Here is a 922,746-nt window from a genome sequence, read left to right as displayed (position 1 = left end):
CGCTAGCATATTTCTTTATTACGCTAAGTGAGCTTTGTATTGGACCTATTGGCATGTCGGTAATTACTAAACTATCGCCCAATAAATTGACCGGGATGATGATGGGGCTATGGTTTCTGGGTAGTGCTTATGGCCAATACGTGGCGGGGTTGTTGGGGGCAGGCATGTCTACTGCAAATGAACGGGCGAGTTTGCTGGATAAATTAATGGCTTATACAAAAGGCTATCAGGAGCTCGCTTTTTATGCATTGGCAATCGGATTTCTTTTACTATTGATTAGCCCACGGCTAAAAAGGTTTCTCTAAAATTCCTATGGGAAATCGGCGCAGTTGCCGTTGAGTCACCTAAGAAGAGGCTGTGAAAAAATGCTAAGGATTTGATTTTGGGGTATATTTATGTTAATGTTTTATTAACTTTATTGATATATTTACAAAATGGAAGCTAAATATTCTGCTTTTTCCCCCATTGAACTTGATGCTGAACAGCTTTTTAAAGCGTACTATGCTAAGCTTTGTTTTTTTGCTTTTCAACATCTTGGAGATAAACAGGAGGCGGAAGATTTGGCTCAGGAAGCATTCATGGCTTACCTGAAAAAAAGAAACCAGCTGTCAAAAGATACAGATGTCATAAGGAGTTTCCTGTACAGTTCGGTAAAGAATGCTTGTTACAATACCATTAGAAGGCAACAAGTCATTCGACGGTATTTTAAGCTGCGGGAAGACAGTGAAGTGGAAGAAGCTAAATACCTTACGTCGATGATCAGGACAGAAGTGTTGGCAGCAGTCTACAAGATTATTGATGATCTTCCCGAAGGCTGTCGCGAAATATTCCGAATGGGCTACCTGGAAGGTTTGAATAATCAGGAAATTTCGGAAAAATTAGGCGTTACCATCAACACGGTAAAGACACAGAAACAAAGAGGGATGAAAGTACTGAAACGTAAATTGGATCCTGAGATGTTTACGTTATTGCTGTATTTTTTCTTTTCGGCAAGATAAGTTTTAAATAGGCTTTCATTTTTTTTAAAAAAATTGTCACCCAAAACCGCCCTCTCCGTTTCTTACTAAAAAAATAACCAATATATTCCTTATTTGTGGTGCTATGCCATTTATTCTGAGGGAAATTAGCCTTTTGGGTAGAAAATAATTGAATATGGATAGAGAATCCTTTGGAATAGCCGTACTTATTGTAAAATTTCTTCGTAATCAAAGCGATGGAGCCGAAGATCGTCAATTACAGCAGTGGTGTGAGAAGCACCGTCTTCATCAGGAAATGATGGAGAGCTTTAAAGATGCTCAAGGGGTTGAAAAAGATATTCGTTTTCTGTCTAGCATTGATGCCGATGCGGCTTGGTTAAAACTACAAGAACGAAGCCGAGAAAAGACTTTCAAGATAAATATTCGTTTGGTAGCTTCTATTGCCCTAACCCTTTGCATTGCGATCTCCATTTATTTCTATTTTTCTCCGTTTGTTCAAAAACAAAACGATACAGGTATTATTGCAGACAAAACCAAACAATATAAAAATGATGTACTCCCCGGAACTAATCAGGCGAAGTTATTTTTAGCAAACGGTGATGTGTTTCCTTTGGGAGAGGAAGAGCGTAGCTATCAGTATGATAATGTGGTGTTGGAAGACCGTAATGGCGAGGTTGTTTACAGTTCCAGTCCTCGATATACTTCATTTGCAAATAAAGTACATTCACTAACGGTGCCTAAGTCGGGAACCTATCGTATCGTCTTGGAAGACGGCACCAAAGTGTGGGTAAATGCTTTTTCATCTATTGAATTTCCAGTACAATTCGGGGAAAATGAAAGGCGAGTAGCCGTGAGTGGTGAAGCTTTTTTTGAAGTAGCGAAAGATGCTGATCGTCCTTTTAAAGTGGCATACAAGGGTTCGCTGATTACAGCACTTGGTACCTCATTTAACGTTAATACGTATAATGATAAGCTCGTTACCACGCTTACAGAGGGTGCTATTAAAGTAAATGCCGTAGGTACGGAGAAGATGTTATCTCCAGGGCAAACGGCTGAGGTAAAGGAGCAGATGCTCTCCATAAAGGATATTGGAATCGAGAAGGCCACGGCTTGGAAGAAAGGGTACTTTTATTTTGATGGAGAAGATGCCTCACAAATTATGGAAGAAATTGCCAGATGGTATGATCTGCAAGTTACATATGGGCCTGGCATAAGAAATAAAAAATATAGAGGAGGAATCAAAAGATCCGCCACCTTAGCTGAAGTATGTGAAATGTTAACGCTTATCAGTGATATGAAATTTGAGATTGACGGCCGTAATCTCTATGTGAAGGAAACAGATTAATCACCATTTAACACGATTATGATATGAAATAAAAAAGAAACATTAAGAAATCACCGGAATGAAAACCAAAAATCCAGAAGTACTGCCATACCTCTGGACATATTAAGGTTCAAACGACTATTTGTATAATTTAATAATCCCTTAACTTTTCAAAGTTATGAATAACTTTCCTAAAGGCCAAAAGCCTATTGGTAAAAGCTATTGCCTAAACTATTCACAAGCTAAACTGATCATGAAATTGACAATCGCACTGACTTTCATGTTCTCGCTCACCGTGAGTGCTAGGAGTATAGCGCAAAAGATTAACATTTCATTGAAGAATGTTTCATTGAAAGAGGTTTTTACGAGCATTGAGCGTCAAACAAACTATAAATTTTTATATGAAGAGCACCTCATTGATAACATTCCACCACTTAGTGTGGATTTTCAAGACAGCGATGTAGAACTGGTACTGAACAAGGTACTGCATAACCATCGCTTAAATTACCGCATTATTGCTGAAACGATAGCGATACAGCAAGTGAAAGGGCAATCCGTATCCAGCGGATTACAAAAAGCAATCAACGGTACGGTAAAAGATCAAAATGGAGATCCGCTGCCGGGCGTAAGTGTCCGGGTAAAAGGGACAACCAGTGGCACCGTTACCAACGAGAATGGTCTTTATACCATTAATGCCGATCAAGCGGCAACGCTTGAATTCAGCTATATGGGGTACGTCTCACAATCAGTCGCCGTAGAAGGAAAAACGGCAATAGATGTTGTCATGGACACCGACAACCAATCTTTAAGTGAAGTGGTGGTTACAGCGCTGGGGATTTCCCGACAGAAGAAAGCCCTAGCCTATTCAGTAGCAGAGGTAGGAGGTGATCAATTTACACAGGCTCGCGAAGTGAACGTTGCGAATGCTTTGGTAGGCAAGGTAGCCGGTGTAGATGTCGCTGGTATGGCCACTGGCCCTGGCGGTTCAAGTCGTGTAATTATCCGAGGGAATGGTTCGTTAAGTGGTAATAATCAGCCGCTTTATGTGATTAATGGTATGCCTATGGATAACTCTATTCCCGGAGGTGGAACGAACTCCTCAGGGATGGGTTGGAACGTCGATAGAGGCGATGGTATTGCAGGAATCAACCCGGATGATATCGAGTCGATATCGGTATTGAAAGGAGGTCCGGCGTCTGCGCTTTATGGATCGCGTGCAGCAAACGGTGTAATTCTCATAACAACTAAAAAGGGCGTGGCCAGAAAAGGGATAGGAGTTGAATTTAATAGTACTTCTACCTTCGAACGACCATCGATGTATCCTGAATGGCAATACATCTATGGCCAAGGACTTGATGGCGTAAAGCCTACCACGCAGGAACAGGCTATCGCCACAGGCCGCTTTTCTTACGGCGCACGGATGGATGGTGAACCCTATATCCAGTTCGACGGACAATACAGGCCCTATTCGCCGGTAAAAGATAACCCGGCCCGCTTTTATGAAACCGGCCAAACTTATATCAATTCCCTAGCTTTAAACGGAGGTTCTGAAGAGCTGAATTACCGGCTAAGTATTTCTAATACCGATGCCAAAGCCATCGTTCCAAACTCAACATATGATAGGTTAACCACCAATTTAGCCGTGAATGCTAAGGTTGGTAAGAGGCTACATATAGAGGCAGTTTCCCAATATAATTTTGATAAAGGAACAAACCGGCCAAAAGTGGGGTATGCCGATAATAATACGGCTTGGGGGGTGTATATGCTCGCTAACACAGTCGATATTAACTCGCTCGCTCCAGGTTATGATGAAAATGGAGATGAGGTTCGCTGGAATCCGGTAGTGGAAGCACCGAACCCTTGGTTTATTGTAAACAGGTTTTCTAATTATGACAAAAGAGACCGCTTTATCTTACAGGGGAGTGTGCAGTACGATATACTTGATAACCTTAATATTCGCGCCAGTGCCAGCCGTGATTTTTATCAGTCGTATAATGAGGCTGTGCAACCAACCGGAAATGCCTTTCGACCATTGGGAACCTTCCAGAGCATGCGCGCTACTTCAGCCGAAACGAATGGCATGTTAACCTTGAACTACGATACTTCTATTGGCGAAGACTTTAGCCTAACAGCTATGGCAGGTGGAAATATCCAACGGAACGAGTATGATCAGACAGCCATTGACGGAAGCGAATTCACTGTACCTCATTTCTATAGCTATACCAATCTGAATATTCTGACCACAACGCCACTTTATCAAAAGACGGGCATTAACTCTGTTTTTGCGTCCGCCGATATCGGTTTTAAAAGCTATGCCTACCTGACCATGACCGGTAGACAAGATTGGTTTTCTACGTTAAGTCCGCAAAACAATAGCATATTTTACCCTTCCGTAGGAGCCACCTTTGTGGCCAGTGATGCTTTTCAACTACCTGAGCTGTTCAATCTGTTAAAATTCAGGGGTTCATGGGCACAAGTGGGAGGAGCTACACCCAATGCCTATATCCTGAATGAAACCTATAGCATGGTACAAGGGGGCCATAACGGGCGACCGGTACAGGAATTAACGAGCGACTTGGTAACCAATCCTGGCCTGAGACCGCTTACGTCAACCACATACGAATTCGGTGTTGATGCCCAGTTCCTCGATAATCGCTTAGGAGTTGATGTAACACTTTATAACCGGAAAACCACAGACGACATTGTCGAGTCAAATATCTCCCAAGCCTCGGGTTATAACAGGGCGCTGCTCAATGTCGGACAACTAAGTAATAAAGGTATCGAGCTCTTGCTTAATGGAACACCCATACGGAACGATAATTTCAAATGGGATATTAGTTATAACCTGGCCTATAATCAAAGTGAAATCATACAGTTGGCAGAGGGCTTGAATGCCATTACCGTAGGGGAAGGTGTAGGAGGCGGCTCTATACAAAATGTCGTTGGTAGGCCTTACGGGACGTTATGGGGTTATCGTAAATTGACGGATGGAAATGGACAAACGGTATTCAATAGCGCCAGTGGCTATGCAGAGAGAGGGCCCTTGGAAGAGATAGGACAAGGGGTTCCGCCGTTGATTATGGGGCTGAACAATACGTTTAATTATAAGAACTTTTCACTCAATGTATTAATCGATGGAAAATTTGGAAGCATGATTTATTCCAACCTCTTTCAGTATGCTTATCGCTTCGGATTACCCGAAGAGACCTTGCCCGGAAGAGAAACAGGCCTGACAGTAAATGGTGTAGATCAGAACGGCCAAGCCTTTTCCAAAACCTGGAATCCGGAAGAGATTGATACCTATTATGATAACGACAAATTCTATACATCCATGTTTATGTTCGATAATGACTTTATCAAACTTCGTCAATTGATATTATCCTACAATTTGCCAACAGACAAGATCCATTGGCTCAACAAACTGCAGGGTGCGTCTATATCGTTGGTGGGGCGGAACCTCTTTATCCTGTATAAAGATAAACGGAATAAGTATTTCGACCCCGAATCTAGCTACTCTAACAGCAATGCACAGGGACTGGAAGCTTTCGGTGTGCCTCGGACCAGAAGTTTGGGCCTTAACCTAATCGTCAAATTTTAATTGTAGTAATAATGAAACTTTATTGTATGAATAAAATATATCCTTATCTGGTCTTTATACTGGCCCTGACGTTCAGCAATTGTACCAAAGATCTGGAAGATTTGAATGTAAATCCAAATGCCTCCACTACGGTGGTGCCTGGTTATATGTTCACCAAAGCGCAACTGGACGCTGTGAGCAACAATTATATTGGAGCCGCTTATCTTACTATCGGCGGATCGATGCAACAGACCGCTACCTACAAAGAAGTTCCCGCAGCAGGCGATAAATATTTTAACGAAACCTATTCTTACACCAGCTGGGAAGCGTATTCAACAGCAGTGATTGAAATACAAAAAGTAATGGACGCCGTAGCAGAAGATCCGGAGCAGACCAACCTCCTTTCCATTGCAAGAATCTGGAAAGTCTTTATTTTTCATCGACTGACAGACCTTTACGGCGATATTCCTTATTTTGAATCAGGATTGGGACTGAATGGTACCTATAGCCCCAAATACGACGAACAATCCGTTGTTTATGCCGATCTGCTAAAAGAACTGGACGAGGCGGCGGTAGCACTAAATGCAGACTTACCCAGTTATGGCAATGCAGACCTGATCTATGGGGGTGATATTGCGAAGTGGCGGAAGTTTGCTTACTCACTGATGCTCAGGTTAGGCATGCGTTTAACGAACGTTGACATCGCTGCAGCCGAGAGCTGGGTAAGGAAAGCGATAGAAGGAGGAGTAGTACTGGCTGACGTAGATCTAGCACGTATAGCTTATGTGGATGGCTCACAGATCAGTCAACGCAATTTTATTGCCAGTGGTTTACTAAATACAGACTATCTCAATCAGCAGGCGGTAGATAATATCGAAGGAGGAAAACTGGCTGAAACGTTCATCAATCATTTGAAAAACACCAACGATCCCCGGTTAAATGTGATCTCGGTGGTACGGGTAAGAAATGCTACCGGAACCTTTGTGCCCGATACCACTAGCAGCCTGCAAATGGGCATGCCGAACGCTCGGTACAACTCGTTCCCCGAAAATTTTGCCACCTTCTCCGAACCGAATCCGAATACGATCCTTCGCTTCGATGCACCACATTTAGTATTAACCCCTACAGAAATGTACACCTTGTTAGCGGAAGCGAGTCTTAGGGGATGGTATGATACGGATGCCGCTGAGCTTTATACGCAGGCGGTGCAATCTGCGATGCGCCAATGGGCTTTGTTCGGATCATATGCAGAAATTGCCCAAAACCGGATCGATTTTTACCTCAGTGGAAACCCTTTCGCCAGCAGCGGGACCTTTGAAGATAAATTGGAGCAACTGTATACGCATTTGTGGGTGAGCTTATTTCTACAGGATGAGTACGAAATCTTTGCGAACTGGCGGAGAACCGGATACCCTATACTAACGCCCGTTAACTACCCTGGTAATCTGACGGGAGGCACAGTCCCGAGACGTTTTGTCGTACCTCTGACCGAAGAAAACTATAACGGTGAAAATTTCCGGGAAGCGGTACAAAGGCAAGGGGGAACGAACGCGCTTACCAGCCGTGTATGGTGGGATCAATAATCAAAAAACGAGACTTATAAAATACAAGAAGGAACATGTTAAGTGCCATCTGACCGATGGATAAACATTATTTACAGATGAAAAGAAGATCATTGCTAAAATTGCTTTCCGTACTGCCTATAGGCAGTGCGGTAGGGCAACCCTTATGGAGAGATGCCATCGAACAACATCGTGTCGGATCTCCCAAGAACTTATTTCAAGAGTTAGGTGTGCGTACCTTTATCAATGCCGCAGGCACGTATACCGCTATGACGGGGTCTTTGATGCGGCCTGAAGTTTTGGAAACGATCAATAGTAGTTCTACCACATTCTGTATGTTGGATGAATTGCAGGACAAGGTAGGCGAAAGGATTGCGAACTTGGTAAAAGCAGAATCTGCCGTAGTAACGTCAGGTTGTTTTTCTGCAATGACCTTAGGCTTGGCCGGAATATTGACCGGTATGGACGAAAAAAAGGTGGAACAACTACCTCATTTGGATGGAACCGACATGAAATCGGAAGTCATCTGCCAGAAAGGGCATAATATCGTTTATTCCCACGCGTTGCGCAATACGGGCTGTAAAATTGTTCAAATAGAAACGGCGGAAGAGCTGCGTAAAGCCATAAATCCAAAGACAGCGATGCTCTTTTTCCTTCATATCCAAAGCGACCAAGGGCTGATCATGCATGAAGAGTGGGTGAGCATAGCAAGGGAGTTTGATATACCTACGATGATTGATATCGCAGCTGATGTTCCGCCGGTATCAAACCTGTGGAAGTTCCACGAAATGGGTTTCGATCTGGTTTGTGTATCCGGAGGTAAAGCCATTAGAGGCCCGCAAAGCGCAGGCCTTCTTATGGGAAAGAAAAAATTCATAGATGCCGCCCGGTTGAGTATGCCTCCCCGTGGTTTTAATATTGGCCGCGGAATGAAAGTGAATAAAGAGGAGATCCTAGGAATGTATATGGCCCTGGAAAAGTTCATACAGGCCGACCACGATGCAGAATGGCAACAACAGGAGGAAAGCGTGAAAAAGATCGCGGTAGCCGTACAGTCGTTGCCAACCGTGTCTACCGAAATTGTCGTACCTCCTTTAGGAAATATAACCCCCACGCTGCATATTAAATGGAACCCGGACCAACTCGGTGTTAAGGGTGTAGAGGTACAGGAGAAATTACGTGCCGGAAATCCATCCATAGAAATCGGTAGCGCTACAGATGATGAAATAACCATCACGTCATGGATGCTGCAACCAGGACAGGACTTGGTAGTTGCAGCACATCTGAAAGCCGCTATGAGCTAACATGATAGCAGACTTAGATTTGTATACTTCGTGTATAAGAATAGATAAATTAAAATTAAATATTTGAAACAATGAAAAAGAATGAACGTAGATCCGCAGTGAAAAAATTATTCACGTCGCTATTAGGCGTTACTGGCTTTGGGCTCGTGGCTAAAGCAACTGAAACAACTAATCATCCGGCGGCCAAAGAAGTTTTCAATGTGAAAAAACAAGATGATGTACCACTTTTTTCCGGCTGTACAAAATTTAACGGCCTGCTGTTCGTCGCCGGTAAAGGTGCACACTTCGAAGGTGATGTCAAAGCACATACCGACCACGTATTGAAAGAGTTGGAAGAAGAGCTGGTAAAAGCAGGGTCCAGCATGGAGAAGGTCTTAAAGGTAAATGTTTATCTTGCAGATCTCGCAGATTACAAAGCCATGAATGAGGTTTTTAAAGGTCGTTTCGGAAACAAGCCACCAGTAAGGACTACAGTAGCTACTTACGGAGGCGTACCGGGAGATTCCTTAGTGGAAATGGATTGTATCGCTTATGTTTAAATTGTAAAAGAATAATTCATTATGAAGAAAGCTTATTTACTGCTGTTATGTCTATCGGTACACGGATGGCATATGATAGCTATGGGGCAAGATGTTGCACAAGACGTAGAGAAGCGTTTGACAGATTTAGGTGTTACCTTACCCAAACCAAAACCCCCGATTGCTAATTTCTTGCCCGCGGTTCGTACAGGGAATTTAATTTACCTCTCCGGTCATGGTCCGGATTTACCCGAGGGACGACAAGTGCAGGGAAAGGTAGGTCAGGACTTAACGATCGAAGAAGGACAGCAAGCAGCAAAATTGGTGGGCATATCATTATTAGCGGCTTTGAAAGCTGAGATTGGCGATTTGAACAAAGTGGTTCGTGTCGTGAAAGTGCTGGGAATGGTTAATGCAACTGCAGATTTTAAAGATCAGCCCAAGGTCATCAACGGTTTTTCCGATTTTATGGTGGAAGTGTTCGGCGATAAAGGAAAGCATGCTCGCTCGGCGGTAGGTGTTGGCTCACTTCCTAACAACATTCCTGTGGAAATCGAGATGATAGTAGAAGTAAGATAAGTTTAATTGTTTGATAGTCATTGTTTTATGAACAACCTATAGGTTGTCCGGGCATTTTATTGCCCAAAAGGTAAACTATTATGAAGAAGATTTTTTGCATAGCAGTTGGCATGTTTTTGTATGGAGGTACGCTGTGGGCGCAACAGTATGATCTAGTGATCAAAGGCGGCACCGTCATTGATCCTAAAAACAATATATATGAAAAGAGAGATGTTGCTATAAAGGATGGGCGTATTGTTGAGGTAGCGCCAGAAATAGAAGGGAAGCTGGGGAAACAGTTAGTTGATGCCGTTGGAAGTTACGTTACACCAGGTTTGATCGATCTTCATACCCATCATTATTGGGGAACGAACCTCGATCAGGCATATATGAACGGGCCCAATGCCTTTCCGCCCGACGGCTTTAGTCTGCGTAATGGTGTGACCACCGTAGTAGACGCAGGATCGCCTGGCGCGGAAACTTTTTATTACTATAAAGAACAGACCATTAAACAGTCTAAAACTCGTGTTTTGGCCTTTTTGAATATAGCGAAACAGGGCATGCGGGGAGGGCATTTTGAACAAGATACGACCCAGATGGAGGCCTCCCTGGCTGCTAAAGTGGCAAAGGATAATCCCGAACATATCGTAGGATTCAAAGTCGCACATTTTGAAGGACGATCATGGGCTCCGGTAGACCAGGCGGTTAAAGCGAGCGACTTGGCGGGAGGTTTACCGGTAATGGTTGATTTTGGAGGTGCAAACCCGCCTTTGCCTATCCAGGAGTTGTTCTTTGACCATCTACGTCCCGGTGACATTTTTACGCATGCCTTTGCAGAGATTCCTGGTCGGGAATATATTGTAGACATAGAGAAAAAACGCGTAAAACCTTTTGTGCACGATGCGCGTAAGAAAGGGATTAAATTTGATGTGGGTTATGGCGGAATTAGCTTTTCCTTTTCGCAGGCGGTGCCTGCAGTGAAGGAAGGGTTTTATCCCGATGCCATTAGTACCGATATCCATATCGGCAGTATGAACGGTGCGATGAAAGATATGTTAACCGTCATGTCTAAATTTTTGGTTATGGGCATGGATTTACCGAATGTAATCGCTGCCAGCACTTGGCAACCCGCCCAAATCATAAAAAGGGAAAGCCTTGGTCATCTTTCTGTAGGTGCATTGGCAGATATTGCCATCCTCCATGTAAGAAAAGGAAATTTTGGCTACTTCGATTATAAAGGCACCAAAGTCAAGGGTCAAAAGAAATTGGAATGTGAACTTACCATTCGAGACGGCAAAATTGTCTATGATCTCAATGGCATAGCAGAACCTTTGGTTGTTCGTACACCCTAAGTATATACTGAAATATAGAAAGAAAAGAATAGGGTTGAACAATCTTTAAACAACGTCGATACAACTTATTTTAACCAAAATAAATAACGCAACAGATGAAATTACCGATAATCCGTTTATGGCTCATGATGCTACTTATGGCTCTCTGGACACCACAGGTGCTGGGTCAGATCCTCGATAAAACGTCCATACTTAGACTAACCAAACAATGGCAAGGAGAACGTTTTTCGGACGGACGACCGCGCTTGTCGGATTCCCTATTATCAAGAGCCGCTCATGTCGGCCTTGATGACGCATGGACGATACTCCGGAATGAAGGGTATGCCCATCAGTTCGAAGGGAATTGGAAAATCATTCATCCACAACAAAACATGGTAGGTAGGGCGCTTACTGCTCAATTTATGCCCAGTCGGCCAGATCTTGAATCTTTGGTGCTCGAAACGGGAGAAAATGAAGGCAGAAAAGGGAACAATAACTCCTGGCCAATTGATGTTTTAGTAGATGGCGATATCTATGTGGCAGACGGCTTTGGCAAGATAAAGGGTGGCACGCTGATCGGGCAGACCCTGGGAAAATCCATCTATGGCAGATCAAAAAACGGTGTTGTCTTTGATGCCGCTGTGCGTGATCTAGAAGGGCTAAAGGAGATCGACGGTTTTAATGCATTTGTTCGGGGCTTCGATCCGTCATACCTGGAAGATGCAGTGCTCTACGGAATAAATACAGCGATCAGGATCGGACAGGCAACCGTGCTGCCCGGCGATCTTGTCCTGGCAAATGAAGAAGGGGTGCTCTTCATTCCCGCACACTTGGCTGAAGACGTCATCGTTACGGCCGAGTTTATTCAGCTAAGAGATGCTTTCGGAGATGAGATGATACAGACGGAACAGTACACCACCGGAGAGATCGACAACCAATGGACCGAGACGATCAAAAAACGCTTTGTGGAATGGTTACGAAAACATCCCGAAATGCCACAAATTGATAAAGCACAGTTGGATGAACTCATGCTTAAACGAACTTGGTGAGCAATGGAAAAGCTAACGAACCCTATTAAACCGACCAAAATGAAACAAGATCATCGTATTCTCTTTTATGTCTTTCTCGGGCTGGCGGTGCTGCTACTACTAACGGGCACCGGTCTAGTCTTAGGTAATAACCACCAGATCGCCGGTTGGTCTTTCGTCGGTGCGCTTGTAAGCTTGGCTTTCGCGTGTAAATTCCATATCTCCTTCAAAGGGTATAGTTACACCACACTAATTTTTGCGGCAGTGTGCTTAGCGATGTACCACCCCGAATACTTCATTCGGTATAAAGGTTTTTACTATACTGGCTTGATCACACCATTCATTCAATTGATTATGTTCGGTATGGGTACAACCATGTCTGTAAAGGATTTCGCAGCAGTGGGAAAAACACCGAAATTGGTGGGCATTGGTGTACTTTGCCAAGTGACTATCATGCCCTTACTGGGATTTATGCTTGCCAGCGTAAGTAAGCTGCCAACAGAAATTGCGGCTGGAATAATCTTGATCGGGTGCTCGCCCAGTGGCATGGCGTCCAATGTCATCGCTTATTTGGCCAATGCTAATCTGGCGTTATCCATAACCATAACCACAATGAGCACCTTAATAGCACCTGTTTCCACACCGTTATTGATGAAATTCCTCGCAGGTACCTTTATTGCAATTGACCCCATGGCTATGATGTGGGATATTGTAAAGATGGTCATTCTTCCGATAGGTGGGGGCTTGATCGTTAATAAGCTCATTAAAGGGAAATTATGGTTAACATCTATCATGCCGCTGCTTTCCATGGTCGGTATAATCTGCATTATTGTAGTGATCACCGCAAGTGGACAGGAAAGTCTAAAACAGATTGGTTTATGGTTAGTATGCCTTGTCTTCATGCATAACACATTAGGATACGGATTAGGCTATGGTGTAGGTAAACTATTGAAGTTGGAAGAAAGAGACTGCCGGACGCTTGCTATCGAAACCGGTATGCAGAACGGCGGACTGGCTTCAGGGATTGCGAAGGAGATGGGGAAAATAGCCACCGTAGGCTTAGCTCCGGCAGTGTTTGGACCGTTGATGAATGTCACCGGCTCTTTGCTGGCTTCTTTTTGGAAGAAACGGCCGCTTGATAAAAAATGCTCAATGAATTAAAGCATTTTTATACCATTTATCAGCGTATTTATGCGCTGGTAAAAAAAATTGGCATGATCTTTACTACTCATTAATCTGTATTTTTTTATAATAGATTAAATGAATAGTTATGAAGAGTAAAATATTTAACCTGTTTGTTGTTTTTCTTGCACTTGCATTGGCAATGACAGGTTGCGGTAGTAAAAAGTATACGCTATTGCAGACCGAACATCAGGAGCTGCAGACCAAGTATAAAGACTTAGACTTGAAATATTTAAATAGTCAGCACGAACTATCGAATGCACAATCTAGGGTGAAAAGCTTAGAAGAACAGCTAGCTACTTATCGCGCTAATGTGGCTTCTCTGCAGTCAGCATTGGATAAATGCCTTAGTAATAGCAGCCAGGGCAATGCTAATATATCCAAACTGGTAGATGAGATCAATGCTTCTAATCGCTATATCCAACATTTGGTAAATACCAAAAATAAAAGTGATTCCTTGAACATGGTCTTAACTAATAATCTGACACGCTCACTGAGCCGCGAAGAAACTCAGGATGTCGATGTACAGGTCTTAAAAGGCGTAGTATACATTTCGCTTTCAGATAACATGCTTTATAAATCTGGAAGCTACGAGATATCACCTCAAGCTAGTGAGACGCTTGGTAAAATCGCCAAGATCATTATGGATTACAAAGATTATGAAGTGTTGATTGAAGGTAATACCGATACTATGCCGATCAAGAAAACCAATATACGTAACAACTGGGATTTAAGTACCCTCCGGGCATCGTCAGTGGTGCAGGCCTTGCAAAATGATTATGGTGTGAGTCCTAAAAGGTTAACTGCAGGTGGGCGAGGAGAATACAATCCGATAGCCAGTAATGATACGGAAGATGGGCGGGCGAAAAATCGTCGGACTCAGATTATAATCACACCGAAGTTGGATCAATTTATGGAACTGATTGATCAGGCGCCTGAAAACACTTCGGATGAAGAACCTGCGGTATTGGAAGAGGAGACTCCTGCAACGGAACAAGAATGGTAGTCCAGTAATAACGATAGAACATCAGCTTATATATTATATATTAAAAAGAGCCTCCAAAATTTAGCGATTATTCTGGAGGCTCTTTTTGGCATAATACTTCATTTCATATGTATAGCTTGCCACTTTTAAGCTAGGCCCATAGTGAAAAGAACCGAAGTACTAAAAAAGTCAGCGATCGCTGCTTAATTAAATGATTTCGGTTCAGACGCTTCCAACAATTCCTGAAGATACTTACCCCATATCCAGGTATGCATCGCTCCCATAGAGGTTCCCATGTTAGTGGAAATAGGATTTGGCTTAAGCATTTGGATACGCCATGCAAATGTAAGGCTCGCTGCAATCACGCCACAAGATTGCTTATGCATATCCAAAAAGCCGTCGAAGCCCAGACAGGTTTTACTCTTTGCAGACACGACCTCGGAGACTTCAGCGTAGCGCGCCCGGATCTAGACGTGGAGCAAGGACACAAAATCAATTTTGCTAAAAATCCCTGTGGAAGTATACTAGCATTCATTTTAGTAAGTTTATCTCCTTAACGAAACATCGGAAGTGTATTGTTTTAGATAGTAATATGCTAGTAATAGTAGACGATGAAAAGTTTTTTTATATAAAATGAGTAAAAAGTAATAATGTGCTGATAAAAAAGGCTATTTATTATTAAATAGCTATATTTTTTGGTGTATAGTTGTATTGTTGTTAATATATGTGTTTGTTTGGTTAATTTTTGATAACAAGAGGTGGTTTTCATGTGATAAATTTGTTAGGTGAGCTATTGTGGCTGATATACAGTGCTTGATGAATCAAAAAACCAACAAAATTATCATGAAAATTAAGTTTTTTTGCCCGTTTTTGCTTTGCTTGTTAAGCATTTTCGGGGTTAATGCGCAAAATGTACTCAAGGGTGTGGTGGCCGACTCCGCAAATGCTCCCTTACCGAGTGCTTCTATTCGGATATTGGGTACTACGCAGGGAACCTCAAGCGATACCGAAGGTCAGTTCTCCATTAATTATACTCCCGGATCCACCTTGCAGGTTTCTGCTTTGGGCTATCAGACACAGGAAATCCCCTTAAACAACCAACAGACCTTAACTATTCAGCTGGCAGAAGATAACCAAGCGCTAAGTGAAGTGGTAGTCACCGCTTTGGGTATAAAAAGGGAAAGACGACAGTTAACCTACAGTACGCAAGAGGTGGGTGGAGAAGAGATTCTGAAAACCCGGGAGCCTAATGTCCTGAATGCCATGACAGGCCGGGTGTCGGGTGTACAGGTTACCTCGTCTTCCGGTCAGCCGGGTAGCTCGTCCCGGATTATAGTCCGTGGAACCAGTTCCTTGACAGGTAATAATGAGGCCTTGATCGTATTGGATGGTGTGCCCATCAATAATAGTCAAACAGGTGAGTCAGGCGATGCGCCTATTTCGGGAGTAAGTAGATTATCGGATATCGATCCGGAAATTATAGAAAGCATTAATGTGTTAAAAGGTTCGGCGGCATCTGCACTTTATGGCTCAGCGGCCGCAAGGGGTGTACTTTTAATAACGACAAAAAATGGCGGGGGCTTTACCAGACCCGCTTTTAACTTCACATCCCAGGTATCGATGGAAACGCCGATCTTTCCTCAGTTACAAAGTGTTTATGCACAGGGAGATCGGGGGGTGTATGAAGACGGCGAAACAGTCAAGAACAGCTTAATTTGGGGGCCGCGCCTCGACACGCTAACTGTTGACGGTATGCCGGTACGGAACGTCAATCCGATGCAAGAGTTTTTTCAGACCGGTAGAACATACACCAACAGTTTAGGTGTGCAGGGAGGAAGCGATAAATCCAATTATTTCTTATCCTATTCCTATTTAGATCAAGAGGGTACAGTACCTACTACAAATTACAAGCGTCACTCCGCTTTCGCCAAGTTCAACAACAACATTACCGACAAACTTACTGCTAATTTTCAATTCAACTATGTGTCGTCTACCAGTCACCGTACGGCAGAAGGTTACGGTCTGGAAAGCCCTTTATGGACCATCTATACTGCTCCCTTTTCCTGGGATCCAAATCCTGCTACAGATGAAAATGGCAATCAACGTGTTTTCAGACCATCACGGAATAATCCTTATTGGGCACTGGATAACATATACAGCGATGTCAGAAATAACCGGTTTATACCTGTGGCAACATTTACTTACGAGCCTTTCAACTGGTTGACCGTAACCGAACGTCTGGGAGCAGATATTTATTCCGAGCAAAATAAGTACTATGAGGCACCGAGCGATGCCTTGGGCACGGTGGGTAGACTACGTGATATTAATACTAATTTCCGTCAGTTTAATCATGATCTGATTGTTGAAGCGAGAAAAGATTTCAATGAAGACTTTAACGCGTCTGTCATGTTGGGAAATAACGTTTTGTCCAATTACACGCAAAATTACATGATCGACGGCTCCGGTTTGATCATCGATGGTTTTCAGAACATCAGTAATGTCGAAAACCAAGTACCATCTGAGGCTTATTACTTAACGCGTAAAGTTGGCTTCTATGGTCAGGGTAATTTGGAGTATAAACGGATGTTAAACCTCTCGCTGACCGGAAGAATCGATCAGAGTTCGGTGTTTGATGCCGCGAACAGAACGTATAATTACGGTTCTGTTTCGGCAGGGTTTATCTTTACCGAATTATTAAATATTCCTCGTGTTGATTTTGGTAAGGTACGTATATCCTATTCGCGAGTGGGGAACGATAATGTAGCCGCATATGCTACAACGACACCCTTCATCGACAATCGCTGGAATAATCTGCCGGGCTATTTGTACAGCGATCGTTTAGGAAACCCCTTGTTAACAAATGAGGACACGGACGAGTTCGAGATAGGCCTTGAAACGCGCTTCTTCGGTGGTCGGCTCGGTTTGGAAGCGAGCTATTTTGATCGGCAACATAAAAACTTGCTGTCCACCATTGAATTAGCACAGTCAACGGGTTATAATACCACGAATTTAAATGCGGGTAGTATGTATAATAAAGGGGTGGAGGCTTTACTGACGGCAACACCTATAAGAAACGCCTCTTTTAGCTGGGATATAACCCTGAACTTCACGCGTATTCGTAATAAAATTACGGCTTTATATGAAGGACAGGACATGTTGTCCAACGGACAAACATATCTCTTCGTGGGCGATCCCTATGGAACCTTTTATAATACCGGCTATGAACGCAACGATGCTGGTCAAATCTTGATAGACGATAGTGGACTTCCTGTAGTAAACCAATCGGTTTTGCAGAAAATTGGCAATATACAGCCGGATTGGCTGGGTGGACTGAACAACAGCTTTACGTATAAGAATTTTAATTTCAACTTTTTCTTCGATGTCCGTAAAGGAGGCGATGTCATGAATTCGGACGATCGTTATGGTTTCTTCTATGGTACACCAAAAGTTACCGAAAACCGGGAGGATCGCATTGTAGAAGGAGTGAATATCAATACCGGAGAATCGAATGCCGTTTCCGTTCCAGCGCAAGACTATTACCAGCGTCTCAATCTCATTTATGAGGCGGCCATTCAGGATGGGACATATATAAAATTAAGGAATGTCAATCTAAGTTATGACTTCCCGCAAAAATGGATAGATCGGACACCATTTAGCAAAGTAACATTGACGGCTACAGGAAGGAATCTTTGGATCCATGCTCCACATTTTACCGGAGGGGACCCGGAAGTCAATAGTTTCGGTACCGGTAACGGATCTATCGGTACATTTGCCTATGCTGTACCAGCGTCCCGCTCCTACAATTTCAGCTTAGCAGTTACCTTTTAAAAAACCGACAATTACGGGTAGAGAATACCATAGGACATATATAATCAAAAAAGATAAAAATGAACAAGATAATAAAGCTTTTGATGTGTTTTTTCGTAATTACACAGGCCTTACCGGGATGTAAAAAATTCCTGGATGTAAATGAGAATCCCAACGAACCGGAAACTGTTCAGGAAAACATGATGCTTCGTCCGATTGAATTAAACTTTGCCGATAATCTCATCGCGGGTTGGGGAACGATTACGGCTAATCATTTCATGCAGGCGATTGCCCTGAACCAAACCGTACCCAACGTCGGTACCTATTTGTACAGCCCCGTTGATGCCAATGATCCATGGGGCTATGCTTACATTACCTGTTTACAGAATCTCTCGTTATTAAATCAACAGGCAGAAGAAAATGGTAACAGTAGTTACGCCGGAATCGCCAAAGTGTTGATGGCTTATACCCTCGGATACACGACCGATATGTGGGGCGATATTCCTTATACTGAAGCGCTTGAAGGGACAGAAGCCTTGCATCCGGCGTATGATAGCCAAGAGGAAATCTACCAGCAGATACAATTACTACTGGACCAGGGTATTGCACAGCTCACCGAAGCGAGTGGAATACTGCCGGAGGCGGATGATTACTATTATGGCGGCAATACCGCTAATTGGATTAAAGCTGCTTACACGCTAAAAGCACGCTACTATATGCATTTAACCAAAGCGCCCGGTCACAATGCGCAGGAGCAAGCCAATCTGGCATTAACAGCATTGGAAAAGGGCTTCACAGCGAATGAGGAAGATATGAAGATGATTTACCCAGGTGACGCTGCGACGAGAAATCGTTGGTATGTAGCTTTCCTGCCTGATCAAACAATCGTCATGTCCACAAAAACCGTCGATACGCTTGTTAATAGGGAAGACCCCCGTTTACCGCTTTTGGTATCGCGCAGTGCGGTTGGAAACAACTATAACGGTCGTGCCATCGGGACATCAGGTATAGGCTCCTTTGATACCTACTCCCGAGGCGGAAGCTATTATGCAGGTATAGGGTCTTCAGTTTATCTGTTAAATTATACAGAAGCCTTGTTCCTCAGAGCTGAAGCAACGCTCATTACCGCAGGAGCTGAAGCAGCACAAGCCATTTACGAAGAAGCCATCCGAGCGGATATGGCAAAGCTGGGCATATCAGATGAAAATGCCATCAACCAGTATTTGGCCGCCAGAGGTACATTGACTGGCGAGAATGCCCTGGAACGCATTATGGAAGAGAAGACGGTTGCGAATTTTCTCTCGCCGGAGAACTTTAACGACTGGCGTAGAACGGGATATCCGATCTTATCTCCGGTACCGAATGCCTTGTCTGCAATGCCCAGGCGGTTGATTTATCCACAGCGGGAATTGGCCAATAATCCGCAGCCACAACATAGTGGAAACAATTTGACCCTTCGGGTTTGGTGGGATACGGAATAAATAATAGCATAAAAACCATTTTAATTTTATATCGATGAAGGTCTTACGGAATATGGCGAGCGCAACAATAGTAAGCTGTTGCGCATTGTTTGGTCATGCTTTTGCACAGGTCTCGGAAGAACCTTTTGTGCCTTGTCAGGAAATACCTGCGCTGATGCTTGAATATCAGGCGGACCAAGCGGCAATCTTGCGCTTTTATTCGCCTTCGACAAACGCACCCCGATATCGTTTTGATCAATCCTTGGGTTCACCTGACAGAAATAAGCGCTTGCATGAACTTCAGGAAAGCTACCTCGACCGTCTGGCCCTCGTACCTTTCGAACAATTACCGCAAGAATGTAAAGCTGACTACCTACTTTTTAAACGAGATCTTCGGGAAGGACTTCGGAAGATCGTCAAAGATGATCAAATGCTGCAATCGTTGAGCGGTTGGTTTCCTTTCGCCGATAGTCTGTTTGCCTGGGAGCGGGTCAGAAGGAGAGGAAGGGCCGTTGAGGCTCCTCAGGTCGCTGCATTTTTTTCTGGGATGGCAAAATCGATACCGATGCTTCAAAAGCAAGTAAGCAGCGAAGCATTCACCCCGGAAGAAATCTACTATACAGGAAATATCGTTGATCTCCTGCGGAGAACGGCTCGTGGTGTATTTGACTTCTACAATGCTTATGAACCACAGTTTACCTGGTGGGTACCTGAAAGTTATCATCGAGCCGATAGTCTGCTAAGCCAATACGAGCAAGCTTTTCGTTCCAAGCAAGAACCAAATAGCATGGGTACCTATACGCGTACGCCCGTTGGAAGAGCGGAATTATCGCATCTGCTCCAGCAGGAGATGGTGAACTATACCCCGGAAGAGCTACTGGCTATTGCCGAGCGGGAGATGGCTTGGTGCCGAAATGAAATGATCAAAGCTTCGCAGGAAATGGGCTTCGGTGAGGATTGGAAAGCTGCGCTTGAAAAAGTAAAGGAAAGTGCCGTTCCGGCGGGCAAACAGCCGGAAGCGATTTTAAAGCTTTATGAGGAATCGGTCGGCTTCATTAAACAACATGACCTAATTACAATTCCGCCCTTAGCCGAAGAAACCTGGGGCATGATCATGATGACTCCCGAGAGGCAAAAGAGCAATGCCTTTTTTACAGGTGGTTGGGAAATAAGTATTACCTATCCAACCAATACGATGGATTACGATCTGGCGCAGATGCGTATGTTGGGGAATAATCCCTATTTTTCCCGCGCCACTGTGCATCATGAACTCATCGCCGGCCATAACCTGGAGTTTTTTATGAATGCCCGGAATCGGTCCTATCGCAATTTTGGCACACCTTTTTGGATGGAAGGTTGGGCGCTTTATTGGGAAATGCTGTTGTGGGATAAAGGATTTGCCCATGCACCGGAAGAAAAGCTAGGGATGCTGTTCTGGCGTAAGTATCGCTGTGCAAGGGTGATCTTTCAGTTAAATTTTCACCTGGGGAAATGGTCGCCAGAAGCATGCGCTGATTTTTTGGTTGAAGAAGTGGGGCATGAACGGGCGAATGTGGAAAGTGAATTGAACTGGCCACTTTCCAGGGACAGCCAGGCTTTTCCACTCTATCAAGTCTCCTATTATATTGGGGGACTACAGTTTTATGCTTTGCAGCGGGAGGTTTTGGCGCAAGGGAAAATGACGGAAAAGGCTTTTCATGATGCTGTGATGCGACTCAATGCCATGCCCGTGGAAATGATCCGTGCGATCTTATTGGAAAAACCATTGGATAAAAATTATCAAACACAATGGAAATTTGATAAAAAAGAATAAAGGGAAATATCAGCGTGTGGTTTGCAAAAAAGTCGCTATAAGCCAAGGCCCTTTGCCTATATCTAAATTAATAATGATACCTGCATTGTAAAATGATTACAGCGTCGTTCTCGAACTTAGAAACTAACCGATGTTCCTGGTTTATTCGTCTTGACCAAAAACCTGATAAATTTTCTTTTAGTGCTTCAGGTTTACCAGTTCCTTGAAAAGGAGTTCTTGCTATTTCTTTAATTAACCCGTTGATTTTCCTTAATATGGCTTTGTCAATCTGTTGCCAATACAAATAGTCTTCCTAGGCATTATCCATGAAAATAATGCTCATTCGGCTATCAATTCTTTGGCTTTTCCCTTTCCTTGTTCGTATTGCGCGATGGCCTGCTGGAGTCGTTTAGCATTCTTAGGAGACTTCAATAGATAAAACGTTTCCATAATGCTTTCATAGTCCGATTCAGAAAGCACTACAATATTCTCCCCCTTCGTACGCGTTACAAATAAAGGACTGTTACTCTTAAATACTTCGTCTAAATAACCTTTCAATTTCTGCCTGAAGTCTGAATATGTCGTTATCATACCACAAATATTGCATATTATTTTTATGTACAATAAATTGTACAATTAATATCCTTGTTTTTTAATATAATTCTTCCTACTCTACCAACACCCCAATATAATAATTGAAGGTATCTACTTCCAAATTCTCTTTCGTAAGGCCCGGTAACTCTACAGGTGTCCAGTTTCTTGAAGGTTCGACAAATTGATAATCGCCGCCCTTCTTCCGGATTTTTACCGGCATGTTGAAGTCGGATACATCGGCGATCCAACGGCTCGCTACCCGCCCTTGATCAAACCGAAACTCTAAAGTAGGAATATTGCTGTGCTGCACATATTGCGCAAAAACCGGTGCCAGGTTCTTGCCCGATGCTTTTACGATATAATCGACCACGTCTTCATAGTCAACGGTTTTATGGTAAAAGGTTTCGTTCAGTTCACGTAGTATTTTTCGCCACTGTTCATCGTCGTCGATGATGGTCCTTACCATGTTGAGTAATACCCCGCCCTTCGGATACATGTCGCCCGATCCTTCCTGATTGACATGGTAAGGTCCTTGTATGGGCGCATCATTTTGTATGCCCGATCGGATGCCGTGTACGTATTCCTGTCCGGCTTCTTTCCCGTAGTTATAATCAATAAACAGGGATTCGGAATAGTTGGTAAAACTTTCGTGGATCCACATATCTGCCAGATCATTGGAGGTGATGTTATTGCCAAACCATTCATGACCACTTTCATGGACAATGATAAAGTCGAATTTCATTCCCCAGCCCGTACCTGAAGCATCATTTCCCCGATAACCATTGGCATAACCGTTGCCATAGGTAACGGCGCTTTGGTGTTCCATCCCATTATATGGCGCATCGATCAATTTATAGCTGTCTTCGTAGAAAGGATAGGGGCCGAACCAATGTTCGAACGCCTTTAACATGGGGATAACGTTTTTCGGGAAGAAGGCTTTGGCTCTCGCCTCGTTCTCCCGTAATACCCAATAACTGATGTCTAAAAGCCCTTTTTCGCCTGAATAGGTGTCTGTAAAATTGACATAATCACCAATATTGAGCGAAACACTGTAATTGTTGATCGGGTTGTTCACAAACCAGTCGAATTGCGTATAGCCGTTTTTGGTTTCCTTTTTTCGTAAGCGACCGTTCGATACATTGGTTAAGCCTTCAGGAACCCTTACACTGATGAGCATACTATCTACTTCATCGGATTGATGGTCTTTGTTCGGCCACCATACGCTAGCGCCCAGACCTTGGCAGGCGGTAGAAACCCAAGGTTTGCCCTGACTGTCTTGGGTAAATACAAAACCCCCATCCCAGGGGGCACGTTTTGCAACTTGAGGATGTCCGGAATAATATACCCGCATCGAATCAACCGCTCCTTTGCTGATTGTTTGTGGAAAACGCACAAAAACGGAATTAAACTCCCGGGTAAACGGAATCTCCTGCTCCTGATAAAGAATCTTTTCGATGTAGAGGTTCTCAAACAGTTCAAATTGCAAAGCCTCAAAATCTTCCGTAGCGGCAAAACGGAAGAGATTACTGCCTTTAATAAACTTTTTGTCAATATCCACCTGGACGTCCAAATGATAGTATTGGATATCATAACAAGTCCGGAGAGGTGTCAATGTTCCCCGCAAGGAATCCGCTCGGCTAAACGCTGTCTTATCTTTTTCCATCAACTGTGCAGCCGCTAAAAAAGGGATTAGTATTAATCCAAAGCTATAAAGGATTGGCAACCTAAATTTCTTTGGTGAAAGGTATGGAAAGCTTTTCATTATGCAAGTAATAACGTTAATATACGACAATTGGCAAATTATTTATACTTACTTTTTTCCTGCAGCTGAAAAAAGTAACAAAAAAAGCCGCGGCTGTGCCTGATGTTACAACCTTTATGCTTTAGTAAGCTCCTGCTAATCGCATCAGCCAAGGCCGACTTTAGCAATATCAGCAGCAAAGTGAGCAATTATACATGCATAACACAGCGCGCTATAAATCAATTACTAATTATTGCCCGCCCGGCGGGCAATGTTTCTTTAAATAATTAGTGAACAAAGTACGTAAATGAGTGGTAGTGCCTTCCCCTTCGGAGATCGAATGGCTCCGATTAGGGTAGGACATCAACTCAAATTGCTTATTATGCTTAATCAATTCATTGATCAACAATTCGGCGTTCTGGTAATGTACATTATCGTCTGCCGTACCATGGATATAGAGCAGATTTCCTTGCAGGTTCTTTGCATACGTCACTGGAGAACCCTTTAAAAAGTCTGCTTCTGTTTCCTGCGGAATGCCCATATAACGTTCCTGATAGATATTATCATACATCAATTGATTGCCGACAGCGGCTACCGCGACACCCGTCTGGTAAATCTCGGGATACTGAAATAATAAATTAAGCGTTGATGATCCGCCACCACTCCATCCCCAAACGGCTACCCGTGAAGAGTCGACAAAATCCCATTTTAGAATCTCCTTTGCTGCCATTGCTTGATCGCGAATGTTGATCGTACCAATATTACGATAAATCGCTTTGCGCCAAGCACGCCCCCTCGGAGCTGGCGTACCTCTGTTTTCGACCGAAATGTATAAATAACCGTCGCCCGCCATATCGCCATCGTAAAGGCGGTTGAATCCAGCCCCATAAGTGTCGGTAACGGTTTGGCCGGCAGGTTCTCCATAAACATGAAACACAACGGGATATCGCTTTGTCGAATCAAAGGGCTGCGGTTTGACCATCCAGCCGTCCATTTCCACACCGTCCACCGTAGTGATTTTAAAAAATTCGGGTTTTGCCATATGTTCAGGCAAACCACGATCAACCGCAGCTGGTGCCAGCGCTTTATGATCCGGTATGCTGATCACAGCTCCGCTTTGATAGTGTTCATGACTACTGAAATCATGAATGGCAAATTTCCCATTAGGCGAAAATTGATAACTATGCGTGCCTGCCTGAGCTTCCGGCGAAAGCCGTTTGGCCTTACCGCCCTTAAGTGATACCTGGTACAGGTATTTTTGCGTGGCATTAGTTGGCGAAGCACTGAAATAAATTGATCGCCCAGCCTCGTCAATCAAGTCTATATTGATCACATCATAGTCACCAGGTGTAAGCAAGATTTCTTTACCCTTGAGGTCAATACGGTACAGGTGTCGCCAACCGTCTTTTTCGCTGACCCATATAAAAGCTTTCCCCTCTTCTATCCATTCCCAACCGCTGGGGTCATCATCGTTCCAGCGTGCTTTGATATCAATCCAGGCATCGTCTGTCTCTTCGTAAATGCTTTGGCTCGCTCCCGTAGCCGCATCGCAAAGCAGGATTTTACTTTGATTCTGCTTGCGATTCAGTTGCTGCACGATGAGGGAGGCCCCATCCAATGTCCATTCCATGCGTGGCAGGTAATGTTGGGCGGGATCGCCTACGATGTCCATTTTTTGATGCCTTTTATTCGCTATATCTACGGTATAAATTGCGCAAAGGCTCGGGTCTTGTCCGGCCTTCGGATATTCTACGGGAATGGTAAACGAATAGGTGGAGTCCGTGGTGTTAAGCATAAGGTAATTACGGATCGTCTGTGCATCAATTTTCCAATATGCGATAGATTTACTGTCAGGCGACCACCGGAAGCCATCCCGGCAACCAAATTCTTCTTCATAAGCCCAGTCGAACGTACCATTAATCAAGCGGTCGGTGCCATCTTCGGTCAATGTGGTAATTGCTCCTGTGCTTAAATCTTCCACATAAATATTGTGCTTGCTTACATAAGCAACCTTTGTTTCGTCCGGCGAGAATTTAGCAAACATGAGCGAGGAAGCTGGAAGTGAGGCACCCAGTTTTTTTAAGCTTTGTTGCTTGCGATCGTATAGCCAATAATCGCCCCGGGTATGGTAACGCCAAACCCGCTGGGTATGGGTAAACAGGAGCACCTTTTCCTGACTGGGCGATATGCTGAAATTCCGGACAGGTAATGGGTTACCACTGTCGGCCGGCGTCAGGTCCGCTTGATTCAGGAAGGTGTCTATCGACGTCCGGTCCAACAAATTCACAGCGACGATCGCGTCATCAGCAAGCTCATAGTAGCTGTTTCCATCAGGCGTCCATTGGGTTTTAAAGCTGGGTTGCGCCCAAAGGCTTGGCATGGCAAAAAGGAAGCCGCAAACGAAAAAACTTATCCGGATAACTCGATATATAATAATAGGCTTGTTCATGTTATTTTGCTCTTTGTTGCTTGATATCCTCAATCGCTTGTATACTGGTAGGAAGCGCATTGCCGAGTTTTCGGTGTCCGTCACCGGTGATCAGAAAATTGTCCTCCAGGCGTATACCCCCAAAATCCCGGTATTGTTCCAGTGCTTGATAATTAATAAACGCTTCCAGCTTATCTTCGGATTTCCAAAGGTCTATCAGTTCAGGAATAAAGTAAATGCCAGGTTCAACTGTTAAAACGTATCCTCCGACTAACTCCTTGCCCAGCCTTAAGGATTTTAAGCCAAAGGTTTCTGTATCTTTTTTTAAGCTGTCGGTATAACCCACATATTGTTCACCAAGGTCTTCCATATCATGCACATCCAGCCCCATCATATGACCGGTACCGCATTGGAAAAAGAGCGTATGCGCCCCCGCCGCCACGGCTTCTTCCGTATTGCCGTGCATAAGTCCAATAGATTTTAAGCCTTCGACCAAGGCTCTACATGCCGTAAAATGAATATCTAAAAAACGGATCCCTGGAGCCAACTGGTCAGAAGCCTGTAGCAGTGCCTGCCTGACAACATCATATACTTCCTTTTGCTTGTCGGTGAATTTATCACTCACCGGAAAAGTGCGTGTCAGATCGCCCGCATAGCCCATCGCCGTCTCGGCACCGGAGTCATGGAGTATCAACTGGCCGGCTTGCAAGGTGTGGACATGCTTGTGGTTATGCAAAATTTCACCATGAATGCTGAGGATGGTCGGGTAAGCCAATGCACCACCACTATTCTGCGCAAGGGCTTGCACCGCATTAGCGATCTGCAATTCGGTGACGCCTGGACGTACCATGTTCATGGCCAGCAAATGCATCTCAACAGAAGTATTAACCGCTTTTTCAATTTCGATAATTTCTTCGCTACTTTTTATCGAACGTTGCGCCACGACAGCCTGTATAAAAGAAGTCGAAGCCTTGTGCTTGGTGTCCTGTGGAGCGACACCCAGTAAACCCCATAAACTGATCTTGTTTTCCGCTCGATAGGGCGGGAGAAGATGTACCGGCCGCTCTTGTTGTTGCGCTTTTTTCAGGTAAATCGGCAACTCGTTACTTGGATAAACGTAGTCTATGCCCGATTTGAATCCTTTTTCGGTCAAGGTTTCCTGTCTACCCATCCAAATGATGTCATCAATGCTCAATTCATCGCCAAAGAGTATAGTCCGATTTTCATCGATATCAATAATGGCCACTAACTTTGGCTCCTGTATGCCGAAATAATATAAAAAAGTGCTGTCCTGTCGGAAAGGGAAAGTATTGTCTGCATAATTCATAGGCGATTCCTCGTTTCCCAAAAATAAAAGCACGCCACTGCCCACCTCTTCCCCCAAAACACGGCGCCTATGCTTATAAGTATCTGTGCTGAACATCGTCTTTCATGTTAAATCAAAATGCCTCGGGAGGACAAAATAGATAAAATGCCTGGCATTTTACAAATTATTCTGCTCTTACCATCCGCGCGCCGTAAAAAGGGCCGGCCATGTAAGAGATGTATCCTCCAATAACTTAAGATGAGGCTATTATGCGCTGTGGCATCCACATCCATTTCAAAAGTGATACGGTCTTAGGGTCAATATAAGCGATCGGTAAATCACCCAAATTATAAACCTGACATGATTAAAATAAGCATTATATCACATAGGGACGTGCTTACATTTTTTAAACATCAAAGACTCCATCTGACAGTTGAAAGTAAAATAATCAGATGAAAAGTAAATTTCATACTTCTTGTCGAAGCTCCCAATACTGTTTTTCTCTGATCCTTTCCATATTTTAACCATTTTGATTGTGTGTTACTGTCAATTAACTAATATTAACCATATTTTAACCTGTTTTTTGTATTTGCTTGCTTTTACGGGTTAAAATTGGCAAATTCACTTTACCTAATATACCAAACCGGAATGAAATGAAGACACTTCAATTTACCATCCCTGTTGCGCCAGACCGAACAGTAATCGTTCAGGAGGACTGCATGTCACATTTTTATCCTCACCTCCATCGTCACCAGGAAGCGCAGCTGATGTGGATTTTGGAAGGAAAGGGAACCTTGATTGTTGATAATAGTATGCATGCATTTCGGGAAAATGATATTTTTCTTCTGGGAGCCAATCAATCGCACGTATTTAAAAGTAATGCTGATTATTTCGATGAACATCATCCCAAACAGGTACGCTCCATATCGGTATTCTTCGATCCAAATGGCAAACTAGCATCTTTATTTCACTTGCCTGAATGCTATATGCTCAAGAATTTTGTCAAAGACCATGCAAATGGATTTAAGGTGCCTCCAGAATACATCAAGGAAGTATCCCGTCGTGTACTACGGTTAAAAAATGCCGGGCAGATGGACCAGCTCATGCATTTTTTCTATCTGTTACGTTCTTTATATAATGTTTCCAAAGCTATTATGCCACTTTCAGGTGGTAAGAATTCAGCTATTTCCGAAAATGAGGGTATCCGCATCGGGTCTATATATAACTTTATTTCGCGTAATTTCACCAAACCCATCACCTTGGAAGAAGTTGCCGACCAAGCAAATCTCACACCGCAGGCCTTTTGCCGTTATTTTAAAAAACATACCGGAAACACATTTGTTGCCTTCTTAAATGAGATGCGTGTACATGAAGCCTGCAAAAAACTGACTCATCAGAAATGTGAAAGCATCTCTGGTGTGGCCTATAATTGTGGCTTTAACAGCATTACCAATTTTAATAGGGTGTTTAAAAGCGTGATCGGGAACTCTCCCAAAGAATATATGGTCAATTTTCAACGAAATATCCAGTGATACTCACAGGTTAAAATACGCACATGATTGATTAATACATGGAAGGATGACAAAAAAAGTACGCTTTACCTTTGGAGAAAAAAGATACAGACAATGAGTAAAGAACTTTGGAAAGGAATTTATCCTGCATTACTGACCCCCTTCACTGCTGAGGGCGCCATTGATTATGATATGTTTAAAAAAAACCTTCGCGCTCAAACCGATGCGGGGGTTCACGGACTGATTTTAGCAGGTTCGTTAGGTGAAGCGAGTACCTTAAGTAGGGAGGAAAAGTTTGAATTGCTAAAGGTAGCTAAAGAAACAGTAGGTGATGACTACCCCGTAATATTGAATATCGCTGAGCAGGCAACACGGGAAGCTACCGCTATTGCGCAGCAGGCCGAAGCGCTTGGCGCGGATGGATTAATGCTGCTCCCACCTATGCGTTATAAGGCAGACACCCGGGAAACTGTCGAATATTTTAAGGCGGTAGCCAAAAGCACCAGCTTACCCATTATGATCTACAATAATCCGATAGATTACGGTATTTATGTCACGGTGGATATGTTCGCCGAGTTGGCTGAGTTACCCAACATACAAGCAGTAAAGGAGTCGAGCAGGGATCTTACCAATATTACGCGGATGATCAATCGTTTTGGCGATCGCTTTAAAGTATTGGGTGGGGTGGACCCTATATCTTTGGAATCCTTAATGATCGGAGCCGACGGGTTGGTAGCCGGGTTGGTTGATGCTTATCCGAAGGAAACCGTAGCGATTTATAACCATGTGCAATCGGGCAATTATGAAGAGGCGGTAAATATTTACCGTTGGTTCATGCCTCTTCTGGAATTGGATATCCATCCCAAATTGGTACAATATATCAAGTTGGCGGCAACCAATGAGGGTATCTGCAATGAGCACGTACGGGCGCCACGTCTACCGCTTATAGGAGAGGAGCGGGAACGTGTATTAAAAATTATTGAAGAAAGTAACGTAAATAGACCAACTTTGGCAATAGACGCTTAGCGGAAAGAGATATGTATAAAGAAACGTCGAAAGAAGAAATTACAACAGCATTTGAGAAAGCAACAGAAGCTTTTCAGTACCTTAAAAATCAGTCGATCGCCGATAGGGCGACACTTATGTATGCTATTGCCGATAAAATTGCATCCCTCGGATCGAATTTGATCGATACCGCAATGGCAGAAACGGCCCTTCCGGAAGCGCGTTTGGTAGGAGAGCGGGCACGTACGGTATTCCAGTGGAGAAGTTATGCGGACGCATTGGTGGCAGGGAACTGCTTGGAGCTGAGTATCGATACAGCCGTTCCTGATAAGACACCGCCCAAACCGGATTTACGGAAGATGAAGGTAGGACTGGGCCCTGTAGTGGTCTTCGGCGCAAGTAATTTCCCTTTCGCATTCTCTACCGCAGGGGGCGATACGGCCAGTGCTTTAGCTGCCGGCTGTCCGGTGATAGTTAAGGCACACCCTGCGCATCCTAAAACCTCTACGCTCATGGCGGAGGCTATTAAAAGTGCGATCGAGAAGGCCAAGGCACATCCCGGTGTCTTTCATCATGTATATGGGGATTCTAAGGAGTCGGGCGCCTTTCTGGTGCATCATCCAGCAACGAAAGCGGTAGCCTTTACGGGTTCTTTCCAAGGTGGAAAAGCGCTATTTGATTTAGCAGCTAAGCGTAAAGAACCGATACCGGTTTTCGCTGAAATGGGAAGCATAAACCCTCTTTTTGTGTTACCCAACAAATTGCAGGCAGATCCTGAGGCTTTAGCAGTGCAATATGTAGCTTCCCTAACCTTGGGTGTTGGACAGTTCTGCACAAATCCCGGCGTACTGGCTGGTATCTCATCGGCAGCATTTGAGCAATTGAAGGAGCATATTGTTAGAGGCGTCCAAGCGGTTGCTCCGGCCCGTATGTTACATGGAGGTATTGCCGCAAGCTATGTGTCGAAGCAGGAGCAACTATTGGCGAACGAGGAAGTGGAGGTGCTTGCTGCAGCGCGAGAGGAAGCAGCCGAAGGACAGGGACGCGCCTTAGTGGCCGAGGTCGCAGCTGACCGTTTGTTACTGAATGGTGCCCTGTTCGAAGAAGTCTTCGGTCCTTTCGGACTCATAGTTTCCTGTCGTGATGAAGCAGAAATGCTAGCGGTAGCCAAAAAGTTGGACGGACAGCTAACCATCACGCTGGTGGCGGACGAGGACGATATCCGTCAGCATCAGGATTTGGTAGAAGAACTGAAAGACAAATGTGGGCGCTTGCTCTTTAATGGGATGCCCACGGGAGTAGAGGTCTGCACTGCGATGCAGCACGGCGGACCATTTCCGGCAACTACCGATAGCCGCTTTACTTCCGTAGGCCCTGATGCGATCAGACGTTTCCTAAGACCGTTAGCCTTTCAAAATTGGCCGGACAGTCTACTGCCCGATGCACTGAAAAATAGCAATCCTCTAGGTGTTTTCCGTATGGTGAATAATGTATGGACGAAGGAGCCCATAGCAGCAAGCTAATAAAAAAATGAAGAGAACATTTTTCTGTATTGACGCCCATACTTGTGGCTGTCCAGTGCGCCTGGTGGCTGGAGGTGTTCCTTTATTGAACGGTGATAGCATGATGGAACGCCGCCTTCATTTTATGAAGGAGTACGATTGGATTCGCAAGGGACTCATGTTTGAACCAAGGGGTCATGATATGATGAGCGGGAGCCTGCTCTATCCACCCTGTGATCCGGGCAATGACATTGGCGTTTTATATATCGAAACGAGTGGTTGCTTACCAATGTGTGGGCATGGAACCATCGGTACGGTTACTATTGCTATCGAAGAAGGACTGATACGGCCTAAGGTTCCGGGTAAACTAAGGTTAGAAACGCCAGCAGGCTTGATACTGGTCGATTACCAACAGGATGGAAAGCGGGTGAAATCCGTTAAGCTAACCAATGTAAAATCTTTTCTATATGCGGACGCCTTGGTTGTTGACTGTCCGGATTTAGGCACTTTAAAAGTAGACGTTGCTTATGGCGGTAACTTTTATGGTATTATTGATCCACAGGACAACTTTTCCGATATTAATAGCTTTACTGCCAGTCAGCTTATCCATTATGGCAAAATTATTCGTCGACTACTTAATGAAAAATATGAATTTATTCATCCCGAAGACCCTCATATTTTTGGTCTCAGTCATATCCAGTGGACCGGTAGGCCAGTGGATCCGAAGGCTAGCGGCCGTAATGCCGTCCTGGTAGGCGAAAATGCACTTGATCGTTCCCCCTGTGGAACGGGTACCTCGGCGCGTATGGCACAATGGTATGCCAAAGGGAAATTGAAAAAAGGAGATCGTTTTACTCATGAAAGTTATATAGGCTCCCAGTTTATAGGTACCATTGAGACAGAAACAGCCGTAGCAGGAAAACCGGCCATTGTTCCAAGGATCGAAGGCTGGGCCCTTATCACGGGCTATAATCATATCATCATAGACGATGACGATCCTTATGCTTGCGGTTTTCAGGTAATTTAGCAACTGGAAAGACGACATGGAACAAACAGGAAAGATAAACGACGATAACCATAAATTTGAACGATGAATATTTTATGTCAGGCATAAACTTTAACAAAAAAAATAAAGGAAATATCGTGGTTATAGGCGGCGGAATTGCAGGTTTGTGCAGCGCTTATTACCTGCTAAAAAGCGGATGGAAAGTAACTTTACTAGATGCTGGAGATATTACCGATAATTGTTCTTATGGAAATGCCGGAATGATTGTTCCCAGTCATTTTACACCATTAGCGGCGCCGGGAATAGTAGCACAGGGAATGAAATGGTTGTTTAATAGCAAAAGTCCGTTTTATGTCAAACCATCCATCAGTATGCAGCTGTTTTCCTGGGGATTGAAATTTATCCGACATGCCCGGGCCAGCCATGTAGAGCGTTCTGCGCCCGCCATACGTGATTTGAACCTGTTAAGCAGTACGCTTTATGATGCATTGGCGGCTGAGCCGGGGTTCGACTTCGAGTGGCAGCATAAAGGCATATTGATGCTTTATAAAAAGGAGCAAACGGCTGAGGAGGAGATGCATCTGGCTGCACAGGCGCAGGAACTGGGCCTTGACGCTATGGTATTAGGTAGACAAGAAGTGCAGGCCTTGGAACCGCAAATGAAGCTCAATGTATTGGGCGGCGTACATTACCGTTGCGATTCACATTTATACCCACAGGCCTTAATGGGGCAACTGATACAGTACGTAAAGCAACAGGGAGCAGTGGTTCAGCCCCACACCGCCGTTACAGGATTCGAAATAAAGCGCGGCGAAATTAAGGCCGTACTGGCGGGCCATCAGCGATTTGAAGCCCATAAAGTGGTGATGACCGGTGGTGCCTGGCTTCCAGAATTGGCAAAGAAAGCGGGATTAACGATTTCCCTGATGCCCGGTAAAGGTTATTCATTTATGTATGAACCCCATAAACAAAGGCTGCAGCATCCGGCTCTTCTTTTAGAAGCAAGGGTAGCCGTTACACCCATGAACGGTCAGATCCGTTTTGGAGGAACCATGGAACTAGCGGCGGTCAATGATCGTATCAATTTGAATAGAGTGCAGGGTATCGTAGATGCTATCCCGCAATATTATCCAAATTTGCAGGTAGAAATGCCTGAAAGAAAAAATGTATGGTTTGGTTTCAGACCATGTTCGCCCGATGGTTTACCCTATCTTGGAAACAGTAAAAAAATCAAGAACCTATTGATAGCCGGTGGTTGTGGGATGATGGGCTTGAGTTTGGGTCCGGCGGTAGGCAAAATAGTGAGCGAACTTGCTGAAGAAGTAACACCTTCGGCTAACATCCGGCTTTTTAGTCCTGATCGGTTCTGACAGAACCTCTCATTTATTGTACCTGATATTTTCGATTTTGCCAATCAGTATTTCTATTTACGACGGTGTTTTTGTCGGAATCTACTTAGCGCTTACAAGGTATGAATTAGGAATAATTTTCGTTTCCTGTTAATCTTTCTTTGCCACATTTATGGCTAAATAGCCTTGTTTTATCTATAAAAGCGTAAAATAAAATAAGAGAAAAAGTATAAAAAAGGTATAAAGAAAGTCAATTTTACCGTTTTTTTATCGTAAATCTACCGTAAATTCATCGTATATTTTACGATAAATTTACGGTAGATTTACGGTAGATTTACGATAAAACTGAGAATCTTTATAGGATCATTATAAAGTATTATTACTTTTATTTTAGTATCCATTTTGAAAATTATGATCACTCGTCTTTAATTTCTGGGGGGAAAACAATGTGAGATGCGGTACCATTTCAAAACAGGAAGCACTGATTGAGCCCTTTTATCATGCAAAGAATTTGTAGGGGGGTGTATTAATGGTATATTTGACAATTAATAACCAAGGTTTGTTAACAATTGTAAACGTACGGTATTTCAGCGAACAGAATTTAAGGACGAGTGTAAGATGAGTAAAAAAAGTCAATTAGTGGCACAGAAAAGCCTCGCAACGTTGTTACTGCTACTGCTTTTTTCTTTGAAAGCGATAAAACTCGCCGCGCAAACTTCCGAAATTGAACTTTTTCCATTAGCTAATATCCGACTTTTGGGAGGGCCTTTTCAAGCCGCCCAACAAACAGATTTGCGTTATCTGTTGGAATTAAACCCCGATAGATTGTTAGCTCCTTATTTAAGGGAAGCCGGCTTAACACCTAAAGCCCCCTCTTATGGGAATTGGGAAGATACGGGATTGGATGGACATATCGGCGGTCATTATTTGTCTGCCCTGGCATTGATGGTGGCGGCTAACGACAATACGGAGGCAAAAAATTGTTTAGCTTATATGTTGGGCGAACTGCAGCGTTGTCAGCAACGTGACCCTGACGGCTATGTAGGTGGTATACCAGAAGGCAAAGAAATGTGGGAAGAGATAAAAGCGGGGAAAATCAAGGCTGAATCTTTCGCCTTAAATGGTAAGTGGGTGCCCATTTATAATATTCATAAACTTTTTTCCGGTCTAATCGATGTTTATATACTGACGGGAAATGAGCAGGCGAAAAACATCCTGATGCCACTAGCGGACTGGTGGTTCGACGTTTTCGATCCCTTAACCGATGATCAGATCCAGCAGGTTTTGGTATCGGAGCATGGAGGAATGAATGAAGTTTTTGTGGATGTCGCAGCGATCACTAATGACAAGAAGTATTTAAGGATGGCAGAGAGACTTTCTCACCATGCAATCTTGGATCCTCTGCGAAAACAGCAGGATAAGCTGACTGGCTTACACGCCAATACGCAGATTCCAAAGGTCATAGGCTTTGAGAAGGTCGCTTCTGCAATGAAGAAGACGGATTGGGAGCGAGCCTCAACGTTTTTCTGGGAAACCGTAGTGCAAAATCGTAGTGTGTCTATAGGGGGTAATAGTGAGCGGGAACATTTTCATGCTGCGGATAATTTTCAAAGAATGCTGACTTCAAGGGAGGGGCCTGAAACCTGCAATACCTACAATATGATGAAACTTTCCAGAAACCTTTTTCTACGATCGGGCGAACGGAAATTCATCGACTACTATGAGCGGGCTGTATTTAACCATATCCTTTCTTCTCAACACCCGGAAATGGGCGGGTTTGTATATTTTACTCCCATGCGTCCGAATCATTACCGTGTATATTCTCAACCTCAGGAAGGCTTTTGGTGCTGTGTGGGTAGCGGTTTGGAGAGTCATGGTAAATATGGTGAGTTGATCTATGCTCATAGGAAAGCGGACCTCTTCGTCAATCTTTTTATGGCATCCACCTTAGATTGGCGAGAGCAGGGAATTCGAGTGAGGCAAGAGACCGCATTCCCTTATGAACAGCAAACAACCATCGAAATTCAGACAAACAAGAAACAGGATTTCGCCGTCCATATTCGTAAACCGATTTGGTTGGAAGCAGTGGATATTCATTTGACCTTGGATGATAAACGTGTAAATTACGAGGAAAAGGATGGTTTCTTGGTGATTCGTCAGGCTTGGAAAAAAGGTTCTTCCTTTATAAAAATGGCCTTACCGATGACGATAAAGGAAGAGTTTCTCCCAAGTGGTGAGCCTTGGGTATCTTTTAGCTATGGGCCTATCGTGCTTGGAGCTAAACAAGGAAAAGAGGGTTTGAAAGGACTTTTTGCAGATGATAAACGTATGGCACATATTGCTTCCGGCACCTTGTTGCCTTTAAGAGATAACCCAGTAATGCTGGCAGCAGATCAACAGGTCAGTTCAGCTGTTTCGATAAAAGATCCCGACAAGCTATTATTTGAATTGCATCAGCTTAAGCGGGAGGAAGAGGATGTGACGATGACCCTTCAACCCTTCTATACTATTCACGATTCCCGTTATACTTTATATTGGCGGGTGGCAGACGCCAGTACGCTGGATAGTTTGGTGGCCTCGAACCGAAGATTAGATAGCCTACAGCTTCTATTGGACAACAATACCGTAGATGCCGTAATCATGGGCGAACAGCAGCCGGAATCTGACCACCATATACAACATGAAGAGGCCTACACGGGAGTGGATGAGGATGCGCATTGGCGGGCCTCTAAAGCGTGGTTTGCTTATGAACTGAAGAACAGCAAGAATAAAGCTGGAAAAATTTGGGTCAAACAGGAGAGAACAAGTGATGCCTGCTATGAGCTATGGGTAAATGATCTGCTTGTAAAACCGGTAGACGAACTGCTTGTTGACGAGCAATTTAAACTGCTTATTTACTCGCTGGAAGGTGATGATCACGCAAAACTTGCAGCGGATAGACTACTAGTTACCTTCAAGGCCTGCAACGACCGGGGTACGGGTAAACTTTTTGAAGTCAGGTTATTAAAAGAATAAAAAAACAAGTATATATGAAATTTCATCATTGGTCGCTACTCGGCATATACGCCATAGCCATTAGTTGCTGCTTACCATGGAACCCTATTTTCGGTAAAACGCTTAATCCGATACCTGCAAAGAAGGATTATGTAGCCTATCTTTTCACCTATTTTACGGGAAACGAGGAATCGGGCGAGGCCGTGCGTTATGCGATTAGCCTGGATGGATACCAGTATTTGGCGCTGAATAATAATCAGCCCGTAATCGATTCAGAAAAAATTAGTTCCACGGGAGGAGTACGTGACCCGCACATACTCCGGGGAGAGGATGGAAAAACTTTTTATATGGTGCTGACAGATATGGTATCGGCTAATGGTTGGGATTCGAATCGTGCCATGATTTTATTGAAATCAACTGATCTGGTCAATTGGACGTCCAGTATCATTAATATTCAGGAAAGTTATGCTGATCAGGAGGATTTGAAGCGGGTATGGGCACCGCAGACGATCTATGATCCGGACGAGCAGCAATACATGGTCTATTGGTCGATGAAACATGGTGACGGAGCCGACATCATTTATTACGCTTATGCAAATGCTGATTTTACCGCCCTGGAAGGGGAGCCTAAACCTTTGTTTCTGCCAAGGAATGGGAAATCATGTATCGATGGGGATATTGTTTTAAAAGACGGCGTATACCATTTGTTCTATAAAACGGAGGGTCACGGAAACGGTATTAAAGTAGCCACCAGTCGTTCGTTGACATCAGGGGAATGGACAGAACAAGAAGGGTATAAACAGCAAACGAGTGATGCGGTGGAAGGCTCCTGTGTGTTTCAATTAATCGGTTCGGAAACCTACGTGCTTATATACGATGTGTATGGAAAAGGAAAATACCAGTTTACGAAAAGTACCGATCTCGAGCATTTCGAGGTTATCGATGCCCAGGTGTCGATGGACTTTCATCCGCGGCATGGAACGGTTCTCCCGATTACACGCCGCGAGCTTAAAAAACTGACGGATACTTGGGGTGTGCCGGAGGGTTTTCCTGTTGCTGACATCGGCGGTAATCCTGTGCTTGAAGGTTACCACGCCGATCCAGAGATTCTTTATTCGAAAAAAACAAAAAAATATTATCTATATCCTACCAGTGATGGTTTTGATAACTGGGATGGTTATTTTTTTAAAGTATTTTCTTCTGAAAACCTGACCGATTGGAAAGAAGAAGGAATTATTCTAGACCTAAAAAAAGACGTTCCCTGGGCTGGCAGAAATGCTTGGGCTCCCGCTATCGAAGAAAAAATGATCGACGGACAATACAAATATTTCTACTATTTCACCGGTGCACAGAAAATTGGTGTAGCGGTTGGCGATCGTCCGGAAGGTCCCTTTGTGGATAGCGGCAAACCTTTGATTGCATCGAAACCCGAAGGGGTTAAAGGTGGGCAGGAAATTGATCCGGATGTGTTTACGGATCCCACATCTGGTAAATCCTATCTTTATTGGGGTAACGGTTATTTAGCTGTAGCAGAGCTAAATGCCGATATGATGTCGATCGACTCGAATACCATTCAAGTTATTACGCCCGATCAAACTTTTCGTGAAGGGGTCTATGTCTTTAAGCGGAACGATCAGTATTATTTTCTGTGGTCGGAGAATGATACGCGCAGTGAAGATTACCGTGTTCGATATGGTACCTCCCTGACGCCCCTTGGGCCCATTGAAATTCCAACAGAAAATTTGATCCTCGAAAAAGATCCGCAGCGGGGCATTTACGGGACAGGGCATAATTCGGTGATTCAGCTACCCGGTAAGGATCAATGGTATATCGTCTACCACCGTTTTAGCATACCTGAGGGCATTAACATGGGAGAAGCTGCAGGGTATCATCGCGAAGTTTGTATGGATCCCATGTACTTTCAGTCCGATGGTGCTATTATACCGGTAAAACCAACGTTAAACAGTCTGGTGCCAAACAGGTAGGGGAAAAAAGAACGACCAGCAGGTTTATTGAAAACGTTGGCATTTTTAGAAAATTAATATATTTTTGATAAAATAACTAACGCATCAAAAATTAATATTTACCTATTATGCATCACTCACGTAGAAAATTTATTCAACAATCAACTGTTTTGGCTACTGTAACGGGATTGGCTTCAGCATTTCCCAGTTTCCATACCTTGGCCAGTGAAAGGTCGCAAACAAAAATTAAAGTCGGTGCAATAGGTATTAACGGTATGGGATGGGCGGACTTGCAAGCACTCATTAAACATCCCGATGTACTATGTACCTCACTCTGTGATGTAGATAAAAATGTATTAGATAAACGTACAAAAGAATTGGCTGATCAGGGCATCAAAACTAAGGGGTATCTTAATTATCGGGAACTCCTTGAAAGTAAAGATGTCGACGTAGTGGTTATCGGTACACCGGATCACTGGCATTGCTTACAAACCGTCGAGGCCTGTGCTGCTGGAAAAGATGTTTATGTCGAAAAACCTTTAGGTAATTCTATCACAGAATGTCAAACCATGGTGTCGGCTGCCAAACAATATGATCGTATCGTGCAGGTAGGACAATGGCAGCGTAGTCAACAACATTTCAAGGATGCGGTAGCCTTTGTTCACTCCGGGAAGCTGGGGAAAATCCGTTTGGTAAAGGCTTGGGCCTATCAAGGCTGGATGAAAAGTATCCCGGTAAAACCCGATACCGAGGTGCCAGCGGGGGTGGACTATAAACTGTGGCTCGGGCCAACAAAAAATAGGCCTTTCAATCCTAACCGCTTTCATTTTGAATTTCGGTGGTTTTGGGATTATGCAGGAGGACTGATGACCGACTGGGGAGTGCATATGTTGGATTATGCGCTGATCGGAATGAAAGCGACGACGCCAAAATCTGTTATGGCTGCCGGTGGTAAGTTCGCTTATCCGGATGATGCCGCGGAAACGCCCGATACGCTCACAACCGTTTATGAATTTGATGATTTTAATATTCAGTGGGAACATGCCAATGGTATTGATGGGGGGCCCTATAGCCGAAATCATGGCGTTGCTTTCATCGGAAACAATGGTACCTTGGTTGTCAATCGTGACGGTTGGGAGGTCATTCCCGAAGGTGATCGGATGGAAGCTGTTCCTTTGCAGAAAAAAGTGGACGATGGTCTGGCTTTGCATGCTGTTAATTTTATAGAAGCGGTAAAAAGTCGGGACAAATCCTCGCTCAACGCACCGATCGAAGCGGGCGCACATATCGCTATTTTCTCGCAGATGGGTAATATTGCTTATCGAACAGGGAAAAAGATCCATTGGGATGAGGCCAAGGGAAGCTTTAATGACGCAGATGCTGATCAATTGATTACGGCCAACTATTATAATGGTTACGAAATACCGAAAATTTAATAAAAAATGGAATTGATCCTCTTAAAGCTAATAAGAGGGTGAAAAAATTGAAGCCCTCTGTATCTAACTAATTTATGAAGAGAAGAAGTTTTTGTAGGCTGTTTATTTGCACCAGCTGCCTATTTATGGTAGGAGGACTATCAGCCCAAGAGGCAAGGCGCAACACGAAGTTTGTTCCCAAAGCACTTTGGAAGGACACCGATGGTGAGCACATCAACGCGCATGGTGGTGGCGTGCTGTTTCATGAAGGCACCTATTACTGGTATGGGGAACGGCGTGGCGATCGAACGTCTTCGGGAGGTATTAGTGTTTACTCTTCCAAAGATCTGTACAATTGGAAAAATGAAGGTGCCGTTTTATCGCCAGTGGATAATCCGGACAGTGATATCACCTGGGGCTGTGTGATGGAACGACCCAAAGCCATTTACAATGCGCAAACAAGGCAATTTGTGCTATGGTTTCACCTGGAGCTCAAGGGGCAGGGTTATGCTGCAGCAAGAGCCGCAGTGGCTACCAGCGACACACCTACAGGTCCGTTTAAATTTATCGAAAGCTTTCGCCCCAATGGCAACATGTCGAGGGATATGGGACTTTTCGTAGACGATGACGGTGCGGCATATCATATTTATTCTTCTGATGAAAACTATGCGCTGAGGATCGCCCGCTTGCGCGAGGACTACCTTGGTCCTACTACCGAAGACACGCTGCTTTTCCGGAACCATCGCGAGGCGCCGGCTCTGTTTAAGCACAGGGGGAAATACTACCTCATTACCAGTGGCTGTACCGGCTGGGATCCCAACGAGGCCAGTCTACATGTGGCCGATCAGCTATTCGGCCCCTGGGAATTGATAGGCGACCCTATGCGGGGGGGGGAGGCAAAGAAAACCTTTGGCGGGCAGTCTACCTTTGTACTGCCGGTGCAGGGAAAAAAAGATGCTTTTATTTTTATGGCCGATGAATGGCGTCCCAAAAAATTGCAAGACAGCCGTTATATCTGGTTACCCATACAAATGCATGCTGACGGAATAAACATTGAGTGGATAGATGAATGGAGCCTCGACTATTTTAACTAAACAGTAAAGATGCTACTTTCTGTCTGTCGACACGCCTGCGGTTAGTAAGGAGCTGAGCACTGAGCTAACAACACCGCGTGTCGGTAAGTACCGTTAGAAATTAAATACCAACAAAAAATTGTTTGCAAATAGAAAAAAGAACAAGTTACGGAAGACTTGCATCGCTATTATCTGGTTGTATGTTGATTGAAATGTTGATGTCTCCTTTCAGAGCTGAAGAATCTGTACGGAAGCATCGACTTAATCACATGGGGAAAATAGTTGAATCTGCACTAAAAAATTAGCAGTAGATCAGTTGAAGTCGCAGATGATCATTGACTTAGCTCCAAAGATGTATAGCCAGATTGACCACGTCTGAAATATTAAAGTAGTTAGGAGTGTTGCAAAACGGTGTCATATCAAGAAGTAAACTGTCTTTGCAGCAATAAAAATTACAGATCTAATAAATTCCGAAAATGCTAAAATTCCTTATACATCGGATTATATCACATATTTATTATCGTAAGTTGTTCGGTAGCTTTGTAAGATTGCAAGTATTAAACTAATCAAGTAACCGATTATGAAGCGCAAAATAGAATGGGACGGCCATCCCATATGGAATGATAGCATAATCAAAGGCCAGCAGCATGTTTTCTCAGCACTAATGATGCTTTATACAGATACCTTGCATATTTATAGTATGCGATTATGTCAAGATGAAGAATTAGTAAAGGATTGCTTTCAGGAAGTTTTTCTGTTTTTATGGGGACGAAAGGAGTACTTGAATGAACCGGCTTGTTTAAAATTTATTTAATGAAAGCGGTTCGACAACAAATTTCCCGAGAGCGTTCTAAACGGCGACTAAACGAACAGTTCTTCTCCCATCACATCTTTTCGAGAATTTTATTACCCGAATATTGATTTTTTATAAAAATAACCTTTTGGGCTTTTTGCATAAGTATGAATCCGAAGCGTTTAAAATAGTGAACAACTACAGGAGGATATGAGTATTTAATCGTCAAAACCGTTATCTGACAACTAATAACAAATAAATAAACAGATGAAAAGTCTATTTAACTTTTTATACGTATTATTCATAGCAAGTAATACGGCCTATGGACAAGTGGTTGAGCGGCTGCGTCCGGCAAGCTGGGATAGCCTTGTGGTGGGAGCGCGTTTTATAGATCGTTTTCTGCCGATGGAAAAGGGAAAGCAAGCGACCGAGATATGGGGGGCCAAAGGCGTACAGAGTCGATATGTAGACAATGGTATTGAAGATAGTCTGCGCTCCTATTGGTGTGGCAGCATCGCATATGATAGTCCTTCTAATTTGTATCACCTATATGTTTGCGGTTGGGATGAAAAGTCAGTCAAAGGACATGCTGAATGGCCTAATTCAATCACTTATCATGCCGTTAGTAAACAAATGAATGGTCCGTATAGCATCAGAGATACTATCGGACCCGGGCATAATGCAGAACTTTATCGGGCCAAGAATGGGACATATGTTCTGTATGTAATCGATAAACGGTATACGTCTTTTTCGTTAAATGGGCCTTGGAAGCAGGATATCTTTACGTTTGATAAACGTGACCGAAAGATTATTGAGGGGCTTTCCAATTTAACTTTTGCTCAAAGGTCAGACGGCGCTTATCTTATGGTGTGTAGAGGTGGGGGTATATGGTTCAGTACCGATGGCCTGTCTCCGTACTATCAAGTTACCGATAGGCGTGTTTATCCTGCTGTGGACGGCGAATTCGAAGATCCAGTGGTTTGGAGAGATCATGTACAATATCATTTGATCGTGAATGATTGGTTGGGAAGGGTTGCCTTTTATCTGAGATCAAAAGATGGTGTGCACTGGGTAACGGATCCGGGGGAGGCATACACCCCCCAGATTGCATTACATGAGGATGGCGCAAAAGAAGCTTGGTTCAAATTTGAACGGATGAAGATTTTTCAAGATCAATACGGCCGAGCGATTCAAGCAAATTTCGCGGTGATAGATGTACCAAAGGAAGACGATAAAGGCGATGATAATCACAGTTCAAAAAATATTGCAATACCTTTAAATCCTGGATTACTGATTACGATACTGAATCAAGAAATGCCTACCAATAAGACAAAGACGATAAGGGTAAAAATCCATTCGGAGCCGGATTTCGACCCCGAAAAAGAAGTAGATGCCCAAAGTTTAAGGTTCGGAGCGTCCACTCAGGTTAATTTTGGTAAAGGCTGCCGCGTAATAAGCATGGAGAAAGACGGCAGTGACTTGATTGTTACCTTCGATGCAACTGCGCATGGAATTACTGAGAAAGAGTTTGCTCCTAAATTGATAGGAAATACAAAACAAGGTAAATTGCTATATGGCTATGCACGCGCACCATGGTTAAATTACAAGTATTCCATCCTGTCAGCACGTAAGCCAGTATTATCCTCAGCAAAGAATGAAAGGTCTATTCGAGTGGAAATACAGAATTTCGGAGAGGTCGCATCAAAAAAGGGTAAGCTACTGCTTTATAGATTAAAAGATAAGGAAAAGGAACTAATGGCAAGTAGCGATGTTTCTTCCTTGGCGCCATTTGAAAAACTAATGGTTTATATGCCGGTTAAAAAGGGTATAGGCGGTGATCTTACGGGTGATTTCGAGATCGTGATTGATGCTGAAAATGACGCTAAGGCTCAATTTTCTTTTAGTATGGATGATAAAAATGAATAGAAAGAAAAAAACTTAAGTTATATCAATCGTAGGTTTCTTTCTAAGCTGATGCAATTGTACCTTCAGAGGTATCTGTTATAGAGAAAGGCGCCTATGCCATTGGCTTCTGAGTCGGCATCATCCACTTGTCCGGGAATGGCTTTTTTGCCGATCGCAAAATCATTTGTTATTTCTATTATAAATCCGTAACTTTATTATTACGTAAAGCTAACGTAATGTAAACTATAAAAACCGAATGTTATGCTATCTCACGCGCAACATAAGGGCGAAAGGCATCACCCGCTTTGGTTAGAAATCACGAGGATTATACTATCCATTGTTATTTTGTGGAAAGGGCTTGAATTTGTGGCCAATATCCATGCTTTCACTGATATCATGATGAAAAGCACACTTCCGATTGCTGTTCTGATCAGTATCATTGTCCATGTAATTATTGTAGCCCATATATTAGGGGCAATCGCTTTATTTACGGGTACCTATGTGCGTCTGGCCTGTATTTTACAGATGCCGGTAATTATTTTGGCCTTGACCTTTAAGGAATTGGCGGTGAATATTCTCAACCCTTATGCTGCAGTATGGGTAAGTGTGGCTATACTATGTGCGTTGGTGCTGGTACTCTTCCGGGATAGGCATGATTCAGAAATGAATGTGAAACAAGAAGGAAAGTAAGCGTATATTGGTTGAAATAAAGACTTTGGGTACTATCTTTGATGTATAGATAGCCCATGACCAAACAGATATTTTTTATATTATTAAACCTTTTGTTATATGCCGTACATGCTTTGGCACAAAGCAAATCGGATTTTAACACCTTTATCAATACCGCACATCCCTGGGTGGATGCTGTTTTCAAGACATTGAGCCAGCAGGAGAAAATCGGCCAAATGTTTATGGTGCGGGCGCATACAAATTTGGGGCAACGGTATATTGATTCGGTGGCGCGGGTGATACGGGACGAGCAACTTGGCGGAGTAGTTTTTTTTCAAGGTGGACCGCTTAGGCATGCTGCAGCAATCAACAAATACCAATCGGTTGCCAAAGTGCCACTTTTGCTGGCCCTTGATGGTGAATGGGGTCTGGGGATGCGCTTAGGCGACTCCACGATTGCCTACCCCTATCAGATGACTTTGGGCGCGATACAGCAGGAAGATCTAATTTATAAAATGGGACGGGAGGTCGCAAAAGATTTTAAGCGTTTGGGGCTTAATATAAACTTTGCTCCGGTAGTGGATATCAATAACAACCCGTTGAATCCAGTAATCAATTTTCGATCCTTTGGTGAGAACAAAGAAAACGTAGCACGTAAGAGCACGGCCTATATGCGGGGTATGATGGATGAAAGGATACTGGTCACGTTGAAACATTTTCCTGGCCATGGCGACACAGATGTGGATTCCCACAGAGATCTTCCACAGTTAAATTTTTCTAGAAGTCGTTTAGATGCTTTAGAACTCTACCCCTTTCGAAGCTTGATTAAAGAAGGGGCGTCAGGAATTATGGTCGCCCATATGAATGTTCCGTCATTAGATAAGACGCCACGCTTGCCGTCCTCACTGTCACCGCAAGTAGTAAATGGTTTACTAAAAGGAGAGCTTGGGTTTAAAGGCTTGGTCTTTACCGATGCAATGGACATGAACGGCGTAATTAAATATTTCCGCGGCGGGGAGGCAGATGTGCGTGCGGTTATTGCAGGAAATGATATTCTGGAATTATCTCAGAATAGTAAGCGGGCTATTCAGATGATCATGAAAGCGGTGAAAGATAAGCGCATATCACAGGCAACAATCGATGCAAGGGTGAAACGTATATTAGCGGCAAAACTCTGGTTAGGCCTCGATCAGCCTCGTCCGGTGGAGCCTGTTCGGTTGTACCGTGACCTCAATAGAAGAGAGAGCAGAAATCTGAATCAACAGCTGGCCGATGCAGCCATCACCTTACTGAAAGGCGATAGTCTAATCAATGCTTTGGACTATAATCGCAGAACGGCTATTATAAGCATTGGCTCTTCCGAAATAACCCCCTTTCAGAATTCTTTGAACAGTCGTTTCGATAATGCCCTGAACTTCGTGATTTCACCCAATGCAACGCCCAATGATATAGCCAAAGTGTCGGTAGAACTCTTACGGTATAATCAGGTAATAGTCGCCTTACATGATAACCGACGGACACCGCAGTCTAAAATAAATTATAGTGGCACAGTACGCCTTTTCATCAATGAGCTCGCAAATATGAACAGTATTTTCTGTTTATTCGCTAACCCTTATGCCATCGCGGGGCTTCCCGGTATAGAGGCCTGTAAAAGTATATTGGTGGGTTATCAAAATAGCGATGAACTACAAATTGCAGGAGCAAAAGTATTGCGAAAAGAGTTGAAAGCCAGTGGAAAACTTCCTGTTACCATTAACGCCTTTTTTCCCTATGGAAGAGGTATTAAACAACCCTAGTAGTGTATTTAGCATTTTTTTGCGTTTTTGTTTTGAGATAATGCATGATAATGCGTATGTTTAACTTGAAATCGTCGTATTTTCTCTATAAAATTGTTTTTCAGTCGGCGAAGAGATTCGATCGCGGTTATTTCCATGTTTGGTTATGGCTTTTAGTTAAATTTTATCACGCAATACTATGTTAAAAAAAGTGCTCTTATGCATCATACTGCTTTTGGTTGCCACTCGATTTGCTGTTGGCCAGACATCTACCACTTTTATTGATTTTATTAATCAGGAGCATGATTGGGTAGATTCCGTCTATAAGAAGTTAAACAAAAAGCAGCGCATTGCTCAGCTTTTTATGGTAAGGGCACATACCAATTTAGGACAAGCTTATATCGATTCGGTAGCTAAAGTTATACGGAAGGAAAAATTAGGGGGAGTGGTACTTTTTCAGGGAGGTCCGGTAAGACATGCTTATGTGATCAACAAATACCAGCGTTTAGCGAAGGTGCCGTTATTTATGGCCTTGGATGGCGAATGGGGCTTGGGTATGCGTTTAATGGATTCCACTATATCATTCCCTTATCAAATGGCTTTGGGTGCTATTCAGGACGATCAGCTAATTTATCAAATGGGGCAAGAAGTGGCTACGAATTTTAAGCGTTTGGGGTTAAATATCAATTTTGCTCCAGTAGTTGACGTGAATAATAATCCCAATAATCCTGTAATTAATTATCGTTCATTTGGTGAGGACAAAGATAATGTGGCACGCAAGGCCTCGGCTTATATGAGGGGTATGATAGACGGTGGTATTATCACCTCCTTAAAACACTTTCCCGGTCATGGTGATACAGACGTCGATTCACATCACGATTTACCAACCTTACCTTTCACCGTTTCGAGGCTCGATTCACTGGAAATGAGCCCTTTCAAAACATTGATAGGCGAAGGTGCGTCGGGGGTAATGGTGGGGCATATGAATATTCCGAGTTTAGACACTACTGCTGATTTACCGTCGTCTTTATCGCGGGCAATTATTAACGGCGTACTGAAAGAACGTTCGGGCTTTAGAGGATTGGTTTTTACCGACGCGATGGACATGAAGGGAGTAGTGAAACACTTTAAAGATGGCGAAGCTGATGTCCGGGCGATTATTGCAGGGAATGATGTGCTCGAGTTGTCAGAGAATAGTAAACGGGCAATCAAGAGCGTCCGAAAGGCTGTTCGGAAAAAAAGAATTTCGCAAGAAGAGCTGGATCAGCGTATAAAAAAGGTGCTTGCCGCGAAATATTGGTTACAACTGGATCGGTTAAGGCCCGTTGAGACATCAAATTTGTACAATGAATTAAATAATAATAGGGCTTTGGAGCTGAATCAGCAATTGGCGGATGCCGCTGTTACCTTGTTGAAAGGCGATAGCCTTATCAAACACCTTGATACCGAAGCACACACCGCCATTATAAGTGTCGGAGCTGACAGTACTACATTGTTTCAGACGGAATTGGCCAAGCACTTTAAACATCATGTAGACTATACTTTGGCGGCCGATGCTACAGCTGCTCAAGTGGCTAAGGTGATAAATTCCCTAGGAGAGTATGACCAAATAATTGTTGCATTACACGATCAACGCCTAAGACCGCAAAGTAAATTGAATTATAACAATGAGGTAAATAGATTGATCCGTGAATTGGCCACTTCCGAAAAAACAATTTTCAATGTGCTGGCTAATCCATATACCATAGCTCATTTGCCAGGTATTGAAAATGCAGGTGGATTGCTGGTGGGCTATCAGAATGACCTAAGCCTGCAACGCTCATTAGTTAAAGCGATCGTAGGGGACTTGAAACCATCTGGCAAACTTCCGGTAACGGTTAACAATTTCTTTAAATACGGAGATGGTATATAGTCGTTTTGCTTCTTCTACCTAATTTCCGTATTTTGCTGTCGTTTAGCAGAGCAAATAACATGAATCAACAGGAGCCGATCATCAAGATGAGCCGTCTTTATAAAAACTATGGTGAAAAGCAGGTTTTAAAAGGAATTGATCTGGAAGTTTATCCGGGGGAAGTAATCGGTTACATCGGACCAAACGGAGCTGGAAAATCTACGACCGTCAAAATATTAACGGGGCTTATTCACGATTTTGAAGGAACGGTTAGCGTAGCGGGAAAAGACCTGCGTGCTGATGCCCTGACCATCAAATCGCTGATAGGTTATGTGCCTGAAAATGCCGAAATATACGACGTCCTTACACCAATGGAGTACCTGGATTTTGTGGGGAAGCTTTATGGAATGGAGGCGTTTACCATTGAAGATAGAGCCTTCAAGTTGTTGTCAGCGTTTGGTTTAGCTGGAAATAGGGACAAACGAATGGACACTTTCTCGAAGGGAATGAAACAAAAGGTACTACTCATCTCGGGAATTATACACAATCCGAAAATTCTGATTTTAGATGAACCGCTATCAGGCTTGGACGCCAACGCAGTTATCACTGTGAAAGAGTTGATCGCTCTATTGGCTAAACGGGGGAAGACAATTTTTTATTGTTCACATATGATGGATGTTGTAGAAAAGGTGTCTGATCGTATCCTACTGATCAATGAAGGGGCTATAGTGGCGGATGGCTCTTTTGAGCAGTTAAAGCAAGAACATGGGCACACATTGGAATATATTTTTGCTAAACTTACCGGAAAAGAAAGTGCCGCAAGTGAAGCAGCAAAAATTATGTCGGCGTTGTCGTAAACCTAGCATATGAATAACGTTATCGTGCGCTTTATCTTATTATTTCGTCCTATCTTTAGAAATTTAGGTGTCGATGTCCAGCAACTCAAGATTATTTTACTAACGAAACTAACGATGGATGACCGAAGACCTTTAACAGGTTTTGGTGGTCAAAAGAAAGCTTCAAGATATAGTTCGTGGATTAATCTATTGCTGATGGGGGTAATGGGTTGTGTTTTACTGATTTTCCTCGTTTTGGTGAATAAACCTTTTCTTTCGCATACGATATACTTTGGTGCATTTATGGCAATGCTTTGTCTTTCGTTGATTTCAGATTTTTCCGTGACATTAATGGATGTTCGTGACAATTTTATTATACTCCCTCGTCCTGTTGATGATCGCACATTCGCTGTTTCACGCATTTTGCATATTGGCATTAGTATTTTTAAGCAGGTTATCGGTTTAGCGCTGCCCGGCTTGCTATATATGCTGGCGGTCTCGGGTTTGCTTGCTGCAGGCATATTTGTGGTGCAGGTGCTGATAAGCATGGTGATATGTATTTTATTGGTAAATATGTTTTACCTGGTTGCGATGCGTTTTTTTAGTCCGCAGCGCTTTAAAGATATTGTTGCTTATCTGCAAATTGTGTTTTCAGTCGTGATTTTTGCGCTGTATTATACCATGCCCAGTATATTAGAAAGTGCGATGGTGCAGGAAGTTGATTTCGCGAATAGCTATTGGCTTTGGCTCACACCAGGTGCTTGGGTTGCGGCGCTACAGGAGCTGGGCGCCGGAAACTTGAGCAAATTAAGTGTGGCTTTGTCTCTGGTAGCAGGAATTGCTCCTATTATTGCGGGATGGTTAATCGTAAGACGACTTGCACCCGGTTTTAACAGGGCCTTAACCAATTTAGGTACGGCAGATGTAGTGGAAGCAAAACAAATCCAGAAGACAAAAAGGTTCTCTCTGGGAGCGTTTATAGCTGACAAACTGACGGCTACACCATTAGAGCAAGCAGGTTTTAAGTTGGTCTGGGAAGTTACCGCTAGAACAAGGGAGTTTAAAACAAAAGTTTACCCATCTATGGCCTATGTATTGGTTTATTTTTTCTTTTTGTTTTTTGTGAGAAATAGGAGTGGAGAGCAATTGTCGTTTACCGAGCGTTGGCAAGGTGTTTTAGAAAATCACAGCTATCTGTTTATTTTTTATTTCTCACTGTTTACGCTGCTTACCGTATTTCAGTTTATTACACAAAGCGAAAAATACAAAGCAGCCTGGATATACTTCGCTGCTCCGATTGGGCAATCTGGTCAATTGATGACGGGTGTACTGAAGGCTGCTTTTGTGAAATTTTATATGCCTTTCATGTTGGTTTTTACCCTCTTCGGATTGGTTTTTATCGGCCCAGCTATTTTGAATGATGTGTTGCTCTCTATTGCGGTGGGAGGTGTTGCTGCAACATTAATTTGTTTGTATACAGTAACCGGATACCCCTTTTCTCAACCTATTAAGAAGGTTGAAGGTAAATTTCTGATAAACATGTTGTTGATCAGTCTGATAGGCTTAATTGGTTTCGGACATTATTTTGCCGTGAAATATGAATGGCTGGTGTGGTTGTTGACAGTGGTTTTTATGGGCGTTCTTTGGATCATGCTCTATTATTTTAAAAGGGAGAAATGGGAGAAAATAGCGCTAAAAGAATAGGTCACCACGATGAATTTTTTGTTATTTTACGTTTGTGAATGCGAAGCATTTGTCTAAGTTTGATAGCTTGCGATATTGGCGGTAGCGGGTGTATGCGAAGCTTCTGGTAACGCAATCTGATAAACGGCAGTCTCGCATTCACGGGAAGCAACAACAATCTCTGTATGCATAGCATGTTGTTTAAATAGTTCCTTAACTAGCTTAGGGCAGTTGTTGTCTTTCGATAAGTGTGATAGAAAAAGATGACTTAAATTGGCAGTACGATGCGACAGAAATAGATCGAGTGCTTGTTTATTTGATAAGTGGCCAACCCCCCCTCTTATCCTATTCTTTAAAAAATAGGGATAGCGGCCATTTGTTAACATGTCTTCATCGTAATTTGTCTCCAAAAATACCGCATGACACTGTTTGAAGTAATAAACAATACGTTCGCACACCTTTCCAATATCAGTAAACACGCCGATCTTGATACCATGTTGTTCAATGACAAAACTGTATGGGTCTGCAGCATCATGGTGTTTGACAAATGGTGTAACCTGCAATGATCCTATTGTAATAGGAGAGGAAGACTCGAAGAAAACTACCTGGTGGTCCATCAAAAATAACCTGGTGGCGACTAACGTGCCGTAGCTGATATAAACAGGTAGTTTATATTTATTGGCGAGCCGGGAAAGTCCCTTGATATGATCGCTGTGTTCATGCGATATAAATATTGCTTTTACCTTTTCCATATCCAGCCTTAGTCGAGCCATACGTTTTTCTATTTCCCTGCAGGAAATGCCTGCATCAATCAGAACAGCTTCCTGCCGATTACCGATATAATAGCAGTTACCATTACTGCCAGAATTAAGGGAGGCGATAAAAAGCGACATACTGCAAATTAACAGAAATTATTGGATACAGAAAAATTTAGGTGGGTTTGAGATACAGTCTTAGACTATCTTCCATGCTTTTTATCTGATGTAGTAAAGGGAATTAGCGAACGGATAAGTAATACATCTTCTTCGCAATTCAATAATAGTTCGGTATGAGGTATTTCAAGTGCTGCAGCAATTGAAAAAAGCTTATCCAGTGAGATTTTACTATATCCCAATTCCATTTTACTGTAAGCGTTTTGAGATATACCCAATTTTTCTGCCATGTAGAGTTGCGTGTAATTTCGATACTCCCTTAGTTTTTTAATATTTGAGGCTACGATCTTTGCTTTTATGACGGCTTTTGAGTCCATAAATTCTACGTAAATATGAATTGCTTTTTTTTTATTTACGGAAAGAGAAACGGTTTAGATTTTTCATGGCGGAAATAGTTACTCTTGGGTCGACCATTTTGATATCAAAAGTTTTTCTGTGCCCTTCCTGCCTAAGTTGCTATTCTGATAGTATTCCTAAAAGCTATAAACTATTCCTGTCGGTTGTACGCTTTATAAATCCAACTAACGGATAAATTCGTTAATAGTAAAGAACGTTCAGCAATCAAAAGGGGAAGCCGAAAACCTTTTTTTAGAGTAGGCATACATCTAACTATATAAAAGATAAAAATTATGAAATTCCAAGATTTGAATAACGACGAGTTAATGGAGACTAACGGAGGCTTTCTATTTGGAAGTAACGATTCATCGGGCTCCGGTGGTATAGGATTAGGTTTAGGTATTGACAATTTATTGTCTTTCTCTAGTGAAAGGCACGATGGTGATAGAAGTAGTAAAACATCATTTTCATTAGGAAATGGTATTGGAGCAGCATTAGAAGGCGGTTTCGGGTTTATGAATCGCTAGCATTTTCAATGGATATCGCGTGTTTCTAGCTTGGCGATAGCAAGGGAAGTCGGAAAGGGAGGTGTTTTTGCCTCCCTTTTTTTGCTATGCGATCGCGCTAAATCTAATAAACAATTGCTTTCGTATATATAACTATACCGATCTTCTATAGCTTATGAATAGAATATTTCCGGTCGAAATTATGGCCAATACTAAGGAGTATCACTTCAATAAAAATAACCCGCGCGGTCTGGTAATCTATCAGGCAATTTTGATACTCGTTCTCTTAGCTATCATCGCTATGTTTCTGGTGAAAGTAGATGTCAGCGTTACCAGTAGTGGGATTTTACGCGCCATTCAGGATAACAACATCATTAAGGCTATTGTGTCTGGAAACGTTGAAGAGGTGTTTATCAAGGAAAATGAACAGGTGGAAAGGGGCGATGTGTTGCTTAAAATAAGGGCAGATATAGTGGATCAGCAAAATTTACTACTCGGAAATCAGGAAGAAGAATTACGCAACCAAGCCGCAGACTTGGAGTTATTGATACCTTTACTCCGTCGCGATAACCTAAAGGCAAATCCTGAATTACATTCCTCCCTATATCAACAACAGTATGTTCTTTTTTGGCAAAGAGTACGTAGTTTACAAAACCGTTTAGCGGTTGTTCAAAAAAACTACGAAAGACATGCCGAACTCTTCGATAAAAAAATGATATCGGTGGCCGAGTACGAAGAAGTTAGCTTTAACTATCACCATGTAAAAAATGAGTTACAGTTGATTTATGATGAGCAGGGCGCTCAGTGGCAGTCCGAACTGAACAAGTTGAAGATGCAGACGCGCGAGCTCAGTACTAAACTTCAGCAATCTGTCAGAGAACGTGAATACTATACTATTAAAGCACCATTGTCTGGAACCGTACAACAGTTGAAAGGGCTACAGGCTGGTAGTTCAATTGCGGCAAACGAAGTGATAGCAGAGATTTCGCCGGATTCAGGGCTTATTGCTGAGACCTATGTATTGCCTAAAGATATTGGTTTCCTGTCGATTGGCACGCCTGTTAAATTTCAGGTAGAGGCTTTTGACTATAATCAGTGGGGTTTGGTTGATGGAGAGGTTGTTTCTATTTCTGGAGATATCTATACAGATAGGGGGCAGCCTTACTTTAAAGTGCGCTGTCTACTTCACGATTATAAGCTTCACTTAAAAAATGGTTATGAAGGGAATCTGCGTAAGGGCATGACTTTACAGGCACGTTTTTTTGTTACGCGGCGAACACTATTTCAGTTATTGTACGATAAAGCCGACGATTGGTTGAATCCGCATGTTATGAATGCCGATCAAACGGCTTTTTTATAATTAAAACTGCCCAGAAATGCTAGCTTTTTTAAGAAGAGTAAATCCATTTTCCTTTGTGACGAAACGATCAAAAAAGGTGTATGTGAGGCAACATGGTTTTGCCGATTGTGGAGCAGCGTGTTTAGCCTCCATTGCGGCGTTTTATAAGTTAGAAGTGCCGTTGGCCAGGATCAGACAGTATGCTTCCACCGATAAAAAGGGCACCAATGTGCTCGGATTGATGGAGGCTGCAACTAAAATGGGCTTTTCAGCCAAAGGCGTGCGTGGTTCGGAAGAGAGTTTACCTGAAGTACCCTGTCCTGCTATCGCACATGTGGTGCTTAAAAGTCAATTGAATCATTATGTGGTTATTTATAACATTACCAAAACCTATGTAGAGGTGATGGACCCTGCAATAGGCACAATTGAAAAAGTGCCGCTTAGCGATTTCAAAGCTATCTGGACAGGGGTATTGCTGCTCTTAACGCCTTCAGATAATTTCTTTGAAAGCAATCAAAAAGTGTCTGTTACCAGTAGGTTTATTTACCTCATCCAACCGCATAAGCATATCTTATGGCAGGTGCTGGCAGGAGCTATCTTTTTTACACTGCTTGGTTTATCAACGTCTATTTACATACAAAAAATCGTTGATCACGTACTGCCTACCGGTAATAAAAACCTGTTAAATTTAATGGGGGTAGTCATGATTGTACTGCTGTTAGTGAAACTTTTTATTAACCATGTGAGAACTTTATTGACGATAAAGACGGGGCAACAAATTGATGCACGCTTAATATTAGGCTATTATAAACATTTATTAACCTTGCCGCAGACCTTTTTCGACAATATGCGGGTAGGGGAGATCATCTCACGCATTAACGATGCTGCGAAGATTCGGGCCTTTATTAATGAAGTCCTGGTAGACTTCGCAGTGAATATCTTTATCATTGTTTTCTCCTTTCTGCTGATGTTTACCTACTACTGGAAGTTGGCTTTAGTGATGCTTGGTGTTATTCCTTTATTTGGCTGCATCTATTATATATCAAATAGATTGAACAAAAAGACACAGCGTAAACTCATGGAAGATGCCGCAGATTTGGAAGCACAATTAGTGGAGTCAGTTAATGCCGTAGGAACGATCAAACGTTTTGGTGTGGAATCTTTTGCCAATTTCAAAACGGAAACCAGCTTTGTAAAGCTGCTAAAAAGTATTTATACCTCTTCAACTAATTCACTTTGGATAGGTAATGTTAACGGCTTGGTATCTGGTTTGTTTGTTATTATCCTATTGTGGATGGGCTCTTTATTCGTGCTGGACAAATTGATCACCCCTGGAGAACTTTTATCGTTTTACGCAATTATCGGATATTTTATGGGTCCGGTTGGAAGTCTGATAACCATGAATAAAACCATACAGGATGCGGTAATTGCCGCCGATCGTTTGTTTGAAGTGATGGATCTGGAGCGCGAACGTAAGGAAGAAGGTATTGACCTGACTAAGGTTGCCTTGGGCGATATTTCATTTGTAGATGTTGCTTTCCGTTATGGAACACGGGTAACTGTTTTCGAGGGTTTAAATGTATCCATCCCTCACGGTAAGGTAGTTGCGATAGTAGGTGAGAGCGGCTCTGGTAAAACTACCTTGCTTTCTCTATTGCAAAATATCTATCCGTTGCTTAAAGGTCGTATCATGATTGGAGACCACGACCTTAACTACGTTACTAATGAAAGTCTACGGAAGGTAGTAGGTGTTGTGCCTCAACATATCGACTTGTTTGCAGGAAATGTGGTGGAGAACATCGCTCTTGGCGATGCAGATCCCGATATGAATAAAATTGCGGCAATTTGTAAAGAACTGGAAATGTTGCGCTTCATTGAACATTTACCAAATGGCTTTAAAACCTACATCGGCGAAAATGGCACGTCGCTTTCCGGCGGACAAAGGCAGCGGTTAGCGATCGCACGGGCACTCTATCGTGACCCACAGATATTAATTCTGGATGAAGCAACTGCTTCTCTAGACTCCGGCTCAGAAGAACATGTGCAGCGTGCTATACAGACCTTGAGAAAAAAAAATAAAACCATTATTCTTATTGCCCACCGCTTAAGCACCGTAGCAGATGCGGATAAAATCATTGTCCTGAAAGACGGTCTGCTCATAGAAGAGGGGTCACATGATAGGCTTCTAAGCCAGCGAGGCGTATATTATGCTATGTGGCAAAAACAATTTCCAAAACAAAATGCTTAATATAGTGTCTCTTTTTTGGTAGATCGATTAGCTTTGCCAATGGTGAAGAGGTTCGATTTAAACTGGTGTTTTGTATGGAGTTTATTGATTATTATCAGATACTGGGTATTAATAAAAATGCCTCGAAAGAAGAAGTAAGGAAAGCTTATCGGAAACTTGCCCGTAAATATCATCCGGACTTAAACCCCGATGACAAGGAAGCACAGAGAAAATTTCAACAGATTAACGAAGCTAATGAAGTGTTGAGTGACCCTGAGAAAAGGAAGAAATACGATCAGTACGGTAAAGATTGGCAGCATGCCGATGCTTATGAACAGGCCAGGCAATCGCAGGGAGGACAGGGACAGTACACTGGTGGAAGTTATGGTGGTCAAAATGGCCCGTTTGGTGCCGGGGGATTTTCCGGATCTGGGGGAGATTTTTCTGCTGAAGATTTTTCCGATTTTTTCGCTTCTATGTTTGGTGGAACTGGACAAGGTCATGCTAAACAGGCACGTTTTAAGGGGCAGGATTATCGCGCGGAGCTTCAGTTATCGCTGCGTGAAGCGGCGGAAACTCACAAACGTACGCTACAGGTAAATGGTAAAAATCTTCGGATTACGATCCCGGCTGGTGTTCAGCATGGGCAGGAAATACGTTTAAAAGGGCAAGGCGGTCAAGGCATGAACAATGGGCCGGCAGGTGATTTGTATATAACTTTCGTGATTAGCGACGATCCTTTGTTTAAACGCTTAAAAGATGATTTATACTTAACAAAAACAATCGATCTGTATACTGCTGTGTTGGGAGGTGAAGTGCTGGTGGACACCCTTACCGGTAAGGTTAAACTACAGGTTAAGCCCGGAACGCAGAATGGTACAAAAGTGAGATTGAAGGGAAAAGGTTTTCCCATATATAAAAAAGAGGGACAATACGGCGATTTGATGGTTACTTATCAGGTAGAAATCCCAACGACGTTGGAAAAGGAAGAAAAGCAATTGTTTGAACAATTGGCGGAAATGAATCAGCAGGCAAAAAAATAAACCAGGATGGAAACAACATTGATTTTAATCAGCGAATACTGTACACATTGTAAGGTGGAACAGACATTTATTCAATCGCTACACGAAGAAGGTTTGATTGAGTTGGCTGTCGTCGAGAAAGAATATTACATTAGTGAAGAACAATTGGATGATTTGGAACAGTTTAGACGTTGGTATTACGACCTGCATGTCAATATCGAAGGAATTGATGCGATGAAGCATTTAGTGCAGAAACTGCGGGTGATGCAACAAGAAATTGATCAGCTGAAGAACCGATTGAAATTATACGAGAGTTAGAAGTAATATATGGATACCTAAGGTGTCGTATGATCTTTCACCTTTTTGAGCTGAATGGAAAAGATAATATTAACAATTCCGGCGATGATGAAAGCAAATGCTGTCCACCCCACGATAGTGGCGATGCCAATAATAGGGTTGAAAATCATGCTCAGACCAAAGATTACCGTTAATATGCCTCCAGCGAGTACCCACCCCCATCCTTTAATTGATAAACTGTTCAATTGGAACGCATAACTGCTTAATGAAGCTCCCAATAATAAGATATAGAACCCTACAATAAAAGGGAGAACGCTCATCGACAATCCCGGATATAGGAGTAGAACAAAGCCAAGTATGACATCTAGCATACCTGCCGCCAGCGTCCACCCCCAGCGATGTAGATGTTTCCTGTTTCCAATGGCAAATGAAAGCTCCATAATACCATTAACAAAGATTAATACGCCGAAAAAAATAGCTAACCCTAAATAACTCGTTAATGGGTTTGAGATCGTATAAAAACCTGCTATCAAGAGCAAAATGCCAATAAGTGTGAACAACCACCAATTTTTGATGTCATTCTTGATTTGCTGTACTAAGGATGCCATGATGATACTATTTAATGAAGAGACAAGATGTAGCTCATGTGTACTGTGTTACAAAAGTAAGGGGTATTGAATGTCAATAGATTTATAACAAACACTTCTTTTAATGTGTTTGATCACTGATGCGATTTTTGTCAAATTATTGCAAACAATGCTTTAAGTATTAGATCAGGTACTGTCCATTATACATTCATGCCTCATAAAATTCCATCGGTAGCCCGTCAGGGTCTTCAAAAAAGGTAAAACGTTTGCCGGTGATTTCGTCTGTACGTACGGGTTCGCAAGAGATATCTTGACTGTTTAATGCATCAACAGCCTGCTCGAGATTGTCAACGCTGAAAGCCAAATGTCGCAAGCCGCAAGCTTCGGGTCTACTGGTACGTCTCGGTGGAGCAGGAAAGGAAAAGAGCTCAATGGTATATTGGTCGTTAAGCGACAAATCAAGCTTGTAGGATTTTCTTTCTGCACGATAAGTCTCTTTTAAGATATTGAAACCCAGAATTTGTGTGTAGAAATGCTTGGATTTTATATAATCTGAGCAGATAATGGCAATATGATGTACGCCTTTAATAAATGGGTGTTTCATGTAGTTATGTTTAGCTTATTTTTGGGAGCAATAAAACGTTTTTTTATTGCCTGAAGGTAACATTCTTATTAATCTTGTAATATTATAATAAATTTCTTTTCAAAGCTTTATTTTAGTACTAAATAATCAATTTAATATGCGAAAAATACTACTTTTTTATTGTTTGTTTCTTTATGTATCCGCATTATTTGCCCAAGAAACCTATCCGGTTAATGGTTCTTATGATGAGCGGCCGAGGAAATATGCGTTTATTAATGCTACCATTGTGACGAAAGCCGGTGAAACGGTAGAAAATGGAACCATGCTTGTAAATGGGCAAACCATTGAAGCTGTTGGGAGTGGGGTGAAGGTTCCCAAGGGATATATTACCGTTAATTTGGAAGGTAAATATATCTATCCATCTTTAATCGATCTTTTCTCAACTTATGGATTGCCTGAAACTAAATCGGAGCAGCCTGCTTTTGGCAGAAGTGCGCCAGTGCTTACTTCGACGAAAAAGGGAGCATATGCCTGGAATGAAGCTATACGGCCCGAAATAAGGGCAGTTGATCTATTTTCTGTAGATACCAAAAGTGCAGGAGAACTCAAGAAGATCGGTTTCGGAGCTGTACAGGCGGTGTTAAAAGATGGTATTGCCAGGGGGAGCGCTTTGTTTACCACATTGGCAGAAGATAAAGAGAATGAAATTATCATAAAACCGGAAGTTGGTGCACACTATTCTTTTGATAAAGGAACCGCGAAAACATCTTACCCATCATCGTTAATGGGTAGCATAGCCTTATTGAGACAGACTTATTACGATAGTGACTGGTACAAAAATCAGCATAAAGAATATAATATCTCATTAGATGCTTTTGATCGTTTGCAATCCCTGCCGCAGTTTTTTGAAGTAAGTGATGTGTTAGACATTCTGCGTGCGGATAAGGTGGCGAAAGAATTTGAAAAAAAATATATTATAAAGACAAGTGGCAATGAATACCAACGTATTCAGGACGTGAAAGCCACGGGATCAAACCTTATTGTTCCCTTAAATTTTCCAAAGGCTTATGATGTGGAAGATCCCGCTGCTGCGGATCAATTGTCGCTTGCGCAGTTAAAACATTGGGAATTGGCGCCGGCCAATCCATCGTATCTGGAAAAGGCAGGTGTTCCATTTGCGTTGACGGCCGATGGATTGGAGAATGTTCGTGACTTTTGGCCAAACTTACGTAAGGCCATTAAGTATGGTTTGAGTGAAGAGCAAGCTTTACGTGCGCTGACTGAAACTCCTGCCTCATTTTTGGGGTTGACGGAACGGTTGGGAAGTTTGGAAAAAGGAAAGCTGGCAAACTTTATCATTACTTCCGATTCGTTATTTAAAGAAGGAAATGTTATTTATGAAAACTGGATACAAGGGAAAAAGTATATCGCCAATACGCTCGATTTTAAAGATATTCGAGGAGCGTATACATCTACCATCGATGGTTTTGGCAGTACCACTTTACATGTGGGAGGAAAGCCAGCAAAATATGAAGCGCATATCATTAAAGTAGGTGACACGACCAAAACGAAAGTTAACGTGATTCGCGATGGAGATCTACTGACCTTCAGTTTCAACCCCAAAGGAACCAAGGGAAGTTTCCGCATCAGCGGATATATCAGTGAAGAAGAGCCCCTGCAGTTTAGCGGTGATCTGATAAAACCGGATGGAAATGTGGTCGCATGGCAAGCATCTTATAGTCAACCGTACCGCGATAGCTCAGCTAAAAAGCCAGAAGATGGTTCTTTGGAATTGGGGAAAGTACTCTACCCTTTTGTTGCTTTTGGACATGAGGAGCCGTTAAAACAGGAAAGTGTTCTCCTGAGAAATGCAACGGTATGGACCAATGAGGATGAGGGTGTTTTGGAAGAAACAGACCTGTTGTTAGTAGATGGCAAGATTCGGCAAATCGGTAAAAATTTAGCTGCGGGAGGCGCGACGGTCATCGATGCTACAGGTAAGCATATTACTGCTGGCATCATTGATGAACATTCTCATATCGCAATTTCAAGAGGTATTAATGAAGGAACACAGTCTGTTACCTCTGAAGTCAGAATAGCTGATATCATTAACTCTGAGGATGTGAACATTTACCGCCAGTTGGCAGGAGGAGTTACCGCTTCACATATTCTCCACGGTTCGGCAAACTCGATAGGAGGACAATCGCAATTGATTAAGCTGCGATGGGGGAAATCGCCTGAAGAACTTAAGTTTGGCGGTAACGACGGTTTCATTAAGTTCGCCCTGGGCGAGAACGTCAAACAGAGCAATTGGGGCGACGTAGCGCGTGTTCGTTTTCCACAAACACGAATGGGTGTAGAGCAGGTGTATGTAGACGCCTTTACCCGTGCCAAAGAATATAAGACAAAACTAGCAGATAAAAATAGTCATACCCGTCGGGACCTGAAGTTGGATGCCCTGGTAGAAATTTTAGATAATAAGCGTTTTATTACCTGCCATTCGTACGTACAATCGGAGATCAATATGCTCATGCACGTGGCCGACAGTTTAGGGTTCAAGATCAATACCTTCACCCATATCTTAGAAGGCTATAAAATGGCTGATAGGATGGCGTCTAGAAGTATTGCAGGAGCTACTTTTGCCGACTGGTGGGCTTACAAGATGGAAGTACAGGAAGCAATCCCCTATAACGCCTACCTCATGGAGAAACAAGGAGTAGTGACGGCCATCAATTCGGATGACGCAGAAATGGCACGTAGATTGAACCAAGAGGCTGCAAAAATTGTCAAATATGGCGGTTTAAGTGAAGAAGATGCATGGAAAATGGTAACGCTAAATCCAGCGAAAATGCTTCATATTGATGATCGTGTGGGTAGTCTAAAGGCAGGTAAAGATGCCGATGTTGTGGTGTGGAGCGATAACCCGCTTTCTATTTATGCAAGAGCAGAAAAAACGTTTGTAGACGGGGTGAAATATTGGGACAGCGAGGCCGATGAAATGATCAGGGAAGATCAGAAGAAGGAGAAAGCACGAATAATAGCTAAATTGCTGGACGAAAAAGGTAAAGGAGCTACCACCCAAAAAGCAAATGCAAGCCCTACGTTTATTTATCATTGTGAAACCTTAGAAGAAGATGCTGTTGATATGGATACCATGCACAGCCATAATTAATTTATACGATGAAGGATCATATCATAAAATATATTTTTAGTGCGGCAGTTCTGTTTGCTGTATGCACTGTCGCCGTTGCGCAACCTACTATTTACCCGGCCAAACCGCAACAAAGTACAATAAGTGTTCGTGGTGCAACTATTCATGTTGGAAATGGTCAAATCATTCAACAGGGAACACTGGTTTTTGAAGATGGAAAAATCATATATGTAGGCGAAGGCGCAGATGCCCCAGAAGCAGAGCATACCATTGATGCCCAGGGTAAACATGTCTACCCTGGATTTATCGCTCCTGTAACCAACCTTGGGTTGGTAGAGGTGGAGTCTGTGAGGGCGACGGTAGATTATGCTGAAGTAGGAGAAAATAATGCGCATGTACGATCGCTTATCGCGTATAATGCCGATTCAAAGGTAATTAACACACTTCGCTCGAACGGTATACTCTTAGCACAAGTTACCCCACAGAGTGGGCTGGTTTCCGGACAATCATCGGTTGTGCAGTTGGATGCGTGGAATTGGGAAGATGCGGTCTATTTAAAGGACGATGCCGTGCATGTTAACTGGCCTACTGTTCGCTTTTCGCGTTTTGGATCAACCAATGTAGAAGAGCAGAAGGATCGTATCAAACGGGAACGTGTTTTGTTGGAGGATTTTTTGGCAGATGCAAAAAGTTATGCCAGTGGAGATCAGAAGGTGTTTAACGCACGTTTGGATGCCTTTAAAAAGGTATTCGAGGGGAGTAAAAAAGTGATGGTACATGCTGATAAGAAAAATGACCTGATAGCTGCCATACAACTTTTTAAACGTTATGCTATTACACCTACCCTAGTTGGTGCGCAGGAAGGACACTTGATTGCGCCCTTTTTGAAGGAGCATGGGGTAAATGTTATTATCCATCAGGCGCATGCGCTTCCAGGTAAGGATGATGATGATGTGAACCTACCTTATAAACAGGCTAAGCTGCTGACAGATGCAGGTGTGCTTGTCGCTTATGGAATGGATGGTTTTTGGCAGCAACGTAATTTACCTTTTATGGCAGGTACCGCAGCGGCTTTTGGTTTAGATAAGGAGGCGGCTCTTGCCACTATTACGTTGAACACAGCTAAAATTTTAGGAGTAGACGATAGAACGGGTAGCCTAGAGCAGGGAAAAGACGCAAACTTTTTCATTGCAGACGGAGATGCGCTTGATATGCGCGGAAATCAGTTGGAAAAGGCTTTTATTTTGGGAAAGGATGTCAATCTTGACAATCTCCATAAACAACTGTTTCAGCGCTACGAACATAAATATAGTCAGAACGATTAGCGGCTTGCCTGGAAATAAAAAAAACATGCGTTCAATAGTATAAACGCATGTTTTTTTGCTGAGATGAAGTTGTTTGATGCTTACTTATGAGGATACATCCCGCAATGTGAATTAAAAACCGTATCTTTGCGTTTTACATATTCCACAAATAATTGCATTTTCATTTTGTCATTTAAAGAACTTGATCTCATCCCCCCTTTACTAAAGGCCCTGGATGAGGAGGGGTATCAATCACCAACCCCGATACAGCAACAGGCTATTCCTGTTGTATTAAAAGGAAGTGATCTATTGGGTTGCGCGCAAACGGGTACTGGTAAAACGGCTGCGTTTTCACTGCCCATATTGCAGCAGTTGTCGCAGCAGTCATCTAAAGATAAAGGAGTTAAGGCGTTAATCTTGACGCCAACACGGGAACTAGCAGTGCAGATCGATCAGAGTATCGATACCTATGGTAAATTTTTATCATTAAAGCATCAAGTGGTGTTCGGTGGGGTAAACATCAATACGCAAATTGCGGCCCTACGAAAAGGAACAGATGTGCTAGTAGCTACGCCGGGTCGATTATTAGACCTGATCAACCAGCGGGTGGTCTCCTTGAGTGCTATCACGCATTTTGTGTTGGATGAAGCGGATCGGATGTTAGATATGGGTTTTATCCATGATATCAAGAAATTGATTGCATTGCTCCCCGTAAAAAGACAAACATTGTTCTTCTCGGCAACGATGCCTCCGGAAATCGCGAAACTTGCGCATACTATTCTAAAAAATCCGATAAGGGTGGAAGTTACTCCGGTGTCGTCAACTGCCGAAAAAATTAGTCAATTCGTCTATGCGGTAGAGAAAACGAATAAACCGAAATTGTTGGTTCACCTATTAAAAACAGAGGTTAAAGATCATGTACTGGTTTTTACACGTACGAAATACGGGGCGGATCGCTTGGTGAAAACGCTAAACAAGCATCGGATTGAAGCATTGGCTATACACGGGAATAAGTCGCAAAACGCCAGACAAAATGCATTAAACGCATTTAAATCGGGGAAATTAAAAGTGCTTATTGCGACAGATATTGCCGCTAGAGGCATCGATGTGGACGAATTGAAATATGTGATCAATTTTGATTTGCCGAATGAACCCGAAACCTACGTGCACCGTATTGGCAGAACGGGTAGGGCTGGTGCAAGAGGACAGGCACTATCATTCTGTGATGTAGAGGAAAGGGCTTATCTGCAAGATATAAGCAATCTGATCAATCAAGTGATTCCGGTCAATAACGAACATCCGTATCCCGTGAAAGATTTATTTGTGGCCGTCCCAACGCCGAAACGTGTAACAAAGGAGAAGGCAACAAAAAATAAAAAAAATTTTCAAAGGAATAAAAAAAGGCCTTATAGGAATCATCAGCGATGATTTTTGTTGCAGAGTTATGAATAAATGATAAATAAAATCATTTAAGGTGGAATAGATGGATTAATATACTTACCTTTGTTTAATTATCAATAAATTCAATACAATGCAAGAAGGAGTAGTAAAATTCTTTAATGAAACAAAAGGGTTCGGTTTCATCGTTCCTAATGATGGTGGATCTGAAATTTTTGTTCATTCATCAGGTCTTATCGATTCTATTCGTGAGAACGACAGCGTATCTTACGATGTAGAGCAAGGAAAAAAAGGCTTAAATGCGGTAAATGTTAAAGTTATCTAAGATAGTAATAATATAAATCGTGTAGAGCCGCCCCAATTGGGCGGCTTTTTATTTTTAGCAGGTTTTAAAAATATTAATACAGTTCCTGATCAGAAATAATTTACCTAAGTTTTATCTATAAAAGTAAGCGCTGAACAGCGGATGAAAGATCGATAATTTGTTTTTAACGGTATTCGTGAATGCAAAGCATTTTATCTAAGTTTGCACTTATGAATGAGGAGAAATCATTAAATTTCCTAGAGGAAATTATTGAAGAAGATATACGAAATGGGAAAAATGACGGGAGGGTACTTACCCGTTTTCCGCCTGAGCCCAACGGATACCTGCATATTGGGCATGCAAAATCCATTTGCTTAAATTTTAGTTTAGCTCAGAAGTATAAGGGTAAAACTAATCTGCGTTTTGACGATACAAATCCTATTACAGAAAATGTGGAGTATGTGGAAAGTATTAAAAACGATATTAGGTGGTTGGGTTTTGCGTGGGAAAAAGAGCTCTACACTTCCGATTATTTTGATACCCTTTATCAATATGCGATTGAGCTGATTAAGAAAGGATTGGCTTATGTAGATGATAGTACATCCGATGAAATAGCAGCCAGCAAAGGCTCCCCTACCGAGCCGGGTAAACCAACGCCCTATCGTAGCCGTTCAGTTGAAGAAAACTTACAGCTTTTTCAGGAGATGAAGGAAGGCAAATACCCAGATGGTAGTAAAGTGTTGCGGGCAAAAATTGATTTGGAAAATCCCAACATGCATATGCGTGATCCTTTGCTATATCGTATTAAACACGCGCACCATCACCGTACTGGCGATAAATGGTATATCTATCCAATGTACGATTTTGCGCATGGTCAAAGTGATTCCATAGAAAAGGTTACACATTCGGTATGCACCCTGGAGTTTGTTCCACACCGGCCCTTGTACGACTGGCTTATTAACCACATAGGGATTTTCCCTTCCAAGCAATATGAGTTTGCGCGTTTGAACATGACTTATACAGTGATGAGTAAACGGCGCTTGTTACAGCTGGTTAACGAAAAGCACGTGGAAGGATGGGACGACCCCCGCATGCCCACCATTAGTGGTTTACGTCGACGGGGATATACACCAGCCAGTATTCGTAACTTTTGCGAACGTATAGGTATCGCAAAACGTGAAAATGTAATCGATGTGGGGCTGCTTGAATTCTGTATTCGGGAAGACTTGAACAAAACGGCCTGGCGTAGGATGGCGGTGCTAGATCCCATAAAGTTAGTGATTACCAATTATCCGGAAGGGCAGGAAGAGATTTTGCATGGCGAGAACAACCCCGAAGTTGAGGGTGGGGAAGGCGGTCGGAATATACCATTTAGTGGAGCACTTTGGATAGAGAGGGAGGATTTTATGGAGCATGCGCCTAAGAAGTTTTTCCGATTGGGTCCGGGCTTAAGTGTACGCCTGAAAAATGCTTATATCGTTACCTGTGATGAGTTCGAAAAAGATTCGAAAGGCAATATCACTACAATATATTGCCGTTACATCCCAAACTCCAAGAGTGGTGAAGATACCAGTGGCCTAAAAGTAAAAGGAACTATCCACTGGGTAAGTGTACCGCACGCGAAGACGGCGGAAGTTCGTTTGTATGACAGATTATTCCAAGCAGAAAACCCCTTAGATACGGAAGGTGATTTCAAAGAGTCGATTAATCCAACTAGTTTACAAATACTTGAAAAGGTATACATCGAACCTGATTTGTTAAATGCGGTGCCAGGAAAAGGATATCAATTTATTAGAAAGGGCTATTTTACCTTAGACACCCGGTCTAAGCCTGATCATTTGGTGTTTAATCGCACGGTAGGACTTAGAGATACCTGGGCAAAAGAAGCAAAGAAGAACGGATAAGCAAACCTATTGGCTTATCCATTACTTTTCTTTAAGTATAAATTATAAAGTACGCTCAAAGCAAAGGGAGTCCATTCTGCTGAGAGTTCCGTTTGAATGAAATGCCTTTTAAAAGCGATAATAGCTGCGGAGGCATTTCTTGTATCATAACCTAATATCCTTAAGCCATCCATTGGATTGAAGGATGATGGAGGGTTTTGCAATACCTCGTCATACCATAAACCAAAACCTTTTTCGGCCAATAGCTTCCAAGGAAAATTGGAGCTGGGATCAATTTTTCGGCCGGGCGCAACATCTCCATGTCCTATAAAGTTCTCGGTAGGAATTTTATAATTTGTTTTCAAGGTGTCTAGAAGCACCAATAGGTTATTGATCTGGGGTTCGGTATAGGGCTCCGTTCCGTTGTTATCTAGCTCGATGCCCAACGATATAGAGTTTAAATCGGTTACTCCTCCCCAGCGTCCGTCGCCCGCGTGCCAGGCGCGTAAATAGTCGTTTAGCAGTTGGTATACCTTGCCTGCTTTGTCAATAATATAATGCGCACTGACCTGCGAATGTTCTACGGTAAAGGTGCGTAAAGTTTGCTGAATGCTATCCTGTGCCGTGTGATGTAGCACAACAAAGTTGGGTCGCCGCATATTGAAATTAACGGTGCCAACCCATTCGAATTCGTTTCTTTGTCCTTCCAAACCCGGAGCAGGCAGTGCTGCGGCCGCCAGGAACTGCGGACTAGGTAATGGCTGGGTGATGACCTCTGCCAACTCTTCTACCTGTCTTTCATATACCTTATTGCTGTCGGCAAATTGCTTTTTAGACGCACAGGCGCTGGTTAACGCCGCGATAGCACTAACAAAAACACATAAACTTCTCACTAAACGCATTATCTCGGGAATTTATAAGAAATGCCGATACCTATTAACTGAGAGCGTTGTAAGGTATTGGCGAATGTCTGATCTGGAATTTGCAAAGGATCATACAATAAGGTTGCGTTAAACATCACACTGATCACCCGGGAAACTCGAGCCGTTAAAATAGCGTCTAAACGATGGCGGGCATTGCGAAACTCTTCATAATTGGCAAAGAATTCGTATTGTGCTTTCAGATGGAGCATGCTGGATAAGTCTCTATCGGTAGTAGCCAATATTTGAAAAGCCAACTCATTCCGAAACGTGCCTGGAAAAGGCACACCGAATCGAGCTTCAGGGGGAAGATCAAGTGGGCTTTCGGGTAATAAAACTTCATCATCTAAAACAAAGGTTTGTCGGGCTGTACCGGTACCGAAACGGATAGACGAGAATTGATCCGGTTTATATTCCAAACCTAGAGATTGTGTTAGATAACCCGGTGCCATAAAATTGGAGATTCGTTGCACGCGCGTATCAACACCCGCTCGATTTTCATACCGCCAACCTACGTCAAACTGTGTTTCGAAGGTTAAGGCAGCAAAAAAGCCCCATTTAGGTGCGAATTTTAGCGAGAATTTATTATCCCACCAGATACGGTCTTGACTTTTACGGGATAATTGGTTCTCATTTTGTACCACGCCATAGCGCAAATCCATCTCTGAGATAAAAGTTTTATTATCCCGGGTATAATCCCACTTGGTATTAAACATGGATCCTAGCGATATGGAGTTTACCCCTCCATTGTTGAAGTTATCACTAAAAGTGGCCTGATTGGCATTAATAGAAAAGGTTGTCCAATTTCGCCAATAGTTGATCTTTAAATTAAGGTCTGGACCTTGGATGTCCAAATCATGGATAGACATCTGTGGTGTGCGTACGGGTAGGCTGTTTTTCTCAGGTGCCTGCCGAAGTTCGTCCAAGTTGTAGTCCTGCGCCCGGAGATCTAAGGCGGCCACGATAAAAAAAAATAAAATAATTAGGTATGATTTCTTCATCTGTCTATCTTTTGATAGCTGGAAAATTTAACACATAAACTCCCGGCAAAATTAACTACAAACTTAGATAAAAAGCTTCTCAAATACAATGTATCGCGGCGATGAAACAAAGTGTATCTAAACACTTCCCCCTCATGACTTGGCGTTACAGGCTAAATATAAGTTTCTTTGTAGCAAGAATAATGCCCTAATTTGGTTTTAATCTCTCGATTTCCACTTTTTCCGTTTTTGGCGATTTTCTCGGAAGGGGTTGCAAACGGTATGCGCCGGGGTTTTTTCGGTACATATTATATGAAGACTGTATATATTTTCCCAATTCGTAATCGTTAGCTTGCATGATGAAATGATAGGTCGGCCGGTATTGCTGCATAAAATCTTCCAAAGCACCACCGCTGAGGTTGGTAAGTTGTCTGACCACGGCTTGTGTGAAACGCGCATCGATAACGTTATTTTCGTACTCCCGTTGGATCATATCTTGAAGGAAGCGTGCATTTTTCCCTCTTCTACTGAGGAGTGAGTACAAGGCATCGATACTGAGGCCGGCACCCGTTGGTCCCGCAGAAAATAAACTGCCGGGGTTTCCTTCCTTATAGGCAGAGCTATAGTCTCTTTTCCGTTCTTCGAGTATTTGTTGTGGCGATCGCCTGGCCACAATGCTTACTTCATCTAACCATATAGTGGCGCGGCTGAGGTTGAAGATAATAACGGGTTTTTCACTATGGACAACCGTTGTATCAGAATGATAGCCTTTAACAACAGCTATCAAGGTATCGCCAGGATTTGCCTTGATGGAAAATTCCCCTCTTTTATTGTTGTACCGCATTTCGTCATTTGCCATATTATAAATATAAACCCGGGGCACACGCTGTTTCGTATAAGTGTCGAATACAATGCCTTCCATCTCTTGCGCGTAGAGATCGGTAGTTCCTATAAATAGCAAAACGATTATGGCTGTAAGAATTTTCAAGTTAGCAAAAATACATAGCGTTAGTGTCAATAAAAAGGTCTTTTACACTTTTTAACAGAAACTTCGCTAAAATTAGGTGTTTATTTCGAAACCAATAAAAGCTGACCAACAACTAACTCTTCGTCTGTTAAGCTGTTGATGGCTTTTAAATCTTCTACCGTCAACCCGTACTGTTTACTGATATTATACACCGTTTCTCCACGTTTTACTTCATGAATTTTCATTTCTAATGGTGGTTTAGCTACTTCTTGCTCCTGTTCTTTCGGTATGTTTTCAGCAATTTCTACCAGTACACGCTCTTCTCGATTTATTTTTTCGGGCACTTTTTCTCCTTGGTCAAATTGATGTAAGCCATAACGTTCAATCAAGTCAATAAGTAGCTCGGCATAACGTGGATTGGTGGCATATCCTGCTTTTTTTAATCCCCGGGCCCAGCTAACATAGTCGTTTTTATCCAGTTCAAATAGCGCAGCGTAGCGTTTGCGAAGCAAAAATTCAGAATGGTCCCTAAACGATTCTTCAGCAGAGCGGTAGACCCTGAAGCAATCATCTATATTATCGTCGTCTTTTAAGAAAGAACCGCCTCTCCAGTCAGCTGTACATTTAATACCAAAATGATTGTTAGCCTCGCGGGCTAGTGCGCTATTGCCGTTGGCAGACTCCAGCAATCCCTGAGCCAATGTAATACTAGCCGGTATGCCATACGTGTTCATTTCCTGGATGGCAATACCTTGATATTTGCTGATGTAGTCTTGCGCAGAAGCACTGATTATAGGAGAGGTATTAGGTCTATGGGAATTGTTTCTCCGATCACTTGTGGTGACTGGATTTTGCCGTTTGGTTTTGGTACTTTGCAGTACCCGTTGTTTAGGAAGACAGCCAAGTAAGAACGAAAAAGAAACCAGAATCAATGCTGTCCGGAGAGCTATAAAAGTGAATTTTCTTTTTTTGTTCATAGTTTAATTTAGATTTTAATGCGTTGGCCAATTTTAAGTCTATCCGACACCAGACTGTTTTTTCTTATAATATTTTTAACCGTTGTGTGATGCCGTTTAGCAATTATGCCTAAGGTATCACCCTTTTTAACGACATAAATAGTAGGAGGTGTTTCGCTAAATGCCTTCTTTGGTAACTCAAACTCGGTGGCAATATCATCTTCCGGGACATCGTCAAGCTCAAAAAGGCGATGTTTCTTTATAAGCGCTATGATATGCGCAGCCCAAGCTTTGTTTCCGGCGTAACCGCCATGCATTATGCCGTAAGCCCACGACTGATAATCGTAAGCAGGGTATCTGTCAAACAATGTACTTAACTGTTTCCTGTTTTTTAAGTAGGCGATGAAATCGTCATAGGAATCTTTTACAGAGTTATAACCTTTATACGCCGACTTTATCTGTGTATTGCTGTTAGGTCCTTTAATGCCAAAGTGGTTATTCAGATGTACCGCAACCTTGCTGTTACCATTTGCACTTTCATGCATGGCAACAGCCAGTATAATACTGGCAGGGATACCGAACTCGCGCATGGCGCTAATTGCCCAGTCCTTGTGGTTGTCTATATAAGCATGGGCAATGTTCTGTGCAAATAATTTATTGCTAGACGTTACGAGTATAAGAAAAAAATACAGAATATTAGCAACGATCAAAGGCTTCATACACTACCGTTTTCGAATAACCAATAAGCCATCCCTAATTGGGAGGATGATTTTTTGTACAGTTTTGTCTTGTGCGATGTATTGATTCAATAAGCGTATCTGTTCGGTTTGCTTATCGTTTTCCTCCTGTGTCACTTTCCCTTTCCACAAAACGTTATCGATTAAAATTAGGCCTCCCGAACGAACCTTATCGATGACCATTTTGTAATAATTTAAATTATTTTTTTTGTCGGCGTCAATGAATACAAGGTCAAATATTTCATTTAATGTTGGGATCACCTCGAGCGCAGCGCCAATATGATAGTTGATTTGCGCTCCATAGCCTGAGGAGTCAAAGTATCGTTCTACCCGTTCGTGCAGTTCTTCGTTATTATCAATGGTGTGCAGGATGCCATTTGCTGCTAGGCCCTCAGCTAGACAGATCGTAGCATACCCTGTAAATGTGCCAATTTCTAGGATAGATTGCGGATTGACCAAGGTGCTGAGCAAGCTTAATACGCGACCTTGATAATGCCCCGAAATCATGTGGGGCATAGTTTCCATGAGATGCGTTTCTCTGCCAATTTGTTTTAATAGCGCAGATTCTGCATCACAGGTACTGGTCAAGTAGGTTTCTAGTCGGCTATCTAAGATCTCCATAAAGCAAAAATATGTTTTTTAACTATTTAAATAGTGAACTTTCCATAAAACTTTGCAGGATAATAACAGCAGATACGCTGTCAACCAAGCTCTTCTCCTGCCTTTTAGAACGTTTTAAACCGCTTTGTGCAATAGTGGCTGACGCTATTTTGGAAGTAAAGCGTTCATCAATAGTGTGAATCTGAATGGACGGGAATGTTTTCTTCAACAAACGGATAAACCCCCTGATATGCATGGCAGATTGTGAATCGCTTCCGTCCATTTGTTTGGGCATACCTACTACAAAGGCCTCCACTTGCTCGCGTGTCAGGTAATCTTTTAGGTACTGAATAATCGCATTAGGGTGAATGGTGTCTAGGGCGGTGGCGATAAGCTTTAGCGGATCGGTAACTGCAATACCTATCCGTTTCGTTCCATAATCAAAAGCCATTATTCGCATAATTTGTTATTTTTGAAGTTTACTATATGCGGGCAAAGATACGTAATTGGTAGGGGAGTTGAATGTGCAGAAAGCTTCATTAACCTAACTGTTCGAACGAATGAGAAAGCCCTTATAACGGAAAACGAGAATAACATGCAATTTAAAGATATAATTGGGCAGGAAAAGGTGAAAGCACACTTAATACGTACGGTGCAAGAGAATCGGGTCAGTCATGCACAACTCTTTTTGGGACCGGAGGGGAGCGGTAGTTTAGCTTTAGCTTTAGCTTATGCGCAGTACATAAACTGCGAGCAAAAAGAGGCTGATGATAGCTGCGGACAATGTAGCGCTTGTAGAAAATATGCAAAACTGATTCACCCCGATCTACATTTTTCCTATCCTTTTTTTGCTGCGCATAAAGAAGATACAGCAAGTACTTTTATAGAACAGTGGCGAACGACTTTTCTGTCTAATCCATATTTAGGAATGGAAACATGGAGAGCCTGTTTTGATGCCGGTAATAAACAGGCTAATATTAATATAGCCGAATGTCATCACATCATTCAGAAATTAAGTTTGAAGGCGTTCGAAGCTCCTTACAAGGTGTTGATTATGTGGTTACCTGAATATCTGGATAAAGAAGGTAATACATTGCTGAAACTTATTGAAGAACCACCTCCCGGAACCTTGTTTCTTTTAGTCGCACAAAATCAGGATCAGCTGCTCAATACCATTATTTCAAGAACTCAGCTGGTCAAGGTGAATGCGTTGGATCGGGAGTCTTTGATTAACTACCTTGTTCACCGAAAAGAATTATCGGTTGATAAGGCCAGGCAGCTGTCTTATATCAGTGGCGGTAATATGCAACTCGTGCTTGCACAGCTTACCGAAGAAAATTCGAGCAACCATTTTGATTTGCTGGTACAATGGTTACGCCTGTGTTTTGGAGCAAAAGTTTTGGATATACTAAGCCTGGTAGATGATAATTTATCAAAATTAGGCCGTGAAAATCAAAAAAGTTTTTTACTTTACGCTATCCATATCATGCGGGAAGTTATCCTTTATAAAGAAGGAGTAGCCGAATTGGTACATCTTCCGGATGCTGAAATGACCTTTGTTGAGCGGTTCAGTCCACTTTACAGTACAGAAAAGTTGGAAGCATGTGTGCGTATTTTTGAAAAGACGGGTTATCATATAGAACGAAATGCAAATCCTAAAATCTTATTTTTAGATGTATCTTTGCAATTAGTTTTATTATTTAAACACTAAACGTTCCCGGCATTGCTGGGACTCAATATATATTATGGGATGTGATAATTGCTCATCCGGAGGTGGGTGTGCGCCCGCCGGTTGCCAAAGCAATGGGTCGTGTATGACCAACGGATGTAATAAATTGGATGTTTACGACTGGCTGAATCATATGGATATGCCAGCAAACTATATACCTTTTAACGTCGTAGAAGTAAGGTTTAAAGGCTCTAAGAAGGATTTTTATATAAATTCAGAAAATCTTTACTTGGAGATGGGAGAGCCGGTGGCCGTTGAAACAGCTACCGGAGGATATGATGTTGGTTTTGTTTCCCTAACAGGAGAGCTTGTGCGGTTACAATTGAAAAAAAACAAGCTAGAACCCTCTGCTATTGAAAAGAGGATTTTTAGAAAAGCGACGGCTAATGATATGGATAAATATCAAGCAGCAAAAGATCTTGAATGGGAAACGATGCATCGTGCACGTAAATTAGCGCTGGATCTTGGGCTTTCTATGAAGCTAAGTGATGTAGACTATCAGGGAGACAAAACGAAAGCTACTTTTTATTATACCGCTGAAGGGCGTGTGGACTTTAGAGAATTGATCAAAAAGATGGCAGAGGCCTTCAGAATCAGAATAGAAATGCGACAAATAGGTATGCGGCAGGAAGCCAGTCGATTGGGAGGGATCGGTTCCTGTGGTAGGGAGCTCTGTTGTTCTACTTGGCTTACTGATTTTAAGACCGTATCAACAGCCGCGGCGAGATATCAAAACCTATCATTGAATACGTTAAAATTAGCGGGGCAATGTGGAAAGCTGAAGTGCTGTCTCAATTATGAGCTGGACACCTATATGGATGCGTTGAGGGACATTCCCAATGATATTGAAAGGCTAGAAACAAAAAGAGGGGTAGCGAGATTACAGAAGACAGATATCTTTAAACGCATGATGTGGTTCTCCTATCCGGATGACGAAAATTGGATTCCATTGTTGATAGACCGCGTGAAAGAAATTGCGCATGGAAATAAAGAAGGGTTTAAGCCGGAAGACCTGATTGAGATTCAAGAAGAAGAGATCAAAGAAGAAGTCAAAACAGTTAAATATGACTACGAGAATGTAGTGGGGCAGGATAGTTTAACGCGTTTAGATGAAAAGAATAAAAAGAAGAAACGTTCTTCAGGAAGAAAAAGAAATAAAAATAAACAACAATCTACTGACGGAAAAGCAGTTCAAAAGTTGAATGACGGCCAGGGAAAAGTCGAAAAAGGACAGAGAAGACCGAAAGCTGAAGACAGTGGTGTAAAAAAAGGTGCTGGTAAAACAGCAGAGGAAGGTAAACCAAAAAATAATAGAAGACGTTACAGAGGAAAGAAGGGAAACGTCAATAAAGATAGTAATACGAATAATGGTAATAATGGTGGAAAGCCTTAGATGTTCCTTAAAAAAAGAATACATTTTTGTTGCCATCATGATTATTGTTTCCGTGATGGGTGGCTGTAGCGATCAAGCGCTGCTGGATGAGTTTAAGGCTATTCCAAACCAATCATGGAACTATAGTGATATACCGACGTTTGATGTTCAGGTAAAGGATAAAGATCGAGCTTACAAGCTAAAAATAAATGTTAGAATAACTGCTGATTATCGATATGCCAATCTCTTTTTACTTGTCCATCAGAAAGGGCCAGGGATGGAGGAGTCGTTAACCAAAAGGGTGGAACTTAAAGTAGCGGATAAGGACGGTAGGTGGCTGGGTAAGGGAGCAGGTAGTTTGTATAGTTACCAAATAGCCTATGACAATAATTATTTATTTCCTGATACGGGAACCTATGCATTTAGGTTAGAGCAGAACATGCGAGATAATCCATTAAAAGGGATTAGCGATATCGGCTTTTGTGTGGAACCGCGGAATGTGCCTAAATAGGTGATTATTGGCATTATTTATGTCCTAACAAAGGAGCTTGCTTATTAGAGATGAATAGAAAAACATTTGGTCAGCCATATAGTATATTTGCTATCCTGTTTTTTCTGCTAATTGCCGTATTGTTTAATGGCTGTGTCAAACCCAGAACACCTATTGCAGAAATTTTTGTGAGGTCAACCAGTAACAGTGTGTATAAGGAGCTGAATGACGATTCGCTAAGGATACACCTCCAGCGTACCCTTCAAGCAAATTATAATCAGTTTAAAAACCCTAGATATTTGATGGGTTTTTACGCTAGCGCGGATTTTCAACCGATTCTTTTAAAGCAGTTTTACCCAGACTCCTCCGTGTTTTATTTCATCAACTACTTAGAAAAGGTTAAAGAACATGGTTTCTCGCTCAAAGATATTGGGTCTAGGAGACTGAGAAAATCCGTTGAAGATCTTTCGGATAAGCATGTGGTTACAGCTATTGATGAAGCTTATCAGCAGCTTGTTTGGACAGAGCTACTCTTTGCTGAAGCATTAACAAATTATAGCATTGCCTTGCAGTATGGTGTGCTCCATCCGATGCGTGTTTTACCTCGGTATTATATCGAAACGAAACGGCCCGATAGTCTCAGCTTTCATCAGGTGCTTAGCACAGATAATTTAGTTCGTCATCTAGATAGTATACAGCCGGATATGCCCATGTATAAAATGTTGCAACAGGCTTTAGTCGGGGCAGAACATAAAGAGAGTTCATTGGGTAATGAAGAGCAATCTGTCTCGGATAAGATGACCCTTATCGCTAACCTGGAGCGCTTACGTTGGAAGCAGGAGCGTGATAGCAGTTGGGCGGTTTTTGTTAATATCCCAGCGTACCATTTGTCTGTTGTGAAAGATCGCAAAGCGATTGTATCGATGAAAGTGGTTGTTGGAAAGGCAGGAGGGCAGGAAACTCCCGTATTACGGAGTTTGATACAGAGTGTACAGGTAAACCCTGTCTGGAATATTCCGGCGAGTATCGCTTCAAACGAGATTTTGGCACATGCACAGACGGATAAATTTTACCTTAGAAACAACGGCATAGATGTTTTTTATAAAGGCAAGAAAATGGAGGCAGCCGATAGTATAGATTGGTCGGGTTACGATAAGGAACATTTACCGTTTACCTTTAAGCAGCAGCCTGGAAGAACCAACGCTTTGGGGCAGATCAAATTTTTATTTAAGAATGGTAGCAGTGTGTATTTGCATGATACACCGGCAAAAGGAGCTTTTGGGCGAGCTACAAGAGCAGCTAGCCATGGCTGCGTAAGAGTTGAAAAACCGTTGGTATTAGCACAAGCGATTTTTGGCGAAGGGGCTAAATATGATACTATTGCGCGTGAAATGGGAAGAGATGACCCGCATGCGAAAACCATTCATTTAGATCCAAAAGTTGAAGTAGTTTTAGATTATGCCACCAGTAAATTGGACGAACAGGGGCAGTTGGTGTTCTACCCGGATATCTACAAGCTGGATACGATAGTTTATCAAGCGTTAAAGTAAGTTACCCTCGTCAGCCAACAAGGCAGAAGAATCGCCAAGCATTGTTTGGCCTGTTTCATCTTCATTGATAGAGGAGGCCATCGCCATTAAACTACGCGTTATCGGTTGTTCATTTAGCAAAGCAGATTGATAAGCACTTGATTTGCCATAGATGTACAAAACAGAACGATCTTTGATAAGATCAATGATTTTGTCTTTTAATACCTCGGAAACCGCAGGGCAGCCTTGGCTCACTCCCATACGATCTTGTCCCTTCAAAATGTTTGGACCTACATACCATGCACCGTGCATGACAATAGCCCTCGAACGAGCGTTGGAGTTAAAGCCCCTATCTAAGCCATCTAAACGAAGAGAACGCCCGTGTTTTCCCTGATATGTTTCTCCCGTAAGATAAAAACCTAAACTGCTTTGGTTGGAATTCGACCTGTTCGAAAAGCTTTTGGCTTCAGCTAGACCACTGCCGCGGCCATGCGAAACATAGGTGTTCAGTAAAATACTATCTTTTTCAACATCAATAATCCATAAACGAGGTTCCCTACTATGTAAACTTAGATCTGCAATGGTCAGAATAGAAGAAGTAGTTTTACCTTGCTCCCGTAAATTTAAGTAACCGATATATGCTTGTTTAAATACACTGCTGTCTAAAACAGGAACATTTGCATGTTGCTGGTCAAATATCGTTTCAAATTTATAGCTAACAAAAGAAAGAGCACTTAAGGCTTTTTTCTTTTCTATCGGAGATGTATTTGTTGTTGGAAATTCGGTTCGGTTGATAGAACGCCAACTAATGCTAACAATTAATGCTAAAACTGAAAAAATAAGACAAGGTAATACAATACTTTTCTTTAACTTCATAGGATCTAAATTTCTCTTAAACCATCAATACCAAAAACTTGTCGTAAAATATCAAACAACAAAACGCAAGTTCCCTGAAATTATTGCGAAGCAAATGTAAGGATAAAAATCTCAAAAGAAAATTCCTTGTAGGAAATTATTTAACTATTATGATAATAAAAACAATTATTTGACAAAAATGCTGTTTTAATAGCGATGGTGCGTGACTTTGCAACTTATCGTAAAATAAATAAAAACATTTTTCTTGAAAATTGTTAAAATACGTAAACTTAAATAGTATAGAATATTTTCTCGTAATCAATCGCGGGAGGCAGAAAACAACAAAGCACTTGAAGATGAACTATCAACATTTATTGACGGTAATAGCGAGTAATATATTAAGGGTAACCATTAATCGGGAGCAAAAGCTCAATGCTTTAAATAAAGAAACATTAATGGAACTGCACGACGTGTTAACCAAAGCCTTGTCGGATACGGAGGTAAGGGGAATAATCTTGACTGGCACGGGAGAGAAAGCTTTCGTTGCCGGGGCGGATATCCGGGAGTTTTCTGATTTTAATTCAGCTGAAGGAAGAGACTTGGCAAGTGATGGGCAAAGGAAGGTCTTTGATCTTATCCATCATGCAGAAAAGCCAATTATTGCTGCAATTAATGGTTTTGCTTTAGGCGGAGGCTTGGAACTCGCGTTGGCGTGTCATATCCGGGTGGCCAGCCATATGGCAAGAATGGGGTTGCCTGAGGTTTCGTTGGGCCTGATTCCGGGATATGGAGGAACGCAACGCTTGACACAATTGGTTGGTCGTGGAAATGCGCTGGAAATTATTCTAACGGGCAATATGATCAATGCGGAGAAAGCACTGCAGATAGGTTTGGTAAACCATGTTGTGCCGGCAGATGAAGTCATTACAAAAGCGGAAGATATTCTCGTTGATATATTGCTTCGTTCACCAAATGCCGTAGCAGCAGCAATCCGGGCGGTAAACGCCTCGCTTATTGATGGGCAGGATGGTTTTAGCACAGAAATTGAAGAATTTGGTAACTGTTTTGGTACCGCTGATTTTAAAGAAGGTGTTTCCGCATTTCTGGAAAAGCGAACACCGGTCTTCAATAAAAAATAATTAGGTAGTATCGGTTTTGTTTTTTAATTTTTCCTTTTAACTTTATGCATGTCGGCAGCTTTATTTGATCAAAAACAGCGTAATAATATCACGCTTATTATTATCATTATTCTTGGGGCTTTTATTCTTTTTTCTTTAAGTGGAATTTTTGGTGCGCTTTTGGCAACACTGGTGATGTATACGATTTTTAGACCAGTGAACATTTTCTTAATTGAACGGTGGAAATGGCGCAAATCATTGTCGGCCACTTTTATTATAATTGGGTCCTTCTTTATTATTGTCTTTCCCTTCTATGGACTCATTAATATGATAGCCAAGAAAGTAATCGCGTTAACCAGAGATCCTGAGAAAATTCAACAGACCATAAATGAGATCAATAAGTTTATGGGAGACAAATTACAGCAGCCGGACCTTATTGCAGACAATTTACAAAAAGGGGTATCTTATGCTGGAAACTTACTTACTTCCATTCTTGGGGGAGCTGCCAATTTATTGCTGGAGCTTACAGTAATGTACTTCTTGCTATACTTTTTATTTGTTGGTTATCGTGAATTCGAAAAAGGACTTTTACGCTATTCTCCTTTTCGGGATGAAAATGCCATTCGTTTCGGTATTGAGCTCCGGAACATTACGTATTCGAATGTGTTGGGGCAAGGGTTTATTGCGTTAATTCAAGGAGGAGCCGTAGCTTTGGGTTACTGGATGTTTGATTTTGCAGATCCTTTATTCTGGGGAGTAATATGTGTTATTCTTTCGTTTATCCCGCTTGTTGGCGCACCTTTGGTTTTTGTGCCTGCCTGCATCATTAAGTTTATAGATGGTGATACGTTTAATGCGGTGGCGATGCTATTGTGGGGATTTATTTTGGTAACGAATATAGACAATGTACTTCGGTTAGTTATTGCAAAGAGAGTAGGGGATATACACCCGATTATAACGATTATAGGCGTGATTATAGGGATCCCGATGTTTGGTATAATGGGATTAGTGTTTGGTCCCTTGCTGTTGTCTTATTTTCTTATTACAGTGAAAATATACGAAACAAATCGTTTGGCAGAAGTGCGTTTTAACAAAAATAATTCGGGAGACTAATTGTTGGCAAACAGTTTGCTCTATATTTTGTATTAATAAGAGGTATTTTTTATTGCCTTTGTTTGTATATATTTTATAATTTATAATTAACATTTAATTTTTGAAAGTCATGAACGATAATGGAAAAGTAGTTGCTGCTTTGCTAACAGGGTTGGCCGCAGGCGCCGCGCTAGGTATTTTATTTGCGCCTGAAAAGGGATCTGATACTAGAGATAAGTTAAGTGACTCCCTGAAGGATTTAGGAGATGCTATAAAAGAGCGTACAGCAGAACAGGTGGAACAGTTCAATGATCTAAAGGAGCGTGTGGTATCTACTGTTAAGTCGAAAGTAAAAAAAGGAGAAGCTGAAATTGAAGAAGCTCTTGAAGAGCACGCTTGAATATAAGTCTAATCCGCTAAGGGTGTGGAGATTTTTACACCCTTAGTGGAAATAAACCGTATATGGAAGATAAAAAATTTTCAATAAAAGGTGTCATACAAAAGCTGAAAGAATATGTTGAGAATTATACAAATTTAGCTTACCTCAAAGTTGTTGCAAAAGTTTCTAAAATTTTGCCAGGTGTTGTAATTGGTATAATAAGCCTCTTATTTTTATTTTTCGTGGTGTTTTTCCTGAGTATAGCATTTGCGCTCTTTATAGGAGAGCTTTTAAATAGTTACGCTTTAGGCTTCGCACTCACGGGGGCACTCTTCATATTACTGATTTTATTGATTATCCTTTTCAAGAATTCAATTAAGAGAGGTGTTTCGGCTATTTGTATTCGTACCCTCGTAAGCTTACGTAATGATGAAGACGACTAAAATTACCAATTTGAATGAATTGCACGCCGAAATCGTTAGGCTTAAGCTTCTTAAAACTGAACAGGAGGCTTATTTAGGAGATCAGTTTGCCTTACTGAGAGATAAAGTAAATAAGCCGTTCCAGATGGTGCAAAATGTATTTTCTTTTTTCCCTATGGGAAAAGGCAATATTGCTGACAAGTTTAGCAAGAAACAAGGCTTTCGCGAAGATTGGTTAACAAAAACACTTAGGATAGGTCTACCTTTTCTACTGAACCGTATTTTCTTTCGGAAAGCTGGTTACTTTAAGCGACTTATGTTAGGTCTGGTGTCTACTCAAGCTGCTGGTTTTTTGAATAAAGACCGGTTGGCTCAAGGAATAGATGCTATAACTTCTTGGCTAAAAAAGAAACCAAAAAACGGGGTTAGTAGCCCCGTGGCCACCGGTAGGAAAAAAAACCGAAATGATTATAATTTTGGTATTCCTCCGGATAGCGAAACATATTGATGCTATTCGTTAGCAGGGATTTGCAGAATATGGGCAATAGCCTTGTAAACCCGCAAAAAGAAAGCCGTTGCTCTTTTATAAGAACAACGGCTTTTTGTATTGGTGAAAATGTATTTTACTACATCATGCCGCCCATGCCACCACCCATAGGAGGAGCACCAGCTGCGCCAGCTTTTTCTTCTTCTGGCTCATCGGCTAATATACATTCAGTAGTTAACAACATCGCGGCAATGGAAGCTGCATTTTCTAAAGCAACACGTGACACTTTAGTTGGATCAATTACCCCAGCACCGATCAAATTCTCGTATTTATCAAAACGAGCATTATATCCGTAGTCTGCAGAACCTTCTTTTACTTTTTGAACGACGATCGAACCTTCAATACCGGCGTTGTTGCAAATAGTCCGTAATGGTTCTTCGATTGCGCGTTTAATGATGTTGATACCGGTTGTTTCGTCTTCGTGATCACCTTTAAGATTCTCAAGAGCTTCAATAGCACGAATAAATGCGACACCACCTCCAGCTACGATACCTTCTTCAACGGCAGCGCGTGTAGCATGTAATGCATCATCCACACGATCTTTCTTTTCTTTCATTTCAACTTCTGTTGCGGCACCTACGTAAAGTACAGCAACACCACCTGCTAACTTGGCTAGACGTTCTTGTAGTTTTTCGCGGTCGTAGTCAGATGTAGTTGTTTCAATTTGTGCTTTGATCTGACCAACACGTGCTTTAATTTGTTCAGCCTCACCAGATCCGTTGATAATAGTGGTGTTGTCTTTGTCAACAACTACTTTTTCAGCCTGTCCCAAGTAAGAAAGTTCAGCATTCTCTAATTTATATCCTCTTTCTTCCGAGATAACTGTACCTCCGGTTAAGATAGCAATGTCTTCTAGCATGGCTTTGCGGCGGTCGCCAAAACCTGGAGCTTTAACTGCTGCCACTTTCAATGAACCACGAATTTTATTAACTACCAAGGTAGCTAATGCTTCACCATCTAAATCCTCTGCGATAATCAATAATGGTTTGCCGGTTTGTACCTGTTTTTCCAAAATAGGGAGCAACTCTTTCATATTGCTGATTTTTTTATCATAAATCAATATGTAAGGGTTTTCTAATTCTGCTTCCATTTTTTCTGTGTTGGTAGCAAAGTAAGGTGATAAATAACCACGGTCAAATTGCATACCTTCAACAGTTTTAACTTCTGTTTCGGTACCTTTGGCTTCTTCGACAGTAATTACACCATCTTTACCTACTTTTTCCATCGCCTCGGCAATCAGTTCGCCGATTATTTCATCATTGTTAGCGGAAATGGAAGCAACTTGTTTGATTTTACTGTTGTCTTCACCTACTGTCTGTGATTGCTGTTGTAAGCTTTCAACAACTTTGGTGACAGCTTTGTCAATACCACGTTTTAAATCCATTGGATTAGCTCCCGCTGCTACATTTTTGATACCAGCTGTAACAATAGCTTGAGCCAAAACCGTCGCCGTGGTTGTTCCGTCTCCCGCTTGATCGGCAGTTTTGGAAGCTACCTCTTTAACCATCTGAGCGCCCATGTTTTCAAGAGCATCTTTCAAGTCAATCTCTTTAGCTACAGTAACACCATCTTTGGTAATAGCAGGTGAACCGAATTTCTTTTCAATAATTACATTACGGCCTTTAGGACCTAAGGTTACCTTCACGGCGTTGGCTAAAATGTCAACACCTCTTTTTAAAGCATCACGGGCTTCTACATTATATTTTACCTGTTTTGACATAGTTTTTTGATTTTTAAATCGAGTATAACATTTTTACTTGCAGTTATACCCTAATTACTCGTTAATGAATTTAATCAGTTTTCAACTAGTACCGCACTAGATTACAGCATAGATATCAGATTCGCGCATAATTAAATACTCTTTCCCTTCATAGGTTATCTCTGTGCCGGCGTATTTACCGTACAAAACTTCATCGCCGACTTTAACAGTTATAGGCTCATCTTTTTTACCTTCGCCTACCGCAACAATAGTTCCACGTTGTGGTTTTTCTTTAGCAGTATCAGGGATGTAGATGCCTGACGCAGTTTTTTCTTCAGCAGCAGCGGCTTCTACCACTACTCTGTCTCCAATCGGTTTAATACTTAATGCCATAATTTTAATAACTTATTTTATTGTTGTTTTATTAGATTAACTTTTCGGATTTATAGAGGCACTAACTATGCCAAAATCATAAAAGCACTATTTCTTGTCATTTTTTCATTTACATGTGTCTGAATGAATATGAATTGTTTTTTTTGATGTCAGCCAGTCTGAATATTTGTCAGTCTGAATATAAAAAAATAGCATCGCCTAGGCGATGCTATTTTTTTATATTCAGACCTGAAGTGAATTAATTGGTCGAATCAGTTGCTGCTGGTTGTTCCTGTGGAGCTACTGGAGTAGGGGTAGCAGGAGATTGTAAAGGAGCACTGGGGCTTGTTGTTGGCGTGATTTGACGTTGCAGATCAATCCCTTTATTTGAACCCGAGCTCATTCCTGGATTCGTTATATTGATCAAGAGGGAAAAAACCATAATAGAAACCACCAACACCCAGGTTCCCTTTTCTAAAATATCGCCAGTGCGTTGCACCCCCATCAGGTTATTTGAACCTGCAAAATTAGAAGCAAGGCCCCCTCCTTTTGGGTTCTGGATTAAAACTACAAATACCAAGAGCACACAGGCTAAAATGGTAAGTACGATAAATAATGTATACATTTCTTTATGAGGTTAATTAATTTTACTTTCTAAGTCTTTGATACGGTCGGCAAAATAAACACTTTTTTTGGGATATTTCAAACTTAATTTCATGTATGTGTCAATCGCTTTGTGATAAAGGCCCTGTTCAACGTAGATCTGAGCCAATGTCTCTGATACAAATGTTGATTGATCTTCTGCGCTTCTGCGAGCCTTGTTCTCCAGTGTTATCTTATTGGCAGAGGGAGGCTTTATCTGCGGTTCTTCTTTGATAAACCTATCGATAATATGTTCTGTTTTATGTGAAACATTAAAGGTTACGGTTTTGCTTTCTTCTTTAACACTTAGTTTGTCTTCCGGTGATTGCAGATGAAATATATTCTCGCGAATTTGTTGATCTAATACCACGTCGTTTACATGATCTTTCAGGCGTTTCAGCGAAGGTTTTCTTTTCGTTGCGTAAGGCTGATAGGTGTCTGCATAATCCAAACGTGTTTTATGAAGCCACCAAACAAAGCTGTAGGGCATTAATTCATCGTGGTACTTCGAAACTTCTTCTGTAGTTCCCTTGCTACTGGATTCCGTATGAGCAATCTCAATAATAGGTGCGGGGAAGTCTTCCTTCAACATTTTTTCTTGCTCCGGCACGTAATCGGCAGCAGAAATTTCTTCTGTTAATGTGTCGTCCTCCGCCTTATCTGCGAGTTGTTGCCCCAATACCTGGTCTAGCTTGGAAACCGCTTCGTATTGGTGCTCGGCCTGAACGTCATTTATAGGAGGAGTGTGTATATAACCATAAAGTCTTTCCGGTTCTTTACAAAAAAGAACCGCCTTACGCATAATTGCAGGCTCTTCATTATCTGTTTGCAATAACGTCTGTCGTTTTGCTTCCAACAGCCATAAGGGGTGACTATACGGAAAACGTGCTAAATATGCTTGCATATCTTCCTGTTCAGCCAGCGAGGGATCTGCGAGTATCTTGTTAAACTTTTGTAAGGATGTACTACGTTGTTCCATGTTTCCTGCAGATTCGGCCTTTACCAATTAGCGAAGGCGCGGTTAAAAATATCTTCTGTTAACATGAGATTAATGTCTCTGATCAGTTGTTGCTCTTGTGACTGTATGGCGTCTCTGAAATCTTTGAAACGGGTAAAAGTCTGTTCAAAACTGTTGTCTGGATTAATGTTGTCAACATATTTAACATTCACTGAAATGGTAAGGCGATTTGCCTGAGCCATATCGTTTTGTCCACCAACAGCCGCAGGAGCAATGCTATAACCCGTAATTCGTCCTTCAAATGCGGCGTCTGCCTCTCCGTTACTGACTTGATTTAATCTCGACTGACTGCGGATGCGTTCTTTCAACGACTCTGTGAGCTCCTGACTTAAATATGGGACAACAATTGGTGCAGAATTTTCAAAGATTTCTACATTGAAGGTGTTCATTCCTTCAGGAATGGAGGCTCCATTGAGTTTATAAATTCCACACGATTGCTGAAAAAAAATCAAAGGTATTAGTAATATCAATGATCTTATCGCTTTATTCATCTGTTTAGTCTTAAAAATTTTAAAGGTTCTAAACCTTCTTTTTTTATGTCAAGTCCCTTTATAAGTTATTAACTCAAATTGAGGTCTTTTATTTTCCTGTATAATGTGCGCTCAGAAATTCCTAGCTCCTGCGCTGCTAATTTACGTTTACCTTTATATTTTTTTAGTGCCTTTTTTATCAAGTCAGACTCTTTTTCAACGAGAGATAACGACTCTTCTACTTCTTCAGCGTGCGGGGCTATTTCATAGTTGTCTTTTTCACGGGAAGGTTGGTGGATAGTCAGCGGAGATGAATTTTCGTGCTGCCCACTGCCTGTGCTCGGTTGCACTTCCCTGTACAGCTGATTCAGATAGGGCGAATTGTCTGAAATGGTGTTGGGGTCAATGCCGTTTTTTAATAACTCTACTACCAGCTTTTTTAGATCAACCATATCTTTCTTCATGTCAAACAGCACTTTGTACAGAAGATCTCTTTCTGAAAAATCTTCATTGGTCTTGTTTGTTAGGCGCATGGGCAAGGTGTTGTTTCTTTCTGCAGGAAGATAGGTTTGCAATATTTGAGGTGTTATTAGCCTTTCTTTCTCCAATACCGCAATTTGTTCAGCAATATTCTTCAGCTGCCGAACATTTCCAGGCCAACTATAACTGCTTAAGAGCTGTTGGGCTTCTTCGGTTAACTGCACACTCGGACTTCTGTACTTATCGGTAAAGTCTGCTACAAATTTCCTGAATAACAAGTGAATATCTTCTCTACGATCACGTAGTGGCGGTATTTTCAAAGGAACGGTATTAAGGCGATAGTATAGATCTTCGCGGAATTTGCCCTCCTTTACTGCATCGTACACGTCAACATTAGTGGCGGCAATGATCCGTACATTAGTTTTCTGAACCTTGGAAGATCCCACACGTAAATATTCTCCGGATTCTAATACCCGAAGTAAGCGTGCCTGTGTATTTAATGGAAGTTCTGCTACTTCGTCTAAAAATATGGTGCCACCATCAACCACTTCAAAGTAACCTTTTCGTGCTTCATGTGCACCGGTAAATGATCCTTTTTCATGCCCGAAAAGCTCGGAATCAATGGTGCCCTCGGGTATGGCGCCGCAGTTTACCGCTATAAAAGCACCATGTTTTCTACTGCTCAGTTGATGGATAATATGGGAAAAAACTTCCTTTCCACTTCCACTCTCCCCAGTAATCAAGATGGAAATATCAGTAGGAGCCACCTGCCGGGCAACGTCAATAGCCCTGTTCAATAAAGGGGAGTTTCCTATAATTCCAAATCTGTTCTTTATATCCTGAATATCCATATTGTCAATACTGCCTATTTTCTGAGTTTTAGCTTATATCGAAGGGTTGGGGATTTACGCGCCGACTGTTGTTTCTGAGTTAACAATTTTACCAATCAAGGTGGCCGACGTACAACTTTCACCTAAAACGGTTACATAATCTCCTATATTAAATTGCTGATCAACAGGAAAAACAACCATAGCATTTTGGTCATTTCTGCCGCAGTAATCTTTATCCGACCGTTTTGAATATCCCTCTATAAGCACTTTATGTGTCTTTCCTACCTGTTCTTTCAGCCTTAAATGACTATGCATACGCTGCTTACTGACAACTTCCGTCAATCTACGTTTTTTGATTTCTTCCGGAATGTCGTCTGCATATCGCTTAGCCGCAAGCGTGCCGGGCCTTTCAGAATAAGCAAACATATACGCATAATCATATTGCACATAATCCATGATAGAAAGCGTATCCTGATGTTCTTCCTCTGTTTCGCTACAGAAACCGGTAATAATATCGGTGGAGATACCACATGTTGGGATGATACGGCGGATGGCGTCGACACGTTCCATATACCATGCGCGGTCGTATGTTCGGTTCATTAACTCCAGTACCCTGGAATTGCCCGACTGTACCGGCAGATGAATATAGTTACAAATGTTTTCGTGTTTGGCTATACTGTAAAGAACTTCATTAGTAATATCCTTAGGATGAGAAGTGGAGAACCGAACACGTAAGAGCGGGTTTACTGCTGCTACCATTTCCAATAACTTCGCGAAAGTGATGGTGTTGTCAATACTAGAAGTTTCCTCATCTTTCGGATCCCACTTGTAGGAGTCAACGTTCTGACCCAAGAGTGTAACCTCGCGATAACCTGCCTCGAATAAATCCCGGGCTTCCTTTACAATGGAGTATGGGTCACGACTACGTTCCCGGCCCCGGGTGAAAGGGACCACACAGAAAGAACACATATTGTCGCAACCGCGCATGATTGAAATAAAAGCTGTAACACCATTTGAATTTAAACGAACAGGACTGATATCTGCATAGGTCTCTTCTCTAGATAAGAGTACATTAACAGCACGTGTGCCATCATCTACTTTGTTGATCAGATTCGGGAGGTCTCGATAAGCATCAGGGCCAACGACTACATCTACCAACTTCTCTTCCTCTAAAAACTTGGATTTTAAGCGTTCGGCCATGCACCCTAACACCCCGACTATCATGCCTGGATTCTTGGCTTTGGCAGACTCAAATTCTTTTAATCGATTGCGAACACGTTGCTCTGCATTTTCACGGATAGAACAGGTATTAATAAATACCACGTCTGCACTTTTGTAATCATGCGTTGTTTCAAAACCATTGTCCATTAATATAGACGCAACAATTTCACTGTCAGCAAAATTCATCTGACAGCCATAACTCTCGATGTAAAGTTTACGATTGTTCTGCCTGTCATGCTTACCTTCGAGCAACAGTGCTTCCCCTTGACGAGACTCATCGTGTTCCTTTAAACTTATTTGTGTTTCTATCATGCCCATGATTTAAGGCTACAAAAGTACAAAAAAATATTTGGTTAGTGACAGTTTGTCAGCTAAGTATTTGTTTATATAACATCAGCTTTACAAAGGAAGTAGCGGTAATAAACAATTTGATGTTATTTGATGTTAAATAGAAGGAATAATATTAAATTAGATATTTAGGTATTTTTACTTTGATAACAATATTTAACCTATTTACAAATGGGCACTGTTCATAAGTGCCATAGTACAAGGAGTAGTTGATGCAGATGAATTTATACCATAGGTGGAACACAGGAAAAAAGTCGCTCTTCTGGAGTGTATTGATTTTGTTGTTGCTCATATTGGTTTTATTTGTAGTGGGAATCATACTGCAGCAAAGCTTACCAAAAAAAATAAAGGAAAAAGTGACTCAAGAAAGTCATGGCGTATATCAATTGGAGTTTGAACATATTAGGTTGAATTTGCTTACCGGAGGTGTGCGGTTTTCGGAAATCCGGCTTATGCCAGATACCGTAGCCTATAAAAAAATGGATAGCCTTCGGCAGCCGCCTCAGCTTTTTGAGATTGCCAGTGATGTTGTCTCGATTTCGGGCATGCAGTTAATCCGCTATCTATTTACCGGGAACATTGTAGTAGGGGCAATAACAATAGACAAACCTAAGGTTATAAATTGGACCATGAGAGAAGAGCCTGATGAAGCTGCAGATGAAAAAAGCAGTTTGATAGACCGGTTGCCCGAGCAGTTGATCAATAGTCGGGTAAAGAAGATCAATATCCATCAACTGTCATACCAGGGACTATCGACGCTTGATAGCACGAAAAATACCGGTACACTCAAAAATATCAGCTTGGAGGTGGTAGATCTGGATCTGGATACTTCTCGTAGGAACGATTCATTACGGTGCTGGTTTGCAAAAGACATCCGCTTATATGGAAAACAGATACATTACCGTACGGTGGATGCGATGTACGACCTCAAAATAACTAAACTGGAAGTTTCTACGGAACATCGTGAAATAGGGGTTGATTCATTCCGTGTTATTCCCAGATATCCTGAAATGGAATTCGCCAGACGACTAAAAATCAGTGGCGACAGGTACGATATGATTTTTCCCAGGATTCAGGTAAATGACGTTAATTTCAAGCGTCTGGAAGCTTTAGGTCAGTTGCCCATCCGGTCACTTCTTCTCGATAGTGCTGAAGTACGTGTTTTTGTAGATAAAGGCATGCCGGAAAAAACGACCCAAGCTTCCAATAATTTCCCTGCATTTGCTTTTCAACGCTTGTCTTTGCCGATAACTATTGATAGCCTGAAGATAAAAGGAGCCGCCATTTATTATAAAGAACGCAATCCAAAGTCGGGAAAATCAGGTACCGTTTTTTTTACGGATTTAACCGGAGATATGTTGAATGTGAGTAATGATACTTTACGATTAAAGCAAAACCGATGGGTGAAGAGTAACTTTACTACAAACTTTTTAGGAAAACCCAAGTTAACACTGGCGCTCAATTTTGATATGCTCAGCAAAGATGGCGCTTTTAATTATAAAGGAAGCTTGGAAGGTGCCCCGGCAAGTTTTTACAACCAACTTTTTGAACCTATTTCGTTGGCACGTGCTGAGGAGGGGCACATCCAGGATGTATATTTCGACGTAAAGGCTAATCGCTATCAGGCACAGGTATATACTTTAATGCGCTATAATGATCTAAAAGTTGCCGTATTGGATGCTGAAAGCGGCCAGCTTGAAAAGAAAGGATTTTTATCATTATTTGTAAACTGGGTGGCTGTGAAAAGTAATAACCCTTCACGGGAGGGGGAGCCTCCCAGAGAAGCAAAGCTCGTGTATGAACATCCGCAGGAAAGAACGTTTTTTAATCTCATGTGGAAAGCGATATATGAAGGGTTTAAAATAAATTTGGGCCTACCAAAAGTTTAAATAAAATGGATGGGAACTAAAACTTTCTGGATCGATAAGGGTTTAATGGATGTTTTGAATTTTGATAAAATTGAATATTAAATTTTAATTGTAATTGGTGTGAAATGAAACCTTTTTGGAAATGGTTTATCGGTATTTTCCTTACGCTTTTGCTCGTACTGATCGGTGGTTTATGGTATTTGGGTAACCATTGGAAACCTCTTTTAAGTGAGAAATTACATGAAATTATACTCAGTTCCAGTGATAGTTTGTATCAGGTAACCTATGACGATTTCGATTTCAACTTAGTTACGGGAAATGCCTATGTGCATAATTTTAGACTCATTCCGGATACTGGGGTGTATCAATCGTTGAAAAAGCAACAGAAGGCGCCAGATAACCTATATGATATTGCCGTTTCTAAATTGGAAATAAAGAATTTTCATCCCAAGCGGATTTATGCGCAACGAAGATTGAACATCGACCATATCCTTGTAGAGAGTCCGGAAATAAAAGTAATTAACGAAAGTCAATCGTATAACGATACCGTAACTGTTAAAGACAAACGAACGCTTTACCAGAAGATCTCTAAAGTGCTGAAAGAACTTTCCATCCATAATATAGCTTTTAGGGACGTAAATGTTACCTATACCAACCGGAATGAAGAGCTGGAAAAAACAACAAGATTAAGAAATGTCAATATAAATATTAACGACTTACAGGTAGATTCTGCGTCTCAAAATGATAGCCTACGCTTTTATAACGCAAAATCTGTAGATTTTCAAATGAATGACTACCGCCTGGCTACCGGTGATAGCTTATATTACGTTGATCTTAGTGGGATCCATTTTACTTCTGCGGAAAGAAGTATCGTGTTAAGCGGTCTGAGGATGACGCCACGCTATAATAAGGTAGACTTCTATAAGCAAACCAAATTGGCTAAAGAACGGTTTGATCTCACATTTGATACGATACAGTTTAATAATATAGACCTTTTTAAGTTGCTTAGACAACAGCGATTATACGCGGGGAATGCGCAAATTGGAAAAGCGAAAGTGGAAGTTTATAATAATACAGCCTATCCAAGAAAACCAAAGAAAGAAAAAATAGGGAAGTATCCACATCAGCAACTTAGAAAATTGGCCCTGCCACTAAAGATCGACACCTTAATGTTAAAGGAGACAGATATCAGTTATGTGGAGCATAATGGTAAGACAGGTCAGACGGGTAAAGTTACGTTCGATAGAACGAAAGGGACTTTTTATAATATTACCAATGATTCGGTAGCGTTGGCACAGAATAAGTTTCTGACGGCTGATATACACTCCAGGTTTATGAATAATGGCCACCTGCAGATACAGTTCAGCTTTGATATGGATGATAAATTGGGCGCTTTCAGCTATAAAGGCGCGTTGACAAACATGAATGCGATGGCATTAAATCCTCTGACAAAACCCTTAGCGATGATTGAAATCAGTTCTGGAAATTTCCGAAAGCTTAGTTTTCATGTAAGGGCAGATGAATATAGGGCAAGAGGAAATGTACAATTTTATTACACAGATCTGGCGGTTAATATCCTTTTAAAGAAAGAAGAGGGTAAGCAATCTGGTAACCGGGTAGTTAATACATTGGCCAATAAATTCATCATTAATGATAGTAATCCAGATGCCAACGAAAAATTCCATCCAGGCCCTATTAATTATCGAAGACCCTTAACAGCTTCTTTTTTTAACTTTTTCTGGAAGAGTTTAATGGAAGGCGTGAAGGCTAGTGCTGGTGTAACCAAAGAACGGGAAGCTAAATTGATGAATACCGCAGAAAGTGCTGATAAAACAGTAGGGAAAGTGAGAGGCTTTTTGAAAGAGGTATTTAAAAAGAAACCGAAAGATAATAAATAAAAAAACACCTGCTAATAAGGATTTGCTTCCTTATTAGCAGGTGTTTTTAGTGTATTACACCAGAAAGTTCCAGCCGAAAGCGTCTTCTATTTTACCGTATCGAAGATCGTTCAGATAGTTTACCACTTTTTTAGAGAATGGGCGAGTTTCAGGATCACTTAATTTATAGATTTTGCCTTCAAAGCCGATTTCAGAAATGGGGGTTAATGTCGCAGCGGTTCCAGCGGCGAAAGCCTCAGTTACAGAACCGTCTTCTATGCCACGTATTAATTCTTCCACACTAACATCCCTGGTTTCTGTCTTGATTCCCCAGCTTTTAGCAATATCCATAATGCTGTGTCGCGTCACTCCTTGCAAGACTGTTTCAGATCCAGGAGTAATTAAGGTGTCTCCCAACATAAATACGAGATTGGCTGTGCCTGCTTCTTCAATGAATTTATGTTCTTTTGCATCCGTCCAAATGAGCTGATCAAAGCCTTCCTCCTGTGCTAGTCGCGTTGGGTGTAACGCTAACGCGTAGTTTCCGGCATTTTTCGAAAAACCAACTCCACCTGCGGCGGCGCGTGTAAAGTGCGTTTCCACTTTTACCCGCAAAGGTTTATTGTAATAAGCACCAACGGGACCGGTAATAATGATGAATTTATAAGATTTTGATGGATGGACGCCCAAGGCTGCTTCCGTTGCAAACATGAAGGGTCTAATATATAACGATGCTCCCGCATTTGAAGGAACAAAAGCCTGATCGATAGCTATCAATTTTTTTAGTCCGTCGATGAAAATCTCTTTTGGCAATGTAGGCATCTCCAGGCGCGCCGCAGACCTGTTGAACCTTTCGAAATTTTTGTCCGGCCTGAAGATACTTACTTGACCGTCGGAAAACTTGTAAGCTTTAATACCTTCAAATATCGCTTGCCCATAGTGTAGGGCTGATGTAGCAGGGCTAATGCTGATATTTGCGTAAGGAACAATTTTGATATCCTTCCATTCGCCATCATCATAATCTGCAACCAACATGTGGTCAGATAAAATCTGTCCGAACTTAAGGTTGTTAAAGTCAACCTGCCCTAAATGAGAGTTTTGCGTTAACTCTACTGCGATGTTATAAGGATTTCCCACGATAAAAACGTTTATGTACTTCGTATGGTGCGCAATTTAGGAAAAAAGTAAGACATGGCAAATACTTGTAACATATCCATCATAATGAATTAATAAGCAATATCTTGTTGAGATAGGTTTGAATTAAATGTTACATTTGCAAGTATAATGTATAATTGTCAAGTGGTATAAATCGTGAAAAAATGAAGAAATTTATTATAGTGGCGATAACTATGATTCCCGTACTAACGTATGCGCAGCAAACGTTTACCGTTAAGGGTAAGGTTGGAAAGTTGAATTCGCCGGCAAAGGCCTATATATCGTATCGTGTGGAGGGGGAGAATCAGCTCGACTCCAGTGAAGTGGCCAATGGCGATTTTACGTTTACCGGGTCGGTAGAAGATCCGTTGAGTGCGGTGCTAGTGCTTGCTCATGAAGGAGAGCCTGTTATGGAGCTGGAGTCGCCGGATATTTTACCTATTTATTTAGAACAAGGTGAAATCAATATACAATCGGCCGATTCATTGTCGAATGCTACCTTGAGTGGTACACCATTGAACGACGATCAGGCCGTGTTAAATAAGGCACTCAGCACGGTAAAGGGTGATGAAGCTGAAATTATGGAGATGTATTATGGTGCGTCTGATGAGCAACGGGCCAGCGCTGAATTTCAGAAAGCATTTCAGGAACGCTACGAGGCCTTACAAACAAAACATCAGAATATTCTGGGAGACTTTATTAGGGATAACCCGCAATCGTTGGTGAGTATGTATACGTTGCGATCGCTGGTAGACCCGGGCAGAGATTATGAAAAAGCGGAGGAGTTCTACGGTAAGCTTTCAAATGAGGTGAAAACAAGTAAAATAGGTAGCGAATATGGTGAACTGTTGACCTTGGCAAAAGGAACGAGTATCGGATCACCTGCTCCGGAGTTTAGCATGAACGATACTACCGATAACCCTGTTGCTCTTTCTTCTTTTAAAGGGAAATATGTGTTGATCGATTTTTGGGCAAGTTGGTGTGGCCCTTGTAGGCAAGAGAACCCTAATCTGGTAGAAGCGTATAATAAGTTTAAGGATAAGAATTTCACGGTACTGGGCGTTTCACTGGATCGTCCAAATGGTAAGGCAGCATGGCTGAAGGCAATTCAGGATGATGGTCTAAGCTGGACGCAGGTTTCTGATCTGCAGTTTTGGAATAATGCAGCAGCGAAACTCTATGGGGTACGTGGTATACCCGCTAATTTCCTGATTGATCCCGAAGGCAAAATCGTTGCCAAAAATCTCCGAGGCGAAGAACTGCATAGTAAATTGCAGGAAATCTTAAATTAAGAGCAAAAGGCTGTATCTCGCCGATGCCGCCTTTTTGTTTTTTTAATATAAAATACGCAGCTTTATGGTGGTGGCAATTAGCCTTAACTCTTTTAGCAGCTTATTGTCGTATCCTTTACTGATGTCGGTAATGACATAGCCAATATTTCCCTTAGTCATCAGGAATTGCGCTACAATATTAATATGATGCTCAGCAAATACATGATTGATCTGGGCTATAATACCTGGAACATTCTGATGTATGTGAATCAAACGGTGTGCCTGGTGTATTCTCGGAAGCTGCATATTGGGAAAATTGCGGCTCATAGCCGTATCGCCTTTATTGATAAAGTCAGCCATCCTTTTAGGAATAAACTCACCGTTACGTTTCTTGTTCTTTTTGTCGTCAAAAATAACAATACCCATTTCGTTGCATAACTCACGATCAACGAATCCCTTGCTGTTACCTAAATAGCCGATTGTCTTTAGCTTTTCCGCGTGTTTTAATTCTTCACTATTTATGCTGATCCCATTGGCAACAAGTAGCATTCCTATATCACTAACGTACTTTTCTTCAAGTGTTTCCTTATGCCTGATCGAAAAGCCGTCGCGTCGCAGTAAGTGGATAGCGATCTCTGGTACATCTCCCACTATTAAGCAAAGTATACGGTTTTTAGGGTAGGAAATCGCCCTGGGAAGGTGGTTGACATATAAAAATTCATCCAGGCTCGGCGTAATATGGTCGGCCCTTTCTGAAACGGATTTACGTTCTATATTTTCGGTGAAGGCATAAAATTTTTCAATTAGTCCCGATTCCTTTAGCTGAAAATCGGAGTAACCGTCTCCAATGCCATAAATTGTGCCATCAAGGTTCATTGTTTTTAATAGCTTGACCTTTCCTCCTTCGTCAGATAGGGGGTTATTCTCATCATAACCAATGATATTCCCTTCCTCATCGAAAAGAAATGTGTTGGCGTAAATATTTTCAGCTTTTATACCATAAGGTCTTACCACGGGAGTGATAAACTCTTTAAATCCTCCAGAAACGATTAATACCTCTTGATTATGTGCTTTAAGGAAATCTCTGTTTCGTGAAAAAGAAGATGATACCTTTTTCTTCAATATAGTGATCAGTTTATTGAGATGTGTTCTGTTTGCCTGCAATAGTTTTACACGTCCAGTCAGACTTTCCCGGAAGGAAATATTGCCTTCCATAGCTGCATTTGTCAGTCTTTCTATTTCCTTATAAATAAGTTCGCTTGCGGGATGATGCTCCAAGGATATTCTAGCTAATTCATCAAGTGCTTCAACTTGGGTAAAAGTACTGTCGAAATCAATGATGTAGTAATGCTTCATTTTTCTATTATTATTTTTGAAGTTTTTTAACCTTCGTGTAATGATGTATGGCCACAGCTATATTTTTTCGCAAATCTCTTTTAAAGTGTGTGCTAGTGGCTTGAATGCGAAATTCGTTTTTTCCTTTAATTTTATATTCGAAAATGCCTGCTTCTTTAACGCTGCATGAGCGGTGTCGCGTGTTAAACTGGGCGTTTCTCCCGTAAACCAAGAACGTAGTTTTGCGGCTCTCCAGGCCACACCGAGCATTTTGTGGGTAGCCTTTTTCTTTGGGGCAGGTCGTCTAAGGTAGGAGGAACACAGCGTGAACAGGTTCTTGTAACTAATGTTTTCATTATTGATAATGAAGCGTTCGTTTTTGACAGCTTCATTATTCATTAAGAGAATTGCTGCTTTAGCAACGTCTTCAACATCAACAAGCCCCACGCTCCCATCGGTATAATAATTAAGTCCGTTTTTTAGCAGCTTGAATATAGCGCCACTTCCCTTTGTCCCAGATTGATAACCAATGATAAGCGAGGGATTCAGGATAACGGCTTCCAGCCCTTCTATGGTGCCTCTCCATACTTCCATTTCGGCCTCATACTTTGAAATGGCATAGCCGTGTTGTGTTCCATCAAACTCCCACATATCTTGCTCATCAGCCTCCCGAGCCCCTGGTTTTGGGTAGCCAATGGCAGCAATGGAGCTTATATACAATAAGCGCGCCTGGTAATCTATGCAAAGATTCACAATGTGAGCCGTTCCCTCGGCGTTAATCCTCAATAATTTTTTCTTGTCGGCGGGATCAAAGGAAACCAAGGCCGCGCAGTGATATACCTGATGAATCCCTTCAAAAGCATCTTGAAGCTCAAAGAAGTTTAGGATATCGGCCTCTACCCATTCTATGGAGGGGTGTTCGGCTAAATCTACAGGGATCAGGGAAGAACTGCGTTTAGTGGCCCGAATACGTTGCCCGGCAGCTAGTAACTGCCTGATAAGCGTAGCTCCCAAAAAACCTGTTCCACCGGTAACTAATATCACTGTCTTATATTTATCCGAGATTGATTACAAACTTAGCTAAAATGCTTTGCATTCACGAATACCTTTAGAAACAAATTATCATGAGTAATTGCCTTTTATATGCAATATAATCACGTTGTATATAAAAGCGATTTCTCGGTCTCTCATCTGCCATCAAGAGCTTGTTTTTATATAGGAAATACTTTCAAAAGTAAGTTAATAAATGGATATTTGCACAAACTTAGGTAAAGTTGCTTTAGCTCAAATAGATATTCATGTCATTAATCGATTTTTTCGCACCAGTAGATATTCAAAAATTCACACCTGTCAATGGCTTTTATACCAGTCAGCTTGGAGCTAATATTCAACTATTTGCCGAAGAATTTCCAGATTGGGAGCATGAACTGTTTGATCTAGCTATTATTGGCGTGATGGACGATCGCGCTGCGGTGAATAATCAGGGTTGTGCCTTAGCTCCCGACTACGTGCGCGAGAGACTCTATCATTTGCACCGAGGAGATTATCCGTTACGTGTTGCTGATTTTGGTAATATTAAGGCTGGGCAACAAGTGAGCGATACCTATGCAGCAATAAAAACAGTGGTGGAAGAACTCATAAAAAAGGGAATCATACCAGTGATTATAGGAGGAGGACAAGACATGACCTATGCACAGTTTCAAGGTTATGAAAAGTTAGAACAGAAAGTTGACGTCGTGGTGGTCGACTCTCATTTCGACTTAGCAGAAGATGTTCAGGAAGCGAATGATCCTAATTCCCAAACGTACCTTACCAGTATTTTGGTGCACCAGCCAAATTATCTTTTCAACTATAGCAATATCGGCTATCAGACATACTATGTCAGTCAAGATAGTATTAAAGTGATGGATAAACTTTACTTTGATGCCTATCGCTTAGGACTTTTTTCGGGACGTACCGATCAAGCTGAACCGGTTATTCGTAACGCAGATATGTTGAGCTTTGACATAGGAGCTATCCGGTCTCCAGATGCTTGTGCTAATGCAAACGCTACACCTAATGGCTTTTATGGTGAGGAGGCCTGCCAGCTGGTTCGTTATGCCGGCATGAGTGATAAGTTGACCTCCATAGGCTTTTATGAGTTCAATCCCGCATATGACCAAAATGGGCAGACGGCGATCCTTTTGGCTCAAATGGTGTGGTGTTTTATCGATGGGTATTATAACCGCAAGAAAGATTTTCCCCTTCAACCGAAATCATCTTACGTCACTTACCGGGCATCATTGAATGATGATAGCCACGAACTCATATTCATTAAAAGTAAAAAGACCGATCGCTGGTGGATGCAGGTACCCTACCCAAATACAAAGTCTGTAAATGAACGCTTTCATCTAGTACCTTGCAGGTACGAAGACTATTTGTTGGCAGTAGAAGGAGATATGCCTGATCTATGGTGGCGGACCTTCCAAAAATTATCATAGAAGCTAATAACCGAGTTGATGTAACCAGGCCAAGGCGTGATCAAACCATTGATCGTCTGTCGTTTTGTTATGTAAACCAAAACCGTGTCCACCTTGCGGATAACGAATGAGTTTTGACGGTACCTTTTCTTTTTGTAGATTTTCGTAGAAATCGATGCTGTTGGCTATGGGAACCGCTGTGTCATCTGCTGCATGCACTAATAAGGTCGGAGGAGTATTAGTCGTAATATGCTTGGCGCTTGAAAAATAGCTGGCAAGGCTTTTGTCCGGATTTTCACCAAGTAGGTTTTTTCTAGATCCCCCATGTGTTACTGCGGTATCCATGCTGATTACCGGATAAATCAATAACATAAAGTTTGGCCTTAAGCTCGTACCTTTCAGATTTTCAATCTTTGGATCACTATAATGCGTACCGGCAGACGAAGCGAGGTGACCGCCAGCGGAAAAGCCGATTACACCCAGTTTTTCTGGGTCGATTGCGTAAGCGGATGCATTTTCCCTGATAACCTTTAAGGCTTGTTGTACGTCTTGTAATGGGCCGATACTCTTATCCTCCATAGTTAAATCATTTGGTAAGCGATATTTGAGAACAAAAGCAGCAATACCATTTTCTGCAAATTTTTTAGCGACATCGTGCCCTTCATGACTAATCGCAAGGATGCTGTATCCACCACCTGGACATATAATAATGGCAGAACCGGTGCTTTTTTGCTTTTCTGCAGGATAATAGCGCATAGTTGGAATACGTACACCCGATATTCTTTCGATGCCATCGGATCCAAGTTCACTGGTTTCCTGAATACTTTCTGCATGAGTGTCCTTAGCGTTGGGTATCTTTCCTTCGGGATATAACGGAAGAAAATCATCAGCAGGTGTTTGGGCCATGAGTGATTGAAAAACCATGGTGCAGAAGATAAATAAAAAAAACTTTAGGTTCATGATGGGTCAAATTTATTATTCTTTTTTATGGGTAGACCACATTGTTACACGTTGATCGCTTGCATAAGCAGGCTCCTTCTTGAAAGATGCTCGAACGAAAGTACATGATGCTCTTTTTCTAATATATCAAAAAGCATAATAACCTTTGTCCATATCATACGGCGTGTTTGTTCATCGTCATTTAGGCCGGCCAGTTCATCCAGGAAGTTGGCCAGTAGACTGATTTCTTCCGCTTTGAAAGCCTCTTCCCGAATACGGTTGGCGAAAAGGCCCAAAGGTGTTTCTACCAGTTCCTGATGCTCCAGACCATAATAATGGGCTAAGGTGTATTCCACTTCTTTTAAAGCTCTCGACTCCTCATCTTCGATAATCAATCTCTTAACCTTTGCTAAGGTATGACTAAGTTGCTGCATTTGCGCAGTTAAAGAGTCTCTTTTAAGCATATTGCCGTCGTTTAATAAAATTAAATATCTTCACTTAGCATACTTTTTCTGTTGATGTTTCTACCAACTGCCGCTGGCACCCCCGCCACCGAAGCCCCCACCACCAAAACCACCAAAGCCGCCCCCACCACCAAAGCTACCTCCGCCGCCAAAACCACCACCGCCAAAACCTCCTCGTCCACGACTGCTTCTTCCCATTGCACTTCCCAGCAATGTCATCCAGAATAAATCGGAGCTTCCACGGCCACCGATTACCTGACCTCCACCGCCTTTACCACCGCCCTTACTGGAAATTAGACTGATGATCACTGCAAAAATAATTACGGTGGCAATCAATCCACCAGCCCCTCCACGGCCTCCACCTTTCTTGGGATTGGCCTTAAATTCACCTTTCGTATATGCTATCAGGGCGTCTGTTGCACCGTCGAGCCCTTGATAGTAATTACCACCCCGAAAAGCCGGGCTGATAATATTACGGATAATCTGGAAGGCTATGGCATCAGGTACTGCCCCTTCTACGCCATACCCGGTTTGAATAGTAACTTTACGATCGTTCTTTGCTACCAAAAGTAAGATGCCATTATCCTTGCTTTTTGTGCCAATGCCCCATTGCTGTGCCAGTCGAACACCGTAATCTGCAATATCGTAATCGCCAACGGAAGTCATAACCACGACGGCTATTTGAGTCGAAGAACTATCGTCAAAAGCAACCAGCTTGTTTTCCAATTGCTGGCGCTCATCGTTGCTTAAGGTATTGGTAAAGTCGGTAACTAAAGTATTAGCTCTTGGTGGAAAATCCTGAGCACGCAAAATATTGAGCGGCAGTAACAGGACAAAGGATAAAAAGAGGAAGTGAGTAGCTTTGATCATGTTTTTTCCGCTTTTATTGTTTATTACGGTTCATAAATACAATATCATTTGGTAACTCATTGATATCGTCATGTGCCTTGGGAAATAAAATCTGGAGTTTTTCTCCCGCACATTGGATACCAGCAACGAGACCACTGATGAGATCTGCGGATTTAAAATGGGTCAACATCTTTTCCTTGGTGGAATCCCAAAAATCTGGCTCAACCTTCGTGTGTATGCCATGGTCGCCAATGATAGCAAATTTATGGTCATCAACAGATAGGTAAATGAGTACGCCGCTACGTTGATTGGTTTTATGCATTCCTAATTCATGGAAGCATTCCGTTGCGCGCTCAAGTGCATCCTGCTTACAATAATGTTCCACACATACTCTTATTTCGCCCGATGTATTGGCTTCTGCCAAACCTATGGCATGTGATACACGCTCCTGCTCTTCACTGTTAAAAATATCCATTTTTAGCTGCTCCCCAATGAATTTTATGATTTAAAATTGTACCTCTGGTGCTTGGTCTGCTCCTGCCTGCGATGTAAAGTATCCTTTCGACTTAAAACCGAAGATTCCGGCCATCAAGTTGTTTGGAAAGGAACGAATAGTAGCGTTATACTGTTGGGTAGCTTCGTTAAACCCTCGGCGTGCAACAGCAATTCTGTTTTCCGTACCCTCTAATTGAGCCTGTAAACCCTGAAAGTTTTCCGTTGCCCTTAATTCTGGGTAATTTTCCGCTACAGCCATCAGACGGCTTAGCGATCCGGTTAACGCTCCCTGGGCATCTTCAAATTGCTTAATAGCTTCAGGGGTTAGGTTGGAAGGATCTATGTTAATGGATGTAGCTTTTGCGCGTGCTTCAACTACATTGGTGAGTGTCTGCTGTTCAAAATTGGCAGCACCCTTTACGGTATTAACTAGATTTGGTATGAGATCTGCTCTACGTTGATACGCATTTTCAACTTCCGCCCACTTCGATTGTACATTCTCATCCAATTTAACCATGCTGTTATAGCCGCATGAGCTTAATGACAATGTGGCAAGCAAGCCAACTAGTCCAAAAATAAACTTCTTAATCATTGTTGTTGTTTTAAATTTTCATCTATAAATAAAAACCTCTCAACGGCAGATGAGAGACCGATAAACCGCTTTTATACGCTTTTTTGTTTATTGCATATAAAAACGCAATTTATCTAAGTTTGATCTACTAAACACTTTGATAGCAATTTTTATACCTTTGTTACATCCCGGATAAAAACCGGGCAATACAATATGCAAAAAGAAATTGAATTAGCGGTAGCTCCTGAGAGAATTTTGGATGAAAGATTCATTAAAGAACAGGCAGGTAAACACCTAAAAACGTCCTTAAATCGTATTAAGGCAATAAAAATCAACAAACGTTCCATTGATGCCCGAAGTAAGCGAATCGTTTATAGGATACGCGTACGGGTATTTATTGACGAACTGCCAATTCAAGAAAATTTAACTATGCCATATGCCAATGTTGCAGGTGCGCCTCCGGTAGTGATTGTTGGCGCCGGTCCTGCAGGCCTTTTTGCGGCAATGCAGTGTATAGAAGAAGGGCTGAAGCCAATTGTATTAGAACGGGGAAAAGCCGTTAAAGAGCGAAGGCGTGATCTAGCAGTTTTGAATAAACAGGGAGCCGTTAATCCGGAGTCTAATTATTGCTTTGGAGAAGGGGGAGCAGGAACCTACTCAGACGGAAAGTTATATACTCGATCAAATAAGCGGGGAGATGTCCAAAAAGTGCTGCGTTTATTGGTGGCCCACGGTGCTACGGAGGATATACTGGTGGATGCCCGTCCGCATATAGGGACTAACAAGTTGCCCCATATTATTGAGGCAATTCGGGAAGAAATTATCCAGAATGGTGGCGAGGTGCGGTTTAACACAAAAGTACAAGATGTATTAACCGAAGCAGGTAATGTGTATGGTGTAACCACGCAGTTAGGGGAAGTCGTTGAAGCCAGGCATGTGCTATTGGCAACAGGCCATTCTGCGCGGGATATTTTCGAGCTTTTTCGGAGAAAAAATTGGTCGGTAACCGCTAAGCCCTTTGCATTGGGTGTACGAATAGAACACCCGCAACAGTTAATTGATCAGGCGCAGTACCATTGTGAAGTAAGGAGTGAACATTTACCTCCAGCCTATTACAGTTTGGTAGAACAGGTGGGCAATCGGGGAGTATTTTCTTTTTGTATGTGTCCGGGAGGTATTATTGCGCCTTGTGCTACCGCCGATGAAGAAATAGTAGTAAATGGGTGGTCACCGTCCAAAAGAAATAATCCTTATGCCAATTCGGGAACAGTGGTTCAGGTAAATTTGGATGACGTAGTGGGCGCCAACGAAAATCCTTTTGCCCTGCTCGATTTTCAGAAAGCGATAGAACATAAGGCATATTTGCTTGGCGGGGGTAAGATGGTAGCACCCGCACAACGGATGGTTGATTTTGTTCAGGGAAGATTATCTCAAGACTTACCCCTTAATTCATACAAACCTGGATTGCAACCTGCACAGCTAAACGAAGTATTGCCCGAGTTTATCAGTGAAGCATTAAAAAAAGCCCTGCCACTCTTTGGTAAGAAAATGTCAGGCTATTATACAAATGATGCGGTACTTGTGGGCGTAGAATCCCGAACGTCTTCTCCGGTACGCATCCCGAGAGATCCACAGACTTTACAGCATCCGGAAATAGGAGGACTATACCCTTGTGGTGAAGGGGCAGGATATGCGGGAGGTATCGTATCAGCGGCAATTGATGGTATAAACTGTGTGCTGAAGATAAGAGAAAAACAACAACAAATGAGCCGTTGCGTTTAAATAAAAATGGCAAATCTTGCTAAAACACGTTAAGCAGCGCTGAATATTTACTAATTTCACAAAATGAAAAAAACGCTAATTTTAGGAGCAACAACCAATCCGGCGCGCTATGCCTATATCGCAGCGCAACGTTTAACGGGAGCGGGGCATGAAATCGTTAATATAGGAATCAAAAAGGGTGACGTTGCAGGAGTTCCTATTGAGGCTCCTGCTGCACCATTGGCTGATATCCATACCGTAACACTTTATATAGGCCCGAAATTGCAGCCGCAATATTATGATTATCTATTGAAAACTAAACCAAAACGTATTATATTTAACCCCGGTACAGAAAATGCGGAACTAGCCAATTTAGCGCAAAGCAATAATATAGAAGCCGTTTATGCCTGTACTTTGGTATTGCTGAGCATCGGCCAATATTAATTTAGGTGGAATTTATTTAATAGAAGGTGTAGGGTCGTAAAACTTACCGCACATACGGGAGAATAAATAAAAGGTTAATTAAAACAAATGGGTAAATCCGAAAATGCAGAAACAAGCATTGTTGACATAGCCGCAGTACTGGGAATTTCAGCAGCCACCGTTTCAAGAGCGTTAAATAATAATCCGAGAATCAGTGAAGCTACCCGCAAGCGGGTGAAAGAGAAAGCCCTTGAAATGGGATATCGACATAATAGTATGGCCTCTTCGCTGCGAAACAAACGCTCGAATATTATAGGATTGATCGTTCCCCGCGTTTCCATGTATTTCCATGCCGTATTTATTACCGCACTGCAGAACAGGTTGCAGGAAGAAGGGTATAGTTTGATGGTTTGTCAATCAAATGATTCCGTTGCAATAGAGCAGAAGCTGGCTGGTACATTGTATTCATCGAGGGTAGATGCCTTAGTAGTTTCCCTGGCACTTTATACAGAAGATTACAACCATTTTGATGGATTTATGAGTCATGGCATCCCACTTATTTTTTATGATCGGGTACCTACGAAACCTTATCCAGCACATATTATTAAAGGAGACGATTATCGGGGGGGCTTGTTGGCAGGAAATCATTTGATTGAAACTGGATGTACGAAAATAGCATACATTTCGGGACCATTGAGTTGTAGTATTTATAAAGAGCGCACCGAAGGCCTGTTACACGCCTTGAAGAAAGCAAAAATTAACCTGAAGGAAAAGTGGTGTTTCTATCATGAGCTTACTGCTGAGAATGCATGGAATAGCCTCAGAAAGATATTTGTCGGAAACGATCAACCGGAAGTTGTCTTCGCTTCTAACGACACTACAGCTGTGGCAGCCGTGGAATTCGCCCGTGAACAGGGAATTAAGATTCCTGAGGAACTAAAAATTATTGGTTATTCCAATGATCCCCGAGCTGCCATTATTTCTCCTCCAATAACAACTATAGACCAGCATCCGGCTGAGATGGCACATCGAGTTGCCTATAAATTGCTTGCCTTATTGAAGGATAAACATGCAAATAGGGATATCAGTCAAAACGAAATCGTACCGGTTACCTTGGTTAGAAGAATGACTACCTAGACATGGGAGTGCCTGTACAATTATGCAATCGATTGTTTTGCGTAATCGATTGCATAACTCGCGCCAAATACCTATCTTGCCACAAGATTGCTAAAAAATAACCAACAAAAAATGAATATGATGAAAAAGAAAGCTTTAAGCTTGATGAGTTTAAAGCTTATCGTCCTAGTACTTAGTTCGATCGCTTGGGGACAACAGAGCATGCCCTTATTAATCCAGGAAAATTTCGATTTCGCACGTGATCAATATAAAACGCTGGCAAAGCATATTCCAGCCGACAAGATGCCGCAAAATTATAATCCTGAAACCGGTAAAATAGATGCACGCAATATAGAATGGTGGTGCAGTGGTTTTTATCCAGGCTCGTTATGGCTAATCTATGAACAAACAAAAGATCCCGAAATACATCAAGAGGCTTTACGGGCACTAAAAGTTATTGAGCCAAACAAAACGTTTACGGGAAACCACGATTTAGGCTTCATGATGTACTGCAGTTTTGGTAATGCCTATCGCATTACGGGCGAAAGAGCCTACAAAGACGTCTTGTTCCAGTCGGCAAAATCGCTAACCACCCGATACCGACCCACCATTCGCGCTATCCAATCCTGGGATAAAAATAAGTATTGGGAATGCCCGGTAATTATTGATAATATGATGAACCTGGAGATGCTTAATTGGGTGAGTGATAACGGTGGAGATAAAAAGTTTAAAGATCTGGCCATCATACATAGTAATACAACTCTGAAAAACCATTTTCGTTCCGATTATAGTTCGTATCATGTGGTTGATTACCATCCGGAAAATGGAACAGTGAACAGAAAAGCTACTTGGCAGGGGGCTGCAAATACTTCATCCTGGGCAAGAGGGCAAGGTTGGGCGCTTTATGGTTTCACCATGATGTATCGTGATACGCGAGATGAAAAATACCTAAAACAGGCAGAAGGTATAGCCAAGTTCATTCTGAATCACCCTAATCTTCCAGAAGATAAAATTCCCTATTGGGATTTTGATGCGCCGTTGATACCATTTGCTGTGCGCGACGCCTCTGCAGGAGCACTTATTGCTTCTGCTTTATTAGAGCTGGGACAATATGTGAAGGCAGAAGAAAAGCAATGGTATGTTGAGCATGCAGAAAAAATGATTCGTTCTTTGGCAAGCAATGATTATCGCTCAAAACCCGGAGAGAATGGCGGCTTCCTATTGACGCATAGTACCGGAGCCCTGCCACTGAACTCAGAGATTGATATCCCGATTATTTATGCTGACTACTATTTTTTGGAAGCGCTGAAGCGATATAAGGATTGGTATCTCTAGTTATTCGCTATCTTTAGACCATTAAAACACCTATAAAGACATGAGAAATTCTTATTCATTTTTATTCATATTATTGTTTACCGTGGGTCAACAGCAGGTAATGGCCCACAGACTGGCAGTTGACCCGATACAGGAGCAGGCTGATAAATTAACATGGTTTAAAGAAGCTAAATTTGGCATGTTCATTCATTGGGGTTTATATAGCGTGTTGGGTGGGACATACCAGGGGCGCACTATGCCAGACACTACCTTGCCTAATGGTAAAAGTTGGTATGCCGAATGGATTCAGCAGCGATTGGAAGTGCCTGACGATATTTATCAGGCGCTTAAGGAACAGTTTAACCCGGTTGATTTTGACGCCGATCGATGGATTAAAGAGGCGAAAAATGCAGGGATGAAATATTTTGTGATTACAGCGAAACATCATGACGGTTTTGCCCTTTGGGATTCGAAGGTTTCGACGTATGATATTGCTGCTACACCCTTCAAAGGGCGCGACATCTTAGGCGAACTCGTAGAAGCTTGTAAGAAATACGGACTAAAGTATGGTTTCTACTATTCGCATTGGCAGGACTGGGAACACCCCCAAGGCGCTTTGCCGTACTGGAAGCCCAAGCGTAGCAGCGAAGAATTTGAAAAATATTGGCGAGAAAAAAGTTTGCCGCAGGTACAGGAACTGATCGAAAACTACGACCCCGACTTACTTTGGTTCGATACCTGGGATGACGAGGCAGCAGATTTGATCACATCACAAAGAAGGGACGAATTGATCGGCCTCATTCGTAAATTGAGCGATAAATGTTTAATTAATGGTAGAATCGCTATGCATGACCCGGGAAACGATATCGACTTCCTGGAGATGATGGATAATACTTATCCAGAAGGCCTGCTGGAAAAACCTTGGCAGACACCCGCTACGATGAACCATACCTGGGCTTGGCACGATAATGATTTTCATTGGAAGTCATCAGGACAAATGTTGCGGTACTTAGTGAGTAACGCCAGTAAAGGTGGAAACTATTTGTTAAATATTGGCCCTAAAGCTGATGGAACTTTACCAACTCCCGCTGTCCAGCGGTTAAGAGAAATGGGAGCGTGGATGTTCAGCAACGGAGAGGCTGTTTATAATAGCTTGCCGAGTGAACTTGAACCACAGGAAAAGGTGGTGTTTACCCAAAAGGAACAGGAAGGACAAACCTATCTTTATGCACATGTATTAGATGAGTTGCCAGGTAATTTGTTGGTATTGCCCCTGCCTGCTGATCAAATAGCCGATTGTCGGATATTAGATACGGGAGAGGAACTGAAACATGTACCATCAGAGAAAGGTGGAGTAGCTATTACATTGCCTGAAAGAGGAGCGTACGATGTTGCTGTAGCGGTTGTAAAAATACGTTTGGAATAGCCCTTATAGAATAAACTTCCTCTAATTTATAGATATATGGAGATGTAAACGTTTGCGCTTTTATGATATTAACTGTATATTGCGGGAGTAAAACCATTTATTAATCAATTTTTATTAAAAGAAAGTTAGAGTAATGAGTATAGTTTATGAAACCCGTTATGCATCCAGCCCCAACGAAACGAAAGGGATGGATACCGAAGCGTTAAGAAAAAACTTCTTGGTTGAAACGCTTTTTGAAGCAGATAAGATCAATTTGGTGTATACCCACTATGATCGATATATAGCTGGAGGTATACAACCGGTGACTAAATCGCTAAACCTTGACACGATTGACGCGCTAAAAGCGCCTTATTTTTTGGAGCGAAGAGAGTTAGGTGTGATTAATATCGGTGGCGCAGGCGTTATTTCGGTAAATGGAACTTCGTATGACATCGACTTTAAAGAGGCACTCTACGTGGGCAAAGGTAACGAAACGGTAGTATTTTCGAGTAAAAATCCCGACCAGCCTGCCAAGTTTTATATTAATTCTGCACCTGCTCATCATCCTTACCCTACAAAAAAGGTTACCCGGGCAGACGCTGAAGTGGTAGAATTAGGCAGCCTTGAAACAGCAAATCACCGCGTGATCAATAAATTGCTCGTTGCTGGAGTGGTTGATACCTGTCAGCTACAAATGGGTATGACGGAATTGAAAACCGGTAGTGTCTGGAATACAATGCCCGCCCATACGCATGATCGGCGCATGGAGGTTTATTGTTATTTCGAAGTTCCAGAAGGCCAATCTGTATGCCATTTTATGGGGCAACCTCAAGAGACACGTCATATCTGGATGCAGAATGAGCAAGCGGTCATCTCACCACCATGGTCTGTACATGCAGGGGCAGCTACCGCCAATTATACTTTTATTTGGGGAATGGCTGGTGAAAATATGGATTATAGTGATATGGATGGATGTGCTATTACAGACTTGCGATAAATTGGAGATAAGCTGAAAATACAGACCATATGAAACCTGCATAAGGGGATGTATAATGGCTCAAGCAAGTTTCATCGCCTCTGAAAAACAATTTATACAGATGAAAAAAAAGAATATTCAAGAACAGGGCTTATGGGGAGTTTTTTTGCTCATTGGAATCGCAATAATCGTCTCCTGTAAGTCGTCCGTTAACCACGCAGGTATTGTCGTTAATAATCCTTCGTCTTTTGATCGAAAAGAACTTGTAGAAATACCTTACAAAACGTTTTCACAGGTGTATACAGCGGAAGCACCATTTAGAATTATCGATGAAAACAGTGAGGAGTTGACTTATCAGCTGGTAAGAAATGGAGAGGAAAAGATTGACCATGTACTAATATGGGTTGATATACCGGCAAACGATGATATCAAATTGTTTGTCGAAGCTGGCGAACCAACCCCGGTAGAAGCTCGAACATATGCGCGTTATGTGCCTGAACGTTTTGACGACTTTGCTTGGGAAAATGATAAAGTGGCGTTTAGGATGTACGGTAAGGCTTTGGAAGGGCGCGCAGACGACGCACATGGAACTGATATATGGGCAAAACGTACCGATAGACCGGTAATTGACGAATGGTATAAAACGGATGATTATCACAAGGATCATGGAGAAGGCTTGGACTACTATGCTGTCGGAATGACATTGGGGGCCGGTGATATTGCGCCTTTCGTAGACGATAAAATTAGCTATTCTAAACATTACCGTGAACATGAGCTATTGGAAAATGGCCCTCTTAGAAGTACTTTTAAATTGACCTATGAGCCGTGGGAAGTTGGAGATAGAACAGTTTCGGTTACCAAAAACATTACCTTAGAGGCCGGATCTCAATTAAACAAAGTGGAAGTTACCTATAGTTTTGAGGGTGAAGACCCTCTACCTGTTGTTGCAGGCATTGTGCTTAGGGAAGAGGATGGCGGTAAAATCATTCAGCGGAAAGATAATGGAATTGCTGCGTATTGGGAGCCCGGCCATGGCGATGACGGGACCTTAGGAGTGGCCGTTGTGACGCCAGAGGAAATTGTTAAGATTTTTGAAGGGGAAGGGCAACTGTTAACACAGTTTGAGGCCAGCAGCGGCAAACCTATGGTTTACTATAATGGTGGGGCATGGGATAAAGCTGGCGAAATCACTTCTGCGGAAGCTTGGGAACATTACTTAACACAGTATCAGGAAAAAATAAAAAATCCATTAACCATTACTATTCAATAAAAATATGTCAACTCTTCATAAATTCGACTTGTCTGGCCAACTGGCCCTGGTTACCGGATGTAAACGGGGTATTGGTAAAGCAATGGCTATTGCATTGGCTGAGGCAGGGGCTGATGTTATTGGTGTTTCAGCTTCGCTTGAGCTGGATAACAGCGAAGTTGCGAAGGAAATAACTGCCTTAGGGCGTAAATTTTATGCGTACCAATGTGATTTTGCAGAACGTGATTCACTATACAGTTTCATCCATTCTGTAAAGAATCAACACCCTGTAATTGATATATTGATAAACAATGCTGGAAATATTTTAAGAAAACCCGCTGCAGAGCATCCAGACGAATATTGGGACGAAATTATTGCGATCAACCAGACCGCGCAATTTATTATTACCCGCGAATTCGGAAAGGAAATGGTTGCCCGTGGAACAGGAAAAGTTATTTTCACCGCTTCTTTACTGACCTTTCAAGGAGGGATCAATGTGCCCGGTTATGCAGCGTCCAAAGGTGCGGTAGGACAGCTTACCAAAGCTTTCGCTAATGAGTGGGCAGGTAGCGGAGTAAACGTAAATGCTATAGCACCAGGTTATATCGCTACAGATAATACAACAGCTTTAAGGGCCGATGAGGAGAGAAGCGCTTCTATTTTGTCGAGAATTCCGGCTGGAAGGTGGGGAGAACCGGATGATTTTAAAGGTCCTGTTGTATTCTTGGCTTCTGATGCCGCGAGCTACGTGCACGGAACCATATTAACAGTTGATGGGGGTTGGATGGGACGCTAGGTCAACAACAAAACCGCTAGGAAGCCGTTATAAAAAAAGTGTAACCTAATCGATGTAAAGGTTACACTTTTTTCTTAATAAACGGATGATAAAAATATTAATTGGAAACTTAACAAAAATTGTTTTTCTTGCACCTTTTATCTATAAAAGTCGTTTTAACAAACGAATGAAAGGCCGAATGCTTAAATTAAAAATTGTATATCTTATACTTTGCCCATTTTTATTGTTGACTGCCTGTAGCATTAATCAACAGGTTACGCCCAGGGCCAGCAAATCATTGACAACCACTATCGATCAACGCTACCGACATGCTACTACCCAGTATAAATTGATGATGGATGAGCTACCTGAAGGCAAACTTCCCAAAACTTTTGTTAAAGCACAGAACTATTTGGAAACGAGCGGTCCAGATTGGTGGACAAGTGGTTATTATCCGGGTACCTTATTACGTTTGTATGAACAAACGGGCGACTCACTCTTGCTAAAAGAAGCAAAACGAACACTGGCACTTTTGGCTAAACAGCAGAACAATGCGAAATCGCCCGATCTCGGGTTTATTATATATAATAGTTTTGGGAGAGCAATGCAAACCATCCCGGAGATCGATTACCATAAGGTATTGTTGGGCAGTGCTAAAACTATGGCGAAACGCTATGATCCAAAGGTCAAGGCCATACGGTCGTGGGATACACGGCAGAATGATAAAGAGTTTATTGTGGTTATCGATCACCTGATGAATCTCGAACTGTTATTCTGGGCCTTCAGGGCAACCAATGATTCTTCTTATTATAAAATGGCCAATAATCATGCAGAAACGGTATTGAAGAACCACTTTAGATCCGACTATAGTACCTATCAGATCGTTCACCTTGATACTAAAACGGGTAAGTTAAAACAAAGGCGTAATGCGCAGGGTTACGGGGATGAATCTACATGGTCCAGGGGTGAGGCTTGGGCCCTGTATGGCTATACTATGCTGTACCGTGAGACAGCCGATGCGCAGTATTTAGAACAAGCGAAACACATCGCTGATTTTATATTAGATCATCCGAATTTACCGAAAGATATGATTCCCTACTGGGATTTTAATACACCAGAAATACCGAACACGTATAGAGATGCATCGGCCGGAGCTATATCAGCAGCTGCACTCCTGGAATTATGCGGGTATCTGGATGAAGCTATGGCAAAGAAATATTTCAAAGCTGGCGAAACAATGATAGAAACCTTGGCTTCTCCCGAATATACCGCCTTGTTAGGTACTAATGGTGGGTTTATCTTAATGCATGGAGCGGGTTATATACCGATTATGGCAGAAGTTGATGTGCCTTTACCCTATGCAGATTACTATTATTTGGAGGCCTTGAATCGGTATAAAGCAATTATTGCTAAAAATTGATTCTACCGGAAAAAAAATATAAACATTTTAAGGTGTTTGTTTTTTTGCTAAAACGCTTTAATTATATTTGCGTCATTCATATTAAAAATTATAAACAATTCATGAATAACTCTATTGTTGTAGGTTGCGATATTGGTGGGTCACATATTTCGGCCGCATTGGTCGATTTAGATAAAAAGACGCTTATCAAGGAAACTTTTGTTAGACAATCGGTGAATTCAAATGAGGGAGTATCTTCCATTATTGATGCTTGGAGCAATTGCATAACAAATACGCTTAAAAAGGGAGCAATAGAGAAGACTGCTGTTGGCATTGCTATCCCCGGACCCTTTGATTACGAACATGGCATTAGTCTGATGAAGAATCAGAACAAATATGAGGCGTTATATGGTGTTGATGTTAAGGAACTTTTAGCCAAAAAGCTGGGGATAACATCTTCGCAGTTAACGTTTATGAATGATGCGGCTTGCTTCCTACAAGGTGAAATGTTCGCCGGAGCCGGTACAACATTTACGCGATCGGTAGGGCTGACTTTGGGAACAGGGCTTGGCAGTGCTTTATATCTAAATGGACATGCCGTGGATGGCGATTTGTGGTGCGCGGCTTTTAGAGACGGTATTGCGGAAGACTATTTGTCTGGCAGCTGGTTGAAAAATAGTTACTTAGCGCGTACTGGGAGAAATGTCGAACATGTAAAGGCCTTATGTGAGTTGGTGCCTGCCGATGGTCAAGCTGAAGCATTACTCCGCGAATTTGGTCGGACATTAGGGGAGTTTGTTGTGGAGCATTTACTGGACGACAAACCTGACGGCCTTATATTGGGAGGTAATATAGCAAAGGCACACCCCTTATTTTTGTCAGAAACAAAAAAGGTACTAGCTCAACAAGAACAGGAGCTACCTATCAAAATTGCAGAACTGGGAGAAATGGCTGCCATCTATGGTGCAGCCGGGGCATTAAAATAACCGTGTTAACTCGGCCAGTTCACGAATACTTTTTTTAACGTCTGCCGGTTCTTCAAGTCCATTTGGATTGAAGTAGATAGCATCAAGACCAAAGGCCTGAGCGCCGCGGATATCGGCTTCAATACTGTCGCCAATCATTACACTCTCTTCTTTGTTTGCCTGCGCGGCCACTAGCGAATGACTGTAAATAGCTGGATGAGGTTTGTGAACCCCCACATCTTCAGAAATGATAATCTGAGAAAAATATTTCTTTATACCTGTTTTAACGATTTTGATCGCAGCTGCGTCCTTGAAACCATTGGAGATTAGATGCAGCACATAATTTTCCCGCAAATATGCCAGTGTATCATGCACTCCCGGAAACAAATTGGTTTTATGAGGGCATAACCTCAAATAATCGGTTTCAAAAGCCTCGGGGAAAAGTGTCGGCGAAATGCCGAGCTCACTAAATGTGTCCGCAAACCTCGCCCGCCGTAGTTCGTCCTTATCGATGACTCCGTTATGGTAAAGGGCCCATACCCGCTGGTTGTTTCTATGGTATGTTTCAATAAACTTATCAGCAGAATTTATACCTAAATCAGGAAATTTATAAACCGTAAAAAGTTCTGATAGGGTTTCTTCCGCATTTTTGTCAAAATCCCACAAAGTATGATCTAAATCAAAGAAAATATGCTTTTTGTGCGTATATTGCATAACACAAAGATAGCTATTTTGCTTGTTAGACCTAAACCTTTTCGCCAAAAGCTAAATCTCCCGCATCCCCCAAGCCGGGCACAATATAAGCTTTGCTTGTCATCTCACTATCCACCACACCTATCCACAATTTAGCCTTGGGAAGGTAAGCTTTTACATGTTCTAAACCCTCTTCACTGGATATGGCCGCCACAATATGTAATTCCTTAATGGCATAGGTGCCCAAAAGCTCTTTACAAGATAAAACCATGCTACTGCCGGTTGCCAGCATGGGGTCAACCATAATAACAATTTTGTCTTTTAAGTCAGGCGAAGTCACGTACTTTTTGGCAATCTCAAATGCACCACTTTTTTTTGTTTTCCGATATGCACCGATAAAACCACAGTCTGCTTGGTCGAAGTAGTTCAACAGGCCCTGATGTAGGGGTAGCCCGGCTCTCACAATCGTCATTAAAACCGGATGTTCTCCTAACAAGGAGGTTTCAGAAACACCAAGTGGGGTTTCTACTTCTGTGGGTTCGTAAGATAGCGTTTTGCTTATTTCGTAAGCAAATATTTCTCCCAAACGCTCCATATTACGGCGAAACCGCATGCGGTCTTGTTGTACCTCCACGTTACGCATTTCTGCAATAAACTGATTGGCGATACTATTTTGATCACTTAAAATGAAAGCCATATTTTAGCATTTGATGTACGAAATGGTTATTAACTCCTCCATAACAAACACCTTTTTTGTATCTTTGTTTACTTATCATTCGCGTTATCTAAAAATCAAGGCTGTGTTATTATAGAAACACACGCCATTCTTTGTAATAGATGACACAAACGACATTAAAATCCGTGTTCAATGAAATTTAAATTGTCTTCCACATACGTGCCAACCGGTGATCAGCCAGAAGCTATCCGACAGTTGGTAGCAGGTGTTAATACCGGCGAACATTATCAAACACTCCTGGGAGTAACGGGGTCCGGAAAAACGTTTACGGTGGCAAACGTCATTGCCAATACACAGAAACCAACATTGATTTTAAGTCATAATAAGACATTGGCTGCGCAGCTATATGGTGAAATGAAGCAGTTTTTTCCCGAAAACGCGGTCAATTATTTTGTCTCATACTATGATTATTACCAACCGGAGGCGTATATAGCAACCTCCAATACCTATATCGAAAAAGATCTCCAGATAAACGATGAGATAGAGAAGCTGCGCCTACGGACCACATCAGCATTGATGTCCGGAAGAAGAGATATTGTGGTAGTTTCTTCCATCTCCTGCATTTATGGTATGGGAAATCCAGAAGATTTCTCGCGTTCGGTCTTCCGTTTCGGGGTAGGTACCACCATTAGTCGCAATGCATTTCTGCACCGATTGGTGGAGATTTTATATGTACGTACAACAGCAGAATTTAAGCGGGCTACTTTTCGGGTAAAAGGAGATACCGTAGACGTCTTCCCTGCGTATATGGATGAGGCTTACCGCATCACGTTTTTTGGTGATGAAATTGAAGAGCTAAGCGTGATTGACCCCGTTTCGGGGAAAACCTATGAGAAAATGGAAAATATGGCGCTTTTCCCTGCTAATTTATTCGTTACCCCAAAAGAAAAATTCAGTCAATCCATATGGGCTATACAGGATGAACTTGTACAGCGAAAAGAGCAATTGGTTAAGGATGGAAGGATGTTGGAGGCCAAACGCCTGGAGGAGCGGGTTAATTATGATTTGGAAATGATGAGAGAGTTAGGGTACTGCAGTGGCATCGAAAATTATTCCCGATTTTTCGACGGCAGACAACCCGGTATGCGACCTTTCTGTTTACTCGACTATTTTCCGGAAGATTACCTTATGGTAATTGATGAGAGCCATGTCACGGTACCGCAGATCAGGGCAATGTACGGTGGCGACCGCTCACGTAAAATTTCGTTGGTAGAATATGGTTTCCGATTACCTGCAGCATTGGACAACCGACCGCTAAACTTTCAGGAGTTTGAATCCCTTGCTCCGCAAACAATCTATGTAAGCGCAACACCTGGCGATTATGAACTGCAACAAACAGAAGGTGTGGTGGTAGAACAGGTTATTAGGCCTACGGGATTGCTAGATCCTACCATAGAAATCCGTCCGGTTATCAATCAGGTGGACGATTTGTTAGACGAGGTAGATATCGTTACCAAAGAAGGCGGACGGGTATTGGTTACCACGCTTACCAAAAGGATGTCTGAAGAACTGACAAAATACATGACACGTTTAGGTATTAAAGTGAGGTATATACATTCTGAAATAAAAACACTCGAACGGGTAGAGATATTACGAGGACTTCGTTTAGGAGAATTTGATGTATTGGTAGGGATAAATCTCTTGCGCGAAGGTTTGGATTTGCCTGAAGTTAGTTTGGTGGCTATCCTTGATGCAGATAAAGAAGGTTTTTTACGTTCGCAAACATCTCTTATACAAACCATCGGAAGAGCAGCGAGAAATGACAAGGGCAGAGTGATTATGTATGCAGATAGTATTACGGATAGCATGCGGGCAACTATCGATGAAACGAATAGAAGAAGGGAGAAGCAGGTAAAATATAATGAAGAGCACAGTATAACACCACGTACTGTAGGGAAATCTCGTGAAGCCATTATGGAACAAACGTCGGTGGCCGACTTTAAAGGAGGTGTCGCCAGAGCCTATATAGATCCTGATCCGGCAAGTAGCGTGGCAGCGGATCCCGTCGTTCAGTATATGAACGAAGCACAGCTTCAAAAAGCGGTAGATAACGCCCGGAAAGATATGGAGAGAGCGGCTAAAGAAATGGATTTCCTACAGGCTGCAAAACTGAGAGATGAGATGTTTGCTTTGGAGAAAACACTGCAAGAGCGTTACGGTAAATAAATAGTAAAAGCCTCCTTAAAGAGGCTCTTACCTTAACAATTGATGAACTAAAAAACTAAAGCGTATATTTAAAGCTTAATCCAAAACGGCCAGCTTCAAATTCAGATCCATCGGAAATCGCCCATGCTGGCCGCCAATCGAAACCTATTGCTATCGGAGCCTGAGGTACCTTAAACTCTAGTCCTGCCATCGGCCGGATGGCAAATACAGTCTCTCCATCACCAAAAAAGGCTTGTGGGCCTATGCCCAGATTCCACATCAAACCTTTTGCATCAGGGATCTCCTTGTTGTAGGAGTATTCCACACCTAATATGGTGATGTCGTTCCCAAAAAGAACCATAGCTTGCCCTGCATCGTTTCCAGAGAAAAAGTGTTTAACATGCGGACCTACATAAGTGCCCCCATTTCCCAGGTCTAGAAAGAGACCAAAAGCAGTATGGTAAGGAGCGGAAGATTGGGCTGCTGCTTTTGGTAATGACATACCCATAAAGCATACCATTAGGGCAGCAAAAAGAGAGAATCGTTTCATGGTTGTTATAAATTATTTGAAAAGAATTGTTTAAGTGTCTTGTCTTAAGTATTTAGCAATCCAAAATTCTTGCTTTTTTTATTCATATGAAATCCTATGCTATGGGTATTTTTTTCTAATGGTTTTCAGGTATATTTTCATTTGTTATGCATTAATACTGTTTGGAATAGATAAATTTGTGTAATTAGGAGTGATCATAAATCTCTTTACCTATTCATTATGCGCCATTTTTTTTTGATATGGATGATGCTGATTTCCGCAATGATAGCAGATGCACAGCAGAAACTGTCCTTCAATCAGGATAGTTTGTTACAGATCATCCAAAACAGCGATTCAGAAGAAACGCAAAAAATCAAAGCCCTTCAGGACCTTTCTGATCATTGGCTGTATATAGATTCTGCAAAAGCCATGGACTATGCAAAGCAGGCCTTTGCAAAAAGTGCAAAAACAGGTGATGAAACCACCATCGCAATCGGTCATTATTACGTGGGCGGTGTATATATGGAACATTATAACCTGATAGAAGCTAAAAAAGAGTATCAACAGGCCATTCCCTTACTAAAACGCGACTCATCCTATTATGCCCAACGTTATTTGGCCCGCGTTTGGCATGACCTGGGAGCAGTATACCAGAGAGAAGATGATATAGAAGGGTTTTTGGATATGCTGACAAATAACGCCTGTCCTATTCTGGAAAAAATAGGCGATTCGATCTTGCTGGCTAGCAATTATTACGATATCGGAAATATCTTCGTAAGTATCAAACAATACGATAAAGCCCTTCATTATTTTAAAACAGCAGCTACTATTTTGGCAGATCATTCCAAATACGCCGATGCGGTGGATAGCTATTTGGGCGTGGTAAAGGCATTATTGTATGAGGAAGATTTTACTGAAGAAAAGAAATTAGCCATGCAGTCTTATTTAGATAAGGCGCATGCGATATTAGTTAAACATCCTGACGCGCACCCGTGGGTAAATTACTATACCATGCAGGGGATGTATTATCAGTATGTGGAAGAAAACCCCCAAAAAGCCCTGCGGAGTTACGATGACGGACTGGATTTCGTTAATAAGCGACAGGAAGAGTATGTGGGATTGGAGTTGCTAAATCGCAAGTACTACCTATTTTACGATCAGGAGCGTTATCCAGAAGCTAGGGAGATGGTATATGCGCTATACCAAAAAACGTCAAAATACCCGCTATCCAGCAATAAACTGATTTACCTTCGGAATTTGGTAAATGTGGAAGAAGCGCTGGGTAACAAAGACAAAGCTTTTCAGTTTATGAAAGAATATGTTGCTTTTGCAGATACCGTTAATAAAAAACAAACCAATATTAAGCTAAATCTTATTGAACAGAAATATGAACATGAAAAAAAAGAGCGCGAAATTGTGGAGCTTAAGGCGGAGAACCAGCTAAAATCAGCTGCGCTAAAATATAATAAAGCCATGTTAACATTTACCGTAGCCGCTGTTGCCTGCTTACTTATACTACTGGTGCTTGGATATCTTCTATATAATAACAAACAGAAAATTGCCCACCAGCAAGATCAATTGCATGAGGAGCAAATGCAGCGGATGAAGAAAGAGCAGCAAGTGAATTTCTTCAATGCCATGATTCAGGGACAGGAACAGGAGCGAAAGCGACTGGCAGGTGAACTGCATGACGGTTTGGGAGGGCTGCTTTCCAATGTAAAGCTATTGTTGTCGAAAAATCCATGTTTGGGCGATAGCTCGCAGGCAAAACAGCAACATCAACTAATTTTGGCAAAACTGGATACGGCAGTTAATGAATTGAGAAGAATAGCACGGAATATGATGCCCGAAACCTTATTGCGTTTCGGATTAGCTACAGCCTTACGTGATTTTTGTGACGACTTGGAAAAATCAGGTGTCAATATCTCTTTGCAAACTTATGGCTTGTCGCTAACGGCAGAAAAGAGCCAACAGATTATGATCTACCGAATACTTCAAGAGCTTATCAGTAATGCTGTTCGGCACGCCGAGGCCAAGAATATTTTGGTGCAGTGCATACAGGATGATGAAAAAGTATATTTAACCGTGGAAGATGATGGAAAGGGCTTTGCGATGAAAGAAGTTCAAGATAAAAAAGGGATTGGCTTACATAATGTAAAAAACCGGGTTGCTTATCTGAACGGCCTATTGGATATACAATCGGAAAACAATATAGGAACAACTATTAATATTGAATTTAATGTCAATACACAGACAGAACATATCCCTGCTTATAGTGGATGATCATCCAGTAGTGCTGGAAGGAATGAAAGCATTATTGTTAGATAGTGATTTAGTGGAAGTAAGCGCCTGCTGCGGAAGTGGAAGCGAGACACTATCTTTTCTACAGGAGCAAACGGTAGACGTAGTGCTATTAGACATTAATTTGCCCGATGTGAGTGGCATTGACCTCTGTAAGCAAATCAAACAACTACGTCCAAATACCCATGTTATCGCTATTAGCAATTACAACGAGCGGAGCATGGTTACCAAGATGTTACAGAATGGAGCTACCGGTTACGTGTTGAAAAATGCCTCCGCAGAAGAGATTATCAACGCGATCAAAACAGTCGTTAATAAAAAAGTATATTTCAGTGAAGAAGTGCAGCAATCGCTTTTTGAGGTTGCTCTGGAAGACCCCCTGGACTTACCAAAGCTCACCCGTCGGGAACAAGAAGTGCTGCGTTGCATTGCTGAAGGTAAAACAACCGCTGAAATTGGCGAGTTACTTTTTATAAGCCCCCATACAGTCGAGACCCACCGAAAAAATCTCATGCAAAAATTCAATGTATCTAATGCTGCTGCCCTAATACGGGTGGCAACCCAGTACCAATTGATTTGATCGTGTTGCTTTATTCCTGAAATTTAGACTGGTTTACGCCGCCTTTTTATACAGCTATATCCAATGTAAGCTATAAAGTTTTTCATAATTATGGATAGATCGTTATATTAGAGCGCCATTATACATTTAAGCTATTATAGGTTTAAATAGATGATGGTCTAACAGATTATAAATCGCGGTAGCTGAATTTTATTTATTTGTCGCTGGAAAATAGTGGGCGTATATGGAAAGCAAAGATCTTATACATAGGCTGTCAGAAGAAGAACTCTTTAAGAAATATTATCCCAGATTATGTGATTTTGCTTTAAGGTATGTGCAGGACGAGCATTTGGCAGAGGATCTGGTGCAAGATGCTTTTGTTTCTTTTTTGGAAAATAAACACCAAGTGGCTACTGATGATAACGCCCTGAAAGCTTTCTTATACTCCTGCGTCAAATTTGCATGCCTTAACCGATTGCGACATAAGAAAGTTAAAAAACGTATAGAAGCCAGTATGGATGCCAACCCCGTCGAAGATCCTAAATTTTTGGAAGCTATTGTTCATGCTGAAATTATGGGGAAGATCCATGAAGCAATTAACGAACTCCCTAAAGGATGCTATTTAATATTTAAAGAAGGTTATCTCGAAGGACTAAGTAATCAGGATTTAGCCAAAAAGTTAGGTATTAGCATCAATACGGTTAAGAGCCAGAAGCAGCGTGGGTTAATGTTGTTGAAACGGAAATATATCACCGGAAACCTTCGATCTAGCTCAGCTGCTTATATATAGTAAAAAACTAAAAAAACTCCACCCCTTTTTATCCTTCAGGTTTCTTAGTAATAAAGCGCCTGAAAATATGACCAACAAACCTTTTCAAATAGCTTCGGAGATTAACAGGTACCTATTGAGGAAACTTAATAAGGAGGAAGAGTAGTGTGTCGTTAACCTCAAATAATCTTAAATTTAAATTTTATCTCATGAAAAAAACTCTAATTATAAAATGGACTCAAAAGAATCACTTCCTGACGTTACTTTTGATATTATTAATTTTATCCTCTTGTCATAAACAAGAGGACATTATAAGTGACAATGAACTGTTATCGTCTAACGTAATCAATTCGTCTAACGAGGGGGATTACACATGTACTGGCGGGTCATGTGTTCCCCAAGTTTCTGTGACTAGTGTTCAAGGGGGGAATTCTGGGTATGTAATTGATTGGTACACAACCGATCCTGGAGCCAATCATGGGTTTATTTTAACGCTTGATGGTGGGAGTGATTATTACGGGAATGTAGCTGCAAATGGTTCGAAGTCTATAACTAAACCTGAGGGCGAGAGTTACAATATAAATTACTCTCTATTTTGTACTGATTCTCAGTGCAGTGGTATGTGTATTCGAAAAGGGTCGTTTAAATTTAATATCCAAAATGGAACTGGCACTCATCTTGAGAACGACTGTGGTAAAACATATTTAAGTGTAGCGCCAGCAGGCTCCATAGTTAGCAGAGGTAGTAGTGGAATATCTTTTTCTGTTGTCAGGTCTGAGGTCATTGATGATCCATTAGACCAAGTAATCGTGAATAAGTATCAGATATATAAGATGGGGTCCGGAGGAGGATATATAACTTCTGGCCAGTCTGTTGACATAACTTCTAGCACATTCACCGTAAACTCTCCAAATGAACAAAATGTATCTTATCAGATACGTTTTTTTAATTCAGTATGTGATGAAGCTTCTGATCACTACGTTACAATTACTTATTATGGATCGGGAAATTCGGTATTACCACCAAATTTATATTATCAGGAGAAGGGGCATAGCTAGTCGCATCTTGTCAAGAGACTGATACCAACTGTTATATTTGCAATATTGTGGGTGAATACTCTCCTGGTAAAACGATAGATTTTTCGGAGTAAATCGCCGAACAATCGACTTACGTCTCTAGGTGGGTTAGTTTGTATCCGCTATAAGGGATGCTAATCGATTTATTTGTAGCAAATAGATCTGCCGGTTTACTTAGAAAGAACACAGTAGATATGGGCGAAGCAAGGGATGTAGATGGTTTTTTCTTTGCCCAGAAAAATGGCGATCGAAAGATCAAAGAATTGGAAGTGCAAGTCAGCAATGATAATGGATCTTGGGAGAGCATTGGCTTGTTTGGGTTTGCGAATATAGATGGCGAATAGAAAATATATTATGAACTTGCTGGATGTACCTTAAATCCACCTTCTATTTCCTCAACTTTACCAAAAGGCGCCTTGGTAGAATGATAGAACATGCAGGTCCAGTCTTCCTTTGCTGCTCGCGATCCATATTCTTCCCGAAGATGCATCGCCTTTTTTCCGTCAAAATCGTATTTTGCTGCAAATTTTCTCAATAACTGTTCGGGCTCGGGCAGTTCATCGCCTCCAAAAAAATAATGTGCTTTATCCTCTGCGATATGGAAAACCTGATGAAACTCCGTATGGCCACCGCTGTGCTCGTAACTGATCTGCTCGTTCACTATGCCATCTCCCTCAACAAGTTGAAGGTTGCCGCTGCGTTGTAATACATCGAACACCTCCGTCTTATACGAATCTGACTGACCGCTATAACCCGCCTCCCATTCACCTCTTGATACCACGTAATCAGCCTCTGGAAAGGATAGTTGCAGTTTTCCGTCTTTTTCGAAAACCATACCGCTGGCATGGTCTTGATGTAGATGCGAAAGCAGTACCAGGCTGACGTCCTGAAGTGAAAAACCAAACTTTTTAATGTTTTTGTGTAAAATTAATGTCCCGTCATCATCCTTAAAGCCAAGTCCGGTATCCAACAATATCAAATCTTTAGCTGTCTGAATTAAAAATGGGTGTACATGAATGAATAAAGAACCTTTCCTGTCTTTTTTATCATCTTTCTCCGGATCAAAAGGGATAAATTTTTTAGTGCTGTCTACCGAATAAGACCCTTCATATAAAGAAAATGCCCGCATATTACGAAATGAAAATTAAATACTTAAAAATAAAAAAGCGTAGCCCCATGGGGATAACTGAGGTCTCCGTCCTTTCACTACAACTTAACCAAACAAAAACTGTATATTTACCCATTAAATTCAGCAAACTTAGACAAATAGCCTGTTATATGCAACATATCAAGGGCCTATAAAAGCTATTTGTTAATCTGTTATCTGCCTTTAGAAGGCAGTACTTAGATGAACCGTCCATAATGAAATTTCATTTTCATCACCCGGAAAAATGTAAATTTTTATTATGGTAAGTTCCGTCCGACCGCTGAATTTTAAATTATTTACGGATGAAATATATGCAAAAGAGGTGGGTAGAAAGGCATAAAGCAGATACAAAAATCGTGAGCGCGATGGCAACGGCGCTTAAAATTGATAACATATTAGCAACTTTATTGGCACAACGTGGCGTGTACACTTTCGAACAGGCACGCGATTTCTTTAGACCCGAACTGCCTCATTTACACGATCCGTTCCTGATGAAAGATATGGATCTCGCTATTTCAAGAATAGAACGGGCGATGGGGATGAAAGAACATATTCTGATTTACGGCGATTATGATGTGGATGGGACAACAGCTGTTGCTGTGTTATGCAGCTTCTTAAGACGTTTCTATAGTCATATAGGTTACTACATTCCAGATCGTTATAAAGAAGGTTATGGTATATCTACGCAAGGAATAGACTATGCTGAAGCAAATAATTTCACCTTGATTATTGCGTTAGATTGTGGAGTAAAATCCGTAGATAAGGTCGATTACGCGCAGCGTAAAGGTATCGACTTTATTATAGGTGATCATCACACACCTGGTGATGAGTTACCGAAAGCCGTTGCCGTACTTGATCCTAAACGTAATGACTGTGCCTACCCTTATAAAGAACTATCGGGCTGTGGTATCGCATTTAAGATTATCCAGGCATTGGCAAAAACCAATCAGTTAGCCGAAGCTGAAGTTTATCAATACTTAGATCTTGTAGCCGTAAGTATTGCTTCTGATATTGTACCTATTAATGGTGAGAATAGGGTGTTGGCATACTATGGGCTAAAAAAACTCAATAGCAACCCGTGTTTTGGTTTGCAGGCCCTGATTGATCTGTCGTCTAAAAGTAGCGATCTGACATTAACGGACGTGGTTTTTCAGATAGGCCCCCGTATCAATGCTGCGGGAAGAATTGATGATGCAAAAGATGCTGTTAAACTTTTAATGGCTAAGAGTATGGAAGAGGCGAAAACCTGTTGTGGACTGATTGATATACAAAATATGCAGCGAAAAGATTTTGACGCACGCATTACGGCAGAGGCATTGGAACAGATACAAGGTGATGAAGCACAATTGATGCGGAAAACAACAGTAGTATACCAGGAAGATTGGCATAAGGGCGTTATTGGCATTGTGGCCTCAAGGTTAACCGAGAAATATTATAGACCAACTATTGTGTTGACTAAATCGAATGGGCATGTGGCAGGATCGGCACGATCGGTTGCAGGCTTCGACCTTTATGAAGCCCTGTCGGCATGTAGCGATCTATTGGAACAGTTCGGCGGTCATAAATATGCTGCCGGTTTAACCATGAAAGTAGAAAATGTGCCCGCCCTTCAGGCACGTTTTGAAGAAGTCGTGGCACAACATATTACACCTGAACTATTGGAACCTGAAATAGCGATTGATGCAGTGATCAGACTATCAGAAATTACGCCGAAATTCTTTCGCGTACTTAAACAATTTGCTCCTTTTGGTCCGGAAAATAATGCTCCTATATTTCTTGCGAAAAATGTGTATACGGTAGGAGAAGCAGTATTGGTAGGAATGAATCACCTAAAAATGACCGTTACACAGGAGCGGGCACCATCTTTTGACTGTATAGGTTTTGGCTTAGGAGATTTCTTACCGCAAATTAATAAAGGCATACCTTTTGACGCATGTTTTAGCATAGAGGAAAACATATGGCGGGAAAAGCGCAGTGTGCAGCTGAATCTGAAAGGTATCCGGTTGCTGGGGTAAGGAACCGACTGATCGAACAAATTAAATAAAGGCTTATAGGCATAGCTATTATGCAGATTGCATAGAGCCAACATCTGATAGCAAAAAGAGATGATTTTAAAAGCAGAACATTTAGTTAAAAAATATAAACAGCGGACAGTTGTAAATGATGTTTCCTTTCAAGTTGAGCAGGGAGAAATAGTGGGCTTACTGGGGCCTAATGGTGCAGGTAAAACAACCTCGTTCTACATGATTGTGGGTTTAATAAAACCTAATGCAGGTAATGTTTTTCTGGAAGATGATAATATCACCGAAGACCCGATGTACAGAAGGGCACAAAAAGGAATCGGTTACCTTGCACAGGAAGCTTCTGTTTTCAGAAAGCTATCGGTAGAAGATAATATTATGGCGGTATTGGAAATACACCATAAGGATAAAGAAGTGCGGAAAGAGAAATTGGAAGAACTTATTAATGAGTTCAGCTTGCACAAAGTGCGTAAAAATCGAGGTGACCTGTTGTCGGGTGGTGAACGCAGGCGTACCGAAATAGCACGTGCGCTCGCTGCTAGTCCTCATTTTATTCTTCTTGATGAGCCTTTTGCAGGTGTGGATCCAATTGCGGTAGAAGAAATACAAACCATTGTTCATAAACTAAAGCATAGAAATATTGGTATTCTAATTACTGATCATAACGTGCAGGAAACGCTCTCCATTACAGATAGGGCCTATTTACTCACCGAAGGAAAAATTATGCTTACGGGAACACCTGAAGAAATTGCGGTAAACGATATGGCGAGAACCTATTACCTTGGTCAGCATTTTGAACTACGGAGGAAAAAGCTGGGCTAGCGAATGTTCACTAAAAGATCCAATATTTTTTCTTAGTTTAGTACCGCTTACCATAGCACCTGATATTACACCATGGCAATTGTAAATTCAATTATCAATTGGATAATGAAAAAGCGGATCCACCAGATTGAGCTGTTCATGAAATATCCACATGAGGTTCAAGAGGAGTGGTTTCAAAGCCTTATTTCTACCGCTCAGGCAACAGAATGGGGAAAAAAATACGATTATGAGTCTATTTGTACTGTGGAAGCGTATAGAGAAAGGGTGCCAATACAGGATTACAGTACTTTAAAGCCATATATCGACCGAATGATTGCCGGAGAGCAGCAATTACTCTGGCCATCAGATGTCAAATGGTTTGCCAAATCTTCCGGCACAACGGCAGACCGGAGTAAGTTTATTCCCGTAAGTGATGAAGCATTGGAAGATTGCCATTTTCAGGGAGGCAAAGACCTGATCTCTATTTATTGTCACAACCGGCCAGATGCGAAAGTTTTCACAGGAAAAGGGGTAGTACTGGGAGGAAGTCATAAGATCAATCAGCTCGGCAATGGAGAGTCGAGCTCGGGCGATCTGTCGGCCATCTTGATTCGTAATCTTCCTTTCTGGGCAGAAATGTACCGGACACCCGATCTGGAAACAACGCTTAATCCTAATTTTGAGGAGAAGATCGAGCGCGTAGCTCAATTGATTATTCATGAGAATGTAACCAATTTGTCGGGCGTACCCACGTGGAATGTCGTATTGGCAAAAAGGGTGTTGGAACTTAGCGGCAAAGATAACCTGCTGGAAGTTTGGCCGAATCTGGAGTTATATTTACATGGAGGAGTGAGCTTTAAGCCCTATAAAGAACAGTTTAAGCAACTTATTCCTTCCGATAATATGTATTACCTTGAAAATTATAATGCATCCGAAGGCTATTTTGGTATTCAGGATCGTTCGGATGCAGAGGATTTACTATTGATGTTGGACTATGGGGTTTATTACGAGTTCTTACCAATGGAACATATCCATGATGAACATCCCAAAACCTTGTCTTTAGACGAGGTTGAATTGGGAAAGAACTATGCGTTGATTATATCGACAAACGCAGGATTGTGGCGGTATATGATCGGTGATACGGTTAAATTCACCACCTTACATCCCTATCGTATACAGATCACGGGGAGGACGAAGCAATATATCAACACCTTCGGTGAAGAGCTTATTGTAGATAACGCAGATGACGCGCTAAAGATTGCCTGTGAATTGACGCATGGAATTGTTAGGGACTATACAGCAGGGCCTATTTACTTCAAAGATAAAGATGTCGGCGCCCATGAATGGGTGATCGAGTTTGAACGTGAACCATACGATATATCGAAGTTTAAACAGGTGCTCGATCAGCAACTGCGTGAAATTAATTCCGACTATGATGCCAAACGTTATCATAATCTAGCGTTAAAAGAACCTTTAATACATATTGCTCCTGAAGGTACCTTTTACAGGTGGATGAAAAGCAGGGATAAATTGGGCGGACAGAATAAGGTGCCTCGTCTGGCGAATGATCGCACCTATTTAGATAACCTTTTGCCCTTTTTGAAGGGTTAAACCTTCAATTGCTAAATACCTTGCTTTGCTTTTATTTCCAGATATTTATTGATTGCGTTAACCGTTAACAGGTGTGGAGGAGTGAGTACGGACTGGATACCATGGCGTGACAGTTCACGTACAATCAGACGCTTTTCATAGGCAAATTTTTCCGCGATGGTTTTTAGGTATACACCCTCCACATCCCGTGCTTTTGCTAAGCTTAACGTAGTTAATTCGGTGTTTTCAAAAAATATCACTACCAGCAGATGAAATTGGGCAATCTTCTTGAGGTAGGGAAGCTGCCGGTTTAAAGCTGAAATACTTTCAAAATTGGTAAACAATACCACCAGACTACGCTGTCTTAACGTACGTCGCATCGTACTATATAAGGCCTCCATATTTGTTTCAAGGTACCTGGTTTTTTCTTTAAACAGCACCTCCATAATATAATGGAGCTGTGTCGGTCGACGATCGGCGGGCACCACACTTCCTATTTTTTCCGAAACGGTAATCAGCCCAGCTTTATCTTCTCTTTTAAGCGCGACATTGGAAAGTACCAAGCTTGCATTGATAGCATAATCCAACAGAGTCAGACCGTTGAAAGGCATCTTCATAGCACGCGATTTATCAATTATGCAATAAACATGTTGCGATCGTTCGTCAATATAAGCGTTCACCATCAGGTTGCCATGGCGCGCGGTGGCTTTCCAGTTCAATGTGCGGTAATCGTCACCCTGTACGTAAGTTTTTATTTGCTCAAACTCCATGCTATGACCAAGCCTGCGGATTTTTTTTAAACCGTACTCTGTTAACCGGTCGGATATAGCCATCAGTTCGTACCTGCGCATTTGGAGAAAAGAGGGGTAAACCGGAAGGTGGATGGAGGCATCATCGTTAAATCGTCGCTGAATGAAGCCGATGGGCGATTGCACAAAGGTTCTGATAAACCCAAAAGTATACACTCCGCGTTTGGTTGGACGTAGCTGGTAATAAATGGTGCCATATGCCCTCCCAAGGAGCTTTTGCCTAAACCAGACATCCCTTCGTTGAAATTGAACAGGCACTTCATCTATAATACCCAGTGTTACGGTAAAAGGATAATAGTTAATGCTCTGTAATTGAATCTCGTTCTCGTCACTATTGCTTAGTTTCGAAGGGGTGACGCGTGAACTGACAACCTTCCAATGGTTATTTCCATATAAGAGTAAAAGGTCAATGATGAAGGTGGCAAGCACTGCTACGATAAAAACAAAAGGGATGATACCCAACCACGGGAAAAAAAAGGAAAGCAAAAACAGGAACGAGGCCGTTCCCAGAGCGATGAACAGTCGATTGCAGAGAAAGAGATTCGTATAGAAGAGATTAAAAAATCGTTTCATCTGTAAATAAATTTAATCCACCGGCTAGATGGAGCTTGCCATGTTCAAACCCCGAAGGGCTCATGAACATAAATTGAATAGTTAAAATCCGTGAATAAATTTAAATTTCCCTATGTGAAGGAAATGAAATTTCATTATGGACGGTTCATATGTCAAAACGTATAAATTGAGACGTCTCGAGAAATTATCTCGGTATCTCTATGTTCCTTATAATTTGTTTAAGTACATCATCAGGCGTAACACCCTCCATTTCTTTTTCGGGTGTGAGCATAATCCGGTGCCGCAATACGGGTAGCACCACTTTCGTAATATCATCAGGTGTGACGAAGTCGCGACTGTTCATGGCAGCGATTGCTTTGGCGCTATTAATAATAGCTAAAGAAGAACGAGGCGACCCGCCTAAAAATAAAGATTTATGATTTCTTGTCTGATAAACTATTTTGGCCACGAACTCCAATAGTTTATCTTCCACATGTAGCTCTTTTACTAACTTTCTATATTGCGTAATCTGCTCGGCATTCAGTATGCTTTTGATCGCTTGCACACGCTCTTCTGTGCGTTGATGATGATGCTTGGCAAGAATTTGTGTTTCTTCTACCAGGGACGGGTAGCCCACTTCAATCTTGAAGAGGAAGCGATCGAGCTGTGCCTCGGGAAGACGGTATGTTCCTTCCTGTTCAATGGGGTTCTGGGTGGCTAAAACGATAAAGGGATCATCCATTTTATAGCACATACCATCCATGGTGATCTGCCGTTCTTCCATAACCTCAAATAATGCCGACTGCGTTTTGGCCGGTGCCCTGTTGATTTCATCCACTAAGATAACATGGCCAAAGATAGGGCCTCTTTTAAATTCAAAGTCAGCGGTCTTCGGATTAAAAATCGCTGTCCCCAAAACGTCTGACGGCATCAGGTCCGGCGTGAACTGTATCCTGCTGAATGTCGCGTCAATACATTTGGCAACAAGTTTGGCACTCAACGTTTTGGCTACGCCCGGAACGCCTTCAATTAATAAGTGACCATCTGCCAAGATACCTGCTATTAAGAGATCAATCATTTCCTGTTGCCCAATGATAACCTGTGCAAGAGTTTGTTTGATGGTTTCAACTGCAGTATTAAGCGCACTTAAGTCGGTTCGTTTTGTGAAAAATTCTTCTTCCATGTTGTTCCTGATTGTTCGTAAAAAGTTTCAATATTATTGTTGAGTGTTATCAGTTCTTGGTCACTCAGGTATTTACCTCCGTACACTTCCTTTATTTCCTGTATAATCTTATCAATGGTTTCTCGTCCTACGCCCGATCGATGGGTAAGTAAATCAACGAATTCTTCATTTAATTCACTGGTCTTTAACCGATAGTTTGTCCGTATAAAATTCAGTAAATAGATGATTTTTTTATGGCCAATGTCTTTGTTGTCTCTCTGCTGGTAATATACGCCACCCACTACTTTTGCAAATTCTACACTGGTGTTTCGCATGGGATCCTCTACGGGGATGATACGTTGGCGCCTTTTGATTTCATATAAGATAAACAAGACCATGCTGAACAGTGCGAGGTAATAGGCCCATTTTAAGGATGGTGTTGCAAAAATAACACGCAGTATCGATTGAGCCCCCTGCGTACCCAAAAGCTGATACTCGTCGAACAGCAGCTTGCGCTGGTCAGACAAATAAGACAGGGCATGCGAAGCAAAGGTAGATCCGTCTTGGCTTAGTAAAGCGTAATTGCTAAAAAAATCGGGAGAAGCTAGTAGAAATAACGAACCCTTGCCAAAATCATATTTTAAAAAATTGGCATCATCTTTATTATTGCGGGCCAGAATTACGGCTTTGGTGGTGTCAAATTTACTGAAATAATGGACGCCAATACCGCGTTCATAGGTGTATAACTTGTTGGAATCGAGCAAGGAGTTAGTGAAACGAAAATTTAGGCTGTCTTTCGCAAAGAGTACGTCTCTCGATTGTATTGCTAAATTGAGGGAATCCAGAAAGGCATAATTGAAACTATGGGAGGCTATGAAAATAGCATGACCATCGGCCATATACGCCTTCATACGTTCATAGTCGGTATTACTGATGTTCACCTTCGGTGAAACAATCAATAGATTGGCGTTGTCCGTTCGATTATTTAGTGCTTCGTAGATCGATTGACGAGAGCTGCTTATACCTTCGCTGAATAAGCGAGGTAATTCGTGATAAAGCACATAAGTGCCGAAAGGAATTTTGTCAGACTTGTTAAAGGTGGGCGTCCAGTCGACAGGGATGGGCTTATTATACTCTACAATAAGGTAGAGGCCTAGTAAGGTGCCGGCAATAAAGAGATATGTCTTTAAATCTTTCATTTGGTTTTTGCTAAATTAGCTCTTTATCGAAAGAAGCAAAAGCCTCTCTTATCTGGTTAAAATGTTGCGACTGTATTTGAAAGTCTCCGTACCAAACATATTCAAATTGGTTGGTAAGCCCTATAAAAGCCGTTTTAGTAGGCTTCGCATCAATTTCGGCAATATATGCCTGATTGGTTTTACCAGGTCGCCAATCTATCAGGTGCTTATCGGTAAGCTTCTTTAGGCTCCTCAGATAAAGTAAGCGCACGGCTAGCCGAAAGTTCTGCTGAAGAATAGCTTGCTGCACTTGCTCTTCAAAATTAATGGCATGAATGTTTTCCTCCAGTGGGGCAGTAGTTGTCTGTGTACCAGACTTCTTTCCGAAAATGCCCATTAGCTGCATTCCCGAAAGTTTATATACAAGGAAAACAAGCGCCGCAGCCCCTAAGATGACTAAGAGCCATTTGATGGCGGTAAAGGAACGCTGGTTCACAAAAGTCTTTTGCAGTAAATTGTAAAACCAATGTTTTAACTTCTGCCACCACGTGATCGGGACAATTTCTTCAGCATAGTCAAAGGCTTGATCTTTTTTATAGGCGGCCAATTTTTCCGGAGAAAAAGATCTTATCCGCAAGGTAGAAGTATCGGTATACGGGCTGCGTTGTGCTTTTGTTGAGGTAAGCGTATCTTGCTTCATCGCTGCTGAAGTAAAGCTTATGGTAGCCGCAGGAACGCCTGCTAGGTCGCTGGGTATTGCTACAACAAATAATAATAGATATAAGATGCCGGAACAAAGAGGTGTCGTTGCCCTTAGCTGTTTTTTCTTTTTAGAAAGCAATGTCAAACAAGAACAGTAGCTATCGGGTAAACGAATTGCGCGAGCAAAAAATAGTAATAATTTATGCATGTTATTACGCGTTAATACTCCTCTTCCGGCCATTCAGTTGATCCTTGAGTTTTTTCAGTACCGAAGGAATCTATTCGGTCAAGTAGCCCTCCACCGTCTTTTTCTTCGCTTAAACTGTAATACCAAAGTGCGCTCACTATCGCAGGAAGAACATAAAATAACTGAGAAACCCCTGTAAGGAAAGAACTGAAAATACTCCCGGCAAAAAGAATGTTAGGTGAATTTTCAATAAAAACAGCACCGATATTTAGTAAAGCTGCCGGAATACCCAATATGCTCATACTGAAATAGGCAATGAGTCCTGCAACCAAGAGCAATCCGAAGGTTCGCCACCAATTGTCTTTCAGTAGCGCCATACTCCGGGAAAAGGAGTCGCTTATACTGAGATTCTCCATAACCATGATCGGAAGTGCCAAAGTGACGATAGGCATGAAATAAAAGCCTGGTATGAGACATAGGAGAAAGCCTATACACATCAGTATACTCAACAAGATTGTACCCAAGAAAAAGCGGATAGCATGTTCCTTAAAAAGCGTCCAAACGGCTTCCATAGTGGGTGCCATATTACCTTGATCTTTGTATAGCTTGATATAGCAGAAGGTAACTAGGTAAATCGCACTGACCGTAAGGATGCTGAAAAGTATCAGTAAAAAATACTCCAGGCCTAATGCGTAGGTAGAAAAGTCTGGTGAATAGGATTGAAAGCCCTGCGATGCTTTTGCTATACCCAATATGCGAATGGTCTTTAACTGTTGGAGAACGCCACTGGCAATGGTAGCCAAAATGAAAAAACCACAAATGTAGATAAGAGGCTTAAGCAGTGCACTGAAATTTTGTTTAATAAAGGTGAAACTGTCATTGATTGTCTGACTGAAGTCTCTAACCTTTCGGCATTCTATTTTTGGTTCCACTTGGTTCATAGGTGTAAATTTTTAAACGACATCTTGTTGCCTGTCATGCTGCCTTTGATGTTGTAACGAAAAAACCTTTTTTGGATAAATGATAACGTACCAGATGATAAAGAATAGCGAAGCAATCAATATAAAGGAGCTTAACCAGGTCGGCATCCCGGTATGTCTGGTTACGAAGGACTCTAGGATTGCTGCTATTATGAAAATAGGTACTAAGCCTATAATAATCTTAAGACCGTCTTTCCCTCCTCGCTTGAAAGAGACCAGTCGCGAATAGGTCTTAGGGAAGAGGATGCTGTTGCCCAATATCAGCCCGGCGGCGCCAGAGAAAATGATGGCCGCTATTTCTAAGGTGCCATGAATCCAGATCACCAGTACGGAAGCTACGCCTAATCCCTTGCTAAAAAAATAATACTGGAACGAACCCAGCATAATGCCATTATACATTAACAATACGACGGTGCCCACCGAAAAAAGTATGCCCAGCAAAAAGGCAAAACAAGAGACCTTTATGTTATTTAATGCGATCATTATAAACATCATAAAGGGGTCCATTTCTTTATATACGCCAAAAGGATCACCCTTATCAATGTTGGCATTGGTCATGTCAACATAAGTATCGCCCAATATCAATCGAACGAAGGTGTCATCATGCGCAGCAGAAAAGGCGCCGATAAGCGCAAACAGGGTGAAAAAAATTGCTGCGTACAACAGCTGCTTGCGGTATGTATAAAAGACCAGTGGGAGCTCTATCTTCCAAAATGTAACAAAACGATTGGCTTTCTCCCGTTTGTTAGTATAAATCGATTGATGTAAGCGGGCTGCCAATCCATTGAGGTACGCAGTGGTTTTAGAAGTAGGGTAGAAGGTCTTAGCATAAGCGAGATCGTCCGTGATTTCGATAAACCGCTCAGCAAGCTCGTCAGGATGACTAACTTCCATCTTTTCATAGTCCTCCCACTTTTCGCTGTTCTGTTTAACAAATAATGCCTCCCGCATATGTGAAATAAAGTTTAGGGATTTTCATTCTATAATTATCAGTAATGGTAGTAAATCTAAGATAAATTGATTTTTTTCACAAATGTTATTTTTTGTATTAAAAGTGGCTCAACTGCTATATAGCCCTCAAGGTGTTGGTTTTTTGCTGTTTTTACGTTGATTCGTAAATATAATTAATGGGAAACAGACATTATTTATAGCTAAATATTTAAGTAATCGGCCCTCATATATAGCAACTGGTTAAATTGTGATGTGATCACTTATTATGTTTTTATATTTGACTATTTTGATATAAATTCGCTTGGATGAATTATATCAGCGTAACCACCTCTCAAAACATTACTATCGACTATGACGTCGCTGGCGTTGGAGAAAGGATTGCTGCGCGTATTCTTGATTTTGCTATTTTCTTCGCCGTATATTTGCTTTTCATCATCATTGTATCTTCTTTGGGACTTATATTTAATAATAGTGGTAATTTAACCTTGCTGGTAATTTTTGGATTGTTGTTTGTTTTTTATGATTTGCTTTGTGAGGTGTTTTTCAACGGGCAAAGTGTAGGAAAGCGGGTGCTGCGCATAAAGGTTATTAGTTTAGACGGTTATCAGCCTAGTTTAAGTCAGTATTTTTTGAGATGGCTGTTCCGTTTTGTGGATTTTACCATCACCATGCAGGTGGGCGCCTTGGTATGTGCGGCAGTAACTCCGAGTAAACAGCGCATTGGCGATCTGGTTGCCGGTACCACTTTAATCAAAACCGTTCCCCGTACCTCGCTGGATGCAGTTGTTTTTCGCCCTCAGGTCGCGACAGAAGACTATGATCCATTATTTCCTGAAGTTGCGCAATTGAATGACAGGGATGTAACCTTGATCCATGAGGTAATCGGTAACTTTAGTAAGTCGGGCAATAATATGTTGGTCTATAAAATGGCCATGAAGGCTAAAGACACCATGGGCATCCAAATTCCCGAAGAGATGGATGAGCTGCAGTTTCTACGAGCGATCATTAAAGATTATAATTATATTACATCAAGGGTGTAATTTTACACTACTTTCTTTTTTCATACGTGTATGCGTTCAAAGGCATTCAAGCTTTCGCTTTAAAAAGCGAAGGTCTCCGCGAAAGAAAGATAGCAAAGAACTAAGTTACGCGGTCTCATGAGCTCCTATGAAAATTAACTTTTGCGAATAAAGCTCGTCGCTTCGAAATTTACGGGAACGGAAGTGTCTCCGATTGCAAGATGTAAATTTTGGATGCGACAGCATTCGAAGGCCAGTGGTCAGTGCTTTTGCCTGCAATACCCCTTCGTAACGCTAAAAAACCACCTAGGAGATCCTGCGGTTTGCAAGTTGATGCACTAACTTTGCAGCGGGAGATCCAAGTGGGAACTTTTTACGTACTTTTTTGCGTAAAAAAAGTAGGGTCATTCTATTACCATATTTTCTGAATATACGAAACCAAGATGTGCATGCCTACCAGGCAGGAAAGCACGGTAGCGATCTGTTCACTGTTTTTAAATGCATAGCGCTGTTTAACGAGGAAGAACGCGCCCAGTAGAAGCAATGGTATAGTTGGCGGATATTGTTGGATACTTGCGTTTAGCTGGCCTTGGATCAATAACAGAAAGGAGCGTTGAAATCCACAGCCCGGACAGTCGATGCCCGTAATAAATTTAAAGGGGCAGGGAATGAGGTGATGCTGTAGCCAGTGCATCAATTCCTGGCTACAGATCAATATTAATGCGGCCTTTGATACAAACGTATTAAACGGTTGGATCTTTAGGAGGTTCATTTTCTTCGTCGAAAGGATTTTTATAATTTTTAAATTGATTAAAGGAATTCTGCCCACGAGCTTCCGCGGCACTTGGCCCTTGATATTGGTCACTTCCAAAACCAATCATTGGATAAATGATAAAGGGGAAGAGGATAACCAAAACCGTGTATACCGTGTCTTTTCCAAAAGACTTCATCAACAGGTTAGTTACCCAGATAAGTACCACGACGTTTACACAGGGAATAAATAAACCAATGATCCACCAAAGCGGTTTGCCAACAATTTCGAGCATAATAATAACATTATATATCGGAATGATAGCCGCCCAACCGGGTTTGCCCGCCTTTTCAAACATTTTCCAAAGGCCTGCGACGGTTAAAACAATAATAGCTAAGTAAATGAGCATGCCAACGACACCTATGCCAGCCAGCAAGCCTGAGCTCATGGAATCTCCGTAATTATAATTGTCCATATTGCTTTTGTTTAAGTAAATAATTAATTGCTGTTAAAATTCGATAAAAGAATATTAGAAACAAAGTTTTTTATGTGAAAAAAATTAGTTTTTTCTTAAATTTTTTAATGCATGAGTGATAGCTGTGCAAGGAAAATCCTTTTAGCTGTCGGAAAATATTGGCCTTGGACATTTTTTTTGCAATAATCATAACAGTAATAAATACATAAGGTAGGGAAATGACAATTATATCGCTTAACTTCGTAAGGTGATTTTTATGAATAAAGAGCAGATTTCAATTTTCGATATATTCAAGATCGGTGTAGGGCCTTCGAGCTCGCATACGCTGGGGCCTTGGCGGGCAGGGCAGAAATTTGTGAAGATCCTCCAACAGGAGGGGATTTTAGAACAAACGGAAGCCATCAAGATTCTTTTGTATGGCTCGCTTGCCAAAACGGGTAAGGGACATGGTACCGATATCGCTGTTCTTTTAGGACTTAGCGGAGACGACCCTGTTACATTCGACGTCAGTCAGATCGAACCGAAGGTGGCGGATATCAAGCGGCAGCATCACCTGACGTTGGGAGGTGTACACCAGATCGACTTCACTTATGAAGATGATCTGCTGTTTTTATTTCATGAGAGCCTACCTTTTCATCCCAATGCGGTTACTTTTCAAGCTTTTTTAAGCAATGGTAAAGCGCACTCTGAAACGTATTACTCCATAGGTGGTGGTTTTGTGGTACAGGAGAATGAAAGCCGCGATGGAACAAAAGAGGTAGACTTACCCTTCCCCATTCAAAATGCGAAAGACTTACTGGTATGGTGCATGCGCACCGGTTTAAAGGTGTCGGAGGTGGTGATGGAGAACGAACATGCCTGGCGTAGTGAAGAAGAGACCAATCAGGGTGTTTTAAATTTATTCCATACCATACGTGATTGTATTTATAGAGGCTGCCATACTACCGGTGTATTGCCGGGAGGGTTGAATGTGGAGCGGCGTGCGGCAAAATTAAATAAAAAACTGTTGGCAGGAAGAGCCTATCGCGACTATGATAGCTGGACCAAAGCTATCCGTGATGGAGGTGCTTCTTTTCAGTATATATTAGATTGGGTAAGCTGTTTCGCTCTGGCAGTGAATGAGGAAAACGCCTCCTTCGGAAGAGTGGTTACAGCACCGACCAACGGTGCTGCCGGTGTGATACCTGCTGTCTTGCAGTATTACATCACTTTTGGTAATGACTTTAAAGAGGAGAAGATTTTGCAGTTTATAGCTACAGCGTCGGAGATCGGCAGTATCTTTAAAAAAGGTTCAACCATTTCTGCTGCAATGGGTGGCTGTCAGGCAGAGATCGGTGTGTCGTCTGCAATGGCGGCAGCGGCCTTGACCGAATGCCTGGGCGGCTCACAACGTCAGGTGCTGATGGCTGCTGAAATTGCCATGGAGCATCACTTGGGCTTGACCTGTGATCCGATTGGCGGATTGGTACAGATCCCTTGCATTGAACGGAATACAATGGGTGCCATTAAAGCGATAACCGCTTCGCAGCTGGCACTACAATCCAATCCAGATAAAGCTAAAGTAAGTTTAGACGCCGTGGTAAACACCATGTGGGAAACTGCACTTGATATGAACGCCAAGTATAAGGAAACTTCCGATGGCGGTTTGGCTACCAATATACCGCTGAGTTTGCCGGAATGCTAAGGTTTAGCTAAACGAATAAAGATTTGTCGACCAATAAAGGGGTTTTGTCTAAAATAGTTGCCTTAAGGGAAATGCTTCCGTATGTTCGTGTGCTTGTGTAGCGGAAAGCGTGCAGCTTGCGTTCTACCTAGCAATTGGACTGAACTTCGATCTCGTACAGGGTTTTCATTAACGTCCATTTTTCATTTTTACTAACTAATATTTTTATCAATAATTACGTGAAAACACTTTTACTGAACCTTCTTGCTCTATTTTTTTCTACCCTTGTTCTTGGTCAAACGTTCTCCGTTAAAGGTCGTCTTACCGACAGTAGTAAGTCACCACTCGCTTACGCTTCGGTTAATATAAAGCCTGCTGCGCAGAGTCAGCAGTTTTACGGCGTATATAGTGATGAAGATGGGAATTTTGAAGTGACGAATATACCTACTGGTGATTATATGTTACAGGTAAGCATGTTAGGTATGAAGACGCTGGAGCAATCACTTAAAATTCACGATAACCTTAATCTTGAAACAATCATGCTGGAGGAGGATCCGAATGTTTTAAATGAAGTAACCGTTACGGCTAAAAAAGATCGGCTTACCCGGAAGGTCGACCGACTGGTGATGAACGTCGAAGATAATGCCGCGTATGCGGGAAGATCTTCCCTGGAACTTTTTAATACCGCACCGGGAGTTTTTGTAAATAATGGAAATATTTCCATCAATGGCATGTGGGGTACGCGGGTGATGGTTAACGGGCGCATATTGAACCTTAGCGGTGATGACCTGAAAAATTACCTGCAAAATCTGCGGGCAGAAGACATTCAGTCCATCGAAATTATCGCTCGCCCACCTGCGGAGTATGACGCAGAAGGTTCTGGCGGAATGATCAATATCATTTTGAAGAAGCAGACGCAGGCTGGAATGAACGCCCGTTTTGGCCATGATTATACTTTAGGACTCGGAAAATACCCCTCTTATCGGCCAAATGCCGGCTTAAGCTATAAAAAAGATAAATTGGGCATGTCGCTCGATTATGGCTATGCGCATGACAAAGGTTTTCAGGAAGTGGGGCAGGAGCGGGCATTCCCCAATCAAGGGCAGTATCAGGCAACGAATGATGCCGTTCATCGCCGGAGGAACAATCGGATACGCTTTTCAACCACTTATGATATCAACGATCAGCAATTTATTGCGCTCGATTATACCGGGAATTATGGCTGGTTTACCGATTCCATACGCTCGGTGACGGATATTGTTTATCCAGATGCCGCCAATAACACCCAAGCGGTGGGTGATTTTCCCACCCATGCGCGTAATAATTTCACGAATGTGGGTTTGAACTATTCCTGGAATACGGATACCCTTGGCTCAAGGCTGCGCTTTATTGCCGACTATACCTACAGCGATAAAAATGCTTACAGTGGAACCAATAGTATCACTTATAACGCGGCAGGATTGCCTATAGCAGACACTATCTTCACGTTTTTTTATCCCAGTACGTCCAAAATCTTAACCGCAGATTTGAAATATAATAAAACCTTCCGTTCTGGGCTAGATTTGGCTATTGGGGGCAAGCTATCGTCAACAGACATTGATAACGCAAATAGCTATGATATTTTTTTAGGAGAAACCGTACGTGAAGGCGCAAATGCGTTCGATTATCTCTATCGGGAACGTATCAGTGCCGGGTTCATCACGCTTAGCGGTAACCTGTTGCAGACACAATTTAGTGTCGGCTTACGGGGTGAGCACAGTAATATACGGGGCGAACTTATAGGCGACGGGCAGGATACCCTGACTAAATGGAATTACTTTAGCTTATTTCCTTCAGCTTTCCTACAGCGTCCGTTGGACGAAGCGGGTAATCACAGTCTAACCTTGTCAGCCAATAGGCGCATTAAGCGACCTTCCTATCAAGACCTTAATCCCTATCGCTATTATTTGGATAACTATTCGGTGCAAGCCGGTAATCCATTCCTTACACCGCAATTTTCCAATTCCGTTGAGCTGGGGTATCTGTTTAAGCAAAAATACTATGCTGCCTTCAGTTATGCGCGCAGCAGAGATGTCATCAACCAGGTGATTGAAACCGACCTGGAAAGCGAACAGATGACGCTTTTGCGAAAAAATACCGGTCGGGAAGATGTGTATACCGCCACTTTCAGCGCCCCCGTAAATCTCACGAGCTGGTGGACAACCACCAATAACCTGATCTTAACGCATAGTCGGTCTCGGGCTCCTGAATTTGATGTGTCTTTGAACTCATTAGTTCTGCAATCCGAGCAGGAAATCAATTTGCCACAGGATTGGAAGGTCAGCCTAAATGCTTTTTACACACCGGGAGTATTGATCGGTAATATCAGCACTACCAGCATTGCCAGTGTAGATGTTGGCATACAGAAAAAATTCTTTGGCGAGCGACTTTCGGCGAGAGCGGCTTTAAGTGATATTTTTTATACCAATAACTTCAGCGCCAGAAGCTTTTATAATGACTCGGTGCTTGATCTCTGGCAACGTGATCAAACGCGCGTGTTTACCCTATCGCTAATGTATAATATTAATATTGGTAAGGCTTTTAAGCTGCGGAGTTTAGACAAAAGTAATACGGAAGAACGGGAAAGGTTGTAGTTGTTTCACGTCTTTGAGATATGGGTTTGATAGCGCTCTGGCTTATTTTTAATTTAGCTTAAATTCACCATTCATCTAGGTTAAACAAAGGGTTGAAAGAGGGTTAACAAGGGGTTAACAAAGGTAAACCCTTGTTAACCCTTTAGTAAATCTCTGTGAAAGCTTGTTTTTTACTATTTAAATAGATAGATTTAAATGAGTTTTTATTTAACTTGGATATCATCAAATAGGTACAAATGGCAATTGCAAAAAATGGGATCAATGGCAGTTTCAGTGGCAAAGTTGGGTCAGTTATCGGTTATCAATTAGGCGGACAGCATGTGATGCGTACAGTAGGAGAGCGGAGAAAACCTTACACGCCGCTCGAATTACTCAATCAGGCCAAGATGAAAGTAGTTTCTAAATTTTTAGCGCCAATAAAACCTTGGGTGAAGTTGGGGTTTTCAAAAGCGGCGCCAGCGGGCAGTAAGGTAGGCGCCTTTCAAATGGCCCAGTCACATGCACGGAAGCATGCGGTCTTGGTGGATAAGGGAGGACATCCTTACATTGATCCCGCTAGGGTATTGGTAAGTAAAGGACCGCGTCAACCTCCTCATAATTGTACTGTTGTAAGAGAAAACAATAAGTTGATTTTTCAATGGGAGCATTTGGATCGGCAGGATTCAAACGATCGGTTGATGGTGTTGCTCTATGAAGAGGATATGGGTTATTTTCGAAACTATCGTGACATCGGAGCAAAAAGGTCTACGCAAATGGACGTTTGGGAAATCGAAACGCTGCACCAGGCGAAGTGTCCAATCCATGTATATGTAATGTTCAGAGATCCTTTATTTGGAGAGGTTTCCGACAGCGTATATTGCGGAACCGTGTAGCAATTTCATGCCGAACAAGTCGGCAAAGTGTCTCTGGAGTTTCTCCTTTACATCGTTTATATTTACCTCATGGCCGAGTTCGCGTTGCAGGGAGGTAACATCTTTGTCTTCAATGCCGCAAGGTACGATATTGCTAAAATAAGATAGGTCAGTGTTGATGTTAAAAGCAAAACCATGCATCGTTACCCACCTGCTGGCACGCACGCCAATGGCACAGATTTTTCTAGCCTTCTCATTATCGGAATCCAGCCAAACGCCAGTATAGCCGGGATAACGTCCCGCCCGGATACCATAGTCTGCTAACGTCAGGATTACGGCCTCCTCGATAGTGCGCATATACAAGTGGATATCGGTGAAAAAGTTATCGAGATCCAGAATAGGGTAGCCTACTAATTGCCCGGGTCCATGATAGGTGATGTCGCCGCCCCGATTGATTTTGTAATAGGTTGCTTGCTTCTCCAGTAAACCGGTATCGTCTAATAACAGGTTTTCAGGTTTTCCGCTTTTACCTAATGTATACACGTGCGGATGTTCGACAAAAATCAGGTAGTTATCGGTGGGTTGGTCAGTACCCTTAATACGGTTATCTGTTTTTTGCTGTACCACTTTGGTAAAGATCTGTTCCTGTCTATCCCACGCCTCCTGATAATCCACCTTACCCCAATCCTCAAAGAATACTTTTTTGTTCATGGAAAACCCCTTCTAAAATCTGGTACAAAGATACGCTTTGTTTATGATTTTCACGTTTAGCTTAACTCATATTCCTTTATAGCTCAGTCTTTGGGCTACGGTTGGTGAGATTTTTTAGCAGATAAATTAAAGTTTAATGACCTGTTAATGATTTTTAAAGAGAATAGAAAAAATGCTTCTTTTATTCATTTAATATTACTTTCACAACTATTGCTGTTTTAGATGGTATGGCAGAAAAGACAGTTCGATAAGATGAGTTTTTATGGTTGCGCCTTGGGGGAGAAAATTTAGATTATTCGTTAGATTTATTTAATTTGTAATTAACAGTTAAATTAGCTTTATCTATATGGTAATGACATTAAGAATCTTAGTATTATCTGTAATAACTGTTTGCTTAACAAATGAGTTAAATGCGCAAGCGATTGATGATCACTTGTGCTGGAAGTACTTCAAGTTGACCGATGGGTTAAGAAAAGGTGATCCTATATCGAAAGAAGACTGGAACAAATTTCTGGACGATGAGGCGATCGAGGTATACATGAAAGATCAGGGAATAGATACCGCTTTTTTGGATACATATAGAAAAACTATGGAAGTCGTTTACATGCCGCAAAATGAATCTATCTTGAAAAGTAGATTGAAAGATCCGAATAAATACTGGTGGACTTATATTGTCAATGAATATAAGATACATGAACAGGATATGAAAGCGTATTTGACGAAGATTAGACAGAACCCTAATGGCTACTTAGATACTTGCTATGAACACGCTTATAAAATGCTGCCCAAGAAGGCGCATAAGAGAGTCGACAACTATAAGCTTTCAATCATTCCTTTACATACAGATGCCCATATCGAAAGCGGTTGGATGGTGTGTACCTTAATGTGTGCCTATTTTAACGATAAAAATAAAACGGGGATTTTAATTGGGCATGAGTTACATCATGCCTTAAGGCCCAGGTATCATTTCACGCCCGATAAGGAAGACGAAGTAATCATCGAAGTTTTGCAAAGAATTTTAAATGAGGGCAGTGCTGACTTGGTCGACAAGGGTTATCAGGGAGAGGACGCCTATGCACTGCTAGAGTTTCAACGTGGATATCCAGAGAACTTTTTGGAAGAGGGACCAAAAGTATTATCGAATATTGATTCCTTACTAACTCACGAGCGGGATGAAAGATCTTTAACATTAAAAGAATTATTAAACACATGGAATACAAGTGGACATATTCCAGGATATTATATGATGAATGTTATCGAGAGAAATGGCTATAAAGAAGAATTGATTAATCATATTAGTAGTCCTTTTTTTTATGTCTACCTGTACAATAAAGCAGCAAAACTGGATAAAGAATCGGCTTTTATTTTGTCGGATACCACCATTAAATATATTAAGTTTTTAGACGACAAATACAAGCACGCAGGAAGCGGCTATTCCGTGAACAGATAGATGAATAGAATGCATTCACCGTGTGATTACATGTTTTAACTCAATATTTTTCTTAAAATTCTGAGAAAAGATCCTTCAGTTTTTTTGTTAGTATAATGTGAAGAGTTTTTCTGTTCATAAAACAAATAGATCTGAGAACAGCGATTACGACGAACTATTTTTTGACTAAAGATCGATTGCTTCTATTGAGAAATGCTAGGTAAATTCTCTTCAAATCACCTTAGACAGAAAAAAGCATGGTATAACAAGGAGTAGCTTGCATAAATGGAAAACAATTACCCCATCACATAACCTAACATATACGCTTCAAAACGCTCATAATAGATGGTATAAGCCGATTCCTGATAAGGTCCGTTAAGTCGCGCTTTTAAGAAGCCCCCTGCTTCGCTGTACTGGAAAGGTTCGATAAAAATGTTGTCTTTGAATGAAACGCCTTTTTTACCTTGTAACTTGTAGACAGCTTCTTTTGCGCACCAACAGGCATAAAGTTGTTCTATACGTTTGTCTGTGGCTAAGTCTGCGAGCTCCTGGGGTTTCATGAATTTTTTGGCAATCAATTCTATTTTTGGCTTCACTAACTCCATATCGATGCCAACTTCATGTTTGGTGCTTAACATAACTGCCGCATAATCAAAGGAGTGGCTGAGGGATATCTTATGAGGGAAATTAACGAGATATGGTTTGCCGTTTTCATCAGAAGGACAATCGACATAACCCGGTGTATCGAGCATCTTACGTAATAGTACACGTGTACCTAACCAATTTAATGTTCGTTTTCCTTTATTCAGTCGCTTTAAAAATGCCTTCTCACTTCTGCTCAGTTGTAGTTTGCTCAACAAATCTTCAGCGGATTCTTCAATTTTCCAAATAGCGAAACGTGTGTTCTCGTCAATTTCTTTTAGATATACTAACGGCATGGCTAAAAATAAACAAAAATATCGGATCAGCATGTAAGGTTAAGAGAAGTTTTGCATCTTGCGCGTTCTTTCTTAAGTTTGTGCCTTGCCCGAAAGCTACCGCTTTCTTTACCGGCTTACAATAAAGTATGATATTATCAGATAAAAGAATTCTCGAAGAAATAGATAAAGGAACGATCATCATAGAGCCGTTCAGGAAAGAATGCCTGGGGACGAACTCCTATGACGTTCATTTGGGTAAATATTTGGCTACGTATAAGGATCGCGTACTCGATGCAAAAACGCATAATGAAATCGAGCATTTTGAAATTCCGAAAGCCGGATATGTATTGGAACCCAATACACTCTATCTGGGGGTAACCTTGGAATATACAGAAACACACGAACATGTGCCTTTTTTGGAGGGGAAAAGCAGTACTGGTCGTCTAGGAATAGATATACATGCAACCGCTGGCAAAGGAGACGTGGGATTTTGCAATACCTGGACTTTAGAGATCTCTGTGGCACAACCTGTTCGGATTTATGCAGGAATGCCTATCGGACAGCTGATTTATTTTTCCGTTGAAGGTGAAATCCACACCATGTACAATACCAAGGGCAACGCCAAATACAATCGCAAAACAACGCGGCCGGTAGAGTCTATGATGTGGAAAAACGAATTTTAATTACCTCCGAACTCCATTAAGTAAGATTTTAGAAACGCATCGATTTCACCATCCAGCACCGCTTGTGTATTGGATGTCTCATGATTTGTTCGCAGATCTTTTACCAATTTATAAGGATGCAGTACGTAATTTCTGATCTGCGACCCCCATTCAATCTTTTTCTTGTTTCCTTCGATGGCTGCAGTTGTTTCCATACGTTTGCGCATTTCAATCTCATAAAGTTGGGACTTTAAAAGACGCATGGCATTGTCTTTATTTTGCAATTGCGAGCGCGACTCCTGATTTTTGATCACGATACCCGAAGGTTTATGATGCAGGCGTACCGCAGTTTCTACTTTATTTACATTCTGCCCGCCTGCGCCACCCGAACGAAAAGTGTCCCATTCGATATCGGCATCTTTAACGTCAATTTCTATCGTGTCGTCAACTAACGGATATACGTATACAGAAGCAAAGGAGGTATGCCTTTTTGCATTCGAGTCAAAAGGAGATATTCGCACTAAGCGGTGCACACCGTTTTCGCCTTTGAGATAACCGTAAGCAAAGCTTCCGTCAAATTGTAGCGTTACAGATTTCACGCCGGCTACGTCTCCCTCAAGAAAATCTTGCTCCGTAACCTTATAACCATTCTTTTCTCCCCACATAATGTACATCCGCATGAGCATGGCTGCCCAATCACAGCTTTCTGTTCCCCCTGCTCCGGCAGTAATCTGTAAGATAGCTGTGAGTTGGTCTTCCTCTGCACTTAACATATTCTTGAACTCCAGCTCCTCCATTCGTGTTAATGCCTCCTGATAGAGTTCTTCGGCTTCCTCTTCGTCAGCTTCACCACTCTGATAGAAATCAAACATAACCGACGCGTCTTCAATAGCTTCACTAAGCTCTTCAAAACTGTCTGTCCAAACTTTCTTACTCTTTATCGAATGCAGAACCTTCTCGGCTTCTTTCGGATTGTCCCAGAAATTTGGAGCAAGTGTTATCTCCTGTTCCTGATTGATTAATGTTTGTTTGGCATCGATGTCAAAGATGCCTCCTCAGGGAAGCTGCTCGATCCCTTAAATCCTGAATATTTTCCTTGGTCATAGGCGCAAAGATAACCAAAATTACGAACTATAATTTTTTCATTAGCTCAGCCGCTTTCGGATAAATGGCAGCCTCTTTTGGGATTTTTTCGAGCCAATTAAGAGCACTTTCAGCGTAATCGTCTTCTTCTAAGGTGTAACTCAGCGCAATATAGTAAGCGGCTTCATACATTTGCGAAGTGCTTTCTGAGTAAACCTTCAATAAATCGCGGCGCGCAGAACCCAGATATGCTAAGTTTAGATAAGTAACACCCCGGTAATAACGTATATAAAGATCGTCGGGCACTTCAGTAAGTGCGTTATTCAGTAATGGGAGTGCCTCGGTATATTTGCCGTCGTTAAAAAGCTCGATAATGTCCGGGTATTTATTTTCTATTAATAAACCATCATTGTCAACGGCGCTCATCTTCACTTGGTTAGCTTCCACTAATCCGTCGTTTGTCCATGGCGACCATAATAGTACACCCCCAAATAGCAGAGTTGTTAAAGCTAATATCCCCCATTTTATTTGACGGTTTGCTCGGATATTCTTTAAGGATGGAAATCTGCTCACCTGTTTTTTCGGGCCAGGCACACATGACTGACGCAGGCATTCAGCAACACTTTTATTGACGTACATATAGAATCGAAGTTCCTGAGCGAGCTCTTCATTTCCGTCCAGCTCATCTTCAAAGCTACTACGCTCTTTTTCTGTCATATCACCAGAAAGATAACGTTCAATATTTTCGTAATTAACGTCAGTCATCTTTATCCGTTTACCTCATTGCTTACTGCTTTATACTATAGATTCAGGATACTAAATTAACAATAGCCGATTTCTTTTGCAAATCCCAAATGTTCAAATCTCAGTAATAAAACAGGTTAATACACAGCTTGTTTTTGTTTGTTAAAGGTATTGAATTTTTATATTTTATTAAAGCAAAAAAGTGTTAAAAATTGCTTGATTGTTCGATGTTGTGCTACAGGTATCGTGTGATCGATGCTTGTAACAAGTCACTTTCGGTCGGTAAATAGCCTAATAAAATAATGCGTTGGGCTTTTACTTTCTGCAATGAATTTGTAGTTTCGTGAAAATTTGATGTTATTATGTTACCAAGTGTGAATTTTACAGAAACAGATGCTTATAACTATTTAAGCAACCACTATATTAATATAGCACCTAAGCATTTACGTGATTTATTTGCGTCTGATGCTAAGCGTTTTGAGAAGTTTTCGATACTTTTTGAGGATATGTTATTCGACTATTCGAAGAATCGGATCGATGAGCAGACCATAGCCTTATTGGTGCAGTTAGCTAGGGAATGCAAGCTTCAGGAAGCTATTGAAGCTATGTTTAACGGGCAGTCAATCAATGAAACAGAGAACCGTGCTGTTTTGCATACCGCATTGCGAAACATAGGTAATCAACCGGTAAACGTGGACGGACAAGATGTGATGCCCGCAGTGAATGCCGTGCTCGACCATATGGAGTCGTTTAGCTCCTCCGTAATTTCCGGGAATTGGAAAGGCTATAGCAGGGAAACAATTACTGATGTCGTGAATATTGGAATTGGTGGGTCTGACCTTGGACCGGTAATGGTAACAGAAGCTCTGAAAGCGTATAAAAATCATTTGAACTTACACTTTGTGTCCAATGTTGATGGTACGCATATTGCCGAAGTATTACGCCAGGTGAACGCCGAGACAACCCTGTTCCTGATCGCTTCCAAAACATTTACAACACAGGAAACCATGGCTAACGCGCATAGCGCGCGCGACTGGTTTTTAACACAGGGCGGCAGTGAAAAAGATATTGCCAAACATTTTGTTGCGCTCAGTACAAATACACGAGCCGTGCAGGATTTTGGTATTGATACGCAAAATATGTTTGAGTTCTGGGATTGGGTAGGTGGCCGTTATTCTTTATGGAGCGCCATCGGTCTTTCCATCGCCCTAGGTATAGGCTTTGACAACTTTAAGGAGCTACTGGTAGGAGCACATGCTGCTGATAATCATTTTAGAAATACACCCTTTGAAGAAAACATACCCGTACTCATGGGGATGTTGGGGGTATGGTACAATAACTTTTTTGATGCCGAGAGTCATGCTATTCTTCCTTATGATCAGTATATGCATCGTTTTGCCGCCTATTTCCAGCAGGGAGATATGGAAAGTAACGGAAAGTATGTTGATCGCAAAGGAAAACCAGTGGAATATCAAACGGGGCCTATCATTTGGGGTGAACCGGGAACCAATGGGCAGCATGCTTTTTATCAGTTGATTCACCAGGGAACGAAAATGATTCCTTGCGATTTTATCGCTCCCGCTCAAACACACAACCCTATTGGTGCGCATCATCAGCTGCTGTTATCCAATTTCTTTGCGCAGACAGAGGCTTTAATGAACGGAAAGATGGAAGATGAAGTTGTGCTGGAGCTGGAGGCTACTGATAAATCTGTTGAGGATATTCAAGCGCTTACGCCTTTTAAGGTTTTTGAAGGTAACCGTCCGAGCAACTCCTTTCTTATAAAGAAAATAACCCCAAGAAGTTTAGGAACCCTGATCGCGTTTTATGAACATAAGATCTTCACGCAGGGTGTAATTTGGAACATTTTTAGTTTCGATCAGTGGGGGGTAGAGTTGGGCAAACAGCTTGCTGGGAAAATACTGCCCGAATTGAAAACCGATAAAGAGGTTGTTTCTCATGATTCTTCTACCAATGGGTTGATCAATCAGTATAAGTCATGGCGTTAAAACTTTTTTTAGCCAGGGCTGTTGCTTAGGGAAATCAGAAAAATCAAATGAAGTTCAAGACGTTTTCTTTGTTAGTGTTGCCGGCCTTGCTCATGGTATCGGCTTGTAATGGATCTACAAAAGATCATAACGAGACCGCTGTAGATACGCTTTCCGATCATATAAGCGAGTATGGCCCGGAGATTCGTTTAGCAGACCCTCTAGCTACCGAGTCCGCCATTAATACTTCTAAAGTTATCGGATGGCCTGAAGAAAAAACGCCGATCGCGCCTGTAGGGTACCGCGTAGTGAAATTTGCAGACGGATTTCAGCACCCACGTTGGGTATATGTAGGCCCAAATGGCGACATCTTTATAGCGGAGTCGCAGACAACGGGTAAAAGTGCCAATAGAATAACACTCTTACGTGATACCGATGGTGATGGCCTTGCAGATAGCAAAAATACTTTTCTGGAGAATCTGAACAGGCCATTCGGTATGTTGGCGCTTGGAGACTATTTTTATGTGGCAAATACCGATGGATTATGGAGATACCCCTACAAAGCAGGAGAAAAAGCGATCACCGCAAAAGGAGAAAAGCTATTAGATCTGCCCGCGGGAGGGTACAATAACCATTGGACACGTAACTTAATAGCAAATGCCGACGGTACAAAAATCTATGTTACCGTAGGTTCGGGGAGTAATGCGGGTGAAAATGGGATGGAGCATGAAAGGCGACGGGCGAACATTTTAGAGATCAACCCAGACGGTACCGGAGAAAAGATATATGCTGCCGGCCTGAGAAATCCAGTAGGTGTTGATTGGGAGCCGGTAACAGGTAAATTATGGACAGCGGTAAATGAGCGGGATGAGCTGGGCGATCAATTGGTGCCAGACTATATTACCAGCATACAGGAAAATGGATTTTACGGCTGGCCATATGCCTATTGGGGCAAAAACCCCGATCCGCGATTAAACGGTGCACGTGAAGATTTGGTAGCAGAGTCGATCGTTCCGGATTTTGCGCTCGGATCACATACTGCTTCTCTTGGACTGGCGTTTAATACTTCTGAAAAATTTCAAACGGGAGCCTATGTTGGTCAGCACGGCTCCTGGAATCGGTCTGAACTTGTTGGGTACAAAGTGGTATTTGTGCCTTTTGAAGATGGGAAACCTACGGGAGAATATAAAGATTTTCTTACCGGTTTCATTGCCGATGAAGAAAAAAGCGAGGTATATGGAAGACCGGTAGGTGTTGCTTTTGCAAAACAAGGTTACATGTTGGTAACGGATGATTCCGGACATACCGTTTGGGCCGTGTTACCTAATTAAAGACGATTTTTTTCTACTTTGTCCGCAACAAAGTAGAGCAAAATGCCTGCATCAGGCACGTTGCCTGCCGATTGCTACCGACGCAAGCCTATGCCATTCGAGTCCTTAGGAACGGCAGTGCATCCCACTACAAGATGTAAACTCTTGGGTATGTTATCATATCGCTCTAGTTATTGTTTGCCGATGATCTTCCTTTCCATCTGCTCGCAAAGGTTCTCCGTTCTACTTAAAATCCGCCTCAGCTAGTTGCGACTTGCAGGTGGAGGCACTACCCTTGTAGCAACTAGGTGCAGCTGGAGCTTTTGCTTCTTTTTGCGGAAAAAAGAAGTAAAATAAATGCGCTTTTATTCATCACTTTTTCGATACTTTCTTTGGCATGCTGAGTACTATTATAAAAATCACTAACTTTGCTCATTGTGATGATGTCATTATGACGTATCGCAATATTTGGCGCATTTGTTGAAGCAAATCGCGTATATTTTAGATTATTATTAGAGCATGTTAGGATTCTTAAGTAAAATTTTTGGCAGTAAATCTGACCGTGATATAAAACATATTCGTCCACTAGTTGAGAAAATCAAAGAAGAGTTTAGTAAACTGGAATCGCTGAGCAATGATGAACTGCGTGCAAAAACGGCGGAATTTAAGCAGCGTATTGCCGATTATTTGGCAGAAATTGATGCGGAAATCAACGAATTAAAATCGGAAGCTGAACAGCCAGAAGTAGAAATGGCAGAAAAAAATGCTTTGTATGACAAAGTTGATAAGCTTACCAAAGATCGTGATAAAAAGTTAGAGGAAGTGTTGATGGACATTCTTCCCGAAGCCTTTGCTGTAGTAAAAGAAACGGCTAGGCGTTTTACTGAAAATACCACACTGGAAGTTACGGCCAGTGATTTCGACCGGGAATTGGCTGCTACTAAATCTCATATAGAGATCCAAGGTGAAAAAGCTCTTTGGCAGAACAGTTGGATGGCTGCAGGAACAATGGTTACCTGGAATATGATACATTATGACGTGCAGCTGATCGGGGGTGTTGTACTGCATGAAGGTAAAATTGCCGAGATGGCTACCGGTGAAGGTAAAACTTTGGTAGGAACCTTGCCGGCATACCTAAATGCATTGTCGGGACAGGGGGTACATATTGTTACCGTAAACGATTATCTTGCCCGTCGTGATGCTGAGTGGAATGGACCCTTGTTTGAATTTCATGGATTACGGGTAGACTGTATCGATAAGCATCAACCAAACTCTGCCGCCAGAAGAAATGCTTATGCTGCAGATATTGTATTTGGCACCAATAATGAATTTGGCTTCGACTATTTGCGTGATAATATGTCGCAATCGCCTGAGGGATTAGTACAACGTAAGCTTCATTTTGCGATGGTGGATGAGGTTGACTCTGTATTAATTGATGATGCCCGTACACCGTTAATTATATCAGGACCTATACCTCGGGGAGATGAACATGAATTCTATGAGTTAAAGCCTCGGATTGAGCGTTTGGTGAATGCACAGAAAGCATTTATCAATACCGTGCTTAACGAAGCAAAAAAAGGCATTAAAGGAGGAGATACAGAAGTAGATGGGGCCGGGATGGCTTTGTTACGCGCACATCGTGGTTTGCCAAAAAATAAAGCCCTGATTAAATTTCTGAGTGAAGGTAGCAACCGTCAGGTGCTCATGAAAACGGAGAACTATTATCTCCAGGAACAAAGCAAGAATATGCCGAAGGTGGATGCCGAGCTTTTCTTCGTCATTGATGAGAAAAACAACCAGGTAGAACTTACGGAAAAAGGAATTGAATTGATCACGACGTCTGGCGAAGATCCTAATTTCTTTGTCATGCCGGATGTTGGGTCGGAAATAGCTGAAATAGAAAAATTATCCCTTACCGCTGAGGAGAAAGCGCAGAAGAAAGATGAATTGATGCGTGATTTTTCTATTAAATCGGAACGTATACATTCAGTTAATCAACTGTTGAAGGCTTATACCTTATTTGAGAAAGATGTAGAGTATATATTGGATGAAAGTAAGGTTAAGATTGTAGATGAACAGACTGGTCGTATTATGGATGGCCGTCGTTATTCAGATGGTTTGCACCAGGCAATTGAGGCGAAAGAGAATGTGAAAGTAGAAGATGCTACACAGACTTATGCTACGATTACCTTACAGAACTACTTCAGAATGTATCATAAGCTGGCCGGAATGACGGGTACAGCCGTTACGGAAGCGGGCGAGCTGTGGCAGATCTATAAACTGGATGTGGTGGAGATACCGACCAATATATCCATCCAACGAGACGACCGTGAGGACTTGGTATATCGTACCGCCCGGGAAAAATATAATGCGGTGGCAGAAGAAATCCAAAAATTAACTGAAGCGGGGCGCCCCGTACTGGTGGGTACCACGTCGGTTGAGATTTCGGAGCTTTTAAGTCGTATGCTGAAGTTACGCGGAATAAAGCACAATGTGCTGAATGCAAAACTCCATCAACGGGAAGCCGATATCGTAGCTGAAGCTGGTCAGGCTGGTACAGTAACCATTGCTACGAATATGGCCGGTAGGGGTACGGATATTAAGCTTGGGCCTGGTGTTAAAGATGCTGGAGGACTAGCTATCGTAGGTACCGAGCGGCATGAATCCCGCCGTGTTGACCGCCAGCTGCGCGGTCGTGCAGGTAGACAGGGAGATCCTGGCTCCTCACAGTTTTTTGTGTCCCTGGAAGATAACCTGATGCGTTTGTTCGGTTCGGATAGGATCTCCAACATCATGGTACGAATGGGTATCGAAGAAGGCGAGGTAATCCAACATTCAATGATTACCAAGTCTATTGAGCGAGCACAGAAAAAGGTAGAAGAAAACAACTTTGGTATTCGGAAGCGTCTGTTGGAGTATGATGATGTGATGAATTCACAGCGGACAGTTATCTATGCGAAACGGAAAAATGCCCTGTTCGGTGAACGCCTGGATGTCGATTTGAACAACACCATTTTTGACGTCGTGGAAGATATGGTGGCAGAATATAAGGAAACGGGAACCTATGAAGATTTCCAATTAGAGTTTATCCGGATATTTTCTGTTGATCCGGCCTTGGAGGCAGATGCCTTTGCCAATGAAAACATTACTTCGTTGACAGATCAGCTGTTTAACCACGTCATTGACTTTTACCACCGTAAAGCGGAACATATCGCCTCACAAACGTTGCCCGTACTGAAGGATGTGTTCGCTACCAGAGGCGAGCAGATAGAAAATATCGTCGTGCCGTTTACAGACGGTATGCGTGGTTTGCAAGTAGCTGCTAACCTAAAGAAAGCGGTAGAGAGTGAGGGTAAAGAGGTGTTTAAATCTTTTGAAAAGGGTGTAGTTCTTTCGTTGATTGATGAGGCGTGGAAAGAACATTTGCGTGAAATGGACGACCTGAAGCAGTCGGTACAGAATGCGGTTTATGAACAGAAAGATCCGATCATCATTTATAAAATGGAGGCCTTCAACCTGTTCAAACAGATGTTGGCAGCGATGAACAAAGATGTAGTTTCGTTCTTGTTCAAGGGGGGAATACCGCAGCAGCAACCACAAGAGGTGCGAGAGGCAAGGCCTATGCCGAGCCAGCAACCAAAAGTGAAGGTATCCAAGCCTGAATTGGCAGCTGCAACATCAGGAGGGGGTAATTTACCGGTAGAAGATACGAGAGAAGTGCAAAAAACGCAGCCCATCCGTAATGATAATAAGATAGGAAGAAATGATCCTTGTCCTTGTGGCAGTGGGAAAAAATATAAGAATTGCCACGGAATAGGACAGGCTTAAATGTTTTTAACCCGTAACTCATGAATAAGTATTTTCTGTTGACATGCTTTTTCTGCCTGTCGCTGTTAGCGGTTTCTGCACAGGATAAGAAAGGCATACTTGAAGAGCACAAAAGCACACTGATTGAACGTTTGCAGCAAGAACGTACGGTGTTTGGAAATGCAGAAACAGCAACGGGAGAAGGAGAGGGAACAAGACCTGGAGTGCCAGTCAAGACTGGTCAAAAAGTAACGGCAAATGGTTACCGTGTACAGATTTATTCAGGAACTAACCGCTCGGACGCCTATGCGGCGCAAGCAAAGTTTAAGCATATTTATAAGGATTTAAATACGTATCTCGGATACGAACAGCCAAACTATCGCGTAAAGGTGGGTGATTTTACCAATAGAAGTCATGCACAAGCCTTGATGAATCAACTGAAGAAGAGCTTCAATTCCGTTTTTATATTTACCGAGACCGTTAATTTAGAATACTGATGTTGAAAGATACCGTTTATAAACTTGCCCAGTCTGTTTTTTCGGAAGTTGTAGCCCTAAGAAGACATATTCATGCAAACCCAGAACTCTCCTTTGAAGAATATAATACATCGGCTTACATTAAGTCGAAATTGGATGAACTGGGTGTTGAATGGCAGGAAAAGGCGAATACAGGCGTTGTTGCCCTGATAAATGGAGATCGACCCAGTGATGCCGTTGTTGCACTTCGGGCGGATATTGATGCATTGCCCATACAGGAGGTAGATGGGCGGGATTACGGTTCAAAAAACGCAGGGGTAATGCACGCCTGTGGCCATGATGTTCATACCTCTTCTTTATTGGGTACCGCAAAAATACTGACTAGTCTGAAAGCGGATTTTGCCGGCACGGTGAAATTGATTTTTCAACCCGGAGAAGAGAAGCTACCCGGTGGGGCAAGCCTAATGATTAAGGAAGGTGTCTTGGAAAACCCAAAACCAGGTGCCATCATTGGGCAGCATGTGATGCCACTGATCGATGCCGGAAAAGTGGGGTTCAGGTCTGGAAAATATATGGCTTCGGCAGATGAACTCTATGTGACCGTGAAGGGCAAAGGCGGTCATGGTGCGCAACCACAGCAAAACATCGATCCTATTGTTATTACTGCTCACATTATTACCGCTTTACAACAAGTGGTTAGCCGGATAGCCGATCCTAAAATGCCTACCGTTTTATCTTTTGGAAAAATTGTTGCTGAAGGTGCCACCAACGTCATTCCCAATGAGGTGAAGCTAGAAGGAACGTTTAGAACCTTTGATGAGCAATGGCGAGAGGAAGCGCATCAACGGATGAAGAAAATGGCCGAAGGTATCGCTGAAAGTATGGGGGGCTCATGTGATTTTGAAATCGTCCGCGGATACCCTTTTCTGGTGAACAATGAGCTGCTAACCCAGGAAATAAGAGCTTATGCGGAGGAGTATCTCGGAAAAGAAAATGTACTTGATTTAGATCTATGGTTGGCCGGAGAGGATTTCGCATTTTATTCGCAAATTACCGATGCATGCTTTTACCGATTAGGTACCCGTAATACCTCAAAAGGAATTACCGCCTCTGTGCATACCCCTAATTTCGATATCGATGAGCAGGCGTTGGCGCTAAGCACGGGCTTAATGGCATATGTTACCCTTAAACGTTTAGGAAACTAAGCAGAGAATTGTATCTTTGTTGAGCGCATCCTATGTGCGCTTAAATCATCACTTTAAAACGTTAATCATATAATTTTAAACTCTTCCTTCAGAGGGTGTTAGGGTCATTTTTATGGAAAATTTAGAAACAGGATTAGAAAAATCCTCCAGCCTGATCAGTCGCTTTAGCTACGATAAACTGGTAGAATGGGGGATTGATAAGGATATAGCAGCGTATGTAAATGTTTTTGTTCTGCTGGCAGTACTGGTGTTTTTAGTGTACGTGTTGCAGTATATTGTGCGAAGAGGTTTAAAAATGGTGTTTCGTAAGATAGCATCAACTACCCGCTTAAAATTTTTCGATTACCTGCTTAAAAATCGCTTTCCTCACTTTTTAGCGCTTATTGCGCCATTTAGCTTGGTCAAAAATGCCGTTCCGATTGTTTTTGATGACTTTCAGCATTTGATCAAGCCCGCGGATGTCCTGTTGGAAATCTATATGGTCTTTATGATCATATCCATTATTATGGCCATCATTCGGTCCGGTGCTGATGTCTTAAGAGAAAGACCTGCGTTCCACGCAAAACCCATGGAAAGCTACCTGTCGGTCATCCGTATGATATTTTACCTCTTCGGTGCCGTAGCCATCTTTTCTACAATAACGGGAAAATCACCAGCCGCTTTTTTCGCTGCCATGGGGGCGGCATCGGCTATTCTCTTACTGATGTTCAAAGATACTATTATGGGCTTCGTGGCCAGCATACAGGTAACCACCAATGATATGGTACGTATTGGCGACTGGATTACGATGCCTAAATATGGTGCCGATGGTGATGTGGAGGAGATTAACCTGACGACAGTGAAAGTTAGGAACTTTGATAAAACCATTACCACGATTCCTACCTATACCTTAATAGCTGATTCCTTTCAGAATTGGAGAGGGATGCACGAATCCGGTGGCAGAAGAATCAAACGTTCGATTATTATTAAGCAGTCTAGCATACACTTTATAAAAGATGATGAATTGCCGAGGTTCCAAAAAATTCAAGGCATTAGAGATTATATTGATGAACGCGCAGCAGAGATCAAAAAGCATAATGAAACTATTGATGCAGATAGAAGTCTCGCTTTGAATGGGCGTAATTTTACTAATTTTGGGCTTTATCGTAAATATGTCGACTGGTACTTGCGGAATCATCCCGGAATCAATCAAGGAATGCTATTAATGGTCAGGCAGCTCGCTCCAACTGAGAATGGTATGCCCTTGGAAATATACGGTTTCACCAATACTACAAAATGGATAGAGTATGAACCGATTATGGCCGATATTTTTGATCATTTAATAGCTGCAGTGCCCTATTTTGACCTCAATGTATTCGAGTTAGAGTCGGGCTCGGATGTGTTCGGTATTAAGTTTGCCAATGAGCTGGAGGTAAAAAGCGGAAACCGGTAAAGGCTTGTTCAATCGTTTAGCCGTTGAATAATACTACCTCGCTACTCAACTACTTCACTTGTAAAAACGTAGAACTTATAATTCGCAAGCAGTGCTAATTTACTATCTTTACGTCAATGATTAAACAGGAAACGATTGATAAGATTCTTGATGCTGCCCGTATTGAAGAGGTAGTGGGGGACTTCGTTGACCTAAGAAAGCGTGGCACAAGTATGATCGGATTGTGTCCTTTTCATAATGAAAAAACACCCTCTTTCCACGTATCGGTAAGCAAAGGAATTTATAAGTGTTTTGGTTGCGGTGCCGGCGGCGATGCCGTTCGTTTTGTAATGGAGCTGGAAAAATATGCTTATCCGGAAGCATTACGTTATTTAGCGCAAAAGTATAATATTGAAGTAGAAGAGACCGCTGTATCACCCGAGCAGGCTGCCGTAACAGATCATCGAGAGAGTTTATTGGTAGTGACCAATTGGGCTTCAAAATTTTTTCGGGATTGTTTATGGGATACTGACGACGGGAGAGCTATCGGCCTCAGTTACTTCAGGGAACGTGGATACCGCGAAGATATTATCAAGAAGTTTGAACTCGGCTATTCTCCGGAAGCTTGGGAAGCGCTGCATGGGAAAGCGATTGCAGCTGGGCATGACGAAGATTTCCTGCAGGAAACAGGGTTGATTGTTCGGAAAGATGATGGTAAATCCTATGATCGTTTTCGGGGAAGGGTGATGTTTCCTATCCATAATCTTACAGGAAGGGTATTGGGCTTTGGCGGGCGTACTTTAAAAACCGACAAGAAAGTACCAAAGTATGTTAACTCTCCGGAGAGTATTATCTATCATAAGTCGGATGTATTATACGGTTTATTCTTTGCGAAGAAAGCCATTACGGTTGCCGACAGCTGTTACCTTGTGGAAGGATACGCTGATGTAATATCCATGCATCAGGCCGGTGTTGAAAATGTAGTGGCATCGTCAGGAACTTCGTTAACCAGTGGTCAGATCCGGTTAATAGCACGTTATACCAAAAATGTAACCATTCTTTTTGATGGAGATGCAGCAGGCATTAAAGCTTCGTTGCGAGGCTTGGACATGTTGTTGGAAGAAGGAATGAATGTAAAGGTACTTCTTTTTCCAGATGGTGATGACCCCGACTCTTTTGCCATGAAAAACGGTGCTGATGCCTTTAAACAATATATTGAAGGCAATAGCAAAGATTTTATCTTTTATAAGACCGATGTGTTATTAAAAGATGCGGGTACTGACCCGGTAAAACGCGCTGAAGTTATCCATGATGTAGTGGAAAGTATAGCTTTAATACCTGACGATATAAAAGCTTCCGTTTTCATTAGGGAGTGTAGCAATCTGTTAGATATAGAAGAACGTCTATTGATCTCCGAACTCAATAAACTTCGACTGAAAGCTTCACGAAAAGATCAACAGCTTCCTGAAAAAAAGGCTTCTTCTCCATTTGCTGGGAATGAACCCCCTCCTGATTTGTTTATGGACCCCGCGGATGGGGTGGCTCCTTCTTTGGAGACAACTTTTTCTCCTAAAGTTAACAAATCACAGTCGATCGCTCTCCAAGAGCGCGAAATAATACGTTTGCTACTTAATTATGGGCACGTTCCTGCAAAATGGGAGCAAGATTATCCTATCGCTTTCGTGCTATTGGCAGGTTTGCAGGATGTAACGTTTACGGATGCCCTTTGCCAAAAAGTCGTAACGGTCTATTTAACTTTTATGGAAAGAGAGGAGTTACCCAACGACCGTTATTTTATTACCCATAAAGATCGTGAAATTGCCGATCTGGCCATCACACTTTTAGCGTCTCCCTACAGTTTGAGTCCTAATTGGAACGATGAGAAGCGTAAGATATACGTGGCACAGGAAACAGATAATTTAAAAAATGCAGTCTTGGGAGCGCTTTACAGGATAAAAAAACGTAAAGTGGAGCAAAATATGCAAGACGTCCGTGAGGAATTACGACAGGAGACCAATGCCGAAAACCTCGAAATGCTGATGGTTAAATATCAGAAATTGAAGATGATGGAGAAAGAAATCACCAGTTATTTGGGAACTGTCATCGTAAAATAGTTTGGTATGCTATGGCTAAACATCTATTAACAGGTATATCGGGAGAAACGGCTGCCCAAAATTACTTACTTGAATGCGGATACCTGTTGCTCCACAAAAACTGGCGATATAAACACCTAGAGGTGGATATCGTTATGCGAGATCAGGATACATTGGTTTTTGTTGAAGTTAAAACACGCACCGATGGGCGTTTCGGCTTACCCTATGAATCGGTAAATTGGCAGAAACAGCGTAAACTTTCTCAGGCCGCCACCATCTATATTAAACAACATCATTACGAAGGCGAAATTAGGTTTGATGTCGTCTCTATTTTCGCTAATCCAAGTGATCAATATAATATCAGGCACATAAAAGACGCCTTCTGGCCGAGGTATTCTTAGTTTTCAATGTTGTTGACCTAAATTCAAATCAATGGCTGTTTATTTTTAACATCGGTTCCGGTCGATTTCAGATAGCTTGCAAGGCATAATAATTTTGTGTTTATCTTTGTTTTATAAAAAAGATATGTTTTGGCTAAGGTATGCTTAGATAATACGTAACACCTAATACCTATTAAATTATGTCAAATGTCTTACATATAATATATTTGTGCATGAATAAATTTTTGCTGTTTTGTTTAGCGGCCCTAAGCAGTGTAGCAGCCTGTAACAACGGGGGAGGGAAAAAATCTAGATCCGTTCATTTTCGATCTATCGAGTCTGGGACGCTGATAAATAGGGGCGACAGTGTGTCATTAGCCATCAATATACCAGAAGAAATTGACATTGATTCTATTGTCTATGAGTTGAATGACAAACATTATAAAACGGTGCATGACAGTGCTGCCGTTTGGCTGCAAACAGCTGAGTTAACGATGGGAAGTAAGCTTATTACGGCCAATGTTTACAAAGAGGGTGAATCAGAGCGGATAAATACAAATATTGTTGTTGTTGCTTCGGCAGTGCCAGAACAGTATAGCTTTAGTGTAGTCAATACTTACCCGCATGACGCCCATGCCTATACACAGGGGCTGGAATTCCACGATGGCTACCTTTATGAAAGTACCGGGCAACGTGGACAATCTACCCTCCGAAAGGTAGAGCTGAAAACAGGGAAAGTGGTGCAGCAATATGACCTGCCTAATAAGTATTTTGGTGAGGGAATGACCATCGTAGACGATAAAATTGTACAGCTGACCTGGCAAGAAGGCGTAGGTTTTGTCTACAACAAAAATACTTTTGATAAAGAAAGTGAGTTTCCCTATCAATCCAGCAAAGAAGGTTGGGGCATCTGTTATGACGGTAAGCGCCTGATTAAATCCGATGGCAGCAACCGGCTATACTTTTTAAATAAGGAAAATTACCGGGAAGAGGGCTACGTAGAAGTGTACAATCATAAAGGGCCTGTAGATAACCTTAATGAATTGGAGTATATTGATGGGAAAGTTTATGCAAACATATACTATTCTGATGTTATCGTAGTAATTGATCCGGAAACCGGCCAAGTGGAGGCAGAACTAAACCTGATTGGTTTATTGCCCCAAAAAGATGTAACAACAGATACCAATGTTCTCAACGGTATCGCTTACGATCATCAGGGCAAACATCTTTATGTGACCGGAAAGAATTGGGACAAGCTATTTGAAATTAAGATGTTGGAGCGGTAGTATGTTTTGTTCACTCAATCAGTAAGTACCTCTCCTCCTTTAGCTGCAAATGCAATTTTAATAGCTTCGTAATTAGCTAGATCAATAGGGCGGGTAGCGAAGTCGAGCATGCGTGCTTTAAATCCCAGATCGAGGGCGTCATTGGCCGTGAAATATACGCAGTAATCGGCAGCTAAACCACATACATCTACTTCGGTAACGCCTCGTCCTTTTAAAAAATCAACCATTCCGGTTGCTTTCTTTCTTCCGTTATCGAAAAAGCCACTATAACTGTCAATCGTTACGTCCATTCCTTTTCTAAAAATGGCTTCTACAGCAGCCATTTTTAGTTCTGCCGTGAAAGCTGCTCCATGGCTTTCTTGTACACAATGATCTGGCCATAGTACTTGCTTGAGCCCATGTAAGGTAATCTGTTCGAACGGTTTTTTTCGGGGATGAGCAGAAGCAAAACTCTGATGACGCCTGGGATGCCAATCTTGGGTGGCTACAACCAAGCTGTACTGCGCTTGTAGTTCATTGATCACGTCGATCACTTCATTTCCATTTGGTACCGCCAATGAGCCGCCGGGTAAAAAATCGTTCTGTACATCCACAATAATTAATGCTCGCATCCTGTAAAATTAATGACTTTATTTCACTATAAACAATTTAAACAACCGATTGCGTTGTTTCCAACATTGCAATTGACACTTAATAAAGTTAATATTGAACTCCTCTTAGCTACTAATCAAATAATCGGATCATGGAAAAAACCAATCAGCGTAGAAAATTTTTAGGTCAGTTAACTGCGGTATCGGCTTTAACAGCTTTACACGTTACACCATTGGAAGCGAATACCGCTGCCGTAACAAAAAGGGAAGAACATCGTTTACTCACGCCTCCTTATTTGCAGGCACTGGGCCCTAATAGCGTTGACGTGGTGTTTATTACGGCAAAGGACGCTTATAGCTGGGTGGAATATGGGGAAGGAGAGCTTAGCGAGAAAGCACAGGAGGAACAGGATGGTATGGTGGAGGCTTATCTGAGAATTAATCGCATACGTCTTAAAAATCTTAAGGCAGCTACAACTTATAAATATCGTGTAGTCTCTAAAGAAATAACTTCTTTTGAACCTTATGAACTAATCTTGGTTTGAAAACAGGCGTACCGGTTACCCTCAATTCCTATTAAACGCAAATACTAATTTAAATACGCCCACTACGCAGTTTCCGAAGCGCTGGCTTTACCCCAGCAATGAATTAAACTATAACATGGAGAATCTGAATGAGGCCCTGCAACGGCAGTTTGGAGGAAACGATAATGTAAATCAGGAAGTGTGGTTGCTGAAATAGTGTTATGGAGCGCTATTCATTGTCAGAAAAAATCCAACTAAAGGGTTTTTCTGTTATATTTAACTGATCAAAAAATGACTAGCCGGATTTATAATAATTACACTGTTGGGGAATAGGATTATTGTAAATTAAAACCAACAAATGAATGAGTGCTGTTAAATTAAAAAAAACACTCACCCCCTTTGCTTTGTGGGCACTTGGGGTGGGGTATGTGATCTCCGGTATGTATTTTGGTTGGAACCTCGGACTGGAAAAAGGAGGTACCCTCGGTATGGGAATGGCAACGGTGGTTGTCATGATCATGTACGTGACCTTTACCTTCAGCTATACGGAGCTGGCCTGTGCCATACCGAAAGCCGGCGGCGTATTCGATTATGCAGGTCGTGTATTGGGTAAAGACATAGCCTTCATCTCGGGAATTGCCCAAACGGTTGAATTCGTTTTTGCGCCACCGGCTATAGCTTTTGCAATCGGCGCTTATTTTAATGCTTTTTTCCCTGATGTACCCATCATTACCAGTGCAGTTATAGCTTATCTCTTATTTACAGGTTTGAATATCATCGGCGTAAAGGCCGCAGCAATATTTGAAATGGTGATTACGGTGTTAGCGGTGGGAGAACTATTGCTGTTTGTAGGAATTACCGTTCCTCATTTTGAAGCAAGCAACCTTGTTCACAACGCGTTTCCCAATGGATGGGGAGGGGCATTTGCGGCTATCCCTTTTGCGATCTGGTTCTTTTTGGGCATAGAAGGTATAGCCAATGTGGCAGAAGAAACCAAAAACCCGCAACGCGATATTCAAAAAGGTTTTGGTTGGGCTATATTCACGCTGGCAATGCTTTGTATATTGGTGTTTACCTCTTCTATAGGCGTGGCAGGGTGGGAAGCCGTTGTTTATCGAGATGGTATAGGAGGAGAGACTTCAGACTCTCCGTTACCGCTTGCGTTATCCATCGTAACGGGCGATAATCACCTGATGTATCACTTATTGATTACTGTTGGCTTGTTTGGTTTGGTAGCCTCGTTTCATGGCTTGATATTGGCCGCAGGGCGCTCTACCTATGAAATGGGAAAGGCGCATAATTTTCCAGGTATGTTTGGGAAAATCTCCTCAAAATTCCGTACACCGGCATACGCCCTGTTGGGTAATATGTTGGTCGGGCTCCTCGCGCTTTTTTCAGGTAGAACGGGCGAAATTATCACACTTTCTGTCTTCGGTGCGCTCACGCTCTATGTGATAGCAATGGTGGCGCTTATCCGGTTACGGAAAGTAGAGCCAGGCCTGGACCGACCCTTTCGTGTGCCTTTTTTTCCGCTGTTTCCAATTACGGTTTTGGTCATCGGTATCCTATCGCTGGTAGCCATGTTTGTTTATAATTGGGGCGTTGGTTTAATTTACCTGCTGATTCTTTTTTTATCCTATTGTTTATTTAAAGTATTTAAGAGATGACCATACAAGAAATAGAAACCTATATCAAGCAGCATCCCTCAGGAAAAGTAAAGCTTGCGGCAGCGGATATCGATGGCATTTTACGAGGAAAATACCTGTCAGTAGAGAAGTTTAATGCTAGCCTAAAAGACAACTTGGGCTTCTGTGACGTGGTTTTTGGTTGGGACAGTAATGATCTGGCTTATGAAAATACTCCATTTACCGGCTGGCATACCGGATATCCTGATATGCCGCTCAAGCTAGACCTGAATACGTTTAGAAAAATACCATGGGAACAGGATGTACCGTTCTTTTTAGGCGAATTTTCAGCTGCAGATGGAACGCCATCGCCGGTTTGCCCGCGTCAACTGTTAAAGAAAGTAATTCATGAAAGCCGACAGCTTGGTTTCGAACCCTTCTTTTCGCAGGAATTTGAATGGTTTAATTTTGCCGAAACACCCGACAGTTTGCAGCAAAAGAAATACCAGGCTCCCCAGCCTATGACACCCGGCATGTTCGGTTATTCTATTTTAAGAAGTACGTTGAAAAACGATTTTATAAGTGATTTATTTGATCTGTTGGGACGGTTTAATGTGCCGCTGGAAGGGCTACATACGGAAACAGGTCCTGGTGTATATGAAGCAGCCATCGTTTATAGTGATGCACTGGAAGCCGCGGATAGGGCTACATTGTTCAAAACTGCAGTGAAAGAGATTGCATATAAACATGGATTGATGGCTTCTTTCATGGCTAAGTGGAATGAGCAGCTGCCAGGCTGCAGCGGACATGTGCATCAAAGTCTGTGGAATATGGAGACCCGGAAAAACGTGTTTTATGATAGAGACGAAAAGCAAAAAATGAGTGCGCTGATGAAGCAGTATATCGCCGGTCAGCTTTATTGCTTACCATACATATTGCCCATGTTAGCCCCTACCATTAACAGTTATAAGCGTTTGGTAGAAGGTGCGTGGGCACCTACCACCTTGACCTGGGGGATGGATAACCGAACGGTGGCGCTTCGGGTGCTGGTGGGTAGTGAAAAGTCTTCGCGATTGGAAACCAGGGTTGTTGGCTCTGATACCAACCCGTACTTGGCCATAGCCGCCTGTCTTGCCGCCGGCCTATATGGAATAAAAAAGGGCCTGCATTTGGAACAGCCCGCTACTCTTGGGAATGGTTATACCGATTATAGTAACGGTATCATGCCTGGAAACTTGTTGGAAGCTACCGCACAGATGCGGCAGTCGACCGTTGCGAAGGAGCTTTTTGGAGAAACTTTTGTCGATCACTTTTGCCGAACCCGTGAGTGGGAATGGCAACAGTTTGCTAAGGCAGTAACCGATTGGGAACTGAAAAGGTATTTTGAAATTATTTAAGAGCCTGTTTAAATTTGTATTATAAAAAATTTTATAGGTTATTTTTGAGCGAGACAAGGCAAATTATTCACACCATGTTTGCTTCCATGGGTGTTCATGAACTCACTTCGTTCGGTTTTGCAGCAATAGCTGGTGGCCTATTGCGAGAAATTTAACAAAGTCGTAGCCAAAAAGAGTCATAAAAGATTTATTAGATAAATTTTAAACAGGCTGTAAGGAAATTAAAGAAGCTGAACAGAAGCAAGAAATGATTTTCGAGGTAAAAGGCAGGCAAAAGACCCTTAATAACGGTAGTGCAACCTGTAAAATAAGAAAACATGATTCATCAATTCAATATTCCCACTACGATACGATTTGGTTGTGGGGCGGTTAACGAACTGGCAGATTACCTTGTGGGGCATGCGTTGGCACGCCCCCTGGTGGTAACAGATCCGGTGATTGCTCAATTGCCTTTTTTTAAAGGGATATGCAGTCGTTTGGAAGCGAAAGGGATCAGTATAGTTGTTTTTGCTGACATTCATAAAAACCCAGTTAAATCGGATGTATATAGTGGGACAACGGTATGGGATGACACCGATCGTGATTGTGTTGTGGGCATTGGCGGAGGTGCAGCGCTCGATATCGCACGAGCAATTACGCTGCGCATTAACCATAGAGAAGACCTGTTCAAATACGATGATCTGATAGGTGGTGAGGTCTATGTGACGAATGAAGTGCCTCATTTTATTGCGATCCCTACCACTGCGGGGACAGGAAGTGAGGTGGGGCGAAGCGCTATTATTGCGGATGATGAAACACACCAGAAACGCATTCTTTTCTCGCCGAAGTTAATGGCAAAAGTGGTTTTCGCTGATCCGCTGTTGACGATGGAACTTCCCCCCGCGATTACCGCAGCTACGGGAATGGATGCGTTAACACATAACATGGAAGCCTATCTAGCCAAGAACTACAACCCGATTTGTGACGGAATTGCTCTGGAAGGAATTCGTTTGATCAGTGAGTCGCTCGCAAGAGCGGTGCTAAATCCAGACGAGGAGTCGCGCAGTAAGATGTTGCTGGCTTCTATGATGGGAGCTATTGCCTTTCAGAAAGGGTTGGGAGTGGTTCATTCATTGGCGCATCCGCTGTCGTCACTCCTAGATACACATCATGGTTTAGCAAATGCTGTGAATATTCCTTACGGTATGGCCTATAATATTGCAGGAAACGAAAGTAAATTCAGGTATATTGCACAGGCATTGGAATTACGTGCAGAAACCGGGGAAGCAGTAGTCGCTTATCTATTAGATTTGAACAACCGCATTGGTATTCCACATCACCTACGGGACATAGGAGTGAATGAGACGCATATAGAAACCCTGGCCGATATGGCAATAGCTGATTTTGCTCACCCCAATAACCCCAAACCGGTAAGTAGGGAAGATTTTAGGGAATTATATGAGAAAGCTCTATAAGTAGACAATGGGATAATAATGTTTGTTGAGTATGGAAATAGCGTAAAAACTGAGAACGAACAACCGGCAACGAATAGCGAAGCGATGCAAGAGAAATTAATTATAGGGATGACTGACGGCAGAATGTATGAGCTGTACGCGCAATGGATAAAAGGTTTAGATCTATCGGTAGAGATTGTACGTTTGGGATATGCTTTAGATAATTTACATGAAGTGGCTAAATGCCGAGGTTTGGTGTTTACGGGAGGAGAAGATGTATACCCGAAACACTACGGGAAAGAGGGGTACCTGAGCTATTGTGAGGCATGTGATTTTGATGAACAACGAGATGATTTTGAACTGAAGCTTTTAACGCAGGCCCATGAGAAACAGTTGCCTATATTAGGTGTCTGTCGCGGACTACAGTTAATTAACATTTTTTATGGGGGAACGTTAATACCAGACCTGCCTGTCTGGGGTAAATTTAACCACTCCAGATTACCTAATGGCAAGCTTCCTTACCATGAGATACAAATAAATGAGAACTCCTTGTTATATGAAATAACAGGTGCCAAGAGTGGTATGGTGAACAGTTTACATCATCAGAGTGCCAATCGTATAGGAAGGGGCTTGCTGGTGTCTGCGCTGTCGGCAGATGGGGTGGTGGAAGCAATTGAACGCGTGGATCCCACTAACGGTCCTTTTCTGTGTTTAGTGCAATGGCATCCCGAAAGGATGGAAGATATGGAAAGTGTGTTTGTTAAAAATATTGGAGAAGCCTTTATCGGTGCAGTGCGATTGATGTGAACAGCATGAGTTAAAATCAGCACATAGCTTTACAGAATAAAATTATAGATATGAAGATCATTAATCCTACATCAACAGAAACTATCATCGAGTTAGTGGATGATCATCCTGAGCGCTTGTTGGAGAAGTACAATACCTTGCAGGCCGCCCGGGCTGATTGGAGCCAAAAACTACTGGCTGAGCGGATGATAGTTATAGCAAAGTTCGTGGAGGGGCTAAAAGAAGAAATTGAATCGCTGGCTGGCATATTAACGGCCGAAACGGGCAAACCTATTCAACAGGCACGAAACGAGATTAACGGAGCCATTTCCCGTATTTCCTGGATGATGGAAAATGTGCAAAAATACCTCTCGCCCGAACAGATGCGATCTAGACCCCATTTGGAAGAAACGATCACTTACGAACCATTGGGAACCATCTGCAATATCTCGGCGTGGAATTACCCTTATTTGGTGGGTGTAAACGTTTTTATTCCGGCATTGCTGGCTGGGAATACGGTATTGTATAAACCTTCTGAATTTGCTACTAATACTGGTTTACAGATTGATCGATTATTAAAAAGGGCAGGATTACCTGATAATGTCTTGCAGGTGGCCATTGGTGGTGCCGATGTAGGAAAAGCGTTGTTGGATCTCGACTTTGATGGATACTACTTCACCGGATCGTATAAGACGGGTAAAGCTATTTATAAACAAGTAGCAAGTAAAATGGTTCCTTGCCAGCTAGAGATGGGAGGTAAGGATCCGCTGTATATTACCGATGATCTAGCCGATGTGAAAGCGGTAGCCGAAGCTACCGCCGATGGCGCTTTTTATAATAATGGACAGAGTTGCTGTGCGGTCGAACGGATCTATGTGCACGAAGCGGTATACGATGCCTATGTGGAGGCTTTCGTGGCGCAGGTTAAACGTTGGAAGCTGGGAGACCCGATAATGGAAGATGTGTATTTCGGACCGTTAACACGTAGTGCGCAACTTCTCTTGCTGGAAGATCAAGTGGCAGACGCTTTGGCTAAGGGGGCCACATTACTACTTGGCGGGAGACGGGCGGACAGACGGGGTTACTATTTTGAACCAACAGTGCTGGTGAACGTGAACCACGATATGGCGCTTATGCGTGAAGAGAGCTTCGGCCCGATCATAGGTATTATGAAGGTGAGAAACGATGAGGAAGCCGTCGCATTGATGCAGGATACGGACTATGGATTAACAGCAAGTGTATACGCCGACCAACAGATGAGGGCAGTTTCCATTTTAACGAAAATCAATATTGGCACAGCTTATTGGAACTGCTGTGATCGAGTAAGTGCAGCTTTGCCATGGAGCGGTCGCCAGCATTCTGGACTAGGTGTTACCTTGTCTCATCAAGGAATACGAGCGTTTACGAAACCTAAAGCCTGGCATTTGATAGGACAGTGAAACAGCTGAACGTTTCAACGGCTTAACGAATAAAAAATGGACAACAGAAGAGAATTTATAAAGAAAGCTGCCATGCTTGCCGGGGGGGCGGGTTTGTGGGGAACCTTGCCGGAATCGATACAACAGGCTATAGCGATTAATCCAGCGCCTGGCAGTACATTTTATGACGCAGAACATATTGTATTGCTGATGCAGGAAAACCGTTCTTTCGATCACTGTTTCGGAACGCTGCAAGGCGTTAGAGGCTTCAATGACCCCAGAGCAATAACGCTACCCAATAAAAATTCAGTTTGGTTACAATCCGACCGCCAGGGGCATACATATGCCCCTTTTCGTATGGATATCAAAAATAGTAAGATTACCTGGATGGAATCTTTACCTCATTCATGGGGGAACCAGGTAGACGCCCGTAACAATGGCAAATACGATGGCTGGTTGGAAGCCAAACGTTCGGGTATTAAAGCTTATCAAGAGATGCCGCTTACTTTGGGATATTACAATAGAGAAGATATTCCGTTTTATTATGCCTTGGCTGATGCCTTTACGATCTGTGATCAGCATTTCTGCTCATCGTTAACCGGTACAACAACGAATAGACTGTTCTTTTGGAGCGGAACATTGAAAGCTAGATCGGGGGATATTGCCAATGTCCGTAATTCGGATGTGTATTTTAATCGTGAAGTGAATTGGAAGACCTTCCCTGAGCGATTGGAAGAGCAGGGGATTAGCTGGAGGGTCTATCAAAATGAATTAAGTGTCCAAACAGTTTTAACGGGAGAGGATGAATCGTGGCTCGGAAATTTCACCGATAATAACTTGGAATGGTTCAGCCAGTACCATGTACGTTTCAGTAAAGGACATCACCGGTTTCTGGTGAAACGCCTTGAAGAGTTACCGCAAGAGATTGCCGCATTGAAGAAGACTATTTCCAGCCTGAAACCAAGTCAAACGCAGAAACATAAAGGTAGGCTGGAGCAGAAGATAGCGCAGTTGGCGAAATTTAAAGCCGAACTAGCAAAGTATAATCCCGATAATTTTGAAAAGTTAAGCACCTTCGAACAAAACCTACACCGTAGGGCTTTTACTACAAATATTGCCGACCCTCATTACCATGAGACCGAAGAGCTTAGCTATCGGGACGAGGAAGGCGTGGAACGGCAGATGCGGGTGCCTAAAGGCGATGTATTATACCAGTTTAGAAAGGATGTGAACGAAGGTGAATTACCTACCGTGAGTTGGCTGGTAGCTCCTCAGAATTTTTCTGATCATCCCAGTGCACCCTGGTACGGAGCCTGGTATGTGTCGGAAGTACTGGATATTTTGACCAAGAACCCGGAAGTATGGAAGAAAACGATCTTTATACTCAATTACGATGAAAATGATGGTTGTTTTGATCATATACCGCCATTTGTGGCACCCAAGCCTAACGACCCTAATGCCGGAGCGGTGTCTGATGGCCTGGATACTTCCGATGAATATGTAACCATGGAAGAAGAGCAAAGGCGAGAAAGAAAAGAAAGTGATACGCGTGAAGGTCCTGTCGGTTTGGGGTATCGAGTGCCGTTAATCATTGCTTCTCCCTGGACGAGAGGCGGATGGGTGAATTCGGAGGTTTGTGACGTCACTTCTACCATCCGATTCATGGAAAGCTTCCTGCAGCGGAAAGGTAAAAAGGTAAAAGAAAATAATATCAGTAGCTGGCGACGGACAGTTTCCGGTGATTTAACTTCAGCCTTTAGGCCATATAAGGGAGAGAAAATGATTTTTCCCGAAGCCTTAGATCGAAATCAATTTGTACAAGGTATTTACAATGCACAATTTAAAAGCTTACCTACCTATAAAGCGTTGACCGTCGAGGAAATTGGTATCGCCAATAATGACCCCATACACGCCGCTGTTTTACCTCAACAGGAAGTAGGGATAAGAAACTCGTGTGCTTTGGCTTATGAGCTAGCCGTTGAAGGAATGTTATCTGCTACAAATGACCGTCTGGAACTTCGGTTTTCTGCAAAGAAAGGGGCTTTCGGAGAACAGGCTCTCGGCTCAGCGTTTAATGTGTATGCCCCCGGGAAGTATTTGCAGAAAGGAAGTGGGGGAGCGATGTCCTTTGATGCCGTAAGCGTATGGTCTTTCGCTGTTTCTGCTGGAGACGAATTAACTTATGCTTGGCCCTTGGAGTGTTTTGAGCATCGTCTCTATCACCTAAGGGTTTACGGGCCTAACGGCTTTTTTCGGGAACTAAGAGGAAATACTGAAGATTCGCTAATAGAAACCAGTGCAGTCTATCAAAGAACGAAAAATTCGATGAAAAGTCAGTTGTCTGGTAATATCGATCTGAGGATTAAGAATAAACAACCGCAGATGATACGTGTAAGGGTGAAGGACCACGCTTATGGAAATGGTGTGGTTACGAAAGAAGTGGGGGCCTTGGGTGAACTAACACTGCCTGTTAATACAGAAAAAAGCTTTCAATGGTACGACTTTTCTGTCACCATTGATGGGATAGATACTTTCGAAAGACGTTACGCGGGAAGGGTGGAAACCGGTAAACATAGTAAAAGTGATCCATTTATGGGACGCGTAATTTAAAAGCGGACTGCACAGGATGGTTATTTGATTAAAATGGATTACTTTGCGTGTAATTTTGTAAAGGAAAACTAGCCATCTGGTGGGTAAAGATAACTTAATAAAAGGGTAAGATAGTAAAATGATCATGGCTTCGAATTTGCTTACTTTGTAGGTGCTGTTCCTAAATGTAAACTAAACATAAACAATATCACATGGAGGTTGCTTTATTTGTGCCGTGCTATGTTGACCAATTTTATCCGCAGGTTGCTCAAGCAAGCTTGGAATTGTTGGAAAGGCTGGGTGTTCGGGTAGTTTATCCGGAAGGGCAAACCTGTTGCGGGCAACCAATGGCCAATTCAGGCTATGAACATTTGACAGGAGGCTGCAACGAGAATTTTATCAGGCATTTTGATGGTTACGAATATATTGTATCACCCTCGGGTAGTTGTGTATTGCATTTGAAAGAGCACCTGAGCTCTGATAAAAACAAGCAACAGGCAGTAGCTATCCGCCCACGCATTTATGAGCTTACGGAGTTTCTGACAGATGTATTGCAAGTGGAGGAGCTGGAGGCACGCTTCCCATATAAGGTGGGGATGCACCAAAGCTGCCATGGTCAACGCGGACTTAAATTATCACAGATGAGTGAGCTGACGGCACCGATGTTTTCTAAGCCGGGTAAGTTGCTCCATATGGTTAAAGACATTGAACTGGTTACCTTAGACAGGGGGGACGAATGCTGCGGTTTTGGAGGTACTTTCTGCGTTGCGGAGGAGGCTGTTTCGGTGAAGATGGGCAAAGATCGTGTAGCAGATCATCTTAGGCACGATGCCGAATACATTACTGGAGCGGATATGTCGTGCCTCATGCATATGGAAGGTGTATTAAAGCGAGCTAAAAGTAAGACAAAAGTGATCCATATCGCGGAGATATTAAATAGCAGCATATAATGTTAAATGATCTAAAGGTTAAAGCGAATAGCTAAGAATAATATGCGAGGAACATCAAAGAGACATGCAGACTTAGCCGATGTATTTAATGCCGATGAAGCGCGCGTAGACTGGCACGACGAGACGCTTTGGTTCGTTAGAACGAAGCGGGATCGTGCTACGCATGGCCTGGAAGAATGGGAGAGCCTCCGTGAAGTAGCCTCGGAAGTGAAGCACCATACACTGGCCAACTTATCAACCTATTTGGAAGAGTTTGAGCAACAGGCAATCGCAAATGGCGTACAGGTACATTGGGCCACCGATGCAGCTGAACATAACGAGATTGTGTGCCATCTGCTGCAGAAGCATGGTATAGATCGGATGGTAAAGAGCAAGTCGATGCTTACAGAAGAATGTCATTTGAATGATTACCTGGCAGACCGCGGCATAGAAGTTATCGATTCCGATCTGGGCGAACGTATTGTACAGCTGGCTAAAGAGATGCCTAGCCATATCGTGCTGCCCTGTATTCATAAAAAGAAGGAAGAAATAGGCGATTTATTTCATGAGCATTTAGGTACCGAAGCAGGAGAGTCAGATCCACAGATCCTTACGGAAACCGCTCGGCAGCATTTAAGAGATACTTTTCTTACACGCAGGGCTGCGCTAACGGGCGTAAATTTCGCTGTAGCGGAAACGGGCGAGATGGTCGTATGTACCAATGAAGGAAATGCAGATATGGGCGCACACCTGTCGTCTATTCATATTGCCAGTATGGGGATAGAAAAACTTATTCCTAAGCGGGCCCATTTAGGCGTGTTCCTGAGGTTGCTAACCCGAAGCGCCACAGGACAGCCGATTACCACTTATTCCAGTCACTTTAAACGTCCGAGAGAAGGTCAGGAGATGCACATCGTATTGGTGGATAATGGGAGAAGCAGGCAACTGGCAAGGGAAGATTTTCGAAACTCGCTGAAGTGCATTCGTTGCGGAGCCTGCATGAATACTTGCCCGGTTTATCGTAGAAGTGGCGGGCATAGTTATCATTATGCCATCAGTGGTCCGATAGGGTCTATTTTAGCACCCAATCTGGATATGAAAGATTTTGCAGATCTACCCTTCGCTTCTACCTTATGTGGCTCTTGCAGTAATGTATGTCCGGTAAAGATAGATATTCATAATCAATTATATAAATGGCGACAGGAATTGGTGAAAGCGGGCTATACCGATAAAAAGAAAACGGCGGCCATGAAACTAATGGCGGCTACATTGTCGTCGCCTGCGAAGTTTAAGTTAGCGGGTAAGCTGGGTCGGTTGACATTGCGGTACATACCCTTCGCTGTTAATAACGGACTGAATCCATGGTACAAAGGGCGCGAGATGCCTTCTCCTCCGAAACAGTCCTTCGGCGAGTGGTATGCATCTAGGAAGAAAGAAGGAGAGGGGTGAGCTTAGCTAATGGTAAATTAAATAAATCAATCTGTAGATGAGCAGTAGAGATCAAATACTTCGGGCCGTTGCATCCGCTCAGCCGGGTAACCATCCCATGCCCCACTTACCGACGCAGGTGGTTACTTACGAGGACCCCATAGCTAAGTTTACCGAAATGGCTATTGCGGTTGGAGGAGGTGTTATACGGGTAAACGGTCTGGAGGGAGTAAAGGAGCATATTGAAGAGCATTATATCTTATCGTTAAGAAACAAGTGGCACATTACTCATCCACTACGGGTGGTTTCTACCCTGCAAGAAATGGAAGCTCACGCAGAATTGCTTCTTTCCGGAGACTTTGACCCGCATACCTTGCAAGATGTAGATATAGCTATTATGAAGGCGGATTTAGGAGTCGCAGAAAATAGTGCCTTATGGGTGCCCGAAACACAGGTTAGGGTATTGCCTTTTATTTGTCAACACCTTATTCTCCTAGTGGAGGCTAGAGATATTCTACATAATATGCACGAAGCTTATGCCCTTATGGGCAATGGCGATCAAAATTTTGGCGTATTTATTGCCGGACCTTCAAAAACCGCCGATATCGAGCAATCGTTAGTACTCGGAGCACACGGCCCCCGTAGCTTGATGGTTTATGTGATGGATTGAATAAATTTTTGCTTATACCAAGCGGATTGGCGAAGCGGAGCGGCCACAATACGCGCTATGAATACTTTGCAAACAGCTGTGACGTAGCATTCGTCGCCTTGATGTTATTCACTTGTGTATTTTTTTGGAGGTGTTCATGAGCTCTTCGGTTTTTGTTTCTTTTTTCGTCAAGGAAAAAAGAAAAGAAGCTCCGTGCCAATTTAGCTTAACACTAGGCTAATTCTCCTGAATGATTAACTTTGGGTTAAGTTTAAGTTTGTAGGCTATGGATACAAAAAAGAACCTTCTTACGATGCTTGCTGCGGCCTTGTTTGTTGCCTGTTCGGGAACGCAGGACGTGGATGATGCCCCAGAGCCCTATGGGGCATTGCCTAGCGAACGACAGCTGTTATGGCATGAGACTGAAATGTACTGCCTGATCCATTTTACCCCGACAACCTTTCAGGATAAAGAATGGGGCTATGGCGATGCTGACCCTGCTATTTTTAACCCAAATAAATTTGACGCAGAGCAAATAGTGTCTGCCGCCAAAGCTGGTGGTTTTAGGGGGATTATCTCTGTTGCTAAACATCATGATGGCTTTGCGTTATGGCCTACAGAAACCGCTGCATACAACATCAGCGAAAGTCCATGGCGTGATGGGAAAGGAGATATGGTGAAAGAATTTCAGCAGGCCGCGGAAAAGTTCGACCTAAAATTTGGGGTGTATTGCTCTCCTTGGGATCGAAATAATCCGGCATACGGTACACCCGAATATGTCGAAATCTATCGTAATCAATTAAAAGAGCTTTACAGTAATTATGGCGAGCTTTTTATGAGTTGGCACGACGGTGCCAATGGAGGTGATGGTTATTACGGAGGGAAAAAGGAACAAAGGAAAGTCGACCAATCTACTTATTATGATTGGGAAAATACGTGGGCGATTACGCGGGATCTGCAACCCAATGCAAGTATTTTTAGTGATATAGGTTGGGATGTACGTTGGGTGGGCAATGAAAAGGGGGGAGCGCCGGAAACGAGCTGGTCTACTATCGATCTGATAGGTAAAGACGGCAAAACACCCATGCCCGGATTCTTAGACGATAGTAATTTGGGCAGCGGTACCCGCGATGGAAAACATTGGATACCTATAGAATGTGATGTACCCTTGAGACCGGGTTGGTTTTATCACGAATCGCAAGACGAGCAGGTGAAGACACCGGCGATGTTGTTTGACCTTTATTGCAAGAGCGTGGGAAGAGGAGGGGCATTTGATCTTGGACTCTCTCCAAATACCGATGGATTGTTACATGAGCGCGACGTGCAGGTGTTGAAAGATTTCGGTGTTTTGTTGAAGCAGGTGTTTTCGGTGAATCTGGCACAGGACGCGTCTTTTACCGTGTCAAATACCCGCCACGACGATAATAAAAAATATGGAACAGAACATCTGGTAGACCACGATCGCTATAGTTACTGGGCAACGGATGACGATGTAACAACGGCTGAACTCATCGTTGATCTGCAAGGCGCACAGTCATTTGATATCATCCAGTTGCGCGAGAACATTAAATTAGGGCAAAGGATCGATAGTGTGGTGATAGACCAATGGGAAGGGGAGCAATGGGTGAGACTGGACAAAGCCACAAGTATCGGCGCAAACAGAATCATTCGCCTGGACAATGCTGTGACAACGGAAAAACTGCGTTTTCAGGTTTATGCACCAGTAAGTATCACATTGAGTGATCTGGGAATTTATGCGACACCTGAAGACGTGGATACTGGAGGTTTGGCACAAAAGGAAAGTATTGCACAAGAACACTGGGTGGCCAGCGAAAAGGGGGATACAAGACATGCTTTCGATGCTGATCAGGGGACCTTCTGGTTAGCAGAAGCTGATGCTTTGACGCTGGATTTAGGAAAAGTCGAGGCTTTTAATGGCTTGGGTTACCTACCTAGGCAGGATGGTAAAACAGATGGAACTATTGAGAAATATATATATTATAGTAGTGACAATGGTAAGGATTGGAGAAAAATTGCATCCGGAGAATTCTCAAATATAAAGGCGAACCCAGTTTTGCAATATACCTCCCTGGATAAAACGATAGAAGCGAGATACATCAAGCTCGAAGCTGTACAGGCTATTCAGTCGGCAGGAGCTAAAGGAATCATCAATGTTGCGGAGTTGGAAGTGTATAAGTAATAAGGGAGGAGAACTGCGACATTATTAATTTATAGAAAAGACCTTCTCAGTCGCTTATGCCGGGAAGGTCTTTTCTATTGATACCATGTTGATTACTTTTGATTCTAGCTGAAAATATAGTAGGTTTGGGAAGAGGTAACATGTCCTTTATCCAAATATGTTTATATCGGTTAATCGCTTATTGGGTAGCAAACAAAAACTAATCATTTCTGCTTGTGCGCTATTGTGCCTGTTTCATTTCTGCTTTGCCAAGGAGAATACGATGCTACCTAAGTTGTCGCAACAAGACCAATTTGCCACGGTTGAAGAACTCATTCGTAGGCAGCAACTGGATGAGGCCTTCACACTTTTAGATTCTTTATTGGATGAAGGAAAAAAGCATGCAAACCAATGGCTTATGGGCCGGGCTTATGCAGGCATAGGAAACGTTTTATTGGTTAAAAGAGAATTTGACCAAGCACTTCGGCATTATCTCTTAAGTCTGAAGTATTTAAATCTAAGCGAATACCCCCAAGACGTTGTAAAAGTCTATGCGAATATGGGAACGCTGTATTCCACGTTAAAACAATTTGCTCTGGCCGAAGAGTACCTGTTGAAGGCGCTTCGGCATAATCCGGATGAAAACGATGATAAACTTAAATCCTTAGCTAATTTAGGGGGTGTTTACCTAGAAAGAGGGAAAAGGGAAGCTGCACTAAAAGTATTTAACGAAGCTATAGAGCTTGCTCAATCGCTTAAAAACCGCCAGGTTGAAGCGGTGCTCTATACGAATCTAAGCAACTACTTCATTGAGGAAAAGAAATGGAGATCGGCGATTGATGCGGCCCAGAATAGTATACGTCTGAGAGAATTTCTAAATCAACCAATATCGGTTATTACCTGGAATAACTTAGGTTATGCGCAGGTGCAAATAGGTGAGGTTAAGCAAGGAATTAAACATTATGAACAAGCGCTGGAAGACGCCGATCTCAGGGAGGAACAGCAGTTGCTCTTTAATTTGTATCAGGCGCATAAACGATTGGGAAACTACCAAAGGACCTGGGAATATATAGAAGCTTATGATCGGGTGAAAGACTCGCTGTCGGTTTTGAACTTTGAGGAGAAGGTGGCCGAGTTAAATACGATACATGAATCAAGCGAAAGACAACGTCAAATTGAAACGTTAGCTGCGGAGAATACCTCGCAGAAAAAACAGCTGAGGCAGCAAGCGTACCTTATCCTGGCGATAGGCGTAATCCTGCTATTGATAATGGCTTTACTGTTTTTTAGCTGGAAACACTTTAAAGTAAAGGAAGCGTTGGAGAAATCACAAATGAAACATCGCTTCCTTTTGTTGCAACTGAATCCACACTTTATTTTTAATGCTCTTCAAAGTGTACAGCATTTTATTTATAAGAATGATCAGCAGCAATCGATGGAGTACCTGAATAATTTTAGCCGCTTAATTCGTCTGGTATTGGAAAATTCGGAGACCGAGATGATACCGCTTGATGAAGAGATTGAAATTTTAGATAACTACTTACGCTTGCAGCAGCTGAATTGTACACCTGCTTTTTCATACACCATAAAAGTGGATGAACGCATAGAAAGCGAAGATATGCTGGTACCCACTATGCTTTTACAGCCATTTGTAGAGAATGCTGTAGAACATGGCGTAAAAGGGCATCCAAATGGGCTTATTGAGCTTATATTTGAACGTAGCAATGAAACGCTGGAAATCCTGATAAAGGATAATGGTAAGGGATTCCCCGCTGAGCAGGAAAAACAAAAAAACCTCCATAAATCAATGAGCATGGAAATATTAAATAAGCGGATAGCCGAGTTAAACAAAATAGGTAAATGGAAAATCGAGTTAAAAGTGTTTTCCGATCTTGAAAATGATAATTTTACGGGCACCTGTGTGCATTTTTTTATTAGCGCTTAAAGAACAAACAGTATGACCTCCTTACCGTCAATTTCTTGCTTATTACTGGAAGATGACTATGCCTCCGGTGCAATGGTGAAAAGCATATTAACAGAATTTTTTCCGAATATGACACTTTTTGTATGCACGAACATTGATGAAGCCAGAAGAATATATAAAACTCATCTCCCGACGTTATTGGTTTTAGACATCAATCTTCCCGATGGGACTTCATTTGACTGGTTACGGGAATTATATATACAAGAGCAACAAAAATTCAGTGTTATTTTTACCACTGCTTACGCTACTTATGCGGTTGAAGCTTTCAAATTCAGTGCTTTGGATTTTCTCTTGAAGCCTATTATGCCGAATGACCTCATTAATGCCGTGAGTAAAGCTATGAAGATTATAAAAGACCAGAACTACAAGATACAGTTGGAAACTTTTTTTCATAATTTTCAGGTGCACAATACCATCGATAAAAAAATAGTGCTGAAAACAGTGGAGGAAATTAGCGTTGTAAGTATACAGGATATTCTAGCTGTGGAGGCAGATAATAGTTATTCAAAATTTCATTTACAGGGCGGGAAAAGTATCTTAGTTTCCCAGTCACTGAAAACCTATGATCAGCAGCTCAGTGCTTCGGGTTTTATGCGTATTCATCAATCGTATTTAGTGCAGGCATGTTATATTAAAAGTTTCAAGAAAAAGAACAACCTGTTATTGCTTGAGGGTGGATTGCTTGTGCCGGTATCGCTAAATAAGCGGTCGTTCGTTATGGATTACTTAACTAATTTGTAGCGAAAATGCGACGAATTCAAAAAAGAATCGGGTGAATACTAAATAGTTAATACAATACACCTTTCCATTGCCTTACCCTATTTAAATTTGATAAACATTTATCGATTTATTAAAGGATTCTGGGTTTAATCAAGGCTCCATTTGACAATTAAGAATAAAAAATCAACAGATGAAAGGAAAGATTATAATAGGCATTGTGTTTTCTTTTTTCCTTCAAGAGCAGCGAAGCGAAGCGCAGATCTGGAAAAAAGTTCAGAAGAAACTCGAGGATAAAGTAGAAAAGAAGGTGGATCAGGTGATCAATAGAAACGATAGCCCTGAGGTTAACGGGACTGACCAGACCGGAAATGCAGACATATTACCTCATTCGGAAGAAAATTATTCTTTTGCGCCCGGGAGCCAGGTGATTTTTGAGGATAATTTTTCGGGTGATCTCAACGGGCGTATGGCTAAGTACTGGAAATCAAGCGGGGGAGGAAGTGTTGTTCAGCTGCCGGATGTTTCAGGGCAATGGCTGGCATTGGCACCTCGTACGACTTACAGAATAGATAGTTTAGTCCATCTTCCGGAGAACTTTACTATTGAATTTGATCTAATCACCCGAAGTGAAGAGGCGCGGGATATAGGGGGAATGGGGTTTGGTTTTGCCCGTGACAATTCTAATCGTTCATATATAATGGACGCTCATAACGATAATGCGATCACGCACAGCTCTTTGCATTTTCATAATAAAGAGGTCACCAACTCCAGCAGCGATACCAAGATTTATAACCCTGTTGACTTCCCCTTAAATAATTTTTCTAATGGCACCCTGCATGTAGCTATAATGGTGGAAGGAGAGCATATGCGTCTCTATGTGAATAAGGCTAAACTCTTGGACACCCGTATGTTTAAAAAAGATGCGGTAAAATATTTCTATATCAGCGCCCCCTTCAGTTATAAGTCGGACGCAATGGTTTACTTTGGGAATTTCGTCGCCGCAGCACTTGATTAGTTTATAACAATTTTAAATAAATTTTTTACATGCCGTATTCGTGTAAATGAGTGTAAATAATTTGCACTGAATTGTTTCGGTTTGTTTTCTTCAACATAGATTAGTAAGTTTGGAATATAAGTCTTTTGCAGATAAGAGTATTTAGTTGCTGAAAATTTTAAACCAATTTACCTACGTAATTATGTTAAGAGAGATCGATTTAATTCGCTTATTGATGTCTTATCACCGGGAATGGGAAAGTAAACCGGAAGTTTTTCTGGAGTTGACCATTCTGGTATCCTCTATAGACAGCAGATGCATGGAATCTGGAGAAGTGGATATGGAAAATATCATGGGACCAAAACTTGATAATGTGGCGAAAGTATTCATGTCGATTACAAATGTTAACCTTGCGCCGTATAAAGATTTTGCAGATCTTAAAAAAAACGGTAACCCGACCACAAATTTAAGTGAACGTTTGGTGGATGTATTGGAAACTGTCAATAACGAGACACCGATAAATGATAGCGTTGCCTTAGAAGGTTTTGCTATTGAGGACTATTTTAAAGACAAGGACGCTGAAAAATTGTTTCTCAAATTATGGCCTTACATTGCTCCGGTTGAAGAATAAGTTAACGTGCTTATAGTTTTATCTCCAAAAGCTTTTCCTTTTTAATCTCCTTTAATACAAAATTACTGCTTACATTGGCAACGTTAGGGATGGTGGATAAGTTTTTCATGACAAAAACATGATAGTCTTCTACATCTCTTACCGCTATCTTTAGTAGGTAATCATGATTGCCTGCTATACAGAGTATCTCGAGCACTTCACTGAATACAGAAACCGCCTCTTCAAAGTTTTTAAGTGTTTCCAGCGATTGTTGCTTTAAGGTTACCGTACACATTACCAATAAATGTCTCCCTAATTTTTCACGGTTTACGATTACAACAGTACGTTCGATATAGCCTTCTCTTTTTAACCGCTTTATTCTTTCGAAAGTTGGAGATATGCTTAGGCCAATAGAGGCTGCAATTTCTTTAACACTGAGTGAAGCGTCTCGTTGGAGGAGATTCAGGATATGGGCATCCATTTTGTCTATTTTGTCAGTCATAAAAATTTTCTTTAAAGCGCATGGCAAAGATATGTAAATAGTATATAATTCTGTATTTTATGTGTTTGTAGGTTTTATTTTCTGATGTGTAAATTTTGTTGAATTATTATTTTATTGATATGTATTTTTACAGAATATTATAGTTTTTAATGGGTTATATCATTAGGTAGAAATACCTAAAATAAAGATCATGTGTTTGGTGAAGGTCGTCTTTCGTTGAGGGACGGCCTTTTTTAGTAGTTTTCATTCATATCGGTTAGGATCCATTCATCGAAAGGAATCTTTGTTGCCGTTTAATATCCGGTATTGTAAGATGGAAAACGTGCCATTCTGGTCAACTCCTTTACTTTAGTCGAAGTAATAAAATACGACTGATTGATCAAGATCAATATATCACCATGAAGTAACAAACCCGTTGCTTTTTAAACTTTATCAGAGATTTTATATCTTACCTTTTACTAAAACAGCAAACAGTTTACATTTAAATAAGCGACAGGCCCCCTAAATTATTATTGATGCGTCAGATACTTTTATGTTTCTTATTGATTTTTGGCTTAGGTCTTTTTTTTAAACCCGTTTATGCGCAACACGATTTGAAGGGTAAAGTGCTTGATCAAATCGATAGCGTTGGATTAGTAGGTGCCAGGCTTAGTCTTTATAACGTTCGTGATTCTCTTGTGCGCCAAATAAGCACGGGTGAAGAAGGGGAGTTTACATTTAGTCAATTACAGCGAGGAAATTACCGTTTGCTAGTGAGCTTTTTAGGATATAAAGTGGTTAACAGGCTAGTCAACATCGATCGCCAAGCGCAGAAACTCTTAATACCCTTACAGGCAGATTTTACCCTTTTGGATTCCGTGGAAATTGTTGTAAAACCACAACCCGTTATCATAAAAGGCGATACAACAGTGTTTGATGCTGGTGCATTTAGTACAGAACCTTATGCTGATGCAGATGCGTTGGTTTCGCAAATTCCTGGAGTTGAAATTGATGCAGACGGTAAAGTGAAGGCCCAGGGCGAAGACGTACAGCGAATCATTGTTGATGGAAAGGAGTTCTTCAGTTCGGACCCAGCGGTAGCCTTGAAAACTCTGCCTGCCGACGTTATTGATAAAATAGAACTTATTGACGATAAAAGTGAGCAATCGAAGTTAACAGGCTTTGACGATGGTAATAGGCGTAAGGTGATCAATATCGTGACCAAACCGGATAAAAGACAGGGGTATTTTGGAAGGATGGCTGGTGCGGGCGGAAGTGAGGAACGGTATAATACAGGTGGATTTGTAAATATGTTCAGCGGCGATAGAAGGATAAGTGCCAATATGGTATCGAATAACATCAATCAGGGAAATTTTTCTTCAAGCGAATTGATTGGAGCCGGTGGAAGAGGTCGGGGAGGTGGTGGAGGTGGCGGTATTGCAACGCAACATCGGATCGCGGTAAACTATAATAATACTTGGTGGGAGGATGTGCAATTTAATGTTAATTATAGTTTCGAGAATTCTGAAAACGAGTTACAGCGTACGTCAAATAGAGAGGTTTTAATAGGGGAAGATGCTAACCAGTTCAATGTTTCCGCTCAACAGACCAACCGTAAGAACCGGGGACATGTGGCTAATATACGATTAGAGTACAAAAAAGATTCTACGCAACGGCTCACCTTCAGTCCGAATATACATTTCAACAGTGCCGTTACTGATAACACTAACACAACATCTACTTTGGGGAATGCTCAGGAGTTGATAAACCATTCGTCGCGGCAAAATAATGGGGAAAATAGTGCTTTTACTATTGGCGGGACATTGGATTATGGCCTCAGGTTAAATGATAAAGGGCGCTCGATTACCCTGCATTTGCAAGGTAATAGCAACAGCAATAATAATGAAGCATATGCATTTTCCAATAACGTTTTCTATGAAGATGATTCCGTAAATCGTACTGATACCGTTAATAATTTGAATGATAGTCGTTCGAATAGCCAATCATGGAATGGGCGTTTAACGTACACAGAACCCCTCGGAGCGCATTCCCGGATGATGGCCAACGTTAATGGTCGTACGAACAACAGCTACTCTGATAGAAAAATGTATGATTTTTTAGAAGAGACTGGCCAGTACGAACTGTTAAACCAAGAGTTATCAAATGAGTTTCGGAATGATTTTCGTTTTTATGGGACGGGACTGAATTATCAGTTCTCTAAAGAAAGCTTTCTAGTAGATGTGGGTTTGGATTACCAGCAAGCAGATATGATCAATAATAGGATTTTTCCGGAAATTATTCGTTCTCATCACCGCTTTACTAACTATTTGCCCAATGCTAATTTTACTTATCGCTTTTCACAGGATAGACGTTTAAGACTCAATTATAATACGGGGACAAACCCGCCTAATGTGCTGCAATTGCAGGACGTGATAAACAATCAGAATCCACTCAATATTACGGGGGGGAATCCTGATTTGAAGCAGGAGTTTCGTCATCAGGTTAATCTCCATTACAATAGCGTTAACAGAGTCTCTGGGGCAAACTTTTCGGCGAGTATAACCGGGGCGTTAACACAAAACCGAATTGTAAACTCAACCTTTATTGCAACAGCCGATACATTAGTTGCCGACAACGTCTTGTTGGGAAAGGGAGCGCAATTTACACGTCCTGAAAATGTGAACGGTTATTACAACCTTCGAGGAAATATTTCTTTCGGTATCCCTTTGGATGCGCTGAAGGTTACGTTAAATCTGGGGACGGATTTACATCACAGTCGTGATGTGGGGCTGTTAAACAACGTGTTAACGTATACCTACAATCAAGGTATCAACCAGCGTATCGGAATTAATAGCAAAATCAGCAGGAAGATTATTTTTAGCGTTACCTATAATGGAAATTATAGCATGGTTAATAATAGTAATAATCAGCGATTAAATAATAATTATTATAATCAAACCATTCGTAATGACGTCACTTACATTTTTTGGAAAGGTATTCGTATCGCATCCAGTTTAAATTACCGTTACAATACCGGAATGGCGGAGGGGTTCGACCAGCGTTTCTTTTTGTGGAATGCATCCATCGGCAAAAAACTCTTTAAAAGAGAGGAAGCCGAGATAACACTTTCGGCCTTTGATTTGCTGAATAGTAATGTTCAGGTGAGTCGTCAAGTTACGGAACGCTACATAGAAGATGAGCAGTCCAACATTTTACGGCAGTACTTCTTGTTGAGTTTTACCTATAACTTACGAAAGTTTGGCCGCTGAACATTTTGCTTTTGAATTTGTATTAAAAAGAATATTTCACCAGGAGAGGAATAAGTAGTATGACAAGGAAAATACCTCAGGGCCCTATAAGGAACAAAGAACGGACAAAACTAAAACTGATAGCTGCTGTTGGAAAGGTTCTTCAAACACATGGTTATACGGCTTTGGGAGTTAATAAGATTGCCGCTGTGGCTGGCCTGGATAAAAAGTTGATTTATAGGTATTTTGGTGATGTAAATACCTTGATTGAAACCTATATTAGAGAAAAGGATTACTATGTAAGCGTATCTGACGATATTATTGAAAACGAACTTAAGCAGGATAAGAGCTATGCAAAAGATATTGTGGAAAATCTGCTGGTGAATCAGTTTCAAGAGATTTTCAACAGTAAAGAGCTTCAGCAAATTACCTTATTGGAGATCAGCGGTGATAAGATCATGCGTAATATGGTACGTCTTCGAGAGGAGCTTGGAAGGCATATTTTTAAGTATGCTGATAAATTGTATGCGGAGACAGGTCTGGATCTAAGAGCTAAAATAGCCATTGATGTTGCGGGTATTTATTACCTGATATTACATTCTCAAACAGTAGGGACAACCTTTTGCGAGCTGAACATAAATTCAGCGAAAGACCGGGAACGAATTGTTCGAACATTGAAACAGACACTTGACTTATATTATAGGGAAGCTATTAAGCAGAAAAAAGCAAAGAAAAGATAAATATAGCCTGATTATTTCAGGCTATATTTATAACTTCTACCGTGTTTTACACCATCTATAAATTCATTCTTTAATAAGTAAGAGAGTCTAACCGCTACGGCCTTTTCTACTTTATATGGATCAGCCTCTGGTTGAGCTTTATTTAAAACGGCAAGAATATCGTCTTTATAGCCGCTACCTATTTGAGTAAGTGCATAACTTATTTTTTGGTCTAACTTACTATTCGGATTGAATTCTTCTTGAGGAACAAGCGCTTTGATAACTTTTTTTCTTCTTGGAAAATCTTCTTCCCGTCCAAAAGTCCCTGATCCGTAACTGGGGGAGCTTACGGACTGGCCGCCCAGGATGGAATTAATTGTCATTTCAATACTTCTTAGTTCTTCTGACAGTTGTCTTTGACGTTGCTTTAAAAAAGCAATTACTTGCTGTTGTGTTACCTGTTCCATTTTTTGCTGATCGTAGTTTATGGTTTTCCAAAAATATAATTTTAATTTAAATAATAAAAATATTAAATAGCTATATATCAGCGTATAAGGCTGTTTGTTGAAAATTGAGGTGACATATGTGATGTAATGTAAAGAGAAGGCACTTTTTTTTTTGAGCAACTACATCGTTTTCGTAAAATAAACAATCGATTGCGTTGAACCAAGGTTTGTCATAATAGAATTTCTTTTCTGACATTGATCGTTAACCAATAACGCCAATTAAACTGATACCAATATAGGTTGGGGGTTTTTAAGCGACAGATAGGACTTTGGGTATAAAAAATCCATAGATGAATAATGAATGGTAGCGGAAGAACTAACTAAATTATCGGATGCCACCTTGGTAAGCAGACTGATAAATGGTGACAATGATGCGTTTGAAGTAATCTTCAAGCGCTATAACCGTTTGCTTTACCAGCACGCATACAGCAAGTTAAGGGATAAAGAGAAAGCAAAGGATGTTGTGCAGGATGTGTTTTCGGTAATGTGGTCTAAGGTACAGCAGAACAACTTTTCCCCTCAAAACCTGTCGGCTTATTTATATACGGCCATTCGAAACCGTGTTTTTGATCTGTTGGGCAAAGAAGAACATGCCAGAACATACTTGAATTCTTTACAAGGCTTTTTGAATATGTATCAGGAACAGGCAGACTTTCTCATCAGGGGAAAGCAGGCCCAGCAACAACTTGACGGTGGAATGGATGCTTTGCCCAAGCGTATGCGTGAAATTTTTGTGTTGAGTACATTATCTAAGCCATAAAGAGATAGCCAATCAGTTGAATATTTCTCTTGGGGGCAGATGTTCAAGGGATGAACCGTTACTATGGATGGTATGAGGGGAAGATTGGCGACTTGGAAGAGTGGGCCAGTGGATTAGCAGAGAAATACCCTTCCCATAAGGGAATGTTAACGGAATATGGAACCGAGGAGGAGTTAATGCCCGGAATTTAAAGGGTTTGGTTAGCTTTGACAGGAAACAAAAGAAAGACAGCTTTTATTGGTATAAAGCCAACTGGAACCCCGAACCGATAATTTATATCGCCAATCGTAGAGATAATAAACGAACAAGGGCACAGACTAAAGTACAGGTGTTTTCCAATTTGAATAATGTGTCGCTGAATGTAAATGGTAGGGAAGTTTCCGGGACAAAGGGGGTAAATGATAAACACTGGGTATTTGAGGGGGTTGCTTTGCAGAAAGGGATAAATACCATACAGGCTAAAGGAGAGGCTGATGGGAAGGTCTTACAGGATGAAATGGAGTGGGAGCTCGTTAACTAAAAAACTTATACTTGTGGAGACAAATTAATGATATGATGAAGCTTTTTATAAAATTCGGATTAGTCCTTTTGACGATTTCACTGTGCCATGCGCAACAACAATGTCCGCTCATTCCCGCTCCAATGCATGCCGGGTACACTGAGGATGTGTTTAAGCTCAACAGGCAAACGGCTTTGTTTGTTGATGAAGAACACCTTAAAAATGTAGGCCGATATCTTCAACAGGAACTGTTGCGTTTAAAGGGTTTTCCTTTGATGGCAAAATCTAGCTTGGATCAACAATCTTCCATTCGTTTGAAACTTGATGAGCAGCTAGCAGAAGAGGCTTATGAATTGAATATTGCCCAAGATGGCATCATCATCAGCGGAGGCAGTGCGGCGGGTGTATTTAATGGGGCTTCCAGTTTAGTACAGCTCATTAGCCAGGTCGAAAGTATGGCCGAGGCCGTTCTGCCTGTGCCATGTTGGACAATAAAGGATGAACCGCGATATGGATGGCGGGGCTTAATGTTGGATGAATCACGCTATTTTATCGGCAAGCAAAAATTACTATCGATCATTGATTGGATGGCTTTTTATAAGTTGAACAAATTACATTGGCATTTAACGGATGAACCTGCCTGGCGATTAGAGATTAAAAAATATCCTAGGCTGGCATTGGTAGGCGGCGTGGGGGATCAGCATGACAAAACTAAACCAGCGGCATTTTACACGCAGCAAGAAATAAGTGAGATCGTTGACTACGCATCGAAGCGCAATATTGAAATTATTCCCGAAATTGATATGCCTGGACATGCGACGGCCGCTAATCGTGCCTATCCGGCATATAGCGGGGGAGGGAGTGAACAGTATCCGGAATTTACTTTCGATCCCGGCAACCCGGAAACGTACACCTACTTAACCAATATACTGCGGGAAGCCAATGCGTTGTTCCCTTCCAATATGTTGCATTTGGGTGGTGATGAAGTCAGTTTCGGTAATGATAGTTGGCTGCAAAACGCAGGTGTGAAGCGGTTGATGCATGATCACCGGCTAAAAGACCTGAAGGCGGTTGAAAATTATTTCATGGAACGTATGGCGGATTCAGTGTATCAAATGCATGCAAAATTATTGGTCTGGGATGAAATGGCCGATATTAATCTTCCTAAAGACAAAACCGTTATTTTTTGGTGGAGGCACGATAAACCACAACAGCTCTATCAGTCGCTGAAGAAAGGTTACGAGACTGTTCTTTGTCCGAGATTACCCTTCTACTTTGACTTTGTGCAGGACAGTAGCCATCAAGCCGGGCGGAAATGGGGAGGCTTATACAGCCCTTTGCAGGATGTCTATCATTTTGATGCCGACACCTGGGTGAAAGACGATAAACAGCGACAACAAGTATTGGGTTTGCAGGCCAACCTGTGGACGGAAACGGTGACCAACAACCAGCGTGTAGATTATCTGCTATTTCCCAGATTAGCCGCACTGGCCGAATCCGCTTGGAGTGCTGACGCTGTCAAAAGCTATGCACAATTTGAGGAGCGATTGAAACGCCATCTCAAGCTTTATCGACAGCATGACGTCTACTTTTATAACCCTTTTCATCCGAACGAAATCCCGGAACCGGTATATTTTAAGAAGGATAAGAAAGACTTAAATGCAGAAGAAAATTAACGCGCTATTTCGTCATCTAAAGCGGAAGGTAATGAAGCGATCTGTATAATTCTGTATAATATAAAGTTTCCATACCCCGGCGTGAAGCTAGAGGGTGGAACAGCAGTTGAATTAAATAAGACTAACTGAAAAATAGAAGTGTTTGCTTCTTCACTACATAAACAAATGAAAAAACAAACTTACTTAATACTATTCCTTTGCTTAGGCATGTTGCAAGAAGCGATAGCTCAATTTCCTGGGGCGAGTTCACAACGATCATCCGTAAGTTTAAAACACGGTGCCCATCGCTTAGGAAAACGTACCGATGCTCAGATGGAGACTTGGCGCAATTACGGATTAGGACAATTTATCCATTGGGGGCTCTACGCTATTCCCGGGGGGCATTGGAACGGCAAGTACTACCCTGGAGCTGCCGAGTGGATCCGTTCCTGGAATGAGATGCCCAATGAAGACTACGATAACCTTTATAAGCAGTTCGATCCAAAGCATTTTGATGCGAAAGCTTGGGCCGCACAGGCAAAGGATATGGGCGCACGGTATGTTATCATCACTACTAAACACCACGACGGCTTTTGTATATGGCCGAGTAAGTATACCGATTATACCATTGCAAATACGCCCTATAAAAACGATGCATTAAAAGAACTTGTGGATGCTTATGATGCGGTAGGCATCGATGTTTACCTCTATTTTTCCATTATTGATTGGAACCACAATGGGTACAGATCTGGTGTTCCGGAGAGTGGGGATGAAAAACAATCTTATGAAGCGTTTAAGGACTTTACAGCCAACCAGCTCAAAGAATTATTAACTACATATCCCACCACTAAGGGCTTGTGGTTTGACGGCACGTGGGATAAAGCATGGATTGCAGAAGCGGAGTTTACCGATAGTCTGGAAGCGGAGCTCCGTGCTATGCGTCCGGGTTTGATCATTGGCAGCCGCTTCCGTGCAGATGAAAATGGCAGACGTCACTTTGATAGCAATGGTGATTTAATAGGCGATTACGAACAGGGTTGGGAGCGTAAGTTACCAACGAGGATAGAAGAAGTACATGGTAATGATTGGGACTGCGTAATGACAGTGCCCGAGAACCAATGGGGTTACCATTCGGACTGGCGCGGTCATGTAAAAACAAGCACCGAGCTCATCGAAATGATGACACGTGCGGTAGCACTCGATGGCAACTTTGTGTTAAATTTTGGTCCCGATGGCCAAGGGGCTATTCGTCCAGAAGAAACAAAATTGGCCAAAGAAATTGGCGAGTGGATGAAAGTGAACCATGAAGCTATTTATGATTGTGAATATGCGGGATTGGAAAAGCAGGATTGGGGGTACATCACAAAAAGTAGAAAAACGGGTAAATACTATTTAGTGGTGTTTAATGTACCCATATCAGGAGCTTTAAAAATCAAGATTGCCCCAGGTACAGGAATAGCAAAAGTGTACGATTTGACGGATAGTGGTAATACGTATGAGCCCGAAGAAGCACACCGTAGCAAAACCGACGGTAATGAATATCTTATTCATTTGGAAGAAAAACCTTCGCAACCAAAAGTTATCGTGTTGGAGAGCTCGGGAGAGAAAGCGGATAGCGAAGTTTTATACGAAAAGGCAAAGACGTAGTAGGTTGTCTGGTTTTGATTGGTTGAAGCGACACAAATTTTGGGTCGCTTCTTTGTTGAACGGCCCTATTTCTTAACCTAGGTTAAGTTTTACGAACAAAAGAATGCCGATTTTTGTATCATATTAATGAAAGGATTAAATCATGGAAAAAAAAATAAAAGGTATTCATCATATCACTGCGATAGCTGGCGATGCCAAGAAAAATTATGATTTTTATACAGGTGTTCTTGGGCTAAGGCTCGTAAAAAAAACGGTAAATTTTGATGATCCGGAAACCTATCATTTTTATTTTGGTGACGAAGTTGGAACACCCGGTACGATATTAACTTTTTTTCCTTGGCAGGGCATTTCAAGTGGACGGAGAGGATCGCGACAAGTTACAGAGATCGGTTACGCAGTACCTGAAGGAAGCTTGGATTTTTGGATAAAGCGTTTTGAAGAGCATAACGTTACCTACAATAAAGTAGCAGAGAAATTTGGCGAGCAATACCTGACTTTCCTTGATCCGGATGGGTTGAAGTTTGAGCTCACCGTGCCAAAGATAGCGGATAACCGTAAACCGTGGATAACGGAGGAGGTTGGCGAAGCTTTTGCAACGAGAGGTTTTCACCATATTACCATTACTACAAATAAAAAAGACGCTACGGCAGAGGTGCTTACTAACATTTTAGGATATCATCTGCTGGACGAGCATGTAAACCGCTACCGTTTCGTTACTGATACCGTTGAAAATGCCCATATAGTGGACATTGTAGAAGCTCCTGGAGAGGGAGTTGGTCATGTTGCAGGAGGATCGGTACATCATGTGGCCTTCCGGGTAGAAAATGAAGAGATTTTGATGCACTATCGTCAGAAAGTTTTGGAAGCTGGTTTACAGATCACCGAAAAGATCGATAGAAACTATTTCTATTCGCTCTATTTTAGGGAGCCAGGAGGTGTGCTTTTTGAAATAGCTACGGATAACCCGGGCTTTGCCAATGACGAGACGGTGGACGAATTGGGAAAAGGTTTGAAATTACCCGCTCAATATGAGCCTTATAGGGCTCAACTGGAGAAGGTTCTTCCTGCCTTAAGCTGAAGGTGCTGATCAGATCAGTATCTGTTGCAAATGTAGATACCTACTTCCGTAAGCGAGTAGGTATCCTAACTCTTAACAGGTTTAATAAAGCTCAAATGTACACGCATCAAAAACAATTCATAAAGGCAGGTAAGCCATTTACGGAAACTGATAAGGCGCTGTTATTGATTCATGGCAGAGGAGGTCGCGCGCAGGATATCATTTCTTTGCAGCAATATCTTAAAATAGCCGGTATGGCGCTATATGCACCTCAGGCAACTAATAACAGCTGGTATCCCTATAGTTTTATGGCTCCCGAAGCCAGTAACCAACCGGCATTAAATTCCGCTCTGGAACTCATCCACACAGCGGTGGCAGATTTAACAGAAAACGGTATAGCCACGGAAAAGATCTATTTCCTTGGTTTCTCGCAAGGCGCATGTTTAACCTTGGAATATGTAGGTAGACACGCAAAGAAGTATGGCGGGGTAATTGCCTTTACCGGCGGACTGATAGGGGAAGAATTGGTGGAGAATCGCTATACAGGAGATTTTCAGCAGACACCGTTATTGATTACAACGGGCGATCCGGACCCACATGTACCGGTTTCGAGAGTGAAAGAAAGTGTTGATATCCTGGAACAATTAGGGGCGCAGGTAACCTTGGAGATCTATAAAGGGAAAACACATAGTATATCCCCGGAGGAGATAGCCCTGGCAAATAGCCATGTTTTGAAATAAGTACTGCATCGTTACACGATAATCTTTGCAACTGATCTTGCTGGTTGCCGTACAACAGATAAAACTTGAGCAATCAGCTGCTGAAATTGCTCTATATAGCAAGAATAATTGCTTTTTATATAGAGCATTTTTTTGATTTTTGATGAGCTTGAAGTAGGCCATGCCAGCAAAATATCACTATGGCTCTTTGGCTTTTTTTATTAAGCTTTTAGTATCACCAAATACGTAACCGATTGCGTTTATCACGGATTTGTTATTGTCATTTTTATCATTTAAAATTGGCGGTGTATCAGATGCCTTGAGCACCAAGCGCTAACCAAAGAGCCTTTTAAAATCGGAGTGACGTTGTCATCCTGGTATTTAAGCGGATCAACATGACCCGGGAAATTCCCCTTTACTCCTACGGGAACAATTTCATATAGCGCCGTAACCGTATGGCCAACCGTCGCTGCTTTGTAGAGTACATAACACAATCACTTGGGTAGTTCTACCAATTCGTAATTCGTACTTCGCCCACCTTGATCTTCCAGCCTTAAAATTCCCTTTTCCATCAGGTCTTTTATATCTCTTAGCGCCGTATCTGGTGAGCATTTGGCTATTTTAGCCCATTTCGACGACTTTAGTTTCCCGTCAAATCCATCTAATAGTTTGTTCAACATCAAGCGCTGTCTTTCATTTAATGATGTATGCTCGTGGAGTTTCCAGAACTCCGCTTTATATACCACTTTACTTAATGTCTTTTCAGTTTCGTGCAGGGCATTTTTTAGGCAATATAGAAACCATTCTAACCACTCAGTAATATCTCCGTGGCTATGTTGAACTTTTTGGAGTACTTCGTAATACCTTTTCCGTTCTACCAGTATCTGACTGGACATGCTATAAAAACGTTCCGGGCTCTTATCCGCGCGGGCAAGCAGTAAATCTGTAATTGCCCTTGCTATCCTTCCATTTCCATCATCAAAAGGATGAACTATGATAAACCAAAAATGAGCAATAGCCGCTTTTAGTACCGGGTCCATTTTCAGGTTACTGTTGAACCAATCGAGAAATCTGTCCATTTCTTCCTTGACCAATTCAACGGGTACTGCTTCGTAATGGACTTTTTCTTTGCCCATGGCTCCCGAAACGATCTGCATTTCTCCTCCGCGATAACGTCCAACTTCAATTTTATACATTCCGCTCCGCCCTGTGGGAAACAAAGCCGAATGCCACCCGAACAATCTGTCTTCCGTCAATGGTAGCAAATAATTTTGAGTTGCGTCCAAAATCATTTCCACCACACCTTCTACATTTCTATCGGTTGGCACTAAACCTCCTATATCCAAACCCAAGCGCCTTGCTATAGAAGAACGTACTTGGTCATAATTTAGCTGTTCACCTTCTATTTCAGAAGATTTCACAATATCCAATGTAAGTGTAGTTAGATTGGCTTCTTCCTGCATAGAAAACCCCAAAGAACTCATCTGCCCTGCAATTTTTCCTTGGAGATGACGAACTTCCCCAAACACGGCATTGATTACGCGGTCCTGCCAGGTAAAGTTTGCCCAGTCTTTATGTTGATAGATGTATTTTGCCATTGCTCAAATATTCGTCTACGGCAAATATATAGAATATTTGCCGCAAAAATGCGGAGAATATTCTATTTATTCTCCGCACCTATTTCAATACCGCTTTTTAACAAGTGTTCTGCTGAAATAAAAAATCGCACAAAGGCATCATTTCAACATTTTGGGTTTCGGAAAAACACATACTAAATTTCTTCTGTAAGCCATTAAACACGGTTTTTGTCGCAAGCTGATAACTCCTGTTGGAAAGGGTACAACAGGAGTTATCTCCATAATATTATTCTTCTCGGAAGGCGATGTCGTTTTCTTTTGCTAACATCTTTGCATCTTCCGCCATTTGGATAAATGCTGCCCGATACCCTTCTTCATCTATACCTTTCGCCTCTTTGGCACGTGTTATTAATTTATTGTAATCAGCTTGTTGCTTATATGCTGAGTTACGTAACAGCATGCCCAGCTCTGCCACGGCACTGGTGAAACGAAAATCATCACTGGTTTTTGGAAGTGCTGTTGGTCGGTCTGCTATAACAACCTGTTTCAACTGGCTTTTTTCTTCATCAGGTTTTTTATATCTGAATTTAACGGTGGCAAGCTCTGAAGAGCCTTTTAAAATCGGAGTGACGTTGTCATCCTGGTATTTAAGCGGATCAACATGACCCGGGAAATCTCCCTTTACTCCTACGGGAACAATTTCATATAGCGCCGTAACCGTATGGCCAACCCCCATGTCGCCGCCTAACTTCTGGTCATTATTGAAGTCTTCTTTTTCCAGTAAACGGTTTTCGTAACCGATTAAGCGGTAGGCTTGCACTTTAGCTGGGTTAAATTCAACTTGCATTTTTACATCCTTTGCAACGGTGAAGAGGGTAGCACCGAACTCCGTAATCATGGCTTTTCTGGCTTCAGAAATATGATCAATATAAGCGTAATTACCATGGCCCTTATTGGCCAGTATTTCCATTTTACTGTCTTTTAGGTTACCCATGCCGAAACCAAATACCGATAGACTCACACCGCTTTGCCTTTCGGCACTTACCAGATCTTCCATCTCCTCATCGCTTGAAGCACCGACATTAAAGTCACCATCAGAAGCCAGAATAATTCTATTATTTCCTCCTTTAATGAAATGCTCCCTGGCTAAACGATAGGCCATCTTAAGACCTGCTCCCCCCGCTGTGGCGCCACCGGCTTCCAATGCGTCAATCGCATCCTTAATTTTGATTTTTTGATTTCCATTAGCTTTCTCCAACTTTAAACTGGCGGTTCCTGCATAGGTGACAATAGATATCTGGTCTTTTTCACGTAACTGGTCGACTAACATCTTCATGGAGCTTTTTACCAAAGGTAGCCTGTTGTAACCCACCATAGAACCGGAAACATCCAATAAGAACACAAAATGGGAAGGGGGAAGCTGCCTGGTATCTACTGATTTTGCTTTTAGCCCTATTCGCAATAAATGATGTTGGCGGTTCCAGGGAGCCACTGATAACTCCGTATGGATAGCTACCGGATCACTGTTACCGGGGCCTTGAAGCTCGTATTGGAAATAGTTGATCATTTCTTCTATGCGTACAGCATCTTTTGGAGGAAGCTGGCCACCATTGATCAATCGACGCACATTGCTGTAGGAAGCTGCATCGACGTCCACTGCAAAAGTCGATAAAGGCTCCTTGCGGGGATCTAAAAAGCCATTTTCTGAAATCTTTTGGTAGCTTTCGCTGTGTTCAGGATAAAGAGGTCGGTAAGGCATGGACATAGGAGCTATGGGCATGCGATGATGAGCTGGGCTAAAGGACGCCTGTGTCCTTACACTTGTACCAGAAGTGACAATTTCGTTCAATGCCGTCGAGTGTTGCTCCAACCATACATCTATGGTGTTAGCTGCAGTAAGTGTGATCTTTTGTGTATTGAAACCCATCATCTTAAAGATTAAGTGAGTGGCTTTTGGCTTGACCATAATTGCATAATGACCTTTCTCGTCGGTTACCGTATGAACGCTGCTATTACCTTCCACGTGTATAGCAACGCCAGCTAAGGGCTGTTGATCTTCTTTACTATAAACCGTGCCGCTTATCGTGCGATTATCGCCGTCACTTTGTTTAAAGCCAACTAGGCTAAACAATAGTATCCATAGGAAAAAATTCGTCTTCATCATATTCAATTTTGGCGAAGGATGCATCCTATATAAAAATTCCATAAGTGATAAAAAAAAATTATTTTGAACGACGAAATGAACTGGTTCAAATACTCCAAGAAAAAAGGACTTGAAGATGACGATGTGTTGCTGGAACGCTATCGTGCAACAGGTGATTTGGTAGTGTTGGGACAACTGTTCGAAAGACATGCCGAAATGGTTTATTATGTCTGTTTTCGCTACCTGCGGGACAGTGAGCGAAGTAAGGATGCCGTGATGCAGATATTTGAAGAATTGGTGGTGAAAGTAAACAAACAGGAAATCAAGCGTTTTGTTACTTGGTTGTATGTATTGAGTCGGAACCATTGTTTGATGCAAATACGATCAGAAAAAAAGATGCAGTACGTATCTTTGGATGAATTTGTGGAATTTCCTATAAATAAGCATCCTGAGGAGTCAGATGAAAGAGAAGGCGCGCTTTCGGCGCTGGAACGTTGCATAGAAAAACTTCCGGAGCGACAGAAAAAGAGCGTTGATCTGTTCTTTTTGAATGAAAAATGTTATAAAGAGATTGTGGATATCACTGGATACAGCCTAAAAGAAGTGAAAAGCTATATTCAGAATGGAAAGCGGAATCTGAAAATTTGTATGGAGAAGAATCGTGAAGCATAAAAAGCCCGACATAGAACAGGTAAGGAAATACCTCAATGGGGAGTTAAACGCCCGGGAGATGTATGAGCTGGAGCGGCAAGCACAGGATGATCCGCTATTGATGGACGTTATGCTCGGTATGGAAAGTGCTGAAGAGCAACAGCACAAGCAAAATATTGGGACTATTGAGCAGCTCTTGCATGAGCGCATACAACGGAAAAATGTATCTAGTAATTCCTGGAAGGTATGGGCTGTTGCGGCATCAATGGTATTTGCCGTTATTGGCGTTGGCTTTTGGTTGTTGAATAAGGATACCTCACTGCCAAAACAGCAAATTGCTGAGCAAGTGCCCATGCAACAGGATACTGCAGAGAACCCACGGAAAGATACAGACAGGTTGGTCGCTACGGCGGAGACTCCACAAGTAAAAGAAGCGCCGGCTGTTCAAAAAAATGATAAAGAACAAGTAAACAGGGATACCAATGAGGACGTTCGTAACGAAAGCAAGGATCGTTTACTTGCTAGTCGGCAATCGCAGACGAAAACTCTCAGGCCTAGTTTATCAGCTGCGAGTACAAAAGGAACGACAGCAAACCGTAAAACTGCTGTAGCGAAAGGTATAGTAGTGGATAAACAAACCAATACCCCCTTAATGGGGGCTATGGTTAAACAAGTTGGGCAGCAAGATGGTATCACTACCGACGCAACTGGAAGCTTCGAACTTCCAATTCCGGCTGATAGCCCACGGGTAGATATTTCCTATATAGGATATGAACAGCAGCGCGTTGACGCTACAAGGCGTGATAGCTTAGTGATTGCAATGGAGCCTAGTCAGGCAGAACTTAGCGAAATAGTGGTTGTTAGCGGGGAGGAGGATAGCTTTGCCAGGGTTTCTTACACGCAGGACTCCCTGGAGGAGTTTGTTGTTGGGAATAGTAGGCCCCGTCAGTCAAAAGCGTTGCCTGCAATCGGTTGGAAAGCTTATCGGGAATATCTGGACCGATCTGCCGTAACTCCTTCAGGTATCCAGACGAGAGTTACCTTGGCATTTAAGATAGATGAACAAGGAAAACCGATAGCTATTCGTGTCGTTGAAGGGGCAAGTGAGGCGCTTAATCAAAAGGCTATTGAAATCCTAAGGAAAGGATCCACTTGGGTAAAAGATCAGAGCTCTTCAACAGATGAATTGCAGATAAACATTATATTTCATTGATAGTTCTTGTCATTAAGTCAGTTGCGGTTTTTATATCATTCAGCGTTGTTCTCCAATATATAAATGCTGTTCTGATTCCTTTTTTGTTATTGTAAACTGTAGAAGTCATAAATACATTTACGGCGTTGATTAAGCTCGTCAATATGAAAACTTTAGCTTAAATGTTATTGTAAAATGTGGGATAAATGGAGTTAAAAAGCTATAAGAAAGTAGTGCAATACCTTTTAGTGACTAAAAAAGTCCTTTTGCAGCACGAGTTAGCAAATAATTTGATTATTGGCGTCTGCAATCAAATAGCGAATCAGACAGCACCAAGTGAGGAGAGCCAATTTATAAATGTTTTTCAAGGCAGACAGGTGATGGCCAGTGCAATAAAAACGCCAGCTAAGGCTGTTCTGGCATTAGTAACATGTGATAAAGAACCGATCAAGTTAATCGCTAAGCACTTCACTCAACATTATAGCGGCCTAAAAGGTGTAGTAGGGCCGTTGCATGAGGCGGAAACTTTTATCAGTTGCTTTCCAAAGCCCGTTCAACAGGTGAAAGGGTTATATCTGTATGGCTTAAATGAAACGAGGCGGGTATTGTCGACTGAAGGGCAATTTAAGCAAGCAACAATTGGTCACTTCGAACAGTTGTCTCAATGGGCAATGCAGTTTTATGATCAAGTTGGCTTGTTTCCTCCGAAGAGCGAAGAAACAATCTGTAAATTAATCCGTGCATTGATTACGTCTGGATCTCTTTTTTGCTGGGTAAAAGAGACAAAACCGGTGAGTATGGCGGCGATTATCCGGCAGACAGATCATATTTCGATCATTGGATTAGTGTACACCCCCTTGGAAGCAAGGGGAAGGGGGTATGCCGCCAATTGCGTGAAGCAACTGAGCGAGCATATATTGGCGAAAGGCAATGCCTGTGGCCTGTTTACCGATAAAGATTATCCGGCATCCAATAGGATCTATCAAAGCATCGGTTATCTACAAGTAGAAGAGTTCCTTGATGTCGGATTTTCGGAGTAAATAAATTACTGCTCCCCGGACGAAGGGATAAACCTTGCTGAAAGATCAGGATCGTCCATATCCTTATCTAGGGGAAACATTGGACGTTGTATCCGCTTATAAGGCAGTCGCTCCAAATCTTGGTCTACACCACCGGGCGTAAGCGCCAAGAGCCAATCGGCCCGCATGGCGTAAAGTTCTGGTTCCAGGTAGCCGATCTTAACTACCACGATGTCTGATTCCCTTGGTTGAAGACCGAGTCTTGTAAAATCGTTTTCTTTATGATAAGGTTTACGTTTTTTGGTTACAATGACATGTACACTTCCTACTTTGACAACTACCTCCACTTCTGCATTTCTGTCGCCCTGTTCTATTGCTTCCACGGTTCCGGTAAGGTGAACAGGGGGGGCATATCTGTCGTCTACCGCCGCACCGGCATATCCTTCTACGGGATTTCCTACTCCGGCGGCAATTGCTTTTTCGACTAATTCAGGACCCGGAATGGAAGCATAGATGAGTGAAGGGCCGTTGGGCTTTTTGAACTCAGGACGTTTAAGGATCTCCGTGATGGTCCAGGTTACATCTCCAGCACCACCAGCAGTAGGATTGTCGCCCGAATCGCTGATAAAAAATGGACGTTTTTTACTTTTCAAAGCCTGATTTAGGCATTCAACTAGTGAGCCTGTAGGCGCTACAAAGGCATAGTCTGTCCGGGCATCCCAAAAACTTTGCGCAAGTTTTTCGGCAGTACTGCCGACATTTTCTTTATCGTCTCCCGTAACCATAACAACAGCATGATTGCGGGGTTCGTCGGCCCAGGCGTAGCCTACCCATATCGCTGCATCTATAATGCCATCCTGCGCAGCAGCGGGAGCTACAGCTTCATAAACGCTTTTTGCAGGTTCTATTCTCGTGCTGGTTTTCTCTCCGGGAAGAAGTACAGGAATAGGTACCCAAGCTTTGTAGGTCGGTTTTCCTTTGCCATTCTTGATTCGTTCCACAAGATTGGCCACAGCGCGTCTTTTAGTTTCCATGGCATCTTCGTGCGGAGCCATCCGATAACAGGTGATGAGGTCGGTATGTTGCGCCAGACGTTGAGAAACGTTCCCATGCAAATCCATTGAAGTAGAAATGATGGTCTCTGTACCAATAACTTCGCGGATCCGACTGATAAAGTCTCCCTCGGGATCGTCAAGCCCCACTACACTCATGGCACCATGGATATCAAAATAGAGGCCATCATAAGGCCCGTTTTGCTGTAGTGAATCTAAGGTTTTAGTTACCAACGACTCGTAGGCCTCTCTGGTAACAGTACCGCCAGGCAAGGATTTTCCTATTAAAGTTGGTGCCCAGTCTGCTGCTTCGTAGAGTACGGAGTCTGGTGAGAAAAAAGGGTAGTAGTCCATCACCTCCGCTCCATAACGTGGGTGAAAAGCTTCCTCATGTGTCAACGCCGGAGAAAAGGTGCTTGATTCAATTCCCAAACCTGCAATGGCAATACGTGGTTTATTTTTTTCTGACGAACATGCAAAAAATGCAAAACTGAAGATGATGAAAATACCATAATAGGTAAAGGGGAATGGGTGTCTCATGAACTAGCTGTCTTTGGTAAAATTCCTCTATTATAGTAAAATGTTTTCATTCTACATATTAAGGGGTGTTTTCTAATGTAAATTTTACACTGTTTCTCTCTTGAGTGATGCTTTGAAGCATTTTATCTAATTTTTATAAATCAAAAGGGACAAAGAGCCATGCGGTATATGAGCATTTATGGCCAGCGGCTTTTCAGTTGGCTGTTTTTACTGAGGAATGGTTAAGTGGTATAAATTTGCACATTTTTTCTCTTGTTTTCACACTTTATGTAAAAAAATATGGGTAGAGAGATTCCGTCTGTTTACCATTAGCTTTACTTAAGAAGATTTTTTGAAGACTACAGGGCGAATCAACCTTAATAGGCTCCGTTTATGGAGCCTATTTTAATCGTTTTGCCAATCAAATAAATGACCACAATATAAAACTGCTCATCTGTTGGCTGCTTGGTCTACGAGCCAAATCAGCTCGCCATGTTGTGGTTGAATGAGCTGAGCGGGGTATTGAGCTGGATTTCTCTTTCCCTTTAACACTTCGTATAATGCCTGCGCTTTATTTTCACCAAAGACGATTACAGCTATTTTTTTTGCTTGGTTGAGGATAGGGGCGGTTAAGGTTATCCTGTACATGTGCTGCGGTGCAAGATAATATGCATCGACCCATTTTGATTTTTCCTGTAGCACTGAAGTATTTGGAAATAAAGACGCTGTGTGGCCGTCTTCTCCCATGCCTAATAATACAAAATCAAATTGAGGTGAAGCGCCAACATGCTGTTGGATGGTACGCGCATACTGCGCTGCAAATTCGGTGGGCTCAACTCCAGCTGCCCACATCGGGAATAGTTGTTCCCTAGGTATCGGAACATGATTGAGCAGTGTTTCAAAAGCCATTTTAGCATTACTCTTATCATCTTCTAATGGAACCCAACGTTCGTCTCCCCAGAAAACGAAGACCCGCTCCCAAGCAATCTGCTCTTGATAAGGCGACTGCGTCAATAATTTATATAAATGAGCAGGGGAACTTCCTCCTGTTAGTGCCACGGTAAAGCGTCCGCGCTCAGCGATAGCTTGTTGGGCAGTTTGTGTAAATAGTGTCGCAGCGGCATGACTAAGTTCATCTAAGTTCTTAAAAACCTTTACCATTTTTTTATTTTGTTTTTAGTGAAGATTAAGTGCCCAAACATGTCCATTTCTGGCAATTAAGGCTTCAGCATTTTCCGGCCCCCAGGTGCCCGAAGCATAATTTGGAAAATCGAGCGAATCTCTCGACTCCCACACCTCCAAAATCGGCATAATAACGTCCCAAGCTTCTTCCACTTGATCGGACCGCATGAATAAGGTAGCATCACCCCGCATAGCATCGAGCAGAAGCGTTTCATAGGCTTCGGGCGTTTGTGTGGAGCAGGTATCGTAATCAAAGATCATTTCAGCAGGATTCAGGTTCATTTCCAGACCGGTTTTTTTTGCCATAAATCGTAAACGAATGTCCATCTGAGGCTGAATGTTAATGGTGAGCCGATTAGGCATCAAGCTGTCCGATTGGTTGTCAGGAAATGTTGAATGGGGTACAGGCCTGAATTGAATGGTAATGGAGGAGGTTTTCTCCTGCATCCTTTTACCCGTGCGCAAATAAAACGGAACGCCTTGCCATCGCCAATTATCGAGATAAAATTTAATAGCAGCATAAGTTTCTGTATTGGACGTAGGCGATACCCCCCCTTCTTTTCGGTAGCCGGGAACTTTTTTTCCTTGTATCCAGCCGTCGTTATATTGTCCTCTCACAGCATATCGATGAACATCTTCCTCTTTGATGCGCCGCACCGCTCTCAAGACATCTACTTTTCGATTACGTATCTCTTCAGCTTCAAAAGAAACCGGAGCCTCCATGGCCACCATACAAAGTATTTGTAATAGATGATTCTGTATCATATCTCGTAAAGCTCCAGAACCTTCATAGTAGCCGCCGCGCTCTTCTACACCCACTTGTTCAGCCACTGTAATCTGTACATAATCGATGTAATTGCGATTCCACAAAGGCTCAAACAAGGCATTGGCAAATCTAAAAGCCAAAATATTCTGCACGGTCTCTTTACCCAAATAATGATCAATACGGTATATCTGTTCCTCCTGGAAAGTGCTGGTAAGCATATTGTTTAAAGCGATGGCGGTTTCTTTGTTGTATCCAAAAGGTTTCTCAATGACAATCCGATCAGAAGCAGGTTTTGTGGCTAGGGCAGAAAGATTAATGTTTGTTGTAACCGTTTCAATAAATTGTGGTGCAACAGATAGATAGAACAAACGATTGGCATGTATACCCCATTGCTCATCTAGCTGATCTAATTGAACGGCAAGTTTTTTGTAATCGTCGATATTATTGATGTCTGACTGGAAGTAAGTAACATTCGCTTTGAAAATTTCCCATTGTTCTGCTGCTGGGGTTCCATTTCTCGAAAATGCTGTTAAACCTTCGTGTAATCTTTCAGTATATTTTTCATCATCGAGATCTGTCCGCCCTAAACCGACAATGGCAAAGTTTTCTGGCATCCACCCGTCGAGAAAGAGGTTATAGAATGCCGGAATCAGTTTTCTTTTGGCGAGGTCTCCTGTGCCCCCGAAAATAATGATGATGGTTGGGGTTGCCTTTTTACCTGTTTTCATCTTGAAATAGTGCTTGTCTGGTACGTAAATAAAAAAATTAATCCCAATGTGTATGAAAAATCCCGTCTTTATCGGTGCGCTCATACAGGTGGGCTCCGAAATAATCACGTTGCGCCTGAATAAGGTTGGTAGGAAGTACAGCGCTTCTATAGGCGTCAAAATAGGCCAATGAAGCCATAAAAACAGGAATAGGTATACCTAAATCCACAGCATCTTTTACAACTGTACGTATGTGCGCCTGCCTGTCGAGTAGTGTATGGGCAATTTCTTCATCAAGTAAGAGGTTAGGAAGGCTTGCCTCCCTTGTGTAAGCCTGTCTAAAATCTTCTAGGCAACGCGCCCGAATGATACAACCGCCACGCCATATTTTGGCCACTTCCTCTAGGTTCAGTCCATAATTATACACCGTTGAAGCGACATGCAATTGTGCCATACCCTGGGCATAAATGGTTATCATCGCAAAATAAAAGGCATTTTTCAGCTTCTCCTGAACCTCGCTATGAGGATTCGCCAGTGAGGCTTTGGTGTCTGCCTGCCAAGGTAGTCTTTGCGCCGCCTGTACACGTTCTTCTTTATATGTTGATAAATCACGCATGATGACAGCAGCGTCAATAGCAGGTATTGGAACTTGCAGGTCCATCGCATTTTGCGAAGTCCATTTACCGGTGCCCTTGGATCGGGCGCGGTCTGAAATGAGATTGATTAATCTCTGGCCTGTATCGTCATCATTCCTTTTTAATACGGCTGCCGTAATTTCGATCAGGAAAGATTGTAACTCGCCTCGATTCCAATCTTCAAAGGTTTGTTGTATTTGATCATCATTGAAGCTAAAGCCCCTCTTTAAGAGATCATAGGTTTCGGCAATAAGCTGCATGATTGCATATTCAATACCATTGTGCACCATCTTTACATAATTTCCGGCAGAGCCATTACCTAAGTAGGCAACGCACGGTACGCCATCAACCTTAGCGGCGATTGATTCAAATATCGGGCGTAAGCGTTCATAGGCCTCCTTATTTCCTCCGGGCATCATACTTGGGCCAAAGCGAGCGCCTTTTTCTCCTCCCGAAATTCCCATGCCAAAGAAATGTATATGCTGTTCCGCCAAGGCCTTGACGCGCCGGTCGGTATCCGGAAAGTAGGTGTTACCACCGTCTATGACGATATCGCCTTCCGCTAGATAGGGTAAAAGTGTTTGTATTGCGGCATCTACCGGTGGCCCCGCAGGCACCAGCAGCATTATAGCACGAGGTTTTTTTAATAAGCCTACGAATTCTTCGGGAGAGGTAGTACCTTTTACCTGATGTCCATGAGCCGCTTCCTGTTCCAGCGAGCTGGCCTTTGCGGGATCTAAATCAAGTCCGGCAACGGCAAAATGGTGGTCGGCCATGTTGAGTAATAGATTTCTACCCATAACACCTAGGCCTACTATTCCAAAATCAAATGATTCCATATATGAGCTAATGATTTTTTGTTTAAAAGCTTTTGTCTGTGCTATCTCTTCATTGGAGGTAACTATAGCACTAAATTATACTTTTCAACCAGTTAAACTGTTAGGTTTGTGCAATTATTTTATATTCTGCCGCTAAGCCGGGCCGATTTGGGATTTATGTGCAATCTGCGTAAATTGCATTTATTCGTCCGTGTCAATTAGTTAAACTAATCTACCATGCAAAAAATAACTATTCTTTCAACAAGTGTGAGAAATAACCGTAATAGTCATCGCGTAGCCCTATATCTTCAACAGTACATCACGGGAAATGATTTGGCAACAGTAGAGGTGTTGGATTTGAATGCCTACCAATTCCCTATTTTTGAAGAACGACTTAGATTCTTGGAAAGTCCTTCGTCAGAAATTTTGGATTTTGCAGCAAAAGTAAAAGAAGCAGAAGGTATTATTATAGTGACACCTGAATATAATGGAGGATACCCATCAAGCTTAAAAAATGTGATTGATCTACTATACGATGAATGGCAAAAGAAACCTATCGCACTTGCTACAGTCTCTGCTGGGCCATTTGGTGGAGCTCAAGTGATGGCTTCCTTAGTATTTGTTTTATGGAAAATAGGTGCCGTTATGGTTCCCGCGATGTTTCCTATATCTAAGGTGCAAGAGGTTTTTGATGAAGCGGGTAACCCCACCGAAAAAGAACGTACGGATAAACGTGCGCATACTTTCGTACGTGCACTTTTATGGCACATGGAAGCCAAACAAAGGATGGAGCGGATTTGACCACTACAAAAGTACCTCCATTATGTAGACTGTCAATTGATGTATGGTAAAAAGTTAAGGAAAAAAAGATAAAAATATCGCTGGAAGTCTTGTAAAAGTGTTGGTTTTAAGTGTCTTGCACTGAAGATAGGCACTTGCGGTTTGCAAAGCTTATCAAGATACCAAATGAACGTTACTGCGCTCGGCATAGTAAGTGCCTGATGAAGTGCGGTTTATTATAAACCTACTACAGTTTATGAATTTTTTGCTGAATAAGAAACTGCTGGTTTTATTAATGCTTTCTTTCATCATACTATCAAGTGTGCTATTGACACCAAACGAAAGAGCGATCGACTTTAACGTTGATGTTAAACCTATTATCAATAAAAAATGTATTTCATGCCATGGAGGCGTTAAGAAACAAGGGGGTTTTAGTTTGCTTTTTCATAAAGAAGCATTAGCCGAAACCAATAGCGGTAAGCCTGCAATAATTCCAGGGAATCCCAAGGATAGTGAATTTATAAAGCGACTGTTAACAGACGATTCGGAAGAAAGAATGCCCTATAAACATGAAGCATTGAGTAAGCAGGAAATTGATGTTTTCAAGAAATGGATAAAGCAAGGGGCGAAGTGGGGGGATCATTGGGCGTATTTGCCTGTGGAGGAAGTGGATGTGCCAAAAACAGGAAAAGGATGGGCAATTAATGATATTGATAGGTTTATATACGATAGGCTCGAAAAGGAAGAACTAACACCTGCTGTCACGGCAGATAAACCTACCTTATTACGAAGGCTCAGTTTGGACTTAATCGGAATGGTATCATCCAAAGAAGAGGCTGATATTTTTTTAAATGCTTCTGATACCGATAAAGCCTATGAGTCTTTAGTAGACTCGTTGATGGCTTCCCCTCGTTTTGGTGAAAAATGGGCTTCCATGTGGTTGGATGTGGCCCGTTATGCCGATACCAAAGGTTACGAGTCTGATGGCGAAAGGAATATCTGGCAATATCGTGACTGGGTTATCCGAGCATTTAATAATGATAAACCCTATAACGATTTTATTACTGACCAAATTGCGGGCGATTTTTATGTAAATCCTACAGATGAACAGTATATAGCCACTGCTTTCCATAGGAATACGATGAGTAACGATGAAGGGGGTACAGACAATGAAGAATATAGAGTTGCTGCAGTTATTGACAGAGTGAATACCACTTGGGAAGGACTATTAAGTACAACGTTTGCTTGTGTGCAATGCCATAGCCATCCTTATGATCCCATTGAGCATGATGAATATTATAAATTTATGGCTTATTTTAATAATACTAGGGACGAAGATGTTTCTGCAGAGTACCCCATTTTAAAACATTACGATGATACCCAACAGCAGAAACTGGAGGAACTGACGAATTGGTTACAGGAAAATGTTTCGCCTGAACATGCAAGGGAAATTTATAAATTTCTCAAAACTGGTCAACCCAGTATCAATTCTACCACTACAGACAGCTTATCGAATGCTGTGATCGGGAATAATAATATAGCACTCTTTTTTAGGAACAACAGTTCAGCAAGAATTGCACAAGTTGATCTAGAGGGTGTAGATCAGTTGATATATCGGTATGCCTCCAGTGTACAGGGGGGAATCATGCAATTGCGTTTGGATAAACCCGACGGTCCGTTGCTTGCGGAATGGAAGGTGGCAGGAGGGGAAGGCTTTCGAAATTTGCCTGTTGATTTTGCCGCCCAGTCTGGCATCCACGATGTTTACATCAATTACCGAAACCCTGCTGTTACAGACAACGATCAAGTGACCATACAATTTGACTGGTTCCATTTTTCGCCTCAATTTCCTGGAAAGGACCGGCCCGGGTATCAGAAATATAAGGCCCTTTACTGGACGCTCTTAAACGCTGATGTATACAATACCACACCTATAATGGTAGAAAACCCTGCTAATCGATCACGTAAAACATTTGTGTTTGAGCGAGGAGTGTGGACATCGCATGGAAAAGAGGTAGAGCCGGGAGTACCTTCAGCTTTTAAATATGCAATGCCCAGCGATGCGCCAAAAAATAGAAAGGGTCTTGCCCAATGGTTGACAGATAAGAGGAACCCTTTACTCTCGAGAACAATGGTCAATCGTGTATGGGAACAGCTTTTTGGAACAGGTATCGTTGAAACATTGGAAGATATGGGGACGCAAGGTATGGAACCCACGCATAAAGAATTATTGGATTATTTGTCTTGGCAGTTCATGCATGATTTTGATTGGAGCGTGAAAAAACTAATCAAAGCAATGGTAATGAGTGCGACCTATCGGCAGGACTCAAAAGTTAGTGAAGAGCTAAAAGAAAGAGATTTGTTTAATAAGTACTATGCACGTGGCCCTAGAATTAGGCTCAGTGCAGAACAGGTTCGCGATCAGTACCTTTCTGCAAGTGGTGTTTTAAGTGATAAGATGTTTGGGAAAGGAGTGATGCCGTGGCAGCCAGAAGGGATATGGAACTCTCCCTACAATAGTGCCAAATGGGTAAATGCCACTGATGAAGAGCAGTATAGACGGGCGGTATACACTTACTGGAAACGATCAGCGCCCTATCCTTCTATGATCACTTTTGACGGTGCACAGCGGGTAGTGTGTAGTCCGCGAAGAATTCGTACAAATACGCCTTTACAAGCACTGGTAACGCTCAACGATTCGGCATATATCGATATTGCAAAACATTTTGTGAGACGGATGCAGAAAGAAGGAGGTGATAATGTGCATGATCAGATAGCCAATGGGTATCATTGGATGACATATAAATCGATCCCGGCAGCTAAACTCAAAATTTTAAGTGGCTTGTATGAACAGGCTTTAGCAGATTATCAAACACATCCCGCGAGGGTGTCAGAAATGTTAGGTGAAGATGCCGATGGGGATGCGGAAACTGCGGCTATGTTGGTTGTGGCCAATACCCTTTTTAATTTTGATGAGATGGTGACAAAGAACTGAAATGTTATGACAAGAGATGAATTAAACCTACATCGGCTAGTTCGTGAAGCACGGCAAGCACAACTTAAAGCATTTACTCGGAGACACTTTATAAAAGAAAGTGCAATGGGTTTAGGTGCTTTAGCTATCGGTTCATTCTTAGGAAGCTGCGGCAGTAAACCAAAAGGGGGAAATCCGGTAGTTTTTGATCCGGCAAAACCGCTCTTGCCAAAAGCACCACCTTTCTTGGGAAAAGCAAAGAGTGTTATTTATTTGCATATGGCGGGAGCGCCATCTCAGTTGGAATTGTTTGACTATAAACCTGAGCTGGAAAAAATGGACGGGCAAGACTGTCCGCAATCACTTTTAGCGGGGAAGAAGTTCGCCTTTATTACCGGCGTACCCAAGATGCTGGGGCCACAAGCGAAATTTGCCCAATATGGGGAAAGCCGTGCATGGGTAAGCGACAATTTACCTCATTTTTCTACCATAGTAGATGAGGTGACCTTTCTTAAGGCCGTCACAACAGATCAGTTTAACCACGCTCCCGCACAGTTGTTAATGCATACGGGCAGTGCGCGTTTGGGCAATCCTAGTATAGGAAGTTGGGTGACTTATGGTCTGGGTACAGAAAATCAGAATTTACCGGGTTTCGTGGTGCTTACCAGTGGTGGGAGTTTTCCTGATGCCGGTAAAAGTATATGGGGAAGTGGCTTTCTGCCGTCTGTCTATCAGGGTGTGCAGTGTAGGAGTGAAGGTGATCCCGTGTTGTTTATAAAAGATCCTGAAGGAATGGGCCGTGACTTACGCAAGGCATCAATAGATGCAATCAATGCGGCTAATGAACAAGAATATGCTCATTATAATGACCCGGAGATCTTATCGCGTATATCGCAATATGAAATGGCTTACCGTATGCAAATTGCCGCTCCGGAGGTGATGAATATTGAAGACGAGCCACCCTATATTCATGAAATGTACGGTACCCAGCCCGGTAAAGCGTGTTTTGCCAACAACGTACTGCTCGCTAGAAAACTGGTTGAAAAGGGAGTAAGGTTTATTCAACTCTTTGATTGGGGCTGGGATGCACATGGAGACCTGCCGCAAAATTCGCTCAATATCGGTTTGAAGAATAAGTGCAGAAGTATTGATAAGCCCATAACCGCATTGATTTTAGATCTGAAACAGCGGGGATTGCTAGATGATACCCTAGTAGTATGGGGTGGAGAGTTTGGTCGCACGCCAATGCTTGAAAACAGAAATGGCGTAAAAAATCCATACAACGGCAGAGACCATCATACAGAGGCTTTTACGATGTGGATGGCCGGAGGAGGCGTGAAAAAGGGATTTACCTATGGGGAGACAGATGAAATTGGTTATAGTGCTATTCGAGGGAAAGTAGATCCTTTTGATATACAGGCCACTATATTAAATCAGTTAGGTTTCGATCATGAACAGTTTACCTATACTTTTCAGGGTAGACCTTTTCGATTGACAGACGTAGCGGGAAATGTAATTCATGATGTTATAGCTTAACCCCTTAAAAGAGAATACAGAATGTCCTTGAATAGAAGACTATTTTTAGAAAGAACAGCAATAGCTGCTACTGGGGGGCTACTGGGGCCCTTTGGTAAATTGATGGCCCATGGAAAGCACCAACCTGTGCCGGTTTTTGCACAAACAGGATTTGAATTACTGTTTATGGCGACCAATTGGGGCTTCGGTGGAACGATAGCAGACTTTTGTGCCCAAGCCAAACAAGCGGGCTATGATGGTGTGGAGCTTTGGTGGCCAGGGGATAACGAGGTAGCCCGTAAAGAACTTTTTACTGCCTTAAAAAGGCATAACCTACAGGTTGGTTTTCTTTGTGGAGGTAGTGGCGATGACGTGGATGACCATTTTGAAAAATTCGTACAAAGTGTAGATGCTTCTTTACAGAACAACGATCAAAAACCGATTTATATCAACTGCCATTCGGGAAGTGATTTTTTTAATTATGAACAAAATGTACGTTTTATTGACTACACTACCGAAAAGGCAAAAACAAGTGGTATTCCAATTTATCACGAGACGCACCGAGGTAGGATGCTTTATACGGCTCCCGTTACCCAACAATTTATCAGTCAAAAACCAGATTTACGTTTAACTTTGGATATTTCACATTGGTGTGTAGTTCATGAAAGTTTACTGGCCAATCAGAACGAAGTCATCAATAAATGTTTGGAACGGGTAGATCATATCCATTCAAGGGTAGGGCATGCCGAAGGACCTCAGGTAGGAGACCCACGGGCACCGGAATGGCAGGAGGCTTTGCAAGCACATTTAGCTTGGTGGGATAAAGTGCTGGCATATAAAAAGCGAGACGGAAAACGGATGACGATATTGACCGAATTTGGACCACCTGACTATCTACCAACCTTACCTTATACAAGGCAGCCGGTAGCCAATCAATGGGATATTAATGTTTATATGATGGAGATGCTCCGCGAACGTTATGGATAAAGGTGAATAATAAAGCATGGTGGTTTTAACAGTATTTGATTTTATAGGTAGCCTTCATCCCGTACTGGTTCATCTTCCGATTGGCATATTGCTTTTGGGATGTTTTTTTCAGCTTCTTACCTCTCATAAGCGGTTTGCCATAGTCCAATCAACCATTCCATTAATCTATCTGTTAGGTGCTATAGGGGCAGTTTTTTCGTCGATAAGCGGCTACATGTTGTCGCAAAGTGAAGATTATGACCCAACCATAGTAAATATACACCAATGGTTGGGGATCAGTGTGGCTGCCGTTTCCTTGACTCTTTACTTTATCTACAAGGTAGTGTTAAAAAAAATATGGCGCCAATTGATGGCCGTATCGCTAGCAATACTGATTACCTTGGCCGGACATTATGGCGGAACATTAACCCATGGTTCGGATTACTTAACTGCCGCACTGAAAAGTGAACAGAGAAAAGAGGCTATTCCAATAATTGCCAATGTACAGGAAGCAGTGGTTTATAGCGATATTGTACAACCTTTATTGCAAAATAGATGCTACAGCTGTCATGGCTCCGAAAAACAAAAAGGAAAGCTGCGCCTAGACACGCGGGATTTTATGCTGAAGGGCGGTGAAGAAGGTGTTGCGTTGGTGCCGGGTAACGTAGAAGAAAGTGAAATGATAAGGCGGTTGCTTCTGCCTGTCTCGAATGAATACCATATGCCTCCAAAAGAAAAGCCTCAGTTGACTGAAAAGGAGGTTAAATTATTAGAGTGGTGGATACGTTCGGGTGCTGATATCCACAAGAAAGTAGGTGATTTTCCACAGCAGGATGACGTTGCAGATATACTGCTAGATCTAGAACAAGAAGTGGAAACTGACCAGACGGTTGAGCCATCATCAATGCTATCGCAAGAAGTTCCAGAGGCCGATGCCAGTGTTATAGAGGAGTTGAGGCAGGAGGGCGTAGTGCTCCTTCCAATAGTTAACAATAGTAATTATTTATCGGCTAGTTTTGTAACGGCAGAGGTGACCACGGATCTGCTCGAGAAATTGGTTTTGTTAAAACGGCAGTTGGTTTATTTAGATTTGTCGTACGCATCGATAGATGATGAGGCAATAGCGGTTGCAGCAAATTTTGACAACCTGCTGCGTATTAATCTGAGTAACACCGCTATCTCAGATGCTGGTTTGCAATACCTCAGCAAACTGAAACACTTGAAGTATATCAATCTTGTAAGAACCAAAGTAACGGCTCAGGGTGTAATTGCCCTAAAAAATATGCCTGATTTGAAGAACGTCTACCTTTACGAATCGGCAGTAGATAAAAAAGACTCAAGTGCATTAAACGAGGCTCTTGGAATGGTAAATATTGACTTTGGAGGTTACGAGGTTCCTACATTAATGTCAGATACATCAGAAGTAAAAATTCCTTAAAAAATGAACAACACGATAAGGGCCACGCCAGTACCGGCTGTAGTTCTTTCTGCATTAGCGTTGTACTTCTACTGGTTGTATCTGCTGATTACGATAGATGCTAATTTTCAAGGATTCTTTATACTGGCTATTCTCCAATATTCTTAATAACTCATGAAAGTTGTCGACCTGTTTACCTTCGCAGTTGACGATCACATCTCCGACTTTTAACCCACTTTTATATAATGGGGAATTTTTGGGAATACCTATAAGTAAAACCCCGGCAATGTTTGGTAGCCCAGCAGCAGACTGTTCTCCCAGTGTTTCAATATTTTTGAACGTACTTTTTTCCCACACGAAAGTTTCGTTTCTGTTACTGGCTACTTGTGTTAACAATCTGGGAATTGACGGTTGTTCGGCTATTTTTCTTAATCTCGGATTGGTAACTCCAAAAATATGCATATCAAAGTTGGTAAAGTATGACTGTGTGGTGTCTTTAAGGCGGAAATCGCCAGATGCTGGATCGATAAAGGAAGGCGCAATCACTATACTATGGGCTTCAATACCCTTCTTTTTATCTTCTTGGAGGCTGGCAGTATCTATATAGAGATTATAATCAATAGTATCACCCCAATAATTCACCTGGATGTCCTGGTGTGCTTGCATAACCAGGTTATTTCTGAATACGTCATGACTGTTTTTAAACCAGACATGAGGATGAAAGCCATTATTTACGATGACATTGTTATATACGGTTCTAAAGAAGCCTTCTCGTAACTTTAAGCCCCCGCTAAGACATAAGTTATTGTATATGGCATAATTGGTAGAGCCATCGTCCAGATCTATATCCCATCCATGATCGCATTGGAAACGGTTATTTCGAATAACGGTGGTTTTAATGGCATCCAAAGTTACCCATGTAGGATGTTGCGCTGCGATCGTATCCATAGCTGCCCGGTCAGGATGCCAAAAGCGATCTCTGCCCCATGAATTAAATGCACCGTGATCACTGGTTTCCAACACGGTTTTAAAGACATCATTGTGTGCCAATAAATGGCCGCCCCAGGTGCCGTCACCGATGTTAATGCCTGCACGCGGTACATTGTAAATGGTGTTATGAATTACACTTATCTCGCTGGCCATAGCTATTTGTACGCCAGCTACTTGTTTTTCTATACGTCCAATGTTTCGTATAAGATTATCGGATATGGTAACGGCACTTGGGTATTGAATCGTTTGAGGTCCGCTAATGGTGTCCATTTCAGCCAAAGGAACCGTGTCTTCATAGCGGAACGCCGGAGAGCGTACTGCTTTTTCGCTGCCCACAACATTGATCGCGCCGGCACCGATATTTTCTATAAGGTTACCGCTAATGTCGATCGCACGATTATACTTGCTCACAAAGATAGCGTTGCCACCAAGCGCACTAAAATCAGCATTACGTATTTTACATCGCTCCGCTCCCTCTATCTTCACCGCTCCTTGACGGTAGATTGTCCAGTCGCTCCGAAGTAAAGGTTCTGCTGTCTTCATAAAAGTTGGTGCCGTATGCATAAAATGAATTCCTTCTATGATTATATCGTGGATAGGATCCTGTTCACTACCTTCCAACGTGATGATATTTTCTAACTGTGATACTTCAAAATGTAACTTTCCTGGATCTTCTTCCGGAGCAGGGTAGTAATAAAGGGTGCGGGCTGCGGTATCAAGATACCACTCTTGCGGACTATCCAATTCTTCAAAAACATTTTCTACATAACGGTACGTCTCATGCATAGGGCTGGGCCGATTATTTTGTTGCCCGCCCGTCAATTGAAGTGTTCCATTGTCGCGTCGACCAACTACCTTATAATGGAAACCACCCCAGCGTCCTGAGTGGAGGGCATGTATATATGCCTCTACCGGATTTTTCCAATTTTTTGTCCTTTCCTGACTGATGGCATCAGCCGAATAACCATTAAATGGTAAAATATTGAAATCGTAATTGGGATAGCGGGCGCGGATGAGCTGTCTGCCATTGGCAAACAGGGTTTCAAAGGATATTCCTGCAGGAACTGCTGCTTTCCAAATTTTTTCATCATGTTTTTGCCAAGAAAGATCAAGGGGAACACCCGCGCTGAAAACCACTTGATGACCTTCGGCAGCACGAATGATATACGGGTGCTCTCTTTCTCCGGACTCTTCGGCGGAAAACAGCATTGGCTGATCTAAATAATAGGTGCCTTCTTCAATAATTAATTCAATGCTTCCGGTATAACCGCTTTTTTTGAGCACAGCTATGGCTTTTTTAGCAGCTAAGGGGTTGGCAAAGGGAGCTTCTTTACTACCATTGTTCCGGTCGTCACCTGTTGTTGAAACATATAACAATTGCTTCGTTTGCCCATTACAGATAACCGTGCAGGTTACCAATATTAAACAGCAAAGTAAATATTTGGTTGTTCGATAGCATAGTGTATTCATTTCGATATGTGCTTGTTTTTGAAGATACGTCGCTAATCTTTAAGTCTATAAGTTTACAAAGATTGGTATTTAGGTATTATGTGCATTGCGTTTATTTAGCGAAGTACTATGCAATATTGGCATAGAAGAGTTCGTATCGAATGGAATGACGAAAGTCAGCCTTGTTGTAAACGGCTATAACGCGGCATCTGCAGTAATGCAACCGTTTGCGTGCTTTGGCTAAAATAGCTGATGGATTAGCTGATTCATAGGAATAATATTTAAATACTTATGCGTAAATATGTTGCTGAATCAATTTCGATGCATCCGTCTAAGTCATGAATAATGCTAAACGCCTGCATGAATTAATAAACCACTAGTGATGAAGCATAAGAATATTTTATTTAGTATATTGTTTTTAACAGTAGGCATATGCACCTATGAAGTCAGCGAGGGAAAGAAAAGAGAGATTATTTCAGATAGTGATTGGCTGCTCTCGTTGTCAGACCATAAATCAACTGCAGTAAAAAGTGCCGATAACAAAGATCTAATCATCCAAAATGGCTTATTAAAGCGGGTGTTTCGCTTGGCTCCAAATGTGGTTTGCTATGATTACACGAACATGGTTACAGGACAGCAGCTTATCAGAGCCGTAAAACCTGAAGCTAGGATACAGATCAACGGAGAATGGTATGATATCGGTGGACTGAACGGACAAAAGGAAAATGCGTATTTCTTACCCGAGTGGTTAGATGAGCTCACGGCAAATACGAATAGTTTTAAGTTTGAGGATTATAAAATAGCTGATCTAAAGCCTTTACTTCCCTGGAAGGCTGATAAATGGTGGGCAACAAATACGCAGGCAGCGAAAGGGAAGGAAGTGGTTTTCGAGTACAGCGCTCCGAAGGCATTATTACCAGGCTTGAAAGTAAAGGTGCATTATGCTATCTATGATGGTTTGCCGTTGCTATCGAAATGGATAACAGTGGATAATCAGACCGGGGCATCGATAAAGATTAACCAGATTATTCACGAACAACTGGCGGTAGTAGAGGAGGAAAGTGCCGTAGTGGGCGATGTGCAGGACATGTATAAGCAGCACGGCATTTACGTAGAAAGCAATTTTGCCTTTAATAATGCCATGCGCTATCATCTGAGTGATCAAACTACGCATTGGAAAAGAGATACTACCTATACTTCTCAAGTGAACTATGATCTGAATACCCCTGCCTTATTGGAGATCTATCCGGAAAAAGGCGTGGGTGTAGAGCTTGTTGCCGAAGAGCAATTAACTTCGATACGAACCTGGGAATTATTGATGGATAGTTATGATCGGGAAAGAAGGGGCCTGGCTATCCGCAAAATGTATCGTACTATTGCGCCATGGACGACTGCCAATCCGATATTTATGCACTTGGTAAGCAAGAACGATGAACAGGTGAAAACAGCTGTCGATCAATGTGCCCAAACGGGTTATGAGGCTGTGATATTAAGTTTTGGAAGTCATATTGATATGGAGGACACTACGGCTGAAAATATAGCTCGATGGAGAAACCTGGCCGATTATGCGCATCAACAAGGCGTGAAGATTGGGGGATATTCGTTATTCAGCTCCCGGAAAATCAGTGAAAAGCATGATGTGATTAATCCAAAGACAGGTAAAACCGGAGGTGCGTTCTTTGATAATGCACCTTGTTTTGGCAGTGAGTGGGGGATAGCTTATAGTCAGAAAATCAAAACATTCTTCAAAAAAACAGGGTTCGATATCTGGGAAAATGACGGACCATATCCGGGAGATCAATGTGCCTCTACTACACACCCCGGCCATCAAGGGCTTGACGACAGTCAGTGGAAACAGCTTGCCATGCAGAAGGATCTGTATCACTGGTTAAACGAAAGGGGCGTTTATATTAATGCGCCCGACTGGTATTTCCTCGATGGATCGAACAAGATAGCATTGGGATATAGGGAGGTGAACTTTGCGCTGCCGCGTGAAAATCAGCAGCTATTAAATAGGCAAAATATATATGATGGGACATGGGAACAGACACCGGCTATGGGTTGGGGCTTTGTGCCCTTGACGGCCTACCATGGTGGCGGCCCGGAAGCGGTTTTAGAACCTTTAGCAGATCATCTGGACGATTATAAACAATTGATGATGCAATATTATGGTGCGGGGATACAAGCCTGTTACCGGGGCCCTCGCTTGTATGATACCGAAGAAACCAAAGAAACCGTAGTCGAAGTAATCAATTGGTATAAGCAGTACCGGGAAATATTAAATGCGGATATCATTCATCTGAGGCGCGCAGACGGTAGAGATTGGGATGGCATTTTTCACGTAAACCCGAACGGCGAAATAAAGGGATTAGCGATGCTTTATAATCCCTTAAAGGAAGCGATTAAAAGGAAAATAAAGTTGCCCTTATACTATACGGGAGCGGAAGAAAATGTTAAGATCAGCCAAGAGGGAGAAGCAACGAAAAACTATGAGTTGGATCGAAGTTACCATGTGGAGCTGGAAGTGGAAATCCCGGCCGAAGGATATTCCTGGTTGGCAGTGGAATAAGGTTTCCATCCCCGAAAATTTTTATAGAAAAAGCTTTCGTCTGTGTTAGAATATTTTGTGTACAGCAATAATAAGAATTTGCCATTGCCAATATTACTGATGAGTATGCGAATTAAGTTGAATGAGCATTAATTGCATTTGCGTATCTATGTAATGAAATAGTATTCACTTATATGACTGATCAATATTTATGAGGTATAGCTTTTTTTTCATCATACTGTGTGGTTTCCCTTTGGTGGGAGCGGGGCAGGCGATTATGGATGAGCAATTGGTTTTATGGTATGATAAGCCAGCATCCGTATGGGAAGAGGCATTGCCACTTGGTAATGGCCAAACCGGGGCCATGGTTTTTGGGGGTGTTACAAAAGAACGTTATCAATTAAATGATCATACCTTATGGTCGGGCTACCCAGAAGATGGCAATAATCCAGAAGCTGCCGCACTGCTACCTTCATTAAGGGAACAGCTTTTCAAAGACGATTACGCGGGAGCTGAAGCGACCTGGCGAAAAATGCAGGGACCTTATTCTGCACGTTATTTACCATTGGGTGATCTTTGGTTGGATTTTGGTTTGAATGATAACGAAGTGATGGATTATCGCAGGGATTTAGACCTCCAAACGGCCAACGCAGCTGTTACTTATGCTGTTGACGGCGTGAAATATACGCGAACGACTTTTATCAATCATCCTTCCAAAGTAATGGTGGTGAATATTAAGGCGGATAAAAGGGGAAAAATAAATCTTGTCGCAGGCCTTACAAGCAAGCTGCGGTATGATACCAAAGCGGAGGCAAATAAGCTCGTCATGAAGGGTAAAGCTCCTAAATATGTGTCTGCGCGCGATTATTTTCCAGAACAAGTGCTTTATGATGAGCATGAAGGGATGCGGTTTGAGGTAGCCTTAGGGGTTGATAATAAGGGGGGTGCGGTAAGAGCGGAGGATTCTACGCTCCATATTGAAGCGGCTGATGAAGTGACGTTTTTTTTAACAGAGGCTACCAGTTTTAATGGTTTTGATAAGTCGCCCCTACAGGAAGGCAAAGATCCTGCGGTTGAGGTGTATCATCGCCTTTCCGAAGCAGCAAAAAAGGGATACGATCGACTATTTAAGGAGCATGTTACCGATTATCAGCAATTATTCAAGCGGGTGTCCTTCCATTTAGTGGGGAAAGGTTTTTCTCATTTACCTACAAACATCCGTTTGAAACAGTTTGCCGAAGATCAGTCGGATCTAGGGCTACAAACCTTGTATTACCAATTTGGGAGATATTTGATGATTTCCAGTTCCAGACCGGGGAGCAGACCAACTAACCTGCAAGGACTTTGGAATGATCATGTACAACCACCCTGGGGAAGTAATTATACCATCAATATCAATACGGAGATGAACTATTGGCCAGCGGAGAATACCAATCTCTCCGAATGCCATCAACCGCTGTTTGATTTTATTTCCGAGCTTGCAGTTAACGGTGCAAAAACAGCTAAAATAAATTATGGTATCCAGGAAGGGTGGCTAGCGCATCACAATTCAGACCTGTGGGCCAAGACATCACCGGTAGGGGCTTACGATCAGGATAAGACCTACCTGCCGGGGGCATTTTGCTGGCATATGGGCGGGGCATGGTTAAGCACACATCTCTGGGAACATTTTCAATATACGCAGGACAGAAAATTTTTGAAGGAAAAAGGGTATCCCCTGATGAAGGGAGCTGCAGCTTTCATGCTCCATTGGCTGGTTGAGGATCCTAAATCAGGGTACCTTGTTACCGCGCCATCGACTTCTCCTGAGAACCTGTTTACCGCAAGTGGCGAACGATATCATATCAGTAAAGCAACCACCATGGATATGGCTATCATTCGCGAACTGTTTGAAGCGGTGGTGAAAGCTTCGGAAATTTTGCTGGAGGATGAGGCCTTCCGTATACAGGTAAAAGAGGCCTTGGGCAAATTGTATCCCTATCACATCGGCCGGCACGGCCAAATTCAGGAGTGGTTCAATGATGTGGATGATCCGAAAGATGACCATCGGCATATCTCTCATTTGTTTGGCTTATTCCCGGGAACACAGATCGATCCTGTGACAACAATAGATTTAGCGGCAGCGGCTAAACAAACGCTGATACATCGTGGAGATGTGAGCACGGGTTGGAGTATGGCTTGGAAAATAAATTGGTGGGCACGGTTAAGGGATGGTGAGCATGCTTATAAAATTCTTAACAAGGCTTTCACCTATATTCATCCGAATGATCAAAACGTTACTACGATGGGTGGAGGAGGCGCCTATCCCAATCTTTTTGACGCGCATCCGCCTTTTCAGATTGATGGAAACTTTGGAGCTACTGCCGGTATGACGGAGATGCTGATGCAGAGCCACAACGGTGTCATCAGGTTATTACCCGGGCTGCCTTCGGCTTGGCAAGATGGATTTATTAAGGGAATAAAAGCGCGAGGAAATTTTGAAATCGACCTGAGTTGGAAAAAAGGACAACTTGAAAAAGCTAAAGTTATGTCAATTTTAGGTGGAGCTTGTGCGGTGGAGGGACCAATGCCCTTAAAGGTGGTCGAATTAGGTGCAGACGAACAAGAGCGAAGAGGTAATAAACTTGCTTTTGAGACAAAACAAGGGAAAATGTATACTTTAGTGCCTATAAAGTAAAGCATATGTTAGCAGATATCAAATGGGGCATGATCGGAGCGGGAGACGTTACGGAAGTAAAAAGCGGACCGGCTTTTAAAAAAGTAGAGCATTCGGATTTAGTAGCTGTTATGCGGCGAAATGAAGCGAAAGTAAAGGACTATGCTGCGAGGCACGGTATAGCCAGATGGTATACGGATGCGAAATCACTCCTGGCAGATAACGAAATCGATGCGGTTTACATTGCCACGCCACCCAATACCCATCTAACTTATGCACTTATGGCATTGCGGGCCGGTAAGGCAGTTTACCTGGAAAAACCGATGACCTTGGATACATCGGAAGCACTACAATTGGCACAGGCGGTAAAAACTTTAGATGGGCGTTTATCCGTTGCGCATTACAGGCGGCAACAGCCGTACTTTAAAAAGGTAAAATCGCTTATTGCAGCAGGGGCTATCGGCACACCACGCTTGGTTTCCCTTAAGTTGGGAAAGCGTCCTTTATCCGAAAGCACCTTACATGATCCAAAAATGCAATGGCGCTTAGATCCTGAACAGTCCGGAGGCGGCCTATTTCATGATCTGGCACCACATCAAATAGATTTTATTTACCACCTTTTCGGTAATATAGCGCATGCTAGTGGCTTTGCGCTGAACCAATCGAAGCTTAGCAAAGCGGACGACATGGTGAGCGGACAGGTGTTATTTGAAAATCAAGTCCTGTTTAACGGTACGTGGGCATTTAATTTAGCCGAAGAAATTGACCGATGCGAAATTTTTGGATCTGAAGGTAAGTTAGTTTTTTCTTTTTTTGATTATACACCTATTGCGTTGATCAACGGAGAGGGACCGCAACAATTTGCGCTTGAGCGCTTGCAGCATGTACAGCAACCGATGATTGAAGCTGTAGTATCCTATTTTCAAGGTGAAAGGGATAATCCATGCACAGTGGAAGAAGGTGTAGAAGTCATGCGGGTTATGGATGTTTTTACAGGGACGGGATAACCACTTTACCGAGCTAATATAACAGCATGTTTAGCTAATATTGCTGTATGAAGTTTTCGAACAAAATGCTAACTATGTAGCTAAACTAAATTATAATGCCATTAAGACATAAACTTTCTGCTTTTATCTTTTTTATCTGCTTCAGTTTTGCGCAAGCAATGACTCAACAAAACGACTTGCGTTTATGGTACGATGCCCCGGCAAAAGATTGGATGCGCGAAGCATTGCCTATTGGAAATGCTTATATGGGCGTCATGTTTTTTGGTGGAGTGGAAGAAGAGCAGCTCCAGTTTTCGGAGGGTTCACTTTGGTCGGGTGGACCGAATGCAAATCCCAAGTATAATTATGGGAACAGGCCGGAGGCGTGGAAATACCTTTCGCAGGTGAGGGAATTGATCAATCAGGGAAAGCTGGAAGAAGCGCATACGCTGGTGGAGCAACATATGACCGGTTTAGCTCCGGTGAAGCAGGCGGACGACGATACGGATTGGGGTGATTTTGGTTCTCAGCAAACGATGGGGGATCTATTTGTACAGATAGGTCACGGCGAGACTGCCGTCGCTAATTATCATCGTGAGCTGGACATCGCCAATGCGATAGGAGAAGTAAGTTATGCCATTGGCGAGACACGATATCAGCGTACGTATTTTGGGAATTATCCCAAGGGTGTGATGGTATATCGCTTCAAATCTTCTAAGGCAGAGGATTATAGCATACAATACAATACCCCACAGCATAAAACCAATGAAACTTTTGAAAATAATCGATATAGCTTTTTAGGTTTCGTACCCAATAATAAGCAGGCCTTTGAAACAGCTTATCAGGTGGTCAGTGATGGGCAGGTGAGCTATGCCGACGGAAAGGTGTCTGTTAAGCAAGCGAAAAACCTTACGCTGATTCATACGGCCGCAACAGATTATCAGATGGACTATCCGCATTATAAAGGGAATGATTTTAAGAAGCAGGTTGCCAGTAGATTGGACAATGCGGTAAAACACGATTATACAGCTTTGAGAAAAGAACATATTGCAGATTACAAACGCTTGTTCGATCGGACGGTTTTTAAATTAACAGGGAAGTCGAACACTTCGTTAGCAACCAATGAAAGGCAGCAATGCTTTTTTGAAGGGGCAGAAGATGTTGGTCTAGAGGAATTGTATTTTCAGTATGGGCGCTACTTGATGATTGCCGCATCAAGACCGGGAGCAATGCCTATGCACTTACAGGGAAAATGGAATAACAGTGTGAATCCGCCCTGGGCGGCAGACTATCATACCAATATTAATGAGCAGATGCTTTATTGGCCGGCAGAAGTGACTAATCTTGCCGAATGCCATGAGCCTCTAATTGATTATATAGAAAGTTTAGTGGAGCCAGGGAAAAAAAGTGCGCAGGACTTCTTCCGTACACGGGGTTGGATAGTCAACACGATGAATAATGCATATGGTTACACAGCGGTTAATTCGGGATTGCCATGGGGTTTTTTTCCAGCGGGTGCCGCATGGCTAACGCAGCATGTCTGGGAGCACTATGCCTACGGGAAGAATAAGGAGTACCTAAGCCGTAAAGCCTATCCAATAATGAAGGAAGCGGCCTTATTTTGGATAGATTACTTGACACCCGATGGGCAGGGTTACCTCGTGTCTTCCCCTTCCTATTCTCCGGAGCATGGCGGAATTTCAGGAGGTGCATCGATGGATCATCAGATTGCCTGGGATATATTGAATAATGGTGTCGAAGCCGCAAATATTTTAAACGACACAGCTTTTGCCGATAGTGCCGCTTTGATTCGGGATAAAATCCTACCGCCAAAGATTGGTAAATGGGGACAATTACAGGAATGGAAAGAGGATGTGGATGATCCCAACAATAAACATCGGCATGTGTCGCATCTCTTCGCATTGCACCCGGGCCGACAGATTTCACCTTTAAAAACGCCCGAATTGGCGGAAGCCGCTAAAGTAAGTTTGGAAGCAAGGGGAGATGAAGCAACAGGCTGGTCGTTGGGCTGGAAGGTAAACTTTTGGTCACGTTTAAAAGATGGTGATCGTGCCTTGAAGTTATACAAGATGGTCATCAAACCAGCAGGTGCTGCTAAAAATGCGGCTGGAGAAACAAGCTACGATGGTGATGGTGCCGGATCTTATGCTAACTTGCTCGATGCGCATCCGCCTTTTCAACTCGACGGCAACATGGGAGCAACTGCAGGTGTAGCTGAAATGTTGATGCAGTCGCACACTGGCGCCATTGAGCTGTTGCCTGCTTTACCAAACACTTGGCAAGAAGGGGAGATAAAAGGACTAAGGGCTCGTGGCGGCTATACCATAACTATTGCCTGGGAGAAAGGCCTATTGAAAGAAGCTAAAATAGTTGCTGATCAAGAAGGGACACAAACTATTGTGTATCAGGGAAACGAACAGGTAGTAGATTTTACGCCAGGGAAAACACATGTCTTTTCTTCGAACGACTTCTCTGGGAAATAAATACGTATTAAGTATGTATGGATAGTAAAAATGCCCAAGCATCACTCGGGCATTTTTTAGTTATAAGACAAATAATGGTTGCGCACCAGCAAATTTTAGTATCCGGCGTTTTGCACCAAAGTACCTTGAGAGAGGTCAATTTGACTCTGAGGAACGGGTAATAGATAGAGCTTATCCGTCCAGTTTCTAGCTTGTGCCAAGGTGTTTCTTACGTCGTATACGTTGGTCATAACATCTGGAGCGATCTGCCATCTCCTAATGTCCATAAACCGTTGTCCTTCAAGTGCCAGTTCAACACGTCGTTCCTTACGTATAAATTCACGGAGACTTGCCTGCGAAGCATAGGTGTGACGATCTACGGCAGGCATACCGGCACGCTCGCGTATTTGATCAAGTGCGTCATAAATACTTGCATCTGGCCCACTTACTTCGTTTTTCGCTTCTGCGTAAGTAAGCAGTACCTCGGCATAACGAATTAAGATGACATTGGCATGGTTATCAATCTGTTCTGTATAGAAACGTGGATCCACCAGTTTTCTGAAATTATAACCCGTTTGCGTCATATTGGAAGCGCCTGGTGTCCAGGTATAGGTGAACCCATTGGACAGCGCATTCCAGGGTGAGCCATTAAACATAATGGTAGCATAGAAGCGCGGATCACGGTTTTTATATTCATCCGCAAAACGTGGATCATTGCTGCTGTACCATGCTGCACGGTCTTCACGGCTTACAGGGGTGATCGGATCGCCAGTCTGGTAATTGTCATAAGCATCTACTAAATTTTGGGTAGGTGTTACCGAGCTCCATCCGCCCATATTGCCGGGGAGGAGATAGGTGTTTAAAAAGTTGGCATCAACCTGTGGAATTTGTTGTCTATCAAGTATGATTTCACTGTTATCTTCATTTACCTGATGAAAGAGCCCCTCATAACTGCGAAGAGCTAGCCTAAAGTTTTGTTCATCATCCGTACCGTTGAAGTCTACCCAGTTGCTGTAATCATCGCGTTGGTTGGGCGCACTTTCACTGCTTACGCTGAATAAAGTATATCCCAGTCCCATAACTTCCTGCGCGGCATCTGCTGCTTCCTGCCATTGGCCTTCGTAAAGGTTTGCCCGGGCAAGCAGAGCCAAAGCGGCGCCTTTAGTTATTCTACCTTTCTCATTTGGTCGACCACCGGCATAGGTCTCGGGTAGTATATCTGCTATAGCACGTAGCTCATCAACAATAAATTGGAAAACTTCCGCCCTGGGATTACGAGGTACATTGACATCGTCTAATTCCAATGTCTCGGTAATTAGCGGTACATCACCGTATTTATTCATGAGCCGCAGATAGGCGAAAGCCCTGATAAAACCTACTTCGGCTTTGAAACGGTTGAGCAATGTTTCATCCATCACGGGGGCCGCTAAATCGGCGTTTTCAAGAAAATAATTGCAGCGGCGGATGTCTTCAAAGTTCCAACTTCCACTTAACGCTGTGGTTACATTGCCTGAAGAAAATTCCGTAGCAAAACTTTCCCAGGTATACTGTGCATGGGCATTGTCAGACGCCCCATCGTCATAAATGATTGCGTCTGCAGGTAATTGATTGTATACGCCGTTAACGGCTTGGTAAACATCGTTTTCTGATTGCCAAAAGGTTTCCTGCGAAACCTGATCTAATGGAGGTCTTTCCAAGAAATCTTTACTGCAGGCTTGAAACAGCAGGATGCTGCTTAATGCCGTAAGGATATATATTGAAGATCTAGTATTCATCATGATATGCATTTATATTATTCAATATTAGAAACGGGCATTTAAACCGAACGACCAGGTTTTGATCCCTGGATAGCCACCTCTTCCTGAAGCCATTTCCGGATCATAATCTGCCAAGCGGTTATCGGCCATAAACGTAAATGGATTATTGGCTGTTCCGAAAATGCGCAAGTTAGACATGCCGATCTTTTTGCTGACCTGCTCGTCAAAGGTATAGCCTAAGGTAATGCCTCGAATACGGAAGTAAGAGGCGTTAAATGCCCAAAAGGAAGAGCGATTGCCTTCGGCATAATTTTGTTGGCCATCGGCAGATACCAACAATCTTGGAAAGTTTGCGTTCGGATCCGGGTTTTCCGGTGTCCAACGGTTTTTGAGTTCTTCCTTAATACCTGCTCCATTGAAAAATGGATAAGCGGCTTCGTTTTCAATGTAGGTTTCTACATTGGCTACACCATAGGTGATCACATTTAAATCGAATCCTTTATAGGCCGCAGCTAAATTGAACCCATAATTAAACCAGGGGACATCATTACCAATGATCGTGCGGTCGTCTGCATTAATTATACCGTCACCGTTCAGATCACGGTATTTGATATCTCCCGGTCGGGTAGCATTACTTTGGAAAGCATGGTTTTCTACATCGGCTTCATCGATAAATAAACCATCTGCCTGGTAACCAAAAATAGAACCTACAGATTCACCAACCCGCTCAATCCAGTAGCTGTTAAAACGCTCCTGTGCACCGCCTAAATTGATGATCTCATTATTTATCTTGGAGATATTGGCACTGATGCTGTATTGAAAATCGTCTCCTATGGTATTATTGTGGGTAACCATTAACTCTATCCCACGGTTGCGGGTTTCAGCGGCGTTTACATATGGAATACCCCCACTTGGAAACCCATAGGATGCTAATACAGGGACTTGCATCAAAATGCCCGTCGTATTTTTTACAAAATAATCAGCCACGATATCCAATTTACCTTTAAATAAGGTTAGATCTAAACCGATATCAGTCATATATACTTTCTCCCAAAGGGCCAGTGGGTTGGTACCTAAGCCTTGCCACGCACCATCCAAAGGGTTACCTTCAAAGCTATAGGCGTAACCGGTATTGATCAATTCAAAGTAGTTACCTATACGGACCGCATCTTGGTTACCCAGGGACCCCCAGGAACCACGCAGTTTCAAGTTGTCTAACCAGGCAATATCTTTCATGAAATCTTCTTCCGAAACACGCCATCCTGCGGAAAAAGATGGAAACACGGCTTCCCGTAAGTCGGGCCGAAACCGTGATGAATGGTCAACGCGAATATTACCTTCTAAGAGATATTTATCGGCGAAGGTATAATTTATACGACCGAACACCGAACGCATCGCCCACTCTTCCTGCACCGTTCTGTTTGCTTGCCCATCATCGTCTGAGCTGATGTCTGAAGGGTTGGTGGAGCCACTGCCAATAGTGGTCATATCGTTATTGGGGAAGTTCTTCCGCCCTAAAAAGGCTGTTCGGAAAACATTGCTTTCCTGAGAGGCCCCAACAGTTGCTTTTGCGTAATGTTTGCCAAAAGTCCTTTCGTAATCAATCGTTCCCTGTACCAATAACTCCTGCCTTTTACGCCAATACTCTTGCATTTCATTGGGAAAGAAGCGGGTGGCGGTCATGGACTCACCGGTAATAAAATTAGGAATAGGCGCTATCTCTGCATCAAAGGACCACGAATTGGAGTTGGTATATTTCAAAGAAACCAATCCATTGATAGAAAGTCCTTTTAACGGAGTCAAGGTTGCATTTGCTGCTGTTTGCAGGTAATTGTCGCGATCCCAGCCACTACCGCCTTCCCGCAGTCGACGCAGCTGGTTCCTGCCGGCAACATCAGCGTTTGCTACACCGGCATTGATAGAACCCCAGTTGCCATCTGATTGACGTAATACCGCAGTTGGTAGCGAGCGATTTAACTCCGTCCAACTCATATCAGCTCCCTGTCTGTCGAAATTTTGTTTAATGAAGGAGAAGTTGGTACCTACCGTTAAGAGGTCGGGTAACAGCTTGCTGGTGGTGTTCAACTTGGCTACAATACGATCTTGTGTTTTATCTGGTATGAGTGACGACTGGTTTAAGTAGGATAAACCCAAATAATAATCAGTTACTTTGCCAGGGGCACTGATATTTAGGTTGACATCACTCTGCGGCGCACTGTTACGGATAACCTCCTTGTACCAATCCGTATTGGGATACAAATCGGGATCAGAACCATCGCCGAACATGCGGATTTCATCGGCGTTGAACAGTTCGGATCTGCCGGCGTTGCGCATTGCCTCATTATATAAAGTAGCGTAATCCTCCGAATTGGTATAGTTAGGGAGCTTGGTTGCTAGCTGTACGCCATAGTTTGCATTGAAGGAGATGGTAGGCCGTTCTCCTCCTCCTCTTTTGGTGGTAACAACAATTACCCCATTAGCGGCACGTGAACCATAAAGGGCCGCCGAAGAGGCATCTTTTAAAATCGACATGTTATCGATGTCGTTGGGGTTTAGCGAAGCAAACTCCTGAGGCGTGGCAGGTATACCGTCGATAATATACATGGGTGCCGGTGTACCTAGATTACTCCTTCCGCGAACGGTAACTCCACCCGTATTGTTGCTGGTTCCGTCGTCTGCTCTACCCACATCCCCTGGTCGTTGTAATACGGTTACCCCTGGTGTTAAACCCTGTAAGGCATTTTGGGTAGACGTAACCGGTCTGTTAACTAATTGCTCATTCTTGATGGTGGCCACTGCCCCGGTTAAGTTGGCCTTTTTCTGCGTACCATAGGCCACTACCACAACCTCGTCCAGATTGGTGTTATCTGGTTCCATGTTTACGCTGATGGTTTGATTGCCCGCTACAGGGATTTCCTGGGTTTGATAGCCAAGCATCTGAAAAACCAGCGTGCCGTTTGCTGGAACCTTAATGATATAGCTGCCGTCTGCATCTGTACTTACACCAATTTTAGGATTGGATTTTAAACTCACGGTTAGGCCCGGTAACGGTCCTTGTTCGTCGCTTACTATGCCCCTTACTTCCACTTCTGTCTGCTGGGTTGATTGGAGCTGCTCGTGCATCCTCATGTTCGATGCTAAAGCAGTTTGCTGATGCGCGGTAAGTAATGTACCGGCTATGGCAAAACTGGTTAACCAAGGGACCATCACCCTTTTGTTGATTTTTCCATTCATAATAGATCAGTTAAAATATGTTTTGATTGTTAGGGGAAATACTGTAGAAGAATGTTGACTCAAATCTTTTTCACGTTATCCTTTTGTTTGTTTTTTTAGTACATGAGCGGATGAAACTAGGGTTATTGGAACACTTTCACAAATGATTTCGAAACGCAATCGATTGATCTATTTTTACTTCATAAACACAATCGATTGCGTGTAATTGCGGTTTGTAATGTTCTTAATTTATAGATAGATTGGCTTTCGAAAAATGAAAATGCGAGCACATATAATCTCCTAAAACAAATACAATGAATAAATTTTTAATGCTATTTGCGCTTTTTATCGGAACCACGTTAACCGCACAGGAGCTCCCCTCAGAACTGCTTAGCCCAGAGGTAGTAGCCCTAAATAGGATGCCTATGCGTGCACATGCTTTTGCCTTCGAAAATCAGGAGTTGGCAAAGACATATGATAAAACAAATTCAGTAAATTTTTTATCGTTAAATGGCTCATGGAAATTTAATTGGGTGCAAGATCCGCGCACACGGCCAATGGATTTTTTCAATGCCGATTTTGATGATAGCGGCTGGGATGATTTCAAAGTGCCGGCCAATTGGGAGACAAATGGCTATGGCTTACCGATATACGTGAATCACCCTTATGAATTTACCGGTAGAAAAACCATGGGAGCAAACCTAAATCCTCCTTATGATATACCGGCAGAGAATAATCCGGTGGGCTCCTACAGAAAAACATTCACCTTGCCGGAAGACTGGGACGGTAAACAAGTGTTTATTCACTTGGGAGCGGTAAAATCGGCTTTTTTTATTTGGGTAAATGGTAAAAAGGTAGGGTATAGCACCGATAGTAAACTGGCCGCAGAGTTTGACATTACCAAATACGTACAGCCGGGTGAAAACCTCGTGGCACTGCAAGTTTATCGATGGAGCGCCGGCAGTTACCTGGAATGCCAGGATATGTGGCGGATATCCGGTATAGAACGTGATGTTTACTTATATGCTACGCCTAAGTTGGATGTGCGTGATTTCAAGGTAGAGGCAGGATTGACGGATAATTATACAACAGGTACTTTAAAATTGGAGGCACTGATACAGAGTTATAAAGTAGACACCAATACCCTAACCAGTAGACCTGACACCTTTTCTGTAGCCGTACAGCTTCTTGATGCTAAGGGTAGTGTAGTTTATGAAGATGCGACCAATGACGTACAAACGGTGTTGGGAAGATATAAAAGGGAGGTAACGTTCGAAACCAAAATACCGTCGGTTCAACAGTGGTCGGCCGAAATACCTTATCTCTATACCTTATATATCAGCCTAAAAGATAAATCCGGAAACCTGGTGGAAGTAGTGCCGGTGAAAGTTGGCTTCAGAAGTATAGCGCTTAAGGGCGCAGATGTATTGGTGAATGGTAAAAGAGTTTTCTTTAAAGGAGTTAACCGGCACGAGCACAATGCGCATACCGGTCATACACTAACTAAAGAAGATATGCACAAAGATATGGAGATGATGAAGAAGCTGAACGTCAATGCTGTGCGGCATTCACATTATCCGCCAGATCCCTATTGGATGGAGCTTTGCGATCAATATGGTTTATATGTTATTGATGAAGCAAATATTGAATCGCACGGCCGTTATTACGATCTGGAGTATACTTTTGCCAATGATCCAGCCTGGCGTGAAACGCATCTTTCCAGAATATATCGTATGTACGAACGGGACAAGAATTACCCGTCAGTAATTGCTTGGTCGCTAGGTAACGAAGCAGGCAACGGCATTAACATGTATGAAGCCTATGATTGGCTGAAGCAACATGATGTTCGCCCTGTTCAATACGAACGGGCAGGTAGTGAATACAATACCGATATGTTGGTGCCGCAATATCCGGGGCCTGATTACTTAAAATATTTTTCTTCAAAACCGCAGAAGAAAAGCATGGTCATGAGCGAGTATGCGCATATCATGGGAAACAGTCTCGGGAATTTTAAAGAATATTGGGAAGCTATTGAAAACAGCCCGTCACTTCAAGGTGGCTACGTATGGGAATGGATAGACCAGGCTTTAGATACCTTGAAAAATGGTAAACGCATTATGGCTTATGGTGGTGATTTTCCATTGGAGGGTCCGGTTAACGAAGATTTTAGTGATAACAATTTCTCTGTCAAAGGGGTAGTTACTGCACATAGAGAACTAACGCCCATGGCGGTTGAGTTAAAAAAAGTACACCAATATATCAAGACCTACTATAACGGGAATTATACGCTGAATGTTAAAAACACCTATTTCTTCCGGGACCTCTCTAATTTCCAATTGAATTGGGAATTGCAGGAGGATGGAAAGGTGGTACAGACGGGTAATATTTCGACACTAACCGTAAAGCCTGGCGACAGTACTTCATTGACTTTACCTATAAAACCGCAGATGTTGAAGGAAGGCAAAGAATATTTTCTGAATATTCGTTATGTGTTGAAGGAAAATGAGCCTTTCTTGGATGTGGGATATGAACAGGCTTATGAACAGTTTGCCTTGACTGATCCTATCCCGTCAAAGATGACTACGCCCGCGAAAGGAGTTTTGGAAATGAATAAGGTGGGCGATGAAGTTTCGTTTAAAGCTAAAGGCTTTGAAATTTTATTTGACCTGAAGGCCGGAGTGCTCACGTCTTATAAGCAGGGAAATGCCGAGCTTTTGACCAGCGGCCCTCGACCATCCTTTTGGCGGGCACCGACCGATAATGACATTGGAGCGGGATATAACCGTAAATTAAGGGATTGGCGAAATGCTTATGAAGAAGGGAAGATAACTGCCGCAGAGGTTAGGGAAGAGGCTGGTACTTATAAGGTAACGTTAGCCAAAGAACTCCTCGGCGGGGATGCGAAAAGTACGCAGGTTTATACCATATACCCTAATGGAAATATCTTAGTGGAGAATGCGTTTGAGGCTATCAAAGGCGATCATAAACTAGTGATGCGTATAGGGAATGACCTGGAATTGAGCACACATTTGGATCAAGTAACGTTTTACGGGCGCGGTCCCTGGGAGAATTATTGGGACCGAAAATCGGCTTCCTTGGTAGGCTTGTATAAACAAAAAGTTAATGAGCAGTACTTCCCTTACGCGCGCCCTCAGGAAAGTGGCAATAAAGCGGATGTACGCTGGGTAAGCTTCACTGATAATAAAGGAAAAGGGCTAAAGTTTGCTTATACGGATAGCTTGTTGAACTTTTCGGCATTGCCTTATGCTTTAGACGACCTGGATCCCGAAGTAGAAAAGAAACAATATCATTCGGGTGAACTTGAAAAGCGGAACAAAACACACGTACATATGGATCTAAACCAGATAGGTCTGCAGGGAATCGATAGTTGGGGCTCACAGCCGTTGGAGGAATATCGCTTGCCCTATACGGATTATCGTTATAACTACCTTATTATGCCATTAAAATAGATCGTTGCATTTTATCATGCATAATAACAGGGTTGGTGAACTGCTAGTCGCTAACCCTGTTTTGCTTTGGTACTAATCCATTTAAAAAGAGGTGTTTGCTTTGAAGTAACAGTAAAATTACGCAACCGATTTCGTTTGGTTATGGTTTGTATTCGCTCTTGAAGAACGATAATATTGTAAGAATTATGCGATAGAGATACTGCTGATTAGCAATTTTTTAGGTTTCAGATCTGATAAGATCTTTCGATACATGCACAAATAAAACGAATAGATATAAACAAAACATAAACAAATGATGAACAAACCATTATTGTTGCTGATGCTTTGTTTCTTGGGGATTACCAGGATCATGGCGCAACAAGGAGAAATTACAGGTAAGGTGATCGACCTCAAAGGAGAACCATTGCCCGGTGTATCTGTCATAGAAAAAGGAGAGCCTACCAACGGAACACAGACCAATGCTGAAGGACTTTTTTCTATCCAATTATCGGGTAATAGCAATACGTTGCTTGTTACTTATATTGGTTTTGAAAGCCAGGAAGTTTCGGTTCAAAATGAGGAAGAGGTGACGATAACCTTGACAGAAGATGTCTCGGCACTGGAAGAGGTGGTGGTTACGGGCTACGGTACGCAAAAAAGACAAAACCTGACTGGTTCTATAGCTACTGTTAGCAGCGAAAAGCTCAATGATATTACCTCTCCAAATATTGCCAATATGATGCAGGGAAAAGTAGCTGGTGTAGATGTAACGGCCAATACGGGAAGACCGGGAGCTCAACCTACACTTAGGATTAGAGGTAAAAGCTCTATTCGTTCTTCTGTAGATCCACTATGGGTAGTTGATGGTGTTATCTGGCAAGGTGTGCCAAACCTCAATCCGCAAGATGTGGAGTCCATGACGGTGTTAAAAGATGCTGCTGCTGCTGCGTTATACGGCTCAAGGGGAGCTAATGGGGTAATGGTAGTGACCACTAAGTCTGCAAAAGGTGAAGGAACGAGTACGATTAACGCGAATGCTAAAACAGGAATCTCAGTACTAAATATGGGAGGCTTTAAATTGATGGACTCCCAAGAGTTGTACGATTATTATGGACAGTTTGCCAATCAGGGATCTATTCCGTCATACTATACACCAGATTTGTTGAATACCAATACTGATTGGGTAGACCTGAGTTCACAACATGGCTTGAATCAGGACTATAACCTATCTTATATGGGGTCTACCGAAAAGGCGAAAATTTATGCAGCAGGCAATTATTTCAAGGAAGAGGGTTCGGTGAAAGGATATAGTTTCGAGCGTTTTTCGGGTAGAATGAATGTGGATTATCAGGTTAGCAAACGGCTTACCATCAAACCTAAAATAATGGCTACCTATACGGCAACAGACGACAGGCAACATTCTTTATATGATATGTTCCGGTACATGCCTTGGGATAAACCTTATAATGATGATGGTAGTGTGGTTAATGCACAAGAGGCGGGGGTGACTTGGTACGGACGTGATCGAAATAATTATTTATATGATCTCCAATGGAATTATACCAAAGGATCAAATTTTAACGGTTTGGCGAATATCGACTTTCAATATGATATTACCGATAACTTATCTTTTATTTCGACAAATAACATTACCTATATCAATGCAGAGTCTTTAGGGTATACCGATCCGAGATCAAATGCAGGCTTGGCTGATAAAGGACGTATCAATAACGTGATTTCGAAGCGTACTACCCGCTTTACCAACCAAATGCTGAGTTATCAGAATAGTTTTGGCAAGCATAGCATCAATGCCCTTGCTGCCTATGAATTTAATGATTATCAATATAATGATGTGAGTGCTACCGGTAGAGGTATTGTGGCCGGTGCTACCACAATCAATGCCGCGTCTGAGGCAATGAATATTGAAGGCACAAAATTCGACTATGCCTTCCAGTCGTTTCTCTTCAATGCAAATTATGGATATGATAACCGTTACAACTTGCAGGTTTCTTTCAGAAGGGACGGTGCATCCCGTTTTGGAGAAAAGCATAAATATGGTAATTTCTATGCCGTCAGTGGTTCATGGAATATCCATAATGAAAGCTTCTTCGATGTAGATAAGGTGGATTATTTCCGTATAAAAGCCGCTCATGGTAGCGTAGGAAATACACCGCAGTCGTTATATCCACAGTATGAACTGTATTCACTGGCAGCACAGTATAATGGATTACCCGCAGCATTTCCTAGCCAATTAGGCAACGATGAACTTACCTGGGAGCGTACCTTTGATACCAATGTAGGTTTGGAATTCGGATTGTTTCAACGCTTAGAAGGAGTGCTTGAAGTGTATAGCAAAAATACGAGTGGACTATTGCATTTTGTGCCTTTACCTGCAGTTTCAGGGTTTAGTGGTTATTGGGATAATATAGGTGCGGTAAGGAACCGAGGTATAGAGTTCAGCTTGGGGACCGATATTTTCAAAAGTGCCGATTTCAGCTGGCGCGTAGATATGAACATTGGTCGGAATGTCAATAGAATTACCGAACTGTATGATGGTCGTCGCCAAATATCAGGCAACCGTATCGTCGAAATAGGTAGCGACATTGATACCTGGTATATGCGTAAATGGATGGGAGTAAACCCGGAAGACGGTACACCGCAATGGGAAATGGTTAACCCGGAAACCGGTGAGGCCAACATTACCGGGTCTTACGATCAGGCCACGTTGCAGCAGGTAGGTACCTCAACACCTGATTTTTATGGAGGATTCGGGACAGCTGTAAATTACAAGAATGTATTCCTAAATGCTAATTTCTCTTACTCTAAAGGAGCAATGGTTTATAATGAAGGTCGCGATTTGTTCGATAGTGACGGGGCATATCCAACTTATAACCAAATGGTATTGAAGGATGGCTGGTCTAGATGGACACCCGATAACCCGAATGCCACACATCCGCAATTGGTGTACGGTGGCAACCTGAATTCGCACAGGGTTTCTTCCCGGTACATTGAAGACGCAAGCTTCTTAAGACTGCGAAATATCACGGCAGGTTACCGTTTCCCTGAAAGAATCATAAAGGCGTTGCGATTGAAAGGATTAGATGCTTATGTTTCCATAGATAATCTTTTTACCATCACCAACTATTCGGGCCTGGACCCGGAAGCTGCTATCAACGGCTCGATGTTATTCCCCGCGGACAATCCAGAGAATACAACGGACTTTCGAGGGGCAAGTGATAACGCGTCACCTTATCCTTTACCTAGGAGATTTACATTTGGCGTAAACGTTTCTTTGTAAGAAAAAGGGATTTAATATAAAGATGGCTATCGCATATAATGACTAAGTGGCAAACCTTCCCGTTAGGGAAAGCTTGAATGCCTTTGAATATGGAAGATTGATGAAAAAAGAAAGTAATGAATTAATCAGATAATCGCGATTAAAAAAAAATCATGATACATAAAATAAATATCAATAAACTGTTACTGCTCGTTGTAATAACGGTAGTTATAAACGCTTGTAGCGTGGATAAATCGCCTTATGATTCTATTAAGGGCGATGATTTAAATAGTTCAGAAACAGGTTTAGAGGCCGCAACATTGGGCAACTATCATCGGATGAAAACGTGGGTGACCGAATGGCATATTCTCCACGAATTTCCGGGAGATAACATGTCGGTCAGTGGAACGACTTCAGATCCCCTGTTTTTTTCCTATAACTATCAGCGCGTACCTAATAGTTCTAGAACAACAACCTATTGGACAAAATCATACGAGATAATTGTTGGGGCAAACAAAGTGATTGAAGCAATTACCGAAGGTGAATCTCCCGTTAATGATCAGTTTTTAGCGGAAAATTACTACCTAAGGGCTTTGATGCATTTTCAGTTGGTGGATATTTTTGGAAGGCCTTATAATCAAGGTCCCGACAATTTAGGTGTGCCATTGAAGTTAGATGCAGATCAAAACAACCATCCCCTTAGATCGAGTGTAGGAGAGGTTTATGACCAAGTGGAAGCCGATTTACAAAAGGCAATTACCCTTTTTACTGCTGAGAAGGATAATACCTTTGCGTCAAAAGAAGCCTGTTGGGCACTGTTGTCGAGATTGTATCTGTACAGGGAGCAGTACCAGCAAGTAATAGAGTACACGGATATGGTCATTAACTCTGGAAAATTTGCCCTATTGGCAACAGACAGGTTGGCCGCGTATCCTACATTTAAACCGGAAGATAACGATGAAACGATATTTGCTGTAAAGCTAATTCCAAATGTAGACTATCCAGATAATGGCTGGTATACCGTGGGGTCATTTTATGCCAACTTTTTGGGCTCGGGCTGGGGCGAAATGTACGCTTCGAGAAGTTACCTGGAGCTCATCAGAGAATACCCGGAGGATGTACGCAATGATTTCATTGAACCGGTGGTGTTAAATGAAGACGTGAACTGGGCCATATATGTAGACAATTCATCCATTTATCAATGGAAGGAAGTGGTACAGGATGGCGATGATTATTCCTATACAGAAAACGGACAACAAATAACATTAACGAAAGAGGCCGATGGTCATGGGGGCTACCATTATTTTATTGAAACGGCCGAAGGTAGTAAACGCGTATTAATTGATCGGGAATTGGACGTGCGTAACGGGTTTCCTAAATATTATGTACTTAAGTGTTCCGGACAGGAAGGGCAAGCACACCTGTGGTCGCCCGTTGTATCGCGATTGGCAGAGATGTATCTAAATCGTGCGGAAGCACATGCCAACTTGGGAAATAATGGACAAGCCTTGGCAGATATAAACCTTATTCGGGAGCGAGCTGGTATTCCTGCCGAAGGACTTTACAGTGAAAGTAACCTTCAGGGAAAGACAGTACTAGAAGCAGTGCTCGACGAGCGTAGGCTGGAACTTGCTTATGAAGGGCATCGTAAAATGGATGTTTTCCGGAATGACCAAACCATGGACAGAAGTTATCCCGGAGCACACCTATTGGGAAATAACCCCATTACAGAGGTAGCACCGGATAATAGAGCTATTATAGAGTTTATACCTGAGGCGCAGTTATTGTTACAGGAGGGGTTGGAGCAGAATCCGTAGGCTATTACTAGTCGCTTCCGTACACTTTATTGGCGTTCGGAAGCGATATATTATATTTTTGAATGCAGTCAATATGAGGAAGTGCACATAAAAATTTGTTAATCAGATATAATGCTTCCAAAAAAGAATTTACCAGGTTTTAACTTTTATTCCAGAAACTTCTTTGAAGTGTTTGTCTCTGGTTACCAAGGTTAAATTATGACGTTGGGCAATCGCTGCGATCCAAATGTCATTTTCCGGAATAGGTTTTCCTTTTTTCAGTAATTCAGTTTTTATTAACGCGTAAATATTCGCTGTGTCTGTATCAGAATGTATGATCTTGCATTTTTTCAGAAAACCTTTAATTTGTGATAAATGTTTCTCACGATTTGAGGATCGATAAGCGCCAAGCAATAATTCCGCAAGTACAACATACGGCAAATCAATCCTTTCTAGCGTGTCAAGAAGGTTTAGAATCTGCGAATTCCCACGAAATAAGTCGATTATGATATTTGTGTCGAGAATAATCTTATTTCCAATCATCAGGATTTATCGTTTCGCAAGATTCTTCGATTGCCCTTTCAATTTCGTCTGCCTCTTCTTTGCTCCAGATTCCAGAAAACTCTTGGAACATCAGTGTTTTTTTGTTTTTGCGCTCCTTTATTTTAGCCTTCTTAAGAAAATCTTCCAGAGCAGCCAATGTGGACTCACTTTTGATTTTTAACACCTCTTCAATCAGATGTAATTTTCGGGTTTCCGATATCATATCTACCTCCTTTAGTTCTTTAAACCAAAGATACCTATTTTTCCTGACTTATAGCTATACTAGGTGTATCGACTAGTATTCGACTTTTGTTTGACCCTGCTTCGGGAATTCCTCGACACTTGTTTGGGTCGGCTTCGACTCCGCTTCGGGAACTCTTCGACTGCGATTCTAAGCCGACCCGAAGAACAGTCTCGAACAGGTCCCGAAGGAATCGATGGCCATTTACCTCAGAAATTCGTAGCTGACGCGGTAATCGTTAGTTAAATAAAGTCAGTCAAGTGCAGTTACGGGGAGTCTCGATGTCATATTGTCTGTTGCTTTTTGTAATACACGTAAGTTTTTATTATTTTCATACGTAAAATATTTTCTTATGGCCAATACAAAGCTAACGTTAAATATTCGGGACAGGGTTATCAACAATGCGAAGGCTTATGCCAAAGCACATCATACCAGTTTATCGAAGATCGTTGAGCATTATTTAGCGTCTTTATCGGAAGATAAAGTTCCAGATGCGGAGGTTTCTCCTTGGGTAAGGGAATTGGCAGCAGTAAAGAAGCCTATAGCGGATTTTGATTATAAAGAAGCCTATCACAATTATCTGATCAATAAGTATAAGTAAAATGATATTATTCATTGATTTAGATATTTTGCTGGATGCTATCTTGCTGAGAGAACCCTTTTGTTGTTTCAGCCCACAGCTTGCTCAATATACATTACGTTACGCAAAAATTCGTTGATAAAACAGCGGCTAAAAAATCCGTTAACTTACTGCAGCGTAACCTTACTGTTGCAGATACAACAAAGAGTGCGATAGCATCTGCTTTGCAATCAGGTTTTGCAGACATCGAAGATGCTGTACAACATGCAATAGCTTTTGCCTACAAATGCCAGTTCATCATCACCAGAAATATTAAAGATTATAAAAAATCTAGCCTGCCGGTTATGACCGCAGCACAGTATTTAAAAGCTTATCATTCATAACAACTTGCATTGCCCTGTGTATCGTTCCTGAAATAACTATAAAATTGCAAAGGGCGTGTTACAAGCTTCTTGCCACCTCCTTGTAAGGATCTTGCTAGCGCGACACAAGGATGACCTAACAATCTTGCAAGACTGACACAAGAAACTTGCAACAATGACCCTGCATTTTTGCCACAATTTTCCCGCAAACTTGCCGGCTAAGCACAGGTTAAGCACAGCCTAAGTCAATAAACAGTCATTTATAGTTTTTCCATCAGAACGAAACCTATACCTACTTGGTAGCTTTGGCATGATCAATAGATTCGATGTGATCTCCTTTACATAAATAAGTATAACGTTTGAACAAGTTCAGAAAGCTGCTTTTTTAACTAAATACAACAACGTTGTTAGCTAAAATGATTAAGCTGAACGTTCTCTTCCTAATTTTACTTCTCGAATAATTAACCAAATGAGTTTAGTATAAACCTATGGAGGCATTGCTGCTGACAATGTCCCTGTAAAAATAAGAAGGAGACCAATTATATGAACATTTCTACACGAAGTACTTCGTATGTGAAAAAAAATGCGCTACGGTATGTTTGGATCATGCTGTGTCTAATTTTTTCTTCATCAGTACTTTACGCGCAACAGACCATAACTGTCAAAGGTGTGGTGTATTCACAGGCAGATAATCTACCGCTCCCAGGGGTCGGGGTAGTTGAAAAGGGTACAAAAAACGGGGTGAGCACCAATGAAGATGGTGTTTTTGTATTGAACAATGTGAACCCCGAGGGCACACTGGTATTCACCTCTATTGGCTATATTAGTCAGGAAGCCAATGTGGGAAATCGAAACTCAGTCGAAGTGTATCTGTCCGCCGAGGTGTCTAATCTCGATGAGGTAGTGGTAGTAGGATACGGAACTTCCCGGAAACGGGATCTAACCGGCGCGGTATCGCAAGTGCGCAGTGAAGTGATCCAAAACGAAGCACCGGCGCAGATGAGCGATATGCTGCGCGGAAATGTGGCTGGTTTGAGTGTAGGCTACAATCGTAATGCGAAAGGTGGAGGTAGTCTGCAGTTGAGGGGGCGAAATTCTTTGAACGCCAATACCAGTCCGCTAATCGTATTGGATGGAGCCATTTATTACGGCGCCTGGGAGGATATTAATCCCAATGATATCGAAACGGTGGACGTCTTGAAAGACGCCAGTGCAGCGGCGGTTTTCGGTGCGAAATCGGCTAGTGGGGTGATTTTGGTGACTACCAAAAAGGGAAAAGAAGGCAAGCCGATGATCAATTACAGTACGAATATTGGTTTGGCCACCATGGCGGTGAATCAACCGGTACATGACGCCGAGACCTTTGTGCCCTGGCGACAGGATGTCATGAAAAGTATTAACCGAAACGCACAGCCTTATCGTTTTGATGATCCGCGTACTTTGCCAGCAGATATTAGCATCGATGATTGGCTGGATTACGATGGTTCCACTGGCGACCCGGTACGTGCTTGGTTGCGGCGCCTAAACTTACAGCCGGTAGAAATAGACAATTACCTCGCAGGAAGATCGGTTGACTGGTATGATGTAGCCTTTCAGAATGGCCTGAGACAGGATCACAACATTAGCGTATCTGGCAGGAATAAGGATATTTCTTATTACCTGGGTGCAGGTTATATGAATAATGAAGGGATTATTACCGGCGACCAATTTAAGACCTTGCGGACCCGCGCCAATATAGAAGCAAATATTACGGATTTCTTGCAGGTAGGCATGAGTACCCAGTTTATTTCGCGAAACGAAAGTGCCATTGGTTATGGCTGGGGCAATATTACCAATTTATCGCCCTGGGGAAGTCAATATAACGCAGATGGAGAACTGATCTGGCGACCAAATGGGGAGCCAAATGGGGGAGTAAACCCGGGGTACGATGCATTTCATCGCGACTACCTTTTTAGGATAAACTCACTCAACACTACATTATTTGCCAAAATTGATCTACCCTTCGGGTTCAGTTTTCGAACAAATTTTACGCCGCAATTGGAGGTTCTGGAACAATACAACCATCAGAAATCTACGCATGAAGGTTGGGCCGCTTTTGGGGGAAGCGCCTATCGGCGCAACCGGCAGACCTATTACTGGCAGCTGGATAATATCCTGAGCTGGAATAGGACCTTTAACGATATCCACCGTTTTGATGCGACATTTTTGGTGAACGCAGAGAAATTCCAGCGCTGGGAAAGTAGGATGCAGGCCGATAACTTTGATCCGAATGACGATCTGGGCTATCACGGTATGCCGACAGGAATCAATCCCATTTTAGACCATGGCCCGGATGGAACCGGAGACCAGTACAGCACAGGAGACGCTTTAATGGCGAGATTGGTTTATACGCTAAAAGATCGCTACATCTTTACGGGTACCTTCCGTCGCGACGGTTATTCCGCCTTTGGACAGCTCAATCCCCGCGCAAACTTTGGTTCCATAGCAGCAGGTTGGGTATTTTCCGATGAAGCCTTTTTCAACAGCGATTGGTTTAATTATGGAAAGTTAAGGCTCTCGTGGGGAAGTAACGGGAACCGGGACATCGGGCGGTATGTGGCCCTGGCAAATCTGACGACAGGGAAGTATCTGCATGTACAGCCGGATGGTACGGTGGTACAGGTGAATCAGTTGTGGGTAGACCGTATGCGTAACCGCAATTTGCGTTGGGAGCGGAACGTTTCCTATAACCTGGGTTTAGATTTTGCCTTATTCAATAACCGATTGGATGGTAGCTTAGAGGCTTACGTTTCCAACACGACTGACTTATTGGTTGAAAGAAGGTTGCCCAACGTAAATGGATTTGACTTGGTCATGAGTAATATGGGAAGAGTGCGTAATAGGGGTATTGAATTAACCTTGAACTCGAACAATATGCAACGCGATAACTTCTCCTGGCGGACAACAGCAACCTTTCAGGTCAATCGGAACTCTATTCAGGAATTGTACGGCGACCTAGATGCCAACGGTCAGGAATTGGATGATATACAGAACGGTTGGTTTATCGGGCAGCCCATCGATGTGATCTGGGATTGGAAAGCACAGGGAGTTTACCAGCTGGGTGAAGAAGAAGAAGCGGCACGTTACGGCTTGCAGCCCGGTGATTATAAGTTAGAGGATGTGAACGATGATGGGAGCTTTACAAATGCCGATAAACAATTTATCGGCTTTGCTGAACCCCGATTCCGCTGGTCTTTACGGAATGATTTTCAGATCTATAAAAATTTCACCTTCTCCTTCATGATGTATTCGCTTTGGGGGCATTCTGAACCCTTCAATTTATTGAAGAGCCGCGATGGTTTTCCGGACAGACAGAACTCCTATAAATACCCATACTGGACACCAGACAATCCATCCAATGAATGGGCTCGGATCAGCTCCAGTGAAGGAAGTGCTACAGGTTTTAATGTGTACCGAAAACGTTCCTTTATCCGTTTGGATAATGTTTCAATAGCGTACAATCTACCCAAAAGTATTATCAGCCGGTATAAAGTACAAAACCTGCGAGTGTATTTTAATGTGCGCAATGCAGCCATGTATGCGCAGCAGTGGGAGTTCTGGGATCCAGAATGGAATGATTCCGATCCTAACGAGTATGCAGGCCCGACGCCGCGGTTTTTCACTTTTGGCTTGGATTTAACATTATAATGATTAAAGAAATTATCCTGATGAAAAAACAATTTAAAAACATTATATATATCGGATTAAGTGGCTTATTGCTCTTTGCAACAAGTTGTAAAAGAGAGTTTTTGGATCCCAGACCCTTATCTTTTTACACACCAGAGCAGACCTTTTCGTCTGCTGAAGGGCTATGGGCTACCTTGGTAGCCTGTGAACGGAATATGCGTATTGAAACCCATGGCGATGGCGCACCTCTCCTTACGGAAATGGTATATTCGGATATTGCGGTTTCGGGCAGTACGGATAAGCCGGGGCCAGCCATTGATCTAAATTTGGTGATCCGGCCGGATGCCAATTTAGATAACATCGAATTTGAAAACCGTATCGGTTGGTTCTGGCGGGAAGGATACCGGGCTATTCGTTATGCCAATACGACAATTACTTATATTGATCTTCCGGAAGATTATGCCTCAGAAGAGGAAAAAAATCAATTATTGGGTTCTGCTTATTTTTATCGGGCCTACCGCTATTATCGATTGACGCAACAGTTTGGTGATATTCCTTTGATATTGGAAGAGCCACAGGAGCCCAAACTGGATTATTACAGCACCAAGCGAGAGGTGATTCTGCAAAAGATGAAAGAAGATCTGGAATTTGCGCAGGAATGGGTGCCTGATGGGGGTGTGAAAGGCAGGGTAACCAAAGGCGCCGTGAGCCATTTATTAACGAAAGTGAACTTAGCGCTAGGCTTATTTGATGATGCTATACAGTCGGCCAGCAATGTGATCGACGGTGGAACCTACGCCTTGATGACCGAACGTTTCGGTGCTTATGCCAGCGATGCAACACGAAATATTGTATGGGATTTACATCGTCCCGAAAATAAATCCTTGTCGGCTAATAGGGAAGCGTTGATGTTGGTCATTGATCGCATCAATATTGATGGGAATGTTAGTGGGGGTACCCGATCGATGCGTAATGCGCTACCGAACTGGGGGAATACCGGTAATGTTACACCTGCAGGAAACCGGGCAACCTCTGATCAACCTGGTGCAGAAATCGATCAGGTAACTGCTTATGGAAGAGGAATTGCCCGTGTGCGCCCGGTATGGCATACACAAAAGACGGTTTGGACGGACGATACCGATCTGCGTCATGCGCCGGGGAACTGGATGGATATGGAAGATCTGGTATATAATGCACCTTCGCTCAAAGGAACTGATCCCTATTATGGGCAGTCTATGCAATTTAGAAACGACCGCGGAACCATACTGACGAATGATACCATCCGGAATTGGTTCAGCTGGCCGCATTATAAATTATATGTGGAAGATCCGCAGCGTATACCTGCCGATGGGGGAAATAGTGACTGGTATGTTTTCCGCGTTGCAGAAACTTTTTTGCTCCGTGCAGAAGCGCATTTTTGGAAAGGCGATCTGGCCAGCGCTGCAGCAGACATCAATGCGGTGCGGAACCGCGCCCAGGCTACGCCTATTACAGCAGCGGATGTGAATATGGGTATGATATTGGATGAACGTACCCGGGAATTGTATTATGAAGAGCCGCGTAAATCGGAGCTGACCCGTATCGCCTACATTTTTGCAATGACCGGTAAAGTGGCCGAAAGCGGTAAATCATATAGTATGGAAACCTTTGCACAGGACAATTATTTCTACGATCGGGTAATGGCCGTCAGTGATTTTTATAATAAGGGTGTCAGAACGAATTTCGGTGTACCTTACACAATGAGTCCGTATCATGTACTATGGCCGGTACCGATTGGCGCAATTAATGGAAATACGCAAGGGGTGATCAATCAAAACGAAGGGTACTCCGGTTTCGAAAATAATGTGCCGGCTTTAACGGAGATTATCGAAGAACCCATACCCTTTGACTGAAATTATTGAAGAACCGATAGAAGAGGAATAAAATATTTTTTACTTTAGCTTTGAACCCTAATAAATGAAATAAGCATGAAGATCAAGTGGATATTAATAGGAATTTTAGCAATGTGTTTAAATGCAGGTGCGCAGGAAAAACAGCTGACAGAGGAAAATGGACTGCTGAGGCTGCAAGACAAACAAGGGCATTACCTGCTGGGTTACCAATATGAAATGAAATACCCTCCTGCCGGAGTCGACAGTGTATTTGGTAAAAGTGGCTTTATCCATCCCTTGAATACGATTGCTGGAAAAACCCTCACGCGTATTCAGGCTCCAGATCATTACCATCATTACGGCCTCTGGAATCCCTGGACACATGTCGAGTATCAGGGCAAGATGTACGATCTCTGGAATATCGGCGATCGGAAGGGACGCGTGGATCATGTAAAGTTTAATAAGAAAAAAGCAAAGGGTAATGCTGTTGGCTTTAGTGCACGCTTGCATCATCTGATTATTCCGGAGCCGGATAGGGAAGTTAATATTCTTAATGAAGATTGGGAAACAAGGGTGAGTCCTATTGATGATAAGCGGTATTGTCTGGATTTAGTCTCTACCTTGAAGCCCGAAGAAGATACGGTTACCATGAAAGCATACCGTTATGCAGGCTTAGGGTTTCGGGCTACAAACCAGTGGAATGACAATAACAGCAAGACGTTGACATCTACAGGGAAGACACGTGCTGATGCAGATGGCTCTCTGGAACGCTGGGCCATTGTATCCGGAATGACAGATGGCGATAATGCCGGGATTCTATTTTTGTCTCATCCAGACAATTTTAATCATCCGGAGCCTATCCGGATCTGGGCTCCGGGAACGAATGGCGATGGCGACGTTTTTTTTAATTTCTCTCCGTCTAAAAATAAAGATTGGGTACTACTACCTGGCCAGCGTTATAAGCTAAAGTACCGGTTAATCGTTTTCGACGGCGAGCTGTCTGCTGATGAAGCCGAAGCTTATTGGCAGGAATATAGCAAGAAGTAAACTAAAAGTGGTGTAATTTACAAGGTAGGGAAATAAGCTGAGGCCTAAATGTTTGATCTGGATGTTGAATCATTTCAAGCAGAAGAGCGCCGGCTTGTTCCCCGATTTCAAAAGGTTGTTCTTTGAGAGAGGCCAGAGGCGGTTTTTCAAAATGACTAAATAGCGGCAGCGCACCGTATCCGATCAGTTCAATGTGTGGATATTGTTCGGGGAATTCCTTTCGTAGGCAACTCATTACATCCAACATCAGGTAGTCCTTGAATAGTAGTATCGCAGTAGGAGGACTGGACAGTTGCATGAGACGTCTAATCGCTTGATAGTTATTGGGCGTACTCAAATCACTTTCTTCAATGAGTTGTTGATCGATGGCGATTTTGTGCTGCAAAAGACCGTCCCGATAACCGAGAAAGCGATCTCTGCTGGTTGCCCAATGACTGGGGCCATTAATGAAAGCAATACGGTGATGGCCTTTTGCGGTAAAGAGTGAAACAGCATCGGTCGCTGCATGATACACGTCACTACTGACACAGGAAAAGCTTTCATTGACGGGCTTGCGTGCAAAAAAGACGACAGGAATACCTGAGCGTTCGAGTTTTCGCAGGTGATCTATATTGTCGGTTTCTTTCGATATGGCGATAAGCAAGCCGTCAATGCGGTTGCTATGCATTACAGAAACCAGCTCTTGCTCGCGTTGCAGGCTTTCTTGATTTTGACCGATAAGCACGTTGTATTTGGCTTCTGAGGCGATTTTTTCAAAGCCGTTAACAGCAATGGTGTAAAAGTGATCGAGCAAAGTGGGTATAATAATGCCTAATGTAAAGGTTTTTTGTTGTTTGAATTGAATAGCCGTCTTGTTTGGCGTGTAATCTAATTTTTTAGCCAATGCTAATACGCGTTCCTTGGTAGTTGCACCTATATTGGGATGGTCATTAAGTGCCTTGGACACGGTTGATATCGAAATGCGCAAGGCCTTTGCAATATCCTTTATGGTGGTAGGTCTATTAGACATAGTAGCAGATAGGTTTGTAAATAATGCTTCAAAATAACGAGGTTTTAATATGTTTTTTAAACTTATGGCAAATGTTTTTCAATTTTTCTACGACATCGTTGTCGTTAATTTTTATGGGAAAGCCGTTAATAAATTGTAGAGAGATGGCTATTATTGTATAAAAAAGAACCGTTATAAAATACCTCATATTGCATTGGTGATATAGTTATATACGAAAACTGATGTTTGAAACATCGGAAAAAATGTAAATTTAACCTGAATATTAAAAAGGAAATATAATATTTACCTATAATATTTTTTAACCTATTGAAACAGTGCATTTGATGTGAAAAATAAAATATGATAACTAAAAGCAAATTTATTACAACAGCCTCCTTGTTAGTTGGGCTTATGATGACTGCGTGTAACAACCAAGAAAAAGAAGAAGATAGTCGACAGGACGAACAAATAAGTCTAATCACGTTAGATCCTGGTCATTTTCATGCTGCCTTGGTGCAAAAATCAATGTATCCTGGCGTTAATAGTACGGTACAGGCGTACGCTCCAGCGGAAGACAACGATTTAAAAGCGCATCTAAACCTTATTGAAGGTTATAATAATGATGCCACTAACCCTACCCACTGGAAGGAAGAAGTGTATACCGGAGATGATTTCTTAGCGAAGATGCTCGAGGATAGAAAGGGTAATGTGGTTGTCCTCGCCGGGAACAATAAGCGGAAAATTGATTACATCAACCAATCAATTGATGCAGGACTAAATGTTTTGGCCGACAAGCCGATGGCAATTGATGAGGAAGGGTTTGGGGAACTAGAAAAATCATTCGCTGAGGCAAAGGAGAAAGGCGTGTTATTATACGATATCATGACAGAACGTTTTGAAATTACGGCCACTTTGCAAAAAGAATTTTCGCAGATCGAATCGCTTTTCGGTACCCTGGAAAAAGGGTCGTTAGCAGAACCGGCAATCACCAAAGAAAGTGTTCACCATTTCTTTAAGACGGTATCCGGCAAGCCGTTGATCAGACCTACTTGGTTTTTTGATGTTAGCCAACAGGGGGAAGGCATTGTTGATGTAACTACACATTTGGTAGACTTGGTACAATGGGAAGGTTTCCCTGATCAAGTGATTAATTATGAAAAGGATATCGAGCTGTTGAATGCAAAGAGATGGGCTACTTGGTTAAAGGCCGATGAGTTTAAGAAAGCTACCAATGAAACCTATCCCGATGAATTCCAAAATAATGTCAACGACAAGAATGAACTGGGTGTCTATGCGAATGGTGAAATAAATTATACCATTAAAGGTGTCCATGCCAAGGTTTTAGTGAAATGGAATTTTGAAGCTCCGGAAGGTACTGGTGATACACATTATTCTATTATGCGTGGAACGAAAGCGAATCTGGTGATAAAACAGGGTGCAGAAGAAAATTATAAGCCGGTATTGTATATTGAAACAAGCCGGGACGGTGATCGTGATGATTTTAACCTACAGGTGGCGGAGGCAGTGAAGGCACTCGAAGGAAAATATAAAGGTATTGCTGTGGAGCAACTAAAAGAAGGTAACTACAAAGTGATCATCCCGCAGGAACTAACCACTAGCCATGAAGAACACTTTGCACAGGTAACGGAAAATTTCCTCTCCTATTTAGCAAATAATAAACTGCCTGATTGGGAAGTGCCAAACATGTTGACCAAATACTATATAACAACGAAAGCGTTGTCTTTGGCAAAAAAAGAAAAATAAACAAAAACATTAATAGCAATAATGAACACACGAAGAAGTTTTCTGCAAAAAAGCATAGTAGGTGCGTTGGCTGGCACCATGTTAAACGTTCCTGATTTGTTGGCAAAGGAAACGGAGCATAGATCATCTAAACCATTAGAAGACGACCTTAAGCTTGGAATCGCAGGGTATAGTTTTATTAACTTTAATCTTGACGAATCATTGGAGATGATGAAGAAGGTAGACGTCCGTTATCTCTGCATAAAAGACTTTCATTTACCTTATGACAGCACTGCGGAGCAGATAGCTGCTTTTCATGAGAAGTTAAAGTCATACAACGTAACGGGATATGGCGTCGGACCGATTTATACAAAAAACAAGGAAGAAATCGACAATGCTTTTGACTATGCCAAACGGGTTGGGGTTGATTTAATTGTTGGTATACCCAATCACGAAGATTTGGCCTATGTTTCGGAAAAGGCAAAAGAACATAATATCCGTTATGCGATTCATAATCACGGCCCCGAGGATAAGCTTTATCCCAATGCGTCGGTTATTTATAAGCTAATTGAAAACCTCGACGAGCGGGTTGGAATATGTTTTGATATGGGGCATAATAAGCGCGATGGGCACGATTCGGTGGCAGATCTGCAAAAATATCGTAAACGGATTTTTGATTTGCATTTAAAGAACGTAACTGAGGCAAAGGCTGAAGGAACAACCTGTGAGTTGGGTCGAGGTATAATTGATATACCTGCATTCGTCAAAATGCTTAGAAAAATAAACTACAAGGGTTCATGTAGTTTAGAATACGAAAAAGATATGAAAGACCCCTTGGCAGGAATAGCAGAATCTGTAGGTTACTTCAGAGGGGTTTGCGACGCAACAAAATAAAACTAAATTCATCTACAAAAGTAAATGCTCATAAAAAAGCAATTTAGTTATCTTTTTTTAAGAAAGCCCTTTGATAAGTCAAGGGGCTTTTTCCCGTGATTTGTTTAAAATACTTATGGAAGCTGGCAAAATTATTGAAACCACTTTCGTAACATAATTGCTTAACACTCATCTTGTTTTCTATCAGTAGCTTACAGGCATGACCTACCCTGATCTCTAAAAGAAATCTGGAATAGGTTTTTCCCGTTTTAGATTTAAAATACCGACAAAAAGAGTTTGAACTGATACCTGCAACGGCGGAGATGTCTTCTAGGCTTATTTTTTGCTTAAAATGGCTTAAGGTGTAATCGAAAATAGTATTGATCCGGCCTTTTTCCTCATCTTGCATATTTGGATGAAAACCTATGGAAGAAATCTGTTGATGGGTACATTCTGAAGCAATGGCGTTTAATGCTTCAATGAGCAATAGAATCCGTCTTGTTCCTTCAGCATCCAGTAATTCTTGTAGAATCTCCGCCACTTTATGTTTTGCCCTCCCCGTTACTTGAACACCCAGCCGTGCTTTATCAAGTAGTTGCTTGATGTTCAGGTTTTCGGGCAACTCCAAAAACTCTTTCCCCCAAAAACATTCATTGAAATGCGCAACACGTACATCAGCCCGTTCTTGGTTACTTTCATCGAAATAGTGATCATCAAAACGCCAATAATGGGGTAACTGTGAGCCAACTAAAACGATATCTCCCGAATTGAAGTGATTAATCTGATCACCGATAAATTGTGTGCCTTTTCCTTTATAGAAATGAATAAGCTCTACCTCGGAATGATAATGCCACCTGTTATTGATGTAGGGGACGAAATCCTGTCGTACACTAAATGATTGTGCCGGTGCAGTGCTAAGTTTTAATAACTGAGGTTTCATTTGTTTATGGTTATTCGTTTTTTTGTCAGCTGGAACTTATCTTGCCTGAAATTTACATTTTTTAAGATACTAATGAAATTCAAACATGGACGGTTCATCTTTATTAAGTTGTATAATCAAGCGATAGAGCAAATATAAGTTATATATGCTAAAATAGCTGAATAATTAGCCAAAATTACAAAGGTATTTAGTATCGTAAATACCTTACTTTGTATTGGCTTGCCAATGTAAATAAGTTTATGCTTTGAAATCAAACCTAATAAATGTTTATGTCTAAAAAAAGCACACTGATACCTGTTATACTTGTAACCTCCTTATTTTTTTTATGGGCATTGTTGCATAATCTTAACCCGATATTAATACCACATCTAAGAAAAGCTTTTTCACTGGACGATTTTCAGTCATCGTTAATTGACACATCTGCTTATATCAGCTATTTTGTTGTGGCGATTCCTGCCGGGTTATACATGCAGCGTTATGGTTATAAGAGAGGGATTCTATTGGGTCTGATTTTGTATGCTTTAGGTGCTCTACTGGTTATTCCTGCCGCTTCGGAGAGAAGTTATGTGTTTTTTTTGGCAGCCATTTTTGTTATTGCGGCGGGGGCTACTTTTTTAGAAACAGTGGCTAATCCCTATATTTCCATATTGGGAGATAAGGAGAATGCAACACAACGATTAAATTTCGCACAATCTTTTAACGGACTGGGCGCGGTTGTAGCGCCAATATTAGGGGGTAAGTTCATTCTTTCCGGTATTGAGCATAGTCCGGATGAATTAGCTGCAATGGGCGATACGGCCTTGAATAACTACTTGCAATCAGAGGCTGATACGGTTAAAATACCTTATTTGGTGATAACCGCCGTTGTATTATTACTGCTGCTGCTATTTATTTTTACACGACTACCCGAAGGGAATGATGATGATGAAGGCGTGAATGACGCACATACCGTTGGTGTGAATTTTTCCTTTAAAGTTTTCAAATATAGCCATTTTACCTGGGCGGTAATTAGCCAGTTCTTTTACGTAGGCGCCCAGGTTGGCGTCGGTAGCTTCTTTATACGATATGCCAATTACGTAGCCAATATGGGCGAAAAAAACGCGGCATATTTATTCGGATCTGTTGCAATGGTTGGTTTTATGTTGGGAAGATTTAGCGGCACCTTTCTCATGAAGTACGTAAAGCCCGCTTCTTTGTTGGCCGTATATGGGTTGTTATGTGTGCTCCTTTGCTTGCTGGCCGTTGTTAGTTCAGGGGATGTTGCCTTGTACGCTTTGGTTGCTGTGCCTTTTTTTATGTCAATTATGTACCCAACTATTTTTTCGCTGGGAATAAAAGGCTTAAGCAATGAAGAAACAAAAATAGCTTCTTCATTTTTGGTAATGGCTATAATAGGGGGAGCTATTATTCCTGTGCTGATGGGGTTGGTTTCGGTGGCTGTTCAGAGTATACAAATAGCATATATTGTTCCTTTGCTGTGCTTTTTAGTGGTTTTATATTACGGGGTGAAGGGGTATAAATTAAAAATATAAATAAGATAACTGATGAAAACATATGCATTAACGCTAGATTTAAAGGACGATCCTGATTTGATAGCGGAGTACGAGCGTTACCATCAACAGATTTGGCCGGAGGTGAGACAATCGATTATCGATGCGGGAATTCTAGATATGCGTATTTATAGACTAGGCAATAGGTTGTTTATGACGATGGATGTGGCAGATGACTTCAGTTTCGAGGAAAAAGGAAAGAGAGACAGTGCAAATGCTAAAGTTCAGGAGTGGGAGGCTTTGATGTGGAAATTTCAACAGCCGCTACCGGAAGCGAAAGCGGGAGAAAAATGGCTGCTAATGGAGGAGATCTTTAAACTGACAAAAAAAAGTTCGTTTATCCGATAGGCCTCCATCTGACCGATATATGAAGATTATTTACAGATGAACAATAAACAAAAAATTTTACAAATTCACCCCAATGATAATGTATTGGTGGCTTTACAAGATTTAGCCGCTGGCGAGCATATTACGTTCGAAGGTAAAACAATTGTTTTACCGGGAACAGTTGCTGCAAAACATAAGTTTACCATAGGTGAGTTAGCTGACGAGCAAGAAATTTTTATGTATGGTGTGCTTGTGGGGAAAACGAAGAGAGCGCTGAAAAAGGGAGAAGTTATTACGACCGAAAACATTTATCATGCAGCTAATACCTTTAAGTTGGGTAAACGTAAAATACAATGGAGCCAACCGGATGTATCGTCCTTTACCGATAAAGTGTTTATGGGTTACCATAGAAGTAATGGAAGTGTTGGTACCGCCAATTACTGGCTGGTAATCCCTTTGGTCTTTTGTGAGAATAGAAATGTGTTGGTAATGAAAGAAGCCTTTGAACAGAAATTAGGTTTCAAGAGGGCTAGAAGTTATGAGCCGGAGGTCGATAAGTTGATCAGCCTATACAGAGCAGGTGCCTCTATGGAGGAAATACTTTCTGCTGATCTCAAAGCGACTGATAAGGACGGTGAACAGGAGAGACTGTTTACCAATGTAGACGGCATTAAGTTTCTAAACCATGATATGGGCTGTGGTGGCACGCGTATGGATTCTGATGCATTATGTGGTTTGTTGGCCGGATATATTACGCATCCTAATGTAGCTGGAGCTACGATATTAAGTTTGGGTTGCCAGCATGCGCAAGCGTCGATTTTAAAGAAGGAAATCATGCGGAGAGATCCAAACTTTGATAAGCCATTGTATATTTTCGAGCAACAGAAGATAGGTTCGGAGAACATATTATTACAGGAAGCACTCAAACATACCTTTACCGGTTTAATGACGGCAAATAAACAGGAACGCAGACCAGCAGGTTTAGATAAATTATGTATAGGTTTGGAATGCGGAGGTTCCGATGGTTTTTCGGGTATATCTGCAAACCCTGCATTAGGTTATGTTTCAGATATGTTGGTAACAATGGGAGGATCAGTGATTTTAGCAGAGTTTCCGGAGCTGTGTGGGGTAGAACAAGAGTTGAGTGATCGATGTGTTGATGAAAAAACAGCATTACGGTTTATGGAGCTTATGCAAACCTATAATGCAAAGGCAGAACAAGATGGCAGTGGTTTTTATGCAAATCCATCACCCGGGAATATACGTGACGGACTGATTACAGATGCAATAAAATCTGCTGGAGCAGCCAAAAAAGGAGGCTCTTCTCCAGTGACGGCAGTAGTAGATTACCCAGGTCTGGCCAATAAGCCGGGTTTGAATCTGCTTTGTACTCCAGGTAATGATGTAGAAAGCACAACGGCTGAAGTGGGAGCAGGTGCGAACGTGGTATTGTTCACAACAGGGCTCGGCACACCAACGGGTAATCCCATAACACCGGTGATTAAGCTTTCTACAAATACGAAGACCTACGAGCGCATGCCCGATATTATAGATATTAATTGCGGAACAATCATCGAGGGTGAAGAAACAATCGAAGAAAATGCTGCGCGCATTTTGGATTATGTAATAGAGGTGGCCAGCGGTAATATCATTCCAAAAGCTGTTCAATTAGGGCAAGATGATTTTATACCTTGGAGAAGAGGTGTATCTTTATAATGGTGTTCTGTAGTATAAATAGTAAACAGTATCAACAGTTCATGATAAGAAATGTTCATTTACAAAAAAGTAACATAACTAAATCTTATAAATATGTTAAAATTAACAGGTAAAACAGCCCTGATCACAGGAGGGGGAAGTGGGATCGGAAAGGCAATCAGTTTATTGTTTGGGCAAAGCGGAGCAATTGTACATATTTTAGAATTAAATCATGAAGCCGCAGAAGCTGTAGCTAAGGAGATTATTGCAGCAGGTGGAGCTGCTTTTGCCCATGGTGTAGACGTTAGTGAACAAGCGGATGTAGTTAAGGTGATCGAGGGTATTGATAGAATTGATGTTTTAGTAAATAATGCAGGTATTGCTCATGTGGGCAATTTGGAAAATTGTGGTACGGCTGATTTCGACCGGGTGTACAACGTAAATGTTAAGGGAGCTTATAATGCTTTATTCGGTGTGGTACCATTGATGAAAGAGCAGGGAGGCGGAGCTATTCTGAATATGGCTTCCATTGCTGCACATGTTGGGTTGGCCGATCGTTTTGCTTATTCTATGAGTAAAGGAGCTATATATGCGATGACGCTTTCCGTAGCCCGCGACTACCTGAAAGATGGCATACGTTGTAACAGTATCTCTCCGGCGCGAGTGCATACCCCTTTCGTGGATGGCTTTATTGCTAAGAATTACCCAGGCAAAGAGGAAGAAATGTTTGCAAAACTGGCGGCCAGCCAACCGATTGGTCGGATGGCGAAACCGGAAGAAATTGCTTCACTCGCATTGTATTTGTGTTCAGACGAGGCTGGCTTTATCACGGGGAATGACTATCCTATTGACGGTGGATTTATTACATTGAATAATTAATTTTTTGAGCAATAGTTGGCCGATTTAAGAATAATGACTTTTTAAAGGTTTATCTTGTGGCCTGCTATTATAAATATTTAATTTTTAACTGGCATGAAACTAATAAGATATGGCAAACCTAATCAAGAAAAAATAGGTGTGCAGATCAATGAAAAGAATTATGACGTTGCGGCTTTTGGTGGCGACTATAATGAGCAGTTTTTTGAAGAGGATGGCCTGCTTCGACTGGAAGAATTTGTAAAGGCAAATCAGGAGTCTTTGATCGAAATTTCGGCAGAAGAGCGACTGGGAAGCCCTATCGCCCGTCCGTCTAAAATAGTTTGCATAGGGTTAAATTATAGCGATCACGCTGCAGAAACAAATGCCAAAATACCGGAGGAGCCTATTATATTTATGAAGTCTACTACTTCTTTAGCCGGGCCGAACGATGATATTATCATTCCTAGAGGATCTACAAAAACAGACTGGGAGGTAGAGTTTGGTATCGTTGTCGGGAAAAAGGCTACTTATGTGGAAGAACGCGATGCCATGGAACATGTAGCCGGTTATGTGCTTCATAATGATGTGTCTGAAAGGGAGTATCAGTTGGAACGTGGCGGCACGTGGGATAAAGGGAAGGGCTGTGATACGTTTGCACCTATTGGTCCCTTCTTAGCAACTAAAGATGAGGTGGCAGATATCAATAATGTGCGTTTGTGGTTAAGCGTAAATGGGCAGATTATGCAAGACGGCAATACTAAAAATCTAATATTTAATGTTCCGTATATTATTTCCTACGTCAGTCAGTTTATGACGCTCTTACCGGGAGATGTGATCTCAACAGGTACGCCGGCAGGTGTTGGCCTAGGATTTAATCCGCCTGTTTATTTGAAAGCTGGAGATGTTGTGGAATTGGGAGCCGAAGGGTTAGGGACATCGAAACAAGTAGTGAAAGCATATGGATCGCATTGATGCACACCAGCATTTTTGGCAATATAATGCAGAAAGGGACACGTGGATAACTGATGAGATGGCAGCTATCCAGCGCGATTTCCTGCCTGCCGATCTAGTGTCGGTTTTCGAAGAAAACAACGTGAAAGCTTGTGTCGCCGTGCAGGCCGATCAATCAGAAGAAGAGACAGATTTCTTGTTAAAACTGGCAGAAGAAACAAGCTTTATCCAGGGAGTCGTTGGATGGGTCGACCTTATGGATCCAGCAGTTGGGCAAAAATTGGCCCGATTTAATAACAAATCTAAGTTAAAGGGGGTGCGGCATATCGTTCAGGCAGAAACCGATCCAAACTTTTTGCTGAATCCTTCCTTTGTTAACGGAATCGGTGTGTTGTCGAAACTTGACTTATCTTACGATATTTTAATAAAACCCCACCAATTGGATGCTACTGTTAAATTTGTAAGTCGGTTTGGGGACAAACAGCGTTTTGTTATTGATCATCTCGCTAAACCATTTATCGCCAAACAGGAGCGGGAGCCTTGGGCCGCGCAGATGGAACGGTTGGCAAAACATGAAAACGTGTATTGTAAGTTATCCGGTATGGTAACGGAAGCTTCCTGGCATAATTGGACAGTCGCTGATTTCACATTTTATATCGATCATCTATTGGAAACTTTTGGTCCCCGACGTCTAATGTTCGGTTCTGATTGGCCGGTGTGTTTAGTAGCGGCACAGTACAATGAGGTCGTGGCCATAGTGGATGAGCACATCCGACACTTATCAATAGATGAACAAGCGCTGATCTGGAGTAAAAATGCCACCAGGTTTTATAAACTTTGAACGGATGGTATTTCATGTGCGTTTATATTTTTATATCCATTAATAAGAGAATAGGTATATACCATAAGATAATAACCATAAATGAATTTAGAACTTCAAGACAAAATAATCATAGTTACCGGAGGCGCGAAAGGCATCGGAAGGAGTATTGCCATTGCCTTGGCAGAAGAGGGGGCTTTGCCGGTGATTATCGGTAGAAAAGAACGAGACAATGCCCTGGTGATAAAAGATATTGAAGCAAGTGGAGGTAAAGCGTTCGCTGTACAGGCAGAATTAACTGAGCCGGACGCCTGCCAACAGGCAGTTGAACAGGTACTGGATAAATTTGGCCAGATCGATGGATTAGTTAATAATGCGGGGCTAAATGATGGGGTAAGCTTAGAGAACGGTAATTACGAAGATTTTCTGAAGGGACTGCATAACAGTCTTATTCATTACTACTTGATGGCTCATTTTGCCTTACCTGCTTTAAAGAAAACAAAGGGTAGCATTTTAAACATCTCTTCAAAAACGGCCGAAACCGGTCAGGGCGGAACGTCAGCCTATGCAGCTTCTAATGGCGGCAGAAATGCGTTAACCCGTGAATGGGCCGTAGAGTTATTACCCTACGGTATCAGGGTTAATGCTATCGTTGTAGCGGAGTGTGCTACACCACAATATGATAGTTGGATCCAGACGCTGCCAAACCCGGAAGCTACACTTAAAGAGATAACCAGCCGGATACCATTAGGTCAAAGGATGACAAGTGCGGAAGAAATAGCATCTACGGCCGCCTTTTTGCTTTCAAGCAAATCATCGCATACAACCGGACAACTGATACATGTAGATGGCGGGTATGTACATTTAGATCGTTCAATTGCGGCTGATCGATAAGGCCGAACGCATCGCAAAGAACGGCCCCTGACAAAACGATGAGTTTGTTGGGGGCTGTTCTTTTACAAACCCCTTTAAGATCGTCTATTAAACGTGTGTGCTGCATGTGTGATACAATTTGTTGAATATTTGATATAAAAAATCGATGGATAAATTTGTTTGCTTAACCGATTAAGCTTATAATTGTACTATTATAAACCAATACCAATTTTTTCTTTGCTAATCCTGTGAGACAGTATTTTTGTAAACAGCTTGCTTAAACGATTAAACTACATAATACGAAAGCTTTTACAAGTGGAGGATAGTTAAAAATTAGCATAAAATCAACAAAATCAAAAAAAGAAAGATCAAAAAAATGACATGAAGTGTTTTTACAACCTAATTGTTTAAACGATTAAGCGTGTTTCGTAACGCGTTACTAATTACTAACCATTAACCAAAAAATGAAAAATGAAATCAACTTTCTTAAAGAAGTTCTACGTAGTATGGAAAAGATACGGTAGAGGAAGAAAAAAGATCCCAAAAATGCTTGGTGCCTTGTCTTTTATCCTTTTTATGATTTATAATCTGCTAGCTGCTTCTTCCGCAATGGCACAGACATCACAGCAGACAAGGAAAATTACGGGTACAGTAACCGACGAGTTGGGGGAAAAACTAAATGGAGTGAGTGTTAGAGCAAAGGGTGGTACGCATAGTGCTCAAACCGACTCTTTGGGACAGTTCGTTTTGGAGCTGCCCCTCGCTGCAACCCATATTATTTTTACCTATATAGGTAAAGCAACAAACGAGCAACCGTTAACCGCTGCGAACACCTATTATGTACAATTGCTAAACGACAATACGGCGCTGGAAGAAGTGGTGGTCTCTACGGGGTACATGACGCAAAAAAAGGCCGATCTTACGGGAGCCGTAAGTATGGTCAAGCGGGAGGACTTTGTGAAGAATCCCAGCGCCAATGTGATGCGTTCCCTGCAAGGTAAGATCCCCGGGGTTAGAATCACAACAGACGGCAATCCCGCGGAGAACGTAGGTATCCAAGTAAGAGGTGTAACCTCTCTAAATTCGGCTCCTGCGCTGGTTGTATTAGACGGTCAACCGGTAACCATTAATTTACGGGATATCAACCCGAACGATATTGAATCGATTCAAGTATTAAAAGATGCGGCGTCCGCTTCTATATATGGCGCGCGCGCTGCCGGTGGTGTAATCTTGGTGAACACCAGAAAAGGTAGGCAAGGAGGAACGCAGGTAACTTATGAAGCGTATGTTGGGGCTTCTAAAATCAATGGTGTTCCCCGCATGTTAGATGCCGAAGGTTATGGCCGTGCACTTTGGCAGGCTACGGTAAATGACGGAAATGATCCGGGGTCCATTCGCTTTTATAATTACGATTGGAATTATGATAGTAATGGTGTACCTGTGCTCAATAGTGTGAGCCCTTTAGCGTGGCTGAATGATGCACAAACGCTGCCATCAACCAATACCAATTGGTTTAAGGAGGGAACCCGTACAGGGATTCAGCAAAATCACCAGTTAACGATAACCGGTGGAGGGGAGAAATCTACGAGTTTATTCTCCCTTAATTATTATAATAATCAAGGTACACAGATTACCTCTTTCTTTAGACGCCTTGCGGCTCGATTTAATAACGAATACAAATTGCTTGATGGCCGCTTAACCATTGGTGAGAATTTAACGCTTACCAACCTTAGAATGCGCGACGTAAACAGTACTTACGAATTTTTGGTGATGCCGCCGAACATTCCGGTTTATGACAATCTCGGCGGTTGGGGAGGTGTTGCCATGCCACTGGGAATGGATGATTTTAATAACCCTATTCGTGGGCTGATGATGAACAAGGATAATGTTCCAAATTTCATGAAAGTATTGGGTACAGCTTATGCCGATCTGAAAATTTTAGACAACCTAAGCTTTAAAACGCAGTACGGGGTTGACTATAGCATGTGGTATGATCGAACCATTCAACGTAGATGGGAAGAAGCGGGCGGAAAAAGTAACAGCCTGAACGGGGTAACACAGAACAACTGGCATGATATCGGTCAAACCTGGACCAATACGTTGATATACAACCTTCGCCTAGGTGAACACCAAATTGATATGCTCGGAGGAATGGAGGCTTATCGCTTCATCAATGAGAGCTTCGACGCTTATAGGGAAGATATTTTGCTTGAAGATCGCGACTATGCTTACCTATCTACGGCCACAGGAGAAAGGAGAGAGTTAAACGGAGGTGGTGATGAACGCAGTATACTTTCTTATTTTGGTAAAATCAACTATTCCTTTGGTTCCAAATATTTATTTTCTGCTACTTTCCGTCGGGATGGAGCCTCGGTATTTGGAGAAAACAATCGCTTTGGTACATTCCCGGCCTTCTCTGCGGGCTGGCGATTAAAAGAGGAGAATTTTTTAAAGGAAGTTGATTTCCTGAACGACTTAAAAATCAGAGCAAGCTGGGGACAGAATGGGAATTCGGCACCCCTGGACGTCGGCCGCTTGGTGAATATCTACGTTCCAGATGTTAATGGTACTTCTTACGCTATAGGAGGTAATCCATCTGGAAGTATTCCATCCGGTTATCGAAGAAATAGTTTGGGCAACCCCGACTTAAGGTGGGAAACCACGACACAGACTAACATTGGGCTTGATTTTGCTTTCTTGGATAATCGCTTGTCGGGATCCTTTGATTGGTTCAATAAAAAAACAACGGATATGCTCTTTGAACCGCCATATATTGCTGCACTTGGAGAGGGAGGATATCGTTGGGTGAACGCGGCGGATATGACCAATAAAGGTTGGGAATTTCTTTTAACCTGGGGAGATACCAAAAACGATTTTTCATACACGATTACCACTAATCTTTCGGCTTTTAAGAACCAGATCAACTCGGTACCGGATAATGTGAAATTTAACTACGGAGGTAACGGGCTGTTAGATGATATCATTGGTCGACCCCTAAATTCTTTCTATGGACTAGTAGCCGATGGCATTTTTAGAACTCAGGAGGAAGTGGATAATTCAGCCCAACAAGCGGGAAAGGGGGTGGGGCGTATACGCTATAAAGATTTAGATGGGGATGGTGTCATCAACGAAGTATACGATAGAACCTGGATAGGGGTGAGCGACCCTGACCTGATGGCGGGCTTAAACTTCGAAGCACGTTACAAGAATTTTGATATTATGTTCTTTTTGCAAGGGGTCTTTGGCAATCAGGTGCATAATACCTGGAAGGAGTTAAGTGATTTTTGGAATATCGGTGTGCAGAATGATCGCAACCACCCGGCTCGCATTTTGGATGCCTGGACACCGCAAAATCCCAATTCTGATATTCCTGCATTGTCACGTGGTGATGCCAATGGCGAAAAGCGGCTATCGACCTATTTCATTGAAAATGGCTCGTATATAAAATTACGTACACTGGATATTGGCTATAATTTTCCGCAACAATTGGCAGATCGATTGAAGATGACCCGACTCAGGTTATATGCTTCCGCGCAGAATCTATTTATGATCAAAAAATTCTGGGGTGATGATCAGTTTACTGGAGGCGACCCTGAAAACCCAGGGACAGGATATCCAATGCCCAGGACAATGTTCGTAGGAGTAAATGTAACTTTTTAAAATTGACCGTTATGAATAGCTATAAGATTAAATACCTATCGTTCCTATTATTGTTAGTCACAGGGTGCCAAAACTTTTTGGAAGTGAACCCTAAGGGCGTGCTCTCCGAATCGCAGGCCGAAGAACCGGAACAGTTGGAAAGTTTCGTAATAGCGGCGTACTCGCATATGCCGTCGCTCGGATTTGGCGATACGCATAATCCATGGATACAAAGTGTACGTTCAGATGACGCTTATAAAGGAGGTGGGGGCTTGAATGACCAAACACCCTGGTATGAAATGGAAATCTTTACAAGGGTAAATCCGAATGTAGGCAATAATGATGGGCCTTGGTACAGAGGTTATGTGGGCATTAGTAGAGCCAATACAGCTTTGCGTTTGCTAAATACGGTAGAGGAAGCCGAATTTGCGATGAAAGAACAACGTATTGCCGAAATGAAGTTTTTAAGAGGATGGATTTACCTCGGAATGAAACTTCGGTGGAAATATATTCCCATTATTGACGAAAATACGCCAACCGATGCTGCGGTGGTAGAGCAAATCCCTAATCGTCCGGATGATATGGCGAATGATCTTCCAATATGGGATTGGATTATCCAAAATTTTGAAGATGCCGCTGCTGCTTTGCCGGAGACACAAGCCGAAAGGGGCCGGCCTACCAAATATGCAGCGCATGCTTTAGCGGCAAAAGCCTTGCTATTTAGGGCTTATGAACAGAACGACCGACATCAGGTGATTAATATCAACCAGGAAACATTAAATAGGGCTTTAATCCATGTCGATGCAGTAATGGCACAAGACGGAGCCCAGTTTGATTTACAGCCTGATTTCGGAGATAATTTCATGATTGATTTTGATAATAATACCAAGGAGTCACTTTGGGAAATCCAGTATTCCATAGATGACGGCACAACCGATGGCCGTATTAACCGTGGAAATGAACTGAATGCCCCTTGGTGGTCACCTTATTTTACCTGTTGCGATTTCAATAAGGTTTCGCATACCATGATCAATGCTTTCAAAACGGACGAAACCGGGCTGCCAGATTTTGTGAATTATAATGATACAGAAATGACCGGCTCGCAATACGAAGCGTATTTTCAGGATCATGCATTTGATCCAAGATTAAGTCATACGGCAGCTATCCCGGGCTACCCTTTTAAATATGATAATGATCTTTTATATGAAGAATCGGGATCCCGAGCACCTTTTCAATACGGATATTTTAACTCATTAAAAGAGCAGGTTCATCCCGATTGTGACTGTATTTTTCGACCCTTTTATGTAATGAATGCACTGAATGAAAAGGCTATTCGTTACGCTGAAGTGTTGCTTTGGAAAGCAGAAATATTAATTCAGCTCGATCGGTTTAATGAGGCGCTGCCGTTGATTAACCGGGTGAGGACGCGTGCTGCCAATAGCACACCGCGATTACAGAAACCTGACGGAAGTTTGTGGATGGACTATAGGGCGGAAACTTATCAACCTGGATTGAATTGTAATTGGACCAAAGATTTTGCCTGGGAGGCGTTGATATGGGAGAACCGCTTGGAGTTTGCTATGGAAGGTCGACGCTTTTTTGATCTTATGCGTTGGGGATTGCTGGAGTCGGTAATGAATGCTTTCATCAATAAAGAGCGGACGCGCTTTGATTGGTATAACCAAGGTCGTTTTACCGCCGGGAGAGATGAATTCTTACCTATACCACAGGCACAAATGAACTGGTCTAGAGGGGCTTATCAGCAAAATCCGGGATACTAGAGAATCAATCGGTAATGTTAAAAACAAACCAAATGAAGAGAATAACTTTTATATACCTATTGGCTGTCGTATTGGCAATGCACGCCTGTATAGACAGAGAAATGATAGACCGTAAAGAAGGCGATAGCTTACCTACGGTAAATAACTTGTCGGTACAACAAGATGGGGCCACCGTTCGGTTAACATGGGAAATCCCAGTCAATATACCGGAAAGTATTGAACAACCGGTTAGTATATACATCGATGTACAGGAAATATTGGGTCCAACCCGAACAACATCGGTTTTTAATACTACATTGGCTAATGCACCTACGGAATTCGTTTATGAAGTTCCTGAAGAAAATAAAACATACCATTTGACAGTTAAGCTCTTTGGTCAAACGAAAGAGAGAGACCCGAATTATTCCAGTAGCATATACTCTCTTGGTCAAACGGTCGTTTATCAGAGCCCATGAAACGGATTGTAGAAGAAATGATACAAAAAATGAAATGGAATTATTGTTTGTTTAAACGATTAAGCGTATCATTGTAATAAGAAATGCATGGATCAATCCTGAAACCGTGCGCGACGCCGATTTATAAACTAAAAAAACATGAACCATAAAAGTAAAATGATGAAAAGAACAATTGCAATGGCCGCGATGCTATTTGTTGGCTACTTTGCTTATGCGCAGAAAACTGGGTCTTTCGACGGCTTAGATATGAATATGGGCAACCTTTCAAAACTGTCGGATGCCAAAACCCGCTCGATAAGCCCTGAAAACTTTACCGGAGAGAAAGGAAAAGGCGGCATGGCCGATCCGGCAAAACAAGCTGACCAGCGAAATGTGGCGAATGCGGCTCATGCTGCCAGAGATTTAGGGGTAGGCTGGAAAGTAAATCCATTTATAACAATTGAAGGCGGGGAGACTTTTACCATAGCCGAAATGGAGGGCCCCGGGGCCGTTCAGCATATATGGATGACTCCCACGGGCAATTGGAGTTACTCAATTATCCGTTTCTATTGGGATGATGAAACGGAACCATCCATTGAAGCACCCGTGGGTGCGTTTTTCGGTATGCCTTGGAATGACTATGCGCCTCTTAACTCTTTGGCAATAACGGTTAATCCGGGGAGTGCTTTCAATTGCTATTGGAAGATGCCTTTTCGGAAAAAATGTAAAATTACTGTTGAGAATATAAACTCAGAACCTATGAACCTCTATTATCAGGTAGATTATACCTTAACGGAGGTTGGAGAAGAAGAAGCTTATTTACATGCGCAATATAGAAGATCAAACCCCAATTCGACCTCTTTGCATACGATACTGGATGGCGTAAAAGGAAAAGGCCATTATGTAGGTACCATGATGGGAGTGGGGGTAAATAATGTGGGTTGGTGGGGAGAAGGGGAGATAAAATTCTTTATGGATGGCGATAAAGATTTTGCTACAATCGTGGGAACAGGCCTGGAGGATTATTTCTGTGGATCCTACAATTTTGAAAATAAAAAAACGCGGCAATACGAAGAGTTCTCTACGGCCTATGCAGGGTTGCATCAAGTCATTCGGCCAGATGGCGTGTATCAATCGCAGCAGCGCTTCGGCATGTATCGTTGGCATATCATGGATCCTGTTCGTTTCGATGGCGATTTGAAGGTAACCATTCAGGATTTGGGATGGCGATCTGAGGGGAGGTACCTACCGCAAAAATCGGATATCATCACGGTTGCTTTTTGGTACCAACGTGAGCCACATGCCCGTTTCCCTGCCTTGCCGGAAAAAGATGATCTGGAAGTGAATTAAATAAGATCCCAAAAAAGAAAAGGTAAAACGAAAGAGTGCTATGATAAGTACAAATGTCATAAGATCGTTTTTGATAGCAACCATTTTATGGAGCGGTTGCCAATCTGCAAGCGATCGATCAAATGTAACGCAACAGGAAGAAAGTCAGGAAATGGATAGCTACAATAAAGGTTCTTTTGGCTACGATTTGGCCTTTTTAAAGAAAAAAGACAGCCTTGTGGTATTGCAAAATACACAAGGGGACGGCAAAGTTGTTGTGTCGCCTAAATATCAGGCAAAAGTTTTTACTTCTACGGCAGAAGGTGAGGAGGGGCTGAGTTTTGGATGGATTAATTACGATGCTTTTGATAAGCAGGATGAGCATATGAACGCTTATGGTGGGGAAGACCGACTGTGGTTAGGGCCGGAAGGGGGTAAATTTTCCCTCTTTTTTCAGCCCGGGACGACCATGGAGTTTGAAAATTGGTATACGCCACCTGCTATCGATGCAGAAGAATGGACCTTGCATTCAGCAACAGCAAAGCAAGCTAATTTGAGTAAAGAACTTGAAATTACGAATTATACCGGTACCCGTTTGCAAATCAGGCTTAAAAGGCAGATAGCAATCCTCGAAAATGACGAAATTGAAAAGGCACTCGATATCGACTTAGACGGGCAAGTAAAAACCGTTGGTTTCAGAACGGTTAATACGCTGATGAATAATGGTGAACAAGCGTGGGATAAACAAACGGGTGCGCCTTGTTTATGGAGTTTGGATATGTTTACTCCTTCTCCGGAAACGGTTATTATCGTTCCATATCATGAGAATAGATCGGGTAAGGTGGCAACGACAGATTATTTTGGTGAAATTCCCGAAGATCGTATTACTTACAGAAATGGAACATTGTTATTCAAAGCGGACGGCAAATCACGTGGAAAATTGGGGATTCCCCCCAATAGGGTAAAACCTGTTGCGGGGAGTTACGCCGCTGACACCAAGGTGCTTACTATAACACTGTTTGATGTGGATCCAAAAGCGACTTACCTGAATCAGGAATGGACACCTACAAAGGATCCGTTTACCGGAGATGCCATGAACGCGTACAATGACGGACCGCTGGCAGATGGCAGTCAGATGGGGCCCTTTTACGAGATAGAAAGTGTTTCACCTGCTGCATTTTTGAAACCTCGGGAAGAAATGGTACATCATCATAGCGTATTTCATTTCGTGGGTGATGAAAACGTCTTGGATAAGATCTGTCAGCAGGTATTGGGAGCTTCGTTGGACGAAGTGGTGCTTAAATAGTGACTTACCGTCAATTGAAAAACGGGTGAGTCTTTTGGCTTGCCGATAAATCTGCATACTAAAATTTATATACATGAAGAAATATCCTAAAATAGGCATTAGGCCGATCATAGATGGGCGCTTAGGCGGAATAAGAGAATCATTGGAAGAAACGACCATGAATATGGCCCATGATGTAGCCGAATTGTTCCAGTCAACCCTCCGTTATCCGGATGGAAGCCCTGTACAGTGCGTCATTGCCGATACTTGCATAGGAGGTGTAAAAGAGGCCGCTGACTGCGCAGAGAAATTTGAAACAGCAAATGTAGGGGTGTCTTTATCCGTCACACCGTGCTGGTGTTATGGCTCGGAAACTATGGATATGAACCCGTTGATACCAAAGGCAATTTGGGGATTTAATGGAACCGAAAGGCCGGGAGCTGTTTATCTGGCGGCTACACTCGCGGCTCATAATCAAAAGGGATTACCGGCCTTTGGCATCTATGGAGAAGATGTACAGGATATGGGCGATAGAGCTATTCCAGACGATGTGAAAGGAAAATTGTTGCGTTTTGCCCGGGCAGGACTGGCTGTAGCCATCATGCGTGGACAATCGTATTTAGCAATTGGTTCGGTATCCATGGGCATTGTAGGCTCTATTGTGGATGCCGATTTTTTCCAGACTTACTTGGGGATGCGTAATGAATATGTAGATTCTTCTGAGGTGCTGAGGCGTATTCAATTGGGAATCTATGATCAGGAAGAATATGAAAAGGCGCACGCTTGGGTGAAAAAACATTGTAAGGAAGGGAAGGACTACAACGCGTCAGCAAAAATAAAGTCGAGAGCAGATAAAGATAAAGACTGGGAGTTTGTGGTAAAAATGACCATCATTATCCGTGATCTCATGATCGGGAATAAAAAATTGAAAGATATGGGTTACGCTGAGGAGGCGTATGGACACCATGCCCTCGTTTCTGGCTTTCAAGGCCAGCGGCAGTGGACTGACTTTCTCCCTAACGGCGATTTCTCCGAAGCTATATTAAACTCTTCATTCGATTGGAATGGTAAACGGGCACCTTATATCGTGGCCACTGAAAATGATTCATTGAATGGGGTATCCATGTTATTCAACTATTTACTGACAAATACTGCACAGATTTTTGCAGATGTACGTACTTTTTGGAGCCCTGATGCGGTTGAACGGGTTTCTGGGTGGAAACCTGAAGGAATCGCTCAGAATGGATTTATCCACTTAATCAATTCGGGCGCCGCTACCTTGGATGGCACGGGCAGACAACAGCAGGAAGGAGAACCGGCCATGAAACCCTTTTGGGAAATAACAGATAGCGAAGTGGGGTCGTGTTTAGGCGCTACCAGTTGGCATCCCGCAAACCTGGATTATTTCCGTGGGGGAGGGTATTCTTCTAAATTTCTAACAGCAGGAGGACTGCCTGTAACGATGTGCCGAATAAATCTGATAAAAGGGGTAGGACCGGTTTTGCAGCTAGCTGAAGGCTGGACAGTGGAGCTTCCTGAAGAAGTGAATAAGCTATTGGACGAGCGTACGGATCCTACTTGGCCCACCACTTGGTTTGTGCCTAAAGTGACGGGAGAAGGCCCCTTCCGCGACGTTTACTCGGTAATGGGCGCCTGGGGGTCAAATCATGGCGCTATTAGTTATGGTCATATTGGAGGAGATTTAATCACACTGGCAGCAATGTTGCGCATCCCGATCTGCATGCATAATGTAGAAGAAGAACGCATTTTTAGACCATCAGCTTGGAATGCTTTTGGTATGGACAGTGAAGGAGCAGATTATCGTGCCTGTGAAAGTTACGGACCTATATATAAATAAATGTGTTCATGAGTAAAAAGAAAACGGGATCGCTGTTTAGAACGGCGGATGGAACGAATTACATCGTCCCTTTTATTTTCATCTGTAGCCTGTTTTTGCTATGGGGCTTCGCACATGGTCTGTTAGATGTGCTTGATAAACATTTTCAAGACACGCTGGGTGTATCTAAAGCGCAGTCGGGCTTTGTGCAATTTTCCCTATATATCGGTTATTTGGCCATGGCCGTGCCGGCAGGGCTCTTTATGAAGCGTTATGGGTATCAGAAAGGAATTATCTTGGGATTGATCTTGTTTAGCATAGGCTCTTTTCTGTTTTATCCAGCAGCTAAGTTTGAAGCATTTATTCCCTTTTTACTGGCTTTGTTTGTCATCGCCTGTGGTCTCGCATGTCTGGAAACGGCCGCGAATCCGTATTCTACGGTTTTGGGATCGCAGGAGCGGCGATATGCAGCGAGAAGAATTAATATCTCGCAGTCATTTAACGGGTTAGGATGGATATTGGGGCCTTTAATGGGAGGGTTATTTATTTTTGGTGCGGAGCAGCAGGAAGGGGCAGAGAAGTTCGATTCTTTAGTTAAACCTTATATGGGGGTTGGATGTATCGTAGTAGTGGTAGCGATTATATTCATGTTAATAAAGCTACCTGATATCGAAGAAAAAAGTGTGGAGGAATCGGAAGACGATCCTAAAATGAGTAGATTGCTGAAACACCCCGCATTCATAGCCGCAGTGATTGCGCAGTTTCTTTACGTTGCTGCACAAACCGGAGTGAATTCCTTCTTTATTAATTATGTGACGGAAGAAATTCCTGATGTGACTGGGCCTGTGGCCAACCTGATGCAACATCTGGGTTATTTTGGAACCGTGTTTATGCCCAAAAATGGAGAACAGGCGGCATCTGTAATTTTAGCCATAGGAGGAATGGGATTGTTTTGGGTAGGGCGTTTATCGGGCGCTTACATGATGAAGTTTTTCCGTCCCCATCGCTTATTGGCTATATATGCTATAGTAAACACATTGCTAATGGCAATTGTATTTATGGCCCTCGGTTGGGGGTCTGTGGTTGCGTTATTTGTATGCTATTTCTTTATGTCGATCATGTTCCCAACAATTTTTGCTCTCGGTATCCATGGATTGGGTTCGCTGACGAAGAAAGCATCTTCCTTTTTAGTGATGGCAGTAGCTGGAGGAGCATTTTGTCCACCGGTCATGGGCGTCATTGCGGATCATTCCAGTATGTCGGTAGCTTTCTTCATCCCAATGCTATGTTTTGCTTTCATTGCATGGTATGCGATATGGGGCGTAGGCAAAGCCGCCGCAGGAAATGAAATTGTTTTACATCATCATTGATGAGTAGTATAGTAGTTAAATACAACGATTAACAAGATGAACACTAATTATTGCATAGGAATAGATTTCGGTACAGATTCCGTTCGGTCGATCATCGTTGATGCATATACCGGAGAAGAGGTAGCTGCTGCGGTACATCTGTATAGCCGTTGGAATGACGGACTATACTGTGACCCCAATAAGAACCAGTTCAGACAGCATCCGTTGGATTATATAGACGGGCTTGAACAGACCATAAAGAAATGCCTATCGCAAGTAGGAAATGCTGTTAGAACGAATATCAAAGCCATCTCTGTCGATACCACTGGGTCGACTCCGGTAGCGGTAGATGAAACGGGAACACCGTTGGCTTTATTGCCCGGATTTGAAGCTAACCCGAATGCGATGTTCGTCCTGTGGAAAGATCATACTGCTGTCCCGGAAGCAACAGCGATCAATCAACATGCTGCTGCATTTGGTGAAGATTACTTGAAATATGTGGGGGGAATTTATTCATCAGAGTGGTATTGGGCAAAGTTACTTCATATCTTAAAGAACGATCAGCAGGTGCGGAAGGCTTGTTACAGCTGGGTAGAGCATTGCGATTGGATCCCATTTCTCTTAACAGGTGGTGGCCATGTCCGTGAACTCAAGCGAAGCGTTTGTACGGCCGGACATAAGGGCTTATGGGCAACGGCTTTCGATGGATTGCCTCCAAAGAATTTTTTCTCTTCTTTAGACCCTTTATTAGCCAGTGTGTACGATACTTTTCCGGAGCAGGTGTACACGGCTGATCAACAGGCTGGTTACCTCAGTAAAGAATGGGCGGAAAGGTTGGGTTTGCCTGACAATGTAGTGATTGGCGTGGGGGCTATGGATGCCCACATGGGAGCCGTTGGCGGACAGATTGAACCTTACTATTTAAGTAAGGTGATGGGGACATCTACCTGTGATATGCTGGTCATTCCGAAAAAAGAATTTGAAGGAAAAATAGTGAAAGGCATTTGTGGACAAGTGGATGGCTCCATCATCCCGGGAATGATTGGGTTGGAAGCAGGCCAATCCGCTTTTGGTGATATATATGCATGGTTTAAACAATTGCTTTCTTGGCCCTTGCAACACCTTATGATGCAGTCCGATAAAACTGATCATGAAGCATCCAGGGCCTTATTTAAAGATATCAGTGACCGCATGTTGCATGAATTAAGCAAGCAGGCCGCCGCAATCGCCCCGTCAGAACACGACGAGCTGGCCTTGGACTGGTTAAATGGCAGAAGAACACCGGATGCAGATCAGTCGCTTAAAGGAGCAATTAGTGGATTAACACTGGCCAGTGATGCTCCACGGATATTTCGTTCGCTTGTGGAATCAACGTGTTTTGGAGCTCGTAAAATTGTTGAACGCTTTCAGGAAGAAGGAGTGCCCATCAAAGGACTGATAGGGGTGGGAGGAATCGCCCAAAAATCACCGTTCGTGATGCAGATGCTGGCAGATGTTATGCAGATGCCGCTAAAAATACACCGATCGGAACAAACCTGCGCTTTGGGTGCTGCCATGTTTGCTGCAACGGTAGCAGGTATTTACCCAACTGTTGAAGAAGCGATGAAAGCCATGGGAACCGGTTTTGATCGGTCTTATGTTCCAGATAAAAGCAAGGCCGCTTATTACGATAAAAGATATCAACAATATTTAAAATTAGGTGATTTTTTAGAAACCAGTTCAATATAACCAGATAAACGATTGAACCTAAATATGAATCGTTATGAACAACAATACCAGAAGAGCCTTTCTTCGGAACCTAACCTTGGCTGGTACAGCAGCTACGGCCAGTCCGTCTTTACTTTTTGCATCCTCCAAACCTAAGAAGGATCTTGACGAACAAACGTTAGACCATTCAGAAGACCCCAAAACTGATAAAAGGGCTTTCAACGCTCCTTATAAAGGGAATCATCTGAATAGGATCGCATTCCCTATTGGTGGTATAGGAGCAGGGATGTTCTGTTTGGAAGGTACAGGGGCAATATCACATATGTCGGTTCAGAACAAACCACAAATGTTTCATGAGCCGCATGTTTTCGCCGCAGTAGCGATAAAGGGTATGCAAAATGGTGCTAAAGTATTAGAAGGGCCTGTTCCTGAATGGAAGCTGTTCGGTCAACGGGGAACGGGTAATGGCGCTTCTGGAGCCACCTATGGCCTGCCACGTTTCAAAAAGGCTACCTTCGAAGCACGCTTTCCTTTTTGCACTACCGAATTAACAGATGATGACTGGCCTTTAGCTGTGGGACTTTCGGCCTGGAGCCCGTTCATACCGAACGATGAGGATAATTCGAGCCTCCCTGTAGGTGCGATAGAATATACCTTTCACAATACGCAAGCGCAGCCTTTAGAAGCGGTATTTTCTTATCATGCCAAAAATTTTCTCGCCGCAAACGAGCATGCATCTGTGAAGGCCATGAATAATGGTTTTATACTTTGGCAGCCGGGGGCTGATGACAAGAAAGAAGAGCAGGCAGACTTTGCCGTATACACAGATGAAGCAAAAACTATTGTAGATTATTGCTGGTTTCAAGGTGGTTGGTGGGACCCTGTGACCATTACCTGGAACACGGTAAGCGCCGGGAAAACAAGAAAGACCGATCCTATTGAAAAGGGCGCTCCGGGAGCATCTTTGTATGTTCCGTTTACCCTTGGTGCTCAGGAGAGTAAGACTATACGCGTTTATTTTTCTTGGTACGTACCACAGAGTAAGTTACAAATCGGTAAGATCGAATCTGCTGAAGATGCTGCTCCATCTTGTGATACCGGTCAAATACAGTATAGCAATAATAAAGATGAAGCGTTTTATTATTATAAACCGTGGTATGCGAGCAAATTTGATGATGTTCAAGACGTAGCAAAATATTGGCAAACAAGTTATGAAGAGTTGCAAAAATCTTCCCGTAATTTTAAAGAAGCCTTTTTTTTAAGTAGTTTGCCGGCTGAAGTGTTGGAAGCGGTCGCGGCGAATCTGAGTATCCTAAAATCACCAACGGTGATGCGTCAATACGATGGTAGATTATGGAATTGGGAAGGATGCAGTGATGAGGCAGGTTGCTGCCATGGATCCTGCACCCACGTGTGGAATTATGCACAAGCGATTCCGCATCTGTTTCCCAGATTGGAGCGTAGTCTCCGATATACCGAATTTTGTGAGAACCAAAGTAGTGATGGCCACCAGAATTTTCGCGCCAATATTCCAATTAGTCCTACTATTCATGATTTCCATGCGGCAGCCGATGGTCAGTTGGGAGGCATCATGAAGGTATATCGCGAATGGAGAATCAGTGGAGATGATGGCTGGTTAAAGGATATGTATCCATTGGTGAAGAAAAGTATGGACTATTGTATACGCACTTGGGATCCAGATGAAAAAGGAGTATTGGAAGAGCCTCATCATAATACCTATGATATCGAATTTTGGGGTCCTGATGGGATGTGTACCTCTTTCTATTTAGGGGCGCTTGTAGCTACGCAAGAGATGGGGAAGTATCTCAAGGAGAATGTATCTGCTTATCGAAAACTGTATAAAAAAGGCCGTGTTTATATGGAAACTAAGCTTTTCGATGGAGAGTATTTCATACAGGAAATAAAATATAAGGACTTGCATGCTGAAAATCCTGCCAAAGCACAGTCGTATGGAGGTGAATATTCCCCGGAAGCACGGGAATTGCTGGAGAAAGAAGGGCCAAAATATCAATATGGCAAAGGTTGTCTGTCTGACGGTGTTTTAGGCGCTTGGATCGCAGAGGTCTGTGGCCTACCGGAGATTTTGTCAACTGAAAAAGTAAAAAGCCATCTCTTATCCATACATCAGTATAATTTGAAGAAAGATCTTTCTAATCATCCAAACCCACAACGACCTGCCTACGCTGCGGGGAAAGAAGGAGGTTTGCTGTTGTGTACCTGGCCAAAGGGAGGAAAACTTTCTCTGCCCTTTGTATATAGCGACGAGGTATGGACAGGTATTGAATATCAAGTGGCGTCCCATCTATTATTGGTAGGCGAAGTAGCTCAGGGTTTAGAAATTGTGCGTACTTGTCGAGATCGATATGATGGCCGGATAAGAAATCCTTTCAACGAATATGAATGTGGGAGCTGGTACGGTAGAGCTTTGTCTAGTTATGGGTTAATCCAAGGCTTAACGGGTATCCGTTACGACGCAGTTGATCAGACACTATATATCGACTCCAAAGTGGGTGATTTCAAATCGTTTATCTCCACGGCTGGAGGTTTTGGAACGGTTCATTTAACTGCAGATGGGCCAAAGCTGGAGGTGTTTCATGGAGAAATACCCGTGACCCGGATAATCGTGTCCGGTAAACCAATGAATTTAATATCATAAATATCAGGCCATGCGTATTCATTTAATAGGTGGTTTTCTCGGTAGTGGAAAAACAACGGCTATTCGGCAGGCTTGTAAAACCTTGCTTTTACAAGGAAAAAAAGTTGCTGTTATCACGAATGATCAAGGTAGCCAATTAGTAGATACACAATTTCTGGCAGAAGTAGGCATGCTCACGAAGGAGGTAACAGGCAGCTGTTTTTGCTGCAATTACGATGCCTTTGAAGCACACATTAAACAGTTTGAGCAAGAAGTGCTTCCCGATATCGTTTTCGCAGAAGCGGTTGGTTCATGTACCGATCTCGTCGCTACGATTATTCGGCCTTTGGAACGATTTCATCCAGAAAAAAAAATGATATTATCTGTTTTTGCCGATGCACAGGTACTGCCAGTATTAGTTGGCGGGTCTCGTTTGTTTGCAGATAATGTTCATTATATTTATCAGCAACAGTTGGAAGAAGCTGACCTGCTCGTACTCAGTAAATATGATCTACTGTCAGAAATGCAAAAGAAATCATTAAAGGAATTTATTAGCGAACGCTATGGACATAAAAGGGTACTTTTTCAAAACTCTTATGACACAGACCACATTGAGCGATGGTTGGCGGAGGCCGCATCGTTTCCAGATAAGACTGGGCAAGCACTTCATATAGACTATAACCTATACGGTGCAGGTGAAGCCGAGCTCGCCTGGTTGAACCAGCGGCTATCGATACGCAATGAAAAGTGCTTCGCTTTACAAGCGGCCAAATCGTTGATCGATCGTTTCCATCAGGCAGTCAGAACAGCAGCACTTCCCATCGGACACCTAAAATTTATGTGCACGGGTGAAAATCTAATGAAAAAAGTAAGTTATACCAGCTCCGATGAACACCGGAGTTACCTGGATTTTCCGGATCTAGCCTTGGAAAAAGTGGACCTTTTGATTAATGCCCGGGTACAGACAGATCCGGAGACATTATTGAGTTTATTAGGTGAATCGGTAGCTGAAATCGAAAATACCACAGGAAGTCAGCTAATTGTTTTAAACAATGAGGCTTTTGTTCCCGGATTCCCGAAACCCACATATCGCATATTAAATAAATGAAGATGAACCAAATTCGCTTGTCCAAACAATGCATAGCCGAATTCCTCGCCACTTTTATTTTGGTTTTTTGTGGAACGGGCGCAATCGTTATCAATGATGAAACAGGAGGGACAATTAGTCACTTAGGTATTGCCATGACATTTGGTTTAGTTGTGATGTGTTTAATATATGTTTTTGGCCATATTTCAGGTGCACACATGAATCCGGCAGTAAGTATAGCTTTTGTGCTGACGAGACAATTACCGAAAAAAATGCTGCTTCCTTATGTTGGTAGTCAATTACTGGGAGCACTTTCCGCGAGCATATTTTTAAAAGGCATGTTCCCGGCAAATGAACTACTGGGAGCTACTATTCCACGAGGTGCGGTGATGCAGTCTTTTTACTTAGAAATCATACTTACCTTTTTTTTGATGCTTACGGTACTACACTTACTACAGAAGGAATCTAAAAAACTCGATTTTATTGGTGTTGTTGTCGGAGCCGTTGTGGGACTTGAAGCCATGTTTGCCGGACCGATAAGCGGAGCTTCTATGAACCCGGCGCGATCTTTTGGACCGGCGGTTGTGTCAGGTGAATGGAACACGTTATGGGTTTATTTATCGGCTCCGGTAATCGGAGCGTCATTAGCCGTGCCAACGGCCCATTTCTTTCATAAGATTGGATTCAGCGAAAAAATTAACCATAATAAAAGGTTACTGAAAGAGGAGGTGTTGAAATGACGATACAATCGGCATGCGTAGTGACTTTACGTTATTGTATGAAAAATAGCGCCGGACAAATATTGGAGAATATAATGGATGGACCGCCTATACAATATATCCATGGTTTAGGGAAAATATTAGCATACTTGGAAGCAGCTGTTGAAGGACTGAAAAAGGGTGAACGGAAAGTGCTCCAGCTATCCTTGGCCAATGGTTGTGAAGGACTGGACGATGACTTTGAAGTGGAAGTACTTATTGACGATGTGCGGACAGCTAGCGCTGATGAACTGAAGCATGGTCTGGTATTACCTGAGCCTGATCAGTGCGGCCCGGGATGTGTGTGTTAAATGTAACGAGCTCATTGATGTCGATGAAACCTTACGCTAGATAAATAATATTTACAGATGAAAACTTCAATTTTATTATTTACGGTTTTTATATTTTACTTCCCACTTTATGGAGCTGTAGACGATAAGGAGCTTATCCGTCCGTTTGTGGCAAGTATTCAAGCTGGTGAAATAGGAGGAGTAAAACCTAACATAAATTACCGTAAAATAAATGATGGAATGATAAAGGTCTCCATCAGTTTTACGCTAGCTGATACTGTTTTTCAGGACGACTGGCAGGTGAACCTTACTCCGGCATTTACACCAGACTTCCACTGGGCACCACACTTAGCGCCTACAAGTGAGCATGTTATCGCACAGCACGTATTCAGAGCTCCGGCCCTCATAATGGTTGGGGAGGGTAAACAAGTTTCCATCATACCGGATCTCGATATCTTAAATGAAAATTCTGCGGTCGATTGGTATATGGACCTTGATGCGATTGGCAATCGGCTAACACTTGGCATGAGTCACACTGAAGTTAAAGAACACGTCTTATACCATAGAAAACCGGGAGGCGTCTATCCCGAGGGGGAGCTTCGTTTCGGATTTTATATACTGATGGAAAGTGGAATCCAAAAACCTATTAATCCTTGGAGGAAGGTCAATGCCTTCCTTTGGGAAAAGTGGGGTCAACCCTTGTATGCGTCCAATGAACCACTCCAAACAAAGGAGCTTCAACCATATGTTCAGCATACCTATAATTGGGCATTTAATAACTGGAAGGAGCAAGTATGGCAAGAATTTGAATTAAAGGGAAAAGTGGTAGGCGCTCCCGTCTTTATCGTCAATGTTACGCAAAGTCCCAACTACCCCGGGCCCGTGAATGAACGGGAGTTCCGCTCTATTTGGAACCAAGCTTGGTTTAATGCTTTACGATCGGCACAGGGCGTTTATCGCTATGCGAAGAGAACGAACGATGAACAATTGCTAAAGTATGCGTTAAAAACGAAAGAACTGACACTCGCTTTTCCTCAGCAAGATGGTTTTTTTTCCGCTTTGATTGCCACCGAAATGACGATGCAAGAAGAGGATGGAGAGACGTATAACCGATCAAAGGGCTGGAATACCGCCTATTTTGGGAATTCTAACAGAAATCCATTAACAGGTGACCCGAAGCAGGCCCCTTATCATATCTTGGATATGAGTTATACCGCTTGGTTAATGTTAACTTGGTATGATGAATTGGAGAAAGATGAAAGACTATTGTCGTATGCTGTAAACTATGCCAATAGCTTGATAACACTTCAAGATGCACAGGGATTCTTTCCGGCTTGGCTCGATAAAGAGTCACTAGAACCAATAGATTACCTCAGGCAATCGCCCGAAACGGCTATGTCGATCACGTTTCTTCTAAAATTATTTGAACTGACAAATGAAAGTTCCTATCAACAGGCAGCACTGAAAGCGATGCATGTCCTCATGGACACCGTCATTCCCGAGGGGAGGTGGGAAGATTTCGAAACCTATTGGTCATGCAGCCGCTATGGTGCGGAAGACCTGGTCGGCAAAAAGGTTGCTAGAAACAATTTATATAAACAAAATACCTTCAGCATGTATTGGACAGCTCAGGCCTTATTGGCCTGCTACGAACTTACACAAGATCAAAAATACCTGGACATTGGTAGAAAGACCTTAGATGAGCTTTTGATGGCACAGGCGATTTGGCAACCCCCATTTATTCATGTACGTGCATTGGGTGGATTCGGCGTGATGAATGCTGACGGGGAATGGAATGATTCGCGACAGAGTTTATTTGCCGAACTTATTTTAGATTACGGGAAAATATTAAATAGTAAAGAATATACGCAAAGAGGACTGGCCGCTTTACGAGCATCTTTCGTGATGATGTACTGTCCTGAAAATCCACGCACAAGCGAACAATGGGAAAAAGTTTGGGATTTTTTTGATAAGCAGGATTATGGTTTTATGATGGAAAACTATGGGCATACCGGGGTGACAAGCGTAGATGGTCTCGGGATTGGTGAGTTTACGATTTACGATTGGGGGAACGGAGCGGCGGCTGAAGCCTACAATCGAATATTCGATCATTATGGAGAGGCTTTTCTGAAAGAAGATTAATCGAAGCTAGATAAAAATAAAATTAGATAAACAGATTTCGTAACACCTTTGGGAATTTTTAAAAGTGAAAACTTGTTTTTATAAAAGAAATCTAATCATAACGATATGCAGCATTTTTATAAGTTGAAATGGTTTTTTCGATCATATGCAATAGTTGTTCTATTGTTGTTTTCAAATACAGCTATTTATGGTCAAAACCATGAAATTTCAAATCAGTGGATTCGGCCGGAAAGTGCTGAAGATGCCGCGCTTTGGGGTATCCGTAATGGGATTGTATTTGCCTTATGGCCATATGGTATCGAGACAGAAAAGAGCAGGTATGGTGGAGGTCCTAGAGGATTGGTAAGAATGGGTTTTGAACGCGACGGGAAAAAATACCTGTTGAATTTTTTAGCTATTGAGCCCATAGTAAAAGGAAAAATAGAGTTTAGTGAGATTTCTCCGTCAATGGTAGATGGGAAATGGGGTAAACTGATGTGGGCGAGTGATGAAGAAGCGTCTACAAGTTTTTCGCCAATGGCGAATAGTAGAGGTGTGATTTCTCGTCCCGATCCTAAAAATCCGGCTATTGAAGAACTTTCGGTATATGTTTTTTTGGAAAAGTTTATTTCCGGAGCGCACCCTTATTTAAGATTATCTATCCGTAATGATCGACCGGAGGAAATTTGTGTTGAAGTATTTAATAGGGAAGATAGTGAGTTAATGGACTTCTGTAATATTACGGCAACCATGGGTAACTATTCGAGATTAAGGCAGATACATCTGAAAAATAAAATCATTGATGCCCGAAAGCTTTATACCGATTACAAAGGAATTGATTTTGTTGAGAAAGAAAGCTATGCCGCCGATGCACTCATACAAAGTAAGGGTGGAGATTATTTTGCCTTTGCCACAACAAATGAATCATTGGAGGAATTGATGGACTGGCCGACGGATTCGTTGGCCGAACGCAGAAGAAGCTGGAGGTATCGCCCATCTGTCAAATTAACACAATATTGGAGAAAGGAAAACCCGAACCCCAAAAATAATTTACACCTACGGGTAAATGGAAGATACAGATATTGGAGCGGTGGAAGTAGAGACGAAAGCCTTTATATGGAGATTCCCGGCGGAGCTTCCTTCGAGAACTTCGAACTACAGGAAAAATACCATCAGGGTCAAAAGTTATATTATGGTATTTCAAAGGATATGCCTGCTCAGATATTAGATAATTTTAATGCAAAACACCATTAAATTAATTGTTTAACACTTATCTTGCAAAATGAATAAAAAGGTTTCTCTGAAAGATATCGCAAAAGCCGTTGGTGTATCTACGGCATTGGTGTCTTATGTGCTTAACAATAAGGAGAAGGAGGCACGTGTCGGAAAAGAAATAGCCGAAGTAATCAGAAAAAAAGCAGCCGAGTTAAACTATCAACCAAACCAAATAGCTAAAAGCTTAAAAAGTGGCAAATCGTTTACCATCGGGCTGATCGTCGCAGATATATCTAATCCTTTTTTTGCCAATATAGCACGTACCATAGAAGACGAAGCAAAGAAACATAACTATACCGTGATCTTTGGTAGCTCAGATGAAAATGCCGAAAAATCCCTCGATTTAATTAATGTATTGGTAAAGCGACAGGTCGACGGTTTTATTATCGCTCCTACCGAACATTCTGAACCACAGATCAATTACTTGACTGAATCGAATATCCCTTTCGTTTTAATTGACCGATACTTTCCGAAAGTAGAAACAAACTATGTTGCTACAGATAATTTTTCGGCGGCCTATGAAGCTACTACCCATTTGATAAACAATGGCTACAAACATATTGGTATGATAGCTTATAAAAGTGGTCTTATTCATATGCAAGAACGGGTAAGGGGCTATACAACAGCACTAAAAGACGCTAAGGCCGGAGCTTCTTTATTAAAAGAAGTCGACTATAATAACGTTAGCCTCGATGTAGAAAAAAAGATTGCAGAACTTATTCATGCACGTCAAAAAATAGATGCCCTCTTTTTTGCAACCAACACCCTATCTATCCATGGCTTGAAGTATTTGAACAAAAAGCAATGGAAGGTGCCGGGCGATGTGGCCGTTGTTTGCTTTGATGAGGGCGACGCCTTCGATTTTTTTTATTGCCCGTTAACTTATGTTGAACAACCACTGATACGTGTAGGTAAAGAGGCGGTTGGCTTATTAATTGAACAGATTAATGATCACGTAACGGAGAAAAAACAGCTTGCTTTGGCATCGAGACTAGTTGTAAGGGCGTCGAGCGTTAGAACAAAGTAACTTTGCTAATATAACTCAATACAATGCCAAAATTGTTATATATAAAATAGTGAGGTATTCGTAATTATGTACCAACCAATAGTTGTATTATGAGACCCCACATTTTAAGCTTATTATTTGTCAGTCTGTTGTGTTCATTCCAAGTAAATGCACAGCAATCTACTAACGCTCCTACATGGGCAGAAGAAAGTGCTCAGCAAAAAGAAAAGCGGATGGCCTGGTGGAAACATGACCGCTTTGGAATGTTTATTCATTGGGGTTTATATGCCGTGCCTGCGAGGCACGAGTGGGTGCAGCAGAGAGAACAGATAAGTACAGAAGACTATCAAGAGCGCTATTTTGATTTGTTTAATCCAGATCTTTATAATCCTGTAGAATGGGCTGAATATGCGAAGAAAGCAGGTATGAAATACGTAGTTATCACTGCACGTCATCATGAAGGCTTCAGTCTTTGGGACACTAAGGTAAGCGACTATAAGGCACCTAATACACCGGCTGGTAGAGATCTTCTTAAACCTTTTGTAGAAGCATGCCGGGACGCCGGCCTAAAAATAGGCTTTTATTATTCGTTAATAGACTGGCACCATCCCGATTTTACGATCGACGGTACACATGCCTTGCGTAATGATCAAGAGGCCAGGGCATCGAACAGCAAGCGCGATATGAATAAATACCGCCAGTTTATGAAAGATCAGGTACGTGAGCTGCTAACAGACTATGGAAAGATTGATCTATTATTCTACGATTTTTCTTACCCGGGAGAAGACGGTAAAGGACATGAGGATTGGGATAGCGAGGGTTTGTTGAAGTTAACACGCGAATTGCAACCAGAGATTATCGTGAACGATCGACTGGATCTGAACGATGGGGCCTGGGGTTGGGACTACCGAACACCGGAACAATTTATGCCGAATAAATGGCCGGAAGAAAATGGCCAGAAAGTAGCTTGGGAAACCTGTCAGACTTTTTCGGGCTCGTGGGGTTACCATCGCGACGAAAACACCTGGAAAAGTACCAATCAATTGATAGCGATGTTAATTGAAGTGGTAAGTAAAGGAGGAAATCTTCTATTAAATGTAGGACCTACGGCAAGAGGGCATTTTGACGATAGGGCGACCGATCGTTTGGAAGGCATGGGGAACTGGATGAAGGTTAATAGTCGGGCAATCTACGGATGTACTGCGGCTCCTGAAGAATTCCAGAAACCCGACAATTGTTTTTTGACCTATAACGCTGAAACAAAAAGGCTATATGTACATGTATTGCAATGGCCGTTTAAAACACTATATCTTCCCGGGTTTAAAGATAAAGTGAAATACGCGCAGTTTTTACATGACGGGTCAGAGATAAAATATACAGCCCGCACCGAGCCAGGTTCACACATGACTATTACCGCTGGAGCCGACGACCTGATTGTGGAGTTACCTGTTGTTAAGCCCAATGTCGAAATTCCGGTTATTGAATTGATTCTGAAATAAAAGCTGAAGAGTCTTCCCATATTACCGCAATCCTCATCTGTTAACGCTTCAGGTAGATCATGCCCTTTAGATTGTGCTGCCACAATAATTAGTGCCGTATTTATAATATGTAGGAAAAATGGTGTATCGATTGAACCTGCCAAAAACAGTTTTTTTTGCAGTAGTATCTATGCCGCAGCAGAATTTTTTATAAAACCTAGTAAAAGCTTTTATACCTTTGATGAGCGGATTTATATATGCACAAAAGAAGAATATATTTCCGCCACAATTATAAGCGGTATAAAAGCGTAAAGATAGCACCGGTTAGAGACCAATCTTTAGGTATCAAAAAATTAGCTGTTTAAATTGAAGTGTAATCTCTTTGATAGGAGAAACGCCGCCATACATGAGGCTATATGGGTCTATTCCGAAGATCATAAAAGGCTTTTTTTGCACGGATACGAGAAAAATGAATTTGCTATTGAAATATTTTAAGCGTGCAAGGCAGGGATGTTTGTTGCACAATACGTTCTTTTTCAGGATGATCGATTAGCTTTAGGATGGTTTCGGCAGCTTGTTGGCCAATTTTATAAGGCTGTTCCTGCATAGAAGCAAGCGGCGGATTTTCAATTTTTTCAAAGAGTGGAAGCGCCCCGTAGCCTATCAATTCGATAGATTTGGCCATGGAAGAATATTCAGTGCGGATACATTTCATGACATCAAGCATCATGTAGTCTTTGAAGCAGAGAATGGCCGTTGGAGGAGCTGGATGTTGCATGAGTTTTCGAACGGCTTTATGCGTGCTTTCCGTACTTAAGTTCGTTTCGTCGACTAGAGTGGGATCAAACTTAAGACCGTTTTGTATCAAACCATCGCGGTAACCCACAAAACGTTGTTTGCTGGTACTCCAATAAGATGGTCCATTGATAAATGCTATACGTTTATGGCCCCTAGATAGGAGAAAAGAAACTGCTTTTATGGAAGCATCGTACACATTGCTGACAATATAATTACAGTTGATGTCGATCGGTTTCCGGGCGAAATATATAACCGGGATTCCAGCTTGTTCCAGTTTTCGGAGATGGCTGATATCCTGTGTCTCTTTTGAAACCGATATAAGGAGACCGTCAATACGGCTACTTTGCATCAGCGACACCAATTGCTTTTCCCGCTGTAAACTTTCATGATTTTGACCGATAATAACATGATACCCTTTTGCTGAAGCATAGTCGTCAAACCCGTTTACCGCCAAGGTATAAAAATGGTCCATCAAGCTGGGCAGAATGATACCTAGTGTGAATGTTTTTCGTTGTTTAAAGTGTATAGCGGCCTGATTGGGAACATAATTTAGCTGCTTCGCCAGTTTCTTGACACGATCTTTGGTTACTTCTCCGATACGGGGATGATCATTTAATGCTTTAGAAACAGTAGATACGGAAAGGCGGAGCTGTTTTGCCATATCCTTAAGTGTAATCACTTGGTTTGACATCCTGCTAAGTTACGTATATTTCCTCTATTAAATAAATATTCAATGGCAGAGGAGAGACCAATAAGTCACTTTTATATGCGACGCGATTATATTGCATATAAAAGTGATCTATCTAAATTTAAAGAAGATTAATACAATGAAATAAACCTTAAATTGATATAACCGTAAATGATGAAGCACTTACAAATAATGAAGAAGCAAATCAAAACCAACTGGATAAAATCGTTGATAAGTTTATGTTTTTGCATCAGTTTATCGCTACAGAATGCTTATGCACAAAAGACAAATTGGGAAAAAGTAAAGATTTTGGTTTATACAAAAAATGGCGAAGGCTATGTACATGACAACATTGGTAGTTCCGTGAAAGCTATACAGGAATTAGGACAAACGCATGGCTTTGAAGTAACGGTAAGTGAAGACCCGGCTTTATTTAACGATGACGAACTAAAACAGTATGACGCATTGGTGTTTTCCAATACAAATAATGACGTTTTTGACACGGATGAACAGCGTGTTGCACTTATGCGTTATATACAGGCCGGAGGAGGGTTCGTCGGGCTGCATTCGGCGTCTGGAACCGAGCGGAACTGGAAATGGTTTAAACAGCTTTTAGGTGCTACTTTTTATTGGCATGACAAAAACCAACCTTTTACCGTGAATATTGTAGACAGTAGCCACCTTTCTGTTGCCCACTTGCCTCAAAAATGGGAAAGATCCGGAGGAGATGAATTTTATTATTTGAAAGAAATGAACGTAAACTTGCATGTGATTGCCGTGAATGATGCTACTACATTGGAAGGTGATAATGATAAGCGGCTGGATACCTTCGGTGACGTTTTTCCCTCGGTATGGTGTCAGAAGTTTGATGGCGGGCGGTCATGGTATACTTCTCTAGGTCATAATAAGGAAGACTATGAAAAGGAAGATCTTCGAACGCATATACTGGGCGGAATCTCCTGGGTTATTGGCAAGCAGAAGGGGCGGGATTATGGTAAAGCTTACGCAAAAAGCCCCCAAGATGAAGTAAAACAAACAAAGTACTAGTTAATATTACCAAATTATAAGATACTATTTTAATTATGAGCAAGATGAAAGAACAATTAGATAGACGGGGTTTTATAAAACAGACAGCCATTGGATCAGCAACCGTGTTGGCGGGTATTGCTTTCCCAAGCATTGTACCTGCATCTGTATTCGGTAAAAATGCCCCTAGCAATCGCATTAATATTGGGCAGATCGGTTTCGGTCGTATCGGGATGACACATGATTTACCCGAGGTGATCAAGCATGAATACGCACATGTAATGGCGGTAGCCGATCTGGATAAGAATCGTTTAGCGCAAGGAAAAGCGTGGCTTGAAAAGCGTTATGCCGAAAAAACCGGAAAATCAAATTATATTGATGTCAAAACTTATGACGACTATCATGACCTTCTGGCGAATAAAGAAATTGATGCCGTGATCATTAGTACGCCCGATCACTGGCATGCACAACCAGCTATGGAAGCCGCATTTGCGGGTAAACATATTTATCTCCAAAAACCAACGTCATTAACCATTCGGGAAGGGCGTACCATGGCAGATGCGGTAAAAAAAACCGGTGTGGTGTTTCAGTTAGGCAGCCAACAGCGTTCTACCAGTCCTTGGCCCCAGTTTAAACGAGCTTGTGAATTGGTGCGTAACGGGCGCATCGGTGAATTAAAAAAAGTGATTATCGGACTTCCAGGTGACCCCGCTGGAGGTCGTGCTGAAGAGATGCCGGTACCCGGTGGTTTTAACTATGATATGTGGTTAGGCTCAACGCCGGAAGTGTATTATACGAAAGATCGGGTACACTCTCCGGAGGAGATCAACGGCGAACGTCCGGGATGGCTGCGCTGTGAACAGTTTGGCGCAGGTATGATCACCGGCTGGGGTTCGCATCATATTGACATTGCACATTGGGGAATGGGAACAGAACTTTCGGGCCCGCTGGCCGTAGAAGGCCGGGCTAGTTTCCCTACCGAAGGGCTTTGGGATGTACATGGAGATTTCCAAGTACGTGCATGGTATCCAAATGACGTCATCATGGAAATCAGCGGTACCAACCCTAATGGTGTACGCTTTGAAGGAACTGAGGGGTGGATATTCGTATCAAGAGGTAATGTAGGTATGACCGCTTCAGATCCCGTAGCCGCTGGCGACGCAGATGAGAATGATGCTTTTAAAGCAAGCGATAAAAAAATACTTACCTCTGTCATTGAACCAAACGAAATTCATTTATATGATAGTCCGGAGCAACACACCAATTGGCTGGAATGCATCCGGGACGGAAAAGAAAATATCAGTCCGGTTGAAGTTGCCCATCGTTCCGGTTCTGCATGCTTGGTAGCACATACCGCAATGAAACTGGGGAAAAAGTTAAAGTGGGACGCAGAAAAGGAACAATTTGATGATGATGAAGCAAATAAGACCTTGTCTAGACCTCAGCGATTTCCTTATGGAACAGAACATGTGAAAGCCTGATAAAATTTGGCCGTCGGCCATTTACTAAATTTATTATAGCCCTCATATCAGCTAAGCATAGAACGATCTGATATGGGGGCTTTACGTATTATTGCGAAGCATCTCATCGTATTTATCGGCTTGTTGAGCGTGCACTAAATCAGTGCGTAATAAAAGTCATTGAGACAAATTGGCGAATTTTTGATATAAAAAGTTGTTTTTTCATATTGCTAAATCGTTTTCTTTGCTTGCTATAACGTTTAACCCTAAATAACCTCGTATATGACCTAGTTTGCTAAAACGATTTTGTTTATTAAACTAATAGCCAGCGAGCTAATTATTTGAAACCGATAGACTGATGTAATTTATGATAAGAACTAATTATGACCATGGATGGCGTCTGCGTTATAAATGGCTTAACGCATGGAAGCAATCCCTCAACGCCAGTAACAAAAAGTTAATGGCATGCTTATGTTTATTTTTTATTAGCCAAATGGATGCCATTTACGCTAATTCTCTACTAACAACTAGCCACGGGCAGCAAACCTCATCAAAACAACAACGCGAAATTACTGGAACAATAGTAGATGAGTCTGACATACCCTTACCAGGTGTTAGTATTAAAGAACAGGGAACAAACAATGGTACCTCTACTGACGAGAATGGTGTCTTTCGCTTAATGCTACAGGAACATCAGGTGATTGAGGTGTCTTTTATTGGTTATGTTTCCCAAACTATCACAATAGGAGATGATGAGCAAATACGGGTAATGTTAAAGCCTGATGCCCAATCATTGGAAGAGGTCGTGGTTACCGGCTTCGGTTTATCGCAAAAGAAGGCTTCGGTAACCGGGGCAATTTCCACGATCGGTTCAAAAGATATCGCACGTTCTTCGGCTCCCAATGTTTCGGGGGCTTTGGTTGGTAAGATCCCGGGTTTAAACACCCGACAGACAGACGGACGACCGGGAGGAACTACCCAGATTCGAATCCGTAATATGGGAAATCCCCTTTATGTGATCGATGGTATTCAATCGGATGGCGGGCAGTTCAACAATCTGGACTTTAATGATATTGAATCGATTTCGGTGCTGAAAGATGCGTCAGCATCTATCTACGGGGTAAGGGCTGCCAATGGTGTGATTGTAGTGACCACAAAAAGGGGGGCTAATAACTCGAAAAATACGGTTTCTGTTAATAGCTATTTTGGTATGCAGGACAATTTCCGTTTCGTAGACCCAGCGGATGCCAAAACCTATGTACATAATTTTGTACAGGGGGAAACGTTGCGTGGTACGGATAGATTGTACCCGCGTGAAGAATACGATAGGTGGATGGCCGGTACAGAGACCGCTTATCAGGGGTTTAACTGGCTAGATTATATCTGGGAAAGCGCGCCGCAATATTACCTGAATGCTAATTTCAGCGGAGGAACAGATAAATCGAATTATTACGTCTCTGTTGGTCGCTTGCAACAGGACGCCACCATCAAAAATTATGGAGGTTTCGAACGTACCAATCTCCAAATGAATCTGGATAGCAAAATCAACGACCGCTTGAAGGTAGGTTTTCGTATGAACGGACGCTTGGAGGAGCGGGTCAACCCCGGTGTTCCGGGAGGGGACGACTACTGGTTGCCGCGATTTGCAGTCCTCCGGAATCTACCTACGCGTAGACCTTACGCCAATGATAATCCGTTATATCCGCAACGCCCGGGTGACGACCCACAGACCAATTTTGCCGTACTGAACTATGATCTTTCGGGTAAAATGACGGAAACCTGGCGGACGATCCAGTTGCAGGCCAATGCGGAATATGAAATTATGGACGGACTTAGTGCTAAATTGTTAGGAGGCTATTATTATGGCAACCGTAAATATGATAACCAGGAATATACCTATCAACTCTATCGTTATGATCCGGATACCGACACCTATCCAGTGGACTATTCGATGGACGACCCCTACCGGGAAAGGGTTTATGGGCAGGTGGAAGAGGTTACTTCCAATGTGCAACTGGACTATAAGAAAACTTTTGGTGGCCATAACATTAATGGTATTGTGGGGTTTGAAACCATACAGCGCAGTGATCCAGAAGGTCAGATCGTCAGTAGGCCTGCAGCCAACAATTTGGGATTAATTTTTACCGATGATTTTCGGTCCTTTAACGACCGAGGGAATAATACGCAGGCGCGCATGGGCGTCTTAGGGCGTTTCAATTACGATTATGAAGGTAAATACCTCTTGGAACTATCTGGCCGATACGATGGTTCCTGGAAGTATCCTCCGGGTCAGCGTTGGGGCTTCTTTCCTTCAGCCTCTGCGGGATGGCGCATTTCTGAAGAGAATTTCTGGAAAGGTCACGCGATTCACGATATTATCAATAATCTGAAAATCAGAGGATCCTATGGTAGTGTCGGAAACGACGATGTTGACGGTTATGGCCCTTTTGATTTTCTCGCAGGATACAATTACAGGGATAACGCGGGGGCTTCAGTAATTGATGGTCAATATGTGATCGGTTCTCGCCCGAGAGGATTACCAGTAACAACCCTTTCCTGGACCCGTTCTAATATCTTAGACGTCGGTTTTGAACTGGAGACCTTAAAAAGTCGACTGATGGCTACATTCTCCTACTTTAATCGATTGACAACAGGTTTGCCGGCTGCGCGTTATGACATTCAGCTACCTTCGGAGCTTGGCTTTGGTTTGCCCAATGAAAACCTGAACTCAAACGTAGTCAGAGGGGTCGATGGAATGGTACGATGGGCCGATAACATCAATGAGTTTAACTATAGTGTCGGCGGTAACTTCAGTTACGCACGCTTTTACGATTGGGAACAATACGATAATAGAAGGAGTAACTCCTGGGAAATGTATCGAAATAGCATTTACAAACGTTTCGGACACCTGAACTGGGGCTATGAAGCGATCGGACAATTCCAAAGTTGGGAGGAAATCGAGACTTATCCGATTGATAATGACAGACAGGGAAATACGACACTGATGCCTGGTGATATTAAATACCGAGATATCAATGGTGACGGCGTAATTAATGAACTAGACGAACGACCAATTGGTTATCGGCAGGATGCTACGCCTATTTTGAACTTTGGATTAAACTTTGCCTTTAGCTATAAAGGATTTGATTTAGCCTTTGATTTCACGGGCAGTGCTTTTTCGTCTTGGTACCAACGACACGAACAGGCCGTGCCTTTCCAAAACAATGGAAACAATCCGAAATTTATTTTTGATGATGCTTGGCATCTAGCCGATGTTTGGGATGCGAATAGCGAATTGATCCCCGGTAAATTTCCTGTAGCACGGCTAAACCAACAAGATCATAGTAATTATTGGGGGAGTACGTTCTGGAAGCATAATGTGAGGTATGTGAAATTACGTAATCTGGAGTTCGGCTATAACCTGCCGAAGACTTGGCTGAGTAAAGCAAAAATTTCTGGTGTACGGGTCTACATGATGGGGCAGAACCTATTTGCGCTCACCAATGTGCAAGGTGTTGACCCAGAACAAGAGTCGGAGAACGGCTTGGGCTACCCTACCATGCGCATGTATAATTTTGGTTTAAACCTTCAATTCTAACACATGAATAAGCGATTTTTTTATATAGCGGTATTTGCTGGAACCTTGCTGACCAGCTCTTGTAAAAATTTTCTCGATCAAGAACCGGATACGATCTTAACAAACGATCAGGTTTTTGGTGATCCTAATTTAGTTCGGTCGGCACTTGCCGATTTCTATGATAGAATCAGCTGGGGGCAACGGCCGGGAGGTGGGCAGTATGATTATACGGTTTTAGATGAAGCGATTAAGTATGATTTCGACCAATTCAATAGTTTCGATCGTAACCGTTGGCGCGTTTACGATTATGGACTCATCCGTAGCTTTAATCAGTTCTTACAGGGATTGAACGAAACAGATGCGCTTACAGAAACAGAAAAAGCGCCCTTGATTGGAGAGGTAAAGTTATTACGGGCTTGGTGCTATTTCAATACCTGTAGAACGCTGGGCGGTATGCCTATTGTGGGCGATGAGGTTTTTGATTACGTGCCTGGCGCAGACATTACCGCTTTGCAATATCCGAGAGCAACGGAAGCGGAAATGTACGATTATATCATTAGTGAGTGCCAGGCAAGCGCCGAGTTGATGAGTGATCAAAAAAACACTAATAATGCGCGGGCGAATAAGTGGACGGCGAAAATGCTAGCTGCCCGGGCTGCATTATATGCTGCATCCTTAGCAAAATACAATAACCTGATGGCGTCGCCTATACAGACATCGGGTAGAGAAGTGGGGATTGAAGCTGCGAGGGCCACTGGTTATTACGAGACTGCGCTTGCTGCAGCCACAGAAGTTGTTGAGCAAAGTCCGTATGAACTACAGGATCGGCGGCCCGAAGATAAGGCGCTTAATTTCTATGAAGCCGTATGTATCAAAGAAGCGAATACCGAAGTCATCTGGGCACGCGACTATATCTTTCCCGGACAAACGCATGGTTTTACGGGAGGTAATCTCCCGACATCGATGGCGCAGGACGCGAATACCAGTTACTTATCTTTACTGTTGAATCTCGTGGAGGAGTTTGAACCGATTAATACTTCTACGCCCGGTCAAGGTAGTAAATTTGACGTGGGAAGTTTTGGCGGTACACCGCAATTTTTTGAAACTGCAACCGAGTTGTTCGAAGAAAGGGACCCTCGTCTAGGGGGCACTGTACTATATCCGGGCTCCACATTTGCCGGTACTGAAGTGGTTTATCAGGCGGGTCAACTGAATAGGCAGGGTGGTGCTTGGGTTAGACGCGAAGGTGGTGCCAATAGTAATGCAAATGGCCAGTTGTTGACTTCTGAAAATGGACCGATTTACAGTTCTTCTTTGCGGTTAATTAATAAAACAGGTTTTGGTATCCGTAAATTTCTTGATGAAACGCCTGCTGCAGGAACACAAGGGAGGGGGTCGGAAATGTGGGAACCTCGTTTTCGCATAGCAGAGGCTTACCTGATCGCGGCAGAAGCTGCCTTTGAATTAAATGGCGGTAATAACGCGGTGGCATTGGCCAATATCAATGCAGTACGCACCCGTGCCGGGGTACAGCCCTTGCAATCGCTCACTTTCGAAAATATTGTGCACGAAAGGCGTGTCGAATTTGCCTTTGAGGATCATCGCTACTGGGACATGCTACGTTGGCGCCGCGCCCACACCACTTGGAACGGGAACTCCAGCAATGAGCATGCTACCCGAAGAGGATTGTGGCCCTACCGCGTAGTGGCGGCCGGTGATCCGAACGATGGTAAATGGGCTTTCGAGGTGCGGAGTATGGATTTTATTTACCCTAACCCCTTGTATTTCGAGCTTCGTCACTATTACAGTGAACTGGATAATGGTTGGCTGAATAATAATCCAAAACTAGTGAGAAATCCTTATCAATAGTATAAGTTTAACAGGTACGAATATGAAAAATTATTGGATATATTGTTTATTGATCTTGGTGGCAACAATCACAGGTTGCGGGAAGGATAATTATGATGAACCGACGTCAACGCTGACAGGACGTATCGTTTACCAAGGGCAACCCTTGCAATTAAAAGGTAGTAATCAAAGCGTTCGGTTGCAATTGTTTCAGGATGGTTATGACTTCAGAACGCCATTTGATATCTTCGTTACACAAGACGGAAGTTTCTCCGCTACACTTTTCGATGGGCACTATAAAATTGTGACGCGCGATGGTAACGGCCCTTGGGTGAACAGTCGGGATACCACTGAGGTGGAGCTTAGAGGAAATGCAACATTGGACTTTGAGGTCACGCCATACTTTACAATTTCTGATGCATCTATTGCACTCGATGAAAATGTGATGCAAACATCCTTTACTGTCAATCAAATTGTGGAAGATGCTACAATTGATCGGGTGATGTTGTTGTTGAATACCACAACTTTTGTAGACGAAGTAGCAAATGTCATGCGGAGTGAATTCCCGGGCGATGATTTTACACCCGGCCAAGTAACTTTAGATGTCGATTTCTCTGAAGAAACAGAAGCCGTGAATGCCCGTGCACTCTTCGGGCGTATCTGCGTTTGGCCGAGCGGTGCCGACCAGGGAATCTTCTCACCGGTTGTTCGTTTGAAATAAACGTAGTTATAAGGCCCATCGCCAAAAATAAATCGGCTGCAGGTAACCGCTATCTGTAGCCGACTATAAAAGTACTTAGCTTGTCTACTAAGATTGAAGTGCTATACCTTGATACAAAACGTTGAGCTTTTGATACAAATCAACATATCTTTTCCTTAAATTATTCCCTTACTTTGAATCATTAAGCTTTTTGTTAAGCAACTAACTATTTTTTATTAAACCTTTAAGCAGTTAAAATATGATTGAGTTCACTTTTTTCTGAATTTCGTTTGGATTGCTAATACCTTTTAGCTGTATGTTTTTAGGTGAGATGTGCCTAAATAATAACTAAAATGAGAGTGTAAACCTAAAATGCTGTATGATTATGATTAAATTAAAACCCATCTTTAGATGCTTTACGGGGAGGTGTTTTGCTTTGGGATTGTTGGTCTTATTGGGGCTAATGATTGGCAATACCGCTAGTTACGCGGGAAACTATCTGATGCAAGATGGTCCAATTACAGGAACGGTTAAGGATGCCGAAGGTAATCCTTTACCGGGAGTATCGGTGGCCGTTAAAGATTCGCCCACACGGGGCACCGGGACGGATGAGGAGGGGAAATTCCAATTGGAAGTTACTGAAGATAATATTGTTCTCGTGGTTAGTTACATTGGCTACGTCAGCCAAGAAGTAAATGTAACGGCTAACAATAGAGTTTTGGATATTATACTTCAAAATGATGAAGCAAAACTGGATGAAGTCGTTGTGGTAGGATATGGTCAACAGAAAAAGTCTTCACTTACCGGGGCGATATCCGGTGTGACCAGTGAAGATATTGAGATGGTCAGGGCACCTACAGTAAGTGGTGCTTTGGCAGGGAAAATACCGGGTTTGTCTTTTCGTATGCCTGACGGTAGACCAGGGGCCGGCGCAAATATTTCCATCCGTAATATGGGGAATCCGCTGTACGTGATTGACGGCATTCAGCAGGATGCGGGGCAATTCAACAATTTAGCACCTAATGACATTGAAAGTATTACGGTATTAAAAGATGCTTCTGCAGCTATTTATGGGGTGCAGGCAGCTAATGGGGTCGTGCTGGTAACCACCAAACGGGGAAAGGCCGGGAGTCGCAATACCATTAACTTAGATACCTATTACGGTTGGCAGGATTGGACCCGCTTCCCGAAAGGGGTGAGCGCCTACGATTGGATGTTGGGACGTGCTGACGCTGAAATGAATGCGGTAAATCCGGAGACAGGGGTTACACCTGAAGAAATCGAACGTTGGCGTGTGGGAACGGAACCCGGTTATCAAAGTTTTGATTGGTACGATTACATTATCTCGGGAAAAGCGCCGCAAAGTTCGGTGAACTTGAACGCTACGGGTGGTTCGGATAAGATCAATTATTACCTTTCCTTAACGCGCTTGGATCAGGATGCGGTGTTTGGCGATGGTGAGTTTAACTTTAATCGTACAAACCTTCAAAGTAACGTTGATGCGCAGATTGCCGAACGTCTCAAAGTGGGCGTACAGATCAATGGTCGCATTGAAACGCGTGATAACCCTGGCGTTCCCGGAGGTGATGATTATTGGTTGCCGCGTTTTGCGCTGTTCAGAAATCGTCCAACCGAAAGGCCTTTTGCCAATGATAACCCTTTATACCCAGCACAGCTGAGTAATATCCAAACTAACTGGGCATTGTTGAATAAGGAGATCTCCGGCTATTGGCGGGAAGATTGGCGGGTCTTACAAACCAACTTTAATATCGACTATGATATTCCGGTTGAAGGGTTATCGGCAAAAGTTTTGTATTCTTATTTTTTGGCGGATCGCTTGGTTAATGGGCACGAATATACCTTTGATGTGTATACCTATCGACCAGGGACGGACACCTATGAAGCAACGGGCGGTAGCTCCAATCCTTATCGGGAACGTATTACACGAAAGAATTTTAACCAGGTTTTCCAGGCGCAGCTGAACTATAATAAGGTGTTCAATGATAAACATACACTCGGAGCAACACTGGTAGCTGAACGGATACAGCGGAGGGAAATAGAACAATTTGTACATACTGTACCGAAAACGGACATATTGCCTATCCTGCAATTCGCCGATATGGATCAATATGACGATTTGGATTTTGAACAGGCACGATTGGGTTATGTCGGTCGTTTTAATTACGACTTTGCAGGGAAATATTATGTGGAATTGGCTGGCCGATACGATGGATCCTGGCGGTTTGCGCCCGACAGACGTTGGGGCTTTTTCCCTTCTGTTTCCGCAGGATGGCGGATTACCGAGGAACCCTTTCTTAAGAATTTAAACAGCCAGGTATTAAGCGATCTTAAATTCCGTGCGTCCTACGGACAGATGGGCGACGATAATATTAATTGGGGTATCAATGATGAAAATGATCCGAGATGGTTGGGCGATTACGCGTATTTACCCGGCTATAGTTATGGTACCTCTACGGTGATTATTGATGGACAGGTAGTACGGGGTATCAGAGATAGAGGTGTGCCTATCAACACCATTTCCTGGTTTACAACTACTACACTTGACATTGGAGCAGACTTTTCTTTGTGGAATGGAAAAATTAGCGGATCTATCGATTATTTCAGAAGAAAACGTACCGGTTTACGAGGTACACGATGGGATATATTGGTGCCCGCGGAAATAGGTTACGATTTACCGGAAGCGAATGTGGAAAGTGATGCGCAGGTGGGTTTCGATGGATCGATCTTTTATAATGGCAGTTCCGGAGAATTCAATTATCGTATTGGAGCTAACGCGATGTACGGTAGAACCCGTTTCTTACAGTCTTACTTACCACGCTTCGCAAATTCTTGGGACCATTACCGAAATTCCCTAGAGGATCGTTGGAGGGATATTTTCTGGGGTTACCAAGTGGTAGGACAGTTTCAATCGCAGGAAGAGATTAATAACTATCCGGTAAACATTGATGGAGAAGGTAACCGTACTTTATTACCGGGCGACTTTATTTATGAAGATGTTAATGGCGATGGTGTCATCGATGAATATGACGAGCGGCCTATAGGTTATCCCGCGGGACAGCTACCTTTGTTAACTTTTGGTTTGAATCTTTCTGCCAATTATAAGGGCTTTGATCTCAGTGCCGATTTTTCCGGGGGTGGCTTCTACTCTTACAATCAAAACTGGGAAATGCGCTGGCCTTATCAAAACACAGGAAATTTATTAGAAGCGATGTATAACGATCGTTGGCGCCGGGAGGATCCTTTTGATGTGAACAGTCCATGGATACCGGGAGAAAATCCGCCCTTGAGGTTCAATCAGGGACAACACAGCAATTACAGTGAAAATTCAGACTGGTGGCTGCATAACGTGCGCTATATCCGCTTGCGGACTCTGGAAGTAGGCTATTCCTTACCCAAAGCGTGGATCGAAAAGGCGCGGATTCAACGATTGCGTGTATTCTTTAATACCTATAACTTATTTTCCATAGATAACCTAAAGAGCATAGGGATCGACCCGGAAATTCAGGATGATAATGGCCTGCAGTATCCGCAGAATAAATTCTTCAATATTGGAGCTAATATTTCATTCTAGTATTAATTGTTAAGAGAAAGAAACCATGAAAAAATACAGCTATATATTTTTCCTGTTACTCACAGTGTTCTCCTGCCAAAAGGACAGCGATTTTCTTACAAGGCGGCCGACAGATCTTTTAGAATACGAAGAGGTGTGGACAGATGAACGATTAGCATTGGCTGCAGTAGCCGATCTGTATGATCGCATACCAGACTATCAAACCGTTGAATCATGGGCGCGATTCACCAATTTCGATGAAGCCTTTGCGTCAAATTTTGGTGATTACTTCCGGCATAAGAATCAACAGTACGATTACAATGACAATATTTTGGATTTTTGGGGAACAGATAACGAGTCTCAATACTGGCAAGATGCCTACAGCTTTATTCGAGACATTAATCTCTTTATAAGATCGGGTGAAGAAACAGACCAAATGCAAACCAACGAAAATGAAATTGCTTTGAAAAACCGCTTTATGGCGGAAGCAAAGTTTATTCGGGCAATAGCTTACTTTGAATTGGTAAAGCGCGTCGGTGGTGTGCCCATCGTGTTAGAACCACTTGAATATGACGACAGTGGTGATCCTTCATATCTGCAACAACCTCGGTTGAAGGAACATGAAGTCTATGATTTTGTAATTGCGGAGCTAGAAGCGATCTTTGACGATTTGCCAGACGAGGCAAATACCAAATCACGTGCCACACAGGCAGCAGCATTGGCTTTGGAAGCGCGGGCTGCAGTGTATGCAGCCTCGATTGCCAAATACGGCGTCAATACACCACAGGTAAGTTTGCCGGGAGAAGAAGTGGGCATCTCTGCCGGTCAGGCAAACGATTATTACCAAAAGGCACTAAGTGCTGCAGAGCGTATCATCAATAGCGGGACATATGCCCTTTACGAGCGGAATGCGCAGGATCTTTCGGCCAATTTTGCCGACTTGTTTTTGGATAAAAGCGCCAATCCGGAGGTGATCTTTGTTAAGGATTTTAAATTACAGAGCGGAAAAGTGCATGGCTTTACCCTAGCGAATCAACCGCGCTCCCTATCTGAAGAGGTAGAAGGTGGTCGAATAAATCCCTCCCTAAATTTGGTGCAATCTTTTGAATTACTAGATAATACTTATGCACCTCTTGCCATTCAGTCAGGTGGCGGCGATTTCCTTTATTATGATAATCCTGAAGATTTATTTGCCAATAGGGATGCCCGTTTGGCGGGTACAGTAATGATTCCGGGATCTACTTTTAAGGGGGAATCGGTAGATATCTGGGCGGGATATATGTTGGGTAACGGTAATATCGTAACATCCAGTGATCCGGGAGGCAGAGGGCAACTACCCGGCCAAAGCGCGAGCCAACAGGTGGTCGGTTTCGATGGGCCAATCGACGGTTTTGAATGGACTGCACAGACCGGGTTTTATCTACGGAAATATGTTGATCCTACTCCAGGTGCAGGGCAGATCGGTACCCAAAGTGAGGTGTGGTGGATCCGTTTCCGCTATGGGGAAGTATTACTGAACGCGGCTGAAGCGGCCTTTGAACTGGGCGATGCGGCAAAAGCGGCTGGTTATATGAATCAAGTGAGAAGAAGGGCTGGTTTTGAGACGCCACTCACGCCTGCGCAACTTAGTTTTGATCGCTTGGTACATGAACGTAAAGTTGAATTGGCGTTTGAAGGGCACCAGCTATGGGATATGAAACGCTGGCGTTTGGCTCACCTGGTATGGAACGGTGCCAATCATGCACTGACAGCAAACATTGGCAGAGCAGCTGAACCGAGCACACGCCCTTTCGGTGTGTGGCCGTATCAAATTTATGATCCGGGAAATGAAAACGACGGTAAATGGGTGTTCCGACAAATTATCCCGCGTGAGGTGACCAACCCAGATCGTTTCCGCTTGGGAAATTATTATTCGTTTATCAGTGATGATATCAGAAATCGTAATCCACTGATTGTCCGAAATCCTAATCAATAATTCATCAAACAATACTAGTCATGAAGAAAATCATTATATATAGCGTCGTACTTTTTACCTTACTGCTACACGCATGTGAAAAGGATAATTACGATGCGCCTCAATCCGAATTGACCGGGATAATCAGCTATCAGGGAGAAGCTATCCCGGTAAGTTACAACGATGTGATTTTTGAACTTTTTGAGCCGGGTTGGCAGTTGCGTGACCCGATCACCGTAACGGTGGATCAGGATGGATCCTATGCCGCATTGTTATTTGATGCGGATTACAAAGCCTTATTTCAGGCTAATCAAGGTCCCTTTCTAGCACCAAGTGATAGCATAAATATTACCGTTCGTGGAAATACGACCTTCGATATCGAAGTGCTTCCATACTATATGCTCCGAAATCCCAATCTATCCGTAAATGGGCGAGAACTAAATGCCACCTTGAATGTCGAACAGGTTATTACCGATGACCGCGCACGGGATATCGAACATATCACACTCTATGTAGGGAAAACCCTATTTACGGATACGCGAACAGCTGTTGCGCATGAGGAGCTGAGCGGTAGTGAAATCGAATCGCTTGATAATGTTTCTCTTCAAGTTACTGTACCATCGCTCACGCCTGAGCAAAATTATATTTTTGCACGGGTCGGACTTAAAATAGCAGGCGTAGAAGATATGATCTTTACACCAGTACAACGTTTGGAATTGTAATCGTTTAATTTTTAATATGACGTTAAAGCAATATATACCCTATGTGACAGGCTTGTTTTTTATTACGGCCTGCAACAACAAAACAACGGAAACGATAAGCAGTGTTGAACGGCCCGATACGACAACAGTCAATCAACATTATGTGTCTAATAGGAAACCGTTACAAGCGCTAAACTTCGTCAAGCTACCTGTGGGAAGTATCAAACCCCAAGGCTGGTTACTTAAATATTTGGAGCTGCAGCGTGAGGGCTTATCTGGTCAGCTAGGAGAGATAAGTGCCTGGCTTGCTAAGGAGAATAACGCTTGGTTGAGTAAAGACGGTAGTGGTGATCATGGCTGGGAGGAAGTGCCTTATTGGCTGAAAGGATATGCCAATTTAGGCTATATTCTGGAAGATAAAGCAATAATAGAAGAAGCAAAAGTATGGTTAGACGCTGCTATCGAGAGTCAACGGGAAGACGGCTACTTCGGCCCGATGGTTATAAAAGAAGGAAAGCCTGATCTTTGGGGGAACATGATTATGCTTTGGTGCTTACAATCTTATTATGAGCACAGTCAGGATGAAAGGGTTTTGACCTTGATGGAAAAATATTTTGATTGGCAGTATAAATTACCAGACGAACAATTGCTGAAAGATTATTGGGAGAATAGTAGAGGGGGAGACAATCTGTATAGCATTTATTGGTTGTATAACCGCACAAAAGGTAAGGATTGGTTGCTTGACCTGGCGCATAAGATCCATAAGAATACAGCTGATTGGCGACAAAAAGATAATCTCCCGAATTGGCATAACGTGAATATTGCCCAGTGTTTTAGAGAGCCTGCCACCTACTTCCTGCAAACGGGTAACCCGGCAGATGTAGACGCAACTTATCATAATTTCCATTTAATCCGCGAACGTTACGGAAATGTACCGGGCGGAATGTTCGGTGCCGATGAAAATGCCAGGGAAGGGTATACTGATCCAAGGCAAGGCGTTGAAACCTGCGGCATGGTTGAACAGATGGCTTCTAATGAAATACTTATGGGAATTACAGGCGACCCGTTTTGGGCTGACCATACGGAAGAAGTGGCTTTTAATACCTACCCCGCGGCAGTTATGCCCGACTTTAAAGCGCTGCGTTATATCACCAGTCCGAATATGGCCATCAGCGATAGCAAAAACCATCACCCGGGTATCGATAATAACGGCCCTTTTCTGATGATGAACCCCTTTAGCTCCAGATGCTGTCAGCATAACCATACGCAAGGCTGGCCGTACTATGCAGAGCATCTGTTTATGGCAACACCCGACAACGGCATTGCAGCCTTACTATATAGTGCTGCCGAGGTAACTGCAAAGGTTGCAGATGGAAAGGAAATACGTGTTGAAACGGTTAGTAACTATCCATTTGAGGATCAGATTGTCTTTAAGTTGCATACTGATGGGGGTGTACATTTTCCCTACTACCTACGTATCCCCGCTTGGTGCAATGAAGCGAAATTACAGCTAAACGGTGAAGAAATAAATGAACGTTTCGAGGCGGGGACTTATGCAAAAATTGAGCGGGAATGGCAAGATGGCGATGAGGTTGTGTTAACCTTACCGATGCAGCTACAGGTGACAAAATCAGAGCAGCATAAAAATAGCGTGAGTATTAATCGCGGCCCACTAACCTATTCCTTAAAAATTAAAGAGAATTATATTCAAAAAGACAGTAAAGCCTCAGCAATAGGCGATTCTAAATGGCAAGACACGGCTGATCCTGAAAAATGGCCATCTTTTGAAATTCATCCGGCATCTCCATGGAATTACGGGTTGATATATGATGGACAAAATCCGGAAGAAGTGTTTGAGCTTGTTGAAAAAGAATGGCCAAAAGACGACTTCCCCTTTACGCTCGAAAATGTTCCAATAAGTTTGAAAGCGAAAGGGAAACGTATTGCCGATTGGAAGATTGATCAATATGGCTTAACGGGGGTGCTTCCGCAAAGCCCCGTTGCTGTCGAAAATCAGGAAGAAGAAGCAATTGAATTGGTACCTATGGGAGCGGCTAGGTTAAGAGTGACAGCCTTTCCAACCGTAAATGAATAAATAGGGGCACCTAAAAAAACAGAGATGAAGATAAGACTGCCAGGCATTTCGCTTTTAACAAAATTGGTTTTGCCCTCTTTGCTCCACGTATGGATCCGGGCGCGCTCCGCTACCGCCTCCAAGGCCGTGTCTGCAACGGGCACAGAACCTGTCGGGGCTTCCGGCGCTTTTTTTGGATGCGCATAAAGCAAGCTTGTGGCGTGAGCAGCGCGAGCGCTACATTTGTGTGGCGTATCCAAAATGCTTAAAAGCAAAATGCCTGGCAAGACTGCTTTACATTTAACGTTTAACTTAAGATACGGATTTTACTAAAACAAATAAATAACAATGAAGAAACGACCGCTTTTTTATAGTTTATTACTGGGACTGGCCTTATTCGCAAATTGCAGTAGTAACCAGACAGATTCGTCGACCACTCAGGCAAACGAAAAATTAAGAGCACCTGCTTATCCCTTAATTACGCATGATCCTTATTTTAGCTTATGGTCTTTCGGCGACACGTTGAATGAGCAACAAACTAAGCATTGGACGGGAGCCGATCAAGCATTGATTGCACTTGCACAGGTAGATGGTGAGATCTATCAATTGGCAGGAAAACCGCTGTCTGTGATTGATGAGGTGGTGCCGACCGCTCAGAAGGAGTCATATAACGTTCAATATACCTACCAAGAGCCCGAACAAGGTTGGGAACAAGCAAACTTTTCCGATCAGTCCTGGAAACAAGGCAGTGCACCCTTCGGAGATGGTTCCGGAGATAACCCCGTAAAACCCGCATCTTTATACGATAAAGAGATTTGGTATCGAAGAACCTTTGATTTTTCCGAAACAGCAAGAGAAGACTTAAAGCTGTTGATCAGTCACGACGATGCTGTGGAAGTGTTTTTAAATGGTGAGTTGATCTACGAAGATGCGGAATTTATTTTAGATTATACACAAAAAGAAATTCCAGCTAATGGCCTACAAGCGTTGAAATCGGGAGAAAATGTATTAGCGGTACATTGTAGAAACGATCGTGGCGGAGCGTTTATCGATGTGGGCATTATCCACGAAAGAAAGTTAATTGAAACGCAGTTGGCTAAACAGCAGTCAGTTAATCTTACTGCTACGCAAACAGCATATACTTTTCAGGCTGGCGAAGTAGCGCTCGATCTAACCTTTACATCACCACTGTTGATGGATCAGCTCGAAGTATTGGCTAGACCTGCATCTTACGTTACCTTTAACGTAAAATCAGCAGATAATAAAGCGCATGATGTCAAGTTGTGGCTGGCTTTATCCGGTACCATAGGTACGGATAAACCGAACCAGGAAGTACAGACAGCCGTGGAAACGACCGACGGCTTGTTGATACAATCGGTTGGTACTACCGCGCAGCAATTACTAGGTAAAAAAGGTGACAATGTGCGCATCGATTGGGGTAAAGCTTACCTCGCGGTAGATGCAGAATCAGCTGTAAAACCTCTCCCTCATAAAATCAACGACTTGGTGGCGGCGATCGCTGATCAAGAAGGAACTTCAGCAAATGCTACGACAGGTAGTGCAGCCGATGTCATGATTGGCGTGGAAATGGATCTTGGTGACGTGTCTTCACCAACGTCATCGCACGTGACATTGGCATATGACGATGAATACTCCGTACAATACTTTGGTAAGAACCTTAGGCCGTGGTGGAATAGAGATGGAAAAAGTTCAGGTCCGGCAATGTTGAAGGCTGCGCAGGACGATTATTCCAGATTAATGGCCGATTGCAAAAAATTCGATGAGCAATTGTTTGCCGACGCTGAGAAAGCTGGTGGGAAAAAATACGCCGAATTGTGCGAATTGGCTTATCGACAAGCGATTGCGGCGCATAAAATGGTGGCAAATACGAATGGGGATCTTTTCTTTTTCTCGAAGGAGAATTTTTCAAACGGATCGATCGGTACGGTGGACATTACTTACCCTTCATCGCCTTTATTCTTGCTGTATAATACGGAGCTGGCAAAAGGTTTACTGCGTTTCATCTTTGAATATGCAGAAAGTGGGCGCTGGAAAAAACCATTTCCCGCACATGACGTAGGGACTTATCCCTTGGCTAATGGGCAAACCTATGGTGAAGATATGCCTGTGGAAGAAGCGGGAAATATGCTTATAGTAACTGCCGCGGTAGCGGTGCGGGATGGTAACGCTGATTTTGCTAATAAGCACTGGGAGACACTAACCACTTGGACAGATTATTTAAAGAAAGATGGTCTGGATCCGGCTAATCAGCTATGTACGGATGATTTTGCCGGACACTTGGCAAGAAACGCGAATCTTTCGATGAAAGCGATCATGGGCGTAGCCGCTTATGCGAAGTTGGCCGAAATGTTAGGCAAAGAAGAAGAAGCCAGGGAGAGCTTTGCAACCGCCAGAGATATGGCCAAACAATGGATGGAATTGGCAGATAATGGCGACCACTACACCTTGGCTTTCGGTCAACAAGATACATGGAGCCAGAAGTATAATTTGATCTGGGATAAGCTCTTAAAGCTCGATATCTTTCCTAAAGAAGTGGTGGAAAAGGAAATTGCTTATTATAAAACAAAACAGGAGACTTATGGGCTACCGCTGGATAGCAGGAAAACCTACACCAAATCAGATTGGGTATTGTGGACGGCAACGCTGGCTGACGATGCAGATTTCCAAACTTTTGTCGATCCCATATGGAAGTATGCCAATGAAACGTCCGATCGTGCTCCTATTAGCGATTGGCACGAAACCACTGATGCCAAGGTGATGAACTTCAGGGCAAGAGCTGTGGTGGGTGGATATTTTATCAAAATGCTGGAAAAAGATATGAACTAGTATACGGAAGATTTTCCATGATTGGTTAATTTTGGTTGGTTGACAGAGGCGGGCGTTTTACTCTACTTAGGAGATTTACGTTCCGCCTCTTGTCTTTTGTACAAAGTTAGCGAAGAAACCAAGTATGAGATAATATAAAGAAAGATTGAAACAAAGATTTACTTGATATAATAACATATTTGTTTTCTTTGAATAACCATTATAAAATGCAGCGTTAAGGTCATGGTGGAGTGGTTGAGTAGTGAAGTAGTTATATCGTTCGTGATAAAAATATTCATATACAAAAAATCGGTCTCAAAAGCTTCATTAAGAATTAATAAAACGGTCGATGGAAAAACAATCATATACAATAAAATGCAGCCTCAAAACTTTTGGATAGCACAGGCTAAGCTAAGTAATATCACAGCCTTTCAAAAAAGTTTTTCATTGGAAGTGTCTGTTGTCAATGGTAATGAAGCTTGCTAAAGCAGGTTAAGCTACGGGTTTATGAATAAAGTGCTTTATTTTAAAGGTATTCATGAGCCCCTCGGTTTTGGTTACTTTTTGCGGAAAACCTTCCCGTTAGGGAAAGCTTTAATACCTTTAGAAATAAAAAATTGATGAAACCTACATAAATTGCCATTCGCAAAAGGATATGAACAATTTATGTAAGCTTCATCTCCGCTTACAAACAAATTATTCGGATGAAAAAAGTAACAAACAAAATTTATAAAATAACAATAGCATGAAGTATCATTTTAACTTATACGTATTAGCATTTGCCGCTTTGGGGTGGAGCTTAATAAACTGTTCTTCGGGTACAAACACTCGGAATGATGAAGATATCGTAAAAAGCGAGACGGCAAGCGACAGAATACGGTGGACGCCGGAAGAGGCAAATGCCTGGTATGAAAAAGAGGAATGGCCTGTAGGGAGCAATTTTAGTCCGAGTTCCGCCATTAACCAGTTGGAGATGTGGCAAGCAGACACCTATGATACAGTTGCCATCGATCGGGAGTTAGCTTGGGCAGCCAACCTGGGATTTAACACCATGCGTGTGTATCTCCATGATTTGGTATATGAACAAGATAGCGCCGGCTTTTTAGATCGGATGGACAACTTCTTATCGATAGCTGAAAAACATCACATTAAACCACTTTTTGTTTTTTTTGATTCATGCTGGGATCCCTTTCCCAAATTAGGTAAGCAACGGGCTCCCAAGCCTTATGTGCATAATTCAGGATGGGTGCAAAGCCCAGGTCAGGAGGTGCTGACGGATAGTACGCAGTACCCCCGATTAGCCGCCTATGTAAAGGGTGTAGTGAAATATTTTGCTCAGGATGAACGCATACTTGGTTGGGATGTTTGGAACGAGCCGAACAATCCGAATACCAGCTCTTATGGTGATGTAGAGCTAAAAGATAAAAGTGACTATGTACTACCTCTTTTGGAAAAAACTTTTGAATGGGCACGCTCAGCGAACCCTTCGCAACCACTTACTTCCGGACTATGGGATGGTGGCGACTGGTCAAAGGAAGGTGAACTTACGCCAATCCAAAAGGTGCAATTAGCGCAATCGGATATTATAAGCTTCCACGATTATGAATCACCAGCTTCTTTCGAAGCAAGAATAAAACAACTGCAGCCACATGGGCGTCCTATATTATGTACCGAATACATGGCGCGCCCTAATAAGAGTACATTTGAAGGAAGCTTGCCTATAGCTAAAAAATATAAAGTAGGTGCTTATAACTGGGGCTTTGTAGATGGTAAAACCCAAACCATTTATCCGTGGGATAGCTGGAAAAAAACATATGATGATGAGCCACCGCTTTGGTTTCACGATATTCTGAGGAAAGATGGAACGCCATATAAAACAGCCGAAGTGGAGCTGATAAAACGCTTGACTGAAAATAAGTAAACAGTATAATTTATAACATAAAACGAAATACACATGATCCGAAAGTCGTTAATGGTATTAGCTTTGGCCTTACCATTTCATTTAACTAATGCACAGACTGCTGATTGGAAACCTGTTGAAGGCAAAATTATGTCGCCATGGGTGGAAGATATAAACCCGCAGAAACCTTTGCCAGAATACCCCCGACCACAAATGGTGAGGGAAAATTGGCAGAATCTGAATGGTCTTTGGCAATATGCTATTACACCAAAAACACAAAATGAATTACCTGAAGCGACTGATGGGCAAATTTTAGTGCCCTATCCTGTTGAATCTGCACTTTCAGGTGTGGGAAAGACTGTGGGTAAAGATCAGGTGCTGTGGTATAAGCACACCATCGATTTGAATAAGTCGCTTAGAAAAGGGCAAGTGTTACTGCACTTTGGAGCCGTTGATTGGCAATGTGATGTTTATGTAAATGGAACAAAAGTGGGGACCCATGAAGGAGGTTTCGTTCCGTTTTATTTTGATATTACAGAGCACCTAAAAAAGGGTAATAAACAAGATATCGCTCTAAAGGTATGGGATCCCACCGATGACGGTCCTCAACCCCGAGGTAAACAGGTCAAAAAACCTGAAGGTATCTGGTATACGCCAGTAACAGGTATTTGGCAAACCGTGTGGTTGGAAAGTGTGCCAAAGACCTATATTGCACATACGAAACAAACCCCAGATATCGATCAACAGGTATTAAAGTTTTCTGCGTCGCTGGAAGGCTCACAAGCCGGCGATCAATTGAAGATCGTCGCTTTAGATGGTGGGAATGTGGTTAACGAACAAACCGTCGATGCCGGAGCAGAAGCAACGCTGCAAATCGCTAACGCCAAATTGTGGTCGCCTAAAAACCCATTTTTATACGATTTGAAGGTTTCATTGCTTAGGAAAGGGAAGGTAATTGATGAGGTGAGTAGCTATTTTGCGATGCGCAAAATTTCCATGGAAAAGGATAATAAAGGTATTCAACGGATGTTGTTGAACAATGAGTTTGTGTTTCAATACGGACCGTTAGATCAAGGGTGGTGGCCAGATGGTCTTTTCACTGCACCTACGGATGAGGCGTTGTTATTTGATATTGTAAAAACGAAAGAGATGGGCTTCAATATGATTCGCAAACATATCAAAGTGGAGCCAGCACGCTGGTACCGTCATTGCGACAGTCTTGGTTTGCTGGTATGGCAAGATATGCCCAGCGGCGATTTAGGAGGCAACCATTGGGATATGCGACCCGGCCAGCTGTCAGGTAATAATTTGGATAAAGAACGTTCTCCTGAATCAGAAAGTTATCATAGAAAAGAATGGCAAACCATTATGGATGTTTTACATAACTTTCCAAGTATCGTGGTTTGGGTGCCCTTTAATGAAGCCTGGGGGCAGTTTAAAACGAGAGAAATTACCGAGTGGACGATGGATTACGACCCTTCCCGCTTAGTAAATAGCGCCAGTGGTGGCAATTTCTTAAAAACGGGCCATATTCTCGATATCCATAATTATCCCGATCCAAATATTCCGGACCCTGAAATATTCGGTGGAGAGCAGGTATTGGCAATTGGTGAGTTCGGTGGACTTGGATTGCCTATAGAACAACACACTTGGCAAGAGAAGGACAATTGGGGATATCAGAGCTTCAAAAATAAAGAAGAATTATTGAAACGTTACACAAAGATGATGGATGATCTTAAAAAGTTGATTCCGATGGGGCTGTCTGCCGGAGTTTACACGCAAACTACGGATGTAGAAGTGGAGACGAATGGTATGATGACTTATGACCGTAAAGTGATTAAAATTCCTGAAGCAACGTTGAACGAACTGCATCAACCCCTTTATCAGCAATCTATTCAGTAACAATCTTATGAAAAGCTTAAAGTATTTATGGCTAATAGCATCCGCTCTGTCGATCATTTCCTGTAGGCAGACGACTGAAAATAAAGATAGCCAGCTATTAGTTGATAATTTTGGCGGAGAGATGGAAGGAAAAGAGGTGCAATTGTTTACCATAAAAAATGATCATGGCTTAACCGCCATGATCACTAATTATGGTGGGCGAGTGGTGGGGTTGTGGGTGCCCGATAAGGACGGAAAGCAAACAGATGTTGTACTTGGATTTAACCGGGCGGAAGATTATAAAAAATCTACGGAACCCTATTACGGCGCGACTATTGGCAGAGTGGGTAATCGTATCGCCAAAGGCGCATTTACTTTAGATGGCGAAGATTATCACATTTTTACCAATAATGGACAAAACGCCTTGCATGGAGGTAAAAAAGGCTTTCAGGATGTAATCTGGGAAGCCGATCAAACAAGCGATTCGAGTTTGGTGTTGACCTATCGCTCACCGGATGGGGAAGAGAATTTTCCTGGGAATCTGGATGTTAAAGTAGTCTTTACGGTAACGAAACAAAATGGTTTGCGATTTGATTATGAAGCAACCACTGATAAACGCACGCCCGTAAATTTAACAAATCATGCTTTCTTTAATCTCAATGGTGAAGGGAGTGGCACAATAAATAATCATTTGCTACAGATTAATGCGGGTGCCTTTACCCCCGTAGACAGTACGTTGATTCCATTGGGTCAGGAGCAGCCGGTAAAAAATACACCTTTTGATTTCACAACGGCGACGACAATAGGCAGCCGGGTTAATACCGAAGATGATGAACAGTTACGTCATGGTGATGGCTATGACCATAATTTCGTGTTGACAAAAGGAAATGATTACGGACGGGCAGCTCGTGTTGTGGGAGATAAAAGTGGAATAATAATGACCATCTATACCGATCAACCGGGATTACAGTTTTATGGTGGAAATTTTATGCAGGGTGATAATACACTAAAAAATGGCGTTCCAGATGATTACAGGACTGCCATAGCGCTGGAGACGCAACACTTTCCGGATGCTGTTAACCAGCCATCGTTCCCATCGATTATCTTGGAGCCTGGAGAGGTATATAAAACCGCTTCGGAATATATTTTTTCTGTACAAAAGTAAAATATTATGAACAAGCTGTATATTTCCTTATCACTTGCGTTAAGCCTTTTAGGCCTATTGGCCTGTAATAATGCTAAAAGTGAAAGTGATCCGATTGATCAGGATAGCTCAGCAAATGCCGTACACTATATCAACCCCGTATTTGAACCTGTCTTGGCTGATCCTACAGTAGTACGGGATCCAAGCTCAGGCGTTTTCTATGCATTTGGTACGGCAGACGATTGGGGAGATGGTGTGGGAACACGGATGGTGCCAATGTTGAAATCAACCGACCTGACACAATGGGAGTATGTTAAGAATGCACTTCCATCCAAACCCAATTGGAAACAAGAGGGTGGTATTTGGGCACCTGACGTGAATCAGGTGAATGGTAAGTATTATATGTATTATGCCTATTCTACCTGGGGTGATCCCGATCCAGGGATCGGATTAGCCATCGCAGATTCGCCGGAGGAGGATTTTATCGATCAGGGAAAGGTCTTTTTAAGTTCAGAAGTAGATGTACCTAACTCAATTGATCCCTGCTTTTATGAAGAGGATAACAAAAAGTATCTCTTTTGGGGAAGCTTCAGTGACTTGCCGACACAAGGCACCTATGTGATGGAGCTGACCGACGACGGTAAGGGGGCGCGTGACTTGAGTAAAAAGATAAAAATTGCGGCCGGTGATTGGGAGGCGGTCATGATCCATAAAAGAGATAACTATTATTATTTCTTCGGATCAAAAGGTTCTTGTTGTGAAGGGGTGAATAGCAAATACCATGTACTGGTAGGGAGGTCTGAGCGGCTGTTAGGTCCTTATATGGATAAGGAAGGTAAGGTCATTACGGAACGAAGTGCAGGAACGCTGGTGGTTCAAGGGAATGAAAAGTTTGTAGGTACCGGGCATAATGCGCAAATTGTAACGGATAATGAAGGAACAGACTGGTTCCTGTATCACGGGATAGATGCACAACAAGGTAATTTGTCAAGCGGCATCAGTCGCCGCGTGCTTTTGTTGGATAAGCTGGAATGGGAAGACGGTTGGCCGCTTATAAAGGATAAACAAGCGTCTACAGAACAACAACCAGCACCGATGTTTAAATAAGATTTTGGATAGAAATATTTTAACTACATTCTTTTTACCACTACTTTCTTTCTCCGCGAAAGAAAGCTCCCGCTGTAGACAGCTGCTGCGATGCTGGTGCATCCCACTGCAAACCGCAGTTGTCTATAGCGGATTTTAGTAGGACGGAAAGCTGTTGCGAACAGTAGCCCTTCCATATGAGTACGCTTCGCAAAGGCGCCTTGCCCTGGATGGCTTTTGAATTTCTGAGCTCATAAAGAATAATCGAATTCAGGTTTTGAGGTAAATACGTCGATGAGAAAAAAGAAAGTAACCATAAAACGTTATACTCAGATCATTCATTAACAGCCCCTTTTAAAAAGCGAATATCATTGGTTTTGAGTTGTAAAACTTCCTCTTTTTCACCTTTTATAAACTCAAGTTCAACCAAAGCGGTTTTACGGGGTGTCGCCTCTTCATTGGAGCGATGGGTATGTAATACATAATTTAATTGCCCTCCACTATCTATAAATAAGTCGCCATGCCCTGTTCCGTTGATTCCCAGCTGCTGTCTACTGATGATCGGATTTTTATTGTATTTCTTCCAGGGTCCCATAGGATGCTTCGCAGTAGCATAACCTACGGCGTAATCTGGATTTCTATAGTCATTAGCCGTGTAAAGCAAATAGTATAGATCACCTCGTTTGATAACTGTCGGCCCCTCGGTAACGGGCCATGATGCATTGGCTGTGTTTTCCCAATGGTCTGTGGCCTGAATACAGGGGATGATGGTTTCTTGTTTAATGTCTCTTAAATCGGGTTGCATCTCGGCCACATATAAGCGGTTGCCTTCGTCTAAACGTACATAATATAGATAGGCTTTTCCGTCATCAAAAAATATGTAAGGATCTATCTGTTTCGTGTTTCCAGAGAGATGCCTTTTTTGCGATTGTCTAAATGGACCCAACGGGTTATCACTGGTGGCGATAGCTAGCTGTTCGTTGGCCGTATAGGCTAGGTAGTAGGTATTTCTGTGTTTGAAAACCTGGGGTGCCCAAAAGCCTGATGTGCCATAAGAATCATCTTTATGTAAAGCATATCCGTTTTTTTTACCAACAGCATTGCTCCAATCCCTAAGATTGGTTGATGTATATACTTTAAATCCATCAGGAGCGCCGGTTCCATATAGGTAATAAGTTCCGTTGTCATGAAATATAGTTGGATCTGCCAAGTAAATGGCGGTATCGGCCAAAGCCTTCAGAGCAGCTTTTTCGCTTTCTACGATTTGTGGCCATCCATCATCGGCATAACGGATAGGTTTAATAAGGGCCACTCTACCCGAACCGCTCACTTTATCCTTTTCCCCAGCCGGGATAGCATGATAAGCAATGTAGATGTTGTCATCTTGGTCTCTGAAAATGGAATTATGTCCGGGAGCAGTCCACTCGTCGTCTTTCTCGAGAAAAACACTGCTGTTAGCAGTCCTAGTAGTGCCAAGACGTTCAAACGGTCCGAAAGGATCTTTTGAACGCGCTACAAGAACGGCATAATTGGCTTGTGGTCCACAGCAGTTGTCTCCGGAATAATAAAGGTAATAGAAGCCTTCGTGATAGTCTACCCAAGCACCTTCAATGAGTTGATCATATTGATCTTCCTGACGTGGCATCATTACGGTCTTGGCAACAGAACCATCCTTAAAATCGCTCCAATCGTCATTCATTTCCTGTACCTTAATAGGCTCATGTCCGGAGCCCCAATAAAGCAGTTTTTTCTTGCTCTTAGGATCAATAAATGCCATAGGATCGATGTTTACAAATCCCTCTCCACACTGTAATGGCTTGCCCATATCTGTGAAAGGCCCGGCCGGCTGGTCGGCATAGGCTATTCCTAAACATTTTCCCGAACCAGATTCTCCCGAGTAGAACAGTACATATTTATTTATGTCTTCGTCATATAGTACATGTGGCGCCCAAAAGTCTTTAGATGCCCAAGAAGGTTTCTCGGGTAAAGCATCGCCTAATAACTCCCATAATCGGAGGTCGTCAGAAACAGCAACCTGTATGTTAGCTAAGGTTCCATTTACTAGGCCATTCGTTGCATATGCATAGTATTTGCCGTTTGCACGGATGATAGTAGGATCAGGGAAGTCTTGGTTGATTATGGGGTTTACAATCCCTTGCTGAGCAAAGAGAGAGGATGTGAAAAATATGAATAGTATAAAAAAATATGGCTTCATAATCGCGTAGATTTTTACTTGGTAGCGCTTTTATTATTGAATCATTAAATAACGTAAAATATATAAAGGTTTTAAAGTGATTATGTATCAATAATTATCTGCTTTTTCTCAAATACATGAAGACCTTTGTAGATAGGTAAAATAATGTTATGTTTGGTTAACCAATGTAACTCATGAGACGGATATTGCGTATAGTTTGGTTTTTTCTTCTTTGCTATCAACAAACCTTTAGTCAACCATATTACTTTAAACATTATCAGGTAGAAGGAGGATTATCCAATAATGCCGTGATATGCAGCATGCAAGACAGTAAAGGCTTCATGTGGTTTGGTACAAGGGATGGGCTCAACCGTTTTGATGGTTACAGCTTTAAGGTTTTCAGGAGAGATGCGAGGGATTCCCTGCAGATTGGTAATAACTATATACATAGCCTGTTTGAAGATAGCAGTGGAAATATATGGGTCGGTACAGATCTGGGAATTTATATATACGATCCGTTAACCGAAAGTTTTTCTCCTTTCGAATACAATAGGGAGCAGGAAATTCTGAATATATGCGTTGATGACGAGGGTAATGTATGGTATACGGCTAACTTTCTATTGATAAAGTATGATCCCCAAACCAAAGAAGTTAAAAGTTATGAAAAAGAAGGACTAAATGGCATTGAGTCTCTCGCCGTGTCTAAAGAAGGGCTTTGGATGGGATTTTGGGATGGTAGGGTGGAACGCCTGGATTTCAATGGAAAAGATAGGGATAGGCTCTCCTACAACGTGTTTACCCATTCATCTCCCGCAAGGGCTAAATCGGTGTCATCTTTACTCTGGGATGAGCAAAAGAACAAGCTGTGGATCGGAACCTCTAAACAAGGTGTTAAAGTGCTATACGTGGATAAGTATGATTACGAAGACCTCCTTATGCAAAATGATCTTGGTGAAGAGCTTTTTATACGTGATATATTACAGGTATCCGATCAGGAGTATTGGTTTGCAAGTGAGTCTGGTGTTTATATTTATGATGACAGGCAAAAAAAATTCAGGCACCTCAGCAAACAGGATAATAATCAATGGTCACTCAGTGACAATGCAAACTATACCTTATGTAGAGATAAGGAAGGAGGGGTATGGGTAGGATCGTGGTTTGGCGGTGTGAGCTATTATCATAAACAGCACACTTTTTTTGAGAAATTTTTTCCAATGAAGGGATATCCAAGCTTATCCGCCAGCGCGGTAAGGGAGATCGTGAATGATGAACAAGGGTTTTTATGGATCGGGACAGAAAACGGCGGACTCAATAGGTTTTCATTAGACAATTATCAGTTTGATCATTTTACTAACGTCAATGATAGAACCGATCTTTCGGGGAAAAATATTCACGGATTACTTGTTACTGGCGATACACTCTGGGTAGGCACTTTTCATCAGGGATTGAACTTACTCCATATACCAACAGGAAAGGTCATCAGGCAATTTTACGCCGCAGATACACCCGATAGTTTGGGAAGTAATTTTATTTATACGTTTTTACGTCTACGATCGGGAGATATTCTGGTTGCAACAGATCGAGGGGCATATCGGTACCAGAAAAAAAGTGGAACATTTGAACGGATAGAAGAACTTCCAGACTATATTTTTTATACGTATTTATTTGAAGATAGTCAAGGTACTATCTGGGCGGGCACCTGGAGGGACGGATTGTATTATTACCATCCGCGCACACAGAAGAAAGGACTTTATAAGTATACTAGTCATGATTTACAGAGCTTACCCAGTAATCGCATTACTTATATTACAGAAGACTCTGACGGCAGAGTTTGGATAGCAACGGAGGAGGGGCTTTGTAAATTTGATCGTTTAACGGCCCGTTTCCAACGGTATCATTTCAATAGACTCTCAAACGGAGCGCTGGTGTGTGCCGTATTGGAAGATGACGACAAACAATTGTGGGTAAGTACATCAAAGGGCTTGGTAAAATTTGATCCCGAAAAAGGCACCACACAAGTGTTCAAAATGGCTAATGGCCTATTGAGCGATCAGTTTAATTACAACTCTGCGTATAAAGACGTCGATGGCAAACTGTATTTTGGTACAGTGAAGGGGTTGATCAGGTTTGATCCCAAATCTTTGCGAGAAAGAACATTTGTTCCACCAGTTTATATAACCGGTTTTCAGGTATACAATCATGAGCTCGAAATAAGCGGCGAAGATTCTCCTTTGCATAAATCTATTACATTTACAGATACGCTGACTTTAAAATATGATCAATCGTCTTTTAGCATTGATTTTGCTGCACTAAGCTTTACTTCGCCGGAAATGACAGAGTATGCGTATAAAATGGAAGGCCTAGACCCCGATTGGACGTACCTACAAACGAATCGCAAAGCTTATTTTACAGAATTAGCTCCCGGGAATTACACCTTCAAGGTAAGCACAATTGATAGCAAAGGTACCAGGATGGGGAAAGAAGCGGTTCTTTTGATTCAGATACTTCCTCCCATTTGGGCTAGCATACCTGCTTATATATTATATGTAGCGCTAACGCTCTTATTAATTTATTATATCGTTACTTTTTACCATAAGCAGCTTAAAGAACGTAATAGGAGGAAACTGGAACAATTGGCCCATCGCAAAGAAGAAGAAATGTACCGGTCAAAAATAGAATTCTTTACACAGGTCGCTCACGAAATCCGAACACCATTGACCCTCATTAGAGGTCCGATGGAAAAAATTATTAAACAGGCAGATGAGGTGCCGGTAATTCGTAAGAATTTATTGATTATGGAAAAGAATACCGAGCGACTGCTACAGCTTTCAGGACAATTACTGGACTTTCGAAAGACTGAAGAACAGGGCTTTATCCTACGCTACCAAAAAATAGACGTCGCAGCTTTTATGAAAGAGCAGGTAGAGCGAGTGCGGCCAACAGCAGAACAGCAGCAGATTAAATTAAAGGCACGTTTACCCAACATAAGCCTATGGGGAGTAGTGGATCTCGACGCCCTTGAAAAAATAATAGGAAACCTGCTAAACAATGCTTTAAAATATGCTGCACAAAAAATCCAGATAGAACTATCGGAAGATACAGCTTTTATTTGTGTGAAAGTTGCAAGCGATGGAGAAAAGATACCAGGCCATTTAAGAGAGAAAATCTTTAAACCTTTTTACCGTTTGCAGGGAAATAAAAGGAGCGTAGGTGCTGGACTGGGTTTAGCATTGGCAAGATCCTTAGCTGAATTGCATAGAGGAAGTTTGTCCTTAGATGCTGAAACTGACGAAAACTTTAATATATTTGTCCTAAAGCTGCCGGTTAACCGAAAATAAATTGTTGGAATTATGATTTCTGCTTTACAACCCACTGTTGCTACTAAACCCCATGTTCTCTTGGTAGATGATCATGATGATATATTGGAATTTCTGGCGGATGATCTGCAGGATCAATACCAGGTGTTTACCGCGTATGATGGGAAGGAGGCATTGGCCCTTTTAGCGGATGAAAGTGTTCAATTAATTGTTAGCGATATCATGATGCCCGTAATGGATGGCTATGAGTTATGTAAAGCGATTAAATCAACTATAGAATATTGCCATATTCCGGTAGTGTTGTTAACCGCTAAAAACACCATGCAATCAAAAATTCAAGGGCTTGAATTTGGAGCCGACGCCTATATCGAGAAGCCTTTTTCACCTGAGTATTTACAGGTACAGATAGCCAACTTATTGGCCAATCGTGATAAGATTAGAGCGTATTTTTCTTCTACTCCCCTAGCACATATAAAATCGATGGCCCATTCAAAAGCGGATGAGCTGTTTCTGGAAAAGTTAAATCAAGCCATTCATCAACATCTAGAGAATCCTGAACTCGATGTAGAACATTTGGCAGATTTATTATGTATGAGTAGACCTACTTTGTACCGGAAAATTAAAGGCATATCAGACCTAACACCCAATGAATTGATCAATATTGCCAGGTTAAAAAGATCTGCCGAATTGTTAGCGGAAGGCCACTATAAAATTTATGAGATTGCTGAAATGGTGGGCTATAGTTCACAAACCCATTTTGGGCGCAATTTCCATAAGCAATTCGGTATGTCTCCTTCAGAGTATTTGGAAACGCTACGGAAAAGGTAATGCTCACCTATACGTAAATTGCTAATTCATTTTAATATTCATTGTCTTTTTCTAAATACTCCGCAGAAAGACTTCAGCCCGTTTTTTGACCACATTTTACACACTGTAACACCCGCAATTTTTTTGTAATATAATTGATACAAATTGATGAAACATTGATACACAAGCGTTATCGATGGTTTCGGGAAATCTCTACTTTAGAAATGATTATAAACCAAGGCCTTAATCTCTTTCCGTTTAGGGCCTATTAGTTAACCTAAAGATCAATTATATGATTAAAAAGTTACCCTTTCGCTTTTTGGTAAACCGCCATTGGGTGAAATTTTGTAGGGGTTTTAGTTTACTCTCCCTACTTACTGTGCTATTTATTAATGCAGCACATGCTCAACATGTATTGACTGGCGTGGTGCATGATGAACGTGGAGAACCCTTGCCAGGAGCATCAGTTAAAATTAAGGACACCACTAAGGGTATCGTAACAGATGTTGATGGAAAATTTCTCCTGGAAATAGATAATCCAGATCAGTTGCTACAGATCAGCTTTATCGGTTACCACACCTTGGAAGTTGTTGCCGGGAGCGAACGCAATAGAGCGTTCAAATTAGCTGTTGATGAAGAACAGATGAAACTGGAAGAGGTTGCTGTGGTAGGATTTGGTACACAACGAAAAGTTAGTGTAACCGGAGCAATATCTACCGTTTCGACACGCCAGTTAGAACAATCGGCGGCTCCATCGTTATCGAATGCTTTAGGTGGACGTCTTCCGGGGATTATTACGAGGCAGTCTAGTGGTGAACCTGGGTATGACCAGGCCCAAGTATTTATTCGGGGAATGGGCACTTGGGTAAATAGAGCGCCGCTCGTATTGATTGATGGGGTGGAGCGTGATCTGAACCAGCTGAATGCACAGGAAATAGAGAGCTTTTCGATTCTTAAAGATGCTTCGGCTACCGCTGTTTATGGCGTCCGTGGAGCAAATGGTGTAATCCTAATCAATACAAGGAAAGGGGTGCAAGGGAGGCCGAAAGTGACTTTTCGATCTGAAACGGCTCAGTTGACAGCATTGAGGCTACCTAACTATATTAATGCTACGGAATACGCAGGCTTAATGAATGAGGGACTGGGAAATGTTGGGCAAACCCCGAGGTGGACGAATGAAGAGATTCAGAAGTTTGCCGATGGGAGCGATCCTTATTTTTACCCGAATGTTGACTGGACGGAAGAGATCATGCGTAAGACCACCTATCAAACCATAAACAACTTAAATGTTACCGGTGGGAATGATATTATTCGATATTACACTAATGTTGGGTATACCGAGCAAAATGGTATTTGGAAGAATGATGCAAGTAACTTGTACAACACCAATGCCAATATGAAACGTTACAATTTTCGTTCGAATGTTGATATCAACGTGACGAATAACCTCATAGTAGAATTAGGCGTTGGTGGCATTATTCAACAGGGAAATTACCCTGGACATGCAGCTCAAACGTTATTTAATGCACTCCGCCAGACACCCCCCTTAACATTTCCAAAACAAAATCCAGATGGTAGTCCAGGGGGTATCCTGGCCTTTTTGGGTTCTAACCCATGGGCGATGGTAACGCAGTCGGGTTATGCTGTACAAAATAGAAATACCGTACAAGGTACCTTCTCCGGGAAATGGGACTTATCAGAGGTCGTTACGAAAGGGCTTTCTTTAAATGCGCGTTTTGCATATGATCATTATTATCATGGGACAAATAATAGGAATAAGAGTTTTGAGGTAAAACAATTTCTTGGTATAAACCCTGAAACGGGAGAAGAAAGATATCAGGTGCACAGAGAGGCTACGCCTTTGGGTTACGATGTGTCAAATAATGCGAATCGCGCAATCTATTATGAGTTGATTGCGAATTACGATCGAACGTTCGGTAAGCATTCGCTGACAGGAATGGCACTATACAATCAACGGGATTATATCAATATTACAGCGAGTAGTTCCATCTTAAATTTGCCATATAGGAGGCAAGGGGTCTCCGGTCGTTTAACCTATGGCTATGACGACAAATATCTTGCAGAGTTTAACGTGGGTTATAATGGGTCGGAAAACTTTCCTAAGGGACAACGTTTTGGTTTCTTTCCGTCTGTGTCGGCAGGTTGGGTTGCTTCTAACGAAAAATTTTGGAATCTGAATGTTATCAACCACCTGAAATTAAGAGGGTCTTATGGGCAAGCGGGGAATGACCAGATAGGAGACCCTAATAGAAGGTATCTTTATCTGACCACGGTTAATGCCAGAGACGCACAATCTTATCATTTTGGAGATGGCTTTATCCATTGGGCAGGCATAGATGAGTTACAAATGGGAAACCCAAATGTTACTTGGGAAGTGGCAACAAAGTCTAATCTTGGTGTCGATCTAGAATTATTTAATAGTCAAATAACTTTGCAGGTAGATGCATTCCGCGAAAATAGAGAAGGTATACTTATTCAAAGACAACAAATTCCTTTTGTTACCGGATTCTATCCCTGGGTAGTGCCTTATGGCAATTTAGGAAAGGCTAAAAACCGTGGTATCGATGGTATGTTAGAAGCTAGACATACGACACAAAAAGGACTTTTTTATTCTTTCCGAGGAAATTTCACCTATGCTAAAAATGAAATTATCGAAAATGACGAACCTCCATTCCGTTGGCAATACCAGTCAGCAAAAGGTCATCCAATTGATCAACCTTTTGGACTGATAGCTGAAGGCATTTTTCAAAATCAGGACGAAATTGATCGTAACCCTACGCAAACATTTGCTTCTATTGTGCGCCCCGGAGATATTCGCTACCGTGATGTTAATGGTGATGGAGTAATAGATGATTTCGACAGAGTACCTATCGGATTGCCACGTACACCACAGATTATGTATGGTTTTGGAGGAACAATTGCCTATAAAAATTTTGATCTAACACTTTTCTTTCAAGGTGCAGCAAGGACCAGTATTTTTCTGGATGGCAATACCATGTACCCTTTTTTGGATGGTATCGGGTCGCACAATATGTTGCGTGAATATTATGATAATCGATGGACGCCAGAAACACCCGGGGCGAGATATCCCGCGGTTACGGATGGTGTAAACCAGAATAACTTTAGAACAAACACTACCTATATGTTTGATGGCAGTTACCTACGTTTAAAAAATGCTGAATTTGCTTATACCTTTCACGAGCAACTAGTAGGACGTTTGGGTATGAATGCGCTACGATTATTTATTAATGGTATCAATCTATATACATGGGACAAAGTAAAAGTTATAGATCCTGAATCCAATAATGGAACGGGACAATATCCGTTACAGCGTACGCTCAATTTTGGTGTTCAGGTTAATTTTAAATAAGTAGTTGGTGTAAAATTTAATAATATGAAAGTCAATATATTATATATGGTGTTGTTCGCCTTTTGCTTGCTTTTTCCTACCGCTTGCAAAAAAGATTTTCTGGATAAGGAACCAGATGAAGACATGACGCTAGATCAGGTATTTGCCGAACGTCAATATGCCGAGCGATGGTTGACATCTGCTTACTTTAATCTTCCCGAAGAAATCAGTTTTAACGATTGGTGGGGGAGAAATCCATTCGTTGGCGCAGCCGATGAGATGGAAATTACATGGACCTACCCTTTTGCCCATCAGATGACTGCAGGCGCATGGAATCCCACTAATGTTGAAGAAAATATATGGCGCTTCAATTGGGAGGGTATTCGGAAGGCATCTATTTTTTTGGATAATATCCATTTAACACCAATGGCGGAAGCTGATAAGAATATATGGATAGGAGAGGCAACCTTTTTAAGAGCATTTTTTCACTTTTGGCAGATGCGCGCGCATGGCCCGATACCTATAGTAGATAAGGCGTATACTGCTGAAGACGATTATTCCGAGATTCGAAGAATGCCAATAGAGCAATGCGTTGCTTTCGTCGCTGCACAATGTGATGCTGCCGCAGCCTTATTGCCGGCAACGCTTACTTCTGATAAATATGGACGACCAACAAAAGCGGCTGCGCTTGCACTTAAAGCAAGAGCATTATTGTATATGGCGAGCCCTTTATGGAATGGCAATACTGATTATTCAGATTTTCTGGGAACCGATGGAGAACGGCTCTTTCCAACATATGACGCTTCGCGATGGCAAGTCGCTGCAGATGCAGCAAAGGCTTGTATTGATGAGGCAAACGCGGTTGGTGCACAGCTTTATAGAGCAGCTAATGGCGATCCGGTACGTTCTTATCAGGAACTGTTTCTGAATCGCTTTAATTCCGAAGTGCTTTTTGCCAGATTACAGGCCAATTGGGATCATCAGGAACGTGCAACTAGTCCAAATGGGATGGGCGGATGGTCTGGTTATTGTCCTAGCCAGGAATTGATAGATGCCTATCAAATGGACGACGGCTCTACACCGATTTCCGGTTATAACGGAGAAGGTCAGCCAATCATTGATCCATCATCAGGGTATCAGGAAACGGGTTATGCAACGCAGGCTCACCCAAACGGTTATCATCCCGATGGTATAAGAAATATGTATGTGGGTAGAGAACCGCGCTTTTATGCTAGTATTAATTACAGTGGTGCCAATTGGCGAGGTCGTAGAATAGAGTTTTGGAATACAGGAATAGATGGCCGCGCAAAGGGAGGTCCGGATTATACTGCTACAGGATACTTAATGAAAAAATTCTCTGATGAAACAGTAAATATTCCACAAGGACGCTTTACTCATAAGACGTGGATTTATTTCCGATTGGGCGAACAATACCTCAATTATGCCGAAGCGTTAAACGAAGCACAAGGACCTGTACAGGATGTGTATGATCATGTGAACGCTATACGTAACCGAGCTGGGCTTCCTGATTTAGAAAGTGGTTTAAGTCAAGATCAAATGCGGGAGCACATTCGACATGAAAGAAGAATTGAGCTAGCTTTTGAAACGCATCGTTACTTTGACACAAGAAGATGGAAAATTGCTGAGGCCACCGATAATAAAAATTTCTATAGGCTGAATATCGGTGAGGGTACAAATTTACAGGATGATATTTTCTACGAGCGTGTATTTTTGAAGAGAAGGGTTTTTGATCGAAATCGTCATTATTTGTGGCCGATACCCCAAACCGAAATTAACAGAACGCCTACCATTGTGCAAAACCCAAATTGGTAGATATAGAAATCTGTAAGTCAGATGCCTACGCGGCAAGAAAATTGTTCGTGGGCATCTGACTGAAAAGACAGTCTCGAGCTGTCAGTTGAGATCTACCGAATAGCGGCTATTTATGATAATAAAATACAATTAAAATAAGAAAGAAATTATAAAGATTCACAAAAGAAGGTACTATTGACCGTTTATTGATCGTTTCTTAACCGTAAATTTACCGTATTATATACGGTAAATTTACGGTATATTTACGATGGAAATACGGTTAAAAGTAATATCTTTCTTTATTCAATATAAGTTTACTATTACTTTTATTCTAGTTTTGATGAGCTTTAATATCCTAAAAAGCCTCCACATGGCTCATTTAATACCGGATGCACAGCAGTACCCGTCTGAAATAGTTAAATGAAACAATTTGCTGAAATATTGATACTATCGATTTAACTATCGTTTGATGCCTTCACCTACCTTTGAATAAGTATTAGAGCCTTGAGGGGGTCTTTGCGAACAAATCACTAACCAAAAAACTTATGATGCATGCACGAATCGTAGCAAAACAAGCTTTCATGCTTTTAGGTATACTGCTTTTGGGGCTTTTAATGTCTTTTTCTGTAAACATAGCGTCTGCACAAGACCTTGTTTCTGGAATTGTTAAGGATGAACAGGGAGCTGTCATTCCAGCAGTAAGCGTAAAGCTTAAGAATACTTCTACGGCAGTCTCCACAGATGAAAATGGAAGGTATGAAATAAACATCGCGGATACGTCGGCCATTTTGGTTTTTTCTTACGTAAGTTACGCTACACAGGAAGTTCCTGTAAAGGGGCAGTCTGTGATTAACGTTACTTTACGACCAGAAGAAAATGCGTTGGACGAAGTCGTTGTAGTGGGGTATGGCACACAGCAAAAACGGGATCTGACCGGAGCTGTTTCTGTGGTGAATACTTCTGAATTAACAAAAAGACAAACGACAACCATGGGTGAGGCATTGCAGGGTTTAGCTTCCGGTGTGAACGTCAGGAGCAGTGGCAGTCCGGGGTCAGAAGCTAAAGTAGAGATCAGAGGGTTGAAAAATTTTAGTGGTACCAATCCCTTATACGTAATTGACGGGATGATCAGTACAGCTAATCGTGATTTTAATCCCAATGATATAGAATCCGTTCAAGTACTCAAAGATGCGTCCGCGGCTGCCATATATGGGTCACGGGCAGCAAATGGCGTTATCATCATTACAACAAAGAAAGGAGCTAAGGGACCGATGAAAGTAGAGTTCTCCGGGACGAGTAGCGTGCAAACCACCCCGCGGTATAAGTTAGCACGAACAGAAGAATTTGCCCGACTTAACTTTACGGCTTATGATAATGCGGGAGAGAATCGACAAGAGCTGGACCTTAGCCAGGAAACGGATTGGCAAAATGCAGCTTTTCAGACAGGTAATATGCAGGACTATAATATGATGTTCTCTGGAGGAGGTGAAAGTGGAAGTTATCTCGTATCCGGCAACTACTTTGGCAATAAAGGCGCCGTAATCAGTACAGATTTTGATCGTATTAGTTTCAGGGTGAATACTCAAGGTACGAAAGGTATTTTCAGTATCGGAGAAAATCTTGCCATTAGCAATGCTAGAAGCGATGAAATGTCTGGAAACCCTTATGCAGACGTGGTGCGCTTATTACCAACTATTCCTATATATGACGCCAATAACCCGGGCGGCTACGGCTATGGTCATGAACGCAGGGGACGTACTTTTGGTAGCAATCCTGTAGCTTTAGCTGATCTGGACGATAGTTATAACGAGAATTTGCGGATACGGGGCAACGTCTGGTCGGAATTAAAACCGGTTTCGTTCCTCACTTACCGTTTTAATTTGGGATATGAAACCAGTAGTGACCATTATGCACACCTGCGTAAAGAAGGCAATTGGTCGCTCAACCAGGATTTTCAACCGTCTATCGCCGACGAATATCGGGGGCGGTTTCAGTCGACTTTGATTGAGAATACGCTCACCTTTAATAAAGAGTTTGGTAAGCACAGCATAAATGCAGTAGTAGGGCAGACTTATCAAAGAGATCTTTATGCGCAGATTTCGGGGATGAAAAGAAATCTCGTTCCCGACGGAAGGGGAGGTTATTACAGTGAACTTGATCAAGGAAATGAACCACAGACAGGCGGTTTTAGGGAAGAGGCAATCATTCTTTCTTATTTGGCTCGTGTAGAGTATAATTATGATAATCGTTTTCTGGTGAATGGTGTGGTGCGCAGAGATGGAAGTTCGAGGCTAGGACGGGATAATCAATGGGGGAATTTTCCCTCTCTTTCGGGAGCTTGGCGTTTAAGCAACGAGAAGTTTTTTGATGTGTCTTGGATAGATGATTTAAAAGTGCGGGCAAGTTACGGTGAACTGGGAAATAGTAATATAGGTTATTGGGATTATCTATCGGTTATTAACACCTTTTCTACTATTGCCATGGGACGCGACCAGCTGATTTCGCCTGGTGCGATTAAGGTCGCACTGGTAAACCCAAACCTGCGTTGGGAAACCTTGATCCAGAAGAATTTTGGGATGGATGCCAGTCTTTTGAATAACAAACTTACCCTCACCGCCGAGTATTTTATTTCAGACACAAAAGATGTGTTAACGGCTATGCCTATTGCGCTCACGACAGGGCATGATGGAGATCCGCCCATTGCCAATGCGGCAAATTTGAAAAACACCGGAGTGGAGCTTTCTTTGGGATATAATGAGAGCAGCAAGGTGTTTAATTACTACGTAAATGCCAACATTACGACCTTGAGAAATAAAGTAACCGCGTTGGGTTACGGCAGGAATAATATTTTCGTAGGTAATACGGTGACCCAAATCGGACAGCCTGCCGGAATGTGGTTTGTACTGGAAACAGATGGCCTTTTTCAGTCGGAAGAAGAAGTTAATAATTATACCAATGAGGCCGGTCGAGTAATTCAACCCAGTGCGCAACCCGGAGATATCCGGTATAAAGATAATAACGGTGACGGACAGATCACCAACGATGATAAGGTAGTAGTGGGCTCTCCTTGGTCGGATGTAGAACTTGGATTGAACATGGGCGCTTCTTATAAGGATTTTGCGTTAACGATGAATTGGTTTGGAGCTTTTGGTGCCACCGTATATAACGGTTATCATAGTGTGGTGGATCGTTTTGATGATAATTCCAATTATCGTGCAGGTATTCAGCCTTGGACACCTGAAAATCCAAACACCGATGTTCCGAGAATGTATTACGGGTCTACGTTGAATGCTCGTGGAGATACCGATAGATGGCTGGAGAACGGGAGCTTTCTGCGGTTAAAATACATCAGTCTGTCATATACCCTGCCAGTCGACCTGATAAAAAAAATAGGTTTTGAACGAGGACAGGTTACTTTATCAGGACAAAACCTCCTGACGTTTACGAAATATCAAGGTTTGGATCCTGAGTTCAATAACCCTAGTATCTACGAACGGGGCTTTGATAATTTTAGTTTTCCGAACTTAAAAACCTATTCTTTGGGCTTGCAGTTTGGCTTTTAATTAAATTGAGGGAAATACACTATGGAATCGATACCACATAAAACTGTCACGATAGCTTTTTTGTTAATAATCGCCTTTAGCGGTTGCAAGAAAGATCTGCTAAATATTGAAAACCCAAACACACCTACAGAAGATGTTTTTTGGCAATCGGAGGAAGACGCACGTAGAGGGGTCAACTCCATATATGCGATGTTTTATAAGCCCGGACTCTGGGCTAGATGGATGTATTTTCGTTTAGACCTTACATCCGACGAAGGTTTTAGTAGAAGCCCTTGGGTAGAATTGGCCGATTGGACCCGCTTTCAGTACATCAACTATAATTTTGGCGAAGGAAATGTATTTACTTGGAAGGATACTTATAAGTCCATATTCAGATGCAATCAGGTATTGGATAATGTGCCGGAAATCGAATTTGCAGATGAAGAGGAAAAAAATAGGATCCTAGGGCAAGCGAAATTCCTGCGCGCCTTTCATTATTATTACGCAGCCTTACTTTGGGAAAATGTGCCACTGGTATTACATTCGTCTGAACCGGACGACCTACCGCTTCAAAATACGCTTACCGAGGTATGGGCGCAGGTAGAACAGGATTTGACGGAGGCGCTGGAATTATTACCGGTAACCTGGGATGATGCCAATATTGGAAGGCCCACGAAGGGTGCGGTAAACGCTTATCTCGCCAGAACGTATATGCAGCAGCACAAATGGCAGGAAGCAAAAATGGCCTTAGACTATTTCTTCACCGGGGAGGGCGCGGGGAATTATAGTTTGATCGCCAATTATGAAGATAACTTTACACATTTAAATGAGAATAACAGCGAATCGGTATTTGAAATTCAATTCTCTGATGAGCATAAGACGCCGGAAGATGGCGATGGCCCCGCACAGATGATGAGTAGCCACCGGCAACAATTTTTAGCGCCGAGAAGTATTGGATGGTCTGATGGTCAAGCAAGATATTGGATGGTAGAGGTATTTAAAGAGGAGAACACCACTGCTGGTGAGCTTGACCCGAGGCTGCGCCATACCTTGTTTTATCCCGACTTGGAAGCTGATTTTGGTGATCGAGTATATGGTAGAGCGTGGGACTGGGATGCAGACGAGGCGTGGTTTAGAAAATATGCCCGTGATTATTACCGGGATAATGAGGATTATTATGCACAGAATAATTTTCGCCTGGTGCGCTATGCCGATATCTTGTTAATGTATGCAGAAGTATTGAATGAGCTGGGTAATACAGCTGAGGCAGTGGTTTATGTTGATGAGGTGCGAAATAGAGTGGGTTTACCGCAATTAATGGAAAACCATGGTGCGGCATTGGCCAGCCAGGAAGCATTTAAGGAGCGGTTGAAAACGGAACGTGTGTTGGAATTATGCGGAGAAAGTGTACGTTGGGCAGACCTCAAAAGGTGGGGCGATTTAGATACGGAAGATGCGGTGGCAGAGGTAGCTAGACGGGATCCAGACTTCAATAACTTCGAAGTAGGTAAGCACATCCGTCTTCCATTGCCACAAGTGGAAGTGTTGAATAACCAAAATTTAACCCAGAACCCAGGGTACTAAAAGATTGGTAGGTGTCGATAACTGAACGAGTGCTGGGTACAGATAGGAAAATTGAATACCGGAAGGGGCTGTTTGTAATTTAGCCATACGAATTATCATAATAATTTGTAGTTTTAGATGATTTTAAACTGATATAAATGATGTCTAAGGCAGAGAAAAACCATTCACGGAGGAAATTTATTAAGCAATTAGGTGGATCTGCGATAATAGCCGCCTCTGCTCCAACAGTATTAGCGGAAGCGGCAACTATTGAGGGTAAAAATGTTCAGCTACTAAAACGACGAGGTAAGGTGCCTGCGAATGATCGGATCAATGTTGCGGCAATAGGTTTAGGGATTATGGGTTTTGGAAACCTTGACGCTGGGTTAAAGACTGATGGTGTAGAATTGGTAGCAGGGGCTGATTGTTATGATGGGCATTTGATACGTTTAAAGGAGTTGTATGGTGCGCAAGTGAAGGGTAAGCGAAATTACGAAGAGATTTTAGACGACCCCTCTGTTGACGCGGTGATTATTTCGACGCCCGACCATTGGCATGCTCGACAGGCCATTGAGGCTATGAAAAAAGGTAAGGCAGTTTATTGCGAAAAGCCAATGGTAAAAGAAATCGAAGAGGGAGAGGAAATTGTGAGGGTTCATAAGGATACAAAAGTAGCTTTCCAGGTGGGGAGTCAGTGGGCCAGCTCAATCGTGATACATAAAGCGAAAGAACTGTTTGAAAATGGAGCGATAGGACAATTAAATTTTGTGGAGGTCTATACCGATCGTTTTGACCCAAAAGGAGCATGGCAATATTCTATACCACCTGATGCTTCTGAGATAACTTGCGATTGGAAGACGTTTCAAGGTGGTGTAACCGATCTGCCCTTTGACCCGGTACGTTTTTTCAGATGGCGTAATTATCAAGATTATGGCACCGGCATGGCTGGCGATCTATTTGTTCACCTGTTTACCAGACTACATACCATTACGAGTTCAGTTGGACCTAATAGAATTTATGCTAGCGGAGGCTTAAATTATTGGAAGGACGGAAGAGATGTGGCTGATTTGATGTTGGGCTTGTTTGACTATCCGGAAACCGATCAGCATCCGGCCTTTAACCTCTCGCTAAGAGTGAATTTTATTGATGGTTCCGGTGGGGGCGATCGCATGCGTCTCGTAGGTTCGGAAGGAGAAATGGTGTTAAATGATTATAGTGTTAAAGTGGTAAATAAGCAGCTGCCAGAAGCGCCTGGATACGGTGGATGGGATACGTTCGATACGTTTCCCGAAAAAATACAGGAGCAATTTGTGAAAGAATACAACCAAAAATACAAGGACGTGAAACCTCGGGTATCACCGGTGGGCGAGCTCATATTCGAAGCTCCCCGTGGTTACGATATGCGTGTTGACCATCTGGAGAATTGGTTTAATGCGATACGTACCAATGAAGATACCGTAGAAGGCCCGACGTTTGCATTGAGAACAGCAGCCCCAGCGCTTGCCGCTAATCTCAGTTTATACGAAAAACAAATTATGCACTGGGACCCCGTAAAGATGAGACGGGTGAAAAACGCATAACTTCCTGACATTTGGCGGTTAGCCAATTGTAGTCTTTTGCGTCTGCGGGAGGCTCAAATAGTTTAGACCCCATTCCGACGGCACTAACCCCTGCGTCAAACCACTTTGATATACTAAGTTGATCAGGGTTAACGCCTCCAGTAGGCATAAAGAGCATATCTCTAAACAAAGGCTTTATGGCTTTTAAGAAGTCGGGTCCTAAGGTGCTCCCTGGAAAGAGTTTTACTAGTGGTGCTCCAAGTTCTTCCGCTTTATGAATCTCAGTAGGTGTCATGCAGCCCGGTATCCATAAGATGTTTTTCTGCAGTGTTATGGATGCTATGGAAGGATTTATAATTGGACTGACGATGAAGTCTGCACCTAGTTCCAGGTATTCAGCCGCTGTATCTGCTTGCTTAATCGTGCCGATACCTAGCTGTAAAGTGGGTAAATGTTCATCTCGATAACTTTTAAGTTGTTCGAAATTTGCCAACGCTCGAGTTCCTCTGTTAACAAATTCAAACACACGAATACCACCTTGATAACAAGCGTCCAGAATCGCTATACAGGTTTGAGGATCGTCGTTATAATAAACTGGAATAACCGGGAATCTTTTTATATGCTCAATACTTTCTTGTATGGTTTTCATTTCTATATTTTAATTCATAACTAATAACTGCCGTCGCCTAAATCCCCTTTAACAAATAGCTTTTTAAAGCCAGCAGAAGTGGCCATATCTACAACTTGCTGATCGCTTTTGTGCGTAGTCAAGGCGTGTATAAGACCACCCATAAAGGCGTCGCCACTTCCAATACGATCAATTACCCGTTGGGTCTCATAAGTTTCGGAAAAGAAATTGGCTTGCTTGGTATGGTAGGTCCCGTAAAATAAGTTGTGGTTTGGAGCATCCATAAAACGGAAAGTGTATGCAATATGTTTACACTGACTGAAATTTTTAAATATTGCTTCTGCAGAAGCAGTAGCGTGCTCGAGATAGGTTGTCTTAGAAGTATCTCTGTCTAAAGACGTATCGACAGGAGTGCCTAACATGGTGTTAGCAGCCCATATATTTCCCATAATCACATCACAATAAGATACCAAATCTGGCATTACATCAATGGGTTGCTTACCATAATTCCACAATTTATTACGGTAATTTAGATCTACAGAGATCGTTAAACCCTTTTTTTTTGCGACCGATAAGGCCTCATGACAAACATCAACTAAATGTACGTTTAACGCTGGAGTTAATGCTGTCCAATGAAACCAAGAGTGACCCTCTAATAGCGTATCCCAATCGATCATGCCAGTTCTGAGCATACTAAAGGAAGAAAACTTACGATCGTAAACAACATCTCCTTTACTTAACCCATTGGCCGATAATAGAAAATATAACCCCAGACGATCGCCAGAGAACAGACATTTGCTAATATCAATCTCACGTTGTTCGAGTGCATTCAGTGCTTGACCAGTAAGTTGATTGTCAGGAATACAGCTTATATAGGAAACCTTTGTGCCCATTCCTGCTAACGAAGAAGCAACATTGGCTTCAGAACCACCAGCATAAATGGATATGCCCCTGTCACTATTTATAAAATTATCAGTTTGGGTGCTTACCCTAAGAAGGAGCTCTCCAAACACGGCCACTGAGGAATCTGAATTGATATTCATTTTTACTATCAAGGTTAGTTTTGCCGAAAATAGCTATTTTAATATTTATTACTAAAGAGAACAAGATATAAATTACGCAATCGATATCGTAAATTATTTGCTCAAAAAAGAAAAAAAAAGTCATTTTATTTATTAAAATTGAAAGTCCATAGCCATACGTGGATGCTATTCGGTAAATGGAATGAAAAATCACCAAATAGTGAGCATGGAAATTAGAGAGCCAATTATAATATCTTTAAATTTTGTAAACATGTATGTGCTAAGTCGAAATAGCGTATTTTAATCTAAATAAAAAACCAATGAGTGTAATATCTTCTTTTTCTTTAAAAGATAAAGTTATTATTATAACCGGAGCGACAGGAGTACTGGGCAAACATTTTTCCTTAGCTGTTGCAGAAGCAGGGGCAAAAGTTGTAGTAATGGGACGTAATAGAGACCGGGCTGCCGCTTGCGTAGAGCAAATAGAGGCAATCGGGGGAGAGGCTATCGCCGTGCTTGCCGACGCCATGGATGAAGGACAGTTAATACAAGCTAAGGAAGAGATATTGACTAAATATGGTACTATTGACGGTCTGGTGAATGCTGCTGGAGGTAATATCCCGGGAGCAACAATAGCGCCAGAGCAGAACTTATTTGATGCGAAAATAGCAGATACCAAGCAAGCTGTTGAGCTTAATCTATTTGGAACGGTAATTCCTACCTTCGTTTTTGGGAAAGTTATTGCTGAAAAAGGGAGGGGGTCTATTGTAAATATTTCCTCGCTGTCTGCGCACCGACCAATTACCCGGGTGCTGGGGTATACCATGGCTAAAACGGCTATCGAAGGTTTTACTAAATGGATGTCTGTAGAACTTTCTCAACGTTATGGTGATGGCGTACGTGTAAATGCAATTTCTCCGGGAGTGTTTTTGACAGAACAGAACCGTGCGTTGTTAACGAATCCCGATGGTTCTTATACGGATAGGGCCCAACGTTTTATCGATGGAACCCCTTACGGTAGAATGGGATTCCCTGAGGAGTTGAAAGGCACACTTGTATACTTATTAAGTGATGCATCAGCCTTTGTAAACGGTACGAGCATTTTGGTAGACGGCGGATTTAATGCATATTGTGGGGTTTAAATTAGTAACAAAAGATGTCGAATAATAAATTACTTCAAGGCTGGCGTTGGTATGGTCCAAATGACCCGGTTTCTCTTCAAGATGTTAAGCAAGCAGGCGCTGCCGCAATTGTTACAGCATTGCATCACATTCCACACGGAGCTGTTTGGCCTCTGGAAGACATAAAAGAGCGTAAAGAATTAATTGAGAAGGAAGGACTTACTTGGGCCGTGGTAGAAAGTGTTCCTGTGCACGAAGCGATTAAAACAAAGCGTGGAGATGTTGACCAATATTTGGAAAATTACAGACAAACGCTCAGCAACCTTGCCGATTGCGGTATCAAAACAGTATGTTATAATTTTATGCCCGTATTGGATTGGACAAGAACGCAGCTTGATCTGGTCATGAAAGATGGTTCAAAAGCGTTGTATTTTGACTGGACGGACTTGGCAATTTTTGATCGGTATGTACTTCAGCGGGAAGGTGCTAAACAAGATTATCCTAAAAATATTCAGGAGAAAGCAGCAAAGCGCTTTCAAACAATGGACGCAGAAAAACTGGAAGCACTGAGCGAAGTTGTATTAATGGGAATTCCTTCTGAGGATCCGATTGGATTAGAAGACTTGCAAGACAGTATAGACATCTATAAAACAATAGGTAAGGAGGGGCTGCGAGAAAATCTACTTTATTTTCTTTCAAACATTGCTGGAGTTTGTGAGGAAAAAGGGATACATATGACTATTCATCCTGATGATCCTCCCTATCCAATATTGGGTTTACCACGAATTGTAAGCTCAAAAGAAGATCTTCTTTTTATTATAAATCAAGAAACGAGAGAATTTAATGGTATTTGTTTTTGCACAGGGTCTTTGGGGGCTGGTATAGCTAATGATGTTCCCGATATGTTGCAAGGGGTAAAGCATAGGGTACACTTTGCACATTTACGGAATGTAAAGAAAGATAAGGAAGGTAATTTTTATGAGGCCGATCACTTAGGAGGGGATGTAAATATGTATGAGGTGGTGAAAATATTGTGTGAGGAAAATCAACGTCGTCGGGAGCCGATACCTTTTAGACCAGACCACGGTCATCAAATGTTAGACGATTTGAACAAGGTGTCTAATCCTGGATATTCTGCTATTGGAAGGCTTAGAGGATTAGCAGAGTTGAGAGGACTTGAACTGGGAATTACTGGGGATTATTAATAGGGGTAATTTAACAAGAGGAACTTCGTTCATTTGAAGAGGAATGGTGATGGTATAATAAGTAAACAACGAACAATTTATTTAAAATTAATTTATGGCCAATTTTGTCGATGATAATTTTCTACTGCAGTCAACTATAGCTGAACAATTATTTCATGAATATGCAAAGGATTTACCGATCATAGATTATCATTCTCATCTTCCTCCTGATGTGATAGCAAAAAATGAAAATTTCGAAAATATTACTAAGTTATGGCTAGCTGGAGATCATTACAAGTGGCGCGCTCAACGTGTTTTGGGGGTGGAAGAACGATTTATTACAGGTAGCACATCCGACTTGGAGAAATTCAGGGTATGGGCAGCATGTGTGCCCTATACGTTAAGGAATCCGCTGTATCATTGGACACATATGGAGCTTAAAAATCCGTTTGGGATTAAGGAACTATTAAATGAGGCTAATGCGGATGAAGTTTACAGTGCAACGGGGGAACAGCTAAAAGGTGCAGCCTTTACACCGAAGGGCTTTCTGAACAATTTCAACGTAGAGATGGTGGGAACCACAGATGATCCGCTATCCTCCCTGACTGATCATCAAGTAATTGCCGAGTCGTCCTACAATGTGAAAATATTGCCTTCTTTTCGACCAGATAAAGTTTTTGATATTGCTAAAGGAGATACTTATCGGGCTTATATATCCGATCTGGAACAAGTCTCAGCAATTGCTATTAAGGATTTGGGTAGCTTACTAGCTGCTTTGCAGCAACGAGTAGATTATTTCCATGCTAAAGGATGTAGAATTGCGGATCACGGCCTTTCGCACATGCCTACCATTAAGTATTCTGTTAGTGCTATAGAAAGCGTGTTTCTGGAGGTGCTTGAAGGGAATGACAATAAAGCAAGTGAATTTCAGGAGGTGTTTACGGGGTACGTGTTAAATGCCTTATGCGGGATGTATGCTGCTAAAAATTGGGTGCAGCAGTTTCACTTAGGGGCACTACGAAACAACAATACACGTAAGCTGGCTGAACTTGGAGCAGATACGGGGTATGATTCAATAGGTGATTATGCGCAGGCGGTAAACCTATCGGCTTTTTTAAATGCATTGGAGGAAAAAGAAGTATTAGCAAAAACTATTATTTATAACCTTAATGGTTCGGATAACGATATTTTCGCTGCAATGACAGGTAATTTTCAATCTGAAGGAATCCGGGGGAAAATACAGTTTGGTTCTGGATGGTGGTTTATGGATCAACTGCACGGTATGACTGATCAGATGAATAGCCTGTCCAATATAGGTCTGATTTCCTGTTTTGTAGGCATGTTAACAGATTCAAGAAGTTTTCTCTCATATTCACGTCACGAGTATTTTAGAAGGTTATTGTGCAATATGTTCGCCGAGGATATAAAAAATGGCCTTTTACCCCATGATCTGGAATGGACTGGCAAGATCATACAGGATATTTGTTATTATAATGCTAAATCCTATTTTGAATTATAAATGGTAGAATTTAAAAATTCTTCGGCTTACTTGATGTTCGCTCGATGAGTGTTGTGTGTAGCTTTATGACCTGATGAGGATCATCGTCTTTACCCTCAACCATATTAATAAGTTTAAGCGCCGCTTGCTCACCAATGGCTATTGCTGGTTGATATATCGTGCTTAACGGAGGATTTAAAGAAGAAGCAAGGTTGGTGTTGGTAAAGCCAATTAGCGCGATGTCTTCAGGTATGTTATAACCTAAATTGCGAATGATACCCACGCTTTGTGTGCTGATTTGGTCACTTGTAGTTAGTATAGCGTTGGGAGGAGCGGGAAGAGCCATTAGTTGTTCAATAGCCTCTACAATGCTTTTTTGTAGCGTAGTTGAATTCTGAAAGTCGCAAGGCTTTATATAATCGGGATTAACAGTAATTTGATGTTGTTTTAGTGCTTTTTCATAACCCTCAAGGCGTTCGATATTGATGTTTAAAAGCGTATTACTATGAAGTAAGGCTATGCGATGGTATCCATTTTTTATCAAATGTTCAGTAGCTTGATAAGCTGCCTCTAAATTATCGATACTTACTTTTGGTACTTCCAGTTCATCATTAAAGCGATCAAATAGCACAATAGGAAGGCCGGCATGTAAAAATGTTTTGAGATGATCAACGTTGGTGGTTTCAGAGGCAGGAGATACCAAAAGCCCATCAATAGATCTAGCCTGTAATAATTCTATGCATTTTTTTTCCTGCTCATGAGATTCTTTGCTCTGCATTATCATAATGCTGTAACCACGGGCATTACAGGCACTATCTATGCCATTTAGCATTTGTGAAACAAAAGTATTGTCAATAGAACAAATAACAACACCTATCGACCTGCTTTTACCTTCTTTTAGACTCTTAGCTATCGTATTTGGTTGATAACCTACCTTTTTTGCATAGCTGTTAACTTTTCTTTTTGTTTTATCACTAATCTCATAACTATCTCTTAGTGCCTTTGAAACGGTAGACGTTGATAATTTCAACGCGTTTGCAATGTCTCGGAGTGTTACACTGTTATTTGTCATGATATTCCTAATCTATAGCTGTTTCGCTAAATACTAAATAATTAGAGGTTGAAGATACGCCAATCTTTTGGATAATAATTATTTATTCTATTCGGCAGTACTTTCATCCAACCCAGAGCAAAGCCATGATAACATGCTAAAGCCCAGCCCGAAATGGATGTTTCAATAGCTATATCTGCTTTCCTCAGATACTGTAAAGCAGTTGTTAAAGATAATTCTACTTTTTGTATATGTGTATGTTGATAATTACTTAGTGCTAACTCATGATGGGGGATGACATCCCGTTTGTTTACTTTTCCCACCTTTGTGCCTACCTTTTTTAGGTATAGTACATTTTGTATGATCTGTAAGGCTGTTAGCTGATGCCTTGGAAACAAGAGAATATCCTCTTTGAACGAAAATAGTGTTGAGTCGATATCCGCTTTTATCCAGTTTCTGAAAATAGAACTGTCGACCTGGTTTTGTTGGCTCTTTATCTTTTTTCTGTTGAAAGTGTGTTGAGACTCTTTTTTTATAAAACAACTTGTAAAAAAGCCCTCTCCTTTTAGTTTTCCGGGATAAAACCGATAGCCATAACATTGGTGTTTGGGCGATAGTGTTTCGTCAATGCCCCAGTTACTATCAATAGGTATTTGAATACTTTCCATGTCGTAATGATCACAAAGCCAATCGGCAATCGCTTCATTTTCTTCGACTGAATAGGAGCAAGTAGAATAAATGAGTATGCCGTTTTCTTTTAAAGCAATCAAACTGTCGGCTAATATGCGCTGCTGTCTTTGGCTGCAAAGCTTTACGGATTCTTCTGACCATTGATTAATCGTTTGTGGATCTTTTCTAAACATCCCAGAACCAGAGCACGGTGCATCAACTAACATTAGGTCAAAGTATCCAGGTAATCTACTGAAAGAAGCCGGGTCATTATTGGTCACTATGGTATTGATGTTGCCCCATTTGGTAAGATTGTCGGCCAAGGTGCCTACTCGGGTTTTGATGATTTCGTTGGCAACGAGTAAACTATCGGAGTGAAGGGTGCTGTTAAGTAATGTACTTTTTCCTCCTGGAGCGGCACATAAATCCAATACGATGGAAGGAGTTTTGTCTGGTAGAATCGTTTTAATGATATGAGAGATAAACATGGAAGAGGCTTCCTGTACATAATAGGTGCCTGCATGAAATAAGGGGTCTAATGTGAAAACTGGTCTTGCATTTAAATAGTACCCCTCTTTACACCAAGGTACATTTGATAGATTGTTGAAAGCACCGCTTTGTTTTGCAGGATTAATTCTAACAGAGGTTATTTGTTCCCCGGTTTCGTGCTCCTGTATAAATTGCTCAGCATTAATGTGGAATTCACGCTGTAGATCTGCCACTAATTTATGAGGGAGAAAATTTGCCATAGTGGCTACAAACTTAGATAAAAAGGTTTGTAATCCATTTTTTTTTCGCTTCGGGCACGTAGTATGTTTCGTTTTTATGGTCATGGTCTGCTGGGGGCGATCTAATGGTGAAAAAATAATTTATTTGATTTACAGTGATTTGCGGATCTGGGTCAAAAAAAAGTGGGGAAGTATTTGGCGGTACGGTATAAGTGCGTATCTTTGCACTCCGCAAACGAAGGGATGCGGTTGTTTTTTGAGGTTTCCGGGGTCTTGGGGTGTTTTTTGGGGAGTTTTCCCCTGTGGGCCGGGCCGGGAAAAAAAAACAGAAAAAATATTTTGCGGGTACGGAAAAGTTTTCTACCTTTGCAGCCCCGGAAGGGGGATTGATGTACCTGGGGCTTTGATGGCCGAGGGATACAGCGGAAGCCGAAGCGCGAAGCGGGGGCGTAAGAGTTCTTTAATAGAAGAGAAATGATTCATGTAGCGCAGCGGGGTTCGCACCGGTCGGGTCGGAAGACAAGAAAAGATCGGGGCCGCCTCGCTACAGAGGAGAGGGTCCGGATCGCGAACATTCATTATACAATGGAGAGTTTGATCCTGGCTCAGGATGAACGCTAGCGGCAGGCCTAATACATGCAAGTCGGACGGGATCCGGGGGTAGCTTGCTACCTTCGGTGAGAGTGGCGCACGGGTGCGTAACGCGTGAGCAACCTGCCCATTCCAGGGGGATAGCCCGGAGAAATCCGGATTAACACCGCATACGACCGTTTCACCGCATGGTGCTACGGTGAAATATTGATAGGGAATGGATGGGCTCGCGTGACATTAGCTGGTTGGCGGGGTAACGGCCCACCAAGGCGACGATGTCTAGGGGCTCTGAGAGGAGAATCCCCCACACTGGTACTGAGACACGGACCAGACTCCTACGGGAGGCAGCAGTAAGGGATATTGGTCAATGGAGGCAACTCTGAACCAGCCATGCCGCGTGCAGGAAGACGGCCCTACGGGTTGTAAACTGCTTTTGTACGGGAATAACCCCCTTTACGTGTAAAGGGCTGAATGTACCGTAAGAATAAGGATCGGCTAACTCCGTGCCAGCAGCCGCGGTAATACGGAGGATCCGAGCGTTATCCGGAATTATTGGGTTTAAAGGGTGCGTAGGCGGCATGCTAAGTCAGGGGTGAAAGACGGTGGCTCAACCATCGCAGTGCCTTTGATACTGGCGTGCTTGAATGTACTTGAGGTAGGCGGAATGTGGCAAGTAGCGGTGAAATGCATAGATATGCCACAGAACACCGATTGCGAAGGCAGCTTACTAAGGTATGATTGACGCTGAGGCACGAAAGCGTGGGGATCGAACAGGATTAGATACCCTGGTAGTCCACGCCCTAAACGATGAACACTCGATGTCGGCGATAGACAGTCGGCGTCCAAGCGAAAGCGTTAAGTGTTCCACCTGGGGAGTACGCCCGCAAGGGTGAAACTCAAAGGAATTGACGGGGGCCCGCACAAGCGGAGGAGCATGTGGTTTAATTCGATGATACGCGAGGAACCTTACCCGGGCTTGAAAGTTAGCGGCGTGGCCAGAGATGGTCATTCCCTTCGGGGCGCGAAACTAGGTGCTGCATGGCTGTCGTCAGCTCGTGCCGTGAGGTGTTGGGTTAAGTCCCGCAACGAGCGCAACCCCTGTGGATAGTTGCCAGCATTTAAAGGTGGGGACTCTATCCAGACTGCCTGTGCAAACAGTGAGGAAGGCGGGGACGACGTCAAGTCATCATGGCCCTTACGTCCGGGGCTACACACGTGCTACAATGGCCGGTACAGAGGGCCGCTAGACCGCAAGGTCATGCCAATCTCGGAAAGCCGGTCACAGTTCGGATCGGGGTCTGCAACTCGACCCCGTGAAGTTGGATTCGCTAGTAATCGCGTATCAGCAATGACGCGGTGAATACGTTCCCGGGCCTTGTACACACCGCCCGTCAAGCCATGAAAGCTGGGGGTACCTGAAGCATGTAACCGTACAGGAGCGTGTTAGGGTAAAACCGGTAATTGGGGCTAAGTCGTAACAAGGTAGCCGTACCGGAAGGTGCGGCTGGAATACCTCCTTTCTGGAGTGCCCGCCGGTGCACCCGCTGCGCCATGAAGATTTCTTTTGAAGATACAGAACAGAATTAGGAAAGAGGAAGCAGTACCCTCCCCTACCGGGGTACCGGAGCAGAAGAGAAGAAGAGTGCAGTCCCGTAGCTCAGTTGGTTAGAGCACTACACTGATAATGTAGGGGTCAGCAGTTCAAATCTGCTCGGGACTACCAGACGGGGGATTAGCTCAGCTGGCTAGAGCACCTGCCTTGCACGCAGGGGGTCAACGGTTCGAATCCGTTATTCTCCACGATTTCCGGTGATTGTACCGGGATAGAAGTTCTTTGACATATTGGAAGAAAAAAAACACGAGAGAAGACAACAGCAGGGCCGTGCCTTTGGTGCACGGCCCGGACAAAGGCATCCCGGCAGGCGCAAAAGGCTGCCGGGAGAAGAAAGTAAGAAAGGGCACACGGGGGATGCCTAGGCTCTCAGAGGCGAAGAAGGACGTGATAAGCTGCGATAAGCGCCGGGGATCTGCAAATAAGAGCCGATCCGGTGATTTCCGAATGGGGAAACCTGGCATGTTGAAGACATGCCGTATATAACGCGAACGCGCTGAACTGAAACATCTAAGTAGGCGCAGGAAGAGAAAATAACAATGATTTCCTGAGTAGTGGCGAGCGAAAGGGAAAGAGCCCAAACCGTTGCTGTTACGGCAGCAGCGGGGTTGTAGGACCGCGACGTGGTACAATCCGAAGAAGTGGAAAGGTCTGGGAAGGCCTGCCGTAGAGCATGAGAGCTGCGTACACGTAATGGAGATTGACCTAGCGGGATCCTGAGTACCGCGGGGTCGGAGACGCCCTGTGGGAATCCGGCGGCACCATCCGCCAAGGCTAAATACTCCTGAGAGACCGATAGTGAACCAGTACCGTGAGGGAAAGGTGAAAAGAACCCCGAACAGGGGAGTGAAACAGAACCTGAAACCGTGTGCTTACAAGCGGTCGGAGCCGGCAGGTCCGGTGACGGCGTGCCTTTTGCATAATGAGCCTACGAGTTACTCTTCACTGGCAAGGTTAAGTGGTTAAGCCACGCAGCCGAAGCGAAAGCGAGTCTGAACAGGGCGCAGAGTCAGTGGAGGTAGACGCGAAACCTTGTGATCTACCCATGGGCAGGTTGAAGGTGCGGTAACACGTACTGGAGGACCGAACCGATAAACGTTGAAAAGTTTCCGGATGACCTGTGGGTAGGGGTGAAAGGCTAATCAAACTGGGAAATAGCTCGTACTCCCCGAAATGTTTTTAGGAACAGCGTGGACATGTAGTCTGACAGAGGTAGAGCTACCGATTGGGTGCGGGGGAGTCACATCCTACCAAATCCAGACGAACTCCGAATACTGTTCAGATATGGTCTGCAGTGAGGCTCCGGGTGCTAAGGTCCGGGGCCGAGAGGGAAAGAACCCAGACCACCTGCTAAGGTCCCCAAGTGTGTGCTAAGTTGAACTAACGAGGTCCGGTTGCCCAGACAGCTAGGATGTTGGCTTGGAAGCAGCCATTCATTTAAAGAGTGCGTAACAGCTCACTAGTCGAGCGGCCGGGCGTGGATAATAAACGGGCATCAAGCACACCACCGAAGCAGTGGGATATATGAATATATCGGTAGGGGAGCATTCCATCGGGGGCGAAGCGGAGCGGCGATGCGCCGTGGACCTGATGGAAAAGCAAATGTAGGCATAAGTAACGATAAGGCGGGCGAGAAACCCGCCCACCGAAAGACCAAGGTTTCCTGATCAACGCTAATCGGATCAGGGTCAGTCGGGACCTAACGCGAAACCCGAAAGGGGAAGTGGATGGACAACCGGTTAACATTCCGGTACTCTTTATAACTGCGATGTGGTGACGGAGCAGTGACACTGCCGCGCACTGACGGAATAGTGCGTTGAAGGCTTTAGGTACAGGACCGGCAGGCAAATCCGCCGGTACTGCTGAAGGCCGATAGTACGGCAAACCTTCGGGGGCGCCGATAGCGCAGGTAATCAGACTTCCGAGAAAACCCGCTAAGCTCCAGGTTATAAAGACCCGTACCGCAAACCGACACAGGTGGTCGAGGAGAGAATCCTAAGGTGCTCGAGTGAATCATGGCTAAGGAACTCGGCAAAATGGCCCTGTAACTTCGGGAGAAGGGGCGCTTCCTCAAGCGATTGAGAAGCCGCAGTGAAAAGGCCCAGGCGACTGTTTAACAAAAACATATGGCTTTGCCAAATCGAAAGATGACGTATAAGGCCTGACACCTGCCCGGTGCCGGAAGGTTAAGAGGGGATGTCAACCTTCGGGTGAAGCATTGAATCGAAGCCCCGGTAAACGGCGGCCGTAACTATAACGGTCCTAAGGTAGCGAAATTCCTTGTCGGGTAAGTTCCGACCTGCACGAATGGTGTAACGATCTGGGCGCTGTCTCGGCCATGAGCTCGGTGAAATTGTGGTATCGGTGAAGACGCCGGTTACCCGCAACGGGACGGAAAGACCCCATGAACCTTCACTATAGCTTAACATTGGTACTGGGTGCAGGATGTGTAGGATAGGCGGGAGATATTGAAGCGCGTTCGCCAGGATGCGCGGAATCGCCCTTGAAATACCGCCCTTTCTGTATCCGGTTCCTAATCCGCTATTTGCGGAGACATTGTTTGGTGGGTAGTTTGACTGGGGTGGTCGCCTCCAAAAAGGTAACGGAGGCTTTCAAAGGTAAGCTCAGTACGCTTGGTAACCGTACGCGGAGTGCAATGGCAAAAGCTTGCTTGACTGTGGGACATACAGGTCGAACAGGGTCGAAAGACGGACATAGTGATCCGGTGGTTCTGCATGGAAGGGCCATCGCTCAAAGGATAAAAGGTACTCTGGGGATAACAGGCTGATCTCCCCCAAGAGCTCATATCGACGGGGAGGTTTGGCACCTCGATGTCGGCTCGTCACATCCTGGGGCTGGAGAAGGTCCCAAGGGTTCGGCTGTTCGCCGATTAAAGTGGCACGCGAGCTGGGTTCAGAACGTCGCGAGACAGTTCGGTCCCTATCTGTTGTGGGCGTTGGAAGTTTGAGCGGGGCTGACCTTAGTACGAGAGGACCGGGTTGGACCAGCCGCTGGTGAATCTGTTATGCCGCCAGGTGTACCGCAGAGTAGCTATGCTGGGAATAGATAAGCGCTGAAAGCATCTAAGTGCGAAACTAGCCGCGAGATGAGACTTCCTTACAGGGCCGTAGCAGACTACTACGTCGATAGGCGGCAGGTGTAAAGGTAGAGATACCATAGCCGAGCCGTACTAATAGCCCGAAGCTTTCTCAAGCAGGGAACAGGGCTGTTGTCTTCCCGTATTTTTTTCTTCCGGTATATGTCTATATAAGGTATTCAGGTGCCTATATCGGCGGTGTCCACCTCTTTCCATCCCGAACAGAGCAGTTAAGCCCGCCAGAGCCGATGGTACTGCGGTAACACGTGGGAGAGTAGGTCGGTGCCCATTTTCACAGCCCCGCTGCACGTGCAGCGGGGCTTTTTGCGTTAACGGGCCCCCGCTGCCCCAACGTTCCCTCCCCCCGGGGCAGGGGCCCCTCATTCCCCGCCGGGATGTTCGTATGCGTCAGTTGTGAGCTCTGTGAAGACCGAATGTTTAAAATGCTCTAATATTTCCTTTTTAACTAGGTGATTTTCCCAACCTTTACTTGAAGTCCTCTTCCGATTAAGATATCGAATCCTATGTAAAAGGATTTTTATAAGATATATATGTAGATATGCACAATTAATATTATTTTTAGTGCACACATAATATGAAGATGCATGAAATTTAGCAGAAACCTACTTTTTATCGCCTTATTTATTTTTCCATATATCTGCTTTTCTCAAAGTGAACGCCCAAAACCAAACTGGCAAAACCTCGATCTGGAACAAGATGGAGTTCCGGGTATGAGTACTGAAAAAGCTTACAATGAATTGTTAGTTAATAAAGAAAGTACAACCACTATCGTTGCTGTTATTGATGGAGGCGTGGACGTACACCATGAGGATTTGAAGGCTAAGGTATGGGAAAATGAAGGAGAGATGGTTAATGATAGTACGGATAATGATGAAAATGGTTATATAGACGATAAGTATGGGTGGAATTTTATTGGTAATAAAAATGGTGAGAATGTTGAATATGATAATCTAGAAGTACTGAGGTTGGTGAGAGAACTGCACCCAAAATATGTTTCCGTATTGCCAACAACTCCACTTACGGAGGAAGAACGAAGGGATTTTTTGGCTTATCAGAAGATGAATACCGATTATATGAGTAGATTACAAATTGCTCAATTAACGGAACGTGCGATTAAAGCCTTTAAATTACACGTTGATTCCATTGTTAAACACATTGATAAAGACACCATAACAATCACTGACATAAAAGCTTATAAGGCTACAAATAAGGATGAGGGTAGGGCCTTATCGATGGTTAATAAAAGTTTACGCGACAAATCTGATTTCAATAGCTTTTATGAAGAATTGGTGGCGGGTGTAAAATATTATGAAAACCAAGTGAATTATCATTTAAATATGGATTATGATTCTAGATCTATTGTAGGAGACACGTACAGTGACAGTGAAGAACAATTTTATGGTAATGCTGATGTAATAGGGCCAGATGCTAAGCATGGTACACATGTAGCTGGTATAATAGCGGCTGATAGGAATAACGGGATAGGGATTAAAGGTGTTGCAGATGATGTGAATGTAATGGTATTAAGGGTGGTTCCGAATGGCGACGAACGTGATAAAGATGTAGCTAACGCTATTACCTATGCGGTGGATATGGGAGCTAAAATTATTAATATGAGTTTTGGGAAAGCATATGTGAAGGATAAGCAGGTGGTGGATAAAGCGGTTAAATATGCTATGGAGCAGGATGTTTTGCTAGTTCATGCAGCAGGTAACGAAGGCAAGGATAATGATGTTTCGCCGAATTACCCTAATAAAAATTATGTAGATAGTTTGGGAATAAATATGGGAATTGCTTCCGCATGGATTGAGGTAGGGGCCACTGGATGGAAATATGACGCGTATTTAGTGGCCGATTTTTCTAATTATGGAAAGCGTAGTGTGGATGTTTTTGCTCCCGGTGTAGATATAAGCTCTACTATCCCCCATTCAAAATATAAGGAGGAACAAGGTACAAGTATGGCTGCGCCAATGGTAAGCGGCCTTGCAGCTTTGATTAGGTCGTATTATCCTAATTTTAAAGCGAGCGAAGTAAAAAAGATTATCCTGGATTCGGTAGTTAAACCTACACATAGTGTACGTGTTATGCAAAATGGGAGCAAACGTAAAGTGGCCTTGTCTGATATTAGTGTAACAGGTGGGATTGTGAATGTCTACAACGCCTTGGTTTTAGCAGAGAAATTAAGCGATTGATCGATAAGACAGTAATATTGATACAATATGTCTACTTTTTCTGCGTTAATTAATTATAAATCACTACTTAAAAAAAGAAAATATATGGTTGAAACTTTTACACCGAAAATTACTAAGTGCCTTGGTAAAAAAAATCACATTGATGATGATTTGCAGTTAAACGCCGAGGATAGGTTGTTCTATGCTTTGCTGGATGAACCTATGGATCAATTATTGCAAGTGCCTTCTGATGATAGTGTTAGAGCGATTTTAAAATTCTCCGGCGATTATCTTTCTTGATTTTTAGCAGTTTGGGATTGTTTTTTTACTTTTGCCTGTAAAAGAGATGTATTTTTTACTGGTAAATGGAATTTTTTTGTTTTAGGTTTTGTCTATGCTAAAGAAAGATCGCTATCGTGAATTTGTGGCATATTTTTCATCCCATAATCCCGATGCTCAGACGGAATTAAATTATAGTAATCCTTATGAATTGCTGGTAGCGGTAATTTTATCTGCACAATGCACAGACAAACGGATTAATCAAGTTACACCTAAGCTATTCGAGCGATTTCCAGATGCGAACACCTTGTCTTTCGCTTCTCCTCAAGAAGTTTTTACTTACATAAAAAGTGTAAGTTACCCGAACAATAAAGCAAAGCACCTTGTGGGCATGGCTAAGATGTTAATAGAAAGTTTTGGAGGAGTAATACCTTCTGATGTAAAGGAACTACAAAAATTACCTGGTGTTGGCCGAAAAACAGCAAATGTTATAGCTTCTGTGATCTATGATGCGCCGGCTATGGCTGTTGATACACATGTTTTTCGAGTGGCGAATCGTATAGGACTAACAAGTAATGCTACAACACCTTTGGCCGTAGAGAAGCAATTGGTTAAATTTCTACCGAAAGATACCTTAGCAATTGCACATCATTGGTTGATATTACATGGACGTTATATCTGCTTGGCAAGAAAACCTAAATGTGAGTTATGTCCGATAACCTATATGTGTAAATATTACGAAAGGCAATTTTTAAGTAATAAAGTTTCTCTCAACGTCATTAAGGAGAGTAATGGATAGTCTCTTTCTCATAAGAGCAAGATTTTAAATATTTTTACTAATTAAATTAGTATTTTTTATAAAATAATTGTATTTTTGATCAAAAAATTAGATATGAGCAATCAAGATAAGTTAAAGGCCTTACAGTTAACACTCGATAAATTAGAAAAGTCTTATGGTAAGGGTACCATCATGAAATTAGGTGATTCTGCTGTGGAGCCTATAGATGCTATTTCTACCGGATCTTTAGGCCTTGATATTGCATTGGGAATTGGGGGAGTTCCAAAAGGCCGGGTCATTGAGATATATGGACCTGAATCTTCAGGTAAAACTACTTTGGCAACTCATATTATTGCGGAGGCACAGAAAAAAGGAGGAATAGCAGCTATCATAGATGCTGAACACGCTTTTGATAAGTACTATGCGCGTAAGCTTGGTGTAGATATTGATAACCTATTGATTTCACAACCAGATAATGGGGAGCAGGCGCTGGAAATTGCTGATAATTTGATACGGTCCGGGGCTATTGACGTTATCGTAATAGACTCGGTAGCAGCCTTGGTGCCTAAAGGGGAAATTGAGGGTGAGATGGGTGATTCTAAAATGGGCTTGCAAGCTAGATTGATGTCGCAAGCTTTACGTAAGCTCACAGGAACCATATCAAAAACAAATTGCTGCTGTATATTTATTAACCAGCTTCGTGAAAAAATTGGTGTAATGTTTGGTAATCCCGAAACGACAACAGGCGGGAACGCTTTGAAATTCTATGCTTCCGTACGTTTAGATATACGCAGAACTTCACAGATTAAAGATGCAGATGAAGTTGCCGGGAATAGGGTAAAGGTGAAGATTGTGAAAAATAAAGTTGCTCCACCTTTTCGGATAGCGGAGTTCGATATTATGTTCGGAGAAGGAATCTCAAAAGTTGGTGAAATTATAGACCTAGGTGTAGATTTTAATGTGATTAAAAAGTCTGGATCTTGGTTCAGCTATGGAGATACTAAGCTTGGCCAGGGGAGAGATGCTGTTAAAACTTTATTGTTAGACAATCCCGATTTAATGGAAGAGCTTGAAGTGAAAATTAAGGAAATGATTTCTCCAGATAAACTGGAAGAGATTTGATTTTCTTTTTGAAGAACAGTTTATATTAAAATAAAGATGTCCGCTGCCTACGTAAAGCATCGGGCATTTTATTTTTAATCCCCTACCTGTTCATATTTTTTTCTGTCTAATTCACTTTTACTTGCTTTCAACGAGACGGCAATAGCAAAAATGACCAAAATAACAATAATGAATATTCCGTAAATACGCTTCTGCTTATCTTTTCGTATTAACCAAATTAGAAAGGTTATTAAAGGTAAGGCAAAGATGCTAAAGAATATAATACTAGGTGTTCCCATGTTATATGCGTTGTAAGGTTAACGTGTATATTAGTTTTTAGCTATACCCCATCTTGCTAGTGGAGCAATATCCTGTGTTACAAAGTCTCCTTGGAGATATTTATAATACCCTGCTATAGAAATCATCGCAGCGTTATCTGTACAATATTCAAATTTAGGAATAAATACTTTCCAATTTTCACTTGCCGCAATTTCCAAGAGCGTATTTCTCAAACCTGAATTAGCTGATACGCCCCCTGCAATAGCTATATTTTTTATTTTTGTTTCATTGGCGGCCAATTTAAGTTTCTTTAATAGAATGCTAACAATTCGAGATTGTACAGAAGCGCAAAGGTCATGTATATTTTCTTCAATAAACAGCGGATTTTTGGAAAGTCGTTGCTGCACAAAATAGAGTATGGACGTCTTTAGACCGCTAAAGCTAAAATCGAGCCCTTTGATTTGAGGTTCTGGAAAAGTAAATTTTTCAGAATTCCCCGTCTTCGCATATTTGTCGATTAATGGCCCTCCAGGATAAGGTAAATTTAAGATTTTCGCAGTTTTGTCAAATGCTTCTCCCGCAGCGTCATCAATTGTTTGACCAATTAATTCCATATCAAAAAAGTCATTTACTTGCACAATTTGTGTATGTCCTCCTGAAACTGTAAGACACAAAAATGGAAAACTAGGCTTTGGGTCGTCTATGAAATGAGCTAATATATGTGCTTGCATATGGTTTACCTCTATCAGCGGAATATGTTGAGCCAATGCAAAAGCTTTTGCAAATGATGTTCCAACAAGGAGCGATCCAAGTAATCCGGGCCCTCGGGTAAAAGCTATAGCATCTATCTCATTTTTATGTATTTTTGCTTCTTGTATAGCTGCATCAACCGTTGGTATAATATTTTGTTGATGTGCGCGAGAAGCAAGTTCAGGGATAACACCACCAAACTTTTCGTGTACCGTTTGGTTAGCAATAATATTTGATCGTATTTTACCGTCTATACAGATAGAGGCAGAAGTTTCATCGCAAGAGGATTCGATACCTAGAATGGTTGCCAAAACACAGATTGTTAAATAATTTATTTACAAATTTATTAAAAAAGTAGCAAAAATAGCATTATATGTTTTAACAGGAATAATTCTTCTTGTGATAACACTATTATTTGCTTTGCAGTTTAGCGGCGTACAGACCTTTTTGACAAAGAAGGTAGCGGCATATCTTTCTAAAGAACTGGGAACTACCATCACCGTAGAAGGTGTTTATTTTAGGCCTTTTTCATCTTTAAGATTAGATAAAGTATATATCGAAGACTTAGATCAAGACACATTACTGTATATTAATGAGCTCAACGCTAACATCGATCTTCATAAAGTGGGTAGTGGACAGCTGATCATGAATGATGTATCACTTTCGAATGCACAGTTTTACTTAAAAAAAGTACAAGACTCGACCAGTAATTTAACATTTATTATAGATTATTTCAAGTCGTCTAAGGAAAAGACAGATCAAAGTTCTTTTAATGTTCAGTTGAAAACCTTGTCTCTCAAGTCTGTGGATTTTAAGTATAAAAATTATTTAGCAACTGAATCTTTAAAGGGCGTTAACTTTAATGATATCGATCTTTTCGGTCTTAGTGGAGAACTTACAAATATTGATTTTGAAAACCATTTATTTCAGGCATCGATAAAAAATTTACGGCTGACAGAAAAAAGTGGTTTTGTTTTAAAGAAATTGGAGGGACTGGTTACTGTGGACCGTGATAATATGGAGTTTAAAGAACTCTATGTCCAAACGAACCAAAGCACATTCGGGGAGTATATCAAATTTAGTTATAACGATTTTTCTGATTTTTCCGATTTTATTAATAAGGTAAATGTCCAGGCTGATATTAAAGATGCTAGAATAAATTCAACCGATATTGAGTTTTTTGCACCTTCGATAGAGGTTACTAAATTTAATCTTGGTGTAAGTGGCACCGTCTCGGGAAAGGTAAACAGCTTCGTAGGTAATAAGATGCTTATAAAAGGAGGACAAGCGACCTATTTTCGAGGTGACATAAAAGTAACGGGTTTGCCCAGTATCGACCATACCATTTTTGATCTAAATATTGAGCAAATTGCTTCGAATAAAAAGGACTTAGATAAATTAGTGGGAGATTTTAGTGGTAGGAAAGAGGAAGTATTGCCTGCATTTCTTTCACAGCTGGGGCAAATTAATTATTCGGGTAAACTTATAGGATTATATAATGATTTTCAGATTGATGGAGCATTAAAGACAAAAATTGGACAATTAGATGCTGATCTGGAAATTTCTTTAAAAGATAACAACATGTATCGGGGACGTATAGCCTCAGAGTCATTCGACATAGGAGAGATTATAGGGAACAAAAGTGAAATCGGGATTGCTGCATTTCAATTAGCGGTAGATGGTAATGGGTTCAATTTGAATGAGATTAACGCGAATATTGATGGGGAAGTTAAAAGCCTGAATTTTAAAAAATATACTTACCATAATATTAAACTAGAAGGAGATGTCATTGATAATTTTATTCTGGGGCGCTTAGCTATCAATGATAGCAATCTGAACCTGGAAGTAGAAGGAAAGGTAAATTTTGCAGAAGAATTGCCCCAATACGATTTGATTGCCGCAATTGAAAAAGCGGATCTAAAAGCAATAGGATTTTATAAAGATAGTTTAACTATTGAAGGGCATATAAAAACTAAATTTGCAGGTAATAATCTCAACAATATCGTTGGAGAGACGAGCCTAAAACAAATAGTGCTTAGAATGCCATCTTATTCTACAAGCATTGATTCTCTGGTGCTCACCGCGAATAATATAGGTGTTGAAAGACATATAACGATCTCATCAGATATCGCAGATGTCGTTCTGAACGGCGAGATAGACTTAAATAACTTCCCCGCATATTTTAAATCTATAATAAAAAAGTATATTCCTTCCTGGAAAGAAGAGTTGAACACCGGAGATCAATCTTTTGATTTTGCACTGCGCTTAAAACGTGCAGAACCACTAATGATGCTTTTTTTTCCATCAATCCAAATACCAGACACTGTTATCTTAAACGGTAAGTTTTCGACAGACGATAGTGTCGCAAACCTGAATGGTTATATTCCGATGTTAGAGATTGGAAAAATTAAAGTGAAAGATATTATTCTGGATGAGGTAGCAATGGACGAATCTTTGCATTTAACCCTAACTGCTGATCGAGTTAACATAACCGATAGCTTGTACGTTAAAAATATCAATATCTCAAATATTTTGAGTGACGATAGTCTAAGGTTTAATGTTAAATTATCTGATATCGATGCAAATAATCAGCTTGATTTGAATGGTTTGGTTGAATTTAGGGAAAATGAAAGACTGCTGTTAAGTCTATTGCCGTCTAACGTTATCATTAATAGAGAGGATTGGAAACTAGAAGATCGAGTTAATTTTGATTTTATCGATGGGCGTACACAGATTAAAAATTTTGAACTTGCCAATGGGGCCCAAAATGTGAAAATTAATGGCTGGATCTCAAAGGATCCAAGTGACGTTCTTGATGTAAAATTTGAAAAATTTGATCTGAGTACACTGGCGGGCTTAACTAATCCCTTAGGGATTAATCTGCAAGGTAAATTAAATGGTGATTTTCAATTGGTCTCAGTGTTTAAAAACCCCTATATCTCAGCAGATGTAAATTCTTCAGATATCGTTTATAATGATCGGGGTATTGGTGATATGACACTGTTGGCTGAGATGGATCCTGCTACCAATTTGGTAGGATTGGATATGAAAATTCAATATCAAGGAGCGGAAACGCTGAAAATAAAAGGCTCGTATGATGCTGTCGCACAAGAAAACAGTCTAAAATTAAACGCTGCATTGGAAGATAGTGAGATTGTACTTTTTGAACCCTTTCTGAAGAAGTTGGTCTCGGATTTGGAGGGAACGGTTTCAGCGGATATTCAAATAGACGGAACACCGTTGAACCCAATAATAAGTGGCGATTGTCAATTTAATCAGGCCAGTTTTACGGTTAACTATTTACAAACACGTTATACCATTAACGATAAAGTAGCTGTTAATAATAGCAGTATTGAGCTGGATAATTTAACAATCCTTGATGAGAATGAGCATAAGGCAATAGCAACCGGAAGAGTTGATATGAGTACCCCCTTGGATCCCAATATTGAGGTCGAAGTAAAAGCAGAGAACTTTATGGTACTTAATACAACAGCCAAAGATAACGCATTGTATTATGGTAAGGCTTTTGGATCTGGAGATTTTTCATTCAAAGGGTTAACCAGTAGTATGGATATTGATATCAAGGCTTCAACGGAAGAGGGAACAGTATTTAATATCCCGTTAAACGCTTCAGGAACAGTAAGCGAAAATGAGTTTATAACGTTTGTTTCCAAAGATTCTACTTTTAGTGCCTCCAAAAGTTCCTATTTTGACGGGTTAACATTGCATATTGATCTGGATATTACTAGAAATGCCGAGGCTAATATATTTACAGATTTGGGTAAATTATCTGGAACAGGTAATGGTAATATAACCATGAATATAACCAGTTTAGGTGATTTTGAAATGTTTGGTGACTATGTGATTCAGCAAGGTAAATTTACTTTTACTGCACAAGACTTTATCAATAAAATCTTTGAAATAAGTAGGGGGGGGACGATCCGCTGGACGGGTAACCCTGTTGAGGCACTGATTAATTTAACGGCAATTTATGAAGTGAGGACAAGTGTTAGGCCGTTATATGTTGCAGCAGGACGAGCAGGAACCGATCAAAGAGTCGTAGCGCAGGCGGAGATGATTTTAGGTGGAAACCTTCTCCATCCGGAGATAAGTTTCGCTATTGATTTTCCGATCGATTCATACGTTAAAGATGAGTTACAGAACTACTTTAGTGATGCAAACAATGTTAATCAACAGGCATTGAGTCTGATTGTAAGGCGTAGTTTCGCACCTGGAACAGGGACTGATCTTACCACAGAGCTAAATAATACCTTTTTGAGCGCCGGCACAGAACTGGCTTTCAATCAGTTAAATAATGTGATTTCGCAATCGTTAAATCTAAACTTTGTTGATTTTAATATCCGATCACTGAATGAAGCAAGCGCTTCCATTAGATTGTTAAATAATCGTTTGATGTTAACTGGCGGTGTTACCGATAGACGGGGAGAACTAAATGATTTTAATTTATTTAGTAATCAAGTAGCAAGTGATGTTGAGGCACTTTTTTTAATTCGTAAAAATGGTAACCTCCTGTTGCGGGCTTCTAATCGGCTGAATAATAGAAATTTCTTAAATCCCAATGATGAGTATGTTAGTGCTTTAGGCTTAGTTTATAGGCAAGAATTTGATACGGTGGGAGAGTTTTTTCGACGCATGTTTTTATTAAATAGGAAGAAGAAGGACAATGAAGATGATACTACTGAAGAAATATCGGCGGAAGAAAAATCGTCTAGCGCAGTCCAAGGTAGCAGGGTGAATTAATAACAAATCAAGAAGGAGCTGTCTAAAAAGCCCTATTAATAGAAGATCCCCGATACTGAAAAAGTGTCGGGGATTTTTATTTTTTGTCCTAAAAAACAGTTATTTTTAGGTGCACCCAAACAATATGGCAAACATACTATTCAAAGCATTACCGTCCAACAGTCCGAGCCTGTTTCCGGAAGATATTTTTGCAAAGATCCCAGAGAACCACCCGGTACGTCTGGTAAATGCAGTGGTTGACAGACTGAACATCGACCACATCATAGGACAGTACAAAGGTGGCGGCACGAGCAGTTTCCATCCGCGTATGATGATCAAAGTGCTGTTCTATGCCTATCTGGGCAACATCTATTCGTGCCGCAGGATAGAAAAGGCCTTACAGGAGAATATCTATTTCATGTGGCTTTCGGGCCACAGTGCACCGGATTACCGAACGATCAACCACTTCCGTGGCAAAAGACTTAAAGGGCATATCCATTCCCTTTTTGCCGATGTTGTCCGTTTGCTTGCCGAACTGGGCTATGTAAGCCTAAAGGTCCAGTACATAGACGGTACAAAGATTGAATCGGCGGCAGGCCGTTACACTTTTGTATGGAAAGGTTCGGTGGAAAAGAACAAAGCAAAACTGGAAAATAAAATACAGTCGGTCCTCTCGGACATTGAATCACAGATAAAACAGGACCAATCGGAACTGGGCAGGGATGAAACACCCAAACCTATTAAGAGCAATGAGCTCAGGGACAGACTTTCTTTACTGAACGAAAAGCTCAAAGCAACAGCAAAACCTACCCAAAAACAGCTTAAAAAGCTGCGGGAAGAACATCTTCCAAGGCTGGAAAAGTACGAAAAGCAATTGGCTACACTGGGGGAAAGGAACAGTTACAGCAAAACCGATGAAGATGCCACCTTCATGCGGCTGAAAGATGACCACATGCAGAACGGGCAGCTCAAACCGGCCTACAACACGCAGATCAGTACGGAAGAACAGTTCATCACCCACTACAGTATCCACCAGACAAGCACCGATACCACCACATTGGAAGACCATCTTGATAGCTTCGAAGATCAATATAACAGGCAGAGCGATGTGGTGGTGGCCGATGCCGGTTACGGAAGTGAAGAGAACTATGAAATGCTGGAATCAAAGAACATAGAAGGTTACGTGAAATATAATTACTTCCACAAAGAGCAGAAACGCAACCAGAGGAACAATCCTTTTCTATTACAGAACCTGTATTATCATAAAGAGCAGGACTTCTATGTGTGCCCGATGGGACAGAAGATGGAGTTTGCCGGTAAGGGAATACGCAAAAGCACCAATGGATATAGTTCCCGGGTGAGCTATTACAGGGCCGAACGCTGTGAAGGCTGCCCGCTTCGGGGCAGTGCCATAAAGCGCAGGGAAACAGGATCATCGAAGTCAACCACCGGTTGAACGAACTGAAGACCAGGGCACGCGAACGTCTAACATCGGAAACAGGAAAGTACCACCGGAGTAAACGCCCCATAGAAGTGGAGGCGGTCTTCGGACAGATGAAAAGCAACAACAGATTCAACAGGTTAACCATGAGGGGGCTTGAAAAGGTCGATATTGAGTTCGCCCTGATGTGTATAGGGCATAACCTGAGAAAATGGTCGAAAAAGCTCCTGAAAACAACTTCGTCAGGCCCAAACAACGAACCTAAATACAATAATCCCCTTATTTATGACCCCAAATGGATAAACTACTGCTATCAACCATTGGTCGCATAGAGTAACATCCTAAAACCGATAGACTCTACAGGTAGATACAAAAAGAAAGAAGGCGCCCTTTTTAGACGCCTTCTTCTTGATTTGTTATGGCCGTGTATCTCGTATCTAAGTGTTCTTCATAATAGTGTGTCCCATTTTGTCTCTTTTAGTGCGTAAATAGAGCTCGTTATGCTTGTTAGAAGCTATTTCAATAGGTACATTTTCAACTACTTCAAGGCCGTATCCAACAAGCCCCGCACGTTTGGTTGGATTATTAGACATTAATTTCATTTTGGTTACGCCTAAATTGCGTAGAATTTGTGCGCCAATACCATAATCGCGAAGGTCTGGGCTGAAACCCAGTTGAACGTTTGCGTCCACGGTATCTAAGCCATTTTCCTGGAGATTATACGCGTGTAATTTATTGATTAATCCTATGCCCCTACCTTCTTGATTCATATATACGATAACTCCTTTCCCTTCTTTTTCTATCATTTCCATTGCTTTGTGAAGCTGGTGGCCACAATCGCATCTGCAAGATCCAAAGATATCACCTGTTAAACAGGAGCTGTGTACCCTAACCAATATCGGTTCATCAGGTTCCCAAGCTCCTTTAACGAGTGCCAAGTGTTGTTCTCCTGTGTTTTTTTGTTTATAAGCAACTAAGTTAAAATCTCCCCATTCGGTGGGCAATTTAACGGAAACTTCTTTATTGATAAGGGAATCTTTTGTAAGGCGATATTCAATCAAATCTTCAATAGAAACAATCTTGAGATTGAATTTCTTAGCTACCTCAATCAAGTCGGGTAAACGGGCCATTTCGCCATCTTCTTTCAGGATCTCTACAAGGACGCCAGCAGGCTCTAATCCTGCTAAGCGAGCTAAGTCGACGGCAGCTTCAGTATGGCCGGTACGGCGTAGTACACCTCCGTCTTTTGCTATTAGTGGGAAAATGTGTCCCGGTCGACCAAGCTCTTCTGGTTTAATATCTGGATTTATTAACGCTTGTATAGTTTTCGATCTATCGGATGCCGATATACCGGTAGTACATCCATATCCTTGTAAATCAACCGAAACGGTAAAGTTTGTTTCATAAACAGCCGTATTTTGGCCCACCATAGGGTGTAAATCTAACTCGCGGCATCTTTGTTCTGTTAAAGGAGCGCATACTAGGCCTCTACCATGGGTTATCATGAAGTTAATGACTTCTGGTGTTGCTTTGCTGGCTGCAGCAATAAAATCTCCCTCATTTTCCCTATCCTCGTCGTCAACTACTATGATGACCTTCCCGGCCTTAATATCCTCGATCGCCTCTTCGATCGTGTTTAAATGAAAATTCATTACTTTATATGATGTTAAAATTATACAAAGATAAGATTGTTAAAGTTGACGTGCATAATGGAAAAGTCATGTTAGCAGGTGTTCTTTATACACATCTAATCTTTTCTTTTGAATTTGCTTTTGAATTTGTTGAGAAATTTTTTTAATGCAATTTTATAATTTTCTACGTCGAAAAGAGCAGAATCTGTTGCTGCCTTGTATGTAAGAAATATACCTAACGGTGTTAGAACAATGATTGCTGTCCATATGCCCAATACAGGATCTATATTGCCTTCTTTTGCAGATTTTTCTGCTACAGTTGATATGATATGATAAATTAAGAAAAAGATGATCGCCATGACAACAGGCAGTCCTAAACCACCTTTTCTGATAATGGCTCCTAAAGGAGCGCCTATGGAGAATAATAACAAACAAGATGCAGCTAAAGTGAATTTTTTCTGATATTCGATAATGTATCGAATAATCGTCAAGGTATAGTCTTTATCTGATTTCGCTTTCATATCAAGTGTCTCTTTTATATAACGGATATCTGTCAGCGAATTTCCTAACGCTATTAACCGCTTATCTGCTGGAATAATATCTTTAAACGTTTGATCGTAAGTTATCGGTGCTCCAATTTCTTTCTTATTTTGGCTAGCTTGATAGGAGTTTAATAACTTGTAGTTTGATTTTACCTCATTAAAAATAGTGTTCCGTATACTGTCTAATTTTTGTGATGTGGAGTCAGTGTAATATTTTAGCTGCTTTAAATTCAGCATCATAGAATTGCTTCGAAATAACTCTTGATCAGTTCTTTTCATCTGAAAAGTAGACATGTCAAATTTTTGCTCCGTTTGTTCAAAATAGTAACGCGTATACTGTTGTCTGGGGTTATACGATCGATCGCCCGCAGTCGATTCTTCGTAACGCACACCGTCTTTCAATTTCAAAATCATGTAGTTGTTATCTCGAGAATTGTACATGACACCCTCTTTTGCCAACAATACATTTGTGCCTCTCGATATGTTACCATGTTGATAGATGATTAGGTTGTATAGCACGGTGCCATCTTTGTTTTTATTCTGCGCACGTATAGAGTAACCGGGGATACTATTGTTGAAAATACCGTCTTTAATTAAGAAATCAGCTTTCTTGTTTCTCACATCATAGAGCAAAGAACCCATCTTCAAATTGGTAATGGGAAGGATATAATCGCTAAAAAAGAACGAACCAACACTGATCATGCCCACTAGAATAATTAAAGGCATCATCGCCTTACGCAGTGATACGCCTGCAGCTTTAATAGCAACTAACTCATAACTTTCCCCTAAATTTCCGAAGGTCATGATTGATGATAGTAACATGGCGAGGGGCATGGCCATAGAAATTTGAGCTGCCGAAGCGTACCAGAGCAGTTCTAAAATTACATACCATTCAAATCCTTTACCAATTAAGTCGTCGATGTATTTGAACAAAAATAACATCAACAGCACAAACATTACAATGAAAAATGTAACGATAAAAGGCCTGATGAATGCTTTTAATACGAGTGTGTGAATTTTTTTCATTAAAAATGACCGCTGTTCTACTCTTCTACTTCACATACTCTTACTGTCGCAGAGATATGTATCTTACAGATACAAAGATAAGAAATTTACGCGCCTAATACACGTAACAGGTATTGTACCTGATTTTTCCAAATTAACTTTCTCTCCGCTTCATTATCTTCTGTAGTAAAATCGGTAATTGCTAAGGCCACGTCGTTTGTTAATTCGTCTTGAATAATTTCCAATTCGAAGTAATAAGGTGTATCGTCTAACCAAGCAAATTTGACACTTTTATTTTCTTTAGCACTGACCAGTTTAGCAGGATGCGTTTCGTTGTCCCATATAAAATTGAATTTATTATCTTGATAGATTACATCGTCCGCAAACCATTGAGACAACCCATTAGGTTCACTAATGAATGAATATAATATTTTGGGTGATGACCTCACCTCGTATTCTAATTGTAATTTTCTTTTCTCTGTCATAATGGTTTAGGATAATAAACGCTCCATAAAATACTTTTTAAACTTTTTTTCTAAAGAAAAGGAAAATAAACTATATTTGCAAACCCAAAAGGCGGGGTAGCTCAGATGGTTAGAGCGCAGGATTCATAACCCTGAGGTCGGCAGTTCGATCCTGCTCCCCGCTACTTTTAAAGGAAAGTCGAACCACAGGCTTTCCTTTTTTGTTAAGGTACTTTATGGTAGATACTCTATTGTCCTTCCAATATACGAATCAAATCGTCATTGATATAAAAAACTTCTCGTCCTTCTTTTGACGGTGTGAGTATTCGCGCTGCGACAAGTTCATTGACATATTTTGTCAAAGTTGTTCTGGAGGATATCTGTAGTATGTCGCCGATCAACTTTGGTTTGATATAGGGTTGACTAAACAGCAGTTCATTTACTTCTTTATTATACCATTTGATATTTGACTTACCGTATTCCAATGTAGTTTCCATCTGATCCAGTATACTGTTGATGAGTTGATTGGTTAAAAGTGCTGTTTTTTCAACTGCATCCAGCATATAGAGTACCCATGGTTTCCAACTCCCACGCTGAGTAACGGCACCTAAATTATAATAATAATCATCTTTGTGTACGATGATATATTTGGAAAGATACAAGACCGGTTGATCCAAGAGACCTTGATTGACCAAGTAGAGCAGGTTTAATATCCGACCTGTACGACCATTTCCGTCAGGAAAAGGGTGTATGGCTTCAAATTGATAGTGTGCTATACACATTTTGAGTAATGGGTCAGTGTCGGACAGCTTATCATCATTCAGATAGTCCAATAGATTTCCCATTAGTCGTTCTACAAGACCGACTCCTCTTGGAGGAGTGTATATAATCTCCCCTGATCTAAATTCGCTTTGCCCACGTTGAATGACCGTCAATGTATGTGCTGGACGTATGCTGCCAGATGTATTTTTGATCTGTCGGAAAATAGCAATTATACTTTCAAGGTCGATATCGTTTTTTTCCTTTACACGTTGATATCCCTCCCAAAGTGCTTCCCTATACCTCAAAACCTCTTTTGTGGCAGGATTGGCATTTTTTTCCTGAAAGGTATCCGACACAGCTTTATAAAGCTCGTCTTCTGTTGTAAAGATATTTTCTATAGCAGATGACGCTTTGGCTTCCTGAAGAGCAATCGTATTGACCAGCATATAGGGATTGGGCAGACGCCGTACATTACTATTTACCCCTGCCAATGCTCTGGATGCCGTGACCAGTTTTTTCAGAATATCTACGTCATCATCAATGTTCTGCGGAGGCAGGGGCGGAAGATCATTGAAAGGTTTTGTTCTATCGTATGCCATATATGTTCAAATTTAACCTGATACTGGACATATATACAAAGTAATGAAATAAAATGGACATATTTTTAAGATATGTCCATTTTTTATTTGAAAATGGACATACTTAGATTAAGTGTTCATTTGGATGTATTTTCTTGCTTCTGTTATAGCTTTAAAGTCTTCAATGAGGTTCGACTTTCCGCAACTCGACCCTACGAAGGCCAGTGCGATGTGTGCTGGCTTTTTGGTTTAATACCGGTATTTTGTAGCGTAAGATGATAACAAATGGTCAGCCGGTCTACGGGCTTATAATATATAAGGCCTCTTTGATTATTTCGGCCTCAATAAGATTGACCTTGCCTATATACTCTCCATCAATCTGAAAAAAGGTGTTTTCTTTGATTTTTAATGTCACTTTATCGGTTTGTATAATCTCTGTTTTAAATGGATTAAATGGAGTTTTGAAGCTGAAACACATTTTTAGTAACTCCAATAAGGAAAACCACTTGACGATAATCACCTCAAAGTGGTCATCATATAGCGAGCCTGTTTTGTTGATTTTTACGCCAGTTCCATAGGTTGTTCCATTTGCTATAACCACCATCTCTGCCTTTCGGGCCCACATTTTTTGACCAGTAGTAATCGTTACATGCATTTTTTTATGTCTTTTAAATGTTTGCCAAGCAGCTTTTGCATATCCAGTCATTCCTCTCTCTTTAGAGGATTGAAACTTCTTGATAATACGTGCGTTTATTCCAATATCTGCTAAGTGTATACTTAATTGTTTATTTATAAGTAAAGCATGTACCCTCCTGGGTATACCATGTATGACTGTATCTAATGCTGATTTTGGGTTACTTTTAATGTTCATTTCTTTTGCCATGCCATTCGCCGATCCTGCAGGAATGATGGCTAGCGGAATAGAAGTGCCCATTAAACATTCTGCGGCAAGTTTTACTGTTCCATCTCCACCCACGGCAATTACGCGGTCAGGGTTATAACGTGCGATAGCACCTTTAATGGCTTGGATAGAACAGTTTTTAGGTAGAGGATAAAAGTGAGTTATATGTGAAGTTGCTTTAAAGTAATTCTGGATAATCTGGGTATAATCCAGATGCCTGTTACCCGAAAAAGAGTTAACAATAAAGAACAAAACGAGATCAGGCTTGCTGTTCATGATAAATTCTATTAACAACTATTAAAACCACTGAATGATTTGAATGTTTGAAAGTTAATGAGTGCTTCTGCGGAAATTAAAATATATAATGGTTATGGCCATACTAAAAACCTCGTAGTTTACGGGCATGTGTTTAAATGGAGGCCTGAAATTGATGTGAAGTTGGCCGCTAATAGCTTTCAGCAGATGCTTACATTGTTAAAATTATTTATGAGTAGGCCATATGCTTATGCTCGGTTGAGATTAGTATTCATGGATCAAATAATTGAAACAGAGTCGGCTAGTGATGGTTTTTTTAAATTTAAGTGGACTTCTGAAATGCATTTAGAACCGGGGATTTACGATCTGAAGGTAGGCTTGATTGAGGAGGGGACTGAGACCAAATATGTTCCAGGTAAGGTGTATGTACCTAGCACTACACAATATGCATTTGTATCAGATATTGATGATACCGTTTTAATATCGCATTCGGCATCGCTCTGGAGAAGGTTAAGAGAGTTGTTGGCCAGAAACCCTTACCGCCGCCGGCTTTTTGAAGATAATGTAATTTGGTACAATCTTTTATCCAACGCGGCTACCGAAACAGCACATCTAAACCCCTTTTTTTATGTCTCCAGCAGTGAATGGAATCTTTACGACTATTTACACGAAATATTTCGATACAACGGTCTGCCAACCGGATCCTTTCTGCTAAGCCATTTTAAACAGTGGTATAACTTTTTCAAATCAGGAAGAACCAAACACGATGACAAGTATCGACGGATTGATCGTTTACTTAGAGTCTTTCCCAAGCAGAAGTTTGTGCTAATCGGCGACAATTCACAGCGAGATCCTATTATATATACAGCATTAGCCAACAGATATCCCGACAGGATAGTTGCCATTTTTATACGTAATATAAAGAAAAGGCGCAGTAAATTTACTTTGCAATTGCTTAAAGATCTTGCCAAATCAGATATACGTACATGCCTTTTCGAAAATAATCACGAAGCTATCGAATTCTCGCTTAGAATCGGATTAATCCAAAAAGAAAATCTCTATTCTAATTTATCCGGTTTTTAGCGCGACTTCTGAGCTGGAAATCATTTTCCTAAGATTGTTCAACGCATATCGCATTCTTCCTAGAGCCGTATTGATACTTACATCGGTTACCTCTGCGATTTCTTTGAAGCTCATTTCACCATAATGCCGCATGATCAGTACTTCTTTCTGATCATCGGGCAGCAATTGGATCATTTTGCGGAGATCTTTATATGATTGTTGCCGAATGATTCGCTCTTCGGCACTTTCGTCATAAAATGGTAAAACATCAAAGATGTCGAAACCATCCGAATTAGTGATAAAAGGGGTGCGCTTTTCTTTGCGGTAGTAATCAATTACGAGATTGTGCGCGATGCGCATTGCCCATGGAAGAAACTTCCCTTCATCGTTGTATCTTCCCGCTTTAAGCGTTTTAATCACTTTGATGAAAGTATCTTGAAACAAATCCTCGGCTAGATAGGAATCTTTTACCAGTAAATAGATGGATGTGTAAATCTTTGATTTATATCTATGAACTAACTCTTCAATTGCGGCTTCATTGCCGACCAAATACAAATGAATTAACTGTTGGTCCGTCTTTTTATGCAGTGTCATGCTATGCTACTTTTCGTCTTTTTCGTTTAATAAAAAAGTATTTGTAAGTAGTTTTTTTTCTATAGCAGTCCTCCTAATGGTATATAATGTATACCTTGTTTTGTTAGTAAATTTCTTCAAAGCAAAACAATTTTTTTAGAAAAACAAAGAAAAAATATCAAAATCGTTTGTTATTTCTTTATTGTGTATTTTTGTGGCCGTTGCTTTTGCTTGGTCATAAAGTCAAATAAACAATCAAGTGGAGAGGCAAAAATTAGGATTATTTCATGACAAAACAGCTAGATTCAAACCCCAAATCTCATATATTAATAAAGGGAGCGCGCGTTCATAACCTTAAAAATATTGACGTAGAAATACCCAAAAACAAACTGGTGGTTATTACCGGAATGTCGGGTTCTGGCAAATCTTCTCTTGCTTTCGATACACTGTATGCGGAAGGACAGCGCAGGTATGTGGAGAGCTTATCTTCATATGCAAGGCAGTTTATGGGCAGAATGAATAAGCCTGAGGTTGATTATATTAAAGGAATAGCGCCAGCTATTGCAATTGAACAGAAAGTTATTACCAGCAACCCGAGGTCAACGGTTGGCACTTCGACAGAAATATACGATTATTTGAAACTTCTTTTTGCAAGAATTGGTATAACGATATCTCCAGTGTCTGGTAAGGCAGTAAAAAAAGATACGGTTACTGATGTAATTGATTTTGTCGGTACATTGAAAGAAGATACCGTGATAACCATTTATTGTCCTCTGCATCCACATAACAATCGAAAGCTGAAAGAAGAGCTGGCGGTCTTACTTCAGAAAGGGTTTATAAGGGTAGAATATAAAGGGGAGCTGCATAAAGTAGAGAACTTATTGGAAGATAAAGCTATCGGAAATGAGGCGGTTGGAGAAGGCGATTTAAGAATTGTGGTTGACCGCATTCGAGTCAATCAAGAAGAAGAAACTTTAAGTCGCATAGCGGATTCAGTACAAACAGCATTTTTTGAGGGAAAGGGGGATTGTTTCCTAAATGACGGCGAGAGAGAGCATTTCTTTTGCGATCGCTTTGAGCTGGACGGAATGGTGTTTGAAGAGCCAACTGCTAACTTTTTCAGTTTCAATAATCCTTATGGGGCTTGCTCGAGATGTGAGGGTTATGGTAAGATAATCGGTATAGACCCAGATTTAGTGGTGCCGGATAAAAGCAGATCTGTTTATGATGGAGCCATTGCGCCATGGAGAGGGGAAAAAATGGGCGAATGGTTATCAAAACTTGTGAAAAGTGCTATTAAATTTGATTTCCCCGTTCATCGGGCCTATAACGATTTAAGTGAACAGCAAAAAAATCTTTTATGGGAAGGAAATAGTTATTTCAAAGGGCTGGATGAGTTTTTCAAGGAGCTGGAAGAACAGACATATAAAATTCAATATCGGGTGATGTTGTCGCGCTATCGAGGGAAAACGAATTGTCCCGCATGTAAAGGTACACGGTTACGGCAAGATGCTGCCTATGTCAAAATAGGGGGAAAGTCAATTACAGATATCGTTTTAATGCCACTGGATGAACTGCTGGTTTTCTTTGAGACATTACAGCTAACGAAAAATGAAGAAACGATAGCCAAGCGGTTACTGATGGAGATAACCAATAGAATCAGATTTTTGACAGATGTAGGGTTGAGCTATTTGACTCTTAACAGGCTGTCAAATACACTTTCCGGAGGTGAATCGCAGCGGATCAATTTAGCAACATCCTTAGGTAGTTCACTTGTCGGATCAATTTACGTACTGGATGAGCCCAGTATTGGGTTACATCCACGTGATACTACGAGGTTAATCAGTGTGCTAAAGTCGCTGCGGGATGTAGGTAATACAGTAATCGTGGTGGAGCATGAAGAGGAGATGATGCGCGCCGCCGATCATTTAATCGATATTGGACCAGAAGCTGGCATTAATGGGGGAGAGCTGGTATTTTCCGGAACTTTCCAGGAAATTTTGCAGGACAAAAAAAGTTTGACTGGACGGTACTTGAACAAAGTTGAAACTATAGAAATACCAACTCATCGCAGAAAGTGGCAGCATGCTGTTCAAATTAAAGGTGCTAGAGAGAATAATTTAAAAGGAATTGATGTCAAGTTTCCGCTTTATACTTTTACTGTTGTTACAGGCGTTTCGGGATCGGGTAAGACGTCTTTGGTAAAAAGGATTTTATACCCGGCGCTTCAAAAGGCTACGGGTAATTATTCAGGAGAACAGACAGGTGTGTATGATGGCGTCGACGGCGATCTGCATATGGTGGAAAGGGTAGAAATGGTTGATCAAAACCCCATCGGTAGGTCATCACGGTCAAATCCGGTAACCTATGTGAAAGCTTGGGATGAAATCAGAACGCTATATAGTAGCCAGCCAGCAGCAAAAGCCGCCGGATTAAAACCTGCAGCCTTTTCATTTAATGTAGAAGGCGGGCGCTGTGACGTCTGTCAGGGAGAAGGCGAGGTCAAAATAGAAATGCAGTTTATGGCAGATCTCTTTCTCCCTTGTGAGGTCTGCGCTGGCAAGCGATTTAAACAGCAGGTATTAGACGTTACTTGGCATGATAAAAATGTATATGAAGTACTGGAACTTACCGTTGATGAAGCTTTAGAATTTTTTGATAGTCAACCAAAAATATTGAATAAGATAAGACCTTTAGCGGAGGTCGGTTTAGGTTATGTTAAATTGGGCCAGTCTTCAAACACGCTGTCAGGGGGTGAAGCGCAACGTATCAAGCTAGCGTCCTTTTTGGTTAAGGGTAACAATAGTAAAAACACCCTGTTCATATTTGACGAACCTACGACGGGTCTGCATTTTCATGATATTAAGAAGCTATTGAAGTCTTTTGATGCGTTGATTACACAAGGAAATACTATACTGGTTATTGAGCATAATATGGATGTTATAAAATGTGCAGATTGGATTATCGACATTGGTCCGCAAGGAGGTGAAAGAGGCGGGCAGCTGGTTTTTGAAGGTGTCCCGGAAGATTTGGTTAGCCAAAAGGGCTCCTATACGGGTGAGTTTCTGGCTGATTATTTGCAAAATAAACCATCCTATAGCTAATAGCTCTAGCTTAAAAGAGCAGTTTTATGATCTACTAAGGAGGTTGGCAAAATTATTATTCACCTGAAGAAGCTAGTTACAGTAGATTAAATTAATATATAGTTTAAAATTTGTAAATTTACAGGCATACGCAAAGTAAAGGAAATATGCTGTCCAAAAAGTCTAAATACGCAATTAAAGCACTCATTGTATTGGGTAAGAATTATGGGAAAGAACCTATGCAGATTCTGAAAATTGCAGAAGAAGAAAACATACCGAAAAAATTTCTAGAGCAAATACTGCTTGAGATGCGTAATGCCGGGATTCTATATAGTAAAAAAGGTGCAGGGGGAGGGTATAGTCTAAATAAGGATCCAGAAGATATCCGATTATCACAGGTTATACGCTTAACCGACGGACCAATAGCATTGCTCCCATGCGTTAGCCTTAATTTCTATAGACGATGTGATGAGTGTAAAACAGAAGAGACTTGTGGTATTCGGGATACATTTGTAGATGTACGAAACGCTATGCTGCAAATTTTAAATGATACGAGTATAGCCGATATCATCAAGAGAGAAGCAAACTTAGCATTAGGGTTGTAAAATATTTAACTCATTATCAGTTTGTTAATGATTTATTTTGGTTTTGAATAAATAAAGTCTACAAAAAAGGTATATTTTATATATATTTGTGGCATGCAAAAAATAAATCTACATATGAATATTACTTGCTACGGGATAAAAAAATGTATGTGTTTTTTATTTCCGGCATAGAAGAGGGTGTAGATGTAGTGATAGAGGCCTCTTCAGTTAGATTGTGGGGGCTTTTTATTAATAGTTTAAAAGGAGGTAAGCAAATGGATAAGCAATTTACCGAAGTCGAAAGGTTATATGTAGAACCTAAGATAACAATAGTTGGTGCCGGTCCTGGAGATCCCGATTTAATTAGCGTAAAAGGTGTTAAGGCATTAAAAACGGCAGACGTTATTATTTATGACGCGTTGGTTGATGAAGAGTTGTTAAACTACGTGCCAAAAGAAGCAACCAGGGTTTACGTAGGTAATCCGTCTGGTGATGAAAATTTTTCGCAACCGACCGTAAATCAGTTGATGGTTGACTATGCTTTAAACTTCGGTCATGTCGTGCGTTTGAAAGGAGGAGATCTTTTTGTATTTGGAAGGGGGTATGAGGAGCTGGATTTCGCTGCCTCTTATAGCATTGAAACAGCAATCGTTCCGGGAATCAGTAGTGCTATTTCCGTACCTGGGTTACAGGGCATCCCTGTGACGCATAAAGGAGGTAGCGATAGTTTATGGATATTAAGTGGCACCGACGGCGATGGTAAATTGAATCCAGAGTTTCGGGATGCGGCGGCGAGCAAAGCAACGGTTGTAGTCTTATTAGGGTATGATCAGCTTCATGATATAGTAGAGATCTATAAAAGCGTAGGAAAAGGGCGTCTTCCGGCAGCTGTTATACAGAATGGATCTATGAAGAATGAGAAGGTAGCAATAGGGCTGGTAAATACCATAGAAGAGGTTGCTAAAGAAGAGGCGATCGATAATACCGGTCCGGTATTGTTGGTGTTCGGCCAGACCGTTTCTTTACATAAAAGCTTTTACCACATTTTGGATTTTCTTGAAGGTCAGCAGTATTAAACCCAAAATCCGCGTTAGGGATTTGGGTTGAATCTTAGTTTTTTGGTTGTTATTAACGGCACCAGCTATCATTCTATGGCTGGTGCTTTTTTTTAATAGCAGTTATTGGGTCGAAAGGCCGCATGCAGTAGCCGCCGAAATGTAACTGTAATGAAGCCTATGTCTAAATTTCGGATTTATTCTACGGGAAAAATGGGAATTTCAGACACGTTAGGCTCCCTGTCTAACCTAAGCATCTGACTGAAATAAAAGTCTAGCCGTTCTCAGGTACCACTAGAAATCAAACATCAAGGAAAAATTAGCTAAGGATGAAAATAAAGTTTTATTGTAAATAAATTTTGTGGTAGGTTTGAACCGACAATACAAAAAGAATGAAAGAACAAAGTAAACTGGTGCGCAGTCAAGCGCAACGATCACAAAACAGAGAACACTCTGTGCCTTTATATTTGACATCAAGTTTTATTTTTGATGACGCTGAACAGGGGCGCGCAATATTTGCGGGCGAGGAGGATGGGAATGTATATTCCCGATATTCCAATCCCAACACCAATGAATTTATACAGAAAGTGTGTGATATGGAAGGCGCAGAAATGGGCCTGGCTTTTTCTTCCGGGATGGCGGCAGTATTTGCCTCTTTTGCTGCACTTTTAAAAAGTGGTGATCATATAGTTGCATGTAGATCAATTTTTGGCTCAACACACCAGCTATTTACCATGCTCTTTCCTAAGTGGGGCATCACGACGACTTATGTTGACGCATCTACACCTGAAAAATGGGAAAGTGCTATTCAGGAAAATACCCGAATGATCTTTATTGAGACGCCGTCCAATCCAGGTCTTGAATTAATAGATTTGGAGTGGTTGGGAAATTTCAAAGAGAAATATCCTGATATTATTCTTAATGTCGATAATTGCTTTGCCACTCCATATCTACAAAAGCCAATTGCCTATGGTTTTGATTTAGTAAGTCACTCTGCTACTAAGTATATGGACGGGCAGGGCCGTGTTTTAGGAGGAATTGTTGTCGGTAAGCAGGTATTGATGGACGAAATCATGTTTTTTATTCGTCATACAGGGCCGGCCATGTCGCCATTTAACGCATGGATAATATCTAAAAGCCTTGAAACACTACCTTTACGCATGGATAGGCATTGCAGTAACGCGTTAGATGTTGCCAAAAAGCTAGAAGAACATGCTGAGATAGCATTGGTACGCTATCCTTTTCTTCCTTCACACCCACAATATGAGTTGGCGAAGAAGCAGATGAAAGCTGGGGGTGGTATTGTTACCTTCATTGTCAAAGGTGGCTTTGATAGAGCGAAACGTTTTCTAGATTGCTTAAAGATGATTTTGATTACCTCTAATCTTGGAGATTCGAGATCAATTGCCACTCATCCGGCATCGACAACGCATTCCAAACTGACGGATGAGGAAAGGGAGAGTATTGGCATTCAGCCTGGTACAATTCGAATTTCTGTTGGACTTGAAGATATTAATGATATCATGGACGATTTGTTACAGGCACTCGAAAATAGTAAATAGCCTTAATGCTGTAGTTATATTTAATGGTTGAAAATAAATAAGGGAAATGAAAGTTGTATTAAATAGAGTGAACCAAGCAGTTCATTTTGAAGGAACTAGTCCTACTTCTGATGTGAAAATACAAATTGATGGTTCTCCTGACCTTGGAGGTGAGGGTTTGGGAGCGCGACCGATGGAGCTTGTGCTGATGGCTCTAGGTTCATGCAGTGCGCTTGATCTCATCAGTATCCTTAAAAAACAAAAACAGGAAGTCTCTGCCTTTTCCATTGAACTGGAAGGCAAGCGGGTAGATACCATTCCCGCAGTTTTCAAAAGCATACATCTGTTATTTAAATTAACAGGCAACATAGACCAGCTTAAAGCTGATAAAGCTGCTGAACTTGCTGTGAAAAAGTATTGCTCTGTTCATGATATGCTTGCGGCGGGAGGTGTCGATATAACTTATACCGTTGATATCGGCTAGTATCGTATCTGGGTGACGATCTTCAGCACTGTTGCATCAATAAGTAAACTTTTTTTGCTTGCAGACTGTTATTGATAGTACTCAAATTATTAATCGTATTAGGAGGAGTAAATTATGTCGATCATTTGGAAAGTAGATCCGATACATTCAGCAGTCCAGTTTAAAGTGAAGCATCTAGTTATTTCAACTGTTAGAGGGAGTTTTAACCAGTTTGATGGAACTATTGTGTCAGAAGGAGAAGGTTTTGAAGGGGCTAAGGTGACCTTTTCTGTAGACGTATCAAGCATAGATACCAACATGGGTGATCGTGATGAACATCTCCGATCCCCAGATTTTTTTGATGCGGAAAAATACCCCGAGTTGGTCTTTCATTCAACCTCGTTTGAAAAAAATGAAATTGGTGACTACCTGTTAACAGGACATCTTTCTGTAAAAGGAGTTACGGAGGAGGTTGAGTTTGATGTCATATTCGGAGGTACCGCAAAAGATGGTTATGGTAATTTTAAAGCCGGATTCGAAGCTACAACAGCGATTAGCCGCAAAGCTTTTGGGTTAACGTGGAATGATGTTACAGAAGCCGGTTCTGTTGTGGTGGCGGATGAAGTTGAGATTCTTTTAAGTTTACAGTTTATAAAACAGTAAGAACTGTTTTATTTTTTCAGAAAGGTTCCGCTCCATATTTTCTCCGCTTTTTTTCCTATAATCCAAAAGGACATAGCTAATAGAGAAAAGAAAATAGCTCTGTTGACATTATCCCAGAGATACTCAAAAAAACGGGTATAAAGGTTTATAATAAGAAAAGTGATGCCGAACTCCCTTGCAATGACATCTTTGTTTTTTAAGCCGTACCATGCAAAAGCGAGCGATACCAAGGTGGATAATACACCCCAATATAAAATGTGAAATTGCTTAACTTCTGCCCATTTATCTAAATCATCGTAATTACCAAAGATAGATAATAACCATAATGATATAAATAGATATAAAACACCCGTTATATAACTCAGTTGATGAAAAGGCCGTAAAATATTGACTTTATTTTGTACAAATAAGGCAAAAGCCGTAAGCATAGCGCCGAAAAGCGTAAAGCGAAGAGGGTAATTCATCCCCCAGAACTTAAAACCCCAATTGCTGTGATATGCTGTTTCCATAGCAAACCAAATACCTAATGCAATTAACATGAAGGCCCAGATAGTTTTGGAGTGCAGTTTTAATGCCAATAGGGTATAAATTACAATGGACACAAAAAATAAAAGGGAATAAGCGCCATTTTCTTTTTCGATAATCTTGCCTAAGTAGCCTATGCTGGTAGCTGTAGCAAATACACCGAGTACCATTAGGCTTTCATTACTGAATAATTTTTCTGGATGTCTCTTCTTATTATAAGAACCAAGATAATAAAATAGCGTTGCTAAAATAGCACAGAACGCACTGATAACAATGTTAGGGGTTTGATACAGTCGGGAAACCAAATCTAAAACTTGCTGATCAATAAACAAGGATAGAAAAGCCAAAACAATACAGGATAATGCTATCCAAAAGGAATATTGTGCTAGCCGTCGCCAATCAAAACCTTTTACCTCATACGACGCGTGTAAACGTCGGGCGGTATTATCATCAATGAGGTTTTCCTGGTGCCAATGATCGATGGCGTTTTTTATAGTTTCTTGCTCATGTCTGTCAACATTAAGTTTCATCTGCTTTTAACTTAAGAGCATCCGTATTTTTTTTTCATCTTCAGCTAACTGCTGAGTCATTTGTTCTACGTTATCAAATCTATGGTCATGACGAACAAAATGTAAAAATTTGATGCGTAATGTTTTTCCATACAAATCTTCATTGAGATCAAAAAAATTAATTTCGATGCTCCGGTTAACCCCTCTAACCGTTGGACGGGTGCCAATATAGCCCATACCTTTTAGCAATGGGCCTTTTACGGCTGGCTTATAGTCGCCAGTGGTCATTTCTTCTTGTTCCAAAACGTTTGCTTCAACCGCGTAAATTCCGTATGCAGGTATCAGCTTATAAGTTTCCGCTACTTCAATATTGGCCGTAGGAAAACCGATTGTACGGCCTAATTGTTGACCTTTAACTACTTTTCCCGTGATATGGAAGGGGTAACCTAAGTATTTATTAGCGGTGGCAATTGCACCAATAATAAGCGCTTCTCTTATTTTTGTAGAAGAAACTGCGACATCGTTGATGTCTTGTTCCGGTATTTCCTGTACCGTATAATGATATTGTTCGGCATATTTTAGCAAATCAACCAACGACCCCTTACGGTCTTTTCCAAAATGGTGATCATAACCAATGATGATGCGTTTAGTGCCTATTTTACTTACCAAAACTTCGCGTATATACTCTTCCGCAGATTGGTTGGAGAAATCTCGAGTAAATGGTGTTATGATTAAATGATCTATACCGCAGTCGGCCAGTCTATCAGCCTTTTCTTCGATGGTATTGATGAGCCTTAAACTATCGTCATCTGGATGCAGAATCATTCTTGGGTGCGGAAAAAAGGTTAGTAATACAGTTTGGCCTCTGATTTTCTTTGCGTAATCACTTAAGCTGCTGATAATTTTCTGATGACCAATATGTACACCATCAAATGTACCAATAGTAACAACCGCATTATCTAAAGGTATGAAATCTTCAATGTTTCTATATATTTTCATTCAAATAATTCATTAACTATAGCCCTTACTAAGCCTTCAATAAGCTTTGCGCTATTCATGGATCGGTTTGCTATTCAGTAGTAATGAACCTGTGGGCTAGTGTGAATTTTTTTTTAATTCATTTATATGGTTTACAATATCGTCAATTTGGTAAGCATTGTCAATGTGAAAATGTCCATTGCGAACTCTCCTAAGTTGACTCAGATAGGCTCCATTATTCAATATTTTGCCAAAGTCGTTTGCCAAGGAGCGTATATAGGTGCCTTTACTACAGATCACCCTGAAATCCACTTCGGGTAACGCAATTCTTGTCAGTTCAAACAGACTGATTCGTACATTTCTTGCCTTTAGTTCAACTGCTTCGCCCCGGCGCGCTTTTTCGTAGAGCCGTTCTCCTTTTACCTTAACTGCAGAATGTGCCGGAGGGTATTGTGTAATGTCACCTGTAAAATTTTTGCAAGCTTCCTTTAAATCGGATGCACGAAGTGCTGATGTATCAAAATGTTGTTCTGGAGCAGTCTCTAAATCATAGGAAGGGGTCGTTGCTCCCAGTATAAAAGTACCTGTATATTCTTTTTCCTGTGCCTGTAATTCGTCTATTGTTTTGGTACGTTTTCCTGTGCAAACAATGAGCAATCCCGTAGCCAGCGGATCCAACGTTCCGGCATGTCCTACCTTAAGTTTAAGAGGTTTTAGGGTATTCCTTATTTTGTTTACCACATCAAAACTTGTCCATTCATAGGGTTTGTCTATTAACAAAACTTCTCCTTCTACAAAGTCAAATGTTGGATAAGATCGATCTTTTTTATTGTTTTCTTCCATTACAGCACAGATAGACTGTGGCCACTTAGTAGCATCACGATAATCACTCCTCCAACAATAATTCTGTACCACCCAAAGGCTTTAAATCCGTATTTGGTTACATAGCCAATGAAGCTCTTAATGGCAATAATCGCTACAACGAAGCCAACAATATTGCCAACTACCAAAACATTGATCTCCTGTTGTGTAAATGCATAGCCGTCTAAATAGAAATCCAAAAGCTTTTTTGCGGTTGCACCGAACATGGTAGGTACCGCTAAAAAAAATGAAAACTCTGCGGCCGCTTTCCTCGTTAGCTTTTGTGCCATACCCCCTACAATAGTTGCTCCCGATCGTGACATTCCCGGAATCATAGCTAAACATTGGAATAAGCCAATTTTTAAAGCGGTAAAATAAGATATTTTATCAGAATCTTCGATTCTCGGATTGTTAAACCACTTGTCTACAAACAGCAAAATCACGCCACCAATAACCAATGTAACGGCTACTGTCATAGGGCTCTCGAGCATGTTGTCAATAACATCACTTAAGAGCAATCCAAAAAATGCTGCTGGTAGAAAAGCAACAAATAACTTAAAATAAAAAGACCATGATCTAAAGAACCTTTTGTAATATAGAATTACTACCGATAGTATGGTGCCCAATTGAATAGCCACCGTAAATAATTTGACAAAAGCAGTGGGTTCTATGCCTAGTAAAGCTGTAGCTATTATGAGATGGCCTGTGGAGGACACAGGTAAAAACTCTGTTAAACCTTCTACGATGGCTAACACGAGCGTTTCAATCAACGTCATTACGAATTATTAGAATTATTATCTTGTTTGTTAGGGTTTTTTAAAATAGCAACAATACCCAATGCAAACCCGGCAACAACAACTATTGGTGCCAAAGTTATTTTTGTAAAACTATAGATATCAGTTTTTCCTGCCATTAATATAAATCCCAGAACAACTATTGCCATACTTAATACCATCAATTGGTAATTTAACTTGCCAAACACAAAAGTTGGGCTTTGTTTTGTTTGGACAGTCTTTTTTCTTTCTTTAGCCATAATAATAGAATTTTAGCGCCACATTTTATCGATAGAGGTCATTCATTCTCAAGCGTAAATACTTGCTTACCGCAAAATAAGTGCTTGCCCCAGATATTAGAATACCCAAACAAATAACACCAATAAAGATTAAAGCAAACTCAAAGTAATTACGAAGAATAACAATCTCTGGAATTTGTTCTTGTGCAAAATATAAAGTGATCAAAAGTAGAATGATGGCGATCATTCCACCTAAAAGACCATGAAGAATACCGTAACCGAGAAAAGGGCGTCTAATGAAGCCTTTTGTTGCTCCTACCATCTGCATACTTTTAATGAGAAAACGTTGCGAGTAAATAGCCAAACGAATCGTATTATTGATAAGAGCAACAGCTATAACAAGTAGTATTGCAGCAAAAGCTAATATGATTAAGCCTATGATACGGATGTTTTGGTTTACCATATCAATAAGCGAATCTTGATAAACGACTTCTTTTACCGATGCATTGTCAGAAACTTGTTTTGTGAACGTTTCAACCCCAGCTTTATTGGCATGATCCGCTTTCAAATAAACATCAATGGAAGAAAGCAGTGGGTTATAACCTAAAAATTTCACGAAGTCTTCGCCCAGATCGTTTTGGAGGTTTCTTGCTGCTAATTCCTTGCTTACATACTGCGTACGTAAAACTGCTTCATTGCCATCTAGTTCCTTCTGTAAATTCAGAATGTCAGCTTCTTTAACGTCTTCATTAACGATAATATTAAGTACTATATTTTCCTTAACATAGTTTGAAAGGTTCTTGGCGTGTACTAAAATCAAACCCAATAAGCCTGTCATCAATAAAACCAAGGCAATGCTGATTACCGTTGATATATAAACAGATTTTGTTTTTCGCGATGAGGTACTTACTTCAAATTCTTCCATATGTAATGATTTGAACTGCGAAATTAACAATTAGATACGATATATAGGACATGAGATGTAAGATTTTTCGTACTTTCGCAAGTCATACTGTAATGTGTTATAATGGACTATCATTTTAAAACTATAGAAAAAAAGTGGCAACAATTCTGGGCCTCTAACAAAACATTCAAAGTAAGTAATACGTCAGAAAAGCCAAAATATTATGTGCTAGACATGTTTCCTTACCCGTCTGGGGCAGGGCTGCATGTCGGTCATCCCCTAGGTTATATAGCTTCAGATGTCTTCAGTCGTTATAAACGCCTGAAAGGGTATAATGTTTTACATCCTATGGGATACGACTCTTTTGGGCTTCCGGCGGAGCAATATGCTATTCAAACCGGTCAGCACCCAGCGATAACAACGGCCGCTAATATCAATCGATACAGAGAACAGTTAGATAATATCGGTTTTTCTTTTGATTGGAGTAGAGAGATCAGAACCAGTGATCCTTCTTATTATAAATGGACACAATGGATTTTTATACAGCTTTTTAATGCTTATTATGACCTTACTTCAGATAAAGCAGAGTCCATTTCTAAACTGTTACATCGTTTTGAAAATGAAGGTAGTAAAGGGGTACTTGCGGTATGCGATGAAGACACCTTGTCGTTTACAGCTCAAGAATGGCAAGCTTTTTCCGAAGAGGAGAAACAACGCGAATTGCTGAAATACCGATTGGCGTATCTAAGAGAAAGTGCGGTGAATTGGTGTCCAGCCTTAGGTACTGTGCTGGCAAATGATGAAGTAAAAGACGGCGTTTCAGAACGGGGGGGGTATCCGGTTATTCAAAAGAAGATGATGCAGTGGAGCATGCGGATAACAGCCTACGCCGAACGTCTGTTAAATGGGCTTAATACAATTGACTGGCCGGAACCCCTAGTGGAAATGCAACGCAATTGGATAGGAAAGAGTGTGGGCGCCAGTGTAAAGTTTAGCGTAGCACATGAAGAAACGCTCTTTATCGAAGTGTTCACCACGCGGGTTGACACGATTTATGGCGTTAGCTTTCTCGTACTTGCTCCAGAACATGAATTGGTTGCTACCCTCACTACGAAAGAGCAATTGCAGGCGGTAGAAGCTTATGTAGAACAAGCGAAGAAAAAGTCAGAACGCGATCGGATGGCAGATACGAAATATGTTTCTGGAGTATTTACCGGTAGTTACGCCATACATCCTCTTACGGGAGAGACGGTGCCTGTTTGGATAGCTGATTACGTGCTTGCCGGATACGGTACCGGAGCCGTTATGGCTGTGCCTTCGGGAGACCAGCGGGATTATGTGTTTGCGAAGCATTTCGATCTGCCCATTATAAAAATCTTAGATACACAGGAAATTGACGAAGAAGCCGATAGTCGTAAGGAAGGGAAATATATCAATTCACAACTGATTAACGGCTTGAGTTATCAAGAAGCTGTGCAGCTTCTTATTGCAGAACTGGAACGTACAGCGGCCGGTAAAGCAAAAATTAATTTTAGAATGCGTGATGCCATCTTTGGGAGGCAGCGCTACTGGGGAGAGCCCGTACCTATATATTTTAAAGAAGGATTGCCTAACGTTATTGACGAAGCTGAATTGCCACTTTTACTGCCCGAAGTGGATAAATACTTGCCTACAGAAACGGGAGAACCACCTCTGGGCCGTGCTAAAGATTGGAAGTATCAAGATACGTATGAATATGAGCTGAGCACTATGCCTGGCTGGGCAGGGTCAAGCTGGTATTGGTATCGTTACATGGATGCGCATAATCAGCAAGCTTTTGCTTCAAAAGAAGCGGTAGACTACTGGCAAGCCGTCGATTTATATATAGGTGGATCTGAACATGCCACCGGACACCTGCTATATAGTAGGTTTTGGAATAAGTTCCTGAAAGATTTAGGCGTGGTAAATGAAGAAGAGCCCTTTAAAAAATTGATTAATCAGGGAATGATCCAAGGGAGATCAAATTTCGTATACCGACTTCTAGACGAGGAAGGAGGGGGAACCAATACATTTGTTTCACACGGCTTGAAAAATCAGTATAAAACCTCTGCTTTACATGTCGATGTCAATATTGTGCAAAATGATGTACTTGATTTGGATAGATTCCGTCAATCCAGAGCGGAGTATGCGGATGCCGACTTTATCTTAGAAGATGGTAAATACATTTGTGGATATGAGATCGAGAAGATGTCGAAATCGAAGTTCAATGTGGTTAATCCAGATGATATTATAGAACAGTACGGTGCCGATACCCTGCGGATGTATGAGATGTTTTTAGGTCCGCTGGAGCAAAGTAAACCATGGAATACCAATGGAATTGAGGGGGTTTATAAGTTTCTGCGTAAATTTTGGAAATTGTTCCATGATAATGCTTTTAACTTTTCTGTCTCGGAGGAACAACCCTCAAAAGCAGAACTTAAATCGTTGCATAAAATTATAAAAAAGGTAAGTGAAGATATTGAGCGCTTTTCATTTAATACATCGGTTTCCAGCTTTATGATCTGTGTAAATGAATTGACCGATTTGAAATGCAATAAAAGAGCAATCTTGCAAGAGTTGGTAATTGTCTTGTCTCCGTATGCGCCGCATATCTGTGAGGAATTATGGGTGTTACTAGGGAATGAAGCAGGTTCTTTATCGTTTGCTGCCTACCCAACCTTTAACCCGGAATACCTCGTGGAAAACGAGTTTGAATATCCCATCTCTTTTAACGGGAAAATGCGCATGAAACTGAATATGGCTTTAAGTTTAGAACCCAAGGATGTGGAAGAAGAAGTGTTGCGCAATTCGGACGTTCAACGCTACCTCGATGGTAAAAGCCCTAAAAAGGTGATCGTTGTAAAAGGTAAAATTGTAAACGTAGTGGTTTAAATACATACCTGATGCATAGCTGTATAAATTTCACCTATATAGCTATGCGTTTTTTTTTGAACTTCACTTATGATTTTGTCTGCGAACGATAAGTGCTTTCAAAGATTTTATCAGCGTTATTCGCTTCAAAGCCGTCTCGGCGGTGATGGCGCTTTAGCTGATCGGCTGGTAGGTCTGCATATTCAGGAAGAACCCGCCTTTCTGCAAATTCAACATAAGAACCCGATATTTTCTGTTGCTGGCCGTCTGCAAAAGTAGCTTCAATCATTTCAGCAACCGTTGCGCTTTGCAACAATCCACCATCCGGACTCGTTTTTATTTTTCCACCCGAAGTGTTCAGTTTAAATCCATGTCTTTCCAGAAACCGGTTAAAAGATGCAATATCGTTGTACCCTTTCGGTAAGTTATGGATGCTAATGGTAAAATGATTTAAGTAATACCTGTTGTAGATAACCCAAGAAGCGTATTCACTCTCATTAGCAAGGTTATTGTAGTCTTCCAACGTTGGGACACGCCATAGTGGGCTATGTAGAAATTGGTCAACGACCTGTACATCATTTAAATCTAGCTTATCTACAGGGTCGCTTTTTACTTCAGCAGTGTAACTTCTTATGATGGTTTGCGCAGTGTGTGACAGCTCGTTTACCCTTAGCTCACTTATGAAAACACGAGGATGTTTATCTGTGGGGGGAGCATACCAATAGGCATCTAGCTTCTTGGAAGGAAAATGATAGTAGTCACGTTTTTCATAACCGTAATGGGTGAAAATCTTTTCAAACGACTGTATACCAAGATGAGGTACACCTATTGTCCTAAAAGCAATATGATCATTCTCTATAGCATCATCATCTTTAATTATTTGCTCATTTCGCATAGCAGATAAAATACCCTCTACGTCAGGAACACGCTGTTTATATCTATTCATCAAACCATCTAAAACGCAATCTAATATTTTAATACGGTCCATAAATTATGCCTATTGGTATAAGGTAAAGATAGTTAAATTTCAGTTGGGATAAGTTTTCTGCGTCTAAACTTCTTTTGTGTATAGCTCGTGCTGAAAATATACTAGAGTTCCTTAACCATCCAGATGTTGCAAGCATAGTGCCCGGAATTACCTAGTGGGTGTGAAAGCTTTTTAAAACCAGCTTTTTCATACATATTAACAGCTTTTGTGAATTGCGGAAATGATTCTAGATACAAGTGTGTATACCCGAAACTAAGGGCCGTTTCAAAACATTTATCCAATAGCATTTTGCCTATGCCTTTACCCCGGCTTTGTGCAGACAGGTAAAGCTTTACGAGTTCTGCATGGCCTGTGGGTAAAGCCTCCGTCGGATAGATACCACATCCTCCCAGTATTGTTTCTCCCTCTTCGGCAACATAATAAATGCTTTTTGGTTGTTGAAAAAGCTGATAGAGGTTGTCTGTGGCAGGGTCTGTATAAACAGTGCCCTCTTTAGGAATGTTAAATTCTTCGAGTGATTTCCTTAATATATTCGCTAAGGTTTTATTATCACTTTCTTTAATAATTCTAAGGTTCATGTTTTAATGGTTATCACTTGTGTTTTTTATAGATTGGGCTCTTTGATAAAAGCTTTGTACGTTCATTTGTTGTTCCACCTCGTCAATGGCGTTCATAAGGTTATTTTCAGTATTGGTAAGAGCAGTAAGAGCAGCAACCATCGTTTGCCATACCGGCTGCATCTGGTTGATCAACAACCTGCCTTTCTCCGTAAGAATAAGTAGCCGCTTTCTTTCGTCTTCTTTATCACGTTTTGATCGAATCAGCTTTTTCTTTTCCAACTCCCTTAGAAGGCTAATGGTAGATGGATGTGAATAACCTATTTCAGTAGCTATTTCCAATACACTTAATGGGTGTTTTTGATGTAAGGTATAGATTACCGGAAACCATTTGGGTTCGAAATCTATACCGTATGATGCATATATCTTTTGCCCATCTTTTCTAAGCATATCACTTAATCGTTGCAGGCGAGTAGAAATAGCCAGCAATCCCGATTGGTCAATTACATTACTCATTTTCGGTGTTTAATTGCAGTGAATAAAAAACATCATCTACTTCCATTATCGGAAAATTAGATGGTAAATTATTTTTGTTTATTTGTACAAAGTGATTGCGTTCATAGAAACGTATTGCCGCCCGGAGCGTATGTACTGTTCCAAGATATAAGGTTTTTAGTTTTATTTCTTGCGCGTAGTTGATCAGATGCGCTAGTAGCATTTGGGCCAATCCCAGTTCTTTTCCTCGGTATTCTTTTTTCACAAACATTTTGCGAATTACACCACCTTGATCGCTGGGCAGCTTAATCAAAGCGATAGTTGCTATTATTTCGCAGTTATGCTTTATGCCCCAAAAACAACCACCCGCATGATGATAATAGTGCTCGATGGCCAATAAGTCTGGTTGGTCTTGTATATCAACAGCAATATGATGTTCTATTTGCTGAATGGGCAAAATGAGGTTGATGATCTGATCAATATCTTGATTGTTTAACGTTTCTATCTGATACATTGTAAATAAAAATATATCTGCAAAACTACGTAGTTAACTACGTATATATCGCATAAAAATGTAATTCCTATGTCAGAATCTTTTTTCAAAAATAATATCGACCAATATGTTCTAAGATTTTTTTCTTCATTTCAAGTGGGTTCATTTCACCCTGTTTGCTATAAAGAATCTTGCCGCCCGGGGCAACGAGCAGGGTATAAGGTAACGCGCCTTGCCAGTTTTCATCAATGGCTTCTATCAACTCATATTTATTCTTGCTATTGAAAAGGAAATTTTTATTGGCAGCTCCTTTCTCTTTTAGAAATGCTAATACGGGGTCAGATTTATCAGGGTGATCGGCGCTTATCGTTATAAACTCGAAGGGTCTGTTTCTGTACATTCTATTAATGACAACAAAATCTGGGAATTCAGTAACACATGGTCCGCACCAGGTAGCCCATATGTTAATCAGTCGCATCTTGTCGGAGTCATTCTTCAATAAAGAGGCTATCTGTGCGGTATCTATCATTTCCATGGCAACGGGCTCTTTTGACCAATCTTCATCCGCTTTTTTTACACCACTTTCTTTTTCCAGCCATTTAACACTGCAGCCAAAAGTTTTTGTTTCCTTCACCGTAATCTCCTGCGCTGCCAAAAGAGACTCAACAGCGTCTATGGTATTGTGATTTTCTACTTCCCGTGGATTTTCCCTGTCATCAAACCTCCCCTTATAACGGAGTATGCGCTCTTTATCAAAAATGAAAACATGGGGCGTAGCTACCGCACCATATTGTTTTGACATCTGTTGTTGATCGCCATCGTATAGGTAGGGGAAATTATATTGTTTATCTGCTGCGCGCATCTTCATTTCTTCCAATGTATCATTGTATTCGCTATAGCCCAATTCATCCAAACGCACGGACTGTGGGTTGTTAGGCGATACGGCAACCACAGCCACTCCGCTATCCTTATAGGTCTCGGTAAAGTCAATGATGCGGTCTTCATAGGCTTGGGCGGTTGGGCAATGGTTGCAGGTGAAAATGATTACCAATATGTCTGCCTGTTCAAAGTCTTTTAAACTGTATTGCTTGTCATCCGTACCAATCAACGAAAAATCAGGCGCCTTATCATTGATCTGAAGAGCAGTTTCTTCTTGTTTGTCTTGCTGGGATATGGTACTAAAGCTGCTTAGTGCCGGAAAGAAGATAGCAATTGAACAGTAAACCATGTTTTTTAGAAAGCATTTCATAACGCATAAGATTTATTTATAATGAATTGGTTTGTGCTGCGCCGCAGCTTATACCAAGCTAACGAAATAAATCATAAATAACAAATCAACCGCTTATTATGCTGAAAGCGTTTGTACGGTTTAGTAGCTGGAGATAGTAAGATCCTCTTTTCTTTCGCCTATCTGTTGTCGCCACATCGCAAAATATAAACCTTTCGATTCCAGCAATTCTTGATGACTGCCAGTTTCTATTATTTGTCCCTTTTCGAGCACATAAATTCTATCCGCATGCATAATAGTCGACAAACGGTGAGCAATCATAATGGTCATATGTTGACGTTGAGAAGTAATATGTCGAATGGTAGTTGATATTTCATCTTCCGTTATGGAATCCAACGCAGAAGTGGCCTCATCAAAAATCATTAAATGCGGCTGCCTTAGTAAAGAACGGGCAATAGATAAGCGTTGCCGTTCTCCGCCGGATAATTTTAATCCTCCTTCCCCGATAACGGTTTCTAAACCATTTTCTGCACGTGTTAGAATGCTTTGACCAGAGGCCTTTTTGATAACGTCGTACATCTGTTCCTCGGAGGCTGTAGGATTTACAAATAGCAGATTTTCTTTGATGGTTCCCGAAAAAAGCTGGGTATCCTGCGTAACAAATCCGATTTGATGCCGCAGTTCATCAAAATCAATTTCTTTATCGGAGAGTTCATTGTAATATACGTGGCCATCGGTAGGATGATAGAGTCCAACAAGCAATTTCACTAAAGTTGTTTTTCCTGCTCCCGAGGGGCCAACAAAAGCAATCGTTTCTCCTTGCTTTACCTTAAAAGAGATACCTTGAAGAGCGGGTTGGTTAGCTGATTGATGTTGGAAAGTTACTTTTTCAAAACGAAGCTGTGTAATGCTATGTATGTTTTTTGGAGACGTGGGCTGGTATTCTACTTTTTTATTAAGTAAGCGCTGTAAATTATTTAAAGAGGCTTCCGCTTCGCGGTAAGACATAATGACGTTTCCAAGTTCTTGCAGAGGACCAAAAATGAAAAAAGAATAAAACTGCATCATCATCATTTGTCCAACCGTTATTTTATCTCGGAATACAAAGAATAACAAGGTAAACATAATACATTGTTGAAGAAAATTTACAAAGGTGCCCTGAACAAAGCTAACAGATCGTATACGTTTCACTTTTTTAAGTTCAAGTTTAAGGATCTTCATGGTGGTGTCATTGAGTCTGCCAATTTCCTGCTGCGTAAGGCCCAAGCTTTTAACCAATTCTATATTACGGAGCGATTCTGTAGTGGAGCCGGCAAGCGCAGTAGTGTCATTCAGGATGTTGAGCTGTATCGTCTTAATTTTTCTACTGAGAAAACTTGTCAGAATAGATAGCACCACGGCGCCAACCAGATAGATCAGGGGTAGTAGTGGACTAAGTTTAAAGGCAACAATTACAACAAATACGATTCCAACTAATGTGGCAAATAATACATTAACAAAATTGGTAATAAACTTCTCGCAATCGGCGCGTACCTTTTGGAGTATGGAAAGTGTTTCGCCACTTCTCTGGTCTTCAAAATCTTGAAAAGGAAGCCTTAAGGCATGTCTTAACCCATCTGTATAGAGCCTTGCACCAAACTTTTGGATAACCACATTCACCACATAGTCTTGAAATGCCTTGGCAATCCTGGAAACCATTGCGGCGCCGATTATCATCAATAATCCGATGGTAATTCCTTTAAAAAAAGTACTATCTGCTCCCCTTTCTCTAAATTCTTGCGCTTTATTTGCATAAGGGTCTATTAATACATTACCCAGTATATATGGATTCAAAAGGGAGAAAATTTGGTTGACGGAAGCTAACAACAATGCTAGCAAGATAAGCCACTTATGTCGGCTAAGATATTTCAGTAATAATCGCATATTTTTCTTATTGAACATGATTAATCTGCTCATATAAGAGCAGATTAATCAGGAATGTTCTTGTTCTATTCACCAATAGATGAACAGTATAATGGTTTTATAAACGGGTTAAATATAGCACTAATAGCATGATAAAATTGTTGTCTGAATATCAACTTATTGTTGTATACGTGTAAATACTTAACTTTGGCCATTCTTTACATCGGATGATTTTATTATGGAACTAAAAATAAGGCCGCTACTTTTAATCATTATTTTGTTTGTCTTATGGAATTCCCCAAAGGCATATTGCTCCTCTTTTTCTTCAGATTCTTTAGCAAAGGAAGAAAAAAAAGTAACACATGATGCTATTCGTTTTGCAGATGGGGTAGTACATACAGTTATTTCACCGGTAAGGTGGAAAAGCGACGACTGGCTGAAAGCGGGAGGAGTGGTCGCAGGAACTGCTTTGCTGACACTGGCTGACAAGCCTGTACGTAGTTTCTGGCAAAATAGGAATTCAGGTGCTTGGGACGCTGTCGAACGAGCCGGGTTTCATTATGGAAAACCTTATGCTGCTTTTATTATGACCGGAGGTTTTTATCTTACGGGTTTGGTATTCAAAAACGAATGGGCGAGGGAAACCGGCTTAATACTGGCCACAGCTTACCTTACCAGTGGGGCCGTACAAACCTTTATGAAAACGGCTATAGGAAGGGCAAGACCTGCTACCGAAGTCGGCCCATGGGGCTTTGATCCGTTCTCTCCAGAAGCAGGTTATCATTCGTTTCCTTCAGGACATATACAAATTGCTGCTGTAAGCGCAATTGTACTAGCGAATAGAGTAGAAAAGCCGTGGTTAAAAGCACTGTTTTATAGCACAGCAGGGGTTACATTGGTTAGCCGTATGTATTCAGATTCCCATTGGGTTTCGGATATGGCGTTTGGCGGAGCAATATCGTGGTTCTGTACAAAATCAATCATTCAACGTATGGAAAAGAATAAATATGATAACCCACTCAAGAGGAAAGATAAGATTTCCTGGAATATGACCCCAACTTTGGGGGGGCTAAGTATTGTAGGTAGATTTTAGAATTTTACGCCTATACGCATCGCTTTTAGGCCACTGATGCCCTGCAGTTCTTCCAATTCCAGCTCTTCTAAATCAGTTAACAATATCTGTTTATTTTGTAGGTAGCTAATGTAATTTAAATACGCTGCCTTTTCTTTGTTGTCATAATAAACCAGTGCTATCTTACCCGGTTGCGTGAGTCGTTCATTTGTATTTTTTATATGTATCTTGTCGATCCTCTTTTTTATAATATGATATCTGATGTTATAAGAACCTTCAACATCAAATCTTTTTTCGTCCACTCTAAAACTGATATCAATTTCATTGGAATTCACAAAAATAAGTTGTGTTGTTTCTAATGGTGTCTCCATTTGCGTAAGTAAACTATTAGTGATCTTTGCTATGGCAGCCATCGATGAGAGTTGCCATAAACGCACATTTTTTACGTAAAGGGAGTTAAATGGCTTGTCTGGTGCGATGGATTGACCGATATAAATATCGTATTCTACGCCATCCGTCCGGAACTTTTCAAAATAACAAGGGTAAGATTGTTGAATCTCCAGATTAAGTAAATCGAGATAGCCATTTACAGCCGTATTAATCGTTGCCATGGAAGCTTCTAGAGATCGGCGATGGCTATGAAATAACCCTGTTTCAATAATCGTTTCATTTTCATAATCATTTATAAGAGTTGTCAAGCCGGCATTACCCCTTTTAAAATGATCCAGAACAAGCGGTACATCTTTTTCTAAAAATTCATTTAGCTTGAGTTGTAAACTGTCAACGGGAGTAATGTCTAATCTTTCCAGCCATTGCACACAATTAAAGTTCACTTCATCGATAATTGCTAAACTAAAAATGTGCTTTATTTCCGCTAATACTTTTAACAGGAAATTCAGCTGTAATCGATAATCGGCAATAAGTGCTTTGTTACGTTCAATGGTGGAGTTTCTGATATCAACTGCACCATAAAGTGGAAATACGTCTTTAAACTGAATGTTTTCAATTATTGGCTTAGGCTGATCAGGTTTTACTTTCCTGAGATATTCAAGGGCTACTTCGTTAAATTTCCATTGTACTGCGGGCTGCAGCGACGTGAACTTTTCCTTAATTATTGTCTCGATTTTTGCATTGAAATAATTAGCCTGATCATAAAGAAGTTGAGCAAGTAAAGCAGAGGTGCGCCTCAGTTTAGCAATACTGGTTTTATCAAATGTGTGGCCGTCTTCAGTATATATTTCGAGTATTCCTGTGACGTTGTTGTTGTAGAATAAAGGCATACATACATACGAAGTAATGCCTAAATCAGAAAGATCACCAAGAAATTCGAAATCACTGTTCTCAATTTCTGCTCCAATATTATAAACTAGATTTTGTGGGTTTTTAAGATATTCTTCCGTGATTTTTTCTTGATTGTGCAGGTCCTCTTTGCTTTGCAATAAATCGGAAAGTACACTTCCATACATAAAAGCGTGATCTATGAGCGGTTTTCCGTTAACTTGCAAAAGCGGAGATATACCAAATTTTATATGGGGATTACCCATAAGAATTTTGAGTGATTCCTGCAGTACCTCATAATTGGAAGCAAAATTATTGTCGGAGCTATTAATAATGATATTCTTTATATTCTCCGTAACATGGTCTAAGGTAATATCAGACAGGGTAATGATAGAAAAACCTTCGAATTCAAAATGCTTTAAAGGCAGTATCTCCAGCATTATTCCCCAGTCTACCTGCATTTTATTCTGCCTTAGTGCGGCATAATTGAGAGGAGGCAATTTGTTTTTTGCTTTTACGGTTACAAAAGTGTTATCAATCGTTATGGCAAAATATTGAGGTAGTCCGGTATCATTATTGATATAAGCGCACACTATACTATCACTTTCAAAAAGCGGGATATGATAGAGCCTGTCGAGTATCAATGCGTAGATCGACTGCAGGATGGTTTTTTCATGGTCATCATTTTTGCCGGTAACTTTCAGACGTATTTGATCTTCACAGGAATTTTGGGTTAAGAGGCTATAAAAAGCGTCAGTTCCGTAGAATATTTTTTTCCCTAAAGGCAAAGCTAGTGCCCATAAGGTCTGGTTTTCATTATGAAGTGTTGGAACCAGTAAATTATAGGTGTAATATAGTTCTGTCTGGTAGTCTGCAAGGTTGGTTTCCTGGATGGGTCCATGCTTTTTTTTGGCCTCGACAAACCTTTCCACCACAAACTGAAAGAGTTCATGTTTACCCTGCTCGCCTTCACTTACCAGTTTTTCTAAGTGTTTAATAAAATGATTAAACGATAAGTTTGTCTGGAGCTTATCAAAAGCAGCGGTTTTCTGATGCTCGATTATATTGAATAATTGTGTTTTCATTTTTTTTAAAAACGTGCGCCTAGTGAAATATAGGGATACCATCCTTCATTGGAGTGACCGGCTACAAGTTGAAAAAGCGCAATCTTTGCTGGAGAATAATACACTCCTCCGCCAACTCCTTGATGCATCCTTTTATCGTTGAGTCCAGAAGCCCATACTTTTCCAATATCATAGAAACCTATTAAACCAAGCTGGCCTGGAATAATGTAACTGCCTATTTCAGCTACTTTAATTCTAGCTTCAAAGTTATTAAAAAATAAGTGCTCCCCGGCAAAACGATATTGCCTAAAACCCCATAAATTACCATGTCCTCCTAAAAATAACGATTGGTAAAAGGCGGTTTTTCCTATGGTCGTACCCCCGCCCATCCGGTTAGCTAATACAATCGCCTCATTTGCTATGTTCCCATAGAGCGCTATCGTCGCTTTGGCCTGTAAAAATGATCTGGAATAACGGTTGAGACCATATGTACCTAACAGTTCAACATCCAAAAATCCTCCCTGTGTAGTTAAAACCTTGTTATTTCTACTGTCTTTGTAAAAATGGGTCCTTAAACCGCTAAAGCTTTTAGTCCTATCTATCGTTAAACTGTCGTAGCTATGCAATAAATCACTATTATTAATAAAACGGCCTTCATTGTCACTGGGGTCGTAGTAGTATAATTGCAATGTCGGCCCGATACTGAAAACAGTATTGTCATTTAACGACCATTGAAGCGATGGGTGAAGCTCATATAAGCTAAACCGGGCCCTATAATGTCTTATACTATAGTTTTCTTGATCATAAACAGATGCGTTACCTAGACCAAAGAAGTTCTGCGTATTATTTGGAGCAAAAACATTAGCATGTATAATGAAATCGGCTTTCCCAAGAAGGTTCTTCCAATGACCGGTATACCTTAATTTGAATGCTCCAGTTGCGAATGCTCCTGAGAATAACACCTGTTGGGTGTTTGTAAACGGAGTCTTACGGAATCCTCTTTGATGTGTGTATTTGAACCCGCCACCCAGCAGCATGCCGTCATCCGCATTATAACCAGCTGTTATCAGCGGCAGCCACACATTATATAGGTTAACGGGCACAAAGGAAGTATTTGCACTATCGTTTGCCAGATGTTTTTTTAGTTTATCAGTGCCTTGGGTAAAGGTGGCATATTTACCAGGGTCGTAAAGGTGTATGTTACGCTTTGCCTCCCGAATGTTATAATCTTTATCTCCTCCCGCTCCTACTACTCTAAGTTTGATATCGGCATCTTTATTAGCTATATAAACGCTGTCGTTGCCGCTACCCAGGTAAATCCTCACTTCTTTTGTGAGCGATGGTAAGTAGGTTTTATCCATTAACTTACGTTTAACTTCTCCATTTTTATTTATTTTGCGGACAATCACACGAAGAGCCTTATCTTCGGTGCTTTCAACTCGTACCTGTTCATGCTTGTTGCTCAATTTAATGTCAACAATATTATTGATGAAGTAATAATGTTTTGCCATTGCCGAAGGAATGGCATCCCTTCGCTGTTTTAGTTGGTCGAATAATTCTTCATGCCTGATTTGATAGCTTGAAATCGGCAGTCTTTTTACACTTTCTAATAAAACGCTGTCGGTAATATCCGACACAAAACTATCAACAATCTCCATCCATTCATCGTAGCTGAACTGCGCTTTAGGATGAGCGTTGAGGAAGTCGGATTTAAATAAAGAGTAGTGGATGTTTTTTATTTGACTGTTAAATCCCTGTAGGGTGGGCAAGACCCAGGATTTGGAGGCTATTTTCGGGAAAAAGCCTTCCGTTAGCCTTAATACCTGATCCCGATCTCTGGGCACTACCAAATAGTCTTTATCTCCATCATTACTTACATCTCGCCAGCGCCACTGATCCTCATGCCTATCCCAGTCACCTATCAATAGATCTACTAATCGGGCTCTTAAGAATGTTTTTGCTTTATAGGTGTCGTCGTTGTCATTGTTTACTTTTTTAAGCATCTTAATCGTATTGTCTGAGTCGCCCAAAGGCTCGCGCTCTTCCAGCAGGCACATGGTGTTGGCAAAAACCTTATTATATACACCTAATGCGGTGTCTGGAGCAATAATGCCGATAATAGGGTTTGCATGAGGAACGTTTACGGCATGAGCAATGGGCGGAACCATCAATGCGGAATAGGGGTGTTGGGCACTGTTCGCATCATCTAGAAAGTCTTCCGCAAAAGTATGTCGAAGTTCTTCTGGCAGTAAATTTTCGGAATTTTTATTTACGCTTCTTATGACCCACTGTTTGCCGGTAGAGTCTTCGAGTCTTAAAGATACAGATTGCATCCCGCCACCACGTTTTAAGGGTTTTAAACCACCGTGTATTTCGGATATTTTAATGATTGGAAGCTTGGTGTCGGCAGCCCATTCTTTGCGATAATTTTCGCCGAAAAGTTTGCGATGGAACGATCCAACTTTATTGTAACGTGGATTTGCCTGTGTAATTATGCTGTCTGCTGTTAGGTTGCCGCCTTCCAGTGGTTCGAGCTGTTGCTCCTGCTCAACATATGGTTTAACATAGGAAAAAGATTTTTTAATGGAGTGATTGGCATACGTGTAATAAGTAATTCGTACACGCTTATCTAACATCTGGTCAACGACCACGAAACCCTGCATTGATGCCGCAAAAAGGGTGTTTTTCCCTTTTTTCGTATACGTGTGTTTGGCCCCTGCACCACTCACCACCTGTAGAATATCTCCTTGTTTATTTAATTGCAAACCGTGTTCATGCCCCGCAACATAAATAATATTCGGAAATTGCTCGAATACATCCGTTACCTCTTCGCGCAATTTTTTATACGCGGGATGCTGCATATCTTCAGGGTTGAGGAATACGGTTGACCGCAGAAGCGGGTATAAGGAGCCTAAGCCCGGAAGAGGGATGAACAGTTTGTTATTTAACACGGTAAAAGGGAAAAGGTGATCTTGCCAGGAGTAATAGCCACCGTGTACTCCATAGGAGACGAACGGATGATGAGAAGCCAATAATATGGTTTTATCGCGGTTATTATAGCGTAGTTCTTCCATTTTTTCCAACACGTCTTTTTCAGTCTCACAGTCGCATTCGATAGCGGTGTTTTGCTTTTCGTGAGGGAATAGCCACCATTCACTGTCGTATGCAATTATTACCAGGTCATCTGTAAGCGGAATTTCAACAGGGTCAGGGCAACCATTGGGAGGAATAAGCTTTAATAGAGAATCTTGTTGGGTTTCTAGGAATTTGCCTTGGGCGATTACTTTTGCAAGCCCTTTTTTTCCCATGCGATCCCAATCGTGATTGCCAGGGATAAAATACACCGGGATGTTTTTTGCACGCATTGGCTCATATTGCGACCGTAAGATATCTTGTGTGTCTGTTTCTTCCGGTGCACCTTCGAGCCCCATCCCTCGTGGATAAATATTGTCGCCAAGAAACAATACCGTCGTTTTATTGGGTATGCTTAACTCGGCCGCCATTGGTATAATGGTTTCCTGTTGGTGGTTGATCTCTCCGGCATCTCCTACAAAAATCACGCGATGAGCGATCGAATCCTGAGCCCTTAGGCCACGGATGCCGGGCAACACCAGTATAAAAACTAGGGTTCTTAATAGGGTGGTTTTTAAGCAACTCATCTGATTTCAGTTATTGCAGATATTTAAATTTCAACAGGGTTGCGGCACGACTTTTACCTCCACCTTCATTGCTGATATATAAGTTATGATCCCGGTCAAAACTCATGCCCTCTGGCTGATTAAATGTTTTTGGATTTAAAGGATAAACTGCTTTTACTTTCCATGTCTCATCTGTTACAACCAGCATCTTGTTAATCGAAGATAAGATGTACCATTCGTTTGTTCTGTTATTCTTGGTCATAGCCGATGGCCTAAAACGTTTTCCCTTTAAATCAGCTTTTTTTTCTATCTCCTGCTCTTGGATGTGGAATGTGCCATTAGCTTTTATCGCACCATTGTCTGAGAGCTGAAAGACGTAACCACTGGTTTGATCAGTTTTTTTATCTGCTTTACATTTTTTGCACAATATAAATAAACTCCCCATATGTGCTGCTAAACTTTCATACTCTCCCTTAGGAAGCAGGTTTTTCCATTCTTTGGTGTCGGTTATTTCTTTGCCATTGATAGACTTTAACGGAAAGGTATACAGTGTGCCGTCGCTGCGGAGCATCACAACACTGCTATTGTAGATGGCTATATCTTCGTAATCACCTTTTTTGCCAAATTTAGTGTTCAGAATTTTCTTATCACCCGGTCTAAAACGAAAAATCTTCCCATCTTCGTCTTGTTGTGCATATATCGTATCGGGCTGGCCTTGATGGAATGCAATACCAGAGATTTCCTGTAAGATATGAGGTAGCGTGAATTTTTCCGGCCGTTCCAGGTCGTACCCATTCGGGCTGCTGTAGTCTTGCTTAGCGGGTTGCGCGCAGCTTGCAAATGAGAGAAAAGTGGTGAAGATCGATATGAATAATTTCATACTTTTCGGTTTTTTAGCAATTTATAAATTAATCGGATGGACAGACGTCTTGAGGTATCGGTAAATGTCTTCTTGAGCGTGTATGCCATTCTTCGAAGGTTTTTCTACGTTATTCAAACAGTGATCTAAGTTGACGGCCGCCACATCATCCTGTAGCTGGAGCTGTATGATTTTACACAGCCTGTTTTTTAATTCCACGTCGTGGATAGGGAAACATACCTCTATTCGTCTGTAAATGTTTCTGTTCATCCAGTCGGATGATCCTAAATAGATTTTAGGATTGTCATTATTGTCAAAAATGAAGACTCGGCCATGTTCGAGGTATCTGCCTACGATTCTTATAACGTTAATAGGCGTGTTTGCCTTTGCTAACCCTGGCCTTAACCTGCAGATACCGCGTATGATAAGGGTTATTTGTACGCCCTTTTCGCTTGCTTCGTAAAGTTTGTCTATAAGCCTCTGTTCTTCCAAGTTGTTCATTTTTAATATGATGGATGCCTTTTTGCCCTGTTGTGCATGTTCGATTTCCCGATCTATCAAGTTAATAAAAGAGGGCAGCAGGTTAAATTGGGCTACTAAAAGCTGTTTAAATAAAATGTAGTCGCCCGTAGCGGGATGCTTTCTTTCAGCGAGGAACAAAAAAAGCTTTTGCAGATCAGCTGTCATTTCCCTACCAGCCGTTAATAAGATATGATCAGTGTATGTTTTTGCCGTATTTTCATTTAAGTTACCGGTGGCGAATAGGCCATAATGTTGAACTTTATCAGAGATCCGCCTTTTTACTAAAGTTGTTTTTGCATGGACTTTAAGTTTTGGTATGCTGAAAATGATCTGCACACCTGCCTCCTTCATTTGTTTTGCCCATTTGATATTGTTTGATTCATCGAAACGTGCTTTCAACTCTACGAACACCGTTACTTTTTTAGCGTTTTTGGCGGCACTTATTAATGCACGTGCAATTCTTGATTCGGGAGCTACCCGGTACATGGTGGTATAGATATCTTCTACATAAGGATCTATTGCTGCTTCGTTAAAAAATCGAAGAACGGTGTCGTACGATTCATATGGGGTATTTATTAATAAATCCCTTCTGTCTAACGAATCGAATACAGATGCCGCTTCGTTTTTTAAACAAGACACGATTGGAGGAGCTGCCTTATACTCCCAGGCACTATTATATATCGGAAAATCAAAAAAGTCTTTTAAATTATGGTAGTAGCCACCAGCCACCTTGTTTGCTTTTTTTAACGTAAAAACTTGTACAAGTGCAGCTAGGTATGTTTCGGGCAAATCTGGTTGATATAGTAAACGGGTAGCCAGTCCGAAGTCACGTTGATTGAGCTGTTGTTCAATTTTTTCCGCAATATCTCCCTCGTACTCATCTTGCAGATCCAATTCGGCATCCCGTGTCACTTTAAAAGAATAGACTCCAATAATTTCCTTTTCCGGAAAGAAAACCTGAAGGTATTGTTTAATGATGTCATCAATAAACAATATATAAGAAGTTCCATTAAAATCAACTTTTAGAAACCTGGAAACGATATTTGAAGGAATATTGACTAGAGCGAGCTGCTCATCGCTTTGATCTGTAAAAAAGATGGCCAAATATAGTTGATTGTTACGAGGGAAAAAACGTTGCTTTTTGGGGTAAATAATCTCGAGATATCCAGCAAGTGTACAGAAAAAATAATAACGCGTTTTTTCCAGGATAGTTAGTGGGATAGGCTCGTTATAAACCAAGTGTACATCTTCCTTATGAAGTAGCGGAAGGATTTGACTGCTAAGTATTTGGCCGAAACGTTCCTGCTGTTGTACGATGGTCTGTTTTACAGCTTTGAACTCGCCTTTTTTTATAATATTTTCGGCTATTGCTTCATTTTTGTTTATCTTTTTCAGCGCCATTAACACTGGTATCCTAACGCGATAAAACTCGTCTAAATTAGAAGAGTATATCGCTAAGAATTTCATTTTTTCTTTCAAAGGGGTGCGTGCATACGTCGCTTCATCTAATATGCGATCGTTAAATGTAAGCCAACTTAAGTCTCTACTAAAAAAGCGATTTTTCATGACGCTCGCTGATGTTTAAGAAAAGTATATGATGACAATGATGAAAGATAGAACGGATACAATTAAGCCGTACATAAAGATGTTGTAAGCCAAACGTAAGAGTCTATACTTTCTGCCTAAAACAACACCTTGGGAATATACATCTTTAATGAGTGTGCCATAAAGCAGATCCCTGTCTTCCATCACATCTTTCATCCCTTGGTTGTAGTTTTCGAGTGGCATCCGGTGAAAATTTCCGAAGAACAGCAAGTTTACTTTATTTTCTTTTACATCTTTAGGGGCATAAACACCATTTGGAATAGCGGGTCTAGTGGCTAATATGGCATAAACCATTGTCGTAAGGCTTGCTGCGAGTAAAACAAAGGTTGGGATGGTCAGGTGCTCATTATCGTCTAATTTCCGAAGGAGCAGCGCTATAATAACCGATAAGATGATAGAGTTTACTGTAATCAGTATGTTTGCTTTATTGTCGGCCATATCGCTTAGTCGCTGATTGTTGGTCGAAGTAACCCTAAACATGGTTTCTATACCTCGGTCCGGGCGGTTGTTTTTCTTTTTATTGCTGCTGTCCAAATTGTTTTTTTCCTTAACTAGCGTGTTTTTTTCTTTAATAAGACGAAGGTTTTCCTGCTTTTTGGGTGCCAAGATCTGTTTGCCGTAATCGGTGTGGTAGTGGTGTCTCTCCATTAAGGCTATGGTGTTTTTTTGCCATGTTTCCTTATCGATACGTTCATTTTTACAAGATTCTGCCTCTTTCCTCATGAGCCTATTACGTTTTGTAAAATCGTTGCTACCTAAATGGAATAGGTCTGCGTCGCATACAATTTGTTCAAGTAAGTTGCTGGGTCTTTGTGGCATACGGGTAGCTTTAATGCATTGTTGAACAGCCGCAATAACGTCCTGCGACACCATGTGATCCTGGAGAAAACGCGTTGCCAGCTGAGCGCTACGAACCTCATGGTCCTCGGCCGGGCCCGTATAATAACCAAGGTCGTGAAAATAAGCCGCTATTATTACAATGAAATATGCTTTTTCATCTAGCTGATAATAGGTCGAGATTTTTTTTGCCGCCTCTACTACTTGGAAAGTGTGAACACCGTCATGGAAACACAATTTGGAATCGTTTTGCTTTTCCATAAAGTCGCCCACCCATTTGGCGGCTTCCGCGATAATTGCAGTGTAATTCATCAAAGTATAAAAATGTATATAACAAACTTAGGTAAATTGCCATTCATATAAAAGCGAATATTGATCACTATTAAATACATTTGCTTTTTGCGGTTGGGGAAACTTTATCTTCTGCAAAAGCAATTATTAACGTTTTTTAAGGATTAAATTTGCCCGTTTTTTTGCCATTCTAATTTCTTTTATAATAAATAAATGGTACTGACATACGGTTGTCACTGGCTTGTGGTTCCTTTGTATAAGTATTTAAACTTATAGATTATGGAACAAGTAAAATCAACAGTTGGAGTAGCGGAAATAGGGCTAGCCGATCTCATGAAAAATTATGCTAATTATAACCTTTGGGCAAATAATGCTTTGATAAATTGGTTAAAGAATAAGCCAAAGGAACAATTAGAAAAGGAAGTAGCTTCTAGTTTTCCAAGTATAAAGTTAACCTTGCTGCATATTTGGAAAACACAAGAATATTGGTTGTCTATCATAAATAAAACTGCATATAGGGAGATGGATGATGAAGAGATCATGAAGATTGAAGAGGTCTTTACCGGGATATTGGCGCAATCAGCTGAGTTGGCTGAGTTTGTAGAAGAAATGTCTGACTATAGCATGGAAGAGCAGATATTGATTGTTAGTCAATGGTTTCAATCGGACTTTCCAGCATTTGAATATTTGATGCACTGTTTTAATCACAGTACCTATCATCGTGGGCAGTTGGTTACAATCGGTCGTCATTTGGGTTTTACAGATGCTCCTATGACAGATTACAACTATTATAACGTGTTGGGCAAGTAGCAAAAACCTCCTCGCCTATGTGAGGAGGTCAATACATATCCTACTTAACTATGGGGCTAGCAGATTTCCTTAACTCGTTTAGTTTTTTTGCTTTTTACGAGGTTTATAAGCATCACACCACCTAAGATGATAAACAGGCCCGAAAGTTGCGTGGTAGTAATGTGCTCATTAGCAAAAGTACTTCCTAAGAAAACAGCCACTAGAGGGTTTATATAAGCATGGGTGCTTACTTCCGTAGCCGGACGTACCTTCAGCAGCCAGATGTAACTGGTGAAGGCAAGTATTGACCCGAAAACAATGAGATAAATGATAGCCAGCCATGAAGTATTTGGAACCGTTTGAATAGCTAGTTCCTGAACATCACCGTTTGAAAATGCAGCTACCCAAAACATTAATCCAGCAATGATCATCTGCCAAGCTGCGCTTGCAAAAGTCACCTTTTTTGGTAGGGAACTGTACTTGGAATAGATAGAGCCAGAAGCCCAAGCGATAGTACCCAGTATAAGTAAACACATGCCTATAATTTTGTGATTGCCTTCGGCAGCATGCAGGGAAAGAAATAGTTGTTCACCAAATAGCAGAACTACGCCTATAAAACCAATGAATACGCCAAGAACAGTGTTCCAGTTCCGGAAGTTCACTTTCCACATTTTTTTATCAAGCATCAATATCCAGATTGCAGTAGACGAAGCCATAATAGCAATTAAACTGCTATGAAGATATTGTTGTGCTTTCATTACTAACCCCATGTCTATAAACAGCAATAGAATGCCTGTAATGGCAGACGTTTTAATGAGCTGCCTGTTCCAGATAGGTTCCCTGGTTTTACTGCACCAGAGCAGCAAAAGTAGGCCAGCTATCGTAAAACGTATCGCGCCTAACAGAAACGGTTGGAATCCCTGTAGTGCAATGTGTATAAAAAAATAGGTAGATCCCCATACAATATAAATAAGTAAATAAGCCACAACAATGGCTAAGGTACTGGTGTTTTTATTCATTAGTTGCAGTCGATTTTGGTATAACGATGTGTTGGTTCTCTTTTACCGTCTCCAGCACAATCGTAGTTCTTGTTGAAATGATATTTGGGATGTCTCGAAAAGAAGAGCGCATAAGTTCCATTAACTCATTTGAGCTAGAAACACGTATTTTCACCAGATAACAGTCTTCACCGGTAATATGATGCACTTCTTGTATAGCTTCGATAGCAGCTAAAGACTTGTCGGTTTCGCCACAGCCTAAGCCATCAGCTACCTTTATAAAAATAAAAGCCAGTAGGTTTTGATTCACTGCTGCCGGGTTAACTCGTGCGGTATACTGTGTGAGTATGCCTTTCTGTTCCAACTTTCTTACGCGTTCTAATATCCCCGAAGGAGCCATGCCCAATTCCCTGGCCAAATCGGCATTTGTGATCTTACAATTGTCCTGTAAAAGGCTCAGAATCTGTAAATCTATTTTATCTAAAGATATTTCAGTAAGTTCCATGTTCACGTTTTTGATAAAATAAAGATGCAAAAATACATAAAAAATAATATTTTAATGAATTGTGTTCTTTTTTGTTAAAGTATATATGAATTATATTCTTTATTAGGTGTTTGGTGGTGTATGGCCTTGGTTTCTGCCTTGAAAGTTTTATTTTTACATAAAAAAATGATGTTTTCAGCGTCAGATCTGTTTAACATAAGCGGAAGGTTTCATTACCCCTTAAAAACAAGTTATTCGAATGAAAAAAATGATAACGCCTTTCATTACGCTGCTCCTGTGTACGCTTGGGCTTATCGCCCGTCAACAGGAGCCCAATAGGAAACAATATACACTCGTTATCCACGGGGGTGCAGGTACTATTGTGAAGACTGCTATGACTTCAGCAAAGGAGGCTGCTTACGAGGAAGTGTTGACAAAGGCATTGCAAACCGGTTATCATATTTTACAGGAGGGGGGAGCTGCCTTGGATGCGGTTGAAGCTACTATTCATGTATTGGAGGATTCTCCCTTATTTAACGCGGCGAAAGGAGCTGTTTTTACCAATAATGGACGAAATGAGCTAGATGCGTCGATTATGGACGGACGTACACTTAATGCTGGCGCTGTAGCGGGGGTAACAAACATACGCAACCCCATAACCGCAGCGAGGGCAGTTATGGAAAAGTCCGAGCATGTGATGCTCAGCGGGAAGGGAGCGGAGAACTTTGCACAGCAAGTGGGGGTTACATTGGTAGATCCTTCTTACTTCTATACACAAGATAGGTGGGATGCACTACAAAGGGCATTGAAAAAAGATTCTACGGCTGCAGGTGAAAACGTTGATAATCGGCAAGCGGCAAAAGCCGGAACAGTTAACAGAGACGATAAATTTGGGACAGTGGGATGTGTCGCTTTAGATCAGCAGGGAAACCTTGCAGCGGGTACTTCTACTGGTGGGATGACGAATAAAAAATTCGGGAGAATTGGAGACTCGCCGGTTATAGGTGCAGGTACTTATGCAAATAACGAATCGGTTGCGGTTTCATGTACCGGTTGGGGAGAGTTCTATATCCGTCATGTTGTAGCACATGATATAGCTGCTTTGATGAGCTATAAACAGCTTTCCGTGGAAGAAGCTGCCGCAGCGGTAATGGCTAAGGTCGCAAATGCCGGGGGAGATGGGGGGCTGATTGCCTTAGATAAAGCAGGTAATATGGCTATGCCTTTTAATACGGAGGGTATGTATCGTGGAGCTGTTGATCGGCACGGTAATATCGAAGTTAAGATCTATAAAGATTAAAGAGCCCTTTTAAAATGTCTTGATTTTACATTTTTCTTTTTTTAATACTTCAAGAAAGTCTTCATCTTTGAAGGCTGTTTTAATCCTTGCACCCTCCTGTTTGTAATACCTATTGAGCTCCTTCCTATGCATGGCAGTAATAAAGCGTTGTATTTCCACTTCATGCTCAAGTATCAGACCGGGTACCTGAGTAGGTTTGTGTGTCTCTTCGTTTAATGCTACCATGGAAAAATAGCTGGAATTGGTATGTTTCACTTCGCGTGTTCTAACGTTTTCCGAAAGTACTTTTATGCCTATAACCAAAGACGAATTCCCTACATAGTTTACGGAAGCGAGCAGTGAAATAATTTCACCAACTTCAACAGAGGCTCTAAAGTCTACCGTGTCGACAGATGCCGTTACACAATAGGTTTCGGCGTGCTTAGCAGCGCAGGCATAAGCTACTTTATCCATTAAGGATAAAATGATTCCTCCATGGATTTTTCCGCCGAAATTAGCATATGCGGGAATCATCAGCTCGGTCATTACTGTTTGTGATTCACTTACGGTTTTGTATTTGTTCATATATTACGCTTTTACTAATTCAATGTTTGCAAGAATATCAACGTTTTCCGAGACCACCATACCGCCCGCTTCCATTAAAGGGTTATAGGTTAGGTCAAATGCTTTTCTACTAATGGTGCCCGTGACTTCAAAGCCTGCTTTCAGCTGTCCATTATCTTCAACGGAGCCTCCATAAATGGCGGTTAGTTTGACTTCTTTTGTAATACCTTTAATAGTTAAGTTGCCACTTAACAGAAAATGATTTTCATTCTTTGTCTTTATCAAAGATGTTGAGGAGAAAGTTATGTTGGGGAATTTCTCAGCATCGAAAAATTCCGGCGACCGTAGATGGTCGTCTCGGTAGGTTTCATTGGTGTAAACACTGTTTGTTTCGATACTTATTTCAGCACGACTATCCTCAAAGTTAGCACCGTTGGTGCTCTCTACGGTACCTTTAAATTTCGTGAAGAGACCGGTTACGGTCGCAATGAGCATGTGTTTTACTTTAAAATGTATGGCGGAATGTGGTGGATCAATTTTCCAAAAATTCATAAATATGAAATCCTAATGACTGTGATAATAATGACTATTTTTTTTTTGATGCGCTTGGTCGACACCTGAATTTCGTGTTAAAATAGTAATTTTTTTGTTATAATGGCGGTTTTGATTCGTTTTTATTGCTTTTAAAGCGCTGCTGTCGACTTGGATTTTCTTTTAAATTGTACTTTCGTTGTAATTGACGATCACACATCATAAACAATTAAATCATTATGCAGAACTTGTACAAAAACTTTTGTTATAAAATGAAGCTTGGCGCTGGTAAGCATTTGCTCATCGCTTCATTATCTATGGTACCAGTAATAGGTTTCGCTCAAGTCGATGATAAAATCATTGATGATATTGTAACTGGAGCAACGGAAAACTCTCTTCTACCCTCACTTGCACATGAGCTATTAGATGGGATAGGCCCGCGGTTGGTAGGCTCACCACAGATGGAAAAGGCCCATGAATGGGCGGTAGCTAAATATGGGGAGTGGGGAATTGATGCTAGGAACGAACAGTGGGGAGAATGGAGGGGCTGGGAGCGTGGTATTACCCATATTGATATGGTGTCACCATGGGTGCGAAGCCTCGAAGGACGCCAGCTCGCATGGAGCCCTGGCACCAATGGCGAAACAATCATAGCAGATGTCGTCCTTTTGCCTGATTTGAGTGATTCGGCTGCCTTCAAAGAATGGCTGCCTAACGTTCAGGGAAAGTTTGTGTTGGTTTCTATGCCACAGCCTACGGGACGGCCTGATTATAACTGGGAAGAGTTTGCTACACCAGAATCGTTTGAAAAAATGCGGAAAGAAAGAGAAGCGCAAACCGAAAAGTGGACGAAACGTATCAGTCAAACAGGTTATAACATGAGAACATTGCCAGAAGCGCTGGAAAATGCGGGAGCAGCTGGCATAATTGCCTCCTATTGGTCAAATGGTTTTGGCGTAAATAAAGTCTTTAGTGCGTTTACAAAAAAAGTGCCTACAATAGATCTGGCTTTAGAAGATTATGGGCTACTTTATCGGTTGGTGGAGTCGGGCAAGGCTCCGAAAATTAGTTTGAAGGCAGATGCAAAAGAGCTTGGTACGGTACCTACATTCAATACGATAGCAGAAATTAAAGGAGTGGAAAACCCCGATGAATATGTTGTGCTTTCCGCGCATTTTGACTCGTGGGATGGAGGTACTGGAGCAACAGATAACGGGACGGGTACTTTGGTAATGATGGAGGCGATGCGCTTATTGAAAAAGTTTTATCCAAACCCTAAAAGAACGATATTGGTTGGCCATTGGGGTAGCGAGGAGCAAGGTTTGAACGGCTCTAGGGGTTTCGTGGAAGATCATCCCGAAATTGTTGACAATGTACAAGCTCTTTTTAACCAAGACAATGGCACGGGGCGTGTAGTCAATATCAGTGGTCAGGGTTTCCTTCATGCTTACGACTATCTGACACGGTGGCTAGATAAAGTTCCGGAAGAAATAAAAAAGCATATTGAAACAAGTTTCCCGGGAAGCCCAAGCACCGGAGGGTCAGACAATGCTTCATTTGTAGCGGCGGGAGCGCCGGCTTTTTCGTTGAGCTCGTTGAACTGGTCATATTGGAACTATACATGGCATACCAATCGAGATACCTACGATAAAATTGTTTTTGATGACCTTCGAAATAATGTAATCCTAACAGCTATCCTTGCTTATATGGCAAGTGAAGACCCCGAAAGAGCTTCTAAAGAAAAAGCTGTTCTACCTCGCGATGAGCGAAGTGGCGAGCAAATGCAATGGCCGGAAAGGAAGTCGCCCACGCGAAAAGGAATGCTCGATTAATGGTTATTACCAACTTGTTTCACCTATGAAAAGAGCCGTTGATTTGCACAACGGCTCTTTTTGTTATAGATCGAGTTATAGATCAATACGGATATTTATACTAGTGTTGCGGCTGTAAGCGCGCATAATTACTGCAATATAACGCTGGATACCGGGTCTGTGGGAGAGCTGCTATAACTATACTCTTGCTCTCCCAAGATTTACGTTTTATGTGCTTTTGCCCATTGAGGCTGTCGTGGAAGATGCCTTGTAACGCGCTTTTTTTATATACCGCTTTTGCAGCTTTCTAGAATATTTGCCTTTTTTCCCATGCTGTTCTTTCGCATGTTTTATGACTTCGTTGAGCAACAGCACCTGAATAACTAAAGACAAATAGGAGTGATGGGGTAACCATAATTAGTTGTAATACTTTCATAAGTTTCCTTTGTTTATTTACATATATAAACTTTAGAGTTGCCACACGTTAACAGGTTTAAGAATTTTGTTAGTCGTTAGATTTAATGTGTGTATTCTATACTACTTATGGTCTTTGATAAGGTAAGACATGGAGGTGATCATTTTTTTCTATTAACTTGGAACGGGGAAAAAATTGCTATTTTTATTAGTATAAAATATGCAAGCCTAATTTTTGGTTTGAGATAGGTGCACTGGCATTAAAAATGATCGTTTTAAATGTAAAAAGGCGATTATGAAATTTGCAATGAAATAAATAGTTATAATATAAAATATTTATAATCAGTTTATTATAACATTTTTTTTAAAGTTTAAGTTATGGTTATCTCTTCGCGTCATTTTTTCGTGATTCCAAATTGACCATTACCAAGCACAGGTGATTGAAAAATTCATAAAATACATTTATTTGGTTTTTTAATATTTTAATAAACAGAAGTTTATATAAAACATATAAACTTAATATATAGATGTGGTCGCTTTGATGTTACCTGATTTTCTGCTAGGGCTTTTTGTAGGGTGTCGTTTTTAATTTTAGTGAATACGATGGTTTTTCAGCCGGACGGAACGTGTCAAAGATAGTGGTAATTTTGCACATATCAACAAGTTTTTAGTCAAGAATTGCTGAGCAAGTTGATAAGGTAATATATTTGAAATTTATAAGTTAAAAATAATGGATTTTTTATAAAATATGCGGTTTTTTGGCAGCTTAAGTAAGACGGTTGACACGAGTTAGGTATAGCCCGATTGGTCTTGCTGGCGTAAAGTAAAACACATCATCAAATGAAAATGAAAAGGGCTAAAAAGAAAAAACCCCACTTGGGAAGTGGGGCTGAAACCTAAGTTTCAAATCAACCTAAACCTACCATCATTTTTACATATATCGTGCCAAATATGCTTTAGACCTGTAGCAAAAAAAATGATGTCAAAAAACACCAGTTGTTTCAACAACTTTAGAACAAATTTTGGTACAAGACGGAAGTTTAACAGCAATTGACTTTCAATGAATTGCACGCGTTTCGGTACATTTAGCAGTACAGTGTCTTTTTATAGATGGATATATGGGGATGTAAAGTAACTAATAAGTTACCGGTTGTATAGTAAAAAAGTACTACAAGCTTGTAACATTTGCTGACTATTTAAGACTAATGTCCAAAAAACAGATCATTAATGAGCATAAACAAACAGGTAATCGTGTATATCCTTTTACTGCCATTTAGTTTAAGTGTAGCATTTACACAGCAAACAGGTAGTGGATATATTAGTGGAAGAGTAGTAGATTCATTGACAAACAATCCGTTAGATTTTGCTACGGTGACGCTTTTAAAGAGCGGACAGGCGCAGGCCGTGGCAGGTGTCTTAGCAGACGAACAGGGAGTTTTTCAATTGGAAAAAATCCCAGAGGGTAGCTATAAGCTTATTGTAAGTGCCATGGGCTTTACGGCGAAAACCATCGAGCCGGTAGAAATAAGTGCACAACATGCGCGCATTGATCTGGCTGACGTAGCTCTTGGTCCATCTTCCACACAATTACAGGAGGTGGAAATAACCGGTCAGGTGCCTTTGGTAGAAAATAAGGTCGATCGTTTAGTTTATAATGCAGAACAGGATGTAACAGTTGCCGGTGGTAATGCCGCTGATGTATTACGTAAAGTACCTTTGTTATCAGTGGATATGGATGGTAATGTGTCTTTGCGAGGCGATCAAAATGTACGGATCTTTATCAACGGAAAACCCTCTGGAGCGATGACGAATAACGTAGCCGACGCGTTGCGTATGATTCCTGCTGATCAGATCAAGAACGTTGAAGTAATTACTAGCCCGTCTTCAAAATATGACGCAGAAGGAACTTCGGGTATTATTAATATCGTTACAAAAAAGCGTGACGTGGTTGGCGTAAGTGGGTCTATTTCGGGAGGATTTGGTATTCGGCAGAACAACTTTAATGGTAATGTCAATATGCGTAAGGGTAAAGTAGGGCTTACTACCAATCTAGGAGCGATGTGGGGTTGGCCGGTAACCACTAACATAAGCTTTGATCAAACAGCGCTAAACGGTGCGCCAATTATTTCACAGCATAGCGCCAGTACTACAAAGCGCGGTGGCGGAAGAGGAAGTGTTAGTCTAGATTATGACATCGACGACAACAACCTGATTACCTCTTCATTCAATTTCAACAGATTCCAGATGGGTGTAGCAGGAGATATGACTTCTTTGTACGGGGGGATCAATCAGGTGTTTAGCAATTCGGATAACGACATGCGTTTTCACGGCTTTGACTGGAGTGCTGATTATACGCATAAATTCAGCAGAAAGGGCCAAGAGATTACCTTTGCTGGGCAGTACTCAAAAAACAATAACAATACAGACTACACCACCCTATATCAGGAGCAGGGTTTCCGTCCCAATGAGATCGGGTATAACAATGGAGTGAATGATGAGTTGACGTTTCAGGTCGACTATACACATCCCATTAAAACGGCGGTGTTGGAAATAGGAGCGAAAGCTATCCTTCGTGATATTGTTTCTGACGTGACGGTCGATACGATGCTTCGGGATGGATCTTATATTGGTCATGCACAGCGGTCGTATAATTTTGGTTATGTCCAAAACGTGGGCGCTGGTTATGCATCTGTCAATATTCCTTTTGCCAAAAACTATGAAATGAAGGCGGGTGTCCGCTATGAATATACGCTACTTGACGGAGACGCCATAGGTGATTTTCCTGCTTTTAAGAACGATTACCATAACCTGTTACCGAGTGTTGTGGTATCCCGAAAACTTGGCAAGACGTCTAACCTTAAGTTGAGTTATAACCAGCGAATTCAACGACCTAGTTTGTTTTACCTCAACCCATTCAGAAATGAAGCCGACCCGGTAAATCAGCGCCAGGGTAATCCCGCTTTGGATCCCGAGTTGTCGCATAATATAGAGCTGGGATACTCAACCATGATAAAAAGCACGATATTGAATGCATCACTTTATTATCGGCGAACGAATGATGTCATCGAGTCGATCTTTACCAACATCGGTGATGAAGAACAGCCTGTGGTGTTACAAAGTTTTGAAAATATTGGACAGAACAATTCGTTTGGTACCAATTTATTTGCCTCTGTAAATCCCATAAAAATTTTAACCTTGCGGGGAAATCTCAACCTTTATACCTATGATATTAACTTACAGCGCGTGAGTGACGATCTAACTTCGCAAGCAGGTAATGTCTACCTGATGTATCAGGCATTCTTGAGCGGTACAGTTAATTTGAAAGGAGGCTTTACTGCCGAAACGTTTTTGATTTTAAATGCTCCCAGAAGAACCTTTCAGGGTTATAACCCAGCGTTTAATATGTGGAGTCTGGGTGTAAAAAAAGAGATTCTAAAAAAGCAGGCTACTATTGGGTTTAATATGATAGATCCATTCAATGAGGTTAAGAACTTTAGGTCAAGTGTACAAACACCGGCGTATAATCAAGCATCGAATTTTGCTGTTCCTTTTCGTTCCTTCGGGGTAACGTTCAGTTGGAAATTTGGCAAAATGAATTACAATGCGAAACCAAGAAAAGAAAGAGGCGTGCAGAACGATGACCAGAAGGATGGTGAAAGTGGTCAAGGACAGCCAATGCAATAAATCATTTTGACGCAAAATTTATTATCGCTTGTTTTCTCGTAGGGAAAACAAGCGATTTTCCCAAATAAAATTGTAACAACTATGATCAATTGTTATCAAACATTTGTATTTTGCATTACAGAATAATATTTGTCTTTCGGCAATCAACAATTGATCTTTATGAATAAAACAAATCTACTCTTCGGGGCTGTTTTTGTTGGTCTGTTAGGATTTAACAACGTCTCATACGCCCAAAATGAAATTAAGTTTAAAGAATTTACATTAGATAATGGGCTTGCCGTGATCATGCATCAGGATAAAACAACGCCTATTGCATCGGTATCCGTATTTTATCATGTTGGTTCTAAAAATGAAAACCCCGAACGTACAGGGTTTGCACATTTTTTTGAACACCTGCTTTTTGAAGGAAGTGAAAATATTGGTAGAGGTGAATATATGAAGAAGATTCAGAGTATCGGGGGAACGTTAAATGCGTTCACCTCGAACGATCAAACCTACTACTACGAAGTTGTTCCTTCAAATTACCTGGAAACTGCACTTTACATGGAAAGTGAACGTATGTTGCACGCAAAAATAGATTCTGTAGGAGTAGAGACCCAGCGCGAGGTGGTAAAAGAAGAAAAGAGGCAGCGAATGGATAATCAACCTTATGGATCTATACTTGTTGAAGTGCTAAAGAGAGCTTATCATGTGCACCCCTATCAATGGGCCCCAATAGGTTCGCTAGATCATCTTAATGTAGCTTCACTAAGTGAGTTTATGGATTTCTATAACACCTTTTATGTGCCCGATAATGCGGTGCTCACCATCGCCGGAGATATTGATTACAACCAAACAGAAGAGTGGGTAAGGAAATATTTTGGTGAAATTCCTAAAGGAACCAACGAAATTGCACGACCATCAGTTGTTGAACCTAAACGTAACAAAGAAATCAGGGATGTGGTTTATGATAATATACAGCTGCCAGCGGTTGTACAGGCTTATAATATGCCCCGTAAGGATAATCCCGATAGTTATGCTTTGGATATGTTATCGACCTATCTAGCTGGCGGGAAAAGCTCCTTGTTAACCAAAGAAGTGGTTGATAAACAACAAAAAGCTGTACAGGTGATGGCTATGCCCCTGGATTTGGAGGATGGTGGTTTATTCCTCTTTCTTGGCGTAGCCAATATGGGGGTTGATGTTGATTCGCTGGAACTTTCCATTGATGAACAGATCGAAAAGCTGAAAAAGAATGGAATTACCGATCAAGACTTTGCAAAATTAAAGGCACAGGTTGAAAATTCAGTGGTGAGTAGAAATGCATCTGTTGCCGGAATAGCACAAAGCCTTGCAGAGGCAAAAGTATATTTTGGTGATGCAAGTGAAGTGAACAGGGAATTAGAAAAATATAACAAAGTAACCAAAGCAGATATTCAAAGGGTAGCACAAGAATATCTGGATGAAAACGGTAGGGTGGTATTACACTACCTACCTAAATCGGTACAATCAAAAGAAGGCAATCAACAATAAATCATACAAGGATGAAGACTATTAGATATATATTCATATTTATCGTTTCCATAGGTAGCGCTTATGCACAAGTTGACCGAACAAAGTATCCCGAAGCAGGTCCTGCTCCCCAAATTAATATAGGGGATGCAGAAACGTTTACCCTAGACAACGGATTGAAAGTTTTTGTGGTGGAAAACCATAAACTGCCCAGAGTTAATTTTTCATTGGTATTAGATCGTGACCCCTTGTTAGAAGGCGATAAAGCAGGCCTAACCGGTTTGGTCGGTGGAATGATGATGGGAGGTACAGCTACTAGGTCAAAAGATCAATTGGATGAAGAAATCGATATGATAGGTGGTAGCATTTCTTTTGGTTCAGCCTCTGCCAATGCGTCATCCCTAACGAAATACCAAGACAAACTGTTAACATTATTTGCGGATATATTATTGAATCCTTCTTTCCCGCAAAGTGAACTGGATAAGCTAAAGAAGCAGACTATTTCGGGAATTGCTAGCGCTAAAGATGATCCAAATGCCATATCCTCTATTGTTTCAAGTGCTGTACTTTACGGGAAAGACCATCCTTACGGAGAAGTAGAGACTGAAAAAACAGTTTCCAATATTAGCGTAGACGACATTAAGGCATATTATGATGCCTATTTCAAACCGAACATAGGATATTTAGCTATTGTAGGCGATATCACAAAGAAAGAAGCAGAATTGCTGGTAAAGAAATATTTCAGTACTTGGGAAAAGGGTGATGTGTCGAAGAAAGAATGGCCAGCACCTTCGGCTCCGGAAAAAACAACGGTAGTATTGGTCAATAGACCGTCTAGTGTGCAATCGGTTATGAATGTTACCTATCCCGTTGAGCTGAAACATAATAACCCAGATGCCCTCCCGCTGCAGGTGTTGAATAATATTCTAGGGGGAGGTTCTGCTGGTAGGTTATTTCAGAATTTGAGAGAGGATAAGGGTTACACCTATGGTGCATATTCATCACTCAGCCCTAATAAAATCGTAGGTTCTTTTAGTGCTAATGCCAGTGTACGCACAGAAGTTACCGATAGCGCCGCCTATCAATTCTTTCAGGAGTTAAAAAAATTAGACCAAGGGAGCATTACTGAAGAAGAACTGACTTCTTCGAAGGCAATACTGAGTGGCGATTTCGGAAGGTCTTTGGAACAGCCAGCCACCATCGCCCGCTTTGCTATCAATACGGAATTACAGGAACTTCCCGCAGATTACTATAAAAATTATCTTAAAAGTCTAGATGGAGTTACGGTAGACCAGTTGAATGCATTGGCACCTAAGTACATCAAACCGGATAACGCTTACCTGGTAATCGTTGGAAATACAGATGCTTTTGCCGACCAGATCCAGCAGTTTGGTGAAGTTAAATATTACACGAATACCGGCGATGCTGAAGTAAAAACTGAAGTACAGGATGCCAGCATTACCGCAGAAAAGGTAATTGCTAATTATTTGGAAGCTATTGGTGGTACAGAAAAATTAGCCGCTGTTAAAACCTTGAAAAGTATCCAAGAGGCCGAGATACAGGGAATGAGTATCACTGTTGAACTTGCGATTGATAAGACACAACCTGTTGCTGTCCAAACCATGAAAATGGGCGAACAGGTGATGTCAAAAATTGTAGTGCATCCTGATAAAGCACTGATCACCGCACAGGGACAAGAACAGGAAGCGCCTGCAGAGATGTTTAATGCACTGAAGCAACTCCTGGAAATTTTTCCTGAACTAAACTACGAAACGGGAAATGTTAACCTGGAGTTGGATGGTATGGTAAAGGTAAATGACGAAGACGCCTATAAAGTGAATGTTAGCCATCCAGATGGTAATAAACGTGTGAATTATTATAGTGTCTCTTCTGGCCTTAAACTAAAAACAGAAAGCGCTGCCGAAGGCGAAGCGGAGATAAACGAGTACAAAGAATACGATGGGATTAAACTGCCTTCCATAAGCACCGTAAAAAATCCAAATGTTCCTGTTCCGCTAAAATTGATAACCGTTGAACAATTGATCAACCCTGCACTAACAGCAGAAGAGTTGAAATAAATAAAATGATAGTTAATAAAAAAAGGTTTTTGGAACTCAGTTCCAAAAACCTTTTTTTATTAACTCAAAACAGACTAGCCTGTTATAAATTCATAGTTGATATAATCGGTTTTCTTAAAACCAAATTTTTCAAACAGCGTTTGTGAATTAACATTATCAATCTTGGTAGCTAAGTAAACCTTACATTTTTTCGTTTTTTTACTGAAGAAAATGGCTTCGCTAAGCAAAGATTGGGCAACTCCCTGATGCCTGTACTCATCTGCAATATAAATGTCGTTTAATAACCACATTTCCCGAATGCCGGCAGGGGTGAAAAACGGGAAAAGTAGGGTGAAACCAACAATCTCTCCATCGATTATAGCGATAAAAATGACACTGTCTTTTTTTGTTAGCCGTTGCTCCAGGAACGCTTTTCCATCATCTAGATCGTAATCCTGACCGGATGAATTCCTGTAATCAGCAAATACAGCGGATAGAGAAGCTAAGTCGTCTATAGTGGCCTGTCTTATTTTCATAAGAATATCATTTGTTTTTATTTTACTTTCTACTAGAGGAGTGTAAATACATTATTCGCATTCCCCGTTCATATGTTTTCTCTGTTGTTCAGGTATACAGCAATTGGTCCAAAAATCCTCGGCATGCCAACTTGATGCAAATACCGGATCCTTTTGTTATTCATACTACAAACCTACTATAAAAAAATGCCAATTCTTATAATAAAAGTGTAATTAATGAAACTTTAATGTAGTTTTTATCTCCAAGGGGAGAAAAAAATCTCTTTTCTATCACACTCGTTCTCATACAGAAGCTTTTTGCCATAACAGGGCATGACAGTTGCGATGTGAAGATCATTTAACTTGCGGCCATTGAATTTGTGAATAAACTTCCTTTAATGGCTGCTTCAAGCCATATTGAGGAAATAGGTTTTCATGAAGGGTATTTTACCAACGTAGACCAAATAGTAGTATGCAGGCATTATTAGGCGTAATTTTTCATTTTATAGGAGGCTTTGCTTCCAGTAGCTTTTATATTCCTTACAAAAAGGTGCATAATTGGGCATGGGAAAGTCTATGGATTGTGGGTGGAATCTTTTCCTGGCTAATTGTTCCACCTGTAGCTGCTTGGCTAACTATCCCTAATTTTACGGATATAATCAAACAATCGTCAGCGTCTACCTTTGGCTACACATATCTCTACGGCGTACTGTGGGGTATCGGAGGACTTACCTACGGTTTAGGTGTACGGTATCTAGGGGTTTCCTTAGGTAGTAGCATCATGTTGGGTTTAAGTATGGTGATCGGCTCCATGATCCCAGCGGTATACTATGAGTTTTTTCCGGCAGAAGGAAAGGAAGGGATTTCCTTATTCTTTAGTACAAGTTGGGGGCTATTAACCATTCTCGGGTTGTTGATCTGCGTGGTTGGTATCTACCTTTGTGGACTGGCAGGCGTTAGGAAGGAGAAAGACTTAGGAGGCCATAGCGACGCCAGTGGAAATAAAGAATTTAACCTGACCCTGGGCTTAGCTGTTGCAATCGTGTCTGGGATGCTCAGTGCCTGTTTTAACTTTGGGCTAGAGGCAGGTAAACCGATGGCTATCGTTGCAAATAATCTTTGGAAAGACCTTCATCCAAATGAAGGAGAATTTCTCTTTCAGAATAACGTTACTTATGTGGTCATCTTATGGGGAGGGCTTACGACCAATTTTATTTGGTGCTTAGTACTTAACCTCCGCAATAAAAGCTACCGTAACTATGTAGATAAAAAAGCACCATTGCTTAAAAACTACTTGTTATGCGCGCTGGCCGGAACTACTTGGTATATGCAGTTCTTCTTCTATGGCATGGGTGAAAGTCGTTTGGGCAACGGTGCCAGTTCCTGGATCCTTCATATGGCCTTTATCATCTTATTGGCTAACGTCTGGGGTGTGGTGCTGAAAGAATGGAAAGGCGTTAGCAGGAAAACATATGCTACCATCGTTGCTGGAATATTGGTAATCATCCTTTCGGTATTGATCGTTGGTTTCGCAAAAGAATTGGGTTAGCAATATTTAATAACATTAAGTCAATAATTTGGAGTGATATATGTCTGATTTAGTTAAAAAACAAAATTTTAAGCATGTAAGCTATCTTTGGGACGACCAAGAAGCAGCTCGTTTAGCGGGCGATGAGGTGGCTTTGCTGATTTATCGGTCAAATCTATTAGGAGCTGATCTGCGATTAACCAATTACGGTGGGGGTAATACCTCGTGTAAAGCTTCTGCAAAAGATCCGTTAACCGGAGAGGAAGTTGAAGTGATGTGGGTAAAAGGGTCTGGGGGTGATCTTGGCACCTTGAAAAGGAGTGGACTGGCAGCACTTTATGTTGATCGGCTGCGTAGTTTAAAGAAGGTATATAGAGGGATAGCGTACGAAGATGAAATGGTTGAACTGTTTAATCACAGTATCTACGATCTCGCTTCCAAAGCGCCTTCGATAGATACGCCCCTGCATGGTTTTCTACCCTTTAAACATATAGATCATTTACATCCCGATGCTGCTATTGCCATTGCTGCAGCAAAAGATGGAAAAAAAATAACCGAGGAGCTGTTTAAAGGGAGTATAGGATGGGTAGAATGGCAACGGCCCGGTTTTGACCTGGGGCTTAAGATGAAACAATGTCTGGATGAAAATCCGGGGATTCGAGGTATTATGCTAGGGTCTCACGGATTATTTACATGGGGAGATACCGCTTACGAAAGTTATATCAACACGTTGGAAGTTATCGAGACCTGCGCTGAATATCTAGAACAGCACTATGGTAAGAATAGAGCCGTTTTTGGAGGGGAAAAGATAGCTAGTGAGCCATCGGATAGGCGGAAGAAACAAGCAGCAGAAATAGCACCTATATTAAGAGGGTTTTGTTCGTCAGAGCGACATATGATTGGCCATTTCACGGATGACGAGCGTGTGCTGGAATTTATTAACTCAAATGATTTAGATCGTTTGGCACCTATGGGCACTAGTTGCCCGGATCATTTTCTGCGTACCAAAATCAGTCCGCTGGTACTCGAACTGGATCCAGCGGAGGATTTAACAGATGCAGAAAAGATTAAAGAGAGATTAGCTCCAGCTTTTGATGGATATCGAAAAATGTATGCCGACTATTATGAACAATGTAAACACCCTAACAGCCCGGCTATAAGAGATAAGAATCCGGTGATTATCTTATACCCAGGTATCGGCTTGTTTTCATTTTCAAAAGATAAACAAACGGCACGTGTAGCTGCGGAGTTTTATACCAATGCCATCAACGTGATGAAAGGGGCCGAGGCAATTTCTGCGTATACCTCGTTACCCAGACAGGAGGCCTTTAATATCGAATACTGGTTATTAGAGGAAGCAAAATTGCAACGCATGCCAAAACCCAAAGCACTGTCGGGCAAAATAGCGTTAATCACTGGTAGTGCCGGTGGAATAGGGAAAGCAATTGCTGTTAAGTTTGTAGAAGAGGGGGCTGTAGTTATTGTGAATGATAATGACGAAAGTAGATTGATAAAGGCAGATGAAGAATTTAAAAAACGCTTTGGCAAAGATGCCTATATTACTACAAGCTTGGATGTGACCGATGATCGAGCAATCGCCGCGGCTTTCGATGCTGGTAATGTAGCTTTTGGAGGGGTCGATATCATCGTGAACTGTGCTGGACTGTCTATTTCTAAGCCTATTGAGGAGCATACAGATAAGGATTGGGATCTGCTCTACGATGTCTTGGTAAAAGGCCAATTTAAAGTAACACAGCAAGCTGTTTCTGTTTTGAGAAAACAGGCGCTAGGAGGAGATGTGCTAAACATTGTAAGTAAAAATGCATTAGTATCCGGACCAAACAATGCGGGGTATGGATCGGCAAAGGCCGCACAACTGCACCTTAGCAGGCTGAATGCTGCCGAACTTGGAGCCGATAAAATACGTGTAAATGTGGTGAATCCAGATGCGGTAATTTCGGATAGTAAAATATGGGAGGGCGCTTGGGCAGAAGGGAGAGCAAAAGCCTATGGTATCAAAGTGGAAGAGCTCCCGGCTTTTTATGCGAAGCGCACCTTGCTGAATGAAATTATTCTACCAGACGATATCGCTAATGCTTGCTTTGTATTTGTTGGTGGCTTGCTCAATAAATCTACAGGTAATGTGTTGAATGTGGATGGTGGTGTAGCAATGGCTTTTGTGCGTTAAACGAATCTAACAACATGTTTTATTGCTGTGATCTGCCAGTCATTTAATATATTAGTGGTTTTAATCCGAAAATTATGAATATCGAAAAATATAAAATAGAAGAACATAATCAGCAATATGAGGTGAACCATAGAAAAAAATTAGCCTATCTTAGAGAAGATGTTGTTGATTATGAGGGGGTATTGCAAAAACTGACAAATTTCCAAATAGCTATACCTAGTTGGGCCCTTGGCTCGGGAGGTACGCGCTTCGGCCGGTTTCCAGGGGGAGGAGAGCCTCGAAATTTGGAGGAAAAAATAGAAGATGTCGGGCTATTACATGCTTTAAATCGTTCTAGTGGAGCGATCTCCTTACATATACCTTGGGACGTGCCCGATAATTATCAGTCCATCCGTTCATTGGCGGCTCAACATGGGTTGAAGTTTGATGCCATGAATTCGAATACCTTTCAGGATCAAGCGAACCAAGAAAGAAGCTATAAATTTGGATCTATGCAGCATGTTGATCGGGCTACGAGAAAACAAGCAGTTGATCATAATATAGAGGTTATTAAACATGGTGTAGAGTTGGGGTCGAAGTCGCTGACCGTATGGCTCTCCGATGGGTCATGCTTCCCCGGGCAGCTGAATTTTAGAAAGGCCTTTCAAAATACGCTGGAAAGTTTACAGGAAGTTTATACCGCTTTGCCGTCCGATTGGAAAATGTTTGTAGAATATAAAGCTTTTGAGCCTAATTTTTATTCTACTACCGTGGGCGACTGGGGGCAGTCGTTTCTTTATGCCAGTAAACTGGGACCAAAAGCATATACGCTGGTCGATCTCGGACATCACCTACCCAATGCCAATATAGAACAGATTGTCTCATTGCTATTAATGGAGGGCAAATTGGGCGGATTTCATTTCAACGACTCTAAATATGGTGATGATGATCTTACCGCAGGGAGTATAAAGCCCTATCAGTTATTTTTGATCTTTAATGAGCTTGTAGAGGGGATGGATGCACAGGGGATGGATCACACAACCGATTTAGGCTGGATGATCGATGCTTCGCACAATGTGAAAGATCCATTAGAGGATTTATTGCAATCGGTTGAAGCGATCATGATTGCCTATGCACAGGCATTATTGGTAGATAGAGAAGCATTAGTACAGGCACAACAAGCAAATGACGTGGCAAAGGCTCAGGAGATTTTACAGGATGCTTTTCGCACAGATGTAAGACCACTGGTGGCCGAAGCCAGATTAAAGGCAAATGGCGCATTAAATCCAATAGCACTTTACCGCACGGTGGCAGTACGTGATGTGCTTATTAAGGAAAGAGGCGCTAAAACAGTAGCCACGGGGCTGTAGGCATCGTAGTATTATAGCAAATAAATGTCAGCATTAGTGTCATGAATAAGATACCGGTTATAGCGATATTTGATGTAGGTAAAACAAATAAGAAACTGTTCCTTTTTGATGAACACTATCAGATTGTTTTTGAAAGATCCGCACGCTTTACGGAAACCGTTGATGAAGACGGCGACCCTTGTGAGAATCTGGCAAGCCTGCGTCTTTCTGTATTTGATTCTTTGCATGAGGTCTTCCGTAGACAGGAATTTGATATTAAAGCCATTAATTTTTCTACGTATGGCGCGAGTTTGGTTTATATAGATAAAGACGGTAAACCCTTAACACCTTTATATAATTATCTGAAACCTTACCCTATACACCTCAAAGAAAAATTTTACCGTACCTACGGGGGAGAAGATGCTTTTGCGCTCGAAACAGCATCGCCCGTACTTGACAGCCTGAATTCAGGTATGCAATTGTACCGAATCAAATATGAAAAGCCCGAGATCTTTAAAAAAATGTACAAGGCTTTACATCTACCTCAGTATATGAGCTTTTTGATTTCGGGTAAAGTATACTCGGATATGACAAGCATTGGCTGCCATACCAATTTATGGGATTTTAAGCGTAATCGCTATCACGATTGGGTAGAAAAGGAAAAAATAGCAGACAAGCTGGCTCCCATTGTACCGGCAGACAGTACTTTTGAAGCGTCTTTTCCCGGCAACAATTATGCTGTAGGCGCTGGGTTCCATGATAGTTCAGCCGCTTTGGTTCCTTATTTGGTGAGTTTTTCTAAGCCTTTTGTATTGCTTTCCACCGGTACCTGGTGTATTAGTTTGAACCCCTTTAATGATACACCGCTTACAGCAGCTGATCTAAAAGCAGACTGCTTGTCTTATATGCATTACCAAGGCAAACCGGTGAAGGCTTCCCGTTTATTTGCAGGATATGAGCACGAGCAGCAAATAAAACGGATAGGCGAGCATTTTAATGTTTCTACGGCTAAATTCAAGACCATCAACTTCGATTTGGCAATTGTAGAAAAATTGCATGAAAAAGCCGATGCTGGCCATAAAGACAGTCCGCAGCGAAAACTCGCAAAATTCGCCTCCAGAGATCTTTCAATCTTTGAATCAGCAACGGTAGCCTATCACCAGTTTATGCTGGATTTGGTAGAAGCACAAAAAAGTGCAACTGAATTGGCTATCGGTAATACCGCTGTAAAACGACTGTTTGTTGATGGTGGATTTGGGAAGAACGTGGTTTTCATGAATCTATTGGCAGCAGCATTTCCGCAGACAGAAGTATTTGCGGCTTCTATGGCCCAGGCAACAGCAGTAGGTACGGCGATGGCCATTCATGCTTCCTGGAACAGCCTTCCCTTTCCTAATGACATCATCGAATTAAAATACTATGCTCCATTGTCTAAGGCAGTATTTTGAAATCAATTTTATCAGTATAATTATAAATGTAGAAGGCTACCGTGTTATTACCGGTAGCCTTTCTTATTTACCTATAATAGTTGAGATAGGTCATCAATGACTGCTCTTTCATCAGTATCCTGTAACAGCAATTAGTTTTATCGAATAGTGCTGGAAACCAAATAGCGCCGCAAACGATTGCGTATTTTAACCATAGGTTAAAAAGATGCTTTTACGTTCTTATTTGAGCGATTTTTTTTCTTTTGTTTAATCGGTGCAGGACACTACAGGATGCGGGCTGCGTGTCGACTTTTTATTATTGCTTTTATATTAACCTGAGTTCGAGTGCTTGAATACTAACCAAAGCATAAAAGGGCAACAGCTATAGCGGTGCAGATACTTAAAACAATTATATACCCTGTATTAACAATTTTAACAACCAAGAAAACCGTGTTACATTATGGATCTAAAATCGCAACAAAACAGTATTAAAATCGCACTGTTTAAGAAAAATCCCAATCAACTGGCGCGTCTTACTCTTTTTCTATGGGTAATGTTAGCTGTCTTGTCACAGGTAAACGCACAGGATAGTCAGCCCATACGCGGTACGGTAACGGGAGCGGGGAGCAATGAGCCCTTGCCGGGCGTATCCGTGCGGGTGAGCGGGGGGCAGGGCGGAGCCTCAACGGATGCCAATGGAAATTTTACCATTGACGCTAAGATAGGAAGTACCCTAACATTCACTTTTGTAGGTTACAAAACACAGGATGTTGTGGTCAATAGCGCTACCTTATCCGTGATGCTCGAAGAAGATAATCAAAATCTCGAAGAAGTGGTCGTGGTGGGTTATGGCCAGCAAAAAAGAGGAGATATTACAGGTGCCGTTACCACCATGAATACCGAACAGTTAACGGAACGTCCCCTGCCACGTGTAGACCAAGCTCTGGTGGGTCAGATGGCGGGAGTTAGGGTACAGCAGACCACGGGTAACCCCGGTCAGGGAATGAGTGTTCAGGTACGGGGAGTAGGGTCTATTTCAGCTGGTAACGAACCATTATACGTAGTGGATGGTTTCCCGCTATCGGGTGCGAGCCCTAATGCCAGTGGAGGATACCCTACCGGCACACCTTTGGATAATATCAACCCAAATGATATAGAATCTATTCAGGTGTTGAAAGACGCTTCTGCTGCAGCTATTTATGGATCGAGGGCTGCCAACGGCGTAGTAATCATTACGACTAAAAAGGGTAAATCGGGTAAACCGATCATTAACCTGAATACCTATGCCGGCTTTAACGAACGTAGCCGCAAACTCGATGTATTAAGTGGCGAAGAGTGGATCGATCGTGCAGTCGAAATGATTAACGATCAATGGGTGCAATCGGGGTCGGGACGGACGGCAAGTCAGTCGACTGCCGAAAGAAGACAGCTGTTAGGACTTGCTGACGATCAGGTGGATACGCGTTTTATGTACGACGATCGCTGGATGCAACCCGGGTATCCTGGCTTAAATCTCATCGACTGGCAGGATGCTACCTTCAGAAGGGGGCTAACGCAAAACTATCAATTATCGGCAAGTGGTGGAACGGATGCCGTAAAATACTACGTGTCCGGTAACTACAACGGTCAGGAAGGTATGGTAAAGGAACAAAGTTTTACCTCCTACGCGGCTAGAGCAAATGTGGAAGTAAAAGCCAATGAACGCCTAACCTTTGGTATTAACTTAACGCCCACCTATTCTATTAATGAAGACCCGGGAGTGGAAGGAAAAGACAATATCCTCCACCAGCTCGTATCTATGAGCCCGGTACAGGAAGCCGGTGCGGGGCTTTACCCGAACGTGGGCGATATCGGACAGTATCAATGGAGCACTTCACCTAACAGTCCGTTGGGTAAACTGGAACAAACGGAAGCAGCAACCAAACGCTTCAGAACAGTTGGGTCGTTATTTGGACAGTATGAGATCGTCGACGGCTTAACTTTTAAAACCACACTCAACCTGGATCATGTAGATAATACTTTCAAACGTTACATACCATTCACGATCACAGGGAGCTTACCCAATAGAGAGTCGGATTTAACGCGTAGAACTTCTGGTACTTATAGTACTTTCAGACGTCAAACCTTTGTAAACGAAAATACCTTAAGTTACAATAAGACGCTGGCTGAAAATCATAACCTCTCTGCGTTGTTAGGTTTTTCCTATAATTCCGATAAGCTCGATAATGCCACCATGTCTTCACAAAACGGCTACGGAAGCAGTACGATCACTACATTGAACTACGCTATCGGTGTGAATGGTAATACAACAGAAACAAAAAATGTGTTACTTTCTTATTTTGCCCGCTTACAATATGCGTTTAAGGACAAATATCTCTTAAGTGCCTCAGCAAGACGTGACGGATCCTCACGTTTTGGGGCAAATACCAAATGGGGATGGTTCCCTTCAGTCTCCGGAGGATGGCGTATTTCTGAAGAGGCATTCATGGCCGGTATCAAAGAGACAGTGAACGATCTGAAACTGAGAGCTAGCTGGGGTACATCCGGTAATTATAATATAGGCGATTACAGCAGCTTATCGCTACTGGGGAATTATGCTTATGCTTTAGGAGGCGAGCTGGTAACGGGATTAGCACCCAGCGGTATATTTAATCCTAATTTGACCTGGGAAAAGTCTAACACAATTGATGTCGGCTTAGACGTCGGTTTTCTAAATGGTAGAATAACGGCGGCAGTAGATTATTACGATCGAAAAAGTACGGCCTTGCTCCTAAATGTGCCTATTTCCCAAATAACGGGTTTTGTGTCGTCTCTGGATAATGCAGGTAGTGTTCGCAACCGTGGTTGGGAGTTTGAGGTCAATAGCCAGAATGTTGTCGGAAATGATTTCCAATGGTCAACCTCCTTCAATTTTAGCCATAATAATAATAAGCTGCTTTCTTTGGCCAGCGGACAGTCACAGATTTTAATTCCTTCGGAATTTGATATATCACACAGTATATTAAGAGTGGGCGACCCCATGTACAGCATTTATGTGGTTCGCCAAGATGGTATTTTAAGTCAGCAGGATATAGACAATGGTGTGCCACTTTTCGGCAACCAAAGCGCAGGAGACCCCAGGTATTTCGATGCGAATGGCGATGGCGTAATTGATGAGAACGACCGGATGATCATGGGGCAACCCAACCCAAAATTTATTTGGGGGATAACCAATACTTTCCGTTATAAAGGTTTTGATCTCAGCGTGCTGTTGCAAGGTCAATGGGGTGGCCATATTTATTCCTTATTCGGTAGGGCAGTAAATCGTACAGGGACTGGATTCGTAGATAATGTAATCGGTAGTTGGCGTGACCGGTGGCGTTCGGAAGAAGATCCTGGCAATGGAGAGGTCGGAAAAACGACTTCCACTTTTGGACGTATAAAAAATACCGACTGGCTCTACCCGTCTGATTACTTACGGGTTAGAAATATCACCCTCGGGTATGATCTGGGACGTATCGTGAGCAAAAATATTTTCAGCGGAGCACGCATTTTCGTTACTGCAGAAAACTTTTTTGGCTTTGATAGATACGATGGGGGATTCAATCCGGAAGCAACTAACACCAATTTGAGTGGCAGTTCGGATTTTCCTGAAGCGGGCGACTATGGTGGTCTGCCTATACCCAAATCATTAATTTTTGGTTTAAATGTTACCTTTTAATCTAACGGACATGAAGAGAGTTATTATTATCATAAGTTTGCTGGGGTTATTTTGCAGCTGTGAAAAAGAACTGGATCAAAACCCGATCTCCGACCCAACAATAGAAACATTTTATGCGATTCCAAACGATTTTATTCAGGGAGCCAATGCGATCTACGCTGCGTTAAGAACTTATCCTGATCGGCAGCTGAATTTGTCTGAAACCCGATCCGACAACCTTTATGCCGCATCAGATGGTGGTGTACGCGATTGGGAGGGTATCAACGGCTTTCATCGTACACTAATGGGCAACCCTTATGTGGCAGAAGCATGGCTTACCAACTATAACGGTATTAACCGAGCAAATGTATTGCTTCAACAGTTGGAAATCAACGGAGAGATTGTAACCGATGCTGAACTACGCCAACGTTTGGAAGGTGAAGCGCGCTTCCTACGGGCATTGTTCTACTTTGATTTGGTTAGATGGTATGGCAGGGTTCCGATCGTTGATCGGGTGATTTCGGCATCCGAAGCAGCCGAGATCCCGCAAAGTGACGTCGCAGAGATTTACAACTTCATCATAGCAGATCTACAAGCAGCTGCAGCATTTTTACCGGCAAAAGCTAACTATGCCGGCGTAGACCGGGGCCGTGCTACCAATGCTGCGGCACAGACCTTACTGGCACTCGTACACATGACACGATCGGGACCGGATTATGGGATAAATGGGCCCGGCCTGGGGCTGAATGAGTGGCAGCAAGCTGCGGATCTATTGGATGAAGTGATCAATAGTGGCGCTTATCAACTGCTGGAAGGAAATAATGCCTACGCATCTATTTTTTCTTATGATAATGAGAACAATATGGAGGTCATATTCGATGTACAGTATGAAGTGAATCAAAATCCGGTAGTGGGCGGAACATTTGCCTGGTTGCTGGCACCAGACACCTGGTTCAACGCTAATGGTCATCCTAACCAAGGTGGATTAACAATCAGACCGGTATCGAACAATTTGTTGGATTCCTATGAAGAAGGGGACGTGCGGAGAACTTTCTCCATACAGACAGGCTACACTTTTAATGGTGTATTCGAACCTCGATCTTTCTTTAAGAAATATATCGATCTTTCAAGAGTACCAAACAACAGAGTGGATTGGCCTATTAATTTTATTGTACTTCGATACACCGATGTACTTTTGTTACGTGCCGAATGCATCCTGAATGGCGCTTCAGGATCACAACAACAGGTAGATGATGTGGTCAATCAGGTCCGTAGTCGAGCAGGCTTGGGCACAGTGAGTGGCGTGAACTTAGCGCAGCTAATGGAAGAAAGGAGAAAGGAGTTTGCCGCAGAAGGCTCCAGATGGCATGATCTGATCAGAACTGGTTTGGTGGAACCGGTCATGACGAGTTGGATAGAAAGGGAAGATGAACTTTCCAGGATAAACCCTTTTCAGCTGAACTATACCTTGTACCCCATCCCGCAGGCCGAATTGGATGCCAAACCGGGTATTTATACACAGAACCCTGGTTACTAGCGCAGCGTTTACAAGGTGCAGACTATTTAAATAACGAGATATGCGATGCTTAACCGTATTAATATTACTGCTGATTTTTGCTGGGGAACTGGCTGCACAGCCTATATTGGAAACAGGAGGCAGGGAAATGCCTAACGAGTGGATAGACGATGTGACGCAGCACCGTATCGTGAAACTCGTCCGAAGGCCCGGGATAAACCTGAGCTTTTACTTTCATAACAATCCATTTGTCGGAAATAAAATGGTGTTCTATGGAAGCGATGAATATCAAAAAGAAAACTACCCCGGCGAACTAGATAAACGGGCACAGGAGATCTACAATCTTAATGTGAAAAATAAGCAACTTTATATGGTTGATTTAAAAACGCTTGAGGTGCAACAATTGAGCCGCCGTAATGGGCCTGTAGCGGGTGAAATTGTACACAATAATACGGGAAAGGTTTACTACCAAAGCAACGACAGCGTTTTTTCCATTGACGTAAACACAAGAAAGGAACAATTGGTTTTTGTTTTTCCTGAAGATTTTAAAGCTTCCATTACGACTGTAAATGCCAATGGTACCTTATTGGGCGGAGCCTATGCTACGGATGCTGAAAAGGAGATATCCAGAAAATATCCCGAGAAAAGCCAGTTTTTCAATCGTATATATGAGGCTAAACTGCCGCGCACCTTATTTACGATCAATATCGCCAATGGTGAATTGCAAAAGGTTTTTACCGATAGTGCTTGGCTCAACCATGTGCAGTTTTCACCTACAGATCCTCATCTGCTTATGTTCTGTCACGAAGGCCCTTGGCATAAGGTAGACCGCATCTGGACAATAGATGTCTCGAAACGTGCGCAACCCACATTGATCCATAAGCGAATGATGGCTATGGAAATAGCCGGACATGAATGGTTCAGCAGTGATGGTCAATACATATGGTACGATTTGCAATTACCCCGAGGCGAAACCTTCTATATAAGTGGTACAAATCTACAGACAGGAGAGGAGGTCAAATATCAACTTACACAGAACGAATGGTCGGTACATTATACTACATCCCCCGACCAAAGTAAATTTGCCGGTGATGGAGGTGATCCCGGCGCTGTAGCCAAAGCCCCTGATGGACAGTATATTTATGAATTCATCCCAGAGGATCGACAAAATATTCAATCGCAAAAATTAGTGAATATGAAAAATCACAATTATAAACTCGAACCCAATGTGCATTACTCGCCCGATGGGAAATGGATCATTTTCCGGGCAAATTTTGAGGGTTTTGAAGGAATTTATGCCGTAGAAATATAGTGTATGATGTCACTCAATAGAAAGGGGTTCATCCAACGATTGGCAGTTACCGCCGCAGGTTTGGCCATTGGCAGCGATTTCTTAAGCGCTGCCGGCCATCCTGCATTACAAGCGTCTTCTTTCAGTAAAAAGCTTGAACCCATTGGTCGGGCATTGGAGATAGCCGGCTACTACGTATGGTGCAACAGTCCAATTATTGGTCCCGATGGGAAAACACATGTGTTTTTTTCGAGATGGAAGGCTGAATTGGGAATGAGCGGTTGGATCAGCGGATCGGAAATTGCCCATGCAGTTGCGGAAGCGCCTGACCAGCCTTTTGAATTGCGGGAAACTGTACTGGCGCCGCGGGGCGAAGGTTACTGGGATGCGACTACTTGTCATAACCCACTTGTTAAGGTTGTCAACGGTAAATACTACCTATTTTACATGGGGAATGCGAATGGCAAAACGGATACCAAACGTATAGGACTGGCAACGGCAGATTCGCTTGATGGTCCATGGAGCCGCGGTGATGCACCGTTATTGTTGCCGGGATCAGCCGGAGCCTGGGACGACCATTGTACCACAAATCCCGCATGGGTATCCAGCCCAGAAGGAAAAAGTATGCTCTTCTATAAGTCTTGGAATACAAAAGAATATGAGTCGGCCTCGGGAGATATCCGCGGGAATAGAAAATATGGCCTGGCCTTCGCCGATCATCCAGGAGGACCGTATGAAAAATACGCAAATAATCCCGTTATCGATTTTTCTGCTAAGGGTGATAACCGACAGTTTGAAGACGCCTTCGTTTGGCGGGAGGATGGTAAATATAAAATGATTGCCCGGGATATGGGCGTGTATAATCATGAAGTAGGATTAATTATGGAATCAAAAGACGGCATCCAATGGACGGAACCACAAATAGCTTATCATGCTTTAAGTCGTTATGTGAAAGAACCTCCGGCTCCTTCTCATCTAAAACGATATGGCAGGTTGGAAAGACCGATGTTACTGCTTGAAAATGATAAACCGGCCTGGTTGTTCGGAACATCGCAAGGAGGAAAGTTTGGTACCTCAAGCGCCTTTATTTTTAAGTGTAGCTAAATGCGCTCATGGTAAGTTTATAAAACGAAGAAATATGACACAGCTTATGCACAGCATTTTTTGCCACTATAAACCATATGTATGCTTAATCTTTTTGCTTTTACCTGCCCTTTCGGTACTAGCGGATGATCCGGTTTGGGTTTCCAAAGTTGGTTCGCGTGATTTTAATATCGCTCAGCAACAATTCGTCGCAAATAATTACGGCGCGCTCGGCGACGGTATCACGTTAAATACAAATAGCTTACAGCAAGCTATTGACGCCTGTGCAGAAGCAGGTGGAGGAACTGTGGTTCTAAAACCGGGAAAATACCTTACGGGAGCTATTTTCTTAAAAAGCGGTGTGTGTTTGCAGCTCGATGAGGGGGTGGAAATCTTGGGGAGCCAGGAACTGAAAGACTATCCCATCATAGATACCCGCGTGGCGGGGATTGAAATGAAATGGCCTGCCGCCCTAGTAAATATTATCGGACAAAAAAAAGCCAGTATAACAGGAAAAGGCATCATTAACGGTCAGGGAAAACCGTTCTGGGATGCCTATTGGTCGCTACGAAAGGAATACGAACCGAAAGGTTTGCGTTGGATCGTGGATTACGATGCACAAAGGCCACGTACCTTACTTGTAGATAACTGTGAGGATATCGTGATTAAGGAGCTGACATTCCAGGAGGCGGGCTTTTGGACAGTACATCTCTTGTATTCATCGTATATAACAGTAGATGGCGTTGTTATTCGTAATAACACAAAGGGTATAGGGCCCAGTACCGATGGTATTGATATCGATTCGTCTTCCTGGATTTTGGTAAAAAATGCCGATATCGATTGTAACGATGATAATTTCTGCATCAAGTCGGGACGCGACTGGGATGGGCTACGTGTTAATCGGCCTACTGAGTATGTGTTGATTACCGATTGTATCTCGCGCAGGGGCGGTGGCTTGATTACTTTTGGAAGCGAAACTTCTGGAGGGATGCGACATATCATCGCCAGAAACTTAAAAGCGCAGGGTACGAAGGTGGGTATGCGCTTTAAATCTGCACGTAATCGGGGAGGCGTAGTCGAGGATATCTATCTGGAAAATATTCAAATGGATAGTGTTGATGTTGCTTTTGAAGTAACACCTAACTGGAATCCTTCTTATAGCTATTCGGAGCTGCCCGATGGTTACGATAGTAATACCATACCCCAGCATTGGAAAAAAATGCTAGAACCTGTGGTTCCGGAACGTAAGGGTATTCCAACATTCCAACATATTCATATAGCGGGTATTCAGGTCAAATATGCCAAAAAGGCCCTCTTTGTAGATGGTCTGGAAGAGCGCCCATTGGAAAAATTCCATTTAGTAGATGTAAGTATAAATGCTAAAGATGCGGGAAGCATCAAACATGCCCGTAACTGGCAGATAGAAAATGTACATATTCAAACCCCAGAAAATGAATCCGTCCAGCAAACAAACACAGCAAACATCAAATTATAACGATAAAACCATGTATATAAACCGTATCATTTTTTTTAGCTTTTGTTTTTTTGTTATGTTATCGATGTCTGCCGCGGGGCAGGAAAAAGTATGGCGTTCAAGTAGCGAGCCGATGTTGGAAATGGCTAAAATACGTGAGCAGATCGTTCCTCCGACCTTTTCCGAAAAGGATTTCCTGATAACCGATTACGGAGCTATTGGAGATGGCAAAACCAAAAATACAGCAGCCTTTAAAAAAGCAATAGAAGCCTGCCATGCAAGTGGTGGTGGAAGAGTCGTGGTACCCTTTGGTACATTTCTAACAGGCGCGATTTATTTAAAAAGTAATGTTAACCTACACCTCCTAGATAGTACCACCATTTTATTCAGTAGAGATAGTAGCGACTACCCCATCGTGTTCACGCGTTGGGAAGGGATGGAATGTATGAATTATTCGTCATTCATTTATGCTTATGGGGAAGAGAATATTGCCATTACCGGTAACGGAACGCTAGATGGTAATGCCAACAATGACTATTGGTGGTGGTGGTGTGGCGCAAAAAAGTTTGGATGGGAAGAGGGTATGGGGAAGCAAACGCCTGCCCGTAATGCTTTACATGAAATGATGCATGAAGAAGTAGATCCTAAAAAGCGTGTTTTCGGCGATGGGCATTATCTACGTCCAAACTTCATTCAGCCCTATAACTGCAAAAATGTCCTCATCGCTGATGTGAAGATGATCAATTCACCTATGTGGAATATCAATCCTGTATTATGTGAAAATGTAACCGTAGATCAGGTGAAGATTATTACACATGGGCCGAATAATGACGGCTGCGATCCGGAAGCTTCTCAGAATGTATTGATCAGCAATTGCTATTTTGATACGGGCGACGATTGCATTGCTATCAAATCCGGTAGGGATGAGGATGGCAGAAATATCGCCAGACCGGCAGAAAACCACATCATCGAGAACTGCATCATGAAGGATGGTCACGGTGGAGTCGTGATCGGAAGTGAAATTGCAGGTGGTGCAAAGAATATCTTCGCCATTAATTGTACCATGGATAGCCCTAATTTAGATCGGGTACTGCGTATCAAAACGAGCTCAAGTCGGGGTGGAGTGATTGAAAATATATTTATGAAAGATATAGAGGTGGGTACCTTTAAAGAAGCGGCGGTAAAATGCAATATGTTCTATGAAAAGCCAGGCAATCATATACCAACTATCCGTAACGTTTGGGTAGAAAATATGGTGGTAGAAAAAGGAGGAAAACATGCCTTAATGGTAGCGGCCTATCCAGAATCACCGGTAAGTAACCTGCGGATGGTCAATTGTAAAATGGAGGGTATAAAAGAACCTTTCGAGGTCGACTATGTTAAAAATCTTGTTTTTGAAAAGGTGCGTATAAATGGAGTGTTAATGGATGCACCTGTAGGTAAAAATTAGTAAGGCCAGCAAGCGATAAAGAAAAAACGAGCAAAATGATAACCAAAATGTATATTCCTTTCAATAAAAATGCGCGGCGTTCGGGCGGTTTAAATGGGTTTTGTATAGTAATAATGCTGTTATTAGCTTCATGCGGTGATCCCGAAGGGTCTACCATTGATAGAAAAAAAGTAGTATCCAGACACAATGTCGTGAACACGGAAATGGACGCGCTTAGCTCACTAACCTTAGGGAACGGTGCCTTTGCTTTTACCGTCGACGTAACCGGTTTGCAAAGCTTTCCTTTGCACTATGATACAGGCGTGTCTTTGGGCACGCAGAGTGAATGGGCCTGGGACCGTTTCAAAAATACGGACAACTTTCGTTTTGAAGAAACTTTAAAAGCTTACGATTTTAATGATGAGGGTCGTGAGGCAAAATACAGCATCCAGTGGAAAGAACCTGAGCGAAACAGAGAGGCAACTGATTATTTTCGCAAAAATGCGCATCGCTTACAACTGGGCAATGTGGGCTTTGAACTCCATAAAAAAGATGGTAGCCGAGCCGAAGTACAAGATATAACCGGTATTTATCAGGAGCTCGACTTATGGACCGGTGAGATTAAAAGCACTTTCCGGTTGGAAGGGGTAAAGGTAGAAGTACAAACAGCTGCACATCAGCAAAATGATCAGGTTGCGGTGAAAGTAAATTCACCTTTAATCAAATCAGGTCGACTAAAAATCTATTTGCGTTACCCTTATCCAACAGCTGAATTTTTAGATGAAGGGACGAATTATGCAAATGAAGATGAACATCAAACGGAATTGCTTGTGTCCGAGGATACAGAGGCCGTGATTCGTCATCAATTGCAAGGCGCAACGTATTTTACCACAATGGTCTATAGCAAGGGCACAATGACGAATAGCGATACGGCACATTATTTTGTGTTAACTCCGGATACCGGCAGCGAGGAGCTTGAATTTTCCTGTCGGTTTACTCCAGAGCAGGTTAATAAAAAACCGGATGACTATAAGGCTACGTTTGCAAGTAGTGAAAAGGAGTGGGATAGCTTCTGGTCGCGCGGAGCGGCCATTGATTTCGAGGGCAGTACCGATTCACGGGCCACAGAGCTGGAACGTCGTGTCGTGCTATCCCAATATTTAACTAAGGCGCAGTGCGCAGGTAATTACCCGCCACAGGAAACCGGTTTAACCTTTAACAGTTGGTATGGGAAACCGCACACGGAGATGCATTGGTGGCATGCGGTCCACTTTGCGCTCTGGGGAAGACCTGATCTCATGGAAAAAAGTTTAGCTTATTATGCCAATACCATAGAAAAGGCAAGGGCGATTGCACAGCGCCAAGGTTATGAGGGGGTGCGGTGGCAGAAAATGTCAGACAACGATGGTAACGAAAGTCCTTCCTCTGTCGCTGCTTTCCTAATCTGGCAGCAACCGCATTTTATTTACCTGGCTGAGCTTGCCTATCGCGATCAAGAAGATCCGGCGATAATCGATAAATATAAAGACCTCGTCTTTGCAACGGCCAAATTTATGGCATCTTACCCCAGCTATGACCAACAACATGACCGCTATAATTTAGGTAAGGGCGTTATTCCTGCACAGGAGGTTTTCCCCGCTGCCGAAACAGTCAACCCGACCTATGAAGTAGCCTACTGGGATTGGGCTTTACGTATCGCACAGGAATGGCGTGTGCGTGCGGGACTGCCGCGGGACGAAAAGTGGGATGAAGTCATTAATAAATTAGCGCCTTTACCGGAACAAGACGGTGTTTATCTCGCTACTGAGCGAGCCACTGATTCCTATACCAACGATCGTTGGCGAACCGATCACCCAGCAGTGTTAGGAGCTTTGGGCATGGTGCCCGAATCACCGAAACTAGACAAAGATGTGATGAAAAACACCTTGGATACGGTCTGGCAAACTTGGTTTTGGGAAAAAACATGGGGCTGGGACTTCCCGATGACCGCCATGAACGCTGCCCGGTTAGGATTACCGGAAAAAGCATTGGATGCGCTGTTTATGGATATTCAAACCAATACTTATCTCAAAAATGGCCATAATTATCAAGATGAACGCTTGCGCATCTACCTTCCGGGTAACGGTGGCGTGTTGACAACTGTCGCTATGATGGCCGGTGGTTGGGACGCCAGCAATGGCGAGCTACCGGGGTTTCCTAAAGATGGCTCCTGGAAAGTGAAAGCAGAAGGCTTTAAGAAAATGCCTTAACTCATGGATGAAAATAATTATATGGCCTCAAAAAAACGTGTAACTAATAAATGAATACAAAAATTAAAAGAATGAGCCTTGGTTTGCTAATTGCGATTGGCACGATGTCTTTTATCTACGTTCAAGACCATAAACCAACGCTTTATTTAATAGGCGACTCTACAGTTAAAAATGGACAGGACAAGGGCGACCGCGATGAGTGGGGGTGGGGTAATTTAATTGCCGTGCATATGGATACTTCGAAGATTAGAATCCAGAATCGTGCTTTGGGAGGAACAAGTACGCGGACTTATAGGAGCAAAGGATTGTGGGACGAGGTATTGAAAGATTTAAAGCGCGATGACGTGGTAATTATCCAGTTCGGCCATAATGACGGAGGACCACTCGATGATACTGCACGTGCTCGCGGTACCATGAAAGGTATAGGAAATGAGCAGCAAGAAATCCATAATCCCTTAACGAATCGACAGGAAACGGTACGCACCTACGGTTGGTATCTCAAAAAGTATATAGAGGAAGCAAAAGCAAAAGGCGCACAGGTAATCATCTGTTCTCCCGTACCCCGAAATAATTTTAGCGCAGGTAAAACGATTCGACAAGAAGACAGCTATACACAATGGGCCGAACAGGTTGCCAAGCAGGAAAAAGTACCTTTTATCAATTTGCAAGAGCGTGTAGCAAATGAATACGATAAACTCGGCGAAGAGGAAGTGGCTAAATTTTTCCCGAATGATCATACCCATACCAACCGCGCAGGAGCTCAACTAAATGCTAAGGTGTTTATTCAGGAATTGAGGAAAATGAAAAAAAATGCTTTAAATAAATTTATCAAATAACCCCATATACATAAGTTATGATACTAAGAAATAAAGGGCTTCACCTATTAACAAGTATACTTTGCCTAGCTTTTTCCTTAGCGAACGCTCAGCAGCTTCCCGAAAAAGAGAAAATATTGGAACAGTTACGATCCGCCAACAGCTACTTTATGCAAAAATGGCCCGACGCAGGTAAGACAATTATCACCAATAAAGAACGACCATCTAACATCTGGACACGCGCCGTCTATTACGAGGGATTAATGGAGCTGCAGAAAATAGATCCGCAACAGACTTATGTAGATTACGCCGTGCAGTGGGGCGAAAAGCATCAATGGAGCCTTTCTGGTGGCCCTTATATCCGTCATGCAGATTATCAATGTTGTGGTCAAACCTATATTGACCTGTATAATATGGAGCCGGAAGAAGTACGCATAAAGGCTATCAAGGAGAATATAGATGCCATGGTGGCCAGTGATCAGGTTGACGACTGGACCTGGATAGATGCTATTCAAATGGCAATGCCTGTATTTGTAAAACTGGGTGTTACTTATAACGACCCCAAATATTTTGATAAGATGTATGATCTCTATAGCCATACCAAATTTAAAGAGGGAGGTAATGGCTTGTATAATCCGGAAGATGGGCTCTGGTGGCGGGATAAAGATTTTGTCCCTCCTTATAAAGAACCTAATGGAGAAGACTGCTATTGGTCGCGCGGTAATGGTTGGGTGGTCGCTGCATTGGTAAAGGTCTTACAAGATCTTCCAAAAACAGATCCGCACTATGAAGAGTACTTAACGGATTTTAAAACGATGCTTGAAGCTTTGGCACCCATACAACGTGAAGATGGTTTTTGGAATGTGAGCCTACATGACCCGAATAACTTTGGAGGCAAAGAAGCGTCTGGAACGGCCTTATTTACATACGGTATGGCATGGGGTATTAATGACGGAATCATCGATAAAAAGGTGTATCTTCCCGTTGTGTTGAAAGGCTGGAAGGCCCTGTCAAAAGAATCGCTGCACGAGAATGGTTTCTTGGGTTATCTGCAGGGAACGGGAAAGGAGCCCAAAGACGGACAACCGGTAACGTATACCAGTAAACCTGATTTTGAAGATTATGGCCTTGGATGTTTTTTATTGGCAGGCGTAGAAGTTTATAAATTAGTGAAATAGTTTATTAAGTTTTTGTTATACCTTTTTTGTGAGGAAAAAGGCATAAAATTTTTTACTATACAGTATAACAATGATTAACTCCATAAAACATAACTTATCATTAATAGCATTGCTACTCATAGTTACTGCCAAGGCGCAGCCGCTGGGGAACTACAAGGGGGGCTTTAAACGGGAAAACAACACCTTTCACTTTACAACAGAACAAGGTGCCGTAGCGTTAAGCTTCTGTGAGGAGGCGATGTTCAGGGTTCGTGCTGCCTGGGGCGGATCCTTTGAAGCGCCCGAGCATTTGATGGTATCCCGTTATGATTGGGGCGACGTGAGCGTGTCTGCAACGGAAGAAGCCAGTCATTTCTTACTGAAGACGGCACTGTTGGAAATAAGAGTGCAAAAGCATCCCTTTGGAATCGCGGTATATGATAAAGCAGGGGAATTACTTTCGCAAGATGTGGAAGCACTCCGAAAAGAAGGAACAGCAGTTTATACCACTAAAAGCTTAGCCGTAGACGAACATTTCTTTGGCTTTGGTGAACGCATGGATTTTCTCGATCAACGAAATAAGCGTCTGACCTTAAACGTGGGAAGGGGGAAAGGACGGCCGCATGAGGTGGGTGCATATAATGTCTTGGAGGCAAACTATTCGCCGATCCCCTTCTTTATGAGCACTAGGGGTTATGGCATTTTTTTACATAATTCCTTTGAAACAAAGTGGGATATGGGAAGTAGCGTATCTGATGCTTATACCTTTGGAGCAGGGGCTGGTGAGCTTGATTACTATTTTATCTACGGGCCATCCTTCCCGCGCATCCTAGATCATTATACCGATCTTACCGGCAAATCGCCTCTGCTAGCTAAATTTGCACTAGGCCTGCACGTAGGGACCTACAGCGGAGGCACTTGGGGGCACGAGGAATTAACATCGGATCAATACGTAATTGAACTGGCCAGGAAATTCCGGGAGCTGGGTATTCCTATCGATCTTTTATGGTTAGACTCAACCTGGCGTATCTTTGGGAAGGAAGGTGGAAAAGGCGCTACTTCTTTCGAATGGAGAGAAACATTTAAAGATCCTAAGGGCATGTTTGATAGCTTGTATGCCATGAATTATCAGATGGTAGGGCTACATCTTAGACCTCGATTTGACAATGGTGAAAAATTGAATCTCTTAGATCAGGCCCGGGCGAAAGGATTGGTATATCCCGAACCGGATAATAAGGGCGAATTTGTTAATTTTTTCGATCAGCAATCGGTCGATTGGTGGTGGGATAACGGCGTCAAGCGGGTGGCAGATTTGGGCGCAATGTTCCTGAAAACGGATGAAGGAAGTGCTTTCGGTGGACTGGCCAATGAAAGCGATAAGACCGGGCCAACAGATGAAACTGCACAGCGATTGCATAACGTATTTCCGATAGCCTATGCGAAGGCTCCCTACGAGAAATTTCAGGAGTTTAATGGCTTGCGGGGGCTAAATCATACGCGTGAAGGTTATGCCGGTATTCAGCGCTATCCTTTTATTTTTGCGGGCGATTGGCCAAGCGAATGGCAGTATTTTGAGCCGGTTATAAAGGCAGGATTGAACATCGGGCTTTCTGGTGTAGGTTTTTGGGGTCACTGTATGGGAGGTTTCGAACACGTAGCCGATCCAGAACTTTATATCAGGTGGGTACAGTTTGGTATGTTCAGTCCCATCGCCATGCTTTTTGGTATGGAACATCCGCAGTACAAAGAACCCTGGCAATATGGAGAGGATGCCTTGCGTAATTTCAAAAAATACGATGCCTTACGTTATGCGCTCATTCCTTATATATACAGCAGCAGCTATCAGCAATACCAAACGGGCATACCGCTCATGCGGGCACTGCCTGTACATTACCAAGATGATCCAAATGTGTACAATATTACCGATCAATACTTATTCGGTGATGCATTGATGGTTTGTCCGGTTACCACCAAAGGCGCAAAGACGCGTACCGTATACCTGCCCGACGGTACCTGGTATAACTATTGGACCGGAGAGGAGTATGAAGGCAGGCAATATGTTCACGTGACCACTCCGCTAGATACCTTGCCGCTGTTTGCTAAAGCGGGTGCCATCATTCCCATGCAGCAGGTAACGCAATATACCGGCGGGCAAAATATTAAGCAACTAACGCTCGATATTTTTCCGGGCAACGATGGCCGATTTAGCTTATATGATGATGATGGTAAGAGCTTGGATTATCAGGAAGGTGTATTTGCAATAACCGACATTGCTGCTGAACTTACAGCGGAAAAGTTTATCGTTCATGTAGAACAACCAAAAGGGGGCTTTAAAGGTGAACCGCATAATTTCCTGTTCAAAATTCGCTGGAATGGCAGAACTAAACCAAAAGAGGTTGCGGAAAACGAACATGCAGTAGAGGAAATGAAGAGCTTGACAGACTTGAAAGGTACTTCCGGTTGGTTCTATGATGAAAAGGAAGAACATATCTATATCGGTACCTTATCCGAAAATGCACAGGATATAAATGTAAATATCGGGCTTAATTGAATGGAGTGCTGGTTATCAATAGGTGTTAATCCCAATTATAAAACAATAGCATGGCAAAAGTAGCTTTTAAAATGAAATTGATGCCTGGATTCAAAGATGAATACCAAAGGCGACATGATGTTATATGGCCGGAGTTAAGTGCGTTACTTAAAAATTATGGCATCAGTGATTACACTATTTTTTTAGATGAAGAAACCAATACCTTATTTGCTGTGCAACAGCAATCGGGAGAAACCTCATCACAGGATTTGGGTGAAAACCCGATCATAAAAAAATGGTGGGCGTACATGGCCGATATTATGGAAACCAATGCCGATGATTCACCGGTAAGTCAGCCCTTGAAAAAAGTCTTTCACCTGGATTAAATGCATGGATTTCGCTTTTAACAAAATTGGTTTTATGCCCGTTGCAGACACATCAACCATTCCGGGCTTCGGCAGCAGCTTTGGATACGCATAAGCAACTTGCGGCGTATCCAAAATGCTTAATAACCCCTAGGATTAAATGGAAACGTATGAGAATTATGAAAATAAAACAAGTATTAAAAAATATTTGCCTAGCCATATGCGTGATCGTCAGTCAGCAAATTTACGCACAGACCAATCCTTGGCCTGCCATTCAAAAGGAAATGAAGCCTTGGACCCGTTGGTGGTGGATGGGGAATGCCGTAGATAAGGAAAACATCAATGCTTTACTGGAAGAATATCACCGAGTGGGTATGGGAGGGGTAGAGATTGCTCCGATCTACGGAGCCAAAGGTTATGAAAACCGATACATCAACTACCTCTCGCCAGAATGGATGGAGATGTTACGTTTCACAACGAAAGCTGCTGAAAATCTGGATATGGGCGTAGACCTGACCAATGGCACGGGGTGGCCGTTCGGAGGACGGCAGGTAGATGCCCAACATGCGGCAACTAAATTGATTGTTCAAAAATACCTGGTCAACGGTGGAACACCCTTGTCCGACAAGATAAAATCGCCGGATCAGAAACAGCCGGATGCTAGACTGCTTTCATTAACAGCCTATGACGATAAGGGGAACACGCAACTGCTTACCGATAAAGTAGCGGCAGATGGTAGTTTGCAATGGCAACCCAATACAGGTAATTGGGAATTATATGCTACTTTTTTAGGAAAAACGAAGCAGCAGGTTAAAAGAGCTGCCCCTGGAGGTGAAGGTTTTACTTTAGACCACCTTTCTTTGAAAGCGTTAACGGCATATTTACAGCCTTTCGAAAAGGCCTTCGGTGAAGAACCTTTAGGTATACGGGCTTTTTATAATGATAGCTATGAGGTATATGGTGCCGATTGGACACCTGATCTTTTTGATGCTTTTCAACAGAAGAGGGGTTATGACCTTCGATTACATATGCGCGATTTTTTGCGTGATGATACGGCTTCCGATAAAGTGGCGAGAATCAAATCAGACTATCGTGAAACGCTGGCAGAACTTTTACTGGAGAATTTTACGCAACCATGGACGTCCTGGGCTCATAAATACCAAGGTATTACCAAAAATCAGGCACACGGCTCCCCCGGAAATTTATTGGATCTTTATGCTGCGGTTGATATTCCTGAAGCGGAAACCTTTGGTTCAAGTTATTTTGCCATACCGGGTTTAAGAAGGGATAGTGCAGATGTACGAAATGTCGACCCCGACCCCATGATGTTGAAATTCGCATCTTCAGCAGCAAATATTACCGGGAAAAAATATGTTTCCTGTGAAACATTTACCTGGCTTACCGAACATTTTAAAACATCGTGGGCACAGTGTAAGCCAGAGGTAGAACAGGCTTTTTTGGCAGGGATCAATCATGTCTTTTACCATGGAACTACCTATTCGCCCAGCGACGCTAAATGGCCAGGCTGGCTATTCTATGCTTCCGTGAATTTCGTGCCGGCCAATCCTTTGTGGGCGCACCTGTCTGGTTTAAATGAATACATTACCCGTGTACAGTCGGTGCTTCAGACGGGGCGGGCAGACAATGAGCTGTTGATCTATTGGCCGGTCTACGACGCATGGCATAACGGAAAAGGCCGAGATATGCCTTTAAAAGTACATGATATCGATGAGTGGCTACATCCCACCGCATTTTATGAAAATGCGCAAGATTTGCAGAAAGAGGGATATGCCTTTGATTTTATCTCGGATAAATTATTGTCAGAAATCCATGTAAACAACAACCAGTTGTCTTTTCATGGGCAATCGCTGTCGCACCAAGTACTTATTGTACCTGAGGTAGAAATCATGCCCCTGGAGACTTTGCATCATCTTGCCCGCCTAAGTGAAGAAGGTGCTACCATCATTTTTCAGTCCTTACCCAAAGATGTGCCGGGCAGGCACGATCTTGAAAAAAGGAGAGCGGCATTCCATAAACTGCTGAAGCACATGCAGTCGAAAGCTGACGGTGAAAAAAGCACGGTTATGATCAGTAAAAACGTGTCGGATGCCTTGGCCAATAGTGGGATAAAAGGGGAGAGTTTAGCCAAAACCGGACTCCAATTTATCCGTAGAAAGGAAGGGAAAAGTGTCTACTATTACATGGTAAATCATACGGATCAAGCAGTGGACAAGGATGTAGCGCTGAATGCTTCCGGGAAGACCCATTATTTATTAGATCCGCTATCGGGTAAAAGCGGATTAGCGAGTCTAAACAATGATGGAGAAGATCAATTGACGCGCATTCAGCTGGCTCCCGGACAGGCCATCCTATTGAAAATAACGGAAGAGCAGCCACAGGAAATGGTCCAATGGCCATATATTAATCAGAAACAGGAAAGCATAGCAGTGGCGGGAAAATGGAACGTGCGTTTTAATGAGGGCGGTCCGATAATCCCTAAAACGCATGATACGACGGAATTGGTATCATGGACGAGCTTTCCAGATAGTGCGACAACCTCCTTCTCAGGAACAGCTACCTATCGCCTTACCATTGATCTGCCAAGCATCGAAACGCGTGATGTGTTGTTAAAGGTCGACCAAATTGGCGAAAGTGCAAGAGTGAAGGTTAACGGTAAGGAAGCGGGATTATTGTGGAGTATACCCTATCAGCTAAGTGTAGGCGAATTCTTACAGGCGGGAAAGAATGAAATTGAAATAGAGGTAGCCAATCTCATGGCCAATAGGATTCGGTATATGGATGAAAAGCAGCTGACATGGCGCGGATACCACGAAATCAACTTTGTAGACATCAATTATGAACCTTTTGACGCCTCGAAGTGGAAGGTCATGCCTGCTGGATTGATTGGAGAAGTTCAGCTTATTCCCTATGATTGAGATAAGGCTCCATCTGCATTCGGTTAAAAAACGTCAAGGATGCAAGGTAAAATAGAATTTAACATTGACTTAATGAATGAAAGTTAACTTTGAATCATAAAATGGTTTAATAATGAAAAAATTATCGGTTATATTATTCGTTAAAATATTTTTTATTTCGGCAATATTTGCGCAGAAACATGTTGTATTGGTAACCATCGATGGCTTTAGGCCGGATTTCTACTTAGAAGAAAAATGGGACACACCAAATCTGAAGCAACTTAAATCACAGGGTATTTATGCGAGAGGAGTGAATAGTGTTTTTCCGTCCATAACCTACCCCTCTCATACAACAATTGTTACGGGTGTTCAACCATCCGAACATGGTATTACTTCCAATGCGTTGTTCGAACCGGATAGTGTAACCGGAAAAATTTATTGGAACTTCAACCAGATTACTGCTCCCACCATCTGGGAAGCAGCCAAAAAGAAGGGATTAAAAGTGGCTTCCATGCTGTGGCCTGTTTCCGCGGAAGCTCCTATTGATATCAATATTTCCGATATAGGCAGTATGGGAGAAAATATCCGCAGCAGTTATGCCGAACCGAAGGGGATTACAGATTCCATCCGATTGCTATTGTTTCCCAACCAAGAAGTGAAGTGGGGAGAAGATGAATTTAATGCTCCGGCTTCAGCACATATCATACGTCAATACAAACCTCATTTGATGACCATTCACTTGATTTCTGTAGACCATGCAGAGCATACCACAGGAAGGGATGGCAAAGCGGTGTATGAAGCTATTCACCATGCCGACCAAGGAATAGGTTTAATCCGAGAGGCCATTAAAGATGCCGGTATGGAAGATAGTACCTTGCTGATCGTTACCGGAGACCATGGTTTTTACGACGTTACACAACAGGTAAATCCCAATATTTGGTTAGTACGTGAAGGCTTGTTGGACCCAGATAAGAAAACCGATTGGAAGGCCCAATTCTTTGCCGTTGGTGGCTCAGCGTTTCTGTTTTTAAAAGACAAGCAGGATACAGTGACCAGAAATCGCGTACTTGAGATGTTAAACAACTTGCCCGAAAATGAAAAAAAATGCTTTCGTATCATTCATGAAAATCAAATGAAGGAAATTGGAGCGAACCCATCGGCCAGTTTTGCGCTATCAGGTTTGCAGGGTACATCTTTTGGAAACAGCGTTGTAGGAGAACCTATGAAAGAAGGGAAAGGTGGCACGCATGGACATTTCCCCGATACACAGCCTATTCAAACAGGCTTTGTCGCAACCGGACCGAAGCTCAACCAAGGTGTTTCTATTGAGGAGATGGATCTTAAAGATGTGACGATGTTCGTGAAAGAATATCTCCAATTGAATATGCCTACTGCGAAGGGACGATCATCCCAACCTTATTTTGAATAGCAACCGGTTAAGCTGGCGCCAATCGCTTATTAAATTTTAATACCGCCCGTCATCTTATTCCGCCTATAGTGCTCCGGTGACAAACCGGTTTTATCTTTAAATAATTTTGAAAAATAAAAACAAGAGTCGAAACCTAGTTCATAAGCAATATCTTTAATCCGCTTATGCGGATGGTTAAGCAGAAATTTAGCTTTTTCTATTTTCAATTGTATGAGGTATTGCCCGGGAGAGATGCCTACATGTTTTTTAAAGGCTTTCCGAAATAGCGAATAACTTACACCTAATTGTTCAGCAATATCTTCTATAGAAATAAGCTGTTCGAAATTTTCACGTAAAACAAGCTTCGACTGGTTGATGAGATCATGAATATAGCTGTCATCGCCATCCAACTGCTTCTCTCGCGATAAGGCATATATATTACCTAATAACTGTAGGATATCACCAGATACCAACTGTTGATAATAAGGCCTTTCTTGCCTGCTTTGTTCGGTTATATGATCATATAGATCTATTACTTCATCCTTAAAACCCAAATTGATCACGGGATTATAGGGCGTGAAAAAGTTGTTCTTGATGAGTTGGTCGGCAACAGGGCCATTAAATCCTACCCAATATTCGGCCCATCCGGTAGCTTCATCGGGTTTATAACGATGCCATTCATTCGGAAAAAGAATAATGATAGATCCGGGGTATACCCGTTGGATACCACTTTTTGTGGATTCAAAAACCCCTTCGCCACGTGTAATGTAAATGAGCTGATATTCCCTGAGCACACGCCCCTTGTCCCATTCGAAACGGTAAGTTGAAGGGTGATTGGGGGATGGATAGTTATGGGCAGCATTTATTTGCCCAAACCCCACGCTCAACGCATATAAACCCCATTTCTGGTCACTCGGTTGTATGGGTAGGTATTTCTGGAAGGTTTGCATAATTGGTGGATCAAAAATTACATGTAAAGTATCAAAAACTGTATTTATCGCTACTTCAATATTGCTGAATTTTGACTATCGGTTTATATCTGACCAATACAAAGCTATAGATTATTTTATATAATCCGACGCCGTGATAGTACAGCACAGTGCATAACAGGGCAGGATAGTTGGCGTAGATATAGGCTCCAAAAACTAATTAATTCACCAAATATGAAGCCTTTATGAGTTGTTTTTTTTATGTCAGTGCGCGTATGAAGTTCCTGCTGCTGTTTGCTGGATTGCTAGCCGGTTCTATCGGTTATGCGCAACAATCGCTTACGGTAAGTGGTACGGTGACGGATAATCAAGGACCTATTGAAGGTGTATCTGTCCTTGTTCAAGGCTCCAAACAGGGAGCAAAAACGGATCAAACAGGTAGCTACCAGCTGGAAACGGTAAAAGGTGCCAGGCTCACTTTCACTTTTGTAGGTTATCAGGATACCACTATTACTGTGGAAAGTCAACGTTTAGATGTAGTGCTCCGTGAAGCATCGCAGGTGCTGGAAGAAGTGGTGATCAGTTACGGTACGCAACAGCGTAAGGAAGTTACCGGTGCGATCTCCCAGATCAATGCCACAGAAATGAAAGATATGCCGGTAGGGCAGTTTTCTCAAAAATTGCAGAACCGGATTCCCGGCGTGCAGATTACGCAAACCACAGGGCGACCAGGGCAGGGGATGAATGTTCGTGTACGTGGATCTGCTTCCATGAACGCAAGCAGCAACCCCTTATACGTCGTAGATGGTCAGCCTGTAACGGGTGATATCAATAATATAAATCCCGATGAGATCGAGAGTTTTTCGGTGCTCAAAGACGCCTCTGCTACGGCTTTATATGGCTCTCGTGCAGCGAACGGTGTGGTGCTTGTTACCACAAAAAGCGGAAAAGGTACCGAAGGTGTGAATGTCAATTTCTCTGCCTTTGGAGGTGTGCAACATGTGCCGCAGCGTGGCCGACCGGATGTGATGAACGCCCGTGAATTTGCACAATGGCAGCGGAATTTCTATGAAGATAAAATCCGTTACGAAAACTGGACGAATCCTGCGACGGGGTTGGCGGAAATCCCTGACGATTATGCCAATCCAGAACAGTATGGCGAAGGAACAGATTGGTATGGTGTGCTTTTGCGACAGGGAGCACCCATCCAGAATTATTCCCTGTCGTTAACGTCCAATACGGAGAAATTCAGCTCAGCAGTAACCGCAGGGTATATGAATCAACAAGGGGTGCTGCACAATACCGGCTACCAACGGTTTTCCTTTCGGGCAAACAATGAGTACCGGCCAACCGAGAAATTGACACTGGGATTCAATATTGCGCCGACTTTACAGCTTGACCATAATACCTTGACTAATACCGATGGCCAAAGGCAAGTGATCGATGGTGGCTTTATTACCAGTCCAATAAGCCCCGCAATCAATGAAGATGGTAGTCTGCCCTTAACCGCCAATACCTTTGGTATGTTCCCTAACCCTAACTGGTACCGCGTGTTGGGCGAGAAGTTAGACGATTATAAACGCAATCGAATCCTGGGTAATATTTTTGGCGAATACCAGATATTAGACGGACTGAAATTTAAAACCCGAGCAGATATTGATGTTGGTGCACAGACCCAACAGCTTTTTGTATCCTCCACATCGGGAGGTGGGCTTTTTGTAGCGCCTCCACAATTGGCAACCGGGCAATACAATACCCAAACCTATTATTCATGGTTGAACGAAAATGTGTTAACTTATAATAAGTCAATCGGTGATCATACATTCGACCTACTGGCGGGATATACTACCCAGAAATACCGTCAGGAAAATAGTGGAATCAATAAAACGGATTTTCCGAATGATCAGATCCCTTGGTTGGATGCCGCTGCTACTGTTACCGAAGCAGGAAGCAATACGCAGGCCTGGTCACTTGAGTCCTTAATTGGCCGGGTAAATTACAGTTTTAAAGGACGTTACTTATTATCCGCGGCGGTGAGGCGAGATGGGTCTTCCCGTTTTGGAAGCGACCGCAGATGGGGTACGTTCCCTTCGGTATCTGTCGGATGGGTGGCCAGTGATGAAAGTTTTTTGCAGGAACAGGAAAAGATATCTTTTCTGAAGGTGCGAGCCAGCTACGGATTGGTAGGAAACAACAATATCGGTAATTACACCTCCATCGCTATGATGGGACCTAATAACTATGTTTTCGGAGGCTCATTGGTACAGGGGTTGGCAATTAACTCCTTAGGCAATACGCTGTTGAGTTGGGAAACCACCAAACAATTTGACGCCGGTCTGGAATTGGGCTTATGGGACGATCGAATCAATCTGATATACGATTATTATTATAAGAAAACAGATGGTATGCTTTATCCCGTTGAATTGCCCCGGGCGTCTGGTTTTACGGAGGTTTTTACCAATATCGGGGCTTTTAAATTCTGGGGGCATGAAATCGGTATCAGTACTAAAAACTTAACCGGGGAATTGACTTGGAATACTGATTTCAATATTACCTTCAATCGTAACGAAGTACTACAGCTCGGTACGAATGATACACCAATAGGAGGATTTACCGAACAGGGTGATTTTAATCGCACTGCCGTAGGGCAGCCTATCGGACAGTTTTATGGTTATATTTATGATGGTGTATACATGACGCAGGAAGAATTTGACACGCAGCCGAAGCACAGTTCTTCGCAGGTGGGTACGGTACGCATGAAAGATATTAATGGCGATGGTGTGATCGATATGAACGACCGCACCTTTATCGGTGATCCGAATCCCGATTTTATTTTCGGCTTAACCAATAGTTTCCGGTATAGAAACTGGGATCTGAGCTTCTTAATTGCTGGTTCAGTGGGTGGTCAAACCATGGCGGCCACCTATGAAAATATCGAAAACCTGGATGGCGTATTCAATGTGCGTAAGGAGATGTTGAATGGCTGGCGTTCGCTCGAAGATCCGGGGAACGGGGAGGTCCCTCGTACCTTGAGTGGTACAACTGAGCTGTATCGCTTTACCAATTCCCGCTGGGTATACGATGCCTCGTATGTTTCTTTAAGGAACATTACGCTGGGCAGGAGTTTTGAAATTACCAATAGCAATTACCTCAAAAATATAAGGGTATATGCCAGTATACAGGAGGCATTGATGTTAACGAAATATCCGGGAATGAATCCTGAAGTAGCAAATAATGAGGGAGATGACCCATTAAGGTTGGGTGTTGATCAAACGACTTATCCTATTCCAAGGACTTTCACTTTTGGGGTAAATGTTGGTTTTTAATTATTAGATCATGAAGCGAATATTTTTATACTATATCATCATGCCGGCAGCCGTTATCGTGTCGTCATGCAGTCAGGAATTCCTGAACCTGACGCCGGATTCAGAAGCCAATGCTGAGGATTTCTACGAAACCGCAGAGCAATTTCAACAGGCGGTCAACGGTGTGTATCAAACCTTGCGCAGCACCGTAAATGAGAGTGGTTACCTGATGGGGGAAATGAGGTCGGATAACACGCATTATGACTATTATGCACCCGACCGGGGGATTCATATCATCCGAAGGGAAAATATTGATGATTTCCTGGATGATTCGCAGAATCAATGGACAAACGACTATTTCAACAATTGTTATATCGGTGTCTCACGGGCCAATACGATTTTGGATCGAATCGAAGAGGCCGATTTTGAGCAGGAAGCAAAAGATCCCATCATCGGCGAAACCAAATTCCTCCGTGCCTATTACTATTTTAATTTGGTACGCTACTTTGGAGACGTACCCCTATATCTGAATGAAGTTAGCGAACAGGCGGAAGCTTTCCTCCCGCGATCTTCGGTAGACGAGGTGTACGCGGTTATTATCAATGACCTGGAAGATGCCATCAGCAAATTACCTGATCCCAGCTTTCCGCAAAATGGTCGGGCAAATAAAGGCTCAGCGTCTACACTGTTGGCAGAGGTGTACATGACAAGGCATGACTTTGCTGCTGCGGAACCCTTATTGCGATCAGTGACCACCATGGGTTATAGTTTACTTTCCAATTATGAAGATGTGTATGCCTTGGGGAACAAAAACAGTAGGGAGTCGATCTTCGAGATTCAATTTATGCAGGGCGATCAAGGGCAACAGAGCATGTTTACCTATTGGTTCATTCCGAAGTCAACCAATGTGGAAGTCATTACCGGTGTAACGTCTAACACCTTGAATTACGGCGGGTGGAATGTGCCAACAGGAGATATGATGGATGCTTATGAAGAAGGTGATACGCGTAAAGGTGCTTCCATCGGAATTGCCCAAGGTGTCATCGGGGGCGATGGTAACTTTAACATTGAGTCTGTTGAAAGTAGTGAAGGATATGTGCAGCCTCCGGGAAAAACGGCTAAGCCTTTTGTGCGTAAATATTTGCATCCACATAACAGGGAGCGTAATACGGACGATAACTGGCCTGTATACCGTTATTCCAATGTGCTATTGCTCTTGGCAGAATGCCTAAATGAGAGCGGTAATCCCGGCGAAGCCATCGAATTGGTGAATCAGGTAAGACAACGTGCCGGAGCTTCTTTATCGCCGGTGACGGTTACTGATCAGGTAGCTTTGCGCGATGCCATTGCACATGAGAGAAGAGTAGAGCTGGCCTTCGAAAATCATCGCTGGCACGATCTGGTAAGAACGGGCAAGGCCATTGAGGTGATGAATGCGCATGGAGAGGAAATGAAGGATCGTTATGGTTTCATCTCTAGAAATGCTTATCAGGTAAATGAAAACCGGCTAATTTTTCCTATCCCGTATTTGGAGCTACAGCTGAATAATCTCCTGACGCAAAATCCGGGATACAATTAAATGAATAAAAGTATATTTATGCCCGTTGCTCCATGTCTGGATCCGAGCGTGCTCCGCCGCCGTCTTCTAGGCCGTGTCTGCAACGGGCATAAAACCTGTAGGGCTTTGGGAGCAGCTTCGGATGCGCATAAGCACTCTTGTGACGTGAGCGGAGCGAGCGTTACTTTTGCGTGGCGTTCCAGGGCTGTTAAAAAACTGTATTTATGCTTATGAATAGAGATTACGGTTATCGCAAAGCCTACTAAATGTTCTCTTATAAGGATAACTGGGAAATCGTCATTGGTAGAAACCGTTCAATTAAAAAAAAGACCGGCCTTGAAATATCCGGGTAGCAAAAGCTAAGTAGTGGCAGAGCCTTTCAAAGAAGATTTTTCATTTTCGTAATTTGTTTTGAAAGGTAATGAAGCTTGCTTCGCAGGTCCAGCCGGGAGTTTTTGGTTACTTTTTTCGGAAAAAAAGTAACATATATAATATAAAAACTTTATGAAATATTTTTGCTTCATCATCCTTGCGTTGCTTTTTAGTTGTAAGAAATCGTCTGATACAAAACCTACATCCTTAAGCGTTGAACGTAAAATTGATCCGATAGGTGTGGAAGCCAAGAACCCGCAATTTGGATGGGTTATTCAAACAGAAGAGCGCGGTTATGAGCAATCGGCCTGGCAGATTCAAGTGGCTTCCAACAGGGAAAAACTGCATGAAGGCGCCGCCGATGTATGGGATTCTGAAAAGGTGCAGAGTAGCGGGCAGCATTTTATAGATTATCAGGGGGAGGAGCTACAGTCTGCGCAGCCATATTTTTGGCGCGTCAAAATCTGGTCGGCCGATGGAAGGGAGTCCGCTTGGAGTGATCCTGCCTCCTTTACTACTGCACTTTTAGACAGCAGAGAATGGAACAAGGTAAAATGGATTGCCTTTGAAAAACTCGATGAAAACCAGAAGATCATGCCCGGGGTACACCTCAATGGTGATCACTTGGGCGAACGGGGTGTCAAACGGGCAACGATTCCCTTATTTCGCAAGACATTTGAGGTCAATGGCGATAAGACCGTAGAACAGGCATTGCTGTTCGCTAGCGGTTTAGGCCAATATGAGGCTCATTTAAATGGCAAAAAAGTAGGCGACGAATTCCTTGCTCCGGGGTGGACGAACTATGAGGAGCGTGCGCTTTACAATACCTATGATATCACAGAACAAGTGAAAACAGGTGAAAATGCACTAGGCGCACTGGTAGGGACCGGTTTTATGTACATCAATAGAGAGCGTTACCGTAAAATGGTAAGGGCCGAAGCTTTTCCAATGCTCCGCATGAAATTATTGCTAAGGTATACGGATGGAACTGTCGAAGAGGTGATAACGGATCAAACCTGGAAGACCTCTCCCTCAGCTATTACTTTCAGTACCATCTACGGTGGTGAAGATTATGATGCTACCAAAGAGCAAACAGGCTGGGACGAGCCAGATTTTGATGATGCTTCCTGGCAAGATGTCGTATTGGTGGAAGGCCCTGGAGGAAGGATGCATGCACAGCAAGATTATCCCTTAAAGGTAATGCAGACCTTTGATAGCCAGGAAAAAAAGGAAGTGGGTACGAACAAGTTCTTATACGATTTCGGGCAGAATGCCTCGGGTATTATCCGATTACAGGTGAAAGGGAATAAAGGTGATAAAATAAAAATTACACCCACCGAAGTGTTGGACGATGATGGTATGCCATACCAGAATGCCTCGGGCGGCCCTTATTATTTCGAGTATACATTAAAAGGAACAGATCAGGAGACTTGGGAGCCAAGATTCACCTACTACGGCTTTCGCTACGCCTTGGTGGAAATCGATGGTGAAGCACCGAGGGACGTGGAACAGTCGCTCAAGATCCAGCTTTTGCATACCCGTAACAGCTCACCTACTGTGGGATCCTTTAAGAGTTCAAATGCACTGTTAAATCAAGTAAATGAACTGATCAATTGGGGGATTAAGAGTAACCTGGCCAGTGTAGCTACTGATTGCCCACATCGCGAAAAGTTGGGATGGTTGGAACAAACACATCTGATCGGATCCTCTCTCAAATATAATTTTGACATTTATAAGCTGTATAATAAAATTATTGACGACATGATCGAGGGGCAATTGCCTAATGGATTGGTACCCGATATCGTGCCCGAATACGTACCTTTTGAAGGGGGCTTCCGCGATTCTCCGGAGTGGGGCAGTGCTTCCATTATCATTCCTTGGTATCTGTACCAATGGTATGGCGATAAAAGCATACTCGAAAAGGCTTATCCAATGATGAAGCGCTATCTTGATTATCTGGGCACAAAGGCAGATGGGCGTATTCTTTCGCATGGATTGGGCGACTGGTTTGACCTCGGTCCTGAAAATCCCGGGGTTTCACAACTCACACCCATTGCGTTAACAGCTACCGCCACGTATTTTTACGATGCACATTTGATGGCCAAGATTGCGGAAACGCTTGGAGAAACGGCAGATTTAGTAGATTACCAGCAGCTGTCGGCCAACATTAAAATTGCATTTAACGATAAGTTTTTTGAAAAGGAAACAGGTGTGTACGCCACGGGAAGCCAGACGGCTTATGCGATGCCACTATATATGGGCATTGTAGACAGCAGTGATAGGGAAAAGGTAGCAAACAATTTGATAGATTCCATAAAGGCCGGTAATAATGCCCTGACAGCCGGGGATGTAGGTTACCGTTATTTACTCCGCGCTTTGGAAGATGCGGGAGCCTCCCAATTGATCTATGAAATGAATAACCGCGATGATGTGCCAGGTTATGGTTACCAGATCAAACATGGTGCTACCGCACTTACCGAGTCTTGGCCTGCATTGAAATATGTATCCAATAACCATATGATGCTGGGGCACCTGATGGAATGGCTGTATAGTGGTTTGGGCGGCATTCGGCAGCAGGAAGGTGATGTAGGCTTTAAAAACATCCTGATCGAGCCGGAAATCGTAGAAGGGCTCGACTGGGTGGAAACCGGTTACCACTCCATTAATGGTGAAATTAAGGTGCGTTGGACAAAGGAGGAAGGAGGGCTAAGCCTAGATATAGAGATTCCTGCAAATACACAGGCACAACTGCTATTGCCGGCAGCAACGGTTGAACAAATAACGGAAAATGGCGAGGCCCTAAGGTCTAATCCATATATCTCAACGGCAACTCATGAAAAAGCGGGTAAAATCGGATTGGATATCGGGTCCGGTTCCTACTCGTTCACCATAGCTAAACAATAAAACCATGATGAATAATAAAGCTACCTTTATTTTACTGGCTTTGCTGTCATTGTTTACCATAACAGTGCATGCGCAACAGCAGAAGGAGAACTTTCAATACTTATTAAGTCATTTTAAAGATCCGGGAAAAGCTTATGGAAGCGCCCCGCTTTGGGTATGGAACGCTGATGTTAATGAGGGAAAGATCGATAGCATGCTGCAGGAGTTCAAAGAAAATGCTTTTGGAGGGGTCTTTGTGCATCCGCGTCCCGGACTAGTTACGCCGTATTTATCCGATCGTTGGTTTGAGCTGTATCGGTATACGGTGCAGAAAGGAAAGGAACTGGATCTCGATGTGTGGATTTACGATGAAAATTCATATCCCAGTGGTTTTGCAGGTGGCCATGTGCCCCAAGAGATGCCGAGCTCCTATAATCAAGGGCAGATGCTTAACTTGGAAAAGGCCAACAGTATACCGTCAAACGATACCACCCTATTCGTTGTACTGGAAAAAACAGGCGATGGTTTTTCAGTCGTTGACCCGAAGGCTTCAAACTACTCCGAAGGCGACTACTATCTCTTTAGAAAAGATTATTACCAAAAATCGCCTTGGTATGGTGGATATTCTTACGTAGACCTGATGGCAAAAGGTGTGACGGAGAAGTTTATTGAAATAACCATGAGCGGTTATGAAAAAACGCTGGGTCATGAATTTGGCAAAACCATACCCGGCATCTTTACCGATGAGCCTAACATCGAGGTACAGGGAGCGAACAACATTCGCTGGACACCCGATTTATTTGCAATTTTTCAGCAAACCTGGGGTTATGAGCTGCAGTCAAACCTCCCGTCGTTGTTTGAGGAGGTTGGCGATTGGAAGAAAGTAAGGCATAATTATTACCAGGTACTGTTACAGCTGTTCATCGACCGTTGGTCAAAACCGTGGTATAATTATACCAATGAAAAGAACTTGGAATGGACGGGACACTACTGGGAACATGGTTGGCCAAATCCTAATCATGGCGGCGATAATATGGCGATGTATGCCTGGCACCAACGTCCGGCTATTGATATGCTATTCAATCAGTTTGATGAAATCAGTCCAAATGCCCAGTTTGGTAATATACGTGCCGTAAAGGAACTGGCTAGCGTGGCCAACCAGCTGGGCCGGAAACGTACGCTCAGTGAAACCTATGGCGGCGGCGGGTGGGAACTGACTTTTCAGGATATGAAAAGGTTGGGCGATTGGCAATATGTGCTGGGGGTAAATACGTTAAACCAACATCTTTCGTATATGACCATGGTTGGCGCACGCAAATACGATTACCCGCAGTCTTTTTCTTATCACAGTCCGTGGTGGCCCTATTATAAACCCTTAAATGAATATTTCAAGCGTTTATCTTTTGTGCTGTCTTTGGGGAAACAAATTAATGATGTCTTGGTGCTCGAACCTACTACCTCTGCATGGATGTACTCTACCTATCAGGATGCTATGCCCAGGCGGCAGGAAATTGGCCAGGCTTTTCAGTCCTTCGTTACCCAATTGGAAAAAGCACAGGTGGAGTACGACTTGGGCTCAGAAAATATTATAAAAGATCAGGGGGATGTAAAAGACGCAAAGTTTGTGGTAGGTGAGCGCACCTACGGTAAGGTGATCATTCCGCCGGGCATGGAAAATCTCGACGGCAAGACTGCGGAGTTATTGGCAAGTTTCGTCAAGAATGGCGGCGAACTAGTGGTGCTGGAAGACCTTCAATATATCGATGGAGCACCAGCGGATGAACCATTACGACCTTTGCAAATTCACCGAGCGGCGTTGACAGATTTTTCGACCGACGCCTTGAAATTAGACGGTATTTCCTTTGCTCCCAAAGACACCCTAGGTAAACTCTATCATCAGCGGCGTGTACTTGGCGATGGTGAATTGCTTTTCTTGGTCAATGCAAGTTTAACGGCATCCGCTAAGGGAAATATTGATGTGCAGGGTAAAAACGTCTACCTGTTAGATTTGACGGATGGGCGGCGTTATAAATATCCCGTAAAGGCAAAAGGTATAGCTTATGATTTACCTGCAGCTGGAAGTAAGCTGTTTTTTATCAGTGAAGCCGATTCTGCAGAAATCCCGTTATGGGAGGAGCAAGCGGGAGACGAAGGGAATATCGTGGAGGCCGTTACGCAAGCGGAGTTTCTCGAACCGAATGTATTAACCCTGGATTTCTGCGATGTCCATATCGGCGATACGCTCATAAAGGATCAACAGGTCTTTCACGCTTCGGATACCATCTTCAAGCATTTTGGTTTTGTAGATGGCAATCCTTGGAATACTTCGGTACAGTATAAGGATAATACCATCAGGCGCGACACATTTGCAGACGATGATCGTTTTAAAGTCGACTACCATTTCCAGATCAAACCGGGAGTTCCAACAAAACGCCTGGAAGCAGTGGTAGAACGGCCTTGGCTATGGGAAGTGTACTTGAATGATAAACCCATTCAACCAAATCAAGGCAGGTGGTATCTGGATAAGGATTTCGGTGTTTTTGATATCGGTAGAGAAGCGATCCATGGAGAAAATAAGTTAAGCCTTGTTGCAAAAAAGATGCGGGTACATGCCGAGGTTGAACCGGTGTATATTCTGGGCGATTTTGATCTACAGAGCGCGGCGAAAGGTTGGGAGCTTACGGCATCCTCTCCGGTCAAACTCGGTAACTGGAAAGATATGGGCAGACCTATGTACGGCCAGCAGGCAAGCTACAGCAAAATATTTCAGGCAGTTAAAGGCAAAAGTTACAAGATTAAGTTAACTAAGTGGGCAGGCACCGCGGCTGTAGTCAAGGTGAACGGCCAATTGGTAGGAGATATTAGTCTGGCACCATTTGAACTTAAATTGGATGAAATCTTAAAGAATGGTGAGAATAAAGTAGAAGTCATTATCGTTGGAAGTTTAAAAAACACCTTAGGCCCACACCATAACCAACCTAAACCAGGTATGGTTTCACCTTGGCATTGGAGAGGTGTGGAAAAGTACCCCTCCGGAAGCGCTTATGACCTGTATGAGTACGGTCTTTTAGCGGATTTTCAATTAATAGAAATGAACAATAATTAATATAATTTTTGATGGAAGAAGCATTGAATTTCTCAACAGCACCACTAAAAATAGGTTTATTTGGTATTGGATTGGATACGTACTGGTCGCAATTCGAAGGGCTGGAAGAGCGTTTAAAGAATTACTTAAACAAGATAGCAAGCAAGTTAAAGACTTCTCACTCCGAGGTGGTCAATGCCGGTCTGGTTGATAACGTCGACAAAGCATTTGCAGCGGGGAAAATGTTTAAACAGGAGGATGTTGGCGTGATTTTCTTATATGTTTCTACATACGCCCTATCGGCTACCGTATTGCCGGTGGTACAAAAGGCCAAGGTGCCGGTTATCATTTTAAACTTATCGCCCGAAGCGGCTATTGACTATGCTTCTTTCAATAAGCTGGGCGATCGCAAGCAGATGACGGGCGAATGGTTGGCCCATTGCGCTGCCTGTCCGGTACCGGAGATAGCAAATGTGTTCAATAGGAGCGGTATCCGTTTTCATCAGATCACTGGACTACTGGATAATGACGAGGAATGCTGGCAGGAGGTGGCCGAATGGGTGGCCGCTGCGCAGGTTGTACAGATTATGCAGTACAATCGCTTAGGTTGTTTGGGGCACTACTATAGCGGAATGTTGGATATCTATACCGATCTTACCAAACAATATGCCACCTTTGGTGGGCATATCGAATTGTTGGAGGTAGAGGAACTGGTAACCTTGAGAAAAGAGGTCTCCGAGGTGGAGCGGCAAGATCGTTTGGACCTGTTTGCGCAAACCTTTGCTATACAAGAGGATTGCAGTGCGGAAGAATTAACAAAAGCAGCCATTACCTCCGTGGCTTTAGATCGATTGGTAGAAAAGTACAAACTGGGTTCCATGGCTTACTATTATAAGGGTACGGGAAACAAAGAAAACGAGGAAGCTATCAGCTCGATCATATTGGGTAATTCCCTGTTAACCGCCAATGGCATCCCGGTAGCGGGCGAATATGAGGTGAAAAATGCGCAGGCGATGAAAATTATGGATAGTTTCGGCGCAGGAGGCTCGTTTACGGAGTATTATGCGATGGATTTTAACGAAGATGTGGTGCTGATGGGGCATGATGGCCCGGGGCATATTGCTATTGCTGAAGGGAAAACTAAAGTACGACCATTGAAAGTTTATCACGGTAAAGTAGGAAAGGGGGTGTCTGTGGAAATGATGGTTAAAAACGGACCGGTTACTTTGTTGTCTGTTGTGGAAGCAAAAGACGGTAGTTTATTCTTACTGATGGCGGAAGGGGAATCGGTTGCAGGGCCCATACTCGAAATAGGGAACACCAACAGTCGCTATAAATTTTCTATCGGAGCCCGGTCTTTTGTAAACGACTGGAACAGTTATGGGCCGGCACACCACTGCGCTATCGGGGTAGGGCATATCGCATCCAAAATCAAAAAATTCGGGCAGCTATTGGATGTGCCGGTTGTACAAGTGTGTTAAGCCTACACCGGCACAAATCGCCGCTGGAGGTGCTGCCGAATATACACAATAAAAACAATGACGATAATAGCTCCTGCCGTACCCTGAATGATCAAGGTGTAATGTATGCCTAAGCTTTGTGCGAGCGCCCCTATAAACAAACTTCCAATTGGAAATACACCTTGAAAAGCCATGATGTAATAGCTGATGGCACGTGCCCGGAATGCCGGCATAGCATGGGTTTGTATATAGGTGTTGATACTCGAATTCTGTACCATCATACCCATAGATGCAAACATGATACATAACAGGGCCAATGGTAACCACGTGGCAAATGATAGTAATAAGATCCCAAGAGCAAATAAACCCGAAGCCTTCATAACCCGAAACCGGAGATTCGTGCCCGCTTTCGTCATGGCCATATAGGCAGCACCCGCCATTGCACCTAACCCTGCTGCACTTTCAAACCAGCTAAAGGTAGTGGCGTCACCGTCGAACATTTCCCGAGCAATAACGGGGAGCAGCGTAGTATAGGGAATAATCCATAGGCTTGATGCTGCCAGCAGTAAAATAAGTGAAGAGATGTGTGGGGAATTACGTAGATATTTATACCCCTCCTTTAAACCTTGCCAGGTGCTTTCCTGCTTGGCCATAATTGGCTTTTGCTTTAGTCGCATGGATAGTAGAGAACCAAGAACAGCGATAAAACTGACGAAATTGACCGTGAAACACACCACCTCGCCGTAGGTGCTCAACAGGATCCCTCCAACTGCTGGTCCTAGCATCCGGGCCGCATTGAAAGCCGAGGAGTTAAGCGCAATAGCATTTGGGAGGTCTTCCTTATCTTCCACCAGCTCTACCATAAGGGATTGCCTCGCTGTAACATCGAAGGTGTTGATGACACCTTGTATGAAACCTAAGAGGCCAATCCACCACACATTGTAGTACCCGATAAAAACCAATAAGGCCAAAGTACCTGCTTGTAGCATGAGCCCGAATTGTGTGGTGAGTACAATGCGGTATTTCTGATGTTTATCGACAAAACTGCCTATAAAAGGTGCAAGGACAAGCGAAGGAAGAAGGGAAACGAAAGATACTACACCCAGTATCAATGCCGATCCCGTTAAGCGGTAAACCAGCCAGCTAATAGCAATACGCTGCATCCAGGTACCCATTAAGGAAATGGCCTGCCCTGTGAAATGTAAACGATAATTACGATGTTTAAAAGCTCGAAAAATATACATGAAGTACATATACGCGCGCAAAATCCGTACCATAGGCACGATGTGTTCAGAAAAACAATAGGTTTTGTTAATTTTTATCTTATATTCGATAGGTCTAGTTCCTCCAAATTTTGTGCGCATAATCTGAACTTTCTATTAAAAAGGTAGGAGGCAAGTAGGGCTTTAATTGCTATTATTTTCGAGATGAGTCCAATATGAGTCCAGTATAAGTCCAATATGAGTCCAATTTTTGGTAGCTTATACTGGAGTGATATTGGATAGATAATGGATGCAATAACTTGTCATGGAGAAGTCAGTACCCAGTAGGTACGAATCGACTTTAAATGTGCAGTGTAGGGTTTTGGATGATGTTGATAATGGGAGAGCGAATATAACCATTTTGGCTGTGTTACGGCAAAAATGGAGGCCGAAGCAAAAGATGTGCTCCGACCTGACCCAAACAAACATGTTATAATATGTGCTAAAATATCGGTTAACTATTGGTATGTGCTGAGCACCTGGCTTACCTTCCAGCGGCCGCCCTCATTGCTCAGGGTTACATATTCTACCCTGGTGAAACCTTCATATTGCATTTCTACTTTGGCAATGGCGCTGTCGTTGCCCTGTTCGATCATGGTATAAGCGGTTTCGCAGTTCTGCTGTATATTGGGTTGTTTTTTCAGGAAACCGATGACCTGTGCCCTGTTGTGCTGCACAACCTTTCCCTTGTTGGCAACCTGTTGGGTGAACTGGTTACTGAAGATGGCTTCCACATTTAGGGTGTTCCCTTTGGCAACTATTTCGATGTAGCGGTCCACAACACTTGCACTGGCCACTTTATTGATGGCTTTTGTTTCGGCACGCGCGAAAGCGGCGGTGGCACTGATGATGATGGCGGCGAAGAATAATCTGATGAGCGTTTTCATGACTTAAAGATTTAAAAGGGTGAATGAAGTGTGTTAATTTCTTTATGTTTATTTTGTTTGTTTATTAATGTTTGATTCAAAAGTAGGTCAAAAAGGCTGTTGGGGCGATAGTGATTAGGTGAACCCTTGGAAGAACTCGGTAAACGATGGGATATTCCCGGTGGACCTATATCTTCCTGGAAAACCATGGTGTAAGAAGTCTCCCGGTTCTGCTGGGACATCCAGGGCAGATTCCTATGCTATTCAGGTGATACTCGCCTCCTATCCGCATCGCTCCAGAAAATCTTATAGCGGATTATGGGTGAAGGACAGGTAAAGTATAGGTGAGAAATAGGAGAAGTATCTCCGGAGTATAACTGAAGCATAGCCAAATGAGAACTAAAGAAATGTCGGACTTGAACGGACCTGAACGGAGTTTAGCGGACTTGAGCGGAGTTTTATAGATTTTGCTAGGAAATATGAGAGAAGAGACTTAAATTAACAAAGCAGCCAAAAATAAGTTTTTATCATGAAAACCAAAAGAAAACCGGAATATGCACTAAGCGAAAACAGTAAAAAGTCGACGCAGGACTTTAAATCCGCAAACCGTGTGGCATCGCTCATTTACAAAGTATTCAAAAGTTGCATGCCGCGCGTTTCCAGTCGTGCGCAATATCAAAAATTATGTAAACGTATCCTGAAAATGATGCATGAAGGATCAGACCTACCATTGGGGCAGCGGAAGTGCTATCATGGTGATGTAACGCATCTCGTAGGGTTCCAGTTAAATCCCTATACTTCTTTACAGCGGATTATTTGCTGCCAGCCGAAAATGGTGGTTTTACCGAAGGAACCTGCTCTTGAAATATTCCTCCCTGAAATTTCGATGGTTGATGTAAGAGGCCCTGCTGGCACGGCTTATTTGAATTGGCAAATGAGTTGTTGTGAGGTGGATGCGGATAATTATTCGGTCAATACCCATTGGTCTGCCCCCTTGAAGATACCCATGGAAGGCAAGGTGTTGATGTCGGCTAAGAAAATGAAGATGCCCTTACCGGAGATGGATGGAAAGATTCTGCTGGTCATCGCAACAGTGAATACCTATCGTTGGGATAACTTTCGGTACGGCGAAAACATAAAGCCCTTGCGTTCAAATGACCGGCGATACTATGCCGGGGAAGTCGTTGGAGCTTATTATGTCAAAGACGGAAAATTGGTGCTTTACGAAACCAAACAACCGACAGCAAACGCTTCAGCACAAGTAATGGATAGTCGTCAGGAAATAGCATGGGAGGAAAATGCTCCTGTCGATACGGGTAAAGAACAACAGCGCTATAATATGAACCAATGATAAGGCGATCTTTTTTAATGTTTGGAATATCGTTCAGGATAGTACAGGACGCAAATGTGTGCTGAAAAACGTTTATTTGCTTTTGCACGACTTTTTTGCATACTAACCTTTCAGCCTAATAAACATGGGTACAGATCTTTTTTGTAAAATCCGGCGAAGCGGTGCAGCAACCAGTAATGAGCAGCACCTGCTTGAACGTATTCAACATGGTGATCAACATGCTTTTCGCACACTATTTGATCGTTACCAGCACCGTGTCTTTGCTTTCACGCTGAAAATTGTCAAATCCAGGGAATTGGCGGAAGAAATTCTATATGCAGTCTTCCTGAAAATATGGCAGCATAAAGGCCTTGATCAAATCGAGAATTTTGAATCCTATATCCGTGTCCTGACAAAAAACCATACGCTGAACGTCTTGCGTAGCTTGAATTTAGCGCAAAAGACCAGTGTAGAATTTGCGGCTCATCTTCAGCAACATGATAATGCTACCGAGGAGACAATTTTATTTGGCGAAACAAGTCGCTTGTTGGCGGAAGCCGTAGAAAAGCTGCCACCTAGACAACAATTGGTATATCAACTTTGCCACGAAGAGGGACTCAAATATGAACAGGCAGCGAAGCAATTAGCTGTCTCGAAATTAACTGTAAAGACCCATATGCAACTTGCGCTCCGCTTTATAAGGAAATACCTGAACGCACACACGGAAATTGCCTTCCTTATACTCTCCATGCACTTGATTTGGTTTCGTTAACGACGACGTTGGCTTTTTCTGAAAACGTTGGTAGAAATACGCTTCCACATCATACGGCTATAATGCGTTCTCTTGATCATACCATTTAATTTAAATGATCTGGGTTAAAAAAATCTTTTTTTGTCTTACTCCTTTCGTCTGCGAGATGGGTCTTTCTAATATAAGGACACCTTCACGATGTCTAGGCGTGTCTCTTTGACTATTATGAACGACCGATTAAGATACTTATATAAACGTTACTGTGAAAATCGCTGCACGACGGCGGAACGGGAAGAATTCCTGGCGCTTTTGCAATTAGGGAAAGGCGATGAAAATCTTCATAGTTTACTGGATGAAACTTGGAACGCGCAGCATGATGACCAATCAGAAGTTTTGACAGGACAACAGTTAGAGCATGTTGTTCAGCGGATCATGGATGAACCGCAACCTAAAAGGCCGTTTTGGAGACGCTGGCACTTGGGGCTCGCGGCGACAATAGTCGGTGTGATTATCGGATGCTATTTTCTTCATCTCAGTCAGGAATCTCCGATAGAAAATGAGCAAACATTGGTACAGGTGGATGATGTGCTGCCGGGAGACAATAGGGCCGTACTTGTTTTAGAAGATGGCAGAAAAGTTGATTTGGAGCAGGCGATAATCGGTGAGCTAACACAAATCGACGGCATTAAAGCTCATAAAACAGAGGAAGGGCTGATCGTATTCAGCGCTGGCGAGCATGAAGATATAAGCGCATTAAAACGCCCTCGGCAAAACACCATCACTACGCCTCGGGGAGGAGAATTTAAGATCAAGCTGCCTGATGGATCCATCGCGTTTCTCAATGCCTCGTCGTCGCTTTCGTTCCCCAGCCGTTTTTCGCCGGATGAACGGCGGGTTGAACTGGTGGGTGAAGCTTATTTTGAGGTCGCTAATAAACGCAAAGGAGGCCAGCTGCATCCACCATTTATCGTGCATACTGTGCATCAGGAAGTAAAGGTGTTGGGTACTGCTTTTAATGTCCAAGCTTATCCGGACCAAAAAGCCAATTATACCACCTTGGTAAATGGTGCTGTAAAGGTGTCAACCTATCAATCAGCAACGGATAGGAGTGAGCAGATCTTAAAGCCTGGTCAACAGGCGATCGTAGAAAGTAAGGGGAGTTCGATTAGCATTAAAAAAATCGATTTAGAAGAAGTACTCGCATGGAAAGATGGTTACTTTTTGTTTACCAATGAACCGCTTCGCGGAATTATGGAAAAAGTATCTCGTTGGTATGACGTGGAAGTGCAATATGAAGGAGACGTGCAAGATTTACGCTTTTTCGGTATATATGCACGGACAAAAAGTTTAAGAAGCCTATTGGAAAATATAGAGCAAACAAAAAAAATACGTTTTGATATTCTGAGCAACGACTCAGGAAAGGAAGAAAGGAGGATTATCGTAAAAGCATACCGTAAATAGTTTTAAATAATAGCTAAAATACCGGAAGTGCTGAAACACTTCCGGATGTTGCTGATCGCTATCTTGCCGGATAGCCATCACCGTTTTACAGCCAATTAATTAACTGACTAATTTAAATCTTAACCAAATGTATAAAAAAAGTTCTGCTTTTACAGGCATGAATGACTATGGCCTATTCAAATGTTTATGTATGATAAAAGGAATACTTGCGCTGCTATTAGTAACGGCCTTGCAATCGAATGCATCGAGTTTTGCCCAAAAGAAAGTGACCTTAGATGTTAAAGACGCGCCATTGCGACAAGTGCTCTATCAGATAACCAAGCAAACAGGTTACGACTTTATCAGTGAAGCGCATATATTAAGTAAGGTTAAACCGATTAGTTTAGAGGTGGTTGATTACCCCTTGCGAGAAGTAATCGGACAGCTACTCGATGAGGAGTTGTTTGAAGTGACCTACGGTAATGACCGTACGATTATTATCCGTGAAAAGCCGGAGCGTCGAATTTCTGTACAGCAGGATATTCCTGTTCAGGGAACTGTGACGGATAAGGCGGGTGAGCCCTTAGCGGGCGTGTCGATCAGTTTGTTATCAAACGCTAAACATGGAACGCGTACAGACGAGAATGGAAGTTTTACCTTAACTGCACCCATCAATTCAATATTGGTGATTTCCTATCTGGGTTTCCAAAGACAGGAAGTAGCCTTAAATAATCAACAGGAGATAAAGATCATTTTGGAAGAAGATGCGGCCGCCTTGGATGAGGTAGTAGTAGTAGGCTACGGAAGTCAGTCGAGACGGAATGTTACGGGAGCGGTATCTACCGTTAACCAAGCAGCTATCAAAGACCTACCGGTAACGAGTGTCGACCAGAAGCTCTCCGGACAAATGGCAGGTGTACAAGTTAACCAAGCTTCAGGCACACCTGGAGGCGGAATGGTAATCCGGGTGCGGGGAGCTGGTTCGATAGGGGCGGGCGATGACCCACTGTATGTTGTTGATGGTTTTCCAATAAACAATAGTTACGACAAAACGCAAAACCCCTTGAGTACCCTGAATCCGGATGACATTGAATCCATCAGCGTATTAAAGGATGCCGCTTCTACGGCTATATATGGATCTAGGGGATCCAATGGGGTGGTGTTGATCACAACGAAGAAGGGCAAAGAAGGACTATCAACAGTAGATTTTAATATCTACACCGGAATTCAGCAGATTCCGAGCACGAGAAAGCTCGATATGATGACTGCCGAGGAGTACGCAAATTGGCGTGTGGAACACCGAAGAGATCTTGCGGCTTTTAATAATACCCCCTTTGACGAATCATCTATCCCGGAACCGTATCGAAATCCCGTCGCTTTAGGTAGGGGTACCAACTGGCTTGATGAGATGACCCGGGTAGCGCCTATGCAAAACTATAATGTGACCATTAGCAATGGAAACGAAAAAACAAGGATAATGGCTTCGGGGGGCTATTTTAATCAACAGGGTGTGGTGCGCAATACGGGCTTCGAGCGTTATTCCGTACGCATGAATCTGGAAACGAATTTGGCTAAGAACCTTACCTTAGGGCTTAATCTAGCGCCAACTTATACCAATAGAAAGTTAGCCGAAGCCGAAGGACATTTTACAGATGCCGTGCTCACCCAGGCTTTGTTAACCACGCCGGTTGCTGATGTGCGCTTGGCTGACGGTAGTTTTAATCCGATGATCACTTCGCCTGATGCCTTTGAAAATTCAAATCCCCTCAATGTACTGGAAAATACGAAAAGAAAATCGACAAACGTTAGGGCTTTGTTTAATACCTATCTAAATTGGGAGATTCTTCCGGGTCTGTCCTTTAAGTCTTCTTTTAATGTGGATTGGCAGGATAATAAATTCGATTTCTTTCAACCTTCCTACGTAGGAGCTTTCCGGAATCCTCCACCTCAACCGGCAATAGGACGGTTTGACTCCAATGTGGTGTTGAATTGGTTAAATGAAAATACACTGAATTATACCAAAAACTGGGGAGACCATCAACTGGATGCCTTAGCAGGCTTTACGGTGCAGCAAGAGCGTGGAGAATGGAACCGCGTCGACGGCTCTGAATACCCTAACGATGTCGTGCAAACCATAAATGCGGCAACGGTCTTAACTTCCGATGGCGACGTGCAGAAATGGCAGCTGCTCTCTTATCTAGCAAGGGTAAATTATGTGTTTAAGGATAAATATCTCCTTTCAGGAACCATCCGTAGAGACGGCTCATCAAGGTTTGGTCAGAACAATCGGTGGGGTACCTTTCCCTCTGGTTCTATTGGCTGGCGCCTATCTGAAGAAGATTTCTTTCCCGACGTACCACATATCGATGATCTGAAATTAAGGGCCAGCTACGGTATAGCAGGGAATAATGCCATAGGCAATTATACGGCTATTCCTTTGATCACACAAAGTAATTACGCTTTTGGCGGCAGTCTTGCTAATGGTGTAAATCTGAATTCGCTGGCCAATATGAACCTGGGCTGGGAGTCTTCCAAACAAATGGATATCGGTTTTGATCTCAGTTTGTTTAAAGGCCGCTTAAATGTCGTAGCGGAGTATTATACCAGGAATACTAAACAGATGTTGCAGACAATTGACGTGCCGATAAGTTCTGGATTTAGTCAGGCCATCACCAATCTCGGAAATGTACGTAACCGTGGCTGGGAATTTTCCATAAATTCCTTGAATACCACTGGTGATTTCAAATGGGAAACAGATTTTAATATTTCCTTCAATAGAAATCAGGTGTTGGATATCGGCAATAACGAACGTATCATAACCGGAGTTGCAAACGGTACCAATATCACGGTTGTTGGGCAGCCTATGGGCATGTTTTATGGATATGTCTCCGAAGGTTTGTTTTTAACACAAGCCGAGTTGGATGCTTATCCACATGTGAGCGGACAGGTGATCGGAACCGTTCGCTACCGCGATGTGGACGGTAATGGCATCATAAATGCTAATGATCAGACCATCATCGGCAATCCGCATCCTGATTTTATATTTGGTATGACCAATCGCTTCCGTTATAAAAACGTCGACCTTTCGGTATTGGTCAATGGCTCGTATGGCGCGCAGATATTGGACCAATACAAGCAGTTTACGACCAATTTAGACGGTGTATTTAATGTGGAGCGTGAAGTAATGGATCGCTATCGGTCGCCGGAAAATCCAGGAGCCGGAATCCTGCCAACAACCGTTAGCAATACGAATTTAGCGCGGGATTTTAGGCCATCCCACTGGGTGAAAGATGCGTCGTACATCGCCTTGCGAAATGTTACGTTGGGCTATAATTTCAAAACATCTTTTAGTCGGGCCATGCGTGTTTATCTGAGTGCACAGAATGCATTTTTTATCACGCCTTATAAAGGAGGGAACCCAGAAGTGAGTTTCGAAGGATCAGATTCCTTAGCTCCCGGGGTGAATTTTACAGCTTATCCGGTACCGGCGACATACACTTTGGGGATAAATTTTGGTATCTGATTTCGGTCTGTAATGATATAAATTATGCATGAATTATCGATAAAACAATGCTAACGAATTAATTATTTAATGATGAAACCAACGAGAATACTATATATACTCACATGTTTAGGGGTGATGCTATGCGCTTGTCAAAAAGATTACCTGGACGCCAATCCGGAGCACGAGCAGAATGCGACTAATTTCTTTGCGTCAAAGGAAGATTTTATTCAAGCTGTTAATGGTGCTTATGTTCCGTTAAGGGAAATATTTACAGGTTCGTTTTGGCAATTGGGGGAGATGCGCGCTGACAATACGTCGTTTCAATATAATGCAGGCGATCGTTCGGGTTTTGGAAGGGAGCAGATCGATCAATTTTTAGAATTGGACGATAACGCGTTTGTTTATTCCTTTTTTCAAAATTCTTTTATAGGTATCGGTAGATGTAATGTGATATTAGATCGTTATGCACCGGAGAAGATAAATGATGACAACGCCGCGCAACAGATCGTCGGCCAGGCGACTTTCCTAAGGGCCTACTATTATTTTAACCTGGTGCAGCTTTTTGGCGAAGTCCCATTGGTCTTACATGAAGTGTCTTCCACAGATGACGCTTTTTCTTCAGCAGCAAGAAGACCCGTGAATGAAATATATGAGGCTATCGCGCAAGACGCATTGACAGCTGCCGAAAATCTGCCGGAAAACTACCAACAAGATAACGATTTGGGGAGGGTTACCAGCATTTCCGCACGTATGCTACTGGCTAAATTATACATGGTGCAACAACAATTTGATCGGGCAATGGAACAGCTGAACATTGTTTTACAATCTGACCGATCCTTAAATGCGGACTATGCGGATAACTTTAATCCAGTACGGAAAAATGGTGTAGAGTCTATCTTTGAAGTGCAATACCTGGAAGGCCCTTTCGATATGTCCAGTAATTTCATGTATACTTTTGCGCCTTACAATGGCGGAACCGATATTACAGGTTTTGGATTATATCCAGGTGCCGAATCGGGTTGGAATATTCCGACGGACGATATGCTGAATGCTTATGAAGAAGGGGATTTAAGGAGAGAAAAGTCGATTAATATGAATTTTATTGATCCTAACACGCAAAGGACGGTGCCTTATGTCATTAAATATAGGAGCCCGCATGCCATTCGGTACCAAACCAATGAGAATTTTCCGGTTTATCGTTACGCGGATGCGATGCTAATGGCTGCTGAGTGCCTGAATGAATTAGGGTATGCAGGCAATGGACAAGCCTTCACTTTACTAAATGAGGTAAGATCGCGTGCAGGATTGACACCACAAACCGATCAGCTCCTTGCTAATCAAACAGCTTTCCGTGAGGCGGTATGGCACGAACGGATGGTGGAGCTTGCCTTCGAAAACCATCGTTGGTTGGACTTGTTGCGGACAGGTAGGGCAGAGACTCTGATGCGTGCACATGCAGATCGCGAAAAAGCGCAAAAAAGTTATATCCCTGCCGCGGCCTTCGAAAATATTAATCTTTTGTTTCAATATCCTCGGCGGGAATTATTACTAACGGAGTAATTAAAAAGTCTAAAGAATATAATTAGCTATGGAAAAATACAAGCGCTTTGGATTATTATTATATGCCGTATTTGCCGGCATTTTATCGACTCATGCCAGTCACATTAATCCTAAACTCTTAAAGGAGCAATGGCCTGCTCGATGGATTGCACATCCAAAATTGAGTGAGCAGGAATTTGCTGTTGTTCATTTCCGTAAGGAGGTTGATATTGCTAAAGTTCCGGATAGCCTTGTAGTACACGTATCCGGAGACAGTAGATACAAATTGTATGTCAATGGGCAATGGGTAGGTCATGGTCCCGCAGCGGGAGATCTGCGAAACTGGCAGTTCGAGAGCATCAATATCGAACCTTATCTGAAAGAAGGACGCAATGTGATTGCATCGGAAGTTTGGAACTTTGCTTCGCAGCGGCCAATGGCACATATGTCTATGGAAACGGGATTTATATTGCAAGAGGATGAGCCATCTGGTCCTTACGGTTTAAATACGGATAGTACCTGGCTCGTCATGGCTAATGAGGCTTATGAAACCAAACCCGAGTGGCGTCTGAATACAGATATCGGGGGAACAGAGTGGGTCGATTTCAACCGTTATCCAAGCGATTGGAAAAACAGGGCATTCAAAGTCTCAGGAGAATGGTTGCCGGCAAAACGGGGTAAACATGGAGCGACGAGATGGTCCATTAATAATCAGGCGGGTAGACTTCTTGTGCCCCGAGCGATACCGCCTATGCGGTTAGATTCCATCCGCTTTGCCTCCGTCAGAAATAGTTTCCATCTCGAGCTGTCTGAAGATGTGTTTCACCATAAAAACAGGGTTGTTATCCCAGCAAATACTAAAGCAACGGTTCTGATCGATCAAAAGGTGCTGGTTAATGCCTATCCCGTTTTTGCCATCGATAAAGGGAAAGACGCGATTGTTCATATGGCCTATGCAGAAGCCTTGTTTGATGATAACGGCGGAAAAGGGAACCGTAATACCATCGATGGCAAGCACTTTAAGGGCTTTCAGGACGCTTTCGTTGGTTCAGGAGCAAAGGAGGAGTACATGCCTTTATGGTACCGGACTTTCCGGTACTTGCAATTGACGGTGGAGACAAAAGACGAACCGCTGATTATTGAAGATGGCTATGCACTGCAAACGGAGTACCCCTTCGAGTTAAGGGCAAAATTTACTTCCGACGATCCTTTTCTCGACACACTGTTAACGGTGGGCTGGCGTACGGCTAAATTATGTGCGATGGAAACCTATATGGATTGTCCCTATTACGAACGCTTACAGTATATCGGCGATACCCGAATTCAAGGTTTGGTTTCACTCTACAATAGTGGCGATGATCGGCTTTTGCGACAATCGCTATGGCAGTTTGATCAATCCCGAATGGCTGAAGGCATTACCCTAAGCAGATATCCAACCAATCAAGACCAGCAGATTCCGCCATTTTCCCTTTGGTGGGTAGGTATGGTACACGATTATTGGATGTATCGGAACGATGAGAACTTTGTTCGGGAATTATTGCCCGGAATCCGCCAGGTTTTAAGTTTTTTCAAACGTTACCAAAAAGCAGATGGCCGGCTAGGGCCGATACCTTACTGGAATTTTACGGATTGGGTGGACCGTGAGGGTTGGGTTTTCGGTGTGCCACCCAACGGCACTGCCGGAAATAGTGCGATTCTTGACTTACAGCTGTTATGGGCTTTGCAACTGGCGGGAACCTTGGAATCGGAAATAGGTGTGGAAGCCATTGGCCAAGAATACCAGCAATTAGCGGCGAAACTAAAACAGGCAATCAAACAAGTGTATTGGTCGGCGGAAAAAGGGCTATTTGCTGATGACAAGCAGTTGACGCATTATTCCCAACACGCCAACGTACTGGCTGTCATGGCAGAAGTGGTAACGGGGAGCGAGGCACAGCAGCTCATGGATCAGGTGCTCGAAGATAAGACACTTGCACAAACCAGCATTTACTTTAAATACTACCAATTTCTTGCGCTGAAAAAGGTGGGTTATGCCGATCGGTATTTGGAACAACTTGATATTTGGAAGGCTCATGTAGATAGCGGCTTGAGTACTTGGGGAGAAATCAGCGATGCGAATACGACGCGTTCAGATTGCCATGCCTGGGGAGCCAGCCCCAATATAGAACTGTATCGGATGGTACTGGGTATAGATAGTGATTCGCCCGGTTTTTCGACAGTTAACATCGAACCCGCCTTAGGGGCGCTACAGCGCGCTGGGGGTACTATACCTCATCCAAAAGGTGCGCTATCCGTGGATTATCAAAAAACCGGATCGAAGTGGGAGATTACAGTAAAATTACCGGAAACGGTTTCCGGGAAATTGATTTGGAAAGGGAAGTCGTATAATCTAAAAACAGGACAAGAAACCCATTTATCAATATAAATATGAAGCGGATTAGGATGGTTATGAAATATTGTTGGAATATTGCATTATTGGTTATTATGGTCTGTGTTAAAGCGCTAGCCCAGACAGCTCATAAGGATGTACGGATCGTCGATATGTATTGCGACTTGATGGCTAATGCCGACTATCAATCTGCTGATGGTTATGTACTCGTGTCGGATAAGGATGCCGTGATACAAGGAAATCAATATGCGACTGTCCTAAACAGCAAGCCGGCTTTCAGTTGGTCTATTGCTGCGTATGGAGGAAACTTCCGGCAAACAGCCTACCAGATTTTAGTGGCAGACAATGCTGAGCAGTTAAACCAATCAATCGGCAATATCTGGGATTCTGGAAAGGTGAAAAGCAGCCAGTCGGCAGGTATCCGCTTCGGCGGGGAAAACTTAAGCCCCAATAAAACGTTCTTTTGGAAAATAAAAATTTGGTGTGAAGACAAAGATGAACCGATCGACGGTCGTATGGCAACCTTCCGTACCGGGGATCTTGCAGAAGGTTACCAGACCTCACGTTACCCTTTGCAACGTAGCGATGAAACACCCACGCGACTGCAGTCGCTTTCAGAGAACAATTACCTATTAGATTTTGATAAAGCCGCTTTCGGACAGCTACGGTTGACACTCCATAGTGATCTTCATGATACCGTTACGGTTCATTTGGGCGAAAAGCTTAACGCTGCAGGTCGTGTGGATGCTAAACCGGGAGGAACCATCCGTTATCAAAAGCATGAACTGGCCATAAGACCCGGTCGTCATACATACGAATTGCAATTTCCGAAAGACAAACGCAATACCGGCCCGACGGCTATTTTGATGCCGGCGTATATCGGAGAAGTATTACCTTTCAGGTATGTAGAGCTAGAAGGGTATCAGGGCGAGTTAGCCAAAGAGAACCTTGTTCGAAGTGCTGTCCATTATCCCTTCAATGATGAAGCGGCACATTTTTCCTCGTCCAACGATACCCTGAACCAAATCTGGGAGCTTTGTAAGTATAGTGTTAAGGCTACAACCTTTGCGGGTGTTTATGTGGATGGCGACCGGGAGCGTATCCCCTATGAGGCGGATGCTTATATCAACCAATTATGTCATTACGCTGTGGATAACGAATATACATTGGCCAGATATTCCCACGAATACCTGATCAGGCATGCCACATGGCCAACGGAGTGGATCCTGCAGTCGGTATTGATGGCTTACAATGATTACCTGTATACCGGCGACCTCCGCTCTGCTGCACATTACTATGATGATCTAAAGGCAAAAACGCTTACATCCCTGGAAGAAAGTAATGGCTTGATCAGTACCCGCACAGGCAAACAAAATCGGGAACTGATGCAAGCCATTCATTTTAACGGAGATTCCATAAGAGATATTGTGGATTGGCCACACAGTGGGATATTGGGGCTTGGTGACCAAGATGCCGGGGAGACAGACGGCTTTGTCTTTACCGATTTTAATGCGGTGGTAAATGCGTACTATTATAAGGCGCTGGTTGAGATGGGCGAACTGGCCGAGGCTTTGGGGAAAACCGATGATAGCCGTGCTTATCGGGAAAGGGCCGAAAAGGTCTATCAAGCTTTTCAGAAGTTTTTCTTTAATAAATCTGGAAAGTATTTTACAGATGGGATAGGTACCGATCATGCTTCCCTCCACACCAATATGTTTGCGTTGGCATTTAACCTCGTACCCGAGAAGTACAGGCAGTCGGTGATGGACTTTGTACAGTCAAGAGGCCTGGCCTGCAGTGTCTATGGTAGCCAGTTTTTGATGGATGCCATATATATGGGCGAAAATGGCGATTATGGTTTGTCTTTACTTACTTCAACTGCCGAGCGGAGTTGGTATAACATGATCAGGGAAGGTAGTACAATTACCATGGAAGCCTGGGGGAATAAGTTTAAACCCAATCAAGACTGGAACCACGTCTGGGGGGCCGTGCCCGCCAATATTATTCCCCGAAAATTGATGGGGATAGAGCCCACAAGTCCGGCATGGGAAACTTTTCGTATTAAACCACAGATAGGTAATCTGTCATCGGCGAAGATTAAAGTACCTACAATAAAGGGTGCCGTGGTGGCCAACTATGAGCAGCATAAGCAATTCTTTAAAATGCACGTAGAGATTCCGGCCAATACACAGGCCGATATTTATGTTCCTACAGGAAGAACAAAAGGAAAGGTTACCTTATTGGTCAATGAGCAGAAACAGCAAGTGAATAGCCACGCAGGTTGGGCAAAACTTATCCATATCGGTTCAGGCAAATACGATATCGAGCTACGTCACTAACCTACAGCACAGTACATAACAGTTTCCATACTTACGATACGTAACTTGGTGCAGCTTATACTTAATAACCTATTGTAGCTGATTGAAAACCTTATGTACAATGAACGTTCGGATAGCGAATTAGTGGACTTGCTGAAAAAAGATGACAGCGAGGCATTTACTGCAATCTACGATCGGTATTGGCAAAAAATGTTACTGGTAGCTAAACATAAAGTTGACTGCCTGGAGGATGCTGAAGAAATTGTACAGGATATTTTTGTTGGACTTTGGCAACGTCGTGCCAATTTAGAGATAAAAACTGCTCTAAACCACTATTTAGCCGTTGCGGTCAAATATGCTGTTATTAAATGGTTGGATAAACAGCATAGTAAACAACGTTACTTGAAACAGTTAGGAAAGCAGGCTTATGTAGACCATAGTACGCAGCAACAGCTATCGTTCAATGAGCTGAAGGAGCAATTGGCCGTTTGGGTAAATGAGCTGCCTGAAAAATGCAGGTTGGTCTATCGATTGAGCCGGGAGGAAGGTCTACCACAAAAAAAGATCGCTACCGTATTATCCCTATCAGAAAAAACCGTAGAGGCCCATTTGGGCAAAGCAACCAAATTCCTGAAAAGCAAATTGGCACACATGCTTACCGGGCTAGCCTTTGTCTTTTCCTGGATACTCGACAACTTGTATTGAATCCATCTTATTATCCCTCCTAAAAAATAATTAAAAAAAAATATTTACCGACTAAGGGATATTCGTTTTTCATCGGACATATTAGTATAAGACCATAAATTATACCTATATGCCTAATGATAAACGCTATCAACAGTTAGCCACCAAGTGGTTAAATGGTACGATCACAGCAGCAGAAAAAGCCGAATTCGCCAAGTGGTACAACGAATTTCCCGATGAGCTAGAGGTGCCATCAAACTATGCTGCAAACCAAAAGGAGCATCGCGATCGTTTGTTGGCCGAAATTAAACGGCGAACGGGTAGAGAAGATCCGAAAAAGCCTCGCTTAGGTATCCGCCTTTGGCCAGCTGCTGCCGCTGCAGTATTACTGCTGATCGGTTTATCCTGGATGGGTATTTATTTTTATCGCGGAAGCCTACCGATGGAACAGTTGAGTGCATATGACGATACCACAATTCAGCCGGGAAAAGAACAGGCTACCTTGGTTTTAGCAAACGGTAAAACCATCACTTTGGATAGCGCTATTACTGACGAAATAGCCCGTGAGAGTGGTGTTTCTATTTCTAAAAATAAAGATGGTTTTCTTGCCTACCGTATTTCCGGAGATGAAAAAAGTGCGTTGCAAAATGCCACGAATACCATTAGAACACCTCGGGGTGGTCAATTTCAGGTGGAACTGCCCGATGGGACAAAGGTTTGGTTAAATGCGGCCTCATCCATTACTTATAGCGTGGCCAATCGGTCTATTCGAAAAGTTAAGCTTATCGGTGAAGCTTATTTTGAAGTTTTTCCCGAAAAAGCACGGCCTTTTATTGTCGAGACACCTTTACAGGAGGTTGAGGTGTTGGGAACAGTTTTCAACGTGAACGCTTATCCCGATAACGATAAGGTGCAAACGACATTGGCTTCGGGTAAAGTCATGGTGAATTTACTGGATAGCGAAGGGGGGAAAGCGGTTAAAAGCATCTTGAATCCTGGGCAGCAATCTACAACGGATGTAGGCAGTGGACAGATAAAAATTGTCGAAGTGAACACCGATCAGGTCTTATCATGGAAAAGTGGGTATTTCTACTTCGATGATAATAACTTGGAAGAAGTGCTTCATCAATTGGAAAGATGGTACGATATCGAAGTGGTATATAATGAGCAGCTGTTGCGGTATGAAGATCAGTTTGTCGGTCGGGTGCCAAGAGACACCCCTTTCCCTACAATGCTTAATGTGCTGAAGAAAATTGGGGTAAATTTTGAGTTGAAGGGAAAGAAATTAGTCATCACGGGTTAAACAGCTAATCCATCAACGACGTAACAAGGATACAAGTACACAATATTCACAATAGAACTAACCAAAAAAACCAATAATTAAAACTATGTATGCTTATTTAGATGCGAGCTTATGGCAAAAGCTCTTGAAGGTTGCGTCTGCAAATCGCAGATTGAGACCAGCGGCAAAGGATTTGTTATTATTCGCCGTCTTTTGTTTTGCCTCTTTGATGGGAAATGCTTCGTACTCGCAGCAAATTACGCTGAACGCAAAAAACACGGCGTTCAAAGATGTTTTCCAGCAGATAGAAAAACAAACAGGATACACGTTCTTCTATAAGAAAAGTGATCTGGAAGGCCTAACATTAAAAGAGGTGTCGGTTAAAAATGCGCCACTCGAAGAAGCTTTGGCTATTCTTTTTACTGACCAGCCTATTACCTACGATCTGGAAGACAAAATTATCATTGTAAAAGAAAAGCCCAAGATAGCCGAAACTGCCTTTGCTGAAGCACAAAGCTTGTCAACACCGAAACAGCAAACCGTGAGCGGCGTCGTAACAGACTCTATTGGGCAAACTCTTTCCGGGGTGAGTGTAGTGGTGAAAAGTAGCGGAAGGGGTACTTCAACCGATGCAGAAGGTCGTTATGCTATTGACGTAGCACCCGGAGAAATCCTGATTTTTAAAAGTGTGGGTTATGTGACGCAGGAGATTACGACTGAAAGCCAAACCAGACTGGATTTAGTATTGACCGCTGAATTTTTGGGATTGGATGAAGTGGTCGTGATTGGCTACGGAACGGTGAGAAAAGCAGATCTTACCGGATCCGTATCGCAGGTAAAACCGGAAGAGATTAAATCTTTTCCTACGGCAAATGTATTGCAGGCACTGAGCGGTAGGGCCGCGGGTGTTCAGGTCCGACAAGCATCGGGCGCGCCTGGTTCAACAATGGATGTTCGTATCCGGGGAAATAACTCTATCGAAGGAGGGAATGAGCCACTATATGTAATCGATGGTTTTCCAATTTCCGGAAATCCGACAAATTTAAACAACAACGATATTGAAAGTATCGAAATACTGAAAGACGCTTCAGCGACCGCTATATATGGCTCGAGGGGTGCTAGTGGTGTGGTCTTGATCACGACACGAAAAGGTAGGGAGGGGCAAACGCGAGTGGGCTTTGAAAGCAGCTTTAGCAGCCAACAGTTGATCCGTAAGCTCGATTTGATGAATGCGAGGGAATACGCACTTTTCTATAATCAACGCGCTATTAACGACAATGCGCAGCCGTTTTTTTCTGATAGTGATATCGAATCCTTTGATGAAGGTTTTGATTGGCAGGATTTTGTTTTCAGAAGTGCTCCGATGTTTACAGCTGGGTTGAATGTGCATGGCGGAAACGAAAAAACACAGTTTGCCTTATCCGGTAGCTTATTCGATCAAAAAGGTATTGTTGAAGGAAGTAATTATAAACGTTACTCTTTACAGGCCAATATACAACATAAAATAAGTGATAAATTTAATATAAGCTTTTCAACTGTACTCAGTAAATTGAATACAGACCGACGGGATAGCGGCGGCGGCTCGCGGGGAAATTCCATGATATCTGCAGCGGTATCGGCCCCGCCAACGGTAACGCCTTATAATGACGATGGCTCTTACAGGGTGCTCAATGCGGTGTATCCCTTTATCGCTACCGATATTATCAATCCCATTAATTTCATCAGGGAGGACAATATGGCTACCCGCGCAAACTCGGTGCTGGCAAATTTGGGTTTAACCTATAATATCACGCCCGACCTCTTCCTTAAAATCGCCGGCGGGATAGAGAACAGGGATGATCGCACAGATCGCTATCGCACCCGACAATTTTTTAACTCCCTTGGTGTAGCCAATGTTGGAACTAGTCAGTTTACAAGCTTGCTCAATGAGAATACGCTGAACTATAGTAAAACCTTCAATGAAAAACATCAGTTATCAGCGGTTATTGGCGCGACCTATCAAGATTTCAAAACCACGGTGTTAAATAATGGCGGTGTAGGGTTTATCAGTGATGTTTTCGGAACGGACAACCTCGGTGTGGCAATCACTCCTGGTGTGCCGGGCTCGGTTGATGCAAATTCGGCGATACTACCATATCATATACCAGGGTCCAGTTATGAAAAATCGACCATGCTTTCCTTCCTCGGAAGGGTGAATTATACTTATAATGACAAGTATTTATTAACAGCCAGTTTAAGAAGGGATGGATCGTCCCGTTATAGCCGGGGCGATAAATGGGGCTATTTTCCATCCGCCGCATTGGCGTGGCGTGTATCACAGGAAGATTTTCTACGTGATCATGCAACAATCTCCGATTTAAAATTGCGGACCAGCTGGGGGAAAACAGGGAGTCAGGCTATTAATCCTTATCAGACCCTCAATTTGTTACAGGCGGGAAGAACGATATTCAACGGAGAATTCGCCAATACTTTGGCCCCTGGCAGTAGATTACCGCAAAATTTAAGATGGGAAACTACTGAGCAGATTGATGTGGGGCTGGATCTCGGTCTGTGGAGCAATAGGGTGCTTTTTACCGCTGATTACTATATTAAAAACACTACGGATCTTTTGAATACAGTCAGATTACCTTCTTCTCTAGGTTATACGACTACGATATTGAACGTGGGTGAAGTACAGAATAAAGGTCTTGAATTCGGTCTTAATGCACAGGTTTTTAATAATGTATTCAAATGGAATGTGAATGCAAACGTCGCCTTTAATAGAAATAAGGTAATCCGGCTGAATGATGGTGAGGATATCCTGCGGGACCAGGTCAACGTGGTGGCAATCAATGACGCTACCAGCATATTGCGTGAAGGCAGGCCTTTGGGGCAATTCTGGGGATATCAGGAAGAGGGCTATGATGCCACTGGCCGGATTCTGTTTAAGGATATCAACGGTGATGGAAACATATCCCAGTTGGATAAAACTTATATTGGCGATCCTAACCCGGATTTTATTTTTGGATTCAATTCCAATATGCATTATAAAAATTTCGAATTAACGATTTTCTTACAGGGATCGGTAGGAAACGATATCTTCAATACAAGTGCCATTACGAATACCATGGACTACGGCTTTGGCCTGAATATGCCAAAGGATGTCCTCTATGATCATTGGTCTCCTGAAAATCCAAATGCGAAATATCCGATAATCAGTAATAATTCACCTATAAGGGTGTCGGATAGATTTGTTGAGGACGGTACCTACCTACGCCTGAAGAATATTCAATTAGCATATGATCTGCCAGTTGAAAAATTAAATATTTCTTGGATGAACAGTATGCGTGTTTATGTCAGTGGTCAGAATCTGTTAACCTTCACGGGTTATTCCTGGTGGGACCCGGAAACAAATTACCGTATGGATCATAGTAGTTACCCTGCTTCAAAAGGAGTTACGTTTGGTTTAACCGCTGGGTTTTAATAATAATAAGAAAAAAGTAATGTCATGAGAACTCATTTTATATACAGCATATTTATCCTTGCAATTTTTGTAAGTGCCTGTAATGATATATTGGAAGAATCTCCACGTGCCGTAGACCTCGATGGTTTTTATAATACCGTAGAAGACGTGCAAACAGGTGTCAATAGTATCTATACACCATTACGTTCAAATATGGCGGTTTATCACGCTACTTTGGAATGTCATTCCGACTTTATGTACGGACGTGGAAGCTGGGAGCCTATTAGTCAGTATCAAGGGCTTAACGACGCGAATATTAACCGGGTTGCAGAGTTATGGGATGCGTTTTATCTCAGTATAAGGAACGCTAACCTAATCATCTTTCATGCTCCTCAAGGTGATGCAATAAGCGTTGAAGACGCCAATAGCTATGTAGCCGAAGCAAGATTTCTAAGAGCTTTTAACTATTTTAATCTGGTGCGCAACTGGGGAGCTTTACCCTTACGCACCGAAGGGAATATGGAAGAACGGGATTTGCCGAAGAGCTCGGTCGACGATGTATACCAATTGATAGAGGCAGATTTGTTGATGAGTGAAGAAGTCCTTCCCGAGGTCCAGACGCAGGTCGGAAGACCAACAAGGTGGTCGGCAAAGGCTTTATTGGCAGATGTATACCTTGAACTCGAAAGGTATGAGGAAGCTGCGGATCGAGCTTATCAAGCCATGCAATCCAATAGGTACGGTTTAGTGCCTATCGTCTCAAAAGAGGATTTTCAGAATAATCTTTACGGACCTGAAATAAATACGTCAACGGAAGAAGTTTTCGCTTTAAAATATGCCCGGCAGATCGGTCAAGGGAATTATATTTTATGGATATCCAATCATCCGAGTACCAATAATTTCAATTTCGGTGGTGCATACGCGGTGCATGGAAATGCCGAAAACCCTAATTATCAGGAATGGGAAGAAGGTGATATCCGGAAGCAGTTATGGGATACAGTGGATTTTGGCTTGGGTCCTAATACGCTTGTTTCTTCAAAATTTATTGACCGACAGGCGATCGAGCAAGGGGGAGGAGGAAACGATAATCCCATCTATCGTTATGCCGATGTATTGCTGCTATTTGCAGAAGCGTCTACAAGGGCAACAGGTACGGTATCCGCTGAAGCGATGGAAGCCCTGAATCAGGTGCATAGGAGGGCTTATGGTTATAACCCGGCGGTAGCAAATGCGGCAGTCGATTATTCGCTGACTGATTACAACGCGAATACGTTCACTGATTTAGTCATTAGAGAACGTGGTTACGAGTTTCAATATGAGGGGAAACGTTGGTTGGAACTGAAACGGACAGATAAAGTGAACGAACTTATTCAAAGAGGGAAAGGGTTGAGTGTGGCGGCCAAGCACCTACTTTGGCCCATCCCGATTTCCGAAATGAATTATAATAAAGCTTTGGATCCGTCAACAGATCAAAATCCGGGCTATTAGTAAATTTCCTGTAAATTAGTATTTAAAATAGATAGCATAATGAAAAGACGAGCACTACTGGCTAGATTAGGCGCGCTATCCTTGGGGGCGGCTACCCCTGGTTTATTGCATGGAGAGGAATATGTACAGCCATATACGGTGAAGAAAAAGCAAACGACAGCTGATGTATTGGTAGTAGGGGGTGGAACAGCGGGAACCATAGCGGCTATCCAGGCGGGGAGGGCAGGTATGCAAACGATCTTGGTAGAAAGTGGCAGTCAACTCGGAGGGACAACCACTACCGGAGGTGTCGCTTTTCCCGGAATATTCTTTGCATGGGGGAAGCAAGTGATCGGTGGAATAGGTTGGGAGCTTGTGCAGGAAAGTGTTTTGCTGAACAACGATGTACTGCCCGATTTTTCAGTTCCTCACGGCAGGCAGCACTGGAAACATCAGGTACGCATTAATCCGGCAGTCTATGTGCTGCTAGCGGAAGAAAAATGTGTGGAGGCAGGTGTGGAGCTGCGTTTCTATGAAACGCCGGTTTCGGCAACCTTTAAGAATGGTCACTGGAAGGTGCTTCTGCAGGGAAAAGGTACGAGCACGGAAGTTATATGCAAACAGCTCATTGATACGACGGGAAATGCCTTTGTGGCTTCTATGGCTGGTTTTCCAGTGCTTCGTGAATCCGAAACGCAACCGGGTACGCTGATGTTTACCATCGAGGGTTTCGATGCCGAACGCTTAGACATGGAAAAAATAAAAGCAGCATATGCCGCAGCTGTAGCACGTGGTGAACTGGTGAAAGGGGAGGTCACAAATTTGGGAGCTTTCTTAAATAATAAAGGGGATACCACGCCACAGCACATCGCCGGAGCAGACTCTTCTACCTCGGAAACACACACATTAGCTAATATAAAAGCTAGATCGTCTGCTTTAAGGACGTTACGGTTTTTTAAGGAAATGCCCGGTTGTGAACAGGTGCGTATTGGGATGATGCGAACGGAGGTGGCCGTACGCGAAACGTATCGGATCGATGGACTTTATAAGATTACGCATGAGGATTATATCAGCGGGCGCAAATTCGATGACGCACTTTCTTATTCGTATTATCCCATTGACTTGCACGATGCGCACGGGGTAGTGCCTAAGCAACTCGAAGAAGGTATGGTTCCCACTATTCCGTTCAGGGCACTTATTCCTAAAAATAGTCGAAACTTTATAGTGGCTGGCAGATGCTTGAGTAGCGACCGCCTGGCGAATTCTGCCTTGCGGGTGCAGGCTTCCTGTATGGGGATGGGGCAGGCCGCCGGCGCAGCGGCAGCTTTGGCCTGTAAACTGGATATACCTCTTGCGGACGTCCCTGTAATAGATGTGCAAGATATGATTAGTCAGTACGGGGGAATTGTACCAAAGTAATAGGTTCATGTTGTTAATGTATGTCATATTAAGTGTTTGACGCGTTTTAATGAGGGATAACTATCAAAATATACTGCTGATTCTTCTGTGTCACTTGTTGACCACAACGCACGTTTTTGGACAGGAAAAGTGGACGCGCTACTTTTTGACACCAACGGTGCCCATTGCCGTGAATGCCGATTTGATGACGGCAAAAGCATATATCGTCGATGAAGTTGAAGGTCCGGATACCCTTTATCAGGTGTTGAAGGAAGGCGGTTCACCAGTGTGTTATTATCGAAAGTTAGTCGCTGAAGTTTGTTTTGACGGACAATGTCGACCACTGAATTTATCCATCTATTGGAATGTCACCGGACGTTATCTGGGAATTGCCCTACCGCCTGGCGAATTTCTGAGTAAGACAGACCATGAACCATTTTCAGAACAGGAATACCATCGCTTGAATGAAATTTTAGCCGATTCGCTGTCGCCATTGGCGACGTTATCTCCGGAAGATCTAATTGTGAATGCCGATAGTAATAAAACCGTCTTGGATGGCTTAACAGGCGCTACTCGAACGGACGTGTTACAGCACGTAGTGAGCGGAGCCGTATATACTACCTACAAATTATGGCACTACGTTTACGGATCAACCAAGCAGGAGGTGGTAAATCACACGGTTGATCAACTATCGTTGCCTTTGCTGGCAGATATCTTAAGGAGTGCGGACAATGGCGACAAAATCTGGGCATTAGGTTTACTATCCACTCAGCAGGAAAACTCGCAGGAGCTAGAAGAACTTTTATTGGATAATATTTCGGATGATAATTACCTGCTTTCAGAACGTAGTATAAACGCGATTAACAAAGCGAGTTTACAATCTGAAAAATTTCAACTTCAATTGGCTAATAAGCTCTTGCAGATCAGTAATGCACAGCAAAAATTGTTGCTACGTAAATTTAACCTGGCAGAAAACCTGTCGATCTCCGCTCAAAAAATATGGAATAAAAACCTTTCGACGTGGAGCCCGGATATTATCCATGATGTGTTAGGCTTATATGCCGCTCAGGCTGTTGAAGAGGAGACGATAGACACCATGGCAGGACTATTAGAACACCCCAACCGTTTCGTCTCTTTAAAAGCTTATCATGTCTTGTCCAATAAGAACATAGAAGATCAGCAAACGCGAAAACTACTAGCACGTTATGAAGAGGAACACGATATAACCAATAACTAATGGCTATTGAACTTAAATGGACTCGGGTGGAGGAAGGGGACTGACCGAGGTCCAGCCGCCGTCTACAATGAGCGTTTGGCCAGTGATATGTCTGGCGTCTTCCGATATTAAGAACTTGGCAGTTTTGGCAATATCTGTGGTATATGCGGGTCTTCCCATGGGTGTTACTTTCGACCATATTTTTTCATAGTCGGGAAACTGTTGTGTGCGTTCGGTGAGGGTAGCTCCTGGAGCTACCGCGTTCACGTTGATTTGGTGAGGGGAGAGCTCCGTTACCAAACCCTTTGCCAGCATCTCTAAGGCTGCCTTCGTCATCCCGTAAGCTACCAAGTTACTGTGTGCTTGATGCCCCGTAACCGACGACATGAAGAGTATGCTGCCACCTGTATCCTGTTGGATCATCTGTTGAGCCGCTGCTTGCGCAATAAAAAAACTTCCTATAATATTGGTCTGTAATATCTCATGTAGATCATCCCTCTTGTAATGCAGAAAATCACCGTAAACTGTAATGCCCGCATTGGCCACAACGGCTGATAGGTAGCCAAAATGCTTTACTGCCGTGTTGATCAGCTTCTTGATAATAGCAGCGTCTGATGCATCGCCGGGTACGCCAATGCAATTTCCGCCTTGCTGTTGAATGGTTTCCACCGCCTTGGCGGTAACATCTTTCGATAGGTCATTGAGTACGACGGCACTGCCACTTTTTGCAAGTTCACAACAAACCTCAAAACCGATACCTATACCGGCACCTGTCACGATAACTACTGATGGATAATTACTCATAATTGATGAATTGAAGATAAAACAATAAATGGTATCTTCAAAAAATTATTAGAAAATCGACAGGTAGGTGCAGGACAGATATTCTTGGCGATTGATGTAAATTGCTGCCTGTTAACTACCATATAATTCCTAATGATGAAAGCCGATCTTTTAAATAAAAATCCAGTTGTGTTTTTTATTTCCTTTTGCGTGATGCTATGTTTTTATTCATGTAAGAACAATGAAAACCCTGATTTCTCGACCATAGCCGCTGGATTTAAGACTCCTCCGGATAGCGTGCAAACCAGTGTTTATTGGTATTGGATTTCCGATAATTTATCCAAGGAAGGGGTAGAAAAAGATCTGGAAGCAATGAAGCGTGTTGGAATCAACCGGGCCTTTATTGGTAATATTGGGCTACCAGAGAATGAAACGCAATATGGCGAGGTGAAGCTTTTTTCCGACGAATGGTGGGAAATCACCCATGCCGCATTGAAAAAGGCTACAGAGCTGAATATAGAGATTGGGATGTTCAATAGTCCGGGATGGAGCCAGTCCGGCGGCCCTTGGGTAAAGCCGGAGCAGGCCATGCGCTACTTAGCGAAGTCAGAAAATGTTTTTCGCGGGCCTAAAAAGGTTTCGGAAAAACTCGGTAAACCTGCGGGTGACTTTGAGGATGTAAAAGTGGTCGCTTTCCGGGCGCCAAAAGATTACGGCAAGACCCTGTCTGAGCTGAAGCCGCAATTATCAAGTCGGCCGACATTAAAGGGTTTGCAACAGCTGATCGATAAAAATCACGACACCGAATTGCTGATTCCTGAAGGAGCGCCTACGCGTATTGACCTCCAATCGCAAACACCATATACCGCTCGTAGTTTTACGGTATATCCGGCCAAGCGTAATATGCGTATGGATGTGGTGTTGGAAATAAAGGAGAATAACGGATACCGGCAATTGAAGAAGTTCACCATCGATCGTTCGAATAACGAAATCAACGTTGGATTTGAGCCATATGCCCCTGTGATCGTTTCATTTCCGGAGGTTGCCAGTAGGGAATTCCGGGTTACTTTTGAAAATGTTTCACAAGACGCGGGTGTTGCCGAGGTAGAAATAGCGAGTACACCGAGGGTAGAGCGAATCAAGGAAAAATCTTTGGCCAAAATGCATCCGACGCCTCTTCCGTATTGGCACGATTATCAATGGGAAGAACAGGCTACAATAGTGAGCGGGGAACATCTTATCCAGCGGGAAGAGGTGCTGGATATTACAGACCATTTATCTTCGGATGGCATGTTGAACTGGGACGTTCCCGAAGGTGAATGGGTTGTGCTCAGAACGGGAATGCTACCCACAGGAGCAAAAAACGGACCTGCCTCTGTGGAAGGTACGGGGCTTGAGATAGACAAATTGAATCATCAACATGCTATTCAGCATTTTGACGCTTTTATGGGAGAGATTCTAAGGAGAATTCCAGCCGAAGATCGTCGAACATTTAAAGTGGCGGTACAAGACAGCTATGAAATGGGCGGGCAAAATTGGACGGATGATTTTATTGAAAAGTTTAAGAAACAATTTGGTTATGATCCTTTACCTTTTATACCCGTACTGTATGGAAATGTGGTGGAAAGTCAAGATGACGCCGATCGCTTTCTGTGGGATTTGCGGCGCTTTGTGGCAGATAATGTGGCTTATGAATACGTTGGCGGTTTAAGGGATGTGAGCCATAAACACGGACTTACCATCTGGCTGGAGAATTACGGACACTGGGGTTTTCCGGGAGAGTTCTTACAATACGGTGGACAGTCAGATGAAGTAGGGGGCGAATTTTGGAGTGAAGGTGAGCTGGGTGATATCGAGAACCGAGCGGCCTCCTCCGCAGCTCATATCTATGGAAAACGAAAAGTTTCTGCAGAATCTTTTACTGCTGCTGGTAATACCTTTGGCCGTTACCCTGCAATGATGAAGCAGCGTGGCGACCGGTTTTTTGCCGAAGGAATTAACAACACGTTACTGCATGTGTATATCCATCAAGCTTACGAAGATAAGCAGCCTGGTGTGAACGCTTGGTTCGGTAACGAATTTAACCGTTTTAATACCTGGTATGATTACATGGATGATTTTACCGCCTATTTGAAACGGGCGAATTTTATGCTCCAGCAAGGAACTTATGTAGCAGATGTGGCTTACTTCATTGGAGAAGATGTGCCTAAAATGACGGGTGTGCAAGATCCTTCGCTACCAAAAGGTTATGATTTCGATTATATCAATGCCGAAATCATATTGAATCGCCTGCAAGTGGAGGATGGTAAATTTGTGCTGCCTGATGGTTTATCGTATAGCATATTGGTACTTCCTCAACTGCAGACCATGCGGCCGGAACTATTGGAGAGAATTAGCGATTTGGTAAAAGCTGGTGGAACGATTTTGGGACCCCGACCACAGCGATCACCTAGCTTACAACATGGCGAACAGGCCGATCAGCAGGTGCAGAAACTCGGAGAACAATTGTGGGGAAATATTGATGGAAAGGAAATAAAAGCGAATAAGGTTGGTAAAGGCCTTGTGTTAGATGGAATGGATCTGACGGAAGCTTTTGAGCACTTACAGGTGCGTCCAGATGTGCTATTGGATAAAGATGATGCGACACTTTTTATCCACCGGACATTGCCTGACGGCGAAATATATTTTATATCGAATCAATTGGATAGTACGATACACATTGAACCTATTTTTAGGGTAAAGGGAAAACAGCCAGAATGGTGGAACGCAATCGACGGTTCCATTAGAGACTTGCCCGAATTTAAAGCATCGGACAGTGGCATACAAGTGCCATTGCAACTCGCACCCTTTGAAAGTGCTTTTGTTATCTTCCGTAAAGCGTTGTCGCAGGAGTCAGGCAATCTGGGAGTTAATTTTCCAAAGCCATTACGGGAATCGACATTGGATACCGGCTGGAAACTTAGTTTTGATTCAACGATTGCCGGATCCGCTATAACAGCAGGGATAGATCAATTAATATGGTGGAATGAACATCCCAATGACAGTATACGGTATTTTGCTGGGAAGGCACATTATCAACAGGATTTTGAGTTAGAGCAAGCTTTGGAGAACGGTAATCGTTTGTGGCTTGATCTGGGTGAGCTTGTTGCAATGGCAAAAGTGAAAGTCAACGGGAAAGAAGTGGGTGGTCTCTGGACACCCCCTTATCGTATAGATATCTCCGATTACGTGGAAACTGGAAAAAACAGTGTGGAGATCAGCGTAGCAAATACCTGGAAAAATCGGTTGATAGGCGATCTGAATCTGCCCGAAGCCGAACGAAAGACGTGGACAATTGTAAACCCTTATAAAAAAGAAGATTCTTTGATGCAGGCTGGATTAAAAGGACCGGTTAGACTGTTAGTGATGCCTTAATAAATAATGATGAGTTTATGTACATGATGGCAGGATAGTACAGGTTGCATTTCAGGATAGTACAGGTTGCTAATACTATATTGTTTGATTTACTTTACGTTAATATTCTATTGATTCTAAAAATTAATAGATTATTAAACCTTAAATTATGTGTTAATATGCTAATAGCGGCGCTTATTAGCGATTGTATACCGTGATACCAAAAGTACCTAAAATAACAAAACCAATTATTAACTTTAATTACCGTGATATGAGTAAAGATAAATCAAAATAACAACTTAATACTTTCTTTTAAATGAATCGGTGTTTAGTTCTTTAGTTGAAATTAAAAATTCAGTTAAACAACTAAATCATAAATTCCTTTTGCCATACTTTAATATAACTGTTTAAAGAAAGCGTATCAACGCGAACATAGCGAAAGGTGCTTTAAATTTACAAGAATTTGTAACTATCTGATGATTAGCTTTTTACATATAGCTTGTGCTGTGTGTCGGGCTTTTTATGCGCCAAAAAACAATAAATGGCCAATTAACTCAATATTTTAAACTTATATGATATGGCAAAAGAAATTTTAGCGAAGGAAAAAAATGGTTTAAGAACAGCCGTCATATTTTTTCTTCTCTACTATACGGTTAGCGCTTTTGCTCAAGAAAAGATAACCATTACGGGTGTTGTGCTTGACTCAACTGATCGACATCCGCTGTCTTTGGTAACCGTGAAAGTTGAAGGGACGGACGTCGCTACGCAAACGGATAATAATGGGCAATTTACGATTGTTGCCTCTCCAGATGGGGTACTGATGTTTAATAATTTGGGCTATGCGCCACAACGTGTTTCAATAAATGGCCGGAACCAAATCAATGTGTCGTTAACAGTAGTAAATGAGAACTTAAGCGAGGTAGTGGTAGTGGGTTATGGTACGCAAAAAAAACTATCGGTTACCGGCGCTGTATCAACCGTACAGAACAAAGAACTGAGACAGAATTCATCGGCTAGTTTGGCTAGTGCGCTGGCAGGGAGGCTCCCTGGTTTAACTTCTTTGCAAGGTGGTGGTGGTCAGCCCGGGCGCGATGATCCCACATTGTATTTGCGTGGTGCTGCTACCACAAATAATACCAGTCCGCTGATCCTGATTGACGGCGTTCCCCGTGATAATATACGAACCCTCGACGCGAATGAGGTAGAATCGGTTACCGTACTTAAAGATGCATCGGCAACCGCCGTTTTTGGTGTGCGGGGTGCGAATGGTGTCATATTAATTACTACCAGAAGAGGTTCCGAAGGAAAGACCGAATTAACTGCAACACTCGATCAATCGTATACCTCATTTACAAGAGAGCCTGAAAGGTTACATTCACTGGAATATTTAGCATTGCGTAATGAGGCTGCCCGCAATGACGGGATAACAGAGCCTTTTGGTCAAGATGTCATCAATAAGTTCGAAAACCCGCTGTTGGGATTGGACCCTAACGACCCCGCATATGAAGAAAAAGCAATGATTAGACGGTATATTTATCCCGATCACGATTATTACCGCGAACTTATTGCCAAGCATAGCCCTCAAACCCGTGTCAACTTAAATGCCCATGGCGGGACAGATAAAGTCTCTTTTTTCGTTAATGGCGCTTTCCTTTACCAAGGAGGTAACCTTAAAACAGAGCCTGAGCCGGTATTGGGTTATGATCCATCATCTTGGCTCAAGAGATATAATTTCCGTGCAAATCTGGATTATAAAATCTCTCCTGCACTGAAGTCTTTCCTGAATATTGGAAGTTATATCGAACAGGTAAATATGCCTGCTGCGTGGCAATATGGGCATAATACAGATTGGATGATGACCGATATATTATTTCAGGCACAATCCATTTTACCTATTACTCCAGGACCAACTGCTATTCCCGGATTTGGCGTTGAACCTGGTCAGCTCGTAGATCCAGGATATCTCGATCGTTCGGCATTCGAAATTATGAATAGGCATGGCTTTCGGAATGAAATGCGTTCTAACCTGAATACTACCTTAGGTTTGGATTGGGATTTGAGTAACGCCATTACACAAGGTCTCAGCGTAAAAGGAATGGTTTCATATGATACCCGTGCAACGACGGCCATGTCGGGAGATAAACACGAACGTCTGTACTTAGCAAATGTAAATTATGCAACAGATGAACTTAGCTACACTGTTTTACGCAATGACGAGCGCCTGTTATCTATCACAAAAGGAGCGGATTCCCGCTACAATATTAATTTACAGGGGTCGATCAACTATCAACGTACATTTCAGGAGAAGCATGATGTCACAGGAATGATATTGGCCCAGCGTGATAATTGGGAATCTACGGTGGGAGAGATACCTTTTAATGTGATTGGTATCGCTGCTAGAACGACTTATGCTTACGATGGTCGTTACCTTGGAGAGGTAAACATTGGATACAATGGTTCAGAGCAGTTCGCACCCGGAAGAAGGTTTGGGTTTTTTCCCGCAGTTTCTTTGGGATGGGTAGTCAGCAATGAAAATTTTCTAAAGAACCACAAGCTTATCGACAATCTAAAATTAAGGGGCTCCTACGGAAAGGTGGGAAATGATCGCTTAGGCGCCGCTCGTTTTCTGTACCAAAGTAATATTACCATGGGGGGCGGACCATTGGGAAGCTTGGGCAGGGGACAAGGAGTGAACCAGGGTCTCTTAGGGAATCCCAACTTATCGTGGGAAGTTGCACAAAAACAAAATTATGGAATCGATTTGCAACTAGTTAATGATTTCACCCTCGTGTTTGATTATTTCATAGAGAACAGAACAGATGTACTTATTGACCGACAAACAATACCCGTACTTCAGGGCGTACCGTTGGGCAATATCCCAAAAGTAAATATGGGGGTCATTGATAATAAAGGCTATGAGATCGAACTGACGTATAATAAAACGTTTGGCCAGGATTTTTCCTTGATGGTGACTGGGAATTATGGCTATAATCGTAATGAGATTCAGTTCTTGGATGAAGTTAGGCGAGATGAAACTTTTGTTTACCCCTATCAATCAACGTATCAACCTATAGGCCAAGCTTGGGGCTACCACATTGATTACAGTAATGGCAACGGGATATTTAACTCCCAGGAAGAACTGGACGCCTATCTCAACAATACTACCTATAACTTCGGACAGCCCCGCATTGGCGATTTTATCTATCAAGATCTCAATGGAGATGGTATTGTAGATGATCGCGATCAAGCACCCATAGGATATTCGAACATACCAAGACAAACATACGGCCTTAATTTATCTATGAGCTACAAATCATTCGATTTTTCGGTTTTCTTTCAAGGTGCTGGAAAATTTTCACAAAATTATGCTGAACAGGGGGTTTACGAGTCAACAAAAAATGGCACCTACTTTGGCTATCACAAAAATGCCTGGACACCGGAACGCTATGCCAACGGAGACCTCATCACTTATCCCGCTCTGAGTACAAGAAACACGACAAACCACGTGGCAAACGATTTTTTTGTGATGGATCGATCATTTATACGCTTACGTTACATTGAATTAGCGTACACATTACCCAAACAAGCTTTGCAATCATTGGGCGTAAACAATCTACGGATATATGCCAGTGCCCAGAACTTATTTACCTGGGATAAGCTGCGGTTAAATCATTTAGATCCAGAAAATAATAATGCGCTGGGTTATCCGGTCACTAAGATGATCAATTTTGGTTTGCAATTGTCTTTTTAAGCAGAAAAAAATCTTCGTTATGAAATTTAGATATACCATATTATTGAATCTACTAACAACCCTACTTTTGAGCTCCTGCAATAAAGCATTGGATATGGCTCCGGACGGTAGGTTGACCATGGATGAGATTTTTGCTGATCATGATAAAGTTGGCGCATTTTTAAATACGTGTTACAATAACATACCAACCAAAGGTACCCGGTACTACTTTTGGAGCAGGGGCCCTGTTGTGTGGAGCGATGAAGCTTGGGATACGGACGCTGAATCGGAGCCTACATTGATGGCCGGTCGTATATATAATGGAAATGCTTCAGCGGCTAACCACCCTATCCTTAATGTGAATGCAGATAGTGGTAACGGCGCATACTGGGACAGGTATTGGGAAGCCATCCGTAACTGTAATGTATTTATCAGTCGCATAGACGGGGCTACTGTTGGATCAGAAGCAGAGCGAAACCGTTGGAGAGCTGAAGCGCATTTACTGCGGGCCTACTATTATTCCGAATTAATGAAGTGGTTTGGCTCGGCACTACCTGTTTTGACTGAACCTCGAGGATTTGAAGAAGATTTTGCCGATCTTCAAAAAGCTTCCTTTTATGAACTCACGCAATTTGTTATAGCAGATTGTGATCGGGCTCTTGATACGGACGAATTGCCGTGGAGGATTACTACAGGAGGTGAGGCGGCACGTGTTACGAAGGCATTGGCCGAGGCTATTAAATCGAAAATGATTCTTTTTGCAGCCAGTCCGCTCTATAATGGAGGACAAAACTATTGGGAAGAAGCTTACCAGACCAATAAATTGTCTTTACAGCATTTACGCGACAACGGATATGCATTGTATAAGCAGGTTAGTTTGCCCCACGTTTACCTAGCCGATGAAGCTTTTTTAGGTCCCGACAAAAATGTGCATACCGCTCTGTATAACGAGTACTTTACCCAAAATATGGGCTATTCAGCAACGCCTGTAGATAGGGAAACAATCTATCAGAGCAGAGAAAATCAGGGCAATATTTGGTATATGGACGGAGTGGGGGCCCAAGACGGTTATAAAACAGGTACCTGTCCGTCGCAAGAATTAGTGGACGCCTATGAGACCATTGATGGAGAACCTGTATTGGATTTGGCTAATCCATATTTGGATGAAAAACACCTCACGCCAAATTATAATTCAAATAATACATTATACAATCCAAATGATCCTTACGCGAATAGGGATCCGCGTTTTTATGCGACGATTTACTATAACGGTTCCAAACGGAAAGCGCTATGGAATTTTACAGAGGAGCCGAATTCGCATGAGAATTATCCAGCGCCCATGGGAAATCGAACACGGATCATCGCAACGTATATAGGTGAACCGCAAACGGGGCTTCATGAATCAACGAGAAAGGCTACACGTACAGGCTATTTTCAACGTAAATTTTTACATCCCAACTCGGGCAATGATAACCCTGTTGCAGGGGCCAATTGGAAATTCTTTAGGCTGGGAGAGATCATCCTGAATTTTGCGGAAGCGGCAGCTGAGGCCGACCATTTACGGGAAGCTGAAGATGCGATAAATGAAATCAGGGAAAGGGCAGGAATGCCTCCGATACCTGTCGGGTTGAATAAAGAAGCACTTATTCTGCGGGTTCGTCATGAGCGAAGGATAGAACTAGCATTGGAAGAGCACCGCTATTTTGATGTCCGGCGGTGGACAAGCCCCACAGGAGACTTATCGAAAACAGATCGCTGGATTACAGCAGCGGAAATAAAGCGAAATGCAGATGGAAGCTTTATTTATGGAAGAAAAACAGTTCGTGGCGTAGAGCGTAGGTCATACAGCAATCGAAACCTCATATTGCCCATTCCTTTGCAGGAAGCTAACAGGCTGCAGGCCATTACCGGACAGCAATGGCAAAATCCAGGCTGGTAGCTTTCGAATAATTTTTAGCATGCACAAAGAAGCAATCTATGGTACTTAGAAAAACTATCGGTGTTTATATGTTAACAATCACATTATTGGTTGGCATATCCTGTTTGCCACTTCAGGCACAGACAGATTCAATAAAAGGAGTGGTAAAAGATGAATTTGGAAGACCTTTGGCTGGGGTGATCATTCAATCAGAGAATAAAAGAAATGGTACATCAACTGACCATAATGGTGCCTACAGCTTAGCACTTAATGACGAAAGCAAAAACATCCTATTTAAGCATTTTGGATACCAAACTTTGAAAGAGCCTATTGGAACCACTCAACCGGTCAATGTTGTGCTCCAGATTGACGGGCATCGAAAAGATGAAGAGATATCATTGGGGTACACGTCCCAAAAACGTGCAGCATTAACCGGTGCAGTTGCTACCGTACGTGGCGAAGAGCTTGAACGTGTTCCGGTGGCCAATTTAACACAATCCTTTCCGGGTAGATTTGTCGGTCTATTTACACAGGAAACCTCCTCCGAATTGTCGCGAACAAATACCGACTTGTTTGTGCGAGGGCTCTCGGCAGCTCGGATGAATGGGCCGTTGGTAATGATTGACGGGATTATAAGTTCCTATAATAGCGGACAGATTTTAGAGTATATTACCGCAAATGAGATCGAAAGCATAAGCGTTTTAAAAGATGCATCTACACAAGCACTCTATGGTATTCAGGGAGCAAATGGCTTACTGGTCATTACCACTAAGAGAGGTAGAAAGGGAGCGCTGGAGATTACAGGTAGGCTAGACCACGCTATGCAGGAAGTGACACATGTGCCGCGGTTTTACAGCGCAGCCGATTACGCTTTAATGCGAAATCAGGCGGCATTTAATGATGGGCAAGGTAGTTATTATCTGTTTAGCGCCGATGAGATTGAAAAGTTTCGTACTGGAGAAGACCCTGAATTGTATCCAGATAATAATTGGTACGACCGGTATATGAACAGGTGGGCATCCATGCAGCGGGCTGCGGTAAATGCTACCGGAGGAAATGATCGTGTTCGATATTTCTCTAACATTAATCTTATGCGTCAAGGCGGGCAGTTTAATACCGACCAGACGGAGTACAATACCAATCCTTATAATGTTTGGGTAAACTATCGTTCAAATGTAGATATGGTGATCAATAAATATCTAAACGCCTATGTCAGATTAAGTGGAAACATCAAACGGGAACATACTCCGGGAAGCAGTAATGCTGATGTATATAACAGTATTTTTCAGCTACCCCCGACAACCTATGGGCCGTTAACTCCTGAAATAATCGACCCCGAAACGGGAGCAATAATCGTTCCCGGAGGGAAGGTAATTACGACAGAACGAGTTACATCACCAACTTATGGTCGGTTAAATCGATCGGGTTACGTTAACCATACGGTAACCAATATTAATTCACAATTTGGCCTGGACCTCGATATGAGTTTCTTAACAAAGGGATTAAAAATGAATGGCGCCTTTGCGTATCAAACGAATTCGGTGGGGAGCTTAAGTACCTTGCAGGATTATGAGCGATGGGTAAGGAATAGTGATTTAGCAGTTTTGGAGTTTAATAAGAAGGGCTCTGAAATGGATTCTCCGCTGGCTTACAGCAAAAGTTCTGCTCATTATTATCATTTAACGTATAATACGGTGTTAAATTATAGTCGTGATTTTGGAAAACATCGAGTTAGTGGCTTAGCATATATGTTTTACCAGAACCTCACGAAAGCGGATACAGGTGCTCCTGAATCACTTCCTTATGACAGGGTCAGTTCGGGGATTGAGGGTGCTTACGATTACGATAACCGATATTTCTTAAAGGTAGATATAGGTTACTCGGGCTCTGAACAATACGCGCGGGAAAGCAGGTTTATAGCTACTCCAGCTATCGCAGCAGGCTGGGCAGTGGGCAATGAGCAATTTGCTAGTACATTGAACTGGCTTACCGAGCTTAAATTACGCGCTTCTTACGGCAAGACGGCCAATGATCAAAGTGGGCTGCAGCGTTTCGCTTATTTGGATAATCTGACTTTAAGTGGTGGCGGACCAATTGGCTATCTTCAATATATCATTAATGAGCACCAGTTTGGTAATCCTTTAATCCAGGCAGAAGTTTCTACAAAACAGAACTATGGCTTAGACCTGGGAATTGCCAATGCACTTTCTGTAACAGTGGATGTTTTTAGAGAACGCATGAATAATATGGTGGTAGGAGCAGTGTCTGCCGTACCCCTTTATCAAGGTGTACCATTAAATAATTATCCGCGCCTGAATGAGGGACAGTTTGAGAATAAAGGTTATGAAATCGCTATTAACTATTCAAAAACCTTTAGTCGCAACTTCAGTGCCTATTTAGGAGGGATGTTCACGTATGCAAAAAACACCATTATCAGTTGGAATGAGGCTTCACGTACGGATGATTTCGCCTTCAGAAAATGGGAAGAGGGTTACTCTTTCGGTCAGCAATTTGGCTATTTAGTGGATTACAACAATGGCAACGGTTTTTTCAATACGCAAGAAGAGTTAACGACCAGTAATTTAGTGTATGGTTTTGGAACGCCCCGTGTAGGCGACCTGAAGTTTCAGGATTTGAACGGTGACGGTCAAATTGACGAGCGCGACCAGGCGCCTATCGGCACGGGTTCATTACCAAGAATAGTTTATGCCTTCTCGGGTGGATTTAGCTATAAAGCATTGGATATGTCCTTTTTGTTTCAAGGTGTGGGCCAATATTCCAGTATCATGAATGGCTTAGGCGTTTACGAAACAGAGCTCGATGGCATATTCGGTTCGCTGCATGCCAATGCCTGGACCCCCGAGAGGTATGCCGCTGGTGAAGAAATTACCTATCCGGCATTATCTTTAGCGCAAACAGTAAATCATGAATCGAGTGATTTTTTTAACTACGATCGTTCGTATCTGCGTCTAAAGAATCTGGAAATAGGTTACACATTACCACTCGTTGCGGCGAATACCATCGCCGCCAAGAAAATACGCATCATGTTCAGTGGTCATAACTTAATTACTTGGCATCGGATGAAAACAGCTGATTTTGGGCCGGAGGGCGGTGGATTTGGTGGTTTCCCTGTATACAGGGTATATAACATTGGTGCAAGTTTGACTTTTTAATAAAAATGATTTTGATGAAAACACAACGGGAAATTTTAGTTTTATTATTCCTCACGATGGTATTCGGTCTCCTCTCTTGCAATAAGCAGTTGGATTTGCAAAGTGACGGCCGGTTAACTTTGGATGAGGTGTTCAGCGATTACAACCGTACAAGAGGATATTTAAATTCTTGTTATGGTTACACGCCGGCTCCCTACATTGACCGGTCATCTTATAGTGATGAAGCACAGGATGCCGACGATATTACACCTGGGTCCAACTATATTGTCTGGTACAGGGGAAGCGTTACTGCGAGCAATTATGGAAGCTATTCGGCTGATGGCAGCCCTTGGGGGCAATTATATGAAGGAATCAGAAAATGTAATGTTTTTATTGAAAGCATCAAGACGGCTACTGTGTACGCTTCGGAAGAGGAGAAAGCTTCTTGGGTTGCACAGGCACATACTTTAAGAGCGCTCTACTATCTACAATTGATTAAACGTTATGGCGGTGTGCCTATTTTTGATATGCCATTGGCTGTTGATCACGATTTTTCCCAAGACAAAAGGGCTTCCTTTTCTGAAGTAGTAAGTTTTATCCTGGCAGATTGTGATCGCGCATTGGAAGTACCGGCAAATAGAACAGGTTTTTCCTGGGATGTATATGATAATCAGTTTGGAATTATGACAAGGGCGGTAGCTTACGCTATAAAATCGCAGGCAGTAACATATGCTGCCAGTCCGCTATGGTCTGACGGAACATACACTTGGGCCGATGCGGTTACTATTTCCGGCGAAGCCTTGTCTGAATGTTTGGCCAATGGTTATGAACTATTCGATGTTCAGCCCGCTGAAGGTGAGGCTCAAAATGCTTATGCGCTGTATTTCTTCACCAGCTCTAATGATCAACGGACAGTAGACAAAGAAACGATCTATCAAGGAGGAGACCAGATGGAAATATGGCGTAATGCAGGCCTCCCTTCAAATGCGGGCATGGATAGAACGGGGCCCTGTCCTACGCAGGAACTGATTGATAGCTATGAGATGGCGAACGGAGAACCGCCTATTCTGGGATACACAGATGACGATAGAACGATACCTACTATTAATAATAGCTCGGGCTATGATGAATTAAACCCTTACGTTGGGCGTGATCCGAGATTTTACGCTTCGATCTACTATAATGGTGCAGTTCGGCACCTTGATCAGCCAACGGGACAAAAAGTGGAAACTTTTGTAGGCGGAAGAGAGGGGATATCGGCAAATAGCCGTCGCAATACGCGAACAGGATACTATTTAAGAAAGTACAATAACCATCGATCGGGATTGAACAACAATGCCGATGGTGCAGTTCGGTTATTTCGATTAGCGGAGTTATACCTGAATTTTGCAGAGGCCGCCTATCAGGCATTTGGACCTGACGCATCGGTCGCCATAGGCAACAGGTCGTTAACAGCAAGGGAGGCTATAAATGCCGTACGAAGAAGAGCCGGCATGCCCGATTTGCCTGCAGGTTTATCGGATGAAGATTTTGAGAAAAGGTACCGCAATGAACGGCGAGTAGAATTCGCTTTTGAAGAGCATCGCTTTTTTGATGTTAGACGATGGAAAATCCTCGACCAAACGGATCGGTTTGTAACGGGTATGCGGATTACCGGTACTGGCGATAACCCAGGATATAATCGATTTAAATTGGCGAATAGAAGCTGTTGGTCCGATAAGTTTCTGATTTATCCGATCGATCAGCATGAAGTAAACAAAATGGTGGAGTTAAGTGGTGAGAATTGGCAAAATCCAGGATGGCTGGATTAACTTTTCCTATTGTTTAATAAATGATGAACATGGTAAGCTGCATTTGACTGATGAATAAAAACCGTATTGCGGTTCATGAGTGCCTTTGAAATAGAACACGAAAACGAATAATTATTAACAGATGAAATTTTATAAAGGTTTAACGATGAATAAACTATCGGGTGTTAAATGCCTGTGTATCATCCTGCTTGCATGGTGTTGGCCTACGACAGGCAATACGCAGATCACGGGAGTAAATAGTGATCATTGGGTGGCAACAGATGCTTTGGGACGGCAAGTAAGTGGTTATGAAATTGCAGGAGAAAAACGTAAAGATAAGCTTGTTGCGATGTTCTATTGGACTTGGCATCAAGGAGAAGATGATACCACATACCAAGTAAAGAACATTACCGAAATTGTTCGCCAACATCCCGAAGCAATGAAAGATTACCATCACCCTGCATGGGGAAGTAAAAAACCCGGATTTTTCTTTTGGGAACAGCCGCTTTTGGGTTATTATAAAACAACCGACCCCTGGGTATTACGTAAACATGCGGAAATGTTGGCAGATGCTGGTGTTGATGTGGTGTTTTTTGATTGTACGAATGGTAGTTTGACTTGGGAGGAATCCTACGAAGCATTGATGACAACCTGGGACCAAGCACAAAAAGATGGCGTAAATGTGCCGAAGATTGCTTTTATGTTGCCTTTTGGCCCCATGCCAAATGCACTGGTGTCGCTACGCCAGCTGTACCGGGATGTGTATAAACCAGGGCGGTATGAAAATCTTTGGTTTTTTTGGAAAGATAAACCTTGTATTATGGGATATCCAGATAACCTCACCGATTCGGAGGAGGATCAAGACATTAGTAGCTTTTTCACTTTCAGGCCTGCTCAGCCCGACTATGTAGATGGTCCGACAAGAAACGATCAATGGGGCTGGTTGGAGAATTATCCGCAACATGGTTATGTTAAAAAACAAGATGGTACCTTCGAACAGGTTACTGTGGGGGTGGCACAAAATGCTAGCCCTTCTACCAATGGCCATTGCAGTGCTTTTAATCTTCCGGGATCTTATGGCCGTAGCTTTAGTCGAAAAAAGGGTTTCGATCCAAGAGTCGACGGGTACTTATATGGATGGAATTTTCAAGAGCAGTGGGAACGGGCATTTGAAATAGATCCCGAACTGGTTTTTATTACCGGGTGGAATGAGTTTACTGCCGGACAATGGTTACCTGAGCATAATTGGACAGGGGATCCTTTTTCCTTTGTAGATCAGTTTGATTGGGAGCGGAGCCGGGATATTGAGCCTAATAAGGGCTGGGGAGAGCAAGGTGATGTGTACTACCTGCAGCTCATTGATAATGTGCGTAAATTCAAAGGAATGGTCGCTCCTGACAGCGTTTCATCTCCAAAAACGATCGAGATTGGCAAAGCTAACCAATGGACTGATGTGAAGCCACATTATCAGCATTATAAAGGGAACATTTTTCCCAGAGATCACCGAGGGAGGTATGATCAGTATTACGTTAACAATACGGGAAGAAATGATATTGTAAGTGCCAAGGTGGCGCGCGACGATGAAAAAGTCTATTTTTATGTAGAAACCGCAGATAAACTTTCACCGGAAAGTGATGCTAATTGGATGATGTTGTTCATTGATGTTGACCGCGACAAATCTACCGGGTGGAACGGTTATGATATCCTGGTTAATCGCACCAGTCCAAAACGTAAGAAAGCTTTTGTAGAAAAAAATATTGATGGCCGTTGGGAATGGGAATCGGTAGCTGAGGTAGCATATGCTGTTCGTGACAATCAGTTGGAATTAGCGATTGACAAAGAGGTACTTGACCTTGGAAGGGGGGCTATAGATATAGAGTTTAAGTGGAATGACAATATGCAGGAGCAGGGAAATATCATGGATTTTTATGTAAATGGCGACACAGCACCGGGCGGACGATTTAACTTTGTATATACCACGAAATAGCCAAAGCATGTTAAAGCTGATAGTAACTGGAAATATGTATAATAAAGAGAATTGCCGATATAGGATGAATAGAAGGGTGAAGAAAACCATACCGTGGTATTGCAACTGTTGTTTTATGTTGTTTTTTTCGCTATACGCTAATGGTCAACCGGTGGCTGCGACCGATGGACTCGGACGCAGCCTGCCTCAACAGGATGAAGTGGGCAGTCCAAAACTAAATAGACAGGTGGCTTTATTTTATTTTCTTTGGCAGGGGGATCCAAGTTCAGGCACTTCCGAGAAATGTTGGGATCTCGATGAAATATATACTGGAAATCCTGCGGTTTTTGAGAACTTTGATCATCCTGGTTGGGGTGGTGGAGCTGCTAAACCGGGGAAGTATTATTTTTGGGGACAGTCTATTTATGGATATTACCATGGCAGCGATTATTGGGTGCATCTTAAAAATATACAATTGCTTACCGACGCTGGTGTAGATCTTTTGGTGATTGACGCTACGAACCGATTGACTTATCCGCAGCAGAGTGATGCTTTAATGCGTGCAATGGAAGCGGTGAGAAAGCAAGGGAAAAATCCACCAAAAATAGCCTTTTATACCCATACAGCATCGGGTGAAGCCATGGAGGAAATCTACAATAATTGCTACAAAGAAGGGGCTCCCTACCGTCATCCGGATTGCTGGTTTTATTTAGATGGAAAGCCTCTGATAATTGGTTTGTCGGAAGAAGCTGCGGGAAAAGCTTACAGCTCCTTTTTTACGGTTCGCGAATCACAGTGGCCCAATGAACCGGGGAAAGTGAACGGATGGCCTTGGATCGAATTTGAAAGACCACAAAAAGTTTACCTTAATAGCAAAGGAGTGAAAGAAATTGTAAATGTTTCTGCGGCTCAGCATCCTAATTTAGAAGCATCTATGGGTGGCTCCGCTTTTTATGGGCAACCGGGGAACTGGGGAAGAAGTTATAGGAACGGTTCTCCGGGTAACCCTGAAGCTGATTTAAAACATGGTTACAATATTCAGGAGCAATGGGAGTTCGCACTAAAGCAAGAGGTGCCTTTCATTTTTGTGACGGGATGGAACGAGTGGATTGCGGGAAAATGGCGCCGTGGAACTGGAAATAAAAACCATGCGCTGTTTGTCGACCAAGCAAGCCCCGAATACAGCCGTGATTTAGAACCATCCCTTACCGCAGGTCTCGAAGATCATTATTATATGCAATTGGTAAGTTACATCCGACGTTATAAAGGAGTTGATACTTTGCCAACGTTGAGTCCAATGAAAACTATCCATACGTGGAATGATTGGGACGATGTTTATCCGACATACCACGATTATACCGGAGATATCCTGCACCGTGATTATCGTGGAGCGCCATCAGAGCCAGCGGTGACTTACATCAACAAAACGGGGCGAAATGATTTTAAATTAGCCAAAGTAGCGCAAGACCGGGAAAACATTTACTTTTATATGCAAACGGTCGATAAGATAACACCAAAGACAGACAATGATTGGATGACACTTTGGGTCGACATTGATCGTTCTCATCGTAGCGGCTGGTACGGTTATGACTATCGTGTAATTGCAGGCGACCGATTGCAGTGCTATACGGATGGGAGATGGCAGGATGTAGCGAGAATATCATATAAGATAGAAAATAATCAGTTCATGATCGCTATTCCATTAAAATTGCTGGGATTGTCCGATAAACTAGACCTGGCATTTAAATGGTCGGATAACATGCAAGAAGAACATCCGCTTGATTGGTACGTAAATGGAGACGCCGCACCTGGCGGACGATTTAATTTTGTAGCGTTAAGAGACTAATAAACGAGATATTATGAGTAGGCTTTATTTAAAAACTTTCCTTTTATTTATTATTCTGAATGTATGCGGACAACGAATCGCCTTCGCCCAAAGGAGTACGATTGTGCCCAAGGACCTCCGATATGAATACCTGATTAATCCTATTGGTATGGACGAGCAACAGCCTCGGTTTAGCTGGACTTTGAAGGCTTCAGATACCACCGCCTATGGCCAGCGACAAACGGCCTATCGGATTTTGGTATCCTCAGAGGAAAAACTGTTGGCAAAGGAACAAGGGGATATGTGGGACTCTGATTGGAAAAATTCCGGGCAGATGCAGCAGATTCTTTACGAAGGAAAACCTCTGCAGGCTGATCGGAAATACTATTGGAAAATTGCGGTGAAGGATGAAAAGGGGAAGGTCTCTTCATGGAGCGAACCAGCACATTGGAGCACGGGGCTATTTGAGCAAAGTGCATGGCTAGGGCAGTGGATCGGAACCGATCAGCTCTATGACCCATCGCAGGACGACTGTAATATTGTAGATCCTTGGTTGCGTAAAACATTCGAAATCAAGTCTAAACCTGGAAAGGCTACGCTGTTTGTGGCGTCGATAGGCTTTCATGAAGTTTATGTGAACGGTAAAAAGGTAGGAGATGACGTGATGGCTCCTGCGGCAACCGACCACACCAAAAGGGCGCGATACGTAGCTTATGATATTGCGCCAGCATTAAAAAAAGGTAAAAACGTGGTGGCTATCTGGCTGGGTACGTCGTGGTCTATACATGGTGCTTATATAGCCGATCATCGACCGAATACCCTTATTGTCATTGCACAAGCTGCTATCTTTGGTGATCAGGTGCCCGGTGCAGATGCAGTGCCTGATTTCATCCTAAAAACAGATAACACTTGGAAAACGCATCCCAGTCCGAATAAACTTTTAGGTACTTGGGATTTCAACCGAATGGGCGGCGAGTTATGGGATGCCAATGGAGAGGTGGACGATTGGAACCAGGTGGCATGCGATGAATCTACCTGGAAACCGGCGACAGTGTATGCGCCAAAACTTAGCTTGTCTGCACAGCAGGTGGAGAGAAACCAGTTGTTGGATGAAATCGTACCCTTAGCCATCGAAGAGCGGCCTGATGGTAGTTATCGGGTAGATATGGGGGTGAACTTTGCTGGGTGGACCGAGGTGAACGTTACAGGTACACCCGGGGATACGGTAAGTTTTTTATACAGTGAACGGGAACAGGACGATATGACCTTCGGCCTGCATAGTGCCTATATCATCGGAAAATCAGGAAAAGGGACCTTCCGTAACCGGTTTAATTATAGCTCTGGAAGGTGGATCACCATCAAGGGTTTAAAAAGTAAACCAAAATTAACGGATATCAGGGGATGGCTGGTGCGCACCGGTATACAATCGGCAAGCAGTTTTAAGTGTTCGGATTCCTTACAAAATTGGATATACAACAAAGTGCGATGGACATTTGAAAACCTTTCACTTGGAGGATATATTGTAGATTGTCCGCAACGAGAGCGGCTTGGTTATGGCGGTGATGCCCATGCCACCTGTGAAACAGGTATGCTGAACTATCATATGGGTGCGTTCTATACAAAATGGATGGAAGATTGGAGGGATGTTAGTGGTACGGAAACAGTTGTAGGAAATATGTACGATACCACTTTTGCACGAAAAGCGGTCATGGGTGGAAGAATATTAAATAACGGTGTTTTACCACATACTGCACCTACTTATGCAGGAGGAGGTGGGCCAGCTTGGGGTGGTATTGTTGTAACCTTACCATGGGTTGCCTATCAGCAGTATGGAGATGAGCGGATACTGGAACAAAACTTTGCACTAATCAACGGATGGCTTTCATTTTTGGATACCCATACCAAAGAGGGCATGTTGCAACGATACGGCGGAGCATGGGACTTCCTGGGCGATTGGTTATGGCCAAATGCGACAGCAGAAGGGATGAATAATGATAAACTGGAAACGCTATGCTTAAACAATAGCTATAGGGTATATAATTTACGCACTGCCGCTAAAATAGCCCGGGTCATCGGTAAGGATGTTGAGGCAGAACACTGGGAAAGTCAGGCAGATAAGTACAGTAAAGTTATTCACGATCGTTTCTTTAACGCTACGGATAATAGTTACGCAGATAGTTCCATGACGAATTTGGCGGCCGCGCTCTTGGCAGAGGTGGTTCCTCACAATTTACGTGAACAGGTATTGCATCGTTTGGAACAAGAAATATTGGTGAAAAAAAATGGTCATATCCATGCAGGGATTACTGGGGGAGCTATACTGTTTAAATTACTGCGTGAATTAGGACGAGATGATCTGATTTATGCAATGACTTCTCAAACCGATTACCCAAGCTGGGGATACATGAAAGCGAATGACGCTACTACCATTTGGGAAATGTGGGAAAAAGATTTGCCGGGCCATTCGCTGCTGCATAGTTCTTATTTATATCCGGGAGCCTGGTATATTGATGGTCTGGGAGGTATTAGGCAAGATCCAAAAAGGCCTGGTTATAGTCGATTTATTGTCCGGCCACCGGCCTTATCAGCATCACAATTGTCTTGGGCGGAAACGACCTTTGATGCTCCGGCGGGGCTTATCAGGTTGAAATGGAAAAGGCAAAATGAGCAGCTGCTTTTGGATATAACGGTTCCACCAAATTGTACGGCCGAATTACAAATAGCAGACACGGAAAGGGTTAATATAGACGAGCAAAACCCATTCATAAAAAAACTCGGATCGCGGAACGGGGTAATCTCCTATGAACTTGAAGCGGGAAGATATGCGTTCTAACGGAATAAAACTTTTTATAAACGAAAATATGAAACCCAACACCGGATTTGGTATACTGATGTTCCTGGTAATTATAGGAACTTTTCTGGCCTGTAAGGATAAACAGAGAACCGCCCAGGAATACGATGTTGCAGCTTTTTACTGGCCAGCCTATCATTATGAACCACGCGCAGAATTTCTGTTCCCAGATAAAAAGGGGGAATGGGAAATTATTTACAACGCATCGCCCAAGGAAAAAGGACATCTTCAGCCTAAAATACCGGTTTGGGGATATTTGGATGAAGCAAATCCGCAGGATATGGATACGAAAATTGAAGCAGCCGTTGAACATGGCGTGAATACTTTTATATTCGACTGGTATTGGTACGAAGGAGAGCCTTTTCTTGAAGATTGTATTAACGAAGGTTTTCTCAAAGCTAACAGGGAGAGGATGAACTTTTATATCATGTGGGCTAACCATGACGCCACCACTTATTGGGACGTTGACAATCCGCGCATCGATTCGGTTATCTGGAAAGGTGGGGTCGACCGAAAACAATTTGATATCGTGGTAGATCGGATCATCGATAAGTATTTTAAAAACCCTTCCTATTATAAAATAAACGGTGAACCGGTGTTCTGTATTTACGAACTCAATACACTCATCGATGGGCTTGGAGGATCGGAACAAACGAAGGAAGCTCTGGATGATTTTAGACGAAAAACGATTGAAGCGGGCTTTCCAGGCTTACATTTACAGGGTATTCTTTGGTCTGAATTACCTGCCACGATCAGCGGGGTACCCGGCGATAAAATCGAGAGCCAGGATGAAGTGCTTGCTTTCTTTGGATTTAATAGTTTAACAAACTATTGTTGGGCTCATTTACAAAATCCTGCCGGTGATTATGAACAATGGGCTGATGCGGCCACAGCGATGTGGTCTGATTTTAGTGCTGATTTTTCGATACCCTATTTCCCTAATCTAACGGTTGGATGGGACGCTAATCCCCGTTTTCTATTTAAGGCTGATTATATCAGCAATCCAGCACCAGAGAAATTTTCAAAATACGTGGAGCAGGCAAAGCATTATATCGACACACATCCCGATCAGCCAAAACTTATTACCATCAACGCCTGGAATGAATGGTCTGAAGGAAGTTATCTGGAACCGGATACCTTGCACAAAACGGGTTATTTGGAGGTGTTAAAAAAGGCTTTTGTTAAATAACATCAGTCCCCCGAATGGTGTTTGCTTATCGATTTACCAGCATAGTACATGACGGATTTCAGGATGGTACAGGTTGCTGCTGCTGACATTATTAGGTTATTTTACATCATTTCCATTTAGGAAATGAACCGTATTGTTTAACCAATAAAAACCAAAACAGTTTTATGTATGATGTCAAAAATAAGCGACTAAAGGGGATTTTCTTGTTTTTTGTTTTCGTTTGCTTTAACGCTTTAGCTCAACAGAAGGTGATTGTTTCTGGCCTTGTATCGGATAGTCAAGGGCCAGTTCCTGGAGTTTCTGTCCTTCTCAAAGGTGAACAGCAAGGTACCACAACGGATGCAAGTGGTGCTTATTCTATAGAAGTGGAAAAAGGGAATACCCTTATTTTTAGGAATATGGGCTATGCGGAGAAGGAGGTAGTTATAGGAGATAGTCAACAAGTAGATGTTTTTTTGGAGGCAACTTCCGAGGGGTTGGATGAAGTCGTAATCATTGGTTACGGTAGTCAACAACGTAGGGATCTTACAGGATCAGTAAGTACCGTTTCGCAGGAGGCCATTCAGGATATACCGGTACCTGGGGTTGACCAGAAATTGGTAGGAAAAGTTGCAGGTGTTCAGATACGGACGATAACGGGTACCCCCGGAGGAGGGTCTTCTATAAAAATCCGGGGCTCGGGCTCTATCGGGGCGGGTGACGACCCTTTATTTGTGGTGGATGGATTTCCGTTAACAAGTTCAGAGGGAAGGGCTTCCAATCCGCTAAATGTTTTAAATCCAGATGATATAGAATCTATTACTGTGCTTAAGGATGCTTCTTCTACAGCAATATATGGTTCTAGAGGTGCTAATGGGGTAGTGGTTATCACAACAAAAAAAGGAGAAACCGGCGCTCCTAGGGTGCAAGCAAGCCTGTTTGGCGGAGTCCAGCAGGTGCCCCGGAAAGGACGTCCGGATATGTTGAACGCACATGAATTCGCACAGTTTCGAAGGGAAATGATTGAAGATGCCTTTGCGTCGAGAGGAGAGGTAGCCACCGATCAGGATATCCCGGAGGCATACCGTAATCCCAACCAATATGGTGTGGGTACCAATTGGTATGATGAGGTTTTCCGAACGGCGCCGCAAAGTAATATCAACGCGAGTGTAAATGGTGGATCAGAAAATGCACGATATGCTTTTTCCTTAGGTTATTTAAACCAAGAAGGGACGCTACGTTATACCGGATTCGAGCGGATCACGGCAAGAGCAAATATCGATAGTGATATTGGAGAAAAGTTTAAAATAGGGGTAACATTAGCACCCACCTATAGTACACAACGGTTGAACGATTTTGAGAATAGTTTTACAGATGTGATTACCAGTAGCTTATGGCTGAGCCCGCTGATACCGGTGCACGACGCCTCCGGCAACAGAACACCGTATATCACCTCGCCGGATATGTTTGGAGCGCCAAACCCCTTGAACAAGCTGGAGTTTGGTGGTAATACCAATAAGGTTTTTAGAGGCCTTGGTGGAGCATTTGCCGAATATGAGGTGTTGGAAGGGTTGAAAGCACGTTATAATTTTAATGTTGATTATAGTACGTCTTCTGGTTTTGTGTTTAACCCTAGTTTTGTTGGTGGCGTCAATGCTCCTCCCGAAACATATGTAGCCAACTCTGGTACCAATAGATCATCTAATTTTAACTGGTTATCGGAATTTTTGCTGACTTACGACAAAGAGATCGCACCTGGTCATCGTATAGACGTGGTCGCAGGTGTTTCTGCCCAGAAGGAAAGAAATGAAATGATCCAGATCAATGCAACAAATTATCCGGATGATAAAATAGAAACGATTAATGATGCTGCACTCATCCAATCCTGGGATCAGGATATACAGGAGTGGGCCCTCCTATCTTATCTTGCTAGGGTGAATTATTCATTAAAAGACAAATGGCTATTTACAGGAACGATTCGAAGGGATGGCTCTTCACGTTTTGGTACCGCTAATAAATATGGAACATTCCCTTCTGCCGCTGTGGCCTATCGCTTAGGTGAAGAAGACTTCCTCAAGGGTAAGTCTTGGCTGAGCGACCTTAAATTACGGACAAGTTATGGACTGGCAGGGAATTTCAATATTGGTAACTATACGTATTTATCGAATATTAGCAGTGCCAACTACGCTTTTGACGGTGTATTGGGCGGGGGGAGGATTATCAACTCACTCCGAAATCCGGGTCTGACCTGGGAAGAGTCTGCGCAGTTGGATATCGGGATAGATCTCGGCTTATTTAATAACCGACTCAACTTTACCATAGATGCCTATAACCGCTTAACACAAAACATGTTATTTGATGCAGAGATTCCTCTTTCATCTGGTTTCTCTACCGCTATTGTGAACTCCGGACGTATTCGGAATAGCGGTTTGGAGATTGCGGTGAATTCCAGAAACCTCATAGGTGAATTCAAATGGACAACAGATTTTAATATTGCATTGAATAGAAATAAAGTGCTTGCACTCAATGAAAATAACGATCCGATCTTTGGCGGACGCAGTGGGTCCGGTTTGCCTACACATATCACCCAAGTAGGACACCCGATCGGACAATTCTTTGGATATGTTGCGGATGGTATTTATGCAACACCAGATGATTTCGACAATTCACCAAAACATGTTACCTCTGTATTAGGGTCTATAAAATACCGTGATGTTGATGGCAATGGCGTCATTGAGCCTGTAAATGACTTCGACATCATCGGAAACCCGCAACCCAATTTTACATTCGGTATAACCAATCAATTTAATTATAAAAATTTTGACCTAAATATCGTAGTTACCGGCTCACAGGGCGGGCAGCTCCTCAGGCAAGCTTATCAATACTTATATAATATCGATGGTATATTTAATGTTGATCGTAATATTTTAAATAGATGGAGATCCCCGGAAAATCCGGGAGATGGGATCACACCTACAACCAACGGTGCACGGGAGATCTATCGGGAAAATAGCTCAATATGGGTAGAAGATGGTTCTTTTTTAAGAATACAAAACCTGACATTCGGTTATACATTCCCTAAGAATTTGTTGGGTAGAGTAGGTTTTTTGCAGCATGCCCGAATTTATGGAAGCATTCAGAACCTGGTAACATTTACAAAGTATAGTGGTGCGAATCCGGATATTGTTTCGATGAATGATCCTAATAATCCGGGGCAGAATCTGGCGTTGGCTCCTGGTGTGGATTGGACGAGCTACCCCTTACCCAGGATGATGACCCTTGGCTTAAATGTTTCTTTTTAAATTGATAAAACGATGATACACTATAATAAATATATCAAATGGGGCTTCTTAATGATGATCCTTGTCGTACAAAATGCCTGTACGAAAGATTTTTTGAACCTTAATCCTGAAGCAACAACTAATTTGGACGATTTTTATACCAATGAAGATGAAGTAAGACAAGCGGTTAATGGTGCCTATAATATCCTGATGGATTTAGGGCGATCGAGCCTGTGGGAAGTTGGCGAAATGCGATCAGATAATACCTCTTTTCAGTATAACACCATTGAGCGTGGAAGGCAACCGCGGGAGTTTATCGATCAATTTTTGACGGACGCATCCGCTGAACCAATAGCGGCTTTCTGGGAACAAAGTTTTATCGGAATTGCCAGGTGCAATGATGTCATAAATTATATAGACCAAGTGGAAATGCCGGAAGAAAATAGCTTACATTATCAAGCAGAGGTACGCTTTCTGCGGGCCCTTCACTATTTTAATTTGGTGAGGCAATACGGAGGCGTACCTATCAGGTTAAGTCCTGCAGAGTCTCCTGAAGATGCACTTTCGGAAGGTCGAGCTACGGTGGACGACGTATACCAGATAATAGTAGATGATTTAACTACGGCCGTTTCCTATTTTGCGTCTTCGGGGCTGATAGACAACGACAAAGGTAGGGCAACAGAGGGCGCTGCTAGAACACTTTTAGCAAAAGTATATCTTACGCTGGGTAGGTTTGAAGACGCTATTCCGGAGTTAAGAAGTGTAATGGCAATGGGCTACGTATTGTTGGCTAATTATAGGGATAATTTTATTCCCGAAATGAAAAACGGTGGGGAGTCTATATTTGAAATTCAATATCTCGGTGCCCAACCTGCGTTAGCCAGCAATTTCATGTACCAATTTGCTCCATACACCTCCGGTAGTGCGGTTACGGGGGATCCGCAAACCCCATTGGCGGGCGGTGCGGGTTGGAACATTCCCACGCAAGATATGATCGATGCTTACGAAGAAGGAGATTTACGTAAGGATATCTCATTGGCAGAAGGTTATACGAATAGCGATGGTGATTTTGTGGCAATCCCGCATATTATCAAGTATAACAATGGTTTTGTAGAACGTGGACAAACAGATGATAATTTTCCCTATTTACGCTATGCCGATGTCTTACTCATGCTGGCGGAAGTATTGAATGAACAGGGCTTTGCAGCAAATGGGGAGGCCTTTGATTTATTGAACAATGTGCGTGAAAGGGCTGGATTGCCAGCAAAAACTACCGGTAATGCTCGCCCTGAACTGCATATTGGCGATCAGCAATCGTTTCGGGAAGCTATTTTACGAGAGAGACGAGTGGAATTGGCTTTTGAAAACCACCGTTGGTACGACTTGGTTCGCTCAGGTAAAGCCGTAGAAGTCATGAATGAACACGGACAGCGTGAAAAACAACAGAAAAATACGATTCCCGGCAACGCTTATCAAGTGACTCAAAATAGGTTATTATTGCAAATCCCACAAATTGAGGTAACGTTGGATGGATTGGAGCAAAACCCGCAATAGCTATAAACAGATCGCAGGTGAATTGATTAATGGACTTCTACTAATAAAATATGTATGATAGCTGAACAAAAAAGCTATAAGACGTTTTACGCTCTTTTAGCAATCGTCATTGCATGTACACACATGGCTTGCAATTTAGAAACAAGCAATAGCTCATCGATAGCTATAGAAGATATGAGGACGGGTTTTGTAAACCCTCCTGACTCCGTACGCCCCGGTGTTTATTGGTATTTTATGGATGGCAATATGTCAAAAGAGGCGATGACGAAAGATTTGGAATCGATGCAAAAAGCAGGTATTGGGAGTGTGGTGTTTCTCGAGGTGAACGTGGGTGTTCCAAGAGGTGAAGTGGATTTTCTAAGCGAAGAATGGCAAGAGGGCTTTGCGCATGCAGTGAAGGAGGCTGAACGCTTAAATATTGATGTTATTTTGGGAGCTGGGCCTGGCTGGGCTGGCAGCGGGGGGCCATGGGTAGCACCTGAAGCTTCGATGCAGCACTTAGTTGGCAGCACCATTCAAGTTGCTGAAGCAGCTAATAATCGTAGGATAAAGTTGCCTGTGCCTGCACCGAAAAGTCCTTATTTTGGAGAGGGTGGATTCACACCCGAGCTTCGTGAAAAATGGATGGCATATTATGAAGATGTAGCAGTTGTAGCCTTTCCTACACCTACCGATGAAAAATTGATTGAAGATATCGAAGAGAAAGCTTTATATTACCGGGAACCCTATTCTTCCAAATTGGGTGTAAAACCAAGATTACCATCAAAAGTCAATTATACCGATCTACCGGATGCCGCTATTTCCAAGGAGGGTATAGTGGATCTTACCGACAAACTTTTGGAAGACGGTACCTTGAACTGGGAAGTGCCTCCGGGGAAATGGACGATCATGCGATTTGTTAGTCGAAACAATGGCGCAGTGACGAGGCCCGCGCCGACGCCGGGCCTGGGTTTTGAAGCCGATAAGCTGGATAGTGCAGCGTTTCGTGCGCATTTGGAAAACTATGTTGGGGTGCTAATTGAAAAAACGGCGACAGGAAACCCATCAAAATCGGGAGGTTTAAAGCGTTTGCACATCGACAGTTGGGAGATGGGGGCACAGAACTGGACGCCAAAATTCAGAGAAGAATTTATCCAACGTAGAGGATATGACCCACTGCCTTTCTATCCCGTATATGCAGGGCATATTGTGGAAAGTTTGGAGACGAGCGAGCGGTTTTTATGGGATTTACGCCTGACAGCGCAAGAACTTGTATTGGCGTTTCATGCGAACTACCTGAAAGACTATAGCCATCAGCATAACCTAAAACTATCGATTGAGCCTTATGATATGAATCCGAATTCGGATTTTGACCTGGGAGCGGTGGCCGATGTGCCGATGGCGGAATTTTGGAGCGAGGGATATGGTTTTAATACCGTTTTTAGCGTGTATGAAGCTGCATCTATTGCGCATATCGGTGGAAAATCCACCGTGCCGGCAGAAGCGTTTACCGCACAGAATGATGAAGCCTGGAAGCAGTATCCGGAAGTAATGAAAAATCAGGGCGACTGGGCATTTGCCATGGGCATTAACCAATTCGTATACCACACCTTTCAGCATCAACCCTTAGCCGACAGCTTGCGCCCGGGCATGACAATGGGGCCTTATGGCGTGCATTGGGATAGGAATCAAACTTGGTGGCCCTTAGTAGGCGATTACCATCGATACATCGCGAGGTGTTCGTATATGTTGCAGCAGGGGCGCACGGTTGCCGATATACTATATGTTACCCCAGAAGGTGCTCCGCAGGTTTTTACGCCACCAAGTTCAGCAGTATTGGGCAATGAAATACTCCCGGATAAAAGAGGATATAATTTTGATGGTTGCAGCCCTATGCAGCTTATGGAGGCTACAGTGAAAGACCATCAAATAGTTTTTCCCAGCGGAGCGTCTTATCAGGTGCTTGTGTTACCTAATGTACAGACAATGACCCCAGCGTTCTTAAATAAAATAAAGTCGTTGATTGAGCAGGGAGCAACCGTCATAGGTAACCCTCCGGAAAAATCGCCCAGCTTGCAGGGATATCCGGCTTGCGATCGGGAAGTTAAATCGATAAGTAATGCGATCTGGAAAAAAGAAGAAATAACCCAGCAATGGACAAAAGAAGAATATGGTGCAGGTAAAATTGTGTGGGGAGAAAATTTGTATCACGGAGACGACCTTTATCCAAATTATGAAATTGTTGAGGATGTGCTGAATGAAAAAGGAATTTTAACGGATTTTAATGCTTCTGACTCCGTTCGGTATACACACCGCACGGCACCCGATTGGGATCTCTACTTTGTAGCTAATAAAACGGATCAAGCGATTGAAATAAAGGGAGCGTTTAGATCGACTGGTGAAAACCCGGAGTTATGGGACCCCGTAAGTGGAGAGATGCGTCAGTTGCCGGAGTTTGATATACATGACGGTAAAATTGTTCTTCCGCTTGCTTTTGAGCCCTATCAAAGTTTTTTTGTTGTTTTTCCTAAAGCAAATACCAAAGCAGATCAGGTAATAAAATCCTCCAGAAATTTTAATCAGTTACGTGAACGTATGCAATTGAATGGCGCATGGAAAGTTGCGTTTGATGCAAAAGGAACGGGACCGCAGGAAACTGTTCTATTGAACGAACTGCAGGATTGGACGAATCATCCAAATGATAGCGTCAAATATTATTCAGGTATTGCTCGTTATGAAAAGATTTTTGACTTTCCAGAGGTACCTAAAGGTAGCCGTATTTTAATAGATTTAGGGGATGTAAAAAATATGGCACGTATCCACTTGAATGGTAAGGAATTGTCGACCGTTTGGACGGCTCCTTGGCGAGTGGATATTACGGAAGCTCTCAAAGAAGAGGATAACCAATTAATTATTGAAGTAGCGAATCTTTGGATAAATCGATTAATAGGTGATCAGCAATATACGGACGATGGGGTAAAAGATGGAGAGTGGCCTAGCTGGCTTAAAACGAACAAGCCTCGAGGAAGTCAACGAACCACATTTACCACCTTTAATCCATATAAAACGGATGACACGTTGAGGAGCTCTGGGCTGTTAGGTCCTGTGCGAATTCTTCAACTGCGGAGGGATTAAGCTTGCTGGTATTTTGAAATAACAGGATGAACAGGAAAGTACAGGTTGCTAACGAGACGGTATTCTTGTAACTTGTAACACGATTACCAAATAACATAACCAATTAACTAGCATTATGAATGATCTGCATCTTAAACTATTGTCCAAAATAGGTTGTTTTATCGTCATGTTATCCATACAGCCCTTAGCTCTTGCTGCGCAGAAATTGTCAGTGACTGATTTAAAAATCAATTATAAGGTAAATCCGATTGGTCTTGATGATACCAATCCACGCTTTGCTTGGAAATTGCAATCTTCTTTAAAAGAGGTTATGCAAACGGGCTATGAAATCAGGGTGGGAACCGACTCCAAAAAAATGAGTGACAAGGCGCTTTCCTGGCACTCAGGAAAAATAGAAAGCGATCAGTCGATCCATATTCCCTATGCCGGAAATGCGTTGGAATCGGCTAAGCGTTATTATTGGCAGGTAAGAGTTTGGGATAATAAAGGAAATGTATCGCCTTGGAGCGAAATTAACTTTTGGGAAATGGGACTGCTAAAACCGGATGATTGGCAGGCTAAATGGATTCGCAGTAGTCAGCATATGCCGGTTGAGTCTGGGCCGGTGCCCCTATTTAGGAAAACATTCCGTGTAGATGATAAGGTAATCAAAGCTCGGTTATATATTACTTCTTATGGACTTTACGAAGCATATATCAATGGACAGCGTGTTGGAGATGCGTATTTTACGCCGGGGTGGACCAGCTTTCATAAACAATTGCAATACCAAGTGTACGATCTTTCTGATCAGCTCCATCAGGGCGATAACGCTTTGGGCGTAATGTTGGGCGATGGTTGGTATCGTGGTAATTTAATGGGGGGGCGAAACTATTATGGTCAAGATCCCACGTTGCTTGCCCAGCTAGAAGTAGAGTACGCAAATGGTCACAAGGAGGTTATCATCAGCGATGATAGTTGGAAAAGCACCTCGGAAGGTCCGATCCGAATGGCTGATATTTATAATGGTGAAATTTACGATGCCCGTTTGGAACTCGACGATTGGACTAACGGGACTTTTGACGATACGCAATGGGAGAATACCGTGGTCATCGATAGTCTTTCTTACGATCACCTGGTTATTTCGCCTGCACCGCCCGTTCGAATACATGAAAGGCTGAAACCTGTAGAGATCATTACCACACCTAAGGGAGAAAAAGTAATAGATTTTGGTCAGAACCTGGTTGGATGGGTAAATTTTAAAGTACAGGGAAATGCAGGAGACTCCGTAGTCATTACCCATGCTGAAGTCTTGGATAAGGAGGGGAATTTTTATACAGAAAATCTGCGTGCGGCACAGCAGAAAATTACCTATATCACCGGGGGGAACGGGGAAGCAACTTACCATCCCCACTTTTCTTTTCAGGGTTTTCGTTATGTGAAAATTGAAGGTGCAGAAGAAGGGGTCGATCTGGAGAATATTGAAGCAATGGTATTGCATTCGGCAATGGCTAACACGGGTACTTTCGAGACATCAGATTCCCTGCTCAATCAATTGCAACACAATATACAGTGGGGGCAGAAAGGCAATTTCCTCGATGTGCCAACAGATTGCCCTCAACGTGATGAGCGATTGGGTTGGACAGGCGACGCACAGGCTTTTTTTAACACGGCAGCTTACAATATGGATGTGGCAGGCTTTTTTGTGAAATGGCTAAAAGATTTAAAAGCGGATCAATTTGCCGATGGTTCCGTACCACATGTAATACCTTATTATTGGGACGGTGAACAGGGTGGCTCCGCTGGTTGGGCAGATGCGGCAACCATTATACCCTGGGATTTTTATCAAGCTTACGGAGATCCCGGCATACTGGAAGATCAATATGAATCAATGACCAAGTGGGTGCAGTTCATGACAGCCAATAGCACGGATAATCTCTGGAATAAGGGCTGGCATTTTGGTGATTGGCTATTTTACATACCAAATGATGATCGGGATGGTAAAGCAGCCATTACCGATAAATACTTGATCGCACAAGCATTTTACGCCAATTCTGTGCAATTGATGATTAATGCGGCCAAAGTACTTGATAAGCAAGAAGATGTGTTAAAATATGAAGGGCTGCTGGCGAAAATAAAAGACGCCTTTGTGCATGAATTTGTAACCCCATCAGGTCGTCTGGTTTCCAGTTCTCAAACGGCCTATGTCCTAGCTTTGCATTTTGACATGTTACCGGAAGATGTACGTGCTCAGGCGGCAGAAAGACTGGTGGAGAACATCGAAAATTACGATAATCACCTCACTACAGGTTTTCTGGGAACGCCCTATCTCTGTCATGTGCTCAGCAGATTCGGTTATGAGGATGTTGCTTATACCTTGTTGAAGCAAGAGACCTATCCCTCGTGGCTCTATCCTGTAAAGCAGGGAGCAACTACTATTTGGGAACGCTGGGACGGCATTAAACCGGATGGCTCTTTTCAGAATAAGGATATGAACTCTTTTAATCATTATGCATATGGAGCCATAGGCGATTGGATGTATAAAAATATTACGGGCATTCGTGGGATGAAGGAAATGCCGGCGTATAAAATCTTCACCATTGCGCCGCGACCTGGAGGTGGCATAAAACACGCTAATGCATCATTAGAAACGGTATACGGAACGATCACGTCGGCTTGGAAAATTGAAGGAGATCAGTTTTTGATGGAAGTAACGGTACCGCCCAATACCAGGGCACACCTGGTTTTTCCGGATGCTTTGCCTGGAACCGTAAAGGAAAAAAGTGGTCAGAATATTGAAGGAACTGAACATGAAGTTGGGTCTGGAAAATACCAGTTCATTTTTAACATAAAAAGTTAGTGATGACCATTCGCTGCTCACTTATCCGTTTTATTATATTATTTATCTTGATGTGTCCCTGTTTTCTTCACTTGGTCTATGCGCAGGACTTCTATGGCGAGCGAAGAAATGAATGGCTCAGAAAAGCTGAAGAAAATAAACCAGTGCTTCATGAGCGATTAATAAATCCGGTTAACTTAGGAAGGTTAGAGGAAGATAAGCAAGCTTTCCAAGGTTGGAAAATTAACGCATCTATGAGCATAGATAGTTTATATCATAGCGGATTTACAAGCCAGTCTGGTGTTATTGTGGATTTTGGTGCGCATTATACCGGTCACTTCTCTTTTTCGTTGGAAAACTTTAACAGCACACCGGATGCCCCCTTACGGCTGAAATTTACCTTCGGAGAAGTGCCGGCAGAACTGGCAGTCCCGTTTGATCCTTATCCGGGAGGACTGAGTAGAGCTTGGTTGCAGGATGAAATCGTAACGGTAACCGAGATACCAACAACCATTACCATTCCCCGTCGTTTGGCCTTTCGGTATGTTAAAGTGGAACTCATCAGCCCTTCGATTGCTTATGATTTTAAAATTGCTAACATGCAGATAAAGGCTACCACGTCTGCCAATAGTGAAATTGAACCGCTATCAGCCGCTACTTCTTCGGTTATTCGGGATATTGACCGAATTGGGTTAATTACTTTACAAGAGTGTATGCAAACGGTTTACGAAGATGGCCCGAAACGAGATCAACGTTTGTGGATTGGTGATCTGTATCTGGAGGCTTTGGCCAATAATTTTTCCTTTAAAAATCATGGGTTAACCAAACGTTGTCTTTATCTGTTGGCGGCATTAAGTGATCTAGAGGGCTATTTGCACGGGACTGTTTTCGAAAAACCAAAACCACATCCGCAGGAAGGACAGAAGTTGCTGGATTACGCGTTACTTTATAATGTAGCTTTAAAGGACTATTATGAGATTACGGAAGATAAAGAAACCGCAGTAGACCTATGGCCGGTTGCTAAAAAGCAACTGGAATTACTGAAATTGTTTTTAGATGAAACCGGAATGATTGATTACGATAGGGCAGCTAAAGACATCTGGATTTTTATTGATTGGAAGGATGGACTGCATAAGGCGGGCGCCATTCAAGGCTTGGCCATATATTCGTTGAAAGAAACCTATGCGCTGGCTAAACGTTTAAATAAAGAAAATGAAGTGGCGGAGCTTCCTGCTCTGATCAGGCAAATGACAGATGGCGCGAGAAAGCAATTTTTTGATAAAGAAAGCAATTTATTTGTGAGTGGTGAAGATCAACAAGTTTCTTATGCCTCTCAGATCTGGATGGTCTTAGGTGGGGTAACCACCAAAAAAGAAGGAGCCAACATCGTTAAGCAGCTTATGCAGCATGAAAATGCATTAACACCTGGTGGACCCTATTTATACCATTACTTTTTACAAGCAATGATTAATTGTGGAATGGGACTTGAAGCGAAGGAAATTATGTTAAATTATTGGGGAAAGATGGTCGAAAAAGGAGCGGATACCTTCTGGGAGGTTTATGACCCTAAGGATGAATATAAATCGCCCTATAATTTCTACCCCATGAATAGCTATTGCCATGCCTGGAGCTGCACACCGGTATATTTTATAAGAAAATATCCGGATATCTTTCAAAAATAATGATGCAGGATAGCCCATGACGCACCGCTGGACGGTAAATAGTATATTAGGCCGAGAGAAAAAAAACCAATCAATGTATGAACCGCACAGGTGTTTCTTATTTATCGTTTTTTAGCTTTCTTTTTCTTGGACAGCTACTTTTTTTTCCGCTATTATTGCGGGGACAGCAGGCCATAGACGATGAAATTTCTTTTGCTGCCGAAGCAAAGATCGAAGGGGTCCTGGGGGAAAGGTTAGCTGTTGCTTACGAGCATAACATCTTAGCTCAGGATGTAGATCGTTTAATTGCTGTTTTTAAACCTGAGAATCGTACAGAAACCCGCATGTGGCAGTCGGAATTTTGGGGCAAATGGTTTACATCTGCCGTGCTGGCATATCGTTATCATCCAACATCGGAGCTAAAAGAGGTGCTGGATGATGCCGTGCATGGTTTAATGGCTACGCAAACACCCGATGGATACATTGGAAATTATGCAAAAGAGCATTTATTGGAGCAGTGGGATATTTGGGGAAGAAAATATTGTATGTTGGGATTGCTGGACTATTATGACCTTACCGGCGAAAAAACGAGCTTGGAGGCTGCGTCGAAATTGGCAGATAATCTTATCGATGATCTTGAAGGTAAGGATGGGATTATCGTTACCAAAGGTAATTATAGGGGGATGGCGGCGTCTTCAGTACTTGAACCCATTTGCTTGCTTTATGCGCGAACGAAGCAAAAGAAGTATTTAGATTTCGCAGAAGAGATTGTAAGCCAGTGGGAAAGTCCTGAAGGCCCCCAATTGTTGAGTAAAAGTAAGATACCTGTTGCCAAAAGATTTCCGAAACCTGAAAGCTGGTATAGTTGGGAACAGGGGCAAAAAGCCTATGAAATGATGTCTTGTTACGAAGGTTTGCTGGAACTTTATCGTATAACGGGAAAAGAAGCTTATAAAATAGCCGTTGAAGATACCTGGCAAAATATCCGCGACACCGAGATTAATATAGCAGGTTCAGGTGCATCTGCCGAAATGTGGTTTGGAGGCAAGGCGTTGCAGGCTTTTCCCGTCCATCATTATCAGGAAACTTGCGTTACTGTTACTTGGATAAAGCTGAGCGCACAACTTTTAAGGTTAACAGGAGAAAGCAAATATGCAGATGCAATAGAGCAGGCATATTATAATGCTTTGTTAGGTGCTGTGCATAAGGATGGTGCGCAATGGGCTAAATATACGCCTTTGACCGGGCAAAGGTTACCCGGTAGCGAGCAGTGCGGGATGGGATTGAATTGCTGTGAAGCCAGCGGCCCGCGCGGCTTATTTCTTTTTCCCAGATTGGTGGCGACAGCACAACGGGATGGGCTACAAATTAATTATTATGCAGATGGGGAATATGTGGTGAACACACCGAAAAAACAGTTGGTTACCATTCATCAAAACACGGCTTATCCAGAAGATGGCCTGGTGAATATCGTGGTAAATCCCGAAAAAGAAGAAGAATTTGCCATCAACCTGCGTATTCCATCATGGAGTACGCAGTCGGCTTTAAAAGTCAATGGAGAAACGATTCGAGATTGGAAACCCGGTGCGTATGTATCAGTGCGAAGGAAATGGAAGAAAGGCGATCAAATTGAACTCCAGTTGGATATGAGAGGAAGGGTGGTAAAGTTGGGTGATGTACTGCAATACACGGCTATTCTTCGGGGCCCGATTGTTTTGACAAGGGATACCCGTTTGGGAACGGTTCCTGTAGGGATTTCGCTAGACCCCAAAATGATTGAAGGAAACCATATTGAGTTGGAGCCTTTTACGGATAATAAAGCAGGCTTTTGGATGTTGTATCATGCTTCTTTTATTCCTGAATCATATCGGGAAAAAGGGGCCGATCCCTTAAGTATTATTTTATGTGATTATGCTTCTGCTGGATATGGCGATGAAACGAATCCTTTTTTTCAAACCTGGATTCCGCAGGTTGTAGACCCTAGGTCATCGAACGAAAATTATTAAGCTTAGATTTAGATGAAGAATATATTAGTTGTTGTGTTTGCTTCTATGTGTTGTGTGTCATGCGTTGCGCAAGAACCTTTAAATAGTCCGATGGCATTCATGGAGGCACATACCAAAAGCAATTTAACTAGAACCTTTATAAATCCACAAAGGATTTTATTAAAAGCTGGACAAATAGCAAATAGTGAAGCGCTGTTAAATAAAGGAATTGGGCAGGCTGATCTTGCCAATCGGGATGTATGTGTTTTGAAGAATACGAGTAGTGGAGAAAAAGCCGGTATTTTAATTGATTTTGGAAGAGAGCTTCACGGGGGAGTAGAGATCGTTACCGGAATGTGGAAGGAAAATAAACCTTTGAAAGTGAGGGTTCGTTTCGGTGAATCTGCCAGTGAAGCTATGAGTGATATTGGAGAAAAGGGTGCAACAAATGATCACGCTATACGTGATTTTACTACTTTATTGCCCTGGCTGGGAAAAATTCAATTGGGCGAAAGTGGGTTCCGCTTTGTACGGATAGATCTAGAGGAAGAAGATGCCGAATTACAGTTAAAAGAGGTAAGCGCGATATTTACCTACCGCGATATTCCTTATTTAGGGTCCTTTAAGAGCAGTGACGATCGGCTGAATCAAATTTGGGAAACCGGTGCCTATACGGTGCATCTAAACATGCAGGAGTACCTTTGGGATGGTATAAAACGAGATCGATTGGTATGGGTGGGGGATATGCATCCGGAGGTGGCGACAATCAATAGCGTCTTTGGCTTTAATGAGGTGGTACCGAAGAGTTTGGACTTATCGAGAGAAATAACACCCTTACCGGATTGGATGAACGGGATAAGCACCTATTCCATGTGGTGGATTATTATTCAGCGAGATTGGTATATGCATCATGGTGACCTGAATTATCTTAAAAAGCAACAACCCTACCTCGCACAATTATTGCGACACCTTGTTGCCAAAATCGATGGAAATAAAGAATCGTTAGATGGGAATAGGTTCTTGGATTGGCCGTCCAGTGAAAATAAAGCTGGAATACATGCAGGGTTACAGGCTATGATGGTTTTATCCCTACAAACCGGTGTTGAGCTTTCTGAAATATTAGAAGATACTGCAACCGCTGCTATTTGTAAAGAGGCAGTTGCTAAATTAAAACAGTATACTCCAAACCCCAACCAGTCCAAACAGGCAGCGGCATTGATGGCATTGGCTGATTTAATGCCAGCCGCTCAAGCGAATAAGGAGGTACTTGGTGTTGACGGTGCAAAAGACTTCTCCACCTTTTATGGCTACTATATGTTGCAGGCTATGGCAAAAGCAGGCGACTATCAGGCAGCATTGAATAATATAAGGACTTATTGGGGAGCAATGCTTGATCTTGGGGCTACTACCTTTTGGGAAGACTTTAACCTGGAATGGCTGCCCAATGCTTCAAGAATAGATGAGTTGGTGCCTCCGGGAAAGAAAGATATACATGGCGATTATGGAGCCTATTGCTACGAAGGCTTTCGCCACAGTTTATGCCACGGATGGGCTTCCGGGCCTACGGCTTGGCTCACTGAACATATACTGGGAATAAAAGTGACTGCGCCAGGCTGTAAGGAGATTAAAATTACACCACATTTGGAAGATCTTGAGTTCGCGGAAGGAACCTTCCCAACGCCCGAAGGCTTGGTTTGGGTAAAACACACAAAGCAGGCCGATGGAAAAATAAAAACAGCGGTCAAGGCACCCAAAGGGATTAAAATAATTCAGTAAAAATTATGTATCTTTCAGCTTTCTAACCGATGTGCATGAAAACCGATCCGTTTTTCGATTATATTAGAATTGATGAATTTTCTGTCACGCCCAAATATCTGCAATTAACCAATGCCGTGCTGAATGCCATTAAAGAAGGTAAATTGGAGAAAGACATTATGTTGCCTTCTATTAATGAGTTGAGCTTTGTCTTAGAGGTTTCTAGAGATACAGCAGAAAAAGGCTATCGATACCTGAAAAAACTAGGTGTGATCGATTCAGTGCCAGGTAAGGGTTATTATGTTAGCCGTACGGATTTTAGGCAAAAAAAGAGCATCATGTTACTTTTTAACAAGCTCAGTGCCCATAAAAAAATCGTTTACGACGCTTTTATAAAAACTTTGGGTACAGACGCCGCAGTAGATTTTTACGTATATAACAACGATTTTAATCTATTCAAGAAATTAATACAGAACCAAAAACAGGAATACACACATTATGTAATTATCCCCCATTTTGTTGAAGAAAGAGATAAGGCTGCGGAGGTGATCAATCAGATTCCGAAGGAGAAGCTATTGTTGCTGGATAAGAAGGTGCCGGAAGTAGAAGGAAATTATGCTGCGGTATACGAAAATTTTGAAGTGGATATTTATCATGCATTGGAACAGGCAAAAGATGAATTGAGTAAATACCATACGTTGAAGCTTATTTTCCCAGATAAAAGTTATTTTCCACGGGAGATTATTAAAGGCTTCTACCATTTTTGTCAGCAATATGCTTTTGATCACTTGCTGGTAAGCGACATAGCAAAGGAACCCATCAGGGAAGGTGAAGTATATATCAATTTAATGGAGGATGATCTTGTTATTCTTTTGGATAGAATTATTTCGTTAAAGCTGGAAGTAGGCAAACAGGTTGGCGTGATCTCTTATAATGAGACGCGCGTTAAAAGGTTTATTCTTAACGGTATAACTACTATTTCTACCGACTTTGAAAATATGGGGTCAACTGCGGCCAGATTAATATTGGAAAACTCAAAACAGCATATAGAAGTGCCTTTTTATTTATTCAAAAGAGCATCTATTTAACTACTTTACTGCCCCTATTGCTTCGCCGACTTCAATTGGTAGGTCGGATTCCAGTATATCGGCGCCATCTTTGATAATCGCACGATAAGCTTCCGCTCTTTCTCCTTTTGTCTCAAGTTTGTCGTAAGTAGATGCCGAGGAAATCATGCAGCGAATGCCTTTTCCATGCAATAGTTTATACATGTCCTGATTCTCAGGCTTGATGTCCGGGCCAATGTATGCGATCATTTGTTTGGATGGGATGCCGGCATTTTCATACATTTTTAGCTCTTCCGGCGTTTTTACAAAGGCAGAGAACATTTGCTTTTTATTTTTGTGGTAATAAAATTTAGCCTGTTCGGCGTTATGGACAGTAACCATTACGAAGGTTTCCGCTTGATGCTCTTTTATGATGGCCGCAGTCATTTCCATTGGAACGTCTTTTTTATCGAGGTTCAAAATGGTTTTTCCCCGCGCCCATTCGATGGCGTCTGCGAGCGTTGGGATACGGAAGGGGGTAATATTACCCGCTACATCTTTTAAGTTAAATTGCTGGAGTTCCTGGTAAGTATAATCACTTACTTTGCCTTTTCCGGTAGTTGTTCGTTCCAAGGTGGCATCGTGCATCAGTACAATAATACTGTCTTTCGTTAATCGTGGATCTATTTCATAAAATGCCGGAATATATTTCAATGTGTTTTCAAATGCCTCTAGGGAGTTCTCGGGAAAGCCCATCTCCATACCGCCCCGATGGCCACTGATAATAGGTTTATTCCGACCGTGATAGGCAAAAAATTGATAGAGATCTGCTGCTTTTTTCAGTGGGACAATATAAAGTTTCTGTTGTGCGATACTGTAACTACAAAAGCTTATGAAAAGCAAAAATGTCAGAAAAAATGATCGTTGCATAATAATTTTTTTAACGTATGTTTAATTGCTGTAGAGTTAAAACTCCATGATTATCTAAATTAAATACGGTGATGGCTGCATTTTCTTGGACAATTCTACGGTAATTTCGCAAAGGCATTCCTAATTTATAGGCGAGATAAAGCCGATTAACCGTATTATGTGCCGCGACTAAAATATTGCCATTGGGGTACTGTATTAGCAGTTCCATGAAGAAATCGTCTACGCGACCAGCAATTTCTGATCCTGTATTTCCGGTGCCTCCTGCGCGGTTAATTTCGGGAGCTTGTTCCCATTGCTGCCACAGGGCAGGGTCGTCTTTTACAAACGTTTCCCTGGTTTTCCCTTCCCAACTTCCAAAATCTAACTCCATGAGCCGATCGTCTTTCTTTACGGCGATGTTATGGTTACAGGCATGCATAGCGGTGACGTAAGCTCTTTTTAAAGGCGAAGAGAAAGCTGCGTCAAATGAAATGGAAGAAAGTGACTGTGCGGCTAAACGCGCCTGCTGTAAGCCCTTTTCTGTAAGCCCTATATCTGTAGTGCCACAATAACGGTTGCCCTCAGCATTATAAGACGTTTCACCGTGTCGGAGTAAATAGACAGTTAACATGCTGTAAGGTATTTTTTTTGTATTAACAAATGGATAAATTTATGATAATTTTCGTCATAGCGTGCTGCTAAACTTCGCTCAGGATATACCTCCAATGATCGGTGTGTCATGTGTTCCACAGCCTCAGTGACCGTGTTAAATATGGTCTTTGAGGCAGCACATATGGCGGCACCAAGCACACCGGACGCTTCCTTACACCGGTAGACAGGCTTGTTGAGCACATTACTTCTAATACGTAACCACGTATCGCTATTACTTCCCCCTCCAGCGGTAAAAACAGCTATCACCTTTTCGGAGGATAGTTTTTCAATGAGCTCGTAAGCATAACGTTCTAGATACGCCACGCCTTCCATATTGGAAGTGTATTGTTCGATTTTGGATAAGTTTTTTACCGAAAAGCCACGTGCCTGAGGTGAAATGAATGGGAAACGTTCTCCGACTTGTTTTAGTGGCCACGATAAGTAGGATGTAGGGGTCAGTTTGGCGGCTTGTTCGTTTAAAGATGCCAGATCCACTTGCTCATAATCTGTGCTGATCCAATCGGCTCCCGTATTGCTGGCACCTCCCGGCATCCAGAAACCTTCGGGGTGACGATGATTATAAATCCTCCCTTCAGGATCTCGCAGAGCTTCTTTTGTAACCCCCTTGATTACCATAGTGGTACCGATAGTGGTATTCCAATCTCCAGGAGATATCGCGCCCGAGGCCATCTGAGAAGCACATCCATCGGTTATGCCTACAACAATAGCTACACTAGCTAAATTCAACTTATGAGCCAGTTTAGGTTGTAACGCTCCTATGACTGTTCCGGAAGCAACTACGCGCTGGAGCCAGGTAGACTGGCTAACCAAATGTTTTTTTAGATATCCGGGCCATTGTAGGTTTGTAATGTCAAAACCGGTTTTTAAAGCATTGGTATAATCGGTAACATCGTAAATTCCGCTTAGCCTTCCCGTAATAAAATCGGCTGCATGTATCCATTGATTGATGGTTCCGACTTTTTCAGGAAAGTGTTTCGTAAACCAACGGATTTTAGGTAAACCGCAAGAAGTGTTGAAAGCATTAAACCCTTCTTCGCAGTACTTCTGGGCTATGACGCGGCAATATTCACCCTCTTCGGCCGATCGTTTGTCGCTATACATGAGTGCATCGTGTAAAGGGTTTCCTTCGATATCTATGGGAATCACCGTCCCGGAGGTTGACGTGGCGGCAATTGCCTTGATAGCTTGAAGGTCTATCGATGAGGAAGCTTGGTGTAGCAGTTCTTTAAGGGCAGTTATGGTGTGTTCCCACCACATTAAGGGCGATTGCTCCTCCCTCGATCGTTCGGTAAGCTCAAATGATTTACTGGTGCTGGCTATAATGTCTCCTGTAGCATCAACGACAGCTGTACGCACACCTTGTGTGCCGATATCGATGCCGATCACATATGCATTCATGTGTTTATTTTTTTAAAGGTATTTCGTACCTGTTGCCATTCTTGATAAAGTGCTAAGTATTGTTCTCGATCTTGCGGAACAATTTTTTCTGAGGTATTAGGTGAAGCGATAGGTCTATTCAAAGCCTGATTGCACAGGAACGCCCCACCGACTACCGACGATTGCCAATAGGTATCTCTAATGATAATGTCCTTGTTGAGCAGGTGTGCAAGAAATCGCCTTAATGTACGGCTTTGTACGCCTCCTCCGCAAGCCAATATATAATTTTTTGTATGGGGTCTTACGCTGCACAATGTTTTGTAGTTTTCATATATGCTGCAGGCAATGTCCCAAAGAATAGCCCAAACAAAGTCTCCTCTTGTCAATTGATGAGATACCGGTGCATGGAAGATAAAGCCACCTTTGGTGAGGGGCGATTTTTCGTCAGCTAAAAGCGATCCAAGAGAAGCCATACATTGATGGTAACTAATGGCAGTCAATTCATTTTCAATGACGGCGTAATCTTCATTTGGATAGAAAATCTCTTTTAGTCGTTGATAATTTAAGCCGGTTACACCAGCGTTGGCTTCCAGTATAAAAGTATCCGAATCAATGTGTCTGTTGGTCCAGGTGCGCTCTTTTTCGTCAACCGTATAGGTGTTTATTAGCTTGACGATAGGGGTTGTTGTGCCTGACACGATGACTACGTCGTCTAAAGTGGGAGCAACACTTTTAATGGCGACTTGGGTGTCGGATCCACCGGTAACGACCAAGGTGTCTGGAGCCATATGGAGGATTTCACCAATAGCAGATCTTACTCGTCCTTTAATGCTTCCTGATGACACCAAGGGAGGCAGTAAATTGAAAGGAAGATTGAAAACCTTGCAAAGGTCTTCAGACCAATGACCCTTTTTTATGTCGTAGAGTAAGGTTTCCGATGCTTGGGAATGTTCGTAGGCAAGCGTATCACAAAACATGAACTCTACCCAGTCGCTGATACTGGTGAAAGAAGCTGCCTTTTGCCAAATTGCCTTTTTTCGCTCACGCAGACCAACGAGTTTTAGGGCAGAAAATAAGGCCGTAGGGTACCTCCCGGTAGTGGCATACACAGCCGATTTATCCTTTATCAAATGTTCCCATTCTCTGCCACGGTTATCGTGATTAGACATACCGATGAGCGCCTTGCCCTGCTCGTCTAGCACGACCACGCCCTCCCGCTGGCTGGTAGCCGTAATCGCTGTAATATTTAAATTGTCAGCATCTTGCAAAACTTGTTGGGTCATCTCGATGATCTGTTGCCAAAGACGATCAGGACTAAAAAAAATGGCATCTGGATAATCGGTGTCTTTTTCATAATGTACATTCTCTCTTTTTAAGCAAAGAATGTTTCCGGTAGGTAATACGGAGGCTACACGAACATTTCCTGTTCCTATATCGATCACTAAATAAGCGTTTTGCCGTTGATTGCTCCTTTTATCCATCATGGGTTTGATCCAATAATTCTTTGTTCACTAGTTGCTTAATTTCTTTCTGTCCTTCTTTAAAAAAAGATTTTAATGCTCGGTTCATAATATCGGCATGGTGGTTCTCCACTTCGTGAGTAGCACCTGCAATATGTGGCGTGGCAAGCACATGATCATGGTGTATAAGTTGATAGTCTATTTCGTCAGGTGGTTCATGATCAAATACATCCAAAATTGCACCCCTAATCTTTCCCTGTTCAATAGCGGATAGTAGATCTTCTCTATTTACTACAACCGCCCGGGAGGTATTCACAAAAATAGCGTCTTCTTTCATTAAAGAGAGCAGGCTTTTAGCGATCATGCCTTTGGTCTGCTCTGTGACAGGGAGATGAATAGCGACAACATCGCAAGTACTAAAAACTGCTTCTAAAGAGACTTTTGAAAAATGAGGGTTTTCGGAAGTATAGTAAGGGTCATAATAGCATATCTCCGTAGGAAAATGCTGCAAAATATTGGCCGTGGTTTGCCCTACCGCACCAAAGCCAACCATGCCTATTTTTTTGCCTGCTATTTCATTTCCTTTGAACTGTAAATAAGAAGTATGTGCTCCGACCTCCCATTTTTCGTCTTCAAGCCATTTGATGCTAGCTAATGTATTACGCATGAAAGTGATTAGATTGGCGATGAACATTTCGGCTACTGCTTGCGCATTTCTTGCAGGTGTATTAAATACCGGAATTTTTAAGGCTGTGGCTGTGTTTATCGCAATATTGGAAGGTGTACCCCGGCAAACACCAATAAATTTTAGTGCGGGGTATGACTGGATAACACGTTCAGTTACCTGGTCATGCTCAGTGATGAGGGCATCTGGCCGTACTTCCTGTAGCAACTTGATTAATTCCTCTTCGCTATAAGCACTTCCCTTTTTTTTCCATAAGTGATAGGTAACTTTCCCAAAAAGCGATGCTAATTCTTTCTGTGCCTTTTCATAATAAGGGGCTGTAATCAAGATATTCATATATTATTTTTGTAATGTTAATTAAATTATGTTTTCTCGTTGTACGACGTCTATCGGGATTTTTTTTGCGATAGGGAGTGTAATGAACGTGGTTAATACTGCGCTTAAAAAATACAGACCTGCCAATATCCAGATGACACCTTCACTGCCAATGCTTCCAATTAACAGACCAACAATAGCCGGTCCTACAAACACGGGAAGGCCGGCGCCTAAGTTAAGAATAGCCATCGCAGCTCCTTTGTCTTTAGTTACCAGTGAAGGCACCAATGCCGAAAGCGGTACGTAGCCTGCCAGTAGCGCGCCCCATAAGACACCTGCCATCATAATAATCCAGTAATTGCCACCAAACCAAGCGGGTGCATAGAACAATAATAAGGTGGTTATTCCACATCCAATACCTCCAAACCAGATGATGGTGTTTCGCCATCCTAAACGATCTCCTATAAAACCAAAAATTAGATTGAACACAATGTTCGCGGTGAAAATGGTTCCCCAAATCTGTAACCATTCTTTTGTGGAGATGTTGAATTGCGCCATATAGATCGGAAGGAAAACCGGAAAGGCAAATTGAGCCGTAGTATTGATGACGCGCACAATGCCACCCAGTAATACTTTAGGTTCTTCTTTGATAATGGTGAACCCCTTCATAAGTTCTTGTGTTTTGGTGTTACTGTTATCTGACGACTTTAATATAAAATGATCTTTGTTGATTACCAAAGCAAACAGTGCTCCAAGTGCTACCCAAAAAATAGAGCTCCATAAAGTGTTCTGATATCCCAAACGCTCAATTGCCCAGCTAGAATAATAAGCCCCTAAAACATTTAACCCCCCGGTAAAAACAAACCAAAACCAGCCAACGGCTCTACCCAACATTTGCTGTGGTGTGCGGTAGGTTATCCACACGAGAAACGAATAAGCAAATAAGGGGTAACCAAAACCTCTAACGGCATAGGTGGCTAACATTACGGGGTAGTTTAGACTCCCCATACCATAGCCAACAAAGCCAACTGTGCCTATAATATAAAGAAGTAAACCCACAACCATTGCTTTACGTGGACCATAACTCTCTGCAAGTACCCCCGAAAACCATGAAGAAACGGCAATAGTAATACCATAGACGGTAAACAGAGAAGCTGATTGCTCGATACTCATGTTGTGCACTAAGAGGTAGGGGCTGAGCCAACCTTGCTCAACGCCATCTCCCATCATAAAGATTAAAACGCCCAAGTAGCCCCAAGATAATGATCTGGGAAGTCCAACACGGTTAAATATGGAGGTGGGGTTTATCATATCATCTATGTTTAAATTGGCGCTATGGTTTTTCAAATAAACAAAAAGAAATATTTATTAACAAATATAAAGTTAAATAAATAAAATTTAACATATGCCTCTGCGGCGCTTTAAGAAATATTGAGTAGTATTGTGGAATAATCGATTATTATGAGAAACATTACTAAAAGGCATGAAACCATTATAAAGGTGATCAAAGCAAATGGTAGTGCAACAATTCCAGAGTTGATAGAAATGACGAAGGTCTCTGGAGTAACCATACGAAAAGATTTAAAATTTCTGGAGGACAAAAATCTATTATTTTGTACCCGGGGAGGTGCCTCGCTAACCAATCCTTATGCGAATGATAGGCCAATAGTGGAAAAAGCATTGATTAATCCAGATAAAAAGCAAAAAATAGCCAGGGCTTCCCTTGCCTTGATCAAGGAGAATGATTCGATTATGATCGGTTCGGGCACAACAGTGTTTGAATTGGCTAAAGTTTTACAGCCTGAACATCCGTTAACGGTTATAACTCCAGCTATAAAGGTTGCTTTTGAACTCAGCGGTAAAGCTAATATGGATGTGCTTCAGTTGGGAGGTTTGGTTAGGCCAAGCTCGTCGTCTGTTGCTGGTGTGCATGCAGAACATATTTTGGAAAATATATCGTGTGGCGTGTTATTTATAGGGGTAGACGGAATAGATATTGATTTTGGGTTGTCTATCAGTAACCTGGCGGAGGCGGGGTTGAATCAAAAAATGATCAGGTCAGCACAAAGTGTTGCCGTTTTGGCAGATAGTACGAAGTTTGGTAAGCGAGGAATTGGACGGATCTGTGAGTTAAATGAGATACAGTATATTGTGACTGATGATGCAGCTCCACCAGCGATGATTAAGCAGATTGAAAAAAAAGGGGTTAAGGTGATTACGGCATCTTGAGCTTAAAATCGTATAAATGCTTCAATCTGTTGATCAGTGAACTTTAGGGTATCTTCTTTATGGAAGGTGATGTCATCATTAATTTCTTGTTTGATATAGGGTATATGGATACGTATAGGGAGAATGTGCAGTTGTAAGTAATGGCATATGCCTGTAAAATGTTCTACGCCACGGATATTTCCATATTTACCACTGCTAATACCTACTAATGCTGCCTTTTTTCCGACAAAGCTATCCGGGAACAGACAGCCGTCGATCAAGATTTTAAGAACACCGGGAAAGCTTCCATTGTATTCAGGTATGATGAATATAAATTTGGTGGTGGCGGTTATGCGGTTCTGTATCGGTTGAAATGCTTCACTGCGTGCTCCATAGAGGTCGCTTACAATAAAATTGTCTGGCAAATCTTCCAGCGAGAGGATTTCTGAACCCAAACCTTTCTTATCCAATTGTTGTTGGTAATAGTTGGCAACCTTTAACGAATAACTGTTTTTACGGTTTGTACCGGCAATAATTGTGATCATTGTGGATAATGTGTATAAAATCTGAACCTCTTCGGGTTTTTAAGCCGTGTAAATTTTGTATCTTAGCAACCTTGAGATATAATGTTTAAAAACTGCGAAGTTAACAAATAAAGCATGTTTTTAATTCATAAATATGTAATGATAGGTGTTTTTTGGTAGAAAATTTTGCTTTTACAAAAAAAATAAATGCCTGATACAATATCGCCTTGACATTACTAGTTTAATGGATATATCATAAGCTACTTGTGGTTTAAATGATTTGAACCGTTAAACTGCTGATATATGACTTACGACTTACAAATAACAAATGGGTAAAATCATAGCACTGGCCAATCAAAAAGGCGGCGTAGGTAAAACTACCTCTTCCATAAATTTAGCAGCAAGCTTAGCTGTGTTAGAGTATCGGACACTTTTAGTAGACGCAGATCCTCAAGCTAATTCCACCTCTGGTATTGGTTTTGATCCTCGAACAATCAAAGCGAGTGTATATGAGTGTATTATAAATGATCTTGATCCTAGAGAGGCTATACAGAAAACAGATACGCCTAATCTAGATCTATTGCCAGCGCATATTGACCTTGTGGGGGCAGAAATAGAAATGATTAACCTGAATGAGCGAGAATATAAAATGCGTTCGGTGCTTAATCAGGTCATTGACGATTATGATTTTGTTATCATCGATTGCTCACCGTCTTTAGGTCTGATTACGATTAATGCACTTACCGCTGCACATTCGGTGATTATACCTGTTCAATGTGAATATTTTGCGCTTGAAGGGTTAGGTAAATTATTGAATACCATAAAGATTGTTCAAAACAGATTAAATACTAACTTGGAAATAGAGGGTATTCTCTTAACCATGTATGATGTGCGTTTACGTTTATCTAATCAAGTGGTGGAGGAGGTGCGGTCGCATTTTAATGATTTGGTGTTCAATACGATTATTCAGCGGAACACACGTTTAAGTGAAGCGCCAAGTTTTGGTATTTCTGTGATTATGCACGATGCTAATTCGAAAGGGGCGATCAACTACTTAAATTTGGCAAGAGAGATTTTAGTTAAAAACGGTTTACAGAAAGAGCAACAAGAGGCAAGTATATAAAGAATATGGCGCAGCAGCGGAAAATTGGATTAGGTAAAGGACTAAGTGCACTATTGAACGATACCGGAGAAGTGCAAAAAACATCTGGTCTAAAATCGGAAAAAGAGGTGGTCGGAGGGGAAATTCTTCCGGATTCGGTTAATCAGGTTAAGCTAGCAAATATTGAAGTTAACCCTTTTCAACCTCGGACTGACTTTGATGAGGCGGCATTGAATGAGTTGGCGGGATCTATCAAGCTGCAAGGACTTATACAGCCCATCACTTTACGTAAGACTGGTGCGGGGAAATATCAGCTGATATCTGGTGAAAGGCGTTTAAGGGCTTCTAAAATAGCGGGTTTATCTGAGATACCAGCTTATATCCGTACGGCAAATGACCAACAAATGTTGGAAATGGCCCTGATAGAAAACATCCAACGTGAAAATCTCAATGCGATAGAAGTGGCTTTGAGCTTTCAGCGGATGATTGACGAATGCAACCTTAAACAGGAAGAATTAGGTGATAGGGTAAGTAAAAATCGTTCTACGGTAACAAACTATCTGCGTTTGCTAAAACTGCCTCCTGTTATTCAGGCTTCTATTCGCGATGGTAAGTTAAGCATGGGGCATGCCCGAGCGCTGATCAATGTTGCAGATGTTGATAAGCAGTTGTATATTTTCCAGGAAATTATAAATAAGGGGCTTTCTGTTCGGAAGGTAGAGGAACTGGTACGGCTAGTTGCGGATGCTGGCCATAAAAGTAAGTCAAAGACGAATACTAAAGGGAAACCTATGTCGTTTGAGTTTCAGAAGATTCAAGATGACTTAGCGTCTAAATTTGCAACAAAAGTAAAATTAAATATGAAAGGGAAGGAAGGGAAAGGATCTATTGAAATCCCTTTTATGTCTGAAGATGATTTAAGCCGTATCTTGGAGTTATTAGATTGGTAATGGCTGCGTTAAGGTTTTTACTCTCATTCTTTCTCTTGCTCGCACTATCGCTATCGGGATATGCGCAGGTTCCGGACAGTATACGCACGCCAAGAGATATCAGCACAGACCGTTTTAATATGACTGATACGACCAATCTTCCTGAAAAAGAAAATAGGGGGGGGCGCGAGGAAGAAAAGCAACCGGAGATCTATAAAGATTCTGCTCGTTTGGCCGTAGAAGGAGTTACCCGTATAGCTGCTACACGATCGGCTATACTGCCTGGGTGGGGACAGCTTTTTAATGGGGGTTGGGGGTATGTAAAGGCGCCAATCGTATGGGCTGGTTTTGGAGGACTGGGTTATTCATTTGTTTTCGCTCAGAAGAATTATCGGGAGACTTTAGATGAGGTACAGCAACGCGTGCAAAACCAGGATATACCAGAAAACCCAAAATATGAAGGGGCAGATACCCAATGGTTGATTGGAGCGAAAGACTTTTATCGAAGAAATCGTGATCTGACGGTGCTGTTAACATTAGGTTGGTATGCGCTCAACGTAATTGACGCTTATATCGATGCGAAATTTGTGCGTTATGATATGAGCGACGACTTAACGTTTAAAATTACTCCTACACTGATGCAGGCTCCCAATGCTTATGCTTTCTCGTCGATGCCTGTGGTAGGCTTAAAAGCTACTTTTGTTTTTAAGTAGTGTTTTACGCGATCGTTCGTGTTAACTAAAATCGTATATTGCAAACCTAAATAAATATATCAACTGAAACAATGAATATAGCCTTAATAGGATATGGCAAAATGGGCCGTATTATAGAGAAAATAGCCCAAGAAAGAGGTCATCACATTGCTTTGATAATTGACGAAAACAACCGTGGGCAAATTAGTGCTGATAATTTGGCGGATATAGATGTGGCAATTGATTTTAGTACACCTCAATCAGCCATCAATAACATATTATTGTGTTTCGACGCGAACACGCCGGTCGTTGTAGGAACAACGGGTTGGTATAACCAATTGCAGGAAATTAAGCAAAAGTGTGAAGATGGTAACAACTCTTTGTTATATGGGTCTAACTTTAGTATAGGTGTAAATGTTTTTTTTCATATTAATAAGCTTTTAGCCAAGGCCATGAATCCGTATAAACAATATGACGTTCAGGTGGAAGAAATCCATCATACACACAAGTTGGATGCCCCCAGTGGGACGGCTATTACCATAGCCGAAGGTATTATAGCAAACACCGATCATAAACAGGAATGGGTAAACGATCTGGTAGGTGAAGATGACGGGGTGATTGCAAAGAAGGAGCAATTGTTGATTGAGTCGCATAGAATTGACGAGGTGCCCGGTACCCACACCGTGTTGTATAGTTCGGAAGTGGATCAGTTGGAGTTTAAGCACACCGCGCATAGCAGAGCGGGTTTTGCTCTGGGAGCGGTAATAGCAGCTGAATGGTTACAGGAAAGAAAAGGCTTTTACTCCGTAACAGATATGTTTAATTTTCATTAGAATAATTTTTTCTAAATGGCGATGAAGCTTGCGTGAGTTGTTCTTTATCCATAGTTTTTTGTGAGCGGCAACTTATGCAGTATTCATGTATAAATGAAAGAGCCTTCAAAGGCAGATGAGATATCGATAAATTATTTTTATATACTGTTTTTCTATTGCATATAAAGGCAATTTATCTAAGTTTTAATAGCAATACCACAAATTAATTTTTATTTAACAGCATGTTGATAGCTTTTTTAATAATCTTTTTCCTAGGAACTCAAATTGGTTTATGGTTACTTTTTGTAAAGGCTGGGCAAGAGGGATGGAAATCTCTTGTTCCCTTTTATCGTGAATACATCATCACCCAACTTACAGGTAGGCCCGGGTGGTGGGTAGCACTATTATTGGTTCCTATTATTAATCTGTTTGTTGGAATAGGGCTTTATATAGATTTTGCCAGATGTTTTGGGAAGAGATCTTTTTTGGATCAGGTAGGTACCATCCTTGTACCTTTTGTGGTATTTCCTTGGTGGGGTACGGATAAAAAGGTAAGTTATTGGGGAGCTTCGGCTACCGAGGAGTTTAAGAAGAAATACCCTTACAAAAAATCAGCAACACGCGAATGGGCTGATGCCATTGTTTTTGCGGTGGTAGCCGCCACCTTGATCAGAACCTTTTTGATCGAGGCCTATATGATACCTTCCGGCTCCATGGAGCGTAGCTTGCTTACGGGTGATTTTTTGTTTGTAAGTAAAATCAATTATGGGCCCAGATTGCCCATGACACCAGTAGCTTTTCCTTTTGCGCACCATACGATGCCTATAACAGGGACCAAAGCTTATTGGGAAGGATTAGAGATGAAGTATCGTCGACTTCCCGGCTTACAGCAAATTAAGCGCAACGATGTGGTCGTGTTTAATTATCCAATGGATGCCGATGCTCCCTTTAACAGGCCGGTAGATAAGCGCGAAAACTATATTAAACGTGCCATAGGCATTCCGGGAGATACTGTAGCAATAGTTGATGCGCAAGTATTCGTCAATGGTAAGGAGGGCGAAACACCAGTGGAAGGGCAGTTGATGTATCAAGTGATCACTGATGGAACTGATATTAACCTTGACAGAATCAACGATATGCGGATCGAAGGTGGACAGACCAATGTGCCCGGACAATATATCTTCTATCTAACACCTGCTTTGGCCAACACCATGAGTGGGTGGGCAAATGTAAAAGAAGTGAAGCCCTTTATCTATCCGCAGGGTACAGAAGAGCCTACCAAAGATATTTTTCCTCAACATAGCGACCTGAAATGGAACAGAGATAATTATGGTCCGGTCATCGTGCCGAAAATTGGTTGGACAGTGCAATTAAATGAGGAAACAGCTCCTTTGTACGAACGTGCTATCACGATTTATGAAGGCCATACCTTTGAGAAGAAAGATGATGGTTATTATATTGATGGAAATAAAGCGGATAGCTATACCTTTGCAATGAATTACTACTGGATGATGGGAGACAATCGCCATAACTCTCTTGACTCACGATTTTGGGGTTTTGTGCCGGAAGATCATATCGTAGGGAAAGCGTTGTTTGTATGGTTAAGTTTAGACGATAAAGGTTCGTTTATCGATAAGATACGCTGGAACAGGATATTTATGTCTATCCACTAATGTGGTAATTATCCAGTTATAAATTAGGCAACAGATTCATTTGTGATTCCTAATTTATAACTGGATAATTTTCTTCTCATTACCGCTAATTTTTTATTTGCGCAATTAGCCTTGCCATCCTCCACCTAACGCTCTATACAGTTCTACTCTGGCAATCAGCAATTGCTGCCTTAAACTCACCAATTCAAGCTCACTATCAATAGTGTTCTGTTGTGCGGTGATTACCTCTAAATAAGTGGCCAGACCAGATTTAAATAGCAAACCTGCTTGTCTGATACCGAGTTGAGCAACTTCTACGCGCCTTTCTGCAATATCATATTCTTCCTGAAGTTTTTTAATTGTGATCAGTGTATTGGTTACTTCGTTGATAGCATCTAACACGGTCTGTTGAAAGTCGAGCTCGGCTTTATCCCTTTCAAGTTTCGCGACCTCAAAATCTGTTTTCAGTTGTCGTCTTTGGAAGATGGGCTGAGTAAGGCTTCCGATGATACCTCCAAATAATGAACCCGGGATATTAACCCAGTTGCGGGGCAGCATACTGTTCACCCCTCCTGTGGCATCTAAAGTCAGTGTAGGGTATCGATATGCCTGTGCTACACCTACTTCAGCATTAGCGGCCCGTAATGCCAGCTCCGACGCCCGTACATCCGGACGGTGGCTGACCATATAAAGGGGAACACCTGCGGTTACCGAGTCTTCTATCAAAAAATCGGTAAGTGCGGCGTCCCTTTTGATACTATCGGGAAGCTGGCCTGCCAGTGCTCGCAGTCCGTTTTCCTGGATAACCACTTGGCGTTCTAACTGTGGAATCAGCGATTGAGCTGCCAGACGTTGAGACTCTGTTTGCTGTATCGCTAAGGATGTTACCTGACCTGCATCACGTTGTAGCCTTACGATGCGTAACGTACTGTCTGTTAATTGAAGGTTTCTGCGGGCTACTTCCAATTGTGCATCTAGCATTAATAAATTGTAGTATCCTTCAGCCACATTCGCTACTAACTGAGTTTGCAAAAGTTTGCGTGCTTCGTAGGTCTGCAAGTATTGGGCGAGCGCACTTTCATTTTGCCTTCTGATCTTGCCCCAGATATCTGCTTCCCAACTGAGCGTGATGCCCGAAATATTTTGAGGGGTATACATAAACATATTTTCGGGAGGAGTACGACCTTTTTCTTCATACCATTTGGCTGTGGCTCCAGTATAAAAGTCCCTCGAACGGAACTGTCGGTTCATGCTGGCGACGGTTCCTTGAATCTCGGGTAAAAACTGCGCCCGGGCATACATGACCTGTTGATCGGCTATTTGTATATTTTTTAATGCCTTACGCATATCGTAATTATAGACGATAGCGGAATCGATAATGGTTTGGAGTGTAGAATCTACAAAGAAATCCTTCCAGTAGATATTACCTATCCCTACTGAATCAGCTGCATCAATTTCATCCCGATATTTGTCGGGAAGCTCCAAATGTGGCCGTTGATAGTCTTTCCCCACCTTGCAGGCATTAAGCGTTAGTATGAGTGCGAAGACGCCTAGTATGATATATGTGCTTTTGTTCATTTCTTTCTTCCGTTGTTTAATCATCATCTTCCTCTTGAGTCACTTTTGATTTTACCTTTTCATCCAGGTGTTGGAATATCATATATAATACGGGTATGATAAATATACCAATCGATACACCGAATAACATTCCCCCTGCTGCACCTATACTAATGGAATGGTTACCTTGAGCAGACGGTCCGACCGTCCACATCAGCGGAATCAATCCAGCGACGAATGCGAGGGAGGTCATCAAAATAGGTCTTAGTCTGAGGCGGGACCCTTCAATAGCAGCATCATAAATGGATAGGCCGCCCTTTCGTTGTTGCACGGCAAACTCAACAATAAGAATGGCATTTTTGGCCAATAAACCGATCAGCATAATGAGACCGACCTGTACATATATATTATTTTGCAAACCAACGAGATTCACAGCAGCGTAGACGCCAACTAAACCAACAGGTACGGATAATAAAATAGCGAAGGGTAGAATATAACTTTCGTATTGAGCGGCAAGAAGGAAGTACACAAATAAAATGCTGAGCGCAAAAATTAATATTGTTTGTCCGCTTGATTCCTTTTCCTCTAAGCTCATCCCTGTCCATTCGTAACCATAATTAGATGTTAACGTTTTATCTGCCAATTCTTCCACGGCACGCATGGCGTCTCCAGTGCTATAGCCTGGCGCCGGGGTGGCGTTGACTATGATAGCGTTAAAAAGATTATATCGGTTTACTGTTTCGGGGCCAAATACCTTTCTTAGTTTGACTATAGTGTTAGCTGGCACCATTTCATTTTTGTTGTTTCTAACAAAGATCGATTTAAAAGATTCTGGATCGTTTGTATATTGAAAATCCGCTTGCATATACACGCGATATTGTCTACCAAAACGACTAAAGTCGCCTGCCTGCACACGGCCGTAGTAGCCTCTAATGGTCGTCATGAGGTCTTGTGCAGTAACTCCTAATGCACGGGCTTTTACAAAATCGATTTCCAATAAATATTGAGGGAAATTTGCTTTAAACGGTGTAAATGCATTTTGAATTTCTGGTCTTTTGGACAATTCCTCAAGAAATCCCTCGGCAACTTCGCTGAAAGATGCAAAAGTGCCTCCGAGTCGATCCTGAAGTACGAATTCCAATCCACTGAAATCACCAAAACCCTGTACGGTCGGTCTTGGAAATACACTAAACGATGCGTCAGTAATTTGTGATAAATCTTTACGTAATGTGTCCATAAAATTGTTAATATCCTTGATACCTTCACGTTCTCCATGATCCTTTAGGTTGATGTATCCCACAGCAAATGCTGGACTTGGGGTGGCATCTATCGCATTGTATCCTGAAATAGTAGTCATACCTGAAAGCTCTTCCCGTTTGCGAATGATACTGTCTGCCTGCTTTAATACTTCAGTGGTACGGGCCAAAGAAGCACCTGGGGGCATAGCCATGGAAAAGGTGATAAAACTATCATCTTCCGTAGGGATGAAACTGGAAGGTGTACGGTTCATCATGAATACCCCAATGAAAGATAACGTTGCAAGTCCCAATATGCTCAACCACTTTTTCTTTAGCAGAAAATTTAGTGAGCGCACGTATTTATTGGTTAATGATTCAAATGCAACATTAAAAGCGTCAAAAAACTTTCTAGAGTATTTGGCGATTTTATTTCCTTTGAGTTCTTTTTCTTTTTCGTCATGATGGGTATTCTTCAATAAAAGCGCACAAAGTGCAGGGCTCAGCGTAAGTGCATTTAATGCCGAAATTAGAATCGCTGTAGCTAACGTGTAGGCAAACTGCTTATAGAATAAGCCTGAAGGGCCTTCCATAAAACCGACAGGAAGAAATACGGCGGCCATTACCATGGTGATTGATAGGATAGCTCCGGTGATTTCACTCATTGCCGATAGGGTGGCCTTTCGCGGGGAAAGGCCTGTTCTTTCCATTTTTTGGTGGACCGCCTCGACTACCACAATAGCATCATCTACCACAATACCTATGGCAAGGACTAACGCAAACATGGTCAATACATTGATCGAGAACCCAAATAGGAGTAAGAAAAAGAACGTTCCTACTAATGATACCGGTATGGCAATTGCCGGGATCAACGTTGATCTAAAATCCTGTAAAAAGATGAATACGATGATAAATACCAAGAAAAAGGCTTCAAATAGAGTGTGTTTTACCTGATTGATAGATTCATCAATCTGGTCGCGTACGCTGTAGGTTATGTCATATTTTATTCCATCTGGAAAGGAGTTTTGTAATCTATTCATTACCTGGCGGACAGCCCCATCTATTTCCACCGCATTGGAACCACTGGTTTGTACGACATTCAATGTTAATCCCGGGTAGCCATCTACTTTATTGTCGGCCCCAACATTTGAGGCGCCAAGTTCTACCCTTGCAACATCCTTTAAATAGAGCACAGATCCATCTTGATTAGTACGTATAACGAGGTTCTCATAGTCTTCCGGATTACTGAAACGACCTCGGTGTTTTAGCAATGTCTCAAAAACCTCATCGGAAGCTTCCCCAAATTTACCGGGAGCAATCTCGAAATTTTGACTTCGAATGGCATTTTGAATATCTTGAGGGATAAGCCCATAATTTGCGAGTTTTTCTGGATTGAGCCAAGTACGCATCGAATAATCTCTTGCCCCGATACGATTGATGGCGGCTACACCCGGAACACGCAACAGTTCTCTGTTGATGTTGATTTGTGCATAAGCCTGTATAAAGGTTTCGTCGTACACGGTATCCTGGTGATCGCTATAAATATTCATGGTCATGATGATTCCATTTTGTCTGGGCATCACACTAATGCCCGCTTCGTTGACTTCTGCTGGAATTTGACTGACGGCTCGGGATACACGGGTTTGCACATTTACGGCAGCCTGATCAGGGTTCGTGCCTGCTTCAAAAAAAATGTTGATGTTTCCGGATCCGGTATTACTCGCTGTCGACCGTATGTAAGTCATTTTGTCTACACCGTTAATAGCTTCTTCAATGGGAAGCAATACACTTTGTGCTACTGTTTCGGCGTTTGCTCCCGGATAAGTACAAGTTACACTCACACTGGGCGGTGCAATGTCAGGGAAGCGCGTGACAGGTAATTGCATCATTCCCACAATACCTAATAAAACCAGCAAGATGGAAATTACAGTGGCTAATACGGGTCTACTGATGATTGTTTTTAGCATATCTTTGCTCTTTTAGACCTCAAGGTCTTTCAAATGAATTTCTTTTTTTCTAATTGTGTTATTTTAATATAAAGTGGATAAATACTTTATCGTGTTAATCTTTTTTGGGGTTCTGTACCTGTGGATTAATAGCAAGCCCTTCTTCCAGACGATCAAAACCGGCTAATACAACGCGGTCGCCCGGGGTCAACCCTTCTTTAACAATGTAGTTGGAGCCGCTTACACCATCCAGGATTACGGCGCGCATGCGCACTTTGTTGTCGGGGGTAACGATGTATACAAATGTTTTATCCTGAAGTTCTATGGCTGCTACCTGAGGTACCAATAGCACACCAGGTTTACGTTCTTCCATTTTTAATGTTCCGGTATTTCCTTGCCTTAACACGTCGTCAGGGTTTGGAAAACTAGCGCGTAGAGAAATAGCTCCCGTAGTGCGGTTCACTTGTCCTTCTATCGCGTCAACAACACCTTTCTCAGCGTACTCAGTACCATCGGCCAGCATGAGCCGTACATAGGGAATTAATTTATTACTGTGTTCCATGTCTAAGGAATCGCGACTCCGACCGCCTTTTGTAAAGTGCAAAAAGTCGGATTCACTCATAGAAAAATATACGTAAACTTCCCGTGTATCGGATAAGATGGTTAAAGGTTGAGAATCACCTTTAGTAACAAGGTTGCCGATACGTTTGGGGATACGTCCGATATAGCCGCTCGATGGGGCTTTGATATCGGTGAAACCTAAATTGATTTTCGCGGTGGCGACAGCGGTTGCTGCTTGAGCCACTTGCGCTTTCGCTACTTCAAAATTGGCCTGTGCGGTACGAAGTTGAACATCCGATATGACATCGTTGTCTACCAATGGTTTTAAACTCTCCACTTCAAGTTGAGCATTTTTTTGCTTAGCTTTTTCTACAGTTTCCTCTGCAACAGCGTTTTTTAGGGCTTCACGATAAGGTAATTCGTTAATCTTGAAAAGATTTTGCCCTTGTCTCACATAGGCACCTTCATCTACATATATTTTTTCAAGTATACCCTCAACCTGTGGACGGATCTCTACATTAACTTTACCTTCAATGGTACCAAGATAATCTCTAACGGTCAAAGCAGTACCCGTATCAACTAAGAAGACGGGTAAGGAAAGAAGCTTACCAGCGTCTTGCTCATCACTTGATGATCTGGATCCGCAACTTTCGAAAATGGTTAGAAGAAAAAGGACTGTAATAAGGCCTAAGAGTGTCTTAACACTTGTTCTTAATTGAATACTCATTTAGTTTTTTATATTTTAGTAATGATACTATTTTGTGTTCCTCATTAAAATAATAGGCTTAACGCTTATCTCATTTTAATCTGGCCGCTGTGCCTATATGAATCAGAATTGATGCCAAACATAGAATTAGCTTAATTTTAGTGATGTAATGGCGAAGGTGATGGCATGTGGTCTATTTTCAGTTGGTCGGCCAATGCATACAGGTCATTCCAAACATCTTCTATAAGTGGTATTCCATTTTTTTTTCTTTCCTCTTCGGCTGCCAGTTCGGGTTCGCCCGGAATAATGACCGGCTGTGCGTCATCTATAGGAGCGGCTTCCTTAAAACGTGTTATCCAGATATCCATGTTTTTTTTAAAATCATTAACAGGCCTGAAGCCATCTACGCGCATAGCCCCAACGAAATGCCCTAAACCTTCGCCAACTGGGTGAGGTGCCGGGTCTAGATATGATACAAATGGTGGTGCCCAGGGGCCGTAATTCGCTCCCGAAAGTACAGCACTTAATATGTCTACCGTGGCGCTAAGCCCAAACCCTTTATGACTTCCATGATCGCGGTCGCTACCTAAAGGCAGTAACGATCCACCGTTTTTCAGAATGTTGGATTCGCTTGACGGTTCTCCGTTAGCTGTTTGTGCCCAGCCTCTTGGGATATTATAACCCTTTCGTTGCGCGATTTCCAGTTTTCCGTTCGCTGCGGCGGAAGTAGCCATATCTACCACAACTGGAGGATATTCACCTGCTGGGAACGCATAACATAGGGGGTTGGTACCCAACATTCGCTCTTTGCTGAATGTGGGAGCTACTAAGGGACTGGCATTAGTCATGGCGTAACCGATCATGTCATGTTCTACCGCTAGTAGGGCGTGGTATCCGGCAATACCAAAATGATTGGAATTTTGAACGGCAACCCAGCCTGAGCCATACTTTTCTGCTTTTTCAATAGCGATTTGCATGGCAAAGGGAGCGACTACCAGACCTAGGCCCTTGTCGCCATCTATAGTGGCGGTAGTAGGACTTTCATGAATAACTTTCATGACCGGTTTAGGGTTTAATCTGTCTTTTTGCCATAAGCGTACATAACCGCTTAGTCTAGCTACACCGTGGGAGTCAATACCTCTAAGGTCTGCCTTTATAAGAACATCTGTGGCTAGCGATGCATGTATCTCGTTGCAACCTATAGCCAAAAACACACGTTTTGTATATTGCCTTAATGTATTTTCTTCTATTTTATAAAAAATCTTTTCCAAGCTGAATAACTTAATTGTTTGGAATCCAATCCTAAACGTATATGAAAACTTTTTCGATACAATTTTACAAAAAAACGACGGATGAAGATAGTTATTGTGAAAATCAATCTCGTGTCTGAAAAACTATTATAATATTGTTTATGACAATATTCTTTTTTTTGTTAAAATTGTTAATTTATGATTAATTAAATAAGCCATATGTATTGATTTCACGTTTTAACAAAGCGAGTATTCTGTGGTAAAGAGTTATATTCGATAATAGAATATAAATTTTTTTAAAAAAAAACGTAACGTCTTGCAACCAAGGAAGGGTTTTTTGCATCTAAGGTATAAACACGAATGAATTTGGAAAACAGCTATACAGTAGAGGATTTGCTTGAGGGTTGTAAGCGCGGAGAGCGTAAGACACAGGAAATGCTATACCGTAAACTAGCATCCAAAATGTTTAATGTGTGTTTGCGTTACGCTTCAAATACATTCGAGGCGGAAGACATGTTACAAACAGGTTTTATTAAGGTGTTTAGTAGTATAGTAGAGTTTAGAAGCGAAGGATCGTTTGAAGGATGGATTAGACGTATTATGGTTAATAATGCCATCGAGATATGTCGTAAAAATATAAAGCGTTGTCATATGTTGGACATCGAAGCGGTACCTGACCAGGTACAGCATACCTTTGATATGGGAGGTTTGGAGGTTAAGGATTTGATGCGATTAATACAACAGTTGCCAGATGGTTATCGCTTGGTTTTCAATATGTATGCAATTGAAGGTTATTCGCACAAAGAAATAGCAGATATGCTAAAGATAAGTGAAGGCGCGTCAAAGTCGCAATTGTCTAGAGCACGAGCGTGGTTAAAGGGAAAGTTGATTGTTATAGAAGGAGGAAATAATTATGGAACCTATGCAGGATAAACTATTTGATAGGGAGATTAAAAATATAGTGCATAACTATGAACCTCGAGCGCCCGTTGATTTATGGGGTAAAATTGAGCGTGAGTTGGATGTCAACCACCCTAAAGTTGTTGCAATCAATAGGGGTAGGGCAAGGGTATCCTGGTTGAAAATTGCAGCAGCAATTGTTGCTTTGCTAGGGGCGGTTTCATGGTTTACTCGGCAGAAGAATGAAGTGATATACCTACAAGCCGATAAAAGCAAAACAACGTTAGCCAATGAACGGCCTAATTCTTTTGCCCGAATGGCTATTAAATCGAGTATCAATAGTAACAAAGAGGTATCTGTGTTACCGCGTGATGCTGAGCATTCGACGCTTTCCGAACACTTTCCTTCACGGGACATCAAGGAAACGTTATATGTAGAACATGGAACAGTGGAAAGGAGAGGGGGGAGGATAGAGCAGGAGGTAAGCAGGCCTATGTTAGCTGTTTCCGAAGACAGAATCCCGAGCCTTTTAGCTGTCAATAGCCTTCCCTTGGTTAACGTAAATAATGTTGCAATTGAAGAGCCTGCTAAGCCGCTGGAAAAAGAAAAAAGAACATTAGCGGTGAGTGACCTGTTGAATTATGTGGTAGCGCCAATGAATAAAGGTGAAGAAAAAGTGCTGTCGTTTACGAATGATGATGAAGGGTCTATCAAATTGGCCATTAATTTGAAGGCGTTGAAGACAATATTGTGATATCCTGCAGCTGTTTAGAAGAAGTTACAGTTTTTACATGAAATTATGATCATCGATGGTTGAAATTTCATCTTTCAACGGATTAAAATCTTTATGGTAGCTCATGAGCGCTGCTGAAATTAAACAAAAATGAATTAATAACTTACAGATGAAACACGTATTATTTACTTTTTTATTAGGTGGTATATTGTTCAGTGCCAGCTATGGCGAAGAGCTTAACCAGGAATATGGCGAGGAGTTATTGGCAGATACCACAGTAATGGATACCGTGGTAAGCGAAAAGAAGCGGAAGCTAAACTGGAATTTTTCCTGGAATGATGTTGGGGATAATCCCTTTGGGGAAAATGAGGACGGAGGGACGATAAGGGTACAGGGTAAAAAACCAAAGGTGATCTTAGGTATAACCTTTGCCCGTTTTGATCTTGGTCTGGCAACACTCCTCGATAATGGGAGTTTCACGCTAAGCCCGGAGAACAATGCTTTATTTAGAAACCGTACCTGGAAGACTATCAATGTTGGTTTTGATGTTTTTCAATTTGGCTACCGTTTTGATGAAAAGTTTAGGTTATTCATGTCTGCCGGATTTGACTGGACACACTTACGTTTACAAAACAATGTGATATTTGAGCGGAATACTACACCACTGACGGCTGTTGAGTCTGATATTGACTATTCGAAAAACCGATTTAGTTCCAGTTATCTAAGGATTCCCATCACGTTTGAACATCGCATCGGTCCTGATCGTGATTTGAGAGTGGCTTACGGTCCGATAGGAGGTTTCCTATTGAATGGCAGTCAAAAATTCAAGAGCAGTGAGGAAGGTAAAAGAAAAGTAAAAGACGATTTCAATTATACGAAGTTCCGTTATGGGGCATTTGCACGTGTCGGCTATAAATGGGTAGGACTGTATGCGAAATACTACTTTAATGACATGTTTGAAAACAGTCCGCAACAAGAAGGGCTGAAGAATTTATCATTTGGTGTGATGTTCTTCTTTTAACCGTGCCGTTTTATCTAAATGTGTTTTTCAAATGATGCCGATTATCCGCATCATTTGAAAAATTTTAATATCTTCGTTTGCATTTGTGATGTTTTTTTCTGATGGCGAACGATATCCTTTCTACTTCTTGTGATGTTAAAATTTCTGATAAGCAAAAACAGGGATTAGCCTATATACAAGTAGATAATTTAGTGAAAAAATTTTCGGACAAACCTGATAGCTTAGGCTTGGAAGGTTTGTCTTTTGGTATTGAAAAAGGTAAGGTTACAGCTATTATCGGCGAAAGCGGAAGTGGTAAAAGTACGCTATTGCGCCTTATTTATGGCTTGCAGTCACCAGATACCGGTGAGATTCGTCTCAACGGCTGGAAGGTGCCCGGTCCTGAAGACAAACTAATACCAGGACATGAATCTATGCGTTTAGTGTCGCAACATTTCGACGACCTGAATACTTATGCCAATGTTTGGGAAAATGTTGCTTCAAGATTATCAAACACCAATTTACAGGAAAAACATGATAAGACGGCAATTGCACTGAATAGTTTGGGAATATTACGATTGGCCAAGCAACGCGTAGTGGATTTAAGTGGTGGAGAAAAACAACGCGTGGCTATCGCCAGAGCATTGGTTACTGGGCCGGAGGTGTTGTTGATGGATGAGCCTTTTAACCAAGTAGACGCTTCATTTAGAGATCACTTGCAGCAGGATATCCGGAGGATAGTACATGAGATGGGCATTACAGTAATCATGGTCTCGCACGATCCTGCAGAAGTGCTGGCAATGGCTGACGCATTATTGATTCTTAAAGAGGGTAAACTTCAGGCCTCAGGAACTCCATTCGAGATTTATAACATCCCTCCAAATGCGTATTCAGCGAGCCTGTTGGCAAGAAGTAATTTGTTAAATGCCAAGGAAGCGAGGTTCTTATTACCGGATGTTCGCGTAAACAATACCATTGTTATCCACCCCGAGTGGATTCGTGCTGAACACGCTACGAATGGGGCTTTTATAGTAGTGGATGTGTTTTTTAAGGGTTTCTTTGAAGAAGTTTTACTGGAGCATACACACCTGCAATTGAGGGTTATCAACTACGCTATAGCGACCTATCATGTTGGAGAACGGGTGGACGTCTCTATTCTGCGTTATGTAGACTGCTAAGACTTACTGCACCATTTTATTTGCACAGGTGGAACTCGCAAAAGCTTCCGGTTTCGCTTTGAAAACAAAGCCCATGCTTAGAATATACCCCATTGCTTCATGTAGCGCCTGATTGGACTTAAACATAGGATTGGTATTAATGTCGGCATGCACTTCTAAATCTACATGGTATTGATCTAATAGATCGCATAAGGTATAGGCCGTTTCGATAGACCGCTGTACTTCAGCTAACATCCGTTCTTTAATGCTCATTTTAATATAACTTCGTTCTTGATGAATGAACATAAAACCGCCCTTTTTTTCACGTATAAAAGCGATTACAGTAGCAAAGTCAGTACTGTTTCCTTTTACCTGTGAGTCTGTACCTATACAAACTTTGAGTTTGTTCCCTAATGCGTATTCTTTCGAGATCGCAAGGCTTACTTCATCAAGGAGTGGTTGGCGAATTGGTTCACCGCTAAATTTTTTCCAGGTCATAATGTTTAATGTAAAATTTGATGTTACAAACCCTGCCTGCTTTATTTGCTGTTGCCATAAAGTTAGTTCATTTGCAAGCACGAAAGGTAAAATAATTATGGTTTATTTGTTAACATTTGATTAATTATCAACAATTTAATTTCGCAGACAGCTGGTTGCCGGGGTCATTTGTAGCTACGATTGTTACATGCATAACTATTGTTGAGCAGGTTTTTAATTAAAATATGTTCTGTTGTTGTAAACAAAATTCGTTACTTAGCTGTATTACTAGGTATTGATCCTAGTTCGTATTATTTTGATAAAATATAGAAAAAAATGAAGTTAAAATCTCAAATTATGGCATTTGCTGCAGGAGCATTTGTCATGGCATCATTAGCGTCATGTAACCAGTCAGGAACAACAACTGAAGATGGAACAGATGGTAGCGTTGAAGAAACCAGTAGTCCGATTTCCGTCTCCCCGGTAGCCGACTCAAAAGCTTTTCCTGGGGCAGCTTTGGATATCGCGTCTATCACCGCTAGTCCCGCAGACGACGATTCGGTAACTTTGGATGTAAAATACGCGGTCAAGAATTTTACTTTAACGGAGCATACTGAAGATCATAACGCAGATCATATGGCGAACTCGGCAGAAGGACAACATATCCATTTTATATTGGACAACGAACCTTATATAGCTTTGTATGAGCCTGAACATAGTGCCAAAGTTAAAAAAGGTACTGAACATTATTTATTGTCATTTTTGTCGCGCTCTTATCACGAGTCCATTAAAGAACCGGAAGCTTTTAAACTTAAGCGCTTTAAAATTACGGATGATGGAAAATATGAGGAGTTAGAAGTGCCTGCCGATGCGGCATTATTCTATAGCAGACCGAAAGGAGATTATGTGGGTAAAGATACAGAGAACTTATTATTAGATTTTTACTTGGTAAATACGGAGCTTTCCGCTTCTGGGAATAAAGTAAAAGCGCAAATAAATGATACTACTGTAACACTTGATCAGTGGGGCCCTTACGAAATAAAGGGAGCGCCAAAGGGAGATGTGACCGTTAAGTTAACATTGGTTGATGCGGAAGGCAATGAGCTGTCTGGCGATAATACTTCCATCAGTAGAGATGTAAAGCTTATAGACGAATAGTTTTTTAGAAGTTCAATAGGTAAAGCCGCATGATTTAATTCGATCATGCGGCTTTTGTCATTGTAAATATTACTAACTTTGTTGGCATGGCAAAAGAGTTTATTATGCAGCAGGCAATAAATAATAAGACGCTGGTAAGTGTTGTCAAAGCGCTGGAATTAGATGAAGCTTGTGTTCAACTGTTAGAGAAATACGACTTGGGTATCGACTCCATAAAAACGCTAAGCGGTGTTTATGATTTTATTCTTAAAGTAGGTGATATATTAAATGTTACGGAAAGAGCGAGTAGCTTGAAGGAATCATTTGAGGAACGGATAAATATTGTTGTGCACAAGTTAAAATTTATTGATGAAGATCAGAGGCCCCGTGTTGGGATAATCGATAATATCTCTTCTGCCGATGTGGTGCAGGATGCCTATTTGGATTCGTTAGTGCGCACGGCGGGTGGTAAGGTACCCATGGAAGGTGGTGTTGATTTAGAGCCTGAGCTTTTACTTGTTATATCAAAAGAAAAACCTATCCATGAACTGTTGTTTGATTTACCATCCTTATTGGAGCAGCCAATGTGGAAAGAAACGGCAGCTGTTAAAAATAATAAGGTGTTTCTCTTGGATGGCAGTAAAGGTTTGACAAAGGACGTTTCCAAGGTGGCCGATGATGTGGAGCTATTAGCGGAAATTATGTATCCAAACTATTTCATATTTGGCGGGGACGGCGAGTCATGGATGAAGTTCGAGTTGTAGAAACTAGCGAATATGCCTGAAGACAAACCAGATTTTCGGAAAATTGCGGCACAACTGGCCAACCCCTTCGGCAGTGAGGGCGTGGAAACCGCTAATAGAATGAATGAAAGTAATGGTGAAATGATACTTCATGCTATTGATCTGCTGGAAATAAGCGAGAAGAATCAGGTCTTGGAATTAGGGCCCGGAAATGCTAAGTTTGCTGCTGAAGTGCTTGCCAAAGGAGATGACGTTCATTATGTTGGAGCTGATATTTCCCCGGTTATGATCGAAGAGGCAAAAAAAATCAACGCAGCCTTTATGCAGCAGGGCTCAGCGTCTTTTATTCTGTTAAAAGAAGGCATTCTCCCTTTTGAGGACCAGTGCTTTCATAAAATCTTTACGGTCAATACACTTTATTTCTGGGAAGATCCAACGAGTTCTCTTGAAGAGTTATATCGCGTATTGAAACCGGGAGGAGTTTTGTGTATAGCCATCAGGAGTAAGAAATTTATGGAAACGTTGCCTTTCACAAAATATGGGTTTTCCCTTTATAGTCCAGAAGAAGGTGTTTCTCTCTTCGAAAAAAGTAAGTTTCAAAAGGTGGGTTATTCGCTTTTAGCTTCGGAAGGAGAAACTTTTACAGGAGAGCCCGTAGTTAAGGAAGAAGTCTTTTTCTTGTTGCAGAAAATAATTGATCAATAGTATTTGATCGTTGTATTTAACATTGTGGGTCGTACATTGTCAACCCACAATGCTATGTTCGTGTTATTTTACCAGCTTTTTATACTTAAATCGCTTCGGAGTGCTATCACCCAATCGTTTTTTTCTGTTTTCCTCATATTCCGTATAATTTCCTTCAAAGAAATATACCTGTGAGTCACCTTCGAAAGCTAATATATGTGTACAGATACGATCTAGGAACCAACGGTCGTGTGAGATGATTACCGCACAACCTCCAAAATTTTCTAACCCTTCCTCTAGGGAACGTAGTGTATTAACATCGATATCGTTAGTAGGCTCATCGAGCAAAAGTACATTGGAACTCTTTTTTAAGGTGATCGCTAAATGGACGCGGTTACGTTCTCCACCCGATAAGACATTGACTTTTTTCTGCTGGTCGGCGCCATTAAAATTGAATTTAGAAACATAAGCTCTCGAATTCATGGTACGATTGCCTAACAGGATGTTATCATGTCCGCCGGTTATGTTTTCCCAAACCGTTTTATTGGGATCGAGATCATCGTGCAACTGGTCAACATAACCCAAGGCAACAGTTTCTCCTACGCGGAAAGATCCTGAATCAGGTTGCTCCTGACCAGTGATTAACCTAAACAAAGTTGTTTTTCCCGCTCCATTGGGACCGATAATACCTACAATGCCAGCTGGAGGGAGTGAAAACGTTAAATCTTCAAATAGGACTTTATCGCCATAAGCTTTACTAACGCCTTGTGCCTCGATAACCACATTGCCTAGTCGCGGTCCAGGCGGGATAAAAAGTTCTAATTTTTCTTCCCGGTCCTGGGTTTCTTCGGAAGCTAATTTTTCATAATTAGATAGACGGGCCTTTGATTTTGCATGACGGGCTTTTGGTGCCATGCGTACCCATTCCAGCTCACGCTCCAGCGTTTTTTGACGTTTACTTTCTGTCTTCTCTTCCTGTGCAAGACGTTTAGCCTTTTGATCCAGCCAAGAAGAGTAATTTCCTTTCCACGGGATACCCTCGCCACGATCTAACTCTAATATCCAGCCGGCAACATTGTCTAAGAAATAGCGATCATGCGTTACCGCGATAACTGTTCCCTGGTATTGTTGAAGGTGCTGCTCCAACCAATCAATAGATTCGGCATCCAAATGGTTGGTAGGTTCATCGAGAAGTAATACATCAGGCTCTTGAAGTAAAAGCCGACATAATGCCACTCTTCTACGTTCGCCTCCTGACAAAGTGGCAATTCTTGTTTCTGGTTCAGGGCATCTTAAGGCATCCATCGCCCGTTCCAATTTATTGTCTAATTCCCAGGCTCCGGTAGCGTCAATTTTATCTTGCAATTCCCCCTGCCGGTTCATTAAACGCTCCATCTCATCGGAGTTTTCATAGACTTCCGGGAGGCCAAATTTTTCGTTGATTTCTTCATATTCCTGCAAGATAGCTTTGGTTTCGGCTACCCCTTCTTCAACGACTTCTTTAACAGTTTTTTGGGGATCTAATTCAGGTTCCTGCGCTAAATAACCCACAGAATATCCAGGTGAAAATACCACTTCGCCCTGATAGGATTTATCTATTCCCGCAATAATTTTAAGGAGTGAAGACTTACCAGATCCGTTTAAACCGATTACACCTATCTTAGCACCGTAGAAAAAAGATAAATAAATATTTTTGAGTACTTGTTTTTGAGGCGGGTAAATCTTATTTACGCCGGCCATCGAAAATATTACCTTCTCGTCTGACATAATTTTGATAAAAATCTCTTGCAAAGATGGTGATATTTAGTCATAAACACGTAACTTTAATAGTTATAAAGGCTGACAAGTTTTATTGGGGACGATAAATGGCGTAGTTGTTGATAAAAGTTACAAAAAGCACTGGATGTTTAATTAATATATTTATACATTTAGCGCATTAAAAGAAAGGTAATACATTCATGGAAGCAAAATTCTCGCCACGCGTAAAAGACGTTATTTCCTATAGCAGGGAAGAAGCGCTTCGACTTGGACACGATTATATCGGCACTGAGCACCTTTTGCTTGGCCTGATCCGCGAGGGGGATGGTTTGGCAATCAAAATATTAAAGCATGTAGGAGTGGATACTGCCCGTTTACGCAGATCGATTGAAGATGCGGTTAAGGGAACATCATCTACCACCGCAAATCTGGGAAACATTCCGTTGACAAAACAAGCGGAAAAAGTATTGAAAATCACCTACCTGGAAGCGAAAATATTTAAGAGCGAAATTATAGGTACCGAGCATCTTTTGCTCTCTATTTTGCGTGATGAGGACAATATCGCCTCACAGATACTACAGCAGTTTCATATTAATTATGATGTTTTCAAGGCTGAAGTGGAGCAGAATAAGACGGAGATTACTGATCAGGCCTCTGGTTCGACAGCTGGAGATGATGATTATCGGGACGAAGATAGTTTTAGTCAACCCAAAAAAGTATCCGATATCAAATCTAAGACTCCGGTATTGGATAATTTCGGTAGGGATTTGACGAAAGCTGCCGAAGAAGGTCGCTTAGACCCGATTGTTGGGCGTGAAAAAGAGATTGAACGCGTATCTCAGATATTGTCACGTCGAAAAAAGAATAATCCCATTTTAATCGGAGAACCGGGAGTAGGTAAATCCGCAATTGCTGAAGGCTTAGCTTTACGTATCGTACAGCGTAAGGTTTCAAGAGTTCTCTTTAATAAAAGGGTAGTTACGCTTGATTTAGCCTCTTTGGTTGCTGGAACAAAATATCGCGGTCAATTTGAAGAACGTATGAAGGCGGTAATGAATGAACTGGAAAAATCGCCAGATGTCATTTTATTTATCGATGAGATTCACACCATTGTTGGAGCGGGTGGAGCATCAGGGTCATTAGATGCTTCGAATATGTTTAAACCTGCATTGGCTCGCGGAGAAATCCAATGTATTGGTGCGACAACATTAGATGAGTACCGTCAATATATTGAAAAGGATGGTGCCCTGGATCGTCGTTTCCAAAAAGTGATGATTGAGCCGGCTACACATGAGGAAACTATTGAAATTCTCAACAGAATAAAAGATAAGTATGAGGAGCACCACGCAGTAACGTTTACGCCGGAAGCCATTGAGTCTTGTGTGAGCTTAACTACGCGTTATATTACGGACAGATTTTTGCCTGACAAAGCAATAGATGCCTTGGACGAAGCAGGATCTAGGGTGCATTTAACTAATATTCATGTACCGCAGAGCATTATTGATATCGAAGAAAAAATCGAAGATATCAAGGTGGAAAAGAATAAAGTAGTGCGTAGCCAAAAATACGAAGAGGCCGCAAAACTACGAGATACCGAGAAAAAGTTATTGGAAGAGCTTGACCGTGAAAAACAGGCATGGGAGGCAGAAACTAAAACGAAACGTTATACAGTTTCTGAAGATGATGTTGCGCAGGTTGTTTCCATGATGACCGGTATTCCGGTACAGCGTGTAGGGCAAACGGATAGCCAAAAGCTTTTGGGTATGGCCGACTCGATGAAAGGAAGGATTATTGGTCAGGACGAAGCGGTGAAAAAATTGGTGAAGGCTATACAGCGTACACGCGCCGGCTTGAAAGACCCAAAGAAACCGATCGGTTCATTCATCTTCTTGGGGCCGACAGGAGTTGGTAAAACGGAACTTGCCAAAGAACTGGCCCGCTTTATGTTTGACAGTGAGGATTCGCTGATACAGATAGACATGAGCGAATACATGGAGAAATTTGCGGTTTCCCGTTTAGTGGGCGCGCCTCCGGGATATGTAGGTTATGAAGAGGGAGGGCAGCTGACGGAGAAAGTCCGTAGAAAACCTTATTCGGTAGTACTATTGGATGAAATTGAAAAAGCACATCCGGATGTTTTCAATTTGCTATTGCAGGTATTGGATGAAGGGCAATTGACGGATAGCTTAGGTAGAAGGGTAGACTTTAGAAATACCATAGTGATTATGACTTCTAATATCGGTGCCCGCCAGCTAAAGGATTTCGGACAGGGAGTTGGTTTTACTACTGCCGCTAAAGCTACTCAAGCAGATTCGCACTCTCGTAGTGTGATTGAAAATGCATTGAAGCGTGCTTTTGCGCCGGAGTTCTTAAATCGTGTGGATGATGTGATCGTTTTCAATTCGTTAGGAAAGGGAGAAATTTTCCAGATTATCGATATCGAATTGAGATCGCTATTTACACGTATCCAAGGGTTGGGTTATGAGGTTAGCTTGACGGAAAAAGCCAAAGAGTTTATTGCCGAAAAGGGATTTGATAGTAATTTTGGTGCACGTCCGTTAAAACGAGCGATTCAGAAATATTTGGAAGATCCAATAGCCGAAGAAATTCTGAAGGGTGATCTAGCAGATGGAGCTATTCTCGAAATTGATTACGATAAGGAAAAAGAGGAGGTGGTGGTGAATGGCGCTAATAATGTGAAGAAAGCCACGACGAAGCCAACTGATATTGCTGAAGAAGAGCAAAAGGAGAGTGAAGAGGAGGATGAGAAGGATGAGAGCGAAAAAGAAGGATAAAGGATGTCCTGCTGTGATCTTCAGATGAAAAAAAGCGTCGTTAATATTAACGACGCTTTTTTGTTTTGTAAAGCGCGCTATTTTTTTATTAGATGGCCGTCACTTTACAAAGATTCGCTTTTATGCGCTCAAGTATTGTAGAAAGGTAATAAATAAAAATATGGAGCGATTCTTGCTTAAACCTTTTGGGGCGCGGACGCTCTAATCATTATTTGTGATAATATTTAGTAATAAAGAAGAAATAGTATATTTAAAGAAATTAAACCTTATCGAATGAAGAAGTATTTATTTTTAATGATTGCCCTAGTGGGTTTAGCGGGATTTAGCGGGTGTAGGAAAACAGAAGTGGTTGAAACAGCTATAATGCCGAATAGAACATTTATTTACACAGTAAATAGTAATGAATGGCAATATTCTGAAGACGGTTTAACATTACTTCACGATATTAACCTTCCAGAATTAGAAAGATATTATTTAGAGCAAGGAAATGTAAGCGTAGCAATTAGTATAGATAATGAACAGAGTTATGAAATTTTACCTGCGACATATAATGGTTACGCATATTCCGTAAATTATACCGTTGGTTTTGTAACATTAAAAGTTGAAGATCCTATTATTGATCCAGAAATTGAATTGCAACCTCCCGGAACATCTATTGTCGTCAAAATAGTGCTCTCGGACTCAGATTACATTGATTAAGTTATTAGGTTGATTTCTCTTTATAAACAAATATGCTTAAATCGGTCAAATAAATAAGGTTTAGGGCTTTAAACTTTAACAATAATGAGGCAAAAAAGCACAACGGAGGTCATCCGTTGTGCTTTTTTGTTATATAAGTAAGTGAAAATTAAGAATCTATTCCCATTTTCTCCAACACTGCACTGGTAACACCAGTTGAAGAGTAGCCACCATCGTGGTATAGGTTCTGCATGGTTACCATGCGGGTAAGATCAGAGAACAAGGTAATGCAATAGTCAGCACACTGTTCAGCAGAGGCATTGCCTAATGGAGACATGGCATCGGCAAAGTCAAAGAAGTCGCCAAAACCTTTAATACCTGTTCCGGCAGTAGTTTTGGTGGGTGACTGCGAAACTGTATTAACGCGTACTTTTTTCGCTACACCATAGTGGTATCCGAAGCTACGGGCAATGGATTCCAAAGCCGCTTTGATATCGGCCATATCATTATAGAAAGAATAGGTGCGTTGAGCAGCAGCATAAGTTAATGCCACTACGCTGCCCCACTCGTTTATGGCGTCCAGCTTTTTAGCGACACTTAACATTTTATGAAAGGATAGGGCAGAAACATCCATACCCTTTTGGAAATAATCGTAATTGGCTTCTGTATAAGGGATATTCTTACGGACATTCACGCTCATACCGATAGAGTGCAGTACAAAGTCTATTTTTCCACCTAAGATTTCCTGTGATTTGGTGAAAAGATTGGTGAGATCATCAACACTGGTAGCATCTGCCGGAATGATTTCTGATCCTGTTTGTTTTGCTAATCCGTTCAATTCACCCATGCGCATCGCAATAGGCGCGTTCGTTAAGACGAAAGTAGCACCTTCTTCATGTGCTTTCTCAGCAACTTTCCAAGCAATGGAGCTGGAATTTAATGCACCAGATATAATTCCTCTTTTCCCTTTTAATAGGTTATATGCCATGTCAATTTGTTTTTTTTTATTATATACTAGTTTAAGGCGGTAAAAATACATTTTTTTTAATTATCCGGCCAATAACTCTTTTGCATGTTGAATTGCCGCCTCGCCCGGGATGCTACCGCTGAGCATTTGGGCAATTTCAAATATACGTTCATCTGCGTTTAATTTACGCATGTTGGTACGTGTTTTATCTTGGTCGTCCGCTTTATAAACTTGATAATGGGTCTCTCCCTTGGAGGCAATTTGCGGTAGATGCGAAATAGCGATCACCTGCATATTTTTCGCCATTTCTTCCATGACATTTCCAACTCTTAATGCAACTTCACCTGAAATACCGGTATCAATCTCGTCAAAAATAATAGTGGGTAATGCAGATGTTTTTGCGATAAGTGATTTGATGGCAAGCATTAATCGAGATAGTTCACCTCCCGATGCTACTTTGTTTAGGGGCTGGGGCTGCTGTCCCTTATTTGCACTGAAAAGAAAACGAACGGTATCGATTCCTGATGGGCGCAAGTGATCGGTTCGTGTTAATTCGATATTTAAGGTGCTGTTGGGTATACCCACATCCTTCAGAATATGGATGATTTCTTGCTGAACGATCGGGATAATACGCTGTCTTGCCACACTTAGCTCAGTTGCAAGATCATCACTTTCTTTTTTTAACGCTTCGAGTTGGTGCTGGAGTGCTGTCACCTCCTCATCATTTGAGGAGAGCTTGGCCAACTTGTTTTCTAAATCCTGTTGTATGGCTAACAATTCCTCTACCGTATTTACGTGGTGTTTTTGCTGTAATTGGTAAATAAAACTCAAGCGATCATTTACTTCGGATAAACGGCTTTCATCGAATAGTACGCCTTGCTCCGTCCGCTCAATTTCTTCTGCAATATCTTTAATTTCTATAAAGGTACTATCAAGACGCTGGGTTAGTTCATTTAAGTCGGGTATATATTGTGCGGCCTGCTGTACGTGCTGAAGAGCTTCTTTTAAATTCGGGATGATCGGTTGTTCTTGTTCAGTAAACAAATATTTTGCGGCAAGTAGTGCGCGTTTAATTTCCTCGGCATGGCTGAGCTGGTTTTGTTCTTGCTCTAAAGCTTCTTGTTCATCAGCGGATAAGTTAGCTGTTGAAAGCTCCTCATACAAAAACCGGTGATAGTCGGCCTCCGTTTGAGCTTGCTTTACGTCCTCTAACAGACTTTTTAAGGTGTGGTCAACTTGCTTATAACGTTTAAAGATCTCTTGATAACGGTTAAGAAGAGAGTTGTTGTTAGCGACGCTATCCAAGGTCAATAACTGAAAATTTTCATTGTTGATTTCCAGGGTAGCATGCTGTGAGTGGATATCAATTAACCGCTCGCCTAGAGATTTCAAGATCGCTAAATTAACAGGGCTGTCGTTGATAAATGCCCGGGATTTTCCGTCGGCACTGATTTCCCTACGTAAAATCGTCTCTTCTTCGTAATCGAGATCTTGCTCTTCGAAAAATGGTTTTAGGTGGTAATCATTGATATGAAAAAAACCTTCGATGATACATTTTTGGTCTTGTTTGTAGAAATATTTACTTTCGGCTCTTTGACCAAGAATAAGTGACAAAGCTCCAAGTATAATTGATTTTCCCGCTCCGGTTTCTCCTGTTAATATATTAAGACCATTGGAGGGTTGGATATCGAGCTTGTCTATCAGTGCGTAGTTTCGTATGGATAATCGACTCAGCATAGTGTTTGAAATAGTCGGTTAAAGGCTTCTTAATTTTCGTATTTGTTAATATTAGCGGGGTCTGCCGCTGATAATAAGTTTATTGCTTTCACGCGCTCGGGGCTCGGTAGTCCACTGATGATGCCAATGAGTTCTTCAGCCTTTGCGGTATAAAATAGTTGATTATACAGCGCTCCCTGTGCCATACGATCTACCTGTGTTAACAACGGCAACAAATTTAATATTTCTTTACGAGGAAGCTGCTGATTGTCTGCCATTTTATCTAAGACTTGTATATGGTATCGATATGCAAAATTATGAAGCGATTGATAGTTGCTATCGTGCATATTACTGATAAGCCAAAAGCGGTTACTAAAACCCTCAATGGATTTCCAACCGGTAAAATTCGAATTTTGTGCATTGTTAAGAACGTTTTGTGCCGACTGATAGAAAGAGGCCCCTCCATTTAGGCTGAAGGTATCGGCGTCTAGCCCAATTATCAAATAGGCATAATAGGCCAATAGCGAGGTTAAGTTACTTAAATATTGCTGATCGGAAAAATCGAGTGGTTCACCTGCTGTATAATTAAAATCAAAATCTCGATCTGAAAGTGTTAAGATGGGGCTGTTATAAATCGGTCTGGTAGATATTATTTGAGCTTCCGCCTTAAAATTTGAGCTTCCGTCCCATTCTTTAATGGTTACGACGAAATTACAGTCTATGCGTTCTTCAGGGTGCACATTATGTTTACTCCACTGTTTGTTATTTAGAAAATCGGTCATAGCCAATTGCAACATTGCTAATGCACGTTTGTTGGTAGCCTGTACTTGAGGTGAGAGAATCTGTACACGCGCTTGAAGTTCCTGAGCAGAAACTTCTCCTGAAAACACCACACAGATGGTGAATAAAAGCAACAGTCTTTTTATCATAGTAGCAAAAACATGGCTATTTTATTATGTAACCAAAGGTACATAATAAAATAGCGAATTAGTAGTAACAAAACAGTCAGAAAGAACATAAAAGCAGAAGATCTAAATTTCAATTGTTACCTTTGTAAAGGTAAGATAATATAGCAGATGAAGAATCAACTAATTGGATGCAAGGCAATCATGCTAATGGCTGTTCTGTTTTTACTCGCAGGTTGTGGGAAGCGTGGCGGTGCGCATAAAATATTGAAAGCGGAGGCTTTTCAGGAAGAGTTAGCTACATATGCACAGAATGGACAACTTATTGATGTGCGTACGGAGGAAGAATTTGCTCAAGGGCATTTGGCAGGAGCAAAGAATATCAATTATAACAGTAATGATTTTAAAGAAAGAATAAGTGACTTAGATAGAAACGCACCTGTCTTCGTGTATTGTCTTGGTGGCGGAAGAAGTAATGCAACTGCTGAAGAGTTGGCCGGCATGGGCTTTACACAGGTATATGACCTGAAGGGTGGTATCATGGCTTGGAAAAATAAAAATTTACCTATTGAAGGAGGAAATATCGAGAAAACGGCAGATCGTGTGACGATGGATGACCTTCACAACGTACTCCGTAAGAATAAAATTACGTTGGTGGATTTCTATGCCGATTGGTGTGTTCCTTGTAAGGAAATGGAACCTACACTGGAGAAACTGGCCAAAGATTATAAAGATAAGGTCTTTATATATAGAATAAATGTAGACGAAGCGACGCTACTTTCAGAAACGTTAAAGATAGAAGGTATTCCGTTATTTCATGTATATAAAGGAGACAAATTGGTTCGGGAATTAACGGGCTTTCAAGAGGAGGAAGATTTGAAAACAGTGATTGATGCAATCTAACGATAGGTTGCTGAAATTGTCAAGACCCATCGTTAGATTTTTTAATTAAGACCTCAGTTTTCTAAGTGTGCATCAACGGTAATATTAGTGTTAAGCAATTTGGAAATCGGACAGTTCTTTTCTGCATCGGTAACCAGCTCGTCGAACTTTGTTTTCTGAATGCTCGGCACCTTTGCTTTCACTGTTAACGAAGATGTGGTGATGGAACCATCTTTGAGTTCAATGCTGCAAGTAGTTTCCAGACTGTCGGCTTTGAAACCAGCTGCATCAATATTAAAGGCAAGCTTCATGGTGAAACAACCAGCATGTGCTGCTGCAACAAGTTCTTCTGGGTTGGTGCCTTTTCCGTCTTCAAAACGTGTTTTGTAGGAATATTGGGTTTCTTGTAAAACTTCACTTTCAGTAGATAGTTTTCCTTGTCCTTCTTTTCCTGATCCTTGCCATATGGCAGTCGCTTTTCTTTTCATCTGTATATGTTTATTCGTTTTTATGTATACTCCAATCAATGTACTCATGAACCAGTTCAATTAAGTGGGTTCTGTCTTTATTGCTGTTTTGCGTTGTTCTAAGGTGTCAATGAACGCGTAAGTGCTGTTCAATCGTCAATATGGAAGAGCTTTTGCTTATTTTAAGCATACCTGATTTATATGTTCAATTAACTAATGTTTTGTAATATTAGAAGAGAACAATTACCTTGTGGCTTTTGTTTCGGTTGATAGCGTAAGAAGGATGATCGAAAGGTCTAAGCCTATAATTAGGTAGAGGGGCGTACGTTTTAAAAAAGGAGTATTAGATGTTAACATTTGCTTTTATGAGAAAATGTTTTGTTGGTATAGGGCTGATGTCTTTATGTGCAACAAATGTTTTTGCTCAAAAAATAGATAAAAAGTTTAAGCAGTTTTACCGCGATTTCCAGGAAAACGTGACGATTAAGAATATTGACGCGTTGAAAGAAATGATGCATTACCCTTTACAGACTATTTATTGGATTGACGAATTGAACCATTTTACCGACGAGGAAAAAGCAGACGGTTTAATCAATGCTGAACAATTTGAAAAATACTCGGATGTTATATTTCACCAGGATGTACAGCGTTTGGTACCAACAATGGAAGTGGAACGCATACAGCAGATCGATGTTGAGGCCAGCGGCGATTACTACAAAAGATTGGGGAAACTGATAGACGACAAGAGTTCGTTGTTGGAGCTGTATTGTCAATTCTCGGAAGGGAGCAGTGTTGGTGACGATTATTTTGCCTTTATATTTGGCAAAATAAATGATGAATATAAAGTGATTGCCTATTATGGAAAGGAAAGAATAAAGGAGTAGGGGGCTAAAATACCCCCTGAATAATACGTTTAGTAGGCTCCGGGTTACCCATAGTGTAAAAATGGAGAACGGGTGCCCCTAGTTTTATTAATTCCTTACATTGATGAATCATCCATTCAATACCCACTTCTTTTACATCTTTGGGATTTTTGCATGCTTCAATCGCTTCACTTAATTCCAATGGGATATCAAGATGAAATACTTTTGGTAAACTTACCAGTTGTTTTCTGGTGGTGATTGGTTTAAGACCTGGAATGATGGGTACGTTGATACCATGCTTTTTGCACTTTTCCACAAATATTCTGTATTTGTTATTGTCGAAGAACATCTGTGTGACGATAAAATTAGCGCCAAGTTCAACTTTACGTTTGAGGTATTTAAAATCTGTCTCTAAATTTGGAGACTCAAAGTGTTTTTCAGGATAACCAGCCACGCCAATGCAAAAATCTGTTTTTTCGGAGCCCTCCATCATATCATGTAGGTAAACACCATTATTCATATTTACCACATGCTCTAATAATTCAGTGGCATAAGCGTGCCCTCCGGGTGTCGGGATAAATGTACTGTCGCTTTTCCGCGCATCACCTCGTAGAACCAACACATTATCGATACCTAGAAATTGCAGGTCAATCAATGCGTTTTCCGTTTCCTCCTTAGTAAACCCTCCACATATTAAGTGTGGTACGGCATCCACTTTATATCTGTTCATAATTGCCGCACAAGTTGCTACGGTACTTGGACGTTTTCGATATGCGACTTTTTCCAGTAACCCGCTGGGATGTTGTTTATAGATATAATCTTCCCTAAGGTAGGTTACGTCTATAAAGGGAGGGTTGAATTCCATTAATGGGTCAATCGTGTTAAAAATACCCTGGATGCTTTGCCCTTTGATAGGAGGAAGCAACTCAAAGGAAAAAAGAGGTTTGCCTTTGGCGCTAGCAATATGTTCTGTAATTTTCATCCGTATAAATTTGTATGCAAAGGTGATGAAGTTGTCATGATTTTTTACAAGTACTTAGCTGTTTGGTGTTCAATAGCTCACAAGCTCGTCTATCCATTCAGCTGTGTGATTTTGAAAATCATGATGGTTTCATTTTAATATTAGGTGTCAGCGCTCGGTTATCAAGCATCTGATTGCAATAGCTCTATCTTTAATATTTGTTTAAATTTGTTTTAGTCACATTAGATGATCGAATAAGCCTTAAACTGCCTGTATTTATACCTTACTAATAGCCTAAATTTGGCCCCAACCATTTTTCTATTACTTCCAGAGATTCATTTTTACGTATGGCATAATCTTCTACCTGATCTTTGCCTATTTTTCCCACACCAAAATAACGGGATTCCGGGTGGGAAAAATAAAAGCCACTAACGGCAGCTGTAGGATGCATAGCTAAGCTCTCTGTTAAATATATACTTGTGTTTTGCTCTGCTTCCAGCAAATTAAAAAGCGTAATTTTTTCAGTATGCTCGGGGCAGGCAGGATATCCCGGGGCAGGCCTGATTCCGGCATACTGCTCTTTTATAAGATCCTCATTCGTCAGGTATTCGTCAGCAGCGTATCCCCAATACTCTTTCCGGACCAGCTCATGCATTTTTTCGGCAAAGGCCTCTGCTAAGCGGTCGGCCAATGCTTTTACCATAATACTGTTATAATCATCATATTTTTTTTCATACTCGGCCACTAATTCATCACACCCGATTCCGGTGGTAACAGCAAACCCACCCCAGTAATCAGCAATTCTACTCGCTTTGGGAGCAATGAAATCCGATAAAGCGTAGTAAGGTTGACCTTTCGCTTTCTCGGCTTGTTGTCGCAGGGTATGAATGGTGGTTAGTACCTGCTGACGGGTATCATCTTCAAACAAAATGATATCATCACCTACGGTATTTGCAGGCCAAAAGCCTATAACTCCTTTAGCAGTAAGCAAATTTTCACTAACTATTTTATCCAATAGGTTTTTAGCATCATTAAAAAGCTTTGTGGCTTCTATGCCGAAAGTTTTATCCGTAAGGATGCGGGGATAACTACCCTTTAATTCCCAGGTATGGAAGAAAGGTGTCCAATCAATATAAGGGAGCAAATCTTCTAAAGGGAAGCTGTCGAAAACTTTAGTGCCTAAAAACGCGGGTTTTGGTGCTTGGTAGTTACTCCAATCTATTTTGTAGTGATGTTTTCGCGCATCATTAATACTCAACAACCTTTTCTCCGAGCGTTTTTTTAAATGGTTTTCTCTAGCTTTATCATATTCAGCCCGTATGTTGGCCGCATAGGCTGCCCGTGTATCGTTATTCATCAAGTTACTGGCAACCGTTACGCTACGTGAGGCATCTAAGACATGTACGATGGTATTGGAGTAGTTAGGGGCTATTTTTACTGCCGCGTGTATACGGGAAGTTGTTGCGCCGCCGATCATAATCGGTATATCGAATCCTTGCCTTTCTGCCTCCTTTGCTACGTGTACCATCTCGTCTAATGAAGGTGTAATGAGTCCGCTTAAGCCAATGATATCCACCTGCTGTGTTTTGGCTTCGTCCAATATTTTCTGGCTAGGTACCATAACTCCCAAATCGATGACTTCGAAATTGTTGCACGCCAATACGACACCAACAATGTTTTTCCCGATATCGTGTACATCCCCTTTAACCGTTGCCATTAATATTTTGCCAGCATTTTTTCGGTCTCCGGAAGAGGGGTTTTTTGCCTTCTCCGCTTCAATGAATGGTAATAAGTAGGCCACTGCCTTCTTCATTACCCGGGCAGATTTAACCACTTGAGGTAAAAACATTTTACCCTCGCCGAACAGGTCGCCAACAATATTCATTCCGTCCATTAAAGGACCTTCAATGACTTCTAATGGTTGTGCATAGGCCAGGCGCGCCTCTTCCACGTCGTCATCAAGGTAATCAATAATACCTTTTACCAACGCATGCGATAGGCGTCCTTCAACAGAAGTATTACGCCATTCAGCACTTTTTACTTCTGTTTTACCCTTGCTTTTTACCGTTTCAGCAAAATCTACCAGACGTTCTGTCGCGTCTTCCCGTCGATTAAGTAGTACATCTTCGACATAGCTGAGTAGGGTAGGATCAATTTCCTCATATACCTCCAACATACCAGCGTTTACAATTCCCATATCTAAGCCAGCCTTAATAGCATGGAATAGAAAGGCTGAATGCATAGCTTCACGGACCACATTGTTTCCTCTGAAGGAAAAAGAGATGTTACTAACACCTCCACTTACTTTCGCCAATGGGAGGTTTTCTTTGATCCATCGTGTGGCATTGATAAAGTCAACCGCATAATTGTTGTGTTCTTCCAGACCGGTTGCAACCGTTAAAATATTAGGATCAAAGATGATGTCCTGTGGAGGAAAGCCTATGCCGTTCACTAGGATATCATAAGAGCGTTTACAGATTTCGATTCGTCTTTCATAAGAATCGGCCTGTCCTTCTTCGTCAAAGGCCATTACGACTACAGCAGCACCATAGCGCATAATCGTTTGTGCACGTTCTTTGAAAAGCTGTTCGCCTTCTTTGAGAGAAATAGAGTTAACAATACCTTTGCCCTGCAAGCATTTGAGTCCGGCCTCAATGACACTCCATTTGGATGAGTCGACCATGATAGGAAGTTTGGCAATGTCTGGTTCGGAAGCAATAAGGTTAAGGAAGCGTACCATTGCCTCTTCTGAATCAAGCATTCCCTCATCCATATTGACGTCGATAACCTGCGCTCCTCCTTCTACTTGCTGACGCGCAACGGAAAGAGCGGCTTCAAAGTCACCATTAAGGATAAGCTTAGCAAACTTTGGGGAACCCGTAACGTTTGTACGTTCACCAATGTTCATAAAAACGCTTTCCGATGAATAGGTTATGGGTTCAAGTCCACTCAATCGAAGAAAAGGTTCGGGTTTAGGAACCTTTCTGGGTGTCGCTTTTGCCGCTTTTGCTACAATACAACTGATATGCTCGGGGGTTGTGCCACAACATCCTCCGGCAATGTTGACAAAACCGTTCTGTATAAAATCTTCTATGAGATGGGCCGTTTCATGAGGTTGCTCATCGTATCCTCCAAACTCATTTGGTAAGCCGGCGTTGGGGTAAGCAGAAACATAGCACCCCGCTTTTTGGGCCAGCTCTTCAATATGCGGACGCATTTCCTTGGCCCCCAAGGCGCAGTTTAATCCAATGCTAAGAATGTTTCCATGGTTTATTGAGTTTAGAAAAGCTTCAACGGTTTGTCCGGACAGTGTTCGTCCGCTCGCATCTGTAATGGTGCCAGATATCATAATATCTATTGGGGCGTTACCTTTACCAGATGCCTTTAACTCATTTTCATATTTGATGATAGAAAAAATGGCCGCTTTAGCATTCAGCGTGTCGAAGATAGTTTCAATTAGCAACACATCAGCACCGCCATCTATTAAACCCCTTACCTGCTCATAATAAGCATCTACTAGGTTGTCGAAGGTTACTGCACGATATCCGGGGTCGTTTACATCTGGAGAAAGAGAGGCTGTTCGATTAGTAGGCCCTATAGCGCCGGCAACAAAACGGGGCTTTTCGGGTGTAAGTTTTGTGTATTCTATGGTAGCTTCTTTTGCAAGCCTTGCCCCTTCATAGTTGAGTTCATAAACTATTGATTCCATTTGATAGTCGGCCATGGAGATCACCTGCGAACTAAAGGTGTTGGTTTCTATGATGTCTGCACCAGCCGTTAAGTAGGCTCTGTGGATATCTTTTATAATGGCTGGCTGGGTAATATTCAAAAGATCATTATTGCCTTTAACTTCACAAGGATGATCATTAAATCGATCGCCACGAAAATCGTCTTCACTCAGCTCGTAAGGCTGAATCATGGTGCCCATCGCACCGTCAATAATTAAAATACGCTTGTTCAGTTCTTCTCTAATATTCATACTGCACTATATCTCGTGCTGGATTGTTGATACCAGGTCTTCTGTTATTTTTAAATGTTGCTTGCATTGAGAGAAAGTCTAGAAAATTGACTTTTGCTTATCTTTCCCTTCTATTTGGGTAGAATGCAGCACCTTGTAAGCACAGGTTGCTAAGACTTCGCAGGGTCTAATCCCTCCGTCTTTCTCAATAAGCATTGCAAATGTCGTTATTAATTTGGTGATTATCAAATGGAATTTATTTATACCCCTTTAAGGTTTGTTTGCTTCCTTATTCTTCAAAACGGTTAAGATTTTCTATGACGACTTTTTAAACAAGAAAGTTATTTGGTGTTTTCGAGTCTATGTTTTGTTGTTTTTTTTGTTAAACCGTATGGAGGCTTGTATGTAAATATGCTATATTGCTTATGTTAAATTGGTTTACCTAAATGATGATACAGCGTTATGGAATATACTGCTAAGAACTGGACGCTCGGTCAAAGGATACTGTTCCGTTTTTTTGGCTCCTTTTTTTTAATTTATATTTTGGGTGGTTTCATTGCTGGTCTTTTTAAAATAATCGTACCATGGTTTGGCTCCTATATACTGCAATTAAAAAGAACTATTACCATATTTACCAATGGGAGTGGTGACACGACCTATGATTATGTGACGATGCTTCTCTATGTATCCTTAGCATTAATGATAACGTTTATATGGAGTATAATCGATAGAAGAGAGCGAAGTTACGATAGATTTTACTATTGGATTGGAGTATTGGTTCGTTACTTTTTGGCCTTGAATATGTTTGTATACGGTTTTTATAAGGTTTTTCATCTGCAAATGTCGTATCCTAATTTAAGTCAACTCATTCAACCATTAGGCGACAAATCGCCTATGGGGTTGGCTTGGGCATATGTCGGCTTCTCCAAAGGGTTTAGTTTTTTTACCGGCGCAGCAGAAATAGTGGCGGGTTTCTTCCTGCTTTTTAGGAAAAGCGCAGTTTTGGGTGCTATATTAACAGCTATTGTAACGCTAAATATTGTCGCTATTAATTTGTTTTTTGATGTACCGGTGAAGCTTTTTTCGATAACACTTTTTTTAATGAGTGTTTTCCTGCTGGCAGGAGATTTCAAAAGATTGCTTGATTTCTTTGTACTTAATAGGTTTACAGCGGCAAAGCCACATATAGTATATTTCAAAAGTAAATGGATGGAAATTTCACGAATTGTACTCAAAAGCCTATTTATTGGTTATTTGTTTTACAATGGTATTATGCTCATTGGCATAAGGGGAATGGAGGCATACGGTGATCAGCGCAAGAAACCTGCATTATATGGCTTGTATGATGCGGAGTTGATGATTAAAAACGGAGATACTATTCCCCCGTTAATTACCGATACAGGACGTTGGAGAAATTTAGTGATTGAATGGGATAGGAATGCTACCTTAAAAATGATGAATGATTCCCTGAAATATTACAGTTTTACTACGGATACACTTAATAAGGCGATCGACCTTTATCCTTACACCGATAGTACATATAAAGGCCGCTTGACATATGAAACGGATAATAATTATCTTATATTGCGAGGTCATATCAAAGGAGATAGTTTACTGATCCGCTTAAAAAGAAGAGAGTTAAACACCTTCCGATTGATGAATAGAGGGTTTCGTTGGATAAATGAATATCCTTACAACAGGTAGTCCAAAATGCTGAAAGATAAATATGACGCGGTTGTAGTTGGTTCGGGTCCAAATGGTTTGGCCGCCGCTATTGTGTTGCAGCAAAAAGGGCTGGATGTATTGCTGATTGAAGGAAAGGAAACGATAGGAGGAGGGCTCCGTTCTTCTCAACAATTACTACCTGGTTATACACTCGATGTTTGTTCGGCTATTCATCCCATGGCTTTACAATCGCCTTTTTTTAAATCTCTAGCCCTGGAAGAACATGGACTTAATTTTATCCATCCTTCCGTATTAGCTGCTCATCCTATGGATGGAGGAGATAGTGTGGGGCTCTTTCCTTCTTTAAGGGCCACTGCGGTTCAGTTGGGCGTGGATGAAGGCAGGTATATGCGCTTCCTTGGTAGCCTTTCCCAATCATGGCCCGCGCTCATCGAAGATGTATTGGCACCGTTACATATACCGAAGATGCCTTTGGATATGATGCGTTTTGGATATAAAGCGCTCCCTTCGGCAAGTTATACTGCCCGAAACTTTAAAACCGAAAAATTAAAAGCATTATGGGCGGGTATGGCAGGACATGCCATGCTGCCATTAAGCTACGCCGGCACTTCTGCGGTTGCTCTGGTATTGCTACTGGCTGGCCATACTGCAGGGTGGCCTATTCCTGAAGGCGGCTCACAAAGTATAGCTAATGCATTAGCCTCTTATTTTAAATCATTGGGAGGTGAAATCAAGACCAATTACCACGTAGACTCCCTGCAAAAATTACCAGCCGCTAAAGCCTTGCTTTTCGACATAGGCCCAAAACAATTACTCGAGATAGCCGGACATAAGTTTTCAAATTGGTACCAAAAACAATTGCAGCGATATCGCTACGGCATGGGAGTGTTTAAAATGGATTGGGTGCTAGAAGGGCCGGTACCTTTCCGTTCAGAAATATGTTTAAATGCAGGCACAGTACATATAGGGAATACTTTTTCAGAAATAGCTGAAGCAGAGTATCAGACGTGGCATGGGAGACATCCGGAAAAACCTTTCGTACTTTTAGCGCAGCAAAGTTTATTTGATACCAAAAGAACAAAGGAAGGAAAACAAATTGTGTGGGCGTATTGTCATGTTCCGCATGGTTCGACAAAAGATATGAACAAGCAGATTGAACGGCAGATCGAACGTTTTGCTCCTGGGTTTATAGATAATATCATATCGAAAAAGACAATGAATGCGCAGCAGTTTGCCGCTTACAATCCAAACTATGTTGGTGGAGATATTAACGGAGGGGCAATGGATATAACACAGTTATTTACGAGACCTGCGTTGTTTGGATCTCCTTACAAAACTTCTGTAAAGGGCATATATATATGCTCCTCATCAACCCCACCGGGAGGTGGAGTACACGGTATGTGCGGTTACCATGCTGCTCATCGCGTTTTAAAAGATCTTTTTAAAAAGCATTAATAATAGTAGAGATAGCTTAATTTTTTACTTATAATCGGTTTTTACGAATATTTTATAGCTATTTTATGAATATTTTAGTCCTAACGATCTGTTTGTTGTAGCGCTATATTTGTATGATTGAAATGTCTACTAAAATAGTAGATTAAATTATTAACGTATTCGATGTTAAAACGATGAAACAGATTAAAGCCAACCTAACAGCAAATCACCTGAAAGATCACTTCGATTTATTATCATGTCGACCTTCAAGAACTTATTCATCGATGTTATATGCGATGATGCGCAACCGCTGTTGTTGCTAAACAATGACCTCACCTGGTAACATACTTATTGCGTCTTTAAAACCATATAAAGACACTGTTTTTAGGAGCTAAATAAATAGATACTGTCACGCACTATCGATTACGTGGCCTCGTATCATTTGCATTTACATTTTATTTATAATGATCAATTTTAACAACTATTTGTCTTTTAAGGCATCCTATCCCTTTATGGAAAAAAAGCGATGGAGAAATTTTTATACAGTTTTGTTCTGGCTTTGGTTTATGAGCCTAGGTCACATGTCTTTTGGGCAAACGAAGCCACTGATTAACTCCACGTTAGATGGAAAGGTTGTTGATGCAGGTACGGGGGAGCCACTCGCTGGAGCAACTGTAGATATCGAAGGAACTACGCATAAAGCTGGTACCGATGGAGATGGAAAATTTAAATTTATAACGGGGCAGAAGTTTCCCTATACCTTGATTGTTCATTACGTTGGATATAAGACTGCCAATGTAGTTGTCAACGGCAGTCCTGTCGAGATTGCTTTAGAACCAGATTTTAATCAATTAGAAGATGTGGTGGTAGTTGGTTACGGTACACAAAGAAGGGGCGATTTAACTGGAGCAATAGCGACGGTACCTGCTGAGGTGAAAGCTCAGCCTGTTGCTTCGGCAGAGCGTTTGTTACAAGGATCCGTTCCTGGTGTGTCTGTAACGCAGACTTCCGGTCAACCTGGTGGTGGTGTAAGTGTTCAGATAAGAGGGAATAATTCGATTACTGCCGGGAGTGATCCGCTCTATGTAATCGATGGTTTTCCAATAGATAACGATTACTCTTCGAATGATGCAGGTGTGAACACAGGTTCAAAAATTAATCCATTATCAACCATTAATACTTCTGATATCGAGTCTATCGATGTATTAAAAGATGCCTCAGCAACGGCAATTTACGGTTCGAGGGGTGCAAACGGAGTGGTAATCATCACAACAAAGAGTGGCTCAAGAAATCAATCCTCTATCAACTACGATGGTTTCTATGGTTATCAAGAAGTTGTGCGAACTATCCCTTTACTAAATGCTGGAGAATGGTGGCAGTTGCGTAAAGATGCGGCAGCAAATTCGGGTAGAACGGCTACATTACCAACGCCTATTGGATATTCGCTGGATACCAGTGGTGTAGGAACAGATTGGCAGGCTGCGGCATTTAGGCAAGCACCCATACAGAACCATAACCTTTCTATCCTGTCTGGAGGCGAGCGTACCCGATTGGCCATTTCCGGTAACTATTTCAATCAGGAAGGAATTTTGCAGAATACAGGATTTAACCGGATTTCTGGTAGAATTAATGTACTTCACGATTATAATGATCGCTTGAAATTGACGGCTAACCTGGCAGCGAGCGGGTCAAAAGCCGATATCGCGCCAACTGCTGTCGTGGGGAACCTGTTGTTAACCCCTCCTGCTTTACCGGTTTATCAGGATGATGGCTCTTTTGTAATCAACAGTCCGTTTGAATCTACTTTGCAGAACCCAATCAATTCTTTATATAATCAACTTAACGAGTCAAAAATCAATCGTCTTTTGGGTAGCGTTTCTGGAGAATATGAAATTATAACCGGACTAAAGGCGAAAGTATTATTGGGAGTGGATATTCTCGACAATAAACAAAACCGCTACTTGCCGAAAACAACGTCCGAAGGTTTGGATTTAGATGGTTTAGCGCAGGTGGGTTCTTTGTTTACCTCGAATTGGTTAAACGAAAATACGTTGAGTTATGATAAAACGATTAACGATAAAAATCGAATTAATGCGATAGTAGGGTTTACTGCGCAGCAATCCAAGAGTGAAGGCGCTGTCGCTGAAGCAGCAGGTTTCGCTACTGATGCCTTCAGTTTTAATAATTTAGCTACTGGGGTAACGAATAGAATTCCTCGTTCCGATGCCAATGACTGGTCGCTTGCTTCATTCCTTGGGCGTGTAAACTATGCTTATGATGATCGTTATTTATTGACGTTAACTTTCCGTTCAGATGGATCTTCGAGATTTGGGGCCGGAAATAAGTGGGGTTATTTCCCATCGGCTGCTTTTGGATGGAACGTTAATAATGAAGACTTTTTTAATGTTAAAAACATTAGTCAGCTTAAGTTGCGTTTAAGTGCGGGAACCACTGGGAACCAGAACATCCCTTCTTATCAATCGTTAGCTCGGTTAGACTACTTTAGATACAACTTTTCAAATACCACTGTGCACGGCTTTGCTCCGATAACTGTGGTAAATCCTAATCTAGGTTGGGAGAAAACCTTTCAGTTTGACGGTGGAATCGATATCGGTCTCTTTGATAACAGAATTAGTATCGTAGCTGATTATTATTATAAAAAGACTACCGACCTGTTATTGAGCAGGACCGTTCCGGGTAGTTCTGGGCTCGCCGAACACGGGGGAGGGCAGGCTGCTACCATCTATCAAAATATTGGTGCGGTTTCCAATCAGGGTATTGAGTTATATGTTAATTCAAATAACCTGACAGGCCCTTTCAGCTGGAAGACCATCGCGATGGTATCGAGAAATACCAATAAGATTTTGGATTTGGGTGAAGGGGTTGATCAGATTATACCAACAATTTCTGAGCCTTCTATTGCCAAGGTCGGTTATCCTTTGGGTTCGTTCATCGTATATCAAACGGATGGAATTATCCAGGAAGGGGATGTGCCACTCACTCCGCAACAGAATAGAAGTCCAGGCGGGCAAAAATATCGAGATATCAATGGCGATGGACAGATCACGCAGGCTGGCGACAGGGTGGTCGTTTCCAATCAACCGGGTTTAGTTGCGGGTCTAACAAACACTTTTTCATACAAGGGCTTTGATCTCTCTGTTTTCTTTCAAGGACAGGCAGGAGGGAAAATCTATAATGCAAACCGCGCCAATCTTGAGCTCGGTACAGGTTACGTAAATGCGTCCCGGGTAATGTTGGATCGATGGACGCCAACAAATACGGATACGGAAGTAAAAGCAGCTTTTCAGGATCCCGCGATCACTATTTCTGATCGTTTTATAGAAAGCGCTTCCTATCTGCGCTTAAAGAATATTGCCTTAGGCTATACTTTGCCAAAAAGCTTTCTTGGTAAAAGTGGCTTAGAAAGTCTTCGTATATATGTTTCTGCACAAAATGCTTGGACACTAACTAATTATACCGGTTTTGATCCGGAAGTAAGCTCCAGTGAGCAGTCGCTGATTAATAGGGGTATAGATAACGGTATCTATCCCAACAATAAATCTTTTCAACTAGGTGTTCAACTTGCATTATAACAATTTTAAACTATGAAATCTGTTAATAATCTCTTAATTATACTATCCCTTTTTTGCCTTGTTTCTTGCAAAAAGTTTTTGGAAGAAGAACCTGCGGCGATCATTTCGGATAATCAATTTTATAATACACAGGAGGATGCAGTAAATGCTGTGAATGCCGTGTATTTTCTTCTGAATGCGGGCGGTTTGCAAACGCCTTATAATACCTTATTCAATACAGGGATGAATATGGCGGGAGACGATGAAGATCCCGGGCCGGGAGCGACGAATCCGGACGTTCGCTCACTTTCTGTGTTAGCGCACTCTTCCACAAATCTACGGGTTTATGAAATTTGGCAGCAACATTATGCCGCGATAAAAAAAGCGAATGTAGCACTGGAGAAAATTCCAGAGATTGAATTCGATGAACAGCTGAAAAACCGGCTGCTCGGAGAGGCGAAGTTTTTACGCGCGCTATATTATTTCAATTTGGTTCGACTATACGGTGGTGTGCCCTTAATTATTGAAAATCAGGAGTTCATAGATGCAAATGATTATGCTGTTGCCAAATCAACCGCCGCTGAAGTTTATACGCAGATCGAAACCGATTTGAAAGAAGCTGCCGACGTTTTGCCGCCATCTTATTCTTCGCCAGACGTAGGTAGAGCGACTGCGGGAGCAGCTAAAGCGCTGTTAGCGAAAGTGTATCTCACCAAAGCTTCCCTACCATTAAATATCCAGTTGCACTATGAAGACGCTGTCCGTACGGCAGAAGAGGCGCTTTCTCCACAGGATGGTGGTAGTGGTGAATATGGTTATGACTTGATCGAGAACTATGCGGAAGTTTTTTTACCGGCACATAAAAATGGTGTAGAACATATTTTTTCTGCACAGTTCAAGTCTAATTCCCTTAATCAGGGAAATAGTGAGATGCTACGGGCTATCTTAGGTGGAATACCAGGTTTAAGAGGGACTTATGCACATATGGTGCGTTTCTATAGGGAGGGTGAAGACAACTATTTTAGTATATTTAAATTGTTTTCACCACAAGATAAGCGTAAGTACGTTACTTTCGTTACTCATTTTAACAGTCCGACCAACAATCAGCAGTACGGTCTACCTATAAATAATCCTGCCGTTCCGCAGGATTCTACACCATTTTTCAATAAACTATGGGATCCCAATTCATTAGCTGTAACCAGCGAATCTGCTGCAAATGTAGCTATTATAAGATACGCCGATTTATTGTTGATCCATGCAGAGGCGGAAAATGAATTAAACGGCCCGACACCAAAGGCCTACCGTTCATTAAATCGCGTGAGAAATAGGGCCGGACTACCAGATCTCACTGCAGGTCTTACAAAAGATCAATTTCGGGATTCGGTCTATTTCGACAGACGGCTTGAACTGACATTTGAATATCAGCGCTGGTTTGACCTGATTAGACAGAAAGATGCTTCGGGGAGCGGTGTTTTAGTTAGAAATCTGCATAAAGTTGGCAAGACCAATGCTGCCGATAAGCATTATTTATACCCTATACCGCAATCGGAAATAGACAATAATCATCTGTTGGAGCAAAACCCGGAGTGGAATTAAGAAAGCAAAAGTATACAGGCTATATGAATAAAATGATTTTAAACCTTGATAAGAAACGTTGATCATGAAAAAATCAATCATTTTGGGTGTTTGCTTAGGCACACTGCTAACCCCCGGTTATCTGGGTGCACAAAATATTACGCAGCAGCAAGAGACCTTTAAAGGAATAATCGGTGAGCAATATAAGGATTCTAAGGAATCTTGGACGGATCCGGTCAAAGCACCGGAAGGTGCACCAAACGTAGTTTGGATTCTCTTGGACGATGTAGGTTTTGGAGCAGCAAGTGCTTTCGGTGGGTTAATTCCTACACCCACCTTTGATAGTTTGGCAAATAATGGACTGAGGTATACGAATTTTCATACTGCAGCGATTTGTGCTCCCACGAGAGCGGCATTATTAACTGGTCGTAATCACCATCGGGTGCATGAAGGTGGTTTTTCTCATAAATGGGCATCTTTTGGTTTTCCTGGTTGGGATGGTAGAATCCCTTCTGACAAAGGCACCATTGCCGAAATTTTGCGAGAAAATGGTTACAATACGTTTGCTGTAGGAAAATACGGACTAACACCGGATCAGGACGCCACCGATGCCGGTCCCTTTGATAGGTGGCCATCCGGTAAAGGCTTTGACCATTTTTTTGGTTTCTTAGGATCTGCAACGGACCAATACAAACCGGATTTAGTGGAGGATAATGCACATGTGGACCCTGATGGTCGGCATCTCAGTGAACAAATTACGGATAAAGCGATCAGTTTTATTGATCGTCAAAAGAAAGCTGACCCAGCTAAACCGTTCTTTTTATATTATTCGCCTGCTGCAGTCCATTCGCCACATCAGGTAGAAAAGAAATGGCGTGATCTCTATAAAGGTAAATTTGACGATGGCTGGGATGTTTATCGTGAAGAGGTGTTTGAGCGCCAAAAGAAATTAGGGCTTATCCCGGCCAATGCTACTTTGCCCGCCCGTAACCCATATATTAAAGCGTGGAATGACCTTTCAGATGACGCAAAAAAAGTATATACACGTTTCTTTGAGGTCTATGCCGGATATTTAACGTATACCGATTATGAGGTGGGAAGATTAATTGATCATCTGCAATCGATCAATCAATTAGATAATACCTTAATACTTTTGGTGATAGGCGACAATGGCGGGAGCAAAGAAGGAACCCAATATGGGACGATCAAGCGTGCACCGGCAACAGCCCTTTTACAAGAACAATCAGAAGAAGAAGCTATTAAAGCGCATCTAGAAAATTTCGACTTGATAGGTACGCCAGAGGCAACTAATGGAAACTATCCTCTAGGATGGGCCCAGGCCACGAATACACCCTTTAAATATTGGAAACAGGATGCGCATGCCGAAGGAGGTACGCGCAATCCCCTGATTGTTTTCTATCCTAAAACGATTAAGGAGAAAGGCGGTTTAAGGCATCAATATGGATATGTGAACGATTTACTTCCTACAACTTTGGAGTTCCTGAATATCGAAGCTCCAACATATATCAGGGGCATCAAACAAGATAGCATACAAACTTCTTTATTTTACTCGTTTAATGATAAAGAGGCCCCTTCACAACATTTAGTGCAATATTATTACATTTTTGGTTCTCGGGCAATATATAAGGATGGGTGGAAAGCCAGTCTAGCTTTTAAAATAGATGAAAATAAAGGAGGAAGAATACGTAATGTTAGCTTCGATGATCCGGCTAATATTGACTGGCAATTATACCATCTCGACGAGGACTTTAATGAACAAAATGACCTTTCAAAGCAGCATCCGGAAAAGCTGGAAGAACTGAAAGCGCTATTCGACGAGGAAGCGAAAGTAAACAATGTGTATCCATTAATTAATTGGGATGACGTGGTAGATAGGCGCAGTACGGAAACAAAATAGTAACAATGATAAAGTACAATACACGATGAAAAAGTTAATTATGATGATGTTGTTGCTATCGGCACAAAGTATGGTGTCTGGACAACAGCAAACCAAAAAGACATTAATCCCCTTTGTCGATTTTGAGCAAAAATTGGAAGCCCAAGCGGGCGAAGCACAGATCTTAGATGCACGTTCTTACGAAGAGTACCAACAGAATCACGTGAAAGGCGCTGTAAACGTCGTAGATGAAGAACAATTAAGCGCTGTTGTAAAACAACTTAATAAAGAGAAACCTGTGTTTGTCTATTCGATAGGTAATGGGAGGAGCGGAAAGTTAGCTGTTCTTTTGCAAGAGCTTGGTTTTGGGGAGGTGTATGAATTTCCAGGAGGACTCAGCAAATGGATCGGGAAAGGAAAGCCAGTAGAATCAACGGTGGATGAGGGACTTTCACTTGCTGATTTTCAAGAGCAGGTGAAAGCTGATCAATTGGTGTTGGTGGATGTAGGATCCCGCTATTGCGGAGGATGCCAAAAACTAAAGCCAGTAGTGGCAGAGGTTGTTAGCGAACATTCAGATGTATTCAAATTGGTCGATATCGAGGCGTATGATAATAAGCAATTGATAAAAGAGTTAGCTGTTGAAGCTTTGCCAACACTTATTCTTTACAAAGAAAATGAAGTGGTGTGGAAGAAAACTGGTTTATCCTCTAAGGAGGAGATTGTTAATCAGTTAAATAAACATAAACTTTAAAAAAATGACCTTTCAAGATATTATCCTACTCTTAAAGAAAATTCTGGTGGGTATTATAGTAGCACTCATCCCGGCGCTCATCATATGTTTGGGTATTACACTTTTACAAAAACTGATGTAAGCGTAGATGGCATGTATGTGTTTGAAATTATTAATGATTATGCCTAATTGATCTTTAAATGAAATTAGAAAAAGACGTCAAAGACCGAATTATTCGCAACGTATTATTGAGCCTATTGATATATGCGCTACCTATCTTGTTGATGTTTCTGTATTTTTTTGTTACAGACCAGCGACCTTGGTTGGAATAACCTGATGATTAAGTATTAGATTTTTTTCGTTAATAACAAAGATTATGATAGAATTTATAGAATCAATTTTTACGAACCTCAATACTTGGGGGTTGCCGGTACTGACACTGATTATAGGTGTTTTTGAATTTTCGTTTGGCCTTTACGGTAAGGAATGGAACCGAAACGAAAAAATGTTGGATATAGCTTGTTACGCCCTGCCTCGATTGGCTACCCGACCATTAGTAGCCTATTTTGGCTTAAAGTTTTTGCCTTATATTCTTCCCTATGCAAAAGATGCTTTTGACTGGATACCTTTCTTTTGGGGTTTTGTTATTATCTGCGTTTACGATGATTTGACACAATATTGGTATCATCGCCTACATCACGAAATTCCGTGGTTATGGAGGTTCCATAGAACGCATCATTCGGCACCTTACATGGGAATGGCAATGGCTTCCAGACAGAATATGATCTATACCATTTTCTTTTCGCAAACGTATTTGACAACCTTATTGGTTTATTTAGGATTGGGATATCCAGCTTTATTTGCGAGGGGTATCAAATCGCTCATAACAAAAATGGCACATTCGAGTATTAAATGGGATAGGCCTCTTTATGAAAAAAAGTGGTTGCATCCAATTGCATGGGTTCTGGAAAGAACGATTTCTACACCTGCGACACATCATGCGCATCATGCAGATAGGACCGATGATGGTGTTGGATATTACAAAGGAAATTTTGGAAATATGTTTTTTATATGGGATATTATTTTTGGAACAGCCTTAATTACACGTAAATATCCAAAAACATATGGCATTTCACATTATGAAGGTGATGAATGGTATGCACAATTACTTTGGCCAATCTTTAAATCAAAAGTTAAGGGAAGTGAATTGGCTGCGAATGGGCCTGTTGTAAGGCAAGACGTAAAAGATACCAACGAGGTAGCGGTTGCCGAAAAAAACACGGAAACTTCTTTTGGTACAGATGCTATTTCATCAGGGCTTACGTAAGATCTTCCGATAAGGCACAGGGCTTGTTTTTGTAAACTTGATGACCTGCTTACTGTATTTAAGTGTTAATGTCTGCGAAATTTTACGTTTTTCCTTTTTCCTTTTAACTTATTATCAATAGTTTTGATTTTTTACTAATCAGCTACTAAAACATGCGTCAAGAAAATGTGGTAAATGAACTTGAAGTTCCGGAAGAAGACCTATCTGCAGAATTACAGAATCTGCCTAAAAAGAATTATTTAACAGAAGACTGGACCGTAGTCATCTTGGGAGCTATTATCATCGTTTCGGCAATTGCCGGCTTACATATCAGTGCTCCCCAGTATAAATGGTCTGATCTAAGTGGTTTACTAGCTGTATTTTCTTTGGAAAATTCACAACGATTATTGTTACAGTTTCTATTTACATTTGCCATACTCATTTTTGGAGCTTTGCTAACGGGAAGAAAAGTGGCTCCATATCTAAAGGGCTTTCCTGTTGTTTTTATATTGACAGTGGTTGCATTACTGTTTGCGGGAAACGCCAGTATGGAGGAGTTGGGGCTAGAAGCGGTAATCTTTAGCTTATGTATAGGTTTATTAATAGGAAATACCGTGAAATTACCTGTTTGGTTAAAGGAGTCCTTATCAGCGGAACTTTTGGTGAAGATCGGGTTGGTTCTGTTGGGTACCAGTGTCATTTTTTCAGATATTTTAAAGGCTGGGTCTTTGGGACTTATACAATCGTTAGTGGTGGTTTTATCCGTATGGTATTTTGCTTTTTGGCTGTGCAAAAAATTTAAAATAGATGAAGAACTGGGCTTGATGCTGTCGAGTGCTGTTTCTATATGCGGTGTTTCAGCCGCTATTGCTACCTCGGGTGCCATTCAGGGAGATTCAAAAAAATTGTCGTATGTAGTGTCTATGGTATTAATCACGGCTGTTCCAATGATGATCGGTATGCCTTATATTGCTAGTTATTTTGGTTTTTCTGAAGAGGTGACAGGTGCTTGGTTAGGAGGAAGTATAGATACGTCAGGAGCAGTGGTTGCGTCTGGTTCGCTTGTTGGAGAGACTGCATTAAAAATCAGTACTATTGTAAAATTTTCACAAAATGTTCTTTTAGGTGTGGCCGCCCTGGCTATCTCAATTTATTGGACTTACACTAACCACCCTGCTGGCCAGCAACCGGGTACCAAACCGGGTTTAGGTGTTATTTGGGAGCGGTTTCCTAAGTTTGTTCTGGGATTTATTGCAGCATCTTTATTATTCTCTTTTGTTTTGAGCGAAGACACCATAGCGACTGTAAAAGGAGACATAAAGAGTATACAAAGTCTTTGGTTTGCACTGGCTTTTACAAGTATTGGATTGGAGACAAATTTTAAGGAGTTAATAAAAGAAAACAGCAAACGTCCTTTTTGGGTGTTTCTTATAGCCCAGTTATTCAATATTATTATTACGTTGATTCTTGCGTTTTTACTCTTTGGATAGGAGGAGGATTAGCGGGGAATAGTAACTTTAGATTTGAGAACTTGAATGTAAATATGAAAAAATATAAATCTATAGCATGTATCAGCATCATTTTTCTCTCGGCATGTAATACGGGAAACGAACGTAGGGTTGATGAGCAGGATTCTGTTGCCATGTGCGTGTCTGAAGGAATGCCTTCGCGTGTAGCGGCCGTGAAGAATGTGCAAAACGAAATTCTTTTAGGTGCTGATGATGGAAAGATGGTGTTGATAAAAGGAGGTGATTTCCGAATGGGATCAACGGAATTTGCCGATGCTCAGCCTATACATGACGTAACTATAAGCGATTTTTGGATGGATGAGCATGAAGTTACCAATGCGCAGTTTGCTAAATTTGTGGAGGCTACAGGATATATCACTGTAGCTGAACGGGCATTAAATCCCGAGGACTTTCCGGGTGTTTCAAGAGACTTGTTAGTCCCGGGGTCGGCAGTATTTAGCCCGCCAGAAGAGCAGGTGAACTTAAATAATCACCTACAGTGGTGGAAATATGTGCCTGGCGCCTCTTGGAGACATCCAAAAGGTCCCGGAAGTACTATTGAGGACAATGACCCAGTAGTGCATGTTAGCTATGAAGATGCGGAAGCATTTGCTAAATGGGCGGGGAAAAGATTACCAACCGAGGCGGAGTGGGAATATGCTGCACGCGCTGGAAAAAAAGATCAGACATTTTATTGGGGGAATGACCTTAAACCTGACGGTAAGTGGGTTGCTAATGTATATCAAGGAAATTTTCCGACTAAAAATACAGGAGAAGATGGTTTTGAAGAAACGGCACCAGTAAAATCGTTTCCGGCAAATGCCTTTGGACTGTACGATATGGATGGCAACGTTTGGGAATGGTGTTCAGATTACTATAGACCAGACACCTATAAGAATTCGGTGAAGGATAATCCCAAAGGACCTTCCGATAGTTACGATCCTACAGAGCCGGGGCTCGTAAAGCGCGTACAGAGAGGGGGTTCTTTTTTATGTAATGAGCAGTATTGCGAACGTTACAAAGCCGGAAGCCGAGGCAAAGGCGAGGTGAGTAGTGCCAGCAATAACCTGGGTTTTAGATGTGTGAGTGATCAAGCGCCTGAGGCAGAGTAAAGACGAAACGAATCTTCTTGATGAAATAGGAAGTTAGTCCATTTCTAGGATATGTTTAACGCCTTTGCCGGACTTGCTTTCACGCCCAATTAATTCAATATAATCAATATTCGGTTTGAATAAACTACCTCCATTGATCCTTACAAATATCCTGTCTATTATTGTCTGCTTGTTATTTATAGAGGCGAAAGCCTCGTATTGTGCACTCTCCGGGCAATAGGCGAGCCGTAGAGGTACTTTTTTGCAAGATGTCAGATTGATCTCAAATTCGTCGTTGGCAAGTTTTTTATGTTGTATACCATAGGCGAGTTTTTTCTGGATAAAAGAAAGGTTTTTCCGTTCACCATCCTCTTCGTAGAGAATCCAATAGGCGTTAACTGGATTGCTTTCGTCAATTTTACCATTCTTTTTATTGAGCGTGTAAACAACAGTATTGGTATTAGGATCCCGCTGGAGATAGAATAATTGACCCTTCTCGTTTGGAACTGGCAAGGCAGCTGTATCCACTTGTTTGCTATGCTCCTGCGCTGTTAATTTTGTGTAGCAGAGCGATACTGCGATAAATAAATAAAGAGATGAATTCATAGATCATTGGCTTTTCTTTATTTAAGTTAGTATTGTCTTATTATTAAAGTGCAACAAGCTTCATACCAAAAGATACAAACAACTGATAAAAAGGCTTAAACTTATTTGTTGGGAATTTATGATAGGCGCCGAAGAACCTTCAGTGAAGATAAATACTAAAATACAGGTTTGATGAGCAATACAAGAGGCTATGCTACATTGTTACTAACGAACTAGTACAATCGCTTGGTTAACTGTTCTTCCACAGCGCGATAAACTTGTATGGGTTTATGGTTGCGCCAGCTCACTTCGTCTAAGGCACCTCCAAAATTAATGAAATAATCAATATTGGAGTTCTTAAACTCTTCAATTACGTGTTGCCTGAAATTAATACCCGCAATCCATCCATCTTCAATTTCTTGAAACCATTCTTCGTAGTAACAATCATCAGATGAATGAAAATTGAGAATGTTCTCTCCTATTAAAATGAATTTATTGATTCCTGCCGACATCATAGGTTCTAGTATCTCACGTTTGAGGAGCATAATGTCATTGTAAATGGCATCATTCCATTCGCCAATAAATTCAATGATCGCATAGTTATGATCATAATCTGCATATAATATTTTTAAATAGAGCGTAGTAGACCCAAAGTAATCCCATTGAGGGTGTAATAGGAAATTATATATCTGTTTGTCAAATTCAAATTCACTATACTCAGTTCCATAAAATGGTGATAGTTCATCTTCGGAAGCAATGTAGTCATCACGCCATCGGTAAAAAGGTTCTATTTCATGCATTTTGTGTCTAAATTTTTGCGCTTTACTTGTCAAGTAAACTTTTTTCTAGCTATATTGTTAGCATAATTAATTGTCATGCTGTTTTATATATTGTACCGTGTATAGAAGATTTATTTGACGGCACATTTTCTACGTAAAGATAATTCTAAAAATCAAATTTCCATTGGTGTTTCGAGCATTATAAAATAGATTGTTTTGCTCTATAATATGCGTGATAATAATTACCTTAGCACCTCTGTTTTGCTATGAGCCCTGAAACTAAAAAAAATTTACTTACTGCCGCTACTTATGCTGGGGTACTCTTTGTGGGTTTATTGTTGGGTCAAAGTTTTGAGAATGAAAATGCCCGAACAAGTAATACACTACTACCTACAGTTTTGGTCGATAGGAACGGGAAACTTCAGCGTCTTATACAAATTGTTCAAGATAAATACGTAGATATAGTTGGTGTAGATACCTTGCAGGATTATGCAATTAAGGAAGTCTTATCTAATTTAGACCCACATTCAACTTATATGCCGCCCGCTTTGGCTAAAGCAATGGGAGAGGATCTGAACGGGAGTTTTGATGGTATAGGTGTAGAATATTATAGACTTCAAGATACCCTCATGATTACTTCGGTAACACCTGGTGGGCCTGCGCAGAAAGCCGGCGTAAAAATAGGTGATAAGTTAATCGGTGTAGACGATAGACCTATCGCTGGGGAGTATATGAAAGAGCAGGAAGTAGCTGCAAGAGTCAGAGGAAAAAGAGGTACAACGGTAAATCTTTGGATTAATAGAACGGGAGAAGATTTGCCAGAACCAATTAAAGTAACCCGCGACAAAATAGTAGTGAGCAGTATCGATGCTGCTTATATTATTGATACGGCGATTGCGTATATCAAAATAAAACGCTTTGGTGCGCAAACTGCAAATGATTTCAGAGATAATTTAAAAAGAATGAAACAGTATGGTGTAGATAAGCTTATACTTGATCTTCGGGAGAATGGTGGGGGGTATCTCCGATCTGCTACAGCTCTAGCCAGTGAGTTTTTTAAAGGAAAGGAACTTCTGGTGTATACACAGGGAGCAAATGAAACACGTCGAGAATACTATTCTAATGGGAACGGTATTTTTAGTGAGGGAAAATTGGTTGTGTTAATTGACGAGAAGTCGGCGTCTGCAAGTGAAATTGTTGCAGGTGCTGTGCAAGATCTCGACCGTGGTATTGTGCTAGGTAGACGTTCCTTCGGAAAAGGACTGGTACAGGATCAATTTGATTTTGATGATGGGTCTGCCGTTAATCTAACAATCGCTAGGTATTATACGCCATCAGGGAGATGTATACAAAAATCATACAAAGATGGTGTCGAAAGCTATTTTAATGAGATTAGTAGACGATATAGTTCGGGAGAACTGACGAGAGACACAGCTACGAATACAATTGATACGACGCTATTTAGAGGAGCATTATACCATACTTCATCTGGTCGGCCTATTTATGGAGGCGGAGGGATTATGCCTGATATTTATGTGCCCGTTGATAGCCTGGGAGCCAATAGTTTTTATAAAAAGGTAATCAAAGAAAATATAATTAACGATTATGTATACACGAATTTGGTGACCACCCCACCAGATTTTTCCATCGATCATTACATGGACCATTATACACTGCCGCGAAATACCTATAGTGATTTCGTTGAGCTATCACGAAATAGGGGTATTGAAGTTAGTGATAAAGAAACAGCAGTTGCGCAAAAATTAATCGAAGCTGATATGAAAGCGTTAGTTGCTCGTTTTTTCTTTGGAGGAGAAGCCTTTTTTAGGATTAGAAATGAGGCCGACCGGATGCTCACTAGAGCTATAGAGACATTAAAACGATAGTGTTGGTGTTTCTTCGGTAACGTTCTCGCTGTTTTTTTTTCGATTTTTTGTTATTGATTCATATTTCTCGGTGATTTGGCTATGTCAAGGAGGTTAGTCCTTGATCACACCAATCCTAAAAGAGAAATTATGAAAAGAACATCACCTTTTCGAAAACAGTGTATAAAAATTTTGCTCCTTATTGTAGTACAGTATTTACCAATAATTGCCTACAGTCAAGAAATCCGACAAGTTACGGGAAGGGTCAAGAGTCAAACAGATGACACGCCTATCCCGGGAGTTAGTGTGCAAGTGAAGGACGGTAACGAAGGAGCCTCCACAGATGTCAATGGACACTATAACCTGCAAGTCAAAGAAGGCGCCACCCTGATTTTTTCCTCTGTAGGTTATCAGGCCAAAGAAATTTTAGTTGGAAATAATCCTGTTATCGATGTCATATTAACTGAAGATGCCGCACAGTTAAGTGAAGTTGTGGTTACAGCTTTGGGAATAGAGCGGCAAACAAAATCACTAACCTATGCAACACAGGAACTGCGGAATACCGATCTAACCAACGTGAAAGATCCGGGAGGAAATGTCATGAACAGCCTGAATGGTAAAGTAGCCGGAGCGGTCGTGACGCCGGCGGCCAGTGGCCCGGGGGGTGCTGTAAGGGTAGTGTTGAGAGGGAACCGATCCATCAGTGGGAATAATAATGCGTTAATTGTTGTGGACGGGGTACCTATTGATAATACCATGACAACTGAGCAAGGGGGAGGTGGATCTGCTAACACGGTAGCTACCCAGCAAAAGAGTTTGAGCAGTGGCTATTCCGGGAGTGATGGGGCCGCGAGCATCAATCCGGAAGACGTGGAGTCGATAACCGTATTGAAAGGCCCGGCAGCCGCCGCTTTGTACGGCAGCCGCGCGGCCAATGGCGCCTTAATGATCACAACTAAAAAAGGGAAAGAAGGTGCTGTTCGACTGAATTATAGTGGAGGTATTACAAGCGATCGGCCCTTTCTTTTGATGGATTTTCAAAACGTATATGGGCGGGGTAATGGAGGAACATTTGGTGAAGATGCCGCCGGAAGTTGGGGTCAGCCTACTATAACTCATCCGGACAATGTCCGCAGTTTCTATAATACAGGTACAACGATCAATAATTCCATCAATATTTCCGGGGGAACCGAAAAAATGCAAGGTTATGCTTCCTATACCAATAATGCCATTGGTGGAATTGTCCCGACGAACCGCATGGATCGTAATACCCTCAACCTTCGGCTAAATAATGAGGTGCTTCCTGGTCTGACAACGGATCTCAAAATTACGTATGTCAATCAAAAAACAAAAAATAAACCGAGATTAGGCGATAATGGCGTAACCAATGAGGCCCTAATTATGCCAAGGGATATGTCTGCCGATGAATTAAGGGACTTTGAGACGGTTAACCCGGAAACAGCACAACCCTTGCCGAATTATTGGACAAATAGTTCTTTCTTCCAAAACCCCTATTGGGATGTGTATCGGATGTCACTTAATGAAGAACGTAACCGGGTGATGTTAGTGGGTAGCGTAAAATATCAAATCACGGATTGGTTGTTTGCTCAGGGCCGTTATAGTCTGGACCGATATGACGATAAGATTACCGGAGCCTTTCATGAAGGTACTTTGCCAATCCCGACCTTAGCCGGTGGCCGTTATCAGGAAAACCATGTAAATCGTTGGGAGCGTAATATAGACTTCTTGCTATCAGGTACCAACGACATAGGCAGCAATTTCGGCATTAATTATAATGTTGGAGCGGCATTGCTTAATAACAGCGGTTACAATACACAATCTTTGGCCAATGGTTTGCGCATCCCGAATATGTTTGACCTTAATTTCGCCAGTACGCCAACTTTTGCAAATATTGTGGCCAGAAAAGAAATACAGTCTGTTTATGGAAGTGCTGAATTAAATTATAGACAATTATTATTTTTAGACGTAACCGCACGGAACGATTGGTCGTCTACCCTTCCGGCACCACATAGCTATTTTTATCCTTCTTTTGGACTTTCGGGATTGCTTTCCGAGATGCTTAGTTTGCCTTCATGGATTAATTATGCGAAAGTAAGGGGCGCTTATACACAGGTGGGTAACGATGCCGACCCCTATTTGCTGCAGCAGACGTATACCTATAGCCAGGGTGCTGGGGAAGGTTTTGTTGCACGGGATCAGATTAAGTACATCGATAATTTAAAGCCCGAACGTACCAAAGCCTGGGAGGTGGGTACCGAATGGCGATTTTTTGAAGGGCGCTTAGGTGTCGATGCATCCCTATATAAAACAAATACGGTGAATCAACTTATCTTTATTGGATTACCCCAGCCATCCGGTTATAATAACCAATACGTTAATGTAGGGGATATTGAAAATAAAGGAATGGAAGTTATGCTTACCGGAAACCCAATTAGGAAGGAAGAACTTAGTTGGAATAGCACCGTGAACTTCGCATTGAACCGTAATAAGGTATTGTCTTTATTGCCCGGTGTAGAACAGGCAAGTTTATCTCCTTCGGCTAATTTTGGTAGTCTGTTAATCCGGCCAGGAGGTGCTTATGGCGATATCTATGGCTTTAAATGGGCACAGGATCCGGCAGGGCAATATCAGATCAATGATGCAGGACTTCCAGTAGTGCAGCAATTGCAGCAGATCGGTAATTTTAACCCAGATTATACCCTAAGTTGGTTAAACCAGATCGACTATAAAAACTTTAATTTTTCCTTTATGATAGATGGGCGAGTGGGGGGAACTGTTATTTCTGGTACCGATGCCATGCTGGGTTATTTTGGCTTAGGAGATTATACGGTACCTTACAGAGATGGTGGACTGGTTTTACCCGGTGTATTGCCGGATGGTAGCCAAAATGACGTCGCTATATCTGCTGAGCAATTTTGGACACAGGTTTCGCAAGGAGGAACAAATGCTTATGGTGAGTTCTTTGCCTATGATGCCACAAACTTCCGGTTGCGGGAATTGTCGTTGGGATATACCTTGCAAATCAAGAACAGTCCTATAAAAACAGCGCGGTTCTCCCTTACCGGAAGAAATTTGTTCTTCTTTTATCGTGGGAAATCAAAATTGGATATTCCTGGAATAGGTAGACGTACCTTACCCGTTGATCCGGAAGTTGCGATTGGAACAAGTAATTTCCAAGGTATAGAGAGTGGTCTATTACCTGCTACCCGTAGTTTTGGCTTTAACATAAACTTGTCCTTCTAAATTTAAATTTCAAGAAAATGAAACGTTATTATAGCTATATATTGTCGATAGGCTTGTTATGGGCAGCAGCATGCACCGGTGATTTCGAAGAAATTAATACCAACCCATCAAAGTTGACAGAGGCTGGTGCCCGGGAACTGCCATTCATGTTCTCCCAGGCGCAATCAGCATCAACTATTAATAGGCCTTACTATCAAACCATATCGATTTTAATGCCTGACTTATATGCGCAATATTATGCGCTGACAACAACAAGCTTTACTACCGATCGTTATGCGTTGAACGATACCTGGCTGTCGCGACCCGGTATTGTGACTTACGTGATGACCGTTCCGCAGTTACAGGCGATTTTTGATAACACTGAAGCTTCTTCCGGAGAACATGCATTAGCCAATATTATGATGGCATATGCTTTTCACCGCTATACCGATCAATTTGGTCCGGTCCCTTATTTTAACGCTGGTACAGCAGAAAGCAGTATTCCCTATGATCCGCAGGAGGCTATTTACGACGATCTGTTTAAACGATTGGACTCGGCAGTTGTTAACCTAAAAAACGGAGATGTAAGTAACGTTTTTGGTAATCAAGATCTCCTATATGGAGGAGATGTGGCGAAGTGGATAAGTTTTGCCAATACCCTCCGGTTAAGAATGGCTATGCGTATTTCTAAGGTAGATCCAGGGAGGGCCCAGCAAGAAGCTGAGGCAGCGGTAGCAAGCGGTGTAATGATGAGCAATGAAGAAAACGCGAGCATAGCGCGCTCATTGAATGGTGATGATGGAAATGGACTGGCGTTTAATGCTGCCAATAATGAATTTAGTATGAGCTCAACGGTAGCATCTTACTTGAAAGGTTATCAAGATCCCCGTTTAGCAATATATTTCCAGCCAGCGGTAGCAACGCGAGAATTTAAAGGTTTAAGAAATGGTTCTTCGGCAACCGCTATTAATTCCCCGGGAAACCGACCGAATCAAACGTCGAATATCGGTGCCAAGTGGGTAGAGCGGAATACCGAAGGAACTGCTTGGGTGGCTCACCTGGAAGCTAGGCAGGAAGTAATGGCCGCGGCGGAAGCTTATTTTCTACGTGCTGAAGGTGCATTAAATGGTTGGAATATGGGAGGAGGGACAGCGCAGGAATATTATGAAGAAGGTGTTGCATTGAGTCTGCAACAATGGGGCGTGACTGACGAGGAGACTATCCAAACGTATATCCGGAGCGATGCCTTACCGATTCCACCGGAAGACGAAGCGAATTCTCCAGCAGTGGCCAATACGCCGATACGTTGGACAAACACGGAATCTACACAGCGTGCGCAGATTGCCACACAGAAATGGATAGCGTTATTCCCTGATGGTGTGGAGGCTTGGGCGGAGTTTCGTCGCACAGGTTATCCGGAAATGTATCCCTTATTGCAGTCGGACAACGGAGATTTGCCTGTGGGAACGTTTATTAACCGGCTGCCTTATTCTTCTGTAGAAGCTTCAACGAATGGCGAAGCTCTGGAGGAAGGAAGGCGATTGTTAGGCGGGCCAGATAACGCGGCGACTCGTGTATGGTGGGATGTCGATTAACACTGCATAATTTTTGTATGATGTTTATAATACATGTTAAGATAACGCTCATGATCTGCATGATGATCTCCTGTTTTGCGGTGGAAGAGCCAAATCGTCTGCCGAAAGTTTTGAGCGGTGCCGTTCCAAAAAAAGACTTTATAGCCGCGCATTATCGCGGGTTAGCTGCGGCAGCTTTTGAAGACTGGCAGCGTACCTATCGGCCAGTTGATTGGCAAGAACAACGCGAACGACTGAAGCAATTGATCATCGATAAGTCGGGGATGAAATTGTATCCTGAGCTACCTGTTGATGTGCGGGTAACACGAACTATTCGACAAAAAGATTATGTAATCAAGAACATCTACTTCCAAAGCAGACCGGGGATTTACGCAACCGCAAACCTCTATCTGCCAGTGGGGGAAGGGCCTTTCCCAGCAGTTGTGGTGACACATGGCCATTGGCCGGATGCACGGCGTTCCGAAATCTTCCAGTCCGTAGCGCAGTCGCTCGTGCAAGCAGGATATGTAGCTTTAACGCTCGATGCCTGGGGTGCCGGAGAGCGGTGCAGTGAAGCCGGTATCCAAGAGTACCATGGCGCTAATTTGGGTGCTTCCTTATTGAATGTGGGGGAGACGTTATTGGGGGTGCAACTGACCGATAATATCAGGGCAGTTGATTTGTTAAGTACTCTACCGGAGGTTGATGTTAATCGTATAGGCGCCACAGGTGCCAGTGGGGGTGGTAATCAAGTGATGTGGTTGGCCGCCTTGGATGAAAGGATAAAAGCCGCTATTCCGGTAGTGAGCGTGGGTACGTTCCAATCGTATGTAATGAATAGTAATTGCGTTTGCGAATTGCTGCCGGAAGGTTTGACTTTTACTGAGGAATCAGGAGTACTTGGTCTAGTTGCACCACGAGCATTGAATATATTCAATGCTACAAAGGATACGAATCCGGCATTTCTCCCTTCGGAAATGTTACGGACTTTTGATCACGCAAAGCAATTATTTGCAGCAGTGAACAGCGAGGAGAAATTAAATTACGTGCTTTTTGATACCGGTCACGGTTATTGGCCTGAAATGCGATTAGCTATGCTAAATTGGTTTGATAGGGAATTAAAAGGAACAGAAGAGCAAAGGCAAGAGATGAAGATCGAACCAATGGATGCAACAGATTTGGCAACTTTTGGGGCAAAGGATCGGGATAATAACGTCATGACCACTGCCTCCTTTTGCCGGGAACGAGGAGAAGCATTAAAAGATTCTTTATTGACGTCTGCATCTTTTTCCGTACAAGATAAGGAGAACCAACTGTTAGCCATTCTAGGGAAAAATGAAGGGAGCCTAGCGAATGAAATACTGGCATTCGGTGAGGAAGATGGCTGGTGGAAACGTGCTTTGCTTACCCAACAAAAACAGCATATTCCTTTCTTATGGAAACGACCGAAAGAGACTTCACAGCTTTATCGCATATTTATCCATACGAATGGTAAAGATAGTATAGCCTTAGAAGCCGTGCGAAAAGCCATAGATAATGGTGAACATGTTATCCTTATGGATGTGTGGGGGACAGGAGAACAGTATTCTTTCGAAGCAAAAAAGATTGACGGTCAATTACCTCCATTTCACACCTTATCCAGATCCGCGTTGTGGTTAGGAAGAACGGTGATGGGCGAATGGGTACGGGATTTAGAGGCTATGATGTCCTGGATATATCAAAAAGGAGGAAAAATAAGTGCAATTGAAGCTCATCGGGAAACGGCTATAGCTGCGTTGATTTTTTCTATAAAGCATCCGGTGGGATCGCTGGCGCTTTATCATTGCCCCTATAGTTATCAGTTTGACGGGCGCACCGGAATCGATTTTTATAATATGGCTGTTCATCTTCCCGGAATTTTAAAATGGGGCAATGTATCATTAATGACCGCTTTAAGTACAGCTAAAGTACATTTTCTTAATGCCAGAAGCATGTCCGGGAGTGTTCTGGGAAACAGCGGAAAGAGGGAGTTCGAGAAAGAAGTAGCCAGTTATTGTCAAAAGCTGAATAAGGAAATACAAAGGATTTATTGGACAGAGTGAATCTGTCCCTGGTTCTCTTTCTCTTGCGGCAACCTTTTCGTTAGCGAAAAATTGAATACCTTTTATGGACAATTGATGAAAAAAGAAGTAACACGAACATAAAATAAATCTTAGGGTATGATACAGGGATTTCACTTTTAACAAAATTGGTTTTGCGCCCGTTGCTCCACGTCTGGATCCGGACGCGCTCCGCTGCCTTCTCCAAGGTCGTGTCTGCAGCGGTCACAAAACCTGTTGGAAGTTCGGGGGCAGCTTTGGATACGCATAAGCAAACTTGTGGCGTGAGCAGAGCGATCGTTACAGCTGGCGCGGCGTATCCAAAAAGCTTAAAAATAAAATCTTTAGGTATGATACCCGATAATTATAAAATAAATATGAAGAGCAATCGTAGGGATTTTTTAAAGTTTACAGGGATCGCTGGCATCCATATGGTGGGTAGCACGAGTCTTTTGTCCTGTGCAGACGGCAAACAAACGTCAGCAGAAAAAGGAACGTTGACGCATACATGGGAAGCCAGCCAGAAAAAATATGAACAGCAATTTAATATGAGCGGATATGCTGCTCCTAAGATTGAAACTGTTCGTGTGGGGTTTATCGGCTTGGGAAATAGGGGTGGGGCGGCCGTAGAACGGATAAGTTATTTGGACGGTGTCGCGATCAATGCACTATGTGATGTCCAACCCGAAAAAGTTAACGCTGCCAAAGCGCGTATCAAGGGTCTTGGACATGATCCGCAATTTTATAGCAGTGGTGCTGAAGCTTGGAAAGAGGTCTGTGATAGTCCAAAAATCGATTTGGTATACATCTGTACGCACTGGGCATTACATACACCCATCGCCCTGTACGCTATGAGGCAAGGCAAGCATGTAGCCGTGGAGATACCGGCGGCAACCACGATGGAAGATTGTTGGCAATTGGTAGAAACCTCTGAAAAAACAAGGAAACATTGCGTCATGTTAGAGAATTGTTGCTACGATTTCTTTGAGTTATTAACACTCAATATGGCACAAAAAGGTTTCTTTGGTGAATTGGTACACGGGGAGGGGGCGTACATACATGATATACTCGAAAGTTTTTTTGATCAAGATAAACGTTGGGATTTTTGGCGGTTAAAGGAGAATGCCGAAAGAAATGGCAATTTATACCCTACGCATGGTTTTGGACCAATTTGTCAGGCCATGGGTATCAACAGGGGAGATAAGCTCGAATACATGGTGTCTATGTCGTCGAACGACTTTATGTTAGCGCCGCGAGCGGCAGAAGAAGCGGAGAAAAATACGGCATTTGAAGCATATAGACGTCAGCATTTTCGAGGAAATATGAATACAAGCACGATCCGTACAAATAAAGGACGTACCATCATGGTACAACACGATGTTTCCTCCCCTCGACCGTACTCTCGTATCCATTTATTAAGTGGAACAAAAGCCACAGCTCAGAAGTATCCCTTGCCTGGCAAAATTGCGGTTAGCCATGAAGGCTGGTTAAGTGATGAGGAAATGCGCGAAATAGAGGCGGAATATACACCGGCAATTGTAAAAAAAATTGGTGACTTGGCCAAGCATCTAGGAGGGCATGGAGGGATGGATTTCATGATGGATTGGCGACTGGTGGATTGCCTGCGGAATGGCTTGCCGATGGATATGGATGTTTACGATGCGGCCTCATGGAGTGCCATTGGTCCTTTAAGCGAATGGTCGGTAGCGAATAAAAGCCGACCGATCGAAGTGCCGGATTTTACAGGAGGAAAATGGCAGAAAAACAAATCGGTCGACTTATCCCTAGAGAAGGGGGGGACAACAGGTGTTAAAGTTTGAAATTTAAGCGAATAAAACTAACAGTTATGAATATTTTCACTTTAGAAAATCCTATTGAATTAGGAAAAGCAGCAGGAGCAGCAGCAGCAGAAATAATTACAAAGTCAATTAACGAGAAAGGAAAGGCCCATATTATTTTAGCCACCGGAACCAGTCAGTTTGAAACGATAAAACAACTTGTAAAGGAAGAAATCGATTGGAGAAAAGTAATTATGTTCCATTTAGATGAATATATAGGGATGTCAATAAATCACCCGGCAAGTTTTAGAAAATATCTAAAGGAAAGGTTTATTGATCAGGTGCCTGAGCTGGCTGCTGCCTACCTTATTAATGGAGAAGCGGATCCGGAAGAAGAGCGTGCTCGCCTTGGGGATTTGATCCGTCAACATCCGATTGATGTTGCTTTAGTTGGAATTGGCGAAAATGGGCATTTAGCTTTTAATGATCCGCCAGCAGATTTTGATACCGAAGAACCATATTTATTGGTAGACTTAGATAAGCAATGTCGTGAACAGCAGTTGGGAGAGGGATGGTTCAATAATTTGGAAGAAGTACCATTGCAGGCCATTAGTATGTCAATACAACAAATCCTTAAATCAGACCATATAATTTGTTCAGTACCTGACGGACGAAAAGCACAGGCTGTTAAGAATAGTTTGGAAAATGAAGTAAGTAATCGGTTTCCTGCAAGCATTTTACAACAGCATGATCATTGTAGATTTTATCTGGATAGTTCATCAGCAGCATTATTATCGCGATAGTTACTTAAAGGCTTGATGACGGTAAGTGAGAGCGTTTGTTCACTAGATAATTTCGCTGGGTTGATTCTCTTATTATCAGTTCACCTGAAAGTGTAATTTCTTCACGTATTTTATTTTTTTTGTAGATATGTTGAAGTAAGAGTTCACAACTGGTATAACCAATGTCAAAAGCGGGCTCTGCAATGGTGCTGATAGTGGGTGATAGCAGAGATGATATGGGGTCATCGGTAAAGCCGATAACTCCTATTTTTCGACCGATAGCAATGTTTTTCTTTTTTAAAGCCAGCGTTGCTCCAACTGCTTTTCGGTCATTAACAGCGAATATGGCGTTGGGTATACTGTTTTTGGGTAATTGCAATAACCCTAAAGTATCTGCTTCACCAAAATTTTGAGAAAAGCCAGAATGTACGACCCATTCTTCTTTTATAGGGAGACAAAAACGTTTCATGGCGTCAAGATAGCCTTTGAGCCTTCTGCTTGTAAGCGCCTGCCCTTTTGGCCCCGTGATATGTGCAATTTTTGTATAGCCTTGTTCTATAAGATGTGCTGTAGCTTGGTAAGCACCATTATAATCATCCTGCATAACCTTGGAAGCTTCTATACTATCGATTACACGGTCAAAAAAAACAATGGGCATACCTTGTAAAAGATGTTTGTGGAAATGATCTCCTGTGTCACAGCAAGACGAAACAAGTAGTCCATCTAGGCTAGCAATGGACAACTCTTGTGTAATGCAAACTTCTCGCTCAGCCGAATCATTGGTGACGTAAAGGATAATGTTGTAGTTGCTTTTATAAGCTGCTTCCTGAATACCGGTTATGACCGTTGAAAAGTAATAATTGGTGATAAATGGAATGATAATGCCAATATTATGCGTTTTGCCATTAGCTAGACCTGTAGCATTGAAATTTGGCTTGTACTGAAGTTCGCTAGCCATCGCATGTACCTTGCTTTTTGTTTCCAGGCTCACATCGTACGTATCTCTAAGTGCGCGTGAAACGGTTGATACCGATATATTAAGCGCTCGAGCTATATCTTTAATTGTTACCAGATTAGGCATATGCAGTCCATCATATTATTCCATAAGCCATTTATACAACTTATGTTATTACCCCAGCAACGATGGTTAAATTGGTTGCGTCTCTTTTGTAAAGATAAAAATAATTCGAAAGAATAAGATAAAAAGGGAGTAAAGCTAGCTTATTACTTCTGCCTGAAAAATATTTGTACAGGTACCCCTTCAAAATCAAAATGCTCGCGCAGTTTGTTTTCAATAAACCTTTTATAAGGATCTTTGATATATTGGGGGAGATTACAGAAAAATGCGAACATAGGTGAGCGTCCGGTTATCTGTGTGATGTACTTTATCTTAATGTATTTCCCTTTTGTGGCAGGTGGAGGATAATTCTCAATGATGGGCAACATAATATCATTAAGTTTCGAGGTAGCTATTTTTTTGAATTTATTTTCATATACCTTTGAGGCTGCTTCTATCGCTTTGAAAATACGTTGCTTCTCGGTTACCGATGTGAAAATAATGGGATAATCTACAAATGGAGCGGTTTTTTCACGAATAAGATCTTCAAATTTCTTCGTCGATTTATGATCCTTTTCGATTAAGTCCCATTTGTTTACTAAAAGAACGACTCCTTTCTTATTTTTCTCAGCTAAGTGAAAAATATTGATGTCTTGCGACTCTATCCCTTCCAATGCATCTATCATTAAGATAACCACATCTGCTTCTTCCAGTGCTTTGATGGTGCGCATGACAGAATAGAATTCAATATTTTCTTTTACTTTTGTTTTCCTACGTAATCCTGCAGTATCAATCAGCATAAACTCATGACCAAATTGATTGTAATGGATTTGTATGGAATCACGCGTGGTGCCCGCAATAGGAGTTACTATATTACGCTCTTTTCCAATAAGTGCATTTATTAATGATGACTTACCAACGTTTGGCCTACCAACTATCGTATACCTTGGCAAGGTACTATCCTCATCGGTGATTTCGTCAAAATGTTTGATAACTTCATCCAGCAATTCACCAGTTCCGGAACCAGTCATAGATGATATATTATAAATTTCACCTAGACCAAAGCTATAAAAAACAGAAGCTTCATTATGTAATTGATGGTGGTCGACTTTGTTGACCACTACAAATACGGGTTTTTTAGATCGACGTAATAAATCCGCAATGTCATCATCAAGATCGGTAATACCTACGGTTACATCTACCATAAACAAAATGACCGTAGCCTCTTCAATAGCAATGAGGACCTGCTCACGAATGGCAACTTCAAAAACGTCGTCAGATCCGTGCACATAGCCCCCTGTGTCAATCACCGTAAATGTTTTATCTGTCCATTCCGCCTGTCCGTAATGCCTGTCACGCGTTACCCCACTAAAATCGTCAACAATAGCTTTTCGACTTTCAGTTAAACGGTTATAAAGAGTGGATTTGCCGACATTCGGCCGGCCAACGATAGCGATAATATTAGACATTATTTTTGTATTATAAATTAATCTGGCAGGTTTCTGACAGAATATTTGATATATTTTGCGAGCAAAGTTAACGATAAGGATTGATATTGTGCGTGGTAAAAGTTTTATTAGCAACTAAATTAATTATGTAGATGTTATGATGATCGTAAAATCATCAATGGTAAATTAGCGTGCACGGCTAATTTCTTGGTTGTGCTGCGGTGAAATAAGCTTTCGATAAAACTATGTGGTTTGGGAGATGCTATCACTAAATCTGCAGCCTTATCGTCTGCAAATTGCATGATGCCTAGTACAATATTTTTGTTTTCAATAAAATGATATTCCGGATGTAATTCATCCATCAATTCATGTAAATGATATTGCTCTGTTATGAAATTCGGACTAAATGTTGCATTTGGATGCGAGACGTGAAGAATAAGCAGTTTCAACCGCCATTTTTTTACGATATTGAAGAGCGTGTCTACAGGAGTCATTTTGTCTACCTTGATAAGGTCACAGGCGTAAACCGCTTTTTCAAAAGCTTTAAAAATGGCATCTTCAGGTACTAAAAGAAGTGGTATCGAGGAGTCTCGTGCTAAACTCGCTGCATTACTGCCTATAAACATTTTTTCAATTTTACTTTTGCCTGTTGTCCCGACGATGACTAGTTTTGCCTGTTGCTTTTGTGCAATCCTATCGACCCCTTTAACAAGCGGAAGTTCATCGGTTATTAATTGAATGGAAATACTGGAAGGAATCTTATTTTGTACAGACGACCTTTGTTGTTCTAAATTTAAAAGCGATTTATTCTTTAACTGATGAAGTAAACCTTTTTCTTGCGAGATATTGTCCTTAAGGATCATATGGTGGTAAGAATGATACAAAATAAGGTTTTTAATCTGTAGATGTTCTCCTAAGGCCGCGGCATAACGAGTTGCGTTGCTGGCAGCATTGGAAAAATCCGTTGCAATGATAATGGTTCCCATTTCGTTTTCTTTTGGTGTAGCGAAGGGAAAATAGAAAAAATCTGTTGAACATTAAAACTAAATTTCAATTCTTGACCAATACCCTTCTCGTATTAAAGGTGTGATAATAACCTGACGGATAATGCTTCGTGCTCGCTGGGCTAACGTGAACCTAATGTGTGGATGAGGTGGGTTTAACAGGAAATTGTATATCTTTTTTTCTCCTATTCATTTTCATTGACGGAATTGGTCTGGTCAACGACGATCTGGTTGATCAAATTTTTGTAAATCTTTTTTTGGTAGGTGCAGTATAAAAAAAGCCGATCAATTTTTTTGACCGGCTTGTAGTAGCGGGGACCAGACTCGAACTGATGACCTTCGGGTTATGAGCCCGACGAGCTACCAACTGCTCCACCCCGCAATGTATTTTCAAAATCCTTCTCTCAATGCAGAGAAAACAATATTTATTTCCGTTTGATTGGAGTGCAAAGATATATTTTGTTTCTTTGCTGTGCAAATAAAATTGAAAAAAAATGTCACATAAAGCCGGATTCGTTAGCATTATCGGGAAGCCTAACGCAGGTAAATCAACACTAATGAACTCATTAGTAGGAGAAAAGATGTCTATAGTTACTCCGAAAGCTCAAACTACCAGGCATCGAATTTTAGGGATTGTTAATGAAGAGGATTACCAAATCATTTTTTCAGACACCCCTGGGGTAATCAAACCAGTGTATGGTTTGCAAGAATCGATGATGAGTTTTGTTCAAGGTTCATTGATTGATGCAGATGTTATATTATTTGTGACAGATATAAATGAACGGTATGACGAGGGAGATGTAATAGAGAAACTTAGAAAAACATCTTCCCCTGTGGCTGTGCTGGTGAATAAAATTGATAAATCTACTGAGGAGAATGTGAAGAAGAAAATTGCTTATTGGCAGGAGACGTTAAATCCTCAAGCGATTTTCGCTGTTTCGGCGCTGTTAGGACATAATGTGCAAGCAATTTTTGAGTTTGTTTTGGAAAATCTTCCCATTCATCCGCCTTATTATGATAAAGAAGAATTAACTGATAAAACGGAGCGTTTTTTTGTTTCGGAAATGATTCGAGAGAAGATCTTTAAATTATATGAGAAAGAAATCCCATATAGCACGGAGGTAATTGTTACCTCTTTTAAACAGGAGGAAGATATCGTACGTATAAGTGCTGAAATAATTGTTGAACGGGATTCTCAAAAGAATATCATTATAGGAAAAGGGGGTGCGATGATAAAAAAGGTTGGTACGTATGCTCGAGAGGATATAGAAGAATTTTTACAGAAAAAGGTTTTTCTGGAGCTTTTTGTTAAGGTGATTGCCAATTGGAGAAGCAAAAAAAATTATCTAAAAAGCTTTGGCTATGATCAATAGTTAGTTAGGACGTATATGCTATACACCCTAACTGATAAAACATCCATCAGCTAGGGTTTGTCGTAACGCAAAACTTTCGTTAAAAATGGTTATCATCGGCACTAGGACCGTAACTTCCGGGGATTGGAATATTCAGTAAGCGTAAATAAACGCCTAGTTGCGCCCGATGATGTGATGTTTGACTGAAAGCGAGCCGAACCATCCGGTATTTTGTGCCATCCCAAAGCACCTGTTCCCCGTGACGCAATGCCCAGCGTTCATCAAACTGCTCGTCGTCGATTTGGTCCAATGAGGCTAATCCTGCTTTTACGGATTTTTCAAGTAAATTTAAGAGATCTTCATTACTGTTAATGGGTGTTGGGTGGTACCCGTCTGCTAAATCAAGCTCATTGGTATCAACAGCCATGGCGATCCACTCGGGAATTTCAGCAATATGTGTGGCTAATGATTTCAACGGCATACTTTTTTCATGCGGAGCCCAATCGTATTTGTCTTCAGGTAACTGTTTGAAGAATTTTCGTGTAGTAGCTGCCTCCTCTTGAAGTTCTTTTTTTAATTCTTTTATTAAGTCCATGATCAGTAATTTTTGTTACCTGTAAAGGTATTGACGGTAATTGACAACCCTATGTCAGCTCTTAAGAAATTGATTTGAAATTGAGGACATTTATTTTTCGGCGATGAGCATACTAGCCAGACGTCTATCTCTGTCGTATATGTCGTCTCGGAAATTAATTTTTCCTTCCCGATCAATAAAAGCAGTGAAATAAGCAATGTATACCGGGACGGGTTGCTTTAATGTTACATACTTTTCTTTACCCGCATGCATTGCCTGATAAATGGTTTCCTTAGTCCAGGACGAATCATTTTTCAGTAAAAAATTCGCTAGTTTATCAGGCTCACTCACGCGAATGCAACCATGACTAAAAGCGCGCGATGCCTGGTTATATAATGATTTAGCAGGACTATCATGCAAGTAGATGTTATAGCTGTTCGGGAATAAGAATTTTACTAATCCAAGTGAGTTTTTTGGTCCTGGCTTTTGACGAACTGTAGGAAGTCCACCACTATTACCGGTAATTTCCATATTATGTTTAGTGATGTATTTAGGGTCCTTACGTATACCCGGCAAGATTTCGTTTCTGACGATACTTGGCGGTACGTTCCAGTATGGACTGAAAACTACATATTTGATATCTCCATGAAAAATGACTGTTTTATGGACTGCTTTTCCTACAACGACATTGCAACTCCAAAGAAGACTGTCGGCATTATATACATGTAGTTTAAATTCGGGTATATTAACGGCGAGATAGTCTGTTTTTAGACTAACGGGAAGCCAGCGGCTACGCTCCATGTTTACAATGATTTGTTTTATCCGTTCTTGAATGGACACATTCAATGCTGCCATTGTGCTGGGGCCGATTGCTCCGTCATTTTCCAGGCCATGTCTCCCCTGAAAGTTTCTTACAGCTTTAAATAAAACGGAATCAAATATGTTTGTTGTGGTATCACCCGTATAGTCCTGGAGTTTGTGAAGTCTTTTTTTGATTGCGCCGATCGCAATCGCACTGTCACCTATTTTATAGGACTTCTTATCGGAGGTAATTATCGGCCAGTCCGTAACGGCATCTAACTGCCTATATTGAAGAAGGTAAGTTCGTAACTGTTCATACTGGCGATAGACCGGTTCTATAGAAGCACCTCTTTTATTTAGAGGTTGTTTTAACATGCTGTCAAGGTAAAGCTCATAAGCGACCTTTTTTCTCGGAACAAACCAATCATTTGCTTTACTAATCGTCGTATCAAGACCTTGCCATGCGAAGTGAGCAAAAGCAAAATATTGGGCAGTAAGCATTAGCTCGAGATCTAAGATATCTTTTTGTTGCTGATGATCGTATTTTGATAATAGTGAGTCTAACGTTTGATCATAGGGCAATTTTTGATTAATACCTTCATTTTGTAGGTTGAGCATCCTGTCGGCCAAATTGCCGGCCTGCTCAATTAATCCATTATGATCGAACCAAGCATGGTTGTAAGAGCGATTGTTATAAAATGTTCTAATATTGTCTTCGTAAATCTTGAAGTCAGGATGACTATTAAAAAAAGCAGTGAGTGCGGTACTGTCAAAGTTCAGATCTGTTTGTCCACTAAAATTGCCGGGGATGGTTCTATTCCATTCTTCTAAAGCCTTATTTTGTAAAGAGTCTATTGGAGGTAATGCTTTCTTTTTATTGTTCTGATTACAACCAATAATTATTAAGAGTAAAATTAGCATTGTAAAGAGGTGATTTTTTTTCATTGGTGCTAGGGTTAAGGATCGTTTGATACAATGAGCTAATGGTTTTACAACAATATTCGTGTTGAATTTGTTAAATGTTAAATTGGTCTTGTTGGTTGTTATTTACAATATTAAATATAATGGTGTAAAAAACCGTGCCATTACAACCTAGTTGAATCCTGGCACTAATATCCAGATCCTGCTGTTAATATAATGTAAAGTTTGCGTTTTATCGAAACAAAACAGGAGTTAAAATGGTACCATGATAACATTGTTTATAAAAAAACGAAATAATTATGGGAACATTAAGTGAAAGGAAAATTGCCATTTTGACAGAAGATGGCTTTGAAGAGGTGGAGCTGTCCAATCCTAGACAGGCACTGGAGGACGCTGGAGCAACGGTGCATCTTGTATCCCCTAAGAAAGACACGGTAAGAGCAAAAGCGGGAGATGAATGGAAAGGCGATTATAAGGTTGATATAAATCTGAACGACGCTTCTGCAGTCGATTATGATGGTTTATTGATTCCCGGAGGGGTGATAAATCCAGATAAACTTCGTACAAATAATGACGCTATTAATTTTGTGAAAGCTTTTTTTGAAGCGGGAAAACCGGTTGCAGCGATTTGTCATGGTCCGCAAGTGTTGATTGATGCTGAAGTTGTTGAAGGAAGACGACTCACCTCAGTGGCGGCTATTAAAAAGGATCTTATCAATGCCGGAGCGGATTGGGAAGATAGTGAGGTGGTTACTGATGAAGGATTAGTGACCAGTAGAACTCCCGACGATCTTCCTGCATTTAATGCTAAGATAGTAGAAGAGTTCGCGGAAGGTAAGCATGAAGGGCAGCATGCTTAGGAAAGTAAGGCATCATGGAAAGTCGGGTAATATTATCCCGACTTTTTACTGGTCATGGTCTAAACTTATTCGTGTTTTTGCTAGGCTGTCTGGATAATGTTCTTTGATAAAAGCAATCATTTCTTCACGTACGTAACATCTTAAATCAAAAGCATTTCCTGAATTCCGACAACTCATTAGACACCTAATTTCCATTGTCCGTTCTTTTAGATCGGTTACCTGTAATACATTTACCTTACCGTCCCACAGGTGGTGCCCATGTAGCAATTCGCTTAATTTCTGTCGTAAACTTCCAACAGGAATCGTAAAATCTATATATATAAAGACTGTGCCTAGAATTTCTGCGGTAGTTCGTGTCCAGTTTTGAAAAGGTTTTTCTATAAAATAATTAATAGGCAGGACGAGTCTTCGCTTATCCCAAATGGCTACCACGACATAGGTCAAATTGATTTCCTCTACTTTGCCCCATTCCCCCTCTACAATTAAAACGTCATCCACCCGAATAGGTTGTGTGAATGCAATTTGAAAGCCTGCGAGTAAATTTCCTAATGATTTTTGAGCGGCGAAACCGATGATGATACCGCCAATACCAACACCAGTTAAAAGCCCAGCGCCGATTTTACGCATGTTTTCGAAACTTAGAAGAATAATCGCCGTAGTGATTAATATGATTAATGTAATTAATAGTTTTCGGATGAAAACAATCTGTGTACGAATTTTTCTTTCCCTAAGATTGTTTTCTTTAGTGATGTCAAAACGATGATAGAGGTAATCTTCAAATACGTATAATATACGTATAACAATTATTGCAAAACATATACTAATAGCTATCTCGGTGATTCTAGAAACTATAGTGTGCGTTGTTTGATTGAATTTCATTAATGGAAGCATAGAGCTAAAAACCAATAACGGGATAAAAAAAGTAAAGATCTTGTTGAAATTTTTTATGATCGATCTAATGATAGAATAAGAATACGTTTTTTGAGATTGGCGTTTGACTACAGGAACGAGGATCGATTTGATAAAAATGCCTATACAAATCGAGAATACTACAAGCAGTGTGTTCCACACCCAATAGGGCATTTTTTCTGATAAATTTCCTAAATGATCAACCATAAAGCTATTTTTTGAGGGGTTATTGTGTTTTGATGAAAACAAAAGGTGTAAAAAGGTGTTTGTTTTTAGTTGAAGTTTATTTAAGTCTGTACCAATTCTCCATTAAATTCCCTAAAAAGAAAGGATTAATGGTGTATTCATAGAGCGTTTACAGAGGGTTAACAGAGGTAATACCTTTATCAACCCTTTGTTAAACCTTTGTTAACCCATTGCTAACTCCTTATTGGATGGGAATATGGTGTGGATTTGACAGGGTTCGGAGGGCTTACCGGCATATGTCCCTTCGGGTGACGGGAGCGTTCCTTGGTTACGGTGAAAAAATAATTTATTTGATTTACAGTGTTTTGCGGATCTGGGTCAAAAAAAAGTGGGGAAGTATTTGGCGGTACGGCATAAGTGCGTATCTTTGCACTCCGCAAACGAAGGGATGCGGTTGTTTTTTGAGGTTTCCGGGGTCTTGGGGTGTTTTTTGGGGAGTTTTCCCCTGTGGGCCGGGCCGGGAAAAAAACAGAAAAAATATTTTGCGGGTACGGAAAAGTTTTCTACCTTTGCAGCCCCGGAAGGGGGATTGATGTACCTGGGGCTTTGATAGCCGAAGGATACAGCGGAAGCCGAAGCGCGAAGCGGGGGCGTAAGAGTTCTTTAATAGAAGAGAAATGATTCATGTAGCGCAGCGGGGTTCGCACCGGTCGGGTCGGAAGACAAGAAAAGATCGGGGCCGCCTCGCTACAGAGGAGAGGGTCCGGATCGCGAACATTCATTATACAATGGAGAGTTTGATCCTGGCTCAGGATGAACGCTAGCGGCAGGCCTAATACATGCAAGTCGGACGGGATCCGGGGGTAGCTTGCTACCTTCGGTGAGAGTGGCGCACGGGTGCGTAACGCGTGAGCAACCTGCCCATTCCAGGGGGATAGCCCGGAGAAATCCGGATTAACACCGCATACGACCGTTTCACCGCATGGTGCTACGGTGAAATATTGATAGGGAATGGATGGGCTCGCGTGACATTAGCTGGTTGGCGGGGTAACGGCCCACCAAGGCGACGATGTCTAGGGGCTCTGAGAGGAGAATCCCCCACACTGGTACTGAGACACGGACCAGACTCCTACGGGAGGCAGCAGTAAGGGATATTGGTCAATGGAGGCAACTCTGAACCAGCCATGCCGCGTGCAGGAAGACGGCCCTACGGGTTGTAAACTGCTTTTGTACGGGAATAACCCCCTTTACGTGTAAAGGGCTGAATGTACCGTAAGAATAAGGATCGGCTAACTCCGTGCCAGCAGCCGCGGTAATACGGAGGATCCGAGCGTTATCCGGAATTATTGGGTTTAAAGGGTGCGTAGGCGGCATGCTAAGTCAGGGGTGAAAGACGGTGGCTCAACCATCGCAGTGCCTTTGATACTGGCGTGCTTGAATGTACTTGAGGTAGGCGGAATGTGGCAAGTAGCGGTGAAATGCATAGATATGCCACAGAACACCGATTGCGAAGGCAGCTTACTAAGGTATGATTGACGCTGAGGCACGAAAGCGTGGGGATCGAACAGGATTAGATACCCTGGTAGTCCACGCCCTAAACGATGAACACTCGATGTCGGCGATAGACAGTCGGCGTCCAAGCGAAAGCGTTAAGTGTTCCACCTGGGGAGTACGCCCGCAAGGGTGAAACTCAAAGGAATTGACGGGGGCCCGCACAAGCGGAGGAGCATGTGGTTTAATTCGATGATACGCGAGGAACCTTACCCGGGCTTGAAAGTTAGCGGCGTGGCCAGAGATGGTCATTCCCTTCGGGGCGCGAAACTAGGTGCTGCATGGCTGTCGTCAGCTCGTGCCGTGAGGTGTTGGGTTAAGTCCCGCAACGAGCGCAACCCCTGTGGATAGTTGCCAGCATTTAAAGGTGGGGACTCTATCCAGACTGCCTGTGCAAACAGTGAGGAAGGCGGGGACGACGTCAAGTCATCATGGCCCTTACGTCCGGGGCTACACACGTGCTACAATGGCCGGTACAGAGGGCCGCTAGACCGCAAGGTCATGCCAATCTCGGAAAGCCGGTCACAGTTCGGATCGGGGTCTGCAACTCGACCCCGTGAAGTTGGATTCGCTAGTAATCGCGTATCAGTAATGACGCGGTGAATACGTTCCCGGGCCTTGTACACACCGCCCGTCAAGCCATGAAAGCTGGGGGTACCTGAAGCATGTAACCGTACAGGAGCGTGTTAGGGTAAAACCGGTAATTGGGGCTAAGTCGTAACAAGGTAGCCGTACCGGAAGGTGCGGCTGGAATACCTCCTTTCTGGAGTGCCCGCCGGTGCACCCGCTGCGCCATGAAGATTTCTTTTGAAGATACAGAACAGAATTAGGAAAGAGGAAGCAGTACCCTCCCCTACCGGGGTACCGGAGCAGAAGAGAAGAAGAGTGCAGTCCCGTAGCTCAGTTGGTTAGAGCACTACACTGATAATGTAGGGGTCAGCAGTTCAAATCTGCTCGGGACTACCAGACGGGGGATTAGCTCAGCTGGCTAGAGCACCTGCCTTGCACGCAGGGGGTCAACGGTTCGAATCCGTTATTCTCCACGATTTCCGGTGATTGTACCGGGATAGAAGTTCTTTGACATATTGGAAGAAAAAAAACACGAGAGAAGACAACAGCAGGGCCGTGCCTTTGGTGCACGGCCCGGACAAAGGCATCCCGGCAGGCGCAAAAGGCTGCCGGGAGAAGAAAGTAAGAAAGGGCACACGGGGGATGCCTAGGCTCTCAGAGGCGAAGAAGGACGTGATAAGCTGCGATAAGCGCCGGGGATCTGCAAATAAGAGCCGATCCGGTGATTTCCGAATGGGGAAACCTGGCATGTTGAAGACATGCCGTATATAACGCGAACGCGCTGAACTGAAACATCTAAGTAGGCGCAGGAAGAGAAAATAACAATGATTTCCTGAGTAGTGGCGAGCGAAAGGGAAAGAGCCCAAACCGTTGCTGTTACGGCAGCAGCGGGGTTGTAGGACCGCGACGTGGTACAATCCGAAGAAGTGGAAAGGTCTGGGAAGGCCTGCCGTAGAGCATGAGAGCTGCGTACACGTAATGGAGATTGACCTAGCGGGATCCTGAGTACCGCGGGGTCGGAGACGCCCTGTGGGAATCCGGCGGCACCATCCGCCAAGGCTAAATACTCCTGAGAGACCGATAGTGAACCAGTACCGTGAGGGAAAGGTGAAAAGAACCCCGAACAGGGGAGTGAAACAGAACCTGAAACCGTGTGCTTACAAGCGGTCGGAGCCGGCAGGTCCGGTGACGGCGTGCCTTTTGCATAATGAGCCTACGAGTTACTCTTCACTGGCAAGGTTAAGTGGTTAAGCCACGCAGCCGAAGCGAAAGCGAGTCTGAACAGGGCGCAGAGTCAGTGGAGGTAGACGCGAAACCTTGTGATCTACCCATGGGCAGGTTGAAGGTGCGGTAACACGTACTGGAGGACCGAACCGATAAACGTTGAAAAGTTTCCGGATGACCTGTGGGTAGGGGTGAAAGGCTAATCAAACTGGGAAATAGCTCGTACTCCCCGAAATGTTTTTAGGAACAGCGTGGACATGTAGTCTGACAGAGGTAGAGCTACCGATTGGGTGCGGGGGAGTCACATCCTACCAAATCCAGACGAACTCCGAATACTGTTCAGATATGGTCTGCAGTGAGGCTCCGGGTGCTAAGGTCCGGGGCCGAGAGGGAAAGAACCCAGACCACCTGCTAAGGTCCCCAAGTGTGTGCTAAGTTGAACTAACGAGGTCCGGTTGCCCAGACAGCTAGGATGTTGGCTTGGAAGCAGCCATTCATTTAAAGAGTGCGTAACAGCTCACTAGTCGAGCGGCCGGGCGTGGATAATAAACGGGCATCAAGCACACCACCGAAGCAGTGGGATATATGAATATATCGGTAGGGGAGCATTCCATCGGGGGCGAAGCGGAGCGGCGATGCGCCGTGGACCTGATGGAAAAGCAAATGTAGGCATAAGTAACGATAAGGCGGGCGAGAAACCCGCCCACCGAAAGACCAAGGTTTCCTGATCAACGCTAATCGGATCAGGGTCAGTCGGGACCTAACGCGAAACCCGAAAGGGGAAGTGGATGGACAACCGGTTAACATTCCGGTACTCTTTATAACTGCGATGTGGTGACGGAGCAGTGACACTGCCGCGCACTGACGGAATAGTGCGTTGAAGGCTTTAGGTACAGGACCGGCAGGCAAATCCGCCGGTACTGCTGAAGGCCGATAGTACGGCAAACCTTCGGGGGCGCCGATAGCGCAGGTAATCAGACTTCCGAGAAAACCCGCTAAGCTCCAGGTTATAAAGACCCGTACCGCAAACCGACACAGGTGGTCGAGGAGAGAATCCTAAGGTGCTCGAGTGAATCATGGCTAAGGAACTCGGCAAAATGGCCCTGTAACTTCGGGAGAAGGGGCGCTTCCTCAAGCGATTGAGAAGCCGCAGTGAAAAGGCCCAGGCGACTGTTTAACAAAAACATATGGCTTTGCCAAATCGAAAGATGACGTATAAGGCCTGACACCTGCCCGGTGCCGGAAGGTTAAGAGGGGATGTCAACCTTCGGGTGAAGCATTGAATCGAAGCCCCGGTAAACGGCGGCCGTAACTATAACGGTCCTAAGGTAGCGAAATTCCTTGTCGGGTAAGTTCCGACCTGCACGAATGGTGTAACGATCTGGGCGCTGTCTCGGCCATGAGCTCGGTGAAATTGTGGTATCGGTGAAGACGCCGGTTACCCGCAACGGGACGGAAAGACCCCATGAACCTTCACTATAGCTTAACATTGGTACTGGGTGCAGGATGTGTAGGATAGGCGGGAGATATTGAAGCGCGTTCGCCAGGATGCGCGGAATCGCCCTTGAAATACCGCCCTTTCTGTATCCGGTTCCTAATCCGCTATTTGCGGAGACATTGTTTGGTGGGTAGTTTGACTGGGGTGGTCGCCTCCAAAAAGGTAACGGAGGCTTTCAAAGGTAAGCTCAGTACGCTTGGTAACCGTACGCGGAGTGCAATGGCAAAAGCTTGCTTGACTGTGGGACATACAGGTCGAACAGGGTCGAAAGACGGACATAGTGATCCGGTGGTTCTGCATGGAAGGGCCATCGCTCAAAGGATAAAAGGTACTCTGGGGATAACAGGCTGATCTCCCCCAAGAGCTCATATCGACGGGGAGGTTTGGCACCTCGATGTCGGCTCGTCACATCCTGGGGCTGGAGAAGGTCCCAAGGGTTCGGCTGTTCGCCGATTAAAGTGGCACGCGAGCTGGGTTCAGAACGTCGCGAGACAGTTCGGTCCCTATCTGTTGTGGGCGTTGGAAGTTTGAGCGGGGCTGACCTTAGTACGAGAGGACCGGGTTGGACCAGCCGCTGGTGAATCTGTTATGCCGCCAGGTGTACCGCAGAGTAGCTATGCTGGGAATAGATAAGCGCTGAAAGCATCTAAGTGCGAAACTAGCCGCGAGATGAGACTTCCTTACAGGGCCGTAGCAGACTACTACGTCGATAGGCGGCAGGTGTAAAGGTAGAGATACCATAGCCGAGCCGTACTAATAGCCCGAAGCTTTCTCAAGCAGGGAACAGGGCTGTTGTCTTCCCGTATTTTTTTCTTCCGGTATATGTCTATATAAGGTATTCAGGTGCCTATATCGGCGGTGTCCACCTCTTTCCATCCCGAACAGAGCAGTTAAGCCCGCCAGAGCCGATGGTACTGCGGTAACACGTGGGAGAGTAGGTCGGTGCCCATTTTCACAGCCCCGCTGCACTGCAGCGGGGCTTTTTGCGTTAACGGGCCCCCGGTACCCTGACGTTCCCTCCCCCCGGGGCAGGGGCCCCTCATTCCCCCGCGGAAAAGAAACCGGCCAGGGAGGCCATATAGACCCGGTCCCATCCGTGGGCGATGTCACCGTGGTCCCCGACGGGTATGTTCGTGTGCGTCAGCTCCAGTGAAGTTCCTTTTTTATGTGGATGCAATTTTATTGTAACGATAGAATCTTCTTGTTGTTCTCCAAAATACCATTGCTGTACAATGACTTTATCTTGAGAAAAACGGATGTTTCGGCCACTTATGCTACCGTCCCATAAAGAAAATTCACTCCCCTCATCGGTGCTCATAATCGCTTCTTCTCCAGTCCACAAACGAATAGCTTGTTCCTTGGTAAGCGCTAAATATACCTCTTCTGGCGGTGCCGGTATGATATAGTATTTTTTAAAATCTTTCATTTGATATTAGTATTTTTTGAGATAATAATATTGATAAAAAAAAGCTACCATTGGTAGCTTGGCTTAATATTAAATACATCGTCACTTAGAAGATACTTTCAATGAAATAGAGCAATTCTCGATGGGCTTCTTTGTAGGCCTCGAAAAGGGCCTTTTTTGCTGTTAGCGCACCACCTATATTGGGTCTTGAAACAATGTTCGCAATATCTCTTGTGAGTGTTTTGAGCTCGTTTGTTCGATAGTCTTCTATAACTACATGAAAACCTGCCACGGAGTTCCATTTATTTTTCGGTAATGCACCCCAATTGAAATTTCCTCCGGCATTGCCTATTGCGGTAGACACATCGTTGCCAGAAGCAGAATGGTAAGCTGATACACCTATACGTACTGTGATTTTTTCCTTTTGAGCCTCTGCGCGGTACTGATTTGTATCTAGGATATTAATTATAGCAGCAGGGTAATTGGTAACGATTGTATTGGCCACGATGTCTAATAAGTCTTGTGAACTACATTCGACACGCGTACTGTCTGTTATTATTCTAGCATCGGAAAGCACTATATTGATATTTAGTCCTTTTAATTTATCGTTATTAGGGGTTAATTCTGCCGAAGGAGGGCACCACACAAATATTTTTTGCGCAACGGCTTGCTGCAAAGAAAATATTAAGACACCTAATAATAAAGCTTTTTTTATCATCTCAAGTATTTGGTTGATTCATTAAAATATCTGCTAAAATAACTTTTATAAAGGTAATATTCGCTATTTTTTTATCAGGAGTTACAAAAATTTTTCAAGCTTTCCGCACTTCATGTCATTTTTTGCAAGGGTTTCGTTACATCAAACAAAACAGTGTTTATAATAGCAATCTAAAGCTGGTAATCTCATATTACATCTCAGTTTTTCAATGCGCTGTTTTTTAGTTTGGACTGTTGTCGCAAAGTTACGATCCATAACATCTATGCTTGGTATCGTTGAGTTGGAGCAAATTTTCTAAAATGGGCTTTTTGCCTGACGCGGGGAAAATAGATATACTCGATAGTGGCGATTCTGCTATTATGTAATTTAATTATTTGTTTTACAGCGGGCTGTTGTGATTTATGGGCAACTGCAGAAACTATTCGTAATATGAAAACTGTATTGCGTTAATGTTAGATCGTTGTAAACAATAAAATCATTAATGTTAAGTTAATATTAACTTAACATATTGTCTATATTTTCGTAACCGTTATTTAAGTTTATGATGAAATCAACACGATTAATAGGTTATGTTTGTTTAGTCTTTTTTTTTCTTTTTACAAAAAAGGCTTTCGGGCAGCGGGAACGGGACGAATTTGCGACGCTAAAGAACTTTAAAGGTTTACAGTTTAAATCGGCGGATTCAACTATCTATATGAATTTCCGGTTTAGAATGCAGAATCGCTTGGGCGCATATACTACCGAAGGTGATGGACTAGCTATACGGGAATTTGATGCACGCGTGAGACGTTTGCGCATGCGGGTGGATGGTTATTTATATTCGCCGAAATTTTCTTACACCATCCAACTTGCGTTTACACGTGGCGATCAAGATTTTGATGATACGGGCGTAGCTAACATAGTAAGAGATGCTGTTGTCTTTTACAACTTCACGCCGAATTTTTATGTGGCATTTGGATTAAATAAGCTTCCAGGAAATAGACAGCGCGTTAATTCATCCGGTCAGCTACAGTTCGCGGATCGTTCGATAGTAAATGCGGCGATGAATATTGACCGTGATTTTGGTGTTAAAGCATATTATAAAGGCTTAATTGGTGACGCTGTATATCATGTAAAAGGTGCTATTACCACTGGGGAAGGAAGGGTGGCAAATAATACTGATGAAGGACTGGCATATACCGGTCGCTTGGAATTTCTGCCATTTGGCGATTTTAAAGACGATGGAGATTATTCAGAAGGTGACTTGATGAGAGAGGAAAGACCGAAATTAGCGGTAGGTGGTGGTTATAGTAGAAATGTTGGTACTACTAGAAGTGGTGGTCAAATTGGATTTTATCTTTACTCACCTGTAACGCTAGGGACCTATTTTACAGATGCTATTTTTAAATATAACGGTTGGGCCTATCAGATAGAATATCTTAAAAGGAATGTAGATCATGTCTTCCTCTACAATGAAGAAGGTGATATGCAATATGTGTTTAATGGTCAGGGTCTGAATCAACAGTTATCTTACCTGTTTAAGAACAACTATGAAATCGCCGGACGTTATTCGTGGCTGGAACCAGGAAGAAACATACGGTCCTTACAACAGGAAACAGAAGTGGTGGAACTGGGGCTTACGAAATACCTTCATGCACACCGAATTAAACTTCAATTGAACGTGAATTATCATACAAAAGAGGGAATTTATGCTTTAGAGGGAGCGTCGAGCCGTTGGGGAGGCGTTTTTCAAGTAGAATTGGGAATATAGCATTAATATACTATTGTAGTATATATGACTATGACGCAAACAAAGGGGGCAACAGCCCCCTTGTTCATAAGTATATTATAGATTCTCTATTCCTGTTCTAGAAAAGGGTATCGATAGTCAGTCGCTGCATTAAATGTTTCTTTGATGGTGCGAGGAGATACCCATCGCAGTAAGTTGATCATAGAACCAGCTTTATCATTTGTTCCTGAACCTCTTGCCCCACCGAAAGGTTGCTGACCCACTACTGCACCTGTACACTTGTCGTTTATATAAAAATTACCAGCGGCATTTTTTAGAAAGGATGTAGCTTGTGCTATCGCATACCTATCTTGAGCGATAACAGCACCTGTTAATGCATAAATGGATGTACGATCTACCAGTTCTAACGTCTCCTCCCATTGGTTATCCTCATAAACATATACGGTTAGAACAGGACCAAATAACTCTTCTGTCATAGTCACATAATCAGCTTTTTTAGCTAAGATGACAGTTGGATGTATAAAATACCCTTTGCTTTTATCATAATTTCCGCCGATAATAACCTCTGCATCCTCGTCCGCTTTTGCTTGATCGATCGCCTTGGCTAACTTGTCAAATGATTTTTCGTCTATTACTGCATTAATGAAATTGCTAAAATCTTCTGTAGGGCCAATTTTGAAAGACTGGATATCTTCGGTCATCATCTCCTTTAATTGTTGCCATAATGACTTTGGAATGTAAACGCGTGAAGCCGCCGAACATTTTTGGCCTTGGAATTCAAAGGCTCCTCGTACAATAGCTGTGTTGGCCACCTTGACATCTGCAGAGGGATGAACCAATATAAAATCCTTACCACCAGTTTCACCCACTATACGTGGATAGCTTTTATATTTATGAATGTTATTACCTATCGTTTTCCAGATATCTTGGAATACAGCAGTTGAACCTGTGAAATGAATACCTGCAAAATCGGGGTGGTTGAATATTACTTCACCGGCATCCGGGCCTGAAACATAGATTAGATTAATTACGCCGTCAGGTAACCCTGCTTCGCGGAATATTTCCATTAATACATTGGCAGAATAGATTTGTGTATTGGACGGTTTCCAAACTACCACATTTCCCATCATCGCGACGCAACTTGGTAAGTTGCCGGCAATCGCGGTAAAATTGAAGGGTGTAAGCGCAAAAACAAATCCTTCTAAAGGCCGTTGCTCCAACCTGTTCCAAACGCCGCTTGGAGAAACGGGAGGTTGCTGCGCATATATCTCCGTCATGTATTTTACATTGAATCGTAAGAAATCAACGATTTCACACGCCGAGTCTATTTCTGCCTGGAATGCATTTTTTGATTGTCCAAGCATTGTGGCCGCATTTAATTTATATCTATATTTTCCGGCAATAAGATCCGCTGCTTTTAAAAAAATGGCTGCACGCTCTTCCCAAGGGAGGTTTTCCCAATTATTCTTAGCGTCTAGAGCTGCCTTAATAGCTGCTTCAACATGCTGTTTTTCACCTTTGTGGTAATAAGCTAGAAGATGTTTATGATTGTGGGGGGGGTGTATTTCACCTTTATTGCCGGTTCGGATCTCTTCTCCTCCGATGTACATTGGGATATCTAATTCCTGTGCACTGGCAGATTGTAGTGCTTGTTGTAACAATGCGCGCTCTTTGCTTCCAGGAGCATAAGAATAAACGGGTTCGTTTATGGGAGTCGGGACATTAAAAAATCCTTTTAACATAGTATAAAATTTGTTTTTAAAAAATATGCAACAAAGTTACCAAAACATAGATAGCTGTGCAATTGAAACAGGTATTTTAACAGTATGTTTAGTACCTTTGTTACCTTGACTAGAATTCGAATGAAATTACTGCGACTCTTGCTTTTACCTTTGTCTTTTCTCTACGGAATTGTCTTATCTATTAGGCATTATCTGTATGATAAAGGGGGCTTTAAGAGCGTTTTTTTTGACGGGAAGGTGATCGTTATAGGTAACCTGATAGTGGGGGGAGCAGGTAAGAGTCCAATGACGGAATATCTCATCCGTTTGTTGTCTAAAAAATATCATGTAGCTACATTAAGTAGAGGTTACGGGAGGCGTACAAAGGGTTTTTTTCTTGTTGATATAGAAAGTCTAGCAGCTAATGTTGGAGATGAACCATTACAATTCAAGCGAAAATTCCCGCAGCTTACGGTAGCTGTTTGCGAAAACAGGGTGGATGGTGTAAAAGAATTATTGAAGAATCACCAGGTTGTATTGTTAGACGATGCTTATCAACACAGGAGTTTGAAGCCGGGAATAAGTATTTTATTGTTTGACTATCCTAGCCTTTATAACCATAAGTTGTTATTGCCAGCAGGAAATTATAGGGATCTTTTTTCTAGGAGGAATAATGCTGATATTATTGTAATAACGAAAAGTCCAGAAAAATTGACAGTAGAGGATAAGCAAAGCGCAATAAATATGTTGAGATTAGAAAAGTATAAGCCCATATATTTTTCGTATTTGGTATATGGGCAACTTATAGGCTTGCTAGATAATAACGCAACGGAGTTGCTCGATTTGAAACCACGAATGACGGTCCTTACAGGTATTGCTAACCCAACCCCTTTTATAGCGTATTTACAATCAAAAGGAGAAGTTGTACAAACTCATGTCTATCCAGATCACTATCGGTTTACAAAAAAAGATATTGTGTATGTGACTCGAAAGGCGGCTGATTGCGATGAACAGACGATTATAGTTACCACTGAAAAAGATGCCATGAGATTGCTGGATCCTAAGTTGATAACCTTATTGTCGAATATTCCTATTTATTACCTCCCTGTGGAGGTAGCTTTTCATAGTCAAGAGTCGTTTGATAAATCGGTAATGAATTATATAGCCAACATAGGTAATGAATAAAATAAATATATCATATTAAGTATGTACGGAACTTTGACTGAAACAGTAAACTTTATTCAGCAAAAGATAGGTGGGTTTAAACCTACCGTTGGTATTATTTTAGGAACCGGCTTGGGAGGATTGGTTAGTGATATAGAGGTTGCGCATCAATTGATGTATTCTCATATACCGAACTTTCCTGTTTCAACGCTGGAGTTTCATTCGGGAAAATTAATTTTTGGTTTACTTAATGGGAAGCCAGTTGTAGCTATGCAGGGAAGGTTACATTATTATGAAGGGTATAGCATGCAGGAAATTACGTTTCCCGTTCGCGTATTAAAGCTTTTAGGCATCGAGAAACTGTTTGTGTCAAATGCTTCAGGATCATTAAATCCTGCGGTCAAAAAGGGTGACCTGTTATTTATTGATGATCATATTAACCTGTTACCAGATAATCCACTAAGGGGAGCGAACGATGAAGAATTGGGGCCACGGTTTCCGGATATGAGTAGGCCATACGATAGCAAAATGATCGAACAGGCAGTAAAAATTGCTCAAGAACATAACATTGTTGCCCACAGTGGCGTTTATGTTTCGGCGCCTGGCCCGAACTTAGAAACTAGAGCAGAATATAAATATATGCGAATTATAGGTGGAGACGTAGTTGGAATGAGTACAGTTCCGGAAGTGATCGTCGCTAATCATATGGGACTGTCGGTTTTTGCGGTTTCAGTAGTAACAGACGAAGGTTTTCATGAAGATTTAGAACCTGTTGCAATAGCCGACATTATTTCCGTAGCCAGAGCCGCAGAACCAAAGATGACCGTTATTCTAAAAGAATTAATAGCTTTGCCGTAATGATCAAGCAGTTGCGAAACCTTTTGGTGCTTTTATTTTTATGCGCTATTAGTACTTCCTCATTCGGACAGGAGGAGGAAGAATGGGGAGCTGATTTGGATTCTTTACGACAGGCAGAAGAAGCGCAGCAGGACTCTATTATCTATAACGCATCTTATATCCGTTATACTACACTCGACCTTCTAAAGCAGGGGACATTTACAGTGCCTATTGATACGACGCTTAAAGGTTTTCAATACTATAATCCACAGAATCAGCCCCGTAACCCGAGTATTAATAATGGAAACTACGGGTTGGCTACGCGAGATTTGTTATTCAATCCTTCTACGGATATAGGGTTTAGGACTGGTTTCAGAGCAATGGAACGATACCTTTTAAAACCTGATTCAGTTAGATATTATCGAGCCAGAGCGCCCTATTCTGAATTATATTTCGTGACCGGTGATCAGGTATTTAGTGCAAAAATTGGCCAGAATATTAAACCTAATTGGAGTTTTGGAGCTAATTTTGATGCCTCCTTAGCTAGAGGTTTTTACCAAAATCAGCGGTATAATGACATACAACCAGCTGTATATACGTGGTATGAGTCACCAAACAACCGATATAATTTGGTTTCTAATTTAGTGTTTAATACGCTTATTGCGACAGAAAATGGTTCGGTTGTTCAGGATGATTTATTTATAAATCCGCCCGAAAATCCAAATCCAGAAGCTCAACAAGTTCGATTACGCCAACAACGGGAAGAACGACCTCGCAATACCTGGACAGATCATTCTTTCTTTTTAAGACAAAGCATGTTTATTGGTCGATTAGATACACTCAATAGAGGAACCCAAGAGCAGCAGATACTTCCAACGATTGCGGTAGCACATAGTTTAAAGTTAAATCGTCAAAAATTCAAATTTTATAAAAATGAAGAGGATGCTAATGGCGCTTTCCCATTTAGTGAATCTTCTCTTACTCGCGATTCTAGTGTTCTAACGACTATTTCCAACGATTTCACCTATAGTTTCTCTTTGAGAGGAAAGTCGAACTCTTTAATAAAAAATGAAGTTAAATTAGATGTAGGCATACAGCATGACCTCTTTTTCTTCAAGCAGGGACGGGATACATTAGGATTAAATGATAGTGAAACGGCTACTGACATGTCTTTTCAAAACATCACTTTAAAAGGAGGTTTGCGTTATAGGTTTAGTGATCGAGTAGATATATTGGGTGATTTAAAGCAAATTATTGTTGGTAGGAATTTTGGTGATTTCCACTATGGTGCTCAAGCGAATGTACTGTATAGCAATACTGTTGGACGATTGGTGTTAGCTGGCTATTTTCAAAACCAGACACCTGAGCATGTCTATGAGTCTGTGAACTACACGTATCATAAGTGGGATAACGAGTTAAGTAAAATAAAAACTACTAATTTATCTGCAACTTACGAAAACCCCCGATTTAGATTTTCAGCGAAAGCGGAATATTTTCTGGTAAATAATTACACTTATTTTAAGGAGATCGATAACGAAAACTATGACCCCAACCTTTTTAGGCAGATCGAGGCCGCTCAGCTGGAAAGTCCGATAAATGTGCTTAAATTTACATTAGGGAAAGATTTTACGTTTTTCGGGAAATGGCATTTTGACAACTACGTAGTTTATCAAAAGTCAGATTTTAACAATGTTTTATTAACTCCGGAGCTCTATACCTGGCATAGTTTCTATTATAACACAAACGTGGTAAAGGTGATCAACTTAAATGCAGGCTTCGATGTGAGGTTTAATACGCCTTTTGTGGCGCCGTCTTACGCAATTAACATAGGTCAGTTTTATTTGCCATATTATGATGGAACAGACGTTCAGCCTATTGAGTTCTCGACCTATCCGATAGTAGATGTTTGGGTTACAGCGACTTTGAAACGAACAAATTTTTTTCTGCGTTATGATTATGCCAATCAAGGGCTCTTCTCAAAAGGCTATTATACGGTGAGGCGCTACCCAATGGCTCCAGCTAGCCTTAGGTTTGGATTGAGCTGGAAATTTTACGACTAGGGGCCCCCTTTTCTTTTTTCCCGCAAAAAGACGCAAACCGAGCGAAGCAAGCTCATGAACACCTCTAAAAGCGGCACAAGTGAATAAAACTCGTTGCTGTACCTAGCAGATGATGCGATAATGTCTCCCAATGCAATTGCAGCTAGCTCATGCAGTATTCATATTCAAGCAAAACGGAAGGGCTTCACAAATCGCATGTTAAACGCGTTGCCTGTAGCATTATCACTTTTCGTTTTAAAACAAAAACCAAATGATTACCTTTGCCGATTAATTTGAATGATTATGAGCAAAGCAGTTATAAAAACAGAAAAGGGTGATATGACCGTGCAGTTTTATGATAAGGATACACCTGGGCACGTCGCTAATTTTATAAAACTTTCAAAATCGGGTTTTTACAATGGTACGGTGTTTCATCGTGTTATACCTGATTTTGTAATACAGGGAGGAGATCCCACGGGTACCGGTGCTGGTGGACCTGGCTACGCTATTGATTGTGAATTAGATGGAGATAATCAGTATCATGACCGAGGCGTGCTATCGATGGCTCATAGAGGCAGGAATACAGGAGGATCACAATTTTTTATTTGCCATAGCCGTAACAATACTGCCCACCTTGACCGACATCATACCTGCTTCGGCAAAGTTGTTGAAAACCTAGAAGTAATTGACAACATCAAGCAGGGCGATAAGATTCTGAGTATAGAGATTGTAGAAGAATAATTAACATCCATTATAGTAGAGCGTCAATGAATTTAAGAGGAATAGTGTCCGTTACAGGAAAACCGGGATTGTTTAAATTGGTTGGACAAAATAAATCGGGATTTATTTTAGAAAGCCTTGATGAAAAGAAAATAAAGACTGTTGTCAATATATCGACCGCTAAAATGGCCTCGTTGGAAGATATTACGATTTTTGGTGACGATGGTGATATTAGGCTTTTGGATATACTAGAAAAAATGAAGGCAGTTTCATCCCTGCCAGACGTTAAAAAGGATAAGGGAGAAAGGCTGCGAGCGTTTTTTAGAGAAGTAGCACCAGCGCATGATGAAGAACGCGTTTATACCTCTGATATTAAAAAAATTATCAGTTGGTACGGAATTTTAAAAGGATTTCCTTTATTTGAAGAGGCCGCTCCTACACCTATTGGCGAAGAAACAAAAGAAACCTAAGTTTTATCGGTACTTGGGAAAATCGCCGGGTATGCTTGTTTTGAAGGCGCTTAACCAAAGTTAGGCTAAGCGTTCTTCATAAAAAAAAGATTATAATCGCGACGAATATTATGCCAATAACAATCATAAGCCATAAATTTTGACTTTCTTTACTGGTATTTGCTCCCTTGAAGCGGTACTTTCTTGTGCTTGGTAATTTCATCCTTGTTCTCCTAAGTTAAAAAAAGCTTTCTTATAAAAAAAGAGTTAACACGTCTATTTGTTTGATGCAATTTTATTGAAATTCCATAAAAGGGATAGCTATTATTCATGATGATAAGGTTCGCCTTTTAGAATACTCAGGGCTCTATATAGCTGCTCAATAAAAAATAGCCGAACCATTTGATGGGAAAAAGTCATTTTCGAGAGGGAAAGCTTCTGTGTAGTGTACTGATTTAATAATGTGTCAAAACCATAAGGCCCTCCTATAACAAAAACTAAATTTTGAGTGCTATTTATCATTTTTTTGTCAAGAAACTGAGCAAATTCTGTTGAACGGAAACTTTTCCCTTGTTCATCTAGAAGGATAAGCGTATCCGTCGGCTGAATGTGTTTGACAATCATTTTTGCCTCTTTAAGTTTCTGTTGGTCTTTTGTTAGGCCTTTCGTGTTTTTTACATCAGGGATAATAGCAAAATGGAAGTTAATGTAGTGTTTGAGTCTTTTAACATATTTTTCTATACCAGTACTGAGATAGGCTTCGTCTGTTTTTCCTACACAAAGGAGTGTTATTTTCATGAGAGTCTGGTTTGTTTTTTGGGTTCGTTTAGTTGCCAATATCGTATTGGTGTTATAAAACCATTGTCAAGGCAGTATTTCCGTTAGCGTGATCTATCTAGCATTTCGAAAAGAAATAGAAATTGCGACTGAATGTTGAATGATAGGCTTTATTTAATCAATGAATCCCATTTACCAAAAAAAGCTGAAACAAATATACTATTAAAACTATAATTACGTTTATATTTTTAACTTTGCGGAAATTTTATTGGCAAGTTGACCTGCTATTTCACTAAAAAGATGTGGATATCGGGTGTTAACAAAAGTTTAACCGAATAGCGTGATAACTGAATTTTGACAGCTATTCAAAAAATGCATTTATTCTTATGAAAAAGATTCTACTTATTAATTTTTTTGTGCTTTGCTTAGGTTTTTTTGTTAAAGCACAGGACGAAACTGCTGATTCTATTTGGAGCATGCATGGTCGAGATGAAGCTGCTGATTCTACCTGGAAGATACATGGTGAAAATACTTTTCTAATTAATCAAAGTTCGTTTACTAACTGGGCAGCTGGAGGGGTTAATGCACTTTCAGGTAATATACTGTTGAATTACGATTTTAATTACAAAAAAGAAAAATGGAGTTGGGATAACAAAGTTATCGCTGGGTTTGGACTAACTAGACAAGAGGAAACAGGGTGGCGTAAAAATGATGATAGGATAATATTAAATAGCTTATTGGGCTATCAGGCTGCACCTAAATGGTTGTACACTTTTTTCATGAACTTTAACACACAATTTACTGATGGGTTCAACTACGATGGAGACAATCCTAGACAGAAGATCTCTACAGCATTTGCGCCGGCCTACCTGAGTTTCGGACCTGGTTTTGCTTATAAGGAATCTGATAATTTCCGTTTTAATCTTTCTCCTGCCGCGCCTAGGTTTGTATTTGTGTTAGACGATTCTTTATCTAATCGAGGTGCATTCGGAGTTGATCCGGGAAAGAAAACCCGTTTTGAATTTGGTGCTTCTTTTGATGCCTATTACCGAGCAGATATTATGGAAAATGTAGGCATAGAAAATATTCTCCGTTTGTATTCCAACTATTTGGAAGATCCCCAGAATGTAGATGTGGATTATACCCTGAATGTTTTCATGAAAGTAAATCGTTTCATCTCGGTCAATGCTGGTGTGCAGATGATTTACGACGATAATACCGAACTGGTAAAGGATGATGGAAGAGAGGGACCAGGCTTGCAACTTAAACAGATTTTTGGAGCCGGGTTTACTTATAAATTTTAGATTTAAAACGATTTATTGCAAATCGTCACTGCTATTAAAACGCAGTCGAAAATCCCAAACGTTTTTATCGTTTGGGATTTTTTGTGCATTAATGCTTTTATAAGTAAAGGTTTAGCACTAACTTCGGATACTTATGCAACAATCTATAATTACCCGTTATCAGGAGAAGATACAGGAAACCAAACAGCAGATAAAACACCTTGAAAATGTAATTAACCGATATTCCATCGGCCGATTAGTATTGATTGTGGTGGGGGGGGGTGCTCTATTCCAAATTGTTCAATATGAAAATGTATGGTGGACATTAGTCGTGATTTTGCTGGTGTTATTGATGTTTTTTTTACTAGTTGCCAGGCAAAGCAAATTAACAAAAAGTCGTGAAGATCTGTTGGATGACAACGCCGTTGTTCAAAATGAATTGGACTTGATAGCTAATAAGAAGGGCTTATACGATATGGGTGTAAAGTTTGAACAGGATCAACACCCATATAGCGGTGATTTGGATATTTTTGGTAACCAATCGCTTTACCACAAAATAAACAGAAGTGCGACACCTTTGGGAGAGTCTACATTGGCTTCATGGCTTTCCACGGCCGCAACGGTAGAAGTGATAAAGAAAAGGCAGGAGGCGATAAAGGAGCTGGCAAATGATATTGAATGGTGCCAGCATTTTCAGGCAAGATTACTCTTTAATCTTAAGAAAGGACAGGACTATAAAAGCATTCTTGCCAATTATCTCCATAAGCCGATTTATAATATCGGCAATCGTTGGCTCAAGGGTTACGTTAGCTATTGTCCTTACTTAATCGGGCTATGTATAGCCGCGTCATTTTTCGTGAGCTTGATGGCTCAGGTTGTTATAACATTAATAATTATAAATATCCTTTTAGCAATGGGATTTGCCTCCAAAGTAAGTCTGATTGCAGGAGGTATAGGGAAAACTGGCAGCGTGTTGCAGAAATTTGGACGAGCTTTTCAATGCGTAGAAGACCGGCAGTGGGAAAGTATGCTGATTAAAGAAATGAGGTTGGCAAAAAATGGAACTGTGCATGAGCCGAAGTTTTCCGAATCGATTGCTGAGTTAGGGAATATCATTAATCGGCTCGACGCACGTTTGAATGTGATGATAGGAACGGTATTAAATGGCTTGTTCTTATGGGATTTTAAACAGGTTGATGCGATCAATGTATGGAGACTAAATCATGGTAGCAAAGTAATTTCTGCTTTTGATGATGTGGCCCAGCTAGAAGCTTTGATGAGCTTGGCGGTTTTATATGTCAATCACGAGCGTTGGACTTGGCCAGTTATCCTTACGGGTGAGAAACAACACTTAGTGCTAAAGGGGATGGGGCATCCATTAATTTCGTCGTCGTCGGTTGTGACCAATGATTATAATCCAGGCGGTCACAGAATTGCTTTAATTACCGGGTCGAACATGGCGGGTAAAAGTACTTTCCTGCGAACGGTGGGAATCAATATGGTCCTAGCGTTTTGTGGAGGACCGGTTTACGCTGAGTTTTGTGAGCTGACTGTAATGCATGTAATTACCTATATGCGGATAAAAGATTCGTTAAAGGAGAGTACTTCAACTTTTAAGGCAGAACTAAACCGGTTGGAAATGGTTCTTAAAGTGACGGCAAGAGAAGTGCATACCTTCTTTTTAATAGATGAGATGTTGAGAGGTACAAACTCCGTAGATAAGTATTTAGGCTCAAAAGCAGTGATCGAAACACTTATACAGCGCGGAGCGGTGGGCATGGTGGCTACCCATGATCTGCAACTTGCGGCATTAGAGGAAGCCCATAACGGATATTTGAAAAACTTTCATTTTGATATACAGGTTGTTGACGGAGAAATGCTTTTTGATTATAAATTAAAAGAAGGAGCCTGTAATATATTTAATGCTTCTATCTTACTCAAAAAAATCGGACTCCAGATAGACGTCTAATGTCTTTTGGCAGCCAAGTGCTTGAAGATATTTACATCGGTTGGTAGTCGTTGCATCTAAATGGTTTTGTTAATAACTCACAGTATGTGCAAAACTTCGTTTAGGGGTGAAGATTCGAACACTTATATTTGTTAGACATACAGGAAAGTTCTTTGATGCACTTACTTGCTTGTTAAATTTTTTCGAAAAATACTCCATATAAGGTGTTTGTTACATTTGTTTTTTTTAGCCGTTCCGCAATAGTCTAAAGTAAAGATCTTTTTGATCCAAGTGTAACCTAAGTTCAGGTTAAGTGAGTAGCAATCATTTTTTTAATTGTAATATAAGCAGTATTCGGAAAATTAAGTGTCAGAATCAGCCCTTGAGATATTTGTCTACTTTTAGTGTCAGTACATAAAAATGAATAATCATGAGTGAAGAAAACGAAGTATTGTTAAGAGAGAATAAAGACCGATTTGTTATCCTTCCCATAAACTATCCTGCTATTTGGGAAATGTACAAAAAGCATGAGGCAAGTTTCTGGACGGCGGAAGAGATAGATCTGTCAGGGGATCTAAAAGACTGGGCGAGTTTAAACGATGGCGAGCGACATTTTATTTCTCATGTGTTGGCTTTTTTTGCCGCCAGCGATGGTATTGTAAATGAAAATTTAGCTATTAATTTCATGAGTGAAGTTCAATTACCAGAAGCTAGGAGCTTTTATGGGTTTCAGATTGCAATGGAAAATATTCACTCTGAGACATATGCTTTGCTTATAGATACTTATATAAAAGATCCAGTAGAAAAGGATAGACTTTTCCACGCAATTGAAACGGTACCTTGTGTTAAAAAGAAGGCAGAATGGGCTCTTCGTTGGATTGAAAATGGAACGTTTGCCGAACGTTTAGTCGCTTTTGCCGCCGTTGAAGGTATTTTCTTTTCAGGTAGTTTTTGCTCTATTTTTTGGCTTAAAAAAAGAGGTTTAATGCCTGGGTTGACATTTAGCAATGAATTGATATCAAGGGATGAAGGCTTGCATTGCGAATTTGCGTGCTTACTATATAGCATGTTGGATAGTAAATTATCGAAAGAAAGAGTACAAGAAATTATTGTAGATGCTGTTGAAATAGAAAAAGAGTTTATTACTGAGGCATTGCCGGTAAAACTGATCGGAATGAACGCCGATCTCATGAAACAGTATATTGAATTTGTAGCTGATCGGTGGTTAGCGGAACTGGGGAATGATAAATATTATCACGCGGCTAACCCATTCGACTTTATGGAACTGATTTCTCTTCAAGGAAAGACCAATTTTTTTGAAAAACGGGTGGGCGATTACCAGAAAAGTGGCGTTACCGGAGAAAAGGGCAAAGCGAGTTTTTCTTTAGACGAGGATTTTTAACTTCGATATACAAGTGTTCTCTGGGAAGTAATGATAAAATAGGAAGGGTATTAATTTTAAAATATTAGCATATGTTCGTAATTAAACGTGATGGACGTTCAGAGTCCGTAAAATTTGATAAAATAACGGCTCGTATAGAAAAGTTGTGTTACGGTTTAAATCCGGATCTTGTAGATGCAATAGATGTTGCCCGAAAAGTAATAGAAGGATTATACGATGGTGTAACCACATCAGAGTTGGATAACCTTGCGGCGGAAACAGCAGCATCACTTACAACCAAACATCCAGATTATGCTTTGTTAGCTTCTCGTATTGCGGTTTCAAATTTGCATAAAAATACAGTTAAGTCTTTTTCTGAAACAATGACTTTATTGTATAACTATATCGACCCTAAAACAGCTAAGCCTGCTCCATTGGTAGCAGATGATGTATATGAGGTCATCCAAGCAAATGCAGAGCTATTGGATAGCCAAATTATATACGACCGGGATTTCAGTTTTGATTACTTTGGTTTCAAAACACTTGAAAAATCATATCTGCTGAAGCTTAATGGTAAAATCGCTGAGCGTCCACAGCATTTATTTATGCGCGTAGCGGTTGGGATTCATAAGCACGATATCGACAGTGTTATAAAAACTTACGATTTGCTTAGCGAACGTTGGTTTACACATGCAACCCCTACGTTATTTAATGCCGGTACGCCAAAACCCCAGATGTCGTCTTGCTTTCTACTCACTATGAAGGATGACAGCATTGAAGGCATTTACGACACCTTGAAGCAAACGGCAAAAATTTCCCAAAGTGCTGGAGGAATAGGGCTTAGTATACACAATGTACGGGCGACAGGAGCCTATATCAGCGGCACAAATGGTACGAGTAATGGTATTATCCCGATGTTAAGGGTGTTTAATGACACGGCGCGTTATGTTGATCAGGGAGGGGGAAAGCGCAAAGGGGCTTTTGCGGTTTATTTAGAACCCTGGCATGCCGATGTATATGATTTTATTGATCTGCGAAAGAATCATGGAAAAGAAGAGTTACGAGCACGGGACTTATTCCTGGCATTGTGGGTGTCCGACTTATTCATGAAGAGGGTAGAAGCGAATGCCGATTGGAGTCTGTTTTCTCCTGACGAAGCGCCGGGCCTAGCTGAGTGTCATGGAGAAGTTTTTGAAAAGTTATACGAACAATACGAAAACGAAGGAAGGGCTAGGAAAATAGTTAAGGCTCAAGATTTATGGTTTGCCATTTTAGATGCGCAGATTGAAACGGGTACTCCCTATCTGTTGTACAAAGACGCGGCGAATGGTAAGTCTAATCAACAGAACTTGGGAACGATTAAGAGTTCGAACCTATGTACTGAAATCATTGAGTATACTTCTCCTGATGAAGTAGCAGTATGTAATCTCGCTTCTTTAGCGTTGCCTCGATATGTAGAAAATGGTGAATTTGATCATAAAAAATTATACGATATTACTTATCAAGTAACCATTAATCTTAATCGTATTATTGATAATAACTATTATCCAGTGGACGAAGCGAAGAATTCAAACCTTCGCCACCGACCTGTAGGTTTAGGTGTACAGGGATTAGCAGATACTTTTATTCTCATGCGTATGCCGTTTGAGAGTGATGAAGCGAAGCAATTAAATAAGGAAATTTTTGAAACCATTTATTTTGCCGCCATGACTGCATCGAAAGACTTGGCAGTTCAAGAGGGCTATTATGAGAGTTTCAAAGGATCGCCTTTATCGGAAGGTAAATTCCAGTTTGATCTTTGGAACGTTAAGCCGGATAGCGGTCGATGGGATTGGGAAGCTTTGCGGAAAGACATCAAAAAGCATGGTGTTCGTAATTCTTTATTAGTCGCACCTATGCCTACTGCTTCTACATCGCAAATCCTGGGCAATAACGAATGTTTTGAGCCATATACGTCTAATATTTACACAAGAAGGGTGCTTAGCGGAGAATTTGTTATTGTTAACAAGCATTTATTACGCGATCTTGTTGAACTTGGTTTATGGAATAATGATATGAAGAACAGAATTATAGCTGCAAATGGTTCTATCCAAGATATACAAGAAGTTCCGGCAGATATTAAAGCGCTATATAAGACTGTTTGGGAAATTAAAATGCGTAATATTATTGATATGGCCGCCGACAGAGGGGCTTATATTTGCCAGTCGCAATCGCTCAATTTATTTGTGAATGCACCTAATACAGCGAAGCTTACGTCTATGCATTTTTATGCCTGGAGGAAGGGGCTTAAAACAGGTATGTATTATTTACGTACACAAGCAGCAACTCAGGCAGTCAAATTTACGGTGGAGAATCAGGCTGGTAAGAATATGGAACCTGTTATTCCTGCTAAAATTAAATCTGTAGCCGATGATATTCCAACTGGTGAGGTATGTACTATGGAAGAAGGTTGCATATCTTGTGGTTCGTAGGAGATCATTATTGGCGTCATTAAACTATTTTAATAGCCAGTAGTAACATAAACTACTGGCTTTTTTGTATTTTCGCCATTCTTTTACAAAGATATATTACAGAATATTAAAGCTAGAACGCTTTATGCACTATGTAAAACATGAGGTTATTACCTGCGAGCGTTGTGGCGCACAACTCGAGTGTAGGGCTAATGCATATAATAAATGCTCCTGTAGCACTGTGCCGCTTACTATCAATGAGATGCAGTACATTAGTGAACAGCACGATAATTGTTTATGCTGTAGTTGTCTCGAGGAGTTAAAAGAAGAATATAAACTAGCGCATAAACTATAAAAATATATGACTATTGAAGAGCGGATAGCGTTATCTACTACTAGCATTTTTAAAGCAGTTTTCCCTAATACAACTAACCATTACGATACACTCTACGGAGGAACAGCGATGGCATTAATGGATGAAGTGGCCTTTATCGCCGGTACTCGCTTTTGTAGAAAACGACTAGTAACTGTTTCCTCCGATCGTATTGATTTTACTAAGCCTATTCCGGCAGGGACTATTGTAGAACTTGTTGGTAAAGTTCTGAAAGTTGGCCGTACAAGTTTGAAAGTTGAAGTACTTATATTTGTTGAACAAATGTATGAAGAGGATCGGGAGTTGGCTATACGAGGCACTTTTACATTTGTAGCAATAGATGAACACAAAAACCCAATTCCTGTTCTAGATTAGTGTTTAAAGATAGTTTGGAAAGTTTATAAAGTGGGATATGGGTGCTTTCTCGATTAGGTATGGTAAATTATGCGCAAATGAATGGTATAAATGATGTTTCCAGTGAAAGAAATTTAGCGTTCATTTATCGGCAATACTCAAGAGAGAATCGATGGATGGTTCCTCATTCATAACCTTTAATTTTTACGCCTGCTAAGAATTCGAAACTCTTTTTCTTTTGAGTAGAAAGCAACATAAATTTTTTTTAAAAGAAGGGTTGAATAATAGCCAGACTTTTTCAATAAGAGATCAATTAGTAAATAAGTTAGTATCGACGTATTTAATTTTAAAGTTCTAAAGAATGTGTTATTTTTAAGCCTTAAAATATTATTCAAATAACATGAAATTACTAGAGGGAAAAACTGCACTCATAACGGGTGCCTCTAAGGGTATAGGAAAGAAAATAGCAGAGAAATTTGTTGAGCAGGGAGCGAATGTAGCCTTTACATACCTGGCTTCGGTAGAAAAAGGGCAGCAGTTGGAGCAAGCACTTCAGTCTTTTGGAACAAAAGTGAAAGGATATCGTTCTGACGCTTCAAAATTTGACGAGGCGGAGCAGTTAATTAATCGGATCGTTGAGGATTTTGGAGGCTTAGATATCGTAGTAAATAATGCGGGTATAACAAAAGATGGACTTTTGATGCGGATGACGGAACAAAATTGGGATGATGTGATCAACATTAACCTTAAATCAATATTTAATGTGACAAAAGCTGCTTCCAAAGTTATGATGAAAGCAAAGAAAGGGTCTATTATTAATATGAGTTCAGTTGTAGGAGTACAAGGAAATGCTGGGCAGGCTAACTATGCTGCCTCTAAAGCTGGGATCATTGGATTTTCGAAGTCTGTTGCAAAAGAACTAGGTTCTAGGAATATTCGCACAAACGTTATTGCTCCCGGATTCATACGCACGGAGATGACTGAAATATTGGATCCTAAAGTAGTCTCGGGTTGGGAAGCTAACATTCCGTTAAAAAGAGCAGGAGAAACGGAAGATGTTGCCAACGCATGTTTATTTTTAGCCTCTGATCTATCCTCTTATATTAACGGACAGGTATTGTCTGTGTGTGGAGGCATGTTGTAACTGCTAACACAATTGCAAACAGTAGATGTGATCGTCTCTGAGATTATTTTTTCGGAACTATAGGTGTTTACTGTTTGCTATCAACAATAATAAAAATATCTTCATTATCTTTTTTCATGAAATATTTTTCGCGAGCAAATTTTTGTAGTTGGGAAAAATTTGTAGTTAGTTCTTCAAGATCTGTTCTAATGGCAGCCGTTTCCTTAATATAAAACGCCTTTTCCTCTTTTAAATTTTTCAGCTGCGATTGATATTTATACTGAGAGGCGATGTCGTTTCTGTCAAAGAAAAGCATCCAGACAAGAAAAGCAATAGTAGCAATAATATATTTGTTTTTGGCAAAATTTAATAAATTTTTCATGTTCGTCTTAAAAAACGCAATATATAACTACAAACCTAAAATAAATTTCTCTGTAAACAAAATATCCTGCGAAATACAATCTTTTCGCAGGATATTTATATTTTTAGGAAACGTGCTTTTATTTGGCAAACTTGAAGGTCTTACCTAAAAATTTAGCATTTGTTCCTAATTCTTCTTCAATACGGAGAAGTTGATTGTACTTTGCCATTCTGTCGGATCTAGATGCAGATCCGGTCTTAATTTGGCCACAATTAAGAGCAACAGCTAAATCTGCAATCGTGTTATCCTCAGTTTCACCTGAACGGTGAGACATTACAGATGTGTACCCGTTAGTTTGTGCCAAAGAAACAGCATCAATAGTTTCGGTCAATGATCCAATTTGATTTACCTTTACTAAAATAGAGTTCGCCGTATCATCGTCAATGCCTTTTTGCAAACGCTTTACGTTTGTAACAAATAGGTCGTCCCCAACTAATTGAACGGTTTCTCCAATTTTATCAGTTAACAACTTCCAACCTTCCCAGTCATCTTCAGCCATTCCATCTTCAATAGATATGATAGGATATTTTTTGGTTAACTCGGTAAGATATTCAGCTTGTTCAGCGCTGGAACGAACAGCTCCTTTATCTCCTTCGAATTTACTATAGTCGTATTTACCGTCCTTATAAAACTCTGAGGATGCACAATCTAATGCTAAGCATATTTCATTTCCTGGCTTATAGCCTGCTTTTTCTATTGCTTTTAAGACCGTTTCAATGGCGTCTTCTGTGCCATCAAAAGCCGGAGCGAATCCTCCTTCGTCACCAACGGCTGTTGATAAATTTCTGTCGTGTAAGATTGATTTCAAGTTGTGAAACACTTCCGCCCCCCAACGAAGCGCCTCCGAGAAAGATGGAGCACCAACGGGCATAATCATAAACTCTTGAAATGCGATTGGTGCATCAGAGTGGGATCCGCCATTAATGATGTTCATCATTGGAATAGGTAAAGTATTAGCATTAACCCCACCTATATAACGATACAATGGTTGGCGACTTTCCTGCGCAGCAGCTTTAGCAACCGCTAAAGATACACCCAAAATGGCATTGGCCCCTAAGTTTCCTTTATTTTCTGTTCCATCGAGGTCAATCATTATTTTGTCTATCGCATTTTGTTCGAACACGTCAATGCCTTCCAAGGCCTTCGCTATTTTAGTGTTTACATTTTCTACAGCCTTTAAAACGCCCTTACCTAAATATTTAGATTTATCGCCATCGCGTAATTCTACTGCTTCATGCAAACCGGTAGAAGCTCCTGAAGGTACTGCGGCACGGCCAACAAAACCGTTTTCAGTGGTTACATCTACTTCGATTGTTGGATTTCCGCGCGAATCAAGTATCTGCCGCGCATGTACGTCAATAATTAAACTCATAGTTTTGAATAGTTTTTAATATGGGTTTGAACCAGCTTCGTGTGTTTTTTACACGAAGTCGGTTGCATGTTCAAATATATTCTTTTTCAGCCGAATAACAAAATAACATTTACTTTACTATGCTACACCATTACGCAACTAACATCTCGGTGAAATCATCAAAAAGATATCTCGAGTCGTGTGGTCCTGGAGATGATTCTGGGTGATATTGAACAGAAAATGCCTTTTTACCTTTTACTCTTATTCCTTCTATGGACTTATCATTAAGATTAATATGGGTAATTTCTACCTTTTCTGACTCTACGACATCTTGCGCTACCACACCGAACCCGTGGTTCTGACTAGTTATTTCACAACTATCAACTATAATATTTTTTACCGGATGGTTGATTCCTCTATGTCCATTAAACATTTTCTCGGTTCTAATGCCATTAGCTAAAGCTAGCAATTGATGCCCCAAACAAATTCCAAACAAAGGTTTATCTGCAGCTAATATTTTCTTTACCGTGTCGAGCGCATAAGGCATAGATGCGGGGTCGCCGGGACCATTAGATATGAAATATCCATCAGGCGTCCAATGTTCCATATCTTCAAAGCTTGTTTTTGCCGGAAAAACTTTTACATACACGTCGCGATCTGAGAAGTTACGTAATATATTTTTTTTAACGCCAAGGTCTAATACAGCGACTCTATAACGGGCATTTTCATTTCCAAAGTAGTAGGGCTGCTGTGTAGTGACTTTAGAGGATAATTCCAACCCCTCCATTGACGGGACTGAACGCAGTCTAGTTGTTAATTCTTCAACATCTAATGTTTCAGAAGAAATGATTGCGTTCATCGCTCCTTTATTTCGAATATGCCGTACGAGTGATCGAGTATCGATATCTGAAATACCAACTAAATTGCCGTCTTGAAAATAGGTCTGAATAGAAGTCTTGGCCTGCTTACGGCTAAAAGGAATGCTGTAATTTTTACAAACAAGACCTGCAATCTGTATATTATTAGATTCTATTTCTTCATCGGAAGTGCCATAGTTACCGATGTGGGCGTTGGTTGTCACCATGATTTGCCCGAAATAAGATGGGTCGGTGAATATTTCCTGATAACCTGTCATCCCAGTGTTAAAACAAATTTCTCCGGTAGTGGTGCCTATTTTACCGGCAGCTTTACCGTGATAAACTGTGCCATCTTCAAGAAGTAAAATTGCAGGCAGTTTGGTGTAATTACTCATTTTCTATATGCTGATTTTATGTTTTCTGTCGTCTAAGTTGTTGCAGTTCCTTATATAAAAAGAACGGCCTTGAAAGGCCGAATAATTATCTAAAAGAATAAAAAATATTGGGTGTCCCGAAAACGATTCGGTATTATAACTACATGGGGATATGAGATCGCTTACTCCAATTTTCACGAGGGACAAAGATAGGGAAAAAAATAATATTGCACAAAAAAAGACTGCTACTTTAGCTCAGAATCATGCACGACAACTTTTCCCCAATATTTACTATATTGATCTATAGCGTTAAGGTGAATAGGATGTGTACCGTACGTCTCTAGATCTTCCAAAGAATCGAAATACACAAGTAGATTATATGTAAAAGTATTGTCTACAACATCGCGTGCTGTACTGTTTACAGATTTTCCATAATGTAGCGACTTAACGTTGGGTACTTTTCTAAGTTCTTCAAAGAATCCCGAGAAACCATTTATCTGTTCCTCAGATAAATCATCTTTTAACCAGAATAAAACGTAGTGAGTAATCTGAGATTCATTAGTGCGATCACTAACTTCTTTTACAGGATTGCTGCAGGCCTGTGGAATGATGGTGGATATTCCAAGAATCGTTGCTGCGTTAGATGATTTTTTCAAAAAGTTGCGACGTTTCATTTGTTTCGTTTTATAGATAAGCAATTTAGGTATTTTTAGAATACGACAGTACAAATAATTAAATATTTATTGTGTTTAACTGTTTACACTTTATCTATGAAGTCGCATGCGGTCCTCAAATGGCTGGTTCTTGCTGGCTTAAACAGTGCCAACTGCCTAACCCCCAGATAATATCCGTGCTATCTATGCCAATAACCTTTCGGGAAGGGAAACACAATGATATAATGTCTAATGCTTTTTGATCATTTTTGTCCCGATATGTTGGAACAATTACTGCAGCATTACATATGTAGAAATTTGCATATGACGCCGGTAAACGCTGGTCTTCGTATATCAACGGCGATGGCATGGGGAGCTCAATTATGTTGAGCTGTTTTCCATCAATTAGACGCATTTCTTTCAGCAGTGTTAAATTATCCTGGAGAGGAGCGTAATTTTCATCGGTTTTATTTTCTTCAATAACGGTTACTACTGTATCTTGATTTACAAAACGTGTAATATCATCAACATGTCCATCAGTATCGTCCCCTACAATACCGTCTCCAAGCCAAAGCACCTGCTCGACACCGTAATAATTACACAGATATTCTTCTATCTGATGTTGGTTTAATTTGGGATTGCGGTTGGGATTAAGTAAACAGGAAGTTGTAGTTAATACAGAACCTGCTCCATTAAAATCGACAGAACCACCTTCCATTACAATATTTGGATAGTAGACGGGCAAACCAAGTGCCTCTCCTATTAACGTTGGAATTACATCATCTAAATCATAAGGTGGATATTTGTCCCCCCATGCATTGTACCCCCAATCTACAATAGCTTTATTTTGCATACCAGCCGGATTGATGAGAAAGGCCGGTCCATGATCTCTGCACCACGCATCATTTGTTGGATGATTGTAAAAAACAATATTGTTCATGTCTGCTCCCGCCTCGATTAAATGACTAATAGCTTCATGTTGTAACCGATCATTTGAAATATTAATGCAAACCTTCTCTCCTTGAGCTACCGTTTTTATAAATTGACTGTAGGGCTTGTAAACGTCATTTAATTTGCCTGGCCAGCTAGCTTCTTTATGTGGCCAACTTAACCAGGTGGCTCGGTGTTTGTACCATTCTGCCGGGAAAAAAAATCCTTTATCTTTTGGAACAATCATCTCTGTATATAATATTTGACTTTTTATTTGATTAATAATTAATCCTCGTCAATAAATCGTTTCGTTATTAAGTTATAGCTGTCAATTCGTCTGTCACGCAAAAAAGGCCAATGCGAGCGGTAATAATCAGATTGATTGAGATCTATCTGGGTAACCTGTGTTTCTTCCTCATCGTGAGGTGCCTGGTAGAGCAAGGAACCGAAGCCATTTGAAATAAATGAACCGCCCCAGAACCGAACGCCCGCTTCTTCGCCTACGCGGTTGATGGATACTACGGGTATGCCGTTAGCTACAGCGTGAGATCGCTGGATGGTTTGCCAAGCATTATACTGTTCAGTGTTCGTGCCTGCATCCTGTGTTATAGCCCAACCTATGGCTGTAGGATAAAACAAAACCTCTGCTCCCATTAGTGCCGTAATTCTTGCTGCTTCCGGGTACCATTGATCCCAACAGATTAAAACACCTACTGTTGCAAATCTTGTTTTAAAAACTTTATAACCTAAATCTCCGGGTGTGAAATAGAATTTTTCATAGAAGCCCGGGTCGTCAGGAATATGCATTTTTCGATATTTTCCTAAATAGCTGCCATCTGCATCAATCACGGCTGTAGTGTTATGATAAAGACCTTGTGTTCTTTTCTCAAACAAAGAGGCGATTATTACAATGTTATGTTCTGCTGCAATTTTGCTTAGCGCGTCCGTTGAGGGGCCGGGTATCGACTCAGCCAGAGCGAAATTGTCGTAATTTTCTTCATCGCAGAAATAAAGAGAGGTAAATAATTCTTGTAAACAAACAATTTGTGCACCCTTTTCAGCTGCTTCTTTAATTTTTTCCAATGCTCTTTGCAAATTAACGGCTTTATCCGCTACGCAACTCATTTGTACAGTTCCTATATTGACTTTAGACATATCACTCTTTTTTTCTTTACAAAGATAGGGTTTAACTGTTAAACCATACCAACAAAAATCCTTTAGATTGTTGCCTTAAATGTGATTATATCAATGTATAGCATCAGTTATAGTATTATTCGTGGAGGTGACTATCATCTCAAATTGTACTTTAAGTTTTAGGTCTATGAAATGAATAGACACCAAATACAACGAAGGAAATTTTATCTACTTAAAGTTTTTTGCGAAGCCTGGCCACGGGAATATTCATAGCTTCGCGGTATTTGGCCACGGTACGTCTAGCGATGGTATAGCCTTTTTCTTTTAAAATTTCCGTCAATTTTTCATCCGCTAAAGGCTTTCGTTTATCCTCATTAGCAATGCACTCTTCTAGAATTTTCTTAACTTCCTTATTGGAAACTTCTTCTCCGCTATCTGTTTGGATTGCTTCGGAGAAAAAAGATTTTAACAAAAAGGTGCCAAATTCTGTCTGTACGTATTTTGAATTAGCCACTCTCGAAACCGTCGAGATATCCATGTCTATTTTATCTGCGATATCTTTTAAGATCATGGGCCTGAGATTCCGTTCATCACCCGTTAAAAAGTAGGTATATTGGTAGTTCATTATGGCATTCATGGTTTTAAGTAAGGTTTGTTGACGTTGCTTAATAGCATCTATAAACCATTTTGCCGAATCAAGTTTTTGCTTGACAAATTGCACGGCCTCTTTCATCTTCTTATCTTTTTGAGCGGCCTTATCATAGTGATCAAACATTTCCTGATAGGAGCGACTCACACGTAACTCGGGTGCGTTTTGTGCATTGAGTGTTAACACGAGGATACCGTCGTTGTTCGAAATATGAAAATCAGGGATAATATGCAATTGTTTGCCTGTGACAGCCCCAGAATCACCCGGTTTAGGGTTTAGCTTTAAAATTTCATCAATAATTTTTTTTAATTCATCGGAATTAATATTAAGTACGCGCTCTAACTTGTCATAATGTTTTCTTGTAAACTCTTCCAAATAGTTTTCAACAACCAGAATTGCTTCCTTTACAATAGCGCTGTCTTGATCTTTCTTTCTCAACTGTATCAGCAGGCACTCCTGGAGATCGCGTGCTCCTACGCCCGGAGGGTCGAATGTTTGTATAATTCTTAAAATATCCTCTACTTCTTCCTCGCTAGCTATGACATTTTGTGAAAACGCTAAATCGTCAATCAAAGAAACAATCGGGCGTCGCAGATAACCGTCGTCATCTAGGCTACCAATTATCTGTTGGCCAATTAAGAAATCTCTATCATTTAATGCTAAGAGATCCAACTGTTGCTGAAGGTTTTCAAAAAAAGAATTTTGTATGGCAATTGGCATCTCTTTTCGATCTTCATCATCATCACTGTTGTTGTTTACGTTGCCGGCATAATCACTTATATCGTCATTCTGTAAATAGTCATCCACATTAAATTCGTCTGCATCTCCATTTTGATCTTCACTATTAAAGTTATCTTCATCAGGGTCTCTATCTGGATATTCTTCGGTAGGTTCATTCATATTGGCAAGGCTGATGTCTTCCAATGCAGGGTTTTCTTCCAACTCTTCCTTAATGCGGGTATCTAAAGACACAGTGGGGACCTGCAGCAGTTTAATAAATTGGATCTGCTGAGGTGATAATTTTTGAAGTAATTTTTGCTGTAAACTTTGTTTTAGCATATTTTTTAACTTGACACTAAGATTATCTTCAATGAGAGAGATTTTATCTGAGTGCAAAAGTACGTAATTTTAGATGAGTAGGCCATATTGGCAGGTGTAATTTCTATTTATTTATTTTAAAATTTTAAAGGAATAAACAAAAATATTTACTTTAGTGTTACAAATGAATATTTAACTAAAATAATAGAGTATGGGTTTCGTAAAAGAATTTAAAGAATTTGCCATGCGTGGCAATGTTGTAGACTTGGCTGTCGGTGTAATTATTGGCGGTGCATTTGGACGTATTGTGACTTCGTTGGTAGAGGATATCATTACCCCAGCGATATTAACACCTGCGCTGGAAGCAGCAAATCTTGATAATTTGGCCGATCTGGTAATTCCTGGTACTGCCATTAAATATGGTAATTTCATATCGCAGGTTATTTCTTTTATTATTATTGCCTTTGCTCTTTTTCTTATTATAAAGGGTATTAACAATTTTAAAAAGGCAGAGGAAGCAGCTCCGGAAGAACCAGCAGCTCCATCTAAAGAAGAAACCCTTCTTGCTGAGATTCGCGATTTATTGAAGACCAGAGGCTAGTAAATTTTATAGTTTAAACCAGTTCTGCTAAGTTCGTATGGGCAGAACCGGTTTTCTTGTAAAAACTCATCTTTTTTTAAAAGCTTCTTTTGATATTAGGGTTGGTGAGGATAATATAGTCGCCAAGTTCTTGAAAATCCTCCCATTGTGGTTTTTCAAAATCCTCATGGGAAAAACACGATATATTGATGGCTTTTAGATAAGGAGCGTATTTTCTTAATTGTTGAAAAGTTCCCAGTTTTTCATCGCTATGGAAACGGCCATTGATATGTAGTATTTTAGTTTCTCTTAGGCTGTCAGCAAGTTTACTGATTCTGTATGCCATCGTAGCATCCCATAGATTTTGACTTTGATAAATCTTCGCCCCGGAGAGTTTATCATGTCCACCCATTATCTGGACAAACTTTTCGTAATAAGGGCCGATGAGTGTATCAATAGGTAGAGGTGCTAGCAAATTCTTTCCCGATTCGCTTAAGTGTGTTAAACTTTCGAGGCCATGTCTGGTTACGCTATTAGTGTATCGACTGGGGGCATTTGCCGCAAGAACCGGTGTTTGCTTTATTCGTGCAAATTCTATTAGCGGTTCATAATCTTTATAGTTATTCCAGAGGCGGCCATCCTTAGCGAGATTAGACGGTGTTATTAGACCACTAAGGTATTCATCCAATACAAGTTGAGTGTCGCTTTGAAACATTTCCAGAGATAAAGCCACATTTTTGTAACGCTGCTCTAAAAGCCGAAATAATGCAAGCTCTATACGATGCCCGATAGAGTCGTTATGTTCTTCGCCAAAAAATATTACATCAATTTTTTTTAAATTTTTGTTCAGCTTTTCTAAAGATATTTCCTTCTTCCTTTTTGTGTCGAAGATTTTGTAGTTCAAGAGAGAGTCTTGTTTGGCAAGGAGATTGATAGGAAATGTTTGTATTGTAAATAGGCAGATGCAGCCTATTAGTAATGATTGGTAATTGAAATATCTCATAAACAAAACTAATTAGAATCATTCTAATTTCAAGGGTGAATATTTTTTTATTACAATTCCAGTGGTAGTTGTAGTTGTTCTTTTATAAAGAATAAAGACATTCTATTGAAAAAAATATTTGATTATTAAGGAATAAGCCTTACATTTGCACTCTTGTTTTTTAAAGCAATAGAAAGCACTTATAGCAATATTTAATAGTGGTGGTGAAGACCGCTTTAAGTTTGTGGTAGTTAAAATATAAAAAATTACACTGATGAAAAGAACATTTCAACCTTCGCAACGTAAGAGAAGAAATAAGCATGGTTTTAGGGAGCGCATGTCTTCAGCCAATGGTAGAAGAGTATTAGCGGCTAGAAGAGCTAAAGGCAGAAAACGGTTAACAGTCTCTGACGAACGCCGTCATAAGGCTTAAGTTTATTTTTCCGGTACCCAGCTTATACCCGAAGCCTGCACCGGTTTCGATTATGGTCTTTAGCATGGTTACTAATGGCAAAATATACATTTAAAAAGGAAGAGCGACTTTGTAATAAAAGACTTTTGAAAAGTCTTTTTCAAGGTGGCTCTTCTTTTATTTTCTATCCTTATAAAATAACCTTTACAAAAGTCCAACATCTTTCTTACCCTGCTCAGGTGGTTATATCTGTTCCAAAGCGTCGTTTTAAACGGGCCGTTGATCGCAATTTACTTAAGCGAAGAATGCGTGAGTCCTATAGATTGGACAAAGAAGTTATGTTATATCCATTTTTACGTGAGAGGGAGCAACGCGTATTGATAGCGATACAATATATTGGGAAGGAAATAATTTCGTACCGTAAGGTACACCGCAGGATGAAAGATGCATTGCTGAAATTTCAAGTGGAATATGATAAATTACCTTTGGAATCGAGTAATTAAAGGGATAATAAGTAGCGTTTTTTTGGCTGTTATCAGACTATATCAATTGTTAATTTCTCCGCTGTTTCCGGGTACATGTCGGTATACGCCTACTTGTTCGCAGTATGGTATAGAAGCAATAAGAAGATACGGTCCGTTTAAAGGGGGATGGCTTACTTTAAAGCGAATCAGCCGTTGTCATCCTTGGGGCGGACATGGTCATGATCCGGTACCATAGTATATTTTATTATTATTCGATAATATATGAATATTTTGCATATTGAAACAGCTACCGCCACCTGTTCTGTAGCACTTAGTATAAATGGGGTATTGGTTTCCTGTCGGGATCACCATGAGCATAATGCGCATGCGTCTATGCTAACAATTTTCATTAAGGAGGTTATGGCAAAATCAGGCCTAGAAATGAAAGATTTGGATGCTATAGCTGTTAGTAAGGGGCCGGGTTCTTATACAGGCTTGCGCATTGGTGTTTCAGTAGCCAAGGGTATCTGTTATGCTTTGGATATTCCTTTAATTGCGATCAATACGTTGGATGCTATGGTGACTGGTTATATAGATCAACTGAAAAGTCTTAGGAAAGATGATTTGTCTCTAGATAGTTTATTTTGTCCTATGATTGATGCACGTAGAATGGAAGTTTACACAGCTATTTATCGGTTAGATTTGCAGCCACAAGAAGCTACAGCAGCTAGAGTAATAGATGAAAATACTTTTGATCATTTGACAGAAAAATATCAACTGGTTCTGTTTGGCGATGGTGCAAATAAATTAAGTAGCCTTTTTGAGCAATCAGAAAGAATTAAAGTAGTTAGTGGATTTCAAAACTCAGCACGTTATCTGCTAAAAGAAGCAAAAGAAAAATTCAACAATCATCAATTTGAAGATGTAGCTTATTTTGAACCTTTTTATTTGAAAGACTTTGTGCCTACTACGCCTAAAAAACGCTTTTTTAGTCAATGACATAAGCTGCCAGCTTTTTGTCGCCCTTGCTGAGGAGAACATATCGGTGTCCGTCGTTTTTTAGCTTCCCATAGTAAAAATCGGGCAAACCTTCAACCGGAAAACTTTTTATAATAGAACCGTCTTCATCAAATACATACAGGAGTTTTGCCATAGATGAAATGCCTAATGTTTTCCGATTATTTGTCGTAGGGAAATATAGAAGTTTGGTGTTTATTTCGGTATCGAAGGTATGATCATAGTGTAATGTACTATCCTTGCTGTTATAAACATGAAGTTGTTTTTTATCAATAAAAATAAGTTCAGGGATACTATCGCCAAGGAGATTTGCTGTTTCAAAATGATGATTTTCTGACCATCTTCCTAAATTCGTTCTAGTTAGGTTTTTGTCAAAATAAAAACTCAGCAACATTCCACTGGTGTCTGTTGTTATTATACGAGATTCTTCTGGTGTTCCGGGAGTGATTTCAATGCTGAATGTATTTTTAAACTTATTTTTGCTTTCAGTTACATCAATTAAGCTACTGTTATGATTGAAATAATAGATATTTCCTATATCTGTTAACGCTATTATGTAATTGTGATCATTTAGGAGCGCAGTTTTTAAATTATGGACGATATTTCCTTGTACAGTTTTATTTTCCCACTCGGATAAAGCCTTGCCATTTTCATCATACGCGAAGATGCGTTGGTAACCAGGAATGAACACTTTAAAATCGCTCTGTTGAGGGTTAAATATTGTTAATCCATTACTTGCTTCATGAGGAATTGCAACGGGAAATCCAGGTGATGAATTACCATTTGTATTAAATCGGTAAAGTCTGTTTGCTGTATTAAAAATAATACTCCTATCAGGTAATTGCTGTATACTTCCTAAGATTTCTCCAGAAAGGGAAGTTCGCCATAATTCTTTCCCATCCGAGGATAATGCGTATAATACGTTACTTTGATCCTGAGTAATAATAAAATTTGCAGAATCATTGTAAGCAAAAACTTGTGGTGGATAATTAATCTCTTGGTTGAGACCAAATTCCCAAACTGGCTCGTTAGCGTCTGTTGATGGTAGCGAGTATTTCGCAATAAAATTACTGTAGAAGTTTCCGTTATAACCCGATAACTGATAAGAAAAAGCATAGAAATTCTTGTAGTCGAAGGCGCTTGTGTCACTATACGCTTTTTCAAACGGGACTTGTAAAGTCCGTCTTAAGTTTCGGGCGGCATTTTCGTTATTAATAAAAAAGGAAATATTTGATTTGTCTGAGCGTAACTTATTAAACGCTAAATAAGGTAATGTGTTTACTAATAACCGTTGTTCTTCATATTGTTTTCGGTACTGTTGGAGTGTACTAATGGTATTGGCACAGACCATATAGTTGTTGATAATAGTGAAATACGGTCGTTGAAAAGGCAGCATTGGGTCGCCAAAAGAGTAGTATAGCAGGTTAGAATTATCAAACCGTCGCATATTCTCCGCCGCTGGACTACTTATCTTTTCAATCATCTTAACAAAATCCGAGGAATCTTTTAACTTTACTATGCCGATATTTTCTCTGGTATTTAGTTCCACAGATGCGAATTCATTATCCCACGCTGATAAAAGCTCTTCATTAATATCGACTTTTTTTGAAGATTTTATGAGGTTGAGCTGATCATTTATTCGATTTAACTGTTTTCTTTTATCTAATAACTGTGTTAACTGATTATGGAAAGACGGGTAATCGGAGAAGGTAAATGCGGCGTAAGCAGCAGTATTTGCTGTAAGTATTTCTTTCAGTTGTTCATCGCTAGCCTTTTGGTGGGTATATAAAGCTAGGTAACTCTGGTTATTGGCATCAACTGTGCTTTGGCCGTTAAACATCAGTGCGTCGCTTTTGAAATTCATGTTTAGCGACGACATCCCCTTAAGACCTTCCAATAGTTGAAGATTGTTGCCAGGTTTAACCCGCGTTAAATCGGTTACGAGTTTAAAAAGTTGATCATGATTGAGATGTAAGTTGAAAATAGCATTGTTGTTTTTGTGGCTGTTTTCATTCAGCTCCTGAATAAAGTTTGACGAAAGGTGTGGTTCTTTGTCGTCTAAGGCTTTTTCTATAAGATTTTTGTCAAAGCTCAGCAGTGCAGTTCCCGACCTAAAAGCAATGAAGAAAGGCCTCTTGAGTTCATCTAGGGTGACTTGGTAAAGGTTTTCCGCGATACTGTCTGGTTTTGCTTGCCCGATATTTCTTATAGCAGTATTCAGTTTTGCATAAGCTTCTTCCTCATTTACTTTTACTCTGAAAGGGATTGTAATTAAGTAACCGATCCTTTCTTTAGTGGGATGGAAGGAAAAATAGAGTGTTTGTTTAGCGATTAGCTGAGCGAGATCCGATGGCTTTAATACTTGTTTGTGTAAAAAAGTCAGTTCATGTTGCGCTTCTTTACCGATAACTGCCTCAAAAATTTCGAAATCATCGAATATATTATAAAATGATTGATCATTTTGAAAAGAAACAAGAAAAGCCGCATCAGCAGGAATATGCATAATGGTACGATTCTGCGACCGACTATTATCGTGAAGGCTTTTAAAATATAGGACTGCCGCAGCAATAACTGCAACAAACAATATGCTGGTAAGTATTATAATTTTTCTCATGGTGCCATAGCAAAGGTAAAAAATTAACGCCGACCAAGTGAAAATGTAATAGGTTTATTAAATTAGCCGCTAAAACAAATCCAATTAATGAACAAACGTATCATACTGACCGCTGCATTCTTTGGGATGATTGCAGTTATATTGGGAGCTTTTGGAGCACACGGCCTCTCCGGGAAAATTAGTGAACAAAGTATAGAGAACTGGCATACAGCAGTTAACTACCAGTTTTATCATACGCTTGCATTACTTTTTTTAGCTACTTTTTCCAGAGCTAAAAACACGCTTATAAATGTGTCATATTTTGCTTTTACCATCGGAATATTGTTGTTTTGCGGATCATTATATCTTTTATCAACTAGAGAAATTACAGGTATTTCGGAAACTCAAATATTAGGTCCTGTGACTCCGATAGGTGGAGTTGCTTTTATCCTCGGTTGGGTAACATTATTTTTGGCCACACTTAAGGGTAGATAATGTCTTAATTTATGCACTTATGATAGAATTTCAAGTAAGCGAACATTTGCCGGAACGGGTAACGTTGTTTGTTGATGTTGTGTTGCCGCTGGCTATTTCAAAAACTTATACCTATCGTGTGCCAAATGAGTTAAAAAACAAAGTGGCAATTGGTAAACGAGTGATTGTTCAGTTTGGAAAAAGCAAGATTTATGCAGCTATTGTTTACGATATCTCAACTAAGGCCCCTAATCGTTATGAGGCCAAATATATTCTGGATATTTTGGATGATCAACCAGTTATTACCCCCAAGCAATTACGTTTGTGGGATTGGGTGAAAGAATATTATCTATGTCACTTGGGTGAAGTAATGCAGGCGGCTATGCCAGCTGCATTGAAATTGGCTTCTGAGACTAAAATTATTGCTGCTGATAATAGTGAAATAGATCGTTCACGTTTAAGCGATAAAGAATACCTGATTTTAGATGCTTTAGATGTAGCTGGGGAATTGAAAGTAGGTGATGTTGTCAAACTTTTAGGGCAGAAGACAGTGTTTCCTTTATTGAAAACGCTGCTCAATCGCGGGGCTATTCTTATATCCGAAGAAATAAAAGATCGCTACATACCAAAGAAAAAAGCATTTTTGATATTAAACATAGATTTAGAACGTGAGGAAGAAAAAAGAATCTTAGTAGAAAGTTTGAATCGCGCGCCAAAACAGCAAGATGCTATCTTAGCCTATTTTCAGTTAAAAAAGAAGCAAATCCATATCTCGAAAAGCGAATTGTTGGAGGCAAGTGGATGCGGAACATCGGCACTAAAAGCATTAATAGAAAAGAAGGTTTTTATAGTTGAAGAAAAAGTAGTGAGTCGGCTGTATGATGAAGATGCGGGTGTAGAAGCATCTTTTTCATTGAGCGAGAGTCAGCGTATTGCTTTAGAAGATATAAAAAAGCAATTTGCTGAGAAAGATGTCGTCTTGCTTCAAGGCGTAACTGCTTCAGGAAAAACACAACTTTACATTCGTTTAATTGAAGATGCATTGGAAAAAGGAGGTTCGGTATTATATTTACTTCCGGAAATTGCCTTGACTTCGCAGATTGTTGAGCGTTTAAGGTTGCATTTCGGTAAACATGTAGGGGTTTATCATTCTCGATTTAACGATAATGAAAGAGCTGAAGTTTGGCAGAAAGTGCTTAGTGGAGAAATTAAGGTGGTGCTTGGAGCACGGTCATCTGTTTTTCTGCCATTTAATAAACTCACGGCTGTTATAGTTGACGAAGAGCATGAAACTTCATTCAAGCAGTTTGATCCTGCTCCAAGGTATCATGCTAGAGATACAGCCATTTATTTAGGATATATACATCAAGCGAAGGTGTTGCTAGGGTCGGCCACGCCATCTGTTGAGACATTTTATAACGCAAAAGCCGGCAAATATGGCTTTGTTCAATTGAATGAACGTTTTGGAAGTGCCGTGTTGCCTACTATATGTGTGGTAAACCTAAAAGAGGACGGAAAAAATAAAGCGGATCAGTCTTATTTTAGTGAGGTATTGATTGATGAAATAAAGCAGGCTCTGATAAGAAAAGAACAGGTCATTCTTTTCCAGAACAGGAGAGGGTATACATCAATGTTCATGTGCCGAACCTGCGGCTATATACCTAAATGTACCAATTGTGACGTAAGCTTAACTTATCATAAGAGTAATAATAAGCTGCATTGCCATTACTGTGGTTTTAAGGAGGAACCTATTCAGGTTTGTCCAGCATGTGGTTCAACACATATAGAAAATAAAGGAATAGGCACAGAAAGAATAGAAGAAGAGCTTTCTGTCTTATTACCTGAGGTAAAGGTTGGACGCTTGGATTTGGATTCCACAAGAGGTAAGGATAGCTTTGAGCGGATAATTACAGATTTTGATGAACAACGGTTCAATGTATTGGTAGGTACCCAAATGGTAGCAAAAGGGTTAGATTTCGGAAAAGTGACGGTTATAGGCGTTATCAATGCAGACACTTTGATCAGTTATCCGGATTTTAGGGCTTTTGAAAGAAGCTTTTCTTTATTGTCGCAAGTAAGTGGAAGAGCCGGTAGAAGAGGGTTAAAAGGGAAAGTAATTATACAGGCTTATGCTACGAAGCACCGTGTATTGGAACAAGTGATTAATCATGATTATGAAGGGATGTTTATGACGGAGGTTGCCGAGAGGAAACACTATAGCTATCCTCCTTTCTTTCGTTTAATAAAAATCGATATTAAACATAGGGAACAACAACATGCGCATGCCTGTGCGCATAGGCTGGGCGCTTCATTACGTACACTTTTTGGCGATAGAGTGTTGGGGCCAGAAGTACCCTTGATTGGCCGAATAAGGAATTATTATATCTATACCATATTATTGAAGATCGAACGCGACGGAACGAGTATCAATAAGGTGAAAAATGCATTACAAAATGCATTATTATCTTTTGAGACTGAAAAGGCCAATAAGGGATGTTTTGTTCAAATAGATGTCGACCCCTATTGAATTCTTTATTTAATAAAGCGTTCCAAAATTGAACTGTATTCCAAGCGATCCTACAGGTGCAAAGAAATACTCCCACTTTTCCCTGGAGTGCGGAGTATCGGGAGAGCTGGCTCGTTCGGTCTTTTGATAACTATATGCGATGGTAAAATTACTTTCAGCCACAACAGTCAAATAAGGTAATACATTGAACTTTATCCCAATGAAAGGGGAAGCCAAGGCTGAATTTTTTCTGTCAATAACTTCTTGTTGGCTTTGTTCCGCTAAACTATTGTATTCTTCACGAGCATACTTTTGGTTCATATATCCAATATCCAACCCGAAATAAGGTTGAATCCGTGTATAGGTGATATTCTTTTCAAAACCTATTTTTAAGGCTGTATTTTGCAGTTTCCCGCCAATCTGTTCGCAGTTTAAGCAGTTTTTATTTGACGATACGTCATTGTTAAAATAAATACCGGTTATCCTGTAGCTAATCTGATTATCGTTAAATTTAAAGGTCAAGCCGTTAAAGGCTGAGGAGTAAAATTGCTCTCGCTCCGGATTATTGAATATTTGGGGGAATTGCTCCAAAGCAAAAGCCCTAAGCGCTACAGAATACATAAATTCTGACGAATAGGGTTTTTGCAGGTTATTCGGTACATGTATTTGATTGTGAGAAGCAGTATCTATGCGCACAACTTGGCTCCGTGATATAAAAACAGCTAGTAAAAATAATATGGATAATAAGTATCTTTTCATCTTGCAAGAATTAATGCCACGAAATTAACAAAAAAAACACTGAATAGTCGTTTAGTAAAATTGGGTATATTTAAAATATAAACCTCAAGTCTTTAATATATTAGACTTTTTGAATCATTTAAACTTCTTAAAGTGCTTTAACAAGCTTATTTTTGGAGGAATAATGGCTTATAAATTTATAGATAATTATCGTGAAAAAGGTGCCAGGAAACAGCTGGTAGAAATTCTTAAGAAAAGAGGGATTGAGGATGAAGGTGTGTTAAAAGCGATGGGGAAAGTGCCACGCCATTTTTTCTTTGACGAAACGTTCTGGAACCAAGCATATAAGGATATAGCTTTTCCTATTGGTGATGGGCAAACTATCTCGCAACCATACACCGTAGCTTACCAGACGGAGCTTTTGCATATTAAGAAGGGGGATAGTATATTGGAAATTGGGACAGGTTCTGGCTATCAAACTTGTATTTTGATGGAGCTGGGAGCAGAAGTTTATACCATAGAGCGTCAAAAGGCGCTGTATGATCGCACCATTAAAGTACTCCCATATATGGGGTACCATCCTCATTTTTTTTTGGGTGACGGTTCGAAAGGCCTCCCAGAACATGCACCATATAACAAAATAATTGTCACAGCGGGAGCGCCTTTCGCACCTCAGATCATGCTCAAGCAACTAATCATAGGAGGAATCTTGGTTATACCTGTGGGTAACGAGAAGGAGCAGAAAATGACTACATTTATAAGACTGGCAGAAAATGATTACGAAAAAATAGAACTTGATACTTTTCGTTTTGTACCATTAGTGGGCCATCAGGCCTGGTAATTCCTAACCATACACATCGTCAAACTTGTTATTAGAATTTCAGCGCCCTTGATAGTTCTCGTTTAGTGTCCCGTTCTTTAATGCTCTCACGCTTGTCGTAGTCCTTTTTTCCCTGTGCGAGGGCTATCTCAACTTTTGCAAAACCTCTGGAACTCATAAAGATCTTGAGCGGCACCATAGTAAAACCTTTTTCCTCGCCCTTTACCTTGAGCTTGTTCAATTCTCTTTTTGTTAATAAAAGTTTTCTGTCGCGCTTTGATTCATGGTTATAGAAAGAACCATGAGAATACTCTGCGATGTGCATGTTACGTATATAGAGACCGTCATTTAGAAAAGCACAGAATGCATCAGAAATATTAGCTTTAGACTGTCTAATCGACTTGATTTCTGTTCCCAATAATTGAATCCCGGCAACGTACTTTTCTAAAATATGATATTCAAAGTACGCCTTTTTATTTTTTATATTGATGTCGTTTGACATAGTTTTTATATTAAAATAAGGAAATTTTTACTTATTCAATCAAGCGTTTGCACGCTGATAGATTAAATAGTTTTATAATATGAAAATATTTTCTGCTACTTTCTGAGATATGGTCACTTTTTTGTTGTCAATAATAATTTCCATCGAACCGTCAAAGTCAAATCGGCTAATAATATTAACCGTATTTCCAATAGCAATTCCTAAATTAGATGCATATTGCAAAAAATCAGGACTGTTGTCTCTTACACCATTGACTGTCGTTTTTTGACCGATTACTCCTTCTGCCAATGTTTTTCTACTTTTAGTTAAAAGCTCCCCATCAGCCGAGGGGATCACGTCGCCATGTGGATCAAATTGTGGAAAGCCTAAATATTTGTCCAGCCGTTCAACAAGTTTTTCAGATTTAATGTGTTCTAGTTGTTCGGCAACCTCGTGTACCTCGTCCCAGCTAAACCCTAGTTTGTCAAATAAGAACGTTTCCCAGAGTCGATGTTTTCGAACAACAGCAATAGCGTGGGTACGTCCTTGGTCGGTGAGTGATATTTTTCCATACTTTTGATAATCAACTAAACCCTTTTCCTTAAGTTTCTTTAACATATCGGTTGCGGTCGCAGGCCTAACATTTAAATGAGCAGCTATTTGATTTGTGCCAGCTTCCTGTTGTTTGTTGCCTTCTTCCGAAATATGGAGTAACACCTTTAGGTAATTTTCTTCTGTGATAGATAACATACAGCAAAGGTAAATAAAAAAGTATTCAACCGGATTATTACCTTTGCTAGATGTCAGTACATAAAGATGTAAAACGAATTACGGTGAATAACATCTTAGAGATGAAATTAGCCGGCGAAAAAATATCAATGTTAACCGCCTATGATTATTCAATGGCAAGTATTCTGGACGCGGCAGGAGTTGATATTATCTTAGTAGGTGATTCTGCAGCCAACGTAATGGCTGGCTATGAAACTACTTTACCTATAACGCTTGATCAGATGATATACTATGCAGCTTCCGTTTCCAGGGCTGTTAAAAGGTCCTTGGTTGTGGTAGATCTACCGTTTGGATCCTATCAAGGGAATCCTTATGATGCTTTAAATGCTGCCGTTAGAGTAATGAAAGAGACAGGCGCTCATGCGATTAAACTTGAAGGGGGGGCAGAGATAAAAGATAGTATCGAATGTATAGTTAATGCCGGCATACCCGTAATTGGGCATTTAGGATTGATGCCGCAATCAGTAAACGCGTATGGAGGCTACGGGCTACGGGCTACGGGAGTACACGAAGCTCATAAGCTGAACACCGATGCTCAATTATTGCATGAATTAGGTTGTTTTGCAGTAGTGTTAGAGAAAATTCCGGCCAAATTAGCGAAAGAAGTGACTGATCATTTACGAATTCCTACGATAGGAATAGGTGCCGGACCTGATACTGATGGTCAGGTGCTTGTTATCAACGATTTACTGGGAATGACCAAGGGGTTTAAACCCAAATTTGTTAGACAATATCTAGACCTTCACGCGGTTATCAGCCAGGCTGTAGAACAATATGTTTCTGATGTCAAAGCTTTTTCTTTTCCAAACGAAAAAGAGCAGTATTAGCCACTGGTAATAACGCTAGGCTCTTTGTAATAATGTTGCGATAAAATATGTCATGTCTTTTTATTATGTATTTTTAGCTAAAAAATATGAGAGGATTTTACTTAACAATTATTGCAAGCATCATGCTGTTCCAATCTGGTTTGGCCCAACAGTATCTCCCTATTGATACAGTGGTTAGTACTAAACACAGCGCTACTATCAATGGTCAACGGGTGAATTATGAGGCTAAAACCGGTATGCAACCCTCTTGGAATGAAGAGGGGGAGGCTGTTGCTGCTATTAATTATACATATTATGAACGCACCGATATCCAAGATAAGGCTAGCAGACCGTTAGTTATTTCATTCAATGGCGGGCCTGGTTCGGCATCGTTGTGGATGGAAATCGGTTACACAGGCCCACGAATGCTGACCTTGGATGACGAGGGGTATCCGGTGCAGCCCTACGGTGAGATGAGAGATAACCCGTATTCTATTCTTGATGTTGCAGATATTGTCTATGTTAACCCGGTCAATACCGGTTATTCACGTATTTTAGAAAAGGATACAGATAAGAAATTATTCTTTGGAGTCAACGCGGATATAAAGTATTTAGCTGCTTGGCTAAATACCTTCGTGACACGGATAAATCGTTGGCAATCGCCCAAGTATTTGATTGGAGAAAGTTACGGAACCACGCGTGTCTCTGGGTTAGCTTTGGAGTTACAGAATGCACAATGGATGTATTTAAATGGGGTCGTGTTGGTTTCACCTACTGATCTGGGATTGAAACGTGAAGGGCCTGTGGAAGCGGCATTACGCTTGCCTTATTTTGCAGCTGCAGCTTGGTTTCACCAAGCGCTGAGTACGGATCTTCAACAGAAAGATTTGGATGATTTACTGCCAGAAGTAGAATCTTTTACATTAAATGAATTTTTACCGGCTATAACCAAAGGCGGTTCACTGTCAAAAACTGAAAGAGAACAAATTGCCGAACAGGTTGCGCGTTATGCTGGCTTAGAGAAAAAGGTTGTGCTGCAGCAGAATTTTGATATATCGACATGGTTTTTTTGGAAAGAACTGCTCAGAGATCGTGGACTTACCATTGGCCGACTGGATTCGCGTTATCTGGGGGTCGACAAAAAAGATGGTGGCGAAAGACCTGATTTCAATGCAGAGCTAACTTCTTGGTCGCATTCTTTTACACCTGCAATCAATCATTATTTGCGGAATGAGTTGAATTTTGCAACAGATGTTAAATATAATGTTTTTGGATCAGTGTATCCTTGGGACCGTTCAGACGATCACACCGGTGAAAACTTGCAACAGGCAATGGCACAGAATCCATATTTACATGTATTGACGCAGTCTGGATATTATGATGGAGCTTGCGACTATTTCAATGCAAAATATAATATGTGGCAGATGGATCCTGGAGGTAAATTTCAAGATAGAATGAGTTTTAAGGGATACAGAACAGGACATATGATTTATATGCGGCAGCCAGATTTAAAAGAGGCAAATGAAGATTTACGCCTGTTTATTAAAAACACCTTGATAAAAAAAGGAGAACCAGCGAAATACTAACTGGTTATTCATTAACACATGGTCGTAATAAAACGGGGATGCCTTATTTAAAAGACATCCCCGTTTTATTACGTGATCTAAACAAAAGACCTAAACAGACTGTTAGAGAAAGACAGTGAAAGCTATTAATTGAACGTATAATCACCTATGAAAAGATCAGTCAGTAGCTCTTAGTGCACTAAGTAAATTTAGCAATAGGAAGTTGAACAGCAGATGAATTACATTTATGTATAAACCATGTGCAGAATTTTTTTTCTAGCATGGTAGTAAGTAAATTTTGAATATCGAAGGCTCCTTGCCAGCGAGAAGCAAGAGGCCTAACACTGGTTAAAAGCTGCCTAGTTGGTTCTTGAGCACTATTAATTGAATATTGACGAAAAAATATTTACTAAATGAAAAGAAAAATATATCCTGGTAAACCCTATCCTCAGGGCACTACCTGGGATGGCAAAGGCGTAAATTTTACCTTGTTTGCTAAAAACGCTACAGGAGTAGAACTGTGTTTGTTTGATTCCGATCGGCCAGATGCTCAAGAAGAACGTATTGTGATGGAAGAACGTACGCACGAAGTTTGGCATACTTACTTGCCGGATGTTAAGCCAGGACAAAAATATGGTTACCGGGTGCATGGTCAGTATAAGCCCGAAGAAGGCCATCGCTTCAACGCAAATAAATTGCTTATAGACCCTTATGCAAAAGCTATTGCAGGAGTAATTGACTGGCATGATGCTAATTTTGGTTATGAAGTGGGTGATGAGAATGAAGATTTGAGTTTTAATGAAAGTGATAATTCATCTTTCATACCGAAATCAGTAGTAATTGACCCACAGTTTGATTGGGAGGGCGATCAGTTGTTGGGAATTCCTTATCATAAAACCATTATATATGAGACGCATGTAAAAGGATTTACGAATCAACATCCGGACATACCGGAAGAAATTAGAGGTACTTATGCCGCTATCGGACATCCGGTAGCCATTGATTACCTAAAAAGTCTCGGTATTACCGCTATCGAGCTGCTGCCAATACATCAATTTGTAAACGATAGACATTTAGTTGAAAATGGATTAAGTAACTATTGGGGATACAATACAATTGGTTTTTTTGCACCAGATGTTCGTTACAGCTCCTCTGGAGTAAATGGGGAACAGGTTACCGAATTTAAAAATATGGTTAAAGCTTTGCACAAAGCGGGAATTGAGATTATCCTGGATGTCGTATATAACCACACGGGGGAGGGTAACCACTTAGGACCAACCTTAAGCTTCAAAGGTATCGATAACGCTTCCTATTACCGTTTAACAGAGGATAATCCACGGTTTTATATGGATTATACGGGCACTGGAAATACCTTAAACGCGAATTTACCCAGCGTGCTACAGCTTATTATGGATAGTTTACGTTATTGGATAACGGATATGCATGTAGATGGATTCCGGTTTGATTTGGCTGCCGCTTTGGCTAGAGAATTTCACGATGTAAATAAATTGAGCGCTTTTTTTGATATCATTCACCAAGATCCGGTCATCTCTCAGGTAAAACTAATCGCCGAGCCCTGGGACGTAGGAGAGGGAGGATATCAAGTAGGAAATTTTCCCGCTGGTTGGGTAGAATGGAACGGCAAATACCGCGATTGTATACGCGACTATTGGCGGGGTGACAATAGCATGCTGGGAGAGTTTGCACAGCGTTTTACCGGAAGTTCTGATCTGTATATGGACGATTATCGCAGACCTACTGCGAGTGTTAATTTTATTACTGCTCACGATGGTTTTACCATGAATGATCTGGTTTCATATAATGAAAAACACAATGAAGCAAATAACGAGGACAATAATGATGGGGAAAATCATAATCGCTCCTGGAATTGTGGGCAAGAAGGCCCTACCGATAATGATGAGATCAATCAATTGAGGTCTCGGCAAAAGCGTAATCTAATGGCAACGCTATTGCTTTCTCAGGGCGTTCCCATGCTGTTAGGCGGAGATGAGATCAGTAGAACCCAACAGGGAAATAACAATGCTTACTGCCAAGATAACGAAATTTCTTGGTTTGATTGGAAAAATACGGACCAGGATATGTTAAACTTTACAAAGGCAATGATACATCTTCGAAAAAATCACCCTACTTTCTCCCGGAGGAAATGGTTTGTTGGTCAGTCTATAAAAGGTTTAGGTGTAGAAGATATTGCTTGGTTTTTACCAGAGGGGATCGAGATGCCTGATGAAAACTGGGATCATGATTTTGCTAAGTCGTTGGGTGTATACTTAAATGGTGACGGCATACGTCAGGTCAATGAAAAGGGAGAGAAAACTTATGATGATCATTTTTATATCATTTTTAACGCTCATCACGATACCTTGGATTACAAACTGCCAAAGAGCAAATATGGTAGAGAGTGGGTTAAGGTGGTAGATACGCATTCCTTTGTGGTCGAAGATAGTACAGTTTATAATCCGCAAGAGACTATCAGCATCGAAGGCCGTTCGATTATGGTCCTTCGCTGTGAACGAAAAAATGGCAAGTAGAAGAAAAGCTAATGGTGTACAGATGGAAGAAGTAAATATAAAGCAACGTACATTGGGCGTAAATCTAGGTTCAAAGCACACAGAGGTGTCTTGTTGGGCGCCACTTAAAAAAAAGATAAGCATCGTTTTCGCGGATAAAAGAAAATCGATACCCTTGAAAAAAGACTCCTTTGGTTTTTGGAAAGCAAACATAAGGGGGCTACATGGTGGTGATAAATACAAATTTAAAATAGACGATGAGCAGGAATATCCGGATCCTGCTTCCTTGTCCCAGCCGGAAGGGGTACATGGCTATTCGATGGTGACGGATCTCAGCAGCTATCAGTGGAGGGATCAAAAATGGACAAATCACCCACTGAGAGGTTATATCATTTATGAACTACATGTCGGCGCTTTTACTCCTGAAGGAACGTTTGTTGCTGTAATAGATCGTTTAGATTACTTAATTGAGTTGGGTATAACGGCTATTGAAATCATGCCAATTGCGCAATTTCCCGGTGATCGAAACTGGGGCTATGATGGCGTGTTTCCTTTTGCTGTACAGCATAGCTATGGAGGAGCCCACCATTTTCAGCAACTGGTGGATGCCTGTCATCAGAAAGGATTAGCAGTAATTTTAGACGTCGTTTTCAATCACTTGGGACCAGAAGGTAATTACCTTGGTGCATACGGGCCTTACTTTACAGAGAAATATCAAACACCTTGGGGAGCAGCAGTTAATCTTGACGACGCTTATTGTGATGGAATGAGGCAATTCATCATCGAGAATATGTTGATGTGGTTCAGAGACTTTCACGTAGACGCCCTACGCTTAGATGCGGTTCATGCGATGAAAGATTTTAGCTCTAAACCTATTTTGCGGCAAATGCGTTTAATCTTAGATCAGCTAAGTAAATATACCAAACGCCCTTATTATTTGATTGCAGAATGTGACCTGAATGATCCCAAATATATTCGAAGTACCGAAAAGGGAGGGTATGGTATGCATGCGCAGTGGGTTGATGAGTTTCATCACGCTTTACGTGTGAGCGTAGGAGAACCTGCTAAAGGTTACTACACTGATTTTAAGGGAGTAACAGACCTGGCGAAGTCCTATCGAGACGCCTACGTCTTTGATGGTCAGTATAGTGGGCATCGCCATAAATATTTTGGTGATCGCGTGACGGCAAATAAGGGAGAACAATTTGTGGTTTTTTCACAGAACCATGATCAGGTGGGCAATCGCATGTTGGGAGAACGTAGTGCCAAGTTGTACAGCTTTGAACTGCAGAAGCTGTTATTGGGTGCAATATTGGTGTCTCCTTACATGCCCATGCTTTTTATGGGAGAAGAATATGGAGAAACCAATCCCTTTCTATATTTTGTAAGTCATACCGAAAAAAAGCTTGCACGTGCTGTACGGGAGGGGCGGCGTAAGGAATTTAAGGATTTTCATGGTAGCGCCGAAGCACCAGATCCCAATCTTTTAAATACCTTCGAACGATCGAAATTACAATGGTCGCTCTTAGCAAAAAAAAGACATCGACTACTTCACAACTACTATAAGGTCTTTATAGCATTTAGAAAGACGAATCAAATATTGAGAAAACCTGATCGAAAGCGATTTCAAGTGAGCGGTTTGGAAAAGGAAAAAGTATTGGTCCTATTGAGAGAAGATCGTTCGCACCGGATCGCTGCTATATTGAATTTTGATACCAAATCGCATGTTATTACGCTCGAACAGGGGCAGGAACCGTGGAAAAAACTTATTGGTTCTTCGGATGAAGAGTGGGGAGGTAAGTGCAATATGCCCAATGAACTTTCAACGTCAACACTTACTGTGCCCTCGTCATCTATCAGTGTGTACCGCTCAAAAAAGCTTTAATTATGGCAACATTTTATCCTTTATCTACTTATCGTCTACAATTTCATAAACAATTTACCTTTCAAGATGCCGAAAAAATTGTACCCTATTTAGCTGCTTTGGGTGTGGACGCAGTATATGCTTCGCCTATATTTAAAGCTACGCCGGGAAGCATGCATGGATACGATGTGATAAATCCGCAAGAAATCAATCCTGAAATCGGTAGTATGCCGGAATTTAAAGCCTTGGTTCAATTACTTAAGCAGCACAACATTGGGTGGGTGCAAGATATTGTGCCAAACCACATGGCATTCCATATGAAGAATATCTGGCTGATGGATGTACTCGAAAAGGGCAAACAGTCGGCTTATGCCTCCTATTTCGATACGGCTATGGGCAGTGATTATTTTGAAGGCCCTTTGATGGTACCTTTTTTGGGCGTGCCGTTGGAAGAAGCCATTGCAAAGGGAGAGCTACAACTTGCCTTAGAGGGTAACGCGTTGGTTTTAAGTTATTACGATAACTATTATCCCGTAAATTTTCATACCTATCAATTGGTATTGACGGAAGGAGCGGCAAAAATGCCCGCCGGCATAACGCAAATCCAGTCGGTTTTAGCACACTTGAACGAAAATGACGAGGGGAGCGTGTTTCAGGAACATTTGCTTGCGTTTGAAGAGGCCTTCATTGAAGCTTTGAAAAAAGCAAATTTTAAAAAGTGGTTAAAGCAACGTTTAAAGGAGGCAAACACTCCCGTTCAATTAAAAAAGATAGTAGCCGCTCAATATTACGAGCCCTGCTTTTGGCAAGAAACGGATAAGCGCATAAATTACCGTCGTTTCTTTACGGTTAATAGCTTAATATGTTTAAACGTGCACCTTCCCGAAGTTTTTGAAGCCGTGCATCGTTTACCTAAAACGTTGCTTGACGAAGGTTTAATACAGGGGCTTCGTATTGATCATATAGATGGATTGTCGGACCCCACCGCGTACGTGAATCAGTTAAGGTCATTTGTGGGAGAAGAAGTGTATATCGTGGTTGAAAAGATTCTGGCACATGATGAAGTGTTACCGAAATATTGGCCGATAGCGGGAACTTCAGGATACGATTACCTTGGGTGTACCAATAAACTGTTTACGGAAGCGGGTGCAGAAAAAAAAATCACCAATTATTATACGAGCCTTATTGCGGACGAAAAGCAAGCTACGGAACAGGTTCCGGAAAAGAAAATGCTGATTTTGAAGGAGCATATGCAAGGAGAGCTGGATAATATTTTTCGGTATTTGAAACGACTGAAACTTTTACCTAGCAAAATAGGAAAAACCTATCAGGAGCATGTCCGATTAGCTATTGCTCAATTTTGGACAGCTTTCCCGGTATATCGTTTTTATGGCAATGCACTGCCATTAGATGCAACCGAGCAGGAATTGCTTAGGTCTCTCTTTATCCGCTTGACGAATGAGCATCCCCTTCTTCAAGATGCTTTTCAGTTTTTAGCTGAACTATTTATCGGTAATCAATCCCGTAAAAGTACATCCTATAAAAGGAAGGTAGCATTGTTTTATCAACGGCTTATGCAGTTCAGTGGCCCGCTTATGGCCAAAGGGGTAGAAGATACGTTGATGTATACCTATAACCGATTTATTGCGCACAATGAGGTGGGAGATCATCCTACGTTCTTTTCTATGCCTGTTGATGCTTATCATCAATGGATGCAAAAAAGATTACTTAAGTGGCCATTTGCCATGAACGGTACTTCCACGCATGATACTAAAAGGGGAGAGGACGTTAGGGCAAGGCTTCAAGTTATTGCTTCGCTTTATCGTCAATGGCTGGAAGTGTTTGAGCAGATCAAAAAAGAACATCCTATACTAGATATCGATTGGAATGATGCCTATTTTGTCGTACAGACATTGATAGGTACATATCCTGTGGAAAAAGCGGAATTACCCACATTTAAAGAAGAGCGGTTGAAAACGTACCTGCAGAAAGCCTTGCGGGAAGCGAAAGTACATAGTGGGTGGACAGATCCAAATGAGACTTACGAGCATGCAGCTCACACCTTTGCGGTTTCTTTAATGGAAGGATCATCTTGGACTTTACTTCTGCCATTTATCCAAGAAATACAAGATTGTGGTATGATAAATAGCTTGGCGCAATTGGTGTTAAAGTTAACGGCTGTTGGCGTGCCTGATATCTATCAGGGAACAGAATTGTGGGATTTGAGCTTGGTCGATCCTGATAATAGAAGGTCTGTTGATTATGAAAAAAGAATACACTTTTTAGAAAGTTATCGTAGAGGTGTTTCATTAGATACGTTATGGAAAGACCGGGAAAGTGGGCGCATTAAGCTATATCTACTGCAATTGTTGCTTCGATACCGTCGGGAACGACCTTTTTTGTTTGCTGACGGCTTCTATCTTCCGCTTAAAGTCAGCGGACGATATCGTGATCATGTTTTAGCTTTCGCGCGCCGTTATAAACAGCATTGGAGTATTACGGTGATTCCTCTGCATATAGCGCATATATGGAACGGCGATCTTACCGCAATAGAAACCTTTCATTGGAAGGATACTGCAATAAGTTGGCCGGAGGGAGCGCCGGTTACTTATAGAAATGTACTCGATGGTAAAGAGGGGACTGCAAACAAAAAAGTGCTATTGAAGGATATTTTCGATACTTTTCCTTTAGCGGTTCTAGAGGCTAACGAAGAGCCAAGTGAACGCAGCGTTGGTGTGCTACTGCCCGTTTTCTCTTTACCGGGGCCATTCGGTTTGGGCGACTTTGGTAATTACGCGCAGAAGTTTATTCAATATTTAGCAGATGCAAAACAACGTTACTGGCAGCTATTGCCCTTGAATCCGAGTGGCAAAAATGAATTTTATTCACCCTATAGTGCGATCTCCGCAATGGCTGGAAGTCCACTTTATATCAGTATGGAAAAGCTCGTAGCTAACGGATACTTAAAAAAAGAAGATCTCCTTCAAATGGTAGTTGAGGCTACAGATGAGGTTAACTATGCAATGGCTGAAAAGGCAAAACATAGTCTTTTAAAAAAGGCCTATCACCAGTTTTCGTTATTGCCCGAACAAGATCATCGGGTAATGGATTTTGATAATTTTTGTAAACAGGAAGAGACTTGGCTTGAAGACTTTGCTATTTATGCGGTGCTTAAAGCTAAGCATAAGCAGCAGCCTTGGTATAAATGGCCAGAACGCTTTAAGGAACGGCATCCTGCTGCTATCGAAAAATTTAAAGCGAACGAAAGGGAAGCTATTCGTAATGTGCAATGGCAGCAATATATATTCTTTCAACAATGGCAGCAGTTGAAACGTTATGGCAATCGTTTAGGTATTCAGTTTTTTGGCGATATACCATTCTACGTCAACTATGATTCGGCTGATGTTTGGAGCCACAGGGAACTTTTCCTCTTAGATAAAAACGGCAAAATGCGCGGGGTTGCGGGTGTGCCTCCTGATTATTTTAATGCGGAAGGACAATTATGGGGAATGCCTGTTTTTAACTGGAATAAGATGAAAGCAACGGGATACCAGTGGTGGATCGAAAGGGTGAAGAAAAATATGGAGTTGTATGACTTGGTGCGGCTTGATCACTTTCGTGCATTTTACGATTATTGGGAAGTGCCCGGCAATGCAAAAACTGCAGAAGCCGGAAGATGGAAGAAAGGCCCAGGTATAGCTTTCTTTCAAGTGCTTGAGAACGCGCTTGGTGCATTGCCTTTCGTTGCTGAAGATTTAGGGGATATTTCAGACGGTGTATATACTTTACGGGACGATCTGCATATGCCGGGCATGAAGGTGTTGCAGTTTGCTTTTGGAAAAAATCTTCCCCATTCACCACATGCTCCACATAATTATAGCCCTAAGTTTGTGGGATACACCGGCACACATGATAATAATACTGTTGTTGGTTGGTACCAAGAGGACATTGATCAACGTACCAGGAAACAATTGACGTCCTATAGCGGACAACAAGTAACTGAAAAGAATGTACACGAAGTTATGGCTCGTCTGGCATATGCATCTGTAGCGGATATCGCTATTTTACCCATGCAGGACGTGCTGGGGCTAAGCGGAGAGACTCGGACGAATAAACCTGCCACTACTGGGTCTAACTGGAAATGGCGATTGAAGAAGAAACAATTGGACAAAGCTACGTTCCGTTGGATATCCGATATGGCACTATTATATGGTAGGTGAATTTTTTCTTGCTCATAATCAGTATGTAATATAAAATATTTACATTTTTTTTTGAATATTGAAACTAAGCGCTATTTTTGCAGTCCCGAAACGAAATAATTTTATTTCGAAGCAAAGAGGCCCGTTCGTCTAGGGGTTAGGACGCCAGATTTTCATTCTGGAAACAGGGGTTCGATTCCCCTACGGGCTACCGAGAGGCTCCAAAGAGAGCCAAGAAGATTCAAAAACCGCTTTTAAATACGTTTAAAGGCGGTTTTCATTTTATAGGGTTCGCTGAAATTCACCCAAATTCGACAAAAAGAACCCCGAAAAGAACCCCCGACACCTTGCGTGTCCGCCCTATATTTGTTATCTTGCATTATTGTTTAACGGTTTAAAATCAGAGGATTATGAGCAGGACGGTAAAAATCGAATGTGGCATCAGTTTCCGTCTACGGGAAACGGGGGCCACCAAACCCACGCCGATAACGTGCTTCGTGGAGTACAACGGCAAGCCCGTGGTGAAGATACCCACGGGAACAAAGGTACACCCCGCCAAATGGAACCCCGAAAAGGAAAGACCCATCGGCGGACTAAAAGGGCTTGATTCGGCCGAGGCAAAAGCCATCATCGAAAAACTTGCAACCGTAAAGGCAACGGTGGAAACCGAATACCGTACATTCGTGAACAAATTCCAGAGCTACCCCGATAAGGCTATCTTTAAGGAACAGGTAATAGGGCTACTTGCAGGGGCAACCACGGTAAAGGCATCCGACCCCAGCCAGTCGCTTCTTTCTTTTTTCGACCGACAGGTAAAACTTAGCCGTGAGGGCAAGCGAACCGTGCTGAAAGGCAAACGTGCAGGGATGCGTTACAGGGAAAACACCATACGCTCCTACGAGGGTAGCCGAACGCTATTGCAGGAGTATGTGGAGCATAGGAAGCTGAAAAGGCTGAACTTCGATAACGTGACAATGGATTTCTATTATGACCTGCGGAATTATATGTTCACTGACAGGAGTTTTTCGCTCAACTACTTCGGAAAGGTCATCAAGCACGTTAAGCTGTTCATGGGAGAGGCAAAGGAACTCGGTTGGCACGCGAATGAAATATACAAGTCAAAGGCATTCATCAAGGTGGAGGAGGAAACCGATGCGGTGTATAACGATATAGAACAGTTAGGGGCGATACATTCCGTTGACCTAACAGGCCATCCAGGTCTAAAGAATGCGAGAGACCTTTATCTGCTCGGCGCATGGAGCGGACTACGCTTTCAAGACTATTCGGTATTAGCGGAGAAAGCACGGGTTCATGGCGACTTTATCCACATTGAAACGGAAAAAACAGGGGTTTTCGTTGCGATTCCGATATTGCCCGTCACCCGTGAAATACTGGAAAGCTACCGCCAAGAAGATGGAACCTATCTTTATCCAAAGCCGATAAGCAACCAAAAGCTGAACGATTACATCAAGATTATCGGGAAGATGGCCGGACTTACCCAGCCTGTCAGCATTACCGTACCGCAGGGCGGTACACGGGTACAGGTGACCATTCCTTTCTATGATGCTATGGGAACACATACGGCAAGGCGTTCGTTCGCCACCAATATGTACAAGCATTACAGGCTTCCAACGTTCACCATCATGAAGATAACGGGGCATACTACGGAAACCAATTTCTTTAAATATATCAAGATGACCCGCGAGGAAAACGCACAGCTCATACTCGATACGGTGACCGCAAAAATAGAACTGGAAAAGGCAGGATAACCAAAAGACAACGCTCATGAAATTAAACGACTTAAAACATCTGAACAGCCTACTTGCCGATTTCACTTGGTTCGGACGTACCTTTCTGCAAACGGGTACGGGGCTGGAATGGGATGCCATCGGCGGACGGGATTACTTTGCCACCGCTTGGATGGAATTTTTCAAGGGCATCAACGATGGCACTTACCACCGCTTGGTCGAGGCCATCACCGATGCGCCTTACATATCGCACTTTCGGAAAGAGGTAGCGGAACGGTTGAACCCCTTGCTTGTCGAACTGGATGTCATGAGCGTAGAACAGGGTATGCACAAGATAAAGGTGCGCATTGACGTGGAGAAATTCAAACGTTACGAAACGAAGTTACGGCAATTGAGTGGGGACGGCATTATCTTCGACATCATACAGGACGATGACGATATCCGTGACACCTATTTCATAGACGGAGACCCCGACCAAATCCGTTCCTACCTCATGCACGGCATAAGGGAAGTACTCGACCGTTACACTTCCGCAGAGCAGGAGAAAATAAGAGAGCTTGAAAGCAGGCTAAAGGAACTTGAAACCGAGTTACAGGAAAAAAATGCCCTTTTGGCCGTGCAGGATGCTGGGCGCATGGAGCTTGCCCGAACCGTAAAGGAACAGCAGGACGAGATAACCGCCGTTACGGAGCGCAACCGCACGTTGGAGGGAATACTGTCGGAATACAGAAAGGAGGAAGAAGAAGCGGACAATGCGGTAATAGACCCATCCAGCCCCATAGAGAACGGCAGGCTCCGCATGTACTTCTTTTACAAGCTGGGGTTCCTTGACAAGTCCATTTGGAACGACGGCCTAACATACGGACAAATGGGCAAGATTCTACAGAAAATCCTCGGTGGCAAACCCATCAAGGCGGATACGGCCGAACGTGATGTCAAACTGTTCAATGCGACGGGAAGTGCCAAACTAAAGGATTTTGAAGCCAAGAACGAAGATAAGGTACTTAACTATCTGAAAAGCGTTTGCCCCGACACGGATTTTCCCAAAGGCAGGTTCGTCAACGACATTAGAAAGAACACGGGCAGGAACGGATAGACACTCTTTGCCCTGTTTTATTTCTGTCCGAAATTCCGTATATTTACATTAACAATGTCTGTAAAGAGAACATGAAAAAAAGGAAGATGGCAATGGTTGTAGGCCATGTAAAGATAGACGAGGAAGACCTACGGGATATCCAGTTTTGGTTAGACCGCCCAGTTTCCGAACGGATAGCCGAAGTGACACGCCTGCGCAGGGCATATTACAGTTGGTTGCTCGGAACATACCCCCAACACATGGAAAAAACAGTAACCCAGCGCAAAGATGATATTTGAACAGGATTTTACCGACTTCGTCCAGCTTCTGAACGACCACCAAGTGAAGTACATGGTGGTAGGTGCTTATGCCCTTTCCTTTCACGGCAGGCCGAGGCACACGGGTGACCTCGATATATGGATAAAACCGGATGCGGAGAACGCAGGCAAAATGGTCAAGGTGATAGCGGAGTTCGGATTTGGTCAGCTTGGGCTTACCGAGGAAGACTTCCTACGGGAAAACTACGTTACCCAATTGGGCTATCCGCCGTTGCGCATAGACATCCTTAACGCCATATCGGGTGTCGACTTCGATGAGGCATACCATACACGTCTGCAAACCGAAATAGACGGTCTGGAAATATCGTTTATCAGTGCCAATGACCTTATCCGCAACAAGCGGAACGTGGGAAGACCCAAAGACCTTGGGGATATCGAAGCACTTGAAAAACTGAAAAAGCAACAGGCGGATAAAGAGCCTAACCAAAGGAAAAGAGGACTAAGAAGATAGCCGATACATGCCCGATATATATATTAAACAGTACCGCAGGGCATCCTATCGAACAAAAATGAAATAGTGACCAATCCCCCTTTGAATCCCCCCGAACATTGCACCATACAAACACGTTTGATATGGCGCAGATATTCACAAGCTATTCGGACAGGGAGTTCAAGGAAATCCTATCCGAGAATGTAAAGGAGGCCGTTAGAGAGGCACTCCACGGAGACACGGCAGAAAAGCCGACCCCACCTCCACAGAACATAGGTTACAGGACGAGAGCAGAAACACGGCTCATGCTCGGCGTAGCCTATTCCACCATGCACTATTGGGAAAAGGCAGGCATCCTCGTACCCCGACGCATCGGCCGAAAGGTTTATTACTCGGACGAGGCCATCCGTGATGCTCTTGCAAAGAGCGGAAAGGGGATGAAATGATGGTATATCGGAGAAATGATATAATGATATATCCAGCTATTCCGTTAGCTACTTTTCTGCACATGCAGATAAGTAGCCACCTCGCCCAAAAGCATGGTGTCAGCCGGAAAGAATACCGGAAAGACCGACCATCCGCAGTCAGTTCTCCAAAGGTAAACCTTTGTCGCCCTGTAGGGAGCAAGTTTATTTTTTTGCAATGCAAAAAACCGTTTCCCCACGCTCCGCGGTGTGGGGAACGGCGGATGCTCCCGATGGTCGCAGTCCGTAAACTTGGGGAGGTTCGCCAATGAAAAAATTGGCGAAAGAAAAAGGGACGAACGGGAAAACACGCAGGCGTGGCCGTCCGAAAAAAGCCATCACCCGAAGCGTTTCGCTCGTTGTCCGCTTGACCCCCACCGAACGTTTGGCGATTGCAGGTAAAGCAAGGAACGCAGGCATGCGGGTAAGCGATTGGTTCCGGCAGTCCGCAAAGACCTCTGTCATAAGGCCGAGGCTTTCAACAGAAGAAACAGGCTACCTGCGTACCCTGTCGGGCATGGCGAACAACCTCAACCAGTTGACCAAGCTTGCGCACAAGGGAGGGCTTGTATCAATCATGACGGATCTGCGCGAATTGCTTAACAAGGTGGAGCGATTAATGGAAAGGATTGGTAAGGATGATAGCTAAGGTAATCACGGGCAAGAGTTTCGGCGGTTGTGTGCGCTACCTGTTGGAACGTGAAAAATCCTTTGTTCTGGATTCGGCAGGCGTTAGGGATTATAACATCAAGGCGATTGTTGCCGACCTCAACGCACAGCGGAAGATGCGTCCACAGCTTGGCAATGCCGTAGGGCATACCGTGCTAAGCTGGAGCAACGAGGACAGGGAAAAGCTCACGGTGGAGAAGATGGCACAGCATGCGAGGGAGTATATGGAAAAAATGGGCATCAAGAATGCCCAGTACGTGACCGTACTGCATACGGATAAGAAACACCCACACCTTCATCTCGTGTACAACCGTGTGGACAATGAGGGCAAGACTATTGGCAACTATAACCATTGGCACAAGAGCCGAAAGATATGCAGGGAGATGACGGAGCGTTACGGTTACCATATCGGCAAGGGCAAGGCAAAGGTTAACAGGCAGGCACTTCGGGGCAACGACAAACTTCGTTATGCCATACACGATGCCCTTAAATCCATCATGGCAAAAGCCACCACATGGAAGCAGGTGGAAACGATGCTTGCAGGGCAGGGCATCGCTATCCATTACAAATACCGTAGCGGTACAAATGAAGTGCAGGGCATTTCCTTTGAAAAGGACGGCGTGAAGTTCAAAGGTTCGGCAATCGACCGCAAATTTAGTTTTGCAGGCATGGACAGACAGTTGAAAGAAAACCGAGTAATGGAAGCCACCCAACCGATTACGGACAGCCGTCCGCTCGCCGAACAGATTAGGGAGATACTGCAACAGCCACAGGAACAGCGGTCGCACGCATACGAACCGCAGGGATTGGGATTGCTCGAAGCACTATTGGACACGTACACACCGCCCGAACCCGAGAGCATGAGCGATGCGGAAAGGCGCAGGCGAAAGAGGAAAAAACAGGAAGCACAGTCAAGGGGAGTATCACGATAAATCATAAAAAACATGAACGAACAGGAATTATTGGTCATACTGAAAGACACACAGGAAATATTGGTGCAAGTGGATAAACGCTTGCAAAAAATGGAAGAAAACAATATAAAGGATGAAACGCTTACTGGCATGAAAGCATCCATCCTAAAGCATGTCGAGGCAACCGGTTACCTTGTCACGGCAGTGGAGGAACAAAAGAAACTGATAGGTGAAATGCCACAGAAAACAAAGATGACCATAGAGCATCGCATTACGGGCAGACAGCTACCGTATATCATTACGGTAGCTGTCTTGTTGCTTGTGTCGGTGCTTTCTCTTTTCGCCAGCTTTCAGCTTTGGCAGGAAAATTCAACTTTGTACGACAATGACATCAAAATCCGTATGGTGAGATTGCTTTATCCGCAGGTGTCTTTGGATATAGATTCTATCTACAACACCAATCCCAAACAACTTAAAATTTGGGTGAAGCAGGAGGAAGAAAGATTGCTTGCGATTAGAAAAGCCGAGGAAAACGCAAGGCAGTCCACGGAACAGGCAGAGCGGGCAAAGCAAGAATTGGAACGGCTGAAAGAGCGGTAGTGTAACGCGAACTGTGTCATCCGGATCAACCTAAACCTAAAAAGAATAAAATATTATCTTTCCCGTCTTCTTCCTCCATCTTCCTAATCAGAGCATCACGCAAACCGTCAAGGAATTTTGTCCGGTTTATTTTTCGACTTTTAAGTTCCATATAGGTATGGTAAAAATCACCCAAGTTGATATTAAAGGCTAGTTCAAATGTTCTAGCAATGAGTTTGATGTCCGCATTTCCATTGTCAAATACCCCTTGTGAATGGAGTGCATAAATCAATTCTGTTAAAGCGGTTTTATTTGCAGTCCAATTTAAAGGATAGCTTTCAGAAGTGTTTTTTTGTTTGTTATTACTTAGCTGGTCTTCAAGATAGACCTGTATAAGATCGTTCGCAATAATTTTGGCGACCTTATAGTCATGTGACGTTGAAAAGCGATGGTCTGCCTCAAAATAAAAAGTATCTAACCATAGCCCAATATTGTGTTTTCCACGTACAAAAAGGCTCTCATCAAGGAAAGAGTTATTGCTTCGGTAATATTTATAAAAATCAAGGTTATTATCAAAGAACCTTTTTAGTTTCTTCAGTTCTTTATTAAGATATTTCCTGGTGCGTTTGACTCCGTACGGTTTTCTGGTTTCGATTTTGTAAATGGCATTATAGTAGATGAGTTTTGAAACAATAAGAGGTTTTTGGTATTTGAAAAAATAGATTTCCTCTTCCGTGTTCTTAAAATCTTTCTTAAGTATAAAATCCTTTAAATCCGAAAGGCTTTTGATGATGAGCTGTATAACAGCTTCGATACTTTTTGTAGGGCAGTCAGCTTCACTTCCTATTTCTTGAATTGCAGTTTCCAATTTAAGATGTGTTTCATTGTAGAATTTTTCCATCCCCTTAGTTTGCAATATTGATGTTTGATTTATTAATAGAAAAGCCTAAACGGTACATTTAGGCTTAATGCGGATCATCAAGTTGAAGGATTATTCAATTGCCTTATCCAATAAAAGTTACAAACTCATCCATCGGGTTTCGAACTTTTCTCATTGGAGCCAGCCAATCATGTTCTGCACGATAGCCCACATACATTAAAACCACACTTTTTAAACCTTTCACTTTCAATTCCAACGTTTTATCTACCTGAGCATTGTCAAACCCTTCAGCAGGCGTACTGTCTATCTTTAGCTCTGCAGCTTGAGCTAATGCCATTGCCAGGCCGATATAGCACTGACGGGCAGCATTGTCAAAATTTTCCTCGATGGTTTGAGAAGCGAAAATGGCTTTTATCTTATCGGTATAACTTTTAAATTGTCCGTCCGGCAAGCCTCTTTGCCGTGTCGTATGATTGTATATCTTATCTATACGTTCATCTGTATAGTTGTCCCAGGCTGCAAATACAAGAACATAGGAACAATCTCTCATGGATTCAGGATTAAACGAACCTTCTTTTAATCTTTCTTTCAATTCCTGATTAGAAATGACCAATACCCTATATTGCTGTAAGCCAGACGATGTGGGTGCCAATCGGGCAGCTTCCAGAATCTTATATAAATTTTTTTCGCTTACCTTTTTCGTAGGATCATAAGCTTTTGTGGCGTATCGCCAATTAAGATTTTCAATTAAAGACATATTTGAATTTTGTATTATGTTAGTTGGAATATTTTTTAATAATTATTCTAGGGTTTTAGAAAAGCTTCCTGTTCGTAGCTCGGGTTTGGATACTTGTAAAAACCTTCTCCTGTGGACACTCCGAGTTTATTGGGCTCTATAAAATTTTTTCTAATAAATTCTTTTCTTTTGATCCAAGTATTTTCACCGGTCTTCTCTGCATTATTGGTAATAACATTATATGCAGTCGTCAGTCCGATGATGTCCAAAAGGGCGAAAGGTCCGATAGACCTGTTTCCAATTGGTGTCAGTATCCATGTCTTATCAATACTCTCTACATCTCCGACCCCTTCTATCAACAAATCTAATGCAGTCATTAGCCACGGAACTGATAGTGCATTCATGATGTAGCCGGGATTTTCTTTTTGAATGACAACCGGCACCATCCCAATTGTTTTTGCAAATGCAAGAATGATTTCGATGTTTTTGGCATCCGTGCCGGCATGGCCCATGATTTCCACAATGTTGTACTTCCAAACAAGGTTGGCAAAGTGTAGTGCTAAAAATTGCTGTGGCCTGCCTGTTTCAGCAGCAAAATCACTTGGGAGTAATGTGGAGGAATTCGTGCAAAAAATAGTTTTTTGGGGTGCCAAAGTACTCAATTTGACATAGAATTCTTTCTTAACTTCTAGGTTTTCAGGTATGGCTTCTATGGTAATATCAGCATCTGTAACCGATTCCGCAAGATTTGTAGTATAACTTAAATTATTGAAAGCTATATCCAAATCCTCATCCGTGGCATCAATATCAACCTTATAGGATTCACGTAGATTCTCAAACCTTTTACGAGCATTTTCAAGGAATTCTTTTTTGATATCATATAAAGTGACCTTATAGCCATGAAAGGCTGTTTGAAACGCTATTTGCGCACCCAATACGCCTGCACCAAAGACTGTGACATTTTTTATGTCCATACTATTTGCTTTTAAAATTTAACATTGTATTTTTTAAACTAATAATTCCTATTACAACAACTATTTTTATTTTACTCAGAAAATAAATTAGTTATCCATGGCTCACAACATATCTCCCTATTGCGTTTCCTTGACTTACATCGTATAAGGCGGCTGGCAGTTCTTCGAGATTAATTAATTTAGTGATATGACTAAGCACAGTGGGTTTCCATTCATTTGCTAGTAATTTCCATATAGCTTCTTTATGATTTAATGGTTGTTCAACCGAATCAATTCCAACAAGTGTTACATTCCTGATAATGAATGGATATATAGTTGTTTCAATATTTGGCGAAGCTACCAAACCGCAACAGGTCACTGTGCCATTATAATTTGTGGCCTTAAGCATTCCCGAAAGAATCCTTCCTCCGACAGCATCAATTCCCCCAGCAAGTTCCATCTTTGACATGATGTCTTTATCGTACTTATCTATAAAATCTTGCCTGGTAAAAACCGCATTGGCTCCTAATGTTCTTGTGAGGAAATCATTCTGTTTTTTTCCTGAAATTGCTACTACCTCATATCCTAGTTTAGACAATATAGCTACAGATATACTTCCGACACCACCCGTTGCTCCACTCACCGCTATTTTACCTTTCTCCGGTGTAACGCCCGAGTTGATAAGTTCATATATTGATAGTCCTGCCGTAAGACCCGCGGTGCCTAAAGCCATTGCGTCCAAAAGCGACAATGGTTCTGGAAGGGATAACACCCAGCCAGATGGGACACTGATGTACTCTCCAAATCCGCCCCAGGTATTCATTCCAAGATCGTATCCTGTGACAATTACCTTATCACCTGTTTTAAATTTATTGCTACGGGAAGAAACCACCTCGCCTGCCGCATCTATACCAGGTACATGCGGGAACTTTTGGGTAACCCCTTTGTTTCCCGATGCAGACAATACGTCTTTATAATTAACAGACGAGAAAGCTACTTTAATAAGCACTTCATTATTTGGAAGATCTGCGGTAGAAAGTTCCGTTAAGTTCGCTTTAAATTCACCTTGTTCTTCGGTAATATATAATCCTTTAAATTGATATGCCATAATGATTTATTTATCTTCGAAATATCCATTCGGAGTTTCGTTTTGTTATACTTACTTAAATTGACGCGGATTTCTCAATTGAAGATAGAACTTGGTGCAATTTTGCTGCATCCTCAAATGTAGGGGCGTTACGGGTATCGTTTCGGATATCACCAGCTGCAAGCCGGTAAATAGCGGCAACGTTTCTAACCAAAGGATCATCTGGTAGACCCTGGTACATTTCAGCAGGTGGAATCAAGTTTTTCAATTCTTTTTCGTCGCTTTTCTTTCCAAGTATTTTGAGTCCTAGCAACTGTGCGTGTCCTGAAGAACTGGTAACTTGTATATCTCCTTCGGTTCCATTAATTTCCCATACTAGGCTGGTTGCGTTGATACCGCCGCGATAATGAGCAGAAAAAGCAGCTCCGCTTTTAAATGCACCAATAACCAGTATCTGGTCTTCAGTTGTTTTAGATTTAATTTCGTCTGTATCGGTTACTTTTACAGAGGTGAAATTATTGTACATTTCTGCCTTAAATTTCCCAAAACCTCCCAATACTTTTATGACACCTGCTAAGGTGTGCGCGAATGGAACTGTAAATAATGTCGCTCCAAATGACTTATCATTAATATAGTAATTATGAGAAATTACGTTATCCCCCCAGTTATTAACAGAACCGTTCAAGGTAGAAGATAAAACCCTCCCCACATATCCCTCATTAATGAGTTGCTGTAGATAAAGCAACTCTGGAGCAGCAACTAGTTGAGTGCCGACCACGGCGACTACATTTTTTTGGGCGGCCAATGCAGCCAATGCTTTTGTTTCTTCCAGGCCATTGCCCAATGGATGTTCACAATAGACGTGCTTGCCTGCTCCCAATGCAGCCTTAACCAATTCATAGTGATGAGGCACCTTGACGGTGATGACCACGAGGTCGATTTCATCTGATAGTATCAGCGCCTGGGCATTTTCAAAGGCTAAAGGAATCTGGAATGCTTCTGCTGATTTTTTGGCACTCTGGTAAGTAGAGTTTGCAACCCCTACAATTTCAAATTCTTCAACCAACGTTCCCAGTGCGGGTATATGAGCTATTGAAGCCCATTGTTTGTCTGGATTTAATCCAATAAATCCGATACGAATTTTCGATTTATTCATTCTCTTTTATTATTTCACACTCTCAATAATGATTATTGAGTTCACGCGATGTCAGATTATAGTCGTTTATAAGATTCATTACGTAAAGTATAGTCTCGTTCAGCATTCTACTCCTTAATTTCGGATCAGCATTTGACAACGTATAATTCAAGCAAATATGCCCATGCATTACTGCTATGGCAGTCTGGCTTTTATGAAAAAGGTATTCTTCTGTACATACTTTCTTGCCGCACAGATTTTTCAGCGTTTCACTTAAAAAATTCAGAAATAGTCCCAACTCTTTGAATTGTGTAAAAGGATCGGTGCAAGTGCTGCCAACCTCCCACATTAAATCATACATTTCTTTCTCTTCAATCGCAAAGTTCCAACATGTGGTCACTATTGCTGTCAACCTTTCTTCCGGGTTGGTCAGCTTTCTACAATTTTTCTCGATACATCCATTAAATTGCTGATAGCATAATTCGCATAGAGCAATTAGAATGGCTTCTTTATTTTTAAAGTAAGAATATATTACTGGTGGAGAGTACTCTATGCGGTCAGCTATTTTTCGCAGGCTTAGGGATTGGCGTCCATCATTTTTTAAAATAGCAAGGGCTGCGCAAAGTATGTCTTTACGCAACTCGCTCTTTAATTTGGCTATCCTTTCTTTGCTGCCCATTATTATCTATGCTGAATTACAAAATACTTAGAAAGTAAACTCACTGACTGTTTCCTGTGCTTTAGATAAGGCAGTTTCTTTAACTCCGGGGATAGCTGTTCCCTCCACCCTGAAGGCTGTGAGGTCTGTCAAGCCGATAAATCCCAGCATTGCCCTTAGATAGGGTTCTGTAAAATCATAGCTCTTCATTGGCTCTTCGCTATATATACCCCCTGAGGCGATGGCCAGATATACTTTTTTATCGGTTAAGAGACCTATAGGTGCATTATCTACGTAGCTGAATGTCTCGCCAACTCGCGCCACGTAATCGATCCATCCCTTTAAACTGGCCGGAATACCTAAATTGTATATGGGTAAACCAATTACGATAAAATCAGCTTCTTTCAATTCAGTTATAGCTTGCCCGGAACGGCCAAACACTTCTCGCTGGATTGCAGTGTGATGTTCGGCAGGTGTAAAAAATGCCTCAAAATGTTTGGCTTCAAGATAAGGGAAATGTGACTCCGACAGGTCGAGTTTATTAACCTGGCTGTCAGGATAAGCATTTTTTAAGTTCTCAACGATTGTGTCTGATAACTGACTGCTGGAAGATATTTCTCCGTGGATGCTTGAAATGATGTGCAATATTTTTTTCATTTTCTTTATTTTTAGTTATAATGATTTCTGTGGGACTACCTTTAGTAAGCGCTAGCAACTAATAAGTGCAACGCTCTAATATTTTATGCTCTATTTAATTTATGATAGTATCGGTAGGATACGATTAAGAAAATAAGTGGTAATAATGGTGTTATCGCCGCTCCAACGCCGTCAACAACGGTATGTGCAATGATTGCCGACATAAAAACAATACCATAAGCGGCATAAGCCCATTCTTTTATTATTCTGGGAACAGCAGGGATAAGTAAAAGTGGAATGCCTATAATTTTGCCGATAGCCAGCTCAACTTTAAAATAGTCGGGAAAGCCTAAATGCCTGAACGCTTCTCCCATAGCATCTGTAAAGTAAAGAAAGGCAGAGGATGCACCGGTCAGGATTGTTAGTGAAGTGGACACCCAATAAATGATTTTGTCTTTTCTCATATTTTTAATTATTATTTGTTTAACTATGCAAAGTTACCTACATTTGCTATCTAAAAGATATTACTATCCCATTGGATAGCACTATCCAATGGGATAGTAATACATCACATTATGATCACAGATAAAATAAATCAAGAGAAAAAACAGGAGTGCGTGAAGGCAATTCTACCTGTTAAAGACGCTTTAGAAGTTTTAAACGGGAGATGGAAAATACCCATCATTATATCGCTAAAATTTGGAAATAAGCGATTTAAGGAAATATCGAGGGATGTTCAGGGTATTACTGACAAAGTGCTCTCAAAAGAATTGAAGGCCTTGGAGGTAAATCAACTTATAGCTAGAACAGTCTTTGATACTTTTCCCCCAACCGTAGAATATTCCTTGACCGAACACGGCTTTTCACTACATAACGTTATAACGGCACTTGGCGAATGGGGTACGAGTCATAGGGAAAAGATTATTGGAAAATAGCGTTAACCTTTCCAATGGTAAAGTGCAAACAACCATGCCACGATATATCATTTCTGCTGCACCAAATGCTGCAAGTTCGGGTCATTCTTGATGCGTTCCATTTCACTTATAACAATGTTCAGGATATCTGATTTTATCTGTTTGTAGTTACCCTCAATTTCCTGTTTCATCTTATCCTCGCCCTGCTCATTTACAAAAGATAGAATTTGCGGTATCTGCTGATAGGCTTTGGTTTGAGCTGCTACCTTTTCATTATCTACCACGATTTCTGAGTGAAATATCTTTTGCTCGATACGTTCATCGAAGTTATCCGAAAAAGAACCGACAAATATACCTTGTTCCCACCGCGCATTTGTGGCCTGCGAAACCCCATCGCTCTTGGCCGCGGCTGTTCTCGCTTTGGGCATTTACGGTGAAAAGCTTTCATCATATTGGGCGTTTTCTTTCTTTCGCCAGCCAATAGCGAAGAATTTTATTTTTTCGTAACTTTGGGGTAGTATCATTAAAATATGTGGATATGGAAATAACGATAAAAATAGATAAGCGAAGCAAGCAGGCAAAAGTATTCTATGAATACCTTAAAACACTTCCTTTTGTAGAGCTTGAAGAACCTCGTTATAATAAAGATACTGAAAAGGCGATAAAGGAAGCTAAATCGGGCAAGGCGACAAAAACCACTCTTGAAGATTTTAGAAAAGAACTTTACTCGTAATGTATCAGCTTGAACAGACAGGAAAGTTCAAAAAAGATATTAAACTCGCCAAAAAGCGTGGTTTGGGTATGCGACTACTCGATGAAGTCGTTACCCAATTGGTTGAAAGCGGTACGCTTCCGCCAAAAAACAAACCGCACAAGTTGACGGGTAATTACAAAGGGTTTTGGGAATGCCATATCCAGCCCGATTGGCTGTTGGTTTGGGAACAGGACGACGCCATAAGGCTCATTACATTAACAAGAACAGGCACACACAGCGACTTATTTTAGGATTCTCTTTGATTGCCTAAAAAGAACCACAAAAAGAACCCCCGAAAATTAAAAATCACTGTTTTTGTCACGATAAAGCAATATTTTTAATCCCCCTACGGGCTACCTCAGGGGAAAGATTCAAATTAAACGAATCTTTCCCCTTTTTTATTGATTCTAACTCGCTGTTAATTAGCAAGATAAGCGATAATGCTTCATTAAGTCGAGCGGTTCGATGTCTTGTACCGTCAAAACACAGATTTTCCGGGTACATCGAACCAATGATTCTACGCTTCCCTTCAATATCTGCCCCCATATAGTGTTTATCGATATTTGAATACGTTTCTACTACTTTGTCCAATAAGGTTTCTATCGTTTTTATATTCTGGGACTTGATTGGGAGATCGGCCAATAGTGCTTCCTGTTTTTTCAGTTCTTCATTACACTCCATTTTAATAATCTTAAAATCATTACCATCTATTTCATCCTTCATTAATTTTTTCCTAGCATTAGACAAAATGGCCTCCTGCTCTTCAATTTTTTTAAACAACGCGGCCCGTTCATCTAGTTCCTCGCGATTAGATGAACGATATTCGTCCAAGACGACCATTTTGAAAAGCTCGCCCGTTTCAGGCATGAGTTTAAACTTTAACAGTTCCCTTTCAAAATAACCGTTCACTTCCTCTGCCTTAAATCTACAGCCACAAGCCGAGGACGAACAGTGATAATAGTAATAGTGCCGATGACGTCCTTTTGACGCACTTCCGGTTAACATTCTGCTACAATTGGGACATTGAAGAAATCCTCTTAACGGTAACATGTCTTTAGAAACCACTTTCGTTGCGATAGGTCTTTTGTTCCCATTCAATATATCCTGTACCTTGTAGAAAAGAACTTCAGAAATAATCGGCTGATGTTGGCCTTTTACAAATTCCATCTCTTCATTCTTGTGAGGAGGGACAATGATTATTCCGCAATATACAGGATTACGGATAATCTTCCAGAAGTTATTTCTTTCACATTTTAGCCCTTTTTCGTTGGCCATTTTACGTATCTGCTCAGCGGCATAAACACCTTTGGCCAACTCTTCAAAAACCCACTTCATAATTTCTGCTTCCGGTTGTTTCGGCATGATATATTTCTTCCCATCGGGGGTAACTCTGTTTATATAACCTATAGTCGCCGTTCCCATCCACCGCCCTTCCCGTCTTGCCTTTCTCATTCCGTAAAAAACATTTAGTGCCCTCCTGTCATTCTCAACTTCCGGAACTGCCAAATAAATGGCAAGCATCATTTTGTTCTCTGGAATAGACATATCCACAGGTTGTTCAATCGAGTTAACAGTGACATTTAATGATCTCAACACGCCGATCATTTCATAGGCGGCTTCTATACTACGGCTGAATCTATCCCATTTGACGCAAAGTATCTGAACGGCCATCTTACGTTTTTTCTTTAGCTTTATCATCAACTTTTTCCATTCTGGGCGGTTAAATGTCTTGGCTGAATGATCTTCACGGACAATACCTAAAACTTCTATACCGTTCAAAGTACAATATTGTAGGAGTCTGTCCTCCTGCTCTCTTAAAGAATAACCCCGTCTTGCCTGTTCATCTGTACTTACTCGGATATAAAGGTATGTTGGTATCATGGTATTTTTTTACAATAAACGAATATGCTAATCTTTCCTAAAGTATTGATTAACTGTTAATTTAGCTAAAATATACAAGAAATCCAAAATTATTTTTGCTTGCTTTTCGTTTACTTCTATGCCTCTTTTATTCAAAATTTTCGTAGCCTGTTCGGGAGTGATATGTCGTTTTTCTATAAGCCGTTTTGCCATATTCTTATTGTCTACTATAGACAATATTGTAGATTTTAATAAAAAGAATTTGCCAACTAATTGGGAAGTGGTCAAAAAATATAAAAACCAAACGACGCCTGTCGTTCAAATTATGAAGAAAAATTTTAGCTAGCTTAAAAAGCTGAAATTGTCGCGACAGTGTGAGTGTAATACTTGGCGTAAAGGTTCTCTAGAATGACTGACACAATCCTGCGGTTTTAAAACGTTTAGCCATTATATTCCCCATGCCCTGCTGCAAAACTGCGCAGAGCTATTTACCATGACGCCCCTTATGCAAACAGGTCTTAAATAGCTAATGATATCTGAAAAAACAGAAATACCTCAATGGTTCCCGTCGTGTGCACGAACACGTGTCTTGATGAAAAAGCTGACGAATGAGCGATTGAAAAGCAGAATCCTGAATTAAAGTCCTATAATCTTCGGCGATTCTAACGACGATCATTTCAGCATTAAATCGCTTGTTGCAATTATCAAGAAGGATAACTCATTTTATGGAATGGCCAATCTCTATTTTTCGGAATCAAGGAAGCAACAAATGAGATAAAGCGAGCCCTTCGACACTACAAAATTATGTAAAATAAGAACGGAATTATGTAATTTTTTATCTAAACTTTTTATTTACTTTGCAATGCAGTGAAGAAGATATTACTTATCATATTGACCTTTTTCTATCTCGGTACATCTACCGGATTTACCATGCATCTGCATTACTGCATGGAAAAACTGGTAGACACCTCCTTATGGCACGGCCAAGACGATGCCTGTGAAGTGTGCGGTATGACTAAGAAATCGAAGAAGAAAAATGACTGTTGCAAGGATGAGCATAAACAGGTAAAACTGGATAAAGTTCATAAAAGTTCGGAGAATACCTTTTTAGAATTCCAAAAAATTAGTTTCCTATTACCGAAAATTCCAAATGATATTTCGGACTATCTGATTATTCCATCGGTAACGGAAGAGAATCCGGTAAGCAATTCGCCTCCCGCGGCGATCAAAACACCATTATACCTCAAAAACCAAGTTTTCCGAATTTAATACTATTTCCACTTCTTTTTTTTTCGATCTCATCTGAGATTCGAATAGGATGGCATTTCTATATGCCTGCAATAATCTTTAAACATTTAATTCTTTTTATCATGAAATCTATCAGATTAATGCTAGTAGCTATTATGGCTATCATTGGGACCACTGTATATGGTCAGGAAAAAAACACATCTTTTAAAGTTTATGGCAATTGTGAAATGTGCAAAAAGCGCATTGAAAAGGCCGCCAATATTGAAGGTGTAAAAAGCGCAAACTGGAATGTCGAAACAAAAATGATGACGTTGGCATTCAATACGGACAAAGTATCCGAAAAAGATGTGCAGAAGCAAATCGCCAAGGCTGGGCACGATACACAAGATCTCTCTGCATCGGATGCTGCCTATGACAAGCTACCGGGGTGTTGTCAATACGATCGCAAAGGTGCATCTCAGGGTGAGCATGAAGGGCATCAACAGGAAAAATCACAACAACATAATCATTAAACAATAAAATTAATTGAAATGAAAAATCTAATTTTTGGTGTGATGGCCGTCACAGCCTTCACTTTCGCTGCGTGTAATTCAAATTCAGAAAAGAAAATCGATGATCATCAAAATATGGAGACCATGGAAAATGTAGAACATCAAACGGCCGATGGAAACACAAACATTACGGAGATCAAGGCCAGCTTTACGGATGTGGATCCAAAAGTGGCCTCATCCATAAAACAGATCGTCGATCATTATATCCATGTAAAAACTGCGTTATCCAATGATGATGATAAAGAAGCCGCAAGTGGCGGTGAAGCAATGGTCGCAGCCATGAACCAGTTAGATAAATCTGTCTTAACTGCCGAACAAGCAGCACTGTATAACCAGAATGAAGCCGATCTGAAAGAGCATGCGGAACATATTGGTGAAAATGTGGGCAATATTAAACATCAACGAGAACATTTCATCATGATGAGCGAGGACGTATATGCGCTGGTCAAAGGCTTCGGAGCCGGACGAACATTGTATAATGCACATTGCCCTATGGCAAAAGATAATGAAGGCGCTATGTGGCTCTCGGAAGCGAATGAAATAAAAAATCCATATTTCGGAAGTAAAATGCTTAAGTGCGGGTCTGTTAAGGAAGTTATTAATTAGTTTTATTTCGCCCGTGACGTAGTCACGGGCTACTTTTCAGGCTGCTCCGTTACTACAAATTAAACCATCAATCAGTTTTTACAGCAAAATTACTTTATCGATATGGTACATAAAGTTATCGAGTGGTCGTTACGTAACCGTTTTATCGTACTGATGTTAAGCCTGGGCATATTTGTCTGGGGAGTAATATCGGTAAAAAAGAATCCCATCGATGCCATTCCAGATCTGTCTGAAAACCAGGTGATCGTATTTACCGAATGGATGGGAAGGGCACCGCAATTGATCGAGGACCAGATCACTTATCCCTTGGTTACAAACCTACAGGGATTACCCCGCATAAAATACGTTCGAGGAAGCTCAATGTTCGGTATGAGCTTTATTTATGTCATTTTTGACGACGATGTCGATATCTACTGGGCACGTGAACGTGTATTGGAACGGCTAAGTACTGTTTCCAGTACCTTGCCGACAGGTGCAACCCCACAGCTCGGTCCGGATGGAACGGGTGTGGGACATATTTTATGGTATACCTTAGATGCACCCAAACTAGATCTTGGAGAACAGCGAGCTGTGCAGGACTGGTACATTAAGTTTGCTTTGCAAAATGTTCAAGGAGTAAGTGAAATAGCTTCTTTCGGTGGTTTTCAAAAGCAATACCAAGTTACCGTTGATCCAAACAGACTTCTCTATTATAAATTATCTATACCTGATGTTATCAATGCCGTGCGAACGAACAATAACGAAAGCGGAGGGCGAAAATTCGAAATGAGTGATATTGGTTATATTATTAAAACAAGCGGTTATCTACAATCTATAGAAGAAATCGAAAATATACCGGTTGCCAACCAAAACGGAAATCCTATCAAAATATCGGACATAGGCACCGTCCAGATGACAGGTGAGGCACGGTTGGGCATTTTCGATCAAGATGGGGAGGGCGAGCGTGTAGGTGGAATTGTTGTTATGCGTTACGGCGAGAATGCCGCTGAAGTGATCGATCGCATCAAGCTGAAAATGAAGGAAGTTGCAAAAGGACTCCCTGAAGGGGTCAAGTTTGACATTGTGTATGACCGTGGAGAATTGATAAAGGAGTCGGTCGAATCAATAAAACGTACCTTGATAGAGGAGATGATCGTTGTTTCCATTGTGGTTATCATCTTCCTTTTCCATTGGAGAAGTGCTCTCAGTATCATTATCCAGATACCCATCACATTGGCCGTCAGTTTTATATTACTTAACGCGTTTGGAATTTCATCGAATATCATGTCATTGACCGGTATCGCGCTCGCTATAGGTGTCATCGTAGATAATGGTATTATCATGAGCGAAAATGCGTATAAACATCTGTCAGAGCGATACGAGCAGTGGGAATCATCCAATAAAAAGTCCAGCGAAATATAATATGAAAAAATTTAAAAATATATTCAAAAGATCGCCTCAATGGATTTCTGATGAAGAAAGAATAAAGGTAATTGAAAAAAGCAGCAAACAGGTAAGCCGGGGCGTCTTTTTTGCAACCGTTATCATTATAACCTCATTTTTGCCGGTTTTTATGTTGACTGGACAGGAAGGAAAACTGTTTCATCCATTAGCTTATACCAAAACCTTCATCATGATTGTTGATGCATTTTTGGTTATTACTCTGGCCCCTGTGTTGATATCCTTTTTTATGAAAGGGAAGTTCAAGCCAGATGACGCAAACCCTGTCAACCGTTTTCTCAGCAGAATCTATGAGCCGATTATCCGGAAAGTATTAAAATGGCGGAAAACAACTATAGCCATTAATGTAATCGCTCTTTTAATAACTATTCCATTACTTAAAAACTTAGGTACCGAGTTTATGCCTCCTTTGGATGAACAAAGCATCCTCTTCATGCCGGTTACGCTTCCAGATATAAGCAACAGTGAAGCGAAACGCATTTTACAGGTCCAGGACAAAATCATTAAAAGTGTTCCGGAAGTAGAAAAGGTGCTGGGAAAGGCGGGGAGGGCAAGTACCTCAACGGATAACTCGCCTATCAGTATGATCGAGACGATTATTATGCTCAAACCTAAAGGTCAATGGAGAGAAGGCATAACGAAGCAGGATATCATCGACGAATTGGATAAGAAGCTTCAGATTCCGGGGGTGGTGAATGGCTGGACACAACCCATTATCAATCGGATTAATATGTTGGCAACGGGGATCCGCACCGATGTGGGGATTAAAGTTTATGGACAGCAATTGGACAGCATAGCATCGGTATCTGAACGTGTCAAAAACGCTCTGGAAGGGATTCCGGGTGTACAGGATCTATACGTGGAGCCTATTACAGGTGGAAAATACTTAAATATAGATATTGACCGATCAGCACTATCCCGTTATGGTTTAACCGTCGATGATGTGAATCAAACCGTTGAATCGGCCTTAGGAGGTGCACCCATAGGACAGACCATCGAAGGCCGTCGGAGATTTAGCATAAACGTGAGGCTAAGTCAGGATTATAGAAACAGCATCACAAAAATCGAAAGAATTCCTCTTAAGAGCCAGTCATTCGGTGAAGTTCCGTTGAGCTCTGTTGCCAACGTCAAGTTTGAAGCAGGTCCTCCTATGATCACGTCCGATAATGCGCTACTGCGAGGTGCTGTCATGTTCAATGTTCGTGACAGGGATTTGGGAAGTACGGTTAAAGAAGCTATTGACAGGATCAACGGCAGCAAGGGGTTAATGCCGGACGGTTATTTCCTGGAATGGAGCGGACAGTACGAAAATTTGATCAGAGGGCAGCAAACATTGTTATGGATTGCACCCATCGTGTTCGTGATTATATTTTTCGCCTTATATTTTGCCTTTCATTCTCTGCGGGAAGCGTTTTTAAGCCTTGTGACGATACCGTTCGCGCTGATAGGTGGCGCTTATATGATTTACTTCTGGGGAGTCAATCTGTCCGTAGCCGTGGCAGTAGGATTTATAGCACTGTTCGGAATTGCAGTAGAAACAGGTATTGTCATGGTCATTTATCTTAACGATGCCATGCAACAATTGGTCAAACTGAAAGGAAACAGTAGCGATACCATAACCAAAGAAGATTTAAGGGAATATGTAATACATGGTGCCGCAAAACGCCTCAGACCAAAATTGATGACGGTAAGTGTCGCTTTGTTCGGTTTAGTGCCGGTACTATGGGCAAATGGTGTAGGGATCGATGTCATGCAACCTATTGTACTTCCTATGATTGGAGGTGTTCTAACATCTTCTACGCACATCCTATTAGTCACTCCGTTGATATTTCTGATGACAAAAGAATATGAATTACGTAAATACGGAAAATTAGAAATATACGATGCAAACCATTAAGAAATTACTATTTATCCTCGTTTTATATCCTGTTTTCACTTACGGGCAAGACACATCTGTGTTACGGTTAGATACTATACTAAAACGCATTGATGAGCAAAATGAGCAACTGAAATCTTATTCGTTGAAAGCGGAAGGATTTCAGTATAGCGCAAAAGCGGCCACTTCATGGATGGCTCCAATGGTTGGTGTAGGAACGTTTATGACACCATATCCGGGACAAGAAATTATGTCGGATAGCGATAAAGGATCGCTTATGCTTCAATTTGAACAGGATATTCCAAATCCATCAAAACTAAGGGGAAAACGGGATTTTATTGCCTCACAGGGGAAGTCGGAACTTGAATCAAGAAAGGTCAAGCTCAATGAACTGAAAGCACAAGCCAAAATGCTTTACTATAGCTGGTTAGTTGCCGAAAAGCGCATCCATATACTCCGAGAAAATGTGGTTCTGATGAAAACCATGAAGGAAATAGAAGGGATTCGCTATGAATATAACAGATCTTCCCTAGGTAGCGTATTTAAAGCAGATGCGCGCATAGAGGACACTGAGAACATGATCCGCATGCAAGAAGGGGAAATTGCCAAAGCACGTGCATGGCTCAATAGCTTAATGAACCAGCCGGGAAATACCTTGTTCGCAGTTGACACAACTTTTTCTCCGGAATTTACACCTCAAGCAAGTTTGGACACTTCAATTCTGGCTACAAGAAGAAAAGATATTACAAAGATGGATGCGGATATAGGGAGTATGCAACTTAACATACAATCCATGAAAAAGGAGTCAAAACCGGATTTTAAAATCCGCTTTGACCATATGTCCCCGTTGGGAAAAATGATGCCGAACGCTTATAGTATAATGGGAATGGTAAGTATACCAATAGCTCCCTGGAGCAGTAAAATGTACAAGAACGAAGTAAAAGCGATGGAACTGAACGTACAGGCAATGCAAAAAGAAAGAACCGGCATGTTGGTGGAGAGTCAAGGTATGCTATATGGAATGCAGTACGAAATACTAAATATGCAGAAACAGATCAGCGCTATTGAGGAAAAAGTAATTCCGTCGCTGAACCGCGCACTTGACGCAAATTTTCAAGCCTACCAAGAAAATAAACAGGAGCTCACCGTGGTAATCAATGACTGGGAAGCGGTAACCATGATGAGAAATTCGTTATTGGATGAAAAGCTTAAACTATACAAAATGATTGTAGATTATGAGAAAGAACTTTATAAATAAGCGTATAGTGCTTTTTTGCTTGACGGCTCTGATCATTGGTTGTCGGCAGGGAAAACCCGATCAGGTTCCGAGTAAGGGACACGAACAGCACGGAGAGTCTCCAGTAGATACTAGTCTTCAATCGTTATTGAAACCGGTAAATGAACAGATTAAAGCCAGTATATCGACTACTAAGGCCGATAGCGGTATACAGGTTTTGATGGTTGAAGTTCCCGGCAAAGTGACGCTTGATACCAGAAATAATACATCGATCAGCGCCCGTGTTGGAGGAAGAATTGAAAAACTGTATATAAAATATAACTATCAGCCTGTCAGGCGTGGCCAACTGATCATGCAAATATACTCCCCTGAACTGGTTTCAGCACAGCGGGAATTATTACTGCTGAAGGGAAATAAAGTGACCAACGAGCAGTTATACAACAAGGCAACCAACAAGCTTCGTTTTCTCGGTTTAACGCAGCAGCAGATTAATAGCATATTACAGAAAGGTCAACCGGACTATCGGGTATCCATCTATAGTCCAGCGGATGGCTACATCTTGGAAAAAGGCACATCCCCAGCTCCGGTTACAGCGGTAGCTCCGGCTCCTAGCACAGATGGCGGTATGGGGGGGATGTCGGGAGGGAATTCCATGTCTCCAGGCAGCGCAACGAGCACTCCAACCACTGTAACTACTACCCCACTGATACTACGGGAAGGGCAGTATGTCAGCGTGGGCCAGGGATTGTTCAATATTTATACCAACAGGGATCTGATTGCAGAGTTTTCCATCGCTCCTCAACTGGCTTCCATGGTCAAATTAAATGCAAGAATACTCTACAATAGCACAGCAAACCCGGACAAAAGTTATTTGGATAAGATTGAGCTGCTCGAACCGACCTACAGGGCAGGGGAAAATTTCACGCTGGCGAGGGTTTATGGGGCAACCACGAATCTCCGGGTTGGTGAGTTACTACGTGGAAAAATCCCAACAACGATCGCTAGCGGTTGGTGGCTTCCGAAGCAGGCTGTATTAAAACTGGGCGGTCGGTCCATTGTGTTTAAAAAGCAGGGGAGCGTTTTTGTGCCTACGGAAGTTAAAAGCGGTGTTACTGTAGATGGACAAGTTCAAGTATTGGATAACATCAGTCACTGGTCCGTCGCGGAAAACGCTTATTATCTCGTAGATAGTGAAAGTTTCATCATCACCCAAAAAGATAGTTAATATGAAAAGAGAAACTTTTTTGAAGTCAGTACTATTCACGGTTGTCTCGCCGTCCATTATAATTGCTGCATGCACGAAAAAAAAGAAAGATCTGGAAGGGAACGTTTCAGTTAAAACTTATACCTGCCCAATGCATCCGCAGATCGTTCAGAATAAACCGGGGACCTGTCCCATCTGTGGTATGGATCTTGTCCCCTTCGATAAAAACAATAAAGACAAAGGTCTGACTCTCAGTAAGGATCAGCAGGCATTGGCTAACATCACAACAGTTATAATCGGAACCGAAGGATTTGAAGACAATAGTTATTTAAATGGAAAACTTGTTGTCAATCCGGAACAGACGACGTTTATTAGCAGCAGGGTTGCGGGGAGGATCGAAGAACTATATGTAAAAGAGACAGGCGTATCAGTCGGAAAAGGGCAGGCAATTTATAAAATTTACTCAGAAGAATTGTTGACCTTGCAAGAAGAATACCTGATGGCGCTTGCACAATCCGCGCAGTTCAATAACGACAGGAGATTTCAGGATATTCATAAAGCTTCCAAACAGAAACTGATTCTATATGGCCAATCCGATACGCAAATCAAACACCTGGCAGATACAAAAAGAACAAATCCTTACATTACGTATTATGCGCCGCAAAGCGGCAAAGTTTCGGAGATTTCTGTTACCGAAGGCCAGTATGTATCGGAAGGTTCTACTTTGCTACAATTAGAAAACTATAATAATCTGTGGGTCGAGGCAGATGTGTATCCTTCTGAAATTGGTGAAATAAAGGAAGGGCAAAAACTAAAGGTAATTGTTGCCGGCTGGGAGAATGACCCGCAGGATATGACCCTTCAATTTATAACACCGAACCTCGCAAGCAGCGAGCAAATTTTGCAGATTCGCGGAAGCATCACCAATCCTGATAATCGTTGGCAACCCGGGATGCAAGCTAATATCATTCTCTCCAAAAAATCGTCGTCAGAATATTTGTCAATTCCTATAAATGCCGTTATTAATGATGGCAATACCCGACATGTATGGGTTGCCATAGATGAAGAACGCTTTGAACCAAGAAAAGTAACCACTGGATTGGAATCCTTCGATAAAGTTGAAATTAGATCGGGTTTAAAAGCAGGCAATAAATTGGTGGTTACCGGTGCTTATTTACTTTATAGCGAGTATATACTGAAAAAGGGAAAACATCCTTTACAGGAAGCTTAGCCTCTTTATTATGTTATTATAATAAATGAGAAAAAAATGGCTAAAACAGCGAAATTATTTAACTTTAAGTAAATATTCTTATGAACAAATTAAGCAAATCGGTAGTTGTCATTGGAATTTTTGTATTGTTAGCTGTAGTGATTATACAATTTATTCCGAAACAGGAAAAGAACAATGGAGCGGCAGGAGTAAATGCCATTAATCATATATACAACGTTCCGCAAAGGGTAAATGCCGTGTTAAAAAAGGCATGCCTTGACTGTCATAGTAATCGTACAGCATATCCTTGGTACAGTAGTGTACAGCCTTTTGCGAAGTTGATGGAAAACCATATTATCCATGGAAAAAAGGAACTTAATTTGGATGAATTCGGATCATATCCAATAAAGAAGCAATACAATAAGCTTCGATCTATCGAAAGTCAATTGAAGGATGGAGCTATGCCGCTAAAGTCATATACACTGATTCATAGGGATGCAAGATTAACGAAGGAGGAAGTTGATCTTCTGATCAATTGGTCTAAGGGACTACGAAACAAGATCGATGCTAAATTGTAAAGTATAAACCGAATAAACTAACAATTATGGAACATTCTCATTCTCAAGGAAACGATGCCGCTCATCACGGCCACCATGGCCATGGTCATAATGCTCATGAACAGATTAAGAATTCAAAACCAGAACACGAGGCAAACCATGAACACAATCGACCCATGGGGCATGCGGGACACGACCATCATGCGATGATGATTGCTGATTTCCGTAAGCGCTTTTATGTAGTGCTAATACTTACCGTTCCAATACTTCTCCTGTCTCACATGATTCAGCAATGGCTTAATATTTATATCGAATTTCCGGGAGATCAATATGTTCTGGCCGCACTTTCATCATTCGTATTCTTTTACGGCGGATGGCCTTTCCTTAAAGGGTGGGCGGATGAAATGCGTAGTAAAGATCCAGGCATGATGACGCTGATTGGTTTTGCCATCACAGTTGCCTATGGATATAGTGTTGCAACGGTATTTGGACTAGCGGGGATGGATTTTTTCTGGGAACTGGCAACCTTGATCCTGATTATGCTGTTGGGGCATTGGATCGAAATGAAATCCATTGCCGGTGCCTCCAGAGAGCTTGAATTGCTCGTACAACTGATGCCGGACGAAGCGCATCTGATAACGGGTGACCATGTCAATGACATCAAAACTGCTGATCTGAAAAAAGACGATGTCATACTGATCAAACCTGGGGAGAAAGTTGCAGCCGATGGCACCATCATAGACGGTGAAAGTTTTTTAAATGAAAGCATGCTTACAGGTGAGTCGAAACCAGTGCTGAAGCGGAAAGGAAATGAAGTAATTGCCGGATCTATTAACGGAAACGGAGCCATCCGGATTTCAGTCGCACATGGGGCAGAACAATCCTATTTATCTCAAGTGATTCAACTTGTTCAGGACGCACAGCATTCGAAATCCAAAACGCAGCTCCTGGCCAATACTGCTGCCAGATGGCTTACCTTGATCGCTATCTTGGCAGGTATCATAACTTTCTCTTACTGGTATTTTGCAGGAGGGAAAGATTTGGCCTTTTCCATCGAGCGTATGGTCACCGTAATTGTTATCTGCTGTCCTCATGCACTTGGTTTAGCCGTTCCTTTGGTAGTTGCCAAATCGACTGCTCAATCCGCTAAAAATGGTTTGTTAATTAAAAATCGGACTGCCTTTGAAAATGCTCGTAAAATCACCACCCTGGTTTTCGACAAGACAGGAACACTCACTGTTGGTAAATTTGAGGTATCAAAGGTCGTTAGTTATCAAAGCGGCCTGAATGAGCATGCAATACTACGATTTGCTTCGGCTTTAGAACAAAATTCAGAACATCCCATCGCTACGGGTATTATCCAAAAGGTAAAAGAGCTTCAAATCGATATCCCAAAAACACAGAATTTCAACGCTATCACCGGTAAAGGAGTGGAAGCTGATGTGGAGGGAAAGCAAATAAAGGTCGTTAGTCCGGGTTACCTTAAAGAAAATAAACTGGATTTACCAGGCGAACAGGAGTCGGATGAAGCATCCACCATCGTATTTGTACTAATTGATGAAGTCCCAATCGGCTATATTGCATTGGCCGACACGATACGTCCGGAATCTGCGGATGCTATCCGTACATTACACGACCACCATATTAAATCCATCCTGTTAACAGGAGACAATAAAAAAGTAGCCGCATCTGTCGCTGAAAAGCTCGGTATGAATAGTTTTTTTGCAGAGGTTTTACCTCATCAGAAACTGGAAAAAATCAAGGAACTGCAAACAAGAGGTGAATATGTGGCCATGACCGGTGACGGTGTCAACGATGCGCCCGCACTGGCCCAGGCCGATGTGGGTATTGCCGTTGGCTCAGGATCCGATATAGCGGCAGAAACAGCAGGTATCGTTTTGGTGAACAGTAACCCAAAAGATGTCGTTAACCTGATACTTTTTGGAAAGGCTACCTATCGCAAAATGATCCAAAACCTGGTATGGGCCACCGGTTACAATATTATCGCCTTACCGTTGGCTGCGGGCATCCTTTACGGTCAAGGAATTCTTTTGAGTCCCGCTGCGGGCGCCATTTTAATGACGGTGAGTACCGTCGTCGTTGCCATCAATGCCAGTCTATTAAAAGTTGGAAACTGAAATAAAGGATGAAGATGATGAAAAGTAAAAATATAATGAAAATAATATTGGTAGCCTTTCCGTTAGCATTTGCTACTATGGTCTCGGCGCAGCATACGCATCCTAATAAAAACGCGGTTGACAATCTGCCCCCCCATAAAATGGAAATGGCGGAAGGTCCGGGAAAAACGGTTACCTATCATCTTTATGTGAGCGATACAACGGTCAATTACGCAAACAACAAAGAAGTAAAGGGAATTGCCGTAAACGGGCAGATTCCGGCACCGACACTTGAGTTCACCGAGGGCGATACAGCTGTTATTTATGTTCATAATAGGCTGCATCATCACGAGACCTCCACGCACTGGCACGGGCTATTATTACCCAATATTGAAGACGGTGTTCCTTATCTTACCACTCCACCCATAAAACCGGGAGGTGTCCGGAAGTTTGTCTTCCCTTTAAAACAGAGCGGTACCTATTGGTACCACTCCCACACGATGCTACAGGAACAGAGTGGGCTATACGGGCCTATCCTAATACATCCCAGAAAGAAAACACATCCCGTTGACCATGAGGTTGTTTTATTGCTCTCAGACTGGACCAATGAAAATCCGTCGGAAGTTCACCGCACACTCCGGCGTAACGATCCCGCAAGTGAGTGGTATACCATCAAAAAGGGGTATGCGCAAAGCCTTGATAAACTGATTTCACACGGGTCTTATTTTCAGAGGGTAAAAAGTGCATGGACAAGGATGCCTGCAATGGATCTTTCTGATGTCTATTACGATGCCTTTCTGGTAAACGGAAAACGTTCCATTGATCTGTCGCAATATAAGCCGGGTGATCGTCTTCGGGTAAGAGTGATCAACGGCTCCTCTTCCACTTATTTTTACCTGAATTATGGAGGTGGAAAAATACGCCTTATATCCGCAGATGGCTTGGACGTTACTCCCATATCCATTGATAAGATATTGATCGGAACGGCAGAAACGTACGATTTCCTTATTACCGTGCCATCTGATGGTGCTTATGAATTGCGGGCAACTCCCCAGGATGTTTCCGGCTCCACTTCCGTTTTTATCGGTTCCGGTGAGAAGGTAATGGCAAGAAACATTTCCAGACCCGATGTATGGAATATGGATAAAATGATGATGGATATGACGGTGAATTTTCCGGGACGAATGAAAATGAGCGGTATGGACCACGGAACGATGGAAAACATGGATATGGAAGGGATGGACATGGGCGGTATGGAAGAAAAGAACAAGGCTCCAAAAAAAGTTTCCCGGAAAAAACAGCCCCCCACCGATAATCAGCATTCCGGTCATGACATGAAGATGGATGATGGGATAAAGATGAAGGATTCCCTACAAAAACAGGATCATCGCGGACACAAGAAGGAGAGTAACGACGTGGGAAAAATGAAGATGGAACCGGACAGCGCCGATCATATGGCACATAGGCGGCATATGGAAGAAAGTAAGCCAAGTGAAAAAGCAATAGATCATTCTATGCACGGCGAAATGACCGGTCGCCAGATGGGGCCGGATTCAACGGAAGAGGTGGTGTTTAATTATGACATGTTGAAAGCTTTGGAAAAGACCACTTTTGATCCCGCACGTCCAAAAAAGAATTATCATCTTACACTGACGGGCAATATGTACCGTTACGTGTGGTCGATCAATAAAAAAGTGCTTTCCGAAGCTGATATGATCAACATAAAAAAAGGAGAAGTTGTACAGTTCACTTTGGAGAACACCACGATGATGAATCATCCTATGCATTTGCATGGGCACTTCTTCAGGGTGCTGAACAAAAATGGAGAGTATTCCCCTCTTAAACATACCGTAGACGTTCCGCCAATGACCAGCGTAACCATTGAGTTTTCCGCGGACGAGGAGAAGGACTGGTTCTTTCATTGTCATATCCTGTACCACATGATGAGCGGTATGGCACGCATTGTCCATTATGAAGGAAGCGAACGTGATACCGCACTAGCCGATGCGCCTCTGAAGAACTTATTCAAGGAAGATCGGCAATGGTTCTTTTATGGAAGCCTTGCAGCCAAAAGCCATATGAGTGAATTACAGGCCAACTACTTTAACTCCCGAAATGCTTTTCGTGTGGAAGCAAATGCAAACTACGACGGTCAGTACGAGGCAGAGGTGTCATATGAACGGTACCTGAACGATTGGTTAAGACCTTATGTCGGTTTTCGCGGGTTACAGCAAAAGTACTACAACGTATTTAACGGAAGGCAAACTTTTGAACAGGATTATGAGTTGCCTGTACTGGGTTTCAGGTATACGTTACCATTTTTTATTGAAGCGGATGTAAGTGTAAACATGAAGGGACGTGTGCGGGGCGAGCTTGAAGGTGAACAATGGCTTCTTCCCAGGATGTTCTTTAACTGGCGTGCAAATACAGATAAAGAATACCATTTGGACCTTGAATATATGCTAGCGAAAAAGATATCTCTTTCAGCAGGATATGACTCACGGTACCGTTGGGGAGGAGGCTTATTGGTAAGATTTTAGTTTTTAGTACAGTAATTACCTCAAGTGGTGCCTTTTTTAAAGGGCATCACTTCTTTTAGTTAAAATTATGTAAGCTTTTCTCGGAATCATGTAAAGAGTCGGGTAGTGACCTTGTTTACCTTTGTACTATCAAAATCAAAGGAAATGTTAAGTAAAGAAAATATAGAAACCATTTCACTTCCCGTGTTGGGAATGACCTGTGCAGCCTGCGCTGTAAGCGTAGAATCAATGGTCAAATCACTCTTCGGAGTGAACAATGCTGAGGTGAACTATGCTACCCAAACCGTAAAGGTCGCATATGATCCGACTACAGTTCAGCCAAATAAATTCAGGGAAGCAGTCCAATCTATCGGATATGACCTGGTTTTGGATATGGAAAGAGGCAAAGAAGTGCAAGAGGAAGCACAGAAAAATCAATACAAAACGTTAAAAACCAGAATTGTTGCTACTTCTATTCTAACTATACCCATTGTTATTCTCGGGATGTTCCTAATGGATATGCCCTACGCCAATTATATCATGTTGGCGTTGTCAACTCCTGTACTTTTTATCTTCGGAAAAAGCTTTTTTATCAATGCATACAGACAAGCTAAACACGGAAGGTCCAATATGGACACACTGGTGGCTTTAAGTACCGGTATCGCTTACCTTTTTAGTGTTTTCAATACCTTTTATCCCGAATTCTGGCATCAGAGAGGCCTTCACCCCCATGTATATTACGAAGCAGCTGCTGTAGTGATCCTGTTCATTATGCTAGGCAAATTGCTAGAAGAACGGGCTAAGTCCAATACCTCTTCCGCCATCAAAAAATTAATCGGATTGCAACCGAAAAATGTCTTTGTCATTACAGAAGAAGGCGAAAAAGAAATACCCATTGCGGAGGTACAAGTCGGAGACCAATTATTAGTAAGATCAGGAGAAAAAATTCCGGTAGATGGGGCAGTATACGAAGGTACATCCTATGTTGATGAGAGTATGGTTACGGGCGAGCCTGTTGCCGTTATCAAGGTCACTGGAGACAAAGTTTATGCCGGTACAATCAATCAAAAAGGAAGTTTCCGTTTTGTTGCAGAGAAGGTCGGTTCCGATACGATGTTGTCACAGATCATCCAGTTGGTACAGGATGCCCAGGGATCAAAAGCCCCTGTTCAAAAGCTTGTCGATAAAATTGCCGGTATTTTTGTGCCGATTGTTATACTGATTTCACTAATTACCTTAGGTACGTGGGTGTTACTCGGAGGTGAACATGCCTTTACGCAGGGTATGTTGGCGATGGTTACGGTCTTGGTAATTGCGTGCCCCTGTGCACTTGGCCTTGCTACTCCCACAGCAATCATGGTTGGTATTGGTAAAGGTGCTGAACATGGTATCCTTATAAAAGACGCAGAGGCATTGGAACTAGGTTATAAAGTAAATGCCATTATATTAGATAAAACCGGAACCATAACAGAAGGTAAACCTACTGTCACTGATATTCTCTGGAACGCTGCATTATCGATCGAACAATCGAAATTGGAAAGCATTTTTCTTGCGCTCGAACAACAGTCGGAGCACCCTTTAGCAGAGGCCATTGTAAAGTATTTAAAGTCAGGGGAAATTGTTGCTGTAAATGTTCAACATTTTGAAAGCCTTACGGGTAAAGGTGTGGAGGCCAAATTTGAAGGCGATAAATACTTGGCAGGAAGCCGTAAACTTTTAGATGAGCTTCATGTTGAAATTCCCACAGTTCTGAAAAGGCAAGTTTCCGAATTGCAAGAACAGGCAAAAACTGTTATCTATTTTTTTAATGATAAACAAGTTCTTGCCATAGTAGCTATAACCGATAGGATTAAGGAAGGATCCAAAAAAGCTATTGAAACGCTGACTAAAAAAGGGATAGAAGTCTATATGCTTACCGGAGATAACCAGCAAACAGCGGCGGCCGTTGCTTCTCAAGTCGGAATCACAAATTATAGGGCTGAAGTTTACCCTTCTGACAAAGCTGATTTCGTTAAGAAATTGCAAGCAGAAGGAAAAGTTGTTGGCATGATTGGCGATGGTATTAACGATAGCCAGGCATTGGCACAGGCAGATCTTTCCATTGCAATGGGAAAAGGATCGGATATAGCGATTGATGTAGCAAAAATGACTTTGGTATCCTCCGATTTACAGCAGGTTCCTAAGGCGCTCCGTCTTTCTCGGCAAACGGTTAAAACGATCAGGCAGAATCTTTTCTGGGCATTTATATATAACCTGATTGGTATTCCTATTGCGGCAGGGATTCTCTATCCGATCAACGGATTCTTATTGAATCCAATGATTGCGGGTGCCGCAATGGCCTTAAGTTCTGTCTCCGTTGTTAGTAACAGCCTTCGTTTAAAATGGCAAAAATAACCAACATGGAAAAGCGGTTGATGCGATCAACTAATGAAATACGGAAATTTTGCTTTCAAAGCAGTGATGGCCACATTCTTTATGCGACTTCTGTTGGCGCAATCGAAAAAGATACAGACTCAATTGTCGTGTTAATGCACGGGGGTGGCCCGGACCATCAAAGTCTCATTCCTTTAGCAAAAGCTCTGTCGAGCAAACATTCAGTTGTTCTGCCAGACTTACGGGGATACGGAAAAACGGTTTGTTATGATAGAAACTCATATACATGGAATAGGTATGCGGAAGATGTGAGGGATCTCATCGACTATTTACAAGTACCTTCAATAATATTGGGAGGCGCTGGAATAGGTGCGACGATTGCGCTTAAATCGGCAATAACTTTTCCAGAAAGGTTACGGGCACTGATTCTCATCAGTATTGAAGAAATTGAAGACGATAAGGCGAAAGCAAAAGAAATTGAGCTGTTGGAAGCGTTTGCTGCACGAGTCTTAAGTTATGGCATAGGGGCAGCTTGGGAGCCTATCCTTAAGAATTTATCGCCAGTAATTGGAGATATGGTGAAAGATGCCATTCCCCGCTCTGAGCCGGCAAGTATCTCGGCAGCGGCAGCGATAGTATACGACCGCGCTTTTTACGATTATAAGGAATTAAAAGATATTGCCATTCCAACGTTCATAATACCTGGAAATGATAATCGCCATCCTGCGGTGTTAGCCAAAAATTTAGTAAAACTTTTGGTTAATGCACAGCTTTCGACCACATCACTCTCAAATGATATTCGAACAATCGATGATTTCTCAAAGTCCTTGGCGCCGTGTATAAAACAATTTATAAATGATCTACCGTCTGAGAAAATTCTACATAAAGATTAATACAGGTTAAACTCACATTTTTTATTAATTTATCAGTAAATATCATGGGAACATTAACGTTCAAAACAAACATCAAATGCAGCGGCTGTATAGAAACTGTCACCCCTTTTTTGAATAACCTCTCAGAAATTGAAAAATGGGAAGTTGATACCGCTAGCCCGGACAAGATATTAACTGTTCAAGGCGACGAATCGCTAAACGATCAAAAGGTAATATCTTTACTAGAACAAGCCGGATATAAAGCTGAAAAGGCTTAATCCATAACAGGTAGAATTTTCTACCTGTTTTTTATTTTTTTTAAAACAAAAAAAAATCTATTATGTACTAAGATTAAGAAACCGGTTCTCGGTGAAGAATATGAGAAAAGTAGGAGCCATAAATTTTGCAGCATTCTATCTGTTACTTACAACAGGTCTGTTTGTATGTATCTTACATTGTAGCGGCAACTATCTATTTAAAGACGAATCCTCAACTTCATTAGCGCACAATAGTGACAGCAAAGAGCACAAATCAAAAAAGTCTTGCGACAAAGGAAAAGATTGCGATTGTTGTAAAGAGCATGGCGAATATGTCATTAAGGAAAATATCACAACCCAAAAACAAACGCTAGACGGGCCTGGATTATATTGCTTGCTTGGTCAAGAAAAAAGATTTCTATATACATTCAATGCGACCGAGGTAAAATTGCAGGTATGTTCTATGGATACGGGGCCACCCAAGGTTCGAAAGAAGCCCATTTATATACTAAACCAAACCCTCCTTATTTGATTTCAAGCTGTCTCGTAAGATTCTTCTCAAGAGATCAGTAACTCTATTTTTTTATTAAGCTTGAAAATTACATGTTATTACACATTAAAAATATGGTGTGCGACCGTTGTATAATGGTTGTTCGCCAACAATTAGAAAATCTGGGATTACAGATTTTAGAGATATCGCTGGGTACGGTCAAAGTATCGGTTGATCCAACGGAGGAACAATTACATCAGATCAGCTCATCTTTGAATATTTTAGGCTTTGAGTTATTAAATAAAGAAAAGAACCAGCTTATCGAACGTATAAAAAATGTCGTGATCGAGCTTGTGCACCATTCCGATCTTAAAAATTTAAATGAGAGTATAATGAATGTTGTCTGCAGGCGTCTAAATAAAGATCAAGCATATTTAAGTCGACTTTTTTCTGACTCTCAAGGTGTTACCATTGAGCGATATATTATCCAGCAGAAAGTCGAAAGGGTAAAAGAATTATTATTATATGGAGAATTAACTCTCAATGAGATTTCCTATGAAATGGGGTATAGCAGTACTGCTCATCTTTCGAATCAATTTAAGTCTATTACCGGATTAACTCCAAGCCGGTTCAAAGGACTGAATAAGCAGGTAAGACTATCACTTGATAAAGTTTAAAATTAAAACACCTACTATGAAAAACGTTGTTAAACTAACGCTGTTGGCAACAGTTGCCATTGCATTTTTGTCCTGTTCAAAAGACGATGATACCATTAAAATTGAGGAGCATGATAAAAACACGATGATGGGTATCATGCATGAAATGATGGATAATATGCATGCTATGCAATTTACCAAAGATCCGAACATCGATTTTGCCATGATGATGCGTATGCATCACGAGGGGGCGATTAAGATGTCGGATCAGGAGCTATCGACAGGAACTGACGCTACCATGCGCAAAACGGCCGAAAACATTATAGCCGCCCAACAGGCTGAAATAGCGGAATTAACAACTTTTCTCGAAAGTAATGAGCCGTCAGTTGTTAATGAAGAATTTCAGATGAAAACGATGGAGGGCATGGAAAAATCGTCTAAAAATGCCGATTTACAAGTCATCAACGGTAGTACCGACGAGGATTTTGCTACATTAATGATTGTCCATCATCAAAGTGCAATTGAAAGCTCGCAACTGCTTCTACAGCTGGGTGAGAGCGAACAAATGAAGGCAATGGCAAAGAAGATAATCGACGACCAACAAAAAGAGATCGCCGAATTACAAGATTGGATATTGGCCAATCGGAACAATTAATCATTTTTTTAACATTAAACATTTTATTTATGTCACATCAAGAGTATCAAAACTGCATTGAAGCATGTAATGCTTGTGCAGTTATCTGCAACCACTGTGCTATCGCATGTTTAAATGAAGAAGATGTAAGTCATCTAAAAAAATGCATTCAATTAGATCTAGAATGCGCAGCGATCTGTCGATCGGCTGCAGAAGTTATGAGCTTAGGAAGTAGATACAGCGAACAGATCTGTAAAGTCTGCGCTGAAATCTGTAATGCATGCGCAGAAGAATGTGAAAAGCATGCCAGTATGGGGATGGAACATTGCCGCGAATGCGCGGAAGCTTGCCGTAGATGTGCGCAAGCATGTGAGGAAATGTCTCATGTAGCTTAACTGATCAGCGGGGCTCTATTGAAGATGGAGCCTCGCTGGTTCATTACAATTAATCACCTATGCTACCTACATGTTTAAAGCCTGTACAACCTTAACAGAATCAGTTGAAGAACGGAGAAATCAGCAACCTGTTAGAATTGATATTATCGATGCGTTAAGAGGATTCTGTCTATTAGGCATTATTCTTGCACATGCCGATAGTATTTATAGACTCGGAACAGACCTCGACGTTTTAAGTAATGCCGATAATTATGTTAGCCTTCTTTTAGCATTATTTATACACAAGAAATTTTACACGATATTCGCATTTTTATTCGGTTTAAGTTTTTCCATCCAATTAAAAAATGCTCGAAGTAAAATGGAAAAATTTACATTAAAATATACTTGGAGACTTGTGATCCTCTTTTGTATTGGTTTTCTGCACAACCTGCTTTATCCTTTTGATATTCTACAGATTTATGCGGCAATGGGCTTACTTTTGCTTGTATTCAAGGACGTAACCGGCAAAGACTGTCTATATATGTTTTTTTTCTTCTTTTTATTAAGTTCTTTTAGTTTTTCTTATAAAAAGGAAATATATGAGTTCACTGGCTATTTAAAAATAGGTGACTCATATTTACCAAGATTTGTTTCAAGGCAGATTTCATCAGGACTTTTCTTTATGATAATTGGGCTTTTCATTCTTGGAAAATGGCTTGGCGAAAGAGACTTATTAACCTTTTCAAGAAATGTTACAGTAATAAAGAAATGTTTGTTGTATTCTATTTTATCCTTTATTATCCTTTGGTTATCTGGTCGTGTATTTGATGATAGATTAAATCAATTGAAAATCTTTAACGTTTTTATGTCTGTAAGAATTTCGGCAATGGAGTTAATGTTATCAGCAATTTATGTATTTGTCTTTGCTCTTGGATATATTATGTTTTCCAGAATAAGCATTTTAAAGTTTCGGGTATTTGCCGCTGTCGGAAGAATGGGACTAACCAATTACATTGTTCAGACCGTATTTTTTTATGCATTATTTCATACTAATCTTAATTTTTCTAAAAATTACGGTCTGTCAATTACTGTTTTATTTGCAATAATCTTCTATATGGTGCAGATAAAAATTTCACAATGGTGGTTTAACAGATATAAACTAGGGCCTTTGGAATGGTTCTGGCGGATTAGTACCGACCTTAAATACCTTAGTAATGTGCGAGAAAAAAGTTTGTGTAGGAAATGATATAGCAATCAAATGTGGTTTCTTTAATAAAGGTTTTTTTAATTTTTCTTTCACCACCACCCAACAAGTTGTCAATGACTTGAATAAATTCTCTCAACTTTGCCTGTAAATAAAGTCAGAGCCATGAAAAGAATTAAAAAGAAAAGACAAACGGGAACGGCAGATTTTCCAAAGAATCTTCATCCTACTATCAAACCTTTCCGCAACACTAGGACACGTATACGTCAACTTTTACGTTCTTTTATACCTCTTCATTCTCATCAGGAGGGAGAAGCCATTGAACCTCTTTCCCCCAATTAGGGTATGGCCATTTATGTTCAAAAAAAATAATCCATTAATAGATAACCCAAGCTCAGACTACGTACTGGTCGGTCAATTATGGCCCACGCGGGTGGGCAGCAAAGATGTATTTTCGTATACGAAAATATCTTTGCCGTCCTTGAGGCCGGGTACTTTGCTCGGAACTCGCAAAGTCTGAACTTTCTAAAAGGTGTGATTTATGCCCAGGAAAAAAATCAAAGATCAAGAACAGGTACTTACTAATCCGATTGTTATAAGGGTCACCTTGAATGAGTTTAATAAGCTTGAAAAGGTCAGGAAAGAAAGTGATTGCAGGAGCATTGGAGAAGTGGTCAGAAAGATGCTTTTAAAACAACGGATAACCTACCTGCACAAGGATATTTCTATGAATGGTCCTATGGAAGAGCTTGCATTGATAAGAAAAGAGATTAAAGCTATAGGTGTCAATATCAATCAGCAGACGCATCGTTTTCATACCAGTCAGAATGAGGCTGAACGGGCCTTTTTTGCTCTTAAAACAGCCAGTACCTATAAACAGATGGAACCCAAGCTGGAACATCTGTTAAGTATCGTTTCAAAACTTGCTGAAAAATGGTTGCACGGATCATGATAGGTAAAAGTATACGCGGCATACTGCATTATAATGAGCAGAAGGTTGCGGAAGGTTCTGCCACGCTGATTATGGCCAGCGGCTTTGCGTATGACATCGACAAACTTGACTTCGCTCATAAACTTAGACGGTTTGAACACCTAATCTGCCTTAAACCAAGCGTAAGCACGAATGCACTCCATATCTCGTTGAACTTCCATTCAAGTGAAAAACTGGATGACACTAAAATGCAACAGATCGCAGCAGCCTATATGGAACGTATCAGGTTTGGTGACCAACCTTTTCTGGTATATCGGCACCACGATGTTTCCCATCAGCATTTCCATATCGCAACGGTAAATATAAAAAAGGATGGCAACTCCATCGACCTACATAATATAGGGAGGATAAAATCGGAACAGGCAAGAAAATTCATAGAGAAAGAATTTGGCCTGATAAGAGCGGAGAGCAAAACATATCATCCAGAGCCAGCTATAAAGGCAATTGATCCTGAGAGGATACAATATGGTCATTTGCCTACCAAAAGGGCAATCGCCAGTGTGGTTACGACGGTGATGAATAGCTATAAGTTCACGTCACTTGCAGAATTTAATGCAGTGCTCAAACAGTTCAATGTCGTGGCAGACAGGGGGAGTGAGGAAAGCGAAATGTTCAGAAAAAAAGGTCTTCTTTATTCAGTACTGGACAGACAGGGCCATAAGGTTGGAGTTCCGATCAAGGCAAGCAGCTTTTATAGTAAACCTATCCTTAAACGGTTGGAAAGAAAGTTTGAACAAAATGTCGAGAAAAGAAAACCTTATCGAGCTGATTTAAAAAATCGAATCGATCAGGCGATCAGCAAATACGAACACATTACCAAGCAGACACTAATTACCGAATTACAAAAACGTGGGATATCGCTTATTTTTCGCCAGAATGAAGAAGGGTTTATATACGGCGCTACATTTATTGATCACCGGTGTAAAACCGTTTTTAATGGCAGCAGTCTTGGGAAAGCTTACAGTGCAAAAGCCCTGAAGGAAAAACTTGCCGAAAACGATAAGATCACGACCTATCTGGCGAAACCAAAAAGAATAAACAGTTACCTAAAACCCCTCAGTGAAGAAAAGCGCCTTCAATATACCGAAAAAATCAACCTTTCCGATCTGACTGTCTCTACTACTACAACTGATAAAATACTAAAAGATCTTCTTGATCCCGAGTATACCGGATATGCACCTTCTATAACCTCTAAAAAGAAAAAAAGAAGAATAAAGCGAAAAAAACCATGAACACAGGAGAAGATATACAGGGATTGAGGAAAATCATTGACTTTTCCCGACTGATCAGCATATTCATATTGGCTATCCATTTCTATCTATTCTGTTATAAAGCTTTTGAACAATGGGGCTGGATAGCCGAAATTACCGATCGAATCATAAGTATTATTGCAAAGACGGGCCTTTATTCCGACATCTTCTTGCCCAAACTAGCTGCACTGGGTTTGTTATCGATATCCCTGTTGGGAGCAAAGGGCAAAAAGGATGAAAAGATGAAGGTAAGGGTGATCGTTTGCTATATTATTACCGGACTGTTACTTTACTTCATAAGTATACTTTGTTTTTATATCCCTTCCGGAATAGCGGTCATTGCTGCACTCTATATGCTGGTAACATCAATAGGTTACCTCCTGATCCTCACGGGAGGAGTATACCTCTCAAGGCTATTGAAAGAAAAGCTTAGCCATGATATCTTTAATACCGAGAATGAAACCTTTCCACAGGAAGAACGGTTATTGGAAAATGAATTTTCCGTTAACCTCCCGACAAAATACCAGCTTAAGGGGAAGATAAGGAACGGTTGGATAAACTTCATCAATCTTTTCAGAGGCTTGTTGGTAGCCGGAACCCCTGGCGCGGGGAAAAGTTACTTTGTCATTCGCCATATCATTGATCAGCATATAAAAAAGGGGTTCTCCGTCTTCTTATATGATTTTAAATTCGATGATCTGTCCAGGATTACCTATAATGCATTATTGAGATATCGGAAGAATTATACCGTGAAGCCAACCTTTTGGGTGATCGATTTCGAGAAAATATATCATCGGTGCAATCCCTTGGATCCCGAAAGTATGGACGATATAACCGATGCTACGGAGGCAAGCCGTACCATTATGCTTGGCCTTAACCGCGACTGGATAAAAAAGGAAGGTGACTTCTTTGTAGAGAGTCCCATAAACTTCCTAACAGCCATTATCTGGTTTCTTCGGAAGTATGAAGACGGGAGATATTGCACCCTGCCGCATGTTATAGAGCTGATGCAAGTGGATTATGATCCGCTTTTTGCCGTATTGCAACAGGAGGAACAGATCAAGGTACTGATAAACCCATTTATATCCGCCTTTCAGAATAATGCAAAAGAGCAGCTTGAAGGACAGATCGCCAGCGCAAAAATCGGATTGGCCAGATTATCCTCGCCCCAATTATATTATGTTCTGAGCGGCAATGATTTTACCTTGGATGTTAATAACCCAAAAGCTCCAAAAATCGTATGCGTTGGTAACAACCCGCAGAAACTACAGGTGTTCGGCCCTGTACTTTCCCTCTTCATTTCAAGAATGATAAAACTGGTCAACAGGAAAGGCCAACTTAAAAGCAGCCTTATTTTTGATGAGTTTCCAACTATCTACTTTAACAATATCGATAGCCTTATTGCTACAGCAAGGAGCAACAAAGTAGCCACGGTATTAGCCGTTCAGGATTTCAGCCAGCTAAAAAAAGATTACGGGGCAGACCAAGCAGATGTAATAACCGGAATTGTCGGGAATATTATCAGCGGACAGGTGACCGGCGATACTGCAAAAAAATTATCTGAGACATTTGGCAAAATTGTTCAGGATCGACAGAGTCTGAGCATAAACAGCAGTGACACATCCATCTCAAAATCTACGCAGTTGGATGCCGCCATTCCGGCAAGCAAGATAGCAACACTCTCATCAGGCGTGTTTGTTGGCGTTGTTGCCGACAACCCGGACTGTAAGATACCACAGAAAATTTTTCATGCAGAAATACAGAATGACCATGAGGCAATAAAGGCAGAGGAAGCTTCTTATAGAGATATACCGCTTGTTGAAAAGGTGACATCAGAGGACATACAGGAAACCTATCTCAATATAAAGGATGATATACAGCAGTTGATAACAAAAGAGCTAGCAAAGATAACCGCGTCACTGCCCAAACAGAATGAGGCCCACAAAAAAAATACTCCACCGCTCCCTGAACAGGCGTCCTTGTCTTTATAAAGTGCTTTTTTTAACCGTATCAACAAAAGGGTGGTTAATCCGTACCACCCTAACCACCCATTTTATTGAAAAAATAATTTTTCCTTTATGGATAAAATTCAGGCTATGGTGGAATTACGACAAAGACTACAATCCCTAAAAACAGCTAACGAAAAGACCATCATGTTGTTAGAGGATCTCTTCTCCCCAATTTCATTTAAACGAAGCTGGGTGATTTCCTATCCTACAGGTATTTCTACTGCATATCTTTATTATATCACAGGTGGTCTAGTAAGAGGTGTGGTTTCTAAATCCAGTGGAGACTACTGCTTATGGATAATCGACAAAGGTTTTATAGTGCCGGGTAATGGCTTTCTATCCGGAACAAAAAAAGAGGAACTTATTCAGGTTTTAAATGATACAGACGGATACGCCCTTAACCTTTTACGCGCAGATGCCATTGCGCGTAACAACATCAATATGTACAGAATGCTACTGGAAATTTATGAAGAGGCCGTAGTGGAAGGTGCCGGAAGAGAGATCATGCTGCGAATTAAAAATGCAACAGACCGATATAACTACTTTCTTATGGAATATCCTGATCTTGCCAGAAAATTGACCGTTGAACAACAGGCCCAATACCTACAAATTGACAGGAGATATCTGTACAAGATTATCAAATAAAACCACTACTTTAAAATCGTAGGTTTTCTCTTCACCAAGCCGAAAATAAGCAGATTTTCACATAAGCTATTTTTATGGGGTGAAACCATTTTATTCCTCACTACATTTCTTTCAAAACTGCTCTAGTTCAACATAAAGGATGCTTAAGCATGATTAATGACCTAAAGTTTATCGCTTTTGTGACAAGAATCTGTGTCTTTTACGACAAAACCATGTCTCATATCCGACAAAAGTTTTCGAAAACTGATATAAAGATTTATTTCTCACTTTCAGAACTTTATCACATAAGATTACAGATAATGAAAGTGGCAATATTTCAAAAAAATAATCTATTATGCAAACTTAATGGCAAGTTCCGGCACTTATGGGGAGCCGTTCGCTCATGGAACTGGAAAGAAATACTTATGATTGGCACAGTTGTATTTGTCATCATTTTATTTTCGTATACCGCTGTAAGCAAACTGCTGGGTTATGAAAAATTTGTCTTTCAAATGCGGCTTGCTCCCGTTCCTTTTATGAAAACTATGGCACCGGTTATCGGCAGGGTTCTTCCATGGATCGAATTGGCGCTGGTGGTAATGCTCTATAAGGAAAAAACAAGGTTGTTGGCCTATAAAGCCTCATTTGTGCTGATGGTTTTATTCGAAATTTATATTACGTGGATGAAAGTTGTTTCCGTCAGGACCGGAATCACCCTACCTTGTACGTGTGGCGGGATTTTATCCCGAATGGGTTGGGAGCAGCACCTTTTTTTCAACGCTTCTGTAATTGTGCTTTTACTACTGTCGATTTATTGGCATAGAGGAAAATATCCAAACAAAAATAACAAACCATAATTCACATATTTTTTCACTCTAAAACTTTAAAATTATGAAAAAGTTAAGTTCAAAATCAAAAATCCTTTTAGGAGCATTCTTGTTGGGAAGTTCAATTGCGGTAGCAACAGAACTCGCGAACCAACCAAATGCTCAGGAGACCAGGTATGATTGGGAAAGTACAAGCATTGCACCTGAAAATCCCAGCTCGTCTTTGCAAAACGCAACCACTCAGGAAGCGATCGATCATTACGGCTGCGAAAATGGCGCCAATGTCTGCGCTAACGGCGAGAAGGTTAGTGGCCCGGGGCCAGATGCCACCACATTGAATTTTGGCCTATAACACTACTTTGAGATATGGAGTCTTAGGGCTCCATATCTCTTATAATGGTTATTGGATATTTATGTTTTTCCAATTTCGTACTAAAACCATATCTCTTTTTTAACATACCTTTAATCTCTTCGTAGCTTGGAAGACGACCATTGTCAAATCTTAAAGCCACATCAATCGGAAATTTTAGTTCTGTTTTATCGATAAAAGGCGGGTCAGCAGGTATGCTATTGAGATTTGGCTTTACCTTTTCGTTTATGTAATGGAATAATTCTACTGGAGAAACACGTTTTGCCGTTAGCCCATCTGAATTCACCTGAATATAAGAAGTATCGGCCTGTGATGCTTTCAGTAACCCGCTCTCCTTTACGTAAATGCTTGTGCACAATATCTTTTCCCGTCTTTTCTCAATATCAAATTTGAATACCCGTTTCAGATCATTCAACATAAAGTCGAAAAAAGCGGTATCCTGAAATGGTTTTGGGAGTGTCAGTTCGTAACAGTATAGATTATCTTTCATCCAATTTGCCTTGGTTTTATACTTCGATCGGTTAAACGATTCCGGGCACTCACTCGGCCAGAAGTATCTGGTCGAATCCTTGGTTTCTATCCGCATAAGGTGGTAGTAGTTCCGAATGGATTTTTCCATACCGACTACGGACCAAAGTAAATGAGAGAGCGAAACATTAAAGGAAAAGAAACGAATTATCTCACGCTTTTTTGGATTCCAAGATCTCCGATAAGAAAGCCCTCCCGGAATTCCTTCCATGTAACTTGTCAAAATAGACCTTGAAATAAAATTTGAATCGCCTTTATGGAACGTTTCATTAAAGTTGAAACCAATCGCATCATTTTTGTTTTTGGTCAGCGATGATTTGCCCCTAATAAGCAGATCTATATTTGATTGGGTTATCCCTTCCGAACCGGTAATATTCCGTACTGTTCCTGAACTATCGATCAAAACGTTATGCGGAATGATCCGATGACTGAAAATTTGGTGTAATACGGAATCTCCCGGAAGAACCGCTACACTCTTCAGTTTTAAATCAGGGTGTTTTTCCAGAAACGATACTGTATGGTCCCTGGATTCATAAGTAACGGAAATAACGTTTAGTTTATCTGCATTCACCTTTGCCAGCGAATCCAATATGGGCAATTCCTTTAGGCACGGTACACACCATGACGCCCAAAAATTAATAATCAATACCTTCCCCTTGTAAAATTCTTTCAGATCTTTTGCTTCCCTTTTGCCTAAAAAGCCCTTAAGAGCGATCTGTGGAACCTTGTCCCCGATTTTCAGGCTAGGCACTGCTCTATTCTGCGCATGTAACAGATTATTCAGAGACAAGGAAAGCATGATTATCAATGTTAGTTTTTTCATTAGTATCCGGGATTTTGAGTTAAATTTTGATTGACATTGATTTCACGCTGAGGTATGGGTAAAAGATCAGAATGTTCGGTCCAATTTGGCTTATATTTGCTCATCACATTATAAATGCGCTCTGTACGCTTTAAGTCGATATACCTATAGCCCCATTCCATAAACATCTCTACTCTCTTTTCTTGTTCCAGCGCCTTGAAGCATTCTTGGCTGTTTAAATCAGCGGGAAGTGAAGAAAGTCCGGCCCGTACCCGTATTGTATTAATATCGTCTATTGCACCCGCGGTATTTCCTAGGTGTAGTTCCGCTTCGGCTCTTATTAAATATTGTTCCGAGCAACGAAGGGCAATGAGGTACTCGGGAAAAGAGGTGCTGCCTGACGAACGATTTTTGTATTTGTAAGAATAATAGTAGGTTGTTCCGTTTGCTGTAATCGTTCCCGTCCAGTTAACTTTCCTTTGATCTTCCTCTTCGAAAGCCTGCACTAAACCGCTGGACAAGGAATATGCCGGTACCCCGGAAAGTGCTATCAGGTTCGTCGCATCCTGAATGAACCCGTTCTGTGTCCAGAATTGGAAAATGGTTTCTCTACTGCCGGATCGGAAAACAACAGACAGATCTGATAAAGGAGTAAAATATTGCGAATTGATCACTTCGCTGGCAGCAGAGTAAGCTTCTTCCCACTTTTCCTGTTGTATAAGCAGTCTCGATAGCAGTGCCGTGGCAGCCCATCGATTTGCCCTTGTTCGCGAAAGTGGTCCGTCAGGACTGGTCGAAAGTAACACCTTTGATTCGGTGAGGTCGTCAACTATCTGATTAGTGATCTCTGACGATTCGGTTCTTGCACTCGATGCATTCAGGGTAACATCGGTAGTGAGGATAAGAGGGACATCCCCAAACGTATTGGCCAGGTAATAATAGGCAAATGCCCTAATAAATTTTGCTTCCCCGATCGCTTTCGTGGAAACCTGCGAAGGAATAGAGGAAGAATTTGTGAGCTGCTCAATGATGTCATTCGCTTGGTAAATAACAGCATAAAGCCTGCTCCATATGTTCAATATCATAGAATTGGCTGCAAGAATATTTCCATTATAAAATTCCAGCACCTCCTGGTTTGATCCCTGATATTGGAGCTCATCAGTGTACAGACCCATGTACTTATTGTAAGAGACGTCTATAGAACGGTTAAACTGATCATACATGTTTGCGACGGCCCCGTTCAGCGTAGCCGTGTCAGCAAATACCTTGTCTGTGGTAAGCTGGTTCTCGGGTGTATTTATTTCCACCCATCTCTCGCATGCGGAGAAGACAATGATAAATAATGATAGGATAAATTTTATGTTTGCTTTCATATCAAGAGGTTAAAATGAAGCCCGTATCCCGAGCAAAAGCGTACGCGTGGGTGGTAAGTTGTTTGCGGACGTTGTTAAGGCTCCTGACTCAGGATCTAATAGCGCCGATCTCTTATCCCATAATGTAAACAGGTTCTGTGCTTGCGCATAAATTGTCAGGTTATCGATTTTGTTAAAAAAGATCCGGCCGAAGTCGTAGGAACAACCAATCGTTTTCAACCTGAAATACGACGCATCAAAGAAATTACCTGAAGATTGCCTGAACCGCGAGTTATTACTGGTGGAAGCAGCAGGCATATCTGTGACGGTATTTTCAGGTGTCCATCTTTCCAGTACGGTTGAAAAGCTATTATAAAACGATCCCGGTGTATAATTCAAACCTCCCATAGCCATTTGCTTGGCAAACTGTCCGAAGATATCGACCGTCCATTTGCCGAATGATAAATTACTCCCGATACCTCCATAATAATCCGGTGTTTGCTTCCCAATTGTGAAAAACGCATCTGTAGCGGAGGAAGGTAGCGATGTCAGCTCACCTGAAATAGTTTCAAATAAAGGTTTTCCTTTTTCATCCAAACCGGTAAACTTGTATCCATAAATTCTTGAAATATCTTCATCTATCACCAAAGTTCTTGCATAACTTGAATTTTCTAAATTGTCAAATTCCTTAAGTACAGTCTTGGGAATAGTAATGTTAAAAGTGGATGTCCACCTAAACCGATCGGTTGCTATTATATTGGCCGATACTTCTACCTCCCATCCGGAATTGCTTACTTTAGCGGGCAGGTTTGCCTGATAACTGGTGAAACCCGTCATAGAAGGTATCGTGTACGCAACTAATTGGCTCTTACTTGTATTCATGTATCGGTTGGCATTTATTAACAGCCTATCCTTGAACAGCCCCACTTCAACGGCCATCTCTATTTTTTTGGTCTTTTCCCAACGGAAATTCGAATTGGCGATACGCAGGGGCGCGAGTGCAGCAACGCCTTCGTATTGGTAGCTGGAATTGCCGTAGGTAGAAAGATATTGGTAGTCGCTTATTTGGTCATTTCCTGTCGTGCCGAAACTGGCACGGAGCTTTCCATGGCTTAAAATGCCGCTGGATTTTAAAAACCTTTCTTCGCTGAACAGCCATGCAATCCCTACGGCGCCGAATGTTCCGATTTTGTTGTTGGGACCGAATCTGGAAGATGCATCTCTCCGTATGGCACCGTTCACAACGTACTTTTCTTTGAGACTGAAAGTTGCCCGACCGAATACCGAGGCATATCTGTATTGTGAGAAACTGTTGGAAAGCAAATAATCTGTTGCTGAGGCTAGGTTCTCCATTAAACTGGCTGTACTGAAATTATTGGCTCTGATAAATTCACCTGACGAATTGTTGTTCTGATATGTTCCGCCCAGCATGAGAGTTAAATTGGACGAACCGAAGCGTTTCGTATAATTGATCTGAGGCTCTATGATCAACGAGTTATTGCCATTATTACCAAAATTGGTATAATTGATTGACCCGGGGTACAGCGCGATACCTGGAAAAACCTGTCGCTGCACAAAATTGATCCTGTTATAACCGGCACTTACTGCAATATTAATCGCTTCGTCAAGGTTATACTTAAGCTGAATATTGGTTAAAAAATTGTCATTCTTCGACTTGGAATAGGCATTCATCTCCGCAACCACGTTCGAACTGTGCCAGTTGAAACTGCCGTCCTCGTTATAGATGGGATAATTCGGAGGGAGCATTAAATTGAAGTATGTATTGGAGGAGGGATTGACCAATCTGTTATTATCCAGCGTGAAAAAATTGGATAAATTCACCTGAAATTTTTGATTAGCGGATTGATGCTGAATGTTGGTTGCCAAACTTCCTCTTGCGTATTTGTTGTCGCCCGGAAGATAGGTGCTTTCCGCTCGATAGTTTCCGTTAACGGTAAATTGGGTTTGAGCGTTCCCTCCTGATACTCTTGCAGATAGGTTGGTAATACTGCCCGTACCGCCGAGTAAAAATTCCGGCCAATTTCGATTTAGCGTGTCGTTCCAAACGGTCAGCTCCGGCGCATAATCAGCTGAATTCGGATCCGATGAAGGCGATCTTCCATCGTTTGTAAAGGCTTCCTCCCGAATAGTCCGATATTCTTCCATGTTTAGTAATTTGGGAAGGTTTGCCACTTGGTTCAGGGCATTTGATATGTCGATCGCTATTTTCGTATTTCCCTGCTTCCCCTTTTTTGTAGTAATCAATACCACCCCGTTACTTCCGCGACTTCCATAAATAGCAGTAGCGTCAGCATCTTTTAGAATAGTAATGCTTTCAATGTCGTTTGGGTTGATGGCATTCAAAGGACTGGCAAGACCATTTATCGCACTGGTAGACAGGACACTGATTGACGTTAAATTGCCAACTGAGGAATTGAAAGGCACCCCGTCGATTATATATAGTGGACTTGTTCCCGCGGCAATTGAACCCTTACCCCTGATCTGAATGTTTATATTTCCACCAGGTAACCCGTTTGTTGTCTGTACGAACACACCGGGCATCCTGCCGGACAAGGCCGATAATACATTTGTTACGGGTTGTTGGTCAATTTCTTTTGCGGAGATGGAAGAAACGCTTCCCGTATTAAAACGTTTGCTGGTTTCTCCGTAACCTATAACTTGAATTTCATCGAGCACATTTTCTTCAGGAGAAAGAGTGACGATATATTCATCATCTTCGCTAATTGAGAAAAGTAGGGACTTGCTTCTATAGCCCATATGTGATATACGTAATGTTCCTTTTGCCAAAGCAGTCTTGATAATAAAATTTCCATTTGGTTCCGTCTTCGTAGAAATGTTATTGCCAACAATACTTATAGTTGATCCCGTAAGTGGATCATTATTAACTACTGATAACACTTTGCCCTTAAGTACATATTGCCGTAAAGCCACGCCGGTGGCAGCCTCCGGGAAGGAGGACTGCCGGGCGTGTGCCAAACAAACACAGAACAAAATCTTTAAGGTTATAAGGTAAAAGGCGTAAGGTTTAGGGGCGCGCAAGACCACTCCGTTCAAACCCATCTTTATGCCTGTTTTATATGGGTATCTATTGGCGACCTTTAAAGTGTGATTCGCAATGATCTTATGTCGTTGGTCCCTACACACGGTCGTTCGTCCCAAAAAATGAGGACGGACAATAGTGTGGAGATTGATGATATTTCTTTTATTAGTACTGCTTTTCTTGAATCGGGATTTAGCTGATAGCCGATCGCCGGAAGCCGATAGCTCGCCTTTTGGGCACAGCAAACCCCTTATGAGCGTTAAATTCATTTTCTGTGATTACGGTTTGGTTAAAAATTAGGTTGAACTTCTTTATGGAAAGAAGGAGAAAAGGGCTAAACAGGAGATTTAATAAGGTTCTTGTATAGATTCTTTTCAGTGCCCTTTTTCTCAGCACATTGAATTGTCAGATTGAAATCAGAGGTGCTGACAATGATTTCTTCATCGTCAAAGAGTGTTACTATCGGATAAAATTTAGTTGGTTGGTGTGGAAAAAGCTTAGGTATAAGACGACCATGGACCTCTCTTAGGACGGCTTTAATCGATTTAGGTACCTTTTTCTTTTTCATAATCTTGTGTTAGGTATTTGCAAAGAAAAGTGATATGGTGCTTTATATAAAAAAAAGTACTTCTCATATAGGAAGTATTACTTACTTTAAAGGAAGTTTATTATATTTGAAGATAAAATACAAAATCATGAACATAGGGAATAACATACAAGAAATTAGAGCTAAAAAAGGATATACAACAAAATTTATGGCTGACGAAATAGGAATCACCGAAGAGGAATACAAAGATATTGAAGCGGGAGGGGATGTGCTTTGGAGTGTAGTAGAGGCCATCGCAAATAGACTTTCTGTAAATATTGTTGACTTAATCTTGTTAGACGACGCACCTTTTGGAATAAGAAATTACTTCAATAACAATAACGGAAATCAAGGAACGATAGTTAACGTCCAGTCTGTTGATCAGGAGGAAGTAAGAAAAGCGTACAAAGAATTATATTTCGAGCAAGTAAAGCGCATACCTAGACTTGAAAAACTGTTATTAGAAAATAATATACAATTTGATTTTTAACGATTAGAGCATGAAAATCGGTAGTAATATCAGAGAGATTAGGGAGTTCGAAAAGAATTTAAAAAGATCTTATGTTGCTGAAAAACTCAAAATTACTACACGAGCCTATGCTAATATAGAAAATGACATGGCGAATATTACACTAGATCGGTTAGAAGAAATCGCCAATATTCTTGGGTGTACGCCCCTATATATCTTAACTTATAAAGAGAAGAAAAGAGATTTCTATAATACAATCCATAATAATAATGGAAATCAGGGTACTATTAAAATCAATCAAGCGAGTAATAGTGTTACTCTAGGAATTATATATGATTTACAGAAAGAGCTGATAGAAAGTGAAAGGAAGAGGATTAAATTACTTGAAGAGCTTCTTAAAGAGAATAAAATAGAGTTTTAATTAAAAACAGTAAGGACATGAAAGTAGGCGAAATTTTGAAAGAAATTAGGGAAAAGCATAGTCGGATGAGACAAGAAGATGTGGCCAAAGCGCTGGGTTTATCCACAAAAGCTTATGCCAATATAGAAAATGATGTCACAGACATAACCTTGAAGCGTTTACAAGAAGTGACTGAAGTTCTCGGAGTTACTCCTGAATACGTCCTCAGTTATCAAGACAGATCGACATATACAAATGTCTTTAATAATTACGACGGCAATCAAGGAACTATTAACATGTACCAAGGCTGCTCTTCTGATCAGATCAAGAATTTAGAAGAACAGGTCGATAAAAGTAAACGAGATGCAAATCGCTTACAAGCTCGGGTGCAAACGAGGAATAATTAACCAATTGCCCTCCCGCGGTACACTTCGTTACGATGAACCAACCAATTAAATTCGAGAAGCAACTTTTTGTTGACGTAGCCAAGCTGATTGAGGAAAGCAAACAACAACTTGCTCAGAGCGCAAACAGTACACTCACCTATCTCTATTGGAGAATCGGGAAACGTGTAAATGAAAACTTACTCACAGAAAAAAGAGCTGCATATGGTCAGCGTATCATCGTGGGACTTTCAGAGAGATTGGTACAGCAATATGGAAATAATTTCTCCGAGAATCTTAGACGAATGATTCAATTTGCTACGGTATTTTCGGATGAGCAAATTGTCGTATCGGCAATACGACAATTGAGTTGGACACATTTTATTGCTTTGATACCATTGAAAAGCGAGCTTCAACGGGAATTCTATTTGGAATTATGCAAAGCTGAAGGATGGAACGTAAAGACCCTCCGTGATAAAATAAGTAGCATGCTTTACGAAAGAACAGCGATTAGCAAACGGCCTGACGAATTAATTAAACAGGAATTACAAGCGCTCAGAGACGAAAACAAAATGAGTCCTGATTTAGTTTTTAGGGACCCCTACCTTCTTGATTTCTTAAATCTGAAAGATACCTATAGCGAACAGCATCTCGAAGATGCCATTTTAAGGGAACTTGAGCGGTTTATTCTGGAGTTGGGTCAAGGATTTAGTTTTGTGGAGCGTCAAAAGCGTATGATTATCGACGGAGAGGACTTCAGGTTGGATTTGCTGTTTTACCATCGAAAACTTAAGAGACTCATTGCTGTCGAGCTGAAGTTAGGTCGCTTCAAAGCAGCGTATAAAGGCCAGATGGAACTCTATTTAAGATGGCTGGAGCGATATGAGATGGAAGAAGGTGAAAACACACCGTTAGGATTGATTCTTTGCGCCGAAGGTAACCACGAACAAGTGGAACTTCTACAGCTTGATAACACAGGTATCAAGGTTTCTGAATACCTTACTCAGTTGCCCAGTAAAAACCTGCTAAAAGAAAAATTACATCAAGCTATCGAAGTGTCAAAGAAGCAAATCGAGAATAAAGCAGAACAGGGCAATAGAACTTGACAGTTATGACACGGCCAATATAAAATAAGTAAATAGAAGTTATAAAAGGCAAGATTGCGGAGATATCGATATGGCAAATATAACCGTTCAACCACCATTAAACAATGTACAAATGGAATTGCTTAAATTGTTTTCTGTCGATTTGCCAGAGAGTCAATTACTGGAACTTAAATATCTATACATAATATGAATCAACCTTTTACCAAGCAGGTCATAGCCTATCTTACCAATAGAAGACAAGAGTTGGAAGAAACCATTCGGTATATCGATAATACCATTGCATTGTTATCCGCATCACCTATAAAACAGTTGTCTGTTCCTTTATCAGATAATGAAGTGCAGCAAGCAAGCAGTTATAAACAGAAAACGAACGCTAAGTTAAAACAGGAAAACACCTTCAGTCCGAAATCTAAGCTCGACAGGAAAATTGCCTATATACTTACCAAATAGGAAATGGATTTAAAGATGACATCGTTGCCGAACTCCATTCCTTACAGCCCGAGCTGGATATTCATAAACTGGAAAAATTTATAGCCGTAAGGCTATCCTATCTGCTGAAAATTGGTGCCATGGAATTGCAACTAAAAATAGGAGACTTTTTTATGCTGCCATTTTTTCTTTTTCCAATAGCATTTCTTCGATCTGTCTGGGTGTCTTATAACCCAGAGCAGAATGTGTTCTTTTGGTGTTATAAAATCCTTCAATGTATCCAAAGATCTCCAATTTAGCTGACTGCTGATCCATGAATTTTCTATGATAGACCATTTCAGCCTTTAATGTCTTGAAAAAGCTCTCAGCAACTGAATTGTCCCAGCAATTCGCTTTTCTGCTCATGCTTTGAAGTATCCTGTTTTCTACAATTACCTCCCTGAATTCATCGCAGGCATATTGGATCCCTCTATCCGAATGGAAGATCAGTCCATCTTTGACACGCCGGTTTTTAATAGCCATCCTGATGGCTTCTACAGAAGTGTTTTTAGCGGTCATATCAGTACTCAAAGACCATCCGATGACTTTTCTGTCCGCCAGATCAATGACTGTTGTTAGATAAAGCCACCCTTTGTCAGTATGGATATAGGTAATGTCGCCAACCCATTTCTGTGACAGGGCATCCGCTGAAAAATCTCTTTGGAGGAGATTTTCAGCTATCCCATAGCTATGGCTCGAATCTGTGGTCACCCTATATTTTTTCTTGACCTTACTTCGTATCCCATGTTTCTTCATCAACCTTGCAACATAGCTTCTTGATACCATTTCACCTTTTTTATGCAGCTCTGCAGTTATCCTTGGACTACCATAGATATACTTACTGTCACTGTGTACCTGCTGTATTTTATCCAGAAGTGCTTTACTTCGCTGTTCACTAGGGGACTCCGGAGAAATCAGCCAACGATAAAAACAACTGCTACTAACGTTCAATACTTCGCACATCTTCTCTACGGAATATACCTCTCGGTTCGCCTTTATGAACCGGTATATGGACCGTCTCCCCTGGAGAAGATGGCTATGGCCTTTTTTAATATATCACGCTCTAATTCTGTTTCTCTTAATTTTTTACGCAAAATTCTCAACTCCTGTTCCTCTGGGCTAATTTTAGGATTGTCAGGTAAAACTTTATTCCCATTATAACGTGGGTTTCTACGCCACTTACTGAGCAAACTGGGGTCTATGTCTAATTCCTTAGCTACATCGGCTACAGACCTTAACAACGCTCAAATCGACCGCCATGGTCTTAAACGAATCATCAAATTTTCTATGCATTTCTACAAATTTAAAATTACTATCTAAATCTGTCTCGCTTTAAAGGTAGCAACTCCACCTTGGATTGGAAACTAAAACTGTAGGCGATATAGCTTCGATGAAAGGTGGTTTTCCGCCTTTTCACCTGCCTGCTGTTCCGTTAAATTTCGAGACACTCGAGATCATTTTTCCCTATGCCGCTATTATGGCGAGGTTGGCTTAATTGAAAGCTTGATATCAAGCATTACGAAATTTATGGACAGCTTTTTTTGGTTCGATAACGGCTTCCAATGAAAAATTTGACATCCTACATGATCCTCAGGAGGTTGTTATTAATTTTAGGGAAAGCAGAGTGGCAGACATGTCGGGAATTGAAGCGTTGAACAAACTCACCGAAAGGTATAAAAGGCGGGGAAAACATTGCATCTTAAGCATCTGAGCAGTGATTGCCGGAAACTGCCGCAAAACGCCGAGGACCTGATCGAAGTGAACATACTGGAGGACCCGACATATCACGTCGTGACTGATCAGTTGAAATAGTTTAAAATTTACTTTTCTCGTTACATCGGTTGTCATGTTGGATACCATAGATCACGTATTAACATTTGATTAGCGCCTGCAAAAATTTAGAGTTAAGAAATTAAGCCTGACCAACAAAAGAAATGGAAGTTTTTTGCCAAGAATTTGGATCTTAAAAACATTCATCGTAATATTGCAATAAACAATAAAATCATGGGTGTTACCAGAACAGAAATATTTACGGAAGAGCAGAACAGAGTCGCTGTTCTTTTGAAAGCAATAGCCCATCCCGCCCGTATTGCCATCTTGCAATACATCATGGCTTCAAAAACATGTATCAACGGAGACCTGGTGGAAGAGCTGGGCCTGGCGCAGGCAACGATTTCGCAACATCTAAAAGAACTTAAAACAGCGGGACTGATACAGGGTACCATTGAAGGGGTCAGTGTCTGCTATTGCATTCACCCGGAAAATTGGCAGCTGCTGAAAGAAACAGTAGGCGCTTTTTTAAATGGATACGTGCCGAACAACGAGTGTTGTTAAAAAATTTTATATTAATATATCGTTAAATTGCAATATTATGAATACGAAAGATCTAATGAACTGGGGCGAGTTCAAAGCCCAACTGACTAAAAATGAAGAAGCCACCTTACAGTTTCAATATGCCGATGATAAATGGGTAGATGCTTCTTACCATATCACAGAGATCAAACAAGCTCCTATTACCTCCGTAGACTGCGGAGGCGTGATGAATGCCTGGACAGAAATAATTGTGCAGCTTTGGGAACCCCTTACTGGCGACTCAGAAAGAGCAATGACGGTAGGCAAAGCCCTGTCGATTGTAGCGTTGGTAGAAAAATCTCTTCCGTTAAATCCTTCTGGGGTTGTCAAGATAGAATTTGGTAATTCGGAATTTGACACCCGCCAGATGTACCCAGGTGAGTTGATTTTGGAAGGTGAAAACCTCATTGTTAATCTTATCCCTGATGCCACACAATGTAAAGCCATCGGTCGTGGAGGCAGTTGCGGCACCAATGATAAAGGCGAAGAGTGCTGTGCGCCGGTTCAGGAAGAAGAAAGCAAAAGCGAGATGGTCAATTTAGCGACCGTTCAAAGTTGTACACCCGGGTCAGGATGCTGCTAAAACTATAGACCGACTAATGGAACTAAGAACAATGAATGACACAGACTGGCCAGCTGTAAGAACTATTTATCTACAGGGGATAGCTACAGGCCAAGCTACTTTTCAAACAGAAGCGCCGAGTTGGGAGGATTGGGATGGATCGCATCTCAAGCATTCCCGTTTTATAGCAAGTATTGATGGGCACATCGCAGGATGGGCAGCGCTATCGCCTGTTTCAAGTCGTTGTGTTTATGCCGGTGTGGCGGAAGTAAGTGTATATATACACGAGGATTATCGCGGAAAAGGCGTGGGTAGTTTTTTGATGAACGCACTCGTAGAAAGTAGCGAAAACCAAGGTCTCTGGACACTTCAATCGGGCATTTTTCCGGAAAATGAAGCGAGCATCCGCCTGCACGAAAAGCATGGCTTTCGGCAACTAGGTTACCGGGAAAAGGTTGGAAAGCACGGAAACACTTGGCGTGACACTACATTAATGGAACGCCGGAGTAAGACAATAGGAATTGATTAAATAAGACAAAAAAGCACAATGAAGAAGATATTGGTATTATGTACCGGCAATAGCTGCCGGAGCCAACTGGCAGAAGGTTATTTAAGGCACTTCGCCCAGGGAAAGGCAGAAATATACAGCGCGGGTATTGAAACCCATGGTGTCAATCCAACAGCCATACAAGTGATGAAAGAGGATGGCATTGACATCTCCGGGCATACCTCCAATCTTGTGGATGAATACAGCCATATCGATTTTGACTATGTCATTACCGTATGTGATAATGCAAAGGAAAGCTGCCCATACTTTCCCACCAAAGCGCAGAAGTTCCATCATAACTTTCCCGATCCTGCAAAAGCCGTAGGTACTTCCGAAGAAGTTCTTAATGAATTCAGGGCTGTAAGAGATCTGGTAAAAGCCTATATGAAAGACTTTATTGAAGAACATGTAAACAATGAAAGATATGTCAGCAAATAATTGTGCACCGGCTACCGGCCGCAAAAAACTCAGTTTCCTTGACCGTTACCTAACCTTGTGGATCTTTCTTGCAATGGCTATCGGCGTTGGTATGGGCTATTTTATACCTTCTACCGCTTCCTTTATTAATTCTTACTCAAGTGGCACAACCAACATACCTTTAGCCGTTGGGCTCATATTGATGATGTATCCACCGCTGGCAAAAGTTAAATACGAGAACCTCGGTAAAGTATTCAAAGATGTAAAAGTGCTCAGTGTATCCCTTATACTAAATTGGGTAATAGGTCCGCTCCTGATGTTCTTTTTGGCCATCACCTTTTTAAGGGATTACCCAGAATATATGATCGGCCTGATTCTGATCGGCTTGGCGCGTTGTATCGCTATGGTGGTGGTTTGGAATGAGCTTGCTGAAGGAAACCGCGAATACGCAGCGGGTCTCATAGCCCTCAATAGTATTTTTCAGGTATTGTTCTACAGTGTATTTGCCTATATTTTTATTACGGTACTACCTCCATTATTCGGAATTGAAGGAGCTGAAGTAAATATCACCATCGGTGAAATAGCCAAAAGTGTTGGTATTTATCTGGGGATTCCTTTTGCGATGGGGGTAATCAGTCGATATGCGCTCATTGCATTGAAAGGCGAAAAATGGTTTCAGGAAAAATATGTTCCTTTTATATCACCCATTACCTTGATTGCCTTGTTATTCACCATTGTAGTTATGTTTAGTTTGAAGGGTGAATTGATCGTACAGATACCCATGGATGTAATAAGGATAACTATACCGTTGGTAATCTATTTTGCCTTTATGTTCATATTCAGTTTCGTAATTGCTAGACGTTTTGGAGCCGACTACTCAAAAAATGCTTCGATCGCCTTCACAGCAACTGGAAACAATTTTGAGCTTGCCATTGCAGTAGCGATAGGTGTGTTCGGGATCAATTCAGGCCAGGCATTTGCGGGGGTTATTGGCCCCTTGGTAGAGGTTCCCGCCCTGATCGCTCTTGTGAATCTCGCATTCTGGTTCCGAAAGAAATATTATACCAAAACAGTGCTCTCTTAAGTATGGCCGTATCAAATAAAAGCTACGATGTGATTATAATTGGAGGTGGGCAAAGTGCGCTTGCCTGTGCTTATTTCTTGCGACGTACTGGATTGAACTATATTCTTCTCGATGAGCAGCAGGAACCCGGAGGAGCATGGCAGCATGGGTGGGAATCACTTACATTGTTTTCACCGGCTGCATTCAGCTCTCTACCCGGTTGGTTGATGCCTGAATCTTCGGGGAAGTTCCCTTCAAGAGCCGAGGCGATTGCCTACCTGAAGGCTTACGAAGAGAAATATAAAATACCTGCTGAGCGACCTGTTAAAGTAGAGGAAGTTGCAAAAACCGATAATGGGTATACACTTAGTACATCAAGTGGCGATTATTTTTGCAAGGCGCTTATTTCTGCAACGGGCACCTGGGGCAGCCCTTTTATTCCGAACTTGGAAGGGCTTGACTCCTTCAAAGGGAAGCAGCTTCATTCGGCACATTATGCCAATGCAAAGGACTTTCAGGGTAAAAAAGTGCTGGTAGTGGGCGGAGGTAATTCCGGTGCGCAGCTATTGGCCGAGATTTCGAAGGTAGCGAATACGGTTTGGTCTACCCTAACACCACCAACATTTCTTCCCGATGAAGTGGACGGCCGGGTGTTATTTGACGTTGCTACTGCCAAGTATCAAGCCATGAAAGAAGGTAAACCTCTCGATACGAAACAGTATGACCTGGCAAATATCGTGATGGTCCGGTCCGTAGTGGAGGCTCGCGAACGGGATGTGTTACACAGCAAAGGGCGTTTTAATGCACTCACGGAAACCGGCGTGATCTGGGGATCTAACGAAAGGGAAGACTTTGATATAATCGTCTGGTGTACCGGATTTAAGTATGCCACTAAACACTTGGATGAATTAGGGATAACCGATGTCGATGGGCGCGTAATTACCGAGGGTACACGTGCAAAGGAGGTAGCAGGATTATGGCTCGTAGGTTATGGAAACTGGACGGGCTTTGCCTCTGCCACATTGATAGGAGTAGGAAGATCTGCGCGTGCCACAGTAAATGAACTAAATGAATATCTAAACCATTAAAGAAAATGAAAATTGCACTTTTTTCTGACATCCACGCTAATCTACCCGCATTGGAAGCATTTTTTGAGGATCTTGAACACCGACAGGTAGATGCGGTTTATTGTTTGGGCGATCTGGTAGGGTATAATATCTGGCCCAATGAAGTAATCGATGAAATCCGAAAAAGAGATATTCCTACAATTGCCGGGAATTACGATTTTGGTATCGGCAGAAGCAGTGACGACTGCGGTTGCGCTTACAAAACAGATGAAGAAAAAGCTATGGGAAAAATCTCCATTGCTTATACCAATGAAGCCGTGAAAGATAATCAACGTGCTTATCTCCGAACCTTGCCTGCACATATCCGGTTGGAGTTTCAGCTGAACGACGATAAAATGGATGTACTTCTGGTACATGGAAGCCCCAGAAGAGTGAATGAATATCTTTTTGAAGATAGGGAAGAAAAAAGCATGATCCGAATTATGGAACAGGCAGGAGCTTCCGTGATGTGCTTTGGCCATACCCACAAACCGTATCATCGTATCCTTTCCGTAAACGATGAAGATGGCGGCGTACGTTATTTGCATGCCATTAACATTGGATCAGTGGGGAAGCCCAAAGATGGTGATCCCAGGGGTGGCTACGTAATACTCACGCTTAATCCCGATAGCAGTATGAGAGAAAAAGAAAGTATCGCCGTTGAATTTGTTCGTTTTGAATATGATGTAGAAAAAGCGGCGAAGGCGGTAGAAGATAGCCCTCTTCCAAACGGATATGCAGATATGTTACGTAACGGTTAACTAATTTAAACTAATGAAGATTGCACTTTTTTCAGATATCCATGCCAATCTGCCTGCTTTGGAGGCGATGTTTACAGATTTAAATAAGAGACAGGTAGATGCGATTTATTGCCTGGGTGATCTTGTCGGTTATAACGTTTGGCCAAATGAGGTGATCGAGCTTATTCGTTCCAAAAAAATACCCGTCCTTGCAGGAAACCATGATGCCAAAGTTGGTGCTTTAGAGGCAAAGGGGGCCATCGAAGCCATTGGTAAAAACTATGCTTATCAGCTAATTAATGAAGTTAACAGGAAATATCTTCGTGATCTGCCGGCCCATATACGCTTGGAATATAAAACTGCGGATGAAAAGTTTGATGTCTTAATGGTGCATGGCAGCACCAGAAGGAACGACGAGTATGTATTAGTCGATACCCCTGAAGAAGATGTTTTAGCGATGATGATAGAAAGCAATGCTTCTATTTTATGTGTGGCCCATTCTCATAAACCGTATCACCGCGTGCTTAAATCCGAAGGGGCAAATTATCTACATGTAATCAATACCGGTTCAGTAGGGAAACCTAAGGATGGGAATCCGCAGGGATGTTATGTTTTGTTAGAATTAACAGCAACAACATCTTTGCTTGATCCCGAGACCTTAACCGTTGATTTTGTGCGTTTTGACTATGATGTTCAAGTAGCAGCAAAGGCAATAGAAGATAGCCCGTTGCCAAATGAATTTGCCGACATGTTGCGCAAAGCTTATTAAATTTAACCAGTTATGAAAGCAATACTTGTTTTGATAAACCCGGATGAGAACGAAGAGTTTTTGATCGGGTATGCGCTGTATTTTGCATCAAAATTTGATACTTCGCAAATCACTTATATTTCATTTATTGAAAGGACATGCCATATGGCATAAACTGTTCCATGCAAGTATCAGCAGGAAACTTACCGTCGAAACACAGACTACGGTTTTTATGATACCGGCCATCTAATTGACCTAATTTGACCAAAACATGAAATACAACATTAACAATCTTCCAAATTTTGAGAAAAAAATTGCGGAGTTTATGCGCGTGCTGGCGCATCCCGTGAGAGTCACCATTATGTGCCGATTAGCTCAACAGAAGCAATGCTCTGAAGGATTACTATCTTTGGGATTCCCTATTTCAGAACAGGTGCTGGCAACGCATCTTCTCGCTCTAGAGCGCGCGGGTCTGATAAAAGGCATAACGAGAATCAATAAATCATATTACTGTATAAATTGGGATGCTTTTTGGGAATTTTCTGACTACTTTAACTTGGTGTTCAATAATTTCGAAAGACGTGCCAATGAATTGCAGTGCGACCTTAGTACACACACGAGAAAAAGAATCTAATAAATCAAGTCTATTAATATTAAATTAACATTTAATTGATAGCTTGTTTGCAAAAGGGTAATTATACCGAAATTTTACAATTGTAATCTTTGTACATGAAAAAAATGTACCGAGATTACGTTAAATTGTGTTGTAATCTATTCATAATCTGCCTTTTAATATCTAACCCCCTATTTGCACAACAGACCGGAACCATTAAAGGGAGAAGGTAACTGACAGGCAGACTGGCGAACCTATCCCAGGCTTATCAATCAGCGTTAAAAACACTTCAATTGCAGCGACTACAGATGCCAACGGTGACTATACACTAAATACTATACTACCGGGAAAATACGAATTATCATTCAGCTACCTATCCTACAAGAAAAATATATTAACGGCAGTTGAAGTAGTTTCCAATGAAATAACAGTGGCCGATGTTCAAATGGAACATGACGAAATGGTATTGGATGAAGTGGTTGTGTCAGGGAGACGCTTAACCGGTTCTGAACTAGCCGTTCTATCGGAAGTCAGGAAAGCCAATGTTGTGGCAAACGGTATATCCAGTCAGATTATACAAAAATCGGGAGACTCGGATGCGGCACAAGTAGTAAAGCGTATTCCCGGTATAACCATTGTAGATAACCGTTTTATCAATATCCGCGGACTAGCTGAGCGATACAATGCAGTGCAGTTGAACAATGTGGTGACCCCTAGTTTAGAAACAGATATTCGGTCTTTTTCCTTCGATTTGATCCCCAGTTCGCAGATTGATCGGGTATTGGTTTATAAAAGCCCTTCCGCCGAAATTCCCGGAGACTTTGCAGGTGGTCTGATCAAGGTATTCGTAAAAGGGGTCCCCGATCAGGATCAGCTAACTATTGATTACGGTACTGCATATCGGGAGAATGCAACATTCCATAATTTTCAACGACCCGATGCCGGAAGTTCTTACTGGACCGGATTCAATACCGGTGAGAATGATTTACCGGAGAATTTTCCGGAGAATTTACGTGAAGTGTCATCTAGTTGGAGAAACGCTGCCGGGCATGCTTTACGCAATTCCTGGTTGCCACAACAGAGTACAGGTAATTCAGATCAAAAATTAAATATTACAGCGAGCAAGCGATTCAACATAAAAAATCATTAGTGTCCGGGGAAAAATAAAAAGGAGCAGTAGAAATTAATCGAACTGCTCCAAGATTTATACTTTTGAGTTCCTACACAAAAAAGTATGAACAAAAGTAATTATTTCAGCGGACAGCCACTGGTTAGTCAGCTGATAAAATATCTGGACAGGGAAGAAATAAACCGGACAGCCAAAAAAGAGGGGAGCGACAGATACTATAAAAAGTTTCACACCTATGATCATCTGGTAACGATGTTAATGACAGTAATAAGTGGATGTAGTTCATTGCGGGAGATATCGGGGCTTTTTCTGGCCTGTCAGGGTCGTATCGGCCATTTGGGGCTGAAGGACTTTCCACGGCGGAGCACTTTCGCCGAGGCCAACAGCAAGCGCAGCAGCGATGTCTTCGCTAAGATCTACCAAAAGCTCTATAGACGCTACCGTTCATTTTTACCGGACAGCCGAAAAAGTAATTTACCGTTGAAAGATCTGTACATTGTAGATTCGACCACCATCAGCCTTTTCAGCGATGTGCTCAAAGGTGCCGGGCGTAACCCCAGAGAAGGAAAGAAGAAAGGGGGCATCAAGGTGCATACCATGATCCATTCACGGGAGGATGTGCCTTCGCTGGTACGTTTTTCATCGGCAGCCACCCATGACCATGTATTCCTGAAGGAACTGGAGCTTAAGAGGGGTTCCTTTGTAGTATTTGATAAAGGCTATATTGATTATGCGCAGTACGCCAGCTGGGATATGGAAGGAGTCTTCTTTGTGACACGGCAGAAGGAAAACGCTGTTTATGAATCTTTAGAGCAATTTGCTGTCCTCCAAAGGGATGCAGAACGTGTAATGGAGGATGAAGTCATCAGCATAGATGTAAAAGGTAGTCCTTTATTATTACGAAGGGTATTCTATTACGACCATGCAAATGACAGTATCTATGAGTTCCTCTCCAATAACTTCGAGCTGGAGGCGACCGCTATTGCCGATATTTACCGTCAAAGGTGGCAGATAGAATCGCTGTTCAAAAGACTCAAACAGAACTTCCCGCTTAAATACTTCCTGGGGGAATCCCAGAATGCCATCGAGATACAGATCTGGGTGTCGCTGATCGCCCAGCTCATCCTGCTGGTAATTAAAGAAAGGACAAAACGTAGATGGGCTTTTTCCAACATGGTATCCTTTATCAGAAGCCATGCTTTAACTTATATCAATCTCTTTAAGTTCCTGGACAATCCAAACGTGAACTGGAATAAGTTAACATCAGGAGATCAAAATCAGTTAAACATCTTTCAGACATGACCATGCTATTGACTCTGCACAGAATAACATCGCTCACAGAAAAACAAGCAGCCTTTTTAGGCCAGTTGGAAATTTAACCGGACAGTAGTGATAAAAAATAAATTGCTGGGGAATATCACTTCAATCAATTACAGTAATAGCAAAACAAACTTTGGTGTCCTGCGTGGAGATTTTAATACATACGATCAGACGAACCAATCATCTTCTGCAATTTATAGATACAATGATCAGCAGTACAATTATAACGTGCGGTTCGGTATCATCCATAACTGGGCATTCAGTTTAAACCAAAATCATACCTTCGAGTTTAAAAACCTGTTCAATCAGTTAGGAACCTCTCAAGTTACCAATCGTACAGGGGAAAACTTTGAATCGAACTACCTGCCTGACAGTTACTCGTTCAATAATTTATATCGCGGTGTTTACTCAGGTCAGCTTTCCGGTTTACATAAATTCAATCAACAGAATACCATTTTCGACTGGGTGGCAGGATATGGTCGTTCCTATCGTGATCAACCGGATTATAAACGTTATCGCTCCGATGTTAATGCAACAACGGGTGAACGCACATTGTACGTTCCGACAGGAGCCGCTGCTGCCGAGTTTTTGGGTCGTTTCTACTCCAATATGGACGAGGATGTAAAAACAGGTGCAGTGAATCTGGAGCATCACTTTAAAAAAGAGGAAAGCCTATTCAACCCAGTATTGAAAATAGGTGGCTATTTCGAAGATAAACATCGTACGTTTACTTCCCGAAATATCGGTTATGTGCGGGCGAATTCCTCGATGTTCGATAACAGTTTATTAACACAGCCTATCAATGTACTATTCAATTGGGAGAACATTAACACGACAACGGGTATTAGAATAGATGAACAGTCCAATCCCAACGATAATTACAGTTCGTCAAATAGATTGATGGCCGGATATGCCAATATCAATTTGCCCTACAAGGATAAATTGACATTAGTAGCAGGCGTGCGTATTGAGAACAATTTGCAACAGTTGGAGAGTGCCGATGATCAGGGGCCGGTAAGCGTCAATAATGACATTACGAAAATTCTTCCTTCAGCCAATCTCTCTTATAATATCAATACAAAAACGTTGGTACGGATGGCTTACGGAAAGACACTCAACAGACCGGAATTTAGGGAATTGGCTCCGTTTTCCTTTTATGATTTTGACCTCAACTTTACCAACGTTGGAAACCCCTCTTTAAAAACGGCTACCATCGATAATTATGATCTGAAATTTGAGTATTATCCGAATGATGGAGAAATAATAAGTCTTTCAGCTTTCTATAAACGTTTTGCTAATCCAATAGAAACAGTTTTTATTCCGGGGGCGGGTTCCGGGGGCGCCAAAACTTTCTCTTTCGGAAATGCTGAGCTCGCTGAAAATAAAGGGATTGAACTAGAAATCCGGAAATCATTGGCAGGATTGACAAATAGCAAATTTCTAGATGATCTTACTGTTTTACTGAATGCATCCTATATTGATAGTAAAGTTAAACTCGGAGATATAGCGAACCGTCAGTCTGACGAACGGCCTCTTCAGGGACAAGCACCTTATCTAGCCAATGTGGGCCTTTTCTATAATAACGTAAAGAGCGAATGGCAGGTCAACCTTTTGTACAATGTGATCGGGCGACGCATAGCATATATAGGTTATGAAGGTTATCCAGATATTTATGAAATGCCCCGAAATGTTCTTGACTTAACTGTAAGTAAAGCTCTTAATAATAAATTCAGTCTAAAAGCAAACTTTAACGATTTGTTGAATCAAAACTATCTGCTTTTACAGGATGGTAACGGTGATGGTAAATATGATCGCGATAATGACCAGATTATTGCCCGCTACCGTTCAGGTCGACTATTCGGACTTAGTTTGAGTTATAAAATTTTTCAATAAAAATCACTACTGTCCGGTTAAATTTCCAACTGGCCTAAAAAGGCTGCTTGTTTTTCTGTGAGCGATGTTATTCTGTGCAGAGTCAATAGCATGGTCATGTCTGAAAGATGTTTAACTGATTTTGATCTCCTGATGTTAACTTATTCCAGTTCACGTTTGGATTGTCCAGGAACTTAAAGAGATTGATATAAGTTAAAGCATGGCTTCTGATAAAGGATACCATGTTGGAAAAAGCCCATCTACGTTTTGTCCTTTCTTTAATTACCAGCAGGATGAGCTGGGCGATCAGCGACACCCAGATCTGTATCTCGATGGCATTCTGGGATTCCCCCAGGAAGTATTTAAGCGGGAAGTTCTGTTTGAGTCTTTTGAACAGCGATTCTATCTCTCTTTGACGGTAAATATCGGCAATAGCGGTCGCCTCCAGCTCGAAGTTATTGGAGAGGAACTCATAGATACTGTCATTTGCATGGTCGTAATAGAATACCCTTCGTAATAATAAAGGACTACCTTTTACATCTATGCTGATGACTTCATCCTCCATTACACGTTCTGCATCCCTTTGGAGGACAGCAAATTGCTCTAAAGATTCATAAACAGCGTTTTCCTTCTGCCGTGTCACAAAGAAGACTCCTTCCATATCCCAGCTGGCGTACTGCGCATAATCAATATAGCCTTTATCAAATACTACAAAGGAACCCCTCTTAAGCTCCAGTTCCTTCAGGAATACATGGTCATGGGTGGCTGCCGATGAAAAACGTACCAGCGAAGGCACATCCTCCCGTGAATGGATCATGGTATGCACCTTGATGCCCCCTTTCTTCTTTCCTTCTCTGGGGTTACGCCCGGCACCTTTGAGCACATCGCTGAAAAGGCTGATGGTGGTCGAATCTACAATGTACAGATCTTTCAACGGTAAATTACTTTTTCGGCTGTCCGGTAAAAATGAACGGTAGCGTCTATAGAGCTTTTGGTAGATCTTAGCGAAGACATCGCTGCTGCGCTTGCTGTTGGCCTCGGCGAAAGTGCTCCGCCGTGGAAAGTCCTTCAGCCCCAAATGGCCGATACGACCCTGACAGGCCAGAAAAAGCCCCGATATCTCCCGCAATGAACTACATCCACTTATTACTGTCATTAACATCGTTACCAGATGATCATAGGTGTGAAACTTTTTATAGTATCTGTCGCTCCCCTCTTTTTTGGCTGTCCGGTTTATTTCTTCCCTGTCCAGATATTTTATCAGCTGACTAACCAGTGGCTGTCCGCTGAAATAATTACTTTTGTTCATACTTTTTTGTGTAGGAACTCAAAAGTATAAATCTTGGAGCAGTTCGATTAATTTCTACTGCTCCTTTTTATTTTTCCCCGGACACTAATGAATAAAAATAAAATCCATAATGATGAATAATAAACAAACCTACAAAGAAACGCATATTCCCATATTCAGGTTTTCGTTTCTTCTTTTATTGCTTACTCTATCTTTAGGAGCATGCAAAAAAACTACCGTTATCGAATATTATGAAGCCGGTAATTCAAATAATCCGGATGATGATGGCGACAGTGACAAGCCTATTGTAGATATTCAGGCAGGAAGTATCGCAACGAATACCACATGGTCTAAAGATACTGTTTATCGTCTGAATGGCTTCGTTCGTGTTGGTAGAGATAGTCGCAATACACAGAATCAACCCGCCATAGAAGGCGTAATTTTGACAATTGAACCAGGAACTATCGTAATAGGCGACCGAGAAACCAAAGGTACACTGATTGTTCAACGGGGAAATAAAATTATGGCTGAAGGTACCGAAAGCGAACCTATTATTTTTACTTCTGAAAGGTCGCCTGGCTTCCGCGAAGCGGGAGATTGGGGTGGAGTTGTACTTTGTGGAAAAGCGACCAACAACCAAGGTGAGGCGGAACTGGAAGGTAATTATGGCGCATGGCATGGCGGTCAGGATGAAGAAGATAACAGCGGTGTTCTAAAGTACGTTCGTATAGAATACGCAGGTATACCAATCAATCCAAATCAGGAGGTTAACTCTTTAACAATGGGATCAGTTGGACGTGGTACAACCATCGAATATGTGCAATGTTCGTATGGTTTGGATGATGCTTTCGAGTGGTTCGGTGGTTCTGTTAATTGTAAGTATTTGGTCGCATACCGCGGTCTTGACGACGATTTTGACGTTGATTATGGCTACCATGGAAATGTACAATTTGCAATTGCAATACGAGACGCAAATTCAGCGGATCAGTCTGGTTCCAACGGATTTGAAGTGGATAACGATGGTTCAGGAACAGATTCTAGCCCCTTTACATCGGGTACGTTTTCAAATATAACGATAATAGGTCCTAAAAAAGACAAGGACAAAACCATTTCCGTTCAATTTCAAAACGCGCTACATTTGAGAAGGAATAATAAGCTCAAAATCCATAACTCTATTTTCACTGGCTTTCCAAATGGGCTGTTCATTCAAGGCACCAATACGGCAGCAAATGCCGCAGCTGGAGAATTGGTTATGAAGAACTGCATCTTGGCAGGTGTAGAAGGTTGGGGTGAAAATGGATATGGTACCGGTGGATCTGTTAATTTTCCGAATCCAAAAGGAGAGGAGATTATTGCTGCCCAGATTGGAAGCCAAGATGCTTCAGCTTGGTTCAGGACAGAAGCATTCGGTAACGCAACCTATCCCAAGTGGACTGATCTTGGGATTGATCCAACAATATTTGATTTGAGTGAATCACCTCAGTTACTACCTACAACCGGTTCATTGCTACTTTCTGGAGCTAGCTTTCATGGACTGGAAGGACTCGAAACTGTAGAATATAGAGGCGCTTTTGGAGCCACTAACTGGACGCAAGGTTGGGCTAACTTTACACCTCAACAGGCAGTTTACTATTAGATTGCACGTTATAAGCCATAAAAAAGGAGTTCTACTTGAACTCCTTTTTTGTTAACTTTCTTTTTTATAGTATTATTGTTACCCACCTTTAGATGGTTTGTCGTATATCAATAATAAAGCTGTTCCGAAGGACGCTTTAATTTAGACTTATGAAACTAAAAACCGTTAACCTGCTCCTGTTACTCTTAACATCGCTTACGATTAGCGGCCAAATAACAAAATAAGCCGCCCGTCCAAACTTGTCGTAGGAATCGTGGTAGATCAGATGGGTTATGATTACCTATATAGGTTTTACGAACGTTTTGGTGACAATGGATTTAAAAGGTTTTTGAAAGAGAGCTTTTCGTAAGACAACCCCTAATATTAATTATGCCCCTACAATATATACAGCAGTAGGGCATATAACGGTTTACAGCGGCAGTATGCCCGCTATTCATGGTATTACTGGCAACGATTGGATCAGGAAACGGGTGAAAATGTCTATTGTACCGATGATGAGACAGTGAATAGTGTGGGGACTGTGAATAATAGCGGAAAAATATCATCTAAAAGTCCGTTGACTTCAACAATTACCGATGAACTCCGTTTATTTTCCAATTTTCGGTCTGATGTAATAGGAATTGCGCTGAAAGACCGTTCTGCAATATTACCAGCTGGGCATTTTGCCAATGCAGCCTATTTGTACTATGGCGGGACTGGGAACTGGGTAAGTAGTAGCTTCTATATGAAGGTGCTACCTGTTTGGGTCAAAAGTTTTAACAATAGGAAATTGGCAGAGCAATTATTGGCGCTGCACATAATAATCTCTACTTTGCTGCACATACAGGAGCCCAACGGTAATATTGGAAAACCTATCGAAGAAGTAATTAAAAATTGATTGAAATTCATTTTTAGTATTATGAGCACTAATATTTCTTAGTGCTTTTTTGCATATCTATTTTTTTATCGTATTATTGCGATAATACGATTTTTGCTTAAAAACTTGATTGACAATATATATCAATGATATGAAATGCGATGTAATAGGAATTTGGCACGAAAAAAAAGGTAAACTTAAAGGGTTTGTATATAAGCGCTCGCCCCAATATTTGAATCCTGAAGAGATCATGAACGAAGTTTTGGTGAAAATGTATCTCTATTGTCTTAAGAAAGCAGATATTAAAAATATTGAATCTTGGCTATGTCAGATTGCGAAGAATACGATTTACGATTATAAGAAAGACGCCACAAGGTTTACAGAGCTGCAACCGGAATCACCGGCAATCGGCTGGCCGTCGATCGAAACCCATAATGCCCGACGATGGATAGAGCCACTTTTACAACTAATTCCGGTAAAATATGCCGAACCGGTAAGACTTGCTGACCTTGAAAATATCCAGCAAAAGGCAATCGCAAAAAGCCTTGGTTTAACGCTTACAGCCACGAAATCAAGAATACAAAGGGGAAGAAAGTTACTGCGGCAAAAATTTTTGGAATGCGGTATAATAGAGAAAAATGAAACCGATAACTACATATACACCGTAACGGAGCCATGTTGTTTAGCAAAAAAATAATTTTTTTTGCGTCCTATTGAAGTTTGCTAAGTCTAGTAAGTATTAAACAACTATTTATTATTATGGACAACGTAAAAGAATCAGTAAAACTGTTAGATGTAAAGTTAATTCAAGTGGACATGCAGATAGAAGGAAAAAAGAGCTGCACAACCTGTGATAAGGTTCATACAATGCTCCTAAACGCCGTAAAATTTTTAGAACCTGTTTTCCGGAAGCTCGACGTACATTTGGTGCTTAATAACCTTTTTATAACGACCATTGATGAAGCTGAACATTTGGGAATAAGTTCCTCTCCAACAATTAGAATAGGCAATACTTCCCTGTATCCAGAACATATCTCAAGTAATGGAGAAGAACGCCAATGGTATTGGAAGGGTGGGGTTTCCACAGAACCTACAGAACAAATGTTTATCGAACTGATTTTTCGGGGATACTTGAATACCGATAGTCAGAGCGAAAGACAGGAGGTTTCTCCTTATGTGAAAAAATTTTTAAAGCAAACTAATTCATCAAACTGTTGTAGTTTGATGTAAGATTTAGGAGAAGCATTAAAAGGCTTCTCCTTCAAAAATGTTATTCTTGTTTAAGCTGTTTTGAAACAAGGGCAGTTCCGGGTTTTATTTCATCGGTTGCCCTGGCCAGCAGGGTATCCCCCTCGCTAAGGGGACCAAAAATTTCGATACCATCCCCCATACTGATGCCGTTGCGTACATCTACCCATTCCGCTTTTCCATTCCGGAGCCGGATAACAAAACGTTTTTCCTGGTTGGTAACAACGGCTGCCGGCGGTACCTGAAAACCGGATGCTTTTCTGCCTAATTTCAGTATAGCAGTGGCCAACATACCGGATTTCAACTGATTATCACCATTGGGATAGAGAAATTCCCATATTTCAGTTCTGTTGCTGAGGTTCAGGGCTCCGGCTTTGCGAGCTAGTTTTGCCTTATATGTTACATCAGGTTGGGCATCCACTGTAAAATCGATGGAGGGTGTTTCCAGGTTAGTTGCCGTATAGGCCTCCGGTATAGGAACTCTTAGACGGAGTGTATGAATATTCTCTACGACCAACATAGGTGTCGTATTATCTGTTCCGATCAAGGTGCCGGGATCAATATTACGCTGGGTGACAATACCCGAAAAAGGGGCGCGGATCATAAGGTAATCTTTCAGTTGCGCATAGGCATTTGTTTTTGATCTGCTTGCATTTAACGAAGCACTATCGGCCTGCATCTGGTTCTTTGCTTTTTCCAGTTCACCGGCAGCTACCGTACCGTCTACACGGGAAGCATTTAAGATGCGTTTATAGGCGTCCAGGCTCGCCCGGTACTTAGAACGCGACATTTCTATGTCAGCGCTCGCTTGCGCATAATTGGCTACCATTTCCGGAGCTTCCAGAACAGCCAATAGCTGCCCCTTGCTTACCCTATCGCCAATATCCACTTTTATGTTTTTTACATAACCACTCACTTTGGCAAATATCTGTGCCCGCTCAAGCGGGATCAGCTCTGCCGGAAAGCTAAGCTGTTTATTTACGGTATCTTTTTGCAGGGTAAATACCGCGACAGTGTCCATGCGGTCTGTTGTTTCAGTTTTGCTGTTATCAGTATGCCGGCATCCCGCCAGAAACGTAAAAGAGGATAACGCAATCCCTATGGTTGAATACAAAAGTTTCATTGTAAGATTTTTTATTAAAAGTGATTTTCATTGCCTGTTTCATAATATCTGCTCTCCTTATCTCCCGGATGCAGTGACGGACTTTGATAGCTCTTTCTGCCCATCATCCTTGCATAGATGGCCGGTAGGAAGACCAAGGTGCTGATAGTGGAAGAAATAAGCCCTCCGATTACAGCAATACCCAATGGCGACGTCTGGTCACCACCTTCTCCCAGACCAATGGCCATCGGCACCATTCCGGCAATCATGGCCAGGCTCGTCATCAGTATCGGGCGCAGGCGATTGGCAGCGCCCGTAACGGCAAAACCTGGACTTGACAGCTGCTTCCGGTGCTGTTCGCCATTGGTGATCAGCAAGATTGCATTGGCTACGGCAACACCGACCGCCATGATCGTTCCCATATAGGATTGTATATTCAGGGTCTGACCGGTTAGCAACAGTAGCAGTACCGAACCGGCTATAACGGCGGGTATCACCGACAGGACTGCCAACGAAAGGCGGAACGACTGGAAGTTTACGGTAAGCATCAGGAAGATCACGACGATCGCAATCAAAAGTCCGCCCTCCAGCTCACCCATGGTCTGTTCAAGTAAATCCGCTTGTCCCCTCAGCATGATCTTTACACCCTGTGGAAGCTCGCCCAATGAACCAATGGCTTTTTTTACATCTTTAACTGCCGACCCCACATCCTTTTTAAAAATGTTTGCTGTGATGGTAATAAACCGTTGCTGATTGATACGGTCATATTCACCCGGAGAAGTAATTCTCTCCGATGTGGTTACATCCCTTAAATAAATCGGGGTGCCGGATGGCGAAGTAACCGGTACCAGTCCTAATTCGGCACTGCTATTGATACGGTACTGCGGATATTCCACCTGCACCTGATAGGCGGTACCCGTACTTTTGTCGAGCCAATAATTGGGCTGCGTAAAACGGCTGGAGGAGGTGGCAGCCACCATTGATCTGCTGATCTGGCCAACTGTTAATCCCAGTTGCCCCGCCTTTATCCTGTCGATATTCAACTTGATCCCGGGATATTCCAAGGGTGTTGCGATCTGCACGTCCCGTAAGTAGTCGATTTCCTGTAGTTTCGCATTCAGCTTGGCAGCGACCCCCTGGCTTTGAGAAAGGTTTTTGCCCATTACAGCAATTTCAATTGGATTGGAGGAACCCAGGTTCACCACCTGTTCCACCATATCGCCGGGCTCAAAGGAGAGTGTTGCTGTTGGCAGCACCTGCTTGGCTGCCCGGCGGAGCGCCTCTTTAAAATTTTCGATAGGCATGTCGGCTTCCCTGTCCAATTTTATCTTGGTAACCGATTCATGTGGCCCGCTGGTCCATAAATGTAGCAGGTTTACGGGGTAACTGGAAGGCTGTACGCCTACGAAGGCAGAGGAGATCTCAATTCCCCCCTTTGTAATGCTGTCGGCCAGATGCAATAGCTTCTGCGTGGCCTCTTCGGTTCTTTCCACACGCGTTCCGGTGGGTAACCGCAGCCGCACCTGTGCTTGCCCGGCATCGGTTTTGGGAAAGATCTCCGTTCCCAATAGCCAGAATCCCCCGGCCAATAATACGAAAGACAACAGAAGATAAATGTAGGAGATCCAAGATGTTTTTTCCACAAAGCTCTTCAGCCAATCTTTATAATGTTGCCGGAAGCGATTAAAACCTCCCGCTGTTTCGGCTTCTCCTTCCGGAGGCCGATCCTTGAGCAGCCAGTGGGAGAAAACAGGTACCAAGGTTTGGGATAAGAGGAAGGAAGCGATCATCGCAAAGCCTACTGCCAGCGATAAAGGAAAGAACATAGCACCGGGGACACCGGACATGAACAAGGCAGGCACAAATACTGCAATCACACAGAGTAGGATAAGCAACTTTGGTAGTGCTATCTCTCGACAGGCATCCCAAATTGCTTTGGCCTTTGATTTACCCAGCTCCTGGTGATGATGGATATTTTCAATGGTAACTGTCGATTCATCCACAAGTATGCCGATGGCAAGGGCTAAGCCCCCCAAGGTCATTACATTGAGGGTCTGCCCAAAAATCTTCAGGAAGATAACGGCAGACAGCAGTGCCAATGGAATGGTGATGACGACAATGAATGCGCCACGGATATCCCGCAGGAACAGGAGTACCATCAGGCCGGTCAATAGCGCACCTAGAATCCCCTCTGTCGTTAAACTATTTAAGGAGTTGATTACATAGCCTGATTGGTCAAAGGCATAGGTTACCTTGATATCTTCCGGAACAGCTGCCTGCATGTCCGGTAGCGCCTCTTTTACGCGCTGCACCACCTCCCAGGTGGCGGCGTCTGCGCGCTTCGTAACGGGAATATAAACCGATCTTTTTCCATCGATCAGGGCATAGCCTGTTGTTACATCAGCCCCAAGCTCCACATTCCCAACATCGCGGACATATACCGACGGGCCGGCCCCCATCTTTAAGGGAATATTTTCCAGTTCCTTAATATTTTCGACGACGGCATTTTGTGAAGTAATCAGGGTTTTATCTCCTTCCCGGATATTCCCCGCAGGTGTAATGCTATTGGAGGCTGCCAGAGCCTGTACCACCTCATCCGGCGATAGGTTATAATTTCTGATCTTTTCGGGATCAACTTTTATGATAACTGTTTTTTGATTTCCTCCAAAAGGTGGCGGTGCCGATACGCCGGGAAGGGTGGAAAACATGGGTCGTACCTTGAACAGCGCCAGATCCTGTATCTCGCCAAGTGAGCGGGAATCGGAAGTGAATACCAGCTGCCCTACCGGCACACTGCCCGCATCAAAACGGGTGACAAATGGAGGCACGGTGCCGGGCGGCATGAAAGCCCGCGAACGGTTCACATAACCTACCACTTCGCCCATTGCCTGGCTCATGTCGGTACCTTCGTTGAACTGTATCTTGATGATGGAAGCCCCTTGAACCGACTTGGATTCTACAAACTTTACGCCGGTAACATACAGAAAATGATATTCATAGTATGAGGTAATAAAACCTTCCATCTGTTCGGGAGAAAGGCCTCCGTAAGGCTGGGCCACGTAGATCGTAGGAAGACCCATTTTGGGAAAAATGTCGATCTTCATGGTCCGGACGGTAAGCCATGAAAAAAAGACGATCGTAATAAAAAACACCACTACGGCCAGTGGCTTACGCAACGCTAATGCTATTAATCGGATCATAATATATCTTATTCTTAATTAGCTTGGTTCAAAAACAAATTCAGGTCGCCATTTACCGCAGCTTTGTACAGCAGAGCCTTCCAAGCGGCCATATAGGCCGTCTTGTTATCTGTAGCTGCTTTTACCAGTGCATACTGTGCCTGCACCAGATCCGCAAAGTTGGCCAGTCCCGAGCGGTACCGGGATTGCAGGGCCTTATAAGAGAAAATGGCCGATTCATGGAATAGAGGACTTTCATTCGCCATAGCCAGCGCTGTATTCAAGGTTGTATCTGCCAGCTCATTTTGTTTTCTAAGTTGCAGGCTAAGCTCTTTCAACCGCTCTTCGTTCGACCTGACCAGCAGGTCCTGCTGTTGTACCTGCGACTTTATTTTAGCAAACTGTAGGATGGGAATATTCAGTTGCAGTCCCACCCCGTAATTATATCGCTGAAAAGCGAGTCCTTCTGTCGATTTTACTGCACCATCATAACCAATCCCCGACCCCCTTGCATAGGCGGTACCCCATACTCCGAGCGTGGGCATGGCGGTTCTGGACAATGTCTTTTTCCTTGCTTTACTCAATTCAACGTTCGAGCTGTATAATGACAGCATCGGGTTCTTCATCTCCGTTGATCTGACTGCGTCGGCCGGTAACCGATTAAAGTACATGGTATCAGTAAACGAGGGGAGGCTATCAGTTGCCAGAAGCTCTGCAAGGGTAATGATGACCTGCTCTTTGTTCTTCCGGCTAGCCAATAACTCTACCTTGGCTCTCGATACCTCCGCTTTTAACAGGGCGGTATCCACGCCGGGTTTAATACCATTTACTACCAATGTTCTTGCATTGGATAAGTTAGCGTCAGTGCGGGCAAAATTCTCCCGCTGTACCTTTTCCAGTTCGATCGCTGTCAGTATGTCCAGATAGGCATTTACCACCTTGATCTTATGCCGAAAGATTTCATTCTCCGCATCGGCCTCCGCATATTGAACTCCTGCCTTTGCAAGGTCTATCTGTGACTGCCGGCGGCCGAATGTCAGAGGTTCCCAGTTCAGTAACAGGCTGGTCGCGCTACCAAACACACCATTGTAATCGTTACCTGTCGATGGAGGACCGCTTATGGGGACAAGGAACTGCGGATAGGCCATGCCGGTAATATTATTGTAGGTGGCATAGTTTGCCTGGTATGAGGCATCCAGCGTGGGGACCAATGTGCTCTTTTCGGCACTTACCCCTTTCTGTGCGGACTGCACATCTAACATTTTTGCTTTCAGCAACGGATAATTGGCCGCAGCCACATCCAACAGCTCCTTTAATGTTGTACCGATGGGAATCTCCTGTGAAAACCCGCTCTGTAGGCCTATCAGCAAAGCAATGGAAAGCTGGAGTGACCTTAACAGATATTTATACATAATCGTTCGTATTTATAGTGATCATCTTAATTATTAAATCAATCCCAGTCCCAATGCCACTGCCAGCAATACGATCATGAAAGTGACCATCTTCTGGATAAAGGGAAGTGTTATTTTTTTTAACAGCAGGTTCCCCGAAAAGGCTCCTATAAAAGCTGCCAGGGTAGCTACCATCAGTAAGGGTAGATTTTCATGGATTCCCGAGCTTAAGTATTGCCTGAAATAAACCGACAGCCTGGAAAGATCGACCAGGCAGGCAATAATTACTCCGGTTGCAACGAAAGATTCCTTGGAGAGCCCTGCCTTAATAAGAAAGGCACTGCGCAAGGCTCCTTGGTTACCCGAAAGACCTCCAAAAAAACCGCTAATTAGGCCGCCTATCATCATTTTATCTTTTCCGAACTGAAGTCGCTTGAATCTCGGAAGCACTTCCATTAAAGCGAAAACGATCAGCAGTACACTGATAATCATCTTTACAGAGGTTATATGAAAAGTTCTGCTTCCTATAGCATAGGATAATAAGGGCTGCTGGTGGGCAATACGGAGCAACAGGTAGGCACCGATAAATGCACCGATAATTGCCGGGATGCCAAAACGGAATAAAGTTGCCTTATCGGCCTGTTTGCCCGTTAAAAAAAACTTAAAAACGTTGTTCAATAAGTGAACAACTCCTGTTAGTGCAATAGCAATATCCACGGGAAAAAAAATGGCAAATATCGGCATGAGGATCGTGCCGAGCCCGAAACCGGAAAAGAAGGTAAGCAAAGATACCAGCAAGCTACAGATACCGATGATGAGCAGTTCCATGGTAATTCTCTACTAGTGTGTAAACCGATAGTCTACCGACCATTTACCCCCGCCCTTGATCAGTAGGAATATACCGCCGAGTAACATCGCCCAGTCTGTTCTGCTGCCATGCAGCATCTCCCAGAAGCCATTATCTGCCAGTACGGCTGCTTTGGTGGTGGCTATAGCAACCAGCATAATCGTAATGAGCGGAATAGCTGCTAGACGGGTGGTCATTCCGAGGAGCACCAGGATACCACAGGCTATTTCAAAGGTTCCCACAAAAGGACCAAAAAATTCCGGATCAGGAATTCCTATTTTGACAAATCTTCCCGATCCCAGTTTATCGGCAAACAGAAACTTCTGTATTCCTTCAGAAAGGAAAACTGCACCAACCATCAGGCGGATAATAATGGTTGTTTTTGCAGCATCGGTCTGTATTATTCTTCGAAACATATTTATTTCTTTAAAGGTGATTATCGTTCATTGAACGGCTTGCTTATTATAGTTTTCTAATAAAGAGGCTACCTTTTACAACAATGCCTTTTTCCAGACCTTTTTTCTTCAGTTTCCGCTTGTTTCTTTTTGGCACAATCGTAGAATGTAATTGGCGCAGTCAACACGAAGGAAAACTATTGGTCATACATCTATTCTTTATAGCTGATATGACACAAATTTCATATAATAAAAGGGTAACTTACGGTATACCTGAAAAAAGTATGGTACTAGTTAAGTGTTGAGCGAAATTTCTGAGGGGTGGAGCCTGTAATCCGTTTGAAATATTTAACAAAGTGGGAGACATCTGTAAAATTGAGCTGCAACGAAATTTCGGTAATGGTCTTATTTGTATAATGAAGTAAACGTTTTGCTTCACTCACTACAAACTCATTCAAGATGTCAGTTGCCGGTTGATCAACGGCTTTCCGACAGGCAGCATTCAAATTCTGGGGAGATGTTTTCAATAATTCGGCATAATGCTGCACGGTGTTTTTAACGACCGGATTGGTGCTCAATAGATAAACAAAGGATTGATATAAATTGGAGTCGATACCGGCTTTACCCGTGATGGGATCTGCAACTTCGAGGATCATAGCCAGCAGCGCTTTCAGTAAACCTTCGATCACTTGGAAGATATATTTGCCTTCCCGTTCACTTGCCGCAGTCAGCTGTTGAAAAAGAGTTTGGATGGGAGCATCATTTACGATCGTTACGCTACTTAACATACTGAATTTAGTAATCAGAAATTTCAATTCAGCATCTAGGCACCTTTCAGCAAATTCCTTTTTTATGATAATGACATAGCCATCCGGTTCGCTCTCCAGCTCCCAGTAGTGCACTTGTTCTCTACGGATAAAATACACAATCGGTGGCTTTACTTCAAACCTTCGGGAATCAATATAATGAGAACCGCTGCCCTGTGACAGGAAGAGAATTTCGAAATAATTATTGTGTTTATGCGGTGTAGTCTTTCTGATCTCCTTCTTAAACGGCGCAATCTTTATGGGCTTCTTATTTTCGCTTTTGTCTTTTATCTGAAATCTGTCTTCCATTATCTATTGAATATTCCGGGAAAAGTACACCATCTGTTCCGGATGAAAGTACACCAGTGCAAGGGGTCAATAGTCTGCGCAGCAGTGCCACTGGATTTTCAAAGTTAATGATTTTTTTTCTTCCTCATAGACTTGCCCTGTAAGGGCAAGCGGTGTGCCGAAGCTGTCAATCTGTCCATTATCGCATCGGCCAGTGTAGGCTCATCGATAAAGTTATACCATGCCTCCACGGGCAGTTGGGAAGTGATAAATGACAGAACTGTTGCCGTATCTATCTTCCAGTATATCCAATAAGGCCAATCTGGTATCGGCATCTATTGATTTCAGTCCGAAGTCATCGAGTATCAACAATTTCTGGTTGGATAAGGTTTTTATCCACTTCAGGTAGGTCCCGTCAAGCCTTGTCTGGGTGACCGTATCCATGAAACGGTTCATACTGAAATACATTGTCCGATACCCCAGCAGACACGCTGATCGCCCCAGTGCACATGCAAGAAAGCTTTTACCGGATCCGGTAGCTCCCGTTATCAGCACATTATCGCCTCTTTGGATAAAAGCTCCATCCGAGAGCCGGAGCACCTGTTCACGGGTGATCCCTCTTTCCGGGTTACAGATAATCTCTTCGGGCAGTGCATTATAGCGCAGACGGCTTGCTTTCAGGTATTTCTGTGTTCTTGCATGGTCACGGTATTCTACTTCGGCCTGTACCATGGAGGCCAATAGTTCATGCACATCCTGCACTTCGTGCACGGGCAGTGCGCTTACCGCCTCGTAACGTCTGGCCATCCCGGCCAAACGGAGCCCTCTGAGCTGTTCGATAGTCTGATCTGTATTCATTTGCTATTTTTATGTTATTGTTTTATTTATATTCTTCCGCGCCCCGGATATTATCATGTAGGGGTATGGTGTATTGTTTGGGAGCGTCTTTTTTTTCAAGCAGGTCCATATTGTTGTCCAATATGTTCTTTATGGCCATATAATTGAACCGCTGCCCTTTGAGCGCTCTTGCGCAGGCAGACTCTATACGCTCCGGATAGATAGCGGCCAGACGCATCAGTCCCTGACAGGCCTGATAGGACTGGTCTATAATGAGCTTGCTGTCCATAACCTTTTGGAAGTACTCGCGGGTAGCAGGGCCATATTTTTCCGCTTTTGCCAGGTAATAATCGGGGTCCCACGCCAGACGTTCGTGCATGTGCCGGTGGTTTTCCGGCATATGGTCTTTATCGGTCGTATAGCCATGTTTTTTATAGCTGCGCCCGTGCAGGGCAATACGCTGACCCGTATGATATATTTCCACCGTATCGGTGCAGTAGATGATACGCACCTCCTTTCCGATATAGCGTGCCGGTACGCTGTAGAAGTGCCAGTCTTCGCCCACCACCACGTGGTAATTGCGCTGCACCTTGCCTTTTGTATAATGTTTGGCAACAAAAGGTACCCCAGCTAAGGGCTGAAGGGCGTGTTTTTCCTGATCCATAAAAAGTTCCCTGCGGCTGAATGTCCGGCGCTGGAAGTTTTTGTCGTGGTGTTCCGCTAACTTTTGCTTTATGGCACGGTTCAGGTGCGATAGGGAGGTGAAGGTCTCGTTGCGCAGGGGTGCATAGATGCGCTGATAGGTGATCTTTACGGTGTTCTCCACCGATGGCTTATCCTTAGGTTTTGCCGGACGTGAGGCCAGCAGGGCTATGTTGTTGTGGTTTGCCCACTGTTGGAGCATATCGGTGAACTTCGGCTCGTAACGGTTGGTGCGCGATACCCACTGTTTCATATTATCCGATTTGGCCGATAGCGGGGCTCCCCCGAAATAGTCCAGGCAATTGTTAAGGGCACGCAGTACCTGGGGCAATGTGGCATTGGGAAGTGCCTCTACATAACCATAGCCACTGAAGGGCAGTACGGCCACGAATACGGGGCACGCTAATAGCTCACCGCTTCCGGTATCCACATAGTGCAGCATATCACCGGCAAAGTCTACCTGCAGCATTTTGCCCGGTTCATGCTCAAAGTGCATGGTGGCACCCTGCGAACGGATATGTTCCTGCAGCAGTTCGCAGAACCTCGAATACTGGAAACCATCGGGATAATCCCGGATATATTCATGCCATAACAGCTGGCGTGTAACGCCCACTTTGCGCAGTTCCGAAAGCATATACGGGAACAGCGAGTCCAGCTCGGACCGCCTGGGATCTGTTTGCTCACGGGGTGCTTTATCTGTATTCAGGTAAACTTCAAGCTCACTGTCTTCAAAAAGTAGCAGTTCGGAAAAGCTCAGCCCGCTGTCTTTAAAACGGCCCAGATAACCGGCAACCGTACGTCTGTTGACACCGACTTCCCTTTCTATGGACCGTTGGGAATAACCGCGGTCCAGGAACAACAATATCTGTCTTATCTTGTGCATGCTGAGAGGTTTGTTTGCCATATCGTAAGGTAATCTTGTCGATCCCTAACTTATGCAATCCTATTAAAACTCCCAGTGGTGCACTTTGGCGCGGAATTATTGGTGTACTTTGTGGTTCTTCCCCACTTTTGGTGGTAAAGCTATGAGATCAAGCGTTGGATTCGTTATATTACCAATGAATGCCACCAAAATAATCTTCAATTCCGGTGACAGGTTCCGGGTCATTTCTGTAGATGACCAGATCGATAGGCTTAATATTTATGTGCAGAGCACCCAAAAAGGAAGTGCCTGTCCAAATTGCTGTTTAGTATCTTCAAGGATACACAGCTATTACACCAGAAAGTTTAATGATCTACCTTCGTTCGGAAAATCCTCGAGAATATTACTCAGGGCCCGTAAGTTTTATTGCCTCACCGATGAATGTCCATTAAAGGTATTTACCGAAAGGTTCGATAACCATTTCCGGTCATATCAGCGGAAAACGGAGAGATTACAGGACAGACTACTGAACATAGCAATTGAAGCCGGTGGAAAATCCGGCGAAAGAATATGTGGTGAATTTTCTATACCGGTAAGTGATACAACCTTATTACGTATAATAGACCGGACAGAACTTCCCAAAAGCAATGAAGTGGTAGCTTTAGGCGTAGATGACTGGGCTATCCGAAAACGGGAGCGTTACGGCAGTATACTCGTAGATTTAGCAGCAAACAGACCGATTGGCCTGCTCGGCGACAGGGAAGAGAAGACCCTTTCCGGTTGGCTGAAAGAGCGGCATAAGATACAGGTCATTTCAAGGGACAGGTATGGCAATTATCAACGTGGTTCAACGAAAGGTGCACCGCAGGCCATCCAGGTAACGGATCGCTGGCACCTGTTGAAAAACCTTGGAGAGGCGGTCCGGAAAATCCTGGACAGGGAACACGCAGCCATGAAAAGAGTAAGGGACAGCCAAAGTGAAATAAGTCATGCATCTCCACGCATATTGAAAAGTATGGCTTCGCCACGTCAGCAGGAAAAGTTCCGGGAGGTGAAGCGATTGTTACAACAGGACATTCCGATCAGGGAAATAGCCAGAAGGTTTAAGATGAGCCGTATAACGGTCAGAAAATATAAACACTGCGAGGAACTTCCGCGAAAAACGTACATCTCACCGACAGGGCTGGAGGAACACCTTGGTTATATAAAGAAAAGGAAAGCAGAAAATCCGGCAATCCAGCTAAGACAATTACATACTGAACTTAAAGGCCGCGGATATCAGGGTGCATACTCTACCTTATCCGACGGGCTGGCCAGGCATAGTCTGGCAATGGGTAAGAAAAAGGGAATAAAAACTGTGTTGCCCTCGGATCTCAGTCTCTGGAGACCATCGAGAAGTGCTATGCTCTTTTTCAATGATCCCAAAAAACTTTCTGGGGATGAATCGAATATATTGAATCAGCTCTGTACGGCCTCAGCTGTATTGAAGCAATCGCTATTTTTTATAAGACAATTCCGTCAAATGATGTTTAAAGATCAATCTAGCTCGGGCTTACAGGATTGGATACAGAGCGTAAGTGATTCCTCGATCCCGGAATTATGTGGTTTTGCAAAAGGGCTCCGACAAGATTTCGCGGCAATCAAAAATGCATTCGATCTACCATGGAGCAACGGCCCGGTTGAAGGAAACGTGAATAAGTTAAAGACCCTGAAAAGACAGATGTATGGACGTTGCTCACTTCGCTTACTGGAGAAAAGGCTGATACTAGCTCCTTCGTAACCACCAAAAGTGGGGAAGAACCACTTTGTGTCGGATTGGCAGTCCCTGTAACACTCAGGGAAAAATCAACCTAAACCTAAACAGCTAGTCAACCTTGCTTATAAACTGGTGTACTTTGCCCCGGAATCACTGGTGCATATTGGGGTTCTTCCCCACTTTTGGTGGTAAAGCTATGAGATCAAGCGTTGGATTCGTTATATTACCAATGAATGCCACCAAAATAATCTTCAATTCCGGTGACAGGTTCCGGGTCATTTCTGTAGATGACCAGATCGATAGGCTTAATATTTATGTGCAGAGCACCCAAAAAGGAAGTGCCTGTCCAAATTGCTGTTTAGTATCTTCAAGGATACACAGCTATTACACCAGAAAGTTTAATGATCTACCTTCGTTCGGAAAATCCTCGAGAATATTACTCAGGGCCCGTAAGTTTTATTGCCTCACCGATGAATGTCCATTAAAGGTATTTACCGAAAGGTTCGATAACCATTTCCGGTCATATCAGCGGAAAACGGAGAGATTACAGGACAGACTACTGAACATAGCAATTGAAGCCGGTGGAAAATCCGGCGAAAGAATATGTGGTGAATTTTCTATACCGGTAAGTGATACAACCTTATTACGTATAATAGACCGGACAGAACTTCCCAAAAGCAATGAAGTGGTAGCTTTAGGCGTAGATGACTGGGCTATCCGAAAACGGGAGCGTTACGGCAGTATACTCGTAGATTTAGCAGCAAACAGACCGATTGGCCTGCTCGGCGACAGGGAAGAGAAGACCCTTTCCGGTTGGCTGAAAGAGCGGCATAAGATACAGGTCATTTCAAGGGACAGGTATGGCAATTATCAACGTGGTTCAACGAAAGGTGCACCGCAGGCCATCCAGGTAACGGATCGCTGGCACCTGTTGAAAAACCTTGGAGAGGCGGTCCGGAAAATCCTGGACAGGGAACACGCAGCCATGAAAAGAGTAAGGGACAGCCAAAGTGAAATAAGTCATGCATCTCCACGCATATTGAAAAGTATGGCTTCGCCACGTCAGCAGGAAAAGTTCCGGGAGGTGAAGCGATTGTTACAACAGGACATTCCGATCAGGGAAATAGCCAGAAGGTTTAAGATGAGCCGTATAACGGTCAGAAAATATAAACACTGCGAGGAACTTCCGCGAAAAACGTACATCTCACCGACAGGGCTGGAGGAACACCTTGGTTATATAAAGAAAAGGAAAGCAGAAAATCCGGCAATCCAGCTAAGACAATTACATACTGAACTTAAAGGCCGCGGATATCAGGGTGCATACTCTACCTTATCCGACGGGCTGGCCAGGCATAGTCTGGCAATGGGTAAGAAAAAGGGAATAAAAACTGTGTTGCCCTCGGATCTCAGTCTCTGGAGACCATCGAGAAGTGCTATGCTCTTTTTCAATGATCCCAAAAAACTTTCTGGGGATGAATCGAATATATTGAATCAGCTCTGTACGGCCTCAGCTGTATTGAAGCAATCGCTATTTTTTATAAGACAATTCCGTCAAATGATGTTTAAAGATCAATCTAGCTCGGGCTTACAGGATTGGATACAGAGCGTAAGTGATTCCTCGATCCCGGAATTATGTGGTTTTGCAAAAGGGCTCCGACAAGATTTCGCGGCAATCAAAAATGCATTCGATCTACCATGGAGCAACGGCCCGGTTGAAGGAAACGTGAATAAGTTAAAGACCCTGAAAAGACAGATGTATGGACGTTGCTCACTTCGCTTACTGGAGAAAAGGCTGATACTAGCTCCTTCGTAACCACCAAAAGTGGGGAAGAACCATATTGGTGCGGAAAAGTGGTGTACTTTGGTGCGGAATATCCAATCTATAGAGATTTAAATCATAAAGATCTTTTTAGTATGTAAACTTTAAGTAACAGTATATTGATCTCACGAAACTTTAGAATTTTAGCTACAACTTATTCGAATACGAAATCTTACCTGAAACTCCCTATCGAATAACTGTAAAGTTAATTGGTTTAACATCGTTGATCATTACTGGCCAGCCTATAAAAATACCAATTTACAATAAATTGCTTTGATTTTTCGTTTTTGGCTGATTTTTTCGTATTGAATAAACTATAGTCTGACGAATTGATTATTGGGGTTACTTGAAAGTGTTTTAATGTATGAACCGGATTAGTGGATTGAGTCATACGTTATCAGTGGAAGTTTCTTGTTTACATTGATTTTTCCAAGTAATAATTTTCGATTTTATCTCCCAGACAAGTGGATCTTTTTCATTAAGGGAATACAACCGTTCACAAAGAGCTCAGTGCCAGTTTTCCATCGCGGCAATAGTGGTCGGTCCGAATCGGTAAACCGCATCCGATTTTCCGTAGTAACAACAATATATATCCATATACGGAAAAACGACAGGCCTTATAATATTCAATGTGAAACCGAGATTAAAGAAGGAGCACTTATCCAATAAGAGGTTAGAGTAGGTTATTTTCATTGTTTGGAAATTCCCTATGTCGGAGACTAAAATATTAATTTTAAAATTAGAAAGCAACATAGTTTCATCACTTTTAGCTTCGTAATGTTTATTAACATTCAAATTTTTTAAGGAGAATCTTGCAATCATTTCGGAATCATTTAATGATTATAAGATACGAAAAAATACAACTAAAAAACCTTAAGTCAAGGCAAATAATTGTGGATTAGCTTCTTGAAGGTGATCAGAAACGGTTGCCAATGTTGGTCTAAATTGACCTTACAGTTCACAAACCTTACGCATTATAGAGAAGAATCATTGTCACTTTGTCTAAAAGAAGAGTTGAGTGTAAGCAGAAGTGATGGAAAACAATACGGTCAATCAGCGTCTTCTGCTTAGTCTTACATTTCATCACCCTTTTTCTTCAATCGCCTTAAGTTCTTCCAATAACTGCTTGATCTGTATAAGGGCTTCCTCTTCTCTTATAATCTGTGAGACCTCATGTCGGTAATACTGATTCGTTCTGTCGCGTACTGCCGAAAGCCAGTTAAAGGAACCTTCTATTAATTCATAGTCATCAATAGCCAACGCTTTATTATGGATTCCATTTAGAATTTTCAACGTTACGCCGACATCTTCCAGGGCCTGTCTTCCTTTTCGCGCATTTTCCTTTAATTGTCCATTTGGTTGGTCTAAAAATTTATCAGTGTAAACTAATATTTCTATGCTTTCAGCTAGTTTGGTAATCTTATCGATTATGTCGTCTGCCTCTATTGCTAGCTGTGATATATATGGCGATACAATTACTATTCTTCTTTGAGCCTGTTCAAATGCTCTCTTTAAACATGCTCGATGTTTCTCAATCGTATTTACCCGATATTCAGATTGAATAGTGACATCATCATACAGGAATGAAGAAGACAGTTCGTTTTTAGCGCTTGAAAAAAGGTAATGAGCTAAGGCACCTGATGGCTTCATTGTATTCGTGGGATTGAATAACCGCATATTCCCCATCACAATGAAATGCTGTTTGGCTCTTGTTAAGGCAACATTTAACATGTTTGGGCCATTGTCAAAAAAAAGATTTCCATTATGGTTCTTACCGTAGGTAGACGAGAATATAATAATGGTCTTTTCTGCTCCCTGTAAGGCATGGACCGTACCAACGGTTATTTTAACGCTTACATTATACTTTTTTAATGCCTTTTTTATTTCCGTTTTCTGTGCTGAAAATGGGGTGACTATAGCCAGGCAATCTTCTATATTTTTATGCTCATCGCTCGGCTTTTCTTTATTAATTGAGGTCGTAATGATATCGCCATATCGCGCTATCCATTTGGCGATGGCCTCTGCCTCCTGTTTATTTTGAAGGCTTCCTGAAAAATGGTTGGTGGAATCTCCGGCTATATGGATATAAGCTAGCGGGGGTATAAAAATTGAAGACTCCTCACTCTCATAGCTAACTCCTTTTGAGCTACCCACCATGGGGCGAAGTGTGTTGTTATAGACAAAATCATTGCTAAATGCAATGAGCTCATTCACACACCTCCTATGTTCCGTTAATAGCGTGCCGTTAAAACCGTCAACCTGTGAATAATCAGAAGCATGCTGAGCCAAAAACATCAAATTTCCGGAAGAACACAGAACACCTTTTTCTTTTAAATGGTCGAAGGAATATTGCAATAATAGATTGGCTTCCTTGAGATTTCCTTTGTCAATATTATCATTCCGAACATTCCAAACGGGTTCTATCTGATAGACATCGCCAACAACAATTGCTTTCTTTGCCAAACTGAATGCCGGAACACCAACTTCAGGAGACACCTGCCCCGCCTCATCCACAATAAGTATATCAAATAACTCATAAAGAGGTTTAGATACCCATTGTTCATTTATTCTCATTGAGTAAGAAGCGAAATTAGGGAGTGAATGAAAGGTAGAAATAAATAGTGGCGTCAGATAACTCATTCTTGAAAAAAGATTCTCCCTGGCAGGTTTTCCGTTATTAGCCTTAAGTTTGGGACCTTTTTGTTCCATTATCCACTTGCCTTCCCAATAGTGTACTGCGCAGACAAATGAATCATATCGAAGGGAGACATCGAGAATGCAATTAAATTGTTCTATTGCGTCAAGATCGTTAAATTCTTTTTGTATGATACATCTTCTTTTTTCATCGAGCTGTTGGAGATAATTTTGCCACAGAGTTTCGAGTCTTCCACTGTATTCATCGGATTGACACTTGAGCTTATATAAATAGTTATAAATCTCCTGTCGTTTCGTGATTTCTTGCTTTGCTTTAGCTATTTCCTCTTCAATACGTTGGTATAGTGTAATAAACGTATCTTCTGTTTCTTCTATGGTCTTAATATTTTTGAGCTCCTCAAAAGGAGCGTCTATTAGAAAAAAGGAAAGTTTACGATGGAGTTTCTTTTTAAAATAAGGAATAAAACTGAATAGATGGACCAGTCTGATTGATTTTAAAAATATTCCTAATTCGGTTTTAAACTTCTTCAATGTTCCCTTTCTGTTTTCCAGCTCATTTAGCTTTCTCTTTATCAGGGCAGTCTCTTCAGTGAAATCTGCTAATGAACTGAGTTTGCAGTACTGCTTCTCCGCGTCATGTATTTCTTTTATTAAGGATAAGAAATGATCGATATAGTCACTATTGTCGACGATGTTCTTTTTTAGGTAATCTGTTATTGCTTTAAGGTCATGACGGTTATCAATATCGGCGAATTTCCTAAAACAGCTTATGTAGTACTTTTCGATATGGTGAATATCCGGCTCCAGATGATGATCAAAATAGTGTCCGGCTAAATCGAATTTTTGTTTAAACAAAAGCTGATATCCCTTTTTTAAAGCATCATTCTGTTTATTCTGATCCGTTGAAATCATATAGGTTCCCAAAGAGCTTAGCTCTGGAATCCATCGCGGAAGATTACCGTCCATGTTTCCGAAACTATCAAGAATATTGGTGATAGCCTGGTTATTTGTTGAAGAGGCCACCAGCCTAGGCGGTCTTGCACCATTAAGAACAGATTTTACGAGTTCATTCGCGAGGATACTTTGCAATAGTGTAGTCTTACCTGTTCCGGGTGGGCCGTTTACCGCCAGTATGTTGCCATTTGTTTGCTGTTCGTATACCAGCAGTGACTTTCGTTGGGAATTGCTCAGCGGAAATTGATCGTTGAACTGTCCGTAGTGGCCCGATTCTGCAAAAAGCAGGTTGACATCAGGGATTTTTTTTATTGACCTGGGGGAAAAATCTGTTATCTGCGTTAGTAGTAAAGGAAAAGTTTCTCTTTTCTGAAGGTCGGCATAGGTGTTCAGTATAATTTGCGCGGAAATTACTTTATCCGATTTGATCATGCAGACTTCATGTTTCGCGTTAAATTCATCGAACAGTACTTTATAGTCCTTATAACCTGTTATCTTTTCAAAGAACTTAGCGGCGCTTTCCCAATAGTTATCAAAGGATTTATAATCAAAGCGATGGTTCTCTAGGGCACTGTCATACCTCTCCATTGTGCTGAGAATTGGCCAGTTAACCGATGCTATTGAAATAGGTTCTAAAAAACTTCGGCATATCCAAGGCTTACGCAGGGATTCGTCGACGATAATTGTCCCTTGGCTGGTTAACTTAGCCTCTATCCAGAAAGGGAAATTCTTTTTTATTTCACCTTTGTTCTTTCCATGCGCTACTTTAGTTGATATATAAAACGGAGAGATTAATATGTTGATGGTGGGTTGATATTGGTTCCGGTCTTTTTTCTGTTTTGTTTCATCCCTTTCATCGGTCGCATGGTTTCTGGCATAAAAAGATTTTAGATTTTCAGCTGAAAGGGCAGATTTTGAATCAAGGAAATGACCTTGTTTTTTACAGGTATCTGGCGATATATCAGAAAGCTCACCATCTGCCAGGCTATTTCTGTAATATTTTATCCAATTACTAACAAGTGTATTATTCATTATAAGTTATAACCGGTATTTTAGATTTTATATAACAAGTTTATCACAGCTTTAAATTTAAATAAAACTTTAAGAATGCAAAAAGAATTCCGGTATACCCATAACAGATACAGAAATGTGCATGTAAATTCATTTTAACTAGACTTTCAGTCAATAATTTGAGATCGGAAATACTCCTCACATTTTTTACTCCACCTTTTGGTTACTTCGAAAATCCATACGTCCGCTGTAATGTCGCTATAAAATTTTCACATGCAGAAAAGCGACATTCACATAAAGAATCCTGCCATTCAAACCAAGTTAGTTGAACAGACCTCTCTAATGCTCGAAATTCACTGTCGGATATCCAGAAAACCCGTGGCCATCGGTAGGGCGTAACCGAAAACCCTTGATCAGAGTAGGCAATGGTTTAACTAAAGAGACACAAAGATGAAACTTAAAAGAGGAAAATCCAGGATAGGCAAATTGTTCAACCGGCCAATTACATTGCTCGCATTGGAAGCTGTAATGTTGGTAGCAGAAACAGAAGATAAATGTATCCCTTATGAGGGGCTTTAAAATGATATTACCGCCCGACGGTTTTCCGCCGTCGGGCTAAATCTTTAAAAAATGGAGAATATCATTATAACTATAAAAAATCATTCTCTTGGCTTTGCTGTCAGCCATAAAAGGATTTCTTTAGAACCTACAAACCCCTTCTGGTACAAATTTCAGGTGGTAAGTGCAAGCTTCCGTAATTTTCTTCCATCGATGGAATACAATGAGCATGAGTCAAATTTCTTTAAATTATTAACCAACCAGCAACAGAGCTATTTTGAACAGTCACTTCCGGACGTGCCAAAAAACCTTAAAGTCCGCTTTCATGGTTATACTTTGCAGGACATAAAAGCCAGACCCGGAGTAATTACTACCTTTCATAGCGGATCTTTCCGGATGGTCGGGCATTATCTGGCAAAAAACGATATTCCGTTTGTACTGGTGGTTTCACAAGACGGGATGCAAAAGGAAACAGAGCTGGTTGATTCTAAATATGACAACAAAAAAATAGAACACCTTGGTTTTAATCTGATCAATGCCAATGATAAAAACAGCCTGTTGAGAATAAATAGAGAACTAAGGGACGGTAAAAATATTTTGGTTTATGTAGACGGAAATACCGGAACAGGAAATGACCTTACAGGCCGTAACCTGTTATCCATCCCTTTCCTTAACCAACATATCAAAGTAAGAACAGGAGCTGCTTTTATTTCTTACTTGAGCAAAACCCCGATTTATCCTGTAATTTCTACACGGCAATGGAAACTTGTCCCCTATCTCGATTTTTTTCCTCCGATAATACCTGATAAGGAGAGCAACAGGCAAATATTTATAGTCCAGGCCGTTTCGCGAATTTATAAACATCTTGAGAACGCGGTCTTCAAAAAGCCGTGGCAGTGGGAAACATGGTTACACTTGCATGAGCATGCAGATATTGTCAATCCGATACCGGAACAGCTATCTGAACCACTTATCTCGGAAGGGAAAAAGAAAAGGTTGGTCAAATTCAATAAAGAGGATTATAGTTTTTTCAGTATAAAAGGCAGATATTTTCTTTTCCGCAAAAGTGATTACCAATGTTTCGGTATCGAACGGTGGTTATATCAACGTCTTGAACAGATTTATAGAAGAGAGTATCCTTTCACGGTACCTTTATTGCAGCGGAATCATATGAGCGATCTCATAACCAACGGAATTGTTCTGGAAATCTAAAAGAAGAGAGTATGCAATCATTAGATGCGATCGCTGCACAGGGAAATAACGTCCTTTGCACACTTTTTTACGGAAAATGGCCTAATTTTTTTATCTTGTGGAATGATGAACCCAAAAAACCGGAAGATATGGCCACTTTTTTCCGTAAACATCCACTGTTGTTCAATTTTATCTGTTGGATAATTTATGCTCAATTTGTGTATATCTACAATCTGCCAAAAATCAGTTATGTGGACTACAGTCATATACTTTTTCTCTGCTTATTGTATTCGATTATCTTTTACAGTAATTTCTTTCTACTTAAATTTATCGAGAACCGGAAAATAAATATCGGGATAGCGATATTGTTGGTCATCTCGACTTTCTTTATGCTGGCCGCACTGGGCTACGTGTGCATCTATGGAATACTGCCGCTATTCGGGGCAAAATTATATTATGAAGATGTGCCGTTCAAACTGAGCCTCTATCTGCGCAATATACTTTCCCCTTATATAAAATACGCCAGTTACGCCACTATTGTGTATTTTATACTGAAATGGTTTGCCAATCTGGCCTATAAGCGCCGGATGGAAAAGGCCCATTACGAAATGGAGCGGGAGAAGTTCGAATATGAACAGGCCTTTTTAAGAGCACAGGTCAATCCGCATTTCTTACATAATTCCCTTAATTTTATCTATACCGAGGCGCTTGCTTTGTCTAAGTCGCTGGCAGAAAGCATTTACCTGCTTTCCATGATGATGCGGTATTCCCTAGATAATGCGGTGAAAGGCAAACAGCTGGTGCCTGTGCATAAGGAGCTGGAATATCTGGAGATATACCTCGAAATCAACCGGCGACGTTTCGGCAAAGGAAAAAATATTATGTTCGAATTCGAGGGGGACCGCTACCTGCATTCCATTCCACCTTTATCCTTTATTACCCTTGTGGAGAATGCCTTCAAATATGGAGACCTATCAGATCCGCTATATCCCTTGCAAATCAAAATCGTAGTCAACCGGGATAAGATTTACTTCTATAGTTCTAATAAAAAAAGGGTCAGCAAAGCCTTAGACACTCCGGGCAGCCACACTGGCCTGAAAAATATGGAACGGAGACTGAAAGGCGCTTTTAAGAACAAAGCAAGACTTAGTCGTATGGAAGAGGACGAGATTTATACAGTTGAGCTATTTATTGATTTATCTGCCGATACAAAAGAAATACTATGATAAACTGTTTTGCAATTGATGATGAACCTGCCGCTGGAGTTGCTACCTTTAAAGCGAGACAGATTTAGATAGTAATTTTAAATTTGTAGAAATGCATAGAAAATTTGATGATTCGTTTAAGACCATGGCGGTCGATTTGAGCGTTGTTAAGGGGTCTGTAGCCGATGTAGCTAAGGAATTAGACATAGACCCCAGTTTGCTCAGTAAGTGGCGTAGAAACCCACGTTATAATGGGAATAAAGTTTTACCTGACAATCCTAAAATTAGCCCAGAGGAACAGGAGTTGAGAATTTTGCGTAAAAAATTAAGAGAAACAGAATTAGAGCGTGATATATTAAAAAAGGCCATAGCCATCTTCTCCAGGGGAGACGGTCCATATACCGGTTCATAAAGGCGAACCGAGAGGTATATTCCGTAGAGAAGATGTGCGAAGTATTGAACGTTAGTAGCAGTTGTTTTTATCGTTGGCTGATTTCTCCGGAGTCCCCTAGTGAACAGCGAAGTAAAGCACTTCTGGATAAAATACAGCAGGTACACAGTGACAGTAAGTATATCTATGGTAGTCCAAGGATAACTGCAGAGCTGCATAAAAAAGGTGAAATGGTATCAAGAAGCTATGTTGCAAGGTTGATGAAGAAACATGGGATACGAAGTAAGGTCAAGAAAAAATATAGGGTGACCACAGATTCGAGCCATAGCTATGGGATAGCTGAAAATCTCCTCCAAAGAGATTTTTCAGCGGATGCCCTGTCACAGAAATGGGTTGGCGACATTACCTATATCCATACTGACAAAGGGTGGCTTTATCTAACAACAGTCATTGATCTGGCGGACAGAAAAGTCATCGGATGGTCTTTGAGTACTGATATGACCGCTAAAAACACTTCTGTAGAAGCCATCAGGATGGCTATTAAAAACCGGCGTGTCAAAGATGGACTGATCTTCCATTCGGATAGAGGGATCCAATATGCCTGCGATGAATTCAGGGAGGTAATTGTAGAAAACAGGATACTTCAAAGCATGAGCAGAAAAGCGAATTGCTGGGACAATTCAGTTGCTGAGAGCTTTTTCAAGACATTAAAGGCTGAAATGGTCTATCATAGAAAATTCATGGATCAGCAGTCAGCTAAATTGGAGATCTTTGGATACATTGAAGGATTTTATAACACCAAAAGAACACATTCTGCTCTGGGTTATAAGACACCCAGACAGATCGAAGAAATGCTATTGGAAAAAGAAAAAATGGCAGCATAAAAAAGTCTCCTATTTTTAGTTGCAATTCCACCTACAGGGTAGGATCAATTCGGAATATCGATCCGCACTATCGCATTTCAGAAGTTCAGCAATATTCAACTCCGGAGAATTGGAATATATGGCTAACGTCTACGGAAGGCTATTGAACCAGAGCAAAGACAATCTGGAGGATCTTCTCTTGGTGATCACTTCCTCTCAATTGAGAATGAGCGATGAAGAGCGTCTGGCACAGATCGACCGTATTTACAACGACATACAGGACAAGTTACTTTTCCTCAGGAAATTCAATGAATCTGGTAATGTATTGCTGATGCAGAGAAAAAGGGAAATAAATGATATCAAAGGTATCAGTCAATTTTTTAACGGTAAAAATCCATGACAAATATTAAACTCGCGGCCGTCCTGTTGGCGGCCAGTGCACTCGCTTTCCCGCTTGCCGGTCGCGCGGATATTGCCCAGACCTTGGGCGGTATGCAACCCGTATTGGAGGCCGTGCGGGATGACATGCAGCCGCTAAGCGGAAAACTCATCGACGTTGCCCGTGCCATAGCTGGTTTTGGCGCCCTCTGGTATACCGCCAGCCGTGTATGGCGCCAGATTGCAGCCGCCGAATCCATCGATTTTTATCCGCTCCTGCGCCCATTCGGTCTTGGCCTCGCTATTATGTTCTTCCCGGCGGTCATCGATCTGATGAACGGTGTACTGCAACCGACCGTGGTTGCCACTGGTGCAATGGTCAAAGATAGCGATCACGCAATCATGGCGTTGCTGAAACAAAAAGAGGCGGCAGTAAAAAAATCCGATCTATATAATATCTATATCGGAGAAGACGGTAACGGTGATCGTTCCGAATGGTATAAATATAAATATCCCGAAAACGAAAACGGCTCGAGCGAAGGACTTTTTGAAGGACTGGGCCACGATATGCAGTTCTGGATGGAGAAACAATCTTACAATTTCCGAAACTCGGTAAAGCAATGGATGAGCGAGGTTTTGCAGGTTGTTTTCGCGGCTGCTTCCCTGTGCATCAACACAATCCGGACATTTTTTTTGATCGTGCTCTCTATACTCGGGCCCTTTGTGCTAGGTCTGGCGGTCTTTGATGGTTTCCAGCAATCGCTTGTCCAATGGCTTGCACGATATATCAATGTCTTTTTATGGCTTCCCATTAGTAACATATTCGGAAGCATCCTCGGCAAAATTCAGGAGAACATGCTCAAAATAGATATCGGACAGATTGGCCAGTCGGGAGATACCTTTTTCAGTACCTATGATACCGCTTACCTGATATTTATGCTGATCGGAATCGTAGGGTATTTCACCGTTCCCAACGTAGCTGGCTACGTGGTGCAGGCAGGAGGAGCCAATGCCCTATTACAGAAGGTAACCAGTATGGTATCTACTTCGGCCATGGCCGCAGGAGGTTTGGCGACAGGAGGGGCAGCTGGTGTAATGCAGGGAGGTTCCAACATCTTACAGGCCGGAAAACAATATTCCGGCCGGCAGGAAGGCTTAGGCTCACATGGTGCATTAGGTACTACGGGAAAAGGAGGAGCCCACCTCTATGACAAACTTTCCGGTAAATAATTCAAATTAAAGACAAGCCTATGTTTACACAATTCAGAAATATCGACACGGCATTCAGACATATAAAAAGGTTCAGCATTTTCCTGATATTGGCCAATGTACTGACCGTCTGTTTCTGTGCCTACAAAAGCTATCAGATGGTAGAAGCGGCTCAGCAACGGATTTATATTCTATATAACGGGAAGGTGCTGGAAGCCCTTGCGACACATAGGCAAGGTAACCTGCCTGTTGAGCTACGGGATCATATCAAAACGTTCCACTACTACTTTTTTAACCTCATTCCGGACGACAAAGCGATAGAGGCCAGCGTCTCAAAGGCATTTTATCTCGCGGACGAATCTGCCAAGAAGCAGTATGACAACCTGAAGGAATCGGGTTATTATAACAACCTGATCTCGGCCAATATCTCGCAGGAAATTGAGGTGGACAGCACCGTGCTTGATATAGACCAATATCCCTACACATTTATCTGTTATGCTACCCAAAAGCTCACCCGCTCAACCAGCACGGCATTGAAGAGGCTGGTTACTAAAGGGAAAGTGCGCGACTTAAAGCAACAGACAGATAATAACCCACATGGCTTTCTGATACAGCACTGGGAAGTCCTCAAAAATGAAAATCAGTTGCCATGAAACTATATCGGAAACAACAGGATAGAAAGCAGCGGCAACATGAACAGGATGAAACGGCCTACCGGATAGCGATGAAAATCATCACGGGACAGAAACGGGTTGCTTCCTTTTTGAATAAAAAAGCCAGTGGCTTACCCCGATGGGTTTTACTATTCGCTTTTCTCTCGTGCTTTCTCTCTACCAGCGCCTACTGTATTTACCTGTTGGTCCGGGTACTGAACTGAAATTGATCATCAATAAAAAACAATATAATGATGGAACAGGAAAAAAAGAGAGACACCCGTAAAATATGGCTGTTTTTGCCATTGCTCGTAATGCCCTTTTTGGTATTTGCATTTTATACATTGGATGGCGGCATGGGAACGAAGGATGATACCCAATCCGAAAAGAAAGGCATCAGTACGGAATTACCTGATGCTGCATTCAGGCAGAAAAACCAGCCCCGTGATAAGATGGATTTTTACCGGCAGGCGACAAGTGATGAGGAAAAAAAGCAGGAGGGTATTGAAAACGTCATAAATAGGCTAGGTTTCTCGCCGGAAGAAAATCCAAAAGCCGAGGAAATTGATGAAAAGCTAAAAGCAATTCAACAGGAAATCAGCAGGCCACAGGAAAAACAGGAAAAATTTCCTTTTGCAGCTGTAGTTGAAAATCCAATGGCGGAACCCAGCCCCAAATCAGAGATGAACAACGAAGTAGATCGGCTGGAAGCGCTAATGAAAAGCATGCATACGGACAGCACTGATGACAGAGAGGTGGAGCAGCTCAACGGATTGCTCCAGACGATTCTGGATATTCAGCACCCCGAGCGGGTCAAAGAAAAGCTACAAAGCGAAAAAGAGATGATTCCAGAGAAGGATAGCCTTTTCAGGGCGATACCGGCGATCATTACCAATAAACAAAAGGTAGTACAGGGAGCTACATTGAGGCTTCAGTTGCAGGATAGTATGGTCATCAAAGGCCATCATATTCCCAAAGGCTTTTACCTATTCGCTACCTGCCGGATAGCGAATCAACGGATCATGCTGAATATTCGCAATATCCGCTTGGGAACATCAATTATCCCTGTAAACCTGAGCGTTTATGGCCTCGACGGAATGGAGGGCCTCTATGCACCCGAAGCGGTCATCACGGAAGCGGCAAATCTCGGGACGGACAATCTGGTGCGTGGAATTGGTATGTACGGCCTAGATGGCTCCATTGCTACGCAGGTAGCAGGTGCAGGTATGGATGCCGCTAAAAACATAATCAGCAAAAAAGTCCGCAAAATAAAGGTTAAGGTAAAAGCCGGGGAGTCTGTACTCTTAAAGAACAATGATTTAAAAAACACTAGATAGGTTGGAAGAATCCGCTTTCCTAAAAGGAAAAGAATACAACCATTTCATATTTAACAATAAACGTAAACTTAAAATTGAATATTATGAATCTGAACAATTTAGAGGATAGAATCGACGAAGCTAAAAACCTTGGCTTTAGCCCAAAAACCATTGCACAGATTGAAGAAAATATCAAGCTGGGTGTTCCCGAATTTAAAGCATATGACAGTATGCCTGCAACGGCAAAAGGACAGATTGATTTTACGCTGCATTACAAAAAATCCAGCCAATCGGATTTCTATTACTTCAACAAATTTGACGCGGTGCACAACAAAGTAGACCCGTTGGAGATGGGGCAGAAATATATGGTTATCCTAAAAGGCGACGATGGCAAAAACATCGTAAAGAAGCTTGATAACGTTAATGAAGCCATTGAACTGTTCAAAAAGCAAGAAGGAAATGCCGAACTTGCCATTGGAAAAGATGTTGCCCATAAAAGTATGGTTGCCAACATGGAAAATGGAAAGGTGAATTTTGTGGCAAAAACTTTCCAATCTGCCTATTATGCCAGTCCCATACCACAGACATTTTACGTAGAAGAAGGAAAAGGATTCAATAAGGAACAGGCAGGGAATCTGGTGCAGGGACGCGCCGTGTACCGGGATGATCTGCTGAATATACAGGGTATGGTTTATAAAGCATGGGTAATGCTGAATACCGACAAACCCCGTGACAGGTATAATAATCTCACGACAAGGATATTCCACGACCCGAGTTATGGTTTTGATCTTAAAGAATCACTCAAGTCATTTAATATTAAAGATCTTGAAAATCCGGAAAGGGCGGAAAAGATCTTTACAGGAATCATGAACGGAAACAGGGAGCTTGTAAAAGCGGAGAAAGCCAGCGGAGAAACGGTTAACGTTTATGTAGAAGCCTCGGTAAGGTTCCGTAAGGCCAACTTCTTCCTTGAAAATGGCAAGCCTGAAAAACGGGAGGAATTTTTAAAGCCGGGAGTAAAAGCCGAACAACAGGGTAAAGTATCCAGAGAAAATAAGCAGGAAAGAGCGGCAGGTATTGCCCGGTAAAGTGATTTGCCGTATTTTAGGGTTTTGAACAATAGATTTGGTTACCGGCCAAGCCTATTGTTCGGTATTAAACAATTATAATCACAAAGATTTAGGGTTTTTCAAAACGACCTCTATATCTTGATCTTAAAAACAATCTGTATCATGGAAAAATTCGCAGCACTGAAAGAACTTATTGCATCGGCCGAAAAAGATGCACAGGCATTTTATGAAAAAGGAAACAAAGCAGCAGGCACACGCTTACGAGGCGCACTTCAGAACACAAAAACATTAGCGCAAGAAATACGCAACGAAGTTACCGCAAAGAAGAATGCTAAGTAAGTTTCTTGGTTAAGAAGAAAAGCCGCTATGGTATGATAGCGGCTTTTTTGTATGCCAATTTAGCCTGTTTCGAGTAATACTTTCTTAATCTTTTTTTTATTAGTTTATATTTGAGTTTTGTTAGCTAAACTCCTGATTATGAAAGCATGCAAAAATTTTAGATGGATCGTTTTGTTATCGATTTCATTTTTTACGTTTTCCTGTTTATCGCCAAAAGGGAAAACAGACTTAAAAGATCAGCTAATTGGTAAATATGCATCTCAAAGTGAATCCACTTTTGACTATTATAAAGATACAGTGGAAATAAAATCAACGGATGACGGAAAATTTGATGTTCAGGTAGTAGCCCATTGGAGCAATGCAAAAAAGGATGACCCCAAACGTCCTGTAAATAAAGTTGCCGGGATATGGAATAAGGGAAAGCCGGGATCAATATTGGTTGCGGATTTTCAGACCGGTGATACCACGCTGCGTATTGTAGGTCAACTAAGAGGAGGTGTGAAAATTCTCAAATTTAATCTTGATAAAGGGGTAATGGAATGGCCGAAAGATGACGGAGAAACACTGATTTATACAAAAGTCAGCGATTGAGAACATAGTACCATTAACTTTTTTATATAAACTTCTGTAAAATGCAAGAGGATAGCCGCTTCTTCGTGCCTTGAAGCCGCTATCCTCTTATTTTTTGCAACAGGCAGCCTCGTCCCTCATCGGCCAGTTGCCTGCCTTTCAAGTCAAACCCTTCGTTTAATGTTCTTTTAGCCCATAAAACGCTCAATGATTGCGTACCCCCCGGCGATTCGTTAGCAAAAAAATTAAACAATCCCCACCCGAGCAAGCCTGCCCGTTGGTTTGCTCGAAAAAAATCTTCCTCGCTCGTTCCTCGCGAGCGTATTTTTTTCGGCAAAGCCTTGCACGGATGGGGATTCTATTAAGGTGAGGCTGCTTAACAATTGCCGGAGGGCCCCTGCGCCCGATGGACTTAAAAGTTAGGCGCTATGAAAAAAATTAAAGGCAGAAGCCCCCCACTGAGCTAACAGCAGATTGAAGCGGTTTTCCGCTCGCTCTGCCCAAGAAAGGAAATTACATAAACGGAATTATTGACATCAAAAAAGAAATCATGAAAACTACAGAAATAAACAGCAAAAGCAATTTGGAGAATATTGTAAAAAACAGTGCACAAAATGGAGTTAAACCACAGGGCAATATAAAGCCTTCTTTGCCTCAGGAAAAACAGCAAGAGAATGCTGTAGACGCAAAAAAAGAAGCTTCTCCAATAGCAGAGCAAAAAGAGCAGAAAGCGACAGAAACGGCTCCCAGATTGGAAAAACTTGCGCTGAACTTAGAAAGCACCTTAAAGCTCGTGGAAGAATTGCATCGTAGGAAAATCCAGCGGGATAAGCTGATCGATACCATTGATACACTCAATGCTTTCGAAGTCGCCCAAAAAGACGATGCGGAAGAAACTGACAGCAACCATTTTCAGGGATGCGTACTATCGATTGAGGACGATAAGCGGAGGGAGTTTATCACTAAAAATCCGTACATCATCAAGAAAGTAGCCGAATACATCAACACACTTTGTATGGATAGATTAGCCGAGATTGAAGGTGAAATCCAATTGCCTGCTTAGTTATCAATGCCCCTTGTCATTTACGGCAAGGGGCAAATTAATCACTTATGCTATGGAAACAGCATTTTTAGAGTATTTGGACGGACTGTATTGGGAAGGTTACGGGGAAGAATTCAGAGAAGAAAACCCTGGAGAGTTTCAAGTTCAGTTAACGGCCTTTATCTGTGAGTATGCAGGTACGACCACAAATAGTAATACTAAAATTAAAGGAAATGGGACACAACATCAATTATAATGGCACTACAGGAGAACATTCTTTTTTCAGTGTGAAGGAAATCCCTTGGCATAGTCTAGGTACAATATTGCAGGATTATCCTACAAGCGAGGAAGCCATAAAATGTGCGGGGCTTAACTATGAAGTTGCGAAATCACCCAACATGCAGGTTTTCCCGAGCGGAAAAGAACGGTTTTCAGAAAATAGTTTTTTTACCTATAGAACCGACAATGAGGAAGTTTTGGGCGAGCATGTGGGGAAAGATTATGAAGTGGTACAGAACGCTTTTGCATTCGAGTTTTTTGATAGCATTGTCGGGGCAAAGAATGGGATTCTGTATGAAACGGCCGGGGCTTTGGGAAAGGGGGAGCGTATATTTATCACAGCTAAGTTGCCTGACTTTATCAGGGTCGGCCGTGATGATCTTATCGATCAATATGTTTTCCTTACCACTGCGCATGACGGGACAAACAGTATTACAGCTGCATTTACACCGATCAGGATCGTTTGCAACAACAGCCTTAATGCAGCCCTTCGGACGACAGAAAGGATTGTTAAGATACGGCATACAGTCAGTGCACACGAGAAGCTGAAAAAGGCACATAAGCTGTTAGGGATAAGCCGTACGGTTAGTTGTGAACTTCAGGAGATTTTCAACCACTGGTCAAAAGTCCGTATTACAGACACCAATCTCAAACGCTTGATACAATTGGCCTTAGCTCCCAGTAAAGAGGCATTGGACAAGATATTGGGCGAGAAAGAAGAAGAACTATCGACCCAGTTCAATAAAAAAATTGATGCTGTTTTAGCCTATGCTTTTAATAACCCTTCTCAGGTTGACCCAACAACAAACGGGACGCTGTATGGCTGTTATAATGCGGTCACGGATGCGCCCGTACTGGATGTGCAATAAATATACCTGTAGCGAGGTATTAGGCGAGTGTTCTTTGAAGCCTATCATCAACCGACTTATCTGGAAGGGAAACTGGACAGGGAGTGTAGCATGTCGGTGAATCCAAAAAGTCAACCAGTTGTCAGGTTGCGACTGAATTGGGAAGATGAAATGAATAGATATGAGGATAAAATCGAATCTGATTGAATGATGATCCGAGTGGCAACGGCACTAGCATTGACGTAAGGCAACTAAAATCGTCACTCTGATAGTACCCACTTCTCGCCTGTTTGGAAGTAGGGCATGAACAGACTATCGGCACGACTACAATAAGTAGTAAAGGATAAGTCATATCCGACAATCTAATCGAGCTATGTTATTGCACTTCTAAACGGGGATTGACCTAAATCGGAAAGCCACTGGCGTGGCTATGAGAGCAGTCTCTGAATATCCGACATGGCAACGGAGCCTCCGTAGTAGTCCGAGCAGGGGAAAGCCCTGTACATGGCGAAGGGAGGCAGCTAATATTTTTAATACAAATAAAGGAAAATGTGAGAGACATTATGAGAAATCCAGAATCTGTATTAAACAGTCTATCGAAGCATAGTAGAATTTCAGGTTACAAATTTGAAAGGCTCTATCGCATTCTTTTCAATGTGGAAATGTACTACACTGCTTACCAAAAGATCTATGCTAAAGCAGGAAACATGACCAAAGGCTCAAATGATACCACAATTGACGGTATGAGCTTACAACGGATTGAAAAGCTAATTGATACTATCAGAGATGAAACGTATCAGCCCAATCCATCACGAAGGGTTTATATAGCCAAGAAAAATGGTCAGAAACGCCCTTTAGGTATTCCGTCTTTTGACGATAAATTGGTGCAGGAGGTTATTCGGATGATACTTGAAGCCATATTCGAGAAGCAGTTTGAATATAGCTCTCACGGTTTCAGACCTCAGAGGAGTTGCCATACTGCACTGGTACAGGTCAAAAAGACTTTTAGCGGCGCAGCATGGTTCATTGAAGGGGACATTAAAGGTTTCTTCGATAATATCAATCATGAGGTACTGCTGAACATCTTACGGGAACGGATAACAGATGACAGGTTCATCAGACTTATACGGAAGTTCCTTAATGCGGGATACATTGAAGATTGGGTCTATCACAGAACTTACAGTGGAACTCCACAAGGTGGTATTATAAGCCCCATACTGGCAAATATCTACCTTGATAAACTGGATAAGTACATGAAAGATTATGCTACAAGGTTCGACAAGGGAAAGAGGCGACAAATTACAAAGATTGCCAAGAATAATGTATACCGAAAATCCTATCTGCTCGGGAAATTGAAACTTGAAAAAGATGAAAATGAGAGAGTGCTCCTGAAAAAGGAGATTAGAATGCTTGAGATAAAAAGACTTTCTATCGAACGCTGCAACGAAATGGATGCAAACTACAGGCGATTGAAATATGTGAGGTACGCAGATGACTTTATAATAGGTGTCATCGGTTCAAAAGACGAATGCAAGCTCATTAAAGAGGATATTAAAAACTTCTTAAATGAAAAATTAAAGCTGTCTCTTTCAGACGAAAAGACACTGATTACCCATTCAAAGAAACCTGCAATATTCCTCGGTTATGAAATCACTGTCCAAAGGTCTGACTTGCGCATGAGAGACAAGAATGGCTTTTTAAAGAAAGCCCACAACAAACGAGTTATGCTAAGGGTGTCCCGTTCAACCATACTGAAAAAATTACTCTACTACCGTCGGGTACAGGTAAAATATCACAATGGTAAAGAAGTCTGGAAACCATTGCATAGAGGTTCACTTATAAATAACGATGACCTCGAAATCTTAACAAGATACAACTCTGAAGTACGGGGCTTTTACAATTACTATTCATTAGTGAACAATCTCAAACAGATTAATCACTTTGGTTATATCATGGAATACAGCCTGTACCGAACCTTTGCGGCCAAGTACAAGTCATCTGTACATAAAATCCTCAACAAATACATGCATGACAAGGACTTTACTGTATTCTATAAAAACAAAAAGGGCAAAACTCTCAAACGTGTATTCTATAACAAAGGTTTCAAAAGAAACACCGAAGCTATTAAAGACAACAAGGTGGATAACCACCCAGATGTATACTTCACAAGGTCTATTACAAGCTTGATTGACAGATTGAAAGCAGAGAAATGCGAGTTATGTGAGGCAAATGGACAATTGGAAATGCACCACATCAGGAAAATGAAAGATGTCGAGGGCAAGCAACCTTGGGAGTTGGTCATGATGGCAAGAAGAAGGAAAACACTGGCGGTCTGTCACGATTGCCATAGAAAAATCCACAACGGTGAATAGACTGCATATATTATGTGGAGAGCCGTATACAGCGAGAGTTGTACGTACGGTTCGGGGGAGAGTTCAGGGAAACCTACCGATAGTAATATCGATAAGGCGTCAGGAGCTTATCCCACGCTATCTGCAAAATGTTCATGATTACGGTAGCGGAGAAAACAAACTAAAGTCCCTTATGTGGGGAATTTCCCAGCAACAGACACAGACGGCCTTTGATCTTTGTAACGGCTTTGCGCAGGTGGGCGCGGCTGCATTGAATTAACGTTTTAACTTAAGCGGAAGCGCAACCGTACAAAGGGCGCGGTTTTATTATGAAATCGATAGATGAGTTAACAAACACGGATAAAGCCAAATTGATACATCAGCTTTTTCCCGAAGAAATAGCACCGCTTTTGGAATATACATCCTCCTTTTGCGTTAGTCTATCTGAGAATAGGGCAGTTTATGAAAACGAATGGAGCAGCAAAAGTATCATAACATTTAACTTTTGGCTTCATCTTGCAGGGGAAACGGAAAAACTCATTAAACGTTTGAAATATGATATGATTAAAAGCCGACATGTTTTTGCAGAACAATTATGCTTTAACCATAACGCTATCTTTTTTAATGAGTGTTTGGTGAGGTACGCTAAAGAAAAGTGCTTGAACGAGAAGTTTAAAAAGGCGGTAAATCTGTTGTATAGCTGAGAACTTACAATATGCCAATTTTTAGCCCCTTCGATTTTTACCAAAAATCAAGGGGCTTTTTTTTGCCGCGCCTTAAGTGCTTATAAAGTCCTTTTAGAACCTAAATCCAACTTGCTGATGTGCGTTTTTTTTTTTTGCTGGGCAAGTTGTTTTATTAACGTATTTCTTGGCCCTTCTTTCTCAAACTGTTTTATATATCTTATACGATAATTGACGAGTATATCAACATTCTTCGAGATTATCAATATGAGAGATTCTAGTGCATTGTTCCTATCTTTGCAAAATGTTTTACAGAAGAAAGCTGTTGTTGGGGTTATTACAGCAATTTGGCAATGTACTGGATAAAATACAGTTGCAAAAATTGCTCTTTTTAGTCACTAGGTCTCAAAGCTCTAGCAGTTACCATTTTGTTCCGTATAAATACGGCTGCTATTCGTTTCAAAGTATGTCTGACCTCAAAACTTTGAATAAGTACAATATTGTGCATATTGAAGAAAATTCAATTAGTTATATATCAGACGTCGATTACTTAAAACAACTTAAAGTCGCCGACCAAAAAGTTATTAAGGACATCAAGAGAATATATGGCAAAAAAACAAATGAGGAGTTGATGAGAACTACCTATATCTCCCATCCATATTACGCCATAAATAGTTTGGTCGCTAAAAGGTTATTGACAGAAGAACAATATAACAAGGTGGTAAAATCAAGGCCAACTGATAATACCACGGTTTTATTTACAATCGGTTATGAGGGACTGTCTTTGGAAGAATACATCAACAAATTGATTAAAAATAACATTAAACTGCTGTGTGATGTGAGGAATAATGCTGCCAGCATGAAGTTTGGTTTTTCCAAATCTCAACTAAAAAATGGGTGTGAATCGGTAGGAATCGAGTATACACACTTTCCTGAAGTGGGTATCAAATCAGAGTTCAGACAAGAGCTTAACTCTCAAAAGGATTATGATGAGCTTTTTGATGAATACAAAAAATCCGTTATTAAGGAAACCCTTTCAAGTCAAAAAAAAATTTTCACATTATTGCAAAAATATCACAGAATTGCGCTAACTTGCTTTGAAGCTAACATTTGCCAATGTCATCGTAAACCTTTGGCTGAAGCTATCACCCACCTCGAGGAGTGGGATTATGAACTTAAGCATATTTAACTTGGTAACAAGAAAAAAGATCCTTATCACCGTAACAACCTATCCATTACCATCAAGAAGCTATGATGAGCTAGTTTGCACAGCCGGTATTTTAGAGGACGGAACATGGATTAGAATCTATCCTGTCCCGTTTAAGTTCTTGTCCGGGTTGAGAAAGGACGGAATTGTAACTACATACAAGTTCACTTGGATAGAACTAGACGTCCAAAGACGTCGGGATGATTTTCGACCTGAGAGTCACTCTCCTAGAAATTACGATTTTTCTGATATTGTGGTTAAAGAAAGTATAGCAATACAAGGATCCACTAAGTCTAAGAACATAGCATGGAATCTAAGAAAGCAGGTGTGCACTAAAAATCTATACACGAGTATTGATAAATTGATTGAAGACTCTAGAGCACCTACAAACACTTCATTAGCAACATTCAAACCGCATAAACTTATCCGCTTTGAAATTGAAGAGGATGATCGGGAATGGAAAAAGGAATGGAAAGACCAATTAGCCCAGCTTGATTTGTTCTCATCACTCGAAACAAACCATGCGCCACGGAAGCTCATAGAAAAGATTCCGTATAAATTTTTTTATAAATTTGAGGATGAAAATGGAAAACAACCTAGATTGATGATAGAGGATTGGGAGATAGGCCAATTGTATTTTAATTGTTTAAAGAAACATAAAAGTGAAAAGGTTGCATTGGCAAAAGTGAGAGAGCAATATTGGGATAATTTTATAAAAAGGGATATTTATTTGTTTTTAGGAACAACAAAAGAGTGGCATTTAAAGAGATCTCTAAACCCGTTTGTTATCATTGGCGTATTTTATCCCCCCGTTATTAAAGAACAAGCAGCGATCATCAATCCTCAATTAAGTTTGTTCCCATTTTAACAGAAAAAGCTGTTCGATTAGGACTTAAACTTACTCATTTGGATGTTCTCCTCCTCCCAACCAGTCGCCGGTCAAGTGCCAGATCTCGTAATGGTATAACCAAAGACATGCCCATGGGATGATAGTTTCGCTGATCAGATCGCTGAACTTAAACTCGCCGTATAAAGGTCGATAAAGACAGAGTTTCTCCTGCGAATACATATGCGGGATTTTCTCGTCATTAAGATTGCGCTTTAGCTTAGGATCAAGTACAAATATGTCAGGATGCTGATTGAGAGAATAAATAACTTTTATGCTATATGCGCTGCTTCGCGAAGTAGGCTGTAAGCTTCCGATCGCTTTCAGTCTGCCGCTTGATACTGTGACATTAAACCCAGGCCATCTGCTACGTATAGCCTGTGCTTGAACGAGTACAGTTTTAGGATTCAATATGCTATTTGAATAACGCATTAGTAACCATAAAAAGTGTTATTTTTGATAAGTGTGCTTGATGATGTTCCCACTTGAACTATATTGCCTGAACCTCGACTGATTCCAATAGCCTTCTGCCTTCTGAAATCTTCCAGTTGCTCAACTTGACTTCGTTGAGCATTTATAAAGAGGTCGCTACCAAACAAACCTTTCAATATTTGCCCTTCCTGAAGGACTCCATGCTCCTTTTTCAATTCTTGCCACTCATTGTATAAATGATGTAGGAAGTTTTTAAATGCTTCATAAAAGGCCGGCTCTTTATCCCATTTATCAGTAAAGTCTTCCTGTTGATTTACCGGGTTTAGTATTTTTATACGATCAGGCAAGTATTGAATGTTTTCTGACATACGATTAACTATGCCTTCGACAGTATCAAAAATACTATCCTCCCCGTCATAGTATTGTCCTGCAATTGTTGTTAAAATGATGCTGGAGGTTTTATACGTCGCATCCTTTTGGAAATATACATCTCTGTACCTCTTTATTAGCTGGACAGCACGCTGTAACGGCTTTTTGTATCGAAAATTATCTGCTGGTATGTTCTCTGCTTGAAGAGCTTTTTCCAGTAAACTAGTCTTAACAGAATTGGCCTTATCCAAAAACCATTTCGCATATCCACGGGGGTTACTGCTAACCCAAAGTCCTAAAGATCGATCTGGGATGCAGAGCCTATCGTCATCCCAATCAAATTCTTGGATACCAGGCAATATGTCCATGTGGAAGTCTCCATGATACTTTAACCGTAAGCACCTGTTTTTAGCCTCCAGTATTTCTTTGTATTTCTCATGCTCCATTAGCCTGCGTTTTAGTTCTATGTAGATTTTTTGAGGCGTGTGTGAAATATGAGAGGTCTTAAGATGCAAGGCAATATCCAGGTCGAACTCATCTTTGCCAATAGGCTTTACGGTTGTTAAGATGCGTACTGATCCGTGAGGATAAACTTCATAAGCAAATGGCTTGAAAAATTTTTCATCTTTCTCAATCCAGTTCTTTACAGCTTCATAATGCTGTTTCATTCGGTCATACCTGGAGTCTCCAAGTTGCAAATTTTCTGCCATCTTATCAAGAATGTCATCAATTTGTGTTTTTTTGTCACTCAAACTAATCATCGTGGTAAAATTTTAAACGTATGTGGTAATATGATTTCTCCTTTTTCTGTAGCGCCCCGCCTTATTTCATCAGGACTGGCAAAGATTATCTCTCCTTCATTGTTTAGAAGGTTTGCTATAGCTTTTTTTTGTGCGTCTGTCTCAAGTCTTAGTTCGTATATCTCTGCATATCTGAATTCATCAATTGGAAATACAGGAGACGGTATCACACCCTCTTTATGATTGCCAATGAAAGCATACTTGACGTGTTTAAAAGGCTCCGAAGGAAGAAGGCCAGGTTCAATAAGCTCTTCATAGAATTCCCTCCATGGATCGATTTCCCGATTTTTTCTACTCTCAAACCATTTTAAAAATTCAATAAGTTTTTTCCTTTTATTTATTCTAATCCTTAAATCATGTTCTGTGTCCTCGTCTCGGGGAACTAAGTCGCAAGGTTCAATTCCGAGCTTATCAAACAACTCCCGATTCTCCTCCTTGAAGTACTTGAACGCTCCCCCTATGGGCTGATAGCCGATCCTATCTTTCTTGTGCCTTTTAATGAGTATATACTTTCCATTAATCTCGATCCTGAACAAGTAAGCAACTGTTATCCTTACTGGCTTATTGGGTTTAATAATGAAAGTCTTTAGCATTCCCCAACGTCGTCGGTTCTCAACTAAGAAAACAATGAATTCGATAAGACTTCCTAAGACGAAACCTAACGAAATCTTGAAAATTGTGGCCTTGGATTCACCACTCTCTAAAAAGAAACAGATAGCGAATCCAAGGATACCAATAATAAAACTTACTTTCCCTTTCATTCGAATGTTATTTGTCTTTTGGAGGAAACGGATCATTTCCGTAAGAATTCTTATCCCTAATCTGGCCATTAGGTCTATGGATAACAATTTCTGATTTTTGGTTAATAGCAATTCCGCGCGCTATCTTGACAGCTTCTGACTGTGTTTCAACTACTTTGGTCGCTTTTGTGTTCCCGGCTCCTTTAACAGCCCAATTATCTCCTTTGGGCACGACATGTTGGTTTTTTTTACTCATAATATCCTAAATTTGACTTAAAATCAAGCTTCATAATATATTTTAGAAGCTCTCAATTACATATGCTACCATTTCATTTTTTTTTGCCACTAATGGCAATTTTTTTTCGGAACTTAGCATCTAACCATAGATTAAGCCAATGAATCTTGTTGAAGCTATACAATCGATCGATTTAGATGCGGTCATAGACCGGATGAATGCCTATGCATTAAACCGCTTAGGTTCTGTAGGAATAAAAAGCTTCAATGGAAAAGAGCCTGTTGACTTTGTAGGCGACGTAATTCTAAAAGTTATAGAAGGAACAAGAGATTGGGATAATGCCACCTGTTCGTTTGATGATTTTTTATTCGGATGCTTAAAAAGTGAGATAAGTAATTTTTTTAAATCAAATCGCGTTAAATATGATGATGAGTTACCCGAACTGATGGCATCTAACTCCGAATACGATTTCGAAAAGAAAAGGCTTCGATTGGGAGAACTCTTAAAGGAAGCGGGGGCTGACGATGAAGAATTAACTGTTTTTGAATGCTGGATGGATGGAATGTATAAACCTGCTGAAATTTCCTCGGATTTAGGAGTAGAAGTTAAAGTGATTTATAATGTCACGAAACGTCTTCAAAGAACATTGTCAAAAATTAAATCAGAAGCAAAAAATATCATATGAGCAAGGATATAAAAAATAAAATAGATGAGGCATTGGTCTCCTTCTATAAAGAAGCAGATAAGGAGCTTATTGATGATTTGCTAAATGAGAATATTCAAGATATAAATGAATATAACAAGAAGAAAAAGCAAATTATTTTTTTAGCCAAGGCAAAAGCACAAAAGAAACGTAATGACGATCTACAGGCACTTGTTGTAAAATTTCAGAAAGCAATAGAATCAAACATTGAGAAGCCTGTAGCTATGTTAAAACAATTTATCCAAGGCAATCCATCCTTTGCTCTGTATCGCAACCTTGATAAGCTTTCGAAAGAAGATCTCATTGAGATTATCAAAGATCAAAATCTTGTTCAATTATTAGAAGAATTGGAAAATAATGAGAAAAGCCACTAATGCACATATACAAGCAAAACGGTTGTTGGAAAACTGTGGCCTAGACGAGATTACTGATTTAGATATGGATTTATTCATTGCAGGTTTAGATGCAATGTTAATAGAAGAAGAACTCAGCAATTGTGATGGTAAAATAATCTTTGGAAACAGTAAAGCAGTTATAAAAGTAAATTCAAAAATACAGTTTCCCGAAAGAAAGCGTTTCGTTGCCGCTCATGAAATAGGACATCTGATAATGCATAAAAATATGCAACTTCCCGATGATACCTTTGCAAATTTTAATATAATAGAAGGGATGGAAAATGCTTTAAAGAATGGTAAGCAAGAATTGGAAGCGAATGAGTTTGCATCGGAGCTTCTGATGCCCGAAAGTTTATTTTATAAAGAAGCTAAAGGAAAGAAATTTTCACCTTTACTTATCAAGCAACTATCCGAAAGATTTAAGACCAGTCTTACAGCTACTATATTCCGTTATATACAATTTGAGCAACTTCATCCTTTATGTTTGGTTTTTATTGAGAATGGAAAAGTCAGATATTGGAAGAAGTCGGACAGTTTAAATGTCTGGATGGGTGATTATAATAGACTGTCGCCCCCCTCGGATTCCGTCGCTGTGGAATACCTACAAAATAATTATGATTTCATCTATAAATTGGAAGAAAAAGCGCAAACGATAAATAAATCGACGTGGTTCAATTTGAACCAGTATGAGGAAGATACCCCGTTTTACGAATACTGTATCCCAACAAGACGTTACAAAACCATTCTTAGTATTATTTGGGAAGATTAAGAAATTAGCTAGCAATTCGTCGTAAATCATCCAGAAAACGGTTCGATATTCTTCCCCTAGGGTCTACCAAGAGGCTCCAAAGAGCGTCAAACAAGTTTCAAAAACTGGCTTTAAACACATTTAAAGTCGGTTTTTCGTTTTATAGGATTCGTCGAAATTCACCCAAATTCGACACCCTCCGAATTTTTAAAATCACTGTTTTTTGTCACGATAAAACAATATTTTGAATCCCCTACGGGTTACTATTAAGAAAGGTTACCCATGGGTGACCTTCTTTTAACACCAATTTAAACGTGCTATCATTTACCGAGTGTATAGTGACGGAAGCCGACCAAGGCATTTCAAAGGTTCATACCGCAGGACGGCCAGCACTCCATTTGGATGCGGATGTGCTCCAGTTCTGCTTTCAAGGGATCTTAACAAAATTCTTACAGAACAAAGTGCCTTTGAGCCAAAGGAGGTACTGACGGAACGGGCCAGTGAAGGAAGCTAGTCTGGAAGCTTCGTTTTTTTTTGTATTTTCGTTTTATGGACTACCGTTTTTTAGGGATTTCAGAACCACGGGTGCCGGTGCTGGGTTTTGTTATGGATAACTTTGGTGGCGAAGGCGATTTTTTCAAAACATGGGGCAATACTCAGCCGGCGGAGGTGCAAGGGCTCATCGATACATGCATAAATGCTACTGCTGATGCCACAAACGCCTAACTTGATCCGGGAGCGGCTCAGCATTTTTTGCTATAAGATACTTCTTTGGCTTATAATGGGCATCGTGGTGGGGACGTTGGCCGCATTGTTGATGGGTTATTTACCGATCTGGTTCGGCCCCATCCATATTATCGGGTCGATCGGCCTGGGATGGCTGCTCATCTCGGTGTATCTTCGCTATACCGATCGGAGGCTTGAACAACTTACCTCAACGCACCAAGCAAATAACGGGAAGGCTACGCCTGCACGCATCGACAACATTCTTTATGCGGGCATACGGATGGTGGAGACACGCGACCTCATGATTATCGACATCACCGTGTTCCCCGAATCCGGCGAGCCGTACGCAACCACGATACGTCAATTCCTGACAGTGGAAGAACTTGAGCCGCTGGAAGTGGGAACTATTATCGCATTCTACGAAGACAAACACGACCCAGGATACGGTATCGTGACGCCCAAACAGCCTGTGGAAGCAATCGGGGCAGACATAGAAACATTTAAGGCGGAAAAGATTTATCCCGAACGGCGGAAGACAGGGCTCCTGCTCTTGATTGGTCGTAATCCGAATGTATTCAAGCGATCGGTAAGCATGGTGTTGATTTTCGCGACCTTTGGCTTCGGCTTCCTTGCACCCTTTATGGCCACCGGGAATATGGACTGGCTACGAATGTACATCACGTATTTTCCGCAAAAGTTGGTTTTCCAATACAAAGGCAATTTTAACCCGGAAATGTCCGAAAAAGCCTATGAGCGCGCTATCGCGTATATCGGCGAACGACGCATCGAATCCGTGCTTTTTTACAAAGACTATACAATGGTAAGGGTGGAGCACGCGGCTATGCCTGGTTCCGTCAGCAGCGTAACCATCCGCGGGAACTCCGTTGATGCCGGCTTCATGTCGCTCATGGAGATCGACACCGCTCGGTTGTTCACGGTGGATGCCATCCGATATGACGTGCTTAAAAAAGCATTGGATGACGCGTCAACCGACCATGACCTCAGCGATATCAGCTACATCGGCTTTCGCAAGGACACCCGTCGGGGAGCCCGCATACAGCCAGGCTATAAGCAACACCACATTGATATCCATATCGTGTTTAAAGGTGGTAAGAAGTCCCTCGACTATCACGGTAAGACCGGCACACGACTGCCGAGATAGCATCTCTTTAAGACTTGTACCGCCCCGTTCACCCGAGGGGCCGCCGCATTCGATGTTCTGCTCCTACGGAGCAGTATATATTATTGCTTATTTTTTCTACAAACGTTAATCTCCCGCCAGAGTCGGGACAGGCTCTACGGGATTATTAAGGAATTTCGGCAAAATGTTCCCTAGAAGCAAGACCTGCCTACCTGCAGGTTTCGACTCCGCTCAACATGACAATTTATTAGACATCTTCTTTTTCTTTAGGGTCTTACTCCAGTTTTCTTATAAAGTCTCGGGCTTAATAAAAATTTCCATAACTTTATCACTAAGCACTGGGTAGCCATGGAGTTTACTTCCTGTTTTTAAAACAACTTGTTATCCAAACCCCATGCTAATAAGGGAAAAATATTGCCTTCAACCATCAGCGCTTTTTAGAGATAAAATAGAACAATAAATTATGCCCGAACAACAAAACGTAGAATACAAAAGCTCTTGGAGAGATGAATACCTAAAATGGATTTGTGGATTTACAAATGCCAACGGAAGCACTATTTTCATTGGCAAAGACGATTGAACGGCGAGCAAGTTTTGATGATATTGATGAAACAGCCGTTGCCAAATTTTTGGTAATGGCGAAAGAAAAAGGTAAAATCACAAATAAAGAGTATCAGGAAATCAACAGTATTTCACGCCAAACAGCACCCAATGAATTGCACGATTGTAAACTAACTGCAACCAGAGATTTAGGAGAATTAGTTGAGAAATTTAGCATTTTCAAAAACACAGGAAAAGGGAGGAAAGGTATTATCCAAATACCCTAATTTTTAGGGTATTTGGATTTAAGAATATTGCTTATCTTATATCAGAAACTTCGTGACTTAACGGGTTGAGCCGCTCCAAATCTTCCAAAAAATGTTTCGAGATTTGTTCGGTTTCGGCTACACATCTTGAAGTCAAAACATACAAAAGCCTGCAAATTAAACGTTTGCAGGCTTTTTGTTTTCATTCGGTTTTTATTTGTTTTTAAGTGGCTGAATGGAGCATTTATGCTTGTTTATTAACTTTTAAAGGCAGCATAAATGGTTTTACAAATCCCCTGAATTATTCAATTTTTCGCATACCGCCATAAGCCGGCAGTTCTAAATAACATTTTATCGCTGATACCAGAGATGCGATAATCATTATCGCCCATTTTCCCTTTATAATATACAAAGTATCTTTTACCGACTTAAAGTGGCTTTTTATTTGTAGCAAAATAACGTAGATATTTGTCAACAAAGTACGATTAAGGCGACGATCGAGTATTGAAGCCTAGTGATGTAACTGTCAGTAATTCAATGGATTGAATTATAATTTTTGCAACGGATTTAGCAATAAATTTCAACTTATCGTATATTAGCACAACACAAACATTCTTTTAATATTTAAAATAGACGCAAGGGTTATATGTACGACGCTTACATTAATTATCTGGAAAAATTCAGCTCTCAACCACTAACAGAGGAGGATAAGGAATTGATAAGGCAGAACTTTACGCCAGTCAGATTAGGGAAAAGGAAATACATTTTACAGGACGGAGACGTTTGTAAGAAATTTGCATTTATTGTAAAAGGTGCGATGCGGATGTATTTCGTTGATGATAAGGGGCTGGAACATATCGTGAGGCTTGGGATCGAGGATTGGTGGATGGGCGACCGTGAAAGTTTTATAAACCAAACACCAAGCCGATTCCATATCGATGCTTTGGAGCAATGCCACTTGCTTTGTATGACTTTAGATAACGCTAAGGAGTTGGAGAAAAAGGTTCCTGCCTTTCGGCAAATGATGAACAAGCTCGACGAACGTAACATCATGGCCAATGAACGACGCCTCACAGCTGCAATAAGTTTCACTGCTGAAAAGCGTTATATAGATTTTGCTGAATGTTATCCCGAGCTTGTTGGTCGTTTTCCTCAGCATGTCATTGCTTCTTATCTCGGTATCAATAAAGATACGCTAAGCCGGGTCAAACGCCGGCACAATTTAAAATAACATGGTTATTTCATCTGAATATAATTTGATTTTTAACGGCCAGATGAAATCTTTGATAAAAAATATTCATTCATTGGTATGAAATATGGCCTGAATATTTTTTATGTCGATTTCTTGTCTTAATAGGCAGAACATTTTTCTGCCTATCGCCAAATGATGAATGTCCCTTAAGGATCTTAACCAAGCATCTATAGAGATGCCTTATGCCGTGACAATCGCCGGCAAGAGTTGTTTAAACCAGTTTATTTTCTTGCCTCAATTAAAACAGTAGACCTTTGTCTACGTACTTTTCCTACAAATATCTTCGTTCCGTTGCATTCCGATTGCTGAGATTTGTATGGCATTTTATAATGATGTTCATGCAGTACACGGGATCCATATTTCTATTGATTGCCGTTCTGAAAAGCTGCAAAAAATGATTTGAACGGGATGGAAATACATAAATATACGAACGGGGGGTAACCCTCCTTTGGGAACCAAAACGATACACGATGAAAGGAAAACGACCCCAACCAAAACGGATCAGGAGATCAATCAATAATATGCACGGCTGATGAAACTAAAAACTGTATTACTAGTAAGTCTCTTAGTGTTGGTAAAATTTTCCTATGCCCAAAATTTCAAACTGTTACGTTTTAATGAAGATTATTCAGCTTTGAAGGGTAGTACCAGGACCTTTTACAATCGGTTGAAATACCTGCCGCTTTCGGAAAGCGGAAGAACCTATGTTTCCTTCGGTGGCGAGCTAAGGGCTGAACTGGACCGGGCACAGCACGAAGACTGGGGCGCAAGTAATGTCGGCAGAAATATTTTCTTGCTACAGCGGTACCAGCTGCATGCTGATCTGCATCTAAGTGGCAGGATCAGGATCTTCGGGCAGTTACGAAGCGGCTTGGAGAACGGGCGAAAGAACGGACCGCGGCCTATCGATGAAGATCAGCTGAATGTTCAAAACCTTTTCATAGACCTGATCCCTTACAAGGGAATGGATGATAGGATGACCATCCGGTTAGGACGCCAGGAATTGCAGTACGGTAGCGGCCGGCTGCTCGATGTCCGCGAAGGCCCCAACCTGCGCTTGTATTTCGACGGAGCCAAGGTGGCATATACTTCCCCAAAATGGAACATTGATGCTTTCCTCATGGCGGCCGGTCGTGTAAAGACCGGTGTGTTTGATAATCCCATTAGCCGAAAATCGAGCCTTTGGGGTATTTATAGCACACATAACGCGGCTAAAATGCTCCATATAGACCTTTATTATATGGGTATCAACCGGGATGAGGCCAGGTTTGATGATGGTGTTGCCGCTGAAAACCGCCAGACCGTCGGTGCCCGGTTGTGGGCGAACGGAAATGAAGTGCTTTACAACTTTGAGATCGGTTATCAGTTGGGTAAGTTTGGTGCGGCAGATATCCGCGCTTGGGGCGGTTCGATGGATATCGCTTATCGCTTCGCTAATCTGAACGGGGCTCCGACAGTAAAGCTCCGAAGCGATTTTATTTCAGGCGACGATGCCAAGGGCGACGGTAAACTGGGCACATTTAACGCTTTATATCCGAACGGCGGTTATTTCGGTATGAACCCACAGGCCGGTCCGGCAAACCTGCTGTCTATTCATCCGAACTTGAGCTGGAACCCGGTCGAGAATGTGCTGCTTTCCTTAGAGACGGTATTCTCCTGGCGGCAATCCCTACAGGACGGTATTTACCTTCCGGATGGTACGCTCAGGCTGGGTTCCTCAAATTCAAACCGCCGATATATTGGCACGGCTTACATTTCTACGGTATCCTGGCAGATCAGCAAGTTTCTGAGCTACAATGCGGGCGTACAATATTTTAAGACCGGGGATTTTATCAACGACGTGATACCGCAGCATAAAGATGGGGTTTTTATTAGTTCACTCTTAGGTTTTAAATTTTGATCAGAAATGTATGAAAATTTGCTTTCGATCCTGCTCGCACAAAAGATACGCATTGCCTATAAAGGCGATATAACATTGGGAATTTTATTATATCACTAACGTACAATCATGAACCCGACATGATTCAGATAACCGAAACGACAGCGAGCTCATTGATACCAAAATTTTTAACTGCTTGTCAATAATCATTAAGCACACAGGACAATGATTATCTGAATCATCAAAGGCTCCATCTGACAACTAAACCGCCGAAGGTAGCATGAATGCCTTTGGAAACAAGCAAGTAATAAATAAACAAAATAAAAATACAAACAGATGAAAAAAACCATTGCATTACTCACAGCAGCACTTATCGGGTCAGGATCATATGCGCAAACGGGCAAGCCATCTGCCGGTGCGGACTTGATCGTTTATCATGCCAAGATCACGACCCTGACGGCAGCACAGCCGCAGGCCACAGCGCTTGCCGTAAGTGCCGGCAGGATCTATGCTGTCGGCAACGATGACGAGATCCTTGCCCTTAAAGATGGACACACCCACCTGATCGACGCAGACGGCAGACGCCTGATCCCCGGACTGGAAGATTCGCATATGCATCCGCTGAACGAGAAGAATTTTAACCATAAGGTACGATGGGATAATGTGCCGACGCTTAAAAGGGCGCTTGAAATGCTGACCGAGCAAGCGGCGAGAACACCGGATGGTCATTGGGTAAAGGTGCACGGCGCATGGTCTCCCTATCAATTTAAGGAACAACGTTATCCGACAATTGAAGAATTGAACAAAGCGGTGCCAGACAAGCCTCTTTATGTTCAGTATGCCTACAACAGGGTATGGCTCAACAAGCCGGCCATGAAATTCTTCGGGGTCGGCACGTCAAAATTCCCGATGCTACCCGGTACCGAACTTCAAAAGGACGATAAAGGTAATTATACGGGGGTGATCGAAGGATATACTTTCGTATTTCTGGCAATGGATACCATGTTGCCAACAGCGACACCAGAGGAGCAGGTTAGCTCCCTTGAATATCTGATCAAAGACCTGAACCGTTTCGGAATAACTTCTGTCATTGACAACTCCAGCCTCATTGGTTACCCTGAAGGTCACGCACCCCTTCAAACCCTTATTAATGAGAATAGGCTAAATATCCGATTTCCGTTCGCTGACCTCGGGTTCAGTTATGATCCCAAAAAAAACTGGGTAGATACCGAGATAGAAAGGATCACGAAGATCTCACCTTTGAGCCCGGGACAAAATTTGCACCCCAATCTGGAGCATGGCTATGAGTATGAGGGGACCGGTGAGCTACTCCGTGCTGAGATCCATGACCATGAGAATTTTGATAGACCAACTGTCATCATTCCAGAAGATAAAATGAGAGAATACGCCAAAGAAGATGTTCGTAAGCTCATACAAAAGAGAATCCCCTTCCGTTTGCACATAACGTACAACGAAAATATAACCCCTTTCCTAGACGCGATGGAAGAAGTGGTCAAGACCACACCACTGGACGGCATGCGTTGGAGTATTGAACATGCAGAAACGATCAGTGATGAAAATATCAAAAGGGTAAAAAAATTAGGCGGCGGCATAGCTCTTGACGCAAAAATGGCGCTGCACGGAGAAGCTTTTGCAAAGACCCATGGCAGAGAAAAAGCTTTGTACACACCAAGATTCAGGGCTTTGATAAAAAGCGGCATTCCTTTGTCGTTGACATCGGATGCTTTCCGCGTCTCTCCCGGTAACCCATGGATAGGGATCAGTTGGGCAGTGACTGGCAAAGCCGTTTCTGGTAACGTCATTTTGGCTGGGGATAACCGCCTGACACGTGAAGAAGCCTTGAAATTATATACCATCGGTGCCGCCTGGTTCGAGTATCAGGAAAGTGACAAGGGACGCATCGCACCAGGAAATCTTGCAGACTTCGTGCTGCTGAGTGATGATTACTTTGCTGTGCCTGATGACCAGATTAAAAACTTGCAATCTGTGCTGACCGTAGTAGGCGGAAGAGTAGTTTACGGCTCAGATAAATATAGTGATCTTTCGCCAAAGATCGCGGATCCGTTACCGTCATGGTCGCCGGTGAAATACTTTGGCGGCTACCATTTTGAGAAATAAACATAACCCGCGCATATTTCAGGTTGACCAACCTGTTTTGTGTGATCCATGATCCTCTATAACAATCCCCAGGAGGAAGGCTAAACTTGAGGGTCCTTAAATGGACCACGAGGGTTTGCCTTTCTCCATTTTTATGTCTGGTACGTACCAACACTTTTCAGTCCGACAACAGTATTATAAAAACGGATTATGATAAGGAATGTATTGAATTTGCAAGGGAATACATGCTGGAACATGTACATGATCCACCTTCACTTTCCGAACTATCCAGATTGGTAGGTATCAACGAATACAAACTGAAAAAAGGGTTCAAATAAACCTTCGGTACAACCGTATTTGGGTATCTGTCCGATACACGTCTCGGTATCGCCAAGAATGAATTGCTGGCCAACCGGAAAACCCCGGCTGAGCTTGCACTGGGGTTGGGCTATTCTTTGGTACAACATTTCAGTGGCGCATTTAAAAAGAAATTCGGCGTTTCTCCCCGTAAATTGAAATAGCTAAATTCCCGTATTACAACTATAAAATCGAACTTTTCAAAAGTTACAATAAGCTTTGCTAAAAACCCACCAACTCCTGCAAATCATCTATGAAGTGTTTCGTAATACTTAATGTGTTACTTGGATCATTATACGAAAGCCAACACCTTTCGTGAAACACTGCCGTAAGGCTATCTTTTAGTTCTACTATATAATTTGAATAGCATTGTATCTACGAGCTAATTTGCTTAAGTTTGCTTGAGAAGGGCACCTATTTATGCTTACCGTCAGTGAACTATATATCTATCCGATTAAATCCCTGGGCGGGATTACCCTTTCTCGGGCAGAAGTTACCGATCGTGGCTTCAAATATGATAGACGTTGGATGCTCGTTGATGAGCAGAATAGATCTCTTACGCAGCGGCAGTATCCGCAGATGTCTTCAATCAAAATGTCTCTCAAGTCGTCAGGTCTGTTGGCCAGGCATCCAATGAGGGGTGATATCCATATACCTTTTCTTCCACATAACCATCAAACCATTGAAGAGGTAACGGTTTGGGGCGATATTTGCAAAGGGGTTACCCTCGGTTCTTCCTACGACCAGTGGTTCAGCGAAACCTTAGGATTAAAATGTCGACTAATTTATATGCCTGATGACACGCATCGCCAAGTGGATACACGTTATGCATCGAAGGGGCACTTTACCTCTTTTGCCGATGGTTACCCATTTCTTGCGATAGGACAAGCATCGTTAGATGACCTCAACAGTCGATTGGATGTACAGTTACCCATGAACAGATTTCGGCCTAATATCGTTTTCAGAGGAGGAGAACCTTATGAAGAAGACTTGATGAAGCATATTCAAGTAGCCAATATTGATTTTTTCGGCGTAAAACTCTGTTCACGTTGTATTCTTACTACAATTGATCAGCAAACCGCAGAGAAAGGGAAAGAGCCGTTGAAAACCCTCTCAACCTATCGGATGAAAGACAATAAAACTATGTTCGGCCAAAACCTTATCCATCATGGAACAGGTGTCATGCAAGTAGGTGATCGGCTAAAGGTATTGACAAGGCATGAAGAGAAGCGCTTTTTCGTATCCAGTCCTGTGTAGTCAATCTTTCGTTTTATTGAGAAACAAAACCTTTTTTCGAATTTATGATAGAAAGATATTCGTTAAGAGGAGCTTGAGTATAATCAAGGAACTCTCATTTCTTTGGTAATTCTGTCTAAAATATCCCAAGTGTCTATCTGGTCAAGATTTATCGATTTTAATATTGTCTCAAAATTTAACAAGTTGGTTTTACCATGATCAAAGTGCCGCATGTGAATTATATTATGACACAATCTTGCATATGAAAATAACTTTATCTAAGTTTGGGAAAACCAATAAAAAACCATGCGTATTCAAGTTAAAAACCTTTTAGCAATAATTTTAATAATACTGCTTACCTCAACTGTAAGTGAAGGTCAAACCAAAAAATCCTATACTGATTATGTCAACACCTTTATCGGTACGGCACCACTTACTGATCCTGAGATTTTAGGATACGAGTTACCGGAAGGTTGGCGATCTTGGGCCGGACTTACTTTTCCGGGCAGCTCGTTGCCGAATGCGATGGTACAACTGAGTCCGATTACGGAATATGGATCCGGTGCGGGTTATGAATATGAAGATACGCTAATCTACGGTTTTACGCACACCAATAAGGGCCATTGGAACCTTTGTAATATTCCAATTCTTCCTCTTTCGGATGGTGGACAAAAATCCTCCGACAAATTTAGATCCCGATTTTCGCATGAGAGGGAAAGTTCAGCGCCGGGCTTTTATCAGGTTTATCTCGATGACTATGATGTCGATGTGCATTTAACTTCAACACTTCGATGCGGCTACCATAGGTATGCTTACGAAGATAATGCGGGAAGACAAATTCTCTTTGATTTGGCAAAGGCCAATAATAAAGTTTCAAACTGGCAGATTGAACAGGTCGGTTCTTCCGTTGTACAGGGGTACCAGCAAACAGGCGAGAAGATTTATTTTTATGCTATACTAAATACCGCAATTGAAAGGGTGGAGAAAAAAGAAGAGGGAGCGTCTAATGGGTTTGCTGTCGTGCATTTAGTTAATGGTAATAATGAACCCGTCGAACTCAAAATAGGGTTGTCATTTGTCAGCATTGAAAATGCCAAACAAAACCTTCAACAGGAAATTGGTGATAAGTCCTTTGCTCAGATTCGCAATGAGGCGGCTTCGCAGCGGGAGGAACTATTATCATCTATAACTGTAAGCGGAGGAACGGAGAAGCAGAAAGAAATGTTTTATTCTTGCCTGTACCGATCATTTTTATGGCCAGCATTACGTAGCGACGTAAATGGAGCGTTTACAGATGCTAAAGGCGAAGTAGATCGTGCTGATTTTAATTATTATACAGAACCTTCTCTCTGGGATACCTATCGCAATAAAGATGTATTGCTAGGATTGATATCGCCAAAAGTTACACTAGACGTTATTAAGTCAATGAAAGATGTTGGCGATAAGACGGGATTTATTCCCACGTTTTTTCACGGCGATCATGGTGCCTCATCTATTACTGGAGCTTATCTAAGGGGCATTGATGATTTTGATGTGGAGGGCACCTACCAATTGCTTTTAAAGAATGCTAATGAGTCCGGAGGTGCCCGTCCTTATATCAATGAATATATCGAAAAGGGGTATATCGCTGATCCCGATATTTCCGAACCTCATGTAGAAACGAAAGGGAAGGCCGGTGTATCCAAAACTTTAGAATATGCGTATGATGACTATTCACTTGCCCAAATGGCCAACAAACTTGGTGATACAGCTAACTTTAACATACTGATGGAGCGGTCAAAGAACTATAAAAATATGTTTGACCCTACAACTAAATTTATGAGGGGTAGATTGGAGGATGGCACTTGGATCCAGAATTTTAATCCTCAATACCCTTATTATGAATATATGTATAGGGAAGCAAATGCTTGGCAAGTATCTTTTTTTGCTCCACATGACATGGAGGGCTTGATTGCATTATATGGAGGAGAAGAAGATTTCGAGTCAAAACTCGATTCGTTGTTTAGTGTGCCATGGAACCCTAACTACATTGCTAGAAATGTTGAAACCATGATAGGGCAGTATTGTCATGGCAATCAGCCGGATCATGAAGCACCTTTTGCCTACCATTTTATTGGGAAACCGGAGAAGTCACAAAAAATAATTGATTATATTTTAAATAATTTATATGGTATTGGTGATGAAGGTTTAGCGCTTTGCGGAATGGATGATGCCGGTGAAATGTCAGCTTGGTATGTCTTTAGCGCTTTGGGTCTGTATACGTTTTCTGCAACAGATCCGGAGTATATCGTTACTGTTCCGCTTTTTGATGAAATAAAATGGAAGACAAGTAATAACGAAGTACTGACGATAACAAAACCGGAAAAAGGTAGGGCCCTCAAGTCTATAAAAGTAGATGGACGAGAGAGTGAAGGTTATTTCGTGTCGCACGATCTATTTAAGAACGGTGGTACGATAGACGTAATCACCCAATAAAAGCTAAAAGTATTTTTGATTAATTTCACAAAAAGGTTCGAATAAATAGTTAAGCGTTCGGTAAAACGTAACGGGACATTCTTACAAATGCAGTAATCGGGGAAATCAACATGTGGCTCTATATTGGTGTTTGCGAATGATATTTTCGTTTGTATGAACGAATTATAGCAGCATAACTATTGTGAAAGGAAGGATGTTATTTTCGATTTTTAATTGAAAAAAAATAATGGGCAAGAAAAGATAACGGTAGGCCGATCATAACGATTAGGATCAGCATTTCCTTCAAAGCTTGGAGTCCATTGAATGCGCTTTTCGGTGTTTGGCTAAGGGGTACAACGATCAAGTTCATAATTGTCCATACAAAAACTCCATACATGATGCCAGTGACGATTTTATACGCTGATAAAATTGGCGCATTAAAATACAGTAAGTAAAACACTACCGCAAATACCATAGCTATGATATAATGTAGAAGCAAACCTGCCAGAATAATAGCAATACCCCCTGAGAAAGCGTCCGTACCAAAAAGGCCACTGGCAATATATTTGAAAACAAACAACGGGTTTTTGCCTGTAGAAAGGTAATAATTTACTAAAGCTGCGAGTATATCAAATGTACCAACGAGTAATCCGGAGTATAATACCTTTAATCCAATATCCGTTTTAGAAAATTCCGTTCTCAGTTCCATAATATGATTTGCTTAGCTTGGTTATAACTGATACTTTCAATGAAATTCCAACCACATGTGAGTTTCTTTTAAAGATTATATTTATATCATCATTGTATGTATTCAAAATCGTCCGTTTTAGGAAAACTATACAGCCCTTTATATACAATTTTTGGAACAGGCTTGGCTAATTTTCGCTTTATCGTATCCATCCAACTGCCCTCAACTTTTAATATAGCATGTAACTTATTCGTATCTGAAAGAAACCGATGTCGGATGATCCAAAACGAAGCATCTTTTTTCATTCTCAATAACTTAGTCTCAATATAGATTTTACTGGTCATCGTAATTTCACGTTTAAACTCACACTCTTCCTTAAAAAGCACCGGTCCAAATTGTTGTTCCTTCATTGCGGCAATAGTAATATTGTATTGGTTTAAAATAGAAATTCGCTCCTGTGCGGCGAAATCATAATAAGAACTATGTCGCAGATGAAAATTTGGATCTAGGTCGGCCCATCTAATTGTTATATAATCCATACTATTTAGTTAAAAAGTAGAACTTCAAAATTGAATCACATTAAAATTAACAAAAATCAGTCGTATTTTGTAAAATGCGTTTATCACTATCCAAATTATCACTAGTGTATTTATAATTAGCTTGCGTCAGTTTACCTAAAGTTTGCATGTTTTTCCGTTCATCGCAGGAGTGATGGAACTTCTTTTATAAAACGAAGGTTAAATGATGAACTTTTTTTAACCATATTGGTTGTAAAATAAATAAAATAGCAGTTATGAATATCGACCAACTAATTCAATACTTAGGTGCCGAGGATTTGCTTTCGTATCAAAGTAAGACTATTCCAAAAGAATTACTTCATTTGCCTTCTCCGTCGTTCATTGACGAAGTATATAGTATTTCAGACAGGAACCCACAGGTACTGAAAAGCTTGGGTAACCTTTTCGGACACGGCAGATTAGCATCTACAGGGTATTTATCCATCTTACCTATTGATCAAGGTATTGAGCATAGCGCTGGCGCTTCTTTTGCAGCTAATCCAATATACTTTGAGCCGGAACATATAGTGAAGTTGGCTATTGAGGGAGGGTGTAATGCGGTTGCAACTACTTATGGTGTATTAGGGGCTGTTGCTAGGAAATATGCGCATAAGATACCATTTATAGTCAAGATTAATCACAATGAGCTGTTGACCTATCCCAATAAGAGTGATCAGATCTTATTCGGAACGGTCAGAGAGGCTTGGAATCTGGGGGCAACCGCTATTGGAGCGACTATCTACTTTGGTTCATCCGAATCTGGAAGACAGATCATTGAAATCAGTCAAGCTTTTGCAGAAGCGCACTCTTTAGGTATGGCCACCATTTTATGGTGTTATCTACGTAACGATGCGTTTAAGAGAGAGGGCATTGATTATCACTTGTCAGCAGACCTTTCCGGTCAAGCTAATCATTTGGGGGTTACGATTCAGGCAGATATCATTAAGCAAAAACTTCCCGAGTTAAATGGGGGATACAAAGCATTAAATTTAGGAGACAGCAGTTACGGTAAGCTAGACGAACGGATGTATACCGAATTAAGTACTGATCATCCGATTGATTTATGCCGATATCAAGTGTTAAATTGTTTTGCCGGAAGAGCCGGATTAATTAATTCGGGAGGGGCTTCAGGTAAACATGATTTCGCAGAAGCCGTCCGCACAGCTGTCATCAATAAGCGAGCAGGTGGGACTGGTTTAATATCAGGTAGAAAAGCATTTCAGCGGCCCTTTAAAGAAGGTGTGGAACTGTTGAATAAGATACAAGATATATACTTGATGAATGAGGTGACGATAGCATAGGTTTGTCTAAGGGGGTGATTTTTTAAAAGCGGTGTATGATTTTTTGATGTATTTATAGAGCTCATAGTCCGACCAGCTCTCAAGTTCCGTCAAATCTGGGCGATAGGCTGTAATAAAATCTGTGATTTCATTATCATTTATAGTGATCACTTTTTTTATCGTTTGTTTATTGAATCTCATTTCTATTTGGTCACTTTCTAATAATTGGTTCAGGTGAGCTTTAAATCTTCTAACCTGTTTTGCGTCCCTGCTTAGCAGTTCACGGAAAAAGGTGATCGGGCTGCCGTCAAATGGAGATAGTAATGCTATAGGTGGTTGTCCGTCAAAATAGATCTTTTTTTGGCGATTATAGTTTGTAATTAACTGGCCCATATCCGCTTTTTTATCAATATTGGCGCTTATTACCACCTCATCCAATAAAACTGTCCGGTCAAGATATACAGTCATATGTTCATAACTCGTTACCGGCATGATTTTTCTCGGAAAACCATTACATAAAATTTCAATTGAATCACCTATTTTGGCGTTTATGGAAAAAACGCCTAAATTATCGGGAGAGGTGGCTTCGTGAGTTGCAAGGTTGTTGATTATCGTATTACCTACCTTTACGGCGGTTTTAGATATACCGGTATCGGTCAATACGACAACTCCGTGGATAGGTATGCCGGTCTGCGCAGAAACAGGGGCTGTTACGCAGACGCATATAGTTGAAACAATTGAGGTGAGCGCGTAAATACGATTCATTTGAACTAAAAATAACAAAAACGAGCATATAGGTATACTGCTTTAACACTTTTTAACCATATGCCATTGGTCTATGCAACTTTGCCAGGACCTTGAACCTCTTTTAAATAGCTTTAAATTTTGGAAAATAAAGGAGTTGGCCAGCATATGGCAATCTTAGATATTTTTTTGTTACCAGATCGGTATGTTTTTTATGAAATTAAAGCATAAACCATGTCTATCGAAACAATTCCACGGGAGTTGCAGAATGCTATTGCTTCGCGGGGGGAATACAATATTAGTAGCTTTTAAACAGCGGATTGAAAACATAGATGCTAGCCTTTTGTTCTAAGAATATAGATTGATACGTTAACAAACTAAATTTTCCAAATTATGACTTACCTAAAAAATATTTCAGTGGCAAGTTTATTTCTGCTCTGTGTTTCATTTACATCGTTCCACCACGGATGGGCCAGTTATGACCAAAATAAGGTGTTGGATTTCAAAACTACTATTGAGCAATCTGTTTACGAAAATCCACACGCACTAGCGGAAGTAAAATATAAAGAAGAGATGTGGACGGTTTATCTGGCACCCGCTAGTCGTATGACCAATCGTGGATTATCTGCAGATATGATCAAAAAAGGAACTGCTGTGAGAATAGTTGCTTATCCTCATAAAACCAAAAAAACAGAAATGCGTGCGGAGCGAATATTTATTGGAGACAAAAAATATGAGTTACGTTAATTTGTAAACTCTTTTTTATGTCTAACTTTTTTAGCTGGTTGGAAAGTACATCTTTGGCGTTGGGTATACGCCAATCCATGTGGTTGTACCCAGCTTTGGAGATTGTCCATATAGTTGGTATTGTTCTTCTTGTTGGTGCGGCCTTTATGTTTGATCTGCGCTTGTTAGGCTTTTCTAAAAGTCTTCCATTGCAGGAGTTATCCAATCATTTGTTACCCTGGTCGGCAAGAGGTCTGATACTTATTGCACCTTCGGGAATTCTATTATTCATTACTAACGCAAAATCCCTTGGTGTGGATCCAACATTTTGGCTCAAAATGATCTTACTGGGTATTGCCGCACTCAATGTGCTGGTATTTCATAAGTTTATTTTCAAGAAAAATATTGAAGTGAGCAGTTTTTATGACTCCCCCATTTCGGTAAAGATATCTGCATTTTTATCAATTATAATTTGGATCGCGATTATTGCCTGTGGTCGTTTGTTAGCTTACTGAATACCCGTTCTATAGCTGAGTTTTCCACAGAACAAATCAGTAGAAGTTTTGTAGAGTAAAAAATAGCATTTGTATGAGTAAATTTATCTTTTCATCTCCACAGAAATATATTCAAGGGAGAGACGTCATTAATGAGCTGGGCAGTTACGTTACTGAATTGGGAGACTCAGCATTTTTGGTTTCCGATAAGGTTGTTTGGGAATTAATAGGGGATAAGGTAATAGCATCTTTGGATAGTGCCAAAACATCATTTCATTACGAAAAATTCAATGGTGAAGCTTCAAAAAAGGAAATTCAGCGTTTGGCAAAGAAAGCGCGCGCTGAAGGGACAACAGTCGTAGTCGGCTTGGGTGGTGGGAAAACACTTGACACGGTTAAAGCAGTAGCCGATGAGCTTAAACAACCAGTGGTAATAGTACCTACCGTAGCTTCCACCGATGCTCCTTGCAGTGCACTGTCAGTTATTTATACAGACGATGGTGTATTCGATAGTTACCGTTTCTACACAAAAAATCCTGAACTGGTTCTGGTAGATACGTATGTTTGTGCTCAGGCACCGGTACGACTGTTTGCTTCGGGTATTGCCGATGGATTGGCAACATTTGTTGAAGCACAGGCCGTTGCACGCACCAATTCAAAATCTATGGTCAATGGAATACCCACAATTGCAGGGATGGCCGTTGCCGAAGCTTGCGAAAGGACGTTGTTAAGATATGGGTATAGTGCCTACATGGCAGTTTCAGAAAAACTCGTTACCCCTGCGGTAGAAGCAGTTGTGGAGGCTAATACTTTGCTTTCCGGCCTAGGATTTGAAAATGGAGGACTTGCTGCTGCTCATGCCATCCACAATGGGTTTACCGCTGTTTCTGGCGATATTCATCATTTAACACACGGTGAAAAAGTAGCCTATGGTACATTGACGCAAATGGTGCTTGAAAGGCGTGATGATGATGAAATTGCTCGCTATATTCGCTTCTATCGATCCATAAAAATGCCAACAACGTTAAAAGAAATCCATTTGGAAAATGTTAGTAGGGAGGGACTGTTAAATATAGGCGAACTCGCAAATAGCGATAATGATACATTAAAAAACCTCAATCCAAATCTTTCCATAGAAGAAGTTGCTGATGCACTTCTTGCTGTAGATGCGTTCAGTAGAACGGTATCGGATTAGTTTTATGCACATTAAGGTTTCCTTTGAGAATCTTTGAGGAGATTCTCAAAGGAAGAACTTTTTTATCCCGAAATTGTACTGTTTTTACTGTATCGGTAAAGTTCGTCTATATTACCGCTGCATAACAGTGGTATCACAGGCTTTAATTTCTCAATCTCCCAATCCCACCATTTCATTGCTAGCAGCATTTCAATTTGATTGTTATCAAATCTCCTTCGAATTTCCTTTGCAGGATTACCACCAACAATTGAATAAGGTAAGACATCCTTTGTGACTAGGGCGCGGCTTCCAATTACGGCCCCATCTCCGATTGTTATGCCTGGCATAATCATCGCCTCGGCACCAATCCATACGTCATTCCCGACAATGGTATCGCCTGCCGGACAATAGCCGTTAATGCCCTTTGCGAATGCAGGTTCTTCTTCCATATAAAAGAATGGGAAACTAGATATCCAATCGTACCGGTGACCTTGGTTACCGGCCATAATAAATGATACACCTGTCCCAATAGAACAGAAGCTTCCAATAATGAGTTTGTCCACATCATCCCGATCTGGCATTAAGTAACGCGCACAGTCATCGAAAGAATGACCATGATAATAACCCGAGTAATAACTGTATCTGCCAGCAATAATATTAGGGTTGGAAGTGTGATAGGCTATAATTTTTCCCTTAAAGGGACTTTCAAAAAAATTTTTCATAATAATAAATAGTTAAAGGATCTGGCATGTGTTGAGACGCCAAAAAAAGACAATAAATGACCGCTTCCTTATAGAGGAATTTACTGGAACGGTAAAAAAAGAATAACTATTTAACTGAGATTTCCATGGTCGTGCAAATATATAAAATTATATTTTAATGCCACCAGCCATTTAATTTCCTTATTAGAATAATTTGACCAACATGATAGGCATTATGATCCATAATTAGCAATGCTTCATTAAAAAGACTTTGTCCAGTGCCATGTTCAAAACGTTTCAGAATATCTGCATCTCCCCGTTTAAGCCAATCTACAAAAAGTTCATGGTCAGCTTTAATATTATCTAAGGTCTGCTTCCATTCTTTACTGCCTTCGGGGCTACTTTTTTTTGGCCAATAGCCTAAAGGCCAGTCGGGAGACCGATATTCGGGATTACGGCAAAATTCGACTATATCGTATTGGGCAATCCGAATATGTTCAGCGAGTTGCCAGATATTATAGGGGAAATTTTTTTGCTTCTGTCCTGCTTGTTCCCAAGAAAGCCCATGAAGCGCATCAAAGAGGTCCGCATGAGCACCGCTTGAGGTGAAACGATCCAATAATTGGTCCTTTAATTGTTTAATGAGATGTGTTATAGTGGGTTCCATGCATATAAAAGGATCTAAAAACACGTTTGTTTGCTGAAAATAAAATCTTTTTAGGGAATCTTTTATTCAGTTGTAGCTAAAATATATACTGAAATTAATGGTTTACTTCGTCCCCCGGTTAAACGGAATAGAACTAAAAATTTATAAGCGTAAACTCGATTCTTCTATTAGGAGAAGAAAAAGTGTTCACCAATTCGGGTGTCAACCTTGCTAAATTAAGCCAGAAGATCGATCTTTCGATGGACAACCTGTCTTTCTTTATCAACAGAGCATATGGAATGACTTTTTATTCGTTGATGAATTCGTAACGGCTATTGTCGCAAGACTACCGTAGGCATTTAATGATTCTTAGTATTGCTTGTGAGGCAGGGTTCACGTAAAATAAACATTCAACCATATCATTAAGAAGGTTATCGGCTTAATAGCCTCCTTATTTGAAAACAAATAAACCAAGAAATATGTCCAAATGTACCCATTTGGACGAATAACTCCTATTTAATGTGTTCTTTGCTTCAAGATTAATGTAAAACACGTTATGGGAACAATACCTTTAAAAAGCAAAGTTTGGTTATGCCTAGCGGCAGGACTAGTAGTCGGCGCAGACTTCAGAAGACTATCTCTTAAGTATTTCTCACCTTGGATTCCCCCCGTTGTCCTCTTGGCAACTACCTTTTTGCTGCTTTTAATAGGTTTGCTATTGCCTTATATATGGCACGCTCGTGAAAGGAAGGCAAGCATAAATAGCTATCGGTTAAAAGCGCTTTTAGAGCATGCCGTTATTTACGCATTAGCTCTTGATTTATCCATGTTTGGATGGCATAAAATCGAAGGCTTACAGATGATTGTTCCATTAGGGGTGTTAGATCAACCCTTCAGTAACTTTTCGGGCGAAAACTTGGTATGGGCTTTTTTCAAATACTCATATCCCTTTACCGCATGTATTGCCTTGTTGCAGATCATAACCGCAGCATTGCTACTTTTCTCAAAAACGAGGCTTTTCGGATTGATACTGGCAGTTCCGGTCTTGATTTTTATAACCTCCTTGGACTTCTTTTACCATATGCCCATAGGGGTGCTCATACACGGTATTATATTGCTTATTGGGGTGTTTTATTTCTTATCGCAGGATTTTAATAGGTTAATTGATTTTATTTTCCAGCCCATGAAAGGCCTGAATACCTTGCGTATCGCCTCTGGAACAAAATATTTCTTCCGGTTATCCATATTTATTTGGCCCATCATTTTTTATCTTATTTACGACTATCCCGATAAGCATCCACATTTAACAGGGAAATACTTTGTGCAGGATTTGACAGTAAATCAGGTGCCCGTTAGTGCCAGTAGCCCAAAAGATAGCGTGCTGACTAACATTTATATGGATCTGGAAGATGAAATAGTATTCGATTTCAATGATTATCGGTATCGATATATCGGAACATATCGTTTGGAGGAAGAGACGGATTCCATAGAAATCCATTGGCGATATCCTAGCGATACCTTAAATGGTTTCATCGGTAAGCTTTCGAAAGTTAACGGCCAACTGGTTCTCGAAGGAGAGATGAATGGTGAAGAGCTGAGAATGAAATTAAGCAGAGTAGAAAAAGAATGAGGAACTTGGTGTTTATAAATAACGTTTCAAATTCTTCTTGAAAAATTCTGCGCTTTGCGCTATACTCTGCATCGCATCCTCACGGAAATTGCCACCCTGTTCGAGGTAATAATACTGCAAACCTGCAATTTCCGTATCGGGCAGAATCTTGGTATAATCAATAGAACCGTTTCCCAGCTCGGTATAGTCCTGGTTAACTTTGTCCATATCTTTGATATGCCACATCGCAAAACGTCCGGGTTGTTTTCTAAACAATTCTGCGGGCGTCATTTTCGATGCACGCATTACCCAGTAAAGATCTATCTGCAATTTTACAAGATCCGGCGCTGTCTCTTTCATGATGATATCATAACCGTTTTTACCATCATAATCGATAAATTCAAAGTCGTGGTTATGGTAGGCAAAGCCTAATCCTGCTTTCTTGATCCGTTCCCCAATCGTATTTAGTTTTGATGCCAGCAGCTTAAACTTATCAATATCCCTGTCCTGCGGATCAAGCCAAGGCCATGTAATATACTTTTGTTTAAGGATATGCGCTCCTACAATGCACTGATCTACATAAGCGAGCAATTCATTTTCAGGGGCGTTAAAATAGCGGAATAGATCATAATGGCCGCTGGTGGTGATCAATCCATGATCATCCAATAATTGGCCAAATTCTTTTGCTTTTAAACCATAATAAGCAACTGCTTGCGGATCAAAACCATAGGTTTCGGTGTCTTCATAGCCAAGCGCACCTACTTTTTTCAACGTTGTATCCGGGTTAACGGCCATTGCTTCTCGAATGGTGAATAGTTGCAGTCCCATTTTATACTTCGGCTTAGGTATGGCCGATACGGCTTTACCTCCTAACAAAAGACCGGATGCAGCGATGCAGGTCTGTGAAATAAAGTTCCTTCTAGTAGTCATTTGTACTTTAGTTAAAAGTTTTTTTGTAATAGCTAGTTAGTTGAACTGGCTAGCTATTACTTTCGGTTTGATACCATTCATGGAAAGGTATGAAAATATGCTTTAAATTAAGTAAATTTTACTGAATGAAGTTTTTCTATCTGAGTGATAAATCTAAACCTTAAGAGTCCTGTTATGTTGTTTATGAAAAAGCCAAAATATTAGAATAAACCAAATTAACTCTTATGACAGTTCAGCAGATTATTCTTTCTTCTTTAGTTATTCCTTTGATATTATTCTTTAATAGTAAAACCACTTCAGTCAATAAGCAAGATAACAAACCAAATTTCAAAAAGCAGGTGCTTGACGAAAATGTAAGTATAGGTTACGGAATAGCTATCGGTGACGTAGATGGCGATGGGAAGCCAGACATTATTTTAGCCGACAAAAAGCAATTTGTTTGGTATAGAAATGGTGATTGGAGAAGGTTTCTATTGGCAGAAAATGTCACAATTCATGATAACGTATGTGTTGCCGCAGAAGATATAGATGGCGACGGTAAAGTGGAAATTGCTGTTGGGGCACAATGGAATCCTAATGAGACCTCAGACCCTACGCAGTCCGGATCAGTACATTATCTAGTCCGACCGGAAGATCCTACCCAACTCTGGGAAGCTATTGAACTACATCATGAACCGACAGTTCACCGTATGAAGTGGATAAAAACCAACGACGGTCAAGCCTATTTGGTAGTCCTTCCGCTTCATGGTAGAGGAAATAGAGATGGGGTAGGCGCAGGAGTAAAGGTACTAGCTTATCGCTATCCAAAAAATGTACGAAGCAATTGGTCTTTAATCACCTTAGATTCCAGTCTACATCTCACGCATAATTTTGATAGAATAGTAGTTGATGATGATAAAAAAACAGGACTAGCGGGTTTGTATGTGGCTTCTCAAGAAGGTGTACATTATATAGACTCCGAATTTGCTATTGACAATAATTCAGGGAAAGCAAAAAAAATTAAGGGTTTAGATTATGGAACAGGCGAAATAAGCATAGGTAAAGATGCCGAACGGGGTAATTTTATAGCAACCACAGAGCCAATGCATGGCCATCAGGCTGTTGTTTATGAGGGTATTGGTGATCAGGTAAAACGAACGGTTTTGGATACTAAGCTTAAAGAAGGGCATGGTATCGCTACAGCAGACTTTCTTGGTTTGAATACAGATCAAGTGGTGGCCGGATGGAGAAACCCCAATTGCGATGAACAAGTGGGTGTGAAAATGTACGTGAAAGATTCCCTGTCAGCAGCATGGGAACCTTATTGGATTGACAAAGGGGGGATGGCCTGTGAAGACCTGCATGTCGATGATTTGGACGGTGATGGTAAACCCGATATTATTGCGTCAGGTAGAGCAACAAATAATCTTGTTATTTACTGGAATAAATCTGCGGGGCATTAATTATCTTTGAAATTAAACTTTTTTGCCGATGAGTTTATCCCGCATTCGTTCAGGTTTTTGGACAATCTTCTTAACCATTGCGATAACACCTGCTCTTTATGCTCAGCACGCGAGTGGGTTCATGCCATTAAATCGCTTGGGTATATCTTACCAAAAGAGCATGGGCATAGATCTTGGCTTTGGTGCGTATAGTGTGCTTTTCGGGCATAAAAAAGCAAGCTTTTTTGATATGTCCTTGGGGACCGAAGCTGTGTTTGCTAAACAATTTGCCTTGGTTCCCAAGTTAAATATAGATGCGGGTGTGCCCGTATGGATGTTAGGGGGGCTAACTGTGGGTGGAGGTGTTGATGTGGGCTGGTATACAGATTTTTCAACCAACAGTTTGCGTATCACACCAAAAATGGGTGTTACTGCGGGGTCGGTCATCAGGTTATATTATGGATATCACGCTTATAGCCGTATGCCCTTGCCTGAAGGTATAGGACGGCACCGCATTTCATTGGAATTGAATATCGCTGCATTTCATGATTTTAAAATAGGTTTATGAAATCGATAGACCAAAGTACGCAAGTTCCTGTTGATTACGGAGTTTTCAATCGAAAAGCCCTCTTGCTATTAATAGGGTATAGCTATTAATTTCTGTTGATATCTACGTGACTTATCGGTAGAGTTATCATTTCTACAAGTGATTAATAATCATATTTTAGTGTCTGTATTGTCGTTAATATCGAAAAATTTTAGAATCGTACTACGTTAAAATAATAAAGCCAATTTGTTTTGTACGGTATTGAAGGGCAGTACTTCTAATCTCTTAGTGGCAACATATTTTAAGAAAACCTCATATAAAATGGGACACATTAGAGCATATTACGAACGTATAATAAAATTGCAAGAATCAGAATGGGAATTTATCGCGGCACATTTCGATAGGAAAATATTCGCCAAAAATGAAATCATAACTAAACAAGGCGAGACAGAAAATTACCTGTCGTTCATAGAAACGGGAATTGTGCGCTTTTATATTCCTGACGATCCCAGCGAATTGACTTTCAATTTTAATTTAACAGCGAATTTACTTGTGCTTATGAGTCGTTTTTAACACAAACACCATCTGAATACGAACTTCAATCATTAACAGAAACAATCGTTTGGCAGATCTCATGTGATGATCTGCAAAAAGTATATACTGAAACTAAAGTCGGTAACTGTTTAGGACGTGTTGTATCGGAAAAATTATTCCTGATCAAAAGTAAAAGAGAATTATTTTTACTTAAATATAATTCCAAAGAAAGATATCTGCGGTTATTCAGCGAGCAACCTGATATTCTGAAGCTTATTCCGCTAAAATATGTCGCTTCATACATCGGAATAACACCTCAAGGATTGAGTAGGATACGTAGACAAATTGTAGCGCAATGACAAACGCCAAAAATTAAAAAATGCCGGGAGGTAACTACTTAACATAGGTTCATTGCCCATGTTGTCTGTTCTTTAGAACTTTACAAAAAACTAAGGAATGAAATTACCAATATTAGCTTACGGGCATCGTATTTTAAAGCAGAAATGCGAAAGTATTGATAGAAAGTATCCCAATCTGGAGCAAATCATTCGGGATATGTGGGAGACCGTGCAAAATGCCAACGGTTGCGGCTTGGCGGCATCGCAAATTGGACAGGCAATTAGGTTATTTGTCGTGGATAGCAAGACAACTTATGAAAATTTGGAAGAAGTGGGCAGACAAACCTTTTTTGATGAAAACGATAAGGGAATAAGGGAAACCTTTATCAATGCAAATGTGATTGAGCGTTCTTGTGGTTTTTGGGAAGACGATGAAGGTTGCTTAAGTATTCCGAATTTATCACAAAAAGTAAAAAGAAATTGGACAGTTACTATAGAATATTACAACCAAGATTTTGAGAAACAAACACAGACATTTAGTGGAACAACTGCAAGAATGATACAACACGAATATGATCATACGGAAGGGATTTTATATGTCGACTATCTCAAACCATTAACAAAACAGCTAGTGGCACCAAAACTCAAAAAGATAGCAAAAGGACAAATCAAAGCTAGCTATCCAATGAAATTCATATAAATTTTTTACCAAGGGCTTCTGGTGTAATATAAAATTTAGTTAACTAAATTTACAGAGCCAACAACCAAGTTAGTGAATTAATCTTAAGGATAAGTGCCTGCTTTAAATTTGATAGAAGTCGGTGCATATATAGGTGAGATAACAGAGAGGAAACGAAAATTCTTTTCACATCAATAGATATCTTATGAATTATAAACAAAAGCAGGTTGCTCATAACACTACTTTTTCCAGACGTTCGCTGTTAAAAAATGCTGCAATAATTGGTGCAGCAACGGTATTAGGGAGCTCTTTTTCGAAAACCTTAGCCCGTACCAACGAGGCAACCTCCACTTCTATGCCAATACGTTTTGCTGTATCAACATATTCATACTGGCATTTCGAAAAAGAAAAATATCCTATAGAGCGTGTCATCGAGAATGCTTCAAAACTAGGGTTTGACGGCGTGGAAATCTTGCACAGGCAAATGGAAAATGAAACTTTGCCTTATATGAACAAGTTAAAGCGATTAGCCTTTGACGCCGGTTTGGCCTTGCCGATGTTATCGATTCACCAGAGTTTTGTGAAACCAGATGCCAACGAACGGAAGAAAGATATTGATCATACCATTAAATGTATTAACCTTGCTGTACAGATGGGAATTCCTTGTATCCGGATGAACACAGGCAGCTGGGGTACCGGACGAAAGGCTCCGGACTACTACCAGACAGGTAAAGAAACACCCTTGCCGGGGTATACCGATCAAGATGCAATCAACTGGTGCATTGATAGTATGGGCGAATGTTTGGTAGAAGCTGAAAAAGTGGGAGTAATATTGGCTATTGAGAACCATTGGGGATTATCGTCTAATATTGATTACCTTGAGAAAATCTATAAATCATTGGCTTCGTCGCCGGCAATGGGATTGAATCTAGATACCGGTAATTATGTTGGCGATCCTTACCCACAATTTGAACGCTTACTTCCTTATGCAAATATCATACAGGCAAAAACGTACTTCGGTGGAGGACATTATTATGACCTTGACCTAGATTATGTGCAAATTGGTGAGATCATTAGAAAAGTGGGGTTTAAAGGCTATGTTTCGCTTGAAATGGAGGGAAAAGAAGATCCAGAAACAGCTGTTCCAAAAAGTCTCGCCTTATTGCGAAAGACAATTAATGGTATTGGTTGATCGGGCCGGTACAGATGATCACCGGCTTATTGAGGAGGCAAATGAGTGCTTTTTAGCTACCAGGGATAAACAATTTCGATACGGTATAGATTAGGTAAATGACTTAACATAACAGCTGAGAACCTTGTACCTTAAATGCTGTTTTGTACCGGGTCGATACAAAAATCAATACCTAGGAGATCTATGTTTATGAAAATGGCGTGCTTGAAATCACAGTCTGCGATCTTACTCTTCCGAAAACAGGTTTCTGTAAAATTACAGGAACGAAGATTACAATTCATGAATGGGGGTATTGCTAAGGTTTTACTGGAAATCCTTCCTGCAGAATTTTAATTGTAACCAACAACTGTCCCACATGGCGCTGGCTATGTTCCGCAGCATGAAACAGTAATCCCAGAAAGGTAGTGGGAATGCGTTTGCGGCCTAAATAGCGTATAGCTTTGAGTTGATTTTCATCCGTATCGCGTAGTTGATCAATGGCCAATGAAATGCGTTTGTCAAGTGACTGACATAATGACTGTACCGTGATTCCTGTTAGCTGTTTACCTTCGTTTTGAAGAAAAATAAACTGCTCTTCTGAAAGGCGCTCTTCTTGAGCATAGGTGAACATGCGGTCAATAACTCCCTGAATGTGCAGTAAATGAAAGGCTGCGGAAGCCATCCCCGCTGGTTTTTTCCATAATAATGCGTCTGAAAAACCAATTGTATACTGATGAATATCTTCATTGACCTGTAACAAGGCGTGGGCGACTGGCTGTAGTAAGGTAGGAACCCCATCAATAGGGCCCCGCATCCATACCTCTAACGAATGTTTGTCGGGTATTGTCATCAGGTAAAGATACCTTTTATCTTTTACATTCCGTTAAAACAGAAAAAGCCTGACTTTTGAGGATGTCAGACTTTTTCATTTTTTAATCAACCTAAACCTATTATAACATTATCAAAGGCTGTGCCAAAATTTATATTTTGGCATTGTTTATAACAAGTAAGCTTTTGAGCGCCATTAATGTATTATTCATTAATGACGGCAACAATAAAGTCTACTGTTTTTGTAGATTTTTATTGCTTGTTTATCGGCAGACCCATATATTTGATTTCTACATTTAACAAAACTTTTTGATGAAAGTATATTTTAAGTATCTATTGGCGGTTGTAGTAATAACATTAGAACTTTCCTGTAAAAGTAACGATAAACAAGTTGACTCACCCAAACCCAACGTGGTGTTGATATTAGTAGACGATATGGGATATTCTGACTTAGGAGCATACGGATCCGAAATCCGCACTCCGCATATTGATGCACTCGCTAACAATGGGGTGGTGTTTAGCGAATTTTACAATGTTGGGATATGTGCCCCCACCAGGGCATCATTGCTTACTGGGCAGTATCAGCACGATGCAGGTGTTGGCTACTTTAATATTAATTTAGGTGTGCCATCTTATCAAGGTTACCTGGCAGAGAATACGGTAACAATAGCCGAAGCGTTAAAAACAAACGGCTATGCGACCTTTTTAGCAGGAAAGTGGCACGTGGGAAGTGACTCTCTTTACTGGCCTATACAACGAGGTTTTGACCAATTTTATGGTTTCATTGAAGGGGCTTCGGTATATTTTAATCATCTACCACATGCTGAAAAACCTACTCCCTTGATAGAAAATAATGAACGTATAGTGGCAGAAGAAGAAGATTTTTATTTAACCAATGCTATTTCGCAAAAAGCGAACGATTTTATTAGTGGGAACAAGAACTCCGGCAAACCTTTTTTTCTCTACCTGGCTTATAATGCACCGCATTGGCCATTGCAGGCATTACCCAAAGATATCGCCAAATATAAGGGAGTGTATGATATAGGTTGGGATTCCTTACGTAACCTTCGCTATAAGAAACTTATTGAAAATGGAATTATTAAGGAGGGACACTCTCTTGGAGAACGACCGTCTACCATACCTGCTTGGAATACATTAAGTGCTGACGAACAAAGAACTTGGGCGGCACGTATGGAAGTGCATGCAGCTATGTTGGATAGGGTAGACCAAAATATTGGAAAATTGATAGCTCATTTAAAACAAAATGGCCAGTACGAAAATACGGTGTTTTTTTTCTTATCAGACAATGGGGCTGCCGGTGAAAATGTAAGCCGTGTGTTTGCAGATTGGGGTCAATTGCCGGGACCGAAAAACGCTACGGAACTTGGCGGGCCCGATTCTTACGAGTCAATTACTCATCGATGGGCTTACGCCATCAATACCCCTTTTTCATATTGGAAGACTTTTCCTTATGAAGGAGGGATCAATACCCCTTTTATTGCGTCGTTCCCGGCAAAGTGGAAGCACCGTAAAGTGGTAGGTAGAGGGCATATTATTGATGTGTTGCCTACCATATTAGAACTGTCGGGTACGGCCTATCCTAAGCAATATAATGAGAAAGATATACTGCCAGCGGCAGGAAGGTCCTTGTTACCTGTTTTTAAAGGTAAACGGGCGATAAACCATGATACACTTTACTTTGAGCGTGGTGGAAATAAAGCCGTACGAGCAGGAAAATGGAAACTGTTGAAGTTGAACGGTGACGCTAACTGGAGGTTGTTCGATATGGAGTTAGACCCTGCAGAGGTGCACGACCTATCTTCACGGGAGCATGATCGTGTACAAGGGTTGATAAATAGTCATCAGGATTGGGAAAAAAACCATCAGGTACTAAATACCGATTCGCTTTTAAAAGCAGCCGAAACCGCTAAAAGTATGTTGAAGTTTGAAGAGGGAGTGGCAGAAACGGTAAAGATGAACTGATAGAATATCTGCCGATCTCTGTCTTCAAGCAAACAAACGCTTTTCAACAAATGTTCACCTGGTATGGAAATCAAGCGAATTTCGTGGAACGGAATGGAGACATTTAACACACATGAAAACCTGATAATGGAAATATTGGCAGAGAGGAATGCTGTAGTCCATTCAACCGTCAACGGTACCATCAACCAAATGAAGGTAATAGTGAATTACGAGGTGCATATCAATGAAAAATGGCAAGTAAACGCTGTTAGCATTAACGGCCATTTGGATGATGAATTTATCAGCTGGCATTATCTTTTTGCTTCAAATAGATGGTTAACAGATGATGGAGGGAAAGAGTTTCCATTAGGCTATTACGATATTGATATTTCAGTGTCTCCTTTTACAAATACATTGGCTATCAATAGGTTAATGCTGAAGGTGGGTGAAAAAAAAACTATTAATGTGCTATATTTTGACGTACTTGAACAGCGCGTTTATATCGCAAGCCAGTGTTATACACGGCTTGATCAACAATTGTATCGATTCGAAAATACTGAAGGCGACTTCATGGCAGAAATTACAATCGATGAGGATGGTTTTGTTATCAATTACCCAAAGCTCTTCAAACGCTTGTGATACTGCTCTTAATTAGTAATTCTTTCTTTTAGTAATGCATAACGTAAGCTTTCAACCTCCAGTTTTGCTTAGCATATGGTCTGAGTAGTTAACTATGATATGCTTTTGATTGGTCTAATGCTGGATTTGTTGTGTTGCATATTTAGTGTTATTTTTACCTTTATTCGAACAAACAATTGTAGATCATTCATAGACAAAAGATTATGGCGATAAAATTCAACCTGAATGATGTGGTTTGCTTCATGATGCTTTTTACTATAGCGCTACAGAGCCCTGCCCAGGAACCGGTTAATAAGCGTATTTCCCTCAATGATGGTTGGAAATTCTTGAAATATGAGACACTGGCTGAGGCGGATAGTCTAATCTACGATCTGCGGCCTGAGGTGACTGCTGATGAAGACGGTAAACCTGCCGACGCAAAGCCTACGGAAGCAGTTAAAGTGGAAGAGGCCAGACATGTATTAAAGCCTTGGATTTTGCCTACTGGAAATGCTTTTATTAAAGATTCGACAAAACAGTATATACGCCCGGAAGGAAATCCTGGTAATAATTTTCCTTTTGTACAGATCGACTTTGATGATAGTGCCTGGGAAGAAGTAACCTTGCCACACGATTGGGCCATCAATGGTCCTTTTTATAAGGGGTGGAACACGGAAGTTGGCGGAGGTATGGGGCGCCTGCCAAGTCAAGGGGTTGCTTGGTATCGTAAAGAACTGGATATCCCCGCCTCCGACGACGGTAAATCCATCTTTCTGGATATAGATGGGGCTATGTCTTATGCTATCGTATGGCTTAACGGCAAATTGCTGGGTGGCTGGCCTTATGGTTATGCCTCATGGCGGCTCGACCTTACGCCTTACGTGATCCCGGGGAGTACGAACCAACTGACCATCCGTTTGGATAACCCACCGAGTTCCTCACGCTGGTATCCCGGTGGCGGTATCTATCGCAATGTTTGGCTTGTCAAAAGTAATCCGTTACATGTAGGCCAATGGGGTACTTTCATCACTACACGTGATGTTTCAAAAAGGGCTGCAACCATAGCATTGCAGTTAACAGTAGATAATGATGGCAAGACGGATGAAAAGGTGAAGGTGGCCACTGAAATCTATCTGTTGGATGCATACGGACGAAAAATAGGTAAACCTGTCGCGACAATAAAAGACATGGAGGCCCTGCTGAAGGCGCAAACAAGCGAAACATTAATGGGCTCGACAACACTTTTGGAGCCTAAACTGTGGGTGCCCTTGCCTAAGCAAAGACCTCATCGTTATACGGCTGTCACGAAGGTCACTACTAAAGGGCGGGAGGTGGATGTCTATGAGACAACTTTTGGCATTCGCGACCTGCAATTTGATCCTGTTAGGGGCTTATTGGTTAACGGTGAGCATGTTCCCTTGAACGGGGTGAATCAACATCACGATCTGGGTGCACTGGGTGCTGCTTTTAATACGCGTGCGGCGGAGCGACAACTTGAGATGCTCCGGGAGATGGGTTGCAATGCCATCCGAATGGCGCATAATCCACCGGCGCCGGAACTGCTGGATTTGACAGACCGGATGGGTTTCCTCGTGATAAATGAGCTATTTGATAATTGGGAGTTGAAGAAAACGCCACTTGATTTTCACCTGATCTTTCCGGATTGGCATGAACAAGATCTACGGGCTTTCGTTCGGCGTGATAGGAATCACCCATCGGTAATCATGTGGAGTTTCGGCAATGAGGTTGGCGAGCAGTATACGGATACTGTAGGCGCAGCGATGGCGAAACGTTTACAGACTATTGTGAAGGAAGAGGATGCTACCCGGCCGACGACGGTCTCCATGAACTATGCCAAACCGCATATGCCGCTTCCGGAAGTGGTAGATATTATCAGCTTGAATTATCAGGGAGAAGGCATTCGCAACGGACAGGCTTATGAAGGCTTGAAAGGAATATCTACGCCTCCACTGTTTCCGGCATTTCGTGAGAAATTCCCCCATAAAATGATTGTAAGTAGTGAGAACGCAGCGGCTGTGAGTAGCCGTGGCGAATACCTCTTCCCCGTGTATGACGGGAACAGTGCACCGGTGAAAGAAGGCATGGGAGGCGATTCGATCGCGCAACGGGTGAGCGCTTACGAATTGCATTCGGTGGATTTTGGCGCATCGGCCGACAAGGTTTTTGCAATGATGGATCAACATCCCTATGTAGCCGGTGGTTTTGTTTGGAGTGGTTGGGACTACCTCGGCGAGCCAACACCGTACTATTTGTCTCGCAGCAGTTACTTTGGTGTCATAGACTTGGCCGGTTTTAAAAAAGATCGTTTTTATCTCTATCAGTCGCAATGGCGGCCAGATTTGCCTATGGCACATATTTTACCGCACTGGAACTGGCCGGATCGTATCGGTAAGGTAACACCGGTGCATGTGTTTACCTCTGGCGATGCGGCCGAACTGTTCCTTAATGGAAAGTCGCTGGGCAGAAAGATGGTGGGAGCCGATGAATATCGCCTACGTTGGGACGATGTTAAGTACAGTCCAGGCGAACTGAAGGTGGTAGCTTATAAAAATGGAGAAAAGTGGACGGAAACCGCGGTAAAGACAACCGGTCCGGCCAGCAAGCTCGTATTAGCTGCGGATCGTACAACATTGCAGGCCGATGGAGAAGATCTGATCTTCGTAACGGCAAGGGTAGAGGATGAAAATGGTTTGCTTGTGCCACAAGCAAAGAGTCTGCTACATTACGCAATAGCAGGGCCAGGTGAAATTGTTGCGACAGATAATGGTGATCCCACAAATTTGACGCCGTTTTCTGCACAGAAACGGGAGGCTTTTAACGGCTTGGGTTTGGTCATTGTACGGGCGAAACCGGGTGAAACAGGGCGTATAAAATTGAAAGTAGCGTCGGAAGGCTTGACTGCGGCAACTGTTGTTTTGAATAGTGTGCAGGAGCAATAGATTGTTCTTCCACATACATTTATCTACGTTCACTGAACGGTAATGGCATGGTATTACAGCGCAATAGCGAACTGGAGAGCCGGGACTGGGCTTCAGTGGATGAAGCAATAGTGATAAGTCTACGATGGTACGCTACGCATGGGTCGGCAATCTGGGAAATGCAAACTTATATAATGAAGAAGGTTTGCCTGTCTCTCCTTTTGTGGTGAAATTGAATGATCAGTTAATCGTCGGATATATCCAACTGATATTTGTATAGCAGTCCTGAAAGGCTTAAATTGGAAAACTTGGCTTTCTTCATTCGATTGGTTTCAACATCAATGGCAAAATGCTGTGCGGTTCTGAAATCTGCCTTTTCAAGAATGGTATGGAAGAATTTTGCGCCTAAGAGACTACAATTATTGAAGGTTGAACCTGATAAATCTGCCTCCGAAAAATCTACTTCCTTCAATGAGCAATTTATAAAATTGGTGTTTTTGAGTTTGGAAGCGGTAAATAAGCTGTAATCCAGGTAACAATTGTTAAATGCAAAAGAAAACATAAATTTGTTGACTATCGTAAAATCTACTCCAAGTATTTTGCACTCGGTGAAAACAACATCGCTGAAACCAGTGTGATGAAGTATAGTGAGTGAGAAATCGCAATACTTGAAATGACAGTCAACAAAATCGTTGTTACCAAGATTGCTCTTATTAAAGTTACAACGGATAAACGTACAATTAATAAACTCTCGATTTTCTAGTCGTTGTTCAGCATAATTTATATGCTCGAATGTTTTGCTTTCGTGTAATATTTGCTCTGTATATTTATTCATCCTGACGATAGTTAACTTAGAAAAGGATTACTTATTTGATAATTTCCGCTTAATTCTTATAGGTTTTTTACTTTCTTTATTTTTAATGTAAACATGTTTGATCTTTGAATTTTCAACGTTTTTCTCCTCTATGTCGAAATGCTTGCTGAGCGATTTAAAAAAGGGCGTTAATTTGCTAAATCCGTAAATTCGGGGATCGAAATCAGGCTTGCGTTTATTCAATAGTGCCCCCAACTCTGCCAAAGACGCCCAGCCGCTTTCGTCAGCTACATCATCAATGGTATTTCGTAGAAGCTTGATAAAGTTGTTGCTTATGGTTTCCGTATCCGTGGGACGCAGCGTACCTTTTTCGATATGATCACTGTCTTTATCCTTTTCGGGAATTTCGGTGCTTGCCGCCGCTGTTTCGTTACGGCCATCACCAAGAATTTCAATATAGATGAATTTATCGCAAGCAGCAATAAACGGCTTTGGCGTTTTCTTTTGTCCTATTCCTAACACAACTTTTCCTGATTCTCTCAAACGAATAGCTAGCCGGGTAAAATCACTATCGCTGGATACGATACAAAATCCATCAATCTGCTGCGTGTGGAGAATGTCCATAGCGTCGATAATTAATGCTGAATCCGTTGAATTTTTTCCACTGGTATAGCTGTATTGCTGGATGGGAGTAATGGCATGAGTGAGCAACGGAGCTTTCCAGCCCGATACGTAAGCACTCGTCCAATCACCGTAAATTCTTTTGATAGACGGTGTCCCATGCCGTTTTACTTCATCTAAAATACCTTCTATCTTCGTGCTCGAAACATTATCGGCGTCAATAAGCACAGCAATGTTCAGATCTGGATTTTCTTTCGTTATTCCCATCGTTGTAAATCAAAAATGTAAGTACTGCTCGAATATCCGATTTTTTAGCCGCTATAAGTGACAGTTTTCAAAAGATTTTTCAAAAAAAGAAGCGGAATGTTGTTATATTATTTTTAGGTGATAATAAAATTAAAAAATCGTAGTATATGTATAGTAAGTTAACAAGGCATGATAAAATATGATCCATAAAGTTATGCCTTGAGGTGGAAGGTGGAAAGAAATAGATTTTACACATGTCCGGGAATTGGCATGGAGAATTATGCGTTTTTTCCCAAGCCGTTAACACATATTATTTAGTGTTTTTAACAAAAACATTACATTTGAATGCGCTTTTTTGTTAAAAAATGTTAACTTTTTTAAAGGATGCCAGTAAACGCATATATTTGAATCATTCATAATTTAGGTTTATAATTGGTTAGTAAAGCCCCCGATCTCCCCGGTTGGGGGCTTTCGTTTACAGGTGTAACGGGTAGTATTGGCTGTTTAACGTAACCATATTCAATAAAGCTATTTTTTATTCCAAAAAAGTTAATGATTTTCTCCCTGTTCCATTCTTTTTTGTTTAGATATTTTATATATTCCCTCTATAAAGATGTTTTCAAAATTGCGACGAAAAAATCGATGATTTTAATTCATTTAACCAATAAAACATTTATGTTCAAAAGCACATTTCGTTTATTGCCTTTACTATTTATTATCGGATTTTTTAACTTAACGTGGGCACAGCAATCGGTAAGAATAAATACACAGTGGGACTTTCTAAGAAGCGACCTGGGAGGTATATGGGAAGCGGTTAGACCCGTAGGAAAAGGAGACCCCGAGTCTGTTCCTATATGGCAAACCGTTGATCTTCCGCATTGTTTTAACGCGGAAGATGCTGTAGACCCTGGTATGAATTATTACCAGGGGCCAGGCTGGTACCGTAAACGCTTGCCAATCGATAATCCCTATGAGAATGGACGTATATTGCTCCATTTCGAAGGAGTTGGACAAAAAACCGAGGTATTTGTATATACCACTAAGGTTGGTGAACATACCGGTGGTTATGATGAGTGGAGCGTAGATATTACGGAGGCCGTTGAGGCATTTAAGGAAAATCCCATATGTACTAAGCAATTTAACGGCGAAATTCCGATTGCCATCAAGGTGGATAATTCGAGAGATTTGGAAATGATACCCTCAGATTTATCTGATTTCAATCTTTATGGGGGTATTTACAGACACTTGAATTTAAGGTATGTTCCCCAGCTGTTTGTTGACGGGGTTTTTGCGGAAGCGAAGGTAGATGATAAAGGGAAAGAAGGGAAAGTTTATGTGAAAACACGCCTGGTGAATTATGCTGATCATCAAAATGTTGCAGTTGATGTGACGTTGTTAGATCCAGCAGGGAAAGAGGTGGCACAATTGACAAAAGGGTTTACAGATTTGAACGGCGATCTAGCTATCGGCGAATTGCTTATCAACAAGCCTACCCTATGGCATCCTGACGTTCCGGAACGATATACACTCGTGGTGACAGCGAAAGCAGGTAGTGATATTTATGTGCATCGGGAAAAAATAGGTTTCCGTCATGTGGCGTTTAAAGAAAAAGGCCCATTCTATTTAAATGGAAAACGTTTACTGTTACGTGGTACACATCGGCATGAAGACCACGCTGGTGTGGGGGCAGCGATGACGGATTCCATGATCAGGCAGGAAATGCTTATGATGAAAGAGATGGGCGTTAACTTTATTCGTTTAGGACATTATCAACAATCGAGAGAGGTGTTGAATGCATGTGATAGCCTCGGGATATTGGTTTGGGAAGAAATTCCCTGGTGCCGGGGCGGCCTTGGCGGAAGCGCTTATCAAGAGCAGGCGAAGCGTATGCTTACCAACATGATTGAACAACATTATAACCACCCCTCGATTATTATTTGGGGCTTGGGAAATGAGAACGATTGGCCAGGTGATTTTTCGGTTTTTGACAAAGAGAAAATTAGGGTATTCATGGCAGAACTGAACGATCTGTCACATCGTCTGGATCCGACCAGAAAAACGGCTATCAGAAGATGTGACTTTTGTAAGGATATTGTCGATGTTTATTCTCCTTCTATTTGGGCAGGGTGGTATCGAGGACAGTACACCGATTACAAGGAGTCTTCTGAAGAAGAAATGCGGCAAGTAAATCATTTCCTACATGTAGAGTGGGGAGGAGATAGCCATGCCGGAAGGCATGCTGAAAATCCTGATAAGGTGCTTGCAGAGGTTGCCGGAGGCAGTGGCACAGATGAACGGGCTGGCGATGCTTCCCTATACGGTGGGGCAGCGAGGGTTTCGAAAGATGGCGATTGGAGTGAAAGTTATATCTGTAACTTAATTGATTGGCATTTAAAGGAACAGAAAACAATGCCTTGGCTTACCGGTACAGCTTATTGGCCCTTTAAAGATTTCTCCACCCCGGTTAGGCCGGATAACCCCGTACCATATGTTAATCAAAAAGGCGTGGTTGAACGTAACTTTGAAAAAAAGGAAGCTTACTACGTGTTCCAATCGTATTGGACAGAAAAGCCTATGGTGCATATCTATGGGCATTCTTGGCCAACCAGATGGGGTAGCGCAGATGAAGAGAAAATGGTTAAAGTGTATTCCAACGCATCGGAAGTGGAACTCTTTGTGAACGGTAAAAGCCTTGGAAGTAAAAAAAGAAACACGCAAGATTTTCCTGCCGCAGGCCTGCGTTGGATGATACAGTTTAAGGATGGAGAGAATCATATCAAGGCGGTGGCAAAAAAAGGAGAGGAGACGGTGGACGATGAATTTACGCAGTATTATCAAACAGCAAAGTGGGAAAGGCCTGAGCGCATGTTATTGGAACAAGTTGATCAGGAGGGCGATATGGCTAGCATTCAAGTGACCTTATTGGATGCTGAGGGCGCAATCTGCCTTGATGCTCAAAATTGGGTGGTTTTCGAAACTATAGGTGATGGTAAATTGATTGATAATCAGGGGACTTCCAATGGCTCGCGGAAAGTGCAGCTCTATAATGGAAGGGCCATGATAAAGGTGCGTCTCAATGGAACGGAGTGCGTCGCAAGTGTTCAATCGGATGATTTACCTACCGCAATGATAACCTTAAATGAGAAATAAATAGTTATGACCTTTATTGGGATTAGGTACCTTTTTTATTTTGCTTTTTGCGCTGTCGCAACCATATTGTCGTGCACATTCGACAGGTATGATGCCCCGTTTGAAAGGCCTGCAGCACAATTGCTGCATGAACAAATACTTAAGCAAGCACAATGGGCCTTACAGCAAGCGCCTATTACCGTAACGGCCACGCAGTCGCCAAGAAGTGGCGGTGGAAAACATGATTTCTTTTCTGAAGGCGATTATTGGTGGCCAGATCCTGCTTATCTGGATGGGCCATATATGCAGCGAGATGGCATGACCAATCCGGAAAACTTTGTTGCACATCGTCAGGCGATGATTCGATTTAGCCAGATTATAGGGGCCTTGGCTTCGGCCTACAAAATTACTAAAGATGAAAAATATGTAATACATGCGCTTAAACACCTAGATGCTTGGTTTATAAATCAGGAAACGCTTATGAATCCGCATTTACAGTATGCTCAGGCGATTAAGGGACGATTTACCGGAAGGGGGATAGGTATTATCGATACCATTCACCTGATGGAGGTGGCGCAGGGTGTCCTTGTAATGAAAGAGGCTCAGATTTTTCCATCTACGCAATTAGAACCCATTAAAGAATGGTTTTCTGCTTACTTGCAATGGCTAACTCAGCATCCTTATGGCAAAGATGAGATGAATGCCGAGAACAATCATGGTACTTGTTGGGTCATGCAGGTTTCGGCATTTGCTAGATTGGTAGGTAATGAAGAGTTGCTCGACTTTTGTCGTAACCGCTATAAAACCTTATTGCTGCCGGATCAAATGGATAAAGACGGCAGCTTTCTAAGAGAGCTGGCTCGCACCAAACCTTATGGCTACTCCTTGTTTAATTTGGATGCCATGGTCATGATATGTCAAATATTAAGTACACCCGAAGATAACCTGTGGAAATATACATTGGAAGATGGCAGGTCGATCAGGAAGGGAGTGGAATTTATGTTTCCATATATCGAGAATAAAGAAACGTGGCCATTAGACAAAGATGTCATGTACTGGGAGAACTGGCCCATGGCACAACCTGCTTTGTTGTTTGCAGCCAATGCTTTTGATGAGATAACATGGTTTGATGTGTGGCGCGATCTTGAGCATAACCCGGATGTGGAGGAAGTGATTAGGAACTTGCCGGTGCGGAACCCCATCATCTGGTTCTGATAATTTGGAATCAAAAAAGAATAAAAAGAAAATAAATATACATCAGTGCTATAGCATAAGCACTGATGTATATTTATTGATATCATAGTGGGTTTAGTCTACATACCGTCGCGTTCGAGAGCGGCTAAACGTGCCAGCATTTCCACACAAGCTCCTTCATGAAGTATTTCCCAGCTGTCTTGATTGGTGCCACCTCTAAAGTCGCCATTTAACAGATGAGTTTCTTCATTACGGCAATCGGATAGCCAGGCATGGGTCAATGTTTTTTCATAGGCGGTTATATAGGTTCTATTATGATCTATTTTGTATAACTCTATGTAACCTCTGAACATAATAGCCTGAAACCATACATGCCCGGGCTCTAAAACCTGAAAGGTCTCGCCTAAAATATCTGACTGAAAAGAGATAAACCATTTATTATAAGCTGCTTCTGCGATGTTTTGAGCATCAGTTAGGTATTGTGGGTCTTGTGTAATGGTATATAAAAGAGACGCCGCTTGTATGGGTTGGCCCGAATTGTAAGTGTATTTTTCCTCGGATACGATGATCTCAGAATCCGGATCATCTTCATCCGACAGACGAACGTTATCCCAATAAAGGTAATCATTGGGATCTTGCAGCATCTCTTTACACCATGCATACAGGTCTTCTGCACTTGTTAAATAATGCTCCTCATTAGTTGCTAGGTATAATTTTGCAGCCAATACTGCTGCTGGCGCAGTTGAACAAGTGTGCTTGGACATACTGCCTTCTTTCCAATAAACGCCACCACCCATAATATCATCGGTACCTGTTAATATGAAATTCCAAACGAGTTCGGCACGGTCTAGGTACTTGCTGTCATTTGTCAACTCATACAAATCTAACATGTCTATCCCTATCCAGATATTATCGTCAAAATAGCGTTCGTCACCATCTCCCGGATAAACGGCGTAGGCCTCTGCACCGCCGTCTCGGGTGTTTCGAAATTGGTCAATGGCGGTTAATAACCGATCGTCATAGTCTGATTCATAGCGGGACTTGTATGCTGGAAATCCTTCCGCGGCTTCCCTTAGCGCTGCATATCCGGAAAAAGCTGCCCCATGCCCCCAGATAACTGCCGCTCCATCCCAATACCCGTCGGTGCGCGGATAATTAGAACTCCAGATGTCTCGAGGCATACCGTCTAAGTACAACGTGGTGATAGAACTCATTAAAGTGTCTGCTCGGGTTAAAAACATCGGAATATCGCCTGCTTTGCCAGCCTTAAATGCAAACTTTTCGTTGAAGGTCTTCTCTTCTGCGATGTCTTTGCTACAGGATAACATAATAAAGGACGAAAATAGGACGGTGATCAGTGAAATAAATGTTGAATTTCTCATTTTACTAAGTGTTTATAAATAAATGGATAATTGCCTTTTTAAAAATGAAACTATTTTCAATAGTAAAATTTAATGATGCCGGATATCTTAAGCATTATAAATTTATGTCCAACTGGTGTTATAATTGGTTAAAATGGTTGTTTCCTAAAATTAGAATAACCATTAATAATAACTTCATAACGAACACAAAAGAGAAGATATTGTTTTAACTAAAACGATTTATTTTGTGTTATTTAGTGTTTATGTCAGTAGTGCGATTAAGAAATAGAAGAAGCTATTAGTATTTATATTCAGTTGAAAGGTTAAAAAAGAAAACTTAATTGAATAGGAAGTAGTTCTTTAAGTAAAAGTTGATCCTCTTGTAGTCGAATGATTTACTTGATCTGGAATGTATCCAAATCAACGGATAATGAACGTCAGTCTGGTCTGGTAATTTCACTGGAGCAAGTTGGCGTATTATTGGGATGTTATATACGAAATACTTCAATGAAGCATAATTAAGTTTATTAACGATATCATTAGATTTTCACCTCATTTACCAATTCATTGCCTTCTTCAAAAGCACTGATGTTCTGCAAGGAGGTGTCTGCAATGTTGCTTAAGGCATTACTCGTAAGAAACGCCTGATGCCCAGTTATCAGTACGTTATTGAAAGAAAGTAAACGCATAAATACATCATCCTGAATAACCGTTTCCGAAAGATCTTCGAAGAATAGGTGCTCTTCTTCCTCATAAACGTCTAAACCAAGGTGACCTATCTGCCCAGACTTCAGTGCCTCAATTACAGCTTTTGTATCAACTAATGCTCCCCTGCTGGTATTGATAAGCATAGCTCCCTTTTTTAGTTTGTTGATTACATCCTTATTGATTAAATGGTAAGTTTGCGGAGTGAGTGGGCAATGCAGGGAGATGATATCTGCTTCGGAATATATGTCATCTAGTGTGGAAAATTCTATGCCTAGTTGCTCTACTTCCTCGCTGGTATTGATATCATATCCTAATACACGACATCCAAAGCCGGTCAAAATCTTCGCCGTGACCAAACCTATTTTGCCTAGACCGATAAGTCCTACTGTTTTTCCATTTAAGTCAAAGCCCATCAGTCCGTGCAAGGAAAAATTGCCCTCTCGTACACGATTGAAAGCGCGGTGGGTTTTACGGTTAAGCGTGAGGATAAGAGCAAGTGTATGCTCTGCTACCGAATAGGGTGAATAGGCAGGTACCCGTACTACCTTGAGGCCTAATGACTGAGCCATATCGAGGTCTACATTGTTAAAACCTGCGCAGCGTAGCGCTATAAGTTTGACTCCCTGATCGGCTAATATTTGAATGACTTCTGCATTGACAATGTCGTTCACAAATACACAGACAGTGTCATGACCTTGTGCCAAAACTGCTGTTTGGGTGTTAAGTTGAACTTCTAGGAAATTCAACTGATGCTGCTCACCGAAAGGACTTTTTTTGAAAAAATCAATATCATAAGCTTTCGAACTGTAAAAAACGACTTTCATATGTGCTATTTTGAGATGAATAAAGTATTTCTTTTCTAAGTTGGGAAAAAAAAACTCGATCTCAAATTTTTAACGGGTTTTGGTAAGGTTTTTACCTTTTACCTTTTAAGCAACGTATATTAAGCCGAAACCTATCAAACCAATCACTGCCCCCATCCATAAGGTGGGGATTATATTGTCTGTAAGGATAGCTCTGTAGTTCTGAATGCCTGCTATTGAGGCCGCGGCAATGATGTTGAACAAACAAATCCCATTTCCGGCACTTGCCCCGCTCAGCTGGAGTGAAAGGACGGTCTGTTCATCGATAAGCAGTTTATGTGCAGCTTCAAGTTGTGATGGCGCGAACACTATATTAGATAAGGTGGTACTGCCTGTGATGAATGTGCCTACCATGCCAATGAATGGAGCAAATATTGGATAGACATCGCCCAATTGGCTCATCATAGTGGCTAAATTTTGTACCATTGAGGGTTGTTGTACACCGGATATGATCATGAGCTGGGCAATAACGATGGATGGATATAGTACAAGGGAAACATTCCAAATTTTTATGAATAATGGTCTTAGATGTAATGAGGTGCTTTTTTTATAAAATATCACGCACAAGCCAACGAGGATAAAAGGAAACAATGGCGATAAAAGCGGCTGAAGACTACCGTTGATTCCAGTGTCTAAAATGTTGTTGAAATGTATATCTATTACTAACCAATTGCGTAAGCGCGGTACCACTTTTGGAAGTAATAGGAGTAAAGCAAGCAAAGCATATGGCACCCAAGGCGTGAAATTAATTTTGGTATTGGCTTTTCGGAGATATAAAAAGGAGAAGAACAACATAGATAAGGCGCCGATAACAGACGCTAATTCTGGAGCAAACCAAGCAGACACACAAAATGGGATAACAAAAAACGTGTACAATAGATATAGCCTAGCATAACCTATGTTGGCTTCGATAAACATTTTTTTTCTATCTTTATGAAAAATGAGAAAAATGAGCACCAGGCCTGCTAGTGAAATGAGTACGGAGGCACAGAAACTAACATGCTGAATAGTGATGTAGCTAAGTTGAAGCGGGTGTTGAAGGCCACTGATAATGGGAGTACCCACAGCACCAAATAAGGAGAAAAGGCAGTCAAATAACAACACCGCTGCGATTGAACGCATAGGTTCGTATCCCATGGCGATAAGAATGAGTGGTACGATGGCTCCTGGAGTTCCAAAACCTGCCACACCTTCAAAAAAAGAGGTGAGGCCAAAAGCAACAATAAAAAAGCGGATAGCGCGCGAATTACTCAAATCGTCTAGTGAGTGACTTATCTTATCAATCATGCCGGTGTGAGACATGATGTTGTACAAGAATGTTGCACCTAAAACAATCATTAATATATTTAAAGTTGTTAACGCACTAACACTCAGTCCTGCAAAAAAACGAGCGAAACCGGCACCCCAGTAAAAAAACAACAATACGGTGAGTACACAGGTGAACATTACCGCAGTCTTTACCCCCTTTGTTAAGGACAGTACCAGCAAGGAAAAAATAGGTAACAAGGAAAGTAAATAAGCCATATACAAACTTAATTGATTTTATTGAGAGTACGTCCCGTTTATAGTATGTGTCGCTGAACTGAAGAAAAGTAACGCAAATACGTTAAAGTTTTGACTTTAAACTTTGCCATGGAGTATGGGGAAGGTACAGTTCATCTCATGGTTAACAAAAGAACAAACTGTCAGTTGTTTTGGGGTATGTCTGATGGTCATACAAGGAAGAGGTGATCCCAACACCTCTTCCTATCGTTCCTAAAAAGACTTTTTACGACGTTAGGTGTAGAACCTGCTTATTCTCCAAATGGATCGGGCATGATGGTAATGTCTGTTATGTTACCGTTGTTGTCGAACGTAAACACTGATAGATAAAGACCTCCTCCCATAGAATGTCTGTATGCTTCATAATAAGTTCCTCCTGAAACTTCGTCCAACTCGACTGAGCTAAGCTCTTTTAGTTCTGAATTTGTGATGCTTAATGATTCCATGTTTAATTGCTTTTTAATTTTTACTACTTATCTTAATTATTTGGAACCTTGGGTTGTCGGCTCCATCTTTGATGGCTAATTAACAGAAGTTTACTATAATTTTTCTAGAGTGAAGTAAGTCTGGTTATTTTAAATTTTTTTGTAAATTAGTAGTACCTTTTGGAGAACCAGAAAGATAAAGGGTTGATATTATGAAACAGTTTCTATCAATATTACTGGCCATGTGGGTTTCTCCTACTACAGAATCGCAAGACTTTAAGCGCCTACGCGAAAACATGGTTCGTTCTCAAATAGAGTCTCGCGGAATTACGCATAATCTAACCCTCAATACCATGCGTAAAGTAGAACGACACTTATTCGTACCTGCTGCACACCGAAAGCGAGCTTATGAAGATACTCCTCTGCCCATTGGGTATGGGCAGACAATTTCCCAACCATTTATTGTTGCTGAAATGACTCAGCTGCTTGCTCCCAAAAAAGGATATCGGGTGTTGGAAATTGGAGCTGGGTCTGGTTATCAGGCGGCGGTGCTGGGAGAGATAGTTCAGGAGGTTTACACTATTGAAATTGTGAAAAACCTCGGTGAACAAACTAAAAAACTGATGCGTGAGCTAGGCTACAATAATGTACATGTTATTATAGGAGACGGCTATCAAGGTTATAAAAAAAAAGCCCCCTACGACGCTATTATCGTAACGGCTGCGGCAGAAGAGATACCTGATCCATTAATAGAACAGCTGAAAGAAGGAGGAAAGATGATTATACCCATAGGGGCCGCTGCAGATGTGCAAAATCTGATGCTGCTGGAAAAGAAAGAGGGCAAGCTGCTGAAAACGGCTCTCACCCCGGTACGTTTTGTCCCTTTTACGCGCGGAAACGATTGAATGGCAATACAATTCTCTTTTAAATTGCTTATAAAAAGCGATTTATCTATGTTTGTGCTGATATTTTTTGATTCAGCAAATGTATTTAGATGAGAGATGATATCCTGATTCAGATAGGGAACCAGATCAAAGAACGACGAAAAAGTGAGCGTATTACGGTACAGGAACTGGCCGATAGGGCTTCTGTGAGCAAGGGCTTGATTTCCCAAATAGAAAACAATCGAGTGATTCCGTCTCTGGTGGTGCTTATTGATATTATCCGGTCGCTTGATCTTGATCTAAATGTTTTTTTTAAAGATATTGGTATTAACAAAACAACCAAAACCATTTTACTGAAAAAAAAGGAAGAATACAGTTGTTTTAAGGAGGGAGAAGCTATAGGTTTCCATTACCAGCGTATATTAACCCGCAACATTAGAAAATCTACCGTAGATATTGTTTTGCTAGAACTAGAATCAAATGCCAGCAAACCTATGGTAGAAACGATGGCCCTTGAATATAACTATATTCTGTCTGGGGAAATAGCGTATCGTTTCGAAGACGAAAGCGTTCGGATGAGTGCCGGAGATTCGGTGCTTTTTGATGGGCGGATACCTCATACACCAAAAAATATGGGTTCTTACAAAGCGGTAATGCTGGTTGTTTACTTCTTTGAAGAAGATTTGGGCTGATTGAGACGTCGTATTTAACCCCTAAATTGTCGCGTAATGCCCTTTATCTATGCTGAAATTAGTGTTAACTTAGCTTAACTAAATTATTAAACCATGAGAAATTTAATACTCGTATTGGCTTTTCTGCTGTCGGGCTCAATAGCAGTTAAGGGAAAAAATCTGTATGTGAATGATAAGGATACCTTGTTGCATTATTTTGATGATGCAAAGGCGCAGTTGTTGGCAAGTATAGATGGACTAAGTGACGAACAATTTAATTTTAAACCAGACGCCAATAGCTGGTCTATCGGTCAGTGTGTTGAGCATATCGCTAAAACCGAAGGGATGTTGCGGGATATGGTGATAGATTTGTTGGCGAAACCGGCAAACCCTGAAAAAAGAGGAGAGATAAAAACCTCAGGTGCACAGGTGGTAAGTATGATGCAAGATCGAAGCTTTAAAGCGGAGGCTCCCGAAATGTTACGGCCGCAAAGTAATACATATAATCTGAAGAACGAATTGGCCGTATTGGAAAAGGAACGGAATATTACACTTGACTTAATCAATGATACTCCCGAAGAAGAGCTACGCAACCATATTACAATTACACCGGCAAAAGAATACACGGATGCTTATCGGTTTTTACTTTACATTGCTGGACATAGCCTGCGCCATACTGCACAGATTGAGGAGATCAAAAAAGCCAGTGGTTTCCCAAAACAATAACTAAAAAAGGGAATAAGCATTTTCTTGGAAACGATTGCGTAGATTTATTTTTGTAATCTTTTAGAACAGCGCTTTTTGTTTAATATGTTTATGGCTACTAACTAATTAAACAACAAAATGGAAAGCTCTTTTTCTAGAAGATCATTTATTTACTCTATTAGCATGTTGGCAGCAGGTGCTGCAGTAGCAAGTCCTTTAGTTGGATTCGGGCCCCAAAATAAACTCAAATTGGTTTTGGTAGGCACAGGTGTTCGTGGAACTTCCTTTTGGGGAAAACGCTTGGTAGAACAATATCCAGATAAATTGGACTTTGTTGGACTCTGCGATATTAATCCAGGTCGTGTACAGTATGCGAAGGAGTATATGGGCGTTAACTGCCCCACCTATACCGATTTTGATAAGATGTTACGGGAAGTAGGGCCGGACTTGGTCATTGTTACGACCAAAGATTCTACGCATCATGAGTTTATTATTAAAGGACTGGAAGCAGGTTGTGATGTGTTGACTGAGAAGCCGTTAACTACTGATGAAGAAAAGTGTAAGGCAATCTTGGCCGCCGAAAAGAAATCCAACAAAAATCTGATTGTCGGTTTCAATTACCGTTGGGGGCCATATATGACGAAAATTAAGGAGTTGTTACAAGAAAAAGCTATTGGCGAGATTACTTCAGTAGATTTTAATTGGTATCTGAATGTGCACCATGGAGCGTCTTATTTTAGAAGATGGCATGGCCTGATGAATGGTGGTGGCTCGCTTTGGGTGCATAAAGCTACTCATCATTTCGATTTGCTAAATTGGTGGCTGGACTCGGATCCTGAAGAGGTCTTTGCGTATGGTAAGCTAGAGCACTATGGCGCTAATGGCCCTTTCAGAGGTAAAAGCTGCCGCGACTGCAATCATAAAAGTGAATGTAACTACCATTGGGATATTACTAAAAATGAGCATGATATGAAGATGTATGTAGCCAATGAACAATACGACGGTTATATACGGGATAATTGTCTCTTCCGTAAAGAAATTGATATATACGATAAGATGTCTGCTCAGATAAGGTATGCCAACCAAGCAGTCGTTAATTATTCATTAACTACATATTCCCCATTTGAAGGATGGCGCATTGCCTTTAATGGGCATAAAGGGAGGATAGAAGCTTGGTTGGATATTCCATGGATGAAAAATGAGCAGCTAGACCAGTCCGAATTGCATGACGCAGAAATGAATCAATCTGGAGATCAAGAAACAATCAGCGAGCCACTTATTTTTTATAAAACGTGGGAGGATTACCAAACCATCCAAGTGGTGAGTGAACGAGCCGGACATGGTGGTGGTGATAAAAGGTTACACGACAAGTTATTCCTAAATCCACAGGCAGATGATCCCTACAAGCATGCTGCGGGAATTCGTGACGGTATAATGTCTGTGCTGATTGGTATCGCAGCGAGAAAAAGTATTGAAACAAATAAACCAATTAAAATTGGCGATCTCACGGAGATACAACCACACCCTACAAGAGGCCACTTAGCATAATTTTATCCACAAAAAAGGCACTTAAAATAAATGTTAAGTGCCTTTTTATAAACCCTAGAATATATTATACCTTGTAGTACTGCTCCCATCCTTTTCTTGGTGGCGGGCCTATCAGCAGTTCATTGGCTGTTTTGTTGTTAGTGATGATTTTCTTTTCGCGATCAAACTCCAGCTTGGTATTGAGCTGCTGTGCAAGGACGCCCAGGCAGAACACTTGACTCAATGGTCCGGCAATATGGAATGGTGAACGTGTTTGTTCTTGCCCTTTGCAGGCCAATAAAAAGTTCTTGAAGTGATTGGATGGAGTTTCTGGAACTTCAGGAAGTTTTGTCGCCATTTCCTGTGCTTTTTCTTCTGGAATGATCGACAACGCACTGCCATGCGATCCACCTTTAAAGGTAAGCTCCTTGCTGTAAATAATCTTGCCAGGGTTTAACTTTGCAGGTTCAATCTCCCCAGTGCTTGGAGGTGGAATGTTTGGATCAAGACCGGACACGCCGTACCCATCTGGAATAGGAGGTAGATTATCTATACCATCGTACCAAGTAATATCTAAAGCAGGCATGCCATTACGTTCTGGAAATTTAAAGGCAAGAGTAGTACTCATCGGAAAGAAGAACTTATTGTGACCCTCTAGTTTTATGGGGTCAACTTCATAAGGCAGACCGAGGTCTAAGAATTCATGTGCCGTGTCTATGATATGTGCTCCCCAATCACCCAATGCCCCCATTCCAAAGTCGTACCAGCAGCGCCACTGCCCATTGACAAAATCTTTGTTATAATCATGGAATGGACGGGTTGAAAGCCATTCATCCCAATCAAGAGTCGAGGGTATGGGCTCGGCTGGCGGAAAAGAGCTGATGTTTGGATCCCACTCGTGCCATCTCCTGGGTGCATTCATATGGGCCGTAATAGCGGTAACGTCCTTGATAATGCCTGCTTCAAACCAGCTTTTAAATTGGAAATAGTTGGCCTCCGAATGGCCTTGGTTGCCCATTTGTGTGACTACATTGCTGTATTTGTTAGCAGCTTTCATTAAAAGCTCACATTCGTTAAATGTGCGGGCCATGGGCTTTTCTACGTACACATGAATACCACGTGACATGGCTTCTATACAAATGGGGAAATGTGAAAAATCGGGTACACCTACTGTCACCGCTTCTATTTGATTACCCATTTTGTCGAACATACTTCTGAAGTCCTTAAAACGAGGTACATCAGGAAATTGTTCTAGCACTTTTGTCGTATGGGGGGCCTCCATGTCTACATCACAGAGGGCCACAATATTGGCAAGCCCTGTATCGTATAAATCGCCGATAATTTCACCCCCTCTATTACCAATGCCGCAACAGGCAAGATTCACACGTTCATTAGGTGATGCAAACTTTGGTTTGGTAAAATTTGTGGTTGCCGCAGTGGCCAGATGAGGGAAGGCTGCCGCCCCCGCCGTTAAATACATGGCATTCTTTAAAAATGATCTTCTTGAGAAATCCTTTGAACTCATAAATATGAAATGTGTTAATAATTGATCTACGTTTTTTATTGAAAACTGAAAATTAAGTTTTTTCGTTAAGAATTCCTACTTTTTTAAGGGGTTTAACAGAAAAATGGACTTTAGGAGCCTGTTCAATCGATGGAAATTGAATGACATTCTTTTCCTAGTATTTTTTCCAAAGATTAATTTGCTAATCGTTACCTATTGCATTTCTTTTTGTACATTAGAATGCTAAACTAAATAGGATGAACCTTTATGAAACGTCGAAACTTTATCTTACTTTTTTTCCTTTTAAGCTGTGTACTGATTATTATCAGTCAGTGTAAGGAGGAGGAAGAACGTGTGGACGTGAGAGGAGAGACCTATATCGGTATGCACAGTTGCCGCTCCTGCCATCAAGGGATAGTGGATGATTATTTGCAAAATGCACATTTTAATACATCGAAAACATTAACAACGGGAGAAGATATTGATAGTTTAGGGGTAGAAGACGGTGACTTTATCTTTAACGAACATACGAAAGTAGGGATAGAGAAGACGCCGGGCGGTCTGTATCAAACTGCTTATATTCGGGGGGAGAATGTGAAATCTGAAAAAGCAGACATTGTATTCGGATCGGGAAAGACGGCTTATACACTAGCTTATTGGTATGGTAACAAATTGATGCAGATGCCGCTCAATTTCTTGGTCAAAGAACATCTTTGGGTTAACAGTCCGGGTTTTCCCTCCGATCAGATTTATTTTGGTAGAGCCATTGTTTCGCGTTGTCTGGAATGCCACGGTTCTTATGTAAAGACAAATTTGATCCCCCAATCTAACATGACTGTAGAGGAGGAATTTGTGAAAAACTCTCTTATGGCAGGTGTCGACTGTGAACGCTGCCATGGTCCGGCGGCAGAGCATGTATCTTTTCATCAGCAAAATCCTGAATTAAAAGAAGGGAAGAAACTAGTAGGTTATCGGCAACTTTCAAAAGAACAACGTATGGATATGTGCGGGATATGCCATTCAGGCGCAAGCTTACAAGTAACAAATTCAACATTTTTTGTAAAACCAGGCGATACGGTTAAAACTTTGCCGGAATTTGCGGATTATGTAGGAGGTAATATCGATGTTCATGGTAAACAAAAACAATTGATCGAGGCTAGCAAGTGTTATCAGATGAGCAAGATGGATTGCAATACTTGTCATAGTGTTCATCAAAAAGAATCGCCTTCTTTAGTCGCGCATGCTAAACAGTGTATCAGCTGCCACCAAGAGGTAAAACATTCATCATTAAACAACATGCAGGCGAGTACGGTAAATACCAATTGTGTGGATTGTCATATGCCCATACAGACATCTGATGATATCGGTTTTCAGAAAAGTAATTCTAAAGAAAAGATACCTTATCAAGTAAGAACACATAAAATAGCTGTTTATTGATGTGCGTGTATCATGTAATTGGACGGAGAAATTCAAAAAATTGAGATTTTTTGACACAACAGATAAAACATTTGAAGAAACTGACGTTTCTATAGTAAGGATTTTGTGGTACGATCATTTTTTTGATAATTGATCAAGATAAAAGGATAGTCTATGTTTTATAATATATTGTTGTCGATAAAGTTATTAGTTTTTAGTAATATCCCTGTCAAATCTGCTCAAATCCGTCGAACAGTATCAGATGGAAACCCCGTTAAACAGTACATAGCGGTTGTAAACGCTAAAAAATTGGACGAAACAGCTGACATTCAAGCGCTGATTGATCGTGCGAAGATAGGGGATACTGTAATTATTGGTAAAGGAGATCATTACGTGCGTACGCTATATCTAAGAGAAGGTATTCATATCGAATCTCGCGGCTGGTTGAAGCAGTTGCCAAGTGACTCGATGGTTAACTTTAGTATTGAAAAACAGTACTCTTCATATCCTCTGTTGTATGGGAAGAACTTGAAGGACGTAAGCTTAAGCTTGAAAGCAGAAACCAGAAATGAAGCGATACACCTTGATAGTTGTGAAAACGTAAAAGTCGAAAATAGTTATTTTAAGGGCGATTTCACAAAAGTTAAGTCTTTCGCAGGGATTTACTTACTTGCGTGTCGAGGCGTGCGTATTGAAAATAGCAAGATTGCAAATTATGGTGTACCACGAGAAGATACCCATCATTATCAGCCCGGAACGGGCATCCGTATACAGAGTTGTCAAAATATTCAAATAAGAGATAACGAAATATTCAAAAATGGTGAAAACGGCGTGTTTTTTCATGCAAGCAAGGATGTGGAGTTAGTAAATAACCGTATTCATCACAATGGCATGAGTGGCATACAGATTGCGTTTGGTTCAGCGGGAGTGGAACGTAACTATAAAATCGTAGAGAACAGATTAGAAGAAAATGCTGCAGATGGTATTGATATAAACAATATGAATGAGCGGCGTTTAGTTGATTTGAATGCACACATCGCACGTAATTTTAGCAAAGCAAATGGTTGGGTCAACGGAAAAAAAACACCAGACGGGTCTGGGATAGCTACACTTGTTGGTGTTTCTAACGTTATGGTTAGCGACAATAAATCTTTGAATAATAATCGTCCGGCGCTTTATATTCGAAGTTGTGATCGCATACAAGCACAGGGCAATGAAGCTGATGATTTTGCAGAATTGGTGGGAAAAAACGGGCAGGTACATTTAAAGGAAAATCAGCTGGGGGGATTGCGTGTGCTTGCAGGTATGCAGGCTGAAAAACTTATGCTGCAATCGAATACGATACGAGACATTTCTTTTCCGAGCAGTATTTCGGTGGATAGTTTAATTTTACAGGAAAACAGACTTCATGGCAACATTCATATTAACATGAACGGGCTGTTGGCTTTCAGGAAAAACACCTTGTCAAGTAAGTCTCCGCGAGGGGCTATTTCAATATGGAAGGTAGACCAGGCATACTTGGAAGATAATGATATTAAAGCATCAGACGGAAATGCAATATCTATTTATAAAGAAGCTAATAGTATCCTCCTTAACAAAAACGATATTTCAGCTACAAAAGCTTGTATAGAAGATTTGGGTTCAAAAAAATTAAAAATTGTGGGTAACCGGCTGAATTATAGTAAATTAAAAGGAAGCGAAGATGCGATTGTTGCGATTGACCCTCATGTATTGGAATTGCAGAGCAATGAGTACTACGCGAGAGGTAAACGGACGGATAGATCAATACGATTGAAAGGGTCCGGTAGTGTATACGCAGACGGGGAGAAATTGATTTTTTAACGTTTGCCCGTCGTTCTGGCCAACATATAGACTAGCGAGACGAAGGCGAACGCTGCCGCAGTGTATATCATAATCGGGATCATACGTAGCTCATCCTGATAAAACCATCCTGCCAGTAGGGCGCCTAGACCTATGCCAATTTCAAGGGCAATATACATGGTGGCCATGGCTTTTCCACGTTGCTCAGGATTGCTGAGATCTGCTGTCCAAGCATTTGTGGCGGGCGATAATATGCCTGTTGCAATACCATAAATTATTGCTCCCAACAGCAGACTTACAGTACTGTGGATAGAGGCAATAAGGAGTAACGAAACGGTGAGTAAGATCAGTCCTAGCTTAATAGCTCTTTCACGTCCATATTGGTCGGATAGTTTGCCAGCAAAGAAGCGAATAAACAGGGAAGCAATCGTAAAAACAATAAAAAACATTCCTTTGTTAGCAAAACCAAGATGCTCGCTCCAGTCGGGTATTAATGTCAGAATAGCGCCATAAGCAAAATACGACAACAGTGTAACGATCGCTGCAGGCAAGACTTGAATGGCAATAATATCATGTCGTGAAATGCGTAGCAGGGAAAATCGAAAATGCTGTTTTTCACGAAGGGTTTCCTTCATGTTAAGTAGAATGGCAATGGATAAAAACGCAAGTAAAGATGACGTGTAGAAAAGTACATCAATAGAATAGAAAGCACTGATTGCACCACCAATAGCCGGTCCGATAGCCATACCTGTACTGAAGCATAAACCGTGTATGCCTAGGGCTTCACCCCATCGTTCTTTCGGAATAATGTCGGCAACGTATGCGGCAGTGGCCGTAGGTTTGAAACCTGTGGAAAACCCATGTAAAAGCCTTAAGAAGAGAAAGCCCGAAATACTGCTGAGTACAGGGTATAAAAAACCACAGATAAAACAAACAGAAGAACCAATAGCCATCACAGGAACCCTACCAATAGTGTCTGTCAGTTTTCCACTGAAAGGACGTGAAATGCCTGCTGTAAGCGTAAATAACGCAATAATTAATCCTTTATATGATGCTCCGCCTAAACTGCTCAAATAGGCGGGCAATTCTGGAATCAACATATTGAAGCTGGCCGAAAATAGAAGAGAGCTTAAACAAAGAAGTGCAAAAGGCACGTTGTAGATCGGATGCTTCATGCTCCAAACTTAGATAAAATGCATTGAAAACAAACTCAAAAGATGAATTGCTTTTTTCACAACTGTCAGTTTTCGTCGTCGGTATAAATAACAATGTCATAAATAGCATATTAGTTAGCCTCTGCCGAAAATTCCGCTAAGCCTAACACCAATGAAAAAATAATGTAGATTCCGTGACGTATTCGTGGTTGCCGGGCTCGTTCGTCGATTCTTATTCCCATTGGAAAAATGATTTTATAGATGAAAAGAAAGCACTTTTGATCATTTAATTTATGGAGCTCTATGATGTGTGATCTGCCAGCACTACAGATACGTAGAAAAAACATGTTAATCTAGTATAAACATAGATTTTATATTTTATTGTAGATATTTTCTTATACCTTTGTTTTCAATCGACAGAAACCGTTAGGAAACAATTTGAAGATGAAAGTTGATCTGAAAAGGATTTATATAGTTGCGGGTTATTTATTTTTATGCTTTACTATGGGTAGTTGTGCGGGCTCTTTTAAAAAAGATCGTACAGAGACCACTGAAACTATTGCTATTTCAGGCGCCTTTGCGCTGTATCCAATGGTGGTACAATGGAGTGAAGATTTCAGGAAGATCCATCCAGAGGTACGTTTTAACATCTCCGCTGGAGGTGCAGGTAAAGGTATTGCCGACGTATTGTCAGGAATGGTAGATATCGGTTTGGTGTCTCGGGATATCCATCCGGAAGAGTTTGAAAAAGGGGGATATCTCATCAATGTAGCCAACGATGCTGTGGTAGCGACGTTCAATTCGAATAATCCAGCGGTTGACAATATTCTAAGAAGAGGATTGACTAAGCGGGAGTTCGTAAAGATTTTTGTTGAAGGAGATGTTCACAGGTGGAGTCAATTGCCGGGTATTTCTGCCGACTACGACATGCATGTTTATGTTAGGTCTGATGCAGCTGGAGCTGCCGAGACTTGGGCAAAATTCTTAGATTGTTCGCAGGAAGACTTATCTGGTATCGGCGTTTTCGGTGATCCCGGTCAGGCACAGGCCATTATGCGGGACCCACTTTCAATTGGATTCAGTAATCTGAATTATGTATATAGTTTAAAAGATCGTTTGCCACAGCCGAATGTGCAGATTATACCCGTTGATTGGAATGAGAATGGTAAAATCGATCCAGAAGAGTTTTTTTATCAACATTTGGATAGTCTGAATAATGCGATAGGCGACGGACGTTATCCCTCCCCACCTGCGCGCACGTTGGGTTTCCTATTTCATGGAAGACCTGAAAATAAAACTCTTTTAGCCTTCATCGAATATATCCTTTCGCCCGAAGGTCAGGCTCGCCTACCAGAGAATGGCTATGTGAAGTTGAGCGAGGAGACCGTGGCTGCTGAATTAAAGAAAATACAATGAATATACGTTTAGTAAAAGATAAAGCGATAGGAACTGGTATGCTAACACTAGCAATACTGGCTATATCCTTAGTTTTTTTGATAGGTATTGGTCTTTACTTGCGAGCACAACCAATACTGGATAAACACAGTATCTGGGAACTCATTTCTTCCAGTGCTTGGCGGCCAATGAAAGGCGAATTCGGCTTTTATCCATTTATTATGGGAACCTTATGGGTAACTGGTATTGCCATTATAATTGCTTTGCCCTTATGCTTATTGACTGCAATTTATCTGGTAGAATATGCCCCTGTAAGATTGAAAGGGATTTTCCTGCCTATAGTGAATATGTTAGCAGGTATTCCCCCGGTTATTTATGGTGTATGGGGTGTGTTTTTTATAGTGCCTATTGTACAGCAATATGTGGCCCCACATTTTGTGGAGTTTTCAACAGGTTTTACTGTACTTTCCGGTGGCGTGGTATTAGCTGTAATGATTTTTCCATTGTTGGTGAGTATTGTGACAGAGGTTCTAGCTACCGTTCCTAAAGAACTAAAGGAAGCGTCCCTATCGCTGGGGGCTACTAAATGGGAGACTATCAAGAAGGTAATGCTAAAAAAAGCACGACCAGGAATTTTTGCCGCAACAGTATTGGCTATCTCACGTGCATTTGGAGAGACTATAGCTGTTTTGATGGTATGTGGAAATGTACCAATAGCGCCTAGATCAGTATTCGACCCGGGTTACCCTTTGCCGGCGTTGCTGGCAAATAATTTTGGTGAAATGATGTCTATACCTTTATACGATGCTGCATTGATGTTTTCAGCTTTGGCTCTATTTATTATTATATTGTTGTTTAATATGGTCTCGAGGCTGATACTTAATAAACTTGAGGTGAGAAATGCGTAGAAGAAAATTAGAAGAAATGTTTTTTAAGGCGCTTATGGTATTGTCTACCTTGGCTGTTAGCGCCTGTTTGTTCCTCATCATCGGAACTATTGTGGTGAAAGGCGTGCCTTACCTCAACTGGGATATGATAAGTAAAATCCCAGACGGGGGATATTATTTTGGACGTTCCGGGGGTATGTTGAATGCTATTGTGGGATCTTTGTATATTGCGGGTGGTGCAACTATTATCGGTTTGCTGATCAGCATACCTGTATCAATATACCTGAACGTTTATCTAAAAAAATCCAATGCCTTTGGGAAATTAGCTAAACTTTCTTTTGATGTACTTTTCGGAGTGCCTTCTATTGTGTACGGAGCTTTTGCGTTTAGCCTAATGGTTTATTTGGGTGTACGGGCATCTCTATTGGGAGGAATAATTGCGGTAACCTTGCTGATCATCCCTATCATGGTCAGAACTTTAGATGAAGTGGTCACAACGGTTCCCAAAGAACTGAAAGAAGCGGTGCTTGCTCTCGGCGCTACACGCTGGGAAACGGCAAAAGTGTATATCCGGCAAATCAGACCGGGTATCTTAACGGCTATCTTGCTCGCCTTTGGACGGGGAGTTGGCGACGTTGCAGCTGTGATGTTTACAGCAGGTTTTAGCGATCATATACCGGTTTCTTTGAATGAACCGGCGGCAACATTGCCTCTGGCTGTGTTTTTTCAACTGAGTAGTCCAATTCCAGAGGTGCAGGGCCGAGCATATGCGTCGGCGCTGATCCTTACCATATTTATCCTAATTATTGTGGTACTTACAACTATCCTTACCAAAAAACGCAACTAAGACTAAAATGACTCAATACCCACATATCAGTGTAAAAGATTTGAACGTCCATATAGGAGGTAATCACCTATTAAAAAATATTAATATCAACATTCCTGATAAAAGTGTTACTTCTATTATCGGGCCTTCGGGATGTGGAAAGACGACGTTGCTGAAAAGTTTTAATCGTTTACTGGACGATGTGCCGCAGGTGAAAATTAGTGGTAGTGTGTTGGTAGATGGTGAGGATATTTATGACCCAAAGGCCGAAGTAACCCATATAAGAAAAAAAATGGGCTTATTATCGCAGAGGCCTTATCCTTTACCTATGTCTATTTATGACAATATCGCCTACGGACCGCGCATTCACGGAATGCGTGATAAAAAGCAGATAAATGATTTGGTTGAACATTATTTACGGGCAGTAGGTCTTTGGGAAGAAGTGAAAAACCGCTTGCATGGTTCAGCTTTGGCGCTGTCTATTGGGCAACAACAACGTCTGTGCTTAGCTAGAGGCTTAGCCGTAGAGCCAGAAATTATTCTCGGAGATGAATCCACTTCAGCTTTAGACCCGATTTCTACTAAAATCATTGAAGACTTGATTATTCATCTAAAAAGTAAATATACCATTGTACTGGTTACCCATATTCTTCGGCAGGCCCGCCGCGTATCAGATTATATTATTTTTGTATACATGGGGCAGATAATCGAATTTGGTCCTACCGAAGAAGTATTGTTAAATCCAAAAGAGGATCTTACCAAGGAGTATGTGAAAGGTTTTATTAGCTAAGTATAATGAACGAATACGCTTTAGTAACAGGTGCAAGCCAAGGGATAGGTAAATATATAGCCGAAATTTTGGCAAAAAAAGGATACAACCTCTTATTGGTTTCAAGATCAAAAGATGTTCTTCTATCTTTTAAGGAAGAGTTGGAAATTGACCACCATATAAGCGTCGAGGTATATGCACTGGATCTCTCTCTGTCAGATTCTCCGGTTTTGATAAAACAATGGATCGATGAACTAGAAGTGCCGATTAGTGTGTTGGTTAATAATGCCGGTTTTGGGCTTTGGGGAAGATTTGAAGAACTTTCCCTGGCAGAGCAACAACAGATGATTGCATTAAACATAGGAGCGCTAACGGCACTAACGGCTTATTTACTGCCCAAGCTTAAACAGCAGAAAGAGGCCTACATCCTTCAGGTTGCCAGTACGGCGGCTTACCAGTCTGTTCCTAGCTTAGCGGTTTATGCCGCCTCAAAAGCCTATGTGCTGAGCTTTACGCGTGCAATTCGGCAGGAACTTAAGAAACATCGGGTGTATGTGAGTTGTTTATCGCCGGGCCCTGTGGCAACCGGTTTTGCCAATAGAGCTGGAATGCAGGCGCTGAGCCATCTTACCGAAAAGTATAATATGAAGCCTGCCGTGGTAGCGGAAGAGGCAGTTAAAGGCTTGTTTGAAAGAAAGGCCGAGATAGTCCCTGGAGCGATGAACAAACTTCAACTTATCGGTGTGAAATTTTTCCCGAAAATACTCGTAGAGCGTATAGCTGCCAATCTTTACGACAAATAAAAATTTTAAAAATTTTGAAATTCAAGTATTTATACTACTTTTGTAAAGTCTACTAATTAAGTAGACTTTATTTTTATAATGAATCTTATATTAACATATCACCAACATAATTTATCCATGCGAATGCGCCTGCATTTACTGGTATGTTGCTGTTATTGTTAACGCGCTACCTGACATACGAACCTCACTGGTTTTTCGTATAATCTTTCACTCGCTGATTTTATCTAATTAAATATTCACATAATAATCTTAAATTTTATGGCAACAAGTTATCAAACTTTTCGGTTGGCTGATAGGCTTACAGAAGAACAGCTCGACTTCTTTAATGCACATGGTTTTATTCATTTTAAGCATTTTATCAAACCTGAAACGGTGCAAGCTATCATAGAAGCTTCTAAGGAAGTGGAAAAACGGTGGATTGATGGAAATGTGGAAAAGATTAATGGTGTGCCCATCAAATATGGCGTGGATCTGAATGGGAAGAAGATTGTCCAACGCTTTGCTTTCATCAATCAGCATCATTCGGTATTAAAAGAATTTTCATTAGATCCGCGTTTTCAGAAATTGTTGGATCTAGTTGGTCCCGGAGCCCGCTTAGGCACAGAAGAAAAAGATGGTATGGTGTTTAACCATTATATCAATGGCCCTGACAGTAAATTTACGCAGATGGGCTGGCATACTGACGGTCTTCGTGATATTTTTCAGGGCGCTAGGTTGAACCCGATGCTAAATGTGGGTATTCATTTGAGTACACTAAGGGAGGAGAATGGAGGACTGCGTATTTTGCCCGGAACACACCGGCAAAACTTATATCAACTCTTGTTTAGGAAAAAATATTTTGTTTCGCATGACACTGACCCCAGCGAATTGGCGATCATGCCGGAGGCGGGCGATTTAACCATTCACGATGGTCGCTTATGGCATCGGGTAGCGAAATCAAACGTGGTGGGTGAAGAAAGTAGAAGGAGGGTAATTTATATTCCGATCATTGCTGGAAAATATGCCCCGAAAAACGAAAATAGTCCAACATTGTTTTATCAACGTTTTGCAGGAATAGTAAAATAGTTTAATATTCCCATAGCCGCGTGGCCGAGTGGTTAGGTTGAGGTCTGCAAAACCTTCTACGGCAGTTCGAATCTGCCCGCGGCTTCAAAAGAATTACTTTGCAGTAGTAGGTCCATGCACTATCAATGTGCCGTCTTCTCGAATCTCCATTTCATCGATGAACACTACGCGGTCATTGCCAGTTTGCTTTGTCCTACCATGGTATACACAGTACATTTTACTATCGGTAGGAGAGAAAATAATACTGTTATGACCAGTGCCACTCACATCTCCTCCCACTTTTATGTTTTGCTCAATAACAGGGTTGTTTGAAGCTTTCACAAAAGGGCCTAAAGGATGTTCGGCAGTAGCATATCCTACGGCATAATGTTCTCCGCCAAAATGGTTTGCGGAATACATCATATAATAGGTGCTACCATGTTTAAAGGTTACCGAACCTTCGGTCCACCTGCGGTTGACTTCACCGGAGGTTACTGAGCGACTCTCCCATTCGGCTTGCTTATCGTTCATATGCATAGGAGGGCGTAGCAGTAGCACAGGATCTCCGACAACTCCAGAAAAATCGGGTTTGAGTTCGATGCCATAGACCCAGCTTTCTTCAATCTCATCAAACAACCTTTCTTTTTTTGCCCAATCAGCTATCTCACTTTGTACAGAGTGTTTATAGCAACAACGTGAATAATACAGATAGAGCTTTCCGTCAGTATCTGCAAATACATTGGCATCTATTATCGGATAGCCCGGATCAAAGAGCGGACGGTCGCTCAAGTCTTTAAAGGGACCCAAAGGGGAGTCGGATACGGCAACACCTATCCGGAAATTTTCCAATTCATCCCTTGGGTTTTCCTTCCAATGGGCGCTGTAAAAAAGATAAAACTTGTCTTGAAATTCATATACTTCAGGTGCCCAAAAGGAGTGCGTACCCCACGAATCTTCATTGTTGCCAAAATATACTTGCCCTTTAAACACCCATGACGAAAGGTCTTTCGACTGAAAAACACCAAAACCATCTTTAACATCGCCTCCGGTACCATACATATAATAGCTGCTATCTTGATTATGGTAAAGTACGTAAGGATCACCTACGGCAATAGGTAACGGGTTGGCTATTTTTACGGTATTCAAAGCTTCCTGCTGCGCAAGAATGTGTTCGCTAAAGCCGAATAACGAAATAGCAACTAAAAATAATGAGCTAACAACCGTTGTACAAGTGTTCTTTCCAATAAGCATATTTATATTTTAAACATTTTAGTAAAATTTTCTTATTATTTTAAGGCCTGATAAACCAGGGCTTTAAATTTATCGTGTAGCTCACCATGGGAAAAAGGATGCTGTTGAATGAATAGCAAAGCTACTATTTTTTCCTTAGGGTCCGCCCAGAAAATGGTGCCGAAAAAACCTCCCCAAGCAAAGCTCCCAGTGGATTGTCCAAGCTTTGCCATTCCCTTTTTTGTGATAACCTCAAAACCAAGTCCGAATTTATTGTCTCCAAGTGAATGTTCACCTATTTGGTTCATGGTAATCATGTCTACCGTACGTCTGGAGAGTAGTTGAGAACCATTGTATACCCCTCCATTGATAAGCATTTGCAAAAAGATGGCATAATCGGAAATGGTCGACACCAATCCGGCTCCACCGGCATAGTAACCATTATTATTGATAGGGTAATCAACCGTTAACCCCGGGAAGGTGTCTTCTTTCCATAGCTCGATTTGACGGTTTTCTGGATCTTCCGTATAAACCTGAACTAGTCTACTCCTTTTCCCTTCTGGTAGATGGAAGTAGGTGTCATGCATGCCCAAAGGGATGAAAAGTCGTTGTGTTAAAAATTCATCTAAAGACATGCCGGATATTATTTCAACCAATCTGCCCAATACGTCAGTACTTAAACTATAAGTCCATTGCTCTCCAGGGTGATGGATAAGTGGTAATTTGCCTAGTGTGTCGATGGCATCAGCCAATAGTTGTTTGTGGGGAAGAAATCCTGCGGCTATGCCGGCCTTAGCATAAATCGCTTTCATCTTTGAGGAACCCATTTGTGCATAATCAATGCCTGAAGTGTGTGTAAGCAAATGGCGGATGGTAATTTCGTTTTTGGCAGGTATAGTGGTGTATGTGGTATCGGCTTCGTTGAAATCTTGCAATACGCTCGGGTTAGCAAATGCTGGAATATATCTGGATATGGGATCATCAAGCAAAAACTTGCCTTCTTCAAACAACATCATTACGGCAATGCTGGTAATGGCTTTCGTTTGGGAAGCAATCCTAAAAATAGCATCACCCTGCATGGGTGTGCCACGTTGAATATCATCTATTCCAAAAGCCTTATGGTAAACGAGATAGCCATCTTTTGCTATAAAACCCACCGCTCCTTTAACCCAGTTACTGTCAATGTACTGCTGAATGAGCTTATCTATGCGTAATAGTCGCTTATTCGAAAAACCGTTACTTTCAGTAGCTGTATTTTTATCAAATAATTGCTGCGCAAAAAGCGCTCTACCGAATAAGAGTGAAAAAAGTAGGATTGCCAACAATAGCGGCCGTTTCATAAGACTTGCGATTGATAGTATTAATGGCATGGCTTATATGTTTTGGTTAATCAAACATAGATAAACTTGTCTTGATTTACAAGCGTATACAGGAAGCCGATGCTAATATAGCAGATTGGTTGGCTAATTGAACATAATGAATTCTAAAAGAAAATATAAACATTTGCACAGAATCTTCTCTTCAAGAGACTATTACGTAAAAACCATAAAGCTTAGCCTAAGAGAAAAAGTTGCTAATACCACCGAAAGAAGGTTCCTCGATATATAATAACTAAATCGTTGGTCACTAAAAACAGAGACTATTTGACCTTTATGAAACCTAGCATAGATAATGACGTGACTCGCCTCCTTTTCTTAATGAGTAAAGGTGACGAAAGGGCATTCGAAACGATTTACAGAAAATATAAACAACCCATCGCGCAATTTGTGCTGAAATATGTGCACTGTCGCACACAAACCGACGATATAACGCAGGAGATTTTTATAAAAATTTGGGAAAACAGAGATAAAATAGCTGGAATAAAGTCATTTAAATCTTATCTGTTCACGGTAGCAAGAAATCATACTTTAAATTGCCTGAAAAGAATTGTACACGCTGAGGATGCACTAAATCATCTTACTACACATTTACCTGAATGTAGTACTACCTTGGACGAGTTGCAGTTTAAAGAATATAATCAGTTTATTGATATGGCATTGTACGAAATGCCTGAAAGGACATTAAAAATCTTTAAGCTATGCAGAGAGGAAGGCAAGAGTTACGAAGAAGCTGCCGCAACCTTGGGTGTATCTCGAAATGCCATAAAAAACCATATGGTAAAGGCAATGAAAACATTAAGTCATGTTGCATCCGATAAACTGGATATCACCTTGGTGCTTATTTTTATGATCTTCTGTTAACCTTCTTTGAAAAATCACAGGTTTTATTTTTTTTGTCGCTGTACATCAACCTGTTAATTGTTTTATTTTTTTTTCGCTACCCTAGCTGACTCGATGGTTGTCTTAATATATAAGAAACAGCCAATGAAAGAGCAACAGCATTATAAACTTTTGATCAAACGATATTTAAACGGAGATATTTCTGAAAAAGAATTAAGGGTGTTTATCAAACTTATAAAAGATGGAGAATTAGATAACAACCTGTTGAAATCTATGGATGAAGACTTGCATCATGTCTTTGAACAATATGATGGACTAAGTCATAAAAAGAAAAAGTTTAGTTGGATAGCTTACGCAGCGATGGTTTGTCTGACTGCGTCATTGATGTTTATGCTTTTCAACACAAAAAATGAGCGTATTACTGCTAAGCACGAATTGGCTGATCAAGTAAAACCAGGCTCAAATAAAGCGGTATTAAAGCTCGCTAGCGGAAAGGAAGTTGTGCTAGGTGAAGAAAATGATGATCCATCATTAGGGCAGGATAATATAAAATTATCGGCTACGGAAAGCGGTCTCTTAGTGTATGAAGCTGAAAGAATTGTTGAGGGGTATCGCAGTGAGCAATCATTTAATACCATCTACGTACCAGAGGGAGGGCAATATCAGGTGATACTACCAGATGGAAGTAGCGTATGGTTGAATTCGTCTTCGTCATTAAAATATCCGGTAAGCTTTGCCAAAAATGAACGACGTGTTCAATTAGAAGGTGAGGGTTATTTTGAAGTGGCAAAAAATGAAAATAGACCGTTCTATGTGGAGTTGTCTGGTCAGCAGATAAAAGTACTGGGAACCCATTTTAATATTAGTGCTTATGATGATGATCACGTTACAAAGACGACATTGCTGGAGGGAAGTATAGAAGTAGATAATTTGTCTGGACAGAAAATGGTACTTAATCCAGGAGAACAGTCACTTAAACGTCGAGGGAAGCCCAATATTCAGTTGCTTGCCGTGGATGCTGAATCCGAGGTTGCCTGGAAGGAAGGAAATTTTCTGTTTAATGAAAGTCCGTTGCTGGAAGTGTTAAAGATCTTAGGAAGATGGTATGCTGTTCGTATAGATAATAGTAATGTACCCAATATACTTTATAACGGATTTATTTCACGTAATGTCTCTTTGGGAGAGGTTTTGAAGATGCTGGAGAAAACCGGCGATGTGAAATTTGAACTGACAGATGGAACCATTCGAGTAGTTAGATAAATATATTAAGCCTATGTAACAGTTGATATGAAAAAAGCAAACCGATTACGCGGCAACGTAATCGGTAGTTTTAAAGGCAAAACCCAAAATTGAAGAGAAATTAATTAAGTGATTAACCCTTAACCTAACAAATGTATGCATTTGATTACATTATGTAAAGTATTCTTTTGCTCGAAGCAAAAGTGGAAAAAACGAACCGTTAACCAACCTACGATTACTGCTATTATGAACCGAAGTGTAATTTTTTTTTCCTTAGTGTGCTTGCAGATATCTGCCTATGCTTTTTCGCAGCAGATAAGTCTGCACACTAACGGCGAATCGCTAAAATCGGTACTTACAGAAATTAGAAAGCAAAGTGGCTACCAGTTGCTTTACAATGCTGACTTACTCCGAGAAGCAAAACCTGTAACAGTGAAAATTAACCAAGGAAATATTGAAGAAGTATTGACTTTAGTTTTCGAAGGGCAACCGCTTCAATATCAGGTGGAAAACAAAACGATTCTGGTGCAAAGAAGAACCGAATCAATGATAAGGCCGTTAATGGCTAAGCGACAGTTGACCGTGAAAGGAGTAGTGACCGATCAAAGTGGGGAAACTTTGCCTGGAGTTAGTGTGCTTGAAAGAGGTACGAAGAACGGTACAACAACAAATGAAGATGGCGAATTTTCGTTGGTCGTATCAACTGCTTCTGTGTCTATTGTATTCAGCTCTATGGGATATGTCAGTCAGGAAATCTTGGCTACAGCAGAACCCCTTCGAGTGGTTATGGAAGAAGATCAAGAAAACTTGGAGGAAGTAGTAGTGGTGGGATTTGGTACACAGAAGAAAGAAAATCTTACAGGAGCCATAGCTTCTGTTGATGCGAAAAAGTTGGAAAATCGGCCAGTAGCAAATCTTGGTCAGGGACTTCAGGGGTTAGTTCCCAACCTGAATATTTCTTCGGATAATGGAAAACCCGGCACAGGCTCGAACTTTAATGTGAGGGGAACTGGATCTATTGATGCGGGAAAGGCAAGTCCACTTATTTTAGTGGACGGTGTTCAACGTGATCCCAACTCTATTGACCCTTCTGATGTGGAAAGTGTTACAGTGCTGAAAGATGCAGCGGCAGCTGCCATCTATGGAGGTCGAGCCGCATACGGAGTTATCCTGATCCAAACAAAGAATCCTGTTAATCAAAAACCCCAAATCAACTACTCTGGAGAATATACCACTTCACGACCTACAAAAATGCCACGGTATATTAATTCAATTGACTATATAAGGATGCATAGAGAAGCTAACCGTAATGGTCAGGATGGCGGAACTACTGCAACCGAAATTTTTACCGTAGAAGATTCTATTCGTGCGCAGGCTTATTTTAATGATCCTGTAAATAATTTGCCTGTATATATAGATCCCTCTAATCCGGCTAGATATCGTTACGTAGGGAATACAGATTGGATTAAAGAACAATATCCGGGTTGGGCACCTATGCAACGCCATAACGTATCGTTGCAGGGAGGGCAAGGAGCTACTTCTGTATTAGCATCCCTAGGGTATCTAGGGCAAGAAGGTCTCTTTAAGGCTGCTGATCAGAAATTTCAGCGTTTAAATCCAACTTTGAAGGTGAACTCTGAGATAGCCGATTGGATTACTGTTCATGGAAACTTCGCCATGACCCACATCAGCGATAATGAAGCGGCGGGAGTAGCTCCTGGCTGGACGACCAGTGGATGGATTTCAGGAGATTTAAGACCTATTATGCCTGTTCGCCATCCTGACGGCAACTTTTCCGGTCAGGGAAGTTTTACCAACCCCTTTGCGGTAGCCTTACAGAATGGTAGAAGAAAAGAGTATTCAAATGATATTTGGTTGACAGGTGGAGTAGATATTCGCCCAATAGAACATGTCACATTAACCGCTAATTACACTTGGAATGCTTATAGTGGTTTTAACCAAAACCACCAAATTCCTTTTCAGGAATATGGCGTTGATGGCATTCTTTTAGGAACATATCCCTGGACAACACCTTCGTCTGTAACTGAAATAACCGATAATAATAATTACTTTGCATTAAACGCTTTCGCAACCTATGAAAATACCTTCGCCGATAAACATTATTTTAAGGCAATGGTGGGTTTAAATCGTGAAAGCAGCCGATATAAGCGAATGCAGGTGTTTGCTAATAATTTAGTAGATCCCACATTACCTGCTATTAATCTAAATAACGATCCACGCCCAAATATTACTGGGGCCGATAATGAATGGGCCTTGTTTGGTAGCGTGTTTAGGTTAAATTATATTTTCGATAATAAATATTTGTTAGAAGTAAATGGGCGCTATGATGGATCCTCTCGGTTTTCTTCCGACACTCGGTATGTATTTACACCTTCGGTTTCGGCAGGATGGCGTATTTCTGAAGAAAATTTTATGGCAGGAACTCGAGGTGTCCTGAGCGATCTCAAATTAAGGGGATCTTACGGAGAACTACCTAATCAGGGCTTTAATCAAGACGAATTATATGAGACGCTTAATTTTTACCCTTATTTGCCAACAATGCCTATTGACAATAACTTAGAATATATTTTCGGAAACCAAACGGGAGTGGGGGTTGGTACACCGGGTTTGGTAAGTACTTATTTTACCTGGGAGAAATCTGCCACTACCAATTTTGGCTTAGATTTCGGATTTCTCAATAATAAACTTACGGGTACTTTTGATATTTACGAACGTCGTACGCGAGATATGTTGGTTGCTGGGGTGCCCCTTCCTGCCGTATTAGGTACGAATGCTCCTCAACAGAATGCTGGCGTGTTGATAACAAAAGGTTGGGAATTGAGCGTCAATTGGAATGATCGTATTGGCGATGATTTTTCTTATGATGTATTACTTTCTTTATCTGATAATCAGGCTAGGTTAACGAGTTATCCCTTAAATCCCAACAAAGTATTCACGGAAGACCAATGGTATGAAGGTAGGGTAGAAAATGAAATATGGGGTTTCGAAACAGGAGGTTACTTTAATTCGCAAGAGGAAATTGATCAAGCACCAGGTCAGGCCCAAATCTGGGGAGGAAGCTGGAGGCCTGGAGATGTGCAGTATGTAGATTTAAATGGCGATGGTGTAATTAACTTCGGAACAAATACCGTAGGTAATCCTGGCGACCGGAGGATCATAGGTAATTCAACACCGCGTTATGCATTTGGACTTAATATAGGACTGAATTATAAAAATTTTGATTTCACAACCTTCTTACAGGGGATTGGGAAACGGGATGTTTGGTTAGACAACAGTGCCTTCTGGGGGTTTACAAGTGAGTGGAATGTACCTTTTGTATATGCAACAGATTATTGGACACCCGAAAACACCAATGCTTATTTTCCTCGTTTACGATTTGAAAACGGCGGAAATGCTCAAGCCCAAACAAGATATCTACAGGATGCTTCCTATCTACGGGTAAAACAGCTAACATTGGGGTATTCTTTACCGCAGACCTTAGTACAAAAAGCTAAACTTAACCGTGTAAGGCTATATGTGACGGCACAGAATCTTTTCACATTCACAAAACTCTTTGAAGCTTTTGATCCAGAGGTGCTTAATTTTCAGGATGCACCCCTGATGAAATCGATAGCCTTTGGTTTACAGTTAGGATTTTAAAATGATTCAAAAAATAAAGTAAACAAGATATGAACACTTTTAAAAAATATACTTTTTTCATTATGGTAGCCTTTATATGGCAGTCATGTAAGCACGATAGCTACTTGGATCGTTTACCTCTATCTTCCATTGCAGAGCCTACATTTTTTAAGAATGAGAATGACCTGCAATTATATGCCAATCAGTTTTATGCAGAGCTGCCTACACAGAACTTTATTCAGGATAATCAATCCGACGACAAGGTGCCTAATAATATCGATCCCTTTTTAGCGGGGCAATATGTAATACCGTCTACAGATGAAAACTACGACTGGACTAACATCCGGAATGCAAATTATTTTCTCCAGCGCTACCAGAATGCAGAGGCCAGCGACGAAACAAAGAACATTTATGCAGGAGAAGTGCGCCTTTTTAGAGCCTTATTTTATTGGAGGCTATCGAAGCGTTATGGAGATGTTTCGTGGTACAGCAAAGACTTAACCGAAGAAAGTGAAGAGCTTTATGATCCAAGAACCCCTCGAGCAGCAGTAATGGATTCTATATTACTGGATCTTAATTTTGCAGTTGATCATATACCGGAAGATGTGTCAACAGGAAGGCTGCATAAATATGCAGCGGCAGCGTTAAAGGCACGTATTTGCTTGTGGGAAGGAACCCGAAGAAAATACTTTAATGAAGAAGGAAGTGAGCTTTACCTAAGGGAAGCTGTAGATGCAGCTGAGCTTATTATGAATGCTGGGAGATTTGAGCTATATTCAAGTGGTAATCCTGAAACAGATTACTATGAACTATTCATTCAACAGGAGTTGAACGGAAACCCCGAAGCAATACTCCCGAGACGCTACCTGCAAGCCATCTTAATGAATAATATTAGCAGAACATTGGGAGAGTCGGGTACAGGTTATAGCAAGAACTTTGTAAGGTCTTATCTCTGTACCGATGGTTTACCTACAGGGCTCAGCCCACTTTATCAGGGGGATGACACACCTGGGGAAGAGTTTGCCAATCGTGATCCCCGATCTTTCCAAACCATTGCTACCAAGGGGTTCGTATTGTTGCAAAACAGCGATGGCTCGCAGGATATTATTGACTTGCCGCGTATCGGTACCAATACGGCAAATACAGGTTATCAATTAATAAAAGGAAGGAGTTCGGATCCTGCGATGTGGCAGGCAAACCAATCAACGTTAGATTTTTTCATCTTTCGCTATGCAGAAATTTTACTGATATATGCAGAAGCTAAAGCTGAGTTGGGTGAGGCTGTACAACAAGACATTGACGCGAGTATCAACTTATTGAGAGCAAGAGTTGGTATGCCTTCCATGCAGATCGCAACTTTACAACGAGATCCTAATTCAGAATTTCCAGACCTGCCAATACTAATAGACGAAATAAGGAGAGAAAGAAGGGTCGAACTTGCAGACGAAGGTTTTAGATTTGACGATCTGTTGCGGTGGAAAGCAGGAAAGCAGATTGAAAAACCTGAAACTATATTGGGAATGAAGTTGACATCTACTTTAAGAGCACAGTATCCTGCCTCTCAGGTTAATGGTATCGTGGTAAATGACGACGAATACGTACGCATCTATACAGGTATACAGCGGAGAACGTGGGAGGATAAAATGTACCTATATCCTATACCTTTACAGGAAATCGGTTTGAATCCAAATTTGGAACAAAATCCAGGATGGCAACAGTAAATATAAAATATAGCAAAATGAATTTTAAAAACTATATAATAAGCTTCGTCATTATTTTATGTTATTATAGTCAATTAAACGCACAGAGCTACGTATTAATAGAACAAGATGATTTGCCAGCAAAGATAATTGAGAAAGCCGCGAATATTATACCAACAGAGAGACAGTTAAGGTGGCAGGAATTAGAGGTTACCGGTTTTTTTCACTTTGGTATCAACACCTTTACTGATAGAGAATGGGGAGACGGAAAGGAAGATCCATCACTCTTTAACCCGGAAGCTTTAGATGCCGTACAATGGGTAAAGGCAGCAAAAGATGGTGGCATAAAGCAAGTGATTATCACAGCGAAGCATCACGATGGGTTTTGCTTGTGGCCCAGTAAATATACAAAGCACTCTGTAGCTAGCAGTCCGTGGAAACAAGGTAAAGGTGATATAGTAAGGGAGGTAGCCAATGCCTGTAGGAAATTAGGGGTTGGTTTTGGTATATACTTGTCACCTTGGGATCGTCATGAAAGTACTTATGGGACAGTAGCTTATAATGATTTTTTTGTTAATCAACTTACCGAGCTACTAACGCAATACGGTGTAGTAGATGAAGTCTGGTTTGATGGGGCAAATGGTGAAGGACCGAATGGTAAAAAGCAAGTATATGATTTTGAGCGTTGGTATGCACTTATCAGGAAACTGCAACCCCGAGCCGTGATAGCTGTCATGGGGCCTGATGTAAGATGGGTTGGAACTGAAACGGGATATGGTAGAGAAACTGAGTGGAGTGTTGTTCCGGCTGACAATCTTGATCAGTCAGCCGTGTCAGACAATTCTCAGCAAGATTTAGCATTTAAGCCATCTGGCGATATGCGGGGAGATGATCTTGGCGGACGCGAAAAAATATATAAAGCTAAGGGATTGGTTTGGTACCCTGCAGAAACGGATGTTTCTATCCGGCCAGGTTGGTTTTACCATACTAAAGAGGATGATCAGGTGAAAACACCAGAAAAACTGTTGGATATTTATTTTAACTCGGTTGGCAAAAATGGTGTGCTATTGCTCAACATTCCACCAGACAAGCGAGGACGTATCCATGAGTCGGACGTGCAGTATCTTCGCGAATGGAAAAAAAACATCGATAATATTTTTGAAACAAACTTACTTGAAAAGGCCGAAATATCTGCAGCCAATGTTACAGGATTACCGCGGTTAGTCGATAATAACAAAGAAACTTATTGGACTCCCACAGACACTGATAGCGAAACAGAACTGCTTTTTACCCTCGATGAAGCCATTACATTTAATGTGCTTAGTGTGCAGGAGTTTATAAAAAAGGGACAACGTATTGAACAATTTGTCCTCGAATATAAAGAAGGCGACTCTTGGAAAGAGGTAGCGAGAGGAACTACTGTTGGATATAAACGTTTGCTCAAGTTCGATACGGTTCGTGCTGATAACATTCGATTGCGCATAACGTCCTCGAGGTTAAATCCTATGATATCTCATATAGGTCTTTATAAGCAATAAGTTAATTAATACACCCACAGTGGTGAAGATTTTAGCCTCATGTCATTTTGACGGTATGAGGCTACTTTATATACATATAATAAATAGCTATTTTCGTACATTAATCACCTTTTTGTTGAAAGTATGCTCAGACTATTTAAAATTTTAGGTCTTATTATTACCTTAAGTCCAATTGCTTGTAATACGAAACGGACAGATACCAATGATTTAGACGATACCTATCGTATTACTGCCCCAAACCCTGTTACTTTATTGTATGATATAGTGGATACCATTCCACATGATACATCAGCTTTTACAGAGGGATTTGAATATCACAACGGGAGTTTGTTTGAAAGTACGGGAGAGTATGGAAGCACTTCTATTAGAAAAATCAATCCGGAAAATGGCAAGACGATCGAACGTTTTTCCAATAACGATCAAAAGATTTTTGGAGAAGGAATCACACTTTTCGATGGAAAGCTCTACCAGCTGACCTATCAGACGAATCAGGTGTTTGTGTATAATCAAAAGGATTTAAATAGGTCTGTTGCCGAATTAAGGTGGCCTAAAGAAGGTTGGGGTTTGTGCAATGATGGGGAGTATTTGCTGTTAAGTGATGGTAGTTCGACAATCAGTTATGTTGATCCCGATAATTTTAAGTTAATAAAAACCCTCTCAGTGAACGACCATTCGGGAGCCGTTGATCAATTAAATGAACTGGAGTATATTGATGGGTATATTTATGCCAATAGATGGCATCATGATAAGATTTATAAAATTGATCCGGCTTCAGGATATGTGGTAGGTATGATGCATTTGGAAGGATTGATCCAGCAATATGCGCCGCATTTTGAACAGGACACTGAAAAAGTTTTAAATGGCATTGCTTGGGATCACACGCATGAGATTATGTACCTTACGGGGAAAAATTGGCCATTGATTTTTAAGGTCAAATTGCATCGGTGATCATTTTCTATAAGGGTAGTTTCGGTCCTTAGGGATGTTATTTACAATAATAGCTGTGAGATATAAGGTTAACACACCGCTTAGTACGGGCGATACTATATAATAATAGGTCAATTCCTTAATTTCGTCAGATCCTATATTGGCAATGAGGGCAGTGGCGCCACCTGGTGGGTGCATCGTTTTACTAATCTGCATACCTACAATGGCTAGCGAAACCGCAAGAGATGCTTTTACCCAAAGGTCTCCCGGCACCAATAATTGAACAGTAACACCAATAAATGCGGCAATGAGATGGCCCCCAACTAAATTTCTTGGTTGTGCAAGTGGGCTGTTTGTCGCGCCAAATACTAAAACGGCAGATGCACCAAAGGATCCGATAAGCATAATGTTAAGTTCATCGCCAAATTTTGAGCTGTTCATTAAACCGATAAGACCAATACCTATAAATGCCCCAACAAATGTCCATAAATGATCTATGGGTTCTAATATCGTTTGCCGGTAAACAACATATTTAGCAACTCTGTAACTTCTTCTGATTCTTTTTTTCACTTCGTTTATTTGCTTTTTCCCTTTTGCAATTTTTATGGGTTAATAAAAATTGCTGCGAAAATGGAGAAATATTTTTACAGAATTAAATTTTTTGTTTGATTTATAGGGTTGCCAACTGGTTTTGTTATTGTTTTGATAATAAAATGACTATTTGGTTGTTAACGATTGAAAAATATAATGAATGAAAGGTTCCTGTTCAAAATAAGCGCTATCTTTATTGAGGCTTTAACAAACAAAAATTAGTATGCAAAAACACGGATCTGGATAGTGTTTATGGCGATTGCTCGCTTATTGGTTATTTTTTATCTTGCTAATGTATTAAACGGGAAACCACATGAAAATTTTCTTCTCACTCTTCGCGATACTTTTCGTGCATGCAACTTATGCGCAGTTAAAAGACAATAGAAATAATCCCCTTGTAAAAATCGACAACGGTAAACTCCAAGGGCTTGACGAGTCTGGCATTTATACTTTTAAGGGAATACCTTTTGCTGCTCCCCCTATAGGACCGTTGAGGTGGCGAGAGCCTCAGCCAGTTGAAAATTGGAAAGGTGTGCGTAAAGCAGAAAAGTTCGGACCTCGGGCAATGCAGCGGCCGATTTTTGGTGATATGAACTTTCGTTCGGATGGTATGAGTGAAGATTGTTTATACTTAAACATATGGACTCCTGCACAAACCGGGAAGGAAAAGCTTCCGGTTTTAGTGTACTTCTATGGCGGTGGGCTGCTAGCCGGAGATAGTTCTGAACCACGTTATGATGGTGAAAGTATGGCTCGTAATGGTATTGTAGCTGTTACCGTAAATTATAGATTAAATATTTTTGGCTTTTTTGCACACCCTGACCTTACACGCGAATCACCCAATCGGGCGTCGGGGAATTATGGATTGATGGATCAATACGCTGCCCTTAAATGGGTACAGGATAATATTGCTGCCTTCGGAGGAGACCCGCGTCAGGTTACTATAGCAGGCGAGTCGGCCGGTTCCTTCTCTGTCAGCGCTCAAATGGCTTCTCCATTGTCAAAAGGCCTGTTTCAAAAGGCAATAGGAGAGAGCGGCTCTCTATTGGGAGATAGACCTATTGCTTCGTTAAAAGAGGCAGAGAACAAAGGAAGGGCATTTGGAGATGCTATTCAAAAAAAATCTCTAGCCGAATTGCGTGCAATATCTGCTGAAGAGTTGTTGGAATTTACCGCTGCACCTGAATGGAGTAGTTTTCCGGTTACCATAGATGGCTATTTCTTTACCAAAAGCCCATTGGCGGTTTTTGAAGTTGGAGGTCAGGCTCAGGTACCATTATTAGTAGGATGGAATTCGGAGGAGATGAACTATCGTGCTTTGTTGGGAGACAATGAGCCCTCCTTGGATAATTTTAGAACGGCAGTACAAGAGGTTTATGGGAAAGACGCCGACGAAGTTTTAGAAGTTTATCGAGCAGAAACAGATGAGTCGGTAGCGCAGGTGGCTACAGATTTCGCTGGTGACCAATTTATAGGTTACGGTACGTGGAAATGGTGTGATGTACATAGCCGTACAGGCAAGAGCACGGTATACCGATATTTATACGCTAGACCGCGTCCGCCAATGCGGACTGAAATGGGGAGCGCGACCGCGGGTTTAGCAGGTGGTATAATTAGAGGAGAGGAGGATAAGACAGGTGTGGAAGAGCAACCGAAAGCTCCTTCCGGTGCGGTGCATTCAGCGGAAATTGAGTATGCACTCGGTAATTTATCTACTAACCGGGTGTATGATTGGCAGCCGCAAGACTTTAAAGTCTCCGCTATGATGCAGGCGTATTTTGTGAATTTTATAAAAACGGGCAATCCAAATGGTTTGGGCATACCGAAATGGCCTGCCGTAGAAAGCGGTAAGCCGGCAGAGCTGATACGTATCGATACGTATACGCAGGCAGAAACTGAACAGCATCGTGATCGTTACCTTGTGCTTGAGAAGCTGTCTGATAAACAACCTCAATAAGATTCATTTCTTGGAAGGCTGTCGTAAAGTGTTTCGTCATTTACCTGCTTCTTTCGACCTCAGGGTGATATTTAGGTGTAAAGTTGTTCTTTAAAGGGAATTTATTTAAGTTTATCGAAATAAAACGATTGGAGTGTCTTATGGTAGCTAAAAATTCGTCGAATTTCAGGAGTGGGAAATTCCAGAATCAATCGCTTACACCCATGCTTGCGAAAGGCTACAGCTGGTGGAGGATCTTGCATAAACAGTTTAGACAACCCAAATCCACTATTCCGCCCGTAAGTTTACCGTCAATACGTACTGAGCTTGCATCACTGGATGCAGAAACACCAGTTATCGTTTGGTTTGGGCATTCTTCTTACCTCATTTGCAGTAAAGGAAAGTATGTTTTAGTAGACCCGGTTTTCAGTGGAAGCGCTTCACCGATACCTGGAACAGTTAAAGCTTTTCCGGGAACAGATATTTATAAAACTGAGGATATGCCGCCTATAGATCTAATGATAATTACACATAACCATTATGATCATCTGGATAGGAAGACATTGCTCAAATTAACGCCGGCTGTAAAAGTCTTTTGTACAGGTCTCGGTGTAGGGAAAGATATCATAAAATGCACGGACAATCGGCAACTGGATATCCGGGAGATGGATTGGTGGGATCGGATGACGTTTGATGATAATATTGTGTTGACCGCTACCCCTGCTCGACATTTTTCGGGCCGAGGTTTTGTTAGGGGCCGGTCATTGTGGTCTTCTTTCGTGTTGGAAATAGATGGGTATAAAATCTTTATTGGAGGTGACTCCGGTTACGATAGGCATTTTAAAGCAATAGGTGAATCATTTGGTCCATTTGATATTGCCTTATTGGAATGTGGACAGTATAATGAGGCTTGGCCGCATATTCATATGATGCCCGAGGAGACCGCACAGGCGGCGATAGACTTGCAAGCGCAGGTGTTGATGCCCGTACATTGGGGGAAGTTTAGATTAGCTAATCACCCATGGAATGAGCCGGTTATGCGCTTGTTAGATGCGTCAAAAGCCAAAAAAGTTAAACTTACAACTCCCCTTATCGGGGAACCGGTATGGATCGATAAAAAATATCCTAATACTTTATGGTGGCAGCTGTAGTGAAATCAGATAGTTAAGAAATTGTTAGAAACAAAGTACCCGATGGGCGGGTACTTTGAGCTAACCAATTATAAAACCTAATATATATGAGAAGAGAAGGCATGTTTGATGTAGCAAAGATATAAAAAGTCTACTAATTTAGTATACTTTTTTTAAAAAAATGTAAAATGTGTGAACAGTGGTTAATAGGCGCCTTTTTACTAGATTCTAGACCTGTGTAGATGCTCGAATATCCAATCTTGCAGGGATCATAATCGTTCTTTCATCTGTATCAAAGGGAATTTCTTTTAAAAATTTAAGTAAAATGGAAGCTGCCGCCTCACCAATTTCAAAAGCCGGTTGGGTAATGGTAGTCAGTGGGGGTGCTAGTATGGCTGCGCTGTTCAGATTGGAGAATACCCCGAATTTGAGGGCTTGAGGAATGGCTATGTTCATTTCCTGACAGGCTAGATAAACACCGGTAGTGAGTTTTTCCACTGAGGCAATAATGCCATCGGGTTTGTCAGTCCCTGTTAGTAAATCGTGTATTAATAAACGGTTCTGATTTTCGTCATTAGAACAATATAAAACATTGCCAGATACACCTTGACTCTCTACTGCTTTTCGAAAACCTTTTTGCCGTTTGGAAACAAAAGGTGCATCTGAGATAGCGAGAAAGGTAATCTTTTTACATTGTAGGCTAATTAAGTGTTGTGTTAACTGACAGCAGCTTTCCTGATCATTAGTGTAGACTTGCCCTATTCCTGTCTGCTCAATAATTCGATCAAATAATACGACGGGCATACCGGCAGCTTGCAATTCGTCAATATGCCTACTGTGGACACTTTCTGTGCTTACCGATAATAATACGCCGTCTACCCGTCCATTCTGCAATTCTTTCAATATGTCCCGCTCCTTCTGAAGCTTTTCATGCGTAAGATAGATGAGTACATGATAGCCCGCAGCCTGTGCTATAGATTCTACGCCATTGATAGCCTGTGCAAAAAAACTATCGGCAACTTCGGGGATAACCACAGCAATCGTTTTACTCTGCTTACCTCTTAAACTGCTGGCATGTGCGTTAGGGCTATAGTTTAATTTTTCAGCAAGTTTCAGTACACGTTGTTTGGTAGCTTCGCTGATATCATAACTGTCTCTTAGTGCTTTTGAAACCGTGGCAGATGACAGGTTAAGTGCTGTTGCCAATTGTTTCATCGTAACTTTTTTCATTACCCTATAGGTCAATTTGCTATTTCTGGAAAGTGGATTATAATAGTTTACGTAATCGTTTAAGTAAATATATCCATTTAAAAGCAATTTATCCTAAAGAATTTATTGCAAATTTGAATAAACAAGTAAAAGCTAGCGTCTATGGAATAGCGCGTAACGCCAAAAACTAAAAATTAACCAACTAACACATTATGATGAATAAGCAAGCAAATATAACAGAGAATAATCCATTGGAGGATTTAGATCATTGGGAAGACGATCTTTTGCGCCGTTATCCAGATCCTGATGTGATAGCTACAGCAAAAACTAAAGAAGCTTATCGAAACTACGAAGACCCAGGTCGTGATAGTGTGAAGGAGTTTTATCGGCTCAATCATACCTATCAGTCTTATGAGTTTGTTCAACAGAAGAAGGATGATTTTTTAAAATTTGATAAGAAAGAAATGCCTGTGTGGGATGCTTTCGAATTTTTAAACCAGTTAGTGGATGATTCAGATCCAGACACCGACCTCGACCAATTTCAGCACTTGCTGCAAACAGCGGAAGCAATTAGGGCTGACGGCCACCCCGACTGGATGGTGCTTACAGGCCTATTTCATGATATGGGAAAAGTGTTATGTTTATTTGGAGAACCCCAGTGGGCCGTTGTAGGTGACACCTTCCCCGTAGGCTGTGCTTTCTCCGATAAAATCGTATATCCGGAATTCTTTAAGTCTAACGCTGACTATGATAATGAGACCTTTAATACCAAGTATGGTATCTATGAGCCAAATTGTGGATTGGATGCCGTACAGCTTTCATGGGGGCATGATGAATATATTTATCACATGATGAAAGACTACTTGCCTGAGAGTGCGTTATATATGTTGCGTTATCATTCCTTTTATGCTCAGCATCGGGAAAATGCGTACAGTCATTTAATGAATGCACATGATCATGAAATGTTTAGATGGGTGAAACTTTTTAACCCTTATGATTTATATTCAAAAAATCCGATACCTCCCGATTGGAGTAAGTTAAAACCCTACTACGAAGACTTGGTAGCCAAATATCTTCCTGAAACGCTTCGATTTTAGAGTAGATCAGTATTCTTGCATATTTCACTATTTTAATTAAGTTTGTGGCGGATAAATTATGCCTAAAGGTTTTTCGTTACATATTTTTAATTAGATTCTAGCTTTATTCATGTCTGGCCAACTCGTTACTTGGGATTATCTGGTTTTTGCCCTCTATATTATTATTGTTAGTTGTTACGGTTATTGGATTTATAAAAAAAGAAGGCATACGGAGACAGAAAATGCTAAAGACTTTTTTTTAGCAGAAGGTTCCTTAACATGGTGGGCCATCGGCGCGTCTATTATAGCTTCTAACATTTCTGCTGAACAGTTTATCGGTATGAGTGGCGATGGTTTTTTTGCGGGCATTGCCGTTGCTGTATACGAATGGGTAGGAGCTGCCGCACTCATTTTGGTGGCTGTGTTTTTCATGCCAATCTATATAAAGAACCGGATATTTACCATGCCTCAGTTCTTAACTATGCGCTATAATGAACAGGTGGCGCTTATTATGTCTATTTTCTGGATATTTTTATATGTATTCGTAAACCTTACATCTATACTCTATTTGGGAGCTTTGGCTATTAACGGTTTATTAGGAGGCTTTTACTTTCATGAGATTATGGTGGTGCTGGCCTTGTTTGCCATTATAATAACATTGGGTGGTATGAAGGTAATTGGATACACGGATGCGATACAAGTCGCTGTGCTGATTATAGGGGGCTTGGCTACCACTTATATGGCGCTATTGGTAGTAAGTGAAAATTTTGGTTTCGGAAAAGATATTTATGCAGGCTTCAAGGTTTTACTCAACGAGGCACCAGATCATTTTCATCTTATGTTCAAAAAACCGCAGGTCGATGCTCCTCAAGATTATGTTGACAAATACTTGATACTACCGGCCTTTGGAATGTATGCAGCGGGGCAATGGATCAGTAATCTCAACTATTGGGGGTGTAATCAGTATATTACGCAAAGAGCGCTTGGTGCGGATTTAAAGACGGCACGTACAGGGATATTATTTGCCAGTCTATTAAAAATTTTAATGCCTATTATTGTATTATTGCCAGGAATTATTGCTTTTGTGCTGTACAATAAGGGGTTGTTACCAGCAATGGATGGGACTAACAAAGACTCGGCCTATTCAGCCATCTTAACTTTCCTGCCAGCAGGCCTAAAAGGTATGGCTGTAGCCGCATTAACCGCAGCGATTGTAGCGTCACTGGCAGGTAAAGCCAACAGTATCTCAACTATATTTACACTGGATATCTACAAGAAATACATCCATAAAGATGCGAGCGAACGTACAATGGTAAAAACTGGAAGATGGGCGGTGTTGATCGCTATGCTGCTCAGTGTTTCATTTACTTGGAACGATTTGCTTGGCATAAGTGGCGAAGGTGGTTATACCTTTGTTCAAAAATATTCCAGCTTCATTAGCCCGGGTGTATTTGCTACCTTTCTACTTGGTATGTTCTGGAAACGAACCAGCGGAACAGCTGCTATAGCGGGTATCTTAACCGGTTTCCTCGCTTCTATTTTTTTCAATCAACTAGCGGTTAAAATTTTTGGCCCCGAAACTTGGCTTTACTCGGCCTTTCTAAATCGTGATGGGGTATATGAAATTCCTTTTTTCATTTGTTTGGGCTGGTCTTTCTTAACTACGGTGATAGTCATGGTAATCATTAGTTTATATGCGCCTAAAGTAAGTAAAAAGGCATTTATCTTAGACAAATCAATGTTCAAGTTAGAACCAAGCTCTATTATATTAAGTGTTACCGTAATATTGTTGTTAGCTGTACTATATATTAGATTTTGGTAATTGGAGCAAAATAACCATTATAAACAACCAGCTAAATAGGTTTATTTGGCATGGCTTAATAAAAGCTTAATATATTATGTTGTTTAAGCTAAAAGCGTGACGCTAATTTTGAGTCCTATGCAATCATTAGTTGACCATCTTAAACAAGGGAATTTGGAAGCATTTAATGCTATCTATGCCGAGTATCATCAAAGACTCTACTTCTTCATTAAGAAAAAAACGCATTCGGTGTTTTTAGCCGAGGAGGTTGTACAACTCACTTTTATTAAATTGTGGAACTGTAAAACGATACTGAGAAGCCATATCGATATCTCTGTGCAACTTTTTCATATGGCTAAGCAAGTACTTATTGATCAACTGCGAAAAGAACAAGTCAGAAGCAAATACGAGGGAGATAGTGCTGAAACGCCATTTACCGATAATCTCATTCGAATGATCGAAGCAAAAGATCTGATGCGGATTTTTGATGAAGAACTTTCAGATATGCCTGCAATGCGTAAACTGATCTTTACCTTAAGTAGAGAAAAAGGTATGAGCCATAAAGAAATCTCTGAGATGATGGGGGTCTCAATTAAAACAGTGGAAGCGCATATTACTAAAGTGCTGAGTCGCCTAAGACAATATATGTATTCCGTTTTGTTTTAAATGTTGGCAGGGAAAAACCGACAATATGTTAAATTATTGTTAAGTGTTTAGGGGTGTTGCTCTGGCATGCGTATTAAGGGGTATATGAAGGCAAGAAAATATCTCAGGCAATTGTTGTGGAAAAAACCAGAGCGAATAGCATGTCTCTTTCCGGAGGATGACTGGCAGTCGTTCACTACGGAGGATAAACTGGCAGAGACACATTCTGAACAGTTGTTAAAGCAAATCCATCAACGATTGCCCCTCGATGAACAAACCATTCCCGTAAGAGAAACAAAAGAAATCTATTGGCCAGGAGTCACCGCTCTAGCCGCAACACTGTTACCCTTATTGATGGCTGTGGTACTTTGGAAAGTCTCGCTTAAGGATCCGCGGCATGTACATCCGGCCAACATGCCTGTTGAGATGGCACCGCTGTGGCAAACACATACGAATTCTTCAGAAGAACCTTTCAGTTTAGTTTTACCTGATTCATCGATTGTTCGTTTATACCCGCATAGTAAATTGAAATATTTATCTAATTTCTCTCAAACTATCCGTGAAAGTTATTTAGAGGGTATGGCTGTTTTTGAAGTCGCCAATGACCCTAGTAGACCCTTTAGCGTATATGCTGGTAAAACTAAAACAACTGCTCTTGGAACCACCTTTACGGTACAAGCAAATAAAAAAAATGAACTGGTAACCATAAAACTTCATAAAGGCAAGGTGCAAGTGGAAGCTGAAGAAGCCAATCAACAGTTTTCTAAGAGAATCTTATTTCCAGGGGAACATTTTACTTTTAATCCTTCGGTGAATGAGAGGACCATTAAAAAGAAAGCGCAAGCGGAGGAAATGCTCGAGAGCCTATACTCGAAAACTGGAGATGCTTTATTCTTTAAGAATGTTCAACTGAAAGAAGTTTTCGAGATCCTAGCGGAGGAATATCAAGTGGAAATTCTGACAAAAACGAACTTGGACCTGCAACCAATTTATTACACTGGAGAAGTCAACGTTACTCAGGAAGAAGTAGAAGAGGTGTTAGAAAAAATTTGTTTGCTAAACAGCTTTGTACTTACAGAAGAGCAGCCTAGGAGTTATAAAATTCAACCCATACAATAGTACACCTTAAACCATTTTAAACGTAATTAAAACGATCAATCAAATGAATGTATTTCAACATCTCAGAAGCCGTATCTTGCTTATGCTTTGCTTGTTAGCTCTAGCCCAACAAGCGTGGGCACAACGAGAAAAAGCCCATGTAATGGGTTTAGTACAAGATACTTTAGGTGCGCCCCTTCAGGGGGTAAGTGTCAAGGCGGTTAACCAAAGTACGCAAAGGAGTTTTCAGACAAGCACTTCAGAGCAGGGGCTGTTTAGCTTTATGAGCTTTTCTGATCAGGGCATGTACGAATTCATATTCAGCTATATTGGCTACATGTCTGACACGCTTAGAAATTATCAAATTGTACAGGGTAAACAAATCACTTTAAATGTTAAACTTCGCGAAGAACCTATGGGACTGGGAGAAGTAGTAGTAGTGGGATATGGAAGCAGTTCCAGAAGTGAGATCACAGGATCGATTACTTCGGTTAGCAGTGAGGAGTTTAATACAGGAGTATTCAACGCACCTAGTCAGTTACTTCAAGGTAAAGTGGCAGGACTAAATATTACCCGCAGCGGTAATCCAAATGCAAGGCCTGCGGTAATCCTGAGAGGTCCATCAACATTGAGGGCCGGTGCGCAGGAGCCTTTCTATGTAATAGATGGAGTGCCTGGCGCCTCTATTGATCTTGTGGCGCCAGATGATATCATTAGTATAGATGTATTAAAAGACGCTGCTTCTACTGCTATCTATGGCTCGAGAGCCGCCAACGGGGTAATCATGGTAACTACAAGAAAGGCCAAAGAGGGAGCGTCACGCCTTTCATACAGCACTTATGCTGCGGTAGAGAATATTTCTAATACTATTGATATGATGTCCGGCGATGGTTTACGTAATTATCTTAACGGATACGGACGGAGTTTGGATGAAATTAACGACGATGGGAACAATACCAACTGGCAGGATGAGGTGAGTCGTACCGGTATTTCCCATAACCATAACCTGTCTTTTAATGGCAGTAGTCAAAATTCTTCTTACGGTGCCAGTGTGAACTACCTGAATAACGAAGGGATTATAAAGGGGTCTTCCCTCGAACGATTCATTGTACGTGGAAACATGGAACAGCGAGCTTTTAACGATCGTCTAAAGCTGAATTTGAGTGTTACGAATAGCAATACCACCAGTGAATTAGTGCCAGATGAGGTTTATAGTAACATGCTTACTTATCTCCCTACTGTTGCTGTAAAAAGGCCAGATGGCTCTTATATGGAAGATTTTAGTAGAACTAGAGGTTATTTGAACCCCGTGTCTTTAATTGAAAACAATACTCATCAACAAAAAACAAAATTGTTTCTAGTCAATGGTCAGGCCACAGTGAATATATTGGAAGGATTGGATTTTACCACTAGCGTTTCTTATCAGGACGAACGTATTGATACCAATATCTATAGGAATAGGTTTTCAGGATTGGCACAGAATCTAGATGGGCAAGCTATAAGGAATACGGTTACCAATACGAAAAAAGTGTTAGAATCTTTTTTTAATTACGACCGTAATTTTGGCGAACACGGCATGAAAATACTCGCGGGGTATTCTTGGCAGGAAGATCGTCTGGGCGATGGTTTTCAGACAAGTAATCAAGGTTTTGTAACCGATGGTTTATCATATAATAATCCTGGCCTGGGTAACCCGCCAGAAGGTGTTGTGGTAGACTATGGGAATAAACGCATTCAGGTGCTCCGGTTGATATCTTTTTATGGTAGAGTAAATTATCAATACCAAAATAAATACCTTTTACAGGCTTCTTTACGACAGGACGGTTCGTCAGCTTTCGGTATTAACAATAGGTGGGGCCTTTTTCCTGCTTTTTCCGCTGGTTGGCTCATTAATAGAGAATCGTTTATGCAGGATATAGATGCTATTAGCGAGCTGAAATTACGAGCCGGTTATGGTGTGTCAGGAAACTCGCTCGGTTTTGATGCTTTTACTTCTACATTATTGTATCGTAGCTCAGGAAGGTTTTATTATAATGGCAGCTTTATAAATGCCATAGGCCCTTTTCAGAACGATAATCCCGACTTAAAATGGGAACGCACAGCAACGATTAATTTGGGACTTGATTTCGGTTTGTTCAATAATATATTGTCGGGCTCTATTGATGTGTATGATAAGCGTACTTCAGATCTGATCTGGACGTATCCGGTGTCAACTACGCAGTACTTTGTTAATACGCTTACTGCCAATGCTGGTGAAATGAGTAACCGAGGTGTCGAGTTTACCCTTGCAGCATCTCCTATAAGGAAAGCTGATTTTAGCTGGACAACTAGTGTAAATGTTTCCCATAACACCAATGAACTAGTTTCGCTGTCAAATGATAATTTTGATCTTCCACTCATTCAAACTGCTTATCTTAATGGTAGAGGGCAATCGGGTAATGCCTCGCAGCTTGTGCAGGAAGGGCGTTCACTGGGTACCTTTTATACATGGCGTTATGCAGGAAAAAATGAGGATGGTATCTCGCAGTTTTATGATCAAGAAGGAAATTTGACGATTTCACCTACGTCGAACGACTTTTATTATACCGGAAATGCACAACCTAAACTTATGTATGGTTGGAATAATGTATTTAAATACAAAAACGTTGATTTAACCTTCTTTTTACGGGGAGTGGCAGGAAACAAAATATTGAATGCAACACTTGCAGACATGAATGCACCAAATAATGCTACGCAAACGAATATTCCTACATTTAGCATAGGCGAGTCAATCGATGATAACAATGCTTATTTTATCTCTGATCGATTTATAGAAAGTGGTTCCTACCTGCGAATGGATAATGCCGTTTTGGGATATAATTTTAAAACGAAGCGGAATAATCAGGTGCGCGTTTATGCTGGAGCTAATAACTTGTTTATCATAACAAATTACCGTGGTATTGATCCGGAAATTAATATGGGAGGTATTGAACCGGGGATTGATAATCGTAATTATTACCCGAAAACACGGACTTTTATGTTGGGATTGAACCTAGTCTTTTAACAAATGATTAAGAAAAACTATCATGAATAGAAAATATATATTGTCAGCCTGTTTAGTCGTTTCGCTAACAGCTTGTACCAAGCTAGATATACCTATTGAATCTGAACTCACACCAGAAAATTTTCCAGATTCGCCAGAGTCTTTTGTTGCGGCTACAGGTCCGGTGTACACACAGTTTAGAGAACGTTATGCGGTAGACTACTGGCGTCTACAGGAGTTGTCTACCGAAGAAGCTATCATCCCTGCCCGTGATGGAAATTACGATGACGGTGGCCAGTACCGAATGCTACATAAACACAATTGGACTCCCGATCATCCTACTGTTCGTTCGGTGTGGGAATGGGGCTTTGGTGGTATACAAACCTGCAATCGCATTATTAACATGTTTGAACAGGTAGAGGAAAGTGAAACGAGAAACCAGACTATCGGGGAGATGCGTGCTATGCGGTCGTTATTCTACTTTTTTATGATGGACCTTTACGGAAATGTTCCGTTGTTTACTACTTTCGGTAGCACCGAACAGCCGGTTACTTCATCACGTACTGAGGTGTTTAACTACATAGAATCGGAATTATTGAGCATTATCCCTGATTTATCGACGGAGACAGGACAGATCATTTATGGCAGACCTAATCGTTGGACAGCTTATGTCTTATTGCAAAAATTGTATCTGAATGCCGAGTATTATACCGGGACTCCCCGATATAACGAATCGGTTGAATATGCGGATAAATTGCTTGAGGAATCTGACCTTGCATTGGTAGCAGATTTTCTCAGTTTGTTTATGCCAGATAACGGGCCAAATAGTGAAACTATATTGGCAGTCCCTTACGATGCCAATGTTGCACAGGGAAACCAATTTTCGCGATTTGGGTTGCATACCGCGTTAGAAGCGAAGTACGAGTTGCCCTTCCGGCCTAGTATTGCATTGAGTACCGTCGCTGATTTCTATGCCCTATTTGACCTTGACGGTGACAGAAGAAACGAAACATGGCTAGCTGGACAGCAATTTGACTTTGGAGGTAATCCTATTTTGATCAGAACGACTAATAGAGGTTTGGATGCCACATACAACGGTCCCAATCCCACGCAGGAAATTGATTGGCACTTGGAGTTTACTCCTGAAATGCCACTGAGAAATGTGGCAACTATGGATGTGGGTAATGACCAATTGGGACAGGCTCGGGGTGTGCGCTCCGTTAAGTTCTATCCAGATAAAAATACGCATCCAAGTACTAGAGATTCAAATAATGATGTGCCGGTATTTCGTTTAGCAGACGTATATCTCATGAAGGCGGAAGCTATTCTTCGCGGTGCCTCTGCTAGTACCGCTAGAGGAGAATTGCAAACGGCAGATGTGTTGGTAAATAAAATACGTGAAAGGGTGGGAGCTCCTTTGGTAAAAGGTATTATACTAGATGAATTATTAGAGGAACGTGGAAGGGAGTTCGCTTGGGAAGCATGGAGAAGAAACGATCTGATACGTTTTGGAAAATTTGAAGGTTCCTGGGCTTTCAATGAAGGAGAACAGCCTCCTAACTATCGTATTTATCCAGTACCAACATCAGAGATGCGTTTAAACACTAATTTAGTGCAGAACCCTGGATACTGATGCAATAGGTAATCAGGCTCGACCAATATTGGTCGAGCCTATTTTGGTTTGATGCTTTCCTATGTCTTATCGAATTACATCGTTTTAGCTACTGAGCAAACCTTTCGCTACGTTAAGTTGGTAACGCAAAACAGTCATTTTGATATTAACTACACGCACTTAGCAGAATTTGCTGCCTATAAGGAATAGTCCGTCTCTATAGATAAAAAGCTCCGGATGTAAATATAGACCGGAGCTTTGATCTTAAGGCAAATTCTTCTTATCAGCTAATCATAGTCAGCATACCTCACCGCGAAAACCGCCCGGTTTTCTTTGCCATATTTTTCTGTTTCATATTCGGTAAGATTCCATAGTAAACCGGTTGATGTGTCCAAATATAGGTCTTCGGCTCCATGAGGCCATCTGTATCGGGTAGCCGCTGCGGTGCCGTCACTATATCGTACCAGACGAGCGGTTGAACCTTCATAATTACCGTTACCCGTTGTCGTCATGACGGTCTTAGCATTTGAACGGTAAACTCCCTGCATACGATATACAGGCGTGTCATATTTATCAAGTGGCGAAATGCTTTCTACATTGCCGTATAGTTGTCCCTGCTCATTTATAGGAAAGCCGTATATGGTGGGAGTACGACCAGCGTCTGGAGCAAGATACTGCCCTGTCCACAACCTCTTTTCTAAAGAAGTACTGCCTTCTCCAAGAGCTATGCATGAAAATGGCGAACCATCAGTTATCTTGTAGTAACCAATTTGAGGCAAAATATATCCATAGTCGAATGCCTTGAGTGTACTGCTATGCTCGACGCCTATTTTATTTTTGTTGACATCACCTTCGGCGCTAATGAATTTATCCAAATCGAAGACTCGGATGCCTAACCGGGTATCTGCTACATAAATCTTACCATCATAATAAGCCACACCGCCAGCGTGAATGGTAACCGGAGCATAGCCTTCTAGCTGCGTATAAGGATTAGATGGCCTATACAATTCGCTGTTGCCCATATTTTCCTTGTTTTGTACTAGTAGTATATGGCGATATGTGATGTTCGACATATTAGTGATATCCACTAAGCTTACCCTCACACCCTTGTGCTGGTTATGTACGCCGGGAATATTTGAAGGCCCTACGCCATACCAGGTAGTGATCAAATAAGTCTTTCCATTTCGTTCGAAACCTGTTATACCCTGTGGACGCCATTCTTTAGTGTCCTGATCGCCTTTATTCCATTTGAAACCTTTTACCTGCCTGTCTGCAGGAATATTGAATCCATAAGTGCTGTTATAGCCACTTACCTGACCTTGTCTGTTTAAATTAAGTTGATCGATACTTTTGAAATCATACATCGCTAAACTTTCAACAAAAGAGCTTTCATCGGTGTATGTAACGCTTACATTATTAGCCAGTACTAAATTTGATGGAGATGTTCTAGTTATTTCATCACGCTCTGATGAGGTTGGTGACATTTGGGATAACTCTTGTCTAGAACAGCCGTAAAGAGACATCACCAATGTGAAAGTGTAAATTTGTTTTTTCATAAGAATAAATTATTGGTTATCTTAAGCCGAATAACAAAGCATTCGTTTATTTATTTCTATAGTCAAATTAAGGGCTTCAATATGTATGAAATGTAGTCCCTACATTATCTTATTGTTATTACAAGTGAAGTATTACATGGCTTTTTATTTTTGAGCAATCGATTGCACAGTATGAAATATTGCAATTCAATAAATTTTTTAGATCATTGTTTTAAAACTAATGGAGGATTCATTGTTCAACCTACTAAATATGCTATTATGATCAAGTTTTTGGTTCTATTGCTGTTTATATGGCCGTCCTTACTTTTGGGGCAGGGGCAGATCAAGTTCGATCAATTAGGAACCAAAGAGGGTTTGTCAAACAGCTCTGTGCTATCTATTGCGCAAGATTCAAGTGGCTTTATATGGATTGGTACCCGTTACGGACTCAATAGATATGACACTCGAAGCTTCCGCATTTTTAAACAAACTGAGCTGGATAACAGTTTGAGCTCAAGCGATTATTTGAATAGCATGTTGGTAGATCATAAGGGCGTTCTGTGGGTGGGAACTTCTTATGGCTTAAATCGTTATGACGACGAGAAAGAGGTGTTTCAGCGATATAACAGCACTTCGGAAAAAAGATTTCGACTGAGCAATGATGTCATTTGTTCTCTGACAGAGGATAAGGACGGGAAATTATGGGTGGGAACGCGTGGCGGACTAAATATTATTCAATACGATGATCAACCTATTTTGGCTTGGTCTAAAAATATATTTTATGCGCTTGAAAAGGCCAAAGATGGTGGTGTATGGGCCTCTACCAATGATGGAATAAAGAAGATAAGCTTTCAGCATAATAAATTGGAAATTGATTTACTTTCGCATTTAAACAAACGCCTTTTTGCTGATGACAGGCCGTTCGTAGTCGCTACCATTTTGGAAGATGGTGGAGGAAATCTTTGGATCGGTACAGATAAAAAGGGTGTGTTCATGTATAACCCAAATAATAATGAGCTTAGGAACTATAGGGCAGGTACCGGCGAACGGTATGGGGATCATTGGAAATCAACAAGCAAGTTTGGCCGACTATTATAGCAATACTGGAAGCATGTACCTAACATCTTTATCCTTTTTACCTTTGGGTTTGCCCGAGAGTAATCCGTTCTGGAACAGCCCATTTTCACCGTGGACGATGAAGAAGGCCTGGAACGGAGAATCGATCAAGAAAGATTATCATGTAAATATTTAATATATAACGCATGCTAAAACCCGTTAGCTTTTTTGTTAAAATATGTTAAAACATCAAAAATATTTGCAGGGAACCTTTCCGGTACTTATCTTTGTGACATCATAATTTAGGTTTATAATTGGTTAGTAAAGGTCTTCAGTCTCCCCGATTGGAGACCTTTCGTTTTTTGTACCTCACACGAATTTTAGTTAAGTTTGTGAAAAACAGATAGCAGCTTGTTAAGCACGGGAAATATTTTGATCGTCAGTGTATTTATTAGTATATTGATAGTTACTCTCCTAGTAATTGTTGTTATACTTTTCAACCGTTTAAAGATAGCTAGGCAAGAAAAAGATGTCTCGGAAAAAAAATACTTGGAGCTCGAAAAGGAAAACAGTATAAATGATGATCTGTTGAAATACAAATTAAACCCACATTTGTTTAGAAATGCCTTGAACGCTATTCAGTCCCATGCGTACCAAAGTTATTATGCATTAGATAAGTTGTCTAATGTGCTGGATTACATTCTTTATGAATCTGATGTGAAGTATGTAGCATTAACAGACGAAGTGGCTTTTGCGCAAAGCTTGATCGAAATCAATCGCTTAAAAACAAGCCCGCTATTTAATCTCCACGTGAAAAATAAAATAAGTAAGGAGAAAGTGATATACGAGCAACAACTCATTGCACCTCTGATTACTATAAACCCCATAGAAAATGCTTTTAAACACGTCGACTTACAACGGGAAAGCGCCTTTATTTCGATTGTATTTGATGTGATAGATGGCTGGTTCCAACTTTCTGTGGCCAATAGTGTAGAAGAAAACGTAACAACAACCAATACGAAAGGTGGTGTGGGAAATCTCGCATTTAACAAGCGATTGGAGACAGTATACGGTAAAAATTACCGTTATAATGAATCCGTAGGAAATGGGATTTATACAATCCGTTTAGAAATAAAACTACTGGAAAAATATGCTTAAGTGTGTGTTGTTAGATGACGAACTGCCCGGACTTACTTACATACGCCGTTTATGTGAACAGATAGAAGATGTGGAAGTGGTAAGAGCCTTTAATAATCCAGAAAAACTTTTAAAAGAGGTGGGACATTTAGATTTTGATGTGTGCGTACTGGATATTGAAATGCCCGGTGTCAACGGGTTAGATGTGGCAAAAATATTAAAAGGGAAAGCAATCATCTTCTGTACTGCCTATAAACAATATGCGGCAGAAGCATTTGATCTTGAAGCAATCGATTATGTGCGAAAACCTATACAGCGGGATCGCTTGGAAAAGGCTTTTCATAAAGCGAAAATCTTTGTCGATAACAAAAAGAAACCAATCAGCACTTTTGTCAAGTTAAATAGTAATAGGGGTAAAACACTACTTAATTATGATGATCTACTTTATATAACTGTTGCGGATAACGACAAGCGCGATAAAAAGGCATTTATGAAGAATAGTTCAGAAATTATCCTAAAGAATATCTCGTTTGATGAACTGATCAGATTGCTGCCAATCAAGGAATTCATAAGGATCAATAGGCAAACGATTATCGCCGTTCGCACAATTGTGGCTTATACACATGAAACGGTAAGTACGAATATCTTGGATGCCAATGGTAAACTTTTACAGTTACCTTTAAACGAGCACTACCGTAAAAGCTTTATGGAGAATAGACGGCTTTGAGGATAAGTCAAATCTCTGTATGTTCTCCGGCTTTATTACAAAATTCCTCCTTTTGGTTACAATAAATATTACTCCCGCGTAAAAATGTAAATTGGGTGTGTTATTTTAGCAACGGCACATTTAGATATGGCATCTGCGGTTATGAGGAAAATCAGAAATGTAATATTTTATATAAGTGTAATAGGAGGACTGTCGGCACTGATCTATTTAACGATCTATAAGGGCGCAGCATTGGAAAATACGCAATTGATGAATACCTCATTTGATGCGAATTCTTCCAGTTGGAGTCATTTTATAGAAGGGCTCATAGATAACGTAAAATACCCGTTGGCTATCCTTTTATTACAGATTATTACCATCATATTAGTAGCAAGGATTTTTGGTTATTTCTGCAAGAAAATTGGGCAACCGTCTGTCATTGGAGAAATTGTAGCTGGGATCTTTTTAGGTCCATCAATCGTGGGCTATTATTTTCCCGAATTTTCGGTTTTTCTTTTTCCGGAGTCTTCTTTAGGTAACCTGGGCGTCATGAGCCAAATCGGATTGATTTTGTTTATGTTCGTTGTTGGCATGGAGCTGGATTTAAAGGTATTGCGTAATCAAGCTCATGAAGCAGTTGTTATCAGTCACGCCAGTATTATTTTTCCCTTTGCTCTGGGCGTACTATTTGCCTATTTCATTTATGAGAGTATGGCTCCGGAGGGAATCAACTTTATTTCATTTGCATTGTTCATCGGAATTTCTATGAGTATCACTGCTTTTCCGGTGCTTGCCCGAATTGTGCAGGAACGAGGACTCACCAGAAGTCGATTGGGGTCTATCGTGATTACATGCGCAGCAGCAGATGATATTACTGCTTGGTGCATTTTAGCAGCGGTTATTGCCATTGTGAAAGCAGGTTCATTCTTAAGTGCGGGTTATACCATATTGTTAGCAGTTGCTTATGTATTTGTGATGCTGCGATTTGTAAGACCTTTTTTGCGGCGTATAGGTGATATTTATACCAATAAAGAAGCTTTGAGTAAACCTATTGTAGGGATTTTCTTTGTTACATTGTTGCTTTCTGCTTGGTGTACGGAAGTTATTGGTATTCATGCGCTTTTCGGTGCATTTATGGCTGGCGTAATCATGCCGGCAAATGTCAAATTCAGAAATGTATTTGTTGATAAGGTGGAAGATGTAGCGTTGGTGTTACTGTTGCCACTGTTTTTTGTGTTTACTGGGTTGAGAACGCAGATAGGCCTGCTTAATGAACCAGGTATGTGGAAGTTGTGTATAGTGGTAATATTGGTGGCTGTAACGGGTAAGTTTCTTGGCAGTGCGCTTGCCGCACGATTTGTAGGACAAAATTGGCACAGCAGCCTTACCATAGGGGCCTTAATGAATACGCGGGGACTGATGGAGCTTGTAGCCCTAAACATTGGTTATGATTTGGGTGTGCTGAGCCCAGAAATGTTTGCTATGCTCGTATTAATGGCTCTCATCACCACTTTTATGACGGGACCTGCACTTGACCTCATCAATAAACTCTTCAACAAAGAAGATGGTTTGATCGTAGAACTCAGTCAAAAGGATAAATATAATATTTTAATTTCCTTTGGAAACCCGTTGACCGGAAAACTTTTAGTTCGTCTTGCGAATGCCTTGATTAGAAAATCCAAAGAGTCGGCGACCATCACCGCGCTACATTTGTCGCCGGGAAACGAGTTAACGCAATTCAACGCTGGTGAATACGAACGGGAAAGTTTCGCTCCAATTAAGGAAGAAGCAAATCATCTTGATCAGCCGGTTATATCTCTTTTTAAACCTTCACAAAACATTGACGAAGAAATTGTTGAAACGGCAAATGAGGGCGACTTCGATTTGCTTTTAATAGGCATAGGTCAGTCGGTTTTTGAGGGTACTTTTTTAGGTAAAATATTGGGTTTTACCACTCGGGTAATTAATCCAGAAAGGTTATATGGCACGATTACGGGTAAAGAAAATCCCTTCGCGATGGGAGTCTTTGACGAGCGGACAAAACAGCTTCTCCGGTCAACCAAAATTCCAACAGGGATTCTGATTGATAAGAAACTCCAAGAGGTCAAACAGGTAATTGTTCCTATCTTCTCTCTGAGTGATAGTTTTCTTTTAATCTACATACAAAAACTTATACACAATGGACAGGTGAAGGTAACGTTATTGGATATCGTAGGAACGATCAAGCAAGACGTGGAGTTTAAGGAATCCATAAGAGCGGTGCAACAGGTAGCTCCTGATCACTTGGTTTGGCTTCATAAAGACAAGATGGATACGGAAATATTGACAACACATGATTTGATGGTCATCAGTTTGAGCAGTTGGAAGAGAGCGTTGGAGACGAGAAGTGTCTGGCTATCTAAAACACCGTCGGTTTTGATCATGAAACCTGCCTGATATAGATAATACATGTGGCTTTAGAATAAATATATTGTATACAGTAAAACTTATAATCTTATGGAAACTTTAAAATTTAAGACGAGTTTAACAACTCCATCAAGCATAGAGCGAATAGGCATACTGTTAAAAGAAGTGAGTGGTTTAAAACGATGGACTGTAGACTTTGATTCTATTTATAATTTACTGATTGTTGAAGGAATTGGATTGTGCGCGTCGGATATTGTGAAAAGTCTTCAGTTTGCCGGAGTTAATGCTGTCAGGCTCTACGAAGAGGGTTAGCACATACTAGGGTTATTGGGAAACGCCTGTTGCATGTACATCATCTGCAACAGGCAGTGTTTTTATAACCATCTGTAAAGAAATACATATGTTTGAGAACCTTATTTATGCTGTAGAAGCGTCGATGAACCACCTACTTCGTAATCATAGAAGAACGCTATTTGTTGAATTTAGTAATTGCCTTGAATAAGATTGCGATCTGTTTCAGAGCACCCATATCGTTACCCACAGTACCAACGGGATTAAGCTACCTTTGTTTTTATCATCTTTATCCTTCGCATGTAATTACATTACGAATTTAAGGCACCGAAGATCGTTTCCATTGATATAGATCAAGATATTTGTTATAGGTTCCAGGTGATTATTTGTTTTCTCACTCCGCTCAGTGTTTCCGGCGTTATCCCCAAAAAAGGAAGCTAGCATATGTTGTGGCACCCCTTGAACGATACTGAGTTGATCCGCTAGAAATCTATGGTAGCGCTCTTTCGCTGTAGCGCTTAACGTGCAGGTGATGCGTTTCTGCATGCATGCTGATTAAGCTACGTTGCATTAATATGCACATATAGCGCTCCATCGTCCCTCGTCAGCTTGACTTTTTTGTTGACATGTTTCAAAGTGATATCTTGAACATAACCGTGAGATGAAAAATCTCGGCAATATCTTAAAAAGAGGTTTAATTACATATTTTTTAAATAAGACAACGTGTGTTGACTAAAATGGGTATTAAAATGTGTTTACTCTTTATGTGAGCTATGTAGACTGTTAAAAATAAATGCTTATTTTAATACGAAATTAAATAATGAAGAAATATTCATCAACAATACTACTTAAAAATGAAACAATTCATCTTAATTACGTTTAGCTTTTTGGCGCATGCCGTGCTTATCGCACAAGATTTAGATAAAAAGAAGATGCGAATTGTGCCAAATGGACACGATCTCCAGTATGAAGATGGTAGCCCCTTTTTTTGGCTTGGAGATACCGGCTGGGAATTGTTTCATCGCCTTAACTTAGCAGAAATAAGAGAATACCTTGATAATCGTTCGGCGAAAGGGTTCACTGTTATTCAAGCTGTCGCCTTGGCCGAATTTGATGGACTACATGTGCCGAATAGATATGGAGAAACTCCTTTCAAAAATGATGATCCAACAAAGCCGAACGACCGATATTTTGCGATAATCGATAGCACGATAGAAATGGCGGGAGACCGGAATATGTTTGTAGGATTACTGCCTACATGGGGAGATAAGGTAACGCCTGATTGGGGTGTCGGACCGGTAGTTTTTGACACGGTAAACGCATATCACTATGGGGCATGGCTAGGAGAGCGTTATAAAATTTATAAGAACATTATCTGGATATTGGGGGGTGATAGGCCTGCAATTGCCGATAAGGGTGACTGGCGTTCACTATGGAGAGCGATGGCAAGGGGTATTAGTGAAGCTACTAAAGACAGCTGCTTGATAACCTATCATCCATCTGGAGGGAATATTTCTACTTCTCAGTGGTTTCATGAGGAAAAATGGCTGGGTTTAAACATGTTCCAATCAGGCCATGGAAGTGGGCGAGATGTAGCTAATTGGGAAACCGTAAAGTATGACAGAGAAAAGCATCCTTCAAAACCTACCCTAGATGCCGAGCCAAATTATGAAGATCATCCCGTAAACCCTTGGCCGAAATGGAATCCCGATAATGGGTACTTCCGCGACTATGATGTTAGAAAACAGTGTTACCGTTCTGTATTTGCCGGCGCTTGTGGTGTCACTTATGGGCATCACGCCATTTGGCAATTTATGGGAGATCGGGAGGAGGTTATTAATTTTGCCGATCGGGGTTGGAGGAATGCAATGGATCGTCCAGGTGCTTTCCAAGTAGGTTATTTACGAAATTTAATGGAATCGCGACCGATGCAAAAGCGAGTGCCCGACTCCACCATTGTTGCGGGCGATAAAGGAGAAAATGCTACACATATAGAGGCTTTTCGGGGAGATGAAAATGGTTATGCAATGATCTATCTACCAATTGGCCGAACGGTAGAAGTCAATACTTCTTTCACGAAGGCTAAACAGATTACAACCTGGTGGTATAATCCGAAAAATGGAGAGATAGCGAAAATTGGAACTGCGAACCGGTTGAATAGGATGGCTTTTACCTCACCAACCGAAGGGGAAGGAAATGATTGGGTATTGGTTATTGATGATGCCGAAAAAAAGTATGCCCCCCCAGGGAAGTGAATAAACACGAATGTTGTTCGACATACCTTTTGTCTTTTGTCTGTAAAGACAGGTTTGTTTAAGTTTGAATAGGATTATATTTGTCGATGGCACTAGTTAAAACACCTCATTGAGAAGTTGAGATAAACTGTACACATATAAAAAACTGCTAATATTCAGTGGAAATTCAGATCTTACATAACAAAAAACCTATATTAAATTTTTTAAAGAAAAATACAGCCATTCAAATATATTGTATTGGTGATTTGGATGAATTTTTCTGGTCAAAAACCATTTGGTATGGCCTAGTGAAGAATAACGATATCCTATCTATCGCTTTGCTGTACACCGGTATGCAAATACCAACACTTTTAACGTTTTACGAAAATAACGCAGATTATGCTGTTGAATTATTGAAACGGATTAAATCGAATCTTCCGGGCAAATTTTTGGCACATCTCAGCCCTGATTTAATCGATGTGTTTGGCAGGAAGCATGTAATTGAATATTATGGATTCCATTATAAAATGTTATTAAAGAAAGAAGCGCTAACAATAGTGGATGAAAATATCAGGCGATTAACAGTAAATGAGCTGTCGTTAATTCGGAATTTTTATGCAATAGCTTATCCAGATAATTGGTTTGATGAGCGAATGATGGAAACGGAAAAGTATTTTGGATATTTTCTCGACAATAAATTAGTGGGGCTTGCAGGTGTTCATGTATATTCAGCTGAATTTAAGGTAGCTGCCCTGGGTAATATCGCAACGCATCCAGATCACCGAGGGCAGCAAATAGGAACGAAGCTAGTATCAAAACTTTGTGCAGAATTAAATAGAAGTGTTAATTTTATCGGATTAAATGTGAAATCAGATAACCACGCAGCAATCAAGTGTTATAAAAAAATGGGTTTTGAAGTGGTTGGCGAATATGAAGAGTGTTACATTAGGAATAGTTGCACTTAGCATTCCTCTCCTACATTTGTTTTAATCAATTTCTCGATGATAGGGCTTCCCTTTCGGTATGGCTGTTTTTTGCGCACTATAAATACCACAATGCCCACTAAAAAAATAAGCGGTATAACAGGCAATGGCAAAGTAAATCAGATACTCCCCCCCAAAAAGTTCGACGCCCATGATGGTGCATGCCAACGGTGTATTCGTAGCACCTGCGAAAACGGCAATAAAGCCCAATGCAGCGAAAAGGCTAACAGGTGCATTCAGTAATATAGACAAGACATTACCGAAAGTAGCGCCGATATAAAATAGCGGGGTAACTTCTCCACCTTTAAAGCCTGTACTAAGCGTAAAGGCGGTGTAAATAGTTTTCCAAAGCCAGCTCCAGGTATCTGCTCCACCCGCCGTAAAAGCCGATGGAATTGTGGTTGCTCCAGGATATATTGTATCCACCCCTAAACCAAGGTAATCTGGTTTCCCTAAAATAACCGTTAGTAGTATAATCACTATACCTCCAATAATAGGAATAAGCCAAGTGTGTGAAATAAAGTTTAGAAAAAATTTTCTCAAGCGATGGATTAATTGTGCAAACAATAGGCTTGCTAAACCAAAAGCAATGGAAGCGACCACTACCTTTACCATAAGTAATATGTTTAAGGAAAAGTAAGTTTCGAATAAATTGGGTATGTCGAGTGTATCTATTCGGTAAGTGGTATGGTGTATCTGCCATGCAGATACTGTCAGATCACCAACTAAACTCGCTACCAGACAGGGAAAAACTGCGTAATACTGTATCCTACCAATGGCGAGCACCTCTAGTGCAAAGATGGCACCAGTTAAAGGTGTCCCGAAAACGGCTCCAAAACCGGCGGCTATCCCCGCAGTCAATAATATAGAGGTTTCTTGAGCGTTTAACTTAAACCATTTACTGAACATTTGAGCGAGACTCCCTCCGATCTGCACGGCGGTGCCCTCGCGGCCCGCTGATCCACCGAAAAGATGGGTGAGCACCGTGCTTGCCAATACGATTGGTGCCATTCTCTTAGGTATGCCTTCTCCAGGTGTATGAACCTCTTCGAGAATGAGGTTGTTTCCTTTTTCGGAAGTTTTACCACAAAACTTGTAGATAAAATGAATAAGTAGTCCAATTAATGGCAAAAAATAAAGAAGCCAGGGATACTGAAAACGAAAATGGGTGGCTGCGTTTAATAACCATAAAAAGAAGGCAACTACAGAACCTATACTGACTGATACAGGTAAAAGAATGACCGTCCAACGGACAAGGCTTTTAAAAATGCGAATTTGTTCAAAAGATTGATGAAACTTGTGTGCCATGATAATAAAGCTAATAAAGTGTCTACAAATGCAATAAGCACATTTGCTGCTTATATACATTGATTCAGTAGACGCCATCAGCTTTTTAGGGCGGTTCAGTCGGAAGGCATCATTTCCGTGAGGTAAACTTAGGCAAAAAGCGTGACATTCACGAACGCCGATGAAAATAAATTTAATCAGTAATTGCTTTTTAGAAGTGTTCGTTATTTTATCCAAGCACAATATTCAGTCTGAAATTTTATACCTATTTATCCTTTTCGTAAAGTAATAACAGAAATTTCTGGCCAGATCCCGACTCTACCGGAGAAACCGATAAAACCGAAACCCCGGTTAACATTGATGTATTTAAATCCTATCTTATAGACGCCTGCCCATTGTTTGTAAATGTATTTTACTGGACTCCACCTCAAACCGGGAATCTCAATGCCGAATTGCATACCATGGGTATGTCCGGCCAATGTGAGATGGATAGGTTTGGGATGTTGTAATGCCTGAGCTTCCCAATGTGTAGGGTCATGCGACAGCAGCACAGAAAAGGTGTTCTCTTCGACGGTTTGCATCGATTTGTGCAGATCACCATATTGAGCAAAACTCTTGCCCCAGTTCTGAATACCGACAAGGTTAAAAAACTGACCGTTTTTTTCAATTTTCACATGCTCATCCATTAACAGACGGAAACCCATCTCGCGTTGCATGGTTTTTAAACGATTAAGATTAGCTTGCTTAGCGTCTGATGATGGCCATGCGATGTAATCACCATAATCATGGTTGCCCAAAACAGAATAAACGCCTAAAGGAGCACTCAATCGGGCAAGAGTGCTCTGCCATTCATCTAGTTCTTCGGCTTCATTATTAACAAGGTCGCCGGTTAACACCATTAAATCGCTTTTTTGTGCGTTTGCCAGCTCTATACCCCGTTTTACTGCGGTATGATCAGTAAAACTACCACAATGGATGTCCGAAAGCTGGGTAATAGTAAAGCCATCAAAAGTCTGGGGTAAATCCTTAAAGTATAGTGTGCTACGATGTACTTTATAATTGTATTTTCCTTTGGCCATACCATATATGATTGCTCCAAAAGGAATGGTACTGATGCCCAGTATAAGTTGACCTATAAACCTGCGGCGTTCTGGATAGGTTTTTTCTGAGCTATAATGAACAATATAACTTCCTAGCCTGGTCAAATCCTCTAACAACAGAAAAGGTAAAGCAAATAACTTTGGGATAATAGAGATAAATACAAAACCTACGAAGAGGAACCCGTAACGTGTCGGAATAATCTTTGAGTCAATGAAACTTAGGTATAGGATGAACAGTATGAGCAATAGGTCAAACATCCAGTATGCCCAATAAATGGTTTGTTTAGCAGGTAGTTGCCAATGACCTACAACGCTTTTTAAGGCTTGAAAAAAATATAGATCTACGATGATCCATATGGGAATGATAAAAAGAATTCTACTCAGCATGTTTCAAACAAAACACCATTAAGACGTGCAAGATAAAAATTTGTTATACCAACGTGAAAAAATATATAGATATTATAGCATAAATGAAATTACCATTACATATTCTTTTTACTTACCGAGAGTTGTATATAAACGAAAGTTTATCTAAGTTTGAAAATACCGATACATATCGGCAACTAACTGTTCATAAACATATCGCAATCTGAAAAAGAATGAAGCTGATGGATTTATTAGCGTTATGTTAATTTATGCAAACGTTGGTATTGGGAGAACTACTAAAATATAACAGATAAACTAATTAACAAAAACCATGGTAGCTGATAATGCATATGACGCAATTGTTATTGGATCGGGTATAAGTGGGGGCTGGGCTGCAAAAGAACTGACCGAAAAGGGACTGAAAACATTGCTATTGGATAGGGGACGGAATGTGGAGCATATTAAGGATTACGATTTCGCAGCTAGAAATATTTGGGAATACCCTTACAGGAATAATCGTAGTCAGCAGATGTTGCACGATCATCCTATTCAAGCCCGTTATTGGCCAATGACAGAAGGTAACGTTAATTTCTTGGTGAACGAAGTGGATAATCCTTATGTAGAGATAAAACGTTTTGATTGGGTAAGGGGATATCAGGTGGGAGGTAAGTCATTAATATGGGGTAGACAAAGTTATCGCTTGAGTGACCTGGATTTTGAAGCTAATCTGAAAGAGGGAATCGCTGTGGATTGGCCCATTCGGTATAGAGACCTTGCGCCATGGTACACCTATGTGGAACGTTTTGCCGGTATAAGCGGCAGTAAAGAAGGTATGGATATATTGCCAGATGGTGATTTTTTGCCTCCGATGGAACTAAATGTGGTGGAAAAAGATGTTGCAGCCCGTTTAAAAAAACATTACAATGGCGAACGACGGATGATTATTGGGCGTGTGGCAAATATTACCAAGCCATTACACGGCCGTGTAAATTGCCAGTATCAAAATCAATGTTCCAATGGATGTAATTTCGGCAGTTATTTCAGCACGCAATCTTCTACATTACCTGCTGCGGTGAAAACCGGTAATTTAACTGTTAGACCATGGTCTATTGTAGTCAATATCATTTATGATAAGGATTCTGGGAAAGCTACAGGGGTAACCATTTTGGATGCTGAAAATAATCAAACATATGAATATTTTGCTAAGGTCGTTTTTTTGAATGCATCTGCACTCAACTCGGCCTGGGTATTGATGAATTCGGCAACAGACATCTGGGAAGGAGGTCTTGGGAGCAGTTCCGGAGAGCTGGGGCATAATGTGATGGACCATACCTTAGGCAACGGTGCAAGAGGAGTCGTGGAGGGATATCATGATAAGTATATTTTTGGACGACGGGCAAACGGTGTATATATTCCAAGATTTCAGAATTTGAATGCCGATAAAAGAGATTATATACGAGGATTTGGATACCAGGGTGGTGCCTCAAGAGAAAGTTGGCAGCGAGATGTTGCTGAACTGGGAATAGGTACACTACTCAAGGAGGAGTTATGTGAACCTGGGGTTTGGTCTATCGGGCTCACCGGCTTTGGTGAGATTCTACCCTATCATGAGAATCGCGTTTATATCGACCAACAAGTGAAAGATAAATGGGGGCTGCCGGTATTGGCCATGGATGCCGAAATTAAGGAGAACGAAAGGATGATGATTGACGACATTATTAGGGAGGGAAAGGAAATGTTAGAAGCTGCAGGTGTGCAACAGGTAAGCGGTTACCGCAGTACCTTTGCTATGGGGCAGGGAATACATGAAATGGGAACCGCACGTATGGGCCGTGACCCGAAAACATCCGTTCTCAATGCGAGCAATCAACTATGGGATGCACCTAATGTGTTCGTAACAGATGGTGCGGCTATGACATCATCCGGTTGCGTAAACCCCTCATTAACCTATATGGCCATGACCGCCAGAGCTGTCAATTATGCAGTTGAGGAGTTGAAAAAAGGGAATTTATAAAATCAATATGGGTACAAGTGCCCATTTCATGAGTGTTTTAAAGGTTATCTGCTTTTAAATTACCCAGCATTAAACATCCTCGGCCAACCTTTGATTGAATGAATAATCGATTGCCAAATCTATAAGGTGAATTCCGGGTTTGTGAAGTGATTGTTGTAGCGTTTTTTGAAAAGCGGTTACGGTATTGGGTCGGTATCCCTGAGCGCCGTAGCTTTCTGCATATTTAACAAAATCTGGGTTATCGTATGATAACCCAAAATCATCCAGACCCATAGATTCCTGCTTCCATCGTACCATCCCATAGGCATCATCGCGTACGACAATGACTGTTAAATCTAAACCAAGGCGTTTGGCCGTTTCCAACTCTTGGGAATTCATTAAGAATCCCCCATCGCCATTAACGGAAATTACTCTTTGTTTTGGATAAATCAGTTTGGCCGCTATCGCTGATGGTAAACCGGCTCCCATGGAAGCTAGAGAGTTGTCAAGTAGGAGTGTGTTGGGTTCATATGTTTTATAGAGGCGGGCAAACCAGAGCTTGTACATCCCGTTATCTAGTGTGACGATATCATCTGGAGCAAGTTCTTCTCGAATGATACTGCAAAGACGCTGTGGTAAGATGGGAAAACGATCATCTCTATTATACCGGTTTAATGTTTGTGAAATGTGCCTTTGCTCTTCCAAATATGAGCGTGATTCTTTGTCGCTTACCGTGTTCTCTAATTTACTGTTTATTTGGTTGATAGCCGCTGCGATATCGCCTATCACACTTAAATGTGGATAATACACTTCGTCGATAACTGCTGGTTGATAGCTGATGTGTATAACCCGCTGTGCGTCTTCTTTCATGAGGAAGGGTGGTTTTTCAGCCACGTCATGGCCAATATTGATAATGAGATCTGCTTGTTTTACAGCATCATGAATAAAATCGTCTTTTGACAAAGCAGCGGTTCCTAAATAATAGCTGGATTGTTCATTAATCACCCCCTTACCTAATTGCGTGTTAAAAAAGTAGAAGCTATTATGTTCAATGAAGTCACTTAATAGGTCATAAAGATCTTTGCGGTTAGCTGATGCTCCAATTAAAACCAGCGGTTTTTTTGCGGAACGGATCATCGTAATTGCTTCTTTGATTACGCTCTCGGATGCTTGAGGGAAATGGTCAGGAATTACTTGAAAAGGCTCTGTATCCACTTTTTTACGTGCTACATCTTCCGGTAGTTCAATATGTACCGCTCCCGGACGCTCTCGTACAGCAATTCTAAATGCTTCGCGTACAATAGCAGGTACCTGAGAACCAAAAGAGATTCGCTTAGAAAACTTGGTAACCGGAATCATCATCCCCACTACATCTACGATTTGGAAGCTGATCTGTTCGTTTTCTTGAATAGGCTTTTGCCCGGTAATCATCAACATAGGTTTACCTCCCAGTTGTGCATAAGCGGCCGCAGTTATCAGGTTGGTTGCACCAGGGCCTAGCGTGGCCAGCACTACTCCTGGTTTACCGGTTAATTGTCCGTAAGTGGCAGCCATAAAGCCGGCAGATTGCTCGTGTCTTGTGACTATAAACCGAATATTGGAGTCTCTAAGTGCCTCTAAAAAATCAATGTTCTCTTCTCCCGGCAGCCCGAAAATAACTTCCACTCCCTCGTTTTCTAATGCTTTTATAAATAAATCTGCTGTCTTGGTCATCTGCCTATTGAGATTAATTGTGTTTCATGTTAAAATACTTATTGTTTAACGATTTAAATTGAATTTGGTTCTGAAGAATGCAGATGTATTGCTAACAAACCTTTCCTCAGACCTTAGCTATCTCAGGTTAGTCTATTCTAGAAATTAGGTTTCGACGGTAAAGCTTTGTCAATTTAGTTCTTAAAGCGTTATTAATAATCCGTTTGGCGTTGCTCATATTTCTTTTCCTTCACATATCTTTGCATTATTTAAAATCATTCTTAATAACTAATTGATGTTTATTTATAAAATAGCGATTATAACAACAATTTTTATTTGCAGTGGAAGTACTGTTTTCGCGCAGATAAAAGGCAAAGTAGTGGACGTTGAGGCAGGAGCTTTAGCATTTGCAAATGTGTTACTGATTGAGGCAAATGAGGGAAAAAAACATATAAAAGGCGTGATAACGGATTCCACCGGAGCTTTTTCCATGGAAGTATCGCCCGGGAACTATATGCTTAGCGTTAGTAGTTTAGGTTATCATGCGTATCAAAGCGAAGTAATCCACTTAAGTGCTGATCAGGTTACGTACGACTATGGTGAAATTATATTAACGGAAAGCAATACCGCTTTGGAGGCGGTTACTATCACAGCGAAAAAACCTTTAATTGAGCAAAGGGCAGATAGAATAATAATGAACGTAGAAAACAGTATCCTCGCGGAAGGAAATACAGCTTTGGAAGTTTTAGAGCGAGCACCGGGCGTAATGGTCGATAACGACGGTAACCTTACGTTACGAGGAAAGCAAGGTGTGATGGTCATGATCAACGGAAAACAAACGTATCTCTCGCAGAAAGAGCTAACGAACCTGTTGCGGGGTACTTCCTCGGCATCTATTGCTTCAGTAGAGGTGATAACAAATCCCTCTGCCAAATACGATGCCGCCGGTAATTCCGGGATTGTCAATATCCGAATGAAAAAAAATATACAAGCAGGTGTCAATGGAAATACTTACTTGAATTATGGAAGAGGGCGGGACGACCGTTACGGTGTCGGGCTTAACTTAAATTACAGTAACGGCATAACAAATTTCTTTGTAAGTTACGATTATGCCTTTCGTGGAGAGAAAGAAACGTTTAACTTCAATCGTAACTTCTATGATGGGATGGTAACAGGAACACCCTCTCGAGTTTCTAATCAGCAATCCACAACAGATGAGCCACTGGTGACCAACAACTTCAAAGCTGGTGTTGATGTTAATCTTTCAGATAATACTGTAGTAGGTGCGGTACTGAACGGCAACGTCGGATCATATAGTCGCTACAGCACAGCACGTAATATCATTACCAAACCGGGAGGAGAGCTTTTATCGAATGCGCTCACCAATATTGACAATGAAGAGAAGTGGAATAGTTTGGGGGGAAATATTAACTTCCTTCATAAATGGGATAATAATAGCGAACTGTCGGCAGATGTTGATTATTCTCGATCTTCTTTTGATGCCGATCAATTGTTGCAGACCAATTTTGAACCCTTAAATAACGAGCTGATCAATTTATCGATGCGTAGAGGTGATATTCCAGCAGTAACGAACGTATTTGTTTGGAAAGTTGATTATAGTCGAACACTAAATGAACGAATTTCGATAGAAGGTGGTTGGAAGAGCAGCTTAGTGAACGCAGATAACAACGCAAACTATGATACTCTCCGGAACGGTAATTGGGAGATCGACCAACAAACGACTAATCGCTTTATCTATAAGGAGCAGATCCATGCAGGCTATCTGAACTATAAACATAATTTGGGTAATCTGGAGTTTCAAGTGGGTTTGCGAGGGGAATATACTGGTACCACTGGTCACCAGTTAAGTACGGATTCTTTAGTGAAAAGAAACTATTTCCAGTTATTTCCCAGTCTGTTTATAAGAAAACCACTAGGAGAACGCCATAAGTTGCAGGCATCTTATAGTAGAAGGATAGATCGCCCAGATTATTTCTCCTTGAACCCTTTCCGTTTTTTCCAAGATCCTTTTCTCTTTTTTGAAGGAAACCCATTTCTGCAACCAGAGCTTACCCACTCAGCCGAATTAAGTTACACCTTGAAAGACAAATACATCACTTCACTTTTTTTTAGTCGCACGAAGGATGTAATGACCAGCGTGGTTACACAAATAGATGAAATAAATACCAGTATCCTGCGTCCACAGAATCTGCAGTCGCTAACCTTTTACGGAATGAGCTTTACAATGAATCAGGACTTAACTTCTTGGTGGTCTACCAATAATTTCATTAATCTTTTCAAGAATGCATACGCTGGAATACAGGATGGAGGAACTATCGACAATAGTGTGTGGACATACACGGCAAATTCGCAAAATACCTTTGCGATTAAAAATGGACTTACAGCAGAGTTAGGTGCCCAATATTTTTCAAAATCGGTGTATGGTCTATTCGAGCGGGATGCATACTACGTGGTTTCGGGTGGACTGCAACAACAGCTGTTTAATAAGAAAGCAAGTCTTAAGTTAGTAGTGAACGACCTGTTCCGAACGCGTACATTTATCCGAAACATCAACTATCGGCATATCGATATGCATGAAAATATCAATTTGGATAGTCGTATCGGTATGCTCACATTTTCTTATCGATTCGGTACGCAACAGGTAAAAAGTCACTCAAGGAAACGTGGTGATGATGATATTCAACGACGAGTAAAAGGATCAGGATAAATTGTTATCTTATCCTGATCAAAAACGTCACCGTGTTTAATTTATTAGTTGACCAATGGAAATTGTGTTATCCGTAGGGTGGTGCAACCATAAGGCACTAGCGTAATGCTTTCGGATGCCTGATCACCTATGCGTTGTGGCAGGCTGTGTGGCAGCGGGCCGGGCATATGGTTGTATAATTGCCAACTTGGAATCTTTTTGCCTTTTGTATGGATACTGATGGGTGCATTTTCTAAGTTCCAAGGGTATTTAAATGAAATATGATTGCTTTTAATTACCTCAAAATATTGCTCGGGCCTGTTAATTGCATCCATTAACAAGCCGTAATTCCAGGCAGAGGTAGGGTATACCTCATAATAATTGCCGTAGCGATCACTTCCTTGCACTTTACGCCAATCTTCACCTATTTTGAGAGCATATACCAGCGGTCCGCGTTCTACCGCTACGGATGATTCAGCCCATCTACTGGTCGAAATTTGCATAGGTAACGCTAACTGTACCTCGTCCCTATCATTCCACTCACGATTGATTTTTACGGTTGTGCCTGCATGTACCGGTTCACTCCATTCTTTGCCATTTACTAAAAGTTTTGCACCTTCCGCCCAGTGCGGAATTCGTAGATGAAATGGGAAGTTAACTTTTTGTTTGGTCTGGATAGTGAAGCTTACTGTTTCTTCAAAAGGATAATTGGTTTTTTCAGTGATTGTGACGTCTACGCCCCGGGCAACTTTGGCAGTTACCTGACTTGGGCCATAAACGAGAGCCGCTAACCCGCCATCTGCTGTGCTATACCATAGGTTCTGTACAAATTTAGGCCATCCTTGATGCATGTTGGAAGTACAACAGGGATATCCTGTTAATAAGCCGTAACACAAATCCGTCCCATCGTGCGGATCATCTTCAAAGAAATTGCGCTTCGCGCGTGTAATCTTGACTTGATTAGCACTCTGCAGATATTGTCGATAATTGAAATCGTCAGTAGCCTGTGTCGGTAGTGCATTATAGGCTATTTTTTCCAGATGATCAGCAAAACCGACATCACCTGTGATAGGAAGCATGCTTTCTAAAGAAAACATGAGCTCTACGATCGAACAGAACTCTATACCTTGGGTAGGATTGTTACCATGCAAAGGCTCATCTCCACCGTACATGCCCTGTGCTTGGCCATGGAAAATTTCGATATCCTTAAAAGCTCTCTTAACCGCTTTTAGATACAATGAATCTGGATTTTGCTGATAATAGATAATTGGGGCTTTAATCCCTTGCGCTAAATTTACACAATGAAAGCTCTGTAATTGTCCTACGTGTAGCTTATTAATTAAATCCTCTTTGAAAGGATAACGATTGCCGATATTGTATGGATACAAATGGGCCGTACCATTTTGCATGCTGTTATAGTCGTTCAGAAATACCTTGGTGAAAGGAAAAGTCTGCTGGTATATAAGCTCGCCCAAATCCAGCAAAAAATGCTCACCGGTGATGTTATAGAGCCAATATACCACCATGAGATTATCTGCGCCCCGCTGATTTCCCCAGAAAGTCCAATGATCAAGTGGTTGCTCTGGGAGATGCTTAAGCTGGTATTGAAAATATTTGATAAGTGCGGTGATGACACGATCATCTGCCGTTGCTTGGTGATATTGTTGTAATATTTTGAGCATGACCATTTTCGGCCACCAATCCTCTTGCATATCTTTTTGTAAACCATCTTCAGGTTTGGTTTCCATCGGTAAGGGCCCCATATAACCGTCGTCTCGCTGATTATTTAATGTCCAATCAATCCAAGGTTTAACCTTGTTGATCAATTCTTGATCTTTTAAGATATAAGCCAATGGCAGTAAACCATCAATCCAGTATGGTCCCCGTTCCCAAGCGTCGCCATCGCCTCCCAGCCAAGCATTCCGTTCGCCCACCACTTGTGGGTATCTTTTGTCGAGATCGCCAGTTAACCCTGTTTTCATTCGTAAAAGTTGTTCTTTTAGCCAGCCCTTTGCCTCGATTGCCCCTAGTGGGAGTGGCGTGTAAGTATTAAGTTTCAATGGCGCGCGATTATTTACATAAAGATTTGATGGTGACTCTTGTGCAAATAATACATTAGAAGCACAAAAAATGGCCAGTGATACTGCAAACAGTTTTTTAAACTTCATTATAATTTGATTAACATTTGGTTTATCAGTAAAAGGCGTAAAAGTATTAAAATATGGCATAGGATATACACTTCAAACGTTAACGACTTGTTAATAAAACAAAGTGTATCGTGTATGAACCTTTCAACAGGTATGTAACTTTGTTATTTGTTAGTTGATAAATTTTGGTAAAACCGCACGAAAAACAGTATTTTTGATAAAGTACTGTAGATATTTTGGCTTAATTTAGCTATTAATACAGGTGTTTTATTTCTTTTTGCTACATATCACTAACTAAACTAAAAATTATGGCAGCATACAGCATCACCGTTAACAAAAAAAAATATGAAGTCGACGTAGATCCACAAATGCCTCTGCTTTGGGTAATACGTGATGTGATAGGGCTCACGGGCACCAAATTCGGCTGTGGTATTACGCAATGTGGAGCATGTACCGTGCATCTGGGTGATGTAGCGGTCCGATCGTGCGTGTTCCCTATTGAGAGTGTGGGGAATGAAAAAATTACCACAATAGAAGGTTTGTCTGAGAAAGGTGACCACCCGGTACAGCTCGCTTGGAAGGAAGTAGATGTAGCACAATGTGGTTATTGTCAAACAGGACAAATTATGGCGGCGGCGGCTTTGCTAAAAGAGCATCCAATACCCTCTGATGATGATATTAGGACAACGATGACAAACATCTGCCGATGCGGGACGTACAACCGCATAAAAAAGGCGATTAAGTTAGCATCAGAAAAATCTTAAACTCAGCGGGCGATTGTCGATTAAAAACAAGATCATGACATTAACAAAAAAATTAAATAGACGGGACTTTCTTCGGGTTACCGCACTTACTGGGGGTGGGTTGGTATTGGGTTTCAATTTTTTTAGCTCCTGCTCGCCTAAAGACGGCGATAATCAGCAGTTTGACTTAAACGCATTTGTGAAAATTGATACTAACGGTCGAGTAACGCTGATGAACCCAAACCCTGAAATCGGACAAGGGGTAAAGACATCGTTACCCATGCTGGTTGCTGAAGAACTGGACGTTGATTGGAAAGATATTCAGGTCGAGCAGGCGGGTTTGGATACCGATAGGTATAGTCGCCAGATAGCCGGTGGTAGTGGATCGGTGCGGGAAAGCTGGGATTCTTTCCGTCAGGTAGGGGCTACGGCAAGACAGATGTTGATTAATGCAGCTGCTGTAGTCTGGGGGATATCCGCCGATGAGTGTATTACCGAAAAAGGCGTGGTAGTAAACAGTAACAGTGGTAAAAAACTTGGATATGGAGAATTAGTTGAACAGGCGGCTGTAATGGATGTGCCGCAAGACGTTGTTGTCAAACAAAAGAAAGATTTTAGAATAATAGGTAAACGAATAGGTAATATAGATAACCAAGCAATCGTAACAGGAAAGCAAAAGTATGGTGTGGATACTAGAACTGAAGGAATGCGCTACGCGACGATTATAAGACCAGAGGCTTTCGGGCAGCGTCTGGAGTCTTTTGATGATACAGCGGCCAAAGCTATGCCTGGTATTGAACAAATTCTTCGTTTTGATGATAAAATAGCCATACTGGGACAATCGACGTGGCACGTCTGGCAGGCTGCAGAAAAGATAAACCCCGTATGGAATGACGCCGGAGCGATGGAAAGCACGACGGATTATCAAAAAAAAATTAAGGATATATTGGATAAAAATCCTGAGGGAGAAGCGCACAGAAAAGACGGTAATGTACAGCGAGCTATTGCAACAGGAGCAAAAGTGATCAGCTCAAATTATGAAGCTCCTTTTCTTGCCCATAATACCATGGAACCAATGAACTTCTTTGCACATGTTACAGCAGATGCGGCGGAACTTCATGGACCCATACAAACACCCGAGCGCACAAGAACTCGATTGGCTGAAATTTTGGAAATCCCCGAAGAGAAAATTTCTATTATGCTGACGCGCATGGGGGGTGGTTTTGGGAGGAGACTCATGTCTGATTTTGTCGAAGAAGCAGCGCTGGTTTCAAAACTCGCGGGCGGAATTCCGGTCAATGTAATATGGTCCAGAGAACAGGATATGGGGGGTGGTTTCTATCGGCCAATGTATAGCTATCGTTATAAAGCAGCGATAGATGAAAATAATAAACTGGTAGGGTGGCACCATCGTTCAGTAGGTGTTAATAGTGGTGCTGCCAGTCAGGATAGTTTTCCGGCGGGGGCTATCCCAAATTTTCAGGTAGATTCGCATGAATATAAATCAGCGGTTACCACGGCTCCATGGCGTGCACCTACACATAATTTTGTTGCATTTACCGAACAGTCATTTATAGACGAAATTGCACACAGCATAGGTAAAGATCCTGTAGTATTACGTTTGGAGATGCTAGAGGACGTGAAAAAAAATCCATCTGGGAAGATCAGTTACGACCCCGATAGGTTTGCAGGGGTTATTAAAAAGGCGGCAGAAGTAGCCGGTTGGGGGAAAACTAAAGAAACAAACGTGTTTCAGGGGTTTGCTGCCCATTTTTCTTTTGAAACATACGTCGCAGAAGTGGCGGAAGTACTCAAGCAACCCGATGGAAAACTTAAGATAAAAAAGGTGTATTGTGTGGCTGATTGTGGAACCATTGTTAACTTAAGTGGTGCAGAAACACAATTAGAAGGGGGAATAATAGATGGTATTGGGCATGCCATGTATGCCGAACTAACCCTTACGAGAGGTAAACCCGATCAAACGAATTTTAATAACTACCGTATGATACGCCTGGGGGAAGTGCCTGATGTAGAGGTACATTTTATAGATAATGAGGAAAAACCGACTGGATTGGGAGAACCTGGTTTACCGCCCGCTGGTCCGGCGGTGGCCAATGCTGTTTTTGCGGCATCGGGTGTTCGACTAAAAACACAACCTTTTGTTAAAAGTGGGCTTTTTGCATGAGCGTAACACCTATATATTTGGATTATAATGCAACAACCCCTTGCGATCAGCGGGTAGTAGACGTCATGTTGCCATATTTTACCAGTCAGTTCGGAAACGCATCGAGTGGAGACCATAGCTTCGGCTGGATGGCAAAGGAGGCTGTAGAACAAGCAAGAGAACAAATTGCAAATTTAATACACGTCTCACCCAAACAGCTAATTTTTACTTCAGGTGCCACAGAAGCTGTTAATTTGGCATTAAAAGGTATAGCAGAAGCCTGTATATCAAAAGGAAATCATTTGATTACATCAAAAGTAGAACATCAAGCGGTACTTGACACCTGTGCTTATTTGGAAACGAAAGGTTTTATTGTTACCTATCTGGATGTAGATGCTAATGGAAGGATCGCCTTAAATCAGCTGAAAGAGGCTATTAATACAAAAACAATCTGTATTGCATTAATGTATGCCAATAATGAAACTGGTATAATAAATCCCGTTAAGCAGATCGGAGCGTTGGCCAGAAGACACGGTGTGTATTTTATGTGTGATGCTACACAAGCTGTAGGTAAGATACCCGTTGATGTAGAGCAAGATTTTATTGACTTAATGGCTTTTTCGGCACATAAAATGTATGGACCTAAGGGTGTAGGAGCATTATTTGTTCGCAACGTTAATCCAAAAGTCGAAATATTGCAACAGCAACACGGGGGCGGGCATGAGAAAGGCTACCGTAGCGGTACCCTAAATACCGCTGGCATTGTAGGGTTCGGTAAAGCTGCTGCTATTTGTCAGGAGGAGATGCAAGAAGATAGTAGGCGCTTATTAAAACTGCGGGAAGAGATGGAAGTAATATTATTGCAAGAAATTCAAGAGGCCTTTATAAATGGGAAAGGCGAAAAACTGCCACAAACTTGCAATATTTCATTTCCCGGAATAGACAGCGAGCAATTGTTGCTGACAATATCAAAAGACGTGGCACTCAGTAGAGGTAGCGCTTGTTCAGGAATTGTTCAGCGTCCTTCGCATGTATTGCAGGCAATGGGATTAAAGCCGACAGCAGCACATAATGCCATCCGTATAAGTTTAGGAAGGCAGACAAGCGAGCAAGAAATTAAGTTGGCAACAGCAACCTTAATAGCGGCGGTGAGGCAGTTTACGGTAAAATCGGAACAAGTTTTTTAAAGGTGTAACGGATTAGCTCGTTTAGACCGAAGAAAATGAATGAAGATATGATGCAAGGATAAAGTTAAAGAAGCATAGAGAATGAAGGAGATTAAACAGATTATACATGCTTTTGATGTAGCCAGGAGTAAAGGACAAAAAACGGCTTTAGTAACAGTTGTACATGTTGAAGGTTCTTCGTACAGAGGCCCGGGCGCGCGAATGTTAATAACCGACGAGGGTATGTTAACAGGAGCAATCAGTGGCGGCTGTTTGGAGGGTGACGCTTTGCGTAAGGCTTTGATGGTTATGATGGAAGGGAAACCTTTGCTTACAATATATGATACGTCAGATGAAGAAGACGCTGTAATCGGGGTAGGTTTAGGGTGCAATGGTATTATCAAGGTATTAATCGAACCTATTGTAGAAGATGACGAAAACAACCCGATAGCACTTTTAAAAGCGACAATAGAAAATAGGGAACCATCGGTATTAGTAACTTTCTTTAACTTAGAAACTAAAAGGAGTCAACAACAAGGAACAAGACTGCTTGTAAAAAAGAACTTTACCCTTGCTACAGAACGGTTACCATTACCTATGGCAAGAATCGAACAGGATGTGGAGATTGCGTTTAATCAACAGACATCAGCTTTTGTACGTTATGACCATAAAACGAGTGTAAAATCTATTACTGCTTTTATTGAATACATGGCACCAGCTATCTCTTTGGTAGTTGCAGGTGCAGGAAATGATGTGTTACCTTTAGTACAGATGGCAGAAGTTTTAGGGTGGGACGTAACATTAATCGATGGGAGACCACGATATGCCAATGAGCAGCGTTTTCCCAATTGCCAGCTTATCGTCTCTGAACCGGAAAAAGCATTAAAGCAGATTTCTATAGATGGAAAAACTGCATTTGTATTGATGACGCATAACTATAACTATGATAAATCTATATTACGTGTCTTATTCAAACTTCCTGTGAATTATATAGGTATTTTGGGTCCAAAAAAGAAATTGAAACGGATGTTAGACGAATTAACAGTAGACGGCTTTGAGTTAACTGATCGCGGGTTGTCTAATATTCATAGTCCGGTTGGTCTAAATATTGGAGCAGAGACTTCGGAAGAAATAGCCTTGTCTATTCTAGCAGAAATAAAAGCAGTGTTCCATAAGAAAAATGGTGAACATTTACGTGATGCAAAAGGTAATATACACGAAAGGTCAACAGCTATAATGGTGACGTCAATATAAATAGATTTGGAAGGTATACGGATGGAAAGCACTAGCAATGATATACGGTTTGGCATCATTATAATAGCGGCAGGTATGTCCCGCAGGTTGGGTACGCTTAAGCAGTTACTTTCATTTAAAGGAAATTCTTTATTGATGAATACTGTTTTAACAGCAAAGCAGGTGAAGACAGGGGTGACGGTGGTAGTGTTGGGAGCCCAAGCGGAGTTGTTGAAAAAACAAATAAGGGCAGTAGAGCTGGATGTATTGGTGAATGGTCAATATCAAGAGGGAATGGCATCTTCCATCCGTTGTGGTGTTCAACATGTTGCCAACCGTTATAAAAAAGTGGAAGGCGTGGTAATAATGGTTTGTGATCAACCTTATGTAGACCATACACACGTAGAGGCGCTAATTGAAAAGTCTGAGTTAACGAATGCCAAAGTTGTTGCGAGTACATATGCAGGAAGAAAAGGGGTGCCTGCTTTTTTTGCTAAAGATATGTTTCCGGTTTTAGCGGAATTGAAAGGTGACATTGGCGCCAAATATATTTTGCGGCGACGGCGGGGCGTGGCAACAGTTGCTTTTCCTTTAGGCCATATTGATATCGACACCAAAGAGGCTTATGAACAACTATTGGAAACGACGACAATGCATAACCGAGAAAAACGATGATTAAAGATACTTTTCATAGGGAGCATAATTATTTACGGATTTCGCTCACCGATGTTTGTAATCTGCGGTGTTTTTACTGTATGCCGGAAGAAAGCTATGATTTTACCCCTAAGGTGCATATAATGCGTGCAGATGAAATTGAAGTCATTGCAAAGACTTTTGTTGATCTGGGGGTTAGTAAAATTCGTCTCACGGGCGGAGAGCCCATGGCAAGAAAGGATTTTGGCAATATTCTATTACGACTAGCCAAGCTACCCGTAGAGTTAAACATTACCACTAACGCTACATTGTTGGATACCTATTTAACTGTGCTGAAAGAGGCGCATGTGAAGACCCTAAACATCAGCCTCGACACCTTGTCGGCAGAAAAATTCAAATACCTAACGAGGCGTGACAAGTTTACACTTACCATGAATAACATCCGAAAGGCGATACAGAAAGGGTTTCGGGTAAAGATTAATATGGTAGTAATGAAAGGCTTCAACGATATGGAAATATTGGATTTTATTGCATGGACGCAACAGGATCCCGTAGAAGTACGCTTTATTGAGTTTATGCCTTTCTCAGGCAACCGATGGACGAGCAATCAGGTGACTAGTTGGAAAGAAATATTGACAATGGTTGAAGAGCATTATGCGGTGATTCCATTAAGGGGTGATGTACATGATACGGCGAAGAAATATGCTTTATCGGGCTATGAAAGCTTTTTTTCCATTATAAGTACCATGAGTGCCCCCTTTTGTGCGGGATGCAACAGGATGCGTCTTACAGCGGACGGTAAAATGAAAAATTGTCTTTTCTCGAAAGGTGAGACAGATCTGTTGTCGGCATTGAGAAACGGCGAACCTATCCGAGAGTTGATTCTACGTAACATACTCGGGAAGGCTGAAAAACTCGGCGGCCAGTTTGATGCCAATTTTAAAGAATTGAAGAGTGAAGATATCGAAAATAGAAGCATGATCAGCATTGGCGGGTAAATTTTGTGTAGAGGAAAATGAAGAGAATGAGCGCAGCGGCCAAATGATTGTTGTACTAAATGAAGGCATGCGATCGTATGAAAAAATAAGTTGAAATAGTTACCACGGTATGGATAGTATTTTTTTGTTTTATGTGTTATTATTTGGTATAGCTTTTCTCTATTCATCTGTAGGGCATGGAGGAGCTAGCGGATATCTTGCATTGATGGCGCTATATGGTGTAGCGCCGGAAGTAATGAAGCCGACTGCTTTGCTATTGAACTTGTTTGTAGCATTAACCTCCTTTATTTACTATTATAGGGGTAATTATTTTAATAAAAAGCTATTTATACCTTTAGCTATAGCTTCTGTCCCGATGGCCTTTATCGGTGGAAGTATGACCGTAGATGCCGATCTGTACAAAAGGATGTTAGGGGTGTTTTTACTTATCCCGGTTGCTAGGTTCTTATTTTTCAGAGACATAAAAGTTGACCAAACGGCTAACCCACGATTGGGGTGGCTGATACTCATGGGAGCAGGTGTTGGATTTTTATCTGGTTTGCTGGGCATTGGTGGCGGTGTTATACTGTCGCCCATATTGTTGCTGCTGGCTTGGACAGACCAAAAGCAAACGGCAGCGATAAGTGCTTTGTTTATCTTTGTTAATTCGCTGTCAGGTTTGTTCGGGCAGATTACCAAAGGTATTCAGTTCAGTCCAGATATGATTGCTTATGTAGCGGTGGCCTTTTCAGGAGGGCTTTTCGGCGCGTACTTCGGTGCGTTACGTTTTCAGCAGCGAGCCATTAAGCTTTTGTTAGCATTGGTGCTCGTTGTTGCTTCATTTAAATTATTTTTACCTAATCTGTTATAAAATGGGAATTTCAGTGTTTTTTTTTGGACAGTTGACAGATATTACAGGTTGCGCTATCATGCAGCTGAAAGATGAGGTACAGGATACCGACCAATTGGATAATTTATTGAAAGAAAGGTATCCACTTTTGCAGCAATCAAAATATGTGATCACAGTTGATCGGACGATTATCAGGGAAAATAGGAGATTGACACCGGATACCGAGATTGCTTTATTGCCTCCTTTTTCGGGTGGTTAAAAAAAGAGATGTTATGAAAGATCACAACGTCTATGCGCGTTATCATCGGCAGTTAATTTTAGATGACTTTGGCATAGATAGCCAACGAAAACTATTACAGGCTAAGGTGTTGATTATTGGTGCTGGTGGTTTGGGATGTCCTATATTGTTGTATATGACGGCCGCGGGTGTTGGGCAGATTGGTGTAGCCGATAATGGCTTGGTGGAGTTAAGCAACTTGCACAGACAGGTAATCTATACTATGGAAGACATCGGCAAACCTAAAGTCGACTGTTGTAAGAGCATGTTAAATGCCATAAATCCTGATGTAACCATTCGTACGTACCCTTATCTCTTGGATAATTCGAACTTATTGGATTTAATAGCAGGTTATGATCTGATAATTGATGGGACAGATAACTTTCAGGCTAAATACATGATCAATGATGCATGTGCATTAATGGCTAAGCCATTAGTGTATGGAGCGGTTTCAAGATATGAAGGGCAAGTGGCGGTTTTTATGGGAGGTATAAATTATCGGGATATTTTCCCCCATCCTCCACAGGAAACGGAGGTGCTGAACTGTAGTGAGGCGGGGGTATTGGGTATTTTACCAGGTATTATCGGGAACCTGATGGCTAATGAGTGTATCAAGCTCTTAACGGGAGTGGGTGAGGTACTAACCGGAAGCTTGCTTACCTACGATGCACGCAGAAATACTTTCTTTACCATTGCCGTTACACCTACTGCATTAGGCAAAAAGCTGCTTCCAAAAAACCGAGCTACTTTTGAAACTATGGATTACCATTACTTATGTAATAAGGAGGTCTGGACTACTGCTGAGATAGGCAAAGAAGCGTTTGTATCGTTGCTGGAACAGGAAGAGGTGGATGTGGTGGATATACGGGAGATTGGAGAACAACCCAATTTGACAGCGATTGCGCATTTAAGAATTCCCTTATCGACGTTGGCTGGTAAGCTTTCTATGATAAAGAGAGATACGGTAGTTTTTGTATGTCAAAGTGGAAAACGGAGCTTACAGGCTGTAAAGCAATGGGAGGAAGTAATCGGGCAAAACAATAAAAAGGTATATAGCCTAAAAGGAGGAATACATACTTTATTATGAACGTTCAAATAATTGTTTTCTTTTCCCTAATTTAGCCGGTGATGTGGCATGACTGGACCTGATACGTTTATAAAAGCTTAGGTTAACATGGCCACGTAATTGTATTGTATAAGATGACTTTTAAGATTCAGAATCTTTTCTTGGAAGGCCCTATTGCCGCTGATATGGTTGCCAATACCATACAAAAATATAGCTCGAGCCCTACCATTGGAGCGTGTAGCTTTTTTATTGGTCAGATTCGAGCGGATAGAGTAGGGGAGCGAACAGTCGCAGCCATTTATTACACAGCTTATAAGGAAATGGCAATAGAAAGGATGCGGAAAATTAGTAAAGAAATCTCTGAAAAATACGCACTCGTGAAAATAGAGATCGTACATAGTCTTGGAGAGGTCGCTGTTGGCGAAATATGTCTGTTTGTGTTGGCTGCTTCAGCCCATCGAAAAGCTGCAATGGAAGCTTGTGATGAGCTGGTGGAAAAAGTAAAAAGAGAATTACCTATATGGGGCAAAGAATGTTTTGCCGACGAAGGGTATCAATGGAAAGTAAATCAATAAAATGGTAGATATCACCCATAAATCTAATACGCTGCGACAAGCTGTTGCTTTAGCGGTTATTAAAGTATCTGGCCCTGATACCATACAGGCAATTCGCAACAATGAAGTTCCTAAAGGAAATATTTTTGAGTTCTCGAGAGCTTCCGGTTTGTTAGCGATAAAAAAAACCAGTGATATGGTGCCAGACTGCCACCCTTTGCCTATAGAATATGCAAATATCAGCTATGATATTGTCGACTTATCTATTATCGTTAGGGTGGAGGTTCATACCATTTATAAAACGGGTGTTGAAGTAGAAGCTATGCATGGTGCCATGAATGTGGCACTTACGGTGTATGACATGCTTAAACCAATTGATAAAGCGGTGGAGATAACCTCTATCAGGTTAGCTAGTAAAAAGGGAGGTAAGTCGGATATTAGCAAAATTAATAATAACCTTAAGTGCGCGGTGATCGTATGTTCGGATAGTGTCGCAAAAGGGTTGAAAGAGGATCTGTCAGGCAAGCTTATTATTAATAAATTGGAGGACTATGGAATTGTAGCCAGTGCGTATGTATTGATACCTGATGAGGAAAATATTATTCAGGAAAAGGCGAAATTCTTTTTAAGCCAGGGTTATCAACTCGTGTTGTATACCGGAGGTACCGGACTCTCTCCCAGAGATGTCACTCCTGATGCCATAAAACCCCTGCTCGACCAGGAAATTCCAGGTATGATGGAGGCTGCCAGGGTTTATGGCCAGCAGCGTACACCGTTAGCTATGCTTTCGAGAGGGATAGCAGGGTTTATGTCTGATATGTTGATTATTACACTGCCTGGTTCATCAAGAGGTGTGCAAGAAACCATGGATGCTTTGTTCCCCGCTGCATTACATGTTTTTAGTGTCAGACAAGGTATTAGACATGACGAAGCAAAGTAATAAGAACTGGACGCTAATTTAATTTCATAATAAGAAGTGGCATGCTGGCTAGATGCACGAGATGCTTGGTGACACTTTTGTGAAACAGGTTCTCCATAAAACCTCTATCTTTCATGATTGAAATAATCATTTGGCCCTTACGCTGTTCCGCGAAATTTAGTATGCCCTCACTTACATTTTTGTTTTCGACAAAATGATACTCCGGTTGGAGCTCATCTAAAAGCTCGTGTATGGTATATTGTTGCCAAATAATGTCTGGATTAAAAGAACTACCTTTATCGACATGAACAACCGTTAATTTAGCATCCAGTTGTTTGGTGATGTTTTTTACATATTTTACAGGTACCGTGCCGGCAACATTTTTCATATCGCATGCCAGAATAATTTGTTCAATGGGTACGAACGTTGTTTTCAAGGGGACGATAAGCAAGGGTAGTTTACATTCTTTCGTAAGTCTAGCGGTATTGCTTCCGATGATTAATTGTTCAATTCTGTTTTTTCCCGATAATCCGATAACCACCATTTCGACTTCATGTTGCTGTGCTAGTAGGTTAATTCCCTTGTTAAGTCCATGACTATCGGTTATTGTGATGATATCTACTTGCGAATTGACAATATCGCTTATGACGGTTTTTAATTCGTCAAGATGCTCCATACGCTGTTTTATTAGTGCTTCTGCACTTGCGATAATGCCTTTTGGTGCGTCTTGCGAAAGGGGCAAAAACTCAAAAGTATGGTATAGGATAATGGTTTTTGTATGTAGTTTGTTGCTCAGAAAAGCTGCAAATTTTGCTGCATTTGTGGCAGATTCAGAAAAATCAGTTGCTATTAAGATGGTTTTCATAGCTTTAGTCTTTTTATGCTGTTAATCAGCTAAGTGTTTGGATTATGTCGTGTTTTATGTAACCGTTTGAATGAGCTTTTCCAATTTAAACAAAAATGTTAGCTCTGATTTGTTTTTACCATAACTTGCCTCAGCAAGTTGGTTAGCAGATTTTATAATCAACGCTCCCAAACGTTTATCAACAAATCCGGGATTTTCTTTGATAAAAGCGGAAAACTCCCTAAATCCTTCCTCTGGGGGTGGTCGTTGGTCTAATAGCCAATCAAATACAGCCTCTATTTGATAGGCGGCATCGTAGCCATATTCATCCAACGATGGTTCTAAATCAAGCCAGGTAGAAAGTAATAGTTCTTTTAGCTTGGCAATTTCTTTTGATGTTATCGTTTGGTCGCATGCTGCAACATTATAGAATAGATAGGCCAGCTTCCCGTAAAATTCAGTCCAAAGAATGGGTGGGCGATGTATGTTCATAACGCTGGTTATTTGTTTCTATAAAGATACCTAGATAATATCACATTATTCCTGATAAATACAATATAAAATAATGATAGTCATCACTTTAATGTTTCCTTTTATTTTATAAAGGCACAAATACTTATTTTTTTGACACGAAATAGTTAAATAAACATTATCTTCATTTTTTTTGTTTCCTCATAGAAAATAATAAACCAGTGGATTATGGCTAACTTTAATCTGAACCGTAGAAAATTCATTCAAGGCGCTAGCGCTGTTTTAACTTTATCTGCATTGCAGGCCAAGGGGTTAACGTTTGCAAACACACATAACAACATGCGGGTCGGTTTAATTGGAGCGGGGTGGTATGGGAAAAGTGATCTTTTCAGACTCATTCAGGTCAGGGATATCAATGTTGTTGCAGTGTGCGATGTGGATAGTAATCATCTAGAGGAAGCAGGAAAGCTGATCAGTGAGCGACAAGTCTCAAAGAAGGTCCCAAAGTTATACGGAGATTACAGGAAGATGCTGGCAGATCATAAACTGGATCTAGTTCTCATCGGTACTCCGGATCACTGGCATGCGCTGCAGGCTATTGACGCAATGACGTCAGGTGCGCATGTTTATTTACAAAAACCCGTTAGCGTCGATGTACTTGAAGGAGAAGCAATACTTAGCACAGCACGAAAATACAACAAAAAAGTACAGGTAGGCACACAAAGGAGAAGCACCCCTCATCTGATCGATGCTAAAGAGAATGTGATAGATAAAGGTTTGCTTGGTAAGATATCACACGTCGATATGTGTTGTTACTATCATATGAGGAAGAATGGGAATCCACCACTAGAGCCTGTTCCCAACTTTCTAGATTATGAAATGTGGACTGGCCCGGCTCCTTTACGTCCATATGACAGCCTACCCCATGGAAGCTGGTGGAGAACCTTTATGGAATATGGAAATGGAATTACGGGTGATATGTGTGTTCATATGTTTGACACAGTGCGCTGGTTGTTACAACTTAAATGGCCTAAGCGGGTCAATGCAACCGGAGGGATCTACGTTCAAAAAGAAGGAAAATCTAATATTGCCGATACACAGACCGCTATTTTTGAATATGATGAACTGAACTGTATATGGCAACATCGAACATGGGGCGACCCGGCTGATCCTGAATATCCATGGGCATTTGTTATTTATGGTGATAAAGGCACCTTAAAGGGAAGTACCATGAAGTATGAGTTTATCCCAACAGGCAAAGGCGATCGAATTGTGAAAGACGTAGTATACGAGAAGGAAAAGTTTCCGGAGGATTTAAATGAGCCCAGAATTGAACTGAATGCAGCACCGGCTACTCGAAGCCACATGCTGAATCTCCTTTCGGCTATTGAAAATGACCATTTACCTGTTGCAGATATTGAAGAGGGACACATATCAACTGCTAGTTGCATACTAGCCAATCTATCCATGCAGTTAAATCGGCCGCTTATATATGATTCGCAAAAAAAAATATGCATTAATGATCCCGAAGCGACAAAGCTATTGAGAAGACCCTATAGGAAACCTTGGCAACATCCCATGACGTAGTCTCACTAAGCATGTCCAACCTGCGCAGAAGAGACGGGTTAGGTCTATATGCCGTTTTTATGCCGAATCGGTTAAGGGTTGGTTTGCGATAGGGTAAAATTGATCAATTGTAGGCGATTTTATCTGCCAGATTTTCGAACTCAAACGTATTGGGTATACACATGTGATATTGTTTAAATAAATGGTTTGTAGAAACCTGAGAAGAGTTTACTCTTCGTTATCCGCTAAATGAATAGTGGGATTATAGATTTCCAGAACATAGGACGAATTAGCAAGATCTTTAAATTGAAATTGACGATACAAGCCGTGCGCATCTTTTGTATTAAGCATCTTTCTTTTTAGGCGCTTGGACCAGGGGCTGGTCAAAGATGTAGGATAACATTTTTTTGGAAACACCTTCTCCTCGATATTCAGGTAATACAAAAAAAATCAGCGAACCACCCGAAAGTGTAGTAGTCTGTGATAACTCTTCCAAAACCGATCTGTTTACCAGTTACAAAGGCTCCGATACAAAAGGAATGTGCCAGCGAATGGTCTACGAGTTCAAAGGAAATGTCTTTAGCCCAATAAGAATCTTCTGTCAAGAAACGATGGATCATGTTAACATCCATATTCTCTTTACTTGTTTTAATGGTTACTTCTAGCATATTTATTTAATTTATATGTAAAAATAACCAGAGGCTCTAGGTGAGTACAGGCACGGTTTTGCGTTGGTTTGGTGGCTCCTGTTTCCCTCAAACGGAAACTGATGCCACATTCGATTTTTACCGTTCTGCTCATAATCCTCTGATTTTAGAACCGTCAACAATAATGCAAGATAGCAAATATCGGGTGGACACGCAAGGGGTCGGAGGTTCTTTTGGGGGTTCTTTTTTTCGAATTTGGGTGAATTTCGGCGAATCCTATAAAATGAAAAACCACCTTTAAACACATTTAAAGGTGGTTTTTAAATCTTCTTGGCTCTCTTTGGAGCCTCTCGGTAGCCCGTAGGGGAATCGAACCTATTGGGCACCAATCTCTTTGTCAATGTCTTACAACCGTCCCTTTTCCCAACTCATCGAATCACTCACTGGTTCGACATACGTTTTAGCTGCAATTACTATGATGCTAAGGTACAAAATTTCTGTGATGTAAGAATGAAATATTAACGGTTCGGGGCTTTGCGAGGGCGGGGGGGGTCAGCCGAAAATCTCCAACCAGAGCTGAAAGCCCAAATTTAACGAAAATGCTCCGTTGGAACATTTTCGCCCTGCTCTCGCAAAACCCTTGTTATAGGGCGTTTTTGTTTGTCGTGAAGAATCATCCTGTAATTATGCGTTAGTAGTTATACATTTTTTGTCTGATTCTTATTGCCTTACCTATTAAGTCGTAATTGCTCTTTGCTAAGCTGTTCGGTTCTAAGTAAACAGTATCTTCAAATCCAATCCTTGTGTCAATTTTTTTACTAAAAGCTACTGAAACCAAGTCCCAAACCGTAGTGTCAGTCCCGTGTAATAATACACTTTGGTTTGTATGAATTTTTCTAAGTATTTTTTCAATAGACGTTACGTTGGTTAATGCCTCATATGTAGTCTTTTCCTGTGGCTCAATTAAAAAACGGAAACAATGTTTATAAAGCCCTGTACCTGCCAATTTTTGTGCGTCTGCTGAATTAGACAATCCTGCTTCAATCCCAATTCCTTTCGCAATCAAAATTTCAGCTATTTCCACAACGTTGGGTTCCGATAAATTTTCGATTTAGACGGAACGTAGCAAAAGCCAATTTCTATTTGCTAAATTATGAAAAAAAGCCAATAAAATTGGCTTTTGCGGATTAAAAGGAACAAACTTTCAACTTAGACTTAACCCCGCCATTTTGCAAAACCCTTGTTAGGTGCAGGGCTTTTTTCGTCTGCTAATTTATCTTCGTTTCAGTTAAACGATTGTCTAAACTCCAAAGGCGAAACGTTGGTCTTTGTCTTAAACAATTTGCTGAACGATTGAGAATGTTCAAAGCCCAATTCATACGCAATTTCGCTTATGGATAAGTCTGTTGTGGATAGTTTCTCTTTCGCTTTTTCTATCAACTTGTCGTGAATGAATTGTTGTGTGCTTTGTCCTGTTAGCGTTTTGAGCAAACGACTTAGATAACTTACCGATAGGTTTAGTTCTTCCGAAATATATTGGACTGTCGGCAAGCCTTTCGTTACCAAATCATCGCTGTTAAAGTAATCTGAAAGTAGTTTTTCCAATCGGTCAAGGATTTGATGATTACTTTTTTCTCTTGTGATGAATTGGCGATTGTAAAACCGTTCTGCATAACTCAATAAATTTTCAAGATGCGAAACGATAATCTGTTTACTGAATTTATCAATGTTCGACTCATATTCATTTTGAACATTTTTTGCAATGTCATTGATAATGGCTTCTTCTTTATCGGAAAGAAACAGAGCTTCATTTACGGAATAGTCAAAGTATTCGTATTTCTTTATTTTATTTGCTAACGGTGTTCCCCACAAAAAATCGGGGTGTATGAACAGCATCCAACCATCAAGTTTAGAAGGCATACCTTTTTTTTCGCCACGTAAAATCTGACCTGGTGCCATAAAACCCATTACGCCTTCATCAAAATCGAATTGCTGTTGTCCGTAAAGAAGTTTGTTACAACCTCTTTTCAATACCACAGCATATAAGTCGGACACGATATTGCCAAAACTCGGCTGATTTTCCATACCCGTAACATCAATGATGCCGATGAGCGGATGATGAGGCTTCGGAAGTTCCATTAAACGGTGTATTTCCGTTATGGATTTTATTCTGTATGGTGTTATGTTTGCCATAATGCAAAGTTAGTTTTTCTACCACGCTACTTCTCCTTCTTCGCCAATAAATTTTCCTGTCGCACCGTCTTGGTCGAGCGTGGCATATTTTATAATCGCATTGATTACTTCATCGGGGCTGTATCCCGAAAAATTGGTTAAATCGGTTGCCGCAAATCCGGGCGAAACGCTGTTGATTTTGAAAGCCGTGTCTTTAAACTCATAGGCTAACATTACGGTAAAGGCATTCAGTGAAGTTTTGGAACTGTTGTATGCGGTCATTTTAAAGTCTTTGTAAAACTCGTAATATGGAGCATTGGGGTCGCTATGGTTGGTAAGCGAACCTAATCCGCTTGTTACGTTTACAATTCTCGGTTCATCAGATTTTTTCAACAATTCGAGAAAGTGTTGCGTTACACGGATAACACCAAAAAAGTTTGCTTCATAAACCGTCCGTAAATTACCAATCGAAACTTCAGAGGCATTTTGGGGATATGTTCCTCCGATTCCTGCATTGTTTACGAGTACGTCCAATTTGGAAATTTGGCTCGCTAATTCAAGTTTCGCATTCTTAACCGATTGCTCATCAGTAACGTCTATTTCAATGAAATCAATGTTATCCAATCCTAATCCATTTAGTTGTTCTACGGCTTTTTGTCCGTTGGATTTATTGCGGCTTCCGATGTAAACGTGATAACCAAGTTGTGCTAATTGTTTTGCTGTGGCAAAACCAATTCCTTTGTTTGCTCCTGTAATCAGGGCTGTTTTATTTGTTGTCATTTTTCTTGATTTTATTGTTTGTAAATTATGTTCTTTATCATTTCTTGTTTTTCTTTTTTGCTTTGGCTTTATCAAGGGTTTTGTCCACATAATTCAAAAAGAAATTTGGGGCAATTCTTCCTATCAACTTTAATGCTTTCGACATTCCGGGTTTGATTTCAAATTTGTCTTTCAAAAGTCCGTTGATTGCTACACCAACCATTTTTTCCACCTTCATAGCCGAGCCCAAAGTATTCTTGTCAACGTCATCTGTAAAAGCATTCATCAACGTTGTTTCGGTTAGTGGTGGTACAAGTTCAAATACCTTAACACTCGTATTTTTCAGTTGCAAACGCAACACTTTTGAATAGACGTGAACGCCTGATTTAGTTACGCTGTAAATGGGGGACATTGGAAAGGGCAGAAACGCCAAACCTGAAGAAACATTGACGATTGCCGATGATTTTTTCGTTTTCAAATGCGGCAAAAACCGGTGGTTCATACGGATGGTGCCGGATAAATTTGTTTCGATTTCAGACGTGATGTTTTCCAGGCTCAAACCGGTGTCCTGTAAGTCCAGGTTGCGCATAATTCCTGCGTTGTTGATGATGATGTTCAGTTGCGGAAATTGTTCGGTAACATCTTTGTAAAGTTGTTCAATGTCCTGCAGTTTGCTCACATCGCTTTGAAAGATTGAAATTTTCGGAAACTGTTTTTTGGTTTCATTTAGTTTGTCAAGGTTACGACCTGTAACGATGATATTTGCCTCTTTTTTGGTCAATTGTTTTACAAACTCCAAACCTATTCCGCTTGTACCGCCTGTAACCAAGATTGTGCTGTTTTTTAATTCCATTTTCCTGTTTTTTATTGATGCAAAGTTGCAACGGTTTAAAAGAACAGGTGTTGCCGAATTTGACTTTGTTGTAGCCAAAATTGAAATGTCAATGAAAACCGTCTTTATTTAGGTTGTATTTTTTTTGCTTTTAGGTCGCTTCTTAATATCATTCTTTATGAAAATTGACTTGCAATCATTTTATCAAACATTCTGTCGGATAGGATTTTTCGCATAAAAAGCCCTATTTTAGCCATATGACCACCTGCATATCTTGCTTTGGGATTTTTTGCTGCAATGGCTTTGTAAATCAAATCAACAATAACTTTTGGGTCAGACCCTTTGCTTTCTGTTTTTTCAATGGAATTGGCAAAACTTAAAGCTCCTTTCTTATATGCTGATGTTTCTTTGCCTGACGTTTTACGCAAATTTCCAATAGCAATATCTGCCCATTCCGACTTTATAGAACCGGGTTGTATCACTACTACATCAATCCCGAATGGTTTTACTTCCTGACGAAGACTATCACTCAAACCCTCCAACGCAAATTTACTTGCGTGATACCAACTGCTGTAAGGTCCCGCAACTTTACCTGCAACAGACGAAATATTTATAATTTTACCGAAGTTGTTTTTTCTCATATAAGGTAACACTAACTGGGTTAATCTTGCCAATCCAAAAACATTTACTTCCAACTGATACTTTGCATCGCTTATCGGAACGTCTTCAAGAGCTCCGTGGGAACCAAAACCTGCCGCATTTATCAATATATCAATCCGTTGTTCGGTTGCAATAATTTTTTCTACAACATTTACGATAGATTGGTCATTTGTAATGTCCATTTCCAATGTATGAATCCCAAATGTTTCCAAATCTTTCATTTTTTCTGTTCTACGAGCCACACCATATACGATATACCCATTTTGTGCTAACCGTTTTGCAGTTTCTTTTCCCATTCCTGCCGAAGCACCTGTAATTAACGCTACTTTTTTATTTATCATTTTGTTTAAATTTTATGCAAAGGTATCAGTAAAATGATATACATTTACAATCAGTATCCAAAAGGATACCATAATAGGTATGAAAGGAATGACAGACGAAGAAGCAATGAAACACTTGCAAGACACATTATTTGTAATAGGCGGAAAATGGAAAATGCCCATATTGACGGCATTGAGCAAAGGCTGTTGTCGTTATAGGGAAATACAGCGAAACGTCCCAAAAATTACCACACGAGTATTGTCAAAAGAGCTGAAACACCTTGAAGAAAATAAGTTGATAGAAAGAAAGGTTTTTGATAGTCCACTTTCAGTAGAATACAAGTTGTCTAAATACACCTATTCGTTGTTGCCCATATTGGAACAAATGGTTGTATGGGGTAAAAACCATAAAAAAGTGATTAGTGAAAAGTTACCGTTGTCATAAAGCTCGAAGATTATCTGTCGGTATAATTTTTCACGGTCAAGCTGTGCGGTTCGTTAGCCTTGCACCTAACGTTTTGGGTATTGCCGAAGTGGGGGCATTTGAAAACCGTCAGTTCAAATATAGCACAAAAGCTGACAGAAGCACATCTGTTGATATACTTATGTCAGCCCCCATTTTGGCAATACCTTGTTAGCCGTTCGTTGTTTTCCAGCTATAAGTTTATGCCCATTCTGCTGTTAATTGCCTTGTAGCTACATTAATACGTGTAAACATATTCATCACAGAAATGAATACTACCAAAGCCGACCTTTCCTTTTCCCCAAAATATTTTTCAGTCTTTTGCCAAAGTTCATCTGAAACAGATTCGTACTTATTCTCTAATTTGGTAATTGCTTCTGTCAGTTCAAGTGCAGTTTGTTCAGATTCATTGAATTTTTTTGAATCTCTCCAAGACAATACATATTCAATTCGGTCTCTTGTTATTGGATTGTCTTTGGCTTTCCCTATTGCTTCTCCAATACATAATTCGCAATTGGTCATTTGTCCGACTCTCAAACCTACGTATTCTAGTAACTCTGGTGAAATACCACTTTGGTAAATAGAACCCATCATTGTTTGGATGGCAGGGTTTACGCCTAATATTAAGGCTGGATTGTTCATTCTTTTTTCCATTATTTTTTACTTTTTAAATTAATAATGGTGCAAAACTAATCCGAATAGAAAAGATTTCTTTTTACAAATGATAAAAAATTATTTGCTACTTCTAATCCTGCTTAAAGACACTTGAGTTATACCGAGATAGTTGGCAAGGTCGCCAAGGCTGATACGTTGTAGAAGTCCCTTATTTTCATTCACAAATATTTGGTGTCTTTTAGTAGCATTATCTTCAAGCATTTCGCTGATACGTTTCATCATTCCTAATGTTGTAAATGAAAACAGTTTACTAAATAGTGTTTCAATGCAATGATGTTTTTTGCACAACTCTTGTATGGAAGTTTTGTTGATTGCATAAACTGTCGTGTCTTCTAATGCAAGAATCATATATTTTGAAGGTTTCTGGATGACATAACTGCTGATTTCAGTAAAGAACATATTTTCTTTAAAAAATTTCATTATAAATTCTTTTTCATCGTTGAAGAAAAAAGATTTTGTTAGTCCTTCTTTGATAAAGTAGTATTCCTTACAAACTTTGTCTGCTCTTAAAAGATAGTCCCCCTTCTTAAAGGATTTAACTTGAAAGGCTTTCAAAAAATCTCCTTGAGCTTGTTCTTCGAGCCGTGAAATATTGCCTATATATTTTAAGATTTCGTTCATGTGGAAGTCTTTCGATGTTTAAGTGTCGCACTACAATGGTGGCTAACTCTCAAATATACGCAATAATCTTCTCTACACAAAAAAACCAATAATTCTCTGTTTTGCCATAAATATTTGTTTGTAAGGGACTTCACTTTATGGTTGTGTGATTTTATCCGTTGCGCATTTTGTATAACTTTCTTAGATTTGCTTTATTAGGTAATACAAAATGCGCAGTATGGAAGCTATTGATTTTTCCGATTTTGCTTTCCGGGAGGGTAGGCATAATGATTCGGCGGTCATTTGGGTGGATTTCAAATACGACCGGGCAAAGATTGATTTAGTCAAATCGCTGAAAGGCAGGTGGAGCAGGTCTGAAAAGTGCTGGTATGTGCCGGACAACACCCATTTCCGGACACTGTTTGGGATGGAAATCCCACCGGTTGGCAAAGGGGTATTGTCCAAATTGTCACTCGTGAATGCACGGGAGTTGCAACGCATGAAAGAGGTATTGCAGATGAAAGCCTACAGCCCGTCAACGATAAAGACCTACATGGTCGAATTTGCACAGTTGCTGTATGTGGTGAAAGACGTGCCCGTTGATTCGCTGGGCTACGACCGTCTCCGAGCTTACATCCTTTATTGCATCAATACATTGAAGATTTCGGAAAACCAACTGCACAGCAGGCTCAACGCCGTTAAATTCTATTTTGAACAGGTGCTCCATAAACCGGACTTCTTTGCCGAAATCCCACGCCCAAAGAAGCCGTCTACTTTGCCAAAAGTGTTGAGCCAAAAGGAAGTAAAACGGATATTCGACGCGGTACGAAACCGGAAGCATTTGCTGATGTTGCAACTGTGCTACGGAATGGGACTGCGAGTAAGTGAGGTTGTCAACCTGAAAGTGAGTGACATCGACAGCGGACGGATGCAGGTGCTCATCGAAGCGGGTAAAGGAAAGAAAGACCGATATGTACCGTTACCGACCGCGGTGCTGGATTTGCTGCGGGAGTATTACAAATCGTATCGCCCCAAGACCTATCTTTTTGAAGGCCAGTATGGAGGGCAGTATTCCGTTCGCAGTGTCCAAGCGGTGTTCAAGAGTGCGATGAAGGCCGCAAAGGTAAACAAGCCGATAGGGATACACGGTTTGCGGCATAGCTACGCCACACATTTACTGGAATACGGCACGGACATATCATTCATTCAGCAGCTACTTGGTCACAACGACATCAAGACCACGATGCTTTATGCAAAGGTCGGCAATGCGCAAGTGAGTGCAATCAAAAGCCCGTTGGACAGGATTTTGTAAATACAGATTCAAAGACTATCGCAATGGGATTACATTACTTCAAAAGCAGGAACCGCTTCGATTTTTCCCCTCATCCGTTTGATGTTGGCAACATACTTGGTCTGAAGAGGGGGTATGGCAACAACCATTTTTTGCTCAAAACATATGGGTTGGACAAAACCGAATTTGAGAACTATTATACCTATCACCTGAATTATTTCCTGTCCAATGGGCAGGGTTCCGAAAAAGATTTCCTTTCCCATGTGTGGTATATCGTGCAGAAACGGATTGAGCATTTCGAACGAAAAGACCCGTTCTCATCCGAGCATCCCCGGCATTTGTCAAACATCGGGAAACTTACCGAATTCCAGCAATACCTCGGCACACGCGATAAATGGAACATCCGGCCTAACGATGTGCTGGTGAAAGAAAAGGACGGGATGGAGTTGCTACCTTTAAAGCGAGACAGATTTAGACAGTAATTTTAAATTTGTAGAAATGCATAGAAAATTTGATGATTCGTTTAAGATAATGGCGGTCGATTTGAGCGTTGTTAAGGGATCTGTAGCCGATGTAGCTAAGGAATTAGACATAGACCCCAGTTTACTGAGTAAATGGCGTAGAAATCCACGTTATAATGGGAATAAGGTTTTACCTGACAATCCCAAGATCAGTCCGGAGGAGCAGGAGTTAAGGATTTTACGCAAGAAATTAAGAGATACAGAATTAGAACGCGATATCTTAAAAAAGGCCATAGCCATCTTCTCCAGGGGAGACGGTCCATATACCGGTTCATAAAGGAGAACCGAGAAGTATATTCCGTAGAGAAGATGTGCGAAGTATTGAACGTTAGCAGCAGTTGTTTTTACCGTTGGCTGGTTTGGCCCGAATCCCCCAGGGAACAACGCAGTAAAGCACTTGTGGATAAAATACAGCAGGTACACAGTGACAGTAAGTATATCTATGGCAGCCCACGGATAACCGCAGAGCTGCACAAAAAAGGTGAAATGGTATCAAGAAGCTACGTAGCAAGATTGATGAAGAAACATGGGATACGAAGTAAGGTTAAGAAAAAATATAGGGTGACCACAGATTCGAGCCATAGTTATAGGATAGCTGAAAATCTCCTCCAAAGAGATTTTTCAGCGGATTCCCTATCGCAAAAATGGGTTAGCGACATTACTTACATCCATACCGGCAAAGGGTGGCTTTATCTAACAACGGTTATCGATCTGGCGGACAGAAAAGTCATTGGATGGTCTTTAAGCACCGATATGACGACTAAAAACACTTCTGTACAAGCCATCAAAATGGCTATTAGAAACCGAGGTATCAAAGATGGTCTTATCTTCCATTCGGATAGAGGGATCCAATATGCCTGCGATGAATTCAGGAGGGTAATTGTAAAAAACAAGATACTTCAAAGCATGAGTAGGAAGGCCAATTGCTGGGACAATGCAGTAGCTGAGAGCTTTTTCAAGACACTAAAGGCTGAAATGATCTACCATAGAAAATTCATCGATCAGCAATCGGCTAAATTGGAGATCTTTGGATATATTGAAGGTTTTTATAATACCAAAAGAACACATTCTGCCCTGGGATATAAAACCCCTAAGCAGATCGAAGAGATGCTATTGGAAAAAGAGAAAATGGCAGCATAAAAAAGTCTCCTATTTTAAGTTGCAATTCCATGCCGTCCACCAGTTTCAGGTAGCCGATGGTTTCCCTGCCCATGATGGTTGCCTCCGACTGCCCTTTGCCTATGCTTTTCAAAAGCGGGCTTTGCATCTTGGCGATGGCCATCAGTTCCTCCATCGCCGAATACATCGGCACGAGCATGTCACCCTCCTGTTTGCGGATGAACGAGAGGATGCGGCTGATACCGTTCGATAACTCCTTTTTCAGCACCTCATCGTTCAGGTCGGCGGGGTCTTTCTTGCTCTTGTAGAAATAATCCACCATCTGCATGAACAGTTCCCGCTTGGTGCGGCCAAGTTTCCGCGCAAGCAGGGTGAGCCGTTCGTCCACCGCCTCGGGGAAACGGACGGATTTCTTGTTCTCATCAATTCTGACCATTTACCCCTCCCCCCGTGCGGATGATGAACCTGAACCTGCTGCCCTTGGCAGGATGCCACGAGGGGTGGTACTCCACATAACCGTAGGCCACCAGTTCCGACAGGCATTTGTGGTACGTGGCGATGGAGCGTATCCGCGAGATGCGCATCAGCTTCCTGCGGCTGGCTTGGAAATGGCCGTGCGGCTTACCGCAATCGTGGTGGTAGAATAATGCCGCCACCAACCCGATGTGCGTGGGCAGCAAACGCCCGTCATCGCCAATCCGCTCAAAGAACGCGCTGAACGCGTGCTTGGGCAATTCCATCCGCTCACCCATTGCTGTTACCTCCCTCCATCATTTTCCTGATATCCTCCCTGCGGTAATACATACTGCCACCGATCTTTCGGTAAGGTAACGTCCCGTTGATACGGAGGTTCTGTAATGTTCCCGGCGAGATGCCCAGCATCTCCCTTACCTCCGTGCTGCGGAGCCACTGGCGGTTACTTTCCTTTTTAACATTTTCTTTTAGGATCTCCCTGATCTCCTCCATCATTTCCATCTTCATTCTGCGGAGGTCTTCTTTCGTTACGATGTCTATTTCCATACTTTCCCAATTTGTTTTCCTGATCGACATGGCACGGATATCCGTAGTGCCAACGGGACAAAATTGGGGGATAATCGGGTAGGTTGGATGACCAACGGAGCCGGTTGGTCATGTCTATAAAGTGGACGGGAGGTTTAGTCTTGGCCTTTGGGTACGATCTTGAAGAGTTTTTCGTGCTCTTCGATCTTAACGCCCTTTGTTGCATCCCTGGGATCCTTCTTCACAAAATAGTTCCGTGCGGTATCCACGGATATTGCTTTTCCCTTATGGGTGAAGTACTTCGCGACAAGCTTATAGTAAGGACTGTCATAATCGCTCCTTACCAGTTTTCTGCCATTGGGAAGGGGCAGGTCCCTTATCTGTTGGATCAGGTCAATGATGGAATTGCAACTTAAAATAGGAGACTTTTTTATGCTGCCATTTTCTCTTTTTCCAATAGCATCTCTTCGATCTGCTTAGGGGTTTTATATCCCAGGGCAGAATGTGTTCTTTTGGTATTATAAAAACCTTCAATATATCCAAAGATCTCCAATTTAGCCGATTGCTGATCGATGAATTTTCTATGGTAGATCATTTCAGCCTTTAGTGTCTTGAAAAAGCTCTCAGCTACTGCATTGTCCCAGCAATTGGCCTTCCTACTCATGCTTTGAAGTATCTTGTTTTTTACAATTACCCTCCTGAATTCATCGCAGGCATATTGGATCCCTCTATCCGAATGGAAGATAAGACCATCTTTGATACCTCGGTTTCTAATAGCCATTTTGATGGCTTGTACAGAAGTGTTTTTAGTCGTCATATCGGTGCTTAAAGACCATCCAATGACTTTTCTGTCCGCCAGATCGATAACCGTTGTTAGATAAAGCCACCCTTTGCCGGTATGGATGTAAGTAATGTCGCTAACCCATTTTTGCGATAGGGAATCCGCTGAAAAATCTCTTTGGAGGAGATTTTCAGCTATCCTATAACTATGGCTCGAATCTGTGGTCACCCTATATTTTTTCTTAACCTTACTTCGTATCCCATGTTTCTTCATCAATCTTGCTACGTAGCTTCTTGATACCATTTCACCTTTTTTGTGCAGCTCTGCGGTTATCCGTGGGCTGCCATAGATATACTTACTGTCACTGTGTACCTGCTGTATTTTATCCACAAGTGCTTTACTGCGTTGTTCCCTGGGGGATTCGGGCCAAACCAGCCAACGGTAAAAACAACTGCTGCTAACGTTCAATACTTCGCACATCTTCTCTACGGAATATACTTCTCGGTTCTCCTTTATGAACCGGTATATGGACCGTCTCCCCTGGAGAAGATGGCTATGGCCTTTTTTAAGATATCGCGTTCTAATTCTGTATCTCTTAATTTCTTGCGTAAAATCCTTAACTCCTGCTCCTCCGGACTGATCTTGGGATTGTCAGGTAAAACCTTATTCCCATTATAACGTGGATTTCTACGCCATTTACTCAGTAAACTGGGGTCTATGTCTAATTCCTTAGCTACATCGGCTACAGATCCCTTAACAACGCTCAAATCGACCGCCATTATCTTAAACGAATCATCAAATTTTCTATGCATTTCTACAAATTTAAAATTACTGTCTAAATCTGTCTCGCTTTAAAGGTAGCAACTCCAGCACGCTGAAAAAGATACTTGGCAACATTCGGGAAAGGGAAACATTGAAGTCCAGGTTCCGGCAGGTACTGGACTACTACATCACCCAGCGTGAAGCCTTGGGCTGGCCTGTATCGGCAGCTAAAAAAGAAGAACTGGCCAAGCATGCAAGGCAATCGTTGGATAATCTGTAACGTATGTACATCAACATCACCAAGTCGGAAACGGGCGACAACAAGGGCAGCAGCGGTGCGCTGGTACATTACCTCGAAAAGGAAAACCGGATGCAGCCGGAAAACGGGATGGAAAATAAGCCGGAGCGTTGGTTCAATGGAACGGCCAACGACATCAAACCCCACGAGGTGCGGACGGGCATCGACCGCAACGTGGCCAAGCTGGGCAGGGACGACAGCAAATTCTTCCTCATCAACGTCAGCCCCAGCCAAAAGGAACTGGCGCACTTCGTGTCCAAATACGGCGAGGACGGGGCACGGGAAAAGCTAAAGGAATTTGCCACGAGGATAATGGACGAGTATGCCCGTAACTTCAAACGCCCCGGCATCGAAAGTCACAGGGATTTGCTTTGGTTCGGCAAACTGGAAAACCACCGCTATTACAGCCACAACGACAAGGAAGTGAAAAGCGGGCTAAAGAGAAAAGGCGAACGCAAGGAGGGGCGGCAGATGCACGTCCAAATCATCGTGAGCCGCAAGGATATCACCAATAAAATCAAGCTAAGCCCGCAGAATACGTCACGTGGCAAAAACAAAGCCCATTCGCAGAAGCTGGGGCAGTTCGACCGCACCGCGTTCAAGCAGTCGGGCGAGACGCTGTTCGATGAACTGTTCGACTTCGAGCGTAACCTGAAAGACAGCCTGCAATATGCCAATACGATGAAGAACGGCACCGCACAGCAGAAAGCGCAGATGCACACGCTCACGGAATTAACGAAGCGGCATCCGCAGGGTCAGCCGTTGGCAATGGAGCTGGCGCATGATGTTGCCCAAGGCATGTTCGAAAGCGTGGGCGAAATGCTGACCACCACGGGCAGTATGGCTGCCGACCTATTGGGGTTACTGATGGCTCCGGTGGAGGGAGCGGGTGAGCAGCAAAGCCCCATCGAGGAGGAGGAGAAGCGGCGCAAACGGAAAAAGAAAGCGCAGTCACGGGGTATCAGGCGGTGAGTTTACCGATGGGTGAAAACATCCGGCCTTTGCACCGCCCGGCCAAAATTACCCACGGCGTGGGAAAGGTCAAGGGTATATAAACGCCCCCTCCCGCAGGCCTTTGCCCTCCGGCGCCCTTGACCCGATTCCCCAGCCTTGCGTTCGGTGGCCTAAGCGGTGAAAATGCCTTGGTGTGTGCAGATTTAGAAACACGGTGTCTGAAATGAGCCGATATGAGCCAGTAAGAACCAATAGTGAGCCGATGACTATAACAGTGTATAATAAGACCCGGGGCCGATTCCGTGTCTTTCTATCAGTTTTGCCGACAAAAGACTGTCCAACATCCTTTTCACTGTTGCACTTGAAACACCAAGTTTTTTCGCCATGTCGCTGGTTTTTATACCCGGATTTGCCTCAATTATGGTCAACAAATGTCTTTCCCTTTGTGAGATGGCCTGTTGTACTCCATGGGTTTCGAGCTTCAGCATCAACGACTCCTGAACATTCTTCAAACTCGTCAGAAAAAACATGACCCACGGCGTGATATCCTCTCCCGGCCTTTGGGATTGGCAAGTCCTTAAAACCCTGTAATACTCATTTTTTTGACTCTCGATTTCGTGTTCAAAACTTACATATCGTATCCATTTATACCCATATTTGCGTAAAAGCAGCGTAGCAAGCAAGCGGCTTAACCTCCCGTTTCCATCCTGAAAGGGATGGATAGATACGAAATCATAGCAAAAAAGCGCACACTTAACCAAAGGATGTGTATCCTTGTCGGCATCATGCCATGTCATTAATTCGCGCATCGCGTCTTCTGTGGGAAATCCCGGTGCGGTGGTTTGAAATATTATCTGTGTTGTTCCGTCAGGCATATTCGCTTCAACAGCATTGGAGTGCTGCTTATAGTTTCCCCTATGCCATCTATCTTTTTCACTATATTTCAAAAGAACATTATGTAGGTTTTTTAAACCGTTTTCAGTCACCGGAATTTCTTCAAAATTTTCATCAATGACGTCCAAGGCCTCATAATATCCGACGACTTCTTGCTCATCCCGCTCTTGAAGTTTTGAGATGTCCATGTTCTTAAGAAGAATATCGACTTCTTCATCCGTTAGTTTGGAGCCCTCAATACGGGTTGAAGCCCCAACACTTCTAACCGTAGCGATTGATTTAAGCTCTTTCAGGCTTTGCCCCTCTCTCCGTTCAATGGCTTTCCAAGAGGCATCGAACCTATCAATTTCACTGATAAGGACTATCAGTTTCCAATTGATATCAAGAAATTCAGTATGTACACTTACTTTGCTCATGACACAAATTTATAAAAAAGAACTTAATAATGAGCCGATATGAGCTAATAAGAACCGTTAATGAGCCGATAACGAAATGTTTGTACGGAATCCTAACTTTTCTTTTAGTTTCTCCATATCGCTGCCAATCCGCGTGTCCAGCAGCTTGGCATAGTGCTGGGTGGTCTTGATGTTGGTATGCCCCAGCATTTTGGAAACCGTTTCGATGGGCACGTTGTTGGCCAGTGTCACCGTGGTGGCGAATGTGTGTCGCGCCATGTGGAATGTCAGCTTTTTGGTGATGCCGCACAGGTCGGCAATCTCTTTCAGGTAGCTGTTCATCTTTTGGTTGCTCAATACTGGAAGCACCAGCCCCTTTGCCACGCATGGCGGATAGTCCGCATAGCGTTCGATGATTTCAAAGGCTTGCGGCAGCAAGGGGATGTTGGAGGAAGTTTCCGTTTTCTCACGGCTGGTCAATACCCATAGCCTGCCATCGATGCCCTTTGCGATGTCCGTCTTTTGCAGTTTCCGCACATCGGCGTATGACAGCCCCGTGTAGCAGCAGAACACGAAGATGTCGCGCACATGGGCGAGCCTTGGTATGCTGAACTCCTTTTTGGCTACCCTGTCCAATTCATCGGGCGTAAGGAATTCCTTTTCCCTTGGTTTGGCCTTTGTCTTGTAAAACGCAAAGGGATTTTCCGTAATCCATCGGTGGGCGATGCACAGGTTGACGATTTTGCGCAGGTGCTTCATGTACTTGGCCGCCGACACCGCGCTGCACGCCATGTCCGAGCGCAGGAAAAACTCATAACCCGTGATGAAGGCATGGTCAATGCACCGGATGTCGATGTCCGTTTCGCCGTGGCATTTCAATAGGTATGCGGTAAGATGTCCCACCGAAGTGTTGTAGCCTTTCAGCGTGTTGGGTTTGAAGCCCTTGCCCAGCAATGCTTCCATTTTCCGGTTGTGTTCGGTAAACGTTTCCATCAAATACCGCCGTTGCACGTCTTTGCCAAGGTATTTCAGTTTCAGCGAGTCGGCGGTGATTTCCGCGCCGTCCTTTACGAGTTGCAGATGGGCATCGGCCACCTTTCGTTCCATCGTGTCGAGGTAGGCGTTCAGGCCACGGATATCCTCTTTGGTACCCTTTGCACGATTGGCCTTGGCGTTCCAGCGTACGGGGTCGCATTCGCGGCCGGTGGACACTTCCTTAGGTTCACCGGCCACGGTGATGCGCATGTAGATGGGTTTGGCACCACCTGCATAATTTTTGGGCTTCTTCAAGTAGAAGAGCAAGGAATAATTTGTACTCATGATAATACATCATTTAAGTGAAACAAAATTAGCCTTGCAGCCTTGCGTGGTCAAGATGTTCAATGGTTGAACACGTTGTCTTACAATTCGTTACAACGTTTCCAGTGAGTAAAGGTATGCGGGGAATTGACTCACTGAATTACTCACTGGTTTTATGCGAATAATTGAATGAATCAGGATGCTGTAAAAAACAAAAAGCCCGCAAACGTTTAATTTGCAGGCTTTTGTATGTTTTGACTTCAAGATGTGTAGCCCGTAGGGGAATCGAACCCCTGTTTCCAGAATGAAAATCTGGCGTCCTAACCCCTAGACGAACGGGCCATTTTTTCTTTTCTAGAAATACGTATTCGTTTTTCGGTTTGCAAAGATATATATCCATTTTAAATTTCAAAAAATTAAAATAAAAAAAAGTGTTATGTGTTGGTTTCCAGGTGGAAATATGATGCGTCAATAAAGTTTATGCCCGTTATTTTTGATTGAGCATCCAAAAAATAAAAAAGCAAGGTAGGGGCAGTATGCGTGTTGGCTGTCATAGCTATGAATTTAATCAACAAAAAAATGAAAATATTAAAGCTATTAGCCGTAATTTCAGGCGTGTTTTTTTGTGCGGGTAATCATATTGCTGCTCAAACGGAGAATTTAACCTTTGGTGTCAAAGCGGGAGCTAATTATACCAACTTATATGCTGGTCATAATGAGGTAAACGAAGAAAAAGGGAAAGTAGGGTTTACGGTAGGCGCTTTTGGTAGAATAGGACAAACACTTTTTTTTCAGCCTGAAATAAATTATACGCGCTTTTCCAGTGAATTCATTTTTCAGGGCGAGAAGTTTAACCCAAAGTTTAACCAGTTAAATGTGCCATTGATGATCGGGTATAAGCTTATTGACGATGCTCAGATGAACATTCGAGTTTCAATAGGTCCTGACTTTAGCTACAGTTTGAATAAGCCCATTGAAATAAATGGTACTGAATATGAGCGATTTAATATGGGAGGTGTTTTTAATGTGGGGGTTGATTTGGGAAGCATTACACTTGATGCCCGTTATAATAGAGGATTTACAAAATTTAATGAGCTATTGGAGCAACGTACTGGAATGTATACGTTAACAGTTGGTTTCAGGATTCTGTAAATCAGTTTGAACAGTTGAAATTCGGGAAAATCTTTTATTCTTTTTTTAAAAAGTACTGGTATCTTTAAGAGATTTTGATATTATAAATTTTATGAGTATATTTGCACTTTCATAATTTAGGTTTATAATTGGTAAACAGGTCATTAGTCTCCCCGATTAATGGCCTGTTTTTTTTTGATATCTTTCCAGTTTTCCATAACTTTAATACAGCTAACCATTTGAAACCGTATGAAGGCCAAACTGTTGTTTGTTTATGGGTTTATTATTCTATTCAGTTGTCGAGCTTATGCACAGGAGGAGATCGTGCCCTCGCCGTCTCAAGTGTTGAGTAAAATTCCTTTCACTACGTTAACAGGCGGTGTAATTGTCCTTAAAGCAACATTGGATAACCATCCGGATTCGCTAAATTTTATTTTGGATACGGGCAGCGGAGGGATTTCACTCGATTCTACGCTTGTTGATCATCTAGATCTTCAACCCACCCCCACATCTGTGCGTATAAGGGGGGTAGCGGGCGTTAGAGAAGTTAGCTACCTCTATAACAAAAGTCTTAACTTTCCAGAGTATACTGTAGATAGCTTGAATTTCCATATTAACGACTATTCTTTTCTGTCAAGTATATATGGTGTAAGGGTGGATGGGATTATTGGTTATTCAGTATTCAGTAGGTACATCGTAAAAATTGACTATGATGAACATTACATCGAGTTATGTTCTCAAGGTACACTACGTTATCCTAAAGGAGGGTTTTTGCTCAAACCTAATATAAAAAGCCTAGTTGTGCAGGGAGCAACTTTACGAGATAAACATGAGGTAAATGCCCGGTTTTTACATGATATTGGAGCGGGTGTTTGTGTAATGCTTTCTAAAGAGTTTGTTGAAGATAGTACATTACTCTCCTGGAATAGAAAACTTTGGCCGAAGGAAGGGCATGGGCTTGGTGGAAAGATTGAGATGCAACTTACCGTTATAAAACAACTTAGGTTTGGTCCTTACCGGTTTAGACACGTGCCTACATTGATTTTTGATGACGTATTCGATGTTACTTCTTACCCTTATCTTGGAGGGCTGATTGGTAACGACATTCTCAGAAGATTTAATATGATCTACAATTACGCAAAGGGTGATATACATTTAACACCTAATAAAAGTTATCGTGACCGCTTTGATTATGCATATTCCGGACTTGATCTACTATTAATAGATAGCAATATCGTGATAGGAAGTGTTATCAAAGGTTCTCCAGCTGATATAGCGGGGCTGAAGAAGGACGACCTTTTGCTTGCCGTGGACAACAATTTCTCCATGGATTTTAGTGCTTATAAAAAAGCGCTGCAAAGAGCCAAGAAAACAGTTACACTATTAATTCGTCGTGAAGAGGAACTACATTTGCTCAAAATGAAGATCAAGAGTATACGCCAGGTGATTTAGTAACGATTTCTTATTGCAGTGATAATCCTAACCATTTCCTCGCGTATTTCAGAAGTGGGTCTAACAAAATTATTATTCATAAACGAGTAAATAAACCGTTTGCCTTTTCTGGTAATTAAGTAGCCACTCTGATTATGAACAGCATTTAAGGAACCTGTTTTGGCCCAAACAAAAGCTTCACCTTGGTCTGTTTTGTATGCGTTCTTTAATGTACCCGTAAGTCCTCCGGTAGGAAATATACGGTGTAGGCGTGCGGTATCACTGACGTTCTGTTCCACTTTTTTCAACAACGCAATAATGCTTTCGGGAGTGAAAAGATTCATACGTGAAAGTCCAGAACCATCGGCCCAGTTAATTGTGTGAGGCAGATCTTTTAAAAAGTGCTCTTTACTATATTCGATAGCTTTCGTTGCGCTTAGTGTATCGCCTATGGTTGAGGAACATACTAAAAGTAGCTGCTCTGCAATGAAATTGTCGCTCGGCAACATCAAGGCCCGATATACAGTGTCAGACTCTTCGTTGTAAATCGTGTGGGCGTTTACAGGTGTGGAAATGTTTACTATTTGAATGGGTCTTTTCAATGTGTCTTCAAGTAGTGTTTTGGTTAGAAGGGCCGTGGTCTTGAAAGGTACCTGTTGTTCAAAATTGTGTTCTGGATGAAGGTCAGGGTGCGTGAAGGTATTTTTTGTAAGCGATCTCTTTATCTTATAACTGGACGAATGAAAGTTGTAATCACAGGTTAAAAATCTGCTAAAATAACGAGGATAAATATTAAGTGCGATGGATTGACTATCGGTGGAGAAGGTAACCAGATTGCCGCCAACTGGAAGGGAACTGATTTCTGCTTGATAGTAGGCGTCATAGTCGCCGTAAGGCCACCCTCGACCATAAAAATTTCCTTCATAATTGTCATAAGCGAGATAAAGTTTCTGTGGAGCATTTTTTAAAAAATAGTGAACCTTGTCAGAGTTGAAATCTTTTCTGTACAATGTAGGATCTCCGGTACCCCAAAAAATGAGTGAATCTCCACGTATCGTATATCTTATGGAAGGAATGGAATCGCCCAGCATATTTAAGGCAGTATATAAAGTAAAAATTTTGGTATTAGATGCAGGAGTAAAATGTTTGTCGGCATTTTGGCTATAAACCATCTCTTCTTTTTCGCAATCGTATAACGCGAAACCCGTGAAATGATCATTTAGAATTTCGGAATTATGAATCAAGTTTTTTAGCTGTCGAGCGTTTTGCGCTAAAGTAGCGAATGGGTTGAAAATCAATATTCCAAAAAAGTAAAAAATGCATTTTTTCATTTTTATTGTCCGTTTAATTGTTGGGTAATATGTTGATGAGTTTGTAGAAAAGGTCTTTTAAGTAAAACTCTTACACACGACCGTCCGTTTTTTAGACTAAAAATCGCCTGAAAGCCAGTTGCTTTCATTCCTTGCCTAATCTGTTTTGTTAGGTCAAACATATTTTGGTGAAAAGTTTGAACAGTATGGATGTCTTGCAAGTTTATACTGGTTGTTTTTTTTTACCGTTTATCTGCTTTCATCTTTTTATTATAAACTTAGCCAAAATGCTCGACATTCACGAATGGCAAAGAGACAAAATTAAAAGTGTAATTACCTTTTATTTATCAGAACAACAATTATTGGTGAAGCCAGCTTGAACATAGATAAGAGCCCAAAGCTTTAAAAAATAGCTTTTTTTTGGTCTCTCATCTGCTATTGAGCGTTTAATTTATAGACGGAGTATAGCTATAATTAGATAAGGTAGCTAAATAATAGGGTTATTAAGAAAGGACTCATGGAGGTTGGATGATATAATACTGTAGAGATGGGTTAGCTGTTGATTGCTTGCCAAATCAGGTCCTTTAACTCCTGTATACCTTTCTGGGCGACAGAAGATATGAATACATGCTTAATGTTTTTCGGTAATTCCTGTTCAATTTCTGATCGTAACTCTTCATCCAATAAGTCTGATTTTGTTATGGCTAATAGGTGAGGTTTGTCGAGCAATTCCGGATTATAGGCTGTCAGTTCATTCAGTAGAATATTATATTCGTCAGCGATAGCGCGATGAGTGTCTGCCGGGACAATGAATAGTAAAACAGAATTTCTTTCGATATGTCGTAAAAATCGATATCCCAATCCTTTACCTTTTGACGCACCTTCAATAATGCCTGGAATGTCGGCCATGATGAACGATTTACTGTCGCGATAGGAAACAATACCTAAGTTAGGAATTAGTGTAGTGAAGGGATAGTCGGCAATTTCCGGTTTTGCGGCGGAAACTACAGATAGGAGCGTTGATTTCCCGGCATTTGGAAAACCAACTAAGCCAACATCTGCTAGAACTTTGAGCTCGAGAACCATCCATTCTTCTTTTCCAGCTTCGCCAGGTTGTGCAAAACGTGGAGTTTGTTGGGTAGCACTTTTAAAATGCCAATTGCCCAGACCTCCGCGACCCCCCGCTGTTAGAATTTTCATTTCACCGTCTTCGGTAATGTCAAATAAAACTTCCCCTGTCTCAGCGTTTTTTGCGATGGTTCCGAGTGGAACCTCTAAAACTTCATCTTTTCCGTTTTTACCATGTTGGAGTGCACTTGCACCAGGATTGCCAGGTTCTGCAATGATGTGTTTTCTGTATTTTAAGTGTAACAAAGTCCAAAGTTGTGCATTGCCTTTCAGAACAATGTGTCCGCCGCGTCCTCCATCACCTCCGTCAGGCCCGCCTTTAGCGGTGTGTTTATCGCGGTGGAGGTGAGCCGATCCCGCTCCTCCATGGCCCGACCGGCAACAGATCTTAACGTAATCAACAAAATTAGAACCTTGTGCCATTATTCAGATGATTGTTTTTATTTTAAAAATAGTTCGTAATGGCGGTACTTAATAAGTATCAACAACTTTACAAATGTTGTCGAATATTTCTTCGATAGTTCCTATACCGTGTATGTTTTGCAACTTGCCTTGTTCTTGGTAATAATTGGCAACTGGAGCTGTTTTGGACTGGTACTCAACGATTCGCTTACGGATAATTTCAGGATTGGCATCATCCGAACGGCCAGATTCCTGACCTCTTAAGAGGAGTCGTTTTTCAAGTTCTTCCTCATCTACCTGCAGCGCAATCATACCTGAAATTTTCTCGTCTTTAGATGCTAACAGCTTGTCCAATGCCTCTGCCTGAGCTACTGTACGAGGAAAACCATCGAAAATAAAACCCTGGGCGTCGCTATTGCTGTCGAGTTTATTGCTGATCATACCGATTACAACTTCGTCTGGAACCAGTTTGCCATCATCCATTAATTTCTTGGCCTCTACCCCCAGTGTGGTACCTTGAGCAATTTCTCCACGCAGGATATCGCCAGTTGATAAATGGACCAATTGATATTTTTTAATAAGTTTCTGAGATTGAGTGCCTTTCCCGGCTCCAGGAGGGCCAAATAAAACTAAATTTAGCATGCTTATAAAATTTAAAAAGCCTAATCAGAAATGGATTAGGCTTTAAATTAATTTGTGCACTTGAAGGGAGTCGAACCCCTAACCTCCTGATCCGTAGTCAGGTGCTCTATCCAGTTAAGCTACAAGTGCATTCCGAATTGGATTGCAAAGATATGAACGATTATCAAAATTCCAAAAATAAATAAAGAAAAATTGTTAATATGTTATTTATTTATACTAAAAGGCTAATAGAATGACCGATGGAAAATCGGTTCTTTTCAGTTGCTGCCCCTAAGAACCTTAGCACGGTTATATGAGTTTTGTTGTAGCTGATATGTTTGATTAATTTGCTATTAATCAAAGTGGTCAGTCTAATAACGGTAATTAAAAGGGAAAAATGGTCGCAGCCAATTTTTATAATGGAAAACTTATTTCTAGCTTTGAGGTTAATAGAACATGGATCATAACTTCTCTATGCAGCGAAAAAAAATAAGAATCGGCGATATAAGTATATCCTACTTCCTAAAGGAATCCTCTACGCCCCCTCAAAAAACCGTTGTGTTTCTACACGGCTTCCCTTTCAACAAAAATATGTGGTTAAATCAATTGGAAACCTTGCCCAACAACGTTAGTGGTATAGCGGTAGATGTGAGAGGGCATGGTCTGAGTACCATAGGCCATGGTTATTTTAGTATAGATGTTTTTGCTAAAGATCTGATCGTGTTTATTGAAAAGCTCAATTTGAAGGAAGTGGTATTGTGCGGCCTTTCGATGGGTGGTTATATAGCACTTCGTGCTAATCAATTAGCCCCTCATTTATTTAAGGGACTAGTGCTGGCCGACACCAATTCGCAGGCGGATAGTGACGAAGCCAAAATTAAACGTTTCGAAACCATACAATCGGTGCTTAAATTTGGAAGGAGAGTATTTGCAATAGGCTTTGTAAAGCGAGTGTTTTCCGAGGAGAGTCTGTTAACCAAGATGGATGAAGTTGAAATGATCAGGAGTAGTATAAGACGGAATGATGTAAGGAGTATTTGTGCGACGTTACTGGCCTTAGCCTCACGCACGGATACCACAGACAGTCTTCAAAATATCCCTTTTCCCTGTCTTATTATTCGGGGAGCTGAGGATCAATTGATGAGCGTTGAACAAACCGAAATACTTAGAAAAAATATAAAAAATGCTAAATTAGAAGTGATGGATAAGTGCGGACATCTACCGAATTTGGAGGATCCGACTACGTTTAATAGGTTGTTAAATCAGTATTTAAATGAGCTATAAGGTGTTAGTTTCGCGTGTTGTGTTTTGTTGGAGGTTGTTCGCTAAACATGCGTTTTTTAGCTGGGTTCCCCAAAATAGCTGACTCTTTTTTATATGTTTTATCTTTTTTAGTTTTTACGGCCTTGTTGCTGCTTTTGGTTTCTTGTTCTGAATCCTTCGGTTCGTAAGCCGGAGTTTTGCTTTCTTTTTTCATAAATTGACAGTTAAAATACTAATTAGAAAACAGTGGATGAACAGTTTTGTTTGTAACATTTGTCTCCACGTTTGTTAAGTTTAGCATGTCTTTCGAGTGTTTTAAAAGACAATAAGAGGTCAAATATTTTTCATTTATCCACTTTTCAATTGTTTTTTATCAGTGTTCTTGAATGCCGAGCATTTTATCTAAGTTTGTTTGGTGGTTTGGGGGAACTGTGTCTTTTAATATTAAAAATGGATGATATATAAATTAGATGAAGATTGCTATTAATGGGTTTGGTCGTATTGGCCGCAATACCTTAAGAAATATATTGTTGCGCAATACCACAATGGACGTCGTAGCAATAAATGACCTCACTGAGGTGGAAACCTTAGCGCATTTATTTAAGTATGATTCTGTACACGGACCCTTCCAGGGTGAAATTAGTGCAGAAACTGGTTGTTTAGTGGTAAATGGAAAAAGAATAGCGGTATGTAAAGAGGAAGTGCCATTGAATTTACCTTGGCAACCCTTTGATGTCGATGTGGTTGTTGAGTCTACCGGTAGATTCACGAACCGTTCAGTTGCCGAGCAACATTTGTATGCTGGAGCCAAGCAAGTAATCATATCAGCTCCTTCAGGTGATAGGGATGTGCCTATAGTTGTTTTGGGGGTAAATGACGGTACGATAGATTGGACAGCTAAATTATTGTCTAATGCTTCCTGTACAACCAATAATGTAGCTCCAATGATAAAAGTGCTCGATGATAATTGGAAAATTATTGATGGGTATATTACAACGGTGCACTCGATGACGGGCGATCAGAATCTGCACGATGCACCTCATAGGGATTTGCGTCGGGCTAGAGCGGCATCGTCATCTATTATACCCACAACTACCGGTGCGGCAAAAGCTGTTACCAGTGTTTTTCCCCATTTGGAAGGGAGGCTGGGTGGCGCTGGTATAAGGGTCCCGGTGCTGAACGGATCGTTAACAGATTTTACATGTATTTTACAGGGAAAACCATCTGTTGAAACTATTAATGAAGCTTTTAGAAGTGCTGCAAGCGATGAACTATTTGGAATTTTGCAATATACCGAAGATCCTATCGTTTCTGTTGATATTATTAATTCACCTTATTCATGTGTTTTTGATGCAAAGCTTACGTCAGTTGTGGGAGGACTTGTGAAAGTTGTTGGATGGTACGACAATGAGACTGGTTATGCAAATAGATTGGTAGATTTGTTGGTGAAACTTCAAGGAGTTATAGCAGCGTAAATACCGTATTTGTTGATTTAAAATTGACTCAAACTGAAGTGCAATTTTTAAAAAAAGGATGTGCAACAACAAGATATGACGATAAAATTCATACCGCCCGCTGAGGTGCTTCCGTTGCGGAGTTTGGTATTAAGGAACGGAAAGCTCTACGGTTTATGTGTATTTAAGGAAGATGAAAGACCCGATACCATTCATTTAGGTATGATTGACGAAGGAGACAATGAACCGAAATGCATACTTACTGCGTTTCCACAAAAGAAGGACGGCTATGAGGGGATAGGTTACCAACTAAGGGGGATGGCAACTCATCCCGATTTTCAGGGCCGAGGTCTGGGGAATCAGTTAGTGAATTTTTTAGCGGTTTATCTTAAAGGGCAGCAGGTGTCTTATTTGTGGTGCAATGCACGTGAGATAGCGTTTCGCTTTTATCAGAATCTCGGATTCGAATTTGTTTCCGATGAGTTTGAAGTGCCTGAAATTGGTTTGCATCGCGTAATGTATTTGCGGCTTCGATAATTAAAAGTGAGTAATATATGGAATTGTATTAAAGTGCAATTTTCTATATGTTTGTTGCAAAATATTTAAGGGAACGTTCTGTTTGATGATAAAATTTAATTAATTAGCCTTTTAGTGGTGAAATAATTCATTAGGCAGAACTGTTTAGTATGACTTTTAAAATAAAATTAAAATAACTTTATACAAATGAAAACAATTGATGATTTAAATTTTTCCGGTAAGAAAGCCCTAGTTCGAGTTGATTTTAATGTCCCTTTAGATGAACATTTTAATATCACTGATGATAATCGTATCAAAGGCGCGAAACCTACGATTGAAAAAATAATAAAAGACGGTGGTGCGGTGATCTTGATGTCGCATTTAGGGCGTCCTAAAGAGGGGCCTACAGAGAAGTTCTCGTTAAGACATATTGTTGATCATTTGTCGGAAGAGTTAGGTACAGAGGTGCAGTTTGCAGATGATTGTATTGGAGAACAAGCTAAGGAAAAAGCAGCGAATTTAAAGGCAGGCGAAGTATTGTTGCTAGAAAATCTACGTTTTTATAAAGAGGAGGAAAAAGGCGATGAATCTTTTGCTGAAGAGTTAGCGGCTTTGGGAGACATTTATGTTAATGATGCCTTCGGGACAGCGCACCGGGCACATGCTTCTACTGCTGTGATAGCAAAGTTTTTTTCAGGAGCAAAATATTTTGGTTATTTGATGGCTGCTGAACTGAAGAATGCAGAAAAGGTTTTAAATCAGCCAGAAAGACCATTTACTGCGATAATGGGTGGGGCTAAAGTGTCTGATAAATTGGATCTTATAGAGGCCTTGCTGGGAAGAGTTGATAATTTAATAATCGGCGGTGGTATGGCATACACTTTTGTCAAGGCTAGGGGAGGTGAAATAGGCCAATCTTTGGTAGAGCTTGATAAGTTGGATCTGGCAAATAGTTTAGTGAAGAAAGCAAAAGAGAAAGGCGTACAATTGATTTTACCAACTGATGCTCAGATTGCAGATAAATTCTCCGATGATGCGCAAGTATACGATGGACCAAATGATCAAATACCATCGAATGAAATGGGACTTGACATTGGTGCTGAATCATCAAGGGAATTTGGAGATGTTATTAGATCTTCTAAAACAATATTATGGAATGGTCCAATGGGGGTTTTTGAGATGGATACCTTTGCTAAAGGTACTAGGGCTGTTGCCGAGGCAGTAGTAGACGCTACGAAACAAGGTGCCTTTTCGTTGATAGGTGGTGGTGATTCAGCTGCGGCTGTCACAAAATTTAAGCTTACCGAGGACGTTAGCTATGTGAGTACAGGTGGAGGAGCCTTGTTAGAATATATGGAAGGTAGAGAGCTGCCAGGAGTGAAAGCTATTAACGAATAGTAGTTTTACAACTCTTTAAAAAAGTAGCAAGGATCCTTGCTACTTTTTTTATTTATAAGTTTTGGTTAATGCTCAACATATTTTGTGCTAATCAAGGAGTCGAAGTTGTCGCCGTGGTATCACTGGTCAATTGTACTTCTGGGCTACTGGAAGCGATCGTAGCATTATTTATCACCGATTTTATTCCCTTAATTCCCTTTGCAGTGCGTTCGGCTTCATCTCTGCTAGCCTCGTCAGGAAAAGTTCCAGTAAAAGTAGCTACCCCGTCTACCACTTCGATATGAGTTTCCGGAAGTAATATGTATTCAATTTGTTGCTCCGCCCGTTGATCTTTTAGTGATTTAGAAGTACAGGATGTTAAGGACAAACATAAACCTCCTACTATAGAAAGTTGTATGCATAACTTTTTGAAATTCATAACTTCTCAATTTTAATACAGCTTATAATTATAATTGGCCGCCCCAGTATTTTGTTCCTTAATTAGACTTAGCGGCGTATCTGTAATACAATTTACGGATAAAAAATGTTTTGTGCAAATGGTTATTCTTTGAAAAAAATTAACGCTTTACTCGAGATGTTACATATAGATGAATTGTATCTGATGGAATCGATAATTCTCTTTATATATTTTTATATAAACGGTTGGAAGTCTAATGGACGAGGTTCGGAGCGCTCAAGTAGGTTTCTGCTTGTTTTTTCTAAAAAATAACAGCGCGCAAAGCTGCTACATTTAGATGTCTCTGTGGGAGATATCGGGTGTGGAAAACTTTTTTGTGGGAGAAAGTGGGAGAAAGTGGAAGAAATCTCTAATTTTACATTTGATTATTTGGATAAACTGTATAGATGGCTCATTTTCTCGGAGAATTTGAATGTAAGCTCGATACCAAAGGAAGAATGGTGTTGCCTGCCGGCCTCAAAAAGCAAATGCCTGAGGTTGAACGGGAAGGGCTTGTCATTAACCGAGGGTTGGAGTCGCATTTAGTTATTTATCCTAGAAGGGAGTGGGATAGGATTATGGAGGAGCTTAGTAAGTTAAATACATTCGAGAGGAAAACGCGTGAGTTCGTACGTAAGTTTATGCGCGGGGCTACCGAACTTGGTTTGGATTCTGCAAACAGGGTGTTATTGCCGAAATCTTTGCTTGAATATGCCGAGATTGGTACAGAGATCGTTCTTGCTAGTCAGTTTAATAAAATCGAAGTCTGGGCAAAACATGTATATGATGAGCAGTGGGAGGACGAAGGAGATGATTTTGCTGCTTTAGCGGAAGAAGTGATGGGGAATCTAAATAAAAGAACCGATGGATAAAACGTATCACATACCGGTTATGCTGAGAGAATGCATGGAGGCGCTGGCGATCAAGCCCGATGGAGTCTATGTGGATGTGACGTTTGGAGGAGGTGGACATTCCAAAGAAATTATTAGCCGTTTGGATAAAAATGGACGCTTATTGGCTTTTGATCAAGATCCAGACGCACTTAGAAATGTATTGCCGGACGAAAGATTTCAGTTGATCCATCAAAACTTTCGTTTTTTAAAAAATAACCTCCGGTTATATGGGCTAAAACATGTAGATGGTATTTTGGCTGATTTAGGGGTGTCGTCGCATCAGTTTGATGAAGCAGATAGGGGTTTTTCTATCCGTTTTGATGCTACGCTTGATATGCGTATGGATAAAGAGGGAGATTTGGATGCTAAGACGGTGTTGAATTCTTATAGCGAAGAAGATTTGCATAAAATATTTGGTATGTACGGTGAGATTCAGAATGCACGTACCCTGGCAAGATCGATCGTCACAGCACGTATTGTCAAACCAATAAATACCGTGGCTGATCTGAAGGCAACAGTTGCGAAAATGGTGCCTCGAGGTAAAGAGAATAAATATTATGCTCAACTTTTTCAAGCGCTGCGTATTGAAGTTAATAAGGAGTTGGACGCTTTGCAGGAGTTTCTGTCGCAAGCAACATCGGTTTTAAGGCCGGGAGGGCGACTGGTGGTGATGTCATACCATTCATTGGAAGATAGATTGGTGAAGAATTTTATGGCAAAGGGTAAATTTAGAGGAGATGTTGAAAAAGATTTTTACGGAAATGAAATAAAGCCATTTAAGCTGATTACTCGGAAAGCGGTTACGGCGTCGAGTGAGGAAGTGGATTTAAATAGCCGAGCTCGAAGTGCGAAGTTACGAACGGCTGAGAGGCTTTAGCGGGAGGTAGTTTAGGGGTAGTGTATAACAAAATAGAAATATAGTCTTATGTCGAATGGGTATAAGAAAAAAGAATTAAGCGAGGAAGAACAAGAGGCGATGCGCGACGCCGTGGAGGCAAAGGCAGACGCTTCCCATGATTTTCTCCGGTCTGTCCTCAGCTTAAATGGTTTTTCGCCTTCGCGTGTGGTGGCCGCGGTGCCGTTTATTGGTTTTTTGGCACTGTTGGCTATTGCGTATATAGCAAATAGGCATTTTGCAGAGGATAGTGTAAGAGAAATAGATGCTTTGTCGCGGGAAGTGAAATATTTGAGCTGGGAGTACAAATCCTTAAAGGCAGATTTGATGCTGAGAAGCACGCAAAGTGAGGTGCTAAAGAAGGTGGACACCTTGGGATTAAAGGCGTTGACTGATCCACCAAAAAAAATTGTTTTAGCGGATAATAGTGATAACTAAAAATACAAATAAGCGTAATTACTATAGGCAGTACTGAAAGCAATGAATATTAGAACAGACATATTATTAAGGGTCTACCTGTCATTTGGAGTGATGGTGATCTTTGCGGTGGCTGTACTCTACAAAATGTTCGGTCTGCAAATGGTGGAAGGGCAGCATTGGCAGGCAATGGCTGATAGCTTGTCTACCCGTTACCAGACAGTGGAAGCAACAAGGGGTAATATTTTCTCTTCTGATGGAAGTTTATTGGCAACATCTGTTCCTGAATATGACGTTAGAATGGACATGGTTGCTCCAGGAATTTTAGAAGATGATGTATTTTATGCGAAAGTGGATTCGCTTGCAAGTAATTTAGCGGTATTTTTTAAAGATAAATCGGTTGATCAGTATAGACGTTTACTTCGGAAAGCAAGGAAAGATCGGAACCGATATTATTTAGTCAAACGAAACGTAAGCTTTCAGGAGATGAAGGTGGTTCGCACTTTTCCAATATTCAACTTAGGGAAATATAAAGGGGGATTAATCGCTGAACAAAAAAATAAAAGAATTTTACCCTTTAAAACATTGGCCGCACGTACCATAGGATATAAAAACGAAAATGTGCAGCCTGTTGGGCTGGAGGGTGCTTACGCAAATTACATCGACGGGCTAAAGGGAAGTAGATTGGTGCAACGTATTGCTGGCGGTAGTTGGATGCCTATTAATGAAGATACAGAAGTTGCTCCAACAGATGGCGCAGATATTATATCAACTATCGATATCAATATGCAGGACGTAGCGCAGAGAGCACTGGAAAAACAACTGATTGCTAGTGATGCGGATAATGGTTGTGTAATATTAATGGAAGTAGCTACGGGCGAAGTAAGAGCAGTGGCTAACTTTACGCGGGTAGATGAAGGTCATTATAAAGAGAAATTTAACTACGCAATTGCGCAAAGCTCTGAACCAGGCTCTACTTTTAAGCTGGCCTCCTATATGGCCGCTTTGGAAGATGGGAAAATTGATACCAGCGATATTGTTGATACCGAGGACGGAACGTTTCGTGTGCACAGACATACTATCCGCGATTCACATCATGGGGGCTATGGAAAAATTTCAGTAAAAAGGGCATTCGAGGTTTCCTCTAATACAGCTATTACCAAACTTATTCATCAAAATTATAAAGATAACCCGGGGGCATTTACTAAGAGATTGTATGCTATGCATCTGAACGATCCTTTAGGTTTACAGATACCTGGAGAAGGTACACCGTTAATAAAAACACCAAAGAGTAAGTCTTGGAGTGGCTTAAGTTTGCCGCAAATGGCTTACGGTTATGAATTGAAAGTGACGCCTTTGCAAATGCTTACTTTATACAATGCAGTTGCCAATGATGGAAAGATGGTAGCCCCTTTGTTTGTAAAGGAAATTAGACGATTAGGAAATACGGTCGAGAAGTTTGAAGCTAGGGTTATTAATGAAAAAATAGTTTCGGAAGAGACGCTAGGAAAAATTAAAGGTATGTTGGAGGGCGTGGTGGAAGAAGGAACGGCAAGGGAACTGAAGAATTCATTGTTTAAGATGGCTGGGAAAACGGGTACTGCACAGATGGCAGATGGAGCTGCAGGTTATAAGAGTAAACGACGATATCAGGGGTCTTTTGCTGGATATTTCCCGGCAGATAATCCGAAATATTCTATGATTGTAGTTATACAGAATCCTAGAAAAGGAGGGTATTATGCGATAAAAGTAGCTGCGCCGGTCTTCAAAGAAGTAGCGGAACGTGTTTATGCCGCAGATGCGCAGATGTATCATGATTTTAATCATTTAAAGTACACCTCGGTAAATAATATCCCTACCATTAAAGCAGGTTTCCAGAAGGACAGCCAGCACGTATTTAATGCTTTTGGATTAAATACCCGACACAAGGAGGCGGAGGAGGACACTACCGAGGAGTTACGTTTTTTAGTAGATGATGATATAGACGAGGGGAGAGTACCAGATCTAAGGGGTATGGGATTGAAGGATGCTATGTACCTGCTAGGAAATGTCGGTATGAAACCATTTGTAAAAGGAAAAGGAAAAGTGGTGAAGCAATCGGTGACACCTGGTGAAACGATTAACAAAGGTTTGCCCATAACAATCGAGCTAGAATGATCAAGTTGTCAAAAATATTAAATGGAGTGGCAATAAGCCAAACGGTGGGTGTTATTGAACGGGATATCCATGCGATATGTTTTGACTCAAGGAAAGTAATAACAAAAGATTTGTTCGTTGCTATCAGGGGTATCAATACAGATGGACATCTATTTATAGATAAGGCGATTGCATATGGCGCAACAACAGTCGTGTGCGAGGTGCTTCCTGATTCAATCAATGATCACGTTACTTATTTGCAAGTGGAAGATGCGGCCAATGCATTGGGAATCATGGCTTCAAATTTTTATGGAAAACCCTCTAATCGTCTGAGGCTAGTGGGTGTGACAGGGACAAATGGTAAAACAACGGTGGCTACCTTGTTACATAAGCTGTTTATGGAATTGGGTTTTAACGTAGGCTTGCTTTCAACGGTGCAAAACCAGATTAATGATAAAATAATAGCAGCTACGCATACCACTCCAGACCCCATAGCTTTAAATAAACTAATGGCAGAAATGGCAGATAATGGTTGTGATTACTGCTTTATGGAAGTTAGTTCACATGCCGTAGTGCAACAGCGCATAAAAGGGTTGACATTTGTTGGAGGGGTGTTTACAAACCTCACCCATGATCATTTAGATTTTCACAAAACATTTAACGCATACTTAAAGGCGAAAAAAGCTTTTTTTGATGGCTTGTCGAAGTCTGCTTTTGCCTTAACAAATATAGATGATAGGAACGGTCTGGTAATGTTGCAGAATACTGTTGCCTATAAAAAGACTTACGGGCTAAAAAATATTGCAGATTATAGGGGGAAAGTGATTGAAAATCATTTTAACGGAATGTTGATGAATATTGATGGCAAAGAGGTGTGGACGAAATTGATTGGTGGTTTTAACGCCTATAACCTATTAGCAGCATATAGTGTTGCGGTTCTTTTAGAACAAGATAGTATGCGAGTACTAACCGTTTTAAGTAGATTATCGGGAGCAGAGGGACGGTTTGATGCTCAAGTTGCACCTAACGGTGTTGTCGGAATTGTGGACTACGCACATACGCCGGATGCTGTCAAGAATGTGTTGCAGACGATTTCCGGTTTGCGTAAAGGGAAAGAACATATCATTACAGTTCTGGGATGCGGGGGAGATAGAGATAAAACAAAGAGGCCGGAAATGGCTTCGGTAGCTGCCCAACTAAGTGATAAGGTTATTATAACGTCTGATAACCCAAGAGGTGAAGACCCACACGCAATTATAAACGATATGGAAAAGGGTGTGCCTAAAGATAGAAAGCGGAATGTTTTTGCAATTACAGATCGATACGAAGCAATTAAAGCTGCCATACATTTAGCCCAACCTCGTGATATTGTTTTGATCGCAGGAAAGGGGCATGAAAAATATCAGGAAATTATGGGTCAACGGAAGCCGTTTGATGATAAGGCTATCTTAAATGATCTTTTTAAAGAGTTAAACGAATAAAATTGTTGTCAAGGCCGACAGCAAAATAATGTATTACACTGAGCAAAATATAGTCGTTAAAAATGTTGTACTATCTATTTTCATATTTACATGATAGTTTTAATCTGCCGGGGGCAGGTGTGTTTCAGTACATATCTTTCCGCTTCGGCATGGCGGTTATACTGTCGTTGATTATTACTACGGTATATGGAGGACGATTGATCAGCGTTTTGCGACGTAAGCAGGTAGGCGAGACTGTACGAAGCTTGGGACTGGAAGGCGAAACGCAGAAACAGGGTACCCCTACAATGGGAGGACTTATTATTATTGCCGGTATCTTATTGCCCACCCTCTTATTTGCCAAACTGGAAAATATATATGTCATATTAATGATTACAGCTACTATATGGATGGGAGCGGTAGGTTTTATCGATGATTATATAAAAGTATTCAAAAATAATAAGGAGGGATTGGCGGGCAAATTCAAAGTAGTGGGGCAGATCGGCCTGGGAATTATCATCGCTTGGACAATGTATTACCACCCGTCGATAGTTACTCGCCAGAAGGTTAGCGGCCCTATGAAGGGGGAGAATATCGAGATGCAACAGAATTTTGATGGAACTAAGAGCTATTATAACGTGGAAGTGAAATCAACTAAAACGAATATTCCCTTTTATAAAAACAATGAATTTGACTACGGAAGGGTGTTGAATGTTTTTGGTGTTCCAGAGGGTAAATATGTGTTTATTGTTTTTTTAATATTCGTCGTTTTTATTATTACTGCCGTATCAAATGGTGCCAATATTACAGATGGTATTGATGGTTTGGCAACAGGAACTTCTGCTGTTATCGGTGTCACGCTTGCTATTTTAGCTTATGTTTCAGGTAATAGTATTTTTGCCGACTACCTTAATATTATGTATATCCCCAATTCAGGTGAGTTGGTTGTGTTTGCCGGAGCTTTCGTTGGAGCGTGTGTCGGCTTTTTATGGTACAACTCTTATCCGGCTCAAGTATTCATGGGAGATACTGGCTCCTTGGCAATAGGAGGAATTATTGCGGCATTTGCCATTATGATTAGAAAGGAATTACTTATTCCAATTTTATGTGGCATTTTTCTGATTGAACTCGTATCGGTGATTTTACAGGTGTCTTATTTTAAGTATACAAAGAAAAAGTTTGGTGAGGGAAGAAGGATTTTTTTAATGTCTCCGCTACATCATCATTATCAGAAAAGAGGATATCATGAGTCTAAAATAGTCACAAGATTTTGGATAGTGGGGATTATACTTGCTGTTATAACGATTGTAACATTAAAAATCAGATAGTTATAAATTAATGAAGTCTAAAGAAACAAATACAACAAACCATAAACCACGACTTATCGTGCTCGGAGCAGGAGAAAGTGGAGTAGGGGCTGCCGTGCTTGGCAAACAGCAGGGTTATGAGGTGTTTGTGTCTGACTATGGACGGATAACAGAATCTTATAGAGAGCAATTAAGAAAAAGCGAGATTTTGTTTGAAGAAAATGGGCATTCTTTAGAGCAGTTACTGATGGCTGATTTAGTCATTAAAAGTCCGGGTATTTCTGAAAAGACAGCGGTAGTACAGCAATTAAAGCGTAAAGGCGTGCCGGTAATAGGCGAGATTGAATTTGCTTCCCGTTATACCGATGCAAAGTTGATTGGAATTACGGGTTCGAACGGTAAGTCTACCACTACTATGCTCACCTATCATTTGTTAAAAAGGGGTGGTATACGTGTGGGGTTAGCAGGTAATATTGGAAGGAGCTTTGCAATGCAGGTAGCAACGAGAGAATTCGATGCTTATGTGCTGGAAATAAGCAGCTTTATGTTGGATGATATATACGATTTTCGCGCAGATATAGCGGTTCTTTTAAACATCACACCTGATCATTTGGATAGGTATGACTACGAGATGGATCGTTATGTGGATGCTAAACTTAGGATAACTAAAAATCAGCGATCGGAAGACATATTCATTTATTGTAAGGATGATCCTGAAATTATTAAAGGTCTAACTAGAAACGGAAGCTCCGCGAGTTCTTATCCATTTAGTCTGAAGGAAGAGCTGGCCCATGGAGCATATTTGAACGAGGAAAATGAAATTATTATAAAATTACCTAAACAAGAAAAATTTATCATGTCTATTAACGATTTAGCATTGCAGGGAAAACATAATGTATACAATAACATGGCGTCTGGGATTATCGCCAAAGTGTGGGAGCTAAGAAATGAGACCATACGTGAGAGTATGGGTGATTTTGTGAACATACCGCATCGTTTAGAACATGTATCAAAAATATCCGGTATTGAATTCATAAATGATTCAAAAGCTACTAATGTGAACTCGGTGTGGTATGCATTGGAAAGCTTGCCCGGTAAAATAGTGTTAATTATGGGTGGTGTTGATAAAGGGAACGATTACACGATGCTAAAAGAAATGGTACAAACAAAGGTGAGGGGTATCGTTTGTTTAGGAAAAGACAATCGAAATATACACAACGCATTTGAAGAGGATACGGAAATCATCGTGAATACACAAACAATGAGTGAAGCTGTACAGATTGCATATCATATTGCGCAAAAGGGAGATACGGTTCTTTTATCACCCGCTTGTGCAAGCTTTGACCTTTTTAAAAATTACGAAGATCGTGGTGATCAGTTTAAAGAGGCTGTGAAAGAGCTCTAGTATGTTGTTGCAATAGTTGAAAGGAATAGAAGTGAAGGCGGGTAAAAGGCTTGTATACTATAATAAGTAAAGGTTATGGAAAAGGTTTTTAGTAAACTTAAAGGAGACAAATGGATATGGATAATAGTAATTCTTTTATCTGTATGGTCATTGTTGGCTGTTTATAGCTCTACGGGTACATTAGCATATAAAGAAGGACGAGGAACGGAGACCTATCTTATTAAGCACTTCACCTTGATTTTTGCTGGCTTAATTTTGATGTATTTCTCCCACCTGCTAGATTATCGCTATTATGCTGGTATCTCAAAGATTCTGATGATAATAACTATTCCACTATTATTGTATACATTGTTGTTCACAGACTCCGTGAATGAAGCGAACAGATGGGTTACTATTCCCGTGATTAATCAAACTTTCCAAACCTCGGACATGGCCAAACTAGCGTTGATTACCTTTTTGGCGAGGATGCTAACGCGTAAACAGGAGAATATAAAAGACGTAAAGAACGCGTTTCTGCCGATTATGGGTTCGGTTTGTATCGTTATCATACTTATTGCTATCGCTAATATGTCTACGGCTATTATGCTTTTTGCAGTGAGTATTTTACTGTTGATTATTGGGCGGATAAGTATTAAACAGATCAGTTATGTGAGTGTTGTTGGTGTTGTTCTTTTGACTTTGGTAGTTTTATGTGGGCCCCGTAGGCAGACATATCTCTCCCGTATTGAGACGTTTATGGGGAAAGGTGAGCCCAACCCTGATAAGGAATTTCAGGCGACGCAGGCCAAGATTGCCGTTGCAACAGGAGGCTTGTTTGGCAAAGGCCCGGGAAACAGCACCCAGCGCAACGTACTGCCCCATCCGTATTCCGATTTTATTTTTGCAATTATCATCGAAGAGTACGGCGCGGTAGGAGGTGGAATCTTAGTGATACTTTATTTGGTTTTTATGTACCGATGTATAAAAATTGTGACACAAAGTCCGAAGGCTTTTGGAGCTTTGTTAGCAGCAGGTTTAGGGTTTAGTTTAACAATACAGGCTTTTGGTAATATGGCGGTGGCTGTTGGGTTGGGACCAGTAACAGGTGTTCCTTTGCCTTTGGTGAGCATGGGTGGGACTTCTATTCTATTCACAAGTGTTGCTTTTGGCATTATTTTAAGTGTTAGTAGAAATATAGAAGAATTGAAATTAAAAGGGAGTGGGCAGCACTTGAAGGATGATAAGAAAGTAAATGAAAAAGTAATTGTGGGAGAGATTCCGGCAATGGCATAAACAAACAAAAACACTTATGGGAAATAAACTAAGACGAGTGATTATAAGTGGTGGAGGTACCGGAGGGCATATATTCCCAGCAATTTCAATTGCTCATGCACTAAAAAAATTAGTACCGGGGATTGATATCTTGTTTGTAGGGGCAAAGGGGAAGATGGAGATGGATAAAGTGCCGGCTGCGGGGTATAGGATTATAGGACTAAATATACAGGGAATTAACCGGAGCTCTATTATAAAAAATTTGCTTTTACCGTTTAAATTGTTTCAAAGTGTCCGTGCAGCACGCCGTATTCTAAAGGAGTTTAAGCCAGATGTCGTAGTTGGAGTAGGAGGATATGCTTCAGGACCGGTACTTCACGCAGCAGGAAAGTTAGGAATACCTTATCTTATTCAGGAACAAAATTCTTTCGCTGGTATAACGAACAAAAAACTGGGTGCGAAGGCGGATAAGGTTTGTGTTGCTTTCGATGGAATGGAAAGATTTTTTCCTAAAGAAAAACTATTGGTTTCCGGTAATCCGATACGTCATGACGCTGTTGATATCGCAGGAAAGGAATTTGAAGCTAAGGAATTGTTTGGACTCGATAAAAGTAAAAAAACAATATTGGTGACTGGAGGTAGTTTGGGCGCGCGGACGTTGAATAACAGTATGCTCAGTGGTTTGAAGCACCTAAAAGATGCAGGAATTCAGTTGATATGGCAGTGCGGTAACTATTATTACGAGGAGTTGAAGGCTTTGATTGAAAAAGAAGATAATTACCACGTGTGGCTGAAGCCTTTTTTGCATCGTATGGATTTTGCGTACGCGGCTGCGGATTTGATCATTGCGAGAGCTGGAGCTGGTACTATTGCTGAGTTGTGTGCTGTTGGCAAGCCAGTAATTTTGGTGCCCTCTCCTAATGTGGCTGAAGATCATCAGACGAAAAATGCGCTAGCTTTAGTAGAGAAGGACGCTGCACAACTTGTGATTGATGGGGAAGCTGTGGAGCACCTGATTAACGATATTGTATTATTGTTGCAAGATAAAACGAAATGTAAAAGATTATCTGAAAATATTAAGAAACTAGCTAAACTGGATGCAGATGAAGTAATTGCGAATGAAGTTTTAAAATTAGCCGGTAAAACGTAAAAGAATGTTGGAACGGTTTTTAGAAAAGAGATAGATATCATGATAGTCAACACGAAACAGGTCTTTTTAGTTGGAATAGGCGGCATAGGAATGAGTGCCCTGGCTCGCTATTTTAAACATTTAGGATTGTTGGTATATGGCTATGATAAAGTTGAAACCAGTTTGACAAAAAGCTTAATCAGTGAGGGTATTGAGGTGTTCTATGAAGATCATGTGGATTTATTGCCTGATTCGTTTAGGGAGTTCGACGACCATAATATGGTTGTCTTTACGCCAGCCATTCCAAAAGATTCTTCTATTCTTCAGTTTCTCCAGAAAGTGGGGTATAGGTTGCATAAGCGGTCTGAAGTATTAGGCCTTATCAGTAGAGATCGATTTACAATAGCCGTTGCTGGGACACATGGTAAGACTACAACTAGTAGTTTAATCGCCCATATCTTGACAGACAGCGGTTACGGTTGTTCGGCGTTTTTAGGCGGCATAGCCGCAAATTATAACAGTAACACGCTGTTTGCTCCGAATAATACATTGGTGGTGGAAGCAGATGAGTTTGACCGATCTTTTTTGACTCTCCATCCGAATATAGCCGTCGTTACTTCAGTAGATGCAGATCACCTAGATGTTTATGGAGACGCAGATCATGTAAGAGAATCATTTTTGTTATTTGTTGGTCAAGTAACAACGGAAGGCAAAAGGATTATCAAAAAAGGGCTCTCTCTTCCCAGTGATATTAAGTATAGTATTGATGAAGAAGCCGATGTCCGTGGACTGAATATTCGTGTGCAGGATGGTGTTTTCTATTTTGATTATCTAAGCGATAATTGCATAATACGAGATGTCGCTTTAGGTATGGCTGGGGCACATAATGTAGAAAATGCTGTAGCAGCGATCGCTGTGGCAAAGTGTATGGATATAGCAGACGATCTTATAACGAATGCTTTAGCGAATTTTAAGGGAGTAAAGAGAAGGTTCGAATTTATCGTTAGAAATAGTGAATGTGTGTATATAGATGACTATGCGCATCATCCCGTAGAGTTGAAAGCTTGTTTAAGTGCTGTTAGACATTTATTCCCTGACGATCATATCACCTGTATTTTTCAGCCTCATCTCTTTACAAGGACCAGGGATTTCGTGGATGACTTTGCCGAAGCACTGTCCCTGGCCGATACCTTATTGTTAATGGAGATTTATCCTGCTAGAGAAGAGCCAATAGCTGGAATTGATGCAGATTGGTTGTTATCAAAAGTTACAATAACTAGCAAACTTAAATTGAATGCAGAGGAAGTTTTGACCTATGTGCGAGAGGAAAGGCCAAAAGTAATCATTACGGTAGGCGCAGGAAATATTGATTTATTAGTTGATCCTTTGAAAGCAATATTGACTTATGCTGAATAAAATAAAGCAAATACGATGGCGCAGAGTAGTTTATATACTTGCTTGGGGTGTGAGCCTTATTGGCCTTTCTGTGTTGATGAGTTTCATCAATACGAAGAAGAGTAATATGACTTGTGCTAAAGTTAACGTTATTGTGCCTGGAACACAGGCATTTGTTTCGCAGATGGAGGTTAATAATATAGTAGAAGAAACGGGTGGGGTATTGATTGGACAAACACTCAAAAATATACCCATTCATCGTATAGAGGATGGACTACGTTCAAATCCATTTATAAAAGAAGTAAAAGTGTTCTCCGAGATTGATGGCACGGTCAACGTGAAAATTGAACAACGTGAAGCCATCTTGAGAATAATTAATAATGTGGGCAACGATTTTTACGTTGATGTTGATGGGATGAAGTTTCCAACATCGGCCTTGTATGCGCCACATATAATCGTGGCAAATGGAAATATCGAGGAACGATTTACAGGAGAGCAAGATTCTGTACAAAGTGCATTAGCGGAGGATCTTTACAGCGTAGCCAGTTTTTTGGTGACAGACTCTTTATGGAATAGTCAGATTGAACAACTATATGTCAATGAAGAAAAAGACATTGAGTTGGTACCTAGGGTAGGGGATCAAAAAATAGTGCTCGGTAATGGCGATTCACTACAGACTAAGTTTGATAAGTTACTTGTTTTTTATAAACATGTTGTTCCTAAAGCAGGGTGGGGAACTTATAAAACAGTGAATTTGAAATTTTCAAATCAGTTAGTCTGTGAAAAAGCAGATAGTATCATACAAAGGGAAAAAAATAATAAACAGCATATTAACACGCATTAGACATGGAAAAACGAACTACTAACAGGAAAGATGCTCCAATAGTTGTAGGACTAGATATTGGTACCACAAAGATTTGTGTAACGGTGGGCCGTAGGAGCGAGCACAATAAAATAGAAGTGTTGGGGATTGGCAAGGCAGAATCGTTAGGTGTTAGTCGTGGCGTAGTGGCCAATATTCAAAAAACGGTTACCAGCATTGTTAAGGCTGTTGAAGAAGCCAGTGCACAATCCAATGTGGATGTTAAAGTCGTTAATGTGGGGATTGCAGGTCAACATATAAAAAGCCTACAACATCGGGGAATATTGACCCGTAGAGATGATAATGAAATAGGCCGTAAGGATATTGAGAAGCTTGTAGAGGATATGTACAAACTTGTACTTCCTCCAGGGGAAGAGATTATTCACGTATTGCCACAGGAATTCACTATTGATAATGAGCCAGGTATTAAGGACCCTATAGGTATGGCTGGCCGTAGGATGGAGGCCAATTTCCACATTATTTCAGGTCATGTCAGTGCTGTTAGAAATATTAAACGATGTGTTGAATATGCAAATCTAGAAGCTCAAGAGTTAATATTGGAGCCTTTAGCATCTTCGGAGGCGGTTTTAAGTTCCGAAGAAAAAGATGCAGGGGTCGTGTTAGTTGATATTGGAGGGGGCACAACAGACGTTGCTATTTTCCATGAAGGGATCATTCGTCATACAGCAGTCATACCCTTAGGAGGTAATATTGTTACCGAGGATATTAAACAGGGATGTTCTGTATTGCGGAATCAAGCAGAATTGTTAAAAGTACGGTTTGGATCAGCCTTGGCCGATGAAAATCGAGAAAATGAAATCATATGCGTGCCAGGCTTACGGGGCAGGGAGCACAAAGAGATTTCGGTTAAAAACCTGGCATATATTATTCAAGCGAGGATGGAAGAGATTATCGAACATGTTTATTATGAAATCAAATCGTCGGGGTACGAGCGTAAGCTGATTGGAGGAATCGTTATTACCGGTGGAGGCGCCCAGCTTAAACATCTTGTACAACTGGTGGAATATGTCACTGGGCTCGAATGTCGTATTGGTATGCCTAATGAGCATCTGTCAAAAAATGAGGTGTTGCCAAAAAATGCGTATGATGAACTAAAAAGCCCATTATACGCTACTGGTATAGGTTTATTGATTAAAGGGATTGAATCAGTTGAGTATGAGGAAGTTGAAAATCCTACCAAAAGTCAGCTAGTGAAGGGGATTGCAGAAGAAGGAAAGAAGACTTTCGGCTTTTTGGATAAGATTATTCGCTATATAAGCGACGATAATAAAATTGAAGATACAGATTATATTAAATAAGTTTTCAACACTTCGTTTTTTTTCCACATTATAAACAATTGTGGAAAACATTTGTGGAAAAAGTATTAATATTACCTTGTGAAAATAAGGCAAAGGCAAGATTAGGATACCACTCATTACGAGTAAATTAGGATAAGATATGAAATTTGAAATGCTTAAAGAACAGTCATCTATTATAAAGGTAATAGGTGTTGGCGGAGGTGGTGGCAACGCTGTTAACCACATGTATAGGCAGGGAATTAGCGGTGTGGATTTTATAATTTGCAATACCGATGCTCAAGCATTGGAGTTGAGCCCTATTCCGAATAAAGTACAACTGGGAGCAAGTTTAACAGAGGGTATGGGAGCGGGATCTGATCCTGACGTTGGGGAAAACTCTGCTATTGAGAGTATTGAAGATATTAAGCGTATGTTAGGTGTAAACACGAAGATGTTGTTTATCACTGCTGGTATGGGAGGTGGTACCGGAACAGGTGCTAGTCCGGTTATTGCCAAGGCGGCGAGGGAGATAGGCGTGTTAACTGTTGCTATTGTGACTACACCATTTGCTTTTGAAGGTAAACGGCGTCGTAGTCAAGCTGAGGAAGGACTGTCTGAATTGCGCAAGTATGTAGATTCCTATCTTGTCATTTCCAATGATAGGCTACGAGAGATTTTTGGTAACCTTACCATGAGCTCTGCCTTTGCAAAAGCAGATGATATTTTAACTACAGCAGCAAAGGGCATTGCTGAGATTATTACCATCCCTGGTTATATTAACGTGGATTTCAAAGACGTGCGTACCGTTATGAATGATAGTGGTGTAGCGATTATGGGAAATGCAAAAGCCAGTGGTGATGAGCGTGCGCAAAAAGCAGTCGAAGGTGCTTTGGCGTCTCCTTTGTTGAAAGATAGTGAGATTGAAGGTGCACGTTATATCCTTTTAAACATATCTTCTGGCACACAGGAGGTAACCATGGACGAAATATCCATTATAACAGATTACATACAAGAGCGTGCAGGTTTCACTGCTGAAATTATTTGGGGTAATTGTTTGGATGAATCTTTAGATAAAGATTTATCAGTAACGATTATTGCTACTGGATTCCAAACTACTGAGGAGCGTAAACAGGAAGAAAGTAATAAGCGGATAGCTATTCCACTGGAGGAAGAGAAAGTTCCATTGGTTAGACCAGTAAACCAGATGCTTGAAAAAGAATCGAAAGCAACTCCTACGCAAAATTTAGCAGATAGTACAGCACCTAATGTGCAACCAACAGCTTTGCCTCCAGCTGATTTGTTTAGTGGTTTTAGATCGCCTTCACAACCGATAGAGAATAAGGTGGTGACGCCAAAGAAGGAGGAAATCATTCGCCACACGTTGGTTGAAGAAGAGCCAAGCTCCGAAAAAGATGCTCAGGATACCAATGAATATCAGTTGAAGGTGGCGGAGAGTGAGTTTCTTTTTAGTAGCAGCAACGATAGTCATGCAAACCAGGAAGAGGTAGACAAGGCGGTAGTAGCCAATGAAGAGGATCTTGGCAATGTATCAAAAGCAGCCGAAGTGCAGCAGGAGGATAGCGGATACGATTATCAAAGTTCAAATGCAGCAAAACAAGCGGATGAGCAAAAGACAGATGAAAGCATAGAGGAACAGCTGAGAAAGACTAAAGAGCGGATTCTGAGGCTAAAGGATCTTAGCATGAAACTTCGTTCAACTAACGGGTTACAGGAAATTGAAAATGAACCGGCTTACAGAAGAAAGCAGAAGACACTAGACCAGGTGCCACATTCTTCTGAATCACAGGTGTCTAGGTTTACTCTTTCGTCAGAGGACGGCATTACAGAGATAAGGCCTAATAATTCGTTTCTGCATGATAATGTCGATTAGCGGATATAAGATTTAGTTTTTAGATTATGAGGGCCAGATGGTTTTTGCCATGCTGGCTTTTTTTTGGACTATTATATAGGTAAAAAAGGAAGATTTTATACCCATTTTCAATATGGTTTAATTCAAAGTTGGTATTCATCGCTTGAAACTTTATCTTTGTAAACATTTTTGTATCACCTATTTTTGGGGACGTTGTTCTGCGAGTGTGTAGCAATATGGGGTCAATTTATCTTAGGTCTGGATAAAAACGTTTTTTATAGTACTAGCATAAGCGATATACCAGATATGATGATTGTCTTATTAAATTAAATTAAACGTATTATACTTTGGATTTATTCGATAAAATATCAAAAAATTTGGGGCCTATCGGGCAACACCATAAATGGTCGCATGGGTATTTTTCTTTTCCTAAGCTGGAAGGTGAAATCAATTCACATATGAAGTTTAGGGGGAAAGATCATTTGGTTTGGAGCTTAAATAATTATCTCGGTTTGGCCAATCACCCCGAGGTCAGAGAAACGGACGCGAAAGCTGCCAAGGAGTTTGGTATGGCCTACCCTATGGGAGCAAGAATGATGTCAGGAAACTCAAATCATCATGAAACATTGGAACAGGACTTAGCGACCTTCGTAGGTAAGGAAGATGCTTTTCTTTTGAATTATGGATATCAAGGGATGGTATCGATTATCGATGCTTTGGTGGATAGGAATGATGTGATTGTATATGACGCAGAGTCACATGCATGCATAATTGACGGGGTTCGTTTACATATGGGGAAACGTTTTGTTTATCAACACAATGACATCGATAGTTGTAAGAAACAATTGGAACGGGCGAAAAGGATAATAGAACAAACTGGTGGTGCTATTTTGGTAATAACAGAGGGTGTGTTCGGTATGTCGGGTGCGCAAGGTAAATTAAAGGAAATTAACGAGCTGAAATCTGCTTATAATTTTAGGTTGCTGGTAGATGATGCCCACGGTTTCGGTACTATGGGACCTACAGGCGCAGGAACACATGAAGCGCAAGATTGTATTGATGGAGTAGATATTTATTTTGGTACATTCGCC

General features: G+C 41.7%; 731 protein-coding genes, 10 tRNA genes, 6 rRNA genes, 5 pseudogenes and 2 riboswitches (2 of these 754 running past the window's edge). Of the genes and pseudogenes, 520 read left to right on the top strand and 232 right to left on the bottom strand.

Annotated features, from left to right (window positions below; genetic code table 11):
• From H8S90_RS03980 to H8S90_RS03925, 12 genes are all read left to right on the top strand, one after another.
• Positions 1-305, top strand: partial view of a peptide MFS transporter gene (locus H8S90_RS03980; RefSeq protein ID WP_370525683.1) — the 3' portion only. Its footprint begins 1,168 nt before the window's first position; 305 of the gene's 1,473 nt are visible here — the last part of the coding sequence; its start codon lies off the left edge, out of view; its stop codon occupies positions 303-305.
• Between the two features lie 129 nt (positions 306-434).
• A complete protein-coding gene (locus tag H8S90_RS03975) occupies positions 435-998 on the top strand; it encodes an RNA polymerase sigma-70 factor (protein WP_187341299.1) in 564 nt (187 codons plus the stop codon).
• 154 nt (positions 999-1,152) lie between these two features.
• Entirely contained in the window at positions 1,153-2,322 is a 1,170-nt protein-coding gene (locus tag H8S90_RS03970) for a FecR family protein (protein WP_187341298.1), read from the top strand.
• Between the two features lie 157 nt (positions 2,323-2,479).
• Entirely contained in the window at positions 2,480-5,899 is a 3,420-nt protein-coding gene (locus H8S90_RS03965; RefSeq protein WP_255501805.1) for a SusC/RagA family TonB-linked outer membrane protein, read from the top strand.
• Between the two features lie 26 nt (positions 5,900-5,925).
• Positions 5,926-7,461, top strand: coding sequence for a SusD/RagB family nutrient-binding outer membrane lipoprotein (locus tag H8S90_RS03960; protein WP_187341297.1), 1,536 nt, complete (start codon positions 5,926-5,928; stop codon positions 7,459-7,461).
• Between the two features lie 77 nt (positions 7,462-7,538).
• Positions 7,539-8,744, top strand: a complete 1,206-nt coding sequence (locus H8S90_RS03955; RefSeq protein ID WP_187341296.1) for an aminotransferase class V-fold PLP-dependent enzyme — start codon at positions 7,539-7,541, stop codon at positions 8,742-8,744.
• Between the two features lie 71 nt (positions 8,745-8,815).
• Positions 8,816-9,283, top strand: a complete 468-nt coding sequence (locus H8S90_RS03950; protein ID WP_187341295.1) for a RidA family protein — start codon at positions 8,816-8,818, stop codon at positions 9,281-9,283.
• A gap of 21 nt (positions 9,284-9,304) precedes the next feature.
• Positions 9,305-9,841 (top strand): RidA family protein, encoded by a 537-nt coding sequence (locus H8S90_RS03945; protein WP_187341294.1) that lies wholly within the window; start codon positions 9,305-9,307, stop codon positions 9,839-9,841.
• Positions 9,842-9,921: 80 nt separating this feature from the next.
• On the top strand, positions 9,922-11,172 hold the full coding sequence (locus tag H8S90_RS03940) for an amidohydrolase/deacetylase family metallohydrolase (RefSeq protein ID WP_187341293.1): 1,251 nt from the start codon (positions 9,922-9,924) through the stop codon (positions 11,170-11,172).
• Positions 11,173-11,267: 95 nt separating this feature from the next.
• Entirely contained in the window at positions 11,268-12,200 is a 933-nt protein-coding gene (locus H8S90_RS03935) for an RraA family protein (protein WP_187341292.1), read from the top strand.
• A 39-nt stretch (positions 12,201-12,239) separates the two neighbouring features.
• Entirely contained in the window at positions 12,240-13,340 is a 1,101-nt protein-coding gene (locus tag H8S90_RS03930) for a bile acid:sodium symporter family protein (RefSeq protein WP_187341291.1), read from the top strand.
• 109 nt (positions 13,341-13,449) lie between these two features.
• Positions 13,450-14,367: a flagellar motor protein MotB gene (locus H8S90_RS03925; protein WP_187341290.1), complete on the top strand. Its 918-nt coding sequence runs from the start codon at positions 13,450-13,452 to the stop codon at positions 14,365-14,367.
• Between the two features lie 182 nt (positions 14,368-14,549).
• On the opposite strand, the gene H8S90_RS03920 is transcribed toward H8S90_RS03925, so the two are convergent.
• On the bottom strand, positions 14,550-14,780 hold the full coding sequence (locus H8S90_RS03920) for a hypothetical protein (RefSeq protein ID WP_187341289.1): 231 nt from the start codon (positions 14,778-14,780) through the stop codon (positions 14,550-14,552).
• A 409-nt stretch (positions 14,781-15,189) separates the two neighbouring features.
• On the opposite strand from H8S90_RS03920, the gene H8S90_RS03915 reads away from it, so the two are divergent.
• From H8S90_RS03915 to H8S90_RS03905, 3 genes are read left to right on the top strand one after another with little or no spacing between them, the layout of a single operon-like run.
• Entirely contained in the window at positions 15,190-18,174 is a 2,985-nt protein-coding gene (locus tag H8S90_RS03915) for a SusC/RagA family TonB-linked outer membrane protein (RefSeq protein WP_187341288.1), read from the top strand.
• 59 nt (positions 18,175-18,233) lie between these two features.
• Positions 18,234-19,634 carry a SusD/RagB family nutrient-binding outer membrane lipoprotein gene (locus H8S90_RS03910; RefSeq protein WP_255501803.1) on the top strand — a complete coding sequence of 467 codons (1,401 nt, stop codon included), beginning with the start codon at positions 18,234-18,236 and terminating at the stop codon, positions 19,632-19,634.
• 34 nt (positions 19,635-19,668) lie between these two features.
• Positions 19,669-21,426, top strand: coding sequence for a DUF885 family protein (locus H8S90_RS03905; RefSeq protein ID WP_255501802.1), 1,758 nt, complete (start codon positions 19,669-19,671; stop codon positions 21,424-21,426).
• Between the two features lie 67 nt (positions 21,427-21,493).
• On the opposite strand, the gene H8S90_RS03900 is transcribed toward H8S90_RS03905, so the two are convergent.
• The 5 genes from H8S90_RS03900 to H8S90_RS03880 all read right to left on the bottom strand — a co-directional run bounded on the left by H8S90_RS03900 (position 21,494) and on the right by H8S90_RS03880 (position 27,591).
• Positions 21,494-21,709 (bottom strand): Txe/YoeB family addiction module toxin, encoded by a 216-nt coding sequence (locus H8S90_RS03900; protein WP_255501801.1) that lies wholly within the window; start codon positions 21,707-21,709, stop codon positions 21,494-21,496.
• Between the two features lie 35 nt (positions 21,710-21,744).
• Positions 21,745-21,996, bottom strand: a complete 252-nt coding sequence (locus H8S90_RS03895) for a type II toxin-antitoxin system Phd/YefM family antitoxin (RefSeq protein WP_187341287.1) — start codon at positions 21,994-21,996, stop codon at positions 21,745-21,747.
• Positions 21,997-22,072: 76 nt separating this feature from the next.
• Positions 22,073-23,662 carry a M1 family metallopeptidase gene (locus H8S90_RS03890; RefSeq protein ID WP_255501800.1) on the bottom strand — a complete coding sequence of 530 codons (1,590 nt, stop codon included), beginning with the start codon at positions 23,660-23,662 and terminating at the stop codon, positions 22,073-22,075.
• A gap of 328 nt (positions 23,663-23,990) precedes the next feature.
• Positions 23,991-26,189 carry a S9 family peptidase gene (locus tag H8S90_RS03885; RefSeq protein WP_255501799.1) on the bottom strand — a complete coding sequence of 733 codons (2,199 nt, stop codon included), beginning with the start codon at positions 26,187-26,189 and terminating at the stop codon, positions 23,991-23,993.
• 1 nt (position 26,190) lies between these two features.
• Positions 26,191-27,591, bottom strand: coding sequence for an aminopeptidase P family protein (locus H8S90_RS03880; protein ID WP_187341285.1), 1,401 nt, complete (start codon positions 27,589-27,591; stop codon positions 26,191-26,193).
• Between the two features lie 536 nt (positions 27,592-28,127).
• Here H8S90_RS03880 and H8S90_RS03875 point away from each other — a divergent pair.
• The 16 genes from H8S90_RS03875 to H8S90_RS03800 all read left to right on the top strand — a co-directional run bounded on the left by H8S90_RS03875 (position 28,128) and on the right by H8S90_RS03800 (position 50,866).
• A complete protein-coding gene (locus tag H8S90_RS03875) occupies positions 28,128-29,006 on the top strand; it encodes an AraC family transcriptional regulator (RefSeq protein ID WP_187341284.1) in 879 nt (292 codons plus the stop codon).
• A gap of 93 nt (positions 29,007-29,099) precedes the next feature.
• A complete protein-coding gene (locus H8S90_RS03870) occupies positions 29,100-30,011 on the top strand; it encodes a dihydrodipicolinate synthase family protein (RefSeq protein ID WP_187341283.1) in 912 nt (303 codons plus the stop codon).
• A gap of 11 nt (positions 30,012-30,022) precedes the next feature.
• Positions 30,023-31,513: an aldehyde dehydrogenase (NADP(+)) gene (locus H8S90_RS03865; RefSeq protein ID WP_187341282.1), complete on the top strand. Its 1,491-nt coding sequence runs from the start codon at positions 30,023-30,025 to the stop codon at positions 31,511-31,513.
• A 7-nt stretch (positions 31,514-31,520) separates the two neighbouring features.
• Entirely contained in the window at positions 31,521-32,519 is a 999-nt protein-coding gene (locus tag H8S90_RS03860; RefSeq protein WP_187341281.1) for a 4-hydroxyproline epimerase, read from the top strand.
• A gap of 74 nt (positions 32,520-32,593) precedes the next feature.
• A complete protein-coding gene (locus H8S90_RS03855; RefSeq protein ID WP_187341280.1) occupies positions 32,594-33,868 on the top strand; it encodes an FAD-binding oxidoreductase in 1,275 nt (424 codons plus the stop codon).
• Between the two features lie 597 nt (positions 33,869-34,465).
• Positions 34,466-36,862, top strand: coding sequence for a glycoside hydrolase family 127 protein (locus H8S90_RS03850; RefSeq protein WP_187341279.1), 2,397 nt, complete (start codon positions 34,466-34,468; stop codon positions 36,860-36,862).
• A gap of 14 nt (positions 36,863-36,876) precedes the next feature.
• A complete protein-coding gene (locus H8S90_RS03845; RefSeq protein WP_187341278.1) occupies positions 36,877-38,826 on the top strand; it encodes a family 43 glycosylhydrolase in 1,950 nt (649 codons plus the stop codon).
• A 107-nt stretch (positions 38,827-38,933) separates the two neighbouring features.
• Positions 38,934-40,241, top strand: coding sequence for a Gfo/Idh/MocA family protein (locus H8S90_RS03840; RefSeq protein WP_187341277.1), 1,308 nt, complete (start codon positions 38,934-38,936; stop codon positions 40,239-40,241).
• A gap of 74 nt (positions 40,242-40,315) precedes the next feature.
• Positions 40,316-41,314: a glycoside hydrolase family 43 protein gene (locus H8S90_RS03835; protein WP_187341276.1), complete on the top strand. Its 999-nt coding sequence runs from the start codon at positions 40,316-40,318 to the stop codon at positions 41,312-41,314.
• A 559-nt stretch (positions 41,315-41,873) separates the two neighbouring features.
• Positions 41,874-42,107 carry an RNA polymerase sigma factor gene (locus H8S90_RS03830; protein ID WP_187341275.1) on the top strand — a complete coding sequence of 78 codons (234 nt, stop codon included), beginning with the start codon at positions 41,874-41,876 and terminating at the stop codon, positions 42,105-42,107.
• A 246-nt stretch (positions 42,108-42,353) separates the two neighbouring features.
• Positions 42,354-44,012: a glycoside hydrolase family protein gene (locus H8S90_RS03825; protein WP_187341274.1), complete on the top strand. Its 1,659-nt coding sequence runs from the start codon at positions 42,354-42,356 to the stop codon at positions 44,010-44,012.
• 240 nt (positions 44,013-44,252) lie between these two features.
• Positions 44,253-44,681 (top strand): DoxX family protein, encoded by a 429-nt coding sequence (locus H8S90_RS03820; RefSeq protein ID WP_187341273.1) that lies wholly within the window; start codon positions 44,253-44,255, stop codon positions 44,679-44,681.
• A 56-nt stretch (positions 44,682-44,737) separates the two neighbouring features.
• Positions 44,738-46,456, top strand: a complete 1,719-nt coding sequence (locus tag H8S90_RS03815; RefSeq protein WP_187341272.1) for a glycoside hydrolase family 3 protein — start codon at positions 44,738-44,740, stop codon at positions 46,454-46,456.
• 178 nt (positions 46,457-46,634) lie between these two features.
• Positions 46,635-48,347 carry a glycoside hydrolase family 3 protein gene (locus tag H8S90_RS03810; RefSeq protein WP_187341271.1) on the top strand — a complete coding sequence of 571 codons (1,713 nt, stop codon included), beginning with the start codon at positions 46,635-46,637 and terminating at the stop codon, positions 48,345-48,347.
• 59 nt (positions 48,348-48,406) lie between these two features.
• Positions 48,407-49,183 (top strand): ABC transporter ATP-binding protein, encoded by a 777-nt coding sequence (locus H8S90_RS03805; protein ID WP_187341270.1) that lies wholly within the window; start codon positions 48,407-48,409, stop codon positions 49,181-49,183.
• A gap of 9 nt (positions 49,184-49,192) precedes the next feature.
• On the top strand, positions 49,193-50,866 hold the full coding sequence (locus H8S90_RS03800; RefSeq protein WP_187341269.1) for a hypothetical protein: 1,674 nt from the start codon (positions 49,193-49,195) through the stop codon (positions 50,864-50,866).
• A 53-nt stretch (positions 50,867-50,919) separates the two neighbouring features.
• Here the strand turns inward: H8S90_RS03800 and H8S90_RS03795 are convergent, their stop codons facing one another.
• Entirely contained in the window at positions 50,920-51,738 is an 819-nt protein-coding gene (locus tag H8S90_RS03795) for an MBL fold metallo-hydrolase (RefSeq protein WP_187341268.1), read from the bottom strand.
• A 65-nt stretch (positions 51,739-51,803) separates the two neighbouring features.
• The gene (locus tag H8S90_RS03790; RefSeq protein WP_187341267.1) at positions 51,804-52,094 is read right to left on the bottom strand and encodes a helix-turn-helix domain-containing protein; all 291 of its coding nucleotides are present in this window, start codon (positions 52,092-52,094) and stop codon (positions 51,804-51,806) included.
• Positions 52,095-52,406: 312 nt separating this feature from the next.
• Here H8S90_RS03790 and H8S90_RS03785 point away from each other — a divergent pair, with 312 nt between their 5' ends.
• The 5 genes from H8S90_RS03785 (at position 52,407) to H8S90_RS03765 (ending at position 57,525) form a co-directional block, all read left to right on the top strand.
• Positions 52,407-52,640, top strand: a complete 234-nt coding sequence (locus H8S90_RS03785; RefSeq protein WP_187341266.1) for a hypothetical protein — start codon at positions 52,407-52,409, stop codon at positions 52,638-52,640.
• Positions 52,641-52,794: 154 nt separating this feature from the next.
• The gene (locus H8S90_RS03780; protein WP_187341265.1) at positions 52,795-53,979 is read left to right on the top strand and encodes an HlyD family secretion protein; all 1,185 of its coding nucleotides are present in this window, start codon (positions 52,795-52,797) and stop codon (positions 53,977-53,979) included.
• 16 nt (positions 53,980-53,995) lie between these two features.
• Complete coding sequence (locus tag H8S90_RS03775) at positions 53,996-56,206, top strand: peptidase domain-containing ABC transporter (protein ID WP_187341264.1); 2,211 nt, start codon at positions 53,996-53,998, stop codon at positions 56,204-56,206.
• A 74-nt stretch (positions 56,207-56,280) separates the two neighbouring features.
• Positions 56,281-57,228, top strand: a complete 948-nt coding sequence (locus tag H8S90_RS03770; protein ID WP_187341263.1) for a DnaJ C-terminal domain-containing protein — start codon at positions 56,281-56,283, stop codon at positions 57,226-57,228.
• A 6-nt stretch (positions 57,229-57,234) separates the two neighbouring features.
• On the top strand, positions 57,235-57,525 hold the full coding sequence (locus tag H8S90_RS03765) for a chaperone modulator CbpM (RefSeq protein WP_187341262.1): 291 nt from the start codon (positions 57,235-57,237) through the stop codon (positions 57,523-57,525).
• A 17-nt stretch (positions 57,526-57,542) separates the two neighbouring features.
• Here the strand turns inward: H8S90_RS03765 and H8S90_RS03760 are convergent, their stop codons facing one another.
• The gene (locus H8S90_RS03760) at positions 57,543-58,112 is read right to left on the bottom strand and encodes an HdeD family acid-resistance protein (protein ID WP_187341261.1); all 570 of its coding nucleotides are present in this window, start codon (positions 58,110-58,112) and stop codon (positions 57,543-57,545) included.
• A gap of 187 nt (positions 58,113-58,299) precedes the next feature.
• A complete protein-coding gene (locus tag H8S90_RS03755; RefSeq protein WP_187341260.1) occupies positions 58,300-58,695 on the bottom strand; it encodes a VOC family protein in 396 nt (131 codons plus the stop codon).
• A 136-nt stretch (positions 58,696-58,831) separates the two neighbouring features.
• On the opposite strand from H8S90_RS03755, the gene H8S90_RS03750 reads away from it, so the two are divergent.
• The 5 genes from H8S90_RS03750 (at position 58,832) to H8S90_RS03730 (ending at position 66,735) form a co-directional block, all read left to right on the top strand.
• Entirely contained in the window at positions 58,832-61,846 is a 3,015-nt protein-coding gene (locus tag H8S90_RS03750; RefSeq protein ID WP_187341259.1) for an amidohydrolase family protein, read from the top strand.
• Positions 61,847-61,854: 8 nt separating this feature from the next.
• A complete protein-coding gene (locus tag H8S90_RS03745) occupies positions 61,855-63,150 on the top strand; it encodes an amidohydrolase family protein (protein WP_187341258.1) in 1,296 nt (431 codons plus the stop codon).
• 165 nt (positions 63,151-63,315) lie between these two features.
• Complete coding sequence (locus H8S90_RS03740; RefSeq protein WP_187341257.1) at positions 63,316-64,557, top strand: DEAD/DEAH box helicase; 1,242 nt, start codon at positions 63,316-63,318, stop codon at positions 64,555-64,557.
• A gap of 103 nt (positions 64,558-64,660) precedes the next feature.
• The gene (locus H8S90_RS03735; protein ID WP_187341256.1) at positions 64,661-64,852 is read left to right on the top strand and encodes a cold-shock protein; all 192 of its coding nucleotides are present in this window, start codon (positions 64,661-64,663) and stop codon (positions 64,850-64,852) included.
• Positions 64,853-65,061: 209 nt separating this feature from the next.
• Positions 65,062-66,735: a glutamine--tRNA ligase/YqeY domain fusion protein gene (locus H8S90_RS03730; RefSeq protein WP_187342907.1), complete on the top strand. Its 1,674-nt coding sequence runs from the start codon at positions 65,062-65,064 to the stop codon at positions 66,733-66,735.
• Between the two features lie 14 nt (positions 66,736-66,749).
• Here the strand turns inward: H8S90_RS03730 and H8S90_RS03725 are convergent, their stop codons facing one another.
• The 7 genes from H8S90_RS03725 to ruvX form a co-directional block, all read right to left on the bottom strand.
• Positions 66,750-67,616 carry an N-acetylmuramoyl-L-alanine amidase gene (locus tag H8S90_RS03725; RefSeq protein WP_187341255.1) on the bottom strand — a complete coding sequence of 289 codons (867 nt, stop codon included), beginning with the start codon at positions 67,614-67,616 and terminating at the stop codon, positions 66,750-66,752.
• Positions 67,616-68,635, bottom strand: coding sequence for a DUF3078 domain-containing protein (locus H8S90_RS03720; RefSeq protein ID WP_187341254.1), 1,020 nt, complete (start codon positions 68,633-68,635; stop codon positions 67,616-67,618). The genes H8S90_RS03725 and H8S90_RS03720 overlap by 1 nt, the downstream gene beginning before the upstream one ends.
• 187 nt (positions 68,636-68,822) lie before the next feature.
• Entirely contained in the window at positions 68,823-69,632 is an 810-nt protein-coding gene (locus H8S90_RS03715; protein ID WP_187341253.1) for a hypothetical protein, read from the bottom strand.
• 50 nt (positions 69,633-69,682) lie between these two features.
• Positions 69,683-70,558 (bottom strand): glucosaminidase domain-containing protein, encoded by an 876-nt coding sequence (locus H8S90_RS03710; protein ID WP_187341252.1) that lies wholly within the window; start codon positions 70,556-70,558, stop codon positions 69,683-69,685.
• Positions 70,559-70,566: 8 nt separating this feature from the next.
• On the bottom strand, positions 70,567-71,256 hold the full coding sequence (locus H8S90_RS03705; RefSeq protein ID WP_187341251.1) for a glucosaminidase domain-containing protein: 690 nt from the start codon (positions 71,254-71,256) through the stop codon (positions 70,567-70,569).
• Between the two features lie 3 nt (positions 71,257-71,259).
• Positions 71,260-71,895 carry an O-methyltransferase gene (locus H8S90_RS03700; RefSeq protein WP_187341250.1) on the bottom strand — a complete coding sequence of 212 codons (636 nt, stop codon included), beginning with the start codon at positions 71,893-71,895 and terminating at the stop codon, positions 71,260-71,262.
• Positions 71,896-71,917: 22 nt separating this feature from the next.
• Entirely contained in the window at positions 71,918-72,334 is a 417-nt protein-coding gene (ruvX, locus tag H8S90_RS03695; protein ID WP_187341249.1) for a Holliday junction resolvase RuvX, read from the bottom strand.
• A gap of 135 nt (positions 72,335-72,469) precedes the next feature.
• On the opposite strand from ruvX, the gene H8S90_RS03690 reads away from it, so the two are divergent.
• Genes H8S90_RS03690 through H8S90_RS03675 form a run of 4 tightly spaced genes read left to right on the top strand, consistent with a single transcriptional unit; the run spans position 72,470 to position 77,015 of the window.
• Positions 72,470-73,585 (top strand): ATP-binding protein, encoded by a 1,116-nt coding sequence (locus tag H8S90_RS03690; RefSeq protein ID WP_187341248.1) that lies wholly within the window; start codon positions 72,470-72,472, stop codon positions 73,583-73,585.
• A gap of 34 nt (positions 73,586-73,619) precedes the next feature.
• Positions 73,620-74,996 carry a regulatory iron-sulfur-containing complex subunit RicT gene (locus H8S90_RS03685; RefSeq protein ID WP_187341247.1) on the top strand — a complete coding sequence of 459 codons (1,377 nt, stop codon included), beginning with the start codon at positions 73,620-73,622 and terminating at the stop codon, positions 74,994-74,996.
• 37 nt (positions 74,997-75,033) lie between these two features.
• Complete coding sequence (locus H8S90_RS03680; RefSeq protein ID WP_187341246.1) at positions 75,034-75,486, top strand: gliding motility lipoprotein GldH; 453 nt, start codon at positions 75,034-75,036, stop codon at positions 75,484-75,486.
• A gap of 50 nt (positions 75,487-75,536) precedes the next feature.
• Positions 75,537-77,015: a L,D-transpeptidase family protein gene (locus tag H8S90_RS03675; protein WP_187341245.1), complete on the top strand. Its 1,479-nt coding sequence runs from the start codon at positions 75,537-75,539 to the stop codon at positions 77,013-77,015.
• On the opposite strand, the gene H8S90_RS03670 is transcribed toward H8S90_RS03675, so the two are convergent.
• On the bottom strand, positions 77,007-77,870 hold the full coding sequence (locus H8S90_RS03670; RefSeq protein WP_187341244.1) for a murein L,D-transpeptidase catalytic domain family protein: 864 nt from the start codon (positions 77,868-77,870) through the stop codon (positions 77,007-77,009). The genes H8S90_RS03675 and H8S90_RS03670 overlap by 9 nt on opposite strands.
• A 335-nt stretch (positions 77,871-78,205) precedes the next feature.
• Here H8S90_RS03670 and H8S90_RS03665 point away from each other — a divergent pair, with 335 nt between their 5' ends.
• From H8S90_RS03665 to H8S90_RS03645, 5 genes are all read left to right on the top strand, one after another.
• Positions 78,206-78,988: an enoyl-CoA hydratase/isomerase family protein gene (locus H8S90_RS03665; protein WP_187341243.1), complete on the top strand. Its 783-nt coding sequence runs from the start codon at positions 78,206-78,208 to the stop codon at positions 78,986-78,988.
• A 48-nt stretch (positions 78,989-79,036) separates the two neighbouring features.
• A complete protein-coding gene (locus H8S90_RS03660; RefSeq protein ID WP_187341242.1) occupies positions 79,037-80,080 on the top strand; it encodes an AI-2E family transporter in 1,044 nt (347 codons plus the stop codon).
• Between the two features lie 109 nt (positions 80,081-80,189).
• Positions 80,190-80,459 carry a YtxH domain-containing protein gene (locus H8S90_RS03655; protein WP_187341241.1) on the top strand — a complete coding sequence of 90 codons (270 nt, stop codon included), beginning with the start codon at positions 80,190-80,192 and terminating at the stop codon, positions 80,457-80,459.
• Positions 80,460-80,521: 62 nt separating this feature from the next.
• The gene (locus H8S90_RS03650) at positions 80,522-80,881 is read left to right on the top strand and encodes a phage holin family protein (protein ID WP_187341240.1); all 360 of its coding nucleotides are present in this window, start codon (positions 80,522-80,524) and stop codon (positions 80,879-80,881) included.
• Positions 80,865-81,368: a hypothetical protein gene (locus tag H8S90_RS03645; protein WP_187341239.1), complete on the top strand. Its 504-nt coding sequence runs from the start codon at positions 80,865-80,867 to the stop codon at positions 81,366-81,368. Before H8S90_RS03650 ends, H8S90_RS03645 begins: the two co-directional genes overlap by 17 nt.
• A 118-nt stretch (positions 81,369-81,486) precedes the next feature.
• Here H8S90_RS03645 and groL read toward each other — a convergent pair whose 3' ends face one another.
• The 7 genes from groL to miaB all read right to left on the bottom strand — a co-directional run bounded on the left by groL (position 81,487) and on the right by miaB (position 88,451).
• Positions 81,487-83,127: a chaperonin GroEL gene (gene groL, locus H8S90_RS03640; RefSeq protein WP_187341238.1), complete on the bottom strand. Its 1,641-nt coding sequence runs from the start codon at positions 83,125-83,127 to the stop codon at positions 81,487-81,489.
• A 96-nt stretch (positions 83,128-83,223) separates the two neighbouring features.
• Positions 83,224-83,499, bottom strand: a complete 276-nt coding sequence (gene groES, locus H8S90_RS03635) for a co-chaperone GroES (RefSeq protein ID WP_187341237.1) — start codon at positions 83,497-83,499, stop codon at positions 83,224-83,226.
• Positions 83,500-83,737: 238 nt separating this feature from the next.
• Positions 83,738-84,103, bottom strand: a complete 366-nt coding sequence (secG, locus tag H8S90_RS03630) for a preprotein translocase subunit SecG (protein ID WP_187341236.1) — start codon at positions 84,101-84,103, stop codon at positions 83,738-83,740.
• Between the two features lie 12 nt (positions 84,104-84,115).
• Complete coding sequence (locus H8S90_RS03625; protein WP_187341235.1) at positions 84,116-85,099, bottom strand: hypothetical protein; 984 nt, start codon at positions 85,097-85,099, stop codon at positions 84,116-84,118.
• A gap of 20 nt (positions 85,100-85,119) precedes the next feature.
• Positions 85,120-85,629: an LptE family protein gene (locus H8S90_RS03620; RefSeq protein ID WP_187341234.1), complete on the bottom strand. Its 510-nt coding sequence runs from the start codon at positions 85,627-85,629 to the stop codon at positions 85,120-85,122.
• A gap of 68 nt (positions 85,630-85,697) precedes the next feature.
• Positions 85,698-86,939, bottom strand: coding sequence for a sigma 54-interacting transcriptional regulator (locus H8S90_RS03615; protein ID WP_187341233.1), 1,242 nt, complete (start codon positions 86,937-86,939; stop codon positions 85,698-85,700).
• Positions 86,940-86,993: 54 nt separating this feature from the next.
• Positions 86,994-88,451: a tRNA (N6-isopentenyl adenosine(37)-C2)-methylthiotransferase MiaB gene (gene miaB / locus H8S90_RS03610; RefSeq protein ID WP_187341232.1), complete on the bottom strand. Its 1,458-nt coding sequence runs from the start codon at positions 88,449-88,451 to the stop codon at positions 86,994-86,996.
• Between the two features lie 254 nt (positions 88,452-88,705).
• On the opposite strand from miaB, the gene H8S90_RS03605 reads away from it, so the two are divergent.
• Together H8S90_RS03605 and H8S90_RS03600 are read left to right on the top strand one after the other, a co-directional pair.
• Positions 88,706-90,376, top strand: a complete 1,671-nt coding sequence (locus H8S90_RS03605) for a hypothetical protein (protein ID WP_187341231.1) — start codon at positions 88,706-88,708, stop codon at positions 90,374-90,376.
• A gap of 104 nt (positions 90,377-90,480) precedes the next feature.
• Positions 90,481-92,253: a hypothetical protein gene (locus tag H8S90_RS03600; protein ID WP_187341230.1), complete on the top strand. Its 1,773-nt coding sequence runs from the start codon at positions 90,481-90,483 to the stop codon at positions 92,251-92,253.
• A gap of 54 nt (positions 92,254-92,307) precedes the next feature.
• Here H8S90_RS03600 and H8S90_RS03595 read toward each other — a convergent pair whose 3' ends face one another.
• On the bottom strand, positions 92,308-93,369 hold the full coding sequence (locus H8S90_RS03595; RefSeq protein ID WP_187341229.1) for a branched-chain amino acid aminotransferase: 1,062 nt from the start codon (positions 93,367-93,369) through the stop codon (positions 92,308-92,310).
• 182 nt (positions 93,370-93,551) lie between these two features.
• On the opposite strand from H8S90_RS03595, the gene H8S90_RS03590 reads away from it, so the two are divergent.
• Positions 93,552-94,679 carry a TlpA disulfide reductase family protein gene (locus H8S90_RS03590; RefSeq protein WP_187341228.1) on the top strand — a complete coding sequence of 376 codons (1,128 nt, stop codon included), beginning with the start codon at positions 93,552-93,554 and terminating at the stop codon, positions 94,677-94,679.
• Between the two features lie 42 nt (positions 94,680-94,721).
• Here H8S90_RS03590 and H8S90_RS03585 read toward each other — a convergent pair whose 3' ends face one another.
• Both H8S90_RS03585 and H8S90_RS03580 read right to left on the bottom strand, forming a co-directional pair.
• Positions 94,722-96,014, bottom strand: a complete 1,293-nt coding sequence (locus H8S90_RS03585) for an HAD-IB family phosphatase (RefSeq protein WP_187341227.1) — start codon at positions 96,012-96,014, stop codon at positions 94,722-94,724.
• A 57-nt stretch (positions 96,015-96,071) separates the two neighbouring features.
• Positions 96,072-97,037 carry an NAD-dependent epimerase/dehydratase family protein gene (locus H8S90_RS03580; protein ID WP_187341226.1) on the bottom strand — a complete coding sequence of 322 codons (966 nt, stop codon included), beginning with the start codon at positions 97,035-97,037 and terminating at the stop codon, positions 96,072-96,074.
• Positions 97,038-97,291: 254 nt separating this feature from the next.
• Between H8S90_RS03580 and H8S90_RS03575 the strand changes: the two genes are divergently transcribed.
• Positions 97,292-98,473: a formimidoylglutamase gene (locus tag H8S90_RS03575; RefSeq protein ID WP_187341225.1), complete on the top strand. Its 1,182-nt coding sequence runs from the start codon at positions 97,292-97,294 to the stop codon at positions 98,471-98,473.
• Positions 98,474-98,476: 3 nt separating this feature from the next.
• Here the strand turns inward: H8S90_RS03575 and H8S90_RS03570 are convergent, their stop codons facing one another.
• The 5 genes from H8S90_RS03570 to H8S90_RS03550 are packed head-to-tail and all read right to left on the bottom strand — an operon-like array spanning position 98,477 to position 101,791.
• Entirely contained in the window at positions 98,477-99,412 is a 936-nt protein-coding gene (locus tag H8S90_RS03570; protein WP_255501797.1) for an alpha/beta hydrolase, read from the bottom strand.
• Between the two features lie 44 nt (positions 99,413-99,456).
• Positions 99,457-99,855, bottom strand: a complete 399-nt coding sequence (locus H8S90_RS03565) for a hypothetical protein (RefSeq protein ID WP_187341224.1) — start codon at positions 99,853-99,855, stop codon at positions 99,457-99,459.
• Positions 99,856-99,915: 60 nt separating this feature from the next.
• The gene (locus tag H8S90_RS03560; RefSeq protein ID WP_187341223.1) at positions 99,916-100,725 is read right to left on the bottom strand and encodes a YgcG family protein; all 810 of its coding nucleotides are present in this window, start codon (positions 100,723-100,725) and stop codon (positions 99,916-99,918) included.
• A gap of 13 nt (positions 100,726-100,738) precedes the next feature.
• Positions 100,739-101,179 (bottom strand): TPM domain-containing protein, encoded by a 441-nt coding sequence (locus H8S90_RS03555; protein ID WP_187341222.1) that lies wholly within the window; start codon positions 101,177-101,179, stop codon positions 100,739-100,741.
• Positions 101,180-101,209: 30 nt separating this feature from the next.
• Entirely contained in the window at positions 101,210-101,791 is a 582-nt protein-coding gene (locus tag H8S90_RS03550) for a LemA family protein (RefSeq protein WP_370525682.1), read from the bottom strand.
• Between the two features lie 192 nt (positions 101,792-101,983).
• Here H8S90_RS03550 and H8S90_RS03545 point away from each other — a divergent pair, with 192 nt between their 5' ends.
• The 10 genes from H8S90_RS03545 to H8S90_RS03500 all read left to right on the top strand — a co-directional run bounded on the left by H8S90_RS03545 (position 101,984) and on the right by H8S90_RS03500 (position 113,174).
• Positions 101,984-103,552, top strand: a complete 1,569-nt coding sequence (locus tag H8S90_RS03545; protein WP_187341221.1) for an NAD(P)/FAD-dependent oxidoreductase — start codon at positions 101,984-101,986, stop codon at positions 103,550-103,552.
• A gap of 63 nt (positions 103,553-103,615) precedes the next feature.
• Positions 103,616-103,975 (top strand): CoA-binding protein, encoded by a 360-nt coding sequence (locus H8S90_RS03540; protein WP_187341220.1) that lies wholly within the window; start codon positions 103,616-103,618, stop codon positions 103,973-103,975.
• 87 nt (positions 103,976-104,062) lie between these two features.
• Entirely contained in the window at positions 104,063-105,091 is a 1,029-nt protein-coding gene (locus H8S90_RS03535) for a LacI family DNA-binding transcriptional regulator (protein WP_187341219.1), read from the top strand.
• Positions 105,092-105,208: 117 nt separating this feature from the next.
• Positions 105,209-106,405, top strand: a complete 1,197-nt coding sequence (locus tag H8S90_RS03530; RefSeq protein WP_255501796.1) for a glycoside hydrolase family 88 protein — start codon at positions 105,209-105,211, stop codon at positions 106,403-106,405.
• 40 nt (positions 106,406-106,445) lie between these two features.
• Positions 106,446-107,810, top strand: coding sequence for an alpha-L-fucosidase (locus H8S90_RS03525; RefSeq protein WP_187341218.1), 1,365 nt, complete (start codon positions 106,446-106,448; stop codon positions 107,808-107,810).
• Positions 107,811-107,943: 133 nt separating this feature from the next.
• The gene (gene kduI / locus H8S90_RS03520; protein WP_187341217.1) at positions 107,944-108,786 is read left to right on the top strand and encodes a 5-dehydro-4-deoxy-D-glucuronate isomerase; all 843 of its coding nucleotides are present in this window, start codon (positions 107,944-107,946) and stop codon (positions 108,784-108,786) included.
• 100 nt (positions 108,787-108,886) lie between these two features.
• A complete protein-coding gene (locus H8S90_RS03515; protein WP_187341216.1) occupies positions 108,887-110,035 on the top strand; it encodes a DUF4861 family protein in 1,149 nt (382 codons plus the stop codon).
• A 4-nt stretch (positions 110,036-110,039) separates the two neighbouring features.
• On the top strand, positions 110,040-110,810 hold the full coding sequence (locus H8S90_RS03510; protein ID WP_187341215.1) for an SDR family oxidoreductase: 771 nt from the start codon (positions 110,040-110,042) through the stop codon (positions 110,808-110,810).
• Between the two features lie 178 nt (positions 110,811-110,988).
• The gene (locus H8S90_RS03505; protein WP_255501794.1) at positions 110,989-112,209 is read left to right on the top strand and encodes a glycoside hydrolase family 88 protein; all 1,221 of its coding nucleotides are present in this window, start codon (positions 110,989-110,991) and stop codon (positions 112,207-112,209) included.
• Positions 112,210-112,310: 101 nt separating this feature from the next.
• Positions 112,311-113,174, top strand: coding sequence for an ROK family protein (locus H8S90_RS03500; protein WP_187341214.1), 864 nt, complete (start codon positions 112,311-112,313; stop codon positions 113,172-113,174).
• Here the strand turns inward: H8S90_RS03500 and H8S90_RS03495 are convergent.
• Both H8S90_RS03495 and upp read right to left on the bottom strand, forming a co-directional pair.
• The gene (locus tag H8S90_RS03495; RefSeq protein WP_187341213.1) at positions 113,166-113,867 is read right to left on the bottom strand and encodes a YjjG family noncanonical pyrimidine nucleotidase; all 702 of its coding nucleotides are present in this window, start codon (positions 113,865-113,867) and stop codon (positions 113,166-113,168) included. The genes H8S90_RS03500 and H8S90_RS03495 overlap by 9 nt on opposite strands.
• 31 nt (positions 113,868-113,898) lie before the next feature.
• Positions 113,899-114,543 carry a uracil phosphoribosyltransferase gene (gene upp / locus H8S90_RS03490; protein WP_187341212.1) on the bottom strand — a complete coding sequence of 215 codons (645 nt, stop codon included), beginning with the start codon at positions 114,541-114,543 and terminating at the stop codon, positions 113,899-113,901.
• 171 nt (positions 114,544-114,714) lie between these two features.
• Here upp and uvrB point away from each other — a divergent pair, with 171 nt between their 5' ends.
• Entirely contained in the window at positions 114,715-116,748 is a 2,034-nt protein-coding gene (uvrB, locus tag H8S90_RS03485; protein ID WP_187341211.1) for an excinuclease ABC subunit UvrB, read from the top strand.
• A gap of 55 nt (positions 116,749-116,803) precedes the next feature.
• Here the strand turns inward: uvrB and H8S90_RS03480 are convergent, their stop codons facing one another.
• Entirely contained in the window at positions 116,804-117,277 is a 474-nt protein-coding gene (locus H8S90_RS03480) for a hypothetical protein (RefSeq protein ID WP_187341210.1), read from the bottom strand.
• Between the two features lie 219 nt (positions 117,278-117,496).
• Between H8S90_RS03480 and H8S90_RS03475 the strand changes: the two genes are divergently transcribed.
• The 5 genes from H8S90_RS03475 to H8S90_RS03455 all read left to right on the top strand — a co-directional run bounded on the left by H8S90_RS03475 (position 117,497) and on the right by H8S90_RS03455 (position 122,305).
• Positions 117,497-119,539: a sensor histidine kinase gene (locus H8S90_RS03475; RefSeq protein ID WP_187341209.1), complete on the top strand. Its 2,043-nt coding sequence runs from the start codon at positions 117,497-117,499 to the stop codon at positions 119,537-119,539.
• Positions 119,496-120,137 carry a response regulator transcription factor gene (locus tag H8S90_RS03470; protein ID WP_187341208.1) on the top strand — a complete coding sequence of 214 codons (642 nt, stop codon included), beginning with the start codon at positions 119,496-119,498 and terminating at the stop codon, positions 120,135-120,137. The genes H8S90_RS03475 and H8S90_RS03470 overlap by 44 nt, the downstream gene beginning before the upstream one ends.
• 223 nt (positions 120,138-120,360) lie before the next feature.
• A complete protein-coding gene (locus H8S90_RS03465) occupies positions 120,361-120,906 on the top strand; it encodes an RNA polymerase sigma-70 factor (RefSeq protein ID WP_187341207.1) in 546 nt (181 codons plus the stop codon).
• 599 nt (positions 120,907-121,505) lie between these two features.
• Entirely contained in the window at positions 121,506-121,943 is a 438-nt protein-coding gene (locus tag H8S90_RS03460) for a hypothetical protein (RefSeq protein ID WP_187341206.1), read from the top strand.
• 149 nt (positions 121,944-122,092) lie between these two features.
• Positions 122,093-122,305, top strand: coding sequence for a discoidin domain-containing protein (locus H8S90_RS03455; RefSeq protein ID WP_187341205.1), 213 nt, complete (start codon positions 122,093-122,095; stop codon positions 122,303-122,305).
• 8 nt (positions 122,306-122,313) lie between these two features.
• Here the strand turns inward: H8S90_RS03455 and H8S90_RS03450 are convergent, their stop codons facing one another.
• The gene (locus H8S90_RS03450; protein WP_187341204.1) at positions 122,314-123,090 is read right to left on the bottom strand and encodes an MBL fold metallo-hydrolase; all 777 of its coding nucleotides are present in this window, start codon (positions 123,088-123,090) and stop codon (positions 122,314-122,316) included.
• Positions 123,091-123,419: 329 nt separating this feature from the next.
• On the opposite strand from H8S90_RS03450, the gene recJ reads away from it, so the two are divergent.
• From recJ to H8S90_RS03435, 3 genes are all read left to right on the top strand, one after another.
• The gene (recJ, locus tag H8S90_RS03445; RefSeq protein ID WP_187342902.1) at positions 123,420-125,123 is read left to right on the top strand and encodes a single-stranded-DNA-specific exonuclease RecJ; all 1,704 of its coding nucleotides are present in this window, start codon (positions 123,420-123,422) and stop codon (positions 125,121-125,123) included.
• 90 nt (positions 125,124-125,213) lie between these two features.
• Positions 125,214-125,951 (top strand): LPS export ABC transporter ATP-binding protein, encoded by a 738-nt coding sequence (lptB, locus tag H8S90_RS03440; protein WP_187341203.1) that lies wholly within the window; start codon positions 125,214-125,216, stop codon positions 125,949-125,951.
• Between the two features lie 72 nt (positions 125,952-126,023).
• Positions 126,024-127,541, top strand: a complete 1,518-nt coding sequence (locus H8S90_RS03435; protein WP_187341202.1) for a GH3 auxin-responsive promoter family protein — start codon at positions 126,024-126,026, stop codon at positions 127,539-127,541.
• An 11-nt stretch (positions 127,542-127,552) separates the two neighbouring features.
• Here the strand turns inward: H8S90_RS03435 and H8S90_RS03430 are convergent, their stop codons facing one another.
• The 6 genes from H8S90_RS03430 to H8S90_RS03405 all read right to left on the bottom strand — a co-directional run bounded on the left by H8S90_RS03430 (position 127,553) and on the right by H8S90_RS03405 (position 134,041).
• Positions 127,553-128,902, bottom strand: a complete 1,350-nt coding sequence (locus H8S90_RS03430; RefSeq protein WP_187341201.1) for a DUF58 domain-containing protein — start codon at positions 128,900-128,902, stop codon at positions 127,553-127,555.
• 184 nt (positions 128,903-129,086) lie between these two features.
• Positions 129,087-130,064, bottom strand: a complete 978-nt coding sequence (locus tag H8S90_RS03425) for a MoxR family ATPase (RefSeq protein WP_187341200.1) — start codon at positions 130,062-130,064, stop codon at positions 129,087-129,089.
• Positions 130,028-131,242, bottom strand: coding sequence for a DUF4350 domain-containing protein (locus tag H8S90_RS03420; protein ID WP_187341199.1), 1,215 nt, complete (start codon positions 131,240-131,242; stop codon positions 130,028-130,030). The genes H8S90_RS03425 and H8S90_RS03420 overlap by 37 nt, the downstream gene beginning before the upstream one ends.
• Before the next feature lie 10 nt (positions 131,243-131,252).
• Complete coding sequence (locus H8S90_RS03415; protein WP_187341198.1) at positions 131,253-132,131, bottom strand: DUF4129 domain-containing protein; 879 nt, start codon at positions 132,129-132,131, stop codon at positions 131,253-131,255.
• Between the two features lie 11 nt (positions 132,132-132,142).
• Positions 132,143-133,051 (bottom strand): hypothetical protein, encoded by a 909-nt coding sequence (locus H8S90_RS03410; protein ID WP_187341197.1) that lies wholly within the window; start codon positions 133,049-133,051, stop codon positions 132,143-132,145.
• 12 nt (positions 133,052-133,063) lie between these two features.
• Positions 133,064-134,041 (bottom strand): stage II sporulation protein M, encoded by a 978-nt coding sequence (locus H8S90_RS03405; RefSeq protein ID WP_187341196.1) that lies wholly within the window; start codon positions 134,039-134,041, stop codon positions 133,064-133,066.
• Between the two features lie 305 nt (positions 134,042-134,346).
• On the opposite strand from H8S90_RS03405, the gene H8S90_RS03400 reads away from it, so the two are divergent.
• Entirely contained in the window at positions 134,347-135,081 is a 735-nt protein-coding gene (locus H8S90_RS03400) for an RDD family protein (RefSeq protein ID WP_187341195.1), read from the top strand.
• 391 nt (positions 135,082-135,472) lie between these two features.
• On the opposite strand, the gene H8S90_RS03395 is transcribed toward H8S90_RS03400, so the two are convergent.
• Both H8S90_RS03395 and H8S90_RS03390 read right to left on the bottom strand, forming a co-directional pair.
• Entirely contained in the window at positions 135,473-135,832 is a 360-nt protein-coding gene (locus tag H8S90_RS03395) for a DUF2752 domain-containing protein (RefSeq protein ID WP_255501793.1), read from the bottom strand.
• Positions 135,804-136,286, bottom strand: a complete 483-nt coding sequence (locus tag H8S90_RS03390; RefSeq protein ID WP_187341194.1) for a DUF5684 domain-containing protein — start codon at positions 136,284-136,286, stop codon at positions 135,804-135,806. The genes H8S90_RS03395 and H8S90_RS03390 overlap by 29 nt, the downstream gene beginning before the upstream one ends.
• 256 nt (positions 136,287-136,542) lie before the next feature.
• On the opposite strand from H8S90_RS03390, the gene H8S90_RS03385 reads away from it, so the two are divergent.
• The 3 genes from H8S90_RS03385 (at position 136,543) to H8S90_RS03375 (ending at position 141,454) form a co-directional block, all read left to right on the top strand.
• Positions 136,543-137,970, top strand: a complete 1,428-nt coding sequence (locus H8S90_RS03385) for an L-serine ammonia-lyase (protein WP_187341193.1) — start codon at positions 136,543-136,545, stop codon at positions 137,968-137,970.
• A 218-nt stretch (positions 137,971-138,188) separates the two neighbouring features.
• On the top strand, positions 138,189-140,582 hold the full coding sequence (locus tag H8S90_RS03380; RefSeq protein ID WP_187341192.1) for an outer membrane beta-barrel protein: 2,394 nt from the start codon (positions 138,189-138,191) through the stop codon (positions 140,580-140,582).
• Between the two features lie 236 nt (positions 140,583-140,818).
• Entirely contained in the window at positions 140,819-141,454 is a 636-nt protein-coding gene (locus H8S90_RS03375; RefSeq protein ID WP_187341191.1) for a DUF6266 family protein, read from the top strand.
• Here the strand turns inward: H8S90_RS03375 and lipB are convergent.
• Positions 141,410-142,144, bottom strand: coding sequence for a lipoyl(octanoyl) transferase LipB (gene lipB / locus H8S90_RS03370; protein WP_187341190.1), 735 nt, complete (start codon positions 142,142-142,144; stop codon positions 141,410-141,412). The two genes, H8S90_RS03375 and lipB, sit on opposite strands and share 45 nt — an antisense overlap.
• Positions 142,145-142,496: 352 nt before the next feature.
• On the opposite strand from lipB, the gene H8S90_RS03365 reads away from it, so the two are divergent.
• Positions 142,497-143,594 (top strand): DUF5700 domain-containing putative Zn-dependent protease, encoded by a 1,098-nt coding sequence (locus H8S90_RS03365; RefSeq protein WP_187341189.1) that lies wholly within the window; start codon positions 142,497-142,499, stop codon positions 143,592-143,594.
• 275 nt (positions 143,595-143,869) lie between these two features.
• On the opposite strand, the gene H8S90_RS03360 is transcribed toward H8S90_RS03365, so the two are convergent.
• On the bottom strand, positions 143,870-144,511 hold the full coding sequence (locus H8S90_RS03360) for a 4'-phosphopantetheinyl transferase superfamily protein (RefSeq protein ID WP_187341188.1): 642 nt from the start codon (positions 144,509-144,511) through the stop codon (positions 143,870-143,872).
• 128 nt (positions 144,512-144,639) lie between these two features.
• Here H8S90_RS03360 and dcd point away from each other — a divergent pair, with 128 nt between their 5' ends.
• On the top strand, positions 144,640-145,176 hold the full coding sequence (gene dcd / locus H8S90_RS03355; protein WP_187341187.1) for a dCTP deaminase: 537 nt from the start codon (positions 144,640-144,642) through the stop codon (positions 145,174-145,176).
• Here dcd and prfB read toward each other — a convergent pair.
• Both prfB and H8S90_RS03345 read right to left on the bottom strand, forming a co-directional pair.
• A protein-coding gene (gene prfB, locus H8S90_RS03350; RefSeq protein ID WP_222852229.1) for a peptide chain release factor 2 occupies positions 145,173-146,259 on the bottom strand; the annotation gives its coding sequence in 2 pieces (ribosomal slippage) (positions 145,173-146,198 and positions 146,200-146,259; 1,086 coding nt in all). The genes dcd and prfB overlap by 4 nt on opposite strands.
• A 27-nt stretch (positions 146,260-146,286) precedes the next feature.
• Entirely contained in the window at positions 146,287-147,003 is a 717-nt protein-coding gene (locus H8S90_RS03345) for a tol-pal system YbgF family protein (RefSeq protein WP_187341186.1), read from the bottom strand.
• Positions 147,004-147,344: 341 nt separating this feature from the next.
• Between H8S90_RS03345 and pgi the strand changes: the two genes are divergently transcribed.
• The 9 genes from pgi (at position 147,345) to H8S90_RS03300 (ending at position 160,938) form a co-directional block, all read left to right on the top strand.
• Positions 147,345-148,991 carry a glucose-6-phosphate isomerase gene (pgi, locus tag H8S90_RS03340; protein ID WP_187341185.1) on the top strand — a complete coding sequence of 549 codons (1,647 nt, stop codon included), beginning with the start codon at positions 147,345-147,347 and terminating at the stop codon, positions 148,989-148,991.
• A gap of 47 nt (positions 148,992-149,038) precedes the next feature.
• Positions 149,039-150,301 carry a sorbosone dehydrogenase family protein gene (locus tag H8S90_RS03335; protein ID WP_187341184.1) on the top strand — a complete coding sequence of 421 codons (1,263 nt, stop codon included), beginning with the start codon at positions 149,039-149,041 and terminating at the stop codon, positions 150,299-150,301.
• A gap of 498 nt (positions 150,302-150,799) precedes the next feature.
• Complete coding sequence (secA, locus tag H8S90_RS03330) at positions 150,800-154,108, top strand: preprotein translocase subunit SecA (protein WP_187341183.1); 3,309 nt, start codon at positions 150,800-150,802, stop codon at positions 154,106-154,108.
• Between the two features lie 20 nt (positions 154,109-154,128).
• Positions 154,129-154,584, top strand: coding sequence for an SPOR domain-containing protein (locus H8S90_RS03325; RefSeq protein WP_187341182.1), 456 nt, complete (start codon positions 154,129-154,131; stop codon positions 154,582-154,584).
• The gene (locus H8S90_RS03320; protein ID WP_187341181.1) at positions 154,584-155,768 is read left to right on the top strand and encodes a M20 family metallopeptidase; all 1,185 of its coding nucleotides are present in this window, start codon (positions 154,584-154,586) and stop codon (positions 155,766-155,768) included. Before H8S90_RS03325 ends, H8S90_RS03320 begins: the two co-directional genes overlap by 1 nt.
• A gap of 112 nt (positions 155,769-155,880) precedes the next feature.
• Complete coding sequence (locus H8S90_RS03315; protein ID WP_187341180.1) at positions 155,881-157,200, top strand: mechanosensitive ion channel family protein; 1,320 nt, start codon at positions 155,881-155,883, stop codon at positions 157,198-157,200.
• A gap of 116 nt (positions 157,201-157,316) precedes the next feature.
• Positions 157,317-159,293 (top strand): DNA primase, encoded by a 1,977-nt coding sequence (gene dnaG, locus H8S90_RS03310; RefSeq protein ID WP_187341179.1) that lies wholly within the window; start codon positions 157,317-157,319, stop codon positions 159,291-159,293.
• A gap of 11 nt (positions 159,294-159,304) precedes the next feature.
• Positions 159,305-159,673 (top strand): YraN family protein, encoded by a 369-nt coding sequence (locus H8S90_RS03305; protein WP_187341178.1) that lies wholly within the window; start codon positions 159,305-159,307, stop codon positions 159,671-159,673.
• Positions 159,674-159,885: 212 nt separating this feature from the next.
• Positions 159,886-160,938: a glutaminyl-peptide cyclotransferase gene (locus tag H8S90_RS03300; protein WP_255501789.1), complete on the top strand. Its 1,053-nt coding sequence runs from the start codon at positions 159,886-159,888 to the stop codon at positions 160,936-160,938.
• 14 nt (positions 160,939-160,952) lie between these two features.
• Here H8S90_RS03300 and pncA read toward each other — a convergent pair whose 3' ends face one another.
• On the bottom strand, positions 160,953-161,549 hold the full coding sequence (pncA, locus tag H8S90_RS03295; protein WP_187341176.1) for a bifunctional nicotinamidase/pyrazinamidase: 597 nt from the start codon (positions 161,547-161,549) through the stop codon (positions 160,953-160,955).
• Between the two features lie 131 nt (positions 161,550-161,680).
• Here pncA and H8S90_RS03290 point away from each other — a divergent pair, with 131 nt between their 5' ends.
• From H8S90_RS03290 to H8S90_RS03215, 16 genes and pseudogenes are all read left to right on the top strand, one after another.
• Positions 161,681-162,073 (top strand): fibronectin type III domain-containing protein, encoded by a 393-nt coding sequence (locus tag H8S90_RS03290; RefSeq protein ID WP_187341175.1) that lies wholly within the window; start codon positions 161,681-161,683, stop codon positions 162,071-162,073.
• A gap of 49 nt (positions 162,074-162,122) precedes the next feature.
• Positions 162,123-162,269 (top strand): annotated as a pseudogene (locus tag H8S90_RS26390) (hypothetical protein); the annotation flags it as partial.
• A gap of 145 nt (positions 162,270-162,414) precedes the next feature.
• Positions 162,415-163,719 carry an ethanolamine permease gene (eat, locus tag H8S90_RS03280; protein WP_187341174.1) on the top strand — a complete coding sequence of 435 codons (1,305 nt, stop codon included), beginning with the start codon at positions 162,415-162,417 and terminating at the stop codon, positions 163,717-163,719.
• Positions 163,716-165,074, top strand: coding sequence for a glutamine synthetase family protein (locus H8S90_RS03275; RefSeq protein ID WP_187341173.1), 1,359 nt, complete (start codon positions 163,716-163,718; stop codon positions 165,072-165,074). The genes eat and H8S90_RS03275 overlap by 4 nt, the downstream gene beginning before the upstream one ends.
• A gap of 317 nt (positions 165,075-165,391) precedes the next feature.
• On the top strand, positions 165,392-166,528 hold the full coding sequence (locus H8S90_RS03270) for an iron-containing alcohol dehydrogenase (RefSeq protein WP_187341172.1): 1,137 nt from the start codon (positions 165,392-165,394) through the stop codon (positions 166,526-166,528).
• A gap of 18 nt (positions 166,529-166,546) precedes the next feature.
• Positions 166,547-167,314, top strand: coding sequence for a gamma-glutamyl-gamma-aminobutyrate hydrolase family protein (locus H8S90_RS03265; protein WP_255501787.1), 768 nt, complete (start codon positions 166,547-166,549; stop codon positions 167,312-167,314).
• 50 nt (positions 167,315-167,364) lie between these two features.
• Positions 167,365-168,732 carry an aldehyde dehydrogenase family protein gene (locus tag H8S90_RS03260; protein WP_187341171.1) on the top strand — a complete coding sequence of 456 codons (1,368 nt, stop codon included), beginning with the start codon at positions 167,365-167,367 and terminating at the stop codon, positions 168,730-168,732.
• Between the two features lie 36 nt (positions 168,733-168,768).
• A complete protein-coding gene (locus tag H8S90_RS03255) occupies positions 168,769-171,321 on the top strand; it encodes a phosphocholine-specific phospholipase C (RefSeq protein WP_187341170.1) in 2,553 nt (850 codons plus the stop codon).
• Positions 171,322-171,512: 191 nt separating this feature from the next.
• Positions 171,513-172,250 (top strand): (Fe-S)-binding protein, encoded by a 738-nt coding sequence (locus H8S90_RS03250; protein WP_187341169.1) that lies wholly within the window; start codon positions 171,513-171,515, stop codon positions 172,248-172,250.
• Positions 172,251-172,292: 42 nt separating this feature from the next.
• Complete coding sequence (locus H8S90_RS03245; RefSeq protein ID WP_187341168.1) at positions 172,293-173,678, top strand: lactate utilization protein B; 1,386 nt, start codon at positions 172,293-172,295, stop codon at positions 173,676-173,678.
• 37 nt (positions 173,679-173,715) lie between these two features.
• Positions 173,716-174,327, top strand: coding sequence for an LUD domain-containing protein (locus H8S90_RS03240; RefSeq protein WP_187341167.1), 612 nt, complete (start codon positions 173,716-173,718; stop codon positions 174,325-174,327).
• Between the two features lie 265 nt (positions 174,328-174,592).
• On the top strand, positions 174,593-176,506 hold the full coding sequence (locus tag H8S90_RS03235; RefSeq protein WP_255501786.1) for an alpha-L-fucosidase: 1,914 nt from the start codon (positions 174,593-174,595) through the stop codon (positions 176,504-176,506).
• Between the two features lie 262 nt (positions 176,507-176,768).
• The gene (locus H8S90_RS03230) at positions 176,769-178,430 is read left to right on the top strand and encodes a histidine kinase (RefSeq protein ID WP_187341166.1); all 1,662 of its coding nucleotides are present in this window, start codon (positions 176,769-176,771) and stop codon (positions 178,428-178,430) included.
• Between the two features lie 12 nt (positions 178,431-178,442).
• Positions 178,443-179,210, top strand: coding sequence for a LytTR family DNA-binding domain-containing protein (locus H8S90_RS03225; protein ID WP_187341165.1), 768 nt, complete (start codon positions 178,443-178,445; stop codon positions 179,208-179,210).
• 169 nt (positions 179,211-179,379) lie between these two features.
• Complete coding sequence (locus H8S90_RS03220; RefSeq protein ID WP_187341164.1) at positions 179,380-180,204, top strand: hypothetical protein; 825 nt, start codon at positions 179,380-179,382, stop codon at positions 180,202-180,204.
• Positions 180,205-180,385: 181 nt separating this feature from the next.
• Complete coding sequence (locus H8S90_RS03215) at positions 180,386-180,814, top strand: hypothetical protein (RefSeq protein WP_187341163.1); 429 nt, start codon at positions 180,386-180,388, stop codon at positions 180,812-180,814.
• 10 nt (positions 180,815-180,824) lie between these two features.
• On the opposite strand, the gene H8S90_RS03210 is transcribed toward H8S90_RS03215, so the two are convergent.
• Complete coding sequence (locus H8S90_RS03210) at positions 180,825-181,295, bottom strand: Lrp/AsnC family transcriptional regulator (protein WP_187341162.1); 471 nt, start codon at positions 181,293-181,295, stop codon at positions 180,825-180,827.
• Positions 181,296-181,810: 515 nt separating this feature from the next.
• Between H8S90_RS03210 and H8S90_RS03205 the strand changes: the two genes are divergently transcribed.
• Both H8S90_RS03205 and H8S90_RS03200 read left to right on the top strand, forming a co-directional pair.
• Positions 181,811-184,543 carry a TonB-dependent receptor gene (locus H8S90_RS03205; RefSeq protein WP_187341161.1) on the top strand — a complete coding sequence of 911 codons (2,733 nt, stop codon included), beginning with the start codon at positions 181,811-181,813 and terminating at the stop codon, positions 184,541-184,543.
• A gap of 59 nt (positions 184,544-184,602) precedes the next feature.
• Positions 184,603-185,262 carry a TetR/AcrR family transcriptional regulator gene (locus H8S90_RS03200; RefSeq protein ID WP_187341160.1) on the top strand — a complete coding sequence of 220 codons (660 nt, stop codon included), beginning with the start codon at positions 184,603-184,605 and terminating at the stop codon, positions 185,260-185,262.
• 11 nt (positions 185,263-185,273) lie between these two features.
• On the opposite strand, the gene H8S90_RS03195 is transcribed toward H8S90_RS03200, so the two are convergent.
• Positions 185,274-185,708, bottom strand: coding sequence for a soluble adenylyl cyclase-like protein (locus tag H8S90_RS03195; RefSeq protein ID WP_187341159.1), 435 nt, complete (start codon positions 185,706-185,708; stop codon positions 185,274-185,276).
• Positions 185,709-186,048: 340 nt separating this feature from the next.
• On the opposite strand from H8S90_RS03195, the gene H8S90_RS03190 reads away from it, so the two are divergent.
• The 7 genes from H8S90_RS03190 to H8S90_RS03160 all read left to right on the top strand — a co-directional run bounded on the left by H8S90_RS03190 (position 186,049) and on the right by H8S90_RS03160 (position 192,105).
• Positions 186,049-186,507 carry an RNA polymerase sigma factor gene (locus H8S90_RS03190; RefSeq protein ID WP_187341158.1) on the top strand — a complete coding sequence of 153 codons (459 nt, stop codon included), beginning with the start codon at positions 186,049-186,051 and terminating at the stop codon, positions 186,505-186,507.
• Between the two features lie 50 nt (positions 186,508-186,557).
• On the top strand, positions 186,558-186,698 hold the full coding sequence (locus H8S90_RS03185; RefSeq protein WP_187341157.1) for a hypothetical protein: 141 nt from the start codon (positions 186,558-186,560) through the stop codon (positions 186,696-186,698).
• 5 nt (positions 186,699-186,703) lie between these two features.
• On the top strand, positions 186,704-187,027 hold the full coding sequence (locus H8S90_RS03180; RefSeq protein ID WP_187341156.1) for a hypothetical protein: 324 nt from the start codon (positions 186,704-186,706) through the stop codon (positions 187,025-187,027).
• A 32-nt stretch (positions 187,028-187,059) separates the two neighbouring features.
• A complete protein-coding gene (locus tag H8S90_RS03175; RefSeq protein ID WP_222852228.1) occupies positions 187,060-188,682 on the top strand; it encodes a beta-N-acetylhexosaminidase in 1,623 nt (540 codons plus the stop codon).
• Positions 188,683-188,847: 165 nt separating this feature from the next.
• Positions 188,848-190,308, top strand: a complete 1,461-nt coding sequence (locus H8S90_RS03170) for an alpha-L-fucosidase (protein WP_187341155.1) — start codon at positions 188,848-188,850, stop codon at positions 190,306-190,308.
• Positions 190,309-190,450: 142 nt separating this feature from the next.
• Positions 190,451-191,386: a ring-cleaving dioxygenase gene (locus tag H8S90_RS03165; RefSeq protein WP_187341154.1), complete on the top strand. Its 936-nt coding sequence runs from the start codon at positions 190,451-190,453 to the stop codon at positions 191,384-191,386.
• A 95-nt stretch (positions 191,387-191,481) separates the two neighbouring features.
• On the top strand, positions 191,482-192,105 hold the full coding sequence (locus tag H8S90_RS03160; RefSeq protein ID WP_187341153.1) for an alpha/beta hydrolase: 624 nt from the start codon (positions 191,482-191,484) through the stop codon (positions 192,103-192,105).
• Positions 192,106-192,377: 272 nt separating this feature from the next.
• Here H8S90_RS03160 and H8S90_RS26385 read toward each other — a convergent pair whose 3' ends face one another.
• The 3 genes from H8S90_RS26385 to H8S90_RS03145 form a co-directional block, all read right to left on the bottom strand.
• Complete coding sequence (locus tag H8S90_RS26385; protein ID WP_187341152.1) at positions 192,378-192,578, bottom strand: YfbK domain-containing protein; 201 nt, start codon at positions 192,576-192,578, stop codon at positions 192,378-192,380.
• Positions 192,579-193,682, bottom strand: a complete 1,104-nt coding sequence (locus tag H8S90_RS03150) for a Fic family protein (protein WP_187341151.1) — start codon at positions 193,680-193,682, stop codon at positions 192,579-192,581.
• A gap of 265 nt (positions 193,683-193,947) precedes the next feature.
• Complete coding sequence (locus H8S90_RS03145) at positions 193,948-195,825, bottom strand: von Willebrand factor type A domain-containing protein (RefSeq protein WP_255501785.1); 1,878 nt, start codon at positions 195,823-195,825, stop codon at positions 193,948-193,950.
• A gap of 75 nt (positions 195,826-195,900) precedes the next feature.
• Between H8S90_RS03145 and H8S90_RS03140 the strand changes: the two genes are divergently transcribed.
• The 3 genes from H8S90_RS03140 (at position 195,901) to H8S90_RS03130 (ending at position 198,687) form a co-directional block, all read left to right on the top strand.
• Complete coding sequence (locus H8S90_RS03140) at positions 195,901-196,476, top strand: RNA polymerase sigma factor (protein WP_187342895.1); 576 nt, start codon at positions 195,901-195,903, stop codon at positions 196,474-196,476.
• Positions 196,466-197,668, top strand: a complete 1,203-nt coding sequence (locus H8S90_RS03135; protein WP_187341150.1) for a carboxypeptidase-like regulatory domain-containing protein — start codon at positions 196,466-196,468, stop codon at positions 197,666-197,668. The genes H8S90_RS03140 and H8S90_RS03135 overlap by 11 nt, the downstream gene beginning before the upstream one ends.
• 185 nt (positions 197,669-197,853) lie before the next feature.
• The gene (locus H8S90_RS03130; RefSeq protein WP_187341149.1) at positions 197,854-198,687 is read left to right on the top strand and encodes a GNAT family N-acetyltransferase; all 834 of its coding nucleotides are present in this window, start codon (positions 197,854-197,856) and stop codon (positions 198,685-198,687) included.
• Between the two features lie 5 nt (positions 198,688-198,692).
• Here H8S90_RS03130 and H8S90_RS03125 read toward each other — a convergent pair whose 3' ends face one another.
• From H8S90_RS03125 to gndA, 4 genes are all read right to left on the bottom strand, one after another.
• The gene (locus H8S90_RS03125) at positions 198,693-200,258 is read right to left on the bottom strand and encodes a M81 family metallopeptidase (protein WP_187341148.1); all 1,566 of its coding nucleotides are present in this window, start codon (positions 200,256-200,258) and stop codon (positions 198,693-198,695) included.
• Between the two features lie 429 nt (positions 200,259-200,687).
• Positions 200,688-201,398: a 6-phosphogluconolactonase gene (pgl, locus tag H8S90_RS03120; RefSeq protein ID WP_187341147.1), complete on the bottom strand. Its 711-nt coding sequence runs from the start codon at positions 201,396-201,398 to the stop codon at positions 200,688-200,690.
• Positions 201,399-201,413: 15 nt separating this feature from the next.
• Positions 201,414-202,913 (bottom strand): glucose-6-phosphate dehydrogenase, encoded by a 1,500-nt coding sequence (gene zwf / locus H8S90_RS03115; protein ID WP_187341146.1) that lies wholly within the window; start codon positions 202,911-202,913, stop codon positions 201,414-201,416.
• A gap of 37 nt (positions 202,914-202,950) precedes the next feature.
• Entirely contained in the window at positions 202,951-204,366 is a 1,416-nt protein-coding gene (gndA, locus tag H8S90_RS03110; RefSeq protein WP_187341145.1) for an NADP-dependent phosphogluconate dehydrogenase, read from the bottom strand.
• A 216-nt stretch (positions 204,367-204,582) separates the two neighbouring features.
• Between gndA and H8S90_RS03105 the strand changes: the two genes are divergently transcribed.
• The 5 genes from H8S90_RS03105 to H8S90_RS03085 all read left to right on the top strand — a co-directional run bounded on the left by H8S90_RS03105 (position 204,583) and on the right by H8S90_RS03085 (position 212,018).
• Positions 204,583-205,146 carry an NADPH-dependent FMN reductase gene (locus H8S90_RS03105; RefSeq protein WP_187341144.1) on the top strand — a complete coding sequence of 188 codons (564 nt, stop codon included), beginning with the start codon at positions 204,583-204,585 and terminating at the stop codon, positions 205,144-205,146.
• 235 nt (positions 205,147-205,381) lie between these two features.
• On the top strand, positions 205,382-208,120 hold the full coding sequence (locus tag H8S90_RS03100) for a DUF1553 domain-containing protein (RefSeq protein WP_255501783.1): 2,739 nt from the start codon (positions 205,382-205,384) through the stop codon (positions 208,118-208,120).
• Between the two features lie 6 nt (positions 208,121-208,126).
• The gene (locus H8S90_RS03095) at positions 208,127-209,635 is read left to right on the top strand and encodes a DUF1501 domain-containing protein (protein WP_187341143.1); all 1,509 of its coding nucleotides are present in this window, start codon (positions 208,127-208,129) and stop codon (positions 209,633-209,635) included.
• A 21-nt stretch (positions 209,636-209,656) separates the two neighbouring features.
• Positions 209,657-210,601, top strand: a complete 945-nt coding sequence (locus tag H8S90_RS03090; protein WP_187341142.1) for a sugar phosphate isomerase/epimerase — start codon at positions 209,657-209,659, stop codon at positions 210,599-210,601.
• A 16-nt stretch (positions 210,602-210,617) separates the two neighbouring features.
• Positions 210,618-212,018 carry a c-type cytochrome domain-containing protein gene (locus tag H8S90_RS03085; protein WP_187341141.1) on the top strand — a complete coding sequence of 467 codons (1,401 nt, stop codon included), beginning with the start codon at positions 210,618-210,620 and terminating at the stop codon, positions 212,016-212,018.
• 54 nt (positions 212,019-212,072) lie between these two features.
• Here the strand turns inward: H8S90_RS03085 and H8S90_RS03080 are convergent, their stop codons facing one another.
• Positions 212,073-214,457 carry a PDZ domain-containing protein gene (locus H8S90_RS03080; RefSeq protein WP_187341140.1) on the bottom strand — a complete coding sequence of 795 codons (2,385 nt, stop codon included), beginning with the start codon at positions 214,455-214,457 and terminating at the stop codon, positions 212,073-212,075.
• Positions 214,458-214,818: 361 nt separating this feature from the next.
• On the opposite strand from H8S90_RS03080, the gene H8S90_RS03075 reads away from it, so the two are divergent.
• From H8S90_RS03075 to H8S90_RS03060, 4 genes are all read left to right on the top strand, one after another.
• Positions 214,819-217,005 (top strand): alpha-galactosidase, encoded by a 2,187-nt coding sequence (locus H8S90_RS03075; RefSeq protein WP_187341139.1) that lies wholly within the window; start codon positions 214,819-214,821, stop codon positions 217,003-217,005.
• 190 nt (positions 217,006-217,195) lie between these two features.
• A complete protein-coding gene (locus tag H8S90_RS03070) occupies positions 217,196-219,661 on the top strand; it encodes a glycoside hydrolase N-terminal domain-containing protein (RefSeq protein ID WP_187341138.1) in 2,466 nt (821 codons plus the stop codon).
• A 5-nt stretch (positions 219,662-219,666) separates the two neighbouring features.
• Positions 219,667-220,647, top strand: a complete 981-nt coding sequence (locus tag H8S90_RS03065; protein ID WP_187341137.1) for a Gfo/Idh/MocA family protein — start codon at positions 219,667-219,669, stop codon at positions 220,645-220,647.
• A gap of 95 nt (positions 220,648-220,742) precedes the next feature.
• Positions 220,743-223,130: a glycoside hydrolase N-terminal domain-containing protein gene (locus H8S90_RS03060; RefSeq protein ID WP_255501782.1), complete on the top strand. Its 2,388-nt coding sequence runs from the start codon at positions 220,743-220,745 to the stop codon at positions 223,128-223,130.
• A 95-nt stretch (positions 223,131-223,225) separates the two neighbouring features.
• Here H8S90_RS03060 and H8S90_RS03055 read toward each other — a convergent pair whose 3' ends face one another.
• Together H8S90_RS03055 and H8S90_RS03050 are read right to left on the bottom strand one after the other, a co-directional pair.
• The gene (locus H8S90_RS03055; RefSeq protein ID WP_187341136.1) at positions 223,226-224,887 is read right to left on the bottom strand and encodes a RagB/SusD family nutrient uptake outer membrane protein; all 1,662 of its coding nucleotides are present in this window, start codon (positions 224,885-224,887) and stop codon (positions 223,226-223,228) included.
• A gap of 24 nt (positions 224,888-224,911) precedes the next feature.
• Positions 224,912-228,100, bottom strand: coding sequence for a TonB-dependent receptor (locus tag H8S90_RS03050; RefSeq protein ID WP_187341135.1), 3,189 nt, complete (start codon positions 228,098-228,100; stop codon positions 224,912-224,914).
• Between the two features lie 293 nt (positions 228,101-228,393).
• Here H8S90_RS03050 and H8S90_RS03045 point away from each other — a divergent pair, with 293 nt between their 5' ends.
• The 3 genes from H8S90_RS03045 (at position 228,394) to H8S90_RS03035 (ending at position 236,622) form a co-directional block, all read left to right on the top strand.
• Entirely contained in the window at positions 228,394-231,549 is a 3,156-nt protein-coding gene (locus tag H8S90_RS03045; protein WP_187341134.1) for a glycoside hydrolase family 2 TIM barrel-domain containing protein, read from the top strand.
• A 292-nt stretch (positions 231,550-231,841) separates the two neighbouring features.
• Complete coding sequence (locus H8S90_RS03040; protein WP_222852227.1) at positions 231,842-234,826, top strand: TonB-dependent receptor; 2,985 nt, start codon at positions 231,842-231,844, stop codon at positions 234,824-234,826.
• A 152-nt stretch (positions 234,827-234,978) separates the two neighbouring features.
• The gene (locus tag H8S90_RS03035) at positions 234,979-236,622 is read left to right on the top strand and encodes a RagB/SusD family nutrient uptake outer membrane protein (protein ID WP_187341133.1); all 1,644 of its coding nucleotides are present in this window, start codon (positions 234,979-234,981) and stop codon (positions 236,620-236,622) included.
• Positions 236,623-236,751: 129 nt separating this feature from the next.
• Here the strand turns inward: H8S90_RS03035 and H8S90_RS03030 are convergent, their stop codons facing one another.
• Together H8S90_RS03030 and H8S90_RS03025 are read right to left on the bottom strand one after the other, a co-directional pair.
• Positions 236,752-237,144, bottom strand: coding sequence for a type II toxin-antitoxin system VapC family toxin (locus H8S90_RS03030; RefSeq protein WP_187341132.1), 393 nt, complete (start codon positions 237,142-237,144; stop codon positions 236,752-236,754).
• Positions 237,131-237,367: a hypothetical protein gene (locus H8S90_RS03025; RefSeq protein WP_187341131.1), complete on the bottom strand. Its 237-nt coding sequence runs from the start codon at positions 237,365-237,367 to the stop codon at positions 237,131-237,133. The genes H8S90_RS03030 and H8S90_RS03025 overlap by 14 nt, the downstream gene beginning before the upstream one ends.
• Before the next feature lie 370 nt (positions 237,368-237,737).
• Here H8S90_RS03025 and H8S90_RS03020 point away from each other — a divergent pair, with 370 nt between their 5' ends.
• From H8S90_RS03020 to H8S90_RS03000, 5 genes and pseudogenes are all read left to right on the top strand, one after another.
• Positions 237,738-237,986, top strand: a complete 249-nt coding sequence (locus H8S90_RS03020; protein ID WP_187341130.1) for a DUF6364 family protein — start codon at positions 237,738-237,740, stop codon at positions 237,984-237,986.
• A gap of 74 nt (positions 237,987-238,060) precedes the next feature.
• Positions 238,061-238,348: pseudogene (locus tag H8S90_RS03015) on the top strand (PIN domain-containing protein); the annotation flags it as partial.
• 522 nt (positions 238,349-238,870) lie between these two features.
• The gene (locus tag H8S90_RS03010; protein WP_187341128.1) at positions 238,871-242,014 is read left to right on the top strand and encodes a SusC/RagA family TonB-linked outer membrane protein; all 3,144 of its coding nucleotides are present in this window, start codon (positions 238,871-238,873) and stop codon (positions 242,012-242,014) included.
• Positions 242,015-242,034: 20 nt separating this feature from the next.
• The gene (locus tag H8S90_RS03005) at positions 242,035-243,885 is read left to right on the top strand and encodes a RagB/SusD family nutrient uptake outer membrane protein (RefSeq protein ID WP_187341127.1); all 1,851 of its coding nucleotides are present in this window, start codon (positions 242,035-242,037) and stop codon (positions 243,883-243,885) included.
• Between the two features lie 75 nt (positions 243,886-243,960).
• Positions 243,961-244,911 carry a PmoA family protein gene (locus H8S90_RS03000; RefSeq protein WP_187341126.1) on the top strand — a complete coding sequence of 317 codons (951 nt, stop codon included), beginning with the start codon at positions 243,961-243,963 and terminating at the stop codon, positions 244,909-244,911.
• Between the two features lies 1 nt (position 244,912).
• On the opposite strand, the gene H8S90_RS02995 is transcribed toward H8S90_RS03000, so the two are convergent.
• Complete coding sequence (locus tag H8S90_RS02995) at positions 244,913-245,920, bottom strand: LacI family DNA-binding transcriptional regulator (RefSeq protein ID WP_187341125.1); 1,008 nt, start codon at positions 245,918-245,920, stop codon at positions 244,913-244,915.
• Between the two features lie 339 nt (positions 245,921-246,259).
• On the opposite strand from H8S90_RS02995, the gene H8S90_RS02990 reads away from it, so the two are divergent.
• Complete coding sequence (locus tag H8S90_RS02990; protein WP_187341124.1) at positions 246,260-247,663, top strand: putative oxidoreductase C-terminal domain-containing protein; 1,404 nt, start codon at positions 246,260-246,262, stop codon at positions 247,661-247,663.
• Positions 247,664-247,684: 21 nt separating this feature from the next.
• Complete coding sequence (locus tag H8S90_RS02985; protein WP_187341123.1) at positions 247,685-248,536, top strand: sugar phosphate isomerase/epimerase; 852 nt, start codon at positions 247,685-247,687, stop codon at positions 248,534-248,536.
• 43 nt (positions 248,537-248,579) lie between these two features.
• Here H8S90_RS02985 and H8S90_RS02980 read toward each other — a convergent pair whose 3' ends face one another.
• Positions 248,580-249,455 (bottom strand): AraC family transcriptional regulator, encoded by an 876-nt coding sequence (locus H8S90_RS02980; RefSeq protein ID WP_187341122.1) that lies wholly within the window; start codon positions 249,453-249,455, stop codon positions 248,580-248,582.
• A 269-nt stretch (positions 249,456-249,724) separates the two neighbouring features.
• Between H8S90_RS02980 and fucP (H8S90_RS02975) the strand changes: the two genes are divergently transcribed.
• The 23 genes from fucP (H8S90_RS02975) to H8S90_RS02865 all read left to right on the top strand — a co-directional run bounded on the left by fucP (H8S90_RS02975) (position 249,725) and on the right by H8S90_RS02865 (position 280,582).
• The gene (gene fucP / locus H8S90_RS02975; protein ID WP_187341121.1) at positions 249,725-250,987 is read left to right on the top strand and encodes an L-fucose:H+ symporter permease; all 1,263 of its coding nucleotides are present in this window, start codon (positions 249,725-249,727) and stop codon (positions 250,985-250,987) included.
• Between the two features lie 12 nt (positions 250,988-250,999).
• Positions 251,000-251,353 carry an L-rhamnose mutarotase gene (locus H8S90_RS02970; RefSeq protein ID WP_187341120.1) on the top strand — a complete coding sequence of 118 codons (354 nt, stop codon included), beginning with the start codon at positions 251,000-251,002 and terminating at the stop codon, positions 251,351-251,353.
• A gap of 36 nt (positions 251,354-251,389) precedes the next feature.
• Positions 251,390-253,048, top strand: a complete 1,659-nt coding sequence (locus H8S90_RS02965; protein WP_187341119.1) for a UxaA family hydrolase — start codon at positions 251,390-251,392, stop codon at positions 253,046-253,048.
• A gap of 93 nt (positions 253,049-253,141) precedes the next feature.
• Positions 253,142-253,906 (top strand): SDR family NAD(P)-dependent oxidoreductase, encoded by a 765-nt coding sequence (locus H8S90_RS02960; RefSeq protein ID WP_187341118.1) that lies wholly within the window; start codon positions 253,142-253,144, stop codon positions 253,904-253,906.
• Between the two features lie 93 nt (positions 253,907-253,999).
• On the top strand, positions 254,000-254,857 hold the full coding sequence (locus H8S90_RS02955) for a fumarylacetoacetate hydrolase family protein (protein WP_187341117.1): 858 nt from the start codon (positions 254,000-254,002) through the stop codon (positions 254,855-254,857).
• Complete coding sequence (locus H8S90_RS02950) at positions 254,844-255,677, top strand: amidohydrolase (protein WP_187341116.1); 834 nt, start codon at positions 254,844-254,846, stop codon at positions 255,675-255,677. The genes H8S90_RS02955 and H8S90_RS02950 overlap by 14 nt, the downstream gene beginning before the upstream one ends.
• Positions 255,678-255,758: 81 nt before the next feature.
• Positions 255,759-256,550, top strand: a complete 792-nt coding sequence (locus H8S90_RS02945) for an SDR family oxidoreductase (protein ID WP_187341115.1) — start codon at positions 255,759-255,761, stop codon at positions 256,548-256,550.
• A 450-nt stretch (positions 256,551-257,000) separates the two neighbouring features.
• Complete coding sequence (locus H8S90_RS02940) at positions 257,001-260,189, top strand: TonB-dependent receptor (RefSeq protein ID WP_255501781.1); 3,189 nt, start codon at positions 257,001-257,003, stop codon at positions 260,187-260,189.
• Between the two features lie 11 nt (positions 260,190-260,200).
• Positions 260,201-261,949, top strand: a complete 1,749-nt coding sequence (locus H8S90_RS02935; protein ID WP_187341114.1) for a RagB/SusD family nutrient uptake outer membrane protein — start codon at positions 260,201-260,203, stop codon at positions 261,947-261,949.
• A gap of 32 nt (positions 261,950-261,981) precedes the next feature.
• Positions 261,982-262,404, top strand: a complete 423-nt coding sequence (locus H8S90_RS02930; protein ID WP_187341113.1) for a DUF4945 domain-containing protein — start codon at positions 261,982-261,984, stop codon at positions 262,402-262,404.
• Positions 262,405-262,542: 138 nt separating this feature from the next.
• The gene (locus tag H8S90_RS02925; RefSeq protein ID WP_222852226.1) at positions 262,543-263,733 is read left to right on the top strand and encodes a glycoside hydrolase family 172 protein; all 1,191 of its coding nucleotides are present in this window, start codon (positions 262,543-262,545) and stop codon (positions 263,731-263,733) included.
• A gap of 40 nt (positions 263,734-263,773) precedes the next feature.
• Entirely contained in the window at positions 263,774-265,018 is a 1,245-nt protein-coding gene (locus tag H8S90_RS02920; RefSeq protein ID WP_187341112.1) for a DUF6786 family protein, read from the top strand.
• A gap of 73 nt (positions 265,019-265,091) precedes the next feature.
• The gene (locus H8S90_RS02915; protein WP_187341111.1) at positions 265,092-266,855 is read left to right on the top strand and encodes an L-fucose isomerase; all 1,764 of its coding nucleotides are present in this window, start codon (positions 265,092-265,094) and stop codon (positions 266,853-266,855) included.
• Positions 266,856-266,863: 8 nt separating this feature from the next.
• On the top strand, positions 266,864-268,204 hold the full coding sequence (gene fucP / locus H8S90_RS02910; RefSeq protein ID WP_187341110.1) for an L-fucose:H+ symporter permease: 1,341 nt from the start codon (positions 266,864-266,866) through the stop codon (positions 268,202-268,204).
• 36 nt (positions 268,205-268,240) lie between these two features.
• Positions 268,241-269,911: a ribulokinase gene (locus tag H8S90_RS02905; RefSeq protein ID WP_187341109.1), complete on the top strand. Its 1,671-nt coding sequence runs from the start codon at positions 268,241-268,243 to the stop codon at positions 269,909-269,911.
• A gap of 34 nt (positions 269,912-269,945) precedes the next feature.
• Entirely contained in the window at positions 269,946-272,567 is a 2,622-nt protein-coding gene (locus tag H8S90_RS02900) for a GH116 family glycosyl hydrolase (RefSeq protein WP_187341108.1), read from the top strand.
• A gap of 10 nt (positions 272,568-272,577) precedes the next feature.
• On the top strand, positions 272,578-273,654 hold the full coding sequence (locus H8S90_RS02895; protein ID WP_187341107.1) for a GTP-binding protein: 1,077 nt from the start codon (positions 272,578-272,580) through the stop codon (positions 273,652-273,654).
• Between the two features lie 2 nt (positions 273,655-273,656).
• Positions 273,657-274,373 (top strand): MIP/aquaporin family protein, encoded by a 717-nt coding sequence (locus H8S90_RS02890; RefSeq protein WP_187341106.1) that lies wholly within the window; start codon positions 273,657-273,659, stop codon positions 274,371-274,373.
• A 38-nt stretch (positions 274,374-274,411) separates the two neighbouring features.
• A complete protein-coding gene (locus H8S90_RS02885; protein ID WP_187341105.1) occupies positions 274,412-274,702 on the top strand; it encodes a hypothetical protein in 291 nt (96 codons plus the stop codon).
• A 57-nt stretch (positions 274,703-274,759) separates the two neighbouring features.
• A complete protein-coding gene (locus tag H8S90_RS02880) occupies positions 274,760-276,823 on the top strand; it encodes a hypothetical protein (RefSeq protein WP_187341104.1) in 2,064 nt (687 codons plus the stop codon).
• 105 nt (positions 276,824-276,928) lie between these two features.
• Positions 276,929-278,056, top strand: coding sequence for a hypothetical protein (locus tag H8S90_RS02875; protein ID WP_187341103.1), 1,128 nt, complete (start codon positions 276,929-276,931; stop codon positions 278,054-278,056).
• 28 nt (positions 278,057-278,084) lie between these two features.
• Positions 278,085-279,104 (top strand): LacI family DNA-binding transcriptional regulator, encoded by a 1,020-nt coding sequence (locus tag H8S90_RS02870; RefSeq protein WP_187341102.1) that lies wholly within the window; start codon positions 278,085-278,087, stop codon positions 279,102-279,104.
• Between the two features lie 89 nt (positions 279,105-279,193).
• On the top strand, positions 279,194-280,582 hold the full coding sequence (locus H8S90_RS02865; RefSeq protein ID WP_187341101.1) for an alpha-L-fucosidase: 1,389 nt from the start codon (positions 279,194-279,196) through the stop codon (positions 280,580-280,582).
• 457 nt (positions 280,583-281,039) lie between these two features.
• Here the strand turns inward: H8S90_RS02865 and H8S90_RS02860 are convergent, their stop codons facing one another.
• Complete coding sequence (locus H8S90_RS02860; RefSeq protein WP_187341100.1) at positions 281,040-282,020, bottom strand: LacI family DNA-binding transcriptional regulator; 981 nt, start codon at positions 282,018-282,020, stop codon at positions 281,040-281,042.
• A 219-nt stretch (positions 282,021-282,239) separates the two neighbouring features.
• On the opposite strand from H8S90_RS02860, the gene H8S90_RS02855 reads away from it, so the two are divergent.
• From H8S90_RS02855 to H8S90_RS02785, 15 genes are all read left to right on the top strand, one after another.
• Complete coding sequence (locus H8S90_RS02855) at positions 282,240-283,094, top strand: ThuA domain-containing protein (protein WP_187341099.1); 855 nt, start codon at positions 282,240-282,242, stop codon at positions 283,092-283,094.
• Positions 283,095-283,138: 44 nt separating this feature from the next.
• Positions 283,139-284,554, top strand: coding sequence for a Gfo/Idh/MocA family oxidoreductase (locus H8S90_RS02850; RefSeq protein WP_222852225.1), 1,416 nt, complete (start codon positions 283,139-283,141; stop codon positions 284,552-284,554).
• Positions 284,555-284,900: 346 nt separating this feature from the next.
• Positions 284,901-288,131: a TonB-dependent receptor gene (locus tag H8S90_RS02845; protein ID WP_222852224.1), complete on the top strand. Its 3,231-nt coding sequence runs from the start codon at positions 284,901-284,903 to the stop codon at positions 288,129-288,131.
• A gap of 3 nt (positions 288,132-288,134) precedes the next feature.
• On the top strand, positions 288,135-289,979 hold the full coding sequence (locus tag H8S90_RS02840; protein ID WP_187341097.1) for a RagB/SusD family nutrient uptake outer membrane protein: 1,845 nt from the start codon (positions 288,135-288,137) through the stop codon (positions 289,977-289,979).
• Positions 289,980-290,001: 22 nt separating this feature from the next.
• Entirely contained in the window at positions 290,002-290,679 is a 678-nt protein-coding gene (locus tag H8S90_RS02835; RefSeq protein ID WP_187341096.1) for a DUF3823 domain-containing protein, read from the top strand.
• A 364-nt stretch (positions 290,680-291,043) separates the two neighbouring features.
• On the top strand, positions 291,044-294,250 hold the full coding sequence (locus H8S90_RS02830; RefSeq protein ID WP_222852223.1) for a TonB-dependent receptor: 3,207 nt from the start codon (positions 291,044-291,046) through the stop codon (positions 294,248-294,250).
• Positions 294,251-294,275: 25 nt separating this feature from the next.
• On the top strand, positions 294,276-296,204 hold the full coding sequence (locus H8S90_RS02825; protein WP_187341094.1) for a RagB/SusD family nutrient uptake outer membrane protein: 1,929 nt from the start codon (positions 294,276-294,278) through the stop codon (positions 296,202-296,204).
• 20 nt (positions 296,205-296,224) lie between these two features.
• On the top strand, positions 296,225-296,905 hold the full coding sequence (locus H8S90_RS02820) for a DUF3823 domain-containing protein (RefSeq protein ID WP_187341093.1): 681 nt from the start codon (positions 296,225-296,227) through the stop codon (positions 296,903-296,905).
• Positions 296,906-296,921: 16 nt separating this feature from the next.
• The gene (locus H8S90_RS02815; RefSeq protein WP_187341092.1) at positions 296,922-298,979 is read left to right on the top strand and encodes a beta-L-arabinofuranosidase domain-containing protein; all 2,058 of its coding nucleotides are present in this window, start codon (positions 296,922-296,924) and stop codon (positions 298,977-298,979) included.
• A gap of 24 nt (positions 298,980-299,003) precedes the next feature.
• Positions 299,004-299,165, top strand: coding sequence for a hypothetical protein (locus H8S90_RS02810; RefSeq protein ID WP_187341091.1), 162 nt, complete (start codon positions 299,004-299,006; stop codon positions 299,163-299,165).
• 141 nt (positions 299,166-299,306) lie between these two features.
• Positions 299,307-301,805 (top strand): glutaminase family protein, encoded by a 2,499-nt coding sequence (locus H8S90_RS02805; RefSeq protein WP_187341090.1) that lies wholly within the window; start codon positions 299,307-299,309, stop codon positions 301,803-301,805.
• Between the two features lie 724 nt (positions 301,806-302,529).
• The gene (locus H8S90_RS02800; protein WP_187341089.1) at positions 302,530-303,705 is read left to right on the top strand and encodes a cellulase family glycosylhydrolase; all 1,176 of its coding nucleotides are present in this window, start codon (positions 302,530-302,532) and stop codon (positions 303,703-303,705) included.
• 33 nt (positions 303,706-303,738) lie between these two features.
• Positions 303,739-305,586: a glycoside hydrolase family 2 protein gene (locus H8S90_RS02795; protein WP_187341088.1), complete on the top strand. Its 1,848-nt coding sequence runs from the start codon at positions 303,739-303,741 to the stop codon at positions 305,584-305,586.
• A 7-nt stretch (positions 305,587-305,593) separates the two neighbouring features.
• Positions 305,594-306,730 carry an aldose epimerase family protein gene (locus H8S90_RS02790; protein ID WP_187341087.1) on the top strand — a complete coding sequence of 379 codons (1,137 nt, stop codon included), beginning with the start codon at positions 305,594-305,596 and terminating at the stop codon, positions 306,728-306,730.
• Between the two features lie 6 nt (positions 306,731-306,736).
• Entirely contained in the window at positions 306,737-307,816 is a 1,080-nt protein-coding gene (locus H8S90_RS02785) for a family 43 glycosylhydrolase (protein WP_187341086.1), read from the top strand.
• Positions 307,817-308,129: 313 nt separating this feature from the next.
• Here H8S90_RS02785 and H8S90_RS26115 read toward each other — a convergent pair whose 3' ends face one another.
• A complete protein-coding gene (locus H8S90_RS26115; protein WP_187341085.1) occupies positions 308,130-310,010 on the bottom strand; it encodes a family 43 glycosylhydrolase in 1,881 nt (626 codons plus the stop codon).
• 173 nt (positions 310,011-310,183) lie between these two features.
• On the opposite strand from H8S90_RS26115, the gene H8S90_RS02775 reads away from it, so the two are divergent.
• The 7 genes from H8S90_RS02775 (at position 310,184) to H8S90_RS02745 (ending at position 325,980) form a co-directional block, all read left to right on the top strand.
• Entirely contained in the window at positions 310,184-313,327 is a 3,144-nt protein-coding gene (locus H8S90_RS02775) for a two-component regulator propeller domain-containing protein (protein ID WP_187341084.1), read from the top strand.
• A 12-nt stretch (positions 313,328-313,339) separates the two neighbouring features.
• Positions 313,340-314,134, top strand: coding sequence for a response regulator (locus tag H8S90_RS02770; RefSeq protein WP_187341083.1), 795 nt, complete (start codon positions 313,340-313,342; stop codon positions 314,132-314,134).
• Between the two features lie 271 nt (positions 314,135-314,405).
• Complete coding sequence (locus tag H8S90_RS02765) at positions 314,406-317,504, top strand: TonB-dependent receptor (RefSeq protein WP_187341082.1); 3,099 nt, start codon at positions 314,406-314,408, stop codon at positions 317,502-317,504.
• 24 nt (positions 317,505-317,528) lie between these two features.
• Positions 317,529-319,316: a RagB/SusD family nutrient uptake outer membrane protein gene (locus H8S90_RS02760; RefSeq protein ID WP_187341081.1), complete on the top strand. Its 1,788-nt coding sequence runs from the start codon at positions 317,529-317,531 to the stop codon at positions 319,314-319,316.
• 524 nt (positions 319,317-319,840) lie between these two features.
• A complete protein-coding gene (locus H8S90_RS02755) occupies positions 319,841-322,858 on the top strand; it encodes a TonB-dependent receptor (protein ID WP_255501780.1) in 3,018 nt (1,005 codons plus the stop codon).
• A 21-nt stretch (positions 322,859-322,879) separates the two neighbouring features.
• On the top strand, positions 322,880-324,421 hold the full coding sequence (locus tag H8S90_RS02750; RefSeq protein ID WP_187341080.1) for a RagB/SusD family nutrient uptake outer membrane protein: 1,542 nt from the start codon (positions 322,880-322,882) through the stop codon (positions 324,419-324,421).
• Between the two features lie 137 nt (positions 324,422-324,558).
• Positions 324,559-325,980 carry a Gfo/Idh/MocA family protein gene (locus H8S90_RS02745; RefSeq protein ID WP_255501779.1) on the top strand — a complete coding sequence of 474 codons (1,422 nt, stop codon included), beginning with the start codon at positions 324,559-324,561 and terminating at the stop codon, positions 325,978-325,980.
• On the opposite strand, the gene H8S90_RS02740 is transcribed toward H8S90_RS02745, so the two are convergent.
• Both H8S90_RS02740 and H8S90_RS02735 read right to left on the bottom strand, forming a co-directional pair.
• On the bottom strand, positions 325,934-326,608 hold the full coding sequence (locus tag H8S90_RS02740) for a bifunctional 4-hydroxy-2-oxoglutarate aldolase/2-dehydro-3-deoxy-phosphogluconate aldolase (protein WP_187341079.1): 675 nt from the start codon (positions 326,606-326,608) through the stop codon (positions 325,934-325,936). The genes H8S90_RS02745 and H8S90_RS02740 overlap by 47 nt on opposite strands.
• A 20-nt stretch (positions 326,609-326,628) precedes the next feature.
• On the bottom strand, positions 326,629-327,630 hold the full coding sequence (locus tag H8S90_RS02735; protein ID WP_187341078.1) for a sugar kinase: 1,002 nt from the start codon (positions 327,628-327,630) through the stop codon (positions 326,629-326,631).
• Positions 327,631-327,929: 299 nt separating this feature from the next.
• On the opposite strand from H8S90_RS02735, the gene H8S90_RS02730 reads away from it, so the two are divergent.
• From H8S90_RS02730 to uxaC, 3 genes are all read left to right on the top strand, one after another.
• Positions 327,930-328,751 carry an SDR family oxidoreductase gene (locus tag H8S90_RS02730; RefSeq protein ID WP_187341077.1) on the top strand — a complete coding sequence of 274 codons (822 nt, stop codon included), beginning with the start codon at positions 327,930-327,932 and terminating at the stop codon, positions 328,749-328,751.
• A 14-nt stretch (positions 328,752-328,765) separates the two neighbouring features.
• Positions 328,766-329,935: a mannonate dehydratase gene (gene uxuA, locus H8S90_RS02725; protein ID WP_187341076.1), complete on the top strand. Its 1,170-nt coding sequence runs from the start codon at positions 328,766-328,768 to the stop codon at positions 329,933-329,935.
• A gap of 94 nt (positions 329,936-330,029) precedes the next feature.
• Positions 330,030-331,433 carry a glucuronate isomerase gene (uxaC, locus tag H8S90_RS02720; protein WP_187341075.1) on the top strand — a complete coding sequence of 468 codons (1,404 nt, stop codon included), beginning with the start codon at positions 330,030-330,032 and terminating at the stop codon, positions 331,431-331,433.
• Between the two features lie 10 nt (positions 331,434-331,443).
• Here uxaC and H8S90_RS02715 read toward each other — a convergent pair whose 3' ends face one another.
• Together H8S90_RS02715 and H8S90_RS02710 are read right to left on the bottom strand one after the other, a co-directional pair.
• Positions 331,444-332,484 (bottom strand): LacI family DNA-binding transcriptional regulator, encoded by a 1,041-nt coding sequence (locus H8S90_RS02715; protein WP_187341074.1) that lies wholly within the window; start codon positions 332,482-332,484, stop codon positions 331,444-331,446.
• A 41-nt stretch (positions 332,485-332,525) separates the two neighbouring features.
• Positions 332,526-333,881: an RNA methyltransferase gene (locus H8S90_RS02710; protein WP_187341073.1), complete on the bottom strand. Its 1,356-nt coding sequence runs from the start codon at positions 333,879-333,881 to the stop codon at positions 332,526-332,528.
• A gap of 561 nt (positions 333,882-334,442) precedes the next feature.
• Between H8S90_RS02710 and H8S90_RS02705 the strand changes: the two genes are divergently transcribed.
• The 9 genes from H8S90_RS02705 to recA all read left to right on the top strand — a co-directional run bounded on the left by H8S90_RS02705 (position 334,443) and on the right by recA (position 343,531).
• A 16S ribosomal RNA gene (locus H8S90_RS02705) occupies positions 334,443-335,971 on the top strand.
• 126 nt (positions 335,972-336,097) lie between these two features.
• Positions 336,098-336,174: transfer RNA gene (locus tag H8S90_RS02700), tRNA-Ile, on the top strand.
• Positions 336,175-336,177: 3 nt separating this feature from the next.
• Positions 336,178-336,251: transfer RNA gene (locus H8S90_RS02695), tRNA-Ala, on the top strand.
• A gap of 142 nt (positions 336,252-336,393) precedes the next feature.
• Positions 336,394-339,276 (top strand): 23S ribosomal RNA (locus tag H8S90_RS02690).
• 63 nt (positions 339,277-339,339) lie between these two features.
• Positions 339,340-339,451: ribosomal RNA gene (gene rrf / locus H8S90_RS02685) — 5S ribosomal RNA — on the top strand.
• The 16S, 23S and 5S rRNA genes sit together here with 2 tRNA genes alongside, the layout of an rRNA operon.
• A gap of 314 nt (positions 339,452-339,765) precedes the next feature.
• The gene (locus H8S90_RS02680) at positions 339,766-341,373 is read left to right on the top strand and encodes a S8 family serine peptidase (protein WP_187341072.1); all 1,608 of its coding nucleotides are present in this window, start codon (positions 339,766-339,768) and stop codon (positions 341,371-341,373) included.
• A 27-nt stretch (positions 341,374-341,400) separates the two neighbouring features.
• On the top strand, positions 341,401-341,652 hold the full coding sequence (locus tag H8S90_RS02675; protein WP_187341071.1) for a hypothetical protein: 252 nt from the start codon (positions 341,401-341,403) through the stop codon (positions 341,650-341,652).
• Positions 341,653-341,746: 94 nt separating this feature from the next.
• Positions 341,747-342,430 (top strand): endonuclease III, encoded by a 684-nt coding sequence (nth, locus tag H8S90_RS02670; RefSeq protein ID WP_187341070.1) that lies wholly within the window; start codon positions 341,747-341,749, stop codon positions 342,428-342,430.
• A gap of 93 nt (positions 342,431-342,523) precedes the next feature.
• Positions 342,524-343,531, top strand: a complete 1,008-nt coding sequence (gene recA / locus H8S90_RS02665) for a recombinase RecA (protein WP_187341069.1) — start codon at positions 342,524-342,526, stop codon at positions 343,529-343,531.
• A 308-nt stretch (positions 343,532-343,839) separates the two neighbouring features.
• On the opposite strand, the gene tsaD is transcribed toward recA, so the two are convergent.
• Positions 343,840-344,850, bottom strand: a complete 1,011-nt coding sequence (gene tsaD / locus H8S90_RS02660; protein ID WP_187341068.1) for a tRNA (adenosine(37)-N6)-threonylcarbamoyltransferase complex transferase subunit TsaD — start codon at positions 344,848-344,850, stop codon at positions 343,840-343,842.
• 88 nt (positions 344,851-344,938) lie between these two features.
• On the opposite strand from tsaD, the gene H8S90_RS02655 reads away from it, so the two are divergent.
• Together H8S90_RS02655 and H8S90_RS02650 are read left to right on the top strand one after the other, a co-directional pair.
• Positions 344,939-349,300, top strand: a complete 4,362-nt coding sequence (locus H8S90_RS02655) for a translocation/assembly module TamB domain-containing protein (RefSeq protein WP_187341067.1) — start codon at positions 344,939-344,941, stop codon at positions 349,298-349,300.
• Between the two features lie 124 nt (positions 349,301-349,424).
• Positions 349,425-351,052, top strand: a pseudogene (locus H8S90_RS02650) (IS1182 family transposase).
• Between the two features lie 105 nt (positions 351,053-351,157).
• On the opposite strand, the gene H8S90_RS02645 reads toward H8S90_RS02650, so the two are convergent.
• The 3 genes from H8S90_RS02645 to H8S90_RS02635 all read right to left on the bottom strand — a co-directional run bounded on the left by H8S90_RS02645 (position 351,158) and on the right by H8S90_RS02635 (position 354,383).
• On the bottom strand, positions 351,158-352,372 hold the full coding sequence (locus H8S90_RS02645) for a bifunctional 3,4-dihydroxy-2-butanone-4-phosphate synthase/GTP cyclohydrolase II (RefSeq protein WP_187341066.1): 1,215 nt from the start codon (positions 352,370-352,372) through the stop codon (positions 351,158-351,160).
• A gap of 95 nt (positions 352,373-352,467) precedes the next feature.
• Positions 352,468-353,919: an LptF/LptG family permease gene (locus H8S90_RS02640; RefSeq protein WP_187341065.1), complete on the bottom strand. Its 1,452-nt coding sequence runs from the start codon at positions 353,917-353,919 to the stop codon at positions 352,468-352,470.
• An 86-nt stretch (positions 353,920-354,005) separates the two neighbouring features.
• Complete coding sequence (locus H8S90_RS02635; protein ID WP_187341064.1) at positions 354,006-354,383, bottom strand: START-like domain-containing protein; 378 nt, start codon at positions 354,381-354,383, stop codon at positions 354,006-354,008.
• Positions 354,384-354,473: 90 nt separating this feature from the next.
• Between H8S90_RS02635 and H8S90_RS02630 the strand changes: the two genes are divergently transcribed.
• A tRNA-Met gene (locus H8S90_RS02630) sits at positions 354,474-354,547 on the top strand.
• A gap of 63 nt (positions 354,548-354,610) precedes the next feature.
• On the opposite strand, the gene H8S90_RS02625 is transcribed toward H8S90_RS02630, so the two are convergent.
• Positions 354,611-355,723, bottom strand: a complete 1,113-nt coding sequence (locus tag H8S90_RS02625; RefSeq protein ID WP_187341063.1) for a Fic family protein — start codon at positions 355,721-355,723, stop codon at positions 354,611-354,613.
• A gap of 277 nt (positions 355,724-356,000) precedes the next feature.
• Positions 356,001-356,879, bottom strand: coding sequence for a diacylglycerol kinase family protein (locus H8S90_RS02620; protein WP_187341062.1), 879 nt, complete (start codon positions 356,877-356,879; stop codon positions 356,001-356,003).
• 57 nt (positions 356,880-356,936) lie between these two features.
• Here H8S90_RS02620 and H8S90_RS02615 point away from each other — a divergent pair, with 57 nt between their 5' ends.
• The gene (locus tag H8S90_RS02615; protein WP_187341061.1) at positions 356,937-357,941 is read left to right on the top strand and encodes an App1 family protein; all 1,005 of its coding nucleotides are present in this window, start codon (positions 356,937-356,939) and stop codon (positions 357,939-357,941) included.
• Here the strand turns inward: H8S90_RS02615 and H8S90_RS02610 are convergent.
• Complete coding sequence (locus tag H8S90_RS02610; protein ID WP_187341060.1) at positions 357,927-358,514, bottom strand: RNA polymerase sigma factor; 588 nt, start codon at positions 358,512-358,514, stop codon at positions 357,927-357,929. The genes H8S90_RS02615 and H8S90_RS02610 overlap by 15 nt on opposite strands.
• Positions 358,515-358,780: 266 nt before the next feature.
• Here H8S90_RS02610 and uvrA point away from each other — a divergent pair, with 266 nt between their 5' ends.
• The 6 genes from uvrA (at position 358,781) to H8S90_RS02580 (ending at position 365,882) form a co-directional block, all read left to right on the top strand.
• Positions 358,781-361,597, top strand: a complete 2,817-nt coding sequence (gene uvrA, locus H8S90_RS02605) for an excinuclease ABC subunit UvrA (protein WP_187341059.1) — start codon at positions 358,781-358,783, stop codon at positions 361,595-361,597.
• 146 nt (positions 361,598-361,743) lie between these two features.
• The gene (locus tag H8S90_RS02600) at positions 361,744-362,181 is read left to right on the top strand and encodes an Rrf2 family transcriptional regulator (protein ID WP_187341058.1); all 438 of its coding nucleotides are present in this window, start codon (positions 361,744-361,746) and stop codon (positions 362,179-362,181) included.
• A 143-nt stretch (positions 362,182-362,324) separates the two neighbouring features.
• Positions 362,325-363,236, top strand: coding sequence for a uroporphyrinogen-III C-methyltransferase (gene cobA, locus H8S90_RS02595; RefSeq protein WP_370525679.1), 912 nt, complete (start codon positions 362,325-362,327; stop codon positions 363,234-363,236).
• 371 nt (positions 363,237-363,607) lie between these two features.
• Positions 363,608-364,777: a PLP-dependent aspartate aminotransferase family protein gene (locus tag H8S90_RS02590; RefSeq protein WP_187341057.1), complete on the top strand. Its 1,170-nt coding sequence runs from the start codon at positions 363,608-363,610 to the stop codon at positions 364,775-364,777.
• Between the two features lie 46 nt (positions 364,778-364,823).
• The gene (locus H8S90_RS02585; protein ID WP_187341056.1) at positions 364,824-365,240 is read left to right on the top strand and encodes an OsmC family protein; all 417 of its coding nucleotides are present in this window, start codon (positions 364,824-364,826) and stop codon (positions 365,238-365,240) included.
• A 114-nt stretch (positions 365,241-365,354) separates the two neighbouring features.
• On the top strand, positions 365,355-365,882 hold the full coding sequence (locus H8S90_RS02580; protein WP_187341055.1) for a YceI family protein: 528 nt from the start codon (positions 365,355-365,357) through the stop codon (positions 365,880-365,882).
• Positions 365,883-365,890: 8 nt separating this feature from the next.
• On the opposite strand, the gene H8S90_RS02575 is transcribed toward H8S90_RS02580, so the two are convergent.
• The 6 genes from H8S90_RS02575 to H8S90_RS02550 all read right to left on the bottom strand — a co-directional run bounded on the left by H8S90_RS02575 (position 365,891) and on the right by H8S90_RS02550 (position 370,692).
• Positions 365,891-366,937 carry a DUF2157 domain-containing protein gene (locus H8S90_RS02575; protein WP_187341054.1) on the bottom strand — a complete coding sequence of 349 codons (1,047 nt, stop codon included), beginning with the start codon at positions 366,935-366,937 and terminating at the stop codon, positions 365,891-365,893.
• Between the two features lie 6 nt (positions 366,938-366,943).
• Positions 366,944-367,915, bottom strand: coding sequence for a bifunctional riboflavin kinase/FAD synthetase (locus H8S90_RS02570; protein WP_187341053.1), 972 nt, complete (start codon positions 367,913-367,915; stop codon positions 366,944-366,946).
• Between the two features lie 96 nt (positions 367,916-368,011).
• Positions 368,012-368,737 (bottom strand): tRNA pseudouridine(55) synthase TruB, encoded by a 726-nt coding sequence (gene truB / locus H8S90_RS02565; protein ID WP_187341052.1) that lies wholly within the window; start codon positions 368,735-368,737, stop codon positions 368,012-368,014.
• Positions 368,737-369,531 carry an undecaprenyl-diphosphate phosphatase gene (locus tag H8S90_RS02560; RefSeq protein WP_187341051.1) on the bottom strand — a complete coding sequence of 265 codons (795 nt, stop codon included), beginning with the start codon at positions 369,529-369,531 and terminating at the stop codon, positions 368,737-368,739. The genes truB and H8S90_RS02560 overlap by 1 nt, the downstream gene beginning before the upstream one ends.
• Positions 369,531-369,788: a DUF3098 domain-containing protein gene (locus H8S90_RS02555; protein WP_187341050.1), complete on the bottom strand. Its 258-nt coding sequence runs from the start codon at positions 369,786-369,788 to the stop codon at positions 369,531-369,533. The genes H8S90_RS02560 and H8S90_RS02555 overlap by 1 nt, the downstream gene beginning before the upstream one ends.
• Positions 369,789-369,813: 25 nt before the next feature.
• Complete coding sequence (locus tag H8S90_RS02550; RefSeq protein ID WP_187341049.1) at positions 369,814-370,692, bottom strand: ABC transporter permease; 879 nt, start codon at positions 370,690-370,692, stop codon at positions 369,814-369,816.
• A 102-nt stretch (positions 370,693-370,794) separates the two neighbouring features.
• On the opposite strand from H8S90_RS02550, the gene leuS reads away from it, so the two are divergent.
• Complete coding sequence (leuS, locus tag H8S90_RS02545; RefSeq protein WP_187341048.1) at positions 370,795-373,581, top strand: leucine--tRNA ligase; 2,787 nt, start codon at positions 370,795-370,797, stop codon at positions 373,579-373,581.
• Positions 373,582-373,648: 67 nt separating this feature from the next.
• On the opposite strand, the gene H8S90_RS02540 is transcribed toward leuS, so the two are convergent.
• From H8S90_RS02540 to H8S90_RS02515, 6 genes are all read right to left on the bottom strand, one after another.
• Entirely contained in the window at positions 373,649-374,548 is a 900-nt protein-coding gene (locus H8S90_RS02540; protein ID WP_187341047.1) for a DUF1338 domain-containing protein, read from the bottom strand.
• 101 nt (positions 374,549-374,649) lie between these two features.
• A complete protein-coding gene (locus tag H8S90_RS02535; RefSeq protein ID WP_187341046.1) occupies positions 374,650-375,126 on the bottom strand; it encodes a GNAT family N-acetyltransferase in 477 nt (158 codons plus the stop codon).
• Positions 375,127-375,129: 3 nt separating this feature from the next.
• Positions 375,130-375,621, bottom strand: a complete 492-nt coding sequence (locus H8S90_RS02530; protein ID WP_187341045.1) for a MarR family winged helix-turn-helix transcriptional regulator — start codon at positions 375,619-375,621, stop codon at positions 375,130-375,132.
• Positions 375,614-376,114 (bottom strand): GNAT family N-acetyltransferase, encoded by a 501-nt coding sequence (locus tag H8S90_RS02525; RefSeq protein WP_187341044.1) that lies wholly within the window; start codon positions 376,112-376,114, stop codon positions 375,614-375,616. Before H8S90_RS02525 ends, H8S90_RS02530 begins: the two co-directional genes overlap by 8 nt.
• 85 nt (positions 376,115-376,199) lie before the next feature.
• A complete protein-coding gene (locus tag H8S90_RS02520) occupies positions 376,200-377,321 on the bottom strand; it encodes a redoxin family protein (RefSeq protein ID WP_222852221.1) in 1,122 nt (373 codons plus the stop codon).
• Between the two features lie 141 nt (positions 377,322-377,462).
• Complete coding sequence (locus H8S90_RS02515) at positions 377,463-379,244, bottom strand: ABC transporter ATP-binding protein (RefSeq protein WP_187342885.1); 1,782 nt, start codon at positions 379,242-379,244, stop codon at positions 377,463-377,465.
• A 217-nt stretch (positions 379,245-379,461) separates the two neighbouring features.
• Between H8S90_RS02515 and H8S90_RS02510 the strand changes: the two genes are divergently transcribed.
• Positions 379,462-380,316, top strand: coding sequence for a phosphatase PAP2 family protein (locus H8S90_RS02510; RefSeq protein ID WP_187341042.1), 855 nt, complete (start codon positions 379,462-379,464; stop codon positions 380,314-380,316).
• Here H8S90_RS02510 and H8S90_RS02505 read toward each other — a convergent pair.
• From H8S90_RS02505 to H8S90_RS02485, 5 genes are read right to left on the bottom strand one after another with little or no spacing between them, the layout of a single operon-like run.
• Positions 380,313-382,658, bottom strand: coding sequence for a GAF domain-containing protein (locus tag H8S90_RS02505; protein WP_187341041.1), 2,346 nt, complete (start codon positions 382,656-382,658; stop codon positions 380,313-380,315). The genes H8S90_RS02510 and H8S90_RS02505 overlap by 4 nt on opposite strands.
• A 5-nt stretch (positions 382,659-382,663) precedes the next feature.
• A complete protein-coding gene (locus H8S90_RS02500; RefSeq protein WP_187341040.1) occupies positions 382,664-386,296 on the bottom strand; it encodes a metallophosphoesterase in 3,633 nt (1,210 codons plus the stop codon).
• 10 nt (positions 386,297-386,306) lie between these two features.
• Positions 386,307-387,155: an SdiA-regulated domain-containing protein gene (locus H8S90_RS02495; RefSeq protein WP_187341039.1), complete on the bottom strand. Its 849-nt coding sequence runs from the start codon at positions 387,153-387,155 to the stop codon at positions 386,307-386,309.
• A 21-nt stretch (positions 387,156-387,176) separates the two neighbouring features.
• On the bottom strand, positions 387,177-389,222 hold the full coding sequence (gene ppk1, locus H8S90_RS02490) for a polyphosphate kinase 1 (protein WP_187341038.1): 2,046 nt from the start codon (positions 389,220-389,222) through the stop codon (positions 387,177-387,179).
• 15 nt (positions 389,223-389,237) lie between these two features.
• Positions 389,238-390,410, bottom strand: a complete 1,173-nt coding sequence (locus tag H8S90_RS02485; RefSeq protein WP_187342884.1) for a Pycsar system effector family protein — start codon at positions 390,408-390,410, stop codon at positions 389,238-389,240.
• Between the two features lie 258 nt (positions 390,411-390,668).
• Here H8S90_RS02485 and H8S90_RS02480 point away from each other — a divergent pair, with 258 nt between their 5' ends.
• Positions 390,669-391,199 (top strand): DinB family protein, encoded by a 531-nt coding sequence (locus tag H8S90_RS02480; RefSeq protein ID WP_222852220.1) that lies wholly within the window; start codon positions 390,669-390,671, stop codon positions 391,197-391,199.
• Between the two features lie 56 nt (positions 391,200-391,255).
• Here the strand turns inward: H8S90_RS02480 and H8S90_RS02475 are convergent, their stop codons facing one another.
• Entirely contained in the window at positions 391,256-392,197 is a 942-nt protein-coding gene (locus H8S90_RS02475; protein WP_187341037.1) for an EamA family transporter, read from the bottom strand.
• Positions 392,190-392,681 (bottom strand): Lrp/AsnC family transcriptional regulator, encoded by a 492-nt coding sequence (locus H8S90_RS02470; RefSeq protein WP_187341036.1) that lies wholly within the window; start codon positions 392,679-392,681, stop codon positions 392,190-392,192. Before H8S90_RS02470 ends, H8S90_RS02475 begins: the two co-directional genes overlap by 8 nt.
• Before the next feature lie 238 nt (positions 392,682-392,919).
• On the opposite strand from H8S90_RS02470, the gene H8S90_RS02465 reads away from it, so the two are divergent.
• Positions 392,920-393,960, top strand: coding sequence for an isoaspartyl peptidase/L-asparaginase family protein (locus H8S90_RS02465; protein ID WP_187341035.1), 1,041 nt, complete (start codon positions 392,920-392,922; stop codon positions 393,958-393,960).
• A 9-nt stretch (positions 393,961-393,969) separates the two neighbouring features.
• On the opposite strand, the gene H8S90_RS02460 is transcribed toward H8S90_RS02465, so the two are convergent.
• Positions 393,970-394,524 carry an acyl-CoA thioesterase gene (locus tag H8S90_RS02460; RefSeq protein ID WP_187341034.1) on the bottom strand — a complete coding sequence of 185 codons (555 nt, stop codon included), beginning with the start codon at positions 394,522-394,524 and terminating at the stop codon, positions 393,970-393,972.
• 3 nt (positions 394,525-394,527) lie between these two features.
• Positions 394,528-395,055, bottom strand: a complete 528-nt coding sequence (locus tag H8S90_RS02455; RefSeq protein ID WP_187341033.1) for a YceI family protein — start codon at positions 395,053-395,055, stop codon at positions 394,528-394,530.
• Positions 395,056-395,306: 251 nt separating this feature from the next.
• On the opposite strand from H8S90_RS02455, the gene H8S90_RS02450 reads away from it, so the two are divergent.
• The 4 genes from H8S90_RS02450 to H8S90_RS02435 all read left to right on the top strand — a co-directional run bounded on the left by H8S90_RS02450 (position 395,307) and on the right by H8S90_RS02435 (position 404,512).
• Positions 395,307-396,866, top strand: coding sequence for a M20/M25/M40 family metallo-hydrolase (locus H8S90_RS02450; protein WP_187341032.1), 1,560 nt, complete (start codon positions 395,307-395,309; stop codon positions 396,864-396,866).
• A 1,620-nt stretch (positions 396,867-398,486) separates the two neighbouring features.
• Complete coding sequence (locus H8S90_RS02445; RefSeq protein ID WP_187341031.1) at positions 398,487-400,943, top strand: TonB-dependent receptor domain-containing protein; 2,457 nt, start codon at positions 398,487-398,489, stop codon at positions 400,941-400,943.
• A 159-nt stretch (positions 400,944-401,102) separates the two neighbouring features.
• Positions 401,103-402,455, top strand: coding sequence for a pitrilysin family protein (locus H8S90_RS02440; RefSeq protein ID WP_187341030.1), 1,353 nt, complete (start codon positions 401,103-401,105; stop codon positions 402,453-402,455).
• 11 nt (positions 402,456-402,466) lie between these two features.
• Positions 402,467-404,512 (top strand): pitrilysin family protein, encoded by a 2,046-nt coding sequence (locus H8S90_RS02435; RefSeq protein ID WP_187341029.1) that lies wholly within the window; start codon positions 402,467-402,469, stop codon positions 404,510-404,512.
• Positions 404,513-404,586: 74 nt separating this feature from the next.
• Here the strand turns inward: H8S90_RS02435 and H8S90_RS02430 are convergent, their stop codons facing one another.
• Positions 404,587-405,027 (bottom strand): GNAT family N-acetyltransferase, encoded by a 441-nt coding sequence (locus tag H8S90_RS02430; RefSeq protein ID WP_187341028.1) that lies wholly within the window; start codon positions 405,025-405,027, stop codon positions 404,587-404,589.
• Positions 405,028-405,478: 451 nt separating this feature from the next.
• Here H8S90_RS02430 and rhaT point away from each other — a divergent pair, with 451 nt between their 5' ends.
• From rhaT to H8S90_RS02345, 17 genes are all read left to right on the top strand, one after another.
• Positions 405,479-406,555: an L-rhamnose/proton symporter RhaT gene (gene rhaT, locus H8S90_RS02425; RefSeq protein ID WP_187341027.1), complete on the top strand. Its 1,077-nt coding sequence runs from the start codon at positions 405,479-405,481 to the stop codon at positions 406,553-406,555.
• A 40-nt stretch (positions 406,556-406,595) separates the two neighbouring features.
• Positions 406,596-408,722: a bifunctional aldolase/short-chain dehydrogenase gene (locus H8S90_RS02420; protein WP_187341026.1), complete on the top strand. Its 2,127-nt coding sequence runs from the start codon at positions 406,596-406,598 to the stop codon at positions 408,720-408,722.
• Positions 408,723-408,796: 74 nt separating this feature from the next.
• Positions 408,797-410,071 (top strand): sugar isomerase, encoded by a 1,275-nt coding sequence (locus H8S90_RS02415; protein ID WP_187341025.1) that lies wholly within the window; start codon positions 408,797-408,799, stop codon positions 410,069-410,071.
• Positions 410,072-410,112: 41 nt separating this feature from the next.
• Positions 410,113-411,498 carry an FGGY-family carbohydrate kinase gene (locus H8S90_RS02410; protein ID WP_187341024.1) on the top strand — a complete coding sequence of 462 codons (1,386 nt, stop codon included), beginning with the start codon at positions 410,113-410,115 and terminating at the stop codon, positions 411,496-411,498.
• Between the two features lie 439 nt (positions 411,499-411,937).
• Positions 411,938-415,177 (top strand): TonB-dependent receptor, encoded by a 3,240-nt coding sequence (locus H8S90_RS02405; RefSeq protein ID WP_187341023.1) that lies wholly within the window; start codon positions 411,938-411,940, stop codon positions 415,175-415,177.
• A 10-nt stretch (positions 415,178-415,187) separates the two neighbouring features.
• Positions 415,188-416,693: a RagB/SusD family nutrient uptake outer membrane protein gene (locus H8S90_RS02400; RefSeq protein ID WP_187341022.1), complete on the top strand. Its 1,506-nt coding sequence runs from the start codon at positions 415,188-415,190 to the stop codon at positions 416,691-416,693.
• A 40-nt stretch (positions 416,694-416,733) separates the two neighbouring features.
• Positions 416,734-417,984 carry an oligogalacturonate lyase family protein gene (locus H8S90_RS02395; protein ID WP_187341021.1) on the top strand — a complete coding sequence of 417 codons (1,251 nt, stop codon included), beginning with the start codon at positions 416,734-416,736 and terminating at the stop codon, positions 417,982-417,984.
• A gap of 3 nt (positions 417,985-417,987) precedes the next feature.
• Positions 417,988-419,067 (top strand): glycoside hydrolase family protein, encoded by a 1,080-nt coding sequence (locus H8S90_RS02390; protein WP_255501778.1) that lies wholly within the window; start codon positions 417,988-417,990, stop codon positions 419,065-419,067.
• A gap of 34 nt (positions 419,068-419,101) precedes the next feature.
• Complete coding sequence (locus H8S90_RS02385; protein ID WP_255501777.1) at positions 419,102-420,541, top strand: glycoside hydrolase family 28 protein; 1,440 nt, start codon at positions 419,102-419,104, stop codon at positions 420,539-420,541.
• A gap of 10 nt (positions 420,542-420,551) precedes the next feature.
• Entirely contained in the window at positions 420,552-421,970 is a 1,419-nt protein-coding gene (locus H8S90_RS02380; protein WP_187341020.1) for a glycoside hydrolase family 28 protein, read from the top strand.
• A 35-nt stretch (positions 421,971-422,005) separates the two neighbouring features.
• Entirely contained in the window at positions 422,006-424,198 is a 2,193-nt protein-coding gene (locus H8S90_RS02375; protein ID WP_255501776.1) for a hypothetical protein, read from the top strand.
• Positions 424,199-424,248: 50 nt separating this feature from the next.
• Positions 424,249-425,034, top strand: coding sequence for a rhamnogalacturonan acetylesterase (locus H8S90_RS02370; protein WP_255501775.1), 786 nt, complete (start codon positions 424,249-424,251; stop codon positions 425,032-425,034).
• Positions 425,035-425,051: 17 nt separating this feature from the next.
• Entirely contained in the window at positions 425,052-426,191 is a 1,140-nt protein-coding gene (locus H8S90_RS02365; protein WP_187341019.1) for a glycoside hydrolase family 88 protein, read from the top strand.
• A 70-nt stretch (positions 426,192-426,261) separates the two neighbouring features.
• A complete protein-coding gene (locus H8S90_RS02360; protein WP_187341018.1) occupies positions 426,262-428,721 on the top strand; it encodes a glycoside hydrolase family 31 protein in 2,460 nt (819 codons plus the stop codon).
• Positions 428,722-428,771: 50 nt separating this feature from the next.
• Entirely contained in the window at positions 428,772-429,086 is a 315-nt protein-coding gene (rhaM, locus tag H8S90_RS02355) for an L-rhamnose mutarotase (protein ID WP_187341017.1), read from the top strand.
• A 149-nt stretch (positions 429,087-429,235) separates the two neighbouring features.
• Positions 429,236-432,001 carry a glycosyl hydrolase gene (locus H8S90_RS02350; RefSeq protein ID WP_255501774.1) on the top strand — a complete coding sequence of 922 codons (2,766 nt, stop codon included), beginning with the start codon at positions 429,236-429,238 and terminating at the stop codon, positions 431,999-432,001.
• A gap of 112 nt (positions 432,002-432,113) precedes the next feature.
• Positions 432,114-433,409 (top strand): alkaline phosphatase family protein, encoded by a 1,296-nt coding sequence (locus H8S90_RS02345; protein WP_187341016.1) that lies wholly within the window; start codon positions 432,114-432,116, stop codon positions 433,407-433,409.
• Between the two features lie 29 nt (positions 433,410-433,438).
• On the opposite strand, the gene H8S90_RS02340 is transcribed toward H8S90_RS02345, so the two are convergent.
• Positions 433,439-434,338: an AraC family transcriptional regulator gene (locus tag H8S90_RS02340; RefSeq protein ID WP_187341015.1), complete on the bottom strand. Its 900-nt coding sequence runs from the start codon at positions 434,336-434,338 to the stop codon at positions 433,439-433,441.
• 224 nt (positions 434,339-434,562) lie between these two features.
• Between H8S90_RS02340 and H8S90_RS02335 the strand changes: the two genes are divergently transcribed.
• The 5 genes from H8S90_RS02335 (at position 434,563) to H8S90_RS02315 (ending at position 447,001) form a co-directional block, all read left to right on the top strand.
• Positions 434,563-437,643 (top strand): TonB-dependent receptor, encoded by a 3,081-nt coding sequence (locus tag H8S90_RS02335; RefSeq protein WP_187341014.1) that lies wholly within the window; start codon positions 434,563-434,565, stop codon positions 437,641-437,643.
• A gap of 10 nt (positions 437,644-437,653) precedes the next feature.
• Positions 437,654-439,201, top strand: a complete 1,548-nt coding sequence (locus H8S90_RS02330; RefSeq protein WP_187341013.1) for a RagB/SusD family nutrient uptake outer membrane protein — start codon at positions 437,654-437,656, stop codon at positions 439,199-439,201.
• Positions 439,202-439,684: 483 nt separating this feature from the next.
• Complete coding sequence (locus H8S90_RS02325; RefSeq protein WP_187341012.1) at positions 439,685-442,456, top strand: alpha-L-rhamnosidase; 2,772 nt, start codon at positions 439,685-439,687, stop codon at positions 442,454-442,456.
• A 4-nt stretch (positions 442,457-442,460) separates the two neighbouring features.
• The gene (locus H8S90_RS02320; protein WP_187341011.1) at positions 442,461-445,541 is read left to right on the top strand and encodes a glycosyl hydrolase; all 3,081 of its coding nucleotides are present in this window, start codon (positions 442,461-442,463) and stop codon (positions 445,539-445,541) included.
• Positions 445,542-445,552: 11 nt separating this feature from the next.
• Complete coding sequence (locus tag H8S90_RS02315) at positions 445,553-447,001, top strand: arabinose isomerase (RefSeq protein ID WP_187341010.1); 1,449 nt, start codon at positions 445,553-445,555, stop codon at positions 446,999-447,001.
• 2 nt (positions 447,002-447,003) lie between these two features.
• Here H8S90_RS02315 and H8S90_RS02310 read toward each other — a convergent pair whose 3' ends face one another.
• Positions 447,004-448,344, bottom strand: a complete 1,341-nt coding sequence (locus tag H8S90_RS02310; protein WP_255501773.1) for an MFS transporter — start codon at positions 448,342-448,344, stop codon at positions 447,004-447,006.
• Positions 448,345-448,700: 356 nt separating this feature from the next.
• Entirely contained in the window at positions 448,701-449,129 is a 429-nt protein-coding gene (locus H8S90_RS02305; RefSeq protein WP_187341009.1) for a nuclear transport factor 2 family protein, read from the bottom strand.
• Positions 449,130-449,289: 160 nt separating this feature from the next.
• Here H8S90_RS02305 and H8S90_RS02300 point away from each other — a divergent pair, with 160 nt between their 5' ends.
• The 14 genes from H8S90_RS02300 to H8S90_RS02235 all read left to right on the top strand — a co-directional run bounded on the left by H8S90_RS02300 (position 449,290) and on the right by H8S90_RS02235 (position 471,890).
• Complete coding sequence (locus H8S90_RS02300) at positions 449,290-449,445, top strand: hypothetical protein (protein WP_222852219.1); 156 nt, start codon at positions 449,290-449,292, stop codon at positions 449,443-449,445.
• Positions 449,446-449,637: 192 nt separating this feature from the next.
• A complete protein-coding gene (locus tag H8S90_RS02295; RefSeq protein WP_187341007.1) occupies positions 449,638-450,459 on the top strand; it encodes a hypothetical protein in 822 nt (273 codons plus the stop codon).
• Between the two features lie 124 nt (positions 450,460-450,583).
• Positions 450,584-451,210, top strand: a complete 627-nt coding sequence (locus tag H8S90_RS02290; RefSeq protein ID WP_187341006.1) for an RNA polymerase sigma-70 factor — start codon at positions 450,584-450,586, stop codon at positions 451,208-451,210.
• 177 nt (positions 451,211-451,387) lie between these two features.
• Complete coding sequence (locus H8S90_RS02285; RefSeq protein WP_187341005.1) at positions 451,388-452,650, top strand: FecR family protein; 1,263 nt, start codon at positions 451,388-451,390, stop codon at positions 452,648-452,650.
• A 190-nt stretch (positions 452,651-452,840) separates the two neighbouring features.
• A complete protein-coding gene (locus H8S90_RS02280) occupies positions 452,841-456,152 on the top strand; it encodes a TonB-dependent receptor (RefSeq protein WP_187341004.1) in 3,312 nt (1,103 codons plus the stop codon).
• Positions 456,153-456,221: 69 nt separating this feature from the next.
• Entirely contained in the window at positions 456,222-457,694 is a 1,473-nt protein-coding gene (locus H8S90_RS02275) for a RagB/SusD family nutrient uptake outer membrane protein (RefSeq protein WP_187341003.1), read from the top strand.
• A 28-nt stretch (positions 457,695-457,722) separates the two neighbouring features.
• Positions 457,723-460,098, top strand: coding sequence for an alpha-L-rhamnosidase C-terminal domain-containing protein (locus H8S90_RS02270; RefSeq protein ID WP_187341002.1), 2,376 nt, complete (start codon positions 457,723-457,725; stop codon positions 460,096-460,098).
• Positions 460,099-460,100: 2 nt separating this feature from the next.
• Positions 460,101-462,401 carry a family 78 glycoside hydrolase catalytic domain gene (locus H8S90_RS02265; RefSeq protein ID WP_187341001.1) on the top strand — a complete coding sequence of 767 codons (2,301 nt, stop codon included), beginning with the start codon at positions 460,101-460,103 and terminating at the stop codon, positions 462,399-462,401.
• Positions 462,402-462,494: 93 nt separating this feature from the next.
• Positions 462,495-463,085 (top strand): RNA polymerase sigma-70 factor, encoded by a 591-nt coding sequence (locus H8S90_RS02260; RefSeq protein ID WP_187341000.1) that lies wholly within the window; start codon positions 462,495-462,497, stop codon positions 463,083-463,085.
• A gap of 109 nt (positions 463,086-463,194) precedes the next feature.
• A complete protein-coding gene (locus tag H8S90_RS02255) occupies positions 463,195-464,367 on the top strand; it encodes a FecR family protein (protein WP_187340999.1) in 1,173 nt (390 codons plus the stop codon).
• A gap of 85 nt (positions 464,368-464,452) precedes the next feature.
• The gene (locus H8S90_RS02250; protein ID WP_255501772.1) at positions 464,453-467,809 is read left to right on the top strand and encodes a SusC/RagA family TonB-linked outer membrane protein; all 3,357 of its coding nucleotides are present in this window, start codon (positions 464,453-464,455) and stop codon (positions 467,807-467,809) included.
• 24 nt (positions 467,810-467,833) lie between these two features.
• On the top strand, positions 467,834-469,276 hold the full coding sequence (locus H8S90_RS02245; RefSeq protein ID WP_187340998.1) for a RagB/SusD family nutrient uptake outer membrane protein: 1,443 nt from the start codon (positions 467,834-467,836) through the stop codon (positions 469,274-469,276).
• 39 nt (positions 469,277-469,315) lie between these two features.
• Positions 469,316-470,674, top strand: coding sequence for an FAD-dependent oxidoreductase (locus tag H8S90_RS02240; protein WP_187340997.1), 1,359 nt, complete (start codon positions 469,316-469,318; stop codon positions 470,672-470,674).
• Between the two features lie 49 nt (positions 470,675-470,723).
• Complete coding sequence (locus H8S90_RS02235) at positions 470,724-471,890, top strand: hypothetical protein (protein WP_187340996.1); 1,167 nt, start codon at positions 470,724-470,726, stop codon at positions 471,888-471,890.
• Between the two features lie 12 nt (positions 471,891-471,902).
• On the opposite strand, the gene H8S90_RS02230 is transcribed toward H8S90_RS02235, so the two are convergent.
• Positions 471,903-472,673, bottom strand: a complete 771-nt coding sequence (locus H8S90_RS02230; protein ID WP_187340995.1) for an SDR family NAD(P)-dependent oxidoreductase — start codon at positions 472,671-472,673, stop codon at positions 471,903-471,905.
• Between the two features lie 132 nt (positions 472,674-472,805).
• On the opposite strand from H8S90_RS02230, the gene H8S90_RS02225 reads away from it, so the two are divergent.
• The 17 genes from H8S90_RS02225 to H8S90_RS02145 all read left to right on the top strand — a co-directional run bounded on the left by H8S90_RS02225 (position 472,806) and on the right by H8S90_RS02145 (position 511,698).
• Entirely contained in the window at positions 472,806-476,066 is a 3,261-nt protein-coding gene (locus tag H8S90_RS02225) for a glycosyl hydrolase (RefSeq protein WP_255501771.1), read from the top strand.
• A 556-nt stretch (positions 476,067-476,622) separates the two neighbouring features.
• On the top strand, positions 476,623-479,796 hold the full coding sequence (locus H8S90_RS02220; RefSeq protein WP_187340994.1) for a TonB-dependent receptor: 3,174 nt from the start codon (positions 476,623-476,625) through the stop codon (positions 479,794-479,796).
• Positions 479,797-479,815: 19 nt separating this feature from the next.
• Positions 479,816-481,714 carry a RagB/SusD family nutrient uptake outer membrane protein gene (locus H8S90_RS02215; RefSeq protein WP_187340993.1) on the top strand — a complete coding sequence of 633 codons (1,899 nt, stop codon included), beginning with the start codon at positions 479,816-479,818 and terminating at the stop codon, positions 481,712-481,714.
• A gap of 68 nt (positions 481,715-481,782) precedes the next feature.
• The gene (locus tag H8S90_RS02210; protein WP_187340992.1) at positions 481,783-484,866 is read left to right on the top strand and encodes a SusC/RagA family TonB-linked outer membrane protein; all 3,084 of its coding nucleotides are present in this window, start codon (positions 481,783-481,785) and stop codon (positions 484,864-484,866) included.
• 14 nt (positions 484,867-484,880) lie between these two features.
• A complete protein-coding gene (locus tag H8S90_RS02205) occupies positions 484,881-486,656 on the top strand; it encodes a RagB/SusD family nutrient uptake outer membrane protein (protein WP_187340991.1) in 1,776 nt (591 codons plus the stop codon).
• A gap of 145 nt (positions 486,657-486,801) precedes the next feature.
• Positions 486,802-488,622, top strand: coding sequence for a hypothetical protein (locus tag H8S90_RS02200; RefSeq protein ID WP_222852218.1), 1,821 nt, complete (start codon positions 486,802-486,804; stop codon positions 488,620-488,622).
• 7 nt (positions 488,623-488,629) lie between these two features.
• Positions 488,630-490,447 carry a hypothetical protein gene (locus H8S90_RS02195; RefSeq protein ID WP_187340990.1) on the top strand — a complete coding sequence of 606 codons (1,818 nt, stop codon included), beginning with the start codon at positions 488,630-488,632 and terminating at the stop codon, positions 490,445-490,447.
• A gap of 13 nt (positions 490,448-490,460) precedes the next feature.
• Positions 490,461-493,259 (top strand): family 78 glycoside hydrolase catalytic domain, encoded by a 2,799-nt coding sequence (locus H8S90_RS02190; protein ID WP_187340989.1) that lies wholly within the window; start codon positions 490,461-490,463, stop codon positions 493,257-493,259.
• 28 nt (positions 493,260-493,287) lie between these two features.
• A complete protein-coding gene (locus H8S90_RS02185) occupies positions 493,288-494,466 on the top strand; it encodes a glycoside hydrolase family 99-like domain-containing protein (RefSeq protein ID WP_187340988.1) in 1,179 nt (392 codons plus the stop codon).
• 164 nt (positions 494,467-494,630) lie between these two features.
• On the top strand, positions 494,631-497,747 hold the full coding sequence (locus H8S90_RS02180; RefSeq protein ID WP_187340987.1) for a TonB-dependent receptor: 3,117 nt from the start codon (positions 494,631-494,633) through the stop codon (positions 497,745-497,747).
• A 12-nt stretch (positions 497,748-497,759) separates the two neighbouring features.
• Positions 497,760-499,280: a RagB/SusD family nutrient uptake outer membrane protein gene (locus tag H8S90_RS02175; protein WP_187340986.1), complete on the top strand. Its 1,521-nt coding sequence runs from the start codon at positions 497,760-497,762 to the stop codon at positions 499,278-499,280.
• A gap of 123 nt (positions 499,281-499,403) precedes the next feature.
• Positions 499,404-502,394, top strand: coding sequence for a glycosyl hydrolase (locus H8S90_RS02170; protein WP_222852217.1), 2,991 nt, complete (start codon positions 499,404-499,406; stop codon positions 502,392-502,394).
• Positions 502,395-502,509: 115 nt separating this feature from the next.
• Positions 502,510-505,230 (top strand): glycoside hydrolase family 78 protein, encoded by a 2,721-nt coding sequence (locus tag H8S90_RS02165; protein ID WP_222852216.1) that lies wholly within the window; start codon positions 502,510-502,512, stop codon positions 505,228-505,230.
• A 2-nt stretch (positions 505,231-505,232) separates the two neighbouring features.
• A complete protein-coding gene (locus tag H8S90_RS02160) occupies positions 505,233-506,891 on the top strand; it encodes a glycoside hydrolase (RefSeq protein ID WP_187340984.1) in 1,659 nt (552 codons plus the stop codon).
• A gap of 77 nt (positions 506,892-506,968) precedes the next feature.
• Positions 506,969-508,876 carry a glycoside hydrolase family 127 protein gene (locus H8S90_RS02155; protein ID WP_187340983.1) on the top strand — a complete coding sequence of 636 codons (1,908 nt, stop codon included), beginning with the start codon at positions 506,969-506,971 and terminating at the stop codon, positions 508,874-508,876.
• Positions 508,877-508,888: 12 nt separating this feature from the next.
• Positions 508,889-510,631, top strand: a complete 1,743-nt coding sequence (locus H8S90_RS02150; RefSeq protein WP_187340982.1) for an alpha-L-rhamnosidase C-terminal domain-containing protein — start codon at positions 508,889-508,891, stop codon at positions 510,629-510,631.
• Between the two features lie 35 nt (positions 510,632-510,666).
• A complete protein-coding gene (locus H8S90_RS02145) occupies positions 510,667-511,698 on the top strand; it encodes a winged helix-turn-helix domain-containing protein (RefSeq protein ID WP_187340981.1) in 1,032 nt (343 codons plus the stop codon).
• On the opposite strand, the gene H8S90_RS02140 is transcribed toward H8S90_RS02145, so the two are convergent.
• From H8S90_RS02140 to H8S90_RS02115, 6 genes are read right to left on the bottom strand one after another with little or no spacing between them, the layout of a single operon-like run.
• Positions 511,699-512,586, bottom strand: coding sequence for a glycerophosphodiester phosphodiesterase family protein (locus H8S90_RS02140; RefSeq protein WP_187340980.1), 888 nt, complete (start codon positions 512,584-512,586; stop codon positions 511,699-511,701). It lies immediately after the preceding gene.
• A gap of 10 nt (positions 512,587-512,596) precedes the next feature.
• On the bottom strand, positions 512,597-513,196 hold the full coding sequence (locus H8S90_RS02135; RefSeq protein WP_187340979.1) for a histidine phosphatase family protein: 600 nt from the start codon (positions 513,194-513,196) through the stop codon (positions 512,597-512,599).
• A complete protein-coding gene (locus H8S90_RS02130) occupies positions 513,190-514,635 on the bottom strand; it encodes an FGGY-family carbohydrate kinase (protein ID WP_187340978.1) in 1,446 nt (481 codons plus the stop codon). The genes H8S90_RS02135 and H8S90_RS02130 overlap by 7 nt, the downstream gene beginning before the upstream one ends.
• Positions 514,632-516,098 carry an FGGY-family carbohydrate kinase gene (locus H8S90_RS02125; RefSeq protein WP_255501770.1) on the bottom strand — a complete coding sequence of 489 codons (1,467 nt, stop codon included), beginning with the start codon at positions 516,096-516,098 and terminating at the stop codon, positions 514,632-514,634. The genes H8S90_RS02130 and H8S90_RS02125 overlap by 4 nt, the downstream gene beginning before the upstream one ends.
• Entirely contained in the window at positions 516,088-517,095 is a 1,008-nt protein-coding gene (locus H8S90_RS02120) for a 2-hydroxyacid dehydrogenase (RefSeq protein WP_187340977.1), read from the bottom strand. Before H8S90_RS02120 ends, H8S90_RS02125 begins: the two co-directional genes overlap by 11 nt.
• 21 nt (positions 517,096-517,116) lie before the next feature.
• Positions 517,117-518,385, bottom strand: coding sequence for an MFS transporter (locus H8S90_RS02115; RefSeq protein WP_187340976.1), 1,269 nt, complete (start codon positions 518,383-518,385; stop codon positions 517,117-517,119).
• 150 nt (positions 518,386-518,535) lie between these two features.
• Here H8S90_RS02115 and H8S90_RS02110 point away from each other — a divergent pair, with 150 nt between their 5' ends.
• The gene (locus H8S90_RS02110; RefSeq protein ID WP_187340975.1) at positions 518,536-519,303 is read left to right on the top strand and encodes a DeoR/GlpR family DNA-binding transcription regulator; all 768 of its coding nucleotides are present in this window, start codon (positions 518,536-518,538) and stop codon (positions 519,301-519,303) included.
• Between the two features lie 2 nt (positions 519,304-519,305).
• Here the strand turns inward: H8S90_RS02110 and H8S90_RS02105 are convergent, their stop codons facing one another.
• Positions 519,306-519,827, bottom strand: a complete 522-nt coding sequence (locus H8S90_RS02105; protein WP_187340974.1) for an NADPH-dependent FMN reductase — start codon at positions 519,825-519,827, stop codon at positions 519,306-519,308.
• Between the two features lie 307 nt (positions 519,828-520,134).
• Here H8S90_RS02105 and H8S90_RS02100 point away from each other — a divergent pair, with 307 nt between their 5' ends.
• The 5 genes from H8S90_RS02100 to lepB all read left to right on the top strand — a co-directional run bounded on the left by H8S90_RS02100 (position 520,135) and on the right by lepB (position 525,014).
• Positions 520,135-520,929: a ParA family protein gene (locus tag H8S90_RS02100; RefSeq protein WP_187340973.1), complete on the top strand. Its 795-nt coding sequence runs from the start codon at positions 520,135-520,137 to the stop codon at positions 520,927-520,929.
• A 5-nt stretch (positions 520,930-520,934) separates the two neighbouring features.
• Complete coding sequence (locus H8S90_RS02095) at positions 520,935-521,858, top strand: ParB/RepB/Spo0J family partition protein (RefSeq protein WP_187340972.1); 924 nt, start codon at positions 520,935-520,937, stop codon at positions 521,856-521,858.
• Positions 521,858-522,550 (top strand): DUF5683 domain-containing protein, encoded by a 693-nt coding sequence (locus H8S90_RS02090; protein WP_187340971.1) that lies wholly within the window; start codon positions 521,858-521,860, stop codon positions 522,548-522,550. The genes H8S90_RS02095 and H8S90_RS02090 overlap by 1 nt, the downstream gene beginning before the upstream one ends.
• 71 nt (positions 522,551-522,621) lie before the next feature.
• Positions 522,622-523,362 carry a 4-hydroxy-tetrahydrodipicolinate reductase gene (dapB, locus tag H8S90_RS02085; protein ID WP_187340970.1) on the top strand — a complete coding sequence of 247 codons (741 nt, stop codon included), beginning with the start codon at positions 522,622-522,624 and terminating at the stop codon, positions 523,360-523,362.
• A 221-nt stretch (positions 523,363-523,583) separates the two neighbouring features.
• Positions 523,584-525,014, top strand: a complete 1,431-nt coding sequence (gene lepB, locus H8S90_RS02080; protein WP_187340969.1) for a signal peptidase I — start codon at positions 523,584-523,586, stop codon at positions 525,012-525,014.
• Between the two features lie 105 nt (positions 525,015-525,119).
• On the opposite strand, the gene H8S90_RS02075 is transcribed toward lepB, so the two are convergent.
• From H8S90_RS02075 to H8S90_RS02060, 4 genes are all read right to left on the bottom strand, one after another.
• Entirely contained in the window at positions 525,120-526,571 is a 1,452-nt protein-coding gene (locus tag H8S90_RS02075) for an efflux transporter outer membrane subunit (protein ID WP_255501769.1), read from the bottom strand.
• Between the two features lie 16 nt (positions 526,572-526,587).
• Complete coding sequence (locus H8S90_RS02070; protein WP_187340968.1) at positions 526,588-529,752, bottom strand: efflux RND transporter permease subunit; 3,165 nt, start codon at positions 529,750-529,752, stop codon at positions 526,588-526,590.
• 94 nt (positions 529,753-529,846) lie between these two features.
• Complete coding sequence (locus H8S90_RS02065; protein WP_187340967.1) at positions 529,847-531,019, bottom strand: efflux RND transporter periplasmic adaptor subunit; 1,173 nt, start codon at positions 531,017-531,019, stop codon at positions 529,847-529,849.
• A 137-nt stretch (positions 531,020-531,156) separates the two neighbouring features.
• Positions 531,157-532,269 (bottom strand): Ldh family oxidoreductase, encoded by a 1,113-nt coding sequence (locus H8S90_RS02060; RefSeq protein WP_255501768.1) that lies wholly within the window; start codon positions 532,267-532,269, stop codon positions 531,157-531,159.
• Positions 532,270-532,608: 339 nt separating this feature from the next.
• On the opposite strand from H8S90_RS02060, the gene H8S90_RS02055 reads away from it, so the two are divergent.
• From H8S90_RS02055 to H8S90_RS02040, 4 genes are all read left to right on the top strand, one after another.
• Positions 532,609-533,181, top strand: a complete 573-nt coding sequence (locus H8S90_RS02055; RefSeq protein ID WP_187340966.1) for an RNA polymerase sigma factor — start codon at positions 532,609-532,611, stop codon at positions 533,179-533,181.
• Entirely contained in the window at positions 533,171-533,902 is a 732-nt protein-coding gene (locus H8S90_RS02050; protein ID WP_187340965.1) for a hypothetical protein, read from the top strand. Before H8S90_RS02055 ends, H8S90_RS02050 begins: the two co-directional genes overlap by 11 nt.
• A gap of 148 nt (positions 533,903-534,050) precedes the next feature.
• Positions 534,051-534,902, top strand: coding sequence for an outer membrane beta-barrel protein (locus tag H8S90_RS02045; RefSeq protein WP_187340964.1), 852 nt, complete (start codon positions 534,051-534,053; stop codon positions 534,900-534,902).
• A 101-nt stretch (positions 534,903-535,003) separates the two neighbouring features.
• A complete protein-coding gene (locus H8S90_RS02040) occupies positions 535,004-536,059 on the top strand; it encodes an ABC transporter ATP-binding protein (RefSeq protein ID WP_187340963.1) in 1,056 nt (351 codons plus the stop codon).
• Positions 536,060-536,062: 3 nt separating this feature from the next.
• Here H8S90_RS02040 and H8S90_RS02035 read toward each other — a convergent pair whose 3' ends face one another.
• A complete protein-coding gene (locus H8S90_RS02035; protein WP_187340962.1) occupies positions 536,063-536,536 on the bottom strand; it encodes a ribonuclease H-like YkuK family protein in 474 nt (157 codons plus the stop codon).
• Between the two features lie 315 nt (positions 536,537-536,851).
• On the opposite strand from H8S90_RS02035, the gene H8S90_RS02030 reads away from it, so the two are divergent.
• The 3 genes from H8S90_RS02030 (at position 536,852) to H8S90_RS02020 (ending at position 539,100) form a co-directional block, all read left to right on the top strand.
• Positions 536,852-537,673 carry a hypothetical protein gene (locus tag H8S90_RS02030; RefSeq protein WP_187340961.1) on the top strand — a complete coding sequence of 274 codons (822 nt, stop codon included), beginning with the start codon at positions 536,852-536,854 and terminating at the stop codon, positions 537,671-537,673.
• 86 nt (positions 537,674-537,759) lie between these two features.
• Positions 537,760-538,416: an ABC transporter substrate-binding protein gene (locus tag H8S90_RS02025; protein ID WP_187340960.1), complete on the top strand. Its 657-nt coding sequence runs from the start codon at positions 537,760-537,762 to the stop codon at positions 538,414-538,416.
• A gap of 12 nt (positions 538,417-538,428) precedes the next feature.
• Positions 538,429-539,100 carry a class I SAM-dependent methyltransferase gene (locus tag H8S90_RS02020; protein ID WP_187340959.1) on the top strand — a complete coding sequence of 224 codons (672 nt, stop codon included), beginning with the start codon at positions 538,429-538,431 and terminating at the stop codon, positions 539,098-539,100.
• A gap of 63 nt (positions 539,101-539,163) precedes the next feature.
• Here H8S90_RS02020 and ettA read toward each other — a convergent pair whose 3' ends face one another.
• Positions 539,164-540,846: an energy-dependent translational throttle protein EttA gene (gene ettA / locus H8S90_RS02015; protein ID WP_187340958.1), complete on the bottom strand. Its 1,683-nt coding sequence runs from the start codon at positions 540,844-540,846 to the stop codon at positions 539,164-539,166.
• A 191-nt stretch (positions 540,847-541,037) separates the two neighbouring features.
• On the opposite strand from ettA, the gene H8S90_RS02010 reads away from it, so the two are divergent.
• Both H8S90_RS02010 and H8S90_RS02005 read left to right on the top strand, forming a co-directional pair.
• The gene (locus tag H8S90_RS02010; RefSeq protein ID WP_187340957.1) at positions 541,038-543,632 is read left to right on the top strand and encodes an ATP-dependent Clp protease ATP-binding subunit; all 2,595 of its coding nucleotides are present in this window, start codon (positions 541,038-541,040) and stop codon (positions 543,630-543,632) included.
• Between the two features lie 273 nt (positions 543,633-543,905).
• Positions 543,906-544,331 carry a hypothetical protein gene (locus H8S90_RS02005; RefSeq protein ID WP_187340956.1) on the top strand — a complete coding sequence of 142 codons (426 nt, stop codon included), beginning with the start codon at positions 543,906-543,908 and terminating at the stop codon, positions 544,329-544,331.
• 148 nt (positions 544,332-544,479) lie between these two features.
• Here the strand turns inward: H8S90_RS02005 and H8S90_RS02000 are convergent, their stop codons facing one another.
• The 3 genes from H8S90_RS02000 to H8S90_RS01990 are packed head-to-tail and all read right to left on the bottom strand — an operon-like array spanning position 544,480 to position 547,922.
• Positions 544,480-545,298 (bottom strand): enoyl-ACP reductase, encoded by an 819-nt coding sequence (locus tag H8S90_RS02000; protein WP_187340955.1) that lies wholly within the window; start codon positions 545,296-545,298, stop codon positions 544,480-544,482.
• A gap of 60 nt (positions 545,299-545,358) precedes the next feature.
• Positions 545,359-547,014: a DNA repair protein RecN gene (gene recN / locus H8S90_RS01995; RefSeq protein ID WP_187340954.1), complete on the bottom strand. Its 1,656-nt coding sequence runs from the start codon at positions 547,012-547,014 to the stop codon at positions 545,359-545,361.
• A 29-nt stretch (positions 547,015-547,043) separates the two neighbouring features.
• Positions 547,044-547,922, bottom strand: coding sequence for a DUF4835 family protein (locus H8S90_RS01990; protein WP_187340953.1), 879 nt, complete (start codon positions 547,920-547,922; stop codon positions 547,044-547,046).
• Between the two features lie 147 nt (positions 547,923-548,069).
• Here H8S90_RS01990 and H8S90_RS01985 point away from each other — a divergent pair, with 147 nt between their 5' ends.
• Complete coding sequence (locus H8S90_RS01985; RefSeq protein ID WP_187340952.1) at positions 548,070-548,801, top strand: thioredoxin domain-containing protein; 732 nt, start codon at positions 548,070-548,072, stop codon at positions 548,799-548,801.
• Between the two features lie 53 nt (positions 548,802-548,854).
• On the opposite strand, the gene H8S90_RS01980 is transcribed toward H8S90_RS01985, so the two are convergent.
• A complete protein-coding gene (locus H8S90_RS01980; RefSeq protein WP_187340951.1) occupies positions 548,855-549,268 on the bottom strand; it encodes an OsmC family peroxiredoxin in 414 nt (137 codons plus the stop codon).
• A gap of 344 nt (positions 549,269-549,612) precedes the next feature.
• Here H8S90_RS01980 and H8S90_RS01975 point away from each other — a divergent pair, with 344 nt between their 5' ends.
• Positions 549,613-550,131, top strand: a complete 519-nt coding sequence (locus H8S90_RS01975; RefSeq protein WP_187340950.1) for a hypothetical protein — start codon at positions 549,613-549,615, stop codon at positions 550,129-550,131.
• A 4-nt stretch (positions 550,132-550,135) separates the two neighbouring features.
• Here H8S90_RS01975 and metF read toward each other — a convergent pair whose 3' ends face one another.
• Both metF and metH read right to left on the bottom strand, forming a co-directional pair.
• Positions 550,136-551,092, bottom strand: coding sequence for a methylenetetrahydrofolate reductase [NAD(P)H] (gene metF / locus H8S90_RS01970; RefSeq protein WP_187340949.1), 957 nt, complete (start codon positions 551,090-551,092; stop codon positions 550,136-550,138).
• Between the two features lie 265 nt (positions 551,093-551,357).
• Positions 551,358-555,050 carry a methionine synthase gene (gene metH / locus H8S90_RS01965; RefSeq protein WP_187340948.1) on the bottom strand — a complete coding sequence of 1,231 codons (3,693 nt, stop codon included), beginning with the start codon at positions 555,048-555,050 and terminating at the stop codon, positions 551,358-551,360.
• A 94-nt stretch (positions 555,051-555,144) separates the two neighbouring features.
• A riboswitch (SAM riboswitch) is annotated at positions 555,145-555,244 on the bottom strand.
• 247 nt (positions 555,245-555,491) lie between these two features.
• On the opposite strand from metH, the gene H8S90_RS01960 reads away from it, so the two are divergent.
• From H8S90_RS01960 to H8S90_RS01920, 9 genes are all read left to right on the top strand, one after another.
• Positions 555,492-556,733 carry a DoxX family protein gene (locus tag H8S90_RS01960; RefSeq protein ID WP_187340947.1) on the top strand — a complete coding sequence of 414 codons (1,242 nt, stop codon included), beginning with the start codon at positions 555,492-555,494 and terminating at the stop codon, positions 556,731-556,733.
• Positions 556,734-556,739: 6 nt separating this feature from the next.
• Positions 556,740-558,170: an NAD(P)/FAD-dependent oxidoreductase gene (locus H8S90_RS01955; RefSeq protein ID WP_187340946.1), complete on the top strand. Its 1,431-nt coding sequence runs from the start codon at positions 556,740-556,742 to the stop codon at positions 558,168-558,170.
• A 443-nt stretch (positions 558,171-558,613) separates the two neighbouring features.
• Positions 558,614-561,742: a TonB-dependent receptor gene (locus tag H8S90_RS01950; protein WP_222852215.1), complete on the top strand. Its 3,129-nt coding sequence runs from the start codon at positions 558,614-558,616 to the stop codon at positions 561,740-561,742.
• A 12-nt stretch (positions 561,743-561,754) separates the two neighbouring features.
• The gene (locus tag H8S90_RS01945) at positions 561,755-563,317 is read left to right on the top strand and encodes a RagB/SusD family nutrient uptake outer membrane protein (protein WP_187340945.1); all 1,563 of its coding nucleotides are present in this window, start codon (positions 561,755-561,757) and stop codon (positions 563,315-563,317) included.
• A 64-nt stretch (positions 563,318-563,381) separates the two neighbouring features.
• Positions 563,382-565,214, top strand: coding sequence for an arylsulfatase (locus H8S90_RS01940; protein WP_187340944.1), 1,833 nt, complete (start codon positions 563,382-563,384; stop codon positions 565,212-565,214).
• Between the two features lie 25 nt (positions 565,215-565,239).
• The gene (locus tag H8S90_RS01935; protein WP_187340943.1) at positions 565,240-565,947 is read left to right on the top strand and encodes a thioredoxin domain-containing protein; all 708 of its coding nucleotides are present in this window, start codon (positions 565,240-565,242) and stop codon (positions 565,945-565,947) included.
• Positions 565,948-566,302: 355 nt separating this feature from the next.
• Positions 566,303-567,253 carry a sterol desaturase family protein gene (locus H8S90_RS01930; RefSeq protein WP_187340942.1) on the top strand — a complete coding sequence of 317 codons (951 nt, stop codon included), beginning with the start codon at positions 566,303-566,305 and terminating at the stop codon, positions 567,251-567,253.
• A 152-nt stretch (positions 567,254-567,405) separates the two neighbouring features.
• Complete coding sequence (locus H8S90_RS01925; RefSeq protein WP_187340941.1) at positions 567,406-568,722, top strand: YeiH family protein; 1,317 nt, start codon at positions 567,406-567,408, stop codon at positions 568,720-568,722.
• 53 nt (positions 568,723-568,775) lie between these two features.
• A complete protein-coding gene (locus H8S90_RS01920; protein ID WP_187340940.1) occupies positions 568,776-569,852 on the top strand; it encodes a formylglycine-generating enzyme family protein in 1,077 nt (358 codons plus the stop codon).
• A gap of 33 nt (positions 569,853-569,885) precedes the next feature.
• Here H8S90_RS01920 and H8S90_RS01915 read toward each other — a convergent pair whose 3' ends face one another.
• Together H8S90_RS01915 and H8S90_RS01910 are read right to left on the bottom strand one after the other, a co-directional pair.
• A complete protein-coding gene (locus tag H8S90_RS01915; RefSeq protein WP_187340939.1) occupies positions 569,886-570,437 on the bottom strand; it encodes a DUF4833 domain-containing protein in 552 nt (183 codons plus the stop codon).
• A 212-nt stretch (positions 570,438-570,649) separates the two neighbouring features.
• Positions 570,650-571,216 carry a hypothetical protein gene (locus tag H8S90_RS01910; RefSeq protein ID WP_187340938.1) on the bottom strand — a complete coding sequence of 189 codons (567 nt, stop codon included), beginning with the start codon at positions 571,214-571,216 and terminating at the stop codon, positions 570,650-570,652.
• A 245-nt stretch (positions 571,217-571,461) separates the two neighbouring features.
• Here H8S90_RS01910 and H8S90_RS01905 point away from each other — a divergent pair, with 245 nt between their 5' ends.
• The 6 genes from H8S90_RS01905 (at position 571,462) to H8S90_RS01880 (ending at position 582,536) form a co-directional block, all read left to right on the top strand.
• A complete protein-coding gene (locus H8S90_RS01905) occupies positions 571,462-573,081 on the top strand; it encodes a S41 family peptidase (protein ID WP_187340937.1) in 1,620 nt (539 codons plus the stop codon).
• Positions 573,082-573,210: 129 nt separating this feature from the next.
• The gene (locus H8S90_RS01900) at positions 573,211-576,324 is read left to right on the top strand and encodes a SusC/RagA family TonB-linked outer membrane protein (protein ID WP_187340936.1); all 3,114 of its coding nucleotides are present in this window, start codon (positions 573,211-573,213) and stop codon (positions 576,322-576,324) included.
• A gap of 17 nt (positions 576,325-576,341) precedes the next feature.
• On the top strand, positions 576,342-577,898 hold the full coding sequence (locus tag H8S90_RS01895; protein ID WP_187340935.1) for a SusD/RagB family nutrient-binding outer membrane lipoprotein: 1,557 nt from the start codon (positions 576,342-576,344) through the stop codon (positions 577,896-577,898).
• A gap of 17 nt (positions 577,899-577,915) precedes the next feature.
• Complete coding sequence (locus H8S90_RS01890) at positions 577,916-579,958, top strand: S9 family peptidase (protein WP_187340934.1); 2,043 nt, start codon at positions 577,916-577,918, stop codon at positions 579,956-579,958.
• A gap of 374 nt (positions 579,959-580,332) precedes the next feature.
• Positions 580,333-581,775 carry a Gfo/Idh/MocA family protein gene (locus H8S90_RS01885; RefSeq protein WP_187342868.1) on the top strand — a complete coding sequence of 481 codons (1,443 nt, stop codon included), beginning with the start codon at positions 580,333-580,335 and terminating at the stop codon, positions 581,773-581,775.
• A gap of 26 nt (positions 581,776-581,801) precedes the next feature.
• Entirely contained in the window at positions 581,802-582,536 is a 735-nt protein-coding gene (locus H8S90_RS01880; protein WP_187340933.1) for a glucosamine-6-phosphate deaminase, read from the top strand.
• A 4-nt stretch (positions 582,537-582,540) separates the two neighbouring features.
• On the opposite strand, the gene H8S90_RS01875 is transcribed toward H8S90_RS01880, so the two are convergent.
• From H8S90_RS01875 to H8S90_RS01860, 4 genes are all read right to left on the bottom strand, one after another.
• Positions 582,541-583,596, bottom strand: a complete 1,056-nt coding sequence (locus tag H8S90_RS01875) for a LacI family DNA-binding transcriptional regulator (RefSeq protein WP_187340932.1) — start codon at positions 583,594-583,596, stop codon at positions 582,541-582,543.
• Between the two features lie 143 nt (positions 583,597-583,739).
• Positions 583,740-585,041, bottom strand: coding sequence for a ribosome biogenesis GTPase Der (gene der / locus H8S90_RS01870; RefSeq protein WP_187340931.1), 1,302 nt, complete (start codon positions 585,039-585,041; stop codon positions 583,740-583,742).
• A 134-nt stretch (positions 585,042-585,175) separates the two neighbouring features.
• A complete protein-coding gene (locus H8S90_RS01865; RefSeq protein WP_187340930.1) occupies positions 585,176-586,006 on the bottom strand; it encodes a universal stress protein in 831 nt (276 codons plus the stop codon).
• A gap of 327 nt (positions 586,007-586,333) precedes the next feature.
• Positions 586,334-586,406, bottom strand: a tRNA-Met gene (locus tag H8S90_RS01860).
• A 112-nt stretch (positions 586,407-586,518) separates the two neighbouring features.
• Here H8S90_RS01860 and era point away from each other — a divergent pair.
• Complete coding sequence (gene era, locus H8S90_RS01855; protein WP_187340929.1) at positions 586,519-587,397, top strand: GTPase Era; 879 nt, start codon at positions 586,519-586,521, stop codon at positions 587,395-587,397.
• A 79-nt stretch (positions 587,398-587,476) separates the two neighbouring features.
• Here the strand turns inward: era and H8S90_RS01850 are convergent, their stop codons facing one another.
• Together H8S90_RS01850 and H8S90_RS01845 are read right to left on the bottom strand one after the other, a co-directional pair.
• Entirely contained in the window at positions 587,477-587,971 is a 495-nt protein-coding gene (locus H8S90_RS01850) for a DinB family protein (RefSeq protein ID WP_187340928.1), read from the bottom strand.
• A gap of 90 nt (positions 587,972-588,061) precedes the next feature.
• Entirely contained in the window at positions 588,062-589,696 is a 1,635-nt protein-coding gene (locus H8S90_RS01845) for a murein L,D-transpeptidase (protein WP_187340927.1), read from the bottom strand.
• A 275-nt stretch (positions 589,697-589,971) separates the two neighbouring features.
• Between H8S90_RS01845 and H8S90_RS01840 the strand changes: the two genes are divergently transcribed.
• A complete protein-coding gene (locus tag H8S90_RS01840) occupies positions 589,972-590,532 on the top strand; it encodes a type 1 glutamine amidotransferase domain-containing protein (protein WP_187340926.1) in 561 nt (186 codons plus the stop codon).
• A gap of 45 nt (positions 590,533-590,577) precedes the next feature.
• Here the strand turns inward: H8S90_RS01840 and H8S90_RS01835 are convergent, their stop codons facing one another.
• On the bottom strand, positions 590,578-591,411 hold the full coding sequence (locus H8S90_RS01835; protein WP_255501766.1) for a mechanosensitive ion channel family protein: 834 nt from the start codon (positions 591,409-591,411) through the stop codon (positions 590,578-590,580).
• A gap of 604 nt (positions 591,412-592,015) precedes the next feature.
• On the opposite strand from H8S90_RS01835, the gene H8S90_RS01830 reads away from it, so the two are divergent.
• The 6 genes from H8S90_RS01830 (at position 592,016) to rrf (H8S90_RS01805) (ending at position 597,421) form a co-directional block, all read left to right on the top strand.
• Positions 592,016-592,237 carry a hypothetical protein gene (locus H8S90_RS01830; protein WP_187340924.1) on the top strand — a complete coding sequence of 74 codons (222 nt, stop codon included), beginning with the start codon at positions 592,016-592,018 and terminating at the stop codon, positions 592,235-592,237.
• A 175-nt stretch (positions 592,238-592,412) separates the two neighbouring features.
• Positions 592,413-593,941, top strand: a 16S ribosomal RNA gene (locus tag H8S90_RS01825).
• 126 nt (positions 593,942-594,067) lie between these two features.
• Positions 594,068-594,144 (top strand) — tRNA-Ile (locus tag H8S90_RS01820).
• 3 nt (positions 594,145-594,147) lie between these two features.
• Positions 594,148-594,221: transfer RNA gene (locus H8S90_RS01815), tRNA-Ala, on the top strand.
• A gap of 142 nt (positions 594,222-594,363) precedes the next feature.
• Positions 594,364-597,246, top strand: a 23S ribosomal RNA gene (locus H8S90_RS01810).
• 63 nt (positions 597,247-597,309) lie between these two features.
• Positions 597,310-597,421: ribosomal RNA gene (gene rrf, locus H8S90_RS01805) — 5S ribosomal RNA — on the top strand.
• An 88-nt stretch (positions 597,422-597,509) separates the two neighbouring features.
• Here rrf (H8S90_RS01805) and H8S90_RS01800 read toward each other — a convergent pair.
• Entirely contained in the window at positions 597,510-597,896 is a 387-nt protein-coding gene (locus H8S90_RS01800) for an SRPBCC domain-containing protein (protein ID WP_187340923.1), read from the bottom strand.
• 85 nt (positions 597,897-597,981) lie between these two features.
• Positions 597,982-598,593, bottom strand: coding sequence for a hypothetical protein (locus H8S90_RS01795; RefSeq protein WP_187340922.1), 612 nt, complete (start codon positions 598,591-598,593; stop codon positions 597,982-597,984).
• Positions 598,594-599,134: 541 nt separating this feature from the next.
• Here H8S90_RS01795 and H8S90_RS01790 point away from each other — a divergent pair.
• A complete protein-coding gene (locus H8S90_RS01790) occupies positions 599,135-600,343 on the top strand; it encodes a porin (RefSeq protein ID WP_255501765.1) in 1,209 nt (402 codons plus the stop codon).
• Between the two features lie 86 nt (positions 600,344-600,429).
• Here the strand turns inward: H8S90_RS01790 and pruA are convergent, their stop codons facing one another.
• The gene (pruA, locus tag H8S90_RS01785; RefSeq protein WP_187340921.1) at positions 600,430-602,064 is read right to left on the bottom strand and encodes an L-glutamate gamma-semialdehyde dehydrogenase; all 1,635 of its coding nucleotides are present in this window, start codon (positions 602,062-602,064) and stop codon (positions 600,430-600,432) included.
• 120 nt (positions 602,065-602,184) lie between these two features.
• On the opposite strand from pruA, the gene lpxK reads away from it, so the two are divergent.
• From lpxK to H8S90_RS01760, 5 genes are all read left to right on the top strand, one after another.
• Positions 602,185-603,228 carry a tetraacyldisaccharide 4'-kinase gene (lpxK, locus tag H8S90_RS01780; protein WP_187340920.1) on the top strand — a complete coding sequence of 348 codons (1,044 nt, stop codon included), beginning with the start codon at positions 602,185-602,187 and terminating at the stop codon, positions 603,226-603,228.
• Positions 603,229-603,249: 21 nt separating this feature from the next.
• Entirely contained in the window at positions 603,250-604,065 is an 816-nt protein-coding gene (locus H8S90_RS01775; protein WP_187340919.1) for a purine-nucleoside phosphorylase, read from the top strand.
• Positions 604,065-606,104, top strand: a complete 2,040-nt coding sequence (locus H8S90_RS01770; RefSeq protein WP_187340918.1) for a putative porin — start codon at positions 604,065-604,067, stop codon at positions 606,102-606,104. Before H8S90_RS01775 ends, H8S90_RS01770 begins: the two co-directional genes overlap by 1 nt.
• A gap of 282 nt (positions 606,105-606,386) precedes the next feature.
• Positions 606,387-606,824, top strand: a complete 438-nt coding sequence (locus tag H8S90_RS01765) for a peptidylprolyl isomerase (RefSeq protein ID WP_187340917.1) — start codon at positions 606,387-606,389, stop codon at positions 606,822-606,824.
• Between the two features lie 26 nt (positions 606,825-606,850).
• On the top strand, positions 606,851-607,273 hold the full coding sequence (locus H8S90_RS01760; RefSeq protein ID WP_187340916.1) for a DUF5606 domain-containing protein: 423 nt from the start codon (positions 606,851-606,853) through the stop codon (positions 607,271-607,273).
• Positions 607,274-607,576: 303 nt separating this feature from the next.
• Here the strand turns inward: H8S90_RS01760 and rlmH are convergent, their stop codons facing one another.
• Positions 607,577-608,050, bottom strand: coding sequence for a 23S rRNA (pseudouridine(1915)-N(3))-methyltransferase RlmH (gene rlmH / locus H8S90_RS01755; protein ID WP_187340915.1), 474 nt, complete (start codon positions 608,048-608,050; stop codon positions 607,577-607,579).
• A 365-nt stretch (positions 608,051-608,415) separates the two neighbouring features.
• Between rlmH and H8S90_RS01750 the strand changes: the two genes are divergently transcribed.
• The 7 genes from H8S90_RS01750 (at position 608,416) to fabG (ending at position 616,962) form a co-directional block, all read left to right on the top strand.
• Positions 608,416-609,333 carry a DUF3078 domain-containing protein gene (locus tag H8S90_RS01750; protein ID WP_187340914.1) on the top strand — a complete coding sequence of 306 codons (918 nt, stop codon included), beginning with the start codon at positions 608,416-608,418 and terminating at the stop codon, positions 609,331-609,333.
• A gap of 133 nt (positions 609,334-609,466) precedes the next feature.
• Positions 609,467-611,281, top strand: a complete 1,815-nt coding sequence (locus H8S90_RS01745) for a DNA mismatch repair protein MutS (RefSeq protein ID WP_187340913.1) — start codon at positions 609,467-609,469, stop codon at positions 611,279-611,281.
• Positions 611,282-611,690: 409 nt separating this feature from the next.
• Entirely contained in the window at positions 611,691-612,662 is a 972-nt protein-coding gene (locus H8S90_RS01740; RefSeq protein WP_187340912.1) for a ribonucleoside-diphosphate reductase small subunit, read from the top strand.
• Between the two features lie 71 nt (positions 612,663-612,733).
• Positions 612,734-615,112, top strand: a complete 2,379-nt coding sequence (locus tag H8S90_RS01735; protein WP_187340911.1) for a ribonucleoside-diphosphate reductase subunit alpha — start codon at positions 612,734-612,736, stop codon at positions 615,110-615,112.
• A 124-nt stretch (positions 615,113-615,236) separates the two neighbouring features.
• Positions 615,237-615,446 carry a cysteine-rich CWC family protein gene (locus H8S90_RS01730; RefSeq protein WP_187340910.1) on the top strand — a complete coding sequence of 70 codons (210 nt, stop codon included), beginning with the start codon at positions 615,237-615,239 and terminating at the stop codon, positions 615,444-615,446.
• A gap of 6 nt (positions 615,447-615,452) precedes the next feature.
• On the top strand, positions 615,453-615,839 hold the full coding sequence (locus H8S90_RS01725; RefSeq protein ID WP_187340909.1) for an acyl-CoA thioesterase: 387 nt from the start codon (positions 615,453-615,455) through the stop codon (positions 615,837-615,839).
• 379 nt (positions 615,840-616,218) lie between these two features.
• The gene (gene fabG / locus H8S90_RS01720) at positions 616,219-616,962 is read left to right on the top strand and encodes a 3-oxoacyl-[acyl-carrier-protein] reductase (RefSeq protein WP_187340908.1); all 744 of its coding nucleotides are present in this window, start codon (positions 616,219-616,221) and stop codon (positions 616,960-616,962) included.
• A gap of 67 nt (positions 616,963-617,029) precedes the next feature.
• Here fabG and H8S90_RS01715 read toward each other — a convergent pair whose 3' ends face one another.
• The 7 genes from H8S90_RS01715 to rpoN form a co-directional block, all read right to left on the bottom strand.
• Complete coding sequence (locus H8S90_RS01715; RefSeq protein ID WP_187340907.1) at positions 617,030-617,323, bottom strand: septum formation initiator family protein; 294 nt, start codon at positions 617,321-617,323, stop codon at positions 617,030-617,032.
• Between the two features lie 118 nt (positions 617,324-617,441).
• Complete coding sequence (gene eno, locus H8S90_RS01710; RefSeq protein ID WP_187340906.1) at positions 617,442-618,734, bottom strand: phosphopyruvate hydratase; 1,293 nt, start codon at positions 618,732-618,734, stop codon at positions 617,442-617,444.
• Between the two features lie 130 nt (positions 618,735-618,864).
• On the bottom strand, positions 618,865-619,965 hold the full coding sequence (gene carA / locus H8S90_RS01705) for a glutamine-hydrolyzing carbamoyl-phosphate synthase small subunit (RefSeq protein ID WP_187340905.1): 1,101 nt from the start codon (positions 619,963-619,965) through the stop codon (positions 618,865-618,867).
• A 224-nt stretch (positions 619,966-620,189) separates the two neighbouring features.
• Entirely contained in the window at positions 620,190-620,618 is a 429-nt protein-coding gene (locus H8S90_RS01700; RefSeq protein ID WP_187340904.1) for a Dabb family protein, read from the bottom strand.
• Between the two features lie 115 nt (positions 620,619-620,733).
• Positions 620,734-621,774, bottom strand: coding sequence for an agmatine/peptidylarginine deiminase (locus tag H8S90_RS01695; protein ID WP_187340903.1), 1,041 nt, complete (start codon positions 621,772-621,774; stop codon positions 620,734-620,736).
• A 38-nt stretch (positions 621,775-621,812) separates the two neighbouring features.
• Positions 621,813-622,682 carry a carbon-nitrogen hydrolase gene (locus tag H8S90_RS01690; protein ID WP_187340902.1) on the bottom strand — a complete coding sequence of 290 codons (870 nt, stop codon included), beginning with the start codon at positions 622,680-622,682 and terminating at the stop codon, positions 621,813-621,815.
• Between the two features lie 211 nt (positions 622,683-622,893).
• A complete protein-coding gene (gene rpoN / locus H8S90_RS01685) occupies positions 622,894-624,369 on the bottom strand; it encodes an RNA polymerase factor sigma-54 (RefSeq protein ID WP_187340901.1) in 1,476 nt (491 codons plus the stop codon).
• 190 nt (positions 624,370-624,559) lie between these two features.
• On the opposite strand from rpoN, the gene mscL reads away from it, so the two are divergent.
• Entirely contained in the window at positions 624,560-624,949 is a 390-nt protein-coding gene (gene mscL, locus H8S90_RS01680) for a large-conductance mechanosensitive channel protein MscL (protein WP_187340900.1), read from the top strand.
• Between the two features lie 76 nt (positions 624,950-625,025).
• Here mscL and H8S90_RS01675 read toward each other — a convergent pair whose 3' ends face one another.
• Positions 625,026-625,832, bottom strand: coding sequence for a ChaN family lipoprotein (locus tag H8S90_RS01675; protein ID WP_255501763.1), 807 nt, complete (start codon positions 625,830-625,832; stop codon positions 625,026-625,028).
• A 352-nt stretch (positions 625,833-626,184) separates the two neighbouring features.
• Between H8S90_RS01675 and rpmH the strand changes: the two genes are divergently transcribed.
• The 4 genes from rpmH (at position 626,185) to tsaB (ending at position 627,785) form a co-directional block, all read left to right on the top strand.
• A complete protein-coding gene (gene rpmH, locus H8S90_RS01670) occupies positions 626,185-626,343 on the top strand; it encodes a 50S ribosomal protein L34 (RefSeq protein ID WP_146380590.1) in 159 nt (52 codons plus the stop codon).
• A gap of 74 nt (positions 626,344-626,417) precedes the next feature.
• Positions 626,418-626,825, top strand: a complete 408-nt coding sequence (locus H8S90_RS01665) for a ribonuclease P protein component (protein WP_187340898.1) — start codon at positions 626,418-626,420, stop codon at positions 626,823-626,825.
• The gene (gene yidD / locus H8S90_RS01660; protein WP_187340897.1) at positions 626,794-627,042 is read left to right on the top strand and encodes a membrane protein insertion efficiency factor YidD; all 249 of its coding nucleotides are present in this window, start codon (positions 626,794-626,796) and stop codon (positions 627,040-627,042) included. Before H8S90_RS01665 ends, yidD begins: the two co-directional genes overlap by 32 nt.
• 26 nt (positions 627,043-627,068) lie before the next feature.
• On the top strand, positions 627,069-627,785 hold the full coding sequence (gene tsaB, locus H8S90_RS01655) for a tRNA (adenosine(37)-N6)-threonylcarbamoyltransferase complex dimerization subunit type 1 TsaB (RefSeq protein WP_187340896.1): 717 nt from the start codon (positions 627,069-627,071) through the stop codon (positions 627,783-627,785).
• Here tsaB and H8S90_RS01650 read toward each other — a convergent pair.
• Positions 627,775-630,417: a hypothetical protein gene (locus H8S90_RS01650; RefSeq protein ID WP_187340895.1), complete on the bottom strand. Its 2,643-nt coding sequence runs from the start codon at positions 630,415-630,417 to the stop codon at positions 627,775-627,777. The genes tsaB and H8S90_RS01650 overlap by 11 nt on opposite strands.
• 87 nt (positions 630,418-630,504) lie before the next feature.
• Here H8S90_RS01650 and H8S90_RS01645 point away from each other — a divergent pair, with 87 nt between their 5' ends.
• The gene (locus H8S90_RS01645; protein ID WP_187340894.1) at positions 630,505-630,891 is read left to right on the top strand and encodes a DUF423 domain-containing protein; all 387 of its coding nucleotides are present in this window, start codon (positions 630,505-630,507) and stop codon (positions 630,889-630,891) included.
• Positions 630,892-630,910: 19 nt separating this feature from the next.
• Positions 630,911-633,397: a primosomal protein N' gene (gene priA / locus H8S90_RS01640; RefSeq protein WP_187340893.1), complete on the top strand. Its 2,487-nt coding sequence runs from the start codon at positions 630,911-630,913 to the stop codon at positions 633,395-633,397.
• 9 nt (positions 633,398-633,406) lie between these two features.
• Here priA and H8S90_RS01635 read toward each other — a convergent pair whose 3' ends face one another.
• On the bottom strand, positions 633,407-634,135 hold the full coding sequence (locus H8S90_RS01635; RefSeq protein WP_187340892.1) for a hypothetical protein: 729 nt from the start codon (positions 634,133-634,135) through the stop codon (positions 633,407-633,409).
• 163 nt (positions 634,136-634,298) lie between these two features.
• On the opposite strand from H8S90_RS01635, the gene H8S90_RS01630 reads away from it, so the two are divergent.
• Positions 634,299-634,955 carry a protein-L-isoaspartate(D-aspartate) O-methyltransferase gene (locus H8S90_RS01630; RefSeq protein ID WP_187340891.1) on the top strand — a complete coding sequence of 219 codons (657 nt, stop codon included), beginning with the start codon at positions 634,299-634,301 and terminating at the stop codon, positions 634,953-634,955.
• A 31-nt stretch (positions 634,956-634,986) separates the two neighbouring features.
• On the opposite strand, the gene smpB is transcribed toward H8S90_RS01630, so the two are convergent.
• Both smpB and H8S90_RS01620 read right to left on the bottom strand, forming a co-directional pair.
• The gene (gene smpB / locus H8S90_RS01625) at positions 634,987-635,436 is read right to left on the bottom strand and encodes an SsrA-binding protein SmpB (protein ID WP_187340890.1); all 450 of its coding nucleotides are present in this window, start codon (positions 635,434-635,436) and stop codon (positions 634,987-634,989) included.
• A gap of 72 nt (positions 635,437-635,508) precedes the next feature.
• Positions 635,509-636,165 carry a metal-dependent transcriptional regulator gene (locus tag H8S90_RS01620; protein ID WP_187340889.1) on the bottom strand — a complete coding sequence of 219 codons (657 nt, stop codon included), beginning with the start codon at positions 636,163-636,165 and terminating at the stop codon, positions 635,509-635,511.
• Positions 636,166-636,215: 50 nt separating this feature from the next.
• Between H8S90_RS01620 and panB the strand changes: the two genes are divergently transcribed.
• The 14 genes from panB (at position 636,216) to H8S90_RS01550 (ending at position 653,401) form a co-directional block, all read left to right on the top strand.
• Entirely contained in the window at positions 636,216-637,031 is an 816-nt protein-coding gene (gene panB / locus H8S90_RS01615; RefSeq protein ID WP_187340888.1) for a 3-methyl-2-oxobutanoate hydroxymethyltransferase, read from the top strand.
• 86 nt (positions 637,032-637,117) lie between these two features.
• A complete protein-coding gene (locus H8S90_RS01610; protein WP_187340887.1) occupies positions 637,118-638,596 on the top strand; it encodes a S10 family peptidase in 1,479 nt (492 codons plus the stop codon).
• Positions 638,597-638,988: 392 nt separating this feature from the next.
• Entirely contained in the window at positions 638,989-641,124 is a 2,136-nt protein-coding gene (gene glgX, locus H8S90_RS01605; protein WP_187340886.1) for a glycogen debranching protein GlgX, read from the top strand.
• Entirely contained in the window at positions 641,114-642,988 is a 1,875-nt protein-coding gene (gene treZ / locus H8S90_RS01600) for a malto-oligosyltrehalose trehalohydrolase (RefSeq protein WP_255501762.1), read from the top strand. Before glgX ends, treZ begins: the two co-directional genes overlap by 11 nt.
• 2 nt (positions 642,989-642,990) lie before the next feature.
• Positions 642,991-647,187: a malto-oligosyltrehalose synthase gene (gene treY, locus H8S90_RS01595; RefSeq protein WP_187340885.1), complete on the top strand. Its 4,197-nt coding sequence runs from the start codon at positions 642,991-642,993 to the stop codon at positions 647,185-647,187.
• 118 nt (positions 647,188-647,305) lie between these two features.
• A tRNA-Glu gene (locus H8S90_RS01590) sits at positions 647,306-647,377 on the top strand.
• Positions 647,378-647,576: 199 nt separating this feature from the next.
• Complete coding sequence (locus H8S90_RS01585) at positions 647,577-648,935, top strand: phage integrase SAM-like domain-containing protein (RefSeq protein WP_187340884.1); 1,359 nt, start codon at positions 647,577-647,579, stop codon at positions 648,933-648,935.
• A 16-nt stretch (positions 648,936-648,951) separates the two neighbouring features.
• The gene (locus H8S90_RS01580; RefSeq protein WP_187340883.1) at positions 648,952-650,010 is read left to right on the top strand and encodes a hypothetical protein; all 1,059 of its coding nucleotides are present in this window, start codon (positions 648,952-648,954) and stop codon (positions 650,008-650,010) included.
• Between the two features lie 71 nt (positions 650,011-650,081).
• Positions 650,082-650,288, top strand: coding sequence for a hypothetical protein (locus H8S90_RS01575; protein ID WP_222852214.1), 207 nt, complete (start codon positions 650,082-650,084; stop codon positions 650,286-650,288).
• The gene (locus H8S90_RS01570) at positions 650,278-650,778 is read left to right on the top strand and encodes a nucleotidyltransferase (protein WP_222852213.1); all 501 of its coding nucleotides are present in this window, start codon (positions 650,278-650,280) and stop codon (positions 650,776-650,778) included. The genes H8S90_RS01575 and H8S90_RS01570 overlap by 11 nt, the downstream gene beginning before the upstream one ends.
• 122 nt (positions 650,779-650,900) lie before the next feature.
• Positions 650,901-651,203: a MerR family transcriptional regulator gene (locus H8S90_RS01565; RefSeq protein WP_187340882.1), complete on the top strand. Its 303-nt coding sequence runs from the start codon at positions 650,901-650,903 to the stop codon at positions 651,201-651,203.
• A gap of 286 nt (positions 651,204-651,489) precedes the next feature.
• Positions 651,490-651,870: a plasmid mobilization relaxosome protein MobC gene (gene mobC / locus H8S90_RS01560; protein WP_187340881.1), complete on the top strand. Its 381-nt coding sequence runs from the start codon at positions 651,490-651,492 to the stop codon at positions 651,868-651,870.
• Positions 651,860-652,822 carry a relaxase/mobilization nuclease domain-containing protein gene (locus tag H8S90_RS01555; RefSeq protein ID WP_187340880.1) on the top strand — a complete coding sequence of 321 codons (963 nt, stop codon included), beginning with the start codon at positions 651,860-651,862 and terminating at the stop codon, positions 652,820-652,822. Before mobC (H8S90_RS01560) ends, H8S90_RS01555 begins: the two co-directional genes overlap by 11 nt.
• 12 nt (positions 652,823-652,834) lie before the next feature.
• Positions 652,835-653,401, top strand: coding sequence for a hypothetical protein (locus H8S90_RS01550; RefSeq protein ID WP_187340879.1), 567 nt, complete (start codon positions 652,835-652,837; stop codon positions 653,399-653,401).
• 25 nt (positions 653,402-653,426) lie between these two features.
• Here the strand turns inward: H8S90_RS01550 and H8S90_RS01545 are convergent, their stop codons facing one another.
• From H8S90_RS01545 to H8S90_RS01510, 8 genes are all read right to left on the bottom strand, one after another.
• Entirely contained in the window at positions 653,427-654,281 is an 855-nt protein-coding gene (locus tag H8S90_RS01545; RefSeq protein WP_187340878.1) for an RteC domain-containing protein, read from the bottom strand.
• A 103-nt stretch (positions 654,282-654,384) separates the two neighbouring features.
• Complete coding sequence (locus tag H8S90_RS01540) at positions 654,385-655,017, bottom strand: NAD(P)H-dependent oxidoreductase (protein ID WP_148918225.1); 633 nt, start codon at positions 655,015-655,017, stop codon at positions 654,385-654,387.
• 47 nt (positions 655,018-655,064) lie between these two features.
• A complete protein-coding gene (locus H8S90_RS01535) occupies positions 655,065-655,970 on the bottom strand; it encodes a 3-hydroxyacyl-CoA dehydrogenase (protein WP_148918226.1) in 906 nt (301 codons plus the stop codon).
• A 91-nt stretch (positions 655,971-656,061) separates the two neighbouring features.
• Positions 656,062-657,057: a YhdH/YhfP family quinone oxidoreductase gene (locus tag H8S90_RS01530; protein ID WP_187340877.1), complete on the bottom strand. Its 996-nt coding sequence runs from the start codon at positions 657,055-657,057 to the stop codon at positions 656,062-656,064.
• Between the two features lie 55 nt (positions 657,058-657,112).
• Positions 657,113-658,192 carry a Gfo/Idh/MocA family protein gene (locus H8S90_RS01525; RefSeq protein WP_148918228.1) on the bottom strand — a complete coding sequence of 360 codons (1,080 nt, stop codon included), beginning with the start codon at positions 658,190-658,192 and terminating at the stop codon, positions 657,113-657,115.
• 22 nt (positions 658,193-658,214) lie between these two features.
• Positions 658,215-658,850, bottom strand: coding sequence for a TetR/AcrR family transcriptional regulator (locus tag H8S90_RS01520; protein ID WP_148918229.1), 636 nt, complete (start codon positions 658,848-658,850; stop codon positions 658,215-658,217).
• Between the two features lie 27 nt (positions 658,851-658,877).
• Complete coding sequence (locus H8S90_RS01515; RefSeq protein WP_148918230.1) at positions 658,878-659,486, bottom strand: FMN-dependent NADH-azoreductase; 609 nt, start codon at positions 659,484-659,486, stop codon at positions 658,878-658,880.
• An 83-nt stretch (positions 659,487-659,569) separates the two neighbouring features.
• Complete coding sequence (locus H8S90_RS01510) at positions 659,570-659,929, bottom strand: DoxX family protein (RefSeq protein ID WP_148918231.1); 360 nt, start codon at positions 659,927-659,929, stop codon at positions 659,570-659,572.
• A gap of 111 nt (positions 659,930-660,040) precedes the next feature.
• Here H8S90_RS01510 and H8S90_RS01505 point away from each other — a divergent pair, with 111 nt between their 5' ends.
• Entirely contained in the window at positions 660,041-660,400 is a 360-nt protein-coding gene (locus H8S90_RS01505) for a helix-turn-helix domain-containing protein (protein ID WP_052195972.1), read from the top strand.
• Between the two features lie 47 nt (positions 660,401-660,447).
• Here H8S90_RS01505 and H8S90_RS01500 read toward each other — a convergent pair whose 3' ends face one another.
• Entirely contained in the window at positions 660,448-660,807 is a 360-nt protein-coding gene (locus tag H8S90_RS01500) for a hypothetical protein (RefSeq protein WP_246162280.1), read from the bottom strand.
• A gap of 110 nt (positions 660,808-660,917) precedes the next feature.
• On the opposite strand from H8S90_RS01500, the gene H8S90_RS01495 reads away from it, so the two are divergent.
• Both H8S90_RS01495 and H8S90_RS01490 read left to right on the top strand, forming a co-directional pair.
• Complete coding sequence (locus tag H8S90_RS01495) at positions 660,918-661,112, top strand: hypothetical protein (RefSeq protein ID WP_028297204.1); 195 nt, start codon at positions 660,918-660,920, stop codon at positions 661,110-661,112.
• A complete protein-coding gene (locus H8S90_RS01490; protein WP_148918232.1) occupies positions 661,112-661,384 on the top strand; it encodes a type II toxin-antitoxin system YafQ family toxin in 273 nt (90 codons plus the stop codon). The genes H8S90_RS01495 and H8S90_RS01490 overlap by 1 nt, the downstream gene beginning before the upstream one ends.
• A 67-nt stretch (positions 661,385-661,451) precedes the next feature.
• Here H8S90_RS01490 and H8S90_RS01485 read toward each other — a convergent pair whose 3' ends face one another.
• Both H8S90_RS01485 and H8S90_RS01480 read right to left on the bottom strand, forming a co-directional pair.
• Positions 661,452-663,014: a recombinase family protein gene (locus tag H8S90_RS01485; protein WP_187340876.1), complete on the bottom strand. Its 1,563-nt coding sequence runs from the start codon at positions 663,012-663,014 to the stop codon at positions 661,452-661,454.
• Between the two features lie 27 nt (positions 663,015-663,041).
• Entirely contained in the window at positions 663,042-663,230 is a 189-nt protein-coding gene (locus H8S90_RS01480; RefSeq protein WP_187343197.1) for a hypothetical protein, read from the bottom strand.
• A gap of 630 nt (positions 663,231-663,860) precedes the next feature.
• Here H8S90_RS01480 and H8S90_RS01475 point away from each other — a divergent pair.
• The 25 genes from H8S90_RS01475 (at position 663,861) to H8S90_RS01355 (ending at position 690,471) form a co-directional block, all read left to right on the top strand.
• Entirely contained in the window at positions 663,861-664,262 is a 402-nt protein-coding gene (locus H8S90_RS01475; RefSeq protein WP_013663607.1) for a hypothetical protein, read from the top strand.
• Positions 664,263-664,363: 101 nt separating this feature from the next.
• Positions 664,364-664,753, top strand: a complete 390-nt coding sequence (locus tag H8S90_RS01470) for a heavy-metal-associated domain-containing protein (protein WP_013663606.1) — start codon at positions 664,364-664,366, stop codon at positions 664,751-664,753.
• An 18-nt stretch (positions 664,754-664,771) separates the two neighbouring features.
• Entirely contained in the window at positions 664,772-665,398 is a 627-nt protein-coding gene (locus tag H8S90_RS01465; RefSeq protein ID WP_013663605.1) for a DUF3347 domain-containing protein, read from the top strand.
• 102 nt (positions 665,399-665,500) lie between these two features.
• Complete coding sequence (locus H8S90_RS01460; RefSeq protein WP_013663604.1) at positions 665,501-666,799, top strand: efflux RND transporter permease subunit; 1,299 nt, start codon at positions 665,501-665,503, stop codon at positions 666,797-666,799.
• Position 666,800: 1 nt separating this feature from the next.
• Entirely contained in the window at positions 666,801-668,735 is a 1,935-nt protein-coding gene (locus H8S90_RS01455; RefSeq protein WP_187340875.1) for an efflux RND transporter permease subunit, read from the top strand.
• Positions 668,722-669,972 (top strand): TolC family protein, encoded by a 1,251-nt coding sequence (locus H8S90_RS01450; RefSeq protein ID WP_013663602.1) that lies wholly within the window; start codon positions 668,722-668,724, stop codon positions 669,970-669,972. The genes H8S90_RS01455 and H8S90_RS01450 overlap by 14 nt, the downstream gene beginning before the upstream one ends.
• The gene (locus H8S90_RS01445; RefSeq protein ID WP_187340874.1) at positions 669,950-671,176 is read left to right on the top strand and encodes an efflux RND transporter periplasmic adaptor subunit; all 1,227 of its coding nucleotides are present in this window, start codon (positions 669,950-669,952) and stop codon (positions 671,174-671,176) included. The genes H8S90_RS01450 and H8S90_RS01445 overlap by 23 nt, the downstream gene beginning before the upstream one ends.
• A 1-nt stretch (position 671,177) precedes the next feature.
• A complete protein-coding gene (locus H8S90_RS01440; RefSeq protein WP_013663600.1) occupies positions 671,178-672,386 on the top strand; it encodes an efflux RND transporter periplasmic adaptor subunit in 1,209 nt (402 codons plus the stop codon).
• A gap of 80 nt (positions 672,387-672,466) precedes the next feature.
• Positions 672,467-672,943, top strand: coding sequence for a heme-binding domain-containing protein (locus tag H8S90_RS01435; RefSeq protein WP_187340873.1), 477 nt, complete (start codon positions 672,467-672,469; stop codon positions 672,941-672,943).
• A 26-nt stretch (positions 672,944-672,969) separates the two neighbouring features.
• Positions 672,970-675,060 (top strand): copper-translocating P-type ATPase, encoded by a 2,091-nt coding sequence (locus H8S90_RS01430; RefSeq protein WP_013663598.1) that lies wholly within the window; start codon positions 672,970-672,972, stop codon positions 675,058-675,060.
• A 35-nt stretch (positions 675,061-675,095) separates the two neighbouring features.
• Positions 675,096-677,579 carry a multicopper oxidase domain-containing protein gene (locus H8S90_RS01425; RefSeq protein ID WP_041387833.1) on the top strand — a complete coding sequence of 828 codons (2,484 nt, stop codon included), beginning with the start codon at positions 675,096-675,098 and terminating at the stop codon, positions 677,577-677,579.
• Positions 677,580-677,723: 144 nt separating this feature from the next.
• Positions 677,724-679,952, top strand: a complete 2,229-nt coding sequence (locus H8S90_RS01420) for a cation-translocating P-type ATPase (RefSeq protein ID WP_187340872.1) — start codon at positions 677,724-677,726, stop codon at positions 679,950-679,952.
• On the top strand, positions 679,940-680,824 hold the full coding sequence (locus H8S90_RS01415) for an alpha/beta fold hydrolase (protein ID WP_255501761.1): 885 nt from the start codon (positions 679,940-679,942) through the stop codon (positions 680,822-680,824). Before H8S90_RS01420 ends, H8S90_RS01415 begins: the two co-directional genes overlap by 13 nt.
• 44 nt (positions 680,825-680,868) lie before the next feature.
• Entirely contained in the window at positions 680,869-681,081 is a 213-nt protein-coding gene (locus H8S90_RS01410; protein WP_013663594.1) for a heavy-metal-associated domain-containing protein, read from the top strand.
• 603 nt (positions 681,082-681,684) lie between these two features.
• Positions 681,685-682,227, top strand: a complete 543-nt coding sequence (locus H8S90_RS01405) for an AraC family transcriptional regulator (protein ID WP_255501760.1) — start codon at positions 681,685-681,687, stop codon at positions 682,225-682,227.
• 16 nt (positions 682,228-682,243) lie between these two features.
• Positions 682,244-682,861 (top strand): DUF305 domain-containing protein, encoded by a 618-nt coding sequence (locus tag H8S90_RS01400; protein WP_013663591.1) that lies wholly within the window; start codon positions 682,244-682,246, stop codon positions 682,859-682,861.
• A gap of 29 nt (positions 682,862-682,890) precedes the next feature.
• The gene (locus H8S90_RS01395; protein ID WP_013663590.1) at positions 682,891-683,235 is read left to right on the top strand and encodes a four-helix bundle copper-binding protein; all 345 of its coding nucleotides are present in this window, start codon (positions 682,891-682,893) and stop codon (positions 683,233-683,235) included.
• Between the two features lie 70 nt (positions 683,236-683,305).
• The gene (locus H8S90_RS01390; protein ID WP_187340870.1) at positions 683,306-684,460 is read left to right on the top strand and encodes a DUF418 domain-containing protein; all 1,155 of its coding nucleotides are present in this window, start codon (positions 683,306-683,308) and stop codon (positions 684,458-684,460) included.
• A gap of 123 nt (positions 684,461-684,583) precedes the next feature.
• Positions 684,584-684,760 carry a hypothetical protein gene (locus H8S90_RS01385; protein WP_013663588.1) on the top strand — a complete coding sequence of 59 codons (177 nt, stop codon included), beginning with the start codon at positions 684,584-684,586 and terminating at the stop codon, positions 684,758-684,760.
• Positions 684,761-684,959: 199 nt separating this feature from the next.
• A complete protein-coding gene (locus H8S90_RS01380) occupies positions 684,960-685,370 on the top strand; it encodes a mobilization protein (RefSeq protein ID WP_187340869.1) in 411 nt (136 codons plus the stop codon).
• Positions 685,352-686,641: a relaxase/mobilization nuclease domain-containing protein gene (locus H8S90_RS01375; RefSeq protein WP_255501759.1), complete on the top strand. Its 1,290-nt coding sequence runs from the start codon at positions 685,352-685,354 to the stop codon at positions 686,639-686,641. Before H8S90_RS01380 ends, H8S90_RS01375 begins: the two co-directional genes overlap by 19 nt.
• Entirely contained in the window at positions 686,638-688,650 is a 2,013-nt protein-coding gene (gene mobC, locus H8S90_RS01370) for a conjugal transfer protein MobC (protein WP_187340868.1), read from the top strand. Before H8S90_RS01375 ends, mobC (H8S90_RS01370) begins: the two co-directional genes overlap by 4 nt.
• Positions 688,651-688,737: 87 nt before the next feature.
• Positions 688,738-689,313: a hypothetical protein gene (locus H8S90_RS01365; RefSeq protein WP_187340867.1), complete on the top strand. Its 576-nt coding sequence runs from the start codon at positions 688,738-688,740 to the stop codon at positions 689,311-689,313.
• 299 nt (positions 689,314-689,612) lie between these two features.
• Positions 689,613-690,149 carry a MauE/DoxX family redox-associated membrane protein gene (locus H8S90_RS01360; RefSeq protein WP_187340866.1) on the top strand — a complete coding sequence of 179 codons (537 nt, stop codon included), beginning with the start codon at positions 689,613-689,615 and terminating at the stop codon, positions 690,147-690,149.
• 34 nt (positions 690,150-690,183) lie between these two features.
• Positions 690,184-690,471: a hypothetical protein gene (locus tag H8S90_RS01355; RefSeq protein ID WP_187340865.1), complete on the top strand. Its 288-nt coding sequence runs from the start codon at positions 690,184-690,186 to the stop codon at positions 690,469-690,471.
• 22 nt (positions 690,472-690,493) lie between these two features.
• On the opposite strand, the gene H8S90_RS01350 is transcribed toward H8S90_RS01355, so the two are convergent.
• The 4 genes from H8S90_RS01350 to H8S90_RS01335 all read right to left on the bottom strand — a co-directional run bounded on the left by H8S90_RS01350 (position 690,494) and on the right by H8S90_RS01335 (position 696,800).
• Positions 690,494-691,840, bottom strand: a complete 1,347-nt coding sequence (locus tag H8S90_RS01350; RefSeq protein WP_187340864.1) for a TlpA disulfide reductase family protein — start codon at positions 691,838-691,840, stop codon at positions 690,494-690,496.
• A complete protein-coding gene (locus tag H8S90_RS01345; protein WP_187340863.1) occupies positions 691,840-693,192 on the bottom strand; it encodes a RagB/SusD family nutrient uptake outer membrane protein in 1,353 nt (450 codons plus the stop codon). Before H8S90_RS01345 ends, H8S90_RS01350 begins: the two co-directional genes overlap by 1 nt.
• Positions 693,193-693,201: 9 nt before the next feature.
• Complete coding sequence (locus tag H8S90_RS01340; RefSeq protein WP_187340862.1) at positions 693,202-696,501, bottom strand: SusC/RagA family TonB-linked outer membrane protein; 3,300 nt, start codon at positions 696,499-696,501, stop codon at positions 693,202-693,204.
• 65 nt (positions 696,502-696,566) lie between these two features.
• Positions 696,567-696,800 (bottom strand): hypothetical protein, encoded by a 234-nt coding sequence (locus tag H8S90_RS01335; RefSeq protein WP_187340861.1) that lies wholly within the window; start codon positions 696,798-696,800, stop codon positions 696,567-696,569.
• A 127-nt stretch (positions 696,801-696,927) separates the two neighbouring features.
• Here H8S90_RS01335 and H8S90_RS01330 point away from each other — a divergent pair, with 127 nt between their 5' ends.
• The 5 genes from H8S90_RS01330 (at position 696,928) to H8S90_RS01310 (ending at position 699,626) form a co-directional block, all read left to right on the top strand.
• A complete protein-coding gene (locus H8S90_RS01330) occupies positions 696,928-697,308 on the top strand; it encodes a helix-turn-helix transcriptional regulator (RefSeq protein ID WP_187340860.1) in 381 nt (126 codons plus the stop codon).
• 10 nt (positions 697,309-697,318) lie between these two features.
• Entirely contained in the window at positions 697,319-697,708 is a 390-nt protein-coding gene (locus H8S90_RS01325; protein ID WP_187340859.1) for a helix-turn-helix domain-containing protein, read from the top strand.
• 17 nt (positions 697,709-697,725) lie between these two features.
• Entirely contained in the window at positions 697,726-698,094 is a 369-nt protein-coding gene (locus H8S90_RS01320) for a helix-turn-helix domain-containing protein (protein ID WP_187340858.1), read from the top strand.
• A gap of 32 nt (positions 698,095-698,126) precedes the next feature.
• Positions 698,127-699,176: a YhcG family protein gene (locus tag H8S90_RS01315; protein ID WP_187340857.1), complete on the top strand. Its 1,050-nt coding sequence runs from the start codon at positions 698,127-698,129 to the stop codon at positions 699,174-699,176.
• A 186-nt stretch (positions 699,177-699,362) separates the two neighbouring features.
• Complete coding sequence (locus tag H8S90_RS01310; protein WP_187340856.1) at positions 699,363-699,626, top strand: hypothetical protein; 264 nt, start codon at positions 699,363-699,365, stop codon at positions 699,624-699,626.
• 150 nt (positions 699,627-699,776) lie between these two features.
• Here H8S90_RS01310 and H8S90_RS01305 read toward each other — a convergent pair whose 3' ends face one another.
• Both H8S90_RS01305 and H8S90_RS01300 read right to left on the bottom strand, forming a co-directional pair.
• Positions 699,777-700,643, bottom strand: coding sequence for an IS3 family transposase (locus tag H8S90_RS01305; protein ID WP_255501947.1), 867 nt, complete (start codon positions 700,641-700,643; stop codon positions 699,777-699,779).
• Complete coding sequence (locus H8S90_RS01300) at positions 700,640-700,885, bottom strand: transposase (RefSeq protein ID WP_187340855.1); 246 nt, start codon at positions 700,883-700,885, stop codon at positions 700,640-700,642. Before H8S90_RS01300 ends, H8S90_RS01305 begins: the two co-directional genes overlap by 4 nt.
• 116 nt (positions 700,886-701,001) lie before the next feature.
• Between H8S90_RS01300 and H8S90_RS01295 the strand changes: the two genes are divergently transcribed.
• From H8S90_RS01295 to H8S90_RS01230, 15 genes and pseudogenes are all read left to right on the top strand, one after another.
• The gene (locus H8S90_RS01295; protein ID WP_187340854.1) at positions 701,002-701,139 is read left to right on the top strand and encodes a hypothetical protein; all 138 of its coding nucleotides are present in this window, start codon (positions 701,002-701,004) and stop codon (positions 701,137-701,139) included.
• 509 nt (positions 701,140-701,648) lie between these two features.
• The gene (locus H8S90_RS01290; protein WP_187340853.1) at positions 701,649-701,978 is read left to right on the top strand and encodes a helix-turn-helix transcriptional regulator; all 330 of its coding nucleotides are present in this window, start codon (positions 701,649-701,651) and stop codon (positions 701,976-701,978) included.
• Between the two features lie 37 nt (positions 701,979-702,015).
• Positions 702,016-702,579, top strand: coding sequence for a DUF6428 family protein (locus tag H8S90_RS01285; RefSeq protein WP_187340852.1), 564 nt, complete (start codon positions 702,016-702,018; stop codon positions 702,577-702,579).
• Between the two features lie 16 nt (positions 702,580-702,595).
• Positions 702,596-703,087, top strand: coding sequence for a GNAT family N-acetyltransferase (locus H8S90_RS01280; protein ID WP_187340851.1), 492 nt, complete (start codon positions 702,596-702,598; stop codon positions 703,085-703,087).
• A gap of 18 nt (positions 703,088-703,105) precedes the next feature.
• Positions 703,106-703,543 carry an arsenate reductase ArsC gene (locus H8S90_RS01275; RefSeq protein WP_187340850.1) on the top strand — a complete coding sequence of 146 codons (438 nt, stop codon included), beginning with the start codon at positions 703,106-703,108 and terminating at the stop codon, positions 703,541-703,543.
• Positions 703,530-704,606, top strand: a complete 1,077-nt coding sequence (gene arsB, locus H8S90_RS01270; protein ID WP_187340849.1) for an ACR3 family arsenite efflux transporter — start codon at positions 703,530-703,532, stop codon at positions 704,604-704,606. The genes H8S90_RS01275 and arsB overlap by 14 nt, the downstream gene beginning before the upstream one ends.
• A gap of 2 nt (positions 704,607-704,608) precedes the next feature.
• Positions 704,609-705,673 carry an ArsO family NAD(P)H-dependent flavin-containing monooxygenase gene (locus H8S90_RS01265; protein WP_187340848.1) on the top strand — a complete coding sequence of 355 codons (1,065 nt, stop codon included), beginning with the start codon at positions 704,609-704,611 and terminating at the stop codon, positions 705,671-705,673.
• A gap of 5 nt (positions 705,674-705,678) precedes the next feature.
• Entirely contained in the window at positions 705,679-706,452 is a 774-nt protein-coding gene (locus H8S90_RS01260) for a metallophosphoesterase (protein WP_187340847.1), read from the top strand.
• A gap of 13 nt (positions 706,453-706,465) precedes the next feature.
• Positions 706,466-707,200, top strand: coding sequence for a metallophosphoesterase (locus tag H8S90_RS01255; protein ID WP_187340846.1), 735 nt, complete (start codon positions 706,466-706,468; stop codon positions 707,198-707,200).
• Positions 707,201-707,212: 12 nt separating this feature from the next.
• Positions 707,213-707,353 carry a hypothetical protein gene (locus H8S90_RS01250; protein WP_187340845.1) on the top strand — a complete coding sequence of 47 codons (141 nt, stop codon included), beginning with the start codon at positions 707,213-707,215 and terminating at the stop codon, positions 707,351-707,353.
• 97 nt (positions 707,354-707,450) lie between these two features.
• Complete coding sequence (locus H8S90_RS01245) at positions 707,451-707,813, top strand: helix-turn-helix transcriptional regulator (protein ID WP_187340844.1); 363 nt, start codon at positions 707,451-707,453, stop codon at positions 707,811-707,813.
• Between the two features lie 217 nt (positions 707,814-708,030).
• Positions 708,031-708,264, top strand: a pseudogene (locus H8S90_RS26110) (carboxypeptidase-like regulatory domain-containing protein); the annotation flags it as partial.
• Positions 708,238-708,942 (top strand): TonB-dependent receptor plug domain-containing protein, encoded by a 705-nt coding sequence (locus H8S90_RS01240; RefSeq protein ID WP_370525709.1) that lies wholly within the window; start codon positions 708,238-708,240, stop codon positions 708,940-708,942. The pseudogene H8S90_RS26110 and the gene H8S90_RS01240, both read left to right, overlap by 27 nt.
• A gap of 84 nt (positions 708,943-709,026) precedes the next feature.
• The gene (locus H8S90_RS01235) at positions 709,027-710,223 is read left to right on the top strand and encodes an IS4 family transposase (RefSeq protein ID WP_187340842.1); all 1,197 of its coding nucleotides are present in this window, start codon (positions 709,027-709,029) and stop codon (positions 710,221-710,223) included.
• Between the two features lie 87 nt (positions 710,224-710,310).
• A complete protein-coding gene (locus H8S90_RS01230; RefSeq protein ID WP_187340841.1) occupies positions 710,311-712,134 on the top strand; it encodes a TonB-dependent receptor domain-containing protein in 1,824 nt (607 codons plus the stop codon).
• Between the two features lie 94 nt (positions 712,135-712,228).
• On the opposite strand, the gene H8S90_RS01225 is transcribed toward H8S90_RS01230, so the two are convergent.
• Positions 712,229-713,422, bottom strand: a complete 1,194-nt coding sequence (locus tag H8S90_RS01225) for an IS4 family transposase (RefSeq protein ID WP_187340840.1) — start codon at positions 713,420-713,422, stop codon at positions 712,229-712,231.
• Positions 713,423-713,531: 109 nt separating this feature from the next.
• Here H8S90_RS01225 and H8S90_RS01220 point away from each other — a divergent pair, with 109 nt between their 5' ends.
• The 5 genes from H8S90_RS01220 to H8S90_RS01205 all read left to right on the top strand — a co-directional run bounded on the left by H8S90_RS01220 (position 713,532) and on the right by H8S90_RS01205 (position 717,123).
• Entirely contained in the window at positions 713,532-715,037 is a 1,506-nt protein-coding gene (locus H8S90_RS01220) for an Ig-like domain repeat protein (protein ID WP_187340839.1), read from the top strand.
• Between the two features lie 362 nt (positions 715,038-715,399).
• A complete protein-coding gene (locus H8S90_RS26380) occupies positions 715,400-715,543 on the top strand; it encodes an alkaline phosphatase family protein (protein ID WP_370525708.1) in 144 nt (47 codons plus the stop codon).
• On the top strand, positions 715,492-715,914 hold the full coding sequence (locus H8S90_RS01215; protein ID WP_255501758.1) for a hypothetical protein: 423 nt from the start codon (positions 715,492-715,494) through the stop codon (positions 715,912-715,914). Before H8S90_RS26380 ends, H8S90_RS01215 begins: the two co-directional genes overlap by 52 nt.
• A gap of 130 nt (positions 715,915-716,044) precedes the next feature.
• Positions 716,045-716,590, top strand: coding sequence for a sigma factor-like helix-turn-helix DNA-binding protein (locus tag H8S90_RS01210; protein ID WP_187340838.1), 546 nt, complete (start codon positions 716,045-716,047; stop codon positions 716,588-716,590).
• 62 nt (positions 716,591-716,652) lie between these two features.
• Positions 716,653-717,123, top strand: coding sequence for a DUF2703 domain-containing protein (locus tag H8S90_RS01205; RefSeq protein WP_187340837.1), 471 nt, complete (start codon positions 716,653-716,655; stop codon positions 717,121-717,123).
• Positions 717,124-717,163: 40 nt separating this feature from the next.
• Here the strand turns inward: H8S90_RS01205 and H8S90_RS01200 are convergent, their stop codons facing one another.
• The 9 genes from H8S90_RS01200 to istA all read right to left on the bottom strand — a co-directional run bounded on the left by H8S90_RS01200 (position 717,164) and on the right by istA (position 727,571).
• On the bottom strand, positions 717,164-718,264 hold the full coding sequence (locus H8S90_RS01200; protein WP_187340836.1) for an efflux RND transporter periplasmic adaptor subunit: 1,101 nt from the start codon (positions 718,262-718,264) through the stop codon (positions 717,164-717,166).
• A gap of 14 nt (positions 718,265-718,278) precedes the next feature.
• Positions 718,279-721,443 carry an efflux RND transporter permease subunit gene (locus H8S90_RS01195; RefSeq protein WP_187340835.1) on the bottom strand — a complete coding sequence of 1,055 codons (3,165 nt, stop codon included), beginning with the start codon at positions 721,441-721,443 and terminating at the stop codon, positions 718,279-718,281.
• A 14-nt stretch (positions 721,444-721,457) separates the two neighbouring features.
• Positions 721,458-722,834 carry a TolC family protein gene (locus H8S90_RS01190; protein WP_187340834.1) on the bottom strand — a complete coding sequence of 459 codons (1,377 nt, stop codon included), beginning with the start codon at positions 722,832-722,834 and terminating at the stop codon, positions 721,458-721,460.
• Between the two features lie 33 nt (positions 722,835-722,867).
• Complete coding sequence (locus tag H8S90_RS01185; RefSeq protein ID WP_187340833.1) at positions 722,868-723,641, bottom strand: sulfite exporter TauE/SafE family protein; 774 nt, start codon at positions 723,639-723,641, stop codon at positions 722,868-722,870.
• A gap of 12 nt (positions 723,642-723,653) precedes the next feature.
• Positions 723,654-724,076: a DoxX family protein gene (locus tag H8S90_RS01180; protein ID WP_187340832.1), complete on the bottom strand. Its 423-nt coding sequence runs from the start codon at positions 724,074-724,076 to the stop codon at positions 723,654-723,656.
• Between the two features lie 269 nt (positions 724,077-724,345).
• Entirely contained in the window at positions 724,346-725,170 is an 825-nt protein-coding gene (locus H8S90_RS01175; protein ID WP_187340831.1) for an AraC family transcriptional regulator, read from the bottom strand.
• 104 nt (positions 725,171-725,274) lie between these two features.
• Positions 725,275-725,484: an ATP-binding protein gene (locus H8S90_RS26375; RefSeq protein ID WP_370525678.1), complete on the bottom strand. Its 210-nt coding sequence runs from the start codon at positions 725,482-725,484 to the stop codon at positions 725,275-725,277.
• Positions 725,384-726,007, bottom strand: coding sequence for an ATP-binding protein (locus tag H8S90_RS01170; RefSeq protein WP_222852211.1), 624 nt, complete (start codon positions 726,005-726,007; stop codon positions 725,384-725,386). Before H8S90_RS01170 ends, H8S90_RS26375 begins: the two co-directional genes overlap by 101 nt.
• A 22-nt stretch (positions 726,008-726,029) precedes the next feature.
• A complete protein-coding gene (gene istA / locus H8S90_RS01165) occupies positions 726,030-727,571 on the bottom strand; it encodes an IS21 family transposase (RefSeq protein ID WP_222852210.1) in 1,542 nt (513 codons plus the stop codon).
• Positions 727,572-727,713: 142 nt separating this feature from the next.
• On the opposite strand from istA, the gene H8S90_RS01160 reads away from it, so the two are divergent.
• Positions 727,714-729,330 carry an ISL3 family transposase gene (locus tag H8S90_RS01160; protein WP_187340830.1) on the top strand — a complete coding sequence of 539 codons (1,617 nt, stop codon included), beginning with the start codon at positions 727,714-727,716 and terminating at the stop codon, positions 729,328-729,330.
• 172 nt (positions 729,331-729,502) lie between these two features.
• Positions 729,503-731,119 (top strand): ISL3 family transposase, encoded by a 1,617-nt coding sequence (locus H8S90_RS01155; RefSeq protein ID WP_187340830.1) that lies wholly within the window; start codon positions 729,503-729,505, stop codon positions 731,117-731,119.
• Between the two features lie 1,089 nt (positions 731,120-732,208).
• Here H8S90_RS01155 and H8S90_RS01150 read toward each other — a convergent pair.
• Positions 732,209-735,766, bottom strand: coding sequence for an AAA domain-containing protein (locus H8S90_RS01150; RefSeq protein WP_187340829.1), 3,558 nt, complete (start codon positions 735,764-735,766; stop codon positions 732,209-732,211).
• Positions 735,767-736,195: 429 nt separating this feature from the next.
• Here H8S90_RS01150 and H8S90_RS26105 point away from each other — a divergent pair, with 429 nt between their 5' ends.
• The 13 genes from H8S90_RS26105 to H8S90_RS01090 all read left to right on the top strand — a co-directional run bounded on the left by H8S90_RS26105 (position 736,196) and on the right by H8S90_RS01090 (position 745,509).
• Entirely contained in the window at positions 736,196-736,324 is a 129-nt protein-coding gene (locus H8S90_RS26105) for a hypothetical protein (RefSeq protein ID WP_255501757.1), read from the top strand.
• A gap of 51 nt (positions 736,325-736,375) precedes the next feature.
• A complete protein-coding gene (locus tag H8S90_RS01145; RefSeq protein ID WP_187340828.1) occupies positions 736,376-737,515 on the top strand; it encodes a hypothetical protein in 1,140 nt (379 codons plus the stop codon).
• Between the two features lie 11 nt (positions 737,516-737,526).
• Positions 737,527-738,720 carry a sensor histidine kinase gene (locus tag H8S90_RS01140; RefSeq protein ID WP_187340827.1) on the top strand — a complete coding sequence of 398 codons (1,194 nt, stop codon included), beginning with the start codon at positions 737,527-737,529 and terminating at the stop codon, positions 738,718-738,720.
• A gap of 91 nt (positions 738,721-738,811) precedes the next feature.
• Entirely contained in the window at positions 738,812-739,111 is a 300-nt protein-coding gene (locus H8S90_RS01135; protein ID WP_187340262.1) for a transposase, read from the top strand.
• The gene (locus H8S90_RS01130; RefSeq protein WP_187342862.1) at positions 739,054-739,974 is read left to right on the top strand and encodes an IS3 family transposase; all 921 of its coding nucleotides are present in this window, start codon (positions 739,054-739,056) and stop codon (positions 739,972-739,974) included. The genes H8S90_RS01135 and H8S90_RS01130 overlap by 58 nt, the downstream gene beginning before the upstream one ends.
• 118 nt (positions 739,975-740,092) lie before the next feature.
• Positions 740,093-740,353, top strand: a complete 261-nt coding sequence (locus tag H8S90_RS01125; RefSeq protein WP_187340826.1) for a hypothetical protein — start codon at positions 740,093-740,095, stop codon at positions 740,351-740,353.
• The gene (traJ, locus tag H8S90_RS01120) at positions 740,350-741,561 is read left to right on the top strand and encodes a conjugative transposon protein TraJ (RefSeq protein ID WP_187340825.1); all 1,212 of its coding nucleotides are present in this window, start codon (positions 740,350-740,352) and stop codon (positions 741,559-741,561) included. Before H8S90_RS01125 ends, traJ begins: the two co-directional genes overlap by 4 nt.
• A 20-nt stretch (positions 741,562-741,581) precedes the next feature.
• Entirely contained in the window at positions 741,582-742,193 is a 612-nt protein-coding gene (traK, locus tag H8S90_RS01115) for a conjugative transposon protein TraK (protein ID WP_187340824.1), read from the top strand.
• Positions 742,190-742,417 carry a hypothetical protein gene (locus H8S90_RS01110; RefSeq protein ID WP_187340823.1) on the top strand — a complete coding sequence of 76 codons (228 nt, stop codon included), beginning with the start codon at positions 742,190-742,192 and terminating at the stop codon, positions 742,415-742,417. The genes traK and H8S90_RS01110 overlap by 4 nt, the downstream gene beginning before the upstream one ends.
• Positions 742,418-742,444: 27 nt before the next feature.
• Entirely contained in the window at positions 742,445-743,530 is a 1,086-nt protein-coding gene (gene traM, locus H8S90_RS01105; protein ID WP_187340822.1) for a conjugative transposon protein TraM, read from the top strand.
• A gap of 83 nt (positions 743,531-743,613) precedes the next feature.
• The gene (locus H8S90_RS01100) at positions 743,614-744,597 is read left to right on the top strand and encodes a hypothetical protein (protein WP_187340821.1); all 984 of its coding nucleotides are present in this window, start codon (positions 743,614-743,616) and stop codon (positions 744,595-744,597) included.
• A 144-nt stretch (positions 744,598-744,741) separates the two neighbouring features.
• Positions 744,742-744,918: a histone H1 gene (locus tag H8S90_RS01095; protein WP_187340820.1), complete on the top strand. Its 177-nt coding sequence runs from the start codon at positions 744,742-744,744 to the stop codon at positions 744,916-744,918.
• Between the two features lie 138 nt (positions 744,919-745,056).
• Entirely contained in the window at positions 745,057-745,509 is a 453-nt protein-coding gene (locus H8S90_RS01090) for a hypothetical protein (protein WP_187340819.1), read from the top strand.
• Positions 745,510-745,588: 79 nt separating this feature from the next.
• Here the strand turns inward: H8S90_RS01090 and H8S90_RS01085 are convergent, their stop codons facing one another.
• Positions 745,589-745,825: a hypothetical protein gene (locus tag H8S90_RS01085; protein ID WP_187340818.1), complete on the bottom strand. Its 237-nt coding sequence runs from the start codon at positions 745,823-745,825 to the stop codon at positions 745,589-745,591.
• A 213-nt stretch (positions 745,826-746,038) separates the two neighbouring features.
• Here H8S90_RS01085 and H8S90_RS01080 point away from each other — a divergent pair, with 213 nt between their 5' ends.
• The 8 genes from H8S90_RS01080 (at position 746,039) to H8S90_RS01045 (ending at position 752,766) form a co-directional block, all read left to right on the top strand.
• Positions 746,039-746,551: a hypothetical protein gene (locus H8S90_RS01080; RefSeq protein ID WP_187340817.1), complete on the top strand. Its 513-nt coding sequence runs from the start codon at positions 746,039-746,041 to the stop codon at positions 746,549-746,551.
• Between the two features lie 52 nt (positions 746,552-746,603).
• Positions 746,604-746,786 carry a hypothetical protein gene (locus H8S90_RS01075; RefSeq protein ID WP_187340816.1) on the top strand — a complete coding sequence of 61 codons (183 nt, stop codon included), beginning with the start codon at positions 746,604-746,606 and terminating at the stop codon, positions 746,784-746,786.
• The gene (locus H8S90_RS01070) at positions 746,764-747,678 is read left to right on the top strand and encodes a DUF932 domain-containing protein (protein ID WP_255501756.1); all 915 of its coding nucleotides are present in this window, start codon (positions 746,764-746,766) and stop codon (positions 747,676-747,678) included. The genes H8S90_RS01075 and H8S90_RS01070 overlap by 23 nt, the downstream gene beginning before the upstream one ends.
• Positions 747,679-748,220: 542 nt before the next feature.
• Positions 748,221-750,029 (top strand): reverse transcriptase/maturase family protein, encoded by a 1,809-nt coding sequence (locus tag H8S90_RS01065; protein WP_002979465.1) that lies wholly within the window; start codon positions 748,221-748,223, stop codon positions 750,027-750,029.
• Positions 750,022-750,288 (top strand): hypothetical protein, encoded by a 267-nt coding sequence (locus H8S90_RS01060; protein ID WP_187340815.1) that lies wholly within the window; start codon positions 750,022-750,024, stop codon positions 750,286-750,288. Before H8S90_RS01065 ends, H8S90_RS01060 begins: the two co-directional genes overlap by 8 nt.
• A gap of 49 nt (positions 750,289-750,337) precedes the next feature.
• Positions 750,338-750,712, top strand: coding sequence for a hypothetical protein (locus tag H8S90_RS01055; protein ID WP_187340814.1), 375 nt, complete (start codon positions 750,338-750,340; stop codon positions 750,710-750,712).
• A gap of 463 nt (positions 750,713-751,175) precedes the next feature.
• Positions 751,176-751,880 carry a DUF488 family protein gene (locus H8S90_RS01050; RefSeq protein WP_222852209.1) on the top strand — a complete coding sequence of 235 codons (705 nt, stop codon included), beginning with the start codon at positions 751,176-751,178 and terminating at the stop codon, positions 751,878-751,880.
• 1 nt (position 751,881) lies between these two features.
• Complete coding sequence (locus tag H8S90_RS01045) at positions 751,882-752,766, top strand: hypothetical protein (protein WP_222852208.1); 885 nt, start codon at positions 751,882-751,884, stop codon at positions 752,764-752,766.
• Positions 752,767-752,796: 30 nt separating this feature from the next.
• Here H8S90_RS01045 and H8S90_RS01040 read toward each other — a convergent pair whose 3' ends face one another.
• Genes H8S90_RS01040 through H8S90_RS01025 form a run of 4 tightly spaced genes read right to left on the bottom strand, consistent with a single transcriptional unit; the run spans position 752,797 to position 755,381 of the window.
• On the bottom strand, positions 752,797-753,216 hold the full coding sequence (locus tag H8S90_RS01040) for a hypothetical protein (RefSeq protein ID WP_187340811.1): 420 nt from the start codon (positions 753,214-753,216) through the stop codon (positions 752,797-752,799).
• A complete protein-coding gene (locus tag H8S90_RS01035; protein ID WP_187340810.1) occupies positions 753,216-754,346 on the bottom strand; it encodes a nucleotidyltransferase in 1,131 nt (376 codons plus the stop codon). The genes H8S90_RS01040 and H8S90_RS01035 overlap by 1 nt, the downstream gene beginning before the upstream one ends.
• A complete protein-coding gene (locus H8S90_RS01030) occupies positions 754,343-755,146 on the bottom strand; it encodes a hypothetical protein (RefSeq protein WP_187340809.1) in 804 nt (267 codons plus the stop codon). Before H8S90_RS01030 ends, H8S90_RS01035 begins: the two co-directional genes overlap by 4 nt.
• 7 nt (positions 755,147-755,153) lie before the next feature.
• A complete protein-coding gene (locus tag H8S90_RS01025) occupies positions 755,154-755,381 on the bottom strand; it encodes a DUF2188 domain-containing protein (RefSeq protein WP_187340808.1) in 228 nt (75 codons plus the stop codon).
• A 139-nt stretch (positions 755,382-755,520) separates the two neighbouring features.
• Between H8S90_RS01025 and H8S90_RS01020 the strand changes: the two genes are divergently transcribed.
• The 13 genes and pseudogenes from H8S90_RS01020 to H8S90_RS00965 all read left to right on the top strand — a co-directional run bounded on the left by H8S90_RS01020 (position 755,521) and on the right by H8S90_RS00965 (position 769,196).
• Positions 755,521-756,045, top strand: coding sequence for a sigma-70 family RNA polymerase sigma factor (locus H8S90_RS01020; protein ID WP_187340807.1), 525 nt, complete (start codon positions 755,521-755,523; stop codon positions 756,043-756,045).
• Positions 756,042-756,437: a hypothetical protein gene (locus tag H8S90_RS01015; protein WP_187340806.1), complete on the top strand. Its 396-nt coding sequence runs from the start codon at positions 756,042-756,044 to the stop codon at positions 756,435-756,437. Before H8S90_RS01020 ends, H8S90_RS01015 begins: the two co-directional genes overlap by 4 nt.
• A complete protein-coding gene (locus tag H8S90_RS01010) occupies positions 756,421-757,227 on the top strand; it encodes an ImmA/IrrE family metallo-endopeptidase (protein WP_187340805.1) in 807 nt (268 codons plus the stop codon). Before H8S90_RS01015 ends, H8S90_RS01010 begins: the two co-directional genes overlap by 17 nt.
• A 528-nt stretch (positions 757,228-757,755) precedes the next feature.
• Positions 757,756-757,932 carry a hypothetical protein gene (locus H8S90_RS01005; protein ID WP_187340804.1) on the top strand — a complete coding sequence of 59 codons (177 nt, stop codon included), beginning with the start codon at positions 757,756-757,758 and terminating at the stop codon, positions 757,930-757,932.
• Between the two features lie 55 nt (positions 757,933-757,987).
• Positions 757,988-759,094 (top strand): hypothetical protein, encoded by a 1,107-nt coding sequence (locus tag H8S90_RS01000; RefSeq protein ID WP_222852207.1) that lies wholly within the window; start codon positions 757,988-757,990, stop codon positions 759,092-759,094.
• 442 nt (positions 759,095-759,536) lie between these two features.
• Positions 759,537-759,653: a helix-turn-helix domain-containing protein gene (locus H8S90_RS26370; RefSeq protein ID WP_370525677.1), complete on the top strand. Its 117-nt coding sequence runs from the start codon at positions 759,537-759,539 to the stop codon at positions 759,651-759,653.
• The gene (locus H8S90_RS00995; protein ID WP_187340802.1) at positions 759,601-759,900 is read left to right on the top strand and encodes a hypothetical protein; all 300 of its coding nucleotides are present in this window, start codon (positions 759,601-759,603) and stop codon (positions 759,898-759,900) included. The genes H8S90_RS26370 and H8S90_RS00995 overlap by 53 nt, the downstream gene beginning before the upstream one ends.
• 625 nt (positions 759,901-760,525) lie before the next feature.
• Positions 760,526-761,110: a Crp/Fnr family transcriptional regulator gene (locus tag H8S90_RS00990; RefSeq protein WP_187340801.1), complete on the top strand. Its 585-nt coding sequence runs from the start codon at positions 760,526-760,528 to the stop codon at positions 761,108-761,110.
• Between the two features lie 553 nt (positions 761,111-761,663).
• Positions 761,664-763,031: an alginate export family protein gene (locus H8S90_RS00985; protein ID WP_187340800.1), complete on the top strand. Its 1,368-nt coding sequence runs from the start codon at positions 761,664-761,666 to the stop codon at positions 763,029-763,031.
• A 315-nt stretch (positions 763,032-763,346) separates the two neighbouring features.
• Entirely contained in the window at positions 763,347-765,149 is a 1,803-nt protein-coding gene (locus tag H8S90_RS00980) for an amidohydrolase (RefSeq protein ID WP_187340799.1), read from the top strand.
• Positions 765,150-765,481: 332 nt separating this feature from the next.
• Positions 765,482-765,649 (top strand): annotated as a pseudogene (locus tag H8S90_RS26365) (helix-turn-helix domain-containing protein); the annotation flags it as partial.
• Between the two features lie 256 nt (positions 765,650-765,905).
• Positions 765,906-766,742: an MOSC domain-containing protein gene (locus H8S90_RS00970; protein WP_187340798.1), complete on the top strand. Its 837-nt coding sequence runs from the start codon at positions 765,906-765,908 to the stop codon at positions 766,740-766,742.
• A gap of 285 nt (positions 766,743-767,027) precedes the next feature.
• Entirely contained in the window at positions 767,028-769,196 is a 2,169-nt protein-coding gene (locus H8S90_RS00965) for a GH92 family glycosyl hydrolase (RefSeq protein ID WP_187340797.1), read from the top strand.
• Between the two features lie 196 nt (positions 769,197-769,392).
• Here H8S90_RS00965 and H8S90_RS00960 read toward each other — a convergent pair whose 3' ends face one another.
• A complete protein-coding gene (locus tag H8S90_RS00960; protein WP_222852206.1) occupies positions 769,393-769,884 on the bottom strand; it encodes a hypothetical protein in 492 nt (163 codons plus the stop codon).
• 89 nt (positions 769,885-769,973) lie between these two features.
• A complete protein-coding gene (locus H8S90_RS00955; protein ID WP_187340796.1) occupies positions 769,974-770,402 on the bottom strand; it encodes a thioesterase family protein in 429 nt (142 codons plus the stop codon).
• A 254-nt stretch (positions 770,403-770,656) separates the two neighbouring features.
• On the opposite strand from H8S90_RS00955, the gene H8S90_RS00950 reads away from it, so the two are divergent.
• Positions 770,657-771,721: a class I fructose-bisphosphate aldolase gene (locus H8S90_RS00950; RefSeq protein WP_187340795.1), complete on the top strand. Its 1,065-nt coding sequence runs from the start codon at positions 770,657-770,659 to the stop codon at positions 771,719-771,721.
• A 6-nt stretch (positions 771,722-771,727) separates the two neighbouring features.
• On the opposite strand, the gene H8S90_RS00945 is transcribed toward H8S90_RS00950, so the two are convergent.
• Positions 771,728-772,465: a hypothetical protein gene (locus tag H8S90_RS00945; protein WP_187340794.1), complete on the bottom strand. Its 738-nt coding sequence runs from the start codon at positions 772,463-772,465 to the stop codon at positions 771,728-771,730.
• 396 nt (positions 772,466-772,861) lie between these two features.
• Here H8S90_RS00945 and H8S90_RS00940 point away from each other — a divergent pair, with 396 nt between their 5' ends.
• The 3 genes from H8S90_RS00940 to H8S90_RS00930 all read left to right on the top strand — a co-directional run bounded on the left by H8S90_RS00940 (position 772,862) and on the right by H8S90_RS00930 (position 774,859).
• On the top strand, positions 772,862-773,191 hold the full coding sequence (locus H8S90_RS00940) for a DUF6152 family protein (protein WP_222852205.1): 330 nt from the start codon (positions 772,862-772,864) through the stop codon (positions 773,189-773,191).
• 17 nt (positions 773,192-773,208) lie between these two features.
• Entirely contained in the window at positions 773,209-773,685 is a 477-nt protein-coding gene (locus H8S90_RS00935; protein WP_187340792.1) for a DUF6644 family protein, read from the top strand.
• A 73-nt stretch (positions 773,686-773,758) separates the two neighbouring features.
• Positions 773,759-774,859 carry a glycerol dehydrogenase gene (locus H8S90_RS00930; protein ID WP_187340791.1) on the top strand — a complete coding sequence of 367 codons (1,101 nt, stop codon included), beginning with the start codon at positions 773,759-773,761 and terminating at the stop codon, positions 774,857-774,859.
• Between the two features lie 62 nt (positions 774,860-774,921).
• Here the strand turns inward: H8S90_RS00930 and catB are convergent, their stop codons facing one another.
• The gene (gene catB, locus H8S90_RS00925; RefSeq protein WP_187340790.1) at positions 774,922-775,560 is read right to left on the bottom strand and encodes a type B chloramphenicol O-acetyltransferase; all 639 of its coding nucleotides are present in this window, start codon (positions 775,558-775,560) and stop codon (positions 774,922-774,924) included.
• A 154-nt stretch (positions 775,561-775,714) separates the two neighbouring features.
• The gene (locus H8S90_RS00920) at positions 775,715-776,206 is read right to left on the bottom strand and encodes a DinB family protein (RefSeq protein ID WP_187340789.1); all 492 of its coding nucleotides are present in this window, start codon (positions 776,204-776,206) and stop codon (positions 775,715-775,717) included.
• Positions 776,207-776,741: 535 nt separating this feature from the next.
• On the opposite strand from H8S90_RS00920, the gene H8S90_RS00915 reads away from it, so the two are divergent.
• Entirely contained in the window at positions 776,742-777,815 is a 1,074-nt protein-coding gene (locus H8S90_RS00915) for a hypothetical protein (protein WP_187340788.1), read from the top strand.
• A gap of 12 nt (positions 777,816-777,827) precedes the next feature.
• Here the strand turns inward: H8S90_RS00915 and H8S90_RS00910 are convergent, their stop codons facing one another.
• Complete coding sequence (locus tag H8S90_RS00910) at positions 777,828-778,724, bottom strand: sugar phosphate isomerase/epimerase (protein WP_222852204.1); 897 nt, start codon at positions 778,722-778,724, stop codon at positions 777,828-777,830.
• Between the two features lie 224 nt (positions 778,725-778,948).
• Between H8S90_RS00910 and H8S90_RS00905 the strand changes: the two genes are divergently transcribed.
• The 5 genes from H8S90_RS00905 (at position 778,949) to H8S90_RS00885 (ending at position 783,435) form a co-directional block, all read left to right on the top strand.
• Positions 778,949-780,166, top strand: a complete 1,218-nt coding sequence (locus tag H8S90_RS00905; protein ID WP_187340787.1) for a VCBS repeat-containing protein — start codon at positions 778,949-778,951, stop codon at positions 780,164-780,166.
• Between the two features lie 28 nt (positions 780,167-780,194).
• Entirely contained in the window at positions 780,195-780,713 is a 519-nt protein-coding gene (locus H8S90_RS00900) for a hypothetical protein (protein ID WP_187340786.1), read from the top strand.
• A gap of 300 nt (positions 780,714-781,013) precedes the next feature.
• On the top strand, positions 781,014-781,265 hold the full coding sequence (locus H8S90_RS26100) for a hypothetical protein (RefSeq protein WP_255501755.1): 252 nt from the start codon (positions 781,014-781,016) through the stop codon (positions 781,263-781,265).
• A 417-nt stretch (positions 781,266-781,682) separates the two neighbouring features.
• The gene (gene def, locus H8S90_RS00890; RefSeq protein ID WP_187340785.1) at positions 781,683-782,264 is read left to right on the top strand and encodes a peptide deformylase; all 582 of its coding nucleotides are present in this window, start codon (positions 781,683-781,685) and stop codon (positions 782,262-782,264) included.
• A 184-nt stretch (positions 782,265-782,448) separates the two neighbouring features.
• Positions 782,449-783,435: a sugar phosphate isomerase/epimerase gene (locus tag H8S90_RS00885; protein WP_187340784.1), complete on the top strand. Its 987-nt coding sequence runs from the start codon at positions 782,449-782,451 to the stop codon at positions 783,433-783,435.
• Positions 783,436-783,566: 131 nt separating this feature from the next.
• Here the strand turns inward: H8S90_RS00885 and H8S90_RS26360 are convergent, their stop codons facing one another.
• Together H8S90_RS26360 and H8S90_RS00875 are read right to left on the bottom strand one after the other, a co-directional pair.
• On the bottom strand, positions 783,567-783,728 hold the full coding sequence (locus H8S90_RS26360) for a pentapeptide repeat-containing protein (RefSeq protein WP_370525707.1): 162 nt from the start codon (positions 783,726-783,728) through the stop codon (positions 783,567-783,569).
• A 2-nt stretch (positions 783,729-783,730) separates the two neighbouring features.
• Positions 783,731-784,264 carry a DinB family protein gene (locus H8S90_RS00875; RefSeq protein WP_187340782.1) on the bottom strand — a complete coding sequence of 178 codons (534 nt, stop codon included), beginning with the start codon at positions 784,262-784,264 and terminating at the stop codon, positions 783,731-783,733.
• A gap of 290 nt (positions 784,265-784,554) precedes the next feature.
• Between H8S90_RS00875 and H8S90_RS00870 the strand changes: the two genes are divergently transcribed.
• The 3 genes from H8S90_RS00870 (at position 784,555) to galB (ending at position 789,782) form a co-directional block, all read left to right on the top strand.
• A complete protein-coding gene (locus tag H8S90_RS00870) occupies positions 784,555-786,225 on the top strand; it encodes an arylsulfatase (protein ID WP_187340781.1) in 1,671 nt (556 codons plus the stop codon).
• Between the two features lie 63 nt (positions 786,226-786,288).
• Positions 786,289-786,843 (top strand): putative glycolipid-binding domain-containing protein, encoded by a 555-nt coding sequence (locus H8S90_RS00865; RefSeq protein ID WP_187340780.1) that lies wholly within the window; start codon positions 786,289-786,291, stop codon positions 786,841-786,843.
• A 203-nt stretch (positions 786,844-787,046) separates the two neighbouring features.
• Positions 787,047-789,782, top strand: a complete 2,736-nt coding sequence (galB, locus tag H8S90_RS00860; protein ID WP_187340779.1) for a beta-galactosidase GalB — start codon at positions 787,047-787,049, stop codon at positions 789,780-789,782.
• Between the two features lie 223 nt (positions 789,783-790,005).
• On the opposite strand, the gene H8S90_RS00855 is transcribed toward galB, so the two are convergent.
• On the bottom strand, positions 790,006-790,596 hold the full coding sequence (locus H8S90_RS00855) for a pentapeptide repeat-containing protein (protein WP_187340778.1): 591 nt from the start codon (positions 790,594-790,596) through the stop codon (positions 790,006-790,008).
• Between the two features lie 27 nt (positions 790,597-790,623).
• Complete coding sequence (locus tag H8S90_RS00850; RefSeq protein WP_187340777.1) at positions 790,624-791,463, bottom strand: NYN domain-containing protein; 840 nt, start codon at positions 791,461-791,463, stop codon at positions 790,624-790,626.
• Between the two features lie 654 nt (positions 791,464-792,117).
• On the opposite strand from H8S90_RS00850, the gene H8S90_RS00845 reads away from it, so the two are divergent.
• Complete coding sequence (locus H8S90_RS00845) at positions 792,118-794,592, top strand: glycoside hydrolase family 2 TIM barrel-domain containing protein (RefSeq protein ID WP_187340776.1); 2,475 nt, start codon at positions 792,118-792,120, stop codon at positions 794,590-794,592.
• Positions 794,593-794,598: 6 nt separating this feature from the next.
• The gene (locus H8S90_RS00840; protein ID WP_187340775.1) at positions 794,599-795,786 is read left to right on the top strand and encodes an alginate lyase family protein; all 1,188 of its coding nucleotides are present in this window, start codon (positions 794,599-794,601) and stop codon (positions 795,784-795,786) included.
• 98 nt (positions 795,787-795,884) lie between these two features.
• Here the strand turns inward: H8S90_RS00840 and H8S90_RS00835 are convergent, their stop codons facing one another.
• From H8S90_RS00835 to H8S90_RS00820, 4 genes are all read right to left on the bottom strand, one after another.
• Entirely contained in the window at positions 795,885-797,147 is a 1,263-nt protein-coding gene (locus H8S90_RS00835; protein ID WP_187340774.1) for a glycoside hydrolase family 76 protein, read from the bottom strand.
• Between the two features lie 518 nt (positions 797,148-797,665).
• Positions 797,666-798,658: a 2-hydroxyacid dehydrogenase gene (locus H8S90_RS00830; protein WP_187340773.1), complete on the bottom strand. Its 993-nt coding sequence runs from the start codon at positions 798,656-798,658 to the stop codon at positions 797,666-797,668.
• A 105-nt stretch (positions 798,659-798,763) separates the two neighbouring features.
• Positions 798,764-800,221 carry an L-lactate permease gene (locus H8S90_RS00825; protein WP_187340772.1) on the bottom strand — a complete coding sequence of 486 codons (1,458 nt, stop codon included), beginning with the start codon at positions 800,219-800,221 and terminating at the stop codon, positions 798,764-798,766.
• 269 nt (positions 800,222-800,490) lie between these two features.
• A complete protein-coding gene (locus H8S90_RS00820; RefSeq protein ID WP_187340771.1) occupies positions 800,491-800,685 on the bottom strand; it encodes a hypothetical protein in 195 nt (64 codons plus the stop codon).
• Between the two features lie 191 nt (positions 800,686-800,876).
• Between H8S90_RS00820 and H8S90_RS00815 the strand changes: the two genes are divergently transcribed.
• The 4 genes from H8S90_RS00815 to H8S90_RS00800 all read left to right on the top strand — a co-directional run bounded on the left by H8S90_RS00815 (position 800,877) and on the right by H8S90_RS00800 (position 804,472).
• Complete coding sequence (locus tag H8S90_RS00815; RefSeq protein ID WP_187340770.1) at positions 800,877-801,569, top strand: protein-L-isoaspartate(D-aspartate) O-methyltransferase; 693 nt, start codon at positions 800,877-800,879, stop codon at positions 801,567-801,569.
• A gap of 89 nt (positions 801,570-801,658) precedes the next feature.
• The gene (locus H8S90_RS00810) at positions 801,659-802,240 is read left to right on the top strand and encodes a helix-turn-helix domain-containing protein (RefSeq protein ID WP_187340769.1); all 582 of its coding nucleotides are present in this window, start codon (positions 801,659-801,661) and stop codon (positions 802,238-802,240) included.
• A gap of 93 nt (positions 802,241-802,333) precedes the next feature.
• Positions 802,334-802,945 carry a DinB family protein gene (locus H8S90_RS00805; RefSeq protein WP_187340768.1) on the top strand — a complete coding sequence of 204 codons (612 nt, stop codon included), beginning with the start codon at positions 802,334-802,336 and terminating at the stop codon, positions 802,943-802,945.
• Between the two features lie 117 nt (positions 802,946-803,062).
• Positions 803,063-804,472, top strand: a complete 1,410-nt coding sequence (locus H8S90_RS00800; protein ID WP_187340767.1) for a Gfo/Idh/MocA family oxidoreductase — start codon at positions 803,063-803,065, stop codon at positions 804,470-804,472.
• 64 nt (positions 804,473-804,536) lie between these two features.
• Here the strand turns inward: H8S90_RS00800 and H8S90_RS00795 are convergent, their stop codons facing one another.
• Entirely contained in the window at positions 804,537-805,931 is a 1,395-nt protein-coding gene (locus H8S90_RS00795) for a Gfo/Idh/MocA family oxidoreductase (protein WP_255501976.1), read from the bottom strand.
• 291 nt (positions 805,932-806,222) lie between these two features.
• On the opposite strand from H8S90_RS00795, the gene H8S90_RS00790 reads away from it, so the two are divergent.
• Together H8S90_RS00790 and H8S90_RS00785 are read left to right on the top strand one after the other, a co-directional pair.
• Positions 806,223-807,392 carry a multiheme c-type cytochrome gene (locus H8S90_RS00790; protein WP_187340765.1) on the top strand — a complete coding sequence of 390 codons (1,170 nt, stop codon included), beginning with the start codon at positions 806,223-806,225 and terminating at the stop codon, positions 807,390-807,392.
• A 153-nt stretch (positions 807,393-807,545) separates the two neighbouring features.
• Positions 807,546-809,213 carry a right-handed parallel beta-helix repeat-containing protein gene (locus H8S90_RS00785; RefSeq protein ID WP_187340764.1) on the top strand — a complete coding sequence of 556 codons (1,668 nt, stop codon included), beginning with the start codon at positions 807,546-807,548 and terminating at the stop codon, positions 809,211-809,213.
• On the opposite strand, the gene H8S90_RS00780 is transcribed toward H8S90_RS00785, so the two are convergent.
• Positions 809,210-810,367, bottom strand: coding sequence for an MFS transporter (locus H8S90_RS00780; protein WP_187340763.1), 1,158 nt, complete (start codon positions 810,365-810,367; stop codon positions 809,210-809,212). The genes H8S90_RS00785 and H8S90_RS00780 overlap by 4 nt on opposite strands.
• Positions 810,368-810,850: 483 nt before the next feature.
• Between H8S90_RS00780 and H8S90_RS00775 the strand changes: the two genes are divergently transcribed.
• From H8S90_RS00775 to H8S90_RS00745, 7 genes are all read left to right on the top strand, one after another.
• Complete coding sequence (locus H8S90_RS00775; protein WP_187340762.1) at positions 810,851-811,762, top strand: PstS family phosphate ABC transporter substrate-binding protein; 912 nt, start codon at positions 810,851-810,853, stop codon at positions 811,760-811,762.
• Positions 811,759-812,649, top strand: coding sequence for a phosphate ABC transporter permease subunit PstC (gene pstC / locus H8S90_RS00770; protein ID WP_187340761.1), 891 nt, complete (start codon positions 811,759-811,761; stop codon positions 812,647-812,649). The genes H8S90_RS00775 and pstC overlap by 4 nt, the downstream gene beginning before the upstream one ends.
• On the top strand, positions 812,642-813,475 hold the full coding sequence (gene pstA / locus H8S90_RS00765; protein ID WP_187340760.1) for a phosphate ABC transporter permease PstA: 834 nt from the start codon (positions 812,642-812,644) through the stop codon (positions 813,473-813,475). Before pstC ends, pstA begins: the two co-directional genes overlap by 8 nt.
• A 7-nt stretch (positions 813,476-813,482) precedes the next feature.
• Positions 813,483-814,244 (top strand): phosphate ABC transporter ATP-binding protein, encoded by a 762-nt coding sequence (locus H8S90_RS00760; protein WP_187340759.1) that lies wholly within the window; start codon positions 813,483-813,485, stop codon positions 814,242-814,244.
• Positions 814,245-814,249: 5 nt separating this feature from the next.
• Entirely contained in the window at positions 814,250-815,026 is a 777-nt protein-coding gene (locus H8S90_RS00755; RefSeq protein WP_187340758.1) for an SDR family oxidoreductase, read from the top strand.
• Between the two features lie 258 nt (positions 815,027-815,284).
• Positions 815,285-816,091, top strand: a complete 807-nt coding sequence (locus tag H8S90_RS00750) for a phytanoyl-CoA dioxygenase family protein (RefSeq protein ID WP_187340757.1) — start codon at positions 815,285-815,287, stop codon at positions 816,089-816,091.
• Positions 816,092-816,105: 14 nt separating this feature from the next.
• Positions 816,106-816,176, top strand: a tRNA-Cys gene (locus H8S90_RS00745).
• 8 nt (positions 816,177-816,184) lie between these two features.
• Here the strand turns inward: H8S90_RS00745 and H8S90_RS00740 are convergent.
• Together H8S90_RS00740 and H8S90_RS00735 are read right to left on the bottom strand one after the other, a co-directional pair.
• On the bottom strand, positions 816,185-817,321 hold the full coding sequence (locus H8S90_RS00740; RefSeq protein WP_187340756.1) for a glycoside hydrolase family 43 protein: 1,137 nt from the start codon (positions 817,319-817,321) through the stop codon (positions 816,185-816,187).
• A gap of 35 nt (positions 817,322-817,356) precedes the next feature.
• Positions 817,357-818,670 (bottom strand): serine hydrolase, encoded by a 1,314-nt coding sequence (locus tag H8S90_RS00735; protein ID WP_222852203.1) that lies wholly within the window; start codon positions 818,668-818,670, stop codon positions 817,357-817,359.
• Between the two features lie 282 nt (positions 818,671-818,952).
• On the opposite strand from H8S90_RS00735, the gene H8S90_RS00730 reads away from it, so the two are divergent.
• The 6 genes from H8S90_RS00730 (at position 818,953) to H8S90_RS00705 (ending at position 828,583) form a co-directional block, all read left to right on the top strand.
• Positions 818,953-819,540 (top strand): RNA polymerase sigma factor, encoded by a 588-nt coding sequence (locus H8S90_RS00730; RefSeq protein WP_187340755.1) that lies wholly within the window; start codon positions 818,953-818,955, stop codon positions 819,538-819,540.
• A gap of 123 nt (positions 819,541-819,663) precedes the next feature.
• A complete protein-coding gene (locus tag H8S90_RS00725; RefSeq protein WP_187340754.1) occupies positions 819,664-820,779 on the top strand; it encodes a FecR family protein in 1,116 nt (371 codons plus the stop codon).
• Between the two features lie 225 nt (positions 820,780-821,004).
• Entirely contained in the window at positions 821,005-824,418 is a 3,414-nt protein-coding gene (locus H8S90_RS00720; RefSeq protein ID WP_187340753.1) for a TonB-dependent receptor, read from the top strand.
• A 29-nt stretch (positions 824,419-824,447) separates the two neighbouring features.
• Positions 824,448-826,118, top strand: a complete 1,671-nt coding sequence (locus tag H8S90_RS00715; RefSeq protein ID WP_222852202.1) for a RagB/SusD family nutrient uptake outer membrane protein — start codon at positions 824,448-824,450, stop codon at positions 826,116-826,118.
• Positions 826,119-826,135: 17 nt separating this feature from the next.
• A complete protein-coding gene (locus H8S90_RS00710; RefSeq protein ID WP_187340752.1) occupies positions 826,136-827,635 on the top strand; it encodes an alpha-L-fucosidase in 1,500 nt (499 codons plus the stop codon).
• A 123-nt stretch (positions 827,636-827,758) separates the two neighbouring features.
• Entirely contained in the window at positions 827,759-828,583 is an 825-nt protein-coding gene (locus H8S90_RS00705) for a glutaminyl-peptide cyclotransferase (RefSeq protein ID WP_187340751.1), read from the top strand.
• On the opposite strand, the gene H8S90_RS00700 is transcribed toward H8S90_RS00705, so the two are convergent.
• On the bottom strand, positions 828,584-829,132 hold the full coding sequence (locus H8S90_RS00700; RefSeq protein ID WP_222852201.1) for an HPP family protein: 549 nt from the start codon (positions 829,130-829,132) through the stop codon (positions 828,584-828,586).
• Between the two features lie 334 nt (positions 829,133-829,466).
• Here H8S90_RS00700 and H8S90_RS00695 point away from each other — a divergent pair, with 334 nt between their 5' ends.
• Positions 829,467-831,110, top strand: coding sequence for a carboxylesterase/lipase family protein (locus H8S90_RS00695; protein ID WP_187340750.1), 1,644 nt, complete (start codon positions 829,467-829,469; stop codon positions 831,108-831,110).
• Between the two features lie 140 nt (positions 831,111-831,250).
• The gene (locus tag H8S90_RS00690) at positions 831,251-832,240 is read left to right on the top strand and encodes an MBL fold metallo-hydrolase (protein ID WP_187340749.1); all 990 of its coding nucleotides are present in this window, start codon (positions 831,251-831,253) and stop codon (positions 832,238-832,240) included.
• Between the two features lie 207 nt (positions 832,241-832,447).
• Here the strand turns inward: H8S90_RS00690 and H8S90_RS00685 are convergent, their stop codons facing one another.
• Positions 832,448-833,449, bottom strand: coding sequence for a LacI family DNA-binding transcriptional regulator (locus H8S90_RS00685; RefSeq protein WP_187340748.1), 1,002 nt, complete (start codon positions 833,447-833,449; stop codon positions 832,448-832,450).
• A gap of 191 nt (positions 833,450-833,640) precedes the next feature.
• On the opposite strand from H8S90_RS00685, the gene H8S90_RS00680 reads away from it, so the two are divergent.
• The 6 genes from H8S90_RS00680 to H8S90_RS00655 all read left to right on the top strand — a co-directional run bounded on the left by H8S90_RS00680 (position 833,641) and on the right by H8S90_RS00655 (position 842,703).
• Positions 833,641-834,525: an inositol oxygenase gene (locus H8S90_RS00680; protein WP_255501754.1), complete on the top strand. Its 885-nt coding sequence runs from the start codon at positions 833,641-833,643 to the stop codon at positions 834,523-834,525.
• 109 nt (positions 834,526-834,634) lie between these two features.
• On the top strand, positions 834,635-836,326 hold the full coding sequence (locus H8S90_RS00675; RefSeq protein WP_187340747.1) for a sodium/solute symporter: 1,692 nt from the start codon (positions 834,635-834,637) through the stop codon (positions 836,324-836,326).
• 117 nt (positions 836,327-836,443) lie between these two features.
• Positions 836,444-836,971: a sigma-70 family RNA polymerase sigma factor gene (locus H8S90_RS00670; protein ID WP_187340746.1), complete on the top strand. Its 528-nt coding sequence runs from the start codon at positions 836,444-836,446 to the stop codon at positions 836,969-836,971.
• An 84-nt stretch (positions 836,972-837,055) separates the two neighbouring features.
• On the top strand, positions 837,056-838,069 hold the full coding sequence (locus H8S90_RS00665; RefSeq protein ID WP_187340745.1) for a FecR family protein: 1,014 nt from the start codon (positions 837,056-837,058) through the stop codon (positions 838,067-838,069).
• A 43-nt stretch (positions 838,070-838,112) separates the two neighbouring features.
• Positions 838,113-841,091: a SusC/RagA family TonB-linked outer membrane protein gene (locus tag H8S90_RS00660; RefSeq protein WP_187340744.1), complete on the top strand. Its 2,979-nt coding sequence runs from the start codon at positions 838,113-838,115 to the stop codon at positions 841,089-841,091.
• A 22-nt stretch (positions 841,092-841,113) separates the two neighbouring features.
• On the top strand, positions 841,114-842,703 hold the full coding sequence (locus H8S90_RS00655) for a RagB/SusD family nutrient uptake outer membrane protein (protein ID WP_187340743.1): 1,590 nt from the start codon (positions 841,114-841,116) through the stop codon (positions 842,701-842,703).
• 266 nt (positions 842,704-842,969) lie between these two features.
• Here H8S90_RS00655 and H8S90_RS00650 read toward each other — a convergent pair whose 3' ends face one another.
• Entirely contained in the window at positions 842,970-844,238 is a 1,269-nt protein-coding gene (locus H8S90_RS00650; RefSeq protein ID WP_187340742.1) for a hypothetical protein, read from the bottom strand.
• 258 nt (positions 844,239-844,496) lie between these two features.
• On the opposite strand from H8S90_RS00650, the gene H8S90_RS00645 reads away from it, so the two are divergent.
• From H8S90_RS00645 to H8S90_RS00620, 6 genes are all read left to right on the top strand, one after another.
• A complete protein-coding gene (locus H8S90_RS00645; RefSeq protein WP_187340741.1) occupies positions 844,497-845,315 on the top strand; it encodes a two-component regulator propeller domain-containing protein in 819 nt (272 codons plus the stop codon).
• The gene (locus H8S90_RS00640) at positions 845,230-845,469 is read left to right on the top strand and encodes a DUF2264 domain-containing protein (protein ID WP_187343196.1); all 240 of its coding nucleotides are present in this window, start codon (positions 845,230-845,232) and stop codon (positions 845,467-845,469) included. The genes H8S90_RS00645 and H8S90_RS00640 overlap by 86 nt, the downstream gene beginning before the upstream one ends.
• Before the next feature lie 215 nt (positions 845,470-845,684).
• A complete protein-coding gene (locus H8S90_RS00635; protein ID WP_187340740.1) occupies positions 845,685-846,431 on the top strand; it encodes a sensor histidine kinase in 747 nt (248 codons plus the stop codon).
• Complete coding sequence (locus H8S90_RS00630; protein ID WP_187340739.1) at positions 846,424-847,137, top strand: LytTR family DNA-binding domain-containing protein; 714 nt, start codon at positions 846,424-846,426, stop codon at positions 847,135-847,137. Before H8S90_RS00635 ends, H8S90_RS00630 begins: the two co-directional genes overlap by 8 nt.
• A gap of 141 nt (positions 847,138-847,278) precedes the next feature.
• Complete coding sequence (locus H8S90_RS00625; RefSeq protein WP_187340738.1) at positions 847,279-849,552, top strand: cation:proton antiporter; 2,274 nt, start codon at positions 847,279-847,281, stop codon at positions 849,550-849,552.
• A 60-nt stretch (positions 849,553-849,612) separates the two neighbouring features.
• A complete protein-coding gene (locus H8S90_RS00620; RefSeq protein ID WP_187340737.1) occupies positions 849,613-849,834 on the top strand; it encodes a hypothetical protein in 222 nt (73 codons plus the stop codon).
• 285 nt (positions 849,835-850,119) lie between these two features.
• Here H8S90_RS00620 and H8S90_RS00615 read toward each other — a convergent pair whose 3' ends face one another.
• Positions 850,120-850,359, bottom strand: coding sequence for a hypothetical protein (locus tag H8S90_RS00615; protein ID WP_187340736.1), 240 nt, complete (start codon positions 850,357-850,359; stop codon positions 850,120-850,122).
• A 308-nt stretch (positions 850,360-850,667) separates the two neighbouring features.
• Between H8S90_RS00615 and H8S90_RS00610 the strand changes: the two genes are divergently transcribed.
• Both H8S90_RS00610 and H8S90_RS00605 read left to right on the top strand, forming a co-directional pair.
• Positions 850,668-852,068, top strand: a complete 1,401-nt coding sequence (locus H8S90_RS00610; RefSeq protein WP_187340735.1) for a glycoside hydrolase family 140 protein — start codon at positions 850,668-850,670, stop codon at positions 852,066-852,068.
• A gap of 158 nt (positions 852,069-852,226) precedes the next feature.
• Positions 852,227-853,012 carry a GNAT family N-acetyltransferase gene (locus tag H8S90_RS00605; RefSeq protein WP_187340734.1) on the top strand — a complete coding sequence of 262 codons (786 nt, stop codon included), beginning with the start codon at positions 852,227-852,229 and terminating at the stop codon, positions 853,010-853,012.
• Positions 853,013-853,033: 21 nt separating this feature from the next.
• Here H8S90_RS00605 and H8S90_RS00600 read toward each other — a convergent pair whose 3' ends face one another.
• Entirely contained in the window at positions 853,034-854,338 is a 1,305-nt protein-coding gene (locus H8S90_RS00600) for a voltage-gated chloride channel family protein (RefSeq protein WP_187340732.1), read from the bottom strand.
• A 61-nt stretch (positions 854,339-854,399) separates the two neighbouring features.
• Positions 854,400-854,464, bottom strand: a riboswitch (Fluoride riboswitch).
• Between the two features lie 122 nt (positions 854,465-854,586).
• Positions 854,587-855,804: a metallophosphoesterase gene (locus tag H8S90_RS00595; protein WP_187340730.1), complete on the bottom strand. Its 1,218-nt coding sequence runs from the start codon at positions 855,802-855,804 to the stop codon at positions 854,587-854,589.
• Positions 855,805-856,114: 310 nt separating this feature from the next.
• Here H8S90_RS00595 and H8S90_RS00590 point away from each other — a divergent pair, with 310 nt between their 5' ends.
• Entirely contained in the window at positions 856,115-857,797 is a 1,683-nt protein-coding gene (locus H8S90_RS00590; protein WP_187340729.1) for a GMC oxidoreductase, read from the top strand.
• 69 nt (positions 857,798-857,866) lie between these two features.
• Here the strand turns inward: H8S90_RS00590 and H8S90_RS00585 are convergent, their stop codons facing one another.
• Complete coding sequence (locus H8S90_RS00585; protein ID WP_187340727.1) at positions 857,867-859,489, bottom strand: acetolactate synthase large subunit; 1,623 nt, start codon at positions 859,487-859,489, stop codon at positions 857,867-857,869.
• 274 nt (positions 859,490-859,763) lie between these two features.
• On the opposite strand from H8S90_RS00585, the gene H8S90_RS00580 reads away from it, so the two are divergent.
• Positions 859,764-862,196 (top strand): outer membrane beta-barrel protein, encoded by a 2,433-nt coding sequence (locus tag H8S90_RS00580; protein ID WP_187340725.1) that lies wholly within the window; start codon positions 859,764-859,766, stop codon positions 862,194-862,196.
• Between the two features lie 44 nt (positions 862,197-862,240).
• Here H8S90_RS00580 and H8S90_RS00575 read toward each other — a convergent pair whose 3' ends face one another.
• The gene (locus tag H8S90_RS00575; protein WP_187340723.1) at positions 862,241-864,343 is read right to left on the bottom strand and encodes a beta-L-arabinofuranosidase domain-containing protein; all 2,103 of its coding nucleotides are present in this window, start codon (positions 864,341-864,343) and stop codon (positions 862,241-862,243) included.
• 287 nt (positions 864,344-864,630) lie between these two features.
• Between H8S90_RS00575 and H8S90_RS00570 the strand changes: the two genes are divergently transcribed.
• The 11 genes from H8S90_RS00570 (at position 864,631) to moaCB (ending at position 874,946) form a co-directional block, all read left to right on the top strand.
• On the top strand, positions 864,631-865,086 hold the full coding sequence (locus H8S90_RS00570) for a (2Fe-2S)-binding protein (protein WP_187340722.1): 456 nt from the start codon (positions 864,631-864,633) through the stop codon (positions 865,084-865,086).
• Between the two features lie 34 nt (positions 865,087-865,120).
• On the top strand, positions 865,121-867,250 hold the full coding sequence (locus H8S90_RS00565; protein ID WP_187340720.1) for a xanthine dehydrogenase family protein molybdopterin-binding subunit: 2,130 nt from the start codon (positions 865,121-865,123) through the stop codon (positions 867,248-867,250).
• Positions 867,247-868,416 carry a cysteine desulfurase family protein gene (locus H8S90_RS00560; RefSeq protein ID WP_187340718.1) on the top strand — a complete coding sequence of 390 codons (1,170 nt, stop codon included), beginning with the start codon at positions 867,247-867,249 and terminating at the stop codon, positions 868,414-868,416. The genes H8S90_RS00565 and H8S90_RS00560 overlap by 4 nt, the downstream gene beginning before the upstream one ends.
• An 81-nt stretch (positions 868,417-868,497) precedes the next feature.
• The gene (locus H8S90_RS00555) at positions 868,498-869,649 is read left to right on the top strand and encodes an XdhC family protein (RefSeq protein WP_187340717.1); all 1,152 of its coding nucleotides are present in this window, start codon (positions 868,498-868,500) and stop codon (positions 869,647-869,649) included.
• A gap of 21 nt (positions 869,650-869,670) precedes the next feature.
• Positions 869,671-870,303: an NTP transferase domain-containing protein gene (locus tag H8S90_RS00550; protein WP_187340715.1), complete on the top strand. Its 633-nt coding sequence runs from the start codon at positions 869,671-869,673 to the stop codon at positions 870,301-870,303.
• Entirely contained in the window at positions 870,300-871,280 is a 981-nt protein-coding gene (moaA, locus tag H8S90_RS00545) for a GTP 3',8-cyclase MoaA (protein ID WP_187340713.1), read from the top strand. Before H8S90_RS00550 ends, moaA begins: the two co-directional genes overlap by 4 nt.
• Before the next feature lie 109 nt (positions 871,281-871,389).
• Positions 871,390-872,130: a sulfite exporter TauE/SafE family protein gene (locus H8S90_RS00540; protein WP_187340712.1), complete on the top strand. Its 741-nt coding sequence runs from the start codon at positions 871,390-871,392 to the stop codon at positions 872,128-872,130.
• Position 872,131: 1 nt separating this feature from the next.
• A complete protein-coding gene (locus H8S90_RS00535) occupies positions 872,132-872,368 on the top strand; it encodes a MoaD/ThiS family protein (protein WP_187340711.1) in 237 nt (78 codons plus the stop codon).
• A gap of 13 nt (positions 872,369-872,381) precedes the next feature.
• Positions 872,382-873,473 (top strand): HesA/MoeB/ThiF family protein, encoded by a 1,092-nt coding sequence (locus H8S90_RS00530; protein WP_187340709.1) that lies wholly within the window; start codon positions 872,382-872,384, stop codon positions 873,471-873,473.
• Positions 873,474-873,586: 113 nt separating this feature from the next.
• Entirely contained in the window at positions 873,587-874,027 is a 441-nt protein-coding gene (locus tag H8S90_RS00525; RefSeq protein ID WP_187340708.1) for a molybdenum cofactor biosynthesis protein MoaE, read from the top strand.
• A 1-nt stretch (position 874,028) separates the two neighbouring features.
• Positions 874,029-874,946 carry a bifunctional molybdenum cofactor biosynthesis protein MoaC/MoaB gene (moaCB, locus tag H8S90_RS00520; RefSeq protein WP_187340707.1) on the top strand — a complete coding sequence of 306 codons (918 nt, stop codon included), beginning with the start codon at positions 874,029-874,031 and terminating at the stop codon, positions 874,944-874,946.
• A gap of 13 nt (positions 874,947-874,959) precedes the next feature.
• Here the strand turns inward: moaCB and H8S90_RS00515 are convergent, their stop codons facing one another.
• The gene (locus H8S90_RS00515) at positions 874,960-875,790 is read right to left on the bottom strand and encodes a universal stress protein (RefSeq protein ID WP_187340706.1); all 831 of its coding nucleotides are present in this window, start codon (positions 875,788-875,790) and stop codon (positions 874,960-874,962) included.
• A 54-nt stretch (positions 875,791-875,844) separates the two neighbouring features.
• Positions 875,845-876,261, bottom strand: coding sequence for a hypothetical protein (locus H8S90_RS00510; protein ID WP_187340704.1), 417 nt, complete (start codon positions 876,259-876,261; stop codon positions 875,845-875,847).
• Positions 876,262-876,468: 207 nt separating this feature from the next.
• Here H8S90_RS00510 and H8S90_RS00505 point away from each other — a divergent pair, with 207 nt between their 5' ends.
• Positions 876,469-877,827: a Gfo/Idh/MocA family protein gene (locus tag H8S90_RS00505; protein WP_187340703.1), complete on the top strand. Its 1,359-nt coding sequence runs from the start codon at positions 876,469-876,471 to the stop codon at positions 877,825-877,827.
• A gap of 207 nt (positions 877,828-878,034) precedes the next feature.
• Here the strand turns inward: H8S90_RS00505 and H8S90_RS26095 are convergent, their stop codons facing one another.
• The 7 genes from H8S90_RS26095 to H8S90_RS00475 all read right to left on the bottom strand — a co-directional run bounded on the left by H8S90_RS26095 (position 878,035) and on the right by H8S90_RS00475 (position 883,217).
• On the bottom strand, positions 878,035-878,157 hold the full coding sequence (locus tag H8S90_RS26095) for a hypothetical protein (protein WP_255501753.1): 123 nt from the start codon (positions 878,155-878,157) through the stop codon (positions 878,035-878,037).
• A gap of 80 nt (positions 878,158-878,237) precedes the next feature.
• Complete coding sequence (locus H8S90_RS25890; RefSeq protein WP_222852200.1) at positions 878,238-878,474, bottom strand: hypothetical protein; 237 nt, start codon at positions 878,472-878,474, stop codon at positions 878,238-878,240.
• Positions 878,475-879,144: 670 nt separating this feature from the next.
• Positions 879,145-879,537: a 3-keto-5-aminohexanoate cleavage protein gene (locus tag H8S90_RS00495; RefSeq protein WP_187340701.1), complete on the bottom strand. Its 393-nt coding sequence runs from the start codon at positions 879,535-879,537 to the stop codon at positions 879,145-879,147.
• A gap of 200 nt (positions 879,538-879,737) precedes the next feature.
• The gene (locus tag H8S90_RS00490) at positions 879,738-880,646 is read right to left on the bottom strand and encodes an AraC family transcriptional regulator (RefSeq protein WP_187340699.1); all 909 of its coding nucleotides are present in this window, start codon (positions 880,644-880,646) and stop codon (positions 879,738-879,740) included.
• A gap of 18 nt (positions 880,647-880,664) precedes the next feature.
• Positions 880,665-881,405: an SDR family oxidoreductase gene (locus H8S90_RS00485; protein ID WP_187340698.1), complete on the bottom strand. Its 741-nt coding sequence runs from the start codon at positions 881,403-881,405 to the stop codon at positions 880,665-880,667.
• 37 nt (positions 881,406-881,442) lie between these two features.
• A complete protein-coding gene (locus H8S90_RS00480) occupies positions 881,443-882,237 on the bottom strand; it encodes an SDR family oxidoreductase (RefSeq protein ID WP_187340696.1) in 795 nt (264 codons plus the stop codon).
• A 155-nt stretch (positions 882,238-882,392) separates the two neighbouring features.
• Positions 882,393-883,217, bottom strand: a complete 825-nt coding sequence (locus H8S90_RS00475) for an oxidoreductase (RefSeq protein WP_187340695.1) — start codon at positions 883,215-883,217, stop codon at positions 882,393-882,395.
• Positions 883,218-883,296: 79 nt separating this feature from the next.
• On the opposite strand from H8S90_RS00475, the gene H8S90_RS00470 reads away from it, so the two are divergent.
• The gene (locus H8S90_RS00470) at positions 883,297-883,641 is read left to right on the top strand and encodes a helix-turn-helix domain-containing protein (protein ID WP_187340694.1); all 345 of its coding nucleotides are present in this window, start codon (positions 883,297-883,299) and stop codon (positions 883,639-883,641) included.
• 219 nt (positions 883,642-883,860) lie between these two features.
• Here H8S90_RS00470 and H8S90_RS00465 read toward each other — a convergent pair whose 3' ends face one another.
• Positions 883,861-884,313: a carboxymuconolactone decarboxylase family protein gene (locus tag H8S90_RS00465; protein WP_187340693.1), complete on the bottom strand. Its 453-nt coding sequence runs from the start codon at positions 884,311-884,313 to the stop codon at positions 883,861-883,863.
• 78 nt (positions 884,314-884,391) lie between these two features.
• Complete coding sequence (locus H8S90_RS00460) at positions 884,392-884,955, bottom strand: Crp/Fnr family transcriptional regulator (protein WP_187340692.1); 564 nt, start codon at positions 884,953-884,955, stop codon at positions 884,392-884,394.
• A gap of 217 nt (positions 884,956-885,172) precedes the next feature.
• Between H8S90_RS00460 and H8S90_RS00455 the strand changes: the two genes are divergently transcribed.
• From H8S90_RS00455 to H8S90_RS00440, 4 genes are read left to right on the top strand one after another with little or no spacing between them, the layout of a single operon-like run.
• On the top strand, positions 885,173-886,246 hold the full coding sequence (locus H8S90_RS00455; RefSeq protein ID WP_187340691.1) for a tyrosine-type recombinase/integrase: 1,074 nt from the start codon (positions 885,173-885,175) through the stop codon (positions 886,244-886,246).
• 23 nt (positions 886,247-886,269) lie between these two features.
• Positions 886,270-886,707: a hypothetical protein gene (locus H8S90_RS00450; protein ID WP_255501752.1), complete on the top strand. Its 438-nt coding sequence runs from the start codon at positions 886,270-886,272 to the stop codon at positions 886,705-886,707.
• A gap of 16 nt (positions 886,708-886,723) precedes the next feature.
• Entirely contained in the window at positions 886,724-887,023 is a 300-nt protein-coding gene (locus H8S90_RS00445) for a transposase (RefSeq protein WP_187339052.1), read from the top strand.
• On the top strand, positions 886,936-887,886 hold the full coding sequence (locus H8S90_RS00440) for an IS3 family transposase (RefSeq protein WP_187342851.1): 951 nt from the start codon (positions 886,936-886,938) through the stop codon (positions 887,884-887,886). The genes H8S90_RS00445 and H8S90_RS00440 overlap by 88 nt, the downstream gene beginning before the upstream one ends.
• Here the strand turns inward: H8S90_RS00440 and H8S90_RS00435 are convergent.
• Complete coding sequence (locus tag H8S90_RS00435) at positions 887,837-888,301, bottom strand: BfmA/BtgA family mobilization protein (RefSeq protein ID WP_255501751.1); 465 nt, start codon at positions 888,299-888,301, stop codon at positions 887,837-887,839. The genes H8S90_RS00440 and H8S90_RS00435 overlap by 50 nt on opposite strands.
• Here H8S90_RS00435 and H8S90_RS00430 point away from each other — a divergent pair.
• Positions 888,279-888,512: a hypothetical protein gene (locus H8S90_RS00430; RefSeq protein ID WP_187340690.1), complete on the top strand. Its 234-nt coding sequence runs from the start codon at positions 888,279-888,281 to the stop codon at positions 888,510-888,512. The two genes, H8S90_RS00435 and H8S90_RS00430, sit on opposite strands and share 23 nt — an antisense overlap.
• Before the next feature lie 97 nt (positions 888,513-888,609).
• Here the strand turns inward: H8S90_RS00430 and H8S90_RS00425 are convergent, their stop codons facing one another.
• Entirely contained in the window at positions 888,610-888,885 is a 276-nt protein-coding gene (locus H8S90_RS00425) for a helix-turn-helix domain-containing protein (RefSeq protein WP_187340689.1), read from the bottom strand.
• Positions 888,886-889,151: 266 nt separating this feature from the next.
• Between H8S90_RS00425 and H8S90_RS26090 the strand changes: the two genes are divergently transcribed.
• Positions 889,152-889,280 carry a hypothetical protein gene (locus H8S90_RS26090; RefSeq protein WP_255501750.1) on the top strand — a complete coding sequence of 43 codons (129 nt, stop codon included), beginning with the start codon at positions 889,152-889,154 and terminating at the stop codon, positions 889,278-889,280.
• 14 nt (positions 889,281-889,294) lie between these two features.
• Here the strand turns inward: H8S90_RS26090 and H8S90_RS00420 are convergent, their stop codons facing one another.
• Both H8S90_RS00420 and H8S90_RS00415 read right to left on the bottom strand, forming a co-directional pair.
• On the bottom strand, positions 889,295-890,230 hold the full coding sequence (locus H8S90_RS00420; protein ID WP_255501942.1) for an IS3 family transposase: 936 nt from the start codon (positions 890,228-890,230) through the stop codon (positions 889,295-889,297).
• Positions 890,158-890,457, bottom strand: coding sequence for a transposase (locus H8S90_RS00415; protein WP_187339052.1), 300 nt, complete (start codon positions 890,455-890,457; stop codon positions 890,158-890,160). The genes H8S90_RS00420 and H8S90_RS00415 overlap by 73 nt, the downstream gene beginning before the upstream one ends.
• A 101-nt stretch (positions 890,458-890,558) precedes the next feature.
• Here H8S90_RS00415 and H8S90_RS26085 point away from each other — a divergent pair, with 101 nt between their 5' ends.
• Together H8S90_RS26085 and H8S90_RS00410 are read left to right on the top strand one after the other, a co-directional pair.
• A complete protein-coding gene (locus H8S90_RS26085; RefSeq protein ID WP_255501749.1) occupies positions 890,559-890,687 on the top strand; it encodes a hypothetical protein in 129 nt (42 codons plus the stop codon).
• 3 nt (positions 890,688-890,690) lie between these two features.
• Positions 890,691-891,677 (top strand): DUF5712 family protein, encoded by a 987-nt coding sequence (locus H8S90_RS00410; RefSeq protein ID WP_187340688.1) that lies wholly within the window; start codon positions 890,691-890,693, stop codon positions 891,675-891,677.
• Positions 891,678-891,925: 248 nt separating this feature from the next.
• Here H8S90_RS00410 and H8S90_RS00405 read toward each other — a convergent pair whose 3' ends face one another.
• From H8S90_RS00405 to H8S90_RS00395, 3 genes are all read right to left on the bottom strand, one after another.
• On the bottom strand, positions 891,926-892,969 hold the full coding sequence (locus tag H8S90_RS00405; protein WP_187340687.1) for a Fic family protein: 1,044 nt from the start codon (positions 892,967-892,969) through the stop codon (positions 891,926-891,928).
• A 57-nt stretch (positions 892,970-893,026) separates the two neighbouring features.
• The gene (locus H8S90_RS00400; RefSeq protein ID WP_187340686.1) at positions 893,027-894,268 is read right to left on the bottom strand and encodes a site-specific integrase; all 1,242 of its coding nucleotides are present in this window, start codon (positions 894,266-894,268) and stop codon (positions 893,027-893,029) included.
• Positions 894,269-894,517: 249 nt separating this feature from the next.
• Positions 894,518-894,589: transfer RNA gene (locus tag H8S90_RS00395), tRNA-Glu, on the bottom strand.
• Between the two features lie 237 nt (positions 894,590-894,826).
• Between H8S90_RS00395 and H8S90_RS00390 the strand changes: the two genes are divergently transcribed.
• Positions 894,827-895,399: a porin family protein gene (locus H8S90_RS00390; protein ID WP_187340685.1), complete on the top strand. Its 573-nt coding sequence runs from the start codon at positions 894,827-894,829 to the stop codon at positions 895,397-895,399.
• A 228-nt stretch (positions 895,400-895,627) separates the two neighbouring features.
• Positions 895,628-896,830, top strand: coding sequence for a pepsin/retropepsin-like aspartic protease family protein (locus H8S90_RS00385; RefSeq protein WP_187340684.1), 1,203 nt, complete (start codon positions 895,628-895,630; stop codon positions 896,828-896,830).
• Here H8S90_RS00385 and H8S90_RS00380 read toward each other — a convergent pair.
• The 4 genes from H8S90_RS00380 to H8S90_RS00365 all read right to left on the bottom strand — a co-directional run bounded on the left by H8S90_RS00380 (position 896,827) and on the right by H8S90_RS00365 (position 900,420).
• On the bottom strand, positions 896,827-898,140 hold the full coding sequence (locus H8S90_RS00380; protein WP_187340683.1) for a D-alanyl-D-alanine carboxypeptidase: 1,314 nt from the start codon (positions 898,138-898,140) through the stop codon (positions 896,827-896,829). The two genes, H8S90_RS00385 and H8S90_RS00380, sit on opposite strands and share 4 nt — an antisense overlap.
• Positions 898,141-898,671: 531 nt before the next feature.
• Entirely contained in the window at positions 898,672-899,670 is a 999-nt protein-coding gene (obgE, locus tag H8S90_RS00375) for a GTPase ObgE (RefSeq protein ID WP_187340682.1), read from the bottom strand.
• A 48-nt stretch (positions 899,671-899,718) separates the two neighbouring features.
• On the bottom strand, positions 899,719-900,291 hold the full coding sequence (locus H8S90_RS00370) for an adenylate kinase (RefSeq protein ID WP_187340681.1): 573 nt from the start codon (positions 900,289-900,291) through the stop codon (positions 899,719-899,721).
• Positions 900,292-900,346: 55 nt separating this feature from the next.
• Positions 900,347-900,420 (bottom strand) — tRNA-Arg (locus H8S90_RS00365).
• A 306-nt stretch (positions 900,421-900,726) separates the two neighbouring features.
• On the opposite strand from H8S90_RS00365, the gene H8S90_RS00360 reads away from it, so the two are divergent.
• Complete coding sequence (locus tag H8S90_RS00360; protein ID WP_187340680.1) at positions 900,727-901,554, top strand: alpha/beta fold hydrolase; 828 nt, start codon at positions 900,727-900,729, stop codon at positions 901,552-901,554.
• Between the two features lie 4 nt (positions 901,555-901,558).
• On the opposite strand, the gene H8S90_RS00355 is transcribed toward H8S90_RS00360, so the two are convergent.
• The gene (locus tag H8S90_RS00355; RefSeq protein WP_187340679.1) at positions 901,559-901,747 is read right to left on the bottom strand and encodes a hypothetical protein; all 189 of its coding nucleotides are present in this window, start codon (positions 901,745-901,747) and stop codon (positions 901,559-901,561) included.
• A gap of 256 nt (positions 901,748-902,003) precedes the next feature.
• Between H8S90_RS00355 and gap the strand changes: the two genes are divergently transcribed.
• The 3 genes from gap (at position 902,004) to pgk (ending at position 904,901) form a co-directional block, all read left to right on the top strand.
• Positions 902,004-903,008 carry a type I glyceraldehyde-3-phosphate dehydrogenase gene (gap, locus tag H8S90_RS00350; protein WP_187340678.1) on the top strand — a complete coding sequence of 335 codons (1,005 nt, stop codon included), beginning with the start codon at positions 902,004-902,006 and terminating at the stop codon, positions 903,006-903,008.
• A 60-nt stretch (positions 903,009-903,068) separates the two neighbouring features.
• Positions 903,069-903,524, top strand: coding sequence for a GNAT family N-acetyltransferase (locus tag H8S90_RS00345; protein ID WP_255501748.1), 456 nt, complete (start codon positions 903,069-903,071; stop codon positions 903,522-903,524).
• A gap of 186 nt (positions 903,525-903,710) precedes the next feature.
• A complete protein-coding gene (gene pgk, locus H8S90_RS00340) occupies positions 903,711-904,901 on the top strand; it encodes a phosphoglycerate kinase (RefSeq protein ID WP_305082284.1) in 1,191 nt (396 codons plus the stop codon).
• Positions 904,902-904,992: 91 nt separating this feature from the next.
• Here the strand turns inward: pgk and H8S90_RS00335 are convergent, their stop codons facing one another.
• Positions 904,993-905,319: a BON domain-containing protein gene (locus tag H8S90_RS00335; RefSeq protein ID WP_187340677.1), complete on the bottom strand. Its 327-nt coding sequence runs from the start codon at positions 905,317-905,319 to the stop codon at positions 904,993-904,995.
• 425 nt (positions 905,320-905,744) lie between these two features.
• On the opposite strand from H8S90_RS00335, the gene mraZ reads away from it, so the two are divergent.
• The 14 genes from mraZ to H8S90_RS00265 form a co-directional block, all read left to right on the top strand.
• A complete protein-coding gene (mraZ, locus tag H8S90_RS00330) occupies positions 905,745-906,209 on the top strand; it encodes a division/cell wall cluster transcriptional repressor MraZ (RefSeq protein WP_187340676.1) in 465 nt (154 codons plus the stop codon).
• Positions 906,202-907,107 (top strand): 16S rRNA (cytosine(1402)-N(4))-methyltransferase RsmH, encoded by a 906-nt coding sequence (gene rsmH, locus H8S90_RS00325; protein WP_187340675.1) that lies wholly within the window; start codon positions 906,202-906,204, stop codon positions 907,105-907,107. The genes mraZ and rsmH overlap by 8 nt, the downstream gene beginning before the upstream one ends.
• A gap of 48 nt (positions 907,108-907,155) precedes the next feature.
• On the top strand, positions 907,156-907,563 hold the full coding sequence (locus tag H8S90_RS00320; RefSeq protein ID WP_187340674.1) for an FtsL-like putative cell division protein: 408 nt from the start codon (positions 907,156-907,158) through the stop codon (positions 907,561-907,563).
• Between the two features lie 42 nt (positions 907,564-907,605).
• On the top strand, positions 907,606-909,699 hold the full coding sequence (locus H8S90_RS00315) for a penicillin-binding protein (protein ID WP_187340673.1): 2,094 nt from the start codon (positions 907,606-907,608) through the stop codon (positions 909,697-909,699).
• Positions 909,696-911,159, top strand: coding sequence for a UDP-N-acetylmuramoyl-L-alanyl-D-glutamate--2,6-diaminopimelate ligase (locus H8S90_RS00310; RefSeq protein ID WP_187340672.1), 1,464 nt, complete (start codon positions 909,696-909,698; stop codon positions 911,157-911,159). The genes H8S90_RS00315 and H8S90_RS00310 overlap by 4 nt, the downstream gene beginning before the upstream one ends.
• A gap of 62 nt (positions 911,160-911,221) precedes the next feature.
• Positions 911,222-912,466, top strand: a complete 1,245-nt coding sequence (gene mraY / locus H8S90_RS00305; protein WP_187340671.1) for a phospho-N-acetylmuramoyl-pentapeptide-transferase — start codon at positions 911,222-911,224, stop codon at positions 912,464-912,466.
• Positions 912,467-912,476: 10 nt separating this feature from the next.
• Positions 912,477-913,850: a UDP-N-acetylmuramoyl-L-alanine--D-glutamate ligase gene (murD, locus tag H8S90_RS00300; RefSeq protein ID WP_187340670.1), complete on the top strand. Its 1,374-nt coding sequence runs from the start codon at positions 912,477-912,479 to the stop codon at positions 913,848-913,850.
• Positions 913,851-913,925: 75 nt separating this feature from the next.
• On the top strand, positions 913,926-915,122 hold the full coding sequence (locus H8S90_RS00295) for an FtsW/RodA/SpoVE family cell cycle protein (RefSeq protein ID WP_187340669.1): 1,197 nt from the start codon (positions 913,926-913,928) through the stop codon (positions 915,120-915,122).
• Between the two features lie 16 nt (positions 915,123-915,138).
• Entirely contained in the window at positions 915,139-916,251 is a 1,113-nt protein-coding gene (murG, locus tag H8S90_RS00290) for an undecaprenyldiphospho-muramoylpentapeptide beta-N-acetylglucosaminyltransferase (RefSeq protein WP_187340668.1), read from the top strand.
• Positions 916,252-916,290: 39 nt separating this feature from the next.
• Positions 916,291-917,646, top strand: coding sequence for a UDP-N-acetylmuramate--L-alanine ligase (gene murC / locus H8S90_RS00285; RefSeq protein WP_187340667.1), 1,356 nt, complete (start codon positions 916,291-916,293; stop codon positions 917,644-917,646).
• Positions 917,636-918,469, top strand: a complete 834-nt coding sequence (locus H8S90_RS00280) for a cell division protein FtsQ/DivIB (protein WP_187340666.1) — start codon at positions 917,636-917,638, stop codon at positions 918,467-918,469. The genes murC and H8S90_RS00280 overlap by 11 nt, the downstream gene beginning before the upstream one ends.
• Positions 918,470-918,471: 2 nt before the next feature.
• Positions 918,472-919,806: a cell division protein FtsA gene (gene ftsA / locus H8S90_RS00275; protein WP_187340665.1), complete on the top strand. Its 1,335-nt coding sequence runs from the start codon at positions 918,472-918,474 to the stop codon at positions 919,804-919,806.
• A 139-nt stretch (positions 919,807-919,945) separates the two neighbouring features.
• Positions 919,946-921,676: a cell division protein FtsZ gene (ftsZ, locus tag H8S90_RS00270; RefSeq protein WP_187340664.1), complete on the top strand. Its 1,731-nt coding sequence runs from the start codon at positions 919,946-919,948 to the stop codon at positions 921,674-921,676.
• A 326-nt stretch (positions 921,677-922,002) separates the two neighbouring features.
• On the top strand, positions 922,003-922,746 hold the 5' portion of the coding sequence (locus H8S90_RS00265; RefSeq protein ID WP_187340663.1) for an aminotransferase class I/II-fold pyridoxal phosphate-dependent enzyme. It continues 498 nt past the right edge of the window; only the first 744 of its 1,242 coding nucleotides appear in the window; the start codon lies at positions 922,003-922,005; the stop codon falls past the right edge of the window.

It is taken from the genome of Olivibacter sp. SDN3 (genome assembly GCF_014334135.1).
GTDB lineage: Bacteria > Bacteroidota > Bacteroidia > Sphingobacteriales > Sphingobacteriaceae > Olivibacter.
The sequence above is the reverse complement of the archived record's forward strand: the minus strand, read 5'-3'. Positions and strand labels throughout refer to the sequence as shown.

Coding starts and splice junctions, on each gene's coding strand:
- H8S90_RS03975 (WP_187341299.1), top strand. CDS start 435: ATGGAAGCTAAATATTCTGCTTTTTCCCCCATTGAACTTGATGCTGAA.
- H8S90_RS03970 (WP_187341298.1), top strand. CDS start 1,153: ATGGATAGAGAATCCTTTGGAATAGCCGTACTTATTGTAAAATTTCTT.
- H8S90_RS03965 (WP_255501805.1), top strand. CDS start 2,480: ATGAATAACTTTCCTAAAGGCCAAAAGCCTATTGGTAAAAGCTATTGC.
- H8S90_RS03960 (WP_187341297.1), top strand. CDS start 5,926: ATGAATAAAATATATCCTTATCTGGTCTTTATACTGGCCCTGACGTTC.
- H8S90_RS03955 (WP_187341296.1), top strand. CDS start 7,539: ATGAAAAGAAGATCATTGCTAAAATTGCTTTCCGTACTGCCTATAGGC.
- H8S90_RS03950 (WP_187341295.1), top strand. CDS start 8,816: ATGAAAAAGAATGAACGTAGATCCGCAGTGAAAAAATTATTCACGTCG.
- H8S90_RS03945 (WP_187341294.1), top strand. CDS start 9,305: ATGAAGAAAGCTTATTTACTGCTGTTATGTCTATCGGTACACGGATGG.
- H8S90_RS03940 (WP_187341293.1), top strand. CDS start 9,922: ATGAAGAAGATTTTTTGCATAGCAGTTGGCATGTTTTTGTATGGAGGT.
- H8S90_RS03935 (WP_187341292.1), top strand. CDS start 11,268: ATGAAATTACCGATAATCCGTTTATGGCTCATGATGCTACTTATGGCT.
- H8S90_RS03930 (WP_187341291.1), top strand. CDS start 12,240: ATGAAACAAGATCATCGTATTCTCTTTTATGTCTTTCTCGGGCTGGCG.
- H8S90_RS03925 (WP_187341290.1), top strand. CDS start 13,450: ATGAAGAGTAAAATATTTAACCTGTTTGTTGTTTTTCTTGCACTTGCA.
- H8S90_RS03915 (WP_187341288.1), top strand. CDS start 15,190: ATGAAAATTAAGTTTTTTTGCCCGTTTTTGCTTTGCTTGTTAAGCATT.
- H8S90_RS03910 (WP_255501803.1), top strand. CDS start 18,234: ATGAACAAGATAATAAAGCTTTTGATGTGTTTTTTCGTAATTACACAG.
- H8S90_RS03905 (WP_255501802.1), top strand. CDS start 19,669: ATGAAGGTCTTACGGAATATGGCGAGCGCAACAATAGTAAGCTGTTGC.
- H8S90_RS03895 (WP_187341287.1), bottom strand. CDS start 21,996: ATGATAACGACATATTCAGACTTCAGGCAGAAATTGAAAGGTTATTTA.
- H8S90_RS03890 (WP_255501800.1), bottom strand. CDS start 23,662: ATGGAAAAAGATAAGACAGCGTTTAGCCGAGCGGATTCCTTGCGGGGA.
- H8S90_RS03885 (WP_255501799.1), bottom strand. CDS start 26,189: ATGAACAAGCCTATTATTATATATCGAGTTATCCGGATAAGTTTTTTC.
- H8S90_RS03880 (WP_187341285.1), bottom strand. CDS start 27,591: ATGTTCAGCACAGATACTTATAAGCATAGGCGCCGTGTTTTGGGGGAA.
- H8S90_RS03875 (WP_187341284.1), top strand. CDS start 28,128: ATGAAGACACTTCAATTTACCATCCCTGTTGCGCCAGACCGAACAGTA.
- H8S90_RS03870 (WP_187341283.1), top strand. CDS start 29,100: ATGAGTAAAGAACTTTGGAAAGGAATTTATCCTGCATTACTGACCCCC.
- H8S90_RS03865 (WP_187341282.1), top strand. CDS start 30,023: ATGTATAAAGAAACGTCGAAAGAAGAAATTACAACAGCATTTGAGAAA.
- H8S90_RS03860 (WP_187341281.1), top strand. CDS start 31,521: ATGAAGAGAACATTTTTCTGTATTGACGCCCATACTTGTGGCTGTCCA.
- H8S90_RS03855 (WP_187341280.1), top strand. CDS start 32,594: ATGTCAGGCATAAACTTTAACAAAAAAAATAAAGGAAATATCGTGGTT.
- H8S90_RS03850 (WP_187341279.1), top strand. CDS start 34,466: ATGAGTAAAAAAAGTCAATTAGTGGCACAGAAAAGCCTCGCAACGTTG.
- H8S90_RS03845 (WP_187341278.1), top strand. CDS start 36,877: ATGAAATTTCATCATTGGTCGCTACTCGGCATATACGCCATAGCCATT.
- H8S90_RS03840 (WP_187341277.1), top strand. CDS start 38,934: ATGCATCACTCACGTAGAAAATTTATTCAACAATCAACTGTTTTGGCT.
- H8S90_RS03835 (WP_187341276.1), top strand. CDS start 40,316: ATGAAGAGAAGAAGTTTTTGTAGGCTGTTTATTTGCACCAGCTGCCTA.
- H8S90_RS03830 (WP_187341275.1), top strand. CDS start 41,874: ATGAAGCGCAAAATAGAATGGGACGGCCATCCCATATGGAATGATAGC.
- H8S90_RS03825 (WP_187341274.1), top strand. CDS start 42,354: ATGAAAAGTCTATTTAACTTTTTATACGTATTATTCATAGCAAGTAAT.
- H8S90_RS03820 (WP_187341273.1), top strand. CDS start 44,253: ATGCTATCTCACGCGCAACATAAGGGCGAAAGGCATCACCCGCTTTGG.
- H8S90_RS03815 (WP_187341272.1), top strand. CDS start 44,738: ATGACCAAACAGATATTTTTTATATTATTAAACCTTTTGTTATATGCC.
- H8S90_RS03810 (WP_187341271.1), top strand. CDS start 46,635: ATGTTAAAAAAAGTGCTCTTATGCATCATACTGCTTTTGGTTGCCACT.
- H8S90_RS03805 (WP_187341270.1), top strand. CDS start 48,407: ATGAATCAACAGGAGCCGATCATCAAGATGAGCCGTCTTTATAAAAAC.
- H8S90_RS03800 (WP_187341269.1), top strand. CDS start 49,193: ATGAATAACGTTATCGTGCGCTTTATCTTATTATTTCGTCCTATCTTT.
- H8S90_RS03795 (WP_187341268.1), bottom strand. CDS start 51,738: ATGTCGCTTTTTATCGCCTCCCTTAATTCTGGCAGTAATGGTAACTGC.
- H8S90_RS03790 (WP_187341267.1), bottom strand. CDS start 52,094: ATGGACTCAAAAGCCGTCATAAAAGCAAAGATCGTAGCCTCAAATATT.
- H8S90_RS03785 (WP_187341266.1), top strand. CDS start 52,407: ATGAAATTCCAAGATTTGAATAACGACGAGTTAATGGAGACTAACGGA.
- H8S90_RS03780 (WP_187341265.1), top strand. CDS start 52,795: ATGAATAGAATATTTCCGGTCGAAATTATGGCCAATACTAAGGAGTAT.
- H8S90_RS03775 (WP_187341264.1), top strand. CDS start 53,996: ATGCTAGCTTTTTTAAGAAGAGTAAATCCATTTTCCTTTGTGACGAAA.
- H8S90_RS03770 (WP_187341263.1), top strand. CDS start 56,281: ATGGAGTTTATTGATTATTATCAGATACTGGGTATTAATAAAAATGCC.
- H8S90_RS03765 (WP_187341262.1), top strand. CDS start 57,235: ATGGAAACAACATTGATTTTAATCAGCGAATACTGTACACATTGTAAG.
- H8S90_RS03760 (WP_187341261.1), bottom strand. CDS start 58,112: ATGGCATCCTTAGTACAGCAAATCAAGAATGACATCAAAAATTGGTGG.
- H8S90_RS03755 (WP_187341260.1), bottom strand. CDS start 58,695: ATGAAACACCCATTTATTAAAGGCGTACATCATATTGCCATTATCTGC.
- H8S90_RS03750 (WP_187341259.1), top strand. CDS start 58,832: ATGCGAAAAATACTACTTTTTTATTGTTTGTTTCTTTATGTATCCGCA.
- H8S90_RS03745 (WP_187341258.1), top strand. CDS start 61,855: ATGAAGGATCATATCATAAAATATATTTTTAGTGCGGCAGTTCTGTTT.
- H8S90_RS03735 (WP_187341256.1), top strand. CDS start 64,661: ATGCAAGAAGGAGTAGTAAAATTCTTTAATGAAACAAAAGGGTTCGGT.
- H8S90_RS03730 (WP_187342907.1), top strand. CDS start 65,062: ATGAATGAGGAGAAATCATTAAATTTCCTAGAGGAAATTATTGAAGAA.
- H8S90_RS03725 (WP_187341255.1), bottom strand. CDS start 67,616: ATGCGTTTAGTGAGAAGTTTATGTGTTTTTGTTAGTGCTATCGCGGCG.
- H8S90_RS03720 (WP_187341254.1), bottom strand. CDS start 68,635: ATGAAGAAATCATACCTAATTATTTTATTTTTTTTTATCGTGGCCGCC.
- H8S90_RS03710 (WP_187341252.1), bottom strand. CDS start 70,558: ATGAACAAAAAAAGAAAATTCACTTTTATAGCTCTCCGGACAGCATTG.
- H8S90_RS03705 (WP_187341251.1), bottom strand. CDS start 71,256: ATGAAGCCTTTGATCGTTGCTAATATTCTGTATTTTTTTCTTATACTC.
- H8S90_RS03700 (WP_187341250.1), bottom strand. CDS start 71,895: ATGGAGATCTTAGATAGCCGACTAGAAACCTACTTGACCAGTACCTGT.
- ruvX (WP_187341249.1), bottom strand. CDS start 72,334: ATGCGAATAATGGCTTTTGATTATGGAACGAAACGGATAGGTATTGCA.
- H8S90_RS03690 (WP_187341248.1), top strand. CDS start 72,470: ATGCAATTTAAAGATATAATTGGGCAGGAAAAGGTGAAAGCACACTTA.
- H8S90_RS03685 (WP_187341247.1), top strand. CDS start 73,620: ATGGGATGTGATAATTGCTCATCCGGAGGTGGGTGTGCGCCCGCCGGT.
- H8S90_RS03680 (WP_187341246.1), top strand. CDS start 75,034: ATGATTATTGTTTCCGTGATGGGTGGCTGTAGCGATCAAGCGCTGCTG.
- H8S90_RS03675 (WP_187341245.1), top strand. CDS start 75,537: ATGAATAGAAAAACATTTGGTCAGCCATATAGTATATTTGCTATCCTG.
- H8S90_RS03670 (WP_187341244.1), bottom strand. CDS start 77,870: ATGAAGTTAAAGAAAAGTATTGTATTACCTTGTCTTATTTTTTCAGTT.
- H8S90_RS03665 (WP_187341243.1), top strand. CDS start 78,206: ATGAACTATCAACATTTATTGACGGTAATAGCGAGTAATATATTAAGG.
- H8S90_RS03660 (WP_187341242.1), top strand. CDS start 79,037: ATGTCGGCAGCTTTATTTGATCAAAAACAGCGTAATAATATCACGCTT.
- H8S90_RS03655 (WP_187341241.1), top strand. CDS start 80,190: ATGAACGATAATGGAAAAGTAGTTGCTGCTTTGCTAACAGGGTTGGCC.
- H8S90_RS03650 (WP_187341240.1), top strand. CDS start 80,522: ATGGAAGATAAAAAATTTTCAATAAAAGGTGTCATACAAAAGCTGAAA.
- H8S90_RS03645 (WP_187341239.1), top strand. CDS start 80,865: ATGATGAAGACGACTAAAATTACCAATTTGAATGAATTGCACGCCGAA.
- groL (WP_187341238.1), bottom strand. CDS start 83,127: ATGTCAAAACAGGTAAAATATAATGTAGAAGCCCGTGATGCTTTAAAA.
- groES (WP_187341237.1), bottom strand. CDS start 83,499: ATGGCATTAAGTATTAAACCGATTGGAGACAGAGTAGTGGTAGAAGCC.
- secG (WP_187341236.1), bottom strand. CDS start 84,103: ATGTATACATTATTTATCGTACTTACCATTTTAGCCTGTGTGCTCTTG.
- H8S90_RS03625 (WP_187341235.1), bottom strand. CDS start 85,099: ATGGAACAACGTAGTACATCCTTACAAAAGTTTAACAAGATACTCGCA.
- H8S90_RS03620 (WP_187341234.1), bottom strand. CDS start 85,629: ATGAATAAAGCGATAAGATCATTGATATTACTAATACCTTTGATTTTT.
- H8S90_RS03615 (WP_187341233.1), bottom strand. CDS start 86,939: ATGGATATTCAGGATATAAAGAACAGATTTGGAATTATAGGAAACTCC.
- miaB (WP_187341232.1), bottom strand. CDS start 88,451: ATGATAGAAACACAAATAAGTTTAAAGGAACACGATGAGTCTCGTCAA.
- H8S90_RS03605 (WP_187341231.1), top strand. CDS start 88,706: ATGAATTTATACCATAGGTGGAACACAGGAAAAAAGTCGCTCTTCTGG.
- H8S90_RS03600 (WP_187341230.1), top strand. CDS start 90,481: ATGAAACCTTTTTGGAAATGGTTTATCGGTATTTTCCTTACGCTTTTG.
- H8S90_RS03590 (WP_187341228.1), top strand. CDS start 93,552: ATGAAGAAATTTATTATAGTGGCGATAACTATGATTCCCGTACTAACG.
- H8S90_RS03585 (WP_187341227.1), bottom strand. CDS start 96,014: ATGAAGCATTACTACATCATTGATTTCGACAGTACTTTTACCCAAGTT.
- H8S90_RS03575 (WP_187341225.1), top strand. CDS start 97,292: ATGTCATTAATCGATTTTTTCGCACCAGTAGATATTCAAAAATTCACA.
- H8S90_RS03570 (WP_255501797.1), bottom strand. CDS start 99,412: ATGAACCTAAAGTTTTTTTTATTTATCTTCTGCACCATGGTTTTTCAA.
- H8S90_RS03565 (WP_187341224.1), bottom strand. CDS start 99,855: ATGCTTAAAAGAGACTCTTTAACTGCGCAAATGCAGCAACTTAGTCAT.
- H8S90_RS03560 (WP_187341223.1), bottom strand. CDS start 100,725: ATGATCAAAGCTACTCACTTCCTCTTTTTATCCTTTGTCCTGTTACTG.
- H8S90_RS03555 (WP_187341222.1), bottom strand. CDS start 101,179: ATGGATATTTTTAACAGTGAAGAGCAGGAGCGTGTATCACATGCCATA.
- H8S90_RS03550 (WP_370525682.1), bottom strand. CDS start 101,791: ATGATTAAGAAGTTTATTTTTGGACTAGTTGGCTTGCTTGCCACATTG.
- H8S90_RS03545 (WP_187341221.1), top strand. CDS start 101,984: ATGCAAAAAGAAATTGAATTAGCGGTAGCTCCTGAGAGAATTTTGGAT.
- H8S90_RS03540 (WP_187341220.1), top strand. CDS start 103,616: ATGAAAAAAACGCTAATTTTAGGAGCAACAACCAATCCGGCGCGCTAT.
- H8S90_RS03535 (WP_187341219.1), top strand. CDS start 104,063: ATGGGTAAATCCGAAAATGCAGAAACAAGCATTGTTGACATAGCCGCA.
- H8S90_RS03530 (WP_255501796.1), top strand. CDS start 105,209: ATGATGAAAAAGAAAGCTTTAAGCTTGATGAGTTTAAAGCTTATCGTC.
- H8S90_RS03525 (WP_187341218.1), top strand. CDS start 106,446: ATGAGAAATTCTTATTCATTTTTATTCATATTATTGTTTACCGTGGGT.
- kduI (WP_187341217.1), top strand. CDS start 107,944: ATGAGTATAGTTTATGAAACCCGTTATGCATCCAGCCCCAACGAAACG.
- H8S90_RS03515 (WP_187341216.1), top strand. CDS start 108,887: ATGAAAAAAAAGAATATTCAAGAACAGGGCTTATGGGGAGTTTTTTTG.
- H8S90_RS03510 (WP_187341215.1), top strand. CDS start 110,040: ATGTCAACTCTTCATAAATTCGACTTGTCTGGCCAACTGGCCCTGGTT.
- H8S90_RS03505 (WP_255501794.1), top strand. CDS start 110,989: ATGCTTAAATTAAAAATTGTATATCTTATACTTTGCCCATTTTTATTG.
- H8S90_RS03500 (WP_187341214.1), top strand. CDS start 112,311: ATGAATAACTCTATTGTTGTAGGTTGCGATATTGGTGGGTCACATATT.
- H8S90_RS03495 (WP_187341213.1), bottom strand. CDS start 113,867: ATGCAATATACGCACAAAAAGCATATTTTCTTTGATTTAGATCATACT.
- upp (WP_187341212.1), bottom strand. CDS start 114,543: ATGGCTTTCATTTTAAGTGATCAAAATAGTATCGCCAATCAGTTTATT.
- uvrB (WP_187341211.1), top strand. CDS start 114,715: ATGAAATTTAAATTGTCTTCCACATACGTGCCAACCGGTGATCAGCCA.
- H8S90_RS03480 (WP_187341210.1), bottom strand. CDS start 117,277: ATGAAACGATTCTCTCTTTTTGCTGCCCTAATGGTATGCTTTATGGGT.
- H8S90_RS03475 (WP_187341209.1), top strand. CDS start 117,497: ATGCGCCATTTTTTTTTGATATGGATGATGCTGATTTCCGCAATGATA.
- H8S90_RS03470 (WP_187341208.1), top strand. CDS start 119,496: ATGTCAATACACAGACAGAACATATCCCTGCTTATAGTGGATGATCAT.
- H8S90_RS03465 (WP_187341207.1), top strand. CDS start 120,361: ATGGAAAGCAAAGATCTTATACATAGGCTGTCAGAAGAAGAACTCTTT.
- H8S90_RS03460 (WP_187341206.1), top strand. CDS start 121,506: ATGTGTATTCGAAAAGGGTCGTTTAAATTTAATATCCAAAATGGAACT.
- H8S90_RS03455 (WP_187341205.1), top strand. CDS start 122,093: ATGCTAATCGATTTATTTGTAGCAAATAGATCTGCCGGTTTACTTAGA.
- H8S90_RS03450 (WP_187341204.1), bottom strand. CDS start 123,090: ATGCGGGCATTTTCTTTATATGAAGGGTCTTATTCGGTAGACAGCACT.
- recJ (WP_187342902.1), top strand. CDS start 123,420: ATGCAAAAGAGGTGGGTAGAAAGGCATAAAGCAGATACAAAAATCGTG.
- lptB (WP_187341203.1), top strand. CDS start 125,214: ATGATTTTAAAAGCAGAACATTTAGTTAAAAAATATAAACAGCGGACA.
- H8S90_RS03435 (WP_187341202.1), top strand. CDS start 126,024: ATGGCAATTGTAAATTCAATTATCAATTGGATAATGAAAAAGCGGATC.
- H8S90_RS03430 (WP_187341201.1), bottom strand. CDS start 128,902: ATGAAACGATTTTTTAATCTCTTCTATACGAATCTCTTTCTCTGCAAT.
- H8S90_RS03425 (WP_187341200.1), bottom strand. CDS start 130,064: ATGGAAGAAGAATTTTTCACAAAACGAACCGACTTAAGTGCGCTTAAT.
- H8S90_RS03420 (WP_187341199.1), bottom strand. CDS start 131,242: ATGAAAGATTTAAAGACATATCTCTTTATTGCCGGCACCTTACTAGGC.
- H8S90_RS03415 (WP_187341198.1), bottom strand. CDS start 132,131: ATGCATAAATTATTACTATTTTTTGCTCGCGCAATTCGTTTACCCGAT.
- H8S90_RS03410 (WP_187341197.1), bottom strand. CDS start 133,051: ATGAACCAAGTGGAACCAAAAATAGAATGCCGAAAGGTTAGAGACTTC.
- H8S90_RS03405 (WP_187341196.1), bottom strand. CDS start 134,041: ATGCGGGAGGCATTATTTGTTAAACAGAACAGCGAAAAGTGGGAGGAC.
- H8S90_RS03400 (WP_187341195.1), top strand. CDS start 134,347: ATGAATTATATCAGCGTAACCACCTCTCAAAACATTACTATCGACTAT.
- H8S90_RS03395 (WP_255501793.1), bottom strand. CDS start 135,832: ATGAACCTCCTAAAGATCCAACCGTTTAATACGTTTGTATCAAAGGCC.
- H8S90_RS03390 (WP_187341194.1), bottom strand. CDS start 136,286: ATGGACAATTATAATTACGGAGATTCCATGAGCTCAGGCTTGCTGGCT.
- H8S90_RS03385 (WP_187341193.1), top strand. CDS start 136,543: ATGAATAAAGAGCAGATTTCAATTTTCGATATATTCAAGATCGGTGTA.
- H8S90_RS03375 (WP_187341191.1), top strand. CDS start 140,819: ATGGCAATTGCAAAAAATGGGATCAATGGCAGTTTCAGTGGCAAAGTT.
- lipB (WP_187341190.1), bottom strand. CDS start 142,144: ATGAACAAAAAAGTATTCTTTGAGGATTGGGGTAAGGTGGATTATCAG.
- H8S90_RS03365 (WP_187341189.1), top strand. CDS start 142,497: ATGACATTAAGAATCTTAGTATTATCTGTAATAACTGTTTGCTTAACA.
- H8S90_RS03360 (WP_187341188.1), bottom strand. CDS start 144,511: ATGCCGTTAGTATATCTAAAAGAAATTGACGAGAACACACGTTTCGCT.
- dcd (WP_187341187.1), top strand. CDS start 144,640: ATGATATTATCAGATAAAAGAATTCTCGAAGAAATAGATAAAGGAACG.
- H8S90_RS03345 (WP_187341186.1), bottom strand. CDS start 147,003: ATGACTGACGTTAATTACGAAAATATTGAACGTTATCTTTCTGGTGAT.
- pgi (WP_187341185.1), top strand. CDS start 147,345: ATGTTACCAAGTGTGAATTTTACAGAAACAGATGCTTATAACTATTTA.
- H8S90_RS03335 (WP_187341184.1), top strand. CDS start 149,039: ATGAAGTTCAAGACGTTTTCTTTGTTAGTGTTGCCGGCCTTGCTCATG.
- secA (WP_187341183.1), top strand. CDS start 150,800: ATGTTAGGATTCTTAAGTAAAATTTTTGGCAGTAAATCTGACCGTGAT.
- H8S90_RS03325 (WP_187341182.1), top strand. CDS start 154,129: ATGAATAAGTATTTTCTGTTGACATGCTTTTTCTGCCTGTCGCTGTTA.
- H8S90_RS03320 (WP_187341181.1), top strand. CDS start 154,584: ATGTTGAAAGATACCGTTTATAAACTTGCCCAGTCTGTTTTTTCGGAA.
- H8S90_RS03315 (WP_187341180.1), top strand. CDS start 155,881: ATGGAAAATTTAGAAACAGGATTAGAAAAATCCTCCAGCCTGATCAGT.
- dnaG (WP_187341179.1), top strand. CDS start 157,317: ATGATTAAACAGGAAACGATTGATAAGATTCTTGATGCTGCCCGTATT.
- H8S90_RS03305 (WP_187341178.1), top strand. CDS start 159,305: ATGGCTAAACATCTATTAACAGGTATATCGGGAGAAACGGCTGCCCAA.
- H8S90_RS03300 (WP_255501789.1), top strand. CDS start 159,886: ATGAATAAATTTTTGCTGTTTTGTTTAGCGGCCCTAAGCAGTGTAGCA.
- pncA (WP_187341176.1), bottom strand. CDS start 161,549: ATGCGAGCATTAATTATTGTGGATGTACAGAACGATTTTTTACCCGGC.
- H8S90_RS03290 (WP_187341175.1), top strand. CDS start 161,681: ATGGAAAAAACCAATCAGCGTAGAAAATTTTTAGGTCAGTTAACTGCG.
- eat (WP_187341174.1), top strand. CDS start 162,415: ATGAGTGCTGTTAAATTAAAAAAAACACTCACCCCCTTTGCTTTGTGG.
- H8S90_RS03275 (WP_187341173.1), top strand. CDS start 163,716: ATGACCATACAAGAAATAGAAACCTATATCAAGCAGCATCCCTCAGGA.
- H8S90_RS03270 (WP_187341172.1), top strand. CDS start 165,392: ATGATTCATCAATTCAATATTCCCACTACGATACGATTTGGTTGTGGG.
- H8S90_RS03265 (WP_255501787.1), top strand. CDS start 166,547: ATGTTTGTTGAGTATGGAAATAGCGTAAAAACTGAGAACGAACAACCG.
- H8S90_RS03260 (WP_187341171.1), top strand. CDS start 167,365: ATGAAGATCATTAATCCTACATCAACAGAAACTATCATCGAGTTAGTG.
- H8S90_RS03255 (WP_187341170.1), top strand. CDS start 168,769: ATGGACAACAGAAGAGAATTTATAAAGAAAGCTGCCATGCTTGCCGGG.
- H8S90_RS03250 (WP_187341169.1), top strand. CDS start 171,513: ATGGAGGTTGCTTTATTTGTGCCGTGCTATGTTGACCAATTTTATCCG.
- H8S90_RS03245 (WP_187341168.1), top strand. CDS start 172,293: ATGCGAGGAACATCAAAGAGACATGCAGACTTAGCCGATGTATTTAAT.
- H8S90_RS03240 (WP_187341167.1), top strand. CDS start 173,716: ATGAGCAGTAGAGATCAAATACTTCGGGCCGTTGCATCCGCTCAGCCG.
- H8S90_RS03235 (WP_255501786.1), top strand. CDS start 174,593: ATGGATACAAAAAAGAACCTTCTTACGATGCTTGCTGCGGCCTTGTTT.
- H8S90_RS03230 (WP_187341166.1), top strand. CDS start 176,769: ATGCTACCTAAGTTGTCGCAACAAGACCAATTTGCCACGGTTGAAGAA.
- H8S90_RS03225 (WP_187341165.1), top strand. CDS start 178,443: ATGACCTCCTTACCGTCAATTTCTTGCTTATTACTGGAAGATGACTAT.
- H8S90_RS03220 (WP_187341164.1), top strand. CDS start 179,380: ATGAAAGGAAAGATTATAATAGGCATTGTGTTTTCTTTTTTCCTTCAA.
- H8S90_RS03215 (WP_187341163.1), top strand. CDS start 180,386: ATGTTAAGAGAGATCGATTTAATTCGCTTATTGATGTCTTATCACCGG.
- H8S90_RS03210 (WP_187341162.1), bottom strand. CDS start 181,295: ATGACTGACAAAATAGACAAAATGGATGCCCATATCCTGAATCTCCTC.
- H8S90_RS03205 (WP_187341161.1), top strand. CDS start 181,811: ATGCGTCAGATACTTTTATGTTTCTTATTGATTTTTGGCTTAGGTCTT.
- H8S90_RS03200 (WP_187341160.1), top strand. CDS start 184,603: ATGACAAGGAAAATACCTCAGGGCCCTATAAGGAACAAAGAACGGACA.
- H8S90_RS03195 (WP_187341159.1), bottom strand. CDS start 185,708: ATGGAACAGGTAACACAACAGCAAGTAATTGCTTTTTTAAAGCAACGT.
- H8S90_RS03190 (WP_187341158.1), top strand. CDS start 186,049: ATGGTAGCGGAAGAACTAACTAAATTATCGGATGCCACCTTGGTAAGC.
- H8S90_RS03185 (WP_187341157.1), top strand. CDS start 186,558: ATGAACCGTTACTATGGATGGTATGAGGGGAAGATTGGCGACTTGGAA.
- H8S90_RS03175 (WP_222852228.1), top strand. CDS start 187,060: ATGATGAAGCTTTTTATAAAATTCGGATTAGTCCTTTTGACGATTTCA.
- H8S90_RS03170 (WP_187341155.1), top strand. CDS start 188,848: ATGAAAAAACAAACTTACTTAATACTATTCCTTTGCTTAGGCATGTTG.
- H8S90_RS03165 (WP_187341154.1), top strand. CDS start 190,451: ATGGAAAAAAAAATAAAAGGTATTCATCATATCACTGCGATAGCTGGC.
- H8S90_RS03160 (WP_187341153.1), top strand. CDS start 191,482: ATGTACACGCATCAAAAACAATTCATAAAGGCAGGTAAGCCATTTACG.
- H8S90_RS03150 (WP_187341151.1), bottom strand. CDS start 193,682: ATGGCAAAATACATCTATCAACATAAAGACTGGGCAAACTTTACCTGG.
- H8S90_RS03145 (WP_255501785.1), bottom strand. CDS start 195,825: ATGATGAAGACGAATTTTTTCCTATGGATACTATTGTTTAGCCTAGTT.
- H8S90_RS03140 (WP_187342895.1), top strand. CDS start 195,901: ATGAACTGGTTCAAATACTCCAAGAAAAAAGGACTTGAAGATGACGAT.
- H8S90_RS03130 (WP_187341149.1), top strand. CDS start 197,854: ATGGAGTTAAAAAGCTATAAGAAAGTAGTGCAATACCTTTTAGTGACT.
- H8S90_RS03125 (WP_187341148.1), bottom strand. CDS start 200,258: ATGAGACACCCATTCCCCTTTACCTATTATGGTATTTTCATCATCTTC.
- pgl (WP_187341147.1), bottom strand. CDS start 201,398: ATGGTAAAGGTTTTTAAGAACTTAGATGAACTTAGTCATGCCGCTGCG.
- zwf (WP_187341146.1), bottom strand. CDS start 202,913: ATGAAAACAGGTAAAAAGGCAACCCCAACCATCATCATTATTTTCGGG.
- gndA (WP_187341145.1), bottom strand. CDS start 204,366: ATGGAATCATTTGATTTTGGAATAGTAGGCCTAGGTGTTATGGGTAGA.
- H8S90_RS03105 (WP_187341144.1), top strand. CDS start 204,583: ATGCAAAAAATAACTATTCTTTCAACAAGTGTGAGAAATAACCGTAAT.
- H8S90_RS03100 (WP_255501783.1), top strand. CDS start 205,382: ATGAATTTTTTGCTGAATAAGAAACTGCTGGTTTTATTAATGCTTTCT.
- H8S90_RS03095 (WP_187341143.1), top strand. CDS start 208,127: ATGACAAGAGATGAATTAAACCTACATCGGCTAGTTCGTGAAGCACGG.
- H8S90_RS03090 (WP_187341142.1), top strand. CDS start 209,657: ATGTCCTTGAATAGAAGACTATTTTTAGAAAGAACAGCAATAGCTGCT.
- H8S90_RS03085 (WP_187341141.1), top strand. CDS start 210,618: ATGGTGGTTTTAACAGTATTTGATTTTATAGGTAGCCTTCATCCCGTA.
- H8S90_RS03080 (WP_187341140.1), bottom strand. CDS start 214,457: ATGAATACACTATGCTATCGAACAACCAAATATTTACTTTGCTGTTTA.
- H8S90_RS03075 (WP_187341139.1), top strand. CDS start 214,819: ATGAAGCATAAGAATATTTTATTTAGTATATTGTTTTTAACAGTAGGC.
- H8S90_RS03070 (WP_187341138.1), top strand. CDS start 217,196: ATGAGGTATAGCTTTTTTTTCATCATACTGTGTGGTTTCCCTTTGGTG.
- H8S90_RS03065 (WP_187341137.1), top strand. CDS start 219,667: ATGTTAGCAGATATCAAATGGGGCATGATCGGAGCGGGAGACGTTACG.
- H8S90_RS03060 (WP_255501782.1), top strand. CDS start 220,743: ATGCCATTAAGACATAAACTTTCTGCTTTTATCTTTTTTATCTGCTTC.
- H8S90_RS03055 (WP_187341136.1), bottom strand. CDS start 224,887: ATGATGAATACTAGATCTTCAATATATATCCTTACGGCATTAAGCAGC.
- H8S90_RS03050 (WP_187341135.1), bottom strand. CDS start 228,100: ATGAATGGAAAAATCAACAAAAGGGTGATGGTCCCTTGGTTAACCAGT.
- H8S90_RS03045 (WP_187341134.1), top strand. CDS start 228,394: ATGAATAAATTTTTAATGCTATTTGCGCTTTTTATCGGAACCACGTTA.
- H8S90_RS03040 (WP_222852227.1), top strand. CDS start 231,842: ATGATGAACAAACCATTATTGTTGCTGATGCTTTGTTTCTTGGGGATT.
- H8S90_RS03035 (WP_187341133.1), top strand. CDS start 234,979: ATGATACATAAAATAAATATCAATAAACTGTTACTGCTCGTTGTAATA.
- H8S90_RS03030 (WP_187341132.1), bottom strand. CDS start 237,144: ATGATTGGAAATAAGATTATTCTCGACACAAATATCATAATCGACTTA.
- H8S90_RS03025 (WP_187341131.1), bottom strand. CDS start 237,367: ATGATATCGGAAACCCGAAAATTACATCTGATTGAAGAGGTGTTAAAA.
- H8S90_RS03020 (WP_187341130.1), top strand. CDS start 237,738: ATGGCCAATACAAAGCTAACGTTAAATATTCGGGACAGGGTTATCAAC.
- H8S90_RS03010 (WP_187341128.1), top strand. CDS start 238,871: ATGAACATTTCTACACGAAGTACTTCGTATGTGAAAAAAAATGCGCTA.
- H8S90_RS03005 (WP_187341127.1), top strand. CDS start 242,035: ATGAAAAAACAATTTAAAAACATTATATATATCGGATTAAGTGGCTTA.
- H8S90_RS03000 (WP_187341126.1), top strand. CDS start 243,961: ATGAAGATCAAGTGGATATTAATAGGAATTTTAGCAATGTGTTTAAAT.
- H8S90_RS02995 (WP_187341125.1), bottom strand. CDS start 245,920: ATGTCTAATAGACCTACCACCATAAAGGATATTGCAAAGGCCTTGCGC.
- H8S90_RS02990 (WP_187341124.1), top strand. CDS start 246,260: ATGATAACTAAAAGCAAATTTATTACAACAGCCTCCTTGTTAGTTGGG.
- H8S90_RS02985 (WP_187341123.1), top strand. CDS start 247,685: ATGAACACACGAAGAAGTTTTCTGCAAAAAAGCATAGTAGGTGCGTTG.
- H8S90_RS02980 (WP_187341122.1), bottom strand. CDS start 249,455: ATGAAACCTCAGTTATTAAAACTTAGCACTGCACCGGCACAATCATTT.
- fucP (WP_187341121.1), top strand. CDS start 249,725: ATGTCTAAAAAAAGCACACTGATACCTGTTATACTTGTAACCTCCTTA.
- H8S90_RS02970 (WP_187341120.1), top strand. CDS start 251,000: ATGAAAACATATGCATTAACGCTAGATTTAAAGGACGATCCTGATTTG.
- H8S90_RS02965 (WP_187341119.1), top strand. CDS start 251,390: ATGAACAATAAACAAAAAATTTTACAAATTCACCCCAATGATAATGTA.
- H8S90_RS02960 (WP_187341118.1), top strand. CDS start 253,142: ATGTTAAAATTAACAGGTAAAACAGCCCTGATCACAGGAGGGGGAAGT.
- H8S90_RS02955 (WP_187341117.1), top strand. CDS start 254,000: ATGAAACTAATAAGATATGGCAAACCTAATCAAGAAAAAATAGGTGTG.
- H8S90_RS02950 (WP_187341116.1), top strand. CDS start 254,844: ATGGATCGCATTGATGCACACCAGCATTTTTGGCAATATAATGCAGAA.
- H8S90_RS02945 (WP_187341115.1), top strand. CDS start 255,759: ATGAATTTAGAACTTCAAGACAAAATAATCATAGTTACCGGAGGCGCG.
- H8S90_RS02940 (WP_255501781.1), top strand. CDS start 257,001: ATGAAATCAACTTTCTTAAAGAAGTTCTACGTAGTATGGAAAAGATAC.
- H8S90_RS02935 (WP_187341114.1), top strand. CDS start 260,201: ATGAATAGCTATAAGATTAAATACCTATCGTTCCTATTATTGTTAGTC.
- H8S90_RS02930 (WP_187341113.1), top strand. CDS start 261,982: ATGAAGAGAATAACTTTTATATACCTATTGGCTGTCGTATTGGCAATG.
- H8S90_RS02925 (WP_222852226.1), top strand. CDS start 262,543: ATGAACCATAAAAGTAAAATGATGAAAAGAACAATTGCAATGGCCGCG.
- H8S90_RS02920 (WP_187341112.1), top strand. CDS start 263,774: ATGATAAGTACAAATGTCATAAGATCGTTTTTGATAGCAACCATTTTA.
- H8S90_RS02915 (WP_187341111.1), top strand. CDS start 265,092: ATGAAGAAATATCCTAAAATAGGCATTAGGCCGATCATAGATGGGCGC.
- fucP (WP_187341110.1), top strand. CDS start 266,864: ATGAGTAAAAAGAAAACGGGATCGCTGTTTAGAACGGCGGATGGAACG.
- H8S90_RS02905 (WP_187341109.1), top strand. CDS start 268,241: ATGAACACTAATTATTGCATAGGAATAGATTTCGGTACAGATTCCGTT.
- H8S90_RS02900 (WP_187341108.1), top strand. CDS start 269,946: ATGAACAACAATACCAGAAGAGCCTTTCTTCGGAACCTAACCTTGGCT.
- H8S90_RS02895 (WP_187341107.1), top strand. CDS start 272,578: ATGCGTATTCATTTAATAGGTGGTTTTCTCGGTAGTGGAAAAACAACG.
- H8S90_RS02890 (WP_187341106.1), top strand. CDS start 273,657: ATGAACCAAATTCGCTTGTCCAAACAATGCATAGCCGAATTCCTCGCC.
- H8S90_RS02885 (WP_187341105.1), top strand. CDS start 274,412: ATGAAAAATAGCGCCGGACAAATATTGGAGAATATAATGGATGGACCG.
- H8S90_RS02880 (WP_187341104.1), top strand. CDS start 274,760: ATGAAAACTTCAATTTTATTATTTACGGTTTTTATATTTTACTTCCCA.
- H8S90_RS02875 (WP_187341103.1), top strand. CDS start 276,929: ATGCAGCATTTTTATAAGTTGAAATGGTTTTTTCGATCATATGCAATA.
- H8S90_RS02870 (WP_187341102.1), top strand. CDS start 278,085: ATGAATAAAAAGGTTTCTCTGAAAGATATCGCAAAAGCCGTTGGTGTA.
- H8S90_RS02865 (WP_187341101.1), top strand. CDS start 279,194: ATGAGACCCCACATTTTAAGCTTATTATTTGTCAGTCTGTTGTGTTCA.
- H8S90_RS02860 (WP_187341100.1), bottom strand. CDS start 282,020: ATGGCAAAACAGCTCCGCCTTTCCGTATCTACTGTTTCTAAAGCATTA.
- H8S90_RS02855 (WP_187341099.1), top strand. CDS start 282,240: ATGAAGAAGCAAATCAAAACCAACTGGATAAAATCGTTGATAAGTTTA.
- H8S90_RS02850 (WP_222852225.1), top strand. CDS start 283,139: ATGAAAGAACAATTAGATAGACGGGGTTTTATAAAACAGACAGCCATT.
- H8S90_RS02845 (WP_222852224.1), top strand. CDS start 284,901: ATGATAAGAACTAATTATGACCATGGATGGCGTCTGCGTTATAAATGG.
- H8S90_RS02840 (WP_187341097.1), top strand. CDS start 288,135: ATGAATAAGCGATTTTTTTATATAGCGGTATTTGCTGGAACCTTGCTG.
- H8S90_RS02835 (WP_187341096.1), top strand. CDS start 290,002: ATGAAAAATTATTGGATATATTGTTTATTGATCTTGGTGGCAACAATC.
- H8S90_RS02830 (WP_222852223.1), top strand. CDS start 291,044: ATGATTAAATTAAAACCCATCTTTAGATGCTTTACGGGGAGGTGTTTT.
- H8S90_RS02825 (WP_187341094.1), top strand. CDS start 294,276: ATGAAAAAATACAGCTATATATTTTTCCTGTTACTCACAGTGTTCTCC.
- H8S90_RS02820 (WP_187341093.1), top strand. CDS start 296,225: ATGAAGAAAATCATTATATATAGCGTCGTACTTTTTACCTTACTGCTA.
- H8S90_RS02815 (WP_187341092.1), top strand. CDS start 296,922: ATGACGTTAAAGCAATATATACCCTATGTGACAGGCTTGTTTTTTATT.
- H8S90_RS02810 (WP_187341091.1), top strand. CDS start 299,004: ATGAAGATAAGACTGCCAGGCATTTCGCTTTTAACAAAATTGGTTTTG.
- H8S90_RS02805 (WP_187341090.1), top strand. CDS start 299,307: ATGAAGAAACGACCGCTTTTTTATAGTTTATTACTGGGACTGGCCTTA.
- H8S90_RS02800 (WP_187341089.1), top strand. CDS start 302,530: ATGAAGTATCATTTTAACTTATACGTATTAGCATTTGCCGCTTTGGGG.
- H8S90_RS02795 (WP_187341088.1), top strand. CDS start 303,739: ATGATCCGAAAGTCGTTAATGGTATTAGCTTTGGCCTTACCATTTCAT.
- H8S90_RS02790 (WP_187341087.1), top strand. CDS start 305,594: ATGAAAAGCTTAAAGTATTTATGGCTAATAGCATCCGCTCTGTCGATC.
- H8S90_RS02785 (WP_187341086.1), top strand. CDS start 306,737: ATGAACAAGCTGTATATTTCCTTATCACTTGCGTTAAGCCTTTTAGGC.
- H8S90_RS26115 (WP_187341085.1), bottom strand. CDS start 310,010: ATGAAGCCATATTTTTTTATACTATTCATATTTTTCACATCCTCTCTC.
- H8S90_RS02775 (WP_187341084.1), top strand. CDS start 310,184: ATGAGACGGATATTGCGTATAGTTTGGTTTTTTCTTCTTTGCTATCAA.
- H8S90_RS02770 (WP_187341083.1), top strand. CDS start 313,340: ATGATTTCTGCTTTACAACCCACTGTTGCTACTAAACCCCATGTTCTC.
- H8S90_RS02765 (WP_187341082.1), top strand. CDS start 314,406: ATGATTAAAAAGTTACCCTTTCGCTTTTTGGTAAACCGCCATTGGGTG.
- H8S90_RS02760 (WP_187341081.1), top strand. CDS start 317,529: ATGAAAGTCAATATATTATATATGGTGTTGTTCGCCTTTTGCTTGCTT.
- H8S90_RS02755 (WP_255501780.1), top strand. CDS start 319,841: ATGATGCATGCACGAATCGTAGCAAAACAAGCTTTCATGCTTTTAGGT.
- H8S90_RS02750 (WP_187341080.1), top strand. CDS start 322,880: ATGGAATCGATACCACATAAAACTGTCACGATAGCTTTTTTGTTAATA.
- H8S90_RS02745 (WP_255501779.1), top strand. CDS start 324,559: ATGATGTCTAAGGCAGAGAAAAACCATTCACGGAGGAAATTTATTAAG.
- H8S90_RS02740 (WP_187341079.1), bottom strand. CDS start 326,608: ATGAAAACCATACAAGAAAGTATTGAGCATATAAAAAGATTCCCGGTT.
- H8S90_RS02735 (WP_187341078.1), bottom strand. CDS start 327,630: ATGAATATCAATTCAGATTCCTCAGTGGCCGTGTTTGGAGAGCTCCTT.
- H8S90_RS02730 (WP_187341077.1), top strand. CDS start 327,930: ATGAGTGTAATATCTTCTTTTTCTTTAAAAGATAAAGTTATTATTATA.
- uxuA (WP_187341076.1), top strand. CDS start 328,766: ATGTCGAATAATAAATTACTTCAAGGCTGGCGTTGGTATGGTCCAAAT.
- uxaC (WP_187341075.1), top strand. CDS start 330,030: ATGGCCAATTTTGTCGATGATAATTTTCTACTGCAGTCAACTATAGCT.
- H8S90_RS02715 (WP_187341074.1), bottom strand. CDS start 332,484: ATGACAAATAACAGTGTAACACTCCGAGACATTGCAAACGCGTTGAAA.
- H8S90_RS02710 (WP_187341073.1), bottom strand. CDS start 333,881: ATGGCAAATTTTCTCCCTCATAAATTAGTGGCAGATCTACAGCGTGAA.
- H8S90_RS02680 (WP_187341072.1), top strand. CDS start 339,766: ATGAAATTTAGCAGAAACCTACTTTTTATCGCCTTATTTATTTTTCCA.
- H8S90_RS02675 (WP_187341071.1), top strand. CDS start 341,401: ATGTCTACTTTTTCTGCGTTAATTAATTATAAATCACTACTTAAAAAA.
- nth (WP_187341070.1), top strand. CDS start 341,747: ATGCTAAAGAAAGATCGCTATCGTGAATTTGTGGCATATTTTTCATCC.
- recA (WP_187341069.1), top strand. CDS start 342,524: ATGAGCAATCAAGATAAGTTAAAGGCCTTACAGTTAACACTCGATAAA.
- H8S90_RS02645 (WP_187341066.1), bottom strand. CDS start 352,372: ATGAATTTTCATTTAAACACGATCGAAGAGGCGATCGAGGATATTAAG.
- H8S90_RS02640 (WP_187341065.1), bottom strand. CDS start 353,919: ATGAAAAAAATTCACACACTCGTATTAAAAGCATTCATCAGGCCTTTT.
- H8S90_RS02635 (WP_187341064.1), bottom strand. CDS start 354,383: ATGACAGAGAAAAGAAAATTACAATTAGAATACGAGGTGAGGTCATCA.
- H8S90_RS02625 (WP_187341063.1), bottom strand. CDS start 355,723: ATGGCATACGATAGAACAAAACCTTTCAATGATCTTCCGCCCCTGCCT.
- H8S90_RS02620 (WP_187341062.1), bottom strand. CDS start 356,879: ATGAACAGCAAGCCTGATCTCGTTTTGTTCTTTATTGTTAACTCTTTT.
- H8S90_RS02615 (WP_187341061.1), top strand. CDS start 356,937: ATGAGTGCTTCTGCGGAAATTAAAATATATAATGGTTATGGCCATACT.
- H8S90_RS02610 (WP_187341060.1), bottom strand. CDS start 358,514: ATGACACTGCATAAAAAGACGGACCAACAGTTAATTCATTTGTATTTG.
- uvrA (WP_187341059.1), top strand. CDS start 358,781: ATGACAAAACAGCTAGATTCAAACCCCAAATCTCATATATTAATAAAG.
- H8S90_RS02600 (WP_187341058.1), top strand. CDS start 361,744: ATGCTGTCCAAAAAGTCTAAATACGCAATTAAAGCACTCATTGTATTG.
- cobA (WP_370525679.1), top strand. CDS start 362,325: ATGTATGTGTTTTTTATTTCCGGCATAGAAGAGGGTGTAGATGTAGTG.
- H8S90_RS02590 (WP_187341057.1), top strand. CDS start 363,608: ATGAAAGAACAAAGTAAACTGGTGCGCAGTCAAGCGCAACGATCACAA.
- H8S90_RS02585 (WP_187341056.1), top strand. CDS start 364,824: ATGAAAGTTGTATTAAATAGAGTGAACCAAGCAGTTCATTTTGAAGGA.
- H8S90_RS02580 (WP_187341055.1), top strand. CDS start 365,355: ATGTCGATCATTTGGAAAGTAGATCCGATACATTCAGCAGTCCAGTTT.
- H8S90_RS02575 (WP_187341054.1), bottom strand. CDS start 366,937: ATGAAACTTAATGTTGACAGACATGAGCAAGAAACTATAAAAAACGCC.
- H8S90_RS02570 (WP_187341053.1), bottom strand. CDS start 367,915: ATGAAAATATATAGAAACATTGAAGATTTCATACCTTTAGATAATGCG.
- truB (WP_187341052.1), bottom strand. CDS start 368,737: ATGGAAGAAAACAATAAAAAAGATCGATCTTATCCAACATTTGACTTT.
- H8S90_RS02560 (WP_187341051.1), bottom strand. CDS start 369,531: ATGACGTTGATTGAAACGCTCGTGTTAGCCATCGTAGAAGGTTTAACA.
- H8S90_RS02555 (WP_187341050.1), bottom strand. CDS start 369,788: ATGGCTAAAGAAAGAAAAAAGACTGTCCAAACAAAACAAAGCCCAACT.
- H8S90_RS02550 (WP_187341049.1), bottom strand. CDS start 370,692: ATGGAAGAATTTGAAGTAAGTACCTCATCGCGAAAAACAAAATCTGTT.
- leuS (WP_187341048.1), top strand. CDS start 370,795: ATGGACTATCATTTTAAAACTATAGAAAAAAAGTGGCAACAATTCTGG.
- H8S90_RS02540 (WP_187341047.1), bottom strand. CDS start 374,548: ATGGACCGTATTAAAATATTAGATTGCGTTTTAGATGGTTTGATGAAT.
- H8S90_RS02535 (WP_187341046.1), bottom strand. CDS start 375,126: ATGAACCTTAGAATTATTAAAGAAAGTGATAATAAAACCTTAGCGAAT.
- H8S90_RS02530 (WP_187341045.1), bottom strand. CDS start 375,621: ATGAGTAATGTAATTGACCAATCGGGATTGCTGGCTATTTCTACTCGC.
- H8S90_RS02525 (WP_187341044.1), bottom strand. CDS start 376,114: ATGTATCAGATAGAAACGTTAAACAATCAAGATATTGATCAGATCATC.
- H8S90_RS02520 (WP_222852221.1), bottom strand. CDS start 377,321: ATGGTTTACTGTTCAATTGCTATCTTCTTTCCGGCACTAAGCAGCTTT.
- H8S90_RS02515 (WP_187342885.1), bottom strand. CDS start 379,244: ATGCGATTATTACTGAAATATCTTAGCCGACATAAGTGGCTTATCTTG.
- H8S90_RS02510 (WP_187341042.1), top strand. CDS start 379,462: ATGGAACTAAAAATAAGGCCGCTACTTTTAATCATTATTTTGTTTGTC.
- H8S90_RS02505 (WP_187341041.1), bottom strand. CDS start 382,658: ATGAAAACACAATTATTCAATATAATCGAGCATCAGAAAACCGCTGCT.
- H8S90_RS02500 (WP_187341040.1), bottom strand. CDS start 386,296: ATGAGTTGCTTAAAAACCACCCTATTAAGAACCCTAGTTTTTATACTG.
- H8S90_RS02495 (WP_187341039.1), bottom strand. CDS start 387,155: ATGAAATTATTCATATCGATCTTCACCACTTTTCTCTCATTTGCAAGC.
- ppk1 (WP_187341038.1), bottom strand. CDS start 389,222: ATGAAAAATCGCTTTTTTAGTAGAGACTTAAGTTGGCTTACATTTAAC.
- H8S90_RS02485 (WP_187342884.1), bottom strand. CDS start 390,410: ATGAATTACACTGCAATTATCGCGGAAGCCGCCAAATGGGTGGGCGAC.
- H8S90_RS02480 (WP_222852220.1), top strand. CDS start 390,669: ATGGAACAAGTAAAATCAACAGTTGGAGTAGCGGAAATAGGGCTAGCC.
- H8S90_RS02475 (WP_187341037.1), bottom strand. CDS start 392,197: ATGAATAAAAACACCAGTACCTTAGCCATTGTTGTGGCTTATTTACTT.
- H8S90_RS02470 (WP_187341036.1), bottom strand. CDS start 392,681: ATGGAACTTACTGAAATATCTTTAGATAAAATAGATTTACAGATTCTG.
- H8S90_RS02465 (WP_187341035.1), top strand. CDS start 392,920: ATGAAAAAAATGATAACGCCTTTCATTACGCTGCTCCTGTGTACGCTT.
- H8S90_RS02460 (WP_187341034.1), bottom strand. CDS start 394,524: ATGAACAAATACAAAACCGTAAGTGAATCACAAACAGTAATGACCGAG.
- H8S90_RS02455 (WP_187341033.1), bottom strand. CDS start 395,055: ATGAATTTTTGGAAAATTGATCCACCACATTCCGCCATACATTTTAAA.
- H8S90_RS02450 (WP_187341032.1), top strand. CDS start 395,307: ATGAAGCTTGGCGCTGGTAAGCATTTGCTCATCGCTTCATTATCTATG.
- H8S90_RS02445 (WP_187341031.1), top strand. CDS start 398,487: ATGAGCATAAACAAACAGGTAATCGTGTATATCCTTTTACTGCCATTT.
- H8S90_RS02440 (WP_187341030.1), top strand. CDS start 401,103: ATGAATAAAACAAATCTACTCTTCGGGGCTGTTTTTGTTGGTCTGTTA.
- H8S90_RS02435 (WP_187341029.1), top strand. CDS start 402,467: ATGAAGACTATTAGATATATATTCATATTTATCGTTTCCATAGGTAGC.
- H8S90_RS02430 (WP_187341028.1), bottom strand. CDS start 405,027: ATGAAAATAAGACAGGCCACTATAGACGACTTAGCTTCTCTATCCGCT.
- rhaT (WP_187341027.1), top strand. CDS start 405,479: ATGCAGGCATTATTAGGCGTAATTTTTCATTTTATAGGAGGCTTTGCT.
- H8S90_RS02420 (WP_187341026.1), top strand. CDS start 406,596: ATGTCTGATTTAGTTAAAAAACAAAATTTTAAGCATGTAAGCTATCTT.
- H8S90_RS02415 (WP_187341025.1), top strand. CDS start 408,797: ATGAATATCGAAAAATATAAAATAGAAGAACATAATCAGCAATATGAG.
- H8S90_RS02410 (WP_187341024.1), top strand. CDS start 410,113: ATGAATAAGATACCGGTTATAGCGATATTTGATGTAGGTAAAACAAAT.
- H8S90_RS02405 (WP_187341023.1), top strand. CDS start 411,938: ATGGATCTAAAATCGCAACAAAACAGTATTAAAATCGCACTGTTTAAG.
- H8S90_RS02400 (WP_187341022.1), top strand. CDS start 415,188: ATGAAGAGAGTTATTATTATCATAAGTTTGCTGGGGTTATTTTGCAGC.
- H8S90_RS02395 (WP_187341021.1), top strand. CDS start 416,734: ATGCGATGCTTAACCGTATTAATATTACTGCTGATTTTTGCTGGGGAA.
- H8S90_RS02390 (WP_255501778.1), top strand. CDS start 417,988: ATGATGTCACTCAATAGAAAGGGGTTCATCCAACGATTGGCAGTTACC.
- H8S90_RS02385 (WP_255501777.1), top strand. CDS start 419,102: ATGACACAGCTTATGCACAGCATTTTTTGCCACTATAAACCATATGTA.
- H8S90_RS02380 (WP_187341020.1), top strand. CDS start 420,552: ATGTATATAAACCGTATCATTTTTTTTAGCTTTTGTTTTTTTGTTATG.
- H8S90_RS02375 (WP_255501776.1), top strand. CDS start 422,006: ATGATAACCAAAATGTATATTCCTTTCAATAAAAATGCGCGGCGTTCG.
- H8S90_RS02370 (WP_255501775.1), top strand. CDS start 424,249: ATGAATACAAAAATTAAAAGAATGAGCCTTGGTTTGCTAATTGCGATT.
- H8S90_RS02365 (WP_187341019.1), top strand. CDS start 425,052: ATGATACTAAGAAATAAAGGGCTTCACCTATTAACAAGTATACTTTGC.
- H8S90_RS02360 (WP_187341018.1), top strand. CDS start 426,262: ATGATTAACTCCATAAAACATAACTTATCATTAATAGCATTGCTACTC.
- rhaM (WP_187341017.1), top strand. CDS start 428,772: ATGGCAAAAGTAGCTTTTAAAATGAAATTGATGCCTGGATTCAAAGAT.
- H8S90_RS02350 (WP_255501774.1), top strand. CDS start 429,236: ATGAGAATTATGAAAATAAAACAAGTATTAAAAAATATTTGCCTAGCC.
- H8S90_RS02345 (WP_187341016.1), top strand. CDS start 432,114: ATGAAAAAATTATCGGTTATATTATTCGTTAAAATATTTTTTATTTCG.
- H8S90_RS02340 (WP_187341015.1), bottom strand. CDS start 434,338: ATGCAAACCTTCCAGAAATACCTACCCATACAACCGAGTGACCAGAAA.
- H8S90_RS02335 (WP_187341014.1), top strand. CDS start 434,563: ATGAGTTGTTTTTTTTATGTCAGTGCGCGTATGAAGTTCCTGCTGCTG.
- H8S90_RS02330 (WP_187341013.1), top strand. CDS start 437,654: ATGAAGCGAATATTTTTATACTATATCATCATGCCGGCAGCCGTTATC.
- H8S90_RS02325 (WP_187341012.1), top strand. CDS start 439,685: ATGAAATATTTTTGCTTCATCATCCTTGCGTTGCTTTTTAGTTGTAAG.
- H8S90_RS02320 (WP_187341011.1), top strand. CDS start 442,461: ATGATGAATAATAAAGCTACCTTTATTTTACTGGCTTTGCTGTCATTG.
- H8S90_RS02315 (WP_187341010.1), top strand. CDS start 445,553: ATGGAAGAAGCATTGAATTTCTCAACAGCACCACTAAAAATAGGTTTA.
- H8S90_RS02310 (WP_255501773.1), bottom strand. CDS start 448,344: ATGCGCACAAAATTTGGAGGAACTAGACCTATCGAATATAAGATAAAA.
- H8S90_RS02305 (WP_187341009.1), bottom strand. CDS start 449,129: ATGAAAACGCTCATCAGATTATTCTTCGCCGCCATCATCATCAGTGCC.
- H8S90_RS02295 (WP_187341007.1), top strand. CDS start 449,638: ATGAAAACCAAAAGAAAACCGGAATATGCACTAAGCGAAAACAGTAAA.
- H8S90_RS02290 (WP_187341006.1), top strand. CDS start 450,584: ATGGGTACAGATCTTTTTTGTAAAATCCGGCGAAGCGGTGCAGCAACC.
- H8S90_RS02285 (WP_187341005.1), top strand. CDS start 451,388: ATGTCTAGGCGTGTCTCTTTGACTATTATGAACGACCGATTAAGATAC.
- H8S90_RS02280 (WP_187341004.1), top strand. CDS start 452,841: ATGATAAAAGGAATACTTGCGCTGCTATTAGTAACGGCCTTGCAATCG.
- H8S90_RS02275 (WP_187341003.1), top strand. CDS start 456,222: ATGATGAAACCAACGAGAATACTATATATACTCACATGTTTAGGGGTG.
- H8S90_RS02270 (WP_187341002.1), top strand. CDS start 457,723: ATGGAAAAATACAAGCGCTTTGGATTATTATTATATGCCGTATTTGCC.
- H8S90_RS02265 (WP_187341001.1), top strand. CDS start 460,101: ATGAAGCGGATTAGGATGGTTATGAAATATTGTTGGAATATTGCATTA.
- H8S90_RS02260 (WP_187341000.1), top strand. CDS start 462,495: ATGTACAATGAACGTTCGGATAGCGAATTAGTGGACTTGCTGAAAAAA.
- H8S90_RS02255 (WP_187340999.1), top strand. CDS start 463,195: ATGCCTAATGATAAACGCTATCAACAGTTAGCCACCAAGTGGTTAAAT.
- H8S90_RS02250 (WP_255501772.1), top strand. CDS start 464,453: ATGTATGCTTATTTAGATGCGAGCTTATGGCAAAAGCTCTTGAAGGTT.
- H8S90_RS02245 (WP_187340998.1), top strand. CDS start 467,834: ATGAGAACTCATTTTATATACAGCATATTTATCCTTGCAATTTTTGTA.
- H8S90_RS02240 (WP_187340997.1), top strand. CDS start 469,316: ATGAAAAGACGAGCACTACTGGCTAGATTAGGCGCGCTATCCTTGGGG.
- H8S90_RS02235 (WP_187340996.1), top strand. CDS start 470,724: ATGAGGGATAACTATCAAAATATACTGCTGATTCTTCTGTGTCACTTG.
- H8S90_RS02230 (WP_187340995.1), bottom strand. CDS start 472,673: ATGAGTAATTATCCATCAGTAGTTATCGTGACAGGTGCCGGTATAGGT.
- H8S90_RS02225 (WP_255501771.1), top strand. CDS start 472,806: ATGATGAAAGCCGATCTTTTAAATAAAAATCCAGTTGTGTTTTTTATT.
- H8S90_RS02220 (WP_187340994.1), top strand. CDS start 476,623: ATGGCAAAAGAAATTTTAGCGAAGGAAAAAAATGGTTTAAGAACAGCC.
- H8S90_RS02215 (WP_187340993.1), top strand. CDS start 479,816: ATGAAATTTAGATATACCATATTATTGAATCTACTAACAACCCTACTT.
- H8S90_RS02210 (WP_187340992.1), top strand. CDS start 481,783: ATGTTAACAATCACATTATTGGTTGGCATATCCTGTTTGCCACTTCAG.
- H8S90_RS02205 (WP_187340991.1), top strand. CDS start 484,881: ATGAAAACACAACGGGAAATTTTAGTTTTATTATTCCTCACGATGGTA.
- H8S90_RS02200 (WP_222852218.1), top strand. CDS start 486,802: ATGAATAAACTATCGGGTGTTAAATGCCTGTGTATCATCCTGCTTGCA.
- H8S90_RS02195 (WP_187340990.1), top strand. CDS start 488,630: ATGTTAAAGCTGATAGTAACTGGAAATATGTATAATAAAGAGAATTGC.
- H8S90_RS02190 (WP_187340989.1), top strand. CDS start 490,461: ATGAGTAGGCTTTATTTAAAAACTTTCCTTTTATTTATTATTCTGAAT.
- H8S90_RS02185 (WP_187340988.1), top strand. CDS start 493,288: ATGAAACCCAACACCGGATTTGGTATACTGATGTTCCTGGTAATTATA.
- H8S90_RS02180 (WP_187340987.1), top strand. CDS start 494,631: ATGTATGATGTCAAAAATAAGCGACTAAAGGGGATTTTCTTGTTTTTT.
- H8S90_RS02175 (WP_187340986.1), top strand. CDS start 497,760: ATGATACACTATAATAAATATATCAAATGGGGCTTCTTAATGATGATC.
- H8S90_RS02170 (WP_222852217.1), top strand. CDS start 499,404: ATGGCTTGCAATTTAGAAACAAGCAATAGCTCATCGATAGCTATAGAA.
- H8S90_RS02165 (WP_222852216.1), top strand. CDS start 502,510: ATGAATGATCTGCATCTTAAACTATTGTCCAAAATAGGTTGTTTTATC.
- H8S90_RS02160 (WP_187340984.1), top strand. CDS start 505,233: ATGACCATTCGCTGCTCACTTATCCGTTTTATTATATTATTTATCTTG.
- H8S90_RS02155 (WP_187340983.1), top strand. CDS start 506,969: ATGAACCGCACAGGTGTTTCTTATTTATCGTTTTTTAGCTTTCTTTTT.
- H8S90_RS02150 (WP_187340982.1), top strand. CDS start 508,889: ATGAAGAATATATTAGTTGTTGTGTTTGCTTCTATGTGTTGTGTGTCA.
- H8S90_RS02145 (WP_187340981.1), top strand. CDS start 510,667: ATGAAAACCGATCCGTTTTTCGATTATATTAGAATTGATGAATTTTCT.
- H8S90_RS02140 (WP_187340980.1), bottom strand. CDS start 512,586: ATGCAACGATCATTTTTTCTGACATTTTTGCTTTTCATAAGCTTTTGT.
- H8S90_RS02135 (WP_187340979.1), bottom strand. CDS start 513,196: ATGTTAACTGTCTATTTACTCCGACACGGTGAAACGTCTTATAATGCT.
- H8S90_RS02130 (WP_187340978.1), bottom strand. CDS start 514,635: ATGAATGCATATGTGATCGGCATCGATATCGGCACACAAGGTGTGCGT.
- H8S90_RS02125 (WP_255501770.1), bottom strand. CDS start 516,098: ATGATGGATAAAAGGAGCAATCAACGGCAAAACGCTTATTTAGTGATC.
- H8S90_RS02120 (WP_187340977.1), bottom strand. CDS start 517,095: ATGAATATCTTGATTACAGCCCCTTATTATGAAAAGGCACAGAAAGAA.
- H8S90_RS02115 (WP_187340976.1), bottom strand. CDS start 518,385: ATGATAAACCCCACCTCCATATTTAACCGTGTTGGACTTCCCAGATCA.
- H8S90_RS02110 (WP_187340975.1), top strand. CDS start 518,536: ATGAGAAACATTACTAAAAGGCATGAAACCATTATAAAGGTGATCAAA.
- H8S90_RS02105 (WP_187340974.1), bottom strand. CDS start 519,827: ATGATCACAATTATTGCCGGTACAAACCGTAAAAACAGTTATTCGTTA.
- H8S90_RS02100 (WP_187340973.1), top strand. CDS start 520,135: ATGGGTAAAATCATAGCACTGGCCAATCAAAAAGGCGGCGTAGGTAAA.
- H8S90_RS02095 (WP_187340972.1), top strand. CDS start 520,935: ATGGCGCAGCAGCGGAAAATTGGATTAGGTAAAGGACTAAGTGCACTA.
- H8S90_RS02090 (WP_187340971.1), top strand. CDS start 521,858: ATGGCTGCGTTAAGGTTTTTACTCTCATTCTTTCTCTTGCTCGCACTA.
- dapB (WP_187340970.1), top strand. CDS start 522,622: ATGAATATAGCCTTAATAGGATATGGCAAAATGGGCCGTATTATAGAG.
- lepB (WP_187340969.1), top strand. CDS start 523,584: ATGTTGATAGCTTTTTTAATAATCTTTTTCCTAGGAACTCAAATTGGT.
- H8S90_RS02075 (WP_255501769.1), bottom strand. CDS start 526,571: ATGAACAAAAGCACATATATCATACTAGGCGTCTTCGCACTCATACTA.
- H8S90_RS02070 (WP_187340968.1), bottom strand. CDS start 529,752: ATGCTAAAAACAATCATCAGTAGACCCGTATTAGCCACTGTAATTTCC.
- H8S90_RS02065 (WP_187340967.1), bottom strand. CDS start 531,019: ATGAGTATTCAATTAAGAACAAGTGTTAAGACACTCTTAGGCCTTATT.
- H8S90_RS02055 (WP_187340966.1), top strand. CDS start 532,609: ATGAATTTGGAAAACAGCTATACAGTAGAGGATTTGCTTGAGGGTTGT.
- H8S90_RS02050 (WP_187340965.1), top strand. CDS start 533,171: ATGCAGGATAAACTATTTGATAGGGAGATTAAAAATATAGTGCATAAC.
- H8S90_RS02045 (WP_187340964.1), top strand. CDS start 534,051: ATGAAACACGTATTATTTACTTTTTTATTAGGTGGTATATTGTTCAGT.
- H8S90_RS02040 (WP_187340963.1), top strand. CDS start 535,004: ATGGCGAACGATATCCTTTCTACTTCTTGTGATGTTAAAATTTCTGAT.
- H8S90_RS02035 (WP_187340962.1), bottom strand. CDS start 536,536: ATGACCTGGAAAAAATTTAGCGGTGAACCAATTCGCCAACCACTCCTT.
- H8S90_RS02030 (WP_187340961.1), top strand. CDS start 536,852: ATGAAGTTAAAATCTCAAATTATGGCATTTGCTGCAGGAGCATTTGTC.
- H8S90_RS02025 (WP_187340960.1), top strand. CDS start 537,760: ATGGCAAAAGAGTTTATTATGCAGCAGGCAATAAATAATAAGACGCTG.
- H8S90_RS02020 (WP_187340959.1), top strand. CDS start 538,429: ATGCCTGAAGACAAACCAGATTTTCGGAAAATTGCGGCACAACTGGCC.
- ettA (WP_187340958.1), bottom strand. CDS start 540,846: ATGTCAGACGAGAAGGTAATATTTTCGATGGCCGGCGTAAATAAGATT.
- H8S90_RS02010 (WP_187340957.1), top strand. CDS start 541,038: ATGGAAGCAAAATTCTCGCCACGCGTAAAAGACGTTATTTCCTATAGC.
- H8S90_RS02005 (WP_187340956.1), top strand. CDS start 543,906: ATGAAGAAGTATTTATTTTTAATGATTGCCCTAGTGGGTTTAGCGGGA.
- H8S90_RS02000 (WP_187340955.1), bottom strand. CDS start 545,298: ATGGCATATAACCTATTAAAAGGGAAAAGAGGAATTATATCTGGTGCA.
- recN (WP_187340954.1), bottom strand. CDS start 547,014: ATGCTGAGTCGATTATCCATACGAAACTACGCACTGATAGACAAGCTC.
- H8S90_RS01990 (WP_187340953.1), bottom strand. CDS start 547,922: ATGATAAAAAGACTGTTGCTTTTATTCACCATCTGTGTGGTGTTTTCA.
- H8S90_RS01985 (WP_187340952.1), top strand. CDS start 548,070: ATGAAGAATCAACTAATTGGATGCAAGGCAATCATGCTAATGGCTGTT.
- H8S90_RS01980 (WP_187340951.1), bottom strand. CDS start 549,268: ATGAAAAGAAAAGCGACTGCCATATGGCAAGGATCAGGAAAAGAAGGA.
- H8S90_RS01975 (WP_187340950.1), top strand. CDS start 549,613: ATGAGAAAATGTTTTGTTGGTATAGGGCTGATGTCTTTATGTGCAACA.
- metF (WP_187340949.1), bottom strand. CDS start 551,092: ATGAAAATTACAGAACATATTGCTAGCGCCAAAGGCAAACCTCTTTTT.
- metH (WP_187340948.1), bottom strand. CDS start 555,050: ATGAATATTAGAGAAGAACTGAACAAGCGTATTTTAATTATTGACGGT.
- H8S90_RS01960 (WP_187340947.1), top strand. CDS start 555,492: ATGGAATATACTGCTAAGAACTGGACGCTCGGTCAAAGGATACTGTTC.
- H8S90_RS01955 (WP_187340946.1), top strand. CDS start 556,740: ATGCTGAAAGATAAATATGACGCGGTTGTAGTTGGTTCGGGTCCAAAT.
- H8S90_RS01950 (WP_222852215.1), top strand. CDS start 558,614: ATGATCAATTTTAACAACTATTTGTCTTTTAAGGCATCCTATCCCTTT.
- H8S90_RS01945 (WP_187340945.1), top strand. CDS start 561,755: ATGAAATCTGTTAATAATCTCTTAATTATACTATCCCTTTTTTGCCTT.
- H8S90_RS01940 (WP_187340944.1), top strand. CDS start 563,382: ATGAAAAAATCAATCATTTTGGGTGTTTGCTTAGGCACACTGCTAACC.
- H8S90_RS01935 (WP_187340943.1), top strand. CDS start 565,240: ATGAAAAAGTTAATTATGATGATGTTGTTGCTATCGGCACAAAGTATG.
- H8S90_RS01930 (WP_187340942.1), top strand. CDS start 566,303: ATGATAGAATTTATAGAATCAATTTTTACGAACCTCAATACTTGGGGG.
- H8S90_RS01925 (WP_187340941.1), top strand. CDS start 567,406: ATGCGTCAAGAAAATGTGGTAAATGAACTTGAAGTTCCGGAAGAAGAC.
- H8S90_RS01920 (WP_187340940.1), top strand. CDS start 568,776: ATGAAAAAATATAAATCTATAGCATGTATCAGCATCATTTTTCTCTCG.
- H8S90_RS01915 (WP_187340939.1), bottom strand. CDS start 570,437: ATGAATTCATCTCTTTATTTATTTATCGCAGTATCGCTCTGCTACACA.
- H8S90_RS01910 (WP_187340938.1), bottom strand. CDS start 571,216: ATGCATGAAATAGAACCTTTTTACCGATGGCGTGATGACTACATTGCT.
- H8S90_RS01905 (WP_187340937.1), top strand. CDS start 571,462: ATGAGCCCTGAAACTAAAAAAAATTTACTTACTGCCGCTACTTATGCT.
- H8S90_RS01900 (WP_187340936.1), top strand. CDS start 573,211: ATGAAAAGAACATCACCTTTTCGAAAACAGTGTATAAAAATTTTGCTC.
- H8S90_RS01895 (WP_187340935.1), top strand. CDS start 576,342: ATGAAACGTTATTATAGCTATATATTGTCGATAGGCTTGTTATGGGCA.
- H8S90_RS01890 (WP_187340934.1), top strand. CDS start 577,916: ATGATGTTTATAATACATGTTAAGATAACGCTCATGATCTGCATGATG.
- H8S90_RS01885 (WP_187342868.1), top strand. CDS start 580,333: ATGAAGAGCAATCGTAGGGATTTTTTAAAGTTTACAGGGATCGCTGGC.
- H8S90_RS01880 (WP_187340933.1), top strand. CDS start 581,802: ATGAATATTTTCACTTTAGAAAATCCTATTGAATTAGGAAAAGCAGCA.
- H8S90_RS01875 (WP_187340932.1), bottom strand. CDS start 583,596: ATGCCTAATCTGGTAACAATTAAAGATATAGCTCGAGCGCTTAATATA.
- der (WP_187340931.1), bottom strand. CDS start 585,041: ATGTCTAATATTATCGCTATCGTTGGCCGGCCGAATGTCGGCAAATCC.
- H8S90_RS01865 (WP_187340930.1), bottom strand. CDS start 586,006: ATGGGAACCATTATCATTGCAACGGATTTTTCCAATGCTGCCAGCAAC.
- era (WP_187340929.1), top strand. CDS start 586,519: ATGTCACATAAAGCCGGATTCGTTAGCATTATCGGGAAGCCTAACGCA.
- H8S90_RS01850 (WP_187340928.1), bottom strand. CDS start 587,971: ATGGACTTAATAAAAGAATTAAAAAAAGAACTTCAAGAGGAGGCAGCT.
- H8S90_RS01845 (WP_187340927.1), bottom strand. CDS start 589,696: ATGAAAAAAAATCACCTCTTTACAATGCTAATTTTACTCTTAATAATT.
- H8S90_RS01840 (WP_187340926.1), top strand. CDS start 589,972: ATGGGAACATTAAGTGAAAGGAAAATTGCCATTTTGACAGAAGATGGC.
- H8S90_RS01835 (WP_255501766.1), bottom strand. CDS start 591,411: ATGAAATTCAATCAAACAACGCACACTATAGTTTCTAGAATCACCGAG.
- H8S90_RS01800 (WP_187340923.1), bottom strand. CDS start 597,896: ATGAAAGATTTTAAAAAATACTATATCATACCGGCACCGCCAGAAGAG.
- H8S90_RS01795 (WP_187340922.1), bottom strand. CDS start 598,593: ATGATAAAAAAAGCTTTATTATTAGGTGTCTTAATATTTTCTTTGCAG.
- H8S90_RS01790 (WP_255501765.1), top strand. CDS start 599,135: ATGATGAAATCAACACGATTAATAGGTTATGTTTGTTTAGTCTTTTTT.
- pruA (WP_187340921.1), bottom strand. CDS start 602,064: ATGTTAAAAGGATTTTTTAATGTCCCGACTCCCATAAACGAACCCGTT.
- lpxK (WP_187340920.1), top strand. CDS start 602,185: ATGAAATTACTGCGACTCTTGCTTTTACCTTTGTCTTTTCTCTACGGA.
- H8S90_RS01775 (WP_187340919.1), top strand. CDS start 603,250: ATGTACGGAACTTTGACTGAAACAGTAAACTTTATTCAGCAAAAGATA.
- H8S90_RS01770 (WP_187340918.1), top strand. CDS start 604,065: ATGATCAAGCAGTTGCGAAACCTTTTGGTGCTTTTATTTTTATGCGCT.
- H8S90_RS01765 (WP_187340917.1), top strand. CDS start 606,387: ATGAGCAAAGCAGTTATAAAAACAGAAAAGGGTGATATGACCGTGCAG.
- H8S90_RS01760 (WP_187340916.1), top strand. CDS start 606,851: ATGAATTTAAGAGGAATAGTGTCCGTTACAGGAAAACCGGGATTGTTT.
- rlmH (WP_187340915.1), bottom strand. CDS start 608,050: ATGAAAATAACACTCCTTTGTGTAGGAAAAACAGACGAAGCCTATCTC.
- H8S90_RS01750 (WP_187340914.1), top strand. CDS start 608,416: ATGAAAAAGATTCTACTTATTAATTTTTTTGTGCTTTGCTTAGGTTTT.
- H8S90_RS01745 (WP_187340913.1), top strand. CDS start 609,467: ATGCAACAATCTATAATTACCCGTTATCAGGAGAAGATACAGGAAACC.
- H8S90_RS01740 (WP_187340912.1), top strand. CDS start 611,691: ATGAGTGAAGAAAACGAAGTATTGTTAAGAGAGAATAAAGACCGATTT.
- H8S90_RS01735 (WP_187340911.1), top strand. CDS start 612,734: ATGTTCGTAATTAAACGTGATGGACGTTCAGAGTCCGTAAAATTTGAT.
- H8S90_RS01730 (WP_187340910.1), top strand. CDS start 615,237: ATGCACTATGTAAAACATGAGGTTATTACCTGCGAGCGTTGTGGCGCA.
- H8S90_RS01725 (WP_187340909.1), top strand. CDS start 615,453: ATGACTATTGAAGAGCGGATAGCGTTATCTACTACTAGCATTTTTAAA.
- fabG (WP_187340908.1), top strand. CDS start 616,219: ATGAAATTACTAGAGGGAAAAACTGCACTCATAACGGGTGCCTCTAAG.
- H8S90_RS01715 (WP_187340907.1), bottom strand. CDS start 617,323: ATGAAAAATTTATTAAATTTTGCCAAAAACAAATATATTATTGCTACT.
- eno (WP_187340906.1), bottom strand. CDS start 618,734: ATGAGTTTAATTATTGACGTACATGCGCGGCAGATACTTGATTCGCGC.
- carA (WP_187340905.1), bottom strand. CDS start 619,965: ATGAGTAATTACACCAAACTGCCTGCAATTTTACTTCTTGAAGATGGC.
- H8S90_RS01700 (WP_187340904.1), bottom strand. CDS start 620,618: ATGAAACGTCGCAACTTTTTGAAAAAATCATCTAACGCAGCAACGATT.
- H8S90_RS01695 (WP_187340903.1), bottom strand. CDS start 621,774: ATGATTGTTCCAAAAGATAAAGGATTTTTTTTCCCGGCAGAATGGTAC.
- H8S90_RS01690 (WP_187340902.1), bottom strand. CDS start 622,682: ATGTCTAAAGTCAATATAGGAACTGTACAAATGAGTTGCGTAGCGGAT.
- rpoN (WP_187340901.1), bottom strand. CDS start 624,369: ATGCTAAAACAAAGTTTACAGCAAAAATTACTTCAAAAATTATCACCT.
- mscL (WP_187340900.1), top strand. CDS start 624,560: ATGGGTTTCGTAAAAGAATTTAAAGAATTTGCCATGCGTGGCAATGTT.
- rpmH (WP_146380590.1), top strand. CDS start 626,185: ATGAAAAGAACATTTCAACCTTCGCAACGTAAGAGAAGAAATAAGCAT.
- H8S90_RS01665 (WP_187340898.1), top strand. CDS start 626,418: ATGGCAAAATATACATTTAAAAAGGAAGAGCGACTTTGTAATAAAAGA.
- yidD (WP_187340897.1), top strand. CDS start 626,794: ATGATAAATTACCTTTGGAATCGAGTAATTAAAGGGATAATAAGTAGC.
- tsaB (WP_187340896.1), top strand. CDS start 627,069: ATGAATATTTTGCATATTGAAACAGCTACCGCCACCTGTTCTGTAGCA.
- H8S90_RS01650 (WP_187340895.1), bottom strand. CDS start 630,417: ATGAGAAAAATTATAATACTTACCAGCATATTGTTTGTTGCAGTTATT.
- H8S90_RS01645 (WP_187340894.1), top strand. CDS start 630,505: ATGAACAAACGTATCATACTGACCGCTGCATTCTTTGGGATGATTGCA.
- priA (WP_187340893.1), top strand. CDS start 630,911: ATGATAGAATTTCAAGTAAGCGAACATTTGCCGGAACGGGTAACGTTG.
- H8S90_RS01635 (WP_187340892.1), bottom strand. CDS start 634,135: ATGAAAAGATACTTATTATCCATATTATTTTTACTAGCTGTTTTTATA.
- H8S90_RS01630 (WP_187340891.1), top strand. CDS start 634,299: ATGGCTTATAAATTTATAGATAATTATCGTGAAAAAGGTGCCAGGAAA.
- smpB (WP_187340890.1), bottom strand. CDS start 635,436: ATGTCAAACGACATCAATATAAAAAATAAAAAGGCGTACTTTGAATAT.
- H8S90_RS01620 (WP_187340889.1), bottom strand. CDS start 636,165: ATGTTATCTATCACAGAAGAAAATTACCTAAAGGTGTTACTCCATATT.
- panB (WP_187340888.1), top strand. CDS start 636,216: ATGTCAGTACATAAAGATGTAAAACGAATTACGGTGAATAACATCTTA.
- H8S90_RS01610 (WP_187340887.1), top strand. CDS start 637,118: ATGAGAGGATTTTACTTAACAATTATTGCAAGCATCATGCTGTTCCAA.
- glgX (WP_187340886.1), top strand. CDS start 638,989: ATGAAAAGAAAAATATATCCTGGTAAACCCTATCCTCAGGGCACTACC.
- treZ (WP_255501762.1), top strand. CDS start 641,114: ATGGCAAGTAGAAGAAAAGCTAATGGTGTACAGATGGAAGAAGTAAAT.
- treY (WP_187340885.1), top strand. CDS start 642,991: ATGGCAACATTTTATCCTTTATCTACTTATCGTCTACAATTTCATAAA.
- H8S90_RS01585 (WP_187340884.1), top strand. CDS start 647,577: ATGAGCAGGACGGTAAAAATCGAATGTGGCATCAGTTTCCGTCTACGG.
- H8S90_RS01580 (WP_187340883.1), top strand. CDS start 648,952: ATGAAATTAAACGACTTAAAACATCTGAACAGCCTACTTGCCGATTTC.
- H8S90_RS01575 (WP_222852214.1), top strand. CDS start 650,082: ATGAAAAAAAGGAAGATGGCAATGGTTGTAGGCCATGTAAAGATAGAC.
- H8S90_RS01570 (WP_222852213.1), top strand. CDS start 650,278: ATGATATTTGAACAGGATTTTACCGACTTCGTCCAGCTTCTGAACGAC.
- H8S90_RS01565 (WP_187340882.1), top strand. CDS start 650,901: ATGGCGCAGATATTCACAAGCTATTCGGACAGGGAGTTCAAGGAAATC.
- mobC (WP_187340881.1), top strand. CDS start 651,490: ATGAAAAAATTGGCGAAAGAAAAAGGGACGAACGGGAAAACACGCAGG.
- H8S90_RS01555 (WP_187340880.1), top strand. CDS start 651,860: ATGATAGCTAAGGTAATCACGGGCAAGAGTTTCGGCGGTTGTGTGCGC.
- H8S90_RS01550 (WP_187340879.1), top strand. CDS start 652,835: ATGAACGAACAGGAATTATTGGTCATACTGAAAGACACACAGGAAATA.
- H8S90_RS01545 (WP_187340878.1), bottom strand. CDS start 654,281: ATGGAAAAATTCTACAATGAAACACATCTTAAATTGGAAACTGCAATT.
- H8S90_RS01540 (WP_148918225.1), bottom strand. CDS start 655,017: ATGTCTTTAATTGAAAATCTTAATTGGCGATACGCCACAAAAGCTTAT.
- H8S90_RS01535 (WP_148918226.1), bottom strand. CDS start 655,970: ATGGACATAAAAAATGTCACAGTCTTTGGTGCAGGCGTATTGGGTGCG.
- H8S90_RS01530 (WP_187340877.1), bottom strand. CDS start 657,057: ATGGCATATCAATTTAAAGGATTATATATTACCGAAGAACAAGGTGAA.
- H8S90_RS01525 (WP_148918228.1), bottom strand. CDS start 658,192: ATGAATAAATCGAAAATTCGTATCGGATTTATTGGATTAAATCCAGAC.
- H8S90_RS01520 (WP_148918229.1), bottom strand. CDS start 658,850: ATGGGCAGCAAAGAAAGGATAGCCAAATTAAAGAGCGAGTTGCGTAAA.
- H8S90_RS01515 (WP_148918230.1), bottom strand. CDS start 659,486: ATGAAAAAAATATTGCACATCATTTCAAGCATCCACGGAGAAATATCT.
- H8S90_RS01510 (WP_148918231.1), bottom strand. CDS start 659,929: ATGAGAAAAGACAAAATCATTTATTGGGTGTCCACTTCACTAACAATC.
- H8S90_RS01505 (WP_052195972.1), top strand. CDS start 660,041: ATGATCACAGATAAAATAAATCAAGAGAAAAAACAGGAGTGCGTGAAG.
- H8S90_RS01500 (WP_246162280.1), bottom strand. CDS start 660,807: ATGCCCAAAGCGAGAACAGCCGCGGCCAAGAGCGATGGGGTTTCGCAG.
- H8S90_RS01495 (WP_028297204.1), top strand. CDS start 660,918: ATGGAAATAACGATAAAAATAGATAAGCGAAGCAAGCAGGCAAAAGTA.
- H8S90_RS01490 (WP_148918232.1), top strand. CDS start 661,112: ATGTATCAGCTTGAACAGACAGGAAAGTTCAAAAAAGATATTAAACTC.
- H8S90_RS01485 (WP_187340876.1), bottom strand. CDS start 663,014: ATGATACCAACATACCTTTATATCCGAGTAAGTACAGATGAACAGGCA.
- H8S90_RS01470 (WP_013663606.1), top strand. CDS start 664,364: ATGAAATCTATCAGATTAATGCTAGTAGCTATTATGGCTATCATTGGG.
- H8S90_RS01465 (WP_013663605.1), top strand. CDS start 664,772: ATGAAAAATCTAATTTTTGGTGTGATGGCCGTCACAGCCTTCACTTTC.
- H8S90_RS01460 (WP_013663604.1), top strand. CDS start 665,501: ATGGTACATAAAGTTATCGAGTGGTCGTTACGTAACCGTTTTATCGTA.
- H8S90_RS01455 (WP_187340875.1), top strand. CDS start 666,801: ATGAAAAAATTTAAAAATATATTCAAAAGATCGCCTCAATGGATTTCT.
- H8S90_RS01450 (WP_013663602.1), top strand. CDS start 668,722: ATGCAAACCATTAAGAAATTACTATTTATCCTCGTTTTATATCCTGTT.
- H8S90_RS01445 (WP_187340874.1), top strand. CDS start 669,950: ATGAGAAAGAACTTTATAAATAAGCGTATAGTGCTTTTTTGCTTGACG.
- H8S90_RS01440 (WP_013663600.1), top strand. CDS start 671,178: ATGAAAAGAGAAACTTTTTTGAAGTCAGTACTATTCACGGTTGTCTCG.
- H8S90_RS01435 (WP_187340873.1), top strand. CDS start 672,467: ATGAACAAATTAAGCAAATCGGTAGTTGTCATTGGAATTTTTGTATTG.
- H8S90_RS01430 (WP_013663598.1), top strand. CDS start 672,970: ATGGAACATTCTCATTCTCAAGGAAACGATGCCGCTCATCACGGCCAC.
- H8S90_RS01425 (WP_041387833.1), top strand. CDS start 675,096: ATGAAAATAATATTGGTAGCCTTTCCGTTAGCATTTGCTACTATGGTC.
- H8S90_RS01420 (WP_187340872.1), top strand. CDS start 677,724: ATGTTAAGTAAAGAAAATATAGAAACCATTTCACTTCCCGTGTTGGGA.
- H8S90_RS01415 (WP_255501761.1), top strand. CDS start 679,940: ATGGCAAAAATAACCAACATGGAAAAGCGGTTGATGCGATCAACTAAT.
- H8S90_RS01410 (WP_013663594.1), top strand. CDS start 680,869: ATGGGAACATTAACGTTCAAAACAAACATCAAATGCAGCGGCTGTATA.
- H8S90_RS01405 (WP_255501760.1), top strand. CDS start 681,685: ATGGTGTGCGACCGTTGTATAATGGTTGTTCGCCAACAATTAGAAAAT.
- H8S90_RS01400 (WP_013663591.1), top strand. CDS start 682,244: ATGAAAAACGTTGTTAAACTAACGCTGTTGGCAACAGTTGCCATTGCA.
- H8S90_RS01395 (WP_013663590.1), top strand. CDS start 682,891: ATGTCACATCAAGAGTATCAAAACTGCATTGAAGCATGTAATGCTTGT.
- H8S90_RS01390 (WP_187340870.1), top strand. CDS start 683,306: ATGTTTAAAGCCTGTACAACCTTAACAGAATCAGTTGAAGAACGGAGA.
- H8S90_RS01385 (WP_013663588.1), top strand. CDS start 684,584: ATGAAAAGAATTAAAAAGAAAAGACAAACGGGAACGGCAGATTTTCCA.
- H8S90_RS01380 (WP_187340869.1), top strand. CDS start 684,960: ATGCCCAGGAAAAAAATCAAAGATCAAGAACAGGTACTTACTAATCCG.
- H8S90_RS01375 (WP_255501759.1), top strand. CDS start 685,352: ATGGTTGCACGGATCATGATAGGTAAAAGTATACGCGGCATACTGCAT.
- mobC (WP_187340868.1), top strand. CDS start 686,638: ATGAACACAGGAGAAGATATACAGGGATTGAGGAAAATCATTGACTTT.
- H8S90_RS01365 (WP_187340867.1), top strand. CDS start 688,738: ATGGATAAAATTCAGGCTATGGTGGAATTACGACAAAGACTACAATCC.
- H8S90_RS01360 (WP_187340866.1), top strand. CDS start 689,613: ATGAAAGTGGCAATATTTCAAAAAAATAATCTATTATGCAAACTTAAT.
- H8S90_RS01355 (WP_187340865.1), top strand. CDS start 690,184: ATGAAAAAGTTAAGTTCAAAATCAAAAATCCTTTTAGGAGCATTCTTG.
- H8S90_RS01350 (WP_187340864.1), bottom strand. CDS start 691,840: ATGAAAAAACTAACATTGATAATCATGCTTTCCTTGTCTCTGAATAAT.
- H8S90_RS01345 (WP_187340863.1), bottom strand. CDS start 693,192: ATGAAAGCAAACATAAAATTTATCCTATCATTATTTATCATTGTCTTC.
- H8S90_RS01340 (WP_187340862.1), bottom strand. CDS start 696,501: ATGAATTTAACGCTCATAAGGGGTTTGCTGTGCCCAAAAGGCGAGCTA.
- H8S90_RS01335 (WP_187340861.1), bottom strand. CDS start 696,800: ATGAAAAAGAAAAAGGTACCTAAATCGATTAAAGCCGTCCTAAGAGAG.
- H8S90_RS01330 (WP_187340860.1), top strand. CDS start 696,928: ATGAACATAGGGAATAACATACAAGAAATTAGAGCTAAAAAAGGATAT.
- H8S90_RS01325 (WP_187340859.1), top strand. CDS start 697,319: ATGAAAATCGGTAGTAATATCAGAGAGATTAGGGAGTTCGAAAAGAAT.
- H8S90_RS01320 (WP_187340858.1), top strand. CDS start 697,726: ATGAAAGTAGGCGAAATTTTGAAAGAAATTAGGGAAAAGCATAGTCGG.
- H8S90_RS01315 (WP_187340857.1), top strand. CDS start 698,127: ATGAACCAACCAATTAAATTCGAGAAGCAACTTTTTGTTGACGTAGCC.
- H8S90_RS01310 (WP_187340856.1), top strand. CDS start 699,363: ATGAATCAACCTTTTACCAAGCAGGTCATAGCCTATCTTACCAATAGA.
- H8S90_RS01290 (WP_187340853.1), top strand. CDS start 701,649: ATGGGTGTTACCAGAACAGAAATATTTACGGAAGAGCAGAACAGAGTC.
- H8S90_RS01285 (WP_187340852.1), top strand. CDS start 702,016: ATGAATACGAAAGATCTAATGAACTGGGGCGAGTTCAAAGCCCAACTG.
- H8S90_RS01280 (WP_187340851.1), top strand. CDS start 702,596: ATGGAACTAAGAACAATGAATGACACAGACTGGCCAGCTGTAAGAACT.
- H8S90_RS01275 (WP_187340850.1), top strand. CDS start 703,106: ATGAAGAAGATATTGGTATTATGTACCGGCAATAGCTGCCGGAGCCAA.
- arsB (WP_187340849.1), top strand. CDS start 703,530: ATGTCAGCAAATAATTGTGCACCGGCTACCGGCCGCAAAAAACTCAGT.
- H8S90_RS01265 (WP_187340848.1), top strand. CDS start 704,609: ATGGCCGTATCAAATAAAAGCTACGATGTGATTATAATTGGAGGTGGG.
- H8S90_RS01260 (WP_187340847.1), top strand. CDS start 705,679: ATGAAAATTGCACTTTTTTCTGACATCCACGCTAATCTACCCGCATTG.
- H8S90_RS01255 (WP_187340846.1), top strand. CDS start 706,466: ATGAAGATTGCACTTTTTTCAGATATCCATGCCAATCTGCCTGCTTTG.
- H8S90_RS01250 (WP_187340845.1), top strand. CDS start 707,213: ATGAAAGCAATACTTGTTTTGATAAACCCGGATGAGAACGAAGAGTTT.
- H8S90_RS01245 (WP_187340844.1), top strand. CDS start 707,451: ATGAAATACAACATTAACAATCTTCCAAATTTTGAGAAAAAAATTGCG.
- H8S90_RS01240 (WP_370525709.1), top strand. CDS start 708,238: ATGGAACATGACGAAATGGTATTGGATGAAGTGGTTGTGTCAGGGAGA.
- H8S90_RS01235 (WP_187340842.1), top strand. CDS start 709,027: ATGAACAAAAGTAATTATTTCAGCGGACAGCCACTGGTTAGTCAGCTG.
- H8S90_RS01225 (WP_187340840.1), bottom strand. CDS start 713,422: ATGAACAAAAGTAATTATTTCAGCGGACAGCCACTGGTTAGTCAGCTG.
- H8S90_RS01220 (WP_187340839.1), top strand. CDS start 713,532: ATGATGAATAATAAACAAACCTACAAAGAAACGCATATTCCCATATTC.
- H8S90_RS01210 (WP_187340838.1), top strand. CDS start 716,045: ATGAAATGCGATGTAATAGGAATTTGGCACGAAAAAAAAGGTAAACTT.
- H8S90_RS01205 (WP_187340837.1), top strand. CDS start 716,653: ATGGACAACGTAAAAGAATCAGTAAAACTGTTAGATGTAAAGTTAATT.
- H8S90_RS01200 (WP_187340836.1), bottom strand. CDS start 718,264: ATGAAACTTTTGTATTCAACCATAGGGATTGCGTTATCCTCTTTTACG.
- H8S90_RS01195 (WP_187340835.1), bottom strand. CDS start 721,443: ATGATCCGATTAATAGCATTAGCGTTGCGTAAGCCACTGGCCGTAGTG.
- H8S90_RS01190 (WP_187340834.1), bottom strand. CDS start 722,834: ATGTATAAATATCTGTTAAGGTCACTCCAGCTTTCCATTGCTTTGCTG.
- H8S90_RS01185 (WP_187340833.1), bottom strand. CDS start 723,641: ATGGAACTGCTCATCATCGGTATCTGTAGCTTGCTGGTATCTTTGCTT.
- H8S90_RS01180 (WP_187340832.1), bottom strand. CDS start 724,076: ATGTTTCGAAGAATAATACAGACCGATGCTGCAAAAACAACCATTATT.
- H8S90_RS01175 (WP_187340831.1), bottom strand. CDS start 725,170: ATGGAAGACAGATTTCAGATAAAAGACAAAAGCGAAAATAAGAAGCCC.
- H8S90_RS26375 (WP_370525678.1), bottom strand. CDS start 725,484: ATGCCGATACCAGATTGGCCTTATTGGATATACTGGAAGATAGATACG.
- H8S90_RS01170 (WP_222852211.1), bottom strand. CDS start 726,007: ATGAATACAGATCAGACTATCGAACAGCTCAGAGGGCTCCGTTTGGCC.
- istA (WP_222852210.1), bottom strand. CDS start 727,571: ATGCACAAGATAAGACAGATATTGTTGTTCCTGGACCGCGGTTATTCC.
- H8S90_RS01160 (WP_187340830.1), top strand. CDS start 727,714: ATGAGATCAAGCGTTGGATTCGTTATATTACCAATGAATGCCACCAAA.
- H8S90_RS01155 (WP_187340830.1), top strand. CDS start 729,503: ATGAGATCAAGCGTTGGATTCGTTATATTACCAATGAATGCCACCAAA.
- H8S90_RS01150 (WP_187340829.1), bottom strand. CDS start 735,766: ATGAATAATACACTTGTTAGTAATTGGATAAAATATTACAGAAATAGC.
- H8S90_RS26105 (WP_255501757.1), top strand. CDS start 736,196: ATGAAACTTAAAAGAGGAAAATCCAGGATAGGCAAATTGTTCAACCGG.
- H8S90_RS01145 (WP_187340828.1), top strand. CDS start 736,376: ATGGAGAATATCATTATAACTATAAAAAATCATTCTCTTGGCTTTGCT.
- H8S90_RS01140 (WP_187340827.1), top strand. CDS start 737,527: ATGCAATCATTAGATGCGATCGCTGCACAGGGAAATAACGTCCTTTGC.
- H8S90_RS01135 (WP_187340262.1), top strand. CDS start 738,812: ATGCATAGAAAATTTGATGATTCGTTTAAGACCATGGCGGTCGATTTG.
- H8S90_RS01125 (WP_187340826.1), top strand. CDS start 740,093: ATGGCTAACGTCTACGGAAGGCTATTGAACCAGAGCAAAGACAATCTG.
- traJ (WP_187340825.1), top strand. CDS start 740,350: ATGACAAATATTAAACTCGCGGCCGTCCTGTTGGCGGCCAGTGCACTC.
- traK (WP_187340824.1), top strand. CDS start 741,582: ATGTTTACACAATTCAGAAATATCGACACGGCATTCAGACATATAAAA.
- H8S90_RS01110 (WP_187340823.1), top strand. CDS start 742,190: ATGAAACTATATCGGAAACAACAGGATAGAAAGCAGCGGCAACATGAA.
- traM (WP_187340822.1), top strand. CDS start 742,445: ATGATGGAACAGGAAAAAAAGAGAGACACCCGTAAAATATGGCTGTTT.
- H8S90_RS01100 (WP_187340821.1), top strand. CDS start 743,614: ATGAATCTGAACAATTTAGAGGATAGAATCGACGAAGCTAAAAACCTT.
- H8S90_RS01095 (WP_187340820.1), top strand. CDS start 744,742: ATGGAAAAATTCGCAGCACTGAAAGAACTTATTGCATCGGCCGAAAAA.
- H8S90_RS01090 (WP_187340819.1), top strand. CDS start 745,057: ATGAAAGCATGCAAAAATTTTAGATGGATCGTTTTGTTATCGATTTCA.
- H8S90_RS01080 (WP_187340817.1), top strand. CDS start 746,039: ATGAAAACTACAGAAATAAACAGCAAAAGCAATTTGGAGAATATTGTA.
- H8S90_RS01075 (WP_187340816.1), top strand. CDS start 746,604: ATGGAAACAGCATTTTTAGAGTATTTGGACGGACTGTATTGGGAAGGT.
- H8S90_RS01070 (WP_255501756.1), top strand. CDS start 746,764: ATGGGACACAACATCAATTATAATGGCACTACAGGAGAACATTCTTTT.
- H8S90_RS01065 (WP_002979465.1), top strand. CDS start 748,221: ATGAGAAATCCAGAATCTGTATTAAACAGTCTATCGAAGCATAGTAGA.
- H8S90_RS01055 (WP_187340814.1), top strand. CDS start 750,338: ATGAAATCGATAGATGAGTTAACAAACACGGATAAAGCCAAATTGATA.
- H8S90_RS01040 (WP_187340811.1), bottom strand. CDS start 753,216: ATGCGTTATTCAAATAGCATATTGAATCCTAAAACTGTACTCGTTCAA.
- H8S90_RS01035 (WP_187340810.1), bottom strand. CDS start 754,346: ATGATTAGTTTGAGTGACAAAAAAACACAAATTGATGACATTCTTGAT.
- H8S90_RS01030 (WP_187340809.1), bottom strand. CDS start 755,146: ATGAAAGGGAAAGTAAGTTTTATTATTGGTATCCTTGGATTCGCTATC.
- H8S90_RS01025 (WP_187340808.1), bottom strand. CDS start 755,381: ATGAGTAAAAAAAACCAACATGTCGTGCCCAAAGGAGATAATTGGGCT.
- H8S90_RS01020 (WP_187340807.1), top strand. CDS start 755,521: ATGAATCTTGTTGAAGCTATACAATCGATCGATTTAGATGCGGTCATA.
- H8S90_RS01015 (WP_187340806.1), top strand. CDS start 756,042: ATGAGCAAGGATATAAAAAATAAAATAGATGAGGCATTGGTCTCCTTC.
- H8S90_RS01010 (WP_187340805.1), top strand. CDS start 756,421: ATGAGAAAAGCCACTAATGCACATATACAAGCAAAACGGTTGTTGGAA.
- H8S90_RS01005 (WP_187340804.1), top strand. CDS start 757,756: ATGGACTACCGTTTTTTAGGGATTTCAGAACCACGGGTGCCGGTGCTG.
- H8S90_RS01000 (WP_222852207.1), top strand. CDS start 757,988: ATGGGCATCGTGGTGGGGACGTTGGCCGCATTGTTGATGGGTTATTTA.
- H8S90_RS26370 (WP_370525677.1), top strand. CDS start 759,537: ATGCCCGAACAACAAAACGTAGAATACAAAAGCTCTTGGAGAGATGAA.
- H8S90_RS00990 (WP_187340801.1), top strand. CDS start 760,526: ATGTACGACGCTTACATTAATTATCTGGAAAAATTCAGCTCTCAACCA.
- H8S90_RS00985 (WP_187340800.1), top strand. CDS start 761,664: ATGAAACTAAAAACTGTATTACTAGTAAGTCTCTTAGTGTTGGTAAAA.
- H8S90_RS00980 (WP_187340799.1), top strand. CDS start 763,347: ATGAAAAAAACCATTGCATTACTCACAGCAGCACTTATCGGGTCAGGA.
- H8S90_RS00970 (WP_187340798.1), top strand. CDS start 765,906: ATGCTTACCGTCAGTGAACTATATATCTATCCGATTAAATCCCTGGGC.
- H8S90_RS00965 (WP_187340797.1), top strand. CDS start 767,028: ATGCGTATTCAAGTTAAAAACCTTTTAGCAATAATTTTAATAATACTG.
- H8S90_RS00960 (WP_222852206.1), bottom strand. CDS start 769,884: ATGGAACTGAGAACGGAATTTTCTAAAACGGATATTGGATTAAAGGTA.
- H8S90_RS00955 (WP_187340796.1), bottom strand. CDS start 770,402: ATGGATTATATAACAATTAGATGGGCCGACCTAGATCCAAATTTTCAT.
- H8S90_RS00950 (WP_187340795.1), top strand. CDS start 770,657: ATGAATATCGACCAACTAATTCAATACTTAGGTGCCGAGGATTTGCTT.
- H8S90_RS00945 (WP_187340794.1), bottom strand. CDS start 772,465: ATGAATCGTATTTACGCGCTCACCTCAATTGTTTCAACTATATGCGTC.
- H8S90_RS00935 (WP_187340792.1), top strand. CDS start 773,209: ATGTCTAACTTTTTTAGCTGGTTGGAAAGTACATCTTTGGCGTTGGGT.
- H8S90_RS00930 (WP_187340791.1), top strand. CDS start 773,759: ATGAGTAAATTTATCTTTTCATCTCCACAGAAATATATTCAAGGGAGA.
- catB (WP_187340790.1), bottom strand. CDS start 775,560: ATGAAAAATTTTTTTGAAAGTCCCTTTAAGGGAAAAATTATAGCCTAT.
- H8S90_RS00920 (WP_187340789.1), bottom strand. CDS start 776,206: ATGGAACCCACTATAACACATCTCATTAAACAATTAAAGGACCAATTA.
- H8S90_RS00915 (WP_187340788.1), top strand. CDS start 776,742: ATGGGAACAATACCTTTAAAAAGCAAAGTTTGGTTATGCCTAGCGGCA.
- H8S90_RS00910 (WP_222852204.1), bottom strand. CDS start 778,724: ATGACTACTAGAAGGAACTTTATTTCACAGACCTGCATCGCTGCATCC.
- H8S90_RS00905 (WP_187340787.1), top strand. CDS start 778,949: ATGACAGTTCAGCAGATTATTCTTTCTTCTTTAGTTATTCCTTTGATA.
- H8S90_RS00900 (WP_187340786.1), top strand. CDS start 780,195: ATGAGTTTATCCCGCATTCGTTCAGGTTTTTGGACAATCTTCTTAACC.
- H8S90_RS26100 (WP_255501755.1), top strand. CDS start 781,014: ATGGGACACATTAGAGCATATTACGAACGTATAATAAAATTGCAAGAA.
- def (WP_187340785.1), top strand. CDS start 781,683: ATGAAATTACCAATATTAGCTTACGGGCATCGTATTTTAAAGCAGAAA.
- H8S90_RS00885 (WP_187340784.1), top strand. CDS start 782,449: ATGAATTATAAACAAAAGCAGGTTGCTCATAACACTACTTTTTCCAGA.
- H8S90_RS00875 (WP_187340782.1), bottom strand. CDS start 784,264: ATGACAATACCCGACAAACATTCGTTAGAGGTATGGATGCGGGGCCCT.
- H8S90_RS00870 (WP_187340781.1), top strand. CDS start 784,555: ATGAAAGTATATTTTAAGTATCTATTGGCGGTTGTAGTAATAACATTA.
- H8S90_RS00865 (WP_187340780.1), top strand. CDS start 786,289: ATGGAAATCAAGCGAATTTCGTGGAACGGAATGGAGACATTTAACACA.
- galB (WP_187340779.1), top strand. CDS start 787,047: ATGGCGATAAAATTCAACCTGAATGATGTGGTTTGCTTCATGATGCTT.
- H8S90_RS00855 (WP_187340778.1), bottom strand. CDS start 790,596: ATGAATAAATATACAGAGCAAATATTACACGAAAGCAAAACATTCGAG.
- H8S90_RS00850 (WP_187340777.1), bottom strand. CDS start 791,463: ATGGGAATAACGAAAGAAAATCCAGATCTGAACATTGCTGTGCTTATT.
- H8S90_RS00845 (WP_187340776.1), top strand. CDS start 792,118: ATGTTCAAAAGCACATTTCGTTTATTGCCTTTACTATTTATTATCGGA.
- H8S90_RS00840 (WP_187340775.1), top strand. CDS start 794,599: ATGACCTTTATTGGGATTAGGTACCTTTTTTATTTTGCTTTTTGCGCT.
- H8S90_RS00835 (WP_187340774.1), bottom strand. CDS start 797,147: ATGAGAAATTCAACATTTATTTCACTGATCACCGTCCTATTTTCGTCC.
- H8S90_RS00830 (WP_187340773.1), bottom strand. CDS start 798,658: ATGAAAGTCGTTTTTTACAGTTCGAAAGCTTATGATATTGATTTTTTC.
- H8S90_RS00825 (WP_187340772.1), bottom strand. CDS start 800,221: ATGGCTTATTTACTTTCCTTGTTACCTATTTTTTCCTTGCTGGTACTG.
- H8S90_RS00820 (WP_187340771.1), bottom strand. CDS start 800,685: ATGGAATCATTAAGCATCACAAATTCAGAACTAAAAGAGCTTAGCTCA.
- H8S90_RS00815 (WP_187340770.1), top strand. CDS start 800,877: ATGAAACAGTTTCTATCAATATTACTGGCCATGTGGGTTTCTCCTACT.
- H8S90_RS00810 (WP_187340769.1), top strand. CDS start 801,659: ATGAGAGATGATATCCTGATTCAGATAGGGAACCAGATCAAAGAACGA.
- H8S90_RS00805 (WP_187340768.1), top strand. CDS start 802,334: ATGAGAAATTTAATACTCGTATTGGCTTTTCTGCTGTCGGGCTCAATA.
- H8S90_RS00800 (WP_187340767.1), top strand. CDS start 803,063: ATGGAAAGCTCTTTTTCTAGAAGATCATTTATTTACTCTATTAGCATG.
- H8S90_RS00795 (WP_255501976.1), bottom strand. CDS start 805,931: ATGTATTTAACGGCGGGGGCGGCAGCCTTCCCTCATCTGGCCACTGCG.
- H8S90_RS00790 (WP_187340765.1), top strand. CDS start 806,223: ATGAAACGTCGAAACTTTATCTTACTTTTTTTCCTTTTAAGCTGTGTA.
- H8S90_RS00785 (WP_187340764.1), top strand. CDS start 807,546: ATGTTTTATAATATATTGTTGTCGATAAAGTTATTAGTTTTTAGTAAT.
- H8S90_RS00780 (WP_187340763.1), bottom strand. CDS start 810,367: ATGAAGCATCCGATCTACAACGTGCCTTTTGCACTTCTTTGTTTAAGC.
- H8S90_RS00775 (WP_187340762.1), top strand. CDS start 810,851: ATGGGTAGTTGTGCGGGCTCTTTTAAAAAAGATCGTACAGAGACCACT.
- pstC (WP_187340761.1), top strand. CDS start 811,759: ATGAATATACGTTTAGTAAAAGATAAAGCGATAGGAACTGGTATGCTA.
- pstA (WP_187340760.1), top strand. CDS start 812,642: ATGCGTAGAAGAAAATTAGAAGAAATGTTTTTTAAGGCGCTTATGGTA.
- H8S90_RS00760 (WP_187340759.1), top strand. CDS start 813,483: ATGACTCAATACCCACATATCAGTGTAAAAGATTTGAACGTCCATATA.
- H8S90_RS00755 (WP_187340758.1), top strand. CDS start 814,250: ATGAACGAATACGCTTTAGTAACAGGTGCAAGCCAAGGGATAGGTAAA.
- H8S90_RS00750 (WP_187340757.1), top strand. CDS start 815,285: ATGGCAACAAGTTATCAAACTTTTCGGTTGGCTGATAGGCTTACAGAA.
- H8S90_RS00740 (WP_187340756.1), bottom strand. CDS start 817,321: ATGCTTATTGGAAAGAACACTTGTACAACGGTTGTTAGCTCATTATTT.
- H8S90_RS00735 (WP_222852203.1), bottom strand. CDS start 818,670: ATGCCATTAATACTATCAATCGCAAGTCTTATGAAACGGCCGCTATTG.
- H8S90_RS00730 (WP_187340755.1), top strand. CDS start 818,953: ATGAAACCTAGCATAGATAATGACGTGACTCGCCTCCTTTTCTTAATG.
- H8S90_RS00725 (WP_187340754.1), top strand. CDS start 819,664: ATGAAAGAGCAACAGCATTATAAACTTTTGATCAAACGATATTTAAAC.
- H8S90_RS00720 (WP_187340753.1), top strand. CDS start 821,005: ATGAACCGAAGTGTAATTTTTTTTTCCTTAGTGTGCTTGCAGATATCT.
- H8S90_RS00715 (WP_222852202.1), top strand. CDS start 824,448: ATGAACACTTTTAAAAAATATACTTTTTTCATTATGGTAGCCTTTATA.
- H8S90_RS00710 (WP_187340752.1), top strand. CDS start 826,136: ATGAATTTTAAAAACTATATAATAAGCTTCGTCATTATTTTATGTTAT.
- H8S90_RS00705 (WP_187340751.1), top strand. CDS start 827,759: ATGCTCAGACTATTTAAAATTTTAGGTCTTATTATTACCTTAAGTCCA.
- H8S90_RS00695 (WP_187340750.1), top strand. CDS start 829,467: ATGAAAATTTTCTTCTCACTCTTCGCGATACTTTTCGTGCATGCAACT.
- H8S90_RS00690 (WP_187340749.1), top strand. CDS start 831,251: ATGGTAGCTAAAAATTCGTCGAATTTCAGGAGTGGGAAATTCCAGAAT.
- H8S90_RS00685 (WP_187340748.1), bottom strand. CDS start 833,449: ATGAAAAAAGTTACGATGAAACAATTGGCAACAGCACTTAACCTGTCA.
- H8S90_RS00680 (WP_255501754.1), top strand. CDS start 833,641: ATGATGAATAAGCAAGCAAATATAACAGAGAATAATCCATTGGAGGAT.
- H8S90_RS00675 (WP_187340747.1), top strand. CDS start 834,635: ATGTCTGGCCAACTCGTTACTTGGGATTATCTGGTTTTTGCCCTCTAT.
- H8S90_RS00670 (WP_187340746.1), top strand. CDS start 836,444: ATGCAATCATTAGTTGACCATCTTAAACAAGGGAATTTGGAAGCATTT.
- H8S90_RS00665 (WP_187340745.1), top strand. CDS start 837,056: ATGAAGGCAAGAAAATATCTCAGGCAATTGTTGTGGAAAAAACCAGAG.
- H8S90_RS00660 (WP_187340744.1), top strand. CDS start 838,113: ATGAATGTATTTCAACATCTCAGAAGCCGTATCTTGCTTATGCTTTGC.
- H8S90_RS00655 (WP_187340743.1), top strand. CDS start 841,114: ATGAATAGAAAATATATATTGTCAGCCTGTTTAGTCGTTTCGCTAACA.
- H8S90_RS00650 (WP_187340742.1), bottom strand. CDS start 844,238: ATGAAAAAACAAATTTACACTTTCACATTGGTGATGTCTCTTTACGGC.
- H8S90_RS00645 (WP_187340741.1), top strand. CDS start 844,497: ATGATCAAGTTTTTGGTTCTATTGCTGTTTATATGGCCGTCCTTACTT.
- H8S90_RS00640 (WP_187343196.1), top strand. CDS start 845,230: ATGAGCTTAGGAACTATAGGGCAGGTACCGGCGAACGGTATGGGGATC.
- H8S90_RS00630 (WP_187340739.1), top strand. CDS start 846,424: ATGCTTAAGTGTGTGTTGTTAGATGACGAACTGCCCGGACTTACTTAC.
- H8S90_RS00625 (WP_187340738.1), top strand. CDS start 847,279: ATGAGGAAAATCAGAAATGTAATATTTTATATAAGTGTAATAGGAGGA.
- H8S90_RS00620 (WP_187340737.1), top strand. CDS start 849,613: ATGGAAACTTTAAAATTTAAGACGAGTTTAACAACTCCATCAAGCATA.
- H8S90_RS00615 (WP_187340736.1), bottom strand. CDS start 850,359: ATGCAGAAACGCATCACCTGCACGTTAAGCGCTACAGCGAAAGAGCGC.
- H8S90_RS00610 (WP_187340735.1), top strand. CDS start 850,668: ATGAAACAATTCATCTTAATTACGTTTAGCTTTTTGGCGCATGCCGTG.
- H8S90_RS00600 (WP_187340732.1), bottom strand. CDS start 854,338: ATGGCACACAAGTTTCATCAATCTTTTGAACAAATTCGCATTTTTAAA.
- H8S90_RS00595 (WP_187340730.1), bottom strand. CDS start 855,804: ATGCTGAGTAGAATTCTTTTTATCATTCCCATATGGATCATCGTAGAT.
- H8S90_RS00590 (WP_187340729.1), top strand. CDS start 856,115: ATGGTAGCTGATAATGCATATGACGCAATTGTTATTGGATCGGGTATA.
- H8S90_RS00585 (WP_187340727.1), bottom strand. CDS start 859,489: ATGACCAAGACAGCAGATTTATTTATAAAAGCATTAGAAAACGAGGGA.
- H8S90_RS00580 (WP_187340725.1), top strand. CDS start 859,764: ATGTTTATTTATAAAATAGCGATTATAACAACAATTTTTATTTGCAGT.
- H8S90_RS00575 (WP_187340723.1), bottom strand. CDS start 864,343: ATGAAGTTTAAAAAACTGTTTGCAGTATCACTGGCCATTTTTTGTGCT.
- H8S90_RS00570 (WP_187340722.1), top strand. CDS start 864,631: ATGGCAGCATACAGCATCACCGTTAACAAAAAAAAATATGAAGTCGAC.
- H8S90_RS00565 (WP_187340720.1), top strand. CDS start 865,121: ATGACATTAACAAAAAAATTAAATAGACGGGACTTTCTTCGGGTTACC.
- H8S90_RS00560 (WP_187340718.1), top strand. CDS start 867,247: ATGAGCGTAACACCTATATATTTGGATTATAATGCAACAACCCCTTGC.
- H8S90_RS00555 (WP_187340717.1), top strand. CDS start 868,498: ATGAAGGAGATTAAACAGATTATACATGCTTTTGATGTAGCCAGGAGT.
- H8S90_RS00550 (WP_187340715.1), top strand. CDS start 869,671: ATGGAAAGCACTAGCAATGATATACGGTTTGGCATCATTATAATAGCG.
- moaA (WP_187340713.1), top strand. CDS start 870,300: ATGATTAAAGATACTTTTCATAGGGAGCATAATTATTTACGGATTTCG.
- H8S90_RS00540 (WP_187340712.1), top strand. CDS start 871,390: ATGGATAGTATTTTTTTGTTTTATGTGTTATTATTTGGTATAGCTTTT.
- H8S90_RS00535 (WP_187340711.1), top strand. CDS start 872,132: ATGGGAATTTCAGTGTTTTTTTTTGGACAGTTGACAGATATTACAGGT.
- H8S90_RS00530 (WP_187340709.1), top strand. CDS start 872,382: ATGAAAGATCACAACGTCTATGCGCGTTATCATCGGCAGTTAATTTTA.
- H8S90_RS00525 (WP_187340708.1), top strand. CDS start 873,587: ATGACTTTTAAGATTCAGAATCTTTTCTTGGAAGGCCCTATTGCCGCT.
- moaCB (WP_187340707.1), top strand. CDS start 874,029: ATGGTAGATATCACCCATAAATCTAATACGCTGCGACAAGCTGTTGCT.
- H8S90_RS00515 (WP_187340706.1), bottom strand. CDS start 875,790: ATGAAAACCATCTTAATAGCAACTGATTTTTCTGAATCTGCCACAAAT.
- H8S90_RS00510 (WP_187340704.1), bottom strand. CDS start 876,261: ATGAACATACATCGCCCACCCATTCTTTGGACTGAATTTTACGGGAAG.
- H8S90_RS00505 (WP_187340703.1), top strand. CDS start 876,469: ATGGCTAACTTTAATCTGAACCGTAGAAAATTCATTCAAGGCGCTAGC.
- H8S90_RS26095 (WP_255501753.1), bottom strand. CDS start 878,157: ATGCTTAATACAAAAGATGCGCACGGCTTGTATCGTCAATTTCAATTT.
- H8S90_RS25890 (WP_222852200.1), bottom strand. CDS start 878,474: ATGCTAGAAGTAACCATTAAAACAAGTAAAGAGAATATGGATGTTAAC.
- H8S90_RS00490 (WP_187340699.1), bottom strand. CDS start 880,646: ATGGCAAACATAACACCATACAGAATAAAATCCATAACGGAAATACAC.
- H8S90_RS00485 (WP_187340698.1), bottom strand. CDS start 881,405: ATGACAACAAATAAAACAGCCCTGATTACAGGAGCAAACAAAGGAATT.
- H8S90_RS00480 (WP_187340696.1), bottom strand. CDS start 882,237: ATGGAATTAAAAAACAGCACAATCTTGGTTACAGGCGGTACAAGCGGA.
- H8S90_RS00475 (WP_187340695.1), bottom strand. CDS start 883,217: ATGATAAATAAAAAAGTAGCGTTAATTACAGGTGCTTCGGCAGGAATG.
- H8S90_RS00470 (WP_187340694.1), top strand. CDS start 883,297: ATGAAAGGAATGACAGACGAAGAAGCAATGAAACACTTGCAAGACACA.
- H8S90_RS00465 (WP_187340693.1), bottom strand. CDS start 884,313: ATGGAAAAAAGAATGAACAATCCAGCCTTAATATTAGGCGTAAACCCT.
- H8S90_RS00460 (WP_187340692.1), bottom strand. CDS start 884,955: ATGAACGAAATCTTAAAATATATAGGCAATATTTCACGGCTCGAAGAA.
- H8S90_RS00455 (WP_187340691.1), top strand. CDS start 885,173: ATGGAAGCTATTGATTTTTCCGATTTTGCTTTCCGGGAGGGTAGGCAT.
- H8S90_RS00450 (WP_255501752.1), top strand. CDS start 886,270: ATGGGATTACATTACTTCAAAAGCAGGAACCGCTTCGATTTTTCCCCT.
- H8S90_RS00445 (WP_187339052.1), top strand. CDS start 886,724: ATGCATAGAAAATTTGATGATTCGTTTAAGATAATGGCGGTCGATTTG.
- H8S90_RS00435 (WP_255501751.1), bottom strand. CDS start 888,301: ATGGTCAGAATTGATGAGAACAAGAAATCCGTCCGTTTCCCCGAGGCG.
- H8S90_RS00425 (WP_187340689.1), bottom strand. CDS start 888,885: ATGGAAATAGACATCGTAACGAAAGAAGACCTCCGCAGAATGAAGATG.
- H8S90_RS26090 (WP_255501750.1), top strand. CDS start 889,152: ATGGGTGAAGTACTTCGCGACAAGCTTATAGTAAGGACTGTCATAATC.
- H8S90_RS00415 (WP_187339052.1), bottom strand. CDS start 890,457: ATGCATAGAAAATTTGATGATTCGTTTAAGATAATGGCGGTCGATTTG.
- H8S90_RS00410 (WP_187340688.1), top strand. CDS start 890,691: ATGTACATCAACATCACCAAGTCGGAAACGGGCGACAACAAGGGCAGC.
- H8S90_RS00405 (WP_187340687.1), bottom strand. CDS start 892,969: ATGAGCAAAGTAAGTGTACATACTGAATTTCTTGATATCAATTGGAAA.
- H8S90_RS00400 (WP_187340686.1), bottom strand. CDS start 894,268: ATGAGTACAAATTATTCCTTGCTCTTCTACTTGAAGAAGCCCAAAAAT.
- H8S90_RS00390 (WP_187340685.1), top strand. CDS start 894,827: ATGAAAATATTAAAGCTATTAGCCGTAATTTCAGGCGTGTTTTTTTGT.
- H8S90_RS00385 (WP_187340684.1), top strand. CDS start 895,628: ATGAAGGCCAAACTGTTGTTTGTTTATGGGTTTATTATTCTATTCAGT.
- H8S90_RS00380 (WP_187340683.1), bottom strand. CDS start 898,140: ATGAAAAAATGCATTTTTTACTTTTTTGGAATATTGATTTTCAACCCA.
- obgE (WP_187340682.1), bottom strand. CDS start 899,670: ATGGCACAAGGTTCTAATTTTGTTGATTACGTTAAGATCTGTTGCCGG.
- H8S90_RS00370 (WP_187340681.1), bottom strand. CDS start 900,291: ATGCTAAATTTAGTTTTATTTGGCCCTCCTGGAGCCGGGAAAGGCACT.
- H8S90_RS00360 (WP_187340680.1), top strand. CDS start 900,727: ATGGATCATAACTTCTCTATGCAGCGAAAAAAAATAAGAATCGGCGAT.
- H8S90_RS00355 (WP_187340679.1), bottom strand. CDS start 901,747: ATGAAAAAAGAAAGCAAAACTCCGGCTTACGAACCGAAGGATTCAGAA.
- gap (WP_187340678.1), top strand. CDS start 902,004: ATGAAGATTGCTATTAATGGGTTTGGTCGTATTGGCCGCAATACCTTA.
- pgk (WP_305082284.1), top strand. CDS start 903,711: ATGAAAACAATTGATGATTTAAATTTTTCCGGTAAGAAAGCCCTAGTT.
- H8S90_RS00335 (WP_187340677.1), bottom strand. CDS start 905,319: ATGAATTTCAAAAAGTTATGCATACAACTTTCTATAGTAGGAGGTTTA.
- mraZ (WP_187340676.1), top strand. CDS start 905,745: ATGGCTCATTTTCTCGGAGAATTTGAATGTAAGCTCGATACCAAAGGA.
- rsmH (WP_187340675.1), top strand. CDS start 906,202: ATGGATAAAACGTATCACATACCGGTTATGCTGAGAGAATGCATGGAG.
- H8S90_RS00320 (WP_187340674.1), top strand. CDS start 907,156: ATGTCGAATGGGTATAAGAAAAAAGAATTAAGCGAGGAAGAACAAGAG.
- H8S90_RS00315 (WP_187340673.1), top strand. CDS start 907,606: ATGAATATTAGAACAGACATATTATTAAGGGTCTACCTGTCATTTGGA.
- H8S90_RS00310 (WP_187340672.1), top strand. CDS start 909,696: ATGATCAAGTTGTCAAAAATATTAAATGGAGTGGCAATAAGCCAAACG.
- mraY (WP_187340671.1), top strand. CDS start 911,222: ATGTTGTACTATCTATTTTCATATTTACATGATAGTTTTAATCTGCCG.
- murD (WP_187340670.1), top strand. CDS start 912,477: ATGAAGTCTAAAGAAACAAATACAACAAACCATAAACCACGACTTATC.
- H8S90_RS00295 (WP_187340669.1), top strand. CDS start 913,926: ATGGAAAAGGTTTTTAGTAAACTTAAAGGAGACAAATGGATATGGATA.
- murG (WP_187340668.1), top strand. CDS start 915,139: ATGGGAAATAAACTAAGACGAGTGATTATAAGTGGTGGAGGTACCGGA.
- murC (WP_187340667.1), top strand. CDS start 916,291: ATGATAGTCAACACGAAACAGGTCTTTTTAGTTGGAATAGGCGGCATA.
- H8S90_RS00280 (WP_187340666.1), top strand. CDS start 917,636: ATGCTGAATAAAATAAAGCAAATACGATGGCGCAGAGTAGTTTATATA.
- ftsA (WP_187340665.1), top strand. CDS start 918,472: ATGGAAAAACGAACTACTAACAGGAAAGATGCTCCAATAGTTGTAGGA.
- ftsZ (WP_187340664.1), top strand. CDS start 919,946: ATGAAATTTGAAATGCTTAAAGAACAGTCATCTATTATAAAGGTAATA.